This window comes from Pseudomonas sp. MDT1-85, from assembly GCF_054898065.1.
The window spans coordinates 1,085,377-2,003,401 of the sequence record NZ_CM142715.1; the positions used below are offsets into that span (position 1 = coordinate 1,085,377).

The following is a 918,025-nucleotide window of genomic DNA, read 5'->3' on the forward strand; positions in this document are numbered from 1 at the left end:
CTCCATGGATTGCTCGAGTGGGCCGGTGACGAAGGTTTTGCCGCTGCACCACAAGCTGTGGAAGACGCCATCGCCCGTCGTTGCAATCGCCGTGGCTGGGAAGGCTGGATCACGACGTTGAGTGACTGGCTACAGCACTTGCTCAAATCCCCGCTGCACATTGGCGGCGGGCAGGCACCCGTGGTGTTCGAGCAATTGACCCAATACCGGGTCGAGATGGAGTTCTGGTTCGCCAGTCACAAAGTCGATGTGCTCAAACTCGATGAGCTGGTGCGCCAATACACCCACAAGGGCATGGCCAGGGTGGCCGCCGAACCGGTGCTGCTCAATGGCATGTTCAAAGGCTTCATCGACCTGACGTTCGAGCACGACGGTCGTTATTACGTCGCCGACTACAAATCCAACTGGCTGGGCGTCGATGACGCGGCCTATACCGAGCAGGCCATGGAGCAGTCGATTCTCGATAACCGTTACGACCTGCAATATGTGTTGTACCTGCTCGCCCTGCATCGCCAGCTCAAGGCGCGGCTGGTCGATTACGATTACGACCGGCATGTCGGTGGGGCGTTGTACCTGTTCCTTCGTGGTACTCGCGCGGCCAGCCAAGGCGTGTATTTCGCCCGTCCGCCACGGGAGCTGATCGAGCATCTGGACCGGTTGTTCCAAGGCAAGCCAGAGCCCAAGGCCGAACCCGCCTGGGAACAGGGAGTACTGCTATGAGTCGCACTTTCGCCGATTTGCTGCCCACGCCGTTGGCGGCCGAAAGTCTGGCGGATCTGGCCCCCCTGAGTCGCGCAGATGATTTGTTGCTGCTGCTCACGCGCTGGGTCGAACGCGGTTGGCTGCGGGCGCTGGACAAGGCCTTCGTGGCCTTTCTCCACGAACTTGCCCCCGATGATGATCCACTGGTGCTGTTGGCTGCGGCATTGACCAGTCACCAATTGGGTCATGGCCATGTTTGCCTGGATCTGTTCGAAACGCTGAAAGAGCCGGACTTCGCTCTGTCGCTGCCGCCGGAAGGTGATCTGCAAAGTGGCGCGATGTTGCTGCCGTCGCAATTGCTTGAGGCGCTGGAGGGTGCTCATTGGTGCAAGGTCCTGGCGTCCAGCCGTCTGGTGGCTCTGGCCGTCGACGGGCGTGAGGTCGCGCAACACCGACCATTAGTGCTGTCGGGTAAACGCCTGTACCTGCGTCGCTACTGGGCTTACGAACGGCGCATCGACAACGCCCTGCGTCAGCGCCTGGCGGCACACGAAACAACACCGAATGATTTGCCCCAACGCCTGACCGGACTGTTCGGTCCAGCCAGGCCTGATGAAGTGATCGACTGGCAAAAACTCGCTTGCGCCCTCGCTACCCGTAGCGCATTCAGCATCGTCACCGGCGGCCCGGGAACCGGCAAAACCACCACGGTCGTGCGTTTGCTTGCATTGCTCCAGGCGCCCGCGGTGGAAGCCGGCAAACCGCTGCGCATCCGTCTTGCGGCACCCACTGGCAAAGCTGCTGCACGCTTGACCGAATCCATCAGCCAACAGGTTCAAACCCTTGAAGTTGCTGAAACGGTACGGGAGAAGATCCCGTCGGATGTGACCACCGTGCACCGTTTGCTCGGCAGTCGTCCCGGCACCCGGCATTTTCGGCACCACGCCGGCAATCGCTTGCCACTGGATGTATTGGTGGTGGACGAAGCCTCGATGATCGACCTGGAAATGATGGCCAATCTGCTCGACGCATTGCCGGCCCATGCCCGTCTGGTGCTACTCGGTGACAAGGATCAACTGGCGTCGGTAGAGGCCGGTGCCGTCTTGGGCGATCTGTGCCGCGATGCCGAAGCCGGTTGGTACAGCCCGCAGACCCGCCAGTGGCTGGAGGCGGTCAGCGGTGAAAACCTCAGGTCCAGTGATTTGCACGAAGACATCAACGGAACGCATCCCCTGGCTCAGCAAGTCGTGATGCTGCGTCACTCACGGCGCTTCGGCGAGGGCAGCGGCATTGGCCAGTTGGCCCGTTGGGTCAACCGGCAGCAACCCGAGGAAGCCCGCAAGTTATTGGCGGCTGGAAACCATGACGACGTATTTTCCCTGCCACTCAAGGGGGAGCAGGACCGGGCGCTGGAACGGTTGCTGCTCGAAGGCCATGGCGAGGGGCCACAAGGTTATCGGCATTACCTGAGTCTTTTGCGCAGTCAGCGGCCATCGCTGGGCAGCTCGCTCGACGATCCGTGCTGGACCGATTGGGCTCGTATGGTGCTGCAAGCCTTCGATGCGTTCCAGCTATTGTGCGCTGTACGCAAAGGGCCTTGGGGAGTGGAAGGCTTGAATCAGCGAGTGACAGACGCGCTGCTCAAGGCTCGGTTGATCGACAGCGACCACCAGTGGTACGAAGGTCGGCCCGTGCTGATGACCCGCAACGACTATGGCCTGGGTTTGATGAACGGCGATATTGGCATTGCCCTCAAGCTGCCGGAACGTGAGGGGCCCGAGGCGGGACGGCAAGTGCTGCGTGTGGCCTTCCCACGCAACGATGGGCAAGGCGGTGTGCGCTTCGTCCTGCCAAGTCGGCTCAACGATGTCGACACGGTGTACGCCATGACCGTACACAAATCCCAGGGCTCGGAATTTGCCCATACGGCGTTGATTCTGCCGGACGCCCTGAACCCTGTGCTCACCAAAGAACTGATCTATACCGGAATAACCCGGGCCAAACACTGGTTCACCCTGATTGAGCCTCGCGCCGGCGTATTCGAAGAGGCCGTGCGGCGCAAGGTCAAGCGCTTGAGCGGGTTGATGCTGGAGCTGGAAGAGGGGATCGAGCCGGGTCACTGAGCGGGCGGCGCCAAACGACGGAGTCTGTCCGAAGTGCCGTGGTACGTGGCCTCGCTGGTGTTTCGGTGCTGTGCTATCGTTGCGGCATCATTTCGTTGCGATCGAAGAGAATCCCTGCATGAAGGTGGCTGTCTGGGCGACAGAGCACGTTGTTGGCTGCAAGCAAGTGCTGCTTGCCGGCCTTCTCTGTTTGTCGACGGGCGTTGCCTTAGCTCAGCCGGAAACCGACGTGAGCAAGGCCGACCAGCGCGCCAAGTCGGTTACTCAAGTGGTGCTCGGGATTCTCAGTTATGCCAGGTGGCCTGTTGAGCCTCAACCGTTGCGTCTGTGCGTGGTCGGCCCTACCGAGTACACCGACGACCTGGTCAAGGGTACAACCCAGGCCACTGGTCGGCCTGTCACCGTGCGACGGCTTTTGGCCGACAGCCCTGCCATCGTCGGGGAATGCGACGCGGTGTACATCGGCAAGCTGACCAGCGACGAGCGCAGTCGATTATTCGCCTCGCTAACAGGACGCCCGGTGGTGAGCATCAGCGAAGACGGCGATCAGTGCACCGTCGGCAGTCTGTTCTGCCTGCGGGTCGGCGATGAACAGGTGTCCTTCGAGGTCAACCTCGACTCGGTCGCTCGCAGCGGTGTGCGCATTCATCCCAGTGTGCTGCAACTGTCGCGCCGCAAGCCGGCGGCACTATGAGTCTATTCAAATCTCGTCTACGTCCGACCCTGGGTTCGGTTATCGGCCGTGGACATTTGATCGTCGCCTTGGTGGGCGTGGCCATGGCCAGTGTTTCATTGACCCTGCTGGGTGTTCTGGCCTTGCGGGTTTATGCCGATCACAACCTGCACCTGATCGCCCGCTCGATCAACTACACCGTGGAAGCCGCGGTGGTGTTCGACGATAAGGCCGCCGCCACCGAAGCGCTGGCGTTGATCGCGTCCACCGAAGAAGTGGCCGATGCACAGGTCCTGGACGAGCAAGGCGAGTTGCTTGCACGTTGGCAACGACCGGAAACGGGATTGTTGTCCGATCTTGAAATGCAGGTCGCTCGGGCGATTCTGGAAAAACCCATCAGCATGCCGATCGTCCATCAAGGTCAGGAAATCGGCAGTATCTTGCTCACCGGTCACGGTGGCAGCCTGATGCGTTTTTTGCTCAGCGGTCTGATGGGGATCGTCTTGTGTACCGCCGTCAGTGCCTGGGTTGCGCTCTATCTGGCGCGTCGACAATTGCGGGGGATCATCGGCCCGTTGCGCAGCCTGGCTGCTGTGGCTCACGCCGCCCGCAGCGAGCGAGCCTTCGACCAGCGCGTGCCGCCCGCCGATATTGCCGAACTCGACAATCTGGGCAACGACTTCAATGCCTTGCTCGATGAACTCGAATCCTGGCAGACCCACCTGCAAAACGAAAACGAAACCCTGGCCCACCAAGCCAGTCATGACAGCCTGACCGGACTGCCGAATCGAGCGTTTTTCGAAGGCCGCCTGATGCGTGCCTTGCGCAATGCCAGCAAGTTGAATGAGCGAGTGGCCGTGCTGTTTCTCGACAGCGACCGGTTCAAGGAGATCAACGATAACTTCGGTCACGCCGCCGGCGATGCGGTGCTGATCGCCGTGGCAACCCGGGTTCGTGCACAGCTTCGTGAAGAGGATCTGGTGGCGCGTCTGGGCGGTGACGAGTTTGCCGTCCTGCTGACACCGCTGCACAAGACCGAAGACGCCGAACGGATTGCCGACCAAATCATTGCCAGCATGGAAGCGCCGATTCCCTTGCCGGGCACTACCCAAGTGCTGACTTCCCTCAGTATCGGCATCGCCGTGTACCCCGATCATGGAGTCACACCGGGTGCGCTACTCGATGCTGCCGACGCCGCGATGTACCAGGCCAAACGCCTTTCCCGAGGCGCACAGCAAACGGCAGGGGCGGAGCTCTCTGTCGCCCACGTTCAAACCAGGAGCTAATTTCTGTGTTCACCTTCAATCAACGTTCTCTACGCCTTTTCACGATCACCCTGTTCCTGGCCTTGCTGGTATTGACCGGTTGCCAGACTGCACCGCAACAAGGCCTGACCCCGGCGCAGATCGCCGTGCTCAAGCAACAAGGTTTCGAGATGACTGATGAGGGCTGGGCCTATGGCCTGTCGGACAAAGTGCTGTTCAGCAGTGATGTCGAGAGCCTCAACCCTGCCAGTACCGAGATTGTCGAGCGCATTGGCAAGGCATTGTTGAGTGTGGAAATTGAACGGGTGAGGGTCGACGGCCACACCGATGCTTCGGGCAAAGAGTCCTATAACGAACAACTTTCCCTGCGTCGCGCAAAAAGCGTCGGCAAGGTTTTGGCCTCTGTCGGCATAAAAGAAGAAAACATCCAACTGCGCGGCCTGGGCAGCAGCAAGCCCGTTGCGTCCAACGACACCCCGGTCGGCCGCACCGAGAACCGTCGGGTATCGATCGTGGTGAGCGCGGATTAATCGGCGAACAACATCTCCCGACTTTCCCCCATCAACAGACCCTGATTCTGCTCAGTGACCGCGCGGATGTAATCCCACAACAGGGTAATCCGCTTGAGCTTGCGCAGGTCCTCCCGGCAGTACATCCAGAACTTCAAGGAATGCAGGTTAACCCAATGATTACGGGGGCTAACCGCCATGAGCATCCTTGAAGTTCAACCTGCTGTATCAAACACCGTTACAAGTCTCACGCTTTCCTTGAGGCCGACCACAAGGCTCGCTAAGCCGTATCACTACCGACGCAACGGTATTTACTACATGCGTCTCAGGGCTACAGGCAGCACCACTGATCTCGCTTCGGTTTCCCTCAAGACCAGCAACAGGAGGGCTGCTATGGATACCTCAGAGCAGCTATCAGGCTTCGTCAGAGCCTTTCATCTGGAGAACCCAGAGGCTTCATGGAACGAACTGAAGGAGCATTTCCGTGTTGTCTCAGTGGAGCTGTCTGAGTCTGAGCGTGATTGCGACGTTACGCAGGTGTGGGGCGGTTTGCACGATGGCAGTTCGGGACCCGTGGACGGCTCTACCAGACCTCCGAAGTTCTTAGCGAACGCTCCTGTGTCTTTATCTGTAATGGCGGCCGCAGTAACCTTTGAGGACCTTTCAGCTCTCTACTTGGCGGACCGTGGGCAGGATCAGAAGGCCTCGACCCTGAAGGAAACCAAGATTTGCCACGGGACAATTTCTACGGCTCTCGGTGACCTGGACATGCGGACTCACTCACGGGCTGACCTCGTGGCCTTGCGTGATCGTCTTGCAGATGGTCGCATGCCCTCAACGGTCAATAAGCTGCTTGTTAAACTGTCAGCTGTGCTTGCATGGGCAGTTGAAAACGGTCACATATCCAAGTCATACGACAAGAAGCTGAAGCTCACAAAGGGCCTTGAGTCGATTCGTAAAGCGTTCACACAGGACCAGATAGGCAAACTGGTTGCTTATTCCAATACCCTGCCTGAGACCTCTTGGAAGCGCTGGCTGTTGAGCCTCGGGGCAATCACTGGTGGGCGTCTGAACGAAATCTCACAGTTGACGGTAAGCGATGTTCAGACCCTTGCGTTAGGCATCACCGCCATTCACATCAACGAAGCGGGCGAAGGGAAATCCATCAAAAACAAACGCAGTGAGCGACTGGTGCCGTTAACGGATGGCGCTTACGGGTTCGACCTCGCAGCGTTCTTGCGGTACGTCGAGGCGTGCAAACTTAGTGGGGCAGACTCATTAGCTCAGATTGGCTACAAGACAGCCGGGGAGTGGGCGAACCAACACGCGATCCCGGCAGCTCTTGGGGAATCCTTTGGTCCCGGCTTGGTATTTCATTCGTTGCGTCACTCGTTGGCTTCCCTGATGCAGGCCAAAGGTGTCCCTACGGCATATGCACAGGCTGTGATGGGGCATGCATCGGGTACGATTACTTTTGATGTTTACGGCTCAGGGGTGCCCGTGGAGACCATAGCGGAGATGCTTGTGGGATTGTTTGAAGGAGGTGGTCAATGACTGTGTTAGGGACTGTTTTGGCGAGTCCTTACTTGTACAGGCGTAACAAGGTTTACTACCTGCGGTTGCGGGTTCGCGGGGTCAAGTCGGAAAGCATTACCTTCTCACTTCGTACTATTGATAAAGCCGTGGCTACCGGAATCACCAAGGACATCTTGAAGCGCCTGGCCAAGTATCACCTCGAAAGACCTTCAGCTTCTTGGAGGCAGCTTAGGGCACGTCTACCTGACATCACACAGCGGTGTTTAGCTACTGCACACGGGGACGCCTCCATGGCTGCTTACAGGACTGTCCCTGTAAAGCTTCAGGAATCAGCACCAAGTGGGCTACCAAATTCGGGTAGCGCTGGACGAGTGTGGATCAATAAAGACTTCCACTTCACGCCACGCGGTATCGCGGAGCCGCATTGCTCGATTCATAAGCCCGACTACGGCAACCTTGAAAAGAGCTTCGGTAATCCCCGTGGTGAATACAAGGTCAACCTTACCTGTTCGTCCGCTGAAGCCCAGCCGACTATCGATACGATCATTTACGCCCACGAAGCAAACTATGCGGCACTGGTGAAACAGTTCGAGAAAGACGAGCCAGCTTTGCGCGCCAAGTTGCAGAAAGGCAAGAAGCTGCTGGAACCCTACGAGGGTGACATGCCGTTCTTCGAGAATGACGATGGCACGGTGACCTTCAAGATTAAAGGCTATGCGTCGTATATCGACAGCAAGACGCAAGAGTCCAAGCCGCTGGTTCTCAAGGTCGTAGACGCCAAGGGCAGACGTATCGAGAACGTTCCGGCCATCTCGGGTGGTTCCGAACTGAAGGTTCGTTTCTCCCTTTTCCCATACGGCTGGTCGAACGTGGCCGGTGCTTCCGTGAAGCTGCAAATTGACAGTGTAATGTTGATTAAGCTGGTCGAACCGGAGAGTGATGATTCTGGTGATGTCTGGCGTGACGAGGTCGTCGAGGGCGGGTATGAAGTAGTAGACCCCGCGAGTGATGCCTATATTAAGGCTTTGCCGTGGCTCGCTTCTATTGCAACACAGGCGCCGCGTTAGCCTCTCAGTCAACCCGTAAGGGAAGGGTTTCATTCAGCGCCCCTTGGTGGCACCTCCAAGACCTCAGCAAAAGCCCCCACTAAAAACAGAAGGACATCACGTCCGACTGAATTTTGATGAGGGGACCAAACCATGCATGACGGCTTCACTGCTCGAAGCAGTTTCCAGAGTTGGTCTGACCAGCGTCGTTCCGATCCCCTGCTTACTGAAGATGCCAAATGCGCTTTTCGTTGTAACCAAAGCGCGACCCGACAGGAGCCTCAGGGGAGACAGCCTGCTGGCCCTCGGCGTGGTCGTCCTGAACTCAATACGCCCAACCCTGTTGCGTCCGTGATGCCAATGTTGTCGTTTGATCGGCCTCAGTGGGTTGATGACATCGTTTACGGGTCAGTAGCAACAGCGGCAGGTGCGAGTAAAGGCAAGTTGAATGTAAAGCCGGGGAGTGTTCTTGCTGCTTTGCATCTTGCGACCGTCTCTGCTGGAGCAGTAAGGACAACCGACATGTCTACTCGAACAGCGCAGACCATAGCCAAGGCAGCGAGACACGCGGCGCATGGAATCAACCACTACTTGAATCGACACCCCGCAATCAGGGCTCGATTGATGCTCGAATAAACGCAGGGAGTAATAGAGGAGCCATGGAGGTTAGTCATTAGGTGTGTGAGCAGTATTCGTTGACATGTGTGAGTGGTGTTCGTATATTGTCGTCATTGGAGGCAACACACCAATTTGACCTTACCCGCTAAACGGAGCCAGTGATGCAACCCAGCATGAACCTTCGCTTTACAAGTCAAGAGCCTGTCTACATTACTTTCAAGGACCATAAAAAGAGAAGTGGCGGACGGTATATTGCCCGCTATCGAAAGGTGAACTTCGATAGATGTGATTGCGATACTCCTGACTTCTCGTTAAGGGAGGTATCAATGGAATGCCAAGAGGAGTTAGGCTTTAACGGTAATATTGAACGGCTATTCTCCTTGCTTTGGGATGACGGGGGGCAGAATGAAAAAATTTCGGATTACGTCATTTCTCTTGCAGACAATAAAGGTGAGTATGTTGCAGTGAAGATCGTTGATGTTAACGACTAATTTTTGTTGGTGTCTTTGTTTCCTTTGCATCTTCAAAATTGTTGATGAAGGGCCCTTTCAGATGAAAATTACTATGTGTGTGAGCGAGGATCGTATACCTTAAGTGGCTTACGTTACCTAAGGATAGCCTCTATGCCTGCTCCGCATTTTGTAATCGACAGCCTCGCTATTGCAAAGGCGACACCCAAAAGGCGTCATATAGACCTTAAAGTAAGTTTGACCGCCGCCCTCAACGAGTTCGTTGAATTGGGTCTCTTTGATCGTGTCGAGGGGCCTGAAGGATTGACGACTTGGAGTTTGGCTGCGGGTCCTGTGGTCGCTCAGGAAGCTTTCTATGAGGACATGTTCAAGAGGCAATTCGTGTTTACTCAGTTGACCCGCGACGCCGCTTTGGGTGTGGTGCTGAGGGCGAGACATGCAGGCGACCGAGCAGCGCTTGTTGAGGCGATTCGCAAGGCTCAATGAACAGAGCAGACTTAAAAACCCTCACTAACAGGGAAGAGGCTCCCGAGTCCTCAGGCTCAGCATCGCAGTGAATGCAGGATGTTCAAGAGCCTGCGGTTCTGATTCGACAATTAAAAGCACCCACTAAAAGCGAAGAGACCCAAGAGGCTCTGTTCGTGTGCTTACTAATCCGCTTCAACCCAGAAATCCTAAGTGAGCTGATCCAACGAACTGACCTTGCTCAGCCTGACGCCTGTGTTTGGTCTCACCTCCATCAAAGCCTTATTGGCCTATCTTCTGCCACGTTCAGACCCGTTGCCGGGGACTTTATGCTGGTCGTGGAGATCGGCCAAGAGGTTGCCAAGTAAGGAGTCCGACAACTATGGGTATCGATATTACGCATAAACACGCAGGCCACATGATTGTTATTCAGGGGAAGCCCTTCAAGGCCAATGAATCAGGTATGTGGAATTTGACCGAGATTTGGCAAAACTTAAAACTTTTGAAAGCTAAACAGCCAGGTAAGTTTGTAGGTCGTAAGGAGGCCCAGCGGTTTTTGGAAACCGGAAAAATCGGTTCCGAAAGAAAGGGTTCTCAGTATCAGACCTATGCATCTAAACAAGCTGTTATTCGCTACGCCGCTTGGGTATCTCCAGAGTTTGAAGACGTTGTATATGATGCCTTCGAAGCTGTTCTTGATATGCCCGAGGTTGCTTTGTTGGTTGCCGAGAAAATGGCCGAGTTGGGGCGCGCAAAGTCAGCCGAAATATTGCGTCGGATTGCTCAGAGCGACAAAGAGGCGAGGCAAGTTGCCCTTAAGTTACTCAATAAAGGAAGGAGATTACGGAGTCTGACGCCGAGAGAAGCTGAAGTTGTGAGGCTTTCCCGTAAGGCTGCCTATTTTGAAAAGCAGCAAAGAGGAGCCTTTTAAAAGCGGCTTCGCTTATTCAATAGCCATAACTTTCAGGCCCGACCGCCAGAGAGTTAACCATCATTCAAAGCTTCTTTCTGTCTGACTTTCCGAACCATGCCGGAGCCCTGAGTGTGGGCGCTTTGAACTGGTCGTGGAGGTCGGCGGGAAGTCAGACAAAAGGAAAAATACTCAAATGAACAACAACGATTACGCATCGGTGAAGGCCAAAGGCACGCCATACGACAGCCTTATTCGACAAGAAGCTGATCGCAACAACATTCCCTACGACTACATGCACAAGCTGATCTACAACGAGTCCAGCTTTGAGCCCACTGCCAAATCCCCTAAAGGCCCTTTGGGTCTCGGACAGTTCACTGAGCTGACCGGCAAGGCTTACGGCCTGATGTCTCCCGAAGATCGTATGGACCCCGCGAAGGCGATCCCAGCGGTTGCGCGCCACCTCAAAGACCTCAGCGGGGCCTACCAGGGCGACTTACTGAAGACCGCTTTGGCGTACAACCAAGGGCAGGGCCGTTTAGGTTCCCCTCAGTTGTCCGCTCTGGACTCGGGTGACTTCACCAAGATCAGTCCAGAAGGTCAGAACTACATGCGCAAGCTGCTGGATGTTTCCGGTGACTCGCCGTCTCGCCAGTGGTTCGATGCTCAGGAGGTGACCAATCCCGGCATAAACCCAAAGGCTCAAGCCGTCACCTTTGAGGATGCTACTCAGGGCGTGGCGGCAACCTCAAAGGTCCGTGTAGGTGAAAACCTGCCCCAACTGGGGAACATGAATCTCGATGGTGGTACGGCTCCGCAAACTCAGCAGGACTACATCACTCTCAAGGATCATATCGGGAAGCCCGAGAAGGGCACCTTTGAGGGCACTGGTGATGCAACTGCTGCCTCGCTGGCTACGTCCCCGGTCGCTTCGATTTTCCGATACGCCACACAGGAAGACCATGACCCGTTGGACTGGGTGAACCCCACGGATAACTCTCAGTGGACCGCTGAGGACTACGACATGATCCGCAAGGAAGGCATAGACCCTCAGTACTTCAGCTTCGTGCAGGACTACGCCAAGGGCAAACGGGCCAACCTCCCGAATGCAATCGCCATGGCAAAGGAAAACATGGAGTACGAGCGGCGCATCAATGGAGCCGGTACGGGCGCTCAGATTGTGAGTGGTTTTGCTGGTGCTGGCCTTGACCCACTGACTTACGTTCCTGTGCCTGGAACAACCGGCGTGCGCCTTATCTCTCGGCTTGCTCAGGGTGCGATGTACTCAGGCGCTGCCGCTGTGGCATCTGAGGGCCTTCGAGAAAACATGACGGGCATTGAGGGCCACTACGGGACCGCTTTGGTTGGTGGTGCATTGTTCGGTGCAGGCGCTACGGCTCTGTTCGATAAGGCTCTGAGGGTAGCGCCTCGGGAGGCCCGCGTAGATGTCCCAGACGCTGACCTTGAGTCGATCCTTGCGAGACACAGTGAGTCGGCCTTACCGAACGAACGCATTGACCTTCATCCTGATATGGAGCCAGACGCTAACGACTTCGCTGGTCCGAGCATCCGCTTGGAGGCCCGTGAGACTGCTCGTCAGTTGGGTCAGGAAGACCCTTCACGTTTCCCATGGATGGCCGGTGAGGAGCCTAAAGAAGCCTTTGGGGTCACCTACGTGGACCATCCTAACGAGCCGGGTGCTGTGCGCCTGCAAGATGGCTCAATCCTCTCAGCCACCAATCCTCTCAATCCAAAGCTTCTGGCTGAAGCCGCTGAGGTCATGCCTGATCGTGCTGCCAAAGGTGTCTCAATGGGTGGGTTCACAGAGATTGGCTACACGCTGAATCGCTCTGAGAGCCCTGACGTCTTGGCGATTGGGAGTCAGTTGTTCCGCTCGCCTACAGGGACCGTCACAGGCTCTAACGGAAAGTTCGGGGCTACCGCTTCGGACATCATTGAGCGCATCCAAGGTCAGGACCATGTGACCTACAACAAGATGTCCGAAGAAGTCCTGGAGGCGATCAAAGACCCAAGCTATGCGATGACCGACGGAGGCCGTCAGGCTCACATTGAGCGTGCATTCCGCCGTGTTGCTGAGGCTATCGAGGAGGTGTCAGGTAACAAGCTGACCCAACTCACAGCGGGCGAGCGGAAGCTTATGGACACCATCAAGAGTCACTACGACCTCAAGGGTGACTATCTGGCTGCACCGGCTCAGTTCGGCAACCGTAAGGCTCGCCCTGTGTTGCCTGAGACGCGCCACGCTGGTTCCTACATCCCTAACATCTATTCGACTGCTGCGAAGAACCTGCACCTTCAGAAGTTCGGTGGTCAGGACGGGCTTCAGGACGCCATTAAGGAATCTTGGTTGGCCAGCTATGCGGCTCGCCCTCACGTCAAATCTCGGGTGGACAACTACCTGAAGCAAGCCGTAGAGGAAGAGCTAAAGGCACGGATGCCTAAGACAGTCGGGAAGAAGCCAGCGGCCCCAGTGGACGCCGTGAAGCTTCGGGAAGAAATCTTGGATGAACTGGTCGAGGACTACGCCACGAGGAAGGCTTTCGGGGTCGCTAAGTCTGAGGACTTCGATGAGTCGAACCTGCTTTCATTGAGTGACCAAGGAAGCATCCCCGGCTCTATGGGGTTGGCCTCCAACAACTTCCTCGAAGGGCGTCACCTGTTCGACTCGGACATGACAGTCCCGCTGTCTGATGGCTCTCAGTTCGCCGTGAATGACCTTCGTGAGTTTGACCTGTCCCGTATCACTCCCAGCTATGACCGCCGTGTAAACGGTGACATTGGGATCATGGGCGCGACAGGCAGGACCACAGGGGAACTCCTTCACGACATCACTAAGGTGAAAACCCCTGTGGCATCTGAGCGTAAGGCCCTTGAGGAGTCCGTGAAGATTCTGACAGGCCGTGCCCGTCGTGATCCTGAAGGCGCCTTGGCGACTGCCGCTCGGGCTCTGACAGACATGAGTTTCTTTGCAAAGAACGCCTATATGGGTGTGCAGTCCATCACTGAGGTTGCCGCAATGGTGACTAAGGGGCATACACGGATGCTCTTGAAGGGCGTGCCGATCCTGAAGGACATGACCGCGTGGGGCTCCAAGATCAAGGCTAACGACCTCGCTGATATGCATCTGATGGTCTTCGGGCGTGAGCTGGATAATCACATCCGTCCAACCCGTCAGGACATCATTCAGCGCCTGCGTGACCATGCTGACACTAACCCGGCGCTCGCTCAGGTCGTGGGGACAATCAAGTACGGCACTCAGGAAGCAGCAGCGTGGTCACCGTTCACCAAGTTCCTCACAGAGTCGTCCAACTACATCGCAGACGCTGGCCGTCAAGGGGTTCTCTCGGACTTCGTGAACCATGTTGTGACGGGGCGTAGCTCGAAGCTTTTTGAGCATGAGCGCTTGAAGTCGATGTCAATCACTTCTGAGCAGTTCACGGGAATGAAGGACCTCATTGCGACCTACGTTAAGAAGCAGCCCGACGGGTCCTATAAGGTCTCTGACAGAGCAGCCTTCCAGCGTGATCCTCGGACGATGGACCTGTGGCGCATGGGCGATAAGATCGCTGATGAAACCATCCTGCGCCCTCACAAGTTCTCCTCGACAGACACTGAGGCCTACGGTGCTGGTGTGAAAATGGCGATGCAATTCAAAAACTTCACGATGCGCTCAGTCAACTCCAGGCTCATCCGTGGTTATCACGATGCGACCAAGAACGGGCGAGCGATTGACCAGACAATGCAGGCGGTCCTTTCGACGGGTCTGGCTATGACTGGCTACGTGGCAATGAAATACAGCCAAGCGTCGGGGATGCCGAAGGACCAGCGCGAGAAGCTCCTACAGCAATCGCTTGATCCCAACATGCTGGCCTATGCGGCTATCTCCCGTAGTTCCCACATAGGCGCACCGCTGGGCTTGGTGAACATCATCGCTGCACCTTTAGGATTCGATCAGGCCGCAATGGTCCGCTCCTCGATTCTCCCACGGGGCCCTAAAGAGCAGCGTCCGCAAGGTGCCATGAAGTACAGCGCAACGAAGGACGACCGGACTACCGCCGTGCTTGGTCGAGTTGCTGAGCAAGTTCCGGCTTACGGGGTTCTCTCCAGTGCTGGACAAGTTGGTTACAACGCCTTCGGGGCATCCGGTACGGACTCTCGCCGTGCAGACCAAGAGTACATGACAGGCGTTTTCAATGGCCTGCGTGGGCTCGTGCCTAACGATCCAGTCAGCCAGAAGTTGTTGCTGATGATGATGGAAGGGCAGGGCGTAGAGATTCGTTAAAACACAGTCCCACAATCTGCATCCAGCGAAGTGATTGGTGCATTTGGTTGGGCTTTCCGCAGCTCTTTCTTATAGAGCATCCACGTGATTCCTCGCAGGCCGTTGAAAACGCTTGTCATGGAAATCCCGCAATCAATCAACTCACGCCTTTGGCTGCCTTCTGGACCACGCTCAGACCCATCATAAGGTCGAGTAGCTGGGCCGTGGAGGTCGGCCAGAGGGCGAATATAATATGGAGAAAATAAAACATGACCAGTTTTAAAACTGCCTGTCTCACTGTCGGCGATGCCCGAATTTATAAAGTAAAAGCAACCCTCGCTGACCTGCATGTGGCGGCAGATGATTTATCCGCTGGTGACCTCTCAGATTTTCATTCGATGCAATCAGGCCGCGATCCTGCCGAGGTTTTTCCCAAGGCTCTCGATGAGACAACTCACGCAATCAAGTTCGGTTCCCGTGTGCTGGCTGTGGGCGGGCATGCGCGGGGAGGCATTTGGTTTGTTACGACGAACGTAGTTACGGAACTCTCGAAAGCCGAGCGGTATCGGTTCTACAGAGTCCTGAAGAGTCACTTGGAAGACATCAAACGCGGGAGTTGCAGCGGAGTAGCGCTAACCAACTTTGTCGCCGTCGGTAATCGTGCTCACGTCCGGCTCTTAGAGGTGCTTGGGGCAACATTCCAGGCTGACTACTCCATTAGCCCTGCTGGGTTCCCTTTCAAACAATTTTGGCTATAGGAGAGTTTTTTATGTGTGATCCAACAGGAGGTATTGCCACGGTTGCGATAGTTAGCGCCATGAGCGCAGCTATGGGCGCGAGAGAAAGCGCCAAGGCCAAGGGACAAATGACGGACAACGAACGGAAGCAACAAAACGAAATCGTCAAGCAGGCTAACTTTGCGGAGAACGATCAGAAGCTTGCGACCGTTGATAAACACGACGAAGCTCGTCGCCAACTCACCGAGGTGAACATCCAGACCATCCGCAATCAAGGCACCATCCGGGCAGCAATTGGCGAGTCTGGCCTTTCGGGTCACTCAATGGACCGTCTCCGTAATTCCGTGGACAACGACGCCTCAGCTCAGCGGCTGAACATTACCGATAACTATGAGCGTGACTACCAGGCCATCTTTGCGAATCGTGTAGGCAGCTCAGAGAACGCCAAGGCCGCAGTGCGTGGTCAAGGCGGTAAGAGGTACAACGTGAACAACATCGCGAACGCGCTGAACATCGTATCTTCGGGCGTTCAAGGATACGCAGCGGCGGACGGTAAATTCGGCAAGGGCGCCTCTGGAACTCCGAAGGGTGGTAACAGTGTGAGTGTGCAGAATGGAGGCACACGGTAATTCTCAAAGGGGACCTTAACGGGTTCCCTTATTTTTCAAAATGGCCACCTCTGAGAGGCCCGGTCCGTAAGGCCTCCAAATACCCCCACTATAAGCAGAGGGGACTTAAGGTTACTTACTACTTATAGCCCCATTAAAATACCTAAGAGGCTGTACTATGTGAAGGTGGTTTCATTATCAATATCACCTAACCCTACAGCTTAAGGAGGGCTAAGCGACGATTACTCAGTGGAAGGCTGTATTGCTTTACTCCGCACCTGGTTTCACATCGTGTCACCTACCGATTTCTTGGCTTATTCGTTGTCACTCTTGGAGTTGCTCAAGTTGGTCTTCTGGTCGAATGCCTTGGGGATGTCGTCTGTGTTCAATTTGGTGACTGTGCTGGGTGACCTTGCCATTATAATGGGATAAAAGAGTTTTCATCGTCGAGGCGGCCAAGGTGCAGTTCATATTTGTCACCTAAAGCTGTCGAGATTCTCTCCACCTGTTGAAATACCCGCTCTATCGGATATCCAGGGTCTTCGTCTCGAAGCACGCATACAATGTGTATTTTTGATAGGGCTTCATATCCGGGATATTGAGACTCCCATCGGGATATGTTGCGGTTTAAAATCATCCGCATCAGCGGGTAAAAACGCTGTGTCGATATAGATCTAACTTCTATTGCGATAGTGTCGCCGTCCTTTGAGGCTATAAAGTCAAATGCAGGTACCGAAATGGCATGTTGCGGTGAGCTGATTTCATAGCCGGACTTTAGATAGTACTCAGCTACAGCTTTCTCTATTAGATATTCCATGGCGGCAGGAGAGTCTGAGCGATAAGAGTAAATTATCAGCTCTCGATCCTCTTCATTTATATCTATCTCTCCCAGTTTTGCTGTTGCCTTTCCAATAACCTCCAAAAGATTGCCGGCAAGACCTTTTATTTGATCGAATTCAGATTTTTTCACGTTGCGGTTGTGTGCTACCTTGTTTCTTAGTTTGTAAAGTAACTCCCATTTCTTCTCAAGGCTGTGATCTTTTTCGTCAACCAGCGATGAGAAATATTTTTCCCAATTTGACCGGGGAACATACTTTAAAATTCTCTCTTTGTCGTCGGCGTTGAATTGTGTTTTGGACAAGATTCTATCGAGCTCCTCAATAGTGATGTCCCGCTTCTTCTCAAATAGTACTTGGCTTAAGTGGATGAAATCTAATTTGTGTAGGTCGTTTAGGTATGGCTCTTCATCTTCGTACTTTTCAATTTTTTTGAATAGCTCGGGATTGATTGCATCTTTAGACCAGTTCATTCCTACGGTGATGAGCATGAATTTGGCTATCAGGCGCCGCATCAAATTCTCAACTTCATTGATGATCGGATACGCCTTTTCTGCATATATTCGGCCAACGCCATCCCACAAAGTATTTACTGCTGTAGCTCCTGGAGATATTCGCTCGATGATGGTTTTGAGTCTCTCTGATAACTCTGAAAATTCATCAATGTGGGTTTGTTGTTCGCATTCAAGTAGAAGTAAGAAGTATCTCTCGTTCTTTGATTTAACTTTGTCTGTCTCTATGCGGAACTTTGCTGAGACCTGGTCTCTGCCTTTTGGCGTCTTTCTATAGCTTATCTTGTTTCCTGTGACTGATATTAATGAGTCTACTTTAAGGAAGTCGATGAATGCTTTTTTTGTGCTGCAAAATGCCTCATCCTCCGGCATTAGTATTAAAAGTTCTGTTTTCAATGGTCTTCCTTGGCTGGATAGTTAATGTGCGCTGTCGGTTCTACAACTTGGTGCTTGCGTCTCAGTTATCTGGCGGCGATACAGCCGACAGTGATAGCTGTAATATTTTAGTTTGTCAGGAAAAGCGAAGAAAACCGCATGATAGCAGACTGACATTGGTCTTAAGACTCCTTTGAGAATCTGACAGAAAAATCTCAATGACCACCTCAGTGTTTCTATGGTCCCAAAGCCCCCCGTACACCCCTCACGCCTGAGCCTTATCGTGCGCCCGCATGGGGTCCTTATCGCGCTCGCTCGGGCTTCTGGAAGCTGGTCCGTCTCGATGTCTGCGAGTGCCTCTTGGTGTTACAAATCGAGTACCAACCGCTGTTACAAATCCTTGGCAAATGCTTGCTGACTTCAGTACGATCCTGCTACCTGATTCCTTGAAGAACAGTCAGTCGGCGAACAACATCTCCCGACTTTCCCCCATCAACAGACCCTGATTCTGCTCAGTGACCGCGCGGATGTAATCCCACAACAGGGTAATCCGCTTGAGCTTGCGCAGGTCCTCCCGGCAGTACATCCAGAACTGTCGGGTAAGGGTGATCTCTTGCGGCAACACCGGCAGCAATCGCGGGTCTTGAGCCGCCAGGAAGCACGGCAGAATCGCCAGTGACCGTCCCTGCTGAGCGGCTACGAACTGCGCGATCACACTCGTGCTACGCAGATTGGCACTTGCACCGGGCAACACATTCGCCAGGTACAGCAGCTCCGAGCTGAACGCCAGATCGTCCACATAACTGATGAATTGATGCTTGCCCAAGTCTGCCGGGCGGCGGATCGGTGGGTGCTTGTCCAGATAATCCTGGGTCGCATACAGCTGCAATCGGTAGTCGCAGAGTTTGCAGCACACATACGGGCCGTGTTCCGGCCGCTCCAGCGCGATGACGATGTCTGCTTCACGCTTGGACAGGCTGATGAAGTGCGGCAACGGCAGGATGTCCACCGAGATTGCTGGGTAGGTATCGACGAAATGGCTCAGCTGCGGAGTGATGAAAAAGCTGCCGAAACCTTCGGTGCAGCCCATGCGCACATGCCCGGACAATGCCACGCCTGAGCCCGAAACCTGTTCGCAGGCCATGTGCAGCGTGCTTTCGATCGACTCGGCGTAACCCAGCAGCCGCTGGCCCTCGGCAGTCAGGACGAAACCGCTGGTCCGGGACTTCTCGAACAGCAATGTGCCCAATGAGGCTTCTAGCGAACTGATGCGTCGCGACACGGTGGTGTAGTCCACCGCCAGGCGCTTGGCTGCGGTGCTAGCCTTGCGAGTGCGGGCAACCTCGAGGAAAAACTTGAGGTCATCCCAGTTCAACGAGCCTAAAGACGTGATGTTTTTTTGCATGATGGACCGGCTTTTATGTGCGTTCTTATTAGAAGTTTGCACATCTATACTCCAAAAACAGTCCGACAACCAATTCGCGACACACGCCTCATCTCAAGGCGACTTTCTCGCCTTGGCTCCAAAGATCGCTCTCTAAATAAGAACAACGTCCGGAGACCAATATGAACGCATCGTTAGAAACCACCGTGCAAAAGGTCAAATTGTTGATCGATGGGGAGTGGGTCGAATCCCAGACCACCGAGTGGCACGACATCGTCAACCCGGCGACCCAACAAGTGTTGGCCAAAGTCCCCTTCGCGACAGCCGCCGAAGTCGATGCCGCCATCAGCGCCGCCCATCGTGCCTTCCAGACCTGGAAGCTGACGCCGATCGGCGCGCGGATGCGCATCATGCTCAAGCTTCAGGCGCTGATTCGCGAACACTCCAAGCGTATTGCCGTGGTGCTCAGCAATGAGCAGGGCAAAACCATCGCCGACGCTGAAGGCGATATCTTCCGCGGCCTGGAAGTGGTCGAACACGCTTGCTCCATTGGCAGCCTGCAAATGGGCGAGTTCGCCGAGAACGTCGCTGGCGGTGTCGATACCTACACCCTGCGTCAGCCAATCGGCGTCTGTGCCGGCATTACCCCATTCAACTTCCCGGCGATGATCCCGCTGTGGATGTTCCCGATGGCCATCACCTGCGGCAACACCTTCGTGCTCAAGCCGTCCGAACAGGACCCGATGTCGACCATGCTGCTGGTGGAACTGGCCATCGAGGCCGGCATTCCGCCGGGTGTGCTCAACGTCGTTCATGGTGGCAAGGATGTGGTGGACGCGCTTTGCACCCACAAGGACATCAAGGCTGTTTCGTTCGTCGGTTCGACCGCGGTCGGCACTCACGTCTACGACTTGGCCGGTAAACACGGCAAGCGCGTGCAATCGATGATGGGTGCGAAGAACCACGCCGTTGTGCTGCCCGATGCGAATCGCGAGCAAGCCCTCAATGCCCTGGTCGGCGCCGGTTTTGGCGCGGCCGGGCAACGTTGCATGGCCACCTCGGTGGTGGTGCTGGTAGGCGCGGCCAAACAATGGCTGCCGGACCTGAAAGCGCTGGCGCAGAAACTCAAGGTCAATGCCGGCAGCGAGCCGGGCACTGATGTTGGCCCGGTGATTTCCAAGCGAGCCAAGGCACGGATTCTCGATCTGATCGAAAGCGGCATCAAGGAAGGCGCCAAGCTGGAACTGGACGGTCGCGACATCAGCGTTCCGGGTTACGAGAAGGGTAACTTTGTCGGCCCGACCCTGTTCTCTGGCGTCACTCCCGAGATGCAGATCTACACTCAGGAAATCTTCGGCCCAGTGCTGGTGGTATTGGAAGTCGATACCCTCGATCAGGCCATCGCACTGGTCAATGCTAACCCGTTCGGCAACGGCACGGGGTTGTTCACCCAAAGCGGTGCCGCGGCGCGTAAATTCCAGACGGAAATCGACGTCGGCCAGGTCGGCATCAACATCCCGATTCCGGTGCCGGTGCCATTCTTCAGCTTCACCGGTTCCCGTGGTTCGAAGCTCGGTGACCTCGGTCCGTATGGCAAGCAAGTGGTGCAGTTCTACACTCAAACCAAGACCGTCACTGCACGCTGGTTCGACGATGACAGCGTCAACGACGGTGTGAACACCACCATCCACTTGCGATAAGGAGCCGGACATGAAAATCGCTTTTATCGGTCTCGGCAATATGGGCGCGCCGATGGCGCGCAACCTGATCAAGGCCGGCCATTCACTGCGCCTGGTCGACCTGAACAAAGCTGTGCTGGCAGAGCTCGAGCAACTGGGCGGCAGCATCAGCGCTTCGGCGCGTGAAGCGGCTCAGGATGCAGAGCTGGTGATCACCATGCTGCCAGCCGCTGTCCATGTGCGCAGCGTCTGGCTGGGCGAAGACGGCGTGCTGGCGGGGATTGCCAAGGGCGTGCCCGCAGTGGATTGCAGCACCATCGATCCGCAAACGGCGCGCGACGTTGCCGCAGCGGCCGCCAAACAAGGCGTTGCCATGGCCGATGCGCCGGTCTCCGGCGGCACTGGCGGTGCAGCGGCCGGGACGTTGACTTTCATGGTCGGCGCCACGCCTGAGCTGTTCGCGACCCTGCAACCGGTGCTGGCGCAGATGGGCCGTAACATCGTCCACTGTGGCGAAGTCGGCACCGGTCAAATCGCCAAGATCTGCAATAACCTGCTGCTGGCGATTTCCATGGTCGGCGTCAGCGAGGCCATGGCCTTGGGCGATGCATTGGGGATCGACACGACGGTGCTGGCGGGGATCATCAACAGTTCCACCGGGCGTTGCTGGAGTTCGGAGATGTACAACCCGTGGCCCGGCATCGTCGAAACGGCGCCGGCCTCGCGCGGGTACACCGGCGGTTTCGGTGCCGAACTGATGCTCAAGGATCTGGGGCTGGCCACTGAGGCGGCACGTCAGGCGCACCAACCGGTGGTGCTCGGCGCGGTGGCGCAGCAGTTGTATCAGGCGATGAGTCAGCGTGGGGAAGGTGGCAAGGACTTCTCGGCAATCATCAACAGCTATCGAAAACCGCAGTAAGAGGTTTTTCCGGGGATCTGCGTCGGGCAGATCCCCGGTTTTTTATTGGCTGAAAAAAGATCGTCCGAACGCGGCCCGAACCTTCGGCAGCTCCTACATGGGAATGTGTACACCCTGTAGGAGCTGCCGAAGGCTGCGATCTTTTGCTTTATCAGGCAAACACGAAATACTTACGCACGGTCTCAACCACTTCCCACGTGCCTTTCATCCCTGGCTCGATGACGAAAATGTCACCGGCGCGCAGGTGGATCGGCGCCATGCCTTCCGGGGTGATGATGCAGTAGCCTTCCTGGAAGTGGCAGTATTCCCACTTCACGTATTCCACATACCACTTGCCCGGCGTGCAGATCCAGGTGCCCATGATCTTGCTGCCATCTTCGCTGGTGTATGCGTTGAGGTTGACGGTGTGCGGGTCGCCTTCGAGTTTTTCCCATTTGCAGGCGTCGAGTACTGGCAGCGGATGGGTGTCGCGAAGGACGGTAATCGGTGCGGTCATGATGACTCCGGGCAGTGGGTTCAAGAACTGAAGTCGCACCCTATAGCGCCCATCCACCGTTCAGTTGTCTGTATTCGACATTGAGCTGTCCAGAAACGCGCAGACCCTCAAAGACTTTCCAACGGGCAATCGGCTCTGGCCTGTGTGAGGCTTGCTTCAAATTCGACCAATTGCTCGTGTTGATGCGTGAGTGCGGCAATCCTCTCGCTGATTTCGCACTTCTTGGCATCGATGGCTTGCTGCGCCAATGACCAGGGCATCGCCAGGCCTTGATGCCCGGAAAAGATCATCTGCAACTCCTTGAGCCTGAAACCCAGGTGTTGAGCGCACTTGATGAAGATCAGCAGGTCGACACTGTGCTGATCATAGACACGGTATTTTCCTTGTCGCCGAGCGGCAGGCGGCAAGCCGATCGACTCATAATGGCGAATACTCTTGATCGTCGTGCCCGAGCGCTGCGCGGCTTGGCCGCCTTCGCGCAGCACCGGGTCGAAGTCCATTTTGCCTAGAAACAACTGGCGCACCTCATGCCCGGCGCGCAACGCCGATTGTGTGTAGCGTTCGGCCAGCGCGCCGCAGAAACTGTTGCTCGACGGATGACCGAGAATCACCAATATTCGTTTGCTCATCGTAACGGTCCCTGAAGATGAAACCTCAAGGGTAAAGTCTGCCCCTCAGGGGAGAGTCAAGACGTCCAGCAAGGCCTGGGCATAACCGGGCAGCACGGCGAAGTCCCGGGTGCACAGCAACAGTTTGCGTCGAGCCCACGGCTCTTTCAGTGCGATGCTTATGAACGACTTTTCAGCCGGCCAGCGTTCGACCGCCGCCAAGGGCACGATCGCCAGCCCGGCACCCCGGGCGACCATACGCATCACGCCATCGAAGCCATCGGCACGGATGCGGATCTGCATCCTTAAGCCGCTGTGCAGGGCTTGTTCTTCCAGGTACACGGCCAAGGCGCTGTTGGCGTTCAGACCGACGTAATCATGATGCAAGGTGGTGCTGAAATTTAACGGTCCGGTGTCGGCCAAGGGGTGATCGCGCGGAAGGATCAGTACCAGCGGGTCGTCGCGGAAATAGCGGGTCTGAAGGCCGTCGGTATCCACGGCGTCGGACACGATGCCCAAGTCCGCCGCACCTTGGCGCAAGGCATGGGTGATGCGCGTGCTGGGCAGCTCTTGCAGGTCGATGTCGAGGTTCGGATGGTCACGCAGAAAGTCTGCCAGCAACTCCGGCAAGTACTCGGTGATCGCTGTGGTGTTGCACAACAACCGTACCTGGCCTTTGACCCCTTTGGCGTATTCGGCCAAGTCCTGCTGCATGCGCTCGGCCTGTTGCAAAAGAACTCGGGCGTGTTGCGCCAGGGCCTTGCCGGCCGGCGTCGGACTGACACCGCGGCGACCTCGCTCCAGAAATTCGACACCCAGGGAAGCCTCCATGGCGCGGATTCGTGCGCTCGCCGCTGCCAGGGACAGATGACTGCGAGCGGCGCCGGCGGTGATGTTGCCGGTCTCGAGGATGTGCAGGTAGAGACGCAGGTCGGTCAGGTCGAAATGCATCGTTACAGCCTCAGGAGGTTTGTTGTCTGGGCGGACGTCTTCGCGGGCAAGCCTCGCTCCTACAGGGGATCTGTGATTGCCAGACTGTAGGAGCGAGGCTTGCCCGCGAAGACGTCAGCAGCCGCAACGAAAATTCCAGCCTCTACCAAATCAAGAGGCACCCTCGGTATATGGCAGATTTTCAAGGCAACCATCCGCGCTCACCATAGCCCATGAATACACCCGCCGCGTTCTACCAACATCTGGGTTTTGCCCTGTTTTTATTGGTTATCGCCACCTTCCTGCTGGCCGGGATGATCAAAGGCGTGATCGGTCTCGGACTGCCGACCATTGCCATGGGCTTGCTCGGTCTGGCTATGGCACCGTCGCAGGCTGCGGCGTTGCTGATCATTCCCGCCACACTGACCAACGTTTGGCAATTGACATTCGGCGGTCATTTGCGCGGTTTGCTGAACCGATTGTGGCCGATGCTGCTGGCGATTTTCATCGGCACGGGTGCCGGTACTCTGTGGATCGGCATGGCCGGTGGGCATTGGGTCGTGCGGGGGCTGGGGGCGGCGTTGTTGATTTACGCCTTGAGCGGGTTGTTCTTGCCGACCTTGCACATCGGCAGTCGTACCGAGCGTTGGTTCGGTCCGCTGTGCGGTGTGCTGACGGGCATCATCACTTCGGCCACCGGCGTCTTCGTGATTCCGGCGGTGCCTTATCTGCAAGCGCTGGGCTTGAGCAAGGATGAACTGGTGCAGGCGCTGGGCCTGTCGTTCACCGTGTCGACCTTTGCGTTGGCCGCCGGCCTGTTATGGAGCGGCGCCCTCGACGGTGGCGAGTTGAGCGCGTCGCTGCTGGCGCTGATTCCAGCGGTGCTCGGCATGCTGCTGGGGCAATGGCTGCGCCAGCGGATCAGCGCCGTGTTGTTCAAGCGCGTGTTTTTCATTGGCCTCGGCATGCTTGGCGGCCACTTGCTGATCAGCGGCTAGCGGACGAAGTGCTGAGCATCTCGATCGGGCGGATATCGAAATCCCGTTCCAGATATTCCATGCGCTGCTCAAGAAATTGCTGCATGTGCGGCAGGTTCGAGTGCACGTCCAGATGGGCCTGGGATTGCCAGATCTCGTAGAAGATGAACAGCGTCGGGTCCTGTTTGTCTCCCAGCATGTGGTACTCGATGCAACCAGGTTCGGCGCGACTCGGTTCGACGTAGGCACGAAAAAACGCTTTGAAGGCCTCGGCTTTTTCCGGGCGGGTCTTGGCGTGCAGGATGAAGCCTTGCACTTCGCTCATCAGGTTGTCCTTGAAAGTCAGAATCGGCGCAATTTTACGGCAACAATCACCTGTCGATTCGTGCGTATTGGTCAAATGAATTTTGCTGATTGAGCGCTTATTCCGCGCGAGGCTGATCGCTACTCTGTGGCCATCGAATTTCAACCTTGCGAGACTTCTCATGAAAAAAGTCCTGTTGCTCAATGGCGGCAAAAAGTTTGCCCACTCCGATGGTCGCTACAACACGACGCTGCACGAAGCCGCGCTGAGCGTGCTGGATCGCGGCGGTGTGGACGTGAAAGCCACGTTCATCGACGAGGGGTACGACGTCGCGGAGGAGGTCGCCAAATTCCTCTGGGCCGATGTGATTATTTATCAAATGCCTGGCTGAGGCTTGCTCGCGAAGGCGATTTATCATTCAACATTAATGTCGACTGACACACCGCTTTCGCGAGCAAGCCCGCTCCCACAGGTTCCGCACTTTGGCTGGCTTTAGAGTAAGCCCCTCGCCACAGTAGAACGGCGCAGGACTATCGATAAGGGACACACGTGAAAGCCAGATCCGATGAATTGCAGATTTTCGTCTGCGTGATTGAATGCGGGTCGATTTTTGCGGCGGCCGAACAAGTCGGGCAAACGCCGTCGGCGGTCAGCCGCACGCTGTCGCGGCTGGAGGCCAAGCTCGACACCACGCTGATCAACCGCACCACGCGACGCATGGACCTGACCGAGGAGGGCAAGTACTTCTTCGAGCACGCCAAGCTGATTCTCGATCAGATGGACGAACTCGAAGAACGCCTGTCTTCACGCCAGCAAACCCCCTCCGGGCGTCTGCGAATCAACGCCGCCTCGCCGTTCATGCTGCACGCCATCGTGCCGTACATCGATGAGTTCCGCCGTCTCTACCCGGACATCCAGCTCGAACTCAACAGCAACGACCTGATCATCGACCTGCTCGAGCAAAGCACCGACATCGCCATCCGCATCGGCACGCTGGCCGACTCGACCTTGCATGCTCGCTCACTGGGTTGCAGCCCGCTGCACATCGTCGCCAGCCCGGCGTATCTGGAGCAACACGGCGTACCGGTCGCGGTTGCCGATCTGGCCGAACATACGCTGCTGGGTTTCACCCACAACGAAGGCCTCAACCAATGGCCGCTGCGCTACGTCCACGGTGATCGCTGGCCGATCCAGGCGTCGATCAGTGCGTCCAGCGGCGAGACAATCAGGCACTTGGCGCTGGCAGGTCAGGGCATCGCCTGCTTGTCGCACTTCATGACCATCGACGACATCCGCGCCGGTCGCTTGCAGGTGCTGCTGGCGGAGTTCAACAGCGGATATCGCCAACCGATCAACGCGGTGTACTACCGCAACTCGCAACTTGCCTTACGGATTCAGTGCTTCCTGGACTTCATTCAGGGGAAACTGGCGGCTTATGCGATTGCGGATTTCAATGGCTGATGCGTAGACCGCGTCATCGTTCATCGCGAGCAGGCTCGCTCCCACATTAGTTCTGCGTCGATCCCATTGTTGTGGATCGATACAAGTTCAATGTGGGAGCGAGCCTGCTCGCGATTGCGTTGCACCCGGCCCATCCACTGGCCGGCCCGCCCCCAGTTCCGTAACATCCGCCCTCTCTTTTCCCGCCTGTGTTTTTAGGTAAGCCATGAAACCCAAACGTCTGCGCGCCGATGTCCTGGCCGGACTCACGACCTCTTTCGCCCTGCTGCCCGAATGCATCGCCTTCGCGCTGGTGGCCCACCTCAATCCATTGATGGGGCTTTACGGCGCTTTCATCATCTGCACCCTGACTGCGCTGTTTGGTGGGCGGCCAGGGATGGTGTCCGGTGCCGCCGGATCGATGGCTGTGGTGATCGTCGCGCTGGTGGTGCAGCACGGCGTGCAGTACTTGCTGGCGACTGTGCTGCTGGGCGGGTTGATCATGCTGGCGTTCGGTCTGTTGAGGCTGGGCAAACTGGTGCGCATGGTGCCGCACCCGGTAATGCTCGGCTTCGTCAACGGCCTGGCGATCATCATTGCCCTGGCGCAGTTGGAGCACTTCAAAAGCGGTGAAACCTGGCTCAGTGGCGATCCGCTGTACATGATGATCGGGCTAGTGGCGCTGACCATGGCCATCGTCTACCTGATGCCGCGGCTGACGCGCGCCGTGCCGCCGGCATTGGTGGCGATTCTGGGCGTTGGGCTGGCGGTTTACCTGCTCGGCTTGCCGACTCGCACATTGGGCGACATGGCGCACATTGCCGGCGGTTTGCCGAGCTTCGCGCTGCCAGACATTCCCAGGAGCCTGGAAACCCTGCGCATCATCGCCCCTTACGCGATATTGATGGCGTTGGTTGGGCTGCTGGAAACCCTGCTGACCCTGAACCTCACCGACGAAATCACCGAGAGCCGTGGCTACCCGGATCGCGAGTGCGTGGCGCTCGGGGCCGCCAACATGGTCTCCGGTTTGTTCGGTGGCATGGGCGGCTGTGCCATGATCGGGCAAACCGTGATCAACCTCAGCTCCGGCGGTCGCGGTCGGCTGTCCGGTGCCGTGGCCGGGGTGATGATTCTGCTGTTCGTGCTGTTCCTTTCGCCGCTGATCGAGCGCATCCCACTGGCCGCACTGGTCGGGGTGATGTTCGTGGTGTCGCAGCAGACCTTTGCCTGGGCTTCGTTGCGGGTGCTGAACAAGGTGCCGCTGAATGATGTCTTGGTGATCCTTGCTGTTACGGTGATTACGGTGTTTACCGATCTGGCCACCGCCGTGTTGTGCGGGATCATCATTGCGGCGCTCAACTTTGCCTGGCAACAGGCTCGGGAGCTGTATGCCGACAGTCATCAGGAAAGCGACGGCAGCAAACTCTACCGCCTGCACGGCACACTGTTTTTCGCCTCTACCACGCCATTCCTCAACCAGTTCGACCCCGCCAGTGACCCGGCCCAGGTGACCCTTGATTGTCGCCACCTGAGCTTCGTCGACTACTCGGCCATCGCCGCGCTGAAAACATTACGCGAGCGCTACGCCAAGGCAGGCAAGCAGCTACGGGTGCTGCATTTGTCCGAACGCTGCAAGAAACTGCTCAAACGCGCCAGCGAGCATCATGACTGAAATTCTTGAGTGATCGTTCCCACACTCGCGTGGGGACGATCAGGGTAGGGGGATAAAAGTTTTACCATCGGATTTTCACATTGATAGATAGGCGATCCCATGTAGGAGCTGCCGAAGGCTGCGATCTTTTGATCTTCTCAGGGTGATGGCACTCTGAGATTAAAGAATCCCCGTGCCAAGCCGAAGCGCTGACATCCAGCCCAGCTACACTCTGGGCCTTCTCAGTCTGGGAGCAACTCCATGAGCTTCGGCAAAACCATCCCGATCCTGCGGATTTTCGATGAAACCAAGGCATTGGAGTTCTACGTCGACTTCCTGGGGTTCAAGATCGACTGGCAGCATCGCTTCGAAACAAACTTCCCGCTGTACCTGCAGATCTCGCGTGGCGAATGCGTGCTGCACCTGTCCGAGCACCACGGCGACAGCACACCGGGTTCGGCATTACGGATCGAGACCGATGAACTGGAGACTTTCCAGCAGCAATTGCTGGCCAAGGAGTATCAGTTCGCCCGCCCGCAAATTCAGGCCATGCCCTGGGGGAGCCAGGACATGAGCATCAGCGATCCGTTCGGTAATCGGTTGGTGTTTACCAATGCGATTAGTGTTTGAGTGAGCTGATCAAGCGAGGCCTATCGATTGTTGGATAAACCTCGCTGGATGATTTCACTCACATCCTGCCCAGGGATTTGTTGTACTCGTTAAGCCGATACAAGAGCTCTCTCCCTCGAAGTATCGTGGCTCGTGTCATGCCTATTTCGCGTTGCATTACTGTGCGGCTTAACGGATTTGAACTTTCAACACCCATTCGATTGGTAATCGAGTTCTTTACCCGGTTGATTCCACCTTTCAGTCCGCCCGGTTCTATCTCTTCCATACCCAACTGATCAAACGCGTCATTGATGGCGCGGGAATCGTTCTCCAGATAGCCATCAAGCTCAATCAGTGCGTTGTTCAGACACTGGATTTTTTGTGAAGGAATGCCGTTGATGGCTTTGGTTGCCTGAGTGGACGCTTCGAAATTGGGAATCCAGGCCCCTTTAACAGCGGCGACTTTTGTCAGGATAAAGCTGGTTATCATGAGCGACAGTTTTTTCTGTCCGGTGGGATTGCGAGGATCCAGATCTTTGATCGCTTTGCGCGACTTTGTCGTTACCTCAAATAAACCTGTCCGTCCCTCATGTTCAATTTCGTCGGGGGCCAACCGACTGGTTTGCGGGTACATCGCTACGGCCAAATGCTGTGCAGGTCCAACTTTCCCTGCGATCGCATCAACTGTTAACGACGTGCCAGTCATGGCCCCTACCACTGCAACAGGGCCGCCAGGTGAAGCCAGTATGCCGGCTCCGACGCTAAGCAAGTGACGCGCTGCGTTGTAGCCGTAAATTTGGAACAGTTGTCTGGTGATGTCCTTATTGCTCATGCTGTTGTAGATATGGTGGTTCAACAAACCGACTCTTTTGCGCACCTCGGACAGAATGCCTGGATAGGCGGCTATCTCTTCCTTGATGTCGAGTTCCTCCTTGTTGTGACCGTGTTTGTCGGTGTAACGCATTGGATTGTTTCCCACCATGCCATACAGGTTCAACCCGTCAACCACCCCCGCCGGGTCGGGATTGATCCAGCGCTGCAACCACGGTGCGTAATACCTTTGCCCATAGTAATAGAGGCCACTGGCATCACGCTCCTTGCCGGAATATCGAATGGCCCGGTAATCGGCTTCCACCTCCGAACGAGAGGCTGCCCAAGCCGTTCCGCCAAACGGGAAGTAACTCTCCTGACTGATCAGGTCAGCGTTGGCGTCAAGTTCCAGAGAACTTGAACCCAGATGATCGTCGAGGCTGTAGCGCAATTGATCCTCAGGTATTCCCGACGGTTGACCCGCGATCCAGTGCAGGCAACGGACGCTGCCACGACCGACTCGCACGGTAATGACTTCCAGGTGCTCCTTCGCTCGCGTATGAGTTTCAAGTCCTGGCAAGTAACGGACTTCCTGAGTGTGAGTAACCGATGCACTCTGGGTGATCGTCTTTTTTCGCAGGCGCTGACCGCTGCTGTCATAGCAATAACGCTCATGGTCATCGGGGGCGCCTTCACGCTTGACCAACACCACGCCGGTCAGTTGGTTGCGGGCATTCCATTGCAACGACTGTCCGGATTGCAAGGCGAGCGAATTACCGTTGGGATCACAGGTGATTGCAGTGTCTTGCGACTCGCTGCCCTGACGCCATGACATAAGCCGATTGCTGACGTTTGCCACATTGAAGGTTCGGGTGTAGTTGTTGCGATCACGCACATGGCGTAACTCGGTCAGGTTGCTGCCAGCGTCGTATGTGTAGTGCTGGGTGTAGTTGAACAGTTGTCGGGCGTTGTCGGGAATTCTGCCGAGAGACGGTATGTATGGCGCAGTACTTGTGCCGGCTGCTTCCCTCCCGCTTGCACTGGTCAATTGGTAGAGGCTGTCATAGGTGAAGGTGCTGACGGCCTCAATCTTTTGATTGCTGGCGAACTGTACCGCTTGGGCTTTGTCCTCGATTTTCGTCACATTGCCCACCGCGTCATGGCTGTAGTGCTGCGCTTGCAAGGTTTTGCCCGATACGGATGCGGTCAGCGAGGTCATGCGGCCGTTGGCTGGATCGAATGTCGCACGGCTGATGACGTTGTTGCCGCTGGTCTGCGATTCAATCTGGCCCGCGGCGTTGTAAACGAAATCTTTCACCAGGACATTTTCGATCTCGGCGCCTTTGAGTTTCAGGCCCGCGGTTTTGAGCTGACCAGCGACGTCGAAGGCAAAGCGCTGTTGGTGGCAACCGGCACTCTCCTCCCGGATCACCGTACCCGTTGCGTCGTAATGCCAGGCGGTTTTGTAGCCGTCGCCTGTTTCCCGTAACAGATCCCGACTGTATTCCTCTACCGGCCAGTCCACAGGTTCGGTGTTCAACAGAAAGTGGCGTGTCTGACGTGAAGGCTTGCCCGCGAGGGCGTATTCGTCGATGAACAGGGTGCCTGCTTCGTCGTCGTGGCGGATCAGCAGACCGCATCGATTGAGCGCGGCCGAGTCTGCCGAGTTGTCGCCGTAGCTGAAGCGCTCGACGATACGTGCCGGTTGTCCCGCAGACTCTTCCTTGATCGTGACTGGCCGTAATTGATTGTCGAAAGTCGTTTGCCAATGATTGCCTCGCTGATCCCAGATGCGCAGTATCTGCCCGGCCTCCCCTGGAAGATTCACGCGCCAACCGGCGTCAACACTGTCTGTCAGCAATGGCTTGCCCGACAGCGTGTAGCAGGTCAGCAGATTGGCCTTCGCAAGCTTGCCGAACAGCCGCGGATCCCTTTGTGCCACCAGGTGTCCCGAAAGGTCATGGCTTTGGCTGCTGATCCGAGCCTGGCAAATGTCACCGGCATTGCGTCGGCAATAGGCAATTTGTCGCACGGGCAGTCCACGACTGTCGATGGCGGTGATCGTCGGGGTCTTGTTGTGTACGCTCATGCTTCACCTCCTGTTGTGGTGGCCTGTTTGGACATGGCCTCTTCCAGGGTGTCGTTCTCGTCTTCGTACACGGTATACCAGGGGTGACGGGTGTATCGGCGCATAGGTGACACGCCGTTTTGTTTGGCTAGACGCGTGCAGACAAGCCGCCCCAACGGATCGTAAAACTGCTCGTCGTGGCAGCCGTTAGCGCGCAGGGACGCGTCATCAATGTAACGATGCTGATCGGCGAAGTAAGGACGGTAGATTCGGATCGCCAATCCCTTGTTGTTGTATTCCACCCGTTCGCTGATACGCCAACGTTTTGCTGCGGTCTGCTCCTGTGGTTTTCCGTCCTTGAGCGTCAGTTCTCCCTTGGTGTTGACGACGTAGGCCATACCTGACTCGACCTGTTGCTTGCTTTGCAGCGTTCGACCGAAACCATCGAAGCAGGTAATGGCGATGCGGATCTGTTTCTGGTCGTCATCGTGGTAACGGTCGGCGACCAGAGCCGCGACATGCACCGGCTCACGGGGTGATAGGTCGATTTCGGTCTTCAGTATCGTCTCGTCGACGGAGCGCATCTCGATGTCCATCAGGCGCCTTCGGGTCCGAGCGCAAATAAATCCGCCGGGCAATAAGTCCCCCTTGGCAACGCAACGCGTCAGCCAGCCGACATCCTTTAATGCAGCGTCCGAGACGCGTCCCATCCAGCTAAACGGTGCATGGAAGGTAGCGCTAGCGGCGTTTTTCAGAGCTTTTTGCCCGTCTTCAATTGCATCGGATGGGCTGGCGAGCTCCGGGCGTTCGTACTCGCTAATCGGCTTGAAACCCATAAACGTGCTGCCCTTGCTGCGATAAAAACTGCTAGCCAGTATCTGGCCAAAATTGTCGTAGAGGCCTTCTTGAATGTTCCCGTTCGGATCGGTGATTCGTCGGGGTGCAAGCGAGCGGTAATCGTAGATAGCGTTGATGACACAGCCATCGGGCAGTTTGAGCGCGGTGATAAAGCAATGATTGTTGTCGTAGCTGATCTCGGTCACACCATGGCTTTTGCTCGATTGCAGGGTCTGAGTTTTGTAAAAACCCTCCGGTTTGGCATAGGTCGCGAAGCCACTTTTGACTGACCAGAGTTTTCTGGGCGGTGTGGTCACGGGGAGAAAATCGGTCATGCGGTGATAGCCAGTTCGCTCGAGCAGTTTTCCCTTGGGGCGAGATGCTTGCGGCAATACATCGAAGGCTTTCAGGGCTGTTTCGTCGAACTCGGCGGTTTCCAGATGGTCGGCCAAGGCTTCGAAGTGAGCGACGCCGTCCGGCAGGGTTTCTGCGGTTGAAGTGTTCTTGTAGCGTTGCACGGACAGGCCGGTCAGAACGCTCTGGGTCGCCCAGGCAGTTTCCTTGACGAGTTCGATGAGCGTTTCGTAAGTCATGTCCTTTGTGGCCAGCCCACCGGCCTCGGGTGTCTTGGGGCGTTTCAACGCATTGACCCGCTGGCGATAAGGTAGACCCAGTCGCCATCCTTGAGGCGTTTGCAGATGGATGAACTCGGCGCGGGTTTCGTTCAGGTAATAGAACTGTTGCGCCGGATCATGAGCATCGCGCCACCATTGTTGCTGGTCGGCATCGCTGAACGGCGGGGTATCGCTGCCGGTTTTGCGTCGGGCGTAGTGGACGTTCACGCTGTGGGTCAGTGCGCCGTACAGGTCGTGCTGCAGATTGAGGGTGTGTTGGCATTGCGGATCATCGGCAATGCCTTCGTACTGATAACGGATGGTTTCCAGCAGCAGCGGCAACATTCGGGCATAGCGTCGATTGCCTTCAGGCGTTTGTAGCAAACGGATCTGATAGCGGTTTTCCTGAACTGAATAAAGCGTTCTGGTTTTCAGGCGCTTATCGATTCCGAGGATCTCGCTACGCAATAAATGACCACTCAGGGCGCGAGCCATCTCGAGGGTTGTTGCCGTGTCTGGGGATATGAAGCACGTGTCGTTCTTGAGCTCTGGCTGGTATTGGCAAAGCAATGCCTTGCACAGCGCCACGGTTTTTTTATCAGCGTTGTGATAACCGGTGCGGGGCAGGTCAACCGCTTGCCCGGTGTGGAACCAGCTCTTTGTCAGGCGTGGCGTGGTGAAGCCTTGCGAATCGGCGTTGCCGGGGTTGGTTTCACTGTCGGTTTGCAGCAATAGTCCGAAGCCGCGAAATTCCCGCTCGATGCCGTCGTAGTAGCCTTGGCGATAGGAGAAACTCTGGGTCAGTCGATTGCCGGTGATCTCGTCGACCTGGGTCTGTTTCGATACCAGATGCAGGGCCACTGGCACATAGCAGGTGCGGGGCTTGTCGGCTTTGATTTTCTCCGCTTTTTCATCCAGCCATTCCTGCGCTGAACTGCGGTAGCTGATACTGCCTGCGGCGCCCATATTGTTATTGGTACCGGTGAGTAGATACGGTTTTGCGTGGACGAAGTCGTAGCGCCAATGACGGGATGTCATGTGCGGCACACTCAGAATAAGACTCGAACAACCGAACCCTTGTAGATCGGCGATGCTTACCTGACAGAAACGGTCGTAGCGCACACCTTCCGGCCAGGGCAGGGGAACGCAAGGATCGAAACCATTGCCAAAGCGGTTCATGAATATCAGCGCCTGATCCGCTTCCAGATAGATCAGGTCGGCGGCGCCAGAGCCGTCCAGATCCGCCAGACGGATACGCGAGGCGTCGAATGTTTCGTATGCGAAGGAAGGATTGCCCAGCACAATGCCTTTACCGAAACGTCCACGACCCAGGTTTGGCCAGCACTTCACCTCGTTGTGACGAATGCGCACCAGATGCTGCTGACCACTGCCCAGGATATCGCTAAAGGCCACCAGTTCGGTGGGCGAAGACGTGAGTAAAGGAAGGGCGTCTTCGTCCTTTTTACGACCCACGTCACGGGCAGCTGAAAAACCTTGTTCTCGTTGATTGGCGTATAAGCGAACACTGCGCGGGCCTATCAGCATCAGATCGCTGAGCCCTTCGCCCATCAGGTCGGCCAGATGCCCTTGCGGATTGAAAAACTCCATCGGGAACACATTGAACGTGGCGAAATCCGACCACTCCCGGTCGGGGCCGAGGGAGAAAAAACCATTCAACCCTGGCTGAGCAATGATCCAGTCCAACCGCCCGTCGCCCGTGAGATCGCACATTGATTGGCGCAGCGGTTTTGCAGAGTCAGCAATGGGGATCCTGGGTAACGCTCGCCACTGATCGTAAGCCACTTCATTGCTTTTGGCTTTGGCTCGCATGGGTTCGCGGTAATGCCAGCCTGTATCACCTCGATAGAGCACGCCCGGCAGGCCTTCGCCGTACAAATCCACCAGTTGATAACCTTGGCCGTCGTTGAGTCCCGGCATGTTCTGAAAACGCTGCCAGGTGTGGGTATCAGGCAGGAGCTTGAACTCGCTGTAGCTGAACTCAATGGGGGGACGGTTATCGGCGCTCAGCGAGTCGCCGAACGCCTGGTCATGGGCCGCGCTCAGGTGGTGATAACCCAGGGGCGTCTGGCGATAATCGAGTAGCAAGCGTCGCACCAGAACGGGGTCGGCACCCAATTCAACGGGAAAACGGTGGAACATCAGGACTTGGCGGCACAGGCGTTCGGTACGTAATTCAAACCCGTAGGCGAAGCTGGAAAACGCGTCGCTACGGGCTGGCCACTGTTGGCCTTCATAGAGTGGTTTCTGTTCGTATGCCGTACTCCGTTCGCCATAGTCGAACACCAATTCGAAATGCCATTGCACAGACTTCAGCCGATCTGTGTTCCATAAGTAAAGGTGCGCATCGGCGTTGAAATTGCCGTAGCTCACGCGGCTCAAGTAGCGCTGGGCTGTTGCGTGCGACTTGTATTGGTAAAGGATGTGCTCACCGTGCGCATTCAGACTCTCCTCCAGCAACCATTCGCCTACACGGCTAGTGTCCTGGGGATCTGCTCGACGCGATGCGGGGTTCTTTCCGAACACGTGAAGGCTGCCATCGGCACCGTGCACCAGCCAGAAACCCGGTTTGTCACTCTCCGACAACCAATGTTCAATTCGGTCGAAGCTGCTTTCGATTCTCGGAAAGTGGCGCGTGACCGTATAGGTTGTACCCAGTTCCAGTTCGTTGTAACGATCGATGTGGGTTGAGGTGATGACGCCTTTTGAATCGCGCTCGGGCAGCCACACAACCCCACTGGGGCCGACAATCTCATCATCCTCGGCATAGGCCGGTACACCCTTGCTGGTATGTCGCGCAACGGTGGGTAATGACATCCCCCAGCCGATGCCAAACACACTGTTGCCGACCGAACTGCCGTAACTGAGTGACAAGGAGGGTGCAAAGCCGCGACCCGGTGAAATCGGCAGGGCAATCTCATAAGAGGCTGCGCCGTGGGCACCGATGGCGCCCCAGCCTTTGCCAATGCTCTGAATGGCACCGCCACCCTTGGGCAGTGATGGCGCGATAACAGGCAATGCGGTTTGTTCACTCATTGCGAACCTCCGCCTGCTCTGGCCGTGTAGCTCACGTGCACGATGATGTCGGTGAGTGATTCGAGCATGGACTTTTGAGCGGCATGATTGGGAAACGACAGCTTCCACTTCGAAATCGCGCCCGTGTATTCGAAAGGCAGGTAACGTTCGTCCTGGAAGCTCAGGGTGAACAGGCCGTTATCGTCGACGCCCGTCGAGAGCGCGATTTGCTGATTGGCCCGCAGGCTTTTAATGGGGGGGGTGTCGGTGCCCGGCATGACGACTTCGCTACCCGTCTGGGTCAGCGTGGCACGGATGTCTTCATAAGGGCTCAGGACGGCCGGCAGGGAAATGCTGATGCTCTTGATCCGGCGCAGACAGTGGCCGGGGTAATCGTTGTCGAACAGGGACTGCGTCAGTTCAAACTCGCATGAGCCGGTCTTTACAAGCTCCGACTTGATCCCGTCGGTTGTCGCCATGCCGTTTGCTCCGGGCGTATCTTCCCAGGCTTTATTGATTGATGTCGGGGGCGTGTCATTGATCTCCTCCTTCGCCTTAAGCTGACGCAACGACACGGTCTTGCGGATTTCCAGCTCGCGTTCGTTGCCCAGAAGATAAGCGTTCTTCATCTTGAGCAAACTCAACTTCATCCGCTCGCCAGGTCCGAGCCCACGATAGGTGCTGTTCCAGGTCTGATGCAGGAAGAACGGCTGTGTGGTGTTGTCGGCCATCTCGTAGCGCCAACTCAGTTCGGTGGCCTGGCACAGCGAGAAGGTTGAGTCATACACCTGGTAATAGAAGGTGGATAGCTGATAAGTGAACCACTGGTAAAGCTGCGAGTTGGTGAAGCGCTTGCTGAGAAAGTCGTAGGAAGCCCGGGCTTGCGTCAGGGAGGTTTGAGTCTGTCGTAACAGCAGTCGCGAGGCGGTCTCTCTTTCGACCTCCAGCGCCAGTTGTGCGTCAATCTGTTCGATCTCGAGTTTTGCCTGGTCGCGGGCGAGCGTCCAGTCCTGATGGCGGCGACGGTACTGCGCGACACGTTCGAGGGCTTCGCCAGCGCCATGGGCTGCGGCGGCCAGGCCTTGAGCCCCGGCCATCATGGCGAAGGGCACACCCTCCAGGCGATGACCACCGTCTGCCAAGCCAAAAATGTTGGGCACGACTTTCAGGCCTTGACCGAATGCCTGTGCCGCGTAAGCGCCTGCTTCAGCGATACGCCCCGTCAAGTGCGAAGCGGCAGCCGCCACTTCTTCCGGATTGATAACCTCATTGACCAGCTGACTGTAATAATCGCGCCGACCTTCGATAATAGCTTTACTGGCAAGCAATGCGTCTCGGGTTTTCTGGTCGACCTTCAGGGCCTGGGTTTGCAGATCGACCGCAATGTTGGCGATATCCCAAAGATGATGCTGTTGAAGCTCCTGATAACTGGCCTGCTCGCTGCGTTCGATGAACGACAGTAGTGTTGTGCCGAACTGAATCACTGCGTCTACCGCGCTCATGGCATAGGCGTGCAGAGTACTGAAACGATAAGGTGGGATCTCTGAGCCTTGGCGCTGGGCAATGCCGGGCTCAGCGGCACGTTGGGGGCTGGGGCCGAGCAGGTCGCCGGGTGCTGCGGGGGCAGCGAAGAGTGGAAGATGCAATGGGCGGCCGACAAGGTCGAGGTTGTTTCTGAGGTTATGCAGACGGCTTTCCAGTTTCTCCCAGCGCGCGATCAGTACCGGGTTGAACGGTAAACGCAAATGGGGGGTATCAATGGCATGGACCGAGGGAGGGGACGCATAAGGACGCACACATATTTGCGGTACTACTGCGGAGGAAGCGGATTGGTGTTTTTTGTCTTTGCCAAGTAGTTGTTCAAACGTTCGCAGTCCCTCGTTGGTATCGCCACTGAAATTTTCCAGCGGGACAGTCGTCCAGGGATCGGTTTGTTTGAGGTCCGGACGGGGGCCCATCAGGTCCAGGGCGCGGATGTACCATGATTTCGCTTCCGTCAGGCCCTCTGGGGTTAGCGTTCGGAACGCCGTGTCACCGCGGTTGAGCAGAATATCGACATGGAGCAGGTATAACGCTTTGCGAAAGTGGACCGGATGACTGAGGGCAATTTGATGCGGATCTTGTGGGCCCTGGATGGCGTAGGTGGTTTGACCGGGGGCTGGAATGGTGGAGCTGATCAATGGCACCGCATTCCAGTAGTCGGGGTTCATGTCAGTGACCTTTTTGCGGCCGGGATTGAACAGGTAATGTAGCCAGCGTTCGGCTTCGCTGTATTGGCGCTCAGCCTTGAAGCGGTGCGCTACCAGCCATGGAAGGTACAAGAACAACTCGACAAAGTAGCGACCATAGGCGCCGTAGAAATCCACTGGTTCTGTCGCGCCTCCTTCTTTTAAAGATGGCTCCGGCAAGTGCTGAGAATCCCAGCTCAGCAACGCGTCCATGCTCGATTCGGCGCGCTCGATCAAGTGTTTGGCGAACGTGATGTTCATTCGGATGGGCGCACGCTTCCCGTCCGAACTGTTTCTGTCGTCACTGAATTCAATTGTTGAAACTGCAAAGTCGATGAACTCTGCCGTGCCTGAGGCCGTGTCCTGACGTGAGCTGATTTTGGGTGGGGACAGTGTCTTTTCTGTGGTCGAGTACTTGAATTGAAGTTTCTTTTCCGTGCCGGAAAACCTGTTTCGCACTAATGCAAACTGTGACGTATCCGAGGCTTTTGATTTGTTCAAGTCATAGGGTGTGAGGTTAAGCTCTTGCGTGGTTTTCGAGTCTTTATCTATATGGGCTGACATCGAAACCAGGAGAGACAAACCGGACTTCTCTTGGTCGTGCTCGCCATCAACATAGAGTGCAATGAAAAGTGAATCCGTAGCCCCCGACTTTTCATGAATGGCAATGGTTCGTGTTTTTTCCCTGAGCCGGCTCGAGGTCAGGTCGTGAAGCAAATCGTGCGAACCGTAACCCTGCAGGCAAGTCTGCGGTGTGCTCCAGCTTTCGTCATATTTTTTGTAGCAGAGGTTCAAACGGAACAGCGGGTTGATTCTGTCGTTTTGGCTCTGCGCTGACTTGGTTACAGCCGCCTTGTCCTGGAAGATGCATTCGGCCCAAATCACGTACAGGCGATTGTTGAACACGACCGGGCGAATAGTGTGTTCGATGGCGCTTTCGGAGATCGGCAGGTTGGCGCGTTTCCAGTCCGACCAGGCCTGTGGTTCGGGGGCATCGTATTTAGCGCGGGAAACACCTGAGACCGAAGGGCGGCACGCCATGTCCAGCGAACGCCAGTAGTAGGTGTTGGTGATGGTGGATTTGGCGATGAAGTAATAAGTGCTGTTGGCAAAATCATCCCCGTCGATATAGCCATTGATCGTGGTCAGATTGGCCACTTCTTCAAGCCTTGCCAGATAGGCCTGTACCGCAGTTTGAACCGACTCGGTTGTCAGTTGGTTCTGGTTGATGTCGTTTTCCAGTTGCTGAAAACTGTCGGTTTTTGTCTTGCGAAGGGTCGGGTCAAGATAGGCTGCAGGGAAATAATGCAACCGCTGATTGGTTACCCAAGTCGGATAGTGATGCATGACGGTGCGCCAGGTTTCGACCTGACCGGACGGAATCTGCGCCGTGTGATATCCCGGTTCCATGTTGGTCAGAATGCTGTTGATGTATTGCTGCAGGCTGGCAGTGGCGCAAGCCACCGGGGTGGTGGGCACCTCCTGGGAGACCAGCACGTCGAGCAGCCAGTAGTGATACAGGTCATTGGCCGTCTTGAGGTGCTCTGCGATTTTCAGGGCTTTCAGTGTCTCGTCTTGAGGAACGATCGCTGACAGATAGAGCCCGAGCTGCGCATCACGCAAGCTTTCGTTCAATTGTTTTTCAATGGTTGCAGACATGTTCATTCCTTGAGCATGTAGTGGGATCAGTGACTGGTCGCCATGACCGCTTCACCGACTGTTTTCCAGGCCGTGGCCGGGCTCTGGTTGTTGAGCGCCGTGGCATTGAGCAGGGCGGCTGCGCTAAGCCCTGTGGCTTTGCAGGTTTTGTGGTAACGCATGACCCCATCGATGTCCTTCATTGTTCGGGCCTTCGCAAGATCCAGCCGCGCGGTCAGTACGGTGACCTCAGTCGTCGTCCAGTTCAGTAGCTGGGCCAGGCGGTCATTGATGGCGGGAGTTGTGGAAGCGGAGTCGTTGGCGAATTCCAGGTAGCTCAGAAGGCTTTCTTCTGTCTGCTTGTAGGTCACCCTGCAATGGTTGAAACGATCGAGCAGGTACAGGCTGCTGAGCGTCAGTGTCAGTGCTGTGTTCGGCTTATCCAGCAAGTGCGGGCGGTGCAGGAACACGCGCAAAGCCCTGTTGCTCAATTGCAACCGGACAGCGGCCTCGGCGTGGCGCAAAACCGGACGCAGTATCTTGTGAAGGTTGAGTGAATCTTCTGTTTGCAGAGCAGCGACGAGGATTTGGTGTACAGAGGTTTGCGCCCATACCAACACCCCCTTTGCACAATTCATGGGCAGCAGGGTGGTTTCCTGCAAAAACTTCTCGATCAGATGCTGCTGTCGATCATGGGCCAGTAGTAGAAGGCGTTTGAGTTTCTGCTTGCAGTCGGCTTGGAGCTCCAGGTTTCTACCGGAATTGGCATCCAGCGTTAACACATCGACTACGTTGTCCAGCTCTGCGGCCAGCTTCTGTGGAACATCGTCATTGATTGCTGATGCGAAATCTTTCACCAAACCTGTTGTATCGAGCAGGGTTCGAGCCAGCTTCGTGCGCCAGCTAATTTTTTCCGGCAATGACAATGCTGCCAACTCTTGTGGTGTTACTGCGCACTGGAGCGTTTCGGCGCGCAGTTTGGTGAGGTGCTGCTGCAAATCTCCCGAGGCATGATCGTTGCCGCTCGTCGGTTCAAGAAGTTGTTGCAGTTTGGGGATGTCGTAGACCGATTCCTTGATCCAGCGGGTAATCCAGTCCATTTGCATCAGCACATCGAGCAGGTTGAATGCATCAAGTCCCTGGGGTTGCTCTTCTGTCAGGGTGACAATCGGGTAGGTAGTCGTTATGTCGCTGTTATCGCGCCGTGTTGTGATCAGCAGTGCAAGCTGAGATTTTCGGCGCAGGAGTTCATCAAGGGTGCCACCCTTGAATTGGATGACAGCCTCTTCCAGAGACGTTTCTTCATTTGCGCTGACGGTCGGGATCTGGCTGATGCTGATAAAGGGGAGATCCCCGGCTTGAGTCGGGGTCATCAGGACGCGGAACTCATTGATTATGTCTTTGTTGGCGAATCGTGACGTGTTCATCCGCAGGGTTGACCCGCTAAGCAGGTCAGGATTTTGCGCATCACGTTGTGCTGTCAGTCGAAAGCGTACGGTCAGCTCGGCATTTTCAACGTCCTTGCTGGCTTTTATTCGAAGGCGGCGCATACCTGAGTCGCCACTCGCCAGGCAACTTAAAACGGATTCCCCGCCCAGCAAACTTGCCAGCGTGGAACTTTCGGCAACCGAAAGGCCGAACATTCGGGCAATGCGTGCCTGGCGGTAAATCGACGATAACGTGCGCAAGTCACATTTGAGCGAACCAAGGAATTTCTCCGTGTTTTTGACGACCAGCAAGAGCGAGTCCTCGGTCAAAGGCAGGCCAAGGCAGGCGCTCAAGTGCTGGAGAATGGTGTGCGAGACAGGGTCCGAGTTATCCGCCTTGAAGGTGCGACCATCGAGTTTCAATGGTGTATCGAACAGCCGGGCCTGGTTGAATAGCTGATCAAACAGGGCGGTGTGATCGCCGCAGGCATAGGGTGATATCTGGTGCAGCAGCGCCCCGAACTCCTCGGCCGTGAGGCAGTACCGGCGGTTCAGAAAGTGATAGACCCCGAGGGCACGCATGACATGGCGATCGAGTTGCATCGATGTATTGAGCGGCCGTTGCGATTCAAAAGCGCTGCAGATCAGCGTGTCCAGTTCGGTGAACGGGATATCGAGCCAGCGTTGAAGGCGGATCATTCGATGCAAGCGTTCGAGTCGTTCCGCGGTCGCGTTAATGATTTCCCCGGGCCTTTCGCCTCTGTCCAGAAACATGATGCTGGCGTTGTCTGCGACAGAACCGTTTACGTAACGGGCTCCATAGGGCTGGGAATAAGGCGCCGGCAATGAGTAGTGAGGCGATGTGCGTGGTGCATATTTGCCTTGCGCCAGCAGTGCCTCCATTTGTTCGGCTTTAAGTTCGGTTCGCTCCAGAAAGATGTTTATTTTCTTCAGGTCGGAAGTAGACGCGGTGCCGTAGGTGTCTTTCCAGTAGTTCTTTTCCTCGGCGGTGAGATTAGCGTTCGCCGTATCTGTCAGCAGTGCCTGCCGTTTGGGGCCAAGCCCGGACATCAGCATTTGAGCTTCAACAGAGGAGGCGCTCAGCACACTGCCATAGAGCGTATTGACGCTCTGGGTGACAGGAAGATTGTCGCTGACGAGGTAGTTCAGCTCTCCCAGCGCTGTTTTTTTTGCGCCAAGGCCCAACAGGCACTGATGGTGGAAAAACTCATACGGAAGGGCGAAGGGGTAGCGCGTTTGCGCCAGCACTTCATAGGTCGATTTGCCTTTGTCGTCGGTGGACTCCAGCCCTGCTTGAATACTTTTGTCCAGAATGTCGTTGACAATCTTGAGCAACGGTTGCGCAGTGAAAGTGCTTTGCTGATCAATCGAGATCTTTGCCAGATCGGGACGCCGTTTGCCCAACAGGATTCGGTTGTCTTTTTCAGGCGCCGATACCGAGGTGCTGGACTCCAGTTGCAGGGCAAACAGGTACAGCGCTCTGAGGTAGGCGACCGGTGAGTCGATGGCGGCGATCGAGTCGACCTTGCAGGCATCGTCCCAATTCTCCTTGAACAGATTGGTGTAAGTGGGGCCTTGATTCTCGATAGCGCGAATGCCTGGAGGGTGCCACTGGTGCTGTACGTTTCCGTCTGAAGTTTGCTGCTCCCGATACAGGTGGCTGATCTGGGCGGCGAGGCATTTGACGTTGTCGTAGAACGCTCCGGTGTCAATGCCGGACGCGTGATCTTTGAGCGCGTTGTCGTTTTGGATTGCGCAATTAAAGCGGTCCTTGAATTCGGCTTCGGTGAGCCGGGTGATATCGAACACCGAGGTGAGCTTAAGGGTGTCTTTATAAAACTTTTCAAGCTCTGCCGTTTTCTGTACGGGGCTGGAGGCCTCGATCAGTGTCTTGAGTAATTGATTGTCGTCCATGTCGATGAGTCCCCTTTGGTGGAGCTGACGACACTACGACGTGGCATGGGGGGAGCGCTGTCAGCCACTCCATGGAGCGGAGGCCAGAATTTTCGCCGCTTGGCTGGGGAAGGGGGGAGGGGAAGCTGTAGGATTTTGAAACGCTGCATGGCCGGACGTCCCCGAGATCCCCGCCAGTACCGGCACTGACGGGGAGGGGCACAGGCGTTACACCCGGAAGTGGCTCACCATCATCTGCAACTGATTCCCCAGCCGCGCCAGTTCAACACTGGAGGCAGCGGTTTCGTCGCTGGCGGCGGCGGTCTGTTCGGACACGTCGCGTACGTTGATGATGCTGCGGCTGATCTCTTCGGCCACGGCGCTTTGTTGCTCGGCGGCGGCCGCGATCTGCTGATTCATCGACTGGATGTTCGACACGGTGCGGGTGATGTTTTCCAGTGACACGCCGGCCTTGCGGGTCAGCGCCACACTGCTGTCGGTCAGGGCGCGGCTGTTGTTCATCACGGCCGACACTTGTTGGGTACCGTTCTGCAGACCCGCTACCAGGCCTTCGATTTCCTCGGTGGATTTCTGCGTGCGCTGGGCCAGGCCGCGAACTTCGTCCGCCACCACAGCAAAACCACGACCGGCTTCACCGGCACGGGCCGCTTCGATGGCGGCGTTGAGTGCCAGCAAGTTCGTCTGCTCGGCCACGGCTTTGATCACGTCCATGACGCTGCCGATCTTGTCGCTTTCCTGCTGCAGCACGTTCATGGCTTCGGTGGAGCGCGCTACTTCGCTGGCCAGGCGCTCGATCTGGGCGATGGCTTCGTTGACCACTTTATCGCCTTCGCGCGCTTCGCCATCAGCGGCGGCTGCGGCTTGGGACGCTTCTTCAGCGTTGCGCGCGACTTCCTGCACCGTGGCAGTCATCTCGTGCATGGCGGTGGCCACTTGATCGGTCTCGATCTTCTGGCTGTTGACCCCGGCGCTGGTCTGCTCGGTCACGGCCGACAGTTCTTCGGCGGCGCTGGCGATCTGGGTGACGCCATCGCGGATACCACTGATCAAATCGCGCAGGGTCACGCCCATGCGCGCGATGCCTTGCTGCAACACGCCGAGTTCGTCGCGGCGAGTCACTTTGACGTCCTGGGACAGATCGCCGCTGGCGATGCGCTCGACCACGGCCAGGGTATCGCGCAACGGGCCGGTGATCTGACGGGTGATGATCACGGCGGCAATGATGCCCACCAGCAATGCCAGCAAGGTGCTGATCAGTTGCAGCGTGCGGGCTTGGGCGCTTTCGACGTCACGACGTTCAAGTTGGATCTGATACAGGTGATCGCTCAGCGTCACGATGGTGGCGCCCTGTTCGGTCATTTCCTTGCGCGCCTGCACCGCATCGGTGTTGGCGGTTTTATACGCTTGCAAGGCGCTGCGGTAGTTACCCAGCGCGGTTTCCAGCTGACGCAGAGCATCTTGCTGGGTCTCGGCGAAGTGGACATTGAGCTGTTTCAGGCTGGCGATGGCCGTGTCCAGTTGCGCGACGGCTTTTTGCTCGGTCTCGACGTTGGTGCTGGCGGTGTAGCCACGCACTTCGTAGCGCGCCAGGATGAACGCTTCCTTGGCCGCAGTGATGGCCTGGAACTGTTCGAAGCGTTGATCGCTCAGGGGCATTTGCTGCACGCGGGTGCTGATCGATTCGATCAGCTTGCTGGCGGTTTCAGCATTGGCGCCCATGGCGTCGCGGGCGCTGTTACCGGTGCGGTAGGCGCTACGCATTTTGTTCAGGGAGATCTGGTAAGCGCTGATGGTCGCGCTCTGCTCTTTGAGGAGTTTGACGTTTTCCGGGCTCTTGAAACTCGACAGCAATGCTTGTTGCTGAGCGATGAAGCCGTCGAGGGTGGTCTGCACATTTTGTGCGGCAGTTTCATCGCCGTTGGTCAGCATGTATTGCAGGCGAACCACACGCAGTTTGGTCAGGCCGGCGTTGAGCTGAGTGATGTCGCTCATCCAGTTGCTGCGGTCAATCAACCCGCCCAGGCTCGTCCAGCCGGTCAGGGCGAGGACGCAAGTCAGTGCCAGAACCAGGCCGAATCCCAGGCCCAGTTTCAGGTTCACGCTGATATTACCGAACCAGCTATTCATCAATATTCCTCCAGGAACGTTGTGCTTCTTGATCGTCGGTTGGCTGGAAGATTGTTGTTTTAAGAGCCAGCAAGGGGGTTAGCAGGTTTATATCGGCAGCAATCGCGAGAGCTGAAAGGATTTTGTTGGATGGATTCTGTAACAAGATTTTTGGGCGGGTCTTAAGCTTTTTTTCACATGAGTTTCACCGGCTGCCGACGCGTGCGTCTTTATCCTCGCGGTAACGAATGACAGTGGTGCATGCCGGCGAGGCGGCTTGATGTGGAATTGAGACTGAGTCTGTTCGGGATAAAACGCTCGATCGATCTGAGCCCTTTGGCCCGTTATCGAAACGCCGCGGTGGTGCTGGCATCTGCCTTGTTGGTGATTCCGCTGACGGTTTGGCTGTTGCGGCCCGCTGCCGTGCCGGACCTGGCCCATGGCAATGTGGCGGGTGCCCGCGCGTTGGCGACTGGTTGGGCCAAGGGCGACATGATCGTGCTGGTGCGCCACGTCGAGCGCTGCGATCACTCCACCGCAGCCTGTCTGATTGGCAACGATGGCATTACGGATCGCTCGCGCAGCGTGGCGGTGAGTGTCGGTGCCCAGTTCGAACGTCTGGGCCTGGACAAGGCCGATATCTACAACAGTCCGATGATGCGTACGGCGCAAACCGCCGGTTACATGTTCAACAAGGTTGGCGTCGGTGAGGACTGGTTGATCCGCTGCAGGGGCAGCATGTTACGCGATGCCTTGGCGCACAAAGTGGCCGGGCGCAACCTGATTCTGGTGACCCATAGCGAATGCATGGCGCAACTCGAAAAAGACCTCAAGTTACCGACCGCGACCCTTGGTTACGGCGCTTCTCTGTTTATCTCCGCCAAAAAGTCTCAGCCACCGCGCATGCTTGGTTTCATCGAGGCGTCCGACTGGCGTTCGGTCACCACCGAATGAGCTTCACCATCATCCCTCTGGATCAGGACGTACGATGCTGACTTCTTCCCGTTCCCGCTTTTACTGGGCGAACTTCGGTATCCCGCTGGTTTGCGCGGTCGTGGTGTTCCTGCTGTTTGACCTGACCAAACTCGATATCGCCTTCAGCGATCTTTTTTATGATCCGGCCACGCGGGTATTTCCGTTGGAGCATGTCCATCTGTTCGAGAAGATCACCCATAAATGGGCGCGGATCATTCCGAACTGGACCGGTGAGATCGCGATGATCGGCGCTTTGCTGTCGTTTCTCTGGCCGCGGCTGAAAGCTGAAAAACATTCGAAGATCATCACGTTCCTGGAAAAAATCAAAGTCGCGCCGGTACTTCGGTTCGCCAGTAAACACCGTCGGGACTTCCTCTATGTGGTGTTCGCGTTTTCCATCAGCACTGGCGTTATCCACTACCTCAAAGGCCACACCAGTGTGTATTGCCCGGTCGAAACGACTCAGTACGCCGGGATAATCGAACACAAGGAGTGGTACCAGAATTTCGATCTGCTGAAGGTCGCTGGCGACGGTCGCTGCTGGCCGGGTGGACATGCGTCGGGCGGCTTCACCATGCTCGCGCTGTACTTCGTGGCGCGCCGCTATCGCTGGCGATATTCCAAAGCGCTGATGCACGGCTCGCTGCTGCTCGGTTTCGTCTACGGCACGACGCGGGTTCTACAGGGTTGGCACTACATGTCCCACACCTTCTGGGCCGGAATCTTTGTATGGATGGCATGTTTGCTGACGGCGTTGATGTTCTATGGGCGGGCGCGGCTGGAGCTGCCTGTACTGCAGAAGGTTGCGTCACCTGTTGTTGAGCCGTTTACAGGGTTACAAAGTAGTAAGCCTGACGCCCCACCTTCATGGTCTTGAGCGCCTTCTAGGGTGCGGCGGGTTCATGTGACCCGGCGCCGGTCATTTGAGATCATCGCTAAAAACGGCAGGCAAAAAAAAGCCCGCGGGAGGCGGGCAAACTGTAGTTTCTTGAATGAGCGAGGGGAATGTACAGGTTGGAGAGAGGTGGTGGGGTGAAGAAAAATTCATGTTGATGGAAGGCTTCTCCATTTTTCTTTTCTACGCCGAAACCTGTGCCTGTGACCGTCGCATGCATCGATCCATGACAAAACTTCCCTTCGATCAACGAGCGTGATCACTCAGTGAAAGACGGGCGGTTTGTCTACGGTCACCGACCCGTTCGGATCGAGATTATCCCGCGCTCGGTTGACCAAAAGTTCGGTCAACACCGCCAACTGATGAAGAGCCAGCGCCACATTGTGCTGCGAACCTTCGAGTCGATTGGCAAAGTCCAAAGTCATGACGTTGAGGGAGGCCAGGGTTTCGCTGGCATGAGCGAGCAGGGTGTTCGTATCGACGTCGGGACGGACGCTGAAGATGTTCCTGTTCGGGTTGCGCCGGCGGGCGCTGACAGCGCGTTCGGTGGCTTGGGGAAGTTGGGTAGGGTCGCAGGTTTCAGGCTCGGAAGTGGCCGGATTTTTAACTAATTTCAGGGTGATCTTTTTCATAAGGGCGTTCCATGAGGTTAGGGATCCTTACGCTGTTTCGGCTTGTCATAACCGTCCGCAGGGTTTGTAGCGAAGCGTGAAGACTATCTTCCGGAAACCTTGTTCGCCAGTTCATGGAAGTCGCCACAGGTTGCGGGAAATTTCCCAGGATGACGTGGCTCCAATCTGTCAGAGAAACTCTTTTCGTTACATTCAGCCTGCATAACCCGGAGCGACCATCACCCTTTGAGGCTTAATCATCACTGATGATGAATAAGGCTCCACACAAGAGAGCCTGTGGGCTGTCGCCGTGCCTTAACTCTGATTCATCCGGTAGGCTGTCGCGCTCCAGTACCGGTTGCCATTGCTTATATGGCGCGTCCAACCGGCAGCTTCCAATCGCTTGGCGATCATTCGATTCATGAATCCATGACCGAGCAGCAGAACTGGCCCTTCGTTGGCAAGAGATTGAAGTTGTTGAGCTGCCGCATTGGCCCGCACTCTAGCCTTGCGGGCAGACTCGACCGTCCCGGAGAAACCGCACAACCACAGGATTCGAAGAATAAATGCCCACGTAAAAGGTGAAAGCCGCGGCCGTGGCCATCGCCCATAGGGCAACTGCGCCTCGCAGAAGATCTCATCTACAAGGCTGGGTTGAAGGCCCAGCGCCCGAACGGATGTCAACGCCCGAGGTGCTGTACTCGACACGATCACTCTGGCGGTAGCGGCCACCTCCACACTAGCCTCAGGGGCGAGTTGGTTGATGATTTCGGAGAGGTCGTATTGTTCGATCCAGTGTTTCATATCGAGTGATGAAATCTTGTCGATCACAGCCAGATTCGGCTGGCCATGACGCATTAAGATGATTTCCCTTTCCATTGTAATCACATCCTTGTCTGCGGCCCCGTGAGTACAGAGGATGCACTCTTGCGGGTATTTAGAGGGGGATGATCATGCCAGAATAAATGCCCTGAAACATTGATCAGCATCCAGATTTAAAATCCAAAAAAAGGCACCTGCGATATGCTCGTCAGGTGCCTTTTTGTGTTGGGGTAGCGGCAACGATTTCCTATGTAGGGTTCGTTACGACGCCGAAACCTGCATCTGTAACCTTCGCCCAACCACATCCAGCAAATCGCAGCCATCGCGCAACGAAGTCACCAACACCCGCGCCAGCTCACTGTAAACGCCTTCGCTCACCGCGAAACTTTCCAGCAATTGAGTCGCGGTGCGGATGCGGTAGGCCGCAGTCTCATGCAACACGTCCAGCGGCGCTTCCGTGTCGATCAGCAGCGACGCGATGGTGCAGTCGATGCCGGTGACCGGCATGTATCGATCCATGACAAAACCTCCATTCGATCAACGAGCGTGATCACTCAGTGGCAGACGGGCGTGACCGCCGGCATGGGCGAATCGAGGTTATCCAGCGCTCGATTGATCAACATCTCGGCCAGCACGGCCAATTGCTGAATCGCCAATGCCACGTTGCGATGCGAGCCTTCGAGCTGGTCGGCCAGGTCGGTAGTCATGACATTCATGGAGGCCAGAGTTTCACTGGCGTGACCGAGCAGGGTGGGTGTATCGACGTCGGGGAGGATGGTGAAAATATGGCTCACGGGATCGGGCTGTTTCGGGTCGCGCAAGCGGGCGCTGACGGCGCGTTGGGTGGCTTTGGAGAGTTGGGTCAGGTCGAGGGTTTCGGGTTCTGAAGGGGTATCGGTTTCTGGAGGATTGGGGGTGATCTTCTTCATGGTGGAGCTCCTGTGTTATTTGGAGGAGCTGCCAACACCCTGCTGTCAAACAGTATTGGGTGGCAGCTGTACGCGGGTTGACAGACCGGAAACGCAGGAACCCGGTGCATCCGAAGATGCCCCACGCACAGCCGCCATGAAAAAGCTGCATGCGCGCAAGCATGCCGTTTTATCAGGAAGAGTGGAAGTTTCCGGTTTTCAGCCTGTCAAAGCCGATCGCTGATTTGCAGCGACACCTGAAGGCTATCCTTGATGAGCAGCGCCCGCTAGTTCATGGAAGTCGATGCGTTTTGCGGGAAATTTCCTAGGACGGTGAGTACGAGTCTGTCAGGCAACACCTAGGTTGATTGGCAGGCGTCGCATCACATGCAATAAGCCCGACCTTGCTGGTGTCCTGAACTTCGCCGGTACTGCGGTCGTTGTAGTACGCACAGCCAGAGATGATGGACTGGGTAAGCGCGACAATCAGTGCTTTCAGGCTCATTACGACATCCTCGCAGGTAGAAGGGCAACATGGATCCTATAGCGCTGAACCCAGAGCGGGGTGCCGCCCAGAATTTTTTCGGGAAGGAGATTCTGGATTCGTCGTGGTGTTCGACGGTGGTGACGCTGGGCCCCGGATACAGCAAAGCCCGCCTAGGCGGGCTTTGCTGGCTTCGATTGGGCCGGGGGATTTGAACCCCCATCCATGCTTGACGGAACGGGCCTTTCAGCGCTCAAGCTGCCATTTTGTTGTCATTTTGCGCTGTCCTCATCCCACAGGCGAGGAGTAAAGCCTTTTTTCATCAATATGAAGTTATTGAGGATCAGATACGCATCTGCTACTCCTGGTACTCGCCACCTGAACTGACCGCTATCAACTGTCGTTTGTGGGTCACCCAACGCCTTAGTCAGCATTTCTTCAAGAAATTTATCCCCTAATTCTTTTTGCCAGTCCAGAGTGAAACCGATTGAAGTTATAGTTTCTGTTTTTGAGTTATAACTGTACCGGATCTCGTTAAATACGGAGTTATTAACTTTAATTATTAGCCGTGGTTGTGATGCAATGTCATTGGAGACTGTGATGTCGTCTTTTTTATAGAGGGAATAAACCTTAGATATTCCCTCTCCTAAGCGCGCAATATCTAATGTGGCGGGGTAAGGATCGTTTTTTGTAAATAGGCTAGAATTCTCAATTTGAGCAAGTTTTTGTCTGGTTTTTTCTAGTTCTTCTTTGGTGATCTTCAACTGATTTACGGTGTCAGCTTGAGATTCAATTTTTTCAGTCAGCTTTTTTACGTTTTGTTCGGATTCAAAAACTTTTATTGGCGTAATATATTGATCGTGGAACACATGAACGGCTGTAGCTGTTGTGGTGATTGCCGCCACAAGGATGCCGCCGACCCATGCGAGGGTACTTTTATCAATTGTGTCTGCCATTGCTACAGTTTTCCTTGGCTGTTTTAAGCGTGCGGTTTTCGTCTGTTTCTTTATCAAAGGCGGCTTCAGCTTTTTCTCCCGCGTTTTTGTCCGCAGTTGGCATCCACCGTCCGTAAACGCGGGCTATCATCGTCCAGTCAGTATGCCCCATCTGCTTAGCAACCCACATCGGATGCTCACCGGCGGATAGCATCATCGACGCATAGGTATGCCTGGTCTGATAGGGGCGCCTGTACCGAACGCCCGCTTTCTTCATGGCCGGCACCCACATAGTTTTCCGGATCGGTCCGTCGCCGGCCCAGCGCTCGAGCGTTCTCGGATTCTGGAAGACCTCGGCGTCTGCTAGGAATGTGTGCGACTTCTGGGCTTTCAGCGCCTCCATCGCAGGACGGAGCAGTTTGACGCTACGTCGCCCTGCAGCAGTCTTCGTTATCTCCGCTGTTCCCTTGCTGGCTTGGGTCATAGCTCGGCTAACCATTACCTCTTCTCGCAGCCAGTCAACGTCGCCCCAATCAAGCGCGACCAGTTCGCTGGTGCGCAGGCCAGTCCACAAAGCGAACTGCATCATGTTGCGAGCCTGGCCGGTGAGCGCGCCGAGAACAGCCTGCTGCTCCTCTGGGCTGAATGGATCGACATCGTCTTCCTTCGGCGGCGCCTCTTTCCTCGAGTAGGTCCAACCTGACAGCGGATTCACCTCAATCAACTCTTCTTCGTGGAAAAAAGGGGCCAGACCACGATTAATTCAGTCCCGGCATAGTCATCCAATCGTGTCCTACTCCTGAACACTCTACGGCGGTTCCCATCACACCTCACTCACCTCCACCATGCGATTGAAGTGATGCTGCCAAAGCCTAATCCCCAACCTTCCCGTCCGATCCAGCGACGAACCCACCGTTAGATCGCTAATCAGCGTCGGCTGCATCCCGCATCAAACAGCGCAAACTCAGCCGCCAGGCAGCAGGTCTCCGTCTGACAGCTGCACACCACTTCAGGCTATTTTAAATAATCGATGGTTTCCGGGGAAGGCGCATAAACGTGCTTGATGAGGATACGGTCGGCCTGGATGAGGTTGTCGTCGTCCGGGGCAGGGTGCCGATCCATCGTTAAGCCATTGGGGCGAAACCTGGCTGCACGTCGATGATCAGGAGGGCTTGGCGCATGGCATCTCCGAGGGTGGTCGCGGCGACAGTTGCATCTTTGGCTGCGAGCGATTTGTGCCAGTCTGGTTGGCCCTCTTCGCAGGCAAGCCTCGCTCCTACAGGGGATGCGGGGTAGCCGACCATTTCCCAAACCCCAGATGCAACAAAGCCCGCACTTGGCGGGCTTTGTCGTTTTCGGATTGGTGGAGCCGGGGGGATTTGAACCCCCGTCCGCCAGTACTCCGCTGTCGGTACTACATGCGTAGCCGTGTCTATTAAGTTAACCCTCAGCGACCCGACGGGCAGGGTGCTTTGGGCGAGTTGTGTAAGTTTTAGCCGCTTCGTCCACAACGTACTGCACGGCGATTCTGTTCTATATGACAATCACTTTGGGTTTACAGACATCCCCTGATGATTGCTGGACCCGAAGGTACCAGGAGGGAAGGGCTAAGGCTGCTTACGCAGCGAGAGCGTATTCCCCGTAGGTTTCGTCATTGGCAACTATAGAAAGTTGCAACAGTGGATTTACGAGTTCTGTTACCAACTCGGCATGCACCTAAAGTTTCGCAACCGGCGTCGAATCCTAAACGGCCCCGAGCCTGTTGCTCTGTGAATCAAAGTGAGCAACAAGCACGCGCAGTGTACGCCAATACGGCTCAGAAGGCCAACCCGAAGGTCGTCCATCGCAGGTTATGGGTTGGCTTGGTTAGCGAGTGACAGTCCCTGTGTGGCCTCGGTGACGCATTTTTTGTCGTCCCCAGAGGCTTGTGAGGCTTCGGCGCTGGATAGCAGCCTTTTGATCTCCATTGCGGTGTTTGTGGAGGTCGCCGGCAGTGAAGTCACTTTGTTTTTGAGCTCTTGCAGCTTGCTTGTACACAGATTGTTGTCTGCAGCAAATATGGGAGAGGCCAACATAGCAGCAGAAATGAAAAGACCAGCGAGTGCGGTACGTTTCATGGATATCTCCTTGAACTGATGGTCTCGGTGCTGCCGTATGAGCGGGCGGCTCGGCCGAGGCCGGAAAATGAGCCACGATTGATGGGGCCTACTTAAAAGACTACGGCGCGGCGCAGTAATTCGGTTTTGGCAGAATGGCTATGAAAAACTGTTTGATAGAAGCAAAGGAGCACAATTGCTTCTTTTCACTGGTGGCCGCTTGCAAGGTCTCGCGCCTATGGACTTCGCGCCTCCCACGGATTTGCGCAGGGTGTCGAGTTTTTTCACCGCGACGCGGGCGGTGCACGCATGACCAAACTCCAGATGCAACAAAACCCGCATTTGGCGGGTTTTGGTTTGCTTCATATTGGGTGCCACCAGGGGCTACAAGCCCAACCCGAAGGTTGGCCTTGTGCTGGATTACTTCCCACCTTTGTTCGCGTTCTTGATTTGCTGGATAGTTTGTTCGGTCTCGGCGATGCAGTCATCAGTCCCTTCCTTGGTGCCTTTTGCCTGATCGGCTTTGGCTTTCGTGACGCTTTCCATTACCTGATCAGTCATCTCTGGAGGAGTCTGTGTCTTGGCATTTTCGATGGTTTTCAAGTTGACCGCACAGAGGTCTTCGGCGGCAAACGAGGTGGACGCCATCAGCGAGACAGTAACGAACAGACCTAACAGTACAGAACGTTTCATGAGTATCTCCTTGAACTGAGGGTCCAGGCATCGCTGGCCATCAGGACGGGCTGCCGAGTTTGGGTAAAGCCCGGTAACGTCCGGGCTTATTCTGTGGACTATGGCAGCGCATCAGGGTTCTATTTTTCTTGCATAACCCTCGCCTGCGTTACCCGATCCACCAAATAGACTAGCCCGTGGTAATCAATTCCACCGTGCTGCGTCAGACCGATCTCACAGGTGCGGCTGGTGGAAATCCCCTCACTGCATTGCTGTACCGCGTCCTTGAGCGTGCGTAACGAGTGGGCATTCAATTGCGGGGTGGTAAAGCCCTTGTCACCGGCAAAACCGCAGCAGTGAATGCCTTCCGGAATGACCACGTTTTTACTGCATTTGCGCGCAAGATCAATCAACGCCTGGCTCTCGCCTAAATGCTGAGTACTACACGTGACGTGTACCGCGATCGGTGCTTCCTGGGGGGTGAAATCGAGACGATCCATCAAGTGAGTGCGGATGAAACGCACCGGGTCATACAGGTCCAGCCGCACATCGCCCAAGTCCTGAACCAGCCGCAAGGTGCAGGGGCTGGTGTCGCAATAGATCGGGTCGAGCCCGCCGCGGCTGGCGTGCAGCAGTGCGCCGATCAGTTCCTGGCGCTTGTGTTCGGCCTGTTCGGCGTAGCCTTTGGAGGCGAATGGCTGGCCGCAGCAGAGGTTGTCCTGATTGTCCGGGAAGACCACCTGATAACCGGCCTTTTCCAACAGACCACGGGTTTTTTCGTACAGAGACATTTGTTCTTTATCACCCGCTGCCGGGCCCATGACCCGCGACACGCAGGCCGCCAGGTACACCACCCGAGGCCGCTCGTCCGACACCGTCGGGCTGAAGCGAATAGCCCTTTCCGGCTGCGGCATGGCGTTGGTCCATTGCGGAACCTGGCCCTTGGACAGCCGCGTCAGCGATGCCGAAAGCTTCGCCAGGCGTGGCGCTCCCAACTGCATCCGCGCACCGTTGGCCACATGCAGGGTGAAGCGCGCACCTTGCAACGCAGTGGCGAAATTTCTTTCAATCCAGTTGGCAGTTTTCGTATGCGTTGCCTTACGGCCTCGGAGCTTTTTCACCAGCTCGCCGGTATTGATTCCTACAGGGCAACGTTGTGCACACAGGCCTGTGGCGGCGCACGTATCGATGCCTTGGTATTCGTAGGCTTGTTCCAGTTCGGCGGTGTCTGTGCCGGCGCGTTTCTTCGCTTGAATGTCACGCCAGATCACGATGCGCTGGCGTGGGCTGAGCGTCAGGCCTTTCGACGGGCAGACCGGTTCACAGAAACCGCATTCGATGCACTTATCCACAAACTCATCGGCGGCCGGCAACGGCTTCAGGTGCTTGAGGTGGATCTGTGGATCCTCGCTGAGCACCACGTCCGGGTTGAGAATGCCGTTAGGGTCGAGCAGGCGTTTAAGCTGCCACATCAACTGGTAGGCATCGCTGCCCCACTCCAGTTCGACAAAGGGCGCCATGTTGCGACCGGTGCCGTGTTCGGCCTTCAGCGAGCCGCCGAATTCAACGGCCACCAATTGCGCGACATCGTCCATGAACGCCTGGTAGCGTGCGACTTCTTCGGCGCTGTTGAACCCTTGGGTGAAGACAAAGTGCAGATTGCCTTCCAGGGCGTGTCCGAAAAGGATCGCTTCGTCGTAGTGATGTTTGTCGAACAGCTCGATCAAACGGTTCACGCCAATGGCCAGTTGTTCCACCGGGAAGGTGACGTCTTCGATGATCACCGTGGTGCCGGTTTTGCGCACCGCGCCGACGGCGGGGAATGTGTCCTTGCGGATCGCCCAGAGCCGGGCGTTTTCCACCGGGTCTTCGGTGAAGTCGACTTGCTTCTCCACCGGGAAGCCCGTCAGCGATGTCATGATTTGCGTCAGTTGCTCCTGTAGCAAAGTGGACGATGCGGCGCGGGATTCGATCAGCAAGGCGCAGGCATTGTTCGACAGATGCTGTACGAAAGCAGGCATGCCGGGTTTGTCCTGCACCGAGCGCAGGCTGCGGCGATCCAGCAATTCCACGGCCGACACCGGTTGGCTTTTCAGCACGGTGACGGCGTTGCAGCAGGTTTCCACGTCCGCAAACACGATCAGCGCCGAGGCCTTGTTCGGGTGGTCGATCACTGTGTCGTAAGTCACCGCGCTGATGAAACCGAGGGTGCCTTCGGAGCCCACCAGCAAGTGGCTCAAGATATCCACAGGCTCGTCGAAATCCACCAGGGCATTGAGTGACAGGCCGGTGGTATTTTTCAGACGGTATTTGTGGCGAATTTTTGCTGCCAGTTCGGCATTGGCGCGGGTCTCGCGACCCAGGCTCGCCAGATGTTCGAGCAGCGACGCGTGGCTCTCACGAAACGCTGCAACACTCGCCGCATCTTCGGTATCAAGACGGCTGCCATCGGCCAACACCAGACGAATGCCCGCCAACGTGTGATAAGTGTTTTGCGCCGTGCCGCAGCACATGCCGCTGGCATTGTTGGCGACGATGCCGCCGATCTTGCAGGCATTGATCGAGGCCGGGTCCGGGCCGATCTTGCGTCCGAACGGTGCCAGCCACGCGTTGGCTTGCGCGCCGATAACGCCCGGTTGCAGACGAATTTGTGTGCCTTGACCGCGAATCTCGCGGCCGTTCCAGTTATCCCCCAGGACGATCAACACCGAGTCGCTGATGGCCTGGCCGGAAAGGCTGGTGCCGGCGGCGCGGAAGGTTACCGGGACTTTATCCCGTTGCGCCAATGTGAGCAGCGCCACCACTTCGTCTTCGGACTCGACGCGGATCACCAGTTTCGGAATCAGTCGGTAAAAACTGGCATCGGTACCGAAGGCCAGCGTCGAAAGCGGATCGTCGAAACGTCGCGCTTGAGGAATCAGTTGCTGCGCATCTCGCAGGAAAGCCGCCGGTAGACTCATTGGTCCTCCAGGATCAGAACCACCAGGTCTTTCGGGCCGTGGGCACCGTAAGCCAACACTTGTTCAATATCGGCAGTCTTCGACGGGCCGGACACCAGCAAGGCGTTGGTCGGCATGCCTTGGGCCCATTCGAATTCCTGCTGCACCTGATAGAAGTTGTCGCGGATTTCACTGCCCTTGAGCAGCGCGAAATGCACCGGCGGCACCAGACTCATCAGGCGCGGTTCTTCCCGCGTCGGCCAGAGAATCAGGCTACCTGTCGCGGCGATTGCGCCGAGGGTGGTGGTCAGGCTGGCCGGGGTGTCGTTGAACAACTCGGCTTTCCATTCCTCGACCGGACGGTCGTAGGCTTTGAGCGTGGGCAGGCCAGGATTTTTCGTCCAATGCTGAGTGATGCGTTGACCGTGAGGTGTCGTCGGCGCAATCAACAGACTCGGCAACTGGCGATCCTGCAGCAGTTGCGCCAGTAATTCGGGCCAGCCTTCGCCTGACGTCAGATGAATTTCGGTGTGCACCGCTTCCATCAGTTTGCGCAGTTGCGGGATGCGTTGCTCTGGCGTGTAGGTGTAGGGCTCGGTCACCAATTCGACATCGAAGTTGTCAGGCACCGGCGTGGTCCCCGTCAGACTGTTGCGCAATTTGGCGAGGATATTTTGCTTGGCGCTCATCAGCGGTCTCCCTGTTTGGCCAAATGCTCGCGGGCCATGTCATGCAGTGATCGGGAAGCGGGTTTCGGTGCGCTGTGGTTCTGGGTCCACGGGCCGACGTTGTTCGGCGTCAGCGCGCGCAGGCGGGTGGCGAGAAAGCCGAAAAAGCGATAGAGCGTTGGCGAGCTGTTGAGCTTCGCCCAGGCGTTCCAGATAAACCGTTCTTTGCGCGAGTACTTGCTGCCTTGGCCGCGCATGACTTGATGCGGGCTGTCCGGGGCTTTGACGTTCTCTTCCCGTAGGCGACGCAGCAATGCGGGGATCGGAATTTTTACCGGGCAGACTTCACCGCAGGCACCGCATAACGACGAGGCACTCGGGTGATCGGGGACTTTCGCCAGGCCGACCATGTGCGGGGTGATGATTTTTCCGATAGGCCCTGGGTAAACCTCCCCATAGGCATGGCCGCCGATTCGGGTATAGACCGGGCAATGATTCATACAGGCGCCGCAGCGAATGCAGTTCAGGGTCTGGCGCAATTCGCTGTCGGCAAACGCCTGGCTGCGACCGTTGTCGAGTAGTACCAGATGCACTTGCTGCGGGCCGTCGAGTTCATGTTCTTTGCGCGGCCCGGAGATCATGTTGACGTAGGTGGTGATCGGCTGGCCGAGAGCCGAGCGGGTCAGCAGCGACAACAGCGGTACGACGTCGCGCAGGTTTTCGACGACTTTCTCGATGCCCGTGACGGCTATGTGTACGGGTGGCACGGTGGTCGACATGCGCCCGTTGCCTTCATTTTCCACCAGCAACAGGGTGCCGGTTTCAGCCACGGCGAAGTTGACGCCCGAGATGCCGATGTCTGCTTCGAAGAATTTCTGTCGCAAGACTTTGCGACCGATCTGAATGAGTTGGTCAACGTCCTTGGTGTACTCCACGCCAAGTTTGTCGTGGAACAAGGACGCGACCTGACCGGCATTCTTGTGGATCGCCGGCATAATAATGTGTGAAGGCTTCTCGTGGTCGAGCTGGACGATGTACTCGCCCATGTCCGATTCCAGACATTCAATGCCCTGTTCAGCGAGGAAATGGTTCATCTCCATCTCTTCGCTGACCATCGATTTGCCCTTGATCACTTGCCGCCCCTCGTGAGCGCGGATGATCGACAAGACGATGCCATTGGCCTCGTCCACCGTTTCCGCCCAGTGCACTGTCACACCGTTGCGGGTCAGGTTCTGTTCAAGTTGCTCGAGTAAATCGGGCAACTTGGATAACGCACGGGCGCGGACAGCATTGCCCAGCACTCGCAAATGTTCTCGCTCAAAGGCATCGCTGAAGGACGCTGCCCGTTTGCTCATCAGTGAATCCATCGCGCTGCGAAAGTTGTTTCGCAGTTGCGTGTCAGCCAAAGCCTTGTGAGCCCTGGCGCGAAAATCTTCTTCTACGGCAACCGTAGGAATAATCGTGGAAGTGCTCATCGGGCACCTCCGGTACGCTGCCAAAGGAAGCTGGCCAGATGCTGACCGCGTAATGCTTCCTGTTGTTTCTCCAGCGAGCCATTGATGTTCATCAGGCAACCGCAGTCGGCACTGAGTACCTTGTGCGCGCCGGACTCCTTCAACGCCCGGGTCTTGTCAGCCACCATCGCGCCGGAAATATCTGGCATACGGACGCTGAAAGTCCCACCAAAGCCACAGCATTCACTTTCGTGGCTGTGGTCGACTCGCTCCACATTGCTTAGCTGCGCCAACAACTCACGGCCGTGCAGGTGGGTGTTCATTTCTCGACGTGCCGAGCACGACGTGTGCAACGCCACTTTTACCGGTTCGCCGCTGTCCTTGAGCTGCACCTTGCAGACAAACAGCAGGAATTCGGCCAACTCATAAGTCCGTGCCGCAAGGGCCTGGACCTGTTTCAGCGTTTGCGGCTCGTCCTTGAACAAGTCGGCATAGTGTTCGCGCACCATGCCCGCGCATGACCCCGACGGCACCACCACCGGATAATCCCCGGCAAACAGCGCCAGTTGCGAGCGCGCCACGGTCCGGGCCTGTTCGGTGTAACCAGAGGTGTAGGCCGGTTGCCCGCAGCAGCTTTGCCCTTGCGGGTATTCGACACGAATGCCTTCGCGTTCCAGCAAGTGGATCGCGTCCATCCCGGCTTCCGGGTAGAACAGATCCACCACGCAGGTCCCGAACAAATAGACCCGTGACGGTTTTTCGCTGGGGTATTGCCGAGGCTCGGGCAGTGGCGGGGCGACGCGGGTCGCATTCGGCACAGCGTTGTAAAAAAGCTCGCTCATCAGGCGTGTCTCCGGGTGGTCCCGGTTATCCGTCCGCTGAGGCTGCTGAATATAGTGAGGGAAGCTTTCAGCAGCCTTGCAGACCCGGTTGTTAATAGCTGACGCCGGGGGCGTAACCCGGCGTCGGTTGTTTCCATGTCGCGTGTAGTTCTTAGTGCACTAGCATGCCGGTGAGCCAGTAGGCCTGAGCCAAAGTGATCAGGCCGACGATCGTTGCAAAGAATAGGCTGTGCTTGAGGGTGAAGCGGAACAGATCTGATTCCTTGCCCACGAGACCGGTCGCGGCGCAGGCCACGGCGATCGATTGCGGCGAAATCATCTTGCCGGTCACACCGCCGCTGGTATTCGCCGCCACCAGCAACACATCGCTCACACCGATCTGGTGCGCAGTGGTCGCTTGCAGCGAACTGAACAGCGCGTTGGACGAGGTATCGGAACCGGTCAGGAAAACCCCCAGCCAACCGAGGAACGGCGAGAAGAACGGGAATGCCGCACCCGTACCTGCCAGTACCAGAGCCATGGTCGAGGACATGCCCGAGTAGTTGGTGACGAAGGCGAAGGCCAGCACCATGCCGATGGATAAGATCGGCCAGCGCAGTTCGTAAAAGGTCTCTTTTAAAGTGGTAAGACCAGTTCTCAGATTGATCTTCAGCACCAGCATCGAGATCAGCGCGGAGAAAAAAATCGCCGTGCCGGTCGCGGAAACCGGATCGAGTTTGAACACCGCCGGCATCGCCGTCGGGGCGGTCACGATCGGAGCGACCTTGATCACCATTTGATCCAGATGTGGAATCGCGAAGTTGAACACCCAGCCATACATCGAGCCACCGGCAGCGAACATGGCTTTGAACGGTTTCAGCGTCCAGATGGTGACCAATACGGTAAGAATCAGGAACGGTGACCAGGCTTTGAGAATTTCACCGAAGCTGTAAGGCGAAGCCACTGTGCTGCGCGGCTGACCGAAACCGCCGGCGCTGGCGCTCACCACGGAAGCCGAGACAGCACCGACGATGTGTTGGCCTGCGGCGCGTTTCGGTTGCCAGACTTTCAGGAACAGCGTCAGGGAAATCAGGCTGGCCAGGGCCGAGGTGATGTCCGGCAGTTCCGGGCCGATGAAGTTCGAGGTGAAGTACTGGGTGATGGCGAAACTCAAGCCGGCCACCAGTGCTGCGGGCCAGGTTTCCCGAACGCCGCGCAACCCGTCCATCATGAACACTAGCCAGAAAGGCACGAACAGCGACAGCAATGGCAGTTGGCGACCGGTCATGGCGCCGATCTTGAACGCGTCGATGCCGGTGACTTGCCCGGCGACGATGATCGGAATTCCCAATGCGCCAAAGGCTACTGGTGCGGTGTTGGCGATCAGGCACAGGCCGGCGGCGTACAGTGGGTTGAAACCCAGTCCTACCAGCAGCGCGGCGGTAATCGCTACGGGGGCGCCGAAGCCGGCGGCACCTTCCAGGAATGCACCGAAGCAGAAGCCGATCAGCAGCACTTGCAGGCGTTGGTCGTCAGTGATCGACAGCACCGAACTGCGGATGACTTCGAACTGGCCACTCTTGACCGTCAGTTTGTACAGGAACACCGCTGCCACGATGATCCACGCAATCGGCCACAAGCCGTAGGCGAAGCCATATCCGGCTGCCACGAAGGCCATATCGACCGGCATCTGGAACGCGAAGATTGCCACGGCAATCGACAGCGCGAGGGTGATGCTGCCGGCCACGTGGCCTTTGAGTCGGAACACGGCCAAGGCCAGGAAGAAAAATACGATGGGGATGACGGCCGCGAGTGCGGATACGCCGAGACTGCCGAGCGGGCTGTAGAACTGTTGCCAGGTTTGCATATGGGGTGGCCCCTAATTGTTGTTGGTCAGGCACTGGTCAGCGTTCTTGGGTAATTGGTAATACCAATTTACAATCGCTGTTGGCTAGGGTAAAAGCCTTGTATGCGCTGTGTCAATTTGCCGCCCTGAAACTTTTGTCGAATGAGCGGTGCAGAACGCATCTGATCTGTTCGATCAAACGTCGTCTGGTAGGTGCTGGCGCAGCGCCGATAGGCCAGAATAGAGAGCCCGGCGAGCCGCCGGGATCGTGGAGAATTGAGTGATGGGGTTTGATCAGATTCGGCAGCGCCGTTTGTCTGACGATATTGTCGAGCAACTCGAAGGGATGATTCTCGAGGGCACATTGAAGGCCGGCGAGCGTCTGCCGGCGGAGCGTGCGTTGGCCGAGCAGTTCGGCGTGTCACGTCCTTCGTTGCGCGAAGCGATTCAGAAACTGGCCGCCAAAGGATTGCTGGTCAGCCGTCAGGGCGGTGGTAACTATGTGGTGGAATCCCTGGGCTCGACGTTCAGCGATCCACTGCTGCATCTGCTGGAAAGCAACCCCGAGGCCCAGCGCGATTTACTGGAGTTTCGTCATACGCTGGAAGCATCCTGTGCTTACTACGCGGCATTGCGCGCCACGGACGTGGATCGCGAGCGGCTGACTGCGGCCTTCGATGAATTGCAGGACTGCTATTCGCGCCATGACGAAGTGAGTCGGGTGGAAGAAGGCGCAGCGGATGCAAAATTCCATTTGGCGATCGCTGAGGCCAGTCATAACGCAGTGTTGCTGCACACCATTCGTGGTTTGTTCGACCTGCTCAAGCGCAACGTTGTGACCAACATCGGTGGCATGTACAAACAGCGTTCCGAAACCCGCGACATGTTGATCGCGCAGCACAAAGAGTTGTATCTGGCGATTATTGAAGGCAGGGCAGAGCAGGCGCGAGAGGTTTCCAGTCGGCACATTTTGTATGTGCAGGAAGTACTGGAAGAGGTGCGTCAGGAAGTGCAGCGCGTGGCTCGGGCGGAGCGGCGCAAGGGAATATAATCAGGCGGGTGTTTGCGGTGAGACATTCGCGGGCAAGCCTCGCTCCTACAGGGGCGCGTGGTCCAGTGTAGGAGCGAGGCTTGCCCGCGAAAGCGATCTCAAGGTAAAGAGCTAGTCTTCCTTGCCCTTGTTTCGCACCGCACGCTGCAACTCGCGACCGGCATCGCGCTCGCGTTCGGTATCACGCTTGTCGTATTCCTTCTTGCCCTTGCCCAGAGCGATCTCGCACTTGACCATGTGCTTGCTCCAGTACCAGGACAGGCATACGCAGGCGTAACCTTTTTGCTGCACGGCAGCGGCCAGCTTTTCCAGCTCGCGCCGGTTGAGCAGCAATTTTCGGGTGCGGGTCGGATCAGCGATGACGTGGGTGCTGGCAGTCATCAGCGGCGTAATGTGGCTGCCGAGCAACCAGGCTTCGCCATCCTTGAGCAGTACGTAACTGTCGACCAGTTGTAGCTTGCTTGCCCGCAAACTTTTTACTTCCCAGCCGGCCAGGACCAGACCAGCCTCGAACTTATGCTCGATGAAGTAATCGTGTCGCGCCTTTTTGTTCTGCGCGATGGTCCCTGTTGGGTGTTTCTTCTGTTTAGCCATAGGGGCGGCATTATAGGGAGTTGCAAGCGAGTCGGCTACGGTATCGCTACGTGCTTGAGCAGGTTGATTGAATCCCGGACAATGCGGCCTCTTTTTTGAACGCTTGGGCGTGATAACGATGTCGACAGACAAGGTTTCTGTCCACGGCAGTTGGGCTAGCCGCTGGGTCTTCATACTCGCCGCGACCGGTTCGGCCGTGGGGCTGGGTAGTATCTGGAAATTCCCTTATATGGTCGGCGTCTACGGTGGCGGAGCCTTCGTGCTGATGTTCCTGGCCTGTATCGCGCTGATCGGTGTGCCCGTCATGCTGGCCGAAACCCTGATCGGCCGACGCGCGCGGCAGAGCCCGGCCAATGCCTTGAAGGTCCTGGCGCTGGAAGCGGGGCATTCGGCGAAGTGGTCCTGGGGCGCATTTGCCGGGATGATCACGGCGCTGCTGATTCTGTCTTTCTATAGTGTGGTCGGCGGCTGGTCGCTGGATTACATCATTGATATGGGCCGTGGTGACTTCCAGGGGGCGACGCCTGATCAGGTCGGCGCGTACTTTGGCAATGTGATCGCCGATCCGTGGCGCCTGACACTTTGGCACACGATTTTCATGCTCCTCTCCGCCGTGGTGATCGCCAAGGGCGTGGTCGCCGGGCTGGAGCGCAGCCTGCGGATCATGATGCCGCTGCTGTTCGTGATGGTGATTGTCCTGCTGGGCTACAGCATGACCACCGGCCACTTCATGGAAGGCGTGCATTTCATGTTCGACTTCCACCCGGAAAAAGTGCTCGAAGGCCTGCTGCCCGCCATGGGCCACGCGTTCTTCTCGCTGAGCGTGGGCGTCGGTTCGATCATGATCTACGGTGCCTACATGCCGAAAAACTCATCGATTTCCGGCACCGTCGTGGGCGTGGCACTGCTCGATACGTTCGTCTCCCTGGTGGCGGGTCTGGCATTGTTTCCGATTGTGTTCGCCGCGGGCCTGAACCCAAGCGAGGGTCCTGGCCTGATGTTCGTCAGTCTGCCATTTGCCTTTGGCAACGTAGCGTTCGGTCAGTTGATGGGCGTAGTGTTCTTCGTGCTGGTAGCGATTGCAGCCTGGAGTTCGGCGATTTCCCTGCTCGAGCCGATGGTGGCTTACCTGGTTGAGCGCACGAAAGTAAGCCGCGCTTGGGTCACCTTCTGGTTGGCCTTCATCTGCTGGTTCGTCGGTCTGGGCACCGTGTTTTCCTTCAATATCTGGAAGGAAGCCAGGTTTTTCGTGAACGAAGGCGGGATGTTCCACCTCTATCAATGGGGAGCCGCCGGTGGTCTGGACTTCTTCGGTGTGATCGATTTCTTCACCTCGCGGATCATGTTGCCACTCGGTGGTTTGTGTTTCGTGGTGTTTGCGGGCTGGGTGATGGGGCGTGAGGCGGTGCGCGACGAATTGTCGATCCGCCGTCCAGTGCTGTTCGCCCTGTCCCTGTTCTTGATGCGCTATGTGGCGCCCATCGGCATTCTTGTAGTGTTTGCCGCCCAGCTGTGGAAGTAACGCTGACATGACGACACACATTCAACGTTCGGCCCTGCTGCCGTATCCGGCACAAGCGCTTTATGACCTGGTCAACGACGTGGCCCGGTATCCGGAATTCCTGCCGTGGTGCTCGTCGGCGGAAGTTCTGGAAAGCACTCCTGAGCTTATGCGTGCCAGCGTCGGTGTGGCCAAGGGCGGCCTGAGTCAGCATTTCGTGACGCGTAACACCCTGGTGCCCGGGCGTTCGATCGAGATGAACCTAGAGGAAGGTCCGTTCAGTCAGTTGCACGGCGTCTGGGTGTTCAAGCCGTTGGGCGAGAAGGCCTGTAAGATCAGTCTGGACTTGTCGTTCGACTACTCGGGACCGCTGGTGAGAGCGACGTTGGGGCCTTTGTTCAATCAGGCGGCGAATACGCTGATGGACGCGTTTTGCCAGCGTGCGAAACAGAAGCATGGTTGAGGCAGTGATCAAGGTCGAAGTGGTGTATGCGGCTGTTGATCGTCAGGTGTTGCTGACCGTAACGGTGCCGATGGGTGCAACGGTGCGGGATGCATTGCTTGGCTCCGGCCTGAACAGCGAATTCCCTGAGTTGGATCTGGCCAGGTGTCCGGTGGGCATCTTTGGCAAAGTGATCGCCGAGCCGGCCAATCGTCCGGTTCAGGCAGGGGATCGCCTCGAGATTTACCGACAGTTGCTCGCCGATCCGAAAGAAGTTCGCCGGTTGCGCGCCGCCAAAGCGGCCGAGGCAAAAGCCCGGAATCAGTGATCCGGTGAAACGCCAGACGATAAAAAACCCGGACATGCCGGGTTTTTTATTGCGTCGCAAACTATTGCGGCGAGGTTTCCAGCGGTTCTGGCGTCGGGACTGGAATGGTTTCCACGTTGTCCACGTCCTTCTGGATCTGGTCCAGCAACGACCCTGGCTTGACCGGTTTTTCCGGCTTCGGCTTCTCGGCGTTTTCGGCAGGCGTGGTCACGGTAGTGTCACTGTCCTTGCCGAGAATCGCTTCGTCGCGGCTCACGCCCGGCATGAAATCGCCAGAGAGGCTGACAAGTTGATCATTTGGGTTGAAGATAACGCTAATGCGTTCCTGTTGGCGTTCACCGCCACCCGGTTGCAGGCTGTACAGATAATCCCAGCGATCGGCATGGAACGTGTCAGTCAGCAGAGGGTTACCCATGATAAACCGTACTTGCCGGCGGGTCATTCCCGGGCGTAACTGGTCTATCATGTCCTGCGTGACGACATTGCCCTGCTGGATGTCGATTTTGTAAACCCCGGGGAATGAACAACCGGCGAGTGCGAGCAGTCCCACAAAGGTGAAACTGGTTAGCAAGAGCTTGGTGTTTTGCATCGGTGGGCGACTTCCACTATCTTGGCTGGGACAACGTAAACGCCGATCATACCCGCATTAAGAGAAGCTGCGAAGCAGCATCGCGAGAAAGCTGACCATGGTTGAAAATAGCGAACTACGCAAAGCCGGCCTCAAAGTGACCCTTCCACGGGTCAAAATTCTGCAAATGCTCGATTCCGCCGAGCAACGCCACATGAGTGCCGAGGATGTTTACAAGGCGCTGATGGAGGCTGGTGAGGACGTCGGTCTGGCCACGGTTTACCGTGTTCTGACCCAGTTCGAGGCAGCAGGCCTTGTGGTGCGGCACAACTTCGACGGAGGCCATGCGGTCTTCGAGCTGGACGACGGCAAGCATCACGACCATATGGTCAACGTCGAAACCAGTGAGGTGATCGAATTCTTCGACGAAGAAATCGAGCGGCTGCAGAAAGCAATCGTCGACAAGTATGGCTTCGAGATGGTTGATCACAATCTTGTACTGTACGTGCGCAAGAAAAAGTAAGCATGTCGCGCGAACTTCAGGTTCGCGAAACGAACGAAGGCGACCCCAGGGTCGCCTTCGTGCTTTCTGCGTTCTTAAATTTTCGCGGTAACGACCATCTTTTTCGCGTGAGCCAGTGATTCCTTGGTGAGATCGATGCCCCCGAGCATTCTCGCCACTTCTTCGACACGATCGGTCTTGCTCAGTTTGGAGACGGCCGTATGCGTGGCGTCTTCACCGCGGACCTTGTGTACAAATAGATGTTGATGCCCTTGCGCCGCCACTTGCGGCAAGTGAGTCACGGTCAGAACCTGCCCGCGCTCCCCGAGGCGTCGCAGCAATTGGCCGACAATCTCGGCGGTCGGGCCGCCGATACCCACGTCGACTTCGTCGAACACCAGTGTCGGTACGCGCGAGGTTTGTGCAGTGATCACCTGAATAGCCAGGCTGATGCGCGAAAGCTCGCCACCCGATGCCACTTTCGCCAGGGCTTTCAATGGTTGCCCCGGGTTGGCGCTGACCAGCAGTTCTACTTGTTCGAGCCCATTGGGCAGTAGTTCGTCGCTGCTGTTGGGGCGTAGTTCGATGGTGAAACGGCCGCCAGGCATGCCCAGGCGCTGGATTTCCTGTTCCACGGCGCTGGCCAGGCTGCTCGAGGCTTGATGCCGCAGGTCGCTCAGCTCCCGAGCCTTCTCCTGATAATGGCGGGCGTAGGAGGCCAGCTCATCGCTCAGTCGTTCGATGGATTCGTCGTTGGCATTCAGGGTTTCGATTTCATCGAGTAGCTTCTGCTGCATCTCGGCGACCTCGGTCGGCTGGATGCGGTGTTTGCGCGCCAGGGTGTAGATGGCATCGAGGCGCTCTTCCAGGTATTGAAGGCGGGCCGGGTCGGCGTCGAAATTGTCGAGAAAGCGGTTCAGCTCGCCTACGGCTTCTTCGACCTGAATCTGCGCGCTGGTCAGCAGGCTGCTGGCTTCGCCCAAGGCTCCGATCGAATTGTTCACGCTCGATAGGCGGTTAAGGCTGGCGGTTAGCGCGTTCAGTACGTTGCCTGAATCACTTTCGCTGCATTGTTCGACCACTTGCCGGCAAATGCCCAGCAGGGTTTCGGCGTTGGTCAGGTTCTTGTGTTCCTGTTCCAGCTGCTCCAGCTCGTTTTCGCCGAGGCCGAGGTTTTCCAGTTCTTCGAGTTGATAGCTGAGCAACTGATGACGCGCGCGCTGTTCGTCGCCGGAGTTGGAGAGGCGTTCCAGTTCCTGGCGGGTCTGGCGCCAGCGTTGGGCGGCCAGCTGCACTTGGCGAGCCAGGTCCGTGGCGCCGGCGTATTCGTCGAGCAGGCGGCGGTGGGTATCGGTTTTGAGCAGGGACTGGTGTTCGTGCTGACTGTGGATATCTATCAGCAACTCGCCCAGGGCTTTCAGGTCGCCGAGGGGGCAGGGGGTGCCGTTGATATAGCCGCGCGAGCGCCCTTCAGCGGTGATCACTCGACGCAGAATGCACGGGCCGTCGTTCTCGAGGTCGCGCTCGGCCAGCCAGGCGCTGGCTTCCGGGATGTCGACCAGGTCGAAGGTGGCCAGGATATCGGCCTTGTCGGCGCCCGGGCGGACCACGCCGCTGTCGGCGCGATCGCCCAGGGTCAGGCCCAGGGCATCGAGCATGATCGACTTGCCGGCGCCGGTTTCCCCTGTGATCACGCTCATCCCGCGATCGAGTTCGAGATCGAGATGTTCAACGATGGCGTAGTTATGTACGGACAGGTGCACCAGCATAAAGGCCGCTCCCAGGCTTTAGGTCTGGTTATTTATACAGTGTTTTGTTTCTGGCTGACAATGCCCCCTCTTAGGTCGATTTGCTTGATTTAAGGAAATCCTTAGCGCAATGAGGAATGACAATGCAGCTGTTTTTTGTAGGGTTAATCATCAAATAGCCCTTGAAGCTGAATTTTGCGGCCCCATATACCGGGGCAGAAGCGCGAGTTGAGCTCGCGGACGATATTGGAAGGAGAAATCTATGGCTGACGAACAGACAGTGGATACGCAAAATCTAGACGCCAACCAGGGCCCCGAGGCTTCGGGTGAAGACCTGGCGGCTCGTGTACAAGTGCTCGAAGAGCAATTGGCTGGTGCGCAGGATCAGGCTTTGCGTGTAGCCGCCGATCTGCAGAACGTCCGCCGCCGTGCCGAGCAGGACGTTGAAAAGGCTCACAAATTTGCCTTGGAAAAGTTCGCTGGCGACCTGCTGCCGATTATTGACAGCCTGGAGCGCGGTCTGGAGCTATCCAACCCTGACGACGAAAACATTCGTCCGATGCGCGAAGGGATCGAGCTGACCCTGAAAATGTTCCAGGACACCCTGAAGCGCTATCACCTGGAAGCGATCGATCCTGAAGGCGAACCCTTCAATGCCTCGCATCATCAGGCAATGGCCATGCAGGAAAGCGCCGACGTCGAGCCAAACAGCGTGCTCAAGGTGTTTCAGAAGGGCTACCAGCTTCACGGTCGCCTGCTGCGCCCGGCCATGGTCGTGGTCAGCAAGGCACCTGCACCGGTTTCGCCTTCGATTGACGAGCAGGCTTGAAATTAGCCGCAAGGCCCCCATTTAGAAGTCAAGCGTTTAAGTGCTACCGCAGTCAGCCACCACTACTGCGGCATCCAAATCCAAAGTTTCGGGAGAGTGAACATGGGCAAAATTATCGGTATCGACCTGGGGACTACCAACTCCTGCGTCTCCGTGCTGGAAAACGGCAAAGCCAAAGTTATTGAAAACGCTGAAGGCGCGCGTACCACGCCGTCGATCATCGCTTATGCCAATGATGGCGAAATTCTGGTTGGCCAGTCGGCCAAGCGTCAGGCAGTGACCAATCCGCATAACACCCTGTACGCGGTGAAGCGTCTGATCGGTCGTCGTTTCGACGAAGAAGTCGTACAGAAAGACATCCAGATGGTCCCTTACAAGATCGTCAAGGCTGACAACAACGACGCCTGGGTTGAAGTGAACGGCCAGAAAATGGCGCCGCCACAAATTTCGGCTGAAATTCTGAAGAAAATGAAGAAGACCGCCGAAGACTACCTCGGCGAGCCAGTGACCGAAGCGGTAATCACCGTTCCGGCCTACTTCAACGACAGCCAGCGTCAAGCTACCAAAGACGCCGGCCGCATCGCGGGTCTGGACGTTAAACGTATCATCAACGAACCGACCGCAGCCGCACTGGCCTACGGTATGGACAAGGCGAAAGGCGATCACACCGTGATCGTTTACGACTTGGGCGGCGGTACTTTCGACGTTTCCGTGATCGAAATCGCTGAAGTCGATGGTGAGCACCAGTTCGAAGTGTTGGCCACCAACGGTGACACTTTCCTGGGCGGTGAAGACTTTGACATTCGTCTGATCGACTACCTCGTTGACGAGTTCAAGAAAGAAAGCGGCATGAACCTCAAGGGTGACCCGCTGGCCATGCAGCGCCTGAAAGAAGCTGCTGAGAAAGCCAAGATCGAACTGTCCTCGAGCCAGTCGACCGACGTGAACCTGCCGTACATCACTGCAGACGCTACCGGTCCCAAGCACTTGAACGTGAAAATCTCCCGCGCGAAGCTCGAAGCGCTGGTTGAAGACCTGGTTCAGCGCACCATCGAACCTTGCCGCATCGCCATGAAAGATGCCGGTATCGAGATTGGTGCGATCAACGACGTGATCCTGGTCGGCGGTCAGACCCGTATGCCACTGGTTCAGAAGCTGGTGACCGATTTCTTCGGTAAAGAAGCACGTAAAGACGTCAACCCTGACGAAGCTGTTGCCATGGGTGCTGCTATCCAGGGCGCGGTATTGGCCGGTGACGTGAAAGACGTTCTGCTGCTCGACGTCAGCCCGCTGACCCTGGGTATCGAAACCATGGGCGGCGTGATGACCGCGCTGATCGAGAAAAACACCACGATTCCTACCAAGAAATCGCAAGTGTTCTCGACTGCCGACGACAATCAGGGCGCAGTGACCATTCACGTGCTGCAAGGTGAGCGTAAGCAAGCCGCACAGAACAAGTCCCTGGGCAAGTTCGACCTGGCCGAGATTCCACCAGCACCACGTGGTGTGCCACAAATCGAAGTGACCTTCGACATCGATGCCAACGGCATCCTGCACGTCGGCGCGAAAGACAAGGCTACCGGCAAGACTCAGTCGATCGTGATCAAGGCCAACTCCGGTCTGTCCGAGGAAGAAATTCAGCAGATGGTTCGCGATGCTGAAGTTAACGCTGAAGAAGACCGCAAGTTCGAAGAGCTGGCCAGCGCCCGTAACCAAGGCGATGCCCTGGTTCACTCGACGCGCAAAATGGTCGCTGATGCTGGCGACAAAGTGAGCGCTGAAGAGAAGACCTCAATCGAAGCAGCTGTAGTTGCCCTGGAAACCGCCATCAAAGGCGACGACAAGGCCGCTATCGAAGCCAAGGTTGAAGAGCTGTCCAAGGTCTCCGCGCCAGTGGCTCAGAAAATGTACGCTGATCAGGCTCAACCAGCTGAAGGCGCGGCGCCGAAAGACGAATCGGCTGAAAAGGCTGACGATGTTGTTGATGCCGAGTTCGAAGAAGTCAAAGACCACAAGTAAGTTGTTGGTCGCCCGGTTGACTGCCTTCAGGCGGTGACTGGTAGGATGTCGCCGCGCGGGAGCTTGCTCCCGCGTTGGCGTGTCTGGAGTAAGCGAATTTTTACAGCATGCGACAACGCTCGGATGCTGGCGGTATGACCGGAAATGCTCCTGCTTTTCGAGTCGAAAGTACCGCATCGAATCAAAGACCAGGATCGTTGAATTGACGTGAGTTGGGTCCGGGCCTGTATTGGGGCTCAACGAGTTTGGCGAGGCTCAGGAGAGGTTTGCCGAACGTCCTTAAGAGTGCAAAGACTTATGGCAAAGCGTGACTATTACGAAGTATTGGGTGTTGAGCGTGGTTCAAGCGAAGCGGACCTGAAAAAGGCCTACCGTCGCCTGGCGATGAAGCACCACCCGGACCGTAATCCCGATGACAAAGCGTCGGAAGATATGTTCAAAGAGGCCAACGAGGCCTATGAAGTGCTGTCCGATTCCAGCAAGCGCGCGGCCTATGACCAATACGGTCATGCCGGTGTCGACCCGAGCATGGGTGGCGGCGGTGCCGGGTTTGGCGGTCAGAACTTCTCCGACATCTTTGGCGATGTCTTCAGTGACTTCTTCGGTGGCGGTCGCGGCGGTGCTCGTGGCGGCGCTCAGCGCGGCAGCGACCTGCGTTACACCCTGGAGTTGAACCTGGAAGAAGCGGTGCGCGGCACGACCGTGAATATCCGCGTTCCGACACTGGTCAACTGCAAGCCGTGCGATGGCTCGGGTGCCAAGAAAGGCTCCTCGCCGATCACTTGCCCAACGTGCGGCGGTATCGGTCAGGTCCGCATGCAGCAGGGCTTCTTCTCGGTGCAACAGACCTGCCCGCGTTGCCATGGCCAGGGCAAGATCATTTCCGATCCGTGCGATTCCTGCCACGGCGAAGGTCGTGTCGAAGAGTACAAGACCCTGTCGGTGAAAGTGCCGGCCGGTGTTGATACCGGTGACCGTATTCGCTTGTCCGGCGAAGGCGAGGCGGGTGCGCAGGGTGGTCCGACCGGCGACCTGTACGTGGTGATCAATGTGCGCGAGCACGCGATCTTCCAGCGTGACGGCAAGCACCTGTTCTGCGAAGTGCCAATCAGCTTCGTCGACGCAGCGCTGGGCGGCGAGCTGGAGATTCCGACCCTCGATGGTCGGGTCAAGCTGAAGATCCCTGAAGGGACTCAGACTGGTAAGCAGTTCCGTGTTCGCGGTAAAGGCGTCGCGCCGGTTCGCGGCGGCGGTGCTGGTGACCTGATGTGCCGCGTTGCGGTCGAAACCCCGGTCAACCTGGGTCGTCGTCAGCGCGAATTGCTGGAGGAGTTCCGCAGCTCCCTGGCGGACGACAATAGTCACTCGCCGAAAACCACCGGCTGGTTCGAAGGCGTGAAGCGCTTCTTCGGCGATTTGTAAGGAGACAGGCATGCGACGTATTGCTGTGATGGGCGCTGCCGGGCGCATGGGAAAAATCCTGGTCGAGGCGGTGCAGCAACGCGCGCCGTTGACTGGCCTCACGGCAGCCATTGTGCGCCCTGGCAGCACGTTAATTGGCGTGGATGCTGGTGAGCTGGCATCGCTGGGTCGAATCGGTGTGCCGCTGTCCGGCAAGCTGGGTGCGGTGGCTGATGAGTTCGATGTGTTGATCGATTTCACGCTCCCGGAAGTCATGCTGAACAACCTGGCGTTTTGCCGTAAGGCGGGTAAGGCCATGGTGATCGGCACGACTGGATTGGATGCCGCGCAGAAGCAGTTGCTGGTCGAGGCGAGCAAGGATATTGCGATTGTGTTCGCGGCCAATTTCAGTGTCGGTGTAAACCTGTCGCTGAAGCTGCTCGATATGGCGGCTCGTGTGCTGGGCGAAGAGGCTGATATCGAAATCATCGAGGCCCATCATCGACACAAGATCGATGCGCCTTCAGGCACGGCTCTGCGCATGGGCGAAGTGATCGCCAGCGCGCTGGATCGTGATCTGCAGAAGGTTGCGGTCTATGGTCGTGAAGGTCACACCGGTGCGCGCGAGCGTGAAACGATCGGCTTTGCCACTGTTCGTGGTGGTGATGTGGTCGGTGATCATACGGTGCTGTTCGCCTGTGAAGGCGAGCGACTGGAAATCACTCACAAGGCATCCAGTCGCATGACCTTCGCCAAGGGTGCGGTACGTGCAGCTTTGTGGCTGGACGGTCGTGAGCCAGGCCTTTACGACATGCAAGACGTGCTCGACCTGCGGTAAGATGTGCCCGAAATCGGGTTCAAACATAGCGTTTGGGCCCGGTTTTAAACTGCCAAGCGACGTCCTGTCGCATTCTCCGGCCTTTAGGGCTCATTGGCGGTAGACCAAAAATGCCTTTTTCTGTAAGCTACAGCTTTAGTGTGTCCACTAAAAGCGCGCAGAATAATTCGGTGAAGAAGCGGGGTGACGTGTCCATACGTCACTCCGCTTTTTTACAACCTGCGATCGCCCTTTCAGGCTTTATTTACGGGAGGTCTTCTTGACTAAGCCAGCCATACTCGCCCTTGCTGATGGCAGCATTTTTCGCGGCGAAGCCATTGGAGCCGACGGTCAAACCGTTGGTGAGGTGGTGTTCAACACCGCAATGACCGGCTATCAGGAAATCCTTACCGATCCTTCCTACGCCCAACAGATCGTTACCCTGACTTACCCGCACATCGGCAATACCGGCACCACGCCGGAAGACGCCGAGTCCGACCGCGTCTGGTCCGCTGGCCTGGTCATCCGTGACCTGCCACTGGTTGCGAGCAACTGGCGCAACACGATGTCACTGTCCGATTACCTGAAAGCCAACAATGTGGTGGCAATCGCCGGTATCGACACTCGCCGCCTGACACGCATCCTGCGTGAGAAAGGCGCACAGAACGGCTGCATCATGGCCGGTGACAACATTTGCGAAGAAGCCGCCATCGCCGCCGCTCAGGGTTTCCCTGGCCTCAAAGGCATGGACCTGGCAAAAGTCGTCAGCACCAAAGAGCAGTACGAGTGGCGCTCGACTGTCTGGGATCTGAAAACCGACAGCCACGCGACTCTGGATGCCTCCGAGCTGCCATACCACGTGGTGGCTTACGACTACGGCGTCAAGCTGAACATCCTGCGCATGCTGGTCGAACGTGGTTGCCGCGTGACCGTGGTGCCTGCACAGACGCCGGCCGCCGAAGCGCTGGCATTGAAGCCGGACGGCGTGTTCCTGTCCAACGGCCCGGGCGACCCTGAGCCATGCGACTACGCGATTCAGGCAATCAAGGACGTTCTGGAAACCGAGATTCCGGTGTTCGGCATCTGCCTCGGTCACCAGCTGTTGGCTCTGGCCTCCGGCGCCAAGACCCTGAAAATGGGTCACGGCCACCACGGTGCCAACCACCCGGTCCAGGATCTGGACAGCGGTGTGGTGATGATCACCAGCCAGAACCACGGTTTTGCGGTAGACGAAGCGACCCTGCCAGGCAACGTTCGGGCGATCCACAAATCGCTGTTCGACGGCACCCTGCAAGGCATCGAGCGTACCGACAAGAGCGCCTTCAGCTTCCAGGGTCACCCTGAAGCCAGCCCCGGCCCGAACGACGTAGCGCCACTGTTTGATCGCTTCATCAACGAGATGGCCAAGCGACGCTAATCGCTCGCCCTGATGTAGCGAAGCCTGAGGGCGGTCCCGAAACCGGTGGCCCCCTCAAGGCTTCAGAGATTGAACAAGACGGCTTGCCGACTGACCTGCGGATTTGAGTGACAACCCATGCCAAAACGTACAGACATTAAAAGCATCCTGATTCTCGGCGCTGGCCCGATCGTGATCGGCCAGGCCTGCGAATTCGACTACTCCGGCGCCCAGGCCTGTAAAGCCCTGCGCGAGGAGGGTTACCGCGTCATCCTGGTGAACTCCAACCCAGCGACCATCATGACCGATCCGGACATGGCTGACGCCACCTACATCGAGCCGATCAAGTGGCAGACCGTTGCCAAGATCATCGAGAAAGAGCGTCCGGACGCGCTGCTGCCAACCATGGGCGGCCAGACCGCTCTGAACTGCGCCCTGGATCTGGAGCGCGAAGGCGTTCTGGAGAAGTTCGGCGTAGAAATGATCGGTGCCAACGCTGACACCATCGACAAGGCCGAAGACCGTTCGCGCTTCGACAAGGCGATGAAATCCATTGGTCTGGACTGCCCGCGTTCGGGTATCGCCCACAGCATGGAAGAGGCCAACGCGGTCCTCGAAAAGCTCGGCTTCCCGTGCATCATTCGTCCGTCCTTCACCATGGGCGGCACCGGTGGCGGTATCGCTTACAACCGTGAAGAGTTCGAAGAAATCTGCGCTCGCGGTCTGGATTTGTCGCCGACCAAAGAGCTGCTGATCGACGAATCGCTGATCGGCTGGAAAGAGTACGAGATGGAGGTTGTCCGCGATAAGAAGGATAACTGCATCATCGTTTGCTCGATCGAAAACTTTGACCCGATGGGCGTGCACACCGGTGACTCGATCACCGTTGCTCCGGCACAAACCCTGACGGACAAGGAATATCAGATCATGCGTAACGCCTCGTTGGCGGTACTGCGTGAGATCGGCGTGGAAACCGGCGGCTCCAACGTCCAGTTCGGCATCTGCCCGGACACCGGCCGTATGGTCGTGATCGAGATGAACCCGCGTGTATCCCGCTCTTCGGCACTGGCCTCGAAAGCCACTGGTTTCCCGATTGCGCGTATCGCTGCCAAACTGGCGATCGGCTACACCCTGGACGAGCTGCAGAACGAAATCACCGGCGGCGCTACTCCTGCATCCTTCGAGCCGTCCATCGACTACGTCGTCACCAAGCTGCCACGCTTCGCCTTCGAGAAATTCCCGAAAGCCGACGCGCGCCTGACCACTCAAATGAAGTCGGTCGGTGAAGTCATGGCCATCGGCCGGACCTTCCAGGAATCCCTGCAGAAAGCCCTGCGCGGTCTGGAAGTGGGCGTTTGCGGCCTGGACGAGAAGCTCGACCTGAGCAACCCGGAAAGCATGAGCATCCTCAAGCGCGAACTGACCGTGCCCGGCGCCGAGCGTATCTGGTACGTCGCTGACGCGTTCCGCGCCGGCCTGTCGGTCGAAGATATTTTCGGCATGAACATGATCGACCCGTGGTTCCTGGTGCAGATCGAAGACCTGATCAAGGAAGAAGAGAAGGTCAAGACCCTGGGTCTGGCCAGCATCGACCACGACTTGATGTTCCGCCTCAAGCGCAAAGGTTTCTCCGACATGCGTCTGGCCAAGCTGCTGGGCGTGACCGAGAAGGCTCTGCGTCGTCACCGCCACAAGCTGGAAATCTTCCCGGTCTACAAGCGCGTTGACACCTGCGCGGCCGAGTTCGCCACCGACACCGCTTACCTCTACTCGACGTACGAGGAAGAGTGCGAAGCCGCGCCGTCGGGCCGCGACAAGATCATGATCCTCGGCGGCGGTCCAAACCGTATCGGCCAGGGCATCGAGTTCGACTATTGCTGCGTACACGCGGCACTGGCTCTGCGCGAAGACGGTTACGAGACCATCATGGTCAACTGCAACCCGGAAACCGTTTCCACCGACTACGACACCTCCGATCGTCTGTACTTCGAACCAGTGACCCTGGAAGACGTACTGGAAATCGTCCGCGTCGAGAAGCCGAAAGGCGTGATCGTCCAGTACGGCGGCCAAACCCCGCTGAAACTGGCGCGTGCCCTGGAAGAAGCCGGCGTGCCAATTATCGGCACCAGCCCTGACGCCATCGACCGTGCCGAAGACCGTGAGCGCTTCCAGCAAATGGTTGAGCGTCTGAACCTGCGTCAGCCGCCAAACGCCACCGTGCGCAGCGAAGACGAAGCGATTCGTGCCGCGGCCAAGATCGGTTACCCGCTGGTGGTTCGTCCGTCCTACGTACTGGGCGGCCGCGCGATGGAAATCGTCTACGAAGAAGAAGAACTCAAGCGCTACCTGCGTGATGCGGTGAAAGTGTCCAACGACAGCCCCGTGCTGCTCGATCACTTCCTCAATTGCGCGATCGAAATGGACGTGGATGCGGTCTGCGACGGCACCGACGTGGTGATCGGCGCGATCATGCAGCACATCGAGCAGGCCGGCGTTCACTCCGGTGACTCCGCGTGCTCCCTGCCGCCGTACTCGCTGCCTGCTCATATCCAGGACGAGATGCGCGAACAGGTCAAGAAAATGGCCCTGGAACTGGGTGTTGTCGGCCTGATGAACGTTCAGTTGGCGCTGCAAGGCGAAGACATCTACGTCATCGAAGTCAACCCGCGCGCTTCCCGTACCGTTCCGTTCGTGTCCAAGTGCATCGGTGTTTCCCTGGCAATGATCGCGGCTCGCGTCATGGCTGGCAAAACCCTGAAAGAAATCGGCTTCACCAAAGAAATCATCCCGAACTTCTACAGCGTGAAGGAGGCGGTGTTCCCATTCGCCAAATTCCCTGGCGTGGACCCGATCCTGGGCCCTGAGATGAAGTCCACCGGTGAAGTGATGGGCGTGGGCGACACCTTCGGCGAAGCCTTTGCCAAAGCCCAGATGGGTGCCAGCGAAGTGCTGCCGACTGGCGGTACCGCGTTCATCAGCGTGCGTGACGATGACAAGCCACTGGTTGCAGGCGTGGCCCGTGATCTGATCAACTTGGGCTTCGAAGTGGTTGCCACTGCCGGTACTGCCAAGCTGATCGAAGCCGCAGGCCTGAAAGTGCGTCGTGTGAACAAGGTGACCGAGGGTCGTCCGCACGTGGTCGACATGATCAAGAATGACGAAGTCACCCTGATCATCAACACCACCGAAGGTCGCCAGTCGATCGCCGATTCCTACTCCATTCGTCGCAATGCCCTGCAGCACAAGATCTACTGCACTACTACCATTGCTGCTGGCGAAGCTATCTGCGAAGCGCTGAAGTTCGGTCCCGAGAAGACCGTCCGCCGCTTGCAGGATTTACACGCAGGATTGAAGGCATGATCAAATACCCTATGACCGTCCAGGGCGCGAAAGCCCTGGAAGAAGAACACGCTCACCTGACCAAGGTCGTCCGTCCGAAGCTTAGCCAGGACATCGGTACGGCCCGCGAGTTGGGTGACTTGAAGGAAAACGCCGAATACCACGCTGCTCGCGAGCAGCAGGGTATGGTCGAGGCGCGGATTCGTGACATTGAAGGCCGGATTCAGAATCAGGTCATCATCGATGTCACGACCATTCCTCATACCGGCAAAGTGATTTTCGGCACTACTGTTGAAATCGCCAACGTCGAGACTGATGAGCGCGTCACTTACCACATCGTGGGTGAGGATGAGGCTGACTTCAAACTCGGCAAGATTTCGGTGGGTTCGCCATTGGCCCGCGCCTTGATTGCCAAGGAAGAGGGTGATGTGGTTGCCGTGAAAACGCCGGGTGGCGTTATCGAGTACGAGATTGTCGAAGTTCGCCACCTCTGAAAGAAGGCGCCCCCTACGCGCGGGCGCCATGCTTTGGCAGCTGACCCAAATGTTGTGGGTTGGCGGCCTGTGGCTGTTGCATATCGGTCTGCTGCCGGTGCTGGGGCGAATAGGCCTGGCACCGCTGCTGATCGACGAAATTGCAGGCATGCTGAATACGCTGATGGTGGGGTTTGCCACAGCGTGTGTGATTCTTCAGGCTTTGGTGCTGGTTCAGGCCAAGGGCCTTGGCAGTCTATGGCGCGATATTCGTGGGCAACTGCTGATGATGGCGCTGTATGGGGGCGCGATGTATTTCGCGGTCCACGTCGGCTGGCCGCAGGCGGCGCATTGGCAGCTGTTCAGCTATCTTGTTCTGGGGTTTTCCGGGCTGGTGCTGGTGATGCAGCCGGTGCCGGGATGGAGTGTGAGGGTGCGCGAAGCACACCCTTGACCCTTGTCATCACTTGAAGCGATGGACGTTCGACAGCTGCTTGTTGACGCTGAAGTTCTTGCGGTAAATCAGTGCCATCTTGCCGATGACCTGAACCAGATCGGCTTTGCCGGCCTTGCAGAGTTCTGCAATGGCTGCCAGGCGCGATTCGCGATCGAGGATGTTGAGCTTGATTTTGATCAGCTCGTGATCCGCCAACGCGCGTTCAAGTTCGGCTAACACACCTTCAGTCAAACCGTTGTCAGCCACAATCAAAACTGGTTTCAGATGGTGGCCAATGGATTTGTACTGTTTCTTCTGCTCTTGAGTGAGCGGCATAATCTGACCCCTGCGTCTGATCTTGTAAAAAGCGGCGGCCAGTTTACCCGAGCGAGTCCGGGACCGCCCAGTTAATCACGACCCGTTTTATTTTCGAGGTGGCCCGTGGCCCGTTCCAAGACAAGTCTTAAATGGCTGCAAGAGCATTTCAACGACCCATTCGTGAAAATGGCGCAAAAAGACGGGTATCGCTCCCGTGCCAGCTACAAGCTGCTGGAGATTCAGGAAAGGGATCGTTTGATCCGTCCGGGCATGAGCGTGATCGACTTGGGCGCCGCCCCGGGTGGCTGGTCCCAGGTGACCAGTCGTCTGATTGGTGGGCAAGGCACACTGATCGCTTCCGACATCCTGGAAATGGACAGCATCCCGGATGTGACCTTCATTCAGGGCGACTTCACCGAGGACGCCGTACTGGCGCAGATCCTCGAAGCGGTCGGAAAAAACGAGGTGGACCTTGTGATTTCCGATATGGCCCCCAATATGAGTGGATTGGCGTCTGTTGATATGCCGCGATCGATGTTCCTGTGCGAGTTGGCACTGGATCTTGCGACTCGGGTGTTGAAGCCAGGTGGTGATTTTTTGATCAAGGTCTTCCAGGGTGAAGGCTTCGACGAATACCACAAAAGTGTTCGCAAGCAGTTCGAGAAGGTCACGACGCGCAAGCCGAAATCGTCGCGTGATCGCTCCCGTGAGCAGTACCTGCTGGGCCGTGGTTTCCGTGGTCGCAGTGAGGAATAAAAGGTTTTTCGACCGGGGCGATAGGTTTTTCGTATTTCGTCCCGTGAGCATTAGCGAATATTGTGTAGAAAGTGTTTCACAAAGGGTTACAGACGGCGCCTGCCAGAGCCGTAGGTAATGTAGTAAGTTAGGCCGGTGAATATCATGCGAAGCACGCGCCATTAGCGGAGCTTGCTTCAGAGGGTAGTTAATTGAACGATATGGCAAAGAATCTGATCCTGTGGTTGATCATCGCGGCTGTCCTGGTGACGGTGATGAACAACTTCTCCAGCCCTAACGAGCCGCAGACCCTCAACTATTCCGACTTCATCCAGCAGGTCAAGGATGGCAAGGTCGAGCGCGTAGCGGTTGATGGCTACGTGATTACCGGCAAGCGCAACGATGGCGACAGCTTCAAGACCATTCGTCCGGCGATCCAGGACAATGGCCTGATCGGCGACCTCGTGGATAACCACGTGGTAGTCGAAGGCAAGCAGCCTGAGCAGCAAAGCATCTGGACTCAACTCCTGGTCGCAAGCTTCCCGATCCTCGTAATCATCGCTGTCTTCATGTTCTTCATGCGGCAGATGCAGGGCGGTGCCGGTGGCAAGGGCGGACCGATGAGCTTCGGCAAGAGCAAGGCGCGCCTGCTCTCCGAAGATCAGGTGAAAACCACATTGGCTGACGTTGCCGGTTGCGACGAAGCCAAGGAAGAAGTTGGCGAGCTGGTCGAGTTCCTGCGCGATCCGGGCAAATTCCAGCGTTTGGGCGGCCGCATTCCTCGTGGCGTGCTGATGGTCGGTCCTCCTGGTACGGGTAAAACCTTGATCGCCAAGGCGATTGCCGGCGAAGCCAAAGTGCCGTTCTTCACCATTTCCGGTTCTGATTTCGTCGAAATGTTCGTCGGTGTCGGTGCCAGTCGTGTTCGTGACATGTTCGAGCAGGCGAAGAAACACGCGCCATGCATCATTTTCATCGATGAAATCGACGCCGTCGGTCGCCATCGTGGTGCCGGTATGGGTGGCGGTCACGATGAGCGCGAACAGACACTCAACCAGTTGCTGGTGGAGATGGACGGTTTCGAAATGAATGACGGCATCATCGTCATCGCAGCGACCAACCGTCCCGACGTACTGGACCCTGCATTGCTGCGTCCGGGCCGTTTCGACCGTCAGGTCGTGGTCGGTCTGCCGGATATCCGTGGTCGCGAGCAGATTCTTAAAGTCCACATGCGCAAAGTGCCAATGGGTGACGACGTCGCTCCGGCCGTGATCGCGCGTGGTACTCCTGGTTTCTCCGGTGCCGACCTGGCCAACCTGGTGAACGAGGCGTCGTTGTTCGCAGCCCGTACCGGCAAGCGCATCGTCGAGATGAAAGAGTTCGAACTGGCCAAAGACAAGATCATGATGGGTGCCGAGCGCAAATCCATGGTCATGTCCGAGAAAGAGAAGCAGAACACTGCTTATCACGAAGCTGGCCACGCCATCGTCGGTCGCGTCGTACCTGAGCATGACCCGGTCTACAAGGTGTCGATCATCCCGCGCGGTCGTGCGCTCGGTGTGACCATGTTCCTGCCGGAAGAAGATCGCTACAGCCTGTCCAAGCGTGCGCTGATCAGTCAGATCTGCTCGCTGTACGGCGGTCGTATCGCTGAAGAGATGACCCTGGGCTTCGACGGTGTCACCACCGGTGCATCCAACGACATCATGCGTGCCAGCCAGATCGCACGGAACATGGTGACCAAGTGGGGCTTGTCGGAAAAGCTCGGCCCGTTGATGTACGCCGAAGAAGAGGGCGAAGTGTTCCTTGGTCGTGGCGGCGGTGGTCAACATGCCAGCTTCTCCGGCGAGACAGCCAAACTGATCGACTCCGAAGTACGCAGCATCATTGACCAGTGCTATGGCACGGCCAAGCAGATCCTCACGGACAACCGCGACAAGCTCGATGCCATGGCAGATGCCTTGATGAAGTACGAGACGATCGATGCCGATCAGATCGATGACATCATGGCGGGTCGTACGCCTCGCGAGCCTCGCGACTGGTCTGGCAGCAGCGATACTTCCGGTACGCCTCCGGCGGTGCAGGATGGGCGTCCGGAAACACCAATCGGTGGCCCGGCTGCTGACGTATAAGGTTTGAAATGACTTCTGTTCAGTCCTCGACCCGGTTGCCTTGCGGCAACCGGGTTCTTGATTTGGCCCAGACGCATGTCATGGGCATTCTCAACGTCACTCCCGACTCCTTTTCCGATGGTGGCCAATACAGTCAGCTCGATGCGGCCCTGCGCCACGCCGAGGCGATGGTGGCGGCTGGTGCGACGCTGATCGACGTTGGTGGCGAATCGACCCGGCCCGGTGCCAGGGCGGTTTCACCCCTTGAAGAGATGGAGCGTGTAGCGCCTGTCGTCGAGCGTATTCATCGTGAACTCGATGTGATTATCTCGGTCGATACCTCCACGCCGGCGGTCATGCGTGAAACCGCTAGGCTGGGGGCGGGTTTGATCAATGATGTGCGTTCGTTGCGCCGAGACGGAGCCCTGGATGCTGCGGCGGCCACTGGCTTGCCGGTATGTCTCATGCATATGCTCGGCGAGCCGGGCGACATGCAGGACAATCCGCAGTACCAGGATGTGACGAAAGAGGTCGGCGAGTTTCTCGCCGAACGCATGGTTCAGTGCGCGTCGGTGGGCATTCCCGCTGAGCGGATCATTCTCGATCCGGGCTTCGGCTTCGCGAAAACCTTGCAGCACAACCTGAGCCTGTTTAAGCATATGGAGGCCTTGCATGCCTTGGGGCGGCCCCTGTTGGTCGGGGTTTCGCGAAAGAGCATGATCGGGCAAGCCTTGAATCGGCCGGTGGGAGAGCGCCTGTATGGCGGTTTGGCGCTCGCGGCACTGGCTTCAATCAAGGGGGCGCGTATATTGCGCGTCCATGATGTGGCCGAAACCGTCGATGTGGTGCGGATGATCGCCGCCGTAGAATCAGCCGAATAAGAATGATGGAGTACTTATGAGCAAAAAATACTTTGGCACCGACGGCATTCGTGGTCGGGTCGGTGAATACCCGATTACTCCTGATTTCATGCTCAAGCTTGGCTGGGCGGCCGGCATGGCTTTTCGCAGCATGGGTGCCTGCAAGGTGCTCGTGGGCAAGGATACCCGGATATCCGGTTACATGTTCGAATCCGCGCTTGAGGCCGGGCTGACTTCGGCAGGTGCTGATGTGATGCTCCTGGGGCCGATGCCGACACCGGCCATCGCCTATCTGACACGTACCTTTCATGCCGAAGCCGGCATCGTGATCAGTGCTTCGCACAACCCTCATGACGACAACGGCATCAAGTTTTTCTCCGGAAAGGGCACCAAGCTTCCGGATGAAGTCGAACTGATGATCGAAGAGCTGCTCGACACCCCGATGACCGTGGTTGAGTCGAGCAAGATCGGCAAGGTATCGCGAATCAACGATGCCTCGGGCCGTTATATCGAATTCTGCAAAAGCAGCGTCCCGACCGGCACCAGTTTTGCCGGGCTGAAGATCGTGATCGACTGTGCCCACGGTGCGACCTATAAAGTGGCGCCGAGTGTGTTCCGTGAGCTGGGGGCTGATGTCGTTGTGCTTTCTGCTCATCCCAATGGCCTGAACATCAATGAGAATTGCGGTTCGACCCATATGGAGCCGCTGCAGGCTGCTGTATTGGCCGAGCACGCCGATTTGGGTATTGCCTTTGACGGTGATGGTGACCGGGTCCAGATGGTCGATCACACTGGCACTGTCGTCGACGGCGACGAGTTGTTGTTCATCATTGCTCGCGATCTGCAAGAGCGCGGCAAGTTGCAGGGCGGCGTGGTCGGTACGCTAATGAGTAACCTTGGGCTGGAATTGGCTCTGGCGGATCTGGCAATTCCTTTTGTGCGCGCCAACGTAGGCGACCGTTACGTTATCTCCGAGTTGCTGGAGCGCGATTGGCAGGTGGGTGGAGAAAACTCGGGGCACATCGTCTGCTTCAGTCACACCACCACCGGTGATGCAATCATTGCCGCGTTGCAGGTGTTGATGGCGCTGAAGAGGCGCGTAGAAGGCCTGGCTCAGTCCCGTCAGGCGCTGCGCAAGTGTCCTCAGGTGCTGATCAATGTCCGGTTTGGCGGTGGTGCGAATCCGATCGAACATCCGACCGTCAAGGAAGCCAGTGACCGTGTCACCCAGGCGATGGCCGGTCGTGGGCGCGTACTGTTACGCAAGTCCGGGACAGAGCCGCTGGTGCGGGTCATGGTCGAGGGCGAGGACGAAACGCAGGTTCGCGGTTACGCCGAAGAGCTGGCAAAACTGGTAACTGAAGTTTCTGTCTGATTTCGGCTTGCCAGCCATGATTGTGTTGGGTAACATCTGCGCCCACTTTGACCGACGAGGTACAGCATGCGTCGCCCTATGGTAGCTGGTAACTGGAAGATGCACGGTACCCGCGCCAGCGTCGCTGAGCTGATCAACGGCCTTAATCATCTGGCCTTGCCGAGCGGTGTTGATGTCGCGGTATTCCCGCCTTGCTTGCATATCAATCAAGTGATTGATGGCTTGAAAGGTGAGTCGATTTCGGTCGGTGCGCAGAATTCTGCAGTGGAATCCATGCAAGGTGCATTGACCGGTGAAATTGCGCCGAGTCAGTTGGTGGATGCAGGTTGTTCCCTGGTGCTTGTCGGGCACTCCGAGCGCCGCCAGATAATGGGCGAGCAGGATGGAATGCTGATTCGCAAGTTCGCAGCGGCGCAGGCATGTGGCTTGATTCCGGTGTTGTGCGTAGGGGAGACCCTCGAAGAGCGCGAAGCTGGAAAAACTCTTGAGGTTGTCGGGCGTCAGCTTGGCAGTATCATTGAGGAGCTGGGTGTAGGTGTCTTTGCAAAGGCAGTAATCGCTTACGAGCCGGTCTGGGCCATTGGCACCGGGCTGACTGCTTCGCCGCAACAGGCGCAGGATGTGCACGCAGCCATTCGCGCTCAGTTGGCGGCAGAGAATTCTGAGGTCGCGCAAGGTGTGCGGCTTCTATACGGCGGCAGCGTGAAGGCGGCCAATGCGGTCGAACTGTTCGGCATGCCGGATATCGATGGGGGGCTCATTGGTGGAGCTTCCCTGAATGCAGATGAGTTCGGTGCGATTTGTCGCGCCGCGGGAAACTGAAAAAATGCTGGAAACAGTCGTAGTCGTTTTTCATCTGCTGGGTGCATTGGGCGTAGTTGCTCTGGTTTTGCTGCAGCAGGGTAAAGGTGCGGATGCTGGCGCGTCTTTCGGAGCAGGTGCTTCAAATACTGTGTTCGGAAGCCAAGGTTCCTCTACCTTTCTTAGTAAGTTTACTGCTATACTTGCCGCCGGTTTCTTCATAACCAGCTTAGGGTTAGGTTACTTTGCTAAAGAGAAGGCTCAAGAGCTGACTCAAGTAGGTTTGCCAAATCCAGCAGTGTTGGAAGTTCCAAAGCAACAACCGGCTTCTGATGATGTCCCGGTGCTTCAAGAGCAAAAGTCGGCTACTCCAGCGACTGACGTGCCTCCAGCTCAAGAGCAGAAGTAAGAAGGGTTTCAAACGTAGTATTGCCGAGGTGGTGGAATTGGTAGACACGCAACCTTGAGGTGGTTGTGCCCATAGGGTGTAGGGGTTCGAGTCCCCTTCTCGGTACCAATTATCAGGAGAGCCCGCTGTTGCGGGCTTTCTTGTAGGTGGAAGGTTACATTGACCCTGTCAGGGATCGGTCGTATACTTCCGCCCCAGCTTTGTCGCGGGGTGGAGCAGTCTGGTAGCTCGTCGGGCTCATAACCCGAAGGTCGTCGGTTCAAATCCGGCCCCCGCAACCAGTTTAAGGAGCCCCTTTTAAGGGGCTTTTTGTTAGCTGGACACTTTCAACGCCGCTGTTCAACGGCGTTTCAAGGATGGGCGTTTCGCCCATTTTTTTATTTTGCACAGCATGCACATACATGCACGAGGGGGTTCAGGTGTCGAGCAAGCTAGAAGAGTTGCAGGCCTTGCTGGCCCCGGTGGTCGTGGCCCTAGGCTATGAATGCTGGGGTATTGAGTTTTCGGCTCAAGGTCGCCACTCAATGTTGCGCGTTTATATTGATAAAGAGGGCGGCGTGCTGGTGGACGATTGTGCCATCGTCAGCCGTCAGATCAGCGGTGTACTGGATGTTGAAGATCCGATCGCCGTTGAATACACCCTTGAAGTTTCCTCGCCTGGCATGGAACGCCCACTGTTCACTATTGAGCAGTTTGCAAAATTTGCCGGTGAACAAGTGAAGATCAAGCTGCGCTCGCCTTTTGAAGGTCGGCGCAACTTTCAGGGCCTTCTGCGCGGTGTAGAAGAGCAGGACGTCGTGGTGCAGGTTGAAGACCATGAATTCCTGTTGCCGATCGATATGATCGACAAGGCCAACATTATTCCCAGTTTTGACTGAGACGCGGATCCCGCGGATCCAATGGCTTGCGAAAGGCGAGGCGTACGATGAGCAAAGAAGTACTGCTGGTTGTTGAGTCGGTATCCAATGAAAAGGGCGTACCGGCAAACGTAATTTTTGAAGCGCTGGAGCTGGCTCTGGCCACTGCTACCAAAAAACGTTTCGAGGACGAAGTCGATCTGCGTGTGGAAATCAATCGCCACACCGGCGCTTACGAGACATTCCGTCGCTGGACGGTCGTCGAAGAAGCAGACCTGGACGATCCGGCCATCGAAACCTGGCCGAGCAAGGTTGCGGAAACGCATCCTGGCGCCCAGGTCGGTGACGTTGTCGAAGAAAAGATCGAGTCCATCGAGTTCGGCCGCATTGCTGCACAGACTGCCAAGCAAGTCATCGTGCAGAAAGTTCGCGAAGCCGAGCGCGCTCAAGTCGTTGATGCCTATCGCGAGCGCCTGGGGGAAATCATCTCCGGCACCGTGAAGAAAGTGACCCGCGACAACGTGATCGTCGACCTGGGCAACAACGCTGAAGCGTTGCTGGCTCGCGAAGACATCATTTCTCGCGAAACCTTCCGGGTTGGCGTGCGTCTGCGTGCGCTGCTCAAGGAAATCCGCACCGAGAACCGCGGTCCGCAGCTGATCCTGTCGCGTACCGCGCCGGAAATGCTGATCGAGTTGTTCCGCATTGAAGTGCCGGAAATCGCTGAAGGCCTGATCGAAGTAATGGCTGCGTCCCGCGACCCGGGTTCGCGCGCCAAGATCGCGGTCCGCTCCAAGGACAAACGCATTGACCCGCAAGGCGCTTGCATCGGTATGCGCGGTTCGCGCGTCCAGGCAGTGTCCGGCGAGTTGGGCGGTGAGCGCGTGGACATCGTCCTGTGGGACGATAACCCGGCTCAGTTCGTGATCAATGCAATGTCGCCGGCTGAAGTGGCGGCAATTATCGTTGACGAAGATGCCCATGCAATGGACATCGCCGTTGGCGCAGACAATCTGGCTCAGGCCATTGGTCGGGGTGGTCAGAACGTGCGTCTGGCTAGCCAGTTGACTGGCTGGACCCTGAACGTGATGACCGAATCGGACATCCAGGCTAAGCAGCAAGCAGAAACCGGCGACATCCTGCGCAACTTCATCGACGAGCTGGAAGTCGACGAAGACCTGGCACAGGTGCTGGTAGATGAAGGCTTCACCAGCCTGGAAGAGATTGCCTACGTACCGTTGGAAGAAATGCTCAACATCGACGGCTTTGACGAAGAAACCGTCAACGAGCTTCGCGCTCGCGCCAAGGATCGTTTGTTGACTAAAGCCATCGCTACTGAGGAAAAGCTGGCAGACGCCCATCCGGCCGAAGACCTGCTCTCGCTTGAGGGTATGGACAAGGATTTGGCGATGGAACTGGCGGTGCGCGGCGTAATTACCCGCGAAGACCTGGCCGAGCAGTCTATTGACGACCTGCTCGACATCGACGGCATTGACGATGATCGTGCCGGCAAGTTGATCATGGCCGCCCGAGCCCATTGGTTCGAGTAATTAGGCGCGGCCTGAGGAGAGAAGTGCATGACGCAAGTCACGGTGAAACAACTGGCCGATGAGGTCAAAACACCGGTAGAGCGCCTGTTGCAGCAGATGCGTGAGGCAGGTCTGCCGCACACCGCCGCCGATGAAGGTGTGAGCGATAGTGAGAAGCAGTCTTTGCTGACTCACTTGAAGAGCAGCCACAAGGCGAAAGTGGAAGAACCGCGCAAGATTACATTGCAGCGCAAAACCACCAGCACGCTGCGTGTTGCTGGTAGCAAGAGCATCAGCGTTGAAGTACGCAAGAAGAAAGTCTTCGTACAACGCAGCCCGGAAGAAATCGAAGCCGAGCGCAAACGCGAACTGGAAGAACGCCGCGCAGTAGAAAATACTGCACGTCAGAAGGCTGAAGAAGAAGCCAAGCGTCGCGCCGAAGAAGAAGCGCGTCGCCAGCCTGCTGCTGCGCAAACCGCTACTAACGACGCCGTTGCAGCGCCTGCTGCAGTTGCCGAACCAGTGCGTGAAAGCGCGCCGGTTGTGGCTGCTGCACCAGCGCCGTCTGCCGATGTTCGCAACAAGCAGAACGAACAGCGCCGTCCGGACAAACCACGTGCCGACGATAACAGTCGTCGTGGCAGTGGCGATGGCGAGCGCAAAAACGCTCCGCATCGTGCTTCGGTCAAGGAAAAAGCGCCTGCTCCACGTGTTGCGCCACGTACTACCGACGAAGAAAGCGATGGCTTCCGTCGTGGTGGTCGCGGCAAGGCCAAGCTGAAGAAACGCAACGCCCACGGTTTCCAGAGCCCAACCGGCCCTGTTGTGCGTGATGTGCAGATCGGCGAGACCATCACTGTTGGCGATCTCGCCAATCAGATGTCGGTCAAGGCTGCTGAAATCATCAAGTTCATGTTCAAACTGGGTACTCCAGCGACCATCAACCAGGTGCTTGATCAGGAAACTGCTCAACTGGTAGCCGAAGAACTGGGCCACAAAGTGACCCTGGTCAGCGACACCGCCCTGGAAGATTCCCTGGCCGAGTCCCTGAAGTTTGAAGGTGAGACGTTCTCCCGTGCGCCAGTCGTGACCGTAATGGGCCACGTTGACCACGGTAAGACCTCGCTGCTCGACTATATCCGTCGTGCCAAGGTAGCTGCTGGCGAAGCCGGCGGTATCACCCAGCACATCGGTGCGTACCACGTTGAAACTGATCGCGGCATGGTCACGTTCCTCGATACCCCGGGTCACGCTGCGTTTACCGCAATGCGTGCTCGCGGTGCCAAGGCAACTGACATCGTGATCCTGGTCGTTGCAGCGGACGACGGCGTGATGCCGCAGACCATTGAAGCTGTTCAGCACGCCAAGGCTGCCGGTGTTCCGCTGGTTGTTGCAGTGAACAAAATCGACAAGCCGGGCGCTGATCTCGATCGCATCCGTAGCGAACTGTCGGTTCACGGCGTGACTTCGGAAGAGTGGGGCGGCGACACCCCGTTCGTATCGGTTTCGGCGAAAGTCGGTACTGGCGTAGACGAGTTGCTCGAAGCTGTTCTGCTGCAAGCTGAAGTTCTGGAACTGAAAGCAACGCCTTCGGCTCCTGGCCGTGGCGTCGTGGTTGAATCGCGTCTCGACAAAGGTCGTGGCCCGGTTGCAACCGTTCTGGTTCAAGACGGTACCCTGCGCCAAGGCGACATGGTGCTGGTCGGTTCGAACTATGGCCGTGTACGTGCCATGCTCGACGAGAACGGCAAGCCAATCAAGGAAGCCGGTCCTTCCATCCCTGTCGAGATCCTCGGCCTGGACGGTACCCCGGACGCTGGCGACGAGATGAGCGTGCTGTCGGACGAGAAGAAAGCCCGTGAAGTGGCTCTGTTCCGTCAAGGCAAGTTCCGCGAAGTCAAACTGGCCCGTGCTCACGCTGGCAAGCTGGAAAACATCTTCGAAAACATGGGTCAGGCAGAGAAGAAGACGCTCAACATCGTCCTCAAATCCGACGTCCGTGGTTCGCTGGAAGCGTTGAACGGTGCCTTGAACGGCTTGGGTAACGACGAAGTGCAAGTGCGTGTTGTCGGTGGCGGTGTCGGTGGTATCACCGAATCCGACGCCAACCTGGCACTGGCCTCCAACGCTGTACTGTTCGGCTTCAACGTGCGTGCCGATGCTGGCGCTCGCAAGATCGTCGAGCAGGAAGGTCTGGATATGCGTTACTACAACGTGATCTACGACATCATCGAAGACGTCAAGAAAGCCCTCACCGGTATGTTGGGCAGCGATGTTCGCGAGAACATCCTGGGTACCGCTGAAGTACGTGATGTGTTCCGTTCGCCGAAATTTGGCGCGATCGCCGGTTGCATGGTTATCGAAGGTGTTGTTCACCGTAACCGTCCAATCCGTGTACTGCGTGAAGACATCGTTATCTTCGAAGGCGAGCTGGAATCCCTGCGCCGCTTCAAGGATGACGCTTCCGAAGTACGTGCCGGCATGGAATGCGGTATCGGCGTGAAGAGCTACAACGACGTCAAAGTCGGCGACAAGATCGAAGTCTTCGAGAAGGTTCAGGTTGCTCGCAGCCTCTAACTCGCGCACTTCAAGGGCCACGATGAGCCGCAGCATGCAGATGCGCGGCGCAGCGTCCGGACTCTAAACGCAACGCCCGGTCTGGCTTTTGTCAGGCCGGGCGTTTGCCGCTTTCAGACCCCTCGGGTTTCACCGTGGGGCAGTAACAGGTAACAAGACATGGCAAAAGAATACAGCCGTACCCAACGTATCGGCGATCAGATGCAGCGTGAGCTGGCACAGCTGATCCGTCGTGAAGTCAAAGACCCGCGCGTCGGCCTGGTCACCATTACCGCTGTTGAAGTCAGCCGTGACGTCGGTCACGCCAAGATCTTCATAACCGTGATGGGCCAGGACAGCCGCGACGACATCGCGCAAAGCATCAAGGTGCTCAACTCAGCCGCAGGTTTCCTGCGTATGCAGTTGGCTCGCGAAATGAAGTTGCGCAGCGTTCCGCAGTTGCACTTCCATTACGACGAAAGCGTCGTGCGTGGCGCGCATCTGTCGGCCCTGATCGAGCGTGCGGTGGCTGAAGACAATCAGCACCCGGTAGCGGCTGAACCCGAAGACGCCAAGGAGTAATCGGTGGCTCAGGTCAAACGTATCCGTCGTAACGTCAGCGGCATCATCCTGCTCGACAAGCCGCTGGGGTTCACCTCCAACGCGGCATTGCAGAAGGTTCGCTGGTTGCTCAATGCCGAGAAGGCCGGGCACACCGGCAGTCTCGATCCGCTGGCCACCGGCGTGCTGCCGTTGTGCTTCGGTGAGGCCACCAAGTTCTCGCAATACTTGCTCGATTCCGACAAGGCTTATGAAACCCTGGCGCAACTGGGCAAGACCACCACCACGGCCGATGCCGAAGGTGACGTTTTGCTGGAGCGCCCGGTGACCGTTGGTCGCGCCGATATCGAAGCGGTGCTGCCCAAATTTCGTGGGCAAATCAGTCAGATACCGCCGATGTACTCGGCGCTCAAGCGTGATGGGCAGCCGCTGTACAAGCTGGCCCGTGCAGGCGAAGTAGTGGAGCGCGAACCGCGTTCTGTTACTATTGCGCGCTTGGAATTACTGGCCTTTGAGGGTGATACTGCGCGGCTTGCGGTGGATTGCAGCAAAGGCACCTATATCCGCACCCTGGTGGAGGATATCGGTGAGCAACTCGGTTGTGGCGCTTACGTGGCTGAATTGCGACGTACCCAGGCCGGGCCTTTCACGCTGGCACAGACCGTCACTCTGGAAGAGCTTGAAGCAGTACATGCCGAAGGCGGCAACGAGGCGGTCGACCGCTTCCTGATGCCATCGGACAGCGGCCTGCTGGACTGGCCACTGTTGCATTTCTCGGAGCACAGTGCGTTCTACTGGCTTAACGGCCAACCGGTACGCGCCCCGGATGCACCGAAGTTCGGCATGGTACGGGTACAGGATCACAACGGTCGCTTCATCGGTATCGGTGAAGTGAGCGAAGACGGGCGCATCGCGCCGCGTCGACTGATTCGGTCAGAATGACCGGACGAGTGTGGCTGTTAACAGGCACGGTCACTACTCATTTATAGATACAGGGATTTGTCCCTGGCCTGTTGAAGCTGTTTCTTTGAAACAGTTTCCTGATAAAAGGATTGCCTCATGGCTCTCGACGTTCAAGAAAAAGCTCAAATCGTAGCTGACTACCAGCAAGCTGTTGGTGACACTGGTTCGCCAGAAGTGCAAGTTGCACTGCTGACCCACAACATCAACAAGCTGCAAGGTCACTTCAAGGCCAACGGTAAAGATCACCACTCCCGTCGTGGTCTGATCCGCATGGTAAACCAGCGCCGTAAGCTGCTGGACTACCTGAAAGGCAAGGATCTGGGTCGTTATCAGGCTCTGATCGGTCGCCTGGGTCTGCGTCGCTAATAAGCGATTGCGCTAGAGGTTGGTTGTCTGTCGTGCGTCAGTGGGTTTCCGCTGGCGCATGGCAGGCTCCCAGCCTCAAGTTTTATCTGGACATACGTTTTACCCTGGACAGGCGTTGGGCCGATCCCCGACATTGCCCAAGAATTTCGCAAGAAGACAAGTTCCCCAAGAGCCACAAAAGAAGGTAGGACACCGTGAACCCGGTAATCAAAAAATTCCAGTTCGGTCAGTCGACCGTTACCCTCGAGACTGGCCGTATCGCCCGTCAGGCCTCCGGCGCAGTATTGGTCACCGTTGACGACGACGTCAGCGTATTGGTGACCGTTGTCGGTGCCAAACAAGCCGATCCAGGCAAGGGCTTCTTCCCTCTGTCCGTTCACTACCAGGAAAAGACTTACGCTGCCGGTAAGATCCCTGGCGGTTTCTTCAAGCGTGAAGGCCGTCCTTCCGAGAAAGAAACCCTGACTTCCCGACTGATCGACCGTCCGATCCGTCCGCTGTTCCCGGAAGGCTTCATGAACGAAGTGCAGGTTGTCTGCACCGTCGTTTCCACCAGCAAAAAGACCGATCCGGACATCGCTGCGATGATCGGTACCTCGGCTGCCCTGGCCATCTCCGGCATTCCTTTCGATGGCCCGATCGGCGCTGCCCGCGTTGCATTCCATGAAAGCACTGGCTACCTGCTGAACCCGACTTACGAACAACTGAAAGCCTCGAGCCTGGACATGGTCGTTGCCGGTACTTCGGAAGCCGTTCTGATGGTTGAATCGGAAGCCAAAGAGCTGACCGAAGACCAGATGCTGGGCGCGGTACTGTTTGCTCACGACGAGTTCCAGGTGGTGATCAACGCCGTTAAAGAACTGGCCGCTGAAGCTGCCAAGCCAACCTGGACCTGGGCTCCTCAGCCAGAAGCCACCGCACTGCTGGGCGCTATCCGTGCCGAGTTCGGCGAAGCGATCTCCCAGGCTTACACCATCACCGTCAAAGCCGACCGTTATGCACGTCTGGGCGAGCTGAAAGACCAGGTTGTTGCCAACCTGTCCGGTGAAGAAGGTCAGCCGACTTCCGCTGAAGTCAAAGCGGCTTTCGGTGAAATCGAATACCGCACCGTTCGCGAAAACATCGTTAACGGCAAGCCACGTATCGATGGTCGCGACACCAAGACCGTACGTCCGCTGAACATCGAAGTCGGCGTTCTGCCGAAGACCCACGGTTCGGCACTGTTTACCCGTGGCGAAACCCAGGCCCTGGTAGTCGCGACTCTGGGTACTGCCCGTGACGCACAGCTGCTGGACACCCTGGAAGGCGAGAAAAAAGACCCGTTCATGCTGCACTACAACTTCCCTCCGTTCTCGGTAGGTGAGTGTGGTCGCATGGGTGGTGCTGGTCGTCGCGAAATCGGTCACGGCCGTCTGGCCCGTCGTTCGGTTCAGGCCATGCTGCCTGCTGCCGACGTGTTCCCGTACACCATTCGTGTTGTGTCGGAAATCACCGAGTCCAACGGTTCGAGCTCCATGGCTTCGGTCTGCGGCGCTTCTTTGGCTCTGATGGATGCCGGCGTTCCGATGAAGGCACCGGTTGCCGGTATCGCCATGGGTCTGGTTAAAGAAGGCGAGAAATTCGCTGTTCTGACCGACATCCTGGGCGACGAAGATCACCTCGGCGACATGGACTTCAAAGTAGCGGGTACCGCCAAAGGTGTTACCGCGCTGCAGATGGACATCAAGATCAAAGGCATCACCGAAGAAATCATGGAAATCGCTCTGGGCCAAGCCCTGGAAGCGCGCCTGAATATCCTCGGTCAGATGAACCAGATCATTGGCCAGTCGCGTACCGAGCTGTCGGAAAACGCTCCGACCATGATCGCGATGAAAATCGACACCGACAAAATCCGTGATGTTATCGGTAAAGGCGGCGCGACCATTCGTGCGATCTGTGAAGAAACCAAAGCTTCGATCGACATCGAAGACGACGGTTCGATCAAGATCTTCGGCGAAACCAAGGAAGCGGCTGAAGCAGCACGTCAGCGCGTTCTGGGCATCACCGCGGAAGCCGAAATCGGCAAGATCTACGTTGGTAAGGTTGAGCGCATCGTCGACTTCGGCGCATTCGTCAACATCCTGCCAGGCAAGGACGGTCTGGTTCACATCTCGATGCTGAGCGATGCTCGCGTCGAGAAAGTGACCGACATCCTGAAAGAAGGCCAGGAAGTGGAAGTACTGGTACTGGACGTCGACAACCGCGGCCGTATCAAGCTGTCCATCAAAGACGTAGCAGCAGCCAAGGCTTCGGGCGTTTAATCAACCCCTTCGCCTGACCGCTTCAACGTTATAAAAATGCCTCGCCGTGAAAACGGCGGGGCATTTTTTTGTGTGCAGGAAGATCAAAAGATCGTCCGAACGCGGCCCGAGCCTTCGGCAGTTCCTACACAAGCCCAATGTAGGAGCTGCCGCAGGCTGCGATCTTTTGATTTTGCGGTGCGCGAAGTTGCCGGACCCCGAAGCCAATGCTAGGTTTAGCCCACAGCCCGTGTAGCTCAGCCGGTAGAGCAGCGCACTCGTAACGCGAAGGTCGCAGGTTCGATTCCTGTCTCGGGCACCATTCTCTTCTTCATTTCACCTTTCTGCTCAGATCCTCGACGGTGCGCTTTAGTTGTTCCATCGCGCGATCCTGATCGCTGATCTCCCGTTTGAGGCTGGAGATTTCGCTGTTGTTCGAACTTGAGCTGGAGCCGCTGTTGCGCTTTAGCTCTTCCACTTGCTTGCCAAGGTTGTTCAGATCGCGCTCCTGCTCATTGACCGTGCGCTTGAGATCGTCAATCTCCTTGCTGCTGGAGTTTGAGCTGGAACCGCTGTTGCGTTTGAGTTCTTCGATCTGACGGGCCTGCTCGCTGAGGGTGCGCTTCTGGCTTTCCAGTTCCGTGGCATTGGTCTTCACGGTTTTTTGCAGGCTTTCCAGGTCATCGATGCTGACGCTGGTTCTGACGAGTGTGTCCTTGCCAAATGAATTGTGGAGCGCGGAGATTTTGTCGGAGTACAACGCAGGGTCAGAGGTGACTTCGACAGCCGCTTGAGCGGCACCGGTCAATGTCAGGCTGCCAAGCAGCAAGGTAGCGGTAGCAAGCTGGGCAGACAAAAGCTTCGAAAAACTGCGCATCACTGGAGTTCCTTGTGAAGTGCTGATATGGCACATCGCTATGACTTGTGATTTCGACTTATGTTCCCAAGGCCTCCTGCATGTGTCTTTTTATGTAAAGACCCGTGTAATTCATCGACAAAACGTCCTATATTCGTTGTCTGCATGAGCATCGCCCAGCAGTTTTCAGATGATCCCGAATGGTTCTGAAGGCCAGACAAACCGGGCTTCAAACGGTTTTTTGCGTCAGAGAGATCCTTGATGATCCAGATCCATCTTCCATTCCCCAGATCAGCGAGAACGCCATGACCGTTAAAGAATTGACCCAAGAAGCCAGACACGAAGAAGCCCTGAAAAAATACGTGCTGGACGCGCCCCAGTTGCTGGAAGAGATCAAGGACTTGCCCGCCGACGAACAGAAAGACCAGATCCAGTGGGCGTTCGAGGATGAAGCGGAAGCTCAGGGCTTGCAGCCGTGGGAGCTGACGCTCAAGTACACTACAAGTCCTGAAGAGTTCGAGGCCGCGCGCCTGGCGCTGCACAAGGAGGCGGCCGAGGTATTGGGCGTCGAGTGGGAAGAGTACTGCGAGATGAACAATCTGGTGGTCTAAAAAAAATGCCAGCCTTTATCAGGCTGGCATTTTTTATTATCAAAGGCGTGATCAGAGACTCAGTCGCATCGACAGGTCCACAGCCTTCACATCCTTGGTCATCGCACCAATCGAAATATAATCCACCCCGGTTTCGGCGATTGGCAGCAACGTGCTTTCGTTGATACCACCGCTGGCCTCCAGTTTTGCCTTGCCGGCGTTCAGGCGCACTGCTTCGCGCATGTCGTCCAGGCTCAGTTCATCGAGCATGATGATGTCGGCACCCGCCGCCAGTGCTTCCTTCAGCTCCGCCAGGCTTTCCACTTCGATCTCCACCGGTTTGCCCGGGGCGATCTTGTGCGCGGCCGCGATAGCCTCAGAAATGCCACCGCAGGCGGCGATATGGTTTTCCTTGATCAGGAAGGCGTCATACAGGCCGATGCGGTGGTTGTGGCAGCTGCCGCAGGTCACGGCGTATTTCTGGGCCAGACGCAGCCCCGGCAGGGTTTTGCGGGTGTCGAGCAACTTCACTTGGGTCTCGGCGACGAAGTCCGCCAGGTACTGCGCGCGAGTGGCCACGCCGGACAGCATTTGCAGAAAATTCAGTGCGCTGCGTTCGCCCGTCAGCAGCGAGCGAGCCGGGCCTTCGAGATGGAATAGCACCTGATTGGGTTTCACCCGTTCGCCGTCGCGCACCTGCCAGTGAACGGCAACCCGCGGGTCCAGCTGCCGAAACACGGTATCGACCCACGCGGTGCCGCTGATGACAGCGGCATCACGGGTGATGATGGTGGCTTTGGCCAGGCGTTCGGCGGGGATCAGTTGCGCGGTGATGTCGCCGCTGCCGATGTCCTCGTGCAACGCACGGCGCACGTTGGCTTCGATTTCGGCAGTCAAATCGGCGAGACGTAGATTCGGCATAACGGGCTCCACAAACAAAGTGCCCCGATTATAGGGCCATGGTGCGAGGCAACCCAAGGCATCAACGGCCATTCCATCGTTCGCCAACCTGCATTTGGTCGATTCACTCGAGTAATCGGTGTTAAGCAGGGGCTCTCTCATAACGTCTATTTGTTGGGAAAGCGCAGAGTCTGCTGGCATAAAGAAGGTCTTTTGCAGATAATCCGCCTTGCATTTGACGTCATAGCTTTGACGTAACTTTGGATTCCCGATTATTTGAAATGACAACGGGTGGTGACTGTCCCCCGTTGAGCGTCGGCTGTGTGGCTGCGTACTCGATCTTTCTTACCGAACCGAAGAATCACCGTTTCAGGAGGCTTGGATGCACAACGACGGGAATGTAGTGCCTTTGCACAAGGCCGCTACCGACCAGGCGACTCACTCGCCGCTCGCCCGCCTGCCCGTGATTCTGCTTCAGGTTCGCGACAAGGCCGCTCAACAACTCAAGCAAGGTTTGCAGGAATTGTTCGATAACGCCGACGACACTCTGTTCGAAATGGCCGACCGGGCCCGAAACAATGTCGAGCAAAACATCTTCTTCGAGGCCATGCGCGATTTGCGCCTCAAGCGCAAAAGCATCGAACGCGGATTTCTCGAGCAATTCTTCGAGGCTTTCGTCAGCCTCACGCAGTACGACATTTCTCACGCTGTCTCGCCCCGGCCATTGGTTTTCGATGCCTCGGCGGCGATGCCCAATGACGACATGGAGCGCAACGTGGCGGTGGAAGCCATGGTTGGCAAAGTGCTGAACCGTGACGGTTTCGCCCTCGACCAGCTCACCGCCCGACTCAGCACACTGTTGAGCAAGACGCTGGTCGAACAGCACAACCCCTTGGGGCCGACGCTGCTCTGCAAGTATTTCTTGCAGGCCGGGCGCAACCTGGGCATGGAAATCAAGGTCAAGCTGATCATCCTCAAGCTGTTCGAACGCTATGTGCTCAGCAATGCTGATCAGCTCTACGCCGAAGCCAATCAACTGCTGATCGCCACCGGCGTGCTGCCGGACCTCAAACCCGCCCCGGCGCGGCGTGCCACTGATCGGGCGGCTGCGAGTGTTAGAGCTGACCCCGCCGAGACAGGCGTACGGACTGGCAATCCGCAGATCGACGAAGGCGTACAGGAAGTCTTCGCCGCCTTGCAGGAATTACTGTTTCACGTGCGTGGCAGCGTTGCGCCGACCCTGGAAGTCAGTGCCCAGACCCAGCCTATTTCCACCCGCGACCTGCTGCGCCTGCTCTCGCACTTGCAGCAATACGTGCCGGCGCTGGCGGCTCAGGACGACTTCGATCTGCGTAACCAGCTCGAACAACTGCTGACCCGGGTCAGCGTCAAAAGCGGCAAGTCGCGCGTGGTGGGTGTGGCCGACGAAGATGTGATCAACCTGATCGCCATGCTCTTCGAATGCATCCTCGATGATCGCAACCTGCCGGACTCTCTCAAGGCGCTGATCGGCCGTTTGCAGATTCCGATGCTGAAAGTGGCGGTGCTCGACAAGAGCTTTTTCAGCCGCAGCAGCCATCCCGCCCGGCGTTTGCTCAACGAAATCGCCGCTGCGGCCATGGGCTGGGGCGAGTGCGATGACCATGAGCGCGACAGCTTGTACCTGCGCATCGAGCAAGTGGTGCAGCGCTTGTTGAACGACTTTGTCGATGACCCGGCGATCTTTTCCGAATTGCTGGCGGATTTTCTTGCCTTCACCAATGACGAACGCCGTCGTAGCGAATTACTCGAGCAGCGCACCCGTGACGCCGAAGAGGGCCGCGCCAGGACCGAACTGGCACGTCAGCGCGTCGAGCAGGCGCTGAATCAGGCGTTGGTGGGCAAGGTACTGCCGCACGGCGTGGTGGCGTTTGTCCAGGAGGCCTGGAGCAAAGTGCTGTTGCTGACCTGCCTCAAGCACGGTGATCAGTCCGCCGAATGGCATGCCGATGTGCAGACCATGGCCCAATTGATCTGGAGCGTGCAGCGCCATGACGAACCCGACGCGAGCCTGCGGTTGTTGTCGCTGGTGCCAGGGTTGCTCAAGTCGTTGCGCGATGGCTTGAACAGCTCGGCATTCGACCCTTTCGCCACCGGCGAGTTTTTCAGCGAGCTGGAAGCTTTGCACGTTCAGCTGTTCGAACGTCCAGGCCCGAAAAGCACACCTGTTAACGCACCGATGATGATCGAAGTGCAGCAGGAAATCGTGCTTCGCACCGCAGACGAAGGCCCGGTCGAAGCCGCATCGATGTGTTTGCCGGAGGACGATGTCGCTTTGCTTCAAGTCGATCAGCTGCGCTTGGGTTGCTGGGTCGAGTTTCAGGAAGACGAAGAAAACACTCTGCGCTGCAAGCTGGCGGCGATCATTGAAGCCACCGACAAGTACATCTTCGTCAACCGTACCGGGATGAAAGTGCTGGAGCACAGCCGTATCGGTCTGGCCCTGGAGTTCCGGCGTGGCGCGGCGCGAACGCTGGACGACACCTTGCTGTTCGACCGGGCGCTGGAGTCGGTGCTGGGCAACCTGCGGCGTCTCAATCACGGCAAGTGATCGCGCGCCGAGGGTCTATCGCGGCATACTGGGCACCAACACAGTCGTCGTTGAAGGAACCTGTATGCAGTTGGACCCCGCGAGCGGTTGGTGTCAGGGCGTGCGCATATGCCCCTCGCCCAACTTCAATGCGCGCCCCGAGGGCGAAATTTCCCTGCTGGTGATCCACAACATCAGTCTGCCGCCAGCGCAGTTTCTGACCGGCAAGGTGCAGGAATTTTTCCAGAATCGTCTGGATGTCACGGAACATCCCTACTTTGCAGGAATCGCCGACCTGCGGGTGTCTGCGCACTTTCTGATCGAACGTGACGGCGCCGTCACTCAGTTTGTCTCTTGTCTAGAGCGCGCCTGGCACGCTGGCGTCTCGTGTTTCGATGGACGGGAAACCTGTAACGATTTTTCCGTGGGCATCGAGCTCGAAGGCACGGATGATCTGCCGTTCACCGACGCCCAATATCAAGCGTTGACGGCCCTGACTTTACAGCTGCAAAGCGCCTTCACGGGTATCACCGCACAACGCATCTGCGGGCATAGCGACATCGCACCCGGGCGCAAGACTGATCCGGGACCGGCGTTTGACTGGGCACGCTATCGCGCGGCTCTGGCAAAAGCTGCTCTGGAAAAAAAGGAGTAACAATGAGTTTTCTGGTGTTGCTGTTGGCGGTGTGGATCGAGAAGTTCTCGGCCCTGCGCCATCGGGTTCAACGTGATGGCGGTTGGGTGCGCGAGCTGCACAAGCTTGAAGCCAACCCACGCATGACAAACCGTCCGTGGCTGATACTGGTAGTGCTGGTGTTGTTGCCGGTGGCGCTGCTGGGTTTGCTGTTGGTGGTGCTGGAGCCGGTAGCCTACGGTTTGCTGGCGTTACCGGTGCACTTGCTGGTGGTGATTTACAGTCTGGGCCGTGGTGATCTGCTGGCCGGCCTCGGGCCGTTCCGCGATGCCTGGCGCCGGGAAGACCTGCCAGCCGCCGCCCATGTGGCCAAACGTGACCTGAATATTTGCGCTGACAGCGGCGAGCAACTGCTGGAGCGAGTTGAAGGGCATCTGCTGTGGCAGGCCTATCAGAGCTTTTTCGCGGTGATCTTCTGGTACTTCCTGCTGGGCCCGGTTGCAGCGTTGAGCTATCGACTGCTGGCGCTGGCCGAGGAGCATGGGCAGAACCCGGCCGTGGTCGAGCGAGCGGCACAGCTGCGTCATGCGTTCGATTGGGTACCGGTGCGACTGCTGGCGGCGAGTTTTGCGTTGGTCGGCAACTTTGTCGCGGTCGGCCGGGTGATGCTGCACGAGCTGCTGAACTGGAACATCAGCGCCGCCCACCTGATCGAGAAGGTCGGGTTGGTGGCTGGTGAAATTCCGGCGCCGGTGGTCGGGCCGGATGGCATCAACAGCCTGGACCGGATCTGGGAACTGCTGCTGCGCGCGGCAGTGCTTTGGTATGCCGGGTTCGCGTTGTGGACTGTCCTTTCCTGAGTTCTGCTTTGAATCGAAAAGATCGCAGCTCTGTAGCAGCTGGCGAAGCCTGCGTTCGGCTGCGCAGCAGTCGTCAAATCAGAACTCGCGGTGCGTCAGGCAGACCGCGTCAGCCTGATTCACGACTGCTGCGCAGCCGAACGCAGCCTCGCAGCCTCGCAGGCTCGACAGCTGCTACAAGGCAGCGTGTCTGTCGTTAACCTTAAGTTACAAAACCCTCCGCAGATTTAGGCTATACAGAGATAGCGCCAATAGTGGCTATCTGCTGTCTCTGCGCGCCTGCCATAAAAATAAGAATTCCAAGGGAGACTTCACAGTGAAGAGCTTGCTCTATCCCGCCGTCGCGCTGATGAACCGCCTGAGCTTCGGCATGAAGTTCAGCCTGATCAGCGTGCTATTCCTCGTGCCGATGCTGGTGACCAACTTCTATCTGGTGCGCGATTCCTATCGCGAATTCCAGGGCACGCGGGTCGAGCTGCAAAGCCTCGACCTGCTGGGCGGCGGCCTGAGCCTGCGCCGGGATCTGGAAACCCTGAACAACCTGGTGCAGATCAATGTCACCCTTGGTCAGTCCGGCAAGGCAGGCAATGTCGAATCGAATATCAGTGCCTTGGAGCAAAGCGTTCTGACTCGTTTGCAAGGGTTGGCGGCGATGACCACTGACCCGGAACAAATCATCTTTTTCGATGGCAAGCGCGATGAAATGATCGCCGCGTTCAAGGCCCAGCAAGCGGAAACTTCCCTGCAAAGCAAAAGTGCGCTGATCGGCAAGTTGCTCGGCAACGCGCAGATTTTCAGTCAGATCATTGCCAGTCAGGCCGGTCTGAGCCGCGACAGCCAGAGTGACATGCGTCAGCTGAGCGAGCTCATTACCAATGTCACGCCGGCCGTGACCCAGACGCTCGGCGACGGCCGGGCGATGGGTTCTTACTCATTAGGGCAGGGCTTTCTCAACTCGGCCTCGAGCACCCGTTTCGATGAGTTGCTGGCGCAGATCGAAAAGCTTCAGGCTGAATACGGCCTGAAATTGCAGGATGCTCTGGGCTCCAGTAAAGCGGCGCACGAAACCCTGGCCGCTCAAGCCGAAAGCAGCAAGGCCTCTCTGAAAAAGGCCAGTGAACTGTTCGAAGAACAAGTGGTGATGGCTGACACCCTCGATGCACCGTGGCAGGCCTTTTACGATCAGGTCACGGGCCTGATCGACCAGACCTACCAACTCAACGAAGCCACCCTGAAGTTTCTCGGTACCCAGTTGCAGCAGCGGCTGGAGCAGCACCGCACTCACATGATCTTGCAGGCAGTGGCGCTGACACTGGTGTTTGTGTTGATTTTTTACCTCTATGGCGGTTTCTACGCCTCGACCCGCACCACCCTCAAGCGTCTTGGCGCGGTGATGGACAAGGTGGCGGCCGGGGACATGACCGTGACCTTCAGCGCCGACAGCCGCGATGAACTGGGCGAGTTGGGCGAGGTGTTCACCGGCACCGTGAAGAAGATCCATGACCTGATCGAGCGCGTGGGCCAGACCGTCAGTGAGGTCGAGCGCCAGGCCAGCCAGGTCGAAAACGTGTCCGCCCAGAGCAATCAGGCGGTGGCGGGGCAGCGCATGCAGATCGAGCAAGTCGCCACGGCGATGAATCAGATGTCAGCCACTTCCCTGGAAGTGGCGCGCAGTGCCGCGGCGGCCGTCAGCAGCGCTCACAGCGTCAACGACGAGACCATTAGCGGGCGCGGCCTGGTGGAGTCCCAGCAGGGCAGCATCGCTGCACTGGCCAGTGAGATCGATCAGTCGGTGCGGGTGATCAACCAACTGGCCAGTGATAGTCAATCCATTAGTCGCGTGCTGGAAGTGATCAAAAGTATCGCCGAACAGACCAACTTGCTGGCGCTTAACGCGGCCATCGAAGCCGCGCGCGCGGGCGAGCAGGGCCGTGGTTTTGCGGTGGTGGCAGACGAGGTCCGGACCCTGGCCAAACGCACCCAGCAATCGACCGAAGAAATCGAGCAGATGATTGCCAAGCTGCACAGCGGTGTCGGGGCGGCGGTCAAGGCGATGGGCACCAGCCATCAGATGGCCAATGGCACGGTAGGGCAGTCGGAAAAGGTTCAGCAGGCGCTGGAAAACATCCTCGGTGCAGTCGGCATGATTGTCGATCAGAACCAGCAGATCGCCGCTGCCGTAGAACAGCAGACAGCCGTGGCTCACGACATCGACCAGAACATCGTCGAGATCAACCGCGCCGGTGAGCGCACCGCCGATGGCGCACACCAGACCGAAAATGCCAGTCGAGCGTTGTCGGCGCAGGTGGTTGAACTCAAACAATTGATCAGCGCGTTCCGGGTTTAAAAAGCACCCCGGAACAAATGTGGGAGCGAGCCTGCTCGCGATAGCGGTGTGTCAGGCGACATCAATGTCGAATGTTAAACAGCCATCGCGAGCAGGCTCGCTCCCACAGGGGATGTGTGGGGTGACTAACTACCAGCTAAACACCTCACACGCATTGGCCGTGCTGGCGGCAGCCAATTGTTCGGGGCTGATCGCCATGAGGGCGGCCAGTGCCTCGCAGATTGCTGGCAGATGGGCCGGGCTGTTGCGCTGACCGGGAAACATGGCGGGTGCCATGTCCGGTGAGTCGGTTTCCAGTACCACCGATTCAACGGGCAAACCGGCGAGCACCCGGTGCATGCGCAGGGCCTGCGGCCAGGTCGCGGCGCCGCCGAGGCCGAGTTTGAAACCGAGCTTGATGTATTCGCGGGCCTCTTCCTGGCTACCGGCGAAGGCATGAATGATCCCCGCGCGTTTCAAGCGAAACCGTTTGAGCGTGGCAATCACCGCCGCATGGCTGCGTCGCACATGAATCAGCGCTGGCAGATTGAAGTCCGCCGCCAGTTGCAGTTGGGCGTCGAACAGCGCTTGCTGGCGTTCACGATCCAGGGTTTCGATGAAGTAATCCAGACCGATCTCGCCCACCGCGCATAGCTGTCGATGGCCCGCCAGACGCGTCAACCAGTCACCGAGTTCGGTCAAATCCTCAGGGCGATGGTCATCCAGATACACCGGGTGCAAACCGAACGCCGCATGCAGATCGGGATCGCTTTGCACCAAGTCCCAGACCCGCTGCCAATTGGCCTGATAAACCCCCAGCACCACCATCCGCCGCACGCCGAGGGCGCGGCTCTCGGCCAGCAGCGCCTGACGATCCACGTCGAAATCCGGAAAATCCAGATGAGTGTGGGTGTCGATCAGTTCCACGGCTCAGTCCTGATGAATTCGCTGCTTGAAGGTCCGCGCGATGGCCTGCACGCCGGGTTGGTAATCGGCCTGTTCAATGGCCGCCAGCGCCAGTTGCAGTGCCTTGTCGGCGATCAGCTGATGTTGCTGGGACATGGCGTTGACCGGCAGCGGCAGGAAGTCCAGCAACTGCGTATCACCGAAAGTGCCCAGGCGTAGCGGACGGGTTTTCAGCGGGAAGTCGTGCAAGGCATCGAACACGCCCTGAAGCAGCACGTAGGATGTAGTCACCAGCGCATCCGGAAAATGGCCCAGGCGCTGAAGCAACTCTTCCATCAATTGTTTGCCGCACTCACGGCTGAACGACTCGCCGTGTTCGATCAGCGCCTCGCCTTTGAAGCCGTTCAGCGCTTCCTTGAAACCTGCCGCCCGTTCCTGGCTGATACTCAATTCGGGGCGGGCACCGATCAGCGCGATCTGCTTGGGTAACGGGTCCAGCAGGCTGCGGGTAAGCTGCAGACTGGCTTCGCGGTCATCACTGATCACCGAGCAAAAGTGCTCAGGCTCCATCACCCGGTCGATGGCGATGATCGGAATGCCTTTGGCTTGCAACTGACGATAACTGTCATCGCCGGCCGGCAGGCAACTGGCGACGATCAGCGCATCGCAGCGGCGGGCGCGGAACAGTTGCAGCAATTGCCGTTCGCTGTCCGGCGCATCGTCGGAGCTGGCGATCAGCAGTTGATAGCCGCGTGCCCGGGCGCCTTGTTCCAGCAATTTGGCAATTCGCGCGTAACTGGGGTTTTCCAGATCCGGCAGAATGAACCCCAGAGTGCGGGTGTGCCGACTGCGCAGCCCGGCGGCCTGAGGGTTGGGTGTGAAGCCATGTTGTTCGACCACCGCGCGTACGCGCTCGACGGTGGCGCTGCTGATGCGTTGCTGTTCAGCCTTGCCATTGATGACATAACTGGCGGTGGTCACGGAGACGCCGGCCAACTGTGCAATATCACTGAGTTTCAACCCGGGTATTCCTTATTTGTTCGAGCTTGCCCGACATTTTTGCCAATCCTACCCGATTCGGCAGGCGACCATTGTCGCAGCACATCCGACAATTGGACTTCAAGGATGAGACATTATCGAGTAACGTGCCTAACATTCTAGATTAAACGTTTCAGCAGGCGTATTTTCTACGTTAAAGGTCGCCTTGGTCGGTTCTGCCGCGAAACCGCCAAAACTGCCCCTGAAAAGGCGCTCCCAAGGGCCTAAGCTGAATCAATCAAAACAATACCTGGCGTCACACGGCGCCAAAAAGGAGAAAGCATGCTCGAGCTCACCATAGAGCAGATATCCATGGGCCAGTCGGCTGTGGATAAAGCCACCGCCCTGCAATTGCTCGCTGACCGACTCGTGACCGATGGCCTGGTGGCCGACGGTTACCTTGCGGGCTTGCAGGCCCGGGAAGCCCAGGGCTCGACCTTTCTCGGCCAAGGTATTGCCATCCCCCACGGCACCCCGCAAACCCGTGATCAGGTGTTCGCCACTGGCGTGCGGCTGATGCAATTCCCTGACGGCGTGGATTGGGGCGATGGCCAGATCGTTTATCTGGCGATTGGTATCGCCGCCAAATCCGATGAACACCTGCGCCTGCTGCAACTGCTGACCCGCGCCCTCGGGGAAACCGATCTGGGCCAGGCCCTGCGCCGCGCCAGTTCCGCCGAAGCCTTGCTGAAACTGCTGCAAGGCGCGCCGCAAGAATTGGCGCTGGACGCACAAATGATCGGCCTCGGTGTGTCCGCCGATGACTTCGAAGAACTGGTCTGGCGCGGTGCCCGCTTGCTGCGTCAGGCCGATTGCGTGAGCAACGGTTTTGCCGGCGTTTTGCAGCAAGTCGACGCGCTGCCGCTGGGCGATGGTCTGTGGTGGCTGCACAGCGAACAAACGGTGAAGCGTCCGGGCCTGGCGTTCGTTACCCCCGACAAACCCATGCGCTACCTCGGTCAGCCGTTGAGCGGACTGTTCTGCCTGGCCAGCCTCGGTGAAGCCCATCAGGCATTGCTCGAACGCCTTTGCGCGTTGCTGATCGAAGGCCGTGGTCATGAGCTGGGCCGTGCCACCAGCAGCCGCGCGGTGCTGGAAGTCCTCGGCGGTGAAGTGCCGGCGGATTGGCCAAGCGCGCGCATTGCCCTGGCCAACGCCCACGGTTTGCATGCGCGCCCGGCGAAGATCCTTGCGCAACTGGCGAAAAGTTTTGAAGGCGAAATCCGCGTGCGCATCGTCGATGGCCACGACAGCGCGGTGTCGGTGAAGAGTTTGAGCAAACTGCTCAGCCTCGGCGCCCGTCGCGGTCAGGTGCTGGAATTCATCGCCGAACCAACCATCGCCGCCGATGCATTGCCGGCCTTGCTGGCGGCCATCGAAGAAGGCCTCGGTGAAGAAGTCGAGCCGCTGCCGGCAGTGAGCCAACATCGCGAAGTGATCGCCGATGTCGCCGAAGTGCTGCTTGCACCGGCCTCCGGCAGTCTGATTCAGGCGATTGCTGCTGCCCCGGGAATCGCCATCGGCCCGGCGCATATTCAAGTGCTGCAAATCATCAATTACCCGCTGCGTGGTGAGTCCGCCGCCATCGAGCGCGAGCGTCTCAAGCAAGCGTTGGCGGATGTGCGTCGCGACATCGAGGGGCTGATCGAGCGCAGCAAGGCCAAGGCGATTCGCGAGATTTTCATCACCCATCAGGAAATGCTCGACGACCCGGAACTGACCGACGAAGTCGACACCCGTCTCAAGCAAGGCGAAAGCGCCGAAGCGGCGTGGATGGGGGTAATTGAAGCGGCCGCCAAACAACAGGAGTCGCTGCAGGACGCCTTGCTCGCCGAGCGTGCCGCCGACTTGCGCGACATTGGCCGTCGGGTGCTGGCGCAATTGAGTGGCGTCGAAACACCAGGCGAGCCAGATCAGCCGTACATTCTGGTGATGGACGAAGTCGGCCCGTCCGACGTGGCGCGCCTCGATCCGACGCGCGTCGCCGGCATCCTCACCGCTCGCGGTGGTGCCACGGCCCACAGCGCCATCGTCGCGCGTGCCCTCGGTATTCCCGCGCTGGTGGGCGCCGGTGCCGCCGTGTTGCTGCTGAAACCGGGCACGCCGCTGTTGATCGATGGTCAACGCGGTCGCCTGCACGTGGACGCCGATTCCGCGACCTTGCAGCGCGCCACCGAAGAACGCGACACCCGCGAACTGCGCTTGAAAGCCGCCGCCGAACAACGCCATCAACCGGCGCTGACCACTGACGGCCACGCGGTGGAGGTGTTCGCCAATATCGGTGAAAGCGCCGGTGTCACCAGCGCGGTAGAGCAGGGCGCCGAAGGCATTGGTCTGCTGCGCACCGAACTGATTTTCATGGCCCACTCGCAAGCGCCGGACGAGGCGACTCAGGAAGTCGAATACCGTCGTGTGCTCGATGGCCTGGCCGGTCGACCGCTGGTGGTGCGCACCCTTGACGTCGGTGGTGACAAACCGCTGCCGTACTGGCCGATCGCGAAAGAAGAAAACCCGTTCCTCGGCGTGCGTGGCATTCGCTTGACCCTGCAACGTCCGCAGGTCATGGAAGCGCAATTGCGCGCCTTGCTGCGTGCGGCTGACAACCGTCCATTGCGGATCATGTTCCCGATGGTCGGCAGCGTCGATGAGTGGCGTCAGGCTCGGGACATGACCGAACGTCTGCGCCTGGAAATCCCGGTTGCGGACCTGCAACTGGGGATCATGATCGAAGTGCCGTCGGCCGCGTTGCTGGCGCCGGTGCTGGCCAAGGAAGTGGATTTCTTCAGCGTCGGCACCAACGACCTGACGCAATACACCCTGGCCATCGACCGTGGTCATCCGACCTTGTCGGCCCAGGCGGATGGCTTGCATCCGGCGGTGCTGCAATTGATCGACATCACCGTGCGTGCGGCTCATGCTCATGGCAAGTGGGTCGGCGTGTGCGGTGAACTGGCGGCCGATCCGCTGGCGGTGCCGGTGCTGGTGGGCCTGGGTGTGGATGAGTTGAGCGTGTCGGGCCGCAGCATTGCCGAGGTCAAGGCGCGCATTCGTGAACTCAGCCTGACCCAGACTCAAACCCTTGCCCAACAGGCCTTGGCCGTGGGCAGCGCGAACGAAGTTCGTGCATTAGTGGAGGCCCTGTAATGGCCAAGATCTTAACCCTGACCCTTAACCCGGCGCTGGACCTCACCGTCCAATTGCCGCTACTTGCACCCGGTCAGGTCAATCGCAGCGACGAAATGCACACCCACGCCGCCGGCAAAGGCGTGAACGTGGCGCAGGTGCTGGCCGACCTCGGGCATCAGCTGACCGTCAGCGGTTTTCTTGGGGAAGACAACCTTCAGGCGTTCGAAACCCTGTTCGCCAAACGCGGTTTTACCGATGCGTTTGTCCGCGTTCCCGGCGAGACCCGCAGCAACATCAAACTGGCGGAAAGCGATGGGCGCATCACCGACATCAACGGTCCGGGGCCGAGGGTCAGTGAAGCGGCGCAGCAGGCTTTGCTCGATCGTCTCGACCAGATTGCTCCCGGGCATGACGCGGTCGTCGTGGCCGGCAGTTTGCCCCGTGGCGTGAGCCCTCAGTGGTTGCGCGAATTGATCCAGCGCTTGAAAAAACGCGGTTTGAAAGTGGCGCTCGACACCAGCGGTGAAGCCTTGCGCGCAGGTCTGGCGGCCGGCCCATGGCTGATCAAACCCAACACCGAAGAACTGGCTGATGCGCTGGGATGCGAGGTGGTTTCCGTGGATTCCCAAGCCGAGGCAGCGAGCCGTTTGCATGCACATGGTGTCGAGCACGTGGTGATTTCCGACGGTGCCGACGGGGTGAACTGGTTCAGTGTTGGTTCGGCCATGCACGCCACGCCGCCCAAGGTCAACGTGATCAGCACCGTCGGTGCGGGGGATTCGTTGCTGGCGGGCATGCTGCACGGTTTGCTCAGTGCCGATACGCCCGAACAAACCTTGCGCACCGCCACCGCGATTGCCGCCATGGCCGTCACCCAGATCGGTTTCGGTATCGGTGACGCCACGCAACTGGCGCACTTCGAACAGGGCGTGCGCCTGCGCCCCCTGACAGAACAATAAGAGGGTTTGCAATGAAGTTAGCCATTGTTACGGCCTGCCCGAACGGCATGGTCACCAGTGTGCTGTGCGCTCGTCTGCTCGATGCAGCAGCCCAGCGTCAGGGCTGGAGCACCAGTGTCGAAGTCGTTGATGCGGCCCATCCGGAACGCCAACTGTCGGCCGCGACCCTCGAGGCCGCCGAGTGGGTGTTGCTGGTTACCAGCGCGCCGGTGGATATGTCACGGTTCGTCGGCAAACGCGTGTTCCAGAGCACCCCGGCCCAGGCCCTGCAAGATGTCGAAGCCGTGCTGCGTCGTGGGGTGGAGGAGGCCGAGGTTTACGTCGCGCCCGAAGCCGCCGCCGAGCCGGCTGCCGTGGTTAAAAACGCGCCACGCCTGGTGGCTGTCACCGCGTGCCCGACCGGCGTCGCCCACACCTTCATGGCCGCCGAAGCTTTGCAACAAGCGGCCAAGCGTCTGGGCTACGATCTGCAAGTGGAAACCCAGGGCTCGGTCGGCGCGCGTAATCCACTCAGCGCAGAGGCGATTGCCGATGCCGATGTGGTGCTGTTGGCGGCAGACATCGAAGTCGCCACCGAGCGTTTCGCCGGCAAAAAAATCTACCGCTGCGGCACCGGCATTGCGCTGAAACAGGCCGAAGCGACGCTGAACAAAGCCTTGGCCGAAGGCAAGCAGGAAAGCGCTTCGACCGGCGCCAAAGGCCCAGCCAAGCAAGAGAAGACCGGCATCTACAAACACCTCCTGACCGGTGTGTCGTACATGCTGCCGATGGTGGTTGCGGGCGGTCTGATGATCGCCTTGTCCTTCGTGTTCGGCATCACCGCGTTCAAGGAGGAAGGCACGCTCGCGGCCGCGCTGATGCAGATCGGCGGCGACACCGCGTTCAAGCTGATGGTGCCGCTGCTGGCGGGCTACATCGCCTACTCGATCGCTGACCGCCCAGGCCTGGCGCCGGGGATGATCGGTGGTTTGCTGGCGAGCACCCTGGGCGCCGGTTTCATCGGCGGGATCATTGCCGGTTTTATCGCCGGCTATGCGGCCCAGGCGATCAACCGTTATGCGCGCTTGCCGCAGAGCCTCGAGGCGCTGAAACCGATTCTGATCATTCCGTTGCTGGCGAGCCTGTTCACCGGTCTGGTGATGATCTACGTGGTCGGCAAACCGGTGGCCGGGATGCTCGCGGGGCTCACGCACTTCCTCGACAGCATGGGCACCACCAATGCCATCCTGCTCGGTGTGCTGCTGGGCGGCATGATGTGCGTCGACCTCGGCGGGCCGATCAACAAAGCGGCTTACGCGTTTTCGGTGGGGCTGCTGGCGTCGCAAAGTTATGCACCGATGGCCGCGACCATGGCGGCTGGTATGGTGCCGCCGATTGGCCTGGGCATCGCCACGTTCATCGCCCGGCGCAAGTTCGCCCAGACTGAGCGCGAGGCCGGTAAAGCGGCGCTGGTGTTGGGGTTGTGCTTTATCTCCGAGGGGGCGATTCCGTTTGCAGCGAAAGACCCGCTACGGGTGATTCCGGCGAGCATCGCCGGCGGTGCGCTGACCGGCGCGCTGTCGATGTACTTCGGCTGCAAACTCATGGCACCCCACGGTGGGTTGTTCGTGATGCTGATTCCGAATGCGATCAACCATGCGCTGTTGTATCTGCTGGCGATCGTGGCCGGGAGTCTGCTGACAGCGGTGACGTATTCGGTGCTCAAACGGCCTGAGACGGTGGAGTTGGCAGTAGAGCCAGTGAGCGCCTGACCCGAACCCCCTGTAGGAGCGAGGCTTGCCCGCGAAGGCGTTTTTTCATTCAACATTGATATTGAGTGTTATGGCCTCTTCGCGGGCAAGCCTCGCTCCTACAGGGGATCTGTGGTGTTGGCGGATTTTTGTGTCATGCCTGATTCATACAGCCATGCTTAAGTTTTCCTTTTTCAGGGAGAACACCATGAGCGAATTCGACCTCAGCCGTCGTCGTGTCATGCAGGCCGTTGGCGCTGGGCTGTTGATGCCCGGCCTGGCGCCGGCGGTAATTGCTTCGGTCAAGGATCGGCCGCAACTCACCGATGGCGTGCAGTCCGGCGACCTGTTGGGCGACCGGGCGATGATCTGGAGCCGTAGCGACCGTGCGGCGCGGATGGTGGTGGAGTGGGACACCCGCAGCCTGTTCAGCAACCCTCGTCGATTCGTCTCTCCATTGGCCGATGCCCGCACCGACTTCACCGCCCGGGTCGAGCTCACTGGCCTGCCCGCCGATCAGACGATTTTCTACCGCGTGACGTTCGAAGATGCCCAGAGCGGTGCCGCCAGTGAACCCTGGTTCGGTCATCTGCGCAGTGTGCCAACCGCCCGACGGAATATACGGTTCGTCTGGAGTGGCGACACGGTCGGCCAGGGCTTCGGCATCAACCCGGACATCGGCGGCATGCGCATCTACGAAGCCATGCGTCTGCGCCTGCCGGACTTTTTTATCCACAGCGGCGACACCATCTACGCCGATGGCCCGGTGCCGGCGCAACTGACCACCGAAAGCGGCCGTGTGTGGCGCAACCTCACCAGCGAAGCCAAGAGCAAAGTCGCCGAAACCCTCGACGACTATCGCGGCAATTACCGCTACAACCTGATGGACGAAAACATCCGTCGCTTCAACGCCGAGGTCCCGCAAATCTGGCAGTGGGACGACCACGAAGTGGTGAACAACTGGTCGCCGGGCAAGCAACTGGATGAGCGCTACAAGAGCAAAGATATCCACAGCTTGGTGGGCCGCGCACGTCAGGCCTGGCTGGAATACGCGCCGATGCGCTTGCAAAGTGCCGATGACGGCGGGCGGATTTATCGCAAGCTGAGTTATGGGCCGATGCTGGATGTGTTCGTGCTCGACATGCGCAGTTATCGCGAAGCCAATGACGACAACCTCGGTGCTGCCAAACCGTTTCTCGGTCGAGAACAATTGGACTGGCTCAAACGCGAATTGAAAGGCTCCCAGGCCCAATGGAAAGTCATTGCCGCCGACATGCCCATCGGTCTCGGCGTGCCCGATGGTGAAGTCAGCCCCGGTGTGGCGCGCTGGGAAGCGGTGGCCAATGGTGACCCTGGCCCGGCTCAAGGCCGTGAAGTGGAAATCGCTGAATTGCTCGGTTTTCTGCGGGCGCAGCAGGTGCGCAATTTCGTATTCCTCACGGCGGATGTGCATTACTGCGCGGCGCACCATTACCACCCGGACCGCGCCGCGTTCCAGGACTTCGACCCGTTCTGGGAATTTGTCGCGGGGCCGCTGAATGCGGGGAGCTTCGGGCCGAATGCGCTGGATAAAACCTTCGGCCCTGAAGTGGTGTTCGAGAAAGCTCCACCGGCGCAGAACACCTCGCCGTTTGCCGGGTTTCAGTTTTTTGGCGAGGTGAACATCGATGGGCAGACGGGGGAGATGAGTGTGGTGTTGCGGGATCTGGATGGGGTGGGGGTATTTGAGCGCAAGTTGCAGCCGGTGTGAGGGACCATACCAAACCATTGTGGGAGCGAGCCTGCTCGCGATGACGGCCTGACAGCCAACATATTAGTTGAATGTAATACCGTTATCGCGAGCAGGCTCGCTCCCACAGGGGATCAATGGTGTCAGTAGACGTCGCGGCGATACCGGCCTTGTTCGATCAGCCGGTCGACTTCTTCAATGCCGAGCAATTCGTTGAGCGCGTGATCCACCCCTGAAGCCATCCCCTGCAAACTGCCGCAGATGTAAATCACGGCGCCATCGGCCAGCCACTTTTTCAGCTCGTCAGCAGATTCGCGCAGGCGATCCTGCACATAGATTTTCTCGGCCTGATCCCGGGAGAACGCAAGGTCCAGTCGTTCCAGATCCCCGGCAGTCAACCATTCCTCAAGCTCTGCGCGGCACAGGTAGTCGTGCTCGCGATTACGCTCACCGAACAGTAGCCAGTGACGCTGCTGCCCGTCGGCAATCCGTGCCTTGAGCAAACTGCGTAAGCCGGCCAGCCCGGTGCCGTTGCCCAGCAGGATCATCGGGACTGGTTCGTTCGGTAGATGGAAACCACTGTTGCGTCGTACTCGCAGGCTGATGCTGCTACCCACGGGAGCGTGTTCGGTCAACCAGCCGGAACCGACGCCCAGGCTGCCGTCGGCGTGCAATTCCTGGCGCACGATCAATTCCAGCACGCCGTCGGCGGCAATTGAGGCGATGGAGTATTCGCGCATGGCCAACGGCACCAGGGCGTCCGCCAGTGCTTGCGCGTGCAGGCCGACCAGATGAGCGCGGTTCTCGGGCAGTTGACGGCTGGCGAGGGCTTGTTCCAGCGTTTGCGACAGGCCATCGAACTCAACCGTGGCCCGACCGTCAATCCCCAGGCCGTCGAGGAAATGCTCGATGGCCCACGGACAATTGCGCGGCAGCACTTCCACCAGATCACCGGCCAGCCAGCTGCTGGTGGTGGGGGCGCTGAGGCCGAGCAAATACACGGGCGAACCGCTGCTGTCCGGGTTCATCAATTCGCGGTGGGTCAGGGTCCAGTTGTCGTAGCTTGGCGCTTGCCAGGTATCCACCGGCGCCTGGCCCGTCAGCTGGCCGAGTTGCTGTTGCCAGTGGCGCAGGGCGTAGGGGTCACCGCTGTCGACTTCCACCGGGGCGAACAAGGTCTTTCCGCCGTGCTCGCCCAGCCAGGTGTGCAAGCGGCGGGCGAAGCCGCAGAAGTGTTGATACTGGCGGTCACCGAGGCCGAGCACGGCATAGTTAAGGCTGTCGAAGCTCAGCGCCCGACCCAGCACTTTGCGTTCGAATCCTCGGGCGCTGTCCGGCGCTTCACCGTCGCCGAAGGTGCTGACCACAAACAGCGCGTTGCTGGAATCCTGCAGGTCCTGTTCGCTGACATTCGCCAACGGTTGAACCTTCACCGGCAACCCGGCAGCCTGCAATTGCCCCGCGGTCTGCCAAGCCAGTTGTTCCGCGAACCCGCTCTGACTGGCGAAGCCAATCAGCCATGCCGGCGCATCACTGCCCGGTTGCGCGAGGCCTTTGCGGGCGTCCTTGATCTGACGTTTCTTGTGTCGACGGTCCAGGTACAGCAACCAGCCAGTGATGAAAAACAGTGGCATGGCCAGCGCGGCGATCGTCACCATTATCCGCCCGATAATCCCGAAATAACTGCCAACGTGCAGCGCGTAAATACTGGTCAGCAGCTGCGCCTTGAGGCTCTTGTCGCTGTAGCGGTCATGACGGCTGACGATGCCGGTCGCCGGATCGAGGGTGAGCTGGTTCCGTGCCTGGTCGTGGGGTGAGTTCTTCAGCAGGTAGAACACCGTTGCCGGTTGCCCGGCCACGGGCGGCATACGAACGTTGTAGGACGAAAGACCAGGGCCGGCGGCGCTGTAGATGCTGCTCCATATTGCCGCGTAATCGGCAGTGGGGGCCGGGCCGTTAGGCGCAGGACCGCGACCACTGCGCACTCGTTCGTTCTGCGGCGAATCGGAAAGCAGCCGGGTCAGGCCTTTGTTGTACCACTCGTACGACCAGGACAGCCCAGTCAGTGCCGCCAAAAGGTAGAACACCAGGCACCAGGTACCGGCCACCGAGTGCAGATCCCAGTTGAAGCTGCGACCCTTTTTATTCCAGTCGAGGGTCAGCCACGCGCGCCAGCTTTTCCACTGGCGCGGCCAGCGCAGGTACAGGCCGGACAGGCAGAAGAACAGCAGAATCAGCGTACAGGCGCCGGTGATCTGCCGGCCGATATCGCCCATGGCCAGGACCCGGTGCAGTTGCAGCATCAGGCCAAAGAAATCCTGGCCCGTGACGTCGCCCATGAACTCGCCGGTGTACGGATCGAAGTAACGCATAGGCCCGCGACGTTCACCGGGTGGTGCCGTGAAGATCACCCGCGCGGCGTTACCGCTGTCGGTCTCGACCCAGAGCATCGAGACTTTTTTGCCCGAAGCACCTTCGATTTTTTCCACCAGCTCGGCAGGCGGCAGTACGCCGGCAATCTGCTTCTCGACGTGCAGTACAGAGGGATTCAACGCCCGCAGGATTTCATCCTGGAACGATACCGCCGCCCCGGTGATGCCCATCAGGGCCAGGACCAGTCCGGCGCTGATGCCGAAAAACCAGTGCAACTGGAACAGGGATTTCTTCAACACGTCGCTCGCCTTGTTCGTTCAAAAGTCATCATCACGGCGCGTATTATGCCGTGAGTTGTCGAGAAGCATTCTTTTTTACACACAAAAGCCCCGTTCACTTCGATGAACGGGGCTTTGGCCTAATGCAAGTCAGTTAAGGGTAAATCGGACCTGTAGGAGCCAGGCTTGCCGGCGAAGGCGTCCTTAAGAGCGCCTTCGCCGGCAAGTCGGATCGCCGCACCGCTGGCACCTACGAAAAGCGGTTCATTCGTTTAACTGACTGGCATTGGGGCTTTGGCCTTCATGTTTCTGTTATCAGAAGTGGAAGTTGGCACTCAGCAGGGCGGTACGACCCGCCGCCACGTGGGCGTAGTGGTTCTGGAGTATCTGGTCGAAGTAACGCTTGTCGGTCAGGTTCTGTACGTTGAGTTGCAGGTCGACGTTCTTGGTCAGGCGGTAGCTGGCCATCGCGTCGTAACGCCAGTAAGACGGGATCTCCACCGAGTTGGCGACGTTGCCGAACTGGGAATCGACGTAGGTCGCACCGGCACCGACGGTCAACTTGTCCGGCACCAGATCGTAGGTCGACCAGAACGTGAAGTTGTTCTGTGGTGTGCTTGGCATGTGGTTGCCTTCATCGGCGGCGAGGGTGGTTTTGACCACTTCGCTGTCCATGTAGGTGTAGCCGCCGAAGACTCTCCAGTTACGGGTCAGCTTGCCGGCGTAGCTCAGTTCCAGACCATTGACCTGCTGTTCACCGTCCAGTACTTGCGTGGTGCCGCCGTCAGGATCGTTGATCCGCGCGTTGGTTTTCTCGGTACGGAACAGTGCGGCGGTCAGCGACAGGTCGTCACCGAAGAAGTCCCACTTGGTGCCGATTTCGTAGTTGCGGTTCTTTTCCGGGTCCAGACTGCTGTTGTTCGCTGCCAGTTCAAGGCTACCGTTGCCGCTGGTTTCGCCGGCCGGGTTGCTGGAGGTCGAGTAGGCCGCGTAGATGCTGCCGTTAGGCAACGGGTTGTAGACCACGCCGATCTGGTAGTTCACCAGGTCGCTGGTGTTCGCGCGGGAGAAGTCGTTCGCTGGCGCTGTGCTGCTGGCGTTGGCGTGGCCGCTGGATTCGACCTGGTAGTTGTCATAACGCAGGCCCAGGTTCAGGGACCATTGCTCGTTGAACTTCAGGGTGTCGAACGCGTAGGCCGCGGCGGTTTTGGTGTTGGTGTCAGTGAACGCGGCGCTGTCGGTGATCCTGCCCTTCCAGTTATCCCCAGGTGTCGGGTTATACAGGCTGGTGCAATCGCCGGAGTTGAACAGGGCGCGGTTGCATCGAGTGCCGCTGGCGGTGGAGGTCAGGATGTACGGACGGTTGTGGGTGTCCTGATAGGAAAACTCCAGGCCGGTCACCAGGCTGTGCTCGATGGAGCCGGTGTTGAACTTGGCGCTCAGGTCGGTCTGGTTGATCCAGCCGCTGGACGTCGAGTTACGGCTCTTCGCGCCACGGTACACGTTGCCATTGACCACGTTGCCCTTGCTGTCGTCCGGGTTGGTGACGATGTAGTCCAGGGTCGAACGGGACATGCGGAAGCTGTTCGACACGGTCAGGTCTTCATTCAGATCGTGCTCGATCTTGAGGGTGCCGCTGTCATTGGTGGTCTGGCGAAAGTCGCGACCGGTGAGGCCGTAGAAGTTGTCGCGGTCAACGTTGGCCGGCTTGTCGACGTTGTACTTGCTGCGGTTGGGGCTCAAGGTTAACGGGATGCCGTAGTCGGGCATGTCGTCGGTTTCGACGTGGTAGTAACCGACGGTCAAGCGGGTGTCGGTGCCCAGTCCAAACGCGAAGGACGGTGCGACGCCCCAGCGACTGACGTCCACGGTATCACGGCCGGCGATGTTGGCTTCGTGCTTCATCAGGTTCAAGCGCAAGGCCGAGGTGTCGGTCATCTGCTGGTTCAGATCAAGGGTGGTGCGCTTGGTCTGGTCCGAGCCCCAAGTGAAGCCGCCGTTGTAGGAATTGCCCAGCTTGGGGGTCTTGCTCACCAGGTTCAGGCTGCCACCGGTGGAACCGGCGCCGGTGAAGGCTGAGCCCGGGCCCTTGCTGACTTCGATCGATTCAACGTTGAAGATCTCGCGGCTCTGGGACGCCGGGTCGCGCATGCCATCGACAAACGTGTCGCTTTCGGCGTTGAAGCCGCGAATGATCGGACGATCGCCCGCCGGGTTGCCACCTTCACCGGCACCGAAGGTGATGCCCGGGGTGGTGCGTAGCGCGTCGACCAAGCTGGTGGCGCCGGTGTCGCGAATCACTTGTTGCGGGATCACGGTGACGCTTTTTGGCGTCTCGCGCAGGGGCGCGGTGTACTTCTTGGAGGCCGAAGTATCGGTCTTGTAGGAGGTGACATTCTGCTCGCCCACAACGCTGGTCGCGTCCAGGGAAATCGCATTGTTCGGTGCTTTTTCGTCGGTCTTCTCGGCCGCGAAAACCATATGGCCCGCAGAGCCGGCAGTGATCGCCACGCCAATTGCAGACGCGAGCAAACGCGGTGAACCGACCGTTAATTGTAGTTGTTCGCGTGACATGTGAATTCCCCTCCCCAAGGATTTGAGGCCGCGGAATATAGGGTAAATACGTATTTGTATCAATTGCGAAACGTTACTATTCGTGATTGATTTACATTCTTTACAATTTACCTTTACGGTTTTTACCGTTTCATTCGTCGCACCGGTTTTACACGGGCAATAAGAATCAATACCATTGGCGCCCCTTTGCCCTCAGGTGTCTTTCCATGTTGCTGCACATTCCCGGCGTGTTTGCGAAAGAAGAAGTGCAGCGCATTCGCGAGGCCCTGACGCAGGCGGATTGGGCCGATGGCAAAATCACCGCCGGTTACCAGTCGGCCAAGGCCAAGCACAATCTGCAACTGCCGGAAGGGCATCCCTTGGCCAAGGAAATCGGTGCTGCGATGCTCGAACGGTTGTGGAAAAATCCACAGTTCATGTCGGCGGCATTACCGCATAAGGTCTTCCCACCGTTACTGAACTGTTACACGGCTGGCGGCAGTTTCGACTTTCACATCGACAACGCCGTGCGTCAGCCCAAGGGCAGCATCGAGCGAGTGCGCACCGACCTGTCGGCGACGCTGTTCTTCAGTGAACCGGAGGACTACGACGGCGGCGAACTGGAAATCCAGGACACCTTCGGCACCCAGCGCGTGAAATTGCCGGCTGGCGACATGGTCCTGTATCCCGGGACCGGCCTGCATAAGGTCAACGCCGTCACTCGCGGTACCCGTTATGCCTCGTTTTTCTGGACGCAAAGCCTGGTGCGTGAAGACAGCCAGCGCGCCTTGCTTTTGGAGCTGGATGGGGCGATTCAACAGCTGACCCAGGACATGCCCGACCATCCCTCATTGATCCGCCTGACCGGCACCTATCACAACCTGTTGCGTCGCTGGGTCGAGGTGTAAGTGACGGACTTTCGGTTGCACCGCGAGGAAATCCTCGACGGCGACCGCCTCAAATCGATGCTCGAAGAAAGCCCGGCGCGCGCAGCCCAGGCAATTCTGATCGCCGCCCGTGAAGGCGTGCTCGATGCCCAGGCATTGCTGGGGCAGATCCTGCTGGACGGGCGAGGCATTGAGCAGGATCAGCCGCTAGCCGTGCGCTGGTTCGAGATCGCCACCCAAGGCGGACACTCGATGGCGCGCAACATGCTCGGCCGTTGCCATGAACATGGCTGGGGTTGCATCGCCGATGCTTCGATAGCCGCGGGGCACTATCGTGTTGCCGCTGAAATCGGACTGGATTGGGCGATGTACAACTACGCCAATCTGCTGGCCACTGGTCGTGGCGTGATCGAGGATCAGGTGCAAGCGCTGAGCCTTTATCGCCGCGCCGCTGAACTGGGCCATGCAAAGTCGATGAACCTGCTGGGGCGCTATCTGGAAGAGGGGCGGGTTTGCCTGACTGATCCGCAAGCAGCCCGTGACTGGTATCGACGCTCGGCGGTCGGCGGGGATTTTCGTGGGCAATTCAGTTATGCCGCTGTTCTGGCGGATGAAGGGAACGTCGACGAAGCCTTGGTCTGGCTGCGTAAGGCCCTAGACGGCGGGAATCTGAATTTTTTGCGCGTGGCGAGCAAGACACTGCTTAACGCAGATAATCCACAAATTCGTGAGTTGGCCAAAGACTACTCGCAACGCTGCGCATAGGAGCTGCCGAAGGCTGCGATCTTTTGATTTTTATTTTAAGAGCAAGATCAAAAGATCGCAGCCTTCGGCAGCTCCTACAGGGAAAATGCGTGTTTCCTGAGGCGTATTTCAGGCACAAAAAAGCCCATGACACGTCATGGGCTTTTTGATTTCTGCGCGTGATTTTTACACGTAGAACGACTTCAGTGGCGGGAAACCATTGAATTCAACTGCGCTATAGCTCGTGGTGTAAGCACCGGTCGACAACCAGTACAAACGATCACCGATGGCCAGGTTCAGCGGCAGACCGTACTTGTAGTTTTCGTACATGATGTCGGCGCTGTCGCAGGTTGGGCCGGCGATGACCACTTCTTCCATCTCGCCTTTCTTCTCGGTCCAGATCGGGAACTTGATGGCTTCGTCCATGGTTTCGATCAGGCCGGAGAATTTGCCCACGTCCGTGTACACCCATCGTTCAACGGCGGTACGGGATTTACGCGCCACCAGCACCACTTCGCTGACCAGAATGCCGGCGTTGGCGATCAGCGAACGGCCCGGTTCCAGGATGATTTCCGGCAGCTCGTCGCCGAAGTCTTCCTTGAGGAAACGGATGATTTCTTCAGCGTAGGTTTCCAGGCTGTTGGTGCGGGTGATGTAGTTGGCCGGGAAGCCGCCGCCCATGTTGATCAGCTTCAGGTGAATGCCGTCTTCTTCTTTCAGGCGTTCGAAGATCACTTTGACCTTGGCGATCGCCGCGTCCCAGACGCTGATATCGCGCTGTTGCGAGCCAACGTGGAACGAGATGCCGTACGGCACCAGGCCCAGGTCGCGAGCGAGGATCAGCAGGTCCATGGCCATGTCGGTCTGGCAGCCGAATTTGCGCGACAGAGGCCAGTCGGCGGTGGTCGAGCCTTCGGTGAGGATGCGCACGTAGACTTTCGAACCCGGTGCAGCCTTGGCGATGTTGCGCAGGTCGGCTTCGGAGTCGGTGGCATACAGACGCACGCCCTTCTCGTAGAAGTAGCGAATGTCCTTGGATTTCTTGATGGTGTTGCCGTAGCTGATGCGATCCGGGCCGACACCCTGGTTCATCACTTTGTCGAGCTCGTAGATCGAAGCGATGTCGAAGTTCGAGCCTTTCTCTTTGAGCAGGTCGATGATTTCAACGGCCGGGTTGGCCTTGACCGCGTAGTAGACCTTGGCGAATTCGAAACCGGCGCGCAGGTCGTCGTAGGCCTGGCTGATCATCGCGGTGTCGATCACCACGAACGGGGTTTCTTGTTTGTCGGCGAAGGCCTTCATTTTGTTGAAGGTATCGCGCGCGAAATAGTCTTCGACGTTGATCGACATGCTGGGAACTCCTACTGGCAAACTGAAATTAACAATGGGTGCAAATGAACGCCCTCCGTATCCCCACTTTGGTTCGCCTACTTCCCAAGGCATGTCGCCGAAAGCAAAAAGGCCACGGGAGGCGGTGCTTTCCCTTGGCCTTGCTGTCTCGTCGTCAGTACTTGAGCCGGATGGATCGTTTCCAGCATGGACGTTCGGCGCGAACTTTAGGGCGTGAGGGGCTTGAGATCAACAAAAAATGTCGCGTTTTTGCACGCTTCCGTCGTGCGGTCCCGGACAGCTACTGATGTAACCGACCTGCATGACAGTGTGATGTTCCCTTTGCAGGGATCTTTGAGGTGTTTCAGTGGAACTTGTGGTGCTCCATTCGCGAGCAAGCCCGCTCCCACATTGGATCTGCGACATTCCACAGTTTTGTGGCTGAACACGGACCAATGTGGGAGCGGGCTTGCTCCGGGCGGCGTTCCGACGAAGGCGCCAGATCAGGCGACAGCAGTCTCGGCCGGCGAAACAATACTGGTCTTGCCCCCACGGGACTTGCCGGAGCTCAAATACTCGGCAATCGATTCCTGTGTCACTTCCCCCAGGAACACCCGCTCCGCATCCATCACCGGCAACCACGAGCGGTTGAACTCGTACATGCGCGACAACAGAATGCGCAAATGCTCGTCGTAGGCCGCGGTGGCGTTGAACTCGCGCAGGTATTGCGTGCAGGTGCCGGTCTGGCGGTGCAGGTCGCGACGGCGCACGTAGCCCAAGGCTTTGTTCTCGGCACAGGTAACCACCACGTAGCGACGGTCCAGTTCGTCCATCAGTTCCAGCGCTTCGGCCACCGGAGTTCCCGGGCTCACTGACGGCGCGTTGTCCGCCGCGTCCTCGGCTTTCACCAGCAACAGACGCTTGAGGGTGCTGTCCTGGCCGACGAAGTTGCTGACAAAGTCATCCGCCGGGTGCGCCAGCAGCGTGTCCGGATGGTCGATTTGCAGCAGTTTGCCCGCGCGGAAAATCGCGATCTTGTCGCCGAGCTTGATCGCTTCGTCGATGTCGTGGCTGACCATGATCACGGTCTTGTTCAGCGCCCGTTGCATCTCGAAGAACTCGTTCTGAATCATCTCGCGGTTGATCGGGTCGACCGCGCCGAATGGTTCGTCCATCAACAACAGCGGCGCATCCGCCGCCAGCGCGCGAATCACGCCGATCCGTTGCTGCTGGCCACCGGACAACTCACGCGGATAGCGAGTCAGATACTGCTTGGGTTCGAGCTTGATCATGCTCATCAACTCGCGGGCGCGGTCGTGGCATTTCTGTTTGTCCCAGCCGAGCAGGCGCGGAACGATGGTGATGTTTTCCTCGATGGTCATGTTCGGGAACAGACCGATCTGCTGGATCACATAACCGATGTTGCGACGCAGGGTCACGGCATCGAGGTCGGTGGTGTCTTCGCCGTTGATCAGGATCTTGCCCGAGGTCGGTTTGATCAGGCGATTGATCATCTTCAGCGTGGTGCTTTTGCCGCAGCCCGATGGCCCCAGGAACACACAGATTTCGCCTTCATTGACGGTCAGGCTTACCGAGTCCACGGCTTTCACATCTTTGCCGTTGCTTTGGAAGGTCTTGCTGAGGTTTTGAAGTTCGATCATTTCAGGAGTCCTTTTGGGGTCAGCGTGCGTTGCAGCCATTGCAGAAGCAGGTCGGCGAAGATGGCCAGGAGACTGACCAGCACGGCGCCGACGATCAGCATCGACATGTCGCTGCGGCTGATGGAAGCGAGAATGAGTACACCGAGGCCACCGGCGCCGATGGTCGCGGCGATGGTCATCACGCCGATGTTCATCACCACGGCGGTGCGCACGCCGGCGAGGATCACCGGCACGGCAATCGGCAGTTCGACCATGCGCAGGCGCTGGCCGAAAGTCATGCCAATACCGCGCGCAGCCTCGCGAATACCCGGTTCGACGCCGGTCAGCGCCAAATAGGTGTTACGCATGATCGGCAGCAACGAGTACAGGAACACCGCGGTGATCGCCGGCATCGGGCCGAGGCCCTGACCGAACTTGGAGTAGAACGGCAGCAGCAGGCCGAACAGAGCAATCGATGGCACGGTCAGCAACACCGTAGCGCTGGCTTGCAACGGGCCGGCCAGTGTCGGGAAACGGGTCATCAGGATGCCCAGCGGCACGCCGACCAGAATCGCCAGGGTCACGGCGATGCCGACCAGGGTGATGTGCTGCCAAGTCAGGTGCAAAACCTGCGGCCAATCGAGATGGGAAAAAGCGTTCAAAAATTCCATGGCTTTTCCTCCTCAGTTGATGGGGTGCTGGCGCAGGAAATCTGCAGCAACGGATGAAGGACTTTCGTGATCGACATCGACCCGCGCGTTCAGTGCGCGCATGGTGGCGTCGTCGAACAGTTCGGCCAGCGGCTTGAGCTCTTCGGCGAGTTTCGGGTGGGCGTCGAGGTAAACCTGACGCACCACTGGCGCGGCGGTGTAGTCCGGGAAGTAGTGTTTGTCGTCTTCCAGCAACTTGAGCTTGAAGGCGTTCAAGCGACCGTCGGTGGTGTAGACCAGACCGGCAAACACCTGGCCATTGCGCAGGGCGGTGTAGACCAGCCCGGCATCCATCTGGCGGATGTTGTTGCGGGTCAGGTTCATGCCGTAGAGATCAACCATGCCATCGAGACCGTCGGAGCGGTTGGCGAACTCGGTGTCCAGGGCGACGAGGTGATGGGTCTTCGCCTCAGCCTGCAGCACCGTGTTCAGCTCGCTGATGGTGTTGATCTGCGGGTAAGCCTTCGCGGTGTTTTCTGGTAGGGCCAGGGCGTAGGTGTTGCTGAATTTCGACGGAGTCAGCCAGATCAGGCCTTTTTTCGCGTCGAGTTCTTTCACTCGGGCGTAAGACTGAGCGCTGTCGAGTTTGTCGGTGACGTGGTTGTAAGCCACCAGCGACACGCCGGTGTATTCCCACATCAAATCCAGCTGACCACTTTCGTGGGCGCTGCGAGCGAGGTTGCTGCCCAGACCGCCGGTCACCTGGGTTTCGTACCCCTTGGTGCGCAGGTATTGGGAAGTGATTTCCGCCAGCAGGGTTTGTTCGGTGAACACCCGGGCGCCGATGCGGATCACGGGTTTTTCAGCGGCTTGGGCAAATCCTGCGAACAGCAGAACGCAGCCTAGTAAAAAGCTAAATGTCTTCATGTTTATTCCTTTGCCGAGGCTTAAGACGGGCGCAAGCCGCGTTCGAGCCAGAGACGGCTGGCGAGTGTCAGCAGTCCGTCGAGCAGCAAGGCCAGCAGGGCGGTGCAGGCCGCGCCGAGCAGCAGTTGCGGCTGATTGTTCAGGGCGATGCCGGGGAAAATCAGGCTGCCCAGGCTGTTGGCGCCGATCAGGAACGCCAGCGGTGCGGTACCGACGTTGATCGCCAGGGCCACGCGCACACCACCGATGATGATCGGCACGGCGTTCGGCAGTTCGACCCGCCACAGCACCTGAGTCGGTGTCATGCCGATGCCGATGGCCGCTTCCTTGAGTGAACCCTGAACGTTTTTCAGGCCTTCATAGGTGTTGCGCACAATCGGCAACAGTGAGGCGAGGAACAAAGCGAAGATTGCCGGACCGCTGCCGATGCCGAGGATACCCAGGGCGATGGCCAGTACGGCGAGAGGCGGCACGGTGTTGCCGATGTTGAAGATCTGCATGAAGCGTTCGGCGCGTCCAACCATGGTCGGGCGGCTGAGGAAGATGCCGGCGGGTATGCCCACTACAAGGGCGGCCAGCATGGAAACGAGGACGAGAATCAGATGAGCTTGCAGGTAAAACAACAAATCGTCGCGGTACTGTTCGATCGTGTTGATGCCGATCCAGTGGATCAGCAGGGCCAGAAGGGCGACGACAACCGCACCTCCTATCAGCCCTTTGCCATAGCGAATAGCCACAGGCAGACTCCTTTTTCTTTGTCGGCGAACGCAGTCCCGTGGGGCATGCCATTCCTGGCTGCCGGGATTATCAACGTTCGCGAGAAGCAGCTCTTCATGCTGATGAAACCGCATGAGATCGAGCCATAAGCGCAGCCTCGTCAGGCCAACTTGCTGATTTTTCAGCCCCTGGTACGAGTGCCGTAACAGGGGAGTGGACGTCTGCACCTTTTAAAAGGTTCCATAATTAACAGCATTTAGCCACCCCTGTAGCAGCTGCCGAAGGCTGCGTCGGGTTGCGAAGCGACCCTTTGCGTTCCAAAACGAACGAAGGTCCTTCGGCCCTTAACGCAGCCTGCGGCAGCTGCTACACGGTGGTCCGTAGGTCACTTTTTAAGCTATACTCGCCGCCCTTTTTTGAATCACCTGCCAGGCGATTTCCCATGACCAAACAGGCCGCCGAAGTCGCGAAACGCCGCACTTTCGCCATTATTTCCCACCCCGATGCCGGTAAAACCACCATCACCGAGAAGCTCTTGCTGATGGGCAAGGCGATTGCGATTGCTGGCACGGTGAAATCTCGAAAATCCGACCGCCATGCCACCTCCGACTGGATGGAAATGGAAAAACAACGGGGTATTTCCATTACCACGTCGGTCATGCAGTTCCCGTATCGCGACCACATGATCAACCTGCTCGACACCCCGGGCCACGAAGACTTCTCCGAAGATACCTACCGCACTCTGACGGCAGTGGACTCGGCCTTGATGGTCCTCGACGGCGGTAAGGGTGTAGAGCCACGGACCATCGCGCTGATGGACGTCTGCCGTCTGCGTGACACGCCGATCGTCAGCTTCATCAACAAGCTCGACCGTGACATCCGCGACCCGATCGAACTGCTCGACGAAATCGAAGCGGTCCTGAAGATCAAGGCGGCGCCGATCACCTGGCCGATCGGTTGCTACCGTGACTTCAAGGGCGTTTATCACCTCGCCGACGACTACATCATCGTCTACACCGCTGGTCACGGCCACGAGCGCACCGACGTAAAAATCATCGAGAAGCTCGACTCCGATGAAGCCCGCGCGCACTTGGGCGACGAGTACGATCGCTTCGTTGATCAGCTGGAACTGGTGCAGGGCGCCTGCCACGAATTCAATCAACAGGAATTCCTCGACGGCCAACTGACGCCGGTGTTCTTCGGTACCGCACTGGGCAACTTCGGTGTCGATCACGTGCTCGACGCCGTGGTCAACTGGGCGCCGAAACCGCTGGCCCGTGTCGCCAACGAACGCACCGTGGAACCGGTTGAAGAGAAATTCGCCGGCTTCGTGTTCAAGATTCAAGCGAACATGGACCCGAAACACCGCGACCGAATCGCCTTCATGCGTATCTGCTCCGGCAAATACGAAAAAGGCATGAAAATGCGCCACGTGCGCACCGGCAAAGACGTGCGGATCGGCGATGCGCTGACCTTCTTCTCCTCTGAGCGTGAGCAGCTGGAAGAAGCGTTTGCCGGCGACATCATCGGTTTGCACAACCACGGCACCATCCAGATCGGCGACACCTTCACCGAAGGCGAAGTCCTGGGCTTCACCGGCATTCCGCACTTCGCCCCGGAACTGTTCCGTCGCGTGCGTCTGCGTGATCCGCTGAAATCCAAGCAACTGCGTCAGGGCTTGCAGCAATTGGCGGAAGAGGGCGCGACCCAGGTGTTCTTCCCCGAGCGCAGCAACGACATCATCCTCGGCGCCGTCGGTGTGCTGCAGTTCGATGTGGTCGCCAGCCGTTTGAAAGAGGAATACAAGGTCGAGTGCTCGTATGAGCCGATCACTGTTTATTCCGCGCGCTGGATTGATTGCGACGATAAGAAGAAGCTCGAGGAATTCCGGGTCAAGGCCGTGGAAAACCTTGCGGTCGATGGCGGTGGTCACCTGACCTACCTGGCCCCGACGCGGGTCAACCTGGCGCTGATGGAAGAGCGCTGGCCGGATGTGAAATTCCGTGCGACGCGTGAGCATCACTAATCGCTGAGCTGTAACACCCAAAGCCCCGATGCGTAAGCCTCGGGGCTTTTTTATTGACCACTATTCCACTGTGGGAGCGAGCCTGCTCGCGATAGCGGTCTGGCATTCAGACATGTGTCGACTGGCTGTCCGCGATCGCGAGCAGGCTCGCTCCCACAGGGCGCATCATCGTTAGTGGGGTTGGATATAACTCTTATTCCAAACCAATCTCTCTGCCAACGGGGTTTTCTGCTACCCGGTAGCGTCCTGTCTGGAGAACCCGGTCAATCGGAACTAAATTTCACTCAGTACCTTTCAGGCATCCACGTCACCCCACAAAGGATGGAATCGACTATGAGTATTTATCAACGCATTGTGTTGTTGCTTAAGGTTTTGGTGATGCTGTCCCTCGGCACGTCGGCGGTGGCGTGGGCAGAATGTGAGAACCATGAAAAACAGGCCTTGAACGGGCAAGGCGGGCACAGCGAACTGATGATCGCTGCGACCGAAGCAGACGATGACGACCCAGACGCCGATGAGGAAGAGGATGAGGAAGACAAGCAAACGTAAATGAGGGACAAAAGAAAACCCCTCCTGCCGGACTGATGTGCAATCGAAGCAGAAGGGGGTGGTCAACGCTTCAGATATTTTGTGCCGCTCAATACCTGTGGGAGCGAGCCTGCTCGCGATGGCGTCATACCCGTCGACATTAATGCCGACTGATACACCGCTATCGCGAGCAGGCTCGCTCCCACATTGTTACGCTGCGCCGTCGAGGAATTGCTCGGCGTAGTGACAAGCCACCTGGCGGGTGTCGAGCAGACGCAGGGGCGGCTCTTCGACGCTGCAGCGTTCGGTCGCGTATGGGCAGCGCTTGTGGAAAGCGCAGCCGGACGGCGGGTTCAGCGGGTTCGGCAATTCGCCGACGATCTTGATTTTCGGCTTGTCCGGATCCGGGTGGATGGTCGGAGTGGCCGACAACAGCGCCTGGGTGTATGGGTGCAGAGGGCGGGTGTAGATGTCCTCTTTCGGCCCCATTTCCACCGGGCGACCGAGGTACATCACCATCACGTGATCGGCAACGTGACGCACCACGGCCAGGTTGTGGGAGATGAACACGTAGGCGGTGTTGAACTCTTGCTGCAAATCCATGAACAGGTTGAGCACCTGCGCCTGAATCGACACGTCCAGCGCCGAGGTCGGTTCGTCCGCCACCAGCACTTTCGGTTGGAGCATCATCGCGCGGGCCAGGGCAATCCGCTGGCGCTGACCGCCGGAAAACATGTGCGGATAGCGCTGGTAGTGCTCGGGACGCAAGCCCACCTGTTTCATCATCGCCTGGACTTTGTCGCGACGTTCCGAGGCGCTGAGGTTGGTGTTGATCAGCAGTGGCTCGGCGAGTTGATCACCGACTTTCTGCCGTGGGTTCAGCGACGCGTACGGGCTCTGGAACACCATCTGCACGTCTTTGCGCAGTTGCTTGCGCTGAGCCTTGTCGGCACCAGCGACTTCCTGCCCGGCGATTTTCAAAGAGCCGGAGGACGGTTCTTCGATTAGCGTCAGGGCACGGGCCAGGGTGGATTTGCCGCAACCCGACTCGCCCACAACGGCGAGGGTCTTGCCGGCTTCCAGTTCGAACGACACACCGTTGAGGGCGCGCACGGTCGCATGACCCTTGAACAGGCCACGGGACACTTCGTAGTGACGGGTCAGGTCGCGGGCGGTAAGTACGACGGCCATTACGCCACCTCCTGATTCAACGGGTAGAAGCAGCGGGCGAGGCTGTTGCTTTTCGGGTCAAGGGCCGGACGCTGGGTGCGGCAGTTGTCCTGCACGTAGGGGCAGCGCGGCGACAACAGGCAGCCTTGCGGGCGGTCGTAACGACCGGGAACGATGCCCGGCAGCGTCGACAGGCGCGCGGCACCGAGACTGTGTTCCGGAATGGCCTTGAGCAGTGCTTCGCTGTACGGGTGCGCCGGAATGTCGAACAGTTGTGGCACCTGACCGACTTCCACCGCTTGGCCGGCGTACATCACGCACACGCGCTGGGCGGTTTCGGCCACGACCGCGAGGTCGTGGGTGATCAGCACCAGGCCCATGTCCTGCTCTTTTTGCAGGGCCAGCAGCAGGTCCATGATCTGCGCCTGAATCGTTACGTCGAGTGCGGTGGTCGGTTCGTCGGCGATCAGCAGTTTCGGTTCGCCGGCAATCGCCATAGCGATTGCAACACGCTGGCTCATACCGCCGGAGAGTTGATGCGGGTAGGCGTCCATGCGGCTGGCGGCGCCCGGGATTTCCACTTTTTCCAGCAGTTCGATGGCGCGCTTGCGGGCGTCCTTTCTGGACATTTTCAGGTGCAGGCGCAGCACTTCTTCGATCTGGAAACCGACGGTGTAGCTCGGGTTCAGCGCGGTCATTGGGTCCTGAAACACCATGGCCAGGTCTTTGCCGACGATTTGCCGACGCTGACGGTTGCTGAGCTTGAGCATGTTCTTGCCGTCGAAATTCAGGGCGTCGGCGGTGACGATCCCCGGATGCTCGATCAGGCCCATCAGCGCCATCATGGTCACGGACTTGCCGGAACCCGATTCGCCAACGATGGCCAGCACTTCGCCTTTCTCCACGGTAATGTCGAGACCGTCGACCACCGGAACGGCGTTGGCGTCGCCGAAGCGAACGTTGAGATTCTTGATTTCTAACAGTGACATTTGAATCTCCTCAGGCGGCGTTCTTGAGTTTCGGGTCCAGCGCATCGCGCAGGCCGTCGCCCATCAAGTTGATTGCCAGCACGCTGAGCAAAATGGTCAAACCAGGCAAGCTCACCACCCACCAGGCACGTTCGATGTAGTCACGAGCCGAAGCCAGCATGGTGCCCCATTCAGGCGTTGGCGGTTGTACGCCAAGGCCGAGGAAGCCCAGTGCCGCGGCATCGAGAATCGCCGAGGAGAAACTCAAGGTGGCCTGAACAATCAGCGGCGCCATGCAGTTGGGCAGCACGGTGACGAACATCAGGCGTGGCAGTCCGGCACCAGCCAGGCGCGCGGCGGTCACGTAGTCGCGGTTCAGCTCGCCCATCACCGCGGCGCGGGTCAGACGAACATAGGACGGCAGGGACACCACGGCGATGGCGATCACGGTGTTGATCAGGCCAGGGCCGAGGATGGCGACAATCGCCACAGCCAGCAGCAGGGACGGCAGAGCCAGCATGATGTCCATCAGACGCATGATGGTCGGGCCGAGCACGCGCGGGAAAAACCCGGCCAGCAACCCCAGCAGAATGCCCGGGATCAGCGACATCACCACCGACGACAGGCCGATCAGCAGCGACAGACGCGAGCCCTGGATCAGACGCGACAGCAGGTCGCGACCGAGTTCATCGGTACCCAGCAGAAACTGGATCTGCCCGCCTTCCAGCCAGGCCGGCGGGGTCAACAGGAAGTCGCGGTATTGCTCGCTTGGGTCATGCGGTGCGACCCATGGGGCGAAGATCGCGCAGAAAACCACCAGCAGCATGAACATCAGGCCGGCGACGGCCCCTTTGTTTTTCGAGAATGCTTGCCAGAATTCTTTGTACGGAGACGGGTACAGCAGGCTTTGATCGACTGCTACCGGTGTAGTGAGAGTGGTCATGGTCTTGATCTCAGCGCTGATGACGGATGCGTGGGTTGGCAAAGCCGTAGAGGATGTCCACCACGAAGTTGACCAGAATCACCAGGCAGGCGATTAACAGGATGCCGTTCTGCACCACGGGATAGTCCCGTGCACCAATGGCTTCGATCAGCCATTTGCCGATGCCGGGCCAGGAGAAAATGGTTTCGGTCAGAACCGCACCGGCCAGCAGTGTGCCGACTTGCAGGCCGACCACGGTCAGCACCGGAATCAGTGCGTTACGCAGACCGTGAACGAACACCACGCGCGATGGCGACAGGCCTTTGGCGCGGGCGGTACGGATGTAGTCTTCACGCAGCACTTCGAGCATCGACGAGCGGGTCATCCGCGCGATCACCGCCAGCGGGATGGTGCCGAGCACGATGGCCGGCAGGATCAGGTGATGCAGGGCATCGAAGAACGCCCCGACGTCATCGGCCAGCAGCGTATCGATCAGCATGAAACCGGTGCGCGGCTCGATGTCGTAGAGCAGGTCGATCCGCCCGGACACCGGGGTCCAGCCCAGGCTCACCGAGAAGAACATGATCAGGATCAGGCCCCACCAGAAGATCGGCATCGAGTATCCCGCCAGGGAGATGCCCATCACCCCATGGTCGAACAGGGATCCTCGCTTGAGTGCCGCAATCACCCCGGCCAGAAGGCCCAGGATGCCGGCGAACAACAGGGCGGCCATGGACAATTCCAGGGTCGCGGGGAATAGAGAGCTGAACTCGGTCCAGACGCTTTCACGGGTACGCAGGGATTCGCCAAGGTCGCCGTGGGCCAACTTGCCGATGTAGTCCAGGTATTGGGCATACAGCGGTTTGTTCAGACCAAGGCGTTCCATTGCCTGGGCATGCATTTCGGGGTCGACCCGACGTTCGCCCATCATCACTTCCACGGGGTCGCCAGGAATCATGCGAATCAACGCGAAGGTCAGCAAGGTGATGCCGAAGAACGTGGGGATCAATAACCCCAATCGGCGGGCAATAAAACTAAACATCGTGTGGTGTACCTCATCAGCCGGTTAGGCGTGCCCGGCAGCGCTGGGGTCAGCGATGCCGGGCGTTTCTTATCTACTTCACCTGGGTGGTGGCGAAGTTATTAGTGGTGAGGGGGCTAATGTGATAGCCCTCTACGTTGGTGCGCATCGCGGTGAACATACGGGTGTGCGCCATGCTGATCCACGGCTGGTCCTGATTGAAAATGGCCTGGGCCTGTTCGTAGAGCGCCGTGCGTTCGTCCGGGTTCACTTTAGCCCGTGCTTCGTCGATCAGCGTCTGGAACTTTTCATTGCACCAGCGAGCGTAGTTTTCGCCGTTCTTGGCCGCTTCGCAACTGAGCATAGGCGTCAGGAAATTATCCGGGTCGCCGTTATCGCCCGCCCAACCGGCGGACACCATGTCGTGCTCGCCGTTTTTAGCGCGCTTGAGCATTTCGCCCCATTCCATGACACGAATATCGACCGTGATCCCGACCTTGGCCAGGTCGGCCTGCATCATCTGTGCGCCGAGCATCGGGTTCGGGTTGGTGGGGCCGCCGCCGTTACGGGTGAACAGGGTAAACGTGGTGCCTTCCGGTACGCCGGCTTCCTTGAGCAGGGCGCGAGCCTTGTCCAGATCACGTGGCGGGTTGGTCAGTTTGTGGTTGTAGCCCAGCAGGGTGTCCGGGTACGGGTTGACCGCCACGGTCGCATTGCCTTTGCCGAACAGCGCATTGACGTACGCAGCCTTGTCGAAGGCAATGTCGATGGCTTTACGCACGCGCACGTCGCTCATGTACGGGCGGGCGGTGTTCATGGCGACATAGGACACGGTCATCGCGTTCAGCTCATCAACCTTCAGGTTGGTGTCTTTCTTGATGCTCGGGATGTCATCCGGTTTCGGGTACAGCGCGATCTGGCACTCGTTGGCCTTGAGCTTTTGCAGGCGCACGTTGTTGTCGGTGGCGATCGCCAGGATCAGCGACTCAGCCGGTGGTTTGCCACGGAAGTAGTCCGGGTTGGCCTTGAAGCGGACCTGAGCGTCCTTGGCGTAACGCTGGAAGACGAACGGGCCGGTGCCAATCGGCTTGTTGTTCAGGTCGCCGGCCTTGTTGGCCTTGAGCAACTGGTCGGCGTACTCGGCGGAGTAGATCGAGGAGAAGGCCATGGCGATGTCGGCCAGGAACGGCGCTTCACGGCGGGTCAGAGTGAATTTGACCGTGTTGTCGTCGACCTTTTCGACGCTTTTAAGCAGTTCTTTGAAGCCCATGCTTTCAAAGTACGGGAAGCCCACGCTCGACTTGTTGTGCCACGGGTGTTTCGGGTCCAGCTGACGCTGGAAGCTCCAGACCACGTCGTCGGCGTTCATGTCGCGGGTCGGCTTGAAGTAATCGGTGGTGTGAAACTTGACGCCTTTGCGCAGGTGGAACGTGTAGGTCAGACCGTCGTCGCTGATGTCCCACGACTCGGCCAGTGCCGGAATCACTTCAGTGGTGCCGGGCTTGAAGTCCGCCAGACGATTGAAGATGGTTTCGGCCACCGCATCGGCTGTGACTGCAGTCGTGTACTGGACCATGTCGAAGCCTTCCGGACTGGCTTCGGTACAGACCACCAAGGGTTTGGCCGAGACGCCGACGGCGACACTCAGCAACGCGGCAGCGATGGCCGCTCGTAGGGGAAGCATTTTCATCTAGAGCCCTCTGCAATCGGTTGAACAGAAAAGCCAGACGGCCGACTCGTCATGAGTCAGCCGCAGGCATGCGTTTTACAAAATGTTGAACGGGATGGTGGTCACGAGACGGAACTCGTTGATGTTGCCATCCAACTGGTTTTCGCTGGCGCGGTGCGCGGTGTAGGTGGCGCGGATGGCAGTTGCCTTGAGCGGGCCGCTTTGTACAGCATACGAAGCACCAATGCCGTATTCGTAGTGATGTTCGCCATCCATCGCCGTCACGCTGTCGTATGCGCCGCCTTTGTAGTGAGTACCATCGATACCCCAGCCGCGCGCCTGGTAGATGTTGAACTTCAAGCCTGGCACGCCGTATTCGGCCATGTTCAGGCCATAGGCGATCTGGAAGGACTTCTCGTTGGGGCCGTTGAAGTCCGACAGCAGTGAGTTGGCCAGGTAGATGCCGTTGGTTTCGTGCAGGTAGTCGAAGTACTCGTTACCGTTAATTTCCTGGTACGAGAAGGTCAGGCTATGAGCCTGATGAGTCAGGCCGAGCGACAGGGAGTAAGTGTCGTTGTCGATGTCGCCCAATACGGCTTTGCCTTCGTCTACGGTTTTGTAGTAGTTCAGGCCGGTGGTCAGGCTCAGTACCGAGCTGTCCCCCAAGACGTGGCTGGCGCCGAAGTAGTACTGGTTCCACATGTCTTCGGCCTGGGTGCCCCACAGGCTGGTGGTCAGGCTGGCGAACGGCTGGTAGGTAACACCGAGCGTATTGACGTGATCGATTTCGATGAGGGTATCGGTGTATTCGCTGCGGAATTTGCTCAGGCTTTGTTCGCTTCGTGGCGAAACACGATCAAAGGTCGCAGCGTCGAAGCTCAGGTTGGTAAGCTCTTCGCTGTGGATCGAGACGCCTTGGAAGCTCGAAGGCAGCGGACGGTTGCCGATGACATCTACTTGCGGGCTGCTGAAGTTCTGACGGCCAGCGGTCAGGGTGGTGTTGGAGATACGGGCCTTGATGTTGGCCAGACCCACCTTGCTCCACTGACCTTCAGCGTCACCGCCGTCCTTGGTCAGGGTGCGGTTGTTGCCAAGGCCGCCAACGCCAGGAATCGGTGTGCCGCCATTGGCAGACGCAAGATTCTTGCGATCACGTTCCAGGGCGATGGCATTGTAAGCCGCGACTTCAGTGCTGAAACCGACAGTACCTTCCGTGAAGCCCGAGTTGTACTTGAGAATGGTGCCCTGAACCCAGTTGATACGACGGTCCGTTGTTTGCAATGAGCCGTCTTTGTTGTAACGGAACTTGGCGCCGCGCTTCAGTTGTTCGTTGGCATACCAGTTACGCGTGCTCCCGCTGATCGATTGGCCTTCGACAAAGCCCGTGGCTTCACTCTGAGCACTTTTCTCTTTCACGGTAACCGGGGTGAAAGCCTGACTCTGGGATTCAGCGTACGCCGTGGCGGTCACGCTGCTGATGGCCAAGGCCAATAACGCGGTGCTGCTCAGTTTCATGGGTGAAGCTCCTTGCTTTCTTTTTTTTTAATGCCGGTCTTTTTCGGTGATCCGGCTATTTGGTTTGCAACTCATGCAGGCATCGCAAGCGTTTGCTATAGGCCAGATTGGCAAATTACGGCAATACGCTTGCGTGGGGACGGAATCCGCCCCCAGCGTTTTGGCTAATCGGTTATTGGTCGATACCGACGCCCGAGAACACGTTACGGCCGAAAGGACTCACCTTGAATCCTTCGACTTTGGCGCTCAACGGCTGGTTGACCGTCGAGTGGGCGACCGGCGTGATCGGCACCTGCTGCTTGAGGTACTGCTGCGCCTGTTTGTAGAGCACGGTGCGCTGGTCGCGGTCGGTGACGACCTTGGCCTGCTTGATCAGCTTGTCGTAAGCCGGATCACACCACATCGAGTAGTTGTTGCCGCCAATGGCATCGCAGCTGTAAAGCGTGCCGAGCCAGTTGTCCGGGTCACCATTGTCACCGGTCCAGCCAATCAGGCTGATGTCGTGCTCGCCGTTCTTGGTGCGCTTGATGTACTCGCCCCATTCGTAGCTGACGATCTTGACCTTGAGGCCGATCTTCGCCCAATCCGCCTGGAGCATTTCGGCCATCAACTTGGCATTGGGGTTGTACGGACGCTGAACCGGCATGGCCCAGAGGGTGATTTCGGTGCCTTCCTTCACACCGGCAGCCTTGAGCAACTCCTTGGCTTTGTCCGGGTTGTAGGCGGCGTCTTTAACCGTTTCGTCGTAGGACCATTGGGTCGGCGGCATGGCGTTGACCGCCAGTTGGCCGGCACCTTGATAGACGGCGTTGAGAATGCCTTGCTTGTTCACCGCCATGTCCAGCGCCTGGCGCACTTCGAGCTGATCGAACGGTTTGTGCCGCACGTTATAGGCGATGTAACCGAGGTTGAAACCGGGCTTCTCGATCAGTTGCAGTTTCGGATCGTTTTTCAGCGCGGTCACGTCGGCCGGGCGCGGGTGCAGGGTGATCTGGCATTCGTTGGCCTTGAGCTTCTGCACGCGCACCGAGGCGTCGGTGTTGATGGCGAAAATCAGGTTGTCGAGCTTGACCCGGCTCGGGTCCCAGTACTGCTTGTTGCCGCTGTAACGGATGTTGGAATCTTTCTGGTAGCTCTTGAACACGAACGGGCCAGTGCCGATCGGCTTCTGGTTGATCTCGCTCGGCTTGCCGGAGGCCAGTAACTGGTCGGCGTATTCGGCGGACAGGATCGCGGCGAAGCTCATGGCGATGTTCTGGATGAATGCGGCGTCGACGCTGTTGAGCGTCATCACCACGGTCAGCGGCCCGGTCTTCTCGACCTTCGCGATGTTCTTGTTCAGGCTCATCCCGTTGAAATACGGGAACTCGGTTGGATAAGCCTTTCGGAAAGGTTGCTGTGGATCGAGCATGCGATTGAAGGTAAACAGCACGTCATCGGCGTTGAAATCGCGAGTCGGCGTGAAGTATTTGGTGGTGTGAAATTTCACCCCTTCGCGCAGGTGAAAAGTGTACTTGAGGCCGTCCCCGGAAATATCCCAGCTTGTTGCCAAGCCCGGTACGACGTTGGTGGCGCCTTTTTCAAACTCTGCCAATCGGTTGTACAGCGGCTCGGCGGCGTCGTTATCGGTCGCCGTGGTGTATTGCGCGGTGTCGAAGCCCGCCGGGCTGCCTTCGGAGCAGAACACCAGGCTGTTATTGGCGGCCTGGCTAATGGAAGTGACGGCCAGCAGGCCGGTGCCCAGCAATGCGGATAAAACCAAGGTATGGCGCATGACGCTCCCTCTTGTTTAGTGTTTTATCAATGAGCCGGGTCCCGTCCAGGGACGCTGAGGCCTCATTGATCTCAAACCATCGCGTGCAGCGATTACCGAGAGCCCACGCATGAACTGGTCAGGTCCCGACGGTATGAGCCGTGGGTCTGGCAGTAAATGTGTAGAGTCTGAAAGACTCGTAGGAAAAGGCGACGCGTCCTAAACCTCTGCTGTGGTACGCAGCGGATTTGGCTGTCAGTTAATTCCTACTTTCTCGGCAGATAAAACAACGGCGACGTGAATAACGTCGCCGTTGCCAAACCTTATTTGCTGACGCTGACGCCGTAGAAGGAGTTCAAGCCAAACGGGCTGATCTTGAAGTCCTGCACGTTGTTGCGCATGGGTTGGAACACCGTCGAGTGAGCGATAGGTGTCATTGGAACGGCATCTTTGAGGACGTGTTGCGCCTGTTTGTACAGTTCGGTGCGCTTGGCCTGATCGGTAGTGCGCTTGGCTTCTTTAACGATGCCGTCGAACTTCTTGTCGCACCATTTGGAGAAGTTGTTGCCCTGCAACGAGTCGCAACCGAACAGCACGTTGAGCCAGTTATCCGGGTCACCATTGTCGCCGCTCCAGCCAATCAGCATCGCGCCGTTTTCGCCACCTTTGGAGCGCTTGATGTACTCGCCCCACTCGTAGGTCACGATCTTGGCTTTGATGCCGACCTTGGCCCAGTCGGACTGGAGCATTTCGGCCATCAGCTTGGCGTTCGGGTTATAGGGACGTTGCACCGGCATCGCCCACAGGTTGATCTCGGTGCCTTCCTTGATGCCGGCCTCCTTGAGCAGCTCTTTGGCTTTCTCAGGGTTGTACGGCGCATCCTTGATGGTGGTGTCATAAGACCATTGGGTCGGTGGCATGGCGTTGGCAGCCAGTTGGCCGGCGCCCTGGTAAACCGAATCGATGATCTGTTGCTTGTTGACGGCCATGTCCAGTGCCTGACGCACTTTCAACTGAGCCATTGGGTTTGGCTGATCGCTGCCCTTGATCTTGTCCATCACGTTGTAGGCGATGTAACCCAGGTTGAAACCGGCCTGGTCAGGCACCTTCAGGGTTTTGTCTTCCTTCAACGCCTTCAGGTCGGCCGGACGTGGGAACAAAGTGATCTGACACTCGTTCTTTTTCAGCTTCTGAATACGTACCGACGGGTCGGTGGTGATGGCGAAGATCAGGTTGTCGATCTTCACGTCGTCAGGCTTCCAGTAGTCCTTGTTCCCGGTATAGCGGATGTTGGAGTCTTTCTGGTAGCTCTTGAACACAAACGGGCCAGTACCGACCGGTTTCTGGTTGATGTCGGCGGCTTTGCCTTCCTTGAGCAGCTGGGCAGCGTACTCGGCAGACTGAACCGAAGCGAAACTCATGGCCATGTTCTGGATGAACGCGGCATCAACTTCTTTGAGGGTGAACTTGACAGTGTGGTCGTCGACTTTATCGATCTTGGTGATGTTGGTATCCATCCCCATGTCGGTGAAGTACGGGAATTCGGTCGGATACGCTTTGCGGAACGAATCGTCCTTGTTAACCATGCGATTAAAGGTGAACAGTACGTCGTCGGCGTTGAACTCACGAGTCGGCTTGAAGTACGGGGTGGTGTGGAACTTGACGCCTTCACGCAGGTGGAAGGTGTAAGTCAGGCCATCATCGGAAATGTCCCACTTGGTCGCCAGGCCAGGAACAACGGCGGTGCCGCCGCGCTCGAACTGGGTCAGGCGGTTGAACATGGTTTCTGCAGAGGCGTCGAAGTCGGTTCCGGTGGTGTACTGACCAGGATCGAAACCGGCCGGGCTCCCTTCGGAGCAAAACACCAGGTTAGTCGCAGCGACTGCGAAAGGTGCGCTGGCTAATAAGCTTGCGCCGACTAAAAACGGAATGACCGCGTGTTTAAGCATGGTGGCCTCATGATTTGTTGTCATTTTTGGTTTTTGAGGTACGACCTCGTGAGCCGTTCCTGCGGATACTTATGCAGGGGCCATACCCAATGCAAGATCCCGAATGGCCACAAGCCTTAAACAGTGGCACGAACGTACCTTAATGTCGCATTTGTATAAATACTGATGTATTTGACCGTTTGCGCAGGTTTTTTACGGTGCAGATCGCGCACCGGCAAGGGGCACCCGGGTGTCTGGCGCACCCGGTTGGCGCTTGGTGTTACTTATTTATACCCACTCCATAGAATGGGGTAAGGCCGAAAGGGCTGATCTTGAAGTCGGCCACTTCCTTGCGCAGTGGCTGGAACACGGTTGAATTCGCAATCGGTGTAATCGGCGCCTGTTGCTCAAGATTTGCTGTGCCTGTTGGTACAGTTTGACCCGCTGCTGTTTGTCGGTGGACACCGTGGCTCGCAACGAGTGGAGACGGGCGGGACACCGCTCCACTGTAGGAGCGAGGCTTGCCCGCGAAGACGACCTGACAGCCGACCAATCCCTCGCGGGTGTAAACAACCCACGTAGGAGCTGCCGAAGGCTGCGATCTTTTGACGTTGATTTTCAAGATCAACAGATCGTAGCCTCGTTTCACTCGACAGCTCCTACAGTCATCCGTGTCAGACGAGAATTTGGTGTCAGATGCGAGATTGATCGTTCCCACGCTCCCGCGTCGGAATGCCGCCAGGGACGCTCCGCGTTCCGCTTTTGAATGTTTAACGGGTGTGTCAGAACGCAGACCTTTCCCACGCAATTTTCAGGTTGTCGGTCGGACGTGGGCCCAATAACCTTTGGCTGTCGCTGACAACTCAGCGATCGGGTGTGAGAAGCCCGGCAACTTATGGTCATCCAGTGTCTGTACACGCATAATCGCCGCCAGTTTATTAGCTGCCTGCAAATGCGTTATGGCGGCTGTGTGCGGGCGGACTTCGGTCCGGCCGGGTGTCCATAACCGGTCTTCTCACCTCGCACATAGCTGCCACCTCTTCGCCGTGTGAGAAGCGGCAAGTGGAGGCTCCAACGCTGGAGAAATTTTTCAATGGACAAATTAATTCCCGACCCACCCTTCAACACCACCACACCCAACGCCGAAGCTTCGCGTACCGAAGAATTACTCAAAGACCGCGAAGCCATAAAACGCGCCCTCGACTACTACCTCGATCCCCCGGCGCAATACGTCGAAAAACCCCGTCGCCCCAGCACGATGTTCATGGTCGCCCCGGGTGCTGGCACCGAGAGCCTGCTGGCCCACGCCTGTGAATCGTTGGCTTCAGCGAGTGTCCTGGCCACCGATTTCGCCAACGACCTGATCGGCTCGCAGCGTCATACGGCGTTGGCGATTCAGCAGATCATCATGGTGGCGGAATTGGCGGTGAACCGAGCGTTGGATAACGTCGATCCGGCGTAGACCGCGTTATCGTTCATCGCGAGCAGGCTCGCTCCCACAGGGATTGAGGGTGTACATGGACTTTGTGTACGCCACAGATCAAATGTGGGAGCGAGCCTGCTCGCGATGGCGGCAGATTGTTCGCCAAAAAAGCTGACTGGCCTACGACGGGCAATAAAAAAACGGCGCTCACTTCGGTGATCGCCGTTTTTTTGTCCGTGTTATCGAATCACTGCATCAACACTTCAATCGCCCCATCCGCCGTCATGCTGACCTGGCTGGTACCCGCTTCAACCTCGGGCGTCACTGGCGCGGAATCCATGCCCGCGGCTTTCATCATCATCGGCCCACGCATGTACGGTTGTGGATAACCGTTGCTGTTGAGGTTCAGGTTGACGATTTTGTAGCTCTTGCCGCCCAGGGCGTCGGTGGCCAGTTGGGCGCGGGACTTGAAGGCGGTCACGGCTTCTTTGAGCAGGGCGTCTTCGCTGGCTTTGCGGGTTGGGGTGGCGATGGCGAAGTCCATACCGCCCATTTTCAGGTCGGTGAGCAGTTCGCCGGTGAGTTTGGAGAGGGCGGCGAAGTCCGAGCTTTCCAGGCGCAGTTCGGCGCGTTCACGCCAGCCGGTGATTTTCTGGCCTTTGGTGTCGTAGATCGGGTAGCTGTTGCGGCTGCCCTGGCGCAGGGTGATGTCTTTGACTTCTTTAGCCTGGGCCAGCGCTTTGTTCATGGTGGTGCTGACGTCGGCGGCGAGTTTGGCCGGGTCGGTGTTTTGCTCTTCGGTGTAGAGGGTCACGATCATCAGGTCGCGGGCCACTTCTTGGCTGACTTCGGCGCGCAGGGAGATCTGGTTGTAATGCAGTTCGTCGACGGCCAGGGCCGGGAGGCTGGCGACGGTGCCCACGCTTAAGGCAAGAAGGGCGGCGCTGCGGCGCAATGTGTGCATGAAAAGCTCCTTGGACGGTGCGCAGGGGTTAAGGTCCGAACCTGCGTGAAACCATCAGACTCTAGCTTCAATGATCCGGTTCGCCCAGTTACAACTTCTATACAGATGGAAGGCAGGTGACCGCGTCGCGGCCATTCGCGGGCAAGCCTCGCTCCTACAGAATGCGTCGTACATAAAACTCCTGCACGCCCAAAGACCGTAGGAGCGAGGCTTGCCCGCGAAGGCGTCCTTATAGACGCAGCAAACCTTTCTGCCATGTGGTCGTTTGCCGCACTTTCGCCTCTGAGGCCCGTGGCTTGGTTATACTCCGTGCGATCCGCCTGGAGCGCTCATCAGGAGAGCTCATGCTCGCCCCCGTTCAAATCACTTCCGCCACGCGCCAGAACCTCTGGCGGCTCACGTTCATCCGCACGTTGGTGCTGGCCGCTCAGGCCGGTTCCGTAGGCCTGGCCTATTGGTTCGACCTGCTGCCGTTGCCCTGGCTGCAATTGGCGATCACCCTCGGTTTTTCCATGGTGCTCTGCGCACTGACCGCGATTCGTCTGCGCACGTCGTGGCCGGTAACCGAGCTCGAATACGCCGTGCAACTGGCCTGCGACCTGTTTATCCACAGTGCCTTGCTGTACTTCTCCGGCGGTTCGACCAACCCGTTCGTCTCTTATTATCTGGTGCCGCTGACCATTGCTGCCGTGACCTTGCCGTGGCGCTATTCGGTGATTCTGTCGGGTATCGCCCTGGCGCTTTATACGTTGCTGCTGGCGCGGTTCTATCCGCTGGAAACGTTCCCGATCGCGCGCGAGAACCTGCAGATCTACGGCATGTGGCTGAGCTTCGCCCTGGCGGCAGCAGTGATCACGTTCTTCGCCGCCCGCATGGCCGAAGAGCTGCGTCGTCAGGAAGAATTGCGCGCCATTCGTCGCGAAGAAGGCCTGCGCGACCAGCAATTGCTGGCCGTCGCGACCCAGGCTGCCGGTGCCGCCCACGAACTGGGCACGCCGCTGGCGACCATGAGTGTGTTGCTCAAGGAAATGCGTCAGGACCATCCCGACCCGCTGTTGCAGGACGATTTGAGCGTGCTGCAGGATCAGGTCAAACTCTGCAAAGAGACCTTGCAGCAGTTGGTTCGGGCGGCGGAAGCCAATCGTCGCTTGGCGGTGGAGATGCAAGACGTCACCGACTGGCTCGACGAAGCCCTGAATCGTTGGCACCTGATGCGCCCGGAAGCCAGTTACCGCTTCCAGCGTCTGGGCCAGGGGACCGTGCCGCGCATGGCGCCGCCGCCGGACCTGACTCAGGCCCTGCTGAATTTGCTCAACAACGCCGCCGATGCCTGTCCCGAAGGCTTGCAAGTGACCCTGGACTGGAATGCCGAGGACTTGACCATCAGCATTCGCGACCATGGCGCCGGCGTGCCACTGGCCATTGCCGAGCAGATTGGCAAACCGTTTTTTACCACCAAGGGCAAAGGTTTCGGCCTGGGCCTGTTTTTGAGCAAGGCCAGCGTGACACGCGCCGGCGGCTCAGTGAAACTCTACAGTCATGAGGAAGGTGGCACGCTTACCGAGCTGCGCCTGCCCCGTGTCGCCCGAGGAGACGAACATGAGTGACGAGATCCAAGTCGAAGGCGAAGAACTGCCGCATTTGCTGCTGGTAGACGACGACGCAACCTTCACCCGCGTGATGGCCCGCGCCATGGCCCGCCGCGGTTTTCGCGTCAGCACAGCAGGTTCCGCCGAAGAAGGCCTGACCATCGCCCAGGCCGACATCCCGGATTACGCCGCCCTTGATCTGAAAATGGACGGCGATTCGGGCTTGGTGTTGCTGCCCAAACTGCTCGAACTTGACCCGGAAATGCGCGTGGTGATCCTCACCGGCTATTCGAGCATTGCCACCGCTGTCGAGGCGATCAAGCGCGGTGCCTGCAATTACCTGTGCAAACCGGCGGACGCCGATGATGTGCTGGCCGCGTTGCTCTCCGAGCACGCCGACCTCGACACGCTGGTGCCGGAAAACCCGATGTCCGTGGACCGTCTCCAGTGGGAGCACATCCAGCGCGTACTGACCGAGCACGAAGGCAACATCTCCGCTACCGCCCGTGCCTTGGGCATGCACCGCCGCACGCTGCAGCGCAAACTGCAGAAGCGTCCGGTCCGTCGCTGAACGGACGCTGAACGATTATCGCCAGCCCTCGCGATAACACGAACCGATCATTTATGATCGGCTCGTGTGTGTTCTTTTCTTTATCGAGCCTTATCCATGAATCAGAACGCTGAGTATTCCGCGGTCAACGATGCTGTGCGCGGGCAGTTTTTTCGCAAAGTCTGGGCGATGATCACGCCTTACTGGCGTAGTGAAGAGAAGGGCAAGGCCTGGACGTTGCTGATCGCGGTGATTGCGTTGTCACTGGTCAGCGTGGGCATCTCGGTGTGGTTCAACACCTGGTACAAGGATTTTTACAACGCTCTGCAGCAAAAGGACGATGCAGCGTTCTGGCGGCTGATTCTGTATTTCTGCGGGATTGCGGCGGTGGCGATTGTCGGTGCCGTGTACCGGCTCTATCTGACCCAGATGCTGACCATTCGCTGGCGGGCGTGGCTCACCGAGAAGCACTTCACCCGTTGGCTCGCCAACAAAAATTACTACCAGCTGGAGCAGGGCGGTTACACCGATAACCCGGACCAGCGGATTTCCGAAGACCTCAACAAGTTCACCACCAATACCTTGGGCCTGGGCCTGGGTTTGATCCGTAACGTCGTCAGTCTGGTGTCATTCTCGATCATTTTGTGGGGCGTGTCGGGCAGCATCGAAGTGTTCGGCTTCACGATCCCCGGCTACATGTTCTGGTGCGCGCTGGTTTATGCCGCCGTCGGCAGTTGGCTGACACATATGATCGGTCGTCGCTTGATTGGCCTCAACAACAACCAGCAACGTTTCGAAGCTGACCTGCGTTTCTCCATGGTGCGCGTCCGAGAAAATGCCGAAAGCATTGCGCTGTACAACGGCGAGCCCAACGAGAACCGTCGACTGAGCAGCCGCTTCGGGCTGGTCTGGCACAACTTCTGGGACATCATGAAAGTGTCCAAGCGCCTGACCTTCTTCACCTCCGGTTATGCGCAGATCGCAATCATCTTCCCGTTCATGGTCGCCGCGCCGCGTTACTTCTCCGGCAAGATCGAACTCGGTGAGCTGATGCAAATCAACTCGGCGTTCGGCAACGTGCAGGAGAACTTCAGCTGGTTCATCAGTGCCTACCAGGACCTCGCCGAGTGGCGCGCCACCTGTGATCGTCTGCTGAGTTTCCGTCAGGCCATGACCGACAACGAAGAACGCGCGCCGGCCATTGACGTGCAGAATCAGGGCTCGGCGCTGAAGGTGCATAACCTTGGCCTCGACCTCGCTGACGGTCGTCATTTGCTGACCAACGCCGACATGACCGTGGAGGAGGGCGAACGCGTCATGCTCAGCGGTCGTTCCGGCAGCGGCAAATCGACGTTGCTGCGGGCGATGGGGCACCTTTGGCCGGCCGGCCACGGCAGCATTCGCCTTCCGACGGGGCGTTACCTGTTCCTGCCGCAAAAACCGTATCTGCCGATTGGCACCCTGCGCGAGGCCTTGAGTTATCCACAGCCGGGCGACACTTACCTGCACGAGCGTTATGCCCACGTGCTGGAAACCTGCCGCTTGCCGCACCTTGTTTCACGTCTGGATGAAGCCAATCACTGGCAGCGCATGCTCTCGCCGGGTGAGCAGCAACGTTTGGCCTTTGCCCGTGCACTGCTTTATGCGCCGCAATGGCTGTACATGGACGAAGCGACTTCGGCGATGGACGAAGAGGATGAGGCGTCGCTGTATCAGGCATTGATCGATGAGTTGCCGGGCCTGAGCATCGTCAGCGTTGGCCATCGCAGCAGCCTGAAGCGTTTCCACCCACGGCATGTGCGGATCGAGAATGGTCATCTGGTGGATCAGGCCGTGACCGCATAAACACCGTAGATCCCTGTGGGAGCGAGCCTGCTCGCGATGAACGAATATGCGGTTTATCAGATGAACCGAGTCGAGGCCATCGCGAGCAGGCTCGCTCCCACAAGGGGCGGTGGTGATCGTACAACCGCGTTGAGCTATGATGCGGATTCAGCCGAATTCTTCGAGACAGACGTTCACCATGGAAAACCCAATCGACGCACCTCGCCTCCCTCGCAAGCGCCGCAGCCTCGCTCAGGAACTGGTGACGGTGTTGTCCGAGCAGATCCGCGACGGTCATCTCAAACGTGGCGACAAGTTGCCCACCGAGTCGGCGATCATGGATGCCCATGGCGTCAGCCGCACCGTGGTGCGCGAAGCGATTTCCCGTTTGCAGGCCGCCGGGCAAGTTGAAACCCGTCACGGCATCGGCACCTTCGTCCTCGATACCCCGAGCCCGAGCGGTTTCCGTATCGACCCGGCCACCGTGGTGACCTTGCGCGACGTATTGGCGATTCTGGAATTGCGCATCAGCCTGGAAGTGGAATCCGCCGGCCTTGCCGCGCTACGTCGCAGCCCTGAGCAGTTGGCGTTGATGCGAGCGGCGCTGGACGCGCTGAATGAAAGCGCCTCTCACGCCAGCGATGCGGTGGCTTCGGACTTCCAGTTCCACCTGCAAATTGCCCTGGCCACCGGCAACCGCTATTTCACCGACATCATGACCCACCTGGGCACCAGCATCATTCCGCGCACGCGCCTGAACTCCGCGCGCCTGGCCCATGATGATCAGCAGCATTACATGAGCCGCCTGAGCCGCGAGCACGAAGAGATTTATGACGCAATTGCACGCCAGGATTCCGATGCGGCGCGGGCGGCCATGCGTTTGCATTTGACGAATAGTCGTGAGCGGTTGCGCCAGGCCCATGAAGAGGCGCAGGCGCAACCCTGAAAAAAAACGCCTGACCGGTAAACGATCAGGCGCGAACAGGGGTCAGGCTTCGATATACAGTTTCAGAGGCTCCGAACACGGCTCCAGACTCGACTCATCCGCGAATTTGTAGCGCAATTCGATTTCTGTGTTCTGGTATTTCTCCAGCTCTGCTTTGGGGATTCGCAGTTCAATCCCTGTCAGTTTTACCATATCGTCGCTGGCATCATCCCAGGCGCCGGTAGGCGCTGCGAGGCCCTCCCAATCGGGTTCTTCCGTATCCGCCCCAAGGATTGGATAGACATCCCAATTTGGCGGAATATCGTTCGGATCCGGGACGCGGACTATCAAGAAATCACCCACGTTCGACAGTTTTACGATTGCTTTGTCGGACTCGTGAGGCGAGAACCGGGGAAGAACCGGGATAGAAAAAGTCATGATGATCGCTCTCCGTGCGAAGTCTGCCACGATCCATTCATGGCAGCGGTCACACTGTACGTGGCGCATTCATGACGTGCTGAGCGCGATTTTGACCAATCATTTCAGAGGCCGTGGCGCTCGCACCCTCACGATAGAGCCGGGCCTCGTCTCGCCACTACCTCAGTCACAGTCCTCAAAATCGAATGGTCGACCCTCACGGCCAGCTCAACGGCCCCAGGCCTGGTGTTGAACGCTATGTTCCCGCGTTCATCCACAACCGCCCGGGCAATCGGCAAGCCTTTGGACAGCAACTCCAGCGGCGCGCCTTTCAGAGACTGGCCCGAAGCCAGTTCCAGTTTCAATTTGATAGTCATCAGTGATCTCCTTATCAGGCATTGGCCGCTGAATTCAGCACGCCGGTTGGTTGGTAGTCCTTGAGCAGCAGATAAGTGCTCCAGCCCCACCAGTCGTCAACGGTGGCGGTGTCGTTGAGGTTGTTGACGTCTTTGCGCCGCAACACCTTATTGCCCTCGACTTTGAACAGTGGCGAGAAATTGCCTGCCGGGTTCAGTACCGCTTGCAGGTCGGGCAGCCTTTTCAAAGCAGCGAAGCTGCCGGCCGACGGGGCGGTGCCACCGAGGTACGCCGCGAACACTTCATCCGCAGACACTTGAACCGCTTGATTCACCTGGGCGCGATTGGCGCTGTCGATGGTGTCGAAGTAGCGCTTGTCGCCATAGGCGTGCCAACGATCGCCGTTGCCGTTGCGCACGTTGAGGCCGAACTTGCTGTCTTCATCGTGCATGAAGCGGGTAATCAGCGAACCGAGATCACCTGGCGTAACCACTGCCGCCAACTGTTTGCGCGGTACTCGCAAATGGCCGGCGGAATACAGGTCGGTCAGGGAGTGATCGGCAAAAGCGTTCATCGCATAGGCCAGCTCCAACTGCTTTTCATCGCCGCTGTTGTGAGCCAGTACTGCTTGTTGCAGCGCTGCCGTGTGCCCGGCGATATAGGCCAGCAACGCCCATTCGGCAAAGTGGTCGGCATTGTTGGCGGCCAGCTTCAGATAACGCCCCAAAGGGAACAGCGCCGAGACGAAACTGCCGCCGCCGGTGATCTTGTTCCACTCTTCCGACAACGTATCACCCAAGGCGTCATAAGCCTGGTGAGGCTGTTTACCGTCCCTGATCGCTTGATTGATGGCGGCGATTTCCTTCTGCATGACACCGAGGATCAACTTTGCCTCGGCGTTTGAGGTCGGCAGTACCGCCAGGGAGTTGAAGGCGTTGGTAAAGCGCTGGATTCGGTCTGCGGCTGTTGCGCCTTCGCAGATCGGTTGATCGGGAATTCCATAAAAATCACCCCCCAGCGCAATCACTTGTCCATAGGTCAATGCCAGGCCATTGGGCAGGTGAAACTCCACCTGAGAGGCCGGTATGGCAGGTGCATCCTTGACGAAGCGCAGCAAGGTGCTGTCACCGATCGCAGTATGTTCTGCACCCTCAAACCTCAACTGGGGCGCGCCTTTCAGTGCATTTTCCGGTGACGTCGGCAGCAGGCCCTGGCGCTGATGTTTGAGGTCGTGATGGCTGCCGGCGGTGAGTTTAAGCGTGTCGCCGTCGCCAGAAATAGCGATGCCCTGCTCGGTAAAAAGATCATCCAGATCGGCAATGATCTGTCGAGTATTTTCCTTCGATTGCGTGTGTAGACCTGACATTTCAGCTCCTTGATATGTCGTAGGTAGAATCAAATTAGCTGTATGTATATACAGTTGTATGGATCATAGATGAGAACTTTCCTACGTCAAGAAATTACTTTTTCCGACGCAAATTTTGCAGCTCGCGATGAAATGCAGTTGACGGTTGCATCTTTAGTTGTACGATGACCTACAACTTCGGCGAAGGCTGAACGGTATCTCACACAACTTGTTACCCAGGGGGTTCGAATAATGAATCCACAAGAACTGAAGTCCATCCTCTCTTCCGGCCTGCTGTCATTCCCGGTCACCGACTTCAATGCTCAGGGCGATTTCCATCGCGCGGGCTATATCAAACGTCTCGAATGGCTGGCCCCATACGGCGCCTCGGCATTGTTCGCCGCGGGCGGCACCGGTGAGTTTTTCTCTCTGGCGGCCAGCGAATATTCGGAAATCATCAAGACTGCCGTCGACACTTGCGAAACCAGCGTGCCGATCCTGGCCGGTGTCGGTGGCGCAACTCGTCAAGCCATCGAATACGCTCAAGAAGCCGAGCGTTTGGGCGCCAAAGGCCTGTTGCTGCTGCCGCACTACCTGACCGAAGCCAGCCAGGACGGTGTTGCCAACCACGTTGAAGCGGTATGCAAATCGGTAAAAATCGGCGTGGTGGTTTACAACCGCCACGTCTGCCGCCTGACCGCTCCTTTGCTGGAACGTCTGGCTGAGCGCTGCCCGAACCTGATCGGTTACAAGGATGGCCTGGGCGATATCGAGCTGATGGTGTCGATCCGTCGCCGCCTCGGTGATCGCTTCAGCTACCTGGGCGGTTTGCCGACCGCTGAAGTCTACGCAGCGGCTTACAAGGCGCTGGGCGTGCCGGTTTACTCCTCGGCGGTGTTCAACTTCATCCCGAAAACCGCGATGGATTTCTACCACGCCATTGCTCGCGAAGATCACGCCACCGTCGGCAAGATCATCGACGACTTCTTCCTGCCGTACCTGGACATCCGTAACCGCAAGGCCGGTTACGCCGTGAGCATCGTCAAGGCCGGGGCGAAAATCGCAGGCTATGACGCAGGCCCTGTGCGGGCACCGCTGACCGATCTGACGGGCGAAGAGTACGAAATGCTCGCCGCGCTGATCGACAAGCAAGGTGCGCAGTAACACCCGACAAAACCAGGGCCGCTGAGCAATCAGCGGCTTTTTGCGTGAGGACTTCTTTTAAAAGGGGCAGCCCGTGGCAGATACAAAGCGTTTTGATAATTACATCAACGGCGAATGGGTGGCGGGCAGTGAATACTGCGCCAACATCAACCCGTCCGAGCTGACCGATACCCTCGGCGATTACGCCAAGGCCGATCTGGCTCAGGTCCATGCCGCCATCGACGCCGCTCGCGTCGCGTTCCCGGCCTGGTCCACTTCGGGCATTCAGGCACGTCACGATTCACTGGATAAAGTCGGTACTGAAATCCTCGCGCGTCGCGAAGAGCTCGGCACTTTGCTGGCCCGGGAAGAGGGCAAGACTCTGCCCGAAGCCATCGGCGAAGTGACTCGCGCCGGCAACATCTTCAAGTTCTTCGCCGGTGAATGCCTGCGCCTGTCCGGCGACTATTTGCCGTCGGTGCGTCCGGGCGTCAACGTCGAAGTCACTCGCGAAGCCCTCGGTGTGGTCGGCCTGATCACCCCGTGGAATTTCCCGATTGCGATCCCTGCGTGGAAAGTCGCTCCGGCTCTGGCGTACGGCAACTGCGTCGTGCTGAAGCCTGCTGATCTGGTACCGGGTTGTGCTTGGGCGCTGGCGGAAATCATCTCCCGCGCCGGTTTCCCGGCCGGCGTGTTCAACCTGGTGATGGGCAGCGGTCGCGTGGTTGGCGATGCGCTGGTGCAGAGCCCGAAAGTCGATGGCATCAGCTTCACCGGTTCCGTGGGCGTGGGTCGTCAGATCGCTGTCAGCTGCGTCTCGCGCCAAGCCAAGGTTCAGCTGGAAATGGGCGGCAAGAACCCGCAGATCATTCTGGATGACGCGGACCTCAAACAAGCGGTCGAGCTGTCGGTACAGAGCGCGTTCTATTCCACTGGCCAGCGTTGCACCGCGTCGAGCCGCTTCATCGTCACCGCCGGGATTCACGACAAATTCGTCGAAGCCATGGCCGAGCGCATGAAGTCGATCAAGGTCGGTCACGCGCTGAAAGCCGGGACCGATATCGGTCCGGTCGTCTCGCAGGCTCAGCTTGAACAGGATATGAAGTACATCGACATCGGCCAGTCCGAAGGTGCGCGTCTGGTCAGCGGCGGTGGTTTGGTGACCTGCGATACCGAAGGCTACTTCCTCGCCCCGACGCTGTTTGCCGACAGCACAGCTGCGATGCGCATCAGCCGCGAAGAGATCTTCGGCCCGGTGGCCAACATCGTTCGCGTCGCCGATTACGAGGCAGCGCTGGCCATGGCCAACGACACCGAGTTCGGTCTGTCGGCGGGCATCGCGACCACGTCGCTGAAGTATGCCAACCACTTCAAGCGCCACTCCCAGGCCGGGATGGTGATGGTCAACCTGCCGACCGCCGGCGTGGATTACCACGTTCCGTTCGGTGGGCGTAAAGGTTCATCCTATGGATCACGTGAGCAAGGTCGCTATGCGCAAGAGTTTTATACGGTCGTGAAGACCAGCTACATCGGTTCGTAGCGCAACACCCACTGTGGGAGCGAGCCTGCTCGCGAAGGTCTTGAGGACGCGGCGGTAAACTTGATGCCCCGCGTCATCGTTGACCACCATCGCGAGCAGGCTCGCTCCCACAGAAAAACCAAAGATTCACCCGCGCATAAAAATAATCAGTGGGAGTACATCTACAATGCAATCGACCAAGCCGACTCACGTCCGCTATTTGATCCTGCTCATGCTGTTTCTGGTGACCACGATCAACTACGCCGACCGGGCCACTATCGCCATCGCAGGCTCCAGCCTGCAAAAAGACCTCGGCATCGACGCGGTCACCCTCGGTTACATCTTCTCTGCATTCGGTTGGGCCTACGTGGCCGGGCAAATTCCCGGTGGCTGGTTGCTGGACCGTTTCGGCTCGAAAAAAATCTACGCGCTCAGCATCTTCACCTGGTCGCTGTTCACCGTGCTGCAGGGCTATGTCGGTGAGTTCGGCGTGTCCACGGCGGTGGTTGCGCTGTTCATGCTGCGCTTTTTGGTGGGTCTGGCCGAAGCGCCATCCTTCCCCGGCAACGCACGCATCGTGGCGGCCTGGTTCCCGACCGCTGAACGCGGTACCGCCTCGGCTATCTTCAACTCGGCGCAATACTTCGCCACCGTGTTGTTCGCACCGCTGATGGGCTGGATCGTTTACTCCTTCGGCTGGCAGCATGTGTTCATCGTCATGGGCGTGATCGGCATTGTCTTCTCGGGCATCTGGCTGAAGGTGATCTACAGCCCGCGCCAACACCCGATGATCAACGACGCTGAGTTCAAGCACATCGCCGACAACGGCGGCATGGTCGACATGGACCAGGACAAAGGCAAAGGCAAAAAGGGTGACGGTCCGAAGTGGGACTACATCCGCCAGCTGCTGACCAACCGCATGATGCTTGGCGTGTATCTGGGCCAGTACTGCATCAACGGCATCACCTACTTCTTCCTGACCTGGTTCCCGGTGTACCTGGTCCAGGAGCGCGGCATGACCATCCTCAAGGCCGGTTTCATTGCCTCGTTGCCGGCGATCTGCGGGTTTATCGGTGGTGTGCTTGGCGGGGTGATTTCCGATTACCTGCTGCGCAAGGGCCACTCGCTGACCTTCGCCCGCAAGGCGCCGATCATCGCTGGCCTGTTGGTTTCCAGCAGCATTGTGGCCTGCAACTATGTGGATGTTGAATGGATGGTCGTCGGCTTCATGGCCCTGGCGTTCTTCGGCAAAGGCGTCGGTGCGTTGGGCTGGGCCGTGGTGTCCGATACTTCTCCGAAACAGATCGCCGGTCTCAGCGGTGGCCTGTTCAACACCTTCGGCAACATTGCGTCGATCACCACGCCGATCGTTATCGGTTACATCATCAGCTCCACCGGTTCGTTCAAGTGGGCGCTGGTGTTCGTCGGTTGCAACGCGCTGGTAGCCGTCTTCAGCTATCTGGTGATCGTTGGTCCGATCAAGCGTGTGGTGCTCAAAGAGCCGCCTGTCAGCGGTCCTGAAACCAACAGTAAATTATCTGAAGCGCATTCCTGAGGAGCGGCGTCATGCAGTTGATTGAACATTCCGACTCGCCGCGCTACATCCGCCTGCACGAGCGGGACAATGTGGTGATCGTGGTAAACGATCAGGGCGTGCCCGCCGGCACGGAATTCCCCGATGGCCTGGTCACAGTGGATTTTGTGCCGCAGAGCCATAAGGTCACGCTCGAGGACATTCCCGAGGGCGGTCAGGTGATTCGTTACGGCCAGACCATTGGGTATGCGTTGCAGCCGATCCCTCGCGGCAGCTGGGTCAAGGAAGATCAACTGCGCATGCCGACCGCGCCGCCGCTGGACAGCCTGCCGCTGTCCACCGAAGTGCCGGCCGCGCAGGCACCGCTGGAAGGCTTCACCTTCGAGGGTTATCGCAACGCCGACGGCACCGTCGGCACGCGTAACATTCTGGGCATCACCACCACCGTGCAGTGCGTCACCGGCGTGCTGGATCATGCGGTGAAACGCATCAAGGACGAGTTGCTGCCCAAGTACCCGAACGTCGATGACGTGGTGGCGCTGACCCACAGTTACGGCTGCGGCGTGGCGATTAGCGCCACCGACGCGTACATCCCGATTCGCACCGTGCGCAATTTGGCGCGCAATCCGAACCTGGGGGGCGAAGCGCTGGTGATCAGCCTGGGCTGCGAGAAATTGCAGGCCGGGCAGGTGATGCACGAGAACGACAGTTCGGTGGATTTGAGCGATCCGTGGTTGTACCGCTTGCAGGATTCCAGTCATGGTTTTACCGAGATGATCGAGCAGATCATGGCGCTCGCCGAGACTCGTTTGAAGAAGCTCGATCTGCGTCGTCGGGAAACCGTGCCAGCGTCTGAGCTGATCCTCGGTATGCAGTGCGGCGGCAGCGATGCGTTCTCTGGCATCACCGCCAACCCGGCGCTCGGTTATGCCTCGGACCTATTGTTGCGCGCCGGCGCGACGGTGATGTTTTCCGAAGTCACCGAAGTGCGTGACGCGATTTACCTGCTGACGTCTCGCGCCGAAACTGAGGAAGTGGCTCAGGAACTGGTGCGGGAGATGGACTGGTACGACCGTTACCTGGCCAAGGGCGAAGCGGATCGCAGTGCCAACACCACGCCGGGGAACAAGAAGGGCGGGTTGTCGAATATTGTCGAGAAGTCCCTGGGCTCGATCGTCAAATCCGGCAGCAGCGCGATCAATGGGGTGCTCGGTCCTGGCGAGCGATTCAAGCGCAAAGGACTGATTTTCTGCGCGACCCCGGCCAGTGATTTTGTCTGTGGGACATTGCAGCTGGCGGCGGGGATGAACCTGCATGTGTTCACCACCGGGCGGGGTACGCCTTATGGGTTGGCGATGGCGCCGGTGGTGAAGGTGTCGACCCGCACAGAACTGGCGCAGCGCTGGCCGGATTTGATCGACATCGATGCCGGGCGGATTGCCACCGGGCGAGCGTCGATTGAAGAACTTGGCTGGGAGTTGTTCCACTACTACCTGGATGTGGCCAGCGGCAAGCAACAGACGTGGGCGGAGCGGCATAAGCTGCATAACGACATTACCTTGTTCAACCCGGCGCCGATTACCTGATACCGCGTTATCGTTCTTCGCGGGCAAGCCTCGCTCCTACAGGATCGTATTATGCGCAGTCCTTGTAGGAGCGAGGCTTGCCCGCGAAGGCGTTCTACCAGACGCCAACGTCCCCAGTGGCTTATCATTAGCCCCCTAACGACGCCCACCCAAGGTTCTCCCGGCATGCTGGCTATCTTCCTCGAAACCCTGAACATCACCGCGCCGGTGTTTGCCATGCTGTTTCTGGGGGCGCTGCTCAAGCGCATCGACTGGATCAACGACAATTTCATTCATACCGCGTCGGCCCTGGTGTTCAATGTCACCATGCCGGCGTTGCTGTTTCTGGGCATCTTGCATGCCGACCTGCATGCCGCGCTGCAACCGGCGCTGCTGATCTACTTCTCGATCGCCACACTGCTGTGTTTTGCGATTGCCTGGGGCTGGGCGATCTGGAAATGCCCGCGAGACGACCGGGGCATCTACACCCAAGGCGCGTTTCGCGGCAACAATGGCGTTATCGGTCTGGCACTGGCGGCGAGCATGTACGGCGACCACGGGATTTCCCTCGGGGCCATTCTCGCGGCGTTGGTGATCCTGTTCTACAACACGCTTTCGACCATCGTGCTGGCGGTCTACAGCCCGGTGATCAAGTCTGACCCTTGGAGCATCTGCAAAAGCGTGATGGTCAACCCGCTGATCATCAGCGTGTTTGCGGCGGCGCCATTTGCCTATTTCGAAATCGGTTTGCCGGGGTGGCTGGAAAAGTCCGGTCAGTACCTGGCGCAAACCACTTTGCCGCTGGCACTGATCTGCATCGGTGGCACGTTGTCGCTGGCGGCGATGCGCAAAAGCGGCACGATGGCGTTGAGTTCAAGCCTGGTGAAGATGATCGGTCTGCCGGTGCTGGCGACGCTTGGTGCGTGGCTTTGGGGTTTTCGCGGGGCGGAGTTGGGGATTTTGTTTCTGTACTTCGGCAGCCCGACCGCCGCGGCCAGTTTCGTCATGGCCCGGCAGGCCAATGGCAATCATGAACTGGCGGCGGCGATCATTGTGATTACCACGCTGATGGCGGCGGTCACCACCAACGTCGGGATCTTTTTGTTGCAGTGGGGTGGGTGGATTTAACCGAAGGTTTTGCGGTGTGATTCAGGGCCTCATCGCGAGCAGGCTCGCTCCCACAGGGGGAATGCATTCCAAATGTGGGAGCGAGCCTGCTCGCGATAGCAATCTTTCTAACACTACAAACGCCAGCCTGTTACTCCGGCTTCTGGTAGCTATCAATCACTTCCTGCGCCGCCCGAAACGCATCGATCGCCGCCGGCACGCCGGCATACACCGCGCAATGCAACAGCGCCTCGCGAATTTCTTCCACGGTGCAGCCGTTGTTCAGGGCGCCGCGCACGTGACCTTTCAATTCTTGCGGGCACTTCAACGCGGTCAGCGCGGCGAGGGTGATCAGGCTGCGAGTTTTCAGCGGCAGACCTTCACGGTTCCAGACCCCGCCCCAGGCGTGTTCGTTGACGAAGTCCTGCAGCGGCTGGGTGAACTCGGTGGCATTGCTCAAGGCGCGGTCGACGAAGGCGTCGCCCATCACTTGGCGGCGGACTTCAACCCCAGACTTTTTATCAGTGCTCCTGTTATCAGTGCTCATGGCAATTCCCTCTTGTGGTGTTGGCGACGCCAGGCGCGCAGCGACGTGAACAGCAAAAATGCCCCCAGCGCCGGCAGGACGAAAAACAGCATCAGGTGTTCAAGCTTGCCGGCCAGTGGCATGCCGGTGGTGAACGACACCACGTGCAGCCCGTAGGCCAGATACAAACCCAAGAACAGCAGGCCTTCGGCGCGCGTCACCCGGTAGCCGGAATAGAACACCGGCAGGCACAGCACCGCGACACCGAGCATCACCGGCAGGTCGAAATCCAGGGCGTTTGGCGAGACCGACAGCGGCGACGGCGCGATCAATGCGGTAAGCCCGAGTACGCCCAAGAGGTTGAGCAGGTTGCTGCCGATCACGTTGCCCACCGCGATGTCCCGCTGGCCGCGCAACGCGGCGATCAACGAAGTGGCCAGCTCCGGCAGGGAGGTGCTGACGGCGACGATCGTCAGGCCGATGATCCGCTCCGACAACCCCAGGTCGGTCGCGACCGCCACCGCGGCGCCAAGCAGCAAATGCCCGGCGAACACCAGCATCGCCAGCCCGGCGACAATCATCAGCAAGCTGCTGAACCACGGTGCCTGCGGTGCGTCATGAGCGCTCGATGGCGGACGGGCCGAGTGCCGCGACTGGCGCAGCAGCAAGCCCAGGTACAGCACCAGCGCGCCCAGCAGAATAATGCCGTCTGTGCGGTTCAGTTCTTCGTTCCACGCCAGTACGAACACCAGCAGGCTGGCGCCGATCATCAGCGGAATATCCAGGCGCACTAATTGCCGCGAAACCCGCAGCGGAATAATCAGCGCCGAGAGCCCGAGGGTGACGAGGATGTTGAAGATGCTGCTGCCGATCACGCTGCCGACGGCGATGTCGGCGTTTTGCGCCAGGGTGGCTTGCAGGCTGACCGCCATCTGCGGTGCGCTGCTGCCGAGGGCCACGATGGTCAGGCCGATTATCAGCGGCCGCACATGCAGTCGTGCGGCCAGGCGCACGGCGGCACGCACCATCAGTTCGGCGCCAGCGATCAGTAAAAACAGACCGCTGAACAATTCAATCACGCTGATCAGGGGTAAATCGGCAAGTCCGAAAATAGTCAGCGCTCCGTCTATCAGTCGTCGAGGGCTTGCACGCGAACTTTCGCGGTGCCACTGCGCAGCATGCCCAACTGCTCGGCCGCTTCACGTGACACGTCGATCAGGCGCCCACGAGAGTATGGCCCGCGGTCGTTGACGCGCACCACGCAGGACCTGTCGTTATTCAGGTTGGTAATCTTCACCCGGGTGCCGAACGGCAACTGGCGATGGGCGGCAGTCAGGGAATTCTTGTTGAAACGCTCGCCACTGGCGGTGCGTTTGCCATGGTGTTTGGCGCCGTAATACGAAGCTACGCCGGACTTGTCGTAGCCGTGTGGATCGATGGCATCGGTGCTGGCACAACCGGCGAGCAAAGAGAGCAGGGCGCAGGTACTGAACAGACGTTTCATAAAAAAGTGTTCCCGAAACAAATGTGGGAGCGAGCCAGCTCGCGATGGCGGACTGTCAGTCACATCAATGATGGATGTGACGCCGTCATCGCGAGCAGGCTCGCTCCCACAGGGAATGGAGCCAGGCTTTAAAACTGGCTCCATTGCAATCAGCCTTCGAGCTTGCTTTTAAGCAGTTCGTTGACCTGTTGCGGGTTGGCCTTGCCTTTGGAGGCTTTCATGGCCTGGCCGACGAAGAAGCCGAACATCTTGCCGCGTTTGGCTTCGTCTGCCGCGCGGTATTGTTCGACCTGCTCGGCGTTGGCCGCGAGCATTTCGTCCAGCACTGCAGAGATCGCGCCCGTGTCGGTCACTTGCTTCAAGCCGCGCTTGTCGATGATCTCGTCCGCGCTGCCTTCGCCGTTGGCCATGGCTTCAAACACCACTTTGGCGATTTTGCCGGAGATGGTGTTGTCGGTGATGCGCAGCAGCATGCCGCCCAGTTGTTCGGCTGAGACCGGCGACTGATCGATGTCCAGGCCCTGTTTGTTCAACAGGCTGCCCAATTCAACCATCACCCAGTTGGCCGCCAGCTTGGCGTCGCCGCCGATGCTCACGACTTTCTCGAAGTAATTGGCTTGCTCGCGGCTGGTGGCCAGGACGCTGGCGTCGTAGACCGACAGACCGAACTGCGCCTGGAAGCGCTCGCGTTTCTGCGGTGGCAGTTCCGGCAGGGTGGCGCGCACGTCGTCGAGGAACGAGTCTTCGATGACCACCGGCAGCAGGTCCGGATCGGGGAAGTAACGGTAGTCGTTGGCTTCCTCTTTGCTGCGCATCGGACGGGTTTCGTCCTTGTTCGGATCGTACAGACGGGTCTGCTGGATCACCCTGCCGCCGTCTTCGATCAGTTCGATCTGACGCTGCACTTCGGTGTTGATCGCCTTCTCGATGAAACGGAACGAGTTGACGTTCTTGATCTCGCAGCGCGTGCCGAATTCAACCTGGCCTTTCGGACGGATTGACACGTTGCAGTCGCAACGCAGCGAGCCTTCAGCCATGTTGCCGTCGCAAATGCCCAGGTAACGGACCAGCGCGTGGACAGCCTTGACGTAAGCCACGGCTTCCTTGGCACTGCGCATGTCCGGCTCGGAAACGATTTCCAGCAGCGGCGTGCCGGCACGGTTCAGGTCGATGCCGGTGGCGCCGCTGAATTCTTCGTGCAGGCTTTTACCGGCGTCTTCTTCCAGGTGCGCGCGGGTGATGCCGACGCGCTTGACCGTGCCGTCTTCCAGCGCGATGTCCAGGTGGCCTTTGCCAACGATCGGCAATTCCATCTGGCTGATCTGGTAGCCCTTGGGCAGGTCCGGGTAGAAATAGTTTTTACGGGCGAACACGTTGTGCTGGCCGATCTCGGCATCAATCGCCAGACCGAACATCACCGCCATGCGCACTGCTTCCTGGTTCAGCACTGGCAATACGCCGGGCATGCCCAGGTCAACCAGGCTGGCCTGGGTGTTCGGCTCGGAACCGAAGGTGGTGGAGCTACCGGAAAAGATTTTCGACCGGGTGGTGAGCTGGGTATGAATCTCCAGCCCGATCACGACTTCCCATTGCATGTGTTTCTCCTCAGAAGCCGGTTGGGGTGCGGGTGTGCCAGTCAGTGTTCAACTGATACTGGTGCGCAACGTTGAGCAAACGGCCTTCCTGGAAATACGGGGCGAGCAACTGCACGCCGACCGGCAGGCCATCGACAAAACCTGCAGGCATGGACAAGCCCGGCAGACCGGCGAGGTTGGCGGTGATGGTGTAGACGTCTTCCAGGTACGCAGCGACCGGGTCGCTGTTCTTGGCGCCGAGCTTCCAGGCCGGGTTCGGCGTGGTTGGGCCGAGGATGATGTCGACCTCATTAAAGGCAGCCATGAAGTCGTTCTTGATCAGACGACGGATTTTCTGCGCCTTCAAATAGTAGGCGTCGTAGTAACCGGCCGACAGGGCGTAAGCACCGACCATGATCCGGCGCTGCACTTCCGGGCCGAAACCTTCGCCACGGGAACGCTTGTACAGGTCTTCCAGGTTATTCGGGTCTTCGCAGCGATAGCCGAAACGCACGCCGTCGAAACGCGACAGGTTGGAAGACGCTTCCGCCGGGGCGATCACGTAGTACGCAGGGATTGCGTGCTGCATGTTCGGCAGGCTGATTTCCTTGACCACGGCGCCGAGCTTTTTCAGCTCTTCAACACTGGCCATGACCAGGTCGGCGATGCGTGGGTCGAGACCGGCGCTGAAGTATTCTTTCGGCACGCCGATGCGCAGGCCTTGCAGCGAACCGTTGAGGCCGGCGCTGTAATCAGGCACGGGCTCGTCGATGCTGGTGGAGTCCTGCGGGTCGAAACCGGCCATGCCTTGCAGCAGGATCGCGCAGTCTTCGGCGGTGCGGGCCAATGGGCCGCCCTGATCGAGGCTGGACGCGTAGGCGATCATGCCCCAGCGCGAAACGCGACCGTACGTCGGTTTCAGACCGGTGAGGTTGGTCAGCGCGGCGGGCTGGCGAATCGAACCGCCGGTGTCGGTGCCCGTCGCCGCAGGCAACAGACGAGCGGCAACCGCGGCAGCCGAGCCGCCAGACGAACCGCCCGGAACGTGTTCCAGGTTCCACGGGTTTTTCACCGCGCCGTAGTAGCTCGACTCGTTGGCCGACCCCATGGCGAATTCGTCCATGTTGGTCTTGCCCAAGGTCACGGCCCCGGCAGCCGCCAGTTTGGCGACCACGGTGGCGTCGTACGGTGCTTTAAAGTTGTCGAGCATCTTCGAGCCGCAGCTGGTGCGGATGCCCTGGGTGCAGAACAGGTCTTTGTGTGCGATCGGCGCGCCGAGCAGGGCGCCGCTCTCACCGTTGGCGCGACGAGCGTCAGCGGCTTTCGCCTGCTGGAGCGCCAGGTCTTCGGTGAGGCTGATGAAACTGTTGAGCTGCGGGTCGAGCTGGGTGATACGCGCCAGCAGGACTTTGGTCAGCTCTTCGGAAGAAAACTTTTTATCGGCGAGTCCGCGGGCGATCTCGGCCAGAGTCAATTGATGCATTGCAGGCTCTTTCCCTTTAGTCGATGACTTTCGGAACCAGATACAGGCCGTTTTCGACCGCTGGTGCGATGGACTGATAGGCCTCGCGATGATTGGTTTCGGTCACGACGTCTGCACGCAGGCGCTGGCTCGCTTCCAATGGGTGGGCGAGGGGCTCGATACCGTCGGTATTGACCGCTTGCATTTCGTCGACCAGCCCGAGAATGCTGTTCAGGGCCGAAGTGATGTGTGGAAGATCGGCATCATTGAGGCCAAGGCAGGCCAAATGAGCGATTTTTTCCACGTCGGAGCGTTCAAGCGCCATGGGATTCTCCAGTGGAAAACAGAACGGACCGCGTCCGTGTGTTAGATTGTCGGAACACTACCGCATTTCTACGGTCTCAAGGCCGCGATTGTGGGCTTGGTGCACAGAAAAGCTGCCAATTTAACATATTGGCGCCTTGCCCAAAATCCCTGTCGTTGTTAGAGTTTGCCGCACTTTTTTACCCACGCGTTGCCTAGGGTCCCTTTCCCATGTTCAAGAAACTGCGTGGCATGTTTTCCAGCGATCTTTCCATTGACCTGGGCACTGCCAACACCCTTATTTACGTGCGCGAGCGCGGTATCGTCCTGAATGAGCCCTCCGTTGTGGCTATTCGGACACACGGTAACCAGAAAAGTGTCGTTGCTGTCGGCACCGAGGCCAAGCGCATGCTCGGTCGTACGCCGGGCAACATTGCTGCCATTCGTCCGATGAAGGACGGCGTAATCGCCGACTTCAGCGTCTGCGAAAAAATGCTGCAGTACTTTATTAACAAGGTTCACGAAAACAGCTTTCTGCAGCCTAGCCCTCGTGTGCTGATCTGCGTTCCATGCAAATCCACCCAGGTTGAGCGTCGTGCCATCCGTGAATCGGCCCTTGGTGCCGGTGCCCGCGAAGTGTTCCTGATCGAAGAGCCGATGGCTGCTGCAATCGGTGCCGGTCTGCCGGTTGAAGAAGCTCGCGGTTCGATGGTTGTCGATATCGGTGGCGGTACCACTGAAATCGCGCTGATCTCCCTCAACGGTGTGGTCTATGCCGAATCCGTACGGGTTGGCGGCGACCGCTTCGACGAAGCGATCATCACCTACGTGCGTCGCAACTACGGCAGCCTGATCGGCGAGTCCACCGCCGAGCGCATCAAACAGGAAATCGGTACAGCCTACCCGGGCGGCGAAGTTCGTGAAGTCGACGTTCGTGGCCGTAACCTGGCCGAAGGCGTTCCACGCGCATTCACCCTGAACTCCAATGAAGTGCTGGAAGCTCTGCAAGAGTCCCTGGCCACCATCGTTCAGGCTGTGAAAAGTGCGCTGGAGCAATCGCCTCCGGAGCTGGCGTCGGATATCGCCGAACGTGGTCTGGTACTTACCGGTGGTGGCGCCTTGCTGCGCGACCTCGACAAGTTGCTGGCCCAGGAAACCGGTCTGCCGGTGATCGTCGCCGAAGACCCGCTCACCTGCGTTGCTCGCGGCGGTGGCCGTGCATTGGAAATGATGGATAAACACACCATGGATCTGCTTTCCAGCGAATAAGTCGCCGGATCGCCTCTATGCTGTTGAGCGCGAAGGCAGCACTTTGCAGTGCTGCCTGTTGGCGTTTATCTTCTGTCAGTCTGCATCCAGGCCGGTTTGATGCCGTATGAATAAAGAGAACATTTGCCTGGGAGGAGCGGCTTATTAAACCGCTTTTCACCAAAGGCCCCTCACTGGGCGTGCGCTTGTTGGTGCTGGCCGTGCTATCGGTCGCGCTGATGGTGGTCGATGCCCGCTTCACACTGCTCAAGCCAGTGCGTAGCCAAATCTCGCTGGTGCTGATGCAGTCTTACTGGATCACCGACCTGCCGCAGCGGCTATGGCAAGGTGTGGCCAGCCAATTTGGCAGCCGGACCGAACTGGTCGCCGAAAACGAAAAACTCAAAACCGAAAACCTGCTTTTGCAGGGGCGCATGCAAAAGCTGGCTGCCCTTACCGAGCAGAACGTTCGGCTGCGCGAGTTGCTCAACTCTTCCGCGCTGGTCAACGAAAAGGTCGAAGTGGCCGAGTTGATCGGCATGGACCCCAACCCCTTTACCCATCGGATCATCATCAATAAAGGTGAGCGCGACGGTGTGGTCCTCGGTCAGCCGGTGCTCGATGCCCGCGGCTTGATGGGGCAGGTGGTCGAGTTGATGCCATACACCTCCCGCGTACTGTTGCTGACTGACACCACCCACAGCATTCCAGTGCAGGTGAACCGTAACGGTCTGCGAGCGATCGCCAGCGGCACCGGTAATCCGGAACGCCTTGAGCTGCGGCATGTGGCCGATACCGCCGACATTAAGGAAGGCGATCTGCTGGTCAGCTCCGGTCTCGGCCAGCGTTTCCCGGCGGGTTACCCGGTGGCGACGGTCAAGGAAGTGATTCACGATTCCGGTCAGCCATTTGCAATCGTTCGTGCGGTGCCGACCGCCGCGTTGAACCGCAGCCGTTATCTGCTGTTGGTGTTCAGTGACGGCCGCACGCCTGAGGAACGCGCCAACGAAGCCGCCCAGGCTCAGGAAGCGCTGGACCAGCATGGCGGTGGGCCGATCATTCCCGCGACCGTGCCCAAACCTGCCGTGTCGGTGATACCAGCTGCCGTGGCTGCTCCGGCTGTTCCGGCGGCGGCACCTGCTGCCGCGACCCCGGCAAAACCTGCCGCTGCCCATGCTGCCAGCAAGCCACCCGCTGCCGTGAAGCCTGCTGCCAAACCGCCTGTCTCCGCGCCGGCTACCACTGGGGGAAGAGAATAATGGGCGGTGCAACTTCCTCCCGAAACGGCTGGATGGTCTGGCTGACCTTTGCCATTGGCATGCTGCTCAGCGTTTCGCCATTGCCGCAGTTCATGGAAATCCTGCGTCCTCTGTGGCTGGCCTTGCTGTTGGCTTTCTGGGCGTTGGCCCTGCCGCAGAAAGTCGGCATGGTGACTGCCTGGTGCCTGGGGCTGGCCGAAGATGTGCTGTATGGCACGTTGCTGGGCCAGAACGCGTTGATCCTCACGCTCATTACGTTCCTGGTGCTGTCGCTGCAACAGCGCCTGCGCATGTTCCCGATGTGGCAACAGAGCCTGGTGATCCTGGTGATCTTCGGCCTCGCCCAACTGGTGCAATTGTGGCTGAGCGCCCTGACCGGCAATCGTCAGCCGACCCTGGCGCTGGTGTTGCCGGCACTGGTCAGCGCGTTGCTCTGGCCTTGGATCAGCTACGGTTTGCGCGGTTTGCGTCGGCGCTACAAAATCAATTGATTCGGTCACGCATGTGCTCGCACCGGTGCCCTGTCTCGACAAAAAGGAACAGTATTTGTGAGACAGGGCGCTAGCAGGGAGATGTCTTGATGAAACAGCTGTACCTCGCCTCAGGCTCGCCGCGTCGGCGTGAACTGCTCACGCAGATCGGCGTGTCGTTCTCCGTCATCAGCGCGGACATCGATGAAACCCCTTTACCTGAGGAATGCCCATTGGCCTATGTCGAGCGTCTGGCGCGCGGCAAGGCCGAGGCCGGGCACCGCACGGTCGTGTCCGACGCGGATTTCTGCGTGCTGGGTGCCGACACCGCCGTGGTGCTGGACGGGAAAATTCTCGGCAAGCCGGTGGACGAAGCCGACGCATGCGCCATGCTTATGCTGTTGTCCGGGCGCGAACATGAAGTGCTGACAGCGATTGCGGTGCGCGATGGCGAGCGCTGCGAGTGTTTGGTGGTGCGCAGTCTGGTGCGTTTTCGCACCATCGACCGTGACGAAGCGGCGGCCTACTGGGCCAGCGGCGAACCCCGGGACAAGGCTGGCGGCTACGGGATTCAAGGACTGGGCGCGGTGTTCGTCGCCGGGCTCAACGGCAGCTATTCGGCGGTGGTCGGATTGCCCCTGTGCGAAACCTGCGAGCTGCTCGGCCATTTCGGCATACCCTGTTGGCAAACCCTTAACGCGCGCTGAGCGTCGTACTGACAAGATGCGGCCATTATCGTGAACATGCCTGAACGAGACCCTGCCATGAGTGAAGAGATCCTGATCAACATCACGCCGATGGAATCGCGCGTGGCGGTGGTCGAAAACGGTGTCCTGCAAGAGGTCCACGTCGAGCGCACGCAAAAGCGCGGGATCGTCGGCAACATCTATAAAGGCAAAGTCGTGCGGGTATTGCCAGGCATGCAGGCCGCCTTCGTCGATATCGGTCTGGACCGCGCCGCGTTCATTCATGCCTCGGAGATTTCCCTTCGCGAAGGCCCGACGGTGGAAAGCATCAGCGCGCTGGTTCATGAAGGTCAAAGCCTGGTGGTGCAAGTCACTAAGGACCCGATCGGCTCCAAAGGCGCACGCCTGACCACGCAACTGTCGATTCCGTCGCGCTATCTGGTGTACATGCCGCGCACCGCCCACGTCGGCATTTCCTTGAAGATCGAGGACGAAGCCGAGCGCGAACGCCTCAAACAGGTGGTCACCGACTGCGTGGACAAAGAAGGCATCAAGGAAGCCGGCGGTTTTATTCTGCGCACCGCTGCCGAAGGGGCCGGGGCCGATGAAATCCTCATGGACATCCGCTACCTGCGCAGGCTCTGGGACCAGATCAACGAACAGATCAAGACCATCAGCGCGCCGAGTGTGATCTACGAAGACCTCGGCCTCGCACTGCGCACCTTGCGTGACCTGGTGAGCCCGAAGATCGAGAAGATCCGCATCGACTCCCGGGAAACCTTCCAGAAAACCACGCAATTCGTCGCCGAACTGATGCCGGAAATTGCCGACCGCCTGGAGCATTACCCCGGCGAACGACCGATCTTCGACTTGTACGGCGTCGAAGACGAAATCCAGAAAGCCCTGGAGCGCAAGGTTCCGCTCAAGTCCGGCGGTTATCTGGTGGTCGATCCGGCGGAAGCCATGAGCACCATCGACGTCAATACCGGTGCCTTTGTCGGTCATCGCAACCTCGAAGAAACCATCTTCAAGACCAACCTCGAAGCCGCCACCGCCATTGCCCGTCAGCTGCGTCTGCGCAACCTGGGCGGGATCATCATCATCGACTTCATCGACATGGAAGATGAAGAACATCAGCGTCAGGTGTTGCGCACCCTCGAGAAGCAACTGGAGCGCGATCACGCCAAGACCAACATCATTGGCATCACCGAGCTGGGCCTGGTGCAAATGACCCGCAAGCGCACCCGCGAAAGTCTTGAGCAAGTGCTGTGCGAGCCGTGCAGCAGTTGCCAGGGTCGCGGCAAACTCAAGACTCCGGAAACCGTGTGTTACGAGATTTTCCGCGAAATCCTGCGTGAAGCCCGGGCTTATCAGGCCGAAGGCTATCGGGTGCTGGCGAATCAGAAAGTGGTCGACCGTTTGCTCGATGAAGAATCGGGCAACGTCGCCGAGCTCGAAGGCTTTATCGGGCGCACCATTCGGTTCCAGGTGGAAACCATGTATTCCCAGGAACAATACGACGTGGTGTTGCTCTGAATCGTTGTGTTTCACCTCTACTAGAACGGCTGGCCTCAGCTTTTTGCAGTATTTTTGCCATGGGAGCCAACTGACATGGACCGTCTGACACGCATTCTGGCCGCACTGACCCGCTGGGGTCTGGGCCTGTGTGCGTTGGTTTTAGTGCTGATTGCGCTGTTCGTCAGCCTCGGCCGGGAACTGACGCCGCTGGTGGCCGAGTACCGTACCGACGTCGAAGACAAAGCCAGCGATACCTTGGGTATGCCCCTCCAGATCGGCAAGCTGGAAGGCAACTGGAGGGGCCTCGCCCCGGTTCTGCTGGCCCATGACGTGATGGTCGGCGAGGGTTCCAATGCCTTGCGCCTGGATCAGGTGCGGGCGGTGCCGGATCTCTGGGCCAGCCTGCTGGCGCGCGAAGTGCGCATCGCACATCTGGAACTCAACGGCCTGAAGATCAGCCTCAAGGAAGGCGAAGATGGTCATTGGGCGCTGGAAGGGTTGCCGGTGCAGCAGGACCAGCCGCTGAATCCGGAGCAACTGCTCAATCGCATGCAGATGGTCCAGCAGCTGTCGGTGCTTGACAGTCAGATCACTTTGCAGCCATTGGGAGAATCGCCCCTCACCCTGACGTACGTCGGCCTGAATCTGAAAACCGGTCCCTCCCGCCAGCGACTCGATGCCCGTTTGACCCTGCCCGACGGCCAGCCGGTGGCGATGAGCCTGCGCACCCGTTTGCGCGCAGCCCAATGGAAGGACGGCGAAGCGGACGCTTACCTGAGCCTGCCGCAGAGTGATTGGTCGAAATGGTTGCCCGAGCGCCTGACCCAGCAATGGAATTTTTCCGAGATCAAGGCCGGCGGCGAGCTTTGGGCGAACTGGAGCAAGGGCACTCTGCAAAGTGCCGCGATCCGTTTGAACGCGCCGCAACTCAAGGGCGCCTATGCCGAGCGCAAGTCGATCCAGATCAACAATCTGGCGCTGAACGGGTATTTCCAGCGCAGTTCCACAGGTGTCCTGGTGACTCTGGATTCTCTGGCCATGAGCCTGGGCGACAGCCGCTGGGAATCGAAACTGCAATTTCAACAAACTGCCGCGACAGACAAGGCGCCTGAGCTGTTGCATCTGCAAGCCGACCGTCTCGATCTCACACCGCTCACTCCGCTGCTGAACGCACTGGGCCCACTGCCCGAAGGGATCGCCACTGCAGTCGAGCGGCTCAAGGTCACCGGAGTTTTGCGCAACGTGCTGGTCGACTTCCGCCCAGCGGCTACCGATGACACTAAATTCAGCTTTGCCGCCAATCTGGAAAAGGTCGGCTTCGACGCTTATCGCGGTGCACCGGCGGTGCGAAACGTCAGTGGCGGCATCAGCGGCGACCTCGGGCAGGGCGAGTTGCGCATGGACAGCAAGGATTTCTCCCTGCATCTGGACCCGATTTTCGCCAAGCCATGGCAGTACATTCAGGCCAATGCCCGGTTGACCTGGAAACTCGACAAAGAAGGTTTCACCCTGATCGCGCCTTACCTGAAGGTGTTGGGCGAGGAGGGCAAGATTGCCGGTGACTTCCTGATCCGCCTGCATTTCGATCACACCCAGGAAGACTACATGGACCTGCGGGTCGGCCTGGTCGATGGCGACGGTCGCTACACCGCCAAGTACCTGCCGACGGTTCTCAGCCCGGGGCTGGACGAATGGCTGCGCACCGCGATTCTCAAAGGCGCGGTGGATGAAGGCTTCTTCCAGTATCAGGGTTCGCTGAACCACGGCGCCGCCGAAACGGCTCGCAGCATCAGCCTGTTTTTCAAGGTCCACGATGCCGAGCTGGCGTTTCAGCCGGGCTGGCCGCATGTCAGCAAGGTCAGCGGCGATGTGTTCATCGAAGACAGCGGCGTGCGGATTCTCGCGAGCAAGGGCCAATTGCTCGACACTCAAGTCAGCAACGTCTACGTCAATATTCCCCACGCGCCTGCCGGGCAGAGCCCTCATCTGTTCCTCGACGGCGCATTCGCTGGCGGGTTGGGCGATGGCCTGAAGATTCTGCAGGAAGCGCCAATCGGCACCGCCGACACGTTCGCTGGCTGGGAAGGCGAGGGCGATCTGCAAGGCAAGCTCAAACTCGATATCCCGCTGGTCAAAGGCGAGCAGCCGAAAATCCTCGTCGACTTCAAGACCGCCAAGGCCCGTTTGAAGCTCAGTGAGCCCACGCTGGAACTGACGCAACTCAAGGGCGATTTCCGTTTCGACAGCACCAAGGGTCTGAGCGGGCAAAAGATCACGGCGCGAGCCTTCGACAAACCGGTGACCGCACAAATATTCGCTCAAGGCAGCCCGGGCAAACTTAACACTCGGGTCGCGGCGGCGAGTGAGGTCGAGGTCAAAAAACTGACTGAATGGCTGAATGTCACTCAGCCATTGCCGGTGACGGGGACGATTCCTTATCAACTGCAACTGAACCTTGATGGCGCCGACAGTCAATTGATGGTCAGCTCCAATCTCAAAGGCGTGGCGGTGGATTTGCCGGCACCGTTCGGCATGGCGGCTGATGTCGGGCGCGATACCGTGTTCCGCATGACCCTGCAAGGAGCCGAGCGGCGTTACTGGGCAACCTATGGTGAACTGGCAAGCTTCACGTTTGCGGCACCGACCGGCAATTTCGCCGACGGTCGCGGCGAGTTGTTGCTCGGTGGCGGCAGTGCGGTGTTGCCTGGCGCCAAAGGTTTGCGCGTGCGTGGCGTACTGTCCGAGCTGGATGTCGCCCCTTGGCAGGATCTGGTGACCAAATATGCTGGCCAGGATCCGGGCGGCAGTGCCAAGCAGTTGCTCAGTGGCGCGGATTTGAAGATTGGCAAGCTCAGCGGTTTTGGCACCACCCTGGATCAGGCGTCGGTGAAGTTGGCACGCAAACCGGCCGCGTGGGCCCTGCAACTCGACAGTCAGCAGGCCAAGGGCAGCGTCGCAATTGCCGATGCGAAAGCCGCACCGATTGCGGTCAATCTGCAATACGTACGGTTGCCGGCACGAGACCCTACGGCGCTGGCTGACGAGAATTCGCCGGATCCGCTGGCCACGGTGGACCCGACGAAGATCCCGGCGCTGGATATCACCATCAATCAGCTGTTCCAGGGGCCGGATCTGGTGGGCGCGTGGCACCTGAAAGTTCGGCCGACCGCCAAGGGCATTGCCTTCAATGCCCTTGATCTGGGTCTCAAGGGCCTCCTCTTGCGGGGCAGCGGTGGCTGGGAAGGCATCCCGGGTAATTCCAGCAGTTGGTACAAGGGCCGAGTCAGTGGCAAGAACCTTGCCGACGTGCTCAAGGGCTGGGGTTTTGCGCCGAGCGTCACCAGTGAAGAATTTCATATGGATGTCGATGGTCGCTGGCCTGGGTCTCCGGCGTGGCTGGCCACCAAACGCTTCTCCGGCAGCCTTGATGCGTCACTGAATAAAGGTCAGTTTGTTGAAGTCGAGGGCGGTGCTCAGGCGCTACGCGTATTTGGTCTGCTCAACTTCAACTCCATCGGCCGCCGCTTGCGCCTGGACTTTTCCGACCTGTTCGGCAAAGGCTTGAGCTATGACCGGGTCAAAGGCCTGCTGGTCGCCAGTAACGGGGTCTACGTGACCCGTGAACCCATTCTGCTGACCGGGCCGTCGAGCAATGTGGAGCTCAACGGCACGCTGGACCTGGTGGCTGATCAGGTCGATGCCAAGTTGTTGGTTACTTTACCGGTGACCAACAATCTGCCGATTGCCGCGCTGATCGTCGGTGCACCGGCCGTCGGCGGGGCGCTGTTCCTGATCGATAAGCTGATCGGTGACCGCGTGGCGCGCTTTGCCAGCGTCAAATACACCGTCAAAGGCCCATGGAAAGAACCGAAAATCACCTTCGACAAGCCTTTTTGAATTCTTTTGAAAAAGCACTCTTTGGGCCTATGGAGTAGCATATCCAAAGGTTGGTTTGTAGCCGCCACGGTTCCCTGTAGCAGCTGCCGCAGGCTGCGTTCGGCTGCGCAGCAATCGTAAAATCAGATGCCGCAGTCCTTCAGGCAAACCGTGCATTGCGGATTTACGACTGCTGCGCAGCCGAACGCAGGCTTCGCCAGCTGCTATAAGGACGTGTCGTTTACCGACGGCAGGGTGAAATCACAAGAAAGGAATAGGCCATGTCTGTAGCGGTGATTCAAATGGTCAGCCAGAGCGACGTGCTGGCCAATCTGGCCCAGGCTCGTCGTCTGCTTGAGCAGGCGGCGACCGGTGGCGCGCGGCTTGCCGTGCTGCCGGAAAACTTCGCCGCCATGGGCCGTCGCGACATTGCCGACATAGGCCGCGCCGAAGCCTTGGGCGAAGGCCCGATCCTGCCGTGGTTGAAACAGACCGCCCGCGACCTCAAGTTATGGATAGTGGCCGGCACATTGCCGTTGCCTCTGGTGGATCAACCGACGGCCAAAGTGCATGCGTGCTCGTTGCTGGTGGATGACCAGGGCGAAACCGTTGCACGGTATGACAAGCTGCACCTGTTCGACGTAGACGTGGCGGATAATCGCGGGCGTTATCGCGAATCCGATGACTATGCTTATGGCAGTGGTGTGGTTATTGCCGACACTCCGGTCGGTCGAGTCGGCCTGACGGTGTGTTATGACCTGCGTTTTCCGGAGCTGTACAGCGAATTGCGTGCGGCGGGCGCGGAGTTGATTACCGCACCGTCGGCTTTCACCGCGGTGACCGGCGCGGCCCATTGGGACGTGCTGATTCGCGCGCGAGCCATCGAGACTCAGTGTTACATACTCGCGGCCGCCCAGGGTGGGACGCATCCGGGGCCACGAGATACCTTTGGTCATGCTGCGATTGTCGACCCATGGGGGCGTGTGCTGACGCAACAGGATCGAGGCGAGGCCGTGCTGCTGGCCCAGCGTGACAGCAGCGAACAGGCGTCCATCAGGGCGCGGATGCCGGTGTCCGATCACCGGCGCTTTTTCTCGCAGGGCGCCCAGCGACCTGCATCAGAACGACGAATTTAAGGCGTAAAGCATATGAGCGAGTTGTTGTCCTCCGTCAGTGAACACCTCCTGGCGCCCGGCGGCGTAACGATAGAGAGCCTGCAAGGTGTACTCGGCGATCTGGCCGGCCCCGGCATCGATGCCGCCGACCTGTATTTCCAGGGGCAGATTTCCGAATCCTGGGCACTGGAAGACGGGATCGTCAAGGAAGGCAGCTTTCACCTCGACCAGGGTGTTGGCGTGCGTGCGCAATCGGGTGAAAAGACCGGTTTCGCCTACAGCAACGCGATCACCCTCGAAGCGCTGGGCGCGGCAGCCCGTGCAGCCCGTTCGATCTCCCGGGCCGGGCAGAACGGCACTGTGCAGGCGTTTACCACGCAGGATGTCGCCCAATTGTACGGGCCGGATAACCCGCTGGAAGTGATGACCCGTGCCGAGAAAGTCGAGCTGCTCAAGCGCATCGATGTGGCGACTCGCGCCCTCGACTCGCGTATCCAGCAAGTCACCGTGAGCATGGCCGGGGTCTGGGAACGGATTTTGATTGCTTCCACCGACGGCGGCTTGGCGGCGGATGTGCGACCACTGGTGCGTTTCAACGTCAGCGTGATCGTTGAGCAGAATGGCCGTCGTGAGCGCGGCGGTCATGGCGGTGGCGGTCGTACCGATTACCGCTATTTCCTCGGCGATGACCGCGCCATGAGCTATGCCCGCGAAGCGTTGCGTCAGGCGCTGGTGAATCTGGAAGCGATCCCGGCCCCGGCCGGTACGTTACCGGTGGTCTTGGGTTCCGGTTGGTCCGGCGTGTTGCTGCACGAAGCCGTCGGCCACGGTCTGGAAGGCGATTTCAACCGCAAGGGCAGTTCGGCCTACAGCGGGCGCATGGGCGAGATGGTTGCCTCGAAGCTCTGCACCATCGTCGATGACGGCACCCTCGCCGGACGCCGTGGCTCGCTGAGCGTCGACGACGAAGGCACCCCGACCGAGTGCACCACGCTGATCGAAAACGGCGTGCTCAAAGGTTATATGCAGGACAAGCTCAACGCGCGCCTGATGGGCGTAGCCCGTACCGGCAACGGTCGTCGCGAATCCTATGCGCACCTGCCGATGCCGCGCATGACCAACACTTACATGCTCCGTGGCGAAAGCGACCCGGCGGAAATCATCGCCTCGGTGAAAAAAGGCATCTATTGCGCCAACCTCGGCGGCGGTCAGGTGGACATCACCAGCGGCAAGTTCGTGTTCTCCACCAGCGAGGCGTACCTGATCGAAGACGGCAAGATCACTGCCCCGGTCAAAGGCGCGACGTTGATCGGCAACGGGCCGGAAGCCATGAGCAAGGTGTCGATGGTCGGTAACGATCTGGCGCTGGACAGCGGTGTGGGAACGTGTGGCAAGGATGGGCAGTCGGTGCCGGTGGGTGTCGGCCAGCCAACGCTGAAAATTGATGCGATCACCGTGGGTGGCACGGGCGCCTGAGGATGAATGCATCCTCTGTAGGAGCTGCCGCAGGCTGCGATCTTTTGATTTTGCTTTTAAGAAACAAGATCAAAAGATCGCAGCCTGCGGCAGCTCCTACAGGGATATTGGCGGGACTTAACGCAGACCGCGTTGAGTCTCGTCCAGCTCACGGATGTACTTGAAGATTTTACGGCTCGAAGCCGGTGGCTTGTTAGTCGCCAGTTCGTGCTGGGCCTGACGGATCAGGGAGCGCAATTGCTGACGATCAGCTTCCGGGTAGTCGAGCACGAACTTCTCCAGGACTGCATCGTCGCCCGCGATCAAGCGATCGCGCCAGCGTTCCAGGCCATGGAAACGTTCGTTGTACTGCCGAGTGGAGGCATCGAGTTGATCGAGCAGAGTCAGAATGGCGTCAGTGTCCTGATCGCGCATCAGTTTGCCGATGAACATAAGGTGCCGTTTACGCGCGATATTCGCGGTGTGCTTGGGCGCATCGGCCAGGGCCCGGCGCATAGCGTCGGTCAACGGCAGTTTTGCCAGCAAGTCAGGCTTGAGCGTTGTAAGGCGCTCGCCAAGGTCAACCAGAGCATGAAGCTCGCGTTTGACCTGGGATTTGCTTTTTTCTCCCGTATCGAGGGAGTCGTCGTAAGAATCAACCATGGTGGCCGTCCGCAAAGAAACGCCGCCATGATAACCAGTCGGGGGCCGCTTGTCCGGCCCGGTCGCTCGAAGGCCCTAGCCGAAAGCAGAATTTGAGTGGAGAACAGCATGAGTGCAGTTGAAAGCGTCGGCCCACAAGCGTTGCCGGCACTGCAAGAACAAGTCGAGCAGATCATCGCAGAAGCCAAGCGTCAGGGCGCCAGTGCCTGTGAAGTGGCCGTGTCGCTGGAGCAGGGCTTGTCGACCACGGTGCGTCAGCGGGAAGTCGAAACCGTTGAGTTCAATCGCGATCAGGGCTTTGGCATCACCTTGTATGTGGGACAGCGTAAAGGCTCGGCCAGCACCTCGGCCAGCGGTTCGGACGCGATTCGCGAAACCGTCGCTGCCGCGCTAGCCATTGCCAAGCACACCTCGGAAGACGAAGCCTCGGGCCTGGCGGATGCCGCGCTGATGGCCAAGGATTTGCAGGATTTCGACCTGTTCCATCAATGGGACATTACCCCGGAGCAAGCCATCGAGCAGGCCCTGGCCTGTGAAGCGGCGGCGTTTGCCACCGACAGCCGGATCAAGAATGCTGACGGCACTACCCTCAGCACTCACCAGGGCTGCCGGGTTTACGGCAACAGCCACGGTTTTATCGGTGGTTACGCGTCGACTCGTCACAGCCTAAGCTGCGTGATGATCGCCGAAGCCGATGGCCAGATGCAGCGCGATTACTGGTATGACGTGAACCGTCAGGGCAATTTGCTGGCTTCTCCAGAGAGCATCGGCCAGCGTGCCGCGCAACGGGCGGCGAGCCGTCTGGGCGCGCGTCCGGTGCCGACCTGCGAAGTGCCGGTGCTGTTTTCCGCGGAACTGGCCGGTGGCTTGTTCGGCAGTTTCCTGTCGGCGATCTCCGGCGGCAGTCTGTACCGCAAATCGTCGTTCCTCGAAGGCACGCTGGGGCAGAAGCTGTTCCCGGAATGGTTGACCCTCGATGAACGTCCGCACCTGATGCGCGCCCTGGGCAGTTCGGCGTTCGACGGCGATGGCCTGGCGACCTACGCCAAGCCGTTCGTGGAGAAAGGCGAGTTGGTGTCCTACATACTCGGCACCTACTCCGGCCGCAAGCTAGGCATGCCGAGCACCGCCAACGCCGGCGGCGTGCACAACCTGTTCGTCACCCATGGCGATGAAGATCAGGCAGCCTTGCTGCGTCGCATGGGCCGCGGCCTGCTGGTCACCGAACTGATGGGGCAGGGCCTGAACATGGTCACTGGCGATTACTCCCGTGGTGCAGCGGGTTTCTGGGTCGAGAACGGCGAAATCCAGTTCGCGGTGCAAGAAGTGACCATCGCCGGCAACATGCGTGACATGTTCAAGCAGATCATTGCGGTCGGTAATGACCTGGAATTGCGCAGCAACATTCGCACCGGTTCGGTGTTGATCGAGCGGATGACGGTGGCGGGTAGCTAACTTCCGAGCGCTGCATAAAAAGGCGCGCCACCCAATCGGGTGGCGCGCTTTTTTTATGCACCTTGCACCATCCCTTGTGGGAGCGAGCCTGCTCGCGAAGGCGGTGTATCAGCCGACATCGATTTTGAATATCTGACCGCCATCGCGAGCAGGCTCGCTCCCACAAGGATCGGTTTGTGCTGGATGCCTTGTTTTGGTTCTCATTATCATCTAATAATAAATCTCATTACCGAATGAGCCCGGATCATGAGTTCTGCCTTGCACGAGCAGCCTTACCTCGAAAGCTGGCGCTGGATGAGCCGCCAGATCCGTTGCGCGATGGATCCTGACGAGCCGCGTCTGATCGAACATTACCTGGCCGAAGGCCGGTATCTGGCGTGTTGCACGGCCACCTCTCCCTGGACCATCGCCGAAACTTCCTTCCGTTTATTGCTCGACACCGCCACCGACGTCGCGCTGCCCTGGCACTGGCGCAGCCTGTGTCTCGACCAGGCTTGGCGACCGCTACGCGATCTCGAACGGCAATCATTCTGCGGCTGCCGCCTCAAGCGCTGGCAAAGCTACGCCTGGCAACTGGCGACCTGCGAGTTGCAACCTTCGATTCCTCTCATAGAACTGGTGCAAGGATCCCCCGATGAGTAACACACGTATCGAACGCGACAGTATGGGCGAGTTGCAAGTCCCGATAGACGCCCTTTACGGCGCGCAAACCCAGCGCGCGGTGGATAACTTCCCGATCAGCGGCAAACCGATGCCCGTGCAGTTCATCCGCGCGCTGATTCTGGCCAAGGCCGCCGCCGCCCGAGCCAACGTCGAGCTCAAACAGATCAGCGAGTCCCAGGGCAAGGCGATCGTCGATGCGGCTCAAGGCCTGCTCGAAGGCGACTTCATGCAGCACTTCCCGGTGGATATCTTCCAGACCGGTTCCGGCACCAGTTCCAACATGAACGCCAACGAAGTGATCGCCACCCTGGCCAGCCGCTTGTTGGGCGAGCCGGTGAATCCCAACGATCACGTCAATTGCGGCCAAAGCAGTAATGACATCATCCCGACCACCATCCATGTCAGCGCCGCACTGAGCTTGCATGAGCAGTTACTGCCGGCGCTGATGCATCTGGTGCAGGTGATTGAGCACAAGGCCGAGCAGGTTCATCCGTTCGTCAAAACCGGGCGTACCCATTTGATGGACGCCATGCCCGTGCGCATGAGTCAGGTGCTCAATGGTTGGGCGCAACAGCTCAAGGCCAATATCGGTCACTTGCAGGATTTGTTGCCAAGCCTGCAATCCCTGGCCCAGGGCGGCACGGCAGTGGGTACTGGAATCAATGCCCATCCGGAGTTTGCGGCGCGTTTCAGCCAGCAACTCAGCCAACTGACCCAAGTGCAGTTCACGCCGGGTAAAGACCTGTTTGCGCTGATCGGCTCGCAGGACACGGCGGTCAGCGTTTCGGGCCAACTCAAGGCCACAGCGGTTTCCTTGATGAAAATCGCCAATGACCTGCGCTGGATGAATTCCGGCCCGTTGGCCGGGCTCGGTGAAATCGAACTCGAAGCCTTGCAGCCCGGCTCGTCGATCATGCCCGGCAAGGTCAACCCGGTGATCCCGGAAGCTACCGCGATGGTCGCCGCTCAGGTGATTGGCAACGATACGGTGATCACCGTCGCCGGTCAGTCGGGCAATTTCGAGCTGAACGTCATGCTGCCGATCATCGCCCAGAACCTGCTGAGCAGTATCGAGCTGCTGGCCAACGCCAGCCGTCTGCTGGGCGACAGGGCTATCGCGACCTTCAAGGTTAACGAGGCCCGGCTCAAGGAAGCGCTGTCGCGCAATCCGATTCTGGTCACTGCACTCAACCCGATCATTGGTTACCAAAAAGCCGCTGAGATTGCCAAGAAGGCTTATCAGCAGGGCCGGCCGGTGATCGATGTCGCCCTGGAACACACCGACCTGACGCGCAGCCAACTGGAAGAATTGCTCAACCCAGAGAAGCTCACGGCAGGCGGCGTGTAATCACTGCAACCGCTTTGTAGGCTCACCATGGAGCACTGGAAACGCACGATCGAAAGAGCAAATCGCTGTTTCATGCTGGGCGAGCTGGTCGATGCCCGCGAGGCTTATTTGCAGGCATTGGCCCTGGCCCAGGTGTTGTTCGAGCGCTGGGCGGATGCCGACGAAGCGGTGGCGGCCTGCGTGATTTCCCACCACAACCTGGCGGACCTGCACTTGCGTCTGAACCAGCCGGAGGAGAGCGCCGAGTACCTGTGCGCGATCCATCAACGACTGCTGCAGAGCACTGGCCGAGGCTATCAATGAGCAACTGGGTGGTCTCGACAACTTCAAGGAGGCCTTCACCAAAGCTGCGCTGACTCGTTTCGGCAGCGGTTGGGCCTGGTTGAGTGTGACGCCGCAAAAGACCTTGATCGTTGAAAGCAGCGGCAACCAGGACAGCCCCTTGATGAACGGCAATACGCCGATTCTCGGCCTGGACGTTTGGGAACACGCTTACTATCTGCGCTATCAGAACCGCCGTCCGGAATACATCAATGCGTTCTACAACGTGATCAATTGGCCCGAAGTCGCCGCGCGTTATCAGGCTGCGCTGGTTTAGGGGGCGTTCTCAACTAGTTTCCCCTCCGCGCCGGGCCTGCTGTTGTGCAGGGCAAGGCGCGAGAAGCGTGGTTTGGTCATTCCAAATAAGCTTCGAGCAACGCAGCCCTGCACAACAGCAGGCCCGGCCCTTCGGGTTGTGCCTTAAAGCGGGCCAGGCTGCGTTGCAGGCCTTGGAAAGGGAACAACCATTCCCAGCGGCCTGGGCCTTGCCTGGCCCGCTTTAAGGCGACAACGCGGAGGGGGAACTAGTTGAGAGCGCCCCCTAAGTCTCTATAAAAACAATCCAGGGCTGACTATGGGCACTGAAACACTGGCGGTCGCAAGTGGACGAATGTTTCGTTACGCACTGGGATCGCTGTTACTGCTGACGGGCATGACGTTATTGGCTGCTCAAGGGCTGAGCTGGCTGGACCTCGAACCGAAACTGCAGCGCGCCCTGCAAGGCGGGGCGATTTGCGCCTTGGGCACCGCTTTGGGCGCGGTGCCAGTGCTGGTGATTCGGCAGATGCCTCAGGCAGTCAGCGATACGCTGCTGGGTTTCGGGGCCGGGGTGATGCTCGCAGCGACGGCGTTTTCGCTGATCGTGCCGGGCATTGCCGCGGCCGAAAACCTCGGGCTGACGCCTTGGGCGGCCAGCGGCCTGATCAGCTTCGGCATACTGCTGGGTGCATTCGGGCTGTTTCTGGTGGATCGCAGGGTGTCTGGCACTACGCCCGAAATGCTCGTGGGGACACTGGAGCGATCGGTGATCCCACCGCGGATCTGGTTGTTTGTGTTTGCCATCATCGCCCACAACATCCCCGAAGGCATGGCGGTCGGCGTCTCGGCCGGCGGTGGCATGCCCGACGCCGACAGCCTGGCCATGGGCATCGCCTTGCAGGATGTACCGGAAGGGCTGGTGATTGCGTTGGTGTTGGCTGGAGCAGGAATGTCGCGGATCAAGGCGTTCCTGGTCGGTGCTGCGTCAGGGTTTGTCGAGCCAGTCTTTGCACTGTTGTGCGCCTGGCTGGTGAGCCTGGCCGAACTGCTGTTGCCTTTGGGGCTCGCACTGGCGGCCGGTGCGATGCTGCTGGTGGTGACTCACGAAGTCATTCCCGAATCGCGCCGCCATGGTCACGAAAAACTGGCGAGTCTAGGTCTGCTGATGGGGTTTTGTTTGATGATGGTGATGGATACAGCGTTGGCCTGAAAAAAGATCAAAAGATCGCAGCCTCGTTTCACTCGACAGCTCCTACGCCGATCCTTGTAGGAGCTGTCGAGTGAAACGAGGCTGCGATCTTTTGACTTTTATCCGCCTTCGTCGAAGTAGTTGTTGATCAACGCCACCAGCGCATCCAGCGCTTCCTGTTCCTGATGCCCTTCAGTACTCAGATAGATTTTGGTGCCCTTGCCAGCCGCCAGCATCATCATCGCCATGATGCTTTTGCCGTCAACCGTGGTCTCTGGTGTGCGGCCCACTCTGATCGAGCAATCCGGATACTGCCCAGCCACCCCAACGAATTTTGCAGACGCGCGGGCATGCAGGCCCAGCTTGTTGATGATTTCGATTTCCAGAGCAGGCATCGCGATGTGAATCCTTTAGCTGAGGTCGCGGTGGCGGACCTGGACGTTCTTCAGGGTTTTTTGCAGGACCTGGCCCAGACGTTCGGTCAGGTAGACAGAGCGGTGATGCCCGCCGGTGCAGCCAATGGCAATGGTGACATAGGCGCGATTGCTGGCGGCAAAGCGGGGTAGCCACTTGAGCAAATATGAGGAAATGTCCTGGAACATCTCTTCGACGTCTGGCTGTGCCGCCAGGTATTCGGCCACCGGTTGATCGAGCCCGGACTGTGCCCGTAGCTCCGGCTTCCAGTAAGGGTTGGGCAGGCAGCGCACGTCGAACACCAGATCGGCGTCCACCGGCATGCCACGCTTGAACCCGAAAGATTCCACCAGGAACGCAGTACCAGGCTCCGGCTGATTCAGCAGGCGCAACTTGATGGTATCGCGTAGCTGATACAGGTTCAGATTGGTGGTGTTGACCTTGAGGTCGGCCAGATCGGCAATAGGCCCCAGCAGATTGGTTTCGTCCTGGATCGCCTCCGCCAATGAGCGATTGGCGCTGCTCAGCGGGTGACGACGGCGAGTTTCCGAAAAACGTTTGAGCAAGGTTTCTTCGTCGGCGTCCAGGTACAGCACATCGCACTGGATATGCCGGCTGCGGACTTCTTCCAGCAGTTCGGGAAACCGTGACAGGTGGCTGGGCAAGTTACGTGCATCGATGGACACGGCCACAAGCGGTTGTGCCAGTTCGGTGTGAATCAGCGCGCGTTCGGCCAGTTCCGGCAGCAAGCCGGCAGGCAGGTTGTCGATGCAGTAATAGCCGTTGTCCTCGAGCACATCGAGGGCGGTACTTTTACCTGAGCCGGAGCGGCCGCTGACGATGATCAGGCGCATGATTAGTGACCGTTCTGCTCGTCCAGGACAACCTGATACAAGGCTTCGTTGCTCGGGGCACGGCGCAGTTTTTCACGCACTTCCTTGCGATCGAGCATGCTGGCGATCTGGCGCAGTAGCTCCAGGTGCGCATCGGTGGCGGCTTCCGGGACCAGCAGAACGAACAGCAAGTCAACCGGGGCACCGTCGATGGCGTCGAAATCGATAGGGGCTTCCAGATGCAGCAGGGCACTGATTGGCGAGGTGCAGCCTTTGAGCCGGCAATGGGGGATGGCGATGCCGTTGCCGAAACCGGTAGAACCGAGTTTCTCACGGGCAATCAGGGCCTCGAAGACGTCCTGCATTTCCAGATCCGGTACTTCGCGGTGGATAAGGTTGGCAATCTGCTCGAGGGCTTTCTTTTTACTGCCACCCGGCGCGTTCACTTGGGAACGGCCGGGGGTCAGGATGGTTTCTAGTCGGATCATGGATTGGGGGTGTTAACGACCGGTCGCGCCCTGGAGGAGGCTCTGGGTCTTTTCCTTATGCTTTTTGAGTTGGCGATCCAGCTTGTCGGTCAGCAGGTCGATGGCGGCATACATGTCCGTATGCTCGGCATTGGCGACCACTTCTCCGCCGGGAATATGCAGCGTGGCTTCGATCTTCTGCAGCAGTTTTTCGACGTTCATCGTGACTTGCACATTGGTGATCTTGTCGAAATGCCTCTCCAATCGGTCGAGTTTTTCGCCGATGTAGGTGCGCAGGGGTTCGGTCACTTCCAGTTGGTGTCCACTGATGTTGACTTGCATACAGCTTCTCCTTCGTTGCCAGTGCATAAAGCGGTAGATCAGATGATCTACCACTGGAACGCTGTGGCGTGGCTCTACATCAACCGCTTGCGTTCGCTCGAAGGCGCGATCCCGAGGGATTCGCGGTACTTGGCGACGGTGCGGCGAGCCACCTGAATGCCTTGTGCCTCCAGTAAACCAGCGATCTTGCTGTCACTCAACGGCTTTTTCTGATTTTCCGCGGCAACCAGTTTTTTGATGATCGCGCGAATCGCTGTGGACGAGCATTCACCGCCTTCGGAGGTACTGACGTGGCTGGAAAAAAAGTATTTCAGTTCATAGATGCCCCGTGGGGTATGCATGAATTTTTGCGTGGTCACCCGTGAAATCGTCGATTCATGCATGCCCACCGCTTCGGCAATGTCATGCAGCACCAACGGCTTCATGGCTTCGTCACCGTATTCAAGAAAGCCGCGCTGATGCTCGACGATCTGGGTGGCGACTTTCATCAGGGTTTCATTGCGGCTTTGCAGGCTCTTGATGAACCAGCGAGCTTCCTGCAACTGATTACGCATGAAGGTATTGTCAGCGCTGGTATCGGCGCGGCGCACAAAACCGGCGTATTGGGCATTGACCCGCAGGCGTGGCACCGATTCCTGATTCAGCTCCACCAGCCAGCGCTCGTTGTCCTTGCGCACAATCACGTCGGGAACGACGTATTCGGCTTCGGTGGACTCGATCTGTGAGCCCGGGCGTGGGTTGAGGCTCTGGACCAATTCAATAACCTGGCGCAGCTCATCTTCCTTGAGCTTCATGCGGCGCATCAGCTGGCTGTAGTCGCGGCTGCCGAGCATGTCGATGTAATCGGTGACCAGGCGCTTGGCCTCGGCCAGCCAAGGGGTCTTGGCGGACAGTTGGCGCAATTGCAGCAGCAGGCATTCCCCGAGGTTGCGGGCGCCGATGCCAGCGGGTTCGAATTGCTGAATGCGGTGCAGGACGGCTTCGATTTCGTCCAGTTCGATGTCCAGTTCCGGGTCGAACGCTTCGAGGATTTCCTCGAGGGTTTCGTCCAGGTAGCCCTGATTGTTGATGCAATCGATCAGGGTTACGGCGATCAGACGATCGGTGTCGGACATCGGTGCCAGGTTCAGCTGCCAGAGCAAATGACTTTGCAGGCTTTCACCGACCGACGTACGGGTGGTGAAATCCCACTCGTCGTCATCGTTGCTCGGCAGGCTGCTGGCGCTGGTCTGGTAGACGTCCTCCCACGCAGTATCGACGGGCAATTCGTTGGGAATTCGCTCGTTCCAGTCGCCTTCCTCGAGGTTATCCACCGTCGGAGCGGTTTCCTGGTAGGAGGGTTCCTGGACATCGGCGTTGGGTTTCTGTTCGGCGCTATCGGCCAAGGGGTCGGCGTTATCGAAGTCGTCGCCTTCTTCCTGGCGTTCGAGCATCGGATTGGACTCCAGGGCCTCCTGGATTTCCTGTTGCAGGTCCAGGGTCGACAATTGGAGCAGGCGGATGGCCTGTTGCAGCTGCGGTGTCATCGTCAGCTGCTGGCCCATTCTCAAGACTAGCGATGGTTTCATGGCAGGGGCTTAACACCTTATTCGCCGGCGCACATGCGCCATCCACTACAGGGCGCCGAAGCGCCAAACATAAGCAAATTATATGCCTGAAACTGAAGTGTTTGCCTAGAGCGCTGTAACAATAAAAAGTTATTGATTTTTTATTGAAGCGAGCGCTCTCTCGGCGACCCGGGCACCTCGGGTGCTTACAGGCGGAACTCGTGGCCCAGATACACTTCCTTGACCAGTTCATTGGCCAGGATGGTGGCGGAGTCACCTTCAGCGATCAGTTGGCCATCGTTGACGATGTAGGCGGTTTCGCAGATATCCAGGGTCTCACGAACGTTATGGTCCGTGATCAGCACGCCAATGCCTTTGGCCTTGAGGTGATGGATGATCTGCTTGATGTCGCCCACCGAAATCGGGTCTACACCGGCGAAAGGTTCGTCGAGGAGGATGAATTTCGGATTGGTAGCCAGTGCCCGGGCGATTTCCACGCGGCGGCGTTCACCACCGGACAGGCTCATGCCGAGATTGTCGCGGATGTGGTGGATGTGAAATTCCTGCAGCAGGCTTTCCAGCTCCTGGCGACGACCGGCCTTGTCGAGCTCCTTGCGGGTCTCGAGGATGGCCATAATGTTGTCGGCCACAGACAGTTTGCGGAAGATCGACGCTTCTTGCGGAAGATAGCCGATACCCGCCTTCGCACGACCGTGCATTGGCTGGTGGCTGACGTCCAGGTCGTCGATCAGTACGCGGCCCTGATCGGCCTGTACCAGGCCGACAATCATGTAGAAGCAGGTGGTTTTGCCGGCGCCGTTAGGGCCAAGCAGGCCGACGATCTGACCGCTGTCGATGGACAGGCTGACGTCGCGCACGACCTGACGGCTCTTGTAGCTCTTGGCCAGATGCTGAGCTTTCAGAGTTGCCATTACTGGGCCTTTTGCTCGTCGGATTTCTTCTTCGGCTGGATCACCATGTCGATGCGAGGGCGTGCCTCGGTGACCTTGTTACCCGTGGCGCGACCGGCGCTCGCAAGCTTTTTGACCGTGTCGTAGACGATTTTCTCGCCTTGGGTGACGTTGTTGTCCTTATCGATGACTTTGGCGCGATCGATCAGCACGACGCGGTTTTGCGAGGCGTGGTACTGGATAGTTACGCCGTAGCCCTGAACCGGCTTGGTGTCGCCCGCCGTTTGCAGTTGCTCGAAGTAGGCTAGGTTGCCCACCGAAGTCACCACGTCGATGTCGCCCGCCGGGGTGCGGGTGATGGTCACGGTGTTGCCGGTAACCTTCATCGAGCCCTGGGTGATGATCACGTCGCCTTTATAGGTAGCAACGCCATTCTTGTCGTCCAGTTGGGCATCGTCGGCCTGAATGCGGATAGGCTGCTCTTGATCGTTCGGCAGAGCCCAGGCGCTCACGCTTCCCAGTGCTGCGCCCAGACTGAGCAAAATAGGGAGAGTTTTAACGAGCCTCATACTGTCCTCTTACGTTCGATAGCAGGTGTATCCTGCTTTCTTTCAAGTACGCTTTCATTCCGTTGCCTGTTGATACACCGCCAGCGCCGTCGATTCTAACGGGTTGATCGGTCTGCGCATATTGCTGCTGCGGGAACACTGTCATACGGGTGGTGGTAATCAGGGTTTTGCGGTTTTTTTCGTCGAAACGTGTGATACGTACCGAATCAATCAGCTCGACCTGAGTGCCGTCCGGGTTGACTTCGCCGCGCTCGCTCTGGACGTGCCAGGGGAATTCGGTGCCACGGAACATGTTCAGGTCAGGATTGGTCAGCAACGTCACCTCGCTCACTTTCACGTGTTCGACCTTGTCTGACGTCATCTCGTATTGCAGTTTGCCGTCGGGCAGGTACTGCACGCTGTGGGCGTTGATGGCGTAATAGTCGATCGCGCTTTCATCGACCTTCACCACCGGTTTGTCGAGGAAGCGTTCCGGGCTGATGTTCCAGTAGCCGACTGCCGCAAAAATCGCTGCGATGCAACCGAACACCAGGATGTTGCGAATTTTTTTGCTCAGCATGATGGGCTCACAGGTACGCGGCATTGGCCGCATCAAGGCGGCCCTGGGCGCGCAGGATCAATTCGCAGAATTCGCGAGCGGCACCCTCGCCACCGCGGGCCTGGGTGATGCCATGGGCGTGTTCGCGCACGAAACTGGCAGCGCTGGCCACCGCCATGCCAAGGCCGACGCGGCGAATCACCGGCAGGTCTGGCAGGTCGTCGCCGAGGTAGGCCACTTGTTCATAGGTTAGGTTGAGCTGGCCAAGAAGTTCGTCGAGCACCACCAGTTTGTCTTCGCGACCCTGATACAGATGTGGAATGCCGAGGTTCTTCGCGCGCCGCTCGACCACTGGCGTTTTGCGGCCGCTGATGATCGCGGTCTGCACGCCGGCGGCCATCAGCATTTTGATGCCCTGGCCATCGAGGGTGTTGAACGTCTTGAACTCGCTACCGTCTTCGAGGAAGTACAGGCGCCCGTCGGTCAGCACGCCGTCGACGTCGAATACCGCCAGTTTGATCTGTTTGCCGCGTTGCAGCAGGTCCGTGCTCATTACATTACTCCTGCGCGCAACAAGTCGTGCATGTTCAAGGCGCCGACCGGGCGGTCTTCGTTGTCGACCACTACCAGCGAGCTGATCTTGTGGTCTTCCATGATTTTCAGCGCCTCGGCGGCGAGCATCTCGGCGCGGGCGGTCTTGCCGTGGGCGGTCATCACTTCATCAATGGTCGTGCTGTGGATATCAATGGTGCGGTCCAGGGTGCGGCGCAGGTCGCCGTCGGTGAAGATCCCGGCGAGCTTTCCATCTGCGCTCAGGACAACGGTCATGCCCAACCCCTTGCGGGTCATTTCCATCAAGGCATCCTTGAGCAGCGTACCGCACATGACTTGCGGTAATTCGGTGCCGGTATGCATGACATTTTCCACTTTCAGCAACAAACGGCGGCCAAGGGCGCCACCCGGGTGGGAAAAAGCGAAATCTTCAGCGGTAAAGCCGCGAGCTTCAAGCAAGGCAACGGCGAGAGCGTCGCCCATGACCAGTGCTGCGGTGGTCGACGAAGTAGGTGCCAGATTCAGCGGACAGGCTTCGTGTTCGACGCTTACATTGAGGTTGACTTCCGCTGCCTTGGCGAGCGGGGACTCGGGGTTGCCGGTCAGGCTGATCATTTGAATGCCCTGGCGCTTGATCAGCGGCAGCAAGGTGACGATCTCGTTGGTCGACCCGGAGTTCGACAGGGCCAGGATGATGTCATCACGGGTGATCATGCCCATGTCGCCATGGCTGGCCTCGGCCGGGTGCACGAAGAAGGCCGTGGTGCCGGTGCTGGCCAGGGTGGCGGCGATCTTGTTGCCGATGTGCCCCGATTTGCCCATGCCGACCACGACCACGCGGCCTTTGCTGGCCAGAATCATCTCGCAAGCACGTACGAAATCCGCATCGATATGGGGCAGCAAGCCTTGTACGGCTTCCAGTTCGAGGCGGATGGTACGTTGTGCTGATTGAATCAGGTCGCTGGATTGGTTCATGTCAGAGATCGAATAGCCTGATGAAAAGGCGGCGATTATAGCGGTAATGATCAAAACCCTCACGCAAGTTCGTCGCGGTTTGTCATTCCTTGTTACCGAATCTCTCTAAATAGATGATTTCAGGCGGTCATGTTGCTGAACATGCCCGGCTTGGGCCTTGGGCGCTTGAGCTTTGCAGTGATATAGTTCGCCGCCAGTTCGGCCTGCCCGGGGAGGTATGTGCTTTCGCCAGAAAGCCAGGCGTCCGAGTGAGAGGCTGCATCGCAAGGAGTTTAGATGAGCGCCGATAACGCCTACGCGGTCGAGCTGAAGGGACTGACCTTCAAGCGCGGCACGCGCAGCATTTTCAATAACGTCGATATCCGCATACCGCGCGGCAAGGTCACCGGCATCATGGGGCCTTCCGGGTGTGGCAAGACCACGCTGTTGCGGCTGATAGGCGCACAATTGCGCCCCACCAGTGGTGAAGTCTGGGTCAATGGCCAGAACCTGCCAACGTTGTCGCGCAACGATCTGTTCGATGCGCGCAAGCACATGGGGGTGCTGTTTCAGAGCGGCGCGCTGTTTACCGACCTTGATGTGTTCGAGAACGTCGCCTTTCCGCTGCGTGTTCATACCGCGCTGCCGGAAGAAATGATCCGCGACATTGTCCTGCTCAAGTTGCAGGCAGTGGGCTTGCGTGGCGCCATCGACCTGATGCCCGACGAATTGTCCGGCGGTATGAAGCGTCGCGTCGCGCTGGCACGGGCAATTGCTCTCGATCCGCGAATCCTTATGTACGACGAGCCTTTCGTCGGCCAGGACCCGATCGCCATGGGCGTGCTGGTGCGCCTGATCCGCCTGCTCAACGATGCACTGAACATCACCAGCATTGTGGTTTCCCACGATCTGGCCGAGACCGCGAGCATCGCTGACCACCTTATTGTGGTGGGTGACGGGCAAGTGTTGGGCCAGGGCGCACCCAAGGATTTGATGAAGTCGGATGAGCCACGTATTCGTCAATTCCTGACTGGCGAACCCGACGGCCCGGTCGCGTACCACTTTCCAGCGCCGGATTACCGCGCAGATCTTCTGGGGAAGCGTTGATGCGCAAGATTTCATTGATAGAACGGGTGCGCCGTTTCGGTTATGGCGGCATCGATGTGATGGCGGTGTTCGGGCGTTCAGCGTTGTTCCTGTTTCATGCCTTGCTCGGTCGTGGCGGCATCGGCGGCGGTTTCGGCTTGCTGGTCAAGCAACTGCATTCGGTGGGCGTGATGTCCCTGGTGATCATCGTGGTCTCCGGGGTGTTCATCGGCATGGTGCTGGCCTTGCAGGGCTTCAACATTCTGTCCAGCTACGGTTCGGAACAGGCCGTCGGGCAGATGGTTGCGTTAACGCTGCTGCGTGAACTGGGGCCGGTGGTCACGGCCTTGCTGTTCGCCGGGCGCGCAGGTTCGGCGCTGACCGCCGAAATCGGCAACATGAAGTCCACCGAGCAATTGTCCAGCCTGGAAATGATCGGGGTCGACCCGCTCAAGTACATCATTGCCCCGCGCCTGTGGGCCGGCTTCATTTCCTTGCCGGTGCTGACGATGATTTTCAGCGTGGTGGGTATCTGGGGCGGTTCGTGGGTGGCCGTCGACTGGCTGGGTGTCTATGAAGGCTCCTACTGGTCGAACATGCAAAACAGCGTGACGTTTGTCGACGACGTGCTCAACGGCGTTATCAAAAGCATCGTTTTTGCCTTCGTCGTGACCTGGATCGCCGTATTCCAAGGCTATGACTGCGAGCCCACTTCCGAGGGGATCAGTCGTGCCACTACCAAGACCGTGGTGTATGCCTCTTTGGCTGTACTCGGCCTGGACTTTATTTTGACCGCCTTGATGTTTGGAGATTTCTGATGCAAAACCGCACCCTGGAAATCGGTGTCGGCCTTTTCTTGCTGGCTGGCATCCTGGCTTTGCTGCTGTTGGCCCTGCGGGTCAGTGGCCTGGCTCCGACGGCGAGCACCGATACATATAAACTTTATGCATATTTCGACAATATCGCTGGTTTGACGGTCAGAGCTAAAGTGACCATGGCCGGTGTCACCATCGGCAAGGTCACCGCAATCGATCTGGATCGCGACAGCTTCACCGGTCGGGTGACCATGCAACTGGAAAAACGCGTAGATAACCTGCCGACTGACTCCACTGCATCTATCCTGACCGCTGGCCTGTTGGGTGAGAAATACATCGGTATCAGCGTGGGCGGGGAAGAAACCCTGCTCAAGGAAGGGGGAACCATCCACGACACGCAGTCGTCGCTGGTGCTCGAGGACCTGATCGGTAAATTCCTGCTCAATACCGTTAGCAAAGACGCCAAATGAGGAGCTTTTGAATGATCTCTATCTTGCGACGTGGCCTGTTGGTGATACTCGCGGCTTTGCCGTTGATGGCTAACGCTGTGGCGTCGCCTTCGGCGCACGAACTGGTACAGGACACCACCAATCGGTTGTTGGCGGATCTTTCCGCCCACAAGGAAAAGTACAAGCAGGACCCGCAGGACTTTTACACGGCGCTGAATACCATCGTCGGACCTGTGGTGGATGCCGAAGGTATTTCCAAAAGCATCATGACGGTCAAGTATTCACGCAAGGCTACGCCCGAGCAGATGCAGAAGTTTGTCGAAAACTTCAAAAGGGGCCTGTTCCAGTTCTATGGCAATGCCCTGCTGGAGTACGACAACGAAAGCATCACCGTTGACCCTGCCAAGGATGAATCGGGAGACCGTACCAGCGTTGGCATGAGGGTCAAAAGCAGCAGCGGCGCGATCTATCCTGTGTCTTACACACTTGAAAAGATCAATGGCGAGTGGAAGCTGCGCAACGTGATCATCAACGGCATCAACATTGGCAAGCTGTTCCGCGATCAGTTCGCTGATGCGATGCAACGCAATGGCAACGATCTGGACAAAACCATCAACGGTTGGGCCGGGGAAGTCGCCAAAGCCAAGGAAGCCACCGAAAAATCCACCGAGACCCAAACCCAATGAGTGAGTCGGCCATTCGCATGAGCGAAGCCGGCGAGCTGCTGCTCAGCGGCGTGCTGGATTACCGGACAGGCCCGAACCTGCGCAAGCAGGGGCAGGCGCTGATCAAGTCCAGTAACGCGGCTGCGCTGGTGGTTGATTGCTCCGCGGTGGAAAAATCCAGCAGCGTCGGCTTGTCGCTGCTGCTGTGCTTCATGCGCGATGCTCAGGCGGCCGGCAAGGCCCTGAGCATTCGTGCGATACCCGAAGACATGCGTGAAATCGCTCAGGTCAGCGAATTGACCGAGCTGTTGGCGCATCCCTGAACCGCATCTATAAAGAAGCCCCCCGTCAGAGTCCTGCTTCCCGGGGTTCGCAGGCGCGGGGCTTTTTTGTATGATGTCCGACCCGCGCGCACAGGGCGCCGATTGAGGTTGAGCATGCAGGCCACCGAAGTGAAGAGCTTTCTTGAAGGAAAGCTGTCCGAGACTCTTTTACAAGTGCAGGTAGAAGTTGAGGGCGAAGGCTGCAACTTTCAGCTGAACGTGATTAGCGATGAACTGGCGGCGTTGAGCCCGGTGAAGCGTCAGCAGCAGATTTATGCCCATTTGAACCCATGGATCACCGATGGCAGCATCCATGCGGTCACTATGAAATTTTTCAGCAGCGCGGCCTGGGCCGAGCGCACCTGAGCCCAAGGGCGTCGAGATTCTTATGGATAAATTGATTATTACCGGTGGCGTTCGTCTTGATGGCGAAATCCGCATCTCCGGGGCAAAGAACTCTGCCCTGCCGATCCTGGCTGCAACCCTGTTGTGCGATGGCCCGGTTACCGTTGCCAACCTGCCGCACCTGCACGACATCACCACCATGATCGAGCTCTTCGGTCGCATGGGCATCGAGCCGGTGATCGACGAGAAGCTCAGCGTCGAAATCGACCCGCGCACCATCAAGACCCTGATCGCGCCGTACGAATTGGTGAAAACCATGCGTGCCTCGATCCTGGTGCTGGGCCCGATGGTTGCCCGTTTCGGTGAAGCCGAAGTCGCACTGCCTGGCGGTTGCGCCATCGGTTCGCGTCCGGTCGACCTGCACATCCGTGGCCTCGAAGCCATGGGCGCAGTCATCGACGTCGAAGGCGGCTACATCAAGGCCAAGGCCCCTGAGGGCGGCCTGCGCGGTGCGCACTTCTTCTTCGACACCGTCAGCGTGACCGGTACCGAGAACATCATGATGGCGGCCGCTCTGGCCAAGGGCCGCAGCGTGCTGGCGAACGCCGCTCGCGAGCCTGAGGTCATCGACCTGGCGAATTTCCTGAACGCCATGGGCGCCAAGATCACTGGCGCCGGCACCGATACCATCACCATCGATGGCGTCGAGCGTCTGCACCCGACCACTTACAAGGTGATGCCTGACCGTATCGAGACCGGCACCTACCTGGTGGCGGCAGCGGTGACCGGCGGTCGTGTGAAGGTCAAGGACACCGATCCGACCATCCTCGAAGCCGTTCTGGAAAAACTCCGCGAATCGGGTGCTGAAATCACCTGCGGCGAAGACTGGATCGAGCTGAACATGCACGGCAAGCGGCCAAAAGCCGTGAACGTGCGGACCGCTCCATACCCGGCGTTCCCGACCGACATGCAGGCGCAGTTCATCTCCCTCAACGCCATTGCCGAAGGCACTGGTGCGGTGATCGAGACGATCTTCGAAAACCGCTTCATGCACGTTTACGAACTGCACCGCATGGGCGCTCACATCCAGGTCGAAGGCAACACCGCCATCGTCACCGGCATCGAAAAGCTCAAGGGCGCGCCAGTAATGGCCACCGACCTGCGTGCTTCCGCCAGCCTGGTAATCTCGGCGCTGATCGCCGAAGGCGATACCCTGATCGACCGCATCTACCACATCGACCGTGGTTACGAGTGCATCGAAGAAAAACTGCAGATGCTGGGCGCCAAGATCCGCCGCGTTCCGGGCTAGTAGCTGCTTTGGGCACAGGGACGTGCCCGCTGAATTCGTTTCGAGTCGAGGGTAGTCTTTTCATTAGATAGACGCCCTCGATGTGTGTCCGGCGCCGATTGCGACCGGACATGAGTACCTTGATAAGGACTGACGTTTCCCATGTTGACTATCGCACTGTCCAAGGGCCGCATCCTTGACGACACCCTGCCGCTTCTGGCTGAAGCGGGCATCGTGCCGACCGAGAATCCGGACAAGAGCCGCAAGCTGATCATCCCCACGACCCAGGCCGACGTGCGCTTGCTGATCGTGCGCGCCACCGATGTGCCGACCTACGTCGAGCATGGTGCCGCGGACCTCGGCGTCGCCGGTAAAGATGTGCTGATGGAATATGGCGGCCAGGGTCTGTACGAGCCTCTGGATCTGCGAATTGCCCTCTGCAAGCTGATGACCGCCGGCCGTGTCGGCGATGTCGAGCCCAAGGGGCGTCTGCGGGTGGCGACCAAATTCGTCAACGTTGCCAAGCGTTACTACGCCGAGCAGGGCCGTCAGGTCGACATCATCAAGCTCTACGGCTCGATGGAGCTGGCGCCGCTGATCGGTCTGGCAGACAAGATCATCGACGTGGTCGACACCGGTAACACCCTGCGTGCCAATGGCCTGGAACCCCAGGATTTCATTGCCGACATCAGCTCCCGGCTGATCGTGAACAAAGCTTCAATGAAAATGCAACACGCCCGTATCCAGGCGTTGATCGACACCCTGCGCAAGGCAGTGGAGTCTCGACACCGCGGCTGATTCACCTGCGCGACGTTAAGTCGCGCCCGTCTATCCGCCTCATAGCCAGAATTCTCAGGTGCCCAAGCGGATCGATGGTAGCTTCGGGTACCTGAGTTTTCGCCATTCCTATGAGGCTCTCGCTATGACCGCACCGACTGCAATTCGCCGACTCAACGCTGCTGACCCGGATTTCGCACATCATCTGGATCATCTGCTGAGCTGGGAAAGTGTGTCTGACGACTCGGTCAATCAGCGGGTGCTGGACATCATCAAGGCTGTGCGCGAGCGTGGCGACGCGGCGCTGGTGGAGTTCACCCAGAAGTTCGACGGCCTGCAAGTCGCCTCCATGGCAGACCTGATCCTGCCGCGCGAACGACTGGAACTGGCATTGACCCGCATCACCGTGCCTCAGCGCGAAGCCCTGGAAAAAGCCGCGTCCCGCGTGCGCAGCTACCACGAAAAACAGAAACAGGATTCCTGGAGCTACACCGAAGCCGACGGCACGGTGCTGGGCCAGAAGGTCACGCCGCTGGATCGCGCCGGTCTGTACGTGCCGGGCGGCAAGGCGTCGTACCCGTCCTCGGTGCTGATGAACGCAATTCCAGCCAAGGTTGCAGGCGTGACTGAAGTGGTCATGGTCGTGCCAACCCCGCGCGGCGAAATCAACGAACTGGTGCTGGCGGCGGCCTGCATTGCCGGGGTTGACCGGGTGTTCACCATCGGCGGCGCCCAGGCAGTTGCGGCGCTGGCTTACGGCACCGAAAGCGTGCCGAAGGTCGACAAGGTAGTTGGCCCGGGCAATATCTATGTGGCCACCGCCAAGCGCCACGTGTTCGGTCAGGTCGGCATCGACATGATCGCCGGGCCGTCGGAGATCCTCGTGGTGTGTGACGGTCAGACCGATCCGGACTGGATTGCCATGGACCTGTTCTCCCAGGCCGAGCACGACGAAGATGCCCAAGCGATTTTAGTCAGCCCGGACGCCGAGTTTCTCGACAAGGTCGCTGCGAGCATTGCCAAGCTGCTGCCGACCATGGAACGTGCCGAAATCATCGAGACCTCGATCAATGGTCGCGGTGCGCTGATCAAGGTTCGTGACATGGAGCAAGCCATCGAAGTGGCCAATCGCATTGCGCCGGAGCACCTGGAGTTGTCGGTCGCCGATCCGCAGGCCTGGTTGCCGCAGATCCGTCACGCCGGCGCGATCTTCATGGGCCGCCACACTTCCGAAGCGCTGGGCGATTACTGTGCAGGCCCGAACCACGTGTTGCCGACGTCCGGCACTGCGCGCTTCTCTTCGCCGCTGGGTGTTTACGACTTCCAGAAACGCTCGTCGATCATCTTCTGCTCCGAGCAGGGTGCCTCCGAACTGGGCAAAACCGCTTCCGTGCTGGCCCGGGGCGAGTCGCTGACCGCTCACGCGCGGAGCGCCGAATACCGCATCGTTGACGAAGACTTTTTTCAAGGGCAGGGCAACTGAGCATGAGTAAATTCTGGAGTCCCTTCGTCAAGAACCTGGTGCCTTACGTGCCGGGCGAGCAGCCGAAGCTGGCGAAACTGGTGAAGCTCAACACCAACGAAAACCCGTACGGTCCATCGCCCAAAGCGTTGGCCGCGATGCAGACCGAACTGAACGATAACCTGCGTCTGTACCCGGACCCGAACAGCGACCTGCTCAAGCAGGCTGTTGCCAAGTACTACGGCGTGCAGACGAATCAGGTGTTCCTCGGCAACGGTTCGGATGAAGTGCTCGCGCACATCTTCCACGGTCTGCTGCAACACGAGCAACCGCTGCTGTTCCCGGACATCAGCTACAGCTTCTACCCGGTTTACTGCGGGTTGTACGGCATCGCATTCGACGCGGTGCCGCTGGATGAGCAATTCCAGATCAATCCGGCGGACTACGCCAAGCCGAACGGCGGGATCATTTTCCCTAACCCGAACGCGCCGACCGGTTGCCTGTTGGCGCTGGACGCGGTCGAGCAGATCCTCAAGGCCAGCCCGGATTCGGTGGTCGTGGTAGATGAGGCTTACATCGATTTCGGCGGTGAAACGGCGATCACGCTGGTGGACCGTTATCCCAACCTGTTGGTGACTCAGACCCTGTCCAAGTCCCGTTCACTGGCGGGCCTGCGGGTTGGCCTGGCGGTCGGGCATCCGGACCTCATCGAGGCGCTGGAGCGGATCAAGAACAGCTTCAACTCCTATCCGCTGGATCGTCTGGCGATTGTCGGGGCTGCGGCGGCGTTCGAGGATCGTGAGTATTTCGACAAGACTTGCCGTTTGGTGATCGAAAGCCGTGAATGGGTGATCGCGCAGTTGCAGGCCAAGGGTTTTGAAGTGCTGCCGTCGGCGGCGAACTTCATCTTCGCACGGCATCCGCAACATGATGCGGCGGGGCTGGCGGCGAAGCTGCGTGAGCAGGGCGTGATCGTTCGGCACTTCAAGCAAGAGCGGATTGCCCAGTTCCTTCGGATTTCCATCGGTGCGCCGGAGCAGAATCAGGCACTGATCGACGGCCTCGGCGATCTCTAATCCATCCTCGATCCTGTGGGAGCGAGCCTGCTCGCGATAGCGGTTCGGCATTCAACATCAATGCTGAATGTTATGGCCCCATCGCAAGCAGGCTCGCTCCCACAGGTTTTGTGTGGTGACTGGTTACTCGTGATGTGGTTCGCCAAGGAAGGTCAGTGACGTGAACAGCCCGCGTGTCGCCACATCCGGGTTGTCCTTCAGCGGAATCTCCATCTGCGCCGCAATCACATTCAACCCTTCATTACGCACCAATACTTGCGCCCGACCCTCTGCGTCGGTTTCGGTGCTCAAGGTATTCGGCGCGCTGCGATAGTCGCCCACCAGCTTCACGCCCGCCGCCGGCTTACCGTCCAATAGCACCCGAACCGGCAGCGATTTACCCGGCCCAACAGTCAGCGGATCAACCTCCGGCAGAATCAGCAATTTCATCTGATCGAGCTTCGGCAGTTTCGCTCCTTGCTGGTATATCGCCAGGCTGTACTTGAAGGTCTGGGTCGACTCAATGGCCCCCGGTACTTTGCTGCGTCCTTCATTGATCCATTTCTTGTCCGCCGTCTGCGACCACATGCCATTGTTCAGCGCCACGGCCATCACTGCTGGTGGTTTCAACGGCTGCAGGCGGGCGTGGTCGGCCAGCCGTTGCACGTTCACCGGGATCATTTCTCCGGCTACGTCATAGGCCCAGGCGCCACTGATCTTCTGCGCCTTGAAGGCGTTGTCTTCGGCGCCATGGCCGTAGATGACTTCGATGTTACCGCGACGTTGTTCGGTCCAGAGACCGTGGGCGGAGACTTGGCTGGTAACTAGCAGACCGAGTAGCGCCAAGGATTTGAGGTGTTGCATGGAGACGTCCTTTTACAGGTTGAGTGTCAGGCTGACGGTGAAATTGCGCGGCTCGCCGGGGTTGACCCAGTAGTTGCTGTAGGAGCGCTCGTAATATTTCTCGTCGAAAAGGTTGTTCAGGTTCAGGCCGACAGTGACGTTGTCGCTGGCCTTGTAATGGGCCAGCAGGTCGACGGTGTGGTAGGCCGGCAGTTCGAAATCGCTTCCGGCTTCACCCGAACGATTGCCGACATAGGTGAACGCGGCGCCGAGATCCGAACCGCGCAAATGGCCATCCTGAAATTCATAAACACCCAGCAAACTGCCGCTACGTTTGGCTACACCGAGAATTCGGCTGCCGGTGGGGATGACCTTGTCGCCCTGGGTGACTTCGGCGTCGATGTAAGCGAAAGCACCGATCACTCGCACGGCGTCGGTCACTTGCCCAGTGACTTGCAGGTCGACACCCTGGCTGCGGGCCTTGCCCATGGCGCGGCTGGAATCGGTGCTCGGATCGAGCGCCAGGACGTTTTCCTTTTCGATATGGAAGGCGGCGAGGGTGGTGCTCAAGCGTTCGTCGAACAGCTCGCTCTTGATCCCGACTTCATAACCGACGCCTTCTTCCGGGTCGAAGGATTTGCCAGCGGCGTCCAGGCCGTTGTTCGGTTTGAACGAGGTGGAGGCGTTGGCAAACAGCCCCACTTCAGGCGTCAGTTGGTAGAGCAGGCCGGCTCGCTGGGTCAGGGCATCGTGGCGCTGGCGGCTGGTCGCGTTGCGGCTGTGATCGTCGATGCTTTGTTCGAAGTGTTCGAAGCGCGCACCGATCATGCCGCGCAGTTTGTCGGTGAAGACGATCTGGTCCTGAAGGTTCAGCGCCTGGCTTTCGACGTGCTCGAAGAAGTCGGTCCCGGAGCGTGTGCCATTGGGTTTCGGCTGGCCGTATATCGGTCGATAGATATCGATGGCGTACGGGCCCCCGGCAATGGTCGTGACCCGTTCGTTCTTGCGGAAATTCTCGTATTCGCTGCCGATCAGCAGTTCGTGTTGCCAACTGCCGATGTCGAACAAACCGCGCAGTTCGAGTTGAGTGATGCTGTCGTGCCAGTTGGAATCGCGCTCGCGGTAGCGACGGTTGACGGTGTGGCCGTCGGCGTTCAATGGACGATTTTCGGAGGCGAAGCCCCAGAGTTTGCCTTCCTTGTAATGGCTGGCGAGGCGCAGTTTCCAGCGGTCGTTGAGCTGATGTTCGAGGGCGGCTTGCAGCAGATTGTTGTGGTTGTCGATGTTGCCGTCGTTGGGTTCGCCAAGGAAGGTCGAACGGGAGACGCCGCTCCATTTATTGTTCGGCGCGACGATGCCGCGATCGAATGTCGAGCTGTGGCGAACGAATTCGCTCTCCACCAACAGGCTGGTGTCCGGATTAAGTTGCCAACTGAACGAAGGCGCAACGAACACACGCTGGCTGTCGACGTGATCGCGGAAGCTGTGGTTGCCCTCGACCGCCAGGTTCACCCGGGACAGAACGTTGCCGTCATCATCCAGCGGTGTGTTGACGTCCACGGCGGTGCGATAGCGATCCCAACTGCCGGCGCTGGTTTGCAGTGTGGTGAAGGCTTCGGGCTGGGGTTTCTTGGTGACGATGTTCACCGTACCGCCCGGATCGCCACGACCATAGAGACTGGCGGCCGGGCCTTTGAGCACTTCGATGCGCTCGATGTTGGCCACGTCCGGCGTGCTCGGATAGCCGCGGTTGGCGCTGAAGCCATCCTTGTAGAACTCCGACGTGGTGAAGCCGCGCACGCTGTATTCGTAGAGCGTCAAGCCGCCGAAGTTGTTCTGCTTCGATACGCCACCGGCAAAATCCAGCGCGCGCTCGACGCTGGTGCTACCCAGGTCCTTGAGCACGCTGACAGGAATCACACTGATCGATTGCGGGATATCGCGCAGGGCGGTGTCGGTCTTGGTTGCGCTGACAGAGCGCGTGGCTCGGTAACCCTTGACCGGGCCGGTGGGGGATTCGTACTCGGAGGTGACGCTGATGGCGTCCAGCTCAACGGTTTGCGATTCTTCGGCGAAGACCGGATCCCCCAACAAACCGAGGGCCAGGCCTGCGAGGGAAGCCATTGTTCGAGACGACATGTCATGTTGTTCCAATAGTGATATTGAAACAATATAACATGCCTAATGAGAATGTCTGCTGTTACGGCATTGTGGAGCGGCCGAGGGCGTCAATATCGTCCGAACGCGGCCCGAACCTTCGGCAGCTACTCTTCTTTTTCCTTGACAGGCATCGGCGCGGGTGGCGGACGCAGACCGATTTCTGCCGTGAGCTTGAGCTCTTTACCGTTGCGCATCACCTGAATGGTGACCTTTTCTGTCGGCTTGATTCGCGCCACCTGGTTCATCGAACGGCGACCGTCGCCGGCCGGTTCGCCGTCGATGCTGAGGATTACGTCGCCCAGTTGCAGGCCGGCCTTCTGCGCCGGGCCGTCACGGAAAATCCCCGCGACCACAATCCCCGGACGTCCGGACAGACCAAACGATTCCGCCAGTTCCTGACTCAACGGTTGCACTTCGATGCCGAGCCAGCCGCGAATCACCTGGCCGTGTTCGATGATCGACTTCATCACTTCCATCGCCAGTTTGACCGGGATCGCGAAGCCGATGCCCTGAGAACCGCCGGACTTGGAGAAGATCGCCGTGTTGATGCCGGTCAGGTTGCCGTTGGCGTCCACCAGTGCGCCACCGGAGTTGCCGGGGTTGATCGCGGCGTCGGTCTGGATGAAGTCTTCGTAGTTGTTCAAGCCCAGCTGATTGCGCCCGGTGGCGCTGATGATGCCCATGGTCACGGTCTGGCCGACGCCGAACGGGTTGCCGATGGCCAGGGCCACGTCGCCGATGCGGATATTGTCGGAACGGCCGACGGTGATCGACGGAAGGCTTTTCAGGTCAATCTTCAATACCGCGAGGTCGGTTTCCGGGTCGCTGCCGATGACTCGGGCCAGGGTTTCACGGCCATCCTTGAGCGCCACCACGATCTGGTCGGCACCGCTGGTCACGTGGTTGTTGGTCAGCAGGTAACCTTCCGGGCTCATGATCACGCCCGAACCGAGGCTCGACTCCATGCGCTTCTGCTTGGGCGAGTTGTCGCCGAAGAAGCGGCGGAACTGCGGATCTTCGAACAGCGGATGGCTGGGCTTGTTGACCACTTTGGTGGTGTACAGGTTGACCACCGACGGCGCGGCCGTGGTCACCGCGTCGGCATAGGACACCGGGCCCTGCTGCAGACCGAGGGTTTGCGGGGCTTGCTGCAGATTGACGTCCAGGCTCGGTAGCCCGACCCACTCCGGGTAACGCTGCATAATCAATAGAGCGATAAGCACGCCGGCCAACAGCGGCCAGCCGGAAAAACGCAGCGCCTTGAGCATTAAGCAAGTCCTACAGAGGTTGCAGGCGGTGTGAGACCGCCCATAATGTCGCGCATTATACGAGGCCGAGCGTGCCTCTGAACGGGATATTTAGGAGTCTTTTATGGCCGTCGCCCTGAGCACCCTGGTCGAAGAAGCCGACCGCTACCTGGCCAGTTCGAAGATCGCCGATTACTGCCCCAACGGTTTGCAGGTCGAAGGCCGGCCGCAAGTGACGCGCATCGTCAGCGGTGTTACCGCCAGCCAGGCGTTGCTGGACGCGGCGGTGGAGGCCCAGGCTGATCTGGTGCTGGTGCATCACGGCTATTTCTGGAAAGGCGAAAATCCGTGCATCACCGGCATGAAGCAGCGTCGGTTGAAAACCCTGCTCAAGCACGACATCAGCCTGCTGTCCTATCACTTGCCGCTGGATCTGCACCCGGAAGTCGGTAACAACGTGCAGCTTGCCCGGCAACTGGATATCACCGTCGAAGGCCCGCTGGATCCGGACAATCTGAAAGTCGTTGGCCTGGTCGGCTCGTTGAACGAACCGATGACCCCTCGCGATTTTGCCCGTCGCGTGCAGGAGGTCATGGGGCGCGAGCCATTGCTGATCGAAGGCAGCGCGATGATTCGTCGGGTCGGCTGGTGCACCGGTGGCGGCCAGGGTTACATTGATCAGGCGGTGTTGGCGGGCGTCGATCTGTACCTCAGCGGCGAAGCCTCCGAGCAGACGTTCCACAGCGCCCGGGAAAACGACATCAGCTTCATCGCCGCCGGCCACCACGCCACCGAGCGTTATGGTGTGCAGGCTTTGGGCGATTACCTGGCGCGACGTTTTGCCCTCGAGCACATCTTCATCGATTGCCCGAACCCCATCTGATTTCAAAACTGAATGGGGTGGCCCTGTAGGAGCGAGGCTTGCCCGCGAAGAACGATAACGCGGTGTACTTGATGCACCGCGTTATCGTTCTTCGCGGGCAAGCCTCGCTCCTACAAGGGAAGAAGCCCAAACGAGGGGGTATATTCATATACCCTTTCGATCTAGCCAGCGTCCTGATTAGAAGAGGTCGCTGTGCTAGGATTCCTCGCTCGAACACGGCCCGCAGGCCGTCCATAAGATCGTTTTCGTGAGTAGCCATGGTCGACAAACTGACGCATCTGAAACAGCTGGAGGCCGAAAGCATCCACATCATCCGCGAGGTCGCCGCCGAGTTCGATAACCCGGTGATGCTGTACTCCGTCGGTAAAGACTCCGCCGTGATGCTGCACCTGGCACGCAAGGCATTCTTCCCGGGCAAACTGCCGTTCCCGGTGATGCACGTCGACACCCGGTGGAAGTTCAAGGAAATGTACGCGTTCCGCGACCGCATGGTCGAAGAACTCGGCCTGGACCTGATCGTGCACGTGAACCCCGATGGCGTCGCGCAGGGCATCAACCCGCTGACCCACGGCAGCGCCAAGCACACCGACATCATGAAAACCGAAGGCCTCAAGCAAGCCCTCGACAAGTACGGTTTCGATGCCGCTTTCGGTGGTGCCCGTCGCGACGAAGAGAAGTCCCGTGCCAAAGAGCGCGTGTATTCCTTCCGCGACACCAAGCACCGCTGGGACCCGAAAAACCAGCGTCCCGAGTTGTGGAATGTCTACAACGGCAAGGTCAACAAGGGCGAATCGATCCGCGTGTTCCCTTTGTCGAACTGGACCGAACTGGACATCTGGCAGTACATCTACCTCGAAGGCATCCCGATTGTGCCGCTGTATTTCGCCGCCGAGCGCGACGTCATCGAGATGAATGGCACCTGGATCATGATTGACGACGAACGTCTGCTCAATCACCTGAGCGATGAAGACAAGGCGCGCATCGTCAAGAAGAAGGTCCGTTTCCGTACACTCGGCGACTACCCGTTGACCGGTGCGGTCGAGTCCGAGGCCATCAGCCTGACCGACATCATTCAGGAAATGCTCCTGACGCGAACTTCCGAACGCCAGGGCCGAGTCATCGATCACGATGGCGCAGGCTCGATGGAAGAAAAGAAACGTCAGGGTTATTTCTAAGGGGTTGTCATGTCGCATCAATCTGAGTTGATCAGCGAGGACATCCTCGCCTATCTGGGCCAGCACGAACGCAAGGAAATGCTGCGCTTTCTTACCTGTGGCAACGTCGACGACGGCAAGAGCACCCTGATCGGGCGCCTGCTGCACGACTCCAAAATGATCTACGAAGATCACCTGGAAGCCATTACCCGCGACTCGAAAAAAGTCGGCACCACCGGCGATGACATCGACCTGGCATTGCTGGTCGACGGCCTGCAGGCCGAGCGGGAGCAGGGCATCACCATTGATGTCGCCTACCGCTATTTCTCCACCGCCAAGCGCAAATTCATCATCGCCGATACCCCCGGCCATGAGCAGTACACCCGCAACATGGCCACCGGTGCATCCACCTGTGACCTGGCGATCATCCTGGTCGACGCCCGTTACGGCGTGCAGACCCAGACCCGTCGCCACAGCTTTATCGCCTCGTTGCTGGGGATCAAGCACATCGTTGTCGCCATCAACAAGATGGACCTCAACGGCTTCGACGAAAGCGTGTTCGAGTCGATCAAGGCCGATTACCTGAAGTTCGCCGAAGGCATCGCGTTCAAGCCAACCACCATGGCGTTCGTACCGATGTCCGCGCTCAAGGGCGACAACGTCGTGAACAAGTCCGAGCGCTCGCCGTGGTACACCGGCCAGTCGCTGATGGAAATCCTCGAAACCGTCGAAATCGCCAATGACCGTAACTACACCGATTTGCGTTTCCCGGTGCAGTACGTCAACCGTCCGAACCTGAACTTCCGTGGTTTTGCCGGCACCCTGGCCAGCGGCATCGTGCACAAGGGCGACGAAGTCGTTGTGCTGCCGTCGGGCAAGAGCAGCCGCGTGAAATCCATTGTCACCTTCGAAGGGGAGCTGGAGCATGCAGGTCCTGGTCAAGCGGTGACACTGACCATGGAAGACGAAATCGACATCTCCCGCGGTGACTTGCTGGTGCATGCCGACAACCAGCCGCAAGTGACTGACGCCTTCGACGCCATGCTGGTGTGGATGGCCGAAGAGCCGATGCTGCCGGGCAAAAAATACGACATCAAGCGCGCCACGACTTACGTGCCGGGTTCGATCACCAGCATCGTCAATCGCGTGGATGTGAACACCTTGGCCGAAGGGCCGGCCAGCTCACTGCAGCTGAACGAGATCGGTCGGGTCAAGATCAGCCTCGACGCGGCCATCGCGCTGGACGGTTACGACAGCAACCGCACCACTGGTTCGTTCATCGTCATCGATCGACTGACCAACGGCACGGTCGCGGCTGGCATGATCATCGCCCAGCCGTTGAGCCATGGCACCAGCATCCATCATGGCAAACTGGCTCACGTGGCTACCGAAGAACGTGCCCAGCGCTTCGGTCAGCAACCGGCCACCGTGTTGTTCAGCGGCCTGTCGGGCGCTGGCAAAAGCACCCTGGCCTACGCCGTTGAACGCAAGCTGTTCGACCTGGGTCGTGCGGTGTTTGTACTCGATGGCCAAAACCTGCGTCACGACCTGAACAAAGGTCTGCCACAGGATCGTGCCGGGCGTACCGAGAACTGGCGTCGTGCGGCGCACGTTGCGCGTCAGTTCAACGAAGCCGGTCTGCTGACCTTGGCTGCATTCGTTGCGCCAAGTGCTGAAGGCCGTGAGCAGGCCAGGGAACTGATCGGCAAGGAGCGTCTGCTGACGGTCTACGTCCAGGCCTCTCCGACGGTCTGTGCCGAGCGTGATCCGCAGGGGCTGTACGCGGCGGGTGGCGACAACATCCCGGGCGAATCCTTCCCGTACGACGTGCCGCTGAATGCCGATCTGGTGATCGACACCCAGTCGCTGTCGGTGGAAGAAAGCGTCAAGCAAGTGCTGGATCTGCTGCGTAAGCGTGGCGCGATCTAAGCGTTAGCGGCAAATAAAAAACCCGCAGATGAGTGATCGTCTGCGGGTTTTTTTGTGTTCTTTTGATCGTCAAGATCGCAGCCTGCGGCAGCTCCTACACAGACCGTGTTCAACTGCGATTGATCGGGTTCGCACTTTCCCTGTAGGAGCTGCCGAAGGCTGCGATCTTTTGATCTTAGGTCCCCGGATACTCCCGGTGCATCTGCCCCAGCAGCGCATCCTTGTCATTCCACAGTTGATTGATCCAACCCTGAAACTCGAGCCTATACGCCCCATCCTGGTCGTAGTTCTTGCCGACGAACTGCGGTGGAATCTTCAGTTCCTGAAAGTGCACCACCACATCCTTAACATTGCCACACAGCAAATCCCAATAACCCGTCCGCCCGGCCGGATAGTGGATGGTCACGTTGACGATGGCTTCCAGCTGGTCGCCCATGGCATCCAGCACGAAGGCAATACCGCCCGCTTTCGGCTTGAGCAGGTAGCGGAACGGTGAGCTTTGCTGGACGTGTTTACCCTCGGTGAAGCGCGTACCTTCGACGAAGTTGAAAATCCCCACCGGGTTATTGCGGAACTTGTCGCAGGTCTTGCGGGTGGTTTCCAGGTCTTTGCCTTTCTTCTCTGGATACTTTTCCAGATAGGCCTTGGAGTAACGCTTCATGAACGGAAAACCGAGTGCCCACCACGCCAGACCAATCACCGGCACCCAGATCAGTTGCTGTTTGAGGAAGAACTTCAGCGGGCGGATGCGACGGTTGAGCACGTACTGCAACACCATGATGTCGACCCAGCTCTGGTGGTTGCTGGTGATCAGGTAAGAGTGCTGATAGTCCAGCCCTTCCAGCCCGCTGAGCTGCCAGCGCGTGTGCCCGAGCAGGTCCATCCAGGCCTTGTTATTGCTGATCCAGGTTTCGTGGATATGGCCCATCAGCCAATCGGTGAAACGTTGGGCGGCGGGGAAGGGCAGCAGCAGTTTGAAGATCGCCACCACGAACAGCGGCGTGCAGCAGACAATCGTGTTCAGCGCCAACAACAGCGAAGCGATCACGCCGCGCAGGGGGGCAGGTAGAAAATCCAGCATTTAAACATCCATAGGTCGATTGGCAGCCTGGATCGCGGTCAACGCGATGGTGTAGACAATGTCGTCGACCTGCGCGCCGCGCGGCAGGTCGTTCACCGGTTTGCGCAGGCCTTGCAGCATCGGCCCGAGGCTGACGCAGTCGGCGCTGCGCTGCACGGCTTTGTGGGTGGTGTTGCCGGTATTCAGGTCGGGGAACACGAACACCGTGGCACGACCGGCCACCTGACTGTTCGGCGCCAGTTGCTTGGCCACGGTTTCGTTGGCGGCGGCGTCGTACTGCAACGGGCCGTCGATCAACAGCGAGTTTTGCTGTTCGTGGGCGAGCAACGTGGCCTCGCGAACCTTCTCGACTTCTTCACCGCTGGCCGATTCACCGCTGGAGTAGCTGATCATCGCCACGCGCGGAATGATGCCGAACGCCGCTGCCGAATCGGCGCTTTGCAAGGCGATCTCGGCCAGTTCGCTGGCACTCGGGTGCGGGTTCATCACGCAGTCGCCGTAGACCAGCACTTCTTCCGGAAACAGCATGAAGAATACCGAAGACACCAGCGTGCAGCCCGGAGCCGTTTTAATAAGCTGCAGGGCCGGACGGATGGTGTTGGCCGTGGAGTGAATGACCCCGGACACCAACCCGTCGACTTCATCCAGCGCCAGCATCATGGTGCCGATCACCACGGTGTCTTCCAGTTGCTGCTCGGCCATCGGCGCGTTAAGGCTTTTAGTTTTGCGCAGCGCAACCATTGGCTCGACGTAGCGCTCGCGAATCAGGTCCGGGTCGAGGATTTCCAGCCCCGGCGGCAACTCGATGCCTTGGGCGCGGGCGACCGCTTCGACGTCCGCCGGTTTGGCCAGCAACACACAGCGGGCAATGCCGCGCGCCTGACAGATCGCCGCGGCCTGCACGGTCAACGGCTCGCTGCCTTCGGGCAACACGATGCGCTTGTTGGCGGCCTGGGCGCGCTGGATCAGTTGATAACGGAACACCGCTGGCGACAGGCGCATTTCCCGTGGCGTGCCGCAGCGTTGGTGCAGCCAGTTGGCGTCGAGGTGGCTGGCGACGAAATCGGTGATGATTTCCGCACGTTCGCGGTCGTCGATCGGGATTTCCTTGTTCAAACCGTTCAACTGGTTGGCGGTATCGTAAGAACCAGTGCTGACCGACAACACCGGCAAGCCGGCCTGCAAGGCGCCACGGCACAGATCCATGATGCGCGGGTCGGGCAGGGTGTCGCTGGTCAGCAACAGGCCGGCCAGGGGCACGCCGTTCATCGCCGCGAGGCTGACGGCGAGGATGATGTCATCGCGATCGCCGGGGGTCACCACCAGCACGCCGGGCTTGAGCAGCTCCACGGTGTTGCGCATGGTACGGGCGCAGATAATGATTTTGGTCATGCGCCGGGTTTCGTAGTCGCCGGCGTTGAGCACCTGGGCGCCCATCAGGTCGGCCACATCGCGGGTGCGCGGTGCGTTCAGTTCCGGTTGATACGGGATGCAGCCGAGCAGGCGGAAGTCGCCACTGCGCAGCAATGGCGAGTGCTCCTTCAGGCGCGAGGCGAAGGCCTCCATGCTTTCGTCGGTCTTGACCTTGTTGAGGATCACGCCCAGGACTTTCGGGTCTTTCGGCCCGCCGAACAATTGCGCCTGCAACTCCACCCGGCCGGACAACTCGGTCAGCACTTCGTTTTCCGGTGCCGAGACCAGAATCACCTCGGCGTCGAGGCTCTTGGCCAAATGCAGGTTGACCCGCGCCGCGTAACTGGCGCTGCGGGTCGGGACCATGCCTTCGACGATCAGCACGTCCTTGCCGACAGCGGCTTGCTGATAAAGGGTGATGATTTCTTCGAGCAGTTCGTCCAGCTGACCGTCGCCGAGCATCCGCTCGACATGGGCCAGGCCCAGCGGCTGAGGCGGTTTCAAACCGTGGGTGCGGGCCACCAGTTCGGTGGAGCGTTCAGGACCCGTGTCGCCCGGGTGCGGTTGGGCAATCGGTTTGAAAAAGCCGACTTTGAGACCGGCCCGCTCAAGCGTACGCACCAGCCCGAGGCTGATGGAGGTCAGACCCACACCGAAATCGGTGGGCGCGATAAAAAAAGTTTGCATGCGGATTCTCTAGAGGTGCATGTGGGCAGCCGTGGCCGCCAGGCGATCATCTATAGCTGACGATCTACCGAATTTCAGTGGTCAAGGTTATCGCTAACCGAGCCTTGTGCGCACCATCCGCAATCAAAGGGCTGGCCTATTTTTTCATTGCGCAGCGAAGGGTCCAGCACCCAGGCCCGGGATTGCCACGGTGGCTGGTGCCGCAGGTGTTGGGTATGGCCGCAGGAAAGCTCGGCTACCCAGTGGCCATCCTCGTCCTGATGAAACCCTGTGACGGTCGAGGCTTGCGTCCCGCCCCGTCTGTCCGGGTTGTGTTCGCTTTCGGGCGATTGCTTCGCTAAACTTGGTCTTTCTATATTCTTATGCAAAAGGTCTCGCCCCATGCTGATCGCCGCCAATAAGGCTGTCTCCATCGACTATACCCTGACCAACGACGCTGGTGAGGTCATCGACAGCTCCGCCGGCGGCGCGCCGCTGGTCTACCTGCAAGGCGCAGGTAACATTATTCCAGGCCTGGAAAAGGCCCTGGAAGGCAAAGCAGTCGGTGACGAACTGACTGTCGCTGTAGAACCTGAAGACGCCTACGGCGAATACGCTGCCGAACTGGTCAGCACTTTGAGCCGCAGCATGTTCGAAGGCGTTGACGAGCTGGAAGTGGGCATGCAGTTCCACGCTTCCGCGCCGGACGGTCAGATGCAGATCGTCACCATTCGCGATCTGGACGGCGACGATGTCACCGTTGATGGCAACCACCCGTTGGCCGGTCAGCGCCTGAACTTCCAGGTCAAGATCATTGATATCCGTGACGCCAGCCAGGAAGAAATCGCTCATGGTCACGTCCATGGCGAAGGTGGCCATCACCACTGATTTTCTGCGCTAAGCTCAGAGAGCTGGAAAGGCGCCCGAGGGCGCCTTTTTAGTCCGCGGCTGTCCCGGGTGGACACCGCCAAGTGGCTGTTTTGAGAAGAACACAGGAATTTGGAGTTCGTCATGAGTGCTTTTCACGACCTTAAACTGACAGCCCTGGATGGTCAGGAGCTACCTCTGGCGCCCTTCAAGGGGCGTGTCGTGCTGGTGGTCAACGTCGCCTCCAAGTGTGGTTTGACCCCACAGTACGCGGCGCTGGAAAACCTCTACCAGCAATACAAAGACAAGGGTTTCAGTGTGCTGGGCTTGCCGTGCAACCAGTTTGCGGGGCAGGAACCGGGCACCGAGCAGGAGATCCAGGCGTTCTGCAGCCTCAACTATGGCGTGACCTTTCCGTTGTCCAGCAAGCTGGAAGTCAACGGTCATGAGCGCCATCAGTTGTACCGTTTGCTGGCGGGCGAGGGCGCGGAATTCCCGGGCGACATTACCTGGAACTTCGAGAAATTCCTGCTGGGCAAGGATGGTCGCGTGCTGGCGCGGTTCTCGCCTCGAACGGCACCGGATGATCATTCTGTCATCCAGGCGATCGAAAAAGCGCTGAGCTAAGAAGAAAGATCAAAAGATCGCAGCCTCGTTTCACTCGACAGCTCCTACACAGCCACGCGGTTCATGTAGGAGCTGTCGAGTGAAACGAGGCTGCGATCTTTTTGTTTCTGCCTTTTAACCCCTAATCACCCAAATCAATAGTGCTGTGCATCGCTTGCCGCTCCGCATATTATCGCCGTCATAAAATATTTGTCCGTCGATACCGTTTCCGTGGAGCGTCCCATGCCTGTCAAAGCCCTGTTCAAGCCTTTTCACCTAGGCGCTCTCGAGTTGCCGACCCGCGTCGTCATGGCGCCGATGACCCGCTCGTTTTCGCCGGGCGGCGTGCCCAATTCCAAAGTGATCGAGTACTACCGTCGTCGCGCCGCCGCCGGGGTTGGGCTGATCATCACCGAAGGCACCACCGTCGGTCACAAGGCCTCCAACGGCTACCCGAACGTGCCGCACTTCTATGGTGAGGCGGCATTGGCCGGCTGGAAGACAGTCGTCGATGCGGTGCATGCCGAGGGCGGCAAGATTGTTCCGCAACTGTGGCATGTGGGCAGCGTGCGCCGCATCGGCACCGAGCCGGACGCTAGCGTGCCGGGTTACGGTCCTTCGGAAAAATTGAAGGATGGTCAGGTCGTGGTTCACGGCATGACCCAACAGGATATCCAGGACGTGATTGCCGCGTTCGCCCAAGCCGCCAAAGACGCTCAGAGCATCGGCATGGACGGCGTGGAAATCCATGGTGCCCATGGTTATCTGGTGGACCAGTTCTTCTGGGAAGGCAGCAACCAGCGCACTGACGAATACGGTGGCAGCCTGGCGAACCGTTCGCGCTTCGCCATCGAACTGATTCAAGCGGTGCGTGCAGCGGTCGGTGAGGGTTTCCCGATCATCTTCCGTTTCTCCCAGTGGAAGCAGCAGGACTACACCGCGCGTTTGGTGCAAACCCCGGAAGCCTTGGGCGAATTCCTCAAGCCATTGTCCGACGCCGGCGTGGACATTTTCCACTGCTCGACGCGGCGTTTCTGGGAACCTGAGTTCGACGGTTCCGAGCTGAACCTGGCCGGCTGGGCTCGCAAGCTCACCGGCAAGCCAACCATCACCGTCGGCAGCGTCGGCCTGGACGGCGAGTTCCTGCAGTTCATGGTCAACACCGACAAGATCGCCCAACCGGCCAGTCTGGAAAAACTGCTGGAGCGTTTGAACAACGATGAGTTCGATCTGGTGGCCGTGGGCCGTGCATTGCTGGTGGACCCGGACTGGGCGCAGAAAGTGCGGGACGGTCGTGAGGAAGACATCCTGCCGTTCAGCCGTGAGGCGTTGATGACGCTGGTTTAAGCGGCATCCGGGCGGGCATCTTCGCGGGCAAGCCTCGCTCCAGGTTAGTGTCGGTCACGCCATTTTGACCCGACACAAACCCTGTAGGAGCAAGGCTTGCCCGCGAAGCTTTTCAAGGCAAGGTCTGTGCATCAGGAACCACCTGCTCCCCAACACAAGCCCCGCGCAACTGTCCTTCAAACTGCTCGATAATCGCCGCCCACCCCTGACGACTCGCATGCTGGCGCGCATTTAGCCGCACGCAGCGCAAGGTTTCGCGCTCCTCCAGCAGCCAGCGTGCCGCATCGCAGAACGCCTCTTCATCCCCGGGCATGGCCAGTACGCCGTTGTAGCCATGGCGAATATGTTGGGCCGCCGCAGCCTGATCGTACGCCACCACCCCCAGCCCCGAGGCCAACGCCTCAAGCACCACATTGCCGAAGGTCTCGGTCAGGCTTGGAAACAGAAACACATCCCCCGACGCATAGTGACTGGCCAAGGCTTCACCGCGTTGTGAGCCACAGAAAATCGCTTCGGGCAATTCCTTTTCCAGCATCGATCGTTGCGGACCGTCACCGACCACAATCAATTTCATTTTCCGCTGTGGATAAGTCAGTTTCAGCGTGTCGAAACACCGCTTGAGCAAGCCAAGATTTTTCTCTGGCGCCAGGCGTCCTACGTGGATGAAGGCAATATCGTCCTCGGCCAGTCCCCATTGCTCACGCAGCGGCTTCAGCCGTTTGGCCGGATGAAACAACTGGCTGTCGACGCCTCGAGAGAGCAGCGCCAGGCGCTCGAAGCTGCGGCGCTCCAGTTCCAGTCGCTGGCTGGCGCTGGGCACCAGGGTCAAGGTCGAGCGATTGTGAAACCAGCGCAGGTAGTGGGTCAGCAAGCGCGTCAGCAGCCCGAGGCCGTACTGGCTGGAGTACTGCTGAAAATTGGTATGAAAGCCGCTGACCACCGAAATCCCCAAACGCCGTGCCGCGCGCAACGCGGACAACCCCAGCGGTCCTTCGGTGGCGATGTACAACACATCCGGGCGATGGCGTTTCCAGCGCCGCAGCAACTTGTGCATCGACGACTGACCCCATTGCAGGCCGGGATAACCCGGCAGCGGCCAGCCTCGACACAACAGCAACTCATCATTACTGCCCATGAGTGGGTCGCCACCCTGACGTGGTCGCACCAACTCGACCTGATGCCCGCGCGCGCGCAAACCATCGAACAAGCGGCCAAGGGTATTGGCCACGCCGTTGATTTCCGGAGGGAAGGTTTCGGTGATCAGGGTGATATGCAGAGTTGTCGTCATGACCTCAGTGTCGGCTGAGGCCATGTCGTCATTGTGACGGTGGGATGATGGATTTGTGACGCGATTAACGGCGTTCTGCCACCAGATTCTCCGCGCCACGCTCGCGCACCCAGAACAGCGTTGCACCGGCCACTGCCGCCGAGATTCACAATGACTTTGCAGTTTTTTTTGATGCGTGAGGTTAGCAGGAATACAAGAGGATTTAGGGGGGCATTTAGGTGACGTCAAAATGTATTGCGCTTGAATTGAATAAGTGATCCTATTGAGCTATCACTGTTTTTTTAAACAGTATCTATCGACCGTGAAGCTCAGTGAGGTGCTAATGCAAGAAATTGTGGAATTGATCAAAGATGCAACGATGCAGGCGTGGATTTGGGGGCCATTGATGGGCGTGGTCTTTGGAGCTTTGTTTGCCGGAGTTACAAATCCTCCTACTGTAAATCAGCCTGTCACGGTGCTTCAGACAACACAAAATTTCATAACCACCAATGTGGTCGTGAAACAGCAAAATGGCGGGAGCAATAGCGACAGCGGCGGAGCTGTGGTCATTCTGATAGCATTAGTGCTAGGAGTGATCTTCCTGGTTTGGCAATACGCCATCCATTTCGAGCTTATCCATCATTACCTTTGGGTGCTGTTGTCGTCTGTACTGTCTTTCAGCCTTGCAGCAGCCCTGATGTCGCTGGCTAAAGGACAATTCACATCCAGCAGTTGGAGCGTGTACATCGCCGCTCCCATGGCCATTCTTGCCGGTTGTGGTGTTCTGCTGAACCTAGCAAAAGCTTCCTTTGACCCGAAGTTCACTCAACTAGCTTCCCAGCTCAAATTCACCGACTTTTACATGAAGAGCCTGTCGGATTATGAGCGGTCCCTAGTGATCTGCCAGATGACAGGCATGACTCTGATTCTTTTTGTACTAGTTTGTACCGGTATTGCGCTGCTTCACTACTTGGCGCTGATGAACCAGCGTGGCTATGGTCCCCTGAGAGGTTTCTGGATCTTTCTGACCAGAATCACTATGTTTTTTTCGGGAAGGTCATGGTTTTTCCTTCTTGTAGGTTTCCTAGTGCTGAGCTATTTGCTGATTGAGCCGGGCTCGATCCCTACTTGGATGACTCAACAGTAGCTCCGTTAGCGAAGGTAGCTTCTTGCGCGGGGCGCAGGTATGAGGTGTCTACGATGGTTCATACCTTTCGTGAGATTGCTGTGGGGGGCGTGAGCTTCATCGAGGTTCTAGCGTGTTGTATGAAGCCCCGCAAGTACATGCGGTTGGTGTCATTTCATCGCCTGATCGCGTGCTGCATAGCTTCCCGTTCGGAGCATTTGGTAATGAATGAATTCCCTGTGACTGGTAAGATTCGTGGACACGCTGACCCCTTCTGACCGAAGCCTTCGTATGGCGAAGGTGAGGTCAAAGGGCACCAAGCCAGAAATGGTGGTGCGTCGGTTACTTTTTTCGATGGGATACCGCTATCGGCTTCACGACCGTGGCCTTCCAGGTAGCCCGGACATCATCTTCAAGGGCAAGAAGAAAGTCATTTTTGTCCACGGATGCTTTTGGCACCGACATGATGGCTGTCCACTCGCAAGATTACCTAAGTCTCGGTTGGACTTCTGGATTCCAAAATTGGAAGGCAACAGAGACCGCGATACACGCACGCTGCATCAGCTAAAGTCACTGGGATGGGAAGTTCTTGTGATTTGGGAATGCGAGCTTAAAGATTTGAATTCACTAGAGAAAATGCTGAATGGCTTTCTTGGTCGGGGGAACACGCAATGAAATCCGTTGAGCTATTCGCGGGTGCGGGCGGCCTTGCTATGGGGTGTGAAATAGCTGGATTTTCACATCTGGCTGTCGTCGAGTGGGATAAGTGGGCTTGCGATACCGTTCGCGAAAACCAGAAGCGTGGCTACCCCTTGGTGCAGCACTGGAAACTACACGAAGGTGATGTACGTGGTTTCGACTGGAGCAGTGTTCCAGAAGGCATTGAGCTGCTCGCTGGTGGTCCTCCGTGCCAACCGTTCTCCATTGGCGGTAAACATGGGGCGTACGATGACAGTCGTGACATGTTCCCCGCGACTGTTGAAATCATCCGCACATTGAAGCCAAAAGCGTTCATCGTAGAAAACGTAAAGGGGCTGACACGGGCTGCTTTCGCAAATTACTACCAGTACATTTTGCTCCAACTTGAGTTCCCAGAATTACCACGTCGAAAGGACGAGGGCTGGCATGATCATTTGATGCGTCTGCAAGCCGAGCGCACCTCGGGTAAGCGCAAAGGTAAAGGTCATACCTACAACGTGGTACCAACCCTTGTGAACGCTGCTGATTATGGCGTGCCACAGAAACGGGAGCGGGTCTTCATCGTTGGTTTTAGGGATGACCTCGGAGTTGAATGGTCCTTCCCGGAAGAAACTCACAGTTACGATGCCTTGCTGCACTCACAGTGGGTTACCGGTGAATACTGGACTCGGCATGGTCTCAAAATGCCAGAAATTCCTACCAAACTTTTGTCACGTGTCCGTAAGCTGAAGAGCGACCTGTTTCCCATGGATAAAGCGCCATGGCGAACGGTTCGTGATGCTATTGCTGATCTTCCTGATCCTGAAACCAAGGCAGCACTGAAAGTGCCTAACCATACGTTTCAGGGCGGTGCTCGCTCATACCCTGGTCACACGGGTAGCCCGTTGGATTTACCAGCCAAAACTCTGAAAGCTGGTGACCATGGCGTGCCGGGCGGCGAAAACATGCTAGTCAAGGCAAATGGCGATGTGCGTTATTTCACTGTTCGTGAAAGCGCTCGCATTCAAACCTTCCCAGACGGTTTCCGGTTCCATGGAAGTTGGTCCGAAACGATGCGACAGCTTGGTAATGCGGTACCGGTATTACTGGCGCAGCACGTGGCTTCGAGTGTTGCGGAAAAATTGGCAATTGCTGAAATCATCCGCATTCAGAAAACCGTCAAGAAGGTGGTAAACGTCGCATGACGGGCAAAGTCATTCCATTCAATCCGTTGGATAAGAAAAACCTAGGTGCCAGCGTTGCAGAAGCGTTGCTGTCCAAGGAGGTTCACCCACTCAGCGCGTTACCTGCGTTTGATGGGGCAGGTGTGTACGCGATTTACTACACCGGTGACTTTCCTGCATATGCGCGTTTAGCGTCATTGAATCAAAGTGGACAGTTCATGCTGCCGATTTATGTAGGCAAGGCTGTTCCTGCCGGTGCCCGAATGGGCGGCGATTTAGGTTCATCACCGGGAAAGGTTCTTCAAAAGCGGTTGAAGGAACATGCCGACAGCATTCGTGCGGCTGAGAACCTGAATATCGATGATTTCCATTGCCGCTTTTTGGTCGTGGACGACATTTGGATTCCGTTGGGTGAATCGCTAATTATCGCGAGATTTACACCCGTGTGGAATTCGCTAATTGATGGTTTTGGTAATCACAATCCTGGCAAGGGGCGTCATGCAGGAATGCGTCCGCGCTGGGACGTACTGCATCCAGGTCGATCGTGGGCAATGAGTCTTGCTGAGCGACCAGAGAAAGCGAAGGACATTGCTGACGACGCTGCGACTTATCTTCGTGAGCGAGCACCAAGTCTCTCGACCCAGTTCATCAAAGCGGAAGGTGAATAGCTTTCAAAAAATGGGGGCAAAGGTGCGCACATAATGGATGCCGACATTATGTGGCCTTTGCATAACTTCCCTTTGACCGGGACGATTGGCTCACCTTTGGGGGTGTCCAATCCAGTGGCGTGACTTGGCTTTATTATGGCTCTTTCCCTGACGTGAAGTGTTTGTCGCTCTTTGCTCCCATACTGCTGGTAACTGAAGCGTTTGAATGAGCGTAGGAGTATGTACTTCGCCAGTACCCATGAATACGTGAGCAGGCTTCCATTCATTTAGTAAGCTGTCCACGATGCGTGCCGCCTGGGTTCGCACACTGGGTCGGGGCTTCAGTTCGATGGGATCATCTATTCCATCGCTTGTGTAGTGTAGGTATTGACCGTTACACAAATGAAGGCTGCCCGTGAATAGCGTCACGTCGCCTAAGCTGAAATCGAAAGCGAGCGATGCCCTATTCGGGTTAATGTAGATTGAACAAATGGATTTAGTTTTCCAATCGGGATTCGTAAGTCGCGAGGCTACGGCGGACTTAATTGTGAGGCTAGAACCCCGTCCGCAACAAGAGCAATGTTCCACTGGCTGTGGCTCGTCGATTAGCGCTAGTTTAATATTTTTCCCTATTCGTGATACTTCGTTAATGACCTCATCTGTCAACTGATCAAGGGTTCCATCACGAAGATGGAAAGCCCTGACGAACTCAATTCTTTCGTCATTCCATTGCATTACCAGTTCTATCGAATGAATGAGTTCGAAGGTTCCGTATGCGGTGATGGTGGCAAGTATTTCAGGGTCTGGTTTTCTTGCTTCACATATAAATGCCTCCCAAGAAGCCTTATAGGAAAGTAGTTTGGCACTGTCCAGTTCAAGGTGCTTAGATGTCGGCGTATATTTGGATGGTCGGTGATGCAGATCATGATGTTCAACACAGAGAACCGCCATGTTCACGTCAACCGTGTTAGACGGATCACCGTCGATGTGATGCAGGTTTAGACCCATGCCATACCTTTTGCAGACACAGCAACGATTAGCGTTTGCTTCCAGCAGGCGGCGTTCTTGCGAAGGAGTGGGGCGTTTTCGAGACATTTTAGGAAGGCTATCGTTTGAGTTGAGCTGAACGCCTAGGCCCGTCGAGGGGTGTAGGCTCGTACGGCCAGTTACTTGTGCAACTAGCCCTGGAATTCATAGTGTTTCACCAAGGGGACCCAGAATGGGGTGTAGGCCGAAAATAGGGTGGTGATGAAATTACCCCCCCCGGCGGCATCCTACTAGATTGTATTCCAGTGGCGTTTCACGGTTGCAATGCCAATCCCTAACTCTGATGCGACTTGGGTCTGTATGTATCCCTGGCTCTTCAGCTTTTTAACGCTTTCGGTCGTTTTCACCGCAACCGGGCGACCTAGCTTCTTTCCTTCTGCTTTCGCACGTTTTAAACCTTGCTGGGTGCGTTCGATTAGCAGATCACGCTCAAACTCCGCGACTGCCCCAAGGACTTGCATTGTCATCTTCCCGGCCGCAGAGGTTAGATCAACGCCACCCAAGGCCAAACAGTGCACTCGGATATCATCGTTTGCCAATTTCTCAACCGTGAGACGTACGTCCATTGCATTTCGACCCAAGCGGTCTAGCTTGGTAACGATCAAAACGTCACCCGATTCCATTCGGTCACGTAGCTTTTGAAACCCCGGGCGTTCTGACGCAGCAATGCTGCCTGAAATAGTTTCTTCGACCACTCGGTTTGATTGGATATCAAAACCCGCAGATTTCACTTCTTGCCCCCGATCACCTGTCGGATGTCATCCGGCACCCTCCGCCGTAGGTAATAGACGGAATGGTTGTGCTATCAGTGCCATGTGTACCAGCCTTGTGGATCAGTGGGCTGGGAACGGGCAGTTCAAGCGTGACAGGCGAGCGAGGTTTTCCTGTCAGATCATGAGGCTCAGCGCTCTGCCACCAGATTCTCCGCGCCACGCTCACGTACCCAGAACAGCGTTGCACCGGCCACTGCCGCCGGCATCATCAGAATGTTGACCACCGGAATCAGCAACACCAGATACACGCTGCCGCCGAAGCCGAGGCTCTGCCAGCGCTTCTGCCGCAGCCAGGCGAGCATTTCGTTCCAGCCGAGTTTGTGGTTATCCGCCGGGTAGTCGATGTACTGGATCGCCATCATCCATACCCCGAACAACAGCCACAGCGGCGCGGCGATGATGTTGACCACCGGGATGAACGACAGGATGAACAGCCCGATGGCCCTGGGCAGGAAGTAGCCGAGTTTGCGCATTTCCCGGGACAGGGTGCGAGGGATCATGGCGATCAGTTCACCCCAGCTGAAGGCCGGGAAGTCGTCGGTGCCGCGCACCACCACTTCGACTTTCTCCGCGAGGAAGCCATTGAACGGCGCGGCAATGATGTTGGCGAGCATGGTGAAGGTGAAGAACACCATGAACACCACCAACACGACAAAAATCGGCCAGAGGACGTAGCTGAGGAAGCTCAGCCAATCGGGCAGGGACGGCATCAGCGCATCGACCCACATACTGAACTGATGGCCGGCCAGATAGATCAATCCGACGAACAGCACCAGGTTGATCGCCAGCGGCAACAACACGAACAAGCGCAGGCTTGGGCTCAGGACCAGCTTGAGGCCCTCGCGCAGGTATTGCGGGCCAGACAGAACGGGGGCGGGCATAACGTGCTCCGAGCAAAGGGTAAGCGCGCCGACCTTACCGGCTTTGCCTGACAGGCGAAAGCGCGCTAGCGGCATCGACATTAACTGTAACAAAGGCGTCTATATATTCACCTCGATGGGATAGAGACCGCCTATGAGCTGGATTGTTAAACCGTATTTCCTTAATCTTCGCCCCCTCGATACGCTGCACCCATTCTTTTTACAGGACTGTCGAGTTCAAGCCTTCCCCAAGTGCTTTCAACGGTCCTTTTTTATTCCCGCCGGCAATCCGGCGTTCCGCGCCCAGTGTTTCGGGCCGGTCAACAGGAGCAGGTCATGTCTGAAGTTCGTCATTCGCGAGTGATTATTCTCGGTTCCGGCCCTGCCGGTTACAGCGCCGCGGTCTATGCCGCCCGTGCCAACCTCAAGCCACTGCTGATCACTGGCATGCAGGCTGGCGGTCAACTGACCACCACCACCGAAGTCGACAACTGGCCGGGCGACGTCCACGGCCTGACCGGCCCGGCGCTGATGGAGCGGATGAAAGAGCACGCCGAGCGCTTTGAAACCGAGATCGTGTTCGATCACATCAATGCCGTGGACTTCGCCGCCAAGCCGTACACCCTGATTGGCGACAGCGCGACTTACACCTGCGACGCACTGATCATCGCCACCGGCGCCAGCGCCCGTTACCTGGGCCTGCCATCGGAAGAAACGTTCATGGGCAAAGGCGTTTCGGCCTGCGCGACCTGCGACGGTTTCTTCTATCGCAACAAGCCAGTGGCTGTGGTCGGTGGCGGTAATACTGCTGTGGAAGAAGCCCTGTACCTGGCCAACATCGCCAGCACCGTAACCCTGATCCACCGTCGCGAAACCTTCCGCGCCGAAAAGATCCTGATCGACAAGCTGAATGCACGGGTTGCCGAAGGCAAGATCGTCCTGAAGCTGAACTCGAACCTGGACGAAGTCTTGGGCGACAACATGGGCGTGACCGGTGCCCGTCTGAAGAATAACGACGGCAGCTTCGACGAGTTGAAAGTCGACGGCGTGTTCATCGCCATCGGCCACACCCCGAACACGTCGTTGTTCGAAGGCCAGTTGACGTTGAAAGACGGCTACCTGGTTGTGCAGGGCGGCCGTGACGGCAACGCCACTGCAACCAACCTCGAAGGCATCTTTGCCGCCGGTGACGTGGCTGACCACGTTTACCGTCAGGCCATCACCTCGGCCGGCGCCGGTTGCATGGCGGCACTGGATGCCGAGCGCTACCTCGACGATCTGCAGAACGCTTGATGCTGATTCTGTTGAAATAAAAAAACCGGCTTCGGCCGGTTTTTTTGTGCGTGCGAATTATTGCCGATCAAAATACCTGTGGGAGCGAGCCTGCTCGCGATAGCGGTGTATCAGTCGACATCAAGATTGAATGGTAAATCGCTATCGCGAGCAGGCTGCTCCCACATGGACTGTGTGGACTTTGGGATCAAGCCAATTTCTTCAGGCACGCCTCAAGGATATCCAGCCCTTCCTCCAGCACGGCGGCCTCAGTGGTCAATGGCGCCAGCAGACGAATGATGTGTCGCGACTTGCCGCTGGGCATCAGCAACAAGCCCGAGTCGCGCGCGAGAGCCAGCAGTTGTGTCAATTGCGCCGAGGCCGGTGTGCCGTCAGCATTGCTCAGCTCAATGCCGCGCATTGCACCAACGCCGCTCAAGCGGCCCAGATACGGTGACAGTTCGCGGGCTCGCCAGGATTCGTAGCGGCTGACAATCGCCTCTTCCTGTTGCGTGCCCCAGGCTTGCAGATGCGCGTCACTCATTTCGTCCAAAGTCGCCAACGCGGCGGCGCAGGCGATGGGGTTGCCCGAATAGGTTCCGCCCAATCCGCCCTTGGGCAAGTTATCGAGTAGCGACTTGCGCCCGACAACCGCCCCCAGCGGCACGCCGCCGGCAATGCTTTTGCCCAGCAGGATCAGGTCCGGCTCAATGCCCAGTCGCGAGAACGCAAACCGCTGGCCGGTACGACCGAAGCCGGACTGGATTTCATCGGCGATCAGCAGGATGCCTTTGTCATCACAGAAACGTCGCAGCGCCTGGGCAAACTCCACGTCCATTGCCAGGAAGCCCGCTTCGCCCTGCACCGGTTCGACGATAAAACAGGCCACGTCATCAACGTCGATCTCGACACTGAACAGCCGCTCCATCGCCTTCAGAGCCTCGGCGCAGGTCACGTCATTGTCTTTGCTGGGGAAGGGCAGGTGAAACACCGGCCCCGGTAGCACACCGACTTTCTGCTTGTAGGGCGCGACTTTGCCGTTGAGGTTGAGGGTGGCGAGTGTGCGACCGTGGAAGGCGCCGTCGAAGGCGATGACTGCCGTGCGACCGGTGGCGCCACGGACGATTTTCAGGGCGTTTTCCGCAGCTTCCGCACCGCTGTTGGTGAGCATGCCGCTGACCGGGTAATCCACCGGGATAAACGCCGTCAGGCGTTCCATGAGTTCGAGGTAAGGCACATGCGGTGCGGCGTTGAACGCGTAGTGGGTCAGCCGGGTGGCCTGTTCGCAAATGGCCTGAACGATCCGCGGATGGCAATGGCCGAGATTCAGTACACCGATGCCGCCGACGAAGTCGATGTAGCGTTTGCCATCGGTGTCCCAGACCTCGGCATTTTTGCCGTGGCTGAGCGTGACGGGATGAACGATGTTGATTGACCGACTGATGTTTTCGCTGCTCATGGATACCGGACTCAGAAGAAGGGTTTCTTCTTTTTATCTAAGCCGCGAGCAGCGGTGCCCGGCAAACGAAATAAAGTCGCCGGGTCAATCTTAAAAGTCGGGATGTGCGGTGGAAGGTCAAAAGATCGCAGCCTCGTTTCACTCGACAGCTCACAGAGACCGTATTTCCCTGTAGGAGCTGTCGAGTGAAACGAGGCTGCGATCTTTTGATGTTGAATCAGCGGCGAGTCAGCGGCTGCTGAGTGAACTTCACACCGGCCAAACCATGCGCAATCAGCGCGCGGATATTGCCGTGGTCGCTGCCTTCAGGCGTGGCCACCACCGAGCGGTAATGCTCGCCAAATGCCAACAGCGCTTCTTCGTCGCTCAGACCTTCCAGCAATGCCAGACCCAGGGTCTTGCACGAACCTTCGTTCTGCCCGGCGGCGTTTTCCACACCGCCGTTATTGAACGACCGGGGCTGATAGTCGTAACCGGCGGCGATGAAGGCCAAGGTATCGGCGAAAGCGTGTTCGCCGCTCTTTAGGCTGGCGCGCAGGGTGTTCAGATCACTCATTGGGTTTTCCTTTGGCGAACGCCGCTTGCTGGTCGGCGCTGGCTTCTTTCTGGTATCGGGCTTTCCACTCGGCGTACGGCATGCCGTAAACCACTTCGCGGGCTTCGTCGAGGCTGACGTCGATCTGGCGTTCATCGGCAGCGGCCTTGTACCACTTGGACAGGCAGTTGCGGCAGAAACCCGAGAGGTTCATCAGGTCGATGTTCTGCACGTCCTTGCGGCTGTCCAGGTGGGTAACCAGCCGGCGAAAGGCGGCGGCTTCAAGTTCCAGGCGTTGTTGATCGTTCATGGGGGTCTCTGCGAGACAGCTTTGAGCAGCAAGCTTCAAGCTGCAAGATGGGTTGCGGTGCCCTTTAGCTTACCGCTTGAAGCTTGAAGCTTGAAGCTTGAAGCTTGAAGCTTGAAGCTTGAAGCTTGAAGCTTGAAGCTTGAAGCTTGAAGCTTGAAGCTTAGCGGCTTGCCGCGAGCGTAATCGATACCGACTCGGCGAAGCGCAAGGCGTGGGGCTTGTCGACTTCGACTTCGGCGTACAGCACCGACTCGTTAGCCATGACCAGATCCAGCAACTCCTGGGTCAGGCGCTCGAGCAGGGCAAAGCGATTGCCCTCCACATGGGCGATGATCGCCTTGGTGATGGTGCGGTAATTCAACGCGTGATCGATATCGTTGTCGCGCACGGCATCCTGGGCGGCATACAGAATGGTCAGGTTGATCAGCACATCCTGCTTGTTGAGGATTTCGTCCTCGTTGATCCCGATGAACGTTCGCAAACACAGATCCTTGACCCGGATGCGTGCCATTCCTGGTTGAAGTTGTGGCATTGCTACTTGCTCCGTCCAATCAATTGCAGGAACTCCTGGCGGGTATTACTCGACTCGCGGAAGGCGCCGAGCATCACCGAGGTGTTCATGGTCGAATTCTGTTTCTCGACGCCGCGCATCATCATGCACATATGCTGGGCTTCGATGACCACCGCGACACCGGCGGCGTCGGTCACTTGCTGCACGGCGTCGGCGATTTGCCGGGTGAGGTTTTCCTGGATTTGCAGTCGGCGGGCGAACATATCCACAAGCCGCGCAATCTTCGACAGGCCCAGCACCTTGCCTGTCGGAATATAAGCCACATGGGCCTTGCCGATGAAGGGCAGCATGTGATGTTCACAGAGCGAGTACAGCTCAATGTTGTCGACAATGATCATTTCATCGTTGTCGGAGGCAAACAGCGCGCCGTTGACGATTTCTTCGACACTTTGTTCGTAACCATGACACAGGTATCGCATTGCCTTGGCGGCGCGAACCGGGGTGTCTTGCAGTCCTTCGCGGTCGGGGTTTTCACCGAGGCCGATCAGGATCTCGCGATAGCTCTCGGACAGGGAGTTGTGTGGCGGGAATAACGTCATGGGACATCCTCGCGGGAGCGGCTTATTTGACGTGCCGTCCGCCGTTGACGGTCAGGGTCGTGCCGGTGACATAAGGGTTGTCGAGCAAATAGCGCAGGCTCTGGTAGATCACTTCGCTGCCGGGTTCGATGCCCAGTGCCGATTTGGCCAGAACCTTGGCGCGGTACGCCGCGTCGTCGTCGGGATTGAACATTAGCAGGGCTGGGGCGATACCGTTGACCTTGATGCCAGGCGCGTACTTCGCGGCAAAGGACAGGGTCAGGCTGTCGAGCCCGGCTTTGCTGGCGCAGTAGCCGATGTGCTTGCTGCTGCCCCTGCGGGTCACATCATCGCTGATGTGCACGATGTCGGCGGGGCTCGAGCGTTTGAGCAAATCGGCACAGTGCAGGTTGATCAGGTAAGGCGTCAGCATGTGCACGTTGAACATGCGAGTGAAGGCTGCAGCTTCGCAGCCCGGGGTTTCTGCCTGCCATTCGGAAGCGTTATGGACAATCGCCCGCAGGCTGTCGGTGAGGTTTTTCAGCTCGCCGATGAACGCAAGGATACCGGCCTCGCTGGAAAAGTCCGCAAACACCGCGGTCGCCCCCAGATCGCGCAGGGTTTGCACACCTGGGCGCTCGTTGCGATAACTGAAAATGACTGGATGGCCGTCTTCGAGCAAACGCTGCGCACAGTGCAGGCCGACACGCTGGCCGGCACCGGTGATGAGGATTGGGGCTGCGGTAGAGGTCATGAACGGCTCGCGTCGCGGTAAGAGCAAAACTATACCAGCGACGAGAGTTGTTCACCTACGTCCTGCGAGTGGCGTCAAAGCGGTTATTGACTTTGGGTGGTGGGTGCTGCGGGCAACGGACGCGCAGCTGAGGTATGCAGCCACCCGGCCAGCAGACGCGTCGACAGCGGAATGAAGAAATACACCATCAATGGCGTCAGGCACAGGGTGCTGACAAACACGCGGGTCAACAAACCCGTTTCAGCCAGTAGCGGCCCCAATACAAAGTTGAACAGCACGGACACCGGGAAGAACGCCAACCAGATGGCCACAGCCTGTTTCCAGCGTGGCGGACGTTGACCAACCGCACCGAACCAGCCGTCGATGCCACTGACCCGATGTTCCAGGGGGTTGGCAAACAGATCACTGCCGCGTCCCAGCCAGGCAGTGCGCGACGCGGAATGCTCCCAGGCGTGCATTGTCGGCTCGTCGGCGAAGCGGAAGATGATCTGGAATTCGTCATCGTCGGGCGGCGGAGCGAGCACGCCAGAGCCCAGGTAACCGGGGAAGTCGGTGGCCAGTTGTTCGCCTTCGCGCAACCAGGCCATGAGGTCCTGATAACGCCCATCGGCAACGCGGCGCGCAACCATCAGCGTGACGGGTGAGGTAGACATTATGTATCTCCAAATTACAATGCATCCGCTCCGGATAGGAGCTTCGCTGAGCACAGCGCTGGGATAGGTGGGCTGCGTCTGGGAACAAGCAAGGATTATACCTGGGACTTCAGTGCCAAACCTTCAACGACGTGTTGAATACTACGGGTGCAACAGCGTTAGAATGGATCCAATTTTACACATGGACGTAATTCTTAATGCCTGTGCTGACCGATCTTGCACCTGGCTTGCCCTCCATTACCTCCCTGATTCGAGAAGAACTGTTTCCGATTCGGGAGGTATCGCGCCTGACAGGGGTCAACCCGGTCACGCTACGCGCGTGGGAGCGGCGTTATGGTTTGATACAACCCACTCGCACCGAAAGTGGGCACCGTTTGTACTCAATGGCAGATGTCGAACGCGTTCGCAGCATCGTTGGCTGGATCGAGCGCGGTGTCGCGGTCAGCAAGGTCAGCAAGATATTGGCCAAGACCGAACCGCTCAAAGTATTGGCGCAGATCATCCCCAGTGATCTCGTTCAGGTCGACTACGACCAATGGCAGCAGCAGGTCCAGACCGCGGTGAGTGCTTTTGACGAAGTTCAACTGGAGCACGCCTACGGTCAGATTTTTTCCAGTTACCCGCTGACCGTGGTGTTTCAGGACATTCTGATTCCGATCTGGAAGTTAATGCTACAACGCCATGAAGCGTTCGGTCAGACCAGCGAGTGGCTTTTTCTGGATGGTTTTCTACGTGCTCGAGTGTTGCAACGCTTGCTGCTGGTGCGAGTCATGCAACCTCGACGAGTGATTGTTTGCGCCTTGGCCGACCAATGTCGTGAACTCGAAGTACTGCTCACGGCGCTGTATCTGAGCAGTGTCGATTCGGCTATTCAGTTATTGGCGATCGGTCAGCCCTTCGACGAGTTGATTCTGATCTGTGAAAGTATCAAGCCCAAGGCATTGGTGCTGGTTTCCAGTCACGCACCGGCCTGCGAACTGCCTAGACGTTTGAAACGATTGGCCATGAGCCTGGATTGTCAGGTGTTGCTGGCCGGGGATGCATCGGACCTGGCACAGGAGAGCCTGGCCGGATCATCAATCGGTTGTCTGGGTAACGAGGGAGTGTTAATGCGCCAGCGTCTGAAGCAGTTCCTGGCGGGAAACCTGGATACCTGAGATTCAGATATGCAGTGAAGGATGAGTCAGACGATGCTGCTGAAGGATGTACTGACGCAGACGTTCGGTTTCGTCCTTGTCGCTCTGGCTCAACTCATAAGCGTAGAAACCCTGTTCGGTTTCACGCTCGAAGGTGCCGCGCAATGCAATCCGCTCATAACCTGACGGGCTGAACCACAACGCGAAATGCTTTGGCGCCTTGGTCTTATTGCGAACCTCCAGCAATACACCTTTGAACGATATTTCGTGCACCCACATCGTGCCGGGTTGGCCCTTGGCATTTTCCAGCGCCACTGGCTCTTCGAGCGCCAGGCGCCACGGCCGAATCATCGGCCCGTCTTCATAGATGCTGGGGACGCCGAGGCGCAGATGCATTGCGTGAAATTCATCTTCCACCAAGTGCAGCGGGAAGGTTATTTGCTGATTTTCGAAATTGGCCTGGATGGTGACTTGCTCATGAGCCGCCAGGCGTGTGAGCAAATCACGAATCTGCGAACCACCGTTGACGAGCAGACTCGACGTCGCATCCCGCACATTGAGTTGCGGGTTGTGTTGCATGTTCTGGATAAAATCCAGCTCATCCTGCGTCAGGAGTGCGTCGCGCTGCATGATTTGCTCGAAAGGAATAATTACAAAGTCATCGGTGATTGTAGTAAATGACCACTAATTCGCAGATTGGTTTGAGCCGTTCGTCGTTTTGAGTGCGGCAAGTTCAGCCTGCGCCTCGGCCAATTGTGCTTCCAGCTGCGCGACTCGCTGCTGCGCCTTGACCTGAACCGTGACGTCTTTCTGCACTCCGACGAAATAGGTCTGTCCGTCGTGCGGGTTTTTTACCGTGGAAAGCGACAATTCGTTCCAGAACGGCGTGCCGTCCTTGCGGTAATTCCTGAGGATTTCCCGGCAGGAGCCGCCACTGCCCAACGCTTGGCGAATCAATGCGAGGGCTGCCTGATCCCGGTCTCCTGCCTGCAAAAAACGGCAATCCTGATAGAGGATTTCTTCGCTGGTATAACCGGTCAGGCGTTCGAACGCCGGGTTTACGTAAATCAGGATGTTGTCCTGTTCGCCTTCCTTTTCGGCAATCACGATGCCGTCATTGGAGGCGTCGATCACCATTTGCAGCAATGAGGCGTTGATCATCGCAGAGTCCTTTGCGTATTGATTGATACGCTGCATTCTAAAAGATCAATGAGGGCGGTGCTGTTAATATCTCGTACTTTTATTTAGATTCAGGATCAGATTGATGAAAGTCGCCATCCTTTCCGGCTCGGTGTACGGCACGGCTGAAGAAGTCGCCCGTCACGCTGCAAGCATTTTGAACGCCGCCGGTTTTGAAACCTGGCACAACCCGCGCGCGTCACTCGCCGATGTTCAAGCGTTTGGGCCCGAAGCCTTTCTGGCGGTGACCTCGACCACCGGCATGGGCGAATTGCCGGATAACCTGCAACCGCTGTATTCGGCGATCCGCGATCAATTGCCCGCCGCCTGGCGCGGTTTGCCGGGCGCGGTGATCGGTTTGGGCGATTCCAGTTATGGCGATACGTTCTGCGGCGGCGGTGAGCAAATGCGTGAATTGTTCGGCGAACTGGGCGTTCGAGAAATTCTGCCGATGCTGCGCCTGGACGCCAGCGAAACCGTGACGCCGGAAACCGACGCCGAGCCTTGGCTGGCGGAACTGGTCAGCGTGTTGCGGGGCTGACCGGCCGCTCGCGCCTAATGCCAGTCAGTTGAGCAATTTCAGCCGCGACGCACTTATGTAGCAGCTGCCGAGCCCGCGAGGCTGCGTTCGGCTGCGCAGCAGTCGTAAAATCAGAATTGCGGTGTTCCAGGCCAGCTTTATCTGCCGCACTCACGACTGCTTCGCAGCCGAACGCAGCCTCGCAGGCTCGACAGCTGCTACGGCTTAACTGCTCCGGCCTTTATTGACAGCACTGCTTTGACATGGATCCAGACTCACCCGTGCCCTGACTCGCTCGGCCATCAAGCTGGCTGCCAATGCAACTACCCGAAGTCCGAGGGCTGACTAGACTGCTGTAACGCAGCAAAAACAATAAAACCCAGAAAAATAAAAAAGGGAATTCTTGCCGTGAGCGTAGCCCCCATCCAATCGCCAGACAGCATCAAAGACAAGGTCAGTGCCGCCGAATGGCAGGCCCGCGTCGATCTGGCCGCCTGTTATCGTTTGGTCGCCTTGCACGGCTGGGACGATCTGATTTTCACGCATATTTCCGCCAAGGTGCCGGGCACTGAAGACTTCCTGATCAACCCGTTCGGGCTGATGTTCCATGAAATCACCCCGTCGAGTCTGGTCAAGGTCGATCAGGCCGGCAACAAGTTGATGGACAGCCCTTACGAGATCAACCCGGCGGGTTACACCATCCACAGCGCCGTGCATGAAGTCCGTCATGACGTCGTGTGTGTACTGCACACCCACACCGCGGCGGGGGTGGCGGTATCGGCGCAGAAGCAGGGCATCTTGCCGATCAGTCAGCAGTCCTTGTTCGTCCTTTCCAGCCTGGCTTATCACGCCTACGAAGGCGTCGCGCTGAACCACGAAGAGAAGGCGCGACTGCAAGCCGACCTCGGAGAAAACAATTTCCTGATGCTGCACAACCACGGTCTGCTGACCTGTGGCGGCACCATCGCCGACACGTTCCTGATGATGTTTACCTTCCAGCGCGCCTGCGAGATTCAGGTGCTGGCGCAGAACGGTGGCGCGGAGCTGATCGCTATCGAACCGCAGATTCTGGCGGGTGCCAAGGCGATGATTGCCGGTGTCACCAAAAGTGCTCAAGGGATGGGCGGCGCGCTGGCCTGGCCGGCGCTGCTGCGCAAACTCGATCAACAAGACCCGGGTTATAAACTCTAAATGCGACTCGCCGAGATTCCTCTGTGTGTCTGGCGCAAACGCAGCCAGACGTTCGTATTTCGCGGTCAGCCCCTCCGCTATTGGACAGCGGGGCAGGGCGAGCCGCTGTTGCTGATCCATGGCTTCCCGACCGCCAGTTGGGACTGGCATTACCTGTGGCAGCCTTTGGTACAGCGCTATCGGGTGATTGCCTGCGACATGCTTGGCTTCGGCGATTCGGCCAAACCGATGAACCATGATTACAGCCTGCTGGAACAGGCCGATTTGCAGCAGGCCTTACTGGCGCATCTGAACGTCGAGCAACCCGTTCACGTGTTGGCACATGATTATGGCGACAGCGTGGCTCAGGAATTGTTGGCCCGGCACTATGAAGCGCGCGCAGATATCGCCAGTTGCGTGTTCCTCAATGGCGGGTTGTTTCCCGAAACCCATCGTCCGGTGTTGATGCAAAAACTCCTGCTCAGCCCCTTGGGCTGGATGATCGGGCGAGCCTTTTCCCGTGACGCTTTGGTGAAGAGTTTCAAGCAGATTTTCGGCCCACAGACCCGACCCACCGAAAGTGAGCTGGATGATTTCTGGAGCCTGATCGACAGTAATCACGGGCAACGGATCATGCACAAATTGATCAGCTATATTCCCCAGCGACGGGTCCAGCGTGAGCGTTGGGTCAGCGCCATGCAGCGTGGGGAGGTGCCGCTACGGGTCATCGATGGCGAGGTCGATCCGGTTTCCGGCGCGCACATGGTGGCGCGCTATCGGCAACTGATTCCCGACCCGGACACGGTCCTGCTGCCCGAGATTGGCCATTACCCGCAGATCGAAGCGCCGGTGCAGGTGCTCAAGCACTATCTGGAGTTTCGCGACCGGCTGGTTTTATCTCCGCGCAAGGTGGCGTGTTCCTGACTATCCCGCTGCCTTATTGCGCACCATTCAGCTTCCTCCGAGTTTATTGTGACCAGCCGCCTTGTGCCTGACACTGGGACTCATTGTCCCTTGGCCTGCTGGAATTCCCCATGAATGAGTCTGTGCGCTTCGAAGATAAAGTCGTGATCGTCACTGGTGCGGGCGGCGGTCTGGGCCGGGCGCACGCGCTCCTATTCGCGAAGCAGGGCGCCAAAGTGCTGGTCAATGATCTCGGCGGCTCGGCTCAAGGTGACGGCGCCAATGCTTCGGCAGCGGACCGTGTGGTGACGGAAATTCGCGAAGCGGGCGGCACCGCCGAGGCCAACCACGACTCCGTCACTGAGGGCGACAAAATCGTGCAACACGCCCTCGATACATTCGGCCGTGTCGACGTCGTGGTGAACAACGCCGGCATTCTGCGGGACAAGACCTTTCACAAAATGGACGACAGCGACTGGGATCTTGTTTACCGCGTCCACGTCGAAGGCGCCTACAAGGTCACCCGCGCCGCCTGGCCACACATGCGCGAGCAAAACTATGGCCGCGTGATCTTCACCGCGTCGACTTCGGGCATCTACGGCAACTTCGGTCAGTCCAACTACGGCATGGCCAAACTCGGCCTCTATGGCCTGACCCGCACACTGGCCATCGAAGGCCGCAAGAACAACATCCTGGTCAACGCCATCGCCCCGACCGGCGGCACCCGCATGACCGAAGGCCTGATCCCGCCACAAGTGTTCGAACAACTCAAACCGGAGCTGGTTAGCCCGCTAGTGGTGTACCTCGCCAGTGAACATTGCCAGGAAACATCCGGGCTGTTCGAGGTGGGTGGTGGCTGGATGGGCAAAGTGCGCTGGGAGCGCAGCCTGGGCGCAGGGTTTGATCCGCGGGTGGGGTTTTCGCCGGAAGATGTGGCGGCGCATTGGCAGCAGATTTGTGATTTTGAGGGGGCAGCGCATCCGAAGGACAATATTGAAGCGCTGAAGGAAATGATGGGGAATTTGCAGAAGTATTCGATTTAAGGTTTGAGGCCGCCCATCCACCGGGAGGTGGTTGGGTGGCCTTTCTGTTTACTGTTCGTATAATTTTTCTGTCACGAATTTAGGTGCTTTCCAGTTTGGGCCTTTAATGGCTACGGGGCCCTCGCCATCGGCAAGTACGCCTTCTTCGAAAAGCCTTGCATAAGTTTTCAGTAGTTCACCGTTGGCGATGACTTCAAATCTGTACCGGCCGATCATTCTGTCGAGTGAGGGATAGGCTAATCCGATTCCGAAAGCTGTCAGGACATCCGCAATGGGTTCGTTTTTTACAATTTGCTCAATGGTATTCATTCGTTCTTTCCTTTAAGCAGTTGTTCGTATATCCGAGCTATCTGCCTGTCTCCTGCATGAATTGCGTCTGGGGAGTAAAGCTCAGTGTCATCACTACTGAGTTTGTAATCTTCCAAGGTTGCTGTGTGAGTGTTGTTCCAGACAGAGGAGCCGCGTTCGGGTTTGAAATCGTCGCTGAGCCCCAACGCTCGAAACCTCTCAAGCTCCCTCATTTCATGAGTGTAGTAGCGCAGATCCGTGTCAGTGAGCAGCCAATATCCGTTCAGGATTTTCTCAAGGCGTTGCACCATCATGTCGTTGGCGTCCGATTGATCGAGCCGTGCGATGTGTAACTTCACCGCATCAATTCCGGTTTGGGTGATGACCGCCGTACGCCATTCCAGATCCAGTATCGGCCCCCCCGCCTGCTCCGGATTGAAAAGACGCCCACTGTATTTACCTTTGACGGAAGCCCCTTGATAGGGACTGCTGATAACGACATACAGCGGCGCAATTCCCGCATCATCCGGAAAAACTATGATGAACCTGTCCCAACCCTCCACCAGAATCGGATGAAGATCCAGCCGACCCTCGATTGGCACGATTGGAGCGCCGGAATACGCAGGATTCTGCGTCTGAGCAATCGGCAACTCAGTCGAGTTGTCACTCGGCGTGATGGCGGGTGTCCAGGTCAGGAAGTCGGTCGGTGAGTCGGGAAGGACTGTCTCATAGACGTCATTGAGCAAGTCGTAAGTGGCGCGCAACACCGGCACGGAGCGAATGTCGAAGTCGTTGGCCGTGATGGCGAACACCTCGGCCCCTGAGTCGATTGGCCGATGACCCAGCCCCACCGGTAGATCCAATGTCCCTTGTCGATCAGCGATCGCTCTCAGCGACTGCGCAGATTCTGAAGACAGTTCCGCGAGCGGTACGCTCATGACAAAGCGCTCGCCATTGCCCAGACGCGAAGGCGTCAACAATGCCGCAAAGCCCATCAGCACCGGGCCTGCCATCGCAGCCCCGGCCATGGTCACAAATTGCACCGCCGAACGCAGAGCGGTCAGTATTGCGGCGGCTCCTGCGGGAGCGAGGGTGATGGTGGTCGAAGCGAAGGCGAATACCGGGCCAGAGACAGCTGCCGCACCGAGAGCGGGGTAGACATGATGGACTTCGGCAATCGCCTGCCCTTTCTCCTGTTCCTGTCGTTCTGCCTCCGCCCACCGCAGTTCGGCCTGTCGCTGCTGCTCGGCCAGGGCTGCGAGACGTGCCTGTTCGGCGGCGACTTGTTGGGAGGCTGCTTCGGCGGCGAGCCGCGCCTGTTCGACAGCCAGCCGTTGGGCTTCAGCCAATGCCGCAAGCCGTGCCTGTTCGCGGTTGCGGATCTCCTCCTGTTCTTTTTGAAGGCGTGCTGCCTCTGCAATAGCTTCCTGGCGGCGCTCTTCTGCGGCGACCCGTTCGCGCTCGGCTGCCAGTCGAGCGGCTTCAGCAAGCGCCGCAAGTCGTGCCTGCTCATTGATTCGCGCCAATTCGGCAGCTGCCCGGCGCGCCTCCTGTTCTGCAGCGACTCGCGCTTGATCATTGGCTTGCACGGCAGCCAGCCAGTTGAGTACGTTGATTTGCTGCTGATTCAGCATCTGGATCGATTGCGACAACAGCCTTGCTTCGTACGCCGCCCGGTACGATGCGACCCAAGCCTTTAGCGCGATACCATTCGCGGGGACCGGCTTTTCCATGGTCAAGGCTCTTGGGTAGAACTCCTGCAAACGCCTGCCAATGGGGTCGACGCCATAAAAACTATTGGCGAGTGCCGTTTTGTGGTGAAAGTCGGCGGTCTTGCGCGCGAGAAGCCGGTTGCGCACGCCGAGTTCGCGAATAATTGCCTCTGCAGGAGGAAGCGGGTGGGTCGATCCCTCTAGTCTTGTGGCTGCCAATTCCTGTTCGATAGTTTGCGGTAGTTGACTGAGTCGGATTTGATACTCCTGCTCTGAAGTCTTGGTAGTGGCTCGCAATGTGTGAAGAATTGTCCCGACTGCCGGCTGGAAGCCGAAATGACCACTGTTAGGAATATGTGATGAAGTTGCGGGTATGGGGTTCATGCCCGGAGGAGCCAGTGCTGTGGTGTGCACAGCTTCGCTCAGTACAAATGGTGGAGGTTTTTGCATATTCATATCCTTTTGAATGTGCGTTGTATTCAAGAAAGTATTTTTAGTGAGCGGTTGTTTCGCGCCATTTAACGTTACAGCAGAAGCCGCAGGTGTGGGTCTGAGAGGGTTGTAAGGAATTACATATAAAAGAGGGAGAAGTTTCGGTGGATATAAATAAAGGCAGGATGTTCTTTCGCATAAAAAGACATTTCCTATGCTGTTGCGGGAAAGGTCCTTCAAGGAGGTTTTCAACAGCAAAGGGGGGGGGCGATCGCTGCCAGGCCATCGCCCATAAAAAAGGCCGCTGCAAACGCAGCGGCCAAAGCAAGACGTAGATCAAGGAGCAACAAATCAACGTCAGTGAACGCGGGGCGATGAGTCGAAAAATACGCTTCAAATCATCTGGATTCTGTCGCCAACGGGGTGGCTCGATCATCCCCGTCGCTTTTTGCTTTCAGGCCGTTTGCCGCAAAAGCCCGGCAAGAATAAGGGCTTGAGCGCAACGGAAAAATAGCGATTCCAGACATGCACTATTGCAGTCTCAGCAACAGTCGCAGGCCCCCATGTAGCAGCTGCCGAAGGCTGCGTTCGGCTGCGCAGCAGTCGTAAACCCTGAGTCCCACAGTGTACCTGACGGAACGCAGTGCCTGATTTTGCGACTGCTTCGCAGCCGAACGCAGCCTCGCGAGCTCGGCAGCTGCTACCAGCGAACGCAGCCTTCGGAAGCTGCTACACGACCCAACTTCATCCTGCCCCATGCGCTACGCTGATAACCCCCCATCCAGCCCATCCATACCCCGCGCAAACCCCCGTCCCAAGCGGCCATTCATCCTTTGGAGGTACAACGCGAATACCTCCTTGGTGCGCTTATCGCTCCCGGCGTGCAGCAGTAGGGTGGGACCTTCTGTCACTCACCGGGGAAGACGCATGACAAAAACAACAATGCGCGCCATCTTCAAACCGCACGCGCTGGCCGCTGCGGTGGCCTTGGGCTGCTGTGCCCAGGCGCAGGCTGTTTCATTCAACATCGGCGAAATCGAGGGGCAGTTCGATTCTTCGTTGTCCGTCGGTGCGAGCTGGGGCATGCGTGATGCCGACAAGTCGCTGGTGGGCACCGTCAACGGCGGTACCGGCCAGTCTTCGACCGGTGATGACGGGCGCCTGAACTTCAAGAAAGGCGAGACCTTCTCCAAGATCTTCAAAGGTATCCACGACCTCGAGTTGAAGTACGGCGACACGGGTGTGTTTGTCCGTGGCAAGTACTGGTACGACTTCGAGCTGAAGGATGAAGACCGCGAGTTCAAGCAGATCAGTGACAACGGTCGCAAAGAGGGCGCCAAGTCTTCGGGCGCGCAAATCCTCGATGCATTCATCTATCACAATTACTCCATTGCCGATCTGCCGGGCACCGTGCGCGCCGGCAAGCAGGTGGTCAGCTGGGGTGAAAGCACCTTTATCGGCAACTCGATCAACAGCATCAACCCGGTCGACGTTTCCGCGTTCCGGCGTCCTGGCGCCGAGATCAAGGAAGGCCTGATTCCGGTGAACATGCTGTTCGCCTCCCAAGGCCTGACCGATCAGCTCACGGTGGAAGGTTTCTACCAACTGGAGTGGGATCAGACCGTTCTCGACAACTGCGGCACCTTCTTTGGCGTCGACGTGGCGGCGGATGGTTGCAACACCGGTTACACCGTCGGCAGCCCGGCAATTGCTCCGCTGGCGCCGCTCGCGGCAGCCTTTGGCCAACCTATCCAAGTCAGTCGTGAAGGTGTGATCGTGCCCCGTGGCGGCGATCGCGATGCGCGGGATTCCGGGCAGTGGGGCACGGCGTTGCGCTGGCTCGGTGATGACACCGAATACGGCCTCTATTTCATGAACTATCACAGTCGCACACCGACCGTCGGCACCACCACCGCCGGGCTGTCGACACTGGCCAGTCTGCCGGGCATGGTCACTACCGCCAACCGTCTGGCCCCGGGTAGCGGTTCGGGCCTGGCCCAAAGTGTGATGCTCGGGCGCGGCCAGTACTACCTCGAATACCCGGAAGACATTCGTCTGTACGGTGCGAGCTTCTCCACCACCTTGCCCACCGGCACTGCCTGGACCGGCGAAATCAGCTATCGGCCCAACGCTCCGGTGCAGGTCAGCACCAACGACCTGACTCTGGCATTGCTTAACCCGATCGCCGGCGGCGCCGCATCGCCTGTCGCGACCCGACCAGGTGCCGACAACACCGGTTACCGCCGCAAGGAAGTGACCCAGGTCCAAAGCACCCTGACGCATTTCTTCGACCAAGTGCTGGGCGCCCAACGGCTGACCCTGGTGGGTGAAGCAGCGGTGGTACGGGTCGGTGGTCTGGAGTCGCGGAGCAAGCTGCGTTATGGCCGTGATTCGGTCTACGGCCAGTACGGTTTCGGTGGCGATACCGATGGCTTCGTCACCTCAACTTCCTGGGGCTACCGCGCCCGGGCGATTCTCGATTACGCCAACGTGATCGGCGGAATCAACCTCAAACCCAACCTGTCCTGGTCCCATGACGTCGCCGGCTACGGTCCCAACGGGCTGTTCAACGAAGGCGCCAAGGCGGTCAGCGTCGGTGTCGATGCCGATTACCGCAACACTTATACCGCGAGCCTCAGTTACACCGACTTCTTCGGCGGTGACTACAACGTCCTGGAAGACCGTGACTTCCTGGCGCTGAGCTTCGGTGTGAACTTCTGATCTGGCTGAGAAGGATAATGTTAATGCGCAAGATGATTCTGCAATGCGGCGCCCTGGCCCTGAGCCTGCTGGCCGCCCACGTGATGGCGGCGGTCTCGCCGGAAGAAGCCAACAAGCTCGGCACCAGCCTCACGCCACTGGGCGCCGAGAAGGCCGGCAACGCCGATGGCTCGATCCCGGCCTGGACCGGTGGCATCCAGAAAAACGCCGGCGCGGTCGACAGCAAAGGCTTCCTGGCTGATCCGTTCGCCAGTGAAAAACCGCTGTTCACTATCACCGCCGCAACCGTCGACAAGTACAAGGACAAGCTCTCGGATGGCCAGGTGGCGATGTTCAAGCGCTACCCGCAAACCTACAAGATCCCGGTCTATCCGACCCATCGTACCGTCGGTCTGCCGGCGGAAATCTACGAGTCGGCCAAGCGCAGTGCGCTGAACGTAAACAGCATCAACGACGGTAACGGCCTGGCCAATTTCACCGGCAACCGCTACTACGCGTTCCCGATTCCGAAGAACGGCGTTGAGGTGCTGTGGAACCACATCACCCGTTACCACGGCGGCAACCTGCGCCGCATCATCACTCAGGTAACCCCGCAAACCAACGGCAGCTACACGCCGATCCGCTTCGAGGAAGAGATCGCCGTACCGCAATTGATGAAGGATCTGGACCCGGAAAAAGACGCCAACGTGCTGACCTTCTTCAAACAGTCGGTGACCGCGCCGGCGCGGCTGGCGGGCAACGTACTGCTGGTGCATGAAACCCTCGACCAGGTGAAAGAGCCACGTCTGGCGTGGATCTACAACGCCGGTCAACGCCGAGTGCGACGCGCCCCGCAAGTGGCCTACGACGGGCCGGGCACCGCCGCCGATGGTCTGCGCACATCGGACAACTTCGACATGTTCTCCGGTGCGCCGGATCGCTACGACTGGAAACTGATCGGCAAAAAGGAAATGTACATCCCCTACAACAGCTACAAACTCGACTCGCCGAGCCTCAAGTACGATGACGTGGTGAAGGCCGGGCACATCAACCAGGACCTGACCCGCTACGAGTTGCACCGGGTCTGGGAAGTGGTCGGCACGGTCAAGTCGAGCGAGCGCCACATCTACGCCAAGCGCCACATGTACCTGGACGAAGACAGCTGGCAGGTGGCGCTGGCGGATCACTACGACGGTCGCGGACAACTGTGGCGAGTGGCCGAAGGTCACGCCCAGTATTACTACGATCACCAGACGCCGGCCTACACCCTGGAGGCGCTCTACGACATCATTGCCGGTCGATACATTGCCCTGGGAATGAAGAACGAAGAGAAGCACAGCTTCGAATTCGGCTTCAACGCCAAGTCTGCGGACTACACTCCGTCGGCCTTGCGCGCCGAGGGTGTGCGGTAAGGGTTCTGATACATCGGCATCACGAGAGGCGACCTGCGTGTCGCCTTTTTTATGGGCGCCGATCAGCGTCCTGAATACTTCTCAACAAGCGGGCTGGAGAGGGCTAGGGTGGCCGGACAATTATAAAAAGGCTCACCCGATGACTGCCATGACTCCGTGCCTGGATCGACCCGGATTTTTGTCCAGGCTTTCTTCCCATCATCAGTCACGTAGCCGACTGAGCGAGCCGCTGCTGGCATCGACCGCACGGGTCAGGCTGATTTGTGCGCCTGCTGGAAGCGGAAAAACCGCGCTGCTTACCGAGTGTCTTTCGCAGGCCCCGACGCATTGCGTGGTGCATTGGCTGTCCTTGGCGGGTGGCGCCTTGAGCGTCGATGAATTTTGCCAGCGACTGGCGCGAACGCTCGGCCTGGACGAAACCACCGAATCCTCGATTATCACTGCCTTGACGCGCTGGTCGATGCCGACCTGGCTGTTTCTTGACGATTACTGCCGACAACCCGATCCGGCACTGGATGCCTTGCTTGATCGAATGCTGGCGTTCAGCGGCCCGGCACTTGTCTGGTGGATCAGCTCGCGTCGACGTCCGCCATGCAATTGGCCACGACTGCTGCTCGATGATGCGTTGTACGAATGCGAGAGCGCAACATTGGCGCTGACCCAGCAGGAGATCGCTCGGGCGTTGCACCACTTGCCACCGGAGCACGCTGGCAGTGTGGCCACACGGATCTTCCAGCGCACTGCCGGATGGTGCGCCGGCGTGCGCATGGTCCTGCTGCAAAAGTGTGATTGGTCGCAGAACCAGCCATCGCAGCAGCGAGTGGACACCCTGCAGGACTACTTGCGGCACGAACTGTTCAGCGGTCTCACGCCCGAGCTGGCGGAGATCTGGCGGGTTCTCGCGCACCTGCCGCGCTTCAATGCGCAATTATGCGAGTACCTGTTCGGCGCCGGGGAGGGCGCACAGAGTTTGCACACGTTACAGATGCTCGGCTGCTTTATCGAACCTTGGCAGGAATCAGTCGACTGGTGGCAAGTCTTTGCGCCGCTGTCGCACGTGACGCAAATCGAACCCTGGCCCGCTGGCCGTTCATGGCATCGCCGGGCCTGTCAGTGGTTTGCTGCCAGACAGGACTGGCGTTGCGCGTTTGAACAAGCGGTGCTTGCCGAGGAATACGAAACGGCGGTGAGCTTGTTGCAGCATTTCTGCTTCGAGCAATTGTTCGAAGAGCAGACCGTGGTGTTGCTGTTGCGCTTGCATGAACGGCATGCCGAGGGACTGACCATCAGTACACCACATCTGGTCGGGTTGATGACGGCCGCGCTGCTCTTCGCCGGGCGCTTCGAGCAGGCCCGAGAATGCATCGCGCAGTTCTCGCGATTCATGCCTCAACCTTCCCTGGCGCTGCAACGGCAACTGATTGCACGTTGGCAAACGCTCAATGGCTGGTTACTTCATCTGGAAGGGCGCATGGCTTGCGCGCACGCACACTTCACCGAGGCGCTGGAAAAACTCGATGTCGACAACCGGATCGCTCGGGTGATGTGTTTGTCGGGGTTGACTCAACAAGCGCTGTTGAAAGGCGAACTCGACGTCGCACACGCCATCAACCGGCAAGCACTTTGTCTGGCGCGCGCGCAAGGCTCGCTGGTGTTTGAGGCACTGCTTGAGCTTGACCATGCCCAGTTGCTGGAACAGCGCGGCGCGGTGTGTCGGGCAGAGAGTCTCTTGGCCGGCGTCGACGATTTGCTCAGTCGACAGTCGATCCGGCTGACACCGATGCGTGGAAGGATCGCGCTGCGGCGGGGACGTCTTGCGTTGAGTCGGGGACTGGATGCATCGGCAGCGGAATTCTTCCAGTCCGGCCTGGATGATTGCAGGCGCAACCATGACAAACGTGCCCTGTATGGGTATTTGGGACAGGCGCAACTGGCGACGAATCAGACCGATTACGAAAAGGCGTTCGTATGGCTGCGCGATGCTGAGCGACTGATGCAGCAGCGACACATTCCAGACACGGTTTATCGCGGCGTCCTGCTGCAGGTCAGTAGTCTTGTCTGGTTGCAGCAGGGACGCGCCGACTTGGCCTGCGAAGCAATGATGCGTCTGTTGCGCCACTATCAGGGTGCAGATGCATTGCAGGCGCCACCAGCAACGCTGGAGCTGATCCCCCGAGTTGAATATCTGCTGATCCTCGCGCAAGTTGGCATGCACACGGCTCGCGATCCAATGGCGCGCTTGCGACGTCTGCTGGAAACCGCGCAAAGCTGCAGAATGGTCGCATTGGAAACCGCACTGCAGTTGGCGTTGGCCGAGGTTGCTCTGTCAGAGAGCAACCCTGAGTTGGTGCGAAGTTATTTGCAGCGCGGCCTTGAACTGGTCAATCAGCACGGTCTGCAGCAAGCATTGTTTGAGTCGAGATTACGCCAGCCGGCACTCTTGCAGATAAACGAAAACGGTTTTGGTACTCAGCTGTCTTCCCAGTTGCATGCCAACCGCTTGCTCAGTGAGCGCGAAGTGGAGGTATTGCGCCTGATTGCCAAAGGTTACTCCAACAAACAGATTGCCGATCAACTTTTCATATCCCTGCACACCGTTAAAACTCACGCGAGACGTATACATGGGAAATTAGGGGTGGTGCGACGAACTCAGGCGGTTGCGAAGGCAAAATTGCTCGGCTTTTATTTGTAGTTTTAATGATTTCTGGAAGTGCCTTTTAAAGTTTTGCTTTGGGTTTTTGGAGATGTTTTATAATATTTTCAAATGTTAAGTAATGGATTTTCGTTATTGCTCTGAGTGAATGTGCGATAACTTTTTATCTTGATAAATGACGCGTGTCATTTTGTTAGTGATGAAATAGGAGTTGCACATGGATAATGAAAATAGCGCTGTAGCCGTTATGCCAACCTGGTTGTCAGCAGTCGGTCAGCAAGAGCAACAACTTTATAAGGATCTCCAGCGTGATATGGTCGCCAAGGAAATTTCGCGTGATCAATTGCTTGGCGAAGCCGCCTCGCTGAAAGCTTACGGTCGGGCGCGTGCCAGAGATTGGGTTAACAGTGCGCTGGGCGTTTCGGTCGATCCAGATTTTATTAAAGTAACTTCCCGTTTTAAATTGGACGTCGGCCAGCGCTCCTTGGTTCAAGAGGACAAACGTACGCTTGGCGAACTGGCGCTGTTCGGATTACATGATCGCTACCAACGAGCTGAATTAATATTCGAGGGACAGGTTCCTTCGGGTATGAGTCAGTGGCTGGTAGAAAACTGGCTGGAAAGTGTCAATATTCGCTCGGACTATGCACAGACGCGTCAGACTATTCTCAATAGTTCGCCAGTGCGTATGGCCTTTATCGAGGCTTATGCTGCTCGCCTCGCATTCAGCCTGTGTTCTGCCAACTTGCAGAGGCATATCGGTCAGCCGGGCTTGGCCATGGTCGAGCGCTTCATGCAAGGAGACCCGAGTGTTTCGGCCTCTGCCTTTCAGATAAATCAGTACCGTTTCGGTTTTCGGGATCTGACTGTTTATCTGCAAAAATCCAATCCTTATGGCAGCTGTGTCTTGTACGCACCGGGATCTCCTGGTGGCCGTGACTGGCATCAGTTCCCCAATACTCGCGAACTTGAGTTCCAGGTGGCCGGCTGGTTTGTTTCTGCACAGGGACTTGCCTACCTCAGTGCGCAGACACGGCCTGCAGAGAGAGCCGCTTTGACCAAGTATGCGGCAACGTTGCGGCAACTCCCCAGCGCCTGGAAGGGGGCAACATTTCCCGAGTGGCCCGTGGCGGTCGGAGGTGTTTTTGCTGGATGGATTTCTCACCAGATTGCATGGGATCTGGCGCAAGACAATCTCGTCCATCCTGCAGCTTATCGAAGTGGGCCATACGAATGGCGCCAGCATTACGCCCGGCTGAATACCGAACTGCGAGCGTTATATACTGTAGGCACCCGCGAAGCCGGCATCATCAATTATGAAAGCTTTTGCTACGACCTCATAAAACGTCAGGTTGAAGACCTGTTAAAAACATTTGGTGAAACCGTACAGGTTAACCCGGACAAGATCTTCATCGATTTGAGTGCAAGTGAAACGCTTTCGCTGACACAACTGGTTATCAAGGAAATTTCATTTTACGTACAAGAGCGCTACGGCGAGATTACTGGCGCTTATCCACGGTTTCGCCCAAGTGCAGAACATCCGGCTCTACGCAATCTGGATATACGTCAGTTGGCAAGTTGGTCGCGGACTTTGCGTCCGGGAGAGAAATACATCGCCATGCTGCGTGGCGATTATCTGAACGAACAACACCGGGATTACCAACTAAGACGAGAAGTACACTTCAAGACTCGACAAACGGAAATGTATCGCGCGGTACTGTCCAGTTTTTATGCCGGCGAATTGGCCAGGGATATTGCCGGTCAGCTTTATGATTTGGTTCAAGGGTTTGCTAAAGAGCCTGCTTCGTCGTTTCCTCCTTATGGCGAAGCCGCCAGTAACGTTCAGTACAATGCAGTTTTCAAGTTTTATGTGAAAAGATGCCTGGTCGAAGGCGTCTACGTGTTCAGATTGGTCCAGAGCGGCAAAATCACTGAGATTCTCTACACGCCTGGATCGCCTGACGGAATCAACTTTCGCCCGATGAGTCAGTTCTTCGCGTCGATCAGGGAAAATGGCTTGGGTCAGTACTTCTACGGACGTGTCAAGTACGTCGATCAGCCAATCATGGGGACTTTCATCAATAATGTTGAATACACCAACATTTCTGAAAGTCTTCCAGAACTTGCGTTGAACAGTCGGGTGTTATCGCTGCGGTCGAGTTACAACGAGCGCATCGAAAGGATCATTTCCAATGTGGACGCACAAACCACCAGTCTGAGGGAAATCATCTCTAAACTGGTGTATGACGCGGCGGTATTGGCCGCCAGCGCCGTTAGCCTGGTCATCCCACCGGTCGGGTTGGCGCTGTCTGTGGTGCAGATCACCAAAAATGTGCTTGATGGGGCCGAAGCTTATCGATATGGCGACCGTGAAACCGCGTTCAACAACTTTAAAGATGCTTTGCTGGACCTGATTGATCTGGTGCCGGGCGGTAAAGAAGCCACTCAGGCTCAGAAAACGTTGATTCAGCTGATCGGTGACAGCAAGACCATTGTTGGTCTGATTGGGTCGGCCACCGGTCAAACCCTCGGCCATGATCGCCTTCTGGAATTACTGGAAGACATCCTGAAGGAGGAGCCGGCAGGGGACAGCGCAACAATTTTGCTGTAATCCGTACCCGTCGCTGACTAGGGTAAGACACGCTGGATATCGTATCCCATCCGCCAACTCACGGCCCGCGTCGCAGCCAACAAACGCTGCGCCGCCGGGCCGTTTTCGTCGGCGTGGAACAACGAGGTGGGGCCAACGATGGTCAGCACGGCGGCGATCTGCCCGACGGCGTTGAACACTGGCGCCGACAGGGCATCCACGCCTGGCATCAACAAGCCGTGTACATGATGCAGACCCCGTTCGCGGATCTGTTCAGACAATGTTGCGTAAGCTTTCTCGTCCCTCAGCGGATGATCCGCAACGGTGATTTCCTGCTCACGCAATTCATCGGTTTCCCGATGCGGCAGATAAGCGCTGAACACCAGCCCTGTGGATGAACTGAGCAGCGGCAGCACCGAGCCCAATTGCGTCACCACCGTCACCGCGCGCACCGCCGGTTCGATGTGCACCACGGTTGCGCCCTGATTGCCCCATACCGCGAGGAAACAGGTTTCGTTGAGTTCGTCGCGCAACTCGGCCAACGGCAGGGCGGCGACTTTCAACACGTCCATACTGTTGAGTGCGGCCAGGCCCACGCGCAGTGCTTCACGGCCGAGGCCGTAATGGTTGGTGGCGGCGTTCTGTTCGGCAAAACCCGAAGCGATCAACGCTTGCAGATAGCGATGCACCTTGCTCGCTGGCATCTGCACATGTTCGGCCAGTCGCGACAGCGAAGTCGAGGGCGACAACTCGGCCAAGGCCTTGAGGATGTCGGTGCCGACTTCGGCGGAGCGGACTTTCTGTTTGCCGTTGCTGTCGCTGGTTTTTTCCATGGTGCTGGCGGTTCCGAATCGAATGGACGTCTTTATAGCTTGACGCTGGATAGCGAGCAAATTACGTTATGCGTAATCGAATTACGATAATAACAACCCCGGCGTGCCGAAACCTCTGAACCAGAGCGATGGGCCATTGCCGACTCCCTGTTCAGGAGGCTCCATGAATCTCGATTCAACCGCGTCGACGCTGGCTTACCAGTCCGGTTTCGGCAACGAGTTCAGCTCTGAGGCGTTGCCCGGCGCGCTGCCCGTCGGCCAGAACTCCCCGCAAAAAGCCCCATATGGCCTCTACACCGAATTGTTTTCCGGCACCGCGTTCACCATGTCCCGCAGTGAAGCGCGGCGTACCTGGATGTATCGGATTCAGCCGTCGGCCAATCACCCGGCGTTCGTCAAACTGGAGCGGCAACTGGCAGGCGGGCCGTTGGGTGAAGTGACCCCCAATCGTCTGCGCTGGAATCCGCTGGAGATTCCAGACGAACCGACTGATTTCATCGACGGTCTGGTGAGCATGGCTGCCAACTCCGCTTCTGAGAAGCCGGCCGGGATCAGTATTTACAACTACGCTGCCAACCGTTCGATGGAGCGCGTGTTCTTCAATGCCGACGGCGAAATGCTGCTGGTGCCGCAACTTGGCCGTTTGCGTATCGTCACCGAACTGGGTGCGCTGGAAGTCGCGCCGCTGGAAATCGTTGTGCTGCCGCGCGGTCTGAAATTCCGTGTCGAATTGCTCGACCCGCAAGCGCGCGGTTACGTCGCCGAGAACCATGGCGCGCCGCTGCGCTTGCCGGATCTGGGGCCGATAGGCAGCAACGGTCTGGCTAATCCGCGCGATTTCCTGACCCCGGTCGCCGCCTACGAAAACCTGCAACAACCGACCACGCTGGTACAGAAATTCCTCGGCCAGTTGTGGGCCACCGAACTCAATCATTCGCCGCTGAACGTGGTGGCCTGGCACGGCAATAACGTGCCGTACAAATATGATCTGCGCCGTTTCAACACCCTCGGCACGGTCAGTTTCGATCACCCGGACCCGTCGATCTTTACCGTCCTGACCTCGCCAACCAGCGTGCACGGTCTGGCCAACCTCGACTTCGTGATCTTCCCGCCGCGCTGGATGGTGGCCGAGAACACCTTCCGGCCGCCGTGGTTCCATCGCAACCTGATGAACGAGTTCATGGGCCTGATCCACGGTGAATATGATGCCAAGGCCGAAGGCTTCGTGCCTGGCGGTGCGTCGTTGCACAGCTGCATGAGCGCTCACGGCCCCGACGGCGATACCTGCACCAAGGCGATCAACGCTGAGCTGGCACCGGCGAAAATCGATAACACCATGGCCTTCATGTTTGAGACCAGCCAAGTGTTGCGCCCGAGCCGATTTGCCCTGGATTGCCCGCAACTGCAAAACAATTACGACGCCTGCTGGGCCACGTTGCCCGCCACTTTCGACCCGACCCGGAGATAACCCATGACTCAGACTTCCATCACTCGTAGCTGGGTAGCCTCCGCCAACGGCCACGCGGATTTTCCGTTGCAAAACCTGCCGTTAGGCGTGTTCAGCGTGAAGGGCGCCGCGCCGCGCAGTGGCGTGGCGATCGGCGACCACATCTTTGATCTGGAAGCGGCCCTGGAGGCTGGCCTGTTCGATGGCATTGCGAAGAGAGCAGTCGAAGCCACCCGTGGCGGCCAGTTGAATGCGTTCTTCGAGTTGGGCCGCGAGGCTCGCGTCGCTTTGCGCGAACGTCTGCTGGAACTGTTTGCCGAAGGCAGCACCCTGCACGGCAAGATCGAAGCCCAAGGCGCAAAACTGCTGCCGCTGGCGGCGGATTGCGAAATGCACCTGCCGGCGAAGATCAACGACTACACCGACTTCTACGTCGGCATCGAGCATGCGCAGAATGTCGGCAAACTGTTCCGTCCGGATAACCCATTGCTGCCGAACTACAAGTACGTGCCGATCGGTTACCACGGCCGTGCCTCGACCATTCGCCCGTCCGGCACTGACGTTCGCCGTCCGAAAGGCCAGACCCTGCCGGCCGGCCAGACCGAGCCGACATTTGGCCCTTGCGCACGTCTGGACTATGAACTGGAACTGGGTATCTGGATTGGTCAAGGCAACGCGATGGGCGACTCCATTGCCATCGGTGACGCCGCCGATCACATCGCCGGTTTCTGCCTGCTCAACGACTGGTCGGCGCGGGACATCCAGGCCTGGGAATACCAGCCGCTGGGTCCGTTCCTGTCCAAGAGTTTCATCACCAGCATTTCGCCGTGGGTAGTGACGGCCGAAGCGCTGGAGCCGTTCCGTCGTGCCCAGCCTGCGCGCCCGGAAGGTGATCCGCAGCCGTTGCCGTACCTGTTCGACAAACGTGATCAGGCCGGCGGAGCCTTCGACATCGAACTCGAAGTGCTGCTGACGACCGAATCGATGCGCGAGCAAAATCTGCCAGCCCATCGCCTGACCCTCAGCAACACCCAACACATGTACTGGACCGTTGCACAACTGGTTGCGCACCACAGCGTCAACGGCTGCCAGTTGCAGGCCGGAGATCTGTTCGGTTCGGGCACGTTGTCCGGCCCTGAAAACGGTCAGTTCGGCAGCCTGCTGGAAATCACCGAGGGCGGTAAAAAGCCGATCGAACTGGCGTCGGGCGAGGTGCGTAAATTCCTTGAGGACGGCGACGAAATCATTCTGCGCGCGCGTTGCAGTCGCGAAGGTTTTGCTTCCATCGGTTTCGGCGAATGCCGCGGCAAAGTGCTGCCAGCGCGCTAAGAGGATCGGGTCATGGAACTCTATACCTACTACCGTTCGACCTCGTCTTACCGGGTGCGTATCGCGTTGGCGTTGAAGGGCCTGGATTACCAGGCGCTGCCAATCAACCTGATCGCGCCGCAAGGTGGCGAACATCGGCAGCCAACGTATCTGGGCATCAATCCCCAAGGCCGGGTGCCCGCCTTGCGCACCGACGAAGGCGAATTGCTGATCCAGTCACCGGCGATCATCGAGTACCTGGAAGAACGTTATCCACAGGTGCCGTTGCTGTCCAAAGACCTCGCTGCCCGCGCTCATGAGCGTGGCTTGGCGGCGGTGATCGGTTGCGATGTGCATCCGCTGCACAACGTCAGCGTGCTCAACAAGCTTCGGCAGTTGGGGCACGATGAGCCGCAGGTGGTGGAGTGGATCGGTCACTGGATCAGCCAAGGGCTGGGGACGGTGGAGCAATTGATCGGTGACACCGGTTATTGCTTTGGCGATCAACCGGGGCTGGCGGATGTCTATTTGATCCCGCAGTTGTATGCGGCCGAGCGCTTCGATATTTCCCTTGAGGCCTACCCGCGAATTCGTCGAGTGGCGGCATTGGCGGCGACACACCCAGCCTTCTTCCTGGCCCATCCGGCGAACCAGCCCGATACCCCGTAAAACCTTACACCGATCCCTGTAGGAGCGAGGCTTGCCCGCGAAGAACGACAACGCGGTGTTCCTGATGGACCGAGGCGGCTGGTTCGCGGGCAAGCCTCGCTCCTACAAAAGGGCGGTGATTAATGGACGATGGAATTCGGCGGTAGGTGCCCCAGCCGTTCAGTCAGGCGAATCCGCTGGATCGGGTCGTCGCTGAGCAGCAGGGCATGCTCCAGGTCAAAGCGCTCGGCATTCGGACAGTCCAGTCGTTGATAAAGGCTGGCCCGGGCCAGATAGTCGGAGGCGCTGGCATTGCCCAGTTCAAGCACGCGCTCGGCGTCGATCAGGGCGTCGATGTAGTCATCGTTCGTGAGGTACAACTGGCGCAGGTTGCGCGACAGCCGCTGCAGCATCTGCACCGGTTCAGCGGTCAGTAAATGCTCGGCGCCGAGCTTCATGTTCGGGCCGTACTGGCGTTGCAGCAGTTCGCGGCAATCATTGGGGTACAGCCGTCGCCCGCCGCACGGGTCGAGCAGGTGATCGGCGCCTTGCACCCGCAGCAGGAAATGCCCGGGAAAGTTGACCCCGACCATGGGAATCTCCAGCCGTCTGGCCAGTTCCAGCGCAATCAGGCCCAGCACCAGCGGTTGCCCCCGCCGACGTTCCAGCACTTTATTGAGTAACGCCACTTGCGGACGCAAGGGCGTGGAGTCGTCCTGCGCGAACCCCAGGTCATTCAGTCGCCGCAACAACGGTTGGGCCAATTCGCTCACCGGGAGCATCGGCAACCCATAGCTGACCCGCTGTTGCAGGTCCTTGAAGCCCGCCAGTACGGTCTCGGGATTCAGCTCTTTATCGTGTTCGACGGCCATCCACAGCGCCGCCTCGAACAGCGCGGGCGGTGATCGTTGCAGACAGTCGAAAAAACGTTGGCGCGGGGTCATCAAAATCTCCGGGGAATGCCTCGTTTTAGCCCCGTCACAGGCTTTCGTCCAGTGCTGCACACAGGCGGTAACAGGTTATGTCCGAAAGCGTTCAAAGCCGCGTCGCTTATTCCGGCGCGCTTCTGCAATTTTTGTGCGCAAGCCTATACTGGCGACTACAAGAAGTGATTCGGGAGCCCTACGATGTTCGCTCTCATGCAAAGCACTCGCCTTGAATCGCTGCACCTGAGCGTCGATCCGGTCACCGGGTTGAAGGCGGTGATTGCCATCCACAACAGCCGCCTGGGACCTGCCTTGGGTGGGTGTCGTTACCTTGCTTACCCCAGCGATGAAGCCGCGATCGAGGATGCTGTGCGCCTCGCCCAAGGCATGAGTTACAAGGCGGCCCTTGCCGGCCTGGCTCAAGGCGGTGGCGTTGCGGTGATTCTTCGTCCGGCCCATGTGGAAAACCGCGCCGCGCTATTTGAAGCCTTCGGGCACTGCATTAACGAACTCGACGGTCGCTACATCACCGCCATCGACGCCGGCACCTCGGTGGCAGACATGGATTGCATCGCCCAACAGACGCAATTCGTCACCAGCACCACCGCCGCGGGCGACCCTGCACCGCACGCCGCCATGGGCGTATTCGCCGGCATTCGCAGCACCGCCATGGCCCGCTTGGGCAGCGATAATCTCGAAGGCTTGCGAATCGCGATTCAGGGCTTGGGCAATGTCGGTTATGCCTTGGCTGAACAGCTACACGCAGCCGGCGCCGAACTGTTGGTCAGCGACATCGATCACGGCAAAGTGCAGTTGGCCATGGAGCAGTTGGGCGCTCATCCGATCGCCAACGATGCACTGCTCAGCACACCGTGCGACATACTCGCGCCCTGCGGCCTGGGCGGGGTGCTTAACAGCAACAGCGTGTCGCAACTGCGCTGCGCGGCGGTCGCAGGTTCGGCAAACAACCAACTGATCCATCTGGAAATCGCCGATCAGCTAGAGCGCCGGGGCATTTTGTATGCGCCCGATTACGTGATCAATGCCGGCGGGCTGATCTACGTGTCGCTCAAACACCGCGGGGAAGAGCTGACGACCATCACCGCGCACCTGTCGAAAATCAGTTCACGGCTGACCGAAGTCTTCGCCCATGCCCAAGCGGAAAAGCGTTCTCCGGCCCGGGTGGCGGATGAGTTGGCGGAGAAAGTGCTGTACCGGTGATGCTATACCGGTGAAAAGTTTGAAAGGAGTGAGAGTCTATCCGGCCATTGCTCCCCAAGCCCTGCGCCACAAACGTGGGGCCTGACAAATGCACGCCGACTCACGCGTGCCAGGAGCCCTGTGATGCCTCACAAGGTTGAGCTGCCTTACACCCGATTTCTATCACCTGATGGCCAGTTGCTCGGCAATCTTCCCTCCTGGGCCGACGACTTCAATCTGCTGACGCGCCTGTATCGGCAGATGGTCCTGACCCGCCTTTTCGATCAGAAAGCTGTCGCCCTGCAACGCACCGGGCGCATCGGCACTTATGCGCCGACCTTGGGCCAGGAAGCCATTGGTGTCGCGGTCGGCAGCCTGATGCACGCCGAAGACGTACTGATCCCGTATTACCGCGACACCGCCGTGCAATTGATGCGCGGCGTGCGCATGGAAGAAATCCTTTTGTATTGGGGCGGCGATGAGCGTGGCAGCGACTTTGCCGACCCGGCGGTCGCTGAGGATTTCCCGATCTGTGTGCCGATTGCCACCCAGGCCCTGCATGCCTGCGGCGTCGCCAGCGCCTTCAAAATCCGTGGCGAGCACCGGGTCGCTGTCACTACTTGCGGCGACGGCGGAACCAGCAAAGGTGATTTCCTCGAAGCCCTCAACGTTGCTGGCGCCTGGCAGTTGCCGGTGGTGTTTGTGATCAACAACAACCAATGGGCGATCTCGGTGCCGCGACGCATTCAGTGCGGCGCTCCCACCTTGGCGCAGAAAGCCATTGGCGCCGGCTTCCACGGCGAGCAAGTCGACGGCAATGACATGCTCGCCGTTTACGACCGCGTGCAAGCGGCCCTCGAACGGGCACGCCACGGCAAAGGCCCGGCGTTACTCGAATGCCTGAGCTATCGCCTCGGCGATCACACCACCGCCGACGATGCCACGCGCTACCGCTCGGCGGACGAGGTCAAGCAGGCCTGGCTCGAGGAACCGATCAAACGCCTGCAACGTTTCATGGCCGGGCAAGGCGTGTGGGACGAGGGGCGCGAACAGGCACTGATCAGCGAATGCCAAGGCTTGGTGCAGGGCGCTGTGGATAACTTCGAAGCGGCGGGCCTGCAGGCGCCGGAATCGGTGATCGATCATGTCTACGCCCAGTGGCCGCAAGCCCTGGCCGAACAGCGCGAAGAATTTCTCGAACGGGTGGCGCGCCGGACGGGAGGTTCGGGCCATGAGTAACGGTAAGGTGACGCTGCTGGAAGCGGTGAATCTGGCGTTGCATCGGGCCATGAGTGAAGACGAAAACGTCATCGTCCTCGGTGAAGACGTCGGGGTGAACGGTGGCGTGTTCCGCGCCACGCTGGGCCTGCGCGACAGCTTTGGTTTCAAGCGGGTGATCGATTCGCCGCTGGCCGAAACCATGCTCGGCGGGCTGGTGGTGGGCATGGCGGCCCAAGGCCTGAAACCGGTGGTGGAAATTCAGTTCATGGGCTTCATCTACGCCACCATGGAGCACCTTGTGTCTCACGCCAGCCGCATGCGCAACCGCACGCGCGGGCGGATCACCTGCCCGATGGTGATGCGCACGCCCATGGGCGCAGGGATTCGCGCGCCGGAGCATCACAGCGAAAGCACTGAAGCCCTGTTCGCGCATATTCCGGGGCTGCGGGTGGTGATCCCGTCCTCGCCGGCCCGGGCTTATGGCTTGTTGCTCGCGGCCATCGACGACCCGGATCCGGTGGTGTTTCTCGAACCAACCCGACTCTATCGAATGAATCCGCAACCGCTGCTGGACGACGGCAAACGCCTGCCGCTGGACAGCTGTTTCACCCTGCGTGAAGGCAGCGACATTACCTTGATCAGTTGGGGCGCCAGCGTGATGGAAACCCTGCAAGCCGCCACGCAACTGGCCGAGCAGGGCGTCTCGGCGGAAGTGATCGATGTCGCCAGTATCAAACCGCTGGACCTCGACACGATGGAAGCCTCGGTGCGCAAGACCGGTCGTTGCGTGATCGTGCATGAAGCGCCGCGCTCCTGCGGGGTCGGCGCGGAAATCGCCGCCAGCCTCTACGAACGGGTATTTCTGGAGTTGCAGGCACCGATCCAGCGAGTCACCGCGCCAGACATCCCGCCGCCGCTGTATCGACTGGAATCGCTGTACATGCCCGGCGTCGAAGACATTCTTCATGCTTGTGACATCGTGCTGCACCACGCCTGACAGAGGAGGTTGCGATGAAATATTTCAAACTGCCGGATCTGGGCGAAGGCTTGCAGGAAGCGGAAATCGTCCGCTGGCACGTCAAGGTCGGCGATACCGTCAAGGCCGACCAACTGCTGGTGTCGGTGGAAACCGCCAAGGCGCTGGTGGACATTCCCGCGCCTTACGACGGCGTGGTGGCGAAAACGTTTGGTGGCGAAGGCGACATCCTTCATGTGGGTGAGCCTTTGCTCGGTTACGAAGGCGAAGCGGATGCGGGCACTGTGGTCGGGCGGCTTGAGGGCGGCGGCACGAATCAGGAGGATGCATTTTTTATCGGCGCTGCGCCTTCGACTCGTGAGCACCTGGCGAACCGTGCTACGCCGGCGGTGCGTCAACTGGCTCGGCAACTCGGCGTTGAACTGAGCAGCTTGACGGGCTCCGGCCAGGACGGCCAGATCACCCGCAGTGACGTGGAAAACTCGGCCCAGACCGAACGCGAACGCTTCGGCGGCGAGAAGCTGCGCGGTGTGCGACGCAGCATGGCACTGAACATGGCCAGGTCCCATGCCGAAGTGGTGCCGGTGACGATTTTCGGTGATGCCGATCTGCATCGCTGGGGGCAGGCGCGAGAACCGCTGATTCGTCTGGCCAAGGCGATGGCGGCCGCCTGCGCCGTGGAGCCGGTGCTCAACAGCGCTTTCGATGGCAAAACCCTGGCGCTCAAACAACACGAACGGCTCGACCTGGGCATTGCCGTGGATACGCCGGACGGCTTGTTCGTGCCGGTGCTGCGCGATGTCGGTCAGCGCACGGCGGCGGATTTGAAGGAAGGCGTCATGCGTCTGCGGGCCGACGTGCAGGCGCGCTCGATCCCGCCCCAGGAAATGATGGGCGCGACCCTGACCCTGTCGAACTTCGGCACCTTGTTCGGCCGCTACGCCAACCCGGTGGTGGTGCCGCCGCAAGTGGCGATCCTCGCCGCCGGGGTGATCCGCGATGAACCGGTGGCGGTCGAAGGAGCGGTGGTGGTGCACCCGATTTTGCCGCTGTCCCTGACCTTCGATCATCGCGTGGTCACCGGCGGCGAGGCGGCGCGGTTCTTCAAAGCGTTGGTCGAGGCGCTGGAGCAACCCTAGATTCAGGTTTCCCGCAGGCATGAAAAAGGCCCTGAGCCATTTGACTCAGAGCCTATTCAATTCGGGCATTGCTTAGTTTGGTGTCTTGGCGGCTTTGGCTGGCTTGGTCGGCTCAGCGTCCGTCACTTCAACAGGTGCAGCAACAGGTGCAGCTGCTTCAACAGGTTCAATGGCTTCGGCGGGTGCATTCAGCAGTTCGGACAGTGCGTCCGGCTGGCTCTTGAATGCCTTGGCGAATACGTCACGGTTCTTCGCCATGTAAATCCCGGCTTCTTCCACTTGCTGTTCGGTCAGGGACGGAACGGCTTTTTGCAACACTTCAGCCAGCAATTCGGCCAGTTCGAGCATTTTGTCATGACGGTCAGCTTCGGCTTTATCCATGAACAAGCGCTCCAGATCTCGGCTGCTGCGGTATACCACTTCGACGGCCATTCACCACCTCACATGCCTTCACATTAGTTGTCTGTTTTGACCACTGTATTTATATACAGCTAAAAGGATAAGCGAATCCCTGCGCTTTGGGTAGTGGCTTTTTAATGTAGACCGAATTCAGGGTTTGTCAGGTGGACCGCGTTACTCCCATTCGCGGGCAAGCCTTGCTCAGGTTTTGTGTCGGACCATCCCTGTAGGAGCGAGGCTTGCCCGCGAAGGCGTCCGTCTAGACACCGCCAACGTGTCTCATGTCACGCAGCCATCATCTCACCCAACAGCATCTGGCCTTTTTTCTGCATGCAGAACAACCGTCACGTCAAACCCGCATCATCCGCTCGAACCGAGCTAAGGAACAATCAAAGTGAAAATCAACTGGGCCGAGAACCTGCGGCAAAACGTGCACCAACTGGCCGAGTCCCTGGGCAACCTGTTCGTCGAGACCTTCCACTACCTGGCGCTGTTCGCCATCGGTGCAGTAACCGCTTGGGCGGCGGTGATGGAATTTCTCGGAATGCTCGAACAGGGGCACATCAAGATCGATGACATCTTGCTGCTGTTTATCTACCTGGAACTGGGGGCGATGGTCGGGATTTACTTCAAGACCAACCACATGCCGGTGCGCTTCTTGATCTACGTGGCGATCACCGCGCTGACGCGGCTGCTGATCTCCAACGTCTCGCACCACAATCCGCCGGACCTGGGGATCATCTACCTGTGCGGCGGAATTCTGCTGCTGGCGTTTGCGATTCTGGTGGTGCGTTATGCCTCGTCGCAGTTTCCTTCGGTGAAGATCGAACACCCGCAGCGCAAGATCGGTGCGGGTTCCGGTGAGCATCCCGAAGTGGAGAAGGGCGAGATTTAAAGCCCCATTGAAGGTCGGGGTCGGGATTTGACCAAGGGCGGCGGCGGGTTGCGATTATCGCCGTCGGTCATGGCTTCGAGGATGGCCACGGCGCTGTGGCCCTGTTCGATGGCGATGCCGAATTGAATGCTTTGCACCAGGCGTTTGAGGCGCTTGGGATCATTGCGTTGTTGGGCGCTGATCATCCGTTTGGCCACCACCCGGCCACTTTTGGAGAGGGTCAGCATGATGCTGCCGTCCAGCCCCTGAATGCTCAGGTTGACTTGATAATCCGGTGCAAAGGCATCGGTAATGAGTTGAAAGGGGTTGTCCATGATGCGTCACCGCCTGATTGAACGTGCAGTTGTTGACCGGCCATGATCGGGATTAGTTCGCAACACCAGACCATCGGCCATTCCCTAGCCATATCGCCATCATCGCTTTTGTAGGAGCTGCCGCAGGCTGCGATCTTTTGATCAAAAGATCGCAGCCTGCGGCAGCTCCTACAGGGGCAAAGCAAGGGGCATGCCGGGAGAACGATGGGGTAATGAACACGGCAAAAAAATGGCGGGCACCCTGGCCCGCCTTCTTTTTGCCTGCCCGTTTCAGGGCATGAACGAGTAGATGATCGCAGACAGTGCAATCGAACCGATCAATACCACGAACACGTTCGAAGCCTGATTCGAGTACTGGCGCAAGGCCGGCACGCGGCGGATGGCGTACATCGGCATCAGGAACAACAGGCACGCGATGATTGGCCCGCCGAGGGTTTCGATCATGCCCAGGATGCTCGGATTGAAGGTTGCCACGGCCCAGCAGCTGAGGATCATGAACAGCGCAGTGAGGCGGTTCAGCCAACTGGCGGACATGACGCGGCCACGGCCACGCAGGCTTTTCACGATCAGGCCCTGAAAGCCTTCGCTGGCGCCGATGTAATGGCCGAGGAAGGATTTGGTGATTGCCACCAGCGCAATCAACGGCGCGGCGTAAGCGATGACCGGTGTCTGGAAGTGGTTGGCCAGGTACGACAGGATCGAAATGTTCTGCGCCTTCGCAGCGGCTAAATCAGCCGGGGACAACGCCAGCACGCAGCTGAAGCAGAAGAACATCACCGTGACGACCATCATGGCGTGAGCGATTGCGAGAATGCCGCTGCTTTTGCGTTCGGCTTGCTCGCCGTAACGCTGTTTCTGATCGACGGCGAAAGCGGAGATGATCGGCGAATGGTTGAACGAGAACACCATCACCGGAATCGCCAGCCACAAGGTCTTGAAGAACAGCGGCAGTGGCATGCCTTCACTGGCAGTGGCGAAGAATGCGCCGTTCCAGTTCGGGATCAGGCTGACACCGAGCAGCAGCAACGCCGCAACGAACGGATAAACCAGCACGCTCATGCATTTGACGATGACGTTCTGACCGCAACGGACGATGGCCATCAAGCCGAGAATCAGCCCCAGCGACAGAATCGCCCGAGGAGGCGGGGTCATGTGCAACTGGTGCTCCATGAGGCTGCTCAGGGTGTTGGTCAGCGCCACGCTGTACACCAGCAAAATCGGGAAGATCGCGAAGAAATACAGCAGCGTGATCAGCTTGCCGGCACCGACGCCGAAGTGTTCTTCCACCACTTCGGTAATGTCCCCGGAACGGCCGGACAACACGAAGCGCGTCAGGCCGCGGTGGGCGAAGAAGGTCATCGGAAACGCCAGAATCGCCAGGAGCAGCAATGGCCAAAAACCACCGACACCGGCGTTGATCGGCAGGAACAACGTGCCAGCACCAATCGCCGTGCCATAGAGGCCAAGCATCCAGGTGGTGTCGTGTTTGCTCCAGCCTTTGTGGGTTGTTTCGCTATTGCGGGTCAGATCTACAGCAGGATTATCGGCAGCAGGTGTACGTACATCGGTCATCGTTTTTGCCTCGTTATTATTCTTGCTCGGGCTCACGTAATACGGACGGTCAGGGAGTGCTCCTCAGCACTCCACCCAACTGACAGCCAGGCCGCCCCGTGAAGTTTCTTTGTATTTGTCGTGCATGTCGGCGCCGGTATCGCGCATGGTGCGGATTACCCGGTCCAGGGAAATGAAGTGTTTGCCGTCGCCGCGCAGGGCCATTTGCGTGGCGTTGATCGCCTTCACGGCAGCAATTGCGTTGCGCTCGATGCACGGCACCTGCACCAGACCTCCGACCGGGTCGCAGGTCAGGCCGAGGTTGTGTTCCAGGCCGATTTCGGCGGCGTTTTCCAGTTGCTCGGGAGTCGCTCCGAGGATGTCGGCCAGGCCGGCGGCGGCCATGGCACAGGCGGAACCGACTTCCCCCTGGCAGCCGACTTCGGCGCCAGAGATCGAGGCGTTTTTCTTGCAGAGAATGCCTACGGCCGCGGCGCCCAAAAAGAACGCCACGACGTCATCGTCCGACGCGTCCGGGTTGAATTTCATGTAGTAGTGCAACACGGCGGGAATGATCCCCGCCGCCCCGTTTGTAGGCGCGGTAACCATGCGTCCGCCAGCCGCGTTTTCTTCGTTCACGGCGAGGGCGAACAGGTTGACCCACTCCATGGCTGACAGGGTGGAGCTGATGACATTCGGTTTGCCGATTTCCAACAGACTGCGGTGTAATTTCGCGGCGCGGCGCGGAACATTCAGACCGCCGGGCAAGATGCCTTCGTGACGCAAGCCTTGCTCGACGCACTCGCGCATCACCGACCAGATATGCAGCAACCCCTGGCGGATCTCGGCGTCACTGCGCCAGGCCCGTTCGTTGGCCATCATCAGCTCGGAAACCCGCAAACCGTGCTGGCTGCAGAGCTTGAGCAATTCGGCGGCGCTGGAGAAATCGTAGGGCAGCACCACATCGCTGGCCGGCGCAATGCCCGACTCGGCTTCGGCTGCTTCGATAATGAAACCACCGCCCACCGAGTAGTACGTCTGCTCGAACAGCTCGCCGGTTTCGCCGAAGGCTGTCAGAGACATGGCGTTAGGGTGGTAGGGCAGGCTCTCGTCGAGCAGCAGGAGGTCGCGCTGCCAGTTGAAGGCAATGGTCGATTTGCCGGCCAGACTCAGTTCGCCGGTTTCACGCAAGGTTTGGATTCGGCTGTCGATTGAATTCGGTTCAATGCTGTCTGGCCATTCGCCCATCAAGCCCATGACGCAGGCACGGTCGGTCGCGTGGCCGACGCCGGTGGCGGAAAGTGAACCATAGAGGCGGATTTCGACGCGCCGTACGTCGGCCAGTAAATCGTGGTCAATCAATGCTTGGGCGAAGGTTGCGGCGGCGCGCATCGGGCCTACGGTGTGGGAGCTAGACGGACCGATGCCGACTTTGAAGAGATCGAAAACACTGATAGCCATGCTAAAGCCTATACAAGCAATGGAAGAGAAATCGCTGCCATTTTTGTAGGACAAGCGCAATGTCGGCGATACTGCCAACCTCGGTCTTACAAGACCAACGAAACTTCCTAAGACAGCCTTTAGCAGGACTAAACAATGAGTCGCCAATTGCACGCCCAGACCTACGTCTGGCTGCACGTGTTTTCGTGTGCCGCGCGGCACTTGTCCTTCACCCGTTGCGCCGAAGAACTGCACATCACGCCGGGTGCGGTCAGTCAGCAAATTCGCCAACTCGAAGAGCGGCTAGGTTTTCGCCTGTTTCATCGCCGCGCCCGCGGTGTGGAATTGAGCGCCGAAGGCCAGCGATTGGCTATGACTGTCAACGAAGCCTACGGCAGCATCGATGCGGAATTGCGACGACTGGATGCGGGAATGATCAGCGGGATTTTGCGGTTGCGCTCGATCCCCTCGTTCCTGAGCAAATGGCTGACCCCGCGCCTGCCGCGTTTGCAACAGCGCTTTCCGGATATTCAGCTGCGGCTGGTGGCAGAGGACAGCAGTGTTCCGTTGCACGAAGGCGACTTCGATCTGGCGATTGACCTGAACGACGGCAGTTATCCCGGATTGTTATCCACAGCCTTGTTGGATGAGCAGATCTTTCCGGTGTGTGCCCCGAGCCTGTTGCGTGGAAGGCCGCCACTGCACGGGCCGGCGGGCCTGGTGCATTTTCCGTTGCTGCACGACATCACCGCCTGGCGTGGCAGCTACGAATACGCAGAGTGGGAGTTCTACCTCAACGCCATCGGCTTCGAGGGCGCGGATGTGCGGCGCGGGCATACCTTTAATCGTAATCACCTGACCATCGAAGCGGCCATTGCCGGTATGGGCGTGGCAATTGCGCGGCGAACGCTGCTCAACGATGAACTGGAGCGCGGGACGTTGATCGTGCCGTTTGGCCTGGCGGTGCCCAATCACAAGCGTTACGTGCTGCTCTATGCGCCGGGCGCGCTGAGCCATCCGGGCGTACGCGCGGTGCATGACTGGCTGGTGGAAGAGGCGGGGATATTTCGTAGTCTGCACCCGCTGGCGGAGCGGCAGATGTGAGCAATTATGACTGGAGAGCGATGCGACCCAACTCCCGACATTAACAGCGCTTTTACCCGTTGTCCGGCTTTTTTTGCGAATGAATATTTATCTTTTTTTAGGGGTTGAAATGTTCTGCGCGCACACCGATTGTGTAACCAAGAGGTCACGGTGATGAAGCCCAAGGGCCAGCCGAAGGGCCTCTCGCGAGCTAGCTGAAATAAGGGATGAACTATGCAAATCCAAGTCAATAGCGATAACCATATTCAAAGCAGCATCCGACTGGAGGAGTGGGTACGTACTACCATTGAGAGCACGCTCGAACGTTATGAAGAGGACCTGACCCGCGTCGAGGTCCACCTGCGGGACGAGAACGGCGACAAGCCCGGTCCCCACGATATGCGCTGCCAACTGGAAGCGCGGCCAAAAGGCCACCAACCGATTTCTGTCACCCATAAAGCCGCTAACCTGGAACTGGCGATCGACGGTGCGGCCGAAAAACTCGAACATGCGCTTGAACATCTGTTCGGCAAACTGCGAGGTAAACCACGTGCCGCTGTGGTGCCGTTCGAAAGGCCTACCGCCGATGCGCTGCTGGAAGACGAGTTTCTCGAGAACGAACAGGCTGCACAAAACGGCTGAGGCCTGATTCACTTTTTACCTTCCCACTTTCTCTCCACCTAAAAAACGGGCCTGCTTATGCAGGCCCGTTCTTGTTTCTGGATTTAGAGATTTCTGTAGCAAGGGAGCTTGCTGTGGTGAGGGGGCAAGCCCCCTCGCCACAAGGGTGTGCGCTAGCCGCCATTGAATCAAAACGCGACCGACGTCTGCACATACACCGTCCGCGGTTCCCCCACGTACTTGCCTTTATTGTTGTCATCGAACGAGCGGGTGAAGTACTGGTGGTTGAAGATGTTCTTCACCCCCACGGCCACATTCAGGTCCGACAACTTCGGCCCAAAGTCATACGCCGCGCGGCTGCTGAATAACATGTATCCCGGAATCTTGCCGGTGCTGCCATCGGCGCTTTCGGCCGAGGTGTTGGCGTTGTCAGCGAACTGGTCACTCTGGTAGCTGCTGTCCAGGTTCAGTTTCCACGCCCCTTCGGTATAACCGACGCCGACCGTGCCTTTATGTTTCGAGGAGAACGGCACACGATTGCCCTTGTTCGCCCCGTCTTCGCGGATGGTCGCGTCCACATAGGCGTAAGTCGCGTACACATCGAAACCGGCCAGCGCCGGGCTCAAGTCGTCGAGGGCGTAGTTGATGCTGGTTTCGATGCCTTGGTGGCGTGTTTCGCCTCGAGCGATCACCGAGTCGTTGGTTTGATTGCTTTCATATTGGTTGTCGAAGTTGATCAGGAACGCACCAATCTCTGCCCGCAACGCGCCGTTGTCGTAACGGGTGCCCAGCTCCCAGGTGCGCGCCTTCTCCGGTTTGACTTCGCCGCTGGTCACCCGGTTAGGCATCTGGCTGTACTGCACGCTGCCGAATGAACCTTCGGTGTTGGCGTAGAGGTTCCAGCTATCGGACAGGTGATAGAGCACGTTCAACGCCGGCAGGGCAGTGTTGTAGTCGCCCTTGTATTTCACGTTGGTCAGGTTGTTGGTCTGCTGCGACTCGATCATTTCGTAGCGAATGCCTGGTTTGATCGTCCACTTGCCGATGTCGATCCGGTCGTCGACGAAGAAGGCGTTGGCCTCGGTGCCGCCCCGAGTATCGCGGTCGTTGCGACTGTTAGTGGTCGGGTATTCGTTGCTGGCGATCGGCGTGCGGTAGCGCAATTCGTGCCCGGCTTCGTTGATGTAGCGATAGCCGACGCCAACTTCATGGCTGGTCGGGCCGAGATCGAAGCCTTGGGCGAAGCGGGTTTCCAGACCGCGGACCCAATACTCGCGTGGCGACAGCGAGAGGAACGTGCCTTGGTCCAGATAACCGCTGCGCAGGGTCTTGGTGAAGAAGGTATTGGCGGTGAACTCGCGGCGATCTTCCTGATAGCGATAGCCGAAGTTGAACATCGTGCGGCGGCCCCAGAACTGGTCTTTCGGCCGCGTCGATTGATACGGATCGGCGTCGTAATCGGCAACGTTCAGCCCGCCGGGCATGTCCGCCTTTCCTTCGTAGTACTGGGCCATGGCGTTGAAGCTGTTGGCGTCATCGAGCTGGTATTTACCCTTGAGGATCAGGTCGTCGATTTCGGTGTCGCTGTGTTCTCGCCAGTCGCCACCACGGGTGCCCGAGTACAGAATCGCGCCGCCCAAGCCGTTATCGGCCATGCCGCCGGCCAGCAAGTTGCCGGTGGTTTTGAAGCCGTCATGGCTGGACGATGGACTGGTTTCGGTCTGGAAGCCGCCCTTGACCGTCGGTTCATCGGGAATGGCGCGAGTCACGAAGTTGACCACACCGCCGACGTTCTGCGGCCCGTAGCGCACTGCACCGCCGCCGCGCACCACGTCGACCGCGTCCATGTTGCCCATGCTGATCGGCGCGAACGAAAGCTGCGGCTGACCATAAGGCGCGAAGGGCACCGGAATACCATCCATCAATACCGTGGAGCGTGAAGCCAGCCGTGGGTTGAGCCCGCGAATGCCGAAGTTCAGTGCCATGTCATGGCTGCCGGTGCCGTTGTTGTCTGGCGCGTTGACCCCCGGGATGCGGTTGAGCACGTCCCTGGCCTGAGTCGCGCCCTGGCGTTCGAATTCTTCGCGACGGATCACATCGCGAGCGCCGGGATGTTCGAAGACGTTGGTTTGCGCTGCATCGCCGAGCCAGTCGCCGACCACTTTAGAGGTGTCCAGCTCCAGCGCCGCATCACCCGCCGGTTGCAGGCTGAAGGCATTGTTGCCCTCGGCGCGGGCTTGTAGGCCAGTGCCTTCGAGCAACGTGTTCAAGCCTTGCGACGGGGTGTAGTTGCCTTCCAGGCCGCGACTTTGCACACCGCTGGTGACGTGTGAGCCAAAGGAGATCAGCACGCCGGCTTCACGGCCAAACTGGTTGAGGGCGTTCTCCAGTGAGGACGGTGCGATGTGGTACGGCTTGGCATCAGCGGCATGCACCAATGGCAGAACGCCGAAGCTCAGGCTGGCGCCCAGCAAGAGTTGGCGCAAGGTGCGGGCCAGCGGTGTGACGCGAATGGGTTGCATGGAGGGCGATCCTGAGAAGGTTGAACCAAGGGGGCTTTCCTTCTCTGTCACGCCAGATCTGAAAAACGGCTCATATATTTTTTAAGATCAAAAGATCGCAGCCTTCGGCAGCTCCTACAGGTGAACGCCGATCCCTGTAGGAGCTGCCGAAGGCTGCGATCTTTTGATCCGGCTTTTAGACCTTCGCCTCAACCGTCACCCAATACCGCGTAAACCGCCTCACCTTCACCGGCAAACTGATTTCCAGCAGATCAAGAATCCGCTCGCTGTTGTCCAGTGGATAAGTCCCGGAGATCAGCAGATCGGCAATGTTCGTATCGCAATTGAGCTGCCCCCGCCGATAGCGACCGAGTTCATCAAGGAAATCCCCCAGACGCATGTGCGCAGCCACCAGCATGCCGTCGGCCCAGGCGCCGCTGTTGGCGTCCAGTGGCAGGGGAGCGCCGATACCGCGTGCGCCGAAGCTCAACTGCCGGGCGGTTTGCAGCATCCGTGGCGACCCGCCATCGGGCGTCAACTCGACGCTGCCTTCGAACACCGCCACGTGAGTGTGATCGGAAAACTGCCGCACATTCAGCCGCCCACCTTGCGTTTTCAACAGGCCTTGTGCGGTCTGTACTTGAAACGCCTGGGCGGCGGTCAGCAGCATTTCGCCTTCGAGCAAGCGGATCAGCCGCTGCTGACCTTCGACTCGCACATCGACAGAACTGGCGGTGTTGAGCTGCACTTGGCTGCCATCGCCGAGCGGCACTTTGCGACGCTGACCGATCGGGCTGCGGAAGTCGGCCAGCAACGGCGTCAGCGGATTGTGCTCGCGCATGCCCCAAGTGACCGCCGAACCCGCGCCGAGAATCAGCAACAGCTTCAACACCTGACGACGGCCGGCGGATTTCGGTGCGTTGAGGGCGGCGTGGGCCAGCGGTGAAGACACACCGCGCAAACGTTGATTGACCCGTTGAATGTGTTCCCAAGCCCGCCGATGTTCACCGTGAGCATCGAGCCATTGCTGCCAGGCGATTTGCTGACGCGGGTTCAACGGCCCTTGCTGGACTTCCATCCACCAGTGCACGGCCTGCTCGGCGACTTGAGAGGAAAAATCCGCAGGGCTGTTCATAGTGCGAAGTAGCAGCGCATCGCCGCTTTGTTCAGGTGCCGTTTGACCGTGGCAATGGAAATGCCGAGTTCGGTGGCGATCTGTGGATAAGTCAAACCATCGAGCTGAGCCAGCAAAAAGGCGCGTTTGACCAGACGTGGCAAACCGTCGAGCAACTGGTCGAGTTCCATCAGCGTTTGCAGGATGATCGCCCGATCTTCCTCCGACGGCGCGACGATTTCCGGCATCTGCGCCAGCGCATCGAGGTAGGCGCGCTCCAGATCCTGACGGCGATAATGATTGAACAGCACGCGCTTGGCGATGGTGGTGAGGAACGCCCGTGGCTCGATGATCTGGGGCGTTTCCCGTGCCGTCAGCACTCGCATGAACGTGTCCTGGGCCAGATCCGCGGCGCTGTCAGGGCAGCCGAGTTTGCGCCGCAGCCAACCGGTGAGCCAGTTGTGATGGGCGTGATAAAGGACTTCGACGGTAGTGGCTGACGACAACGGAACCGCTCCGGACGTATTTCGATACGTTAGAGAACAAGAATTGTTCGCATTGTAGGGGCAGGGCCTGGATCCGGCAATCGGCTCTTGGTCGGTTTCTCTGATCCGATGATCCGGAGACCGCGTCATCGTTCTTCGCGAGCAAGCCCGCTCCCACATTCAACCGCATTCCCCTGAGAGAACGCGGTCACCTGTGGGAGCGGGCTTGCTCGCGAAGGCGGCCGCACAGGCACCGAAAATCCACTGACTTGCAGCGCTACCGCAAAAACGCCTGCCGATATTCCCCGGGCGTGCCACCCAACGCCTGGCGAAACCGGTTGGTGAAATGGCTCGCACTGGCAAACCCACAGGCCAATGCAATATCCCCCAACGGCTGCGACGTTCCGCGCAACAATTCCCGCGCCCGGCTCAGTCGCCGCGCCAACACATACTGATGTGGTGGCAAACCGAAGCTCACACGAAACATCCGCGCAAAGTGATATTCGGACAGCGCACACAACCCCGCCAATTGCCCGAGGCTGATCGCTTCGGCCATTTGATGGTCGATGAACTCCAACAACTGGCGCCGTTGATGCGCCGCCAATCCACCCTTGAGGCGTAAGCCCTGGCGCACACCGACCTGGCTGAGCAGGGCGTGGCTGAGCATTTCGTGGGCCAGGCTGCTGGTGAGCAGGCGTTCGCCGGGTTCATCCCAGTTGAGGGCGATCAACTGCCGAAAGCGCCGGGCTTGCTGCGGGTCTTCGAGGAACGTGTGCTCGCGCAACTGCAATTCCCGCGGTTCACGATCCAGCAGCGTGACGCAGCCAAGGGCAAATTGTTCGGGGCTGAAATACAGGTGGGCCAGGCGAATATCGCCATTGATCACCCAGCCTGACTGATGGTCTGCCGGCAGAATGCACAGCTTGTCCGGGCCGCCCTTGTTACCTGGCTGGTCGCGGCGAAAGGTGCCGGTGCCGCCGGCGATGTAGCAGGACAAGGTGTGATGACTCGGTGCTTCGTAGTCCTGGGCGTCATGGTGGTTATTCCACAAAGCTGCAGCCATGCCGTCACCGAGCTCGGCGCTGTGCTCCAGGCGAGCATTGGGCGAGCGGTTAAGCGCTTGAAAGACTTGCAGGGTTTCCAGTGCGGCCATGATCGGTTCTCTCCAACGCTTTGCATCCTACTCCGTAGACGTTGACCTGCCAGCCCGCTGGCCGACAAAAGCGCAAGTTTATGCAAGTGCAAAAAGGTTTCGCGCCGGACACTGAAGGCCTATTCAGGAGTCTTCACCATGAACCTTTCGTTGTATTTATTGACCGTGCTGATCTGGGGCACCACCTGGATTGCCTTGAAATGGCAACTGGGCGTGGTAGCGATTCCGGTGTCGATCGTTTATCGCTTCGGCCTCGCTGCGCTGGTGCTGTTCGTGATGTTGCTGCTCAGCCGGCGCCTGCAAGTGATGAACCGTCGCGGGCATCTGATTTGTCTGGCGCAGGGCCTGTGCCTGTTCTGCATCAATTTCATGTGTTTTCTCACCGCTAGCCAATGGATCCCCAGCGGTCTGGTTGCCGTGATGTTTTCCACCGCCACCTTGTGGAACGCCTTCAATGCGCGGGTGTTTTTCGGTCAGAAAATCGCTCGCAATGTACTGATGGGCGGTGCACTGGGTTTGCTCGGACTTGGTCTGCTGTTCTGGCCGGAGATGGCCGGTCATACCGCCAGCCCGGAAACCTTGCTCGGGTTGGGTCTGGCATTGCTCGGCACCTTGTGTTTCTCGGCGGGCAATATGCTGTCGAGTCTGCAACAGAAGGCGGGCCTGAAACCCCTGACCACCAATGCCTGGGGCATGGCTTACGGCGCGGCGATGTTGACGGTGTGGTGTCTGGTCAAAGGCATCCCGTTCGACATGGAATGGAATGCCCGCTACATCGGGTCGTTGCTGTACCTGGTGATTCCCGGCTCGGTGATCGGCTTCACCGCCTACCTGACGCTGGTCGGGCGCATGGGGCCGGAGCGGGCGGCGTATTGCACCGTACTCTTTCCAGTGGTGGCGCTGAATGTGTCGGCGTTTGTCGAAGGCTATCAATGGACGGCACCGGCACTGGTGGGGCTGGTGTTGGTAATGCTGGGGAATGTGCTGGTATTCCGTAAACCCAAGGCGTCGATGGTGCAGGGAAACGGAAAATTGGCGTGAGGTTCCCTGTTGATCGTGCTGAACAGCTCAGCGCTCGATCCTGATGGCCACATAAATCAGTAACGGCAATATAAAATCGACAATGTGTCGGGCCCAGTCCTTGGCATTCCAGGTTTGTGACTCATCCATGTTGAACCATTCGACGCCGATGACTTGGAGGCCGACGTAATAGACAAATATGGCAACCAGTAGCCCGATAATCGCAAACTTTTTTGCTTCGTGAAAATCCTCGGAAGAAGCATCGATGTTTCGGTAAAGATGGAATGTTCCAAGTAGGCAGAAAGCGGTAGAAATAACTTCCAGGGTAATAATGATCCAGTAGATTCGGTGATGGAGCATGGGCGAGGTAATTGCCCGGTAACTCAGATTTGAATTTTCTCGAGTGGTGTCCATGCTTAGGATGTGGCCGACATACTCATAATTGGTCGCGTAGTCGGTAAAGTTGCTATACATCACCATCAGACCAAAGAAACTGATATAGGCCATCAATATGATTTTGCTGTATCTGATGAGTTGGTCGGTTGTCGACGGGTTCAAGGTTTTTGCTCTCCATAGCTAAGTCCCGTAAGGGGCGGGTAAGTAATGGAGAGTCTATCGTGCGTGTCTGCTTTACGACGTTGGACTGAATTGCAAAGTATGTAGTGAGCGGGCAGGCGTTTAAAAACGCCTGCCCATTTTCAGTTAGCCTTTCCACACTTGCGGGTTCACCAGATCCTGCGGCCGCTCACCCAACAAGGCGCTGCGCAAGTTGGCCAGTGCGCGGTTGGCCATGGCTTCGCGGGTTTCGTGAGTCGCGGAGCCGATGTGCGGCAATGTCACCGCGTTTTTCAGTTGGAACAATGGCGATTCGGCCAGCGGTTCTTTCTCGTAAACGTCCAGCCCAGCGCCGCGAATCCGGTTGTTTTGCAGCGCTTCGATCAGCGCCGGTTCGTCCACTACGGGGCCGCGGGCGATGTTCACCAGAATGGCGCTCGGTTTCATCAACGCCAGTTCACGGTGGCTGATCAGGTGTTTGGTTTTTTCGCTGAGCGGCACCACCAGGCAGACGAAATCGGCTTCGTCCAGCAGCTGGTCGAGGCTGCGGAACTGCGCACCGAGCTCCTGTTCCAGTTCGGTCTTGCGGCTGTTGCCGCTGTAGATAATCGGCATGTTGAAGCCCAGCCGCCCGCGACGGGCGATGGCCGCGCCGATGTTGCCCATGCCGACAATCCCTAAGGTTTTGCCATGCACATCGCTGCCAAATAACGGCGCGCCGACGGTGGCTTGCCATTGACCGGCCTTGGTCCAGGCGTCCAGCTCGGCAACACGGCGGGCGCTGCTCATGAGCAAGGCAAAGGCCAGGTCTGCTGTACTTTCGGTGAGGACGTCGGGGGTGTTGGTGAGCATGATCCCGCGTTCGTTGAAGTAGGCGAGGTCGTAGTTGTCGTAGCCGACCGAGACGCTGGAGACCACTTCAAGTTTTTCGGCATTTTCCAGTTGCGCGCGACCGAGTTTGCGACCGACGCCGATCAGGCCGTGGGCGTGGGGCAGGGCTTCATTGAATTGGGCGTTGATGTCGCCGTTTTTCGGGTTCGGCACGATCACGTCGAAGTCTTGTTGCAGACGTTCGATCATCGGTGGAGTGATACGGCTGAAGGCGAGGACGGTTTTTTTCATTGGAGGCGGCTCGTCGGGCTTGGAGAATGCCAAGCACGCTAACATTCTTCCCGGACATTTTGCGAGTCTCGGACCGCCGGGTGTACGCCATTCAAAACTGTAGGAGCTGAGCTTGCTCGCGAAAGCGGTGTGTCAGGTGACATAGATGTTGAATGTTAGAAAGTCTTCGCGGGCAAGCCTCGCTCCTACAAGGGATCAGCTGTGTGGCGGTACGTCGAGGTTATCCAGCACCCGATTCACCGCCAGTTCGCCCAGCATGATGACCTGCTGGATACCCAGCATGGTGTTGCGATGAGTGCCTTCGAGAAACCCGGCGAAGTCACTGGCCATGACGCTGGCCGAGGCGAGGGATTCGCAGGCGTAGACCAATAAGGTTTCGGTGGTGGCGTCGGGGGCAACCTGGAACAAGTGGCTGGGTATGTGAGGGGGATTTGGCGTCGGCTTGAACATAAGTGCATTACTCCATGCTGGGATTAATGGAGCTGCCACTTTTGTTTTCCAGACAAAGGGTGGCAGCCGTGCGCGGACTGGAAAAACCGGTCAATCCCACCAAAACCCGGCAGACCCGAAGGTCTCCCGCGCACAGCCGCCATAACATTGCGAGCAAAAAAGCGCCGCAGTATGCCATGTGCTGAGGTAAAGAATTGATCCAGGTTTTCCAGACCTGATCGCTGATTCGTCAGCGACCCCCAAAGCCTACCCATCTCCCGTCCCACACACCAACCGTCAAAACACGTGGGAAGCATCCCCGAACATTGGCGATTTGTAGGACCGTCTGTAGCTCAATTCGCCACCCGAACCCCACCCAAACTCCCACTCAATTCATACGCCGCCAATTCCGCCTGATGCGCCGCCAATATCTCTGGCAACGACCCGCGCAAGTACTCGACCCACGTCTTTATCTTCGCGTCCAGATATTGCCGCGACGGATAGATCGCATACAGATTCAGTTCCTGCGAACGGTAGTTCGGCATCACCCGCACCAGCGTGCCGTTACGCAGCCCTTCAATCGCCGCATACACCGGCAATACCCCAACCCCCATGCCGCTGGTGATTGCAGTCTTCATCGCATCAGCGGAGTTCACCAAAAACGGCGAGCTGTTGATGGTGACCATTTCCTGGCCTTCAGGGCCGTCGAAGGTCCATTTTTCCAGCGGGATGACCGGGCTCACCAGGCGCAGGCAGGCGTGGTTGAGCAGATCGCTGGGTTTGTGCGCGCAACCGTTGGCTTTTACATAGGCGGGCGATGCGCAAACAATGCTGTAGGTAATGCCCAAACGCTGGGAGACGAAGCCCGAGTCGGGCAGTTCGCTGGCGAGCACGATGGACACGTCGTAGCCCTCATCGAGCAGATCCGGCACGCGGTTGGCCATGGTCAGGTCGAAGGTCACGTCCGGGTGGGTTTTGCGGTAGCGGGCGATGGCGTCGATCACGAAGTGCTGACCGATGCCGGTCATGGTGTGCACCTTGAGTTGCCCGGCCGGGCGCGCGTGGGCGTCGCTGGCCTCGGCTTCGGCTTCTTCGACGTAGGCCAGGATCTGCTCGCAGCGCAAAAGATAACGCTTGCCGGCCTCGGTCAGGGCGATGCGGCGGGTGGTGCGGTTGAGCAGACGGGTTTGCAGGTGGGCTTCCAGGTTGGAGACCGCGCGCGAAACGTTGGCCGTGGTGGTGTCGAGTTGCACGGCGGCGGCGGTGAAGCTGCCGGCCTCGGCCACGTAACTGAAGGCGCGCATGTTTTGCAAAGTGTCCATGGGGTGGCTCTCTTGGCGAATGGGCAAATTGTGACACGAAGTTACTGATTCTTTACAGGCGACTAAAGACGCGACCAAGGGATTATCGCGTTAACGGTAATAAAGATTCACAGGAATCCCGGCTTATCGCCAACAAGGCCAACCCCTAGAATTGCGTCGGTCTCATGTAGGAGCGAGGCTTGCCCGCGAAGGCGTCCTCACAGGCACCATGGCTGTCGCTTGATAAGACGCCTTCGCGGGCAAGCCTCGCTCCTACAGGATCTCCCCCTATTTCAGGAAATCGCAGCAGTGCCGCGTCGCATCAACAGAGCGCTCAAGACGCTCGGTATTTTGGCTTTAACCCTGGCAATTAGTGGCTGCATCGGAACCGCAGGTATTGCTCCACAAGGCAAGGTACTGGAGGCCAATTCATTGGCCACCGACGACGCCATTCAGAGCGCCGCGCAGGATGCTCATTGGCCCACCGCTCAATGGTGGCAAGCCTACGGCGACCCGCAACTGAACCGCTGGATCGACCTCGCCCTGCAAGGCAGCCCGAGCATGGCCATGGCCGCGGCGCGAGTGCGTCAGGCGCGGTCCATGGCTGGCATTGCCGAGTCCGCCGAGTCGTTGCAGATCAATGGCCAATCCACCCTCAAGCGCCACAACTGGCCCATCGATCAGTTCTACGGCCCCGGCGAGTTGGCCAACAGCACCACCTGGGACAACAACGCCGCGCTGGGCTTCAGCTATGCCCTCGACCTTTGGGGGCGCGAAAGCAACGCCACCGAACGTGCCGTGGACATGGCCCACATGAGTGTCGCCGAAGCGCGGCAGGCCCAGCTCGAATTGCAGAACAACATCGTGCGCGCCTACATCGAGCTCTCATTGCATTACGCGCAACGGGACATCGTCGCGGCAACGTTGAAGCAGCAACAGCAAATTCTCGACCTGGCACAGAAACGTCTGGACGGCGGCATCGGCACGCATTTCGACGTCAGCCAGGCCGAAACACCGCTGCCGGAAACCCATCGTCAGCTCGATGCGCTGGACGAAGAAATTGCCCTCAGCCATAACCAACTCGCCGCTCTGGCCGGTAAGGGGCCGGGGGAGGGCGCGCAATTGCAACGGCCAACGTTGTCGTTGGGCGCGGCATTGAAACTGCCGTCGTCGCTGCCGGCGCAATTGCTCGGTCAACGCCCGGACGTGGTCGCCAGTCGCTGGCAAGTGGCGGCGCAGGCGCGGGGTATCGATGTTGCCCATGCCGGTTTCTATCCCAACGTCGATCTGGTCGGCAGCCTCGGCTACATGGCCACCGGCGGTGGGGCGCTGGAGTTTTTGACCGGCAAGAAGCTCAACTACAGCGTCGGTCCTGCGATCTCGTTGCCGATCCTCGATGGCGGTCGTTTGCGTTCGGAGTTGGGCGAAGCCTCGGCGGGTTATGACATCGCGGTGGCCAGGTACAACCAGACGCTGGTTAATGCGCTGAAGAACATCTCCGACCAGTTGATTCGCCGCGAGTCGATGGACAAGCAACAAGCCTTCGCCGCCGAGTCGGTGACCACGGCGCAGAAGACCTACGACATCGCGATGATCGCGTATCAGCGTGGGCTCGCCGATTACCTCAACGTGCTCAATGCGCAGACCTTGTTGTTCAAGCAGCAACAAGTGCAGCAGCAGGTTCAGGCCGCGCGCTTGAGTGCTCATGCGCAATTTGTGACTGCTTTGGGCGGAGGCCTCGGCGCTGGCAACGACGTCCCGAATGCCGAGAAAACCCAACCCCCGAAAACCCCGATTCTTTTGCGTTGAACACAAAACCTGTGGGAGCGAGCCTGCTCGCGATAGCGGTGTGTCAGTCGACATCAATGTTGAATGCGAAATCGCCATCGTCGGAACGCCGCCCGGAGCAGGCTCGCTCCCACAGGTTCTGCGTCTTAACCGAATCTCAATGAGCAAAATTCCATGACTCCCTTGCCCGCACCTTTGCGCTGGCTGTATTCCCTTGAATGGCGCCGGGGTTTCTACGACTGGGCGCGCAGCGACGGCGTGACCTGGGTCTACATTTTCAAGGTGCTGTTCGCCGCATTCCTGACCCTGTGGCTGGCCATGCGTCTGGAGTTGCCGCAACCACGTACCGCGATGATCACCGTATTCATCGTCATGCAACCGCAAAGCGGCCAAGTGTTTGCCAAGAGCTTCTATCGCTTCCTCGGCACGTTGGCCGGGTCGGCGGTGATGGTCGCGTTGATTGCCTTGTTTGCGCAGAACACCGAACTGTTCCTCGGCTCGCTGGCGATCTGGGTCGGCCTCTGCTCGGCCGGCGCGGCGCGTTATCGCAACTTCCGCGCCTATGGATTTGTACTCGCCGGTTATACGGCGGCGATGGTCGGGCTGCCTGCATTGGCTCACCCCGATGGCGCGTTCATGGCGGCGGTTTGGCGTGTATTGGAAATCTCCTTGGGGATTCTCTGCTCGACACTGGTCAGCGCCGCGATCCTGCCGCAAACCGCCAGTGCCGCGATGCGCAATGCCTTGTATCAGCGCTTCGGCGTATTTGCCTTGTTCGTCACCGATGGCTTGCGCGGTCGCAGCCGGCGCGAGGCGTTTGAAGCGAACAACGTGCGGTTTATCGCCGAGGCGGTGGGCCTGGAAGGGCTGCGCAGCGTCACGGTGTTCGAAGACCCGCACATGCGTCGGCGCAATGGGCGGCTCAGTCGTTTGAACAGCGAATTCATGGGCATTACCACGCGCTTCAATGCGCTGCATCAGTTGCTCGAACGCCTGCGCAGCGGCGGCACCGATCACGTTGTCGCGGCTATCAAACCGGGGTTACAGGATCTGGCCGAAGTGCTCGACGGTTTTAGCGGTCGCGCTTTGACCAGCCCCGACGCTGCACGCCTGGCCACCGCGTTGGCGACCTATAAGGAACACTTGCCGGCGCGCGTTCGTAGTTTGCGGGCGACCTTTCAGGAGAGTGATCCGAGCGACGCCGAGCAGCTGGATTTTCACACCGCCTACGAGCTGCTTTATCGCTTTGTCGACGACCTGCACAGTTATGCACAGACCCACGCGTCGCTGGCCGATCACAGCCACGAACGTGAACGTTGGGACGAGCCCTTCACCCCGCAAACCAACTGGCTGGCCTCGGCGGCATCGGGCATTCGCGCAGCGTTCATACTCGTGGTGCTCGGCAGTTATTGGGTGGCCACGGCGTGGCCGAGCGGGGCGACCATGACCCTGATCGCTGCTGCCACCGTGGGCCTTTCAGCGGCGACACCGAACCCCAAGCGCATGGCATTTCAGATGGCCTGCGGGACGTTGCTCGGGGCACTGATCGGCTTCGTCGAGATGTTTTTCATCTTCCCCTTGATCGATGGGTTTCCGTTGCTCTGCGTGATGCTCGCGCCGGTGATCGTGATCGGGGCGTTTCTGACTTCACGGCCGCAATACGCCGGGGTTGGCCTGGGGTTACTGATCTTCTTCAGCACCGGTTCGGTGCCGGACAACCTCACGGTTTACAACCCTTACGCCTTCATCAACGACTACATCGCCATGATCATGGGCATGCTGGTGTGCGCGGCGGCCGGGGCGATCATTCTGCCGCCCAACAGCCGCTGGTTATGGCGGCGGCTGGAGCAGGATTTGCGCGGGCAAGTGGTGTATGCCATCGGCGGCAAACTCAAAGGGTTGGCGTCGAGTTTCGAAAGTCGCACTCGCGATCTTTTGCATCAGGCCTATGGTCTGGCCGCGGGACAGCCACAGGTGCAACGGGACTTGCTGCGCTGGATGTTCGTGGTGCTGGAAGTCGGCCACGCGATCATCGAGTTGCGCAAGGAACAGGCGATTCTGCCGGTGCACCCGGCGTACGCCGAATCCCAGCCGTGGCGCCAGTCAATCCGGGTGATGGGGCGTTCGCTGGTGCGACTGTTTCTGCAACCCAGCCCGAGCAATCTGGAGCGTGCGCTGGTCGCGGTCGACCACGCGATCAGCCGCGTGCAGGCCACCGATGAGCCCTTCGCGCCGCATTTCGACACCTCTGCCTTGCGCCGGGTGAAAAGCTACCTGCACTTCATCCGCACCTCGCTGCTCGACCCGCAATCGCCGCTCGCGGACTGCATAAATGCCATCGCCACTGCCAAGCCCCAAGGACTTGAACATGCCTCGTGAAATCGCCTTCCACGGCGTGTACATGCCGACCATGACCCTGATGTTTTTCATTGCGGCGGCGCTGGCCTGGGCGCTGGACCGGTTCCTCTCCGGGTTTGATTTGTACCGTTTCTTCTGGCACCCGGCGCTGCTGCGCCTGAGTCTGTTTACCTGTCTGTTCGGCGCCCTGGCGCTGACTGTCTACCGTTGACTCTCTATCTCTGAAGAAGGCCCCGATGAAAAAGCTTTTCAGCCTGCTCGCGACCCTGCTGGTGTTGGCCCTTGCCCTGTGGATCGGCCGGACCCTGTGGGTGCATTACATGAACACACCCTGGACCCGCGACGGCCGGGTGCGCGCCGACATCATCAACGTCGCCGCCGACGTTACCGGTGAAGTGGTGGACGTGCCGGTGCGCGACAACCAGCTAGTGAAGAAGGGCGATTTGCTGATGCGCATCGACCCCGAGCATTACCGCATCGCGGTGAAACAGGCGCAGTCGCTGGTGGCTTCGCGCAAAGCCACGTGGGAGATGCGCAAGGTCAACGCCCATCGCCGCGCCGACCTCGACAACCTGGTGATCTCCAGGGAAAACCGCGACGACGCCACCAACATCGCCGACTCGGCCCTGGCCGATTACCAGCACGCCCAGGCGCAACTGGAAGCGGCCGAACTGAACCTCAAACGCACGGAAGTACGTGCGGCGGTGGACGGCTACGTCACCAACCTCAACGTCCATCGCGGCGACTACGCACGCATCGGCGAAGCGAAAATGGCCGTGGTCGATATGAACTCGTTCTGGGTGTATGGCTTCTTCGAAGAAACCAAACTGCCCCGCGTGCGCGTGGGTGATAAAGCCGATATGCAACTGATGAGCGGCGAAGTGCTCAAGGGCCATGTGGAAAGCATTTCTCGCGGCATCTATGACCGCGACAACCCGGAAAGCCGCGAGCTGATCGCCGACGTGAACCCGACCTTCAACTGGGTGCGCCTGGCGCAGCGGGTGCCGGTGCGGATTCACATTGATGAAGTGCCGGAGGGCGTGCTGTTGGCGGCGGGGATTACGTGTACGGTGGTTGTTAACTAGCCGTTAGACCGAGTCGCGTCCATCGCGAGCAGGCTCGCTCCCACAGGGGATTTGCGTCGTTCGCCGAATCAGCGTTCGAGCTCGGTCAATGTGGGAGCGAGCCTGCTCGCGATGGGCGCAACTCGGTCTCACCCCTTGCAAAACGTCTCATGCAAATGCCGCCAAACCACCTTGCCATCGGCCTGTTTCTCAAACACCACCGAGGATCGCCGATCAGAATGCAGCCCTGTCGCATCAGTCTGCTGCTCGCGGTAACTCACCACTGCGCCACCGTCGTACAGCGCGATACCTCGCAACTCGCTGAGCTCGATCCTGAACCCGAGCTTCTTCCCGCCCGCCAGCAGAAACAATTCATTCAACGCCTCGAAATCCAGCACCCGGCCCAATGGCGAGATCATGGAAAACTGCGGCGAAAAACGCGTCAGCAATTGCTGAAGCTCGGACTCGTCTCGCTCCTCGGCCAACCATTGCTCGATGGCTATGTGGGCCTGGATCACTTCGTCAAAGTATTCGGTGTAGTCGCTCATGTTGTTTCCTGAAAGTCTGCAAAGTCTGTTCTGACGTCATCGCGAGCAAGCTCGCTCCCACAGTGATCGTTGGTGTGAATGCTATCTATGCTACCCAGTAGAACCTTGTGGGAGCGGGCTTGCCCGCGATGGCGTCAACCCGGTCTCAAAGTTGCCCGCGCAACCCGAACCGCTTCATCAACCCCGACTCAAGCAACCCTTTTGGCAGCAACCCCGCCATCAACGGCAACGCCCGGCTACCATTACCCAAACGCACCAGACGCGGCGGTTTATTCTGCTGCACTGCCTTCAATAAACCGGCGGCAAATTCACTGGCCGGCGTCGGCTTGTCCTGAGACGCCTTGGCCCGTGCACGAATGCCTTCACGCAGCGGCCACCAGGGCGACTGCTCGGTGATCAGTTGCTCAGCTTCGTTGCCGGCATTCTTGGCGAAGCTGGACGCGATAGCCCCAGGCTGAACTTCCATGACCCGCACGCCGAATGGCGCCAATTCCATGCGCAACGCATCGCTCAAGGCATGCACCGCAGCTTTCGAGGCGCAGTAAGCACCGGCAAACGGCGTGACCAGAACCCCGGAAACGCTGCCGATGTTCACCACCAGGCCCCTGGCGCGACGCAGCACCGGGAACATCGCGCGAGTGACGCCAACGATCGCAAATACGTTGGTTTCGAATTGCCGTTGCATGGCCGGCACACCGCCGTCGAGCAGCGGCCCCATAGCGCCATAACCGGCGTTGTTGATTAGCACATCAAGACCGCCGCACTGCTGATTTATCCGCTCACTCAGTTGTTCGAGGACCGGGCCATCGTTCACGTCCAGCTGCACGGCGGTGAAACCGGCAGCGGTTAGAGCGGCTACGTCTTCAGCCTTGCGGGCGCTGGCCCAGACTTCGTAACCGGCACTTTTGAAAGCGTCGGCGAGGGCGCGGCCAATGCCGCTGGAACAACCGGTAATCAACGCAACGGGCATGGCGCGGTCCTTGTGCAAAAAAAAGGGAGGATCAGTCGGAGAAACTACCCTGCAAACGCTCGGCGCGAAACTCCAGGGTTTGCGGGCGATAGCCGGGGCGCAGGGGCGGCATTGGCAAGCAGTCTTCCCAATTGCCGCCGGCCTGCAATTCGCCGGGGCCGCGATAACGTGGCGCGGCGTATTGATTATCGGCCAGATTGACCGTGTCGCCCGGAGCATAAGCGGCGATACGCCAGCGCAGTTCGGTCAGCGGTACGTCATTGCCGTTGTTCATGCTCAGTTTCAAGGGGCGATCCGCCGGGCAGTGCTCCGGGGCATAGACGATGCGCAGCTCAAGGCGCGCCAGTTGCTTGACCTCGCGGGTGTCCAGCCAGAATACCCACACCGCTACCAGGCCCAATCCGACGGCGGCGGCCATGGAAACCGGCACGGCCTTGGACGGGTAGCGCAGCAGCAGGATCAGCCAGGTGATGACCAGCAGGACGCCGATGAACATGTGTGAACGCTCCTTGAACTCATAACCACCATCCTACCGAAGGGGCGCGGGAATGGACATTCGTGGAGCAAGATCGATGGCCGTTGGTCGGTACTGTCATTTCTGATAGTAGCCAGGCATGTCCACGAACGGTTAGATGCCGATTGGCAAACAGGACATAGGCAAGCAGGTCTTGACGATGGGAATGCACCACAAAACACCAAAATTGTCTGTCGTCGACCCGCGTGGCTTGTTGATCCGTTCGGTGGACTATTGGCGCGCCGTCGTAAACCTGCCCAGCGAAGCACGCATCAATCGCACCGCCCATGATGCTGCGGGCCACCCCATAAAACAGTGGGATCCGCGGCTTTGGGCATTGCAGGATGAAGATCCTCTGACACCCGCCAATTCAACGACCGTGCATTCGCTGTCCGGCAATGCGCTGTGTACCGTCAGCGTCGATGCTGGATTGCAACTGAACCTGCCCGGTCTGGGTGACGAGATTTTGCTGGCGTGGGACAGCCGAGGTACACGACGCGAAGTTGAATACGACGACCTGCTCCGTCCCGTGGCAGTGTTCGAGCAGGGCCTAACCGAGCCGCGAAGGTCAGTTGAACGCATGGCCTATGGCGGTCCCGACCATCGTGACCAGAATCAATGTGGCCAGTTGATCCGTCATGACGATCCCGCCGGGACTGTGCTGTTTGAGGCATTTTCGATCACCGGCCAATGCGTGAAGCAAGTTCGTCACTTCACGCTGGACCCTGTTACGCCTGACTGGCCGGAGTTGGAAGCCGATCGCCAGCGGCTGCTTGAGGTGGAGGAGGGGGCTGTTTCAACGTGGAATTTCGGTCCGTTGGGCGATGTTCTGGAACAGATTGATGCCAAGGAAAACCGCCAGTCCTTCAGCCTGACCCTTGACGGTTCCTTGCGTGAGGCGCGCTTGCAACTTCAGGGGCTGACTACCTGGCAGACGCTGGTCAGTGATATCCAGTACAACGCCCAAGGGCAAGTTGCGCACGAAACTGCCGGCAACGCTGTGCAAACCACTCTGGTTTACCGAGCTGAAGACGGATTATTGAGGGAGCGGCGGGCGCAGGATGCGAGTGCTCGATTGTTGCAGCATCTGATCTATGAATATGACCGAATGGGCAACGTCCTCAGCATCGAAGACAAGGCACTGGCCGTGCGTCACTTTGCCAATCAGCGTATCGAGCCGCTCAGCCGTTTTAGCTACGACAGCCTCTACCAGTTGATTGAAGCCTTTGGCTGGGAGGCGGGCAGTGCCAATCAGGGACCCGCATCGATGGGACGGGTCGATCCGGCGGCGGTCAGCAACTACCGGCAGATTTACAGCTATGACGAAAGCGGCAATCTGTTGATGCTGACCCACGTTGGCGCACAAGGCCCGGGGCGTGAACTGAAGGCCGCCCGCTACAGCAATCGCTGTCTGCCCTGGCGCAACGGGGTGCCACCCACCGAAGCAGAAATCGCTGCCGCGTTCGATGCCAGGGGCAATTTACTGGCGCTGGATCAGGGCCGGTTTCTGACGTGGGATCTGCGCAACCAACTGCAATCGGTCAGTCCGGTGGAGCGCGTCCGGGGGCTCAATGATCAGGAGTTCTATGTCTACGATGGCGGTGGCCAGCGAGTGCGTAAAATTCGCTCACTCAATACCAATGCCCGCACCGTGGTGGCTGAAGTGCGTTACTTGCCGGGGCTGGAACTTCGTACCGACAGTGGCGCCGGGGAAGTACTGCAAGTCATCACCGCTCAGGCGGGCCTCAACAGCGTCCGGGTATGGCACTGGGAGACGGATCCACCGTCCGGCGTGCCCAAAAATCTATACCGTTACAACCTCGTTGATCACCTGAACTCTTGCACCCTGGAACTCGCCGATGCCGCGCGAATCATCAGTCAGGAAACCTACTATCCCTTCGGCGAGACCGCGTGGTTTGCCGGAACGGACGTCGTTGAAGCAAGTTACAAAACCATTCGTTATTCGGGCAAGGAGCGGGACGCCACAGGGCTTTATTACTATGGGCTGCGTTATTACGTGCCGTGGTTGCAACGTTGGCTCAACCCAGATCCCAAGGGGTTCGTCGATGGGCCGAATCTGTATCAGATGGTCGGTAATTCGCCGTTGACTTATGTCGATAGCGACGGCGGTGGAAAGACTGAAACTTCGGAGTTGAATGAGAGCCTGGATAAGCAGCAAACCTTGGTCTCATCGGTTGGAGGAGCCGTTTCGGATCTCAAGAATTCAATACTCAATCACGCCTATCCGCTGCATCGGTTCAAAGCACTGGGCCGACGGATCGCTACCCAACTTGCCAGCAGTGCTGTCAGTGCGACCGGTACGGCGGCGGGAGCTGCGGCAGGCGGTGCCTTGGGTGGGTTGATAGGTCCAGGGGGCGCAGCGCTAGGGGTCAAGGTCGGGACGAAAGTCGGCTCCAAGGCGGCAGATGCTTTGATTTCCAAGGTGGTGGACACCTATCAACTGGACCGTCCGATCAACTTCAAGGGTAACGAAATGAACCCTAAGGCATTCATCGAGAGCGTTGAACCCAAAAAGAAACTCAGTCTTGCAACGGCCAAACTTGAACTGGCTGCAGTTGACCCGCGGACAAGTGAAGGGCGAAAGCAATTGAGGAAACAAATCACCACCGCAGTTGTTGATAAGGTGGTCGAAAAGGTCGGCAGTAAGCTGGGGTCGCAAGCGCCAGGTCTGATCAAGACAAGTCGGGAGTTTTACCACGCATCGCAAGGACTGAACGCGACATCGCTTAGCGGGGCTTACGATGAAATACCCGCCGTAATCGATATGCTGGAATTCAGGATGCAGGCAATCAAAATTGAATTCGCTAGTTCCGGTAGCGCTGATCCGGAAACCTTCGAGAAAGTCGCTGAAGTTTCGACGCAGACGCAAGCGGTGGTTCAGACCTTGAACCGACAGCAGGATTTCATTGAGCTTGTCGCGCCCAAGCCTTACGCCGGAAGACGACAATCACTTAATGAGACATCCAAGTCAGCTCACGGCTGACGTAAGAGAAAAAAGCCCCCGCCCAACCCACTGCGGATAGGGAGCGCAGCGGGCTGGACGGGGGCTTCTTGTTTTACTGAGCGTTACTGCGCGATGGTTTTCACCGACACGCCGCGTTCGATCGGGGTGGAGCGACCGTAGATATCTTCAAACCGCTCGATATCGTCTTCACCCAGGTAGCTGCCCGATTGCACTTCGATGATTTCCAGCGAGATCTTGCCCGGGTTGCGCAAGCGGTGGACCGAGGCGATCGGGATGTAGGTCGACTGGTTTTCAGTCAGCAGGAACACGTTTTCGTCGCAGGTCACTTCGGCAGTGCCGCTGACCACGATCCAGTGTTCGGCGCGGTGGTGGTGCATCTGCAGCGAAAGGCACGCGCCCGGTTTGACCGAGATGCGCTTGACCTGGAAACGGCCACCCATGTCGACCGAGTCGTAGGAGCCCCACGGACGATAGACTTCGCAGTGGTTCTGGGTTTCGCTGCGGCCCTGCTCGTTGAGGGTGTTGACCATCTGTTTCACGCCTTGGACCTTGTCCTTGTGGACGATCATCATGGCGTCCTTGGTTTCGACGACCACGATGTTTTCCAGGCCGATCACCGACACCAGTTTGCCGTTGCCGTGGATCATGCAGTTTTTGCTGTCCTGGATGACCACGTCGCCTTTGGTGACGTTACCGTTGGCGTCTTTTTCATTGACTTCCCACAGCGACGACCAGCAACCGACATCGCTCCAGCCAGCGGTCAGCGGCACTACGCAGGCGCGCTGGGTTTTTTCCATCACCGAATAGTCGATGGAATTGTCCGGGCAGCAGGCGAAGGTGGCAGGGTCGATATCGACGGTGTCGGCATCGTGTGCGCTACGTTCCAGCGTCAGTACGCAGGTGTCGTAAATGTCCGGATCGTGTTTTTTCAGTTCTTCGAGGAAACGGCTGGCGCGGAACAGGAACATGCCGCTGTTCCAGAAGTAACCACCGGACTGGACGAATTCGGTGGCGCGTTTCACGTCAGGTTTTTCGACGAAGTGCGAGACACGGCTGACGCCTTCCGGCAGCAGCGCATCGTTGGTGGATTTGATGTAGCCGTAACCGGTTTCCGGTTTGGTCGCCGGCACGCCGAACAGCACCATCTCGCCACGTTCGGCTGCCACAGTGGCCAAGGCCAGGGCGCGTTGCAGGGCTTTCTGGTCTTCCAGCACGTGGTCGGCTGGCAGCACCAGCATCAACTCGTCGCGACCTTCATTGACCAGCATCATCGCGGTCAGGGCCACTGCTGGCGAGGTGTTGCGGCCGAAGGGTTCCATCAGAATGCGCTGGGTGTCCAGGTTGCGGGCGCTCAGCTGCTCGTTGACGATGAAACGGTGTTCCTTGTTGCAGACCACGATCGGGGTGTCCATGCCTTCGAGCACCAGGCGTTCCAGGGTTTGCTGGAATAGCGTGTGTTCGCCGGTCAGGGCGAGGAATTGCTTGGGGAATTGCTTACGCGAAAGCGGCCAAAGACGTGAGCCGCTACCACCTGACAAGATCACCGGAATCATGTTGTTACTCCTTTAAAATCGATTGGTTAGAGCCACGAACGTTCTGTCGTTTCACTCTTGTTCTTGTTCCGTGTCCCGACTGACACCTCGGTTTATTGTGGGAGCGAGCCTGCTCGCGAAGGCGGCGTATCAGTCGACATCGATGCTGAATGTCAGACCGCAATCGCGAGCAGGCTCGCTCCCACAGGGGGGATGCGTCAGTCAGGAAAATTTGTTAGCGCGTCGAAACCGGGCGCTTGACCCACACTGGCGACAGGCTGCTGCCGCTGCCGGTGACGTACAGCACCGCCGCTTCGCCTCGTTCCAGGGCAACCGGCTTCACGTCACCGACTTTGGTGGCGCCGTCGTACAGAGCCAAGCTGACTTTCACCGGGTTGATTTCACGCTCGCCACGGCCCTTGGCCGCTACGGACGGGACCACTTCGGTCTTGCCGTCGGCGGTTTTCAGGGTCAGGGCCTTGTCGCTGAGGTTCTGTACGCGAACCAGGGATTTCTGCTTGTTCTTGAACGGCGGCTCTTCGATCAGTTGTGGCGCGCCGCTGGCGTTGTTGACCAGGGTGTAATAATGGTCGCCGGCCAATTTCACCGGCAGTGTCTGGCTGCCGACTTTGGCGCTGTAATCGCCGCCCGGCATGAAGCTGAAATCTGTGCTGGACAGCGGCGCGACTTCGCTCAGGTTGGTGGTGCCAACAGTGGCGCTGACTTCAGCGTTGCCGGCGTTGAAGACCCGCACGAAACTGGAGCCTTTTGGTGCGGTCGGGCCGTAGAGCGCGCCGTCACCGGCGAAGGCCTGCATCGACAGCACGCTCATGCCGGCGACGAGGGCAACTGCTTTGATGGAGCGAGCGGCGAGACGGCGAGGAGTAGTAGTGAAAGTCATGGTGTACCTCTCTTTCAGTTTTGCGCCCGGTCGGGCGTCTCGGATTTAGTGTATGCAGCTACGTTTTGTTGGCGCGCGCCGGCTTGTTTAAGCTCTGCGACCCACTGCGGGTCGGCGTCACCGATTTCGTTGTTCACAGGCAGATATCGTTCAGGGAACTCCCAGATCAGCACTTGTGGCGGACTGTTCTTGAAAGCATCGCTTTTCAGGTAGGTGAGCATCGGCAGAATCGGGCCATGGCCGTCTTCGGCGTAATTGACCACGTCGCTGCGCAGTGCTTCTTTCAGCGCACCGACGAAGTTCCAGTTCGGGTTGGCGCTGTAGCTGGTGCCAATCAGGGCCACCGGCACTTCAGTGTTGGCGAACAGAGCGTCGTCACCGGCAGGCTGATCTTGCGCAGCCACGGTGTTGCGCTTCTGCAATGGCTCTTGCGCTGGCATCAGGTTTTCGAACAGCGGGTCCAGCGGCAGGAACAACCGGAGGTCGCCCTTGTGCGTCACCTTTTCCGCAGGTTCGGTGACGAAGTTTTGCGGTTCGCCGCTGAGCGGAGCCTTGTCGGCAATGGTCTTGGCCAGGGTCTGGGCAGCGATTTGCGCGCCTTCAGGGGTCCAGTGGGTGTCGGTGCGCAGGAACACTTGCTGACCGTCCTGCTTGCCCTTTTGCAGCGGGCCGAGCAGGTCAGGGGCGAGGATCTTGTTGGCCGCCACACGAGCGTGGAAATCCTTGTACAGATTGGCGTGGATACTCGCCGGCTTCACTTCACCCAGATGTTCCGGGTACAGACGCGTCTTGGCCGGGACAATCGCCATCACCAGCTGCACGCCTTGCTTTTTCAGTTCCTGACGCACGCCTTCGACCAGCGCGTAGTTGCCCTGCAGGTTCAACTCTTCGTTGACGATCGGGTGGAACTCTTCATCGCTGTAGAGCCACTGATCGCGACCGAGCACTACGCCCGGACGACCTTCGTTGAACAGTTTGAAATCCAGCGCGGCCCAAAGGTTGGTGCCCAGGCGCTTGATCGGGAACTCGTCGTCGTAGTGTGTTTCAACGGCTTTGCTCCAGCGACCGTTGAGCACGGTCGCATCGGCGTTGGTGCTGAAACCGAAGAAGCTGCGTACCGACCACACACCCAGGACCAGCAAGGTCACCAGGAACAGGGCGATGTAGAAGATGCGTAATGAGCGGGTCATAGTCAGATCCCTCAGAACTGGAAGTAAAGGAACGGCGAGAAGCTTTGCGCCGAGAGTTTGAGAATCGAGGCGATGAACAGCAGCAGTACCAGAGCGCGCATCACGTAACGGGACCAGTCAGCGGTCCAGTAGGCCGGTTGCACAGTCGCTTCAACGCCGACGGTGTAACCCGGTTCGTGGATGCTGCCCGGGTTGTCGCCCGGTACGGCTTTGATCAAACCTGGCGTCGCCGCGGCCGGGCCATCGGTCTCGGTGTTCGCGGCAGGCTTGGTCTTGATCGGCGGCTGGTTGGTGTAGAAATCACGCAGGCCGAAGAACGCCAGGGTTGCGTAAGCCACCACCAGGGTCGCCACTTGCAGACCGGTGAGGTTGGCCTGGTTGAGTTCCGACAGCGACCATTCGCCGAAGCTGAACATCGCGCCGTACATGCGACCGGCGACGTGCAGGTTTTCTGCGCGGAAGATCACCCAGCCCATCACCACCAGCAGGAAGGTCAGGGCCCAGCGAACCGGGTTGAAGCTGCGCGGCGAAGTGTTCAGGCCGATGGCCTTTTCGATCGCCAGCCACATGCCGTGCCAGGCACCCCAGATGATGTAGGTGATGTTCGCGCCGTGCCACAGACCACCAAGCAGCATGGTCAGGAACAGGTTGCGATAGGTCATCAGCGTGCCTTTACGGTTACCGCCGAGGGTGATGTACAGATAGTCACGCAACCAGGTCGACAGGCTGATGTGCCAGCGACGCCAGAACTCGGTGATCGACTGGCTGATGTACGGCTGTTTGAAGTTTTCCATGAAGCGGAAACCCATCATCAAGCCCAGACCAATCGCCATGTCGCTATAGCCGGAGAAGTCGAAGTACAGCTGCGCGGTGTAGGCCAGGGCGCCGAGCCAGGCATCGCCCGTGGTCGGGTTCTGCAAGGCGAAGCAATGGTCGGCCACCACCGCCAGGGTGTCGGCGATGAAGACCTTCTTGATGAAGCCCTGCATGAACCGCGTGGCACCTTCGGAGAACTTGTCGAGGGTGTGGGTGCGGTTGTTGAACTGGTCCGCCAGGTCACGGAAGCGCAACACCGGACCTGCGATCAGGTGCGGGAAGATCGCCACGAATGCGGCAAAGTCGATCAGGTTGCGGGTCGCCGGGGTATCACCGCGGTAGACGTCGATGATGTAGCTGATGGACTCGAAGATGTAGAACGAGATCCCGATCGGCAACAGCACGTGGGTCAGGATGAACGGCGACAGACCGACCGAGGTCATCATCGCGTTGATGCTGTCCACGCCGAAGTTGGCGTACTTGAAGTAGCCGAGGATGCACAGGTCGACGCCCACGCCCAGGAGCAGCCAGCGCTGGGCCGGTTTGGTCCGAACGCCTGCCGCACCGACTTTCAGGCCGATCCAGTAGTTCCACAGCGTGACGGCTGCGAACAGCGCAAGGAAGTCCACACGCCACCAGGCGTAGAACACGTAGCTGGCAATCAGCAGCAGCAAGTTGCGATAGCGTATTCCGCTCAGGTAGTACATGCCGAGAAAGATCGGCAAGAACAGAAACAGGAACACGTTGGATGAAAATACCATCCCGATCTCTCCATGTTTAACCAACAGTCAAGGGCCGACGGCCCCCCCAAACCCCCCATGAAAATCCGGGGGGCGTAACAAACTACTCATGCCTGACACTGACCCTGTGGGAGCGAGCCTGCTCGCGATTGCGATCTGACATTCAACATCAATGTCGACTGACACTCAGTCATCGCGAGCAGGCTCGCTCCCACAAGGGTTTTGTGTTTGCCTAAGAGCCTTTGCCCTTCTCGCTGGCCGGGTCGTAGACCTTGGTCAAATCCCCGCCGAGGCGGAAGGTCTTGAACGGCTGCATTTTGTGTTTCTGCGCCAGCACCTCCGGCGTGCAGGTGTAGAGCGAGCAGAACGGTTCGAGCCAGGCGAATTTCGAATCGACCTTGAGGTCGGTCATGTCCTGCTCTTTACCGTTCTTCTCCTCGAATTCATCCGGGTCTTCCACGCCTGCAAGCACGCGATCACCCAGGCGTTTTAAGGCGCCGTTGTTTTCCTGGCGCAAATCCACACCGTTGACCTGAGCGAAACTGGCGATCATCGCCAGTGGCGGCAGGGCATAGTTGTGATAGGCGAGGGCGCGTTGCTGGCGCTTGAGTTCGTTGGGCAGGAAACCTTGGGCGTCGACCTGATTGACGCCGACCTTGTATTCCTTGACGGCCCAATCGAACAGGTCGCGGCGGTTGGTGGCGACCGACGTGGCCATCACCGACCAGGCGGCCCAGTACGAGTGGTTGTTGGTTTGCTCGAGCGGCAGGTTGTCCCAGTCGCTGACCACCTGATCGGCCATTTTGCTGAACCAGGCTTCGATCACTTGCGCCTCTTGCTGGTGGGTAGCCAGCGGATGCGAGTCAGAGAACTTCAAGCGGACATAGGACGAAGCCATGCTGCCCAACGCCCATTTGCGCATGGACTTGCCGGTGTGGTTGAAGTCCTTGGACATCAGTGCATCCGCCCGAGCCCAAGTAGCCAGCCAGTTGAGGGTGCATTCCAGTTGTGCAGGATTACCGTCACGCATGAACTTCATCACTTGCTTGCTGGTGCTGCGCTCGATCTTGGTGATGTCGGCGGTGGTGTCGCGGAAAGCTTTTTCCGATGCCTCGTTCAGGGTCGAACGGGCCTTGTCGGAGCCTTCGTATTTGCTGCGAAATTGCAGGGCGCCGGTGTAGGGCGTCGGCATCGCTTCGCAGCCTTCACGCTTGTCGCCGGTTTTGACTTTTTCAATTGGCGCGAAGTAACCCTGCGGCGGGCGAAGTGGCGCGGCGGCCTGGGTGGCGCCGGCGAACATCGCCAGCGTCAGCAGGGAGGGCGCGAGTAACTTTTTCAGCGTTCGGGTTTGCATGCAGTTCATAAGAGGTAGCCTCATTGCCCGGCTTGAGCGGTACGCTGCCCGGTGCCGGAGAACACGTTGCGTTTGCAGATTTTCGCTTCGACTTTCTGAGGCGTGGTACCTGGTTTTTCAGGTCCCTGGACTTCGACGGCCAGCAGGTTCTGCGAGGCCCAGTCTTCGTCCGTGCGCAACTCGAAGGCGAAACGCCCGTCGGTATCGGAGGTTTCCGGTTTCTCGATCTTGATGTCCTCGTGGCGCCCGTTCATGTACCAGAGGGTGGCTTGCAAGGTTTTCACCGAGGTGTCGGCGAAGCGGATATCGACCTGGTGACTGCTGTTGCGCAGGTCCAGGTTCTTGCTGTTGACCATCAATTCGTTTTTGCCCGGTTTCAGCGTGGCACTGGCGCTCATCTGTGCATCTTTGCCTTCGCAACCGTTGTCCAGCAGCGCCATCATCTGGCGGTAGATGGTTTCCTGATCGAGGCGATAAAGCGGCGAGAATTCCCAGATGAGGATTTTCGGTGGTTTGGTCTGGAACTCTTCGCTGCCCAGGTACTGCAGCATCGAACCTTCGAAGCCACCACCGGGGAACGCCACGTTGAGGATGTCGGCACCGATGGCCTCTTCGAGGAAACCGGCGAAGTTGTAGTTCTTGCCACTGTGGCTGGTGCCGACCAGGGTGATTTCCGGATTGCCGGAATCACTGAACAGATCGCCATCGCCCGCTTCGCCCTTTGGCTCGGTGGTGAACTGATCCATGTACTGGATCGCGTAGCTAGTGCCACAGAGTTGACCCGCCATGTTGTGTAACGTTCCGGTCTTGCCCATGCGACCCGACTTATGGGTCTCGAATTCACGCTTGGGAACGTCGGCGAAGGCCGGCAATTGCTTGACCTTCTCGGCGACAATTTTCGCTGTGCGTTGGGCGCCATACGGCGTCCAGTGTTGGTCGCCGCGGAAGTAGAAATCGTGAGCCGGCAGGGTTTCGGGCAGCGATTCGTTGGTCAGCGGCGACAGGTCCGGGACTACGTAACCCATTTGCGCGAAACGTCCGAGCATGGTTTTGTAGTTCTTCAGCGCCTTGTCAAAATCGTAGCTCGCCTTCTCTGCCGGGTTCAGCTTGTTGCGGTTCACCAGGCCACGGGTCGGCTGGTAAACGATGACCAGTTCCACACCTTTGCTCTTGAACGCATCGTGCAGTTGTTTCAGGCGTTTGTAGCCGGCGGGTGTGGTGTCGAACTCGGTGCGCAAGTCTTCTTGCGTACGGAACAGCCAATCGCCCTGCGCCTGCACCAGCGTGGTGAAGTTCTGCTGATAGCGGGTGGTGTAGTTCTTCGCGTCGTGGGCGGCGGGGCACAGGCTGCAGCAATCCTCGGCCTTGAAGCTGGGTGCTTTGGCGTCTTCGGCACGTACGCCAGTGCTGGCCGCGAGAATGCCCGCGGTCAGGGCCGACAGGCTGAGTAATTTGATCAAGTGTGAGTGCATAAAATTATCCTCAGTCCCGCATTTCGGTCTGGCGTTCGACAGGGTCGATCAGCACGGCTTTCTGCTGGCGCACCAGCAGGTCGAGAATTTCATCCTGGCGTTCGCCGAGAATCCCCGAGAAGCTGATGCCGCTGGATTTGGTCGGTGCGAGCATCGACACGCGATACAGCTCCACGCTCAACGGCGAGTCGATGGACAGCGGTCCGCTGCCATTGGCGGCCAGTTCACCGCCGACGACGATCAGCGACACCTGGGCGTCGAACGGGTCGAGCTTGATGTCCCGGTCGGTGTCGGTCAGGTCTTTGATGTGCCCGTAGACACCGGTCAGGCCGTTGGCCATCGAGATGTTTTCGTACAGGCGAATGTTCACGCTGTTACGAATACGGATGCCGTGGCGCTGGTTGCTGATCACCTTGTTGCCCCACAACAGGTTGTCGGCACTCTCGTAGAGGGTGATGCCGTCGGTGTGGTTCTTGTAGATCTCGTTGTAGGCGATCAGGTTGTTTACGCTGTTACGGTCGATCACCAGGCCCGACAACTTGTTGTCGTAGCTGCGGTTGTTGAAGATGAAGCTGTCGTTGACCTCACGGGAAATAATGATCCCGTGCTTCTTCTTCGTACCGAACACCGTGTTGTCGGCGATGATCAGGCCATGCGACCGGTCATGCGGGTCGATGCCGTAGACGATGTTGTCTTTGTAGGTGTTGCCCTTGACCACGAAGTCGCGGGTTTCGTAGCAGTAGAAGCCGTACCACATGTCCGAGAACTCGGAGCCGACGATCCAGCCAGTCGGTTCCGGCCGCTTGAGGACCTTGGCCATGTTCGGCGTGTATTGGGAAATACTCACGCCGTAGGACTTACTGTTGGCGTAACCGAAACTGGCAATCTTGCTGTTGGCGATGTAGGTCTCGGTGCCACCCCAGGAGAGCAGGAACGGACGGAACTCCTTGGCCGACTTGAAAGCCGCCGGCCCGTTTGCCTTCTCGCTCCAGCCAGTGATTTTGGTGTCACGCACGAACAGCTGGCCGTCGTTGACCAGGAACGAACCGGCCTCTTGGGACAGGCGCAATTCCTGGGTCTGCTTGTCGATTTCCAGAATGCCCTTGTTACCCACCACGATTGGCAACTTCGCCAGGAACACCCCCGGCGAGGTTTCGCTGAAGTACTGCTTGGGCAGCTTCTTCGCCAGGTCCTTGAGGTTCATGTAGCCGTCGTCGATGAAGATCGCCTGCGGGATGCCATGCTGACGCACCACCCACTCGGCCATCTTGTTGTCGCCGCCGATGAAGTCCTTCAGGGCGTTCTCCTGCATCATCCGGCGCACGCTGATTTTGCCGGGTTTGGTGCGCACGATTTTCTCGGCGATGGCTTCCGCGGTGTAGCCAGAGGTGTCCGGCAGTTTCGGCGCGGCCAGGTCCAGCGGCGCGGTTGGCGCGCTGCTGACGGTGTAGGTCTTGGCCTGTTGCAGTCCCTTGGCCATGGTCGTCGGTTTGCTCTGCTGTTCAGGCTGGTGCACAGACTTGGCCGGTTCGACGGTGGCGAAGGCCGCTGCGCTGGCCAGCAGCAGCGCGCCGGCCAGCAGGCTGATCGAGCCTTTCTTGGCACTGTTCATGTCGGGCACTCCCTTCGCGGTTTGCATCAGAAGCGCCAGACCACGTCGACAAACGCGCGGTGCATGTACGAGTCGACTTCTTTGCCATACGCATCGCCAGGCTTGAACACACCGCCACGGAACCGCACCAGTGCCGAAGGCTCATCAATCGACTGACTCAACGACGCCGGCAGCAGGCCTTGCTTGAAGTACTTGGTGACCACCAGGTCCATTTCCTGACCGAGGTCTTTGTTGCCATCTTCCAGCGGCAGGGAGGTGCTGGAGAGGATCGCGCCGGTCACGTCGTCGGTGTTGTTTTCGACGGCGTTGATGCCATTGCTGCCCACCGGCTTGTTGCCGTCGACGCGCCAGAACTTGTGGTAGATCAGACTGGCGTCGTATTCGTCGTTGAGCATCCACGAGCCGAACAGGGTAGCGGTCTGCATGTTGTTCATTTCGCCACGGAAGGCTTCGCCGAAACGGTGAACCCGCGAGCGTGTACCGGTGTAGTTCGAGCGGTTGCTTTCCAGGCCGGTCTGTTCGTACTCCGCGCTGGCACGGGCATACGCCGCACCGACTTGCCACTGCGGATCAAGGCGCAAACGCAGGCCGATATCGGTGGCCCAGCCATTGAGGTCTTCACCACGTTTGGCTTCGGTCGGGCGCGTGCCATCGGCGTTCAGCGGGTTGACCGTGTCGGTGTCGCCGCTCATGCCGGTGATGCTGCCCCAGTAGTTGACGGTGTTGGTGTTGCGCCAGTTGTAGGCGTCGCTGTCGGCGGTGAGGCCGAGCCAACTGATGTCACCGTTCTGTTTTTTATCCAGCGAATCGCCGGCCACACCCGGCTCCGGGTAGTCGAGCTTGCCGTCATCGTGGGTGTGATGACCGCGAATGCCGACCCAGTTACCTGGCGACCATTGAGTGGCAACGTCGCCGAAAACGTGCAGGCGATCCTTGTCCTTGGGCGCCAGCTCTTTCAAGTCGGTGCGGTATTCGCTGAAGCGTTCGGCGACACCGACGTTGGCGCGCAACAGCGTGGTGTCGAAGGTCCAGTTCAGGGCTTCGATGTTGGTGTCGCGCCATTGGCCGTCGTCGTTGCGCAGGCGTTGGCGACCGAGCTTGAGGATCTCGCCAGGGTAGGGCGTGAGGCCGCTGTAGCCGACCCAGAACTCACGCATCGCCAGGTAGTTCTTCTTGGTTTTGCGATCACCGTTGTCGGTGGTCTGGGTACCGTCGCTATCGGACTGTTGCAGGGTGTCCGTTTCGATGATGTCGGTGGACGTCACGGCCTGGCCCATGGCGTAGGCGCTCCACGCGCCGCTTTCGCCGTATACCCATGGACGCAGGTCGAGGCCGACACCGGAAACGTCGCCGCCGCTGGCAGTGCCCAAGTCACGGTCGTCTTCGGACTGGCCGGTAACTTTGACTTCGAGGCCGAAGTTCTTGTCTTCGGTCAGGGCTGCCAGGGTCGGGCACGACCACAGCAGGGCGAATGTCAGGCCAATACCGGCCTTCACGAATGGATTGAGCTTCATAGGGATTCCTCGCCGTCTTCTTGTTGCAGGGCGTGCAGTTCCAGCGTGTCCGGACTCACGGCACTACGAATGGCCTGCTCCTGTTTCAGCAGGCGTTGGGCCTCGGCCAGCCGGTCAGGCGGCAGTTGCGCTTCGATGGTTTGCGCAAGCTCATTGGCTTGTGGGGTGTTTTGAGCCTTCGCCAATTGGCTGAAGACATAAGCGTTGACCGGGTCGGGCCGGGTGCCCTTGCCTTGGGAGAACAGTTGGGCAATGGCGAAATCGGCGCTGTTCTGGCCGTTACGCGCAGCGGTCAGCAGGTGATCCAGGGCTTTCTGCGGATAGACCTTGCCCAGGTAACCACGACGGTAAATCTGGCCGAGGTAGTAATCGGCGGCAACTTCACGGCCGACGGCTTTCTTGAAGTGCTCTTCGGCGACCTTGGCGTCGGCCGGCAACATTTTTCCTTCGAAGTAAAGCTTGCCCAGCAACAGTTCGGCACGCGGCTGGTCGGCGGCGCGGCCGTTGTCCAGGTACTTCATCATGGTGTCGACGTCGCCCAGTTCAGGGAAGTCGTAGAGCAGTTGCGCCAGGCTGACCCAGGATGCCGGGTAGCCAGGTGCGATGCCTTCGAGCAGCGACTGAGCAGTTTTCTCGTCGGTCTTGCCCAGGCTCGCATCGGCCAGCACGCGGGCCACGCTGTCCACCCGTTGCGCAGAAACGACGCCACGGCTTTGAGCGGCTTGCATCTGCTTGATCAGTTCGGCCTGTTGTTCTGGCTGTCCACGTTTTTGATAGACCGTAGCCAGTTCGACGTAGCAGATGTCGGTGGTGTTCAACGCCGCTTTGCAGATCTTTTCCACGTCATCCAGGTGTTGGTCGTAAGTGCCCTGGGTGCGATAGAGCAGCACTTGCGCCAGACCCGCTTCCGGTTTGCCTTCGGTGCGCCATTGGCTGATCTGCTGCTGTGCGTTGACGTTCGGGAAACTGTGCGGGTATTGCAGGTACAGCATCGCCAGTGGGATCAGAGTATTGCCTTCGCCATTGGCCGAGGCTTTCTTCAACAGCGCTTCGGCTTCTTGGTGTTCGGCTTCGGTGGCACCGGGTTTGGCCACCAGCAGACGACCCAGGCGAGCCTGAGCCCGCGGCGAGACGCTGGCCGCGGCGCGGTAAGTCGCCTCGGCCTTTTTGACCTGCGCCGGGTCGCGGCTGTCGACCTGCAGATCGGCCAGGCCAACCTGGGCTTCGCTGTAACCCAGGTCTGCCAGTTGCTGGTAGTTCTGCGCCGCCAGCGCGGTGTCGCCGCGCTTGAGGGCTTCATTGGCCAGACGCTGGTCGGGCAGGCCGGCGCAGCCGCTAAGGCTCACCGCCAATGCCAGCGCACAGAACGCATACCCGGTGTGGGAGCGAGTCTGCTCGCGATCAGCCGGGGTCGCGCTCGACCAACTCGGTGTATCAGACAGACCGCGCTGACCCCATCGCGAGCAGGCTCGCTCCCACAGGGTGTGCGGTGTTCTGAGGAAATATGGAGTCGTCACGGGCATGTCCTCTGTTTAAAGACCGGCGGCCATGGCTTTGTTGATCAGCCAGTTCAGGTTCGGGCCACGGGTGCTGTTCACTTCAACCGGGCGACCGGCGAAGGCGCTGTCCAGCGGCTCGTCAGGTTTGATCTGCACGCGGATGTCGGATGACAGGTCGGCACTTTTCAGGCTGGTGCTGCTGACGATCTTGCCGGTACGGGTCTGGTCTTCACCGGCGATCTGGAAGCTGACGGTGGTGCCAGGACGCACGTCGCCGAACTGGCGATAGGAGAAGCGTGCTTCAACGTTGGCTTCGGTGTTGCGCGGCACCAGTTGGAAGATCACGTCGCCTTTGCTGGCGTACTGACCGTTAGCCACCAATTGCTGAGCCACGGTGCAATCGCACGGCGACGTCAGGGTGCCGGTCATTTGCTTGCCGAACAGTTCTTCAACCTTGGACGGTTGCAGTTGACCTTCGTCCAGATGGCCCTTGAGTACGTCGAGCATGCTGGTGCTGAAGGTCGCCAGCGGTGCGCCTTTGGCAGCAACGCCGTCAGCTTTGATCAGGCTCTGCACGGTGCCGTCGCGCGGCATGGTGATGTTCATGCCCTGCACGCTGACCAGACCGGCCTGGGCGTGGCTGACGAAGTACATGCCGTACACCGATTTGAAAATGAAACCGAACGCCACCAGGCCGACCACGAAGATACCGGCGCTGAAGGTCACCGCTTTCAGACGGCCGAGCGGAGTCATGCCGTGGCCGCCATCCTTGACCTTGCGCGCCTTGGTGAAGTTGTCGCGCTGCAGGGTCGCCAGCATTTCACCTACGCTGACGATGTCGCCGGCCAGGTGCGAGGTGATCAGGTGGCGCAGGGTGGAAATGTCACGGGGTTCCAGGTTCTGGAACTGGCAACCGATACGACCGGTCTGGCGATCCACGGAGCGTATTTGCAATTCCACGTCCATGGCCAGGCCGAGGTTATCGATCACGAATTGCAGGCGGGCCTTGTGCACATCGCCGACCTTCAGCGGCAGTTGACCGGCGTTGAACGCCAGGCCGCCAGCGGAAAGGTCGATGAGCCGGGCTTCAACCGGAGTCCGGTCAGGACCGAAGAAACGCAGCTTGGCCGGGATTTTCACGCGAGCGTGTTGGCGCTGGGCTTCGGATTCGTGCACTACGTTGGAGTTGACGGCGGTATTCATATGGGCGATTTCCTAGTTAATTCAGGCGAGTTCGGTCAGACCATCAGCAGCAGCACGGCGACAAAAATGCTGCCGGCGGAGAAGGTCATGGTCCGAGACGACCAGGTGTTGAACCAACGTTGAAAGCTGGCGAGATCACGGGTCAGAGAAGTGGGCTGGCGAGTCCAGGACTGTTGATCGAGGCGGAAGAACACGTAGATTTTCACCAGCGCGCCGACGATCTGGTTGTAATAGAGAATCGCCGGGTAGGCCGGGCCGATCCGGTGACCGGAACAGGACAGCAGCACTGTAAGGATCAGGCGGGTGATGCCGATCCACAGCAGGTAAACCAGGATGAACGCGCTGCCGTACTTGAAGGTGGCGAGGATTGCCACGGTCAGGCCCAGCAAGGACGTCCACATCGACACGCGCTGATCGAACAGCACCACCGAGGTGAACAGGCCGAGGCGTTTCATCCCCAGACCCAGGGCGCGGGAATTCTGCCGCAGGTTGTTGCCGTACCAGCGGAACATCAGCTTGCGACTGGCCTTGATGAAGCTCTTCTCGGGCGGGTGCTCCACGGTGTGGATCGCGGCATCCGGCACGTAGAACGTGTCGTAGCCCAGACGCATCAGGCTGAACCAGCTCGACTTGTCGTCACCGGTGAGGAACTTGAAGCGGCCCAGGCGCCAGTGTTGCAGCGAGTCGCTTTCCACATCGGCGATGAAGTCCGGGTTGGTGACCACGGTGGCGCGGAATACCGACATCCGGCCGGTCATGGTCAACACGCGCTTGGACAGGGCCATGGAGCACATGTTGATGTGGCGCTGGGCGAATCGCAGTTTGTGCCATTCGCTCATGATGTAGCCGCCGCGCACTTCACAGAACTCGTTAGTGGTCAGGCCGCCGACATTGCCGAACAGCTGGAACCACGGCACGGTCTTGAGCACAACGCCTTCGGCCAATACGGTGTCGCCATCGATCACCGCAACCACGGCGCGGTCGTCCGGCAGGTGGCGTGAGATGGCGCGGAAACCGTAGGCCAGGCCATCGCGTTTGCCGGTGCCGGGAATGCGCACGAAGTCGAGCTTGACCCGTGGCGGTGGGTTCATGCGTTTCCAGAGGCTCTTGACCAGCAGCTCATCGGACATTTCCACGATGGAGCAGACCACGGTGGTCGGCAGTTCGCAGTCGATGGCCTCGCGGATTACCGAGCTGTAGACCTGAGCGGTGGTCAGGGCGTCGATACGGAAGCTGGTGACCATCAGAAATACATGGGACGGGTCTGCCGCTTTGCCCAGCTTGCGCACTTTGCGCCGCAGGTGCGGGTAGACCACGTACAGAAACAGCATGCCGCGCAGAAAGTGCGTGGCACCCATCGAGTAGCGCCAGATACCGACGATACCGATCAGGAAGATGAAGTCCTTCGACTCGGAGTCGAACGTGGACGCAGGCAGCGCCATGGCGATGCCCATCAGTAAACTTAGGTAAAACAGCCAACCGGCGGCCTGAAGTAGGCCGTGCTTTAGCCTGTGCATAATCTGCATCCGTCTCGATCTCGGGCGAGCCTGTGGGGTGGCCCGATGGGGTTAAGGCAGGCATAAAAACCGTAGGAGCGAGGCTTGCCCGCGAAGGCGGCGTGCCTGACACACCGCGTTGCCTGGTTCGCCGGCAAGCCTGGCTCCTACAGGAGCGAAGGCGGCGGACCTGACACATCACGTCGTCTGGTTCGCCGGCAAGCCTGGCTCCTACGGGGAAGGTGTTACCAGCAGATGCCTTCAGTCCGGCCACTCACGCTGGTGGCTTTGGACATGAAGCCAACCAGGTCGACCACTTGTTTGCCGTGTGGAGCTTCCAGCGCCAGGGCGCGGAATTTCTCGTCACGGTTGCCGAGGATGATCACGTCGGAGTTTGCGATCACGTCGTCGAAGTCGGCGTTGAGCAAGGACGAGACGTGAGGGATCTTCGACTCGATGTAATCCTTGTTCGCACCGTGGACACGGGCGTACTCGACGTTGCTGTCGTAGATGCTCAGGTCGTAACCCTTGCCGATCAGCATTTCCGCCAGATCAACCAGTGGGCTTTCGCGCAGGTCGTCGGTGCCGGCCTTGAAGCTCAGACCCAGCAGGGCAACTTTGCGCTTGTCGTGACTGGAGACGATGTCGAACGCGTTCTGCACCTGGGACTCGTTACTGCGCATCAGCGAGTTGAGCAGCGGTGCTTCCACGTCCAGGGAACCGGCGCGGTAGGTCAGGGCGCGGACGTCTTTGGGCAGGCAAGAGCCGCCGAACGCAAAGCCTGGGCGCATGTAGTACTGGGACAGGTTCAGTGTCTTGTCCTGGCAGACCACTTCCATCACTTCGCGACCGTCGACACCGACGGCTTTGGCGATGTTGCCGATCTCGTTGGCGAAGGTCACCTTGGTGGCGTGCCACACGTTGCAGGTGTACTTGATCATCTCGGCAACGGCGATGTCCTTGCGGATGATCGGCGCGTCGAGCTCTTCGTACAGCGACTGCAGAACGTCACCCGAAGCCTTGTCGAACTCGCCGATAACGGTCATTGGCGGCAGATCGTAATCGGCGATCGCGGTGCTTTCACGCAGGAACTCAGGGTTGACCGCTACGCCGAAATCTATGCCTGCTTTTTTGCCGGAGCAGTCTTCGAGGATCGGGATCACCACGTTTGCCACGGTGCCCGGCAGGACGGTGCTGCGAACCACGATGGTGTGGCGGGTGGTCTTGTCACGCAGGACAAAACCGATCTCGCGGCACACGGCTTCGATGTAGTTCAGTTCCAGATCGCCGTTCTTCTTGCTCGGCGTGCCGACGCAGATCATCGACAGATCGGTGTCGCGAATCGCCTCGGCGAAGTTGGTCGTGCCGCGCAATTTGCCCGTCTCGATGCCCTTCTTCAGAAGTTCGCCCAAACCCGGTTCAACGATCGGCGAACGGCCTGCGTTGATCATATCGATTTTGTCTTTGGCAACATCGACGCCAACGACGTCATGGCCCCGTGCAGACAGGCAACCGGCACAGACTGCGCCGACGTAACCCAAACCAAATATGCTGATGCGCATCGCAATTACCTCTGTATTTATTCAAGCCATTACATGGCCGGAGTTAATGGTGTTCAGCGGTCATAGTGCACTCGCAAGTGCGACTTAAAGGCGCCACAATGCCGTGTGCAGGCATACTAAGTTCCGAGTGTCTAAATAAGTGCACTCAAGATGTGCGCAGCCAGGCCTTATTTTTATGACGTGCCCTGTTATGCAGCCGATCCTCTTTTCTGAAGACTTCCGTGCAAAGGTCTTGCGCGCTCAATGCCAAGCCCGAAAGCCCGTAATCAAGCGGTTGGGTGCTCAGGTGAGCACGTTTATAGGGGCGCAGCCGTGGCCTTGTAGGGGATAGTAATGGTGCGTTATCTCCTGTCCTTCATGTGTTGCCCAAATAAGCGATCAGTAAGCCCAAGTAGGTGTGACAACTTCGCTACATGAATCTCTTGTCTGTGTAAGTTATCTCGCACAATCACCGAGAGAATCGTTACCGGTGGTATGAGCGGCGCATTTGGACATAGTTCCTGTCCGCCCATCGCGAATGCTGAAATTTCTTGAAATATTGAAAAAGATGGCACTGCTTTCATATTGATAGCACTTGCCGTTTGGCCCTTTATATATGGGGCTATTGTTGCTCTGGATATTTTTTTGCCACTACGAATAAATTTTTTCAGTGCCACTACTGAAAAATTTGCTGGCTGTCGAGTGAAACAAAAGTTAGAAAATGAAGTGCTGGGTTTTTGGCGTCAATAAGGCGACGAAAAGGCGGGGGATTATTCGAGGATCAAAGGGTGGCGCACGACGAAGTTATCGATGTCGTGCGCTGATGTAGTGCAGGTCTCGTTACGCCGGTGCGTGATCGCGCAGGAACACCAGATTGTCCGGTTTAGACTGCTCGCTGCTATAGCGATAACCCTGAACGTCGAACTGCTCGAGGGCGACCGGGTCATTGATGCGTTCTTCAATGACAAAGCGACTCATCATCCCGCGGGCCTTTTTCGCGTAGAAGCTGATGATTTTGTACTGGCCGTTCTTCAGATCCTTGAACTCGGTATTGATGATGCGCGCGTTCAAGGCACTGCGTTTGACCGCCGAGAAGTACTCGTTGGAAGCCAGGTTCAGCAGCACGTCATCGCCTTGATCGGCCAAGGCTTCGTTCAGCCATTCGCTGATCCGCGTACCCCAGAAGGCGTACAAGTCCTTGCCACGGGCATTGGCCAGTTTGGTGCCCATCTCAAGCCGATAGGGCTGCATCAGGTCCAAGGGGCGCAGCAGGCCATACAGGCCGGAGAGCATGCGCAAGTGCTGCTGGGCGTAATCGAAGTCGGCTTCGCTGAAGGTTTGTGCATTCAGGCCGGTGTACACATCGCCCTTGAATGCCAGCAACGCCTGCTTGGCGTTGGCAGGGGTGAAGGCCGGGGTCCAACTGCCGAAACGCGCGGCATTAAGGCCGCCGATCTTGTCGGAGACGTGCATCAGCTCGCTGATCTGCGCCGGTGTCAGGTCACGCAGTTGCAGGATCAGCTCCTGGGAATGGTCAAGGTATTGCGGCTGAGTGAAGCGCTGGGTCGCCGGCGGTGTTTCGTAATCGAGGGTCTTGGCGGGGGAAATCACCATCAGCATGAAGTCGTCTCCTTTAATCGTGGCGGCGATTCTAGGGGGTTGTCGGTGTTGACTCCAGCTATCAAGTCCATAGGTGATCGGTGGCGATGTACAAAACCTGTAGGAGCGAGGCTTGCCCGCGAAGGCGGTGTATCAGTCGGCATCATCGATAACTGACACACCGCCTTCGCGGGCAAGCCTTGCTCCTACAGGAGATCGGTGCTGCTGCGGGAATGTGAGCGCGATCGGCTATAGTGCCGCGCGGGTTTTGTTACGGAGACATCCCATTGCGTATCATTTTTCTATTCTCGGCCTGGCTCTTGAGCTTTGGCGCCCTGGCGGCGCCGGGCGATGTGGCGACGCTTGATCGCAGCACCTGGCCTGAGCAGCTCAGCAGCCCGACGTTGTTTGACGTCGCGTCGCGGGCCGAAATCCTCATGTTTGCCCGCGTTCTGCTGGCCAGTGAATCGCTGGATGAAGCGAGCCTGGCTCAACGCCTGGGCCTGCGCACCGTCAATCTGGAGTCGGTCAACCAGCTGCGCCAGCGCATGTGGCAGCGTTTGCTGACCAATTACAACTTCGCCCAGCAGAGTTGCGATCAGGATGCCTCCTTCTGTTTCCTGGTCGAGGACATGCCCACCTTGCGTGAGCAAGCGGCGAAGTTTCAGGTGAGCGATGACAGCTATTACATCAAGTGGGCCGAGCCGAGCCGGTGGTTCCACGCCCAGTACCTGGACGAGCAGTTGCGCAAGGCCGCGCTGTTTCCGCAGACCAGCAGCGAAGTCGATCGTTTTGGCGACTATGAGCGCAATGGCGAGGCCATGAATGACCGGCTGTTCCTGCTGACCTTCGACAGCGCTGCCAATGCCACGCCAGATAACACCGCCTGGGTCACCGAGTACCTGCGCAAATCCAACATGAGCGCTACGTTCTTCGTCCTCGGCAAGGACATCCAGGCCCGTCTGGCCGAGCGTTCGGTGACCAGTCTGCAAGGGACTTATTCACAGCAATGCGTTGGCGTGCAAGGCTGGGAGTTCCGCTCCCACAGCCATTGGCAAGACTGGCAGGGCTCGGTGCGACGCAGTGTCGAGCTGGTCAAAGGCAAGCTGCCGGAGAATTACGTGCCGCTGTTTCGCCCGCCCGATGGTCAGCGTCGATCCGATGCTGAAGGCTTCTTCAAGTCTCAGGGCTTGCAGGTGGCATTGTGGGATATCGATGCCCAGGACGGCGCTGGCAAGCTCAAGGGCAGCCAGAGCGCACAACGGGTGTTGACCCTGATGCTGCTGTGGCGGCACGGGGTGATCAATTTCAATGTGAAGCAGGATGCGCTGAAAACGGCGATGCCTTGGCTCATTACGCAAACGGCGCCAAGCGGGATCGGTTGGGCAGACTGTCAGGACGCGTTTCGCTGAAAACTGCAAAAGGCCGTAAACATTGGGCGAAGGGCGATTTCTGGAGAGAAATTGGTGTAGGCGGACTTCCGACTTTAACGGCACATTACCTGCACGCCAAGTGCTATTGGTCACTCTGCAAAATAAACTTCAAAAAAACGTCAAAGTACTTTTTTCTGTCACAGGTTTTGGAGTATTACGAAGACAGACCGCCGAAACCTGCAACACAGGTGGCGTCTCCCAAGACCCCAGTTTGTGTGCAGTTCACTTGACTCCTCGCAGGTGAATTCGGTGGCCACTTCGAGGCGCAGCACTGTCATGGTATTGCGTCGACTGGCTCCCACAAAGGTGACCGAGTATGGATGATCACGGACGTAGCCCTTCTTCCAACCAGCCAATCCTTTATGTACTCGATACCAACGTATTGATTCACGATCCAAACGCCCTGCTTAACTTCGAAGAACACCACGTCGCCATCCCGATGACCGTGCTTGAAGAGCTGGACAAGCTCAAGAGCGGGCATCACAGCGTTGCCGCGGAATGCCGCCAGGCGATTCGCCTGATCGACAAGACTTTGGGCGATGCCAGCCCCGAAGACGTCGAACTCGGCGTACCGATCCAGCGCGGCAAGAGTGGGCCCAAGGGTTTGCTGTCAATTTTGATGAGCAAACGCACTGAGCCGAACATCATTCTGCCCGAGCACCTGAACGACAACATCATCATCAACCAGTTGATCGACCTGCACGCGCGCGAACCAAAGCTGCCCGTGGTGCTGGTCACCAAAGACATCAACATGCGCCTCAAGGCCCGGGCTTGCGGGATCGCGGCCGAGGACTACAGCACCGACCAACTGGTCGACGACGTTTCGTTGCTGCCCAACGGTTATCACAACATGACCGGCTCCTTCTGGGACCGTGTGAGGAATGTCGACACCCGTCAGGATCATGGCCGCACCTGGCACCAGGTGCAGCTGATCGACAACCTGCCCGCGGTACACGTCAACGAGTTCATCATCGACGAACAGGGTTTTGTCGGCTGGATCAAGGATATCGAGGAAGACAAACTGCTGATTCTCGACCTGCATCAGGAACCCCTGTTGCACCAGGAAGCCTGGGGCCTGAAACCGCGTGACATCTATCAAAGCCTGGCGCTGTACGCCTTACTCGATCCGGATATCCACCTGGTCAACCTGACCGGGGCTGCGGGTTCGGGTAAAACCATCCTCGCACTGGCGGCGGCCATTGAGCAGACCATGGTCAGCAAACGCTATCGCCGGATCATCGCGACCCGTAGCGTGCAGGGCCTGGACCAGGAGATCGGTTTCCTGCCCGGCACTGAAGCGGAAAAAATGGAGCCTTGGCTGGGCGCCATCACCGACAACCTCGAAGCTCTGCACATGGACGACGAAAACACCCATGGCAGCGTCGACTACATCCTCAGCAAAGTGCCGTTGCAGTTCAAATCCCTCAACTACATTCGAGGCCGCAGCTTCCAGCAGAGTCTGATCCTGATCGATGAATGCCAGAACCTCACGCCGCACCAGATGAAAACCATCATCACCCGGGCCGGCGCCGGTTCCAAAGTGGTGTGCCTGGGCAACCTGGCGCAGATCGATACCCCATACCTGTCCGCGACCAGCTCCGGGCTGACGTACTTGACCGAGCGCTTCAAGGACTTCCCCAACGGTGTGCATATCACCCTGCAAGGGGTGCCACGCTCGATTCTGGCCGAATACGCCGAATCGCATCTGTAGCCCTCACCAGAGCCGGGCGGCCCACAGGTCGTCCGGTTTTTTTATACCCGACGAAAATCCCCATTTTTCATGCCGGACGAAAATCTCTGTAGGAGCTGCCGAAGGCTGCGATCTTTTGATCTTCGCCATTTAGAAGCAAGATCAAAAGATCGCAGCCTTCGGCAGCTCCTACATGGGGTCGATGGTGATCCGATAATCAAACGTGCGAAAAATTGACCCACAGGTTTACAATCGATGCTCCTGATCAGGAGTAACCCTGTGCTGACTCATCTCGATTCCCAAGGTCGCGCCCATATGGTCGACGTCACCGAAAAAACCGTGACATTTCGCGAAGCGACAGCCCAAGCGCTGGTGCGCATGCTGCCCGAAACCCTGCAGATGATCGTCACTGGCGGCCATCCCAAGGGGGACGTGTTCGCCGTGGCGCGGATTGCCGGCATCCAGGCGGCGAAGAAAACCAGCGATCTGATTCCTCTGTGCCACCCGTTGATGCTCACCGGCGTCAAGGTCGAACTCAGTGCCGAAGGCAACGACACCGTGCGCATCGTGGCGTGCTGCAAGTTGTCCGGGCAGACCGGCGTCGAAATGGAAGCGCTGACCGCCGCCAGCGTCGCGGCGCTGACCATTTATGACATGTGCAAGGCCGTGGATCGTGGCATGACCATCGAGAGCGTGCGGCTGCTGGAGAAACTCGGCGGCAAGAGCGGCCATTTCCAGGCGGATCAGCCATGAACGTGACTGTGAAGTTTTTCGCCCGTTACCGTGAGGCGCTCGGCGTGGACTCGGTGAAGGTCGAAGGTGATTTCGCCACGGTCGACGATGTGCGCGCGCTGCTCGCTCAACGTGACGGCGCCGAGGTGCTGAGCGAACAGAACCTGATGTGCGCCCGCAACGAAGACCTCTGCCAGCTCGACGAACCGGTGAGCGATGGCGATGAAGTGGCGTTTTTTCCGACCGTGACCGGGGGCTGAACCATGGCGATTCGTGTGCAGCCCACGGCGTTCGACCCGGGCGCTGAAGTCAACGCCATGCACGCGGCCAATGTGGGCGTCGGTGCGGTGGTGAGTTTTGTCGGCTATGTGCGCGACTTCAATGACGGCCTCGACGTCGCCGGGATGTTTCTGGAGCACTACCCGGGCATGACCGAAAAAGCCCTGGACAAGATTGCCACGGAGGCCGAACAGCGCTGGCCGTTGTTGAAGCTGGAAGTGTTGCACCGTATCGGCGCCCTGGAGCCGGGTGAGCCGATCGTCTTCGTCGGTGCCGCCAGCGCCCATCGTCAAGCGGCGTTCGATGCCTGTGCCTTTGTCATGGACTACCTGAAAACCCGCGCGCCGTTCTGGAAGAAAGAAAACACCCGTGATGGACCGCGCTGGGTGGAAGGGCGTGACAGCGATCATGCGGCGGCAGATCGCTGGAAGCAGTAAGCAATCGATCCGTCCTTACGGGCTCGATGCTTGAAAAATACTTGAAAGTTAATCCGTTCTTAACCGGTTTATCGTTTATTCCCGACGTTGGCCAAGGCGGTCTTGTCAAAGCGGTTTAACGGCAAGACCGCGTCCGAAGGCCGGGATCAGGGGCCGTTCAAGGCTCTCAAGGACTGGGTCAGCGTGTAGACTTCCGGGCAACCGATATCAGATCGACAAGGTCGCATTACCGCCAGTTGGCATATCGAAGACAGCATCAGCCTGACGCCGCAGCTGCAAGCGTAGCCGCCGACGAGCTGATCCACGGACACAAAAGGGAAACGCGATGAGCGAGGAAACGATGTGGTTGGGGCGTGAACGGCGCTATCTGGTGTTGCTGGGCATTATTTGCCTGGCGCTGATCGGTGGTGCGCTGTACATGCAAGTGGCCTTGGGCGAGGCGCCGTGCCCGCTGTGCATCCTGCAACGCTACGCGTTGTTGCTGATTGCGCTGTTCGCCTTTATCGGCGCGGCGACACGCACCCGACGCAGCATCACGCTGTTCGAAGCGCTGGTGGTGATCTGCGCCATTGCGGGCGCCGGGGTGGCCGGGCATCACGTCTATACCCAGTTTTATCCGGCGGTCAGTTGCGGCATTGATGTGCTGCAACCGATCGTCGACGGCCTGCCGCTGGCGAAGATCTTCCCGCTGGGCTTTCAGGTCGACGGGTTTTGCTCTACGCCATACCCGCCGATCCTCGGCTTGTCCTTGGCGCAGTGGGCGCTGCTGGCGTTCGTGCTGATCGTGGTGCTGGTGCCGCTGCTCACTTCGCGTAACCGCAAAGCGCTGCGCTGAGGCTGTTCGCCGTACCGTTGCAGGAAACAAAAAACGCCCCGGTTCTCGTTGAGAGGCCGGGGCGTTTTGCATATTCGCAGGTCAGGTAAAAAGACCTTGATGCTCGACAAGGAAGGGTGTGACACGTGTGCGACATGTTGTCACAGCTTGAGTGTCGCAAGGCATTTCAAATCGCTGATTCAGGGTATCGCTTTACACCAAAAACCGGCTCTTACAGGCGCTGCCGGTTTCAGCGCTTGTCAGTCGAAACAGGCAGTTTTAACAGTGCCTGGCAAATTGCCAGAGCCCTTGTCACATGGGGGGTAGAGCAGGGTCGAAGGCGAGCGCAGAGCCTTGGAAGCTGTCTGAACTTCGTGTGATAGACCTACATTTTTTGGTGTTTTTGTTGAGAATGAATTTCGATACCATGGCGCACTTTTGCAAAAGCCGTTAATGATTGTTGCCGGATCGGATATAAATTATTTCGGGATGAGACATGGTTTATGAATCGCTACATATCTACAATCGCCCGCACTGAATTCCCGGCACTGCTCACCCTTATTCAGGCATGAGCAGAAACAGGGTGTCGAGAGGCCTGATGGCTTCGTGCGACTCCCAGATGTCGGTGCCTTCCGACTATCCGCACCAAATGGAATTGGTCTGTAACAAGGCCCTTGACCACGAATTCGAATAAGAACTCACCGCAGGCCCAGCAATTGTCGAACAGCGTCTGACGCGCGGCGGGCAGGCCCTTATTCAATCCAAGAAAAATGCCAACCCTTGGCAGGGTGAAGTGTTGGCGATCAAAACCCAACTGCATTGCGCAAGCTGCTTTAGAGGTCGTGAGATGAGTAAAAACAGGTACCCCAGACTACTAGGCTTATTGCCGCTGCTCGGCACGTTGTTGCTGGGAGGCTGCAACATGACCTTGCTCGATCCCAAGGGCCAGGTTGGCCTGGATGAGCGAAACCTGATCATCACCGCAACGCTGCTGATGCTGTTGGTCGTCGTGCCGGTCATCGTCATGACTTTCCTGTTCGCCTGGAAGTACCGCGCCTCCAACACCGATGCCGTCTACACGCCAAAATGGTCCCACTCCACCAAAATCGAAATCGCGGTGTGGACTATTCCGGTACTGATCATCATTGCTCTGGGTTACATCACCTACAAGTCGACCCACGCACTGGACCCTTACAAACCACTGGAATCCGACGTCAAGCCGATCACCATTGAAGTGGTCGCGCTGGACTGGAAGTGGCTGTTCATCTACCCGGAACAAGGCATCGCCACGGTCAACAAGATCGTGTTCCCGGCGCACACACCGATCAACTTCAAGATCACTTCCGACGCCGTGATGAACTCGTTCTTCATTCCGGCTCTGGGCGGCCAGATCTATGCGATGGCGGGCATGCAGACCAAACTGCACCTGATCGCCAATGAGAACGCTGAAATGGACGGTATCTCCGCCAACTACAGCGGCGCGGGTTTCACCGGTATGAAATTCAAAGCGATCGCCACTTCCCAGGAAGATTTCGACGCTTGGGTAAGCGAAGTCAAAAAGGCACCTAAACAGCTTGAACAAGCTGAATACGCAGCCCTTGCCAAGCAGAGCCAGAACAACCCAGTCGAGCTCTACTCCTCGGTGACGCCAAACCTGTTCCAGACCATCGTCGACAAGTACGAAGGCATGAAACCGGGTCCGAAGGTGAAGCACGAGAAGAAAGAGAAAGAAGTGGCCGCTACGCAAGGAATGGACATGAACTCGCATTCAGCTGCCGGGGCAGAGGAGTAAACGATGTTTGGTAAATTAAGTTGGGAAGCGGTCCCGTTCCACGAACCGATCGTGATGATAACCATCGCCATGATCGCGCTCGGTGGTCTGGCGCTGTTCGCTGCAATCACCTACTTCAAGAAGTGGACTTATTTGTGGACCGAGTGGCTGACCTCGGTCGACCACAAGAAAATCGGCGTGATGTACATCATCGTCGCCATGGTCATGTTGCTGCGTGGTTTTGCCGACGCCATCATGATGCGTACCCAGTTGGCCATGGCCACCGAGGGTTCGCCTGGCTACCTGCCACCTGAACACTATGACCAGATCTTCACCGCTCACGGTGTGATCATGATCATCTTCATGGCGATGCCATTCTTCACCGGCCTGATGAACCTTGCAGTGCCGCTGCAGATCGGCGCGCGTGACGTTGCCTACCCGTTCCTGAACTCCCTGAGCTTCTGGCTGCTGGTTTCCGGCGTAGTACTGATCAACCTGTCCCTGGGCGTTGGCGAATTCGCCAAGACCGGTTGGGTTGCCTATCCGCCGCTGTCGGGCCTGCAATACAGCCCGGGCGTGGGGATGGATTACTACATCTGGGCGCTACAGCTCTCCGGGCTAGGTACGACGCTGACGGGGGTCAACTTCCTGGCCACCGTGCTGAAAATGCGTACCCCGGGCATGAAGCTGATGGACATGCCGATCTTCACCTGGACCTGCACCTGGGCCAACGTCCTGATCGTGGCTTCGTTCCCGATCCTGACCGCTACCCTGGCACTGCTGACGCTTGACCGTTACATGGATTTCCACATTTTCACCAATGAACTTGGTGGCAATCCAATGATGTACGTCAACCTGTTCTGGGCTTGGGGTCACCCCGAGGTTTACATCCTGATTCTGCCGGCGTTCGGGATCTTCTCCGAAGTCATCTCGACCTTCACCGGCAAGCGTCTGTTCGGCCACCACTCGATGGTCTACGCATCGGGCGCGATCTCGATCCTGGGCTTCATGGTTTGGCTGCACCACTTCTTCACCATGGGTTCGGGTGCCGGCGTCAACGCGTTCTTCGGTCTGGCGACGATGCTGATTTCGATCCCGACGGGGGTGAAGCTATTCAACTGGCTGTTCACCATCTACCAGGGCCGTCTGCGTTTCACCAGCCAGGTGCTGTGGACCCTGGGCTTCATGGTGACCTTCGCCATCGGCGGCATGACCGGCGTACTGCTGGCCATCCCGGGTGCTGACTTCGTATTGCACAACAGCCTGTTCGTGATCGCGCACTTCCACAACGTGATCATCGGCGGTGCGGTATTCGGTTACATCGCAGGCTTTGCCTTCTACTTCCCGAAAGCGTTCGGCTTCAAGCTGCACGAAGGTTGGGGCAAGGCAGCGTTCTGGTTCTGGATCTCGGGCTTCTTCGTCGCGTTCATGCCGCTCTATGCACTGGGCTTCATGGGCATGACCCGTCGTCTGAACGCCACCACCAACCCTGAGTGGGTGCCTTACCTGTACGTCGCGATGTTCGGTGCGGTGATGATTGCTGTTGGTATCGCCTGCCAGCTGATCCAGCTGTACGTCAGCGTGCGTGATCGCAACAAGCCAGAGAACATGTGCGAACACGGCGACCCGTGGAATGCCCACACGCTGGAGTGGTCGACTTCGTCGCCACCACCGTTCTACAACTTCGCTGTACTGCCGAAAGCAGAAAGCATCGACCCGTTCACCGAAGCCAAGGAAAACGGCACCGCGTACCAGGCTCCGGCCCGTTACGAGCCGATCCACATGCCAAACAACACCGCGACCGGTGTGGTCATGGGTGCTCTGTTGACCGTGTTCGGTTTCGCGATGATCTGGCACATCTGGTGGTTGGCCATCGTCGGTCTGGTCGGCACCGTGGTCTACTTCGTGATCCACGCTGCACGTGATGATCAAGGCTATATGGTGCCGGTCGACGTGATCGAGCGCATCGAAGCCGAGCAGCACAAGCGTCTGGTAGCGGCCGGGAAAGTTCCAGCCACCGCCACCCGTGTTGAAACCTCGTTGGAACAGGCTTAAACCATGTCGAACTTAGTGACCAATGCTGGACACACCCATGTCGATGGACATGGGCATGATGACCATCACCACGACTCGGGCGAGATGACCGTATACGGTTTCTGGCTCTACCTGATGACCGACTGCATTCTGTTTGCGTCGATCTTCGCGGTGTACGCGGTACTGGTTAACAACGTAGCGGGTGGCCCGTCGGGCCACGACATCTTCGAGCTGCCATACGTACTGGGCGAAACCGCTCTGCTGCTGTTCAGCTCGATCACCTATGGCTTCGCCATGCTGGCGTTGTTCAAGGGCAAGAAAACCCAGGTACTGGGCTGGTTGGCCATGACCTTCCTGTTGGGCGCCGGCTTCATCGCCATGGAGATCAACGAGTTCCACATCCTGATCGCCGAAGGCTACGGCCCTAGCCGCAGCGGCTTCCTGTCCGGGTTCTTTACCCTGGTCGGTACCCACGGTCTGCACGTGACCAGCGGTCTGATCTGGATGGCGATCATGATGTATCAGGTGCAGAAAAACGGCCTGACTTCGACCAACAAGACCCGCCTGAGCTGCCTGAGCCTGTTCTGGCACTTCCTGGACGTTGTGTGGATCTGCGTATTCACGGTTGTTTATCTGATGGGGACTATGTAAATGGCTAACGCTCATTCCCACGATGGCCACGAAGCCAACCACGGCAGCGTAAAGTCCTACGCCATCGGCTTCATCCTGTCGGTGATCCTGACCGTCATTCCATTCGGTCTGGTGATGTACCCGTCGCTGCCGAAATCGATCACCCTGTGGATCGTGCTGGCATTCGCGGTTATCCAGGTGCTGGTGCACCTGGTGTACTTCCTCCACCTGGACCGTTCCGCCGCCCAGCGTAACAACGTGATCGCGTTTGTCTTCGCTGCACTGGTAATCGTCCTGTTGGTTGGCCTGTCGTTGTGGATCATGTTCAGCATCCACACCAACATGATGGCGAAGTGAGGTAAATCCGGATGTCCTTGAAGCACTTTATCCAAATCACCAAACCGGGGATCATTTTCGGTAACGTGCTTTCAGTGGCAGGCGGATTTTTCCTGGCCTCCAAAGGGCATGTCGATCTGGCCATTTTCCTGGCTGCGATGATCGGCACGTCCCTGGTGGTGGCTTCCGGTTGCGTATTCAACAACTGCATCGACCGCGACATCGACCTGAAGATGGAACGCACCAAGAACCGTGCGCTGGTCCAGGGCCTGATTTCGGTGAAATTGGCCTTGTTGTTCGCTACGGTGCTGGGCGTGGCCGGGGTGGCGTTGTTGTACAAGGTGGCCAACCCGTTGGCCGCGCTGTTCGCGGTAATCGGTTTTGTCATCTACGTCGGTTTCTACAGCCTGTACCTCAAGCGCAAGTCGGTTCACGGCACGCTGGTGGGCAGTCTGTCGGGGGCGATGCCGCCGGTGATTGGCTACGTCGCTGTGACTAACAGCTTCGACATAGCCGCACTGACGTTGCTGGTGATGTTCAGTTTGTGGCAGATGCCGCATTCCTACGCCATCGCAATCTTCCGCTTCAACGATTACCTGGCCGCATCGATTCCGGTGTTGCCGGTGAAGCGCGGGATTCAAGTGGCCAAGAAGCACATCCTGCTCTACATCCTGGCGTTCCTCGTAGCGACCTTGATGCTGACCTTCAGCGGCTACGCCGGCATGAGCTACCTTGCCGTCGCCGCGGCCATGGGCATGTACTGGTTGTACATGGCCTGGACAGGTTACAAGGCAGTGGATGACACGGTCTGGGCACGCAAGCTGTTCGTGTTCTCGATCTTCACCATTACTGCATTGAGCGTGATGATGTCGCTGGATTTTAAAGTGCCGAGTGAGCTGTTGCTGACTTACGCGCCTTAAGCTTCGAATGCTGTAAAGAAAAACCCCGCCCTTCGAGAGAATGGCGGGGTTTTTTATTGGGCTCTTTTTGACGGACCGTGTCGTCCCTATCGCGAGCAGGCTCGCTCCCACACTGGATCGGTGTTGCCACCACCTTTGTGTTCGACGCCCACCCCCATGTGGGAGCGAGCCTGCTCGCGATGGCTGCGCCGCGGAGCATCAGGAAAAAAGTTAATAGGCGAACAGGCAATAAAAATCCCCGCACTGATGGCGGGGCTTTTTTGTTTAGCGTTTAGCGTTACTGGGCGGCGATGCTGTAGCCGTCGAACGCGGTTTGCTGCTGAAGCGCGGTGATGATGTTCTTGCGGTTGACCGCTTGTTCGACCCCGGCATTGTCCAGGAACGTTTCGCTTTCCAGCTCGGCTTCATCGCCTTCGCCGACGAAAGTGAAGCCCAGGAATTCCAGCGCTTCACGGTCAACGTTCAGGCGCGAGCGCGGGGTGCGCAGGGGCAGGGCGACGCTGATGCCGTCCTTGCTGATGGTGAACACTTCGATTTCTTTCTTGGCGCGAGCCGCTTTGCTCTTGCTGCTGCTCGGGTTGCTGATGGCTTGGTGAGTCTGGTTCAGTACCTTCAGCGCCAGGCCATAGACGATTTCCTGAAACGCCGGATCGTCCTTGAAGCTGGACAGAATGCGACTGATCGAGAATTTGTTGCTCAGGTCTTCCAGGGCAGCGATATCGGCCGCTTCGGCGTCTTTCAGTTGCTTGAGTTCGCCCATCAAATCGTAGGCTTTGTCGTCGTCGAAGCTGTCATGAGCCTGGCGGATCGCAACGCGCAACTCGCGGATCTGGTCGCTTTCCCGGGTAGATTGAAAAGCGTCCAGAACCATCTCGCTGATGGTCTTGGCCTGAGGCACATGCTGTGAAAGATTGATGGAGTTTTCGTATTCCGCTTTGGACGACAAGGTGACTACGGATTCAGCGGTATTGGAATCGGACATTGAAATTTCACTACTTCTTTAACTTGGATTGAGGCGAGAAAGCACGAAGCCTTTTCAGGCCGCCTAATCTATTGGACCTGCGCTGCGTTGTCACGGATGAACAGGCGGCTGGTCAGCATTTTTGCCAGCGCTTTCGACTATTTCCCTATTGAATTTATATTCATCGAGCGAACCATCCATTGTTCCGCCGTTTGCTCATCCACCGGCAAGGAGAAGCGAAAGGTCGCGCCGCGTCCGGGCACATCGATCAGCTCAATCTCGCGACCGTGCAATTGCAGGATCCGGTGCACGATCCGTAGTCCCAGCCCGCCATCGCGCCGTGCGCCGCCAATGTTGAACGGACGCAGGAACAGACCCTCACGCAGTTCGGGGGCGATGCCGGGGCCGGTGTCGCTGACGGTCACTTCGATAAAAGCCCCCTGAGGGCGGAGGCTGAGTTCGATTTCTCCGCCTTGAGGCGTATGACGCAGCGCGTTATCGAACAGATTGGTCAGCACCCGTTCGATCAGCCCCAGATCGGCGCAGGCCACCGCGACGTTGGGGGCGAAGGTGGCCTTGAGTTCGATCTGGCGTGCTTCGGCGCTGAGTTCGAATTTCTGAAAGATGTCCTGCACCAGATCAGTCAGGGAGAAGCGCTCCAGCACTGGTTGCACGAAACCGTGTTCCAGCCGCACCAGTTCCAGTAATGATTGCGCCAAGCCGCCGACCTTGCGGCTTTGATCCAGGGCGATTCCCAGATAGCGGCGGCGGTCGGTGGGGGACAACGTGGCGTCCTTGAGTGACAGGGTTTCCAGGTAACCGTGCAGCGAGGCCAGCGGTGTGCGCAGGTCGTGGGAGATGTTCGCCACCAGTTCACGACGTTCCTGATCCTGACGGGTCAGCGAGTTCCATTGTTCACCGAGACGCGCTTGCATCTGCTGGAAGGCGGCGTCGAGTACGGCAATTTCATCGTGGCTGGCGGCTTTTTCTACCGGCTCAGGCTCGGGCAAGGCGGGCGGCGCAGACGGAACGCCATTGATATCGAACTGACTGACTTTCTCGGTCAAGCGGCGCAATGGCCGGGTAATCAGCGCAAATGCCGTGAGGCCGGCAATCAGGCACAGCAACGCCACCAGCCCAATGGACAATAACGCGGTATTGAGCGCTGCGCTGGTGGCGCCCCGTTCGGCGAAGCGGTCATGCTCTTCGCTGAGCAACACCACATAGAGATAACCGGCCGGTTGACCGTTGACCCGCAATGGCGCAGCGCTGAACACCTTGCTGCCATCGACGCTGCGCGGATCGTCGCCGAGAATCGGCAGGGCCTCGCCTTTGAGCAAACGCTGGATCGGCGCCAGATCGACCCGCTCCCGACGTATCCGACCCTCGGGCGCGGCGCTGCCGACAATTCGCCCCCCGGTGTCGAGCAGATAGACCTCGACACTGGGGTTGACCAGCATCAGTTGGCTGAACAATTCACGCACGGCATTGGGCATCGGGCCATTGCGGTCCATCAGCACCGTGTCTCGGACGATGTGTTGCGCCAGATCTCGCGACAACCCTTGCACCACTTCCAGTTCATGCATCTGGTTGGAGCGCACCTGCATCCATGCCGAGGTGCCGCAGCACACCAGCAACAGCACGGCGAACACCAGGGACAGGCGTTGGGTCAGGGTCAACCTCATGGCAGCTCTCCGCTCGTCGCGAATTTATAACCACGACCCCATACGGTGAGGATGCGCGCCGGTTGCGCGGGATCGGCTTCGATCTTGGCCCGCAGGCGATTGATGTGGGTGTTGACCGTGTGCTCGTAGCCTTCATGGCTGTAGCCCCACACCGCGTTGAGCAGGTCCATGCGCGAGAAGACCTTGCCGGGCTGGCGGACGAAAAAGTACAGCAGGTCGAACTCCCGCGGCGTGAGGTCAAGACGACGGCCATCGAGGGAGACTTCACGTGTGATCGGGTCGATGGACAGGCCATCGCTGATCAGGCTGCCAGCGTCCATCTTCAGGTTACGGGCCATGGCGTCGACCCGTCGCAGCAATGCCTTGACCCGTGCAACCAGCTCTAGAATGGAAAAGGGTTTGGCCAGGTAGTCGTCGGCGCCGAGTTCCAGCCCCAGAATTCGATGGACTTCGCTGGAGCGCGCACTGGTGATGATGATCGGTGTGTAGCGGGCCATGGCCCGGGCGCGGCGGCAGATTTCCAGGCCGTCGACACCGGGCAACATCAGGTCGAGAATAAGTGCATCCCAGCTTCCTTGCTGCAGCAGTCGCATGCCCTCATCACCGTCGGCGCAGTGCACCACCTCGAACTGCTCATCGCGAAGATGCAGGCAGATAAGGTCGGCGATATACAGGTCGTCCTCGACCACCAGGACGCGTTTGGTCTGTTCCATGGAGCTCAATCCTTTGTGACGCAATGAACACATTGTGCGGGTTTTCCTGAGGTTGAGTTATCACGAATTATTTAACTCCTCGTGAGGATTTGGCGATCAAACCAAGCCTAGGCTGTGTTCCATGCAAGGCATCTGGAATTTTGGAGAAGGCCCATGTTTTCACGGCGACAGTTTCTTGTAGCGAGCGGCGGGCTGGGGGCTGCAGCCCTTGTAATCGGTGTATTGCCAAAATTTTCCGCAAGCGTTGCATTGATAAATGAGGCCCGCGCGGCAGAGGTTTTCGAGGTGACCCACAGCGACAGCGAGTGGCGCGCCATGCTCAGCGCCGAGCAGTACGAGATCCTGCGCGAAGAGGGCACCGAGCGGGCCTACAGCAGCCCGCTGAACAACGAACATCGGAAGGGCGTTTTTGCTTGCGCCGGTTGTGATCTGCCGTTGTTTTCTTCCGACACCAAGTTCGACAGCCGCACTGGATGGCCGAGCTTTTGGGCTCCCTTGGATAACGCGGTAGCCACCCGTCAGGACCGATCCTTCGGCGTGCTGCGCGAAGAGGTTCACTGCCGTCGTTGCGGCGGTCACTTGGGCCATGTTTTCGAGGACGGGCCAAAGCCCACAGGCCTGCGCTACTGCATGAACGGCCTGGCGCTGACTTTCAAGCCACAGGCGTAATCCATGGGCACTTCCTTTCACTCACTTCACGCAGGTCGACGTTATGTGGCTTCTGGTCCTCGCTTATCTCGGTGGTGTGCTGACGATTGTCAGCCCGTGCATTCTGCCGGTATTGCCCTTTGTCTTCGCTCGTACTGGGCAGCCGTTTATGAAGAGTGGCTTGCCGCTGCTGGCGGGGATGGCGCTGACCTTCGCGCTCGTCGCCTCGTTGGCGGCGGTGGGCGGCGGTTGGGTGGTGCAAGTCAATCAGTACGGTCGCTGGCTCGCGTTGCTGTTCGTTGCCCTGTTCGGGCTGACGCTGTTGCTGCCCCGGTTGGCCGAGCGCCTGACGCGTCCACTGGTGGCGGCCGGCGGTCGGCTGTCGGAAGCCGCGGCTGCCGATACCCGGCCGCGTCCCGGCGCTTCGTTTCTGATCGGTGTTGCCACAGGCCTGCTCTGGGCGCCCTGCGCCGGGCCGATTTTGGGCCTGCTGTTGACTGGCGCGGCGTTGCAAGGGGCAAACATCGCCACCACCCTGTTGCTACTGGCTTACGCGGCCGGCGCCGCCACCTCTCTCGCCGCGGCACTGCTGCTGGGCGGTAAAGTTTTCGCCGCGATGAAGCGCTCGATAGGCGCAGGCGAGTGGCTGCGTCGAGGCTTGGGAGTCGCGATGCTGTCGGGTGTAGTGGCGATCGCCTTGGGGCTGGATACCGGAATTCTGGCGCGGGTCTCGACAGCATCCACTGGGGATATCGAGCAGGCGTTGGTAAACCGATTGACCGGCAAGTTGCCCAGCGACAGTGGGGCGATGATGTCGCAGATTCCACGGGTCGGCGATCAACCCGCCGGCAGCATGAAAATGACCGCCAAGATACCGGGCGAACTGCCGATTGAAGGCAACCTTCCGTCGCTGGACGGCGCTGTGCAATGGCTCAATTCACCCCCTCTCACTGCCCAGGCCTTGAAGGGCAAGGTTGTGCTGGTTGATTTCTGGACTTACTCCTGCATCAACTGCCTGCGCACCCTGCCGTATGTGAAGGCCTGGGCCGAGAAGTATCGCGATCAGGGCTTGGTGGTGATCGGCGTCCATACGCCTGAGTTTGCCTTCGAACGTGATGTAGGCAATGTCACCAAGGCCATGAAAGACCTGGGCATCACTTATCCGGTGGCAATCGATAACGACTACAAGGTCTGGCGTGCTTTCAACAACCAGTACTGGCCAGCCCACTATTTTGCCGATGCTCAGGGGCACATTCGTTATCACCACTTTGGTGAAGGCAAATACGCCGAATCGGAGCGAGTGATTCAGCAACTGCTGCGTGAGGCGGGCGCCGCGAAGGTCGCGGATGGGCTGATCAATGCTCGCGCCGAGGGCGTCCAGCTCGCCCCCAACATGAATGAAGTGCGATCGCCGGAAACCTATGTCGGCTACCGACGGGCGGAGCATTTCGTTTCTGAAACCGATATGGCGCCCGACAAGGTGACGGCCTATAGCCCACCGGCACAACTGGCCCTCAATAACTGGAGCCTGGATGGCCAATGGATTGTCGGTCCGGAGCGGGCCGTTTCAAACGCACCGACCAGTCGTATCGTCTACCGCTTCCACGCTCGCGATCTGCATTTGGTATTGGGCCCAGGTGCTGACGGCAAACCGGTGCGTTTCAAAGTGTTGATTGATGGCAAGCCCCCAGGTGATGCCCATGGTGTCGACGTGGCGCCCGATGGCAGCGGCAGCGTCACCGAGCAGCGGTTGTATCAACTGGTACGCCAGACCGCAGGCGTAAAAGACCGGACATTCAGCATTGAGTTTCTCGATCCCGGTGTGTCGGCGTACGCATTTACGTTCGGTTGATAGCCTCATTCACTCAGGAGACAAGCCATGAAAACCCTATATAACTGGCGTTGCGCCCTGCTCGGATTGGCCGCCGCCAGTGTTATCGGTCAATGCGCAGCGTTCTCGTTCGGAGGCACCGAAGAGGCGGTCATCATTCCCCCACCAACGCTCGACGAGAACACTCAAGCGCGCAGTGAAACGGCAATTTTTGCGGGCGGTTGCTTCTGGGGCGTCCAAGGGGTATTTCAACACGTCAAAGGGGTGAAGAACGCTGTCTCCGGTTACGCGGGCGGCGCCGCTGACACAGCTCAGTATGAGCGGGTCAGCAATGGCGATACTGGTCATGCGGAGGCCGTCGAAGTCACCTACGATCCGGCTCAAGTCAGTTACGGCAGCCTGTTGCAGATCTATTTCTCGGTGGCCCATAACCCCACCGAACTCAACCGCCAAGGGCCGGACCGCGGCACCCAGTATCGATCGGCGCTTTTCCTGAAAAGCGCTGAACAGCAACGCGTCGCCCAGGCCTACATCGCGCAACTCGACGCCGCCCATTCGTTCAACAAACCCATCGTCACCAAACTGGAGACCTACAACGGCTTCTACCCGGCAGAGGAGGAACATCAGGACTTCCTAATCGAGCACCCGACGTACCCCTACATCGTGATCAATGACCTGCCGAAAGTCGCGCAGTTGAAGCGGCTGCATCCGGATAGGTATCAGGAGAAGCCGGTGTTGGTGAAGGGGGGATTGTAAGCAGGCGGCTGACAGGCAAAAGTCGTCTCATCCCGAAATCACATTCTTGCCCGCAATCTTCGATCGATACAGCGCCTGATCGGCCCTGGCCAGCAAACCGGTTTGTTGCTCTTCTTCAAAACGTTGCACCACGCCAAAACTCATGGTGACTTGATAGTCCCCGACCGGCAGCAGGCTCGACAGGCCATGGCGGATTCTTTCCGCGAGCGCCCTGGCGTCGGCCAACAAGGTATTGGGCAGGATCATGATGAATTCGTCGCCGCCCCAACGGGCCAACAAATCACCTTCACGCACGCAGTGCTTCACGCTCTCGATTACCTGCACCAACGCCGCATCACCCAGGGCGTGGCCGTAGTGATCGTTAATGTTTTTGAAGTCATCGATGTCCATGGCAATCAGCGATAGCGGCTGGCGAAAGCGTTGGGCGCGGTCGCATTCCTGGGGCAGGGCCTTTTCCAGTCGATAGCGATTGGCGATGGAAGTCAGCACATCGGTTTCCGCCAGTTTGCGATTCTCTTCGAGTTGAATCTGCAACTGCTGATTGACCCGAGACAACTCACGGGTGCGTTCTTCGACGATGGCTTCGAGGGATTGATTGCGCCGTTCCAATTCTTCGAACAGGCGTTTCTTGTCTTCAATACTGCGGTGCGCGCCGACCATTCGTGCCACCGAGCCGTCGGCATTACGTGCCAGCACGTAGCCGCGATCTTCGATCCAGGTGTAAGTGCCATCGCGCATGCGGCAGCGATACTCGGCTTGATAGCCGGGAGCGCGCTGATTCAGGTAGTCATCAAACAGTGCCATGACGCGCGAAAAATCGTCGGGGTGGATCACGTTTTCCCAGGTCAGCACGTTGTTATCCAGGGAATGAGGCGTATAGCCGAGCATCTCGTACCACCCGGGGTTGCGATAAACGAACCCGGTGTTGGCATTCCAGTCCCAGATGCCATCGCTCACCAGTTCCAGAATGGTGTGCAGCATGTCTTCGTTAAAATCTGACAGATTGAACTTCAACGGCTCGATATTCGATGCCTCACCCATCATCGGTCTCCCTGCCGAACTGATATCAACGTGACTCGCCAGTCGAGGAGATTAGTTCATGGGGTATTGCCCCGGCTAGTGCTGGCCCCACCTCTGCAGTGCAAAGTCGACGAAGCTGCGCAATTTCGGTAAACGGTAGCGGTCTTGGGCGTACACCAGGTTCATCGGCCGACTCGGCAGTTGGTAGTCCTGCATCAAGGCCACCAGTTTTCCGTCCTGAAGGTCCTGCTCCACTAATGCATCGGGCACCATCACGATACCCATACCGGTGCGCGCCGCTTGATGCAACCCCGCCGAACTGTTGATCAGCATCGGCCCGCTGACATCCACCATGACTTCGCCTTCGGGTCCTTTCAGGCGCCATTGTTTGGCTACCGAGTGCCAGTCATCTCCGGCCGGGTAGGCGAAGGCCAGACAGTCATGGTATTGCAGGTCGGCGGGCTTTTCCGGAATGCCTCGGCGCGCCAGATAATCCTTCGATGCGCACAGGGTCATCGTGTAGTCGATGAGCGGGCGGGCGATCATGTTGGACAGCTCGGTAGTGCCCAAGCGAATCGCCACATCGAAACCGTTGTCGAGCAGATCCAGGCGCTGGTTGGTCAAAACAACGTCGAGTTTGACTTGCGGACAACTCAGGGCGAATTCGCTCAAGGCAGGAGCCAACCGTTCGGTGCCGAAGGTCAGTGGTGCAGTGATGCGCAAGGTGCCGCTCGGCTCGTCGAGGGTCTGTTCAGCCAGGCGTTCGGAATCGGCCACCAACCCCAATACCTCGAGACAACGTTGATAGTACGCCGTGCCGAATTCCGTCAGCCGTTGGCGTCGTGTCGTACGGTTGAGCAGGCGCACACCCAGACGTTGCTCCAGGGCCCGAAGATGATTGCCGACCATGGTCGTGGACATTTCGCACTGCAAAGCGGCGGCGGTCATGCTGCCGGCTTCCACCACTCTTACGTAAACGGTCATTGCCTGGAACAAATCCATTATCAAGCTCAGCTTTAAAATGATTGAAGTGTTGCAGGGTTTATCCAGCTCAGGTGGCTAACCATACTGCAAAAACACCGACTATTAATGGAGTTTGATGTCATGACCGCCGCCTGCCTGATGAGCACCTACCAACCCTTGGCCCTGAGTTTCAGCAAAGGCCTGGGCACGCGCTTGTGGGATCAGGCCGGTCGTGAGTATCTGGACGCGGTGGCGGGCGTGGCGGTGACCAACGTCGGCCATTCCCATCCGCGAATTGTGGCGGCCATCAGCGAGCAGGCCGGACTGCTGTTGCACACATCCAACCTGTACAGCATCGACTGGCAACAGCGGCTGGCGCAGAAACTGGTTCGGCTTTCCGGCATGGATCGGGCGTTCTTCAACAACTCTGGCGCCGAAGCCAACGAAACCGCGCTGAAACTCGCGCGGCTTTACGGCTGGCACAAAGGCATCGAGCAGCCGCTGATAGTGGTCATGGAAAACGCCTTTCACGGTCGTACTCTTGGCACCTTGTCCGCCAGTGACGGCCCAGCGGTGCGTCTGGGGTTTAACGAATTGCCGGGGGATTTCATTAAAGTGCCATTCGGCGACCTCGCGGCGCTGGAGGCGGTGCAACATGCCCACGGCTCGCGCATCGTAGCGATCCTGATGGAGCCGATTCAGGGCGAAAGCGGTGTGCAAATGGCGCCGCCCGGTTATCTCAAAGCGGTGCGCGAGCTGTGCAACCGGCGCGCCTGGCTACTGATGCTCGACGAGATCCAGACTGGCATCGGCCGCACCGGCCAGTGGTTTGCGTTCCAGCACGAAGGCATCATCCCGGACGTCATGACTCTGGCCAAAGGCCTGGGTAACGGCATCCCTATTGGTGCCTGTCTGGCCCGAGGCAAAGCCGCCGACCTGTTCACCCCCGGCAGCCACGGCAGTACATTCGGCGGCAATCCGCTGGCATGCCGGGTGGGATGCACTGTGCTTGAGATCATCGAAGAACAAGGCCTGCTGGAGAACGCCAAACTGCAGGGTGAACGCTTGCTCGCCAGATTGTGTATCGAACTGGCTGACAACCCGAACGTCCTGGCGATCCGTGGCCAAGGATTGATGATCGGCATCGAACTTGCTCAACCCATCCGCGACCTGACCCTGATTGCAGCCCGCGATCACGGCTTGCTGATTAACGTGACACGGGGCAAGACCATTCGTCTGCTGCCACCGCTGACGATTGATGAGCGGGAAGTGGAGATGATTGTCAGAGGGGTGTGTCGGGCGGTAAGCGCAGCCTGACTTCTATAGGATGTACGCATTCCCCTGTACAGAATCGGTATCTGCGTCAGGAACGATCAGTCGGTGTGTTGCATTGTGCTGACGAAAGCCGTGACCTCCGCCCTGTTCATCAGTTGAAGTTTCGAACCGTCAAACCCTTCAAACAAACGCTGATGCGCGGCAAATCCACTGGACCCTTCGCGAGTACGGTAACTACCCGCCCAGTCCTGTAGCGCTATCAGCAACTCGTCGCTATCGTCCCGCTTCGCCTCTCGCTGGCGAATATGACTGACGCAGTCTTCGTCCTCCAGGCATAGCCAGATCAGCGCCGTCGCCTGTTCCATAAGCTCACTGACCATCCAGCCATACACGCCCTCGATAACCCAGCACTCGTTACTCGCCGCCACCCGCGCCATTCCCAATGCTTCGGCGCGGGGACGAGGGATGCTGTGTTCATCGGATATCCAGTGAATCAGGTCAAGATCGATCCAGGGTACTTGCAATTGTTCCGCCAATCGTTTGGCCAGCCAACTCTTGCCCGAGCCGGAGTTGCCGATGATCAGAGTTCGGGTGAGGTTCGTGGTGTGCAGGTAATAATTGCTCATGGCAACTCGGGAAAAGTTATTCAACCGCTTCGGAAATATCAGGCGCAATCATCCGCGTCTTGGGCGATCCATCCGCATTGAATTGATAAATATCCTGCGGCTGACCCTTTTCATTGAAGAACACTTGGCCAATCCCTGCCGAGTTCCACAGCCGTTCACCCGCTTCGGCATGTTCGGGAGTGTGCGGAACAATGCGCATACGCCGACGCTTGGTCAGCCAGTTGAGTGGCGAGCGGGGCGAGTAAAGCCAGCGGTTGAGGCGGTCGAACCATTCGAGCAGGGCGGGCGGGAATTCGTTTTTGATGCCGCTGCTGGTGATCTGCCAGATTCTTGGGCCGGCCTTTCGGTGTCGGATCAATACTTCGTAGACGAAGGAATAATGCACATCGCCGGACAGCACCACGTAGTTACCGGGAGTGCGGGAGTGTCGGAAAATGTTCAGGATCACCTGGGCCGCGCCGCGATGGGCCATCCAGTTTTCGGCGTCCACCAACAGTGGATAACCGCACCAGCTAAATACCCGTTGCACGGTTTCGATCAGTTTGACGCCGAAGATCGGTGCCGGCGAAACGATGATCGCCGAGGGATGATCGAGTAATTCCTGCTGCAGCTCGCTGAGCGCTTCCCAATCCAGCAGTCCGGACGGTTGCTTGAGAGTCATCTCGCTGCGCCAGCGCCGAGTGCGGGTATCGAGCACCACCAGTGCCGGACGGGTGGGCAGCACGTAATGCCACTTCTGAAAGCTCAGCAGCTCATCGATCAAGCCATCCTGAACATCGCTGTCGAGGTAATGGTCGTGCCCAGTGGCACTCAATAGACGGGTTTTTTCCAGCAAGCTGCCAAATGCGTCCGGGTTGTTGCCCCAACCCTGACACAACATATAAGCGAGCAGCGCGTTGCCGATGATGCGCTTGGAGAACGGATGGCCGTAGGCCGTTTCCTCCCATTGCGCGGAAAGATTCCAGTCATCGGTAATATCGTGGTCGTCGAAAATCATCAGGCACGGCAGGTGCGCCATCGCTCGCCCAACACCACCCAATCCTTTCTTGAATTCATCGATGCGCGTCTGCTCCAGGGCATAACGCCTGCGTCGTTCGGGCGTCAGTGCCGGTGGTTGGGGCGCGATCAGTGTCCAGGACGTTGGCGACCATACTAATAGGTACATGGCCATGACCTCGGCGAAGGTCACCAGATGGTTGTCGGCGCTGCTACTGGTAAAAATCGGCTTACGCGCTCCACCGAAAAATCGTTCGCGCAGGGTTTCGTTGCTCTCAAGCGCCGGTAACAAATCCGCACGATGGTAGTAACTGGCCGGGTGCTCGTAGAGTTTGGCGCTGTCGCTGACCACTGCACCGTCGAGGTGTTCGTCGAACAGCTCCAGACGCTCGATCAAGGCATGAATTGCCCGCAACATCGGCCCCGCGACATCATCCGCATATACCTGATCGCCGCTCATCATCAATAGCGCGGGACGCTTGCAAGCGTCCGGCTCGGACTCCAGCAACCGATCGACGCACAGCAAGCCATCGGCCGCCGGATGGTGAGGTTTACGGCAGGAGCCATGCAACAACTGATCGATGCGCGAGCGCAGCACGAAATTCGGGCAACGCGCTTCGCCATATAGTAGATGAGGCGCCCATTCGAGGATGCCCGACTGAGCGCCATCGTCGGTGATTAGCAGGTCGTACTCGATCAATGTGTCGCAGGGCAGGGCGGCATCCAGTGGCACATCAATCAAATGAACGAAGGCATGAGTACCGACCGAGATAATCGTGCATTGCCCTGCGTCGAGACGGATGTCGATTCCTTGCAGGCGTAGCGTCAACGTCAGCGCACGTGTCCCCACCAGCCATAGCACCAGCCGCGTAGGGTCCAGGCGCCGCAATAGCGGGCCGACGAGGACCGGAGGCAATGGGGAGTGATTGGCAGGCAATGGCAGAGATACGGACATCCGGGTTCAAGACTCTTAGCGCATGGGTCGGCGATGATAACGCAGCGGGAAGGCAAGCCAAGGCAGCGTTATATTCTGGTGAGTTCTCCTATATAGAAGGGGAATGCGCTGTTTTCCTGCTTTGCGCCAATGATTGATAGAAAAGCATAATCAGGGGTTGACGGCAGATTCTGAAAGCCTATAATTCGCCCCACTTCCGGCGCAGACGAAACGGAAAACTCCTTGGTAAACAAAGAGTTACGCAGTTTTCGACAGCGGTTACGCTTCAGTTCATCGAAGCCAGAAGGAGTTGGTAGGGCAGTGTGCTTTCGCCTTATTGACGGTTCGATCTTCTCGGTCGAAAGCGGAGAAAAAAGAGGTGTTGACAGCAGCGAGTAACGCTGTAGAATTCGCCTCCCGCTAACGAGAGATCGGAAGCGCAAGTGGTTGAAGTTGTTGAGGAAAACCTTGAAAACTTCTGAAAATAACCGCTTGACAGCAACAGAGGCTGCTGTAGAATGCGCGCCTCGGTTGAGACGAAAGATCTTAACCAACCGCTCTTTAACAATTGAATCAAGCAATTCGTGTGGGTGCTTGTGGAGTCAGACTGATAGTCAACAAGATTATCAGCATCACAAGTTACTCCGCGAGAAATCAAAGATGTAACCAACGATTGCTGAGCCAAGTTTAGGGTTTCTTAAAAACCCAAAGATGTTTGAACTGAAGAGTTTGATCATGGCTCAGATTGAACGCTGGCGGCAGGCCTAACACATGCAAGTCGAGCGGCAGCACGGGTACTTGTACCTGGTGGCGAGCGGCGGACGGGTGAGTAATGCCTAGGAATCTGCCTGGTAGTGGGGGATAACGCTCGGAAACGGACGCTAATACCGCATACGTCCTACGGGAGAAAGCAGGGGACCTTCGGGCCTTGCGCTATCAGATGAGCCTAGGTCGGATTAGCTAGTTGGTGAGGTAATGGCTCACCAAGGCGACGATCCGTAACTGGTCTGAGAGGATGATCAGTCACACTGGAACTGAGACACGGTCCAGACTCCTACGGGAGGCAGCAGTGGGGAATATTGGACAATGGGCGAAAGCCTGATCCAGCCATGCCGCGTGTGTGAAGAAGGTCTTCGGATTGTAAAGCACTTTAAGTTGGGAGGAAGGGCAGTTACCTAATACGTAATTGTTTTGACGTTACCGACAGAATAAGCACCGGCTAACTCTGTGCCAGCAGCCGCGGTAATACAGAGGGTGCAAGCGTTAATCGGAATTACTGGGCGTAAAGCGCGCGTAGGTGGTTCGTTAAGTTGGATGTGAAATCCCCGGGCTCAACCTGGGAACTGCATTCAAAACTGACGAGCTAGAGTATGGTAGAGGGTGGTGGAATTTCCTGTGTAGCGGTGAAATGCGTAGATATAGGAAGGAACACCAGTGGCGAAGGCGACCACCTGGACTGATACTGACACTGAGGTGCGAAAGCGTGGGGAGCAAACAGGATTAGATACCCTGGTAGTCCACGCCGTAAACGATGTCAACTAGCCGTTGGGAGCCTTGAGCTCTTAGTGGCGCAGCTAACGCATTAAGTTGACCGCCTGGGGAGTACGGCCGCAAGGTTAAAACTCAAATGAATTGACGGGGGCCCGCACAAGCGGTGGAGCATGTGGTTTAATTCGAAGCAACGCGAAGAACCTTACCAGGCCTTGACATCCAATGAATCTGCTAGAGATAGCGGAGTGCCTTCGGGAGCATTGAGACAGGTGCTGCATGGCTGTCGTCAGCTCGTGTCGTGAGATGTTGGGTTAAGTCCCGTAACGAGCGCAACCCTTGTCCTTAGTTACCAGCACGTTAAGGTGGGCACTCTAAGGAGACTGCCGGTGACAAACCGGAGGAAGGTGGGGATGACGTCAAGTCATCATGGCCCTTACGGCCTGGGCTACACACGTGCTACAATGGTCGGTACAGAGGGTTGCCAAGCCGCGAGGTGGAGCTAATCCCAGAAAACCGATCGTAGTCCGGATCGCAGTCTGCAACTCGACTGCGTGAAGTCGGAATCGCTAGTAATCGCGAATCAGAATGTCGCGGTGAATACGTTCCCGGGCCTTGTACACACCGCCCGTCACACCATGGGAGTGGGTTGCACCAGAAGTAGCTAGTCTAACCTTCGGGAGGACGGTTACCACGGTGTGATTCATGACTGGGGTGAAGTCGTAACAAGGTAGCCGTAGGGGAACCTGCGGCTGGATCACCTCCTTAATCGACGACATCAGCTGCTCCATAAGTTCCCACACGAATTGCTTGATTCATTGAAGAAGACGATAAGAAGCAGCCCGAAATTGGGTCTGTAGCTCAGTTGGTTAGAGCGCACCCCTGATAAGGGTGAGGTCGGCAGTTCGAATCTGCCCAGACCCACCAATTTTGTGTGGGAAACGCCTGTAGAAATACGGGGCCATAGCTCAGCTGGGAGAGCGCCTGCCTTGCACGCAGGAGGTCAACGGTTCGATCCCGTTTGGCTCCACCACTACTGCTTCTGTTTGTTGAAAGCTTAGAAATGAGCATTCCATCGTGACGATGGTGAATGTTGATTTCTAGTCTTTGATTAGATCGTTCTTTAAAAATTTGGGTATGTGATAGAAAGATAGACTGAACACTACTTTCACTGGTAGTGGATCAGGCTAAGGTAAAATTTGTGAGTTTAATCGCGAATTTTCGGCGAATGTCGTCTTCACAGTATAACCAGATTGCTTGGGGTTATATGGTCAAGTGAAGAAGCGCATACGGTGGATGCCTTGGCAGTCAGAGGCGATGAAAGACGTGGTAGCCTGCGAAAAGCTTCGGGGAGTCGGCAAACAGACTTTGATCCGGAGATGTCTGAATGGGGGAACCCACCTAACATAAGTTAGGTATCTTAAGCTGAATACATAGGCTTAAGAAGCGAACCAGGGGAACTGAAACATCTAAGTACCCTGAGGAAAAGAAATCAACCGAGATTCCCTTAGTAGTGGCGAGCGAACGGGGACTAGCCCTTAAGTGGCTTTGAGATTAGCGGAACGCTCTGGAAAGTGCGGCCATAGTGGGTGATAGCCCTGTACGCGAAAATCTCTTGGTCATGAAATCGAGTAGGACGGAGCACGAGAAACTTTGTCTGAATATGGGGGGACCATCCTCCAAGGCTAAATACTACTGACTGACCGATAGTGAACTAGTACCGTGAGGGAAAGGCGAAAAGAACCCCGGAGAGGGGAGTGAAATAGATCCTGAAACCGTATGCGTACAAGCAGTGGGAGCCCACTTTGTTGGGTGACTGCGTACCTTTTGTATAATGGGTCAGCGACTTATTTTCAGTGGCGAGCTTAACCGAATAGGGGAGGCGTAGCGAAAGCGAGTCTTAATAGGGCGTCTAGTCGCTGGGAATAGACCCGAAACCGGGCGATCTATCCATGGGCAGGTTGAAGGTTGGGTAACACTAACTGGAGGACCGAACCGACTACCGTTGAAAAGTTAGCGGATGACCTGTGGATCGGAGTGAAAGGCTAATCAAGCTCGGAGATAGCTGGTTCTCCTCGAAAGCTATTTAGGTAGCGCCTCATGTATCACTGTAGGGGGTAGAGCACTGTTTCGGCTAGGGGGTCATCCCGACTTACCAAACCGATGCAAACTCCGAATACCTACAAGTGCCGAGCATGGGAGACACACGGCGGGTGCTAACGTCCGTCGTGAAAAGGGAAACAACCCAGACCGTCAGCTAAGGTCCCAAAGTTATGGTTAAGTGGGAAACGATGTGGGAAGGCTTAGACAGCTAGGAGGTTGGCTTAGAAGCAGCCACCCTTTAAAGAAAGCGTAATAGCTCACTAGTCGAGTCGGCCTGCGCGGAAGATGTAACGGGGCTCAAACCATACACCGAAGCTACGGGTATCACTTAGGTGATGCGGTAGAGGAGCGTTCTGTAAGCCTGTGAAGGTGAGTTGAGAAGCTTGCTGGAGGTATCAGAAGTGCGAATGCTGACATGAGTAACGACAATGGGTGTGAAAAACACCCACGCCGAAAGACCAAGGTTTCCTGCGCAACGTTAATCGACGCAGGGTTAGTCGGTCCCTAAGGCGAGGCTGAAAAGCGTAGTCGATGGAAAACAGGTTAATATTCCTGTACTTCTGGTTATTGCGATGGAGGGACGGAGAAGGCTAGGCCAGCTTGGCGTTGGTTGTCCAAGTTTAAGGTGGTAGGCTGAGATCTTAGGTAAATCCGGGATCTTAAGGCCGAGAGCTGATGACGAGTTACCCTTTGGGTGACGAAGTGGTTGATGCCATGCTTCCAAGAAAAGCTTCTAAGCTTCAGGTAACCAGGAACCGTACCCCAAACCGACACAGGTGGTTGGGTAGAGAATACCAAGGCGCTTGAGAGAACTCGGGTGAAGGAACTAGGCAAAATGGCACCGTAACTTCGGGAGAAGGTGCGCCGGTGAGGGTGAAGCATTTACTGCGTAAGCCCATGCCGGTCGAAGATACCAGGCCGCTGCGACTGTTTATTAAAAACACAGCACTCTGCAAACACGAAAGTGGACGTATAGGGTGTGACGCCTGCCCGGTGCCGGAAGGTTAATTGATGGGGTTAGCTAACGCGAAGCTCTTGATCGAAGCCCCGGTAAACGGCGGCCGTAACTATAACGGTCCTAAGGTAGCGAAATTCCTTGTCGGGTAAGTTCCGACCTGCACGAATGGCGTAACGATGGCGGCGCTGTCTCCACCCGAGACTCAGTGAAATTGAAATCGCTGTGAAGATGCAGTGTATCCGCGGCTAGACGGAAAGACCCCGTGAACCTTTACTATAGCTTTGCACTGGACTTTGAATTTGCTTGTGTAGGATAGGTGGGAGGCTTTGAAGCGTGGACGCCAGTTCGCGTGGAGCCAACCTTGAAATACCACCCTGGCAACTTTGAGGTTCTAACTCAGGTCCGTTATCCGGATCGAGGACAGTGTATGGTGGGTAGTTTGACTGGGGCGGTCTCCTCCTAAAGAGTAACGGAGGAGTACGAAGGTGCGCTCAGACCGGTCGGAAATCGGTCGTAGAGTATAAAGGCAAAAGCGCGCTTGACTGCGAGACAGACACGTCGAGCAGGTACGAAAGTAGGTCTTAGTGATCCGGTGGTTCTGTATGGAAGGGCCATCGCTCAACGGATAAAAGGTACTCCGGGGATAACAGGCTGATACCGCCCAAGAGTTCATATCGACGGCGGTGTTTGGCACCTCGATGTCGGCTCATCACATCCTGGGGCTGAAGCCGGTCCCAAGGGTATGGCTGTTCGCCATTTAAAGTGGTACGCGAGCTGGGTTTAGAACGTCGTGAGACAGTTCGGTCCCTATCTGCCGTGGACGTTTGAGATTTGAGAGGGGCTGCTCCTAGTACGAGAGGACCGGAGTGGACGAACCTCTGGTGTTCCGGTTGTCACGCCAGTGGCATTGCCGGGTAGCTATGTTCGGAATAGATAACCGCTGAAAGCATCTAAGCGGGAAACTAGCCTCAAGATGAGATCTCACTGGGACCTTGAGTCCCCTGAAGGGCCGTCGAAGACTACGACGTTGATAGGTTGGGTGTGTAAGCGCTGTGAGGCGTTGAGCTAACCAATACTAATTGCCCGTGAGGCTTGACCATATAACACCCAAGCAATTTGCAGGCTTCGAGCTGAAAAGCGAAAGAGCTCCAGATTGCGGTGTGTGAAGACGAAACGAACCGAAAGTTCGAGATACTCACAAAACACCGATCTATCACATACCCATTCGCTGGAGCGTGATCTCGCAAGAGAGAACGACCTGGCTACCGAATTTCTTGACGACCATAGAGCATTGGAACCACCTGATCCCATCCCGAACTCAGCAGTGAAACGATGCATCGCCGATGGTAGTGTGGGGTTTCCCCATGTGAGAGTAGGTCATCGTCAAGATCAAATTCCGAAACCCCTATCTGCGTATGCAGGTAGGGGTTTTGTTTTGTCCGCAGGAAAGTTCGTACGGTCAGGGAACCGAGATTGCCTTTAGCGGGCCGTTGCGGCTGGTGTATTTCGGTCGACCGCTGGGGCTCAAGCGGGTGATGACTAATTTGCTCGATAACGCCATCAAGTACGGTAGTGAGCCGACAGTTGAACTGATCCCGAGCGCTGGCCAGGTGCGGATCAAAATACTGGATCGTGGGCCGGGTATTCCGGATGCCTGCCTTGAGCAAGTGTTTGTGCCGTTCTTCCGGATGGAAGGCTCGCGAAACAAAAGCACGGGTGGCGTTGGTTTGGGGTTATCGGCGGCGCGAGCGATTGTGCTGGAACACGGAGGTGAGCTGACACTGCGAAATCGGTCGATAGGCGGGTTGGAAGCGTTGGTAGTGTTGCCGGTGCATCCAGCAGCGTGAAGTAATGGAGCGCCCTTGGCCTGTCTTCACAGACCAAGGGCATTCCAAGGGCTTGTGTAAACCTAAGCCTCCCAGCCCGCCCCACTGACCGCCGCCTGCGCCAGTGGGTGCAAGTCTGCGCCCTGATGCGTGGCCTGACAGGCCAGCAACTCCTTGCGCATGCCCGGCGTCCAGTACATCTGCAGATGATTGCGCACGCCGAGCACGGCCGTTTGCTGGTCCGGTTCGCTGGCGAAGTACTGGGCGATCTGGTTGGCCATTTTGATCAGGTTGTCAGTGCTCATCGGCGCACCTCGGCTTTTGTTCCGGCGGTACGTGCCAGGCGGCGTTCGTCGAGCAGACGTTGTTGCTCGTCGCTGAATGCCTGATAGCGTTTTTGCCACTCGGAAGGGTGGTAGACGCGGCTCACTTCCACTGCGGTGACCTTGTACTCCGGACAGTTAGTGGCCCAGTCGGAGTTGTCGGTGGTGATGACGTTGGCCCCCGATTCAGGGAAGTGGAAGGTGGTGTACACCACGCCCGGGGCAACCCGTTCGGTGATCCGCGCACGCAGTACGGTCTGTCCGGCGCGGCTGCCGATGCCGACCCAGTCGTCTTCGTTGATGCCACGGCTTTCGGCGTCGGTCGGGTGGATTTCCAGGCGGTCTTCTTGGTGCCAGGCGACGTTCTCGGTACGCCGGGTCTGGGCGCCGACGTTGTACTGGCTGAGGATGCGCCCGGTGGTCAGCAGAAGGGGATAGCGACTGTTGACCTTTTCCTCGGTGGGCACGTAGCCGGTGAGCATGAAGCGCCCCTTGCCGCGCACAAATTCCTCGATGTGCATGGTCGGCGTGCCGTCCGGTGCCGCGGCGTTGCACGGCCATTGCAGGCTGCCGTGGCGTTCCAGTTCGGCGTAGCTGACGTTGGTGAAGGTCGGCGTCAGGCTGGCGATTTCATCCATGATTTCTGACGGGTGCTGGTAACTCATCGGGTAACCCAAAGCATTGGCCAGGGCCACCGTGCCTTCCCAGTCGGCCTTGCCGCCCAGAGGCTCCATGACCTTGCGTACCCGAGAGATGCGTCGCTCGGCATTGGTAAAGGTGCCGTCCTTTTCCAGGAACGAGGCGCCCGGCAGGAACACGTGGGCGAACTTCGCGGTTTCGTTGAGGAAAATGTCCTGCACCACCACGCATTCCATGGCCGACAGCGCCGCGGTGACGTGCTGGGTATTGGGATCGCTCTGGGCGATGTCTTCGCCCTGGCAGTACAGGCCCTTGAAGCTACCGGCCAACGCAGACTCGAACATGTTGGGAATGCGCAGGCCCGGATCGGGTTGCAGGGAGACATTCCAGGCCTGTTCGAACTGCGCCCGTACCACTTCGTTGGAGATGTGGCGGTAGCCGGGCAGCTCGTGGGGGAAGGAGCCCATGTCGCAGGAACCCTGAACGTTGTTCTGCCCACGAAGCGGGTTCACGCCCACGCCTTCGCGGCCGATGTTGCCGGTGGCCATGGCCAGGTTGGCGATGCCCATGACCGCGGTACTGCCCTGGCTGTGCTCGGTGACGCCCAGTCCGTAGTAAATCGCCGCATTGCCGCCGGTGGCATACAGACGGGCGGCGGCACGGATGTCGGCAGCGGCGACGCCGCAGATGGGGCCAAGGATTTCTGGCGAGTTTTCCGCGCGGCTGACGAACTCGCTCCAGCGGGCGAAATCGTTGCCCTCGCAACGGGCGTCGATAAAGGCCTGGTCGAGCAAGCCTTCGGTGACGATGACGTGGGCCAGGGCGTTGAGCATGGCGACGTTGGTGCCCGGGCGCAGGGCCAGGTGCAGTTCGGCGCGGGCATGCACCGAATCCACCAGATCAATGCGACGTGGGTCGATGACGATCAGCCGTGCGCCTTCACGCAGGCGGCGTTTGAGTTGGGAGGCGAACACCGGGTGGGCGTCGCTGGGGTTGGCGCCCATCACCAGAATCACGTCGGCCTGCATCACCGAGTCGAAACTCTGGGTGCCGGCGGACTCGCCCAGGGTTTGTTTCAGGCCATAGCCGGTAGGCGAGTGGCAGACCCGCGCACAGGTGTCGACGTTGTTGTTGCCGAAGGCGGCGCGCACCAGTTTTTGCACCAGGTAGGTTTCTTCGTTGGTGCAGCGGCTGGAAGTGATGCCACCAATGGAGTCGCGACCGTATTTTTGCTGCAGCCGGCGGAATTCGCTGGCGGCGTAGGTCACCGCTTCATCCCAGCTGACTTCCTGCCAAGGGTCGCTGATATGTTTGCGTATCATCGGTGTGGTGATGCGATCCGGGTGAGTCGCGTAGCCCCAGGCAAAGCGGCCCTTGACGCAGGAGTGGCCGTGGTTGGCCTGGCCGTTTTTGTCCGGAACCATGCGCACCAGTTGGTCGCCTTTCATCTCGGCGCGGAACGAGCACCCCACGCCGCAATAGGCACACGTGGTGATCACGTTACGTTCGGGCTGACCCAGTTCGACCACGCTTTTTTCCATCAGGGTCGCGGTGGGGCAGGCTTGCACGCAGGCGCCGCAGGACACGCATTCCGAGTCGAGGAAGTTCTCGCCACCGGCGGCCGCCACCCGGGATTCGAAACCGCGCCCGGTAATGGTCAGGGCAAAGGTGCCCTGGGTTTCTTCGCAGGCGCGCACGCAGCGGTTGCAGACGATGCACTTGCTCGGGTCGTAATCGAAGTAGGGGTTGGAAGTGTCCTTCACGTCGGCCAGATGGTTGTCGCCTTCATAGCCGTAACGCACCTCCCGCAGGCCGACCTGGCCGGCCACGGTTTGCAACTCGCAGTTGCCGTTGGCCGAGCAGGTCAGGCAGTCCAGCGGGTGATCGGAGATGTACAACTCCATGACGTTGCGACGCAGGGTCGCGAGCTTCGGTGTCTGGGTATGCACGCTCATACCTTCAGTGACCGGCGTGGTGCAGGACGCCGGGTAGCCGCGCATGCCGTCGATCTCCACCAGACACATGCGGCAGGAGCCGAAGGCTTCCAGGCTGTCGGTGGCACACAGTTTGGGAATGGTGGTGCCCAGCAGCGCGGCGGCGCGCATCACCGAGGTCCCTTCGGGCACCCTGATGCTGCGGCCGTCGATGTTCACGGTGACTTGCACCTGGCTTTCGCGGGCGGGGGTTCCCAGGTCGATATCTGTGTTCGGGTCGAAGAGAGTGATCATTGGTCGGCCTCCGAGGACTGCAGACCGAAGTCGGCGGGGAAGTACTTGAGGGCGCTGACCACCGGATAGGAGGTCATGCCGCCCAACGCGCACAGCGAACCGTATTGCAGGGTGTCGCACAGGTCCTTGAGGATGATCACCTGCTCATCGCGAGCGTTCTGGTCAGGCGCAGCCAGCAGTCGGTCGATCACCTCCACGCCCCGGGTCGAGCCAATGCGGCATGGGGTGCATTTGCCACAGGATTCCTCGGCGCAGAACTGCATCGCGAAGCGCGCCATGTGGGCCATGTCCAGGCTGTCGTCAGCCACCACCACACCTCCGTGACCGAGCATCGCACCGATGGCGGCGAAGGCTTCGTAATCCAGCGGCGTGTCGAATTGCGACGGCGGAACCCAAGCGCCGAGCGGACCGCCGACTTGCGCAGCTTTCAGTGGCCGGCCACTGGCGGTACCACCGCCGTAGTCTTCCACCAGTTCCCGCAGGGTCAGGCCAAAGGCCCGTTCCACCAGGCCGCCGCGACGAATATTGCCCGCCAGCTGGAAAGGCATCGTGCCGAGGGAACGGCCCATGCCGTAATCGCGATAGAACTGCGCGCCCTTGGCCAGAATCAGCGGCACCGAGGCCAGAGTCAGCACGTTGTGCACCAGGGTCGGCAGGCCGAACAAACCCTGCAAGGCGGGGATCGGTGGCTTGGCGCGGACAATCCCGCGCTTGCCTTCGAGAGAGTCCAGCAGCGCGGTTTCCTCACCACAGATGTAAGCGCCGGCACCGACTCGCACTTCCATATCGAAGGCCAGACCGCTACCGCCGACATTGGCGCCGAGGTAACCGGCGGCCCGGGCGATGTCCAGCGCCGCACGCAGTGTCGCCACGGCAGCCGGGTATTCCGAGCGCACATAGATGTAGCCGTAGGTGGCACCGACGGTGATGCCGGCAATGGCCATGCCTTCGATCAGCAGGAAGGGGTCACCTTCCATCAACATGCGATCGGCGAAAGTGCCGGAGTCGCCTTCGTCGGCGTTGCACACAATGTATTTCTGCGCAGCCTGAGTGCCGCGCACCGTGCGCCATTTGATCCCGGCCGGAAAGGCCGCGCCGCCACGGCCACGCAGACCCGAATCGAACACCTCAGTCGCGGTTTGTTCGCCACCGAGGGTGACGGCTCTTTTCAAACCCTCGAAACCGCCATGATCCAGGTAATCGTCGAGGTACAGCGGCCGGGTGATGCCGGCGCGGGCAAACAGCAGGCGTTGTTGCGTCTTCAGATAGGGCAACTCTTCCACCAGGCCCAAGGCCAGCGGATGAGCAGACGGCGCACCTTGCAAGGCATCGAGTACCGACGGCACATCGGCAGCCGTCAGCGGGCCGAAGCCGATACGGCCTTGTGGGCTGTCCACTTCCAGCAGCGGTTCCAGCCAGTAGAGGCCACGCGAGCTGGTGCGTTGTACCTCCAGGGGCACAAAGCGTCCCCGGGCCTGGGTGATAAGGGCTACCACAACCTCTTCGGCACCCACGGCACGGGCCAGCGAATCACGGGGCAGATAGAAAGCCGGCATCATGCGTCCTCCCGGCAAGCGTCGAGCAAGGCATCCAGACGCTCAGCACTGAGCCGCGCATGCACCCGGCCATCCAGCTCCAGGGCTGGCGAGCAGGCACAAGCGCCGAGGCAATACACCGGACGCAAACTGATGCTGCCGTCGGCGCTACTGCCGTGATCGTCCAGTTGCAGACGTTCGCGCAACTGCGCCGCGAGCTGTTCGGCGCCACGGCTCTGGCAGGACTCGGCCCGGCACAGACGCAGAATATGCCGGGCGGGGGGCGCGGTGCGGAAGTCATGGTAGAAGCTGATCACCCCACGAACCTCGGCCTGACTCAGGTTGAGGGCATGGGCAATCTCGGGGATGGCGGTATCGGGGATGTAACCGATGCCCTCCTGAATCTCATGAAGGATGGGCAACAGTGCGCCGGGGGAGCGTTTGTGGCGCTCCAACAGGCTGTTGACCATAGGCAGGTGCAACATCTCATCAGGCATACAGCATTCCTCACGATCACGGACAAACCAGGCGGTTGTCAGTTGTCCGAAAGTGTCGGCTGCGGCAGTCACACCACGTCACGGTATCGTGGCAATTTCAGGCCGGTGGCCAGGGCACCCTGAGCGGGCATCTTGTTGTGCCCGACGCGGTCTTCGCCGCACCTCTGAAAGGGCATAAAAGGCAGATTGCCACGCTGCTTATGATTTAACTGCACCAAAGCGACGTGTTCGGTTCTGCCTACGACTATCCATTAAGTCTAGATGAGTGTGGTGCGGGGTGTTTACTCACTGGCTTAATGCCCTGAGGGCCTGTCGATGCCTGATATGTATCAAGCATTACAGGTAAGAAACAGCATCAGATCCGTGGGCAATTCTACGGAGCCGATAGTCATAGACGCAGTCATCGTCCTTCGCCCACCCCATGATCGGCTTGAGATCCTCGACAGAAACCGGGATTTCCCTTTCATAGGAAGCGAAATCCTCGCCTTCCGGAACGACCATAATCACAAGTTTCATGGCTCGAACTTCCTTGTAGGGTCTGCTGGTTCTAGTTTCGTAGTCGAATTCTCAGCATTCGCCCTGAGCTGAGCATCGCCAGCCCGAAATCCTCAGGGCCAATCCCAAATTCCAATCAACACGCAAAACCCCTGTGGGAGCGGGTTTGCCCGCGAAAGCGCCAGACCAACCACCACAAAACCCTGAGCTGAATCCCAACCTGTGTAGGAGCGAGCCCGCTCGCGAAATACGCAAGGCATTCACAACCCCGCTGAATGACCGCAACCTTCGCGAGCAAACTCGCTCCCACAAGCTTCAAGCGAGCCGTGTTACCCGCTACCCCTCAGCCATCCCCTCCGCCCGCTTATACGCCGACTCATTATCCCGATCCCGAGTAAGCACCTTCACCGCATCATCCACCACCGCCTTACTCATCGCCGTCAAATAATGCGCGGCCCAGGCGTGGCGGTCGGTGTCTCTGGCGTAATCAGCATCTTCGGTAAGCTTCTTGGCGAGGAACAGAAAATCAGAAGCCATGGCTAACGCATCACCGAGGGGAACGCCGCGAGTGACGTGGAAGAGTGGTTGATTTGCGCAGTATATGGCGGGGGTTAGTCCGATGGTTTTGAGTTCGGGTTGATCGGTCATTGGCCACCTCCGATAACGGATAGGCAGCGGGGAAGGGCGTTACGCGATTGGGAATTGTGTTGAGGGGAAAAGCCAAATTTTGTACGGATTGATGCTGCGCATTATCAGACTCCTTGATATGTGAAGCTGCCGCATTCGTTACCACACGAATGGGTGACAGCTGTGCGCAGGGTGGTAAACCGGGAATCAAGGAAACCGGCACGCCCGAAGGCGTCCCACGCACAGCTGCCATAACTCACGCTTGCTGGCATAAAAAAAGCGCCGGCAATCGTGATGGGGGCGCTGTAGCGCCTTGAATAACACGGGTTACCACACCCGGTCGCTGAATTTGCAGCGACGGTTGAAAGGGTATCGCGCAGACCCTCTTCCTGCAACCTTCGAAAGCCCTAGCCAAAGTACTTTTTTGTTGAGGTCCCCTGCTCGGGGGTGGGGCATAAAAAAATGCCTACAGCCATTTCAGAAGCGTCCTATATGCGCTTCTATTACCTTCCTTTATTGTCCCGAGTCTGGTGGTCAGGGGGATAAAAATAACCATGCAGAGCAGCAATTGAAGATTGATCGAGTTTTTAATTCTGAAATTGCATAAGCCCTCAAGCTTTTTCCAAGCTATAAGATAAATACTGAGAAGTCTTTGATCCGATAGGCTAATCGGATCAGTGGTGGCGTACCAAAAGTACAATAAAAAAGGATGTGGCTCATGGCAGCTGTCGAAGCAGGGCTTCGTGTAGTAGGAGGAACAAGCATTGGTAGCGGCTTTGATGACGTGCTTGCGATTGAAAAGACATTGACTCCACAAGTCGTAATTGCTTTGTGTGGCCCTTTGGGGACGCCGCTACATGAGGTTGCTCAAAGTTTCAAAGAGCTTTTGCTAAGTACGGATTACGGCTACGAGTATGTAGAGGTGATTAGGCTAAGTGACGAGATAAGAAATCATAAAGGTATCGGTCCCGAAAGCTCAACCAAAGAGCTTATTGAGGCTGGAAATGAGTTGCGCAGAGATCATGGGAATGAAGTATTAGCGAAACTGGCTGTCAGGAGAATAAGTGTCGCCCGAGCCGCTGAGCAGGCGAAAGCTACCGCTGCAAAAAAAGCCGAACATCCTGACCTGTTTAGGGATGATGCAGATGATATTTTGGTACCGAATGTGACACTGAAATGGTGTCATATTATTGATTCTGTGAAGCATGTCGACGAGTTACGTCTGCTGCGATCGATATACGGAGAGATGTTGTATGTGGTAGGTGTCTATTCGCCTATAGAAATGCGGATAGCTAGACTTGAGAGTGCATCAAGGAATGAGAAGATCCATGATTTGATTGATCGTGATTCAGGCGAAGAGATAGACCACGGTCAGCGTGTTGAGGATACATTCCCGCAATCCGATTTTTTTCTGCGCGTTGAGAAGATAACCGATTCTCATCGAATTAGTAGAGTAAGGCGTTTTTTGGATTTGATGCTGGGGACCGTAATTGCGACTCCAACTGTTAATGAGCGCGCAATGTATGCTGCTTTTTCGGCAGCTAGGAATTCAGCGTGTCTTTCCAGGCAAGTTGGTGCTGCAATTACTAGCAAGGAAGGGGAGTTGATATCGACAGGATGGAATGATGTTCCTAAAGCATTCGGTGGGCTGTATCAGACAGAGGGCGATGGACTCAGTTCTGATGAGGATCGTCGGTGTTGGAATATGGGGGGTGGTGTTTGCTCAAATGATCAGGAGAAGAAAGCGATATCCAACTATATCGTGGATAAGTTGATTGAATCGGAAATCATCTCTGCTGATAAAAAGGACGCGGCTTTATTAGTTATTAGAAGCAAAACTCAACTTAAGAGTTTGATTGAGTTTTCTAGAGCGGTACATGCTGAAATGCACGCTTTGCTTAATGCAGGGGCAACAGATGGCGCAAAAATTCGAAATGGGAAACTATTTGTCACCACTTATCCCTGCCATTCGTGTGCTAGGCATCTGGTGGCGGCGGGTATTAAAGAAGTGATTTTTCTTGAGCCGTACCGTAAGAGTCTTGCTACCAGATTGCATCAAGATGCTATAACTGAAAATGAGAGTGATACCTCGAAGGTACGGGTGCTCCCTTTCGATGGTGTGGCGCCATCGAGGTTTCTCAAATTCTTTTCCGCCCATCCCGCCGGTCGGAAAAAAGATGGACGCATGATCCTAAGAGATGCGGAACCAGTGGCACGTATCTCAATGGAGGCGGTCTCTACTCTTGAAGGATTGGTAGTGAAGGGACTAGAATCCTGCCGCCTTTAAAGGCCAGTAGCGAAGGAGCTTGTGTATGGATCGGTTAGAAGAAAAACGCGAAGCTGAGAAAACGGCGCAGCTATCCTTCTGTTTTGAGGCCGTAAGCTCCGCAAAAATTGGTAGCACTGTGGGTGGCTGCGAGGCTGACTTCACTCCGAGCAGGGCAATCGCAGATGCCGTTCCTGTACGAAGTGTAGTGTTGTCTTTCCCGCAAAACCGCTGCTCGTCCGGTTCTCAGGCACAGCTAATCCAACGAATTCTCCAGCGCTCTCGTTTTTTTTGAGGCGTTCAAAATCGAGAACGATCACGTTTTCCTCGCTTGTTCAGCGTGGAAAATGTGGCTCGCTTCTTCTTATCGTGCGGTCAGGCAATCAAATTTAGCGTGTGCAGTGGATCGGGATTTCCGGTTTCCACTTGGCCGAGCATTCACACAATTTCTTTCAGGTAATCCTTGAGCGCAATGAGTGGCACTTCAAGCTGCTCCACCGTCCGCGCATTACTGAAATCAGCGGATAACCGATGCAGTTCACGTCCTAGCGGCGTTTCAACACCGCCGATAGCCTCCATCGCCAACCCCACGCAATGCGCCACCCGAAACTGAATCCCCTCAACATCCCCCCGCCGCACCAGCAACCCAAACACCTCCCGCTCATAATCACTCATGATCGGATCATCCCGCAGAATCGGACTTTCACCTTCCGTCTCATAAGCCAGCTTGAAGGCGAAAAGGGCAACGGTTTCCAGTGGCAATTCCATTGTGCGAATCCTTGATTCGTTAGCGAGCGGTTTGGGGCTGCAGCACCGAAAAGACAAGATCAAAAGATCGCAGCCTTCGGCAGCTCCTACGGGGCGGCGGGGCGAGCTCACTTTCCTACAGACGAAAAAAAAGGCCTTGCAAAGCAAGACCTTTCTTAATTTTGGTGCCCGAGGGAGACTCGACTGCGCCATATAATCCGTGGTCTTCAGAGCTATTCTTGATCTAGGGATACACCTAGGGATACAAGCCTTCAGTTGCTGAGCCGCATTCTACAGCGGTTAACCTGCATATACTGCTTGATGTCGTATCGATATTACTGATTTCCGATCTGCGACCCAGTATGTCCATGTCGGTGGAGAGAACGATTTGATGGCCAGTGATAAAAGCAACGAGCTACCTAATGTGGATGAGCAAGCTGAGGATTGCTTGGAGCGGATTAATCCAACATCTGAGGCCAAGCTGCACTCTGCAACTCCGGAATTGTACTCGGCACCTGGCCCAAAAAGTGGGATGAAGTTGTCCAACGACTTCGTAGAAAAATATCTGGCCCAATCAACGGCCGTACAGAAGCTAGTGGAATCAACCGAGAAGCTTCTTCGCCCCCTCACCGCTTTTCAAAGTTTGATGGATGCGACTCAAAAAATGTTGCTCCCTTCTCTTGAGATGCAAGCACTTCTGAAGGCAACAGATCGCGCGCTCCAGCCCTCTCTTCATGCCTACGGAGCGTTCGCGGCAAGCGAGAGAATGCTCAAGCCTTCTCGGCAACTGCAAGAAATGGTCGCGCAGTCGGAAAAAGTTGCTCGCGCATTCGCACAATATGGCGCGGCACCTGTTGGTGTATTGGATAAGGCGTTGCAGCAGTCTCAGTCCTTCAAGGCAATGATCGCTGCGATGGACTTTCACAGTTCGTCGGCCTCGCTCAAGTCAGTGTTAGGAAGCTTCGGTCAGCTTGGAGCCTCTCCGCTTTTTGATCTGTTGTCGTCCACAGATCATTCAAAGATACAGACGCTGCTTGATGCATACGATGGAGAGGAAGCACCTACCGACTTCAATGCGGTACCTTCGAGTCCTCAAGAAGTTGAAGCAGAAGTCGTCCGAGCTCTCGAAGCAAACGGCAGCCCCCAGAAGCTGACAGCACCTGCCATGGCGCTCCTGCTCTTTCTCCTTACGTTGCTTTACCAGTCCTATGACACCATTGCGAAGTGGAACGATTTTCGAGAATCGGTGTGCGATATAGAGCAGAGGCTAGGAGTGTTTGAATCACTAGCTCAGGCAAGAAAGGCTGTTCGTAGCGAACTGTGTGACATGCCGAAGACGCTTACGGATAGCATCCGCCTTACGAAAAAAGCTGCGGTCAATCTTCGGCAAGGGCCGGGAATGAAAGAGGATGTGATCCTGTCTCTACCGAAATTTGCTCCGGTCGAAGTGACTGATTCCTCGAATCGCGATTGGCTACTCGTTGTCTATAAGCACGAAGGGATTGAGATTGAAGGCTGGGTCTCCAGAAAATATGTGCGTGCGATATCCAAGTGATTCTCGCTCGAAACAGCGGCGGGGCCCCTGGGAGTTTCCATCGCATACGGGGTCGGAAACCCGCGGGATCTGGTTAGCCGCAGGTGCCCCAGCTTACTGAAATTTCAGTGTTGAAATTGAAAGGATCTTGAAGAAAAAAGGGCATCGTTACCGTATCGGTAAAGGTGGCCTGGGGTTGGTCGTTTCGTAGGGCAAATGCACTGGTGAACCAGCAGTTCACCCGGTTCACCTGTTCACTAAGCTGGGAGTTCTCCCGCTAACAAGGTATGGCGGGTTTCCGACCCCGTGTATGTCTCTTTTGCTCAGGGGCCCCCCGGCTCCGGCTGGAATCTCTCCGCTGGTGGAACTGATTTCTTAGGGGGGTGGGGGCAGACACGTAAAAAACGTGTAACTGGTGTTACAGGTGTGTCGGGATTGGTCAAGTCCTTGATTTTATTGAAGATAGTGAGCGTTACACCGACTGATGTCTCGTAGGGTATGAGGTGTAGCAACTACGCAAGGTGTAACATTTCAATCCTTCTGATGCATCAAACAGGCTGACGCTGAGCGTCTAACAGAACGGTGCCTAGGCCCGTTAACGGCCAAAAGCGGACGTTCTGTGACAGACTATTAGTGGATCTACCCTTGCCAAAGATTGCTTTGACCTATCGCAATCTGTCTAGAATGTGCCACAACAATAAAATGCTCAGCATTCACTGTGGTGGTAACCGCATGCCCATCGGTCGCACGACCACCGCCAGAATGCATACAGAATATTCGGTTTTATATGGACCAGACTGCGTGACTAGACCTGCAATTCCAACGGAAATTCAAAGAGCGGTACTAATTGAGGCCGGTCATCAATGCGCGATTCCAGCCTGTCGACATCCGAGAGTGGAAATTCATCATATTATTCCTTGGGCTAAATGCAAAAAACATGAGTACCATAATCTCATTGCTCTTTGTCCAAACTGCCACACTTGTGTTCATGATGGTCAGATTGATCGGAAGTCTCTCGCAAAATACAAATCGGCATTGGTTTCAGCTATTCGCGATATAGGAACCTCTGCGTTCAGTCATCCAATTGTGGAGATTAAGCGCCGCATATACACAATCGACACTAGCCACTCGGATATTTATTTTGACTTTGAGTATCCGGATTTTTGCAATGCTGACGTAACTATTGCCTCAAAAAACATTGAGGCCTGGGGTAATGAGTTGCTGGACTCGCATACTTCTACAGCCGAAGGCAACAAAAAAGAAGCAGTTGATAATGGGGGCGGCTGTCGCGGAACTTACCTGATAGGAAGATACGAAGTCAGTCGGCGAGATGCGTGTGTGTTAAGCGTGCGATACACTATTCAAGGTTTTTTGGGAGGCGCGCACGGGTATAGGGAAACTAGAGCTCAAAACTTTCTCCTATCACCTTTCTCCCCTTTGACCATAGATTATCTGCTGATTAATGAGAAGTGCTTGAGCAAGTTGTCCAGCCTCATTAGGGATAAGTTTGCAAAGGAACTGCCTGAGTTTGACGGAGAATGGCTTGTGTCAGGAACGACTGTCGACTCCCTTATCTCAACACCGTTTATAATAGGCCGGTATGGAATAATTTTTATTTTTGCAGAGTACCAAGTTGCTGCTTATGCGTTAGGTAGTCCGGAGATACATTTGTCATTTTATGAATTAATTGGCATTGTTAAGTCAGAGATCCTAAAACTACTAGATGAAGATTAGTGTATACATACCGGTTATCTCGACACTGGGCGAATATACGCTTTTAGCCGGTTTCTGCCTGTGCCGGCAGACAGAAACCGACCAAAAGCAGCACTCGGGAGTAAGTCTTTCGACCCTTTGCAGCCATTGAACAACGGCAGAAATCGGCCAGAAACCGGTGTTCAATGGCGCCTATCAAAAGTGGAATAGTAATCCCTCGATTGCTCTCCGTTTACGCTCACAGAAGCGTCTACGAACCTCAAGGCGACGCAGTTTTCTCCTTCACGTCATAGTTTTTTTTCTTCGCAAAGACTCCGCCAACGACCGTTGGCTCTATAAATAAAATCTTTCTCTTGCTAGCTCCAGGACCATAGGGCTGCATTCGGAAATGCCCCTTCCTCCAATGTGTACATTTTTCTTTTACATTTCTCGAGTGATCGAATCCAGCGTCAGTTTCATAGATCACCTTATCCACAGGACTAATTACAACCCTGTTATAGGTTTTCCGAAGTTTATCTTCAAACTTACGGATTTTGCCTAGCCCTTTCAATGAGTTGATTTTTTTTGTAAGTTCCTTTCGTTCATTGAAAGCAGTGTCGCGGTATTGCTTGCAATTAATGAACAATAGAACCTTGGCCATGTGATTTAATGTTTCAGATAAATATCTCATGTCGCCTGTAAAGTCATCATCAAGGCCGTACTTTTCCTCGACTCGACTGAGCTCCTGCTTTATTGTTCGCATCCCATCCTGTATGTAAAATCCTTGCACTCGCAGTGCGTCATCTTCCACATGTGCTTTACCAAGTGGCGAGCCGGTAAACATCAAATCCAGAATCCTCAACGGCTTGTTCACATCCACCATCGGGCTGTCGTTATAACGCTTCATTTCTACTGAGCCTGGATTAATGTGGGTCTCACTTATATAAACGCCTTCTAGTATATGCTCATGCGTAGATTCGTTATATACTTTGAGCGAAGAGCTTCGACTCTCTGTGAACTCGATGTAACAAGTTTTAAACGGAGGGCGGAGGTAATCTACAGGTACATCATCGCCAATCTCTGTCTGTTCCAAAATCTCGTCAAGAAAATTTGATGTCGTCAAGATGTTGCCGTCCTGACGCCTGAATTTGTAAGAGTAGAGAGTTGTACTTAGGGCGATTCCCGCCATATGGTCAGTTAAATTGTCGGAGCGATACAAAGAAAATATATCAGGCCGGAGCCTCATCATTGTCTGTGTTAAGTAGTCTATCGAACAAGTTTCAATATCCAATCCGGCGAAGACTTCGTCGTACACTTGGTCCCTCGCCTGCGTGCGCATCTCAGTATATTTAGAGCAGGCGATCCTCACCGGATGTGGCAATTTGTATGTGATGTCCATGTTCTTCCAATCTTCCAATCTTCCAATTAAATAAATGAAACTCTACCGGACTCGGACAGCGTCAAACAACGAGATTATGACATTACGGAAGTTAACTAGCCTCATAGGATGACGATAAGGATTCTGGCGTCACGCACAGCATTAGTTCAGATTTTCAGCGGAATATTTTCATAGGGCTCTTTCTAGTTCAAGACTCTCATCACAAATCAAAACAAGCGACTCGCAATGGCTTCTTTTGGCTGAAAGCTGCCGCGCGTGATAGGTTTTTACGATTAGTAGCGGGCGCTTGTCTATTCACCGATAAAATTAATTGACATATAGTGAGGCTCAATTTCGTTTTCTGCGCACCACAAATCAAAACGCTCAATCTCCGATCCGACGAACCCAGTCTCATCTTCATTGGTTATCACGTACGTTTGTGGATGTATTGGCCTGATGTATCCATTATCAAGCATAAACTGTCGAGTAATTACTAAAGCCTCAGCCACTTGTTCGATAGTCACACCGTGGTTTCGGTTTAGATATTCACTCATGCCGTCATCCAACGGAAGATATCCTCCTCGCATCGCCATTATATTTATTGCGGATATTTCAGCTTTACCTATCTTCGAAGGCGACCAAAAATTATCATCGTCTCGCACCATGTGTTTTTCCTTAAACTCTTCAGTTCTATAAGCCCAACCTGCTGCGTCGCCGATTTCCTTTGCCTCTGCAATTAATAGAGGCTGAACGCTATCCATATGCAGTCCATCACCCCAAGGCATCTTGGCGTTAAAGTACTCGCCAATTTTTGACCAGATCATTTCTAAAATCAATTTCGCTGAGTTGTGTCTGGTTGAAAATACCGACACCCATTCATTTTTATTCTGTATAACTAAAAAAGGGTTGCCTCCACCTTTTACAAGACAAAAATTATTTGATGTAACAAGTGTAGGGATGCTTGGTATCCCCCAGCCAGTTCCGTTTTTCCAAGCGTCTTCAAGTATGTCTGAAAATGCAGTTCTGAGACCGTTCTCGGTCTTATACCCTTCATAACCATGAATTATCGAAATAGGCGACAATGACTCTTGAACAAGTGCATAGAATAATATGCCATCGGGTTTCGTTAAATGGTGCATGTCGAGATATTCTTCAGGTCCCACTTTGCCAGTCAATTGTGAGAAACGTCGCCGCGCATTGGTAATATCTGGCCTGTATCCTTCGTTGATCAATCGATCTTCGAAATTATCAGCAAATTTTCTTCTGATTTTTGCCAAATGCTGCATAGCGTCAACGTAATCGGCCTTCCGCAGAGTCTTCTTGACTTCAAAGATGCAAAGCACTCTATTTATGTCATATATGTGCTCTTGAGTAAGTCCATATTTTTCCCCCTCACCATGAACCAACATACAGTCGATTTGCTCAGCTAGCATTTCACCTCCAATTGAGATAAAACCTGACACAACTCGCAAATCTAAGTGCTTGGGAATGGCGAAGTCCTGATATATACCTTGTTTCGTAATCTCTTCATAGGCAGTACCGAGAGTCGGCATGTGAGGCATATAAACTCCATCGAGTTTTCTTTTCTCGACTTCAATAAATTCTTTAAGAAGCTCTGACGCTTTGAGTATCATATAACCTCCATTGACAATCATTTATTCTATAGGCCGTTAAAGTTTTTTTATCGCCGTTCAGAATTATCGCTTGTGGTGGATTCAGACACGTTATGACCCTCAGTGAGAGGCCACGCAGGGTATCAAAAAAAAACCTACTCCCGCATAGTGATAACCAGATCATAACTGCTCACAGTTTATTTGCGAATGTGATAGCTATTATTCTCTTTGCTTATAGTGGGCGCATCACTTCTCGCACCAGCTTTTCAAACTCTTCCACTGAGGAGGCCTTGGCATTCAGTGGCCGGATACGAATGAGCTTGGTGTTTGCTGCTCGGAAGATGGAGTCTTTTAGGTGATCGTTGGCCTGGGCCCGAGCCCCATCATGGAAGCTACTATCAAGCTCAATGAAGTATTTTGGCTCATATCCACTGCCCACATCAAACACCACGCTATCTATAATAGCCTGAAAAAAGTATTCCCTAGCCTTTTCGGTGAGCTGCCTTTTTATGGCCTGATAATCCAATACACAGCTTAATGCAACATTAGGATATGGGTGATAGGTAGGAAAAACCCGACGCACAGCCTCATAGAAGTGTTCTTCCTGCTTAGACTTAAATAGGCGAATAGTTTTGGCCTTACCGGCCACCACTTCTGTACAGTGAATTGTTAAGTTCTCACGCAGGCTGGCGGCAACCGTTTCTGGTCTTGTCTGCAAAAAAGACTGAATGATCTGCTTGGCTAAGGGGCGGTGTTGATGTGTCTGAGCGTAGTTGAGTAGTGCAGAGTGCTTAGTTTCTTGCATTAGCTTCAAACGCTCATCCACAAAGCGCTCCACAAAGGTCTGGCTAAAGCCGTGCTGACCTAGTTCGATAATCAAGTTGGTGTACTCAAACTGTTTTGCGCGCGCAGCAGGTGGTAAAGGCTCTGCGAAGGAAAAAAATTCAGCCTCAAAGAACGTAGTAACCTGGGATAAAAAAGGGTCTTGCGTCCTCGCCTTCTTGTTCTTGTAGAGAATTTTACCTATCGCTTCCCAATCTTTTTGGGCCAACAATTTGTAGAGTTGCTCTCTGTCGTCCATGTGCGCGCTCCAGATTCAATCCTAATGGTGCGCCTAAGATAGAGCCGTAGTGGGCCGGTGACAAACGCTACATCGAGTTCAGTCGTGGCAAGTCGCTTGCCGATAAATGGGTTTAGCGCTGAATTCCCTCGTTTAGACACCCGCTTCTGGTCGAAAGCGACCATCCAAGGTTGCTGTTAAACCACCCGTTGCGCAGGTCTTTCAATACTCGGGCTTGGAGCTGTCGGGTGATTTTGGGTAAAGGCCACCAGCAAAAAGGGCCCCAACTGGGCCCCTTTCAGGTGAAGCAGAGTTACTTCTTCAGCCATCCTTCGACGACGTTAGCTCCGTGTTTCGCTTTCCACTCCTTCAAAGCTTTGTGGTTCCCACCTTTGGTTTCGATCACTTCACCAGTATTCGGGTTTTTGTATACCTTGAGTTCGCGTGGTTTGCGTGTGCTGGTGGCCGGAGCAGCGGCTGGACGCCGTGCCGTGGTTTGCGGCTCTAGAGTGTTGATGATGTGCTTCAGACTGAAACCATATTGATCGAGCAGCTTGCGCAGCTTCGTTTCGAACTCGATTTCTTTCTTAAGGCCATCATCGCCTTTCAGTGCTTCCAGTGCCTGGAGTTGCTCGGCGAGGTGTTTTTCCAGCTGACGATATTCTGCGAGTTTGGACATGCTGTTTCCCTATTCATTGATCCATGCGTATTTATTTGGATAGTAGTGCGGGTTACAAGTTCAGCACTATTTCCGGCGATTCAGTAGACTGTCAATGTGCGTCATTTCCGATTTAATCGCGTTTATCGTCAGCATTTGTATCTGATTGGTTTTGCCCCGACCCGCATCAATGGTTTTCAACAGTGCATTGAGATGGGCCTTCCGAGCTTTAAGCGTGTCAGACAAGCTCGCGCTGTTCTGTATTGGTTTTTTCATCGTTTTCATCCTTGTGTTGTTCCAGATTGCTCATGACTTCAGGCCGGTGCGGTGTCGGTAAGCTGTTGAGCTGGAATAAGTCCCGCGCGCGGTATTGCCGCGAGCGAACTGATAACTCTTCCCACGTCCACTTCCCAAAGTTTTCACCTTGCTCTGGAACGGCAAGCTTCATGAGTCCAATCTGATCACGGCCAAGCAGGTTGTAATTCGCCCACAGCTTTCCGCCGGCCTCAAACAACGCTTTAGCGGCATCATTCCATTTCTCTTCGAGTACCGTCTGCGATAGCAACAGGGCGGTGCGCTCTATCTCTTTATGCTTTATCTGTGCTTCTGCGATGTATTTATCTACGGTGGCCAGCTCTTGTTCCAAGGCTGTCATGATCAGGTGTTGGCGACGATTGTGTTCGGTGGCCACCGTGAGGTTCTTCGCGGCCTTTTGCGCATCAGTGTTGGCTGTCTTCTCGCCTTCAGTGTCGCCCCACGCGACTGCCTGCGCGTACGCCGTGGCGGCGTCCGTTTCGGCCTGACGAGCTTTCGCCATGTCCTCTTCCGCCTGCTGCTGAATTTGCTCCAGGCGGGTGCTGAGGCTCTGACGTTTCTCCCTCAATTCCTGCTCATCAGCGGTCCAGTTATCCATCGCTTCGATGTAATCCGCCATCAGGGAATCGCAGTTGGCGAGGTTTTCACGGCGACTGATCTTCCTGTCCAGAAGGTCGGCATTGAGATCGCGCGATTGAAATTTGCTTTTCAACTCGTTGTACTTGTCTCGCAGTTCGCGTTTGCGATCCGGTTCGATGGTGTCGTCACTTTCCAGTACGGTCTCAAGTGGCAGCATGTCGGCGTGCAGCCGTTCTGCCTCGCTGCGCAGTTGGTCGCGACGGTCTTTCAGTTCTTGAATTTCGTTCATGGTCTGGTCTCTCTCAATTCGATTGTGGGTTGGTTGAGTGGCTGGCGAGGCCGGGAATAAGCCGGCGCTACCTCGATCAGCAGAGATGCCCTCAGGCAGCCCGAGCCTCGCTCTCATCCATTCCCGGAATCGTTTTCACGATGTAGCACCGTTGCGTACCCAGGCCCGGCAACCGCACCAAACTCGACGCCTTACCGTCATTCCCCGGCTCAAGAACACCACGCTGTAGCAGCTCTTTGTTCACCGCATTGATGTTCATGCCCCGGAAGATCTCCGAGCGCCATGCCTCGGGCAGCACGTAATAGGTGTTGGTGGTATGCAGGGAGTCTCCGAGCCCATGTTCCAGCGTCTTGCGAAAGCCGAGACGGTCGATGGTGCGCGGGCCGTGTTCGTCGATCTTCGCCGCCGCCGACTCCCAGCGGGTGAACCTACTTTCGCCGAAGCGCTCGATGATCTGCCTCAGTCGCGCCACGATTGCATCGCCCTCGAAGTTACCGGCGCCGCCACGCTCGTTCATCCATGCGTTGAGGCACACGCGAGCAGCGGTGGTGGCGGTTCCGTCAGGCCAGCCGGTGATCCCCATCGCGGTGGCCAGCTCGCCCGCTGCGGCGGCAAGGCCGAAGCGAGCGGCGGCACGGTGCGCCTGTCCACTAGCCGATGCCGGTAACGACTGGGCGATAAAACTTTCCAGCGTGCGGCGCAGGATGGCGGACCATCCGTGACGCTTACCGGGTTCACATAACGCCGTTAGGAAAGCCGTGAGTGGTGTCCCGTAATACTTCGCTACGCGTGCCTTAAGCGCGTCAGACAGTGCCGCCGCATCTTCAAAACCATTGAGCGCATCAAACATGCCGAGGCCCTTGCTGGCATCGGCAGGAACGGCAAGCATGCGCACTTCCATACCCGCTTTCAGTTCCTTGTTCGCTTCGGCCATGTGCTGGGCCAATGTTTTCTCCCCGGTGGAGAGAAACAGCAGGCGCCACTCTTGTACCTGTCGGCCAGCTTGGCCTCGATCGTTGGCGCGTGCTTTGCCGGTGCCGTTGCCGAGCATGTACACCGTCTCGCCGATAATGCGCGGGTCGCACATACCGATTTCATCCAAGACCAGAAGGCCGTCGGAATGCGCGGCGGCGATGGACTCCAGCGCGTTGTCGGTGGACCGCCACGAACGCACCAGACGCGGTCCGCCGTAGATCGAGGCGGCGACCTGCAAGTGGGTGGTCTTGCCGCCGGAGCTGTCGCCATACAGGTGAAAGCCGCCCGATTCATGGCCAAGCATGTGCAGCAAAGGCCCTGCGAAGGCCACGCCCACGACAAATGCCAAGCGGTGATTACCGATGCACAGCGCGCCGATCTGCTCCTGCCATTGCTCAAGCGTGCCCGCTTCGCTGATCGGCGGAAGTTGCGAGCCGGCTTCGTAAAAGTGCAGGTGCTCGTTGTGCGCGCCGACCTGCTGCTCGGGTAGAAGAAAGGCAGTGTCATGCCAACCCAAGCGCGTGACCAATCGTGCCCGTTGCGCGCTGTCGAAGCCGCCGAGATAACTCTGCAGGTCATTACGTGCATTGCGTCCCGAACGACTGCCTGCGAGCCGCAGACCCATGTCCACCAGCGGACCGAGCACGTCTTTGCCGAAGTCACCGGTCATGGTGCGGGCCGGAATGTTCCAGCGCTTCTTGGCACCGTCTGGGTCATCGAATTCAACCAACAATCCCCAGTTCTGACCTTTGTCGTCGCGAGTACGGGCGAGGATCTCCAAAGGTGAACAAACGGGGCGAGCCTCACCGTCGTCACCGGCATAAAACACACCTTCGGACGTGAGGCGAAAGCCACCGGGCATCAGATCGTTTTTTGATTTCGTCGGGCGCTTGGCTGCGGGTTTTGTCTTGGCTTCCGGCTTGTTTTTAGGTTGCTTTGTAGTTGGTTTTTCCTCGACCAAGCCATACAGCTCGCCGCTGCTTTCCAGCTCCGCGAAATGGGCGGCTGTCCAATTTTTGATGAGCGCATCGGCAGCGTCATCACCGTCATCCCATTGACCACCTTTGGCGAAAGCGGCGCGGCCATTCTTCAGCGTGGGCTTGCGTTTGAACGAGTCCAGCGCGACGAAGCAGACCGAGGCGGCGCCGATTTCGCGCAGCTTCTCGGCGACGGTTTTCATGCAGGCTTTGCCGCTGTCGTCGTTGTCAGGCCACAACAGCACATCGCGCCCTTTCAGCGGTGTCAGGTCGGCTTTGTGCCAAGAGTTGGAACCGTTCGGCCAGCAGGTGGCCACGTGGTTGAGCAGCAGTTTGGCGGCAGCGTCGGCAGCTTTCTCACCTTCGCACAAAACTACCGGTGCGTCACTGCGTTGAGCCAGTTCATCAAGTCGCAACAGCGGACGTGGATCGGGCAGACCCTGCCAGCGCCATTGCTTGATTTGGCCATCGGCTCGCTCGCACCACGTAAGTGGTGCAAAGACTTTCTTCGGCTTGCCGTCCTCATCGGACGTGAGATCGAAGCGGTAGAGCGCCATGAGCGGCTCGCCTTGCGCATCACGGTAGATCCACACCTTGGACGGTGCACCGTGCTGCCGATGTTTGGTCGGGAATTTGTTCATGGCCTCGGCCGGGATCGGCTGAATGGCATTCCATTCAGGTACTTTTGTCTTGGTAGACGATGGCTTCGACTGGGCGTCGCCGGGCGACACGTTGAGCAGGTCTGCCAGTTTTTTGCAGGCCTCGACGTCGGTGCCGCCGTCCAGATAGCGCACCAGATCAATCAGGTCGCCGCCCTTGTCGCCGGTGGCAAAGTCGGACCAAGTACTTTTGCTCAAACTGATCTTGAGCGAACCGGCGCGCTTATCACTGCGAGTCGGGTTAGGAGCGGTGTATTCCTTGCCGCCGTCGACGCGCTTGCCGTTGGGCAGCCAGTGCGACAAGACACGATCAATGTCTTTCAGCGCAGCGGCTTTCACGTCGGCAAAGCTAGGGCGTTTTGCTGTGTTGCTCGGGCGCTGGCTCATGCGTCAGCCCTCGGCAGGAATAGCGCGTCGTTGATGTCATCGATCAGCGCTTTGGCCATCTCGCCAAGATACAGAGCAGGCCAACTGAAACGCTCGGCGCTGTCGCTCATGGCGGCGTCGAAGTTGAGTTGGTTGGCGTGATGTTGCAGCAGGGAAGCCATCTCCAATGCATCTTCGACCGGAACACCGGCATTGACCCAGAACAGCTTCAGGTCGGTGGCGTTTACGCGGGAAAAAGTGGCGTGGCCAAGAGTGGTTGAAGTACTCATATCGAACCGCCTTTCTGCGCAGCAGGCATCGAGGTGGAGTCGCCGTGCAAGGTCAGCGTCTTAATCAAACCAAGGGTGCCGCGCACGTCCCAGAGGACGGCAGCGATGACGTGGTTAGCAAGGCGCGAGGAGTCGTTTTCGAAGTGTTCTTCAAGCAGCGTCAGCACCGAGTCGGCGCGAGCAATAGCGCAGGTGATGGCGTCGATGGGCACACCGGCTTCTGCGGCCGGACTCACACAGAGCAGGTCTTCGGGCAGGGCGAAACTCAGAGCGTTGTTCATTGGGCACCGCCTGAGGTTTCGAGTGCGCGGGCTTTGGCCATGTGTGCGTTGTAGCGTGAGAGGCGTGTAGCGAGGCTGGAGTTGGCGTGTAGAGCGGCGAGAGCCATTGCACGATGTGCAGCGGCGCGAATTTTGGACGGATTGAGGGCGTGCATCTGGCGAAGCTCCTATTGTTGAGGAGCTGCCACGTTCGTTACCAAGCGAATGGGTGGCAGCTGTGCGCAGGTTGGTAAACCGGGACAATAGGAACCCGGCAGACCCGAAGGTCTCCCACGCACAGCCGCCATAAAACGGATTTGCGGGCGCAAAAAAAGCGCCTGCAAAAGAGATATGGGCGCTGTTGCGCCTATTGTTCAACGGGTTACCAAGCCCGGTCGCTGAGTTTGCAGCGACGGCCAAAGAGTAACGTCCGTTTTTCGAAAGTGCAACTGCGCTGATTGCTTGCGGTTTTTTTAGGTGCGGCATAAATTGTTCGTGCATGTAGATTGACCTCAACGCCTCCGGATCGCCCCCGGAGGCGTTTTCGTTTCAGGCATGGGCGTCCCAGCGCAGGGATAGGAGCGGTAGGAAGCCGCCGCTGAGCATCGAGCGGGCGTCTTCGTAGGCTTGGGTTTGCTGGCCTTCGTCGACGATCACCGCACCGGTTTTTTCGCAGTGGAGGGAGAGGGCGCACCAGGTGCCGTCGGCCCAACTCAATACGCTGACCACGCGGCCTCGCTTTTCCTGTTGGCTTCGGTGGCGTTCAAGGCGCTGCATGAGGCGAGTAGAAAATCCGATCCGGCGCAGTACGGAGAACGGATGGATCAAGGCGTTATCAGAGATCTTTCGACTCATGCTGCCTCCTGCGCGAGAGCAAAAAGAGGCGCTGGTGTTTCGCCCTTGAGCCAAGCCAGAATTTTGCTGTCCTCGACACAGCGACGGCGGTGCTCAACGGCCATCTGCTCACGGCGTTGTGCGACACACTCTTCGACATATCCGTCCAGGTCGGAGGTCAAGCGCATGTCTTGGTGAGCGCGTTCGCTTGTCGTCTTTTCGACGGCAAGATCCTCATCCGTGATGCGTTGCCATACCGCCGGATCGTTCGCGAATCCCGCTGATTGATCGACGAGCCAGTAGGTAACCCAGTCCGTCATGCCGCGCGCCTTCAGAGAGGCGCGACGGCTTTCGCTCATAGCAAAATAACCGGAGCCGTGGACGCTCGAAAACTCTCTGCGCACCGCATTTTTGCGGATCAGTTCTGGCAGCTCCCAAGGGTTGGCTTTGAGTGGAAGCACGAGACCGTCAGGGGTGAAAAAGAACGCTTCCTGCTCTTCGCCGTTCCAGCTCACGCCCGCGATGGTGCGATGACGCCAGTTGATCGCGCCGGGCTGATAGAGGCGGAACCCGATGCTGTACGAGTCGAGAAATGGCCCGTTGAATGGGCAGTAGTTGCGCTTCATGCTGCCACCAGATCACGGGCGGCGATACGCGCTCGTGTCCACGCCTGTACCTCTCCCAATACCCATGCAACTGGAGCACTTCGGGCGTTGCTGGTACTCAGCTTCACTGGCAGCGGGAATCCGCTCTCAGGTTGGCGCATGAGCTTGTAGATGGTCGGGCGTGCGAGCCCTACGATTGAGACGACCTCCGGCATGCGAATGAGCGTCGTAGCGGGGTCGTGCGAGGCGATGGTTTTTAGTTGGGTAGTCATAGCGATCCAAACCTGTGTGAATAGAGACAACAGGTCATACGCTACGGAGGGGAGAGGGAACGGACTGTGTCTGTTCCCTTTTTTATTTCAAGGGTCTAAGGCCTAAGGCGGTCAAATGCTCTCGAATGGTTTTTTTTGTGCCATGTACTGTTTGATCGAAAAGAAGGTTGGTTAGCTCCGCATCGCTGAGGCTTCGCTTCTCAATCTTGCGTCCATCAATAATCGTTTCTGCGGCAGCCTTGATTTTTGACCGTCGATCCATGGCTTCCGTTTGGGTTTTTGAGCTGGGGTCTAGGTTGCCTTTACCTGCTTCTTGGCCACGCCTCGTTGCTTTCGCTGAGAAAGCTTCGTCGAGCATTCGGCGCATTAGACTTGATGTGTTGAAACCATTTTTGGATACATCCATGTGCTCCACTTGTTGATAAAAATTTGCCATCAACAGCGTCTGATTAGCCTCTCCCATAAAAACAGCGAATTGCTCTCGTGCGTGAATTTCAAGTCCGCTACGTCGGTATCGTTCTTTCTCGATGAGGGCGAGATACTGGCGCGGCGATTCATTTCTCAGTTGCTCTATCAGGTCGGCATCGATGTCGTAAGTCGCAAGCTCAAGCTCGAATAGCCAATTCGCGAGGACCTCCAATGCTTGGGTGCCGAGCACTAGAGCGAAGGCCGCGACCAGTTGCGAATCCGTCGCTTGATAATTGAAGCCTGGGAGGTGTCGAATGACAGTTGGCAATGAGCCGGCTTCCGTAGCACTAGCATGTTCATCGATGACGTCACGGAGTCGAAACAAGGTTCCTGTGACGCGCTCGGCACACAGCGCGTAGGCGCCATCTTCAAGCCAGAATGAAGTGGCGGCATTGATAAGATCGAATGCTTCTCGAAAATAGTCGTTGAACTGGGGGTACAGCGCTAACTCTAGAACTGCTGTTTCGATATCGTCCATGTCCCTAATTAGGCACGCGACGTCGACTCCTGCAATTTCCAGCTCTGCTAATTCAGTGTCCAGTTCAATATCCATTCTGGCTCCCCCGTCGCCCCGGAAACGGTGTGTTGTCGCAGCGGCGCACGTCGTATGGATAAGCCGCCAGCGGGACTGAAGGGGGTAGAACCCTGTTACACGACTCAGCGATGTTACACATAGAAGGGGCCGGTATTGTGCTGCGTGTAACTAGAGAATAGTCTAATGAAATCAGATGGTTGGCGTTTTTTGTTACACCTGTAACACGCGTTACACTGGTTTTGCAGTGGGTGCTAGGAAGGGAAGTCATATTGCCTTTCCAAACTGGCCTTGCACTACATTTCCAACTGCAAGTCCATCAAGATGATCGGCATACCACTGCATCATCGTCACGCGCTTCTCTAAGTATTGAGCTTTGTTGTAGACCCCCGAAATACCTTCTTCCTTGTGCGCTAGCTGCGCTTCAACATGCTCCTTCGGCCAGCCATGCTCTCGAAGCAACGTGCTCGCTGTGTGTCGAGTTCCATGCCCAACGAGGCGACCTTTGTAGCCGATGGTTGCGAAGACTTTGTTTATTGTGTTTTCGCTGATGGTCGGGTTCTTGGCTCCTACGCCGGGGAAAAGCCAGCGACTCCGTCCTGTTAAGCAGTGCAGTTCCTTCAGGGCGGTAACAGCTTGGTGGGGCAACGGGCACACAAAATCCCGACGCATCTTCATCTTAGCGGCAGGCGTAGTCCAGATGGCTTTCTCAAGGTCGAACTCTTTCCATTCAGCCAAGCGAACCATGCCCGGGCGCGATGCTGTCCATAAACAAAGCCATGCAGCTGTGCGGGCTGTCAGTCTGCTCGGAGTGTTTTTGAGCGCGTGAAGGAATTCAGCCAGCTCAGGTTCCAGCAAGTGTGGGTGTTGCTGAGTCTTAGGGGCCTGCGCTGCAATGTCACGAAGGCGGCTGCCCGGATCGTTTTCAGTAAGTCCTAAGCCGATAGCACGGCCGAAGATCTGGTTGACCCAGGTGCGACACTTTTCCGCCACGTTGTGTGCGTTTCGGGCTTCGAGGGATGCCTGAAGATTTGCGCAGTCGGTACGGGTGATTTCATCGAGGGGCTTATCTCCCAATGCTGGGAGTATGTCTTTGTCGAGGTAGGTGCGGATTTTGTTAAGGGTGGAGGTAGCGAGGCCCTTTTCTTCTTTGGCCTTCAGCCAAGCTTCAGCAGCCGCTCGAAAGGTTCGAGTCTTGGCAGCGTTAATGGCTGCTTTGGCAGATCTCTTCTGTTCGAGAGGATCGGCACCGCTACTGACGATTTTGCGTAGATCGGCCGCTTTGTCCCGTGCCAATGCACCGCTTACTTCCGGGTAGCCCCCGAGCCCCATCCAAGCCCAATTGCCCGCCGGACGTTTGTAGCGAAGCTGCCAAGACTTGCCACCATCAGGTTTGACCCTGAAGTAGAGGCCGTTTCCGTCCAGCTCTCGGTATTCCTTTGATTCCGGCTCCAATCCCGCGAGTGTCGTGTCAGCGAGAGGGCGGCGCTTGATGTCTGCGCGCTTCATCCTTGTATCCCAAAGTTCGGTATTTTTCTCAGGATACAAGCAGGGATACAGGGATACAACGGATAAAGGGATACAGGAGTAGATAGCCAGACACAAAAAAACCGGCTCAAGTGGCCGGTTTCTCTGAGTCTGAGAGTCTGGCAGAGACTTTCAGATACTGCTATATGGTGCCCCGAGGGAGACTCGAACTCCCACTTCTTGCGAAAACGGATTTTGAATCCGCCGCGTCTACCAATTCCGCCATCAGGGCTCAATGGCGGCGAAGTATAGAGATGAGATTACCGTCGGTCAATCAGGTACATAGAGAATTTTCACTATTTCGGCTAGACTTCCGGCCCCTGCTAGACGAACCCCATCATGCGCGTTGCTGACTTTACCTTTGAGCTCCCTGATTCGCTGATTGCTCGCCATCCTTTGGCTGAGCGTCGCGGTAGTCGCCTGTTGACCCTTGATGGGGTCAGCGGCGCCCTGGCACACCGTCAATTCACTGATTTGCTTGAGCATTTGCGCCCGGGCGATTTGATGGTGTTCAACAATACCCGGGTGATTCCGGCACGGCTGTTTGGCCAGAAGGCTTCCGGCGGCAAGCTGGAAATTCTGGTGGAGCGGGTGCTCGACAGTCATCGCGTGCTGGCGCATGTGCGTTCCAGCAAGTCGCCCAAGCCGGGTTCGAAGATTCTGATCGACGGCGGCGGCGAAGCCGAGATGTTGGCGCGTCACGATGCGTTGTTCGAGCTGGGGTTTGCCGAAGAGGTATTGCCGCTGCTCGATCGCGTCGGGCACATGCCGTTGCCTCCTTATATAGACCGCCCGGATGAAGGCTCGGACCGCGAGCGTTATCAGACGGTCTACGCCGAGCGTTTGGGCGCGGTAGCGGCGCCGACGGCGGGGCTGCATTTCGATCAGCCGCTGATGGAGGCGATTGCCGCCAAGGGCGTCGAGACTGCGTTCGTAACCTTGCACGTCGGCGCTGGCACCTTCCAGCCGGTGCGGGTCGAGAAGCTTGAAGATCACCACATGCACAGTGAGTGGCTGGAAGTCGGCCAGGACGTGGTCGATGCAGTCGAAGCCTGTCGCGCTCGCGGTGGTCGCGTGGTGGCCGTGGGGACCACCAGCGTGCGTTCTCTGGAAAGTGCCGCGCGCGATGGCGTGCTCAAGCCGTTCAGTGGCGATACCGACATCTTTATCTACCCGGGCCGGCCGTTTCATGTGGTCGATGCCCTGGTCACCAACTTCCATTTGCCTGAATCCACGTTGTTGATGCTGGTTTCGGCGTTCGCCGGTTATCCCGAGACCATGGCTGCCTATAAGGCCGCCGTCGACAACGAATACCGCTTTTTCAGCTACGGTGATGCGATGTTTATCACCCGTAATCCCGCACCACGTGGCCCTGAGGAAATAGAATGAGTCGCCAAAGTCGTATGTCGTTTGAGTTACTTGCTACTGACGGCAAGGCTCGTCGCGGTCGTTTGACCTTCCCGCGCGGTACCGTCGAGACCCCGGCCTTCATGCCGGTGGGCACGTACGGCACGGTCAAGGGCATGCTGCCGCGAGATATCACCGCCACTGGCGCGGAAATCATTCTGGGCAACACCTTCCACTTGTGGCTGCGTCCTGGCACTGAAGTGATCAAGAAGCACGGCGACCTGCACGATTTCATGCAGTGGAAAGGCCCGATTCTTACAGATTCCGGCGGTTTTCAGGTGTTCAGCCTGGGCGCGATGCGCAAGATCAAGGAGGAGGGCGTGACCTTCGCCTCTCCGGTCGACGGTGCCAAAGTGTTCATGGGCCCGGAAGAGTCGATGCAGGTCCAGCGCGATCTGGGCTCGGACATCGTGATGATTTTCGACGAATGCACCCCATATCCGGCCGACGAAGACGTCGCTCGGGTATCGATGGAGCTGTCGTTGCGCTGGGCCCAGCGTTCGAAAAACGCTCATGGCGATAACACGGCGGCGTTATTCGGCATTGTTCAGGGCGGTATGCACCAGGATTTGCGCATGCGCTCCCTGGAAGGCCTCGACAAGATCGGCTTCGACGGCCTGGCCATCGGCGGTCTGTCGGTGGGCGAGCCCAAGCACGAGATGATCAAGGTGCTGGATTACCTGCCGGGCCAGATGCCGGCTGACAAACCTCGTTACCTTATGGGCGTTGGCAAACCGGAAGATCTGGTTGAGGGTGTGCGCCGCGGTGTGGACATGTTCGATTGCGTGATGCCAACCCGTAATGCCCGCAATGGGCATCTGTTCATTGATACAGGCGTGCTGAAGATCCGTAACGCGTTCCATCGCCATGATGATTCGCCGCTGGATCCAACCTGCGATTGCTACACCTGCCAGAACTTCTCCCGTGCTTATCTGCACCATCTGGACAAGTGCGGCGAAATGCTGGGTAGCATGTTGAATACCATCCACAATTTGCGCCATTACCAGGTGCTTATGGCTGGTTTGCGCGAGGCTATTCAACAGGGTACATTGGCCGCCTTTGTCGATGCCTTCTACGCCAAACGCGGGTTACCTGTTCCGCCTTTGGACTGAGTTTTCTGACCCCAAGATTCAACATTTGCAACTGGAGTGCTAAATGAGCTTTTTTATCTCTAATGCCATGGCTGACGCCGCTGCACCTGCTGCTGGCCCAATGGGCGGCGGCTTTGAGTGGATTTTCCTGGTCGGTTTCCTGGTCATCTTCTACCTGATGATCTGGCGTCCACAGGCCAAGCGCGCCAAAGAGCAGAAAACCCTGCTGGGCAGCCTGCAAAAAGGTGACGAAGTTGTGACCACCGGTGGTATCGCCGGCAAGATCACCAAAGTGTCCGACGACTTCGTTGTCCTGGAAGTCTCCGACACCGTCGAAATGAAATTCCAGAAAGGCGCCATCGCCGCCACGCTGCCAAAAGGCACGCTCAAAGCGATCTAAGTTTCAACTTCTACTCAATCGACGGGGCGCGCAAGGCGCCCCGCGTCATAAGCGGGCGGCGTGATGCTGAACAAATACCCTCTGTGGAAATACATTCTGATCCTGGCAGTGCTGGCGATCGGTCTGATTTATTCCGCTCCCAATCTATACCCTGATGACCCGGCCATTCAGGTCAGCGGTGCGAGCACTGCACTGCAGGTCACTCAGGCTGATCTGGATCGTGTGAGCACCGCGCTCAAGGAATCCGGGATCAACGTCAAGGCTGCCAGCCTGTCAGAGAGCGGCAAGGGCGGTCTGATTCGTCTGGTCAAGGCAGAAGATCAACTGCCGGCCAAGGACGTTGTGCGCAAGGCATTGGGTGATGACTACGTCGTTGCACTGAACCTGGCACAGACCACCCCGCAATGGTTGCGCAGCCTTGGTGCGCACCCGATGAAGCTGGGTCTGGACTTGTCCGGTGGTGTGCACTTCCTGCTGGAAGTGGACATGGACAAAGCCCTCGACGCACGCCTGAAAGTCTACGAAGGCGACGTCAAGAGCCTGTTGCGTAAAGAGCGTCTGCGCTATCGCAGCCTGCCGCAACTGGGCGGTGCCATTCAGCTGGGTTTCACTGATGAAGCAGCCCGTGAAGAGGCGCGTGCGCTGATTCGCAAGAACTTCAACGATTTCGACATTGTTCCGGCCGACCTCAATGGCCAACCGGTACTGCGTCTGGCGATGACCCCGGCCAAGCTGGCGGAAATCCGCGAATACTCCATCAAGCAGAACTTGACCACGGTACGTAACCGCGTCAACGAGCTGGGTGTTGCCGAACCTATCGTTCAGCGCCAAGGCGCCAACCGCATCGTGGTTGAGCTGCCGGGCGTGCAAGACACTGCAGAAGCCAAGCGTATTCTCGGCAAGACGGCCAACCTTGAGTTCCGTCTGGCGGCTGAGCCTGGCGCTTCGAAAGCCACTTCCGAGTCGTTCGAGTTCCGTGAAGGCAATCGTCCTGCGGCACTGATCGAGCGTGGCCTGATCATCACAGGTGACCAGGTGACTGACGCCAAGGCTGGTTTCGGCGAGCAAGGCACGCCAGAAGTGAACATCCGTCTGGATGGTCACGGCGGCGAGCTGATGAGTCGTGCAACTCGCAACAACGTCGGTCGCAGCATGGCGGTGATCTTCATTGAGCAGCGTCCGGTTACCACTTACGTCAAGCAAGTGGTCAACGGCGTCGAGAAAGACGTACCGGTTCAGTCGTTTAAAGAAGAGAAGAAGATCATCAGCCTGGCGACCATCCAGTCGCCACTGGGTGCCCAGTTCCGCATCACTGGCCTGAACGGCCAGGGCGAATCGTCCGAACTGGCGCTGCTGCTGCGTGCCGGTGGTCTGGCAGCACCGATGTACTTCGCTGAAGAACGTACCATCGGCCCAAGTCTGGGTGCCGACAACATCGTCAAAGGTATCGATGCGTCGCTGTGGGGCATGCTGTTTGTCTCGCTGTTCATCATGGCCATCTATCGCTTCTTCGGCCTCATCGCCACTGTCGCGCTGACGGTGAACATGGTGATGTTGCTGGCCTTGATGTCGCTGCTGGGTGCAACGCTGACCCTGCCGGGTATCGCCGGTATCGTATTGACCATGGGTATGGCGGTCGACGCCAACGTACTGATCTTCTCGCGGATACGTGAAGAGATTGCGGCCGGCATGACTGTGCAGCGGGCAATCAACGAAGGCTTCGGCCGGGCATTTACCGCGATTCTCGACGCCAACCTGACAACCTTGTTGGTGGGCGGGATTCTCTTTGCCATGGGCACCGGCCCGGTCAAAGGCTTCGCAGTGACCATGTCCCTCGGGATCTTTACCTCGATGTTCACGGCCATCATGGTGACCCGCGCGATGGTCAACCTGATCTTCGGCGGTCGTGACTTCAAGAAGTTGTGGATTTAAGGGGCTGCCATGTTACGTACAATCAACTTCATGGGCGTTCGCAACGTTGCGTTCGGCGTCACATTGTTCCTTACGGTTCTGGCTCTGTTCAGTGTCGCCACCAAGGGCATGAACTGGGGGCTGGACTTCACCGGCGGTACGCTCATCGAGCTGACCTACGAGCGTCCGGCCGACGTCACCAAAGTGCGTGAGCAGTTGGTTACATCGGGTTATAACGAGGCGATCGTACAGAGCTTCGGTGCGACTACCGATTTGCTGGTGCGTATGCCAGGTGAAGACCCGCAGCTGGGTCACCAGGTGGCCGAGGCCTTGCAAAAGCTCGGTGGCGACAACCCTGCGGTGGTCAAGCGCGTCGAGTTCGTTGGCCCTCAGGTCGGTGAAGAGCTGCGCGATCAGGGCGGCCTCGGCATGCTGATGGCGCTGGGCGGCATTTTGATCTACCTGGCTTTCCGCTTTCAGTGGAAGTTTGCAGTCGGTGCGATCGTATCCTTGATCCACGACGTGATCGTGACCATCGGTATTCTGTCGTTCTTCCAGATCACCTTCGACCTGACGGTACTGGCAGCGGTGCTGGCGATCATCGGTTACTCGCTCAACGACACCATCGTGGTATTCGACCGGGTTCGTGAGAACTTCCGGGTACTGCGCAAGGCCAGCCTGATCGAGAACATCAACATCTCGACCACGCAAACCCTGTTGCGGACCATGGCGACGTCGATCTCCACCTTGCTGGCGATTGCGGCCCTGTTGTTCTTCGGTGGCGACAACCTGTTCGGCTTCTCCATTGCCCTGTTCATCGGTGTTCTGGCGGGTACTTACTCGTCGATCTACATCGCGAACGTGGTGCTGATCTGGCTGAACCTGAGCAGCGAGGACCTGATTCCTGCTGCGGTGGCCGAGACGGAAGTCGACGACCGTCCATAACGGTTATCGCTTTTCCAGCTGTAGCCCGAGAAGGCGCGAGTATTGAACTCGCGCCTTTTTTTATGCTCCAAGGCTGGGAGAAGCGCGGGTTTGTCCCGCCTGTGATGGTCAGGAGGTTCATGTGAACAAGTCGTTGCTGGTTGGTGCGGTATTGGGTGCTGTCGGTGTCACTGCCGGGGGTGCTGTTGCCACCTACAACCTGGTTAAAAGCGGCCCTGAGTATGCGCAAGTGTTGGCCGTTGAACCGGTCAAGACACAAATCAAGACTCCACGTGAAGTGTGCAAGGACGTTACGGTTACCCGGCAAGCGCCGGTAAAAGATCAACACCAGATCGCCGGTACGGTGGTCGGCGCGCTGGCGGGTGGCCTGTTGGGCAACCAGATCGGCGGCGGCACAGGCAAGAAAATCGCCACAGTGGCCGGCGCGGTCGGCGGCGGTTATGCGGGTAACAAGGTGCAGGAAGGCATGCAGGAGCGCGATACCTACACCACCACTCAAACTCGCTGTAACACCGTGAATGACATCAGCGACAAAGTTGTAGGCTACGACGTTCGTTATTCGCTGGAAGGCAAGGAAGGCAAAGTGCGGATGGATCGCGATCCGGGCAACCAGATTCCGGTCGACAAGGAAGGCAAGTTGATTCTGGGGCAAAACGAACCGGCTCAACAATAAGCTGAGCGCCTCACACAAAAAGAAGCATCTCGAGAGGGATGCTTTTTTTGTGCCTGAATTTTATGTTCACCGCCAACGTGCTATGAAAGACTCTTCATTTTTCGCGGCCTTACGCCTGCCTGTCTGAGACTCCATGCCTGCCATCGATCATCCCCTGATAGACCAGTTCCTTGACGCCCTGTGGCTGGAAAAAGGCCTTTCCGATAACACCCGCGATGCCTATCGCAGCGATTTGGCCTTATTCAACAGTTGGTTGCAGGAAAAGGGCCTGGAGTTGATCAACGCTGGTCGCGAGTTGATCCTCGATCACTTGGCCTGGCGCCTGGAGCAAAACTACAAACCCCGATCTACTGCGCGATTTCTCTCCGGTGTACGTGGCTTTTATCGCTATTTGCTGCGGGAAAAGTTGATCGCGGTCGATCCGACCTTGCGCGTCGATATGCCCCAGTTGGGTAGGCCGTTGCCTAAGTCCTTGTCGGAAGCCGATGTGGAAGCCCTGCTGGCCGCGCCAGACCTGAGCGAAGCCATCGGCCAGCGGGACCGTGCCATGCTGGAGGTGCTTTATGCCTGTGGCTTGCGTGTGACGGAGTTGATCAGCCTGACGCTGGAACAGGTCAACCTGCGCCAAGGCGTGCTGCGGGTGATGGGCAAGGGCAGTAAGGAGCGACTGGTGCCGATGGGCGAAGAGGCGATTGTCTGGGTCGAGCGCTACATGCGCGATGCTCGTGGCGAGTTGCTGGGCGGGCGTCCGAGCGATGTGCTGTTTCCCAGTCTGCGCGGCGAGCAGATGACCCGCCAGACCTTCTGGCATCGCATCAAGCACCAGGCCAAGATCGCGGGGATCGGCAAGTCGTTGTCGCCGCACACTCTGCGTCATGCCTTCGCCACACACTTGCTCAACCACGGTGCTGACTTGCGGGTGGTGCAAATGCTGCTCGGCCACAGCGATCTCTCGACTACCCAGATCTATACTCACGTCGCCCGCGCACGTTTGCAGGATCTGCACGCTAAACATCACCCGCGCGGCTGACACCATTCATAAAAGCCAGCAGGACCACAATGTCTCGCGTCACCCGCATTCGGCCACGGGGGGCTTATGTGGTAGGCTTTGCCGGTTTGCACGATGGGCGGTTATGACCCGGTGTTTCGGCACGGGTGTTCTGATCGTCCCATTTGTCCGCCTTCAGGAGTTCTCATGCGTCTGACCCAGATTTTCGCCGCCGCCGCCATTGCGTTGGTCAGCACCTTTGCCGTTGCCGATGACGCGGCCGACAAAGCCATTCGTAAAAGCCTGGAAAACCTCCAGCTCGACGTGCCGGTCGAAACCATCACAGCCAGCCCTTTGCCAGGTCTGTACGAAGTCAAACTCAAGGGCAGTCGTGTGCTCTATGCCAGCGCCGATGGCCAATACGTCGTTCAGGGCTACATGTTCCAGCTCAAGGACGGCAAACCGGTCAACCTGACGGAGAAGACCGAGCGCCTGGGCGTTTCAAAACTGATCAACAACATTCCAGTGGCTGAAACCGTGGTCTACCCGGCTATCGGCGAAACCAAGTCGCACATCACTGTCTTCACCGACACCACCTGCCCGTACTGCCACAAGATGCACGCCGAAGTGCCGGAGCTGAACAAGCTGGGTATCGAAGTGCGTTATGTTGCGTTCCCGCGCCAGGGCCTGGGTTCGCCGGGTGACGAACAACTGCAAGCCGTGTGGTGCTCCAAGGACAAGAAAGCGGCCATGGACAAAATGGTCGATGGCAAGGAAATCAAAGCCGCCAAGTGCGAGAACCCGGTGTCCAAACAGTTCGCCCTCGGTCAGTCGATTGGCGTGAACGGTACACCGGCCATCGTTTTGGCCGACGGTCAGGTCATTCCGGGCTACCAGCCTGCGCCACAAGTCGCCAAACTGGCACTGAGCGCGAAATAGTTTCGCATCGTCACGGTCAGCCTTGACGATCATGGTCTGGCGGCAACATTGTCGGGCCATTAATAGAGAGCCGCGAGCATGCGGTTGTTTTCACGGCCGGCCTTGAGTCGGCCGTTTTATGGGGAGTTCACAGTGAAACCGGTCAAAGTAGGCATCTGTGGGTTAGGGACCGTCGGTGGCGGTACCTTCAACGTACTTCAGCGCAACGCCGAGGAAATTGCTCGTCGTGCCGGGCGTGGAATCGAAGTGGCACAAATTGCCATGCGCACGCCAAAGCCTCAGTTCCAGACGACCGGTATTGCGATTACCAACGATGTGTTCGAAGTGGCCACGAACCCTGAGATCGACATTGTTATAGAGCTGGTGGGCGGCTACACCGTTGCCCGCGAGCTGGTACTCAAGGCCATCGAGAATGGCAAGCATGTGGTCACCGCGAACAAGGCGTTGATCGCCGTTCACGGTAATGAAATTTTCGCCAAGGCCCGGGAGAAGGGCGTGATTGTGGCGTTCGAAGCCGCCGTGGCCGGTGGCATTCCGGTGATCAAGGCGATCCGTGAAGGCCTGTCGGCCAACCGCATCAACTGGGTGGCCGGGATCATCAACGGCACCGGCAACTTCATCCTCACCGAAATGCGTGAGAAGGGCCGCACCTTCGAAGACGTACTCGCCGAGGCGCAAGCTCTGGGTTACGCCGAAGCCGATCCGACCTTCGACGTCGAAGGCATCGATGCGGCCCACAAGCTGACGATCCTGGCGTCCATCGCGTTCGGTATTCCGCTGCAATTCGACAAGGCTTACACCGAAGGCATCACCAAGCTGACCACCGCTGACGTGAACTACGCCGAAGCGCTGGGCTATCGCATCAAGCACCTGGGCGTGGCGCGCAGCACCGCGGCCGGCATCGAGTTGCGTGTGCACCCGACGCTGATCCCGGCCGATCGCTTGATCGCCAACGTCAACGGCGTGATGAACGCTGTGATGGTCAACGGTGACGCCGCCGGTTCGACGCTGTTCTACGGCGCCGGCGCCGGCATGGAACCGACCGCTTCGTCGGTGATCGCCGATCTGGTGGACGTGGTTCGCGCCATGACCTCCGACCCGGAAAACCGCGTACCGCACCTGGCTTTCCAGCCGGATTCGCTGTCGGCCCATCCGATCCTGCCGATCGAAGCCTGCGAAAGCGCTTACTACCTGCGCATTCAGGCCAAAGATCATCCGGGCGTACTGGCTCAGGTGGCGAGCATCCTGTCGGAGCGCGGCATCAACATCGAATCGATCATGCAGAAAGAAGTCGAAGAGCATGACGGTCTGGTGCCAATGATCCTGCTGACCCACCGTGTGCTGGAACAGCACATGAACGACGCGATCAACGCCCTGGAGGCCTTGGAAGGCGTGGTCGGCCCGGTCGTACGGATCCGCGTCGAGCACCTGAACTAAGCCGTTATCGTTCACCGGGCTCGCACGCGGGCCCGGCATTGCGAACACTGTCTATTGGAGCCAGTCATGCGTTATATCAGTACCCGCGGCCAGGCACCGGCCCTGAATTTCGAAGATGTCCTGCTGGCCGGTCTCGCCACCGACGGCGGTCTGTACGTCCCGGAAAACCTGCCACGTTTCACCCAGGAAGAGATCGCTTCCTGGGCCGGCCTGCCCTATCACGAGCTGGCCTTCCGGGTGATGCGCCCGTTCGTTGGCGGCAGCATCCCTGATGCCGATTTCAAAAAGATTCTTGAAGAAACCTATTTTTCATCAGAGCAGGGCGTGTTTTCCCACAGCGCCGTGGCACCGCTGCGTCAGCTGAATGGCAACGAATGGGTGCTGGAGCTGTTCCATGGCCCGACCTTGGCGTTCAAGGATTTCGCCCTGCAACTGCTCGGTCGTCTGCTGGACTACGTGCTGGAAAAGCGCGGCGAACGCGTGGTGATTGTTGGCGCTACCTCCGGCGACACCGGATCGGCGGCGATCGAAGGTTGCAAGCACTGCGAAAACGTCGACATCTTCATTCTGCACCCGCACAACCGTGTGTCCGAAGTGCAGCGTCGCCAGATGACCACCATCTTCGGCGAGAACATCCATAACATCGCCATCGAAGGCAACTTCGATGACTGCCAGGAAATGGTCAAGGCCAGCTTCGCCGACCAGAGCTTCCTCAAGGGCACGCGCCTGGTGGCGGTGAACTCGATCAACTGGGCGCGGATCATGGCCCAGATCGTTTACTACTTCCACGCAGCCCTGCAATTGGGCGGCCCGGCGCGTTCGGTATCGTTCTCGGTGCCGACCGGCAACTTCGGCGATATCTTCGCCGGTTACCTGGCGCGCAACATGGGCCTGCCGATCAACCAGTTGATCGTCGCCACCAACCGCAATGACATCCTGCACCGCTTCATGAGCGGCAATCAGTACGTCAAGGAAACCCTGCACGCCACGCTGTCGCCATCCATGGACATCATGGTCTCGTCGAACTTCGAACGCCTGCTGTTCGACCTGCACGGTCGCAATGGCGCGGCGATTGCCGGTTTGATGGACACCTTCAAGCAGGGCGGCGGTTTCAGCGTCGAACAGGAACGCTGGACCGAGGCACGCAAGCTGTTCGATTCGCTGGCCGTGGACGACGCCCAAACGTGCGAAACCATTGCCGAAGTCTTTGAGCAAACCGGCGAGCTGCTGGACCCGCACACTGCCATCGGCGTGAAGGCCGCGCGCGAATGCCGTCGTAGCCTGGACATCCCGATGGTGATCCTCGGCACGGCCCATCCGGTCAAATTCCCGGACGCAGTGGAAAAAGCCGGTGTAGGAAAAGCGCTCGAACTACCTGCACATCTTTCTGATTTGTTTGAGCGAGATGAGCGTTGCACCGTGTTGCCGAACGACCTGAAAGCCGTGCAGGCCTTTGTCAGTCTGCATGGCAACCGCGGCAAGCCGCTGTAACTGGTAAAAGCTGTCACATTTTGAAGCCCGTCTCCTGACGGGCTTTCTCATTTCTGCATGCCACACTTGTCGGGTTTCGTAAAAGAAGAGCCGCCCATGAAGGACGGGCGAGACGATTACCAAGGAAGTGGCAATGCTGTTTTTTAGAGGGTTTAAACCAGCCGTGTGCTGGATGTTTTTGCTGGGCGCCCTGGGCTTTGGGCCATGGGTAAAGGCCGCACAATTGGCGACACATGAATCCCGGGAGTCAGCCACCGTCGCACGCGTTGAGCTGGACGCGCAGGAGCGGCAATGGATTGCTGAACATCCGATGGTTGTCGTCGCATCGACGCAATACCCGCTGTATCTGTTCAAGGATGAGCACGGTCACTGGAGCGGTTTGAACAACGATGTGCTCAACCGCATCAGCGCCATGACAGGGTTGCGGTTTGTCCATGAAGAGTCGTTTTCCACTGACCAATTGCTGGCGCGGCTGGAAAGCGGCGCAGCGGACATGAGCACGACGCTGGCAGTAAATGACGAGCGCAAGGCATTTCTGGATTTCAGTCATGCGTTCGGCGGGGCAGGCTGGGTACTCGTGGGATTGGCCGGTACCCCAGCGTTACAGTCCCTGGAACAGCTTTCGAAAAGAGTCCTGGTATTGCCGGCCCGGCACGCCCTGGAAGGCGCGATTCGTCGTGACTACCCGGGGATCGAACTGCGCTCGGTCAAAACCTACGCAGAAGCCCGGGCGCTGGTAGAAAGCGGCGAGGCCTACGCCACCATTGAAAACGAAATCGGAGCGCAGCTCTATCCCTCGGGCCGGCTCAAGGTAGGACATGCGGTGGAGGGCAAATGGGAGGCGGACCATTTGGCCGTCCGCAAGGCGCAGCCACAGTTATTGAGCATCCTCAACAAGGCGCTCGAAGCGTTTCCACCCACCGAGTTACGCGCCATGCGGTTGAAATGGCTGAACGGAATTGCGCCGGTACACGCGCCCTCGGCCTGGCAGCGAATAACCCAGTGGGGTTGTTGGAGCCTGTTCATCGTTAGCCTGTTCGGCTTGCTGTCATTGCTTTGGAACCGCCGGCTCGCTGCTCTGATCAAGCAACGTCGGGACGCCGAGAAAGACCTCAATGACCAGCTCGCATTCCAGCACGCATTGATAGACGCCATGCCCGATCCGATGTTCGTGCGTGATCTGGAAGGGCGATTGATTATGTGCAACAAGAGTTATGAGGAGCGCTTGTCGACCCGTTTCGACCAGGTTCAGGGACGACAACTGATCGAACTCGATGTCTTGCCCAAACAGACCGCCGAGCAGCTGCACGCCGAATTCATGACTCAACTCGGTACTCGCAAGACCCGTTTCAGCGAACGTCAGTTGATGTTCAAGGATGGCGTCAGGGACATCTACCAGTGGACGGTGCCGTTTTACAGTGCAGACGGTCAATTGCGAGGACTGCTGGGCGGGTGGAGCGATATCGGCAAGCGTACACGGCAGTTGTGAGGGGTAATGCGATCTGCAGCAGCCGAGCCTGCGAGGCTGCGTTCGGCTAGCGGTCGTCAAACCAGAACCTGTGATCCGTCAGGCAGACCGCGTTAGCCGGATTCACGACTGCTGCGCAGCCGAACGCAGCCTCGCAGGCTCGGCAGCTGCTACAGCCGAACGCAGGCTTCGCCAGCTGCTACAAAGAGCGCGTCGTGACTGAAACTGTGTGAAACAGCTGTTTTTTTGCTGTCATCTTTACCGGGCATGCTCTATCTACCAGAGGCGCCGGTGCGCCTGCCGTTGGAATCCAGAACTTTCTTCTCGGGCCTGTGGTCATTTACTGTGGACACGCCCCAGGCACTTTGTTTTCGGACTATTGAGTGGTGATCGAGATGGAAAGTATCAGTCTATTGCTCGGTGAGGCTCTGAGCCCGTATCTGGTCAAGTTGACCCCATCGGGTGCCCATGGCGAATGCCTGGTGACGCTGAAGAGTGCGAGCGGCGCTATCGTGGTCGAACGGGCGTTCAATCAGGCTCAGTTAACCGATAAACGTCTGCTGACGGATGTCGTCGACGGGCTGCACCGCGACGTGCTGATCGCTGAAGGACGCCTGGAGCCCTGTGTGATTGCGGCATTGCGCAATGCTGCTCAGGACAAGATCCTGGCCAGCCGAAATTGAGTTGTTTTTTGTGGGAACCTTCCTGCGCCAAGGTCAGTCAGACCATGTAACAGCAGGATCAAGCATTGTGCTCCGGTGCTTGTAGCTTGTTGTCACTGGCCTTTAATTTAGGCCACGTTTAACCCCGAGTTGTCTCCCCACTTCTCGGGGTTTCTTTTTGCCTGCGATTTGTCATTGCTGATGGAAGCCGGGGCCTAAGCTTAGATGGCCCCGTCTTCACGCAACCGTGCGATCTGTGCCGGGTCGTAGCCAAGGTCGTGGAGGACCTGTGCATTGTGTTCACCCAGCTGCGGCCCGACCCATTCGGAGCTGCCGGGTGTTTCAGAGAGTTTTGGCACAATGCCAGGCATCTTGAAATCCTTGCCGTCGGGCAGCTTGGCTTGCAGGAACATTTCCCGGGCCAGGTATTGCGGATCGCTGAACATGTCTTCGGCGCTGAAGATCCGGCTGGCAGGAACGTCGGCCTCATTCAGTTGCGCGATCACCGCGTCCAGCGGCAGAGAATTGACCCAGCGATCGATCACCCCATAAATCTCGTCGCGACGACTGTCGCGTCCGTCGTTGCTGGCCAGCACAGGGTCGTTGGCCAAGTCTTCGCGCCCGATGATTAACATGAAACGCTTGAAGATCGCATCGCCATTGGCGCCGATCTGCACGTGTTTGCCGTCGGCGCTGGTGTGGATGGAGGAGGGCGTGATGCCCGGCATGATGTTGCCGGTGCGTTCACGGATGAAGCCGAACACGTCGAATTCCGGGACCATGCTTTCCATCATGGCGAAGATCGCTTCGTACAGCGCCACATCCACCACTTGACCCAAGCCGCCGTTGACCTCGCGATGACGCAAGGCCATCAGCGCGCCGATCACGCCCCAGAGCGCGGCAATCGAGTCGCCGATGGAAATCCCGGTGCGCACTGGCGGCCGGTCCTCGAACCCAGTGATGTAACGCAAGCCGCCCATGGACTCGCCGACCGCGCCGAAGCCTGGCTGATCTTTCATCGGTCCGGTCTGGCCAAAGCCCGAAAGCCGCACCATCACCAGTTTCGGGTTCAGTGCGTGCAAGACTTCCCAGCCCAAGCCGAGCTTTTCCAGCACGCCGGGGCGAAAATTCTCGATCAAAATGTCCGCTTCACTGAGCAGTTGTTTCAGGATCGCCAGGCCGTCCGGGTGTTTCAGGTTCAGGGTCAGAGACTTCTTGTTACGCGCCTGAACGAACCACCACAGCGAAGTGCCTTCGTACAGCTTGCGCCATTTGCGCAACGGATCACCGCCGTCCGGGGACTCGATCTTGATCACTTCGGCGCCGAATTCGCCGCAAATACGCGAGGCAAACGGCCCGGCAATCAACGTACCCAATTCGATGACTTTCAGGCCGGAGAGCGGTTTATTGGAGAACGGCATGCTGAATCCTGTAGGACAAAGGCTGAGCGAGTGCAGAGTTTTAACATAGGCCGACGTCCATCGCCCAAAGTTGATCGCCTTCAATTCGTTGATTGCCTGTTGCATCGGTTAGACTTGCCGCCTTTCCTCGTATCAAGAAGCCCGTTCATGGCCCAGCCGTCCACGACCTACAAGTTTGAACTGAACCTCACCGACCTCGACCGCAGCGTCTACGAGAGCGTGAAGCAGACCATCGCCCGTCACCCTTCGGAAACCGAAGAGCGCATGACCGTGCGGCTGCTGGCCTACGCCTTCTGGTACAACGAGCAGTTGTCCTTCGGTCGCGGTCTGTCAGACGTGGATGAGCCAGCGCTGTGGGAAAAGAGCCTGGATGATCGTGTCCTGCACTGGATCGAAGTCGGCCAGCCAGACGCCGATCGCCTGACCTGGTGCTCGCGCCGCACCGAGCGCACCAGCCTGCTGGCTTACGGCAGCCTGCGTGTCTGGGAAACCAAAGTGATCCCGGCGATCAAAAACCTGAAAAACGTTCACATCGCCGCCGTGCCCCAGGAAATCCTGGAAACCCTGGCCAAGGACATGCCGCGCGTTATCAAGTGGGATGTGATGATCAGCGAAGGAACGATTTTCGTCACCGACGACCGTGGTCAGCACGAAGTCCAGTTGCAATGGCTGAGCGGTGAACGCGGCTGATTATTCGCCATTGAACCGCGTTACCCGGTTTTATCCTACGTATTCAAGAGAAGCACCTGTCACCCCATGCGCATCGAACCTCGCCTGTTGCCCGACACCCTGCCATTCCTCGGGGATATTCCACCGCTGCTGACCCGCCTTTACGCAGCGCGGGGCGTGCAGTCCGAGGCTGAACTGGACAAGAGCCTGGCGCGGCTGATTCCGTATCAGCAGCTCAAAGGCATCGATGCGGCGGTGGATTTGCTGGTGACGGCCCTCGAGCAACGTCAGCGGATTCTGATCGTCGGCGACTTCGACGCCGATGGTGCGACGGCCAGTACTGTGGGCATGCTGGGGTTGCGCCTGTTGGGCGCGGCGCATGTCGACTATCTGGTGCCGAATCGCTTCGAGTACGGCTACGGCCTGACGCCAGAGATCGTCGAAGTGGCGCTGACCCGCGAGCCGCAACTGCTGATCACCGTGGACAACGGCATCTCCAGCGTCGAAGGCGTGGCGGCGGCGAAAAAGGCCGGGCTCAAGGTGCTGGTCACCGATCACCACTTGCCCGGCGATGAACTGCCGTTGGCCGATGCCATCGTCAATCCGAATCAGCCGGGTTGCGAGTTTCCGAGCAAAGCCCTGGCCGGTGTCGGGGTGATCTTCTATGTGCTGATGGCCCTGCGCGCGCGCCTGCGCAGCCTGGGTTGGTACGAAAGCAAGCCGCAGCCGAACATTGGTGAATTGCTGGATCTGGTGGCACTGGGCAGCGTCGCCGACGTGGTGCCGCTGGATGCCAACAACCGGATTCTGGTGCATCAGGGGCTGGAGCGGATTCGCGCCGGGCGCGCGCGGCCAGGAATCAAGGCGATCCTCGAAGTGGCCAAGCGTGATCATTCGCGTATTACCTCCACCGACTTGGGCTTCATCCTCGGCCCGCGTTTGAACGCGGCGGGGCGTCTGGATGACATGAGCCTGGGCATCGAATGCCTGCTTACCGAAGAAGCGGGCGCTGCCCGTGAAATGGCCGCTCAACTGGATGGCATGAACCAGGACCGTAAATCCATCGAGCAGGGCATGCAGCGTGAGGCGCTGGCCCAACTCAAGGATTTGCCGGTGGAATCGATGCCGTTCGGCTTGTGCCTGTTCGATCCCGAGTGGCATCAGGGCGTCATCGGTATCCTCGCGTCGCGTATGAAAGAGCGCTATTTCCGTCCGACCATTGCCTTTGCCGATGCCGGCGATGGCCTGCTCAAGGGCTCGGGGCGTTCGGTTCAGGGTTTTCATATTCGCGACGCCTTGAGCGTGGTCGCGGCGCAGCATCCGAACCTGATCAGCAAATACGGCGGCCACGCCATGGCGGCCGGCCTGACCTTGCCAGAAGCGAATTTTCCGTTGTTCGCCGAAGCCTTCGACGCTGAAGTGCGTAGGCAAATGCGCGAAGAAGACCTGACCGGGCGCCTGCTGTCGGACGGCACGTTGGCGGTCGAAGAGTTTCACCTGGAACTGGCCCGCGCCCTGCGCCACGCCGGGCCGTGGGGGCAACACTTCCCGGAGCCGCTGTTTCACGGGGTGTTTCAGTTGGTCGAGCAGCGCGTCGTGGGTGAACGGCACCTCAAAGTGGTGCTGAAGAGTGAATGTGGTTCGGTGAAGCTGGACGGCATAGCCTTCGGTATCGACCGTGACATCTGGCCGAATCCGACCATCAAGTGGGTTGAGTTGGCCTACAAGCTCGACCTTAACGAGTTTCGTGGGAACGAGACCGTTCAGTTGATGATTGCCCACATCGAACCGCGTTAAGCCCTTCGCGGGCAATTTCCCTCACACCGAATCTCTCGAACCCTCCCTGATCCGCCGATGTCGACTAGGCTCTAAGCACTGCTTGATTATCCTTGTGACGTCTTGTCGAATTTTTTGCCCGCGGGGGCGGGTGCTGCACCCTTTGTCCTGTCACTCGTCGACTATTCAAACAGAACCCTGGAGCCTGCCCACTGATACGAGAGGTGCCCCATGAGTCTGCTGCTTGAACCCTATACCCTTCGTCAATTGACCCTGCTTAACCGCATTGCGGTGTCACCGATGTGCCAGTACTCCAGCGTCGATGGGCTGGCCAATGACTGGCATCTGGTCCACCTCGGCAGCCGTGCTATTGGCGGCGCTGGTCTGGTATTCACCGAAGCCACGGCGGTCACCGCTGACGGGCGCATCACCGCCCAGGACCTCGGTCTCTGGAATGATCAACAGATCGAATCGTTGCAGCGTATTACGCGCTTTATCTCCGCCCAAGGCGCCGTTGCGGGCATTCAGTTGGCCCACGCTGGGCGCAAGGCCAGCACGCATCGGCCGTGGCTCGGCAAGCATGGCAGCATCAAGCCGGAAGACGGCGGCTGGATCCCGGTTGGCCCTTCGCCGATTGCTTTCGACCCCCAGCACACACCACCCAAACAGCTCGATGAGGGCGAGATCGCTGACGTTGTCCAGGCCTTCGTCGACTCGGCCCAACGGGCACTGACCGCCGGTTTCAAAGTGGTCGAAGTGCATGCCGCCCACGGTTACCTGCTGCACCAGTTTCTTTCGCCACTGAGCAATCAGCGACGCGATCAGTACGGCGGTTCGTTCGAGAATCGGATTCGGCTGGTGCTGCAAGTCACCGAAGCGGTGCGTGCGGTATGGCCTGAAGAATTACCGGTGTTTGTGCGAGTGTCGGCCACCGATTGGGTGGAAGATGGCTGGAACCCTGATGAAACCGTAGAGCTGGCGCGACGCCTCAAAGATCTGGGCGTGGACCTGATCGATGTCTCATCGGGCGGTACGGCGGTAAACGCCGAGATTCCTACAGGCCCCGGTTATCAGACCCGTTTCGCCGAGCGTGTACGCAAGGAGTCAGGCATTGCCACCGGCACCGTAGGAATGATCACCGAACCGGCGCAGGCGGAGCATATTCTGCGTACCTGTCAGGCCGACATCATCTTCCTCGCCCGGGAATTGTTGCGTGATCCGTACTGGCCGCTGCATGCCGATGATGACCTGGGCGGGCATAAGGCTACCTGGCCGGCGCAATATCACCGGGCTACCCATCGCGACCAGCCGATTCATGAATCGGATTTGCGTGATTGAATGCTGCTGTAAAACCAAAAAGCCCCGGTCGTGTTGACCGGGGCTTTTTGCGTTTTTGTGCTGAGATGTTTGTTGTCTGTCAGGCCGTCTTCGCGGGCAAGCCTCGCTCCTACAAGGGGGCGGCGCGCTCATCACCGATCCCGTAGGAGCGAGGCTTGCCCGCGAATGGGCCCGCCCAGACAACCTCATACCGTCAGGTGTACTTACGCTTCTCCGGTGCCGGCGGGAAATACTGGTACAACCAGGTTTCACTCAACGTGCGGTCATTGGTGCGAATGAACAACCGCAGTTCCACCGGCGCCACGCTGTCATTGGTCGGGTACCAGTCAAAAGTAATGCGGTAGCCCTTGATGTCATCCAGCACCAACACATTGAAGTCCTTCACTTCGCCGTTCGAGCAGGTCACCACCGGCTCGATCCCCGCGCCTTCGGGCAAGCGGTCCAGACCGCCGCCGGTGAAGTCCACGGCAAAGCGTCGCGCCCAGACCTCCGGGTAATGCTCGCCCGGCGCCCAGCCTTCAATGAAACCGCCCATGCCCGAACGGGTCGCGTGGACCCGTGCCAGCGGCGTGCTCACCGGTGGCAGGGAGCTCCAATAGAGCTTGTAGCCGTAATTGAGGGAGTCCCCGGCCGCGACCGGTTTTTTCGGCGTCCAGAACGCGACGATGTTATCCAGGGTTTCGCCGGTTGTAGGAATTTCCAGCAAATCGATAGAGCCTTCGCCCCATGCGGTTGTAGGTTCTACCCACAGACTCGGGCGCTTGCTGTACCAGTCGACGGTGTCCTGATAATTGGCGAACTCGTGATCGGTCTGCACCAGACCAAAGCCTTTCGGATCGGTGTCGGCGAAGGCATTGAATTGCAGGGTGCCCGGGTTATTCAGCGGGCGACAGATCCACTCGCCATTGCCGCGCCACATTGCCAGGCGATCGGAGTCGTGGATTTGCGGGTGAATCGTGTCGCACATGCGCCGCTCATGGGTGCCGCAGCTGAACATGCTGGTCATCGGCGCGATACCCAGTTGCTCGATGGCGGTGCGGGCATTGACGTGGGCATCAACTTCCATCACCACACGCTCGGCCTGGCAATCAATGTCAAAACGGTAGGCGCCGGTGGCGCTCGGCGAATCGAGCAAGGCATAAACCACGAAGCGGGTGCTGTCCTTGTCCGGTGTCTCGAACCAGAACTTGGTGAAGTCCGGGAATTCTTCGCGCTTCTTGGCGTACGTATCGATCGCCAGGCCGCGGGCCGACAAACCGTACTGGCCGGTGGCATCTACCGCGCGGAAATAGCTGGCGCCGAGGAACGACAACACGTCGTGCTTATCCAGCTCCGGGGCCTTGAACAGCTTGAACCCGGAGAAACCCAGATCGCCCTTGAGCTGTTTAGTGTCAACAGTGGTTTTTTCGTAGTTGAACAGCGACGGGCGGAAATGCACCTCGCGCGCCAGTCGAGTCTTGGGGTTGACGCTGTACATGCGCACCGGCTGCTTGAAACCCATGCCGACGTGGAAAAACTGCACGTCCAGTTGACCTTTCAGGTCCTTCCACAGCGAGTGATTACCGTCATAGCGGATCGCGTTGAAGTTCTGCGGCGTCATGGTCGCCAGCGTCGGCGGCAGCACCTGTTTGGTGTCCTGATACGGCTTGCCGGCGAGCTGTTTGGCCTGGTTCTTCAGCGCTTCGAAGTCGAACGCCACGGCGTCGCCATCAGCAGTGCTGCTGCCAGCCCAAGCGCGTGCGGCCAATAAGCCGGTGGCCGAGAGACCGGTGTAAGCCGCGATGGCCATGGAGGCTTTGAGCAAATTTCTGCGGTGCATAAGTACAACCTGTCGTGAACAATCCCGCGCCGTTCCTGGCACGTACTGGATCAGAAATAACGGTTCGGACATGCCTTGGCCAAACGCAACGGACCTTAAAGAGATGCCAAATAGCTTAAACCGTTCGGTTGCAGAGCAAAAATGATTGATGGCACGGCGACAGCGCGGCAATGAAACAAGACATTTCAGGTAACGTTTCTCACAGCACTTTCTGATTTACAGGGCATATCTGCTTTTTTTGACTAATTACTCTAAAAACCGCTTTTCAGCGCCGATTTAATTTCTATTCTATGGGCATGACCGGTTTCGGCCCTTCAGGCCGGTGGGTTCAGCAGGCACCAGGTGGCCGCTGAAAGTGATAGGGCGATGCGGTTTTGAAGTTTTCTCTGACATATAGAAGGACATCGTCCATGTCGAAAGTACAAGGCATCACTGAAATATTAGGAATATTCCCCTGGCTGGCCACCGGTCGGCGAAGGCGTCGGCTTAGTTCGGAGGAGTTGAAGCTGGTGGAGCGGTATCGCGAGTTGTCGGAGAGTGACCGGATTGCGATGCGGTATCTGGTGGATGCGATGCGCAGTGTTTCGCGGTTTTGACAGTGGGAGATTTAGCGATGTTGGAAACCAAAGGGACGGACTGTAAAAGTCCGTCCCTTTGTGCATCAGCTCAACGGCTACAAATCGTGAACGGCCGTTGCGCCTGCATTAAATCAGGCATATCCCGCCACTTGATCCAGGCCTGATGCTGCCAATGCAGCAGCGGCACAGAGATCCCAGCCCACTGCAACGAACTCAGGCTCGGGATGTTTTCCATCGATGCCGCGTCCGAATCACGCAACATTGGCATGACCTCGTTGCTCAGCCACTGGCGCAGGTTTCGGTTTTCCGGGACGAAATGATGAACGAGCAGGGCATACATCCCTGATTCGCTGACCATCAACGATTCGACCGTTTTGCCATTCTTCAGCAGCCAGACATATTGGCGTTGATCAGGATCGAGCTTCAGCGTGAGTCGTTGGTCTAGTGGGCGGCCCATCAAGCGACCAAGGTCTTGGACACAGAACCAGGCTTGGTTAGCTTGCATGAGGGAGTGGAGGAATCGGTTGTGACGGGTGAAGACGGTAGGGATGAAATGAGGATTTATTTCAGACGGATTTTGCGTGTGCTTAAGCATTTGTCGACTCCATGTTGAAAAGGAGCCGCCACTAATCCTTCGACAGATTTGGGTGGCGGACCGAGTGGCGTTCGAAGTCGGAACATTCTCGATCAACATGTAAGCCGAGAGGCCCGCGCCACACGGCCCACCATAAAGCGAAGCTGAAAGGCAAAAAATGCCCCAGTTCATATGGGGGCGCGGATGCGCCATGTTGATAGTGTTCCGGCTTCGACCCCGGGTCGCTGATGTTGCAGCGATGGGGGGAAGCCTATCCGCAAGGCGCTCGCGGCGCCAAGTCTACTCTGGCGACGCTTGTTGTAGGAATTGTTGTATTTGCTGGAAGGCTCCATCTGTAGGAACTTCCTGTTTTTGCACGAGGCGCAGGGAGACAGCGCCAAATGAATGGTTTTTCCTATATTTATTCTGCTTTCTGGAATTAAGTGCAGGATTTCTACATGTTGATCGAATTTTCGGTTTCCAATTATCGCTCCTTCCGTGAGTTGCAAACCTGTCCATGGTGGTTCTCTGTGAAGATAGCAAGTCAGGAAAACGGTATCTGGAGGAGGCCGCGTTTCATTTTCGCGCCAAGGCTCAGGTAGAAATCGCCTACTGCGGAGTCACGCACCCGAGCGGGGGGCTGGGCAACCTGAAGCAGATCGCAGCCGGTTGCACAGGCCCGAATTCGTTGGCCAAAACGCTGTCACTAAGGGTTTTCCCTATAGTTTTTGTCCTCCAGGCCTGCGGCATTTGCGCCTTGAACGTGGCACTTTAATGCTGCACCATCCGCCCCTGCTTTTTCAAAGGACGGAACTCAAGGCATGCTGGACGCGAACGCAACCCATATTTCCCTTACCCTCGAAGGCGTTTCCGTCGACCTGCAGGTGCTCAGCTTCGTCGGCCGCGAAGCCCTCAACCAGCCGTTCTGTTTCGACATCGAGCTGGTCAGCGCCCGTCCCGACCTGAAACTCGAAGAGTTGCTGCACAAGCCCGGTTGCCTGACCTTCGGCGCCACCGGCCAGGGCAAGATCCATGGCTTGGTCTACCGCATCGAGCAAGGCGATTCCGGCAAAAGCCTGACCCGCTACAGCATCAGCCTGGTGCCGCAACTGGCCTACCTGCGGCACAACCACGACCAGCAGATTTTCCAGCAGTTGAGCGTGCCGAAGATCATCGCCCAGGTGCTCGAGGCTCGAGGCATTTTGGCCGACGCCTACAGCTTCCAGCTCGGCGCGATTTACCCCGAGCGAGCGTACTGCGTGCAGTACGACGAATCCGACCTGCACTTCATCCAGCGTCTGTGCGAAGAGGAAGGCATTCACTTCCACTTCCAGCACTCGGCCAACGGCCACAAACTCGTCTTCGGCGATGACCAGACGGTGTTCCGCAAACTGGCGCCCGTGAGCTACCAGCAAGACTCCGGCATGGCCGCCGAGAAACCGGTGATCAAGCGCTTCAACCTGCGCCTGGAAACCCGCACCACCCGCGTCAGCCGTCGCGATTACGACTTCGAGAAACCACGGCTGCTGCCTGAAGGCGCGGCCAAAAGCGCATTCGCCCCGGACCTCGAAGACTACGACTACCCCGGCCGCTTCACCGACCGCGCGCGCGGCAAGCAACTGGCGACCCGCGCCCTGGAACGCCATCGCAGCGACTACCAGCTCGCCGAAGGCAAAGGCGACGAGCCGACTCTGGTCAGCGGTCACTTCCTGGCCCTGAGCGAGCACCCGCGCGCTGAATGGAACGACCTCTGGCTGCTGCTGGAAGTCATCCACGAAGGCAAACAGCCGCAAGTGCTCGGCGAAAACATCACCAGCGACGTCACCGCCAACAAAGACGATTTCCACCAGGGCTACCGCAACCGCTTCCTCGCCACGCCGTGGGACGCGCATTACCGCCCGGCCCTCGAACACCCGAAACCCAAGGCCCTGGGCAGCCAGACCGCCATCGTCACCGGCCCGCCGGGGGAAGAAATCCACTGCGACGAATACGGCCGGGTCAAGGTGCAGTTTTTCTGGGACCGCGAAGGTCAGTCCGATGACAAAACCAGCTGCTGGCTGCGAGTCGCCACCGGCTGGGCCGGCAACGCCTACGGCGGCATCGCCATCCCGCGAGTCGGCATGGAAGTGCTCGTCACCTTCCTCGAAGGCGACCCCGACCAACCGCTGATCACCGGTTGCCTGTACCACAAGGAACACGTCGTCCCCTACGACCTGCCGGCGAACAAAACCCGCAGCACCTTCAAAACCCTGAGCTCGCCCGGCGGCAAGGGCTACAACGAGTTTCGCATCGAAGACAAGAAAGGTGCGGAGCAGATCTACCTGCACGCCCAGCGCGATTGGGATGAAAACATCGAGCACGACCAGAAGATTCGTGTTGGCAATGAACGGCATGACACCGTTGAAGCGAATGTTTTTAGTGAGTTCAAGGTGGAAGAGCATCGCGTTACCCACCTGGATCGCAAGACCGAAGCGCGGGCGGATGATCACCTCACCGTTGGCGTGACTCAGCACCTGAAGGTGGGCACGGCGCAGTTTGTCGAGGCGGGGCAGGAGATTCATTACCACGCGGGGGAGAAGGTGGTGGTTGAGGGTGGCATGGAGCTGACGGCCAAGGCTGGCGGGAGCTTTGTGAAGATGGATGCGGGAGGTGTGACGATCAGTGGGGCGGAGGTGAAGATGAACTCCGGGGGTGGGCCGGGAGCGGGTTCAGGTATCCAGGCATTAGGTCCATCGATCCCGTTAGCGGCTGCAATCGCGAGCGCCGGTCAACTTTTAGAACGAAAAACAGTTCTCGAAAAAACAGACCATGACTTGGATTTCTTGATAACTGATCAAAACACGGGGTTACCGTTGAAGAATTTTCCATATGTCATCAAAACCTCTTCGGGTAAGAGCCTGGCAGGACGTACCAATGATGAAGGAAGAACTGGAAAAATAAAAAGTACAGAAGCGGAAATGGCTGTGATTGAGGTTTATGACGACATCCCCCCTATCAACCCAAGATGGGACGCTTGATATGCCTAAACCGAAGCCTTTGACCACAAGTCAAAAAGCGTTGACTCCGGTAACCGATAAAAAACCGGCTTCAGTCGTGGTAGATGACAGCAAGCGTTTGAAGGAAATCAGGAAGCTGGTTGAAGCCAACAACAAGTCCTCGATTGATACAAACATAATCATTTGCCAGATTTATATGGAGTCGCGCTTCGATGCTAATGCCGGGGCCGGTCACAATGCTCGAGGCCTGATGCAAATGCAGATGCAAGCGGTGCAACAGGTTTACAAATATCGAAAAAAGAAAGAGCTTGGGCGTATGCCGAGCGACGACCAAACCAAAGTAGCATTTGCCGAAGGCAAGACATTCTACGCTAGCGCCAGCATTTTTGACGAAGCCAAAAATATTCAACTTGGCACGGAGTACATGCAGTATTGGATAGATGTATCCAGCTCAATTGAAGAGGCCTACAAAAAGTACCGAGGCCTTTCCAACGGAGTTTATTATAAAAAAATAAGTGCCTGTGCCGCAAAACTCGCGGCCAGTCCCGACTCAATGCAGGTGCTCAGGGATAATATAAAGTGAAAAATGCGTGGCTGTATTTAATCACTGCCCTGTCAATAGGGACCGCCTATGCAGAGCCGCCCAAGTCAATTCTAGGCTGCTCTTTGTCTGATGGAACACAGGTGTCTTTACTGGCCGAATCAACTGCAGAGGGTCAGCGCTTATTTCTTGAGCTCGATCAGAAAACACAAACTGCATTTTCGGACATGCCTGATACCGACTTTGTCGGGCAGGTGGTCCTGGCAAAGTGCACCTCCTCCAGTTTGATATTTGCGCTCAACTACGGCTCGCCATATTTGAAAGGTGTTGTTTTACGCAAAAACCCTCTCAGTCATTCGATCGAACGAATCGATTTTGCAGAGAAGTCCCTGCCTCGCTGGCTTTATCTTGGGCAAGAGCAAATGCGGCTGGTGATTCCAAATATCGGAAACGAGGTCTCTGGAAAATTTCTGGTCTATGACTATTTCGCAGGAAAAGGGCAATCAGAGGAAGCAGGTAGTATTGATGTTCGGCCAGATACCCATGGGTTCAAGGTTCTACGCCTGAAATGAGCGTTTCATCCCATCGACTGCCGTCGGATATCTAGCTTCAAATCTGGCATGTGCGTCATCGAGGTCTTCCTTGATTATGCGGCGACGCCATCGCGGGCAAGCCACGCTCCCACAGGTTCAGTGCAGTTCCTGTAGGAGCGAAGCTTTTAATGCTTGAACATCACATGCCGTACAACGGTGTAATCCTCCAGCCCATATATCGACATGTCTTTCCCATAACCGGACAGTTTCTGACCGCCATGCGGCATTTCGCTGACCAGCATGAAGTGGGTGTTCACCCAGGTGCAGCCGTACTGCAAACGTGCAGACAGGCGATGGGCGCGGCCGACGTCCGCGGTCCAGACCGACGACGCCAGGCCGTAGTCTGAATCGTTGGCCCAGGCCAGTGCTTGCGCTTCATCGGTGAATTTGGTGACCGACACTACCGGCCCGAACACTTCGCGGCGCACGATCTCGTCGTCCTGTTGCACGTCGGCCAGCACTGTCGGCTCAAAGAAGAAGCCATTGCCTTCCACCGCTTTACCGCCAGTGATCAAACGAATGTGGGGTTGCGCCATCGCACGCTCGACCAATCCGGTCACGCGGTCGCGATGTTGCGCGCTGATCAACGGGCCAAGCTCAGTCGATGGATCATCCTGTGAACCGTATTTGATACTGCTCACCGCCGCGCCGAGCTTTTCGACGAACTGGTCGTAGATGCCTGCCTGTACGTAGATGCGGCAGGCGGCGGTGCAATCCTGGCCGGCGTTGTAAAAACCGAAGGTGCGAATGCCTTCCACGGCGGCGTCGATGTCGGCATCGTCGAAGATGATCACCGGTGCCTTGCCGCCCAGTTCCATGTGCAGGCGTTTGACGTTGGCGGCAGTGCTGGAAATGATGTTCGAGCCGGTGGCGATGGAGCCGGTCAGCGATACCATGCGCACTTTCGGATGATTGACCAGTGCGGTACCGACCGCAGAACCACGGCCGTACACCAGGTTAAGTACACCGGCCGGAAAAATGTCCGACGCCAGTTCTGCCAGGCGCAGGGCGGTCAGCGGGGTTTGTTCCGACGGCTTGAGCACCACGGTATTACCGGCGGCCAGGGCCGGGGCGATTTTCCAGGCGACCATCATCAGCGGGTAGTTCCACGGCGCGATGGAGGCGATCACGCCCACCGGGTCGCGGCGTATCATCGAGGTATGGCCGGGCAGGTATTCACCCCCCAGCGCACCGCTCATGCAACGACTGGCACCGGCGAAAAAACGGAACACGTCGGCAATCGCCGGGATCTCATCGTTCAGCGCAGCGCTGTAGGGTTTGCCGCAGTTGTCCGACTCCAGCTTCGCCAACTCTTCGCCATGGGCTTCGATGATGTCGGCGAGTTTGAGCAGCAGCAACGAGCGTTCTTTCGGTGTGGTTTGCGACCAGGATTGGAAGGCGTGGTCGGCGGCCCGCACGGCGGCATCGATCTGGGCTTCGCTGGCTTCGTTGATTTCTACCAACACACGGCCGAGGGCCGGGTTGAACACGGCTTGGGTGGGGCCGTCGCCATTGACGAGCTGGCCGTTGATCAAGAGTTTGGTTTGCATGGCTATGTCCTCATCGAAGCTGTTCCTATTTTCCTGCTGAAACCGGCACTTGTGGGAGCGAGCCTGCTCGCGATAGCAGTCTTACTGTCGACATCTGCGTTGAATGTCAGTCAGTCATCGCGAGCAGGCTCGCTCCCACATTAGGTTCCGTTTCCACAGGGGTTAATCGTTATCAGTTATTTCCCGCCACTGCCCGCAACGCTCTCCCCACCACGGGTCAGGTAATAGGCGCCGAGAATCGGCAACATGGTCACCATCATCACCAGCATCGCGACGACGTTGGTCACCGGCACGTCCCGTGGGCGGCTGAGCTGGTTGAGCAGCCACAGCGGCAAGGTGCGTTCATGGCCGGCGGTGAAGGTGGTGACAATGATTTCGTCGAACGACAGCGCAAACGCCAGCATGCCGCCGGCCAGCATCGCCGAGCCAAGGTTCGGCAGGACGATGTAGCGGAAGGTCTGCCAGCCGTCGGCGCCGAGGTCCATCGACGCTTCGATCAAACTGTATGACGTGCGGCGCAAGCGGGCGATGACGTTGTTGTAGACGATCACCACACAGAAGGTCGCGTGACCGACGATGATGGTGAACATCCCCGGCTCAATCCCCAAAGTCTTGAAGGTCGCCAGCAGCGCGATGCCGGTGATGATCCCCGGCAGGGCAATCGGCAGGATCAGCATCAGCGAGATACCTTGCTTGCCGAAGAAATCCCGTCGGTATAACGCCGCCGAGGCGAGGGTGCCGAGGACCAGCGCAATCAATGTGGCGACGGCGGCGATTTGCAACGACAGCTTGATCGCCTCCAGCACGTCTGGCCGGGAGAACGCCACGCCGATCCACTTCAGGGTGAAGCCCTTGGGCGGAAAGCTGAACGCCGCGTCTTCGGTGTTGAAGGCGTAGAGGAAGATGATCAGGATCGGGAAGTGCAGAAACATCAACCCGCCCCAGGCGGCGATGCGCAGGCCCAGGGATGCCCGATCTTGAGATGAAGCATCAGAGCGCATCGAAAGCCCCCAGACGTTTAACGATGGACAGGTAAATGGCGATCAGCACGATCGGCACCAGTGTGAAGGCCGCCGCCATCGGCATATTGCCGATCGCTCCTTGCTGGGCGTAGACCATGCTGCCGATGAAATAGCCCGGCGGGCCCACCAGTTGCGGCACGATGAAGTCGCCCAGGGTCAACGAAAAGGTGAAGATCGAACCGGCGGCGATCCCCGGAATCGACAGTGGCAGAATCACTTGCATGAAGGTCTGACGCGGCTTGGCGCCGAGGTCCGCTGAGGCTTGCAGCAACGACGGCGGCAAGCGTTCCAGTGAAGCCTGAATCGGCAGGATCATGAACGGCAGCCAGATGTAGACGAACACCATGAACCGCCCCAGATGCGAGGTCGACAAAGTGTTGCCGCCCACTCCCGGAATCCCGAGCACGAACTGCAACACCGGTTCCAGCCCCAAGTGCTGAACGAACCACTGGGCCACGCCGCCCTTGGCCAGCAGCAAGGTCCAGGCGTAGGCCTTGACGATGTAACTGGCCCACATCGGCATCATCACCGCGATGTAGAAAAACGCCTTGGTCTTGCCGCTGGTGTAGCGCGCCATGTAGTAGGCGATCGGGAACGCCACGATTGCACTGGCGATCGACACGACGATGGCCATGCTCAGGGTGCGCAGAATGATGTCGAAGTTCGACGGCTGGAACAGCGCAGCGAAATTCGCCAGGGTCAGGTCGGGAGTGACCGCCATGGTGAAGTCATCGAAGGTGTAGAAGCCTTGCCACAACAGCGTCAGCAGCGAGCCGAGGTAGATCGCCCCAAACCAGAGCAACGGCGGCACCAGCAGCAGCGACAAATAAAGATTCGGCCGCCGGTACAGCAGGTTCGAAAAGCGGCGCAACGGCGAGCCGCTGGCCGGGGTTTGAGGAACGGTCACGCTGTTCATCTCAGGCTCCGCCCACAACATTGTCGTGCAGCGGGATCATTGCTTCACGCGCCCAACGAGCGCTGATGCGTTGCCCGGTTTGATGTTGCGCGCTGACGTCCAGCCACTGGACGTTGGCCTGGCTGATGTTCAGCGTCTGACCGTTTTCCAGCTTCAGTTCATAGCGTGTCGCACTGCCTTGGTACTGAATGTCGTGCAGCAGACCGCTGACTTCTATTTCATGGCTGGCCAGCGGACCTTCGGCGAAACGCACGTGTTCGGGGCGGATCGAAAACGGCTGTGGATTGCCGCTCAACTGCCGCGCCAGATCGCCGCGAATTACATTGGAAGTGCCGACGAATTCGGCGACGAAAGTGGTCGCCGGTTTCATGTACAGGTTGCGCGGCGTGTCGACCTGTTCGATGCGGCCCTTGTTGAACACGGCCACGCGGTCGGACATCGACAGCGCTTCGGTCTGGTCGTGGGTAACGAAGATGAAAGTGATGCCGAGCTGGCGTTGCAGCTTCTTCAGCTCGCCTTGCATTTGCTCGCGTAGCTTCAAATCGAGGGCGCCCAAGGGTTCGTCGAGCAACAACACGCGAGGGCGATTGACCAGCGCGCGGGCCAGGGCCACACGCTGACGCTGGCCACCGGAGAGTTGCACCGGTTTGCGTTCGCCGTAGCCGCCGAGGGCGACCATGTCGAGCGCTTCTTCGGCGCGTTTTTGGCGTTCGGTTTTGCCGACACCTTTGACTTTCAAACCGTAGGCGACGTTGTCGAGTACGTTCATGTGCGGGAACAGGGCGTAATCCTGGAACACGGTGTTCACGTCACGCTGATACGGCGGCAACCCGGCGGCTTCAGCACCATGAATGCGGATGGAGCCAGTGCTCGGTTGTTCGAAACCAGCGATCAGGCGCAGGCAGGTGGTTTTGCCCGAGCCGGAGGGGCCCAGCAGGGAAAAGAACTCGCCGTCCTGGATATCGATAGAAACCCGGTCAACGGCCTTCACCTCGCCGAACTGACGGGAAACGTTGGTGAACTGGACTGCAAGCGTCATGGTGCTGTGCTCCAAGAATCTGAATCTTTAAAAGCATCGCGAGCAGGCTCGCTCCCACAAGGGAATGCGATCAAATGTGGGAGCGAGCCTGCTCGCGAAGAGGGCTTAACGACCGCCCATGATCGCGATGTAATCCTGGGTCCAGCGGCTATAAGGCACGAACTTTCCGCCCTCAGCCTGTGGGGTTTTCCAGAAGGCGATCTTGTCGAACTGGTCGAAGCCGTTGGTCTTGCAACCCTCGGCGCCCAACAGTTCGCTTTCCTTGCACGCGGCCGGAACCGCCGGCAGCGAGCCGAACCAGGCAGACACATCGCCCTGGACCTTCGGCTTGAGCGACCAGTCCATCCACTTGTAGGCGCAGTTCGGGTGCTTGGCCTCAGCGTGCAACATGGTGGTATCGGCCCACCCGGTGGCGCCTTCTTTCGGAATGGTTGACGCGACTGGCTGTTTCTCGTTCATCAGGCCGTTGACCTGATAGGGCCAGGAGCTGGACGCCACCACGCCTTCGTTCTTGAAGTCACTCATCTGCACGGTGGTGTCGTGCCAGTAGCGATGGATCAATTTTTGCTGGGCGCGCAGCAGATCGAGAACGGCCTTGTACTGTTTCTCGTCGAGCAGATAAGGATCCGTGATGCCTAGTTCCGGCTTAGCGGTTTTCAGGTACAGCGCCGCGTCCGCGATATAGATCGGGCCGTCATACGCTTGCACGCGGCCCTTGTTGGATTTGCCATCGGACAGCTTCTGCTCTTCGAACAGCACGCCCCAACTGGTCGGCGGCTGCTTGAACACGTTGGTGTTGTACATCAGCACGTTCGGGCCCCATTGATAGGGGGTGCCGTAGGTCTGCTTGTCGACCACATACCACGGTGCATCCTTCAGGCGCGGATCGAGACTCTTCCAGTTGGGAATCAGCGCGGTGTTGATCGGCTGCACACGTTTGCCGGCGATCAGGCGCAGGGAGGCGTCGCCGGACGCTGTCACCAAGTCGTAACCGCCCTTGGTCATCAGGGTGACCATTTCATCGGACGTGCCGGCGGTCTTGACGTTGACCTTGCAGCCGGTTTCCTTCTCGAAAGCGCTGACCCAGTCGTAGGCCTTGTCGGTTTCGCCCCGTTCGATATAGCCAGGCCAGGCGACGATATCCAGCTGACCTTCGCCGGCACCGACGGCTTTCAGCGGTTCGGCGGCCTGCAGGCTGGCACTGGCCAGCAGCGCGGTAGTGATTGCACTGAGCAGTGCGGTCTTGTGCACGAGCATGGGTGAACCCTCTTGTTTAAATTATGGTCGGGGCAGTGTTGAACGGGCCGATGCGCCGTGTGCGGCTTGTTATTTAGCTTAGTGTGCTTTGTGAGACGCAGACTGAGGCCGGGCTGTCTTATGGATTTATCCAGCCTAGTGCGCGTTTTTACGGTCGACAAATCTCAAAGGCTGCATTCGATGAAATAAATGGCATGGGGGCGTTCCCGCCCGTTTGCCTAAATGTGAGCAACATCTGGAAGCACACTCGCTCTCAATCGTCGGGCACTTTCGATCTAGGCTGGTGGCCTTAAAGATCCGGTTAACCCGAATTCGTGGAGGCAGCAAAATGAACACCCGTGGATTGCTCGATCAACTACTCAAATCCGGTCAGGATCTGTTGCAGAACAAGGCCGGCGGCACCCAGAACAAGGCGTCCAGTGGTGGACTGGGTGGACTACTCGGTGGCACCAGTGGTTCGGGTGGCCTCGGCAGTGTGCTATCTGGCGCCGGCGGCGGTGCTCTGGCGGCTGGCGCCATGGGCCTGTTGCTCGGCAACAAGAAGGTGCGCAAGGTCGGCGGCAAAGTGGCGATCTACGGCGGCCTCGCCGCACTGGGCGTGATTGCCTACAAAGCGTATGGCAACTGGCAGGCCCAGCAAGGCACTGCGCCTCGAACCGAACCGCAAACTCTCGACCGCTTGCCAGCGGCCCAGGTCGAGCAACACAGCCAGGCGATCCTCAAGGCACTGGTAGCCGCGGCCAAGGCTGACGGGCATGTCGATGAGCGTGAGCGCCAATTGATCGAAGGCGAGTTCAGCAAGCTCGACAACGATCAGGAGCTGCAACACTGGCTGCACGCCGAACTCAACAAACCGCTGGACCCGACCGACGTCGCCCGTGCCGCCAGCACGCCGGAAATGGCAGCTGAAATGTACATCGCCAGTGTGATGCTGGTGGATGAGGAGAACTTCATGGAGAAGTCCTACCTCGATGAGCTGGCGCGGCAGTTGAAGCTGGAACCGGGGTTGAAGGCAGAATTGGAGAAGCAGGTGCGGCAGGCTTCGGTGTAGGTCTTTAGATCGCTTTCGCGGGCAAGCCTCGCTCCTACAGGATCGTGTCGAACGACAAGCGTGCGTACGACCATTAACTGTAGGAGCGAGGCTTGCCCGCGAAAGCGGTGTGTCAGGCAACAGTTTTTTCACTGAATGGACGCTATCGCGAGCAGGCTCGCTCCCACAATAGATCTGCAGTGAACACACAGTCTGTGTGCGGCAGTAGTCAACGTGTGGGAGCGAGCCTGCTCGCGATGGCGTCTTCGGCCGCGACCACTTTCTCCAATGACCAATCCACGGTCCGTTTCTGCCGAATCCCGGCTTTTTGTCGACAAGATGAAAAGCGGAGTTCAGCGTCTGATAAATGAAACACCCCCTCGGCTATACTCCCCCGCAATTTGAACCGCACCGAGGACTGACTGTGAAGAACTGGACGTTGCGCCAACGCATTTTGGCGAGCTTTGCGGTGATTATCGCGATCATGCTGTTGATGGTCGTGGTGTCTTTTTCTCGGCTGATGAAAATCGACGCCAGCGCGGAAAGGGTCCGTACCGATGCGGTTCCCGGGGTGTATTTCAGTTCGATGATGCGCGGTGCCTGGGTCGACAGTTATAACCTCACCCAGCAGATTGTCGGTCTTTCGGGACGTCGCGAAATAACACCCGCCGACCACGCCATGTACAAGAGTTTCGAAGAGCGCTTGAGCGAGCAGATGGTCCACTACCGCAAGACTATTTTTTCACCGGAAGATCAGGCCGCATTCGACGAATTCGAAGCGCGCCATCAGCTCTTCAATCAAGAGCTGACCAACGTCCTTGAGCTCTATCAGCGCAAAGAGTATGAGCCAGCGCGCCTTGCCCTGGAGCAAAAGCTCACGCCGGCCTGGGTCAATGGGCGCAAGCAATTGAACACCCTTATCGAAATTAATCATGACCTGGCCGATAGAGCCTCGCTGGCCATTGGCGAAGCGGTGACAGCTGCCAAAATCAGCATGGGCGTCTCTTTGCTGGTAGCGATCATCGTCGCCGGCCTGTGTGGGCTGCTGCTGATGCGCGCGATCATGGCACCGATGAATCGCATTGTGGATATCCTCGAAATCATGCGCACCGGCGATCTCAGCAGTCGCCTGGATCTTGATCGCAAGGACGAGTTCGGCGCGGTGGAAATCGGCTTCAACGACATGATGACCGAGCTCACCTCGCTGGTGTCCCAGGCCCAGCGCTCCTCGGTGCAGGTCACCACGTCGGTCACGGAAATCGCCGCGACGTCCAAGCAGCAGCAAGCCACGGCCACCGAAACCGCAGCGACCACCACCGAAATCGGTGCGACATCGCGGGAAATTGCCGCCACCTCGCGGGATCTGGTGCGCACCATGACCGAAGTCTCCACCGCCGCCGATCAGGCCTCGGTGCTGGCCGGCTCCGGGCAGCAAGGGCTGGCACGCATGGAAGACACCATGCACTCGGTGATGGGCGCGGCGGATCTGGTCAATGCCAAACTGGCGATCCTCAACGAGAAGGCCGGCAACATCAATCAGGTGGTGGTGACCATCGTCAAAGTCGCCGACCAGACCAACCTGCTGTCCCTGAATGCCGCGATCGAAGCCGAGAAGGCCGGTGAATATGGTCGCGGGTTTGCCGTGGTCGCCACCGAAGTGCGGCGTCTGGCGGACCAGACCGCTGTGGCCACCTACGACATCGAGCAGATGGTGCGCGAGATCCAGTCGGCGGTGTCGGCCGGGGTCATGGGCATGGACAAGTTTTCCGAAGAAGTGCGTCGTGGCATGTCCGAGGTGCAGTCGGTGGGCGAGCAGCTGTCGCAGATCATCCATCAGGTTCAGGCGCTGGCACCACGGGTGTTGATGGTCAACGAAGGCATGCAGGCCCAGGCCACCGGTGCCGAGCAGATCAACCACGCATTGGTGCAGTTGGGCGATGCCAGCAGCCAGACCGTCGAATCCCTGCGTCAGGCCAGTTTCGCCATCGACGAACTGAGCCAGGTGGCCGTAGGGCTGCGTGGCGGCGTCTCGCGATTCAAAGTCTGATGAGCGAGCTCGCGGTCAAGAGCGGCGCGGTGATGCCGGCGAAGCAGTCGTTGTTTCTGGTGTTCCGCATCGGCACCGAGCGTTACGCCTTGCAGGCCATCGAGGTAGCCGAAGTGCTGCCGCAGCTGCCGTTGAAACCCATTCCCCGGGCGCCGGCCTGGGTGGCGGGGGTGTTTGCCTATCGCGGTGCGGTGGTGCCGGTGATCGACCTCAGCGCCCTGACGTTCGGTCAACCGGCCCAGGCCCGTACGAGTACGCGGCTGGTGCTGGTGCACTATCGGCCGGATGAGGCGACGCCTGCGCAATTGCTCGGGCTGATTCTGGAACAGGCCACCGACACGTTGCGCTGCAATCCGGCGGATTTTCAGCCTTATGGCCTGGACAATCGCCAAGCGCCGTACCTGGGCCCTGTGCGCGAAGATGCCCAGGGTTTACTGCAATGGGTGCGGGTTGCCGATTTGCTGGACAAACAAGTCCGCGCCTTGTTGTTTCCCTCGCCGCCGTTGGACCTGGCGCAGTTTGAGGAGCAAGGATGAGCAGCGATCAAAGGTTTTTCGATTTCCTCAAGGAACGTATAGGCCTCGATGTGGGTTCGGTCGGCCCGGCGATCATCGAACGCGCGGTGCGCCAGCGCTGCACGGCGGCTCGGGCGCTCACGGCCGATGAGTACTGGCACACCCTGCTGGGCTCGCGCGACGAACAACAGGCGCTGATCGAAGCGGTGATCGTCCCCGAGACCTGGTTTTTCCGTTACCCGGAATCCTTCGCCACGCTGGCGAAACTGGCGGCCAAGCGGCTGGCGGCGATCAATAACATGCGCGCCCTGCGGATTCTCAGTCTGCCGTGTTCCACCGGCGAAGAGCCATACTCCATCGCCATGGCATTGCTCGATGCCGGGCTGGCGCCGCACCAGTTCAAAGTCGACGGCATGGATGTCAGCCCGCTGTCGGTGGAAAAGGCCAGGCACGCGCTGTATGGCAAGAATTCGTTTCGTGGTCAGGACATCGACTTTCGCGAGCGGCATTTCGCGGTTGAAAACGACAATTATCGTCTCAGCGGGCGCGTGCTTGAGCAGGTGCGTTTGCAGGTCGGCAATCTGCTCGACCCGGCCTTGCTGGCCAGTGAGCCGCCTTATGACTTCGTGTTCTGTCGAAATTTGCTGATCTATTTCGATCAGCCAACCCAGCAGCAAGTGTTCGAAGTGCTCAAGCGCCTGACCCACGTCGACGGCGTGCTGTTTATCGGCCCGGCGGAGGGCAGTCTGCTGGGGCGTTTCGGCATGCGCTCGATTGGTATCCCGCAGTCGTTTGCCTTCAGTCGTCAAAGTGCGCCCGAACCGCTTGCGTCCTTCGTGCCGACGCCGCTGCCGGTGCAACAACCGGTGCGCAGTGTGGCACCGCCGCCAGTGCGCAGTCGGCCTTTCGCGACGGTGGTGCCGATGCCTCAGGTCGCCGCCAACCTTTCGGCCACCCCTTCGGACGCTATCCCGTCAGACGCCGCCACGCTGCTGGCGAACATCGCCGCGCTGGCCAATGAAGGTAAAAGCGCAGAGGCCCGCGCCGCGTGCGACAGTTTTTTACGCAGTCACGAGCCGGTGGCCCAGGTGTTCTATTGGCTGGGGCTGCTCAGCGATGTCGCCGGCAGCGCTCTCCAGGCCCAGGGTTTTTATCGCAAGGCGTTGTACCTCGAACCGCAACACCCCGACGCATTGATGCACTTGGCCGCCTTGCTCCAGTCCCAGGGCGACACGGCCGGAGCCAGACGATTGCAGGCCCGCGCCGCCCGCAGCGAGCGCGCCGCAGACAGTGAGCGTAAACGATGAACGCCGCCGACACCTTGAGCGTCACCCATGAAGATGCCCAGACCATCGGCGACTGCTGGAACCGCATCGGTATCCACGGCGACAAGTCTTGCCCGTTGCTGAGCGAGCATATTCATTGCCGCAACTGTGCGGTGTATTCGGCCTCCGCCACGCGCTTGCTCGACCGCTATGCGTTGCAGCAGGACGATCGCGAGCAAGTGTCCACGGTGGCCGAGAGCGAGGTGAAAACCCGCTCGCTGCTGATGTTTCGCCTCGGCGAAGAATGGTTGGGCCTGGCCACTCGCAGCCTGGTCGAAGTGGCGCCGTTGCAGGCGATTCACTCCTTGCCGCATCAGCGCTCCGGGGCGTTGCTCGGGGTGGCGAATGTACGCGGTGCCTTGGTGGCGTGCCTGTCGCTGGTGGAACTGCTGGGGCTCGACGGCGCCAGTGGCGTGGCGTCTGGCGCGCGGGTGATGCCGCGGATGCTGATCATCGCTGCCCACGGCGGCCCGGTGGTGGTGCCGGTGGACGAGGTGGACGGGATTCACGCCATCGACGAACGCATTCTCGATGCGGCATCTCGGTCCGGCACCCAGGCCAGCGCCAAATACACCCGTGGCGTCTTGCAATTCAAAGGTCGCAGCCTGCGTTGGCTGGATGAAGAACAGCTGCTGTCCGCCGTGACCCGGAGCCTCACATGACCCCCGAGCAAATGCGTGACGCCTCTTTGCTGGAACTCTTCAGCCTCGAAGCCGACGCCCAGACCCTGGTGCTGAGCGCCGGTCTGCTGGCGCTTGAGCGCGATCCGACCCAGGCCGATTACCTTGAGTCATGCATGCGCGCGGCCCATTCGCTCAAGGGCGCGGCGCGGATTGTCGGGGTCGATGCCGGGGTCAGCGTCGCCCATGTGATGGAAGATTACCTGGTCAGCGCCCAGGAAGGGCGCCTGTACCTGCGGCCCGAACACATTGATGCACTGTTGCAAGGCACCGATCTGCTGATGCGGATTGCGACGCCGGGCAACGCTCCGGCGCCTGCGGATATCGACGCTTACGTCGTCTTGATGGGACGGCTGCTTGATCACATGGCGGGCGTTGCCCCCATAGTGCCGCCGATGGCAGAACTTCAGCTGGAACCGCCGACGCCCAAGGTTGAGCCGTCCATGCCGGCCGCCACCGAAGCCTCCCCGGCAACGCCCGTCGAACCAGCGCCCACGGCTAAACGCACCACCGAAAGTGGCGAACGCGTATTGCGCGTCACGGCCGAGCGCTTGAACAGCCTGCTCGACTTGTCGAGTAAATCCCTGGTGGAAATCCAGCGGCTCAAGCCGCATCTGGCCACCATGCAGCGCCTCAAACGCATGCAGAGCAACGGCCTGCGGGCGCTGGAAAACCTCAACGTTCATCTCAAGGACCATGCCTTGAGTCTCGAAGCCCAGGAAGCCTTGGGCGATGCCCGTCGGTTACTGACGGAGGCCCAGCAATTGCTGGCGGAAAAGAACGCCGAACTGGATGAGTTCGCCTGGCATGCCAGCCAGCGCGCGCAGGTGTTGTATGACACAGCGCTGGCCTGTCGCATGCGGCCATTCGCCGACGTGCTGAGCGGGCAGGTGCGCATGGTCCGCGACCTCGGCCGCAACCTTGGCAAACAGGTGCGGCTGGAGATCGAGGGCGACAAGACCCAAGTCGATCGCGACGTTCTGGAAAAACTCGAAGCGCCGCTGACGCACTTGCTGCGCAATGCGGTGGATCACGGCATCGAAACCCCGGAACAGCGGCGGTTGGCTGGCAAACCGGAGGAGGGCGTGATCCGTTTGCGAGCGTCCCATCAGGCCGGTCTGCTGGTGTTGGAACTCAGCGATGACGGCAATGGTGTTGATCTGGAAAAACTTCGCCGCAACATCGTCGAGCGGCAGTTATCCCCAGCCGAGACCGCCGCCCAGTTGAGCGAAGAAGAACTGCTGACGTTCCTTTTTCTGCCGGGTTTCAGCCTGCGCGACGCGGTCACCGAAGTGTCCGGCCGCGGCGTCGGGCTAGATGCGGTCCAGCATATGGTCCGGCAGTTGCGCGGCGCCGTGGTGCTGGAGCAAACGGCGGGCGAGGGTAGTCGTTTCCATCTCGAAGTACCGCTGACGTTGTCGGTGGTGCGCAGTCTGGTGGTGGAAGTCGGTGACGAGGCGTATGCCTTCCCGCTGGCGCACATCGAGCGCATGTGCGACCTGGCGCCTGCGGACATCGTGCAGGTCGAAGGCCGGCAGCACTTCTGGTACGAAGGTCGGCATGTCGGACTGGTCGCCGCCAGTCAGCTGTTGCATCGTCCGGCGAGCCAGAACAACGCGCAGACCCTTAAAGTTGTGGTCATTCGCGAGCGCGAGGCGATCTACGGGGTGGCGGTCGAGCGGTTTATCGGCGAGCGGACGTTGGTGGTACTGCCGCTGGACGAGCGCCTGGGCAAGGTGCAGGACATTTCCGCCGGGGCCTTGCTCGACGACGGCTCGGTGGTGCTGATCGTCGACGTCGAAGACATGCTGCGTTCGGTGGACAAACTGCTCAACACCGGGCGTCTGGAGCGCATTGCCCGCCACGCCAATCAGGTTGTCGAAGCCGCGCGTAAACGGATTCTGGTGGTCGACGACTCGCTGACCGTTCGTGAGTTGCAGCGCAAACTGCTGCTTAATCGCGGTTACGACGTCGCCGTGGCGGTGGACGGTATGGATGGCTGGAACGCTCTGCGTTCGGAGGATTTCGATCTGCTGATCACCGACATCGACATGCCGCGCATGGATGGCATCGAACTGGTGTCTTTATTGCGCCGCGACAACCGTCTGCAATCGCTGCCGGTGATGGTGGTGTCCTACAAGGACCGCGAAGAAGACCGCCGCCGTGGACTGGACGCCGGAGCCGACTATTATCTAGCCAAAGCGAGTTTTCATGATGACGCTTTGCTGGATGCAGTGGTTGAGCTCATTGGAGGCGCGCGGGCATGAAAATCGCTATCGTCAATGACATGCCCATGGCCGTAGAGGCTTTGCGTCGCGCTTTGGCGTTCGAACCGGCGCACGAGGTGGTCTGGGTCGCCGGCAATGGGGCCGAGGCAGTGCAACGTTGCGCCGAATACACCCCGGATCTGATCCTGATGGATTTGATCATGCCTTTGATGGACGGCGTGGAAGCGACCCGGCGAATCATGGCCGAGACCCCATGCGCGATCGTCATTGTCACCGTCGACCGCGAGCAGAACGTGCACCGGGTGTTCGAAGCCATGGGCTACGGCGCGCTGGATGTGGTCGATACCCCGGCTATCGGGGGCGGTAATCCTCAGGAAGCCGCCGCACCGCTGCTGCGCAAGATCATGAACATTGGCTGGCTGATCGGCGACAAGAGCAATCGGGTGCGATCGGCACCGAGCTCGCACCGCCACTCGTCCTCGCGCCAGCGCCTGGTGGCCATCGGGTCATCCGCTGGCGGGCCGGCGGCACTGGAAGTGCTGCTCAAGGGCCTGCCACGAGATTTTTCGGCGGCCATCGTGTTGGTCCAGCATGTGGATCAGGTGTTCGCCGCGGGCATGGCTGAATGGCTCGCCAGCGCCAGTGGCCTGGACGTGCGCCTGGCCCAGGAAGGCGAACCGCCACGAAGCGGCACGGTCCTGCTGGCCGGGACCAACCATCATATTCGCTTGCTGAAAAACGGCACGCTGGCCTATACCGCCGAACCGGTCAACGAGATCTATCGGCCTTCGATCGATGTGTTTTTCGAGAGCGTGGCCAGTTACTGGAGCGGTGACGCCGTGGGCGTTCTGCTGACCGGTATGGGGCGCGACGGCGCGCAAGGACTTAAACTCATGCGCCAACAGGGCTACCTGACCATCGCTCAGGACCAACAAAGCAGTGCGGTGTACGGAATGCCGAAGGCGGCCGCGGCCATCAATGCGGCTGTGGAAGTTCGCCCACTGGACAAGATAGCGCCACGATTGCGGGAGATCTTCTCAAAATGACTATCATTAGCAGCAATCGTGGCCAAAGCAGTACTCAGGTGACCGCGCATGAATGATTTACAGCTCGACGATTTCAAGACTGGCGAACACGCCGCCATGGTGTTGTTGGTGGACGATCAGGCGATGATCGGCGAGGCGGTGCGGCGTGGTTTGTCGAACGAAGAAAACATCGACTTCCATTTCTGTGCTGACCCGCACCAGGCCATCGCCCAGGCGATCCGCATCAAGCCGACAGTGATCCTTCAGGATCTGGTCATGCCTGGCCTCGACGGCCTGAGCCTGGTGCGCGAATACCGTAATCACCCGGCGACCAAGGACATTCCGATCATTGTCCTGTCGACCAAGGAAGACCCGCTGATCAAGAGCGCGGCGTTTGCCGCTGGCGCCAATGATTACCTGGTCAAACTGCCGGACAACATCGAACTGGTGGCGCGCATCCGCTATCACTCGCGCTCCTACATGACCCTGCTGCAGCGTGACGCGGCGTATCGCGCGCTGCGGGTTAGCCAGCAGCAGTTACTCGACACCAACCTGGTGCTGCAGCGCTTGATGAACTCCGACGGCCTGACCGGGCTGTCGAACCGCCGGCATTTCGACGAATACCTGGAGCTGGAATGGCGGCGTTCGCTGCGGGACCAGACTCAACTGTCGTTGTTGATGATCGACGTCGATTACTTCAAGTCCTACAACGACAGCTTCGGCCATCTCGAAGGTGATGAAGCGCTGCGTAAAGTCGCCACGGCGATTCGCGACGCCAGCTCCAGACCTTCGGACTTGCCAGCCCGTTACGGCGGCGAAGAGTTCGTCCTGGTCCTGCCCAACACCTCCCCGGGCGGTGCGCGGCTGGTGGCTGAAAAATTGCGCCAGACCGTGGTCGGGTTGAAGATCCCGCACATTTTCCCGACCGAAGGTTCAAGCCTGACCATCAGCATCGGCCTGTCGACCCTGATCCCCCAGCCGGGCAGTGATTGCCGGCAATTGATCTCGGCGGCGGACAAGGGGCTGTATCTGGCGAAGAACAATGGGCGTAATCAGGTCGGAATTGAGTAAATCGTTGAAACACGATGCCCTGTAGGAGCTGCCGCAGGCTGCGATCTTTTGATGTTGCTTTAAAGGCGAAGATCAAAAGATCGCAGCCTTCGGCAGCTCCTACAGTTCGCAAACGCAACGTCTACATGGTGTTCAGCCAAAAACCATTCGGCCTAAAGCCGCCAGGCGGGCTGCCTTGACAGCTTCATTACGTTATACTCGTCGGCTTTCAAAAGTTCGCCAACGAGTGCTGCCCGCCATGGAAATCAACCCGATCCTTAACAGTATCAAGGACCTGTCCGAGCGCTCCGAAACTATTCGGGGGTATCTTTGACTACGATCAAAAGCATGAGCGTCTGACTGAAGTCAATCGCGAGCTTGAAGATCCGAGTGTCTGGAACAACCCGTCGTACGCTCAGGAGCTGGGCCGCGAGCGGTCGCTGCTGGCTCAGATCGTCGAAACCCTCGACGAAATGCACAGCGGTCTGGCCGATGCCAAAGACCTGCTGCTGATGTCCGCCGAGGAAGAAGACCAGGCCGCCGTCGATGACGTCGCTGCCGAAGTCGAGCGCCTGCGCGAGTCCCTGGAAAAACTTGAATTCCGTCGCATGTTCAGCGGTGAGATGGACGCCAACAACGCCTACCTGGACATCCAGGCCGGCTCCGGCGGTACCGAGGCTCAGGACTGGGCCAACATCCTGCTGCGCATGTACCTGCGCTGGGCGGATAAACGCGGTTTCGAGGCGACCATCATGGAGCTGTCGGCCGGTGAAGTCGCCGGTATCAAAGGCGCTACCGTGCACATCAAGGGCGAATACGCCTTTGGCTGGCTGCGTACCGAAATCGGCGTGCACCGTCTGGTGCGCAAGAGCCCGTTCGACTCCGGCAACCGTCGTCACACCTCGTTCTCGGCCGTGTTCGTGTCGCCGGAAATCGACGACAACATCGAAATCGACATCAACCCGTCGGACCTGCGCATCGACACCTACCGCTCCTCCGGTGCCGGTGGTCAGCACGTTAACACCACCGATTCGGCCGTACGGATTACTCACGTACCGACCAACACCGTGGTCAGCTGCCAGAACGAACGTTCCCAGCATGCGAACAAAGACACCGCGATGAAAATGTTGCGGGCGCGTTTGTATGAGCAGGAAGTGCAGAAGCGCAACGCCGCTTCCCAGGCCTTGGAAGACACCAAGTCGGATATCGGCTGGGGTCACCAGATCCGTTCGTACGTGCTCGATGCCTCGCGGATCAAGGATCTGCGTACCAACATCGAACGCAGCGACTGCGACAAGGTGCTCGACGGCGACATCGACGAATACCTGGTGGCCAGCCTCAAACAAGGGCTTTAACGCACGCCCTACGGGGGTCAGTACGACCTTGTAGGAGCGAGGCTTGCCCGCGAACCCTGCCGCCAGGCAGGGGCAACGAACCTGATGGAATATTTAAAGACATGAGCGACCTACAACTCGACCCGCAAGCCCTGCAACAGGAAGAAAACTCCCTGATCGCCCTGCGCAAGGAAAAGCTTGCTGCCGAGCGCGCCAAGGGCCAGGCCTTCCCCAACGACTTCCGCCGCGACGCTTACTGCGAAGACTTGCAGAAACAGTACGCGGACAAGACCAAGGAAGAGCTGGCAGAGGCTGCGATCCCGGTCAAGGTGGCGGGTCGCATCATGCTCAACCGTGGCTCGTTCATGGTGATTCAGGACATGACCGGGCGGATTCAGGTTTACGTCAACCGTAAAACCCTGTCCGAAGACACCCTGGGCGCGGTGAAAACCTGGGACATGGGCGACATCATTGCCGCCGAAGGCACCCTGGCGCGTTCCGGCAAAGGTGACCTGTACGTTGAAATGACCAGCGTGCGCCTGCTGACCAAATCCCTGCGCCCGCTGCCGGACAAGCACCACGGCCTGACCGACACCGAACAGCGCTACCGTCAGCGTTACGTTGACCTGATCGTCAACGAAGAGGTGCGCCAGACCTTCCGCGTTCGCTCGCAAGTGATTGCGCACATCCGCAGCTTCCTGATGAAGCGTGACTTCCTGGAAGTGGAGACGCCGATGCTGCAAACCATTCCAGGCGGCGCGGCGGCCAAGCCGTTCGAGACTCACCACAACGCGCTGGACATGGAAATGTTCCTGCGTATCGCGCCTGAGCTGTACCTCAAGCGTTTGGTAGTCGGCGGTTTCGAGAAAGTCTTCGAGATCAACCGCAACTTCCGTAACGAAGGCGTTTCGACGCGTCACAACCCTGAATTCACCATGTTGGAGTTCTACCAGGCTTACGCCGACTACGAAGACAACATGGACCTGACCGAAGAGCTGTTCCGCGAACTGGCTCAGTTGGTTCTGGGCAGCACCGACGTGCCTTACGGCGACAAGGTGTTCCACTTCGGCGAGCCATTCGTGCGTCTGTCGGTGTTCGACTCGATCCTCAAGTACAACCCTGAGCTGACCGCTGACGACCTGACTGACATCGACAAGGCCCGCACCATCGCCAAGAAGGCCGGCGCCAAGGTGCTCGGCTTTGAAGGTCTGGGCAAGCTGCAGGTGATGATTTTCGAAGAACTGGTCGAGCACAAGCTGGAGCAGCCGCACTTCATCACCCAGTACCCGTTCGAAGTGTCGCCGCTGGCCCGTCGTAACGACGAGAACCCGAACGTCACCGACCGTTTCGAACTGTTCATCGGCGGCCGCGAAATCGCCAACGCCTACTCCGAGTTGAACGACGCGGAAGACCAGGCTGAGCGTTTCATGGCGCAGGTGGCCGACAAGGACGCCGGCGACGACGAAGCCATGCACTACGACGCCGACTTCGTTCGCGCGCTGGAGTACGGCATGCCGCCAACCGCCGGTGAAGGGATCGGCATCGACCGTCTGGTGATGTTGCTGACCAATTCACCGTCCATCCGCGACGTGATCCTGTTCCCGCACATGCGGCCACAAGCGTAAGTGTTTCAATAAAAAGCCGCCTATAACAGGCGGCTTTTTATTGCCTGTCTGGTACAAACGTATCAATTGGTTACTTTTGACGTTTAGAGAGGAATACCTGTCGTGAATCGTGCAATGGCTCAAGAAGGTGCAGCGGGTATCGCCACTGCGGTCGCTGAAAGTGTTCAGTACCAGGGCCGCAAGGCCAGCCGACAGGGCAGCGAACAGCGTCGACAGGACATTCTCGACGCAGCGATGCGCATTGTTGTGCGCGATGGCGTGCGGGCCGTACGGCACCGTGCAGTGGCCGCTGAAGCGGGTGTGCCGCTGTCGGCCACCACCTACTATTTCAAGGACATCGATGACCTGCTCACCGATACCTTCGCTCAATACGTGGAACGCAGCGCGGCGTTCATGGCCCGGTTGTGGGCCAGCAACGAAGGCCTGTTGCGCGAGATGGTTGTCAGCGGCGATGGCACCCCCGAGTCCCGCTCACAGCTGGCGGACGATATCGCACGGCTGATGGCTGACTATGTTCATCGGCAATTGATCAATCGCCGCGAGCACTTGATGGCCGAGCAAGCCTTCCGCCAGGAAGCGTTGCTCAACCCGCGCCTGGCGTTGTTGGTGCGTTCCCATCAGCAAATTCTCCTGCAGGGCACCTGCCAACTTTTCGAAGTATTGGGTTCCCGTGAGCCACAACAGGATGCCAAAGTGTTGACGGCGATTATCGGACGGATGGAATATCAGGGCCTGCTCAACGACGCCGAGCCTGTTGCCGAAGAGGAAATGCTCGGCATCCTCAACCGCTACATGCATTTGGTGCTGGCGTCGGTGTAAATCCCGCGGGGAAACTCGACCCCTGTAGGAGCGATGCTTGCTCGCGAAGGCAGTGTGTCAGTCAACACATTTGTTGAATGTTAAACCGTCTTCGCGGGCAAGCCTCGCTCCCACAGGTTCGGTGACCATTCGGGGCCGTGTGTTCATAGGGAGTGTTGAATGAAAGCCTGGCGCGTCATCGTGATCGCCTTGTCGATCCTGTTGCTCAGTGGCTGTCTGGTGACCTTCAAGGAGCCGCTGCCCGCCAGCGAGCCCGCGCCCAAAGGGTTGCTCGGCAAATGGACCAGCACCAATGCCTGGGGCGAGCCGATGAACCTGGAACTGACACGCATCGGCGACAATCGCTATCAGGCGGTCAGCTACTTCAAGGCCAGGCCCCATGAGCGTGAAGCCTATCCCTTCACCGTGTCGCGCCATGGCAATCGCTGGTACCTGTCGGCGAAGGTGCCGGCGCAGTTCGGCGGGAACTTCACCATCACCGGTTTCGAGCTCAACGATAAGCACGAACTGGTGGTCTACAACCTCGACCTCGAGCAGATCAAACAGGCCATGAGCCAAGAAGCCCTCAGTGGCCAAGGCTTCCAGACCGACGACGGCGACGGGGTGTTGATCAATAACAGCCTGGATCAGGTGTTTGCCTACCTCGATGACCCGGCCAATTCCGATGTTTTCGTCGAAGCGGTGCGCTACCAGCGCCTGGCCAAAACCAAATAAACCCAGCACGTAACGGTTTTACTACAGGAGTTTCGGGTGGACGAATACCAGCAGACGATACGCATTTTGTCCGATCGCATAGTGCTGGCGCAGACGCCGATTCGCGTTCTGGATGCGGTCAAGTGGGACGACAGCATTCGCAAGAGGTTCCTCAAAGGCAAGGGCAAGGAAATGCCGGCCGTGGACCGCGACTACTACCTCAATCGACCACTGGCATTTGATTCCAGCAAAGTGAAGCTGGAATTCCAGAACATCGAGCGCGACATCACCCGCCAGCTCGGCCAGTTCAACCCGGTCGGCCAGATCATGCGCCGCATGTGCAAGGAATACCGGATGGTGGTGCGCATGCTCGAAGCGCGCGGCACCGAGGATTTCGGGCTGATTTCCCAGGAATTGTATGGCGCGGCGTCCGATGCGTTTCACGCCGGCGACCCGACCCTGGCCGATCTGGGCCTGATGCTTTCCGATTACCTGAACAACATCGATGGCCGTGGCGACCTCAAGGACGAACCGAAACTCCTCACCGCCAAGGAAGCCGTCAACCTGCTGCAGCATCGGTTGAACAAGGTGTTTGGCGAGGCCGAGGAAACCATTCGGGTATTCGAATCCGACGGGATCGTCGCCGATGCGGCGGCCGGTGCCGACTACATCAAGATCCGCGCCGACGCGATGTTCAACGACCGCGACGTGCGTGCGCTGGAAGTCCACGAAGGGCTGGTGCATGTGGGCACCACGCTCAACGGCCTGAATCAGCCGATCTGTACCTTCCTGTCCAAGGGCCCGCCGTCGTCCACCGTGACCCAGGAAGGCCTGGCGATCCTGATGGAAATCATTACCTTCGCCTCTTACCCGAGTCGCCTGCGCAAACTGACCAACCGCACCCGCGCCATTCACATGGTGGAGGAGGGCGCGGACTTCTTGCAGATTTACGAATTCTTCTGTGAGCAAGGCTTCGAAATGGCCGAAAGCTACGGCAACGCCAGTCGGGTTTTCCGTGGCTCGGTGCCGACCGGGCTGCCATTTACCAAAGACTTGTCCTACCTCAAGGGCTTTATCATGGTTTACAACTACATTCAGTTGGCCGTGCGTAAAGGCAAATTGGAGCAGATACCGCTATTGTTTTGCGGCAAGACCACGCTGGAAGACATGCGGACCTTGCGCCAATTGGTGGACGAAGGCCTGGTGGTGCCGCCCAAGTACCTGCCCGACCAATTCCGCGACATGAACGCGCTATCGGCCTGGATGTGCTTCTCCAACTTCCTCAACCACCTGAGCCTGGACCGGATCGAAGCGGATTATTCCAATATTTTGTGAGCAACGAATCCCCCTGTGGGAGCGAGCCTGCTCGCGATAGCGGCTTAACATTCACATCGATGTTGTCTGACACACCGCCATCGCGAGCAGGCTCGCTCCCACAGGGGGTGTGTATTCCAATCCCCCATTTTTCGCGAGGCTTCACCGGATGAGAATCCTCGGCATCTTTTGCCTGCTACTGGCCCTCGGCGGTTGCGACTCTCTGCTGTTCTATCCCGAGCCCGGCCAGCCGTTCACCCCGGCAAAAGCCAAGCTCGAATTCCGCGACGTTACCCTGATCACCGCTGACGGCCTCAAGCTGCATGGCTGGTGGCTGCCGGCGAAAAAAGGTGTCGAGGTCAAAGGCACGGTGCTGCATTTGCACGGCAATGGCGGCAACCTGGCGTGGCATCTGGGTGGGAGCTGGTGGTTGCCGGAGCAGGGCTATCAGGTGTTGCTGGTGGACTATCGCGGGTACGGTTGGTCTGAAGGTAAACCGGCGTTGCCGGCGATCTATCAGGACATCGACGCCGCGTTCAAATGGCTCGACCAGGCCCCGGAGGTCAAGGACAAGCCGCTGATCCTTCTCGGTCAGAGCCTTGGCGGTTCAATGGCCGTGCATTTCCTGGCCCAGCATCCCGAGCGCCAGGGGCAACTCAAGGCGTTTGTGCTCGATGGCGTGCCTGCCAGCTACCGCGATGTCGGGCGTTTCGCCCTGAGCACGTCATGGATGACCTGGCCGTTCCAGGTGCCGTTGTCCTGGTTGGTGCCGGACGGCGACAGCGCGATCCATTCCATGAAGCAGCTCAGCGGCGTACCGAAACTGATTTATCACAGTATCGATGATCAGTTGGTGCCCCTTTCCAACGGCATCCGACTGTATCAAGCTGCGCCGCCGCCGCGAGTGCTGCAACTGACCCGGGGCGGTCATGTACAAACGTTCGCCGACCCGGTCTGGCGAAAGGTCATGCTGCGCTACCTCGAAGACCCGCAGCATTTCGACGGCCTGCGCCGCCTGGGTGAAATCCCCAATTACCCGGCACCCCCGAATTCTGAAGATGAACCACCAGAGAGTCCGCAATGAGTGAAGAACGTAACGCTATCCCGCTGATCATCACCGGTATTTGCAGCATCCTCGGCACCGTGGGCGCCCTGTGGTGGTACGGCTATCTGCACTTCGCCAAACCCGAAGATGCGCTATTGCTCAGCGACTTCACCATGCTCAAGACCGTGCCGGGCGAAGACTATAAAGTCTCCCTGGAGCCAGCCCCGCAAGTGGCCCAGTGCATCGATGGCGTGCTGGTGCTGTTCGACACCGACCAGAAAGGCCTGACCGGCGTGCTGATCAACAGCAAGAAAAAAGCCGTGCGCTGCATGGGCGAGGAAGCCCCGCAAAAACTTGAGCAATAACCCAATCCTGCGTTCACCGAAGACCCAATGTGGGAGCGAGCCTGCTCGCGATAGCGGTTTAACAGTCAATGTTGATGTTGAATGATATGGCCCCATCGCGAGCAGGCTCGCTCCCACAGGGTTGAGTGATCGTCGGACAAAAAAAGCCCCGCCTGATGCTGTCAGACGGGGCTTTTGCGTTATCACTTAATTCGAGCTGATCGCCGAACGCGGTACGACAGGCTGGTTGTCGTTGGAAATGGTCACTTCCACCCGACGGTTCATTGCACGGCCCGAAACACTGGAGTTCTCCGCAACCGGATATTCTTTGCCATAACCCTGGGCCACGATGCGCGCAGGATCTACACCCATCTTGATCAGGGCCACTTGCACCGAAGTCGCGCGACGTTCGGACAGCGACTGGTTGTACGACGCCGAGCCAGTGCTGTCGGTGTAGCCTTCGACAATCACTTTGCGGTCCGGGTTTTCCTGAAGGAACTGCGTCAGTTTGTTGATATTCACCAAACCGTTGGACTTCAGGTCTGCCTTGTTGGTGGCGAACAGCACATCACCAAACGTCACCAGCGTGCCGCGATCGGTCTGTTTGGCGTTCAGGCTGTCCTGCAGCTGTTTGATCTGCTGGTCGCGGGCATCCAGACGAGCCTGAGCCCGTTGTGCCGCGGCATTTTTCAGGTTGTTTTCAGCGGTGCGCAGGGCGATGGTCTGCTTGGCCACTTCAACACGCTGATTGGTCATGTAAGCCAGTTGGTCGACCTTGGCCTGGTCTTCTCTATCCAGGTAAGCCTTGTCGGCCTTGTCCAGGTATTCGCTGGCGTCTTTGGTTTCCAGCGCCGCGACCTTGCTGGCTTGCGGGTTGGCTTGCAGGCCGGCGTAGTGGGTACGGGCTTGCTCCAGGTTCGCGTTGGGCGGTGTAGAGCAGGCAGCCAGTGCAACACTTGCGGCCAGGAGGGCGGGGATCATCAATTGTTTGCGCATAATGGTTCGTCCTTTCTATCGATAAGAGTTTCAGGTCTGAAAATCGGGACGCGGGCTTACTGCACGGTGCGCTGACTTTCCTGACGCAGTTCCTGAACACCTTTCTGGGAGTCCTTCACAGCTTGTTCGGCTTTCATCGCTTGGGCCTTGCGCTCGGCGACACGGGCGTCCCACTCGGCTTGCTCGGCCAGCATTCTGGCTTCGTCATACTTCTTGTCGTGCATGGCGATTTCGGCTTGTTTGAGCTTGTCTTGAGCGGCCTTCATTTCCACGGCGGCGAATTCGGTACCGCCGGCGCTGACAGCGCTGTTCACGGCCGATTGGGTCACGGCGTATTGCTCGCTCGGCGGGTTACCGGCGCAACCGGCCAGAACGAAGCTGCTGCCGATGGCCAGGGCCACCAGTTTGAGACCGCGCAGGTGGGTGAACGAGGATGGGGCAGTGCTGGTCTTCATGGTCTTCAACTCCATTGGATAACTCCTGAAAAACATCTGAATCCATCCTGGGCAAGGAGCCGCAACCTACAATTTCCAGAGTGCTTTTTGAAACGGCCGTCCCAGGCGTGGTTACTGGGTTGACCCAAGGTGTTTTTCAAAAGTTCAGAGAAGATGGCCTATCGCCCGAAAAAACTTTGACCGAGCGGACAAGGCTCTAAATCGGGAACTTTAGCGATGTGCAGCGGTATACCCGACCGTTTCATGACCCCGGGAATATGCCGTTTTGAAGGATGGATGCAATCAAACTGTGGGAGCGAGCCTGCTCGCGAAAGCGTCAGTAAATCCAGCATTGAGGGTGGCTGATCCAGCGCTTTCGCGAGCAGGTTCTAGTGTTTTTGCTTGTCAATCGGTCGACAAATCGTGCAAATGACGACGAGACAAGGCGAGAAAGCGCGGGGTCGGGCCGACGTCTTCGTACAGCGGATCACCTTCTTCGTCGGTGGCAACCACCGTTGACCCTTTGACATACGGAAAGCTCGCTTCGAGCTCTTCGAGGGCGGCGCCGATCAGCTCGCCGAGCAGTTCTTCGGGGTGCCGCTTGGGGTACATCTCGATAATCGCCGCCAGCCGTGCGGCGGCCTCCACGTCCAGACGAATCGTGTAGCCCGAGTCGGTCAGACGACCCTTGGCGTTTTCTTCCCAATGCTTGGCGAGCTCGCGGATTTTCATGATGACCTCATTGCGCACCTGCTCGTGGCAGGCCGGGTGAGTGTCCGGCGGTGGCCGGCGGCAAGCCGTTGTACGGCTTATTGTTGAGACTAGCTGCAACGCCCTGTGTTTGAAGTCCCTTCGTCGTCTGCTTGTAAGAAGCGCTTTACGACGGCACTCTCTATGAAAGGCATCTATGTCAGAGCCTCTACCATCAAAGCATAGCCGCCCCGGATTTTCGCTGGAGAACTGCTGATGACCGATATTGATGCACGCTTGCGCGAGGACGTTCACCTGTTGGGTGAGCTGTTGGGCAACACCATTCGTGAACAGTACGGGGACGACTTTCTCGACAAGATCGAGCAGATCCGCAAAGGCGCCAAGGCTGACCGTCGCGGTTCGATGGACGCCGAGCTTAGCGCCAGCCTTAACCAGTTGAGCGAAGACGAGTTGCTGCCGGTGGCGCGGGCGTTCAACCAATTCCTCAACCTGGCCAATATCGCTGAGCAATATCAGCTGATTCATCGTCGCGAAGAATCGCAGCCCGCGCCGTTCGAGGCCCGGGTGTTGCCGGAACTGCTCGCTCGCCTGCTGACTGCGGGCCATGATGCCGAGTCCCTGGCGCGGCAATTGGGGCGGCTGGAAATCGAGCTGGTATTGACCGCGCACCCCACCGAAGTGGCGCGTCGCACGCTGATTCAGAAATACGACGCGATCGCCGCGCAACTGGCCGCCCAGGACCACCGTGACCTGACCACCGCCGAGCGCGAGCAGATCAAGACGAAGTTGCAGCGCCTGATCGCCGAAGCCTGGCACACCGAAGAAATCCGCCGTACCCGACCGACACCGGTGGACGAAGCCAAGTGGGGCTTCGCGGTGATCGAGCATTCGCTGTGGCAGGCCATTCCCAACTATTTGCGCAAGGCCGATCAGGCCCTGCATGCCGCCACCGGCCTGCATTTGCCACTGGAAGCCGCACCGATTCGCTTTGCCTCATGGATGGGCGGCGACCGCGACGGCAACCCCAACGTCACCGCCGCGGTGACCCGCGAAGTGTTGCTGCTGGCGCGCTGGATGGCCGCCGACTTGTATCTGCGCGATGTTGATCACCTCGCCGCCGAGTTGTCGATGCAGCAGGCCAGTGACGAGTTGAAAGCCAAGGCCGGCGACAGCGCCGAGCCTTACCGCGCAGTGCTCAAGCAATTGCGTGAACGCCTGCGCGCAACCCGTAACTGGGCCCACGCCTCCTTGACGGCAACCACGCCAGCGTCGGCCGATGTGCTGCAAAACAATCGTGACCTGCTGGATCCGCTGGAGCTGTGCTACCACTCGCTGCATGAATGCGGCATGGGCGTCATCGCCGATGGCCCGTTGCTCGATTGCCTGCGCCGCGCGGTGACGTTCGGGCTGTTTCTGGTGCGCCTCGATGTGCGCCAGGACTCGTCTCGCCACACGGCGGCCATGACCGAAATCACCGATTACCTCGGTGTGGGCCGTTATGAGGATTGGAGCGAAGAAGAGCGCATCGCCTTCTTGATGCGCGAACTGAACAATCGCCGGCCATTGCTGCCGGCGTATTTCAAGCCGTCTGCCGACACCGCCGAAGTGCTGGCGACGTGTCGGGAAATCGCCGCGGCACCAGGGGCTTCCCTTGGCTCGTATGTCATTTCCATGGCCGGTGCCGCTTCCGACGTGCTGGCCGTGCAATTGCTGCTTAAAGAGTCCGGTGTTTTGCGGCCGATGCGCGTGGTGCCGCTGTTCGAAACCCTCGCCGACCTCGATAACGCCGGCCCGGTGATCGAAAAACTCTTGCTGCTGCCGGGCTATCGCTCGCGCCTGCAAGGGCCACAGGAAGTGATGATCGGTTATTCCGACTCGGCCAAGGACGCCGGCACGACGGCAGCGGCCTGGGCGCAGTATCGGGCGCAGGAGCGCTTGGTTGATATTTGCCGGGAACAGCAAGTGGAACTTCTGTTGTTCCACGGTCGCGGTGGCACCGTGGGCCGTGGTGGTGGCCCGGCGCACGCGGCGATTCTGTCGCAGCCGCCGGGGTCGGTGGCGGGGCGTTTCCGCACTACCGAGCAGGGGGAAATGATTCGTTTCAAATTCGGCCTGCCGGACATCGCCGAGCAAAACCTCAACCTGTACCTGGCGGCGGTGCTGGAGGCGACCTTGCTACCGCCACCACCGCCTGAGCCTGCCTGGCGTCATTTGATGGACGAATTGGCTGCCGATGGCGTCAAGGCTTACCGCGCCGTGGTGCGGGAAAATCCGCAGTTCGTCGAGTATTTCCGCCAGTCCACCCCGGAGCAGGAGTTGGGGCGTTTGCCGTTGGGCAGCCGCCCGGCCAAGCGCCGCGCGGGTGGGATTGAAAGCCTGCGCGCCATTCCATGGATCTTCGGCTGGACCCAGACGCGCCTGATGCTGCCGGCCTGGCTCGGCTGGGAAGCGGCATTGAGCAAGGCGCTGGAACGCGGCGAGGGTGAGCTGCTGGGGCAAATGCGCGAGCAGTGGCCGTTCTTCCGTACCCGCATCGATATGCTGGAAATGGTGCTGGCCAAGGCCGACGCCGATATCGCCCAGTCTTACGATGAGCGCTTGGTCGAACCGGATCTGCTCCCTTTGGGGGCGCATTTACGCGACCTATTGTCGCAGGCCTGTGCGGTGGTCCTTGGGTTGACCGGTCAGTCGCAGCTACTGGCACATAGCCCAGCCACCCTTGAATTCATCCGCCTGCGCAACACCTATCTCGACCCGCTTCATCTATTGCAGGCCGAACTGTTGGCACGTTCGCGGCAACAGGATGTGGCCCAGGGCAGCCCGGTAGAACAGGCGTTACTGGTGTCTGTGGCAGGGATTGCCGCCGGTTTGCGAAATACCGGCTAAGGTTTTCGTCGTGGGGGACAGGTACCCGGCGCGAGCGTCGAGTGCCTGCTGGCGAGCGGTCGAAAAGGTTTGTCACGCGACAGTTAATGATGGGGTTGCGACTTGGCTTACCTCTTTTCAAGGCATCCTCCCGGGCGGGTTTCTCCGACTTTCGGCGGCTTGTGTGGGCCGGGCCTGCTGTGTATCTTGATCAGCCTTTGGCCGTTTGGGCGGTCACGACCCTATTTTTGAGATTGGCCCCACGAGGCGAATCCTTTGTTATTTAAATAAAAAATTGAGGAGCACATCGATGCGCGTCATTCTGCTGGGAGCTCCCGGGGCCGGTAAAGGTACTCAGGCTAAGTTCATCACCGAGAAATTCGGCATTCCGCAAATCTCCACCGGCGACATGCTGCGTGCTGCTGTAAAAGCCGGTACCGAGCTGGGTGTTAAAGCCAAAGGCATCATGGATGCCGGTGGTCTGGTCTCTGACGATCTGATCATCGCCCTGGTCAAGGACCGTATCGCGCAGCCTGACTGTGCCAACGGTTTCCTGTTCGACGGTTTCCCGCGCACCATTCCGCAAGCTGAAGCTTTGGTTGAAGCTGGCGTGGAGCTGGACAACGTGGTCGAAATCGCCGTCGATGACGAAGAAATCGTTCAGCGTATCGCCGGTCGTCGCGTTCACGAGGCCAGCGGTCGCGTGTACCACACCGTCTACAACCCGCCGAAAATCGCCGGCAAAGACGACATCACCGGTGAAGAGCTGGTGCAGCGCAAGGATGACACCGAAGAAACCGTGCGTCATCGCCTGTCGGTCTACCACTCCCAGACCAAACCACTGGTGGAGTTCTACCAGGGTCTGGCCTCTGCGCAGGGCAAGCCGAAATACAGCCATATTCCGGGTGTTGGCTCGGTTGAAGTGATCACCGGCAAGGTGCTTGAAGCACTGAGCTGAAAAGTCTGATCCGCTTCATCTTCTACGGCCCGCTTGCGGGCCGTAGTTGTTTATACTGACGCACTTTTTCTGAACTCTCTTACGGAAACATCGATGAGCACCTTGCTGGCCCTGGACACCGCGACTGAAGCTTGCTCCGTTGCCTTGCTGCACGACGGCAAAGTCACGAGTCATTACGAGGTGATCCCGCGCCTGCATGCGCAGAAGCTACTGCCGATGATCCAGCAACTGCTGGCCGATGCCGGGACCACGCTGCAAGCGGTCGATGCCATTGCGTTCGGCCGTGGGCCGGGTGCGTTCACTGGCGTGCGGATCGCCATTGGCGTAGTGCAGGGGTTGGCGTTTGCATTGGATCGTCCGGTGTTGCCGGTCTCCAACCTCGCCGTACTCGCCCAGCGGGCCTATCGCGAACACGGCGTCAGCCAGGTCGCGGCGGCCATTGATGCGCGCATGGATGAGGTGTATTGGGGTTGCTACCGCGAAACGGCGGGGGAGATGCGGTTGGTGGGCAACGAAGCGGTATTGCCACCGGAAGCCGCTGCGTTGCCGGTCGATGCCAGCGGCGAGTGGTTCGGCGCGGGCACCGGCTGGGGATATGCCGAGCGCATTGCCGTCAGCCTGATCGGGCAAGACGCGGGCATGCTGCCCCACGCCGAAGACCTGCTGACTCTGGCGCGTTTTGCCTGGGAACGCGGCGAAGCGATCGTGGCCGATCAGGCGCAGCCGGTATATCTGCGCGATAAAGTCGCGACGCCCAAAGCGCGTTAATTCCCCAGACCGAGTTGTACCCATCGCGAGCAGGCTCGCTCCCACAGGATCTACGCTGACCCCTGTGGTGCGAGCCTGCTCGCGATGGCGAACTTCGCAACACAGCCAATCGTCAGTTTTCTACCGGCCGCTTTTAAACCTTTTCGCTTTTATGTGTTCTAGTTATCACTCGGCGGTTTGCGAAGTGGGCTATGCGCCACTAAACTGCCATCATCGATACCGAGCATGCACTTATGCGTATAGACGGCGTTTCCTCCCAGTCCTACCCCATCAAGCGCAAGCCCCGCAAAGGCCCTGTGGCGGATGACGACTACGTCGATATCGACGGCGAGCTGGAATTCCCCACCGAAGAGCAATTGGCCGCCCGCGCCGCCAAAGCCTCCGCGCAACGTCTGAGCAATCTTCCTGCTCGTCAACAAGACATGATTTATCACCGCGCGATGAGCAAAAGCGTGGCGATGGCACTGGCCAGTTACCTGAGCACCGCCACTTTTGTCGATTGGGATGCGGATGTACTGGGTCTCGACCTGTACATCTGATGCTGCCTTACTACCTCGGCTGCCCGTCCTGGAGTGAAAACGCCTGGCGCGATTACTTGTATCCACAAGACGCCAGGCCCGCCGAGTTTCTCAATCTTTATTCTCAAGTGTTCAACGCCGTGGAAGGCAACACGACCTTCTATGCGAGCCCCTCTGCCATCACCGTGCAGCGTTGGGCCGAGACCATGCCTGAACACTTTCGCTTCACCGCCAAGTTCCCCGGCGACATCAGCCATAGCGGCGACCTGCGTGAACAACTGACCGCCGCCGAAACCTTTGTGCAGTTGCTCAGCCCTCTGGGTGAACGGGTTTCTCCCCTCTGGTTGCAATTGTCCAAAAGCTTCACCCCTCAACGCTTGTCCGAGCTCGCCGGTTTTATCGATGCGGTGGACTGGCCCTTGGCGGTCGAAGTGCGACATGACGAATTTTTCGCGAAGGGCGATGCCGAGCGGATGCTCAATCGCCTGCTGCTGGACCGCGGTGTCGAGCGCATCTGCCTTGATCCGCGAGCGCTGTTCAGTTGCACCTCGACCGATCCTTCAGTGCTTCACGCCCAATCGAAAAAGCCTAGGGTGCCGCCTCGACCTGCTGCGTTTACTCAGTTTCCGCAGGTGCGTTTCATCGGCCATCCTGTGCTTGAAGCCAACGATCCATTCCTGGTGCCGTGGGTCGAGAAAATCGCTGTCTGGATCGAAGAGGGCCGCACGCCCTATATCTTCCTGCACACCGCCGATAACCTGCTGGCGGCAAAACTCGCACAACGTTTTCACGCACAACTGATGCTGCGTTTGCCTGGCTTGCCGCCGCTGCCTGAGCTATACAGAGAACCCGCCGCCGAGCAACTTGGCTTGCTCTGAAGCGGGTTCTTTCCCAGCTGTAGGAGCCAGCGGTGCGGCGATCCGACTTGCCGGCGAAGGCGTCCTTGAGTGCGCCTTCGCCGGCAAGTCGGATCGCCGCACCGCTGGCTCCTACGAAAAGCGGTTTATCTTTCCCCCTTTTCAGGAGCCTGCCAATGGATGCGCAAACCCTTCGAGCCCAGGCGTTCAAAGCACTGCACGAACGCGAGGGCGCTTTTGTCATTCCTAACCCTTGGGACGCCGGCTCGGCGAAAATGCTCGCCAGCCTTGGCTTCGAGGCGCTGGCGACCACCAGTGCCGGTTACGCCTTTTCCAGGGGCCGTCCCGATGGTGGGTTGACGCTCGACGAGACCCTGGCGAACGTTGAAGCGATTGTCGCGGCCACTGATCTGCCGGTAGCGGTGGATCTCGAAAACGGTTTTGCCGACGCCCCCGCCGACTGTGCTCAAAGTATTGTGCGGGCGGCAAAGGCCGGTGCGGTCGGCGGTTCGATTGAAGATGCCACGGGGCGCGAGGACGGTCCGATCTACTGCTTCGAGCATGCCGTTGCGCGTATCGAAGCTGCTGTCGCGGCGGCCCGCAGTTTGCCTTTTCCCTTCGTGCTGACGGCGCGTGCCGAGAACTTTCTGCACGGCAATCCTGACCTCGACGACACCATTCGCCGCTTGCAGGCATTCGCCGAGGCGGGGGCCGACGTGCTTTACGCACCGGGCCTGCGCAGCGCTGAAGAGGTCTTGGCGGTGGTCCGTGCCGTGGCACCGAAACCGGTCAATGTGTTGATGTCTGGTGGGCTCAAACTGACAGTCGAGCAGTTGAGTGAAATGGGCGTCAAACGCATCAGCGTCGGTTCGGCCCTGGCCCTGGCGGCGTATGGCGAGTTCTTCCGCGCCGCAGAAGAAATCCAGGAACACGGGACCTTCGGCTTCACCTCCCGGTCGATGCCGTTCCAGAAGGCCAATCAATTGTTCAAAGGCTGACGATGCGGTTTCGCTGGGGGTTGTTGCTGGTGCTGTTGATCATCGGCGCTGCCGGGTTGAGCGTCTGGCGCGGCTGGGTTTCCATTCCCCCGCAATGGAACCCATGGGCGCCGCTGGACGTGAAGGCCGAACCGAACCTGCTGACCCGCTACAAACTGATGCGTCTGCGCGATGATCCGCAGTTATGCGACCAGGCCTTGAGCAGCTCCGGGTTACGTGTAAGCCATCAGGCCAACAGCCCGGACGCCGCCTGCCCGTTGACCAACGCCTTGCGTGTGCGAGGTGGCGAGGTGGCGCTGAGCAGCAGTTTCCTCGCCAGTTGCCGTCTGGCGGTGGCGTTCGCTTTATTCGAACGCCACGCCCTGCAACCGGCGGCTCAGGCTGTCTACGGGCAGGCTGTGAAACGGGTCGACCATCTCGGCAGCTTCGCCTGTCGCAATGTCTACAACCGCGAAAACGGGAGGCGTAGCCAGCATGCCACGGCCGATGCACTGGATATCAGCGGATTCCGGTTGGCGGATGGCCGATTCATCAGCGTGCTCAAGGATTGGCCGAAGGATAACCGGGACGGGAGATTTCTCCATCAGGTCCGCGACGGCGCTTGCGACATGTTCAGTGTGGTGTTGAGCCCGGACTACAACGCCGCCCATCGCAATCACTTTCATGTGGATGTCGGGCCGTGGTGGCGGTGCCGCTGAAGGTTATGCGGCGATGCGCAGGTTCTGCAGAACGATCGGGCGCGCCCAGCCGTTATCGAAATCGAATTGTTTCTGTTGTTCCACCAGCTCTTCGGGCGAGAACGGCGGGAACGGTTTGTCCAGCAGCTCAAGTTCGAACTCGGCGATCGGCAAAAGCAGCGGACGCGGTTTCGGTGCGGTGCCTGGCTCTGGCAGCGGTTGACCGGCGGTGAGCACAATCGGGCGTACCCAGCCGCTGTCGAAGTCCTGTTGTTTCTGTTGCGCGACGATTTCTTCCGGCGCAAACGGCGGGAATGGCTTGTCGGCCAGCTCCATTTCAAACTCGGCAATCGGCAGGAACAGTGGCTCTGGTGGGCGGACGGGTGTTTCGATCACATCACATTCGCGCTGGGAAATGATGTGCGCCAGCAGCTCGCTGCCGACGGTCGGTTCGACCGGGCTGTCGAGATCGACCGGCGGAAAGTTGAGAGACTCCGGCACGACATCGCCCGACTGATCGGCCAGGGCCTGGGCAAAAAAATCCTGCCACAGGTGACTGACGCCGCTCAGTGCTTGGGAATTTCGCAGGCCAAAATCGCCGTGGGGCGAGATGTAACCTATCGATGTGCGTTGAATGTCTGACATTTCTCTCGGTCGACGCTCAGCTCTGGCAAAATGCTCGATAGTTTGGTTATCGGCCGTTTTTGCCGATCATTAATTTTTTGAGCGTGTTTTCCCATGATTGAGCAACCTGCGGCCTGCCGCATCCATGTCGAGGCCTTGGGCACGACCTTTCAGCCACAGGCCGAGCAATGGGCCGAGCGCCTGGGGTTGCCGTTGCAGGTGGATGACGGCGAGTTTGCCTTGCAGGTCGGCGAGCAGGGGTTGCAGCTGCAACAACTGGGGCCGGATGCGCCGGGACCGGTGCGGGTGGATTTTGTCGAGGGCGGCGCGGCCCATCGCAGGTTGTATGGCGGCGGCAGCGGTCAGATGATCGCCAAAGCGGTCGGCGTCGCCCAAGGCGTGCGCCCGCGCGTGCTGGACGCCACGGCGGGGCTGGGCAAGGACGCGTTCGTGCTGGCCAGCCTGGGCTGCGAGATGAGCCTGATCGAGCGCCAGCCGCTGATCGGCGCGTTGCTTGAAGATGGCCTGGCGCGCGGCGCGGAAGATTTCGACGTGGCGCCGATCGTGGCGCGGATGCGTTTGCTCAAGGGCAATTCGATCGAGGTGATGCGCAACTGGGAAGGCGAGCCGCCGCAGGTGATTTACCTCGACCCAATGTTTCCCCATCGCGAGAAAACCGCGTTGGTGAAGAAGGAAATGCGCCTGTTCCGGCCGCTGGTAGGCGATGACCCGGATGCGCCGGCCCTGCTCGAAGCGGCGTTGGCCCTGGCCAGTCATCGGGTGGTGGTCAAACGCCCACGCAAGGCGCCCTGCATCGACGGGCCGAAGCCGAGTCATGCGCTGGATGGCAAGTCCAGCCGATACGACATCTATCCGAAGAAAGCGCTCAAGCCCTGAGACCGTGTCGCCCCCATCGCGAGCAGGCTCGCTCCCACAGGAGATTTGTGGTGTACACAAAGATCACCCTAAACCCTCTGTGGGAGCGAGCCTGCTCGCGATAGCGTCGGCCCAAACACTACAAATCGATCAGGCTGTCTCAGGTCGATAAGCCCGCATAAACAACCCCACCACTTCCCGCACATGGGCTTCAGCCGCATCCCCGATCACCGGCTCGCCGCAGCCGTACAGCAAGCGGAAATTCCCCGCGCCCTTGAGCAGGCAAAAGAAATGCTCTGCCGCATTGCGCGGTTTATCGATGCTCAACGCGCCGCTCTGATCGACCTTGCTCAGCAACCGCTCCATGCCGTGCAGCATGCGTTCTGGCCCGGCCTCGAAGAAGATCAGCGAAAGTTTCGGGTCCTGGCTGCCCAGCGTCGCCATCAACCGGTGCAGGTTCACCGATTCGTCGCTGTTGATCAGCTGATGAAAGCCGCGCGCGATGTTCAGCAGCACGGTTTCCACAGCAATGCCGTCCGGCAATTCAAAAAACAGCGTTGGCAGTTGCTCCTCGCACTTGGCCATCACCGCGGCGGCGAACAGCGTCTCTTTGTCATTGAAATGGCTGTAGACCGTCAGCTTCGACACGCCGGCCTCGGCCGCCACGGTATCCATGCTGGTGTTGGCGTATCCCTTACTCAGAAACAGGATTTTCGCTGCGTCGAGGATTGCCTGGCGCTTGGCCAGATCCTTGGGACGGCCCGGACCGCTGGGTGTTGAAAGATTGTTAGACATTCTTCGCTTTAATACTGGACTGGTGAGTTTGCTATTAATAACATACTGGTCAGTATAATTATTCCAAGCACCATTAGCGAAAGGTCCTTCACCATGTTCCGCTATGCCTTGCCCCTCGCATTGCCGGTCAGTCTGGCTTTTTTATTGTCTGCGTGTGGCCATGAAGAGGCGCCTCAAGTCACCGTCCGCCCAGCCATGGTCGTACAGCCAGAGCCCTCGGCCCAGGCCATGGAAAGTTATCCCGGTGAAGTCCGTGCGCGCTATGAGCCAGATCTGGCCTTCCGCATCGGCGGCAAAGTCAGCCGACGACTGGTCGAGGAAGGCCAGCGGGTCAAGGCCGACCAGCCTCTGGCGGAGCTCGATCCTCAGGACGTGCGCCTGCAACTGGAAGCCTCCCGTGCCCAGGTCGCGGCCGCCGAAGCCAACCTGAGTCTGGTGCGCGCCGAGCGTGATCGCTACAAGACCTTGATGGAGCGGCAGATGGTCAGCCGTTCGCAATACGACAATGCGGAAAACCTCTATCGCTCCGGTGAAGCACGCCTCAAGCAAATCAAAGCCGAATTCAACGTCTCGACCAATCAGGCCAGTTACGCGGTGCTGCGCGCGCCCCAGGATGGTGTGGTGGCCAAACGTGCGGTTGAAGTTGGGCAAGTGGTCGCGGCCGGGCAAACCGTGTTTACTCTCGCCACTGATGGCGAGCGCGAAGTGTTGATCAGCCTCCCGGAGCAGAGCTTCGGTCGCTTCAAGGTCGGCCAACCGGTCTCGGTGGAACTCTGGACCCAACCCGATCAACGTTTCCCGGGACGCATCCGTGAACTGTCGCCTGCGGCCGATCCGAAATCCCGTACCTTCGCCGCCCGCATCGCATTTACCGCCGGCAAGGTTCCCGCCGAACTCGGCCAGAGCGCCCGGGTGTTCATCCAGACCGCCGAAGTAGTGTCGTTGTCGGTGCCGCTGTCGGCGGTCACCGCGGAAAACGGTGCCACTTATGTGTGGGTGGTCGGCGCCAACAACACTTTGAAAAAAGCCCCGGTGCGGGTCGGTGCATTCGGTGAGAAAACCGTGCCGGTGCTCGAAGGCCTGAACGCCAGCGACTGGGTGGTGGCGGCCGGTGTTCATGTGCTTCATGACGGGCAGCAAGTACGCCCGGTGGATCGCTCCAACCGCGTGGTCAATCTGGCGCACAAGGAGTAATCCCCGATGGGTTTCAATCTTTCCGAATGGGCGCTACGTAACCGCCAGATCGTGCTGTTCCTGATGCTCTTGCTGGCCGTCGTCGGCGCGTTGTCCTACACCAAACTCGGCCAAAGCGAAGACCCGCCGTTCACTTTCAAAGCCATGGTGATTCGCACCAACTGGCCGGGGGCCACGGCCGAGGAAGTGTCGCGCCAGGTTACCGAGCGTATTGAAAAGAAACTGATGGAAACCGGCGAGTACGACCGGATCGCTTCGTTCTCTCGCCCGGGCGAGTCTCAGGTGACGTTCATCGCTCGGGATTCGATGCATTCGGTGGAAATCCCGGAGCTCTGGTATCAAGTCCGCAAGAAGATCAGCGACATTCGCCACACCCTGCCACCGGGCATTCAGGGGCCCTTCTTCAACGATGAGTTTGGCACCACCTTCGGCAACATCTACGCCCTGACCGGCGAAGGTTTTGATTACGCGGTGCTCAAGGACTACGCCGACCGTGTCCAGATTCAGCTGCAACGGGTCAAGGATGTGGGCAAGGTCGATCTGCTCGGGCTGCAGGACGAGAAGATCTGGATCGAACTCTCCAACGTCAAACTGGCGACCCTCGGGTTGCCATTGGCGGCGGTGCAGCAGGCGCTTGAAGAGCAGAACGCAATGTCCACAGCAGGCTTCTTCGAAACCACCAGCGAGCGTTTGCAGCTACGGGTTTCGGGGAATTTTCAGACGGTCGACGAGATCAAGAACTTCCCGATCCGCGTTGGTGATCGCACGTTCCGCATCGTCGATGTCGCGAACGTTCGTCGTGGCTTCAACGATCCACCGGCGCCGCGCATGCGCTTCATGGCTGAAGACGCCATTGGTCTGGCCGTGGCCATGAAGGGCGGTGGTGACATTCTGATTCTGGGTAAAGCGCTGGAAGTCGAATTCGCCCGGATCCAGAAAAACCTCCCGGCCGGCATGCAGCTGCGCAAGGTATCCGATCAACCCGCCGCGGTGAAAACCGGTGTCGGCGAGTTCGTTCAGGTGCTGGTGGAGGCGCTGGCGATTGTGTTGCTGGTGAGCTTCTTCTCCCTCGGTGTGCGCACCGGCATGGTGGTGGCGCTGGCGATTCCGCTGGTGTTGGCGATGACCTTCGCCTGCATGTATTACCTGGGGATAGGCCTGCACAAGATTTCCCTAGGCGCGCTGGTGCTGGCACTGGGGTTGCTGGTGGACGACGCGATCATCGCCGTGGAAATGATGGCGATCAAAATGGAGCAGGGCTTCGACCGGGTCAAAGCCGCCAGCTATGCCTGGACCAGCACCGCGTTCCCGATGCTCACCGGTACATTAATCACCGCTGCCGGTTTCCTGCCGATTGCCACCGCGCAATCGGGCACCGGCGAATACACCCGCTCGATCTTCCAGGTGGTGACCATTGCGCTAGTGGCGTCGTGGGTTGCGGCCGTGGTCTTTGTGCCTTATCTGGGGGAAAAGCTCCTCCCGGACCTGGCGAAAATTCATGCTGCCAAACATGGCATCGGCGACGGTCAACCCGACCCTTATGGCACGCCGTTCTATCAGCGTGTCAGACGGCTGGTGGAATGGTGCGTGCGCCGGCGCAAAACGGTGATCATTCTGACGGTCGTGATGTTCGTCGCGTCAGTGGTGCTGTTCCGTTTCGTACCGCAGCAGTTTTTCCCGGCTTCGGGGCGGCTGGAGTTGATGGTCGATCTGAAACTGGCCGAAGGGGCGTCGTTGAGCAACACCAGCGATGCGGTCAAACGCCTCGAAGGCCTGCTCAAGGATCACGCCGGGATCGACAACTACGTGGCTTACGTCGGCACCGGTTCGCCGCGGTTCTATCTGCCGCTGGATCAGCAACTTCCGGCAGCGAGCTTCGCCCAGTTTGTCGTCCTGGCCAAAACCATCGAGGATCGCGAAACCCTGCGCACCTGGCTGATTGAAACCCTCAACGAACAGTTCCCGGCCTTGCGCTCGCGGGTCACGCGGCTGGAGAACGGCCCGCCAGTTGGCTATCCGGTGCAGTTCCGGGTGACCGGTGAGCACATCGAGGAAGTCCGCGCATTGGCCCGTAAAGTAGCGGCCAAGGTTCGCGAGAATCCACACGTGGTCAACGTGCATCTGGACTGGGAAGAGCCGAGCAAAGTCGTTTACCTGAATGTCGATCAGGACCGCGCGCGGGCGCTGGGTGTAAGCACGGCGAACCTCTCGAGCTTCCTGCGAAGCTCGCTGACCGGTGCCAGCGTCAGCCAGTACCGCGAAGACAACGAGTTGATCGAGATCCTGCTGCGCGGCACGGTGCATGAGCGTACCGAATTGGCGTTGCTGCCAAGTCTGGCCGTGCCGACCGACAACGGTCGCAGTGTGGCGCTGTCGCAGATTGCAACGCTGGAATACGGCTTTGAAGAAGGCATCATCTGGCACCGTAACCGCCTGCCCAACGTGACGGTTCGCGCCGACATCTATAGCAAGGAACAACCGGCGACGCTGGTGCAGCAGATCATGCCGACCCTCGATCCGATTCGCGCCGAACTGCCGGACGGTTATCTGCTGGACGTCGGCGGTACGGTGGAAGACTCGGCCCGTGGGCAGAACTCGGTGAAGGCCGGTGTGCCACTGTTCATCGTGGTGGTGCTGACGTTGCTGATGCTGCAACTGCGCAGTTTCTCACGCACGGTGATGGTGTTTCTGACGGCGCCGCTGGGGTTGATCGGGGTGACGCTGTTTCTGATGGTGTTCCGCCAGCCGTTCGGTTTTGTGGCGATGCTCGGGACCATCGCGTTGTCCGGGATGATCATGCGTAACTCGGTGATTCTGGTGGATCAGATCGAGCAGGATATCGCTGCCGGGCTTAAGCCTTGGCAGGCGATTATCGAGGCGACGGTGCGGCGGTTCCGACCGATTGTGCTGACAGCGTTGGCGGCGGTGTTGGCGATGATTCCATTGTCACGCAGTGTGTTTTTCGGGCCGATGGCGGTGGCGATCATGGGCGGGCTGATTGTGGCGACGGCGTTGACGTTGCTGTTTTTGCCGGCGTTGTATGCGGCTTGGTTCCGAATCAAAAAAGAGTCGGCGTGATCTTGGCGGCCTTCGGGCCGACCATGTTCTTGTTGGTGGGGGCATATCCGTTGCTGCGGTAACGGCGCCTGGCGGTTTCGCTTTTACAGCGAGTCACTTGGAAAAGCCCCAAGTAACCAAGGGCTCTTGCCCCTTTCGTTCGGTGCCTCGCCAAGGCTCGGCATGCCCTCGCTTCGGTCCTGCTCCGTGGGCCCGCCGCGATCGGCCATCCATGGCCGTGCGCGGCTAACCCGGCATCCATGCCGGGTTGCCCACTACGCAGAACCTCCGCTCGGCCTCTCGAGGGGGCGGTGCGTCAAGATCAAGAGCTGCAGGCGAGCTAACGCTCGGCCTGTTGAGTGGTGAAAAGCGACGTTGTACGCCGATCCATTGTGGGAGCGAGCCTGCTCGCGATGGGGCCTGACAGCCGACCAATTTCTTGCGGGTGTACCCGGTTCAACTGTAGGAGCGAGGCTTGCCCGCGAAGGCGGTCCAGGCTCCTACACATATTTCAGATCCGTCTGATATTGAGTCAACGTAGGTGCGCTGTTGTACTCAAGACTCGATTTCGTGAGTTTTTGAGCCACCAATAATGAAAAAACCGCCCACGCTGAAGGGCAGATCCGACCCGGTGTTCGATATGTTGGGGCAATCGCCCCACAAGGAACGCCTTTCGGACTATCTCGCACTGCTCAAGCCTCTGGACGATCAGGGGCGTTATCTTCCATTCGATGAGTTGCGCTACCGCTGGGCGCCGGGGCTGGATTCGAATCTGTGCTGGGCCTTGGTCAAGAAAGCCCGGACCGCGCAGTATTCCAGCCTTTTGCCATTGGGCGAGCCCATTCAGTGGGGCCAATTTGTGCTGACCCCATTGGCCCAGAAAGCTGTTTCGGCCGTTGATCGACAAGCGACGACGGCGGCGCTGGAATACATGACCGGACAGATCGGCGAGCGCGCGCATTTCAGCTATCTGCTCAACGATCTGATCGAAGATGAAGCCATCAGCAGCAGCCAGCTCGAAGGTGCGGCGACCACAACCCGAGTGGCCAAGGACATGCTCAAGCGCAAGCGTCTGCCGCGCACGCCGGATGAGCGGATGGTCATTGGCAACTACAACATGATGAACTTCGCCTGGGAAAAGCGTTATGAACCCTTGAGCGTCGAGCTGATCGCGGCGATGCATCGTGTTGGCGTCGAAGGTATCGATGACCCGCAATATTCACCGGGTGCCTTCAGGATCAACGATGACGTGGTAGTGCAGGATGGCGAAGGTAATACCGTGCATACGCCGCCGCCTGTAGCGGGGCTCGCGTCGCGATTGCAGGTGCTGTCGAAGTGGATCAACCAGTCTCACGACGATCCCGGTCAAGTGGATTACCTTCATCCATTGATCAAAGGTATCGCGCTGCATTTTGCCCTGGGCTATGAGCATCCTTTTCGCGACGGCAATGGTCGGGTCGCGCGGGCTCTGTTTTACTGGTTCATGTTCAAGAATGACTTCTCGGCCTTTCGCTACATCGCGATCAGCCTGTTGCTGCGCAACGCGCCGGTGAAATACGGGCGCTCGTATCTGAATACCGAGGCCGATGATCTGGACTTGACCTATTTCATCGATTTCCAGTGTTCAGTCATCTCCCGGGCTGTCAGCGCTTTTACCGAGGCTTATCGAAAAAGCCTGGCCTATACCGAAAGCTTTGATCGATGGCTGCTGGAGTCCGGTTTTTTCGACCGATTGACCGAGAAACAGCGAGCCGTATACCAAGTGGCCAAGAGTGGTATGGCCAAGGAGTTCACGGCGGTCAATGTGAAGGAGAATCTGAACTGCTCTTACAACACCGCGTCAGCCACTCTGAATGGTTTGGTCGACTTGATGGTGTTCGAGAAAAGGAGGATGGGGCGCGAATGGGTGTTCTTCCTGCGGGCCCCGTCGACGACCTGATGTTCGTGGGAGCGAGCAAACTCACTCCCCCAAAATCGGAGTTGAGGCTTAGAGCGTACCAAACACCTTCTTCGCCAAACTGGTCGCCGCAGCCGCAGGGTTCTGGCGAATGGTTTCTTCCTGCTTGCCGATCATCTCGAACAAACCGTTCAACGCCTGCTCGGTGACGTAGCTTTCGATATTGGCATTTTTCGCATCCAGCACGCCCAGAGTCGCCGCTTGCCCAGCGAACGAGTTGTATTGCTGCGCCAGGCCGACCTGGTCGGTGGCTTGTTTGACGATTGGCAGGAACTTGGTGCGGATCTGCTCGCGGCTGGTTTTGCTCAGGTACTGAGTGGCCGAGTCCTTGCCGCCGCCGAGGATCCCCTTGGCATCTTCCACGGTCATTTTCTTCACCGCATCCACCAGGATCGGCTGGGCTTGCGTCACGGCCGTTTCAGCCGCCTTGTTCATACTGGTTTCCAGCTGCTCGACCTGATCGCCCATGCCGAACTGTTTCATTTTCTTGGCGACTTTACCCAGCTTGCCCGGCAGTTCGATCTTCACGTCCGGGTTGTTGCTGAAGCCGCCGGGCGCGCCGAGTTGTTTAACGGCCAATTGCGCGCCTTGGGTCAGGGCGTCCTTGAGACCGCCGGTGGCGTCTTGTTGCGACAGGTCATTGAGCGACAGAGCCAGGGCATTGGCGCAGAACATCAAGCCTGCGCATAGGCCGGCGAAGCGAAGGGTAGGGCGGAACATGGCGGCTTCCTTGTTCGTAAAAAAGGTTCAGAAAAAAGGGCGCCAGAAAAAGCCTGGCGCCTGTAGGAATTTAGACGGTCTGCGCCGGAGCCGCGACTTGGTCCGCCGCATCTTCACTGCGATGCAATGCCACCTGACGGATCGACAAACGAATCTCCGCCGGCAACACACGTTTGGCGGCGCCTTCGGCCAGTTCGCCTAACAGTTCGTGATAGCTCAACTTGCCGGCTTCATCGCGGCGCAGCACGTCGAGGTCCAGCATCGTCTGGATGAAGTGACGGAACAGGCTCTTGTCGAAGAACTCCGGGGCGTTCAGGCCGTGGAGGATCGACAGGCGCTGGGCCATGACAGTGCACAGATCTTCGAGTTCTTCGGCGCTGATGCTGTTCTGGCCGCTGTTGAGCAGCAAGGAAACGGTCATGTAGAAGCGCTGCAAGGTCTGGGCGATGCTTTTCGACAGCAGCGTCAGCAGCACGAAATGCCGCGAACTCGGTGCCGGACGCAGGTACACGTCTTTCTCGAAACGCAGCAGCCCTTGTTCGACGAAGGCTTCGAGCCATTGATCGATCACGCCATCGAGTTCGTCCAGCGACCAGCGAATGAACAACTCCGATTGCAAGTACGGGTACAGCGCACGGGTGTAGCGCAGTATCTGCTCGCGGCTCATGCGCGAGGTGCTCTGGAAGAAACTCGCCAGCAACGACGGCAACGCGAAGATATGCAGCACGTTGTTGCGGTAGTAGGTCATCAGGACGGCGTTTTGTTCGTCCAGGTACAGAATCTTGCCCAGCGCATCGCTTTGCTCGGACAGCAGGTCCATGTCCTTCACATGCTCGATCAACGCTCGACCGTCGCCCTCCGGCAGGGTGGTGTGCGAGGAGTAGGGAACCTTGCGCAACAGCGCCAGATACAGATCGAGCACCCGCGCCATGGCGCGATCGTCCAGGGCCAGACGGCTGGTGGACAGTAACGCCAGGGCCACCAGATTCACCGGGTTGATCGCCGCCGCTTCATTCAAATGCTGTGCGACTTTCTCGCCCAGGCGGTTAGTGGTTTCGTTGAGCCAGGCCGGTTTGAACTGCGGACCGAGTTTCTGTTGGCGCCAGTCTGGCTGTTCGCTGTCGAGGAATTCCGCCAGTTTGATCGGCTCACCGAAGTTGACCGCAACCTGACCGAAGCGCTGTTTGAGCGCACCAATGACTTTGAAAATGTCGAAGATCGACTCTTTCTTCTTGCTCGCGCCACGCAATTCGCCGAGGTAGGTGCGGCCTTCCAGCACGCGCTCATAGCCGATGTACACCGGCACGAAGACGATGGGCATGCGCGACGAACGCAGGAAGCTGCGCAGGGTGATCGCGAGCATCCCGGTTTTCGGTTGCAGCATGCGCCCGGTGCGCGAGCGGCCGCCCTCGACGAAGTACTCGACCGGGAAACCTTTGGTGAACAGGGTGTGCAGGTATTCGTTGAACACCGAGGTGTACAGCGGATTGCCCTTGAAGGTGCGGCGCATGAAGAACGCGCCGCCACGCCGTAGCAGGCTGCCGATCACCGGCATGTTGAGGTTGATCCCGGCGGCGATGTGCGGCGGGGTCAGGCCGTTGCGGAACAGCAGATAGGAGAGCAGCAAATAGTCAATGTGGCTGCGATGGCAGGGCACGTAGATCACTTCGTGACCCTGGGCGACTTTCTGCACACCTTCGATGTGGTTGACCTTGATCCCGTCGTAGATCTTGTTCCAGAACCAGCTCAGCACCACTTCCAGAAAGCGGATAGCGGTGTAGGTGTAGTCCGACGCGATCTCGTTGCCGTAGCGCAAGGCCTGGGCCTTGGCTTTTTCCGGGGAGATGTTCTCGCGCTCGGCTTCGTCGAGGATCGCCTGTTTGACCAAGGGCTGATTGAGCAGGCCTTTGACCAGATTACGGCGGTGGGAAATGTCCGGGCCAATCACCGCAGCTTTCAGGTTGCGAAAGTGCACCCGCAGAATCCGCTGGGCCATGCGCACGGTGCGCTCGTGGCCTTTGTTGTGATCGATCAGTTCACGCAGATGAATCGGCGCCGAGAACTGCACCCGGGTCTTGCGCCCCAGCACGATGATGCTCAGCAGTCGGCGCAATCGCCCGGTGACCGCCCAGCTGTCGGCGAACAGCAGTTTCCACGGGCTCGACTCGCTGTCCGGCGATTGACCCCAGAACACGCTGACCGGAATGATCTGCGCGTCTTCGGCGGCGTTCTGGCTCAGGGCGCTGACCAGGCGGGTCAGGGTTGGTGGCGCGCCGCGTTTGTCCTGACGGCCGAGCCAGTCGGGCTCCGGCGTCAGGTAAAAGAACGCGGCGGGCTCCACCAACGCACCCACCGATACCGGCAATACCGGGCGCGGCAGGCCGGCCTTGCTGCATTCGGTATCGACCACGGCGAGGTCGGTCAGTGAAGGGTTTTGCAGGACGTAGAACACCGGCCGGCTGCGGTCGAGGTTGAGGGTGAACGACGACTGATTGATCGTCTCCGAGCGAACCCAGAGGTACAGCAGTCGGCGCAGGGTGCCAAACACAAGACGGCGAAACGGGGAACGGGTCATACGGCTTCTGCGTGAGTGGATAAAACCGAGCAAATGCTCGGGCGGCCGATAGTGTGCCGTATTCGCCGAAAATCGGCAAAAAAGCGGCTAAGTAAACTTGAGTTGAGAGTTTTGATGGCTGTCATATACTCGGCCGTTCAAAATAAAAAGAAGAGGTATCGAGATATGGCTACGCGCGAGACCGGCAATGTGAAGTGGTTCAATGACGCCAAGGGCTATGGCTTCATTCAGCGCGAGGACGGGGTGGACGTGTTCGTGCACTACCGCGCGATCCGCGGCGAAGGGCATCGCTCGTTGGCTGAAGGTCAGCAGGTTGAGTATGCGGTGGTGACCGGCGAGAAGGGCTTGCAGGCTGAGGATGTTGTAGGTCTGTAACCCTTGGAAATCAAAAGATCGCAGCCTTCGGCAACTCCTACAGGTGTACATATGACCCTGTGGAGCTGCCGAAGGCTGCGATCTTTTTGCTTTTACGCGGTTTTCCAGCTTATTAGCTTTGTGCCAAAAGAATGTTGAACAAAGCGCTGGATAGATAATCACCTGTCAGTTCTGACAGTAGACGACTTCTTGCCCCAGACCTACCCTCGCTCCACGTTCACCTGGATTGTTTTGTTTCCGGTGTGTTGCTCATGCGAGAGGGATACGGTCATGCGGAAGATCATCGCGTTTTTGCTGATGTTGAGTCTTGGTGGATGCACCACTCAGGATCCCTCCGATAACAACCTGACTGAGCCCACCACTGCAATTACCACCTTGGCAGTGCCGGAACAGGACGATATTCAAAGTGTCTCGGCCGCGCAGCCGGCGGTGTTCAAGGTGGTCGAGGCGCCGGCCGGCGAGTTGAATGCCGACACCCTCGGCGCCGAAGCCAACGTGCAGGTGAGCTACCCGGCCATGGCGCCACGGGACACGGTCGGGGTACGTCTGAGCGGCGTGGCATTGCGCGATGCACCGATCCAGACTGTTTCCGCGGCGGGCACGCTGAACTTCAAGATACCCAAGGTGTGGGTAACCGAGAACCGCAGTCGCACGTTAAACCTGACGTATACCTACAAGATTGGGGGTGTCGGAAACCTGATCACCTCTTCGCCATTGAGCATTCGTGTGGTGGGCGCCCAGGGCCAGAGCGTGTTCAAAGTGGTCGAGGCGCCGGCCGGCGAGTTGAATGCCGACACCCTCGGCGCCGAAGCCAACGTGCAGGTGAGTTACCCGGCCATGGCGCCACGGGACACGGTCGGGGTACGTCTGAGCGGCGTGGCATTGCGCGATGCACCGATCCAGACTGTTTCCGCGGCGGGCACGCTGAACTTCAAGATACCCAAGGTGTGGGTAACCGAGAACCGCAGTCGCACGTTAAACCTGACGTATACCTACAAGATTGGGGGTGTCGGAAACCTGATCACCTCTTCGCCGTTGAGCATTCGTGTGGTGGGCGCCCAGGGCCAGAGCGTGTTCAAAGTGGTCGAGGCGCCGGCCGGCGAGTTGAATGCCGACACCCTCCGCGCCGAAGCCAACGTGCAGGTGAGTTACCCGGCCATGGCGCCACGGGACACGGTCGGCTTACGTCTGAGCGGCGTGGCATTGCGCGATGCACCGATCCAGACTGTTTCCGCAGCGGGCACGCTGATCTTCAAGGTGCCCAAAGTGTGGGTGACCGAGAACAGCAATCGCAGCGTCACGCTGACCTACACCTACAAGATGGGTGGCGCTGGCAGTCTGATTACGTCGTCTCCATTGGCGATCCGGATCGTTGGTGCCGTAGCGGCTGGGGACGGCCAGCGGGTTGCAAATGAGCTCAATCAGCAATATGCCGATACTCGCCCAAACTGCGGCAGTACCTCATCGCCTGCGGTCTTGTGTTCCGGTGTGATTTTGCGGGCAACCATAAATGGCACCGGGTTTCGCGCCTGGAATCCCAGCCCGCTGTCCCAGACCAATGGCGGGGTTTCTTCTTTTTACCTTCGCAAGGACGCGGCGTTCAAAGCCTTCCCCTCAAACTATCCGAATGCCAGCGGGATCGTCTTTTTCCCTCCGCAGCAACGTCCTCAAGGTACGGTGGAAGTTCCGGTTCTATGCATCTTTCCTTTGGATGGAGGCACTGATATCAGGGCAGATCAAGGTTGTGGTGTATCCAGTAACTACCCATCTGTCAGTCGTTCCTGCGAACTGCAGGGAATTACAACAGCAGCAGGTTGGTTAACTCATTACAACCAGGGAACAGCGGGACAGAAGTACCAGCGCGCATGCGGTTTCAATGTCCGGGTCAATCAGGGAGCGCTTGCGGCAAATGCGTTTTATCAAGGCATTGTGGCAATGAAGCTTTTGGGTGCCGAATCGTTCAATACCTGGAATGAAATCCGCTTGGCTACTTGGCCGCAGAACATCCACACGACCATTCCAATCAAGGCGTTTTTTTACTCGAGCAATGGCTTGGCGAGTGCCAAGTTCAATCAGCAGGATTTTTACAAATACTCAGGCAAGACAGTGCCAATCATCAAGCTCACACTGCCCCGAACCGTCGCCGAGTCTGCCAGGTTCGAATTCAACAAGGCTGATCAGGTACTGGGCAATTGGTGATGAGGTTGGCGAAGAGGGCCGCCGATTCTGTCGGGGGAAGAAGCGGCGGTTGTTAAAAGGGCATCTGTATTCAGGTAGTTTTCCAGGTGATCTCTTCTTCACCATCAACACTGATGCGCATCCACCGATCCGCCGTCTCTTCACCTTCTTCCTCGACCCAACTGCCCGGCGCGCAACGCACTTCGACGTTCAGCGCGGCAAACGCTGCGCGGGCGCAGGCGATGTCGTCTTCCCACGGGGTCTGGTCGCTGTCCAGGAACAGGCTGTTCCATTTGCCCACGGCTTTCGGCAACCAGGTGACCGACACGTTGCCGGCCTTGCACTTGTAGGTCTGGCCTTTCTGGACCCAGTCGGTGCATGGGCCCAAAGCAGTGTCGAGCCAGGCGGCGATGGCCTTGTAGTCGACGTCGGCGTCTTTCAGGTAAATCTCTATATCGGGTTGGCGCATGGATGTCCTCACTGCGGGTCTGAAAAATCCATTCGCGGATTTAGCCGGCCTCAAGCTGTTTGCTCAAGACCAAAATTCAAGAGTTTATTGAAGAACAAAATAATCGTAGCGCATCGACACGGTGACCTCGAACGGTTCGACCTGTTCGATGACGGCTGCCCGGCGTTCGGCACTCGCGCGCCAGCCGTGGGGTGTCATGGCCAACAGGTTCGCGCGATCCTGACCGTTAACCATCGTCAGTTTGAATTCCAGGGTTTCGCTGTGTTGCAGCGCCATGCCTTCTGGCACCAGCGCCAAGTGCTTGTCGTCGGTGTACTCGCGCACTTCGTCATACAGACGTTCGCGCAATTCCATCAGATGGCCGCTGGTCGGCCCGACTTTCATCAAGCCGCCGCCGGGGCTGAGCAGACGTTTGGCTTCTTCCCAGTCCAGCGGGCTGAAAACGCTGGCGAGAAACTGGCAGCTGCCTGAGGCCAATGGCACCCGGGCCATGCTGGCGATCAACCAGGTCAGCGCAGGGTTGCGTTTGCAGGCGCGTTTGACCGCTTCCCGGGAAATGTCCAGCGCATAGCCATCGGCGTTGGGCAAGGCTTCGGCGATTTGCGCGGTGTAGTAACCCTCGCCACAACCGATGTCCAGCCAGCGCTGGGGCGCGTACTGCGCCGCCAGTTCCGCCAGACGCTTGGCCACCGGCGCGTAGTGGCCGGCGTTCAAAAAGTCGCGACGGGCTTCGACCATCGCCAGGTTATCCCCAGGGTCGCGGCTGTTTTTGTGCTGCACCGGCAACAAGTTCAGGTAACCCTGCCGCGCACGGTCGAAACGATGCCCGGCGGGGCAAGCCATGCCGTTGTCCACCGCGTTCAGCGGTTCGCTGCAGATCGGACACGCAAGCATCAGGCGAGCAACTTGATCAGGGTCTGGTAGTAGATTTCAGTCAGCACGTCGAGATCGGCCGCCAGCACGCGCTCGTTGACCTGGTGGATCGTCGCGTTGACCGGGCCGAGTTCGACAACCTGAGTACCCATGGTCGCGATGAAACGCCCGTCGGAAGTGCCGCCGCTGGTGGATGCGCGGGTGGAGCGACCGGTGATGTCCTTGATGCTCGACGCAACGGCATCCAGCAACGCACCCGGCTCGGTGAGGAACGGCAGGCCGGACAGCGCCCAGTCGATGTGCCAGTCCAGGCCATGTTTGTCGAGGATGTCGGCGACGCGTTTTTGCAGGCCTTCGACGGTGGACTCGGTGGAGAAGCGGAAGTTGAACACCGCCACCAGATCACCCGGAATCACGTTGGTCGCGCCGGTGCCGGAGTTGACGTTGGAAATCTGGAAACTGGTTGGCGGAAAGAAATCGTTGCCGTGATCCCAGTGCTCGGCGGCGAGTTCGGCCAGTGCCGGGGCAGCGAGGTGGATCGGGTTCTTCGCCAGGTGCGGATACGCCACGTGACCTTGCACACCGTGCACGGTCAATTTGGCGCCGAGGGAACCGCGACGGCCATTCTTGACCACGTCACCCACCAGGGTAGTGCTCGACGGTTCGCCGACGATGCACCAGTCCAGACGCTCTTTACGGGCGGCGAGGCGTTCAACCACAGCCTTGGTGCCGTGATGCGCCGGGCCTTCTTCGTCGCTGGTGATCAGGAAAGCGACCTTGCCCTTGTGGTCCGGGTAGTCGGTAACGAAGCGCTCAGCGGCTACGGTCATGGCCGCGAGGCTGCCTTTCATGTCTGCCGCGCCACGGCCGCAGAGCATGCCGTGCTCATCGATCAGCGCGTTGAACGGATCGATCTGCCAGGCGGTTACCGGACCGGTCGGGACCACGTCGGTGTGGCCGGCGAAACACAGCACCGGGCCGTCGTGTTTACCGTGGGTCGCCCAGAAGTTATCCACATCTTCGATGCGCATCGGTTCCAGTTTGAACCCGGCATCGCCCAGGCGCTGCATCATCTGCTTCTGGCAATCGGCGTCGACCGGCGTCACGGACGGACGGCGGATCAGGTCGATGGCGAGTTGAAGGGTCGGCGAAAGGTCGGCGTGGGCCGTCATGGAAAGCTCCGATGTGTGCAGCACGATAAACCTGTAGGAGCTGCCGAAGGCTGCGATCTTTTGATCCTGATTCTGAAAATCAAAAGATCGCAGCCTTCGGCAGCTCCTACCGAGTGTGTTGGCATTGAAAAGGGCGATCATTCTAAAGCAAAACGGCGACCCGAAGGCCGCCGTTTGACGTTATCTAATAACGGATTACGCCGTTGCAGGTTCTGGCTTAGCCACCGGTTTTGGCAGCGAAGACAGGAACGCCATGATCAGCGCCGCCAGGTACGGCAGCGACTGCACCAGCAACATAGTCACCCAGAAGCGCATGTCGTTGCTCGGCAGGCCCTGCACCAGGAAGATCCCCAGCGCCGCGCCCCACAACAGCAGCATGATGAACATTTCTTCGCGAGCTTCCGAAATCGCCACCCAGAAGCCGTGGTTATCGGCGTTTTTCGGGGTGCGGAAAAACGGAATGCTGCTGGTGAAGAAGCCGTACAGCACCGCTTTGGCGATGGTGTGCGACAACGCCAGCCCTGCCAATGCCGCGCAAAACGCGTCCTTCAGGTTGACCCCGACCGCACGACGGTAGAGGAAGATGATCTTGCCGACCTTGAACACGAACAGCGCCAACGGCGGGATCGCGAAAATCAGCAGCGGTGGATCGACCCGTTGCGGCACGATGATCATCGCTGCCGACCACAGTAGCGCGCCGATGGTGAAGAAGATGTTCATGCCGTCCGCCACCCACGGCAGCCAGCCCGCGAGGAAGTGGTAACGCTGGCCACGGGTCAGTTCGGTGTCCTTGCCGCGCAGCAGGCTGGCGGTGTGACGCTTGATGATCTGAATCGCCCCATAGGCCCAGCGGAAACGCTGTTTCTTGAAGTCGATAAAGGTATCGGGCATCAGGCCCTTGCCATAACTGTCGTGGTAGTACGCCGCCGACAGACCTTTCTCGAATACGCGCAGACCCAACTCGGCGTCTTCACAGATGCACCAGTCGGCCCAGCCCAGTTCCTCGAGCACCGAGCGCCGGGTCATGGTCATGGTGCCGTGCTGAATGATCGCGTCACGGTCGTTGCGGGTAACCATGCCGATGTGGAAGAAGCCTTTGTATTCCGCGTAGCAGAGCTTCTTGAAGGTGCTTTCGTTCTGGTCGCGATAATCCTGTGGCGACTGCACCACGGCGATTTTCGGGTCGGCGAAGTGAGGAACCATGTGCTTGAGCCAGTTCGGGTCGACACAGTAGTCCGAGTCGATCACCGCAATCACCTCGGCATCTTTGGCGGTGTGCGGAATCAAGTAATTCAGCGCACCACCCTTGAAACCGGCCAACGGTGCCACGTGGAAGAACTTGAAGCGCGGGCCGAGGGTTTCGCAATAATCGCGCACCGGTTCCCAGACCGCCGGGTCTTTGGTGTTGTTGTCGATGATCAGGACTTCGAAGTCCGGATAGTCGAGATTGGCCAAGGCGTTGAGGGTCTGTTTGACCATCTCCGGCGGCTCGTTGTAGCAAGGTACGTGAATCGACACCTTCGGTCGGTAGTGCGAATCGCCCACTACCGGCAGGAATTCGCGCCGGCGTTTGTGGGTCCAGACCGCTTCGGCCAGTTCATGGGCTTCAGTCAGCAGCACGATAAACACCCCGAGTGCGCCGAGGGCAAGCAAGAAGCCCACCGTCAGGCTGAACCAGGTGCTGTATTGCTGGCTGTAGTCATAACCGATCCATACCAGCACCGAACCGCACAGGAACGCGATAAAGGTCAGGAAGGTGCGGCCACGTTGACGCAGGGCCGAGCCGTCGATCATCAGCAGGGTCAGCGACAGCAATGCCAGCACTACCGAGCCGATAGCCAGCACGCGCCATTGCGGGATCGCGACGACCGGGCCTTCGAAGTTGAATTTCTGCTGACGCGCGGCGTTGAAAACGCCCCAATACGCGCCCACCGAACCTTCGTCACTGGCTTTCCACGGTTGGTCGAACGCTTCGATCACGAAGTAGTTGAAGCCTTGGCGGTTGAGCTTGTTGACCAGCGTGCGCAGGTAAATCGCCTGGTCCGCCGGCGACGCATCGGCGCCACCGCGCATACGGCCGTTGCTCGGCCAGCCGACTTCGGAGAGCAACAGCGGTTTTTTCGGGAACATCTTTTTCAGGTCACGGGCGCGGTCAAGAACGAATTGACCGGCCTTGTCCACCGGAACGAACTCCCAGTAGGGCAGAACGTGAGCCGCGATCAGGTCGACGTGCTTGGCCAGGCTCGGGTTTTCTTCCCAGACGTGCCACTGCTCAGAGGTGGTGACCGGAACCTTTACGGCCGCGCGGACGCGATCCAGGATCAGGCTCAGCTCTGCCGCGGTAATTTCCTTACGGAAGATCGCCTCGTTACCGACAATCACACGAACCACGCTGCGCGAGGTGTTGGCGATTTCGATAGCGCGGGTGATCTCGCGCTCGTTGCGCTCTTCGTCCGGGCTGATCCAGATCCCCAGGGTCACCCGCAGGCCGAATTCTTCCGCCAGTTTGGGAATGTTCTCCAGGGTGCCGTCGACCGAGTAGGTCCGGATGTTGTCCGTCAGCTTGCTCATGATCTCCAGATCACGACGCATTTCATCGTCGGTCGGGTACTGAGCTTTTTGCGGGTACTGGCCTTGTTGAAACGGCGAGTACGAAAAGCCGGAGATCTGTTCAGGCCAGTTGGGGGCGGTGACCGGGCGATTGACCAGCGCCCAGAAGCCGGTGAACAAGGCGGCGATTGCAAGAACCACGACCAGGTTGAGTCCAAATTTACGCGATGACATAGCTATTTCAGGTTCCAGGGGCTACTGAACGAAGTAACGGTCGGCGGCCGGCTGCCATGAGGCGGGGGCGCGCATCCTACACCGGGCGTTCACTGACCGTACAGCGGACAGGGAAATGCCGGACGTTGGGCAATCCAGGTCGACTTAAGTTCTTTGACCGGGGCGCTATAGTCCAATTCCAATAATTTGTAGTCATTTGAAGCCGTCAAGACTGCCGTCCATAGCCCAAAGGTGCTCTTGACCGCCGACGGCCCTATAATGCGCGCCGGTTTTTGGGGTAATGGTCATGAGTACAGAAGATCCGCGGTTTGCTGGCATCGCCCGCTTGTATGGCATCGAAGGCCTTGAGCGTTTGCGCGCGGCCCATGTGGCGATCGTCGGCGTCGGTGGCGTCGGTTCCTGGGCGGCGGAAGCTGTTGCCCGGTGTGGCGTGGGTGAGATTTCGCTGTTCGACCTGGACGATGTCTGCGTCAGCAACGTCAACCGTCAACTGCATGCGCTGGACAGCACCGTCGGCAAGCCCAAGGTCGAGGTGATGGCGGAGCGCCTGCGCGGGATCAACCCAGACTGCACGGTGCATGCGGTGGCGGACTTCGTCACCCGCGAAACCATGGCCGAATACATCACGCCGAACATCGACTGCGTGATTGACTGCATCGACAGCGTCAACGCCAAAGCGGCGCTGATCGCCTGGTGCAAACGTCGCAAGATTCAGATCATCACCACCGGCGGCGCGGGTGGGCAGATCGACCCGACACTGATCCAGGTCTGCGACCTGAACCGCACGTTCAACGATCCGCTGGCGTCGAAAGTGCGCTCCACGCTGCGCCGCGATTACGGCTTCTCCCGCACAGTGACCCGCCACTACAGCGTCCCTTGCGTGTTTTCTACCGAGCAACTGCGCTACCCGAAACCGGATGGCAGCATTTGCTTGCAGAAGAGTTTTGTCGGTGATGGCGTGAAGCTCGACTGCGCCGGGGGCTTTGGCGCGGTGATGATGGTGACTGCGACGTTCGGCATGGTCGCGGCGACCAAGGCTGTGGATAAGATTGTGGCCGGGGTTCGGCGCCCGGCGGATCGGGTCAAGCCTGAGGTTTGAAACACCATCCCTGTAGGAGCGAGGCTTGCCCGCGAAGGCGGTGTGTCAGATAAAACGCCTTCGCGGGCAAGCCTCGCTCCTACAGGGGAGTAGACAACTCCCGCATCCGCTGTAGCACGGCATTAAGGCCATTACTGCGCGACGACGACAACTGCCGCGACAGCCCCAACTGATTAAACCAATCCGGCAAATCCACCTGCTGCAGTTCAGCTGCCGACAACCCATTGACCCGCGCCAGCAGCAGCGCCACCAACCCGCGAATCAAGCGTGCATCGCTGCTGGCGCTGAACTGCCAATGACCGTCTTGCAGCGTACCGACCAGCCAGACCTGGCTTTCACAGCCATGCACGCGGTTGGCTTCGACTTTATCCACATCGCTCAACGCAGGCAGGCGGTCGCCCCATTGCATCAGCAACCGCGCCCGCTGTTCCCAACTCGCAGTCTTCTGAAAAGTATCCAGCGCGGTGACGGCATCGGCGGGCAAGGTCATCGCAATAACTCCAGGGCCTGATCCAGCGCTTCAAAAAAGCGCTCAAGGTCTTCGGAGTCGTTGTACAACGCCAACGACACCCGAATCGCCCCGGCCAGCTCAAAGCTTTTGAGCAACGGCATGGCGCAATGATGACCGGCGCGTACGGCGATTCCCTGTTCGGTCAGCAAATGCGCCAGATCAGAGTTATGCACACCCTCGACGACAAAACTGGCCAGTGCCAGTTGCGGCTTGCCCAGCAGACGAATGCCGTTACGCGCCTCAAGGCCTTTGAGCAAATAGTCATGCAGCGCCGCTTCGTGGGCGGACACCGCGTCCTGATCGAGCCCAGCCAGATAATCCAGAGTCGCCCCCAGGCCAATCACGCTGGAAATCGGCGGCGTACCCGCCTCGAACCCCAGTGGCGCAGAACGAAAGCGCGCGTCATGGTAGTTGGCATCCAGCACCATTTCGCCGCCGAACTGCCACGGACGTAGTTGCTCAAGCGCTTCGTGACGACCGAACAGCGCCCCCAGGCCATCCGGGCCGTAGAGCTTGTGGCTGGAAAACACATAGAAGTCGCAGGCGAGCGCCTGCACGTCATGCCGACCATGCACCACGCCTTGAGCGCCGTCGACCACGGTCAGTGCGTTGTGCGCCTTGGCCATCGCCAGTAACGCGGGCAACGGCTGCCAGGCGCCGAGCACGTTGGACAGCTGACTGACCGCCAGCAAACGGGTACGCGGGCCGATCAGGCGAGCGGCGGCTTCAAGGTCAATCAAACCGTCGGCATCCAGCGGCAGGATCACCAGTTTCAAGTCGCGACGGTGAGCCAGTTGCTGCCACGGCAACAGGTTGGCGTGGTGCTCCAGAGCGCTGATAACAATTTCATCGCCCGGATTGAATGCGTGTTCCAGGCCATAGGCCAGGAGGTTCAGCGCGGACGTCGCGCCGTGAGTAAAGATGATCTGCCCGCAATTGCCGGTATTGAGCCATTGCGCAACTTTGCTGCGGCTGTCCTCGAACGCCTGGGTGGCATGGGCGCCGGGCAAGTGTTGCGCCCGATGCACGTTGGCCGCGCCGTTGGCGTAGTAATGCGCCAAGGCATCCAGCAGGGCTTGAGGTTTTTGCGTGGTGGCGGCGTTGTCCAGATAAGTCTGGTCTTGCCGTTGCAGAGCGGCGATGGCCGGAAAATCGGCGCGCCAGAGAGAGGGAATCATCATGCTATCGGGCCCTGGTGAACATGGGCGGGTGGAACGCCAGACCGTGTAGGAGCGAGGCTTGTCCGCGAAGGCGTTGTGTCAGGTACAACGCCTTCGCGGGCAAGCCTCGCTCCTACAAGATCAGGTGATCGTTTGACGCTCTGCTTAGTTGTGAGCGTGCAGCGCTTCGTTCAGTTCGATGGCCGATTTGTGGGTTTTGCACTCCACGGCACCGGTCTCCGAATTGCGGCGGAACAGCAGGTCAGGTTGACCGGCCAGTTCACGGGCCTTAACGACTTTGACCAGTTTGTTGTGCTCATCCAGCAGCGCAACCTTGGTACCGGCCGTCACATACAGGCCCGACTCAACGGTATTGCGGTCGCCCAACGGGAAGCCGATACCGGCGTTGGCGCCGATCAGGCAGCCTTCGCCGACCTTGATCACAATGTTGCCGCCACCCGACAGGGTGCCCATGGTCGAGCAGCCGCCGCCCAGGTCCGAACCCTTGCCGACGAATACGCCAGCGGAAACGCGGCCTTCGATCATGCCCGGGCCTTCGGTGCCTGCGTTGAAGTTGATGAAACCTTCGTGCATGACGGTGGTGCCTTCGCCCACGTAAGCGCCCAGACGAATACGAGCAGCGTCAGCGATACGCACGCCGGCCGGTACCACGTAGTCGGTCATTTTCGGGAATTTGTCCACCGAGAATACTTCCAGCAGCTCGCCGCGCAGACGGGCTTCCAGTTGATGTTCGGCCAGTTCGGCCAGGTCGATCGCGCCCTGGCTGGTCCAGGCCACGTTCGGCAGCAACGGGAACACGCCGGCCAGGTTCAGGTTGTGCGGCTTGACCAGACGATGGGACAGCAGGTGCAGCTTGAGGTAAGCCTCAGGCGTGGAGCTCAGCTGAGCATCCTCGGCCAAAATAGTCGCGACCAGCGGCTTGTGGCTCTCGGCCAGACGGGTCAGCAGCGCAGCCTGGGCAGCGTCGACGCCTTTCAGCGCTTCAGCCAGTTGGGACGCCTGAGCGGTGCTGAAGGCGATGGCCTGATTGCCGTCGGTGTAGCCCAGAATCGGCGCAATGGCAGCGACCAGTTCGGCCGACGGGTTGAGCAGTGGCTGCGCGTAAAACACTTCCAGCCATGCGCCTTGACGGTTTTGAGTGCCGACACCAAAGGCCAGGCTGAACAGGGTAGTGGACATGTTGATACCTCTAACAAAATGGAACGGGCTGCCTTATTTGAGTGCGGCCGCGTAGATATCTGGCTTGAAGCCAATCAGGGTTCGGTCACCGAGATCGAGCACCGGGCGCTTGATCATCGAGGGTTGCGCGAGCATCAGTTCGATGGCTTTCGGCTGGTCGAGATCGGCTTTGCGTTCGTCGTCGAGCTTGCGAAAGGTCGTGCCTGCACGGTTCAACACCACTTGCCAGCCGTGCTCGTCGCACCATTGGTTCAGGTGTTCACGGTCTATTCCGACCGTTTTGTAATCATGGAAGTCATAGCTGACAGCGTGTTCATCGAGCCAGGTGCGCGCCTTTTTCATGGTGTCGCAGGCTTTGATGCCGAAAAGGTGCAACGTTTTGCTTGAAACGGTCAAGGATTTGCCCCCTTTGCAGGTGCTGAAAATAAAAAAGGTGACGGATTATGCCATGACCGGACGGTTTCGCGTCGGCTGTGGTCGGGTTTGTCTTTTTGACTTGGGTAGCCGCTGTTCCATGCGACATGGGTGCCGCAGTCGGCCTGCATTCTAAGCGGCTAATGTGGCACTTCAATGGTCGGCTCAAGCACAAGCGCGGAGTGATTTGCTGGAACGGCGCTTGCGCTTGAAAGCGCTGCGGGCGCAGCGCATTTATGTAGGAGCGAGGCTATTACTTGCGGTGCTGTACGAAGTTGCGAATTCGCTTGGCCGCTTCTACGCACTCCGCCAGCGGTGCGACCAGCGCCAACCGCACACGCCCGGCGCCCGGGTTGACGCCATCCACGTCGCGGGACAAGTAGGAGCCCGGCACGACGGTCACGTGCTCTTGCTCGAACAGGTCGCGGCAGAACGCCGCATCATCGCCATCCACACTAGGCCACAGGTAGAAACCACCGTCCGGACGCTGCACATCCATCACCGGGCTGAGAATCTCCAGCATCGCATCGTACTTCTCACGATACAGCGCACGGTTGGCGCGCACATGCACTTCATCATTCCATGCTGCAACGCTGGCCAGTTGGGTCTGAACCGGCATCGCGCAGCCATGGTAAGTGCGATACAGCAGAAACCCTTTGAGAATATCCGCATCACCGGCCACAAACCCAGAACGCAGGCCCGGCAGGTTGGAGCGCTTGGACAGGCTGTGGAACACCACGCAACGCTTGAAGTCCTTGCGGCCCAGTTCCACGCACGCGCTGAGCAGGCCCGGCGGTGGGGTTTGTTCGTCGAAGTACAGTTCGCTGTAGCACTCGTCGGCGGCGATCACGAAGTCGTATTCGTCGGCCAGAGCGATCAGCTTCTTCAGGGTTTCGACCGGAATCAGTGCACCGGTCGGGTTGCCCGGCGAGCACAGGAACAGGATTTGGCAGCGTTTCCAGATGTCTGGTGAAACGGCGTCGAAGTCCGGGTTGAAGCCGTTTTCATCCAGGCATGGCAGGTAATGCGGCTTGGCCCCGGCCAGGAACGCGGCGCCTTCGTAGATCTGATAGAACGGGTTCGGGCTGACTACCAAGGCATCGCCGCCACGGTTGACCACGGTCTGGGTGAAGGCGAACAGCGCTTCACGGGTGCCGTTGACCGGCAACACGTTGTGCGCCGGGTCGAGCCAGCCGTTCGGGACGCTGAAGCGACGTTCGCACCAGGCGGCAATGGCTTCACGCAGGGCCGGGATGCCGAGGGTGGTCGGGTACACGGCCATCTGATCCAGATTGCTTGCCAGTGCTTCGGCGACGAAGCTCGGCGAACGGTGTTTCGGCTCGCCGATGGACAGCGCGATGGCGCGTTTGTCCGGGTTTGGCGTGACGCTGCCGAGCAGGGCGCGGAGCTTTTCGAACGGGTAGGGCTGCAACTGGTTCAGAGCGTTGTTCATGGGGGCCTCTATAAATGTGGGAGCGGGCTTGCTCGCGAAAGCGGTGTGTTAGTCACCGTCAATGTTGTTTGACAGGACGCTTTCGCGAGCAAGCCCGCTCCCACAGGGGGGAATTTGTTAATTCAGATGCTGATGCGTGACAGTTTGATATCGGGTTCCTGGCTGACGCTCAGCTGTTCGACGATTGCATCCTGCAAACGGCTGCACAGCAATGGGTCGGACAGCGGCTGATTGTTCGCGTCGGTGATGAAGAACACGTCTTCCACGCGCTCGCCCAGGGTGGCGATCTTGGCGTTCTGCAGCGACAGGTCGAACTCGAGGAAAATCGTGCCGATCCGCGCCAGCAACCCAGGGCGGTCGGGGGCACTGAGCTCCAACACGGTCACCGGACGTTGAGCGTCGTTGTGAATCGTCACCTGTGGCGCAAACGCGAAATGCTTGAGCTGGCGCGGCACCCGACGCTGGATGATGGTCGGGTAATCGTCCGGATTGCGCAGGGCTTCGGTCAGGCCTTCGCGAATCTGCTTGACCCGCGTCGGGTTATCGCCGATCGAGTCGCCATCGGTGTCGAGCACGATATAGGTGTCGAGGGTGAACTGGCTGCTGGAGGTGATGACCCGAGCGTCGTGAATGTTCAGATTGAGCTGGTCCATCGCCGCCACGGTCACGGCGAAGAAATCGTGCTGGTCCGGTGCATAAATGAAGATTTGCGTACCGCCCTCGAACTCGCGCTGGGTGGTTTCCTTGATCAGCACCAGCGGGCCACCGTCGGCCGGCTGCTGCAGGATCGCGTCAGTGTGCCAGGCCACATCGCCGGCGGTGTGACGCAGGAAATAGTCATCGCCCAATTGCGCCCAGAGCTGCTCGACATCGTCCGGATCGTTGCCGCCGCGTACCAGAATGTCGAGCGCCGCGCTCTGGGTCTGGCGGATCTGCTCTTCGCGATCCACCGGGTTTTCCAGGCCACGACGCAAGGCGCGCTTGGTCTCGGTGTAGAGCTGACGCAACAGGCTCGCGCGCCAGGAGTTCCACAGCGTCGGGTTGGTTGCGTTGATGTCCGCCACGGTCAGCACGTACAGATAATCGAGGCGGGTTTCATCGCCGACGGTCTGCGCGAAATCGTGGATCACGTGCGGGTCGGACAGGTCCTTGCGCTGGGCCGTGGTCGACATCACCAGATGGTTCTGCACCAACCACACGATCAGGCGGCTGTCCCAGATCGGTAATTGGTGGCGCTGGCAAAAAGCTTCGGCATCCACGGCGCCGATTTCCGAGTGATCGCCATGCCGGCCCTTGCCAATGTCGTGATACAGACCGGCCAGGTAAATCAGTTCGGGTTTGGGCAGTTTGGCCATGAGCTTGCTGGCCAGCGGGAATTTTTCCGACACCTGGGTGTACTGCAACTTACGCAGGTGCTTGATCAGGTTCAGGGTATGCGCGTCGACCGTATAAATGTGAAACAGGTCATGCTGCATTTGCCCGACAATGAAACCGAACTCCGGCAGATAGCGCCCAAGGATGCCGTAACGGTTCATCCGCCGCAGATTGCGGTGGATGCCGATCTTGCACTTGAACAGCTCGATGAACAGGCTGGTATTACGAATATCGTTGCGGAAGTCGTCATCGATCAGATGACGGTTCTCGCGCAGCAGACGGATGGTGTCGGCGCGTACGCCTTTGATCTCCGGTTGCTGGGCCATCAGCACAAAGATCTCGAGCATGGCGAATGGCGTACGACGGAACACGTTGTCGTTACGCGCCTCGATGTAGCCATCGTGCAGCTGGAACCGCGAGTTGATCGGCTGTGGTGGTGCTTCGTCTTCGGGGGCCAGGATCACTTCTTCGAAGTGCTGAATGATCAAGTCGCTGAGCTGGGCAATGCTCATGACCACCCGGTAGTACTGCTGCATGAAGTTTTCGATGGCTTGCTTGGCGTCGTTGCCTTCGAATCCCAACAGCCCCGCAATCGAGCGCTGGTGATCGAACAGCAAACGGTCTTCGGAACGGCCGGCGAGCATGTGCAGGGCGTAACGTACCTTCCACAGAAATTCCTGGGAGGAGGCCAGCAGGGCGTTTTCGCTCTCCACCAGGAAACCTTCGCCCGCGAGGGCCCGCAGGTTCAGGGTGCCGTACTGACGACGGGCGACCCAGAGAATTGTCTGAATATCCCGCAGTCCGCCGGGCGAGCCTTTGACGTTGGGTTCCAGGTTGTACTCGGTGTCGTTGTACTTGTGATGACGGGCTTTCTGCTCGGCGCGCTTGGCCAGGAAGAACTCCTTGCTGGGCCACATGTGCTCGGTGCTGGTTACCTCCAGCATGCGCTGACGCAAGCGTTCAGGGCCGCAGATGGTGCGGCTTTCCATCAAGTTGGTAACTACCGTGAGGTCAGCGCGGGCTTCCTCGACACATTCATCTACCGACCGAACGCTCTGGCCGACTTCCAGGCCGATGTCCCACAGCAATGTCAGAAAACGTTCGATGGAATCCCGAAAAATTTCATGATCGGCGCTGTCCAGCAAAATCAGCAGATCGATGTCGGAATAGGGGTGTAACTCACCGCGACCGTAGCCGCCGACCGCCACGAGGGCAATATCGGCGTCTTCGCTCCAGTTAAACTGTTCCCAGGCCTGTTGCAGGATATTGTCGATAAACCAGGCGCGATCCTCGATCAGCCGGCGAATGTCCCGGCCACTGCGAAACCGCTCGTCGAGCACTTCGCGGGCCTGACGGATCGCCTTCTTGAAAGCAGCAATAGGGCTTGCCTTCAGGGCCAGTTCAGCCTGGAACTGGCCGCGGTCGAAGAGTTCGGGATCCACCTGCGGCATCGATTGGCTTTCCTTTCTATAAGGCTGGGAACGGAGCGGGCGGGATCAGGCCGAAACGCGCGCGATGGTATCGTCGCTGCGCAGGGTGAAGATCTCGTAACCGGTTTCGGTCACCAGCAGCGTGTGTTCCCACTGTGCCGACAGCTTGCGGTCCTTGGTGATCGCGGTCCAGCCGTCGCCCAACACCTTGGTGTCGGCCTTGCCCTGGTTGATCATCGGCTCGATGGTGAAGGTCATGCCGGCTTTCAGTTCCATGCCGGTGCCGGCGCGGCCGTAGTGCAGGATCTGCGGCTCTTCGTGGAACACCTTGCCGATGCCGTGACCGCAGAACTCGCGAACCACCGAGAAACCGTTCTTTTCGGCGTGCTTCTGGATCACTTCCCCGATATCGCCCAGGCGGCAGCCGGGTTTGACCAGTTCGATGGCCTTGTACATGCATTCCTGAGTCACCTGGGACAAGCGCTCGGCCCAGACCGGCACGCTGCCGACGTGAAACATGCGGCTGGTGTCGCCGTGGTAACCGTCCTTGATCACGGTGACGTCGATATTCACGGTGTCGCCATCTTTCAGCGGCTTCTCGTTCGGGATGCCGTGGCAGACCACGTGGTTGATCGAGGTGCAGATCGACTTCGGAAAACCCTTGTAGTTGAGCGGGGCAGGGATGGCTTTCTGCTCATTGACGATATAGTCGTGGCAGATGCGGTCCAGTTCTTCGGTGGTGACACCCGGCTTGACATAATCGGCAATCATTTCCAGCACATCGGCGGCCAATTTGCCGGCGATCCGCATTTTTGCGATGTCCTCTGGGGTTTTGAGGGTGACGGTCATACAGGCTCTCTCTGCGCTCAATGGCGCCTTCTAAAACGAAATGGGCATTGCGCGAATAATTGTCGCGGCCCTGAAAAACACGATTCTATCAGACGATCAGCGCAAATCTGAGCCTCTGTGCATCGCTTCTCTCTATAGGATGGCGCATTCTGGGGGGATTCCAAGGTAGGGGCTAAAAGCATTCCCCAGGTTTTCAGAATCCGGGTTCCGTTTTTTTCTGCCTTGTGATATAAAATGCGCCGCTTTCCGGGGATACCCTGGAAAGCTTAAATCCACACACGTGTCGACACGATGACCTGGGTGCCTTCAGCTGATGCTGCTGGTTGGTCATTGGGATACGTGGAGGCCAAACCCGACTTATTAAGGAACTATCATGTCCCAAGTCAACATGCGCGATATGCTGAAGGCCGGTGTGCACTTCGGTCACCAGACCCGTTACTGGAACCCGAAAATGGGTAAGTACATTTTCGGCGCGCGTAACAAGATTCACATTATCAACCTTGAAAAAACCCTGCCAATGTTCAACGAAGCTCTGACTTTCGTAGAGCGTCTGGCCCAGGGCAAAAACAAGATCCTGTTCGTCGGCACCAAGCGTTCCGCTGGCAAGATCGTTGCTGAAGAAGCAGCACGTTGCGGTTCGCCGTACGTCGATCACCGCTGGTTGGGCGGCATGCTGACCAACTTCAAAACCATCCGTGCTTCCATCAAGCGTCTGCGTGACCTTGAAGTACAAGCCGAAGACGGTACTTTCGCCAAGCTGACCAAGAAAGAAGCGCTGATGCGCACTCGCGATCTTGAGAAGCTCGATCGTTCCCTGGGTGGTATCAAGGACATGGGCGGTCTGCCAGACGCTCTGTTCGTTATCGACGTTGATCACGAGCGCATTGCGATCACCGAAGCCAACAAGCTGGGCATCCCGGTTATCGGCGTAGTCGATACCAACAGCAGCCCGGAAGGCGTTGACTACATCATCCCAGGCAACGATGACGCAATCCGCGCTATCCAGTTGTACATGGGTTCGATGGCTGACGCTGTAATCCGCGGTCGCAACCACGTTGCTGGCGGCACCGAGCAGTTCGTTGAAGAAGCTCCGGCAGCTGCAGCTGAGTAACTGACGCCCTGGCGTTGACTCAGTAAGCAAAAAGGGGGCTTGGCCCCCTTTTTGCCACCTCGAAAACCATTTGTGAGCAGCGCAGCTACAGCATCTGTAACGTGCAGCGGCTAACAAGGGTGGTTCGGGAAGAATTGAACGCCCGTTCGATCGGGTGGAATGGTTGAAAACCTATCCAAGAGGAATTTGAAAATGGCAGAGATTACTGCAGCGTTGGTCAAAGAACTGCGCGAGCGTACTGGCGAAGGCATGATGGATTGCAAAAAGGCCTTGACCAAGGCCGGCGGCGACATCGAAAAAGCCATTGATGACATGCGTGCTTCGGGCGCCATCAAGGCTGCCAAGAAAGCAGGCAACGTGGCTGCTGAAGGCGCGATCGCTCTTAAAGAAGACGGTAAATCCGCCGTTCTGCTGGAAGTGAACTCGCAGACCGACTTCCTGGCCCTGCAAGACGACTTCAAGGCATTTGTTGCTTCCAGCGTAGAAAAAGCGTTCGCTGACAAGTTGACTGATGTCGCTCCGCTGATCGAAGCTCAAGAAGCTGATCGCCTGGTTCTGGTCGGCAAGGTTGGCGAAAACGTCAACATCCGTCGCCTGGCTCGCGTTGAAGGTGATGTTGTTGGTGGTTACCTGCACGGCAACAAGATCGGTGTCGCGGTTGTTCTCAAGGGCGGCAACGTTGAGCTGGCCAAGGACATCGCTATGCACGTAGCGGCCACCAACCCTGAATTCCTGCTGCCATCGGAAGTTTCCGCTGAAGCGGTCGAGCGCGAGAAAGGCGTGTTCCTGACCCTCAACGCTGACAAGATCGCTGGCAAGCCAGAAAACATCGTTGAAAACATGGTCAAAGGCCGTATCAGCAAGTTCCTGGCTGAAGCGAGCCTGGTTGAGCAGGCGTTCGTCAAGAACCCTGAAATCAAGGTTGGCGAACTGGCCAAGAAAGCCGGTGCAGAAATCGTTTCTTTCACCTACTTCAAAGTAGGCGAAGGCATCGAGAAGCCGGTCGACAACTTCGCTGAAGAAGTTGCTGCCCAGCTGGCTGCCGCCAAGCAATAAGACGGTTTTTTAACTGTCGCCCTGAAGAGGCTGCCCGCTCACGCGCGCAGCCTCTTTTCAGATGGGGTTGCCAATTTTAATTGGTTTCCTTTTGGAACTGGCTTACAAAGCCATGTTCCGATGGCGCTGAAGCAGTGCCAAGCTAGAGTGAACGCCAGCTGTAAACAGCTCGCAAAGAATTTTTAAAATACGCCGCAGGAGAGATTCGCAATGGCTCAGCAGGGCAGTGGTTATCAGGCTCGCTATAAACGCATTCTACTCAAGCTTAGCGGCGAGGCCCTGATGGGCTCGGAAGAGTTCGGGATCGACCCCAAAGTTCTGGATCGCATGGCGCTGGAAGTTGGCCAACTGGTCGGCATCGGTGTTCAGGTCGGTCTGGTGATCGGTGGCGGCAACCTGTTCCGCGGCGCAGCGCTCAGCGCGGCGGGCATGGATCGGGTTACTGGCGACCACATGGGCATGCTGGCCACTGTGATGAACGCCCTGGCGATGCGTGATGCGCTGGAACGTGCCAATATCTCGGCCATCGTGATGTCGGCCATTTCCATGGTTGGCGTGACCGATCACTACGATCGCCGCAAAGCCATGCGCCACCTGAACGCCAAGGAAGTCGTGATTTTTGCGGCCGGTACTGGTAATCCGTTCTTCACCACGGATTCGGCAGCCTGCTTGCGTGCAATCGAAATCGACGCTGACGTCGTGCTCAAGGCAACCAAGGTCGATGGCGTTTACACGGCTGATCCATTCAAAGACCCGCATGCCGAGAAGTTCGATCATCTGACTTATGATGAAGTACTGGATCGCAAGCTGGGCGTGATGGATCTGACGGCCATTTGCCTGTGCCGCGACCACAAGATGCCGTTGCGCGTATTTAACATGAACAAGCCCGGCGCCCTGCTGAACATCGTACATGGCGGCGCTGAAGGGACCCTGATCGAGGAAGGCCAACAATGATCAACGAAATCAAGAAAGACGCTCAAGAGCGCATGAAAAAATCCGTCGAGTCGCTGGCGCACAACTTTGGCCGTATTCGTACCGGCCAGGCGCACCCAAGCATTCTGGAAGGCGTGATGGTTCCGTACTACGGCTCCGACACTCCGATCAAGCAGGTAGCGAACATCACCGTCAAAGACGCCCGTACCCTGCAAGTGGTTGCCTTCGAGCGCAACATGCTCGGTGCCGTCGACAAAGCCATCGGTAGTGCGGGTCTGAACCTCAACCCGACCAACCTCGGTGAGTTGCTGCTGATCTCCATGCCGGCCCTGACCGAAGAAACCCGCAAGGGCTTCACCAAGCAGGCTCGCGATGTCGCTGAAGATGCCCGTGTTGCGGTGCGCAACATCCGTCGTGACGCGAACAGCCAACTCAAGGATCTGGTCAAGGAAAAGGAAATCAGCGAAGACGAAGAGCGTCGCGCTACCGGCGAAATTGATGATCTGACCAAAAAGTACGTGGCTGAAATCGACGCGAATTTGGCGCAGAAAGAAAAAGACCTGATGGCCGTATAAGGGTCACGTTTTAATGGATAAGACAAAGCAGACTGCGCCGTCCGCGGTGCCGCGCCATGTCGCGATCATCATGGATGGTAATAATCGCTGGGCGAAAAAACGCTTTATGCCGGGTGTCGCCGGGCATAAAGCGGGTGTGGATGCGGTGCGTGCGGTGATCGAGGTGTGTGCCGAGGCCAAGGTCGAAGTACTGACCTTGTTCGCCTTCTCCAGCGAGAACTGGCAGCGCCCGGCCGATGAAGTCAGTGCCTTGATGGATTTGTTCTTCAAGGCGTTGCGTCGCGAGGCCAAGCGCCTCAACGATAACAACATCAGTTTGCGCATCATTGGTGATCGCTCGCGTTTTCACCCGGAGCTTCAGGCCGCCATGCGCGAAGCTGAGGCGATGACCGCCGGTGCCAACCGCTTTGTCCTGCAGATCGCCGCCAACTACGGCGGTCAGTGGGATATCGCGCAAGCCGCGCAGCGTCTGGCCCGCGAAGTTCAGGCCGGGCATCTGCGTCCCGAGGACATTACCCCTGAGTTGTTGCAAACCTGTCTGGCGACGGGTGATCTGCCGTTGCCGGACTTGTGCATCCGTACCGGTGGCGAGCATCGCATCAGCAATTTCCTGCTGTGGCAGCTGGCTTACGCCGAGCTGTATTTCTCCGACCTGTTCTGGCCGGACTTCAAACACGACGCCATGCGCAACGCGCTGGCCGATTTCGCTTCTCGCCAGCGTCGCTTCGGTAAAACGAGTGAGCAGGTCGAGGCTGGAGCCCGGGTTTAATGCTTAAACAACGAATCATCACGGCACTGATTCTGCTGCCGATTGCCCTGGGCGGGTTTTTCCTGCTCGAAGGGTCCGGTTTTGCGCTGTTCATCGGGCTGGTGGTGACGCTTGGGGCGTGGGAGTGGGCGCGGTTGGCAGGTTTCGCTGCTCAGTCGATTCGCCTTGCCTATGCAGCTGTGGTCGCGTTGATGCTGTTTTTCATGCACATCCTGCCGGGGCTCGCGCCGTGGGTGTTAGGCGCTGCAGTGCTCTGGTGGGGCGTGGCCACGTACCTGGTATTGACCTATCCACAGTCCAGTCAACATTGGGCCAGTGCTGCCTGCAAACTGGTGATCGGTTTGTTGATTCTGTTGCCGGCCTGGCAGGGGTTGGTCCTGATCAAGCAGGAGCCTTTGGGTAACTGGCTGATCATGGCGGTGATGGTGCTGGTCTGGGGGGCCGATATCGGTGCGTACTTCTCCGGTCGGGCCTTCGGCAAACGCAAGTTGGCGCCTCAAGTCAGCCCTGGCAAGAGCTGGGAAGGCGTGTACGGCGGCTTGCTGGTGAGTCTGGTGATTACCGCAATCGTCGGTTTTGTGCGGGACTGGAGTTTCGCTCAGCTGCTGATCGGGCTGTTCGGTGCCGCAGTCGTCGTGTTCATTTCAGTGGTGGGCGACCTCACAGAAAGCATGTTCAAGCGCCAGTCGGGGATCAAGGACAGCAGTAATCTGCTGCCCGGTCACGGCGGGGTGCTGGACCGCATCGACAGCCTGACGGCGGCGATTCCGGTATTCGCTGTGCTGCTGTGGATGGCAGCATGAGCCGCCCACAACAGATTACCGTGCTGGGGGCGACCGGTTCGATTGGGCTGAGTACCCTCGACGTCATTGCCCGTCATCCCGAGCGTTATCAGGTTTTCGCCTTGAGCGGTTTCACTCGGTTGAGTGAGTTGCTGGCGCTGTGTGTGCGTCATGTGCCGCGCTTCGCCGTCGTGCCGGAATCTGGCGCAGCCCGAATCTTGCAGGACGATTTGCGCGCGGCCGGTCTGTCGACCCGCGTTCTGGTGGGGGAGGAGGGCTTGTGTCAGGTCGCCTCCGATCCGGAAGTCGATGCGGTGATGGCGGCCATTGTCGGTGCGGCGGGCTTGCGTCCTACCCTGGCGGCGGTGGAGGCCGGCAAGAAGATTCTTCTGGCCAATAAAGAAGCGCTGGTGATGTCCGGTGCGCTGTTCATGCAGGCCGTGCGCAAAAGTGGTTCAGTGCTGCTGCCGATCGACAGCGAACACAACGCGATTTTCCAGTGCATGCCACAGGATTTCGCTCGAGGGCTTGGCGCGGTCGGTGTGCGTCGGATTTTACTGACAGCCTCTGGCGGCCCGTTCCGGCAGACGCCTATGGCCGAACTGGCGCATGTTTCCCCCGAGCAAGCGTGTGCACACCCCAATTGGTCCATGGGGCGCAAGATTTCGGTGGATTCGGCCAGCATGATGAACAAAGGGCTCGAGTTGATCGAGGCCTGCTGGCTGTTCGACGCCACGCCGTCCCAGGTCGAAGTGGTGATTCACCCGCAGAGCGTGATTCATTCGCTGGTCGACTACATCGATGGTTCGGTATTGGCGCAGTTGGGCAATCCGGATATGCGCACGCCGATCGCCAATGCCCTGGCCTGGCCGGAGCGAATCGACTCGGGGGTTGCGCCGCTGGACCTGTTTGCCATCGCTCGCCTGGATTTCCAGGCACCCGATGAAGAGCGTTTCCCGTGCCTGCGCCTTGCGCGTCAAGCCGCCGAGGCTGGCAACAGCGCGCCGGCCATGCTCAATGCCGCGAATGAGGTGGCAGTGGCGGCCTTTCTCGACGGACGGGTTCGCTACCTGGAAATCGCGAGTATTATCGAGGAAGTGTTGAGCCTCGAGCCTGTGGTTGCGGTAGATGATCTCGAGGTAGTGTTTACGGCTGATGCGAAAGCACGGGTACTGGCCGGGCAATGGTTGAGCCGTCACGGGCGATAAGTGCTGCAATACGTTGCCCCATGCAGCACTGATAGTTGCGGAGAAAATACATGAGCGCGCTCTATATGATTGTCGGCACCCTGGTAGCGCTGGGTGTGCTGGTTACCTTCCACGAATTCGGCCATTTCTGGGTCGCGCGTCGCTGTGGGGTCAAAGTGCTGCGTTTCTCCGTGGGCTTCGGCATGCCGCTGCTGCGCTGGCACGACAGCAAAGGCACTGAGTTCGTGATCGCCGCCATCCCGTTGGGTGGCTACGTGAAGATGCTCGACGAGCGCGAAGGCGAGGTCCCGGCCGATCAGGTCGATCAATCCTTCAATCGCAAATCTGTCCGTCAGCGTATCGCCATTGTCGCGGCCGGCCCGATCGCCAACTTTCTATTGGCAATGGTGTTTTTCTGGGCATTGGCAATGCTGGGCAGCGAGCAGGTGCGGCCGGTTATCGGTGCGGTCGAGTCCGGCAGTATTGCCTCCAAGGCAGGTTTGAGCCCGGGCCAGGAAATCATGGCTATCGATGGCGAGCCAACTTCTGGCTGGGCCGCGGTGAACCTGCAACTGATCCGTCGTCTGGGCGAGAGCGGTGCCATTCAATTGCTGGTCCGCGAGCAGGGCTCCACGGTGGACTCCCCGCGCGAGCTGGTACTGGACAAGTGGCTCAAGGGTGCTGAGGAGCCGGATCCGATTCGCTCGCTGGGTATTCGTCCCTGGCGTCCGGCGTTGCCTCCAGTCCTGGCCGAATTTGATCCGAAAGGGCCGGCGAAGGCTGCGGGCCTGAAGCCAGGTGACCGCTTGTTGGCCCTTGATGGCAAGGCGGTGGACGACTGGCAGCAGGTAGTGGACATCGTCCGTATGCATCCGGATACCAAAATCATGCTGCGCGTCGAGCGCGAGGGCGCTCAAATCGACGTCCCTGTGATGCTGGCCGCTCGCGGTGAGAGCAAGGCACCCAGTGGTTATCTGGGGGCCGGGGTGAAAGCGGTCGATTGGCCACCAGAGATGATTCGTGAAGTCAGTTACGGTCCGGTGGCTGCGATTGGCGAGGGTGCCCGACGCACTTGGACCATGAGCGTACTGACCCTCGATTCGCTCAAGAAAATGTTGTTCGGTGAGCTCTCGGTAAAAAACTTGAGTGGACCGATAACCATTGCTAAAGTGGCGGGCGCTTCTGCCCAGTCGGGCGTCGCTGATTTCCTGAATTTCCTTGCTTATCTGAGTATTAGCTTGGGGGTTCTGAATTTGTTGCCCATTCCTGTACTGGATGGGGGGCATTTGTTGTTTTATCTGATCGAGTGGGCGCGTGGTCGTCCCTTGTCGGATCGGGTGCAAGGTTGGGGGATACAGATCGGTATCAGTTTGGTGGTCGGGGTGATGTTACTTGCTCTGGTCAATGATCTGGGTCGACTGTAACGCTTCGCTGAATTGCGAATCTGCCGCATTTTGCGGCAGTTTTTATTGCCAGTTGGAATAAGAAAGGACTTCATGAAACGTCTGCTGCTAACTGCGGTTCTCACCGTATTGATGATCGCCGAAGTTCACGCCGAGTCCTTCACTATCTCTGATATTCGCGTCAATGGCCTCCAGCGGGTCTCCGCGGGTAGCGTCTTTGGTGCCTTGCCGTTGAACGTCGGCGAACAGGCGGATGATCGTCGCCTGGTGGAATCCACTCGTGCGTTGTTCAAAACCGGGTTCTTTCAAGATATCCAGCTGGGTCGCGATGGCAACGTCCTCGTTATCACTGTAGTCGAGCGTCCGTCGGTCGCCAGTATCGAGATCGAAGGCAACAAGGCGATCTCCACTGAAGACCTGATGAAGGGCCTCAAGCAATCCGGTCTGGCCGAAGGCGAGATCTTCCAGCGCGCCACCCTTGAAGGTGTGCGTAACGAGCTGCAGCGTCAATACGTCGCTCAGGGTCGTTACTCGGCCACCGTCGATACCGAAGTGGTGCCGCAGCCGCGCAACCGCGTGGGCCTGAAGGTCAACATCAACGAAGGCACCGTTGCCGCTATCCAGCACATCAATGTGGTGGGTAACACGGTTTTCCCTGATGAAGACCTGATCGACCTGTTCGAACTCAAAACCAGCAACTGGCTGTCCTTCTTCAAGAACGATGACAAGTACGCTCGTGAAAAACTCTCCGGTGACCTGGAGCGTCTGCGTTCCTACTACCTGGATCGCGGCTATATCAATATGGATATCGCTTCGACCCAGGTGTCCATCACCCCGGACAAGAAACACGTCTACATCACGGTCAACGTCAACGAAGGCGAGAAGTACACCGTTCGTGACGTCAAGCTCAGCGGTGACCTGAAAGTGCCTGAAGACCAGGTCAAGTCCCTGCTGCTGGTTCAGAAAGGCCAGGTGTTCTCGCGCAAGCTGATGACCACCACGTCCGAACTGATTACCCGTCGCCTGGGTAACGAAGGTTATACCTTCGCCAACGTCAACGGCGTGCCTCAGCCTCACGATGAAGACAACACGGTCGATATCACCTTCGCTGTGGATCCGGGCAAACGTGCTTACGTGAACCGCATCAACTTCCGTGGCAACACCAAGTCCGAAGACGAAGTGCTCCGCCGTGAAATGCGTCAGATGGAAGGCGGTTGGGCTTCGACCTACCTGATCGATCAATCCAAGACCCGTCTGGAACGTCTGGGCTTCTTCAAGGAAGTCAACGTTGAAACACCGGCTGTGCCGGGTGTCGACGACCAAGTAGACGTGAACTATAGCGTTGAAGAGCAGGCGTCCGGTTCGATTACCGCCAGCGTCGGTTTCGCCCAGAGTGCCGGTCTGATCCTCGGTGGTTCGATCACTCAGAACAACTTCCTGGGTACCGGTAACAAGGTCAGCATCGGTTTGACCCGTAGTGAATACCAAAGCCGCTATAACTTCGGTTATGTCGATCCCTACTGGACTGCTGACGGTGTGAGCCTAGGTTACAACGCTTTCTACCGTACCACCGACTATGATGAGCTCGATGCCGACCTCACCAGCTATGCGGTAGATAGCCTGGGTGCGGGCGTGAACGTTGGTTATCCGATCAGTGAGACTTCGCGTCTGACCTTCGGTTTTTCGGCACAACAGGACGATATCAAGACCGGCCAGTACACCGTTGACGAGATTTTCGACTTCGTTAACCGTGAAGGCGATAGCTATCTGAACTTCAAGGCTTCGGCCGGTTGGTCCGAGTCCACCCTGAACAAGGGCGTACTGGCGACCCGTGGTCATTCCCAGAGCCTGACGCTTGAAACAACGACGCCTGGCAGTGACCTGTCGTTCTTCAAGCTCGATTACCGTGGTCAGTTGTTCCAGCCGTTGACCGAAAACTACACCATGCGCCTGCACACCGAACTGGGCTATGGCGATGGTTACGGTTCGACCGATGGCTTGCCGTTCTATGAAAACTATTACGCCGGTGGTTTCAACTCGGTGCGTGGCTTCAAGGACAGCACTCTGGGTCCTCGCAGTACACCAAGTACCGGTAAAAACCCGGGTACGTCAGTCGACCCGGACCAGGATCCACTGCCGTTCGGTGGTAACGTGCTGATCCAGGGGGGTGTTGAGGTTCTGTTCCCTCTGCCGTTCGTCAAAGATCAGCGTTCCCTGCGAACCTCGGTATTCTGGGACGTGGGTAACGTTTTCGACTCGCAATGCAAGTCGAGCACGAACGCCGACGGTTCGAAGGCCAATACGCAGTGCAACGACATCAGCCTGAGCAACATGGCCAGTTCCGTCGGTATCGGCGTGACGTGGGTTACCGCACTGGGGCCTCTGAGCTTCGCGTTGGCCATGCCGATCAAGAAACCGGATGAAGCTGAGACTCAAGTGTTCCAATTCTCCCTCGGCCAGACGTTCTAAGCGTCTGACCCAAGATAACGACAATGGATTTTGTAGGAGTGCATCGTGCGTAAGTTGACTCAATTGGTTCTCCTGGCGACCGTACTGGTAGCAGGTCCGGCTTTTGCCGACATGAAAATCGCCGTTCTGAACTATCAGATGGCACTGCTGGAATCCGACGCGGCGAAAAAATACGCCGTGGATGCCGAAAAGAAGTTCGGCCCGCAACTGACCAAACTCAAAAGTCTGGAAAGCAGCGCCAAGGGTATCCAGGACCGTCTGATGGCCGGTGGCGACAAGATGCAGCAAGGCGAGCGTGAACGTCTGGAACTCGAGTTCAAGCAAAAGGCCCGTGATTTCCAGTTCCAGTCCAAGGAATTGAACGAAGCCAAGGCCGTTGCCGACCGTGAAATGCTGAAACAGCTCAAGCCGAAACTGGACAGCGCTGTGGAAGAAGTCATCAAGAAAGGTGCTTTTGACCTGGTCTTCGAGCGTGGCGCAGTGATTGATGTCAAGCCTCAGTACGACATCACTCGCCAGGTTATCGAGCGCATGAATCAGCTGAAGTAACCCATGACAGCGACTATAAAGCTCGGCCAGTTGGCCGAGTTCCTCGGCGCCACTTTACGTGGCGACCCGAAGAAAGAAATTACTGGGCTAGCCACTTTGCAAGAGGCTGGCCCAGCTCAGTTGAGCTTTCTGGCAAATCCTCAATACCGTAAATACCTGGCTGACAGTCGGGCCGCAGCGGTATTGCTGAAGGCCGCAGATGCTGAAGGGTTTGTCGGTGATGCGCTGGTGGTGCCTGATCCGTATCTGGCCTACGCGCGCGTTTCCCACCTGTTCGATCCCAAGCCCAAGGCGCCTGCCGGTATTCACCCGACAGCGGTGGTGGCGGCGGATGCAGTGGTCGACTCGACGGCGAGCATCGGTGCTTTTGCGGTGATCGAAAGTGCAGCGCGTATTGGCGCAGGTGTGACCGTTGGGGCTCAGTGCTTCATCGGTGCGCGCAGCGAAATCGGCGAGGGCGGTTGGTTGGCCCCGCGCGTCACGCTGTATCACGACGTGCGCATCGGCAAACGGGTAGTGATTCAATCCGGTGCCGTGCTCGGCGGTGAAGGCTTCGGTTTTGCCAACGAGAAAGGTGTCTGGCAGAAAATCGCCCAGATCGGCGGCGTCTCGATCGGCGATGACGTGGAAATAGGCGTAAATACGGCTATCGATCGCGGTGCGCTGGCCGATACCGTCATTGGTAATGGTGTGAAGCTCGACAACCAGATTCAGATCGCTCACAACGTCCAGGTCGGTGACCACACCGCCATGGCCGCCTGTGTGGGGATTTCCGGCAGCACCAAAATCGGCAAGCATTGCATGCTTGCCGGTGGCGTAGGGCTGGTGGGGCATATCGAGATTTGCGACAACGTTTTCCTGACCGGGATGACCATGGTGACCCACTCGATTACCGAGCCGGGTTCCTATTCTTCCGGTACGGCGATGCAACCGGCAGCCGAATGGCGCAAAAGCGCGGCACGTATCCGTCAGCTCGATGACATCGCGCGACGTCTGCGACAACTGGAAAAGCGTGTAGGGGACGTGACCCCTGGCGGTAATGCTTCATCAGATGGCTGATACCATTTCCATATCAAGTGTGCACAGCCGTTAGACTGCCTCCTTGATTTGCTAGAGGAGTGCGCGTCAGTAGCGCGCTCCCAATCTTTACATAGGCTTCCCCCCGAAATGATGGACATCAACGAGATTCGCGAATACCTGCCTCACCGTTACCCGTTCCTGCTGGTGGACCGGGTCGTGGATCTGGATGTGGAAGGCAAGCGCATTCGCGCCTACAAGAATGTCAGCATCAACGAACCGTTCTTCAATGGTCACTTCCCTGCGCATCCAATCATGCCGGGCGTACTGATCATTGAAGCGATGGCTCAGGCTGCCGGGATCCTTGGTTTCAAAATGCTCGACGTAAAGCCTGCCGACGGCACGCTTTACTATTTCGTAGGCTCCGACAAACTGCGCTTCCGTCAGCCTGTGCTGCCAGGTGATCAGTTGATCCTGGAAGCCAAGTTCCTGAGCTGCAAGCGTCAGATCTGGAAGTTCGAGTGCCAGGCTTCGGTCGATGGCAAGCCAGTCTGCTCCGCTGAAATCATCTGCGCGGAACGCAAACTATGAGTTTGATTGACCCTCGCGCAATCATCGATCCGACGGCCATTCTGGCCGACGACGTCGAAGTCGGCCCTTGGTCGATCATCGGCGCAGGTGTGGAAATCGGCGAGGGGACAGTGATCGGGCCGCATGTGATTCTCAAGGGCCCGACCCGAATCGGTAAGCACAACCGCATCTACCAGTTTTCTTCGGTAGGCGAGGACACGCCCGATCTGAAATACAAGGGCGAAGAAACCCGTCTGGTCATCGGTGACCATAACGTCATTCGCGAAGGCGTGACGATTCACCGTGGGACCATTCAGGATCGTTCGGAAACGACCCTGGGCGATCACAACCTGATCATGGCCTATGCCCACATCGGTCACGACAGCGTTATCGGCAACCACTGCATCCTGGTCAACAACACCGCGTTGGCGGGCCATGTGCACGTCGAGGACTGGGCGATCCTGTCCGGTTTTACCCTGGTTCACCAGTATTGCCACATTGGCGCTCACAGCTTTTCCGGCATGGGCACTGCCATTGGCAAGGACGTTCCAGCCTACGTCACGGTATTCGGCAACCCGGCCGAAGCCCGCAGCATGAATTTCGAAGGGCTGCGCCGTCGCGGTTTCAGCGAAGATGCGATCCACGCGCTGCGTCGTGCCTACAAGGTGGTTTATCGCCAGGGCCTGACCGTCGAGCAGGCGCTCGCCGAGCTGGCCGAACCCTCGCTTCAGTTCCCGGAAGTCGCGGTGTTCCGTGATTCCATCCAGTCTTCGACTCGCGGCATCACCCGTTAACCATGGCCAATTTGCGTATTGCGCTGGTGGCGGGGGAGGCTTCCGGTGACATTCTGGGTGCGGGCCTCATGCGCGCGCTCAAGGCTCGGCATACCGCAGTCGAGTTCATCGGTGTCGGCGGTCCGCTGATGCAGGCCGAAGGCCTGACGTCGTATTTCCCGATGGAACGCCTGTCTGTCATGGGCTTGGTGGAAGTGCTGGGCCGTTTGCGCGAGCTGTTGGCGCGTCGCAAGAAACTGGTCGCGGACCTGATCGCCGAGAAGCCGGACGTGTTCATCGGTATCGATGCTCCGGACTTCAACCTCAATATCGAACTCAAGCTGCGTCAGGCCGGGATCAAGACCGTGCATTACGTCAGCCCGTCGGTCTGGGCCTGGCGGCAGAAGCGGGTGCTGAAGATTCGCGAAGGTTGCGACCTGATGCTGACGCTCTTCCCGTTCGAAGCAAAATTTTATGAAGAGAAGGGTGTGCCGGTGCGGTTTGTCGGGCATTCCCTGGCCGATGCGATTCCGCTTGAGGCTGATCGCGCCGCAGCGCGGGCCGAGCTTGGCTTGCCGGACGGGCCGCTGGTCGCCCTGATGCCGGGCAGCCGTGGCGGTGAGGTTGGGCGCCTTGGTGCGCTGTTCCTCGACACCGCCCAGCGCTTGCGGGCCATGCGCCCGGGCGTACGGTTCGTCATGCCATGCGCGAGCCCGCAGCGCCGGGCCCAGCTTGAAGAGCTGCTGGCCGGTCGCGATCTGCCGCTGACCTTGCTCGACGGCAAATCCCATCTGGCCCTGGCTGCTTGCGACGCCGTGTTGATCGCTTCGGGCACCGCTACGCTGGAAGCACTGCTGTACAAGCGGCCGATGGTGGTCGCTTATCGCTTGGCACCGCTGACGTTCTGGATTCTCAAACGGATGGTGAAGAGTCCCTACGTCTCCTTGCCGAATTTGCTGGCCCAGCGCCTGCTGGTGCCGGAGTTGTTGCAGGACGATGCGACGGTCGAAGCCTTGGCCCAGACCCTGTCGCCACTGATCGAAGGTGGCCAGGAACAGACCCGAGGCTTTGACGAAATCCACCGAACCCTGCGCTTGGACGCCTCCAATCAGGCAGCGGATGCGGTACTGAACCTGATTGGCAGAGCATAATGAGCAAAGCAAGTAAGCAGCTGGGCCTGGATTTTATGCTGGTCGATGAACTTGAAGATCTGGTGGCGGGTGTCGATGAAGTCGGTCGCGGCCCACTGTGTGGTGCGGTGGTGACGGCGGCAGTGATCCTCGATCCGAGCCGCCCCATCCTGGGTCTCAACGACTCGAAGAAGCTCACCGAAGCTCGCCGTGAAGCGCTTTACGACGAAATCTGTGAAAAAGCCCTGAGCTGGTATGTCGCTCGGGCTGAAGTAGAAGAAATCGACGACCTGAACATTCTTCACGCCACCATGCTGGCCATGCAGCGTGCTGTCGAAGGGCTGCACATTCAGCCGAAACTGGCGATGATCGACGGCAACCGTTGCCCGAAACTCTCGATGCGTGCGGAAGCGGTGATCCAGGGCGATGGCAAGGTGCCCGCCATTGCCGCGGCGTCGATTCTGGCCAAGGTCAGCCGTGATCGCGAAATGGCCGCGTTCGAACTGATTTACCCAGGTTACGGAATCGGCAGCCACAAAGGCTACGCGACGCCCGTTCATCTGGAAGCGCTGGTGCGCCTCGGTCCTACACCGATCCACCGTCGTTCGTTCGCTCCAGTGCGGGAAGCTTACGATGCGCTGGAAAACCTGATCGGTAGTTAGTCGCAGGCTGATGTTTTACTCAAGGCCCGGTACAATCCGGGCCTTGTTGTCTTTACGTTTCTAGTTTCCAGACAGGATCACTATGCCGGCTTCATTCGTTCATCTACGCCTGCACACTGAATATTCCCTGGTCGACGGTCTGGTGCGGATCAAACCGCTGGTCAAGACCCTGGTCGGCATGAACATGCCTGCCGTGGCGGTCACTGACCAGAACAATATGTGTTCCCTGGTCAAATTCTATAAAGCTGCCATGGGTGCGGGGATCAAGCCGATCTGCGGCGCCGACCTGTGGCTGTCGAACAAGGACCCGGACAACCCTTTGAGCCGGATCAGTCTGCTGGCGATGAACGCCGTGGGCTATCGCAATCTCACCGAACTGATCTCCCGCGGCTTCATCGACGGCCAGCGTAATGGCTCGGTCATCATCGAGCGCGAGTGGGTGGCCCAAGCCAGCGAAGGCTTGATCATGCTGTCGGCGGCGAAAGAGGGCGAGATCGGTCTGGCCATGCTCAGCGGCAACCCGGACGAAGCCGAAACCCTGGCGCGCGAATGGATGGCGGTGTTCCCGGATCGCTTCTATCTGGAAGTCCAGCGCACCAGCCGCCCCAATGACGAAGAGCAACTGCACGGCGCGGTGGCCCTGGCGGCGAAGATCGGCGCGCCGCTGGTGGCGACCAATGACGTGCGCTTCATCAAGCAGGAAGACTTCGAAGCCCACGAAACCCGCGTTTGCATCGGTGAAGGCCGCGCCCTCGACGATCCGCGGCGTTCGAAGAATTACAGCGATCAGCAATACCTCAAAAGCGCCGAGGAAATGGCCGAGCTGTTCAGCGACTTGCCCGAGGCGCTGGAAAACACCGTCGAGATCGCCAAGCGCTGCAACATCGACGTGAAACTGGGCAAGCACTTCCTGCCCAACTTCCCGATTCCCGATGGCATGACCATCGACGAGTACTTCCGCAAGGTCTCCTTCGACGGTCTGGAAGAGCGCCTCAGCGTTCTGCTGCCCAAGGACACCACCGAAGACTACGAAGCCAAGCGCCAGGTCTACGTCGACCGGTTGAATTTCGAACTGGATATCATCATCCAGATGGGCTTCCCCGGTTACTTCCTGATCGTGATGGACTTTATCCAGTGGGCCAAGAGTAACGGCGTGCCAGTAGGACCGGGGCGTGGGTCGGGTGCCGGGTCGCTGGTGGCCTATGTGCAGAAGATCACCGACCTCGACCCGCTGGAATATGACCTGCTGTTCGAACGTTTCCTGAACCCGGAACGGGTATCCATGCCCGACTTCGACGTCGACTTCTGCATGGATGGCCGGGACCGGGTGATCGATTACGTGGCCGAGAAATACGGCCGTAACGCGGTTAGCCAGATCATCACCTTCGGTTCCATGGCGGCGAAAGCGGTGGTCCGTGACGTGGCGCGGGTGCAGGGCAAGTCCTACGGCTTGGCGGATCGTCTATCCAAGATGATTCCGTTCGAAGTCGGCATGACTCTGGAAAAGGCCTACGAGCAGGAAGAAATCCTGCGCGACTTCATCAAGGTCGATGAAGAAGCTGCGGAAATCTGGGAGATGGCGCGCAAGCTCGAAGGCGTTGTGCGTAACGTCGGCAAGCACGCGGGTGGTGTGGTAATCGCGCCGACCAAGCTGACCGACTTCTCGCCGATTTATTGCGACGAAGCGGGCGAGGGCCTGGTAACCCAGTTCGACAAGGATGACGTCGAGGCTGCCGGTCTGGTGAAGTTCGACTTCCTGGGACTTCGGACCCTGACGGTCATCGACTGGGCGCTGAAAACCATCAACCGCGATCGCGCCAAGGTCAACGAGCCGCCGCTGGATATCGCCTTTATCCCGCTGGACGACAAACCGACTTACACGCTGCTGCAAAAAGCTGAAACCACCGCGGTGTTCCAGCTCGAGTCGCGCGGCATGAAAGAGCTGATCAAAAAGCTCAAGCCCGACTGCCTGGAAGACTTGATTGCACTGGTGGCCCTGTTCCGTCCGGGTCCATTGCAATCGGGCATGGTGGACGACTTTATCAACCGTAAGCACGGTCGCGCCGAACTCGCATACCCGCACTCGGACTACCAGTACGAAGGCCTCAAGCCGGTTCTGGCACCGACTTACGGCATCATCCTGTATCAGGAACAGGTGATGCAGATTGCCCAGGTCATGGCCGGTTACACCCTCGGCGGCGCGGACATGCTGCGTCGAGCCATGGGTAAGAAAAAACCCGAAGAAATGGCCAAGCAGCGTGGCGGTTTCATTGAAGGTTGCGCCACCAACAATATCGATGCCGACCTGGCCGGTAACATCTTTGACCTGGTAGAAAAGTTCGCCGGTTACGGCTTCAACAAATCCCACTCCGCCGCGTATGGCCTGGTGTCCTACCAGACCGCGTGGCTGAAAACCCACTACCCGGCGCCGTTCATGGCCGCGGTACTGTCGGCGGATATGCACAACACCGACAAGGTCGTGACCTTGATCGAAGAAATTCGCACCATGAAGCTGCGTCTCGACGCGCCGGATGTGAATACTTCGGAGTTCAAGTTCACGGTGAATGACGAAGGCCGAATTATTTACGGCCTCGGTGCGATCAAAGGTGTGGGCGAAGGACCGGTGGAAGCCATCACCGAGGCGCGTCAGGAAGGTCCGTTCAAGGATCTGTTCGATTTCTGCGCCCGTGTCGATCTCAAACGTATCAACAAGCGCACCCTGGACGGTTTGATCCGCAGCGGCGCGCTGGATCGTCTGGGGCCTTACTTCCATGACGAGCAGAAAGCCTATCAGGCCAATATCGACCGCAACCGAGCGGTCTTGCTGAACGCCATGGAAGGGGCGATCAAGGCAGCCGAACAGACCGCGCGTACCAAAGACAGCGGTCACGTCGACCTGTTTGGCGGTCTGTTCGTCGAAGAAGACGCTGATGTCTACGCCAATCACCGCAAGGCCAAAGAGCTAACCCTCAAGGAACGCCTGAAAGGGGAGAAAGACACCCTGGGCCTGTACCTGACCGGTCACCCGATCGACGAGTACGAAGGCGAGATCCGTCGCTTCGCCCGTCAGCGCATCATCGACCTGAAGCCGGCTCGCGATACGCAGACGGTCGCGGGCATGATCATCGCCCTGCGAGTGATGAAGAACAAAAAGGGCGACAAGATGGGTTTCATCACCCTCGACGACCGCTCCGGCCGGATCGAAGCCTCGCTGTTCGCCGACGCCTTCCATTCCGCGCAGTCGCTGTTGCAGACCGACGCGATGGTGGTCGTCGAAGGCGAAGTCAGCAATGACGACTTCTCTGGGGGCCTGCGGTTGCGGGTCAAGCGGGTGATGAGCATGGAAGATGCGCGCACCAACCTGGCCGAAAGCCTGCGCCTGAAATTGCACACCAAGGATTTGAAGGGCGATCAGCTACGCTGGCTGGGTGAGCTGTTCAAGCGCCACCGCGGCGCATGCCCGATCACCATGGAGTACACCAGTCCCGATGCGAAGGCCTTGTTGCAGTTCGGCGAGACCTGGCGGATCGATCCGGCGGATGCCTTGATTCAAGCCCTGCGTGACCAGTTCGGGCGAGACAACGTCTTCCTCCAATACCGTTGACGGTCAGGTGTCATTCCTTGTCATTGGAACGCACCCGATCCCGATCAGAATTTTTAATCTCGACCTGAACGCGCCTCTCCCTTATGGTAGGGCGCGAATAGACAACCGGCCGGCCCAAGCTCTCTTGGACGTCGACCCAAGTGGACGCCTATGAACCCGAACTTTCTTGATTTCGAACAGCCGATCGCCGACCTGCAAGCCAAGATCGAAGAACTGCGCTTGGTCGGTAATGACAATTCGCTGAATATCGGCGATGAGATCTCCCGCCTGCAGGACAAGAGCAGCACGCTGACCGAAGACATCTTCGGCAAGTTGACCAGCTGGCAGATCGCACGTCTGGCGCGTCACCCGAAACGTCCGTATACCCTGGATTACATCGAACACATCTTCACCGAGTTCGACGAACTGCACGGCGACCGTCACTTCTCCGACGACGCTGCGATCGTTGGCGGCATTGCCCGTCTGGACGACCAGCCGGTGATGATCATCGGTCACCAGAAAGGCCGCGAAGTGCGCGAGAAGGTTCGCCGCAACTTCGGTATGCCGCGTCCGGAAGGCTACCGCAAGGCGTGCCGTCTGATGGAAATGGCCGAGCGTTTCAAAATGCCGATCCTGACCTTCATTGACACCCCGGGTGCTTACCCGGGCATCGACGCCGAAGAGCGCAACCAGAGCGAAGCGATTGCCTGGAACCTGCGCGTCATGGCTCGCCTGAAAACCCCAATCATCGCCACCGTGATCGGTGAGGGTGGTTCCGGTGGTGCATTGGCGATCGGCGTCTGCGATCAGTTGAACATGCTGCAGTACTCGACCTACGCGGTGATTTCGCCGGAAGGCTGCGCTTCGATTCTGTGGAAAACTTCCGAGAAGGCCCCGGATGCTGCTGAGGCCATGGGCATCACTGCCGAGCGTCTGAAGGGCCTGGGCATTGTCGATAAAGTGATCGGCGAGCCATTGGGCGGCGCTCATCGCAACCCGGCCGCTGCCGCTGCCTCGATCCGCGCAGAGCTGAGCTCGCAACTGGCGATGCTGAAGAAATTCGATAACGAGGCCCTGTTGGCCCGTCGTTACGAGCGTCTGATGAGCTACGGTCTCTGATCTGACGCTGCTTGGGCAAACGACGCAAAACCAATGTGGGAGCGAGCCTGCTCGCGATAGCGGTATAACAGCCAACAGATTTGTTGAATGTTAAGCAGCCTTCGCGAGCAGGCTCGCTCCCACATTGGGTCTATGTGAAGCGACTGATGCCTATGAATCCTCCGAAGATTAATCTGCCTGCCAAGCTTCTGCTGAACCTCACGCCTTGGCGCACCGCCACAACCTGGCGCATCGCGTTTTCCGGTGGTCTCGACTCCACCGTCCTGCTGCACCTTCTCGCACACCTTGCGAAAAACCAATCCCTGCCGGCGCTGACCGCCATCCATGTCCACCACGGCCTTCAGGCTGCGGCTGATGCGTGGCCGGAACATTGTCAGTCGGTCTGCGATGCGTTGGACGTGCCGCTAGAGGTTGTGCGTGTTCAGGTTGAACCCGGCGCCAGTCTTGAGCGCGCGGCGCGGGATGCGCGTTATGGCGCCTTCATCGCCGCAACTCAAACCGGTGAGGTGCTGCTCACTGGCCAACACCGTGACGATCAGGCAGAAACCCTGTTGTTTCGGCTGATGCGTGGGGCAGGGGTGAGAGGCTTATCGGGAATGCCGGGCGAGCGTCCTTTGGGCCAGGGGCATCTACTGCGACCCTTGCTCGATGTCACTCGCGCCGAGCTTGAGGCCTACGCGACTGAATATCAGTTGAGCTGGATCGAGGATCCTTCGAACCAGGACCAACAGTTCTCGCGTAATTACCTGCGTCATGAAGTATTCCCCGTGTTGATCCAGCGCTGGCCGCAAGCAGTGGCGACCATGGCTCGCAGCGCAGCGCACCTGCGTGAGGCGCAGGAATTGCTTGATGAACTGGCGCAAATCGATCTGGCCCACGCCACCACGGACAGCGATTTCGATTGGCTGGGTTTACCGTCGCTGGGGCTGGCGCCATTGGAAAAACTGTCTGATGCGCGGCAACGCAATGCGCTAAGTCATTGGCTCAAACCTCTGACGACTTTGCCCGACAGTGACCATTGGTCGGGTTGGGAGAATTTGCGCGATGCTACCGGAGATGCGCGTCCGGTCTGGCGGTTGGGGGCGGGTGAATTGCATCGCGCCGGTGGGCGTCTCTGGTGGTTGTCGGGTGGTTGGCTGCGCACTCCGCCATCGCCGGTATCTTGGGCTGATCCCTCGGTATCATTGGCATTGCCGGATAACGGCGTACTCACATTCACCGGTCAGATCCCCGCTGGCCCATTGCAGATCCGCTATCGTGAGGGAGGCGAGGTCATGAACCTGCCCGATCGCGGTCACCGTGACTTGAAGCGTTTGCTCAACGAAAATGGTGTGCCGGGCTTCGCCCGTGGCAGATTGCCGCTGGTCTACAGAGGCCAGCAATTGCTGGCGGTGGCGAACCTGCGGGGGCTAAATGGCGGTGAGCAAGGTAGCTGGTATTTGCATTGGCAGCCGCTGATCGAAGATCAAGGTTTGAGCTGAAAGGGGCTTTCCGGTAGACTACGCTCCCTTCTTGATACAACTTCTGTGGATTCGCCTGAATCGCAGGAGTTGCCGATTACCAAGCAGTCTTTGCTGGGCGATTCCAAAAAATGTGTAGCGAGCAACCTACCGGTGTGTCATCTACCGGTCTGTCCCAACGCGGCGGTTTTTTTGAAAGGTGCACTGTGATTAATGCAGGTGATCGGGGGCTTCGGCCTTCCTTCGCTTTCCCCGGCGGCTCGGACCGCTTTAACGCAGACTTCTAGGGTTTTTCATGACGCGCTACATATTCGTCACGGGCGGTGTTGTTTCTTCATTGGGGAAAGGCATTGCCTCGGCTTCATTGGCGGCCATCCTGGAGGCGCGGGGACTTAAGGTCACCATGCTGAAGCTGGACCCGTACATCAACGTTGACCCGGGCACCATGAGCCCGTTCCAGCACGGTGAAGTGTTCGTCACCCACGACGGCGCCGAGACCGACCTGGACCTGGGCCACTACGAGCGGTTCATCCGCACGACCATGACCCAGAACAACAACTTCACCACCGGCCGTGTCTACGAACACGTCCTGCGCAAAGAGCGCCGTGGTGATTACCTGGGCGCAACCATTCAGGTGATCCCGCACATCACCGACGAAATCAAGCGCCGGATCATCAAGGGCGCCGGCGATGCCGACGTGGCCATGGTCGAGATCGGTGGCACCGTGGGTGACATCGAATCGCAACCGTTCCTCGAAGCGATCCGTCAATTGCGTTTCGAAGTCGGCGCCAAGCGCGCGATGCTGATGCACCTGACGCTGGTGCCGTACATCGCCACTGCCGGCGAAACCAAAACCAAGCCAACCCAGCACTCGGTCAAGGAACTGCGTTCCATTGGCCTGCAGCCAGACGTGCTGGTGTGCCGTTCCGATCACCCGATCGACATCTCTTCGCGTCGCAAGATCGCCCAGTTCACCAACGTTGAAGAGCGTGCGGTGATCGCGCTGGAAGACGCCGACACCATCTACAAGATCCCGGGCATTCTGCACTCACAGGGCCTGGATGATTTCGTCGTCGAGCGTTTCGGCCTGCAATGCGACAGCGCCGATCTGTCCGAGTGGGAAGCGGTGGTGGATGCCAAGCTCAACCCTGAGCACGAAGTCACCATCGCCATGGTCGGCAAGTACATGGAACTGCTGGACGCCTACAAGTCGCTGATCGAAGCGATGAGTCACGCCGGCATCAGCAATCGCACCAAGGTCAACCTGCGCTACATCGATTCCGAAGACATCGAAAACCAGGGCACCGCGCTGCTGGAAGGCGTCGACGCGATCCTGGTACCGGGCGGCTTTGGCCTGCGTGGCGTTGAAGGCAAGATCACTGCCGTTCAATACGCTCGCGAAAACAAGGTTCCCTACTTGGGCATCTGCCTGGGCATGCAAGTGGCCGTTATCGAGTTCGCTCGTAACGTCATGGGCTGGAAAGACGCCAACTCCACCGAGTTCGATCGCACCAGCGGTCACCCGGTCGTGGGTCTGATCACCGAGTGGGAAGATGCTACCGGCGCAGTCGAAACCCGCACCGAAACCTCCGACCTCGGCGGCACCATGCGCCTCGGCGCTCAGGATTGCCTGCTTGAGCCGGGTTCCCTGGTGCACGATTGCTATGCCAAGGACGTGATCGTCGAGCGTCACCGTCATCGCTACGAAGTGAACAACAACCTGCTGCCGCAAATTATCGAGGCCGGTCTGAAGATCTCCGGTCGTTCCGGTGATGGCGCGTTGGTTGAAGTGGTCGAAGCGCCGGATCATCCATGGTTCGTCGCTTGCCAGTTCCACCCTGAGTTCACCTCGACGCCACGCGACGGTCACCCGTTGTTCAGCGGCTTCGTCAAAGCCGCTTTGGCCCAACACCAGAAGAAGGCGTAAACCAGATGGCACAGAAGATCATCCGCGTAGGCAACATCGAAATTGCCAACGACAAGCCAATGGTGCTGTTCGGTGGCATGAACGTGCTGGAAAGCCGCGACATGGCGATGCAAGTCTGTGAAGAGTACGTAAAGGTCACCGAAAAACTCGGTATCCCTTACGTGTTCAAAGCCAGTTTCGATAAGGCGAACCGTTCTTCTGTGACCTCTTACCGTGGCCCAGGCCTGGAAGAGGGCATGCGGATTTTCCAGGACATCAAGCAAGCCTTCGGCGTGCCGATCATTACCGATGTCCACGAGCCTGATCAGGCCGCGGTCGTCGCTGAAGTCTGCGACATCATCCAGTTGCCGGCCTTCCTGTCGCGCCAGACCGACCTCGTGGTTGCGATGGCCAAGACCGGTGCGGTGATCAACATCAAGAAAGCCCAGTTCCTCGCGCCTCAGGAAATGAAACACATCCTGAGCAAATGCGTAGAAGCCGGTAACGATCAGTTGATTCTCTGCGAGCGTGGTTCGAGCTTCGGCTACAACAACCTGGTGGTCGACATGCTCGGCTTCGGCATCATGAAGCAGTTCGAATACCCGGTGTTCTTCGACGTGACCCACGCGCTGCAAATGCCCGGCGGTCGCTCCGATTCCGCTGGCGGTCGTCGTGCCCAGGTCACCGACCTGGCCAAGGCCGGCATGAGCCAGTCGCTGGCCGGTCTGTTCCTTGAAGCGCACCCGGATCCGGATAACGCCAAATGCGACGGCCCTTGCGCCTTGCGTCTGGACAAACTGGAACCCTTCCTGGCCCAGCTCAAAGCACTGGACGAACTGGTGAAGAGTTTTCCGACGGTAGAAACCGCGTAAACCTCATTTCTCCGGTAAAGTACCGCACGATTTAATGCTCAGGCCCTCGGGCTTGAGCCTTATCGTCCGCAAGCCTGCCCGCTGTCTGTCGCTTGCCGACGATAAAAGATTTCCTTCAGCTGCGTCGTTTTCGTCAACTTTGGAGTGTTTACAACAATGGCAAAAATCGTCGACATCAAAGGTCGTGAAGTTCTCGACTCCCGTGGCAATCCCACTGTGGAAGCAGACGTGCTTCTCGATAACGGCATCATCGGCAGCGCTTGCGCGCCATCCGGTGCTTCCACTGGCTCGCGTGAAGCACTCGAGCTGCGTGATGGCGACAAGAGCCGTTACCTGGGCAAAGGCGTTCTGAAAGCCGTCGGCAACATCAACGGTCCGATCCGCGATCTGTTGCTGGGTGCAGACCCAAGCGACCAGAAAGCGCTGGATCACGCGATGATCAAGCTCGATGGCACCGAAAACAAAGCGACCCTGGGCGCCAACGCGATCCTCGCCGTTTCCCTGGCCGCGGCCAAGGCAGCAGCACAGGACCAGGACCTGCCGCTGTACGCTCACATCGCTAACCTGAACGGCACTCCGGGTGTTTACTCGATGCCGGTTCCGATGATGAACATCATCAACGGTGGCGAGCACGCCGATAACAACGTCGACATCCAGGAATTCATGGTTCAGCCAGTTGGCGCCAAGTCTTTCTCGGAAGGTCTGCGCATGGGCACCGAGATTTTCCATCACCTTAAAGCCGTTCTGAAGGCTCGCGGCCTGAGCACTGCGGTCGGTGACGAAGGTGGTTTCGCGCCGAACCTGGCTTCCAACGAAGACGCTTTGAAAGTCATCTCCGAAGCCGTGGCCAACGCCGGTTACAAGCTGGGCACCGACGTGACCCTGGCTCTGGACTGCGCAGCCAGCGAATTCTACGAAGACGGCAAGTACAACCTGTCCGGCGAAGGCCAGGTGTTCACCGCTGAAGGTTTCGCCGATTACCTGAAAGGTCTGACCGAGCGTTACCCGATCATCTCCATCGAAGACGGTCTGGACGAGTCCGACTGGGCTGGCTGGAAAATCCTCACCGACAAAATCGGCGAGAAGACTCAGCTGGTAGGCGACGACCTGTTCGTGACCAACACCAAGATCCTGAAAGAAGGCATCGATAAAAAGATCGCCAACTCGATCCTGATCAAGTTCAACCAGATCGGCACCCTGACCGAAACCCTGGAAGCGATCCAGATGGCCAAGGCCGCTGGTTACACCGCCGTGATCTCGCACCGCTCCGGCGAAACCGAAGATTCGACCATTGCCGACCTGGCTGTGGGCACTGCGGCTGGCCAGATCAAGACCGGCTCCCTGTGCCGTTCCGACCGCGTTTCCAAGTACAACCAACTGCTGCGTATCGAAGAGCAGTTGAATGGCAAAGCCAAGTACAACGGCCGTAGCGAATTCCGCGGCTAATAGAGTGCCGTGCCTCGCCAATACTGCTCCTTTTTGACGGTGTCTGTTGCCGTCATACTGCGTTGCCGCTCCTCGCCATAGCCAGCTATGACTCGTCGCGGCGCCTTGTCTGACGACAACAGTCACTCGTCAAAAAAGGAGCGTATTGGTGAGGCACGGCACTAACGTGGTAAAAAAGACACCGGATTGTGTCGGAAAAATCGCAGCAGCGATGGATTTGCCACTAATCTGATGCCTTAAGAGCACAAGCCTGGTTCTTCCAGGCTTCGTGCTATCAGAAGCTTCAAAGTTTTGGCATGGCTGTCTTTTTTCACTGGATACCTGATATTCGATGCGCAGTCCCAATTGGTTGTTCCTCGTCTTGCTCTTGCTGCTGGCCGGCCTGCAGTACCGCCTGTGGGTGGGTAATGGCAGTCTGGCGCAAGTGGCCGAGCTGAAGCAGCAGATTGCGGATCAACACGCCGAGAACGAGGCGTTGCTGGAGCGCAATCGGGTGATGGACGCCGAAGTCAGCGAATTGAAAAAGGGCATGGAGACCGTTGAAGAACGGGCTCGTCATGAGTTGGGCATGGTCAAGGACGGTGAAACCCTTTACCAGTTGGCCCAATGATTAATTCGTTACCGGCCTTCTGGGCCGTGATTCCTGCCGCGGGCGTCGGTGCCCGTATGGCCGCGGACCGTCCCAAGCAATACTTGCAACTGGGCGGGCGCACTATTCTCGAACACAGCCTCGGCTGTTTCCTCGATCATCCTGCCCTGAAGGGGTTGGTGGTCAGTCTTGCAATCGACGATCCTTACTGGCCGAACCTGGCGTGTGCTGCCGATCCGCGTATTCAGCGGGTTGAAGGTGGCGCCGAGCGCTCCGGGTCGGTGCTCAATGCCTTGCTGCATCTGCATGCCCAAGGCGCTGACGATGAAGATTGGGTGTTGGTGCACGATGCCGCACGACCGAATCTGGCACGGGATGATCTTGATAAATTGTTGAGTGAGCTAGCGGACGATCCGGTTGGCGGATTGCTGGCGGTTCCGGCCCGCGACACACTCAAGCGGGTCGACAAACATGGTCGTGTCGTCGAAACCGTGGATCGCAGTGTCATTTGGCAGGCCTATACGCCGCAAATGTTTCGCCTTGGTGCGTTGCATCGGGCGTTGGCGGACAGTCTGGTGGCGGACGTTGTCGTCACCGATGAAGCTTCGGCCATGGAGTGGTCAGGCCAATCGCCGCGACTGATTGAAGGGCGATCCGATAACATCAAAGTCACTCGCCCGGAAGACCTTGAATGGTTGCGCCAACGCTGGGCTAACCGCCACTAAAAGATCGCAGCCTTCGGCAGCTCCTACTACATTGATCGTGATTGATCGTGTGCACCGCGGATTAACGGGTGTACTCGATACCTGTAGGAGCTGCCGCAGGCTGCGATCTTTTGATCTTAAACTTGGTACTCCGGCCGTTCGGCCAACCCTTCCTTCAAGTAATCCACCAACTTGCGCACTTTCGGCGACAGATGCCGTTGCTGCGGATAAAGCGCCCAAACCGCTGTGTTTGGCGGCTGATGTGCTTCCAGCAGCGAAATCAATTCACCGTTTTTCAGGTATTCCAGCACGTAGTAGTCCGGTAACTGACACAACCCAACTCCTTGTAGCGCGGCATCCAGCACCGCCTGCCCACTGTTGCAGCGCCAGTTTCCCTGCACTCGCTGGGAAAATTCCCGCCCGTTCTGTTCCAGTTGCCAGATGTCCGAGCTGCCGATGAGGCAGTTATGGCGACTCAATTCCGACAAGCTGTGTGGGCGACCATACCGTTCCAGGTAGGACGGTGAGGCGCACAGGTACATGCGCCGTGGTGCCAGACGCGTGGCGACCAATCTCGAATCCTGCAGACGACCGAGGCGGATGGCCAGGTCCAGCCCTTCATGCACCAGATCGAGCGGGCGGTTGCTCAGTTCGATGTCGACGCGCAGTTGCGGATACTGCCCCATGAAGCGAGTCACCAGTGGCACGATGAATCGTTCGCCATAGGCCACGGCACAGGTCATGCGCAGCATGCCCTTGGGTTCGCTGGTCAGGTCGCCGACAGCGCGCAACGCTTCTTCGCGACCGTCCTGCAAACGCTGGCAATGCTGCAAAAAAGTTTGCCCAGCCTCGGTCAGCGTGACTCTGCGGGTACTGCGATAGAGCAAACGGGTTTGCAGGCGCTCTTCCAGCCGTACGATTTGGCGACTGATGTGAGAGGAAGACACCCCGAGACGCTCAGCCGCAGCGGTGAATTGGCTGCACTCGGCCACGGCGACGAACTCATCGATGCCTTCCCAGCGGTTTTCAGACATCAGGATTATCCCTGTATGGCAATAATGTTTTGCTTTTGTCCTGATTATTCATCGTAAGCCACTGTATTACACTCCTTGTCTTGTTTTTATTCACTGGAGAGTCAGCATGATCAAGTCGCGCGCCGCCGTTGCCTTCGAGGCCAAGAAACCCCTCGAGATCGTTGAAGTCGATGTCGCCATGCCCAAGGCTGGGGAAGTCCTGCTGCGCGTCGTCGCCTCCGGTGTTTGCCATACCGATGCCTACACCCTCTCGGGCGCTGACCCGGAAGGTATTTTCCCGTCGATCCTGGGTCACGAAGGTGGCGCGGTGGTCGAAGCGATCGGCGAGGGCGTGACGTCGGTCGCGGTCGGCGACCATGTGATCCCGCTGTACACCCCGGAATGCGGCAAGTGCAAATTCTGTCTGTCGGGCAAAACCAACCTCTGCCAGGCGATTCGTGCGACTCAGGGTAAAGGCCTGATGCCGGATGGCACTTCGCGTTTTTCCTACAAGGGCGAAACGATTTTCCACTACATGGGCACCTCGACTTTTTCCGAGTACACCGTGCTGCCGGAAATCTCCGTCGCCAAAATTCCTAAAGAAGCACCCTTGGAAAAAGTCTGCCTGCTGGGTTGTGGCGTCACCACGGGCATCGGCGCGGTAATCAACACCGCCAAAGTCAAACCAGGTGACACCGTCGCGATCTTCGGTCTGGGCGGTATCGGTCTGTCGGCTGTGATTGGCGCGGTCAAAGCCAAGGCAGGGCGGATCATCGCCATCGACATCAACCCGGCCAAGTTCGAAATCGCCAAGCAATTGGGCGCGACCGACTGTGTAAACCCGAAAGACTTCGATCGTCCGATTCAGGAAGTGATCGTCGACATGACCGATGGCGGCGTCGACTTTTCCTTCGAGTGCATCGGCAACGTCCAATTGATGCGTGCCGCACTTGAGTGCTGCCACAAAGGTTGGGGTGAGTCGGTGATCATCGGCGTGGCCGGTGCCGGTCAGGAAATCTCCACCCGTCCGTTCCAACTGGTGACCGGTCGCGTCTGGCGCGGTTCGGCGTTCGGTGGTGTGCGCGGGCGTACCGAGTTGCCGAGCTATGTCGAAATGGCCCAGACCGGCGAGATCCCACTGGATACCTTCATCACTCACACGATGGGCCTGGAAGATATCAACAAGGCGTTTGACCTGATGCATGAAGGCAAAAGCATCCGTACCGTCATTCATTTCTGAGGTCGGTCATGAGCCTGGAAAATATCTCCTGTCAGAAAAGCTTCGGCGGCTGGCACAAGCGCTACCGGCACCGCTCCGAGGTCCTCGGCTGCGACATGGTGTTTGCCGTGTACCTGCCGCCACAAGCGGAGCAGGGCGGTAAACTGCCGGTGTTGTACTGGTTGTCAGGCCTGACCTGCACCGACGAGAACTTCATGCAAAAGGCCGGCGCCATGCGCATGGCCGCCGAGCTTGGGCTGATCATCGTCGCACCGGACACCAGCCCGCGCGGCCCTGATGTGCCGGGTGATCCGGATGGCGCCTGGGACTTCGGTCTCGGTGCCGGGTTTTATCTGAATGCCACGCAGGAACCGTGGTCCCGGCACTATCGGATGCATGACTATGTCGTGCAGGAATTGCCGGCATTGGTCGAAGCGCATTTCCCGACATCGGACAAGCGTGGCATCAGTGGTCACTCCATGGGCGGCCACGGCGCGTTGGTCTGCGCGTTGCGCAATCCAGGGCGCTATCTGTCGGTGTCGGCGTTCTCGCCGATCAACAATCCGATTGATTGCCCTTGGGGCCAGAAAGCCTTTTCCCGTTACTTGGGAGAAGACCGTTCGAAGTGGCGCGAATGGGATGCCTGTGCATTGATCGCCGAGGCTGACGAGAAGCTGCCGCTGCTGGTCGATCAGGGTGATCGCGATGATTTCCTGGCCACCCAGCTCAAGCCTGAAGCCTTGCAACAGGCTGCCAAACTGGCGGGGCATCCGCTGACGTTGCGCTTGCAACCCGGCTACGACCACAGCTATTTCTTCATCGCGAGTTTCATCGACGACCACTTGCAGCATCACGGACGCGCTCTAGGGGGAGCTCTCAGTTAGTTTCCCCACCGCGCCGGGTCTGCTGTTGTGCAGGGCAAGGCGCGAGAAGCGTGGTTTGGTCGTTCCAAATAAGCTTCGAGCAACGCAGCCCTGCACAACAGCAGGCCCGGCCCTTCGGGTTGTGCCTTAAAACGGGCCAGGCTGCGTTGCAGGCCTTGGAAAGGGAACAACCATTTTCAGCGGCCTGGGCCTTGCCTGGCCCGCTTTAAGGCGACAACGCGGAGGGGAAACTAATTGAGAGCACCCCCTCGCCTAATGCAGGTAGAATCACGCCCTGACAAAAATCGGGGCGTTTTTTTATGCGTATTGGCCACGGCTACGATGTGCACCGTTTCGCTGAAGGCGACTTCATCACTCTGGGCGGCGTGCGGATTGCACACAGCTTCGGGCTGCTCGCCCATTCCGACGGCGACGTCCTGCTGCACGCATTGAGCGATGCCTTGCTCGGCGCAGCTGCGCTGGGTGATATCGGCAAGCACTTTCCGGATACCGACCCGCAATTCAAGGGCGCCGACAGCCGTGTGCTGTTGCGTCACGTCGTCGCACTTATCCATGCCAAAGGCTGGAAAGTCGGCAACGTCGATAACACCATCGTTGCCCAGGCCCCGAAAATGGCCGCGCATATCGAATCGATGCGCGCGCTGATTGCCGCGGATCTTCAAGTTGAGTTGGATCAAGTGAACGTGAAAGCTACCACCACCGAAAAGCTCGGCTTTGTCGGTCGCGAAGAAGGCATCGCCGTGCACTCCGTTGCCCTGTTGCTGCGCGCATGAACGAACTGCAATTGCTCGGCCCGCGGGCCTATGGTGAAGCGCTCGGCAGTGCTGTACTGAAAGCCATCGCAGAAGATTTTCAGGTCGATGAGGTGCTTGATATCCCCCTCAGTGGTGATGGCGAACACCTGTGGATCTGGGTGGAAAAGCGCGGTCTGAATACCGAAGAAGCGGCGCGACGCATTGCCAAGGCGGCGGGTGTGCCGTTGCGCACCGTCAGCTATGCCGGCCTCAAGGACCGTCAGGCGCTGACGCGTCAGTGGTTCAGCGTGCAACTGCCGGGCAAGGCTGATCCTGATCTGTCGGCGGCGGAAAACGACACGCTGAAAATCCTCAAGACCGGTCGGCATAAACGCAAACTGCAACGCGGTGCCCATTCGGCCAACGGCTTCACCTTGCGCCTTACTCAGTTCGCCGGTGACAAGGCGGCGATCGCAGAGCGTCTGCAATTGATCGCCAAGCAAGGTATTCCCAATTATTTCGGCGCCCAGCGATTCGGCTTTGATGGCGGCAACGTAGTCGACGCTCGTGCCTGGGCGGCGCGCAAGGCGTTGCCGGAGCAGCGCAACGTCCGTTCGCGTTTGCTCTCCACCGCCCGTAGTTTTCTGTTCAATCAAGTGTTGGCGGCGCGCGTCGCCGATGGCACCTGGCAGCGCGCTCAGGTGGGCGATCTGCTGGCGTTCACCGACAGCCGCAGTTTCTTCCCGGCAGGTGTTGCCGAATGCAGCGATCCGCGCCTGGCGATTCTCGACCTGCACCCGACCGGCCCGCAGTGGGGCGAAGGTGACTCGCCGACGTCAGGCGTTGTCCATGAACTGGAGCAGGCAATCGCTGCGCGCGAAGCGGATCTGCGCGATTGGTTGATTAACGCCGGAATGAGCCACGAACGTCGCATCCTGCGGCTGCCCATTGGCGGGTTGACGTGGCATTATCCCCAGCCTGACATTCTGCAACTGGAATTCGTCCTGCCGGCCGGATGCTTCGCCACCGTATTGGTGCGTGAACTCGTCGATCTGGTGCCGGTGGGGCAGACGGACAGCCCATGCGTATTCTGATTTCTAACGACGATGGGGTAACCGCACCCGGTCTCGCCGCGCTTTATGCTGCGCTGGCGGATTACACCGAATGCGTGGTTATCGCCCCGGACCAGGACAAAAGCGGCGCCAGCAGCTCGCTGACGCTCGATCGTCCGTTGCACCCGCAAACCCTGGCCAACGGCTTTATCAGCCTTAATGGCACACCCACCGACTGCGTGCACCTGGGCCTTAATGGCTTGCTGGAGCTTGAGCCGGACATGGTGGTTTCCGGCATCAACCTGGGGGCCAACCTGGGGGATGACGTGCTGTATTCCGGCACTGTTGCGGCGGCCCTCGAGGGACGTTTCCTTGGGCGTCCTTCGTTTGCCTTTTCATTCGTCTCACGGCAAGTAGAGAACCTTCCCACAGCCGCTTATTTTGCGCGCAAACTGGTAGAGGCTCACGCGGACCTTGAACTGCCACCGCGCACGGTACTGAACGTGAACATTCCCAACTTGCCGCTGGAGCACATCCGCGGTATTCAGCTGACTCGCCTCGGCCATCGCGCCCGTGCCGCGGCACCGATGAAAGTGGTCGACCCGCGCGGTAAATCCGGGTACTGGATCGCCGCCGCGGGGGACGCCGAAGATGGTGGCCCGGGCACCGATTTTCATGCGGTGATGCAAGGCTATGTTTCAATCACGCCACTGCAACTGGATCGCACCTTTAATGATGCTTTCAGAAGTCTCGATGGCTGGCTGGAGGGGCTGCGTTAATGGCTCGTGAACAAGATCATATTCTGCATCGCGGTATCGGGATGACCTCTCAACGGACCCGTGAGCGTCTGATTCAGCGCCTCTATGAAGAGGGAATTTCCAACGCCAAGGTGCTGGAAGTCATCCGCCGCACCCCGCGTCATCTGTTCGTCGATGAGGCGCTGGCTCATCGCGCCTATGAAGATACAGCGCTGCCGATCGGACATAACCAGACCATCTCCCAGCCTTATATGGTGGCGCGCATGAGCGAGCTGCTGCTGGAAGCGGGCCCGTTGGACAAGGTGATGGAAATCGGCACCGGCTCGGGCTACCAGACGGCGGTGCTGTCGCAATTGGTCGAGCGGGTATTTTCCGTGGAGCGCATCAAGGTTCTGCAAGACCGGGCCAAGGAGCGCCTGGTGGAACTGAACCTGCGCAACGTGGTATTTCGCTGGGGCGATGGCTGGGAGGGCTGGCCGGCGCTGGCGCCTTACAACGGCATCATCGTCACCGCCGTGGCCACCGACGTGCCTCAAGCACTGCTCGATCAACTGGCACCGGGTGGGCGATTGGTGATTCCGGTCGGTTCCGGTGAAGTTCAACAATTGATGTTGATCATCCGTGAAGAACAGGGCTTTTCCAGACGTGTTCTGGGGGCGGTGCGCTTTGTGCCATTGCTCAACGGGCCGTTGGCCTGAGCATTTGTTTCAGCGCGCTGAATTCTCTTCGATTGCCCGGGTCTTACAGCGGCATCGATTGGTTAAACGGAATTCATCGTCAGGCAGCAAACGTGTGCGTGAAGCGAATTCGCTTCATTAAAGGTAAAGCCTGTTCGGCTCGTATATTTGCGACATTTCGTGCCGGAGCACGGCAATTCATATTTTCAGCCACCACAAAGGGAGCGGCGGGTGAGTCTCACAGTCATTGCGCAGCGAATGGGTATAACGAGCTTTCAGCGTCTGGTGACTGGCCTTGTCTTGAGTACCTTGCTGGTTGGATGTTCCAGCACCAAATCAGGTAGTGCGAGTGTCGTCGATCGCAACAACGCGGTCGCCCAGCGTCCGGCCGTCACCACCGGCCAGTATGTTGTCCGCCCCAAGGACACCTTGTTCTCCATCGCTTTTCGCTACGGTTGGGACTACAAAGCCCTCGCCGCACGGAACAACATTCCTACGCCTTACACGATCCATCCGGGTCAGACGATTCGCTTCGACGGTCGCAGCGGTTCAACGCCGACGGCGGTAGTGAGTTCGTCCAGTTCTTCGCCTTCGTCGTCGAGTAAAACCACGGTAATTCGGCGCCAGGCAAATGGCGCTACGACCACTACAACAGTGCTTGCACCGTCCGTCGCCAACAAGCCGGCACCCGCGCCACTGCCTCCTGCCGGTCCGGCCCCGACAGGCTGGGGGTGGCCTTCTAATGGCATTCTGATTGGCAAATTCTCTTCAAACGGTAGTTTGAATAAAGGAATTGATATCGCCGGAGATTTGGGACAGCCTGTTTTAGCTGCGTCTGATGGGACGGTGGTATACGCCGGGAGTGGCTTAAGGGGCTACGGCGAATTAGTCATCATCAAACACAGCGATACCTACGTCAGTGCCTACGGACATAACCGCAGGCTGTTGGTTCGGGAGGGGCAGCAGGTCAAAGTCGGACAGACAATTGCCGAAATGGGGTCAACGGGTACAGACCGGGTGAAACTGCATTTTGAGATTCGCCGACAAGGTAAACCTGTAGATCCGCTGCAATTCCTGCCACGTCGTTGATTTGTTAGCCAGCCTGTTCCGTCACGTAGAGGGAACAGGCTCCAGCGTTGCCAGGGATCAAGGCGCCGCTTGAGCTTGAGGTCGAACTCACCAAAGGACTATAACAATGGCTCTCAGTAAAGAAGTGCCGGAGTTTGACATCGACGATGAGGTTCTCCTGATGGAGACCGGCATCGCCACGGATTCGATGTCGGATGATGAAGGGGATGCACCACCTTCCGTTCGTGCCAAATCCAAACACTCCGCTTCGCTTAAGCAACACAAGTACATCGACTACACACGGGCACTCGATGCCACGCAGTTGTACCTCAACGAAATCGGCTTTTCCCCATTGCTCTCCCCCGAGGAAGAAGTTCATTTTGCGCGCTTGTCGCAAAGTGGCGATCCGGCCGGGCGCAAGCGCATGATTGAAAGCAACCTGCGGCTGGTGGTGAAAATCGCCCGGCGTTATGTCAATCGTGGGCTGTCACTGCTGGACCTGATCGAAGAGGGCAACCTCGGCCTGATCCGGGCAGTAGAAAAGTTCGATCCTGAACGTGGCTTCCGCTTTTCGACCTACGCGACCTGGTGGATTCGTCAGACCATCGAGCGCGCGATCATGAATCAGACCCGGACCATCCGGTTACCGATCCATGTGGTCAAAGAGCTCAACGTGTACTTGCGGGCTGCACGGGAGCTGACTCAAAAGCTCGATCACGAACCCTCACCCGAAGAAATCGCCAACCTGCTGGAGAAACCGGTAGGCGAGGTCAAGCGCATGCTCGGCCTGAACGAGCGGGTTTCTTCGGTCGACGTCTCGCTGGGTCCGGATTCGGATAAAACCCTGCTGGACACCCTGACCGACGACCGCCCGACCGATCCATGCGAACTGTTGCAGGACGACGACCTGTCCCAGAGCATCGATCAATGGCTCTCGGAGCTGACCGACAAGCAACGCGAGGTGGTCATTCGCCGCTTTGGCTTGCGAGGTCACGAGAGCAGCACGCTTGAAGACGTAGGCCTGGAAATCGGCCTGACCCGGGAGCGGGTCAGGCAAATCCAGGTTGAAGGCCTCAAGCGTCTTCGGGAGATTCTCGAAAAAAACGGCCTGTCGAGTGAGTCGCTGTTCCAATAAGCGACTCGTTCAGCAGGTGCAAAAAGCCCCAACTGGTTTGGGGCTTTTTGTTATCTGAAATATGGGAAGGGAGTTGTCTGGGACATCACCTCAGGTTTGTAGTCTCGTGTTGTAAGTCTTTGCTTACTCTTTCGTAAGTGTTCGTTATTTTTACACCCTGGTAGTTGTCTATTTAACTTGCGGTGTCGGTTTATAGTATTGATTTATATGATTATTTTTTAGGTTAACGATGTGTGACAGACGATCTCAGCGACAGATGCCGATTGCCCTTAGTGGGGAATTCTCTAGTATCTGAACTGTGTCGACGGACAGACACGCCCTTCAAGGAAGAGGGGAACGGACATCGCAGGAAGCGGTTCATCAGGACGATGAAAAGGAACACAGGGAATAGGGAAGAAATGTGGGCGGGTCATACCGCCCCTTTTTTTGCCTGCAGAAAAGCAAAGATCAAAAGATCGCAGCCTTCGGCAGTTCCTACACAAACCGCGTACGCCCGTGATTTTCGAGAACGTATGCAACCTTTGTAGGAGCTGCCGCAGGCTGCGATTTTTTGATCTTTGGAAAAACAAAAAGGCCCACAAGGGGCCTTTTCGAGAGCGCGGGGGTACTCAGCGTTCGAGGTCTTTGAGCTTGCTGCCTACAGATTTGTTGATGACGCGATCAAACTCTTCCGCATCGGGCAACGATTCTTTCTTCTCGGTGATGTTGGGCCAGATTTCCGCCAGCTCAACGTTCAGCTGAATGAATTCCTGCATATCTTCCGGAACTTCATCTTCGGAGAAGATGGCCACGGCAGGGCATTCTGGTTCGCACAGTGCGCAGTCGATGCACTCATCCGGGTGAATCACCAGGAAGTTCGGGCCTTCGTAAAAGCAGTCCACCGGACAGACTTCTACGCAGTCGGTGTACTTGCACTTGATGCAGTTGTCGGTGACGACGAAGGTCATTTCTAATTTTCTCCTCAGGCGGCGGCAGCGGAGCCCCTTCACGTTGGGGTCGCCAGGTTTGGGAGCGATAGTCTGCAGGTCAGGCTATTGGCCTGCAGCATCCCAAACCGCGCGAGATTCTAACAGCTTGCAGGCAAGTGCGTTAGATCCGTGTCTTTAGTGTATAGAGCATTTCGAGCGCACGACGCGGTGACATGTCGTCCAGATCAAGTTTGGCCAGTTCATCCAGCACCGGGTGCGGCAGGCTGGCGAACATGTCGCTCTGCTGCGGCGTAACCGGTTTGCCCTTCGCTGGCTTCGGAACCTCATGAGGCAGCGCTGTGGATTCCAGTCGGCTCAGATGCTCGCGAGCACGCACGATCACTTCGCTCGGCACACCGGCCAACTGCGCAACCGCCAGGCCATAGCTCTGGCTGGCGGGCCCCGGCAGAACGTGGTGCAGGAACACGATGCGTTCGTTGTGTTCGGTGGCATTGAGGTGCACGTTGGCCACCAGCGGTTGGGCTTCCGGTAGCACTGTCAGTTCGAAATAGTGGGTAGCGAACAATGTGTAGGCCCGCAGGTGCGCCAGACGCTCAGCCGCAGCCCAGGCCAGGGACAGACCGTCGAAGGTGCTGGTGCCGCGACCGACTTCGTCCATCAGCACCAGACTGCGCTCGGTGGCGTTGTGCAGAATATTCGCGGTTTCGCTCATTTCAACCATGAAGGTCGAACGGCCGCCCGCCAAGTCATCGCTGGAGCCGATCCGGGTGAAGATCCGGTCTACCAAGGACAATTCGCAACTGGCTGCCGGCACGAAACTGCCGATATGCGCTAGCAACACGATCAACGCGGTCTGACGCATGTAGGTGGATTTACCGCCCATGTTCGGACCGGTGATCACCAGCATGCGCGTGTTGTCGTCGAGGCTCAGGTCGTTGGCCACAAACGGCGTGGTGAGTACTTGCTCGACCACGGGGTGACGACCCTGGGTGATGCGCATGCACGGCTCGCTGACGAAGCGTGGGCAGTTCAGGTCCAGATTCAGTGCGCGCTCGGCGAGGTTGCTCAGCACGTCCAGCTCGGCCAACGCGGCGGCCGTGTCTTGCAAGGGCGGCAACTGGGCGATCAGGTCTTCGAGCAGCGCTTCGTAGAGCATCTTCTCGCGGGCCAGGGCGCGGCTCTTGGCGGACAGCGCCTTGTCTTCGAACGCCTTCAGTTCCGGCGTGATGAAGCGCTCGGCACCTTTGAGGGTCTGCCGGCGAATATAGTCCGCGGGCGCCGATTCGGCCTGCTTGCTCGGCAACTCGATGAAGTAGCCGTGAATCCGGTTGTAGCCGACCTTCAGGTGCGACAGGCCGGTGCGGGCCTTCTCGCGCGCTTCGAGATCGATCAGGAACTGCCCGGCGTTTTCGCTGAGCGATTGCAGTTCGTCGAGTTCGCTGTCGTAACCGGTTTTCAACACACCGCCGTCACGGATGACGGCGGGCGGGTTGTCGATAATGGCTTTTTCCAGCAGCGCCGCCAGTTCCGGGTAGGTGCTGGTGATCGTCGCCAATTGAATGATGTGCGGGGCTTCGAGTTCTGCCATCGCCACTTGCAACTCTGGCAATGCACCGAGGGCATCGCGCAGGCGCGCCAAGTCACGAGGACGGGCATTGCGCAGGCCGATACGCGCCAGAATCCGCTCGATGTCACCGATTTCCTTGAGCTGCGGTTGCAGTTTTTCGAAGCGGTAACCGTCGAGCAGGCAAGTGATCGAACTCTGACGCGCCAGCAATACGGTCAAATCCCGCAGCGGACGGTTCAGCCAGCGAGTCAGCAGACGGCTGCCCATGGCGGTCTGGCAACGATCGACCACCGATTGCAAAGTGTTGTCGCGACCGCCGGCCAGGTTGGTGTCCAGTTCCAGGTTGCGACGGCTCGCGCCGTCCAGCACCACGGTGTCGTCCAGGCGTTCATGACGCAGGCTGCGCAAATGCGGCAGGGCGGTGCGCTGGGTTTCCTTGGCGTAGCTGAGCAGACAACCGGCGGCGCCGATCGCCAGGGTCAAGTTCTCGCAGCCGAAACCTTTCAGGTCCTGGGTGGAAAACTGCTGGCAAAGACTTTTCAGCGCCGAATCACGTTCGAAATCCCACGGCGCACGGCGACGAACCCCACGACGTTTCTCCGCCGGCAGGTCTTTCGGCCAGTCGTCCGGGATCATCAGCTCTACCGGATTGACCCGCTCCAGTTCCGCCAGCAGGTTTTCCCAGCCCTTGATCTCCAGCACGGTGAAGTTGCCGCTGGTAATGTCCAGCACCGCCAGACCGAACAGACGCTCATCACCCAGCACCGCCGCGATCAAGTTATCCCGACGTTCATCCAGCAGCGCTTCATCGCTGACGGTGCCGGGGGTAATGATCCGCACTACCTGTCGATCCACCGGGCCTTTGCTGGTGGCCGGGTCGCCAACCTGCTCACAAATCACCACCGACTCGCCGAGCTTCACCAGTTTCGCCAGGTAACCTTCCGCGGCATGGTAAGGAATCCCACACATCGGAATCGCCTGCCCCGCCGATTGCCCACGAGCCGTCAAGGTGATGTCCAGCAACTTGGCGGCCTTCTTCGCGTCTTCATAGAAGATCTCGTAGAAGTCGCCCATGCGGTAGAACATCAGCTGGTCAGGGTGCTGGTTCTTCAGGCGCCAGTACTGCTGCATCATTGGCGTGTGGGAGGACAGATCGGAGAGCGCTTTATTCATTGGATATAGGCAAATTCGTTGAAAGGTGTAGGGCAAAGGAGGGGCATCGGCCCGGCTTTTCCGCGATGGGCGCAAGGTTAACATGGGCGGTCTGCCCGACGCAGGCATGAAAGCTCCAAGGCACATTCCTGCTGACTATGCACTATCTATGCGAATCAGCATTTGTCTTCCGAAAAAAGATCAAGCACTATGCGCGTTATGCAAAAACGCAATGTTTCTACCTTCTTAAGAGCGCTGCTCGATCAGCACGGGATCTCCCCCACGGAGCTTCACCGTCGCACCGGCGTGCCTCAATCCACTCTCTCGCGGATCCTCAGCGGGAAGATTGTCGATCCTTCGGATAAACATATTTCGAAGATTGCCGAATACTTCGCCGTGAGCACCGATCAGTTGCGTGGCCGTGCAGATGTCGCGCACGCCGCCAGCGCTGGGCGCGATGAGTCGCATTCGGAACTCAAGGACATAAGCCTGTGGGACGACGACACGCCAGTCGATGACGACGAGGTGTCGGTCCCCTTTCTTCGCGAGGTTGAATTGGCTGCTGGATCAGGAAGATTCGTCATCGAAGAGAGCGAGCGCTCTAGCCTGCGCTTCGGCAAGCGTAGCTTGCGCCATAACGGCGTGCAGTTCGATCAGGCCAAATGCGTGACCGTGCGCGGCAACAGCATGTTGCCGGTGCTGCGCGATGGCGCCACGGTCGGGGTGAATGCCGGTAAATGCGGGATTGGCGACATCGTCGACGGTGACTTGTACGCCATCAACCACAACGGCCAGTTGCGGGTGAAACAGCTTTATCGCCTGCCGACAGGGATTCGCCTGCGCAGCTTCAATCGCGATGAGCATCCGGACGAGGACTACAGCTTCCAGGAAATCCAGGAAGAGCAGATTGTCATCCTCGGTCACGTCTTCTGGTGGGGCATGTACGCCCGTTAACCTCACCGCTATCAGATAAAACCCGCTGCCCGGCGGGTTTTTTTTCGCCTGCCCAAAACCGCCAACGCCTTTGTTTGCGGGGCTTTCATGCATCTGTGCATTTGCAATGCATAAATAAATGCATTTATGCATTGACTGTATATGCATCCATGCATATTCTTTGTCTCAAGCCGCTCAACAAAGCGACTCGAAACGAAGCTCTTTAGTTCCACCACAAAGGCAGCGATGAACCGGCCTCAACGGTTCAGAGGGTTGGCAACTGACCCGGGTGTGCAGCGTAAAGCACCAGAAGCAGTTATCCGGCGGGCAGGGACCGCGGTCGGAAAAACAATTTGAATGGATCCGTACCGCGCCAGTAGCGCCGAAAGATCAACGCGAAGGACCGCATTACTGAAAAGCCTGGGCGACCGGGCTTTTTGGAATGCCTGCCTAACGTCAGGTGCATCAACCCTCATTGGGGGCTCCCTGCGTAGCAATAGCTGCGCAACTCACTCATTCAACGCAATAGGTAAACCATGAACGTATTCAACAAAACCATTGGCTCGCTGACGCTGGCGCTGGCTCTTTTCGGCGCTGGGGGCAGCGCTACTGCTGCGAACCTCCTGGTTAATGGCAGCTTTGAACAACCCGGTTGCAGCGACAGCTGTGTACTGGACACTCCGGTGGAAGCCAACTTCATCACGGGCTGGACGACCTTTCTGTCGGGTGCCGAGTATTTCAAAGTGAGCGGCTCAATCCCTGGCACGGCAGCGGAAGGCGCAGTGATTGTCGATCTGGCCAACTATGTGTATGGCAATGGCGGCGGGATTCAACAGAACTTTGCCACCGTGGCAGGGGCCAAGTACCGATTGACCTTCAGTGCGGGTAATGCTCGGTACGCCGGTCGCTCCGGTGATGGTGTCGTGCAAGTGAAAGTGGCCGGTCAGGCCGTCACCTTCAACACGCCGACCGCCACGGGAGTCTTCATCGAGTGGAGCACCATCACTTACGACTTCACTGCTACCACGGCTCAAACGACCCTGGCCTTCTCCAACGAGCAGAACCCGAACGCCAACTTTGCCTTCATCGACAACGTAATCGTTGAGCCTATTTAAAACCCCTGACATCAACAGAACTGGCAGTCGTTTCTCTGCGCTTGAGCGGCGACTGCTGATCACCAGGGCTGCGTCCGAAACACACCACCCAATAACTCATCAATCACCCCCAGGAGGCGTGACATGACAAACGAGCAACAGGCGTTGCTGGACATGCCGATCTGGCTGGTCATCGTTCTCGCCTTGGTGGGCGGTGTGTCCGGCGAAATGTGGCGCGCCGACAAGGAGGGCGCCCGTGGCTGGTCGCTGCTGCGGCGTCTGGCGCTACGGTCCGGGGCCTGCATGATCTGCGGGGTCTCGGCCATCATGCTGCTGTACGCCGCCGGCGTGTCGATCTGGGCCGCCGGTGCCTTTGGCTGTCTGACGGCGATGGCCGGGGCGGATGTTGCCATCGGGCTTTATGAACGCTGGGCCGCCAAGCGGATTGGCGTTTGTGAAGTGCCACCGCGGGATTCTCGCCCCGATCAACAGTAAACCGGCGTCGCTGATCTTCGCGTTGCTATAGGAACAGGAGGCCATGAATGCCCGTCGTCATTGAAAAACCGTCGCAGCTGTTTTCCGTCATTGCCGAAACTTTACGCACCACCATTCCCGGCTTGAAGGTCGGGAGCCATCAAGACTTCGACGGCATCGGCGATCAGCCCTGGGTGCTGATCGCCATCGAGCGTGATGCGCCGGGCAACCGTGCCAACGATGGACGTATCGCTCATGTCCTGACGATTTCCTTGCAAGTCGTTTTGCCCGGCACAGGGCTGGCCGCGTGCGACCTCGCCAGCGAATTGAAAAACCTGGTCACCGATAGCCGCTGGAATTTGTCGGGCGACCAATGCGATCTGCCCATGAACATTGATGGCATCCCATCCACGTTCATCAGCGAAACACGGGAGTACACCGCCTGGACCGTTTCATTTACCCAAACCCTGTACCTCGGCCCAGCGCTGCTCGAGGACCCGCTGGGCATTCCGAAATTCGCCCGCACCTGGGAGGTGTCGAACATCGACGACCCGAATCAATACACCGCACTCGAGGGCTGACCCATGTTTGATGCGCTTTTACGTATGCAACTGGGCCCGATCATTGAGCGTCTGGCCGAGATGGAAGCCGAGCTTGAAGACTTGCATCGGCGTGCTGACAGTTTTTGTCGCGTCGGCGTATGCCAGGAAGTCGATGCGGCCAGCAACACCTGCAAAGTCAGTCATGGCGAGCTGCTCACCCCGGCGATCCGGTTTTTCAACCCGAGTGCCGGCGCACAGAGCGAGTCGCGGATCCCCTCCGTGGGCGAGCAGTGTCTGTTGCTGAATCATGGCGGCGGTGAGGGCGGCGGGCAGTCGGTCGCGTTGTTCGGTCTCAACGGTGGTCAGTTCCCGCCCGTCTCGACACAGGCATCGCTGACGCGTCGCCTCTATCAGGACGGCACGGAAAGCGGTTATGACCACGCCAGTCATGTTCTGCACTGGCAAAACGGCCCGGCGGCGTTCATCGGCTCTCGTGAATCCCTCGAGTTGAGCATCGGCCCGGCGAGGCTGGCGATGACGCCTGAGGCCATCGAACTGCAACTGGGCGCTGTCGGCATGCGACTCGACGCTTCCGGTGTGCATCTGAGCGGCCCGCTGGTGGATCACCAGGGTCGCGTCATCAGTACCGCATAAAGAGCTTCCCATGATCGGAATCGATAGAAACACCGGCGCAACGGTCGACGACTGGCTGCAGTTTGTGCAGCGCGCCACCCGGGCGCTGACCACACCTTTGGGCACGCGTCAGAAGCGGCCTTTGTATGGCTGCGCACTCACTGAGTTGCTGGGGCAGAACCTCGGCGACGACCTGCTGATTCTTGCCCAGAGCCGTGCGGCCCAAGGGTTTTACAACAAGCACAACGGCATCGACGATTTCGAGCCACAAGTCATTGTCGCCAGTCGCCGCGGTGCCGGGCTGCTGCTGCGTTTCGCCGGCACCTGGAGAAATCGCCAACAGACATTCGAGGTAATGGCATGAGCATGTTGATCCCCGGCCAAAACCAGTTGGCCGAACCGGCAATCGTCACGATCGAAGCGTTCGAGGATTTGCTCGCAGAGTTCAAAACCTTCGTCGTCGAATACGTCGGCGCCCGTTCCCCCGAGAGCGCGGCCAAGCTTGTGGTCAGCCTTGAAAACGAAAGCGAGTTGCTGACCCTGGCCCTTGAGGCCTTTTGTGTGCGCCTGCAAATCCACGAACGCAAGTACAACGCCCGCATCAAGCAGATGCTGGCGTGGTGGGCCACCGGGAGCAATCTCGATGCGCGCCTCGCGGACATGGGCCTTGAACGTCAGATGCTCGATCCGGGCGACCCGGCGGCGTTCCCGCCGATCAATCCGGTTTTCGAGAGCGATGACGATGCCCGGTTGCGTTATTACCTGGCGCCACATGCCCCGGCGGCTGGCTCTCGCATGCAGTATCGGCGCGAGATCTTCACCCTTGGCGAACGGCCTGCCGTGAAGGTGGAAGCCGCCGCGGGGGGTGTGGTGACGGTCACTTACACCTTCGACCCGGACGGCTACGCAGCGCAGGTCAAGGACGGTAACGGTCGTCGGACTGCGCCCGGCGAAGTCACGGTCACGGTGCTTTCCCGGGAGGGCGATGGCACACCATCAGATGCGCTGCTAGACGGTGTTCGCCAGCATTTCGCCCGGCCTGATGTGCGACCGGAAACGGATCTGGTCATCGTGCAGGGCGCGCACATCAAAACCTACAAAATCCGGGTCGTGGCCAAGATCAACGCAGGTCCCGATTCGGGGCTGACCAAGGTCGCCGCGCAACAGCAGTTGCAGGCGTATGCCGATTCTTGTCACCGACTGGAAGGGCGGGTGGACCCGAGCTGGATCGATTACACGCTGCACAGCGCCGGCGCGGTTCAGCTTGAGATTCTTGAGCCGGTCGAGCCGATTGTGACGACGGCCTTTGAAGCCCCGTATTGCACGGGCGTTGAGGTGGAGGTGGACACGTTATGAGTGAACAAACGCCTCGCCCCAGTCTGCTACCCGCCAACAGCTCACCCTTGGAAAAAGCCCTCGATCTCGGTTTCGGCACGTTGCTCGATCGCATCGCGCCGCCGTTCCCCGAGCTGATGAACCCGACAGCAACGCCCTTGGCGTTTCTGCCATATCTCGCGGCGGATCGTGGGGTCAGCGAATGGAGCTCCGAGGCGGCCGAGGCTGAAAAGCGTTTGACGGTTGAACTCGCCTGGCCCACCGCACGACAGGCCGGGACACGAAAGGCGCTGGAGAACGCCGCCAAAGGTTTGCAATTGATGCCTGAGGTGCGCGCCTGGTATGAGCAAACGTCGCCAGGCCAGCCTTACAGCTTTTCCGTCAGGGCCTTTACCGAACAGCCTTACAGCGAGGAGATCGACGCCCGTCTCGACCGTCGCCTGGCCGATGCCAAAAGCGAACGGGACACCTTGTCGGTCTCGGTAGGCTTGAGGGCATTCGGCACTCACGTCATCGGCGCCGCCACCGTGTGCGGCGAACTGACCACGGTCTATCCGATCGTTATCGAAGGGCTTGAAACCTCGGGCCAGGCCTTCATGGCCGCCGGGCTCTACACCGTCGAAACCTCCACTATTTATCCACAGGGGTCCTAAATGGCCGACTATTACACCCTGCTCACCAATGCGGGGATCGCCTACGAAACCGCCTGCAAGGCGGCGGGCGTACCGATCAAATTGTCGCAGATCTCCGTCGGTGACGGCGGCGGCACGGTTTACAACCCGGCCGCCACGGCTACCGCACTGAAACGCGAAGTGTGGCGCGGGCCACTCAATGCGCTGTTCCAGGATGAGAAAAACCCGAGCTGGTTGCTGGCCGAAGTGACTATCCCGCCTGAAGTGGGCGGTTGGTATGTGCGTGAGGCTGGGCTGTGGACTGATACCGGCATTCTGTACGCCATCGTCAAGTATCCGGAGTCGTTCAAACCGGTGTTGGCGACGTCGGGTTCGGGGAAAGAGTTCTACATTCGCTCGATTTTCGAGACCAGTAATGCGGCGTTGGTGACGTTGTTGATTGACGACACCGTCGTTAAGGCGACGCGTGCCTGGGTGACGAATTTTGTCGCCGATGAGCTGGCCAGGCGCGACAGAAAACAGTCTGTGCGAGCGGCTACAACTGCAAATATCGTTTTAAGTGCTGCACAAACGCTTGACGGTATTGCTGTAGTTGCAGGCGACCGGGTACTGGTCAAGAACCAGACGCTGGCGAAGGAAAATGGGCTTTACGTGGTGGCTAATGAGGCTTGGGTACGAGCGAAGGACGCTGATTCAAGCTTGAGGGTAACTTCAGGGCTGATGGTTTCTGTCGAGCAGGGGGCAACCCTCGCTGACACGATCTGGCAACTCGTCACGGATGGTGCAATCGTCCTCGACACGACGCCGCTGGTGTTTCAGAACATAACTCAAGGTTTCGCGCCGCTCAACTCCCCGGCGTTTTCGGGCAATCCAACGGCCCCAACGGTGAGTATTTTCAGCAATGACGATGTGCTGGCCACGACCAAGTTTGTTCAACGTGCGCTAGGCAACTATGCAGGCCAAACGAATTACGCGGTCAGCACCGAGTTGACTGTGGCAGATGTCGGCAAGCTTTCTATTTTTACCGCAGCATCCTTAACTGCGACGCTTCCGGCTTGGGAAAGCGTCCCCCCAGGTGGGCTAGTCACTATATCCAATACTGCGGGCTTGACGGTTAAGGCTAAGAGCGGGGAAACGTTAAATGCGCAACTCGGGGCTGCGGGGCCATTTGTATTGCCGGCAGGATCTAACGCAGTTTTTCGCCGATTGTTGCTGGGAGGCGGCTGGAGCTTTGAGGGAGGGGACGCTTCGCTGAAGTACTCGGCGTTGTTTACGGCCTCACTGGCGTCCAATGGCTATCAGAAATTGCCGAGCGGGCTGATTATTCAGATGGCATCAATCTCTACAGGGGCTAATGGACTTGGAACAATAACCCACCCTATTGCATTCCCTACTGCAAAATTGAAAGTCCTAGTCTCGGTGGCCGGCAGCGGGGGCGCTTATGCCGCTACGTGGGATGACGTCTCTGATGTTGCTGGCAATCAGCTTACAGCTACCAGAGTTAGAGCAACTTTATCCGGGGCTGTTACGACTGCATACGTGCAAGCAATTATTATTGGGTATTAATTAGGGGCGCTTATGTTCACTTCAAAATCCACTCGCAGTTTTTACGATGCGTCTATTCATGCTTCGATGCCGGATGACGTGGTTGGAATCTCTGCTGCTGCTCACGCTGGGCTAATGGGGGGGCAGGCGGAAGGCAAGGTCATTACCTGGGGCGATGATGGTTTTCCAGTGCTTGTTGATCCGCCACCGCTAAGTGATGAAGAGTTGGCTGCTGTCGAGCGGGTTTGGCGGGATCAGTGCCTATCTGAAACGGATGGTGTAGTGACGCGTCATCGCGATGAGCTTGAGGAAGGTATTGAGCCTACATTGACTGCAACGCGGTACACCGAGGTACAGGGGTACCGCCGGTCCCTTCGCAACTGGCCGGAAGCAAGAGAGTTTCCGCTGGTTGAGCACCGCCCAACCGCGCCGGAATGGCTCTCAAGCCTGTCTCAATAAGCGCCCCGCACTGACGGGGCGTTTTCTTGACCGTCAAATTCGCAACAACACCCAACAGCCCCTCATGCAAGGGGCTTTTTCGTATCTGGAGAAACCCAAATGGCACAACGCCAAACCTACACCGTGCTCCTCCCATTCCCCACGGGGGGTGGCCATTGGTCGAGCGTCGGCCAAGAACTCGACCTGCTTGATGTGGAGGCCAACGCATTGCGCACCGCCGGCCGCCTGGAGCTGACCGCTAAAACCGAGGCTGCCGAATCAGCCTCTACATCCACCAAGGCCTTGAAGGCCGCTGCCAAGAAGGCTGAATAACCATGGCTGAGGTTTTGAACTTCGAGCACAACGGCATTACCGTCAATGCCACTGAATCTCCCGAGGCCATGGGTGGCCTGGGTGACAACGTCATCGGTCTGGTCGGCACCGCGCCGAATGCCAACCTGTTGATTCCGAAAAACACCCCGTTCCGCATCAACAGTTTCACCACTCAGGCCCAACTGGACCCGACCGGTGCCGAGGCAGGTACGCTGTTTCAAGCGGTTTACCAGATCCTCAAAGTGGTCAAGGTTCCGGTCTACGTGGTTATCGTCGAAGAGGGGGCAACCCCGGCCGACACCGTGAACAACGTGATCGGCGGTATCGAGCCGTTGACCGGTCGAAAACTGGGTCTGGCCGCGTTGAGCGGTGTCGCGGAAGACCTGACTATCATCGGTGCTCCGGGCTTCACCGGCACCAAGGCTGTGGCCAGTGAGTTCGCCTCGTTCGGCAAACGCATCAAGGCTCGCGTGGTACTCGACGGCAAGGATGCCGCGGTCGCCGATCAAGTGACTTATAGCCAGGAACTGGGCGGCGCGGACCTCGGTTTCGACCGCTGCCTGGTCGTGCATAACATGCCGGCGTTTTACTCCAAAGCGGCGAAGAAAAATGTCTTCCTGGCGCCTTCGAGCCTAGCCATCGCGGCGCTCGCCAAGGTCAAGCAATGGGAGAGCCCGGGCAACCAGGTCACCTATGCCGAGGATGTATCGCGGACCGTTGAGTACAACATTCTCGACACCTCCACCGAAGGCGATCTGCTCAACCGCTACGGCATCAGCTACTACGCCCGGACCATCCTTGGCGGCTTCTCGCTGCTGGGTAACCGCTCCATCACCGGCAAGTTCATCAGCTACGTCGGCCTCGAAGATGCGATCAGCCGCAAGCTGGTGAAGGCCGGTCAGAAAGCCATGGCCAAGAACCTGACCAAGTCGTTCATGGATCAGGAGGTCAAGCGCATCAACGACTGGCTGCAAACCCTGGTCGCCGACGAAACCATCCCGGGCGGCAGCGTGTACCTGCACCCGGAATTGAACAGCGTCGAGAAGTACAAAAACGGCACCTGGTACGTGGTCATCGACTACGGCCGCTACGCGCCGAACGAACACATGATTTATCAACTCAACGCCCGCGATGAAATCATCGAGCAGTTCCTGGAGGACGTTCTCTAATGTTTACCAACCGCGTAAGACAGGCCATCGCGGCCACCCTGCAAGGCCTGCCGTTGTCGGCGACGGTGGAAGAATTCACGCCGCCGAAGATCGAATTCGAAATGGAAGAGATGCGTGGCGGCCGTTTCATTGGCGAGGAAATGGCCAAGGGCGGCAAAGTCCTCACCGCCAAGTTGACCCTGCAAGGTGTCGGCCCGGAAATCATGCTGGCGCTGGGCGTCAGTGTGGGTGACGACATTTTGCTGAATGTGCGAGAAGCCGGCCAGGATCAAGACGGCAACACTTGGTTCACTTACCACACGGTGGGCGGCAAGTTGAAATCCCTTGAGGAGGCCGTTCTCAAAATGAACGACAAACCCAAGACCACCCTTGAGTTGTCCTGCCGCACCTACAACCGCCTCGAAAACGGCATCCCGGTGATCGACATCGACGTGCGCACCCAGAAGTTCGTGCTCAACGGCGTCGACATTCTCGGCGACGCCCGCCGCGCCGTGTTGCTGCCTTAACACAAAGGCCAGCCAGGCGCACAACCTGTGGGAGCGAGCCTGCTCGCGATGAGGGAATCACATTCAAAATCATTCTTGACTGCCCCGACGCTATCGCGAGCAGGCTCGCTCCCACAGGGATTGTGGCGAACAGTTCCCTGCACAGCCCCCTTTCATGAATCACCAAGGAATTTCTTACATGTCCTGGATGCCACCCAAACATGAACTGTTAACGCCGATTACCGGTGATGACGGATCCGAGATCGAGCAGATCCAACTCAAACCGCTGTACTACGCCGCGCAGAAAGAAGCCCTGACCCGCGCCGGCGATGATGAGGACGATCAGTTTTTCGAACTGGCCAGGCTGGCCACCGGGTTGTCGGTCAAGGAGCTCGACCAGCTCAAACGCCCGGACTACGTGAGCATCGCGCAGTACGTGCATGAGATGTCGACTCGCCCTGCATCGTACTTTCTGGAACAGCAAGCGCAGGGCGAACAATCGGTAGACCCCGATCAGGTGCACCTACTGCAACCGCTCAACGCAGCGGGCCGCAGCATGACTTCGCTGACCCTGGAAATGCCGGTGCTGCGCGCCACCAAAGCGATGAAGAAACTGAAAACCGCCAAGGAACGAGCCGAGTTCATCACCGCCCATTGCACCGGGCTGATGCTTCCCGATCTGGACCTGCTGACCGTGCCCGACTGGACACAGCTTCAGGTACGCATCGACGATTTTTTAAACAAACCGGCGGACTTCTTTCGGAGCGCGACATCGAAGTAATCCTCGATGTGGTACCGCTCATTTACTCGGTAAGTGAAGCGGAAATTCTGGAGTGGGACGCCGGCAAGGCATTGCGCCGTTACGACATCGCGATCACTCGCCTTGGCATGAAACAGGAGTAGAACGGGATGGCAGACAGTAAGTATTCGCTGTCCGGTGCGGCGAGCATCGAATTGCCGCAACTGGGCAGCGCGTCTGAAACGTCGGGGCTGAACCTGGCACTGACCACGGCCAGCCTCGACATTCGTCTGCTGGTGTCGGAGCAGGTAAAGCTCCGTGAAACCTTGGCGTTGCTGAACATTGCCCTGTCGTCGCAGCAATCGCTGCTCAAGGCGAATGCTTCGGTGCCGGCGGCAAGCGGTGAGCCAAAGTCAAAGCTCAAGGCAGAGATTGACCAGCGTGCACCACCGGATTTGCTCAAGTCTGCGATGGCGACTGAGCTGGCAATGGTTGAGCTCAACCAGGTGCTGAAACTGGACAATGTTCAGTTGCAGAAACTGTCGGAGGCCAACCAGAAAATGGCCACGGACAAGCAGGTTGCTCCGAGCGGCGCAACCGCGGTTCAACTGACCCAGGTCGAGTTGGCGGCGGCGAAGGCGGGTATCGGGGATGGGCTCGACCCGGCTAAAAAACAGGACGAACTGCTGAACTTCACCCGCGATAGTGCGGTGACGGCGTCGGCATTCAATCTCGACGTCAAGGCCGCCAGTGAGATGCTGATGGGCTGGCGCACCTCGATGAAGCTGGATCGGGGACAAAGCCTGAGCCTGGCGGATGCGACCAACCATCTCGGCAACAGCGGCCTGAATGTCAAAGCGGCGGATATCGGCTCTGTAGTGCAGCAGAGTGGCGAAGCTGGCATTGCTTCAGGCTTGACGCCTGAACAGGTGGCGGCTCTCGCGGCGGCGTTTTTGAACAGTGGAGTGGACAAGGCCGGTGCCGGCGTGGCTTTGAAAAGTTTCACCACGGGGTTGGCCAAGGGAGACGCGGCTTCACCGGAGCACCGCAGGGCCTGGACAGAGCTGGACGCCAAATTCAATCCCACGATGGTCGCCGATGGCCTGCGCACGGACCCACTCGGAACGATTAGTCAGGTGCTTGAAGCACTGAAGAACAAACCTGCGCAAGAACAGCAGTCGCTGGCCAAGACGCTGTTTGGCGACAACGCGGGGATTCTTGAACTGCTGAAAAAGCCGGAAGATGCCCAGAAGGCTCTTTTGTTGGTATCCGAAAGAACCAAAGATGGCGCGTTGCCGAAGTTCACAGGCTCTGTAGCGCAATCCGCCGAAGCGCTGGGGGAAACCTCGCAAGGGCGCTGGAATGCGCTGGATGCCAGTAAGAACCGGATGTTTGCTGCGGGCGGCAATGCTTTGGCACCGTTGACCGACGGCTTGATGGTGTCCCTCGGCGCATTGGCCGATGGCTTGAGCGGGGTTGCTGAAGCACAACCGAAAGCTACCGCAGGATTGCTCGTACTCGCAGGGGCCATTGCGTTGGCGCGTGGTGCTGAAATCAAGGTCGCGATGGCCTCGGCCATCACCGCTGCCGCGACAAAACTTCTGGCTCTGGCAGGTGCGCGACCGATTCCCGAAGCGGGGGATCTGACAGTCGATGCCGAGGAACTCGGCCGTAAGGGCAAAAAACAATCCCGAGGCGCCAGGGCCAAAAAAGGCACTGCTCCTGGAAAAGCTGCGATCAAGCCCCTCCCCAAAAGCGCTCCCAAGCTGCCACGTATGTCGACCGGGAGTCGCTTGCTGGGTGCTGCCAGCATGGGCTCGGCAGTCACCAAACGGGTCGCGCCGCTGATGCTGCTCAGCGCTGGTTACGATGCCGTCAAAGGTCTGCAGGCGGGAGATACCACAGCGGTCGGCGGGGCGCTGGGCTCCGCCGGTGGTGGGCTCGCCGGCACTTATGCGGGCGCTGCTGCCGGCGCCATGATCGGCAGCGTGGTGCCCATTCTGGGCACCGCAGTCGGTGGCGTGATCGGTGGCTTGTTGGGGGGTATGGCGGGCAGTTGGGGAGGGGAATGGCTGGGTGAAAAACTCGCCAAACCCGCTGACAAGCTCGCTGCTCCAGAGCAGGTCAGCAAAGACCTGACCAACACCCAAACGGCCAGTCAGCAGAACGCGATGACCGCGAACATCTACATCAACGGCCAGGATCAGGCCAGCGCCAGTCAGTTGGCGAACCTGGTGGTGCAACAGATTACTGGCCAATTCGGGCTAATGACTATGCCCAACTCACTCGCCATGCGAAGTGACGCGGCCCTGACCGACGGAGGTACCTGATGCGTCAGCAAATGGCACTCGGCAGTTTCATTTTCGGCCTGTCCAGAAACTTCGCTTACCACAGTTTGGTGCGCACGTCGGACGGCGGCTGGAAGAGCATCGACATCCTCACCAGTAAACCCAAGTCCAGTCAGGTCGGCCAAGGCCTGCAAGGGCTGACGATAACAGGCAAGTCGATGTACGCGACCGCCATGGATCGGCTCGATGAGTTGCGTGCATTGCAGGCGCTGCGCATCCCTGTGCCGTTGGTTGACGGCATCGGCCGCAACTGGGGTCTGTGGCAGATCAACAAGGTGTCGGAAACCCAGAGTAAGGTCATCGATGACGGTACCGCGATGGTAGTCGGCTGGGTAATTGAATTGACGGAGTTCGCTAATGCGTAGGGTTCGAAGTATTGCCGGTGATTCGGTGAATCTGTTGCTGTACCGCGAGCTTGAGCGTTGTGACGATGTCGTCGAGGAAGCGCTTTGGCGTCTTAATCCAGGGCTGGCCGAACGGGGTTCGGTATTGCCAGCGGGGGTGTGGGTTGTCCTGCCGGAACTGGATTCAAAACCCGTTGCACCCACACCGGTTTCGGCCTGGGATTAAGGAGGCAGCATGTCACTGGGTTTCACGCCTGCGGTGGAAATTTACGGCGCGAACGCTGCGCTGCTCAACGAACGATTGCTCAGTTGGACGCACATCGATGCGGCGGGGATCGAGTCCGATCAACTGACGCTCATGATCAGTCTGGAAGGGCTTGAAGGGTTGCCCAGCCTGGGCGGAAAAATCGGTCTGCGAGTCGGTTATCTGGAGACGGGGCTGGTGGATAAAGGCGAGTTCGTCATTACCCGGCGCACACCGACCCTGTTCCCCCTGCGTCTGACGCTGGTGGCCACGGCAGCACCGTTCAGTGCGGCGGATCAGACCGGCTTCAAGCAGCGCCGATCGGTCAGCCATGGCCCGACGACCTTGGGTGCGCTGTTTCGCCAGTTGACGTCCAGGCACGGATTTTCCCCTCGTGTGGCCCCGGACCTGTCGCTGATAAAAATCGAGCACATCGACCAGTCCAACGAAACCGACATGGGTTTTCTGACGCGACTGGCCTACCTTCATGACGCCGTCGCCAAGCCGATCAACGAGCTGTACGTGCTGGCACGGCGCGGTCAGGCGAAATCGTTATCGGGCAAAGTCCTGCCGACCATAAAGCTGTCGGTGACGACGAACAATCGCCCAGGCGATCACGCCTTTATCTCCGCCATCCTGGATGAAACCGCCCGGGCGAAATACCAGGGCTGCAAGACCAGTTGGTGGGACGCGGCGGCGGGCAAAGTGCGCGTGGAGGAGAGCGGCATCGCGCCGTTCAAGACTCTTCGCCAGCGTTTTCAGAGCGCAGACGATGCCCGGGCCGCCGGTGAAGGAGAGGTACGCCGGATGATGCGTGAAGCACTCAAGGTGACGATCGCATGCCCTGGCAATCCGGGATTGTCCGCTGAAGGGATCGTGCTGCTGGACCCCTCCTGGCCGGATTTCATGCGCGGTCGTTGGTCGATCGACAAGGTCACCGCCACCGGCGACCGAGAAAAAAGCTACCGCTGCACAATTGACGCGACCTGCCTGGACGCGAAGGCCTGACACCACTGATTTTTGGGAGGTCATCCATTAACCACAGGAGTGAGTGATGCGCGTCACCGATCAACAGTTGCTCAACATTTTCCCCAACGCCCGCTCCCAAGCGGGCGTTTTCATTTCCGTCCTTAACACCGCAATGGCTCACCGCAACATCAACACCCCCAAACGCATCGCCGCTTTCCTTGCGCAAGTCGGCCATGAATCGGGGCAGTTGCAGTACGTGCGTGAGTTGGGGAGCGCTCAGTACTTGAGCAAGTACGACACTGGCGCACTGGCTGCGCGCTTGGGAAATACACCGGAGCCTGACGGCGACGGTCAGAAGTACCGTGGCCGAGGCCTGATTCAGATCACCGGTCGCGACAATTACCGTCAGTGCAGTCTCGGACTCTTCGGTGATGAACGTCTGTTGGCGCTGCCAGAACTACTGGAACAACCGCAATGGGCCGCCGAATCGGCCGCGTGGTTCTGGGAGCAAAATGGCTTCAATGAACTGGCCGACCGCGGCCAGTTCAACAGCATCACTCGCCGCATCAACGGCGGCCTGAACGGTTTGCAGGATCGCTTGCAACTCTGGGCGCGGGCGAGGGCGGTGTTATGCCAGCCTTCGGTTTGATGCCGATGTCTTACCGCGCCATTGGCGTTGTTGTGTTTCTGGCTGTGTTGGCCGGTGGCTCGGCGGCGCTGGCCTGGCGCTTTCAGGATTGGCGTTATGGCGGGCAACTGGCGGAACAGGCCAAGCTGCACGCCGAGGCACTGAATCAGCTGATCCTGGCAACCGCGACGCAGCATCAGGCCGAGCATCACGAGCGCCTGGCGCTGGAGCAGCGTCTTTCGACCAGTGAACAAACCCATTATCGAGCGCTTAGCGATGCCGAACGTGATCAAGATCGCCTGCGCGATCGTCTTGCCACTGCTGATGTGCGCTTGTCAGTCCTCCTCGATGCCAATGACGCTGCCTCAACCTGTGCAGTGCCAGCCGCCTCCGGCACCGGCGGGGTGGATCATGGCGCCTCGCGAGCCCGACTTGACCCGGCGCATGCTCAACGAATTATCGCCATCACCGACGCAGGCGATAGCGGACTGATTGCCCTGCAGGCGTGTCAGGCTTATGTCAGAGCCCTCGTTCGCTAACATTTTGATCGATCCTGAACCTTGCAAGCGTGATCGGCTCGTGTACGGTAGGCCTCATTCCGCTCCATCAGGAGAGAGCCGTGAAAGACATCACTCAGCTGGCCGCTGAACTTGGCAGACGCTTGCAGGTTCTCAATGCCCACGTCACCACCGCCGAATCCTGTACCGGTGGTGGGATTGCCGAGGCGATCACCCGCATTCCGGGGAGTTCGGTGTGGTTCGAGGCCGGTTATGTCACGTACTCCAACCGCCAGAAAACCCAGCAACTGGATGTCCCGCCCGAATTGTTTCCAACCGTCGGGGCGGTCAGTCGCGAGGTGGTCGAGGCCATGGTCCGCGGCGCGCAGGAAAAAAGCCGGGCGCGTTTTGCCGTGGCCGTTAGCGGTGTAGCCGGGCCGGATGGCGGTTCACCGAGCAAGCCCGTGGGCACGGTGTGGCTGGCCTGGGGCGTCGGTGAGCAGGTGTTCAGCGAGGTACAGTACTTTGCCGGTAACCGTGACGAGGTCCGCCGACAAACGGTGAAGGCCGCGCTAGAGGGGCTGCTGCGGCATGCCGCTGGAGAAATCTCAAATCAGGGGTAGGCGATCCTGAAACGCTGTGGAATAATACTGGCTACTTATACAGGTGTTGGCCGTCAGGCCTTATTGATTACGTGAGGACTTTAATGGACGACAACAAGAAGAAAGCCTTGGCTGCGGCCCTGGGTCAGATCGAACGTCAATTCGGCAAGGGTGCCGTAATGCGTATGGGCGATCAGGACCGTCAGGCGATCCCGGCTATTTCCACTGGCTCTCTGGGTCTGGACATCGCGCTCGGCATTGGCGGTCTGCCAAAAGGCCGTATCGTTGAGATCTACGGTCCTGAATCCTCCGGTAAAACCACCCTGACACTGTCGGTGATCGCCCAGGCTCAAAAAGCCGGCGCGACCTGCGCATTCGTCGACGCCGAACACGCCCTCGACCCTGAGTACGCCGGCAAACTGGGCGTCAACGTCGACGACCTGCTGGTTTCTCAGCCGGACACCGGCGAGCAAGCCCTGGAAATCACCGACATGCTGGTGCGTTCCAACGCGGTAGACGTGATCATCGTCGACTCCGTGGCTGCTCTGGTGCCGAAGGCTGAAATCGAAGGCGAAATGGGTGACATGCACGTGGGCCTGCAAGCCCGTCTGATGTCCCAGGCGCTACGTAAAATCACCGGTAACATCAAGAACGCCAACTGCCTGGTGATCTTCATCAACCAAATCCGTATGAAAATCGGCGTGATGTTCGGCAGCCCGGAAACCACCACCGGTGGTAACGCGCTGAAGTTCTACGCATCGGTTCGTCTGGACATCCGCCGTACTGGCGCGGTGAAAGAAGGTGATGAAGTCGTCGGCAGCGAAACCCGCGTAAAAGTCGTGAAAAACAAGGTGGCTTCGCCGTTCCGTCAGGCCGAGTTCCAGATTCTTTACGGCAAGGGCATCTACCTCAACGGTGAGATGATCGACCTGGGTGTTCTGCACGGTTTCGTCGAGAAATCCGGTGCATGGTATGCCTACGAAGGCACCAAGATCGGTCAGGGCAAGGCCAACTCGGCCAAGTTCCTGGCGGACAACCCAGAGATCGCCGCGAAACTTGAGAAGCAACTGCGCGACAAGCTGTTGACTCCAGCGCCGGACGTCAAAGCATCGCCAGTCAAAGAGACGGCTGATGACCTGGCTGACGCTGATATCTGATTGATCCGATGACCGCCGTACTCGATACACTCGTCGCGGTGCGGCGAACCGCAATGGACCTGCTCGCGCGACGCGAGCACGGTCGAGTCGAGCTGACGCGTAAACTGCGTCAGCGCGGCGCCCTCCCTGAAATGATCGACACAGCACTCGACCGCTTGACGGAAGAGGGCCTGTTGTCCGAGTCCCGTTATCTCGAGAGCTTTGTTTCTTACCGTGCCCGTTCCGGTTATGGCCCTTTGCGAATTCGTGAAGAGTTGGGCCAGCGCGGCCTGCAACGTACCGACATCGAACTCGCTTTGCGCGAGAGCGGTATCAACTGGCAGGAACAACTGGAAGACACCTGGCGGCGCAAATTTGCTGGGCACCTACCGATAGACGCCCGGGAACGTGCCAAACAGGGCAGGTTCCTGAGTTATCGGGGGTATTCCATGGAAATGATCAGCCGCTTGTTCAGCGGCCGAGGGATGGACGATTAAATAAAACGGTCCGCTATTTCGATAGCGGGCCGTTTTTTTTGTTTCACGTCACCTTGAACGGCTCACGCGTGCGTTGTTGCGTCTGGGGTTTGGACTGGGCCCAGTTTTCCGGCAGGTTGATGTAATCCACCAACTCCCGCAGACGACCATGATCACGGGCGTTGAAGGTGAAGGCCAGTCGCGCCAGATGGCTGAACTGCGGTTCGTCATGCTCCTCACCGCTATAGGCGTGCTGATGGAAATGATCGCTCAGGCACAGGTCGGCGAATGCCTCTTGCATGTGTTCGAGTGCCCCGTCGCTGAGTTTGTGGTTCATGCGAATCACGAACTGATGCTTGAGCCAGCGGCTGGAGTGGAAGTTGCTGTAGAACTGATTGATCTGCTCCACTGCCTCTTCGGCACTGTAGACCAGGCTCAACAGCTTCATGTCGGTCGGCAGAATGTAGCGATTTTCCTCCAGTTGATGGTGAATGAAGTCCAGCGCGCCTTGCCAGAACTTGCCGCCCGGCGCATCCAGCAGCACTACGGGCACCAGCGGGCTTTTGCCGGTCTGGATCAGTGTCAGCACTTCCAGCGCTTCATCCAGGGTACCGAAACCGCCTGGGCACAGCACCAGCGCATCGGCTTCCTTGACGAAGAACAGCTTGCGGGTAAAGAAAAAGTGGAAGGGCAGCAGGTTTCCGGTGCCATTGACCGTGGGATTGGCATGTTGCTCGAAGGGCAAGGTGATATTGAATCCCAGGCTGTGTTCCAGGCCGGCACCTTCATGGGCCGCCGCCATGATGCCGCCGCCGGCACCGGTGATGACCATCATGTCCGAGCGAGCCAGGGCGGCGCCAAGCTCTCGGGCCAAACCATACAATGGGTGTTCTATCGGCGTGCGAGCCGAGCCGAAAACGGTGACTTTGCGTCGCCCCTTGAACTGCTCCAGCACACGGAAGGCATGCTCGAGTTCGCGCAGGGCTTGCAGGGTGATCTTGGCATTCCAGCGGTTGTGATCTTCCTGGGCCATGCGCAGCACAGTCAGGATCATGTCGCGGTAAATCGGGATGTTGGGGCTGTTGGGTGAAACCAGGTTGAGTTGTTCTTCGACCTTGCTGGCGAGGTCGTGGCCGCTTTCTTGAAAATGACGGCTCAGGAGGTCATTCGGTTGGTAAGGCATTCAACTTCTCCTTCTGCACAGAACCCTTGGCCCGACAAAACAGTCGTCGGCGCCGCGACACCCCTTGTGTCGCTGTCTGCCCAAGCCCTTGCCTGGGCGCTCCACCTGACTCAATTGCAATCGAGCCATCCATACGGGCTCTGCTTATCCCTTGAATGAAAGAAACGTTCGCACAATAAGACACGCAATGGGCAGCCCCTTTTCTGCCCTTTAAAAAAACAACGTGAACACTATGAATTTAGACCCTCGCAACGATTTGCGCTGCCTGATCATTGCGCCGCAAAGTCTTTCCTGGCAATCGCTTGTTGACCATTTTCAAGGTGCTTTCACCGCTCGTCTGAACGCAAGCCATCTGTCCTGCGCTCTGATTTACTAAGTACAGGTGTAACACGACAACCATTGCGTCAATGGCAGGACGCAACGTTCAAGCAATTCAGGGATTTATCGCGTGATCAACGACGATCAATGCGTGCAGGGAGGCGGTAAACCATGCCCAGAGTCACTCTGGAGATCGATGCACAACTGTATCGATTGCTGAAATTATCAGCCGAGACCAATCATTTGAGTCTCGAAGAGGAGTGCTGCCGGCGTCTGGAGGGCGGGGAGCGACGTTCGCGCTACTTGCAGGCGCTGTTGGCAGAACTGCGCGCCGAAGATGAACAGCGGCGCGCCAATTCCCGTTGATTACTTTTTCTTGGCAGGTGTGGCTTTCGGGCAATCCGATTCCTGGAAGCTTGCGGAGCCGACCGGGCGGTTGGTTTTCACTTCGGTAAAGTCGTAACGCATGATCGCGCCCTTCGCCATCAGCTTGCGGAACCCCTCGTTTCTGCAGACGGAGGCGCCAAGCTGGAAGTACACGGCTTTCGGATCGGCGCGCATCTTGTCGGCGTGGCTGCTCTGAACGCTCAAATGATTGATCAGCTGATTGCCTTCGACGGTGTAACCCTGATCCTGAATGTCTTCGTTGATCGCCCGTGGAGTGCCGACACTGCTTTGTACGGCGACGTTTCGCAGCTCTCTGTTCAGATTCTGCTCACTCAAGGACGCAGCCTGAGCGTTGAAGGACGACGCCAGCAGAATGGCAGCGGTGGGAACGATAAGGCGCAGCATGAAACTCTCCTGGTTCAGTGACTGGTGGTTCGACCCGTCACGTGACTGTGCGTTCAGTGGCGGCGAATTATAGGGGAGCGCGCCTGGACGGTACAGGCTTGCGCCGGCCGCTCTGGTAAACTGCTGGCCTTTATTGCCTTGCCGAGTGCCGTTTGTGTCGAGTTTTCCTGTCTGCCGGTGTTGCCCACGATGAACCACGCCCCCAACGCCGTAGCCCGCTTGCGCGATCAGCGAGAGGAAGAGGGCATCAAGCCGATTCAGGCCCGTGGCTGGCGAGCAACCCGTTGCCGTGCCTGCCGTGTGATCGAAAGCCACTGCTTATGCGCCTGGCGCCCGCAGGTTGACACGCGTAGCGGCGTGTGTCTGATCATGACCAACAAAGAAGTGTTCAAGCCGAGCAATACCGGTTGGCTGATTGCCGATGTGGTGCGCGACAACCATGCATTCATCTGGTCGCGTACCGAAATCGACGAACAACTGCTGGCGCTGTTGGCCGACCCACAATGGCAGCCGTATCTGGTGTTTCCTGGCGAATACGTCGAGCCCGAGCGAGTGACCCACAGCGTCGAGGTCGATAGCGCCAAGCGGCCGCTGTTTATTCTGCTGGACGCCACCTGGACCGAAGCCCGGAAGATTTTCCGTAAAAGCCCCTATTTTGATGGGTTCCCGATTCTGAGCCTGCTTCCTGAGAAGCTTTCACGGTACCGGTTACGCAGGTCCACCCGCAGCGAGCACCTGTGCACGGCCGAAGTGGCGGCGCTGTGCCTCGATCTGGCCGGTGATACAGACGCTGCATCGGCACTGGACGCTTATTTTGATGTGTTCAGCCAGCATTACCTGGACGCTAAACATCAGCTGGATATGAATGTTGCAACACCGGCCCATGCCGAGCTGATGCCCTTCGTACAGCACGCGGCACCCGTCATCTGCTGAGTATCGCCCATACTGCAAAGAACCAGGCTCGCTGGCAGGGCCATGCAACTTGACCACCCCGGTTTCGCTGGGCATGCTTGGCGCCGATTAGGGCGCGGCCAAAGTTTGAAACGCTGCTTTTTTACGTAATTGGCGTTGAACGTGCCCTGTTGGTGCCGCTGCGTGGCTGCACCTCGAGTTGTTTTGGCGAGGCCTGAAATGCATCGGGCGTCCCATAAAAAAACAGGATCATTTTGAAAAATGGCCACATACGAAATCCTGATTGCCGATGACCACCCTCTTTTTCGTAGCGCCCTGCACCAAGCGTTGACCCTGGGCCTGGGCCCGGATGTCCGTCTGGTAGAAGTGGCGAGCATTGCCGAACTGCAAACCCGTCTGGACGAAAAGGCCGACTGGGATCTGGTATTGCTGGATCTGAACATGCCGGGGGCTTACGGTTTTTCCGGGTTGGTGCTGTTACGTGGGCAGTACCCGCAGATTCCGGTGGTGATGGTGTCGGCTCAGGAAGAAGCGGCGATCATGGTGAAATCCCGTGAATTCGGCGCCAGTGGTTTCATTCCCAAGTCCAGTGATTTGAGCGTCATTCAGAAAGCTGTACGCGCGGTGCTGGATGGCGATGTTTTCTGGCCGCCCCAGGCCTTCGAAGCGGTCAGCGTTTGCGCCGAAGCCAAGGCCGCCAGCGAAGGCCTTGCCAGCCTGACACCCCAGCAGTTCCGGGTGTTGACCATGGTCTGTGAAGGTTTGCTGAACAAGCAGATTGCCTACGAGTTGAGCGTTTCCGAAGCGACGATCAAGGCCCACGTCACGGCAATTTTTCGTAAGCTGAATGTGCGGACCCGGACTCAGGCAGCGTTGCTCTTGCAACAACTTGAGTCAATTTCGAGCAACTAAGGAACAACGTGTTCACGCTTTTTTGACTTTGCTTCAACTAGTTTCCCCACTCCTTTTTGGTCAGTTGCCTACTTTATGTCACCTTTCAAAGGCCAGACCGGCCTCAAACGCATCCTCAACGCCTCTGGTTACTCTCTGGACGGCCTGCGCGCGGCCTTCACCGGCGAAGCGGCCTTCCGGCAACTGGTGTTGCTCAACGCCATCCTGATTCCGCTGTCGTTCTTCCTGAACGTCAGCCGCGTCGAGCAGGCGCTGCTGATTGCGGTTTGCCTGTTGGCCTTGATCGTCGAGTTGCTCAATTCGGCGGTGGAAGCGGCCATCGACCGCATCTCCCTTGAGTTGCATCCACTGTCCAAGAACGCCAAGGACATGGGCAGCGCCGCTCAATTCGTGGCGTTGAGCATGATCGCGCTGGTGTGGGCGGTGATTCTGCTTTAAGCGATGGTGGGCAGGACGATCTCGTCGCTGCGCTGAACCCCTGCGGTGAACGCGCGGCACAGTTCGAGGAATTCGCGCATGGCTGACGTCTGATATTTCTGTTTGTGCCAGATGAAATAGAACTGTCGCGCCAGGTCCAGATCCGGTGTTTCCACGGGCACTAGGCTGCCGCGGCGGAACGCATCGCGCAGCGCCAGGCGCGAAATGCAACCAATCCCCAAACCTGATTCCACCGCGCGCTTGATCGCTTCGGTGTGTTCCAGCTCCAGGCGAATGTTCAGCGCGCTGCGATGGTGTCGCATGGCCTGGTCGAACGTCAGCCGTGTGCCCGAGCCTTGCTCGCGGAGAATCCACGCCTCATGACTCAGCTCCTCCATGGTCGCGATGCCACGTTTGGCCAGCGGATGCTGAGGCGCACAGAACACCACCAGCTCATCTTCGACCCAGCTCTGTACTTCGATGTCCGGATGGCTGCAGTCGCCTTCGATTAGACCCAGATCAATTTCATAGTGCGCGACCTGTTGCACGATGTTGGCGGTGTTCTGCACATGCAACTTCACCTGGCTTTCCGGATGGCGCTGCATGAAGCTGCCGATCAGCAGGGTGGCTAGGTAATTGCCGATGGTCAGGGTCGCACCGACCGCCAGGGAGCCGAAACCGGACTTGCCGTTGAGCAAATCTTCGATCTCCTTGGCCTGGTCGAGCAGGGCCACCGCTTGCGGCAACAGCTGTTTGCCGAGGGCGTTGAGGCTCAGCCGTTTGCCGGCGCGATCGAACAGCTGACAGCTGCACTGACGCTCTAGCTCGGTGATTGAGGTGCTCGCCGCCGATTGTGAGAGGTTGAGCGTCAATGCAGCACGGGATACGCTTTCCTGCTGGGCGACGGCGACGAATACTTGAAGTTGACGGAGAGTAAATCGCATATCGATATAACCGATAACCCTTATCTTAATAATCCATTTAACAGATATTGTCGCTGCCATTAGAATGCGATGCAATTGCGCACATCATCGGCGCAGGCAAATCTCCAGGAGTCCCACGTACATGAGCAACATGAACCACGAGCGTGTCCTCAGTGTTCACCACTGGAACGACACTCTGTTCAGCTTCAAGTGCACCCGCGATCCGGGCCTGCGCTTCGAGAACGGTCAGTTCGTGATGATCGGCCTGCAACAGCCCAACGGCCGCCCGCTTATGCGTGCTTACTCGATTGCCAGCCCGAACTGGGAAGAGCATCTCGAGTTCTTCAGCATCAAGGTGCCTGATGGCCCGCTGACTTCCCAGTTGCAGCATCTGAAGGAAGGCGACGAGATCATCATCAGCAAAAAGCCTACCGGCACCCTGGTGCTGGATGACTTGAAGCCTGGAAAACATTTGTACCTGCTCAGCACCGGTACTGGTCTGGCGCCGTTCATGAGCGTCATCCAGGACCCGGAAACCTACGAGCGTTTCGAAAAAGTGATCCTGTGCCACGGTGTGCGTTACGTCAATGAAGTCGCGTACCGCGAGTTCATCACCGAACACTTGCCGCAGAACGAGTTCTTCGGCGAGGCGCTGCGTGACAAGTTGATCTACTACCCGACCGTGACCCGCGAGCCATTCGAGAACGAAGGCCGTCTGACCGACCTGATGCGCAGCGGCAAGCTGTTCAGCGACATCGGTCTGCCACCGATCAACCCGCAGGACGACCGCGCCATGCTGTGCGGCAGCCCGAGCATGCTCGACGAGACCAGCGAAGTGTTGAACAGCTTCGGCCTGAAAGTTTCGCCGCGGATGCGCGAGCCGGGTGATTACCTGATCGAGCGTGCGTTCGTCGAGAAATAACAAACCCGCATCACTGAAAAGCCCCCATTGCCTGTGCAGGCAATGGGGGCTTTTTTGTGCCCGACACAAACCTTGTAGGAGCTGTCGAGTGAAACGAGGCTGCGATCTTTTGATCATGTTTTTTAAAGCAACATCAAAAGATCGCAGCCTCGTTTCACTCGACAGCTCCTACAGGTTGAACACAGAAATGACTTCGAGGACGCGGATTAGGTCAGGTGTGGGGTAATGCCAGCGCACATCCACATCCCAGAACTGCGCGCCGTATTCCCTTTCCGGTGCAGGAATCTGGTACGCCGGGCGTGGGTCTTGTGCCAGGCATTGCTCGATCAGCTCGACCAAAGGCTCATCAAGCCGCTGAGCGTGACCATGAGCCTGTTGCAGCGCTGAGTCTGTCCATTGCACGGGAATCAACTGTGGCGGGGCGCTGGCGATGCTGTTGGACGCCGTGTCGATGATATCGGCGTAGGGCACGTAGGGTTTGATGTCGAGAATCGGCGTACCGTCCAGCAAGTCGATGCCGGAGATCCATAGCCGATTGGCTTCGACTTTGTCCAGTTTGACCACCGATTGACCGATGCCATTGGGCCGGTGCGTCGCCCGAGTGGCGAACACGCCCATGGATTTGTTGCCGCCCAGGCGCGGAGGGCGGACTTTCAGGCGTGGCTTTTCTTCCAGGGCCTGATGGAACAGGAACAACAGCCAGACATGGCTGACCTGCTCGAGTCCCTGCACCGCATCACCCTGATCGAACGGCGCCACCAACTCCAGCACGCCGCGAGCGGCCGGGGCCAGTTGCGGTTGGCGCGGGATGGCGAACTTCTCCTTGAAGCAGGAGCGTACGAAGCCGATGGGGGAAACGCTGTAGGTCATGGTTTGGGGTCGAGGCGGGGTGTGGGCGTGCATGATAACCCGATCGACCGGAAGATCGGTGGCGCCTGTCAGTCCGCCATCGCGAGCAGGCTCGCTCCCACATTATTTGATTTGCGGCGGGCACAAATGTTGTGGTCACAGCAGGCCCCTGTGGGAGCGAGCCTGCTCGCGATGGCCGCACCGCCAATCTCAGAGACTAAAACCACCATCCAAAGGAATAATATTCCCAGTCATATACGCTCCAGCCGTACTCGCCAGACTGATCGCCAACGCCGCCATCTCTTCCTCCCGCCCCCAACGCTTCATCGGAATCAGCGCCGTATCTTCCGCCAACGCCTGTTCATCATTCCCGATGTGCTGAGTCATCTTGCTCGGAAAACGCCCCGGTGCAATCACATTGACGTTGATGTGCTGGCTCACCAGCTCCCGCGCCAGAATCCGCGACAGTTGATGCAGGGCAGCCTTGCTCGTGCCATAGGCATACGCCTGTTCGCTGAAAGACGAAATCCCGGCGACCGAACCAATGTTGATGATCCGCGCCGGGTTCGCTTCCGATCCGGCCTTGCGCAGCAGCGGCAGAAATTGCTGGATGACCGCCGGTCACAGAGCGGTGCGGCCTTGCAGGGAAAAGTAGGGATGCATGGCGAATCCTGAGCGCTGAGGGTCAATACACCCTAGTCGTCAGCCGCCAGAAGTGGAGCCACTATTTTTGCGAGGAATGAGGGTCTATACAGCCTTGAACTGCCCCGCCCTTGTAGGAGCACAGCTTGCTGGCGAAGGCGTTTTCGAGATCGCCTTCGCCAGCAAGCTGTGCTCCTACAGGTTCGTGGGCGATTTACTGCGGGCGAACACGCAGGGTCAGGCCCTTGAGGAAGTTGCGCAGCAACTGGTCGCCGCAGGTGCGGTAGTTGGTGTGGCCAAACTTGCGGAACAGCGCGCTCAGCTCAGGCTTGGACACCGGGAACTCGGCGGCCTTGAGGATCGCGTGCATGTCGTCCTCTTTCAGTTCGAAGGCCACACGCAGCTTCTTCAGGATGATGTTGTTGGTCACCGGCGTTTCGATCGGCTGCGGCGGACGGCTTTCGTCCTTGCCGCGCTTGAAGATCACCAGGCCGTCGAGGAAATGCGCCATGACCTCGTCCGGGCAGCGTACGAAGCCTTCCTCGTCTTCCTCTTTCTTGTCGAGGTACGTCAGCAGGTCTTCCATGGACACGTCCATGCCGCCGAGCTTGATGATCTCGATGACTTTCTTGTCGCTGATGTCGAGCATGTAGCGCACGCTGCGCAGTACGTCGTTATGAATCATGGTGTGCAATCCTGATATTCAGCAGTGGGCGCCGCATAAACCGCGGCGCCGAAATGTATGGCGGCGTGAAAAGTCTTAGAACTTCTCTTTGCCGGACAGGTAGCGCCATTGCCCCAACGGCACTTTGCCGATGGACACGCCGCCGATGCGGATGCGGCGGATGGCGACGACCTTCAGGCCTACAGCCTGGCAAAACAGGGCGATCACACCCGGTTGTGGGTTCTTCATCGCAAAACGCAGGCGGTTTTCGTTCTGCCAGCTGGCTTTGACCGGCGGCAGTTCCTTGCCCTTGTAGGTCAGGCCGTGGTTCAGGCGGTTGAGGCCGTGAGCCACCATGTCGCCTTCAACTTCGACCACATACTCTTGCTCGATCTTGGCGGAGTCGGCGGTGAGTTTGCGCAGGATCTTCCAGTCCTGGGTGAACACCAGCAGACCGCTGGCATTGGCCTGCAGATCGGTGCTGGCGGTCAGGCGCAGGAAGTGGCCCTTGAGCGGACGTTTGCCGTAGCGGTGTTCTTCGCTCAGGGTCTCGGCGCTGATGGTCGCCATGGCCGTGTCCGCGTCCATGCCCGCAGGGACGTTGAACAGAATGGTCACCGGCTCCGGCGCAGTGGCTTTTGCTTCGGGATCGAGCTCGACTTTTTGGTTGTCGACCTTGAACTGCGGCTCGTCGATGACTTCACCGTCCACGGTGACCCAGCCGCCCTCGATGAACAGCTCAGCCTCCCGACGGGAACAGCCGACGAGTTCGATGAGGCGTTTGGAGAGACGAATCGGGTCAGTCATGACAGGGCCGTAACAAAAAAGGGGTGGGCATTGTACCTGCCTGGCGCCGGTTAATCCCGGCTCCATTTGCCGCATGTGCTTTTAATGTGGGAGCGAGCCTGCTCGCGAAAGCGTCATCAGCTTCAACATCAATGTCGATTGATAGGCCGCTTTCGCGAGCAGGCTCGCTCCCACAAGGGTTTCATGTTGTGTCAGCCGTTGCGCGTCAGTTGTTGAGACTGACGCAAACGCATGTGCAGCAACGGATAGGGCTGCCCCATGCCATCGACTTCCGAGCGACCGATCACCTCAAAGCCCTGTTTGAAGTAAAAGCCCAAGGCTTGCGGGTTTTGCTCATTGACGTCCAGCTCATCGGCGTTCAGGTGTTCCAAGGCATAGCGCAGCAATTGCTTGCCCAGGCCTTTGCCGCGATGTGCCGGGTCGATGAAGAGCATTTCGATCTTGCCCGCCGCGACGCCGGCGAACCCGGTGATGCGCTGTCGCGAGTCTTTGGTGCAGATCAGCATTACCGCGTCGAGGTAGCGGGTCAGCACCAGGTTCTTCAGCAGGTCGATATAGCTGTCGGGCAGAAAGTCATGAGTGGCGCGCACCGAGGCTTCCCACACTTGGGTGAGTTCTTCGTAGTCGCTCTGTTTCGGTGTGTGAATGACCGAGTGTTGGCGCATGCCCGCTGGCCTCTCTTGCGTGGATGATGCGAGTGCTTTCTCTCACAAAACGATAGACGTAAAAAAGCCCCGCATCTCGTCAAGAGAGCGGGGCTTTTGTATTTTTTGCGTTTAGATCTGTTCAGCCCACAAGTCGTATTCGTCGGCGTCGGTCACTTTGCACCAGACTTTGTCGCCCGGCTTCAAGTTACTGCCGTTGTCGATGAATACGTTGCCGTCGATTTCCGGGGCATCGAAGAAGCAGCGGCCGACCGCGCCTTGCTCGTCGACTTCATCGACCAGCACTTCGATTTCACGGCCGATGCGCATTTGCAGGCGCGCCGAGCTGATGGCCTGTTGGTGCGCCATGAAGCGGTCCCAACGGTCTTGCTTGACGTCGTCTGGCACGATGGCCGCGTCCAGCAGATTGGCCGGTGCGCCTTCGACCGGCGAGTACTGGAAGCAGCCGACGCGGTCCAGCTGGGCTTCGGTCAGCCAGTTCAGCAGGTACTGGAAGTCTTCTTCGGTTTCGCCGGGGAAGCCGACGATGAAGGTCGAACGGATGATCAGATCCGGGCAGATCTCGCGCCAGTTCTTGATCCGCGCCAGGGTCTTGTCTTCGAAGGCCGGGCGTTTCATGGCTTTCAGGACTTTCGGGCTGGCGTGCTGGAACGGGATGTCCAGGTACGGCAGGATCTTGCCGGCGGCCATCAGCGGGATCAGCTCATCGACGTGCGGGTACGGGTAAACGTAGTGCAGACGTACCCAGACACCGAGGGTGCTGAGGGCTTCGCAGAGTTCGGTCATACGGGTTTTCACCGGCGCGCCGTTCCAGAAGCCGGTGCGGTATTTCACGTCGACGCCGTAGGCGCTGGTGTCCTGAGAAATCACCAACAGCTCTTTGACGCCGGACTTGACCAGGCGCTGGGCCTCATCAAGCACGTCACCGACCGGGCGGCTGACCAGTTTGCCGCGCATCGACGGGATGATGCAGAAGCTGCAGCTGTGGTTGCAGCCTTCGGAAATCTTCAGGTAGGCGTAGTGGCGCGGGGTCAGTTTGATCCCTTGCGGCGGCACCAGGTCGATCAGCGGGTTGTGATCCTGACGTGGCGGCACAACGGCGTGTACGGCGTTGACCACTTGCTCGTACTGCTGCGGACCGGTCACGGCCAATACGCTTGGGTGCACGTTGCGGATGTTGCCTTCTTCGACGCCCATGCAGCCGGTCACGATGACCTTGCCGTTTTCCTTGATGGCTTCGCCGATCACTTCCAGGGACTCAGCCTTGGCCGAGTCGATGAAGCCGCAGGTGTTGACCACCACGACGTCGGCGTCCTGATAAGTGGACACAACGTCATAGCCTTCCATGCGCAGCTGGGTAAGGATGCGCTCGGAGTCGACCAGTGCTTTCGGGCAACCCAGGGATACGAAGCCAACCTTTGGATTGGCCGGCGCAGGAGTGGTGGACATGTCTAACCTCGGTATTTGTGACGCCTCCAGCCGAGAACGGCAAGGCGACAGGCGGGCGCTTATGTTTTTCGGCGCCTCTGATCAAAAAGTGCGCAATTCTAGCGATGGGCGGCGCACTTGACCAGCTTTATGCAGGGAAATACGACGAGTGCTGCGCTATGCTTCGCGCCGTTACGCTTTACCGATTTTTTACAGTCAATAAAACGTCTGTAACCATAAGTAAAACAGCGCATGCTGCACGGCAAAGCATAGTGCTTCTTTCAAAGAAGTCCGGGTCTGGTAACAGGAGTGGTGGATGGGTCAGGCAAGTAGTCAGGCGGCGGGTGCCGAGCATTCGGCGGCAAAACCGATCGGCATGCTGGTCGCGGCGGTCGGGGTGGTTTATGGCGATATCGGCACGAGCCCGTTGTACACCCTCAAAGAAGTGTTTTCCGGTCACTATGGTGTACAGGTCGACCATGACGGCGTGTTCGGGATTCTGGCGCTGATTTTCTGGTCGCTGATCTGGGTCGTTTCAATCAAATACGTGCTGTTCGTGCTGCGTGCCGACAACCAGGGCGAGGGCGGGATCATGGCCTTGACCGCGCTGGCGCGGCGGGCGGCGGCGGGGCATGCCAGGTTGCGCATGTTGCTGGTGGTCTGCGGGTTGATCGGCGCGGCGCTGTTCTACGGCGACAGCATGATCACCCCGGCGATTTCCGTGCTGTCGGCGATTGAAGGCCTTGGGCTGGCATTCGAGGGCATCGACCATTGGGTGGTGCCGCTGTCGTTGATCGTGCTGGTGGCGTTGTTCCTGATTCAGCGCCACGGTACGGCGCGAATCGGCATTCTGTTCGGTCCGATCATGGTCACCTGGTTTGTGGTGCTGGGCGCGCTGGGTGTGTATGGCATCAGTCAGCATCCGGAAGTGTTGCAGGCGATGAACCCGGTGTGGGGCGTGCGCTTCTTCATGGTCCACCCGGGCATGGGGATCGCGATTCTTGGCGCTGTGGTGCTGGCATTGACCGGTGCCGAGGCGCTGTACGCCGACATGGGCCACTTCGGTCGCAAGCCGATCGCCCGGGCCTGGTTCATTCTGGTCTGCCGGCTCTGGTGCTGAACTACTTCGGGCAGGGCGCGTTACTGCTCGGTGATCCGCAAGCCGCCCGTAACCCGTTCTATCTTCTGGCGCCAAGCTGGGCGTTGATTCCATTGGTGGGATTGTCGACGATGGCCACGGTGATTGCCTCGCAAGCGGTCATCTCCGGTGCGTTCTCGCTGACTCGTCAGGCGATCCAGCTCGGCTACATTCCGCGCATGCACATCCAGCACACGTCCAGTGCCGAGCAAGGCCAGATCTATATTGGCGCGGTGAACTGGGCGCTGATGGTCGGCGTGATTCTGCTGGTATTGGGCTTCGAGTCCTCCGGCGCGTTGGCATCGGCCTACGGCGTGGCGGTGACTGGCACGATGCTGATGACCACCATTTTGGTGTCGGCGGTGATACTGCTGTTGTGGAAATGGCCACCGATCCTCGCGGTTCCGCTGTTGCTGGGTTTCCTGTTGGTGGACGGTCTGTACTTCGCCGCCAACGTGCCGAAAATCATTCAGGGCGGTGCATTCCCGGTGATTGCCGGTATCGTGCTATTCGTGTTGATGACCACCTGGAAACGCGGCAAGCAACTGCTGGTGGAGCGAATGGACGAGGGCGGGTTACCGCTGCCGATCTTCATCAGCAGTATACGTGTGCAACCGCCGCATCGAGTCCAGGGCACCGCCGTGTTTCTTACCGCTCGCCCGGATGCCGTGCCTCACGCGCTGCTGCACAACCTGCTGCATAACCAGGTGCTGCACGAGCAAGTGGTGTTGCTGACAGTGGTGTACGAAGACATCCCGCGCGTCCCGCCACAACGGCGTTTCGATGTCGATTCCTACGGTGAAGGGTTCTTCCGGGTGATCCTGCATTTCGGCTTCACCGACGAGCCGGACGTGCCTGAGGCCTTGAAACTGTGCCATCTGGATGACCTGAATTTCAGCCCGATGCGCACGACCTACTTCCTCAGCCGCGAGACGGTCATCGCCTCCAAACTCGAAGGCATGGCCCGCTGGCGCGAGACGTTGTTCGCCTTCATGTTGAAGAATGCCAACGGCAACCTGCGGTTCTTCAATCTGCCGCTGAACCGGGTGATTGAGTTGGGTACGCAAGTCGAGATGTAAGCCACATGAAAAAGCCCCCGTTGCCATGAAGGTCGCGGGGGCTTTTTATTGACCGGCATTTGATCCCGATCCCCAATCCAACGAAGAACCCTGTGGGAGCGGGCTTGCCCGCGATAGCGGTATGTCTGCCACATCAATGTTGGATCTGCTGCCGTCATCGCGGGCAAGCCCGCTCCCACAGGTATTTGAGTGTCTGCTGGTGCCTTTACTGGTTTTCAGGCAGATCTTCTTCAGATTCGGTCTTTGTCCGAACAGGTCGCGGTGTCAGCACCTTCACCACATCATCAATCACTGCCTTGGACATAGCCGTCAAATAATGCGCGGCCCAGGCGTGGCGGTCGGTGTCTTTTATGTAGGCTGCATCCTCGGTAAATGATTTGGCGAGGAACAGCAGGTCGGAGGCTTGTGACAATGCATCAACAATAGGGACGCCGGCGCGGACGTTGAACAACGCCTGATCCGAGCAGTAGATCAGCGGGGTGAGGCCGATGGTTTTTAGTTCTGATTGATTGTTCATGGTCAACTTCCTTGATTTAAGAAGCTGCCGCATCCGATACCAAGCGAATGGGTGGCAGCTGAGCGCAGGTTGGTAAACCGGGGAATCAAGGAAACCGGCACGCTCGAAAGCGTCCCACGCACAGCCGCCATAACACAGGATCACAGGCAAAAAAACGCCTGTCATCGTGTCGGGTGCGCTGTTGCGCCTTATTCCACCGGGTTACCAAGCCCGATCGCTGAATGGTCAGCGACGTCCGGAGAGTATCCCGTCGAAGAAAAGCCCAACAAGGCATCAAAGTGCCCAAGCGCACCCAATTGGCAAGATTAGGAGTTTGCCTACAAGGTCTGTGGGCGTCATCCGATATTGCGACACCTTAAGTAAACAAAACTAAACGTGGTGAGCGATTTTACAAGTCGCTGGATTTTTGCGTTGTTGCAGCAGACGAATTAAACCGCAATTGTCACTATCCCACCTGTCCGCTAATTGGCAGACGATCTGCAGGTTCCCCAGTGAAAACTGATAAATATCGAAAGGACTTGACGGTTCGATATTTCCAATGAGACAAGTGTCCACGTTTTATGGAATGTGGACACTTGGAGTTTTTAGCTTCATGAAGAGTCAAGACATTTTGCTTTTGTTCAAGATGGCCAGCCTGCACGCCCAGGAAGAAAATCTCTTTGGGAAGATGGAATCTGAGTCGAATTCGAACAGGGTTGAGGAAATGTTGAAGCCCCAGCAGATAAATCGAATGACGGCAGGGGGGCGAGTGGGGCAGCCGCTAGTCACCTACCCCGCCGATGGTGAAGAAACTGTATTCCACCGCCAGGAGTTCGACTCACCCTTGGGCGATGAGGATGGGTGGGAAGGGTGGTCGGAGCCTGTACTTTCTCCGCCGCTGGCGAGCTGGAGTGAGGGTTACTCGTTGCGTGCGTTGTCTGCGTCTCTTGGGCTAAGCAAAAGTGAGGTTTCAAACTCTATCGCCAGGTGTCGTGAGTCCGGAATTCTCACCAATGACTACGACACCGGGCTTGCGAAAGTTAATCGGCGAGAGCTGCTGAAAATCACCGAGCACGCTCTGAAATACTTTTTCCCCGTGAAGCCGGGCGCGATGGTTCGTGGTATTCCAACAGGCTTCGCAGCGCCAGCCCTGTCCAAAAGCATCAAGAGCGCTGGCGGGTTGATTCCGGTTTGGCCTGATGCACTCGGAACTGAGCGTGGTCAGGCGATAGAGCCGCTCTACAAGACGGTGCCGGAAGCGGTGAAGAGGGACAGAATCCTTTATCACTATCTTGCGCTTGCTGATGCGATCCGTCTTGGTGGCCCGCGAGAGTGTGGTGTGGCGGTTAACATTCTAAAAGCAGGGATGGGGCTGAAATAACATGTCATCAAACGCTGATCACAATTATGAGCTCATAGAATTTGTTGCAGACGGCTTGGGAGAGGCGTTTCTCGCTGAGGTTGCCTTTGTCGGCGGTTGCACCACGGCCATGCTGGTCACTGATACTGCTGTGCTGGACGACATTCGTTTCACCGATGATGTTGACTTGGTGATCGAGCTGGCAGGCATTAGCGCCTGGCAACACCTCACAGAATGGCTGGCGACCAAGAACTTCAAGATCACCGGTGAGGATGAAGTTAACTGTCGTTTCCGCTTCAACGACGTCGTCGTTGACGTGATGCCTTCTGATCCCGAAGTTCTCGGATATGCCAACCGTTGGTTCGTGGAGGGGCTGGCGAGGGCCGATAAATTTACGTTGCCCAGCGGTACCGTGATCCAGATATTTAAACCGACCTACTTTCTTGCGACGAAACTAGAGGCTTTTAGCGGTCGCGGTGAGGGCGACCCCTTCCACAAAGACGTCGAAGACATAATCATCTTGATTGATGGTCGTACAGAGCTTTTGGAAGAAGTTCGCCAAGCTGAGTCGGAGCTCAAAGAATTCATCACGACTGGAATTCGAGAACTCACGGTGCTCAGTGGTATCGACTACGTGATTGAAAGCTCGGGCTCGGTGCAGGCTAATCCGGGTAGGGGGCGAGTCATTCACAAGCGCATGAAGGACCTGGGCAACGCATGAGATACGACACCAGATCAGTGATAGGGCGGACCAGGAAAGCCAATCATGACTGTGCTGGAGTTCTCTGTGATGGCGACAGAGGGCTGTTCGTCATCACTGACGGTACGTCGAAGCCCGGCAGTGGTCAGTTGGCTGAATGCTTCGTAAAAGGTGTTTTAGCGGCCTACCCGAAACACATGGATCGGGAGGGCGATATCACTGAGCACGGAGCAGTTGAGCGGGTACTTGGTTCAGTGCTGGCCGAGCTTCACCCCATTTTGTTTGCGGACCAGACTGGGGCCACGTGTTACCTGGTCGGTTTCGCTGCTCATGGGAAGCTCACGCTTGCGTATGAGGGTGACTGTTCGTGCGGTGTAGTAACACCGGCAGGCACGATCGAGTGGATTACGCCGCCCCACTGCAAGGCCAATTGGAGGCGCGACCGTTCGCACCGTGAGCTGGCGCAAGATCCGGCTCGAAACTGGGTAACCCGATGCCTGAAGGTTAATCGTGCCCCGGACCCTGACTTTGTTTTTCACCCATTGGTCGTCGGTGAGCGACTGGTGTTCGTAACCGATGGCTTCTGGGCGGAGTTAACGGAGTCGCAGCAAAGCAGCTTGCTGGCGGCACCGGATAGCGACTTTGTCGCTGTTGAAGATGACGTAACGTGGATAGATGTTCAGCTTTAGTCTTGGAAGCACAGAACATCCACATGAAGTCCGGCTAGCTGGTAGCGCTTCATGTTTGTACATGTAAAAAAGCCCCCGCAACCATAAGGCTGCGGGGGCTTTTTTGTGCTGCGCTCAGATCACTCTTGAGCAGCCGTCTCCTTCGCTTGACGCTTCTCGATCACACCCACCAACCGCTTGGCCAGCGCCGGGTAGTTCTCATCAAAGTGATGGCCGCCAGGCAGTTTCATCGCTTCGCCCACGGCGGTCTTGTCGGTGCAGCCGCTCTCGTCGACTTCTTCCTCACCATAGATGCACACCACTTTTGCCGGCGGCAGCTTGGCCATTTCCGGGCCGGTGGCGGCTTCTTTGCCAGCGTTGCCGAGCCAGCCTTCAACTTCGATTTCGAAGCTGCCGGTGCGGGCGAAGGCCAGCAGGATGACTGCGTCGACTCGTTGCTGCTCCGCTTCCGGCAGGCGGTTGTAGATGGCGGGCAGTACGTCCGCGCCGAACGAGTAACCGGTCAGGATGAAGCGCTTGGTGCCCCATTTCTGCCGGTAGTGCTGCATCAACTCGGTCAGGTCCAGAGCGCTTTGTTCCGGGCTCTTGTGTTGCCAGTAGTAGCGCAGGGTGTCGATGCCGACCACCGGGTAGCCGATCTTCGCCATCTCGCCCGCTACGTCGCGGTCCAGGTCGCGCCAGCCGCCGTCGCCGGAAAGGAACAGGGTGACGGTGTCCTTGGCCTGACCAGCAGGCACTTCGACCACCGGAATCTGCAGGCCACCGGCGGCTTTATCGCCGCCAACGAGGATTTTGCGCAGTTCGTTGTTCAGCACTTGCGGCAGGTTGATGTCGTAGTCGCTGATGCTGGTTTCGGCATTGGCCTGGTCACGCACGAAGCCGGCGCTGGTGTCGTCCGGGTTGTCGTTCCAGGCCACCAGCCAATGGCCATGGGCGGCGTTTTTCGGTAGCAGGTGAGTGCAGCCATCGGGTTTTTCCAAGGCGAGGCCAACCGAAATGGCCTGGGCCTTTTCGTCCTTCTGCTCGGCCAGCCAGCGCCACGCCAGCACGGCGCCAGGGCCGATGCCGCTGACCAGAGTGGCCGGGCCTTTCAGTTCGCGCAGACCCGCTTGCAGGGCGCGGCTTTGCAGCAGGCAGTCTTTGGGCAGGATCACCTGGACGATCTGCGCCGAGGCGCTACGGCTCAGGGTGGTCAATTGCTTGTCATTAAGTTTCTGGTCGTCATTGACCGCCACCAGCACCTGAGCCTTCGGCGTGGTGCCAGGGATGACGCGGGTCATCGCGGCGCCATCGGCCGGCGTCAGCCGTTCGAGGGTCGGTTCTGGTGCCGGGCGTTTCAGGTACCAGTAACCGCCACCGACAATCAGGGCCAACACTACCAGTGTGGCCAGTACGTACCGCAGGGAGCGTTGAATCATCAGCGTTTCACCAATCCAGTCAAGCCGCCCGCAATCAGGGCAGCAGTGTCGGCCAGGGCCACCAGCGGATCGAGTCCGGCGGGCACGGCCATATAACGGGGTTCCCAGTCGGGCTGGAACTTGTCTTTGAAGCGGCGCAAACCTTGGAAGTTGTACAGCTGCTCACCACGGCGGAATACCATCGAGCCCAAGCGCTGGGTCAATGGTGCGCCGCGCCGGGGTTGTAACCCCGACAACGGCACCATGCCCAGGCTGAAGCGCGCGTATCCATGATTTTTATAATGTTGAATCAGGCCGACCATCATGAACTCCATGGTCAGCTTGGGGGCGTCGGGGTGCGCGCGCATCAGGTCGAGGCTGGCCAAGTCATGACCGTAGGTCTCGAGCAGGTTGGCAAACGCCACCGGGCGCCCTTCGAAACGAATCACCGCGACTCGGAAGTGCTTGAGGTAATCATCACTGAAACGCCCGAGCGAGAAGCCTTTCTCGCGCACGTTCTTGCCGGTCAGCCAGGCGTCCGAAATAGCCTTGAGCTTATCCATCGGCGCTTGCCCCGGCTCATGGATTTCCAGCGACAGGCCATCACGGGTGCCGCGGTTCCAGGTGTAGCGCAGGTCCTTCATCTCTTTGCCCTTGGCTTCGAGATCAAAGCGGTGAAGATCGACCCGGGCTTCTTCGCCGAGCTTGATCGCGGTCAGACCGATGTCCATGTAATACGGCAAATTCTCGGCGCGTACTTGATAGAACACGGGCCGGGCGTGGTGGATATCGCAGAGGTCGCGGAACTGCCAGATCATTTCCGCCCGTTGCTGGGTCGGGCCGATCGGGTCATACAACGCCACCAGGCTGCGACCACGGCGGGCGTACATCAGAAACGCCTCGTCGTTAGGGTGAAACAGCAGCGCCTTGTCACCAGTCAGGGCCAGGCCGCCATCCGGTTGGGACGAGGCCATGAGAATATTTACCGCGCGGTCCAGCTCATCGGGCGTTGGCAGATGAATCACCGGGCGCGCGGTGCGCAGCAGCCAGGTCAGGGACACCACCACCAGCAGGACCGCGGCGCCAAGCAACGAGCGCAGGCCACGCGGGGCATCGGCATCGAGGGTGAACTGCCACCAGAGTTGATGGCTGTAGGGAACGTCCTGATAGGCGAACAGCAGCAGCCAGATCGACGCGCCGAGTACGCAGAGGCTGGCCACCAGATACAGCGGCGAAAACGGCACTTCGGTCAGGCGACTGGGGCGATAGAAGGAGCGCCGGAAAACCCCCAGCAAACTCGCCGTCAGGGTCATCAGGCAAGCCTCTTCCCAGTCGAACCCTTTAAGCAGAGAGAGCAGGGCGCCGACCAACAACAGAATGGTGGTCAGCATCCACGCAGCCGACAGGCGGCGACGCAGCCCCTGAGCCAGCAGCAAGCAAAGGACGCCCACCAGGCTGGCGCCGAAGTGCGAGGCGTCGACCAAGCGATGCGGGATCAGAAAACCAATGTGTTCAAGGCGGGTATCGATCTCCGGCGTTACTCCGGAAAACAGCAGCACCACGCCCGACAGAAACACCAGTACCGCCAGAATCGGCGCGGCCATGCCAGATGCGGCACGCAAGGACTGGCGCGATTGAAACAGGCGCTGGCCTTCATTGATCAGCAGTAGTACGCAAGCCACCAGTAGTGGTAACACCACGTAGATCAGACGATAGAGCAGCAGGGCAGCAGCCAATGGCGCGGCACCGAGCTTGTCGGCGAAGGCGGCGAGCAAAATCGCCTCGAACACCCCGACACCGCCCGGTACATGGCTGAGCACGCCAGCGGCCAGGGCCAATAGATAGACCAGCAGGAACGCACCAAAGGGCGGCGCTTCCGGCAGCAACAGATAGAGCACGGTCGCGGCGGCGGCCACGTCCAGAGCGGTGATGACCAGTTGCAGGAACGTCAGGCGGCGACCCGGCAGGCGCAAGGTGCGGCGACCGGCCTTGACCAGCAGGTTGTCGGGGTAAGGCTGTTCCGGCAAGCGGCGGCGATAGATACCGATGGCCAGCACCGTGGAGAGCAGCAGCACGGCCACTGCAATCGCACCCAGCAACGTTTTGGAGAAACCCAAGGCTGCGGAGGCGGCGGGCAGGTTGCTGAGGGTGGCGAGGGCGGCCAGGGGCGGAAGGGCGCAGCCGAGCGAGAGGCTGGCAAACAAGGTCATGTGCGCGACTTCTGAAGCCCCCACACCATGACGTGCATATAAACGGTAGCGAACCGAGCCGCCTGACAGCAGCGAAAGGCCGATGGCATTGCCAATGGCAAATGCGGTGAAGCCGCCCAATGCCAATATTCGCGGCGCCAGCGTCACGCCGGCATAACGGCTGGCCGACCATTCGTAACCCAGCAGAATAATGAAGCCGATGACGGTCGCGCCGAGCGCACCCAGCAAGGCCGGTTTTGGCACTTGCAGAATCGAGTCGTGCAACGCGTACAGATCGAGTTCGCTTAGCAGGTGACGGCAGGCAATCAGCGCAATGGCGAACAACAGCAAAGTGACTGCCAGACCGATAGGCTGACGATATTTGCTGATTCGATTCAACAAGCGCAGACGCTCGGCTTTGATCGGTTGTGTCGCTGTGACGGTGTCTTGTGAATCAGACGAGTTGGCGCGCATCAATCACCTCTTGGATTGTGCGCGACAGGATGGAGGTATCCAGCCAAGTTACCAATCCCTGTAGAAAAAAATAATCACAAATATTAACGCCTCTCACCGGGTGTCGGCGGTGGCGCGTCATCAGTCGTAGAAGGTTTCATCTGCGGGTTCAGTCTGCGCTGAACTCACAGTCTGGCGATCCCGAATGGATCACTGCACAGTGACAGATCATTGTTGCGAAAGGACTTTTTCAACAGATACAAAAAAGGCCACTCTTTCGAGTAGCCTTTTTTGATGTTTGGTTGCGGGAGCCGGATTTGAACCGACGACCTTCGGGTTATGAGCCCGACGAGCTACCAGACTGCTCCATCCCGCGTCTGTGTGGCGGCATTCTACAGGCGAACGCCGGAGTGTCAACCGTTAATCCCAGTATGGCTCAAATAAGTGTAAAACGACGGCGAATGGTCGTAGGGGAGACCTAAGTTTCGGAATCACAACGATTTCTTGTTTCTGTGCGGTAAGGCATGGACCGCTGATTTTTTATAAAACAGGCACGCACAAAAAAGGCCACTCTTTCGAGTAGCCTTTTTTGATGTTTGGTTGCGGGAGCCGGATTTGAACCGACGACCTTCGGGTTATGAGCCCGACGAGCTACCAGACTGCTCCATCCCGCGTCTGTGTGTCGGCATTCTACAGAGGATCGCAGGGCTGTCAACCTTCAATCTTGGTAAAACCTGTTCCTGTTCAAGCGCTTAGGTAAAAAGTGAAGCGGCTTATCGGTCTGAAACGCAGGCAGGGCAAGGCTTGTGGCTCTATCGAGTGGGCTCTTTCGATTGAGAAAATAAATTCCTGCGGTGCTTTTCCTACAAGGGAAAAAGAACATTCAGACTACTGGTGCTATATACAGGTGTCAGTGAGATACTGCCGGTACGACTCACCCACACCTTATTTCTTCGCCATGAACACTGCTTTTATATGACGCAGCGAAAAATCATCCACGTCGATTGTGACTGTTTCTACGCCGCCATCGAGATGCGTGACGACCCGCGCTTGGCCGGTAAGCCATTGGCGGTGGGCGGCTCGGCGGATCGGCGTGGGGTGATTGCCACCTGTAACTATGAAGCGCGGGCTTATGGCGTACGCTCGGCCATGTCTTCCGGACATGCCTTGAAACTCTGTCCGGACCTGACCATCGTCAAGCCGCGGATGGATGCCTATAGAGAAGCGTCGAAGGAAATTCATACGATCTTTCGCGATTACACCGATTTGATCGAGCCGCTTTCCCTGGATGAGGCCTACCTCGACGTATCGGATAGCGCGCATTTCGGCGGCAGCGCCACGCGAATCGCCCAGGACATTCGGCGCCGTGTCTCTAATCAATTGCACATCACCGTGTCGGCTGGCGTGGCGCCGAACAAGTTTCTCGCCAAGATCGCCAGCGACTGGAAGAAGCCTAACGGTTTGTTCGTGATCACGCCGGATCAGGTGGAAGACTTCGTCAGCGGTTTGCCGGTGAGCAAACTGCACGGGGTTGGCAAAGTGACCGCCGACAAACTCGGCAGGCTCGGCATCGTCGATTGCTCGCATTTGCGCGAATGGGACAAATTGGCGCTGGTGCGCGAATTCGGCAGCTTTGGCGAGCGACTCTGGAGCCTGGCCCGTGGGATCGATGAGCGGTTGGTGCACAACGACAGTCGCCGGCAATCGATCAGCGTCGAAAACACTTACGACGTGGACCTGCCGGATCTGGTGAGTTGTCTGGATAAATTGCCCGAGCTGCTGGAGTCCCTGAATGGCCGCATGGCGCGGATCGACAGCAGCTATCGCCCGGGCAAGCCGTTCGTCAAAGTGAAATTTCATGACTTTACCCAGACTACTTTGGAGCAGGCCGGAGCAGGGCGGGATCTGGGGAGTTATCAGTTGCTGCTGACCCAGGCCTTTAACCGTGGTGGGAAACCGGTGCGGTTATTGGGGGTTGGGGTGAGGCTGGAAGATTTGCGGGGCGGGTTTGAGCAGATGGAGTTGTTTGAGCGGTAGTTTGGGGGGGAATTTAAGGGCCTCATCGCGAGCAGGCTCGCTCCCACATTAGACCGCGTTCGTCTGAACAACTCGGTCAACTGTGGGAGCGAGCCTGCTCGCGATGCTTTTTGGCCTTAATTCGGACCCGGATCCGCCACCAGTCGCCCGGCATCCTTGGTCAATGACTTGAGGAATTCGGTCTGCAACTCGGGATCGTTGCGGGTCAGTTCGATCAGGCTCTGTTCCAGCTCGCTGGCTTCTTCTTCCAGACCCAGTTCCGACAGACGTTTGACCCGGTGTACCCACTGGCTCACTTCGTCGTCTTCGAGGTCATCGTAAATCAGCCCGTGCGCTTCGAGCAGCTTGCCGCGCAAATTGCTGCTGATCGCCAAGGACGAGTCGGTGTGCACATCGTCCTTGTTGTCCTCGACACTGATCTGCAGCTTGCCCAGATGATTGAGGTCATGTTCGGCGAACGGGCTGTCCAGCAGGTTCAGGCGCAATACGCCGTTACGGTCGGTGCTCAGTTCAAAGGTGTTCTTGCCCGCCTTGACCTGCACCGGGCGCTCGCTCCATGGCAGGCTCGAGTATTCCGTGCGCTTGTCGCGCTGGACTTCGTCGATACCCGCCAGGTTCTGTTGCGCCCGACCGTGGGACTGGGCGTTCATGAACGGGTTGAGCCCGGCGAAACCATAGCTGAGCCAGTCCTTCGTCACGCTGTCCGGCAGATTGCCGAGGGCGAACACGTTGACCACGTTCGCACCGACACCGGCCACCACGGCCACCGCGCCCAGCGGGATCTCATAGACCTCCCTCCAGGGTTGGTAAGGCGTATAGCGATCGTAGTGGCGCGTGACTTCGAACTCGGTGACTTCGAAGGTCTTCTGCTCGTGGATCTTCACCCGACGTTGCGGCAGCTCAAGCACCTTGGGCTCGCCGACATCGATCTGCAGGCTGTGATCGAGCAATTTGCGCTCGACCCGTTCCTCGTGCTCGCTGCGTTGTGACATCTGATTGGCACAGCCGCTGACCAGCAGCGCGCCGCACAGGGCGGCGCTACCGAGGCCTAAGGTGTTTCGCTTGAACATGACGTCTCTATCTGGTGTCAGCGGCGGATACGGGCCTGGAGGAAAGACAACACGTCAGCGACCGGCAGCGCTTGCGCCTCGGCCTCTGTGCGGCTCTTGTATTCCAGATTGCCGTCGGCGAGGCCGCGGTCACTGACCACGATCCGGTGTGGAATGCCGATCAGCTCCATGTCCGCGAACTTGATGCCCGGGCTGGTTTTCTTGTCGCGGTCGTCCAGCAGCACTTCGAAGCCGGCGGCAGTCAGTTCTGCGTAGAGCTTATCGGTGGCTTCGCGAACCTGTTCGGTTTCGTAGCGCAGCGGTACCAGAGCAATCTGGAACGGGGCCAGAGCATCGCTCCAGATAATCCCGTTCTCGTCGTTGCCCTGCTCGATGGCGGCAGCCACCACGCGGGATACGCCAATGCCATAGCAGCCCATTTCCAGGGTGACTGGCTTGCCGTTCTCGCCCAGCACTTCGCACTTCATCGCTTTGCTGTACTTGTTGCCCAGCTGGAAGATGTGCCCGACTTCGATGCCGCGCTTGATTTCCAGGGTGCCTTTGCCGTCAGGGCTCGGGTCACCGGCCACGACATTGCGCAGGTCGGCAACGGTCGGAACCGGCAGATCACGCTCCCAGTTCACGCCGAAGTAGTGTTTGTCGTCGATGTTGGCACCAATACCGAAGTCGCTCATCAGCTCGACGGAACGGTCGATGATGATCGGCAGTGGCAGGTTCAACGGGCCAAGGGAGCCGGCGCCGGCGCCGATGGCGTCACGCAGCTCGGCGTCAGTGGCCATGACCAGCGGGCTGGCAACGCCTGGCTGGTTGGCAGCCTTGATTTCGTTGAGCTCGTGGTCGCCACGGATGATCAGGGCGATCAGCTTGCCTTCTTCTTCGGCGCGCACGATCAGGGTCTTGATGGTTTTTTCGATCGGCAGGTTAAAGCCTTCGACCAGTTGCGCAATGGTCTTGGCGTTCGGGGTGTCGACCAGACGCAGTTCTTCGGCCGGTGCGGCGCGCGAGGTTTCGCGTGGCACGGCTTCGGCCTTCTCGATGTTCGCTGCGTAGTCGGAACCGTTGCTGAAGACGATGTCGTCTTCGCCGGATTCGGCCAGTACGTGGAACTCGTGGGAGCCGGCACCACCGATCGAACCGTTGTCGGCTTCAACCGGACGGAACTTCAGGCCCAGACGGGTGAACACGTTGCAGTACGCCTGGTGCATGCGGTCGTAGGTGATCTGCAGCGAAGGCTGATCAGCGTGGAACGAATAGGCGTCCTTCATGATGAACTCGCGGCCGCGCATCAAACCGAAGCGTGGGCGGATTTCGTCACGGAATTTGGTCTGGATCTGATACAGGTTGATCGGCAGCTGTTTGTAGCTGCTCAACTCGTTACGCATCAGGTCGGTGATGACTTCTTCGTGCGTCGGGCCGGCACAGAAATCGCGACCATGGCGATCCTTGAAGCGCAGCAATTCAGGGCCGTACTCTTCCCAGCGACCCGATTCCTGCCACAGCTCAGCCGGTTGGGTGCTCGGCATCAACACTTCGAGAGAGCCGGCGGCGTTCATTTCTTCACGCACGATGGCTTCAACCTTGCGCATCACTCGCAAGCCCATGGGCAGCCAGGTGTACAGGCCCGAGGCGAGTTTGCGAATCATGCCGGCGCGCAGCATCAGCTGATGGCTGATGACGACCGCGTCGGAAGGCGTTTCTTTCTGTGTGGCGAGCAAAAATTGACTGGTGCGCATGGTTGGCCGTTGTCGGTTGCTGATGACGAGAAATGACGGAACATTGTACGGGCGAGATCTGCTGGCGTACAGGAGTGCGGCCGGCTGTGTGGCAGAGGGCGATAATCTGCTCGCCCTCTGCGATGTTTCCTGCGTAAAGAGCCTACGATTCTTCCGCGACCTGGGTCGGAACCGGTTCCGGCGTCGGTGTCGGACCGGCTCGGCGGTTTTCCTGGAACCAGTGCAAAGCGATCAACAGGAGAGTCGGAACGCCCAGCAGGGCAGTGATCAGGAAGAAGTTGTGATAACCGAATTTCTCCACCATGACCCCTGAGTAACCGCCGATCAGGCGAGGCAGCAGGAGCATGATCGAGCTGAGCAGGGCGTACTGGGTGGCGGAGAATTTGAGGTTGGTCAGGCTCGACAGGTAAGCGACAAATGCCGACGTCGCCAGGCCCGAGCTGAAATTATCCAGTGAGATGGTAGCGATCAACATCTGCAGATCGGCACCCATATCAGCAAGCATCAGGAACAGCAGGTTGGTGCCGGCCGATGCAACGCCGCCAATGAACAGGATAGGCAGGATGCCGAAGCGCACGATCAACAGGCCGCCCATGCCGGCGCCAACCAGCGTCATGATCAGCCCGAAAATCTTGCTGACGCTGGCAATCTGATCCTTGGTGAACCCTTGGTCGATGTAAAACACGTTGGCCATCACGCCCATGACCGTATCGGACATTCGATAAGTAGCGATCAGCCCGAGCAGTAGCAGGGCTTGCCAGCGGTAACGCAGAATAAAATCGTTGACCGGGGTCAGTACCGGGGCCAGGCCACGGCGGCCCATGGCCGACAAGCACAGGCCGGTAAGTGTGATGTAGAGAATCGCTCGCAGGAACGCGCGGTCTTCAAGCAGCAGGTCGAGCACGCTTGCGTCTTCGAACAGTACGCTGGCGAAGTCAGTGTTGTAGAGCTGGGTGAACAAGGCCGGTACGGACACCAGCAGCACGATCAGCACGAACACCGACGCCAGTTGGTGCACGAAGCTGTAGCGTCCGGCCTGCAATTGAGTACGTAGAGGCACCGGCGGTTCGCGCATGAACAGGGTGGTCAGCAGCGCCGGAACCATCAAGACGCCGAACAGCACGTAGGTGCCGGTCCATGCCGCATGCTTATAGTTGAAACCGGTGGAGCCAAAGCCTTCGGCGAAGAACAGTGCGCCGGCCGTTGCCAGCAGGGCCGCGACCCGATAACCGGCCATGTAGCTGGCCGCCAGCGCGGCTTGGCGTGTTTCGTCGGCGATTTCCAGGCGATAAGCGTCGACGGCGATGTCTTGCGTCGCTGAGGCAAAGGCGACGACCACGGCGATAGCGATCAGCCAGGACAGGTGCTTTTGCGGGTCGCAGAAGCCCATGCCGATCAGGCCAAGGATTACGAGTGCCTGGGCGAGAACCAGCCAGGAGCGTCGTCGACCGAGCTTGCCAAGAAATGGCAGGCGCCATTGGTCGAGCAGCGGGGACCAGACCCATTTAAAGGCGTAGGCCAGGCCGATCAGGCTTGCATAGCCGATGGTTTCGCGGGCAACACCGGCCTCGCGCAGCCAGACTGAAAGCGTCGAAAACACCAGCATGTAGGGCAGGCCGGCGGCGAAACCAAGCAGCAATAGCACGAGCGTCGAGGGGCTGGCATAGGCGGCGAGCGCGGCGCGCCAGGTTTTACGGGGCATGGGCTGGAGTCTGCCTCAAGAATTACGGAAACAAAGCGCGCACTCTAACCGCTGTGCTCTACCGGGCGCCACCCATGGCGCTGAATATCAACACGATTGTTCAGGATACTGATGCCTTCCATGCGCAATCGGGCCCGTTGTTCATCCCCTGAAGGGCTGCCCACGGGCAGGCTGATCCGACCGCCGGCACCCAGCACGCGGTGCCAGGGCAATTTGGTGTCGCCGGGCAATTGGCTCAGTGTTCGCCCGACCCAGCGGGCAGCACGACCCAGTCCGGCCAGCTCGGCGAGCTGGCCATAACTCACGACTTTGCCCTCGGGCACTTGCGCCAGGGTCAGGTAGAGTGCCGTGCGTCGGATTTGCGCCGCGCTTTCGGTTTGTGCGTTTGAGTCGGTCACGTCCCGGGTTTCCTGAAAGAATGCGCAATTGACCGTCTGTAGAGTAAATCCAGGATCGCCCATTGAGAAATGAACTCAATAGAAAAAGTCCGGTCAGTCCTTGTCAGGGCCTTATTCATAAGGATAATGCCGACTTTTTTTCGCAATGTTGAGCCTTCGATTCGCTTATGTTGTCCAGAACCCTGCTGTGCGTCGCTATTGTCAGTGCTTCCACTCCTTTGCTCGCCGATACCGTCTGGTTGAAGAACGGTGACAAGTTGAGCGGCAAAATCACCGTCTTCGATGGCGGCAAACTGCTGATTCAGACCGAGTACGCTGGCGCGATCCCGATCGACTGGAAACAGGTCAAAACCCTGGAAAGTGATCAGCAACTGCTGGTCAAACAGGATGCCTACACCGGTGAAAAGGCCAAATCGCTGCACGCGGCAGAGGATGGCAAGGTCACCTTGGCCAACGGCGATGGTCCCAAAACCGTGGAGCTGGCCAGTATCCAGCAGATGCTCAAACCCAAACCGGTGGTTGAGGATTTGGTGTGGAAAGGTAATGTCGACATGGCGCTGGATTATCAGCGGGCCGAAAAAGATACTGATGATTATGACGTTGGTTTCAAAACCACCGCGCGTCATGGTCGGTGGCGTCATACGGCGGAAGGTGAGTACAACCGCGAGTTCCAGGATGACGTGGTCACCACGGATAATTGGCGGGGGGAGTATGCCCTCGACCGTTTTCTTACCGAGAAATGGTTCTGGCAAGGTCGTTTGAACTACAAGCGCGATAAGGTCGAAGAGCTCGCCCGTCAGCGCACCATCGGTACCGGCCCCGGTTATCAATTCTGGGATAACGAACTGGGCGCCTTCTCCCTGGGCTCGCTCCTGAACAACACGGACTATGAGTATTCCAACGGCAACAAAGAAAACTTCTACTCCCTGGCGATGAAGTGGGACTACAACCGCTACCTGATCGGCAAGAAGGTCGAGTTCTTCACCAATGGCGAAGTCGGGAAGCCGCTGTCGGGCGTGGCGGATTACGCCCTCGATGCCGAGGTAGGCCTGCGCTACAAAGTCACCGATTGGGCGTCGCTGAACCTGAAGGCCGAGAAAGACGTCATCAGCGGTAGCGATGAGGCTGACCTGAGCAAGACCCGATACACCGCAGGGTTTGGCGTGACCTGGTAAACCGCGCAAAGATCAAAAGATCGCAGCCTTCGGCAGCTCCTACAGGGTGTACCTCAATCCTGTGTAGGAGCTGCCGAAGGCTGCGATCTTTTTTTTTGCCGCACAAAACACACAGGCACAAAAAAGCCCCGCTTTTAAGGGCGGGGCTTTTTACTAAAGCAGTTACAAGTTAGATAACTTGAACTTCTTCAGCTTGCATGCCTTTCTGACCGCGGGTAGCGATGAAAGAAACCTGTTGGCCTTCTTTCAGGCTTTTGAAGCCGTCGGATTGGATAGCTTTGAAGTGAACGAACAGGTCGTCACCGGATTGTGGAGTGATGAAGCCGAAGCCTTTTTCATCGTTGAACCACTTAACGGTACCGGTTTGGCGATTAGACATGGTGTAACTCCTTGAACAAAGATAACTGCGACGCAGGAAGAACCCTGGCCGAGACTGAGTGCAAAGAGCAGGAAAAATTCTTGTAGATGGTTGGATCGAAATTCAACATATCGTGTAGAGATTCTCAGTGACACAAGCAGCACAGTGGCGCCACCTTAACCCTTTTTCCGGAACGTGCCAATGGTTCTTGCGAAGGTTTCTCTGTTTTCATGACTGACGGTGCATCGAATGGCGGTGAAGGCCCGGGATTCACGGGCGATCGGCGAGAATTGTTTTCCGGACTTTGAACCCGGAGCGCCTGCCCGGTAAGATGCCGGACAGAATTTTTCCACCTCGCTATTCAGGACACCCGCCATGAGCATCAAATCGGACAAGTGGATTCGCCGCATGGCGCAGGAACACGGCATGATCGAGCCTTTCGTCGAGCGCCAGGTGCGCGGCAGCGACGATAGCCGTGTGATCTCCTACGGCGTGTCCAGCTACGGCTACGATGTGCGTTGCACCAATCACTTCAAGGTGTTTACCAACATCAATTCGGCGATCGTCGACCCGAAAAACTTCGATGCTGGCAGCTTCGTCGACATCCACAGCGACGTGTGCATCATTCCGCCGAACTCCTTCGCTCTGGCCAGCACCGTCGAATACTTCCGCATCCCGCGTAACGTATTGACCATTTGCCTGGGTAAAAGCACCTACGCGCGTTGCGGCATCATCGTCAACGTCACGCCGCTCGAGCCTGAGTGGGAAGGTCACGTGACCCTGGAGTTCTCCAACACCACCAATCTGCCGGCGAAAATCTACGCGAACGAAGGCGTGGCGCAGATGTTGTTCCTTGAGTCGGACGAAGAGTGCGAAGTCTCCTACAAGGACCGTGGCGGCAAGTACCAGGGCCAGCGTGGCGTGACCCTGCCGCGTACCTGAGTCAGCCGTCTGACAAACCGTTGGAATTCCTGAGCGGGCGTACACTCTATGGAATGTACTGCTCCGATTCGCGCAAGGCGGATCGGGCCATCGCTCAGGAGTGCTTCATGAAGATCGATCCGCGAATAAGTGCCGAACTGGCAAGGCTTGAGCCCAATCAGGTTGGCGTGCTGGCCTGGTCCTTGTTGGCACATCCGACAGTCAGCATGGCAGGGGGCATCCCCGGCCAGCCTGATCCCGACACCCCCAACGAACAGCCGACAGAGCCCGGCGAACCGACTCTTCCGGACGAACCACCACCCGCGCCAGTCGCCTGACCTGCTGTCGAAATGAATGGCCAGTCAGCTGATATCTGTAAAAGATTTCAGCTGACTGGCCATATTTCGTTCGTCTATGACAAAGATCGCCCGCGAAAGCGGTCTGTCAGTGACATCGATGCCGGATGTGCCGACGTCTTCGCGGGCAAGCCTCGCTCCTACAGGACGGTGGGTTACTTGAGGTTGCCGCTGAGGAACTGCTTCAACCGCTCACTCTTCGGATTACCCAGCACATCCTCCGGCGCACCTTCTTCTTCCACCAAACCCTGGTGCAGGAACAGCACCTGGCTCGATACCTTGCGGGCGAAGCTCATTTCGTGGGTGACCATGATCATGGTTCGGCCTTCTTCGGCCAGGCCCTGGATCACCTTGAGCACTTCGCCGACCAGTTCCGGGTCGAGCGCCGAGGTGGGCTCATCGAACAGCATGACTTCCGGTTCCATGGCCAGTGCGCGAGCAATGGCTACCCGTTGTTGCTGGCCGCCCGAAAGGAACGCCGGGTATTGATCCGCCACGCGTGCCGCCAGGCCAACCTTGTCGAGGTAACGCCGGGCACGGTCTTCGGCTTCTTGCTTGCTGCAACCCAGTACCCGGCGCGGGGCCATGGTGATGTTTTCCAGCACCGTCATGTGGCTCCACAGGTTGAAGTGCTGGAACACCATGGCCAGGCGGGTGCGGATCCGCTGCAGTTCATCGTCATCGGCGACGCGCATTCCATGACGGTCGTGGATCATCCGGATCGTCTGACCGTCCATGGTCATAGCGCCGTCGTTGGGTTGTTCGAGAAAGTTGATGCAGCGCAAAAAGGTGCTTTTGCCCGAGCCGCTGGCGCCGATCAGGCTGATGACGTCGCCGGTTTTGGCCTTGAGCGAAACGCCTTTGAGCACCTGATGATCGCCATAGCTTTTATGCAGGCCTTCAATGGTCAGTTTGTACATGGGGCATGCATCCTCAAGGCGAAAGTAGGTAGCCGCTGCGATAGGCTTCGGTGCCCGCGACGTGGGCGATCACCATGCCGGCAGTAGCCATGCGCCGTAGCGAACGGGCGTACATCAGCCCGGCGGCGGTGCAATGAACAGGGGTGATGCGATCATTGATCGGGTCGATCACTTCGGCGATCAGTTGCCCGGCCTCCAGGTATTCTCCGGGCAGGGCAGTGAACACCAGCAGCCCGCCCACGGGTGTCGCCACCGGTTCGACACCGGCCAGCGGTGTGGCCGGGTAGGACAGCTCGGGTAATGGCGCCGGCTCACCGGCAATCGCGCCGAAGTGAATCAGATAATCGATCAGCGCCTGGCAGTCGAGGCTTGCCAGCGGGTGATTGACGTCACCCTGGCCGCGCAATTCGACGGTGACTGAAAAACTCCCCAGCGGAATCTCGAACTGCTCGCCGAAGCGCTCTTTCAGCTGCCACCAGAGCAGGGTGAAGCATTCATCGAACGACTGACCACCCGAATCGGTAGCCAGCAGGCTGGCTTCGGAACCGATGTAGCGCGCCAGCGGCTCGACCTGCGGCCAGGCCTCGGGCGTGGTGTAAAGGTGCGCCACGGCTTCGAAATCGCAATGCAGGTCCAGCACCATGTCGGCATCGCAGGCCAGCCGTTGCAGAGTCAGGCGTTGGGATTGCAGTTGAGTGCCTGCGGTTTGCCGCGCCAACGCCTTGCGCAGGCTGTCGCGGATCAGTTCGAGGTTGCGTTGCGGATCGTCGCCAAGCAGGCCTTCGATCTCGTTGCCGACTTCTTCACTCAAATCGACGAACCAGCGATTGAAGTTCTGCCCGCTTTCCAGCTCGTAGCGGCCCAGTGGAACGTCCATCAACACCTGTTCCAGGCCGACCGGGTTGGCCACGGGCACCAGCACGATTTCGCTGCGCAGCCGACCGGATGCTTCCAGCTCCGCCAGACGTCGCTTGAGGTGCCAGGCCACCAACATGCCGGGCAATTCATCGGCATGCAGGGAGGCCTGGATGTAAATCTTGCCTTTGGCCGACGGTGGGCCGAAGTGGAAGCTGTGAATCTGTCGCACGGTCCCCGGCAGCGGGGCCAGCAGGTCATGAATCTGGTGGCGCATGTACGAGTTGTCCTAGTGAGTCGGCCCGAGGAAGGCCAGCCATCGGCGCTCGGCGAGACGGAACAGGCCGACCAGCGCAAAGGTAACGGTCAGGTAGATCAGCGCGGCGATGCCGAACGACTGGAATGTCAGGAAGGTCGCAGAGTTCGCATCGCGAGCGACTTTCAAGACATCCGGGATAGTCGCGGTGAACGCCACGGTGGTCGAGTGAAGCATCAGAATCACTTCGTTGCTGTAATAAGGCAACGAGCGACGCAGGGCTGACGGCATGATCACGTAGGCATAGAGCTTCCAGCCTGTCAGACCGTAGGCCTTGGCCGCTTCGACCTCACCGTGCGCCATGCTGCGAATCGCCCCGGCGAAGATCTCCGTGGTGTAGGCGCAGGTGTTCAGGGCGAAGGCCAGGATCGTGCAGTTCATCGCATCGCGAAAGAACGCATCGAGGACTGGCTGGGCACGCACGGCAGCCAGGCTGTAGATGCCGGTGTAGCAGATCAGCAGCTGGATATACAGCGGCGTGCCCCGGAACAGGTAGGTGTAAAACTGCACCGGCCAGCGGACGTAGATCTTGGGCGAAACCCTGGCGATGGACAGCGGGATCGACACCACAAAACCGATGAAGATCGACGCGCTGAGCAGCCACAGGGTCATGGCCAGGCCAGTGATGTTGTAGCCGTCGGTATAAAGGAAGGGTCTCCAGTATTCCTGCAAGAGTTCGATCATCGTACGGCCTCCCGGGAACCGGCGGCGTAGCGACGTTCGAGCCAGCGCAGGACAAAATTGGAAGCACTGGTGATCAGCAGGTAAATCAGGGCTGCCAGCACCAGGAAGTAGAATAGTTGATAGGTGCTTTTACCGGCGTCCTGCGCGGCCTTGACCAGATCGGCGAGGCCGATGATCGAGACCAGCGCGGTGGCCTTGAGCATCACCATCCAGTTGTTGCCGATGCCCGGCAGGGCGAAGCGCATCATTTGCGGGAATACTACGATACGAAAACGCTGACCGCGTTTGAGGCCATAGGCAGTGGCGGCTTCGACCTGCCCCCGCGGTACGGCGAGGATCGCTCCGCGGAACGTTTCGGTGAAGTACGCGCCATAAATGAAGCCCAGGGTGATGACCCCGGCGCTGAACGGGTTGATCTCGATGTATTCCCATTCCATGAAATCGGTAAACGAGGTCAGCCAGGTTTGCAGGCTGTAGAAGATCAGCAACATCAGTACCAGGTCCGGCACCCCGCGAATCAGCGTGGTGTAGAGCTGAGCCGGTACGCGCACCAGTTTGACTTTTGACAGCTTGGCACTGGCACCGAGCAGACCGAGCAATACGGCCAACAAAAGTGACAACACCGATAACTTGATGGTCATCCAGGTGCCTTCCATCAGCAACGGACCGAAGCCCTTGAGGCTGAAGGCAGAAAGCCCCAGGTTTTGTAATAGGTTTTCGAACATAAATCAGCAACCTGATCGGGTAAAAAAAGCGCCCATCGCGAGATGGGCGCCGGGCATTATTTGCCGCTGTACAGATTCAGATCGCCAAAGTGTTTCTTCTGAATGGTGGCGTAGGTGCCATCGTCGTGTAACGCTTTGATACCTTTATTCAATAGGTCTTTGAGGTCTTTGTTACCTTTAGAGATACCGATAGCTGTTTTCGACGGCAGCAATTCGCTGTCGACCGGCTTGCTCACTTCGTAGCCTTCGCCTTTTGGTGACTTCAAGAAGCCCAGTTCGGCTTGCAGCATGTCCTGGATTGCTGCGTCGAGGCGACCGGACATCAGGTCCGAATACACCTGATCCTGGTTCTGATAGGCCTGGGTTTTCACGCCCGCCTTGTCCAGCACGGCCTTGGCGTAGGCTTCCTGGATAGTACCTTGCTCGTAGCCGACGGTTTTACCCTTCAGCGAAGCAGGGTCTTCGGTCAGTCCGGAACCTTTCTTGAATACATAAGCGGTTGGGCCAGAGAACAGTTCGTCGGAGAAGTCGATGACTTTTTCGCGGGCTGGGGTGACGGTCATCGAGGAGATCACACCGTCGAATTTATTGGCTTTCAAGCCGGGAATCATGCCGTCGAAATCGCTTTCGACCCATTTGCACTTGACCTTCAGCTCGGCGCAGATCGCATTGCCCAGGTCGATGTCGAAGCCTACCAGGCTGCCGTCGGCTGCTTTGGACTCGAACGGCGCGTAAGAAGGGTCAACGCCAAAACGCAATTCTTTGTATTCCTTGGCCAGCGCGGAGCCGGCAGCCATGCACAACGCCAGTGCAGAAAGGGTCAGCAATGCTTTTTTCATTATTCAATCCCTAAGAACCAATATGAGCGCTTGTGGCGCAGAAGTACTGTTACTGGAAAGCGTAAGACTCATTCAAAGTAGCAATTTCCGAACCAGAGTCCCGAACAAGCGTTTAAAAGGTAATACAAGAAGTGGCAAAGTGGGATTTGTGCACGAAAATGGGCATCGCCAAATTCCTGCGCCAGGGTGGTGCTGTAGGAGCGAGGCTTGCCCGCGAAGCTTTTGGCGTACTTGAGGGCGCCTTCGCGGGCAAGCCTCGCTCCTACAGAGCAGGCTTTGCCAGCTTCTACAAAGATCAGCCGACAGAAATCAGGTCAGGCGAGCAAATCCTGTAATGTCGCCAAACTGTCAGCGTCCTCCACCGACTTGTCCTGCCGCCAACGCAACATCCTCGGAAACCGCACCGCAATCCCGCTCTTGTGCCGTTTCGACAGGGCAATGCCCTCGAACCCCAGTTCAAACACCAACGTCGGCTTCACACTACTCACCGGTCCGAACTTTTCCACCGTGGTCTTGCGCACGATGCTGTCGACCTGCCGCATTTCTTCGTCAGTCAATCCGGAGTAGGCCTTGGCGAAAGGCACCAGCGTTCGCTCGCGGGCAGAGGGTGGGCCGTCCCACACGGCGAAGGTGTAATCGGTGTATAGACTGGCCCGGCGGCCATGGCCCTGCTGGGCGTAGATCAGCACCGCATCGACGCTGAACGGGTCGACTTTCCATTTCCACCACACACCCATGTCCTTGGTCCGCCCGACGCCATACAGCGCATCGCGGGCCTTGAGCATCAGGCCTTCGACGCCCAGCCTGCGGGAGGCTTCTCGTTGGCGGGCGAGGTCGAACCAGTCTTCACCGGTCAGCACGGGCGAGCTCAGTAACACCGGGTTTGCGCAGGTATTGATGAGTTGCTCCAGCTGAGTTCGGCGCGTGGCTTGAGTCTGATTGCGCCAATCCTCACCCTGCCATTCCAGCAGGTCATAGGCCTGGATGACCACGGGTACCTCATCGAGGATTTTCTTGCTCAGCGCTCTACGGCCGATCCGCTGTTGCAACAGGGCGAAGGGTTGCACGGCGGGTGGCGATGGCGATTGCGCGTCGAAGGCGTCCTCGGTACCCGGTTGTGCGGCTTTCCAGGCGACGATTTCACCGTCGATCACCGTGCCATCGGGTAAGCCATGAACCAGGCTCTCCAGTTCGGGGAAGCGTTCGGTCACCAGTTCTTCACCTCGTGACCAGATCCACAAGCGCCCATCGCGCTTGACCACTTGAGCGCGGATGCCGTCCCACTTCCATTCCACTTGCCACTGGCTGGCCGGTCCGAGCAACACTTCGAACTGTTCAACCGGGTGTGATAACGCATGGGCGAGGAAAAACGGGTACGGCTGGCCACCCCGTTGGGCATGCTCATTGGGTGATTCGGGGGCGATCAGCTTCAGGTAACTGGCTGCGCTTGGGCGGTTAGACAGATCGGTGTAACCCACCAGCCGCTGGGCCACGCGTTTACTGTCGAGCCCGGCCATCGCCGCCAGCGCGCGGGTAACCAGCAATTTGGAGACCCCGACACGGAAACTGCCGGTGATCAATTTGATGCAGAGCATCAGGCTTTGCCGATCCAGTTGCGCCCACAAGGCGGGCAAGCATTCGGCGAGGGTCTGCGGGGGCGCATTACGCAGCGGCAGCAGTTTGTCTTCAATCCACACTGCCAGCCCATCGGTGGATGTGTGGTGCGTTTCGGGCAGCACCAGCGAGATGGTTTCCGCCAGATCCCCGACGGCCTGATAACTTTCCTCGAACAACCAGGGTGAGAGCCCGGAAAACGCTGTTGCCATTTCCCGCAGCATTCGTACCGGCACCAATTGCCGAGGTCGTCCACCGGACAGAAAGTACACGGCCCAGGCGGCATCTTCGGGCGCGGCCTGGGCGAAATAGCTCTGCATCGCCGCCAGTTTGGCGTTGCTTGAGGTGGTGGCATCGAGTTCGGCATACAAGTCGGCGAAGGCTTTCATGCCAGCACCTCGGCGCTCTCGGGTTCGAGGAGAGTGGTGTCTTCATCATCGCCGTATTCGGTGCTGAAACTCATGGCATCGAGGCCTAGTTCGCGTAGATGGCGCACCAGCACCCCGATCGAACCGTGGGTGACGATCACGCGTTCGGCTCCGGTCTGTTCGATGGCCCAAAGCAGGCCGGGCCAGTCGGCGTGATCGGACAGCACGAAACCGCGGTCCACGCCGCGCCGCCGCCGTGTCCCGCGCAAGCGCATCCAACCGCTGGCGAAGCCATCGCTGTAGTCACCGAAACGCCGTACCCAAGGGCTGGCACCCGCCGAAGGCGGCGCGATGACCAAGGCTTTGCGCATCATCGGGTCATGTTTTTTTACTTCGCCGGCATAGACCGTTGGCGGTAAATAAATGCCGCTCTCGCGATAAATCCGATTGATGGGTTCAACCGCGCCATGTACCAGAATGGGGCCGAGGCTGGCATCGATGCCGTGGAGAATCCGCTGAGTCTTGCCGAAGGAATAACAGAACAGCACGCTGGCCTTGTCGGCTGCAGCATTGGCTCGCCACCACTGATTGATCTCGGCAAAGATCTGCGTCTGGGGTTGCCAGCGGTAAATCGGCAGACCGAACGTCGATTCCGTGATGAACGTGTGGCAACGCACCGGTTCGAATGGCGCACAGGTGCCGTCGGGTTCGGTCTTGTAATCCCCCGAGGCGACCCAGACTTCCCCGCCATATTCCAGACGCACTTGGGCCGAGCCGAGCACGTGGCCCGCGGGGTGAAAACTCAGTTTTACGCCGCAGTGCAGCAATGGCTCGCCATAGGGCAAGGTTTGCAGGTTGATGTCCTGGCCCAGACGCGCGCGCAGAATGCCTGCACCCGGTGCCGCCGCCAGATAATGTTGATTGCCACGGCGAGCATGGTCGCTGTGGGCATGGGTGATGACCGAGCGTTCGACCGGCTGCCATGGGTCGATATAGAAATCACCAGGCGGGCAGTACAAACCTTCAGCACGAGCGATAACAAGGTCCATATTGTTATCCAAATGGAGTGGCCTGCTAGCTAGGAGGTTTGCGCGAGACGAGAAGTTCTATTTATTTTCATGGGTGGTAAAAATCAAAAGATCGCAGCCTGCGGCAGCTTTTGTAGGAGCTGCCGCAGGCTGCGATCTTTTGATCTTGTCTTTTGACTTACTTGCCTGGCGTCAGCGTCAACCGTGTCTTGCCATACACCTTGTCAAAGTTCTGCGGCTGCATCGGCAGGCTCATGTATTGCCCCTTGAGCCATGGATCGACGCTGTCGAGATAGTGCGGGCTGGCCGGGTTGCCGGACTGGCCGGTACCGTTCTGGCCCATCAGCGGTTCGGCCTGGCCGAAATCGACGATAAAGCGCATGGCCGGCGCCAGTGTGGTGTTGAAGTCCTGACCCCAGCTGAATGCGGCGGTGTTGAGCGTGGTGTGGTCGCCACCGGCTGCCAGTGGACCGCGCACAGTCTGGCCACTGGCGTTCTTCCACTCGTAGCGATGCAGTTTGCCCCACTGCCAGGCTTTGTGATCGCCACCCAACTGGCTGTCCCCCGCGCTGATTGCGGCCGCCAGGCTACGGGCGAGAATCGCCGGTTTGTCTTCTTTCTGCGAGGTGCGCAGGTCGTCCCAGAACGGACTGTCCTCACGGCTCAGCAGATGGTCGGCCTGAGCCGCGTAAGACAATTTGCCGTTGGCGATAAAGGCCTTCCACGCCGGGGTGCTTTCCGGGCCCAGCTCGTCGAGGAACATCTGTTTAGTGCTTTCCTGCAGGAACAGCTCGTAAATCGCCGCGTCGGCGGAAGTCGGGCTGAGTTTGCCGTCGAAAGCCATCAAGCGCGTGTAAGACTCGCGCGCCTTGCCGCGATCAGCCTCCGGCAGCGCTTCGATAGCCTGTTTGAGTGGCTGAGCCATGCCCGGCGCTCCAAACATCTTCTTCAGCTTGGCGGCGAAGGTGGTGGTCTGGTCGTATTGCATGGCGATCAGGCTACGTGTGTCGTGTTTGCCCACGCCCGCCAGTTCGGCCATGCGTTCGCCGCGCTCCGGCGCCGACCAGGAATTGGACAGCTGCATGCCGTAGCCATGGGGAATGACCCGTTGGTTGGCGGTGCCGAGCCAGCCTTGAGCCGGGTCCTGGTCATACGGATGGAGCATCGGGTCGGCGTAACCGTCCCAGTCGTAACGACCTTCCCAACCCGGCGACGGCAGCAAGCCTTCACCTTCGCGACGGTTCGGGTAGCGACCGGTGACTTGCCAGCCAATGTTGCTGGCATCGGCAAACACCAGATTCAGGGCGATGGCGCGTATTTCACGGCTGGCGTCCGAGGCTTTCTCGACGCTCTGCGCTCGGGACAGATCGAAAAAGGCGTCCAGGGTTTTGTCGTCGGTAAAGTTCGGCGTCTGCAAGGCCAGGCCGAAACCATTCGCCAACGCGGTGCCTTGGGCGCTGTTGAGCAACGGCCCGTGGCGGGTTTCGTACACCGCTTCGCGAATCGGCCGCTGGCCTTTGACGAAGTAGGTTTCGTTACGCACGATCACTGGCTGCCATTTGCCGCCCACTTCGTAGGATAGGCCATTGCCCTGACGTTTGATTTTTTCCAGGAACAGGTCCTGGTTGTCACCCATGACCGTGGTCATGCTCCACGCCACTTTGCCGTTGAAACCACCAAGCACCATGGGTAACCCGGCAATGGTCACGCCGGAGGCCTGGTATTTCGGCGCGCGAATCTGCACGTAACTGAACAACGACGGTACGCCCAGCGGCCCATGGCTGTCGCTGGCCAGCAGGCTTTTGCCGCTGCGGCTGCGTTGCGGGGCAATCGCCCAGTTGTTAGAAGACGTGGCGCCCAGCATGTTCAGGTCGGACAGTTGACCGATGGATTTGCTGATTTCGCTCAACCCCGGGATTTGCCCGTTGAGTTTGATGCCCTGAAGTTTTTCCGCTTCTGCGACTGGCAGTTTTTCATCGGGAGCGGAAGGCGTCAGCCACGCCAGTTTGTCGGCGCTGACCGTCTGCGCCAGCATAAGCGAGGAAATTTCTTCCGGCAGGTTCGCCGATTGACTGAAATTCAGCAGGCAGAAAATCAGCGCCGAATCTTCCGGTTTCCAGTATTCCGGTTTGTAGCCAGTGGCCGCGAGGTCGGCAGGCAGTTTGTCGCGGTAGCGGAACAGGTAGGCGTTGACCCCACGGGCATAGACTTCGAAGAATCGCTTGAGGCGCGGCGAAGAGGCCTTGTACAGCTCACCCGCGCTTTTCTTCAGATTGACCGCCCGCATGTAGCGGTCGGCGTCGAGCAGGTCCGAACCGGACATCTCCGCCAGACGGCCCTGGGCGAGCAAACGCAGAGTAACCATCTGGCTGATGCGATCGCTGGCATGCACGTAACCGAGGGTGAACAGCGCATCGTGGAAGCTGTTGCTCTCGATCAACGGCATGCCCATGGCATTGCGTCGAATCGAAACGTTCTGCGCCAGGCCTTTGAGCGGTTGCACGCCGGAGGCAGGCGGGAGGGTGTCTTGAGTGTTCCAGGTCTGACAACCGGACAGGCTTAAAACACCGGCCACTGCTGCGGCAACGCCGAACCGGGGAAGAAAATGTGTGAGGGCTGGCGAGGCCATGGCAAAGCTCCTGCGGGGGGTAGCGTCAGTAAAGGCGTTACGTTAGTGAGCAGGAGGTGGCCGCGCAAGCGGGGTATCAGGTTATTTCAGGATTTGTCTGTGGAAGGCAAAAGATCGCAGCCTCGTTTCACTCGACAGCTCCTATACGGTTTTGCATTCCCTGTAGGAGCTGTCGAGTGAAACGAGGCTGCGATCTTTTGATCTTCTATCAGGATTTAGGCGGATTGACCTTGGCCGCGAGGGCATACGCCTTCACCGTCGCCGGGCGGCTCTGGATGTGGTTGAACCAGCGCAGTACGTTGGGGAAGTCTTCCAGGTTCTGGTTCTGCCACTTGTGGGAAACGATCCACGGATAGATCGCCATGTCGGCAATGCTGTATTCGCTGCCGGCGACAAAGTCATTGTTGGCCAGTTGCTTGTCGAGCACCCCATAGAGGCGGGCGGTTTCGTCGATGTAGCGCTTGATCGCGTAAGGGATTTTCTCTGGTGCGAATTGGCTGAAGTGATGATTCTGCCCGGCCATCGGCCCCAGGCCACCCATCTGCCAGAACAGCCATTGCAATGCTTGCTGGCGCCCGCGCAGATCCTTGGGGAGGAACTTGCCGGTTTTCTCCGCAAGGTACAGCAGAATCGCCCCAGACTCGAACAATGCCAACGGCTCACCGCCATCGACCGGCTCATGATCGACGATGGCCGGGATTTTGTTGTTCGGCGAGATCTTCAGGAACTCGGGTTTGAATTGGTCGTTCTGGCTGATGTTAATCGGGTAAACGTTGTACGGCAGGCCGGCTTCTTCCAGGAATATCGAAATCTTGTGGCCGTTGGGGGTGGTCCAGTAATACAAGTCGATCATGAAGTACTCCAGATCAAGAGACATCGTCAGGTACGGACAGCGACCGTCGGCATCAGGTCGTCCTGTTTGCGTTTGATGGCTTGCCAGTAGGAAGAGGTGATGCTGAAGTGCGGGAAATTCAATGGCCCAGCAAGAGAAAAGTCAGCATGGAGCTCAAGACAAACGCGGCGCTGATCATCATTGATCAACAAAAAGGCATCCTGCATCCCAAACTGGGTCGTCGAAACAATCCTCAAGCCGAAGAGCGCATCCTGCAATTGCTGGGGCATTGGCGCCGAACCGGGCGGTTGGTGATTCACGTGCAGCACCTGTCCCGCTCAAAGGACTCCGTGTTCTGGCCGCAGCAATCGGGGGTGGAATTTCAGGAGCGTTTTCAACCATCGATGGGTGAGTGGCTGATTCAGAAGCAGGTGCCGGATGCCTTTTGTTCGACAGGGCTGGAAGCACGTTTGCGCGAGGCGGGGATCGTTCAGTTGATCATCGTTGGCGTGGCGACCCACAACTCGGTGGAATCCACGGCGCGAACGGCCGGGAATCTGGGGTTTGAAACCTGGGTTGCGCAGGATGCGTGCTTTACCTTCGACAAGGCGGATTTTTTCGGTAACGCCCATTCAGCCGAGGAAGTGCACGCTATGTCGCTGGGTAATTTGCATGGGGAATATGCGACGGTGGTCAGCACAGCAAAAATTCTGACGACTGACTAAAACCCTGTAGGAGCGAGCCTGCTCGCGATAGCGGTCTAACTGCCAAATTGATAGTGAATGTGCCGCCGTCATCGCGAGCAGGCTCGCTCCCACATTAGTTGATCGGCGGCGTTCACAATTTTGTGTGTTCACAAAAGATGCCTGTGGGAGCGAGCCTGCTCGCGATGACGATTTAACAGGCGGAAACGGTATCCGCCCGAAGCATCAAGCGCCGTGGCACTTCTTGAATTTCTTGCCATTGCCGCATGGGCAAGGGTCGTTGCGGCCGACGTCTTTCAGGGCGTTGCGCACCGGTTCCTGGTGGGCGTGGCCGCAGTTCGGGCCGTGGACATGGCCATGGTCGTGATCATGGTGGTCGTGATGGTCATGATCGTGGTTGCAGTCAGGGCCATGGACATGAGGTTGTTGGGTCATCGCGGTTACTCCGGAATTAAATCGGCGGCGATTATCACGCCATTGCGCTCCAGGTGCACGTAATGCGCGATGAATAAACCGGTTTCCATCTCCCCTTCCAGGCGATAGGGAATCGGTTGGTCGCCTTTTTTCAGCAGTTTCACCAGGTCCCGGACTTTCGGCCACAGGTTGGTGCGGATCGGCACTTTAAAATAGGCGCTGCGTTTGGGGTCGACCGTGAACCAGTGCTCGTGCTCACCTTCGCTCAGCAGTATGTCGCCCAGATGAATGCGATATTCCAGGCCTCGCACCGTCAGGTCGCGATCATTGGGATTGTCGACGCGAAAATGCAGCAGGAATTTCTGCTCCAGCAGATTGGCCCGGATCACCTCGACCTTGACCAAATGCACCTGCGGGTCCGGCAGGTCGTTGTCGAAGTCGAACCATGACGCGCAGCCGCCGAGCCCCAAAAACAGGAGCGAAGTCAGCAAATAGAGTGTGCGTCGTCGGGTGATCATGGTCGAGTTTCTCCCGTTGTAGCAGCTGTCGAGCCTGCGAGGCTGCGTTCGCTGTAGCAGCTGTCGAGCCCCAGCGAGGCTGCGTTCGGCTGCGTAGCAGTCGTGAATCCGGCTGACGCGGTTTGCCTGAGGCACTGCGAGTTCTGGTTTGACGACTGCTTCGCAGCCGAACGCAGCCTCGCAGGCTCGACAGCTGCTACAGCCGAACGCAACCTTCGGCAGCTGCTCCAGGGATCACCTCAAGCGCCGAAATAACTCGCGCAGCACTTCTTGAACTTCTGCCCGCTGGCGCACGGGCACGCATCGTTGCGTCCGGCCTTGAGTGGCACAGTGGGGTCGATGAAATACCAGTGGCCGGCGTTCTGTACGAATGACGAACGTTCGCGGTGACTGTGCTCGCCGCTGCTGTCGTGCCAGCGAGCGGTGAAGGTGACGAAAGCGTGCTCCGGCTGACCGCCGAAAACCTCGGCGCTTTCCACCTCCAGGCCCAGCCAGGTGCTTTGGGCGCTCCAGTCGCTGATCGACTGGCGATCCAGGCCGGCCTGTTGTGCGGGCAGGGTGGTCGCCACCAGATAGTCAATCAGCCCCAGTACATAGGCGCTGTAGCGCGAACGCATCAAGACTTCCGCGCTGGGGGCCGAATGGCCGGCATGGTAATGGCCACAGCAGGCATCAAGGAGTGTGCCGCTGCCGCAAGGGCAAATGGATGTACTCATTGCGTTACCACCAATATTTCCCGAAGTTTTCCGGATTGGCCCAGAAGCGTGAGTTGAGCCAGTCGGGCACCTGTTTATAGTCAAGCAGATCGTAGGTAAACAGCGTCAGCACTTGATCGTCACGCTGGAAGCGTTCGCTGGCTTGCAGCGCCAGGGAGAAAAAGTCCGTCTCCTGCCAACCGCATGCCGGCAAGTCGGCCAGCACCGCAATGCGACTGGCATTGAGGTTACGTATCCCGCCGAGCAGATTCAGGCCGTCGCGCTTGGGCAAGTGTTCGAGGCAATCAACTACCAGGGCCAGATCAAAACGTTGCGCCGCCAACTCAGCGGGCAGTGGCCCGGGCACAGCAAAGGCGACGATGCTGTCTGGGTGCGCGAGCTTGAATGCCTCAAGCGCGGGGAATTCGCTGGCGCCAATCAGCAACAGACGCGCCGGGGCATAACGATCAAGCAAAGCAGCCAACGCCTGCTGGGGCGTGCGCGAAGAAATACCTGCAATCATCGAAGATCCTCAATCAGAACGCCAAGACTAGCCTGCCCCAACGTTCGGGCCTAGTGCGGGTTTAGCCAAAAAGCGCCGATCTTCCGCGAACATGGGGCAAAACAGCAATGGCCTATTGCTGGCGGAGATTAAAAGTCGGGTCTTTACTCCCTAGAATCGGTTTTAAGCCGATCCCTCAGGAGAAGAACTAGATGAGCATAATTCGGACAGCATTACCCTTGGTTCTGCTAACCAGTGTGTTGACTGGTTGCGCAGGTTTGCAGAAAACCGACTGGCCGACCTGTGCGGCGGTCGGCGGTGTCATCGGTGCAGGGCTCGGCGCGACTGAGGCCTCGTCATGGGCGGGGTATGGCGCGCTGCTGGTCGGCGGCACGGCAGCGGCCTGGTGCTGGGTGCATGGCGACGGCGATGAAGACGGTGATGGCGTGCTGGACAGCCGCGACAAGTGCCCGGGTACGCCTAGAGGCGTGCAGGTCGATGCCAACGGCTGCCCTCCACCTGTGCCCGCACCGGTGGTCGAAGAGGTGGCGGTGGTCAAGGAAGAAGTCATCGTTATCCGTGATGTTCACTTCCAGTTCGACTCGGCCAAGCTCACTCCTGCCGATAAAGACGTACTCAACACCATTGCTACGCGCCTGAAACAGGAATCTTCCAGCGCCCAACTGACCGTCACCGGTCATACCGACAGTGTCGGCAGTGATGCCTACAACCAGAAACTGTCGGATAGACGCGCCCATTCAGTGGTGGAATACCTGATTTCCCAAGGCGTGCCACGCAGCAGTTTCGTGTCTGTGACTGGTGCTGGTGAAAGCCAACCGGTGGCCGATAACAAAACCGCTGACGGCCGTTCGATGAACCGGCGCACGGAAATCAAAATCAACCGCTAGGCCTCTCGCATTCTGCGGCTTGTACAGTCGCGGATGCGGGTCTTTACTCCTGTGTGACCGGTATGGGCCGGTGACACAGGAGCATTCACAATGAGCGTTCTCACAAGGACCGTCTTGCCGGTTCTGCTGCTTGGCAGCCTTCTGACCGGTTGTGCGACTCACAGCGATGGCACCGCCCCCCTCAATCAACGTACCTGGCCGATCTGCAGCGTCATTGGCGGACTGGTCGGCGGTGGTTTGGGCGCAATAGAAAGTAGTGCCTGGGCAGCGGGCGGAGCGGCGCTCGGGATCTTGACCGGTGGCCTGATCTGTTACGCCCAGGATGGTGATGAGGACGATGATGGCGTCTTCGATCGACGTGATCGCTGCCCCGATACGCCAGCCGATACCCCTGTCGAACATCACGGGTGCCCGCTGCCGCAATACCCGGCCAGTGTGAAACCTGTTGAACCACCGGTCTCCGAAGTCATCACCCTGAACGGCAACGTTTTGTTCGCTTACAACCAATCCGATCTGATGCCCGAAGCACGCAATGAGCTGGATTCGCTGATGGCCAAATTGCAGGGCACCGATGTGGTGAGCATTAAAGTCATCGGTCATACCGACAGCCAGGGTTCGGATGCCTATAACCAGAAACTGTCGGAACGTCGTGCCAGCAGCGTGGCGGCCTACCTGCTGAGTCAGGGGTTGGCGCCGGACAAACTCACCAGCGAAGGCAGGGGTGAAAGCCAGCCGGTCGCCGACAACGACACGGAAGAAGGGCGGTCGCAAAACCGTCGCGTGGAGTTGCACATCAATCGCTGAGCCCTGTGATAGAGCCGTCGGATGACAATTCGGGTTATCCGGCGGCCAAGCGTTCACCTTCCGGAAGAATTTTTTGTTGCCCTCTGGCTTATCCCGTGTGTAAGCCGTTACTGTGCGCGCAAAGAATAATTCTCAACGGGGGAGCGTATGAAGGTGTTTTGGGGGCTGGGGAAGTTGTTGACCCTGCTGTTCTGGTTGGTGGCGCTGGTCAATTTGCTCATACCGTTTATTCATCCGTTTCACCTGCTGATCAATTTTGCAGGCAGTGTGTTGGCAGGGCTCCATCTTCTGGAGCTGGTGTTCTGCAACCGCAGCCTCAAAGGTCGAGCCCATCCTTGGCGTGATCGCCTGAAGATTGTCTTTTTCGGCGTTTTCCACCTGCAAACCATTCCGGCCCCGGCCGCTTCGAAGGCCTCCCATGCGTAAACTCTGTCTGCTCGCTGCATTTATCAGCCCATTGGCCTGTGCGCAGGTGGTGAGCGTCGAAACCAACTCGCTGATGCGCTTGCCCAACACGGCCAGTACCTTGCAACTGGAACGGCTGGAAGTCGCCGATTACGGCACCTTGCTGATTCCCTCGAACGTGACCGAAGTGACGGTCGGTGAGCTTCACCTGGGACGTGACGCGCGGCTCGCCATTGTGCCGAGCGAGCAGGCTCTGGCGTTGAAGGTCAGCCGTGCCGAGTTGGCCGAAGGCAGCCAGATCACTGCACGGGGCGCGCCGGGGACTTACCTCAAGGCCGCTCGTTCCGGACGCAACCTGGATTTGCAGATCAAAGCGTTGAACGCGCCGCAATTGTCGGTAGACGCTCGGGGTGGCGCGGGTGCTCCAGGTTTTGTCGGCCTTGATGGGGCCAACGGTCAAGCACCGGGTTGTACCTGGGGCCAGGCCGGTCGCGGCGCCGATGGCAGTAATGGCAGTGACGGCCAGCCAGGTGCGCCTGGGGCGCTGGTTCGGCTGGAAGTGCCGCGTGATTACCCCGCTGAGCAGATCAAGGTCGAGATTGCGGGCGGGGAGGGTGGTACGGCAGGGCCCGGGGGAAAACCAGGGGCGGGCGGCAAGGCCAAGGGCTGCGTCGTCTATAAAGCCGACGGCGGCAAGAGCGGTCGTCCTGGCGCTGACGGTCAGCCAGGGCCTGCGGGAGTAGCGGGTTCGGTGACGATTCAGCGGTTGTAAGCCCTCCCTGAAATATTTGTCGTCTGATAGATAGCTTTTGCGGGCAAGCCTCGCTCCTACAGATTTTGCGTTGGTTCGCGAGCGACATGAATCCTGGAGCGAGGCTTGCCCGCGAAGCTTTTAGAACATCGGCCGAGCCGCCGCAATAGCCACCAGCACCAACCCCACCATCAGGTTAATCCCCACCAACCGACGAATCCTGCCCAGCACCGCCGCGCCCGTCGGCCAATCCTGAGCCGCCACCGCTGTGCGCAGTTCCGGCAGCAACAACGCCTGAATCCGGATAAACAGCGCAGTCATCACTACATACAATCCCATCATCACCTGCACATACCGCGGCGCCGCTTCAAATCCGGCGTACTGCAGATGAATCATGCCAACACCGCTAATCGGCAAAAGCACCACCGCGATCCAGACCCAGCGGAAAAAGCCTTGAAACACTTCCATCCACAGCTTCAACCGGGCAGGGCCTTCCAGCGCCTTCATCGCCGCGGGGCGCAGGACCATCCAGGCGAAAAACATGCCACCGACCCACACCAGGGCGGCCAGGACATGCAGGGTATAAACGATGCCAAAAGGTGTCATTGAGGTACTCCGTTCTGCGCGGGATTGATTAGCGGGGTATGATAGCGGCCGATCCGAACCACTGAAAATTTATCCAGCATTTATTGCGCCCGACAATCCATGATCAGTACCGAACTCAAAACCACGATCCAGGGCGCCTACTCGCGTTTTCTCGAAGCCAAGAGCCTCAAGCCGCGCTACGGTCAACGCCTGATGATCGCCGAAATTGCCAAGGTCCTCGGTGACATCGACACCGACGACGAAGGCCGGCGCAGTGGCGACCCCGCGATTGTCGCGGTGGAAGCCGGCACCGGTACCGGCAAAACCGTGGCCTACAGCCTGGCGGCAATCCCAGCCGCGAAGGCTGCCGGCAAGCGTCTGGTGATCGCCACGGCCACCGTCGCCCTGCAAGAGCAGATCGTCTACAAGGATTTGCCCGACCTGATGCGCAACAGCGGGCTGAATTTCAGCTTCACCCTGGCCAAGGGCCGCGGACGCTACATGTGCCTGTCCAAACTCGACATGTTGCTCCAGGAAGGTCACGCGCAAACTGCCACCGCGCAGCTGTTCGAGGAAGAAGGCTTCAAGATCGAGGTCGATGAAGCCAGCCAGAAGCTATTCACCAGCATGATCGAGAAGCTCGCCGGCAATAAGTGGGACGGCGACCGCGACAGTTGGTCGACGGCGCTGGAAGACGCCGACTGGGCACGCCTGACTACCGATCACAGCCAGTGCACCAACCGTCACTGCCCGAACTTCGGCCAGTGCGCCTTTTATAAGGCCCGCGAAGGCATGGGCAAGGTCGACGTGATTGTCACCAACCACGACATGGTCCTGGCCGACCTCGCCCTCGGCGGCGGCGCGGTTCTGCCGGACCCACGGGACACCATCTACGTGTTCGACGAAGGCCATCACCTGCCAGACAAGGCTATTGGTCACTTCGCTCACTACACGCGTCTGCGTTCCACCGCCGACTGGCTCGAAACCACCGCCAAGAACCTCACCAAACTGCTGGCCCAGCACCCGCTGCCGGGCGATCTGGGCAAGTTGATCGAGCAGGTGCCGGAGCTGGCCCGGGAGATCAAGACCCAACAGCAATTCATGTTCAGCGCCTGCGAGCAAGCCGCCGACTTCAAGCCCGGCGAAGACGTCGAAGGTCGCGAGCGGCCGCGTCACCGTTTTGTCGGCGGGGTGATTCCCGAGCACATGCGCGAAATGGGCATCGAGTTGAAGAAGGGCTTTGCCCGCCTGACCGACCTGTTCACCCGGCTCACCGAACTCCTCAAGGAAGGCATGGACGGCGAGGTCAACATCGGCATCGCCAGCAACCAGGCCGAAGAGTGGTATCCGCTGTTCGGTAGCCTGTTGTCCCGATCTTCGGGCAACTGGGAGTTGTGGACCGCTTTCACCGTCGAAGACCCGGAAGACAATCCGCCCTTGGCCCGATGGCTGACCTTGGCCGAAAGCGGTTCGCTGTTCGATATCGAGGTCAATGCCAGCCCGATCCTTGCGGCGGACATGCTCCGGCGCAACTTGTGGAACGTGGCATACGGGGCACTGGTGACCTCGGCGACCCTGACCGCTCTCGGCACCTTCGACCGCTTCCGCATGCGTGCCGGCCTGCCTAAAACAGCCGTCACCGCGGTGGTCCCGAGCCCGTTTCATCACGCCGACGCCGGCGTGCTGCGGGTGCCGGACCTCAAAGCCGACCCGCGTGACGCGCCGGCGCACACCGCGGCGATCATTCGCGATCTGCCACAACTGGTAGAAGGTTCACGTGGCACCCTGGTGCTGTTCTCGTCTCGTAAACAGATGCAGGACGTGTTCGACGGGCTGGATCGTGACTGGCGCAAGCAAGTGTTCATTCAAGGCAACCTGTCGAAGCAGGAAACCCTGAACAAGCACAAGGCGCGGGTTGATGGCGGGGACTCCAGCGTGCTGTTCGGCCTGGCGAGTTTCGCCGAAGGCGTGGATTTGCCCGGTGCGTACTGCGAGCACGTGGTGATCGCCAAGATTCCGTTCTCGGTGCCCGACGATCCGGTCGAAGCGGCGCTGGCGGAATGGATCGAGGCCCGCGGTGGCAATCCGTTCATGGAAATCTCCGTGCCGGACGCCTCGTTGAAGCTGGTCCAGGCCTGCGGTCGCTTGCTGCGGACCGAAGAAGACCGCGGCACCATCACCTTGCTTGACCGCCGTCTGGTCACGCAGCGCTACGGCAAAGCTATTCTCAATGCGTTGCCGCCATTCCGTCGTGAAATTTCCTGACACGCCGGTGGGCAAATAAGCCCACCGCATTGTCTACCTCACTGCCACCGCTTTTCCACTGGCCCATTGATGGTCGCTTGGGAGATCCACGTTCTTATGATTCGCCGTTCGCTGCGCCGTTCGTTACCTGCCGTTTTTGCCTTGATGTTCGCAGCGCCTTTGCTGGCGGCCCCTGCCGGCCAGCAGACGCTGTTCAACTTTGTGCGTCCCGCTGATGTAGTTCAGGTGGCGACCCAGGACGCCAGCCTGCCGCAATCGAACGCGGAGCAAACAGCCGAAGGCGAAGTGCTGCGCCGCGTGACTTTCAATCCGGTCGCCCAGCCGACGTTACGCCTGACGCCGCAGACCGGTGCCTGGGACTGGTCGCAGTCGGGTGTCATGAGCTTGCGGATCCAGAGCGCGATGAACTGGGCCGTGACCTTGTACGTGAAAATCCAGAGCAATGACGGCAAGACCCTGGTCAGCCGTGTCGATCTGCCGGCAGGCCCTGCGCAAACCCTGTTGGTACCACTGCAGCCGAGTACACCTTTGAGCCATGGCATGAAAGCCGGCCCGCCGATGCCGATCACTTTCCAAGGGCAGCGTGTATTGCTGGCCAGCAGTACCGGTGAGCTGGACCGCAGCCAAGTGGTGTCGGTGACCTTGTCGATGGATCAGCCGAAAGTCGCCCAAAGCATCCTGCTCGAACGCTTCGGCGTGCAGGACGGCGAGGCTGTCACCAAGGCCGCTTATGGCGGTCTGGTGGATGCCTATGGCCAATCGACCAGGGCCAAGTGGCCGGAGAAGGTCAGCAGTGACGAGCAATTGAAATCTGCAGCGGCCAAAGAGCAGCAACAACTGAAAACCTGGCTGGCCGAGCGCGAGAAGCAGTCCCTGGACAAGTTCGGCGGCTGGACCAAAGGCCCGGCGTTCAAGGCCAGCGGCTTTTTCCGCACCGAAAAGCGTGACGGCCGCTGGTACCTGGTGACCCCGGAAGGGCATCCGTTCTATTCCCTCGGCGTCAACAGCGTGAACCCAAGCGTCAACCAGACCTACGTCGCCGGTCGCGAGTGGATGTTCGAGTCCCTGCCCAAACCCGACGAGCCCCTTGCCAGCTATTATGGCGAAGGCGACAACCGTGGCGGCAATGGCGCTGATCAGGGCCGAGCCTACAACGCCGGGCGCTGGTACGATTTCTATGGCGCCAACCTGCAGCGTCTGTATGGCAAACCTTGCGCACCGGGCAGCGACACCAAGGCTGGTGTCGCCGAAGCGGCCAAGGCCGATGCGGTCGAGGCAACGGGTGATAAGGCCGCCGAGCAATCAGTCATTCCTGCGGCTACCGAATCCACCGCTGGTGTTGCCGAAGCAGCCAAGACCGGCGCGGTTGAAGCATCGGTCGAAAAAACGGCCGTCGAACCCTGCAAAGTGGTTTTCGACGAAAAACGCTGGTCCAGTCATACCCTTGATCGCCTGCAAGCCTGGGGTTTCAACACCCTCGGCAACTGGAGTGCACCGGTGTTTGGCAACGCTGATCGAGTGCCGTACACCTTGCCGCTGTCGATCGTCGGCGATTACGCCAGCATCAGCACCGGCACCGATTGGTGGGGCGGCATGCCCGACCCGTTCGATCCGCGTTTCGCCATGGCCACCGAGCGCGCCGTGGCCATCGCCGCCCGTGACCATCGCGACGATCCGTGGCTGATCGGTTACTTCGCCGATAACGAACTGGCTTGGGCCGGTCCCGGTGATGACCCGAAGGCCCGTTACGCGCTGGCCTACGGCACTTTGAAAATGACCACCGATGTGCCGGCCAAGCGTGCCTTCCTCAAACAGCTGCGTGATAAGTACCGCAATCAGGCGGGCCTTTCCAAAGCCTGGGGCATTGATCTGCCGGCTTGGGAATTGATGGAAGACCCGGGCTTCGTGCCGCCGCAGCCGAGCGCCGAATACCCGGAAATTGAAGCCGACTTCAAATACTTCCAAAAAGTGTTCGCCGACACCTACTTCAAAACCGTCTCCGACTCGCTCAATTGGCATGCGCCGAACCAGTTGTTACTGGGCGGTCGTTTCGCCGTCAGCACCCCTGAAGCCGTCGAGTCCTGCGCGCAATACTGCGACGTGTTGAGCTTCAATATGTACACCCTGCAACCCCAGGACGGTTATGACTTCGCCCGGCTGCGCAGCCTGGATAAGCCGGTACTGATCACCGAATTCAACTTCGGCTCGGCGGATCGCGGCCCGTTCTGGGGCGGCGTGACGCAACTGGCGAAGGAAGAAGATCGCGGCCCGGCCTACGCCAACTTCCTTAAACAGGCGATGAGCGAACCGTCGATTGTCGGGGTGCACTGGTTCCAGTACCTCGATCAACCGGTGACCGGTCGCCTGCTGGACGGTGAGAATGGGCACTTCGGGCTGGTAGGCATTACTGACCTGCCGTTCCAGGGTTTTGTCGACACTGTGCGCAAAAGCAATTTGCTGACCGTCGATCAACTCGGCAAAGAGGCCGAGAAGGCCAAAGCCGAGGCGGAAAAAGCCGAAGTAGAAAAAGCCACCGAGAACCATGAGGGCGAGGGCGGCAAGCAAGGCGCTGCCGACAAAGGTGCGGAGCAGGGCGCCGGCCATGCGGGTGGACATTCGGGCAATGGTCATTAACAGCTGAGATCGCGTTATCGTTCTTCGCGGGCAAGTCGGATCGCCGCACCGCTCGCTCCTACAGGATTTATGTCGCTCACGAACCAATCTGTAGGAGCGAGGCTTGCCCGCGAAGGCGTCGGTACAGGCACCATAAACATCCAATCATTTCCATGGCCGGGCGACCGCCCGGCCCGACCCTGTTCCCAAAACCCTCAAGGGCTGGAACAATGCGGGCCACTTTGTAGAGCGTTTATCCGGGAGAGTTGTGGGTGCAGATTCAGGGTCATTACGAGCTTAAGTTCGAAGCAGTGCGCGAAGCTTTTGCGGCGCTGTTCGACGATCCTCAGGAGCGTGGCGCGGCGTTGTGCATCCGGATTGGCGGGGAAACCGTTCTCGACCTTTGGGGCGGTACCAGCGATAAGGATGGCACCGAAGCCTGGCACAGCGACACCATTGCCAACCTGTTTTCCTGCACCAAGACCTTCACCGCCGTGACCGCTCTGCAACTGGTGGCCGAAGGCAAGCTGCAACTGGATGCACCGGTCGCTCGCTACTGGCCCGAGTTCGCTGCCGCCGGCAAAGAATCCGTGACCCTGCGCCACTTGCTCTGCCATCAGGCCGGCCTGCCGGCGCTGCGCGAGTTGCTGGCCCCTGAAGCACTTTACGACTGGCAGACCATGGTCGATGCCCTGGCCGCCGAAGCACCCTGGTGGACGCCGGGTGAAGGTCACGGTTATGCGGCGATCACCTATGGCTGGCTGGTCGGTGAATTACTGCGTCGCGCCGACGGTCGTGGGCCGGGTGAGTCCATCGTGGCACGGGTCGCGAAGCCTTTGGGGCTGGATTTTCACGTTGGCCTCGCCGACAAAGAGTTCCACCGCGTGGCGCACATTGCCCGCAGCAAGGGCAACCTTGGCGATGCCGCGGCCCAGCGCTTGCTGCAAGTGACCATGAGCACCCGGGCCTTCACCAACCCACCGTCTATAATGACCAGTACCAACAAACTGGAATGGCGTCGCATGCAGCAGCCGGCCGCCAATGGCCACGGCAATGCGCGCAGTCTGGCCGGGTTCTACGCCGGGTTGCTCGACGGCAGTCTGCTGGAAAGCGAAATGCTCGACGAGCTGACCCGCGAACACAGCGTTGGCGAAGACAAGACTTTATTGACCCGGACCCGCTTCGGTCTGGGTTGTATGCTCGATCAACCGGACGTACCCAACGCCACCTACGGCCTCGGCCCACGGGCGTTCGGTCATCCGGGCGCCGGCGGCTCCATCGGTTTTGCTGACCCGGAATACGATGTGGCCTTCGGCTTTGTGACAAATACCTTGGGGCCGTACGTCTTGATGGATCCACGAGCGCAAAAGCTTGTGCGAGTACTGGCCACTTGTCTGTAAATCACGCTTAAGGGGGCCAGGGCCGGAACCCGAAAGCCTTTGTGGTTTCAAAACGCTGTTTATCCGGGTTAACCCGGTCTGATTTTTCATTACTTCATTTTGTGGATATCCAATGTCATCCAATAAAACTCTCGCCCTGGCCCTGTGCTTCGCCATCACCGGTTGCGCACAAACCCCACAAAATGACGCAGACGGCGGCAGCTGGTGGCCGTTCGGTTCTTCCGACAAGGTTGCGACCAAAGTGCCGGCCCCGGCCCCGCTGAAACCTGCTGCAACAGCCCCCGTCGCCAAGGCTGACAGTGCATCCCCTTGGTACTGGCCGTTCGGTTCCGATGACGCTGCCGACAAAGCGGCCAAGCTGGACGTGAAACCGGAAGTTAAACCTGAAGCCAAGCCGGCCGTTGCAGCCAAGGCTGAAGCCGATGCTGGTGGCAATTGGTGGTGGCCGTTCGGCGGCAAAGAGCAGAGCACTGCCAAAGCCGTGCCGATGCCCGATCCGAAAGTCACCCAAGCCTGGCTCGACGACTACGAACCGCGCCTGCGTGAAGCGATCAAGGACAGCAACCTGAAACTTGAGCGTCGCGAAAACGTGCTGGTCGTCACGGCACCGGTAGAAGGCTCGTTCAACCCTGACCGTCCGTCCATGCTGCTGCCGGTAACACTCGGCCCGTTCACCCGTGTCGCGAAAATCCTCGAAGTCGATCCAAAGACTGCCGTGCTGGTACTCGGTCACAGTGATACGTCGGGCGCCGCACCGGCCAACGTGAAGCTGAGCCAGGAGCGCGCCCAAGCGGTGGCGGCGATCTTCCGTCTCAGCGGTCTGCAGCGTGATCGCCTGATGCTGCGCGGCATGGGTGGCGAGGCGCCGCGTGCCGCCAACGACAGTTCTGAAGGTCGTGCCTTGAACCGTCGCGTCGAGCTGTTGGTGACGCCGGCAAACACCATGGTCGCGTTGCTGAGCAAGTACAACATGCCGGCTCCTGCACCAGTGAAAACGATCGCTGCGCAAGATATCAAGCCAGTGGCCAAGCCTGTGACCCCGGCACCTGCTGCGAAGAAAGCGGCTGTGCCGGCGACGAAAAAGGCACCGGCCAAGAAAGCAGCCGCCAAGGCTCCAGCCAAAAAAGCCGTGGTGAAAAAGACTGCGCCGGCCAAAGCCGCTGTCGACACCAAGAAAGTCGCTGTCGCCGATGACACAAAGAAGTGATTCGTTAACCAAAAGGAATGCGCCATGACCCGGCCCTTGGCAGATATGCGTCGCGACTACACCCGAGATGGCCTGACCGAGGCGCAAGCCCCGGCCGAGCCGTTCGCGCTGTTCCATCAGTGGTTTGCCGATGCGGTGAAAACCGAGCAGGTGCCGGTGGAAGCGAATGCCATGACGCTGGCCACCGTCGATCAGGACGGTCGGCCGCATTGCCGTATTCTGCTGCTCAAGGGCCTGGACGAGCAGGGCTTCACCTTCTTCACCAACTACGAAAGCGACAAGGGTCAGCAACTGGCAGCCAATCCATTTGCCGCCATGACGTTCTTCTGGCCAGCCCTGGAGCGCCAGGTGCGCATCGAAGGGCGGGTGGTGAAGGTCATGCCTGAAGAGTCCGACGCCTACTATCAGGTTCGTCCTCTGGGCAGCCGTCTCGGCGCCTGGGCCTCGCCCCAGAGCCGGGTGATCGCCGATCGCGGAGAACTGGAAGCGCTGCTCAAGAATACTGAGCAACGTTTCAGCGATACCCAGCCTCACTGCCCTGAGCACTGGGGCGGTTATCGCTTGCTACCCGAGCGCATCGAATTCTGGCAGGGCCGTCCGAGCCGTCTGCACGATCGCCTCAACTACCGCTTGCAAGGCGCCGACTGGGTTCGTGAACGCCTGGCGCCGTAAACAGCCTAGTGAGTGAACCGCTTTTTGTAGGAGCCAGGCTTGCCGGCGAAGGCGCACTTAAGAACGCCTTCGCCGGCAAGCCTGGCTCCTACGTGTCCGACAACGCCAGATCGCGGTCCATCCAGCGTTTGATCCGCACGTACAGCCACCCATGGAAGTACAAGCCGGCGACGGTCGTGACGACAATGATGAAGTAATCCATGAAAATTCTTGGGTCAGCGGCGCAGATTTTGTACTTTTGGCGCTACTGTGTGGTGAGTTCGAAAAAGCGCCTGTATCGGGCCTGAATGAAACCAATTTTATCCGGGTGATGTCGTGACAGGCGTCAAGCTGCGGAGTTTAATGGATACCTGTCCTTTGGAGTTTGATGCTATGCGCAAGTCTGTTCTGCTGGTTGCTTCCTTTTCCACGATGGCGATGTTGCTCACTGGCTGCCAATCGAGCCTGACCGGTGACTCCTACTCCCGTGACGAAGCGCGTCGTGTGCAGACGATTCGCATGGGGACCATCGAAGCCCTGCGTCCGGTGAAAATCGAAGGCACCAAAACCCCGATCGGCAGCGCCGCCGGTGCAGTCGTGGGTGGTGTCGGCGGTAGCGCCATCGGCGGCGGTCGCGGCAGTATCGTCGCAGCGGTCATCGGCGCCGTCGCCGGCGGCCTGGTGGGTTCGGCTGCCGAAGAAGGCCTGACCCGTACTCAAGGTGTAGAAATCACCGTGCGTGAAGACGATGGCAGCATGCGTGCCTACGTGCAGGAAGTTCAGCCAAACGAAGTGTTCCGCGTGGGTGAGCGGGTGCGGATCTCCACTGTGGGTGGTACGAGCCGCGTTGCGCACTAAGCGGAAATTTGGGTAAAAGAAAACCCCGATCAGATGAGCTGGTCGGGGTTTTTTTTTGCTGCGGGTCTTGTTTCCTTCAGCGTTGCGCCTGCTGGTGAAACTCGCCGAACGAGACCAAGCGCTGGCGCGCCGGGTCCCACAGCTTGAGCTGCAGGCAGCGGTAGACATCCCGTGGATGCAGCGAAGTGGTGATTGGCGCCTGCAACGCCGGGATCGCCGCCATGGCCTCCGGCAGTCGGTAGAAGGGGATGCCCGAGTTGGCGTGATGCACATGGTGGTAGCCGATATTGGCGGTGAACCAGGCCATGATCGGACCGGTGCGCATATAACTGGAGGAAAAAACCGCGGTGGCAGCGTAGTCCCAGTCGGCGCGCTCGGGGTAACGCACCCCGGGGAAATTGTGTTGGCAGTAGAACATATAGGCTCCCAGCGCCGAGCCGGCCAGGCTGGGGATCAGTACCGAGTACAGCAGGATGTCCGGCGCCAGTAGCGCCAGGGCGACGGCGCTCGCCAGGTTCAGCGTCAGAGCCAGCAGCGACCAGAGCCGATGTCGCGGCTGGGTGATCAGCGAAACCATGCAGATGCTGAAAATAAAGATGCTGAATGATGCCAGCAGAATCATCAGCGGGTGCCTGGCGATGCGATAGCGCAAGCGCTTGAGGCGTCCGGCCTGGGCATATTCCTCAGTGGACAGCAGGGGAAAGGTCCCCAGGTCGGTGTGGGTGGAAAGCAGCGGGAGGCGGTTTTTCTCTGCCCCGACATACTGGCAGCTGTGGCCGTGGTGATAGTCATGGGACTGCTTCCACAGGGTCGGCGGGGCCATCAGCAGCAGGCCGAAGGTCTTGAAGAACAGTTCTGCAAAACGCGAGCCCTTGAGGATCGCGCCATGCATATAGTCGTGATACAGCACGAACATGCGCACCAGGGACAGTCCCAACAGCACGCTGCAGGCCAAGCGCAGCGGCCACCACAAGGGCGTGGCCGCCGCCGCGCCGAACAGCCCGATCACCAGCAGCGTCGAGTAGAAATGCCACCAGCTCAGGCGACGGTTTTCCACGGTGAATGGCAGGGTCTGGCGAATCAGTTCCTTGCCATAACGCGCCAGTTCCTCGCGGCTCAGGTTATCGGTGGGCCAAGGCACCGCATCCCTTAAAGGTTGCTCCGTGCCTTGGGTGCTTTGGCGATAAACGGTGACGGTCGGGGTGTCCAGTGCGCGCATCTTCGGTGCTCTCCTCAGCCTTGGTCTTAGCCGATAACTGCTTCGTGGGAACGGTGCTGCATGAGCAGCTCCGGGCGCCGGTCCTTCCAGGGTCGGGCCTGTTCCAGCTGGCCGGCGAGGCGAAACAGCAGGGCTTCCTCGCCAAAGGCGGCGCTGAGCATCAGGCCGATCGGCAGGCCCGCGGCGTTCCAGTGCAGCGGCAGGGAGATCGCCGGCTGCCCCGAGGCGTTGTGGATGGCGGTGAAAGGGCTGTAGTCGATCAGCGGGCCGTAGGTGTTTTCCAGGTCGCTGGAGTGGATATCCACCACCCCGTTGCGCAACGGCGGTCGGGCCAGGGTCGGGGTCAGCCAGCAATCGTAACTCTGGTGGAAGCGCGCCATTTCCCGGCCGACCTGCTGCAACACCAGCTCAGACATCTGGTACTCCACCGCACTTACGCCGAGGCCGCGCTGGTGTACCGCCCGAGTCAGGTTTTCCAGCTCGCCGGGCAGCGGGCCGCGCCCCAGTTGCAGGCTCATCAGCTCCACGGCGAAGGCGATACCGGAGAACCACAGAGTGCTGAAGGCCTCGGCGAAGCTTTGCAGGTCCAGCTGCGGCGCGGCCTCTTCCACATGATGACCGAGCGATTCGAGCAGGCGCGCGGTGCTTTCCACCGCCGCAATGCAGTCGGGGTGCAGTGGCCGTCCGGCCGGATCGGTGTTGGAGAAAGCGATGCGCAAGCGCCCCGGCTCTCGGCTGACCTGGTCGAGGAAGCGCCCCAGCATCGGAGGGGCGCGGTAGGGATCGCCCGGCACCACGCCGTGGGTGGCATCCAGCAGGGCGGCGCTGTCACGCACGCTGCGGGTCAGTACATGTTCGTCCAGCAGGCCGCTGAGCAGCTCGCCGAAATCCGGGGCCAGGGAGTTGCGCGCCCGGGTTGGCTTGAGGCCGACGAGGCCGCAGCAGGAGGCGGGGATGCGGATCGAGCCGCCACCGTCGTTGCCATGGGCCGCCGGGACCATGCCGGTGGCCACCGCCGCGGCCGCGCCACCGCTGGAGCCGCCGGTGGAGTATTCCAGGTTCCACGGGTTGCGCGCCGGGCCGTGGAAGGCGCCTTCGGTGGTGGGCAGAATGCCGAATTCCGGGGCGTTGCTCTTGCCGACGAATAGCAGCCCGGCCTGGCGAAAGCGGCTGACCAGTTCGCAGTCCTGGGGCATGATCCGCGCCTGCAGCATGCGCGAGGCCAGGGTCGAAGGCAGACCCTGGCAGTCGCCGAGGATGTCCTTGAGCAGAAAGGGCACGCCGTGCAACGGCCCTGTCGGCGCCGCCTTGTCCTGTTCGGCGGCCATCGCCCGGGCCATGTCGTAGGCCTTGTAGACCACGGCGTTGACCATCGGATTGAAGGCTTCGATGCGGCGTATGGCTTCCTCCAGCAGTTCGGAGGGGCGTACTTCCTTTCTTCTGACCAGATCGGCCAGGCCTACCGCGTCGAACGTGGCGTATTCCCTGAAAGACATTCTGTTCTCCCTGTATTGCGCACACTAGTGGGGGGGCGGAACGTTCCCGTTCCGCCGGCATTTTCATGCATGGCTGTTTACAAGCCCGCCTTGCGCAGGCCCGGTTAGCCGTTTCACATCCTTGGAAAAAGGAGGCGACGACCGCGAGCGTGGTGGCAAAAAACCGAGCATGCAGCGAACCCTGGGACGAATATGCGCCGGAGGCGAAAATTGCGGGTATACGCCGTTCGGAGTATTAACTTCGACTGCGTGCTCCCAGAGGATGATCAAGCGCAATGGATGCGCAAGGCCGTAGAAATTCGGGTCTTGCGGGAGATGGCAAATACAGCTGTGGGACATAAATAATAATGACTACGAACGACCACGATAGCGACGTTCCGTATGTGAATTTTTCGGAATGTCTGCAGCGTCACGCACTTAGGATCCCGGACCGATTGGCCTATCGTTTTTTGCAGAATGGGCGAGACGAAGAAGTCCTGATCACCTTCGCTGAACTGGACTGCGCCGCGCGAGCGGCTGCGGCCCGGCTCCAGCTGCATTGCCGGGCTGGAGACCGGGTGTTGATCCTGCTCAAGCCGGGCCTGGACTATGTGATCGTCTTCATGGGCTGTCTGTATGCCGGGATGGTGGCGGTGCCGGCCTATCCGCCGGGGGCAACCAAGACCCTGGATCGGCTGGACGGCATCATCGACGACTGCCAGCCGACGGCAGCGCTGGCCAGTGGCGAGGATGTCCCGATCATTCAGGCCCGGCTCGGCCAGGCCAACAGCCCGCGCGTGCTGGATATGGCGACCCTGGATTTGGCCATGGCCGGCCAGTGGCGCGCGGCCCGGGTGACGCGAGAGGATATCGCTTTTTTGCAATACACCTCTGGCTCCACCGGTGTTCCCAAGGGTGTGGCGGTGACCCACGGCAACCTGATTCACAACTCGCGCAGCATCAGCCGCGGCTTCCTGATCCACAAGGACAGCCATATGGTCAGCTGGTTACCGCCATATCACGACATGGGGTTGATCGGCGGCATCCTGCAATCGCTGTTCGTCGGCTTTGGCTCGACTCTGCTGGCACCGATTCACTTTCTGCAACGGCCATTGCGCTGGTTGCAGGCCATCAGCACCTACCGTGGCACCGTCAGCGGCGGGCCGAATTTCGCCTATGAACTGTGCCTGCGCAAGATCAAGGACGAGGAGCTGGCCGGCCTCGACCTGAGCAGTTGGGAGGTGGCGTTCAACGGCGCCGAGCATGTGCGGGCGCAGACCATTGCCGCCTTCCATGAGCGTTTCGCCCGCGCCGGTTTTGCCAGCACCTCGGCCTTTCCCTGCTACGGGCTGGCCGAAGGCACGCTGTTGGTCTGCGTCGGCGGGACGAAACGCGAACCGGTAATCCGCCAGTTCCATGCCGGGTTGCTGGAGGACAATGTGGCCCGTTTGCACGATGGGCAAGGCGGCGAGGGCGACGATCAATTGCGCCTGCGCACTCTGGTCAGCAGCGGTCGCGGTATTCCGGGGCAAGGCCCGTTTATCTGCGATCCGCATACCGAGCAGCCACTGGAGGACGGACGGGTCGGCGAGATCTGCATCGTCGGCGACAGCATCACCAGCGGTTACTGGCAGCGCCCGGAGAGCACCGCCGCGGCCTTTCGCCCGGCAGCGCCGACGCTCGGCTGGCCCCTGTACTTTCGCACCGGCGACCTGGGTTTTCTGCTCGACGGCGAGCTGTTCGTCACCGGACGGCTCAAGGACCTCATTATCGTCAACGGGGTCAATCACCACCCCGGGGATATCGAGAACACTGTGCTGTGTACCCACGACAGCTTTCGCCCGGACGGCAGCGCGGCCTTCAGCATCGAGGCGGGCGATGGCGAGCAGGTGGTCATCGTCCAGGAAATCGAACGGCGCGCCTTGCGCAGCCTGGATGTGACGCAGCTGTTCAGCGAGCTGAAAGCGCGCCTGTGGCAGCACCACCAATTGGCGCGGCCGGTGCTGCTGCTGGTGTTCGGCGGTTCGTTGCCGCGCACCTCCAGCGGCAAGATCAAGCGCCAGGAATGCCGCAGGCAGTTCGAACCCTGGCTGGCGGCATTCGACAGTACGGCACCGGCCGAAGCCCATCCCCTGGACAAGTCGGTGGTCGCCGTGGAGAGCAACGGCCGGGTGGTGCGTGACCTCACCCTCGACAGTCAGGTCATGGAAGTATGACTAGCCTATTGATCGGCCCGGTGCATGCGCCCAAACCCGCGGCACTGCTGTTTGCCCACCCGACCTTCTGCGAGCCGCGGCTGGAATTGGCCAACCGCCCGCGGACGGTGCTGTCGCTGCCGCCCACCGATAGCCAGCAGCGACTGCAACTGACCGGCGTGCTCAACTCCATCACCTCCGCGCGGACCATCGCCGCGCTCAAGCAACAGACCCAACTGGCCCTGCCGCAGATCCTGCCGTGCGAGAGCTTTGTGTTCGCCAGCGGCCGGATCCGCGCGCACCGGGTGTTCATTTCGCACCTGATCCATTCAGACAGCGGCTGCGACGACCTGATCAAGGCCGTGGTCGGTCACGACGGCATGATTCCACCGCTGGGCATCGACCCCATCGAGCATTGCGGGAGCCCCAAGTTCACTACCCTGGAAAGCCTGGGCAGCCCGGAGGACCAGGTATGGGCGAAGATATTTCGCGAACATGGCGTGCGTAATCTGGGCTGGACGCTGTTGCCCGGATTGCACCGCAACACCTTCACCGGCTACTTTTTTTACAACGTCTCGGCCACTGTGGCCCATGAAAGCAAAATGCGCATGATGGTTTTCGCCCCGTACCTGCACATCGCCCTGAACCGGGCGCTGGGGAGCAAGTTGCTGCGCCATACTCCGGGACCGAACCACGAGCTGTTATCCATCCTGTCCAGCCGCGAAGCGGAGATTTCGCGCTGGGTCGCCCGAGGCAAGACCAACTGGGAGATTGGCCAGATCCTCGGCATCAGCGACAAGACCGTGAAAACTCATCTGCAGAATATCTTCTTCAAGCTCCAGGCTTCGAGCCGGGCGCAGATCGCGGCGCTGTTCTGCTACGAGTGAGTGCCGCCTGCTTTTCTTTTATCCAGTAACCACAAGACAGTGCTGACGCCCTAAGGCGGCGTGTACCTCCCTTTCAGGAGCGAGCTTGCTCGCGAGCGACAGCGCAGCTGTCGCCAAAACGCTGCGCCGGCCACGGCGTCCCATTCACCGCTACTCCTTACGGAGTATTGAGATGAAGCCCCTTGACGCCGAGCATCGGCGGTGTAGCAAACGGCCTGCTGCGGCGGGTTATCCACACTCAAACGCGTTTGCATCAAGACGCCTGTCCAAGCGCTCATCACGCGATTTCACAGCGTGGTGCCGCGGGTCAACGGCCATGCAAAGGAAGCGAAACACGCTGGGAGGCGACTGTGCACATTGACGAAATAACCTTTGCCGTGACCGAAACCCTGGCCAGCCTGCTGGAGGTCGATTTCGGGTCCCTGGACATCGAGCGCTCGTTCCATGAGATGGGCGTCGACTCGGTGCTGATCGTCGGCCTGTCCGCCGAGTTCGAAGACCGTTTCGGCATCTCCCTGGACCCCGAACTGGCCTACCTGCACGACACCGTGAGCAAGGTCAGCCAGCACCTGTACGGCGTCATCAATCAGGGCGCGCTCGGCGCGCTGGGGAGGTAAGTCATGGCGGACTCGTTGCTCAATATCACCCGTCAGGAACTGCTGGAATTCGTCGGTCTTGACGAGACGGTGGTTCGCGCTCAAGGCACCCGTATCGAAACTGCCAGCGGCCAGACCCTGATCGACTTCGTCGGCCAGTTCGGCGCAGTGCCTTTCGGGTATGGCGCGACGCCGATCACCGAGGCGATCCATAACTTTCTGGCCAGCGGTCAACCGTCGCTGGTGCAGCCGCTGATCAATCCTGGCGTCGAGCAACTGGCACGGCGTCTGATCGATCTGGCGCCGGGCATGCACTCCAAGGTCACCTTCACCACCAGCGGCGCGGAAACCGTTGAAGCGGCGATCAAGCTGTGCCGCGCCGCGACCCAGCGCGAGCTGGTGATCGGTACCCTGACCGGCTTTCACGGCAAGACTCAAGGCGCGGTCGCGGTCACCGGCAAGGCCACATACCGCGAGCCGTTCCAGATTCGCACCGACGGTTTCAGCCATGTGCCCTATGGCGACCTGGAGGCTCTCGAAGCGCTGTTGCAGACGCGCCGCGCCGCGGCCTTTTTTGTCGAGGCGGTGCAGGGCGAGGCGGGCATGATCACCCCGCCGCCAGGCTACCTGCTGGCAGCGCAGAACCTCTGCCGCCAGTACGGCACGCTGTTCGTCCTTGATGAAATCCAGACCGGCCTGGGCCGCACCGGAGAACTGTTCGCCGCCACCGCCCATGGCCTGTCGCCGGACGTGGTACTACTCGCCAAGGCTCTGGGTGGCGGGATCGCGGCCATCGGCGCGTGCATCTACGGTGAACAGTGCTGGAGCCGTGATTTCGATCGGCACCACAGCTCGACCTTCGCCGTGAACGGCTTCAGCGCCGCCATTGGCCTGGCCGTGCTCGACCAGCTCACGGCCAATGACGGGGCGCTGCTCAAGCATGTGGCAGAGCAGGGCGCCTATCTGTACGCCGGGCTTGCGCGTTTGGTGGAGACTTATCCCGAGGTCTTCCACAGCCTCGACGGCCGCGGCCTGATGCTTGGCCTGAAGTTTCGCCGCTGGAGCGGCGAGCGCCTCTACACCCTGTCCCTGGCCAGCGCCTTTGGCGCCCTGGTGCCCATCGTCTGCGGCTACCTGAAAAGCCGTCACGGCGTGTACTGCCTGCCGACCCTTACCGAGGGCAACGTGCTGCGGATCCAGCCGCCGCTGTGCATCGAGCGCGCCGATATCGACGTGCTGCTCGAAGGCCTCAAGGCGATGGCCGAGCTGGTGGTGCACAACCAGCAGCACCGGCTGATCCTGGAAGCCCACGGTTATGCCGGACCACGGGGGGCCGTGAGCCCCTGGGTCGCGCCGGGCAAACCGCGCAGCAGCGGACGCTGCCTGGGGCGCTTCGCCTTCCTGTTGCACCCGACCACCGCCGACAGCGTCAACGGCGACAGCGTGGTGGACGGCCTCGGGCTGTCGGCGGCGGAAAAAACCTTTATGCAGGGCTGGCTCGACGACTTCTCCGAATGGGCCAAGCCCGACCTCGACGCCGGCGTGTCCTACCACGCCCGCAGGATCTACAACGATGCCGGCGACTATGTCGAAGGCTGGCTGGTCGGCAGCCTGCTGCAACCGCGGGACCTGATGCGCCTGAGCCTGGGCAAGCGGCGCAAGCTGCTGGGCAACTACCTGGACAGCGTTGCCGGGCTGGAAGTGGATTTCGTCGGGCTGGGGGCCTACACCTCGGTGATTTCCAACGCGGGTCTCGATGTGCTCAACGAGCGCTTCCACACCACCACCGGCAATAGCTTGACGGCCATGGTCGGCGTCGATGCGCTGCTGACCACCTGCGCCAACCGTGGCGTGCCGCTGGCCAAGCGCCTGACCGGAGTGATCGGTGCCTATGGTTCGGTAGGGCGTCTGGCCAGCCTGCGCCTGGGACGCTTTTGCGAGCATCTGGTGCTGCTCGGCAACGCGGCCAACCGTGGCGCCATGGATGAGTTGCGGCTGGTGGGCGGTGAGTTGTACCGCGATGCCTTGTTGCAGATACAGGGCGGCCACAGCACGGGCATCGCCAAGACCCTGGTGCTGCTCCTGCCGAGCCTTGCCAGTGTCGAGCAACTGCTGGACCGCGATCTTGGCGACGATCAGCAACTGCGCGAACTGTTCGACCGTGTCGATGCCTTGGCCCAGGACAAGCCCCAGGTGCAACCGCCGCTGGTGATCACCGCGGACCTGGCGAGCTGGTTGCCGCGCCTGGAAACCGTGCTTTCGGCCACCTCCAACGGTTCGGCCTTCATCGACCCGCTGGCCCTGCACCACAACGCGATCATCTGCGACTGTGCCCAGCCGCCGGATATCGGCCACGCCACGCTGGCGTTGCGCCCGGATGTCACGGTGATCGAAGGCGGGTTGATCCATCTGCCTGATCGCAGCCAACGCTTCGGCCAGCAGAACCTCACCGGTCTGCCCAGCGGCGTGACCTTCAGCTGCCTGGCGGAAACCATGGTCCTGACCATGGCTGGCCTGCAGCGCGACTACAGCATCGGTAAGCGTGCGCCATTGGCGGATGCCGAAGCGATCTTCGATCTGGCCCGTGCCTTCGGTTTCGCTCCGGCGGTGGAGCAACTGATCGAGAAAGCCGGTTAACACTAATCACGAGAAAGGAGTCCACATCATGTCGATGCACAACGCCCGCAACGCTACCGAGAAGTACCTGCCGGGCCTGCTCGCCACCCTGCAGGATCGCGGCCTGATGGCCCTGGAGCAGGCCGAGCCGGCTTACCTGTGCGCGCTGTTTCGCGACTACCGCGCCGCCGGCCTGATTATCCCCGAAACCTATGGCGGCCTCGGCGCTTCGCCGCAGGAAACCGTGGAGATCCTGCGGGCCATAGGTTCGCTGTGCCCGTCTCTGGCGGTGATGATGACCATGCACCACCACACCATCGCCACCATCGTGCAGCTGGGCGGGTTGATCCCGGCGGCGGAAGAACTGCTGTGGGGTATCACCCAGAACCAGCTGCTGATCGCCTCGGCCTTTGCCGAAGGCAAGCCCGGCTCCGAGATCTTCAACGCCAGCGTCAAGGCGCGGCCGGTGGAGGGAGGCTTTATCCTCGACGGCAGCAAGAAGCCCTGCACCATGAGCCACCATATGGACCTGATCGTGGTCGGCGTCGCCTGTGAACAGGGCAATGGCAGCGTCAGCCAGGGTTTTGCCGTGGTCTTCGCCGATGGCAGCGACGTCACCCGTGAACCCTTCTGGAAGGCCACGGTATTGCGTGCCGCCGACAGCAATGCGCTGGTGTTCAACGGCGTGTTCGTTCCCAGCGAGCGCATGCTCCTGGCCGATGGCACAGACAGTGAAGAGGTGGCCGCCACCGCCATGGAAACCTCGCTCAATGGTTTGAGCTGGTTTCAGCTGATGGTCGGCGGCAGCTACCTGGGCGTGGCCTCGGCGCTGGTCGACAAGCTGCTGCAAAAACCCTTCGCCGACCCGGCGCAACTGGCCCGGTTGTGCATTGAACTGGAGGGCGTCAATCAAGCGCTGTTGGGCACCGCCGGCGAGTTGCAGGCGCAACGGGAAGCACCGATGAACACCTACAACAAGGCACTGTGCACCCGGTTTCTGGTGCAGGCGGCGATAGAGCGCTCGACCAACCTCAGCGTCGAGCTGTTGGGTGGCATGGCCTTTATCGCCTCCGACGAAGTGGCCTATCTGCTGGCGGCGTCCCGGGCGATCTGCTTTCACCCGATCTCCCGTAGCGCCGCCACGCCGCTGTTGGCGCAGTTCCTGCGCGAGTCCTACAGCGCCTCACTCGCCTGATACCGCTGGGCACCACTTCCGGCCGCGGCAACATGCCTAATGGAGTAGAAGCATGAGTAGCGATTTTCTTTATCCGCCACGACCGGCCAATGTCGGTCGCGGGTTTCACTGCCTGGCCGTTCCGCTGTTCAGTCTGCTGCTGGTGTTCAACACCGCGGCCATCGCGTTGATTCTGGCTCTGTCGTGTACCTTGCAGGCCGGGCGCTGGCTGTTGGCGCGACTGCCGGGGATGACGGCGCTGGGTGGCTGGCTGGTGGCGAGCTATCACCGGCTGTTGCAGCCGCTGGCCAACAGGCTGCTAAAGGATCCCCGGGACGAGCCGATCCTGGCCGCCGCCATCAGCCTGGGCCTGACCGCCGGGCCGGTATTTATCGCGCAGCTGTGGCTCAAGGAAATTTCCTGGCCGCTGGTGCTGTCGTTCTATGCCTGCGTCTACGGGCCGAATATTCGCGGTTTTGTCCGCTCCTTCAGCGCCATGCATCAGGAAGGTCATGTGCCTGGCGGCATCTTCAAGCGTTCGAGCCTGCTCGATCGATGGGTCGGCAACTCCTTCCTGTATATGTTTTTCGCCATCCCCATGGGCCTGATTCCCCACGCGGCGGCGCACCTGCAACAACATCATCGGGAGAACGCCGGGCCGCTGGATGTCTATGCCACGGCGCGCTACGACCATGCCAGTGCCTGGGATTTCGCGGTGTATATGGTGCGTGAGGTGATGTACCAGCAGTTCATGGTTTCGCCTTGGCTCTACTTCAAGAGCAAGCACAAGCGCAGCCAGGCCCGGGCCATGGTGTTGGGCAATCTGGTGCATCTTGCGCTGCTCGTCGCGCTGGCGCTCTACAGCCTGCCGATCGCCGTGCTCTACATGCTGGTGCCCTGGTGCGCGAGCAACTTCATGATGGGGGTCATCCACTGGAGCCAGCACGCGTTCTACGGCGGCCAGGAAGACCCGAAGGACTGGATGTACAACACCGTCACTCTGCTGGAAAAGCCGGTCAATATCCTCAACGAGGGTTATCACGCCTGCCACCATCACTGGGCGGTCGGGCACTGGTCCGAAAGCCCCGAACTGTTCGAGCGCCTCAAGCCGGAACTGGCGGCCGCGGGGTCCATGGTGTTTCGCGACCTCAGCGTGTTCGACCTGTTCGTGCTGCTGATGCTGCGCCGCTTCGACACCCTGGCGAACAAGCTGGATTGGTGGGAGCCGTTGAGCCACGCGCAGAAGGTCCAACTGCTGCGGCGGCGAGTGCTGCCGGCACCCATCGCAGCCCATGAACATGCGCATCGGCAACGTTTCGCCGCGCCGCGCCAAGCCCACCAACCACAACCGGCGCGTAGCGTCCTGGGCCAGCCATGAACAGACCCCTGACCTTGAAAGTCGCCGCTATCGAACGGGAAACCGACGACGCGGTGACCATCCATCTCAAGCAGCCGATGCTGCGCAAAGTCCGCTACAGCGCCGGCCAGTACCTGACCCTGGAGGTTGATGTCGACGGCGCCAAGGGCTGCCGGGCCTATTCCATCAGCAGCACGCCGGGGCTGGACAAGACCCTGTCGATCACCGTCAAGCGGGTGGCCGGCGGCAAAGTTTCCAATCGTCTGGTGCAGGAGTTGAGCGCCGGCGATGCAGTGCAGACCCTCGGTACCCATGGCCGCTTCACCTTCGCCCCGCAACCGGGCAGGGGCCGGCACCTGGTGCTGCTGGCGGCGGGCAGCGGGATCACGCCGATATTTTCCATTCTCAAATCGGCCCTGCACTTCGAGCCGGACTCGCGGGTATCGCTGATCTATGGCAACCGCAATCAGGATTCGGTGATTTTCCGCGGCAAGCTCGATGATCTGCAGCGCACCTTCGGCGAGCGTTTGCAACTGATGCATGTGCTGTCGCGGCCGGACACTCCGCAAGCTTATGAAGGGCGCCTGACCCGTGAGCGGGTGATGGCGATCCTCGGTTCATTGCCTGGCAGCCAGAACCGCGAGTACTACAGCTGTGGTCCCAGCGGCATGATGGACGAGGTCACCGCCGCCCTGGAGGCTCTGGGCATCGCCCCGGAAACCGTGCATCAGGAGCGCTTCACCCCGGCCAAGGCGCCGGCGCTCGCCGGCAATACGCCAAAGCGTGTGGAGTTGCTGATGCAGGGCCAGGCGTTCAACTTCACCGTTGCCCCGGGCCAGACCCTGCTCGACGCCGCCCTGGCCAGCGGGGTGCAACCGCCGTTCTCCTGCCGCAGCGGCTTCTGCACCGCTTGCGTCTGCACCCGCCTGACCGGCGAGGTGCGTATGCGCGAGGACCATGGGCTATCAGCTGACGAACTCAACCGGGGCCAGGCGCTGTTGTGCGTGGGCTACCCCATGACGGACGACGTGTGCCTGCAAGTCGATTAGCGATACAGACAGAGGAAGGTCAATTCATGAGTCATTCAACCACTCACGCCGCTGATGATGAACTGCGGCTGGCCAAGCGCTCCGAACTGCGGGTCGACCGCGAATGCCAGGCTCAGCTACAGGCGCTGATGCAGCCGCAGCCGCTGAAATTCGCGCTCTGGTCGCTGCTGCATGTGCTGGTCTGGTGTGCGGCGGCGCTGTATATCCTGCTCGGCGACAACCCCTGGGGCCAGGCGTTGGCGGTGCTGGTGCTGGGCAATCAGTTGCATGCCTTTACCGTGCTGCAACACGACTGCGGGCATGCCAGCGGTTTTCGTTCGGCGGCGCTGAACCTGTGGGTCGGGCGCTTTATGGCCTGGTTTATCGTGTTCCCGTTTTCTTCCTTCACCGAGTGCCACAAATACCATCATCGCTATCTGGGTGATCCGGAGAAGGACCCCGACGACTGGAATTACACCGGCGGGGTGACGTGGATGTTCCTGCGCATCGCCGTGTTCGTGCCGCGGTTCATCTACTTTTCCCTGGTGCGCTATGGCAAGGCGGTGCGCAACCGGGTACTGCGCGAGTTGGCGTTCAACCTGCTGTCGATGGCAGCGATCGGTGTCTGGTGCTACAGCCAGGGTCTGCTATTGCAGTTCGTGCTGACGTTCATTGCGCCGCTGCTGGTGCTGGCGCTGGTGATCAACCCCATCTCCCGGGGCTACGAACACTTTCCCATGGCGATCCTGGAGGTCGACGATCCACAGCGTCTGGACTTGGCAAAAAATACGGTGACCGTTACCGACCGACTGATCGGCCTGTTGTGGGCCAATATCAACTACCACGTCGAGCATCACGTCTACCCCAGTGTGCCTTTCGTCAATCTGCCCCGGCTGGCGGTATTGCTGACCAACAAGCCTTACCTGCGTGACCGCTGGCTGCTGGCGCGGATGTTCGCGCGTCGTCCATTAACCACTTGCGCCGAACCTCGGCGGGCGACGTGAGCTACATTTACTGCGCCCGACGGCCCGCCACCTACCGAGGATTCACGGATGACCTGTATTTTCTGCCAGATCGCTGCCGGCGCCTTGCCCAGCGCCCTTGTCTATCACGACGAGTACTGCACGGCGTTTATGGATGTACACCCGCTGGGGCAAGGCCATGTGCTGCTGATCCCGCAGACCCATGTGGAAAAGCTCGAGCAGTTGCCCACGGCGATCCGACAGCACCTGTACCAGGTGTTCGACACCTTGCTGGCGGCCCAGCGCCGCGCCGGTTTCGGGGTGGAGGGCACACACCTGATCGTCAACGACGGCAAGGCCACCAACCAGCACATTGCCCATGCCCATTTGCATCTGGTGCCACGGCGGCGGGGCGACGCGCTGGGCTTCGGGATGCGTATGTTCATGCATTTCACCGGCGTGTTCGGCCGCCGTACCCCTCTGGAAACCCTGCGTCGCCAGGCATTGCTGATCGCCGCCGAACTCGACCCGCAAGCGCTGGGCAGGCTCGCCCACCGAACTGCCGGGCAGCACTCCGAGGCGGTCTAGCCGCCAGGGCCGGCGATTCACAGAAGTTTAAAATAAACAGCCGTGCATGCGCCGCGAACGGTCGCGCCCGGCGTTTTTGCCGTCAGGAGTCAGGAATATGAGTGCGCTACTTCAGGAGCAGTCCGATCCGGCGCGGGTCTATCGGGTATTGATCATCGGTGCCGGGTTCTCCGGCATCGGCATGGCGATCAACCTGCGCCAGCGCGGCGAACAGAACTTCGTGATCCTCGAACAGGAAGCTGGCGTGGGCGGCACCTGGTGGGTCAATCAGTACCCCGGTTGCGCCTGCGATATCCCCTCGCACCTCTATTCGTTTTCCTTCGAGCCCAACCCCGACTGGTCGCGGCGTTTTTCGCCGCAGCCGGAGATTCGCGACTACCTCAACCATTGCGCGCGCAAGTACCAGGTACTCGAGCACTGCTGCTTCAACAGCGCCGTCACCGGGCTGCGCTGGCTGGAAGAGCGCGCCCTGTGGCAGGTGACGGACGCCCATGGCGAGGTGCGTCATGCCCAGGTGGTGGTGGCCGGCACCGGCGCTCTGTCGACCCCGGATTATCCCCGACTGCCGGGCCTTGCGCGCTTCCAGGGTCGGGTTTTTCATTCCCAGCGCTGGGACCATGACTACGCCTTGGCCGGCAAGCGGGTCGGGGTGATCGGCACCGGTGCCTCGGCGATCCAGTTCGTGCCGCAGATCCAGCCACGGGTGGCCAGCCTCGCAGTATTCCAGCGTACGCCGCCGTGGATCATCCCCAAGCCCGACCGGGCGTTCTCCTCCCGCGCCCAGCGCTTACTGCGGCGTTTTCCCGCCGTGCAGCGGCTGTTGCGCGGGCTAATCTACACCGCCCACGAAACCCGGGTGTTCGGTTTCGTGTTCAGCCCGCGGCTGATGACCCTGCACAAATGGCTGGCGCTCAATCTGCTGCGGCGTCAGGTCAAGGACCCGGAGCTGCGTCGGCGTCTGACCCCGGACTACGCCATCGGCTGTAAGCGCATCCTGCTGTCCAACGACTACTTTGTGGCCCTGGCCCAGGCCAACACTCGGCTGGTCACCAGCGGCATTCGCGAGGTCACCGCCGAGGGCGTGATCACCGTCGATGGCCAGCATCATTTGCTGGATGCACTGATCTTCGGTACAGGCTTCAAGGCGCGCACGCCGTTCCCGGTGGGGATGATCTACGGTCGCGGTGGCACGGATATAGTCGATACCTGGCAGCAGGGCAGCGAAGCCTACAAGGGCACCACGGTCAGCGGCTTCCCCAACCTGTTTTTGCTGATGGGCCCCAATACCGGGCTGGGCCATAACTCCATCGTCTACATGATCGAATCGCAGATCGCCTACATCCTCGGCGCGCTGCGGGCCCTGCATCGTCCGGGGGTGACCAGCCTCGACGTCGAGCCCCAGGCCCAGGCGCAGTTCAACCAGCGCCTAAGCCATAAACTGCGTGGCGCGGTCTGGAGCGTCGGCCACTGCAAGAGCTGGTACATGGACCCCCAAAGCGGGCGCAACGTCGCCCTCTGGCCGGGGTTCAGCTGGCAGTTCCGCCAGCAGACCCGGCATTTCGATGTCGAGGCCTATCGCCTGACCTCGCAACCACAAGGAGTGAAACCATGAGTCATCCGGGCAAGAGCGTATTTTTGTTTGGCCTGTACATGTTGCTGCTGGGGGCCGCGCTGGTGCTGGTACCCAATCTTCTGCTGCCGTTGTTCGGATTTGTCCTGACCAATGAGGTGTGGATCCGGGTCATGGGTCAGCTGGCGCTGTACCTGGGGTTTTATTACGTCTGGGCCGGCTACACCGAGCAGCGCGAATTCATGGTCCTGACCGTGGCGATCCGCCTGTCGGTGCCAGTGTTTTTCATCGCCTTCGTCGCGGCCGGGTTGGTGCCGCCGGTGCTGTTGCTGCTGGCCCTGCCGGACCTGTGCAGCGCCCTGTGGACCTGGCGCGCGCTGAAAGCGCCGGGGGCTGCCCGGCAGCCGTTGGGTAACGCTTGACTCTGCGCTCACTGCGCTTTGCATCAGCGCCATTGAAGTAATTAAAAAGTGTTTTTTGGGGGCGGGTCAGAATACGGCGCGGGTGCCGATAAAATATTCCAAGCCTTTGGGGAAGTCGACGTTGAGTAAATCCGCAATTTGTAGAACTTGGCTTTCCGTCAGCTCAAGCTCCCCAGGTTCTATTTCTTCAAAGCTTTTTGACTCGGTCAATTGAGCCAATGCCTGGTTCAATTCAGGGTCTTTGATGGTCAGTTCGAACTGCAACGAATCATCCTGTTTTTCATCGGGGTAAAAACCGGTGATGGATAGGTAACGCATGGTTTTTTTCTCTTCAGTCATCTTGAGGTCCTTCTACCTGGCTTCGCATTTTTTGTTCGTTCGCCTGTTACGTGATTGAATTCGCCCAGATGTACTCCGAACTTATCGTACAGCTCTACAGCACCGCTTTTTGAATCCCACTCATATATCCGGCCTCTGCGGTCTAACCATCGAGCTCGCTTTTTACCTCCGCCCCGAACCGAAACTTTAGGCTTCACCCTGGATGCATCAGGAAAAGCCGGGAGTGTAAGGGGATCATCGTAGTACTTATGATCGCCTGGTAGGGTCAGTACGATGTAAACCGGCAACACCCCCGAATCCGCCGGAAACACAAGAATGAAATCCTTGTACTCAGGCGGATACACCGGATTCACGATGATGCTGTCAGCCGCCTTCGTCGGTGGATAAACCCAGATATGCGGCGCTTGCGGTGCGGCTTCCAAAGCGGGGATGCCGAGGATGTTTGAACCGTCCTCGGCCGGGGTCCAGATCAGCTCGATGCCGTCCCCAAGATCAGCTACTTGCTGACTGCCTTGCAAGGTGAACTGCACGACTTCGACCATCTCCCAGTCACGGTTTTTGCCGGTATAGAAACCGTATCCCTTGAGACTGCCGTCAGCTTGTTGCTCGACCCGCAGGCGAACGCGAGTGCGGGCCTGTTTGAGGGATCGCAGTTGATCTTCTGTGTAGAGCGAACTGTCGCCGAGGTTCGACGGGATGACCAGTGCAACCAGCCCCGTCAGCGTGGCGGCAGCGGTGCTGATAGCGACTGCGGGTAACGTCGCGAACGCAGAACCGGTCAGAGCAAAGCTGCCGAAACCAGTCGGAATCGCAGTGCCGCTGATTTTCTTCAACGGTACGACGCCACTTTCATCGGCCTCACGAGCGCCGAGCAGAACCAGTTCGCCGTAGTCTTTCAGGCTGTCAGTCGGAACAACGCCGGAGGGATTCGTGTAGTCGATGATTGCATCGGGCAGCTTGCAGGATTTGGCAAACACGCATCCCGCACGGACACCATCGTCCTTTTTCGCAGCGACCGGAAGGCTGTCTTCGAAGGCCTGCTGTCTGGCGAGCATGGCATCGTAGGCGTTTTGCCTGGCGTCCCGCTCGGCCAATTCAGTGGCCGTCATGTAGCGGTGAGTGACGTGATGCCCGTCGCCCGACGGCGGGTTTTGCACCCGAGGGATGTCCTTGTTGCCAGCCACTGATTGTCCTTTCGCTCGTCCATCGGCAACCCCGAAAAGAGGGGCTGCACGACGTTAACGAACGTGGCTAATCGTGGCTGTAGGACGAATCCTGAATGTCGCTAAGAGTGTTCTCTATCGCTCAGAAAAACAGGTGCAGTACTCTTGCGACTCGCCGCCGCCGTCACCGCATAACCGATCAATGCCGCCAGTATCGAGCCGGTCAGAATCCCCATTCGATCCATCCCGGCGTATTCGCTGGCGCCAGGCACGAAGGCCAGGGAGCCGACAAACAGACTCATGGTGAAGCCGATGCCGCAGAGAATGGCCACGCCCAGTATCTGGCCCCAGTTGGCGCCTTGGGGCAGGGCGGCGATGCCGATTTTCACCGCCAGCCAGGTCAGGCCGAACACGCCGACCATCTTGCCCAGCAGCAGGCCAACCGCGATGCCCATCGGTACGTCGTGGGTGAAGCTTTCGACCGTCACGCCGCTCAGGGACAGGCCGGCGTTGGCGAAGGCAAACAGCGGCAGGATGCCGTAGGCCACCCACGGATGCAGGGCGTGTTCCAGGGTCAGCAGTGGCGAAGGCTCGGCATTTTTCGTGCGCAGTGGAATGCAGAAGGCCAGGGTCACACCGGCCAGCGTGGCATGCACACCGCTCTTGAGCACACAGACCCAGAGGATCAGCCCGATGATCATGTACGGCCCGAGCTTGACCACGCCGAGTCGGTTCATTCCGATCAAGGCCGCGATGCAGGCTGCAGCCAATGCCAGGGACAAGGTCGACAGTGCGCCAGAATAGAAGATCGCGATGATGATAATCGCGCCCAGGTCGTCGATGATCGCCAGGGTCATGAGGAACAGTTTCAGCGACACTGGCACGCGTTTGCCCAGCAGGGCCAGTACGCCAAGGGCGAAGGCGATGTCGGTGGCGGTCGGGATCGCCCAGCCACTCAGGGCGGGCGGGTTGTCGCGATTCAAGAACCAGTAGATCAGCGCCGGCACCAACATGCCGCCAATCGCGGCCGCGCCGGGCAGGACGATTTGCGACGGTTTCGACAACTGGCCGTCGAGGACTTCGCGTTTCACTTCCAGGCCGATCAGCAGGAAGAATAGGGCCATCAGGCCGTCGTTGATCCACAGCAGCAGCGGCTTGGCGATTTTCAGCGCGCCAATCTGCGCCACCACAGGGGTGTCCAGCAACCCGCTGTAGAGCCACGACAGCGAGGAATTGTTGATGATCAGGGCGAGAGCGGCCGCGGCGATCAATAACAGACCGCTGGCAGCTTCCAACTGAAAGAAACGCGTGAACGTGCTACGCAGAGGCAAGGTCGCTCTCCATCGATGAATTCAAAAGGTGGCACACCCTAACCCGTAAGGTTAGTTGTTAAAACAAAAGTTATATTCTTTTTTGTTATATACCGTTACAACGTGCTCGGTCAGCAAAGGCCTGAGCCTAGCAGTTGCCGGACGTATTGGACCTCAGCTGTATCTGTGCATGATGTAGGTTCTTTCCTAAGCTTGTGGGCTGAGCCTTGCGACAAGGCCGACTATTTGCCTGATTCAACGAGAAAACCATCATGAACGACAACCGACAGTGGGCCCGCGAAGCCATCCGGATCATCGAAGCCGACTTCCAGCGCAGCGCCGATACCCACCTGATCCCCTTGCCTCTGCCGGGGTTGCCGGGCATCGAGTTGTATTTCAAGGATGAGTCGAGCCATCCCACCGGCAGCCTGAAACATCGGCTGGCGCGCTCGTTGTTCCTCTACGCGCTGTGTAACGGCTGGCTCAAACCCGGTGCGCCGGTGATCGAAGCCTCCAGCGGTTCGACGGCAATTTCCGAGGCGTACTTCGCCCGGTTGCTGGGTTTGCCGTTCATTGCGGTGATGCCCGCAAGCACGTCCAAGGAAAAGATCGCGCAGATCGCTTTCTACGGTGGCAAGAGCCACCTGGTGGATGATCCAACGCAGATCTACGCCGAGTCCGAACGCCTGGCTCACGAACACGATGGACACTTCATCGACCAGTTCACCTACGCCGAACGCGCCACCGACTGGCGGGCGAACAACAACATCGCCGAATCGATTTTCCAGCAGATGCGTTTCGAGCAGCACCCGGAACCGAGCTGGCTGATTTCCAGCCCCGGCACCGGCGGCACCACCGCGACGCTCGGCCGTTATGTGCGCTATCGCCAGCATTGCACTCGCGTGCTGTGTGCCGATGCCGAGCGTTCGGTGTTCTTCGATTATTACCAGACCGGCGATGCCAGCCTGCGTCTGGATTGCGGGTCACGGATTGAAGGCATCGGTCGGCCGCGGGTGGAAGCGTCGTTCCTGCCCAAGGTGATCGATGCGATGGTCAAAGTGCCGGACGCGTTGTCGCTGGCGGCCATGCATTACCTGGCGCAGCGTTTGGGGCGACGGGTTGGCGGGTCGAGCGGGACCAATCTGATCGGCGCCTTGATGGCAGCCCAACAGATGGTGGCGGCGGGAGAATCGGGGTCGATCGTGGCGATTCTGTGCGACGGCGGCGAGCGCTATGCCACCACCTATTACGATCAGGCCTGGCTCAAGGCCCAAGGGTATGAGTTGAGTGGTTTGATGGATGCCGTGGCGGCGAGTGTCGAGCGCGGCGAGCCGTTGCCGGCCAGCGTGTTGCGCGCAAACATCTGACCCCAAACACCGCCCCCTGTAGGAGCGAGGCTTGCCCGCGAAGAACGATAATGCGGTCCTTCAGAAAGACCGCGTCAATTTCTTCGCGGGCAAGCCTCGCTCCTACAGGGGCGTGTGATCGGTTCCTTAGTCCTCGAGACCAAGGATGTCACGGGCCACAGCTTCGGCAATCCGAATCCCGTCGACGCCCGCCGACAGAATCCCGCCCGCATAACCCGCGCCTTCACCGGCCGGGAACAGGCCCTTCACGTTCAGGCTCTGCATCGACTCGTTACGGGTAATCCGCAGTGGCGATGACGTGCGCGTCTCGATCCCGGTCAACACGGCGTCATGCAGCGAGTAGCCACGAATCTGCTTCTCGAACGCCGGCAAGGCTTCGCGAATGGCTTCGATGGCGAACGCCGGCAAAGCCAGGGCCAAATCGCCCAAGGCAACGCCCGGTTTGTAGGACGGCTCGACGCTGCCCAACTCGGTCGACGGTTTGCCGGCAATGAAGTCGCCAACCAATTGCGCCGGCGCTTCGTAATTGCTGCCGCCCAGCACAAAGGCGTGGGATTCCAGGCGTTCCTGCAATTCGATGCCCGCCAGTGGGCCACCTGGATAATCGACTTCCGGGGTTATCCCGACGACGATCCCAGAGTTGGCATTGCGCTCGTTACGCGAGTACTGGCTCATGCCGTTGGTGACCACGCGGTTCGGCTCGGAGGTCGCCGCCACTACGGTGCCGCCCGGGCACATGCAGAAGCTGTAGACCGAACGACCGTTGCTGGCGTGGTGCACCAGTTTGTAGTCGGCAGCGCCGAGTTTCGGGTGCCCGGCGTATTTGCCCAGGCGCGCGCGGTCGATCAGCGATTGCGGGTGCTCGATGCGGAAACCCACCGAGAACGGCTTGGCTTCCATGTACACGCCACGACCGTGCAGCATGCGGAAGGTGTCCCGGGCGCTGTGGCCGAGGGCCAGGATTACGTGTTTCGAATGGATCTGCTCGCCGCCATTGAGTTCGACGCCGACCAGTTGGCCGTCCTCGATCAACACATCGGTGACGCGCTGCTGGAAGCGCACTTCGCCGCCCATGGCGCGAATCTGCTCGCGCATGTTTTCCACTACACCGGTCAGACGGAACGTACCGATGTGCGGTTTGCTGACGTAGAGGATTTCTTCCGGCGCGCCGGCCTTGACGAACTCGTGCAAGACTTTGCGACCGATGAATTTCGGGTCTTTGATCTGGCTGTAGAGCTTGCCGTCGGAGAACGTACCCGCGCCGCCTTCACCGAATTGCACGTTGGATTCGGGGTTGAGCACGCTTTTACGCCACAAGCCCCAGGTGTCCTTGGTGCGCTGACGCACTTCGGTGCCACGTTCGAGGATGATCGGCTTGAAGCCCATCTGCGCCAGCAGCAGCCCGGCGAAGATTCCGCACGGGCCGAAACCCACGACGACAGGACGTTGCTCAAGATCAGCCGGCGCCTGGCCGACCACTTTGTAGCTGACGTCCGGCGCCACGTTGACGTTACGGTCATCGGCGAATGTGTGCAGCACCGACGCCTCATCGCGAACGTTCAGGTCGATGGTGTAGATGAAGCACAGTTCGGAGGATTTTTTGCGCGCATCGTAGCTGCGCTTGAACAAGGTGAAATCGAGCAGGTCATCACTGGCGATGCCCAGGCGCTGCACAATGGCAGGGCGCAGGTCTTCTTCGGGATGGTCGATCGGCAACTTGAGTTCGGTGATTCGTAACATGACGGGATCCGGTTCGCGGGGCGCACAACTGCGCCAAGGCGTTTGAAGCCCGCGATTATAAGCCTCAAAGGATGATTCCCGTGAGGCAAAAACGATCAGTCGTTACGCGATCCGCCAAAATACCCACAGCCGCGTTGCACCTGGCCATCGATGCGCAGCTCGGCGCTCATGTGCTGCACGCTGCCGGTGCTGCTGTCGACACAACGTTGCGGCGCGACCCAGAGCTCGATGCGCTGGTTATTGGCTTCGGTGCTGAGGTTGAAACGGCCATCGCCCAGTTGCTCTTCAACGTACGGCAGGGCCAAGGGCGGCTGACCGGCGCGGTCGATGACCATGCCTTTGCCGCTGACTTTGACGTTCCATTCAGGGCCATGGCCTGCGGCGCGCAGAATCAGCTGTTTGAAGTTGGGATCGTCGCACGCCGTGCCCGAGCGTTCGACGCGGTATAGCTGCTCCAGATCGAGCCGGCTATCGGCACCACTGGCAACGATCCGGCCACGCACGTCGGCGAACAACTTGCCTTGGTCGTCGGCCAGGGTCGCAGCCTCTTGCAGGACGCTGGTGCCGCCGGTGTCGTTGACCACATAACTGCGCTGCTCATTGCACGGCTGGAACAGCAACTTGCCGTCGGCCGCCGTCAACTGGCCCTGCATGCGGGTCTGGCCCACATGAGAAGCACTTTCGCGCGAGCCATCAAGCAACTGGCAGGCGGCGAACAACGGAAGCAGGGCAACAAGCACTAAGGAACGGGCAACACGCATCTTTGAGTCTCCTGACAAGTGTCGCCACGTTACTCAGCCTGACCGCTCATCACAACCCTGCAAAGCAAGATCAAAAGATCGCAGCCTGCGGCAGCTCCACAGAGTGTTTTTGGTTTAGCCGACGCGGTAGGTCTGTCCAGTCTGTAAGCCTTCCACACTTTTGGCGTAGGCCAACGCCACTTCGGCGGCAGGAACCGGTTTGAAACCACGGAAGTACGGGGCGTAGCTGCCCATAGCCTCGACCAGCACATTCGGGCTGACCGAGTTGATGCGCAAGCCGCGCGGCAGTTCGATCGCCGCTGCGCGGACGAAGCTGTCCAGGGCGCCGTTGACCAGGGAGGCCGAGCTGCCGGTACGGATCGGATCGTGGCTGAGGATGCCGGTGGTGAAGGTGAATGACGCACCATCATTGGCGAATTCCCGGCCGATCAGCAGCAGGTTGACCTGGCCCATCAGCTTGTCCCGCAAGCCGAGCTCGAAGTCTTGTTCGGTCATGGTCGCCAGCGGCACGAAGTTGACGCTGCCGGCGGCGCAGATCAGCGCATCAAAGTTGCCGGTCTGTTGGAACAATTTGCGGATAGAGGCGCTGTCACTGATGTCGACCTGAAACTCACCGCTTTTACGCCCGATACGGATGATTTCGTGGCGCTGGGACAGTTCATGGTCAACGGCTGAGCCGACGGTGCCAGAGGCGCCAATCAAAAGAATTTTCATCGTGCTGTACCTGAATGGGTTGGATTGAAATTCAAGTTTAGAGTGGTTTTTTCCATTGATAAGCGGGCTAATAGGCAACCTTTGGTTTTCAAATGGAAACAATCTCATGAGCGAAATGGACGACCTCGCGGCCTTCGCGGTGTTGATCGAGGCGGGCAGTTTCACCCTGGCGGCGCAGCAACTGGGTTGCAGCAAAGGGCAACTCTCCAAACGCATCAGCCTGCTGGAAACGCGGTTTTGCGTGGTGTTGCTGCAACGCACCACGCGCCGCTTGAACCTGACGGCGGCGGGCGCGGCGTTGTTGCCGCAAGCCCAGGCATTGGTGATTCAAGTCGAGCGAGCGCGTCAGGCTTTGGCGCGGCTGAAGGACGACATGGCCGGCCCGGTGCGGATGACGGTTCCGGTTTCATTGGGGGAAACGTTCTTTGAGGGCGCACTGCTGGAGTTTTCCCGGCAATACCCCGAGGTGCAGATCGAGCTGGAGCTAAACAATAACTACCGCGACCTGTCCCGGGACGGGTTTGATCTGGCGATCCGCTCGGAAGTGGCCAACGACGAACGCCTGGTCGCCCGACCGCTGCTGGCCTGGCACGAGATGACCTGCGCCAGCCCCCCGTACCTTGAACGATTCGGTGAACCACTGACGCCTCAGGCACTGGCCGAGCACCGTTGCCTGCTCAACAGTCATTACAGCGGTCGCGAAGAATGGCTCTATCACCAACAGCACGAGCTACTGCGGGTGCGAGTGTCGGGGCCGTTCGCCAGCAACCACTACAACCTGTTGAAGAAAGCTGCATTGGCCAGTGCGGGCATTGCGCGTTTGCCGTCGTACCTGCTGCAAGAGGAATTGGCTGACGGGCGTTTGCGCTGGCTCCTGCGCGATTATCAGACCCGCAGCATGCCGATGTACCTGGTGCACCCGTATCAGGGCGGTTTGCCGAAACGTACCCAAGTGCTGGCGGATTATTTGATGGGTTGGTTCAAGCGCAGTGGGGAGGCGTTGGATCGGCTTCAACGGTAACGTCTCACCACGCAACCCCCTGTGGGAGCGGGCTTGCTCGCGAAAGCGGTGTGTCAGCCAACATCTCTGTTGAATGTGATACCGCTTTCGCGAGCAAGCCCGTTCCCACATTGGTTCTACATCGTCTGGAGGTCTGAGGCAGGGATCAGCGGGCGTAACGCTTGGCAATCAGATGATCAATCGACAACTTGCCCGGCCCGGTCGCCATCAAGTACAGCAACACCGCAGCCCAGGTGCCGTGGGTTGGATAGGCATCGGGGTACACGAACAGCTGAATAGTCAGCGTCATACCCAGCAGTGCCAACGCCGAAAAACGTGTGGCGAAGCCGATCAGGATCAATACCGGAAAGAAATGCTCGGCGAAGGCCGCCAGGTGCGCCGCCAGTTCCGGGGAGAATAGCGGCAGGGGATATTCACTCTGGAACAACGGAATGGTTGAGTCCGCCAAACGCGGCACGCCGAGTTCAAAGGTGCCGTCGATCAAGTCGATGGCCAGGCCTTCCACCTTGGTTTGCCCGGACTTCCAGAACACCGCCGCAATGGAAAAACGCGCGATAAAAGCGATCAGGCTGTGGGGGATTTTTTCCAACAGCGCGATGGCGCGGGTGATGGGGTTCTGATGGGCGTTCATGGCGACACCTGGTTGTGGTGTAAATGGGTAATGACGTTGTGGCTGATCAGCAGCGCCAGGGTTTGGCTGAGGTCGAAGGCGGGCGCTGTCTCTAACGCTTGGGTCAGGGATTGGCCGTTTTGCAGGTTGTGAATGAAGATGCTGGCGCCGTGGTCGATGGCAAAGACCTCAACCTCCAGATCGTTGCGCAACACCAGCGCGTTTTGCCCGTGGTCGAGGTCGATCCCGGCCAGCGTCGCGTCCTGTTGATGCGCCGCCCAGATCGCAACCACGGCAAAGGCTGAAGTCAGCAGATTCAGGGAAGGATGAAACCCGACCGTCAACTCGCTCAGCGCTTGCGGGTCTGACAGCACGGCGGCAATCTGCTCATGGCGCAGGGGTTGCGCATCGGCGGCATGATAAGCCTGAACACGTAACCGCTCGAGCCGCGCCATGTCGGCCAGATAAGGCACGCTGACGGCCGGTTCAAAGCGGTCGATGAATTCGGCGAAGTCCTTGCCGTAGTCGTTGATGAGTGGGCCTTGAGGCGGGCAACTCTGCACATACAGCCCCGCCATCGCCCGAAAGAACTCATCGCCCACCAACTGCGAAACTACGGGGTAACTGTCGGCCAGGGCGTTGATCAGCGAACTCTGCACATTGTTGCGATACACCGCGAAACGGCTGGCGGGATCGGCGCCATTGGCACTGAGCAAACCATCGGGGCAGGGCCGTTGCGGATCGAGCAAGGCGGCGGCAAACGCGGCTTGAGTGCTCATGACCGGCCCCCCGCGCAATGCAGCAACTCATCGGCCTGACGGGCTTCGGCATGCAGCACGCTGAAGGCCGGTAACTGGTTGTCGCGCTCGATCAACGTGGCGATCGGGCCAACCCGTTCCAGCACCCGCCCATACAGTGACCACACCGCGTTATCGATGGGCGCACCGTGATCGTCGATCAGCAGACGGTCGCCGAGGCTATCCGTATCTTCGGCAAACCCGGCCAGATGAATCTCTCCCACTGCACGCAGCGGCAGTGCGTCGATATAAGCCAGCGGATTTCTTTGGTGATTGATGCAGGAGACGTAGACGTTGTTGACGTCCAGCAGCAGGCCGCAGCCAGTGCGGCGAATGACTTCGCTGATGAAGTCTGCCTCATCCAGGGTTGAGCGCTGGAACGCCAGATACGTCGCCGGGTTCTCCAGCAGCATCGGACGTTTGAGGGTGCTCTGCACCTGATCGATGTGCTCGCACACGCGGCTCAGCGTCGGCGCATCGTAGGCCAGGGGCAGCAGGTCATTGAGGAACACCGGGCCATGGCTGGACCAGGCCAGGTGTTCGGAAAAGGATTGGGGTTGATAGCGTTCGATCAGCGCGGCAAGCCTTTGCAGGTGCTGAAGATCCAGCGGACCTTCGGCACCAATGGACAGGCCAACGCCGTGTATCGACAGCGGATATTGCTCGCGGATCAACCCCAGAAAATGATGAAAAGGGCCGCCGGCCACCATGTAGTTTTCGGCGTGGACTTCGAAGAAACCGATGTCCGGTTGTGCACCGAGCACTTCACGAAAGTGCTCGGTCTTGAGCCCCAGCCCGGAGCGGGGCGGGAGCCCGGAAGATAAATAGTTCATGGTCGACACTCAGGCTGGGTGCTGATTACGACTTGGCTTTGTAGGCTTCCAGCTGGCCGAAACCAGTTGGCGAGGTTTCACTTTTGGTGGTGGCGCAGGTGCCCTTAGGGACGAATTTCCAGGCATTGGCCTGGTAATCGGTTTTTGCGGTACCGGCGCAAGTGGTGCCAGCGCCTGCGGCGCAATCGTTTTTGCCTTTCATGGCCACGCCGAAGCATTTTTCCATGTTGTCGTCAGCGGCATGGGCAGTGGAGACAGCGGCAATGCTCAGGGCAGAACCGAGGGCCAGAACCAGGGCGGTGGCGGACAGGGTGCGGGTGGTAGCAGTCATGATGTTTCTCCGAAATTGAGCTTGGGTTGGCAAACGTTTGTGCTTGCTTGTTGCTCTAGAGAAACGTTAGCGCGATGCGTTACAGCCCACCGTAAATTTTCTTCAGAAATCCACAAAACACCACAAATCCCCTGTGGGAACGAGCTTGCTCGCTCCCAGTCTCAGGACAGCATGGCTAAAATGACAACCGACCAATGCTCAAAGCACTGTTGGAAAAAACCCCCGAAAAAATCCGCAAAAAAACCTGAAAAAAGCCAATCGAGAAACTTTAAAATATAGGTAAATAAAGGCTTTGAAGGTAGTCTGGAATCCGATAAAAAATCCGCGATTCTGGAGCAAATGATGGGTGCTGAACTTGTTACAGGACTCCACTGGCTAGAGCGACTCATGCCATCGTTTCCGGCTGAAATTCTGAAGCTGGCGGAACGAGTGCCTTTCCAGGCTGGAAAGCTGAGCGCGAAGGTTGCGCCACAGATGATCCAGCGAGTAGGTGGCTTGTTGCGGGTAACCAGTAGCTTTTACAGCAACCTGATCGAAGGCCAGTTCACTGAGCCGGTCACCCTGGCGCCGTCAGCTCCCAAACGCAATCGCAAGGAATTGAATGAGCTCGCGATGATGCACATCGGAACTCAACAGGCCTTCGAAAGGGCGATAACGATCCACAATAACCTCCATTGGGATTCAGTGTTCAGCTCAACATTTGTTGCGCGCTTACATAAAAGACTCTTTGATGGTGCCGTTGACGAGCAACTGCGTTTGAGCGATGGAAGTCTGTTAGTTCCTGGTCAGCTTCGTGATGCCGCCGGTAAAGACGTGTTGGTGGGAAATCATGCTGCTCCTTCCTGTACCGCAGTGAGACCGATGCTTGCCCGGTTGCAGCAGGTTTATGGGCGCTTGCCCGATGCCCGCAGCCGTTTGATTGCAATCATGGCTTATCACCATCGATTGGCTTGAGTGCATCCCTTTGTAGACGGTAACGGTCGCACGGTGAGGTTGGTTACTCACTTGCAGTTGCATAAGCTTGGCCTTGTTTCGCCGCTATGGTCATTGTCTCGCGGTCTTGCCAGGCAGCAGGATATGTATTACGCCCGTTTGGCCAACGCCGATAAACCTCGCCGGGGCGATCTCGATGGGCGGGGTCAGCTGACTCAAGCCGGATTGTTCGAGTTTGTCGGATTCATGCTGGAAACCTGTCTGGATCAAATGAGTTATACCGAGCAGGCGCTTAATGTTTCGAACATGCGCGAAAGACTTCATACGATATTTGCATGGGACGAGCGCATCAAAAGAGCAGGCCTGAAGCAAGAGACTGCACGAGCACTGCACATCCTGCTGACGCAGGGCACGGTCACTCGCGCCGACTTCAAGATTTTTACCGGACTGCCTGACCGGGTTGCGACGGATCAGCTTAAAAGTCTCGTCCAACTCGGGCTGGTCGAGAGTCCAACGCCTAAAGCCCGCGACGTTTATCCAGGATTGCCAATCTGGTTTGCTCAACTGCTGTTCCCTGACTTGCACCAGCGGATGGTCACTGCTTAGTAGGCGTTAACTCGTTGGTCGCCGATTGTGCTGGGCCTGACAGCAAGTCTTCGCAAGCGAAGGCTTGTTCACGCTAGCATTGCACCAAGAAGGGATTCTACGCCCTCTGTTGGCAAGCGAACTCTCTTACGGCACCCTGTGAGGTACCTACTCCTCATCGCTGCCCTGACGCCACGGCCGCCTGCACTCATGGTTCTAAACGAGCCTGAAAGCAGCCTCCATCCGGATCTACTGCCAGCATTAGCGCGACTGATCGCCCAGACCGCGAACCGCTGCCAAGTGTGGCTGGTTTCACACTCTAGCCGCCTTGTTGCTGCGTTGGAGCAGACAGGCGCCTGCTCAAGCATCGTATAAGAAAAACAGCTCGGTCAGACCCGAGTCGTGGGGCGGGATGGGCTGCTCGCAGGCCCTGCATGGAAATGGCCTTCTTGACCCGTCTCATAGGGGGCTGACTCCATGCTTGCCTCTACAAAACCGGGCACCAACTCCCCATTAAATTCATGCCCCTGCCAAGCGCTGAACTCCCTCGGTGAGAGATAGTTCAAGGCTCTGTGCGGATGCTGCTCGTTGTAGTGTTCAAAGGCAATTGCCAGGTTACGCAGCGCCGTTTCTCGATCCTCAACCATTGCACCGGCGTTGTCGGCCGTTGATCGCCGAAGCACCCTTCTCCACCGTCCCAGTATTTTGATCGCTGGCCGCATTGCGGTGAAAAACAGCGATGCGCGTTGGTGCTCGGACGGCTTCGAGCTCCGCTGCGAGGACGGCGCCAAGCTGAGCGTGACCTTCGCCCTGGATTGCTGTGATCGCGAAGCCATCGGCTGGGTCGTCAGCCCGACCGGGTACAGTGGCGATGATATCCGCGACTTGATGCTGAAAACCCAGCACTGCGCTTAGCTTAGTGCCATAGTCGATTTCAGCCTGGGCCACTTCACGTCGGACCCGCTCAAACGAGAAGCTATAGACGTAGGTTTGGAGATTGGCGCGATAAGTGGCCAAGACCTCTCGCCCCTCCTGCACGATCACCAGGAGCAAATTCCGCTCGCTTTCGAACTTCTCAATGACGCTCGCGGCGGCCATCCGAATCATCAATTTGCATTCGCAGAGATGCGCCATGTTTTCATTTCTTCGATTGAGAATTTCTTCCAAAAGGATCACGTGGTTGAGCTCATAGTCGAGAACCCGTACATCAACCTGAGCAGGCAATAAAAAGGTTCTCGGGGGCTTCGCTCCATCAGGTGGGCAACGCAAAAAATAGCCATCAGGGCTGCTGCCGATTTTTTCTGAAGGAGGGGCACATCCCGACCTAGGGTATGCAGGAGATGTATTGGTGCTGAAAAGCCGAAAAGCCTCACGCCTGGTTCTGTCTTCCTACTTGCCGCGCTCCTCTCGCTGTTTTCACCTCAAGACAGAGCATCAGAGCTTAAAAAGGGGATCAAGGCCGCCCATGAGAATATTCAGGGCGCGATCCGCCAGCACCGCTTTGGCGTACGAACAGATGTGAAGTCGTATTACGCGTCCATTTCGCACCCGCGCCTCATGACGGTGCTGGCGGCAGAAATCACTGATCCGCACTGCTGAGCGGGGTGCAATGTTCTGGAATCATACCCGTGGCATCCCACTGGGCTGCTCCTTGAGTCCGCTGGGTGGCTTCTATTTGTACCGAATGGATCGCATTTCCCGACCCGACTGGTTTTATTTACGCTACATGGATGATGTGCTTGTCCTGACACCCACCCGACACAAGCTGCGTGAAGCGGTTCGAACAATCAATCGGTTGTTTGAGGAATTGGAACTGGAAAAACACCCCGACAAAACCTACGTAGGACGTATTGAGCGGGGCTTCACTTTCCTCGGAAAGCCTTACCCCGCGCAATAACCTCTACTGGGTTAATCTTCGGTCATCGAAAAAACGCCAGCTTTAGGAGCAAGCCTCAAACAGCATCCTGTTCCGGAGGAGTTTGAGGTGGCCTAACGTTTTTCGTATCAACGCCCTTTGGTGTGGCTGATTTTTTGTGTGGGGGCGGGGTTAGTAGGCGGTAGCCTAGTGGGTTAAATTTAACGTGGGGTTGATACCCTCCTTGTGTTCGGCCGATATGTATCCCGTGAGTGTATGGTTCGGACTCCCACTGGGCTGGTGTGCTTAATGAGATTACGGGTTGATAAGAGAAACCGCTGCTGGTGTATGATTGTCCCCAATAGTTGACGACGCGAAGGGTAAGGTCTTGGATGCCGTAACGGAGTGACTGCCGGAGATTGGTGGATTGTGTCGAACTGTCTGTGGGGAACACGTGTGCGCCTATGGTCCCTAGCCACGCAATGGACTCGGATAAGGTGTAGAGGGTTCGGGATTGCACGAGCTCATACACGTTTTCGCAGGTAACTTGATAACTAACTTCGTCTCCCTTTGTGTCACGCGCGGTAATGCGAGCGGCACCGTTTCCGGTCGAGACCACGCGGCCGGTTTGTGGGTCAACGGAGGCGACGCTCGGATTCGAGGAGAGATATGCGTAAGGCGGGCTCCCGCCCTGTGCTTCACGGGTTTGATGGGTGTTGAGGGTTAAGAAAAATGCCGTTTTTTTAAAGGGTGGGTTGTAGGGGGCGGCTGCAGGGTAAAAGTGGACGTCATCCAGGACCATCGGGGTGGTATCGATCTCCAGCCCGGGGGTTGCCTTAACGGTGTAGGACCGGACCGGGAAGGTGACGGCTTCGCCTACTACTTGACTACCCCCAAGCCCCGCCTTGAATACCGTTTTCAACTGACTGCCGTCTTTCAGGTTTTTCAGATCGGTGAGCAGAATCGATTGCGTCCAATAGCCTTGGCTGATCCAGGTCGCGTTGGTTTGTCCGTTAGGCGGCTGCCAGAACGTTCGGGTATAGACGCTCTCATCGGCGTTGGTGCCCTCCAGCTGCAACCAGACATACTGCTTGAGCGCAATAAGCGGCCAGCTGTTCACTCGCAGGGTCGCGTTGGCGGTTAGCTGGCTGACGTCCAGCTCGGGTCCTGCACCGTCGTTAGCCGCTTGCGTGATCAATGGCGTGCCCAGCGCCGGATCTTCCTGCGCAATTGGCAGCACCGCCAGGGTCAAGGGTTTCGACGTCTTTGGCGTGCCATTGCGGATCACGGTGTAGGTGACCGTCACCGGCTTGTTCAGGTTGAAGGCCACCACCGAGTTGGGCAGTGGGATGTCCCGAGGCCCTTGCGTGGTCACGGGGATCGGCGCGGTAGTGTGACTACCGCCTCCGGCCGTACCGGTCCAGGTCACGCTCAGTTGGGTGCCGATCATGTTGTCGTAGGCTGGCACCACCGCGGTCAGGGTGTCCTTGGCCGCGAACGGATTGAGGCTATTGCCGCTGGCTTCCTTGATGCTTGGCGGCTCCAGTTCAACGGCACTGCCGATCAGCAGCGGTTGTTTCACCGAGTCCGGCAGCTTTTGTCCACCGCGGGTCACGGTGTAAAACACCTGCACCGTCTGGTCCTTGTTCATGTCGACATAGGTCTTCGCGACCGGGAACGCCACTTCCTTGTTGCCCCAGTTGGCCGGGACCGGGAAGTAGTCGGTGAAGTCCAGCACACCGTCCCAGTGCACATCGATGCGGTCGGTGGTTTCCATTGGGCTGTAGTTGACCCGCACGGTGGTGCCGTCGGCTGGCACGGCTTCCGGATCCAGGGTGTCGCCTTGGGCGTAATCGATGCTGGGCTTGGGCAGCTGGACGCCGAGGCTTTTGACCTGCAGCGGCAATTGATTCGACGGCAGCGTCTCCCCGCCGCTTTTGGTCAGGGTGTAGCTGACGGTGACCGTGCCCCCTTGCAGAGGAGTAATGTAGATCAGAGGCACACGGCGTTCGATGCCGTTGTCCGCGCCGCTGCCGGTCACCGAGATGGGGATGGTGTGCGGAACGCTGTTGCCGCCGGCGGTTTTGCCGTCCCACAGCAGCAGGATCGTGTCGCCGGCCTCGATCAGGCCGTGTTTTTCAATGCGCACCAGGGCGCCTTCGGGCGGTAGCGTCGACGGATCCAGCACATCACCTACGACCCCGGCCACACTCGGGGCCGGCAGTTGCTCGACCTGACCGATGACGTTCACCGTGGTACGCCGCGACTGACGGGGTGAGCCGGTGAGCGGGGTAACCTGGTAGCGCACCACGGCGTAGCCCTGGGCGATGGCCCGGACCTTGTCGTTGGGGATGTCGAAATCCAGCGGCCAGCCGATGTCCCCGCTCTGTACCTGCTTGTCGAGCACCTCCTCCACCGGCAACCCTTCGGCGGTGTAACCGGTCCAGGTCAGGCGCACATGGTCGCCCAGGTCCATGCGCTCGGTATACACCGGGGTTTGCACCCGGGCAGCCTGGTCGCCCAGCCGGGCCAGGTCGATGATGCCGTTGACCGCATCGATCACCCGCGGGGCGGCCAGCAGGTTCTCACCGGCCTCGACGTCGGTGCTGGCGTGCAGTGACCAGCGCGACCAGTTGTTGACCTCGTCGCGGATGTCATAGCGCACGATGACCTGGCCGGGGGCGGCGATCAGCGTAGCTTTTTCCACCCGAAAGGTCACCGGCTGGCCGACTTCAGGCGCGGTCAGCGCCGGGCGGGTCAGGCGTTGGCCGCCCCAGTCGAGCTGGATGCGGTCGCCGACGGCCATGTTGTCGTAAACGCCAATGGTCACGGTAATGCCGCGCTCGGCGATGGCATCGTCGATCAGTGCCGGAATGCCGGTGGGGGCCCGCAGGTTTTCGTTGATGTATTCGGTGCCGGCATCGTCACCGGTGTTGCCGCCGGGCAGCAGGCGCTTGACCTTGACCGTGCCGTCGGGGGAGGTTTCGGTTTGACTGCCGATAGCGGCGGTGACGATGTAGTTGAAGGTGTGCAGACCGTCGGGGTGCTCGAGGATGTACGCCGGGGTGACACTCAGGGTGATGACGCCGGTGCTGAGGTGGTCGGGGTTGACCGTGTCGCTGGCAGCCCACAGGCCCTGCCAGTACAGGTCGACGAGGTCATTGAGCTGGACAGTGCCGGGCTGCAGGACGATCTGCACCTGCACCGGGCTGCTGGGGTCGTTGAGGTCTTGCCAGCGCAGGCCGCCGTTGGCGACGGCGCTGGGGATGCCGGGGGGGCTGAGGGCCAGCGGCGAGAATTCGGTTAACGTCAGCGCAGACGGTTCTTGAATAGTCATGTTGACAGCTCCTGCCAGTGAGAAGAACGGTCCCGGGCGGGCACCGCCCGGGTTCGTTAAAGGGTCACGCCTGTTTGCCTTAGAAGCTGACCGGGGCAGTCGGTGTCGCCCGGCTTCTTCACGTCGCAGTTCACCGGTTTCTTGTACGAGGTGGTGGAGCCGGCCGCGTTGCTGACAATGACGTGCGCTTCCACGCGGCCGTGGCTGCACACGGCAAAGTGATGCCTGGCCGGTACCCGGAACTCGTAGTAGCCGCGGGAGAGGTCCGCCTGCACCAGGGTGTATGGCGGTTGCGGGTTATAGGCGGCCCCCGGTACCAGGTTGCCGCCGGTGTTCAGCGCGTCGTAACCGACAAAGAACAGCTCGATGAGGTCCCCCACTGCGGCATGGATGTAATCCAGGGTAATCCGTATCGGGTTGTGCAGACCTTCCGGCCCCGAGATGAGTTCGTTCAGGCCAATAGCTGAATTTTCGTTGAGGACCGGGAAGGCAGGCGCCGCGATCTCGCCTTCCCCTGGCAACTCATCCGAGCCAATCACCTGCGCTACCGCGTCTTTCGAATGCCCAATCACCTGGCCGCCCCGCACCAACTCAACAAACGCTCGCACCTCACTGTCGGTGATGATCTGATCATTCGCCACTTCCATGATGCAGGGCTTCAACTGCCCAAACCCGTCGCTCTCGATAGTGCCTGTCAGCGGGAGCTCACTGCCGGGTGGGGTTATGGTCATGACACCTTTGACCGTGTCCCCTGCCTGAAAGGGCGGTGTTCGCGGCACAACCACCACCAATAAGGGGCGGCCCTTGAGCTTGTCGCGATCAATGATGCCCGGATCATCGCTGGTGTCGTCCGGATCTTCCCGCAAAATCGGCGCATCCAGCGTGAGGCGATCCAGATTGACGTCGGCCGTAATGGCGCTCGACTCGCGTCTTTTGTCGGTGGGATTGTTCACCTGGGAGATCACGGTGTAGCGGATGTCAAATCTGGCGTTGTTACCCGCGCGCTCGAACATGGCTTGGGTCAAGGTGATCACATACGGCTTGTTTTGCTCTGCGGGTTGCAGCGTGAAGGGGAAGCGCACGCCGTTGAGCGTCAGCAGAATCTTGTCGTAGGGCTGTCCGTAGGGATAATCCACCGTGAGGGGAACACCGCTGGCGGCTTCGTCCTTGCCAATCTGCGGCGGGCTGCCAAGTTCAGCCGGCAGGCTGAGCGTCAGGAAAGGGTGGTCACCGTTGCCGGGAATATCATTGCCGCCGGGCAGGTTGTGGTTGTAGAGCGCCCATGACGGCGTCGATGGCTTAGTGTTACCGCTGGCCCGCTCGACCACATAGTAGAAAATGTTCAGGCCTTCGAGGAACAACGACTGGGCAACATTGAATATGAGGGGCGCATTCGGGTCAGTCGACACCTTGCGCTCAATCAGCAAGGGTGGATCGACATGGGTCTTCATATAGAGCGTGATGGCTTCATATTGCTCCAGAAGTGGGTCGATTCGAGCCGGTGTCGTGCCCTCTCGACTGCCATCCTTCTGGACAACAACGGTAAAAGCGGAATGTGGCAGCCCCTCGACCGGCACGCCAGGCGGCGGGACAGGATCACTGATGACCGGAGAGATGCCACCTGCAAACTTCAAAGGCCAAAGCACCAGCACGCCTGGGTCGGATAGGTTGTGCGCCATGAGAAGCCGTCCTTGTGGAAAAGGCCCGGGAGAGTTGGCCGTCTGGGTGCTATTTCACACCCGTGACAAGCAGGTTGGCTACTGTCAGAAATTACAGGGTTGCCCTGTAATCCGACGAATGGCTGGCTGGCAAAGCGGTCGACTGCTGGCTCAGATTTCGCTAATTCCACGTCTTAAAGCAGTGATCTGACCGTTCCAGATCGCAGTAATTGCCAGGCATACGCGCGGAGTTGTACCGCAGACCCAGCCACCCCCAAACGATGGGAGTGCGTGTAATCGATGGAATCGTAGATAGGATCGTTCATCGGCATGGATACGACATCCTTCATTGCTTCGTCAACGAAAGTGCAGGATAACCCCCGGAAAACAAACCTCTCGTAATTGAGATTCTGGACTTTCGACCAATACTGATTCTGATGGTGTTGCACCTCAGCCAACGCGGTTTCCATTGAGGCGGCCAAGTACAACACCCCAAAAACTGCCATCGCTGAAACGCACACCCTGTAGGAGCGGTTACGTCAGACGTTTTGTGGGTCGATGTTATCCCGCGCCCGGTTCACTGCCAGTTCGCCCAGCATGATGACCTGCTGCAGCGCGAGCATCGTATTGCGCTGCGACCCTTCCAGCAGGGCCGCGAAGTCACTGGCCATGACACTCGCCGAGGCCATGGATTCACAGGCGTGGGCCAGCAGGCTTTCCGTATCCATGTCGGGGGCGACGATGAACATTCTGCTTGGTTTACGGGCAGCATCGGGTTCTTTGGGGAGGTTGAGGTAATGAGCCAGCGCGCGTTCAACCGCGTCGTGGAGCTTTTTCGAATCAATGGATTCGTTCGGGGAAACGTCTTCGGTTTCCGGGGGATTGGGTGTGATCTTGAACATTTACGGGGTCTCTCTATATGAGGCTACAACCCGCTCGCGACTAAACGAAAGGTGGCGGCTGTGCGCAGGTTAGTCGACCGATTGAGAACCCCAGATATCGGCGCGCCCGAGGGCGCCCTGCACACAGCCACCATTAAGTGCAGGGATGGGATACCTGACTTTTTGGTACTTATGCGATCCGGGGCAACAACGGGCGACTAAACCCGACCACTGATGGGCAGTGGCAGGGAAACGATAGAGGCCAGGCCCAAAGCGCACAAGCCGGCGGATTCTGGCGTAGTCGTAGGCAACGGCGCAAGGTTGTGTAGCTTGCAGGAAGTAACGCTGACACGGATTAAACACGCTCTCCCAAACACCCCAAAACCCTGTGGGAGCGAGCCTGCTCGCGATTGCGGTAAGTCAGTCAATATCTCGGTTGAATGTGAAATTGCCATCGCGAGCAGGCTCGCTCCCACAGGGGATTTTCATTGTTGTGAGGTTTGTGGCAGGCACAAAAAAACGGCCCGAAGGCCGTTTTTTGTTTACCGCCAAAGCTTAACCACCGAGGTACGCTTCGCGCACTTTCGGGTCGGTCAACAGCGCTTCCCCGGTGCCTGTCATCACCACCCGGCCATTTTCCAGCACGTAGGCACGGTCAGCGATTTTCAGTGCCTGGTTGGCGTTTTGCTCCACCAGAAACACCGTCACACCGTCCTTGCGCAGTTGTTCGATGATGTCGAAGATCTGCTGGATGATGATCGGTGCCAGGCCCAACGATGGCTCGTCGAGCAGCAACAGCTTGGGCTTGCTCATCAGCGCACGGCCGATGGCGAGCATTTGCTGTTCGCCGCCAGACATGGTGCCGCCGCGTTGGGCGAAGCGTTCTTTCAGGCGTGGGAAAAGTCCGAGGACCTTATCCATCTGTTCCTGATAATCGCCCTTGTCGGTGAAGAATCCGCCCATGGCGAGGTTCTCTTCCACGGTCAGACGGGCAAACACCCGACGACCTTCCGGAACCACGGCAATGCTTTTACGCATGATCTGCGACGAGTCCTGGCCGACGAGCTCTTCACCCATGTAGCGGATGCTGCCGCTGTGGGCTTGCGGCGAACCGCAGAGGGTCATCAGCAGGGTCGACTTGCCGGCACCGTTGGCGCCGATCAGGGTCACGATCTCGCCCTGGCGGACTTCGACGTTGACGCTGTGCAGCGCCTGGATCTTGCCGTAGAAGGTGGAAACGTTTTCGAACTGCAGCATTTACGCTTCCCCCAGGTAGGCTTTGATCACTTCAGGATTGTCGCGGATCTGTTCCGGCGTGCCATCGGCCAGGGGCGTGCCCTGGTTGATCACGACGATGTGGTCGGAAATGCTCATGACCAGTTTCATGTCGTGTTCGATCAACAGCACGGTGACGTTGTGCTCTTCACGCAGCATGCTGATCAGCGCTTTGAGGTCTTCGGTTTCCTTCGGGTTCAGGCCGGCGGCCGGTTCGTCGAGCATCAGGATCCGCGGACGGGTCATCATGCAGCGAGCGATTTCCAGACGACGTTGCTGACCATAGGCCAAGGTGCCCGCCGGACGGTTGGCAAACGCCTTGAGATTGACCTTGTCCAGCCAGTACTCGGCGAACTCCATGGCTTCGCGTTCGCTTTTGCGAAAGCCCGGCGTCTTGAACAGACCGGCCAGGAAGTTGGTGTTCAGGTGACGGTGCTGGGCGATCAAGAGGTTCTCGACCGCGGTCATGTCCTTGAACAGCCGTACGTTCTGGAAGGTCCGCACCACGCCTTTGAGGGCGATTTTGTGGCCGGGCAGGCCTTCGATCGGCTCGCCGTCCAGCAGGATGCTGCCGCCGCTCGGTTTGTAGAAACCGGTCAGGCAGTTGAACACGGTGGTCTTGCCGGCGCCGTTCGGGCCGATCAGGGCCACCACCTGTTTTTCTTTGACGCTCAGGGCTACGCCGTTGACCGCCAGCAAGCCGCCGAAGCGCATGCTCAAGTTGTCTACTTTAAGGATCTCACGGCTCATTTGCGCAGCTCCGGTCTTAATTTAAGTTCGGGGCGTTGCATCGGCAGCAGACCTTGAGGACGCCAGATCATCATCAGCACCATCAAGGCGCCGAACATCAACATGCGGTATTCACTGAACTCACGCATCATTTCCGGCAACAGGATCATCACCGTGGCGGCGAGTACGACGCCCAGTTGCGAGCCCATGCCGCCCAGCACCACGATGGCGAGGATGGTCGCCGATTCGATGAAGGTGAAGGACTCCGGTGTCACCAGGCCTTGGCGCGCGGCGAAGAAGCTACCGGCGAAACCGGCGAACGCAGCACCGAGGGTGAAGGCCGACAGCTTGATGACTGTAGGATTGAGACCCAGCGCACGGCAGGCGATTTCGTCTTCACGCAGCGCTTCCCAGGCACGGCCCAGGGGCATGCGCAGCAAGCGGTTGATGACGAACAACGCGAACAACGCCAGGAACAACGCCACCAGGTAAAGGAAGATCACCTTGTTGATCGAGTTGTATGCCAGGCCGAAGTACTCGTGGAATGTCTGCAGGCCTTCGGCGGCTTTGCGTTCGAAGGTCAGGCCGAAGAACGTTGGTTTCTCGATGTTACTGATGCCGTTCGGGCCGCCGGTGAGGTCGGTCAGGTTACGCAGGAACAGACGGATGATTTCACCGAAACCCAGGGTCACGATCGCAAGGTAATCACCGCGCAAACGCAGCACCGGGAAACCGAGCAGGAAGCCAAACGTGGCCGCCATCATCCCGGCAATCGGCAGGCAGATCCAGAAGCTCAGGCCGTAGTAGTGCGACAGCAGCGCGTAGCTGTAGGCGCCCACGGCGTAGAAGCCGACGTAACCGAGGTCGAGCAGGCCGGCCAGGCCGACCACGATGTTCAGGCCCAGGCCGAGCATCACGTAGATCAGCACCAGGGTGGCGATGTCCACCGCCCCGCGAGAGCCGAAGAACGGCCAGACCAGTGCTCCCACGACTAACGCGATGATGATCCAGCGCTGGGTGGTCGGCAGGGTCAGGAAGGTACTGGCCTTGGCCGGCATCACCGGCAGGTTGGGCGAGGACTTCCAGGCCGAGCTGATCTGCTGGTCGAACAGCACCCGCAAGAACATCAGCACCGAGCACACGGCGATGGTGATCAGCGTTGCAGTGCTGGTGCCATGGACTTCGAGGTTGATGCCGACAATGGTCAGTTTCAGACCGAGTACCGGGTAGGCAACAGCCCACACCAGCAAGGCGCTGAACAACGCCTGTTTAAGATTCCTAGTCATACTTTCTCAACCTCCGGACGGCCCAACAGGCCGGTTGGCCGGAACAACAACACCAGAACCAATAGACCGAACGCCACGACATCCTTGTACTGGTCGCCGAAGATATCGGCACCAAAGGCTTCCGCCACCCCAAGCACCAGCCCGCCGAGCATCGCGCCGGGGATGCTGCCGATACCGCCCAAGACAGCGGCGGTGAAGGCCTTGAGGCCAACGAGGAAACCGGCGTTCGGGTTGATCACGCCGTATTGCATGCTCAGCAGCACGGCCGCGATGGCCGCCAGTGCGGCACCGATGACGAAGGTCAGGGCGATGATGTTGTTGGTGTTGATACCCAAGAGGTTGGCCATCTTGATGTCTTCGGCACAGGCGCGGCAGGCGCGACCCAGGCGAGAACGGGAGATGAACAGCGTCAGGCCGAGCATGGCGACCAGGGTCACCACGAACACCACGATTTGCATGTAGGAAATCAGCACTTCATGTGCGCCACCTGGCCCGATGGCGAAGTTGCCAGGGATCAGGTTGGAGATGGATTTGTCCTTGGAGTCTTGCGCCAGCAGAACCGTGTTCTGCAGGAAGATCGACATGCCGATGGCGGAGATCAGCGGGATCAGACGGTTGCTGCCGCGCAGGGGGCGGTAGGCGATCCGTTCGATGCTGTAACCGTAGGCACTGGTAACGACGATGGTCGCGATGAAAGCCGCGGTCATCAAGAGCGGGACACTGTCGAGTCCCATCATGGCCAGCCCGGCGATAGCGATAAACGCCACGTAAGAGCCAATCATGTACACCTCGCCGTGGGCGAAGTTGATCATTCCAATGATGCCGTAAACCATCGTATAGCCGATGGCGATCAGGGCATACGTGCTGCCAACGGTCAGACCGTTAACCAGCTGTTGGAAGAAGTGATAGATGTCAGGCATTACAGCGCTCCTAAAAACCTGATACGCATTTCACTGGTGGAGTCATTTTCCCGCTCGAGCCCCGTGGATCTGCATCCACTTCGAATTCGAGGTTTGCCAGCGAACCGCTGATGACGGTTTTGAGATTTTCAGGTGGGGAGACTGGCGGATCACGCCAGCGCGGCCCAATACGTTCGTAAAACAAAGCCCACGGCACGCCGTGGGCTTTATTGGCAGTCAGTCAGGCCAAGGCCTTACTGAGGCGAAACTTCAGTTTTAGGTTTGCCGAAGTGCCACTGGTAAACCACGAATTTGAAGTCCTTCAGGTCGCCCTTTTCGTCGAAAGACAGGTCGCCGGTCGGGGTCTTGAACGTACCTTTGTGGATTTCTTCAGCCACTTTGGTGGTGTCTTCGCTCTTGGCGGCCTTGATGCCTTCGGCGATGACTTGCACAGCCGAGTAGGCCGGGAACACGAACGGACCGCTCGGGTCTTCTTTCTTGGCTTTGAACGCGTCAGCCAGGGCGATGTTGGCCGGATCCTGGTCGAAGGATTTCGGCAGGGTCACCAGCAGGCCTTCGGAAGCTTCCTTGGCGATCTGCGAAATGGAGTCGTTACCCACGCCTTCCGGACCCATGAACTTGGCTTTCAGGCCTTTTTCCTGGGATTGACGCAGGATCAGACCCAGCTCTGGGTGGTAGCCGCCGTAGTAGACGAAGTCGACGTTGGCTTGCTTGAGCTTGGAGACCATCGAAGAGAAGTCTTTGTCGCCAGCGTTGATGCCTTCGAACACGGCAACCTTGACGCCTTTGGCTTCGAGGGTTTTCTTCACGGCGCTGGCGATGCCTTCACCGTATTGCTGTTTGTCGTGCAGCACAGCAACGATTTTCGGTTTGACGTGGTCTGCGATGTAGTTACCGGCTGCAGGGCCCTGGGCGCTGTCCAGGCCGATGGTGCGGAAAATCATTTTGTAGCCGCGAGTGGTGATGTCCGGGCTGGTGGCAGCCGGAGTGATCATGATCACGCCTTCGTCTTCGTAGATGTCGGACGCCGGTTGAGTGGAGCTGGAACACAGGTGGCCGACCACGAACTTGACGCCGTCGTTGACGACTTTGTTCGCGACAGCAACCGCTTGTTTTGGATCGCAGGCATCATCGTATTCAACAGCGACGAGCTTCTTGCCGTCGACGCCGCCCTTGGCGTTGATTTGCTCGATGGCCATTTTGGCGCCACTGAACTGCATGTCGCCGTATTGGGCTACAGGGCCGGTTTTAGGGCCGGCGATGCCGATCTTGATGTCAGCGGCGAACGAATGGCTGGCAACCCCGGCCAGAACCATAGCGGCAAACAGTTTTGAAATCTGCTTAGTAGCCTTAGTCATAGTGCTCCACTCTTACTGTTGTAGTTTTTATAGTCCTGGCGCCGTAGCAGCAGAACCGGGTCAGATATCGTTGATATCCTCCGGAAAATGCCCCCGGCAACTGTACCGGTACAGTGTAGAGCGCCGATTGTTAGCCTGGGAAGGCGGCGCTGGGGGGCAAAACCTGAGGGTGTCGCTTTATTGAAAGAAAAAGACAGAATCACGGAGGGATGTTAGCTGGCTAATACTCTGTTCAGCAGCATTCCTTGGCTTTCCTGCGTTTTTCAATCGGTAACGCAATTGCCTCCGGGTTTTTCTGGCGCAATACCGACGTTATCATTCACGTCGATTTTCTTTGCGGACAGAAGCCCATGACTCAAGAACCTAGCACCCTCTATGCCAAGCTGCTTGGTGAGACTGCATCTATTACCTGGAAAGAGTTGGAGCCGTTCTTCGCCAAGGGTGCCCTATTGTGGGTCGATCCAGGCCTGGATTTGATCGCTGCGGCAGAAGCAGTGGCAACCGATGAAGGCGAGAAAGTCGCTGCCTGGCTGGCCGCCGACAGGCTCGCCAAGCTGTCTGAAACGCGGGCGCTGGATCTTTTCGAACGTGATCCGGAGCTTTGGGCCGTGGTGGTTTCGCCGTGGATTCTGATCCAGGAAAGGGCGACGAGCTGAGTGTTCGCACTTATTTGGTGCGCGGCTTTGTCGGTTAAAAGTGTGTAGCCGAGTAGCGTGATGGCATGTTGCCGTAGAGAAAGGCCACAGAAGGGTCTTGGCGAGGGTGACGTAAACGTAACGGGAACAGTTTATTGAGCAGCCGATGGGCTGCTTAATTGTTTCTGGATATTGGGATTTGTGGTGAGTTTTATGCCGCCATCGCGAGCAGGCTCGCTCCCACAATGTGATTGCATTCCTCCTGAAAGAACGCGGTCCCCTGTGGGAGCGAGCCTGCTCGCGATTGGGCGCGCCGCTAATTAAGCGGTCTTACCCGTATGGTTATTAAGCGAAATAACCTTGGTCTTGCCAATCCGGTGACGATAAATCTCGCGCAGATACTTGATCGACTTCTTCACGCAATCCCGAGACAAACGAATGTCATTGATCGAGACGAACTTGTCCTTGTCATTGATCAGCTCGCGGTACTTCTTCTCGTACATCGGTTTGATCGCGTACCAGTTGGTATCGAGGATTTTCGCCGGGTTTTCGAATTCGTTGAGCAGCTCATCGATGCGGTCTTCGTCGAAGTCTTCATTAATGATGAAGTCCAGGATCGAGTTGTCCAGCGTCTCGTCGAAGCGGTACGGGTTTTTCGCAAAGCAGCGTTTGATGAAGGCCACGATCAGCGTCAGGAAGTCGTCCGACAGGCATGGGCTCTTGGCGATGAGGGTGGTCAGCGACAAGTTGGCCGAGGCGCCGATCACCAGCGCATAACGTTTGAGCGTGGTGTTGGGGAACAGGCTGTTGAGGTGGGTCTTCAACCGGTTCAGGTCCATGTAGGACAGCTTGTAGTCTTTGGGCAGCGAAACAATCGACACCACCGACGAGCAATTCTTGAAGAAGTGCAGGTCGTGCAACGCGGCCGCGTCATAGCCCGAATTCTTGTACTGCTCAAGCGAGGCGCGATAGCGCTTGGACTCGATCGGCAACAGGCTGATGCCTTCGATCGCCTGGGTAACCTTGTTGAAGTGCGGCAGGTCGATGGAGCGGAAGAACAGGTCATCGATGTTCAGGCGCTGCGGCTCTTTCTCGAACACTTTGAACTTGTCGCTGCTCGGTGGCGGGGTTTCCGGCACCACGGACTCGGCGTAGGCAATTGCCACCGGGCCGGCCAGGCTCATGAACAGGTCGTTGGCGTCCAGACGAATGGTTTCGCCGATGTCGATGCCGGCGCGACGGAAATAGTTCTGGTCGTAGTCGGTGGTCACCGCCTGCGCTGTCAGAATGTTGAAGATCTGCTGTGAGATGTACTGGTTGGCGTGTTTTTCCATGGCATTGACATCAATGTTCTGGATGTTGCCGTCATCACTTTCTTCGGCATAACGCATGATGTCGTTGGAGATCAGCATCATCGCGTTCCATGGGCGAATACGGCCCATGACGCTGGCTTCGCTGCTGTCTTCATTGGCGAAGTTGTAGGAGAAGTCCCACTCTTCCGACAGGTATTTACACAGCAGGCGACCGGCGTTGATGTGCAGTGCCTCGGACATTTCGCTGCGGTGATCGGAAATGTTCGGCAGTACGCAAATGCCGCTGGTGAAGATCGGCTCGAAGACGAAGGAATGACCGCTCTTGCTGTCGTGCTCGTCCATCGGCTTGGTGTCGAACGTCTTGTTCATGTACGAGTGCTGCTGAGCCAGGCCGAACTCCGAGGCCATGCCCGAACCGGTGCCGCCGCCGGCACTGAAGATCGAGAAATACAGGCGCGACTGGTTGGCCTTGATTCCGCAACTGTCGATCAGGTACGAGTGAATCATCTTCCAGTCGGGGCTGGAAAACCGCTGGGTGTCCTTGTTCAGGATGATCTTGGCCAGATACTGGCCGAGGATCGGCGCGTTACCGGCGCCACCGGCATGGACTTCCGACAAGTCCATGATTTTCATTTTGCTGTAGTCGCGCAAAAAGCCGCTTTTTTCGCCCTTACGCGAGAAGCGGATGCGACCGGCGATGTCTTTGTCCAGATCGCCGAGCATTACCAGCGGCTCGACCAGAAACACCGGTTTGGTAGCCTTGTTCGGCCCCAGGCGCAGGTTGTTACGGATCCACTGCGCCGGGCTGTAGCCCTTTTCGGCGTAGCGTTTTTCCGGTGACAGACGGTCTTCGTTGTTGAATTCGTTGAGGTAGAACTTGCGGGCGTTGTACACCAACTCCGCCACGTCCAGCGCGATGTTCGAACCACAACGGCCCAGGCCGATCAGGCACACCGAAGGGAATTCCTGATCGCTGTGCTGTTCGTTGTCGCCTTCCAGATGAGGCGGGCGCGGGAACACCATATCGCGCAGGCCGTCGAGGTTATCGAGGATGCGGTCGGTATTGGTTTCGGTGAAGTACAGGTATTGCTGAGTCGCCAGCGGACGCGATGGGGTCAATGGCTTCGACGATGAGGGGCTGTTCGCCGCGGGGCTCAGGGTCAGGTCGGATACCGCGGTGGCCGGGTTATTTTTAGAAGTCATTGTGCGCCATATACCTGGACTGGTCGGCTCGACGACAAGTGTCATCGAGTCATCACGGAATGAGATCTCGCGTCTTTTTGCAGCGCGAATGTGGCCCAAGCGTCAGGGTCTTGGCCTGTGCATCGCTCGGGGGAATCCTTTCCTTATGCATGATGAATCGGCCAATATTCGATGATCTTTAATCAAAAGGAGGCTAAATGATGGCAGCGTTGCCTTCGCTGGGATGCAGTCAGTTACGCAATTTCAGCCGCGAGGTACTTTTTGTAGCAGCAGCCTCGCAGGCTCGGCAGCTGCTACGGGTTACGGCTTAACTGACTGGTGGCCTTGGCCGAGCGTTCCGGGGTCGACGCCCGCCTGATCGCCGAGGCGCTGGCCGGTGGTTTCGCCGATTCAAAACCGCTGCAGATTCTTGCGCCGCAAATGGCCGACAGCCGTTTCGAACCGGTGAAGTGGCACGTACGCACGCTGCTCAAGGATTTGGACAGCGCCGTGAAATTTTCCCGCGAACAGGGTTCGGCCACTCCGATCAGCGGATTGGCCGCACAACTGATGCGCCTCCATGGGGGCCAGGGGTTTCTGGAAAAGGATCCGTCGACGCTAGTGCAGTTGTACCGCGAGCCAGACTCAAAGGATTGACGGTGTGCATGTGCTTGCGCTGATTGATTTCCGCCAGCACCGGGCGCAACTCGGCCAGCGGCACAGGACGGCTGAGCAGGTAGCCTTGAACGAAATCGCAGCCATGGCGTTCGAGAAAATCGTATTGCTCGAAGGTTTCGACGCCTTCGGTGACGACCTGCAAATGCAGGGTATGGGCCATGACGATAATGGCCTGGACGATTTCCATGTCCTGGGTGGCCTTGGGGATGTCCTGAATGAACGAGCGGTCGATCTTCAACGTGTTTAATGGCAGGCGCCTGAGGTAGGCCAGGGATGAATAACCGGTGCCGAAGTCATCGATCGACAACGAGACCCCGAGGGCGCGAATCTGCCGCAGCAACACCAAGGTGTTGGTGATATTGCCCATCAGTGCATTCTCGGTCACTTCCAGTTCCAGCCGGTGTGGCGCCACCCCGAAGGCGTGCAGGGCGTGTTCGATTTCATCGGCCAGTTCTTCTCGCGCCAGGTTCAGGGGAGAGCAATTCACCGCGATTTTGAGTTCTTCGCAATCGTGGTGGGACAACTCGCTCAAGTCCTCGCAGGCCTTGCGCAGCACCCAATGGTCCAGCTCGGCGATCAGGCCGTTGGCTTCGGCAATGGCAATGAAACGATCCGGCGTGAGCAATCCATGAACCGGGTGTTGCCAGCGAATCAGCGCTTCAAGTTTGGTGACCTGGCCGGTTCTCAGGCCATAGATCGGTTGGTAATACAGCATCAACCCGGTGTTTTCGCGCAGGGCGTGGCGCAGTTCCTCTTCGAGTTGCAACTCCAGGGTGGCGCGGGTTTTCAGGTTTGAACTGAAAAAATGCAAGGCGTTACGACCGCAATCCTTGGACTGATACAACGCCAGGTCGGCATTTTTCAGCAGTTCTTCACTGGTCTTGCCGTCTTCGGGAAACAGGCTGATGCCGATGCTGGTGGTCATGACCATGCGCCGTCCGGACAACTCGATGGGTTCCTTCATTTTCAGCATGATGCGCTGGGCCATTTGCCGAGCTTCTTCACGGTCGTAAAGGGTGATGAGGATGCAGAATTCGTCGCCTCCGAAACGCGCCACCACGTCTTCATGACTGCGCACCGCGGCCTTGATGTGGCTGGCCAGAACTTTGAGCAATTCGTCACCGGCGTCATGGCCGAGGCTGTCATTGATCCGCTTGAAGTGGTCGATGTCGAGGAACATCACCGCCAGCATGCCGCCTTCGTTGGTTTTCTCGATGAGTTTCTCGGCGAAGATCTGGTTGAAGCCTCGTCGGTTGATCAGGTTGGTCAAGGGGTCGTAATGCGCCACCTGTTGCAGCGACATGCGTGCCTGATCCAGTTGACTGAGCAGGGCGTTTACCCGCTGCAGGTCATGCTCTTTGTGTTGCAGCTTCTTGTCCGCCCATGCAGCGCTGATGCCGCTGCCGATGATCAGCAGCGTCATGACTGCTACCGTCAGCCCCAGTTGCAGGTGATTGTTGTCGCTGGGCAATGGCTCAAGGCTGCCAGCGGGCAGCACCAGGCTGAACGCCGCCATGCCGGTGAAATGCATGCTGACGATGCCAGCCCCGAGCACCAGGCTGGCGGTGTATTTGAGCAATTGATGAAACATGCCTGCACCATCGCGCAGGTGACTGGAAATCAACAGGGCGGCCAGGCTGGCACCGATCGCGATCACAATGGAAAGCACGAACAGGACGGGTTGGTAGTAGGCCATCGCATTCGAGCGCAGGGCGGCCATGCCCACGTAATGCATGGTTGCGATGCCCAGGCCGATCCACACCGCGGCCCGCAAGTATTGCCAAAAATTTAGCTGAGGATGGCTGAGGGTGTGCATGGCCAGCCATGAGGCGGTCAGGGCGAACAACAGCGAGAGCAGGGTAGTGGGCAGGTGGTAATGGATTTCGATCGGCGCCTGGAAAGCCAGCATGCTGATGAAATGCATGGCCCAGATACCGCCCGCCAGGCACCCGGCACCGATCCAGCGCCAGAGTCGTTGGGAGGCGGATTTTTCCACATGGCCGACCCGCTCGGTCATGTCCAGCGTGGCGAAGCCGGCCACACAGGCCACCAGATAGGCCAGCAACACCAGAAAAGGGTTATGGGTGCAATCGAGTATGACCTGCCCGCCCTCCGGTAGCCCGGTCATGAAATGCAAACCAAGCCACTCCATAGCATGCCCCATCTCTGAATCATCCTGGCCTGCGCCAAGCACGCTGGCGAATGCTTGCAGTATAGAGGCCTTGCATGGAGTGCAAGGGGTGGTGGCATATTAATGCCAATGTTTTTGGCATGGTCTTTAGAACGATTGGAAATAAATTGTTTCATGGCCCGCATGGGTGGCCCATGAAGGGGTATCAGGATTACGAATAATTACAGACAGCGCTGGCGGGCCTGACTAGATTGACGGTTCCGGGCTCGAATGCGTTGGCAGTGAAGCCCCAATAACAATAAAGAGACGGACCCATGCAGAACTCGACCCAAGCGGCGAATGCCTGGCGCATTCTGTTCCTGCTGTTCCTGGCCAACCTGTTCAACTTCTTCGACCGTACCATCCCGGCGATCATCATCGAGCCGATCCGCATGGAATGGCACCTCAGTGACTTTCAACTGGGGATCATCGGCACCGCATTCACCATCGTTTACGCCATTGCCGGCCTGCCCTTGGGGCGATTGGCCGATACCGGTTCGCGCAGCAAGTTGATGGGCTGGGGGCTGGCGACATGGAGCGGGCTGACTGCGGTCAACGGGCTGGTAGGCAGTTTCTGGAGTTTCCTGATCGTGCGCATGGGCATCGGCATCGGTGAAGCCAGTTATGCACCGGCCGCCAACTCGCTGATCGGCGATTTGTTCCCGGCTCATCGTCGGGCGCGGGCGATGGGCATTTTCATGCTTGGCCTGCCGCTGGGGTTACTGCTGGCGTTTTTCACCATCGGCTGGATGGTCAAGGCGTTCGACAGTTGGCGCGCGCCGTTCTTCATCGCGGCAGTGCCGGGGCTGATCCTGGCGGTTTTCATGTTCTTCATTAAGGAGCCGAAACGCGGCGCGGCGGAAAGCGTGCAAGTGTCTCAGGAGCGCGTAGACCGGCCGATCCGTCGAGTACTGGCGGTGCCGACATTCCTCTGGCTGGTAATGGCGGGGTTGTGTTTCAACTTCGCGACCTATGCGTGCAACTCGTTTCTGGTGCCGATGCTGCAGCGTTATTTCCTGATGCCGTTGCAGGACGCAGCAGTGGCGACCGGGGTGATCGTCGGGGTGACCGGGCTGTTTGGCCTGACGCTCGGCGGCTGGGTCGCCGACAAGATTCACCAGCGCGTGGCCAATGGGCGGCTGCTGTTCGCGGCATTCAGCCTGATCATTTCGACCGTGTGCACGGCTTGGGCGCTGCACGCCGGACGCATTGAGATCGGGGTATTTGTCGCGGTGTTCAGCCTGGGTTGGTTGTTCGCCTACAACTTCTATACCTGCGTGTACACGGCGATCCAGGACGTGGTCGAACCGCGCCTGCGGGCCACGGCGATGGCGTTGTTCTTTGCCGGGTTGTATTTGCTGGGTGGGGGATTGGGGCCGGTGGTGGTAGGGGGGTTGTCGGATCACTTCGCGCACTCGGCCATGCTCTCGGCCGGCGCCGAGCAGATGACCGAAGCGTTCAAGGCTGTCGGTTTGCATGACGCGATGTATCTGATCCCGGTGGCGTTGTTCTTTACCATGGTGTTTCTGTTTTTGGCTTCGCGGTGTTTTGTGAGGGATGCGAAGCGGATGAAGGAGGGGTTGGTGGCAGTAGTTGAGCCAGGTATTTCTGCGGCGACTGCATGATCGCCATCGCGAGCAGGCTCGCTCCCACATTGATTAATGGTGTTCATTAATAGTGTGGCCACACCAGATCCCCTGTGGGAGCGAGCCTGCTCGCGATGAGGCCATCAGCAACACCACAACAATCAAGCAGATAAAAAAAGGCCCGCATCGCTGCGGGCCTTTTGTTTTTGTGGGGCAGGGCAGGGTTTAACCCGCCACCAACACCCGAATCGCTTCCAGTCGCAGCGCCGCTTTGTCGAGCATGGCCAGGCCTTGCTCACGTTGCTTGCGCAGGGCAACCAGTTCGCTGTCGCGCACGGTCGGGTTGACCGCTTGCAACGCGGTCAGGCGTGCCAGTTCTTCGTCTGTATCCGCCGCCAGGCGACGTTGCGCCTCGGCGACGCGCTCGGCGTGACGCGGGGTGATTTTATCTTCGCCGGCGTTGATCCGTGGCGTCAGCTGGTCGCGCTGGGCCTGGATGAACTTGTTGGCGCTGGCGCGGGGTACGCTTTCCAGTTGATCGTTCAGGGTTTCGAACGAGACCCGGGTCGACAGGTCGTTGCCGTTGGCGTCGAGCAGGCAGCGCAGGGCGGCCGGCGGCAGGTAACGGCCCAGTTGCAGCGAACGCGGGGCAACCACTTCGCTGACGTAGAGCAGTTCCAGCAACACGGTGCCCGGTTTCAGCGCCTTGTTCTTGATCAGCGCCACGGCGGTGTTGCCCATCGAACCGGACAGGACCAGGTCCATGCCGCCCTGAACCATCGGGTGTTCCCAGGTGATGAACTGCATGTCTTCGCGAGACAGCGCCTGGTTGCGGTCGTAGGTGATGGTCACGCCTTCGTCGTCGCCCAGCGGGAAACTGGCGTCGAGCATTTTTTCGCTTGGCTTGAGGATCAGTGCGTTTTCCGAATGGTCTTCGCTGTCGATGCCGAAGGCGTCGAACAGGGTTTCCATGTAGATCGGCAGGGCGAACTGATCGTCCTGTTCGAGGATGTCCTCAACCAGCGCATCACCTTCGCCAGCGCCGCCGGAATTGAGTTCCAGCAAACGGTCGCGACCGGAGTGCAGTTCGGCTTCCAGACGCTCACGCTCGGCGCGGGCTTCATCGATCAGCGCTTGCCACTCGCCGTCATCGGCGGTTTCCAGCAGCGGCAGCAGGCGCGGGCCGAATTGATGCTGCAAGGCGTTGCCGGTCGGGCAGGTATTGAGGAACGCGTTCAGCGCTTCGTGATACCACTGGTACAGCCGCTCTTGCGGGCTGGTTTCCAGGTACGGCACGTGCAGTTCGATGATGTGCTTCTGACCGATCCGGTCGAGACGACCAATGCGCTGCTCCAGCAGGTCCGGGTGCGACGGCAGATCGAACAGCACCAGATGGTGCGAGAACTGGAAGTTGCGACCTTCACTGCCGATTTCCGAGCAGATCAGCACTTGAGCGCCGAATTCTTCATCAGCGAAGTAGGCGGCGGCGCGGTCGCGCTCGAGGATGTTCATGCCTTCGTGGAAGACCGTGGCCGGAATGCCGGAACGTACGCGCAAGGCGTCTTCCAGGTCCATGGCGGTTTCGGCGTGGGCGCAGATCACCAACACTTTGGTGCGCTTGAGCATCTTCAGCGTGTCGATCAGCCACTCGACGCGCGGGTCGAATTTCCACCAGCGCTCTTCTTCATTGGCGTCCGGCTGGGCCTGGAAGCTGACTTCCGGGTACAGCTCGGCGTGATCGCCCAATGGCAGTTCGAGGTATTCGGCCGGGCACGGCAGCGGGTACGGGTGCAGTTTGCGCTCCGGGAAACCCTGCACGGCGGCGCGGGTGTTACGGAACAGCACGCGGCCGGTGCCATGACGGTCCAGCAGTTCGCGGACCAGACGGGCGCTGGCTTCGATATCGCCATCGTTGACGGCGCTCAGTAGCGCTTCGCCTTCGTTGCCGAGGAAACCGTGGATGGTCTTGTGCGCTTCAGGCGACAGGCGCCCTTTGTCCAGCAGCTCCTGAACGGCTTCGGCCACCGGGCGATAATTTTCGCTCTCGGCGCGGAAGGCGTGCAGGTCATGAAAACGGTTCGGATCGAGCAGGCGCAGACGCGCGAAGTGGCTGTCCTGACCCAGTTGCTCCGGGGTCGCGGTCAGCAGCAATACGCCGGGAATGACTTCGGCGAGTTGCTCCACCAGCGAGTACTGAGGGCTGACCTGATCTTCGTGCCACACCAGGTGGTGCGCTTCGTCGACCACCAGCAAATCCCAGCCGGCCGCGAACAGTGCGTCCTGGGCTTTTTCGTCGTCAACCAGCCATTCGAGCGCAACCAGTGCAAGCTGGGTGTCTTCGAACGGGTTGGCGGCATCGCTTTCGATGAAGCGTTCTTCGTCGAACAGCGCAACTTGCAAGTTGAAGCGGCGGCGCATCTCCACCAGCCATTGGTGCTGGAGGTTTTCCGGCACCAGGATCAACACGCGACTGGCGCGGCCCGAGAGCAGTTGGCGATGGATCACCAGACCGGCTTCGATGGTCTTGCCCAAGCCCACTTCGTCTGCCAGCAAAACGCGTGGCGCGATGCGGTCAGCGACTTCACGGGCAATGTGCAGCTGGTGCGCGATCGGTTGCGCCCTCACGCCGCCCAAGCCCCAAAGGGAGGACTGCAACTGGCGGCTGGTGTGTTCCAGGGTGTGATAACGCAGGGAGAACCAGGCCAGCGGATCGATCTGGCCGGCGAACAGACGGTCGCTGGCCAGACGGAATTGAATGAAGTTCGACAGTTGGGTTTCCGGCAGGGTGACCACTTCGTTCTGCGCGTTGAGGCCGTGGTAGACCAGCAGGCCATCGACATCGTCGACTTCTTGTACGGTCAGTTTCCAGCCTTCGAAGTGAGTGATGCTGTCACCCGGCGAAAACCGCACGCGGGTGAGGGGCGCATTCCGTAGCGCGTACTGGCGAGTGTCGCCAGTGGCCGGATAGAGCACGGTCAACAAGCGGCCGTCCTGTGCCAGAACGGTGCCCAAACCCAGCTCGGCTTCGCTGTCACTGATCCAGCGTTGCCCCGGTTGATACTGCTGCGCCATGCTGCCTGACTCCCACCTTGAAAAAGCGGGCTATCTTAACGGAATGAGCCTTCAGGACCAAAGGATTACATGCGTGCGCTGATGGCGGATGCGAACTTTTCGGGAGATGAAGATCAAAAGATCGCAGGCTGCGCCAGCTCCTGCGGTGCCCGGCGGGTCACAAGTTTGCGACCGATGGCTCAAGTCGCCATTCCCGCAGCCGACAGCCTGCTGACAGGAGACTAATAATATGCTGCCACCGATGCTCCCCTTGAGCGCCGTGCCGATCACTTCACAGCAGGACCCGATTCGCCAGCGCCCGGATATTCCGCCCGTGGTGCCGGTGCAGGAAAGCTCCAACGAGAGCACCATCGACCTGCAAAAACGCGACCCGGAAGAGGCGGGCCTGCTGCTGCGCGAGGAACAGCGTCGCAAACAAGAGCAGGAGCGCCGCCGTCGTGAGGCCGATGAAGATCCTGAAGAACACCTGGCGATTCCCGGTAATGAGCTCAATGCCGACAACACCGTACCGGTGGTGCCGTTGATGGAAGATCAGCCACGTCAGGGATTGTGGGTCGATATTGAAATCTGAAGTGTCGGATCACTGGTCAGCGCCCGCGCCAGACCGCATTATTGGCGTAATCCTGTCGCCTTTAACCGGCAGTTGAATTCATTTCCAAGCGATGCACTGAACGCCATGAGCCAAGATGACAAGCTGATCGACCTCAACTCTGAACGCGCCAAGCGGGTTCACGACCTAAATGAAAAGCGCCTGAACGAAGTACGCCAGGCGTTCGAGCAGGCGATGCCGTTGGGCAAAGCGAAGAAAAAGGCTAAGAACAAACCGAAAAAGCGTTGAAACACCCTGCATCGGTTGATGCAGGTCAGTTATTTCCCTTCCATCTACGCTCGTCTCGGGCGGCATTGATCCCGGTCAATTTTCTCTCCTGCCCGATTGGTTAACTTAGCCCCATCGCAACAGGGCAAGTGCAGGAGGCCAGTCATGTTTTTCGACAACGTGGTGATCGCCGGAGTGCTGACAGTCGGCCTCATGGTTCTGTTTTTTGCAGGGTTTGGATTTTTTATCTGGAAGGATTCGCATAAGCGGAAAAAACCGTAGGGTCTTTCTGGAGCAATGAGCACGCAAGGCATTTTGGGCGACTTCGGTCGCCCTTTTTTTTGGTGCGCCAGGCATGGCGCGTTGCGCGCAAGCGCAACCAGCTGGGCTGTGGTGGCCACGCTGGTGACTTGGAGGTGAAAGTCCTCTACACACCCGGCAAGGGGAAGTGTTAGCCAGAGGCAAGGGTGTCGCGGGTGACTGCGAATCTGAAGGAAGCCCGAGGCAAAATGCTGGCCTGACGAACAGGAAGCGGATAGAGGCGGCGCAGCGGGGTAAGAAGGCCAAAATCTTCAAAGCCCAGTACTTGCACGGAACGCTGTGACGTAGATCCGACAGGCATAAGCAGGAAGGTCGCGCGAATTACCCTGGGAGATCTGCACGTTTGCCACTGTGCTACCGCGCGTCGAGAGGCGACGGGATGAGCGTGCAGAAGTCAGCCGAGGCCGTAGTAAGTGGCAAATAACCCTGCCACCAAGGGCCGAACAGGTTATGCCGCCAGTAGGCGTCAGAGTCTCGTTGAATACCGAGATGCAGAAATTTCTCCCAGAGAAGACTGTTACTCCGAGTCCCGGACAGAATCCGAGGATGACGGCTGATAGCGCAAAGGTATCGACGGCGTCTGTGACGTGGACGAACGCGGAGCCGGACACGCTGATGGCGCGGGTGCTTGCACCCGCCAACCTCAGACGTGCGTATCATCGCGTAGTCAGCAACAAGGGCGCGCCGGGTGCCGATGGCATGACGGTCGACCAGTTGGCGGACTATGTGAAACAGTATTGGCCGACCCTCCAGAAGAGGTTGCTGGCCGGCGAGTACCACCCGCAAGGTGTACGCGCCGTCGACATCCCCAAACCCAAAGGCGGCACCCGGCAGCTGGGTATTCCCAGCGTTGTGGATCGCCTGATCCAACAGGCATTGCTGCAACAGCTCACGCCGATCTTCGACCCGCTATTCTCGGACTATAGCTACGGCTTCCGACCGGGCAGAAGCGCCCACCAAGCCATCGAGAAAGCCCGCGCCCATGTGGCGGCAGGGCATCGCTGGTGCGTGGAACTCGATCTTGAGAAGTTCTTTGATCGGGTTAATCACGACATCCTGATGGCTTATCTGGCGCGCCAAATCGAAGACAAGCGGGTGCTCAAGCTGATCCATCGTTACCTCGAAGCGGGAACGATGTCAGGCGGTATCGCCAGCCGACGGCAGGAAGGGACGCCGCAAGGCGGCCCGCTCTCGCCGTTGCTGTCGAACATCCTGCTCAACGAACTCGACCGCGAGCTGGAACGACGGGGTCATCGCTTTGTGCGTTATGCCGACGATGCGAACATCTATGTGCGCAGCCCTCGTGCTGGCGAACGAGTGATGAGGAGTGTTGAGCGCTTCCTGAATCAGCGCCTGAAACTGACGCTGAACCGGGACAAGAGCCGAGTTGCGAGGTCTTGGAAGTGTGATTACTTGGGTTACGGGATGAGCTGGCATCAGCAACCGAAGCTGAGAGTGGCGACGATGAGTCTAGGTCGCTTGCGCGACCGACTCAGAGAGCTGCTACGTAAAGCGCGGGGCCACAAGATGGCGAATATCATCGAGCGGATAAACCCCGTGCTGCGTGGTTGGGCGGGCTACTTCAAACTGAGCCAAAGCAAACGGCCACTTGAGGAACTGGACGGCTGGGTGCGTCACAAGCTTCGCTGCGTCGTCTGGCGTCAATGGAAGCGGCCCTCTACGAGGGCGCGCAACTTGATACGCTTGGGACTTAATGAGGCGCGGGCGTGTAAATCGGCAGTCAATGGCCGAGGCCCATGGTGGAACTCGGGAGCGCCTCATATGAATCAGGCGCTGCCGAAGAAGCTGTGGGACCGACTCGGGCTGATCTCGATACTGGATACGATAAACCGGCTTAGCCGTGTAACCTGAACCGCCGTATACGGAACCGTATGTACGGTGGTGTGAGAGGACGGCGGATGTAAATCCGCCTCCTACTCGATCCGATCGTTCCCACGCTCTGCGGCGCAGAGCGTGGGAATGATCTGCGGGCAATAAAAAAGGCGCGAACCTTACGGAACGCGCCTTTTTCAGTAGCGATGTATCAGCTACCCAGTGCCTTCGACGCCAGCCAGAACAGGCCGGCCGACAGGGTCACAGTGGCTGGCAGGGTCAGGACCCAGGCCAGCAGGATGGTTCTGACGGTGCCGCCTTGCAGGCCGCTTTTGTTGGCGACCATGGTGCCGGCCACGCCTGAAGACAGGACGTGGGTGGTGGAAACCGGCAGGCTGAAGATGTTCGCCGCGCCGATCATGCACGCGGTGGTGATTTGCGCCGACATGCCTTGGGCGTAGGTCATGCCTTGCTTGCCGATTTTCTCGCCGATGGTCAGTACTACGCGTTTCCAACCGACCATGGTACCCAGGCCGAGGGCCAGCGCGACCGCCAGAATCACCCAGAACGGGGCATATTCGGTGGTAGTGGTCAGGTCCTTGCGCAGCTTGACCAGGTCAGCCTTTTCACGGGCAGCGAGGCCAGGCAGTTTGCTGACTTTCTTCGCCGTGTCGTCCAGGCAGAGCAGGTAACGACGCACTTCGATGCGGCTTTCCGACGGCAGCGAGTGGTAGTCGGCTACACCCTTGAGGGTGCCGAGCAGGGCGGCGATGGTCGGTTCGGTCTGTTGCGGGTTGCAACGGAATTTCTCTGGCAGATCGCCTTTCACGCTTTTGCCCAGGGCCAGGTATTCGCCCAGCGTATCGGCATTGCGCTGGTAGAACTGGCTCAGGTGCAGGGTCGCATCGCGAGTCCGCTCGATCTGGTAGGTGGTGCTGTTCAGGTCGAGAACGAACTGCGCCGGCACAATACCTATCAGCACCAGCATGATCAGGCCGATACCTTTCTGGCCATCGTTCGAGCCGTGCACGAAGCTGACTGCCATCGCCGAAATCACCAGCACCAGACGGTTCCAGAACGGCGGGTGTTTCTTGTCGTCGATCTTGCGGCGCTGTTCCGGTGTCTTGTGCATCTTGGACAGCGGACGCCACCATTTAAGGCCGATCAGCACCAGGGCTGCGATCAGGAAGCCAGCCATCGGCGAGAACACCAGGGAGGCACCGATATCGATCGCCTTCTGCCAGTTCACGCCATCGGCCAACGGAATGTCGTTGATCAAGGCGTTGGCCAGGCCGACACCGAGGATCGAACCGATCAGCGTGTGGGAGCTGGAGGCGGGGATACCGAAGTACCAGGTGCCCAGGTTCCAGGTGATGGCGGCGGCGAGCAATGAGAACACCATGGCCAGTCCGTGACCGGTGTTCACATTGATCAGCAGTTCCACCGGCAGCAAATGGACGATGGCATACGCCACGCCCACACCGCCCAGCAGCACGCCGAGGAAGTTGAACACACCGGAAAAGAACACCGCCAGATGAGGCGGCATGGCTTTGGTGTAGATAACAGTGGCCACCGCGTTTGCGGTGTCATGAAAGCCGTTGATGAACTCGAAGGCAAGGACAAAGGCCAGGGCGAGCAAGAGGCTCACAAGCACCCAAGCATCCAGTCCGCTGAATAAATCGATCATGAAGGTTTTCTGACCCGGTCGTAAGGGGGCGCGATTATGCCAGAAAAGACTGCTAATCAATGCACTTGCTGCTCATCGGTAACATTCTTCAACGAATTAATTTGTGGCAATCCCCCAAGCCCCAGGTTTTTTCGGGGTTTTACAAGTCATTGAATTTACTTGCACAGGCCGTAGCCACAAGGGGTTCTCCCGGCGAAGCGAGAAGCTTGAACGTGTGTGTGAAATTTCTTGGAAGAGGGTCAGACAGGAGCCATTTGCCTCATCCAATGGATGAGGAGACCGCTGCCCGCTTGTAGCGGGCACGAAAAGCATCATCCATACAACCCGCTTTTAACAGGTGTAGATGCAGGCTCTTGAAAGAATTCAAACCGAGGCGGTCATGGCTCTTCGGCTTTGAGTTCCTTTTCCATCTTCTGCAATTCCTGGGAGAAGGCCTGATCCTGAACGGTGGCGCGTTTACGCCAGGGTTTGCGTTCGGGTTCGGGCTGAGCGGCGTAGGTGGTGACTTCCCCGCCGTAAACTTCCTTGTAACGTTGTTCCTGGCGCTCAAGTTCCGCGCGCAGTTCGTCTTTCGTCACAGTGCTACCTGATTGAGTTGAGATTAATTCTGGTGAAACGCGCTGCATCGATTTATTGACCACGCTCGTTGAAAGGACAATGCCGGACACGGCATTGTTCCCTCGGCGCAATCAATACGTCCTTGTTGCAGGCGGCCACGGCACCAGAGAAAAAGCTGACGTAGCATCAGTCTCCTGTTTCAGCGAGCGCGTTGGCGGAGCATATGAAATGAGCGTCAGGCGCTTGCTGCGGACAGCGGCAATGGATATTGCGCTGCCGGTAGGCGGAATCGGCACGTAAAAAACCGGTCGCCACTGAGATGTATTATAGCGGTCGATCCGAAGAACACTATCTCTTGAGAGTTAAAAGTAGTTCCTCGTGTGTGATTGTTTTGTTACTCGCAAACTTTTACCGGTAACTACCTGCCAGCGATGCCAATGACAGCGGTGACTTTCTGGCGCCATTAAGCCGAACGAATTAGTACATCCGTGCTTCTTTAAACCGTGACCGAAAATAACAATCGTATTGCATGAGGAGTGAAAGCAGTATGACTCACCATAAGCAACCACCGATTGCGATTATCGGCTGGCGGTTCGATAATCGCCCAATCTTGGTGGCCGGTGGCTTGTGTGTCAGACCGGGAGCCGCTTGTAATAGTCGCTGATCCGTGTGGGAAACAACTGATATGAACGATCAAATGCGCAATTCCTTCGCTTCAGTGGCACCGCCGATCGTTGCCTCGCCCGCCAAGCGAATCCAGGCCCTGACCGGTGACCCGGATTTCATGACCTCCCTGGCCCGTGGTCTGGCGGTGGTGCAAGCGTTTCAGGAGCGCAAGCGGCACCTGACGATTGCGCAGATCAGCCATCGCACGGAAATTCCCCGCGCCGCTGTGCGACGTTGCCTACATACCTTGATCAAACTCGGCTACGCCACCACCGACGGGCGCACCTATTCGCTGCTGCCCAAAGTACTGACCCTGGGCCATGCCTACTTGTCGTCGACGCCATTGGCGGTTTCTGCCCAGCCGTACCTGGACCGCATGAGTGAGCAACTGCATGAGGCCTGCAACATGGCCACGCTGGAGGGCGATGACATTTTGTACATTGCGCGCTCGGCGACCACCCAGCGGCTGATTTCCGTCGACCTCTCGGTGGGCGGGCGACTGCCGGCCTATTGCACGTCCATGGGCAGGATTCTTCTCGCCGCGCTGGACGACACGTCACTGCGCGAATACCTCGACCATGCAGAGCTGCAAGCCAAGACCAGTCGCACGCTGCATACCCCCGAGGCATTGCTCGAATGCCTGCAAGAGGTACGGCAACAAGGCTGGTGCATCGTGGATCAGGAACTGGAGCAGGGCCTGCGCTCGATTGCCGTTCCAGTGTACGACGCTTCCGGGCAAGTAGTAGCGGCGTTAAACGTCAGCACCCACGCCGGCCGGGTCAGTCGCAGCGAGCTGGAGCAACGTTTCCTGCCCGGTCTGCTAAGCGCCAGTCGTGACCTGAGCGCGCAACTCTTCGCCTAAGCTGTTCGATAAACGCACAGAGTCGCGTTTATCGAATTGACGCTCTTTCCCTTGGATCATTAATGTCGCGGCAGCGTCAGCCCACGGCTGACACCTGTTCGACTGCGTTCTTTGCGTGGAATAAAAATAATGAACCAGCCTCAGTCTGCTGTAGGAAACTGCCTTGACGTGCAGTCCTTCATCAACGCTCAACCCATTTCGCGCTACCAATGGCGGGTGGTGATTCTATGTTTCCTGATTGTTTTCCTCGATGGCCTCGACACCGCGGCCATGGGTTTTATCGCGCCTGCACTGTCCCAGGACTGGGGCATCGATCGCGCCAGTCTTGGCCCGGTGATGAGTGCGGCGCTGATAGGCATGGTCTTCGGCGCGTTGGGGTCTGGCCCGTTGGCGGACCGCTTCGGGCGAAAAGTCGTACTGGTGGGCGCGGTGTTGGTGTTCGGGGCTTTCAGCTTGGCGTCGGCCTATAGCACCAACGTCGATCAGCTGCTGGTGCTGCGTTTCCTCACCGGCCTGGGCCTGGGCGCCGGCATGCCGAACGCCACCACGCTATTGTCCGAATACACCCCGGAGCGCAAGAAATCCCTGCTGGTGACCAGCATGTTCTGCGGCTTCAACCTCGGCATGGCCGGTGGCGGATTCATCTCGGCCAAACTGATCCCGGCCTTCGGCTGGCACAGTCTGTTGATGATCGGCGGAATCCTGCCTCTGATCCTCGTCGTCGTCTTGCTGTTCTGGTTGCCGGAATCGGCGCGCTATCTGGTGGTGCGCAATCGCGGTACGGACAAAGTGCGCAAGGCCTTGGCGCCGATCGACCCGACGGTGGTGGCTCAGGCTTCGAGCTTCAGCGTGCCGGAACAGAAAACCGTGAAGGCCCGTAATGTATTTGCGGTGATTTTCTCCGGTACTTACAGCACCGGCACGTTGTTGCTGTGGCTGACGTACTTCATGGGCCTGGTGATCGTTTACCTGCTGACCAGTTGGCTGCCGACGCTGATGCGCGACAGCGGCGCGAGCATGGAGCAGGCGGCGTTCATCGGTGCGCTGTTCCAGTTCGGTGGGGTATTGAGCGCAGTGGGTGTGGGCTGGGCGATGGACCGGTTCAATCCGCACAAGGTCATCGGCATTTTCTACTTGTTCGCCGGGGTGTTTGCCTACGCGGTAGGGCAGAGCCTGGGCAACATCACATTGCTGGCGACCTTGGTATTGGTGGCCGGGATGTGCGTCAACGGCGCGCAATCGGCGATGCCGTCGCTGGCGGCGCGTTTTTACCCGACTCAAGGGCGGGCGACCGGTGTGTCGTGGATGCTCGGGATTGGCCGCTTCGGCGCGATCCTCGGTGCGTGGATGGGCGCAACGTTGCTGGGCCTGGGCTGGAATTTCGAGCAAGTGCTGACAGCGCTGGTGATTCCAGCTGCGTTGGCGACCACGGCGGTGGTGATCAAGGGCATGGTCAGCCATGCGGATGCGACCTGAGGGTAGGTTTCAGATTTTTTAGCGAGTCTGATGGCCTCTTCGCGGGCAAGCCTCGCTCCTACGGATATGTATGGTCGCAACATCACGTACATCCCGTAGGAGCGAGGCTTGCCCGCGAAGCTTTTCAGGATCGGTAGGGAGACAACAATCTGTTCGATAAACGAACACTCAGTCGATTATCGGATTGTTTGGCGTTTTTCAGGGGCTTACTCTTCAGTCATTCCGGCGCTGAACCTCGCGCCTTTTTCTACCACTGTCGGTTCATAACAAAACGGGAGCCTGCCCCATGGCTGAAATCCTTTCGCTGCATGACGCGATAAAGCAGTTCGTCAACGACGGCGATACCGTCGCGCTCGAAGGCTTTACTCACCTGATTCCTACGGCGGCCGGTCACGAAATCATCCGCCAGGGCAAGAAAGATCTGACCCTGGTGCGGATGACGCCCGACTTGATCTACGACCAGTTGATCGGTGCCGGTTGTGCTCGCAAGCTGATTTTCTCCTGGGGCGGTAACCCGGGCGTGGGCTCGCTGCACCGTCTGCGTGACGCGGTCGAAAGGCAGTGGCCGCATGCGCTGGAAATCGAAGAGCATAGCCACGCCGACTTGGCCAATGCCTACGTCGCGGGCGCTTCGGGCTTACCGTTTGCGGTGCTGCGTGCCTACGCTGGCTCCGACTTGCCGAAGGTCAACCCACTGATCAAGACCGTCACCTGCCCCTTCACCGGCGAAGTATTGGCAGCCGTGCCGTCGGTGCGCCCGGACATCACCGTGATTCACGCGCAGAAAGCCGACCGCAAAGGCAATGTGCTGCTCTGGGGTATTCTCGGCGTGCAGAAAGAAGCCGCGTTGGCCGCCAAGCGCTGCATCGTCACTGTTGAAGAAATCGTCGACGACCTCAATGCACCGATGAATGCTTGCGTGCTGCCGACCTGGGCCTTGAGCGCGGTCTGCCATGTACCGGGTGGCGCGCATCCGTCCTACGCCCACGGTTACACCGAACGAGACAACCGCTTCTATCAAGCCTGGGACCCGATTGCCCGCGACCGTGAAACCTTTACCGCGTGGATCAACGAGTACATCCACGGCTGCGCTGACTTCAGCGAGTTCCAGGCCAAGCTGGCCGCTGCTTCGGAGGCCAAGTAATGACTTACACCACCAATGAAATGATGACCGTCGCCGCCGCCCGCCGTCTGAAAAACGGTTCGGTATGCTTCGTCGGCATCGGTCTGCCGTCGAAAGCCGCCAACCTGGCACGTCTGACTTCTTCGCCAGACGTCGTCCTGATCTACGAATCGGGTCCGATTGGTGCCAAGCCCAGCGTACTGCCGCTGTCGATCGGTGACGGTGAACTGGCGGAAACCGCCGACACCGTCGTCCCGACTGGTGAGATTTTTCGCTACTGGCTGCAGGGCGGGCGCATCGACGTCGGTTTTCTCGGCGCCGCGCAAGTCGACCGCTTCGGTAACATCAACACCACGGTGGTGGGTGATTACCATCAGCCGAAAGTTCGCCTGCCAGGTGCCGGTGGCGCGCCGGAGATCGCCGGTTCCGCCAAGAGCGTGCTGATCATCCTCAAGCAGTCGGCGCGCTCCTTTGTCGACAAACTCGACTTCATCACCTCGGTCGGTCATGGCGAGGGCGGTGATTCGCGCAAGCGTCTCGGCCTGCCGGGTGCCGGTCCTGTGGGCATTATTACCGACCTGTGCATCATGGAACCCGACGCGGATACACATGAATTTGTGGTGACTGCGCTGCACCCAGGCGTGACCCGCGAGCAAGTGATTGCTGCCACCGGTTGGGCGATTCGTTTTGCCGATCAGGTGGAAAACACCGCCGAGCCAACCGACGTCGAGCTGACCGCACTGCGCGATCTGGAAGCCCGCACCGCTGCGGCTCACGGCCAAGCACCCGGAGAAGCCTGATGCGTGACGTTTATATCTGTGACGCGATTCGCACCCCCATCGGCCGTTTCGGCGGTGGCCTGTCGGCGGTTCGCGCCGATGATCTGGCCGCCGTGCCGATTAAAGCGCTGATGGCGCGCAACCCGTCGGTGGACTGGAACGCGGTAGACGAGGTGTTCCTCGGTTGCGCCAACCAGGCCGGCGAAGACAACCGCAACGTTGCGCGTATGGCGCTGTTGCTGGCCGGATTGCCGGAAACAATTCCCGGCGTGACCCTCAACCGTCTCTGCGCTTCGGGCATGGATGCCATCGGCACCGCGTTCCGCGCTATCGCCAGTGGCGAGATGGAGCTGGCGATTGCCGGTGGCGTCGAGTCGATGTCTCGCGCACCGTTCGTGATGGGCAAGGCCGATGCGGCGTTCTCGCGCAACATGAAACTGGAAGACACTACCATCGGCTGGCGTTTCATCAACCCGTTGATGAAAGCCCAATACGGCGTCGATGCGATGCCGCAGACCGCCGATAACGTCGCCGACTATTACCAGGTTTCCCGCGCCGATCAGGATGCGTTCGCCCTGCGCAGTCAGCAACGCACGGCAGCCGCGCAAGCCGCAGGATTTTTCGCTGAAGAAATCGTCGAAGTGCGGATCGCCCACAAAAAGGGTGAAAGCGTCGTCACGCAGGACGAGCATCCCCGCGCTGATACGACACTGGAAACCCTGGCCAAACTCAAACCGGTCAACGGACCGGACAAAACCGTTACCGCCGGCAACGCTTCCGGGGTGAACGACGGTGCGGCGGCGTTGATTCTGGCCTCCGGCGACGCGGTAAAGAAACATGGCCTGACTGCCCGCGCTCGCGTGTTGGGCATGTCGAGTGCCGGTGTCGCACCAAGGGTGATGGGCATCGGCCCGGTGCCGGCAGTGCGTAAATTGACTGAGCGCCTGGGCTTGGCGGTCAGCGATTTCGACGTGATTGAACTCAACGAAGCCTTCGCCAGCCAGGGCTTGGCCGTGCTGCGTGAACTGGGATTGGCGGATGACGCGGCCCAGGTCAACCCGAACGGTGGCGCCATCGCCTTGGGCCATCCGCTGGGCATGAGTGGTGCACGCTTGGTACTGACCGCGTTGCATCAACTGGAAAAGACCGGTGGCAAGAAAGGCCTGGCGACCATGTGCGTCGGTGTCGGCCAGGGCCTGGCCTTGGCGATCGAACGGGTCTGACACGCTGGCTGTGAATTAAAAGCGTCGACTAATAAGAACTGAGGAAAGCGCAATGACTGACAAACCTGGTTACCGTCGCCCGCAGGCGGGCACTCAGCCGGAATACCTGCACCCTCCTTATCAATCCACCAACCTGCGCTCGCCGTCCAAGCCGTTGGTGTATTTGCCTCATTCGCTGTCGGAAATCACCGGGCCGACCGTAGGTGCCGAGCGCATCAACGAGAAGGACAACGACCTGACCGCTCAGCACTCGGGCGAGCCACTGGGTGAACGGATCATCATTCATGGCCGTGTGCTGGATGAAAACGGCCTGCCAGTGCCAGGCATTTTGGTAGAGATCTGGCAGGCCAACGCCGCCGGTCGCTACAACCATGCGCGCGATCTGCACGACGCGCCGCTGGACCCGAACTTCACCGGCACCGGCCGCACCGTGACCGACGCCGATGGCTGGTACCAGTTCCAGACCATCAAACCCGGCGCTTATCCGTGGGGTAACCACCACAACGCCTGGCGCCCGGCGCACATCCATTTCTCACTGTTCGGGCCGAGTATTCTTACGCGCCTGGTGACCCAGATGTATTTCCCGGGCGACCCGTTGCTGGCCTACGACCCGATCTACAACTGCGTGCCCGATACCAGCGCCAAAGAGCGCCTGATCGCCAGTTTCGACCTGGAAAAAACCATCCCTTCCTACGCCCTCGGTTATCGCTGGGACATCGTCTTGCGTGGCCGCGAAGCCACGCCGATGGAGAAATAAGATGACGCTGAACGCGACCACATCCCACACCGTCGGGCCGTATTACCACATCGGCCTGACCTGGCTGAACCGCGAAGACCTGACCGTCGAACAAACCCTTGGCGAGCGCGTGGCGATCACTGGGCAAGTCGTCGATGGCAATGGCGACTTCGTCAACGACGCGATGCTGGAAGTCTGGCAGGCCAACGCCGTCGGCAAGTACGACCATCCCGAAGACGATCAGGACAAACCCCTGGACCCGAACTTCGAAGGGTTTGGCCGAGTGCCGGTGGATGCAGAAGGGCGCTTTCGCTTTACCACGATCAAACCGGGCACAGTGGAAGGCTTGAAAGGCACGACCCAGGCGCCGCATTTGGTGGTATTGGTATTTGCTCGTGGGTTGGTGAAGCACTTGTTGACGCGGATTTACTTCGATGGCGAGCCGGCCAACGTGGCGGATCCGCTGTTGGAATGCGTGCCTGCTGAACGTCGTAGTACCTTGCTGGCGAAGCAGGATGCTGCGGGTGTTTATCAGTGGAATGTGATTTTGCAGGGGACGGATGCCGAGACGGTGTTTTTCGATTATTGAGAGCAAGATCAAAAGATCGTCCGAACGCGGCCCGAGCCTGCGGCAGCTCCTACATTGATCTAATCGTCGAACGGGGTTCCTGTAGGAGCTGGCGCAGCCTGCGATCTTTTGGCGCCTGCACAACGACCTTTGATTTCTACGCGAGGGGCCTGACCGGCCCATGCCTGCAAGGACTGTTTATGAACCAGCGACCGGGCAATCAATTGTTCGATGCCTACTTCACGGCACGCGACATGCGTGAGGTGTTCTGCGATCAGGGCCGGGTTCAGGCCATGCTTGATTTCGAAGCGGCACTGGCCCGGGCCGAAGGACGGGTTGGGCTGATTCCGCAGACGGTTGTCGCGTCTATCGAAGCAGCCTGCCTCGCTGAGCATTACGACTTCGCCGCTCTGGGGGAGGCCATTGCCACGGCGGGGAATTCGGCGATTCCTCTAGTCAAGGCATTGGGCAAGCAGATCGCCAAGAGCGATGCCGAAGCCGAGCGTTACGTGCATCTGGGCGCGACCAGCCAGGATGTAATGGACACCGGCCTGGTGCTGCAACTGCGCCGCGCGCTGGAATTGATCGAAGCTGATCTGGAGCAACTGGGGGAAACCCTCGCGACCCAGGCCTGGCGTTACGTCGCCACGCCGTTGGCCGGGCGCACCTGGCTGCAACACGCGACGCCCGTCACCCTCGGCATGAAAATCGCCGGTTGGTTGGGGGCGGTGACGCGCAGCCGTCAGCGTCTACTGGAACTCAAACCGCGCCTGCTGGTGCTGCAATTCGGTGGCGCCTCCGGGACCCTCGCGGCCCTCGGCGAGCAGGCGATGCCGATTGCCGAAGCCTTGGCCGCAGAACTGCAACTGACCTTGCCGGATCAACCCTGGCACACCCAACGTGATCGTCTGGTGGAGTTCGGCGCAGTGCTTGGACTGATCGCCGGCAGCCTCGGCAAATTCGGTCGCGACATCAGCCTGTTGATGCAGACCGAGGCCGGCGAAGTGTTCGAGCCGTCGGCGCCAGGCAAGGGCGGCTCTTCGACCATGCCGCACAAGCGCAACCCGGTGGGCGCAGCGGTGCTGATCGGCGCGGCGACGCGGGTGCCGGGCTTGCTCTCGACCTTGTTCAGCGCGATGCCGCAGGAACACGAACGCAGCCTGGGCCTGTGGCATGCCGAATGGGAAACCCTGCCGGAGATTTGCTGTTTGGTGTCAGGCAGCCTGCAGCAAGCGCTGCTGGTGGCCGACGGACTGGAAGTGGACGCGATGCGCATGACGCGCAACCTCGACCTGACCCAGGGCCTGGTGCTGGCCGAGGCCGTGAGCATCGTGCTGGCGCAACGGGTCGGGCGCGACACCGCGCACCATCTGCTTGAGCAATGCTGCAAACGCGCAGTGGCCGAGCAACGTCATTTGCGCGCGGTGCTCGGCGACGAGCCGCAGGTGACTGCCGAACTGTCGGACGTTGAACTCGATCGTCTGCTGGACCCCGCCCATTACCTCGGTCAGGCCCATACCTGGGTCGAGCGAGCGGTGGCTGAACATTTTGCGTTGATAGCCTGAAGGAGACTGCCGTGGCATTCGTACAACTCGCCGAGGGCGAACTGCATTACCAACTCGATGGCCCTGACGAGGCACCGGTGCTGGTGCTGTCCAACTCACTGGGTACCGACCTGCACATGTGGGACGCACAGATTCCGGCGCTCACCGAGCAATTTCGGGTGTTGCGTTTTGATACCCGTGGTCACGGCCAGTCGTTGGTCACGCCGGGGCCGTACAGCATCGAGCAACTCGGCCGCGACGTGCTGGCGCTGCTGGATGCGCTGCACATCGAACGCGCGCATTTCTGTGGTCTGTCCATGGGCGGGTTGATCGGTCAGTGGCTGGGGATCAATGCCGGTCAGCGTTTGAATAAACTGATCGTATGCAACACCGCGGCGAAAATCGGCGATCCGTCGGTGTGGAATCCACGGATCGAAACCGTGCTGCGTGACGGCGCGGCGGCGATGGTTGCCCTGCGTGATGCGTCGATTGCGCGCTGGTTCACCGCGGATTTTTCCGAGGCTAATCCGGCAGTGGCGAAGCAGATTACCGACATGCTCGCGGCGACTTCGCCTGAAGGTTACGCGGCCAATTGCGCGGCGGTACGTGACGCCGATTTCCGCGATCAGTTGTCCTCGATTCAGGTGCCGCTGCTGGTAATCGTCGGCACCGAAGACGCGGTGACGCCGCCATCCGGCGGGCATTTCATTCAGGAACACGTGCAGGACGCCGAGTACGCCGAGTTCTACGCCGCGCACCTGTCCAACGTCCAGGCCGGCGCTGCGTTCAGCGACCGAGTACTGGCGTTTTTGTCAGCTCATTGAGGAGATTGTTGTGGACGAGAAACAACGTTATGACGAGGGCCTGAACGTCCGCCGCGCAGTACTGGGCGACGCCCATGTCGACCGCAGCCTGAACGCGCTGACCGAGTTCAACTCGGAGTTCCAGGAGATGATCACCCGCCACGCCTGGGGCGACATCTGGACCCGCCCGGGCCTGCCGCGTCACACCCGCAGCCTGATCACCATCGCGATGTTGATCGGCATGAACCGCAACGAAGAACTCAAACTGCACCTGCGCGCCGCCGCCAACAATGGCGTGACCCGCGGCGAGATCAAGGAAGTGATCATGCAGAGCGCGATCTACTGCGGCATCCCTGCGGCCAACGCGACCTTCCACCTGGCCGAGTCGGTGTGGGATGAGTTGGGGGTTGAGTCGCGCGAATAACTGTCCACCACTCCCACAGGTGATCTGCGTTTGCCACAAATCGCATTTGCGCAGAAATACCAATGTGGGAGCGAGCCTGCTCGCGATGGCGGTGGTCGATTTGATGCATCAGTCGGTATAGACACCTTGAGTGCGATCACACCGTCGCAACGATAAAGATCCGCTTGAACGGAAACAATGTAAGCCCGTCGCTCTCCGGCGAGTAATGCGCATGCACGCGCATCAGGTAGTGGTAAAGAAAGCGAGCTTTCTCATCATCATTCAACGCCATCAATACCGGTCGCAGGGCCGAAACCTTGACCCAGTCGTAGATCGGCGAACGTCCCTCGACTACCTGTAATTGCTCGGTCTCCCAGATCTCCAGCTTGTTAGTGAGAGGCGCCAGCAATCGGTAATAACCCTCCAGCGGCAACAACGGTCTTGCCGCCATGATCTGGCGCAGTTGCGCGGTGCCCAGGGGCGTGCCACCGGGGCCGGCGTCTTCGAGTGTGTCGAGCATCAATTGATACCACGGCGCGTCTCGCCAGTCGGGCATGTGCGCCGCCAGGCAACCGCCAGGGTTGAGCAGGCGAAGCAGGCGCGGCAGGAGTTGTTCGTGATCGCTGATGAAGTGCAACACGGCGGCGGCGAACAGCAGATCGGCCGGTTGCTCTGGCGTCCAGTTCAGCAGATCACATTGCTTCCACAGCGCCTTGATGGGCAGACACCGAGCTTCCTGCAACATTTGTTCGGAACTGTCGATGCCCTGCAAATGTGCTCGGGGCCAACGCTTTGCCAGCAATTGAGTAGCGATGCCGGTACCGCAACCCAAGTCGTAAATGCACTTGGGCTTTTTCAGTTCAACCCGGTTAAGTAATTCGTTAACGGGGCGTTGTCGAAGGCGGAAGAATTGCTGGTAGGCCTTGGCGTCCCAGTGAGTACTGGCAGGCCTGGCGCCTGGAAGTTTGACGCTCATGAGGTTGTCCTCTCTGGCTGTTCAAAGTTGTTTGCCGATGACGTTCAGGGTTTTGAGTGCAAAGCCGACACCTCGTCGTGTGTCGGGCTCGCGCAACAATTTGAGCAAGTGGTAAAACCCCGGTGGCTGCTCTGCGACGTCGGCTTTCGCTGAACGCAGCGCATTGCTGAGTGTCCAGGTCGCTGCCGTGGTGCTTTCGAAAAGCTGCGCGAGCTTTTCCACCATGGGCGCATCCAGCAGATCGACGATATCGCTGAGCAGCGAAAGCAGGTCGACCAGGTTGTCCAGCCGGCCACCGTCGATCAAAGGTTGGAGTTTTCCCAGCAGCGCGGTCATCTCCGCGCTGTGGGCGGGGACGACTGATTCATTGGATACATCCATGACGATTCACTCCTTTCCCGGTGCAGGGTCAAAGCATTCCGCGGGCCACGGCCCAGTACAGGCCGCGGTTGAAGCCATTTCTGAGCAAGCCGCCGAGTTTGGTGGGCGGTGTCGGCAGCACATCGTGCTGGTAGTCATACCAAAGCGGCATGCCGGCATTCAGGCCCATTTGCGCCACCGCCTGAACACGCCCGTCGTAAACGCTATTGGGGCCGCCCAAACGAATTTCGGCGGTGATGTTGTTGGCGATCACGGGGGCCTGGTTATGGCACGCACCTCCGGCCTTGCTGATGGGCAGATCGACGGTGTCACCGATCACATAAACGTTGTCCAGGCCGTAGACCTGCAAGGTTTCATGATTGGTCGGCAACCAGCCTTCCTGATTGGGCGCTTGTGAAGCACCCGACTCCAGCACGGCATTCACCGCACGGATAGGCGGCGTTGCCATCAGGATGTCGAAAGGTTGTTCGTCGCCTTCTTCGGAGTAGGCAATTTTGCGCTCCGGGTCGACGCGGCTCAGGGTGAATCCGCGCTGAAAACGGATGTTCTTCTGCTCGAAAATACTTGGGAGAATTTCTCCTGTAGGTCTTTGCAGGAACAGGCAGTTGCGCAGTAATTGAGCCGTTGTCGGATAGGTGTAGACGATTTCCACACGATCCCGAACACCCCGACGGCGCAAGAAGTCATCGAGCATCAGCGTGGTTTCCACGGGAGCGATGCCGCATTGGTGCGGTACGTTGGGCGTTTGCGGAAAGGATACGGTGATGAAAATGCGGCCCTTTTCGATGGTGCTCAGCCGTTGCGCCAACTGCCGGGCAGCTTGGTATTGATAGAAATGATCGCCGGCTTCCTTCAGGCCTTCGATACGTTCCGGCGCTGGTACACATCCAGTCGCGATGACTAAAAAGTCATAGCCGTACTGCTTGCCACTGCGGGTTTTCAGCTGTTGCAGTTTGAAGTCGAAACGCGTGACCTCATCGACAATGAACTGGATTTCCGGGCGTAACAATGAACGCTCCGCACGCTTGAGTTCTTCCTGAAAAAACAGGTTGAAGGCCACGTACATGAACGCAGGTTTGTAGAAGTGATCGGGGGAGTTGGACAGTAGTGCAATCGAGACTTCGCCGCGCAGGATTTCTGGATACAGCTTGTTGGCCAGTTGATTGGCCAACATGGTTCCACCTACACCGCCACCGACGATAACTATTCGCTTGCTCATACCTGACCTCCGTGGTCATGGCAGCTTCGCGTACAGCATCCGGAGATAACGGAAGAAAAAAGGGCTCCTACATCGAGATGGAGAATTAAACAGGCTCTTTGACTGTATCTGCCAACTTGCAAAACGCTAATTTGAGCCGACAGGTGGTTCCAGGCAACGACCGTTAATCAACGGTCACTGCCTGAGTGCAGTTACAACAAACTGATTGGATAGCTGACGATCAACCGATTCTCGTCGAACTCGTTGTTGCTGAAGTCGCGGCGGATGGTCGAGTTGCGCCATTTGACGTTGAGGTCCTTGAGCGTGCCGCTCTGCACGGTGTAGCCCAGTTCGCTTTCGCGACCCCATTCCTTGCCGTCGGTGGTGGTTGCGGTGTGTACGTTGTCGCCGCTGACGTAGCGGTTCATCAACGTCAGGCCCGGTACGCCAAGGGCGGCGAAATTGTAGTCGTGGCGCAGTTGCCAGGATTTTTCCTTCGCGTTGTCGTAGCTGGCGTTGTAACTATCGTTCGCCAGAGTGCCGCCGCTGGTGCCGTTGACCCGCATCCAGGCGCTGTCGCCGGTGATTTTTTGCAGGCCGACATAGAAGGTGTTGCCGCCGTATTTGGCCGAGAACAGGCCCGACCAGGTCTTGTTGGCCAGCTCGCCGGCCCGGGCGCTGCCGTCATCCTTGCCGTAGAAAAAACCGAGGTTGGCCCCCAGCGTCCAGTCGCCCAGTGGTTGGGTGTGGATCAGGTTGATAAATTGCTGGCTGTAGATGCCCTTGAGTTCAGCGTTCCACAGGCCGATCTGAGTTCGCTTGTCGTTGAAGGCATATTCGCCGCCCTGAAAGTTGAAGCGGTCTGAGGTGAACGCCGTTCTGCCGGTCATCGACATGTCGTTCATGCTGCTGTCGTCGCGCGGGCTGTTGGCGCGGAACTGGCCGCCGTAGAGGGTCAGACCGTCGATCTCCTTAGAGGTGATCTGGCCACCGCGAAAGGTTTGCGGCAGCGAGCGACCGTCGTCCGAACGCAGGATCGGCAGCACCGGCATCCACTCGCCGACTTTCACTTCGGTCTGGGACAGCTTGGCCTTGAACGCCACATTGGTGCGACCGAAGTTATCCGCCGGACGACCATCGTGATCCAGCGGCAACAACTGCGTACCGCCGGTGCCTTTGCCACCGTCGAGCTTGACCGAATACAACCCCAGCACATCCATGCCGAACCCGACGGTGCCCTGGGTGAGCCCGGATTTAGCGTCGAGGATGAAGCTTTGCGTCCACTCTTCAGCCTTGCCCTGGCTCTTGGTCGGGTTGGTGAAGTTACGGTTGATGTAGAAGTTGCGCAGGTTCAGGTTGACCTTGGCGCCTTCGACAAAACCGGCTTCCTCGGCCATGGCAGGCAGGGCCGCACCGGCCAGTGCGAGGGCGATCAGGCTGGGAAAGAAATACTGCGCGGTGGAAGGGGTCATGGGCTCGGGTCTCTCTAATTCCTGGAGATGAAACGGGGCGGTGCCGCAACGTCGGGTTGCAGACAAAAGATTCGAATTCAGAAAAGCGGGGCGAAGTCAGCCGGACAGGGCAGGGCGCGGGGACATGGTGTCGAACCTGTTGTTATTGGTTTTGTAGGACAGATGGTGAGGGGAATAGACTAGATGGTTCAATCGAGGAAAGCGGGTTTTGGGCGATTATCGAACAGCAAAAGATCAACAGATCGCAGCCTCGTTTCACTCGGCAGCTCCTACAGGGATCGGGGTTAACCCGGGCGATGGGTATGATCAAGGAGCTGCCGAAGGCTGCGATCTTTTGATCTGGCTTTTCCTGCAGCCAACAAAAAGCCCACCAATCGGTGGGCTTCGTGCTTACGGCGCTATCAGAACAACTTCATCTTCGGCGCTTCTTCTTTCAACGGCTCGTTCTTCGCCGTCTGTTCATTCCAGCCACCACCCAACGCCTTGTACAGATTGACCGCACTGGTCAACTGCGCCAGACGGTCGGTGATCAGCGCTTGTTGAGCACTGAACAGCTGACGCTGGGCATCGAGGAAGGTCAGGTTGCTGTCGACACCAATGCGGTAGCGACGCTCGGCCAGACGGTAGTAGTCCTGGTTGGCGCTGACGAAGTCACGCTGAGCCTGCAACTGCTCGGTGTAGGTCTGGCGTGCGGCCAGGCCATCGGCGACTTCCTGGAAGGCCGTTTGAATGGACTTCTCGTAGTTCGCCACGCCGATGTCTTTCTGGACCTTGGAGTAATCCAGGCTGGCGCGCAGGCTGCCGGCGTTGAAGATCGGCAGGTTGATCTGCGGCTGGAACAACCAGGTGCCCGAACCGCCCTTGAACAGACCGGACAGGTCCGGGCTCAGGGAACCGGCATTGGCGGTCAGGCTGATGCTCGGGAAGAACGCAGCCCGTGCCGCGCCGATGTTGGCGTTGGCAGCCTTGAGGTTGTACTCGGCCTGAAGGATGTCCGGACGGCGTTGCAGCAAGTCCGACGGCAGGCCGGCCGGCACTTCGCTCAGCACATCATCCGACAGTGGCTTGGCCGCTTGCAGATTGGCCGGGATACCGGTGCCGAGCAGCAGCACCAGGCTGTTTTCATCCTGAGCGACCTGACGGGTGTATTTGGCCTGTTGCGCACGGGCGTTCTCCACCGAGGTACGCGACTGGGCCAGGTCCAGCGCCGAGGCTACACCCACTTCGTTGCTGCGCGAGGTGAGTTTGAAGCTCTCCTCGTAGGCACCGAGGGTTTCCTGGGTCAGTTTCAGCAGCTCCTTGTCAGCCTGCCAGGTCAGATAGGCATTGGCCACACTGGCCACCAGGCTGATCTGCGTGCTGCGACGCGCTTCTTCAGTGGCGAAGTACTTCTGCAGGGCTTCTTCGCTCAGGCTGCGAACCCGACCGAACAGGTCGAGTTCATAGGCGCTGATGCCGACGGTGGCCGAGTAGGAACTGCTGATGGCCGTTTCACCGGTTTGCGAGGCTCGTGCCGGAACTCGCTGACGGCTGCCGCTGCCGTTGGCCGAAACGGCCGGGAACAGATCGGCACGCTGAATGCGGTATTGAGCCGCATAAGCGTCGATGTTCAGCGCCGCGATGCGCAGATCACGGTTGTTCTCCAGCGCGGTCTGAATCAGCTGTTGCAGCGCCGGGTCGTGGAAAAACTGCTTCCAGCCTTGTTCAGCAGCGGCCTGGTTAGGCGCCTGGGCCGGCGAATACGCCGGGCCTTGCGGGTATTGGCCCGCCACGGGTGCTTCAGGCTGCTGATAATCGGGTATCAGCGAGCAGCCGCTCAGCACGAAGGCGGCGACTGCGATGGAGAGTAGCGACTTGCTCATTAGCCAGCCTCTTTAGAAGGTTCAATAGCGTCATCATCTTGGTCGGCGACTTTGCGCTGGCCCATGGACGACACGGTGACGAAGAACAACGGAACCCAGAAGATCGCCAGTACGGTGGCGGTGATCATACCGCCAATCACCCCGGTACCGATCGCATGCTGGCTACCCGAACCTGCGCCCGTGGAAATGGCCAGTGGAACCACACCGAGCACGAACGCCAGCGAAGTCATGATGATCGGTCGCAGACGCATCCGGCAGGCTTCGATCGCGGCATCGCGCAGGCTCCGTCCTTGCTCATGCAGTTCCTTGGCGAACTCGACGATCAGAATGGCGTTTTTCGCCGCCAAACCGATCGTGGTCAACAGCCCCACCTGGAAGTACACGTCGTTGGACAGGCCGCGCAGGCTGGTCGCCATCAGTGCACCGATAATCCCCAGCGGCACCACCAGCATCACCGCAATCGGGATCGACCAGCTTTCATACAGCGCCGCCAGACACAGGAACACCATCAGCAGCGACAAGGCGTACAACGCTGGCGCTTGCGAGCCGGACAGACGTTCCTCGTACGACAGGCCAGTCCAGGAAATACCGACACCGGCCGGCAGTTTCTTGGCCAGGGCTTCGACTTCGGCCATCGCTTCACCGGTGGAGTAGCCTGGCGCCGGGGCACCGAGGATTTCCATCGCTTCTACGCCGTTGTAACGGGCCAGTTTCGGCGAACCGTAAATCCACTCACCCTTGGCGAACGACGAGAACGGAACCATGGTGCCGGCGCTGTTACGCACGTACCACTTCTTCAGGTCTTCGGGGCTCATGCGAGCGCCCGGCAGGCCTTGGATGTAAACTTTCTTCACGCGACCGCGGTCGATGAAGTCGTTCACATAGCTACTGCCCAGGGCAATCGACAGGGTGTTGTTGATGTCGGTGAGGGTCACGCCCAGGGCGCTGGCCTTCTCATCGTCGATTTCCAGCTGGTATTGCGGCTCGTCGTTCAGGCCGTTAGGACGGACTTGCGACAGGACCTTGCTTTGCGCCGCCATGCCGAGGAACTGGTTACGGGCCTCCATCAGCTTTTCGTGACCGATACCGGCGCGGTCCTGAAGGAACACGTCGAAACCGGTGGCGTTACCCAGTTCCAGTACCGCCGGTGGCGCGAAGGCAAACACCATGGCGTCGCGGAAGGTAAAGAAGTGCTGTTGGGCACGGGCCGCCAGTTTGAACACGCTGTTGTCGGCGTTACGTTCTTCCCATGGTTTGAGCATGATGAACGCCATACCCGAACTCTGACCACGACCGGCGAAGTTGAAGCCGGTCACGGTAAACACCGATGCCACCGCGTCGCCTTCGCCGCCTTCCTTGCTCGGACGCAGCAGAAATTCGCGCATTTCGTCCACGACCACTTGCGTACGCTGGGAGCTGGAACCGGCCGGTGTCTGCACCTGGGCAAACAGTACGCCCTGGTCTTCTTCCGGCAGGAACGCCGTTGGAATACGGGTGAACAGCCAGATCATGCCGACCACAATGATCAGGTACGCCAGCAGGTACGGAGCCTTGTGCGCGAGCATGTTGCCCACGCCGCGCTCGTAGCTTTTGACGCCACGGTCGAAACTGCGGTTGAACCAGCCGAAGAAGCCGCGTTTCGGCGTGCCGTGCTCACCTTTCGGAATCGCCTTGAGCATGGTCGCGCAGAGCGCCGGGGTGAAGATCAACGCTACCAGTACCGACAGGGCCATGGCCGAGACGATGGTGATCGAGAACTGCTTGTAGATCACACCGGTGGAGCCACTGAAGAACGCCATCGGCAACAGTACCGCCGACAGAACCAAGGCAATACCGACCAGGGCACCCTGGATCTGCCCCATGGATTTCTTGGTGGCCTCCTTGGGTGACAAGCCTTCTTCGCTCATGACCCGTTCGACGTTTTCCACCACGACGATGGCATCGTCCACCAGCAAGCCGATGGCCAACACCATACCGAACATGGTCAGGGTGTTGATGCTGAAGCCGAACGCCGCGAGGATCCCGAACGTACCCAGCAATACCACCGGCACGGTCATCGTGGTGATGACGGTGGCGCGGAAGTTTTGCAGGAACAGGAACATCACCAAAAACACCAGCACGATCGCTTCGACCAGGGTTTCAACCACACCCTTGATCGACTCGGTCACCACCGGGGTGGTGTCGTACGGGAACACCACTTCCATCCCTTCCGGGAAGAAGGGCTTGAGGGTGTCGATGGTATTGCGCAGGGCTTTTGCGGTGTCGAGGGCGTTGGCGCCGTTGGCCAGTTTCACCGCCAGACCGGAGGCCGGGGCGCCGTTGAACTGGGCGCTGATCGAGTAGTTTTCGCCGCCCAGACCGACTTCCGCAACGTCGCCGACGCGCACTTGCGAGCCGTCCTTGTTGACCTTCAGCAGGATCGCCTTGAACTGCTCGGCGGTCTGCAGACGGGTCTTGCCGATGATCGTCGCGTTCAGCTGCTGGCCGGGCAGGGCAGGCAAGCCGCCGAGTTGACCGGACGAGACCTGGACGTTCTGCGCCGCGATGGCGGTTTTCACGTCTACCGGGGTCAAGTTGAAGTTGTTCAACTTGGCCGGGTCAAGCCAGATCCGCATCGCGTACTGGGCACCGAAGACCTGGAAGTCACCGACACCGGCCGTGCGCGAGATCGGGTCCTGCATGTTCGACACGATGTAGTTGGACAGGTCGTCCTTGGTCATGCTGCCGTCGCGCGACACCACGCCGATGACCATCAGGAAGTTTTTCACCGACTTGGTCACGCGGATGCCCTGTTGCTGCACTTCTTGCGGCAGCAGCGGGGTGGCCAGGTTCAGCTTGTTCTGGACCTGAACCTGCGCGGTATCGGAGTTGGTGCCCTGCTCGAAGGTCGCGGTAATGGTCATGTTGCCGTCGGAGTTACTTTCCGACGAGACATAACGCAGGTTATCGATGCCGTTGAGTTGTTGCTCGATCACCTGCACCACGGTGTCCTGCACGGTTTGTGCAGATGCGCCCGGGTAGGTCACCGAGATCGCAATGGCCGGAGGCGCAATGCTCGGGTATTGGTTGATCGGCAGTTTGAGGATCGATAGAGCCCCGACCAGCATAATCACCAGGGCAATTACCCAGGCGAAAATCGGACGGTCGATAAAAAATTTCGACATGGTTTACTCCCCTTTGCCGCCGACAGCTGTATTAGCTGCCTGTGCGGGGGCCGGGCTCTTTATGCCAACGTTAGTGGCTTCAGTGGCTTTCACTTCAACGCCAGGTCTGACGAATTGCAGCCCTTCGGTGATCACGCGATCGCCTGCCTTCAGGCCGTCTTCAATAAGCCATTGGTTGCCGACGGTGCGGCTGGCCTTGAGCTGACGCAGTTCGACCTTGTTGTCCGCACCGACGACCAGCGCGGTTGGAGAGCCTTTGAGGTCGCGGGTGACGCCTTGTTGCGGGGCCAGAATCGCCGCGCTGTCCACACCGGCCTGCAACTGGGCGTGAACGAACATGCCCGGCAGCAGGGTGTGATCAGGGTTCGGGAACACGGCCCGCAGGGTCACGGAGCCGGTGGTCTGGTCAACCGAAACTTCGGAGAACTCAAGCTTGCCGTCCAGCTTGTACTGGCTGCCATCTTCGAGAGTCAGCTTGACCGCGGCGGCATTATCGCCAGCCTTTTGCAGACGACCGCTTTCCAGTTCGCGGCGCAGCTCAAGCAGCTCCACCGAAGACTGGGTAACGTCGACGTAGATCGGGTCCAGTTGCTGGATGACAGCCATGGCGTCGGTCTGGCCATTGCTGACCAGCGCGCCTTCAGTCACAGACGAACGGCCGATGCGACCGGAGATCGGTGCGTAAACCTTGGTGTAGCGCACGTTGATCTGGGCACTTTGCAGGGACGCTTCCGATTGCAGGCGGTTGGCCAGCGCGGTGTCGTATTCCTGACGGCTCACAGCCTGTTCGTCGACCAGTTGCTTGTAGCGGTCGGAGATCGACTTGGTCGAACGCAGGTTGGCTTCGGCGCTTTTCAGGGTCGCGTCATAGACCGATGGGTCGATCTGATAGAGCTGCTGACCGGCCTTGACGTCGCCGCCTTCCTTGAACAGTCGCTTGAGAATGATGCCATTGACCTGTGGGCGAACTTCGGCGATGCGGAACGCACTGGTGCGCCCCGGAAGTTCGGACGTCAGGGTGAAGGCTTGAGGTTGCAGGGTTACGACGCCGACCTGAGGGGTTGGTGCGGCAGGTGCCGCCTCTTCCTTTTTACATCCGCTGAGCAGCGATGCCAGGGCGACGGCAGTAACCAGAGCGGTAACAGCTGGCTTGAATTGCATGAAGATCCTCGGGTCAGGCGCGCACATTGCGCACAAGAGATGTGGAAGGTTAAAAAATTTTTGCCGGGTGGATAAGTAGCTTGCTAAGGAATATACTTACGTTCATGGTTGTTTGTAAAGACCTTGGCGGTGTATCCACACGGTTACAAAAGCCGTTCAAAGGTTCGAATTGTAGGCCGGAGTCGAAGCCCGAGAGCGTTCGCCCCACTTTTATTCAGCTGATATTCAGACATCGCTGAAGCACCCCTGATTGAGGTTTTACTGCCATGGTCCGTCGTACCAAAGAGGAAGCTCAAGAAACCCGAAGCCAGATACTCGAAGCGGCAGAAAAAGCCTTTTACGAGCGGGGCGTGGCACGCACGACGCTGGCGGATATCGCTACCCTGGCCGGCGTGACGCGCGGGGCCATCTACTGGCATTTCAGTAACAAGGCGGATCTGGTGCAGGCGATGCTCGATACTTTGCATGAGCCGCTGGATGAAATGGCCAAGGCCAGTGAAAGCGAAGATGAACTCGATCCGCTGGGCTGCATGCGCAAGCTGCTGATTCATCTGTTTCATCAAGTTGCCCTGGACCCGAAAACCCGACGCATTAACGAGATTCTGTTTCATAAGTGCGAATTCACCGATGAAATGTGCGATCTGCGCCAGCAGCGCCGAACGGCCAGTCTCGATTGCAATGTGCGAATCGCTCTGGCCCTGAGTAATGCGGTGAATCGCGGGCAGTTGCCGGAAGACCTCGACACTGCCCGCGCGGCCATCAGTCTGCATGCGTATATCGATGGCATTCTGTATCAGTGGCTATTGGCTCCCGACAGTTTTCAACTGCACACCGAAGCCGAGCGTTGCGTCGATACAGGGTTGGATATGCTGCGCTGGAGTCCCAGCCTGCGCAATTGAAACAAAATGCGTAATTGGATCCGTTTGTGTCAAGACTTGAAGCGCGGAAATGTCCCTGCTTCGCTCGCCTTTCTGTAATGGGGTGCTTTTATATACGTACGTTTGCTACGTTGATAGGTAGTGAGCTACGTATTTTGTAGGGATTTTGTGTCGAGTGTGTGAATGAATGTTAACAACCCGGGCTACAAGGGCGCCGAGCAGCCGATCAAGGGAATCGCGCTGATCTGCCTGGCGGTTTTATTGTTCGCCAGTCACGACACGTTGTCCAAGTACCTGTCCGGGTTCTATCCGATCGTGATGGTGGTGTGGGCACGCTACGTGGTGCACACCTTGTTGATGCTGGTGATTTTCGTGCCACGCAGTGGTTTTTCGGCGGTGGTTCGCACCAAGCGCCCCGGTTTGCAGTTTCTGCGTGCCCTGTGCCTGATCGGCACCAGCCTGTTTTTCACCACCGGCCTGCGTTACATCCCCTTGGCCGAAGCCACGGCCGTGAACTTCCTTGCACCTTTACTAGTGACTGCGCTGTCCGTACCGTTGCTGCACGAGCGGGTGACGCGTAACCAATGGCTGGCGGTGCTGGGTGGATTTGTCGGCGTGTTGATCGTCGTGCGGCCTGGCGGTGCGCTGTTCACCCCGGCGATTCTGCTGCCGCTGTGTTCGGCGCTGTGTTTTGGCTTCTATCAATTGCTCACCCGCATGCTCAGCGGTATCGACAGCCCGACCACCAGCAACTTTCTGACCGGCATTCTCAACAGCCTGATCATGACTGCGTTGTTGCCGTTTTTCTGGAGCACGCCAACATTGCTGCACGCCCTGTTCATGATCGGGCTGGGCACTTGCGGCATGCTCGGTCACATGCTGCTGACCCAGGCCTTCCGACATGCGGCCCCGGCGATGCTGGCACCCTTCAGTTATGGACAGATCCTGTTCGCGGGGATGTACGGGTATTTGATCTTCGACCATACCCCGGACAGCTTCGGCGTGATCGGGATTACGGTGATTTGCCTCAGCGGTCTTGCGGTCGCCTGGGGGACAGCGCAAGCGCTGACAAACTCCTGCGTTCGAATGGCGTACACCCTGTAGGAGCTGCCGAAGGCTGCGATCCTTTGATCTTCCATACGCAAAAGCCCCAGCTCTTTCGAGCCGGGGCTTTCCATTTCAATAGTTAAAGCTTACAGCGCCGGATAGTCGATATAACCCACCGGGCCTTTGGCATAGAACAGTTCCGGACGTGCTTCATTCAACGGCGCATCGGCCTTCAAACGCGCCGGCAGATCCGGGTTGGCGATAAACGGCACGCCGAAGGCGACCGCATCAGCCTTGCCACTGGCCAGCCACTCGTTGGCGCTGTCCTTGGTGAAGCGTTCGTTGGCGATGTATGGGCCGCCGAAGGCTTCTTTCAGTTGTGGGCCGAGGCTGTCGCCAGCTTCTTTCTCGCGCGAGCAAATGAAGGCGATACCACGCTTGCCCAGTTCGCGAGCAACGTAGGTGAAGGTCTCGGACAGATTTTCGTCGCCCATGTCATGGAGATCGGCACGTGGTGACAGGTGTACACCCACGCGGCCCGCCCCCCAGATTTCGATGGCGGCATCGGTCACTTCCAGCAACAGGCGCGCACGGTTTTCCAGGGAGCCACCATAGTTGTCGGTGCGCTGATTGGTGCTGCTTTGCAGGAACTGGTCGAGCAGGTAACCGTTGGCGCCGTGGATTTCCACACCGTCAAAACCGGCAGCCTTGGCGTTCTCTGCACCCACGCGGTAAGCGTCGATGATGTCGGCGATTTCAGCGGTTTCCAGGGCACGCGGGGTTGGGAAGTCGGCCAATGGACGAACCAGGCTGACATGACCCTTAGGCTGGATGGCACTCGGCGCGACCGGTGCTTCGCCGTTCAGGTACAAGGGGTGGGAAATCCGGCCCACGTGCCACAGTTGCAGGAATATTTTGCCGCCCGCGCCGTGAATCGCTTTGGTCACGTTGCTCCAGCCGCGCACCTGGTCGTTGGACCAGATACCGGGAGTGTCCGGGTAGCCTACGCCTATCGGCGTCACCGAAGTCGCTTCGCTGAGGATCAGGCCGGCGGAGGCGCGCTGCACGTAGTACTCGGCCATCAGCGCGTTCGGCACACGGCCTTCGTCGGCGCGGCAACGGGTCAGCGGCGCCATGATGATGCGGTTGGCCAACTCGAGGTCGCCCAGTTTGATCGGATCGAAAATAGTCGTCATGAAATAGCTCTCTTTTAGCGATCAGTGAGTAGCGGGGGCCAGCTCGGCATCGCCGCTCTGACGGAAAGTAATCAGGGTCACCAGCAGCGCGAGTACCGCCAGTGCGGCTGCTGCGAGTGGCACGCGGGTGAGGCCGAAGCCGTGGGCGATGACGCTGCCGCCGACCCAGGCACCGAGTGCGTTGCCGACGTTGAAAGCGCCGATGTTCAGGGTCGACACCAGGTTCGGAGCCGCTTTGCCGTAGGTCACAACGTTCACTTGCAGGGCGGGTACGGCGGCAAAACACGCGGTGGCCCAAAGGAAGAGGGTGATTTCGGTGGGGATCACGGCAACGCTGGTCCAGGTAAACACGGTGGACACGACCGCCATGGTGATGAACACACCGATCAGCGTCGCCGCCAGGCTTTTGTCCGCCAGCTTGCCGCCGATGATGTTGCCGACCGTCAGGCCCAGGCCGATGAGCATCAAGGTCCAGGTCACGCCGCGTGGCGAGACTCCGGTGACCTCGCCCAACAGCGGGGCGACATAAGTGAACAAGGTGAAGACCGAGGCGGCGAACAATGCGGTCATGCTCAACGACAGCCAGATGCCGGCGCCTTTGAGGGCGCGCAGTTCGGCGCGCATGTCGAGTTTCTCTTCATCGCGCTTGGCCGGCAGGAAGCGGATCAAGCCGATCAGCGCAATCACACCGATCACGGTCACTGCCCAGAAGGTCGAACGCCAACCGGCTTCTTGACCGAGCGCGGTGCCCAGCGGCACGCCGAGGACATTGGCCAGGGTCAGGCCGGTAAACATCAGGGCCACGGCCGATGCACGTTTGTTGGCCGGCACCAGACCTGCCGCCACCACCGAACCGATGCCGAAGAAGGCGCCGTGACACAGCGCGGTGACCACACGAGCAAACATCAAAACGTTGTAGTCACTGGCCAGGGCGCAGAGCAGATTGCCGATGATGAAGATGCCCATCAACGCTACCAATGCGGCCTTGCGCGGCAGTCTGGCGGTGGCCAGTGCCATGAACGGTGCACCGATGGCCACGCCCAGGGCGTAACCGGTCACCAGCCAGCCGGCGCCGGGGATCGACACACCCAGGTCGGCCGCCACTTCGGGCAACAGGCCCATGATGACGAACTCGGTGGTGCCGATGGCGAAGGCGCTCAAGGCCAGAATGAGTAGCGAGAGGGGCATTGTCAGTTCCTTGTCGGAGCGCGGAGCTCCTTGTCGATGGCGTCGAGGAACGCCTGAATCACGTCCTCGTTGCGTTTGAAGAAGTGCCATTGACCGGCTTTCTGGCTGCTGATCAGTCCCGCCCGTTGCAAGGTCGCCAAATGGGCGGACACGGTCGACTGCGACAGGCCGCAGCGTTGATCGATCTGTCCGGCGCAAATGCCGTACTCATGGTTGTGGAGCTGTTCCGGGAACTGGACCTTGGGGTCTTTCAGCCAGATGAGGATGTCTCGGCGTACTGGGTGTGCCAGCGCTTTTATTATTTCGTCGAGGTCGATGGTCATGGTTTGGGCTCGTGATGAGTAAAACGCTATATCGCGATGAGGCGAACTTTAAATCGGTACTTCGCGATATACCAATATGATTTTGGTCTGATGACCGCGTGAATCGGTATATCGGGTTATAACGATATTGATAGCGCAGTGTTAAGCTGCGCGCATGAACTATCTCGCACATCTGCACCTCGGTGGCCAGCGCCCCGGTCAAATGCTCGGCAGTCTGTATGGCGATTTCGTCAAAGGACGGCTGCAAGGGCAGTTCGATCCGGAGATCGAAGCGGCCATTCAGTTGCACCGCAGCATCGACGTGTTTACCGACCGCCATCCGCTGGTGGACATTGCCTTGTCGCGGTTTTCCATCACGCGCCGGCGTTACGCCGGGATCGTGCTCGATGTGTTTTTCGACCACTGCCTGGCGCGGGACTGGGTGCTGTACGCCGACCGTCCGCTGGCGCAGTTCACTTCGGACGTTTACCGGGTGCTGTCCGCCGAGCCGCAGTTGCCGGAACGCCTGGCGATGATTGCGCCGCACATGGTGGCCAACGATTGGCTGGGTTCATATCAGGAGTTCGAAGTACTTGATCAGGTGCTGCGGGGGATTTCGCGCAGGTTGACCCGGCCGGAGGAGTTGGCCGGGGCGATGCAGGAATTGCGGGTTTTGTATGAACCGTTGAGCGAGGATTTCCGGTTGTTCTATCCCGAGTTGCAGGACTTTGCCCCAAACTATCCAGCGACATAAAACACTGTGGGAGCGAGCCTGCTCGCGATAGCGGTGTGACATTCAGCATCATCATTGAATGTGAAATCGCTATCGCGAGCAGGCTCGCTCCCACAGTGGAGATGTGTGTTTAAGCCGCGATTGCGGGTCGCATTGGTGCTTGCTGCATTTCTGGAATCGCCCCAAACAACGCCCTCTGCACCGCCTGCTGCGCTTCGAACGCCAGCGCCGCGCGTTCCCGGTCTTGGCACTCGATCGGTTTGAGCAGATGAATTTCCACCTCACCCCGATCATTGGCGAACAAGCGCATCAGGTGCGACAGCAGATCATCATCGCCAATGAACGGTGCCAGGGAATCGAGCTCGCCATCACGCAGATAACGAATCGCTACCGGTTGCAACGCCACTTCGGAATCGATCGCCGCGGACAGCAAACGACCATGAAACGTACGCAAAGATCGGCCATCGGTAGTGGTGCCTTCGGGGAACATCAGCAGCGGATGTTCCTGCTCCAGATGGCGGGTCATTTGTTTACGGATCAACTGACTGTCGCCTGAACCACGGCGGATAAACAGGCTGCCCGCCTTGGCCGCCAACCAGCCCGCCACCGGCCAGGTGCGCACTTCGGCCTTGGACAGGAACGACAGCGGCGTGAGCATGCCCAGCAACGGAATGTCGGTCCAGGACACGTGATTGCTGACCCAGAGCATCGGCGCTTTCGGCAATTCACCCTGCACGGTCACGCGAAAGGGCAGGGCATTGCTCAGCCGCGCCATGAAAAACCTCGACCAGCGCTGGCGACGGACCATCGAATGGGCAATCCCCAGTCGCTCGAATAATCCGAACACACTGGCCATGCTCAAGCCCAGCGTCACCACCAAAAGCACTCGCGCAATTCGCGCGTACACCCGCAAGCGGCTCATTACACAGCCGCCTTGAAGTGCTTGGCGTAGCGCGGGCAGAGCTCGTCGCGCTTGAGCAGGATGAACACGTCGGCCACCTGGAAGTCTTCGTCCCAGCACGGCTCGCCACAGATTTTCGCACCCAGGCGCATGTAGGCCTTGAGCAGCGGCGGCATTTCGGCGATGACGTTGGACGGAATATCCAGCGTCGGCAATGGCTTCTTCGGCTCGGCCCGCAGGTGTTCGGTGCACAGGTAGCGTTCGCGCAGGCGCTGCATGATTGCGTGGGCCTGGATGCCGCCGTCCTGCATCGGAATGCTCGCGCAACCCATCAAATAACTGTAGCCGCCCTGGTTCAGCACTTCGGCCAGTTCACCCCAAAGCACGGCGATAGTGCCGCCGTTGCGGTAGGCCGGGTCGACGCAGGTGCGACCGATTTCCAGGATCGGGCCTTTCAAATGGACCAGACCATGCAGGCTGAATTCTTCTTCGCTGTAGAACTTGCCCAGACTGCTGGCTGCCGTGTGGTCGAGCAAACGAGTGGTCGCCACCAGGCGCCCGGTGTTCAAGTCACGCACGCCGATGTGGGCGCAGTGAACATCATAGTCATCCATGTCCAGACCCAACTCCGCGCCTTTCAGCTTGGCGTTGAATTCGCCGCTGAACACGTTGAAGCGCAAGGCCTGGGCTTCCTGCAACGCCTCGGCGCCCACCAGGCGTTCGGCTTGCAGGCGGCGTTCATTGCCGGTGTCGCTGATGCGGGCGATCTGAGTCATTGTGAGTCTCCGTACGGGCTGGCCACCCGTCTTGGGTTGCAGCCGATCGACTTTCTTTATGCAGCCGTGTTGTGCAAAGTCAGGCTATGTAGCCCCGGTGTCATCGCCATGAAGCTTTGGTGATGCTTATATGACAGCCCACAAGGAGTCTCTTATGCCCTGGCAAACCCTGTTGAAACGCCGCGATCGTCTGCCCGCCAACCCTGATCTGGGGGAAGGGTTCGCAACCTTGTTGCAACAGTTGGGCACGGTGTCGCCGTTCGAACTGGCGGTGGTCGGTGGACGGCTGATGGCAACACCGGGGCTGGCGTTTCTGGTGGGCTATCAGGCAGCGTTGCGCATGCTCTGGCCGAGCGCGCCGCTGAGCCTCGGCGCGTTATGTGCGACTGAACAGCGCAGTTTGCGGGTGGCGGACATGCAGACCCGGCTGCGCGATCTGCGCCTGAGCGGGCGCAAGGATTTCGTTACCGCCGGCGATGCCGCCGACTGGTTGCTGGTCGCCGCCCGCAGCGAAGAACCCGGCGAAGTGCCGCGCTTGAACCTTGCGGTGGTTTACCCCGGCGAACCGGGCGTGCGTCTGGAAAAACTCGCGCCGATGCCACTGATGCCGGACATAGGCCACGGCCGGCTGTTTCTCGATAACGCACTGTGCGAATTGCTCGCTGGGGATGGCTGGGATGCGTACGTCAAACCGTTCCGCACTCTGGAAGATATTTATGTGCTGAGCGCCATGACCGCGTGGCTGTTCGGCGTCGGTCAAGACACCGACTGGCCGCAAACCTTGCAACTGCGCTTGTTGGCGCTGCTGGCCGGGTGCGCGGAAGTCAGCCGCCAGGCGCCGAATAATCCGGCCGGGCATGTACTGTTGGGCGGGTTGTTTGCGCAGTTCGACGGGCTCAAGGCTGAAGTGAATCAAGCCCTGGCCGATGGCCCGCCACAATGGGCGGCGATGTGGCAGCGCGATCAGACTGTGATGGATTTGGCGGCAGGGGCGCGGGGGAAGCGGTTGGCCAAGGCGTTGGCGGTGTATTGACGGGCCTCATCGCGAGCAGGCTCGCTCCCACATTGGATTTGTGTCGTACCGCAGATTTGTGCTCAACACAGCCCCCGTGGGGGAGCGAGCCTGCTCGCGATAGCGATCTCACAGGCGACGCAAATTCCAAAACTGTCATCAACCTCGACTAGGCTCTGCAGGTTCATCCCTCCGAGCGCCCCCCATGTTCAAAGGCTTGTCCCTGATTTTCATGCTGTTGCTCAGCCTCGCAGCCCACGCCGAAAACTGGCCGGCCGAGCAATGGTCGCCCGGCCCGAAAGTCACTGGCCCGGCACTTCACGCCCTGGGGAATTACGCCTTCCCACCCCGCGACGATGCCACTCACCAAGGCATTCGCACCGATGCCTTGCTGGTGATCCGCGACGGCCAACTCGTCTACGAACGCTACGCCGGCCCGACCACTGCTCAAACGCCGCACCTGACCTGGTCGATCAGCAAAAGCCTGATGGCCGCGGTGCTCGGCGTGGCCTATGGCGAAGGCCTGTTCAAACTCCAGGATACGGTGCAGAAATTCTATCCACCGCTGGAAAAACACCCCGCCATGACCATGGCCGACCTGCTGCATTGGGCCTCGGGCCTGGACTGGCAGGAAGATTACGAATACGCCCCCTTGAAGTCTTCGGTGGTGGCCATGCTTTACACCCGTGGTCACCGCGACATGGCCGCGTTCACTGTCGACCACGACGAGTACGCCAAACCCGGTCAGGCATTCCGTTACTCCAGCGGCGACAGCAATTTACTGTCCGTCGCGCTGAAAACCATCGTCGGCCCGGCCCGTTATCCGGATTATCCATGGAGCGCGCTGTTCGAACCCTTGGGGATTCGCAGCGCGGTGTGGGAAGCAGATGCCAAGGGCACATTTGTCGCATCGTCTTACGCCTACCTCACTGCCCGGGACTTGGCACGGGTCGGTCTGTTGATGGCGCGCGACGGTCGTTGGCGTGAGCGGCAATTGCTGCCCAAGGATTGGGTCGACTTCAGCCGCGAGCCTTTCGCCCACTTTCAAGCCAATCAGGATGAAGCAGTGCCCGGCGGGCATTGGTGGCTCAATCGCGCGGTGGAGGGCGCAACCCAGCCTTGGCCCGATGCACCCGTCGATACCTTCGCCGCGCTGGGCCATTGGGGGCAGGCGATGTACGTGATTCCCAGCGAAAAGCTGGTGATCGTGCGCTACGGCGATGACCGCGATGGGAGTTATCGGCATAACGAACTGCTCAAACTCGCTCTCAAGGCCTTTGCCATGAAGGTGCAGCCATGAGCCTCCGCAGTTTTATTCGCCGTCGGCCGTTCAGTACGCTGTTGCTGGTGCTGCTGATCGCCTTGTTTGGCTGGATCTGGCAGGAACGTGTGGCGCTGTGGGCCTTCCCCGACATCATCAGCGCCTACACCGCCAAGGAATACTGCTCGTGCCGCTATGTGATGAATAATCCGGTCGAGTATTGCCAGAGTTATGTGAAGCAGTATTTGCCCACCAGCGGGTTCGTCGATGACGTCGCGAATAAGCGTGTGACGGTTGGGGGTATGGGGCGTAGCAACAGCGCTGCTTGGGTTGGTGAACAGCAGGGATGTCGGTTGATGCCTTGAAAAGATCGCAGCCTTCGGCAGCTCCTACATCGACCGCGTGCAACCATGACGTAACGGGTGTAGCCAACCCCTGTAGGAGCTGCCGAAGGCTGCGATCTTTTGATCTTTGCGGTTTGCAATGTACCCACGGCCAGTTAAGGTTCGCTCAGGTTTATCTACCCCCGAGTTTTTATGTTCAAGCGGTCCTTCTCTAAAACCCTCGCCTTCCTGCTGCTGGCCGGCATCACCGTGTCGGCCCAGGCCAATTGGTATCTGGACGGAGAATCCTCGCGGCTATCGTTCATCAGCACTAAAAACGCCAACATCTCCGAAGTGCAGCGCTTTCTGGTGCTGCACGGCAAGGTTGATCCCAAGGGCCTGGCGCAGGTGGAGGTTGAGCTGGAGTCGGTCAACAGTGGCATTCCGCTGCGTGACGAACGCATGCGCAAGGAACTGTTCGAGATCCAGACGTTTCCCGAAGCGCTGATCACCACGCAAATCGATCTGCGGCCGATCAACGACCTGGCGCCCGGTGCGCAACTGGAGTTGCGCTTGCCGCTGACCGTCAACCTGCATGGCAAACAACACCAATACAACGCCGAACTGCTGGCGACCCGTCTCGACGACCGACGCTTTCAAGTGGTGACCCTCGAACCTTTGGTGATCAGCGCTGAAGATTTTGACCTGGCCCCAGGCCTGGAAAGCTTGCGCAAGGTTGCCGGTTTGTCGGCCATCAGTCTGTCGGTGCCGGTGGGTGCGGTGCTGATTTTCACGGCGCGCTGAGATGCGCGGCGCAATTTTCCCGTGGCGCGATGGCAATCGCTTTGAACTGCTGATCGACGGCCCGCAGTTTTTTCCGCGAATGCTGGTGGCGATTGCCCGCGCCGAAGAACAAGTCGAACTGGAGCTGTACCTGGTGGAGGCAGGAGCCTGCGCCGAGGCCATGGTTCAGGCGCTGGTCCAGGCTGCCGAGCGCGGCGTGCGGGTGCGCTGCCTGTTCGATGACTATGGCAGCCTGGCCTTTACCCCGACCTTGCGTCAGCGCCTGATCGCCGCCGGTGTCGAGTTGCGTTTCTACAATCGCCTGAGCTGGCGCCGCTGGGTGGGCAACTTTTATCGCGATCACCGCAAGCTGCTGCTGGTGGATCAATGCCTGGCAGTGGTCGGCGGCACCGGTGTTACCGATGAGTTCTGGACACCGGACGAAGACACCAGCGAATGGCATGAAGTGATGGTGGAAATCGGCGGCCCGTTGGTGCTCGACTGGCAGTTGCTGTTCGACCGCCAATGGATCGCCAACCGTCATCGGCGCGCCTGGAAACCCACTGCGCACTTCGGTTTGCCGCGCCTGCCGCGAGTGCCGGTCATGGGCGAGGGCATGGGCCGGGTTGCTTATGCCGACGCCCGCCAACACCGCGATATTCTGCAATCGCTGACTCGCGCACTGAACAGCGGCCAGCGCCGAATCTGGCTGGCCACGCCGTATTTCCTGCCGACCTGGAAAGTCCGCCGCTCACTGCGTCGGGCGGCCACTCGGGGTATCGATGTGCGTTTGCTGCTGACCGGGCCGCGCACCGATCACCCGTCGGTGCGCTACGCCGGGCATCGCTACTACCCGCGTCTGCTTAGGTCCGGGGTGAAGATCTTCGAATACCAGCCGTGTTTCCTGCACCTGAAGATGGTGTTGATCGATGACTGGGTGAGCATCGGCTCGTGCAACTTCGATCACTGGAATCTGCGCTTCAATCTGGAAGCCAACCTCGAAGCCCTGGACCCCGGGCTGACCCGGGCGGTGGCGGCGAGTTTCGAGAGTGACTTTGCCCTGAGCCAGGAAGTCAGCCTCGAAGCATGGAAGCGCCGACCGTTGTGGCGGCGGGTCAAGCAAAGGGTGTGGGGATGGGTGGATCGGCTGGTGGTGAATCTGCTGGATCGGCGGGGCTGAATACTCTTTCAGCAACACCCCAGAACCACTGTGGGAGCGAGCCTGCTCGCGATGGCGGCATAACATTCAATTGAGATGCTGAATGTTATGGCCTCATCGCGAGCAGGCTCGCTCCCACATTTGTTTTGCGGTGTGTCAGAAATTACAGCAACTCAAAGCTCTGCTGCGTCACGTCCTGGGAGTCCAGGCCGATCTGCACGTTGAACTTGCCCGGCTCCGCGGCGTACTTGAGCTGGGCGTTGTAGAACTTCAGGTCATCCTCGGTGATGGTGAAGTGCACGACTTTCTGTTCGCCGGCCTTGACCAGTACTTTCTGGAAGTTCTTCAGTTCCTTGACCGGGCGGATCATCGAACCGGTCACGTCCTGGATATACAGTTGCACAACGGTTTCGCCGTCACGCTTGCCGGTGTTCTTCACCACGACGCTGGCGTCGAGCTTGCCGGTCTTGTTCAGTGTGGTCGACGACAGGGCCATGTCTGTCAGGCTGAACTGGGTGTAGCTCAGGCCGAAGCCGAACGGGAACAGCGGCCCGGTGGTATCTTCGAAATACTGCGAGGTGTAGTTGCCCGGTTTGCCCGGGGTGAACGGCCGGCCAATGCTCAGGTGGTTGTAGTAGGTCGGAATCTGACCCACCGAGCGCGGGACGCTGATCGGCAGTTTGCCCGACGGGTTGTAGTCGCCGAACAGCACGTCAGCAATGGCGTTGCCGCCTTCGGTGCCGCTGAACCAGGTTTCCAGAATCGCGTCAGCCTGCTCGTTCTCTTCGAGAATCGACAGCGGACGGCCGTTCATCAACACCAGCACCAGTGGTTTGCCGGTGGCTTTCAACGCCCGGATCAGCTCGCGCTGGGCTGCCGGGATGTTCAGGTCGGTGCGGCTCGACGATTCGTGGGACATGCCACGGGATTCGCCCACCGCTGCCACCACCACATCCGCTTGCCTGGCTGCCTTGACCGCTTCATCGATCAACACATTGGCCGAACGCGGATCATCCACCACTTCCGGCGCGTCGAAGTTGAGGAAGTTCAGGTAATCGAGGATTTTCTTGTCGCTGGTGATGTTCGCGCCACGGGCGTAGATCAGCGTCGACTGCGCGCCAAGCGCATTGGTCATGCCGTCGAACAAAGTCACCGATTGCTCGGGACGGCCAGCAGCGGCCCAACTGCCCATCATGTCGATCGGCGCCTTGGCCAGTGGACCGACCAGCGCGATTTTCGCGGTTTTTTTCAACGGCAGGGTTTCACCCTGGTTCTTCAGCAACACCAGGCTGCGGCGCGCGACATCACGGGCCTCGGCGCGGTGCAGGCGGCTTTCGGCGTAGGTGTCGGCCGGGTCATCCTCGGCCTTGCCGATGCGCAGGTACGGGTCCTTGAACAGGCCCATGTCGTACTTGGCGGCGAGCACTTCACGCACGGCGTTGTCGATGTCTTTCTGTTCGATCTCACCGGCCTTCAACAGCCCTGGCAATTCCTTGCCGTAGAGGGTGTCGTTCATGCTCATGTCGATGCCGGCCTTGATCGCCAGCTTCGCGGCTTCGCGACCGTCAGCGGCAACGCCGTGCTTGATCAGCTCGAAAATTGCGCCGTGATCGCTGACCGCCAAGCCCTTGAAGCCCCATTCCTTGCGCAGCAGGTCGTTCATCAGCCAGGTGTTGGCGGTGGCCGGCACGCCGTTGATCGAGTTCAGCGCAACCATCACCCCGCCGGCACCGGCGTCAATCGCCGCGCGGTACGGTGGCAGGTAGTCCTGGTACATCTTGACCGGGCTCATGTCGACGACGTTGTAGTCGCGACCGCCCTCGACCGCGCCGTACAAGGCAAAGTGCTTGACGCTGGCCATGATGCTGTCGGCCGCGTTCGCGCCGGAGCCCTGGAAGGCCCTGACCATTACGCCGGCAATCCGCGAGACCAGGTAAGTGTCTTCGCCGAAGCCTTCGGACGTGCGGCCCCAGCGCGGGTCGCGGGAGATATCGACCATCGGCGCGAAGGTGATGTCGAGGCTGTCAGCCGCCGCTTCCTGGGCGGCGATGCGCCCGGAGCGGCCGATGGCGTCCATGTCCCAACTTGAGGCCAGGGCCAGCGGAATCGGGAAAATGGTGCGGTGGCCGTGGATCACGTCATAGGCGAAGAACATCGGGATCTTCAACCGGCTGCGCATGGCCGCGTCCTGCATCGGACGGTTTTCGGCGCGGGTGATCGAGTTGAAGGTGCCGCCGATATTGCCGGCGGCGATCTCCTTGCGGATCATCTCCCGCGGCATTTCCGGACCGATGCTGATCAGGCGCAACTGGCCGATCTTTTCATCGAGGGTCATTTGCTTCATCAGGTGGCTGATGAAGGCGTCCTTGTTCTCTATAGGTGCGGGCGTCGTGGCGGCCAATACGGTATGACTGGCCAGACTGACGAACAGGCCCAGCAAACACAGCTTCTTCATGAATTGTTTTCTCAAAAGCCTAAACGGCAGTGAATACACGCCGGTCAGCCAAAATTTTGGGAGCGACTATTGTTGTTCAGGTAAATGCAGACACACTTGCGCAGTGTGTCAGTGCTGGGCATCTTTTAGCCCATTGGCTCGATGCAATCCAGTAGCGGCGCAGATTATGCCCCAAGAGCCGGGTTCAGAGTTCGCAGGTTGTTTCATCAACGGAATGTGCAAGGGAGCATCAACCAGATGAATGTACGACACCATTATCGGTCGAGCCTGCAGGTTGCAGCCTTGATGTTGCTGACAACACTGCTGGCCGGCTGCGGCATCAACAATATCCCGACGCTGGACGAACAAGCCAAGGGCGCCTGGGGCCAGGTGCAGAACCAGTACCAGCGTCGCGCCGACCTGATTCCCAATCTTGTGGAAACCGTCAAGGGTTATGCCCGACATGAGCAAGAAACCCTGACCGCGGTGATTGAAGCCCGCGCCAAGGCCACCTCGATTCAGGTGGATGCCAGCACGCTGGACAATCCGGAAAAACTCAAACAGTACGAGCAGGCGCAGAACCAGCTGACCGGCGCGTTGAGTCGGTTGATGGTGGTGTCTGAGCGCTATCCGGACCTCAAGGCCAACCAGAACTTCCTGGCGCTGCAATCGCAACTTGAAGGCACCGAGAACCGCATCGCCGTGGCGCGCCGCGACTTCATCCTGGCGGTGCAGAAGTACAATACCGAGATCCGCACCTTTCCCGGTCGCCTGTGGCACACCGTGATGTATAGCGATCTGCCCATCCGCGAAACCTTCGAGGCCACCAGTCCCGGTGCCGAGAAAGCGCCTGAAGTGAAGTTCCAGTAAGCACCGGAACGGGCTAGAAGCGTCACCAAGGATGAGGTTGCCAATGCGCGTGTTGAAAGTGGGCCTGGTGCTGGTGTTCTGGGTGTTTGCCCTGACGGCCCAGGCCGAGTTGAAGTTCCCGGAATTGACCGGGCGGGTGGTGGACAACGCCCAGATGATCGAGCCTGCGGTGCGCGAGCAGCTGACGCAACAGCTCAATGCCCACGAAAAAACCACCGGCGAGCAATTGGTGGTGGTCACGTTGCTGGACTTGCAGGGCACCGACATCGCGGATTTCGGTTATCAGCTGGGGCGCTACTGGGGCATTGGCCAGAAGGACAAGAACAACGGCGCGTTGCTGATTGTCGCGCGTGACGAGCGCAAGCTGCGGATCGAAGTCGGTTATGGCCTGGAAGGTCGCCTGACCGATGCGCAGAGTTCGGTGATCATCCATCAGGTGATCACGCCCGCGTTCAAGGCCGGCAACTTCAGCAAAGGCATCAGCGATGGCGTCGCGGCGATGCTGGTGGTGCTGGGCGGCAATCCGCTGGACGAGCCGTCGACGGTGTATGAATCGGGCGGTGATCAGGAGAGTGATTTCGTTGGGCGGCATCCGGGGTTGTTCGTGCTGCTGCTGATGCTGTTCATCCTGACGATCTTCGTCGGGCAGATGTTCGGTATTCTGCCAAGCGGAGGCGGCCGTGGCGGCTCGGGAGGCGGTTTCGGCGGCGGAGGTTTTGGCGGCGGTGGCGGCGGGGGCTTCAGCGGCGGCGGGGGCAGTTTCGGGGGCGGCGGTTCGTCGGGCGGCTGGTGATAACACTGCAGGTAAAAACAACAATAGCGAGCAGGCATTCATAACCATGGCATTACTGACTGAACACGAACAACGCAAAGTCGCCGAGGCGATTGCCCGGGTCGAGCGCGATACCGACGCCGAACTGGTCACGGTGCTTGCGGCCCGCGCCGACGACTACGCGTATATCCCGCTGCTCTGGGCCAGTCTGCTGGCGCTGGTGGTGCCGGGTATCGTGCATTACCTGACGGGCTGGCTGACCATGCATAGCCTGTTACTGGTGCAATGGCTCAGCTTCATCGTGTTGTGCCTGGTGTTCCGTATTCCGAAAGTCACCACGCGCCTGATCCCGCGCTCGGTGCGTCACTGGCGGGCGTCGAACCTGGCGCGCCGGCAGTTCCTGGAGCAAAACCTGCACCACACCGTGGGCAGCACCGGCATGCTGATTTTCGTCTCCGAGGCCGAGCGCTATGTGGAGATTCTGGTGGATGAAGGCATTTCCAAACGGCTGGACAACAAGAACTGGGACGCGATTGTGGCGGCGTTTACGCAACAGGTGAAACAGGGGCAGACGTTGCAGGGCTTTGTGACGTGCATCGAGGCGTGCGGCGAGTTGCTCAAAGTGCATGTGCCGGTGACCCATGTGAGGAATGAATTGCCGAATCGGTTGGTGGTGTTGGGCTAAAAAGATCGCAGCCTTCGGCAGCTCCTACAGGGAACCGCGATCGGCGTAGGAGCTGCCGAAGGCTGCGATCTTTTGATTCTGCACCGTTCGGTAAATAACTGCGTGTCCCGAACGGCCATCCCCCCTAAAATACCCGTCATTCCCCGATTCGCACCGCCCGAGGCCGTTTTTCCCATGTCTGTCACCGCCACTCCCGCCAGCCTCGCGCCGGATCACCACACCCAGTTCATCGACCTGCTGCAAACCAGCCTCGACCAGAACGCCTTCATCAAACTGGTGTTGGCCAAGTACGTCGGTGGCGAAGCGGATTTGCAGCGGCTGATCATCAAGCAACTGACGGTCAAGGATCAGCCATGCCTGTCCTTCGTCTATCGCTATAAAACCCGCGACATCACCAAGAACCTGCCGATTACCGAAGGTGTGGCGACCATCGCCACACTGTTGCCGGCGTCGTTCAAAAATGCGCATTTACTGTCGTTGACCGACGAAGCCCAGCTCGAATACAGCAAAAAGGGCAAATCTTCACTGTTCAAGAGCAAACCTCAGCAATTGCGCGAAGTACCGTCCGCCGAGCACAACCGCGAGAAGAACCGTTTCCTCGATCTGAGCCGACCGTTTCTCAAAGACCTCGGCGTGACTAACACGCAGCATGAGCTGATCCCGGCGATGTCGCGCAAGTGGAAACAGATCAACAAGTTCATCGAGGTCTTCAGCCATGCGCTGACCTCGTCGCCGCTGGCGCTGGACAAACCTGTGCGGGTGGCGGATTTCGGCTCGGGCAAGGGCTATCTGACGTTCGCGATCCACGACTACCTGCGCAACACCCTGAAGGCCGAGGGCGAGGTGACCGGCGTCGAGCTGCGCGAAGACATGGTCAACCTGTGCAACAGCGCGGCTGCGAAGCTGGAGCATCCGGGGCTGGTGTTCAAATGCGGTGACGTGCGCAGCGTCGCGCCGAGCGAGCTGGACGTGATGATCGCGCTGCATGCCTGCGACATCGCCACCGACTATGCGATTCACACCGGCATTCGTTCCGGCGCTTCGATCATCATGTGCTCGCCGTGCTGCCACAAGCAGATCCGCCTGCAGATCCAGAGCCCGGCGCTGCTCAAGCCGATGTTGCAATACGGCCTGCACCTGGGCCAGCAGGCGGAAATGGTCACCGACAGTTTGCGTGCACTGTTCCTGGAAGCCTGCGGTTACGAGACCAAGGTCTTTGAGTTCATCTCACTGGACCACACCAACAAGAACAAGATGATCCTGGCGGTCAAACGCGCCGAACCGGTTGATCCGGCCCAGCTGTTAGTGAAGATTCAGGAGCTGAAGGATTTCTACCACATCAGCGAACATTGCCTGGAAACATTGCTGCGGGCTGACGGCTATCTAAGCTGATCACAGCCCCTGTAGGAGCTGCCGCAGGCTGCGATCTTTTGATCTTTTGCATTTCCAGAACCGCCAAAAGATCGCAGGCTTCGCCAGCTCCTACATCGGCCGTGCACACCCGCAAATCAAATGATCAACCCCAGGTGATCAGCGTAGTAATCGGGTATTACCCGCCACACAGATTAAGGACTACCTTGAATACTCCTGCATGCCCATGCATTTTCCAGAGGAGTCTTCCCCATGGCGGCTAAAAAAATTCTGATGCTGGTCGGCGATTACGTCGAAGACTACGAAGTGATGGTGCCCTTCCAGGCGCTGCTGATGGTCGGTCATACGGTACACGCCGTCTGCCCGGACAAAACCGCCGGCCAGACCGTGCGCACAGCGATCCATGACTTCGAAGGCGACCAGACCTACAGCGAAAAACCCGGCCACCTGTTTGCCCTGAACTTCGATTTCGCCAAGGTAGACGCGGCAGACTACGACGCGCTGCTGGTGCCGGGCGGTCGTGCGCCGGAGTACCTGCGCCTGAACGAAAAAGTCCTGGACCTGGTGCGAGCCTTCGACAAGGCCGGCAAACCGATCGCGGCCGTCTGTCACGGTGCGCAACTGTTGGCCGCGGCAGGCATTCTTGAGGGTCGCGAGTGCAGCGCCTACCCGGCATGTGCCCCGGAAGTGCGCTTGGCTGGCGGCACGTTCATCGATATCCCGGTGACGGAAGGTCACGTTCAAGGCAATCTGGCCACTGCACCGGCCTGGCCGGCGCATCCGAGCTGGCTGGCCGGTTTCCTCGGATTGCTGGGCACTAAAATCACGCTGTAACGAGGGACCTGTCCATGTGCGAGCTCTACGTCAAGGCCGATCCGATTCTCTATGAGTCGCGCTCCCGCTCGCTGCGCATCTGCGGGGTGGTGACCACCCTGCGGCTGGAGAATCAGTTCTGGGACATCCTCAGCGAAATCGCCGAGGTCGACGGCATGACCACCAATCAGTTGATCGCCAAGCTGTATGAAGAGGTGATGGACTACCGCGGCGAAGTGGTGAATTTTGCCTCGTTCCTGCGGGTAAGCTGCATGCGATACCTGAGCCAGCGACGGGTGCAGACACCTGAGTTGTCGGTGGTGCGGGCTGCGGTGAAATAGCGCGGTTTGTATCAATTTTGAGGACGCCTTCGCGGGCAAGCCTCGCTCCTACAGGTTTTGGGCCGATCGCGAATTCGCGGTCAACGGATTGGGCCGGACGCAAAAAAATCGCGGTCAACCGAAATCCTGTAGGAGCGAGGCTTGCCCGCGAAGGGGCCGGTACAGGCGACAGAAATCCTGACTTGGTCTTTACTCTGAAGCGCGAAACCTCTCAATCGCCAAGGAGTAAAAGCATGTCTGGATGGTACGAAGTGAGCAAAAACGTCAACGGTCAATTCAAGTTTGTATTGAAAGCGGCCAATGCCGAAACCATTCTGACCAGCGAGCTGTACACCACGCGCGGTGCGGCCGATGGCGGTATCGCCTCGGTTCAGGCCAACAGCCCGCTGGACGAACGCTACGAGAAAAAAACCACGAAGGACGGTCATCCTTACTTCAACCTGAAGGCCGGTAACCACGAGATCATCGGCAGCAGCGAATCCTACTCATCGGATGTCGCAAGGGATAAAGGCATCGCCAGCGTCAAGGCCAACGGCCTGACCACGGTGATCAAGGACAAGACCTTGCCGGTGTTCTAAACACACCGGAATACCTATGTGGGAGCGAGCCTGCTCGCGATGAGGCCATAACAGTCAACATAAATATTGAATGTCAGACCGTTATCGCGAGCAGGCTCGCTCCCACATTGGAATGCATTCCCCCTGTGGGAGCGAGCCTGCTCGCGATGGCATTAGGGCCTGTCGCCGCTAAACTTCGACCGGTACGGTCAGCTTGGGACTACCGAGCGCATGCGTCTTCGAATCAAAAAACCGCAGCTCCACTCCCGTCCCCTCGAACACCTTCGCGTAATGCCGCTTCTGATGCTGGATAAACGCCTTGCTGCGCGGGTAAATCGAGATCGCCACCATCTTCGGTTTCGCCTGGCGCAACGCGTGGATGATGTGGCTGTCCTGTTCACCCAGCGCATGACCAAACAGGCACAGTCCCTCGCCATGGCTCAGTAACTGGTCGTAGCAGAACGACAGGTAATCCGAGCTGCGAATGGTTTTGAGCTTGTCCTGGGTCGGGCCTTCGGTGACGAACAGTGGCACGTCGTCGAGGGTCTTGATCGTATTGTTGATGGCGAAACTGCCCAGCAACGTACCTTCAGTCGACATCAGTTTACGCGCCGTGCCGTCCTGATTACGCACCAGATGCAGGCCGCCGTGCAGGTACAGCAGCCGGGTTTTGTCTGTGGCGGTGATGCTCAGATCAAAACGCGGCTCGGTGCCCTGGAACAGATCGGTAATAGCGTCAGGCCGGTGCTGGACCGCCCAGTAGTTGAGCAAGTCGTAATTGGTGGTGAACACCGTTCGATAGCTGCCCAGTTCCTGATTGATCGTCGCCAGCGTCGAGGGCACCACCAACCGCCAAGGGATATGCACCGCATGCACGGTGTTGATCAGCGCTTCCTTGATCGCGTAATAGCGATTGCGCGGCGCCGCAGAACTGACAGCCAACGCCTTGTTGACCCGGCTGGTGGTTTTCAGCGCCCCAAGCACTTGTTCGAAACTGCGCGTCTGCATCGCGTCGAACACGCTCAGTTCGGATTGGCTCAGAGGCTTTTCTTCAACCGTGCGGGCGTTTTCGAACAGCGAGTCATAGCCGAAGTCGTCCCATACCGCACGACTGGCGCCGTTACCCACCAGCAGGCCGCCGAAAGAGGCGGTGGTGCGCAAGGCGTTCCAGTCTTCAAGTTGGGCATCAACATCCTGGAAATCGGTCATTGCGTTCGTTGTCTCAAAGCAAAAGGTCTGATGGACGGCGACTTTATCACGACCCGGCCTTGAGCCAGATCAAGTTACCGCACGACTAATGGGTCGATCCTGTGCGCACCCGCCGGATCGGTGCTGTTGATTCGGCTTCAGCCAGGAGACTCGCGCATGAGCAGTACGTTCTTCATCCCCGCTGTGAACATCATGGGTACCGGTTGCCTCGACGAAGCCATGGACGCCATTCGCAAGTATGGTTTTCGCAAGGCGCTGATCGTCACCGACACCGGGCTGGCCAAGGCTGGCGTGGCGACGATGATTGCCGAGAAACTGGCGTTGCAGGACATCGACTCGGTGATCTTCGACGGCGCCAAGCCGAATCCGAGCATTGCCAACGTCGAACTTGGCCTGGGTCTGCTCAAGGAAAGTCGCTGTGATTTCGTGGTGTCTCTGGGCGGTGGTTCGCCTCACGACTGCGCCAAGGGCATCGCCTTGTGCGCCACAAACGGTGGGACGATTCGTGACTACGAAGGTGTCGATCAATCAACCAAACCGCAATTGCCGCTGATCGCGATCAACACCACCGCCGGCACTGCCAGCGAGATGACCCGTTTTTGCATCATCACCGACGAATCCCGTCACGTGAAAATGGCCATCGTCGATCGCAACGTCACGCCGCTGCTGTCAGTCAACGATCCGGCGCTGATGGTCGCCATGCCCAGGGGCCTGACTGCCGCCACTGGCATGGACGCACTGACCCACGCCATCGAAGCCTACGTCTCCACCGCGGCCAACCCGATTACCGATGCCTGTGCGCTCAAAGCCATCACCTTGATCAGCAATAACCTGCGCCTGGCCGTACGCGACGGCAGTGACATGATTGCGCGGGAAAACATGGCTTACGCGCAGTTCCTCGCCGGTATGGCGTTCAACAATGCGTCCTTGGGTTATGTCCATGCCATGGCTCATCAATTGGGCGGGTTCTACGACTTGCCCCATGGCGTGTGCAACGCGGTGCTGCTGCCTCATGTGCAAAGTTTCAACGCGCTGGTCTGCGCCGACCGCCTGACCGATGTTGCCCGCGCAATGGGCGCCGACATTCACGGGTTCAGCTCCGAGGAGGGCGCTCAGGCAGCGATCGCGGCCATTCGCACCTTGGCCAAGGACGTGGAAATCCCGGCTGGTTTACGTGAGCTCGGTGCCAGGCTCAACGACATCCCGGTGCTTGCCAGCAATGCCATGAAAGACGCCTGTGGACTGACCAATCCACGGGCGGCGGATCAGCGGCAGATCGAGGAAATTTTCCGCAACGCGTTTTAACCAGGGGCATGGTTCGGGCGCAAGCGTTGTTGCTGTGGGGGTTGCCGCAGCAACTGCGTACGCTCGACAAGTTCTGAAATTAGCGGTGCTGGACCGGATGCCATCGCGAGCAGGCTCGCTCCCACAAGGGGTTGGCGTCGGACACAAATCCTGTGCCCGACGCATTCAATGTGGGAGCGAGCCTGCTCGCGATGACTGACTTACAGCCAACAAAAAACCTGCGGCTATACGCTCAAGGACGTTTAAGTTGTACGCTCCGCTCGGAACCAGCCTCAAGGTTACTAAACCCATGCTAACCGGCCTCAACCACCTGACCCTCACCGTCACCGACCTGAACCGCAGCGTGGCGTTCTATCGCGATCTGCTGCAACTCCAGCTAGAAGCCACGTGGGACACCGGCGCTTATCTCTCATTACCTGGTCTGTGGTTGTGCCTTTCTCTCGATCCGCTACGCGAATCCGCGCCCGCTGCTGACTACACTCATTACGCCTTCAGTATCGGCGCTACGGACTTCCCGTTGTTCGCCGAACGCCTGCGATCGGCCAATGTGCGGGAATGGCGGGACAACCGCAGCGAAGGCGCGTCGTTCTATTTTCTCGACCCGGACGGGCACAAGCTTGAGGCGCATGTCGGGGATCTGGCGTCGCGGCTGGCGGCGTGTCGGCAACGGCCGTATGCGGGGATGAAGTTCTTCGACGATCGTTAAGTCGATGCTTGGGGTCCTGAGATAGACTTGCGTCCATTCACCCGGCGTTTCAACAGGTATTCCCATGACTCCATCGCTGCTAATGGCCGTTCTCGCCTCGGGCTTCATTTATGGCATCACGCCGGGACCGGGCGTGCTAGCGGTGTTTGGCATCGGCGCGGCGCGCGGGCGGCGGGCCGGAGCGGGGTTTCTGTGCGGGCATTTGCTGGGCGACGTGGTCTGGTGCAGCACGGCGCTGATCGCGATTGTCGGTGCGCGGGAAATCGGCAGCACTGCGTTCGATGTGCTGGGCGTGTTCAGTGGGCTCTACCTGTTCTGGCTGGGGCTGCGCGCGGTCCGGGCTCGCCGCGGCACCGATGCACCTCAGGGGCCGGCGCGGCAGCCGTTCTGGCACGGCATCATGTTCGGTCTGACCAACCCCAAGGCTTATCCGGTGGCAGTGGCGACTTTCACTGCGCTGTTGTCCAGCCGTGCAGAATTGCTGCATTGGTCGATGCTGCCATGGTTGATCGTCCTGAGCTTCGTTGGTGGTCTTATGGCCTACGCTATTCTCATAGGCATCGTCGGTGCGCGTCAGGTGCGCACGCTGTATCAGCGACATGAACTGGCGATCACCCGGTTGTGCGGGGTAATGTTCATCGGTTTTGCCATCAATGCCCTGGTGCATGCGCTGCCGGGGCTGGTGACGAACAAGGCTTGAGGCTGATCGCAGGGAAGCATCAGCTGCACAGTCATCGCTCGGGCGTATGACCGGTCAAGGAGGGTTGTTCAATGTTGCATTGTCCGGACACGCTCTCGGCATCATGGAAAGCAGAAACTCCGAACCACTGGCGAGCTACATCGACCTCTTGCTGGACGCCGTCTGTGCGGTGGACAAACAAGGTCGCTTCGTATTTGTCAGCGCGGCCTGCGAGCGCATTTTCGGTTATACCCCCGACGAGTTGATCGGCCAGCCGATGATTGACCTGGTGCACCCCGCCGACCGACAGCGCACTCTCGACGCCGCGCGGGAGATCATGGGCGGCGAGCCCAAGCTGAATTTCGAAAATCGTTACCTGCGCAAGGACGGTCGGGTGGCGCACATTCTCTGGTCGGCGCGCTGGTCGGAGGTCGATCAGCTGCGCATTGCCGTGGCGCGCGACATCACCGAGCGCAAACAGGCCGAGTCTCGGCAAGCAGCGTTGTATGCCATCTCCGAAGCGGCCCACGCGGCGGAAGATCTGCTGGCGCTGTTCAAACGCATCCATTCGATTATCGGCGAATGGCTCCCGGCATTGAATTTCTCCGTGGCGCTGTATGACGAGCACTGCGCGAAGCTGAATTTTCCCTATCACGTCGACGACCGTGAACCGCAACCCGAGGAGCCCGGGACGGTGACCGGGCGTCTTTGCAGTGAAGTGATTCGCAGCGGCTTGCCGATCCTGCTGACCCCGGATCAGGACAATCCGCCGGCAGGGTTTGCGGCACTGGTCGCGGGACAGGATTCGCCCTGCTGGCTGGGCGTGCCATTGAGTTCGAAGAACGGCACCATTGGCGCGTTGATCGTTAAAAGCGTACCGGGTGGCGAGCGTTATACCGAGCAAGACAAGGAACTGCTGCAGTATGTTTGCGCTCAGGTCGCGACCGCTATCGAGCGCAAGCAATTGCATGCCCGGCTCCAGCGCATGGCTCAATACGATCAACTGACTCAGTTACCCAATCGCGAGTTGCTGCGCGAACGCCTCAAAGCCTCACTGGCGCTGGCCCGAGCAGACTCCGGTCGAATGGCATTGCTCTACGTCGACCTCGACCGCTTCAAGCATGTCAACGACACCCACGGTCATACGGTTGGCGACATGCTGCTGCAAGCGGTCGCCAATCGGCTCAAGGGCTGCGTGCGGGAAACCGACACCGTGGCGCGCATCGGCGGTGATGAATTTGTCGTGTTGTTGCACAGCATCCACGCCGCGGAGGATGCCGAGAGTGTGGCGGGAAAGATCCGCCAGGTGCTGATTCAACCTATGCGCCTGGACGGGCATAACCTGAACATCCATCCGAGCATTGGCGTTGCGCGCTACCCCGAACATGGGACTGAAGAAAATCAGTTGTTCAGGCATGCCGATGAGGCGATGTACAGCGCCAAGCGCCAGCAGCATCTGCGTCTCGGGGCCTGAAAACCCGCCACCGTTCGTCGCAGCGTTGCCAGTTTTTCTAAACCTTTTTGGCGATGGAAATTCTTATTCTATGCGGGCGGCTGCTCGCAGCGATCATCACCAAGAGGATGAGAACCATGCCTACTTCAAAAAATCCAAGTCCGGGTAGTTCCCACGATCGAACGAAGGCGTCTGAATCGGGTCGCAAAGGTGGGAAAACCACCACGACGACCGTTGATAAAGACTCCGCGAAAGGCGGCATGGGCCGCAAAGGTGGTCAGAAATCCCGGTAATAGTGAAAGTGGTTTTATTAAAAGACGGGGGCGAAAGCCCCCGTTGGAATTTTCAAAGAAGGAGGGCGCGACCATGAGCCGGATGGCCACCCGTTTACGCAATATCAGTTTTGTCACGTTACTGGGTCTGTTTGCCAGCAGTGCCTTTGCCCAGTCAGCTGCCGAATTCATCAACGAAGCGTCGGCCAAAGGCATGGCCGACATCGAAGCCAGTCGCCTGGCGCACCAGAAAACCGAGTCCAAACAGGTCAAGGATTACACCATCGTGGTGATCAACGACCTGACCACCGCCAACCAGCATCTGGCGAAAATTGCCAAGGAACTTGATTTACCGGTTGCGCCACGCGAAGAGGTGATGGACAAGGCCAAGGCGTTAATCCCGGAGGTAAAGGACGATGCGTCCTTCGATCAGGCATACGCCGCCAATCAGGTGAAGACCACGCAAGAATCCATCGAGCAGCTTCAACAACAAGCGCAGACCACGGACGTGCCGCAAATCAAAGCGTTCGCCGAAGAAACCTTGCCCAAACTGCAAAATCACCTGCAAATGGCCAGAGAGCTACAAGCCAGTCGTTAGCACCCCTCGTTAGCACCAATGGCGCGGGTGACGTCGCCGGTCACCCGCGGGGCAGGGATCAACATTCATTCAATCCTGTTTCTTTGTTTCCGGTACGACTGTGCCGTCCAGGGCAATCGTTTCGCCCTCACCGAGGTGGCGATATTTCTTTCTCAATTCTTCCAGCTGTTTGATGTGTCGCGGTTCTGGGTGTTCTGGATCAGGAACACCATCAGGAAGGTGATGATGGTGGTCGAGGTGTTGATGATCAGTTGCCAGGTATCGTTGAAATGAAAAATCGGCCCGCTCAAACCCCAAAGTGCAATCAGAATGATCGCCATCAGAAAAGTCCGAGGATAGCCGGCCCACAGGGAGAGTTTCTGTGCGATTTTCGCGAATTTCATTGCCGTATTCCTCATAAGGATGCGCCTGATTTTCAGACAGCACGGGCATAACGAAAATTCTGCTGAATATTGCCTGCTGGGAGCGGAAAACCAATGCGTTGAAACCTCTGTCAGTGCCGATCGTTCGGGGTCGAGAAAGTCGCAACCATTTCCACTGACATGGGTCACTACTTCAAGCCCATGAAACTGGAGAACAGCATGAACTTCCCTCGCACGTTTTACCTTTGCTGCTGCCTGCTTGCGCTACAGGGTTGCTTCGATAATTCCGATAACGAGACTAAAGACAATACTGACGGCACCAAGTCTTCGGTGCAGATGCAGGAGAAGGGGGCGGATGATAAATAGCGGTGAGTCGTTGCTATACCGCTGAGCTAATCGAGAAGCCGGCCCTTGAGGCCGGTTTTTTATGGATGTTTATTCACGCCGATAGCGTCATCTCAGTCTTCCAGCTGAAGTACCCCAACGCTTCACAGCGCTGGTTGATCAGCATGAAGCTCAGTTCGCAGGCGACCACGCCTGGGGTCAGTTGCGAGCATTCCCAGTAATGATCATCGGCCTTGTGGCTGCCCGGTTGGGTCGGGTTGACGGGGTCGGGCGCGGGGACTGTCTGCTCACCATGGACGAGCAGTTTGGGCGGCGAAAGCACCCCGCCATCGTCCACCGTCATGTTGTGAAATACCACGCTGTGTTCGGCCAGCAAGCTGACGGTTCTGCCGCGGATATGGAAGACTTTCCCGTTGTTGGCTGTCAGTGTTATTTTGCTGTCATTTTTAGTATTTTTCGTTATTTCTATACCGCTGATGGCAAAGATGAAACCGTCTTCAATCACCGTCGGTTTTTGCGGTTCAAGACTGGGTTGCGGATAACGGGAAAGCAGCGATTCGGCATCGACGATCAGCAGCACATTATTGGCTGTCACGACGCTCGCCGAAGGGGAGGTAATCGGTTCTGAAGTCATCATGGATTCCTTTCATGATGTTGACGCATATCGATAGCCGCTTCGGTCACGCAAGAAATCCATTCCAGCCGAGGCGGCAACGAGCCCGGTAGGCCCCTCGTTGCCAAGGGGCCCGGCCCATCATCAGTTACGGATGGTAATGAACGGATCCCACGAGCAGCAGCCAACGATTTTGCAGTCGCGATCCACGATCAGGAAGTGGAAGTGATAGGTCACGCTGCCGCACGAAAGTGTTTCCGAAGACCAGTAATGGTTATCGACTTTCTGGCAGCTGGGCACCGATGGGTTGCTGGTGTTAGGGACGGCGACGCAGGCAGTAGCCTTGCGTGGTGTGGGCGTGGAGATCAACTCGTTGCCTACGTTACCGATGAATTTGTAGAAAATAACAGCAGTCTCGAAGCTCTGCGACAGGCTGGTTTCACGCCAGCGAATCAGATCGCCTACCTGGGCTTTCAGGTTGAGTTCGCCACCGGCCTGGCCACTCACCACGTTGTTCTGATTGGTCACCATGTACACATGATTGACGTCGATCAGCGTTGGCGCAGCAGGGTTTTTGCTGATGTTCGGGTAGTTTTTCAGAATGGTTTCGGTGTCGATCGAAACAAGTACATCCGTGACTCGAGACATAGTAACGCTCCTTTGAACATAGTGATTACCTGGCTACCTACCAGGTACGACAACGCTTGTTTGCCTTGCGGCCGTTGCGAACACACTACTGGGGAACCCACTCGATCACGGGGTACGAGCTGGCCTTGCTCCTTGCCTTGAAATGACGGGTTGGGTTCCTTCCAACAGGCCGCGATAGGACTATAGATGCCATTTTTATACTGTCAAAATCGCTTTGCCTGTCGGTCGACGAACGGTCCTTTTGGTTATGATTTCCAATGAATCGGCGATAAGAAAAGGTCCCTACTCCAAAAGTCGGGATAGGGCGAAGCATACCGGTCGATGTATCGTAGCGAACCGGTTGTCAGCCTCTGGCTACAACTGCACCGACAGGAGAGCGATATGAGTTGGTCCGCCAAACAATACGTAGCTTTTGAAGATGAGCGCACGCGCCCGGCGCGTGATTTGCTGGCCGCCATCCCCGCAGTGGACGTCCAATCGGCAATCGACATCGGCTGCGGCCCCGGCAATTCGACCGAGTTGCTGGTGCAGCGTTTTCCCAATGCCACGGTGCGAGGGGTGGACAGTTCACCCGATATGATCGAGGCCGCTCGCAAGCGTTTGCCTCACTTGCGTTTCGACACTGCTGACATTGATACCTGGAATGAGACCGGCCCGTTCGATGTGATTTTTGCCAACGCTGTATTGCAGTGGCTACCCGATCACGCCCGGTTGCTGCCGTCATTGGTGACCAGGCTTGCGCCCGGCGGTAGCCTGGCGATTCAGATGCCCGACAACCTCAATGAGCCGTCGCACAGGTTGATGCGCGAGGTCGCAGCGAACGGCCCTTGGGCTGACAAACTGGCGGGTGTCGCTGGGCTGCGAACGGAAATGGAGGATGCGGGTGGTTACTACTCGATGCTGCGTGCCCACTGCACCCGGGTCGATGTATGGCGCACCACTTACTACCATCCACTCACGGACGGCGCATCGGGCGTGGTCGAGTGGTTCAAGGGCAGCGGTTTGGGACCTTTTCTTGAGCCGCTGAATGAAGCGGAGCGGGTTCAGTATCTCAAGCAGTATCAGGCGGCGATCGAGCAGGCCTATCCGGCGCTGAGCGATGGTTCGGTGTTGTTGCCGTTTCCGCGGTTGTTCATGGTGGCGACGCGCTGATGTAAAGAGGGACAGGGCTTGGTCGTTTGTCCCTTTGGTTTACCAGCCTTCGAACCATTAGCCCTGCTGCAAAACCTTGAGCGCCGCCGAGGCCAGAAATCCGGAGCGACTTTTTTCTTCTGGATGATGCAGTACGTATTCGTCGATGCGGTTGAGCAGGTAGCCGGGCAGGGTGATGTTGAGTTTCTGGGCCTTGCCCAGGTATTTGGTGACATCGATGTCCACCACGGCCCACGTACACCCTGCGTACTGCGGATTGGCCGCATGCAAGGTCACTTTGTTGGCGGGCGGAATCGGTGATCCGTCTTCGGCCAGTATTTCGAAATGGCCTTCGATCGCTTCGCGCGCCATGGCCATGGCGTCATCCAGATCCTCCCCGGCGGAGAAACAACCCGGAATATCCGGTACTTCCACACCCCAGGCGTGTTCGTCATCGCCCATGGAAATTGCAATTGGGTAAAGCATGTTCGTCATCCTCCGAAGGCGCTGTCCATCGGCTCGTCAGAGCAGCGCCTGTTGCAAAATACTAATGGCCGTTTTTTTGAGCAGATCTTTTTTCGGATGAGGAACCGTTACCAGTCCCGGCTTGGTCGGATGCTTGAAATGGTGATGGCTCCCCTTGATTCGCACCAGATACCAGCCGTCTGCGACGATTTGGCTTATCAAAAACCGGCTATTCACATCACCTCCTTGTGGTGTGCTTGTGGTTACTATACCTACTGAAATTCAGTAATCAACACTATAACCACCAATACATCCTGAGTAGGGATGGAAGAGCGGCATGAAACGAGTCTAGGAGGGCATGTCGCGATGGTTTGGGGAGATTCCGTTTTCTGTATTGCAGGGTTTTGCCACGGCGTTGAAGGGCGAGGGTCGCTCAAATTTCAGGCATAAAAAACCGGCCACTTCGGACCGGTTCTTGCGTTCCCCCGAGAATCACGTAGTAGCTTCTAAATCAGCTGATCAATCAAAACCGCGTTGGAATAGATCAAGCTTCCATCGCTCGCTCGATGCCCGACCAAATGGAACTGACCGCGCCCGTGCTGCAAGTAGACGCGCATTTGGCAGTCGGACAAGGGGCCGTATCCCTCTGGCAGGATCAACTCCATTGAGTTCATGTCGACATCGACCATGGCTTCACGCTCATGGGTTTTCTGTAGGCGTTCTTCAGCTTGCTCCAGACGCAGATGGAGGGGGCCATCGACATCAAAGCTGATCTCACCCACCGGGGTGGACTTTGGGGCGCCGCTGGGTTTGCACCAGCCTTCGATCGTCAGGTTACTCATGACGAAATCTCCGTCGTGGACTGCTGGACTCTGTAGCTCTTGTCTCTTCTCAAGCCATCCGCTTCTGGCCAGTTCTGCCATCCCGTCATCAGAATTGAGTATAGCTGGCAACCGGACCTCGCTTGCTTGTACCCGCATCAGTTCGCTACGCCATTTAGCACGTAATGCTGATATCCATAGGTGTATGTAGCGAATAGCTTTAAATGATTAACTTAATGTTCGAATTGGAATATCTGGCCAGCAGGTTTTTCAGAAAAAGCGCTTGTTCCGTCCATGCACTATACTTCTTGCGGACTTTGCCGTCGGAATGGATGGTACTTGTCTGCCCTGCTTGGACGTCAGTGGCGATGCGTTTGCATAACCAGTGAACAACAGGAATAGGATGAAGAGAAAATGGCAATAGCAATTATCTTGATACTAATCGTTATTGCATCAGTGTTGTTCCATATACTAGCGCCTTGGCATGCGACTCCGGCAGCTTCCAACTGGGGATCAATAGACACCACCCTGTTCATCACCCTGATCATTAGCGGAATATTTTTCATCGCCATCACCGTATTTATGGCTGTCGCCGTGATGCGTTATCGTCACAAGGAGGGCACCAGGGCGCACTACCAGCCAGAAAGTAAAAAGTTGGAAACATGGTTAATTATCGTGACCTCGGTAGGTATTGCCGCGATGTTGGCGCCAGGTCTGGTGGTTTACAATGATTTCATCCAAGTGCCGAAAAATGCTTATGAACTTGAAGTGGTCGCCCAGCAGTGGCAGTGGGCCTTTCGTTTTGCCGGCCAGGACGGGAAGTTGGGTAAATCGGATATCAAGTTTGTTGATTTCACCAATCCCCTCGGCCTTGATCCCAAAGATCCTGTTGGGCAGGATGATGTGCTTATAAAAAACAATGAAGTTCGCCTTCCGCTCGATCAGCCAGTGAAAGTTTTACTGCGTTCTAAAGATGTGCTGCACAATTTCTATATTCCGCAAATTCGCAGCAAGATGGACATGGTGCCGGGGATGGTGTCGTACTTTTGGTTTACGCCGACCAAAACCGGGAAATATGAAATCCTTTGCGCTGAATATTGTGGCGTAGGTCATTACAACATGCGCGGCCAGATGATTGTGGAAGAGCAGGGCGCCTTCGATCAATGGCTGAATAGCCAACCAACTTTTGCGCAGACATTAACGACAGCTGCCAAACCCAGTCAGGACAGCGTGCTGGAAAAAGGTCGCTTGCTGGTCGAACAATATGGCTGCGGTGCCTGCCATAGCCAGGATGGCAGTACCCGTCTCGGCCCGGGATGGAAGGGGCTGTACGGCCGCACTGAACAGCTTGCCGATGGCACCAGTGCGCTGGTCGATGAGGCCTACTTGAAAGAGTCGATCCTCGATCCGAAGGCCCGACTGGTACAGGGCTACCCGCCAGTCATGGTGGCCTATACTCTCACTGAAGATGAACTGGGTGCTGTCGTCGCCCTGATCAAATCACTGGGTGTCGCGCAGCAAGAATCTTCTGCCAGCGAAAAACTGGACAGAGGTGACGACTTGGCGACGCAGGGGCAGCGACTGGCCGAGTCGCTCGGCTGTCTGGCCTGTCACAGTGTCGATGGCAGCAAGGGTGTGGGCCCCACCTGGCAAGGCCTGTATGGCGAGACAGAACCCCTTTCCGACGGAACGAGTATCAAGGTCGATGATGGCTATATAGAGGATTCGATTCTTAATCCCAATGCCAAAATCGTCAAAGGCTATGCAGCCGTCATGCCGGCCTTTGCTCCGAGTGATCAGGAGTTGAACGCACTGATCGCTTTTATCAAATCCAAAGCGAATGCCGACGCTGATGCGAGCAAGGCGGAGCCAGGGAAGTAGCCGTAAAGCAGCCAGGAATGCACCGAAACTTCGACATGAGGATGACGTGATGGCCTATGCGGAGCAAGCCGAAACAGAAGCACTGCACGAACCTAAAAGCTTCCTGACCAAATATATCTGGAGTCAGGACCACAAGGTCATAGCCATTCAATATTCCTTGACGGCTCTATTCGTGGGCGTTATCGCCGTGGTGTTGTCCGGCTTGATGCGCATACAGCTTGGCTTCCCCGGCACTTTGGAGTTCATGGACGCCAGTGCTTACTATCAAGCGATGACCATGCACGGCATGATCATGGTCATTTACTTGCTGACGGCCTTGTTTCTGGGTGGCTTCGGTAACTATCTGATCCCGCTGATGGTGGGCGCCCGCGACATGGTCTTCCCCTATGTCAACATGCTGAGTTACTGGTTCTACCTGCTAGCAGTAGTGGTCTTGCTCTCCAGTTTCTTTGTCCCCGGCGGCCCCACCGGTTCGGGCTGGACGCTCTATCCACCACAGTCCATTTCTCAGGGAACACCGGGGGTCGAGTGGGGCATCGTCCTGATGCTTGTCTCACTGGCTATTTTTATTGTTGCAGCCACCATGGGCGGGTTGAACTATGTAACCACGGTGTTACAGGCGCGCACGCACGGCATGACATTGTTTCGCATGCCGCTCTCCGTATGGGGCATCTTCATGGCCTCGATCATGGCGTTGCTGGCCTTCCCGGCGTTGTTCGTCAGTGCGGTCATGATGTTGTTTGACAAGCTGTTGGGCACCAGCTTCTTTATGCCGGCGATGATCTCGCTGGGGCAGCAGATCGATCACCAGGGTGGCAGCCCCATATTATTCCAGCACCTGTTCTGGTTCTTCGGCCACCCGGAGGTCTACATCGTGGCTCTCCCTGCGTTTGGTCTGGTTTCCGACTTGATCAGCACGCATGCGCGTAAAAATATCTTCGGCTACCGAATGATGGTGTGGGCCATTATTGCGATTGGCGTACTCAGCTTTGTGGTCTGGGCGCACCATATGTATGTCAGCGGAATGAACCCGTACTTTGGCTTTTTCTTCGCCGTCACCACCTTGATCATCGCGGTGCCGACCGCACTGAAAGTCTACAACTGGGTGCTGACCCTGTGGCGGGGCGACATCCATCTGACCGTGCCAATGCTGTTTGCCCTGGCCTTTATCGTCACCTTCCTGGTCGGCGGTTTGACCGGGTTGTTTCTGGGCAATGTGATCGTGGATATTCCGCTCTCGGACACCTATTTCGTCGTAGCCCATTTTCATATGGTCATGGGGGTCGCACCGGTATTGGTGGTGTTCGGCGGCATTTATCATTGGTTCCCGAAAGTAACCGGGCGCATGTTGAACGACACCCTGGGCAAGCTGCATTTCTGGATTACCTTTCTGGGCACCTACGCCATCTTCTTCCCCATGCACTACCTGGGTTTTCAGGGCATGCCACGCCGTTACTACGCCTATGAAAATTACGCGTTCATCCCGCAGTCGGCGCAAGAGTTGAATGCCTTCATTACGGTGATCGCATTGATCGTTGGCGTTTCCCAACTGCTATTCCTGTTCAACCTGGCCTGGAGTGCATTCAAGGGCAAACCCGCAGGCAGTAATCCGTGGGGTGCGGCCAGTCTGGAATGGCAAACGCCGAACACCCCGCCGATACACGGTAACTGGGGAGCGAAGTTGCCGGTCGTGCATCGTTGGGCCTATGACTACAGTGTGCCGGGGATAGAACAGGATTTCGTTCCGCAAACGGTCTCCGCCGAGGAGCTGGAGCAGATGCGGCAACTGAGTGCCGGAACCAAGATAGCGGACGTTAAAACATGAAAAGGCTGCTATTGAGAAACGCCGACGGCGCTGACCCCGGCGGCAGTTGGAGTCGCGATTCTGGGGGTACCACCGAGGGTGCCGATAGAAGCCAGATCGCAAGAGTGGGCCTGCGCTTGTTTCTGGTGGTGGTGAGCTCGTTATTCTTTCTCTTCCTGTTCGCCTTTATTGCCCGTTCACAAATGGCCGACTGGCTCCCTCTGACAGACCCCTTGGCGCCGTTAGCCAATCTCTGGCAGCTATGGCTGAATTCGGCTTTTCTGGTATTGAGTTGCATTGCACTGCAGTGGTCGCGGATGGCCGCCCGGCAGGCTCGCCTGGACGCAACGGTCATTGGTTTTGCATTGGGGGGCGTATTTTCCATTGCCTTTCTGGTGGGGCAACTCTGGGTCTGGCAGCAGTTTGTCGCCTGGGGCTACTTTGTCGCCAGCAATCCGGCCAACAGTTTTTTCTACTTGTTGACCGGCCTGCATGGGCTCCACCTGCTGGGCGGGTTGATAGCCTGGAGCATAATCGTCGCTAAATTCCTGCATCGCGTGCCGTTGGCGCAACTTAGCGTCAGCGTAGAGCTCTGTACCATCTATTGGCATTACTTACTGGGTCTTTGGTTCGTGCTATTCGCTTTGCTGGCGAGCACGCCGGAAACCTATGAAGCCATCGCCAGATTCTGCGGCCTGAGGTGAAAAGCCATGGCATCGCACCCATTTGCCCCAGGCGAATCCAGTTCATCCAATCCAACAGACTCACCGCCTGCTTCGGGATGGCAGGGCATCGCCAGCGACTGGGCCTCGGATAGAGAGGTCTTCAAGCAGGTCCCTTGGGGCAAGGCGATGATGTGGATATTCCTGCTCAGCGATACTTTTATATTCACCTGTTTTTTAGTCGGCTACATGTCGGTACGCATGACCATCACCACTGCCTGGCCGAACCCCAGTGAAGTGTTCGCATTGACGATTGCCGGTAAGGAGATCCCCCTTATTCTGATCGCCATCATGACCTTTGTGCTGATCAGTAGCAGCGGCACCATGGCCATGGCCGTTAATTTCGCCTATCGCCGTGATCGCGCGAAAACCGCTGCCCTGATGCTGGCGACCGCGGCCTTGGGGGTGGCCTTCGTCGGCATGCAGGCATTTGAATGGACCAAGCTCATCGCAGAAGGGGTGCGTCCCTGGGGGAACCCCATGGGGGCGGCGCAATTTGGTGCCAGCTTTTTCATGATTACCGGTTTCCACGGACTGCATGTGTCAATCGGCGCCCTCTACCTCAGCATTGTGGCGCTGAAAGTAATGCGGGGAGATTATGAGCGCTCCGGAAACTATCAGAACGTCGAGATAGCCGGGCTCTACTGGCACTTCGTGGATTTGGTGTGGGTGTTTATTTTTGCTTTCTTCTATTTATGGTAGAGGAGCACGGTGATGACACATGCTCAGGGTCAGCAACATCCAATCAGTCTGTACCTTAAAATCTGGGGGCTGTTATTCGTCCTCAGCACGTTGTCGTATCTTGTCGACTATTTCCAATTCCATGGCTACCTTCGGTGGTCCCTGATTATCACTTTCATGTTGTTGAAGGCAGGTTTGATTGTCTCCATCTTCATGCACATGGCCTGGGAACGGTTGACCATGGTCTACGCCATATTGTTGCCACCTTTGTGTTTGCTGGTGCTCGTCGGACTGATGGCCACCGAGGCAGACTATGTGTTCCTCAGTCGGGTCATTTCCTTCGGCCAATAAGCAGTTTCCGGATGGCCTTGAGTCTTCAGGGCTAACCCGATATCACTCGCTTGAACTGATGCCATTTGTGCTGCCAGGCCACTGTCCAGTGGGGAGCAGCCGTTCCCGTGCCGGCGACCGTCAGCGTTGGATGATGTTCGATTACCCGGTCCAATACCGGTTCCTGATCCGGTTCAACATCCACGAAGAAGATATGTTTTCCCTCTTCTACCATCTGCTTAAAATTGCGGAAGTGAGCGTTCGGCACCTGGATACCAAAAAAGCCGCCTTCCCAGATGCAGAAGCCAAATATAACAATGGCCAGGAAGATAAAAGGCACCCAGCCTGCGGCGGATTCGGTCCAGCCCATCCAATAGGCGCCGGCAAGGACTAGCGCCGCGAGTGGCAGACCGACCACAGCACCAATCTCGCCAGAGTGAACAACATCCTGTTTCATTAACGAGTTAACCTCGTGGAGATGATGTTCTTCAACATCAGCAACTTGTTCACTGAGCACATGAATTTGTTCGGTATTGATGCCGTTGGCTTCCAGTTCATTTTCAACGGCTTCGAGATCGTCGAGATTGTCACTGATGTAATAGTGCCTATTCATGCCACACCTCCCATCTCGTGTTGGCTGTAGACCTCCTCTGTCCTGCAGCCGCTAACTGAGATTTGCAGTCGGTATCTGTGTCCATGGGGAACGTTGCACGCTTCATGCAATTCGTAGGAAGTATAGCATTCGCTAGTATGCGGGGCGGGCGGCGTCAAGGTCTGGGGGGGGCAGCATTGGTGCTTGGCGCGCGCCGACGAATTCTGCATTGCAGCGCCACATCCAGACGTTCCCCTGTCAGCCATTCGTAGAGGAACCCTGTGCGCCGGGCGTACTGGCCGAATGGCTCCCGTCGACACCAGTCTTCGACAGGCTGCGGACCTATGGCCGCAAACAGGCGGGCGAAGAACTCGAGATGGATCTCTTCGTACTTGAGGCCGAATTCGAAATGTCCGGCGAAATCGTCTGCGGGCCGATAGCTTGCCGGATACCGGTTCTCCACATTTCCGTCACTTTCGCGACTGACACGTACAGTGCCGATCATCGAGTCGACTCGTAGAGGTTGTGCCAGTGCGATGTCGTAACGGTTCGCGAGGGTCTTGAAACCGACTTGCATTGACGAAATCCTTTACTGGGGCAAGAAAAACGCTAACAGAAGATCGATCATATGCGAAAACGTTAATTTCCACAGAGGTGAAAACATTAACGCTTGATGAAATTTGATAACAAATCCGGGGTTTTCGAAAAAAAAGCGCTAACAGACTTCAGGGTAGTCGCTAACGCCCCGAGAGCACTTACTCATCGATCAGCGGATAAATGGACGAAAATTGGGGATGTCTCAGAGCCGATTCCACCAAATCCCAGACACAAAAAACCGGCCATCAAGGCCGGTTTTTTCTGTTCTTGCATCCCCGTCAAAAACTGACGTGAGACAAAAATTCGATTGGAGCGGGTGAAGGGAATCGAACCCTCGTTATCAGCTTGGGAAGCTGGAGTAATGCCATTATACGACACCCGCTCAGAGCGGCTGACTTTGTACCAGATGTGGGCGCGAATTTGAAGTTTTTCTTTATGCGCGATGGCTTTAGCACGGGTAAAACGAAAGCATCGACCGCGTAGCGGTCTTTCGCGGGCAAGCCTCGCTCCTACAGGGCTGAGCTTGCTCGCGATGACTCTGTTTCAAATTGCCAATGCATGGTGGTCCTGGACGTAGTGGTAACGCGGTCGGCTTTCGTGTTGCGCCGGTTTCAGGAAGCCCAGCAGTGCGTTGCGGCTGTCTCGGCAGGCAGCTTTGTGCTCCATGTCGAGAAAGTGGCCGGTGGCCTGCAGGGTACTGAAGGTGCTGTGCTGCACGTGGCCGGCGAACAGCTTGGCATCGTCGGCGGCGGTGTACTCGTCCCATTCGCCGTTCATGAACAGCACCGGCACGTTGATTTTCTTCGCCGCGTTCAGGTAGCACTGGCGGTCGCTGTGGAGTACGTCGCTGATGTGAAAATGCATCTGCCCGTATTCATGTTCGGCCAACGAACTGACGTGACGGTAGTTGAAGCGCTTGAACAGCGAGGGCAGGTGTTTGCCGATGGTGCTGTTCACCAAGTCACCGACCCGGTTACCGTCCCGGCTGCCGAGATAATCGACACCACGCTCAAGGTAGTCGAGCATGTGCTCGTTGACCACCGGCGAGAACGAGCTGATCACAGCCTTTTCGATGCGCCGTGGCTGTTGGGCGAGGGCGACGAGCGTGGCGGCGCCACCAAAGGAAAACGACAGCACGTGCTCGGCGGCGAAGTGGTCGATCAGCTCAAGGAGGATCTGCCCTTCGATTTCCTTGGTGAGCATCTTCTCATGCAGGTTGTGGGCCTTGGACTTGCCCGCGTAGGGCTGGTCGTAGCACACCACATTGAACTCTGGGTAAAGGTTTTTCACGGTCTGTGCAAACGACGCAGTCGTGGACATCGAGCCGTTGACCAGAATAATGGTCTTCTCTGCGGCGTCTGCGCGATAAAACTCCGTGTAAACCCGATACTGACCCTGTATATCCAGCACAGCGATTTCTGGCCTCATGTCATAAGACTCCTGGCAAGCGGGTATGCGCGCAAATCAGATTGCACGAGCTTTGTGACAGGTAGGCATACGCCTGGAATTTTTGAAGGCCCATGTCGATCCATTGAAAGCCGGTCGACGGGTATTGTTATAAACGGGCAGTTTGCCGGGGGAAGGCGGAACCTGAGGGTTCTCTGCCGGCAAAAAGTTTCTTAGAGTAGTTTTGTGACTCGTCGGTCACGTTTGGCGCCGACGTCCTGATTCAAGCAGGGGTCACGTCATCGCGCAAGTATCTTTCGTAAATTCTTCGACGACTTCTGCTGAGTGGTCGCCTACTTAGATCAATCGGATCTCTTCGTTGCTCAACGACCGGTACTCGCCGGGCTTCAACCCATCGTCGAGCACCAGCGGCCCCATGCGTTCGCGGTGCAGCCGCAACACCTTGTTGTCGAAGTGGCCGAACATCCGTTTTACCTGATGATAGCGGCCCTCAATGATGCTCAGGCGCGCAGATTTTGGCCCGAGCACGACCAGTTCGGCCGGTTGCGTGGTGAGGTCTTCGAAGGCGAAATACAGCCCTTTGGCGAAGGTGATCGCGTATTCGGCAGTGATGTCCTGCTCCGTCTCGACGTAGTAGACCTTGGGCAGTTTGGTCTGCGGTTGGGTCAGGCGTCGCGACCAACTGCCATCGTTGGTGATCAGCATCAGGCCGGTGGTGTTGAAGTCCAGGCGACCGGCGATGTGCAGGTCATCCTTGTCCGGTTCATCGATCAGGTCGAGCACCGTCGGGTGTTGCGGGTCGCGGGTGGCACTGACGCAGCCGGGCGGTTTGTGCAGCATGAAGTAATGGGCCGGCTTGCCAATTTGCAGCACCTCGTCGTCGACTTCCACGCGGCTGAATTCAAGCACCTCGGCGTGAGGGTCGCTGACGACTTCTGCGTCGACCCTGACGCGTTTTTCCACCAGCAACAGGCGTACCTGCTTACGGTTGAAGCGGGGCAGGTTGCTGAGGAAGCGGTCAACGCGCATGGCTAGGGTTCGGTGGGAGGATTCGGTGGGAGAGCACCGCGCATCTTACGTGATCGGCTCAGCGGCTGCTTGCAACTGCACCTCGACCTGGGCGCAGGCCGGGCACAGGCAGGACTTGTCGCGCAGATCGGCGGGCAATGCCTGGAGCACCGCCGGATCGATGCTGACGCCGTAGCACCAGCAGGCACGATCGACGGTTCGCGGGTCAGCCAGGCTGCAGTCGTTGGAGGCGCCGCAGGCTGGGCAGAGGTCAGGTTTATTCATGAAGGGGCATTTCGGTTACGGCCGGTTTGTTTGGCCCGAGACCGCGCATGATCGGCCGGTAAACAGCCATGCGCAAGCCAGCTTGAGTGGGCCGCTGATCTGAAGGCCAGACGCTGTCTGGCACTCGGTGCCGGTTTGAAAGTCAAAACAGATGTCAGTCGACTGCTGTTGCAGGTCTTCCAGGAGGCCTCCATGTTCTGTCAAACAAAGCTGCGTCGAATACTGCTCAGTGTGTTTTTTGGTTTGGGCCTGTCCGGCTGTTACTACTACGCAGGCTCGGGCGATTTTTATCCGACACCTTATTACTACCCTGGTTATTACTACTCACCTTACTACTATGGCGGGCCGCGGTTTTACGGGGGTTATCGTTACTATTATTTCAGTGGTCCCCGTCATCACCATCGCGGCGGACACCATCGCGGGCACCGTTAACCGGCTCATGAATACAACGGCGCGTCTGGCTTATGGACGCGCTGTTTTCTTATGGGCTGGATGAAAAACCTTTCATCGGCTACTTGTTTCAACGTGTTGCGAGAGCGCACCAGATTCCGATTTCACTGTCTGATATTTCGACAGTCGCAGAACCATTGACTGTCGCCTGCCAGCGTCGCTGGTGTGGTTCACTCGCGGTCCAGGAGGCCGCCATGCTCTGTCGAAAACAGATCCGAATTCTGCTGATTGGTCTATTGGGATTGTCTCTTGGTGCGTGCGTGCCCTATTCCGATGGAGGAGCCAGCTACTACCGTTCCGAGGTCTACACGTCCCCTGCGCCGTATTACTCCGGTGGCGGAGCTTACTACTCCGATGGTCATTACTACTCGGCCCCGCGCAGGTATTACTCGCCACCTGCACGGTATTACCAACCAACGCCGCGTTATTACCACCAGCCGCGGCTTTATCAACCGGCACCGCGCTATTACCAGCCAGCGCCACGAGCTGACTACCGCGTCTATCAGAATCGCGGATGGGACCGTCATGACCGCAGAGGTTGGGACGGTCATAACCGTAGAGGTTGGGACGGTCATAACCGGGGCGGTTGGGACGGCCGGAATCGAGGCGACCGGGGCGATGACTATCGAGGCCACAGGGATCGCCGTGACGGAAGAGGCGATCACCGCGGTCGCGGCGATCACGATGGCCGAGACGGCCACCGTTAACCACTCAATAAAAAGCGGCGCATGAAGCGCCGCTTTTTTTTGGTGCGCCAGGCATGGCGCGTTGCGCGCAAGCGCAACCAGCTGGGCTGTGGTGGCCACGCTGGTGACTTGGAGGTGAAAGTCCTCTACACACCCGGCAAGGGGAAGTGTTAGCCAGAGGCAAGGGTGTCGCGGGTGACTGCGAATCTGAAGGAAGCCCGAGGCAAAATGCTGGCCTGACGAACAGGAAGCGGATAGAGGCGGCGCAGCGGGGTAAGAAGGCCAAAATCTTCAAAGCCCAGTACTTGCACGGAACGCTGTGACGTAGATCCGACAGGCATAAGCAGGAAGGTCGCGCGAATTACCCTGGGAGATCTGCACGTTTGCCACTGTGCTACCGCGCGTCGAGAGGCGACGGGATGAGCGTGCAGAAGTCAGCCGAGGCCGTAGTAAGTGGCAAATAACCCTGCCACCAAGGGCCGAACAGGTTATGCCGCCAGTAGGCGTCAGAGTCTCGTTGAATACCGAAATGCAGAAATTTCTCCCAGAGAAGACTGTTACTCCGAGTCCCGGACAGAATCCGAGGATGACGGCTGATAGCGCAAAGGTATCGACGGCGTCTGTGACGTGGACGAACGCGGAGCCGGACACGCTGATGGCGCGGGTGCTTGCACCCGCCAACCTCAGACGTGCGTATCATCGCGTAGTCAGCAACAAGGGCGCGCCGGGTGCCGATGGCATGACGGTCGACCAGTTGGCGGACTATGTGAAACAGTATTGGCCGACCCTCCAGAAGAGGTTGCTGGCCGGCGAGTACCACCCGCAAGGTGTACGCGCCGTCGACATCCCCAAACCCAAAGGCGGCACCCGGCAGCTGGGTATTCCCAGCGTTGTGGATCGCCTGATCCAACAGGCATTGCTGCAACAGCTCACGCCGATCTTCGACCCGCTATTCTCGGACTATAGCTACGGCTTCCGACCGGGCAGAAGCGCCCACCAAGCCATCGAGAAAGCCCGCGCCCATGTGGCGGCAGGGCATCGCTGGTGCGTGGAACTCGATCTTGAGAAGTTCTTTGATCGGGTTAATCACGACATCCTGATGGCTTATCTGGCGCGCCAAATCGAAGACAAGCGGGTGCTCAAGCTGATCCATCGTTACCTCGAAGCGGGAACGATGTCAGGCGGTATCGCCAGCCGACGGCAGGAAGGGACGCCGCAAGGCGGCCCGCTCTCGCCGTTGCTGTCGAACATCCTGCTCAACGAACTCGACCGCGAGCTGGAACGACGGGGGCATCGTTTTGTGCGTTATGCCGACGATGCGAACATCTATGTGCGCAGCCCTCGTGCTGGCGAACGAGTGATGAGGAGTGTTGAGCGCTTCCTGAATCAGCGCCTGAAACTGACGCTGAGCCGGGACAAGAGCCGAGTTGCGAGGTCTTGGAAGTGTGATTACTTGGGTTACGGGATGAGCTGGCATCAGCAACCGAAGCTGAGAGTGGCGACGATGAGTCTAGGTCGCTTGCGCGACCGACTCAGAGAGCTGCTACGTAAAGCGCGGGGCCACAAGATGGCGAATATCATCGAGCGGATAAACCCCGTGCTGCGTGGTTGGGCGGGCTACTTCAAACTGAGCCAAAGCAAACGGCCACTTGAGGAACTGGACGGCTGGGTGCGTCGCAAGCTTCGCTGTGTCGTCTGGCGTCAATGGAAGCGGCCCTCTACGAGGGCGCGCAACTTGATACGCTTGGGACTTAATGAGGCGCGGGCGTGTAAATCGGCAGTCAATGGCCGAGGCCCATGGTGGAACTCGGGAGCGCCTCATATGAATCAGGCGCTGCCGAAGAAGCTGTGGGACCGACTCGGGCTGATCTCGATACTGGATACGATAGATCGGCTTAGCCGTGTAACCTGAACCGCCGTATACGGAACCGTATGTACGGTGGTGTGAGAGGACGGCGGATGTAAATCCGCCTCCTACTCGATCCTGAATTTCAGTACTCCGACAGGTCAGCCAGAGGGTGCCGGCCTTCCCAGACCTTATGGAAATGCGCCTCCACCGTCGCTTCCGGCACAGTGTTAATGTCTGACCAGTGCCAACGAGGTTTCTGGTCCTTGTCGATCAATCGCGCTCGCACACCTTCGCTGAACTCCGGATGACGGCAGCAGTTGAGGCTCATGGTGTATTCCATCTGAAAGACTTGAGCCAACGATAGATGCCGGGCGCGAACGATCTGTTCCCACACCAGATGAGCGGTCAGGGGCGAGCCTTCAGTCATGGTTCTGGCGGCACGACCGAGCAGCGGGTCGCAATGATCGCGCAGAGTACTGATGGCCTTCCAGGCGCATTGAACGTCGCTGACATCCAACAGTTCGTCGATCTGCCCGCGTCGAGGCAGCCACTGCGCTTCGGGCATCTGCGCGATCGCTTCCTGCTGCAAGGCCTTGAGCAGGCTGTTGAGCTGCATGGCTGTCTGTTCCTGCCAGTTCAATTGCAGCAAACCTTCGAGCAGATCATGCTGTTGATCATCGCGCAGGAAGCGGTCGGCGAGGTCCAGATCGATCGCGTCACGACCGTTCATCTGGGCGCCCGTCAGGCCCAGAAACAATCCGAGCTTGCCGGGCAACCGCGACAGAAACCAACTGGCGCCGACATCCGGGTACAAGCCGATGCCTATCTCCGGCATCGCCAACCGGCTGCTCGGCGTGACAATCCGAATGCTCGCCCCTTGCAGCAGCCCCAGGCCGCCGCCCAGCACGTAACCATGCCCCCAGCAAATCAGCGGTTTCGGGTAGGTGCGCAGGTTGAAGTCCAGGCGATATTCTGCCGCAAAGAAGTGCGCAGCCAAGGGCGGCACTTCGCCGGGATGGGCGCGACAGGCCTCCACCAGGCTGCGTACTTCGCCGCCGGCGCAAAAAGCCTTGGCGCCATTGCCGCGCAGCAGCACGCAAACGATCTGTGGCTCCTTGGCCCAAGCGTCCAGTTGATCGCGCAGGGCGTTGATCATCGGCAAGGAGAGGGCATTGAGGGATTTTTCGGCATCCAGGCTGGCGATGCCGATGCGTGCGCCGTCGGTGCCGGTCAGTTCTTCGAAGTGCAGATTCATCGTGACCTCGATCGGGAAATTGAGCGTTCAGTATGATCGCTCTATAGGAAAGTGCCGGATCTGCGTCAGATCATTTGACAAGGGGGATAGGGTTTCCTAGGGTTCGCCCCATTGTTTTTGCCGGATGTAACCATGACTGCTGACGACCGTATCAAACTCGAACCGAGCTGGAAGGAGGCACTGCGTGCCGAATTCGACCAGCCCTACATGGCAGAGTTGCGCACATTCCTGCAACAGGAACGCGCGGCGGGCAAAGAGATCTATCCACCCGGACCGATGATTTTCAACGCGCTCAATTCCACGCCGCTGGACAAGGTCAAAGTGGTCATTCTCGGTCAAGACCCTTACCACGGCCCGGGCCAGGCCCATGGATTGTGCTTCTCGGTGCAACCGGGCGTGCCGGCACCGCCGTCGCTGGTGAACATCTATAAAGAGTTGAAACGCGACCTGAACATCGACATTCCCAACCATGGCTACCTGCAGAGTTGGGCAGAGCAGGGCGTGTTGATGCTCAATACCACCATGACCGTGGAGCGCGCGAATGCCAACGCCCATGCGGGTAAGGGCTGGCAATATTTTACCGATCGGATTATCGAAGTGGTCAGCGAACACCAGCCACATCTCGTGTTCCTGCTATGGGGCGCGCATGCCCAGAGCAAGCAGAAACTCATCGACGCCACCAAACACCTGGTGCTGACCTCGGTCCACCCGTCGCCGCTGTCCGCCTATCGCGGCTTCCTCGGATGCGGGCACTTCGGCCGGGCGAACAAGTTTCTGGAGCAGAATGGCGAGACGCCGATCGAGTGGCGATTGCCGTCGGTCTGAAGATTGCTTTCGCGGGCAAGCCTCGCTCCTACAGAATTTTGGTTGGTCGCGGGTTTGCGTCCGGCACAAATCCTGTAGGAGCGAGGCTTGCCCGCGAAGCAGGCGACTCGGTCTATCAGGGCGAATCCGGCTTCTGGTTCCAATACCGAAACAACGGCTCCGCCAGAAACAACACAAACAACAATCGCATCACCTGCATCGCCGTCACTAACGGCACCGACAATTGCAGGGTCTCTGCCGTCAAACTCATCTCGGCGATCCCGCCGGGCATCATGCCCAGTGTCAGCGAGCGCAGATCCAGATGGGTCATCGCACTCAAACCCAACGCCGCCAAAGTGGCGATCAACATGGTCAACACCGTGCCAAGCAGGGTTCGGCCCATGAACGACGGTGCCCGCCGGAAGAACTGCCGATTGAAGTGACACCCCAACCCGCTGCCAATCAGCCACTGGCCAATCTGGCTGCCGCCGTTGGGCAGACCGATGTGCAGGTCCCAAGCAATGCTCACTGTCGCAGTCACCAGCAACGGTCCGAACAGCCAGGGATTGGGTTGTCGCAGCCGCTCCCAGATCCAGGCGGCAAGGGCGCCCGCCGGGAACAGAAAGGCTAGCCACCACCAGTCGACGGTCGTTGGATGCAGGGCCGGCGCACCGTCACCCAATAGATACTTGAACGCCGCCGGCACACACAACACCACCACCAGCACTCGCAAACTCTGCCCCGCCGCGACACGGCTGAGCACCGCGCCGTTGCGGGCGCCGAGGTTGACCATCTCCCCGGAGCCGCCGGGCATGCTGGAAAAGAATGCGGTGGCGCGATCTTCCCCGGTGCGCCGCATCAACCAGACCCCGACCACCGCGGACAGACTGGTGACCAACGCACCGAAGAAGATCAGGCCGAAGTGGCTCAACACCTGCGCCATCACCACCGGAGTGAAGTGCAGGCCGATGCCGATGCCGACGATCCACTGGCCGCACTTGCGCCCGCCAGGGATTTCCGCCAATTGCCAGGGAGTCAGGCAGCGCACCAGGATGATCGCCAGCAACGAGCCAACCATCCACGGTAGCGGCCAGCCGATCTGGCTGGCGAGGTAACCGCCTAGCAGACCGACCAGCGGTGTTCCCCACCAGCTTTTGAAGGGGGTCCTATCAGACATCGGCAATAACGCGCCGGGCGACCGAACGTTTGCGCCAGATCCGCAGAATCGGCACCAACAGCATGATCACAATCAACCCCCAGACGGCGAGGGTGATTCCGCTCGACCAGAGGATTTCCAGCGCGCCGTTAGAGATCGATAAGGCACGACGCAGATTCTGTTCCATCAACCCACCGAGAATGAAGCCCAGCAGCACTGGCGACAACGGGAAGTCTAGCTTGCGCAGGATGTAGCCGAAGATACCGATACCGATCATCAGGAACAGGTCGAAGGTGGTCGCATGTACCGCGAAGACGCCGATGGCCGTGATGATCGCGATCATCGGCACCAGCGCCCAGTTCGGCACGGCGAGGATGCGGGTGAAGATACGGATCATCGGAATGTTCAGGATCACCAGCATGATGTTGGCGACAAACAACGACGCGATCAGGCCCCAGACGATGTCCGGTTGCTGTTGGAACAGCAGCGGGCCCGGCGTGATGTTGTACAGCGACAACGCTCCGATCATCACCGCTGTCGTGCCCGAACCTGGCACGCCGAGTGTCAGCATCGGCACTAACGCGCCGCAAGCCTCGGCACCGATGGCGGTTTCTGGCGCGGCCAGACCACGTTTGTCACCCTGACCGAATTTACCGCTGGGGCCGGCGATGCGTTTTTCGGTCATGTAGGCCACGGCGCTGGCCAGTGTCGCACCGGCACCCGGCAACACGCCCATGATGAAGCCGAGTACACCGCAACGCATGTTCACCCAGAACACCGACGCGGCTTCCCTGAAGTTGAACATCATGCGACCGGTGGCTTTGAACGCTTCCTGACCGCGGTGGGTTTTTTCCAGCAGCAGAAGGATTTCACTGATGGAGAACAGGCCCAGTACCAGCACCACGAATTGAATGCCGTCGGTGAGGTGAATGTTGTCCCCGGTGAATCGGTACACACCGCTGTTGGCATCAATGCCGACGGTCGACAGGAACAGGCCGATCAGCGCAGCAATAAAGGTCTTCAGCGGTCGATCGCCGGCCATGCCGCCGAGGCAGACAATCGCAAATACCATCAGAACGAAGTATTCCGCCGGGCCGAAGGCAATCGCCCATTTCGCCAGAATCGGTGCAAACACCACCATCCCGCAGGTCGCGATGAAGGCACCGATAAACGAACTCCAGGCCGACAGCGAAAGTGCAACCCCGGCCATGCCTTGACGTGCCATCGGGTAGCCGTCGAGGGTGGTCATCACCGTGGACGCTTCGCCCGGAATGTTCAGCAGAATCGAACTGATCCGGCCGCCGTACTCGCAACCCAGATAGACCGCCGCCAGCAGGATCAATGCCGATTCCGGTGGCAGGCCCAGGGCGAACGCGATGGGGATCAGCAGCGCTACGCCGTTGATCGGGCCCAGGCCCGGCAGCAGCCCGACGACGGTGCCGATCAGCGTGCCGCTGAGTGCGGTCACCAGGTTGTAAGGGGTTAATGCGACGCCGAAGCCGTGACTCAAATAACCAAGCGTATCCATATCAGTTCTCCAGAACGTCGAGCAGGCCCAGAGGCAGCGGGACGTCCATGACTTTGTCGAACAGCAGGTACAGACCGATACTCATCAGGCTGATGATCAACACGCTCGGCAACCAGCGTCCGCCGTACAGGCGTGCCATTGGAATGCCGATCAAGAGGCTGCTGAGAATGAAGCCCAAGGGTTCGAACAGGCCGGCGAAGATCAGCAGCAGCAGCACGCAAAGGCCAATCTTGTGCAGGGTTTCGCGATCCATCGGTGGATCGTCACTCGTGTGGATGATCGGCGACGGGCGAAACACCATGTAAACCAGCCCCAGCCCCATCAGGCCCAACATCAACAACGGGAAGGCGCGGGGGCCGATGGGTTCATAGGAAAACGGAGCCTGATACGGCCAGGCCATCAGGATCAGGCTGAGACAAGCCAGCAACAGCACCGAAGCGAAAATGCGTTGTATGAGCATGAGGAACTCCTGGGCCACGACCCCGAGAACCGGGGTCGTGGCCGCTAGACAGAGGCGATCACTGGATCAGGCCGAACTCTTTGGCCAGCACTTTGTAGTCCGCGACCTGCTTCTTCACGTAGGTGTCCAGCTCCGGACCGGTCATGGCGAACGGGAACAGTTCACGTTGATCGCGCAACTTGGCGAAGTCCTCGGAGGCCAGCAGTTTGTCGAAGGCGTTCTTCCACCAGGCGTAGTCTTCGTCGCTGACTTTTGGCCCGAGATAGAAGCCACGAACCACTGGCCAGACGATGTCGTAGCCTTGCTCTTTAGCGGTCGGAATCTCTTTCATTTCCGGCTCGTCCAGACGCTTCTCGGAGAACACCGCGAGCAGGCGCATGTCGCCACTCTGAATGTGTGGCATGGAGTCGGAGATGTCGGTGCTGCCGACCTGGATGTGGCCACCGAGCAGGGCAGTGGCGATTTCACCACCGCCTTCGAGGGCGACATAACGCAGGTCGCGCGGATTGATCCCGGCCGCCTTGGCGATCAGTGCGGTCTGCATCCAGTCCTGGCTGCCGACGGTGCCGCCGGAACCGATCACCACTTTGCTCGGATCTTTCTTCAGCGCCTGAACCAGATCGTCCAGGGTCTTGTAAGGCGAATCGCTTTTCACCGCGATGGCGCCATAACTGGTGCCGACGGCAGCGAGCCAACGAACATTGGTTTCATCGAAACGACCGAATTTACCTTGCGCCAGGTTCAGCAGCGAACCGCTGGACCACGCCACCAGCGTGCCGGCATCGGCCGGGCGCTGAGCAACCACCGCGTTGTACGCTACCGCGCCGACACCGCCAGGCATGTAGGTCACGCGCATCGGTTTGGTCAGCAGTTTTTCGTTTACCAACGCGCTTTGCGCCAGTTTACAGGTGAGGTCGAAACCGCCACCTGGTGACGCCGGAGCGATGCATTCCGGGCGTTTGGGTTCGGCCATCAATTGGCCGGCAAACAGCACACAGCTGGCGGCTAGAGCAACTTTACGCAGTGATAAGTTCATTTGAGTCTCCACGGGCATTCATTATTGTTATTGAACGTGATGTTTACCAAAGAGCAACGCTATAGCTCACCAGCAGACGCACTTCATCGGCATCGCGAGCGGAGTAGTTGGAACGGTAGGTGGCATTGCGCAGGCGTACGGCGACGTCTTTCAGGGCGCCGCTTTGTACGACGTATTTGATCTCGGTGTTGCGTTCCCACTCTTTGCCTTCGTCACCGTTCTTGAGCTTGATGTTGTCACCGCTCACATAACGGCTCATGAAGCTCAGGCCGGGAATGCCGAGTTTGGCGAAGTCATAGTCGTAACGTGCCTGCCAGGAGTGTTCTTCGGCGCCGGCAAAGTCATTGATCTGTACGAAGTTGACCAGGTACGGATCGCTGCCATCGACGTAGGGGAAGGCACTGTCGCCGGACATGTGCTGATAGCCGGCGCTGAGTTTATGCCCGTTCAAGGCATAGCTCACCAGGCCGTTGAGGGCTTTGTTGTCGATTGGGCCGCCACGGGCTGCGCCTTCATCATCACTGATGGCCAGGCGCACGTCAGTGCCGAAGGTGCCGGGGCCGAACTTTTCCGAGGCCACCATGCCGAGGAAATGCTGGTTATAGACTTCATCAAGCTGAGCGAAGTGGTAGCTGCCCGTGATCTTGTCGGTGAACTTATAGTCCATGCCGCCGAAGTCAAAGTGCTTACCGGCCACGGTGCCGGCGAAACGGCTGTTCTTGTTGTTGAGCGCGATGTCCTCGAAGTCGGTGCTGTCGCGGTCCTTGGCTTTCTCCAGACGCCCGCCGGTGAAGGTCAGGTTCTTGATCTCTTTGGAGGTCAACAGGCCGCCTTCAAAGGTCTGCGGCAGAATGCGCCCGTCGTTGGCTTTGAGGATCGGCAATTCCGGAATCAGGCTGCCGATTTTCAGTTCCGTGGCGGAGATTTTCACTTTGCCGGTCAGGCCGAGCTTGGAATATTCATCCGCCGCGCGACCATCGTCATGGGTCGGCAACAGGCCGGTACCAGTGCGGTCCGGACTTGAATCGAGTTTTACCCCCAGCATGCCCAGCGCATCGACACCGAACCCCACGGTGCCGTCGGTGTAACCCGATTGCAGATTGAGCATGAACCCCTGAGCCCATTCGTCCCGCTTGGATTGCTGGGCGCTGGTGCCGTCGCGAAAGTCGCGGTTGAAATACATGTTGCGGGTTTCGAAGGTTGCCGTACTGTCTTCGAAGAAGGCAGCCTGGCTCAACGGCGAAAAGCCGGCGAGAGCGGTGGCACTGGCAAGGGCGGTGTGGCTGAGACGGGAAAAACGAGCAGGCGGGCGAGCCTGAAGCTGCATGGACAGCATGGTGACGTACTCCGTTTATTGTTCTTATTGGCGAAAACGCTTCGAGGCGTTTCTCGTACTGCTATGGGCACTGGCAACGGCAGTCGAAACTGTCCGTGGCTGGACTTTAACCGGCCAACCTTTCGCTAACCTTTCAGCTGACTTTCACGGTTTTCGGGCTTCACAGCGACGGATGCGGCTGTAAACTCCGCGCCAAAGAATGGCGTCGACCATCCCTGAATGAGGTAAAGATCCATGCGTGTTCTGCTCGTTGAAGACCATCTGCAGCTCGCCGAAAGTGTCGCTCAGGCGCTCAAGAGCACCGGGCTGACCGTGGATGTGTTGCACGACGGTGTGGCGGCCGACCTGGCCTTGAGCAGCGAGGAATACGCCGTGGCGATCCTCGACGTCGGCCTGCCGCGCATGGATGGTTTCGAAGTGCTGGCGCGCCTGCGGGCCCGGGGCAAGAACCTGCCGGTGCTGATGCTGACCGCTCGCAGCGACGTCAAGGATCGGGTCCATGGCCTGAACCTTGGGGCTGACGATTACCTGGCCAAACCCTTCGAGCTGACCGAGCTCGAGGCCCGGGTCAAAGCCTTGCTACGTCGCAGTGTGCTCGGCGGTGAGCGCCAGCAGCGTTGTGGCGTGCTGGCCTATGACCTGGACACCCGGCGCTTCACCCTTGGTGAAGAATTGCTGACCCTGACCTCCCGCGAGCAGGCGGTGCTTGAAGCCCTGATCGCCCGTCCCGGTCGGGTGATGAGCAAGGAGCAACTGGCTGCCCAGGTGTTCGGTCTGGACGAAGAGGCCAGCCCCGACGCCATCGAGATCTATGTCCATCGCCTGCGCAAAAAGCTCGACGGCCAACCGGTCGTCATCGTGACCTTCCGTGGCCTTGGCTACCTGCTGGAAAGTCGCGATGCATAAGCTCAGCAGCCTGCGTTGGCGGCTGCTGTGGAACCTCGCGTTGCTGCTGGTGGTGTTGATGCTCGCCAGTGGATTGAGCGCGTACTGGAACGGCCGCGAAGCCGCTGACACCGCGTATGACCGGACCTTGCTGGCCTCGGCGCGAACCATCGCCGCGGGCCTGTCTCAGCGCGATGGCAGCCTCAGCGCCAACGTGCCTTATGTGGCCCTCGATACGTTCGCCTACGACAGCGCCGGGCGGATTTTTTACCTGGTCAACGACATCAATCAGAAGCTGATTTCGGGCTACGAAAACCTGCCACCGCCGCCGCCGGGAACCCCGCGCACCGATGATTATCCGGCACTGGCGCGTTTCTATAACGCGACTTATCAAGGGCAGAACGTGCGAGTGGTCAGCCTGCTCAAAGCGGTCAGCGAGCCAAACATGAACGGCATGGCGGAAATCCGCGTGGCGGAAACCGATGAAGCGCGGGTCCGCATGGCTCGCAGCCTGATGGCCGACACGTTGTTGCGTCTGGGCATGCTGGCGATCGGTGCGCTGCTGCTGGTGTGGTTTGCGGTCAGTGCGGCGCTGCGTCCGCTGGAGCGCTTGCGCACGGCGGTGGAAGAGCGTCAGCCCGATGACTTGCGGCCCTTGCCGCTGGTGGAAGTGCAGCACGAATTGGGGCCGCTGGTGCGTGCGCTCAATCACTTTACCGAACGTTTGCGCGGGCAGTTCGAGCGTCAGGCGCAGTTCATTGCTGACGCCGCCCACGAATTGCGTACCCCGTTGGCGGCGCTCAAGGCACGACTGGAACTGGGCTTGCGGTCGAACGAACCCGAAACCTGGCGCAGCACCCTGGAAACCGCCGCCCAAGGCACGGATCGCCTGACTCACTTGGCCAATCAATTGCTTTCGCTGGCACGGGTCGAGAATGGCGCCCGGGCAATCGCCGAGGGCGGTGCGCAGTTGCTTGACCTCAGTCAGTTGGCCCGGGAACTGGGCATGGCCATGGCACCGCTGGCCCATGCACGTGGCGTGGCACTGGCGCTGGAAGCCGACGAACCGGTGTGGCTGCGCGGCGAGCCGACACTGTTGAATGAACTGCTGAGCAACTTGGTGGACAACGCGCTGGCCCACACGCCACCGGGTGGCAATGTGATCCTGCGGGTTATGGCGCCGGCGGTGCTGGAAGTCGAGGACGATGGACCGGGGATTCCGCTTGAAGAGCGGGAACGGGTGTTCGAGCGTTTTTATCGGCGTAACGAACAGGTGGCTGGATCGGGGCTGGGCTTGGCGATTGTCGGCGAGATCTGCCGTGCCCATCTGGCGCAGATCAGCCTGCACGATGGTGAGCAGGCGGGGCTGAAGGTGCGGGTGAGTTTTATCGCGGGGTAGTTTTTGGTGTCTGGGCTGGCCCAATCGCGAGCAGGCTCGCTCCCACAGGAGATTCTTGGGTGTTACATAGATCAATGTGGGAGCGAGCCTGCTCGCGATTGGGGCTATGCAGTCTTGATCAGTAAAACATCGACCGGGACTCTTCCAGATCCTTGCACATCGCCTTGTTCTCCGGGTCGATCCCCAGCTTCTTGAAGGCAGGCACGCTGAAGGGGTCGATACGGGCCAGTGGATGATCGGTGTCCTTGTGGCAGTACAGGCTGGCCACTTGCACCAGATCGACATAGTCGACCCGCTCCGATTGCCGCTTGAAATCCAGATACAGCCCCGGCAATTGCACCAGCATTTCCGGAAACTCCCAGACCCTGAGCAATTTATCGCCGAGCAGCGGGTGAATCCGGTCGATCACATGGTTGAGGCTGACCGGGTCAGACAGCAATTCATAGTGATCTTCGGCGTAGGTCAGGATCGGCAATACACCAATCTGATGCACGAGCCCGCCGAGTGCCGCTTGATCAGGCTTGAGTTGCGTATAACTGCGGCACAGCGCGTAACTGACGCCGGCGATTTCCAGGCTTTTGCGCCAGACCTCGCGCATTTTCTGTTCCACCACTTCGGAACGGGCATTGAATATCTGTTCCATCACCAGGCCGATGGCCAGGTTGCTGCTGTAATTGACGCCCAGCCGGGTGATGGCCGTGTGCAAATCAGTCACTTCCTGGGTCGCGCGCAGCAACGGGCTATTAACCACTTTGATCAGGCGCGCCGACAGCGCGGTATCGCGGCCAATCACTTTGCTCAGTGTGCTGACACTGATTTCCGGGTCTTCAGCGGCCTTGCGAATCTGCAGGGCCACTTCCGGTAACGTTGGCAGAACCAGGTCATCGTTATCGATGGCCTCAACCAAATCCTGTTGGACCTTATCCGCCAGCTCGATCATTTCTTTTCTCTAGGGTATTGCGACAAGTGCTGCTGTTAACGCTGGATTTCGCGATCACGATCCAGTTGGTAAGGCAGGTCGAGCAGATGCAGGCCCGGACCTTCAAGTGCGCCAAGGTGCAGGTTGCCATCTTCTGCAGCTTCGGCTTGCAGCACCGCAAGGAGTTCAATGTTTTGCTTGGTGCGGGCGGCCAGCACCACTTCACCGATCGAACTGCCGTGGGTCGGGGAGAACAATTGGGTACCGGGCTCCGGTAATTCGCTGGCCTCCAGTTGCAGGCGGTACAGACGGCGCTTGAGTTTGCCAAGGTATTGCATGCGCGCGACGATTTCCTGGCCGGTATAGCAACCCTTTTTGAAGCTCACGCCACCGACGGCTTGCAGATTGAGCATCTGCGGGATGAACAGCTCGCGGGTGCTCGGCATGACCTGACCGATCCCGGCGCGTATCTGGCCCAGCAGCCATTGATTCAGATCGCCTTCAGCCAACAGGGCGGACAGCTTGCCTTTGAACGTATCGGCTTGATCGGCGTGAACCCAGAGTTCAGCGCGGTCAGGCGAGACGCGAAGGGCGATCAGGCCGTCATTGCGCGCGACGCTGTCGGTTTCTGCCGGTAGTTCCAGGCCCAGACTGGTCAGTGCCGCATCGCCATGCTCAAGGCCAAAGCGAACCCAATGGGCACTTTCATCGGTCAGTTTCGATTTGGAGAACACCGCGTACTTTTTCAGGTCAGCCAGTTGCGGCTCCAGCAGTTCGCTGGCCATCGCCATGAGCACACCGTCACCTTCCAGCAGAATGCGGAAACTCGACTGCATCCGGCCTTTCTGCGTGCAGCGCGCGCCAAGGCTGGCCTGGGTGTCGCTCAGGTAATTGAGGTTGCAAGTCAATTGGCCTTGCAGGAATTTGCTGGCATCCGCGCCGCGTACCGCGAGAACGCCTTCGTGAGACAGGGTGCAGAAAAAAGCAGAATCGGCCATGGGTCATCGCAGGGTAAAGAGTCCGAGGGACATCATAAGGGGGCGCCCTTGAAATGGGTAGTTCACAAAGGATCGTCGGTCCCGACCAAAGCCGACTGTTAGGCTCGCTTTGGGGCTGTATACTTGCCGCCTATTTTGAGGAGCGCTCCATGGTCGAACAAGTTGAACTGAATCGCCTCTACTGGCACAGCCGCCGCGGCATGCTTGAGCTTGACGTGTTGCTGGTGCCGTTTGTGAAAGAGGTTTACCCGCACCTCAACCAGGTGGATCGTGATTTGTACGTCCGTCTGCTGACGTGTGAGGATCAGGACATGTTCGGCTGGTTCATGGAGCGCAACGAATCGGAAGATCCGGAGCTTCAGCGCATGGTTCGCATGATCCTGGATCGTGTCCAGCCCAAGTAACGCGTTCGAATGCCGCTGGCATGCCTCGCGGCAGTTGCTGGCGGCCTATCTGCTGGCCCAGCTGTTCGCGCTGGGTTCGTTGTTTCTTCTTTCCATACCGGTCTGGGCCAGTTTGCTCGGCGCTTTTTGCTGTCTGGCTCATGGCGTTTGGGCATTGCCGCGACAGATTTTGCTGACACACCCACAGGCGTTTCGCGGCTTGCGTCGCGATGCCGATGGTTGGCAGATGTGGAGTCAGGCGGTGGGTTGGCAACCCGTGCAGCTGCGGCCGGACAGTCTGGCGTTGCCATTGATTGTGGTACTGCGTTTTCGTTTGCGCGATGAGCGACGGGTCAGGGCGATCTGTGTGCCGCGCGATTCGCAGGCGGCGGATGTGCACCGACGCCTGCGGGTTCGGCTCAAGTTCAGTCGGCGTAGGTGGGCGGCACCAGAATAGTGTCCAGGGCGACCGGCAGCATGTTCGGGTAGTCGAGGGTGTAATGCAGGCCGCGACTTTCCTTGCGCTCCATGGCTGATTGGATCATCAGCTCGGCCACCTGCGCCAGGTTACGCAGCTCGATCAAATCCCGGCTGACCTTGTAGTTGCTGTAGAACTCGTCGATTTCGTCCAGCAACAATTGCACCCGGTGCTGAGCCCGTTGCAGGCGCTTGTTGGTGCGCACGATGCCGACATAGTCCCACATGAATCGCCGCAGTTCGTCCCAGTTGTGCGCAATGATTACGTCTTCGTCGGAGTCGGTGACCTGGCTCGCATCCCAAACGGGCAGGGCGGTTGGTATCGATACTTCTGGCAACTGTTGAAGAATATCCGCCGCCGCCGACCGGGCGTAAACGAAGCATTCCAGCAGCGAGTTGCTGGCCATGCGGTTGGCGCCGTGCAGGCCGGTGAAACTGGTTTCACCAATCGCATACAGGCCCGGCACGTCGGTGCGGCCCCGCTGGTCGACCATTACGCCGCCGCAGGTGTAGTGCGCTGCCGGCACCACCGGGATCGGTTCCTTCGTGATGTCGATGGAGAATTCCAGGCAGCGTTCATAAACCGTCGGGAAGTGCGTCTTGATGAAATCTTCGGGCTTGTGGCTGATATCCAGATAGACGCAGTCGATACCCAAGCGCTTCATCTCATGGTCGATGGCGCGGGCGACGATGTCCCGTGGTGCCAGCTCGGCCCGTGGGTCGAAGCGCTGCATGAAGCGTTCGCCGTTGGGCAGTTTCAGGTGTCCGCCTTCGCCGCGCAGGGCTTCGGTGATCAGAAAACTCTTGGCTTGCGGGTGATAAAGGCAAGTGGGATGGAATTGGTTGAACTCCAGGTTCGCCACCCGGCAGCCCGAACGCCAGGCCATGGCGATACCGTCACCGCAGGCGCCGTCGGGGTTGCTGGTATAGAGGTAGACCTTTGCCGCGCCGCCCGAGGCGAGGATTACGAAGCGCGCGCCGTAAGTGTCGACTTCACCGGTGCCGCGGTTGAGCACGTAGGCGCCGAGGCAACGGTCGCCTTCAAGGCCCAGGCGCTTCTCGGTGATCAGATCGACCGCAACTCGCTGCTCCAGCAGTTCTATGTTGGGACGCTGCTTGGCCTGATCGAGCAGGGTTCTGAAGATCGCTGCGCCCGTCGCATCGGCAGCGTGGATGATGCGCCGATGGCTGTGGCCACCTTCGCGGGTCAGGTGGAATTCGAAACCACCGTCTTCGGTGCCGGACTGTTCATCGCGGGTAAAGGGCACGCCTTGGTCGATCAGCCATTGAATCGCCTCTCTGCTGTGTTCGACCGTAAAGCGCACGGCGTCTTCGTGGCACAGGCCACCACCGGCGTTGAGGGTGTCATCGACGTGGGATTCGACAGTGTCGGTGTCATCCAGAACGGCAGCGACACCGCCCTGGGCCCAGAAGGTTGAGCCATTGGCGAGGTCGCCTTTGCTCAATACGGCGATGCGCAAATGACCGGGCAAGGTCAGCGCAAGGCTCAAGCCGGCAGCACCGCTACCAATTACCAGAACATCGTGTTGAAACTGTTGGCTCATTTCAGGATTCCGCTCAAAGCGACCCGGGACGGGGTTGGCGCAAGACAGCTGGATCGGCGAGTCAAGACAGCCACACAGCCCACTAGTATATAGAGGGGGGGAGCGGCACAATAGCCGTGCCCACATGGCATTGTGAGACTACTGTGATGGAAAAGACTGAACGCTTCGTCGGAAGTTTTTTGGACTGCTTGGGCGACAAAACGACTGTATCGTGGATTTAACAGTCTTTTTCTCTTCACGGTTGCACAATGTCGGTTTCGGGCAGCTATAAATATGGAACTTTTGCCAAAGGCCCAAGATCAATAGACGGTTGCCTGAAACAAGGGACAGCGTCGGCTTCGGTGCGGGACTTGCGGTTGGGTCCTTAGCTGGCGAATCCGATGACAAGATTATTCGCGCAGCCGGGTTGTTCCGCACTGCGCTTTTCGTGCGTGCCAAATCAGAGCCCGCAGGAAACTTGCTTGGAGGGGGGGAGAACTTTTGCGAAAAGCCCGAGTCTATGTTTGCAAGTCTGGTCGTTCAGTGATGCAAGCCTCCTCCGAGCTTATCGAGGAGTGTTCATGCTAACCCAGGAAGAGGATCAGCAGCTGGTCGAACGCGTTCAACGCGGCGACAAGCGAGCTTTCGATCTGCTAGTGCTGAAATACCAGCACAAAATTCTCGGGTTGATCGTGCGTTTCGTGCACGACACCCATGAAGCCCAGGATGTCGCACAGGAAGCCTTTATCAAGGCATACCGTGCGCTAGGTAATTTTCGCGGAGACAGCGCGTTTTATACGTGGCTTTACCGCATCGCCATCAATACGGCGAAAAACTATCTGGTTTCACGCGGCCGTCGGCCGCCGGATAGCGATGTCAGTTCCGAGGATGCAGAGTTCTACGATGGCGATCATGGCCTCAAGGATCTCGAGTCGCCAGAACGTGCATTGCTGCGGGATGAGATCGAAGGCACCGTCCATCGAACCATTCAGCAACTGCCAGAAGATTTGCGTACGGCTTTAACTTTACGTGAATTCGATGGTCTGAGTTACGAGGACATTGCCAGCGTCATGCAGTGTCCGGTGGGTACCGTGCGCTCCCGGATTTTCCGCGCTCGGGAAGCCATCGATAAAGCCCTGCAGCCGTTGTTGCAGGAAAACTGAGACAGCGGCGACAGCCAAGAGAGGAACGCCATGAGTCGTGAAGCCCTGCAGGAATCGCTGTCCGCGGTGATGGATAACGAAGCGGACGAATTGGAATTGCGTCGGGTATTGAATGCCTTCGACGATGTTGAAACCCGCGAAACCTGGGCTCGTTACCAGATCGCTCGGGCAGTTATGCACAAGGATTTGTTGCTTCCTCGTCTGGATATCGCTGCGGCAGTCTCTGCTGCGCTGGCTGACGAAGCCATACCGGCAAAAGCCTCTCGCGGTCCATGGCGCAGCTTGGGTCGTCTGGCAGTTGCTGCTTCGGTAACCGTTGCCGTGCTGGCGGGTGTGCGTCTGTACAATCAGGACGAGATCGCCGGTGTCGAGTTGGCCCAGCAATCCAGTCAACCGGGTCTGACCGCTCCTCAGGTCAAGGGCCCAGCTGTATTGGCAGGCTACAATGAGAGTTCGGAAGCCACTGGCCCTATGGCCAACGGCGTATTGCAAGGTCAGCCAGGCTGGCACGATCAGCGTCTGCCAGGTTACTTGCGCCAACATGCTCAACAGGCGGCACTGAAAGGTACTGAGAGCGCTCTGCCTTACGCTCGTGCAGCAAGCCTGGAAAACCGTTAAGGAGGATCATGCGCGCCATACCTCTACTTACGCTTCTGCTCAGTGGCTGGTTTGTTGTTCCAGTCCACGCCGATGAAGCCCAGGACTGGCTGAAGCGTCTGGGACAGGCGGAGCAAACGCAGAGCTTCCACGGTACATTCGTCTACGAGCGTAACGGTAGTTTCTCTACCCATAACATCTGGCATCGCGTCCAGGATGGCAAGGTCCGCGAGCGTTTACTCCAGCTCGACGGCTCGGCCCAGGAAGTCGTGCGCATTGATGGGCATACTCAATGCGTGAGCGGCACCCTGATAGCAGGGCTGGGGGACACACCCAACTCCAGCGCTCGTGCACTCGATCCACAAAAGTTAAAGAATTGGTATGACCTTGCCGTCATTGGCAAGTCACGTGTGGCCGGGCGTTCGGCGGTGATCGTGTCGTTGACGCCTCGTGATCAGCATCGCTACGGTTTTGAGCTGCACCTGGACAAGGAAACCGGTTTGCCGTTGAAGTCATTGTTGCTCAATGACAAAGGGCAACTGCTCGAACGGTTCCAGTTCACCCGACTTGATACTGCCCAGATGCCTTCCGACAGCGATTTGCAGGCAGGTTCTGATTGCAAAACCATTACCCTCGACAGTGACAAGGCTTCCGCCGTCAAAACTGCGCAGGTCTGGCATTCGGACTGGCTACCGCCAGGTTTCGAGCTGACCAGCAGTACCTCGCACAAGGACCCGGAGACCAAAGCCCAGGTCAACAGTCTGATGTTCGACGACGGCCTCGCCCGATTCTCGGTGTTCCTTGAGCCGTTGAATGGCGCAACAGTCACTGACACGCGCACCCAGCTGGGGCCAACAGTTGCTGTCTCCCGGCGATTGACTACTCCGCAAGGCGAGATGATGGTGACTGTGGTCGGTGAAATACCGATTGGCACCGCCGAACGGATTGCGCTGTCCATGCGCAACGATGCCGCGGCTACCAGCAAGCAGTGAGCTGATCAGCCATGCTCACCAATCGGGGTCTTGGTGCGGGAGGTCGACAATGACTGTCCCGCCTTTGATGCCTCGAAATGTTTTGCCGAGCATTTTCATTTGCAAATATCCCGAAAATTTTTTATAGGTCAGAGCCCCTCGGCTCTGGCCTTGTTTGTTGTTCCCGGAACAAAAATACCGGCGTATCGTTTCCGGTGTTCCTTGCTCCATATCGCTTAACCATGCTCGTCGTAACGGGAGCCGTATGTCGATACCACGCTTGAAGTCTTATCTTTCCATTTTTGCCACCGTGCTGGTGCTCGGTCAGGCGGTCGCTGCGCAAGCGGTCGAGTTGCCTGACTTCACGCAGTTGGTCGAGCAAGCCTCGCCCGCGGTGGTGAACATCAGTACCACCCAGAAACTGCCGGACCGCCGGATATCCAACGAGCAAATGCCTGACCTTGAAGGCTTGCCGCCGATGCTGCGCGAATTCTTTGAGCGGGGCATGCCACAGCAGCCACGTTCCCCTCGCGGTGATCGTCAGCGTGAGGCTCAATCCCTGGGCTCGGGTTTCATCATATCGCCTGACGGCTACATCCTGACCAACAACCATGTGATTGCCGATGCTGACGAGATTCTTGTGCGCCTCGCCGATCGCAGTGAGTTGAAGGCCAAGCTGATCGGTACCGATCCGCGCTCTGATGTCGCTTTGCTGAAAATTGAAGGTAAGGACCTGCCGGTTCTGAAGCTTGGCAAGTCGCAGAACCTGAAAGCCGGTCAGTGGGTCGTGGCCATCGGTTCGCCGTTCGGCTTTGATCACACGGTGACCCAAGGTATCGTCAGCGCCATCGGTCGTAGCCTGCCGAACGAAAACTATGTACCGTTCATCCAGACCGACGTACCAATCAACCCGGGCAACTCCGGTGGCCCGCTGTTCAACCTGGCCGGTGAAGTGGTCGGCATCAACTCGCAGATCTACACCCGTTCCGGGGGCTTCATGGGCGTGTCGTTCGCGATCCCTATCGATGTGGCGATGGACGTTTCCAATCAGCTGAAAAGCGGCGGTAAAGTCAGTCGTGGCTGGCTGGGCGTAGTCATTCAGGAAGTGAACAAGGATCTGGCTGAGTCGTTCGGTCTCGAGAAGCCGGCCGGTGCGCTGGTGGCTCAGATCCAGGATGACGGTCCGGCGGCCAAGGGCGGCCTGCAAGTGGGTGACGTGATCCTTAGCATGAACGGTCAACCGATTGTCATGTCCGCCGATCTGCCGCACTTGGTGGGCGCGCTGAAGGCTGGCTCGAAAGCCGATCTTGAAGTGATCCGCGAAGGCAAACGCAAGAATGTCGAGCTGACTGTCGGCGCCATCCCCGAAGAAGGCAAAGAGCTGGAAGCCTTGCCTAAATCCAGCGTCGAGCGCAGCAGCAATCGCTTGGGTGTTTCCGTGGCCGAACTGACCGAAGAGCAGAAGAAAACCCTCGACCTCAAAGGTGGCGTGGTTATCAAGGAAGTTCAGGACGGTCCTGCTGCCCTGATCGGCTTGCAGCCCGGCGATGTGATCACTCACCTGAATAATCAGGCGATCGGCTCCTCCAAGGAGTTCACGGACATTGCCAAGGCGCTGCCGAAGAACCGCTCGGTGTCGATGCGGGTCCTGCGTCAAGGCCGCGCCAGTTTCATCACCTTCAAACTGGCTGAATAAACCGGTTGTCGGCTGAATAAAAAAACCGCCTCGAAAGAGGCGGTTTTTTTGTACCTGGATTTTGTTTCCGAGCTTTTTTCTGAAGAGGTCAGCCCATCATGTCCTTGACCATGCGTTCCTGCTCCATCAACTCGCGTTGCCGTGCGTCGATCCGCGATGACAGCGGGAAGTTGCTGCCAGCCTTGCGCTTGGCGAAGTCCAGTTGCTGGATCGCCTGGCGATAGTCGCCGACCAGCGCAAAGTATTCCGCGCGAGCCTGATGCAGGCCGATGATGTTGCCCGACAAGCCGCGAGTCTCGGCTACCATGTACCAGACATCCGGATCATCAGGTCGGCTCTTGAGCAGGTTCTCCAGCGCTTTTTCCGCTTCGGCCGCTCGATTCTGCTTGAGCAGCAGGTCGACACGCACCTGATTCACCGGGTAGTTGCCGGGGTACTGAGTGAGCATCCGGTCGACCCGAGATTGAGCATCGGGCAGACGATTATTGGTGATGTCCAGATCGACCTGCGCCAGGTTGTAGATGATCTCGTTCGGCGATTTGGCCAGCAGCAGCTTGAGGTTTTCGCGAGCCTCATTCAACTGGCCGCCCTTGATCTGGGCGATCGCCAAGCCGTAACGCGCGACGTCGTTTTTCGGGTTTTCATCGAGTTGGGCCCGGAAGCGCTTGGCGCCCAGGCCTGGGGTTTCTTCATAGATCAGCTGCACGCGCGCCCGAATCAGCTGGTAGCGCATGCTGTCTTCGATACCGCCCGGCTTGGCCTGTTCGGCGCGGTTGCGGGTGTCGGCGATCCGCGATTCGGTCACCGGGTGAGTCAGCAGGAATTCTGGTGGCTTGGCGTCGAAGCGGTACTGGCGCATCAGCCGTTCGAACATGGTCGGCATCGAGCGCGGATCGTAACCGGCCTTTTCCAGATTCATGATGCCGATACGGTCGGCTTCCTGTTCGTTCTGGCGCGAGAAACGTCGTTGTTCCTGAATTGCCGCCGCTTGAGTGCCGGCAATGGCCGCGATCCCGGCATCGCCTGCGCCGGCCGCAGCAATCACGATGCCGGCCAGCAGCGCGGCCATCATGGGTACTTGCATGCGTTGTGAAGCTTCGACACCGCGGGCGAAGTGACGCTGCGACAAGTGAGCCAGTTCGTGGGCCATTACCGAAGCATATTCGCCCTCGGTCTGGGCATTGAGAAACAAGCCACCGTTGACGCCGACGATCCCGCCCGGCGCGGCAAACGCGTTGAGCTGCGGACTGTTGATCAGGATGAACTCCAGCCGCCGGTCATTGACTTGGCTGGTCTCTACCAGCCGGTAGACGCTGGATTCGACATAATCCTTGAGCTGCGGATCGTTGAGCTGCGACACCTGACTGCGCAATAACGCCAGCCACGCACGGCCCAGTTGATGTTCCTGTTGCGGCGAGACGATGGCAGAACTGGCGTCACCGAGTGACGGCAAGTCGTCGGCGAAGCCCGGTGAGGCGAGCAGGCAAGCGAGCGTCAGCAGGGTAGGGCGCAGAAAAGTCATGCACAAAGCCTTAGTCGACAAAGACCTTACTGTAGCCGGACACTAGGCTTGGGACCAGATATTCTAAGCTGCTTAACCCCCTGCCCCGGAGTGATTCGATGACTGACGCTGTAACCCACGACGCCGAACTGGACGCCAGCGGTCTGAATTGTCCGTTGCCGTTGCTCAAGGCCAAACTGGAACTCAACCGACTGGCCAGCGGTGCGGTACTCAAGGTGATCGCTACCGATGCGGGCTCTCAGCGCGATTTTCGCACCTTTGCGCGATTGGCCGGTCATACGCTGCTTCGTGAAGAAGATGAAGCGGGCGTTTACCGCTATTGGTTGAAAAAAGCCTGAAATCTGCTGCGTTCGTTTCTAAGGATTATTGATGTTCAAAGTGTTACGCGACTGGATTCAGCGCTACTTCTCGGATGAAGAAGCTGTGGTGCTGGCGGTACTGCTATTTCTGGCATTTACCGCCGTGCTTACCCTGGGTGGAATGCTCGCGCCAGTACTGGCCGGTATGGTACTGGCGTATCTGATGCAGGGGTTGGTCGTGACCCTTGAGCGCCTGCGCGTGCCGGGTGGCGCGGCGGTGGGGCTGGTCTTCGCGTTATTCATGGGGCTGCTGCTGGTATTTATCGTTGTCGTGGTACCTCTGCTCTGGCACCAACTGATCACGCTGTTCAACGAATTGCCCGGCATGCTCGCCAAGTGGCAGTCGCTGCTATTGCTGCTGCCCGAGCGCTATCCGCACCTGGTGTCGGATGAGCAAGTGCTGCGGGCGATCGAAGTGGCACGGGGCGAGATCGGCAAGTTCGGCCAGTGGGCGCTGACATTCTCGCTGTCGAGTCTGCCGCTGCTGGTGAACATCATGATCTACCTGGTGCTGGTGCCAATCCTGGTGTTCTTCTTTCTCAAGGACCGGGAGATGATCGGCCAGTGGGTGCGCGGTTATCTGCCGCGCGAGCGGGCGCTGATCACCCGGGTTGCCCAGGAAATGAACCGGCAGATCGCCAATTACATTCGCGGCAAGGTCATCGAAATCTTCATTTGCGGTGGCGTGACTTACATCGCGTTCGTGGCGCTGGGGCTCAACTATTCGGCGCTGCTGGCGTTGCTGGTGGGTGTGTCGGTGGTGGTGCCTTACGTCGGGGCAGTGGTGGTGACCGTGCCAGTGCTGCTGATTGCGCTGTTCCAGTGGGGCTGGAGCGATCAGTTCATCTATTTGATGGCGGTCTACGGGATCATCCAGACCCTGGACGGCAACGTGCTGGTGCCACTGCTGTTCTCGGAAGCGGTCAACCTGCATCCGGTGGCGATCATTTGCGCGGTGCTGTTGTTTGGCGGGTTGTGGGGCTTTTGGGGTGTATTCTTTGCGATTCCCCTGGCGACGCTGTTCAAGGCTGTGCTGGATGCCTGGCCGCGCAAGGAACTGATGGTGGCGCCACTGCTTTAATTGTCGACTGATTGAGGCGGTGGGGCAGATGGCCTCATCCCGAGCAGGCTCGGTCCCACAAGGTTTGCGCAAATCCTGTGGGAGCGAGCCTGCTCGCGATGGCGTCCGAACGGGCACTAGATGAATCAGGCTTTATTGAGGGCCTGAGCAGCAGCCAAAACCGCATCCACATGCCCTGGCACTTTCACACCGCGCCATTCCTGACGCAGCACGCCGTTCTTGTCGATCAGGAACGTGCTGCGATCAACGCCCATATATTCCTTGCCATACAGCTTTTTCAGCTTGATCACGTCGAACAGCTGGCACAGCGCTTCTTCCTTGTCACTGATCAGCTCGAAGGTGAACGCCTGCTTGGTTTTAAAGTTTTCGTGGGATTTCAGGCTGTCGCGAGACACGCCGAAAACTTCGGTATTGGCAGCTTTAAAGGCGTCAAGCTGATCTCGAAAACCCTGACCCTGGGTGGTGCAGCCCGGTGTGCTGTCCTTCGGATAGAAGTAAATCACTACTTGCTTGCCTTTGAGGCCCGCGAGGCTGACGGATTGCCCGCTGGTGGCGGGGGCTTCGAAGTCGGCAACCGGTTGGTTGATGGCAACGGCCATGAATGTTTCCTTACATTGGGTTTTGTGGGCGCCACGGCTCGATCAGGGCATCCAGATTCAACGCATCGGCGAAATCCAGGAACTGATCGCGCAGCCAACTGATCTGCACACCGGCCGGCAACGTCACGGTAAACGTGGCATTGAGCATGGTGCCGCCAGTTTGCGGAGCCTGATAGGTGTCGCACGTCAGGTTTTCCAGCTCGACGTTGTGGTCCATGAAGAACTGGCACAGCTCATTGATGATGTCCGAGCGATAGGCCGAGCTGACATAGGCGACGTACGGCAGGGCCTGGGGACGATTCTCCAGGGCCGCGCTACGGACCACGTTGACGGTGAAGGCGTGCCGTTTGGCCAGCACAGGCAGGCTGCCTTCGAGGCGTGCCAAGGCGTCCCAGCTGCCGGAGATCTCGAGGATCAGCGCACTGCATTCGCCATGGCGCGTCAGACGAGAGGTGACCACGGCGCAGCGGTTTTCATGGCTGGCACGGCACAGGACGTTAGTCAGCTCCATGGGGTTGGCGCCGAGGGCACTGATGACAAGGAATTGTTCGCGAACTGTGGGGGTGGACATGCAGCATTCCTAAAGCGATGAGCGGTCGATACTTCTATGGGCTTTTTATACCGGGACGAGCCTGCGGATGCGAATTCAGAAAACCCGGCCGAAGGTTGCGACGTGCTCCTGAGTGGCGAGAGCGAGGGGTGGCAACGCTGGATCGGGGCTTGTGAGGCCGAAAATGGAGGCTGGAACGCGGCGTACGAGCTTATCAGTACCGATCAAAGTCTGAAGGGTAGCGAAAAGCAGCGCCAAGGGGAATGGCAGCAGCGCAGTACTTCGCTTGTACAAGCATCTTGGCGCCAGTACCATTACCGCTCTCTTTTTCCGGCAGGAGCGGTTGCATGATTGCGGGCAGTATGGTGGCACTGGTCACACCCATGGATGCACAGGGTCGTCTCGACTGGGACAGCCTGAGCAAACTGGTAGACTTCCACCTGCAAGAGGGCACCAACGCCATCGTGGCGGTCGGCACTACAGGTGAGTCGGCCACGCTTGACGTGAACGAGCACATCGAAGTGATTCGTCGCGTGGTTGCCCAGGTTGCAGGGCGTATTCCGGTGATCGCCGGTACGGGCGCCAATTCGACGCGCGAAGCGATCGAGCTGACGACCAACGCGAAGAACGCCGGCGCCGACGCGTGCCTGCTGGTAACCCCTTATTACAACAAGCCGACGCAAGAAGGCCTGTACCAGCACTTCAAGGCCATCGCCGAAGCCGTCGACATCCCGCAAATTCTCTATAACGTGCCGGGCCGTACCGCTTGCGACATGCAGGCCGAGACGGTGATTCGCCTGTCGACCGTGAAAAACATCATCGGCATCAAGGAAGCCACGGGCGACCTGCAGCGCGCCAAGGACATCCTGGCCGGCGTGAGCAGCGACTTCCTGGTTTATTCCGGTGACGACGCGACCGCGGTCGAGCTGATGCTGCTTGGCGGCAAGGGCAATATTTCGGTGACCGCCAACGTCGCACCGCGCGCCATGAGCGAGTTGTGTGCCGCAGCCATGGCCGGTGATGCCGTCAAAGCCCGGGCGATCCACGAAAAACTGATGCCGCTCAATAAAACCCTGTTTATCGAATCCAACCCTATCCCCGTGAAATGGGCACTGCATGAAATGGGCTTGATGCCGGACGGTATCCGTCTGCCGCTCACCTGGCTCAGTGCTGCCTGTCACGAACCGCTGCGGCAGGCCATGCGCCAGTCCGGCGTCCTGGTTTAATTGAGGAAGTACTACGCATGAAGCGATTGGCCGGACTTTCCGCACTTGCCTTGATTATCTCCAGCACCAGTGGCTGCGGATGGATCTGGGGCCCGGAAGGTTATTTCCGTGACCGTGGTAGCGACTACCTGGAAGCGCAACAGACTGCACCGATGCAACTGCCACCGGACGTCAGCACCGCCAAGCGTCTGGATCCGCTGTTGCCGATCCCGCGCAACGTGGCCGACGACACCGCCAAGGGCGAATACATCGTGCCTCGTCCGCAGCCGCTGTCGGCATCGGCTGACGCCAGTGCCTACTCTCTGCAGAAGAGCGGCGACTCGCGTTCGATCCTGGCTCAGACCCCACCGGCCGAAGTCTGGCCCGTGGCCGTGCAGTTCTTCCAGGACAACGGTTTCCGTCTGGACGAGCAACGCCCGCAAACCGGCGAATTCACTACCACCTGGCAGCATTCCGACGAACTGTCCGCCGCAATGGCCAAGCGCCTGAGCGCGGCCGGTGTCGGCGCCGACAGTGAAACCCGCGTACGGGTACGTATCGAGCCGGGCGTGCAGCGCAACACCAGTGAAGTCTACGTGGTCAGCGCCGAGCGTCCTGCCGGCAGCACCGCCAATGTCGATTTCACCAATCGTTCGGTCAACACTGGCCTGGACGCAGCACTGGTCGACGACATGCTCGCGAGCATGAGCCGTACCTCGGAGAAGGGGGGTTCGGTCTCCATGCTGGCCTCTCGTGATTTCGATACGCCAAGTCGTGTCAGCCTGACCGAAGATGGCAGCGGCAACCCGGTGCTCAACGTCGGTTCCGATCTGGATCGTGCCTGGTCGAGTGTCGGTCGTGCGCTGGAACAGGGCGAATGGCGTGTTGAAGACATCAACCGCAGCCTGGGCCTGTACTACATCAACCTCGCCGAAAAAGCCGAGAAAAAGGACGAGAAGCCAGGTTTCCTCAGCGGTCTGTTCGGCAGCAAGCCGGACAAGGAAGAAGTTGAAGCCCGCGCCGAGCGTTATCAGGTTCGCCTGAGCAAGGTTGGCGAGAACGTTCAAGTCACCGTCGAGAAAAACATCAACACCGTGGCGCCAGCAGACGTGGCGCGTAAAGTGTTGAGCGTGATTCAGGACAACCTGGGCTGATCACATGCGTTTTGCCGTTCTCGGCAGCGGTAGCCAAGGGAACGGCACGCTGATAGCCAGCGACGACACGTATGTACTGGTGGATTGTGGTTTCTCCCTGCGAGAAACCGAAAAACGCCTGCTGCGACTGGGTGTGAACCCTTCGCAGTTGAGCGCGATACTCGTGACCCACGAACATGCCGACCACGTGCATGGCGTGGGTTTGCTGTCTCGGCGTTACAATCTGCCTGTCTACCTCAGTCGCGGGACCCTGCGCGGGATGCGCAAACCGATTGAACCCGCAGGCTTTCTGGCTGGCGGCGAGCAACTGCAAATCGGCAACCTGAGCATCGGCGTCATTGCCGTGGCCCATGATGCGCAGGAGCCGACGCAGTATGTTTTCAGCGACGGTCAGCGGCGTTTCGGCCTGTTGACCGACCTGGGCTCGTATTGCAATACGGTGCTGGACGGCTACCGGGACCTCGATGCATTGATGATCGAGTCCAACCATTGCCGTGACATGCTGGCTCGCGGTCACTACCCGTACTTTCTCAAGCAGCGGGTGGGCGGAGAATTGGGACATTTGAACAACCATCAGGCGGCATTCCTGGTGGCCGAGTTGGGCTGGCAAGGCCTGCAACACCTGGTCCTGGCCCATCTGAGCAGCAAGAACAACCTGCCGCAGCTGGCCCGGCAATGTTTTGTCGACACCCTCGGGTGCGACCCGGACTGGCTGCAACTGGCCGATCAAGATTCAGGGCTCGACTGGCGACACATCGCCTAGCCCACCTACTTAGCAAGCGGAGCCCATCATGGAAAAACGTGAAGAACTCTACCGCGGCAAAGCCAAATCGGTTTACAAGACCGATGACGCTGACCGCTTGATCCTGCTGTTTCGCAACGACACCTCGGCGTTCGACGGCAAGCGCATCGAGCAGCTCGACCGCAAAGGCATGGTGAACAACAAGTTCAACGCCTTCATCATGCAGAAACTCGAAGCAGCTGGCGTGCCGACGCAATTCGACAAACTGCTGGGCGACAACGAATGCCTGGTGAAGAAACTCGACATGATTCCGGTCGAGTGCGTCGTGCGTAACTATGCCGCCGGCAGCCTGGTCAAGCGTCTGGGCGTTGAAGAAGGCATGAAGCTCAACCCTTACACCTTCGAACTGTTCCTGAAGGACGACGCCAAGGGCGACCCGTTCATCAACGAATCCCACGTCGTGGCATTCGGTTGGGGCACCGCCGAGCAACTGGTTCGCATGAAAGAACTGTCGCTCAAGGTCAACGAAGTCCTGAGCAAACTGTTCGACGACGCCGGCCTGCTACTAGTCGACTTCAAACTCGAATTCGGCGTTTTCTCCGACGGCACCATCGTCCTGGGCGACGAGTTCAGCCCGGACGGCTGCCGTCTGTGGGACAAGGCCACCGGCAAGAAAATGGACAAGGACCGCTTCCGTCAGGGCCTCGGTGATGTCATCGAAGCCTACGAAGAAGTCGCCAATCGTCTGGGTGTACCGCTGTAATCGACGCAAGCATCTGATAGCACGGAAAAATTTCGCTTAGGGGGTTCGCTTCCGGCAAAAGTGTTGTTATGATGCGCGCCGTTGGAGAGATGCCAGAGTGGCCGAATGGGACGGATTCGAAATCCGTTGTACCTTCACCGGTACCTAGGGTTCGAATCCCTATCTCTCCGCCATTACATAGAAAAAGCCCCGTAGCTGAATAAGCTACGGGGCTTTTTCGTTTGTGCAGCTTTTTCCATTGGGCCATTTGGCGTTCGTCCGACGTTTGCCCAAGTTTTTTGGTGTCGGATAAACCAGGCCAACAGCGTAAGAAAAAGATGCATGTTTACGGGAAAACTGACTCAACCGAGTCTCTTTAATTACCGCCTCCCGTATCTATTGCTCGTCCCGCGAATCAAAGGTTTTTCTTCGAAATATCCCCTCACACTGAAAGACATTGCCTCAAAAATTCCTCATCTACTCTGGTTTCGCAGGTCACTGATCTGTCGTAATCAGCAGTCGCAAGGAGCGATCAATGTATTTTGAGATTTACAGGCAAACCCGTGGTATCGCACAAACTGGCAAGGGCCAATGGCGCTGGCGTTTGCGGGCGGGGAATCATGAAACGATTGCCAGTGGAGAGGCTTACATCAACAAGTCTGATTGCGTACACGCTATCAGTTTGATCAAAGGGACTCATGATCAGACCCCGGTCAAGGAGATATAGACTCCAGGCAGTGAAGCTGCTCAATGGGAGCAGCTTCATTCTAACCGGGCGGGCTTACGGTTGTGAGTGGCCCAGTTTTCTTTTGATCAGGTCGTAGACGTCCTTGTGGGTGGAGTGGTGCAGGGAGTTGTCCTTGCAGGCCGAGGCCAGGAACGTTTTGACTTCCTCCTTGGCATGCGGATAAAGGCTGGCCACATAGTCGGCTTCATGAACCTGGGTGCAGTTGAAGTGTTTGTCGTCTTTCGCTTTGTCTCTAGCCATTGCGAGGCTCCTTTGAGTTCATATGGTTTTCGGTGGTCAGGGTCGTTTTGCCCCAAACGTTGCTGAGCTTAGAGGCGCAATCGCTTCCTGCCAGACGAACGACGAAATCAGGAAGGGGATGTAAGACGAAGCCGCTGTCTGCATTTGGATTAAACGCAAACTGCCTGAGTCGCATAGACGCCGATTACGACACCTCCCTAAACTGTCACCCAAGTCTTGGGGGCCGGGGTGCAACGGATGAACCGCAACGAACTACGCAAGGCCGACATCAACTTGATGGTGGTGTTCGAGACATTGATGCTCGAACGCAACGTCACACGGGTGGCGGAGAAGCTGTTCCTCATTGCTGCGACACATCCAGCCCAGTATTTTGCGCGCAGACGCATCGGACACACCGAGATGAATATTGCTCGAGGCCGCACGTGCTGGTGTCACACCGCCAATGTCAGTGGCTACGCCGATGAATGGCTGGCGGAAATCGGTCGCACTCGTCATGTGGTGCTCTCGGTGCCGCAATACAGCTCGTTGTCGGCCTTGCTCGCCGGCACCGATCTGATCGCCAGCCTGCCGGATTACACCGCCGAGGCAATGGCCGCGTCCGGCCGAACGTTGGCTGCGCTCGCGTCTGGAGGCGTTCATGAGAGAGCGTGCGATTCTTCCGCTGTCCCAGTGAGTAGGACGGCGCTGTGTTATATGTACGAACTTTCCGCCAATCTTCAGGAGCCCCGTTATGCCCCACCTGCACATGGAATACACCGCCAACTTGCCCGAACTGAATGCCGATGTGGCGTTGATGCGACTCAACAACGCGTTGGTCGCGTCCGGCCAGTTTGGTGCTGAGTTCGACATCAAGGCTCGTGCAGTGAAGGTCGAGACTTTCAGGGTGGGCACTGCACTGGGCGAGCGGGCGTTCGTGCATGTGAAGCTGGCGCTGTTGAGCGGTCGTTCGCCGGAGATCAAAAAGCAGTTGTCTGAAAGCCTGTTGGCTGTGGTGCAGGATGTGTGTGAGTGGCCGGAGGGAGTTGTGGTCCAGTTGTGTGTGGAAATCCTCGATATCGATCGAGAGTCCTACACCAAGACCGCCATCGGCCACTGAGTTTCAGGCCATTTCCTGCTCGGCGCAGGCTTTGATCACTTGCTCGCGTAGCCAGGTGTTGGCGCTGTCCTGATCGACGCTTTGACTCCACTGCATGTCCAGGGTGAAACCCGGCAAGCCGTTGGGCGTTTCGCAGTGATTGAAGATTGCCTCGTTGGCCAGCAATTGCTGGATGCGTCGGGGCAAGGTCAGGATGAAATCGGTGCCGGTGATCATCTTCAGCGCCGCACTGTAGCTGTTGGAACGCGCGACTATCTGTCGTTTGTGGGCCTGTTGAGCAAGCCAGCCGTCGACCATATTGGTGGTAGATGTCCAAGGAGTCGGGAACACATGCCGGCGTTGAGTGAACGCTTGCAGGCTCAAGCGCGGTTCCAGCGGCGTAGCGCGTTTGTCGAAGACGCAGACCAGGTCATCTTCCAGCAGCACCCTGGAGTTGAAATCGGTGTGGCTGCGATGAAAATTCGGGCCGAAACAGATCACCAGGTCGAGGCTGCCATCGCGCAGTTCTTCGGCCGGAATGTCGGTTTCGAACTTGTGCATGTTGACCATCACTGGCAGGTCGGCGAAATCGAAGCTCTTCAACAGGCGCGGCAGGATCAACTGCTCGAAGTACTCCGGCGCGCAGATATTGAAGGTGACCGGTTGCAAGGTCGGATCGAACGTCGGTGCTCCGGCGTGACACAGGTTGATGCTTTCGAGAATTTTCAGCACATGGGTATGCATGGTGCTGGCTTTGTAGGTGGGGCGCATACCCATACGGGTATTGATGAATAATTCGTCTTCGAAACTGGTGCGCAGTTTTTTCAGGCAGTAACTCACGGTGGACTGGCTGACGCAGAGCGCCTCCGACACGCCGGTGACGCTGCTTTGCTCATACACGGCGACAAACACCATGAGGTCCTGCATATCGAGCTTTCTAAGCAAGTTACTGTTCAGCATCCGTTCTGTCTCGCTGTGCTCCTTGCGCTGGCGGTGCGCAAACGTGTGCGAACGATCCTAACGGAACGATGGTGCCAAGAGAATGCCTTGTAGGATTTTTCATGGTCAGTTGTGGGACAGAAAATGTTACGAACACGACCTATGAATTCAATCTCTTGAAAGCTGGCCAGAGGCCTTTAACGCTGATGGCTGCGCGGGGATCGCGTCGCGGCTGGATATTAGCAGCGCCAACATGCCGATGCCCACCAGTAACGCGCCGATGATTTCCAGGGCTAGTGGCGACTGACGTAGCCAAAACCAGTGGAACAGCGTGATGAACAGAGTGCTCAGGTAGATGTAGGAAATGACCGAGGAGGGGGCGATGACGCCAATGGCTCGATGCAGTAGCCAGAAGGTCGCCAGCGTGGCGAACAGTGCCAGGTACATCAACCACCAAAGATCGCTCGCGGTCAGCAACGACGCCGCACGCCAGCCGCCGCTGAACCCACAGAACGCCAATAGAAACAGCGCGCCGAACAACATGTTCCAGAAGGTCATGGCCATCGGGCCGCGTCCCTTGAGGCTATTGGCTTTGAGTCGTTGACTCAGGGGCGAGTAGAGCGCCATCGCCAAACAACCGATCCCGTAAGCCGCCACCGCATACAGCGACGGCAGCTCGCCGGGGCCAGCACCTTTCAACATCAGCAGCACGGCACCGACTGCGGCAGTCAGCATAGGCAATACGCGTTGTTTCAGGCTGCGGTCGGGTATCAGGAAGGCTTCGAACAGCAGCGTCAGCAACGGCACCAGAGTGAACATCGTCCCGGTGTTGACCGCCGAGGTGTAGCGCAGCGCTTCAAATAATGAGCCGAAATACAGCGCCAGCAGCATACCGAGCACAGCATGACCGAACAGGCCGCGAGCGGTCATGGCGGTATCGCCCTTGAACAGCAGCAGGGGCAAAAATACCAGGGCGCAAAACAGCAGGCGCAAACCGGTCAGTAGAATCGGGTCGATGGCCTGGCTGACCTGGGCTGCCGCGGAAAACGAGAAAGCAATCAACAGTGCCCAGAGCAGCATGCCGACATGAGCAGCAGCAAAACCTGTGCATTTCATAATGGGGCTTCCGGGTCAGTGAATGTGTTTGGCGTAATGCCGCGGATCGAAGCGCAGAGCCATCAGGATCATCAACGCCATGACGCCAGTCAGGGACCACCAGGCCCATTCGAAACTGCCCAACTGATCGCGAATTATCCCGGCCATCAGCGGCGAGAGGCCGGCGATCAAGTAACCTATGCCCTGCACGAAGGCAGTCAACCCGCCCGCGCGTTGGGGATTGTCCAGATGATCCAGTGACACAGTCAGGCTCATCGGGAACAGCCCGCCGATGCCCAGTCCGAGGAGGCAGGGCCACAGCAGGCTCAGATGTTGCGGGCTCAGAATCAGCCCGCAGAAACCGGCCATGATCAGCGTCAGTAACACCACCAGCACCAGCCTCCGGTCTCGGCTGCGGTTGGCGATGGCGGGAACCAATAGCCCCGACAACACTTCCATGGCTGTCAAAAAGCCCAGCAACAAACCGGCCTGTTGTTCACTCCAGCCTTTTTCCACGTAGTACGGCGCCAGCCAGGCCAGCACACAGGTGTAGGACGCCGTACCGAGGCCGAAGAAGATCGCGAGTAACCAGGCGCGGGAATGGGTGAAAAAGGATTCGTTGCCTGATGATTTTGCATCCAGCGTCGGCATTCCCCAGCGTAGGGCGCACCAGAACAGCAACGCCACCAGCGCCAGCGCCGCCCAGATCGCCAACCCCACTCGCCAACTGTCGGTGCGGGTCATCACCAGCGGCGCAAACGACGCCGCGATTGCCGCGCCGCCCATGATCGACGTCACGTAGAGGCCCATGCACACGGAAACGTTGTCGCTGAAACGGGACTTGATCAGGGCGGGCATCAACGCCTGGATCAACGCAATGCCGATGCCGGCCAATACGGCACTCAGGATCAGTTCCGCCGCTGAATCGAGGAACAGCCGCGACACCGTGGCCAGGCCGATGATCAGCAGCGACAGCACCACGGTGCGCTGCTCGCCCAGGCGCTGACTGACACCGATACCGAAGAACATCGCCAGCCCCATGGCCATGACTGGCAGCATTGTCAGGAGCGATGCCAGGCTGAAACTCAGCGCGATATCACCGCGAATTGCTGATAGCAAAGGACCGACAGCGGCCATGGACGGACGCAGGTTCAGGGCGACAAGAATGATTCCGAACATCAGCCAGAAGGCAGGACGGGAGGTTGCGCGAACGTTTTCCATAATCGGACCTTCAGGAACAAGGAGTCGATTAGGCGCGCGAGCCCCGGAGGCGGCAAATCAGAAAGTCTGGAGTAGTATTTAAATATTAAATAGCTGTCCGTTCGCCTTGTCCCCCGTAGCAGCTGCCGAGCCTGCGAGGCTGCGTTCGGCGGCGCAGCCGTCGTGAAATCATATGGCGCGGTGTATCAGGTAAACCTCATTTGCAGAATTAGCGACGCGCCGCCGAACGCAGCCTCGCGGGCTCGGCAGCTGCTACATAGGCCGTCGCGAACAATCAATTGTTTAGCCAATCCGCACCCAAGGTTCTTCAAATCCCGATTTAACGACTTAACCGCCCGTGTGACGCTGCTGGTCATCTGTTTACTGCGGTCTACTCTATGGACGGTTGTCCGGTCGCACTTCCCTCCGAACTGGCCTTCTGGGCACTGTGGCACTGCCGCCACGCACGCCCGCCGGATTCCTGCATGTCCCGTTGATTGTTCTGAAGGCCCTGCGCTGTGCGCCGGGATCAAACCGGCGGCGCCTGTGCGTTTGCCTGACGCGGATAGACGAGATTTCCCATGAGCTGTGCCACGACATCCTTCGCCACGAAAGAAGAAGCCCTGTCCTTCCTGGAACACAATCCGGATATCGAGATGTTCGAGTTGTTCATCCTCGACAACAACGGTGTGCCACGGGGCAAGTTGCTGCATCGCGATGAACTGCTGGCGGTGTACGAGAGCGGGCGGCCGCTGCCGAGTACCATTCTGGGCCTGACCATCAATGGCGATGACGTAGAAAATTCCGGGCTGGTCTGGGACGTCGGTGATATCGATTGCCGGGCCTACCCGATCAGCGGCAGTTTGCAGCCTATGCCGTGGCGATTGATTCCCACGGCGGCGGTGCAGGTCAGCATGCATCCGAAAGAGGGCATGCCCGCGACCATCGCCGATCCACGGCACTTGCTGGCCAAGGTTATCGAAGGCTTGCAGGCCGACGGTTATTACCCGGTGATGGCGGCGGAGCTGGAGTTCTATTTGCTGGATCAGCAGCGCGACAGCAACGGTCGGCCGCAGCCGGCGCGGGATGTCGATGGCGGGCGGCCACGTGGGACTCAGGTCTATGGCTTACGTGAGCTGGAGCAGATCGAGCCGTTTCTGGCCGACCTCTACAGCGCCTGCAAGCTTCAGGGCATTCCGGCGCGCACGGCGATTTCCGAATACGCGCCGGGGCAGGTGGAAATCACCCTCGAACACCGCACCGATGCTTTGCAGGCGATGGATGAAGCGGTGCGCTACAAACGGCTGGTCAAGGGCGTGGCCCACAAGCATGGGATGGCCGCCTGTTTCATGGCCAAGCCTTTCGATGACCTGGCTGGCACCGGCATGCACATGCACGTCAGCCTGGCGGACAAGAACGGCAACAACCTGTTCGCCAGCGAAGCCCCGGACGGCACGCCGCTGCTCAAGCATGCGGTCGGAGGGATGCTCAGCACGTTGCTCGATTCATTGCTGCTGTTCTGTCCGAACGCCAACTCGTACCGTCGTTTCCAGACCAACAGCTACGCACCATTGGCGGCCACCTGGGGCGTGGACAACCGCACGGTGAGTTTGCGGGTGCCCGGCGGGCCAGCATTCTCCCGGCATATCGAACATCGCATCTGTGGTGCCGACGCCAACCCGTATCTGGCGGCTGCGGCGATTCTGGCCGGGATTCATCGTGGCATCCGCGAGCAGCTGGACCCTGGCGCACCGGTGGAGGGTAACGGGTACGCCCAGGCCACTGAATTGTTGCCCACCGACTGGTTGACCACGTTGCGTGCGCTGGAGGCATCGAACTGGGCGCGGGAGGCCTTCGGCGGTGAGTTTCTTGGCGTGTATCTGGCGGTGAAACGTGCCGAATACCGACAGTTCATGGGAGAAGTCGGTGAGCAGGACTGGCGCTGGTATCTGCATCAAGCCTGAAACTGTTTTCCAGTGTTGAAAGTTTTGGCCTAATGCCATTAGCCAACTATTCGTTGGCTTCTTTTTCACGAAAAATTGATGGTTGGCTGCTTAAAATTTGTGTTGTCGCGGTAAATGAAATTTTCACATTTATCGAGGCCACTTCTTTTAACGGAATAGCCGATCATCATGATGAAGTTCAAAGCCGTGCGCCCCGAGTGGGTGACGTTGATTGCCAGCGCCTTTTTATTGGCAGGGTTCAATTTAGTTCTCTGGCAGCACCTTTTTGATATCACTGCCTCAGACGGTCAAGGCATCGCCATGCGTGTCGCGTTCGGGGTGATGATCCTGGCGGCCTTCAACATTGTGCTGACCTTGCTGGCTTTCCGGCCCGTGATGAAACCCGTGTTGACGCTGATCTTTTTGATCAGTGCCGGCGTGGCTTATTTCATGAGCCAGTACGGTGTACTGATCGACGCGGGTATGTTGCGTAACTTCGCTGAAACCAATGCCACGGAAGTGCGCGACTTACTGTCGCTAAAGTTGTTTGTTTATATTGTGCTGCTCGGTGTTTTGCCGTCGTGGTTGTTGTGGACGATTCCCGTCAATTACCGCCGCTGGTACCGTGAGTTATTAAGTAAAGTGCTGGTGAGTGTCGCATCGCTTGCGGTGATCGGCGGTGTCGCGTTGGTCAACTATCAAGGCCTGTCGTCGTTGTTTCGCAATCACCATGAGTTACGCCTGATGGTGGTGCCAAGCAACTATATTGGTGCCTCTCTCGGTTATCTGCGCGAGCAGGTCGTTTCTGCCCGACAACCCTTTGTCAAACTCGGTGAAGATGCCAGGAAAAACCCGGTCTGGCAGACCCACGGCCGTAAATCCCTGACGGTACTGGTGGTGGGTGAAAGTGCCCGGGCCGAGAACTTCGGCATCCTGGGTTATGACCGCGACACCACCCCCAAACTGGATAAAGAGGCCGGCCTGATTGCCTTCACCGATGTGCATTCTTGCGGTACGGAAACGGCCGTGTCGGTGCCCTGTATGTTCTCCAACATGGGCCGCAAGGATTACAACGCCAGCAAGGCAAAGAACCAGGAAGGTCTGCTGGACGTGCTCAAGCACGCCGGCCTCGAGGTGATCTGGCGGGATAATCAGTCGGGCTGCAAAGGCACTTGCGATCGAGTCACTGTGGACGACGTGAGCAACCTGAAAGATCCGGCGCTGTGCGCCAACAGCGAGTGCCGCGATGAAATTCTCCTGCAAGGTTTGCAGCACTTCATCGACACGCTGGATAAAGACACCGTGCTGGTACTGCACCAGATGGGCAGTCACGGTCCGGAATATTTCAAGCGCTACCCGAAAGAGTACGAACGCTTCACGCCGGTGTGTGAAAGCAATGCGCTGAACAATTGCAGCCGCGAAAGTATCGTCAACGGCTACGACAACACGTTGGTGTACACCGACCATGTGCTGTCGACCCTGATCGACCTGTTGCGCAGTAATCAGGACAAAGTCGATACGGCCATGCTCTATCTGTCGGACCACGGCGAATCGCTGGGCGAATACAACCTGTTCCTTCATGGCACGCCTTACATGTTGGCGCCGGAACAACAGAAGCATGTCGCAATGCTGGCGTGGTTCTCCGACAGCTATCAAAAATCGTTCTCGGTGGACACCCATTGCCTGCAACTGAGTCGCGAAAAGCCCTTGAGCCAGGACAACCTGTTCCATTCCATGCTTGGCCTGCTGGAGGTCAACAGCAAGGTCTACGACCCAGGGCTGGACATGTTTGCCGGTTGCCGCGGCGCAGTGATTGACGGTGTGCTGGCCAAAGAATGAGCCCGTCGACCTTTTTTTCACGCGCCAGTGGTTAACCTGCCGTCAGTCGATATTCCAATAAGAGCCTTTGCACATGTCCGCGCTGCCCCCATCCGCCATCGAACTCGAGTTCGCCCGGCGCTACGATCAGGAACACGCCCGCGTCTGCCTTCAGTCGCGATCGCGTGGCCTGGCGGGGCGTTTGACGTTCTGGCGCGACGAGCAACTGGTGCGTAACGCGCTTCAGGTCGCTGGCGAACCGGGATTGATTCTTGATGTGGCCTGCGGTGTCGGGCGCTTCTGGTCGATACTGGCCGAGCATGCGAACCGAGTGATTCTTGCCGCCGACCCGTCTCAGGACATGCTCGATCACGCCCGCACCCACCATCCGCAACACCTGCTGGAGCGGGTCAAGACCTTTCAGAGTTCAGCCTTCACCATCGGTTTGTCGGCGAACGCGGTGGACTGCATTTTTTGCATGCAACTGTTTCAACACATTGCCAGTCCTGAGCATCGGTTGGCCATGCTGGGCGAGTTCCATCGGGTCAGTCGCGATACGGTGATCGTGGCGGTGCGGGCTGATGCGCATTTCAAGCTGCGCCGATCAGGTGTGGAAGGCGCACCCGTCCAGCCACAGGCGAGCAAGGCTGAGCTTGAGGCCGAGTTCAGGCAGGCGGGTTTCCGCTTGCTCAGCCATCAGGACTTCCTGCCGGGTTGCGCGCGGATGCGGGTCTACGTGCTGCGTAAAGGCAGCTAGTTTCCTCCTGTCAGACTATTCTTGCGGTCCAGCAGGTATTTTCGCTAACGCTCTTGTTCAGTGGATGCGCGGAAATCGCCGGGGGCGATATATACTGCGCGCCATTCTTCAAGGGAGAGCCGTGTGGCCATCGATATTCACTGGATTCGCGACAACGATAGCCTCGGTCAGTCTTGCGCCGAGTGGCAGCAGCTGCCATTCGTTGCCCTCGACACCGAATTCATGCGGGTCGACACCTTTTACCCGATCGCAGGCTTGCTGCAGATCGGCGATGGCGTACGCGCTTACCTGATTGACCCACTGACCATCGACAATTGGCAGCCATTGGCCGCGTTGCTGGAAAACCCGGCCGTGGTCAAGGTCGTCCACGCGTGCAGCGAAGACCTCGAAGTATTACTGCGTCTGACCGGCAGTTTGCCGGCGCCGCTGTTCGACACCCAACTGGCCGCCGCTTACCTGAACCTCGGTTTCTCGATGGGCTATTCGCGGCTGGTGCAGGAGGTGCTCGGCATTGACCTGCCCAAGGGCGAAACCCGTTCCGACTGGCTTCAACGTCCGCTGTCCGATACCCAGATCAGCTACGCCGCCGAAGATGCCTTGCATCTGGCGGAAGTTTTCGTACAGCTGCGTCCGAAGCTTTCGGACGACAAATACGCCTGGGTCCTTGAAGACGGTGCCGAGCTGGTGGCCAATCTGCGTCGCGAGGTCGACCCGTATGAGGTTTATCGCGACGCCAAACTGGCCTGGAAGCTGTCCCGCGCCCAACTCGCCGTATTGCGTGAACTCTGCGCCTGGCGTGAAACGCAAGCCCGTGCCCGTGATTTGCCGCGCAACCGCATCGTCCGTGAACATTCCCTGTGGCCATTGGCGCGCACGCAACCGGACAACCTCGGCGCGCTGGCGAAAATCGAAGACATGCACCCGCGTACCGTGCGTCAGGATGGCGAATTTCTGCTTGATCTGATCAAGCGCTCTGGCAGTGTGTCGCCTGATCAATGGCCGCCAGCGGTGCCGGAGCCGTTACCGGTGGAAGCCGCCGCGCTGGTCAAACAGCTGCGCGCCATCGGCCAGGCCGAAGCCGAGCGACTGAACATCGCGCCTGAGCTGATGCTGCGCAAGAAAACCCTGGAAGCGCTGCTCAAAAGCGGCTTCCCCAATGGTCCTTACCAATTGCCTGATTCGCTGCGTGGCTGGCGCCGCGAATTGATGGGCCAGGCGCTGCTCGACAGCCTGTCCACCGCCGGAGAACAGCCTTGAAACGTATTTGCTCCATCTACCAAAGCTCCAAGCGCAGCGGCATGTACCTTTATGTACTCAAAAGCGATGCGCTTGAACGTGTGCCGGAAGCGCTGATGCTGGCCTTCGGCAAGCCGAAACATTCCTTCAATCTGGTGCTGTCGCCTGAGCGCAAACTGGCCAGTGAAGACATCGTCGTCGTGCTGGAAAACCTTGAGAAGCAGGGCTATCACCTGCAAATGCCGCCAGCCGAAGACGAATACATCGAACACCTGCCGGAAGAATTGCTGCGACGCAACGATCCGATGTGATCGACAGACAGGCTCTGTTCAGAGCCTTTATGAAACACTGGAATGATTTTGGCGATGGCCAGGGCCGATGGAGTGATACTCCGTCGGCGGCCGTCTGCACTGCTTTTGAAAGGTTTGAACCATGCGCGTTCTGATTGCTGAACACGACCACCCTGTGTATGCCCAACTATTGCGTCAGGCAGCGCCTGATCTGGAAGTATTGACCAGCGGCGACTCCGCCGAACTGGCCCGTCAGGCCGCCGAATGCCCAGTCTGGCTCGGTCAGCCGGACCTGCTGGCGACGCTGTTGCGTCAGGGCCACCTGCCTGCATGGCTGCAGTCGACCTGGGCCGGCATTACGCCGTTGCTGGCCGACGGTCTGCCACGGCACTATCGCCTGACTCGCGCGGTAGGGATTTTCGGTCAGGTCATGGCCGAATACGTACTGACTTACATGCTCGGCCACGAGCGCGAAGTACTGGCGCGGCTGGTCAGCCAAGTCGAGCGCAAATGGGACAACCGCCAGGGTCAAAGCCTGGCCGGACGCAAGGTGTTGATCGTCGGCACCGGTGATATCGGTCAGACCGTGGCGCAGTTTCTGCTGCCATTTGGCGTCGAGTTGTATGGCATCGCCAGCACCGCCCGGGAGCAGGCGCCGTTTGTCGAAGTCGGCGCGCTGAGCGATTTGCCGCGACTGGTTGGCGAAGTGGATTACGTGATCAATCTGCTGCCTAACACCCCGAATACTCACGACCTGTACGACGCCGCACTGTTCAAGCAGTTCAAACCGACCGGGTTGTTCATCAACGTCGGGCGCGGCGTGGCGGTGGTCGATGCGGATCTGGTGGAAGCCTTGAAGGAAGGGCATCTGGCCGGAGCCATTATCGACGTCTGCCGTCAGGAGCCGCTGCCGCAACGCCATCCGTTCTGGACCGCGTGGGGCCTGCTGTTGACCGGCCACAGTTCGGCACCGACTTCGCCCCCAATGATGGTGAAGTTGTTTGTCGAAAACCTGCGGGCGTATCAGGCGGGCGAAGCGTTGCGTGGGGAAGTGGATTTCTCGCGCGGGTATTGAATCCGCCCCGATCAAAATGTGGGAGCGAGCCTGCTCGCGATGGCGGTGTATCAGTCTCTATAAGTATCGACTGACATGCCGCCATCGCGAGCAGGCTCGCTCCCACATGGGTTCTATGTTTTGCTTAGAGGGTGAAATCCCCCTCAGCTGCCAGTTCGCTCAGCGGACGACGCGGGCTTGGCTCTTCGCGCGCTTGCAGGTACTCGGCCAGCGTCGCCTTATCACCCAGCTTGCCGATCGCCACCGCCGCGTGAAGCGCATAGCCCTCAGGAATATTCAGCTCTTTGCGGGTCAGATCCTGATCGAAACCGGCCATGCCGTGGGTGTGCCAGCCGCTGATGCTCGCTTGCAACGCCAGGTGGCCCCAGGCCGAACCGGTGTCGAAGGTGTGCCACAGCGCCGGTGTTTCTTCGGTGGCGCCGGGTATCGCAAAGGTGGTTTTCGAGACCACGATCACCAGCGCCGAGGCATGCTGCGCCCAGCTGCGGTTGAACTCGTTCAGCAGGCCCAGATAACGCTCCCAGTTCGGCGTGTCGCGACGCGCATAGAGAAACCGCCAAGGCTGCGAGTTGTACGCCGATGGCGCCCAGCGCGCGGCTTCGAAGAAGCTCAGCAGGGTCTCTTCGGCAATGGTTTCGCCGGTGAACGCGCGGGGCGACCAGCGATCGGTGAACTGAGGGTGAATGGCGTAGTCGGCAACGCGTGGGTTAGCACTCATCAAGAGATTCCTTTACGTTTGAAAGTAAAAAACCGGCGGGCGCAGCTGAGCTGAGCGATAGGGTTTTGCGAGAGCCTGGGCCGTTCACCTGAATGCAACGCGGTTGAGCGTTAATGGCACTTGGCTAGGGCTTCTTGCGACTGGCAAAGCTACCGGGCGGCGCAAAAACTCACAAGTGCCATGTACCGGCAGTCGCCAATGCTTGGCCCGCTGGGGCCTTGGCACTAGACTGGCGGCCTTTTCACCACCTGATGTTGATGCTTGAGCCATGGCCGCCAAAGTCGAACCGTTCTGGATACGCAAAACCCTCGATCAACTCGATCAAGAGGAATGGGAATCGCTGTGCGACGGCTGTGGCCTGTGCTGCCTGCAAAAGCTCGAGGACGAAGACGACAACTCCGTCTACTACACGCGCATCGCCTGCAAATTGCTGGACCTCAAAACCTGTCAGTGCACCGACTACCCCAACCGCCGCGACTTTGTGCCCGATTGCATCCAGCTCACGCCGGGCAAGGCCGATGAATTCAAGTGGCTGCCGCCGACCTGCGGTTATCGACTGGTGAGCGAAGGCAAGGATTTACCGCTCTGGCATCATCTGGTGTGCGGTGATCGGGAGGCGGTGCATCACGAACGTATTTCCCAGTCCGGGCGCATGCTCGCCGAGGGCAGCGTGGCCGAAGACGATTGGGAAGACCATCTGATTTTTCGCGCGGGTTAATTCCGGAAGATCAAAAGATCGCAGCCTTCGGCAGCTCCTACAGGGTGTACACCCTCCCAATGTAGGAGCTGCCGAAGGCCGCGATCTTTTGATCTAAAAGGGTTAAACCCCAGCCTTAGGCGAATTCAACGAATCATTACCCGTCACGGTCGCTGTGCTGGTCGCCGCTTCGGCATTGGCTTTCATGCGGCTTAGTTCATCCCCGGCGCGCTCGATTCTCGCGCGTGCGTTTTCCATATCCTGACGGTTCTTTTCCAACAGTCTTTTCGCCGAGCAATGCCCAGTGATGCCCCGGGCCAGGGCCATGCCGCCAATGGCTATTTCAATCAATCCGAATACGCCGCCGCGTCGCAGACCTTTGCTTAGCATGACCACGCCACCCGCCAGGGAGCCGGCGCGCTCCCAACCATGAACGTTCTGTTCGGAAGGGCTCTGGAATGGGGTGGTTTCGATACGTTCTACAGGATTGAACTCGCGCATGATCTGTCTCCAGGCAGGGAAGGATTGCTTCAGCAATAGATATTCAGCTGACTGCCTGGGCGAGCGGCTTGTTCCATCGAATATGTAGCAATTCAGCGGAATTTCGGACCGGAGCGGGTGTTGTTGCCTTTGGCCATGCGGTCGTACAGCACAACGTTGACGGTGGCCGCCAGGTTCATGCAACCGGTGGTCGGGATATAGACCACGTCTTCGCACCAGTCGCGGATTTCTTTATCCAGCGAACCGTCTTCGGGACCGAAGATGTAGAGGGCGCGATCCGGGTGCGTGTATTCCGGTAGCGAACGGGCACCGTCGACCAGTTCGACCGCGACCGGCACACAGCCAAGAGGCAGGATTTTTTTCAGGTCGTCGATGCCGATCAGCGGAATGTCGCAGTGGACTTTCTTGGTGTCGGTGACGAAATCGGCGGCGCGTTCATAACGCTTGCCGGTGTAAAACACCGACGCCACGCCATAGCAGCCGGCGGCGCGCATCACCGAACCGACGTTCTCCGGTGATTTGGGGTTATACAAACCAATGCAGCTGTACCGTTTGTCTGCCACGAGCGGGGTGCCTTCGGGGAAAAAACGGCGATTATACGGGGATTGGGGGAGGGGTGTTCAGTTTGGAGATTGGTGGTGTCTGAGCAATTGCTATCGCGAGCAGGCTCGCTCCCACATTGGATCTTGGGTGTTCACAAATACTATGTGCACAGAAGATCCCCTGTGGGAGCGAGCCTGCTCGCGATGAGGCAGTTAGGGCACCGAAGATCTTCAGTCTTCTTTCTTCATCAACCCCGCCAACGCCGCAAACGGGTTGTGCGTCGCCTTGGCAATCTTCGGCGTACTCAACGAGCCTTCATCGAAATACTGCTGATCGGTATAACGCGAGTGTTCGTTGTCATGGCAATAAAGGCACAACAGCTCCCAGTTCGAGCCATCCTGAGGGTTGTTGTCGTGGTTGTGGTCGCGGTGGTGCACGGTCAGTTCGCTCAGGCGTTTGCCGGAGAACTCACGGGCGCACCGGCCGCACACGTGCGGGTACATCTTCAGGGCTTTGTCGCGGTAACCCATTTCCTTGTCGCGCTGGTTGTCGGCAAGGATGCGGTCCAGCTTCGATGTGTTGGACGGAGGTGTTGACGAACTCATGGGTTCACCTTGTAAAAGACTAATGACGGTTATGACGTGAGTTTAGCTCAGCCCTTGAGCTTTTCGGCAATCCAGATGGTGTGGCGGGTGCCCTTGTTGCCGTGGGCGAAGACTTGCACTTCCTCGGCCTTGAAACCGGCTTTTTTCAGCTTGTCGGAGAACTGCCGGTCGGCGCTGGCCGACCATACCGCCAGCACGCCTTTTGGCCGAAGGGCCTTGGCGCAGGCGCTCAGGCCTCCAGCGGAATAGAGCCAGCTGTTGGCCTTCTGGGTCAGACCTTCGGGGCCGTTGTCGACGTCGAGCATGATCGCATCGAAACCCTGGGGCTCGGCTTGCAGCACTTTGGCCACGTCTTCCATGCGGATCACGGTGCGTGGGTCGAGTAGCGGGTTGCCGGCTTTCTCGCCCAGCGGCCCGCGGTTCCACTCAACCACACCGGGCACCAATTCGGCGACCACCACTTCAGCCGTCTTGCCCAAGTGCTTGAGCGCCGAGGCGAGGGTGAAGCCCATACCCAGGCCACCGATCAACACGCGCGAATGCGGTCTGCCGGCGACCTTGCGGCAGGGGATTTCGGCCAGGGCATCTTCGGAGCCGTGCATGCGGGTGTTCATCAACTGCCCGCCGTCACCGCCCTGAATCTTGATGACGAAATCCTCGCCATATTCGAACAGGCACAGGGCACCGCCGTTTTCAGGAATAGGGGTGGTGTCGAGCAGAACGAAACGTTTCATGGGGCTCTCTTGAGGAGAAATTGACAGATGGAGGAAGGCAAACACGCGCAGTTGGGAGTAGCCTGCAAAAAGACCACAAGGCCAACGGAGCCATTGATGAAGCGCACCATTCTAACGGTCATTGCCCTGGCCGCGCTCTCGATAACTGCAGTGCAGGCCCAAGAGCTGCAAACCATCCCTACCAGCCCCGTGCCGATGCCCGGTTCACCCGGCACCGCCACTCCGACGCCGTATCCGCAGATCACCCCGACCAGCGTGCCCAAGGCCGGCACCGGCAGTGGCGGGCCATCGCTGTTGCCCCCGATCGAAATGCCCAATCCCCCCAAGGACCAGACTTTGCCGGGCCTTGAGCCGAGTACGACGAAAATCAAAACGCCGGGCGGCTAGACACTAGACCTGCTGCGAGAGCAATTGCCCATCGGCCATGCGCAAGCGTCTGGAGAGGGAGACGGCGAGGGCGCGGATGATTTTGGCGGCGATTTTTGGTGCGTCGTTTAGCATCTTTTCCAGGGAGTCCTTGCCCAGGTTGAGCAACTGGCAATTGCTCGCGGCCACGCAACTGGCCGAGCGTCGTTCGCCATCGAGCACGGCCATTTCGCCAAACGCCCGACCGCTACGCAAGGTGGCCATGGTCACCCGTTGCCCGTCGCTAGTGGTCTTCTGCACCGCGACCTGGCCAGTGTGGATGATGCACATGAAACTACCGGCATCGCCCTCATGGAAAATCTCTTCACCTTCGGCGATGGTGCTGATGCTGAAGTAACCCGAGGCCGCGACGAAGTCTGCCGGCAATAGTTGATCGAACAGGCCGCAGTCCATCAGCCAGTCGCGAATTTCGTTGTTCAGTAAGGTCGGTTCTGGCATGTAGTCACGGTCTTTTTCTTGTGTCTGTTGTGTTCCGGACACCGCCCCCTTGTAGGAGCGAGGCTTGCCCGCGAAGAGGCCGTAACATTCGACATCAATGTTGGCTGTGATAATGCCTTCGCGGGCAAGCCTCGCTCCTACAAGGGCGGGGTCTGGCGTACGGGTGTTAAGACCGGCACACCGGGCCAAGTTCCTCAGGCAATGCCCAAAACCTTGAAAACAAATGCGTATTCGAGGGCTACGTCACGTAATCCCTGATAACGCCCGCTCATCCCGCCATGCCCGGCACCCAGTTCAGTCTTGAGCAGCAGGGGATTGGTGTCGGTTTTGGTCGCGCGCAATTTCGCCACCCACTTGGCCGCTTCCCAGTACTGCACGCGACTGTCGTTGTAGCCGGCGATCACCAGCGTTGCCGGATAGGCTTGCGCGGTGACGTTTTCGTACGGGGCGTAGGCCTTGATCCGATCATAGACGTCCGGCTCTTGCGGGTTGCCCCACTCATCGTATTCCGTGACGGTCAGCGGCAGCTCCGGGTCGAGCATGGTGTTGAGCACGTCGACGAACGGCACTTCGGCAATCGCCGCTGCGAACAGCTCCGGCCGTTGATTGAGTACCGCGCCGATCAGCAAACCACCGGCGCTGCCTCCGCTGATCGCCAGCTTCGATGGGCTAGTGAAGCCCTTGGCGATCAGGTGTTCGGCGCAGGCGATGAAGTCGCTGAAGGTGTTGTGCTTGTGTTCCTGCTTGCCGGCGCGGTACCAGGCTTCGCCCAGCTCACCGCCACCGCGTACATGAGCGATGGCAAACGCCATGCCGCGATCCAGCAGGCTCAGGCGGGCGTGGGAGAACCACGGGTCGAGGCTTTCGCCATAGGCGCCGTAACCGTACAGATAAAGCGGCGTCGGCTTGCCGAGGAACTCGCGTTTGACCACAAGGCTGATCGGCACTTGCGTACCGTCCGGTGCCGTCGCCCAAAGCCGCTGGCTGACGTATGCATCGGCGTCGAACGGGCCGAGCACCGGAGTTTCCTTGAGGACTTTCTGCTCGCCGCTGCTCAGAATCAGTTGGCGGATCTGCGCCGGACGGTTCAAGGCTTCGTAGCGCAGACGGATCCGGTCGCTGACAAATTCCAGGCTGTTCTGCACATGCAGGCTGTAGGCCGCGTCCGGCAGTTGCACGCGATAGGGCACCAAGTCCCGTGGGCGGACTTCGATGATCGGCAGGCCACCTTCACGCAGGCTCAGGGTCATGGCCTCGGCGTTCAGGCTCATGCCTTCGAGCATCACGGTGTCGCTGTGGGGAATCAGGTTCTGCCAGTCGGCTTCGGTCGGCGCGACGCCAGTATCGGCGGCTTGGTAGAGGGCGAAGTTGATGCCGTCGCGGTTGGTGCGGATCAGCCACGTCCACTCGCCATCGAGTTTGCCGTGGTCGACATCGTACTCATGAGCTTCGACCCTCGGTGCCAGGCAGGTAAAGGCCTGATGCGGCAGCGAAGCATCGAGCACCCAGACTTCGCTGGTGGTCTTGCTGCCCAGCGACAACAGCAGTTGCCGTTCGGAGCTTGAGCGGTAGCAATGCAGGAAGAATCGGCCGTCCGGCTCATGGAACACTTCTTCGGCCGCGGTGCCGTCCAGCCGATAGCGGAACAGTTTGTGCGGGCGATGGGTGTCGTCGAGTTCGCCGAAGAACAGCGTCAGGCTGTCGTTGGCCCAGGTCATGCTGCCGTCGCAGTCCTGGAACTCCAGTTCGCTGACGCGGCCGCTGGATAATTCCTTCACGAACAGCGTGTAAATCTCTTCGCCGCTGGAGTCGATGCTGTAGGCCAGACGCTGGTGGTCCGGGCTGATGCTGAACGCGCCCAGGGAAAAGAAGCCACCCTTGGCCAGCACGTTCGGATCAAGCAGCAGCAGCTCCTGGCTTTCGTCGATCTGCAGGCTGCCATCGGCCGGACGCGGGCAGCGGTAGTGGCGGGCGTATTCATCGCCGGCAGTGGTGCGGGTGTAATACAGGTACGGGCCCCAAGGCGAAGGCAGCGACAGATCGGTTTCGAGAATCCGCGCCTTGATTTCTTCGAACAGGGTTTCGCGCAGGCCGGCCTGATCGGCGGTTTGTGCCTCTTGATAGCGGTTTTCAGCTTTCAGGTAATCGAGCACCGCGTCGGTGTCGCGCTCCTGCAGCCAGGCATACGGGTCGCAACCGTCAGCCTTGTTGGCAATGGGAGCGCTGGTGACATTGGCGGATAGGGGCATGAATGGCTCTCGAACAATGTACGGAATAGGGGCTTCGCAACCTGTGGGAGCGGGCTTGCTCGCGAAGGCGGTGTGTCAGGCAACATCAATGTCGAGTAATACTCCCTCTTCGCGAGCAAGCCCGCTTCCACATGGAATGCGCTTGACTCACTGGTATTGGGACAAGCCTGACGTGCGAAAAGTCGTTACTATAAGCGCCTCTTTGCCTGCCTTGCCATGGACACCATGACCGAGAACGACTATCTGATCGCTTGGGGCCTCTACGCCTTTGCCGCTTTAGGCTGCCTGTTGGTGTGGATGCGCATCACCCGCTGGATGTGGCGTTGGCTGCGTGAGCCACTGCGGCTGCTGGTGGCGGTGTTGCTGTTCAGCCCGACCATCATCGACCCGGTGAAAGAAAAGATCGCCCCGTCCATCGCCATTACTGCCCTCGACTTGCTGTTCAAGGTTGGCAATAACGCCTGGCGCGCTGTTTCCGATCTGTTCATGTACGGCATGATTGTCTTCGGCATTTACCTGGTGTTCGTGGCCATCCGTTTCCCCATCGAGCGCGCCTCCAACGCTCGCAAGGAACAGGCGGCTGCCGCCAAGGCAGCGGCGCGGGCCGACGAGCCTGACGACGATCAGCCTTTCGGCGGTGCCGGCGATGATCGTTACGGCCGGCCACCGGTGCCGAGCAATCCTCAGCGTTCGCGGGTCGAACCGCGTCTGTAACCGTGCCCCTGTACTGAATCGAGAGTCCGAGCATGTGTGAGTTATTGGGCATGAGCGCCAATGTCCCGACCGATATCGTGTTCAGCTTCACCGGGCTGATGCAGCGCGGCGGCCGCACCGGGCCGCACCGTGACGGTTGGGGCATCGCTTTTTATGAAGGCCGTGGCCTGCGGCTGTTCCAGGACCCGGCGGCGAGCAGCGAGTCGGAAGTGGCGAACCTGGTGCAGCGCTATCCGATCAAAAGCGAAGTGGTGATCGGGCACATTCGCCAGGCCAACGTCGGCAAAGTGTGCCTGTCCAACACCCACCCATTCGTGCGTGAATTGTGGGGGCGCAACTGGTGTTTCGCCCACAACGGCCAGTTGGCTGACTTCAAACCGCCCGCCAGTTTCTACCGCCCCGTCGGCGATACCGACAGCGAAGCGGCGTTTTGCGATTTGCTTAATCGGGTGCGCGCTGCATTCCCCGAGCCGGTAGACATTGAAGCGCTGTTGCCGGACCTGGTGGCCGCTTGCGCCGAGTACCGCAGCAAAGGTGTATTCAACTGCCTGCTCAGCGACGGCGACTGGCTGTTCTGCTACTGCTCGAGCAAGCTGGCGCAGATCACCCGCCGTGCACCGTTCGGCCCGGCGCGTTTGAAGGACGTCGATGTGATCGTCGACTTCCAGGCCGAAACCACACCCAACGATGTGGTCACGGTAATCGCCACCGAACCCTTGACCGAAAACGAAACCTGGACCCGCTACGAACCGGGCCAATGGAGCCTCTGGCGACGCGGTGAATGCGTCAGCCACGGCAAGACCGAATAAGGATTCTCCCCCATGTTGCTCAGTTATCTACGGTTGGTGTTGTTCGCGGCGGGCCTGTTGATTGGTGTCCAGGTGCCTGGGTTCATCAGTGATTATGCCAAGCGGGTCGAGGCGCATCTGATCGAGGCGCAGACCGGTTTGAGCGGTTTTCAGGGCACCGCCAATCAGTTTTTCAAGGGTGATATGCAGGCGCTCGTGGCCCATTACCGTGCCAGCGAAGACCCGATCTTTCGCAACGATGCCGACAGCCTGAGCACTTTGCTCACCCGTCAACTGGCCCTCGACAAGCAATTCCAGGCCATGCAGGGCCCGTGGTACATCCGCGTCCTGCAAGTGGCCCTGGCCGCCGATCCGGATATTCGCAAGGAAACCTGGAACGGCTACAGCTACCAGATTCTGCTGACGCCGGAAGCGATGATCTGGGGCATGAGCGGCGCATTGCTGCTGTCGTTCGGCATTGAATGTTTGTTCCGACTGATCGACTGGGTGGTGCTGGGCGGCAAGCGTTTGCGCCAGAGCCGACCGATTGAAGAGCGGGATTTGCGCGGGTTGTAAGCAAAAGATCAAAAGATCAAAAGATCAAAAGATCGCAGCCTTCGGCAGCTCCTACATTGACCGGGTACAACCATGAATCCACGGGTGTATGCCTTTCCCTGTAGGAGCTGCCGAAGGCTGCGATCTTTTGATTTTGATTTTAATCTTCAACGACTCAACACGATGTAATCCTCACCCACCTTGCACGCATAGCGCTCCACGACGTGCTGACACAGCGCTACGATTTCTTCGACCCATTCCACGCCAACCCGCCACGACACCACCACCTGCAAATTCGGTGGCCGCTGATCGATGGCCAACAACGTCAATTCCCCCCGCGCCAACTCCTCGGCGACCAACACTGGCGGTAACGCGCCAATGCCAAATCCGTCCCTCAGCAATCGGGTAATCGCCGACACCGAGTTCACGCAGTTGAGCCGCGGCGCCATGACCCCGTTGGCCTGCATCAGGCTCAAGATGTCCTGATGAGGATGGGAGTTTTTCGAATAGGTGATGATGCGCTCGCGCGCCAGATCGGCGATACCTGAGTACTCGCGGTTGTAGATGGAATTGCTGGCCACGATCCAGCCCATCGGATGACTGGCCAGCTCCAGGCTGCGCACGCTTTCCTGGCGCAACAGGTCGGTTTGCAGGATCAGATCGAGAAAGCCTTTTTGCAGCTGATCGCAGAGGTTGAGAGCGGTATCGGCCACCAGCTCGATTTCCACCAGCGGGTAGTGATCCATCATTTGCGCCACCAACGGGCTGAGCCAGGTATGGATCACGGTGTCCATGACGCCAATCCGGACCCGTCCGGCCTTGCTCGAACGGGTCTCGATCGACTGCTTGAGCGCCTGCATCGTGTCCATCATCTGCTCGGCATACTCGAGCACTTTCAAGCCTTCGGGCGTCAGGCTCACGCCGCGAGAATCGCGCAGGAACAGCTTCACCCCGAGCTCGCCTTCAAGCACCGCGATACGGCTGGAAATCGACGCCTGGGTGGTGAAGAGTTTGTCTGCCGTCAGGCGGAAACTCTTGAGTCGGGCGACCCAGACAAAGGTCTCGAGAAACTTCAGGTTCATGGGATCAACTTTTTCTTATGCCTTGGCCGGGGTTTTATTAGTTGGACGCAGCAGGGCCGAGCGTCCAAAAATCGGCGCATCCGGTTCCCACGATAGGCGTCGTCGGGGCTCAGAACAATACCAATAAAATTTGCACGGAGACTTGCCATGAGTGCGCCCGACACCCTCGACATCCCCAAAGCCACGGCTCGCCCAGGACCTTTCGACTGGTACCGCAACATCAATCAGCAGGAGCGTCGCACGTTCTGGAGCTGCAAGATCGGCTATGGCCTGGACGGCATGGACACCCAGATGCTCAGCTTCGTGGTGCCGACCCTGATCGCCATGTGGGGCATTACGACTGGTGAGGCCGGGTTGATTCATACCAGCACCCTGATCGCCTCGGCCATCGGTGGTTGGGTGGCGGGGATTCTTTCCGATCGCATCGGCCGGGTGCGCACCCTGCAACTGACTGTCCTGTGGTTTGCCTTCTTCACCTTCCTTTGCGGCTTCGCCCAGAACTACGAGCAACTGTTGATCAGCCGCACGTTGATGGGCTTCGGTTTCGGCGGTGAATGGACCGCCGGTGCGGTGTTGATGGGCGAAGTGATTCGCGCCAAGGACCGGGGTAAAGCCGTCGGCATGGTGCAGTCGGGTTGGGCGCTGGGTTGGGGACTGACGGCGATTCTGTATGCGCTGCTGTTTTCGGTGCTGCCGCCGGAAGACGCTTGGCGGGCATTGTTCATCCTTGGCATTGTGCCGGCGGTTTTCGTGATTTTCGTCCGCCGCCTGGTCAAGGACCCGGAAATCTATCGCGAAGCCAAAGCCAAGCAAGAGCCAAGCAACCCGGCCAAGTTCTACGAGATCTTCGCCCCCGGCATCCTTTTCACCACGATCCGCGCGTCGATCCTGACCACCGGCGCCCTCGGCGGTTACTACGCGATCACCTCCTGGCTGCCGACGTTTCTGAAAAATGAACGGGGCCTGAGTGTTCTCGGCACGGGCGGTTATCTGGCCATGGTGATCGTCGGATCCTACGTCGGGTATGTGATTAGCGCGTATTTGACTGACATCCTGGGTCGTAAAAAGAACTTCATTCTGTTCGCGGTCGGCTCGTTCACCATTGTTCTGCTGTACACCCAATTGCCGGTCAGCAACGGCGTGATGCTCTGGCTGGGGTTCCCCTTGGGCTTCTTCGCTTCGGGGATCTTCAGCGGCATGGGCGCGTTTTTGACTGAGCTGTTTCCCACCCGGATTCGCGGCTCGGGCCAGGGTTTTTGCTACAACATCGGTCGGGCGCTGGCGGCATTGTTTCCGCTGTTGATCGGTTTGCTCAGCCAGAAGGTGCCATTGAGCGTGGGAATCGGAGCCTTTGCGGCGGTGTCTTACGGGGTAGTGATCCTGGCGGCCCTGAGTCTGCCGGAAACCCGTGGCAGGCAACTCGACGCTCAATAACCAAATGTCCGGTAACTGATAATCTGTGGGGCATATGTCCCACAGCTAAAAAGACAAAAGCTTACAGGAGTGTTCACCGTGAACCGCCTGCTATTGAACTGCGACATCGGAGAGAGTTTCGGTAACTGGACCATGGGTCTGGATGCCGAGGTCATGCCCTTCATTGATTGCGCCAACATCGCGTGCGGCTTCCACGCCGGCGACCCGAGCATCATGCGCAAGACCGTCAGCCTGGCCCTGAGCCACGGCGTGCAGATTGGTGCTCATCCGGCCTATCAGGATCTGGTGGGGTTTGGTCGCCGATCCATGGCTTACACCGCCCAGGAACTGCAGGACCTTTTGCATTACCAGATCGGCGCCCTTGATGGCATCTGTCGGGCGCAGGGCGGGCGGGTGAGTTACGTTAAACCCCACGGCGCGATGTACAACGACATGATGGCCAACCCGGCGCAACTGCGTGCGGTGATTCAGGCCGTGGCGGCCTACGACCGGACGCTGCCATTGATGCTGATGGCGACCCGCGACAACAATGCCGCGCAGCAACTCGGCGATGAATATGGCGTGACGTTGTGGTTCGAAGCCTTCGCCGATCGCGCTTACGACAGCGCAGGCAGGCTGGTTTCGCGGCAACTGCCGGGCGCCGTGCATCACGACCCCGAGAAAATCATCGAACAGGCATTGATCATTGCCCGCGGTGACAACCTCACGGCCAGCGATGGCAGTGCCTTGCATTTACAGGCCAACACCTTGTGCGTACACGGCGACAATGCCAGTTCGGTGGCCGCCGTGCAGCGCATCCGCGAAGCCTTGAATCAGCAGAGCGCATCATGAAACCACGGGTGGAAGTGGTGGCGCTGGATTGCCTGATGGTGCGTCTGTTCGATGAAATCAGCGAGGCCAACATGCCGTGGATGCTCGCGGCCAGCGAGCGTCTGCGGGAGGCGTTCGGCAACCATTTGATCGATCTGGTGCCGTCCTACACGACGTTGATGGTGCATTACGATTTGATGGCATTGAATCCGGCCCAGGCGCGGGAATTGATCGCTGAAGCCTTGATTGATCTGTCGCCCAACGCTCGGGCCAAGGGTAAATGCCATGTGTTGCCGGTCTGGTATGACCTGAGCGTCGGGCCGGAACTGACCTTGCTGTCTCAGCGCAGCGGATTGACGGTGGAAGAGGTGATTCGCTGCCACAGCGAACACGAGTATCAGGTGTTCGCATTGGGCTTCGCACCGGGGTTCGCCTTCATGGGATTGGTGGAGGAAATATTGGCTGCACCGCGTCTGAATACTCCGCGCAAAAAAGTGGCTGCCGGCAGCGTCGGCATCGCCGAACGCCAGACCGCGGCTTATCCGGTGGTGTCCCCCGGCGGCTGGAACCTGATCGGCCGTACTCCGGACAAATTGTTCGACCGCGAGCGCGACGGCTACAGCCTGATGCAACCGGGCGACACCGTGCGCTTCGAGGCGGTCAGCCATGCCGAGTTCATCAATCTGGGCGGTGATGACACGCCGTTGGAGGCCCTGGCATGAGCCGACTGACGATTGAAGCAAGTACACCGCTGTGCCTGTTGCAGGACGCCGGGCGGTTTGGCGTGCGGCATCTGGGCGTGACCCAGGGCGGGGCGGCGGATTGGCGGTCGATGTCGTGGGCCAATTGGCTGCTGGGCAATGGGCTGGATGCATCGGTGATCGAAATCACCCTCGGCGGGTTTACGGTCGTTGCGCAGGAAGATTGCGTGCTGGCGTTGGCCGGGGCGGATCTGGGGGCGCAGGTGAATGGCGAGGCATTGGCACCGTGGCGCAGTTTCAGGCTGAACAAAGGTCAGCAATTGCAATTCACTCAGCCGCTGCTTGGCGCTCGGGCTTATTTGGCGGCCCCGGGCGGATTTGATGCGCCAAAGGTGTTGGGCAGCCGTTCGACGGTGGTGCGCGAGGAACTCGGCGGCCTCGATGGAATGGGCCGGGCGCTGGTCAAAGGTGCTTTGTTGAATTACTCCGGTGAGGCGCCGCTGCTGGTGCGGGAACTGCCTCGTGAGCATGTCCCGAATTTCAAACTGGATGCACCGCTGGACCTGGTGCTCGGTGCCCAGATTGGTGAGTTCAGCGGGCAGAGTCTGTTCGACGCATTCAACAGCGTCTGGACCCTCGACAGCCGCGCCGACCGCATGGGTATTCGACTGTTGGGAACGGCGTTGCAGTATCAAGGCAAGCCGATGATTTCCGAAGGCATCCCGCTGGGCGCGGTTCAGGTGCCGCCGGATGGGCAGCCGATTGTGTTGCTCAATGACCGGCAGACCATTGGCGGTTATCCACGGTTGGGGGCGTTGACGCCGTTGGCATTGGCGCGATTGGCGCAGTGTTTGCCGGGGGCGAAGGTACGGTTGAAGCCGGTGGTGCAGGACGTCGCTCATCGGGAACTGGTCGAGTATTTACGCAGGTTTTTGAGCTGCTAAAAGCATCGCGAGCAGGCTCGCTCCCACATTGGATTTTGGTCGTACACAAATAATGTGTTCGCTGGAGATCAACTGTGGGAGCGAGCCTGCTCGCGATGGCGGCCGAACAGACGACGAAGATTACTTGGACAAAAACCGCATCCCTTCCTCCAACCCCCGCAACGTCAGCGGATACATCTGGTCATCAATCAAATCCCGCACGATATTGGTCGACGAGGTATAGCCCCAGGTGTCTTTCGGGTAGGGGTTGATCCAGATGAGCTTCTTGTACTTTTCCTTGAAGCGCTGCATCCACACGTAACCGGCTTCTTCGTTCCAGTGCTCGACGCTGCCACCGGCCTGGGTGATTTCATAGGGCGCCATGGCGGCATCGCCGATGAAGATCACTTTGTAGTCGGCGCCGTACTTGTGCAGCAGGTCCTGGGTGGCGGTGCGCTCAGAGGTGCGGCGCATGTTGTTCTTCCACACCGATTCATAAATGAAGTTGTGGAAGTAGAAGTACTCCAGATGCTTGAACTCGGTCTTGCAGGCCGAGAACAGCTCTTCGCAGATTTTCACGTGGGCGTCCATCGAGCCGCCGATGTCGAACAGCAACAGCAACTTGACGGTGTTGCGGCGCTCCGGACGCATCTGGATATTCAGCAACCCTGCATCGCGGGCGGTATGGTCGATGGTGCCGTCGATGTCCAGTTCTTCCGCCGCGCCTTGACGAGCGAATTTACGCAGGCGCCGCAGGGCGACCTTGATGTTGCGCGTGCCCAGTTCGACCGAATCGTCGAGGTTCTTGTACTCGCGCTGATCCCAGACTTTGACCGCTTTGCCTTGACGCTTGCCGGCATCACCGACCCGAATGCCTTCCGGGTTGAAGCCACCGGAGCCGAACGGGCTGGTACCTCCGGTGCCGATCCACTTGTTGCCGCCGGCATGGCGTTCTTTCTGTTCTTCCAGGCGCTTCTTGAACTCTTCGATCAGCTTGTCCAGGCCACCGAGGGACTGGATCGCGGCCCGCTCTTCATCGGTCAGGGAACGCTCGAATTCCTTACGCAGCCAGTCTTCCGGAATCAACGCCTGGAGGTGATCGTCGAGCTTTTCCAGGCCATTGAAGTAGGCACCGAACGCCCGGTCGAACTTGTCGAAATGCTTTTCGTCCTTCACCAGAATCGCCCGCGACAAGTAATAGAACTCGTCCATGTCGGCGAAGGTCACGCGCTGTTTCAGCGCGTTGATCAGGTCCAGCAGTTCACGTACCGAGACCGGTACCTTGGCTGCACGCATTTCATTGAACAGGTTGAGCAGCATGGCGATCGCCTCTCTCTATCGGGGCTTAGCGAGAGCCGCGACGGCTCATGAACGCCAGGCGCTCAAGCAATTGCACGTCTTGTTCATTCTTCACCAACGCGCCTGCCAGTGGTGGAATGGCCTTGGTCGGATCGCGCTCGCGCAGTACCGCTTCGCCGATATTGTCGGCCATCAGCAACTTCAGCCAGTCCACCAGTTCAGAGGTCGATGGCTTCTTCTTCAGACCCGGCACCTTGCGCACGTCGAAGAACACGTCCAACGCTTCGCTGACCAGGTCTTTCTTGATGTTCGGGTAGTGCACGTCGACGATCCTCTGCATCGTGACGCGATCCGGGAAGGCGATGTAATGGAAGAAGCAGCGGCGCAGGAAGGCGTCCGGCAGTTCTTTCTCGTTGTTGGAAGTAATTATGATGATCGGGCGTTTCTTGGCCTTGATGGTCTCGTCGATCTCGTAAACGTAGAACTCCATCTTGTCGAGTTCTTGCAGCAAGTCGTTGGGGAACTCGATGTCGGCCTTGTCGATTTCGTCGATCAGCAGGATTACCCGCTCTTCGGACTCGAAAGCTTCCCAGAGCTTGCCCTTTTTCAGGTAGTTGCGAACGTCGTGGACCTTCTCCGTACCCAGCTGCGAGTCCCGCAGGCGGCTGACCGCGTCGTACTCGTACAGGCCTTGATGCGCCTTGGTGGTGGACTTGATATGCCAGGTAATCAACTTGGCGCCGAAGGACTCGGCCAGTTGCTCGGCGAGCATGGTTTTGCCGGTGCCTGGCTCGCCCTTGACCAGCAGTGGCCGTTCCAGGGTGATGGCGGCGTTGACCGCCAGCTTCAGGTCATCGGTGGCGACGTAGGCCTGGGTGCCTTCGAACTTCATCTGCTAATCCTCGAACGGTAACGCCGACCTGAACGAGGCAGGGCGGGGCGCAATAAATTGTCAGGCTCGACTATAACGCGCTGCCCGGTCGACTGTGAACGCAGACGGCTTATTCAGTCTCTGAATGGGGCGTCACATCTTGACTCAGTCTCGGCTGCTGGCCAGTATTGAGCTATCGCCATTTTGGCGATAGCTTGCTGGGCATGTTTCGAGATACGCAGGAAGATTGGAAACGATGTTACCCATGAAACGACCACGGCTGTCGGCTGTGCAGGTACTGCCGGATTTCAGGCTGGCGCTGACTTTTATCGATGGCCAGCAACTGAGCCTCGATTTAAGTCGCGACCTGCGTTCGTACCCGGGGTTGCAACCATTGTTGGAAGACCGTGCTTTTGAAGGCGCAGCCTTGGGTGACGATGGCTGGAGCGTGGAGTGGCCCGAACTGGATGTCCAGATTGGTGCAGACACGCTGTATCTGGACGCTCTTGCGCAAAATGCAGCCGATGAAAACACCCGTATTTTCATCGATTGGCGTGCTCGCACCGGATTGCCGTTGAATCAGGCGGCCGAGGCGCTGGGCGTCAGTGCCCGCAGTATCAGTCGCTATAGCAGTGGTCGTGAAGCTGTGCCGCGGTCGTTGGCGCTGGCTTGCCTGGGCTGGGACTTTTTGCAGCAGCAATCCAACCCGGCGCGTGCGGCGGAAGAAACGGGTCGTTACACCGTCACACGCAAATCTTAGTCCGTATCCGGCTTGGGCCGTTCGTATTGGGCATTGAACGCCTGGATGAAACCATTACGTAAAATCTGCAAAAACGCCTCGAATGCGCTGATATCTTTCTGATGCACGCTGCCTTTGAGCTGAACGCGCGTTGCGAACTGGTTTTTTGGCTGATTCTTCAACACATTCTCGGTGCCCCCGACGAGTGCTTCCCAGATGGAACGAAAAATCCCTTTGTTCTTGTTCTCCACATCCTGCTGCCAATTGAACACATCGACGTCGCGCAATAGCGGCTTGATGTAGCCAGTGAGTTGGCCCTTGTTGGCTTCGGCTTCGATGACCACGTCACCATGGCCGGCATTGAAATCGAACTTGCCGTAAGCCGAGGCGAAGTCGTTCATGCGTTTGAGTTCAAGGTTCTTGGCGCGCAGGCGGAACTCGAAGTCTTCGAAGTTGCTCAGCGGGTCGAAAGTCGCGAGGGCTTCCAGCGGTGCATGCCCCAGCAACAGCGCTTTGCCGTCGAAGCGAGCGTCGCGTTTACCTTTGGTGTCGACGACGTTGGTCAGATTGTAGATGCTGGCATTGACCTGGGTGGCATTCATGTTTACGGGCGGTTTTGAATTGAAGTTGCGAAAGGTGATCCGCCCGTCGTTGATCCGCACTTCGTTCAGGGTAATCGGCAGCAACTTTTCCAGTTGTGCCCGCCAGTCGGTGCCCCGACCGGTCTGGGAGTTTTTCTTGTTGGCACCACCGTCGACGAAGTTCACTTCGGGTTTGTCGAACTGCGCCTCGGCCACCACGGCATGGTCGTACCAGAGCGAGTGCCAGCTGACGGAGAGGTCAATCAAGGGGGCGTTGACGAAAGGCACCGGGACCTTGCCATTGACCTTGACGATTTTCAGTCCGTTGATTTTGTAGGCACCGCGCCACAGGGCCAGGTCTACATCGGTAATCTGCCCGCGGTAGTCACCCATGTCCGCCAGTTTCTCGTTGAGGTAATCGCGCACGATGTAGGGCAGCGCGATGTGCAGGGCAACCAGCAGCACAACAAGGCCGGCGAGGGTCCACAGGGGCCAACTGTATCGACGCTTCATGACGGCAAATCTCTGGCGGTATAAAGCGATTGACTGCGGGGCTAAGCGGACGTTCGACTGACTGGACGACCACGGGTAACAGGCATACCTTGGACAGCTAATTCAACGCTGTATAAGGACCCAGCCATGAGCCGTATTTATGCTGACAACGCCCATTCCATTGGCAATACGCCGCTGGTGCAGATCAACCGTATCGCCCCGCGCGGTGTCACCATCCTGGCCAAGATCGAAGGGCGCAACCCGGGTTATTCGGTCAAGTGCCGGATCGGCGCGAACATGATCTGGGAGGCCGAAAGCAACGGAAAACTCAAACCCGGCATGACCATCATCGAACCAACTTCGGGCAACACCGGCATCGGCCTGGCGTTTGTTGCCGCGGCCCGCGGTTATCGACTGGTATTGACCATGCCGGCGTCCATGAGCATTGAACGGCGCAAGGTGCTCAAAGCCCTCGGCGCCGAACTGGTGTTGACGGAGCCGGCCAAAGGCATGAAAGGCGCGATTGAGAAGGCCGCCGAAATCCTCGCCAGTGATCCATCGACCTACTACATGCCGGCGCAGTTCGAAAACCCGGCCACCCCGGCCATCCACGAAAAAACCACCGGGCCGGAAATCTGGAATGACACCGACGGCGCGGTCGACGTACTGGTGGCGGGCGTCGGGACAGGTGGAACCATTACCGGGGTTTCGCGCTATATCAAGAATACCCAGGGCAAACCGATTATCTCGGTGGCGGTGGAGCCGTTGGTATCTCCAGTGATCACCCAGGCGATGGCCGGGGAAGAGATCAAACCGAGCCCCCACAAAATCCAGGGCATCGGCGCTGGTTTTGTGCCGAAGAACCTGGATCTGTCGATGGTCGACCGGGTCGAGCTGGTCAGCGACGATGAATCCAAGGCGATGGCCTTGCGCCTGATGCAGGAAGAAGGGATTTTGAGCGGTATCTCGTGCGGCGCCGCCATGGCAGTGGCTGTGCGGCTGGCCGAAACCCCGGAAATGCAGGGCAAGACCATCGTGGTGATCCTGCCCGACTCTGGCGAGCGCTACCTGTCGAGCATGCTGTTCAGTGATCTGTTCACCGAGCAGGAAACTCAGCAATAAAGATATAAAGATCGCAGCCTTCGGCAGCTCCTAAAGGACGTGTACAGGAACACCGTCGACGTAGGAGCTGGCGCAGCCTGCGATCTTTTGATCTTTTGATCTTTTGATCCGGTATGAGAAGGGGGTTGATTCATGTCAGCCCCCGTTCAGGAATCTTGTGTTAATAAGTGTTTATTGCGTAATCCTCAACACTGAGTGTTGAGTTATTTGGGTATTTTTCGAGGCCGTTAGTGTGGATAATGGCCGACTGCCACGTCGGGTAAATGGCGTTGTGTAAAGTTACCTATCAAGGAGTTGTAGATGAACTTTTCCTTTGTCGCGAAGGCGTCGGTGTTGTTGCTGTTCCTCGGCAGCACACTCTATGTGCACTTGCGTGGCAAGGCGCGTTTGCCGGTTCTGCGTCAGTTCGTCAATCACTCGGCCCTGTTTGCACCCTATAACGCCCTGATGTACCTGTTCTCCAGCGTGCCATCCAAACCCTACCTGGACCGCGGCAAGTTCGCCGAACTGGATGTGCTCAAGGACAATTGGGAAGTTATTCGCGATGAAGCCATGCACTTGTTCGACGAGGGCTATATTCGCGCTGCCGAAAATAACAATGACGCCGGTTTCGGTTCATTCTTCAAGAAGGGCTGGAAGCGCTTCTACCTCAAGTGGTACGACAAACCGCTGCCATCGGCCGAAGCCTTGTGCCCGAAAACCGTGGCGTTGGTCAGCAGTATTCCCAACGTCAAAGGCGCCATGTTTGCGTTGCTGCCCGCTGGCAGTCACCTCAACCCGCATCGCGATCCGTTCGCCGGTTCTTTGCGTTATCACTTGGGGCTGTCGACGCCGAACTCCGATCATTGCCGCATCTTCGTCGATGGTCAGGTCTATGCATGGCGTGATGGGGAAGACGTGATGTTCGATGAAACCTATGTGCACTGGGTCAAGAACGAAACCGGGCAAACCCGGGTCATTCTGTTTTGCGACATCGAGCGACCGCTGAGCAATCGCCTCATGACCCGTATCAACCGTTGGATCAGTGGCTTGCTGGGGCGCGCCACTGCACCCCAGAACCTTGACGATGAACGCGTTGGCGGGATCAACCAGGCCTATGCCTGGAGCAAGAACTTCAGCGACAACTTCAGCGGGATGGTCAAACAATGGAAGCGTCGTAATCCAAAGGCTTACCGCGTACTGCGACCGGTGCTGGCGTTGCTGGTGTTGACGTTATTGGGGTATTGGTTGTTTGGTTGAGGCCGATACCTGCACAAAAAAAGCCGTCCCCAGTTAAGCCGTAATGCGATCTGTAGCAGCTGGCGAAGCCTGCGTTCGGCTGCGAAGCAGTCGTAAAATCAGCCAATGTGGTGTTTCGGGTAAACCAAGGTGATTGGATTGACGATTGCTTCGCAGCCGAACGCAGCCTCGCTGGGGCTCGACAGCTGCTTCAGCCCTTAGTCCAAGTCATTGCAATCCCTGTCATGCGCTGGTTATAGTCGGCCCTCTGTGGTTTCCTGAACACTCTTTCACCCAATCAAAAAAGATCAGCCCATGCCAGCTTCCCCCATCAATGCGGTAGTCGATTCAGCGGTCAGCGCTGGCGTCGTGCCGTGCGGGAATCAGCAGCCTGCGCAGATCAGTCATTACCCCCCACCTGTCAGTAGCACGCCGGTGTGCGCAGTCGTATCACCGCCAGGCGTTGGCTTTTCGGGCTGATCAGCTTTTTTCTGCTGCTCCCATGCCCGTCTGTAAAAGCGCCTGAAAACACTACTGAATTTCAGCTTCGGCTGAGTTGGCTTTTTGCCTGACTACAGGTGATATTTCATGTTTGTCCTTTCGAAAAAAACCGCGCTCGCGGCGGCGTCCACGAGCCTGTTCGTTTTGCTGTGGAGCAGCGGGGCGATTTTCTCCAAATGGGGCTTGGCCCACGCGTCGCCTTTTGCCTTTCTGCTGGTTCGCTTCGTCATTGCCTTGTGCGGGCTGGTGCTGTTGATGCCGTTGCTCAAGCTGAAACTGCCCAAGGGCGGCAAACCGATGTTGTATGCGATGGCCACGGGTGTGGTGTTGCTGGGGGCTTATCAGATTTTCTATCTGCTGGCCCTGGACCTGAACGTCACGCCGGGCGTGATGGCAACCATCATGGGCGTTCAACCGATTCTCACCGTAGTAATCATGGAACGGCATCGATCAATAAGCCGGATGTTCGGTCTGACGCTAGGCCTGGCCGGGTTGATCATGGTGGTTTACCAGGGCATCGGACTGGCCGGGATGTCGTTGGCCGGAATGCTCTTCGGTCTGTTGGCGCTGGCGAGCATGACCTTCGGCTCGATCATGCAGAAGCGCATTACCGACAATCCCCTCGGCACGCTCCCGGTGCAGTACCTTGCGGGGCTGTTGCTCTGCGGGATATTTGTGCCGTTCCAGCCGATTCACGTCGAACACAGCATTGGCTTCATTGTGCCGGTGTTGTGGATGGGATTGGTGGTATCAGTGCTGGCGACGCTGCTGCTGTATCGGCTGATCGCGCGGGGCAACCTGGTGAATGTCACCAGCCTGTTTTACCTGGTGCCGGCGGTGACGGCGGTCATGGACTACCTGATTTTTGGCAACCGCCTGGCAGCATTGAGCATGCTCGGCATGGGGCTGATCATCGTCGGCCTGGTGTTTGTGTTCCGTAAGAGCGCTTGAAACCGAAAGACCGCTCCAGGCACAGTTCCTGCACTGGATCTTCGTCGTAACACCGATCCAATGCAGGAGCTGGCGTAGCCTGCGATCTTTTCGGGGCCGCCGGAGAGCAAGATCAAAAGATCGCAGCCTTCGGCAGCTCACAGGGGGAAATGCATTTCCAGGGTAGGAGCGAGGCTTGCCCGCGAAGGCGTCATCAGCAACACCACATCACTACCGGGCAGCCACCTCAGCCGTCTTCAACACCGTCGGCTTCAACACCAGCCACAACGCCACCGCAATCAATACACCGCCATAAAGGTGCGCCATCGACAGCGGCTCATCCAGCAACAGCGCCCCCCACAACACGCCGAAGGGCGGAATCATGAAGGTCACGGTCATCGACTTTACCGGGCCGATCGAACTGAGCAAACGGAAGTAAATGATGTAGGCAAAGGCGGTGCAGACCAAACCTAACCCCAGCAACGACAACCAGACATTCCAGCCGCCCCAGCTCGCCGGTGGTTGGCTGATCACACTGTAGCCAAACAGCGGCAGCAACAACAATGTCGCGCCGAGCATGCTGCCCAGCGCCGAAAGGCGACTGTCGAGGCCGCCGGCATGGTCGAGCCAGCGTCGGGCGAGGAACCCGGCAAAGCCATAGCAGGTGGTGGCCATCAGACACGCCAGTGCGCCCATCAGCAGTTCCATGTTGAACGCCACCGGACCTGCACGGGTGAGGATGCCGACGCCGAACAGGCCGAGAAATACCCCGCCCAACTTGGCAGCCGTGAGTTTTTCATGGAAGAACAGGCCGCCAATCAACACCCCCATCAAAGGCGTGGTGGCGTTGAAAATCGCCGAGTAACCGGCCGGCAACACCTGGGCAGCCACGGAATAGAGAGTTGCTGGAACCCCTGAGTTAATCATCCCGAGCAGCATCACCGTCTTGAGTTTGCCTTTGAAGTCCCAGTTGATGCGCATCAGCCCAAGGATCACCAGCAGCCCGACGGCGGCAATCGATACGCGAAAAAAAGCAGTGGGGATTGTGCCAATCACTGGGGCAATAACGCGCATGAACAGAAAGCTCGCCCCCCAAATGGCGGCAAGCGACAACATACGCAGGATATCGACGGGGTTCACAGCACTTTCCTTCCTTGATTGGCGCGCAAGTGTCGCGCCAGTCAGGGCACAAGGCAATGGTTGCGTTGCGTAACACAGGGCCACTAAGCTCAGGCTCCAACGACAAGAACAGCCGCCGAGGTTTTACCTATGCCGCAGCAATGGCCAGCCGCCGACATCGCCCGAATGATCCTCGATGGCTTTGACGATTACCGTGAGCATTTCCGTCAGATCACCGACGGCGCCCGAGCCCGCTTCGAGCAAGCTCAGTGGCAGGAAACGCAAGTCGCGTCGGCGGCGCGAATCAACCTTTACGAAGAAAAGGTCGGCGAAACGGTAGGGCGCTTGCAGGCGTCGTTCGAGACCGATGTACTGATGGACGTCAGCAACTGGCCGCTGGTCAAAAGCGCTTATATAAGCCTGATCGACCTGCGCTTCGACGATGAACTGTCCGAGACTTGGTACAACTCGATTTTCTGCGGGCTGTTCAGCCACGACCTGATCAGCGACGGCTGCATGTTCATCCACACCACGCGACCGAGCCTGCGCCGTGCCCGGGCCGCGCAAACCCGCATCTACAAGCCGCAGGGGCAGTTGTCCGGCATGCTCACGAGCATCTTTGCCGACTACCGCTTCAGCGAAGATTACGCCGACCTGCCCGGTGACCTGCGTCGCCTCGAAGCGCAATTGCGCGAGAATCTGCCGGACTGGGTCTGCAAGGACCCGGAGCTGAGCGTCGAACTGTTTTCCTCGGTGCTTTACCGCAACAAGGGCGCCTATCTGGTGGGGCGCATTTACACCCAGGACGAACAGTGGCCGCTAGTGATTCCGCTGCTGCACCGCGAAGGCCGGGGCATCCAGATCGATGCGCTGATCACCGACGAGGCGGAGGTGTCGATCATCTTCTCCTTCACCCGTTCGTACTTCATGGTCGATGTGCCGGTGCCGGCGGAATTCATCGGTTTTCTCAAACGCATCCTGCCGGGTAAGCACATCGCCGAGCTGTACACCTCAATCGGTTTCTACAAGCATGGCAAGTCCGAGTTTTACCGGGCGCTGATCAATCACCTGGCCAACACCGACGACCAGTTCATCATGGCCCCCGGCGTGCGCGGCATGGTCATGAGCGTGTTTACCCTGCCGGGCTTCAACACCGTTTTCAAAATCATCAAGGACCGCTTCTCACCCTCGAAAAACGTCGACCGCGCCACGGTGATCGAAAAGTATCGCCTGGTGAAAAGCGTCGACCGGGTCGGGCGCATGGCCGACACCCAGGAGTTCTCCGACTTCCGTTTCCCGTTGAGCAAGTTCGAGCCGGCATGCCTGGAAGAATTGCTCGAAGTGGCCGCGTCCACGGTCTCGGTGGAGGACGATACGGTGCTGATTCGCCACTGCTGGACCGAACGCCGGATGACGCCGTTGAACCTCTACCTGGAACACGCCAACGAGGCGCAGGTTCGCGAGGCGCTGGAGGATTACGGTCTGGCAATCAAGCAACTCGCGGCGGCGAACATTTTTCCCGGCGACATGTTGTTGAAGAACTTCGGCGTCACCCGTCACGGTCGTGTGGTGTTTTATGACTACGATGAGATTTGTTTCCTGACCGAAGCCAACTTCCGCCACATCCCGCAACCGCGTACACCGGAAGACGAAATGGCCTCCGAACCGTGGTACTCGATCGGGCCGCTGGATGTGTTCCCCGAGGAGTTTCCACCGTTTCTGTTTGCCGATTCGGGGCAGAGAAAGTTGTTCGATCAGTTGCACGGAGAGTTGTACAACGCCGATTACTGGAAGAGCCTGCAGGAGGCGATTCGGGCGGGGAAGGTGATTGATGTGTTCCCGTATCGGCGCAAGGGCCTCGACAACGAGTAGTTCTCTGCGATTGCTGCGCAATCGATCGCGAGCAGGCTCGCTCCCACATTTGAACGTGGTGCCCCTCGTTTTTGTGGTCGCTAAAGATCCAATGTGGGAGCGAGCTTGCGCGCGATCGGCCGCGCAGCGGTCGTAAAATCTGCGACAATCCGCCCCCTGCGCCACTAGACGACTTTTGCGTACCTGATGACTGACGAATCGCCTTCCATCGACAAACTGCTGAAAAACCTCGATCACGCCATGCTCGCCGACCGCCACCGGCTACGGCGGCAGTTGCTTGAGCTGCGCAAGAAACCTGACGAGGCCAAACTGGCCCAGTGGGTGACGCGCACGCAGGCGTCCTGCGATCAGGTGTTGGCGCGGCGCGCCAGCCTGCCGGTGATTCGTTACGACGACAGCCTGCCAATCGCTGCCAAGCGCGACGAAATCAAAGAAGCGCTGCAAAAGCATCAGGTGCTGATCATTGCCGGCGAAACCGGGTCGGGTAAAACCACCCAGTTGCCGAAGATCTGCCTGGAAATCGGCCGCGGCCAGCACGGCCTGATCGGCCACACCCAACCCCGTCGAATCGCCGCGCGCAGCGTAGCGAGCCGGGTCGCTGAAGAATTGGCGACGCCGTTGGGCGCGCTGGTCGGCTATCAGGTGCGGTTCGAGGATCAGAGCGATTCCAACACCCTGATCAAGCTGATGACCGACGGCATCCTGCTGGCGGAAACCCAGAACGACCGCTACCTCGAACGCTACGACACGATCATCGTCGACGAAGCCCACGAACGCAGCCTCAACATCGACTTCCTGCTCGGTTACCTGAAAACCCTGCTGCCGCGTCGTCCGGACCTGAAAGTCATCATCACCTCGGCGACCATCGACCTGGAGCGCTTCTCCAAGCATTTCGATGATGCGCCGATCGTCGAAGTCTCCGGTCGCACCTTCCCGGTAGAAACCTGGTATCGCCCGCTGACCCTGGAGCAGGACGAGGAGGGCAACCGTGTCGAGGATGACTTGACCGTGGATCAGGCGATCCTCGCCACCCTCGACGAAATTGCCGCGTTCGAACGCAGCGAGTGCAAGAGTCCCGGCGACGTGCTGGTGTTCCTGCCCGGCGAGCGCGAGATTCGCGACGCCGCCGACATGCTGCGCAAGGCCCAGCTCAAACACACCGAGATTCTGCCGTTGTACGCGCGGCTGTCGCCGGCTGAGCAGCAGCGGATTTTCCAGTCGCACCCTGGGCGTCGCGTGGTACTGGCGACCAACGTCGCCGAAACCTCGCTGACGGTGCCGGGCATTCGTTACGTGATCGACAGCGGTACCGCGCGCATCAGCCGTTACAGCTACCGCGCCAAGGTTCAGCGCCTGCCCATCGAAGCGATTTCCCAGGCCAGCGCCAACCAGCGTAAAGGCCGTTGCGGGCGGGTCGAGCCGGGTATTTGTATTCGTCTATACGGCGAAGAAGATTTCATTGGCCGGCCGGAATTTACCGATCCGGAAATCCTGCGCACCAACCTCGCGGCGGTGATTTTGCAGATGCTGCATCTGCGCCTCGGCGAGATCACCGATTTCCCGTTTATCGAGCCGCCGGATGGCAAAGCCATCAGCGACGGTTTCAACCTGCTGCAAGAACTCTCGGCGGTGGACCGCAACAGTCAGCTGACGCCGCTGGGTCGCCAACTGGCGCGGCTGCCGGTGGACCCGCGCATGGGCCGCATGCTGCTGGAAGCGGCGAAACTTGGCAGCTTGCAGGAAGTGCTGATCGTCGCCAGCGCCATGTCGATTCAAGACCCGCGTGAACGTCCGCCAGAGCGTCAGCAAGCGGCGGATCAGGCCCACGCCCAGTGGAAAGACGTGGATTCTGACTTCGCCGGGCTGGTTAATCTGTGGCGTGGTTTTGAAGAGCAGCGCCAAGCCTTGACGGCCAGTCCGCTGCGTAACTGGTGCCGCAAGAATTTCCTCAATTACCTGCGCCTGCGCGAATGGCGCGACTCCCATCGTCAGTTGAGCCTGATCTGCCGCGACATGCAGTTGAGCCTCAACAAAGAGCCGGCGGATTACCCGAAACTGCACAAAGCCGTGCTCTCCGGATTGCTCAGCCAGATCGGCCAGAAAACCGAAGACGGCGATTACCTGGGGGCTCGTCAGCGGCGCTTCTGGATTCACCCGTCGTCGGGCCTGGGCAAGAAACGTCCGCAATGGCTGATGACCGCCGAACTGGTGGAAACCACCAAGCTTTACGCGCGGATGGTCGCCAAGATCGACGCTGACTGGATCGAGCCGCTGGCCGGGCACCTGATCAAGAAAAACCACTTCGAACCCCATTGGGAGAAGAAGCGCGGTCAGGTCGTGGCTTTCGAACAAATCACTCTTTTCGGGTTGATCGTAGTGGGTCGCCGAGCGGTGCATTACGGGCCGATCGACCCGGTGGTGTCTCGTGAATTTTTTATTCGCGAAGGTCTGGTGCGCGGCGAGATTCAATCCAAAGCCAAATGCCTGACGGCCAACCAGCAGTTGCTTGAGCAGCTCGATGAACTGGAAGCCAAGGCCCGTCGTCGAGACATTCTGGCTGACGAAGAAACCCTGTTCGCTTTCTACGATGCGCGGTTGCCGGCAGAGATTCACCAGACCGCGACCTTCGACAGTTGGTACCGGGTCAACAGTCAGAAAGACCCGCAACTGCTGATCATGCGCGAAGAAGACGTACTGGCCCGCGAAGCCAGTGAAGTCACCGCCGCGCATTACCCGGACACCCTGCACATCGGCGATCTGGAACTGGCGCTGAGTTATCACTTCGAGCCCAACCATCCTCGCGACGGCGTGACCTTGCGCGTGCCGGCGCCGCTGTTGCCGATGCTGCCACCGGAACGTCTGGAATGGCTGGTGCCGGGGGTGATCGAGGCCAAGTGTATTGCGCTGGTGCGCAACCTGCCCAAGGCCCTGCGCAAGAACTTCGTGCCGGTGCCGGACTTCGTCAAAGCCGCGTTGCAGCGCATCACATTTGCCGAGGGCTCGTTGCCTCAGGCGCTGGGCCGCGAGTTGCTGCGCATGACTGGCGCGCGGGTCAGCGATGAGGCGTGGGCCGAAGCCTCGCAGCAGGTCGAAAGCCATTTGCGGATGAACCTGGAAATCGTCGACGGTCAGGGCAAGTTCCTCGGCGAAGGCCGTGACCTGGCGGAGCTGACCGCACGCTTTGCCGAGGCCAGCCAGGCCGCGTTGGCGGTGCCGCAAACGGCGAAGAGCCAACAGCCGGTGGAGCCGAAAGTCTTTGCCGCCGTTGCCGAGAAAACCCAGCAGAAAATCGCCGGGCTCTCGATGACGGTGTATCCGGCGCTGGTGGAAGAGGGCGGCACCGTCAAGGAAGGTCGATTCTCGACCCCGGCCGAAGCCGAGTTCCAGCATCGCCGGGCCTTGCAGCGCTTGCTGATGCAGCAACTGGCGGAACCGGCGAAGTTCCTGCGCGGCAAGTTACCGGGGCTGACCGAGTTGGGATTGATGTACCGCGAACTGGGGCGTATCGACAGCCTGGTGGAAGACATTCTGCTGGCCAGTCTAGACAGCTGCATCCTCGACGGCGAAGACCCATTGCCGCGCGATGGCGCCGGGCTGGCATCGCTGGCCGAACGCAAACGCGGCGGCTGGACCGAGCACGCCGAACGGTTGGCCAAGCTGACGCTGGAGATTCTCAAGCTCTGGCACGGCCTGCAAAAACGCTTCAAGGGCAAGATTGACTTGGCGCAAGCCGTGGCCTTGAACGACATCAAGCAGCAGCTCAGTCATCTGGTGTATCTGGGGTTCGTGCGCGAAACACCGATGCCGTGGCTCAAGGAACTGCCGCGTTACCTCAAGGCCGTCGAGCAACGTTTCGAAAAACTAGGCGCGCAGGTGCAGAAAGACCGGGTCTGGAGCGGCGAATTGTCCGGGCTCTGGGCTCAATACCAGACCCGCGCCAACAAACACGCCCAGGAAGGCAAGCGCGATCCGCAGCTGGAACTCTATCGCTGGTGGCTGGAGGAATACCGGGTCTCGCTGTTCGCGCAGCAATTGGGGACCAAGGTGCCGATCTCCGACAAGCGCCTGAGCAAGCAATGGAGCCAGGTCGAGCCGTAAACCCGATCCCCTTGATCCCCTGCGGTCTACTGTAGGAGCTGCCGAAGGCTGCGATCTATTGATCTTTCTTTGTCGCGACACCAGAAGATCAAAAGATCGCAGCCTTCGGCAGCTCCTACACGTATAGCGTTATATCGATTGCATCCAGCAAAAGGCGCCAAAAGCCAGCGTTTATGGCAAACTTCGCGCCTATAAACGCCAGCCCCGCGGTTTTGAGCCTTCACGGGCCGGGCGGATCGGAATAAAGCGATGCCAGGTTTGCGTCCGGACCTGGAATAGAACCTTTGTGTGTTGGTACGTCGGTGCCAGCGCTTTCTGCCTGAATGGATTAGAGAAACGACCATGCATAACGTCGTCATCAGCGGCACCGGCCTGTACACCCCGGCCAACAGCATTTCCAATGAAGAGCTGGTGCAGTCTTTCAACGCTTACGTCGCGCTGTTCAACGCCGACAACGCCGAAGCCATCGCGCGCGGCGAAATCCAGGCATTGACCGAATCCAGCGCAGCGTTCATCGAAAAAGCGTCCGGCATCAAAAGCCGCTTTGTCATGGACAAGGACGGCATCCTCGATCCGCAGCGCATGGCACCACGCCTGCCAGAACGTTCCAACGACGAGTGGTCGGTGCTTTGCCAGATGGCCATCGGCGCAGCCGAACAAGCCTTGCAGCGTGCCGGCAAGACCGCCGCTGACATCGACGGTGTAATCGTCGCCTGCTCCAACCTGCAACGCGCCTATCCGGCCATCGCCATCGAAGTTCAGGAAGCGCTGGGCATTCAGGGTTTCGGTTTCGACATGAACGTGGCGTGCTCCTCGGCGACTTTCGGCATCCAGGCTGCGGCCAACAGCGTGCAACTGGGCCAGGCCCGGGCGATCCTGATGGTCAACCCTGAAGTCTGCACCGGTCACCTGAATTTCCGTGACCGCGACAGCCACTTCATCTTCGGCGACGCCGCCACCGCGGTAATCATCGAGCGTGCGGATCTCGCGACGTCCAAGTACCAGTTCGACGTGGTCAGCACCAAACTGCTGACCAAGTTCTCCAACAACATCCGCAACAACTTCGGCTTCCTCAACCGCGCTGCGGAAGAGGGCATCGGTGCCCCCGACAAACTGTTCGTCCAGGAAGGCCGCAAGGTGTTCCGCGATGTCTGCCCGATGGTCGCCGAGCTGATCGCCACGCACCTGGAAGAAAACCAGCTCAACGTCAGCGACGTGAAGCGCTTCTGGCTGCACCAGGCCAACCTCAGCATGAACCACCTGATCGTCAAGAAGCTGCTGGGCCGTGAAGCCACCGAAGCAGAAGCCCCGGTGATTCTCGACACCTATGCCAACACAAGCTCCGCCGGTTCGGTTATTTCGTTTCACAAGAATCAGGACGACCTGGTCAGCGGTTCGCTGGCCGTACTCAGCTCGTTTGGCGCCGGCTACTCGATCGGTAGCGTGATTCTGCGCAAGCGCTGATCAGCCCTGTTGTTCTTTCCTGCGATTTGTGAGGACTTTTCCTACATTCGAAATAGTCCGAACGCTGTAATTTTCGGAAATGCCAGCAGGACGATGCCTACAGCGAAGTCCTGTTGTATTTATTTTCGAGGTTGGAACAAGGGGTTTGTTAATGGCGGCTGATGACGCGCAACTGCTCGAGCGCTTGCTGGCAGGTGAGCAAAAGGCTTTCCAGGAACTGGTCAGAACCTATCAGCGTGCCATGCGTGCCGTGGCCTACGCTATCGTAGGCAACCGGCACGCCGATGAAGTGGTTCAAGATGCCTGGCTGTCGGTGGTGCGTAACTTGAGAGGGTTTGAGGGGCGATCAAGCCTCAAAACCTGGCTGCTGACCATCACCGCCAACTCGGCCAAGAGCCGCTACAAGCAAAACCGCCGGGAAGTGCTGCTCGATGACCTGCCGTCGCCTCACGGCATGCTCGATGACGATCGTTTTTCATCGAGTGATGGTCATTGGCTGGTGGCGCCGTACGCCTGGCATCAGGACACGCCAGAGGCTCTGTTGACCGAAAACGAACTGCGCGAATGCCTGGAAGATACATTACTCAATTTGTCGGACCTGCAAAGGGGTGTGCTGCTTTTACGCGATCGGCAGGGGTTGGAGCTAGAAGAGATCTGTAATCTTCTGGAGATATCGCTCTCCAATGTTCGTGTGCTGCTGCACCGGGCACGATTGAAGGTCTTTGCGACCGTGGAGCATTTTGAGGAAACCGGCGAATGTTGACCTGTAAGGAACAAGTGGCGCGCTCCAGCGATTATCTCGATGGGCAGTTGAGTTTTCGTGAGCGACTGATGGTGCGGCATCATTCGATGTTTTGCCCCAATTGCCGACGGTTCTTTCGGCAGATGCGGTTGGTGCAGGCCACGCTGAAAGTGATGCCTGAGCCGCCTGTAACTGATCTGGATGCGCTGGCTGAACGGCTTGCCAAGGAACATCTGAAGAACAAGCCGTAGTTTTCCCGCCCGTAATACACCCCTTCAGCCGCTCTAGCTGCGGTTTGCATCTCTTCTCCGCTGTGGCTACTTTTTCTGTTATTTCGATTCGAAGTAAAAAAGTTCCCCTGTCATAAAATCTTTATCTATCAGCAACCCGGCTGAAATACACCGCCTCCAAGATTCCCTCCCAACACAAGCGGGCCAGACCCGCGTGTTTCCAAGCTACAGACCACCAATTAGGGGAACTCTTCGATGATCCGTAAGCACTTCGCCGGTTTTGCCGCCAGCGCATTGGCCATGGCAGTAACCGCCCAGGCTTTCGCTGGCACCGTCACCACTGACGGCGCCGATATCGTAGTCAAAACCAAGGGCGGCCTCGAAGTCGCCACCACCGATAAAGAATTCAGCTTCAAACTCGGCGGTCGCTTGCAGGCTGACTACAGCCAGTTCGATGGCGTCTACACCAGAAACGGCGATACCGCTGACGCGGCCTACATCCGTCGGGGCTTCCTGGAGCTGTCTGGTGTGCTGTACACGGATTGGGCTTACACCATCAACTACGACTTCTCCCACAACAGCGGTGATTCCGATAACGGTTATTTCGACGAAGCGTCGTTGGCCTACAACGGCTTCAAACCGGTCTCGATCAAAGTCGGTCGTTTCGACCCGGACTTCGGCCTGGAAAAAGCCACCAGCTCCAAGTGGGTCACCGCGCCAGAACGCAACATGGCGTACGACATGGTCGATTGGGCCAACAGCCACCAGAATGGTCTGGGCCTGCAAGCCTCCAGTACCTTCGCTGATTCGTTCTACGCGTCCGCCGGCGTGTTCAGCAAAGACACCGACGATACCGATGGCAACAGCGTCAAACAGGTCAACGGCCGCTTTGTATTCGCCCCGATGCATGACGCCGGCAACGTGCTGCACTTCGGTGTGAACGTGGCGTCCCGTGACGTCTCCGACACGGCCTTCGATTCGCGTTATCGCACCCGCATGGGCATGCGTGGCGTCGAAACCCTCGGCGGCAACGATGCTGGCACCAACGGCAACCGTCCGGTACTTGGCGGCAGTTCCACTTCGCCTGCCGGCTCCTATGACCGTGACGACGCTGTCGGCCTGGAAGCCGCATTCGCCATGGGCCCAGCCTCGATCCAGGGTGAATACATCGCCCGCAAAACCAAGGCCGATGACAGCAGCCGTGAAGACATCAAAGGTGACGGTTTCTACGTTCAGGGTGCCTACACCCTCACCGGCGAATCCCGTGGCTATAAAGTCGGCAAGTTCGATGCGATCAAGCCAGCCAACAAGTCCATCGGTGCCTGGGAGCTGTTCTATCGTTACGACAGCCTGACTGTCGAAGACGACAACATCACCACCGCCAGCCTGACCCGCGATGTCGGCGATGCCGAAGCCCAAGTGCACACCCTGGGCGTCAACTGGTACGCCAACGAAGCGGTGAAAATCACTGGCGCCTACCTCAAGGCCAAGACAGACAACGTGACCAATGCCACGGCTGCCAGCGGTACTACCCCGGCACGTCGAACCGGTGATGACAGCGGTGACGGCTTCGTGGTCCGCGCTCAATACGTGTTCTAAATCGCAGTAAACGCTGTATGAGCTCTTTCTTCATCCGTTAAAGCTCCTCTCGTTTAACCCCGCTTCGGCGGGGTTTTTTTGTTTCGGATTAGGCAATCAGATAAGCGATACTCGTCCCATCTGTAGAAAATGATGGTTGGGATAATAATGCCGCTGCAACGTCTGGAACGTCTGTCCGAAATCGCGCCGCACACCTGGGACGCGCTGGTGCCGGAAACTCAGCCGTTTCTGCGCCATGCCTTTCTGAGCGCGCTGGAAGACAGCGGCAGCCTCGGCCCGCATTCCGGCTGGCAGCCCGAGCATTTGTTGCACATTGACGGCGATCGCCTGATCGCTGCGCTGCCCAGTTACCGCAAATGGCATTCCTATGGCGAGTACGTGTTCGACCATGCCTGGGCCGAAGCCTGTGAGCGTGCCGGCATCGACTACTACCCCAAGTTGCTGACGGCGGTGCCATTCAGCCCGGTCAGCGGGCCGCGATTGCTGGCGGCGACGATCGAGGACGGTTTCGAGCTCCTGCAGAGCCTGCCGGGTTATCTGGAGATCGAAGAACTCTCCAGCGCCCATATCAACTTCACCGATCCATTCACCGACGCGGCATTGGCCGAACAGCCTGGCTGGTTGCAGCGCATTGGCTGTCAGTACCACTGGCAGAACCGCGGTTATCGGGATTTTCAGGACTTCCTCGACGCCCTCAGTTCACGCAAGCGCAAGCAAATGCGCAAGGAACGTGAGCAAGTGGCGGGGCAGGGCATCGATTTCGAATGGCTGGTAGGACGGCAACTGGATCAGGCGCAGTGGGACTTTGTGTATGCCTGCTACGCCAATACCTACGCGGTGCGTCGGCAAGCGCCGTACCTGACGCGGGAATTTTTCAGTCTGCTGGCCGAGCGCATGCCAGAGTCGATCCGTGTGGTGTTGGCCAAGCAAGGCTCACGACCGGTGGCCATGGCCTTCAGCCTGGTCGGGGGCGACAGCTTTTATGGTCGTTACTGGGGCTGCCTGGCGGAGTTCGATCGCCTGCACTTCGAGACCTGTTTCTATCAGGGCATGGATTATGCGATTGCCAATGGTTTTCAGCGTTTTGACGCTGGCGCTCAGGGTGAGCACAAGTTGATTCGTGGCTTTGAACCGGTGATCACCCATTCCTGGCATTACCTGCGCCACCCGGGCTTGAAATCGGCGGTGAAAGACTTCCTTGAGCGTGAGCGGGTCGGGGTGTTGGGGTATGCAGAAGAAGCGAAGACCGCCTTGCCCTACCGACAAGGTTGATCTTCGCGGAGCGGACTTGCTCGCGAAAGGGCCATCACATTCAGCATCAATGTTGGATGACCTACCGTTTTCGCGAGCAAGCCCGCTTGTGTCTTGCGCAGGAATTAGACTGAGGTTGAGAGCGGCGAGTGGCAAGCTGAACGAGGTAATTCTGCGGGTTTCACAAATCCGAACGCACCATCGCTTTTGAGTAATGGAAGTATGCAGACTTCATCATCACAAAGTCTGCTGTGTTCTGCTGAGTATGTTTTGTACTGCGCTCACCGCCCTATCGAGTACAGCTTCCTCACTAAGGTCGGTCGTATCGATCCTCACCCAATTTGCCAAACCACATCGCTCATAGCTGGATCGAACTCGATTTTGATACGCGACGAAACTTTTAAGACGATCTTCATTGCCGCCATCATAAGCCCCGCTCTCGCTAAGGCGAAAAGACCCTTTTCTTTTCGCTGCAAGAACGGGGTCGACATCCAAAAAAATGACGGCATCAGGTTTTCTAATTGTTGAAAATATTGCTAATGCCTCTTCAGCCAAGTTGGTATCTTTAAGTAAAAAGCGTGCTAGGTATTTGTAGTACCAACCATCTGCGATGCAACTAACTCCAGAGTTCATTAACGGCCTGAGGGCGGCATAATCTGTGGCTTGAAACCAAGCGGTGATTAAGGTTATCCAATGCCTGTCGCCTAATTGGTCCAGAGGGGCATTGTCCGGGTAATCCCAAAGGATTTCACGTATGCGGGACATATGAAACTCCGCATACCCTGATGATACAGGCGGTCGATTTTTATCTATATAATTCAATTCGGAATAGGACTCAGAAACCTTGTCATATGTTGCCCTTGCAACTGTAGATTTTCCTGCGCCGTCAGTGCCTTCAAATGCGATAAATATAGGTTGCCTAGCTGGAGAACTCATAAAAATCCCCCCAAATAGGCTTCGGTATCTAACGAATTTCTACCGCTCCCCTCAATTAAGGGTTGAAACCCTTCTCTACGATATATTTCCGACATTTTTTTTCCAAGCTTCATTAGGAAGTCTACTGAGGGGCGCTGCCTGTTAGAATATTGCGAGCCAGCGTCAGGGTGAAATGCAGCAACAGCAGGTACAACTCCCATATCCCCAAAATACTCGATGCCTTCAATAATTGACTCTAGTGGCTCCATACCGGCGACAAATCCTGCATATACGTTGCCACGACCTAAAACATCCACTGCGGCTTCGAAAGCGGCAAAAAAACGTTCGCGGGTATAATCACGAGCTTTCCCTGGGCAAATTTCTGAAAATAAATCCGGGTTGAATACCTCTAGGCTCATTGACATATTGTTGCCAATTTTTTTGAATCGATCAAAAAGACGAAAGTCCTTAGGAGGCATAGAGATTAAGTGATACTCCAAACTGCTTTGCAGGTTTGTATTTTTTACCCGTTCTAGTAAATCCATATGTATTGAGTATCCTTTATCATAGTTTGGAATCGTACCACCGTTCAATAGCACTCTCTTATATCGACCGTCCTCCTCCTTGATGGCTGTAGCTACTGCTTCACCCGCCACATCGCCCTTTATTCGCATTTTATGATCAGACAGGGTTTCTCTTGCTGATCCCAAAGAGCAGAACTTGCATTCATTTCCATCATTAAAGTAATAACAGTGGCCTGGGGAAAAAATTCCGAGTGTCGAATTTCCATAGGCGGTTATATGCTGCTCAAATAGCTCGCCATTGCTCAAATATTTTCCATAAGATCTAGGTCTACTTGGAAATGTAATTCTCACCGTTCTATTTCCATGCTTGAGCACAGGAGTTTCTTGCTCTAAGGCTATGCGATAGTCTGAGTCTGGATTGTAATTTGCAGCTGCGATAATCTGCCCATCAAGAATGATTTCTTGCGGAGTACGAGTGCTCGAATTAAGAATGATGCTGTCACCTGTCCCATAGGCTCGTCTTTTTTCGATGTGATCTGTTCGAACTTGATAATATTCTAGAAAGTCCCTAGTAAAGCTTACCCCCTTGCACAGTAATTCAAGTTTCAGGCTTACAGTTTCGACTAACATACTTTATCTCCAGTTAAGTTGGTCCAGCACTACAAAATAAGTCGTATCAGTTTTTCTGAGGATAAGGCAATCAAAGTTCCGTTGTCTGAAAGAGAAGCTGGCGAAGGAGGTAGGGAGAGTCTAGGGTGTCCTGTCCTATCAAATAGCGCACCTCCTGCTTCTCTCAAAATCAACTCTGCTGCGGCAATATCGCAACTACGCTCATGTCCTGGTGTGTCGATATCAATAAAGGCATCAAGAACCCCGGCAGCAATAAGGCAAATTTCCAATGAGGAACATGAGTAGACGCGGACTTTACTTGCCATCCATATGAGCTTTTCAATTATGATTCGTTCTCTATCCTCTTTGGGTCGGTGGAAAGAAATGTGCATGTCTTCTATACGATTAACTTTACGAGTCTGAAGTCTTTTTACAATAATCGACGACTGAAGGTAGGCTCCCTCACCTAATGCGGCGGTATATACTAAATCTCTTGAAAAATCATAAATCCAACCAAATATATAGACTCCCTCATGGTAAAGTGCCACGCTAGATGTATAAGCAGGAAAGCCTAAAACAGCGTTGTGCGTTCCATCTAGAGGATCTATAAGTATGTAGAAATCTCCGGTGTCACCGTATTTGACTACTGAAGTGTTCTCTTCAGAATATATCGTAATTCGCATGCTGATATTAGAAAGGCAATCATATAATATCCTCTGGCAATCTAAGTCATGCTGGGTTTGCGAGTTGTTCCAGTATTTGTTTTCTGTATTGGAGTCTGGTAAACAAGCCAGGGTTCCCGCCCAATAACGCCGTAATTGTTTTCTAGCCTCGTAGAGGCATTTCTCTAACTCGGGAACATGTTCACGTCTAAATAATGGTCTCATATCGATTGTTCCATTATTAATTGTATGTGCCAATGGTCCCTGTCTAATCGGGGGGCGTAAGACTTGACTTCAAATAGTTTTCCAGCATAAACAGCGTAATCCGCGCTCATGAAGGCACTGAATGATTTTGGGAACAGCGCTACAGTTTTGACTTCGACGTCATAACCAAATTTTTTTCTAATCATGTTTGCCGCCTGCCTGAGACTACCTCCGGTATAGGCTTTATCTATAATTAACCACGGTCCGTTCGATGAGGTGGGGGTAGGGAAAACATCTTGAAAAGCGTCATCTCTACTCAGCAAACTAGAATCGTTTTGCCGGTGCACTTCAGAAAAGAAAATATTATGATCTCCAGTTGCCGCCAAATAGCCAAGGGCAAGCGGCAAACCCGCCGACAGTAAAAATAGTTTGTTTTTTGCTATTTTTTCAATTTGGGACCAAATTGGGTGGTCCTCGTAAACATATCTCGTGTTGAGAGCGAAACTGCTATCCCAATGTTCATGGGATATGTATTTGCTATAGAAGGCGCAGAATCTATTATGAAATTCCATGGTTTCATTACTTGTATTTATAAGTAATCTGTTCTTGGTAATACCTCGAATATCTTCTCTTGTACGGACTAGAGATACATCGCAATGAAGGTGTGCAAATGCCTCGCTAATAAGTGAGTTTTTCAGGTTGTCAAGGAGCGATTTGGATGGGCCAGAAATAGCTATTTCTGGTGATAGCCCATCTCCTTTAATTCTACGAATCTCTCTGGAATTAATTTTGCTTGTGCTTGAGTTCAAATAATTCCATACACGCACAATGTTCTCACCGGACATACCATTATAAATTTGCTCGAGATTGCTCAAATCACAAATCATTTCTTCAGGATGTCGGAGGTCGAAAGAGGCTCTTTGAAGATGGCAGCCATTAAGTATGGCGTTTCGATAGGTGTAATAGTCGCTTGTTTGTACGCCACTCAATGTTCGCCAACCATGATGCTCACTAATGATAGTTATAGAGTTGGTACGTTGATTTAACGAGTGTAGAGCGGGATTTGCGTGATTCATAGTTACGACCTCACGATAATGCGCAAGATGAAAAAGCTCGGTTTTTATGCGGTGTTCTAATTTAATGCTCTGTTAGTTGGTTGAGGTTTGTGTTTTTAAGATACTGCCTAGGCGCCAAAGTAGAAACGACATCAGAAAAAACGAACAAAATACTAGGGCTAAAAATATGGAGTTAACGCTAGAGTCATAAAGTGATAGCAGTCCGACAGAAAGAATTAATCCGAGGATGTTGAGTAGCGATATAGTAAATAGCGTGGGAATCCAGAAATCCCCCATGCTCCTTAACGTCATTCGAGTCACAACATAAACGTATTCAAATATTAAAAATGGGATTGATGTCAGGATATTGCCCTCAATCAATCGCCTCGTCAGTGCATCGGACGTATAGATTGCTGATATATCTGCCTTTAAGAAAAAACAAGCTAGCAAAAACGGAGTCAATATAAAAAATCCGAACTTCATCCCTTGAATGTAGGTTGTACTCAATGAGTAGAAATCCTTTAGGTTATAGTGTCGTGCGACTACTATTCCTGTAGCATTTCCCACTCCGATTGAGACCATGTATACGATGCTTAAAAAATGAAGCGATGCCTGATACGCTGATAAGCTTGTATCGTCTAAGCTTTTTGAGATAAAGGAGAGCATAAAAAATAGCAGGCTTTCACCGCCAAAACAAAGTGCCATTGGGAGACCGCCAATAAAGTAATTCACATATGCTATTGTCGGGATGTTTCGTGAATGCCGAAATTGGTGGATGTGTTGATGAACTTGTAAGTTAAACAAGGTCAATGCAAGGCCAGCAAAAAAACACCTTAAGCCAGAATATATAAGTGCGAAATAAATTACATTTGTGTTTGAATTCGTCGAGACCAAAAGTGTGCAAACTAAAACAAAGGTGGCGTTGAGTAGCCATGTATATATCAGCTCGTATCGAACTTTTTTAATGGCATTGAAAAAGTTGAAGATAACTATCTGTAAATATAAAGCTGGAATGGATAGTGAAAGGCTCAATAGTGCTTTAAGTCCTTCAAGATCACCGCTGTTCGTAAGCGATTTTGATACGCTAGAGCTCAGTACAAAAATTGCGGAAACAATAATTGCCCCAAAGAAAATTGCAAGCCTGAATGAAATGATTAAATCGAGTTCAATGTCGTCCGAATTTAAGTTAGTTGATCCAGCTACTTTCACCATTGACGTTGAAAAAAAGCCAATGCCTACTACTGTTAGAAAGGAAATCAATGCCCATGCGAGTGATGCATGACTAAGTGAGTCAACTATAAAGTGTCCAATAAAAGAAAAGTAAAGTAGCGATGCAATCATTTCCCCTAGTCTGGAAAATATCAGCGGAATGGCTATTCGGGTAACTTCCATGTTTGGTCGCCCGTGTTTGTTTAGGTATAGAATGGAGGCCTGAAAAGTTAAAGTTAGTCGTGCTTGCAAGTCGCTCGTCTCAATCCCACTCTTTGAGTAGGCTGATTAAAGATGGAGTTCCTTCCGCAGCGAAATATTTTTTCCTGAAGTAGTATTCACACATCGATATTTTGTGCTTGGTTTGTTTTCGCTTGTTGAATTCTTTGTCCAGTGCGGAAAGAGACTTTTGCGTTGATGGGTAAATTTTTGATTTTTTTAGTAGTTCTTCAATTGCCAGAAATACCAGGTCCATATATTTCAGCGTTTCCTGAATGTATGAACGGCACTCAGCCTCTGTGACCGCCCCCTGTCTGGCCAAGGCAAAAAATCTATTTTTAATTTCATCAAATCCATCAACTCTGAACATATTCGAATAAACCCACTTGTAGTGCTTGTTTGTTGTGCCTGTTAAGTAGGTAAAGCTCATTGTCGTCTTTAGCATCATATCTCTTGCTATCTCACAACCCATCCAAAGATTTCCCGACTGCCAACAGCCTTGAACATCTTGGAATGCATAAAATACGGGAAGTTTTTCACGGTGAGCTACATAAATATGCTTCTCCAAAGGTATCTCGGATTTCAATCGGTTGAATTTTTTCTCGTTCTCCAATGCGTGCCCAATTAATGATCTATGAATGACATTGTTTTCCGTGTTTGATAAAACTGGGTCGTAGAGAAAATGCTGATCATAAGTAATCTCCTCAAATGCTTTCTCAATCTTGGCAATAATGCCTTCTAATTCGGAAAATGTTATGTAGTCAGCATCAATGTGGATGCTGGTGTCGCCGTAAAAATCTGTTGTGTTATGAACTTCCTCATCTTGGGTGATGTAGTGATAATTTATATCTGTAACGAGTGCGTGTTCGCTATTTTTAATGTTGTTTGCTTTAGGCCGTTGATCGCACAGAATAATACAATCGATGTCAGAATGAATGGTTCCAATTCCCTCGATTAAAGAGCCTGAAACAACGAGAATGCTTGTGCTTTCTAAAAAAGCTTTTTCGCGTAGATAGTTTTTTGGAATTGAGATTCTTCCATCTAATATGGAGATCTCATTGTCGGAGATTTTTGACTGCGAGGTTTTTATGAGTGCGGTCATTACCTGTTACTCCCTGCGCGATGGCGAGAATATAACTCGAGACATTTTTTCAAGTTGTAAGAGGCCGCGCTCCAGAGAACAGGCGCCAAGTATTTTACTTGGAATAACTTCGCCGCTCAGAGGTAATAGCACTCATGTGCTGACCCTAGTGTCGATATGGGCAGATCGTCAATACTTATACAAAAAATCAGAAGTGTCTTACAGACGTTGATGTCCAAGTATTCAATATAGGAAAGAAGCTTTGTTTTTCTTTGAAAGATTACTCCTACAGGTCATCGTCCGAGAGGCTGTAGGAGTAAAGATGGGGGCGTTGTGTCAGTACAGACTATCCCGCACTCTCACCGGTGCTTCGCGGTCATACGCCTCGGCATCGAACTGCCCGTCGTTCAGGCGCTTGTGAAACGCCCCGGCGGTCGGCAGCGCAGAGCGTTCGAGGTGTTTCTGCGGGTTCCACACATCCGAACGCACAATGGCTTTCGAGCAGTGAAAATACGCCGCTTGCACCGTCACCAGCATCACCGTGCGTGCCGGTTTGCCGTTGACTGAAAAACTCTCCAGCAACTCGGGCTCGGCGCTGATCTGCGCTGTGCCGTTGACCCGCAACGTCTCGCCGATCCCCGGAATGATGAACAGCAACGATACCCGCGAGTCGAGCACGACATTGCGCAGCGTGTCGATGCGGTTGTTGCCCGGTCGATCCGGGATCGCCAACGTGCGTTCATCGATGATCCGCACGAAACCCGGCGTATCGCCACGCGGCGAGCCGTCCATGCCGTCGGGGCCGACCGAGCTGATAATCACCAGTGGCGAGGCGCGGACCATCGCCTGATAGTCCTCGTTCAGAAACGGGATCAGCTTGCGCACCGCGCGCTCATGGGGCAGGCCGTAGATCGCTTCCAGCGCTTCAATTGAATTCAACATCGTTCATCCCTCTACGAATCAGAAAACCAGACCCATCCGCCGTTCATAACCGATCCGGCCTTTGTACGCTTCGCCGCTGTCGACATAGCCAAATTTTGCATACAACGCGATGGCCGCCTCATTATCCGCATCCACCGACAACTCCAGCCCTTTGATTTCCGGCCAGGCCTGGCGCGCTACCTCGGGCAGGGCTTGCAGGCAGGCTTTGCCATAACCTTTGCCTTGGGCGCGGCGATCGACTTGCAGGGCGTGCAGGGTGGCGCGGTGTTCATCGGCCCACGTCGGTAGCACCGGCGGGCGCTTGAGCAGCAGGAAGGCCACCGGAGCATCCTCCACCAGCAGCGCAAAGCCTTTGACGCCAGGGCCAGGCTTGGACAGCAAAGTATGCAACGCACCATGTATGTCGCCGGAGAATTTGATTTGTTCGGCGTGGATTTCGATGGCCTCGACCTGTTGACGCTGCAGGGCGTTCAGGCTTTCGTAAGGCACGAGTCGGGCTGTCACTGGAGTGTCCTTTTTCCAACGGAAATGAGCCTCGAATTCTAGCGAATTTGCTCCCATGGATTATTTTTATTTCGGTTGTCGATTTGGCTTTTCGCCAGACGACTAAGGGTGTCTTCAACAAAAAAACCACGGAGAACCATCATGAATGCTGATACACAAATCCATAACCTGATCGATACCTATCGCCAGGCAGTCATGGCCAAGGACGTGGAAAAGGTCATGGCCCTGTACGCCGACGACATCGTCTCCTTCGATGCCGTCAAAGCCCTGCAATTCAAGGGCAAGGCGGCCTACCGTGCGCATTGGCAGGAATGCATGGAGATGTGCCCTGGCCCGCACATTTTCGAGTTCCACGAGATCAACGTTGTACCATCGCAGGAGATCGCTTTCGCTCATTGGCTGGCGCATTGCGGCGGCACCAATGAGAAGGGTGAAACCCAGGCCTGCTGGATGCGCGTCACCGCGTGCTACCGCCAGGAAGCGGGGCTATGGCAGATTGTCCACGAACACTGGTCGGCGCCGTTCGACATGACGAGCGGCACGGCGCTGTTCGACCTGAAGCCCTGAGATTATTTACTGGCAAGCAGCGCCAAAATGCCGATCTGCAGCCATAGTTGTTCCGTTCAATCAGGAGAGTGCGATGAAGTATTTATGCTTGGTCTACAGCGATGAGCACCTGCTGCATTCGCTGCCCGACAGCCCGGAAGACGCCGAATGCTGGGCCTATGCCGAGTCGATTCAGGGCAGCGGCCGGATGATCGCCGCCGAAGCGCTGGAGTCGGTGCAGACCGCGACCACCGTGCGCATGCGCAACGGCAAAATGTCGGTCACCGATGGTCCGTTCGCGGAAACCAAGGAGCAGTTGGCCGGCTTCTACCTGATCGATGCCAAGGACCTCAATGAAGCCATCCAGGTCGCCGGCAACATCCCGGCGGCCCGGGTCGGCAGCGTTGAAGTGCGCCCTGTGCGCCAGTTGAATCCCTGAGTGATGGCGGGCGCAGCGGTCAAGGCGCGAGTCGAGCAGGTTTACCGCGAAGACTCGCGGCGGATTCTGGCGACCTTGATCCGTCTGCTCGGCGATTTCGACCTCGCCGAAGAAGCGCTGCACGAGGCGTTCTTCGTCGCGGTCGAGCGCTGGCAGCGTGACGGTGTGCCGGACAATCCGCGCACCTGGCTGGTATCCACAGGGCGCTTCAATGCTATCGATGTGTTGCGCCGACGCGCGCGTTTTAACGCGTCCCGGCCGATGTTGATCGCTCAACTGGAAGAGCTGGAGCAGGCTGACTGGAGTGATGAAGATGTGGAAGACGATCGCTTGCGGCTGATCTTCACCTGTTGTCACCCGGCACTGGCGGCAGACGCTCAAGTGCCGTTGACCCTGCGCGAAGTCTGCGACCTGACCACTGAAGAAATCGCCCGGGCCTTTCTCTCGGCACCGGCCACCATCGCGCAGCGTATCGTGCGGGCCAAGGCCAAGATTCGTGACGCGAAAATCCCTTACCAAGTGCCCACCCTGACGGAACTGCCCGAGCGTCTCGACAGCGTGCTGCGGGTGATTTACCTGGTGTTCAATGAAGGCTACTCGGCGTCTATCGGCAACGAATTGACCCGCGAAGACCTGACGCGCGAAGCGATTCGGCTCGGTCGGTTGTTGATGGAATTGCTTCCTGAACCGGAAGTGATGGGGCTGCTGGCGCTGATGCTGTTGCACGAATCCCGGCGCCCGGCCAGGACTTCGCCCGACGGTGAGCTGATTGTGTTGGACGAGCAGGATCGCTCGTTGTGGGACGCTGAGCTGATTGTCGAAGGCTGCGCACTGGTGGAGCGGGCGCTGACGACGCGGCGTTTCGGGCCTTATTGCCTGCAAGCGGCGATTGCCGCGGTGCACGCCGAAGCGCCCATGGCAGCGGAAACGGACTGGCCGCAGATTGTCGGCCTGTATGACGTGCTGCTGCGGGCTGTGCCGTCACCGGTAATCGAACTCAACCGCGCGGCGGCGCTGGCCAAGCGCGATGGACCGACGGCCGGGTTGATGTTGATCGAAGGGATTCTGGCCCGGGGCGAGTTGCTGGATTACCACCTGGCGCACTCGGCGCGGGCAGAGTTTTACCGGCAGTTGGGGAGGGTGGAAGAGGCACGAGCGGCGTATGAGCGTGCGCTGGAATTGACACAGCAAGTGCCGGAACGGCGGTTTATCGAGGGGCGATTGCGGGAGTTGGGATGATGTGATCTTGCGGGCCCCTTCGCGGGCAAGCCTCGCTCCTACAGGATTGTGTCGATCACACTTTTACGATTCGACTCGAATCTGTAGGAGCGAGGCTTGCCCGCGAAGGGGCCCGCAAGATCACATCACTCCAACATCTTGCCAAGCAACCAACTCCCCGCCGGCCCCGGCGGATGCAGCCGCGACCACAGCGCATCGACGTACACCGCTTTCGGCCAGCCGCGCACCTTCAGCTCCACCAACGAACCGGCCCCGAACCGCCCCACCAGCCACCGAGGCAACGGCGCCCAGCCGAACCCGCCCTGGGCCATTTCCAGCAGCATCAGATAACTCGGCGCCGACCAGACACGCCCCTTCGCGCGGCTTTCATACGGATTGACGATCGTCGCCAGACGCAGCTCGCGGTGCTGTTGCAGCACGTCTTGATCGATGCCCTTAAGCTTCGCCAATGGGTGAGCACGGGACACGAAAAGGGCGATTTCCGTGCGCTCGTCCACCGTCGAACTGACCAGGTCTGACGGGTAGCTGTCTTGCATCTCGGCGAAGGCAACATGCGCTCGACCGCGTTGCACCAACGCCACCAGGTCATCGCATTCGGCGATCAGGCATTCAAGTTCCAGGTCTGGATAGCGCTGCTCGAAAGCACTGAGCGCCGCTTCGAAACGGTTGGACTGGTAAGTGTCGGAAATCGCCACCGTCAGCTTCGGCTCGACGCCTTGGGACAGTTGGCTGGCGGTCATTTCCAGACGGCTGGTAGCAGCCAGAATCTCCTCGGCCCGCTGCAACATGACGTGCCCGGCCGGCGTCAGGCTCGGCTTTCGACTGCTGCGATCGAACAGGGCAAGATTCAGGTCGATTTCCAGGCTGGCCACTGCGGCGCTGATGGTCGACTGACTACGGCCGAGCTTGCGCGCCGCAGCAGAAAACGAGCCTTGAGTCGCCGCCTGGACAAACGCCAGCAACACTTCGTGGGAAGCCATGAACTATCGCCTTGATCGATGATTATTGGTTATGAAGTATCGGCGTGATGGCAGATCATGGCAACCACAGTCACTCAGGGAGTCTGGCCATGAGCGCCAACAAGTCCATCACTGAACGAATTTTCCAGGCCATCGGTTTCGAACTGCTGGCGATATTGATCTGTACCCCGCTGCTGGCCTGGGTCATGGACAAACCCATGCTGGAGATGGGCGCAGTCACCATGGCTATTGCGGCCCTTGCCCTGGCGTGGAACGTGGTCTTCAACGGTCTGTTCGACCGGTTGCTCAAGCGCTTTGCCATTGTGCGTAACGCTTGGGTCCGCGTGGTGCATGCGCTGTTGTTCGAAGGCGGTCTGGTGGCGTTCGGCGTGCCGTTGATTGCCTGGTGGTTGAAGATCAGCCTGTGGCAAGCGTTTCTGCTGGATATCGGCGTGCTGTTGTTTTTCCTGCCGTACACCTACGTGTACCACTGGGGTTACGACGTGGTGCGTGAGCGGCTGTTGGTGCGCAGGGCTTGCGAAGCGTAAAAACCCGCCTTTGTAGGAGCGAGGCTTGCCTAGGCTTGCCCGCGAAGGCGTCTTCACATTCCACGATGATTTTGACTGTTATACCGCCTTCGCGGGCAAGCCTCGCTCCTACGGGGGCGGTGGTGATGATGGTAGTGATCAATAATCCTGCCGCTTGCGGAACGCCCAGCGCCCGGCGATCACGGTAAAGCTCGCCACCAGCGCCACCAGAATCCAGAACCCTTCCGGGTCTTCGGAAAGGGGCACCCCACCGACGTTCATGCCAAAAAAACCGGCGATGATGTTGATCGGCAGTGCCAGCACCGTGACCACGGTCAGGGTGAACAGCGTGCGGTTGCTCTGTTCGTTGAGGTTGGCGGCAATTTCTTCCTGCAACAGCTTGATCCGTTCGCCGAGGGCCGTGAGGTCGTTGATGATCAGCGCAAACTCCTCGGTGGACTTGCGCAACTCCTTGACGTCCTCTTTCTGCAACCATTGCGGCGGACGATTGAGCAGGCGCAGCAACGAGCCTGGCTCCAGCGCCAGCAACCGTTGCAGGCGCACCAGTACCCGGCGGTTGGCGCCCAGTTCGGCGCGGTTGTTGGACAGGCGCGAAGACAGCAACTCATCTTCGATCTGATCGACACTGAGGCTGGTTTTGCGCACGATCTGCGTCAGCACCTCGCCCTGATCGCGCAGCAAATGCACCAGCAGTTCCAGCGGCGAGCGAAAGCATTCACCGGCCTTCACCGAAGAACGCAGCTTGTCCACCGAGTGCAGCGGTTGCAGGCGTGCGCTGATGATCAGCCGACTGCGGGCGCAGACCCACAGTGTCGAGACATCCGAGGAGACCATGCTGCTGAGGTTGAACACCACGTCGTTGACCACCGCCAGCAACGCCGAATCGACATGCTCGATGCGCGTCGAGCGAGAACCTTCGTGCAACGCTTCGAAAAATTCATCGGGCAAGGCCAGATGGCTTTTCATCCAGCGCTCGCACGCGGCATGGGCCAGGTTCAGGTGCAGCCAGAGGAATTCGTCACTGTCGTCTGGTTGCTGCAGGCAGTGCAGCGCCTTGGCCGAATCAATCTCCCGACCGCGCTCGCCGGGGCGAAAACTGAAACCGTAAAGCAACCCAAACAGATCGGAATCGCGATGGCGCTGGTCAATGCTGTGGTTCATGAGGTCTCGCTGGAGGAGGCGCCTGTCGCGGGTTTCACAGGTTCACTTGAGCCCCATCATCGCAACGTAGTTTGAAAGTTTTGTGACAGTTGAGTAGCACCGGCAAACCGCCTCCTGCCGGTGGTCGGAAGGGCTCAAGAAAGGCTCTGGCCCGCCGATGTGGGTAATGTCGATCTTCCGATTCTGGTCGTGAGCCAGCGTCGCTGACAGGGATGTCCGGACATCTTGCACCCTACTTGGGCGTGCCTTATCCCTGTCATGAGATATCACTCGATGTTTTTGCAAAAATCCCTGAGAGCACAAATCCTCGCCCTGTTGAGCGGCAGCCTGTTAGCGATGTTGCTGATCGCTTTGTCCTCCTTTCACTTTTTGTCCAATGGGGTTCAGAACTACGCGAACCTGATCGAAGGCCCCTTGCACACGTCCCAGCTGATCGATGAAGCCAACCTGCAATTCAAGGTGCAGGTTCAGGAATGGAAGAACGTGCTGCTGCGCGGCAAGGAACCTGCGAACCTGGACAAATACTGGAAGCAGTTCGAGGACCGCCAGCGTGATGTGCAGGGCACCCTCGGTGAACTGGCCGGGCAGAAGGGCATCGAGCCACAACTCAAGACCCGCATCGAACGCCTGCGTGAAGAGCATCGTGTATTGGGAGCGGCCTATCAGAAGGGCCGTGATGCCTACGTGGCGGCTGGTGCTGACCCAACGGCCGGCGACAACGCGGTCAAAGGCGTGGACCGTGCTGCCAGTGAGCAGATGAGTGAACTGGTTAGCGACCTGCGCAAGCAGGGTACCGAGCAATCGAAGCTGATCAGCGCCAGCGCCGATCGCACCGTGTTGTTGGGGCTCGTGGTAATGCTGGTGTCGGGGCTGTTGATCGGCCTGTTGAGTCTGTGGCTGGTCAACCGCAACCTGGTGGAGCCGATCCGTAAACTGATCGACTACGTGGCGCAACTCAGTCAAGGGCGGTTCGCCGAGCGCGTGGCCAGCACCCGTCAGGACGAGTTGGGCAACCTGGCCAAGGCCGCCAATACCTTGCGCGATTTCCTCGCCGAAACCTTCAGCCGTTTGCAGCGCAGTGCGACGGATCTGGACAGCGCCAGCGGCGAGCTGAACTCGATTGCCGGCCTCATGGCCAGCGGCACCAACGAGCAGTTCAACCGCACAGATCAGGTGGCCACGGCGATGAACGAAATGTCTGCCACCGCACAAGAAGTCGCGCGTCACGCAGCCGACGCGGCACGTGCGGCCGATGACGCCGACCAATCCGCCCAGCAGGGCGAGAAAGTCATGCAGGGCACCATTCACACCATCACCCAAATGCGCGGTGAAATCGCCAACACCGCCGCGGTCATCCGTCGTCTGGAAACCGACAGCGGGCGCATCGGTAAAGTGCTGGAAGTGATTCGCGGCATCGCCGAGCAAACCAACCTGCTGGCGCTCAACGCGGCAATCGAAGCGGCCCGTGCCGGTGAAGCCGGGCGTGGTTTTGCGGTGGTCGCCGATGAAGTGCGCAGCCTGGCCCAACGCACGGCGGCGTCGATCATCGAGATCAACCAGATCATTCAAACCGTGCAAACCGGTGCGGTTCACGCGGCCCAGGCCATCGAAAGCGGCCAGTCGCGCAGCGAAGAAAGCGTCGAGCAAGTGACCCAGGCCGGCGCCATGCTCGAGCGGATCACCCATGCCGTGGAAGCCATTCGCGACATGAACCGCCAGATCGCCACCGCCGCCGAAGAGCAGACCTCGGTGGCCGAAGACATCTCGCGCAACCTCACCGAAATCACCAGCATCGCCAGCACCAACCTGGACAACGTGCAACGCACCGAAGCGGCCAGCCACAATCTGCATGGGTTGTCGGGGCAGTTGAATGAAGTGACGGCGCGGCTGAGCGCCTAGTGGAAATGGCTGTGTACGTCGGGTTCGGTGGTCAGTACTTCGGCATGGGATTGCGCTCAGCAGGCATGACCGTTGGTCGAATCGACGTTTCGGACCCCTTGATTCAGAGGGTACCTGTTAGTTCTGACAGTAGACGGGGGAGCATTCCGAACGGCTTGATGATCGGGTCTGCGCTCTGGCGCTATTTCCCGATAAGGAGTGTTCCATGTCCAGGCTTGAAGTGTTGGAAAAATTGGTGATCCCGAGCATGACGCCGGTCGAAGGTAAGGAGTATGAGGGTGAGGTGTATTTACCCGAGGATCCCGGCCTTAAGGCAATTATTGAGAGTAATCAACGATTGAAAAAAGATGATCGTCTTGTGGTTAGCTGGAAAACCGAAGACGCGACTGAAACTGTCCTGGATCACAAGGTCACTCTGATTGAGGAAGAAAACTCAGTGCAGTTTTTTGTGGGTAAAAACTTCATTGCGCCGGGGGTGGTGACTGCTGATTATGAAGTTACTAGAGGCGATATGATTTTTCGCTCCAAAAAACTGATCATCATGGTCAAGTGATTCGAGCCTGGCAAATCACATCGGCAAGCTGAAGGTAAACGTCGTGCCCTGTTGCTCGGTCGATATCACTTCCAGCTTCCCGCCATGTGATTGCGCAATCTGACTGGCAATGTACAACCCCAACCCGAGGCCGGCCTGCGGTGTTGCGCCGGTTGGTTTCGAGTAGGGCTGGAACAGGTGCGGCAGCGCATCCTCGGCGATCAATCCGGGGTTTTTCACGCTCAACACAAAGTGTCCTTCCGCGACCTGCGCACGGACCTTGATCGGGTCATTGGGATCACCGTGGACAACGGCGTTCGCCACCAGATTGGACAGCAACTGCGCGACCCGTTCGCGATCGCAATGAATGTTGCTCAAGTCGCCAATCGACGACTGAATGATGCGTTTGGGGTAAATGCTCTGGATCTCGGAAATCACGTGCCGCAACGCATCTCCCAGGTCTGGGCATGGTTCGATGTTTACAGGGATGCCTCGGCCCAGTGAACCTCGCGCGAAGTCCAGCACATCGTCCACCAGTTTGGTCGCACGTCGGGCGCTGGTGAGAATGTGTCGGGCGCGCTGCTCATTCGCGGGGTCAGAGACTTTGCGCAGGAGCATTTCCGCTCCGGCGCTGATGGCAAACAAGGGGTTGCGCAAATCATGGCCGAGCACAGCGATGAACTGTTCGCGCAGTTCGGCGGTTTTGCGTTCCTTGATCAATGCCGCTTCGGTCCGTTGCAGGTTTTCTTCGGCCTCGATCTGCAGCGCCAGCATCCGGGCGAACGACTCCATGGTGCTCTGGATCGTGCTGGACTTGAGCGATGCCGGATTGGGATCAAGGGCACAAAGGGTGCCGAAAAAACGCCCGTCGGTGCGCAATATCGGCACGGCAATGTAGCTTTCGAATTGATAGGTGCGGGGTGTGTGGTGATCGCGGTAGAGCGGATCCTCACTGGCCTTGTCGATCACCACCGAGTGGTGGCCCTGGCGGACTTCGTTGCACAGAGTGGACACCAGATCCAGTTCATCGCCCACTTGCAAGCCGAAATCCAGTCGATCGAGCACCGCGCAGGCAGTCCATGAGCCTTCGGTAATACGGGCCACCGCCGCGAACCGCAAACCAGTCAACTCACTGATCACCTGAAGAATCGCCGGCACCGCGCTGATCCGGCTGATTGTGGCGATGTCTGCTGCCGCTGTTTGCCCCATATCCTTGGTTCTCTGCTCCAACATGCCAAATGGTTTTGAGGGATTCTAGCGGGCTTGCGCAAATTGTCGCGCCTTCGTTCGTCGCTTCAGCGAATGGCCTGATGCCAAACGCTTTTTTTGCAGTTGAATCAAGTGTCTTGTTTGTTGCTCAAAACCTTGCCGGTAGCGGCGTCGAAGTCCACATCCCACTCGGTGCCGTCAGCCAGACGCAGTTCAACTTCATATTCGTAACCGTTGAAGTGGTTATCCAGGTCGGTGTCGGTAATCGTGGCACCCGGGTGCAACTTCAGTGCGGCCTGATTCAGTTCTTCCAGGGGTTTGATCTTGCCGCTCTTGACCAACTCAGGGATCTGATCGACGCGAACGTCGGCCTGGGCCAGGCCAGCGGTGAGGGTCAGGGCAGCAGCGGTGAACAGGGCAGTTAAAGTTTTCATGAAGTTCTTTCCTTGGATGAGCTGTTTAAGTGGGATCAGGTTAGCTCGCGCAACTTAATTCACCCTTAATTGCCCGTGGCGTCAGTTTTAAAGCTTCGCGGGCAAGCCTCGCTCAAGGTCTGCGCAAAAACCTGTGGGAGCGTGGCTTGCCCGCGATGCTGGCGCCACGGTCTCGATCAATACCCGTTGTTCTGCAGCAACTGCGCAACGCTCGCCGCCGCGGGACGCTTATAGAACTTCAGCAATTCGCTGGCGCGGTTGGTGAAGATGCCATCGACACCGGCATCCGCCACTTTCTGATAATCAACGGCATCGTCGATAGTGTAGACATGCACCAGCAGGCCCTGATCGTGGGTGTACTGGTTCATCCACGGTTGCACCAGGTCGGAATAGCTCTGATCGCCACCTTTGGTCAGTGCGGCGGAAGGGCCGGTACCGATAGCGCCCTGGGCCCTGGCGTATTCGACCCATTGCTGAAACTCTGCTTTATCTTTCGGTTCCTGCCTGGCGTACCAGGTCGCTTTATCCTTGTCACCGGATTCGGCGAACGTCACTTTGGATTTCGGCTCGATGCTGCCTTCGCCCACCCACAGCAGCAGGATTTTCGGCACTTGCGGCATTTCCTTCTCAAGCAGTTCGAGGCTGCTCTTCTCGAAAGTTTGCAGCACGACTTTGCCTTTGCCCTGACCGACCGCCAGATTACTCTTCGCCAGTTTCGAACCGGTCGGGCTCAGCCAGCCGCGGTCCTGCAATTTATCCTTGAGGTCGCGCTCGATGCCGGGAAACTGTTTTGGCTCTTTGGTTTCGATGTACAGACCCGGCTTGTGCAGCGGGCTGCCTTGGGCGATATCGATGATTTCGTCCAGGGTCAGGATCTTCAGGCCCGCGTAGCTCGGACGCGCGCGATCCGGGTAAGCGCGGTTGAACCAGCTGCCGGCATCCAGGGTTTTGAGTTCGGCGATAGTGAATTCGTTGGCCAGGCTGTCCTTGCGCTCAGGGAATTTGGTGGCGACATCGGTGGTGCGTTGCAGGTCGTTGTCGTGCAGCGCTAATAGCACGCCATCCTTGCTGCGTTGCAGGTCCAGTTCCAGGTAGTCGGCGCCCAGATCGCGCGCCAATGTGTAGGCCGCTGCGGTGGATTCCGGTGCATCGAAAGACGCACCACGGTGGGCGATCACCACCGGGTGCGGAATGCCCAGACGGGTCGCCAGTGCGGTGGGGCTTGGCTCGTTGGCGGCCTGTGCCTGGCCGAGGCCGAGCATCAGGCTCAGCAGCAGGGCGCTCTTGGTGAAGATGACAGGCATGGTCGAAGTCCTTTTGCGATGGGTTTTCAAAGACGTATCTTTTAACAACTGAGCGCCGCTTGCGCTATCGCCGGACTGACATAAATGTGTTTAAAGCAGATTTTTTCAGCGCTTTTGTGCGGTTCTTTGCAGTACTCTTGACCCCGGCAACTTCCCCGGCAAGAGGGAAACCCGTTCACTTGCCCTGCGTGTAAACCATCGATCACCGGTCCTTTGTGACCTTTTGTGAGGTTTATCATGCGCATCACTTCCCAGCTCATTTGCCAGGCCGCCGACCAACTCAAAGGCTTCGTCGGCCTCAATCGCAAGACCGGACAGTACATCGTTCGTTTCAGCGAGGACTCGTTCGGCATGGACGTGGCCGACGACGGCATCATCCCCACCAGTGAATTCGTCTGGGCACCGGGCCCCGAGCAGGCCATGACGCTCAAGCGCGAACTGATCCAACTGCTGCTGGACCAGAACATCGACGACCGGATCAACATCACCGAACCGCTGCGGGTGTACATGAGTCGGCAGGAGGTGCCGCAGATTACGGCGGTGAGGAGTTTGGTGCGGGGTTGAGGTTTTGTACTGGCTGTCAGGGCCTCTTCGCGAGCAAGCCCGCTCCCACAGTGGATCTTCTGCGTACACAAAATCTGTGAACGACCGAGATCAAATGTGGGAGCGGGCTTGCTCGCGAAGGCGATTTAAAAAACACTGCAGCAATCACTGCTCAAACAGATACGCCCGCTCAGCGATCATAATTGTTGCCTCGCACAAGCCTCGATCAACGCGCGGACCAACGGCGGCAGAATACCCGTGAGCGCAGCACGTTCCGGTTGGAACAACGTGGCGACGAAGAACGGATGATCTTTTAGCTCCACCGCCCGCAGATCCCCCGCCGAATCGTGGCCAACTGCGTGCAACTGTTGTTTCAGTAACTCTCGTTCAAACTCGGGATTCACACCATAACGGCAGCGATATCCTTCGCGAATCTCAGCGTTTTCGTACGCCTTGGCGATCAATGAGCCTTCAACCAAATGAATGCTGTCGAACGTCTCCACCAGCGAACAGGTCAGCGGCGTGAGTAATGCCCGCGTCGCCTCGGGCGAGGTCTCGCCGTGTTCGGCATCGCTCCAGCCCAGAACGTTGCGGGCGAATTCGAGCACCGCGTGCTGAAAACCGCCGCACGTGCCGAGGAAAGGTCGCTGCTGCTCGCGGGCAAAACGGATCGCCCGCAATGCGCCGTCCATGTCGCGATAAGGGCTGGCGGGCACGCACCAGAAGCCATCGAAGGCATCCAGTGGCGTATCGGTGTTGATGCGGTCGGTGGCCAACCATTGAAACTGTATGTCTTGGCCTGAGTGTTCGGTAGCCATGCCGAGGGCGACGGGAATGGCTTGATGGGCGGTGACCTGTGGGTCGTAATCGCCGATCAGGGCGATGCGGATGGCGCTGGTTTCCATGAGTGATCTCGACGCTTGTCTATGAAGTGTTGATGCGATAGCCCGGCGCCAGTTTCATCCTGAAACACATTGCGGTGTTTTATGCAGGGCTACCGATCAGCGATAAAACCGCGGACATTGTCATTTTTTGCAGCTCGATTCAGAGCTCATAACAGGCCAGGAACATGTCCAGCGCCGACTCCACAACGGTGTGCTGCATCTCGGGTGACAAGCCTGGCTGGCCCATGGAGATCTGCGGCCAGAACGCAAACGACTTGAGCAATCCCTGGACCTGTTGCGCAGCGAATTCGGGTGCGACCGGTTTCAATCGGCCATCGGCCTGAGCGGCGCGAATCCATACCGTCACTCCTTCTTCGCGCTCACCCATTCGGGCGACCATGTTTTGTGCCCGCTCGGGAGAATGGATGGTGGCGGCAATTGCCACTCGTGCCAGGTCGAGAAAATTGTCATCGGCCAGCATCTGCAATTTCGCCTGCAACATCAGGCGCAACTGATCGCGCAGGGGCAGGTCAGGGCGGTAAGCCGTTTCCTGTTCGGCCGTCACCCGTGCCCACAATTGATTGAGAATTTCGGCGAACAACTCTTCCTTGCTCGGGAAGTGGTTGTACACCGTGCGCTTCGACACGCCCGCGGTGGCGGCGATCTTGTCCATGCTGGTGATGTCGAAACCGTTGGCACGGAATTCGGCAATCGCCGCCTGGATGATGGCTTCGCGTTTACGGTCAGTGAGGCGCTGTGGAGCTGTCATAAATACGCTTAGGCAGGGAGAAGTGGAGAATTACACTTGGCAGTTTACTTGTGATCGGCTTTGATGCAACCTTGAAACTACACTGTGCAGTGTAATGTTTTGTTAATCCTGCCCAGTAAGAAATAGAATCTCCGGCTGATGCGTGCGTGCTTTGGCCATTTATCGTCCCAAGCGGAAAATCGCGAATCTGCGGTTTTTCTGGAGTCATTCAGTCATGGCCACTTCAACTTCTGCAGCGGATAACGCCTCAACGCCTGAAGCTTCACGACAGGCTCAAGGGCAGTATCGAAACCATGTACCGGTGACGCGCGAAGGCTTTCGCAAAACCTTGCGCATTATTTGGAACATGATCTTCCACAAACCGCGCGACACCCGGCCGTCTGCTCCGGTCCCGGTGCAAACCCTGACCCAGGCTGCATTGATCGCCGCGCCCAATCACAGTGTCTATCGCCTTGGTCATTCAACTGTACTGCTGAAACTGCGAGACAAATTCTGGCTCACTGACCCGGTATTCGCCGAGCGCGCCTCACCGGTGCAGTGGGCCGGCCCCAAGCGTTTCCACCAGCCGCCGATCAGCCTCGAAGACTTGCCGCCGATTGAAGCGGTGATCCTGTCCCATGATCATTACGACCACCTCGATTATCAGGCCGTCCTCAAACTGGCGGATAAAACTCAATACTTCCTCACCCCGCTGGGTGTGGGCGACACCCTGATCAAATGGGGTATCGATGCCAGCAAAGTGCGCCAACTGGATTGGTGGCAGAGCACCGAAGTCGATGGTCTTCAATTCGTCGCCACACCCTCGCAGCACTTTTCCGGTCGTGGGCTGTTCGACAGCAACAGTACCCTTTGGGCGTCGTGGGTGATGATCGACGGCGACACGCGGATCTTTTTCAGTGGCGACAGCGGGTACTTCGACGGCTTTAAACGCATCGGCGAACAGTACGGCCCGTTCGACCTCACGCTCATGGAAACCGGCGCCTACAACGTCGAGTGGCCCCACGTTCACATGCAGCCCGAGCAAACCCTGCAAGCGCATATAGACCTTAAAGGGCGCTGGTTGCTGCCAATCCACAACGGCACCTTTGACCTGTCAATGCACGCCTGGTACGAACCTTTCGACCGTATTTTGGCGTTGGCCTGGGAGCGGAATGTGTCGATCACCACGCCGCAGATGGGCGAGGCGTTCAATGTGATGTATCCGCAGCGTGGTCATACCTGGTGGCTGGGGCTGGAAGGTATAAACGATCAAGTGACGGTACAGAACGCTTGATGTTGTGCTGCCGGGCCGCTTGCCGTGGGAGCGGCCCTATGCCGGTGCTGTAATGCAATTTGTAGCAGCTGGCGAAGCCTGCGTTCGGCTGCGCAGCAGTCGTGAATCCGGCTACGCGGTCTGCCAGACGTACCGCAATCTCTGATTTTACGACTGCTGCGCAGCCGAACGCAGGCTTCGCCAGCTGCTACAAAGAGGATGTCGGTGTTATTAGGTGCGGCCCGGGCTCCTTGACCCATCTATCTGCGTTCATCCACTGGCAGATTCAGATTTTCCGAGATCTTTGCCACGGTCAAATCGCGAAATTTTCCACTCAGTATTTCGTCCAGTTCTTCCTGAGACAGTCCGAGTCTTTGCGCAGCCTCGGTCTTACTCAGCCGACCGGTTTTGAGAAGCAAGCCTATCTTCATGACGTATTCGGCTTTGGCCCGCTTCTCTCCAGCATCGGGATCACCCAATGCGTCATAAACGCTACTGTTGCTTCCATCGATTTCATTCATCTGCTGATACCTCACTCGACCATCGCATAATCCGCTCGCCCCACCGGATCCGGTGTAGACCCTCGCACATTCATCCCTCTGCCCGGTGCAAATCCCGGGAAGAACACCAGGCCTTGCGACTCAAACCGATACGCCAACGCCAACCGGGTGACGTCCAGCACATCGCGCTCTGCCTCGAAACGCAGAATGGCGTCAACGGAAACCCCGGACTCCTCGGATAACTCTTCAACACTCCAGCCCAGCATCGCTCGGGCCTGGGCACAGTGGGCGGGGGTGAACTGGAAGAGGGCGATACGTTCCAGGGTGATTTTCATCGCAAGAGTGGCCATGGTGTTCTCCGGGCTCGAGAGTGCTGATTAAAAATGTACTGTGTTTTTGTACAGTTGTTTTGAGCCCGGATCAAACTCATTTTTTTGATTGATTACACTTTTCAGTCAGGCAGGAGCTTGGGAGCGACTACGCTGTTTCTATGCAGGACCCTGAAAGCTCAGGGCTTTCAGCTCCTGCAGCAGTAATGATTGAACGTCAGCTTTCTGATTTTCAATACAAGGAAAGGTGGCGTTTATGACGCAGTTCGTCATAGCGTTATGCGGGGAAGGGAATCATGAAAAGACTACGTCTGTTATGTGCCCTGATCGGTTTTACAAGTCTGCCCGTCGTGGCTGATATGGCATCGTTAAGCAAGGAGGCCTTTGTCAGCAACCTGATAAATCAGATGACCCTGGAGGAAAAAATCGGCCAACTGCGGCTGATCGCTATTGATGAAAAGATGACGCCCGAAAAGATACGCGAAGAGATCGCCGCCGGGCGAATCGGTGGTACCTACGGCTCTGTAAGCCGTTACGTAAACCGACCCATGCAAGACGCTGCTCAACAAAGCCGCTTGAAAATACCGATGTTTTTTGGCTGGGACGTGATACACGGCCATCGAACCATTTTTCCCATTGGCCTGGCGTTGGCCTCCAGCTGGGATATCGGCGCTATCGAGTTGAGCGGTCGAATCGCGGCAAAAGAAGCCAGTGCGGACGGTATCGATATGACCTTCGCCCCGATGATAGATATCGCCCGTGACCCTCGTTGGGGACGCACCTCCGAAGGCTTTGGTGAAGACACCTATCTGGTTTCGCGCATTGCCAAAGCGATGGTTCAGGCCTACCAGGGCACAAGTCCGAGTGCACCCGACAGCATCATGGCCAGCGCCAAACATTTTGCGTTGTATGGGGCTGTCGAGGGTGGACGCGATTACAACAGCGTGGACATGGGCCTGGCCAGAATGCACCAGGATTACCTGCCACCTTATCGTTCGGCAATTGAGGGTGGCGCGGGGGCGATGATGGTGGCGCTTAACTCGATAAATGGTGTGCCAGCCGCGTCCAATGCATGGTTGATGCAAGACCTGCTGCGCAAGGCATGGGGCTTCAAGGGACTGGTCATCAGCGACCATAACGGGATAAACGATCTGGTTCAGCATGGTGTGGCGAAAAATCACCGTGAAGCGGCCAGGCTCGCGATCAAGGCCGGCGTGGATATGAGCATGAACGACTTTTCCTACGGTCCGGAGCTACCTGGGCTGCTTGAGTCGGGCGCTGTTTCCCAGAGCAATATCGATAATGCTGTGCGCGAAGTGCTGGGGGCCAAGTACGACATGGGGTTGTTCGAAGACCCTTACCGGCGCATCGGCGTTGCCAGTGAAGACCCCGCTGACAACAATGCCGAGCACCGTCTGCACAGAGCCCAGGCTCGTGAGGTGGCACGCAAGACATTGGTGCTGCTGAAGAATGAAAACGGACTCTTGCCGCTAAAAAAAGAAGGCGTGATCGCACTCATAGGCCCGTTGGCAAAAAGTACCGTCGACATCATGGGCAGTTGGTCCGCAAGCGGCGTAGCCGCGCAATCGGTGACAATCTACGACGGGCTGAAAAACGCGATGAACCAGGGCTCGCTGATCTATGCCCGAGGCGCCAATCTCGAGGAGGATCAGGAGGTGGTTAAATACCTGGAATACCAGGGAGTGTCCGAAATCGCGAACGACGCTCGTCCGGCAGCAGAAATGATTGATGAAGCGGTCAAGGCTGCACAGCAAGCCGATGTCGTGATTGCCGTGGTGGGTGAACCCCGCAGTATGTCTCATGAAGCGGCCAGTCGAACCAGCCTCGATCTGCCTGGACGCCAGAGTGAATTGATCACTGCCCTGAAAGCCACCGGCAAGCCGCTGGTACTGGTATTGATGAACGGCCGGCCACTGTCCATTGGCAAGGAGCATAAACAGGCCGATGCGATTCTGGAAACCTGGTACAGCGGCTCCGAGGGAGGCAACGCCGTTGCCGATGTGTTGTTCGGTGACTACAACCCGTCCGGTAAATTACCCATCACCTTTCCACGCTCCGTGGGGCAGATCCCCAATTACTACAGCCACTTGAACACCGGTCGCCCCTACATAGCGGGTGCGCTTCGCAACTACACGTCGCAATATTTCGATCAAACCCATGGGCCACTTTATCCCTTCGGCTATGGGCTGAGTTATACCGATTTCAGCCTGACCGACATGGCCCTGTCTTCGACCACACTGAGCAAGACCGACAATCTTGTCGCCAGCGTCATAGTGAAGAATATCGGCCAGCGTGACGGCGAAACGGTGGTTCAGCTATACATCCGCGATGTCGTTGGATCGGTCAGCCGTCCGGTCAAAGAACTGAAGAACTTCCAAAAAATCATGCTCAAGGCCGGAGAGGAGAAAGCGGTCCATTTCAGCATTAACGAGAACGACTTGAAGTTCTTCAACAGCCAATTGGAATACGCCGCCGAACCGGGCGAGTTCCGGGTGCAAATCGGGCTGGATTCCCAGGATGTGAAAGAAAAGAGTTTTGAGTTGCTGTCAGAACAAGGCAGTGGCTAAGGCCAGTCAGTCAGAAAATGAAGAGCCAAGCGCAGAACCGTAGGAGCGAGGCTTGCCCGCGAAGAATACACCGCGGTTTTTCAGGTATTACGCGTCATCGTTCTTCGCGGGCAAGCCTCGCTCCTACGGTTCTGCGCTTGCCGCGAGCTCGCTATTTCGCCCCCTCCAACCAAACGGACGGTGCCTGCCCCAGCACCCGACGAAACATCGTCGAGAACGCCGCCGGGCTGTCGTAACCAAAATCCAGCGCAATCCGCGTCACCGGCGTGCCCACCGCCAGCCGCGCCAAAGCCAGTACCACACAGGCCCGCTGCCGCCATTGGCTGAAACTCAAGCCAGTCTGTTGGCGAAACAGCCGATTAAAAGTACGCAGACTGATATGCAACTGATCAGCCCATTGCTGCGGCGATTGGTGAGCGTTCGGTTGCCGCAGAAACATCTGACACAACCCAAGCAGCCGCGAATCAACAGGCAGCGGAATGTGCAACGGCAAATGAGCACTACGAGCCAGTTCATGCAGCAGCAAATCGATCAGCGCACCGTCGCGCCCGGCCTCGTCGTACTCCAGCGCAACCTCCACCGCCTCCATCAACAAATGCCGCATCAACGGCGAAACACTGATCACCTGGCAGCGGTTGCCCAGATCAACCACCCCCGGTTCGATGTACAAGCTGCGAGTGCTCACCCCCAGCATCAACACCTCATGCGCCACCCCCGGCGGAATCCACACCGCCCGCTGCGGCGGCACCACCCAACTGCCGTCATGCGTACTCACCTGCATCACCCCGGTGGCGCCGTACAACAACTGCGCCCGCCGGTGGGTATGGCGCGGCAACAGACGACCGTCAGGATGATCCGTGCCGATGGCCACCACCGGTCGTGGTGTAGCGTCCAGCAGATCAATCGAAACATTGCGCATCGAGCGGCATCCAGCGGTTGGCGTAAACGCAAACATTATTGGCTGACTTTCTGAAGCAGGCCAAGCCCCATCGCTCTATCGTCGGCCACTCTCAACCCACGGACGATGCGCGATGTTCTTCTATCTGTTACTGGCACTCTTCGGCTGCATGACCGGCGTCACCGCCGTGCTGTTCGGCTTCGGCGGCGGATTCGTCGTCGTGCCCTTGCTGTACCGCATGCTCACGGCCAGCCACGGGGCCGACGATCCCATCAGCCAATCGGCGATGCACATCGCCGTGGCCACCTCGACCTGTGTGATGATCATCAATGCACTGATCGCCACCGCAAAGCATCACCGCGCCGGTAATCTCATTCGCCATTACGTCTGGCCGTTGAGCGGATTCATCGGCCTGGGCGCTATCGTCGGAGCTGTTGCAGCGATGTGGGCAAGTGGTGAGCTGATCCGTTTTGCCTTCATCGCCTACCTCGGCGTGACGATTCTGGACTGCTTGTTCCGACGCGGTTTTCTCACACAGTCCGCCGCCGTAATCCCACGGCGATTGGGCGGGCAGAAATGTCTGGCGGCGGTGTAGGCATCGGCACCATCGCCACGTTTCTCGGCGTGGGCGGCAGCGTCATGACCGTGCCGTTGTTGCGGTGTTGTGGGCTGAGCATGTCTCAGGCGACGTCCATGGCCAATCCGTTGAGCTTGCCTGTTGCGCTGGCCGGGACACTGACTTACATGGCCATGGCGGGTTTTACCGAGTTTGATCCGGGGCCTTGGTTTGTCGGTTATGTGGATGTACTGGCGTTTGCGGTACTGACTGCCGGATCGATAACAGGCATCCGGCTGGCCACACCGTGGATCGGGCGGATACCGGATCGGGTGCATGCGCGGGTATATATTGGTTTGCTGGTTTTGGTGATGCTGAGTATGTGCGCCAAGTGAGGTTGGAATCAGTCGGCTTATTCGCAAGAATAGGCCTTCGCACTGTTCAAGATATCGGATCTCAGTGAAAAGACCCGTGAGGGAATTGCTGATGTTGTTCGTCAGCCCCCCGAGCTTGAGTGGGTTGAAGAGATTGAGCGACCGGACTGAGCGATACAACCTTATTAATCAAAGGACCAAGGATGCTGATCTTCAACTGCACCGAAGCGGCCAGCAACTTCTTCAGTCGCGTGCACAAGGGTAAAAAAATCAGCCCAGTGGACAAACCGCCATCGCCCGCTATCGAGGACGATGAGCAAGGTGAGTTCACCGAACAGTGGTTGGTCCATGCCATCACCGTCCAACGCAAGCACGTGTTATTCGTCATCCATGTGCAAACCCGTTACTGCATGATCTTCGCCGACGCTAAAAAGGCTGACGTTGAGGGTTTTGTTCATCGGTTTTCTGAGCGATGGATCAATGGCCTGATCCATCATGCGGGGCAGCACGACATTCTTCGCTGGGTCGAAGATGAGCCGATGATGGAGCGCTTTGAGGAAAGCAATCGCGAGTACCGGCTATACAAACGCCGACATCGCGGTGCGCAAAAGCACATCGAAGATATCGCCTGGTTCTTCCAGGATTGCGCTGCAGAGTGGGGCACCTTACCGCCGGATGAGTATGCGGCCGGCCGCTTCGACGCGCAGATGAACGACTTCCTCAGAGGCAGTAAAGATCATAAAGACTCTTACTATCTGAGCGAGGAAATGATGGCGCACTGGTTACGCACATACTGCGGGCGGGATGAGCAAGTCCTTCAGGCTGCACGTGATCGACGTAAAGAGGTGAAGCAGGAAATCAGGGATCTGGAGAGTCGTCTTCAGCAAGGCTGATTACTTCTCCGCCAACCCCGGCACCTCACGAATAATGAAGTGATCCAGGTTCTCAATATTGGCACTGAACACCCCGAACGTCTGTTCAGGGTTTTTCTTGCTCGGCACCTGCTTCAACTCCGGCGTCACCCCATAAAAGAAACAATACAACTGCGCCTCGCTGTCGACAGCGTGCTTGATCTCTTCCAGAAACGCTTTGCGCTTACGGTAGTTGTCGATCAGCTTCTTGCTCAGGTAAACGTTCACCGAGTAAGGCTTCTTCTTCTTCTTCTTCTTCGCCTCGTCCGGTTGCTTGAACCAGACCTTCTGTTCGAAATCGATGCGAAAGCTCTGCGTGTAATCCTTGATCTCCTTGATCTTGCCCCAGTAAATCAGCCCCTTGTTGTCCTGCAGGTATTCGATCTTCTTGAAGAACGACCCATAAGGCGCCGTGTGCTCGCCAATCTTCAGCGGCATGCGCTTGAGCAGCTCCTTGTCCTCGAAGTTCGACACAAAACACTCAACCGGATGGGCGAAGACACTGGTCTTGTCCGGCGCCGACTCCCGGCTCGGATGCTCGACGTTACTGGCCGCTGAAGACACTCGCGGCTCATCGCGCACAACATCCGCCGTCACCGCCGGGTTGGACGGCTTACGCACATACTCACGCCGAGTCAGCAACAACTCCGACGGAAAATGCTCCTCCCGACTGTCATCCGATTCCGCACCGTCCGCCTCCATGCCCAACGCCGGCGTCTTCAGACTGACATAAGGACAACCCTCGACATGCCGCGTGCTGGGGATGTTCTTGAAGTGCGGCGTGCGCACGTAATTCACATTCTTGGCGTTGAACGTCCCCAACACGTTGGCCGCATCAAACGCCGAACGGCAAGCATCGTTGGGGCACTGGAAGTGCTCCTTGGCGGAATCGAACTCCATCGTCTCGTCGAAATTCAAATCGCGCACGTCATAGATCGACAGCTTATCGTCGAGGCTGAGGCAGTAGGCGAGGTCGAATTTCATGGTGGGCTCGGGTCCTTGAGTGGGGAAGGGTATTAATAGCGGGAGGCGAGGCGGGTTGCACTGCCTGTTTTCAACACATCGCAAAACCCGAGGCAATAAACAAACCTGTGGGAGCGAGAGCCTGTTCGCGATTCCCAACATCACCGCAGTCCATGCGCCTTGCGCTGACCAAGACCACCTACTGGCGAGGGAGCTTGCTCCCCCGAACGGTTTAGTGTTTAGCTCAGCTACTCATCTTCTAGCCGATCCACCCTTTTATAAAGCGAAGCGGTGAACTCATTCCTATCACTGGAATAGTGACAGCGACGATGACAGTTCGGGCACAGCGCGACAGCGTTGGTCACCTGATCCGGGCCGTCGTTGACCAAGTGCTTAACGTGGTGGACTTCGAGAAAGTGCAATCCATTTGGCAGCTTGAATGGTGCGTCCTGACCGCAACCTTCACAAACCCCGTTGGCATTCTTAAGTACCCAGGCCTTGATCAATGGATCACGTAAAAATGAAGAGGTCGTGCCGCTCACCCGTTGTGGCCTCTCGATACCGCGAGGGATGCCTACCATTTCGCGCTGTTTAAGCTTGAGAACCTTGGCGTTTAACTCTTGATCATCTGCAGTAGGTGCATAGTCGTCAGGGTCGAAAGCACCTTTTGCAATCATTGCTGCTCGTACGCGCTGGGCTACGCCAGCGCCAAGATGTTTAGCAGGCAGGTATCCAACAATGTACGGCAGGCACAAATCATGGAGTACGGTGGAAATATTACGCATCCGATACTCGATGGAGACTCTGCTGCGATTAATCAGCACCCCTCCGCGCAAAAGGCGATTTTCATGTGCCTTGTTGAGCTTTTGGTCGCTTTTCTCAATCACTAACATCTTCAAGTAGCCTTCGACTGCCGCCTCAAGTTCTTCGTCGCTCCAGTCATTCTTCTCTTTTTCAATGTCCATACAATCGCCGAGGGTTGAAAACCCTCGGACGATACTGAGTGGCCATTACACCTGTCTACGAAAATTCCTACAGAAAAGACCGACGTATCGCTCAAGCGATCCTACAAATACACCATCGCTCTAACCCACCGAATGCTTCGACGACTGAAATACTTCTAAAGCCTTCCGCCACCAAGGCTTAACCACCGGCACCCGACGCCGCGTGCGATTGAGCAACAGATAAGGCATGTCCCGCAGCCGAATCCAGCCTTCATCCTGCCAATGCAACAGACTCAATGACATCTCCGGCCAATCCAACAAACTCAACATCGGCCGATCCGAATTGTTCGACTGCTCCGCATCGCGTAATGCCGGCACTACTTGATGGGTTAGCCACTCCCGCAACAACCGATTTCCCGGTACGTAGTGATACACCAATAACGCATACACACCGGATTCACTCAGAATCAGCTGTTTTTCCGGTTGCCGGAAATACTCAATCCACAAAACGCGACGCTGATCCTTATCTAGCTTGTTGACCATACGTTCACTCAGATGAACACCCATCAGACGGCCGATATCGCGGGCGCAGAACCATGGCTGGTTTTCGAGCAGAAGGGCATGCAGAGCAAGGTTGTGGCGAGAGAAGACTGTTACAGAAAAAGGATCAGGCATGACCGACCTCCAAAACAAGGAAGGTGCGGAGAAGGGTATATCCAGGCATATCCATGACCTCTACGTTTAGTTTTTTGGAGGGCCTGACCCCAACGTAGAGTGGACTTAAGAAATCCCAACGAGCAGGGCAATTGCCACCGACGACATACGCGTCTGTGCAACTGGCCGAGCTTTCTACGTTGGGCGTTTCTTAGACACCTGCGATAGAGCTTAGAGGTGCTTGCGGAGCGCATCAATTCAGAAGCGGCTGTAAGTGCTGTAGGAGATTTAGCGCTGCGACGTAGGGATGGAAAGAGACTACTCATCGCCCAACAAAAAAAGCCCCGATCAGATCGCAATGCTGTTCACTTAAGCCGTAAACCGAAGACTTTTGATTTTCGGTCTTACGGTGAAGCTCAAGAAAAACGCCGCTTTCCCATTCCGGGATAAGCGGCGTTTTTCCTTAAGTGAACAGCATTGCGATCATATCGGGGCTTTTCTTTTTCGATTTGTCGACTCAGGCTGCAAATCGTCAAATCGTGGAGAGCCAGGCTATTAATCCCAGCTAAGCGCCCCACCAGTCTGATACTCAATAACCCGAGTCTCAAAGAAGTTCTTCTCTTTCTTCAAGTCCATGATCTCGCTCATCCAAGGGAACGGGTTAGTCGTCCCTGGATACTCTTCTTTCAAACCAATCTGGCTCAAGCGACGGTTAGCAATAAACTTCAGGTAATCCTCCATCATCGCCGCATTCATGCCCAACACCCCGCGAGGCATGGTATCCCGCGCGTATTCAATCTCCAGCTGAGTCCCCTGCAGAATCATCTGGCTCGCTTCTTCCTTCATTTCAGCATCCCACAAGTGCGGGTTTTCGATTTTGATCTGGTTGATCACGTCGATGCCGAAGTTCAGGTGCATGGATTCGTCGCGCAGGATGTACTGGAACTGCTCGGCGACGCCGGTCATTTTGTTGCGGCGGCCCATGGAGAGGATTTGGGTGAAGCCGCAGTAGAAGAAGATGCCTTCCAGAACGCAGTAGTAGGCGATCAGATTGCGCAGCAGCTCTTTGTCGGTTTCGACGGTGCCGGTTTCGAACTTCGGATCGGAGATCGAACGGGTGTATTTCAGGCCCCAGGTGGCTTTTTTCGCGACCGATGGGATCTCGTGGTACATGTTGAAGATCTCGCCTTCATCCATGGCCAACGATTCGATGCAGTACTGGTAGGCGTGGGTGTGGATCGCCTCTTCGAACGCCTGGCGCAGGATGTACTGGCGGCATTCCGGGTTGGTGATCAGGCGGTACACGGCCAGGACCAGGTTGTTGGCAACCAGGGAGTCGGCGGTGGAGAAGAAGCCGAGGTTGCGCATCACGATGCGGCGCTCGTCGTCGGTCAGGCCTTCCGGGTCTTTCCAGAGGGCGATGTCGGCGGTCATGTTGACTTCTTGCGGCATCCAGTGGTTTGCGCAACCGTCGAGATACTTCTGCCAGGCCCAGTCGTACTTGAACGGTACGAGTTGGTTGAGGTCGGCGCGGCAGTTGATCATGCGCTTTTCGTCGACAGCAACGCGGGCGGAGGCGCCTTCGAGTTCGGCGAGGCCTTCGGCAACGTCGAGGGTGTCCAGGGCAGCTTTGGCACGGGCGATTGCGGCAGAGTCGGTCGCGGTAACAGCGCGAGCTTCTTGAGCGGCGACACCACCAGCGGTGTCGAGTCGGTCCATGTTGGCTTCAGTCGCGTGGCCGGCGTTGGCGCCTTTTACCACGGTCTCGCCGCTGTCTTCTTTGTCGAATTCGTCCCAGCTCAGCATGACGTGTCGTCTCCTGCGTGAGGGCCAGATTGCCCGTGTGAAAAATTGATAGGTTTGGTTTTTCACACAGCCTTTTCTGGCCGCGTTGGATCTAAAGGAAATCGTTTTTTGCAGCAGTACAACGCAGGCAATAAACAGAATTTTGTACGGGTGTTCCGAAGCCACTGATGGGCGCAGAAAACGTGAACCGCTCTGCGTGGGCTTCAGACTGGCTTTTCACCCCTGTAAGGGAATATTGCAGGCCCGTTTAAGTGCGCATTATAAGGAAAATTTCGGCCCCGTGGTGCGGCGAAATGGCACTCGGAGCGGTCGGCGAGGGGCGTTTTCAGGTTGGAGCGAGGGTTTACAGGGCTTTGGTGGAGGAAGTTTTTTTTTCGTCTGTTTTGGCTGGTTTTTGACGGTGAGGGCTGGGTGTTTGCGTTGTTATGGTCTGCTGTTGTGTTGCAAGCCAGGTGGGGCGGGGCTTTCAGGGGAGGGGAAGCGTTTTTGTGGGTGGGATTGTGTGCAGTTTTTGGCTGAAAATGTTTTTGGAATAGTTTGCTCAAAAAACAACCAGAAACGGCATTTTTTACTACATGTAGTGGTTTTGGTCGATTTTTGACCACTCCAGACACAACTAAGCTCGACCGAAGTCGGGCTGTGAGGTCGTGTTCGACTTTCAGCTGAAGCGAGCTGCACCTACGTGGTCAGAACCGTCGGCAAGCTACCTTGGCAGCGCCAGTGTGATCGAAGCCGTCGGCAGCGACTTTGGCAGCGCCGGTGTGATCGAAGCCGTCAGCGGCGACTTTGGCAGTGCCGGTGTGATCAGAACCATCAGCAGCGACAGCCGCTTCAGTGAAAGTAGACGAGCCAGTGCGGTCGTAACCATCGGCGGCGAAGGTGTTGGCGGCCAGGACAGAAAGGGTCAGGGCGATGATCAGTTTGGTTTTCATGGTAGTGACTCCAGGTTTGTTGGCGTTTTGTGCCTTGGGTGTGGAATTGATACTACGCCAAGTATTTTGATTAAAAATCGCAAATAAATGCTTAAAGCAATCTAATTAATCGATTTGTTAGGTGAGCGGTTTAGTCTGTCTTTAGTGGGTGAGCTTTGGGAAAAAGATCAAAAGATCGCAGCCTGCGGCAGCTCTTACATGGACCGTGGACCGTCGGGCTTGCGGGCGGATCAGCCGTTGGAGCAGCCGTTGCCCATGACGCTGTAGCGCAGAATGTGCCGCTGACCTTTGGAGTCGTCGTATTCCATTTTGGCCGGAACCACTTCGCAGACGTTCGGGATTTCGCTCATCGATATAACTTTGGCGATGTCCAGATGAGTGGAGTAGGTGTATTCCTCAACGGCGGGTTGTTGCTGTGCGACATCAGTCGGGACCTCGTCTGCCATGGCGGTTGCGCACAGACTGCTGAGGGCCAGAACTAATAAAGCTTTCATTTGAGATTTACCTTTCTGAAGTCGAAGGGGGGGCACGCAATCTTTTTGGGATTGCGTGTGGAGCTTTAATAAAGAGTCTTGGATTAACTGCCTTCGTGGGGGCTACAACTGGGTTAATCACGTTGCCGTGTTGGCGAGGTTGATTTTAGGCTTGAGGGTGGCGTGCATATAGCCGTGCTTTTGATAAACACCTTTGGCAGTTTTCGTAACAATCGGCGTTTTTCAGGCAGACCGCGTTATCGTTCTTCGCGGGCAAGCCTCGCTCCTACAGGGGTGGCGTTGTATTCGGGACCCTGTTTTGTGCTTGTCACGATATTTTGTAGGGGCTTGTTACTACCATCGTCGAATGGTTCTATAGGCCCGGCCCGGCTACAACTGGGCCATACAAAAACAACTATTCCACCGAGGTAAGAAAGATGAGTGCGGCTTCTTTGTATCCCGTTCGTCCCGAGGTAGCAGCCAACACGCTGACTGACGAGGCCACCTATAAGGCCATGTACCAGCAGTCGGTCGTCAACCCGGACGGCTTCTGGCGTGAACAAGCCAAGCGCCTCGACTGGATCAAGCCTTTCACCACGGTGAAGCAGACATCCTTCGACGATCACCATGTCGACATCAAATGGTTCGCCGACGGCACGCTGAACGTTTCCTACAACTGCCTCGACCGTCATCTGGCGGAGCGCGGCGATCAAATCGCGATTATTTGGGAAGGGGATGACCCTGCCGAAAGCCGCAACATCACCTACCGCGAGCTGCACGAACAAGTCTGCAAGTTCGCCAACGCCTTGCGCGGCCAGGATGTGCATCGCGGCGACGTGGTGACGATCTATATGCCGATGATCCCCGAAGCCGTGGTCGCCATGCTGGCCTGCACCCGGATCGGTGCGATTCACTCGGTGGTGTTCGGCGGTTTCTCGCCGGAAGCCCTGGCCGGTCGCATCATCGATTGCCGCTCGAAAGTGGTGATCACCGCTGACGAAGGCATTCGTGCCGGCAAGAAAATCCCGCTGAAGTCCAACGTCGACGACGCGCTGACCAACCCGGAAACCAGCAGCATCCAGAAGGTCATCGTGTGCAAGCGCACCGGTGGCGACATCAAGTGGAACCAGCATCGCGACATCTGGTACGAAGACCTGATGAAAGTGGCGGGCAGTGTGTGCGCGCCGAAAGAGATGGGCGCCGAAGAAGCGCTGTTCATCCTTTATACCTCCGGTTCCACCGGCAAACCGAAGGGCGTGCAGCACACCACCGGCGGTTATCTGCTGTATGCGGCGATGACCCACGAGCGCGTGTTCGACTACCGTCCGGGCGAAATCTACTGGTGCACCGCCGACGTCGGCTGGGTCACCGGCCACACTTATATCGTCTACGGCCCGCTGGCCAATGGCGCGACCACGCTGCTGTTCGAAGGCGTGCCGAACTATCCGGACATCACCCGGGTGGCGAAGATCGTCGACAAGCACAAGGTCAACATCCTCTACACCGCGCCTACCGCGATCCGCGCGATGATGGCGTCGGGCACCGCCGCTGTAGAAGGCGCCGATGGCAGCAGCCTGCGTCTGTTGGGTTCGGTCGGCGAGCCGATCAACCCGGAAGCCTGGGATTGGTACTACAAGAATGTCGGCCAATCCCGTTGCCCGATCGTCGATACCTGGTGGCAGACCGAAACCGGCGGCAACATGATGAGCCCGTTGCCGGGCGCTCACGCGCTGAAACCTGGTTCGGCGTCACGTCCGTTCTTCGGCGTGGTGCCAGCGCTGGTGGATAACCTGGGTAACATCATCGAAGGCGTTGCCGAGGGCAACCTGGTGATTCTCGATTCGTGGCCAGGCCAGGCGCGCACGCTGTATGGCGACCATGATCGCTTCGTCGACACTTACTTCAAGACCTTCCGTGGCATGTACTTCACCGGAGACGGTGCGCGTCGTGACGAGGATGGTTATTACTGGATCACCGGTCGCGTGGATGACGTGCTTAACGTTTCCGGTCACCGCATGGGTACTGCCGAGATCGAAAGTGCGATGGTCGCTCACCCTAAAGTCGCCGAAGCGGCGGTGGTCGGTGTGCCGCACGACATCAAGGGGCAGGGCATTTATGTCTATGTCACGTTGATCGGTGGCGAAGAGCCGAGCGAGCAACTGCGCCTGGAACTGAAAAACTGGGTGCGTAAAGAGATCGGTCCGATTGCTTCGCCGGATGTGATTCAGTGGGCGCCGGGGCTGCCGAAAACCCGTTCAGGCAAGATCATGCGCCGGATTCTGCGCAAGATTGCTACGGCTGAATACGATGGGTTGGGGGATATTTCAACCCTGGCCGATCCGGGTGTGGTGCAGCATTTGATTGATACGCACAAGACCATGAACGTCGCTTAAGCGCCGATTCTTGAGTCATCGAAGCCCCGCCAGGTGTTGAGCCTGGTGGGGTTTTTTATTGGCTGATGGTTTTGCAGTGGCAGTTCGGGCCTCATCGCGAGCAGGCTCGCTCCCACATTTGGAATGCGTTTCCCTGTGGGAGCGAGCCTGCTCGCGAAGGCGGTCTGTCAGACGCCATATCAACAACGGCCAATAATTATCGGTGTCCGCCGTAGGCGCTTTCCCACTGTTACCCAGCACTCTTCAAGTAACCGAATGTGTAACCGCACGCCCGTCAACGAGGCATTGGGAAACGCAAAGCCCCGTTTCAGGGCCTCTCAACCCGGCATGAAAAATAAGACACAACGCTGCGCTTGCCGGATTAGAAGGGTTTGCCAATAATGGGCCCGCAATTTGCAATATAGATCGGTTCACTGTCTTTTGCTCTTGCATGAAATTGCAAGGCTGTCAACGCGCTCAAGCGGCATTCTCGGTGCATCTGTAATTTGTTGTCGCATTGAAGAAATATCGGCTTCGGGCCTGTCGTTAGAATGCCGATCACTCGCTCGTCGTTGCCGGTGTTGAAATCAATGTTGAATTCAGCGCACGCATTCCAGGACGCAGCACCGCTTTGCTGTTTAACCCATTCGCATATTGGGCTGTCGCTCACTCTGCCGTTTTTGCCCTTTACCGATGGAGTCCCAAGATGAAGAAACTTGTGCTGCTTGGCGCCCTGGCACTGTCCGTGCTGTCCCTGCCGACCTTCGCCGATGACAAGCCCGTAAAAATCGGTATCGAAGCAGCTTACCCTCCGTTCGCCTCCAAGGCGCCGGACGGCAGCATCGTCGGTTTCGACTACGACATCGGTAACGCCCTGTGCGAAGAGATGAAGGTCAAGTGCGTATGGGTCGAGCAAGAATTCGACGGCCTGATCCCGGCACTCAAAGTGCGCAAGATCGACGCGATTCTGTCGTCCATGTCGATTACCGAAGACCGCAAGAAGTCCGTGGACTTCACCAACAAGTACTACAACACCCCGGCTCGCCTGGTCATGAAGGCCGGCACTGCAGTCAGCGACAGCCTGGCTGAGTTGAAGGGCAAGAACATCGGCGTGCAACGTGGTTCGATCCACGAGCGTTTCGCCCGCGAAGTCCTGGCCCCACTGGGTGCCGAGATCAAGCCTTACGGTTCGCAGAACGAAATCTACCTCGACGTGGCCGCCGGTCGCCTCGACGGCACCGTGGCAGACGCGACCTTGCTGGATGACGGTTTCCTCAAAACCGACGCCGGCAAGGGCTTCGCCTTCGTGGGCCCGGCCTTCACCGACGTCAAATACTTCGGCGACGGCGTAGGTATCGCGGTTCGCAAGGGCGACGCGCTGAAAGACAAGATCAACACCGCGATCGCGGCCATTCGCGAGAACGGCAAGTACAAGCAAATCCAGGACAAGTACTTCGCCTTCGATATCTACGGCAAGTAAACGTCCCCGCAACACGTCCGAAATGGCGCAAGCAACAGGATCTCTGAGGTTTGCGCTATTTTTTCATCCCAACTTTCGAGGACCTGAATCATGTTGAAAGGCTACGGGGCTGTCATCCTCGATGGCGCATGGCTGACGCTTCAGCTCGCCTTGTCGTCCATGGTCTTGGCCATTGTTCTGGGTCTGATCGGCGTTGCGCTGCGTCTGTCCCCAATACGCTGGCTGGCCTGGCTGGGCGACCTGTACTCCACGGTGATCCGCGGTATTCCCGATCTGGTGCTGATCCTGCTGATTTTCTACGGCGGCCAGGACCTGCTCAACCGCGTCGCGCCGATGCTCGGCTATGACGATTACATCGACCTGAACCCGTTGGCCGCCGGTATTGGCACCCTGGGCTTCATCTTCGGTGCGTACCTGTCGGAAACCTTCCGTGGCGCCTTCATGGCAATCCCGAAGGGGCAGGCAGAAGCTGGCATGGCGTACGGCATGAGCAGTTTTCAGGTGTTCTTCCGGGTGTTGGTGCCGCAGATGATTCGTCTGGCGATTCCGGGTTTCACCAACAACTGGCTGGTATTGACCAAGGCGACCGCGCTGATTTCGGTGGTCGGTCTGCAAGACATGATGTTCAAGGCCAAGCAGGCGGCAGACGCTACCCGCGAGCCTTTCACCTTCTTCCTCGCAGTGGCGGCGATGTACCTGGTGATCACCAGCGTCTCGTTGCTGGCATTGCGTCACCTTGAGAAGCGCTACTCGGTAGGCGTAAGGGCGGCTGATCTATGATCTTCGACTACAACGTCATTTGGGAGGCCTTGCCGCTGTACTTCGGCGGCCTGGTGACCACCCTCAAATTGCTCGCGCTGTCGCTGTTTTTCGGTCTGCTGGCGGCATTGCCGCTGGGGCTGATGCGCGTCTCCAAACAGCCGGTCGTCAACATGAGTGCCTGGCTGTTCACCTACGTGATCCGCGGCACGCCGATGCTGGTGCAGCTGTTTTTGATCTACTACGGTCTGGCGCAATTCGAAGCGGTGCGTGAAAGCTTCCTCTGGCCATGGTTGTCCAGCGCCACGTTCTGTGCGTGCCTGGCCTTTGCCATCAACACCAGTGCCTACACCGCCGAAATCATCGCCGGCAGCCTGCGCGCCACGCCGAATGGCGAGATCGAAGCAGCCAAGGCCATGGGCATGTCGCGCTTCAAAATGTATAAGCGGATCCTGCTGCCGTCGGCCCTGCGCCGGGCACTGCCGCAGTACAGCAACGAAGTGATCATGATGCTGCAGACCACCAGTCTGGCGTCCATCGTGACCCTGATCGACATCACCGGCGCCGCGCGCACGGTCAATGCTCAGTTCTACTTGCCGTTCGAAGCCTACATCACCGCCGGCGTGTTCTACCTGTGCCTGACGTTCATTCTGGTGCGCCTGTTCAAAATGGCCGAGCACCGCTGGCTGGGCTATCTGGCCCCGCGGAAGCACTGATATGGAACGCATCGATCATGCATTGCCGTGGAGCCACCTGGGCAGCGAACGCCGGATTTCGGTGTTCCGCTTCGGTTCTGGCGAGCGCAAGGCCTACATCCAGGCCAGCCTGCACGCCGATGAGCTGCCGGGGATGCGCACGGCCTGGGAGCTGAAAAAGCGCCTGACCGAACTTGAAGCCCAAGGCTTGCTGAACGGTGTGATCGAACTGGTACCGGTGGCCAATCCACTGGGCCTCGGTCAACTGCTTCAGGGTAACCATCAGGGTCGTTTCGAGGCCGGCAGCGGCAAAAATTTCAACCGGGATTTCGTCGAACTGAGCGAGCCCGTGGCCGCTGAGCTCCAAGGGCACCTGGGTGACGATCCTCACGCCAATATCCGTTTGATCCGTGAAACCATGAGCGACGTGCTGGCTGCATTACCGCCGGCTGCCAGTCAGTTGCAAGGCATGCAGCGCATCTTGCTCAGCCATGCCTGCACCGCCGATGTGGTGCTGGATTTGCACTGCGATTGCGAAGCGGCGCTGCACATGTATGCCTTGCCGCAACATTGGCCGCATTGGCGTTCGCTGGCTGCGCACTTGAACGTCAAGGTCGGTCTGCTGGCGGAAGATTCCGGTGGCAGCTCCTTTGATGAAGCGTGTTCGCTGCCATGGCTGCGCCTGTCGCGTCTGTTCCCAGATGCAACGATTCCACTGGCCTGCTTGGCGACGACCATCGAGTTGGGCGGCCAATCCGAAACCGGTCGCCCAGAGGCAGAGGCTTACGCCGAAGGCATTCTGGCGTTCCTCGCCGAACAAGGCTTGATCAGCGGCGAATGGCCAAAACCTGCGCAAGATGCTTGCGAAGGCATGCCGTTCGAAGGCACCGAATTGCTGTTCGCGCCGCATCCGGGCGTGGTGAGTTTTCTGCGTAAACCCGGTGAGTGGGTTGAAGCGGGCGACGAGATTTTTGAAGTGATCGATCCGTTATCGGATCGGGTCAGCACGGTGTGTGCTGGTACGTCCGGGGTGCTGTTTGCCATTGAACGGCTGCGTTATGCCCAACCCGGTTTCTGGCTGGCCAAGGTGGCGGGGCGCGAAGCGCTGCGTCACGGGCGCTTGCTCAACGACTGACTGACTGTTTTTGTGAGAACCGACCGCATGTACAAACTTGAAGTCCAAGACCTGCATAAACGCTATGGCAGTCACGAAGTGCTCAAGGGCGTGTCCCTGAAAGCGGCGGCTGGCGATGTGATCAGCATCATCGGCTCCAGTGGCTCCGGCAAAAGTACTTTCCTGCGCTGCATCAACCTGCTCGAGCAGCCGCACGCGGGCAAGATTCTGCTCAACAACGAAGAGCTGAAACTGGTCGCCAACAAGGACGGCGCGCTGAAAGCCGCCGACCCGAAACAGCTGCAACGCATGCGTTCGCGCCTGTCGATGGTGTTCCAGCATTTCAACCTGTGGTCGCACATGACCGCGATGGAAAACATCATGGAAGCGCCGGTCCACGTGCTCGGCATGTCCAAGACCGAAGCCCGCGAAAAGGCCGAACACTACCTGAACAAGGTCGGTGTTGCTCATCGCAAAGACGCCTACCCTGGCCATATGTCCGGCGGCGAGCAGCAGCGTGTGGCGATTGCCCGTGCGCTGGCGATGGAGCCTGAGGTGATGTTGTTCGACGAACCGACCTCGGCGCTCGACCCGGAGCTGGTCGGCGACGTGCTGAAAGTCATGCAGGCCCTGGCCCAGGAAGGCCGGACCATGGTGGTGGTGACCCACGAAATGGGCTTCGCCCGGGAAGTGTCGAACCAGTTGGTGTTCCTGCACAAAGGTGTTGTTGAAGAAAGCGGCAACCCGCGTGAAGTGCTGGTGAATCCGCAGTCTGAACGTTTGCAACAATTCCTGTCCGGCAGCCTCAAGTAATCGCTCCCGTTACGCACCAAATTAGGTCATGCTTCACAACCTCAAGGCCGACCCAGATCCCCTGTAGGAGCTGCCGAAGGCTGCGATCTTTTGACCTTGTTTTTTGAAGATCAAAAGAACGCAGCCTCGTTTCACTGGACAACTCCTACAGGGGCGCGACATGCCAGCTTCCACATTTGATTTTTCTTGGTTTTGAGATTTGTGTTCATTTACGGGCTAGCCTTGGCCCATGCCTTCATTCTGTTCTTCGCTTCGGATTGCCCGCCATGACTGCCCATCGAATTGGTTTCCTGATTTGGCCCAGCACTAAAGCCCTGACGCTTGCGCTGGCTGAGGAGGCCTTGCGTGTTGCCCAGCGTGTGCACCCGGACGTTGTTTACGAACTGTCGTTTTTGCAGGCCGAACCACCGACCGAAGGCGCCTGGCAATTGCCTGGTGAGCCCTGGGCCGGCAAGCTCGAAAACTTCCAGAAACTGTTCCTGCTCGCCGACGAGCCACCGACCTCACTCGCGCCGGCGCTCAGCAGTGCGCTGAAACAACTGGTGCGAGCCGGTTGTGTAATCGGCGGTTTGTCGGCCGGTGTTTACCCGTTGGCGCAGTTGGGTTTGCTCGACGGCTACCGCGCTGCCGTGCACTGGCGCTGGCAGGACGATTTTACCGAACGCTTCCCGAAAGTCATCGCCACCAGCCACCTGTTCGATTGGGACCGCGATCGCCTGACCGCTTGCGGTGGTTTGTCGGTGCTCGACTTGCTGCTCGCCGTGCTGGCCCGTGATCACGGCGCCGAACTGGCCGGTGCCGTGTCCGAAGAACTGGTGGTAGAGCGCATCCGCGAAGGCGGCGAACGCCAGCGCATTCCGTTGCAAAATCGCCTCGGTTCCAGTCACCCAAAGCTCACGCAAGCCGTGTTGCTGATGGAAGCCAACATCGAAGAGCCGCTAACCACCGACGAAATCGCCCAGCATGTGTGCGTGTCCCGCCGGCAGCTGGAGCGGATCTTCAAGCAATACCTCAACCGGGTTCCAAGCCAGTACTACCTGGAACTGCGCCTGAACAAGGCCCGGCAGATGTTGATGCAAACCAGTAAGTCGATCATCCAGATCGGCCTGTCGTGTGGCTTCTCTTCGGGGCCGCATTTCTCCAGCGCCTATCGCAACTTCTTCGGCGCCACGCCGCGCGAAGATCGCAACCAGCGGCGCAGCAGCAGCCCGTTCGAATTGTCATCAGTGCCGCCTGAGCGCGGTTAGATGATAAGCCGTCGCTGACCAGCGACAACTGCACTCACTGTGGATCCTCTATTCCATCGGAAAAGTCCGAGTCCTCGAAATTGTCGAGCGCTTCATAAAGGCTCGCGCGATTTGTTCGTTCTTCAAGCAATCGCAGTTCGTTCGCCGCGTTGTAAGTCGCCAGATGTTGCTGGCTCTGCGGGCTCAATCGATTGCCACTGAAATTGTAAGTGGCCGTCATGTTGGCAGGACGAGAGAGCAATCGGATCGGCAGCTCGCTGATCGCATTGTCGGAAAGGTCTGCGTACATCAAGTAAGGAAGTTCCAGTAGCCCTGTCGGTAACTCGCTGAGTTCGGTATTGCGCAAATGCAGTGAGCGAAGCTGTTGCATGTTTGTTACGCCGGGTGTTTTTTTCAGCGGGTTGTTCTCAAGGTTGAGCGAACGGAGGTTTTGCATGGCGCCGAGGTCTCGCACCGCGTCTTCGCTCAATGTGATGCGGCAATTTCGCAGGACCAGGTTCTCCAACTTGCTCATGCGCAAAACCGTAGAGGGAAACTCATTGAGTGGGTAATCCCGAATATCCAGGGCGGTGAGGTTCGGGAAAAGCTCAAGCAGTCGGTCGACCCGTGGATGCGTATTTGCGCTGCTGGTCAGGGTCAGTTTGCGCACATGGTCGAAGCGTCCGGACAGCGGCGGCAGCTCGCCGATGAACGACATATCGCAGTTGAAATCGGTGCCGAAGCGGTCCAAGGGGGATTCGCGCAAGCGTTGTTCCAGAGTCACTCTGAAGCGCACCCGGTTGGCTTTTTCCTCTGACAGCGCTGCGCCATCCAGTGCGGTTTGCGTAACAGGATCGTGTGGAACTTCGTTCGCCCACACGTCCAGCTCACTGAGCAGGGTGGCGAGTTCGGTTTGTCGACGCAGCAATTCAAGGCGCCCCTCTGTCAGCGTGCCGGGCAGTTGATAAACGAAGTCGCTGGCGTCGGCGCCGTTCAATTGCGGGTATAGCGCTTGCGCCAACGCCATGTCTGCTGGATCGGCTCGGACGCCGAGATCCTGGCCATGGGATTGGTAAAAAGCTTTTATCCGTTCTCTGGACGCGGGTGATAAAGGATTGGTACCCAGATCAACGCCGTGGCCCAAATAGGGGGCCAAGTCGTCCGTCAACTCCACGATGAAGTTTTCGTTCAATAGAGCAATTTCCAGATGAGGTAGTTGCGCAAGTCCGACGGGAACGCTATCGATGCCTGTGCGAGTCAGGTCCAGAAAGGTCAACGCTGACAGCGATGTCACATCCGGCACCGCGCGTAACCTATTGTTGTACATGTCCAGCGACTTCAAACGGCTCAATGCGGACAACACAGATTGCCCCGTCTCATCGAGTACGACACCACAGTTACTCAGTATCAGCGATTCAAGTGCTGGCATGCTGGTCAGCGCCGAAGGTAGCCGGCCCAAAGCGAATCCACGCAGTTCCAGACCCTGCAAGCCGCGGAAGCATGTCAGGAAACCATCAGAAACATTCAGGGCCGTATTACCCTGCATGATCAAGTGAGTGACATGGTTGAAGTCGGCAGTCAGCGCTGGAAACTCACCGGTAAACATTGCGTCGACCGTAAGCGTGTTGAGCCGCAGTTCCCGTCTGTCCGTGCGCCTGCCGCGCCAGAATCTCTTCAGTACCTGGCTGAACTGATTTCTGGCGGCCTGTTCCGCCGCCCTTTCAGTCGCGCTCCAGATTTGCCCTGTGGAAGGGGCGCGCGCTGGTATGTCCACACTCCAGGCATTCAGGTCGCTGATCATTTGCGCGATTTCTGCTTCCCAGCGCATCAGTTGGGCGCTGCCGGCCTCCAGCGTTCCGGGCAGGTGATAGATCATGTGACTGGCATCGTCGCTGTCCATCCACGGAAACAGTGCCTGCGCTCTGGTGATATCACTTGCCGGCGGCTGTATGCCAAAGTCACGACCGTTTTCAACGTAGTACGTCTTGATGCGCTCCCGAACTGTAGGGGACAGTGGGTTGTCGGCAAGATTGACGCCATCGGCGAGATCCAGGTTCAGGTTGAAAAACGTTTCAGGCAGATCTGCAATGTTGTTGCCATTCAACAAGGCATTTCTCAGATTTGGATGATTGGCGATGCCGTTGGGCAGGGCGGAAATGCCGGTATTGGCTAGCCGAACATCGTGTATGGCCGGTAGGTTCTGGAGATCAGGTACGCTCTGCAACGTGTTATCACTCAGATCAAGAAGTTCAAGATCGCTCAATGCCTCAAGCGAGTTCTGGCCAGCGCTCGTAAGGGTCACACCGCAGTGGTTCAGGGTGAGCTCTTTGAGTTGGGGTAGATGGGTGATGAACTGCGGTATTTCGTTTAGCGCAAAATTATTCATCTCCAGAGTTTGCGCACTCGGAAACAGTTCAACGAACGAACGGATATCACTGATCGTGGCGTTGCCTTTGAGTCTTAGCGTCGAAACGTGGGAGAAGTCCGCCGTCAGCTGAGGCATGTCACCGATGAACCGCAACTCTGAAGTGAACTCATCATCGCGCATTCCGGACTCTGTCAACCTGCGACGCCAGAACCGTTCCAGATGCTGTTTGAACTCTGATCGGGCCGCGTACTGGTCGAACAGTTCAATGGCTGTAAACACTTGGCCGGTGACGGGGTGAATGCTGGGTACCCTGGGGGCCCACAAAGCGAGATCGTTTGACATTTGAGCCAGCTCCGCTTCCCAGCGATCAAGCTGAGCCCGGCTATCGGCCAGGGTTCCGGGCAAGTCGTAGATCATATCGCTGGCCTCTTGCTGATCCAGCGAAGGGAACAGTTCTTGCGCCAGGGCGATGTCGGCAGCATCGGCGCGCACGTCAAAGTCTTGCTGATTTGTGCGGTAGTAGGTTTTTATCTTGTTGCGTGTGGCGGGTGACAGTTTATTGTCGGAAAAGTCGAAGCCGTCGGTGCGTTCGGCAGGCATATAAAACACGATGTCGGGAATTTCCTTGATGCTGTTGTCACTGAGAATCACGGTTCGCAGTTTTGGATGGGTATTCAATCCGGTCGGAACGACGGTGAGGCCGCAATTGGACAGGTCGATGTAAGTCAGTTCAGGCAACAGGTTCAAGTCGGGGAAAGTCCCCAATGGATTGTTGCTCAATTCCAGCGTTCGCAGTCCGTTGAATGAAAGCAGTGTTGCCTCATTTTCAGATGTCAGCATCACTCCGCAGTTTTTCAGTTCCAGCTCAGTCAGCCAAGGCAGGTTGATCGCTCCAAGCGCAACCGGTTCCAGCTCGAAAGCGTGCAACTGCAGTGAGGTCAGATTCGGGAACAGCTGTACGAATGGCGCCATGACAGAGATGTTTGGGTTACCCGTCAGAGTCAATCTGGACACATGATCGAAATTTGCGCTAAGCACTGGCATGTCACCCATGAATTCAAGGGTGGCCTCCAGTTCGCTGTTGCGAGTGAATGCACTCCTGCTGCGCCAGAAGTAGTCAACGTTTTGCGCGAAGGCGGTTCGGGCGTTCAGTTCGCGTGCTTGCTCGTTGATCGTCAAAGGTTCGCCGGACACAGGGTCGAGCGTTGGCGCCTGGCTGACCCATTGGCCGAGTTCCACGTTCAATTGAGTGATCTCGGCTTCCCAGGCCGCGAGCTGGGCCCGACCGGCCCCCAGTGTGCCCGGCAAACGATACAGCAATGCACTGGCTTGCTCTGTGTCGAGGGATGGAAACAGCGCAGTCGTGCGCAGCAGATCGGCCGCTTCGGGATGGGCGCCGAAGTGTTTCCCGGTGTGATTGAAAAAAGTTTTTACCTGCTCTCGAGAGACGGATGACAGGGGATTGTTTGCGAAGGTGTAACCGTCACTGAGCGAGCTGGCCAGGTTGAAAAACTCTTCGGGCACATGCTTGATCTGGTTGCCATCGAACCTGCCAGTGATCAGGTTTGGATGGTCCAGTACATTGGCTGGCAGTGTGGCGATTCTGGTGTCGGCGAGGTTGACGTGACGTAACGAGGGCATGGCGTGCAGGTCGGGAGCCACACCCAGTGCATTGCCTTGCAGATCCAGCAGCGTGAGATCGGAAAGGGAGGCAAGCACGGGTTGGATGGCTGTATTAAAGCCGATCCCACAGTTGCGCAGGATCAAATGGCGAAGACCCGGCATCGAGGAGATGGCCTGTGGCAGGTTTGGCAGGCTGAGGTTGTGCGCGTCCAGGTACATTAGTCGCGTAAACCTGCGCAGAAAATTGTCGAGGCCAGCGGTACTGGCGTTGCCATTGATCGACAGTGTGGTGATATGACTGAAATCTGCGGACAGCACGGGCAGATCGCCGAGGAAGGGTTGCGCGAGTCTGACGGTGTGACCGGAAGCTACACCCAACTGAGTGCCGGGGTCGGCGTTTTCCCGTCGCCAGCCCCTCAATAACTCCTCCCTGAGCAGTCGGCGGTTCTGAATCTCTACGGTTTTCTCTAGCGCTGTGAGGGGGGCACGGGTGACGGGATGCGTGACGGGGAGAGTGTTGGCCTAGATTTGCAGGTCGTTCTGTAATTGAAGGTACTCGGTTTGCAGACGCAAAATCTCTGCACGCGAGCCGAGTGGATTGCTCCCGATACGTTGGGCCATGAAGTGCATTTCCTGGTCCGAAATAGTCGGGTAAAGCGCCCGGATATCCTGCACAAGAGTGTGCGGAGCAGGGGGGCGGTGGGGGTAACCGTCAGTGCCCAGTAACCGCAAGGTATCGACGACGGGTGGCTGAACCGGCGAATCGGAAAGGACCTCGCGAAGCTCGCTGCGCTCCAGTGTTCGCTCGCGGATCGCCGCTTTCAGCGCATCACCCTGACCAATCTGAATGTTCAGAATTCGGCGTTCCCCATCCGGCAGGGCATACAAGAGACTCGTGTAGAAGTCGGTTACCGAATGCAATTCCTGTCCGCGATCGTCGTAGGGCTGATAGCGGCCGTCGCTCTGACGAACCAGGACTTTGCGCGCTGGAGCATCTTCGCTTCCAATGCTGCTGAGTACCGGCCCTTCATAACGTCCATCGCGCATTTCGATCCGCACATCACCGCTCCCGGGCAGATGTCGGAGACTGTGCAACGCCAGAGTGTCGGAGTCGGGATTGCTCACGGAATCGATTTGCAGCCCTTCGTAGGCGCGGGTGACGCGCACTTCCTGCTGGGCCAGTTGCATCAGTTCCTGTTGGCGCGGCGGTAATTGCCCTTCGCTGATCTGCACCACCTCGCCACCGGTGGCGGTGTCGAGCAGCTCGCGGGTGACGCTGGCAGGCAGGTCTGGATTGTGTTGCGCAAGTTTTTGCGCCAACGGGTCGTCGATGCGCTGGAGTGCCTGGTATCGTGATTCGAAGAGCGTGCTTCTGTGGCGCCGTGCGAGGAGGGCCAGTTGCTTGCGCAGTGTTTGCGTGCGTGTGTCCAGAGCAGGCGTCGGTCCGCCGAACTGTTCGGCGAGCAGGGCTTTGGTTTGCGATTCATCCAGAGAGCAGAGCAAGGTCTTGAGCAGGTCACCGTCGATCAGACTGTCCTGGCGAATCTCGGTCAGCGGCAAGGTTTCATCGCTGGAGGACTGCCAGACGAGTTCGCCCTGTTGATCAACCAGACGCAGGCGTTTGCCACTTGACCAGCGACCCTGTTCCGTCAGCAGTTGCAGTTGCGTGACGGGATCGGCACGCAGGTACTCTTCGCTCACATCGCTATCGAGCTGGTCGATAAACTGGCGTAACTGCTGATCGATCTTGAAACGCTGGATGCTGTCGGCGAGCAGCGGCGGCAACGTTTGCTGTTCGACATGCATTTTGCGCACGGCATCTTCGCTGACGCCGCTGACCTCAAGTATCGTTTCGCGCTCGGCATCGGAAAACGATTCCACCGAGGGGCCGATCCGGCGTAGCGTCGCGGGCTTGTCCCACTCCAGCGGGCGTTCGAGTTCGGTGTGCCAGGCGCCATTGCTGTTGTGTCGCACCCGCGGTTGGTAGGCGTCGGGGCGGGTCGGGTGTTCGATGCGGTATTGGCCGGGGATGTTGCTTTCGGTGACTGCAAAGTGTGCGTCTTCGAGTGGCAGCAGTTGTTTGCCCTGGTGCTCATGCAGGCCCAGTTCATTGGGTGTGGAATTCGCGTCAGGTAGACTTTTCTGCTCATAGCGTGCCAGATCCGGTTCCCAATAGCGGGTTTGACCGCTGGCCAGTTCGACAGGCTTGAAGCGGTCGATGAACGCGACGATTTCTTTGGGTAAGACCTTGCGAAATTCACCGGCGCCAATTGCGCCACCCATTGCAAAGGTTCCCAACTGGACCAGTGATTCCACAGTGCCCATCAGGTGTTCGAAGGCTTCGGTGGTGCGGCCTTGCGCCCATTCGATGATCCCTTCGAAGGCTTCATCGAGCATTTGATAGGCCATGTACGCCATCATCGCTTCACCCAGCACCGGCACGAACGGAGCAACAATAAGCGCTGCGGTCTGCACAATCGTGGAAACGATGTTGACCACCGAATCCCAGAACGCCCAGCGCGCTTTCTGATCCACCGATGCGGTGGGCACGGCAATCACGCGTGCGTCGTTGAAGATCTTGTTCAGTTTTGCCTGATGCAGGTGCTGCCACAGATTGTCATGGAACGCGGTGAGGGCCGCTTGCAGATCCGGTCGTTCGACTTCAGCTTCACGCCAAGCGGGCAGAGAACTTCCGGGCTCATGGGGATGCCATTTCATTTGGCTCAGGCGGCTGTTCAGGGTGCTGAAGAAATACCCACGCTGCTCGTGGTTCACGAATCGGCTGAAAAACTGTTGGTAGTCTTTCGAGCGTAACTGGCGGGTCAGTTCGACAACCATCTCGAATGCCGAAGCGTATTCCTTGAATGGATGCTCAGGGTCATTCGGGACGTACGCCACTACTTGTGCGGTAGTGCGCGACACGTACAGATCGGCGGCAAATACGACGATACCGGTGAGTGGGGCGGCCAACATCGACATGTCATGACACAACACTGGCGCCCCTTTGATGTATATGCCTTTCATCCCCTCAAGCAGGGCGTCGATCAGGCGAAAGTTACTTTCCGAGATATCGCGGTTCATCCGCGCCCATTGCAGGGCAGCTTTCATGGCGGCTTTTTCGCTGGTGTCCATTTTTCGTCGCAGTACCGTGGCGACGAACGAATCGGAGTAACCCAGATTGTTTTCGAGATGGGCCTTGTACTTGGCGCCGATATCCAGTTTTCGACACAGTTGGGTGAACGCCGCGATACTCAGTTTCGACTTGATCGCCGGCAGTGTGTCGAACTGGCCGGTAGAAGAGGGGCGGGTGATGTAGGTCGATTCGGCTTCGAACGCGTTTTCGTACGTTTCCTTTTCTTCGAAGTTGTGCAGCGCGGCGTCCAGCAGTGAGATGGTCCAGGCGCGTGTACCGGTCTTGATCGGAAACCACGGCGTGGTCGCGGGAATGTACAAACGCATAAATGTGTTTCGCACATCCACATCCAGATCGAAGCTGTTCTTGAGCTGTTCCTTGAGCAAGGGTTCGGCAAAGTTACTCGCGTCTTGCAAGTGCTCCAGGCTTCGATCGACCGCACTTTGTGCGGCCATGTGTGCCGCACTGAGAGTTTTCATCTCCACGTGTTGTGCGGCCGGCGCGGCGTGGAGTCGCGCGGAAAGCTGCGGCTGAGTTTTCTGGAGTGCCTCACGCCGGGCGGATGAAGCGTTGCCCAGCCAGTCGGGAATTGCGTTTTTCAGGGGCAGATAGTGATCGTCGGGATGTCGCGGGTCGTTCGTGTCGGGCGGGGTTGCCGGTTGTCCTTCAGACAAATGCATGGCCATTCCTTGGCGTTGAATAGAACGCGCAGCAAATCAGCAAGTGGCCACCCTTGTGCGGTACATATTTATATCTTTGCCGCGAGGTTGAGTTGGTATCCTCTGCAACCTGCCGCTAATTGGCGGCGGCAGTTAAACTGCGCCTTTGCGACGCTATTTGTCGCATTGCCGTAAACCCGGGCCAAACCTGTGTTTGCGCTATAAGAAGTTGTCGCTTGGCGGCAAGGCCGGGCTGAAAACTGTCCTTACAATCCCCCCATCGCTCGCCAGTTTCAGGCGAGTGTTCCTCTTCAGGAGACTCCGATGTCCGTTGAGCACGCTGCGGTAGAACGCGCCGATTTCGACCAGGTAATGGTTCCCAACTACGCGCCAGCCGCTTTCATTCCTGTGCGTGGTGCCGGTTCCCGTGTTTGGGACCAGTCTGGCCGCGAGCTGATCGACTTCGCGGGCGGGATTGCCGTTAACGTATTGGGCCATGCGCACCCTGCGCTGGTTGCTGCATTGACCGAGCAGGCGAACAAGTTGTGGCACGTATCCAACGTGTTCACCAATGAGCCGGCCTTGCGCCTGGCCCATAAGCTGGTCGACGCCACTTTTGCCGAGCGCGTGTTCTTCTGCAACTCTGGCGCCGAAGCCAACGAGGCCGCCTTCAAGCTGGCCCGTCGCGTGGCCCATGACCGTTTCGGTACCGAGAAGTACGAAATCGTTGCCGCGCTCAACAGCTTCCACGGCCGTACCCTGTTCACCGTGAATGTCGGTGGCCAGTCGAAGTACTCCGACGGCTTCGGTCCGAAGATCACCGGCATCACTCACGTGCCTTACAATGATCTGGCCGCGCTGAAAGCCGCTGTTTCCGACAAGACGTGCGCGGTAGTTCTGGAGCCGATCCAGGGCGAAGGCGGCGTACTGCCGGCCGAGCTGTCTTACCTGCAAGGTGCTCGTGAACTGTGCGACGCGCATAACGCGCTGCTGGTTTTCGACGAAGTTCAGACCGGCATGGGCCGCAGCGGCAAGCTGTTCGCCTATCAGCATTACGGCGTGACCCCGGACATCCTGACCAGCGCCAAGAGCCTGGGCGGCGGTTTCCCGATCGCGGCGATGCTGACCACTGAAGACCTGGCCAAACACCTGGTAGTCGGCACCCACGGCACCACATATGGCGGCAACCCGCTGGCGTGCGCTGTCGCTGAAGCGGTGATCGATGTCATCAACACGCCCGAAGTGCTGAGCGGCGTCAATGCCAAGCACGACAAGTTCAAGACCCGTCTTGAGCAGATCGGCGAGAAGTACGGCCTCTTCACTGAAGTCCGCGGTCTGGGCCTGCTGCTTGGTTGCGTGCTGAGCGATGCCTGGAAAGGCAAGGCCAAGGACATCTTCAACGCCGCCGAGCGTGAAGGCCTGATGATTCTGCAAGCGGGCCCGGACGTGATTCGTTTTGCGCCAAGCCTGGTGGTTGAAGACGCCGATATCGATGCTGGTCTCGACCGTTTTGAACGCGCCGCGGCGAAGCTGACGCAAGCCTGATAGTGCCTTCGGCGCCTGAACTGTTCAGGCGTCGAACCCAATTTTATGCCGGACCCGCTCTTCTGTAGGAGCGAAGCTTGCTCGCGAAGGTGTGTCAGTCGACATCACTGTGGCTGACACACCTTCGCGAGCAAGCTTCGCTCCTACAAGGGTCAGGCTTATTTCCCCCAAAAGAGTTAAGAGAAAGGAGTGACACCATGCTGGTGATGCGCCCCGCGCAAATGGCTGATCTGGGCGAGGTACAGCGTCTGGCTGCGGACAGCCCGATTGGTGTCACTTCCTTGCCGGATGACGTTGAACGCCTGAGCGACAAGATCGCCGCAAGCGAAGCCTCGTTCGCCGCCGAAGTCAGCTTCAACGGTGAAGAGAGCTATTTCTTCGTCCTCGAAGACACCGCCACCGGCAAGCTGGTTGGCTGTTCGGCCATCGTTGCCTCGGCCGGTTATTCCGAGCCGTTCTACAGCTTTCGAAACGAAACTTTCGTGCACGCCTCCCGCGAGCTGAAGATTCACAACAAGATCCACGTGCTCTCGCAGTGCCACGACCTGACCGGCAACAGTCTGCTGACCAGTTTCTACGTGCAGCGTGAACTAGTGGGTTCGCCTTGGGCGGAGCTCAATTCCCGTGGTCGCCTGTTGTTCGTGGCCAGCCATCCGGAACGCTTTGCCGATTCCGTGGTGACCGAAATCGTCGGTTACAGCGACGAAAATGGCGATTCGCCGTTCTGGGATGCCATCGGTCGCAACTTCTTCGACCTCAACTACGCCGCCGCCGAGCGTCTGTGTGGTCTGAAAAGCCGCACGTTCCTGGCCGAGCTGATGCCGCATTACCCGATCTACGTGCCATTGCTGCCGGACTCCGCTCAAGAGGCGATGGGCCAGGTGCACCCACGTGCCCAGATCACTTTCGACATCCTGATGCGCGAAGGCTTCGAGACCGATCACTACATCGACATTTTCGACGGTGGTCCGACTCTACATGCCCGCGTCTCGGGGATCCGTTCGATCGCCCAGAGCCGAGTAGTCCCGGTGAAAATCGGCGAGCCGGTCAAAGGTGCCGGTCGTCAATACCTGGTGGCTAACGCCCAGTTGCAGGATTACCGCGCCGTTTTGCTTGAGCTCGATTACGCGCCGGGCAAACCAGTAACCCTGGATCTGGAAGCGGCCGAAGCCCTAGGCGTCGGTGAAGGTGCCAGCGTGCGCCTGGTGGCGGTTTAACGCCTGCTGCTATGCCTATAAAGAATGAATGCTTAGTAAAGCAGCGAGTTTCACGGGTGGCTCAAGCGGCCCGTTTGAGGAGATAGCATGATCGTTCGTCCCGTACGCAGCAGCGATTTACCCGCTCTGATCGACCTGGCCCGCAGCACCGGCACCGGCCTGACCACCTTGCCGGCCAACGAAGAGCGTCTGGCCCATCGGGTCGGCTGGGCCGAGAAGACCTTCCGCGGCGAAGCCGGGCGGGGCGATGCGGACTACCTGTTCGTACTTGAAGACGACAACGGCCGCGTGGTGGGCATTTCCGCCATCGCTGGGGCAGTCGGCCTGCGTGAGCCTTGGTACAACTTCCGGGTTGGCCTGACCGTCAGCGCCTCGCAAGAGCTGAATATCTACCGCGAAATTCCGACGCTGTTCCTGGCCAACGACCTGACCGGCAACTCTGAACTGTGCTCGCTGTTCCTGCATGCCGATTTCCGCAGTGGCCTCAACGGCCGCATGCTGGCCAAGGCGCGGATGTTGTTCATCGCCGAGTTCCCGCAACTGTTCGGCAACAAGATCATCGCCGAAATGCGCGGTGTGTCCGATGACGCCGGGCGTTCGCCGTTCTGGGAAAGTCTGGGTCGGCATTTCTTCAAGATGGAATTCAGCCAGGCCGATTACCTCACCGGCGTGGGCAACAAGGCGTTCATCGCCGAACTGATGCCGAAATTTCCGCTGTACACCTGCTTCCTGTCGCCAGACGCGCGCAACGTGATCGGCCAGGTTCACCCGGACACCGAGCCGGCGCTGTCGATGCTCAAGAGCGAAGGTTTCAGCTACCAAGGCTACGTCGACATCTTCGATGCCGGCCCTGCGGTGGAATGCGAAACCACCAAGATCCGCGCGGTGCGCGACAGCCAGGCGCTGGTACTGGCCATCGGCACGCCGGGTGACGACGCCACGCCATTCCTGATTCATAACCGCAAGCGTGAAGACTGCCGGATCACTGCCGCGCCAGCACGCTTCGCCGCCGGTACTTTGGTGGTCGATCCGCTGACCGCCAAACGTCTTCAACTCAACGCCGGCGATCAAGTGCGCGCCGTTCCGTTGTCCGCTGCTCGGGAGTCGAAATAATGAATTCGCTATACATCGCCGGTGAATGGCTGGCCGGTCAGGGTGAAACCTTTCAATCGGTAAACCCGGTAACCCAGCAAGTGCTGTGGGCTGGCGAAGGCGCCACGGCCGGTCAGGTCGAGTCGGCTGTACAAGCTGCGCGTCAGGCGTTCCCGGGCTGGGCTCGTCGTACCCTGGAAGAACGCATCAGCGTGCTGGAAGCCTTTGCCGCTGCGCTGAAGAATCACGCTGACGAGCTGGCTCGCACCATCGGTGAAGAAACCGGCAAACCCCTGTGGGAAGCGGCGACTGAAGTCACCAGCATGGTCAACAAGATTGCCATCTCGGTGCAAAGCTACCGCGAACGTACCGGCGAGAAGAGCGGCCCGCTGGGCGACGCCACTGCGGTGTTGCGCCACAAACCACACGGTGTGGTGGCAGTGTTCGGCCCTTACAACTTCCCCGGCCACTTGCCGAACGGTCACATCGTGCCGGCGCTGCTGGCCGGTAACAGTGTGCTGTTCAAACCGAGTGAGCTAACCCCCAAAGTTGCCGAACTGACGGTCAAGTGCTGGATCGAAGCCGGTCTGCCGGCCGGCGTGCTGAACCTGCTGCAAGGTGCTCGCGAAACCGGTATTGCCTTGGCGGCGAACTCGGGCATCGACGGTCTGTTCTTCACCGGTTCCAGCCGTACCGGCAATCACCTGCACCAGCAGTTTGCCGGTCGTCCGGACAAGATCCTCGCGCTGGAAATGGGCGGCAACAATCCATTGGTGGTGGATCAGGTCGCGGACCTCGATGCCGCCGTTTACACCATCATTCAGTCGGCATTCATTTCTGCCGGTCAGCGATGCACCTGTGCCCGCCGCTTGCTGGTGCCGCAAGGCGCGTGGGGCGATACGCTGCTGGCGCGTCTGGTAGCGGTCAGCTCGACGATTGAAGTCGGTGCGTTCGATCAGCAACCGGCGCCGTTCATGGGCTCGGTGATTTCCCTCGGCGCTGCGAAAGCCCTGATGGACGCGCAAGAACATCTGCTGGCCAACGGTGCGGTGGCGCTTTTGGAAATGACTCAACCCCAGGCTCAGGCAGCGTTGCTGACCCCTGGCATTCTGGACGTGACGGCGGTTGCCGATCGCCCGGACGAAGAGCTGTTCGGTCCGCTGCTGCAAGTGATCCGCTACGCTGATTTCGAAGCGGCGATCGCTGAAGCCAACGACACCGACTATGGCCTTGCGGCCGGTCTGCTGTCGGATTCCGAAGCACGTTATCAGCAGTTCTGGCTGGAAAGCCGCGCCGGTATCGTCAACTGGAACAAGCAGTTGACCGGTGCGGCGAGCAGCGCACCATTCGGTGGTGTCGGTGCCTCGGGTAACCATCGCGCCAGCGCCTACTACGCTGCAGATTACTGCGCGTACCCGGTGGCCTCGCTGGAAACTCCGAGCCTGACCTTGCCGACAGCACTGACCCCAGGCGTGCGGATGTCGTAAGACCGCTTTCGCGGGCAAGCCTCGCTCCTACAAGGTTGTGCACAATCCTGTAGGAGCGAGGCTTGCCCGCGAAGGCCGCAACACGGTCTTACTGAATTGATACTTGATGCCTATAACAACAGATTCTCGTGGAGCCTCGCTGATGAAATCCTATGAAGTCAATTTTGACGGTCTAGTGGGGCCGACCCATAACTACGGCGGCCTGTCCTACGGCAACGTCGCGTCCCAGAGCAACAGCCAGCAATCTTCGAACCCGAAGGAAGCCGCGCTGCAAGGTCTGGCGAAGATGAAAGCACTGATGGAAATGGGCTTTCAGCAAGGCGTTTTGGCGCCGCAAGAACGTCCGGACGTGGCCGCACTGCGCCGCCTGGGGTTCAGCGGTACCGATGCTCAGGTAATCGAGCGCGCCGCAAAAGAGGCCATGCCGCTGCTAGTTGCCAATTGCTCGGCGTCGAGCATGTGGGTGGCCAACGCCGCCACGGTCAGCCCGAGCGCCGACACTGCGGATGGCCGCGTGCATTTCACCGCCGCCAACCTGAACTGCAAATACCACCGCAGCATCGAACACCCGACCACCAGTCGCGTACTGGGGGCGATGTTCGCCGATCAGAAGCACTTCGCTCACCACGGCGCGTTGCCGGCCGTGGCACAGTTCGGTGACGAAGGCGCGGCCAACCACACCCGTTTCTGCCGTGACTACGGTGAAGCCGGCGTCGAGTTTTTCGTGTTCGGTCGCAGCGCGTTCGACACCCGTTACCCGAATCCGCAGAAATACCCGGCACGCCAGACGCTCGAAGCGTCCCAGGCCGTCGCTCGTCTGCACGGTCTGAGCGATGACGGCGTGGTCTTTGCCCAGCAGAACCCTTCGGTGATCGATCAGGGTGTGTTCCACAACGACGTGATCGCGGTGGGTAACGGCGAAGTGCTGTTCTATCACGAGGACGCCTTCCTGGACACCGAGCAGATGCTCGCTGAACTGCACGGCAAACTCGCCAAGTTCGGTGGGAAATTTCAGTCGATCTGCGTACCGCGTTCCGCGGTCACTGTAGAAGACGCCATTCGTTCCTACCTGTTCAATAGCCAGCTGCTGTCGCGTCCTGACGGCTCCATGCTGTTGATCGTGCCGGAAGAATGCCGTGGCAACGAGCGTGTCTGGCAATACCTGCAAGGCCTGACCAGCTCTGGCGGCCTGATCCGCGAAGTGAAAGTGTTCGATCTCAAGCAGAGCATGCAGAACGGCGGAGGCCCGGCTTGCCTGCGGTTACGCGTCGCACTCAATGAAACCGAACTGGCGGCCGTCAACCAAGGGGTTATCATGACGGCACCGTTGTACGGCACGTTGACCGAATGGGTCGACAAGCACTATCGCGACCGCATGACCGAAAACGATCTCGCGGACCCGCAATTGCTGCTTGAGTGCCGGACGGCACTGGATGAACTGACGCAAATCCTTAAACTGGGCGCGGTTTATCCATTCCAGATCAATTGAAAGTCTCAAACGAGAGCGTAAAACATGAGCGATACCCTGCAGCTGATCCTTGAAGACACCGACGGCACGCAACTGGAAACTTCCTGCACCCGCGTCGCGGTCATGTGGCAAGGCAAAGAGCTGTGGATCCAGCAGGACGGCCGTGGCCAGTTGCTGATCGGCGTAGACGTCGAAGAAGGTGACGCTGAATACGCAAACCTGCTGCTGCGCCCATTGGCGACTAATCTGGTAAGTCTGCAACTGGAGATGGAACCGGCCGACGTCGGTGATGATGAGGACCACGTGCACGGCCCGGATTGCAATCACGACCACTAAGGAAACCGCTCTATGCTCGCCCTCGGCAAACTGCTTGAACTGACCCTCGCCGGCCGCGAACCGGCGGAGAAGACTCAACTGACTGTCGAAGGCGTGCGGATGCGCTGGTTGAGCGAAGGTGCGCTGGAAGTCCGGCCACCTGAGGCTCGCGACAATGGCCTGGACCTGCTGCTCTCGGCGGGCATCCATGGCAACGAGACAGCGCCGATCGAGCTGCTCGATCGCCTGTTGCATGACATCGCCCGCGGTGACTTGAAGCCGTGCGCACGTATTCTGTTTCTGTTCGGCAACCCCGAGGCCATCCGCCGCGGCGAGCGTTTTATCGAGCAGGACGTCAATCGGCTGTTCAACGGCCGTCACGAACAAACCAGCGGTTCCGAGGCGTTACGCGCTTGTGAGCTGGAGCGGCTGGCGGCGACTTTCTTCAGCCTGCCGGACCGCAATCGCCTGCACTACGACCTGCACACGGCGATCCGTGGCTCGAAAATCGAGCAGTTCGCCTTGTACCCCTGGAAAGAAGGTCGTCAGCATTCACGCCTGGAACTGGCTCGCCTGCGCGCTGCCGGCATGGAAGCGGTGCTGCTGCAGAACAAACCCTCCATCGTCTTCAGCTCCTACACCTACGACAAGCTCGATGCCGAGTCCTTCACCCTGGAGCTGGGCAAGGCCCGGCCGTTCGGGCAGAACGACGGGGTCAACGTCGACCTTCTTGAAACCCGCCTGAAGCAGATCATCGAAGGCACCGAGCCGCCAATCACCGACGAAGGGCTGGATGGCTTGCAGTTGTTCAGCGTCGCGCGGGAAGTCATCAAGCACAGCGATAGCTTCCGCCTGAACCTGCCGGCGGATATCGAAAACTTTTCGGAGTTGAAAGTGGGGTATGTGCTGGCCGAGGATATCGCCAATACTCGCTGGGTCATCGAAGAGAAGGGCGCCCGGATCATCTTCCCGAACCCCAAGGTCAAGAACGGCCTGCGTGCCGGCATCCTGATCGTGCCGACTATCGACGAAAACCTCGCCTGACCCGGATCTCAGGCCAGACATAAAACCCATGTGGGAGCGAGCCTGCTCGCGATAGCGGTGTGTCCGTCAACACAGTCGTCGACTGACAATCCTCCATCGCGAGCAGGCTCGCTCCCACATTTGATTTGAGTGAAGCCAAAGACCTCACCCCAACCACAGACGTTGTGTTTTAGACGGCTACCGCGCGTGGCTCACTGCGACGCAACACGCGCATCTTGTGCAGCGTATCCGTACACGTCTTCGCCGCTTCCTGACCTTTATGCACGAAATGCTCGAAGAAGAACTTCTGATGTTCTTCGCCAGCATGGAAGTGGTGCGGGGTCAAAACCACCGAGAACACCGGCACTTCAGTTTCCAGCTGAACCTGCATCAGGCCGCTGATCACCGACTGGGCGACGAATTCGTGGCGATAGATGCCGCCGTCGACCACCAGGCCTGCTGCGACGATGCCGGCATAACGGCCGGACTTGGCCAGCAGTTTGGCGTGCAGCGGGATTTCAAAGGCGCCGCCGACCTCGAAGAAATCGATGTCCGACTCCTGATAACCCTGAGCAATCATTTCGGCGACGAAGCCTTTACGGCTCTGATCGACGATTTCCTTGTGCCAGCAGGCCTGGATGAACGCGACGCGCTCGCTCTGATGGTTTTTGCTTTTGCTATCGATTGCGGTGGGTTGCATGTTCTGACTCCTGTTTGTGTGAAAAACAGGGCGTTATGAATCGAATGGGATTTAAGGGTACGCAGGCACAAGTGCCTGCGTACGGCGCTTGGTACAGAGCCTAGGCGGCGCCAATCCCGTTCTCTCTTCATCCGGACTATGACCGTCGGCCCCGGGATCACACCGGGTCTGCTGACCTTGTCGTCATCACAGCCATTGCCGTGCCTGTCGTCAAGCGCTCGCGGGCTATGCGCATTGTGCGCAATTACCGCCGGTGGGGAGTTGCACCCCGCCCTGAGAACGTTTTGCCGCCAGATTGTTTGGCGGCGAAGCGTTTTTAACACATATTTATCACCTGTGCATTGCTGCTATCTGATAATTGTTATCGACTTTTTCGTTGGCATAACCAGCCTTTTCCTGGAACAAGGCTTGATTATTCGCCGACATGACCGCAGTAATTCCATTCCAAAAGGGGATTTCCCTGCTTACCGAGGCCAGATTCATGAGCGTTATCGATCTTCGCAGCGACACCGTCACCCAACCGACCGCAGGGATGCTCGACGCGATGGCCAATGCGGCCACCGGTGACGACGTTTATGGCGAAGATCCGACGGTCAATCGTCTGGAAGCCGAGCTTGCAAATCAGTTGGGTTTTGCCGAGGCCTTGTTTGTCCCGACGGGCACCATGAGCAACTTGCTGGGCCTGATGGCCCACTGCGATCGCGGTGACGAATACATTGTCGGACAACAGGCCCACACCTATAAGTACGAAGGTGGCGGCGCAGCAGTGCTCGGTTCGATCCAGCCGCAGCCGCTGGAAGTGCAGGCCGATGGTTCGCTGGACTTGGCGCAGGTCGCTGCCGCGATCAAACCGGATGACTTCCACTTCGCCCGCACCCGTTTGCTGGCGCTGGAAAACACCATGCAGGGCAAGGTTCTGCCGCTGGAGTACCTGGCCCAGGCTCGCCGTTTCACGCGTGAAAACGGTTTGGCGCTGCACCTGGATGGCGCACGGCTCTACAACGCGGCGGTCAAGTTGGGTGTCGACGCCCGGGAGATCACTCAGCATTTCGATTCGGTTTCGGTTTGCCTGTCCAAAGGCCTGGGCGCGCCAATCGGTTCGGTGCTGTGCGGCTCGGTCGAATTGATCGCCAAGGCGCGGCGTCTGCGCAAAATGGTCGGCGGCGGCATGCGCCAGGCCGGGATTCTCGCTGCAGCGGGGCTTTATGCACTGGACAACAACGTTCAGCGTCTGGCCGACGACCATGCCAACGCACAATTGCTGGCCGAAGGCCTGCGAGCGGCGGGTTATGAGGTCGAGCCGGTGCAGACCAATATGGTTTACGTGCAGATGGGCGACAAGGCCGAAGCGATCAAGGCCTACGCCGCGACACGCGGGATCAAGCTCAGCGCTGCCGGTCGTCTGCGAATGGTCACGCACATGGACGTCAGTCGTGCGCAAATCGAGCAAGTCGTCGCCACATTTGTCGACTTTTCTCATAACTGACCGTGTTAGCCGTCCAATTGACTGTTTGTAACGTACAAACACGCTGTACCTAGTCACTAACGCCGATATAATGCGGCCCTTTGCCGTCGCTTCGTCTGTTGACGTTTCGCACAGGCCTTTGGCCGCAGCCTCCGTGGAAGAACCTAATGAAAAGCGCAGAAATCCGTGAAGCCTTCCTTCGCTTCTTCGAAGAGCAAGGCCACACCCGTGTAGCCTCCAGCTCTTTGATTCCGGGCAACGACCCAACCCTGCTGTTCACTAACGCGGGGATGAACCAGTTCAAGGACTGCTTTCTGGGCCAGGAAAAGCGCGCGTACACCCGCGCTGTCAGCAGCCAGAAATGCGTGCGCGCCGGCGGCAAGCACAATGACCTGGAAAACGTCGGTTATACCGCCCGTCACCACACCTTCTTCGAAATGCTGGGTAACTTCAGCTTCGGTGATTATTTCAAGCGTGACGCCATCACCTACGCCTGGAACTTCCTGACCTCTGAGAAGTGGCTGAACCTGCCGAAAGAAAAGCTCTGGGTCACCGTCTACGCCAGCGATGACGAGGCGTACGACATCTGGACCAAAGACATCGGCGTGCCAGCCGAGCGCATGGTTCGCATCGGCGACAACAAGGGCGCGCGGTACGCTTCCGACAACTTCTGGACCATGGGCGATACCGGCCCGTGCGGTCCTTGCACCGAGATTTTCTATGATCACGGCGCCGACATCTGGGGTGGCCCACCAGGCTCGCCGGAAGAAGACGGCGACCGTTACATCGAAATCTGGAACAACGTGTTCATGCAGTTCAACCGCACCGCCGATGGCGTGTTGCACCCGCTGCCAGCGCCGTCGGTGGACACCGGCATGGGCCTGGAGCGGATCAGTGCCGTGCTGCAGCACGTTCACTCGAACTATGAAATCGACCTGTTCCAGAGCCTGCTGACCGCATCGGCCAAGGCCATCGGTTGCACCAACGACGCTCAGGCGTCGCTGAAAGTCGTGGCTGACCACATTCGTTCGTGCGGCTTCCTGGTTGCCGATGGCGTGCTGCCGTCCAACGAAGGTCGCGGTTATGTGCTGCGCCGAATCATTCGTCGCGCTTGCCGTCACGGCAACAAACTGGGTGCCAAGGGCAGCTTCTTCTATCAGATCGTTGCGGCCCTGGTCGCCGAGATGGGCGAAGCATTCCCTGAGCTGAAATCCCAACAGGCGCACATCGAGCGCGTCCTGAAAGCCGAGGAAGAGCAATTCGCCAAGACCCTGGAACAGGGCCTGAAGATCCTCGAGCAGGATCTGGCCGAACTCAAAGGTGACGTGGTGCCGGGCGATGTAGTGTTCAAGCTTTACGACACTTACGGCTTCCCGATGGACCTGACCGGCGACATCGCGCGTGAGCGCAGCCTGACCATCGACGAGGAAGGCTTCGAGCGCGAAATGGAAGCCCAGCGCGTCCGTGCTCGCTCCGCCAGCTCCTTCGGCATGGACTACAACAGCCTGGTCAAGGTTGATGTGGCCACCGAGTTCACCGGTTATCAGGCCACCAAGGGCGCGGCCAAAGTTGTGGCGCTCTATAAAGAAGGGCAATCGGTCGACGTATTAAGTGAAGGCGAAGAGGGCGTGGTCGTTCTCAATCAGACCCCGTTCTATGCTGAATCGGGCGGTCAGATTGGTGATTTCGGCTTCCTGCAGGCCGGTACTTCGCGCTTTGACGTGCGCGACACCACCAAAACCGGCGGCGCGTTCCTGCATCACGGTGTGTTGGCGTCGGGCAGCCTGATCGTGGGTGCTCCGGTGGAGACTCATGTCGATGCCGAAGTACGTCACGCGACTTCGCTGAACCACTCCGCCACGCACTTGCTGCACGCTGCATTACGCCAGGTACTGGGCGAACACGTTCAGCAGAAAGGCTCGTTGGTCGACAGTCAGCGTCTGCGCTTTGACTTCAGCCACTTCGAAGCGATCAAGCCTGAGCAATTGAAGGCGCTGGAAGACATCGTCAACGCCGAGATTCGCAAGAATTCCCTGGTTGAAACCGAAGAAACCGACATCGAAACCGCCAAGCAAAAAGGCGCCATGGCGCTGTTCGGCGAGAAGTATGGCGACAGTGTTCGCGTGCTGAGCATGGGCGGCGATTTCTCCGTCGAGCTGTGCGGCGGTATTCACGCCAACCGTACCGGCGACATCGGCCTGCTGAAAATCATCAGCGAAGGCGGTGTGGCCTCCGGTGTGCGTCGTATCGAAGCAGTGACCGGCGCAGCAGCGCTGGCCTACTTGAATGCGGCTGAAGAACAACTCAAGGAAGCGGCCAACCTGGTCAAGGGCAGCCGCGATAACCTGATCGACAAGCTGTCGGCTGTGCTGGAGCGCAACCGTCTGCTGGAGAAGCAACTCGAGCAGTTGCAGGCCAAAGCGGCCAGCGCGGCGGGCGACGATCTGTCGGCTTCTGCCCTGGACGTCAAAGGCGTGAAAGTGCTGGCCGTGCGTCTGGACGGTCAGGACGGCAAAGCGCTGCTGGCGCTGGTCGATCAATTGAAAAACAAACTCGGCCGCGCAGTGATCCTGCTCGGCAGTGTCCATGAGGAAAAGGTCGTCCTGGTTGCAGGCGTGACCAAAGACCTGACTGGCCAACTCAAAGCCGGTGATTTGATGAAACAGGCTGCTGCGGCAGTGGGCGGGAAGGGTGGTGGTCGTCCAGACATGGCGCAGGGCGGTGGTATTGACGCTGGCGCACTGGATGCCGCATTGGCCCTGACTGTTCCATTTGTAGAGCAGGGTTTATAAGGCAGTGTGCCTGGCCCGCGGTCTAGTGGCGGGCCAGAACGCTGTTTGAGTGATTATTGGGCGCCCTTCATGGGCAGAGGCGGCTTTGAAATGGCTTTGATCGTACAGAAATTTGGAGGCACCTCAGTCGGCACTGTCGAGAGAATCGAGCAGGTCGCCGACAAGGTTAAGAAATTCCGCGATGCGGGCGATGACCTGGTGGTTGTGCTGTCTGCAATGAGCGGCGAAACCAACCGTCTGATCGATCTGGCCAAGCAAATCAGTGGCGACGGCCAGCCGGTTCCTCGTGAGCTGGATGTGATCGTCTCCACCGGTGAGCAGGTGACGATTGCACTGTTGGCCATGGCGCTGATCAAGCGTGGCGTGCCAGCGGTGTCGTACACCGGCAATCAGGTACGGATTCTGACGGATAGCGCGCACAATAAAGCGCGTATCTTGCAGATTGATGACCAGAAGATCCGCGGCGACCTGAAGGCCGGTCGTGTGGTGGTGGTCGCCGGTTTCCAGGGCGTCGACGAGCACGGCAATATCACCACGCTCGGTCGTGGCGGTTCCGACACCACCGGCGTGGCGCTGGCGGCAGCCCTGAAGGCTGACGAATGCCAGATCTACACCGACGTCGACGGCGTCTACACCACCGACCCGCGTGTGGTGTCCGTGGCTCAGCGCCTGGACAAGATCACCTTTGAAGAGATGCTGGAGATGGCCAGCCTCGGTTCCAAGGTGTTGCAGATCCGTGCGGTGGAATTCGCCGGCAAGTACAACGTTCCGCTGCGCGTACTGCACAGCTTCAAGGAGGGTCCGGGCACCCTCATTACTATTGATGAAGAGGAAACCATGGAGCAGCCGATCATTTCCGGCATCGCTTTCAACCGCGATGAAGCCAAGCTGACCATCCGTGGCGTGCCAGACACCCCGGGCGTGGCGTTCAAGATTCTCGGCCCGATCAGTGCCGCGAACATCGAAGTCGACATGATCGTGCAGAACGTTGCGCACGATAACACCACCGACTTCACCTTCACCGTGCACCGCAACGACTACCAGGCGGCGCAAACCGTGCTGGAAAACACCGCTCGCGAGATCGGTGCCCGTGAAGTCGTTGGCGACACCAAGATTGCCAAGGTCTCGATCGTCGGCGTAGGCATGCGCTCCCACGCAGGTGTGGCCAGCCGTATGTTCGAATCCCTGGCGAAAGAGAGCATCAATATCCAGATGATCTCGACCTCGGAAATCAAGGTGTCCGTGGTGATCGAAGAGAAGTACCTGGAACTGGCTGTGCGCGCTCTGCACACGGCTTTCGAACTGGATGCGCCGGTCCGACAGGGCGAGTAATGCGTTTCCCCAAGGGCGCGGTCTGACCGCGCCCTTCGTTTTTTTGAATGGCGCGTACCAAAACTGTTCTTTTGCTCGCGCTAGTCAATACTCAGGCATGTAGGGCTGCGATCGTTCTGGTTGTAGGTCGAATGCCTTTTTTTTGCAGACTGTTGTCCCTGAAATGAAATGCGTGAGGAGAAAGGTATGCTGATTCTGACTCGTCGGTGCGCAGAAAGCCTGATTATTGGTGATGGCGAAATCACTGTGACCGTGCTCGGCGTTAAAGGAAATCAAGTGCGTATCGGTGTCAACGCCCCGAAAGAGGTTGCTGTGCATCGTGAGGAAATTTACCTGCGTATAAAGAAAGAGAAGGACGAAGAACCAAGCCATTAATTTTTATCGTTTTTTATGTTTGCAAACGGGGAAAAGGTTGGTTAAGATACGCCCCGTGTTGCGGAGAGCTGGCCGAGTGGCCGAAGGCGCTCCCCTGCTAAGGGAGTACACCTCAAAAGGGTGTCGGGGGTTCGAATCCCCCGTTCTCCGCCATTATTTGCGTAGTACGTTGTAATCTGGCTTCTTCGGTAAGTTGTTGAAATTACTAGAAAAAGTGCTTTACAAAAAGATTCAACGGCCTATAATGCGCGGCAACAAATGCACTCGTAGCTCAGCTGGATAGAGTACTCGGCTACGAACCGAGCGGTCACAGGTTCGAATCCTGTCGAGTGCACCATTTAAGAGTTGTTTTCAGTAATGTGAATAACTTGGCTTCAACCAGTTGTGATCTGGTATAAAAACACAAATGCACTCGTAGCTCAGCTGGATAGAGTACTCGGCTACGAACCGAGCGGTCACAGGTTCGAATCCTGTCGAGTGCACCAAACACCAAAAAGCCCGCGTTTAACGCGGGCTTTTTGCCGTCTGCGATTTGGCTTTTCCTTTGGTACAACCTTTCTCATCGAATTCGATATGAGCACTGCGCCCTCGCTTGTTGTCGTAGCGGTAGTTGGTGGCTGAATTGCGGGTGCTGATCTTGTCGGGTTTGCCGAGAGCGCTTTCGACGTCCTGTTGACTCATGCCGGCAACGACCCGCTGATTGATGATTGCTATGCGGCGTTCCTTCGCGCTGAGCAGGTCTCCACATTTGCCCTCGGACTGACCAACGATCGTCGGCTCTCTCCTTTGATTTTTCATACCTGATGTTTCGCGAAGCTCGGCTTCTGGCATCAGGGGCATCGCGCTGCCTGGCAGGAACGTGCGTACGTCCTGAAATGAGAGGCTTTCTCCAGTCGTACAGCTCAAGGTCGTGAAGGTGATGTGCCCATTGGCGGCTTCGCACCGGTGAACGGTCGTGGCGAGCGCCTGGGGCGGCAGGTACAGCAGGGCGGCAAGCAAATAGTAATGAGCATTCGATGGCATTCGACGTCCTCCATGACGGTCTCCATCAAGGGTAGTCATTACATTTTCAGGCCGCTGTGTGTTTTCTTTTCAGGATAAGTCGTCGCAGTTTCATGGATCAGGACAACGCTCAGGTTTGTCTCGCAAGCACTTGTTTCAGCCGCGATTTTTTAACGTTTAAAACCGTCAGGCGGTGTTATCATTGCGCCCGTCAGCCCCGCCGGGGCTTGTGGAATACCTCCATGGACTTACCCAGTAGTTACTTACCCCGTTTTTACAATCATGAATTGACTGATTGATCCTTCCGGCGTGCCCCGCTGCTGGGAGTGGAGTTCGCCTATGTCTGAAGTTGAAGTAAAGAAAACGCAGGAAAGCTTGCAGGACCGCCTCGCTCAAGTCGTTGAGCTGCTGCAGCGCCAGCGGGTGGTCGAAGACCTGACTCATCGCCAGGAAGGTCCGCATCACGACCGGGTCGAGAACCTGGTTCACCGGCAAAACCTCGTCGAGTTGCAACGCAAGCTCGATGATCTGCACTCCGCCGACGTTGCCTACATCCTTGAAGCCTTGCCCCTGGACGATCGCCTGACGGTCTGGCAATTGGTCAAGGCTGATCGCGACGGCGACATTCTGCTCGAAGTATCCGATTCTGTTCGTGAAACCCTGATCGCCGACATGGACGATCACGAGCTCCTGGCAGCGGCCAAGGACATGGATGCCGACGAACTCGCTGACCTGGCCTCCGAGCTGCCGCGAGACGTCGTCCACGAGCTGATGGAAACCCTCGATGGTCAACAGCGTGAGCGCGTCCGCTCCGCGTTGTCCTATGACGAGGAGCAGGTCGGTGCGCTGATGGACTTCGAGATGGTGACCATCCGTGAGGATGTCAGTCTCGAAGTGGTTTTGCGTTACCTACGCCGTCTCAAAGAGCTGCCGGGCCACACCGACAAACTGTTCGTGGTCGATTACGACGGCGTGCTCAAGGGGGTGTTGCCGATCAAGCGTCTGCTGGTCAACGACCCGGAAAAGCAAGTGTCGGAAGTTATGGCCAGCGACCCGGTGAGTTTTCATCCCGACGAAGACGCTTACGAGGCCGCTCAAGCATTCGAACGTTACGACTTGATCTCGGCCCCCGTGGTCGACAAGAACGGCAAACTGATCGGTCGTCTGACCATCGATGAAATGGTCGACCTGATTCGTGAAGAGAGCGAAAACGAAGTTCTCAACATGGCGGGTTTGCGTGAAGAAGAAGATATTTTCGCGTCAGTCTGGAAATCCCTGCGCAACCGTTGGGCCTGGCTGGCGGTGAACCTGATCACCGCGTTCATTGCATCCCGGGTGATCGGCTTGTTCGAAGGCTCTATCGAGAAACTGGTAGCGCTTGCGGCATTGATGCCGATCGTTGCCGGTATCGGTGGCAACTCGGGTAACCAGACGATCACCATGATCGTTCGGGCCATGGCGCTGGACCAGGTCAGTACCGGCAATACGTCGCGGCTGATGCGCAAGGAGTTGGCGGTCGGCTTGATCAATGGTTTGGTCTGGGGCGGCGTGATTGGTGTGGTGGCCTATCTGCTTTATGGCAGTTGGTCCTTGGGCGTGGTGATGACCGCCGCCATGACGCTTAACCTGTTGCTTGCGGCATTGATGGGGGTTTTGATTCCGATGACCCTGGTGCGGCTTGGGCGCGACCCGGCAATGGGTGCCAGTGTGATGATCACTGCCATGACTGACAGTGGCGGCTTTTTCATCTTCCTCGGGTTGGCGACGATTTTCTTGCTCTGACGTTCTGCTTCAAAAAACAACCCGCCTGATCGGCGGGTTTTTTTTAGCCAAATTTCAGGCAAAAAAAAGCCAGCAATTACGCTGGCTTGAGCTTTCGGGATGAATCAGGAAGCGTCTGCGGCCATTTCGGCGTCATGGGCGATCAACGAAACAAGAGCGTTTTGCTGACGGTGGGAGAGTTGGCGGAAGCGTTGCAGGAGTTCGCGTTCGTGCAATGACAGCTCGGGGCTGTCCAGGCGCATGCTCAATTCTTCACCCAACGCGCCTTCCTGAATAAGACTCTGCTCAAGGCGCGCGATGATTTCGGAGTTCATGCTGCGATGATGATTGCGAGCCACCTCGGCAATGCGTTCACGCATCCCGTCTGGCAGACGTACGACGAACTTGTCAGCCGTACGGCTGGAATAAATTGCCTGTTTCAATGGGCGCATATATTTAACCGGTTAGTTCAGGGGAGCGGTTCTCGGGATAGGCCGCAGGATGTCAGATAGGACAAGCACTGCGGCCAAATGTTCAACCTGAATTGATAGAGGCGCGCATAATGCCTCAAATTAGCCAGATCATTGGCGTCAATTCTGTGACAAATATTGATCTGGGTAAAGGCTTAATGCCAGCACCTATTATCAGAAATGCGGACTGGTTTGAAAATAATCCATGAGTCCGTATTGCTGAACCGCGTCCTCTTGCCCGACAGGTGATGCCCGAAGACGCCTGAAGGTGCATGCTATGCGGATTCGATCCTTGTTCCTTACCTTATACAGGATAGTGGCAAATGGCCGATTTACTAGTGTGGGTGCGTGGCGGGGGATGATTTCAGGATGGGTGGCAGGCTGATTTATTTAATGGGGCCTTCGGGATCCGGCAAGGACAGCCTCATCGAAGCTGCTCGCGGGCTGTTGCGCGCAGGCAATTGTGACGTCGTGCGCCGTGTTATCACACGCTCGGCGGAATCCGGGGGTGAAGATGCCATCGAGGTTTCCCACGCAGAGTTCGAACGACGCAGAGCCAAAGGGGACTTTGCTTTGTCGTGGCAAGCCAATGGGCTGGATTACGGTATTCCTGTGCGCATAGACCAATGGCTCGCGGACGGTCGCGATGTGTTGATCAACGGTTCGCGCGGGCATCTGGCAGAAGCGCAACAGCGCTATCCCACGCTATTGCCGGTGCTATTAACGGTCAAGGATGAAGCTCTGCGCGAGCGCCTGTTACGGCGGGGGCGTGAGAGCCCGGCAGAAATTGAAGCGAGGCTGCGCCGAAATGCGCTGTTTATGGCTGATGATTCAATCGGTGATATGCAGATCCGCCGACTCGATAACTCCGGCGACCTTGCTGACACCGTCGCCAATTTTCTGAAGTTGCTGAGCCTCAGCGCAAAACCGGATCGAACTTGATCTTGCGCCCGGCGATCAGCGCAAGTACGAAAAGTGCACCGAACACGCAGCAGGCAATAAGGGGCAGGGTGACACCCGTGTCCTCGACCAATGACAGATGAAGGATGCCACTCAGTAAAGCGAGGATGAAAAATCCTGCGGCTGATTTGGACATGCTGTGCTCCTGATGGGGTGATTCAAAATACCAAGCGTTCGAAAGACTGTGTGCGCAGCTGGATAGTCTCTTGGCTCACCTCTTGGCCGACAACACTGGGTTGATCATGCGTGACTGCCAATTGAGGCGTTTTTTGTAGTTGCAGGTAATGAGGTATGCGTTGAGCAATTGTCGTAGCATCGTTTTCGGGGAAGAAATGAAAACCCAGCAGAACCGCCAAAGCGACCGCGTTCGCGACTAACAAAGCGCTGTTCATGGGGCTGATCTCCTGTGTTCTGTGAGAACAGTCGAAGCAGCCCGCATGCCAAAAGTTTAACGGCTATTAAATCCTTTAAAAACAACGAATTAAGATATTTTTGCAAAATGGCTGCATTGCATTTTGCAATGATGGCATTTTGAAGTGATGCAATTTGCACGGTAAACAAAGCCACGCTACCGTGAGGCGTCTGCCTACACTTAAAAAGCCCTACGGACGACATGACAAAAGCGGGCCTGCCCGTTAACATGCACGCCGTCCATCGCTCCGCATTCCTTGTGGGCGACTTGTGTCTCAGTAGCTCAATTGGATAGAGCATCCCCCTCCTAAGGGGAAGGTTGGCAGTTCGAACCTGCCCTGGGACACCATATAATTCAACGCTTACAGCCTGATTCTTGTTTGCCGAGAGAAAGCTGTGACAGCAGGGTGACAGCAACGAGCTTCGTAATCTGGCGATTGGGAGCTGTCCTCTGGCGTTTTACTCCTCTCAGTCATCGAGCCTTTGAGCCATTCGCGCTCAGCGATAGGCGCGTCTTCGGTTTCCACTCTTACCATTCATTCTTTTTGCACGATGCTTTGCCGTCGCGTTGCCACGTATCTATCTGGGTACCCGTCCAATTGAACTCGCTGCTCCCCATGCCCCATTTGGGCTACTAAGCCCGCGACTTGATTGAGTCGCAGCGGGGAAGGGAGGAGCCCGACAGCAGAGTGGCATGAGGACTGGGCGCTGTAACACCTATCGAAAGCGTAACATGCTGCCTATAGGAGTAAACAAACACGTGTTACATCAATAAAATCTATATATATCAATGGGATGCGTGGTTCTGTAACGCGTGTAACACCCGTAACGTCACTTTGGTCCTGTGGTGAGGAGGCAGCTTCGTTGCTAGACGGAGACGGTGGCTAAGCGCTTTGCGAAGCGAAGACTTGGGGTGGGGTCAATCAAATGCCTGACACGGGTGTGCTCTTGACGGTGAGCCCTTGCGGAACTGGGGCTATTGGTAAGGTATGCAGCGCTGTACCTCCAGCTGAAGTGGCTCCCCGTTTGTACGCGTCATGTCAAATCGGTAGAAGATTTCCATCTCTGTGTCTGTAAGCAGGTCTCTGCCGGTGAAGCCTTTCAGGAACCGCTTCACCAATACATGAGGCCGGACACGCAGCCCTAAACCTTGCAGATGAATCAGCAACCCCACTGCATCGCTGGCAGTGACGCCCGCAGAGCCGAGTACCTCGTCATCAGGCCTACTGGGTTTCCAATAGATGGTCGGCTGGGAGACTGTAGGGTTCCATATAAAACGTGGCTTGCAGGCTGGAAACCGGACGTCCAGCCGGGAGCTCACTAGGGGCTACTTCAACCTATGTCGTGTGGCATGGGGCGCAGCAGAAGTAGCAGCCGTTAATCCTTACATCTGTCCATATCGTTCGAGCTTCAGCAACGGCGCCTGTGCAAGTGAGATGGCTTCCTAGGGAAATCTGGTTTTCCAACAGCGGCATAAAAATACAGCCAGCTGTCGTGTTGTGTACTTCGTGGTCGCCGTTTGGTTGCTGATTTTGATTGATGATAAACGACTGCATTCGTAAGGCCTCGCTTCCATATGGCAGGTTGGTTATGACCCAGAATCGGTTACGCCAACGAGCGTCACGATTCCAGTTAGGACAATAGCACCCAGCAGGAGTGGAGGTTAGCTTGGGCAAGCTAGAACGCAACTGGTTACCCGTGTGGCGCCGGGGCCCCTGGAGACTTCCTTACCGTACGGGGTCGGAAACCCGCGAGATCTTGTTAGCGGTAGTTTCCCCAGCTTACTGAAATTTCAACGTTGAAATTGAAAGGATCTTGAAGAAAAAAGGGCATCGTTACCGTGTTGGTAAAGATGCCCCTTTGTGTTGCTGATAACGCACGCATGGCGTTCGTCAACCGAGTCAACTCCGTCAACCTGTCAACCAACTTCAAAAATCCAGCCGCTAACACGAACGCGCGGGTTCTCTGCCCCGTGTCTATCCGAAATGCCCAGGGTCCCCAGCGACATTTGATTCATAGTGCAAACGCACTGGTGAACAGCAGTTCACCCGGTTCACCTGTTCACTAAGCTGGGCACTTTTCCGCTAACACGATGACGCGGGTTTCCGACCCCGTATGTGCTTCATTGTCTCAGGGGCCCCGGCACCTGCTGGGATCTCCTCGCTGATGGAACACATGCATATGGGGAGCGGGGGGAGGCACCTCTCAAATGTCGTGTTACTCATGTTACTGGTGTAACGAAATCTACTAACTGGCTGAATTTAAAGGATAAAAGTGTCGTAACACAGCGTTGGAGCCTAATGTATGTGCCGTGTTACCCGTGCGGATTGGTGTAACGCATCTAGGCAATCGGCAGTGCCTAAGAAAGCGCAGAGCCAAAGGTCTGCTGTCGGCCAAGAGCTGCCGGTCGCAACAGGCGATTTCCGTACTGAAGTAGTCAACCGTCTATCAATCTCGCGGAGCCTGGCCAGTCAAATTTCCAATGCTCGCGAGAAAAACTCTGGTATCCCGATTGGACCGCAGACAGACCACGCGGCAAGTGGATGGCGCAGTCGCCACGAGTTGCTGCATCTTTGCTCGCGCTGATTTTTTCGTCCGCCACATGAATCTAAAAAACTCCGGCAGATTCGCCAGCAGTTCGGGGCAGTTCTCCGGCAAGTCAGGCCGAGACCGACCGCGCTGGAGCAGCGTTCTGAGCATTACGCGCCAGAATCGAAGCGTCGCCGAACGATCAATCCATATCAAAAGATCTGCGCGGGCCACCCGATTGTCCCAAGTGGCTGAATGGCCACCTTCGAATATCCAGCGTTCACGGGCCTCGATCTCGCGACAAAGATGCGTCTTCTCGCCCCAGCTCCGTTCGACCCACCCTGGCTGCCAGTGGATAGTGTCGATATGAATGATCGGTAAGCCCGTAAGCTGGCCAAGCTTACGCGCCAAAGTGCTTTTACCAGACCCGGGTTGCCCAACAATCATCACCCGCAGCATCGAAGCTCCTTCTCGCTATGCAAGCTGATTTTTTGGGGTGGCGATTTTACGTCAATGCCAGTCTCCGTCAACAACAAGCGGTCAGCGTGATGCTTCCGGCCAAAAGACGTTCATCCAAGGACTTCTTCCGGCCCAGAGTGTGTAAAAACGCTGTCTTTCGCGAAACTTTACAAATCTATGATGTACTGTCGGTCGCTAGGACTAGATCGGTTCCAAAGGGATGAAAATGACATTGACTGTCGAAAGGTTGGTCAGGATAGCAATGGCCAATCCAATAAACACTGAAATCACCTCACGTTTACCTTCACTCGGTTTGAATCAATGCATGCTCACTGCGGGTTGCCTGTTCCAAGCCGTCTGGAATCATCAGTCACAACTGCCGCCAGCTTGGGGGGTGAAGGATTACGACGTTTTTTACTTCGACAACGATCTGTCTTGGGAGGCCGAGAATGAGGTCATCAACTCAGCTCAGCGTCTCTTCCAAGACCTCGAAGTTAACGTTGAGATCAAGAATCAGGCTCGCGTTCACATGTGGTACAGCCAGCGGTTTGACGGCGATTATCCTCAGCTTCAGTCGGCTAAAGACGGGATTGATCGCTACCTAATTTCCGGTACCTGCATTGGTTTGGATGTTGAAACTGGCGAAATCTATGCTCCCAACGGCCTGGCCGACATAGAGCAAGGGCTACTTCGTATCAATCCAAAGAATCCCAAGCCAGATCTGTTCGATCAAAAGGCGAAAAGTTATCAAGCTCGCTGGCCTTGGCTCAGGATCGTAGAAACCCAAAGTTGAATCGGACGCGCGGAGTATGCCGATGAGGCAATTTATTGGAGATGAGAGCCGATTGCTACCTGTCACGACGGGCTGCAATCGGCCAGAAGCGGACGTTCAGCTGCAGTCAGTAGACGAACTGAGCAGCCGGTCAAACGCGTCTATCAAATCTGCAGTTATTCAGTGTTCGAAGAGATAAAGCATCGTTTGATCCAAACCTATGCAAGTTATACCCTGCGAGCGAAACCCAGAGAGGGTGAATTAATAGCTAATTTGTCCAGAAGGAGAGCGGGATGGACGGTAGCAGAGTGCATTATGATGCGGTGCGGCGTGCGTTGGAAAACGGAAATGCGGCGATAATGGTTGGAGCTGGATTCAGTAGGAATGCTGAGAATGGTGACCAGCTGGCCACATGGTACCAGGTGGCCCAAGAGTTATGGCGAGAACTAAATCCTGATAAGGGTGAGCTGAAAGAATTCTCCACCAGTATGGTCGCCCAGTTGGGTGAACAATATGCGAGAGTGTTCTCTAAGCCAGCCCTTGAGGATTTGTTAAAACGTCTCATCCCAGATGATAGAGTTAGTCCGGGAGTCCTGCACAAAAAGCTCTTGGCACTCCAGTGGTGTGAAGTTTTTACAACTAATTATGATACCTTGCTTGAACGTGCGTCTGAAAATATTGTAGATCACGCCCATTATGTGGTTACCTGTAGGGAAGATATCCCTCAGTCGAAAATGTTGAACCGTAGACGAATTGTCAAGCTTCATGGTTCGTTTCCATCGCAACGTCCTTTTATATTTACCGAAGAGGACTATCGGCGCTATCCTCATCAATCCGCTCCATTTGTTAATTTAGTGCGACAATCAATATTAGAAAATATTTTTTGCTTGATAGGCTTCTCGGGTGACGATCCCAATTTTTTACATTGGATTGGATGGGTAAGAGATGTGCTCGATCATCACGCTCTACCTATTTATTTATTTTTAGGAAGTGCTCCAACTCTAGGGCAACAACGACTACTAGAAGCGCGCCGCGTTACACCTGTGGTGCTACCTATGGCGGAAGGAATAGAAGAATCTGATTATGCAGCCAGATATAGTGAGCTTTTCAGGATATTGAAAGAGCCACTTTATGCGGATCAAAAGTCCTGGGGGGGATTTGCCAATAACGTCGCGCTACCTACCAGCTCCTCGGTCACAAATAACGAAAAGCTAGACTATGTATTGATGAGTTATTTAGATCTGCGGCAAGCAAGAACTAGTTATCCTGCGTGGTTTGTTGCTCCAAGAGATGTTAGGCAAAAATTTTCATCAAGTGTCTCGCGAATCTCAAGGTATCTTTACTCTAAGGAACTCCAAAATTATATAGTCCAATCTATGCCGCATGTTGGTGTGGCCATAATGGCGGATTATGCGTGGCATAATGAAGTTCTACTGCAATGCTTTGATGATGGATTGGCTGATTTTTCTATCAGGCTTTTATCAGAAACTGAGGGTGTGAGCTTTCAATACGCAGTCGCAGAGCACCAGGGTCTAAATGAGTTTTCTATACAGTCGCAATCTTCCTTCAACGAAAAATGGAAAGAAGTCGCAGTTAGTTTAGTTCGCTGGGCTAGGCAGGAGTTGAGGCAGGATGAATATGAAAATCTGCGTGAAAAGCTTCTAAATAAATTCGCCAGTGATTTGCATTTGAAGGACGAGCTGATTTATGAAGATGTGCTGTTGGCTCTTTACAAGGGGGATCGCGATGTAGCTCAAAACATCCTTATGAACTGGGAGATTCGATCTCCCGACGGTTATATGTATGTTCGTAAAGGGATGTTGCTTGGTGAAGTTGGCGATGTTTCGATCGGGCTAACAATCAGCCTAGTTGGGCTAAAGAAAATAAGAAAAAATCAGCGGTCGAAAACGAGCTCAGTATATTATCTTTCCCAGGAAGCGTGGGCTTGTTTAACTATTAGCTATTTACAGCAAACTCTAGCGTGGTCAATTAACCTTCGGGAAGAAGAGGGCGAATTGGAGTTTGAGTTTAACCCTGATGAATTGAATCAGCGTTTGGCAGATTTAGCGGCGATTGATCATGATGTTGTCCAAGAGCTTCAGTTGCTAATGGCTGACCTCAATGCGGAGACCCCTCCCCCGTCGCAACCCGTTAGCCGTATTCCTCTATTCGAACTGGGAAGTTACTCCACGACGCGACATGTCGGGAACTCCAGTACATTCGATAAAAAAACTGATGCAGCTTTTGCGTGGCTTTCATTAAGTGATCGTGTTTCCCTTGTCCCCCGTGTAGGTAATACTACTTTCGACATAAGTGCTTTTAGCCAAGCTGCTTGGTGGGTGCAGTATGTTGATTCAATGGAACGCGTACTAAGTGTAATGATCCGTACCTTAAACAAAAAAATGCTTGAACCAAGATCACATAATCAACTGATGCATTCAGCAGGATGGCTGTCTCGTTACCAAGTTGCTCGGGTTAAAGAGAGTCTTGCGAACTCGATTTGTGATCGATCCTTGAGTTTGGTTGAACGCTTTTTTGAAAGTTCACATGACGATGATGAGCTTGCTAGGATTGCAGTGTTTCATCTTGAGCTGGTTGGGCGACTTGTTATTCGGCTGACTGACTCAGAATCAGTCTACTTGTTTGGTGAGCGTATCGTAACGCTACATCATGGCAAGGTAATAGGTCGATATAGTGAGATATGGAAAAGTTTGGCAGTATGCATGGCCAGATGTTTTGAGAATTTAACTCCTATTGATAGAGGGAGGTTGGCGAGGTTAATTGCAACGATTCCTTCTTTGACGCATGATGCATCAATTAGGAGTATTTATCAGAATAGCTGGGTCATGTTTCATAATATAAAAAAGCGCTCTGATGATCTAGCTGTTGATTGTGTTTCGGTCGAGATTAGAAAAGATATCGATGAGCTGATCTTGATTTTGAAAGATTCTGGCGTGAATGATGCTGGCCCCTACTCAAATTTGACTGGCATATGGCAGCGACTGTTTTGGATGAGAGAATGGGGCTTTATAAATGAGCTGCAGGCGCAGGAGATTTATGCGCTTTTAATCAACAAGAAAAGTTGGTCGATTATACCGGGACACCATTTTTGGGCGCCTTTGTTATGGATGACTGACTCGATAAAAGCTCAAAATATCGCCTTTAGAAAATGGTTGTTCGATCAAAAACTCAAGCCTTTTAGAGTTGTTTCAGATGATGAAAAAAATCATCCCGAAAAACGAGTCTCTTGGCGGCTAGGCGTGAATGATGATTTTTTTGTGAATGTGGCGGCTTCGCTGGAAAGATCGAAGTGGTCCAAAAAAGATTTTATAAAAAGTCTCCTTGTCGTAAAGGAGTGGTGGGATAATGAGTGGTTTTTGATTAAACAGAATATAGAAAGGGTCAATGAGCTTATAGAAATGACGGCTGTGCGCCTTATTGATTTAGATACAATCGTTGCCAGGTTTATTGATGATCATGGTTACGAAGAATTTTACAAGTCCGAGGTTTTTTCATGGGTGTCCAATGTGCGGGCAGAATCTTCTGTAGTCGGCGCTGAGTTTGTACGCACTAGAATCGCTGAGATTTTCAGTCAGGCAAAAAATGATGATTTAGTTGAAGTGGAGAAGGAGTTAATAGCGGGGCTGCTTTGCTCTGATGTTTCTCGCGCCAATAAGGTGCTATCGGCACTATGGTATTGGCTAAAACATCCTAAATCTTCAAAATTTTCCCCGCCCGCTGCACTGATAGCAACTATTGTTGCCATTATTTCAACTCGTCGAATGCCTGTTCTTTTTAGAGTTATGGACTTAATGGCGCAGTTGGTGGTGCGTCACCCAGATTGGCTTCATGGTAGCTCATACACGATGCTTGGAAATGGTTTAAATATGATGCTTGAGGAGGTCAGATATGACAATCGGCCAAATGGTACAGGAATACCTGATGAGGTGGTTCCTGAACTACGACTTGGATGTATAAGATTAGCTAAAGCTCTAGAGCACAACGATAATAACGAAATAAAAACTGTCGCTGGAATGTGGGTGGGTCAAGCAAGTTCTGATCCTCTCCCTGAGCTTAGGTATTTTAATGAGTAAGTAAGTTTATTTAATAGAGGCGATTGGTCTGCTAATTCTGTTTAATGACCATTTTTTGAATGGCTTCTTTTGGCCGGAAGCAGTTTCTAGATGAACGTCCGCTTCTGGCCCAGGCTCAGCCTGGGCCGAAAGCGGCCTTTGGCTTTTGCAATGAAAGCGGTTTCTTCTGCGTTTCATAGCCAATTCTGAGCTCACGCTCCGATCAGTTCAAGTGTGCACTGATCGCTGAATTTGCATGCAGCCATCATCACGACGATTACTAATAGGCGAGCTGTTCTGATAGGTTATTACGCCCACAAGGATTTTTGACAGGAGGTCATCATGGCTAAGCCAGCAGCGCGTAAGAGTGATCCATACAGTTGTCCGTTGCCGGGGCACGGTACCAATCCCATCGCGACAGGCTCTCCCGACGTGTTCTTCGACGGCCTTTCCGCAGCGCATCAGGGCGACACCTGCACCTGCGGCAGTGCGCTGTCATCAGGATTATCTTCGACTGTGTTCATCAACGGCAAGAATGCCGCAACCATCGACACGGGTGGCACCCACGGTGGCATCGTAGTTGGCGGGTCGGGGACGGTGATAATCGGCGATAGCCATACACCCTGCGACTTCGTTCCTCCCACGCCGTTGGCGGGTTACGCGCGCTGGATCGGCTTCAGATTTCCCGCTGACGAAAGCTATGAGGGCTTATCGTGCACCGCGCATTTCGAGGATGGCTCATCACTGCCTGGTGTATTCGATAAAGACAACGCAGTTAAGTTTTCAAATCCGTCCGGTAAGACATGCGTGATGCTCAAACTCGAAGACGAGGCGCCTACGGCTTCCTCGTCGCTTACCGAGAGCTTTTTGAACAGAATATTAGGATAAGGACCATCCTATGACAGAGCCGTATCTCGTAACCGGTAGCTATGTCGTTCAGCGTGAGCATGCCTTACAAGATTCTCCGCTCGACAGGGCGTTAGAGCTGATGGAGGGCACTGCGCTGAGATTCTCTCTAGACGCGATCTCTGACGAAAAAATCAGGGCGAGCTATCTGAAAAACATAAAGCGCATGTCACAGCAGACGCTGGACGATGTGAAAGCCGGGAAAATCACGGCGCGAGAGGGCGTGCAGTTCAGTAATGAAATGCGAAACAAGATCTTGATGGAGCACCGCAAGGTTACCTCTGCGCAGGGCTTGGCTGTCGTACAGCGAAAGAAGGCCGATGGCAGGACGCTTCAAGCACTTTTTGATCGTTACTCCAAGGATCTTTTCCAAAAAAGCTATGACAGCCTTTCCCCGGCGGAACAGAACAAGGTTCATTACACGATATTGGAGGCAGCAGGGCGAGACAATTCCAAGTTTACAAACGGCACTAAAAAAATGCAGCTGATGGGCAAGCTGGGCATTTTGGTTACCGCCGCTCTCGCTACTTATCAAATTCTGAATGCTGAAAACAAGATAAAGGAAACGGCGCGTCAAGGCCTCATAGTGGGCGGCGGTGCGGCGGGCGGTCTTCTGGCCGGACTTGGAGTCAGCGCTCTCTGTGGCCCAGGCGCTCCGATCTGTGCATTTGCCGTTGTTATCGTGGGGACTATTGCCGGGGGCGTCGCAGGCGGAACGGTAGCGGACTCTCTCGATGAGGAATTAGAGGAGTTTTCGCATTGGGACATTCTTTGAGTCAGCCTGAGTTGACAAAAATCAGAGTCGCACTCTCGGATCCGTTCAATGATTTTCCGATTGATTACGACTATATAGCGTGGCAGGTGAGAGGTGTTGATCCTCAAACCCTCTACGAGATCCTTTACTCCGAAGTTGCGCCTGTGTGCTACTCCAATATTGCGGCGGCCCTGCCAACGGTATGGACAGGCTTCGATCCTGACTCCCTCAATACCATGATTGAAGAAAGGCTCGCAGCCAGGAGAAACAATTGGTTTCGTAGGCAGTTCGATAAGCTGCTCGTCCGTTGGTTGGAATATAACTACAGGTATATCTGGAAAGAAATCGGCGATAGGTTATGAGCTTTCAGTGAGAAATTTGATTTTTTGACTTGAAGCTACCAACAAAAAGGGCCCGTCAGGGCCCTTTTTCAGATGAAGCGATTTACTTCTTCAGCCAACTCTCAACTACATCGGAGCCGTGCTTGGTTTTCCACTCTTTCAGCGTCTTGTGATTACCGCTTTTGGTCTCTACGACTTCGCCGGTGTGCGGATTTTTGTAAGTCTTCAGCTCGCGAGGCTTACGAGTGCCGGGCGTTGCAGCCGAAACTGGACCGCGCTTGGTGCTCTGTGGATCTAGCAAATTGATGATGTGCTTAAGGCTGAAGCCATACTGGTCCAGCAGTCCACGGAGCTTGGTCTCGAACTCGATTTCTTTCTTCAGAGCAGCATCGCCTTTCAGTGCTTCCAGAGTTTGGAGCTGCTCGGCCAAGTGTTTTTCCAGCTGACGGTATTCGGCAAGTTTGGACATTGGAGTTTCCTGAGATGTGTTTTGAGGATGTCTATCTGAATAGTATTACAGCATACAAGTTCAGCGTTATCGTCGGCCTTTTAACTTGCTCTCGACGTAGCTCATTTCATCCTTGATCAATTTGACTGTGAGTGACTGGACCCTCGTGGTTTTTCCGGTTTTGATGTCCACGATTTTCAGCAATGCGGTCAAATGGTTTTTGCGCGCCTTCAAGGTGTCGGTCCAGCTCGCGCTGCTCTGTATCTGAGTGATCATGTTCTTTATCCTGGCGGGGTTCTAAACAGCCCACGTGCGTAGGCTGTTTTAGGTGACTCAGCGCGTTACAACGAGAGAACGTCTTGCACGGTGTACTTGTAGGAACGCTCCGCCAAATCACTGCTACTCCAGTTGCCGAATCTTTCACCTTCCTCAGGAAGCACCAACTTCCTGAGACTAATTTGATCGCCATCAACTAGGTTAATGGCCGCCCAGAGCTTTCCTCCCATGTCCAGCAATGCTTGAGCTTTTTCGTTCCACTGTTCCTCTAACACCGTCCGCGCCAGATACAGTGCTTTTCTTTCGATGGCTTTATGTTCCTTTTGAGCCTCGGCGATATATTGATCGACGGTGGCCAGCTCGTGCTCCAGTGCGGTCATGATCAGGTGTTGTCGACGATTGTGCTCGGTCGCAGACGCGAGGTTTTTCGCAGCCTTTTGCGCTTCTGCGTTGGCGTTCTTTTCGCCCTCGGTGTCGCCCCATGCCACGGCTTGAGCATAAGCAGTTGCTGCATCGGTTTCGGCTTGCCGTGCTTTCGCCAAGTCTTCGGCTGCTTGCTGCCGGATCTGTTCTAAACGGGCACTGAGGCTATCCCGCTTTTCGTTGAGTTCTTGCTCGTCCGCTTTCCAATTCGCCATTGAGTCGGTGTAACCCGCCATTAAGGTTTCGTGATTGGCGAGATTCTCGCGTCGAGTAATCTTGTTGCTCATGATGCTGGCATGATGCATTCGAGAGTCGTAAGGGATTTTCAGGGTGTTGTACTGTTTCCGTATTTCATATGCTTGATCAGCATCCATGACTTCGTCGCCCTCCAATAGCGCTTCCAGCGGAGCTATCTCGGCATACAGGTGTTCAGCTTCACTCAGGTATTTATCCCGCTCGACTTTCAGTTTTTCGATCTCGTTCAGCAGCTGCTGTTTCTTTTCGCAATGGCCGATCGTTTCACTGCCGTCCGGCACAACCTCTGAAAGTCCTGCGACTCCAAGGCCTTCCAGTTCACTGGTTAGCGGTTCGCGTTGCTCTGTCGGTGCTTGAAATTCGTTCATCTGTCTTGTTCCTTTGAAATTTGATTTGGGTTGAATGAGCGGCTGGCGAGGCCGGGAATGAGCCGGCGCTACCTCGATCAGCAGAGATGCCCTCAGGCAGCCCGAGCCTCGCTCTCATCCGTTCCCGGAATCGTCTTCACGATGTAGCAGCGTTGCGGGCCAAGGCCGGGCAACCGGACCAGACTCGATGCCTTGCCGTCGCTGCCCGGTTCCAGCACATCGCGCTGCAGCAGTTCCTTGTTCACAGCGGTGAGATTCATGCCCCGGAAGATCTCGGAGCGCCACGCCTCTGTCAGCACGTAATAGGTGTTGGTGGTGTGCATGGTGTCGCCCATGCCGTGCTCCAGCGTCTTGCGAAAACCGAGACGGTCGATAGTGCGGGGGCCGTGTTCGTCGATTTTTGCCGCCGCCGATTCCCAGCGGGTGAAGCGGCTTTCGCCGAAGCGCTCGATGACCTGGCGCAGCCGCGCCAAGATCGCATCGCCCTCGAAGTTACCGGCGCCACCGCGTTCGTTTAACCAAGCGTTCAAGCACACGCGGGCCGCAGTGGTGGCGGTCCCGTCAGGCCACCCGGTGATGCCCATTGCGGTGGCCAGCTCACCCGCCGCTGCCGCGAGGCCGAAGCGAGCAGCAGCACGGTGTGCCTGTCCGCTGGCTGATGCCGGGAGCGACTTGGCGATAAACCCTTCCAGCGTGCGGCGCAGGATGGCCGACCAGCCGTGACGCTTGCCGGATTCGCAGAGCGCCGTCAGGAAGGCAGTGAGCGGTGTGCCGTAGTAATTCGCCACTCGGGCCTTGAGCGCGTCAGACAACGCCGCCGCATCCTCGAAACCGTTGAGCGCGTCGAACATGCCGAGGCCCTTGCTGGCATCCGCTGGCACCGCGAGCATGCGCACCTCCATGCCCGCTTTCAGTTCTTTGTTGGCTTCGGCCATGTGTTGGGCCAAGGTTTTCTCGCCGGTGGAGAGGAACAGCAGGCGCCACTCTTGCACCTGTCGGCCAGCTTGGCCCCGGTCATTGGCGCGTGCCTTGCCGGTCCCGTTGCCGAGCATGTACACCGTCTCGCCGATGATGCGCGGATCGCACATGCCGATTTCGTCGAGTACCAGGAGGCCGTCGGAATGAGCTGCGGCGATGGATTCCAGCGCGTTGTCGGTCGAGCGCCATGAGCGCACCAGACGCGGGCCGCCGTAGATCGAGGCGGCGACTTGCAGGTGTGTGGTCTTACCGCCCGAGCTATCGCCGTACAGGTGAAAACCGCCCGACTCATGGCCGAGCATGTGTAGTAGCGGGCCAGCAAAGGCCACGCCGACGACAAACGCCAGACGGTGATTACCGATACACAGGGCCCCGATCTGCTGTTGCCATTGCTCCAGAGTGCCCGCTTCACTGATCGGCGGAAGCTGCGCGCCGGCCTCGTAGAAGTGCAGGTGTTCGGTATGCGCTCCGACCTGCTGCTCGGGCAGTAGAAAGGCGCTGTCGTGCCAGCCCAAGCGGGTGACCAGCCGCGCCCGTTGCGCACTGTCGAAGCCGCCGAGATAACTCTGCAGGTCGTTGCGCGCATTGCGTCCCGAGCGGCTACCAGCGAGGCGCAGGCCCATGTCCACTAACGGGCCGAGAACGTCCTTGCCGAAGTCGCCGGTCATGGTGCGCGCCGGGATGTTCCAGCGCTTCTTGGTGCCGTCTGGATCGTCGAACTCGACCAGCAAGCCCCAGTTGTGGCCCTTGTCGTCACGGGTCCGGGCGAGGATTTCTAGAGGCGAACACACGGGGCGCGCCTCGCCGTCGTCGCCGGCATAAAACACCCCTTCGGGCGTCAGGCGAAAGCCACCGGGCATCAGGTCATTTTTCGATTTCGCCGGGCGCTTGGCCGCTGTTTTTGTCTTCGGTTCCGGCTTGGTTTCAGCTTGCTCAGTCACCGACTTTTCCACCGCCAAACCGAACAGTTCACCGCTGCTTTCCAGCTCGGCGAAATGGATCGCTGTCCAGCCTTTGGCGAGTGCATCGGCCGCATCGTCGCTGTCGTCCCATTGACCGCCTTTGGCGAAGGCGGCGCGTTCGCTCTTCAGCGTGGGCTTGCGTTTAAACACATCCATCGCGATGACCCGGACCGAGGCGGCGCCGATTTCGCGCAGCTTGTCGGCGACGGCTTCCATGCAGGCTTTGCCGCTGACGTCGTTGTCTGGCCACAAAAGCACGTCGCGACCTTTGAGCGGTGTCAGATCGGCTTTGTGCCAGGAGTTGGAACCGTTCGGCCAGCAGGTGGCCACGTAGTCGGGCAGCAGTTCGGCGGCGGCATCAGCGGCTTTTTCGCCTTCGCACAGGACAACCGGTGCGTTAATGCGTTGTGCCAGTTCATCAAGGCGCAACAGAGGGCGCGGATCTGGCAGGCCCTGCCAGCGCCACTGTGTTGTATGGCCATCGGCGCGCTGACACCACGTTAATGGTGCGAACACCTTCTTCGATTTGCCTTCTTCATCCGTGCCGAGGTCGAAGCGGTAGAGCGCCATGAGCGGCTGACCCTCCGTATCACGGTAGATCCACACCTTCGACGGTGCGCCATGTTGACGATGCTTGGCCGGGCACTTGTTCATGGCCTCGGCCAGGATTGGCTGAATGGCGATCCACTCCGGTGCTTTGGTCTTGCCGGGGGTTGTCTTCGACTGGACGGCGCCGGGCGAGACATTGAGCAGGTCCGCCAGTTTGGCGCAGGCCTCGACATCGGTGCCGCCATCCAGATAGCGCACCAGATCGATCAGATCGCCGCCCTTGTCGCTGGTGGCGAAGTCAGCCCAGGTGCCCTTGCTCAAGTTGATCTTGAGCGAACCAGCGCGCTTGTCGCTGCGGGTAGGATTCGGTGCGGTGTATTCCTTGCCGCCGTCCACGCGCTTGCCGTTCGGCAGCCAGTACGACAGGACACGTTCAATGTCTTTCAGCGAGATGGCTTTCACGTCGGCAAAGCTTGGGCGTTTTGCGGTGCTATTCGGGCGTTGGCTCATGTGTCGGACCTCGACAAAAACAGCGCATCGTTGATGTCATCGAGCAGGGCCTTGGCCATTTCACCAAGATACAAGGCGGGCCAACTGAAGCGCTCGCCTTGGTCGCTCATGGCCGCTTCAAAAGAGAGTTGATTGGCGTGCTGCTGGAATTGCGAAGCCATCTCCAGCGCATCTTCGACCGGAATACCGGCGTTAACTCGAAACAGCTTCTGATCAGTAGCGTTCACGCGCGTAAACGCAGCTCGGCCTAACGTGGTGGATGGCGTCATAGCGCACCGCCTTTCCGTTCCATAGGAATAGAGGAGGCGTCACCATGCAGCATGAGGGTTTTGATCAGGCCCAAGGTGCCTCGGACATCCCAAATAACCGCTGCCAGTACGTGATTGGCTAGGCGAGGTCTGTCACCTTCGCTTTCAAAGTGGTCTTCGAGCAGAGTCAGTACCGAGTCAGCGCGTTCGATGGCGCAGGTGATGGCGTCGATCGGCACACCGGCTTCGACGCCTTTGTCTACGCTGAGCAGATCTTCTGGAAGGGTGAAACTCAGGGCGTTGTTCATTGACGTTCCCCTGCGATTCCAGATTCTTCATTTTTGTTTTTCTGAGCGCTGTAGCCTGCCCATTCAGCGGAGTAGATATCTTGCTTAGTGCGGATGGTACGCGGTACTTCCACTCTAGAGACGCCACGACAGCGGAGCGCCTCAAGGTCAATCAAACGTGTCGTTTTCGACAAGCTGCGCCTATCAAGGATCACGCCCTTATGGTCTACCAAATGGATGGTGATATGCTTTGGCGGTTGCATTGCGGTCTGCTCAGATTTGCTGTGCGACAGTCGAGTCAGTGGTACGAACACTGGCTCGACACTTCTTTCTGCTAAAACCAGTCCTAGGGTCAGTCTTTTAGGGAGCATCCCAGCCAATATTGCTCCCTCGACCGCTACCGCGTTCACCGGGCGCCTTCCTTTGCTGCGCGTTCAATCCAAGCCTTGAGCTCAGTCATCAAAATCAGACGACGCCGTCCGAGTTTGAAAGCCTTTAGGTCGCCAGAAGCGATGAGCTCATAAACTCCTGATCTTGAATAGCCAACCACGCGGGCAGCGTCTTCCACGCTAACTGCAAGAGGTGCGATGTGTTCGGGGTTGTTCATTAGCTTGTCCTTGATCGGTGGGGCGGACTGTACGATACTGGTCCGGACGTAAACATCCTATTTGTAAGTAACATCATCTGCAAGCAAAAAGTTTGTAGACATCGCGAGGCGAGTAAATGGCAAATCGTTCGAAGAAGGTTGTTCTATCGGCTAGGGTCGACCCCTACCTTAAAGCTGCGCTTGAACTGCTGGCGGCATCTAGTAACGAGAAAATCGTGAAGATCCTAGAGTCATGCCTTGAGAATGGGATGAATGACAGAACCATCACGAACCCGTTTAACTCTCCGCAAAAGGATCTGGGAAAAATCAGTTTCATGGTCGCATTTACTGCAATCTGGTCGGAGAATGAAACTCTCTACAAGCTACGCGCAGGAACGCTCGGGCCGGATTTCGCCGGAGAGGAGTTATCGATGGTCGCTATGTTTATCAATGGCGATAAGTATTTCGATGGGGAATTCGATATTTTCGGGGATTTGAACGGTTCGACAGAGAAATTTGGATTCAAGCCGCGAATGCAGTCTCGGGTGAACCTTGCCTTGGTAGAGAAGGAGTGGCCAATTGTTGAGGAGTATGTGAAGTTTCTGGCAAACAACAAGCCGCTTCAGCCGGGTTATGCCGATTACAAAAGTATGCGGGCTCAATCTCTGGCTAAATGAGTTCAACCGCGGCGGCTTTTGTTTCCGGCGCCAAGTGGGCATATCGGAGTGTCATCTTGATATCGGCGTGCCCCAGCAGATCCCGTACCGTGTTGAGCGGTACGCCGGCCATTACTAGGCGTGACGCAAAGTCGTGACGCATATCGTGCCAGCGGAAGCCCTCGATCTTGGCGCGCGACATTAGATTGAGCCAGGCACTTTTAACATCCTCCAGGCGGCCACCGGCCTGACTCGGGAAAACGTATCGAGACTTCCCGACCTGCTTTTTCCAATTATCCAGTACGCCGAAAGTTTCTTTGTTCATCGGGATATGCCGCGTGTCGCTCGTTTTGGTGGTGGAACCGGCAACAGTGATCGTCTTAGTGGGGAAGTTCACCGCCGACCATTTCAGGTCGAACAGCTCACCTCGTCTCATGCCGGTATTCAGTGACACCAGCACCATGGGCTTCAGATGATCAGTGAAAGGCAGCTCCAGCAAATTTTGCATTTGATCTTTACCACGGTCTGCCCGCCACTTGTTCGCAGTCTCGCGCTCGGCCCGCGCTTTATCTTGGCGCGCGTCCAAAGCTTCGCGCAGGCGCTTGGTTTCATCTTGGTCCAGATATCGAACCTTGCCCATTGAGTCGACCTTGAGCTGTTTCAGCTTGGTCAGCGGATGCGCGGCGATGTACTCCCATTCAACGGCCCGGCTGAACACGCCGCTGATCGAGCCCATTTTTCTATTCACTGTCGATGGCTTGTTGCCGGCTTGCATCCATCGGGTGCGGATCTGCTCAAGATCGCGACCAGTGATAGAGTCGAGACGCTGAGACATGATCGCCTCGAAGTTGTTGTCGAGCGTGTGCAGGGTTTTCTCATGCCCTTTGTGGTGCGTTTTGAACCAGGGCATATAGGTGTCGTCGATGAACTGGCGCAAGGAGGGGAGGGCGACGCCTTTCCGCCCCTGAGCGATGGCCAACGGCTCGCCATGGGCGTGCGCATCGGCAAGATACTGGGCAGCCTCGGTGCGCGCTTGATCGAGCGTCACCACTCCGACGCGGCCGAGGGTGGCATTCTTGTTGCGGCCCCAGGTGACCATGTACGATTTATGCCCACTCGGCAGCACACGGATGAACAGGCCGGGCTGTACAATGTCATGAACGCGGTAAGCCTTCGGCTCAGTGGGCAGGCTGTTGATGAGTTTTTGGGTGATCTTCGTTTTCAAGCAGTACAGCTCCGTGACAGCACCGTGGCAGCAAAAAGAACTATACGGGGCCGTTTTCACGGACGCAACCGGACGAGAAGCCCCGTAGATACTGGCCTACCTCAAGCCGGGCGGCTTCTAAATTGACCCTCCTAAGGGGAAGGTTGGCAGTTCGAACCTGCCCTGGGACACCATCTATTTGAAAGCCCCACGCAGAGTGATCTGGTGGGGCTTTTTTGTGGCTGTCTGCAGCGGTGGATTCAACCCCAGCCCAACATCAAGCCGTCAGCGTATGGTCAGCCTCCCCAAACCAGGTACGCACCAGATCGGTACCGCTCGTGCCAGTGTTGGCAAGGACCGCCACATCGGCGAAGTTCGTACCATTGGCTGTGCCGTCGGTATCCACCTTCACGGTGATGTCGCTGCCCGATTGCGCCAGTTGGACGAAGTCGGACGCCTGGCTGACACCGCTAACGAAGTTGGCGCTGAGCAGTGCAGAGAGGTCGAGCGCGTCACCTTCGGCGAAGTTGTAGTCGAGGATGGTGTCTCCACCTTCGTTCGCATTGAGGTAGGCGAACATATCGGCTCCCGCGCCGCCGCTGAGCGTGTCCTCCCCACCACGACCCGCGAGGATGTCGTTGCCGTCGCCGCCACTGAGGACGTCCGCCGCCATGCTACCCACCAGTGTGCCGCTGGATTCGCCGTGGTAACTGACTTGGGTACCGGCCTCGCCGTCGGTGAGCTGGAAGTCCTCCACTGTGTAGTGCCCCAGCAGATTCACCTCAGCCCGGTGCGTGCCATCATCCACCGTCAGCAGGCCGCCGGCGCCAGAGGCATTGGCGCTGTAACTGAGTTGGGTGTTGGCGCCGAAGGCGAGATCGCCGAAGGTCAGCATGTCATCGCTTTCCAGGCCGAGGATGCCGACCAGCGAGCCCGCCGCTTCGGCTTGTGCGATCACCAACGAGCCCGCGCCTTCGCCGTGGAAGGCAACGGACCCGTGTGCGGCGCCGGCAAAGGTCAGCGTCGCGTCGCCGTCGATAGTGGCGCTGCCGTTGCCCATCACGTCGGCCAGCAGGCGCATGTCGCCACCGTTGGCCCACAAGTGGCCGGAGTTGTCGACCGCACTGGCTACCGTCATGCCGCCTTCACCCGTGGACTCCAGCACTCCGCTGTTGGTGATGGTGTGGGTGCCGGTGTCGAGCACCAGGCTGTTCAGCCCGCTGGCCAGGATCAGGCCTGCATTGACCAATACCATCTGCCCGGCGCCCAACTGGCCTGCGCCGGAAATACGGTTGTCGGCATTGGTCAGCACGGTGTCGGCGCTGCCGCCGAAAATCACGTTTTGCGCGCTGTCGGATAGCAGTACTTGGCCACCACCGGTCAAGGTCGCGCCACGGAACAGAATCTCTAGATTGGTCTCGCTGCCGGTGGAGCCGAGTTCGATGGTGCCGCTGTTATGAATGCTGCCACCGAACGGCATGATCGCGCCGTCGGCAATGGTGAGGGTACCGGCATTGGTCATGACCGGGTCCACATCGAACTGGAAGTTCGCTTCGCTCAAGTCAACCGCATCGACACCTTTCAGGGTGACCGACTGGCCAGAGCCGATGCTGACCAGCGCATTGCCGTTGGCGTCGTTAGTGATACTTAAATCAGCAAAGCTATTGATGCCTGAGAAGCCGATCAAGTCGATTTTGTCTGCCGCGGCATCGAAACTGTAGATCTGATTGTTACCGATCGGCTGGGCGAAGACGAAAGTGTCGGCACCGGACGAGCCAGTCAGGTTGTCGTCAGCGGACAAGGCGAAGATTGGCGCGCCGGGGGCGTAGACTTCGACGTTGTTGAACACATAGGCGCTGCCGTCGCTGCCGTCGCTGTTGCTCCAGTACATGTTGACATCAAGTACCAACGCGCCCGCGAAGTCGTCTGGGGTTGTCACAGTCAATGCGCCAGGATCGCTGGTCTGCACGGTCCAGGTGCCATTGCCGTTGTCGGTTCCCGCATTGAATATCCATCCCGAGGGAACACCGCTGATTGAGACCGTTATTGGGCCACTAACATCGGTCGACGGAGTGGTGAGGGCTAAATTGATAGGTTCGCCGGCAACGCCTGCCGGAAGGTTTGCACTACTCCCGGCAGCACCCGCATTACCCGCCAGGTCGGTGTAGCTGTTTGCGGTAACGTCGACTTTCACGCTACCAGATTGTGTTCTAGTCAGCGTCGCCGTGTAGGTATCGCCGTCTACCTGCGTGAAGTTGCTCAAGGTTGCGCGGGGCGTTGCCCCCGATGCACTCACCGTGACGTCCGCAAGGTTGAAACCGCTGACGGCCTCACTGAACTGGAAAGTGATTGTCGATACTGAACCGATCGAGTTCCCTAACGCCGTGCCCGTCACTGTCACCGTCGGCGCCACGGTATCAATTGGAGTCTCAACTACATTCTGCACGTTTACCGTAATCGTCTGCGTGTCGATTCCGCCATTGCCGTCGGCCACCTGAACGCCCACAACATAGGCATTATCACCGTCTGCACCACCGACATCCTGGGCATTCTCGTAATCCGGCGCCGATTTGAACGTCAGCACTCCGCTCGAGCTGATCGAGAACTTGCTGAAGTCTGTCCCGGCCGTATTCAGGATCGAGTAGCTCAGCGTTTGCGCTGGAAGATCAGCATCGGACGCCACCACTGTCGTGACCGCCGAGGTGTTCTCCGCCACGTTGATCGAAGCCGTCGCACCACCACCGTTGGAGGTGATCACCGGGCTGTTATCGTTGACGCCCGTCACGCTCACGGCGAGCGCTTGGTCATCAAACAGCGTGCCGTCCGACGCCCGCACAATCACGTCATAGATGTTGTTCGTTCCCGAGTCAGTTGGCGCCTCGAAGTTAGGTGCAGAGACAAAGCTCAGTGCGCCCGAGCCTGAAACGATCGAGAACTTCGCGGCATCTGCTCCGCCAACGATGCTGTAGCTCAGAGTTTGCGCTGGTAGATCGGCATCGGTCGCCGCCACGGTTGTGACTACTGTGGTGTTCTCCGCCATGCTGACCGAAGCCGTCGTACCACCGCCATTGGAGGTGATCGTCGGCGAGTCGTTGCTGCCGTTGATGGTGACCGTCACTGCGGTCGCGGTGCCGTCGGCACTGAGTACCGTGAAAGTATCGGTCAGGCTGTCGCCGACATTGAGTGCGTCGAAGGCCGAGTTGGCGGTATAGCTCCAGTTGCCCGCGGTATTGATGGCGAAGGTTCCGTTGGTGCCGGCGGTACCGGATTGGGCCTGGAAGGTTTCCGGGTTGTCGACGTCGCTGATGGTGAGCGTGCCGTTGGTGGTCAGCGGGGCATTGGTTTCGGTCAGGTTGGCAATGTCGGCGGACAACACCGCCGCATCGTTGGTGCCGAGGATATGCACGGTGACCGAGGTGAGGGTGCCGTCGGCGCTGCTTACCGCGAAAGTGTCGGTGTAGGTGGTGCCCGCGACGAAATCGTTGTGGGCGCTATTGGCGACATAGCTCCAGGTACCGTCAGTGCCTATGGAGAACTTGCCGTAACTGCCGGCGGTGTTGGACTGCGCGATGAAGGTCGCAGCACTGTCGACGTCGCTGATGGTCAGGTTGCCACTGGTGGTCAGCGGGGAGTTGGTCTCGGTCAGGTTGGCGATGTCGGCGGACAACACCGCGGCATCGTTGGTCCCGAGGATATGCACGGTGACCGAGGTGACGGTGCCGTCGGCGCTGCTCACCGCGAAGGTATCGGTGTAGGTGGTGCCGGCGACGAACTCGTTGTGGGCGCTATTGGCGACGTAAGTCCAGGCACCGCCAGCGCCGATGGAGAATTGGCCATAACTGCCGGCGGTGTTGGACTGCGCGACGAAGGTTGCGGCGCTGTCGACATCGCTGATGGTGAGCGTGCCGTTGGTGGTCAGCGGGGCATTGGTTTCGGTCAGGTTGGCGATGTCGGCGGACAACAGCGCGGCATCGTTGGTCCCGAGGATATGCACGGTGACCGAAGTGAGGGTGCCGTCGGCGCTGCTCACCGCGAAGGTATCGGTGTAGGTGGTGCCGGCGACGAACTCGTTGTGGGCGCTATTGGCGACGTAAGTCCAGGCACCGCCAGCGCCGATGGAGAATTGGCCATAACTGCCGGCGGTGTTGGACTGCGTGACGAAGGTCGCGGCGCTGTCGATGTCGCTGATGGTCAAGGTGCCGTTGGTGGTCAGCGGGGCATTGGTTTCGGTCAGCGTGACGCTGGCCGAGGACAGCTCGGCGGCGTCGTTAGTGCCAATGACGGTGACAGTCACCAACTGAGTGTCCACGCCGCCGAGGCCATCGCTGACCTGCACGCTGAACACTTCGTCATGACTCTCGCCCGCCTTCAGCGATTGCACTGCACTGGCGATTCCATCGGTGCCATTGGCCAGGGTGTAAGTCCACTTGCCTGTATTGTCCACCGCGATCGAACCGTAGATGCCGGCATTCGTACCGGCAATGCTCCAAGTCGCGGTGGCAGCATGATCAATGTCGACCGAGCTGAACTGACCGCTGACGCTGAGCGTGGTGTCTTCCTGCACCGCGCCGGCATCGTTGCCCGTCGCGAAGCTGAGCACCGGCGCATCGTTTGTGCCAGTGACGGTGACAGTCACCAACTGAGTGTCCACGCCGCCGAGGCCATCGCTGACCTGCACGCTGAACACTTCGTCATGACTCTCGCCCGCCTTCAGCGATTGCACCGCACTGGCGATTCCATCGGTGCCATTGGCCAGGGTGTAAGTCCACTTGCCTGTATTGTCCACCGCGATCGAACCGTAGATGCCGGCATTCGTCCCGGCGATGCTCCAAGTCGCGGTGGCAGCGTGATCGATGTCGGCCGAACTGAACTGACCGCTGACGCTGAACGTTGTGTCTTCCTGCACTGCACCGGCCTCGTTACCCGCCGCGAAGCTGAGCACTGGCGCATCGTTAGTGCCAGTGACGGTGACAGTCACCAACTGAGTGTCCACGCCGCCGAGGCCATCGCTGACCTGCACGCTGAACACTTCGTCATGACTCTCGCCCGCCTTCAGCGATTGCACCGCACTGGCGATTCCATCGGTGCCATTGGCCAGGGTGTAAGTCCACTTGCCTGTATTGTCCACCGCGATCGAACCGTAGATGCCGGCATTCGTCCCGGCAATGCTCCAAGTCGCGGTGGCAGCGTGATCGATGTCGGCCGAACTGAACTGACCGCTGACGCTGAACGTTGTGTCTTCCTGCACTGCGCCGGCATCGTTGCCCGTCGCGAAAGTGAGCACCGGCGCATCGTTGCTGCCGGTGATGGTGATGGTGACGGTCTGCGTCGCCGAGGCCGCATTAGCCGCGCCGCTGTCGTCGGTAGCGACCACAACGTACGAGAAGGTGATGGTTTCACCCGCACCGAGGAAGTCGAGGTTCTGATTGCTGCTGTAGTCCCAGCTGTTCTGGTCGACCGAGAAACCGGCCACCAGTGCCGAGGCCACGCTCGTATTGAGCGTGCCACCGCTCCAGGCTATGTCGCCGTTGGCGGTCTGCGACACAATCACCGTGTCGGTGCTGTCCAGATCGGCAAAGCTCAGGGCGCCGCTGTCGTTCAGGGTGGCCGTGCCATTGCCTTCGCTCATCGCTCCAGTGCTCTCGACAATCGTCAGCGTCGGTTGATCGTTGGTGCCAGAGAGGGTAATGGTCACGGTCTGCACTGCGCCGTCGCCAATCGCCACGTTATAGGTTTGGCTGACGCTCTGGCCTTCGCCAAGGAACTGCAACGCGGCGTTGTTCACCGCGAAATTCCAGCTCAGCGATCCGCTGCCCGTACCGGTGCTGTCGCTCAGTGGATTAATGCTAAAGCTGCCCAAATAACCGGAAGCGCCCGGGGTGACAGTGACGCTGTGGGTATCGATCAGGTCGACGTCGGTGAAGGTGATGCTGCCGCTGGCCGCGTAGTCTCCGCTGTCTTCCCCGGCATCGCCGGTCTGCATGCCGCTGGTGATTTGCACCTGGTCGTTGGTGCCGGTGATGGTGATGGTTACATTCTGCGTGGTCGACGAGCCGTGCCCGTCACTGATGGTGACCACATAGGTTTCAGTAGCAGTCTGCCCCTGAGCCAGGTATTGGGCTGCCGCATTATTCAGGGTGTAAGTCCAGTTAACCGTGCCGTCGGCTGCGTTGGCCGCTTCAGTCACGGGGGCAAGGGCGAAGTTGCCCAGCGTTGTGGCATTGCCTGCGGCAGCGACGAAAGAGGCGGTATGCGTGTCACTCAGATCCACATCGCTGAAGGCAATAGTGCCAGACGCGCTCAGCGAGTCGGTCGGGCTCGACGTGGTGGTCGCATCTTCGGTGACCGTGCCGGCCTGCACGCCGATGTTCATCGTCACACTGTCATTCACACCCGCGAACTGCACCTGCGCAGTGGCCCAACTGAGCGTGCCGTTGCCGAGACGAATCGCATAGGTAAAGCTGTCCGTCAGGGACCCTCCAGCAGCAAGCGCCTGAAGTTGTGCCTTGAAAGTCGTCGACAACGTAGCGGCGTCGTAGCCGACTTTGCCATCCGACGTAATCCAGATCTTTGCCCCATTGAAACTGGTGTCAGTACTCGTCGCCTCAATTCTGCCCGTGTCCTGGATCAGGAGATCGGCCGGTGCATAAACCTTTGTGGCAGTCGACAGACTGGTTGCGTTATCAAGTGACCAAAGTGTCTTTGCGTTGCCGCCGAGGTCATTGGACATGACGTTCAGGTACATGACCCCGAGCAGGTCTTCAGTGATGGTCGCGGTGCCCGTGCCAATAACACCGGTAGTGAAAATGTCGTCCTGCGCCTGCGGCGTGTTGGAAAGCGAAGTAACGGTGCCGCCGCTGGTCGTTGTGGTGGTAGCCATGTCTTTCTCCCGAAAATGCCATTTTTTTATTTTTAGAATCGTTAGGGACTGCTAACAGGACGAAGTCCCGTTCTTGCACTGCTCAGGTTGTTCAGGAGCGGTGCGAGTCGGCTGCCGGACATCGCCGGCCAGCTGACGGGACAAGCGCTGCCAGCAGAGGCGCGCGGGTATTGCGGGGATGGAGACGTTCGCCGCGCTTGAGCAGCGGATCGCAGGACACGTCGGGGGAACGTGGACGCCAGCCTGGGGCTGCGCTACGGATGGCACGCAATCGACTGAGAGTACCCATAGGGAAGGGACTCCTGGAGAAAGGCTGGGTGAGGCCGTGTTTTTGGATAGCACCGACTCAGGGATACGGCCTTTCCTGATATCAGTTTGATGTGTGTTTAGTTGGGGGGGCAGGCTTTGTAAAGGTGTTAACCGAGGGTAACAGTACGATGTGCCAATATTCCGACAAGTGGATGTTCTGGTGTCAATATTATGTCGATCTGTTTTTGGCGAAGAGGCCGCAGACACTCGACACTGGTGGGGCTCAAATGAGCTGAAACCCTTATGCGGCATGGGCTGGCTGAGTCATACCGATGCTTGGGCGCCCTCAAATTGAAGCGTCAGTTGTTAAAGAAGCCCCGTCAGGGCATTCATCTGGCGGTTTTTTTCGACCCAAACCACCCGACGACCTACATGGAAAGTCAGTCATTGCTGTGCCTTACTGCTCACTCCACAAGGAGCCCGGCAATGCGACACAGAGGCGCGCAGTTCTGGTTATGGACCGATAACCGGTTACCTCTCCACACCCATGAAGAAGTGCTCAGTGATGGCGTGCAGGTGGAAGTGCGGGCGCGGGTGAGCCATGAGGGGGTCACCCAGGTGTTCATAGGTATTTACGATGACCATGGGGTCATGCTGTGTGAGGAGTTTCACGACAGGGATCGTGATGAGTCTTACTGCGCCGCGTTGCAGTGGGGCGCTCAGCGCGCGAGGGATATTGTGGCGGACACAAAGGGGTTCGTCGCACCGCATCGGGTGCAGTTGACGCTAGGCCCGGTCATCACCGATGAGTCGGTGCTGGCGCTGCGGCGGATGGAAATGAGCGAACATGAGCGTTTCAAGCTCAGTTGCGAAGACGCATGGACGGAGTATCAGGCCGCCAAAGCGGCCATGTTGAACCTCATGCGTGCGCCTAAAGTCGATCCCAAGGTCTGGGCCTACCACAAGGAGCGTCTGAGACAGGCGATCGACCGGCGCGTCTGCGTGCAACGCACCTATTTACGCTGAGCCATTGCCGGCCCCTCAGGTCTGGGGCTGGCGCAGGGTCTCGATGGTTGCGATCAGGTCATCGTAGGAAACCGGTTTTCCAATGTGCTGGTTAAAGCCCGATTGACGGGCCTTTTTAATGTCGCTACTGGAGCCATAGCCGGTCAGGGCAATGGCTGGCACATCCTTGGCGAGCGGCAACTGACGCAGTGCATTCATCAGCTCATGGCCGTTCATGACCGGCATGCCCAAATCCGAAATGATCAGGTCGAAACGGGTACTCTTCGCCGCGTCCAGAGCGGCCACCGGACGATCGAAGGCAATGACTTCGGCGTCTTCCATTTCCAGCAGCATTTTCAAGGTTTCCAGCACCTCGGCAGAGTCATCGACCAACAGGATCGTCAAACCGCTCAGTCTTCCTGACGCCTCGTCGATCGAGGGCGCAGCTTGCGTGTCACCTTCGACGTTGGCCTGCGGCAAGTAAACGCTGAAGGTACAGCCCGCACCGATGCCCGGAGAACTCACCTCAACCGTCCCTCGTTGTGCTTCTGTCAATTGACGGACCAGTGACAAGCCGATGCCCAGCCCTTCACGTTGGTGGTTGGTGTGCTGTGTCTCAGCCTGCCCGAACAGGTCGAATACGTGTTCAAGATTCTCGGCCGCAATGCCGGTGCCATTGTCTTTGACGTCGAGCCGCGCCATGTTCCCGGCCTTGCTCGCGATCAATCGCACGTGGCCATTGGGTGGGGTGAATTTCAGTGCATTGTTCACCAGGTTCCAGATGATCTGTTCCAGGCGCGTCGGATCGGCATGGACCAGCAACGGCTCCGACGGTACTTGCAAGTCGACGGTGGTGCTGTGTCGATCGTTGAGAACGACGTCGTGGATATCGCGCAGCACACTGGCCAGATCCACGGCGATCGGTTTCAATTTGAGCTTGCCGGTACGCACACGGGCGACGTCAAGCAGGTCGTCGATGATCCGTGCCTGGCTGCTGACGGCATCGCAAATGGTGCTGACCGCTTTGGCGGCCGGTGCCACCGACTTGGTCACCGGCAAACGCCTGAGCAGTTCGGCATTGAGCTGGATCAGGTTCAGCGGGTGCTTGAGTTCGTGGGACATGACCGCGAAGAACTCATCCTTGAGGTAATTGGTGTTCAGCGTCTCGGCCAGTTGTTGGCTTTGCTCTTCATGCTGGCGTTTGTGACCGGTCAGGTCGCGGGCGATTTTCACGTATCCCTGAAGGTGGTCACCGTTGAGCAGGGTCACTTCGCCGCTGCAATAGAAGCGGCTGCCATCCTTGCGCAGGTGCCAGCGTTCATCTTCGGAACGGCCCTGGGTACGTACCCCTTGCAGTTCGGTTTCGGGCACGCCAGATGCGCGGTCCTCGGCGGAAAAAATGAAGTCGTAATAAGCGCCTTCGGCCTCGGCCTTGCTGTAGCCGAAGATCAGCTCGGCGCCTTTGTTCCAGCTGGTGATCACGCCCTGTTCATCGAGGGTGATGATCGCGTAGTCGCGGGTACTTTCGGCCACCAGGCGCATGCGTTCTTCGCCCAGGCGCAGTTCTTCTTCGGCCGCGCGGCGTTTGGTGATGTCGATGAAGGTCAGCACGGTGCCGTCGATATGGTCTTCGCTGGAGCGGTAGGGCAGCAGGCGGGCGATGTACCAGCGGTTGTCGGTGCTGCTGAGTTCGCGTTCGATCATGTTCAATGATTCGAATACCTGTGCGGCGTCACTCGCCAGGTCGTCGTAGTGCAGACGATGCGTGATATCGAGCAGGGAACGGCCGGTATCCATCGGCAACATGCTGAAAATGTCGGTGGCGCGCGGGGTGAACCACTTGATCCGCATGCTGCGGTCGACAAAGACCGTGGCGATGTCGGTGGAGGCGATCAGGTTGGTCAGGTAGCCATTGATTTTGTCGGTTTCTTCGACTTTGGTTTTTAGCTCGTCGTTGACTGTCAGCAACTCTTCGTTGATCGATTGCAGCTCTTCCTTGCTGGTTTCCAGCTCTTCGGTGGCCGAGCGCAGTTCTTCGTTGATCGCCTGCATTTCTTCGTTGGACGCTTTCAGTTCTTCACTGGAAATTTCCGATTGTTCAATGGTGTCTTGCAAGTGCAACTTGGTGCGCTGCAGTTCACGCTCAAGATTGGATAGTACCTGGCTCTCGGTTTGCAGCTGGGTCGTGGCCGTCTGCGAAGGATCGACTTCGACTTCCTCGAAAATCACCAGGACGAACTCGCCGTCCGACTCTTCGTCCTTGTAGGGCTGCACTTCCAGGCTGACCTTGTAACGTCGGTCTTCACGCTTGAGCGGCACCTCGCGGGATTTGACGGCCATGCCGCTCTGCTGGGCCTGAAACAGCGTGGTGCGGATTTCCAGGCGCAATTCCGGAAGGATCAGTGTCAGCAGGTTGCGTGACAATTCCCCGCCCACATGCCGCAGGAAACGCCCGGCACTTTCGCTCATGTGCAAGATGTCGGCGTTGGCATCGACGATCATGCTCGGCGGGCCGGAGCGTTCGAGGGCGCGCTGGTGGATGTCGGCGAACGACAGCTTGCGTTGCACGGCGTGTTGCGGTTCCTGCCGGGAAATGTTGGTGCGCACATAACCACCGCGCGGCACGGTTGGCATGCGTCGGCTATTGGCGGTGCCGGTTTTGGCGCGGAAGATCCGGTTGCGTTTGTCCACTGGCGTGAACAGCTCATGACACGCTTCGGCGCTTTCGGAAGAGCCGAGGAACAGGAAGCCGCCGGGGCGCAATGCAAAGTGGAACATCTGAAGAATTTCGCGCTGTACCTCGCGATCCAGATAGATCAACAAGTTACGGCAAACGATCAGGTCGATTTGCGAGAAGGGCGGGTCGGACAACAGGCTGTGTTTGGCGAACAGCACTTTTTCGCGGATTTCCTTGCGAATCCGAAAGTGTTCATCTTCCTTGATGAAGTAGTGCCGCAGTCGTGTTGGCGGCACATCGGTGACGATGGCTTGCGGGTATAGACCCGCCCGGCCGACACTGATGGCGCGCTCGTCGATGTCGGTGGCGAAAACCTGCAGCGAGGCCTGGCTGGCCTCCAGCTGTAGCTGATCGTTGACCAGCATCGCCAGGCTGTAGGCTTCTTCGCCGGTGGAACAGCCGGCCGACCACACCCGAATTTCTTCTTTCTCAGGTTGCGCCGAGACCGCGGCGCTGACCAGTTGCGGCACGATATCCCGCTCCAGCGCTTCAAAGGCTTCGCGATCACGGAAGAAGTTGGTCACACCGATCAGCATGTCCGCCAGCAGCGCTTTGGTTTCTTCGGGATTGTCTTGCAGGTAACGGTAATAAGCCCCCAGATCTGGCTGGGCGGTGACCTGCATGCGGCGCTCGATCCGCCGCAATACCGTCGCGCGTTTATAGTGCTTGAAGTCATGACCGGTGCCGGTGCGCAACTGGATCAGGATGTCGTGCAGCATTTGTTCGGCGAACGCTGCATCGCGCTCGGACACCGACGCGAAGGATTGAAGTTCCGGATCGTTGGCGGCGGGCAAGGTAATTTCCCGGGAGTTGTGCCACAGGTCCAGCAGTTTTTGCGGCATTTCCTCCACAGGTAACACCAGATCGACCATGCCGGTCTCGATGGCCGCTCGGGGCATGCCGTCGAACTCGGCGTCTTCCGGCACTTGGGCCAGGGTGATACCGCCCTGTTCCTTGATGCGCGACAAGCCGACCGCACCGTCGGAGCCGGTGCCCGAGAGCACCAGGCAGAAGGCGCGCTCGCGGTGCACTTGCGCCAGATCGCGGAAAAACAGATCGATCGAGGCGTGGCGTCCCAGTTGTGGGTCGTTTTCACCGACTTCAAGGTTGTTGTCATTCATCGTCAGCCGCTGCGCCGGTGAGATGACGTATACCCGGTTTTTCTCGATCGGCACGGTTTCGGTGACCTGCAGAACCGGCATCCGGGTCGATTCCTGGATGATCTTGTCAGCGATGCTTTGGTGGTCGGGCGACAGATGAAGAATGATCACGAACGCCATGCCGTTGTCATTAGGCATGTTCTGGAAGAACAATTTAATGGCCTGGAGTCCACCCGCCGACGCGCCGATGCCTACCACCGGAAAGTCCAGGGTGCTGGGACTCGAGGCCTGTGGCTCGGGAGCCGTGGCCGAGGGAGTTGGGGGGGTGGTCATTTCATTCTGCCTTTGCTGGCGATGTAAAACGCTTTGCATGCAAGCGGGTATAAAAGCGCGGGTCATAAAACAGAATAATCCCGTTTTTCAATAAAACCTTCAATTATTTAGCGTGCGTTTATGGCCTTATATAAGTTTTTGACAAGCAAATGCGCAATTGCACTTCCGCCGCTTCAAGGGAACGCGACTACTGGCCGATAACCCGAACAGTCGTTGTCATTTTTACTTCTGGCGGCCGGCAATTGTCATCGCGGGTTTATGCGAAATTGCTTGATAGCCTATGGTCTCTCGCTATCATCTGCGCGCCAAAAAGGGCCGCGAAGCTGAATGCGCCCGTGTGGTTTGCCTTTGGGTTGTTCTTCTTAAATTGCCTGGAAATCTTCGATGCTGTCGTATCACCAAAAGCGTTTTCTGATCGTCGATGATTTCTCGGATTTCCGCAGTTCCGTCAGGTCCATGCTGCGGGAGCTAGGCGTCAAGGACGTCGACACCGCCGATACCGGTGAACAGGCGTTGCGCATGTGCTCGCAGAAGTCCTACGACTTCATTCTCCAGGACTTCCACTTGGGCGACGGCAAGAAAAACGGTCAGCAGGTACTTGAAGACCTGATGATCGAGAAGCTGATCAGCCATGAAAGTGTGTTTGTCATGGTCACCGCCGAAACCAGCCAAGCGATGGTGCTCAGCGCACTGGAACACGAGCCTGATGCTTACCTGACCAAGCCGTTCAACCGTTCCGGCCTGGCTCAGCGTCTGGAACGCCTGGAGCAGCGCAAGACCTTGCTTAAACCGATCCTGCAAGCCCTTGACCGGGGCAAACCGGTGGAGGTACTCAATGCCTGCATCGCCCTGTGCAAACAGGACATTCGTTATTCGCCGCTGTGCCTGCGTTACCGCGCCGATGCGTTGCGCGACTTGAATCAGAACGAAGCGCTGGAGCGTCTGTACGACAGCATCATTGCTGATCGGCCATTGCCGTGGGCATTTGCCGGGTTGGGTCAGTTGCTGTTCAAGCGCGGTCAGGTCAGCCAGGCCAAGGGCGTTTACGAGAAAGCCTTGAAAGTCTTCCCGATGATGCCGGCCCTCTACGACGGCATGGCTGATGTGCTGGTCGCCGAAGGGGACACCAAGGGGGCGCAGAGAGTCTTGGAAGAGGCTATTCGCCTGTCGCCGCTGGCGGTGCGTCGGCAAGCGTTGCTGGGCAAACTGGCGATGGCCAACGAGGATTTCGACACGGCCTCCAAAGCCTATCGCCAGGCCGTGACTCAAGGGGCGCAGTCACGTTTCAAGGATGCGGAAAGCAACCTCGGCCTGGCCCATGCCTTGATCAGCAAAGGCAGCGAGAAGGGGCTGGACACCCGGACCCGCCTTGAAATCAACACCACGCTGAGTGCGGTCGCGAAGGAGAACCCTTCCGATCCTGGCTTGCAGATTCGTGCGCGCCTGATGAAAGCCACCAGCCTGCTGCTCAACGATGCCGAAACCGCCGAGAAGCTCACCGAGCAGGCGATGATGCGTCTCGATGGCATGGAGCAGTTCATGAGCGCCGAAGCGGCGCTGCTGGTGGCCAAACAACTGCAAATGCTCGGGCAGGCGAGTGCCGGCGCTTCGATGCTGAAAAACTGTGCGGAGATCTACGGCGACGATCCGAGCGTGATGAAAGGCATCGCCAAGCTGACTGACGACCCGACGATTCTCAACTCGGGCAACGCGGCCGCCGACCTCAACCGGCAGGGCGTGCGGGTGTACAAGACCGGCAATCTGGTGGAGGCCCGGGATGTATTCCGCAAAGCCCTGGCGCTGCAGCCGAAGAACATCAGTATTGCCCTGAACATGGCGCAGTCGCTGCTGCATGGCACCGACACCAGCGTGCCGTCGGCCGAGCTGGAAGAGTGTCGCGCCTGCCTGAAAACCGTCGGCCTGATGCCCGATACCGACGCGCGTTATCCGCGCTATCAGAAACTGAAAATCAAGGCGTTCGGCGAATGATCGACAGCGAACCGTCACTCGACTTTTCCACGGTGATTGCCTCCACCGTCCACGATATGAAGAACTCACTGGCCATGCTGATGCAGGCGCACAGCCAATGGCTGGCGCGCTTGCCCGATCCGCAGCAGCACACCCCGGAGCAGGGCGTGATCGACTTCGAGTTCGCTCACCTCAATGGCATGCTGGTGCAGTTGCTGGGGCTGTACAAACTCGGCGTCAACCAGATGCCGTTACAGCCGGCCTACCATGAGCTGGATGATTTTATTGAGGCGCAACTGGCGGCTCATCAAGAAGTATTCGCCAGCCGCGGCATCATCGCGACCTATGAAGTGGACCCGTTGAGTCCACTGGGTTTCTTCGACCGGGAGCTGATTGCCTCGGTGCTTGCCAACAGCATCAACAACGCCATTCGTTACGCCCGCCATGCCTTGTTGATCAGCGTCAGCGATGAGGCCGGGCAATTGGTGCTGACCATCAACGACGATGGCGAGGGTTATCCGCCCGAGATGATCGAGCGTCAGGCCGATTATGTGCAGGGCATCAACCACAGCAGTGGCAGCACCGGCCTGGGCCTGTACTTTGCCGGACGGATTGCCGCGTTGCATCAGCGCAATGGCGTGGGTGGACGGACTGAAATCAGCAATGGCGGCCAGTTGGGCGGCGGCGTGTTCAGCCTGTATCTCCCCTAGGACGCCGTTTCTGACTTGAAATACTCCTACATTGTTTGTGGTGACCTTCAATTCATTGGCATTCAACGAATCGATGGTTTTTGTTTGACGCTGCTTGATATTCCGAACAGCCGGAGCCTATTTTGTACGAGTCGCCGTTCGCGGCTCGTACAACAACAAGGATTGCGTCATGACAACCGATGGCCATCGTTCACTCGCGCAGCGATTGACGGGCATTGATGAGATTGAATGTGTCACGCCGGACCTGAATGGCGTACCACGCGGCAAGGTGATGACCGCCGAAGGATTTCTTGAAGGGCGGCGTTTGCAGATGGCGCGGGGAGTGCTGCTGCAATGCATCATGGGCGGTTATCCGCCAGCGCGTTTTTATGGCAGCGATGATGGTGACCTGGCGCTGGTGCCGGATCCCGCGCAGATCCACCGCTTGCCCTGGAGCTCGCAACCTCGTGCACTGGCCATTTGCGATGCGGACGAGCTGACTGGCGAGAGTTCGCAACTGTCGACCCGTGGCCAACTCAAGGCCGTGATCGCTCGATACGCCGCTCTTGGTCTGGCGCCGGTGGTGGCGACCGAGCTGGAGTTCTTCGTCTTCGCGCCCAACCCCGACCCGACGCAACCCTTCCAGCCACCACTGGGCCTGGACGGTCGTCGCGAGGACGGCCACTCGGCGTTCAGCGTCAGCTCCAATAACGGCTTGCGGCCGTTCTTCAATGAAGTCTACGAATGCATGGCGGCGCTGGGCTTGCCGCGCGATACCTTCATGCACGAGATGGGCGTCAGCCAGTTCGAGATCAACCTGCTGCACGGCGATCCGCTACTGTTGGCCGACCAGACCTTATTGTTCAAGCATCTGCTCAAAGAAGTGGCGCTCAAGCATGGCCTGATCGTGGTCTGCATGGCCAAGCCATTGGCGCATACGCCGGGCAGTTCAATGCATATTCACCAGAGCATCGTCGAGATCGGCACCGGGCGTAACGTGTTCAGCGACAAGGCCGGCGAGCCGACCGCGACCTTCCGTCATTTCATCGGTGGTCAGCAGGCCGGCCTGGCGGATTTCACTGTGCTGTTTGCGCCGAACGTGAACTCCTATCAGCGCCTGTGCCATCCTTTCGCATCGCCGAATAATGCCTGCTGGTCGCACGATAATCGCGCGGCCGGACTGCGCATTCCGGCCAGTTCACCGGTCGCTCGTCGGGTCGAAAACCGCTTGCCGGGAGCCGATGCCAATCCGTATCTGGCGATCGCCGCGAGCCTGGCCGCGGGGTTGTATGGCATCGAGAACAAACTGGAGCCGAGCGAGCCGATCCAGGGTGAGTTCGTTGTGCCGGATAATCTTTCGTTGCCGTGTACCTTGCATGCCGCTCTTGAACGTCTGAAACGTAGCCAATTGGCGAGGGAACTGTTCGGCAAGGAGTTCATCGAAGGCTACATCGCTTCGAAGACCATGGAGTTGACCAGCTTCTTTGATGAAATTACTCCCTGGGAACGGCGTGTTCTAGCAGCCCAGGCCTGACGACCCGTCGCCGTCGGGCTATCGTTTTTGTCGATAGCCCGATACTCACTGCAAGGAGCCGCTCGGAACGCCGATGCGCCAAATCTTGAAATCTTTTCGGGGGCTTTATTTCGCCTCGCTGATGATGTTGATCGGCTCGGGCCTGTTAAGTACTTACCTTGCCCTGCGCTTGGCGGCCGATAACGTCGACAGCCTGTGGGTCGGTGCATTGATGGCGGCCAACTATTTCGGCCTGGTGCTGGGCGGCAAGATCGGCCACCGGCTGATTGCCCGCGTCGGGCATATTCGAGCTTATTCAGCCTGCGCCGGGATTGTCGGCGCGGCAGTGCTGGGCCATGGTTTGGTGGACTGGCTGCCCGCGTGGCTGTTTTTGCGGGTGATCGTCGGCCTGGGCATGATGTGCCAGTACATGGTGATTGAAAGCTGGCTCAATGAGCAGGCAGAAGCCAAGCAGCGTGGCGTGGTGTTCAGCGGCTACATGATCGCCTCGTATCTGGGACTAGTGTTGGGTCAACTGATTCTGGTCATGCACCCCGGCCTGGGCCTGGAACTGCTGATGCTGGTCGCTCTGTGTTTCGCCCTGTGTCTGGTGCCGGTGGCCCTGACGCGGCGGATTCACCCGGCGCCTTTGCACCCGGCGCCGATGGAACCACGGTTCTTCATCAAGCGCGTGCCGCAGTCGTTGAGCACGGTGTTGGGGTCGGGTTTGATCGTCGGTTCGTTCTACGGTCTGGCGCCGCTGTATGCCTCGCAGCAAGGGCTGTCCACCGAACAGGTTGGTCTGTTCATGGGTAGCTGTATTTTTGCCGGCCTGGTGGTGCAGTGGCCGTTGGGTTGGCTGTCGGACCGCTATGATCGGGCGCTGTTGATTCGCTGTTTCGCGTTTAGCCTGGCGCTGGCTGCGTTGCCGCTGGCGATCATGCGACAGGTGCCGCTGGAGGTGCTGTTCATCGCCGGTTTTTTCTGTTCGTTGGTGCAGTTTTGTCTGTACCCGTTGGCGGTGGCGTTCTCCAACGACCACGTCGAGGGTGATCGTCGGGTGTCGCTGACGGCGATGCTGCTGGTGACCTACGGTGTGGGCGCGAGTATCGGACCGCTGGTGGCCGGGGTGTTGATGAAGCTGTTCGGCAGTCAGATGCTCTATGCCTTCTTCAGCTTTTTCGCCTTGGTGCTAGTGTGGCGAATCCGCCCGAAAGCGGTTACCAACCTGCATCAAGTGGACGATGCTCCGCTGCATCACGTGGCCATGCCAGACAGTATGTCGAGTTCGCCATTGGTCGCTTGCCTGGACCCGCGAGTCGATGAGCAGGTGGTGCAGGATCAGATGCAGAACCCGGTCAATCCGGAGACTGGTTTCAATCCGGACGCCGATCCCGAAACCGAAGCTGAAACAGATACGGAATCAGAAGACCCTGACGCGGGTCGCGAACAAAGCTTTACCGAAGCGAGGCCTTGATCAAGGCATAAAAAAACGGGCAGTCACCGCAAGGGACTGCCCGTTTTTTATGGGAGCTGTGTATCAGAAATCGTCTTTATCGAAGCGCCGCGCTTCGCGCTGAAGCTGATAGACGAACCGCTCGACTTGGCGCTGCACCAGGCCGCTCATGTTGTGAAAACGCACGCCGGCGAAGGTGGTGTTGATCTTCTCTTCGAAGTGCAGATAACGCAGTTCGACCGGTGCCGTCATGCTACCGAAGGGCAGGGCGGCGACGAAACGGTCATAGACCTGGCCCAGTTGCAGGCTGGCGGTGATGTCGCCCTCGAAACGCAACTTGCAGCCGGTGGCAGAGATGTCCAGCAGTTTGCCCCTGACGGGCGACTTGAGCTTGTCGCCACCCAGGTCGACATTGACCAGTTGCGCCAGTTTCAACGCAGCGCGAAAAGCATTGCGGCGCTGGTGGTAAACCACTTCGTCGGGCAGCGCGCCACGGTAGCAGCGGCCATCGCCGGATTCGTCGATGGTCAACGGGCCATTGCTTTCCCAGGCGATGCGCACACCGTCGTGAAAGCCTTCGACCTTGAACGGTTCGCCGGCCAGCAGAAAGCGCTCGCCATCGCGCGGGATCATTTCGTCCAGGGCGATCATGTTGCTGTCACGGTCGATGTCCACCAGATAACTCTGGAAGCGCTGGCTGCGCTCGTGGAACGTGATGATCAGCGGGTCATGGCTGTCTTGCAGCTGACGCAGATTGCCGGAGATTTCCAGGGGCGTGGTGAGCACCTTGGGTGGCTGCGGAGCATCTTCCGCGCTTAAGGCATTGAACACGGGGCATCAATCTCCAGACAAATATGACTACTGGCTAGCATTCTGCCAGCATGTTTCGCGTCGTGATAGAGCGTGCTCATTGAAAGGCTCAAGCCTGACTGAGCGGGCGTGGTTTTGCGAGTTTGGAGGTTGAACCGCGGGCATCGTAGAGCGCTGGTGGCTCGCCGCCGGTGAGAATTTTCAGCTGGTTGGCCGTGGCGGCCTGCTGCACCAGAATCGACTGGCCATTATTAACGTTGGCGGCCTGGCACTGGGTCAGGAGGTCGGTCAGCACGTCGCTCTGTGCCAGCAACTGGTCGCCAATGCTCGAATGGCTGGCAAGTTGCTCCAGACCCTGGCGATTGGTCGGCAGGTTGAGGCTGGCGAGGATTTCACTGCGCTTGCGGCCATGCTGTTCGAGCAAAATGATCAATGCCTGTTTCTGCGCCAGAATCTCTTCGAGCAGTGGCATGTCGCGACCGTGCAGCGCGAGGGACTCGGTTTGCAGCAGCTCCAGCAGGTGTTGCGCCGGGGCAAAGTCGTCGATGATCAGTTGCAGTAAATTAGTGTCGTGCATGGCTGGCCTTGGGTTTTAAGCGTCCAAAAGCCTGGCGCGGGCCGTGGCCTAGCGCTGGGCTTCGAAGTTGAGCAGTTTGCTGGCTACACGGTTGCTGTCGACTTTATAGCTGCCATCGGCAATCGCTGCTTTCAACTCGGCCACGCGGGCTTTGTCGACGGCAGGCTGATCGCGCAGCTTGTCAGTGACCTTCTGCAACTGTTGAGCCTCATTGCTGAGGTGTACCGATTCCCCGCTTTTGGTGGTACTGGCCTGTTCGGCCGGGGTATTCAGCGGCGCGGATTGGCCGACTTTTTCGGCGGTTTCCTTCGCAGCGCTGGTCCGTGTACTGCCCGTAAGTGACGAGGAGCTGTTTAAACGACTGAAATCGATGACCATGACAAAAAACCTCTGGGTATTTGGACGCTTGCCATGTTTTCGGCTCTCCCTGTGAAAACTTTAGGCCCATTTATCAATGAGCGTGCATGCGCCCGGGCATCTTGCGCATGCGGCACAGTTTAGGGAACAGCCTCGGGCAGCGCCATATCTTCACGAACAGAGATCCTTACAGGGTCGCTCACATAGAAACTTCCACCTGGCCGGGCGCGGTGACTTGCGCCTTGATGACCCGCTGGGAGTTCAGGTTTTTCACCCGAATCTGTTCGCTCATGCCGCCGTTGGACAGCGCTTCACCCGGCATACGTACACTGAGCGTACCACTGCGGGCGGTAATCACCACCTGATCGCCCTTGCGAATCACTTCCGCCTGTTCGAGATGCACCAGGGTTATGGTCTGATCGGCGACCATTGGTCGGGTAAGTTTTTGTCCGATCGCTTGATCGACGGAAGTCAGAAAACCCTGATTTATCAGGCTGATATCGCGTTCTCGCAGGGTCACGTCCTGAGGTTCGATAATCCCTGTGCGCTTGAGGGGACGGGTGGTGGTCACGATGTCGCGAAACAGCCGTACTTGAGCGGGTACGAAGACCGTCCAGGGGGAGGTGCCGTCGCAGCGAACCTTGACCGTGACCCGGCCCAGAGGCCTCGCCGGGCTCTCGAGGGTGGCTGTCAATTCCTTGTCGCACATAGGCATGCGCAGGCGCGGATCGAGCTGGTTGACCTCGATCTCATAGCGTCCTTGCGTTTGACTGGTAGCCAGATAGTCTTCCACGGTGAATTCAAGAAAGCCCTGAGTGACGCCGATAAGCATGTCAGGCAAGGTAACCGCGTCAGCAAGGGCAGGGCTGCCAGCGTTGAACAGGCAAGCGGCCGACATCGCGCAGAGTAATCTGCGACAGGTTGATGTCAGGTGTCGGAAAAATGTCGGTTCTGTGTTCATAAGAGTTAAAAAGCAAGCGCCGTGCCGTTTAGTGAAGAATGTGCGTCGCAACACACTTAGCGTTGGTGTAGGAGTCTGGGCATGGCTGGTGTAATGGATTCGGTGAACCAGCGCACGCAACTGGTGGGGCAGAATCGCCTTGAGCTGTTGTTGTTCCGTCTCGACGGCCAGCAGCTGTATGGGATCAACGTATTCAAGGTTCGTGAGGTGCTGCAATGCCCCAAGCTGACCCTGATGCCCAAGTCCAGTCCTGTCGTGTGCGGTGTGGCAAGTATTCGGGGGGCGACCATTCCGATTCTGGATCTGGCGATGGCGACCGGTTCCGGAGCGCTGAAGGATCAGAGCAATCCCTTCGTGATCATCACGGAGTACAACACCAAGACCCAGGGTTTCCTGGTTCGGTCGGTGGAGCGCATCGTCAATATGAACTGGGAGGAGATTCATCCGCCACCCAAGGGCACCGGGCGCGATCACTACCTGACCGCTGTGACTCGGGTCGACAATCAGTTAGTCGAAATCATCGACGTCGAGAAGGTGCTGGCGGAAGTGGCACCGACACCGGAAGCGATTTCAGCGGGTGTGGTGGATGTCGAGACTCAGCACAAGGCGTTGTCCTTGCGCGTGCTGACGGTCGATGACTCATCGGTGGCGCGCAAGCAGGTGACCCGTTGCCTGCAAACGGTCGGCGTCGAAGTGGTGGCGTTGAACGATGGTCGGCAAGCGCTGGATTACCTGCGCAAGCTGGTCGATGAGGGCAAGAAGCCGGAAGACGAGTTCCTGATGATGATCTCCGACATCGAGATGCCGGAGATGGACGGGTACACCCTGACGGCCGAGATCCGCAACGACCCGCGCATGCAAAAGCTGCATATCATCCTGCACACTTCGTTGTCGGGTGTATTCAATCAGGCGATGGTCAAGAAGGTCGGTGCCGATGACTTCCTGGCCAAGTTCCGTCCTGATGACCTGGCATCCCGGGTAGTCGACCGGATCAAAGCAGCAGATATCAGCTAGGGGCGCTTTGCCCCTGGCGGTCAACACGATTTAAGAGGCCGCATCATTGTCTACGGGTAATTTGGATTTCGAACAGTTTCGGGTCTTCCTGGAAAAAGCCTGTGGCATTTTGCTCGGTGAAAACAAGCAATACCTGGTCTCGAGCCGTCTCAACAAACTGATGGAACAGCAGGGCATCAAATCGCTGGGTGAGCTGGTTCAGCGCATCCAGACCCAGCCGCGCAGCGGTTTGCGCGAGATGGTGGTGGATGCCATGACCACCAACGAAACCCTGTGGTTTCGTGACACCTATCCGTTTGAAGTCTTGAAGAACAAGGTATTGCCTGAGGCGATCAAGGCAAGCCCTGGCCAGCGCCTGCGGATCTGGTCGGCAGCGTGTTCGTCGGGCCAGGAACCGTACTCGCTGTCGATGTCCATCGATGAGTTCGAGCGGGTCAACATGGGTCAGTTGAAGATGGGCGTGCAGATCGTTGCCACGGATCTGTCCGGCACCATGCTGACCAACTGCAAGACCGGCGAGTACGACAGCCTGGCCATCGGCCGCGGTCTGTCGCCCGAGCGCCTTCAACGTTACTTCGACCCGAAAGGGCCGGGACGCTGGGCCATCAAGGCTCCGATCAAGAGTCGGGTGGAGTTTCGCTCGTTCAACCTGCTGGACAGCTACGCGAGCCTGGGCAAGTTCGACATCGTGTTCTGCCGCAACGTGCTGATCTACTTCTCCGCCGAGGTGAAGAAAGACATCCTGTTGCGCATTCACAGCACGCTCAAGCCGGGCGGTTATCTGTTCCTTGGCGCGTCCGAAGCGCTGAACGGTTTGCCGGATCATTACCAGATGGTCCAGTGCAGCCCAGGGATCATTTACAAGGCGAAGTGATGCAAGTGCGGCAGGCATAAAAAATGGGAGTCCTCAAGGACTCCCTTTTTTTATGCCTGCCGCACTTGCATCACGTAGGAGCTGCCGAAGGCTGCGATCTTTTGACTTTGCTTTTGAAGATCAAGATCAAAAGATCGCAGCCTGCGGCAGCTCCTACAGGGGGTAGGTGTTTACCTCCAGAAGCGGCAGAAAAGCGGCAGGCGGCGGAAATCGGTTGCCGCTTTTCTGGCATTGCCGCCTTGCCACCGCGCGCAAAGCCCCGGTTTACGGGCTTTTTTGAATTGGCACGCCGCTTGCTATATCCATCGTACGAAAAATCAGGTCACCCGAAGGTTTCCCGACATGAGCATCAGCTTCGATAAAGCGCTCGGTATCCACGAACAAGCCTTGGGCTTCCGCGCTCAGCGTGCCGAAGTCCTGGCCAACAACATCACCAACGCCGACACCCCGAACTACAAGGCTCGGGATCTGGACTTCTCGAAAGTGCTCGCCGAGCAGAACGAGAAAACCAAAAACGGCAAGTTCGCCTTGAACATGACCAACAGCCGTCACATCGAAGCTGAAGGCCTGGGCAATGGCGGCGAGTCGCTGATGTATCGCACGCCGATGCAACCGTCGATCGACCAAAACACCGTGGACGCCCAGCTGGAACAGTCGAATTACGCCGAAAACGCGGTCAACTTCCAGGCCAGCTTCACCCTGCTCAACAGTAAATTCAAAGGGCTGGTGTCAGCCCTGCGTGGAGAGTAAGTCATGTCCCTTGCCAGTGTTTTCAACATCGCCGGTAGCGGCATGAGTGCCCAGACCACTCGCTTGAACACCGTCGCCAGTAACATCGCCAACGCCGAGACCGTCTCCTCGAGCATCGACCAGACCTACCGTGCCCGTCACCCGGTGTTCGCCACCATGTTCCAGGGCGGCCAGAGCGGCGGCAGCGATTCGCTGTTCCAGAACCAGGACGCAGCCGGTCAAGGCGTGCAAGTACTGGGCGTGGTCGAAGACCAGAGCAATCTTGACGCGCGCTACGAGCCGAACCATCCGGCTGCCGATGGCAAGGGCTACGTCTACTACCCGAACGTCAACGTCGTCGAAGAAATGGCCGACATGATTTCCGCGAGCCGTTCGTTCCAGACCAACGCCGAAATGATGAACACCGCCAAAACCATGATGCAGAAGGTCCTGACCCTCGGTCAGTGATAAGGGGCGACTTTCGATGAGTGTTACCGATACCACCAGTAGCCCGAGCATCAAGGACATCCTGGCCAACTCTTCGGTCAAGACCAACACCAGTGCCACCGGCCTGGCGTCGGCAACGAACAGCGCCAGCGGCAATAAGGCCCTGGGCAAGGACGCGTTCCTGCAGTTGCTGGTGACACAGCTGAAAAACCAGAACCCGCTGGAGCCGCAGGACAACGGCGAGTTCGTTGCCCAGTTGGCGCAGTTCAGCAGCCTGGAAGGGATCACTACGCTCAACACCACCGTGAGCAACATTGCCGCCAGCAACAGCTCGTCGCAGGCGTTGCAAGCCTCGTCGCTGGTGGGGCGCTCGGTCATCGCACCGGGAAGCAAAGCCGTGGTCGATACCTCGAAGTCGTTTAACGGTGAGGTCGTGCTCCCGGCGTCGGTGGCGGGAGTTACGGTGAAGATCACGGATGCGGAGGGCAAGCTTGTTCGCACCATTGATCTGGGGGCTCAGGCAGCCGGCAAATCCAGCTTCATCTGGGACGGCAAGGACTCTGTGGGTAAAGACCTGACGTCGGGCACTTACACCTTCGCGGCGTCGACGACCATCGATAGCCAGGCGGTATCGCTGATCACCAACCTGCCAGCAACCGTCAACAGCGTGACCATCAGTCAGACCGGCGGTGAGTTGATGCTGAACCTGGCAGGCCTGGGCAGCGTTGCCCTGTCCAAAGTACAAACAATTGGTATGTAGAGCCGACTAACACGGCACAAAGGAGTGGAATATGTCTTTCAATATCGGCCTTAGCGGTCTCTATGCATCCAACAAACAACTGGACGTGACCGGCAACAACATCGCCAACGTCGCGACCACCGGTTTCAAATCGTCCCGTGCAGAATTCGAAGACGTATACTCGGCAACCAAGCTGGGTTCCGGCAGCAAAACCATCGGTAACGGTGTGCGCCTGGCCAACGTTTCACAGCAGTTCACCCAGGGCGACATCAGCAACACCGGTAACGTGCTGGACATGGGCATCAACGGCTCCGGCTTCTTCGTGTTGAACAACAGCGGCTCGCTGTCCTACACCCGTGCCGGTACGTTCAAGGTCGATAAGGAAGGTTACGTCACCAACACCGACAACACCGCGCGTCTGCAGGGTTACGGTGTGGATGCCAATGGCAAGATCGTCAATGGCATTTTGACCGACCTGCGCATCGACACCTCGAACCTGGCGCCGAAAACCACCACCACTGTTTCGTCGACGATCAACCTGAACTCTACGGCATTGAATATCGATCAGGTTGCCAACCCGTTCGACCCGAGCAAGCAGGCATCCTTCACCAAGCAGTTCAGCACCCCGATTTTCGATACTCAGGGTAACTCGCACGTCATGGACCAGTACATGGTCAAGACTGGCGCAAACACCTGGAAAACCTACACCCTGATTGATGGTCGCAACCCGAATGGCAGCGACCCTAGTCCTACCGCGACTCCGGTGTCCCTGCCGGTCGCTTCGACCATGAACTTCGACAGCTCCGGCAAGCTGACTTCGGTCACCACACCGGTTGTTCCAGCGACCGTTCCGCCATCCGTGATAACCAGCCCTGACCTGAAGATCACCGGCTGGATTCCTGGCAAGGTGACCAATGGCGTGTGGGCCGCCAACGGCGCCGCCGCCGATCCGGGGGGCGTAACCCTCTCCATGACCAACACCACGCAATTCAACGCCGACACCGCGCGTTCGATTCCTGCGCAGAACGGCTACGCCACCGGCCAGATCACCAACCTGACCATTGATGGCAGCGGTGTGATGCTGGCCAACTTCAGCAACAACCAGACCAAACCAATCGGCCAGATCTCGCTCGCCAGCTTCACCAACGAACAAGGTCTGCAGCCAGTGGGCGGCACCAGTTGGAAAGAAACCTACGCGTCGGGTATTCCGGGCTACGATTCGCCGGAAACCGGTACCCTCGGTTCGATCCAGTCCAACTCCCTGGAGGAGTCCAACGTCAACCTGACCAACGAACTGGTTGACTTGATCAAGGCGCAGAGCAACTACCAGGCGAACGCCAAGACCATCTCGACTCAGAGCACCATCATGCAGACCATCATTCAGATGACCTGATGGTTCCTTGGCTCTACCGTAAACCGACGCTCCGTGCGTCGGTTTTTTTTTGGTGCGCAGTGAGCATTTAATTTTTAAATGCGCTGCCGTTCGTCGGCACCTGTGGTGCGGAACTTGCTGCCTTGGCGAGTAACAAGTGGCCTCCGTCAACTTTTCGTACGGTCCGCCTCACAGTGCAGCAATAGGCTGCTCTGAAATGGATGTCATAAAAAGGCACTAGGGATGGAATATCTGTGAAGCGTGATAAAGCTGTGAGTTCGCCGTTTCTGGCGTTGCAACTGACCCCGCCGTCCTGAGCGGCACGTGCGTTTTTCCCCCTCGTTATCGGATCTCTGTGGCCTGTCGATCAGGGCGGCGGCGCTGCGCCTTGGCGCTCCGACCATCACAGCGCTCAAGGGAACTGTTTCACCTGCTCAAACTGACAAGTAATCGCGCTCGCGCTATCAGAGAGGGATAACTCCGGAGTGCCTGGCGTTTCTGCGTAGTTTCCGACACACACACAAGGAAGATGTAATGGCAGTTATAAATGGCACCAACGCGGCAGATACCCTAGTGGGTACCGCAGGTGATGATCAGATACGGGCATATGCCGGCGATGATGTGTTGAATGGCGGCGCTGGCAATGATGTGTTGATGGGCGGTGAAGGCGCTGACCAGATTAATGGTGGGGCGGGGATCGACATCGCCAGTTACGAGGATGTGACTAACGTCATTTCGGTGACACTCAACCTCAAGACCGGCGTGCACACTGGTTCTGCCAAAGGCGATACGTTCACCGATATTGAAGTGTTCCGAGGCACGAACTGGGCTGACACTTTCATCAGCGGTGCTGCCGCCGACACCTTTGACGGCCTCCAGGGTAACGATGTTCTGGACTACTCGACGTCGGCCCAGGCCATCAGCATTACTTCGGCTGTTGGCGGCGCAGGCACCGGCTCCGGTGGCGATGCCCAAGGTGACTCGTTCACCAACGTCGAAACCATCGTCGGCTCGGCGTTCAACGACACATTCACCCTCACTGGCGGTGGTTTGTCCCTCAATGGTGGTGCAGGCAATGATGTCTACGTCATCAACGGGAATACCAACGCCAGCATCATCGAAGCCGTCGGTGGCGGTGATGACGAAGTTCGCACGACGCAAAACACATCGTATCTGGCGACAAACGTCGAGCGGCTGACCTTCACCGGTACGGGTAACTTCAAGGGCGTTGGCAATGCCGGCGACAACATCATTACCGGCGGCGCGGGTGACGATGTGTTGTCCGGTGGTGCAGGTGCCGATCAGTTGATTGGCGGTGCGGGTTTCGATATCGCCAGTTATGACGAAGTGGTGAATGGCATTGGCGTTACGCTGAACCTCAAGACCGGCGTAAACACCAGCATCGCCTTGGGTGACACCTATTCCGGGATTGAGCTCTACAAAGGCACAAACTACAGCGATACCTTCGTCAGCGGCGCGGCTGCCAATACGTTCGATGGCCTTCAGGGCAACGATACCTTGAGTTACTCGACGTCAGATCAAGCCATCAACATTTTGTCCGCCGTCGGGGGCGCCGGTACGGGCACTGGTGGCGACGCGCAGGGCGATTCCTTCACCAACGTGGAAACCATCGTCGGCTCGGCGTTCAACGACACATTCACCCTCACTGGCGGTGGTTTGTCCCTCAATGGTGGTGCAGGCAATGATGTCTACGTCATCAACGGGAATACCAACGCCAGCATCATCGAAGCCGTTGGTGGCGGTGATGACGAAGTTCGCACGACGCAAAACACTGCGTATCTGGCGGCAAACGTCGAGCGGCTGACCTTCACCGGTACGGGTAACTTCAAGGGCGTTGGCAATGCCGGCGACAACACCATTACCGGCGGCGCGGGTGACGATGTGTTGTCCGGTGGTGCAGGTGCCGATCAGTTGATTGGCGGTGCGGGTTTCGATATCGCCAGTTATGACGAAGTGGTGAATGGCATTGGCGTTACGCTGAACCTCAAGACCGGCGTAAACACCAGCATCGCCTTGGGTGACACCTATTCCGGGATTGAGCTCTACAAAGGCACAAACTACAGCGATACCTTCGTCAGCGGTGCGGCTGCCGACAGCTTCGATGGTCTTCAGGGGGGGGATACGCTGGATTACTCGACCTCTGCCCAGGCCATCAGCATTCTGTCCTCGACTGTTGGTGCAGGCACGGGCACCGGCGGCGACGCCCAGGGCGACTCGTTCAGCAACGTGGAAACCGTTGTCGGCACGTCGTTCAACGATACGTTCACGCTTAATGGCGGCGGACTGGCGCTCAATGGTGCCGCAGGCAATGATGTCTACATCATCAACGGCTATTTCAACGGCGCTATCATCGAGGCTGCCGGCGGTGGTATTGATGAATTGTTGACCAACCAGGCCGACATGACGCTGGCAGCCAATGTCGAGCGTCTGACATACACCGGCATGGGCAACTTCACCGGCCGTGGTAATGCCGGTGATAACGTCATTACCGGCGGTGTCGGTAATGATGTGTTCATCGGCGGCGCAGGTGCAGACCAATTCATCGGTGGCGCGGGCACCGACACCGTCAGTTATGAAGATGAAAAAACCGGTGTCGGTGTGACGCTTAATCTGAAGACCGGTGTGCACACTGGCTTGGCGCTGGGGGATACCTTCGATAGCATCGAGTCGATTCGCGGCTCGGCCTTCGGCGACACCTTCATTGCCAGCACTGGTGCCGACACCCTGGATGGCGCGGGTGGTATCGACAAGCTCGATTACTCCGGTTCTGCGCAGGGCGTCAATATTTCCGTCACCAATAGCGCCGGCACGGGTCTTGGCGGGGACGCGCAAGGCGACCAATTCAGCAATATGGAATGGATCATCGGCTCGGCTTCCGCCGACCGGTTTAGCGTGACTGCGGGAACGACCACCATCACCGGTGGGGATGGCAACGATGTCTACATCGTCGACGGCACGGGTGTTCTCAATGCCATTGAAGTGGCTGGCGGCGGCGATGACGAGGTGCGGACCAGTCAAGTCGGGGCAGTCCTGAAAGCTGACATCGAACGGCTGACCTACACCGGCAGCTCCAACTTCACCGGGTGGGGAAACGCCGGTGATAACATCATCACCGGTGGTACGGGTAATGATGTGCTCGTCGGCGGCGGGGGTGCCGATCAACTCATCGGCGGTGCCGGTATCGACACCGTCAGCTATGAGGACGATGCCACCCGTGCCGGGGTAACGGTCAATTTGAAGACTGGGGTGCACACTGGGATCGCGGCCGGAGATACATTCTCCGGTATAGAAGCTTTCCGTGGTTCAGCCTATGGCGATACGTTCGTTGCCAGTGTTGCGGTCGATACCCTTGATGGCGCCAGCGGCATCGACACGCTGGATTACTCCGGTTCTGCGCAGGCGGTTATCATGTCCGTCACCAATGGTGGCGGAGTTGGCGTGGGGGGCGATGCGCAGGGCGATGTGTTCAGCAACTTCGAGCACATTGTCGGTACGGCTCAGAACGACCAGTTTACCGTTGCCGCCGGCTCGATGACCTTCGCCGGCGGTGCGGGCAACGATATATACACTGTGAACGGTACAGGCATCCTGAACGTCATCGAAACCGCCGACGGCGGCGATGACGAAGTGCGCACCAGCCAGACCAGTGGCACGTTGAGTGCCGGTGTGGAGCGCCTGACCTATACCGGTGTCGGCATTGGTAACTTCACCGGTCGGGGCAATGCCAGCGACAACATCATTACCGGCGGCAGCGGTAATGACCTGCTCATGGGCGGTGGCGGTGCGGATCAATTGATCGGAGGTGCGGGCACCGACACCGTCAGTTATGAAGACGAATACACCGGCACAGGCGTGACGCTGAACCTCAAGACCGGTGTACACACCGGAATTGCGGCCGGCGACTCCTATTCCGGAATCGAAGCATTCCGTGGCTCGTCCTACGGCGATACCTTCGTTGCAAGTGCCCAGGCCGATGTCCTTGACGGTGCGGGTGGCATCGACAAGCTCGATTACTCCAGTTCTGCCCAGGCGATAGTCATGACGGTTGCCAACAACGGTGGCACGGGTGTCGGTGGCGATGCACAAGGCGACGTGTTCAGTAACTTCGAGAACATCAGCGGAACTGCCTTCGACGATCAGTTCACGGTCACTGCCGCAACCATGACCTTCAGCGGAGGCTTGGGCAACGACATCTATATCGCCAACGGAACCGGTGCAGTTCTGGTGAATGAACTGGCAGGTGAAGGGGACGACGAGGTACGCACCAATCAGGTCAGCTACACCTTGAACGCGGAAGTGGAGCGTCTGACTTATACCGGCACTGGTAACTTCACCGGCCGGGGCAACGCGGGTGACAACATCATCACTGGCGGTGCGGGCAATGACACTCTGTTCGGTGGCGCGGGTGCAGATCAACTGATAGGCGGTGCAGGTTTTGATATCGCCAGTTATGCCGACAGCGGCTCGGTGCTCATCAGTACCAAAGTCGGCGTTGCCGGAGGCGGATCGGCCGCAGGGGATATCTACAGCGGAATCGAGCAGATCAACGGATCCAACGCTGGCGATATCTTTGTTGGCGGTGCTGGCGCGGATCGCTTCGATGGCGGCTCAGGTGTCGATTTCCTGAGTTTTGCCTATGAAAGTTCAGGCGTCACCCTGGATTTGAGTGCTTCGCTATTGACTGGCGTGGCAGCTGGCGACGTATACACCTCTATCGAAGCCTTCCAGGGTTCGAGCTATGCGGACGTCTTCACCGGCAGTCTCGGTTCGAAAGAAAGTTTTGTCGGCGGCGGTGGTGCGGATGTCCTGTTCGGCGTGGGGCGCGGCGATGCCGCGTGGTACGTCAACAGTTCTGCCGGGGTGCAGATCAATCTGTTGACCGGTGCTGGCAGCGGCGGCGATGCCGAGGGTGATGTGCTGACGAACATCGATAACCTGGTCGGATCCGCGTTCAACGACACGTTGATCGGTAATGCAATGGCCAACATGATCGAGGGGGGCGATGGTAACGACATCATCGATGGTGGTGACGGCAATGACATCCTGTACGGCAACAGCTTCACCGATACCGGCGCGCTGACAGGCGTGGCATCCACCGCAACCCAGACAGACATCATTCATGGCGGCAATGGTGATGACTACATCATCGGTTCCGTGCGTGATGCCGGCTCCATGTTCTTCGGCGATGCTGGCGATGACCACATCACCATACTGTCCGGTATTGCAGATGGCGGCGACGGGAACGATGAAATCATCGCAATCGGTCAAGGTTATGACCTGCGTGGTGGGGCGGGTAACGACAAGCTGTACATGAGCGCCTCGGGCGATGGAAATGGTGGAGAAGGAAGCGATCAGTACTTCGTTGCCTCCAAAACCATGGTGGCGATTTTCGATGACGGTATTTCGGGTAATGACATTGTCACTCTGAGGAACATTCAGACGTTCAGTGACGTCGTACTCAAAACCAACGATCTGGGTGTCTACATCTTCAATAAAGCCGACTTCCAGAGCGGCAACCTGAACTCCGGCGTGTTCCTCAAGGACTGGAATGCCGGCGGTAATACCATCGAGAAGTTCTACACCAACAACGGTGAGTCTTTCACCATTCCAGTGGTCGGGCAGTCGATGACTGAGTCCTTGATGGGCTGATGGAGACTGCAACGGAAAAACGGCGAAACCTGCAATACAGGTTTCGCCGTTTTTTGCTTCGCTGTTTATTCAGTGCAAAAGAAAACCCCCGACAAACCAGAGGTCTGTCAGGGGTTTCTTGTTCAGGCGTATCGCAACGCCTGACTCAGCTCAGTTTATTGGCAAGCTTCGCAATCCGGCTCGTCGATGGCGCACGCCTTCGGCACTGGTGCCGGACCTGCTGGAGCAGCCAGAACCGAATCGTCACCGTGGTTGCCGCCGCTGGAAACAGCGTTCAGCTTACCGGTGTTGATGGTCGACTTCTCGGTGCTGGTCGCGGCCAGGGCGCGGAGGTAGTAGGTGGTTTTCAGGCCACGGTACCAGGCCATGCGGTAGGTCACGTCCAGCTTCTTGCCCGAAGCACCGGCGATGTACAGGTTCAGCGATTGAGCCTGGTCGATCCACTTCTGACGACGGCTGGCCGCGTCAACGATCCACTTGGTGTCCACTTCGAACGCAGTCGCGTAGAGCTCTTTGAGTTCTTGCGGGATGCGCTCGATCTGCTGCACCGAACCGTCGTAGTACTTCAGGTCGTTGATCATGACCGAGTCCCACAGACCGCGAGCCTTGAGGTCGCGAACCAGGTACGGGTTGATCACGGTGAATTCGCCCGACAGGTTCGATTTCACATAAAGGTTCTGATAAGTCGGTTCGATCGACTGCGACACGCCAGTGATGTTGGCGATGGTCGCGGTCGGTGCGATGGCCATGATGTTGGAGTTACGAATGCCTTTCTGCACACGGGCGCGAACCGGTGCCCAGTCCAGGGTTTCGTTCAGGTCAACGTCGATGTACTGCTGGCCACGCTGCTCGATCAGGATCTGTTGCGAATCCAGCGGCAGGATGCCTTTGGACCACAGCGAACCCTGGAACGTCTCGTAAGCGCCGCGCTCGTCGGCCAGGTCGCAGGACGCCTGGATCGCGTAGTAGCTGACGGCTTCCATCGACTTGTCGGCGAACTCGACGGCAGCGTCGGAACCGTAAGGGATGTGCTGCAGGTACAAGGCGTCCTGGAAGCCCATGATGCCCAGACCGACCGGACGGTGCTTGAAGTTGGAGTTCTTCGCTTGTGGCACCGAGTAGTAGTTGATGTCGATAACGTTATCGAGCATGCGAACGGCGGTGTTCACGGTGCGTTCCAGCTTGGCGGTGTCCAGCTTGCCGTTGGTGATGTGGTTCGGCAGGTTGATCGAACCCAGGTTGCAAACGGCGATCTCGTCCTTGTTGGTGTTCAAGGTGATCTCGGTGCACAGGTTCGAGCTGTGAACCACGCCCACGTGCTGCTGCGGGCTGCGCAGGTTGCACGGGTCTTTGAAGGTCAGCCATGGGTGGCCGGTTTCAAACAGCATGGACAGCATTTTGCGCCACAGGTCTTTGGCCTGAATGGTCTTGAACAGCTTGATCTTGCCCGGGTACTGGGACAGGGCTTCGTAGTACTCGTAACGCTCTTCGAAGGCCTTGCCGGTCAGGTCGTGCAGGTCTGGAACTTCGGATGGCGAGAACAGGGTCCACGGGCCGTCATCGAAGACGCGCTTCATGAACAGGTCAGGGATCCAGTTGGCGGTGTTCATGTCGTGGGTACGACGGCGGTCATCACCAGTGTTCTTGCGCAGCTCGATGAACTCCTCGATGTCCATGTGCCAGGTTTCCAGGTAGGCACACACAGCGCCTTTGCGCTTGCCACCCTGGTTAACGGCGACGGCGGTGTCGTTCACTACTTTCAGGAACGGTACAACGCCCTGTGATTTGCCGTTGGTGCCCTTGATGTACGAGCCCAGCGCACGAACCGGCGTCCAGTCGTTGCCCAGGCCGCCAGCGAATTTCGACAACATGGCGTTGTCGTGGATCGCGTGATAAATGCCCGACAGGTCATCCGGCACGGTGGTCAGGTAGCAACTCGACAGCTGTGGACGCAGGGTACCGGCGTTGAACAAGGTCGGGGTCGAGGACATGTAGTCGAAGGACGACAACAGGTTGTAGAACTCGATCGCACGGTCTTCTTTGTTCTTCTCTTCGATTGCCAGGCCCATGGCCACGCGCATGAAGAAAATCTGCGGCAGTTCGAAGCGGATACCGTCCTTGTGGATGAAGTAACGGTCGTACAGGGTTTGCAGGCCCAGGTACGTGAACTGCTGATCGCGCTCGTGGTTGATTGCCTTGCCGAGTTTTTCCAGGTCGAAAGTCGCCAGAACCGGGTTCAGCAATTCGAATTCGATACCTTTGGCGATGTATGCAGGCAGCGCCTTGGCGTACAGGTCGACCATTTCGTGGTGGGTCGCGCTCTCGGCGACGCCCAGGAAGTTCAGGCCTTCGGCACGCAGGGTGTCCATCAGCAGGCGGGCGGTCACGAACGAGTAGTTCGGCTCACGCTCGACCAGCGTACGGGCGGTCATCACCAGGGCGGTGTTGACGTCGGTCAGGGCCACGCCGTCGTACAGGTTCTTCAGGGTTTCGCGCTGGATCAGGTCGCCGTCGACTTCTTCCAGGCCTTCGCACGCTTCGGTGACGATGGTGTTCAGGCGACCCATGTCCAGAGGTGCAAGGCTGCCATCGGCGCGGGTGATGCGGATCGACGGATGAGCGTTGACTGCTTCTTCGGCCGGTGCGTGGGCGGCGCGTTCTTTCGAGCGACCGTCACGATAGATCACGTAGTCGCGGGCCACTTTCTGCTCGCCGGCACGCATCAGGGCCAGTTCGACCTGGTCCTGGATTTCTTCGATGTGGATGGTGCCGCCCGATGGCATGCGACGCTTGAAGGTCGCGGTGACTTGTTCAGTCAGGCGGGCAACGGTGTCGTGGATGCGCGACGAAGCGGCAGCGGTGCCGCCTTCAACTGCAAGAAACGCTTTGGTGATGGCGACGGTGATTTTGTCATCGGTGTAAGGAACGACAGTCCCGTTACGCTTGATCACGCGCAGTTGGCCAGGCGCGGTGGCGGACAGATCCGAATTCGAATCAGCGGCCTGCGGCAAGGTGCCCTGCGGGTTCTCGCGAGTTGTGTCGGTTTGCATGGGGGGTTGTCTCCACATTCTCTATGTTTGTTTGGGCACCATCACGGTGCCCACCGTTCTGTCCTGAAGCACTACAACCGACGGGCGTCGGGCATAACAACTTCGGGACAGTAGGAAAAAGGCTAATGAGGCCGCTTCCTTGCCGAAGTCTTGGCTGCGAGCTGGGCTCGAAGCCGGATTCCTTTCAGGGTGACAGTAATGACTGCAACACCCGTACCGTTGTGGCCGTTCAGGCCTGAAAAAACGGTGCCATCCGCGCATGCGGTTTGGGCTTGTAAAATCACGCTTGGTTCAACCATAAACAGGCAATAAAGCACTTGAGTTTCTGGTCTGAAATGTGGTTGGGCTTTTAAGTCAAAACCCTACATGTAGGGTTTTTTTGGCGCCGTGCTACAAGATAATGCGTTTTGGGGGGGGATTGCAACGTACTGCCTGTGGATAAACCTGTGCGTAAATTGTGGGTGAAAGGTGGAACGAGCGTGTAAGCCGCGACGCTGCTGGAGCGGACAATTTTTCATCGATTTTCAATGATCGAAAACGCCCGGCCGGATTTTTAAGGGCGCGAACCCTATCACAAAAAACCGTTGTGTCCGAACGCATTTACCCGCTTGTGTTCCAGACGTGCGCCGTTTATACAATCGGCCAATGCAGATGCATTCTTATCCTCCCCAATCATTACAAAAATACGGGCGGATCCTTCCCTTTAAAGTGATGTTGGCAAGCAGAGGTCACCGTGGAGCAAGAAGTCTGGCAGGTATTGATTGTCGAGGACGACCAGCGTCTGGCCGAACTGACCCGCGACTACCTGGAAGCCAATGGCTTGCGCGTGTCGATCGAGGGCAACGGCGCCCTCGCCGCGGCGCGCATCATCAAGGAGAAACCGGACCTGGTGATCCTCGACCTGATGCTCCCGGGCGAAGATGGTCTGAGCATTTGCCGCAAGGTTCGCGACAAGTATGACGGCCCGATCCTGATGCTCACCGCGCGCACCGATGACACCGATCAGATCCTCGGCCTCGACCTCGGCGCGGATGACTACGTCTGCAAACCCGTTCGCCCACGCCTGCTGCTGGCGCGCATCCAGGCTTTATTGCGGCGTAGCGAAGCGCCTGAAGCCGCCCCGGAAAAACAACGGCGTCTACAGTTCGGCCCGCTGGTGGTGGACAACGCCTTGCGCGAGGCCTGGTTGCATGACAAAGGCATCGAATTGACCAGCGCCGAGTTCGATTTGCTCTGGCTGCTGGTGGCCAACGCCGGGCGTATTCTGTCTCGCGAAGAAATTTTCACCGCGCTGCGCGGTATCGGTTATGACGGCCAGGACCGTTCCATTGATGTGCGCATTTCGCGCATCCGGCCGAAGATCGGCGATGACCCGGAGCATCCACGGCTGATCAAAACCATTCGCAGCAAAGGCTATCTGTTCGTTCCGGAAGCCTGCACCCTGTGAACTCTATCTTCCTGCGCATCTACGGCGGCATGTGCGCGGCGCTGATTCTGGTGGCCGTGCTTGGTGTGCTGGCCTTGCACCTGCTTAATCAGGTGCGCAGCGAGCAATACCGTGAGCGCCTGGCCCACGGCACGTTCTCGTTGATGGCCAATAACCTGCAACCGATGAACGAAACCGAACGCCACCGGGCCTTGCTGGTGTGGGAGCGCTTGCTCGGCATTCCATTGGCGCTGAAGACATTCCCCCAGACCGGTCTCGACCTGACCCAGCGCACCCGCGTGCTGCGCGGCCAGGCACTGGTGGAGCAGACCGGGCCGCACGCGGCGAAGGTTTATCGCTTGGTCAGCGACAAGGAGCAACTGGTGCTCACGGGGGAAGTTCAGCAGATCAGCGAGCAACTGGCGCGGGCGACCATTTATCTGCTGGCCGATGAACTGGTGCGCTACCCGGTGGCCGAGCAGCCCAAGCGTCTGGCGCAGTTAAAGGAAGAGAAGGGATTCGGTTTCGATCTGCGGCTGGTGACGATCGATCAGGCCGACATGGACGAAGACCAGAGTCGCCGCGTATCCGAAGGCGACACGGTGATGGCGCTGGGCAAGGGCGGCGATTCGATCCGGGTGTTTGCCGGCATGGTCGGTACGCCGTGGGTGCTGGAAATCGGCCCGCTGTATCAAATGAATCCGTACCCGCCCGAGTGGCTGGTGCTGATCGCGGCGCTTGGTCTGAGCCTGATCGGTTTGATTGTCTATCTGTTGGTGCGTCAGCTGGAGCGCCGTTTGCGCGGGCTGGAAGCCGCCGCCACGCGCATCGCCAAAGGCAGCCTGGAAACCCGCGTACCGGCACGCGGCGCGGACTCGGTGGGGCGCCTGGCGTCGGCGTTCAACGGCATGGCCGAGCACTTGCAGCAATTGTTGGCGATTCAGCGAGAACTGGTGCGTGCCGTGTCCCATGAACTGCGCACGCCGGTCGCGCGTTTGCGTTTTGGCCTGGAGATGATTGGCTCCGCCACCACGCCTGAGGCGCTGGAGAAATACCGCGAAGGGATGGACCACGACATCGAGGACCTCGATCGGCTGGTCGACGAGATGCTCACCTATGCGCGGCTGGAGCAAGGTTCGCCGGCGCTGAATTTCCAGCGAATCGATCTGGATGCTTTGGTCAATCAGGTGATTGAAGAATTGGCGCCACTGCGCGCCGAAGTCACGGTGCAGCGCGGCTTGTGCCTGTCGGCGGCCGATTGCGACGACGCCTGGGTCGAGGCCGAACCGCGTTACTTGCACCGGGCGTTGCAGAACCTGGTGAGCAACGCCATGCGTCACGCCCATTCCCGGGTGACCGTCAGTTATCAGGTGGGGCAGCAGCGCTGTCGGGTGGATGTCGAGGATGACGGGCCGGGCGTGCCGGAAACGGCGTGGGAGAAAATCTTCACCCCGTTCCTGCGCCTCGATGACAGCCGCACCCGCGCCTCGGGCGGGCATGGGTTGGGGTTATCGATTGTGCGACGAATCATCCATTGGCATGACGGGCGAGCGCTGATCAGCAAAAGCAAAAGCCTGGGCGGGGCCTGTTTCAGTTTGAGCTGGCCGAGGAATCAGGAGCGGCGTTGAGATCATTTGTTGCTTTTGAGGGCCTCATCGCGAGCAGGCTCGCTCCCACATTGGATCTCCTGTGAACACACATTTTGTGAACAACAGAGATCAACTGTGGGAGCGAGCCTGCTCGCGATGAGGCCCATGTGGCCGCCACAAATCCTCAGGCCTTGATACTGACCAGACTCAACAACTGCCCATCCATCACTGCAAACTGCGCCTCCAGTTCAGTGCCGCTACGCCATTCACTGGACAGGTCAGTCAGCAACCGCAACCGCACTTCACCACTCTCGTTCCACTCCAGCACTTCGGCGTGTTCGAAATAGAAGCGCTGCTGAACGATCGGGTAGAGCGCCTTGAACAGGCTTTCCTTCACCGAAAACGTCAGCGTCACCAGCATTGCCATTTGATCGTCAGCCCCGGCAGCCATGCGCTGCAACTCTGGCCCGGTGAGAATTTCCCCGGCCAGGCGTTCGGCGCGCTCCGCATCGAGCAGGTTTTCCAGGTCCATTCCCAAGCCACGCCAGTGCGCCTTGTTCGCGACAATGGCTGCGGCCCGGCCGGTGCTGTGGGTGATCGAGCCGGTGATATGCGCTGGCCATACCGGTGCGCGGTCTTCGCCGATGGCGGGGATGAAACTCAGCCCTTCCAGTTGTTGCAACGCCGCCCGAGCACAGACTCGCCCGGCGAGAAACTCGGCCTGGCGCTTGGCCACAGAACGCTGGATGCTCGCGGGCGGCTCGATGGCGCTGCGCTGGAAATCATCGCTGGCCAGTTGCCTGGTATCGAAGTGGGTACCCAACAGGACCGTATCAGGCAGCACAAACGGCAGCGGCCAATGGGCGTCGAGTGGGGTGCAGCAGGCGGGTAGGGCGGGGACGGGATTCATGACCGGCATTTTGCCGGGTTGCCTTGAGGCTGGGTAGTCCCAAGGTTCAGACCGGCGGCGCGGCCATCGCGAGCAGGCTCGCTCCCACATTGGATCTATGCCACACCGAAGATCCCCTGTGGGAGCGAGCCTGCTCGCGATGGCCGCGCCGCGGTCTACCTGATCAACCAAAGATCTTCTTGAAAAACGCCTGCATGTCCGCCCAAGACTTCTCATCCGCGACCTTGCTGTAACCAATGTCCGGCCCGCCGTGGTCGCCATGGCTCAGACGATCTGCCTCGGGATTGCTGAACCCATGCTTGGCGCCTTCGAGGGTGACGAACTTGTAGTCGGCCTTGGCCTTGTCCATTTCCGCTTTGAATGCCATCACGTTTTCCGCCGTGACCATGCTGTCCAGAGCGCCATGCTCCACCAGGATTTTCGCCTTCACGCTGCCAGGCGTCGCCGGCGTATTGGTCACCAGCGCACCGTGGAAGCTCACCACGCCTGCCAGTGGCACGCCTTGACGCGCCGCATCAAGCACCACCTTGCCGCCGAAGCAATAGCCGATGGCCGCCAGTTTGGCCGGATCTGTTTGCGGCTGTTTCTTCAGCAAGTCGAGCCCGGCCTGAAACCGCGCACTGGCCGCTGCGCTGTCCTTCAATGCAGCTTGCATGAAAGCCATGGCGTCCTTGGCGTGTTCGGTGTTCTTGCCATCGCCGAACATGTCGATCGCCAGCGCGCTGTAGCCCAGACCGGCCAGATCACGGGCGCGGCGCTTGGCGTAGTCGTTGAGGCCCCACCACTCATGCACCACCACCACGCCCGGGCGCGGGCCTTTGATGGCGTCGTCGTAGGCGTAATAGCCGATCAGCTTGTGCCGTCGGCACTTTGATAGGGGATTTCCTGGGTCTGGATGGCAGCCTGGCTGACCCCGCTCAGAGCCAGTAATACGAGGGCGAGGAACATACGCATGATCAAATCTCCTTATTAATAAACGTCCAGACAGCGTAGTCGATTTGATTCAGCTCAGGTTCAGAGTGCGTTCAGGGGCAGTACAGGGAGGGGGCAGTAACCTTGCCCCGTACCCAAAAAGCACATAGCGCATGAGGAAACTCCCCAATGACTACCTTTAAAAAACTGCTTCTGGCTTTCACCATGATGGGCGCCAGTGTGGCGGCCCACGCCGATACCACCAATTTCGCCGGCCTGACCTTTGGCCAGACCAGCGACAAGGTTAAAAAATCCAGCGCCCTGAACGACAACCTCAACCACCCGAACGCCGACGGAGTGATCGGCAAGGACAACACCTGGGGTGTGCGTCTGGGCCAGCAAGACAGCAAGGGCCGCTACTACGCCACTTATGACAACGTGTCGGGCTCGCACAATGGCATTAAACTGCGTCAGGAAAACCTGCTGGGCAGCTACGATCTGTTTTATCCGGTGGGTGGCAGCACCAAATTGTTCGGCGGTGCCACCGCCGGTTTGACCAAACTGACCCAGGAATCGCCAGGCTTCAGCCGCGACAGCGACATCGGTTACGCCATTGGCGGCCAGGTCGGTGTATTGCAGCAAGTTTCGCAAAACACCTCGGTCGAGCTGGGTTACCGTTACCTGCGCAGCAATGCCAGCACCGAGATGAGCGAGCGCGGCGGCAGCAAACAGGGTTCGCTGGACTTGACCAGCAGCGCCCAGACCTACCTGTCCGCCAACTACGCTTTCTAAAAGGCGTTTCGCGAGGGTATGCGCCGAGGTCAGTTAGTTAAGGTGCGCAAACTTGTGGGAGCGAGCCGGCTCCGGGCGGCGTTCCGACGATGACGGCGGTAAATTCAGCATCAATATTGGCTGACCCGCCGCTATCGTCGGAACGCCGCCCGGAGCCGGCTCGCTCCCACAGGTTTCGCGGCTTGACTGATGACTGGCGTTCGCCCTGTCAACCATTGAGGCGCGAAAAACTGTCCTTTGGAGATGTTGATTTGCCCAGGAGAGCGTTATGAAATTGCTGGTCGTCGAAGATGAAGCGCTGTTGCGCCATCACCTGCAAACCCGCCTGACGGATAGCGGCCACGTGGTCGAGTCCGTGGCCAATGCCGAGGAGGCGTTGTACCAGGCCGGGCAGTTCAACCATGACCTGGCGGTGATCGACCTCGGTCTGCCGGGCATGGGTGGGCTCGACCTGATTCGTCAGTTGCGTTCCCTGGGCAAAACCTTTCCGATCCTGATCCTCACCGCGCGGGGCAACTGGCAGGACAAGGTCGAAGGTCTCGCCGCCGGTGCCGACGACTACGTAGTCAAGCCGTTCCAGTTCGAAGAGCTGGACGCCCGCCTGAATGCCTTGCTGCGCCGTTCCAGCGGTTTCACCCAGTCGACCATCGTCGCTGGGCCTTTGTTGCTGGATCTCAACCGTAAACAGGCGTCCCTTGATGAACAACCGCTGGCACTCACCGCGTACGAGTACCGAATCCTCGAGTACCTGATGCGGCATCACCAGCAAGTGGTGGCCAAGGACCGCTTGATGGAGCAGCTCTACCCGGATGACGACGAACGCGATCCGAATGTGATCGAGGTATTGGTCGGCCGCTTGCGCCGCAAACTTGAAGGCCCGGCCGGCTTCAAACCGATCGATACCGTGCGTGGCCTCGGCTACCTGTTTAACGAGCGCTGCACTTGATTCGTTCCCTTCGTGTCCGATTGATGCTCGCCGCCACGGTCCTGGCGGTGTTGTTCATGCTGGCGTTGTTGCCGGCGATGCAGGGCGCGTTCAGCCTGGCGTTGCAGGAATCCATCGAGCAGCGCCTGGCGTCGGACGTCACCACGCTGATCTCCGCCGCGCGGGTGGATAACAACAGCCTGCAGATGCCGGCACAGTTGCCCGATGAGCGCTTCAACCTCACCGACAGCCGTTTGCTCGGTTACATCTATGACCGGGAAGCTCATCTGGTCTGGCGCTCGAAGGCCACCCAGGAAGAACACATCAATTACAAGCCGCGTTACGACGGGCGCGGTAACGAGTTCGCGAGAATCCGCGAAGCCAATGGTGAAGAGTTCTTCGTCTATGACGTCGAGGTCAAACTGCTGGGCGGCAAAAGTGCGGCGTTCAGCATCGTCGCGCTGCAACCGGTGCGCGAATACGAAATCACCCTTGAAGGCCTGCGGGAAAACCTTTACCTGGGCTTCGGCGCAGCCTTGCTGGTGTTGCTCGCCTTGCTGTGGATCGGCCTGACCTGGGGCTTGCAGGCGTTGCGCCGGCTCAGTCAGGAGCTGGACCAGATCGAAAGCGGCACCCGCGAAAGCCTCAGCGAACAACACCCGCGTGAATTGCTGCGCCTGACTGGCTCGCTCAACCGCTTGTTGCACAGCGAGCGTGAGCAGCGCAGCCGTTATCGCGATTCCCTCGACGACCTGGCTCACAGCCTGAAAACCCCGCTGACGGTGTTGCAAGGGGTCAGCGAAGACATGGCGCAAAAGCCGCAAGAGCGCGAGCAGGCCTGGGTACTGCAAACCCAGATCGAGCGCATGAGCCAGCAGATCGGCTATCAACTGCAACGTGCGAGCCTGCGCAAAAGCGGTCTGGTGCGACACCAGGTGCGCCTGCGCCCGGTGCTGCAAAGCCTCTGCGACACACTGGACAAGGTCTACCGCGACAAACGCGTGCGGGTCGCCTTCGACCTGCTGGAGCAGTGCTACGTGCCGATCGAGCAAGGCGCCTTGCTGGAAATGATGGGCAACCTGCTGGAAAACGCCTATCGCCTGTGCCTGAGCGAAGTGCGCATCAGCGTGCGCGAAACCCTCAGCGGGATTGAGTTGTGCGTTGAAGATGACGGGCCGGGCGTGCCACCGGAACAGCGCGCGCGGATTCTCGAGCGCGGCGAGCGGCTGGACCGTCAGCATCCGGGGCAGGGGATTGGGTTGGCGGTGGTCAAGGACATCATCGAAAGCTACAGCGCCAAGCTGACGCTGGGGGATTCTGCGATGGGCGGGGCGGCGTTCCGGATTCATTTCCCGGTGGTTTAGTGATTGGCAGGGCTGGCCTCATCGCGAGCAGGCTCGCTCCCACATTGGGTCTGTGGCGTTCACAAATACCGCATTCACAGCCAATCCCCTGTGGGAGCGAGCCTGCTCGCGATGAGGCCAGCCCAGCCAACACAAGACTCAGTGTCAGACCGCCAAACAGCACTGTTTAAACGACACTTCCAGATACTCTCCCAGGCTACACATCCTTGCGCCGTTGCCTACGACTACGCCAGAATCCGCCGGCTTGTGCGCTTTGGCCCTGATCTTTATCGTTTCCGCATCGCTGCCAATCAGCGATCGGGTTTAGCGACCCGACCAGGTATAAGCGCAACACTTCAGTCTTGCAGCAGGCGAACGTCTGCAGTTTCGATATGGCGGCTGTGCGCGGGAGACCCTCGGGTCTGCCGGGTCTTATACCTCTCGGTTCGCTAACCTGCGTACAGCCGCCACCCTTACTTGTTTAGCGACAGGTTCTGGTGGCTCCATCAGGTATAAGGAGCTTCACATGTTCAAGATCACGCCCAACCCACCGGAAACCGATCCGGCATCCCCCTACGAATCCCTCGATTCAAAAAAACTCAACGAAGCCGCCGACCGCGCCCTCGATTACTATCTCAAGCCGGTCATTCCCAAAGACACCCCGCGCAAACCCAGCACCATTTACCACGTCGGTGCCGAGGTCGATAACGAAACCCTGCTGGTCAATGCCTGTGCATCCCTGGCGTCAGCGAGCATGATGCTCAGTGAGTTCGCTGGATTGATGGACATGCCACATCGCAACATGATGTTGGGGATTCAGCAGGTGGTCATGCTTGGTGAACTGGCGGTCAACCGGGTGTTGGATAACTTCGATCCGCGAGGCTAGCCAGAAAAATCAAAAGATCGCAGCCTCGTTTCACTCGACAGCTCCTACAGGGAAATACAAAACCCATGTAGGAGCTGTCGAGTGAAACGAGGCTGCGATCTTTTGATCCTAAAGCTCCTGAGCGCGATAGGCCCCCGGCGTCAACCCCGTCCACTTCTTGAATGCCCGGTGAAACGCCGAAAGCTCGCAAAACCCCAGCTGCTCGCCATTATCTGTCGACGGTAAAACTGACCGTCCGTCCGGAAAGCACGTCAACCTGTCAGATCTGACAGTAGCCGATTCCCCCAGCCTGGTGTGTGATGAGCCTCCGTTCCCAGAGGACTGAGGATTTGCCACCTCACCAGGAGAACATGATGGATATCCAGTCCGCCGCGTTTAATGAATTGTTCGTGCTGTATCCCGTGATCATCCCAGGTTGGGTGTCCCCGGTGAAACCCGCCGACAGCGCTCACGGCGGCATTCCCAAAGCCCTTTACGATGGACAGGCCCAGGGCCTTGAATGCCTGGTCGATCCCTGGACCGAGCTGCAGCTGCGATCCTGGATTATGGCGGTCGATGATCGCGTGGACTTGTATTGCAATGGCGATCTCGTCCCAGGAGCAGGCCAGATCGTCAAGCCGGGGGAGGAACAACTGCGCCAGCGTCTGTACCTGCCGCACGGTTACCTGATGCATGGCGTCAACCGTCTGCATTATGTGGTCACCCGTGTCGGGGGGAACTCCGAAATCTCTCGGGATCTGCTGGTGCTGTACCACCTGCGGCCTGCGGACAACCTGAATCTGGTGATCCCGGCCGACGTGCTCAGGAATGGCGTCAGCGCCGAACGGGCGGCGCAAGGGGTGGCGTTCGGGTTCACCTATGCCAACCGGCGCAACCATGACCGCATCGAATTTTTGTTGGGCGACACCCAGGTCAGGTTCGACGTCCCCGACGGCACAGCGCCGATCACCCACACACTGTTCACCGACACGTTCCAGAAGGCGGGCAACAACCCGAGTACGGTGGCCGAATTTTATGTTGTCGACCAGTTGGGCAACCGGGCCAAATCCACGGAGAAGCGGCTGGACATTCACCTTGACCGCGTCGAACTCGAGGAGGCGATCCTTCGAGAGATCCTGACCGAGAACAATGACGATCCAGCCCTCGTCGATCTCGCCAAGTTGAGCGGCGGGCCATTGTGGGCTTTGATCCATCTGGTCGAGAAGATCTGGAGCGTGGGGGATGAGATCCATCTGACGTTCACTGCCCTGGTGAATGGCAGCCCAGTCGCCAGCCATGAAGCCACGTTGCCGATCACGCAGGTGCCGGGGCAATTTTCTTGGGACATCCCTAATAGCAAGATCATTGCCGATAGTATTGTGAAGGTCAGTTACGAACAGCGCAGGGGGGGCAAAGTCATTGGTGTTTCCAAAGTGGCCGAGGCGCAAGTGATTGGGGAGATCATTTCTCCCGTTCTTTTCGAAGACTTCGAGACTTATCAGGACGGAATGCAATTTCCTGTTGGGGAAACAGTTAATTTGCCGAGTATGTCTATCACGGTGCTTCCAGGTGCTGGCCGTGCTGCAGCAATTTACGATAGGGATGAAATTCCAGGGGTCGTCAAAGGGAAACAGTTTTATGCAGTCCACAACACGTCTGGTACCACCCGATTTGATTTCAAGGTTTTCTATTCGTCCATTAGGTTTGGAACTGTTCTCTCTGGTGCGGTTGGAACTAAATTTATCTATCGTACCTACGGTGCCCAAGGAGTGCTTCTTGAGAAGCAGGAATTCAATACTGATACTGCCAAGTGGTTTACTTTGATTTTTTCCATACCTGGCATAATCCGTCTCGAAGCTGAGCATGTAACCAGTCCAGGATTCGGCACCAATTTAGTAGTAGATAATTTCCAGTTTGTTATATAGAGCTCGCATCGCGACCCCTGCTGGGGATTCATGCTCGGTGAGTCGGCAGTCAATCGGGCGCGGGATAACCTCGATCCGCAAAAATCAAAAGATCGCAGCCTGCGGCAGCTCCAGATTCGGTGTTCGCCGCAATATCACGGTCGAGACGCAATCCCCTGTAGGAGCTGCCGCAGGCTGCGATCTTTTGATCCTAAAGCTCCTGAGCGCGATAGGCCCCCGGCGTCAACCCCGTCCATTTCTTGAACGCCCGGTGAAACGCCGAAGGCTCGGAAAACCCCAGTTGCTCGGCAATCTGTTGCAACGACAGATCCGCGCGTCCCAGATGATAAATCGCAATGTCCCGCCGCAGCTGATCCTTCAATTCCTGAAAACTCGTGCCTTCTTCGCGCAAATGCCGACGCAAGGTTTGCGGGCTGATGTGCAGGTGCGCGGCCACCGCTTCCAGGTCCGGCCAGCGCGCACTGTCGCGGCTGAGCAAGCGCCGCAACTGGCTGCTCAGGCTGTCGCCTTCGTCGGGGCGCGATAGCAGGTCGGCGGGGGAGCGTTCGAGAAAGTGCTTGAGGGTGCGTTCGTCCTGCAACAGCGGCATGTTCAGGTAGCGACTGTGAAATAACAGACTGCTTTGCGTCGCTGTGCTCTTTACGCTGGAAAAGCTCAGCGGGCAAGAAAACAGCAAGTCGTATTCGGCCCCGTGCTCAGGCTTCGGGTAGCTGAACGTGGCCTGCTCCAGACGAATGCGCTGGCCGATCAGCCAACTGCCGAACCGATGCCAGATCACCAACAGGCTTTCGCTGAGGAAATGGTCCGGGTCCCACAGCGGCGAATCGTCCAGGCTCAGGCGAACCAGGTCGCCTTCGCGGCTCAGCGTCAGACGCGGCGCGCCGGGGAACAGGCTGTAAAACAATAAACCGCGATTGAGCGCTTTCTCCAGCGTGCGGCAGTGGATCACCGCGTGGCACATCATCGCGAAGCTGCCGGGTTTGCTCGGGGCCTGCCCGAAGCCCAGGTATTCGTCGTCCAGGGCCAGCCACAACCCCTGGATCAATCGGGTGAACTGCTCGGGTGCGATTCGGGCGCGCGGCTCCTCGAGCAACTCGGGGCTGATCCCCAGTTGCCGCAACAGACTCGAATAGTCGTAGCCACGCCGACGCGCGCCACCGAGGGCGGCGCGGGCGAAGTGGCTGGCGATGGTGCGTTCGCGCATAGAGGGCAGGTCCGTCCACTGAGCACTGGATGGTAGCGGTGCCCGTTGACGATGGACAAGGCGGATATCCGCCAAATTGCAGGACGAGGTTTGGATGCTGGGCGGAAATCCGCCACATCGTTGTAACTGATGGGTGACGAAGAAAAACCTGTAACCCTTGATGTCACAAGGCTGGCAGGGTTTTTTTCGAAGGTGGCACGGGGCTTGCGATACAAGCCGCAGAGGTCTGCCGTCGCGCAGCTCGACAAAACAAATCCCTCCAGTGCAGGAGGGTTCGCAATTGAGGTGTCAGGGACAACAGACGGATGTTGTTACTGAGGCACTCTTGAGGAACTTTGCAATGACGACTCGTCAGCCACTGTATAAATCCCTGTACTTCCAGGTGATCGTTGCCATCGCTATCGGCATCCTGCTCGGTCACTTCTACCCGCAGACTGGTGTAGCCCTCAAGCCGCTGGGTGACGGGTTCATCAAACTGATCAAAATGGTCATCGCACCGATCATCTTCTGTACCGTCGTCAGTGGTATCGCCGGCATGCAGAACATGAAATCGGTCGGCAAGACCGGCGGCTATGCGCTGCTGTACTTCGAAATCGTCTCCACCATTGCCTTGCTGATCGGTCTGGTCGTGGTCAACGTCGTGCAACCGGGCGCCGGCATGCACATCGACGTGACGACCCTGGACACCAGCAAAATCGCTGGCTTCATCTCCGCCGGTAAAGACCAGAGCATCATTGCCTTTATCCTCAACGTAATCCCGAACACCATCGTCGGCGCCTTCGCCAACGGCGACATCCTGCAAGTGCTGATGTTCTCGGTGATCTTCGGTTTCGCCCTGCATCGCCTGGGTGCCTATGGCAAACCGGTGCTGGACTTCATCGATCGCTTCGCTCACGTGATGTTCAACATCATCAACATGATCATGAAGCTCGCTCCAGTCGGCGCGTTCGGTGCAATGGCCTTCACCATCGGTGCCTACGGTGTCGGTTCGCTGGTGCAACTCGGTCAGCTGATGATCTGCTTCTACATCACCTGCATCCTGTTCGTGCTTCTGGTACTGGGCGCCATCTGCCGCGCGCACGGTTTCAGCGTCATCAAACTGATTCGCTACATCCGTGAAGAACTGCTGATCGTGCTGGGTACTTCCTCTTCGGAATCCGCGCTGCCACGCATGCTGATCAAGATGGAACGTCTGGGTGCGCAGAAATCGGTTGTGGGTCTGGTGATTCCGACTGGCTACTCGTTCAACCTCGACGGTACATCGATCTACCTGACCATGGCGGCAGTGTTCATCGCTCAGGCGACTGACACCCCAATGGACCTCACTGCCCAGATCACCTTGCTGCTGGTGCTGCTGTTGTCCTCCAAGGGCGCCGCTGGTGTGACCGGTAGTGGTTTCATCGTGTTGGCTGCCACCCTGTCCGCCGTTGGCTCCCTGCCGGTTGCCGGTCTGGCGCTGATCCTCGGTATCGACCGTTTCATGTCCGAAGCCCGTGCGCTGACCAACCTTGTTGGTAACGCCGTGGCCACCATCGTGGTCGCCAAGTGGGTGAAAGAGCTGGACGAAGACACGCTGCAAACCGAGCTGGCTTCCGGCGGTCGCGGTATCTCCGACGAGCGTGAAGTAGACGACCTGGGTGTGGCTGAAGGCCCAACCCCGGCCAGCGTCAAGTAAGTACTCTGGCTGCATTAAAAAACCCGCTTCGGCGGGTTTTTTAATGGGTGCGATTTGAGCGCAACGGTCACCGCCACTGACGCATCAGGTGATTGCCGTAATGTCCTCGGCTGCCTAGGCTTGGGGGATCGCACTGGAGAACACTTATGCTCGGTCCGCTGGCATCACTCAAGGTTCTGGATTTCTCGACACTGCTGCCGGGGCCGTTCGCCTCGTTGCTGCTGGCAGACATGGGCGCCGAGGTGCTGCGCATCGAATCGCCGACCCGCATGGACCTGCTGCGAGTATTGCCGCCGCATGATCAAGGCGTGTCGGCCAGCCACGCGTACCTCAATCGCAACAAGCGTAGCCTGGCGCTGGACCTCAAGCAGCCCGAGGCGCTGGAGGTGATCAAGCAGTTGCTGCAGGACCACGACATCGTGCTGGAGCAGTTTCGTCCCGGCGTGATGGACCGGCTCGGTTTGGGGTATGAAGCCTTGAAGGCGATCAACCCGAAGCTGATTTATGTGTCGATCACCGGGTATGGCCAGACCGGCCCCTACAAGGACCGCGCCGGCCACGACATCAACTACCTGGCGTTGGCGGGGCTTTCGAGCTACACCGGCCGCGCCGACAGCGGCCCAGTGCCGTTGGGCATGCAGGTGGCGGATGTCGCGGGTGGCTCGCTGCACGGGGTGATCGGCCTGCTGGCGGCGGTGATCGCGCGGCAGCAGACAGGGCAGGGGGAATATCTGGATGTGAGCATGACTGACTGCGCTTTCAGCCTGAACGCCATGGCCGGTGCCGGGTACCTGGCCTGTGGCGTGGAGCCGGGCAGGGAAGAGCAGATGCTCAATGGGGGCAGCTTCTACGATTACTACCGCTCGCGCGATGGACGCTGGTTGTCGGTGGGCAGTCTGGAGCCGGCGTTCATGCAGCAACTCTGCACGGCGTTGGGCCGGCCGGAACTGGCAGCTCAGGGGCTGTCACCCGAACCGGCCCGGCAACAGGCGCTCAAGGAGGCGTTGAAAGTTGAATTCGAAAAATACGACTTTGCCCAGTTGTGTGAACTGTTTGCCGGGGTCGATGCGTGCGTCGAGCCGGTGTTGAGCCTGGGCGAAGCGGTGCGGCATCCGCAGTTGAACGCACGGGAATTAGTGGTTGAGGTGCCGAGGGGCGATGGTTCGACTCAGGCGCAGATGGCTTGCCCGTTGAAGTTCTCGAATGGGTTGCCTGAGCCGCGGCATATCGGGGCGGGGGTGGGGGAGCATACGGATCAGGTGTTGGGGGCGTTGGGGTTTAGTGTTGAGCGGATCGAGGAGTTGCGCCGTGCCAGGGTGGTTATGTAGTGACTGGTTAGACGCCATCGCGAGCAGGCTCGCTCCCACAGGGGGATCTGTTGTGAACATTATTTTGGAACGCCGCAGATCAATGTGGGAGCGAGCCATTATTTGGGAACGCCGCAGATCAATGTGGGAGCGAGCCTGCTCGCGATGGCGTCGGCACGCACACCACAAAATCCGCTATTCGACCCGCATCTCCCCACTAAACACCAATGTGCTCCTGCACCGCCGACACAAATACCGTCGCCCCTGCCTCACCAAACCATGACGCTGCGCTGAAAACGGGAAATCGCTGTCGGCGCACGGGCATTTATAGATGTAGCGGGTCACGCTGCGGCGTTTGACGTCGTAGGTGTGGCAGCGGTTGGGCGGCAGTTCGTAAACACCGCGCATGATCAGTTGCCACTCTTCACCATGGGGCTGGATGCGGTCGCCGAACAGTTGATGGGCGATCAGGTGCGCGACTTCATGCGCCACGGTCTGCTTGAGGAAGTCTTCGGTGTTTTCCCGGTACAGCTGCGGATTGAAGCGCAGCAGGTTCTCGTGCAAATGCGCGACACCGGCTTTTTGCCCGCGCAGCTTGAGGCTCACCACGGGGCGTTTGAAAGGTCGTTTGAAAAAGGATTCGGCTTGTTGGAAACAGTCTTCGACGCGGGTATTGAGTTGCTCGGGCATGCTTGATGGATCTCCAGAGACGTCGAGTATGCCGCAACCCTCGGGACTTGCGAATCGCTCAGGCGCCGAATGGTCGTTGCCCGCATTAGAAGGCCGCCTTGCGGCGGCCTGTGTTGGCAGATCTTGTTTTTGGTGGGTGTGTTGCTAATTGGTATAGACCGGCCCCACGCCGAGTCCCCAGACAATTACCGTGAACGCCATGATAGCCACCAGCACCACCAGTCCTACGGCGAGCACCGAGCTTGAAAACAGGAATCCCTCGTCCGAAGGAATATTCATGAACGTGGGCAGGCCCACATACAGCAGGTACACCGTGTAGCAGATGGCTGCGGTGCCGACGATCATTCCCAGCCACATGTGCGGGTACAGCGCCGCCAGACCGCCGATGAACAGTGGTGTCGCGGTGTACGTGGCGAACGCGACACAGCGTGCCAGGCTCGGGTTGGCGTCATAGGTGCGGGCCATCCAATGGATGAAAGCCCCCATCACCGCAACACCGCCGAGCATCGCCAGGTACGACATGATGGTCATCCACAGCGCGCTTTCCATGGTCAGCATCACCGGCGCTCGATTACCAATGACCCAGCCGACCTGCGTGGTGCCAATAAACGCCGACACGGCAGGGATCGCCGCCAGAATCAGGGTGTGCGTGAGGTACATGTGGCTGATGCTTTCCTCCTGGTCGCCACGGATTTCTTTCCATTCCTGGTCAGGGTGGGTGAAGAGCCCCACTACGTGATGGATCATGCCAGTCACTCCTCTTGTTGTTGCCATCGCCCCCCAGCGGAGCGCTTACGGGCCAAAGTGGCCAGGTAAGTACAGGTCTGAATACGTGTGCGACCTTATGCCGCAGTATAGAAAGGAGTTACCGGTAATAGTGCGAGGGGCTTAGAGCAAATCGCGCTGTAAAGCACCTTGTTAATCGCGCAAATGCATTGGAAGTTGATCTTCGCCGGTACTGAATTGGTTGAAGATCATGGATATGTACCGGGATCTCGTAGGAGCTGCCGAAGGCTGCGATCTTTTGATCTTGATCTTCAGTGGTGTTGAAATAGCCCAAATCAAAAGATCGCAGCCTTCGGCAGCTCCTACGGGGATTGCGATTCTCCGGCCTCTTCGCCCCGAAAGGGTTTTTGCGTAAAATGCCGGCCTTTCGTCACACCTCACGGATTTCGCGTCATGGGCACTCTTACGGTCAACCAGAACAAACTGCAAAAGCGCCTTCGCCGCCAGGCGGGTGAGGCTGTCGCCGATTTCAACATGATTGAAGATGGCGACAAGGTCATGGTCTGCCTGTCCGGTGGCAAGGACAGCTACACCATGCTCGACGTGCTGATGCATTTGCAGAAGGTCGCCCCGATCAAATTCGACATCGTGGCCGTGAACATGGACCAGAAGCAGCCAGGCTTTCCCGAGCACGTGCTGCCGGCTTACCTCAAAGAACTGGGCATCGAATACCACATCGTCGAAAAAGACACCTATTCCGTGGTCAAGGAGCTTATTCCTGAGGGAAAAACCACCTGCTCGCTGTGCTCGCGCCTGCGTCGCGGCACGCTCTACACTTTTGCCGATGAAATCGGCGCGACCAAAATGGCCCTCGGTCATCACCGCGACGACATCGTCGAGACATTCTTCCTGAACATGTTCTTCAACGGTTCGCTCAAGGCCATGCCGCCGAAGCTGCGCGCTGACGACGGTCGCAACGTCGTGATCCGCCCGCTGGCGTACTGCAACGAAAAAGACATTCAGGCTTACTCGGACTTCAAGCAATTCCCGATCATCCCGTGCAACCTCTGCGGCTCCCAGGAAAACCTGCAGCGCCAGGTGGTTAAAGAGATGTTGCAGGAGTGGGAGCACAAGACGCCGGGCCGTACCGAAAGCATTTTTCGCAGCTTGCAGAACGTGATCCCGTCGCAACTGGCGGACCGCAATCTGTTTGACTTCACCAACCTGCGCATCGATGAAACCGCCGCATCGCGGTTCGTCAACGTGGTCAATCTCTGACACAAATTGTGTGGGAGCGAGCCTGCTCGCGATAGCGTTCTGTCAGACACATCAGTGTTGACTGATACGGCGCCATCGCGAGCAGGCTCGCTCCCACAGTTGGTTTTTTGCTTCAATCCTCAGGAGAGGGCATGCGCGACTACAAGTGGCTGAACGAATACTGCTTGAACCGCTTCGGTTCGGCGGCTGAACTGGAAGCCCATCTGCCCGTTCCCAAGACCCCGGCGCAATTGCGCAAGATCAGTGACGACCGCTACCTCTCGACCATGGCGTTGCGGGTATTCCGCGCCGGGCTCAAGCACAGCCTGGTGGACGCCAAGTGGCCGGCGTTCGAAGAAGTGTTCTTCAAGTTCGACCCGGAAAAAGTCGTACTGATGAGCGCCGAGCATCTTGAGCGCCTGATGCAGGACGCGCGAATCATTCGCCACCTAGGCAAGCTCAAGAGCGTGCCACGCAATGCGCAGTTCATTCTGGACGTGGCCCATGAGAAGGGCAGTTTTGGCGCGTTGATCGCCGAATGGCCGGTGACCGATATCGTCGGTTTGTGGACCTACCTGAAAAAACACGGGCATCAGTTGGGCGGGTTATCGGCACCGCGATTCTTGCGCATGGTGGGGAAGGATACCTTCGTGCCGAGCTATGACGTAGTGGCGGCGCTGAGTGCGCAGAAGATCGTCGACAAGGTGCCGACCAGTTTGCGGGACCTGGCCTCGGTGCAGAATGCGTTCAACCAGTGGCATAAAGAGAGCGGTGGACGGCCGATGAGCCAGATTTCGATGATGCTGGCTTACACAGTGAATCATTGAGACCGAGTTGCCCGCTATCGCGAGCAGGCTCGCTCCCACAGGGGATTTGTGAACGACACTAATCCAATGTGGGAGCGAGCCTGCTCGCGATAGCGGTGTATCAGGCGACGGAGGTCTCGCCTTCACCCGCCAACTTGCGATTCAACTGAAACCGCCACCGCACATACAACATTGCCGAGCAGAACACCGCCAGGCTCGCGCCCATCTCCAGTAAACCGAACAACTGCCGGTTCGGGTCATAGGCGGCCAATGCGCCCTTCATGAAATACAGGTTCACCACAAAACACATCCACGAATGCCCGCGGGCGCTGCCGACGATCATCCCCGGCGCCATCAGCAATAGCGGCACCAGTTCGATCAGCAGAATCACCCACGGCCGCGCGCCATGCAGGTCGGCGAATACCAGATAGTAGACGCAGAGCAGTCCCACCAGGCCGAAAAAGCACAGCAGACTGATGACGCGCATCGCCCGTACTCGCGGTTCGAGCCATTCGATGGAAGGCAGAATCTTCGGCTTTTTGGCCATGTCAGCTCACCAACTTTTGCGCAGTCTTCGCCAACCGCAGGCCCAAGGCCCGGCACAGCGCAACTTCGTGTTCATTCAAACCGCTTTTGCCATCGGCACCGGCGTGATGGCTGGCGCCATAAGGCGTGCCACCGCCACGGGTTTCCAGCAGCGCCGACTCGCTGTAAGGCAGGCCGGTGATCAGCATGCCGTGGTGCAGCAACGGCAACATCATCGACAGCAGCGTGGTCTCCTGGCCGCCGTGCAGGCTCGCGGTGGAGGTGAAGACGCCGGCCGGTTTGCCCACCAGGGCGCCGGTCAGCCACAGATTGCTGGTGCCATCGAGAAAGTATTTTAACGGTGCGGCCATGTTGCCGAAGCGGGTCGGGCTGCCGAGGGCCAGGCCGGCGCAGTTCTTCAAGTCGTCGAGGCTGGCGTACAGCGCGCCTTCATCGGGAAGGTCCGGCGACACGGCTTCGCACTCGGTGGAGATCGCCGGCACCGTGCGCAACCGGGCTTCCAGGCCGGCCTGCTCGACACCACGGGCAATCTGCCGGGCCATTTCATTGGTCGAGCCGCTGCGGCTGTAATACAGCACCAAAATATACGGCGCACTCACGGCAGCAACTCCAGCACATTCTCCGGCGGGCGGCCGATGATGGCTTTGTCGCCAACTTCGAGAATCGGTCGCTCCATGAGTTTCGGGTGTGCGGCAATGGCAGCGATCAATTGCGCCTCGCTCAAACTGTTGTCGGCCAGGTTGAGGGTTTTGTACTCGTCCTCGCCGGTGCGCAGCAATTGCCGGGCGCTGATGCCGAGCTTGCTCAGCAGGCTCTGGATTTGCGCGGCGTCCAGCGGGGTTTCCAGGTAGCGGACCACGGTCGGGGCCACGCCACGACCTTGGAGCAGTTCGAGCGCACCGCGGGATTTCGAGCAGCGCGGGTTGTGATAAAGCGTCAGATCGGTCATGTGCGGGTCGCATCTTGCGTAAGGTGGCGGCTATTCTAACTGTGCGGCGCGTAATCCAGAACCTTGGGAGGCGATGGGTCGCAGGTGCATTTCATTTTTGACAAGGATCGAGACATGACAAGGCGACTGGCAGCGGCATTGGCGATCATGGGGGCGTTATTGTTGGGGGGCTGCGGCAACGACTATGGCGTCGACCAGAACGGTCACAAAGTCGCCGCCGAGCGTCTGGACAAACAATGGCTGGTACTCAATTACTGGGCCGAATGGTGCGGCCCGTGCCGTACCGAGATTCCCGAGTTGAACGTGCTGGCCGAGCAGCTCAAGGGCAAGAAGATCGGTGTGTTCGGGGTCAACTTCGACAATGTGCAGGGCGAAGAGCTGAAAAGCGCCAGCGAGAAACTGGGGATCGCCTTCACTGTGCTGGCCCAGGACCCGGCCGACCTTTTCGAATTGCCGCGCAGTGAAGCGCTGCCGGTGACTTACATCATTGATGACAAGGGCAGGGTGCGGGAACAGTTGATGGGCGAGCAGACGGCGGCGGGGGTGATGGCGAAGCTTGAAGCGTTGCAGGCTAAAAATTGAGTTGTTGTTGAGAAAAAGATCGCAGCCTTCGGCAGCTCCTACAGGTGTTCGGCAATCCATGTAGGAGCTGCCGAAGGCTGCGATCTTTTAGGGTGTTAACCCTCTTCAAGCCACCAACGCAACGGCTTGCCTTGCGCCGGCCAGAAGCGCATCTGGTCGATCGGTGAAACATCCCAGCGCTGCACGTTTTCCAGCGCCTGCAGGAAGCGTTTTTCCTGCTCCATCAACGCCGGCGCACACATTTTGCGGGTGCTGCCGACTTTGCCGAAGCTCAGCTTGTCGCCTTCCAGGGTATACGGCGCGAACCAGTGGTTGCAGCCGCCATTGCCATAAGCCCGACCGTCTTCATCGAGGGTGATGGTCAGATGGCTGTAGTCCATCAGCGGACGCTCGCCGATCCATTCCAGAATGTAGCTGCGGTTGTGTTGCAATTGCACCGGTTCGGCGGCGCAGCCCAACAGACTGGCGCCGGCCATGGCGGTCAGAGCAAGGCGTTTCATCACGCAGGCTCCTGGCACTTCTTGCACAGGTGCTTGTCGGCAACTGTGGCCCAGCCCAGCTCGGCAATGCGCGCGGTGGCCGCCGGTTTTTCCGCCTTGTTGCCCAGCTTGGCGTCGACCGCGAACTCAAAGTTCAGCTCTTTGGCGCAGCTGTCGCAGTTGACTTTCCAGGTGTGGATCGCCAGTTCGCCGAACACCGGACCACTAGCCACCGCGACCCATTGGCCCGGCGGGTTGATCAGATGGCGAACCGTTTCGACGGTCAGGCGCATGGACAAGTCCTTGCTGCCTTTAAGGGTCACTACCAGCACGTCGTTATTACGAATCGAGCCGCCGTTGCCGGTGACTTGATAACGCCCCGGCACGAGGGCGCGGCATTCGGTGAGGGTGTGTTGCGGGTTCATCAGGCTATAGCGGAAATCGTGTTCGACCATGGGTCCTCCAAATATGCGCGATATGCTAGCACGGGCATGAACGCAGCATGGCGCGGGCATGTGACCTTCGATCTGGTTCAGCTACCCTCGACCTGATTCTGTGGCGAACCGGCCGCCCAGGCCGCGATGTTCTGCAAGGTGGTCGCGGCAATCGCGCCTAGGGCTTCGCGGGTGAGGAAGGCCTGGTGCGCCGTGATGATTACATTCGGAAAGGTCAGTAGGCGCGCCAGCACATCGTCCTGTAGCGGCAAGTCGGAACGATCCTCGAAGAACAGCTGCGCCTCCTCTTCATAAACATCCAGTCCCAGATAACCCAATTGGCCGTCCTTCAACGCATCGATCAGCGCCGGCGTGTCGACCAGACCGCCACGCCCGGTGTTGATCAACATCGCACCGGGCTGCATGTGCGCCAGTGACTCGCTATTGATCAAGTGTTTGCTTTGTTCGTTGAGCGGGCAATGCAGGCTGATGATCTGCGACTCGGCCAGCAGTTGCGGCAAGCTCAGGTAGCGTGCGCCGAGTGCTTCGACTTGCGGGTTCGGGTAAGGATCACAGGCCAGCAACCGGCAGCCGAAGCCGTTCATGATTTTCGCGAAGGTCGCGCCGATCTGCCCGGTACCGACGACGCCGACGGTCTTGCCCACCAGGTCGAAACCGGTCAGCCCGTGCAAGCTGAAATCCCCCTCGCGCGTACGGTTGTAGGCACGGTACAGTCGGCGGTTAAGCGCCAGAATCAGCGCCACCGCGTGTTCGGCCACCGCGTGAGGCGAGTAGGCCGGAACCCGCATAATCGCCAGCCCCAGACGTTTGGCCACCGCCAGGTCGACATGGTTGTAACCGGCCGAGCGCAGGGCGATCAGGCGTGTGCCGCCGGCGGCCAGACGTTCAAGTACCGGAGCACTGAGGTCATCATTGATGAAGGCACAGACCACTTCGTGATGCTCCGCCAGCGCCACCGTGTCGAGGCTCAGGCGCGCCGGCTGGAAATGCAGCTCGATGCCGGCGGGCAGGTCTGCGCTCAAAAAACTGTCACGGTCGTAGGTCTGGCTGCTGAAAAGAATCGTGCGCATGCTGTCCTCCTGGAAATCTCAGGCTTTCGTAGCAGCTGGCGAAGCCTGCGTTCGGCGGCGCAGCCGTCGTGAGAAACCTGTATCCGCGGCTTATTTGAAAGACCGCAGTGCCTGATTTTACGACTGCTGCGCAGCCGAACGCAGCCTTCGGCAACTGCTACAGACCTTGAGCTTAGCCTTCAAGGCGTCCGGAGTTATTGCGCTGTATCAGGCATTGATGCGTGCTTGGGCCGCCAGGCGATTGATGGCTCGTTCGAGTTCTTCCAGTGCGCCGGGGGCTTTTGCGTCCTGTTGCTTGAGCAGGGTTTCACTGCGCTGGCAGGCGGCGCGCAGTTGCGGGACACCGCAATAACGGGTCGCCCCATGCAGGCGATGGACTCGCTCGATCAGCGCATTCTGGTCATTGGCTTCACGGGCGACGCGGATGGCCTCGCGGTCGGCTTCCAGGGAAGCCAGCAGCATGGCCAACATATCCGCCGCCAGATCGGCCTTGCCGGCTGCCAGGCGCAGGCCTTCGTCGTGATCGAGCACCTGCAAGTCGTTACCGTTGTTGCTCTCGCTGGAGCGCTCCGGCCCCAGATTGCGTAACGCCAGGCCGGTCCATTTCAACACCACCTGCGCCAGTTGCCGTTCGCTGATGGGTTTGGTCAGGTAGTCATCCATGCCGCTTTGCAGCAATGCGCGTTTTTCGTTGGCCATCGCGTGGGCGGTGAGGGCAACGATCGGCAGCGGCGTGCAATGCCGCTCGCTTTCCCACTGGCGAATGGCTTCGGTGCTTTGGCGGCCATCCATGCCGGGCATCTGCACGTCCATCAGCACCAGGTCAAAGGTCTCGTTCTGCACTGACTTGACCGCGGCGTAACCGCTTTCCACCGCGAGCACCTTGGCGCCCATGTCTTCGAGCAGGGTTTGCACCAGTAACAGATTGGCCGGGTTGTCGTCGACGCAAAGGACCTTCGGCGCGCGACTGGAAAGCGGCTCGCCGGGGTCGCTGCGCTGCTGGCGCGGGTTGACCATATCGGACAGGGCCCGACGCAGTTTGCGCGTGCAGGCCGGTTTGGACTGCAGCTGGCTGTGGGGGTTGGGCACCGAGAGGTGGAACAGCGTCAGTTCGGTGGTCGGGCACAGCACCAACACTCGGCAGCCCAGGTGTTCGAGGTCCCAGATATGCTGGTTGAGGCGCTCCGGCGGCATGTCATTGCTGGTGATGCCGAGCACCGCCAGGCCGATGGCCTGATCGGTTTGATGAGCGCCGGTCACGCCATTGGCCAGGCTTTCCAGAGTGTTGAACGGCGTGACTACCAGGCCGCAGTCTTCCAGTTGATGCTGCAAGGCCTGACGGGCCAGTTCATGGTTTTCCAGGACCGCCACCCGATGACCGAGCAAGGGTGGGCCGGGCAGGTCTTCGGCGTCGTCGCGAGCTTTGGGCAGGCTCAGACTGATCCAGAATTCCGAGCCTTCGCCCGGTGTGCTGTCGACGCCGATCTCGCCGCCCATTTGTTCGATCAGGCGTTTGGAAATCACCAGCCCCAGGCCGGTGCCGCCAGGTTGCCGGGACAGCGAGTTATCGGCCTGGCTGAAGGCCTGGAACAAGGCGCGCACGTCCTGATTCGACAGACCGATGCCGGTGTCCTGAATGCTGATGCGCAGTTGCACGCTGTCTTCATGCTCTTCTTCGAGCATGGCCCGGGCGACGATGGTGCCTTCGCGGGTGAACTTGATCGCGTTGCTCACAAGGTTGGTGAGGATCTGCTTGAGTCGCAGCGGATCGCCCACCAGCGACAAGGGCGTATCGCGATAAACCAGGCTCACCAGCTCAAGCTCTTTGGCGTGGGCGGCCGGGGCGAGGATGGTCAAGGTGTCTTGGAGCAGGTCGCGCAGGTTGAACGGAATATGGTCGAGCACCAATTTGCCGGCCTCGATTTTCGAGAAGTCGAGAATCTCATTGATGATCCCCAGCAAGCTGTCGGCGGATTTTTCGATGGTGCCCAGGTAATCGAGCTGGCGCGGGGTCAATTCGCTTTTTTGCAGCAAATGAGTGAAGCCGAGAATGCCGTTGAGCGGTGTGCGGATTTCATGGCTCATGTTGGCCAGGAACTCGGATTTGATCCGGCTCGCCTCCAGGGCTTCCTTGCGCGCCAGGTCCAGCTCGATGTTCTGGATCTCGATGGTTTCCAGGTTCTGACGCACATCTTCGGTGGCCTGGTCGACGCTGTTTTGCAATTCTTCCTGAGCGTTCTGCAGGGTTCCGGCCATGCGGTTGATGCCGGACGCCAGTTCATCCAGCTCCTGGCTGCCGAGGGGCGGCAGCCGGGTTTCCAGATGACCGTCCTTGAGCTGTGCCACGGCTTGTTTGATCTGGCTCAGCGGCCGGTTGATGGTCCGGCCCATGCGCAACGCCAACAGCGCCGCACCGACCAGGCCCCCGCCGATCAGCAGCAGGCTGGCGAACAGGCTGCGGTAACCGCGCAGCAACATGCCACTGTGTGACAGTTCGAGTTCGACCCACCCCAGCAGGCGGTCGGCTTCATCGGGGATCAGGTCGCCGGCCAGGTTGCGGTGCTTGCCGAACACCGGCAGCAGGTAGCGCGTGGCGTCATTGCCACTGCGGCGCAGCAGCTGCGAACCGGCGCCCAAAGGAGCCTGATTGAGCATGGTCGGGCCGGCATGGGCCAGCTGTGTACGGTCGGGGGCGAGGAAAGTCACCGCGCGCACGTCGGTTTGTTCCAGGAACTGGGTGGCGATGCGTTCCAGCAGGTCATTGTCTTTGCGACCCATCGCCGGGGCCACCAGCGGTGCCAGCTGTTCGGCAATCATTTCGCCGCGCTGCATGAGTTGGGATTGCAGGTCCGATTGCTGCATCCAGGTGAAATAGCCGCCAAGCACCAGCGCCATCAGGGTGGTCGGCAACAGGGTCAGCAACAGCACGCGGCCTTTAATTCCCAGTTTCTTGAGCACGCATCTCTCCCGCATCCAGCTGTTTATTGACCTGCACATGCGTCCGGCACGCGCCACCTGCGCAGTGTAGCGATTTGCATGCGGGCAATCTTCGTAAAATTGATGTCGTCATTCGTCGGCCGGTTCAGTGCTTTGGTCTCGGGGGGCAAACCTTGAGTTGCCCTTGGCGAGGCAATCTGCTGCCGGGGCTGGACCGAGCGCCTGCAAGGCTCGGTGGCCCTGTAACAGCAATTGCTGCGCGATCTGTCCCATGAGTTGCGTACGCCGCTAAGTCGGCTGCAGGTAGCCAGCGAAAGCGAACAAGACCTGCCTGGCCCCAGGCACTGGAAAACATTCTGCGCAGTGTCATTCGTCATTCCCCCAAGGGCGGTGTCGTGACGCTCGATGGGCGGCGGAATCGCGACTTATGCCTCTCGTGACTGGCGGACGAGGATCTTGAACGGATCTTCTCGCCGTTCATCCCACTTGATGGTTCGCGGCGGCGGGATGGTGGGTTTGGATTGAGTTTGGGCATTGCGAGGAAGGGGGTGCGGCGCCAAGGCGGGCGGCTCTGGGCTGAGAACACGGGGTCTGGGTTGCGGCTGAATATGCGGTTGATGGCTGGTGTCGCCAGTGATGGTGGTTTCGCGAGCAGGCTCGTTCCCTCCGTGGACTGGTGCCAGCCAAGAATACTCTGATCAACCCGAATCCGCTGTGGGAGCGCACTCGCGAAGAGGCCCTTTGCATCACCAGACTCGGCGTGACCAGATCTCCAAATAGGGTCAGCACTGGTGGAGGTAAAAGGGGCTGTAGAACGAAAATCTCATAGTTTGAACTTTTTCAATCTATCGCTGTGCTGAAAGCGGGGGGGGGTTAATAGCAGATAGGTATAAGTTTTGTGCATGCCATGCCGACACCAACGACAAAGGGGACAAAAAAACAGCTTTGACATTTTGTGGAATCTTAAAGCCGGTGGTTCTTTTTAACAAAAAAAGAAAAAGCGACGTCGAAATTAAAACTATCATCATCCAGCCAAAAATATTACAAGACTCTATCAAGGAAAACACTCCTAAGTGCGTGGCTAGCGAGTATTAATGACGACGGTGTATTGAACAGAAAATAATAACAACGCTATGTCTGTATTAAAATAATGAAATCTCAGTCAGTAGCGACCAAGATTTCGACAGAAGTTGATTAGGCGGCGTCGCTGCCGCCTCCAAACGCTCGTAGCAGGATATTCCCAAGGTACTTTGCTTTGATCTCGATTTATAGGGTTATCTGATTCAGAGCTTTTAAAGACAAATAATTACATATTTTGTGCACATTAGCGCTGTAATGACAGTGAATGGGATAAAGAGAAATGCTTTGATAACTTGTGGAAGTTCAAAGCCGTTGATTCTTTTTAAAAGAAATAGAATGAGCGCGATCAAAATCCAAATCAACGCGGTCCATCCCATTGTAAGAAGAAACTCTAGCAAGGGAACCACCTCTTAGTATGTAGCTAATTGAATATAAATGACGGCAGTATTTCGGGCAACGTTTGATAGCAAAGGATGACAGATACTTCATAAACGACCAATAAACCACACATGGCAAAAAAAGATGTGCGTATTTAGCGTGAGATAGTTGGGGAGCGTTTCCATGGCGGCAAGGCTTCGAGGTCTTTTTGAAATAGCTTACGGTAGGCGCTCAAGTGCGTGCCGTATCATCGCTTGTCAACCGATCACGAAAGTTTCTTGCATAGAGTTGTGAAATGCGTGTTGCTCAGTTAGGTGCCTCTCGCAATATGATGTTTGAAAGTTTAAGTAATCTATTGTGCGGTCCCGTAAATGTGTGGATTCCATTTTGAACTACGTGTGTGATCACTTCAGGCTTGCAACAGTGAAAAATACTAAAGATCCTTTTTTTTGGAAAATACACTCCATCTTCTTTTTCGGAGTAATCGATGGCGAGCATTGCGCTCCTCAGCATGTCTTTCTTTATGTCAGCATAGATTCTTAGCTCAGAAAATGCTTCATTGTGATAAATTTTTTTTACAGTTATAGCTAAAAAACCTATAGTTCCACTTACAACACCCCCAATCAAGAACGTGTCTGTTAGACCGATTTTTTCCATAAAAACAAAAACTAAAACTATCAACATAAAAGCCAATGCAGTTTTTTCAGCCAATAAAAGGAGCTTCAAAAAATTTGCTGATAATTGGTCTCTTATCTTGAACTTTTTCAAAGTATTCTTAATCATGAATTCAATTTCACTGCCAAATCCTCTTGTAATTTTAAGTCTATTGGACGTACTCACACTCAGCCAAGATACGTCCAGCAGAGTTCTGGTTTAGTTACTTAGCACCACCAGAGGGCGTTTGAGGAAAAAAAGAAGATCCCTGAAAGGCACTTGGATTCCAAGAATTGACTGCATTTTTCCCAGTATTATAAATTGTTTCTCCTGCCAGAGCCCCCACTCCACTCCCAATTGCCGCACCTGGCGTGCTCATCCCCACTCTACCCCCTATAGCGGCGCCCGCGGCAGCGCCTAAAGTAGCTCCTGCGTTTCCTGCAAAAGTGGTACCTGAGTCGGCGCCTGAAATTTGCGATATTTCGATATTGGATAACTTTCTCATGACAAATTTTCCTTCTTGGGAGTTAATAATAGGCAGATCTTTGTTTGTACAGCGTTTTAATTTTTTGCACCATTACATTACACAGTGCCGGTTTTTTATAAGTGGGCACAAAATATTCGCTCCTCGGCTAATGCTCACACCTTTCGTTTGAATGTATATCTATATATTTAGCTGCGGCACACGCTACAAACTAAGTTTGCTTTAACATTGATGTGTTCCTAGTGTTAGGTAGTTGTCGCCTCAAGTCATGAATCGCGCGCAAACAAATTAAGCTTCACGCGTAAAATTTTCATGGCGCGCCCTACTTCTCCAAGGCAATGGAGTAGCTTCCGATTCTTTTGACTGAATGATCTCTGTTTCGATGGCCCCAAAATACTTTGTTGATTCCACGTTCTCGGAAATGTTTTTTCAGGTGTTTAATCGCCTCAGCTGTGCCGCCTAAAGGAAAGCAAAAGTCAACAATCCATGTCTTACCCCCTTCATTCCATTCCGACGTGTGAAGTAAGAAGCTAGGGTCTTGTAGTAAACGCAGTTCGCTGTCTGGAGCTAAGTGAGCCCAAGTCACGTAACCAATAGGTGTGTCGGTGTTATCGAAAAAAAATAAAATCTGTTTGTGATCTATAGCGGGGGCTATCCAGAGCTGCAAGGTCATAATTTGAAACAGAGAGTAATGTCTGCACATGAATATGACCAGGCAAGCAAAACCAATAAGTTTTGCTCTGTCCGGTGAGGGGTCAGTTCTGTAGCTCGTATAAAGCTCAAAAATCTTTATCATTAATAAATTCCAATACCGACGAAGAAAGTAACCATAAAAGCAGTTCTGACCCTTTGGGTGAACTCAAATCAAAAGTTTGGTTCAACAAAAAATTTCCATAGTTGTCGAGTCAAAAATTTGAAATTGTCCAGAAGAGGATGCTTGCAAATAGAAAACTCTCCCGAAACAATTCCATAAAACAGTATCATGCAAAAATGAACATGATCACGTTGCCATAACGCAGTGGTGTTTTCTCAATAGTAGGTCTCGATATCTGTAAAAAGGTAAAATTGTTTTTTCATGTAAGCTACTCCAAACTTCCCGGTAAAAGCCTAGTGCCATTTTTAGGTCTGTATGATACTCACTGAGCTCAACAAGTGTATCGATCGACAGTGAGCGGTTAACAACAGTTTGCAACGTAAACATGCCGGATGCTGGATCAAACCAGATGGATAGTGCGCTGCTCAACCAGAACGGAACACATTGCCCCTGTTCATTGCCTAGGTTAAACTTGGCACTAAGCGTAGCCTCTTCTGAAAGTGTTTTATAGGCTGCTTTTTTATCTGCTTGTACGCTGATTTCGATATGTTCAATTTGTCCTTTAATATCGTGCAGCAGACTATTGCTACGATTGAGTCGAGTTGTATTTATTAACATACTACGATAGAAATTTTGCAGGTTAATATCATGTTTGTCGGCGATCTGGGAGGCTAGGGAAGGTCTGAAGTAGTCACCGATGTTTTGATATCCCTTCATTGGGCGCTCAAAAAAACGGTGACCTGACAAAAATCAGGCTTTGGCGCTTTTTAATTCATGTCTTTTCCTTGAATCGCACCTTTTCTCGGTGCATTTCGCATCACGGGCGCACCTCTCCTACATTCAACAACCGCTTTCGCACCATCCACAGATTCGACAACGCGAACAACGTCGTCTGCTGAGCGATGTTTTTCGCCAGACCACGAAAGCGCACTTTCGTATAACCGAACTGGCGCTTGATGACCCGAAATGGATGCTCAACCTTGGCCCTGAGCTGGGCCTTGGTGTATTCGATTTTGCGGCGCAGACGACCGATCAAACTCTCCTTGTCGTGCTTTTTATAGGTGCTGGGCCGCGCCGCAATCGACCAGATCATCTTACGGTTCTGGTGCTCTGGACGCTTGTCCACGCCCGTGTAACCCGCATCGCCAGACACGTACGTTTCCTCGCCGTGCAACAACTGATCGACCTGGGTCACATCCGCGACATTCGCCGCCGTGCCCACCAGGCTATGGACCAAGCCGGATTCGGCATCGACACCGATGTGCGCCTTCATTCCAAAATAGTATTGGTTTCCTTTCTTGGTTTGATGCATTTCCGGATCACGTTTGCCGTCCTTGTTCTTGGTCGAACTCGGCGCGTGAATGATCGTCGCATCGACCACGGTACCTTGGCGCAACAGCAAGCCTCGATCGCCCAGATAACCGTTGATGACCTGCAAAATCCCACCGGCCAGTTCGTGTTTCTCCAGCAGGCGGCGAAAGTTGAGGATCGTGGTTTCATCGGGAATCCGATCCAGATGCAGCCCCGAGAACTGGCGCAGGATCGTGGTCTCGTAAAGGGCTTCTTCCATCGCCGGATCGCTGTAGCCGAACCAGTTCTGCATCAGATGAACCCGCAACATGGCCAGCAACGGATAGGCCGGACGACCACCGTCGCCCTTCGGATAATGCGGCTCGATCAAGGCAATCAAACCCTTCCAGGGCACCACCTGATCCATCTCGATCAGGAAGCGCTCGCGGCGGGTCTGCTTACGTTTTCCGGCGTACTCGGCATCGGCGAAGGACATTTGTTTCATCGGGCTCAACCGTTCAGTTCGTGTGAGGCGAGTATTTCACCAAATCTGGAAGTCTTTTTCAGAGTTTCCCTAGGTCAAGCAGTTTATTATAACTTGATAGCAATTGGCTGATCGCTGTGGCGTCCGTCCTTAACCATGATAAATTTGCGACCGAAGCATTAGCCCTGCTTGACAGTAACTCATTGAATAACCGCGCAGTCCAGCGCTCATAACCACTCCAGCCTCCCTCCAGGGTAATTGCATTCACCGTAAAATCATCGAGCGCCAAAAACTTGCGCAGACTATTAGAAAAGTTTATAAACTCCGCGCTGTCCACTAGCATTCGCAGTATCCATAGAGGGAATCCCACCTGTGCTACCTGATACAGCTTCAACTGCTTGTCGTACGTATTGGTAAAGTGGGCGGTTGTTTTTTCTAATATATGCGTAGATTCTTCAACGGTGATTACAGAGTATTTACTCAAGTAGTAACACAGGCTCTGTAAGCTCTCGGCTGCAGGAAAATGTTCAGTGTTGAATATGTTAATGCCAACTCGATAACGTTCAATAAGATGGGTGAACAAGCGGGTGTCGCTCAAGTCCAGCCAAGCCCCATCGAGGGAGAGATTCGATGCACTGACATTGTAATGAATAATGTGCTTCGCCTTGGCCGCAGCGAACTGCTCTGCAAATCTCGCAGCAAGCTCAAGAAGTCCAAACTTCAAGCGTTCGCTCATACTGCTAGCTGTTGGCGCAACGCCTGCACCTGGCAGGAAATCAACCAATTTTGCTATTACACTTTTAACCCGCTGGGCATCTTTACATAGCCTGTTTAGCTGCTTTTCTTCGAAGTAAATAGCCCTAATAAAATGAGCCGGGCGAACGACAGGCTGGTGAACCAGCAGCCCGCGGGGAGTTAAAATTCCTTGCGTCTCATACTTACACCCAGTGTCCAAGACGGCAACGGTTCGAATGGCACCGAAGGGAAGTGCTACATTTATAATTTCGGACCAAATAGACTCATAAATAGCCGCAGCTAAGGATAGATTGCCATCGCCATGATCTGCATCGACATTTTTGCCAACCAATTGATTGGGGCCCAGCCCTTTGAGTTGCCATGAACCATCGAAACCGCAGCGTCCACCGCCGCCATTACTGAGTATGCCGTCGCCACCATAGCGCTCGGCCATAAATGTTTTAACGGTGGATTGGCCATGGGCCGAAATTGAGTCAGACCTAACAACATAGCTGTAAGCGTTGAGAATGGTTTCCGAGGATTTTCCGTCCGCCAGTGTTTCATTTAGGTAAGCAATACTGCATCCTTCAAGCTTTTCGGTTTCAAAATTTATAAAGCATTCCTGTAAATCAGACAACTGCATCCTTTTCGTCATAATTGATCACTTCTATTCTGAACCCGAAAATCCACCTGTCTACATGCGGAATCACTATCCGTATAAAGCGCCATCCAATACAGATACAACATCAGATATAGAAACAGCATGGTGGCGATTGCAGGTAATTACGTTAGCTCTAAAGACTGACCAATACGACCCTACAGATGTAGGGTGGCCACGGGCACAGCGCTGTGCGAAAGTGAAAAGGTCAAGTATCTGAGGATAACTACCAATAGGGCGTCTGAAATTGCAGTCGACACGATTTGTTAAATAGCGGTGTGATTATTCGCCCGGTATTACAAAGCAAATTTCAGGGGCAGGCGCGCCATTCCAACAATTGCTTTGATTTAAAAACCACTGTGGATGATTCGAATGAGCAATTGATGAGTTTTATCCCGCGTAACTTTGCTCGCCGTTCACGGCGCCAATGAATATTTCAGCTGGCTTTTTTCGATGCCGGTGGGAAGCATAGTGCTCAGGTAACAACCTGGTCACAGTCTAAGGAAGGAAAAATGTGTGAGATCAAAGACTCCGCTGTTTCGACTTGAAGCACTGGCCTCACGACAGGGTAACTGGCTCGGTGACATCATGTTGGTCAGGCCCGTTTCATTCACTGTATTGACGCTGATTGCAGTACTGTTTGCCGTTTTGGTGGTCACCTTTTTCATCTGTGGCAGCTATACCAAACGCAGTACGGTGCCGGGGCAGTTGGTTCCATCTTCGGGGCAGCTGAAAATTTACTCTCCACAATACGGTGTGGTGCTCGAACGTTTTGTCGATGAAGGGCAGTTAGTCGAACAGGGAGTTCAACTGTTTCGCCTTTCCAGTGAGCGTTTTGCGGGGAATTTGGGACCGATACAGGCAGAGGTGAGCGATCAGCTAGCGCAACGACATCGATCCTTGGGTGAGGAGTTGACGAAACGAAAGCAGCTTCAGGCTGAAGAGCGCCAAAGTCTGAAAAGCAAGCTCGAAAGTTTACGACAAGAGTTGGTGACATTGGCGAAGCAAGTGGCCAGCCAGGAGAAGCTTGTACAGCTGGCAACCAATGCCGCCGGTCGTTATCAGGGACTGATGGATAAAGGCTACATCTCCATGGATCAGCTTCAGCAGCGTCAGGCTGAACTCTTGGGCCAGCGCCAGACTCTTCAAGGCTTGGCTCGTGAAACTACGGCGTTGACACAGCAACTGGTCGAGCGTCGACACGAGTTTTCGGGGCTCTCGGCATTGCACGACAATCAGCTCGCCAGCATCCAGCGATCATTGTCCAGTGTCCAGCAGGAGCTTATCGAAAGCGAAGGCAAGCGCACGCTGATCATCACGGCCCCCCAAGAAGGCGTAGCAACCGCCATTCTTGTTGAGCCGGGCCAGACCGTTGATAGCTCACGATCATTAATGAGCATCGTGCCCGCCAATTCCCGCCTACAAGCAGAGTTGTACGCGCCGAGTAAAGCCATCGGCTTCGTTCGTACGGGCGATCCGGTAATGGTTCGTTACCAGGCTTATCCATACCAGAAATTCGGCCAGCATCGTGGCAACGTGCTGTCTATCTCCAAAGCCACCATGTCTGCCGCTGAGCTTGCGAACATGACCGGAAGTGTGCCGGGGCTTGGGCTGAGCGGCGAACAGATCTACCGCATTCGCGTTGATATTGAAGCGCAATCCGTCTTGGCTTACGGCAAACCAAGACCGTTACAAACCGGCATGCTAGTTGAGGCAGACATTCTGCATGACACTCGCCGCCTCTATGAATGGGTACTTGAACCGCTCTACAGCTTGACTGGCAAACTCTAGGGGCAAATGCATGAACTATCTCGACGCAATCAGCTTGCGCCTGGGCCGGCGGCTGCCCCTGATCCTACAAACCGAAGCGACAGAGTGCGGCTTGGCCTGTCTTGCGATGATTGCGGGCTACCATGGTCATCACGCAACACTGATGGAGCTGCGACGCCAGTTCAGCGTGTCGCTCAAGGGAATTACGCTCAAACAGCTGATACAGACAGCTGATCAGATGAAGCTCGGCACTAGGGCGGTGAGGCTTGAACTGGAGGACTTGAGCAAGCTCAAACTGCCGTGTGTATTGCACTGGAACCTAAACCATTTCGTCGTGCTCAAGGTCGTAGACGGTCAGCGTCTTACTTTGCATGACCCGGCTCATGGTATCCGGCAGTTGAGCCTGGCCGAGGCTAGCAAATCGTTCACCGGTGTTGCCCTTGAGGTGTGGCCCTGCAGCGACTTTGAAAAGCAGGAAGCCAAGGCCCAACTGAAATTGATGAGCATGCTGGGACGGGTAAGCGGTCTTTATCGCGCCTTGGCGCAGATTCTGTTACTGGCTCTGGTCCTGGAAGTATTCTCGCTGGTTAGTCCTTTTTTGCTGCAGTGGATCATCGACAACGTACTAGTCACTCAAGACCGTGACCTGCTGACGACGTTGATCATCGGCTTTGGTCTGTTACTGCTGATGCAACAACTCGTCAGCGCTATACGGGCGTGGGTGATGATGCACACGAACACCCTGTTGAGCGTGCAATGGCAGGCAAATGTATACAGTCATCTGCTGCGCCTGCCGATCCAATACTTTGAAAAGCGCCATCTGGGCGATATCGTCTCGCGCTTTGGCGCTATTGGCGCGATACAGGGGACACTGACAGCCGCCTTCTTTTCTACGATTCTGGATGGGCTGATAACCATCGCGACACTCGTCCTCATGATTATCTACAGCCCGTTGCTGGCAGCCATTGCGGTGACTGCCATGTCCTTCTACACAATGGTTCGCTGGGCTTGGTACCGACCCTTACGCCGGGCAAGCGAGGAGCAGATCATTCATGCTGCTCGACAGGAAAGCCACTTTCTGGAAACGGTGCGCGGCATGCGCACAATAAAACTGTTCCAACGCCAGAGTGAACGACGCTCTGCCTGGCTTGGATTGCTCGTGGAGCAGATCAATGCAGGGTTACGAACCCAAAAGTTGCAACTGATCTACACCCAGCTCAATGGCTTGATTTTCGGTCTGGAAAATCTACTGGCGCTCGGGCTGGGTGCGTCCATGGTGATGAACAACCAATTCAGCGTCGGCGTACTAATGGCTTTTATCGCCTACAAATCCCAGTTTATAGGTCGCGTGGCCTGTTTGGTCGACCATCTGTTCGAACTGCACATGCTGCGTTTGCAAGGCGAACGCCTCGCCGACATTGTCATGCACCCACCAGAAGACAACCGCGGCACGTTGAGTTCCCCGACCTGTATCTCGTGCCCGGTCGATATTGATATCAAAGGTTTGAAGTACCGCTATTCCGATCAAGAGCCGTTCGTGCTGGATGGCATCGACCTACACATTGGTCAGGGGGAGTCGGTGGCCATCACCGGAGCTTCGGGCAGCGGAAAGAGCACGCTGATCAGTCTGCTGCTGGGAATCTTCCAGCCCACCCAAGGCCAGATCCAAATTGCCGGTAGCGAACTGCACCACCTGGGTATGGAAGCCCTTCGCAGCAAGATCGGTACGGTGATGCAGGATGATTGCCTGTTTGCCGGCTCACTGGCAGACAACATCGCATTCTTCGAACCCATACCTGACTTGGAGTGGGCTATGGAATGCGCACGCAAAGCATCAATTCACACTGACATAGTGGCCATGCCGATGGGCTACAACACCCTGGTTGGTGACATGGGGACGGTGTTGTCCGGCGGGCAGAAGCAGCGTGTATTGCTGGCCAGAGCGCTCTACAAGAAACCCTGCATTCTGATTCTTGACGAGGCAACCAGTCATTTGGACGTGAAGTGCGAGCAACAGGTAAATGATGGAGTACGGACACTTGAGATTACTCGCATCATTGTCGCTCATCGCTCGGAGACGATCGCCTCAGCAGATCGAGTGGTGATACTGGAAGCTGGCCGGATTGTCTTGGACCAGCCCACCACGGTAACGATGTTTCATTCGACGGGTGATGTCGCACTGTGATGAATATAGCTTTGGCCGCCACCCTACTGGCTTGTCTTTGCGCCTGGTCACCGTTGACCGTGGCGGTGGATATGGATGTATTTAAGACCGATCGGGATGTCTCTCGCACTGCGATCAAGGACGTTGATAGCTTGACTTGGTCGTGTGAAGTGGGCTCTGTACCTGCGCTTTTGACGCTGGAAGAAATGATAGAGCGGGTACTTTGTCACGACCCACAGTTGCGACAGGCCTGGGCTAATGCCAAGGTCCAAGCGGCCTTAGTCGGCGTGAAGCAATCGGCGTATCTCCCAAGACTCAACGGCAACTCTGGTATCACCAGTGGTCGTAACGACACCGAGTATGAACTGCGTGGGGAATATTCCCGTCACGGCCATCAACGCCAGCTCGAAAATCGCCTGGGTCTTAGCTGGGTATTGTTTGATTTCGGTCGCCGCGAAGCGGCTCTGCGAAATGCACGACAACTGCTAATTGCGGCAAACGCTAATCAGGACGGGCAGTTGCAGCAGGCCTTCGTGCTGACGGCGCAACTGTACTACGACACCCTCGCTGCACAAGGTAGCCAGATTGCCGCAATCAAGGTCGCCGCATTGGCGGCCGAAAATCTCAACGCCGCAAGCGCCAAGTATGCAGCGGGAGCTGCGGCGCTCTCTGACCGACTGCAGGCACAAACTGCATACTCGCAGGCGAGCCTGAACGAAGTTCGCAGCACGGGTGCCTTGCGAAATGCCAAAGGCCTTATCGCACTGCGTATGGGATTGCCGCCGCAAACATCTTTAGAGTTGGCGGGGAGCCTAAGTCGGCGTCCGGCCACCCTGTTTATCAAAAGCGTTGACGATTTACTGGAACAAGCACGGCAGGATCATCCATCGCTTATTGCCGCCAAGGCCAAGCTGGATGCGGCGAAAGCTGCCATTGACGAAAGCCGAGCCGTCGGGCGTCCTACCCTATCGTTTATCGCAAACATCTCCGATGTGCGGACCAACCAATCAATGGACTACAACGGCGATAGTCGAATGCGTGACAACAGCGTTGGTCTGCAACTAAATATTCCGCTGTTTGAAGGTTTCGAACGCGCCTATCAAGTGCGGGGGGCTCAGGCACAGTTCGAGGCAAGTGAAGCGGAGCTTTCGGATGTTGAACAACGTATTTCTTTGGAGCTGTGGGCCAACTATCAAACGCTCAACATCGAAACGCATTCACTGGAAAGAACCGCCGAGTGGGTGGAGCAGTCAAATCAGGCCCTGCAAGTTGTGCAAGGGCGCTATAGCTCTGGGGCCGGGAACATGATCGAACTTCTGAACGCATTGAGCGCTTATGCCACAGCGGAACAACAACATATCAACACATTGAAAATCTGGCAGCTGGCGCGACTAAAACTGGCAGCAAGCCTAGGACGCTTGGGTTTCTGGACGCTATAGCCATGTGCCTCCGAGCAGGAAGTAACAGAATGTATTAACAATAAACATATATATCAATTTCAGGACACTACTGAGAGGCACTGATGGATCAAATTACGACAAACAAGGAGGCTACGGATTTCAGAAAGAAGCCCTTCCTGCAAAATATATTTTCCGTACTTTCGTTGTACTGGCGAAGCGAGGAGAGACTTTTTGCGTGGTGTGCGCTTACCGCGTTGGTGGTTCTCTCGCTGCTGGCCGTCGCTACCGCCCTGGCCATCAACGAGTGGTACAAACATTTCTACAATGCCATTCAAGATCTCGATGCCCATAAGTTTTATAACTTGGTGGCAGTGTTCCTCGCTATCATCTCGTTTTCGGTGCTGCGGTCAGTGCTGATCACCTACCTGGTGGATATATTTGCACTCAAGTGGCGACGCTGGTTGACCAACTACTACCTTTCTGCCTGGATCGTCAAGTCGACCCGGCCCGACCAAGTTGAGCAGTGTGTCGACAACCCGGATCAACGTATCGCCGAGGACATCAACAAGTTCACCTTTGAAACCATAGACCTCGCCTGTGGCCTTATTTATACCTTGGCTAGCGTCGTATCCTTCAGTGCAGTGCTGATCAGTATTTCGGGCGACGCGTTGTTCTGGGGAATTACCGTCCCGGCATATATGTTCTGGGCTGCCATCCTTTACGCCTTGCTGGGTACGTATATCAGCCAGAGAATCGGTTTCAAGCTGGTCTCCCTTAGTAATAACCAGCAGCGATCGGAGGCCGACCTCCGGTACCTTCTTATTCGCTTTCGTAACGGCTCAAAGATGCACTCAACCGACATTGGACGTCATTTCGAGAAAGAAAGCATCAGCGAAAAACTTGATGTCAGCCTAGCCAATATGCGCCTCACCATTCGAGTAAAAATGCGTCTGTCGTTATTCACTGAAAGTTACAGCCAACTCTCCCTAGTGTTTAGTAGCCTGTTGGCCGTTCCTCGATTTTTCTCCGGCAGCATCATGTTCGGTGATGTCATGCAGATCAATTCGGCATTTGGCAACCTGTGCGAAAATTTGAGTTGGTTTATCAATGCTTATCACCGTCTTGCTGACTGGAAGGCCACGACCGATAGACTGATTTCATTTGATGGTGCGCTGACACTTCTCGCTGAAGTCGATGACCCCACAACTAGATTTCAAACCGCATTTGCGGAGTAGTACAAGTATTTTCGCTGAAACTGCTCCGGTCACCGTTGATAACCCCGCATATTTTTGATATGAAGGGGGGGCAAAGGCTTCATCTATGTTTTAACGCGCAGATATTATGCTTTTCAAGCGAGCTATTTTTAATTGGATAGTGTTTCAATAAGATTGGCTCTGGCTTGATTTGGCTCTGCGCGTCCTTGGTGTGTCGGGTTGTAATAGTTTGGGTTGAATTCTATTTTAATGTTTGCTCATGGTTGTTGTCTGGCCTCAAGACACCTAAATGAGTTTGTCCAGAAATTTATTGATAGCGAAGAGCTTAAAGACCTTACTCGATGAAACCAACCTTCTGGTAAGAACAACATTTCTCCGGCTCTTAGTTCGAATTTCAAAAACTTGATATTTTGCGCATCGGGAAATACACCATAGTCAGGTTTCTCTGGGTCAAAATCACAACCGTCGAGTCCTCCGTTCGGTGAGGTTGACCATGCACCAAGCGCACCTCTATTGTGAGGGGCTGCAAGTATAAAACTCTTGGATCCCCATACTTGGACAAATAAGTTGTCTACGTCATCGCGATGCAGCGGCGTTAGAGTGTTTTTCGGTCCTATCCAAACTCGTGGAGCTACATATTGAGAGTGCTCAAAATACGGCGGATAATTTATTAAGTGCAGAAGCTTTTTTGGTAGTATATTGTTTCCCATGTATGGCGGTAGATCGCCAGGTTGGAGCGGGTCTTCAAGCTCATCTAGTGATCTTATGAAATCTACCATTGAAACGGTATTGAATTCTCGTTTGGTAGAAAACGTTAAATCTGCATAGTTTCCGTTGCGTGTAATGCCTCTAAGTTCTGAAAAGTATTCTAGAGATTTTTGTTTGCTGATATTCGATATTGGCCAATTTTGAATGGCGTCGCTAATAATTAGCGGTACGCCCTTGCGCATATACTTAGACCTGAAATTTTCAATCGAAAGCTCACTTTGTGTGAGTCGCTCTACCTCGTTAATTTGGGTGTCAAGCGAGATAAGTTCGCTAAATCGCTTTCGCGCAGGGTGGCGCTCATTGGTTGAGACAGTTTCTTGCTTGTAATGACTATCCGGTTGATCATAAATTAGTTGGGGTAAAAGTGTTGCTATACCTAAGTTTCCATCGACTTCAATAAGGCCTGATGCGTATAGTTGTTCTATGTTGGCGCTACCATCCAGAATGTTTAGGAGGTTCGCCTCTGAAATTGTGATGGTGACATCGGGTTGCGGGTGCATGCCCAAATAGATATGGGGCTTGGTGTTCGTGTCCACCCATATGTGACTATTTGGAAAAATGAACTGAAATATGCCGATTAGGCCGATGGCGTGAGAATTGGAAAACATTGCTGAAAGTGATAGATTTATGTTCATGTGAATGTGGCCTTCGTTGTTTTTAACGGTGCGGAAGCAAGCGTTCTTTAGTCGTATTTTTTTGTTTCTTGATGCCGTTTGGGGCTCTCTGGTGGTGTAGTGCTTTTCATTGTTGCTGCAAAAAGTTCTGATCTTGAGTTAACTCCTTTCTTTCGTAAGATTGATGATACGTAGTCGCGCACCGTGAAATCGCTAATGCCTAGTGAAATGGCTATTTGCTTGTTGCTCTTTCCATCCAGGAGCAAATGTAAAACCTCCAGTTCTCTGTTGGTCATGAGTGTTTAGCTCCATATATAATTAAGCTTTGTCCATAAAGTGTTCGCCTGCGAGCAAATTTCGTAATTGTTGAGAACTTTGTGCGTCTCGGAAAAATTCCAGATCTGTTTTGAGATAATTTGTAGTGGATTCAAAAGAATACAGAGGGGGCGGATCTTTAGGTAGTTCATCAAAGGCATCATGACTTGCAGGAAACGTCCTACCAGACCGTCATAAATTAGGTTAAGTAACAGCGATTTTAAGGTGAGATCGCCAAGTCTTACGGATGTTATCCATATCACCTGTAAGAAGAATCTTAGGTGGCAGTTCATTCCTCCATCGTGATCCTTATTCCCATTCGCCATAAGCCCCTTACTTTGCGTGATATGGCCTGCGCGCGTTTGCCGGTATGATAGGCGCCCCCGCAGTCTGGATTGCGAATACGCCATGACCTTGCAGTACCCAACCATCGCCGATTGCGTCGGCAACACTCCGCTGGTCCGTTTGCAGCGCCTGCCTGGCGCCACCAGCAACACCCTTTTGCTCAAGCTCGAAGGGAACAACCCGGCGGGTTCGGTCAAGGACCGTCCGGCGCTGTCGATGATCACCCGCGCCGAATTGCGCGGGCAGATCCACGCCGGCGATACGCTGATCGAAGCGACCTCGGGCAACACCGGGATCGCCTTGGCAATGGCTGCCGCGATCAAGGGTTACAAGATGATCCTGATCATGCCGGACAACTCCAGCGCCGAGCGTAAAGCTGCCATGACGGCTTATGGCGCCGAGCTGATTCTGGTCACCCAGGAAGAAGGCATGGAAGGTGCTCGCGACCTCGCCCAGCGAATGGAAGCCGAAGGCCGCGGCAAGGTGCTGGATCAGTTCGCCAACGGCGACAACCCCGAGGCGCACTACACCACCACTGGTCCGGAAATCTGGCGTCAGACCGAAGGCACCATCACTCATTTCGTCAGCTCGATGGGCACCACCGGCACCATCATGGGCGTTTCGCGCTACTTGAAAGAGCAGAACGACAACGTGCAGATCATCGGGCTGCAACCGATGGAAGGTTCGGCGATTCCGGGCATCCGTCGCTGGCCGCAGGAATACCTGCCGAAGATCTACCAGGCCGAGCGCGTGGACCGGATCGTCGACATGGCGCAAAGCGAAGCCGAAGACGTGACCCGTCGTCTGGCGCGCGAAGAAGGCATCTTCTGCGGCGTGTCCTCGGGCGGTGCCGTGGCGGCGATGCTGCGTCTGTCCAAAGAAGTTGAAAACGCGGTGATCGTCGCGATCATCTGCGACCGTGGCGACCGTTACTTGTCGACCGGCATTTTCGACGCGCCCAACTGATGGCCAAGCAAGAGAGAGGCCTGCGTTTCCAACCCACGGGCGGCAGCAAGGCCCCGCAAGTCCCGACCGGCAAAAAGCAGCGCTTGACCATTGAGCGCCTGGCCAATGACGGTCGCGGTATCGCGTTTTTCGAAGGTCGCACCTGGTTCGTCATCGGCGCATTGGCCGGTGAAGACATCGAGGCTCGGGTCTTGGGTGCCCACGGCAAAGTGGTCGAGGCGCGCACCGAGCGCGTATTCCTGGCCAGTGAATTGCGCCGCCCGGCACCGTGCGCTCATGCCGCTCGTTGCGGCGGTTGCAGCGTGCAGCATTTGCCCCACAACGAACAGCTCGCCCTGAAACAGCGCATGCTCGCCGAGCAATTGTCGCGGGTTGCCGGTGTCGAACCTGAAGAGTGGGCAGCGCCGTTGAGCGGTCCGGAATTCGGTTACCGCCGTCGCGCCCGAGTGGCGGTGCGTTGGGACATGAAAGCGAAAAAACTCGAAGTCGGCTTCCGCGCTGCCGGCAGTCAGGACATCGTCGCCATCAACGAATGCCCGGTGCTGGTACAGCCCTTGCAACCGATCATGACCCGCTTGCCGGAGATGCTGCGGCGCTTGAGCAAACCTCAGGCGCTGGGGCATGTGGAGTTGTTCAGTGGTTCGTCATTGGCGGTATTACTGCGGCACATGGCGCCGTTGTCCGACACCGACCTGACCATCCTCAAGGAATTCTGCGCGTTCCATGAAGCCCAGTTGTGGCTGCATGGCGACGGCGAGCCGCAACCGGTCGAGGCCGATCAGTCGCTTGGCTATCGCCTTGAGCAGTGGGACTTGAACCTGGCGTATCGGCCGGGAGATTTCATTCAGGTCAACGCCGGGGTCAACGAAGCGATGGTCGCCCAGGCATTGGCATGGTTGGCGCCGAAATCTGATGAACGGGTTCTGGATCTCTTTTGTGGGTTGGGCAACTTTGCCTTGCCGCTGGCCAAAACCGTTCGCGAAGTGGTGGCGGTGGAGGGCGTGCAGGCGATGGTGGAGCGTGCCGCCACGAACGCTGTCAGCAATAATCTGCATAACGTGAAGTTTTTTCAGGCCGATTTATCCCAGCCTTTGGCCGATGCCGAATGGGCAGATGAAGGCTTTTGTGCGGTACTCTTGGACCCACCTCGCGACGGTGCTTTCGAGGTGGTGCGCAAGCTGGCGACCCTGGGCGCCAAACGATTGGTGTATGTGTCATGCAACCCGGCAACTCTGGCGCGCGACACAGTCGAATTGATCAAGCAGGGCTACCGGTTAAAACGTGCCGGGATTCTCGATATGTTTCCTCAGACGGCACATGTCGAGGCCATGGCGTTATTTGAAGCGAGCTAGGACGGCTCGTCTGGTCCGACTGACCCGCTCGTGCAAAGCGCATTCGTCTTAGCCCCGCGAGTGCACACGGGCAGCGAAGGTCAGCGATTTGACGCATTGAATCTGCGTCGTAGGGAAGGTAAAGCAAGATGGTACAGGTGAGAGCACACCAGCCGATCAACACGGACGGCAGTATCAACCTCGAGGCTTGGCTCGATCATGCGGTCAGTGTCGATCTGGCACTGGATCGCGAAGCCTTGAAGGAAGCCTGCGAGTTCGCTCGCGAGGCCGAACAACAAGCCAATGCGGCGAAGAATCTGTGGTCCGAAGGGACCTCGAGTTTCCGCACGGGCCTTGAGATCGCCGAGATTCTCGCCGACCTCAAACTCGACCAGGATTCGTTGGTCGCGGCAGTCTTGTACCGTGGCGTGCGTGAAGGCCAGATCCAGTTGCCGGCGGTCAGCCAGCGTTTCGGTCCGGTGGTCGCCAAACTCATCGACGGCGTACTGCGCATGGCGGCGATCAGCGCCAGCCTGAGCCCCCGTCAGTCCCTGGTGCTGGGCACTCAAGGCCAGGTCGAAAACCTGCGCAAAATGCTCGTGGCCATGGTCGACGACGTGCGTGTCGCGCTGATCAAACTGGCCGAGCGCACCTGTGCAATCCGCGCGGTGAAAACCGCTGACGACGAGAAGCGCAATCGCGTCGCCCGTGAAGTCTTCGACATTTACGCGCCGCTCGCCCACCGCCTCGGCATTGGTCATATCAAGTGGGAGCTGGAGGACTTGTCCTTCCGCTATCTGGAGCCCGACCAGTACAAGCAGATTGCCAAGTTGCTCCATGAGCGACGGCTGGATCGCGAGCGCTTCATCGCCGACGTGATGACCCAACTCAAAGACGAGTTGCAGGCCACCGGCGTCGATGCCGACATCAGCGGCCGTGCCAAACACATCTATTCGATCTGGCGCAAAATGCAGCGCAAGGGTCTGGAGTTCAGCCAGATCTATGACGTGCGCGCGGTTCGCGTGCTGGTGCCGGAAATGCGCGACTGCTACACCGCGCTCGGCATCGTCCACACCCTGTGGCGGCACATTCCGAAAGAGTTCGACGACTACATCGCCAACCCGAAAGAGAACGGCTACCGCTCGCTGCACACCGCGGTAATCGGCCCTGAAGGCAAGGTGCTGGAAGTGCAGATCCGCACCCACGCCATGCACGAGGAAGCCGAGCTGGGGGTCTGCGCCCACTGGAAATACAAGGGCACCGACGTCAAGTCCGGCTCGAACCACTACGAAGAGAAAATCTCCTGGCTGCGTCAGGTACTCGAGTGGCACGAAGAGCTGGGTGATATTGGTGGCCTTGCCGAACAACTGCGGGTCGATATAGAGCCGGATCGGGTCTACATCTTTACTCCGGACGGTCACGCCATCGACTTGCCAAAGGGCGCGACACCGCTGGACTTTGCCTACCGCGTGCACACCGAAATCGGTCACAACTGCCGCGGCGCCAAGATCAACGGGCGCATCGTGCCGCTCAACTACAGCCTGCAAACCGGTGAACAGGTCGAGATCATCACCAGCAAGCACGGCACCCCGAGCCGCGACTGGCTGAACCCGAACCTGGGTTATATCACCACCTCGCGAGCGCGGGCGAAGATCGTTCACTGGTTCAAATTGCAGGCGCGCGATCAGAACGTCGCGGCCGGTAAAACCTTGCTCGAGCGCGAACTCAATCGCCTCGGCCTGCCGCAGGTAGACTTCGACAAGCTGGCCGAGAAGGCCAACATGAAGACCGCCGAGGACATGTTCGCCGCCTTGGGCGCAGGCGATTTACGCCTGGCGCAACTGGTGAACCTGGCGCAGCAACTGGTCGAGCCGGAACGCGGCAACGAACAATTGGAACTGATCCCGCGCAAAGCCACCGGCTACAAACCGGGCAAGCGCGGCGACATTCAGATCCAGGGCGTCGGCAACCTGATGACCCAGATGGCCGGCTGCTGCCAGCCGCTGCCGGGGGATGCGATCGTTGGTTACATCACTCAGGGCCGTGGCGTGAGCATTCACCGCCAGGATTGCGCCTCGGTGCTGCAACTGGCCGGCCGCGAGCCGGAGCGGATCATCCAGGTCAGCTGGGGCCCGGTGCCGGTGCTCACCTATCCGGTGGACATCATCATCCGCGCCTACGACCGTTCCGGCCTGCTGCGTGACGTGTCGCAGGTGCTGCTCAACGAGCGGATCAACGTGCTGGCGGTCAACACCCGTTCGAACAAAGAGGACAACACGGCGTTGATGTCCCTGACCATCGAGATTCCGGGGCTGGATGCGTTGGGACGGTTGCTGGGGCGGATTTCCCAGTTGCCGAACATCATCGAAACCCGCCGTAACCGCACGCCGTGAGAGACCTGTACGGAAATTGATGGTGACACCTGTAGGAGCGAGGCTTGCCCGCGAAGGCGGTGTGTCAGGTATGCCGCCTTCGCGGGCAAGCCTCGCTCCTACGAGTGCAATCTGTAGAGACTGATTGATGTATTCACTTGAAGACTTGCTGCACTTGATGAACCGTCTGCGCGACCCGCAATACGGCTGCCCGTGGGACATCAAGCAAACCTGGGCGACCATCGTCCCGCACACCCTGGAAGAAGCCTACGAAGTCGCCGACGCCATTGAGCGCGGGGACTTCGATCATTTGCAGGGTGAGTTGGGCGACTTGTTGTTCCAAGTGGTCTATTACAGCCAACTGGCTCGGGAAGAAGGGCGCTTCGAGTTCGATGGCGTGGTCGACAGCATCACGCGCAAGTTGATCCGCCGTCATCCTCACGTGTTCCCCTCCGGTGATCTGTATGCGCCGCTGGACATCCCGCGTCTGAATGAAGAGCAGGTCAAACAACGCTGGGAAGAGATCAAGGCTGAAGAGCGCGCCGAGAAGTCTTCGGCGCCGGAGCAGTTGTCCTTGCTCGACGACGTGCCTGCCGCGTTGCCGGCGCTGTCCCGTTCGGCAAAACTGCAGAAGCGCGCAGGGCAGGTCGGTTTCGACTGGCCAGACGCCTTGCCGGTGCTCGACAAGGTTCGCGAGGAGCTCGATGAAGTGCTCGAAGCCATGGCTGACAATGACTCGGCAGCGATTGCCGATGAAGTCGGTGACCTGCTGTTTTCCGTGGTCAATCTGGCGCGACACCTCAAGGTCGATCCGGAAACCGCACTGCGCGGCGCGAACTCAAAGTTTGAAAGACGCTTCCGATTTATCGAACAGGCATTGCGCGACACCCACCGTCCCATAGAAGATTGCACCCTCGAAGAGTTGGACGCCTTGTGGGGCGAAGCCAAACGTCAGGAAAAGAATTTGCCCAGCTGCGGTTGAGCAGTTGCCTAAGTGAGAAATAAGCACCATGAGCATTTCCCTTCGCGACCAGTTGCTCAAAGCAGGGCTGGTCAATCAAAAGCAGGCCAAACAGGTCGGCAAAGAGAAGCAGAAGCAGCAACGTCTGGCCCACAAAGGTCAGATTGAACTCGATGACTCCCAGCAGCGTGCGGCTCAGGAAGCCATGGCCGAGAAGGTCAAGCGCGACCAGGAACTGAACCGCCAGCAGCAGGAGAAGGCAGAAGCGAAGGCCCGTGCCGCCCAAGTCAAGCAATTGATCGAAGTCTCGCGCCTGCCCAAGCTGACCACCGAGGACTACTACAACTTCGTCGACGACAAGAAGGTCAAGCGCATTTCCGTCAACACGCTGATGCGCAACAAGCTCAGCAGCGGCTCGCTGGCGATCGTGCATCACGCCGGCGGTTACGAAGTGATCCCTCGTGAAGCGGCCCTGAAGATTCAGGAGCGTGATCCCCAGCGCATCGTGCAGCTGAATGTGCAGACAGAAGAAGTCAGCGTCGAAGACGATCCGTATGCGGCCTATCAGATCCCTGACGATCTGATGTGGTAAGGCGTTAGCGACTGCAACAACGACAAACCCCGCTCATGGCGGGGTTTGTCGTTTTCAATGCGGTGAATTATGCAGAGCGTGCTTCGCGTTGCTGTTCCAGGGTTTCCAGTTCGGCCTTGTATTTGTGGGCTTCGGTCTCGGAGTGGAACATCCCGACCAGCAGGTCTTGTTGATGTACATCCCAGATGCGGATACCGGCGGCGATGCCTTCATGGGACATATGTGAATCGTCGCGTTCAGTTACTTTTACAGTCATCTGCTAGCTCCAATCTCTGTTATCTGCAGCAAGGCGTGTGCAGGCCTTTGTTATATATTTTGTTAGCTGGCTAAGTAAACGACAGAGTTCGGCAACCCATTTTTGCAGAATCGGCAAAAGTCCTGCAGCCCGTGAAATACGCCGCATTCAGTCGCAGGCCATTGAGTTTCATGACAAATGTTTCATGTTTGCGAGGATGAAAACGTCGCTCTTGAAGCCACACTGCACGACCTGTAGCAGCTGGCGCAGCCTGCGTTCGGCTGCGCAGCAGTCGTAAAATCAGCTACTCCGGTATGTCAGGTAAACCGCATTTACCGGATATACGACTGCTTCGCAGCCGAACGCAGGCTTCGCCAGCTGCTACATATCGCATTACGGTGGCCGCATTTTTCAGAGGCAAAAAAAACGCCCCGAACCAGTCGGGGCGTTTTTGTGTGCAGCGAAACGGCGAGGTGTTATTTACCTGCCCAGCGCTTCAGTACCAACGTGGCGTTAGTGCCACCGAAGCCGAAGCTGTTGCTCATCACGGTGTTGATGGTGGCGTCTTCGCGAGTCTTGGTCAGGATTGGCATGTCTGCCACTTCCGGGTCCAGTTCGTCGATGTTGGCGGAACCCGCCATGAAGTTGCCTTCCATCATCAGCAGGCAGTAGATCGCTTCGTGAACGCCGGCGGCGCCCAGGGAGTGACCCGACAGGCTCTTGGTGGAGCTGATGGCCGGGGCCTTGTCGCCGAACACTTCACGCACACCTTTCATTTCCATGACGTCGCCGACCGGAGTCGAGGTGCCGTGGGTGTTCAGGTAGTCGATCGGGGTGTCGACGGTGGACATGGCCATCTGCATGCAACGGATGGCGCCTTCGCCGCTTGGGGCGACCATGTCGTAGCCGTCGGAGGTCGCGCCGTAGCCAACGATTTCCGCGTAGATCTTCGCGCCGCGGGCCAGAGCGTGTTCCAGCTCTTCGACCACGACCATGCCGCCACCGCCGGCAATGACGAAACCGTCACGCTTGGCGTCGTAGGCACGGGAAGCTTTTTCCGGGGTTTCGTTGTACTGGCTGGACAGTGCGCCCATGGCGTCGAACAGGAACGATTGGCTCCAGTGTTCTTCTTCACCGCCACCGGCGAACACGATGTCCTGCTTGCCCAACTGGATCTGCTCCACAGCGTTACCGATGCAGTGAGCACTGGTGGCGCACGCGGAGGAGATCGAGTAATTCACACCCTTGATCTTGAACGGCGTGGCCAGGCAAGCCGAAACGGTGCTGCCCATGGTCCGCGTGACGCGGTACGGGCCTACGCGTTTGACGCCTTTCTCGCGCAGGATGTCCAGCGCTTCCATCTGGTTTAAGGTCGACGCGCCACCGGAACCGGCGATCAGGCCGGTACGTACGTTGGAAACCTGCTCTTCGGTCAGACCGGAGTCTGCGATGGCATCTTTCATGGCCAGGTAGGCGTAAGCCGCTGCGTGGCCGACGAAGCGAAAAATCTTGCGATCAATCAGCTCTTCGAGGGGAAGGTCAATGGAGCCGGAAACCTGGCTACGCAGACCCATTTCGGCATATTCCGGGTTGAACCGGATGCCAGGGCGGCTTGCACGCAGGTTAGCGGAGACGGTCTCTTTGTCATTGCCCAGGCACGAAACGATGCCCAGACCAGTGATAACGACGCGGCGCATGCGGATAACCCTTAGAAGTTGTCAGTGGAGGTGAAAACGCCGACCCGAAGGCCTTCGGCGGTGTAGATTTCGCGGCCGTCGACGGTCACCGAACCATCGGCAATGGCCATGTTCAGCTTGCCTTTCAGGACGCGTTTGATATGGATGTTATAGGTGACTTTCTTGGCAGTCGGCAGTACCTGGCCAAAGAATTTCACTTCGCCCGAACCCAGGGCGCGACCGCGGCCCGGCAGACCTTGCCAGCCGAGGAAGAAACCGACCAGTTGCCACATGGCATCGAGGCCCAGGCAGCCCGGCATCACCGGATCACCTTCGAAGTGGCAGGCGAAGAACCACAGGTCCGGAGTGATATCCAGCTCGGCGACCAACTCACCTTTGCCGTACTTGCCACCTTCTTCGCTGATATGGGTGATGCGATCGACCATCAGCATGTTCGGGGCGGGCAGTTGCGCGTTACCTGGGCCGAACAGCTCACCGCGACTACAGCGCAGCAGGTCTTCCCGAGTAAAGGCGTTTTGTTTGGTCATGCGAGCTCCTCAATAGTCCATGCGGCAGGGTGGGGGCGAATCTTCCCGGCCGATCGAAGCGTTCATGCCTCGAGTCAGCAGCCTACTCATAGACTATTGCGTTGTGGTGAAAGTCACAGCACCAAGGACATGAATGTACACTTGTGCACTGAAATTATTATTCAAGCCCCTTTTCGGGACTGTTCGGGCGCCTAAGACTGCCGCACTTTCGTCGTTCACGCCAGTCGCAGATAGCCGAAAGGCCTGTACTACTGCACCCATCGCTGCAGAATTTGCTGCAGATCAGTGCGTTTGAAGGGCTTGGCCAGGTAATCGTTCATTCCCGCTGATAAACAGGCTTCACGGTCGCCCTGCAAGGCATTGGCCGTCAGGGCAATGATCGGCACGTCAGCGCAGCCGGGTAATCGGCGAATCTGTCGGGTAGCCTCGTAGCCGTCGATGACCGGCAATCGGCAGTCCATCAGAATCGCTTCAAAAATCCTGCTCTCGGCACTACGCACTGCTTGTGCACCATCGGTGACGACGCTGACAGTAAAGCCCAGACTGCGCAACATTGCTTCAACAACGGTGCGGTTGACCGGATTGTCCTCCACCAGCAGCACATTGCGACCTTCGCCGTGGTCATTACCGGTATGTCCTCGCGGGGTCAACGCCGGCAGTGGCTGCTTATATAGCGCCAAAGGGATTTCCAGGGTGAACGCCGAGCCAACGCCTTCTTCGCTCTGCGCGCGCAAGGTGCCGCCCATCCGCTCAGCCAGGGTGCGGGCAATTGGCAGCCCCAGTCCGGTGCCGCCGTAACGTCTTGAAATAGAACTGTCGGCCTGCTGGAACGCGTTGAACATCAACTCCAGGCTTTCGGCCGGGATGCCGATTCCGCTGTCGCGTACGGTGCAGGTGAACCACAGGAGTTCGTGATCCAGGGACTGCCACTGCGGTTCGATCGTGACGCGACCCCGTTCGGTGAATTTCAGCGCGTTGCCGACCAGATTGACCAGAATCTGCCGAATCCGCGTCGGATCCCCCTGAACCTGCAGGGCACGCATGTCCACGGGGATGCGCAGTTGCAGGTCGAGCCCGCGTTGCACCGCGCTGTGCTGGAACGACTGGGCGCAACTGCTGATCAGGTCCGGGAGGTTGAATGGAATGTGCTCCAGTTCCAGTTCCGAACGCTCGATGCGCGAGAAATCGAGAATGTCGTTGATCACTTTGAGCAGGTGTTCGGTGGATTCCGAGGCCAGCGCCGCGTACTCGATCTGCTCCTCGGTCATCTCGGTAGTTTCCAGCAGTTGCAACATGCCTAGCACGCCATTCATCGGCGTGCGCAGTTCGTGACTCATCATCGCGAGGAAATCGGATTTGGCGTTGTTGGCCTTTTCCGCTTCTTCGCGGGTCTGGATCAATTGCGCCATGGCCTGATGCTGTTCGCGACTGGCTTGTTCAAGGCCTTGGGCGAGGTTGTTGATGTGCTGCGACAGGGCGCCCAGTTCGGTGTCGTCGACAATCGGCAGGGGCGTTTTGTAGTCGCCCTCCTGGATCGCCTTGACCGCATTGCCGATGTCGTGGATCGGTTGCGACAGGCTGCTGGCCAGGCGCCGAGCGAGCAGAAACGTAAACAGCAGAGCGAACAAGGCCAGGATCGCGGCCTTGAAGAGGATTTCCTGCTGGCGCTGGTTGAAGGCGTCATTGGACAGACCGACGATCACCCGGCCCAGATAATCCTCGCCCGGCGCACTGGCGACGGTACGACTGTTCTGGAAAAAGTCATTATTGAGCGCGATGCGTTGCAGACGCACCGGTGCCTGGAACACTTCGACCTGATGCGAGCGGTTGTGCGCTTCCGACGGCTGCTCGACGTACACCAGAATCCGGTTGGTGCTGTCCTGCACTTCCAGAAAGCGCACATTGGGCGTGGCCAGGGTGGCCTTGAGCAAACTTTCGAGTACCTCGTTGTTGCCTGAAATTACCCCGTATTCGGTGGCCGGCGCCAGTTGGTTGGCGATCAACTGACCGGTGTGATTGAGTTCCTGGCGCAGGTCCTGGATTCGCACGAAGGTGAAAAAACTGATCAGCAGCAACGTCAGCAACAGGGCCGGGCCGAGGCTAATGATCTGGGTGCGGGTATTGATGTCCCAACCGCGGCGGAAGGTCATGGGCGGCGTTCTCCTTCGGCCAGCTGTGTTGCGACAGAGGCTTCATTCATCGGTTCAATACTTAATGAACGAGCCACTTGCGGGTTGCTCAAGACCTTGAAGTGTTGCGGATAAAGTGCGCGTGGCCAGGTGTTCGAGGGGCGGTCGAGCAGTTCGTCGAGAATCTTCAGCCAATCGTTCTGGTCGCTGTAAGTGCTGGCCAGGCTACCGGCCCTGACGAAGGCCGCGTTGGGACCGATCAGCGCCAATTGCCGCGCATAGCTGCTGAGCAGCAGGTTTTTCACGGTTTTCGGGTTATACAGATCAGGGTCGTCCAGGCCCAGCAGCACATCACTGTTTTTCAGCAGGGCCTGCAAGGGGCGGCTGTCATGGGTGTTATCCCAACGCTCGGTGACCACTTCAAGGCCCAGGGGCAGGGCGGCCTGACGCAGTTCTTTCAAAAGAAATTCGCTGTGTCTGTCGAAAAGCACGCCGACCCGCCGGGCCTCAGGCAGAAGCAGTCGGGTCAAGCGCAATTGTCGCTCCAGCGGCGGATCGCTCCAGAGCAGGCTGAGGTGCGGGGGCATTTCATTGCCCAACCGTTGGCGGGCTTGCATGCGACTGATGCGCAGCACCAGCGTCGCCGGGCCTTGGGCGTCTTGCAGGCGCCAGTCGAGGCTGGGCAAGTCGAGTAGAACCAGGCGGGTGCCGACGGGCAATTGGCCTGGCGCCGGCAGGCTGGCGACAGGCTGGAAGCGCACATTGTCGGTGGGGCGCAACTCGCTGAGGGCTTGAACGAAAGACTGCACGCCGGGATTGTCCTCGGCGCCGGTCAGCAGAATGTCGGCGGCCCGTGCCGGCAGATTGCACAGCAGCCCGGTAAACACCAGGCACAACCCCGCCAGCAGGCGGCCAAAGGTTGGCGTCTTCGGTGACGGGCGATGCTGCATCTTAGAACTCCAGCTCCGCGCTGAAGTAGAGCACCCGGCGATCGTCGTAATTGTTGTCGACGAAGGTGGTGGGCTGATTGTCGAGGCGTTGCTGGAGAACCCCGGCCAGTTCCAGATTGGCTTTGCCCAAACCGATGCGTTTGGCGATGCGCGTGTCGACCCGTTCGAAGCGGTAACCGTTGAGGGCGTCGGCACCATAGTAGAAGAGCGCACTGTTCCAGCCCTGGCCCCAGCTGCGTAGCCAACCGGCCGAGCCGCTGTTGCGCGCAGTCTGTTGTGCATCCAGCGGGTTGCTCGCCTCGGCATCGACGTAGGCATAAGTCAGGCGCAAACGATCGGCGCTGCTGACGCGCCAATCCAGCTGGGTTTCAGTCCCGGTGAAGCGCGAGCTGTTCGAGTTGCTGGCGATGTATTGGTTGTTGCGCAGCGGTTCGCTGATCATGCCGGTGATTTCGTCGTAGAACAGCTTCACGTCGACCGCCAGCCCCCACTCTGCGAAGTAGCCGTTGTAGCCCAATTCCCGGGAGCGCATGCGTTCCTGTTCGAGGTCGCCCGGGCCACGGGTCCTGACGAAATATCGGGCGCTGGACTGGCCGTAGGCACTGGGCTTCAGGTTGGTCACCTGATAACTCCAGTTGACGTTGTTCTCGAACATGTCCGGCGAGCGGATGGCTTGCGAATACACCGCGCGCAAGCCGTGGCGCGGGTTGATCAGGTAATTGACCGCCACCCGCGGGGTCAGCGAGTTGCCGGTCAATTGCGTGTCTTCGTACATCGCCCCGCCCTGCAGCAACCAGTGCTCGGTGGCGCGCCACTCGAGTTGGCCGAACGCCCGCCAGGTGGTGTCGTCGAGCGTGCCATTGAAGTAGGTCTCGGAATTGGCCCGGTCGTAACGATAGTTCATGCCGCTGACCAGCCGCAGACTGTCGGACAGACTGAGCGTATCTTGCAGTTCGAGGTCGTAGCGCGATTCACGGGCGCTCTGGTCAATGTCGCCGCAGAGGGTTTGCCGGGCGCCATTTCGCCATTGATCCAGCACCTGATTGCCCAATGCCTGTTCGGCCGGTGTACCTGCCGGTGCACCTAAGCTGGTAAAGCGCACCATGTTGCGCGCCAGGC

The 918,025-nt window shown here is 58.1% G+C and carries 800 protein-coding genes, 14 tRNA genes, 3 rRNA genes, 1 other RNA gene, 28 pseudogenes and 1 riboswitch (2 of these 847 running past the window's edge); of the genes and pseudogenes, 473 read left to right on the forward strand and 373 right to left on the reverse strand.

Annotation, left to right across the window (positions count from 1 at the left end; translation table 11 throughout):
- From recB to ACYZT2_RS04830, 5 genes are all read left to right on the forward strand, one after another.
- Positions 1-720, forward strand: partial view of an exodeoxyribonuclease V subunit beta gene (recB, locus tag ACYZT2_RS04810; protein ID WP_461970567.1) — the 3' portion only. 2,970 nt of this gene lie to the left of the window's left edge; 720 of the gene's 3,690 nt are visible here — the last part of the coding sequence; its start codon lies off the left edge, out of view; its stop codon occupies positions 718-720.
- Positions 717-2,825: an exodeoxyribonuclease V subunit alpha gene (gene recD / locus ACYZT2_RS04815; protein ID WP_461970569.1), complete on the forward strand. Its 2,109-nt coding sequence runs from the start codon at positions 717-719 to the stop codon at positions 2,823-2,825. The genes recB and recD overlap by 4 nt, the downstream gene beginning before the upstream one ends.
- Positions 2,826-2,943: 118 nt before the next feature.
- The gene (locus tag ACYZT2_RS04820; protein ID WP_461970571.1) at positions 2,944-3,519 is read left to right on the forward strand and encodes a YfiR family protein; all 576 of its coding nucleotides are present in this window, start codon (positions 2,944-2,946) and stop codon (positions 3,517-3,519) included.
- Positions 3,516-4,784 carry a diguanylate cyclase domain-containing protein gene (locus ACYZT2_RS04825; RefSeq protein ID WP_461970573.1) on the forward strand — a complete coding sequence of 423 codons (1,269 nt, stop codon included), beginning with the start codon at positions 3,516-3,518 and terminating at the stop codon, positions 4,782-4,784. The genes ACYZT2_RS04820 and ACYZT2_RS04825 overlap by 4 nt, the downstream gene beginning before the upstream one ends.
- A 5-nt stretch (positions 4,785-4,789) precedes the next feature.
- Positions 4,790-5,293, forward strand: a complete 504-nt coding sequence (locus ACYZT2_RS04830; protein ID WP_461970575.1) for an OmpA family protein — start codon at positions 4,790-4,792, stop codon at positions 5,291-5,293.
- On the opposite strand, the pseudogene ACYZT2_RS04835 reads toward ACYZT2_RS04830, so the two are convergent.
- Positions 5,290-5,427 (reverse strand): annotated as a pseudogene (locus ACYZT2_RS04835) (LysR family transcriptional regulator); the annotation flags it as partial. The gene ACYZT2_RS04830 and the pseudogene ACYZT2_RS04835 sit on opposite strands and share 4 nt — an antisense overlap.
- A gap of 43 nt (positions 5,428-5,470) precedes the next feature.
- Here ACYZT2_RS04835 and ACYZT2_RS04840 point away from each other — a divergent pair.
- The 8 genes from ACYZT2_RS04840 (at position 5,471) to ACYZT2_RS04875 (ending at position 15,965) form a co-directional block, all read left to right on the forward strand.
- Positions 5,471-6,826, forward strand: coding sequence for a tyrosine-type recombinase/integrase (locus tag ACYZT2_RS04840; RefSeq protein WP_461970577.1), 1,356 nt, complete (start codon positions 5,471-5,473; stop codon positions 6,824-6,826).
- Complete coding sequence (locus tag ACYZT2_RS04845; RefSeq protein ID WP_461970579.1) at positions 6,823-7,875, forward strand: hypothetical protein; 1,053 nt, start codon at positions 6,823-6,825, stop codon at positions 7,873-7,875. Before ACYZT2_RS04840 ends, ACYZT2_RS04845 begins: the two co-directional genes overlap by 4 nt.
- 758 nt (positions 7,876-8,633) lie before the next feature.
- Positions 8,634-8,963 (forward strand): hypothetical protein, encoded by a 330-nt coding sequence (locus ACYZT2_RS04850; protein ID WP_461970581.1) that lies wholly within the window; start codon positions 8,634-8,636, stop codon positions 8,961-8,963.
- 132 nt (positions 8,964-9,095) lie between these two features.
- Positions 9,096-9,428, forward strand: a complete 333-nt coding sequence (locus ACYZT2_RS04855) for a hypothetical protein (protein WP_461970583.1) — start codon at positions 9,096-9,098, stop codon at positions 9,426-9,428.
- 361 nt (positions 9,429-9,789) lie between these two features.
- On the forward strand, positions 9,790-10,338 hold the full coding sequence (locus ACYZT2_RS04860) for a KilA-N domain-containing protein (RefSeq protein WP_461970585.1): 549 nt from the start codon (positions 9,790-9,792) through the stop codon (positions 10,336-10,338).
- A 175-nt stretch (positions 10,339-10,513) separates the two neighbouring features.
- Positions 10,514-14,620, forward strand: coding sequence for a transglycosylase SLT domain-containing protein (locus ACYZT2_RS04865; protein ID WP_461970587.1), 4,107 nt, complete (start codon positions 10,514-10,516; stop codon positions 14,618-14,620).
- A gap of 248 nt (positions 14,621-14,868) precedes the next feature.
- The gene (locus ACYZT2_RS04870) at positions 14,869-15,357 is read left to right on the forward strand and encodes a phage protein Gp13 family protein (protein ID WP_461970589.1); all 489 of its coding nucleotides are present in this window, start codon (positions 14,869-14,871) and stop codon (positions 15,355-15,357) included.
- A gap of 11 nt (positions 15,358-15,368) precedes the next feature.
- The gene (locus ACYZT2_RS04875) at positions 15,369-15,965 is read left to right on the forward strand and encodes a virion core protein, T7 gp14 family (RefSeq protein ID WP_461970591.1); all 597 of its coding nucleotides are present in this window, start codon (positions 15,369-15,371) and stop codon (positions 15,963-15,965) included.
- A 397-nt stretch (positions 15,966-16,362) separates the two neighbouring features.
- Here the strand turns inward: ACYZT2_RS04875 and ACYZT2_RS04880 are convergent, their stop codons facing one another.
- Together ACYZT2_RS04880 and ACYZT2_RS04885 are read right to left on the reverse strand one after the other, a co-directional pair.
- The gene (locus tag ACYZT2_RS04880) at positions 16,363-17,688 is read right to left on the reverse strand and encodes a hypothetical protein (RefSeq protein ID WP_461970593.1); all 1,326 of its coding nucleotides are present in this window, start codon (positions 17,686-17,688) and stop codon (positions 16,363-16,365) included.
- Between the two features lie 436 nt (positions 17,689-18,124).
- Positions 18,125-19,072 (reverse strand): LysR family transcriptional regulator, encoded by a 948-nt coding sequence (locus tag ACYZT2_RS04885; protein WP_461970595.1) that lies wholly within the window; start codon positions 19,070-19,072, stop codon positions 18,125-18,127.
- A 161-nt stretch (positions 19,073-19,233) separates the two neighbouring features.
- On the opposite strand from ACYZT2_RS04885, the gene ACYZT2_RS04890 reads away from it, so the two are divergent.
- A complete protein-coding gene (locus tag ACYZT2_RS04890) occupies positions 19,234-20,751 on the forward strand; it encodes a CoA-acylating methylmalonate-semialdehyde dehydrogenase (protein WP_461970597.1) in 1,518 nt (505 codons plus the stop codon).
- Between the two features lie 10 nt (positions 20,752-20,761).
- Positions 20,762-21,649 carry a 3-hydroxyisobutyrate dehydrogenase gene (gene mmsB, locus ACYZT2_RS04895; RefSeq protein ID WP_030128141.1) on the forward strand — a complete coding sequence of 296 codons (888 nt, stop codon included), beginning with the start codon at positions 20,762-20,764 and terminating at the stop codon, positions 21,647-21,649.
- 151 nt (positions 21,650-21,800) lie between these two features.
- Here the strand turns inward: mmsB and ACYZT2_RS04900 are convergent, their stop codons facing one another.
- The 3 genes from ACYZT2_RS04900 to ACYZT2_RS04910 form a co-directional block, all read right to left on the reverse strand.
- Positions 21,801-22,145 carry a cupin domain-containing protein gene (locus ACYZT2_RS04900; RefSeq protein WP_007900627.1) on the reverse strand — a complete coding sequence of 115 codons (345 nt, stop codon included), beginning with the start codon at positions 22,143-22,145 and terminating at the stop codon, positions 21,801-21,803.
- A 107-nt stretch (positions 22,146-22,252) separates the two neighbouring features.
- Positions 22,253-22,774: a MerR family transcriptional regulator gene (locus tag ACYZT2_RS04905; RefSeq protein ID WP_461970600.1), complete on the reverse strand. Its 522-nt coding sequence runs from the start codon at positions 22,772-22,774 to the stop codon at positions 22,253-22,255.
- A gap of 45 nt (positions 22,775-22,819) precedes the next feature.
- Complete coding sequence (locus ACYZT2_RS04910; RefSeq protein ID WP_461970602.1) at positions 22,820-23,704, reverse strand: LysR family transcriptional regulator; 885 nt, start codon at positions 23,702-23,704, stop codon at positions 22,820-22,822.
- Positions 23,705-23,916: 212 nt separating this feature from the next.
- Here ACYZT2_RS04910 and ACYZT2_RS04915 point away from each other — a divergent pair, with 212 nt between their 5' ends.
- The gene (locus tag ACYZT2_RS04915) at positions 23,917-24,681 is read left to right on the forward strand and encodes a sulfite exporter TauE/SafE family protein (protein ID WP_461970604.1); all 765 of its coding nucleotides are present in this window, start codon (positions 23,917-23,919) and stop codon (positions 24,679-24,681) included.
- Here ACYZT2_RS04915 and ACYZT2_RS04920 read toward each other — a convergent pair.
- Positions 24,671-24,985, reverse strand: coding sequence for a putative quinol monooxygenase (locus ACYZT2_RS04920; RefSeq protein ID WP_461970606.1), 315 nt, complete (start codon positions 24,983-24,985; stop codon positions 24,671-24,673). The genes ACYZT2_RS04915 and ACYZT2_RS04920 overlap by 11 nt on opposite strands.
- A gap of 160 nt (positions 24,986-25,145) precedes the next feature.
- Here ACYZT2_RS04920 and ACYZT2_RS04925 point away from each other — a divergent pair.
- The 4 genes and pseudogenes from ACYZT2_RS04925 to ACYZT2_RS04940 form a co-directional block, all read left to right on the forward strand.
- Positions 25,146-25,352, forward strand: a pseudogene (locus tag ACYZT2_RS04925) (NADPH quinone reductase MdaB); the annotation flags it as partial.
- Between the two features lie 161 nt (positions 25,353-25,513).
- Positions 25,514-26,425: a LysR substrate-binding domain-containing protein gene (locus ACYZT2_RS04930; protein ID WP_461970608.1), complete on the forward strand. Its 912-nt coding sequence runs from the start codon at positions 25,514-25,516 to the stop codon at positions 26,423-26,425.
- Positions 26,426-26,630: 205 nt separating this feature from the next.
- A complete protein-coding gene (locus ACYZT2_RS04935) occupies positions 26,631-28,076 on the forward strand; it encodes a SulP family inorganic anion transporter (RefSeq protein WP_461970610.1) in 1,446 nt (481 codons plus the stop codon).
- Positions 28,077-28,316: 240 nt separating this feature from the next.
- Positions 28,317-28,685 carry a glyoxalase superfamily protein gene (locus tag ACYZT2_RS04940; RefSeq protein ID WP_461970612.1) on the forward strand — a complete coding sequence of 123 codons (369 nt, stop codon included), beginning with the start codon at positions 28,317-28,319 and terminating at the stop codon, positions 28,683-28,685.
- Positions 28,686-28,743: 58 nt separating this feature from the next.
- On the opposite strand, the gene ACYZT2_RS04945 is transcribed toward ACYZT2_RS04940, so the two are convergent.
- The 6 genes and pseudogenes from ACYZT2_RS04945 to ACYZT2_RS04970 form a co-directional block, all read right to left on the reverse strand.
- Entirely contained in the window at positions 28,744-31,563 is a 2,820-nt protein-coding gene (locus ACYZT2_RS04945) for an RHS repeat domain-containing protein (RefSeq protein ID WP_461970614.1), read from the reverse strand.
- Entirely contained in the window at positions 31,560-36,047 is a 4,488-nt protein-coding gene (locus ACYZT2_RS04950) for a SpvB/TcaC N-terminal domain-containing protein (RefSeq protein WP_461970616.1), read from the reverse strand. Before ACYZT2_RS04950 ends, ACYZT2_RS04945 begins: the two co-directional genes overlap by 4 nt.
- Positions 36,044-39,913: a Tc toxin subunit A-related protein gene (locus tag ACYZT2_RS04955; RefSeq protein ID WP_461970618.1), complete on the reverse strand. Its 3,870-nt coding sequence runs from the start codon at positions 39,911-39,913 to the stop codon at positions 36,044-36,046. Before ACYZT2_RS04955 ends, ACYZT2_RS04950 begins: the two co-directional genes overlap by 4 nt.
- A 26-nt stretch (positions 39,914-39,939) precedes the next feature.
- Entirely contained in the window at positions 39,940-43,254 is a 3,315-nt protein-coding gene (locus ACYZT2_RS04960) for a Tc toxin subunit A (RefSeq protein ID WP_461970620.1), read from the reverse strand.
- A 207-nt stretch (positions 43,255-43,461) separates the two neighbouring features.
- Positions 43,462-44,325 carry a methyl-accepting chemotaxis protein gene (locus tag ACYZT2_RS04965; RefSeq protein WP_461972991.1) on the reverse strand — a complete coding sequence of 288 codons (864 nt, stop codon included), beginning with the start codon at positions 44,323-44,325 and terminating at the stop codon, positions 43,462-43,464.
- 42 nt (positions 44,326-44,367) lie between these two features.
- Positions 44,368-45,381, reverse strand: a pseudogene (locus tag ACYZT2_RS04970) (methyl-accepting chemotaxis protein); the annotation flags it as partial.
- Between the two features lie 261 nt (positions 45,382-45,642).
- Between ACYZT2_RS04970 and pmrG the strand changes: the two are divergent.
- Together pmrG and ACYZT2_RS04980 are read left to right on the forward strand one after the other, a co-directional pair.
- On the forward strand, positions 45,643-46,314 hold the full coding sequence (gene pmrG / locus ACYZT2_RS04975; protein WP_461970622.1) for a lipopolysaccharide core heptose(II)-phosphate phosphatase PmrG: 672 nt from the start codon (positions 45,643-45,645) through the stop codon (positions 46,312-46,314).
- A gap of 34 nt (positions 46,315-46,348) precedes the next feature.
- A complete protein-coding gene (locus ACYZT2_RS04980; RefSeq protein WP_461970624.1) occupies positions 46,349-47,212 on the forward strand; it encodes a phosphatase PAP2 family protein in 864 nt (287 codons plus the stop codon).
- Positions 47,213-47,493: 281 nt separating this feature from the next.
- On the opposite strand, the gene ACYZT2_RS04985 is transcribed toward ACYZT2_RS04980, so the two are convergent.
- The 15 genes and pseudogenes from ACYZT2_RS04985 to ACYZT2_RS05055 all read right to left on the reverse strand — a co-directional run bounded on the left by ACYZT2_RS04985 (position 47,494) and on the right by ACYZT2_RS05055 (position 61,507).
- The gene (locus tag ACYZT2_RS04985) at positions 47,494-47,862 is read right to left on the reverse strand and encodes a DUF6124 family protein (protein ID WP_461970626.1); all 369 of its coding nucleotides are present in this window, start codon (positions 47,860-47,862) and stop codon (positions 47,494-47,496) included.
- 294 nt (positions 47,863-48,156) lie between these two features.
- Complete coding sequence (locus ACYZT2_RS04990) at positions 48,157-48,720, reverse strand: histidine phosphatase family protein (protein WP_461970628.1); 564 nt, start codon at positions 48,718-48,720, stop codon at positions 48,157-48,159.
- Between the two features lie 204 nt (positions 48,721-48,924).
- A complete protein-coding gene (locus ACYZT2_RS04995) occupies positions 48,925-49,182 on the reverse strand; it encodes a hypothetical protein (protein WP_461970630.1) in 258 nt (85 codons plus the stop codon).
- Between the two features lie 35 nt (positions 49,183-49,217).
- Positions 49,218-49,592: a DUF6124 family protein gene (locus tag ACYZT2_RS05000; protein ID WP_461970632.1), complete on the reverse strand. Its 375-nt coding sequence runs from the start codon at positions 49,590-49,592 to the stop codon at positions 49,218-49,220.
- Between the two features lie 735 nt (positions 49,593-50,327).
- Positions 50,328-51,011, reverse strand: coding sequence for a hypothetical protein (locus ACYZT2_RS05005; protein WP_461970634.1), 684 nt, complete (start codon positions 51,009-51,011; stop codon positions 50,328-50,330).
- Positions 50,995-51,723: pseudogene (locus tag ACYZT2_RS05010) on the reverse strand (site-specific integrase); the annotation flags it as partial. The gene ACYZT2_RS05005 and the pseudogene ACYZT2_RS05010, both read right to left, overlap by 17 nt.
- 90 nt (positions 51,724-51,813) lie before the next feature.
- A pseudogene (locus ACYZT2_RS05015) lies at positions 51,814-52,171 on the reverse strand (cysteine hydrolase family protein).
- Positions 52,172-52,351: 180 nt separating this feature from the next.
- Positions 52,352-52,745: a transfer-messenger RNA gene (gene ssrA / locus ACYZT2_RS05020) on the reverse strand.
- 95 nt (positions 52,746-52,840) lie between these two features.
- Positions 52,841-53,107, reverse strand: a complete 267-nt coding sequence (locus ACYZT2_RS05025) for a hypothetical protein (RefSeq protein ID WP_461970636.1) — start codon at positions 53,105-53,107, stop codon at positions 52,841-52,843.
- Between the two features lie 399 nt (positions 53,108-53,506).
- A complete protein-coding gene (locus ACYZT2_RS05030) occupies positions 53,507-53,779 on the reverse strand; it encodes a hypothetical protein (protein ID WP_347802344.1) in 273 nt (90 codons plus the stop codon).
- A 119-nt stretch (positions 53,780-53,898) separates the two neighbouring features.
- A complete protein-coding gene (locus ACYZT2_RS05035) occupies positions 53,899-56,718 on the reverse strand; it encodes an FAD-binding and (Fe-S)-binding domain-containing protein (RefSeq protein WP_461970638.1) in 2,820 nt (939 codons plus the stop codon).
- Positions 56,715-57,386, reverse strand: a complete 672-nt coding sequence (locus ACYZT2_RS05040) for a LutC/YkgG family protein (protein WP_461970640.1) — start codon at positions 57,384-57,386, stop codon at positions 56,715-56,717. The genes ACYZT2_RS05035 and ACYZT2_RS05040 overlap by 4 nt, the downstream gene beginning before the upstream one ends.
- A complete protein-coding gene (locus ACYZT2_RS05045) occupies positions 57,386-58,840 on the reverse strand; it encodes a LutB/LldF family L-lactate oxidation iron-sulfur protein (protein ID WP_461970642.1) in 1,455 nt (484 codons plus the stop codon). The genes ACYZT2_RS05040 and ACYZT2_RS05045 overlap by 1 nt, the downstream gene beginning before the upstream one ends.
- Positions 58,837-59,661 carry a (Fe-S)-binding protein gene (locus tag ACYZT2_RS05050; RefSeq protein ID WP_461970644.1) on the reverse strand — a complete coding sequence of 275 codons (825 nt, stop codon included), beginning with the start codon at positions 59,659-59,661 and terminating at the stop codon, positions 58,837-58,839. Before ACYZT2_RS05050 ends, ACYZT2_RS05045 begins: the two co-directional genes overlap by 4 nt.
- A 151-nt stretch (positions 59,662-59,812) precedes the next feature.
- Positions 59,813-61,507, reverse strand: a complete 1,695-nt coding sequence (locus ACYZT2_RS05055) for a lactate permease LctP family transporter (RefSeq protein WP_461970646.1) — start codon at positions 61,505-61,507, stop codon at positions 59,813-59,815.
- Between the two features lie 262 nt (positions 61,508-61,769).
- Between ACYZT2_RS05055 and ACYZT2_RS05060 the strand changes: the two genes are divergently transcribed.
- Entirely contained in the window at positions 61,770-62,537 is a 768-nt protein-coding gene (locus ACYZT2_RS05060; RefSeq protein ID WP_461972993.1) for an FCD domain-containing protein, read from the forward strand.
- A gap of 111 nt (positions 62,538-62,648) precedes the next feature.
- Here the strand turns inward: ACYZT2_RS05060 and smpB are convergent, their stop codons facing one another.
- Positions 62,649-63,131 carry an SsrA-binding protein SmpB gene (smpB, locus tag ACYZT2_RS05065; RefSeq protein WP_007900551.1) on the reverse strand — a complete coding sequence of 161 codons (483 nt, stop codon included), beginning with the start codon at positions 63,129-63,131 and terminating at the stop codon, positions 62,649-62,651.
- A 118-nt stretch (positions 63,132-63,249) separates the two neighbouring features.
- Between smpB and ACYZT2_RS05070 the strand changes: the two genes are divergently transcribed.
- Genes ACYZT2_RS05070 through ACYZT2_RS05080 form a run of 3 tightly spaced genes read left to right on the forward strand, consistent with a single transcriptional unit; the run spans position 63,250 to position 65,402 of the window.
- Entirely contained in the window at positions 63,250-64,653 is a 1,404-nt protein-coding gene (locus ACYZT2_RS05070) for a sodium-dependent transporter (RefSeq protein WP_461970648.1), read from the forward strand.
- A 7-nt stretch (positions 64,654-64,660) separates the two neighbouring features.
- Entirely contained in the window at positions 64,661-65,095 is a 435-nt protein-coding gene (locus tag ACYZT2_RS05075; protein WP_454833915.1) for a type II toxin-antitoxin system RatA family toxin, read from the forward strand.
- Positions 65,088-65,402, forward strand: a complete 315-nt coding sequence (locus tag ACYZT2_RS05080; protein ID WP_461970651.1) for an RnfH family protein — start codon at positions 65,088-65,090, stop codon at positions 65,400-65,402. The genes ACYZT2_RS05075 and ACYZT2_RS05080 overlap by 8 nt, the downstream gene beginning before the upstream one ends.
- A gap of 61 nt (positions 65,403-65,463) precedes the next feature.
- Here the strand turns inward: ACYZT2_RS05080 and ACYZT2_RS05085 are convergent, their stop codons facing one another.
- Positions 65,464-65,991 carry an outer membrane protein assembly factor BamE gene (locus ACYZT2_RS05085; RefSeq protein ID WP_310660936.1) on the reverse strand — a complete coding sequence of 176 codons (528 nt, stop codon included), beginning with the start codon at positions 65,989-65,991 and terminating at the stop codon, positions 65,464-65,466.
- A gap of 97 nt (positions 65,992-66,088) precedes the next feature.
- Here ACYZT2_RS05085 and fur point away from each other — a divergent pair, with 97 nt between their 5' ends.
- Entirely contained in the window at positions 66,089-66,493 is a 405-nt protein-coding gene (fur, locus tag ACYZT2_RS05090; protein ID WP_003197684.1) for a ferric iron uptake transcriptional regulator, read from the forward strand.
- A 74-nt stretch (positions 66,494-66,567) separates the two neighbouring features.
- On the opposite strand, the gene recN is transcribed toward fur, so the two are convergent.
- A complete protein-coding gene (recN, locus tag ACYZT2_RS05095; protein ID WP_461970653.1) occupies positions 66,568-68,241 on the reverse strand; it encodes a DNA repair protein RecN in 1,674 nt (557 codons plus the stop codon).
- A gap of 241 nt (positions 68,242-68,482) precedes the next feature.
- On the opposite strand from recN, the gene grpE reads away from it, so the two are divergent.
- The 8 genes from grpE (at position 68,483) to ACYZT2_RS05135 (ending at position 78,948) form a co-directional block, all read left to right on the forward strand.
- The gene (grpE, locus tag ACYZT2_RS05100) at positions 68,483-69,049 is read left to right on the forward strand and encodes a nucleotide exchange factor GrpE (RefSeq protein WP_007900531.1); all 567 of its coding nucleotides are present in this window, start codon (positions 68,483-68,485) and stop codon (positions 69,047-69,049) included.
- Positions 69,050-69,151: 102 nt separating this feature from the next.
- Positions 69,152-71,068, forward strand: a complete 1,917-nt coding sequence (dnaK, locus tag ACYZT2_RS05105) for a molecular chaperone DnaK (RefSeq protein WP_461970656.1) — start codon at positions 69,152-69,154, stop codon at positions 71,066-71,068.
- Between the two features lie 297 nt (positions 71,069-71,365).
- The gene (dnaJ, locus tag ACYZT2_RS05110) at positions 71,366-72,490 is read left to right on the forward strand and encodes a molecular chaperone DnaJ (RefSeq protein WP_030128088.1); all 1,125 of its coding nucleotides are present in this window, start codon (positions 71,366-71,368) and stop codon (positions 72,488-72,490) included.
- A gap of 10 nt (positions 72,491-72,500) precedes the next feature.
- Complete coding sequence (dapB, locus tag ACYZT2_RS05115) at positions 72,501-73,307, forward strand: 4-hydroxy-tetrahydrodipicolinate reductase (protein ID WP_461970658.1); 807 nt, start codon at positions 72,501-72,503, stop codon at positions 73,305-73,307.
- 259 nt (positions 73,308-73,566) lie between these two features.
- Positions 73,567-74,703, forward strand: a complete 1,137-nt coding sequence (carA, locus tag ACYZT2_RS05120; RefSeq protein WP_461970660.1) for a glutamine-hydrolyzing carbamoyl-phosphate synthase small subunit — start codon at positions 73,567-73,569, stop codon at positions 74,701-74,703.
- A 117-nt stretch (positions 74,704-74,820) separates the two neighbouring features.
- Positions 74,821-78,042: a carbamoyl-phosphate synthase large subunit gene (gene carB / locus ACYZT2_RS05125; RefSeq protein ID WP_461970662.1), complete on the forward strand. Its 3,222-nt coding sequence runs from the start codon at positions 74,821-74,823 to the stop codon at positions 78,040-78,042.
- On the forward strand, positions 78,039-78,515 hold the full coding sequence (greA, locus tag ACYZT2_RS05130) for a transcription elongation factor GreA (RefSeq protein ID WP_007942892.1): 477 nt from the start codon (positions 78,039-78,041) through the stop codon (positions 78,513-78,515). Before carB ends, greA begins: the two co-directional genes overlap by 4 nt.
- 28 nt (positions 78,516-78,543) lie before the next feature.
- Entirely contained in the window at positions 78,544-78,948 is a 405-nt protein-coding gene (locus ACYZT2_RS05135; RefSeq protein ID WP_461970664.1) for an MFS transporter, read from the forward strand.
- Between the two features lie 9 nt (positions 78,949-78,957).
- Here ACYZT2_RS05135 and ACYZT2_RS05140 read toward each other — a convergent pair whose 3' ends face one another.
- The gene (locus tag ACYZT2_RS05140; protein WP_007900503.1) at positions 78,958-79,266 is read right to left on the reverse strand and encodes a YhbY family RNA-binding protein; all 309 of its coding nucleotides are present in this window, start codon (positions 79,264-79,266) and stop codon (positions 78,958-78,960) included.
- A 105-nt stretch (positions 79,267-79,371) separates the two neighbouring features.
- On the opposite strand from ACYZT2_RS05140, the gene rlmE reads away from it, so the two are divergent.
- The 16 genes from rlmE (at position 79,372) to ACYZT2_RS05220 (ending at position 94,972) form a co-directional block, all read left to right on the forward strand.
- Positions 79,372-80,004, forward strand: a complete 633-nt coding sequence (rlmE, locus tag ACYZT2_RS05145; protein ID WP_003177853.1) for a 23S rRNA (uridine(2552)-2'-O)-methyltransferase RlmE — start codon at positions 79,372-79,374, stop codon at positions 80,002-80,004.
- 200 nt (positions 80,005-80,204) lie between these two features.
- Complete coding sequence (ftsH, locus tag ACYZT2_RS05150) at positions 80,205-82,115, forward strand: ATP-dependent zinc metalloprotease FtsH (RefSeq protein WP_461970667.1); 1,911 nt, start codon at positions 80,205-80,207, stop codon at positions 82,113-82,115.
- Between the two features lie 8 nt (positions 82,116-82,123).
- A complete protein-coding gene (folP, locus tag ACYZT2_RS05155) occupies positions 82,124-82,975 on the forward strand; it encodes a dihydropteroate synthase (RefSeq protein ID WP_461970669.1) in 852 nt (283 codons plus the stop codon).
- Between the two features lie 16 nt (positions 82,976-82,991).
- On the forward strand, positions 82,992-84,329 hold the full coding sequence (gene glmM / locus ACYZT2_RS05160) for a phosphoglucosamine mutase (protein ID WP_461970671.1): 1,338 nt from the start codon (positions 82,992-82,994) through the stop codon (positions 84,327-84,329).
- Between the two features lie 66 nt (positions 84,330-84,395).
- Positions 84,396-85,151: a triose-phosphate isomerase gene (gene tpiA / locus ACYZT2_RS05165; protein WP_461970673.1), complete on the forward strand. Its 756-nt coding sequence runs from the start codon at positions 84,396-84,398 to the stop codon at positions 85,149-85,151.
- 4 nt (positions 85,152-85,155) lie between these two features.
- Positions 85,156-85,539 (forward strand): preprotein translocase subunit SecG, encoded by a 384-nt coding sequence (gene secG / locus ACYZT2_RS05170; protein ID WP_060541200.1) that lies wholly within the window; start codon positions 85,156-85,158, stop codon positions 85,537-85,539.
- A gap of 22 nt (positions 85,540-85,561) precedes the next feature.
- Positions 85,562-85,647: transfer RNA gene (locus tag ACYZT2_RS05175), tRNA-Leu, on the forward strand.
- Positions 85,648-85,743: 96 nt separating this feature from the next.
- A tRNA-Met gene (locus ACYZT2_RS05180) sits at positions 85,744-85,820 on the forward strand.
- 138 nt (positions 85,821-85,958) lie between these two features.
- Positions 85,959-86,417, forward strand: a complete 459-nt coding sequence (gene rimP / locus ACYZT2_RS05185) for a ribosome maturation factor RimP (protein WP_010463487.1) — start codon at positions 85,959-85,961, stop codon at positions 86,415-86,417.
- A 47-nt stretch (positions 86,418-86,464) separates the two neighbouring features.
- Positions 86,465-87,946, forward strand: coding sequence for a transcription termination factor NusA (gene nusA, locus ACYZT2_RS05190; protein WP_008024459.1), 1,482 nt, complete (start codon positions 86,465-86,467; stop codon positions 87,944-87,946).
- 27 nt (positions 87,947-87,973) lie between these two features.
- Entirely contained in the window at positions 87,974-90,502 is a 2,529-nt protein-coding gene (infB, locus tag ACYZT2_RS05195; protein ID WP_461970675.1) for a translation initiation factor IF-2, read from the forward strand.
- Between the two features lie 159 nt (positions 90,503-90,661).
- Positions 90,662-91,063 (forward strand): 30S ribosome-binding factor RbfA, encoded by a 402-nt coding sequence (rbfA, locus tag ACYZT2_RS05200; protein ID WP_007900467.1) that lies wholly within the window; start codon positions 90,662-90,664, stop codon positions 91,061-91,063.
- Between the two features lie 3 nt (positions 91,064-91,066).
- A complete protein-coding gene (gene truB / locus ACYZT2_RS05205; protein ID WP_461970678.1) occupies positions 91,067-91,984 on the forward strand; it encodes a tRNA pseudouridine(55) synthase TruB in 918 nt (305 codons plus the stop codon).
- A 117-nt stretch (positions 91,985-92,101) separates the two neighbouring features.
- Positions 92,102-92,371 (forward strand): 30S ribosomal protein S15, encoded by a 270-nt coding sequence (gene rpsO, locus ACYZT2_RS05210; RefSeq protein ID WP_003176135.1) that lies wholly within the window; start codon positions 92,102-92,104, stop codon positions 92,369-92,371.
- Positions 92,372-92,565: 194 nt separating this feature from the next.
- Complete coding sequence (pnp, locus tag ACYZT2_RS05215; protein WP_052965657.1) at positions 92,566-94,671, forward strand: polyribonucleotide nucleotidyltransferase; 2,106 nt, start codon at positions 92,566-92,568, stop codon at positions 94,669-94,671.
- A gap of 225 nt (positions 94,672-94,896) precedes the next feature.
- Positions 94,897-94,972: transfer RNA gene (locus ACYZT2_RS05220), tRNA-Thr, on the forward strand.
- A 9-nt stretch (positions 94,973-94,981) separates the two neighbouring features.
- Here the strand turns inward: ACYZT2_RS05220 and ACYZT2_RS05225 are convergent.
- Positions 94,982-95,527, reverse strand: a complete 546-nt coding sequence (locus tag ACYZT2_RS05225) for a hypothetical protein (protein ID WP_461970680.1) — start codon at positions 95,525-95,527, stop codon at positions 94,982-94,984.
- A gap of 284 nt (positions 95,528-95,811) precedes the next feature.
- Here ACYZT2_RS05225 and ACYZT2_RS05230 point away from each other — a divergent pair, with 284 nt between their 5' ends.
- Entirely contained in the window at positions 95,812-96,117 is a 306-nt protein-coding gene (locus ACYZT2_RS05230; RefSeq protein ID WP_461970682.1) for a DUF6388 family protein, read from the forward strand.
- Between the two features lie 51 nt (positions 96,118-96,168).
- Here the strand turns inward: ACYZT2_RS05230 and nadC are convergent, their stop codons facing one another.
- On the reverse strand, positions 96,169-97,017 hold the full coding sequence (gene nadC, locus ACYZT2_RS05235; RefSeq protein ID WP_461970684.1) for a carboxylating nicotinate-nucleotide diphosphorylase: 849 nt from the start codon (positions 97,015-97,017) through the stop codon (positions 96,169-96,171).
- Positions 97,018-97,378: 361 nt separating this feature from the next.
- Between nadC and ACYZT2_RS05240 the strand changes: the two genes are divergently transcribed.
- From ACYZT2_RS05240 to ACYZT2_RS05255, 4 genes are all read left to right on the forward strand, one after another.
- On the forward strand, positions 97,379-99,586 hold the full coding sequence (locus ACYZT2_RS05240) for a DUF1631 domain-containing protein (protein ID WP_461970686.1): 2,208 nt from the start codon (positions 97,379-97,381) through the stop codon (positions 99,584-99,586).
- Positions 99,587-99,650: 64 nt separating this feature from the next.
- A complete protein-coding gene (gene ampD / locus ACYZT2_RS05245; RefSeq protein ID WP_461970688.1) occupies positions 99,651-100,220 on the forward strand; it encodes a 1,6-anhydro-N-acetylmuramyl-L-alanine amidase AmpD in 570 nt (189 codons plus the stop codon).
- 2 nt (positions 100,221-100,222) lie between these two features.
- A complete protein-coding gene (ampE, locus tag ACYZT2_RS05250; protein ID WP_461970690.1) occupies positions 100,223-101,059 on the forward strand; it encodes a regulatory signaling modulator protein AmpE in 837 nt (278 codons plus the stop codon).
- A gap of 1,642 nt (positions 101,060-102,701) precedes the next feature.
- Positions 102,702-103,406, forward strand: coding sequence for a methyl-accepting chemotaxis protein (locus ACYZT2_RS05255; RefSeq protein WP_401175982.1), 705 nt, complete (start codon positions 102,702-102,704; stop codon positions 103,404-103,406).
- A gap of 129 nt (positions 103,407-103,535) precedes the next feature.
- On the opposite strand, the gene ACYZT2_RS05260 is transcribed toward ACYZT2_RS05255, so the two are convergent.
- Complete coding sequence (locus ACYZT2_RS05260; protein ID WP_461970692.1) at positions 103,536-104,312, reverse strand: TatD family hydrolase; 777 nt, start codon at positions 104,310-104,312, stop codon at positions 103,536-103,538.
- 3 nt (positions 104,313-104,315) lie between these two features.
- Positions 104,316-105,311 carry a catabolite repressor/activator gene (gene cra / locus ACYZT2_RS05265; RefSeq protein ID WP_461970694.1) on the reverse strand — a complete coding sequence of 332 codons (996 nt, stop codon included), beginning with the start codon at positions 105,309-105,311 and terminating at the stop codon, positions 104,316-104,318.
- 300 nt (positions 105,312-105,611) lie between these two features.
- Here cra and ptsP point away from each other — a divergent pair, with 300 nt between their 5' ends.
- The 4 genes from ptsP to ACYZT2_RS05285 all read left to right on the forward strand — a co-directional run bounded on the left by ptsP (position 105,612) and on the right by ACYZT2_RS05285 (position 112,894).
- Entirely contained in the window at positions 105,612-108,473 is a 2,862-nt protein-coding gene (gene ptsP / locus ACYZT2_RS05270) for a phosphoenolpyruvate--protein phosphotransferase (protein ID WP_461970696.1), read from the forward strand.
- Positions 108,473-109,414 (forward strand): 1-phosphofructokinase, encoded by a 942-nt coding sequence (pfkB, locus tag ACYZT2_RS05275; protein ID WP_461970698.1) that lies wholly within the window; start codon positions 108,473-108,475, stop codon positions 109,412-109,414. The genes ptsP and pfkB overlap by 1 nt, the downstream gene beginning before the upstream one ends.
- Before the next feature lie 11 nt (positions 109,415-109,425).
- On the forward strand, positions 109,426-111,165 hold the full coding sequence (locus tag ACYZT2_RS05280; RefSeq protein WP_461970700.1) for a PTS fructose-like transporter subunit IIB: 1,740 nt from the start codon (positions 109,426-109,428) through the stop codon (positions 111,163-111,165).
- 187 nt (positions 111,166-111,352) lie between these two features.
- Entirely contained in the window at positions 111,353-112,894 is a 1,542-nt protein-coding gene (locus tag ACYZT2_RS05285; protein ID WP_461970702.1) for an alkaline phosphatase D family protein, read from the forward strand.
- 122 nt (positions 112,895-113,016) lie between these two features.
- Here the strand turns inward: ACYZT2_RS05285 and ACYZT2_RS05290 are convergent, their stop codons facing one another.
- Together ACYZT2_RS05290 and ACYZT2_RS05295 are read right to left on the reverse strand one after the other, a co-directional pair.
- Positions 113,017-115,545 (reverse strand): PepSY domain-containing protein, encoded by a 2,529-nt coding sequence (locus ACYZT2_RS05290; protein ID WP_461970704.1) that lies wholly within the window; start codon positions 115,543-115,545, stop codon positions 113,017-113,019.
- A 294-nt stretch (positions 115,546-115,839) separates the two neighbouring features.
- The gene (locus tag ACYZT2_RS05295) at positions 115,840-118,098 is read right to left on the reverse strand and encodes a TonB-dependent receptor (protein WP_461970706.1); all 2,259 of its coding nucleotides are present in this window, start codon (positions 118,096-118,098) and stop codon (positions 115,840-115,842) included.
- A 206-nt stretch (positions 118,099-118,304) separates the two neighbouring features.
- Here ACYZT2_RS05295 and ACYZT2_RS05300 point away from each other — a divergent pair, with 206 nt between their 5' ends.
- Both ACYZT2_RS05300 and ACYZT2_RS05305 read left to right on the forward strand, forming a co-directional pair.
- The gene (locus ACYZT2_RS05300) at positions 118,305-118,985 is read left to right on the forward strand and encodes a Fe2+-dependent dioxygenase (RefSeq protein WP_461970708.1); all 681 of its coding nucleotides are present in this window, start codon (positions 118,305-118,307) and stop codon (positions 118,983-118,985) included.
- Between the two features lie 57 nt (positions 118,986-119,042).
- Positions 119,043-119,729 carry a tetratricopeptide repeat protein gene (locus ACYZT2_RS05305; protein WP_461972996.1) on the forward strand — a complete coding sequence of 229 codons (687 nt, stop codon included), beginning with the start codon at positions 119,043-119,045 and terminating at the stop codon, positions 119,727-119,729.
- 165 nt (positions 119,730-119,894) lie between these two features.
- On the opposite strand, the gene ACYZT2_RS05310 is transcribed toward ACYZT2_RS05305, so the two are convergent.
- The 5 genes from ACYZT2_RS05310 to ACYZT2_RS05330 form a co-directional block, all read right to left on the reverse strand.
- Positions 119,895-121,058, reverse strand: a complete 1,164-nt coding sequence (locus ACYZT2_RS05310) for a type III PLP-dependent enzyme (protein ID WP_033058084.1) — start codon at positions 121,056-121,058, stop codon at positions 119,895-119,897.
- Positions 121,059-121,540: 482 nt separating this feature from the next.
- On the reverse strand, positions 121,541-122,698 hold the full coding sequence (locus ACYZT2_RS05315) for an osmoprotectant ABC transporter ATP-binding protein OsmV (protein WP_461970710.1): 1,158 nt from the start codon (positions 122,696-122,698) through the stop codon (positions 121,541-121,543).
- Positions 122,695-123,348, reverse strand: a complete 654-nt coding sequence (locus ACYZT2_RS05320) for an ABC transporter permease (protein ID WP_007900392.1) — start codon at positions 123,346-123,348, stop codon at positions 122,695-122,697. Before ACYZT2_RS05320 ends, ACYZT2_RS05315 begins: the two co-directional genes overlap by 4 nt.
- A gap of 12 nt (positions 123,349-123,360) precedes the next feature.
- On the reverse strand, positions 123,361-124,254 hold the full coding sequence (locus tag ACYZT2_RS05325; RefSeq protein WP_461970713.1) for a glycine betaine ABC transporter substrate-binding protein: 894 nt from the start codon (positions 124,252-124,254) through the stop codon (positions 123,361-123,363).
- 20 nt (positions 124,255-124,274) lie between these two features.
- The gene (locus tag ACYZT2_RS05330; RefSeq protein ID WP_461970715.1) at positions 124,275-124,991 is read right to left on the reverse strand and encodes an ABC transporter permease; all 717 of its coding nucleotides are present in this window, start codon (positions 124,989-124,991) and stop codon (positions 124,275-124,277) included.
- 422 nt (positions 124,992-125,413) lie between these two features.
- Between ACYZT2_RS05330 and ACYZT2_RS05335 the strand changes: the two genes are divergently transcribed.
- Both ACYZT2_RS05335 and ACYZT2_RS05340 read left to right on the forward strand, forming a co-directional pair.
- Complete coding sequence (locus ACYZT2_RS05335; RefSeq protein WP_007942808.1) at positions 125,414-126,997, forward strand: peptide chain release factor 3; 1,584 nt, start codon at positions 125,414-125,416, stop codon at positions 126,995-126,997.
- Positions 126,998-127,330: 333 nt separating this feature from the next.
- A complete protein-coding gene (locus ACYZT2_RS05340) occupies positions 127,331-127,546 on the forward strand; it encodes a hypothetical protein (protein ID WP_461970717.1) in 216 nt (71 codons plus the stop codon).
- Positions 127,547-127,735: 189 nt separating this feature from the next.
- Here ACYZT2_RS05340 and ACYZT2_RS05345 read toward each other — a convergent pair whose 3' ends face one another.
- The 9 genes and pseudogenes from ACYZT2_RS05345 to ACYZT2_RS05385 all read right to left on the reverse strand — a co-directional run.
- The gene (locus tag ACYZT2_RS05345) at positions 127,736-128,716 is read right to left on the reverse strand and encodes a peptide ABC transporter ATP-binding protein (protein WP_461970719.1); all 981 of its coding nucleotides are present in this window, start codon (positions 128,714-128,716) and stop codon (positions 127,736-127,738) included.
- Positions 128,716-129,684 carry an ABC transporter ATP-binding protein gene (locus ACYZT2_RS05350; protein ID WP_305423576.1) on the reverse strand — a complete coding sequence of 323 codons (969 nt, stop codon included), beginning with the start codon at positions 129,682-129,684 and terminating at the stop codon, positions 128,716-128,718. Before ACYZT2_RS05350 ends, ACYZT2_RS05345 begins: the two co-directional genes overlap by 1 nt.
- Before the next feature lie 10 nt (positions 129,685-129,694).
- Positions 129,695-130,606 (reverse strand): ABC transporter permease subunit, encoded by a 912-nt coding sequence (locus ACYZT2_RS05355; RefSeq protein WP_461970721.1) that lies wholly within the window; start codon positions 130,604-130,606, stop codon positions 129,695-129,697.
- Between the two features lie 10 nt (positions 130,607-130,616).
- The gene (locus ACYZT2_RS05360; protein WP_007900379.1) at positions 130,617-131,627 is read right to left on the reverse strand and encodes an ABC transporter permease subunit; all 1,011 of its coding nucleotides are present in this window, start codon (positions 131,625-131,627) and stop codon (positions 130,617-130,619) included.
- 73 nt (positions 131,628-131,700) lie between these two features.
- A complete protein-coding gene (locus tag ACYZT2_RS05365; RefSeq protein WP_461970724.1) occupies positions 131,701-133,296 on the reverse strand; it encodes an ABC transporter substrate-binding protein in 1,596 nt (531 codons plus the stop codon).
- Between the two features lie 75 nt (positions 133,297-133,371).
- The gene (locus tag ACYZT2_RS05370; protein WP_461970726.1) at positions 133,372-134,790 is read right to left on the reverse strand and encodes an OprD family porin; all 1,419 of its coding nucleotides are present in this window, start codon (positions 134,788-134,790) and stop codon (positions 133,372-133,374) included.
- A gap of 172 nt (positions 134,791-134,962) precedes the next feature.
- Complete coding sequence (locus tag ACYZT2_RS05375) at positions 134,963-136,564, reverse strand: ABC transporter substrate-binding protein (RefSeq protein WP_461970728.1); 1,602 nt, start codon at positions 136,562-136,564, stop codon at positions 134,963-134,965.
- 302 nt (positions 136,565-136,866) lie between these two features.
- Entirely contained in the window at positions 136,867-138,492 is a 1,626-nt protein-coding gene (locus ACYZT2_RS05380) for an ABC transporter substrate-binding protein (protein WP_461970730.1), read from the reverse strand.
- 259 nt (positions 138,493-138,751) lie between these two features.
- A pseudogene (locus ACYZT2_RS05385) lies at positions 138,752-138,945 on the reverse strand (ABC transporter substrate-binding protein); the annotation flags it as partial.
- Between the two features lie 619 nt (positions 138,946-139,564).
- Between ACYZT2_RS05385 and ACYZT2_RS05390 the strand changes: the two are divergent.
- Entirely contained in the window at positions 139,565-139,933 is a 369-nt protein-coding gene (locus ACYZT2_RS05390; protein ID WP_461970732.1) for a DUF6124 family protein, read from the forward strand.
- 208 nt (positions 139,934-140,141) lie between these two features.
- Here ACYZT2_RS05390 and ACYZT2_RS05395 read toward each other — a convergent pair whose 3' ends face one another.
- Positions 140,142-140,858 carry an SIMPL domain-containing protein gene (locus ACYZT2_RS05395; protein ID WP_052965606.1) on the reverse strand — a complete coding sequence of 239 codons (717 nt, stop codon included), beginning with the start codon at positions 140,856-140,858 and terminating at the stop codon, positions 140,142-140,144.
- A 344-nt stretch (positions 140,859-141,202) separates the two neighbouring features.
- On the opposite strand from ACYZT2_RS05395, the gene ACYZT2_RS05400 reads away from it, so the two are divergent.
- The 4 genes from ACYZT2_RS05400 to ACYZT2_RS05415 all read left to right on the forward strand — a co-directional run bounded on the left by ACYZT2_RS05400 (position 141,203) and on the right by ACYZT2_RS05415 (position 145,767).
- Complete coding sequence (locus ACYZT2_RS05400) at positions 141,203-142,465, forward strand: ATP-binding protein (protein WP_007901384.1); 1,263 nt, start codon at positions 141,203-141,205, stop codon at positions 142,463-142,465.
- Entirely contained in the window at positions 142,458-143,018 is a 561-nt protein-coding gene (locus tag ACYZT2_RS05405) for a response regulator transcription factor (protein WP_007901386.1), read from the forward strand. Before ACYZT2_RS05400 ends, ACYZT2_RS05405 begins: the two co-directional genes overlap by 8 nt.
- A gap of 96 nt (positions 143,019-143,114) precedes the next feature.
- Positions 143,115-144,842 (forward strand): ABC transporter ATP-binding protein/permease, encoded by a 1,728-nt coding sequence (locus ACYZT2_RS05410; RefSeq protein WP_461970735.1) that lies wholly within the window; start codon positions 143,115-143,117, stop codon positions 144,840-144,842.
- A gap of 178 nt (positions 144,843-145,020) precedes the next feature.
- Positions 145,021-145,767, forward strand: coding sequence for a FadR/GntR family transcriptional regulator (locus ACYZT2_RS05415; RefSeq protein WP_461970737.1), 747 nt, complete (start codon positions 145,021-145,023; stop codon positions 145,765-145,767).
- Positions 145,768-145,809: 42 nt separating this feature from the next.
- Here the strand turns inward: ACYZT2_RS05415 and ACYZT2_RS05420 are convergent, their stop codons facing one another.
- The 3 genes from ACYZT2_RS05420 to ACYZT2_RS05430 form a co-directional block, all read right to left on the reverse strand.
- Positions 145,810-146,184 carry a hypothetical protein gene (locus ACYZT2_RS05420; RefSeq protein ID WP_461970739.1) on the reverse strand — a complete coding sequence of 125 codons (375 nt, stop codon included), beginning with the start codon at positions 146,182-146,184 and terminating at the stop codon, positions 145,810-145,812.
- A gap of 128 nt (positions 146,185-146,312) precedes the next feature.
- On the reverse strand, positions 146,313-146,540 hold the full coding sequence (locus ACYZT2_RS05425; RefSeq protein WP_461970741.1) for a hypothetical protein: 228 nt from the start codon (positions 146,538-146,540) through the stop codon (positions 146,313-146,315).
- 14 nt (positions 146,541-146,554) lie between these two features.
- Positions 146,555-147,886, reverse strand: a complete 1,332-nt coding sequence (locus tag ACYZT2_RS05430; RefSeq protein ID WP_461970743.1) for a phospholipase — start codon at positions 147,884-147,886, stop codon at positions 146,555-146,557.
- Positions 147,887-148,117: 231 nt separating this feature from the next.
- On the opposite strand from ACYZT2_RS05430, the gene kdgD reads away from it, so the two are divergent.
- The 5 genes from kdgD (at position 148,118) to ACYZT2_RS05455 (ending at position 154,754) form a co-directional block, all read left to right on the forward strand.
- Positions 148,118-149,029, forward strand: coding sequence for a 5-dehydro-4-deoxyglucarate dehydratase (gene kdgD, locus ACYZT2_RS05435; RefSeq protein ID WP_461970745.1), 912 nt, complete (start codon positions 148,118-148,120; stop codon positions 149,027-149,029).
- 73 nt (positions 149,030-149,102) lie between these two features.
- A complete protein-coding gene (locus ACYZT2_RS05440; protein ID WP_461970747.1) occupies positions 149,103-150,548 on the forward strand; it encodes an aldehyde dehydrogenase family protein in 1,446 nt (481 codons plus the stop codon).
- A gap of 166 nt (positions 150,549-150,714) precedes the next feature.
- Positions 150,715-152,082 (forward strand): MFS transporter, encoded by a 1,368-nt coding sequence (locus tag ACYZT2_RS05445; RefSeq protein WP_461970749.1) that lies wholly within the window; start codon positions 150,715-150,717, stop codon positions 152,080-152,082.
- 11 nt (positions 152,083-152,093) lie between these two features.
- Positions 152,094-153,647 carry a galactarate dehydratase gene (gene garD, locus ACYZT2_RS05450; protein ID WP_461970751.1) on the forward strand — a complete coding sequence of 518 codons (1,554 nt, stop codon included), beginning with the start codon at positions 152,094-152,096 and terminating at the stop codon, positions 153,645-153,647.
- A 165-nt stretch (positions 153,648-153,812) separates the two neighbouring features.
- Positions 153,813-154,754 (forward strand): AEC family transporter, encoded by a 942-nt coding sequence (locus ACYZT2_RS05455; protein WP_461970753.1) that lies wholly within the window; start codon positions 153,813-153,815, stop codon positions 154,752-154,754.
- 130 nt (positions 154,755-154,884) lie between these two features.
- On the opposite strand, the gene ACYZT2_RS05460 is transcribed toward ACYZT2_RS05455, so the two are convergent.
- The 6 genes from ACYZT2_RS05460 to gatC form a co-directional block, all read right to left on the reverse strand.
- Positions 154,885-155,280, reverse strand: coding sequence for a carboxymuconolactone decarboxylase family protein (locus tag ACYZT2_RS05460; protein ID WP_461970755.1), 396 nt, complete (start codon positions 155,278-155,280; stop codon positions 154,885-154,887).
- Positions 155,277-156,338, reverse strand: a complete 1,062-nt coding sequence (locus ACYZT2_RS05465; protein ID WP_461970757.1) for a calcium/sodium antiporter — start codon at positions 156,336-156,338, stop codon at positions 155,277-155,279. The genes ACYZT2_RS05460 and ACYZT2_RS05465 overlap by 4 nt, the downstream gene beginning before the upstream one ends.
- Positions 156,339-156,388: 50 nt before the next feature.
- Positions 156,389-156,763, reverse strand: a complete 375-nt coding sequence (locus ACYZT2_RS05470) for a septal ring lytic transglycosylase RlpA family protein (protein WP_461970759.1) — start codon at positions 156,761-156,763, stop codon at positions 156,389-156,391.
- Between the two features lie 149 nt (positions 156,764-156,912).
- Positions 156,913-158,358 carry an Asp-tRNA(Asn)/Glu-tRNA(Gln) amidotransferase subunit GatB gene (gatB, locus tag ACYZT2_RS05475; protein WP_461970761.1) on the reverse strand — a complete coding sequence of 482 codons (1,446 nt, stop codon included), beginning with the start codon at positions 158,356-158,358 and terminating at the stop codon, positions 156,913-156,915.
- A gap of 10 nt (positions 158,359-158,368) precedes the next feature.
- Positions 158,369-159,820 carry an Asp-tRNA(Asn)/Glu-tRNA(Gln) amidotransferase subunit GatA gene (gatA, locus tag ACYZT2_RS05480; RefSeq protein WP_461970764.1) on the reverse strand — a complete coding sequence of 484 codons (1,452 nt, stop codon included), beginning with the start codon at positions 159,818-159,820 and terminating at the stop codon, positions 158,369-158,371.
- Positions 159,821-159,836: 16 nt separating this feature from the next.
- Entirely contained in the window at positions 159,837-160,124 is a 288-nt protein-coding gene (gatC, locus tag ACYZT2_RS05485; RefSeq protein WP_007901429.1) for an Asp-tRNA(Asn)/Glu-tRNA(Gln) amidotransferase subunit GatC, read from the reverse strand.
- A 209-nt stretch (positions 160,125-160,333) separates the two neighbouring features.
- Here gatC and mreB point away from each other — a divergent pair, with 209 nt between their 5' ends.
- The 8 genes from mreB (at position 160,334) to tldD (ending at position 171,750) form a co-directional block, all read left to right on the forward strand.
- The gene (mreB, locus tag ACYZT2_RS05490) at positions 160,334-161,371 is read left to right on the forward strand and encodes a rod shape-determining protein MreB (RefSeq protein WP_002555108.1); all 1,038 of its coding nucleotides are present in this window, start codon (positions 160,334-160,336) and stop codon (positions 161,369-161,371) included.
- A 143-nt stretch (positions 161,372-161,514) separates the two neighbouring features.
- A complete protein-coding gene (gene mreC, locus ACYZT2_RS05495) occupies positions 161,515-162,609 on the forward strand; it encodes a rod shape-determining protein MreC (RefSeq protein WP_461972998.1) in 1,095 nt (364 codons plus the stop codon).
- Entirely contained in the window at positions 162,609-163,100 is a 492-nt protein-coding gene (gene mreD / locus ACYZT2_RS05500) for a rod shape-determining protein MreD (protein WP_038978956.1), read from the forward strand. Before mreC ends, mreD begins: the two co-directional genes overlap by 1 nt.
- Before the next feature lie 89 nt (positions 163,101-163,189).
- Positions 163,190-163,786: a Maf family protein gene (locus ACYZT2_RS05505; RefSeq protein WP_461970767.1), complete on the forward strand. Its 597-nt coding sequence runs from the start codon at positions 163,190-163,192 to the stop codon at positions 163,784-163,786.
- 57 nt (positions 163,787-163,843) lie between these two features.
- Complete coding sequence (gene rng / locus ACYZT2_RS05510; RefSeq protein WP_461970769.1) at positions 163,844-165,301, forward strand: ribonuclease G; 1,458 nt, start codon at positions 163,844-163,846, stop codon at positions 165,299-165,301.
- 75 nt (positions 165,302-165,376) lie between these two features.
- Complete coding sequence (locus ACYZT2_RS05515) at positions 165,377-169,180, forward strand: YhdP family protein (RefSeq protein ID WP_461970771.1); 3,804 nt, start codon at positions 165,377-165,379, stop codon at positions 169,178-169,180.
- A gap of 260 nt (positions 169,181-169,440) precedes the next feature.
- Complete coding sequence (locus ACYZT2_RS05520; RefSeq protein ID WP_461970773.1) at positions 169,441-170,295, forward strand: carbon-nitrogen hydrolase family protein; 855 nt, start codon at positions 169,441-169,443, stop codon at positions 170,293-170,295.
- Between the two features lie 12 nt (positions 170,296-170,307).
- Complete coding sequence (tldD, locus tag ACYZT2_RS05525) at positions 170,308-171,750, forward strand: metalloprotease TldD (RefSeq protein WP_461970775.1); 1,443 nt, start codon at positions 170,308-170,310, stop codon at positions 171,748-171,750.
- 117 nt (positions 171,751-171,867) lie between these two features.
- On the opposite strand, the gene yjgA is transcribed toward tldD, so the two are convergent.
- A complete protein-coding gene (gene yjgA, locus ACYZT2_RS05530; protein ID WP_007901505.1) occupies positions 171,868-172,392 on the reverse strand; it encodes a ribosome biogenesis factor YjgA in 525 nt (174 codons plus the stop codon).
- 108 nt (positions 172,393-172,500) lie between these two features.
- On the opposite strand from yjgA, the gene pmbA reads away from it, so the two are divergent.
- From pmbA to ACYZT2_RS05560, 6 genes and pseudogenes are all read left to right on the forward strand, one after another.
- Positions 172,501-173,847 carry a metalloprotease PmbA gene (pmbA, locus tag ACYZT2_RS05535; RefSeq protein ID WP_461970777.1) on the forward strand — a complete coding sequence of 449 codons (1,347 nt, stop codon included), beginning with the start codon at positions 172,501-172,503 and terminating at the stop codon, positions 173,845-173,847.
- 246 nt (positions 173,848-174,093) lie between these two features.
- Positions 174,094-174,489, forward strand: coding sequence for a FagA protein (locus ACYZT2_RS05540; protein WP_461970779.1), 396 nt, complete (start codon positions 174,094-174,096; stop codon positions 174,487-174,489).
- Positions 174,482-175,858: a class II fumarate hydratase gene (locus ACYZT2_RS05545; protein WP_461970781.1), complete on the forward strand. Its 1,377-nt coding sequence runs from the start codon at positions 174,482-174,484 to the stop codon at positions 175,856-175,858. The genes ACYZT2_RS05540 and ACYZT2_RS05545 overlap by 8 nt, the downstream gene beginning before the upstream one ends.
- 27 nt (positions 175,859-175,885) lie before the next feature.
- Positions 175,886-176,137: pseudogene (locus ACYZT2_RS05550) on the forward strand (hypothetical protein); the annotation flags it as partial.
- Between the two features lie 4 nt (positions 176,138-176,141).
- A pseudogene (locus ACYZT2_RS05555) lies at positions 176,142-176,456 on the forward strand (superoxide dismutase); the annotation flags it as partial.
- Positions 176,457-176,753: 297 nt separating this feature from the next.
- Positions 176,754-177,647: a ZIP family metal transporter gene (locus ACYZT2_RS05560; RefSeq protein WP_461970783.1), complete on the forward strand. Its 894-nt coding sequence runs from the start codon at positions 176,754-176,756 to the stop codon at positions 177,645-177,647.
- A gap of 98 nt (positions 177,648-177,745) precedes the next feature.
- Here ACYZT2_RS05560 and ACYZT2_RS05565 read toward each other — a convergent pair whose 3' ends face one another.
- From ACYZT2_RS05565 to ACYZT2_RS05610, 10 genes are all read right to left on the reverse strand, one after another.
- Complete coding sequence (locus ACYZT2_RS05565; RefSeq protein WP_108226167.1) at positions 177,746-178,021, reverse strand: HPr family phosphocarrier protein; 276 nt, start codon at positions 178,019-178,021, stop codon at positions 177,746-177,748.
- Positions 178,022-178,036: 15 nt separating this feature from the next.
- The gene (gene rapZ / locus ACYZT2_RS05570) at positions 178,037-178,894 is read right to left on the reverse strand and encodes an RNase adapter RapZ (RefSeq protein WP_123498993.1); all 858 of its coding nucleotides are present in this window, start codon (positions 178,892-178,894) and stop codon (positions 178,037-178,039) included.
- A 2-nt stretch (positions 178,895-178,896) separates the two neighbouring features.
- A complete protein-coding gene (ptsN, locus tag ACYZT2_RS05575; RefSeq protein WP_253553237.1) occupies positions 178,897-179,361 on the reverse strand; it encodes a PTS IIA-like nitrogen regulatory protein PtsN in 465 nt (154 codons plus the stop codon).
- 12 nt (positions 179,362-179,373) lie between these two features.
- Positions 179,374-179,682: a ribosome hibernation-promoting factor, HPF/YfiA family gene (hpf, locus tag ACYZT2_RS05580; protein ID WP_003178005.1), complete on the reverse strand. Its 309-nt coding sequence runs from the start codon at positions 179,680-179,682 to the stop codon at positions 179,374-179,376.
- Between the two features lie 74 nt (positions 179,683-179,756).
- Complete coding sequence (locus ACYZT2_RS05585) at positions 179,757-181,250, reverse strand: RNA polymerase factor sigma-54 (protein ID WP_461970788.1); 1,494 nt, start codon at positions 181,248-181,250, stop codon at positions 179,757-179,759.
- Between the two features lie 185 nt (positions 181,251-181,435).
- Positions 181,436-182,161 (reverse strand): LPS export ABC transporter ATP-binding protein, encoded by a 726-nt coding sequence (gene lptB / locus ACYZT2_RS05590; RefSeq protein ID WP_030128011.1) that lies wholly within the window; start codon positions 182,159-182,161, stop codon positions 181,436-181,438.
- Positions 182,161-182,709: a lipopolysaccharide transport periplasmic protein LptA gene (gene lptA, locus ACYZT2_RS05595; protein ID WP_461970791.1), complete on the reverse strand. Its 549-nt coding sequence runs from the start codon at positions 182,707-182,709 to the stop codon at positions 182,161-182,163. Before lptA ends, lptB begins: the two co-directional genes overlap by 1 nt.
- Complete coding sequence (gene lptC / locus ACYZT2_RS05600) at positions 182,696-183,268, reverse strand: LPS export ABC transporter periplasmic protein LptC (RefSeq protein WP_461970793.1); 573 nt, start codon at positions 183,266-183,268, stop codon at positions 182,696-182,698. The genes lptA and lptC overlap by 14 nt, the downstream gene beginning before the upstream one ends.
- Before the next feature lie 7 nt (positions 183,269-183,275).
- On the reverse strand, positions 183,276-183,800 hold the full coding sequence (locus ACYZT2_RS05605) for a KdsC family phosphatase (RefSeq protein WP_461970795.1): 525 nt from the start codon (positions 183,798-183,800) through the stop codon (positions 183,276-183,278).
- Complete coding sequence (locus tag ACYZT2_RS05610) at positions 183,800-184,774, reverse strand: KpsF/GutQ family sugar-phosphate isomerase (protein WP_461970797.1); 975 nt, start codon at positions 184,772-184,774, stop codon at positions 183,800-183,802. The genes ACYZT2_RS05605 and ACYZT2_RS05610 overlap by 1 nt, the downstream gene beginning before the upstream one ends.
- A gap of 276 nt (positions 184,775-185,050) precedes the next feature.
- Here ACYZT2_RS05610 and ACYZT2_RS05615 point away from each other — a divergent pair, with 276 nt between their 5' ends.
- From ACYZT2_RS05615 to hisC, 10 genes are all read left to right on the forward strand, one after another.
- The gene (locus tag ACYZT2_RS05615) at positions 185,051-185,860 is read left to right on the forward strand and encodes an ATP-binding cassette domain-containing protein (RefSeq protein WP_461970799.1); all 810 of its coding nucleotides are present in this window, start codon (positions 185,051-185,053) and stop codon (positions 185,858-185,860) included.
- Complete coding sequence (gene mlaE, locus ACYZT2_RS05620) at positions 185,860-186,657, forward strand: lipid asymmetry maintenance ABC transporter permease subunit MlaE (RefSeq protein ID WP_253553228.1); 798 nt, start codon at positions 185,860-185,862, stop codon at positions 186,655-186,657. Before ACYZT2_RS05615 ends, mlaE begins: the two co-directional genes overlap by 1 nt.
- A complete protein-coding gene (gene mlaD, locus ACYZT2_RS05625; RefSeq protein WP_008070583.1) occupies positions 186,657-187,124 on the forward strand; it encodes an outer membrane lipid asymmetry maintenance protein MlaD in 468 nt (155 codons plus the stop codon). Before mlaE ends, mlaD begins: the two co-directional genes overlap by 1 nt.
- A gap of 11 nt (positions 187,125-187,135) precedes the next feature.
- Positions 187,136-187,789 carry an MlaC/ttg2D family ABC transporter substrate-binding protein gene (locus ACYZT2_RS05630; protein ID WP_461970802.1) on the forward strand — a complete coding sequence of 218 codons (654 nt, stop codon included), beginning with the start codon at positions 187,136-187,138 and terminating at the stop codon, positions 187,787-187,789.
- Positions 187,786-188,091, forward strand: a complete 306-nt coding sequence (locus ACYZT2_RS05635) for an STAS domain-containing protein (protein WP_461970804.1) — start codon at positions 187,786-187,788, stop codon at positions 188,089-188,091. Before ACYZT2_RS05630 ends, ACYZT2_RS05635 begins: the two co-directional genes overlap by 4 nt.
- Positions 188,092-188,205: 114 nt before the next feature.
- Entirely contained in the window at positions 188,206-188,457 is a 252-nt protein-coding gene (locus tag ACYZT2_RS05640) for a BolA family protein (protein ID WP_305423505.1), read from the forward strand.
- A gap of 22 nt (positions 188,458-188,479) precedes the next feature.
- Positions 188,480-189,745 (forward strand): UDP-N-acetylglucosamine 1-carboxyvinyltransferase, encoded by a 1,266-nt coding sequence (gene murA, locus ACYZT2_RS05645; protein WP_007901567.1) that lies wholly within the window; start codon positions 188,480-188,482, stop codon positions 189,743-189,745.
- 141 nt (positions 189,746-189,886) lie between these two features.
- Positions 189,887-190,522 (forward strand): ATP phosphoribosyltransferase, encoded by a 636-nt coding sequence (hisG, locus tag ACYZT2_RS05650; RefSeq protein ID WP_007901570.1) that lies wholly within the window; start codon positions 189,887-189,889, stop codon positions 190,520-190,522.
- 124 nt (positions 190,523-190,646) lie between these two features.
- Positions 190,647-191,984 carry a histidinol dehydrogenase gene (gene hisD / locus ACYZT2_RS05655; RefSeq protein ID WP_461970807.1) on the forward strand — a complete coding sequence of 446 codons (1,338 nt, stop codon included), beginning with the start codon at positions 190,647-190,649 and terminating at the stop codon, positions 191,982-191,984.
- Positions 191,985-191,986: 2 nt separating this feature from the next.
- Complete coding sequence (hisC, locus tag ACYZT2_RS05660) at positions 191,987-193,039, forward strand: histidinol-phosphate transaminase (RefSeq protein WP_461970809.1); 1,053 nt, start codon at positions 191,987-191,989, stop codon at positions 193,037-193,039.
- Positions 193,040-193,162: 123 nt separating this feature from the next.
- Here hisC and ACYZT2_RS05665 read toward each other — a convergent pair whose 3' ends face one another.
- The 3 genes from ACYZT2_RS05665 to algW form a co-directional block, all read right to left on the reverse strand.
- Entirely contained in the window at positions 193,163-193,882 is a 720-nt protein-coding gene (locus ACYZT2_RS05665) for a DUF4198 domain-containing protein (RefSeq protein ID WP_461970811.1), read from the reverse strand.
- A 12-nt stretch (positions 193,883-193,894) separates the two neighbouring features.
- Positions 193,895-196,000, reverse strand: a complete 2,106-nt coding sequence (locus ACYZT2_RS05670; RefSeq protein WP_461970813.1) for a TonB-dependent siderophore receptor — start codon at positions 195,998-196,000, stop codon at positions 193,895-193,897.
- Positions 196,001-196,125: 125 nt separating this feature from the next.
- Entirely contained in the window at positions 196,126-197,289 is a 1,164-nt protein-coding gene (algW, locus tag ACYZT2_RS05675; protein WP_461970815.1) for a Do family serine endopeptidase AlgW, read from the reverse strand.
- A gap of 103 nt (positions 197,290-197,392) precedes the next feature.
- Here algW and ACYZT2_RS05680 point away from each other — a divergent pair, with 103 nt between their 5' ends.
- From ACYZT2_RS05680 to cysN, 3 genes are all read left to right on the forward strand, one after another.
- Positions 197,393-198,151: a Nif3-like dinuclear metal center hexameric protein gene (locus tag ACYZT2_RS05680; RefSeq protein ID WP_461970817.1), complete on the forward strand. Its 759-nt coding sequence runs from the start codon at positions 197,393-197,395 to the stop codon at positions 198,149-198,151.
- A gap of 257 nt (positions 198,152-198,408) precedes the next feature.
- On the forward strand, positions 198,409-199,326 hold the full coding sequence (cysD, locus tag ACYZT2_RS05685; protein ID WP_283182974.1) for a sulfate adenylyltransferase subunit CysD: 918 nt from the start codon (positions 198,409-198,411) through the stop codon (positions 199,324-199,326).
- 9 nt (positions 199,327-199,335) lie between these two features.
- Complete coding sequence (cysN, locus tag ACYZT2_RS05690; protein WP_461970820.1) at positions 199,336-201,234, forward strand: sulfate adenylyltransferase subunit CysN; 1,899 nt, start codon at positions 199,336-199,338, stop codon at positions 201,232-201,234.
- Positions 201,235-201,409: 175 nt separating this feature from the next.
- Here cysN and ACYZT2_RS05695 read toward each other — a convergent pair whose 3' ends face one another.
- From ACYZT2_RS05695 to ACYZT2_RS05705, 3 genes are all read right to left on the reverse strand, one after another.
- Positions 201,410-202,315, reverse strand: a complete 906-nt coding sequence (locus tag ACYZT2_RS05695; RefSeq protein ID WP_461970822.1) for an acyltransferase — start codon at positions 202,313-202,315, stop codon at positions 201,410-201,412.
- Entirely contained in the window at positions 202,316-204,415 is a 2,100-nt protein-coding gene (gene pta, locus ACYZT2_RS05700) for a phosphate acetyltransferase (RefSeq protein ID WP_461970824.1), read from the reverse strand.
- Positions 204,416-204,489: 74 nt separating this feature from the next.
- Positions 204,490-204,828, reverse strand: a complete 339-nt coding sequence (locus tag ACYZT2_RS05705) for a DUF3565 domain-containing protein (protein WP_461970826.1) — start codon at positions 204,826-204,828, stop codon at positions 204,490-204,492.
- Between ACYZT2_RS05705 and ACYZT2_RS05710 the strand changes: the two genes are divergently transcribed.
- The 3 genes from ACYZT2_RS05710 (at position 204,797) to ACYZT2_RS05720 (ending at position 207,214) form a co-directional block, all read left to right on the forward strand.
- The gene (locus ACYZT2_RS05710; RefSeq protein WP_007901600.1) at positions 204,797-205,282 is read left to right on the forward strand and encodes an FKBP-type peptidyl-prolyl cis-trans isomerase; all 486 of its coding nucleotides are present in this window, start codon (positions 204,797-204,799) and stop codon (positions 205,280-205,282) included. The genes ACYZT2_RS05705 and ACYZT2_RS05710 overlap by 32 nt on opposite strands.
- A 123-nt stretch (positions 205,283-205,405) precedes the next feature.
- Positions 205,406-205,888 carry a glutathione peroxidase gene (locus ACYZT2_RS05715; RefSeq protein WP_007901603.1) on the forward strand — a complete coding sequence of 161 codons (483 nt, stop codon included), beginning with the start codon at positions 205,406-205,408 and terminating at the stop codon, positions 205,886-205,888.
- A 222-nt stretch (positions 205,889-206,110) separates the two neighbouring features.
- On the forward strand, positions 206,111-207,214 hold the full coding sequence (locus ACYZT2_RS05720; protein WP_461970828.1) for an NADH:flavin oxidoreductase: 1,104 nt from the start codon (positions 206,111-206,113) through the stop codon (positions 207,212-207,214).
- Positions 207,215-207,326: 112 nt separating this feature from the next.
- On the opposite strand, the gene ACYZT2_RS05725 is transcribed toward ACYZT2_RS05720, so the two are convergent.
- Positions 207,327-208,526 carry a glycosyltransferase family 4 protein gene (locus ACYZT2_RS05725; RefSeq protein ID WP_461970830.1) on the reverse strand — a complete coding sequence of 400 codons (1,200 nt, stop codon included), beginning with the start codon at positions 208,524-208,526 and terminating at the stop codon, positions 207,327-207,329.
- Positions 208,527-208,824: 298 nt separating this feature from the next.
- Between ACYZT2_RS05725 and ACYZT2_RS05730 the strand changes: the two genes are divergently transcribed.
- From ACYZT2_RS05730 to ACYZT2_RS05745, 4 genes are all read left to right on the forward strand, one after another.
- Positions 208,825-209,628 carry a hypothetical protein gene (locus ACYZT2_RS05730; RefSeq protein WP_461970832.1) on the forward strand — a complete coding sequence of 268 codons (804 nt, stop codon included), beginning with the start codon at positions 208,825-208,827 and terminating at the stop codon, positions 209,626-209,628.
- Between the two features lie 234 nt (positions 209,629-209,862).
- Entirely contained in the window at positions 209,863-210,282 is a 420-nt protein-coding gene (locus ACYZT2_RS05735; protein ID WP_320392214.1) for a very short patch repair endonuclease, read from the forward strand.
- A complete protein-coding gene (locus tag ACYZT2_RS05740; protein WP_461970835.1) occupies positions 210,279-211,490 on the forward strand; it encodes a DNA cytosine methyltransferase in 1,212 nt (403 codons plus the stop codon). The genes ACYZT2_RS05735 and ACYZT2_RS05740 overlap by 4 nt, the downstream gene beginning before the upstream one ends.
- Complete coding sequence (locus ACYZT2_RS05745; protein ID WP_461970837.1) at positions 211,487-212,137, forward strand: Eco29kI family restriction endonuclease; 651 nt, start codon at positions 211,487-211,489, stop codon at positions 212,135-212,137. Before ACYZT2_RS05740 ends, ACYZT2_RS05745 begins: the two co-directional genes overlap by 4 nt.
- A 90-nt stretch (positions 212,138-212,227) precedes the next feature.
- On the opposite strand, the gene ACYZT2_RS05750 is transcribed toward ACYZT2_RS05745, so the two are convergent.
- The 3 genes from ACYZT2_RS05750 to cysZ all read right to left on the reverse strand — a co-directional run bounded on the left by ACYZT2_RS05750 (position 212,228) and on the right by cysZ (position 214,817).
- Positions 212,228-213,124 carry a hypothetical protein gene (locus tag ACYZT2_RS05750; protein ID WP_461970839.1) on the reverse strand — a complete coding sequence of 299 codons (897 nt, stop codon included), beginning with the start codon at positions 213,122-213,124 and terminating at the stop codon, positions 212,228-212,230.
- A gap of 269 nt (positions 213,125-213,393) precedes the next feature.
- Positions 213,394-213,894 carry a recombinase family protein gene (locus ACYZT2_RS05755; RefSeq protein ID WP_461970841.1) on the reverse strand — a complete coding sequence of 167 codons (501 nt, stop codon included), beginning with the start codon at positions 213,892-213,894 and terminating at the stop codon, positions 213,394-213,396.
- A gap of 170 nt (positions 213,895-214,064) precedes the next feature.
- Positions 214,065-214,817: a sulfate transporter CysZ gene (cysZ, locus tag ACYZT2_RS05760; protein ID WP_461970843.1), complete on the reverse strand. Its 753-nt coding sequence runs from the start codon at positions 214,815-214,817 to the stop codon at positions 214,065-214,067.
- Between the two features lie 315 nt (positions 214,818-215,132).
- Between cysZ and trxB the strand changes: the two genes are divergently transcribed.
- Positions 215,133-216,089 carry a thioredoxin-disulfide reductase gene (trxB, locus tag ACYZT2_RS05765; protein ID WP_461970845.1) on the forward strand — a complete coding sequence of 319 codons (957 nt, stop codon included), beginning with the start codon at positions 215,133-215,135 and terminating at the stop codon, positions 216,087-216,089.
- Between the two features lie 187 nt (positions 216,090-216,276).
- Here the strand turns inward: trxB and ACYZT2_RS05770 are convergent, their stop codons facing one another.
- The 7 genes from ACYZT2_RS05770 to ACYZT2_RS05800 all read right to left on the reverse strand — a co-directional run bounded on the left by ACYZT2_RS05770 (position 216,277) and on the right by ACYZT2_RS05800 (position 220,868).
- On the reverse strand, positions 216,277-217,527 hold the full coding sequence (locus ACYZT2_RS05770) for a 2-aminoadipate transaminase (protein ID WP_461970847.1): 1,251 nt from the start codon (positions 217,525-217,527) through the stop codon (positions 216,277-216,279).
- Between the two features lie 217 nt (positions 217,528-217,744).
- Entirely contained in the window at positions 217,745-218,083 is a 339-nt protein-coding gene (locus ACYZT2_RS05775; protein ID WP_461970849.1) for a HopJ type III effector protein, read from the reverse strand.
- Positions 218,076-218,372, reverse strand: coding sequence for a DUF1244 domain-containing protein (locus tag ACYZT2_RS05780; RefSeq protein ID WP_461970851.1), 297 nt, complete (start codon positions 218,370-218,372; stop codon positions 218,076-218,078). The genes ACYZT2_RS05775 and ACYZT2_RS05780 overlap by 8 nt, the downstream gene beginning before the upstream one ends.
- 160 nt (positions 218,373-218,532) lie before the next feature.
- Complete coding sequence (folX, locus tag ACYZT2_RS05785) at positions 218,533-218,904, reverse strand: dihydroneopterin triphosphate 2'-epimerase (RefSeq protein WP_105340102.1); 372 nt, start codon at positions 218,902-218,904, stop codon at positions 218,533-218,535.
- 2 nt (positions 218,905-218,906) lie between these two features.
- On the reverse strand, positions 218,907-219,482 hold the full coding sequence (gene folE / locus ACYZT2_RS05790; RefSeq protein WP_461970853.1) for a GTP cyclohydrolase I FolE: 576 nt from the start codon (positions 219,480-219,482) through the stop codon (positions 218,907-218,909).
- A gap of 22 nt (positions 219,483-219,504) precedes the next feature.
- A complete protein-coding gene (gene folM, locus ACYZT2_RS05795; protein WP_461970855.1) occupies positions 219,505-220,215 on the reverse strand; it encodes a dihydromonapterin reductase in 711 nt (236 codons plus the stop codon).
- Positions 220,216-220,298: 83 nt separating this feature from the next.
- Positions 220,299-220,868, reverse strand: coding sequence for an antibiotic biosynthesis monooxygenase (locus ACYZT2_RS05800; RefSeq protein WP_461970857.1), 570 nt, complete (start codon positions 220,866-220,868; stop codon positions 220,299-220,301).
- 197 nt (positions 220,869-221,065) lie between these two features.
- Here ACYZT2_RS05800 and ACYZT2_RS05805 point away from each other — a divergent pair, with 197 nt between their 5' ends.
- Positions 221,066-222,025, forward strand: coding sequence for a MerR family transcriptional regulator (locus ACYZT2_RS05805; protein WP_461970859.1), 960 nt, complete (start codon positions 221,066-221,068; stop codon positions 222,023-222,025).
- A 3-nt stretch (positions 222,026-222,028) separates the two neighbouring features.
- On the opposite strand, the gene ACYZT2_RS05810 is transcribed toward ACYZT2_RS05805, so the two are convergent.
- Both ACYZT2_RS05810 and ACYZT2_RS05815 read right to left on the reverse strand, forming a co-directional pair.
- Complete coding sequence (locus tag ACYZT2_RS05810) at positions 222,029-222,634, reverse strand: hypothetical protein (RefSeq protein WP_461970861.1); 606 nt, start codon at positions 222,632-222,634, stop codon at positions 222,029-222,031.
- Positions 222,635-222,688: 54 nt separating this feature from the next.
- Positions 222,689-223,165 (reverse strand): PAS domain-containing protein, encoded by a 477-nt coding sequence (locus tag ACYZT2_RS05815; protein WP_461970863.1) that lies wholly within the window; start codon positions 223,163-223,165, stop codon positions 222,689-222,691.
- A gap of 103 nt (positions 223,166-223,268) precedes the next feature.
- Between ACYZT2_RS05815 and ACYZT2_RS05820 the strand changes: the two genes are divergently transcribed.
- The 4 genes from ACYZT2_RS05820 to ACYZT2_RS05835 all read left to right on the forward strand — a co-directional run bounded on the left by ACYZT2_RS05820 (position 223,269) and on the right by ACYZT2_RS05835 (position 226,819).
- Positions 223,269-223,724 carry a flavodoxin gene (locus ACYZT2_RS05820; protein ID WP_461970865.1) on the forward strand — a complete coding sequence of 152 codons (456 nt, stop codon included), beginning with the start codon at positions 223,269-223,271 and terminating at the stop codon, positions 223,722-223,724.
- A gap of 387 nt (positions 223,725-224,111) precedes the next feature.
- Positions 224,112-224,894, forward strand: coding sequence for a class II aldolase/adducin family protein (locus ACYZT2_RS05825; protein ID WP_461970867.1), 783 nt, complete (start codon positions 224,112-224,114; stop codon positions 224,892-224,894).
- Positions 224,895-225,797, forward strand: coding sequence for an alpha/beta fold hydrolase (locus tag ACYZT2_RS05830; RefSeq protein WP_461970869.1), 903 nt, complete (start codon positions 224,895-224,897; stop codon positions 225,795-225,797). It begins immediately after the preceding gene.
- 110 nt (positions 225,798-225,907) lie between these two features.
- On the forward strand, positions 225,908-226,819 hold the full coding sequence (locus ACYZT2_RS05835; protein ID WP_461970871.1) for an SDR family oxidoreductase: 912 nt from the start codon (positions 225,908-225,910) through the stop codon (positions 226,817-226,819).
- Positions 226,820-226,867: 48 nt separating this feature from the next.
- Here ACYZT2_RS05835 and ACYZT2_RS05840 read toward each other — a convergent pair whose 3' ends face one another.
- Complete coding sequence (locus ACYZT2_RS05840; RefSeq protein ID WP_461970873.1) at positions 226,868-227,128, reverse strand: immunity protein; 261 nt, start codon at positions 227,126-227,128, stop codon at positions 226,868-226,870.
- Positions 227,125-229,491 (reverse strand): S-type pyocin domain-containing protein, encoded by a 2,367-nt coding sequence (locus ACYZT2_RS05845; RefSeq protein WP_461970875.1) that lies wholly within the window; start codon positions 229,489-229,491, stop codon positions 227,125-227,127. The genes ACYZT2_RS05840 and ACYZT2_RS05845 overlap by 4 nt, the downstream gene beginning before the upstream one ends.
- A 687-nt stretch (positions 229,492-230,178) precedes the next feature.
- Between ACYZT2_RS05845 and ACYZT2_RS05850 the strand changes: the two genes are divergently transcribed.
- The 4 genes from ACYZT2_RS05850 to ACYZT2_RS05865 all read left to right on the forward strand — a co-directional run bounded on the left by ACYZT2_RS05850 (position 230,179) and on the right by ACYZT2_RS05865 (position 238,627).
- Positions 230,179-231,972 carry a DUF1302 domain-containing protein gene (locus tag ACYZT2_RS05850; RefSeq protein ID WP_461970877.1) on the forward strand — a complete coding sequence of 598 codons (1,794 nt, stop codon included), beginning with the start codon at positions 230,179-230,181 and terminating at the stop codon, positions 231,970-231,972.
- 23 nt (positions 231,973-231,995) lie between these two features.
- The gene (locus tag ACYZT2_RS05855) at positions 231,996-233,363 is read left to right on the forward strand and encodes a DUF1329 domain-containing protein (RefSeq protein WP_461970879.1); all 1,368 of its coding nucleotides are present in this window, start codon (positions 231,996-231,998) and stop codon (positions 233,361-233,363) included.
- 139 nt (positions 233,364-233,502) lie between these two features.
- Positions 233,503-236,055, forward strand: coding sequence for a LuxR C-terminal-related transcriptional regulator (locus tag ACYZT2_RS05860; RefSeq protein ID WP_461970881.1), 2,553 nt, complete (start codon positions 233,503-233,505; stop codon positions 236,053-236,055).
- 178 nt (positions 236,056-236,233) lie between these two features.
- Entirely contained in the window at positions 236,234-238,627 is a 2,394-nt protein-coding gene (locus tag ACYZT2_RS05865; RefSeq protein WP_461970883.1) for a dermonecrotic toxin domain-containing protein, read from the forward strand.
- 17 nt (positions 238,628-238,644) lie between these two features.
- On the opposite strand, the gene ACYZT2_RS05870 is transcribed toward ACYZT2_RS05865, so the two are convergent.
- Positions 238,645-239,439 carry an IclR family transcriptional regulator gene (locus tag ACYZT2_RS05870; protein ID WP_461970885.1) on the reverse strand — a complete coding sequence of 265 codons (795 nt, stop codon included), beginning with the start codon at positions 239,437-239,439 and terminating at the stop codon, positions 238,645-238,647.
- A gap of 163 nt (positions 239,440-239,602) precedes the next feature.
- Between ACYZT2_RS05870 and hmgA the strand changes: the two genes are divergently transcribed.
- From hmgA to maiA, 3 genes are read left to right on the forward strand one after another with little or no spacing between them, the layout of a single operon-like run.
- Complete coding sequence (gene hmgA, locus ACYZT2_RS05875) at positions 239,603-240,907, forward strand: homogentisate 1,2-dioxygenase (protein ID WP_461970887.1); 1,305 nt, start codon at positions 239,603-239,605, stop codon at positions 240,905-240,907.
- A 3-nt stretch (positions 240,908-240,910) separates the two neighbouring features.
- Positions 240,911-242,215, forward strand: a complete 1,305-nt coding sequence (gene fahA / locus ACYZT2_RS05880) for a fumarylacetoacetase (protein ID WP_461970889.1) — start codon at positions 240,911-240,913, stop codon at positions 242,213-242,215.
- A 12-nt stretch (positions 242,216-242,227) separates the two neighbouring features.
- Positions 242,228-242,863 (forward strand): maleylacetoacetate isomerase, encoded by a 636-nt coding sequence (gene maiA / locus ACYZT2_RS05885; RefSeq protein WP_461970891.1) that lies wholly within the window; start codon positions 242,228-242,230, stop codon positions 242,861-242,863.
- A gap of 119 nt (positions 242,864-242,982) precedes the next feature.
- Here the strand turns inward: maiA and ACYZT2_RS05890 are convergent, their stop codons facing one another.
- Positions 242,983-243,786 (reverse strand): SirB1 family protein, encoded by an 804-nt coding sequence (locus tag ACYZT2_RS05890; RefSeq protein ID WP_461970893.1) that lies wholly within the window; start codon positions 243,784-243,786, stop codon positions 242,983-242,985.
- A 183-nt stretch (positions 243,787-243,969) separates the two neighbouring features.
- Between ACYZT2_RS05890 and ACYZT2_RS05895 the strand changes: the two genes are divergently transcribed.
- From ACYZT2_RS05895 to ACYZT2_RS05910, 4 genes are all read left to right on the forward strand, one after another.
- Positions 243,970-244,989: a Glu/Leu/Phe/Val dehydrogenase family protein gene (locus tag ACYZT2_RS05895; protein ID WP_461970895.1), complete on the forward strand. Its 1,020-nt coding sequence runs from the start codon at positions 243,970-243,972 to the stop codon at positions 244,987-244,989.
- 123 nt (positions 244,990-245,112) lie between these two features.
- Complete coding sequence (gene pdhA, locus ACYZT2_RS05900) at positions 245,113-246,207, forward strand: pyruvate dehydrogenase (acetyl-transferring) E1 component subunit alpha (protein ID WP_461970897.1); 1,095 nt, start codon at positions 245,113-245,115, stop codon at positions 246,205-246,207.
- The gene (locus ACYZT2_RS05905; RefSeq protein WP_461970899.1) at positions 246,200-247,186 is read left to right on the forward strand and encodes an alpha-ketoacid dehydrogenase subunit beta; all 987 of its coding nucleotides are present in this window, start codon (positions 246,200-246,202) and stop codon (positions 247,184-247,186) included. Before pdhA ends, ACYZT2_RS05905 begins: the two co-directional genes overlap by 8 nt.
- A 14-nt stretch (positions 247,187-247,200) precedes the next feature.
- Positions 247,201-248,304 (forward strand): dihydrolipoamide acetyltransferase family protein, encoded by a 1,104-nt coding sequence (locus tag ACYZT2_RS05910; RefSeq protein WP_461970901.1) that lies wholly within the window; start codon positions 247,201-247,203, stop codon positions 248,302-248,304.
- 177 nt (positions 248,305-248,481) lie between these two features.
- Here the strand turns inward: ACYZT2_RS05910 and ACYZT2_RS05915 are convergent.
- Positions 248,482-248,736: pseudogene (locus ACYZT2_RS05915) on the reverse strand (YebG family protein); the annotation flags it as partial.
- Between the two features lie 361 nt (positions 248,737-249,097).
- Here ACYZT2_RS05915 and ACYZT2_RS05920 point away from each other — a divergent pair.
- Positions 249,098-249,598, forward strand: a complete 501-nt coding sequence (locus ACYZT2_RS05920; protein WP_007903272.1) for a phosphate-starvation-inducible protein PsiE — start codon at positions 249,098-249,100, stop codon at positions 249,596-249,598.
- Here ACYZT2_RS05920 and ACYZT2_RS05925 read toward each other — a convergent pair.
- From ACYZT2_RS05925 to ACYZT2_RS05935, 3 genes are all read right to left on the reverse strand, one after another.
- Positions 249,595-249,912, reverse strand: a complete 318-nt coding sequence (locus ACYZT2_RS05925) for a DUF3509 domain-containing protein (RefSeq protein WP_461970903.1) — start codon at positions 249,910-249,912, stop codon at positions 249,595-249,597. The two genes, ACYZT2_RS05920 and ACYZT2_RS05925, sit on opposite strands and share 4 nt — an antisense overlap.
- Before the next feature lie 270 nt (positions 249,913-250,182).
- The gene (locus ACYZT2_RS05930; RefSeq protein WP_461970905.1) at positions 250,183-251,484 is read right to left on the reverse strand and encodes a serine/threonine transporter; all 1,302 of its coding nucleotides are present in this window, start codon (positions 251,482-251,484) and stop codon (positions 250,183-250,185) included.
- Between the two features lie 63 nt (positions 251,485-251,547).
- Positions 251,548-252,924 carry an L-serine ammonia-lyase gene (locus ACYZT2_RS05935; protein ID WP_461970907.1) on the reverse strand — a complete coding sequence of 459 codons (1,377 nt, stop codon included), beginning with the start codon at positions 252,922-252,924 and terminating at the stop codon, positions 251,548-251,550.
- A gap of 135 nt (positions 252,925-253,059) precedes the next feature.
- Between ACYZT2_RS05935 and ACYZT2_RS05940 the strand changes: the two genes are divergently transcribed.
- Positions 253,060-254,007, forward strand: coding sequence for a LysR substrate-binding domain-containing protein (locus ACYZT2_RS05940; RefSeq protein ID WP_461970909.1), 948 nt, complete (start codon positions 253,060-253,062; stop codon positions 254,005-254,007).
- Positions 254,008-254,220: 213 nt separating this feature from the next.
- Positions 254,221-254,628: an HPF/RaiA family ribosome-associated protein gene (locus tag ACYZT2_RS05945; RefSeq protein WP_008070486.1), complete on the forward strand. Its 408-nt coding sequence runs from the start codon at positions 254,221-254,223 to the stop codon at positions 254,626-254,628.
- A gap of 167 nt (positions 254,629-254,795) precedes the next feature.
- Here ACYZT2_RS05945 and fecA read toward each other — a convergent pair whose 3' ends face one another.
- From fecA to ACYZT2_RS05965, 4 genes are all read right to left on the reverse strand, one after another.
- Entirely contained in the window at positions 254,796-257,129 is a 2,334-nt protein-coding gene (fecA, locus tag ACYZT2_RS05950) for a TonB-dependent Fe(3+) dicitrate receptor FecA (protein WP_461970911.1), read from the reverse strand.
- 175 nt (positions 257,130-257,304) lie between these two features.
- Complete coding sequence (locus tag ACYZT2_RS05955) at positions 257,305-258,243, reverse strand: FecR domain-containing protein (RefSeq protein ID WP_461970913.1); 939 nt, start codon at positions 258,241-258,243, stop codon at positions 257,305-257,307.
- Complete coding sequence (locus ACYZT2_RS05960; protein WP_461970915.1) at positions 258,240-258,728, reverse strand: sigma-70 family RNA polymerase sigma factor; 489 nt, start codon at positions 258,726-258,728, stop codon at positions 258,240-258,242. Before ACYZT2_RS05960 ends, ACYZT2_RS05955 begins: the two co-directional genes overlap by 4 nt.
- Before the next feature lie 256 nt (positions 258,729-258,984).
- Entirely contained in the window at positions 258,985-259,860 is an 876-nt protein-coding gene (locus ACYZT2_RS05965; protein ID WP_461970917.1) for a helix-turn-helix transcriptional regulator, read from the reverse strand.
- A gap of 138 nt (positions 259,861-259,998) precedes the next feature.
- Between ACYZT2_RS05965 and ACYZT2_RS05970 the strand changes: the two genes are divergently transcribed.
- Positions 259,999-260,901, forward strand: a complete 903-nt coding sequence (locus ACYZT2_RS05970) for a DMT family transporter (RefSeq protein ID WP_461970919.1) — start codon at positions 259,999-260,001, stop codon at positions 260,899-260,901.
- Between the two features lie 27 nt (positions 260,902-260,928).
- Here ACYZT2_RS05970 and ACYZT2_RS05975 read toward each other — a convergent pair whose 3' ends face one another.
- From ACYZT2_RS05975 to ACYZT2_RS05990, 4 genes are all read right to left on the reverse strand, one after another.
- Entirely contained in the window at positions 260,929-261,438 is a 510-nt protein-coding gene (locus tag ACYZT2_RS05975) for a DUF2165 family protein (RefSeq protein ID WP_461970921.1), read from the reverse strand.
- Positions 261,439-261,582: 144 nt separating this feature from the next.
- Complete coding sequence (locus tag ACYZT2_RS05980; protein WP_461970923.1) at positions 261,583-262,557, reverse strand: 2-hydroxyacid dehydrogenase; 975 nt, start codon at positions 262,555-262,557, stop codon at positions 261,583-261,585.
- Positions 262,558-262,752: 195 nt separating this feature from the next.
- Entirely contained in the window at positions 262,753-263,007 is a 255-nt protein-coding gene (locus ACYZT2_RS05985) for a DUF6124 family protein (RefSeq protein ID WP_461970925.1), read from the reverse strand.
- Positions 263,008-263,339: 332 nt separating this feature from the next.
- Entirely contained in the window at positions 263,340-264,308 is a 969-nt protein-coding gene (locus ACYZT2_RS05990; protein ID WP_038979032.1) for a LysR family transcriptional regulator, read from the reverse strand.
- 288 nt (positions 264,309-264,596) lie between these two features.
- Between ACYZT2_RS05990 and ACYZT2_RS05995 the strand changes: the two genes are divergently transcribed.
- The 4 genes from ACYZT2_RS05995 to ACYZT2_RS06010 all read left to right on the forward strand — a co-directional run bounded on the left by ACYZT2_RS05995 (position 264,597) and on the right by ACYZT2_RS06010 (position 269,518).
- Positions 264,597-266,096 (forward strand): efflux transporter outer membrane subunit, encoded by a 1,500-nt coding sequence (locus ACYZT2_RS05995; protein WP_461970928.1) that lies wholly within the window; start codon positions 264,597-264,599, stop codon positions 266,094-266,096.
- A gap of 153 nt (positions 266,097-266,249) precedes the next feature.
- The gene (locus ACYZT2_RS06000; protein WP_461970930.1) at positions 266,250-268,454 is read left to right on the forward strand and encodes an FUSC family protein; all 2,205 of its coding nucleotides are present in this window, start codon (positions 266,250-266,252) and stop codon (positions 268,452-268,454) included.
- Entirely contained in the window at positions 268,444-268,644 is a 201-nt protein-coding gene (locus ACYZT2_RS06005; RefSeq protein WP_007896379.1) for a DUF1656 domain-containing protein, read from the forward strand. The genes ACYZT2_RS06000 and ACYZT2_RS06005 overlap by 11 nt, the downstream gene beginning before the upstream one ends.
- A gap of 25 nt (positions 268,645-268,669) precedes the next feature.
- Positions 268,670-269,518 carry an efflux RND transporter periplasmic adaptor subunit gene (locus ACYZT2_RS06010; protein ID WP_123719952.1) on the forward strand — a complete coding sequence of 283 codons (849 nt, stop codon included), beginning with the start codon at positions 268,670-268,672 and terminating at the stop codon, positions 269,516-269,518.
- A gap of 128 nt (positions 269,519-269,646) precedes the next feature.
- Here the strand turns inward: ACYZT2_RS06010 and ACYZT2_RS06015 are convergent, their stop codons facing one another.
- From ACYZT2_RS06015 to ACYZT2_RS06025, 3 genes are all read right to left on the reverse strand, one after another.
- Positions 269,647-270,045 carry a DUF4440 domain-containing protein gene (locus tag ACYZT2_RS06015; RefSeq protein WP_461970932.1) on the reverse strand — a complete coding sequence of 133 codons (399 nt, stop codon included), beginning with the start codon at positions 270,043-270,045 and terminating at the stop codon, positions 269,647-269,649.
- Positions 270,046-270,190: 145 nt separating this feature from the next.
- Complete coding sequence (locus ACYZT2_RS06020) at positions 270,191-271,015, reverse strand: SDR family oxidoreductase (protein ID WP_461970934.1); 825 nt, start codon at positions 271,013-271,015, stop codon at positions 270,191-270,193.
- Between the two features lie 31 nt (positions 271,016-271,046).
- A complete protein-coding gene (locus tag ACYZT2_RS06025; RefSeq protein WP_461970936.1) occupies positions 271,047-271,511 on the reverse strand; it encodes a multidrug transporter in 465 nt (154 codons plus the stop codon).
- A 178-nt stretch (positions 271,512-271,689) separates the two neighbouring features.
- Here ACYZT2_RS06025 and ACYZT2_RS06030 point away from each other — a divergent pair, with 178 nt between their 5' ends.
- Positions 271,690-274,533, forward strand: coding sequence for an RHS repeat domain-containing protein (locus ACYZT2_RS06030; protein WP_461973000.1), 2,844 nt, complete (start codon positions 271,690-271,692; stop codon positions 274,531-274,533).
- A gap of 83 nt (positions 274,534-274,616) precedes the next feature.
- On the opposite strand, the gene ACYZT2_RS06035 is transcribed toward ACYZT2_RS06030, so the two are convergent.
- The 13 genes from ACYZT2_RS06035 to yaaA all read right to left on the reverse strand — a co-directional run bounded on the left by ACYZT2_RS06035 (position 274,617) and on the right by yaaA (position 293,005).
- Positions 274,617-276,068 (reverse strand): mannose-1-phosphate guanylyltransferase/mannose-6-phosphate isomerase, encoded by a 1,452-nt coding sequence (locus ACYZT2_RS06035; protein WP_461970938.1) that lies wholly within the window; start codon positions 276,066-276,068, stop codon positions 274,617-274,619.
- Positions 276,069-276,282: 214 nt separating this feature from the next.
- A complete protein-coding gene (locus ACYZT2_RS06040) occupies positions 276,283-276,948 on the reverse strand; it encodes an alginate O-acetyltransferase AlgF (protein WP_237884800.1) in 666 nt (221 codons plus the stop codon).
- 14 nt (positions 276,949-276,962) lie between these two features.
- Positions 276,963-278,138 carry an alginate O-acetyltransferase gene (locus tag ACYZT2_RS06045; protein ID WP_461970941.1) on the reverse strand — a complete coding sequence of 392 codons (1,176 nt, stop codon included), beginning with the start codon at positions 278,136-278,138 and terminating at the stop codon, positions 276,963-276,965.
- A gap of 11 nt (positions 278,139-278,149) precedes the next feature.
- Positions 278,150-279,715 (reverse strand): MBOAT family O-acyltransferase, encoded by a 1,566-nt coding sequence (locus ACYZT2_RS06050; RefSeq protein WP_461970942.1) that lies wholly within the window; start codon positions 279,713-279,715, stop codon positions 278,150-278,152.
- Between the two features lie 211 nt (positions 279,716-279,926).
- A complete protein-coding gene (locus ACYZT2_RS06055) occupies positions 279,927-281,057 on the reverse strand; it encodes a mannuronate-specific alginate lyase (RefSeq protein ID WP_461970944.1) in 1,131 nt (376 codons plus the stop codon).
- An 11-nt stretch (positions 281,058-281,068) separates the two neighbouring features.
- Positions 281,069-282,520, reverse strand: a complete 1,452-nt coding sequence (locus ACYZT2_RS06060; RefSeq protein WP_461970946.1) for an alginate O-acetyltransferase — start codon at positions 282,518-282,520, stop codon at positions 281,069-281,071.
- 10 nt (positions 282,521-282,530) lie between these two features.
- Complete coding sequence (gene algG / locus ACYZT2_RS06065) at positions 282,531-284,132, reverse strand: mannuronan 5-epimerase AlgG (RefSeq protein WP_461970948.1); 1,602 nt, start codon at positions 284,130-284,132, stop codon at positions 282,531-282,533.
- Between the two features lie 26 nt (positions 284,133-284,158).
- The gene (locus tag ACYZT2_RS06070) at positions 284,159-285,646 is read right to left on the reverse strand and encodes an alginate export family protein (protein ID WP_461970950.1); all 1,488 of its coding nucleotides are present in this window, start codon (positions 285,644-285,646) and stop codon (positions 284,159-284,161) included.
- Positions 285,643-287,169 carry an alginate biosynthesis TPR repeat lipoprotein AlgK gene (algK, locus tag ACYZT2_RS06075; RefSeq protein ID WP_461970953.1) on the reverse strand — a complete coding sequence of 509 codons (1,527 nt, stop codon included), beginning with the start codon at positions 287,167-287,169 and terminating at the stop codon, positions 285,643-285,645. Before algK ends, ACYZT2_RS06070 begins: the two co-directional genes overlap by 4 nt.
- 9 nt (positions 287,170-287,178) lie before the next feature.
- On the reverse strand, positions 287,179-288,348 hold the full coding sequence (locus tag ACYZT2_RS06080) for a PilZ domain-containing protein (RefSeq protein WP_461970954.1): 1,170 nt from the start codon (positions 288,346-288,348) through the stop codon (positions 287,179-287,181).
- A gap of 35 nt (positions 288,349-288,383) precedes the next feature.
- The gene (gene alg8, locus ACYZT2_RS06085) at positions 288,384-289,865 is read right to left on the reverse strand and encodes a mannuronan synthase (protein ID WP_437180856.1); all 1,482 of its coding nucleotides are present in this window, start codon (positions 289,863-289,865) and stop codon (positions 288,384-288,386) included.
- Positions 289,866-290,089: 224 nt separating this feature from the next.
- Positions 290,090-291,406 carry a nucleotide sugar dehydrogenase gene (locus ACYZT2_RS06090; RefSeq protein WP_461970957.1) on the reverse strand — a complete coding sequence of 439 codons (1,317 nt, stop codon included), beginning with the start codon at positions 291,404-291,406 and terminating at the stop codon, positions 290,090-290,092.
- A gap of 819 nt (positions 291,407-292,225) precedes the next feature.
- Complete coding sequence (yaaA, locus tag ACYZT2_RS06095) at positions 292,226-293,005, reverse strand: peroxide stress protein YaaA (protein ID WP_461970959.1); 780 nt, start codon at positions 293,003-293,005, stop codon at positions 292,226-292,228.
- Between the two features lie 266 nt (positions 293,006-293,271).
- Here yaaA and ACYZT2_RS06100 point away from each other — a divergent pair, with 266 nt between their 5' ends.
- The 11 genes from ACYZT2_RS06100 (at position 293,272) to cyoE (ending at position 304,060) form a co-directional block, all read left to right on the forward strand.
- Positions 293,272-294,396: a polysaccharide deacetylase family protein gene (locus ACYZT2_RS06100; RefSeq protein ID WP_461970961.1), complete on the forward strand. Its 1,125-nt coding sequence runs from the start codon at positions 293,272-293,274 to the stop codon at positions 294,394-294,396.
- A 337-nt stretch (positions 294,397-294,733) separates the two neighbouring features.
- On the forward strand, positions 294,734-296,128 hold the full coding sequence (locus tag ACYZT2_RS06105) for a PhoH family protein (protein WP_038979050.1): 1,395 nt from the start codon (positions 294,734-294,736) through the stop codon (positions 296,126-296,128).
- A gap of 258 nt (positions 296,129-296,386) precedes the next feature.
- Entirely contained in the window at positions 296,387-296,860 is a 474-nt protein-coding gene (gene moaC, locus ACYZT2_RS06110; protein WP_461970964.1) for a cyclic pyranopterin monophosphate synthase MoaC, read from the forward strand.
- Positions 296,857-297,099 carry a molybdopterin converting factor subunit 1 gene (moaD, locus tag ACYZT2_RS06115; RefSeq protein WP_008010586.1) on the forward strand — a complete coding sequence of 81 codons (243 nt, stop codon included), beginning with the start codon at positions 296,857-296,859 and terminating at the stop codon, positions 297,097-297,099. Before moaC ends, moaD begins: the two co-directional genes overlap by 4 nt.
- A 3-nt stretch (positions 297,100-297,102) precedes the next feature.
- Entirely contained in the window at positions 297,103-297,555 is a 453-nt protein-coding gene (gene moaE / locus ACYZT2_RS06120) for a molybdopterin synthase catalytic subunit MoaE (RefSeq protein WP_461970966.1), read from the forward strand.
- Positions 297,556-297,880: 325 nt separating this feature from the next.
- Positions 297,881-298,390, forward strand: a complete 510-nt coding sequence (locus tag ACYZT2_RS06125) for a disulfide bond formation protein B (protein ID WP_461970968.1) — start codon at positions 297,881-297,883, stop codon at positions 298,388-298,390.
- Between the two features lie 826 nt (positions 298,391-299,216).
- Positions 299,217-300,161 (forward strand): ubiquinol oxidase subunit II, encoded by a 945-nt coding sequence (gene cyoA, locus ACYZT2_RS06130; protein WP_461970970.1) that lies wholly within the window; start codon positions 299,217-299,219, stop codon positions 300,159-300,161.
- Positions 300,162-300,164: 3 nt separating this feature from the next.
- Positions 300,165-302,195, forward strand: a complete 2,031-nt coding sequence (cyoB, locus tag ACYZT2_RS06135; protein WP_461970972.1) for a cytochrome o ubiquinol oxidase subunit I — start codon at positions 300,165-300,167, stop codon at positions 302,193-302,195.
- 3 nt (positions 302,196-302,198) lie between these two features.
- Positions 302,199-302,825, forward strand: a complete 627-nt coding sequence (locus ACYZT2_RS06140) for a cytochrome o ubiquinol oxidase subunit III (RefSeq protein WP_461970974.1) — start codon at positions 302,199-302,201, stop codon at positions 302,823-302,825.
- Positions 302,826-303,161: a cytochrome o ubiquinol oxidase subunit IV gene (cyoD, locus tag ACYZT2_RS06145; protein WP_048396513.1), complete on the forward strand. Its 336-nt coding sequence runs from the start codon at positions 302,826-302,828 to the stop codon at positions 303,159-303,161.
- A gap of 11 nt (positions 303,162-303,172) precedes the next feature.
- Complete coding sequence (cyoE, locus tag ACYZT2_RS06150; RefSeq protein ID WP_461970977.1) at positions 303,173-304,060, forward strand: heme o synthase; 888 nt, start codon at positions 303,173-303,175, stop codon at positions 304,058-304,060.
- A 277-nt stretch (positions 304,061-304,337) separates the two neighbouring features.
- Here the strand turns inward: cyoE and ACYZT2_RS06155 are convergent, their stop codons facing one another.
- The 3 genes from ACYZT2_RS06155 to ACYZT2_RS06165 all read right to left on the reverse strand — a co-directional run bounded on the left by ACYZT2_RS06155 (position 304,338) and on the right by ACYZT2_RS06165 (position 307,419).
- On the reverse strand, positions 304,338-305,042 hold the full coding sequence (locus ACYZT2_RS06155) for a hypothetical protein (RefSeq protein WP_461970979.1): 705 nt from the start codon (positions 305,040-305,042) through the stop codon (positions 304,338-304,340).
- A 137-nt stretch (positions 305,043-305,179) separates the two neighbouring features.
- A complete protein-coding gene (locus ACYZT2_RS06160) occupies positions 305,180-306,706 on the reverse strand; it encodes a sensor histidine kinase (RefSeq protein WP_461970981.1) in 1,527 nt (508 codons plus the stop codon).
- On the reverse strand, positions 306,703-307,419 hold the full coding sequence (locus tag ACYZT2_RS06165; protein ID WP_461970983.1) for a response regulator transcription factor: 717 nt from the start codon (positions 307,417-307,419) through the stop codon (positions 306,703-306,705). The genes ACYZT2_RS06160 and ACYZT2_RS06165 overlap by 4 nt, the downstream gene beginning before the upstream one ends.
- Before the next feature lie 153 nt (positions 307,420-307,572).
- Between ACYZT2_RS06165 and msrB the strand changes: the two genes are divergently transcribed.
- From msrB to msrA, 3 genes are read left to right on the forward strand one after another with little or no spacing between them, the layout of a single operon-like run.
- On the forward strand, positions 307,573-308,088 hold the full coding sequence (msrB, locus tag ACYZT2_RS06170) for a peptide-methionine (R)-S-oxide reductase MsrB (protein ID WP_461970985.1): 516 nt from the start codon (positions 307,573-307,575) through the stop codon (positions 308,086-308,088).
- Positions 308,089-308,131: 43 nt separating this feature from the next.
- Positions 308,132-309,919, forward strand: coding sequence for a cytochrome c biogenesis protein DipZ (locus ACYZT2_RS06175; protein WP_461970987.1), 1,788 nt, complete (start codon positions 308,132-308,134; stop codon positions 309,917-309,919).
- 27 nt (positions 309,920-309,946) lie between these two features.
- Positions 309,947-310,654, forward strand: coding sequence for a peptide-methionine (S)-S-oxide reductase MsrA (msrA, locus tag ACYZT2_RS06180; RefSeq protein ID WP_461970989.1), 708 nt, complete (start codon positions 309,947-309,949; stop codon positions 310,652-310,654).
- A 27-nt stretch (positions 310,655-310,681) separates the two neighbouring features.
- Here the strand turns inward: msrA and ACYZT2_RS06185 are convergent, their stop codons facing one another.
- Complete coding sequence (locus ACYZT2_RS06185) at positions 310,682-311,695, reverse strand: sensor domain-containing diguanylate cyclase (RefSeq protein WP_461970991.1); 1,014 nt, start codon at positions 311,693-311,695, stop codon at positions 310,682-310,684.
- A 75-nt stretch (positions 311,696-311,770) separates the two neighbouring features.
- Positions 311,771-312,676, reverse strand: a complete 906-nt coding sequence (locus ACYZT2_RS06190; RefSeq protein ID WP_461970993.1) for a LysR family transcriptional regulator — start codon at positions 312,674-312,676, stop codon at positions 311,771-311,773.
- Between the two features lie 102 nt (positions 312,677-312,778).
- On the opposite strand from ACYZT2_RS06190, the gene ACYZT2_RS06195 reads away from it, so the two are divergent.
- Positions 312,779-313,954 carry an acetylornithine/succinylornithine family transaminase gene (locus ACYZT2_RS06195; protein ID WP_461970995.1) on the forward strand — a complete coding sequence of 392 codons (1,176 nt, stop codon included), beginning with the start codon at positions 312,779-312,781 and terminating at the stop codon, positions 313,952-313,954.
- Positions 313,955-314,010: 56 nt separating this feature from the next.
- Here ACYZT2_RS06195 and ACYZT2_RS06200 read toward each other — a convergent pair whose 3' ends face one another.
- The 3 genes from ACYZT2_RS06200 to ACYZT2_RS06210 all read right to left on the reverse strand — a co-directional run bounded on the left by ACYZT2_RS06200 (position 314,011) and on the right by ACYZT2_RS06210 (position 317,049).
- Complete coding sequence (locus ACYZT2_RS06200; RefSeq protein WP_461970997.1) at positions 314,011-314,538, reverse strand: P-loop NTPase family protein; 528 nt, start codon at positions 314,536-314,538, stop codon at positions 314,011-314,013.
- Between the two features lie 16 nt (positions 314,539-314,554).
- Entirely contained in the window at positions 314,555-316,489 is a 1,935-nt protein-coding gene (locus ACYZT2_RS06205; protein WP_461970999.1) for an alkaline phosphatase D family protein, read from the reverse strand.
- A 68-nt stretch (positions 316,490-316,557) separates the two neighbouring features.
- Positions 316,558-317,049, reverse strand: a complete 492-nt coding sequence (locus ACYZT2_RS06210) for a hypothetical protein (RefSeq protein ID WP_461971001.1) — start codon at positions 317,047-317,049, stop codon at positions 316,558-316,560.
- A 136-nt stretch (positions 317,050-317,185) separates the two neighbouring features.
- Between ACYZT2_RS06210 and ACYZT2_RS06215 the strand changes: the two genes are divergently transcribed.
- The 6 genes and pseudogenes from ACYZT2_RS06215 to ACYZT2_RS06240 all read left to right on the forward strand — a co-directional run.
- A 16S ribosomal RNA gene (locus ACYZT2_RS06215) occupies positions 317,186-318,724 on the forward strand.
- Between the two features lie 82 nt (positions 318,725-318,806).
- Positions 318,807-318,883: transfer RNA gene (locus tag ACYZT2_RS06220), tRNA-Ile, on the forward strand.
- Positions 318,884-318,913: 30 nt separating this feature from the next.
- Positions 318,914-318,989, forward strand: a tRNA-Ala gene (locus ACYZT2_RS06225).
- A gap of 236 nt (positions 318,990-319,225) precedes the next feature.
- Positions 319,226-322,117, forward strand: a 23S ribosomal RNA gene (locus ACYZT2_RS06230).
- A 173-nt stretch (positions 322,118-322,290) separates the two neighbouring features.
- Positions 322,291-322,406: ribosomal RNA gene (gene rrf / locus ACYZT2_RS06235) — 5S ribosomal RNA — on the forward strand.
- The 16S, 23S and 5S rRNA genes sit together here with 2 tRNA genes alongside, the layout of an rRNA operon.
- Before the next feature lie 71 nt (positions 322,407-322,477).
- Positions 322,478-322,864, forward strand: a pseudogene (locus tag ACYZT2_RS06240) (sensor histidine kinase); the annotation flags it as partial.
- A gap of 62 nt (positions 322,865-322,926) precedes the next feature.
- Here ACYZT2_RS06240 and ACYZT2_RS06245 read toward each other — a convergent pair.
- From ACYZT2_RS06245 to ACYZT2_RS06270, 6 genes are all read right to left on the reverse strand, one after another.
- Complete coding sequence (locus ACYZT2_RS06245) at positions 322,927-323,148, reverse strand: formate dehydrogenase subunit delta (RefSeq protein ID WP_461971003.1); 222 nt, start codon at positions 323,146-323,148, stop codon at positions 322,927-322,929.
- On the reverse strand, positions 323,145-326,033 hold the full coding sequence (gene fdhF / locus ACYZT2_RS06250) for a formate dehydrogenase subunit alpha (RefSeq protein WP_461971006.1): 2,889 nt from the start codon (positions 326,031-326,033) through the stop codon (positions 323,145-323,147). The genes ACYZT2_RS06245 and fdhF overlap by 4 nt, the downstream gene beginning before the upstream one ends.
- A complete protein-coding gene (locus ACYZT2_RS06255) occupies positions 326,030-327,589 on the reverse strand; it encodes a formate dehydrogenase beta subunit (protein WP_461973002.1) in 1,560 nt (519 codons plus the stop codon). The genes fdhF and ACYZT2_RS06255 overlap by 4 nt, the downstream gene beginning before the upstream one ends.
- Positions 327,589-328,065: a formate dehydrogenase subunit gamma gene (locus ACYZT2_RS06260; RefSeq protein WP_461971008.1), complete on the reverse strand. Its 477-nt coding sequence runs from the start codon at positions 328,063-328,065 to the stop codon at positions 327,589-327,591. Before ACYZT2_RS06260 ends, ACYZT2_RS06255 begins: the two co-directional genes overlap by 1 nt.
- Before the next feature lie 336 nt (positions 328,066-328,401).
- Positions 328,402-328,581: a hypothetical protein gene (locus ACYZT2_RS06265; protein WP_461971010.1), complete on the reverse strand. Its 180-nt coding sequence runs from the start codon at positions 328,579-328,581 to the stop codon at positions 328,402-328,404.
- Between the two features lie 315 nt (positions 328,582-328,896).
- Positions 328,897-329,208, reverse strand: a complete 312-nt coding sequence (locus ACYZT2_RS06270; RefSeq protein ID WP_461971012.1) for a DUF3077 domain-containing protein — start codon at positions 329,206-329,208, stop codon at positions 328,897-328,899.
- Between the two features lie 697 nt (positions 329,209-329,905).
- On the opposite strand from ACYZT2_RS06270, the gene ACYZT2_RS06275 reads away from it, so the two are divergent.
- On the forward strand, positions 329,906-331,474 hold the full coding sequence (locus ACYZT2_RS06275; RefSeq protein ID WP_461971014.1) for an anti-phage dCTP deaminase: 1,569 nt from the start codon (positions 329,906-329,908) through the stop codon (positions 331,472-331,474).
- 417 nt (positions 331,475-331,891) lie between these two features.
- Here ACYZT2_RS06275 and ACYZT2_RS06280 read toward each other — a convergent pair whose 3' ends face one another.
- Entirely contained in the window at positions 331,892-332,221 is a 330-nt protein-coding gene (locus tag ACYZT2_RS06280) for a hypothetical protein (RefSeq protein WP_461971016.1), read from the reverse strand.
- Between the two features lie 370 nt (positions 332,222-332,591).
- On the opposite strand from ACYZT2_RS06280, the gene ACYZT2_RS06285 reads away from it, so the two are divergent.
- Together ACYZT2_RS06285 and ACYZT2_RS06290 are read left to right on the forward strand one after the other, a co-directional pair.
- The gene (locus tag ACYZT2_RS06285; protein WP_461971018.1) at positions 332,592-333,755 is read left to right on the forward strand and encodes an SH3 domain-containing protein; all 1,164 of its coding nucleotides are present in this window, start codon (positions 332,592-332,594) and stop codon (positions 333,753-333,755) included.
- A 780-nt stretch (positions 333,756-334,535) separates the two neighbouring features.
- Positions 334,536-335,468 (forward strand): DUF3298 domain-containing protein, encoded by a 933-nt coding sequence (locus tag ACYZT2_RS06290; protein ID WP_461971020.1) that lies wholly within the window; start codon positions 334,536-334,538, stop codon positions 335,466-335,468.
- Positions 335,469-335,706: 238 nt separating this feature from the next.
- On the opposite strand, the gene ACYZT2_RS06295 is transcribed toward ACYZT2_RS06290, so the two are convergent.
- From ACYZT2_RS06295 to ACYZT2_RS06360, 14 genes are all read right to left on the reverse strand, one after another.
- Positions 335,707-336,825 (reverse strand): hypothetical protein, encoded by a 1,119-nt coding sequence (locus ACYZT2_RS06295; RefSeq protein ID WP_461971022.1) that lies wholly within the window; start codon positions 336,823-336,825, stop codon positions 335,707-335,709.
- Between the two features lie 290 nt (positions 336,826-337,115).
- Complete coding sequence (locus ACYZT2_RS06300; RefSeq protein WP_461971024.1) at positions 337,116-338,438, reverse strand: DUF6602 domain-containing protein; 1,323 nt, start codon at positions 338,436-338,438, stop codon at positions 337,116-337,118.
- 211 nt (positions 338,439-338,649) lie between these two features.
- Entirely contained in the window at positions 338,650-339,498 is an 849-nt protein-coding gene (locus tag ACYZT2_RS06305) for a DUF2726 domain-containing protein (protein ID WP_461971026.1), read from the reverse strand.
- Positions 339,499-339,790: 292 nt separating this feature from the next.
- Complete coding sequence (locus ACYZT2_RS06310) at positions 339,791-340,156, reverse strand: histone-like nucleoid-structuring protein, MvaT/MvaU family (protein ID WP_461971028.1); 366 nt, start codon at positions 340,154-340,156, stop codon at positions 339,791-339,793.
- Positions 340,157-340,373: 217 nt separating this feature from the next.
- On the reverse strand, positions 340,374-341,318 hold the full coding sequence (locus ACYZT2_RS06315) for a chromosome segregation protein SMC (RefSeq protein ID WP_461971030.1): 945 nt from the start codon (positions 341,316-341,318) through the stop codon (positions 340,374-340,376).
- 91 nt (positions 341,319-341,409) lie between these two features.
- Complete coding sequence (locus ACYZT2_RS06320; RefSeq protein ID WP_461971032.1) at positions 341,410-344,316, reverse strand: DUF927 domain-containing protein; 2,907 nt, start codon at positions 344,314-344,316, stop codon at positions 341,410-341,412.
- Complete coding sequence (locus ACYZT2_RS06325) at positions 344,313-344,585, reverse strand: DUF3077 domain-containing protein (protein WP_461971034.1); 273 nt, start codon at positions 344,583-344,585, stop codon at positions 344,313-344,315. The genes ACYZT2_RS06320 and ACYZT2_RS06325 overlap by 4 nt, the downstream gene beginning before the upstream one ends.
- On the reverse strand, positions 344,582-344,866 hold the full coding sequence (locus tag ACYZT2_RS06330; protein ID WP_461971036.1) for a hypothetical protein: 285 nt from the start codon (positions 344,864-344,866) through the stop codon (positions 344,582-344,584). Before ACYZT2_RS06330 ends, ACYZT2_RS06325 begins: the two co-directional genes overlap by 4 nt.
- 528 nt (positions 344,867-345,394) lie before the next feature.
- Positions 345,395-345,700 (reverse strand): hypothetical protein, encoded by a 306-nt coding sequence (locus ACYZT2_RS06335; protein ID WP_461971037.1) that lies wholly within the window; start codon positions 345,698-345,700, stop codon positions 345,395-345,397.
- Positions 345,697-346,305: a hypothetical protein gene (locus ACYZT2_RS06340; protein ID WP_461971039.1), complete on the reverse strand. Its 609-nt coding sequence runs from the start codon at positions 346,303-346,305 to the stop codon at positions 345,697-345,699. Before ACYZT2_RS06340 ends, ACYZT2_RS06335 begins: the two co-directional genes overlap by 4 nt.
- Positions 346,302-346,556, reverse strand: coding sequence for a helix-turn-helix transcriptional regulator (locus ACYZT2_RS06345; RefSeq protein ID WP_461971041.1), 255 nt, complete (start codon positions 346,554-346,556; stop codon positions 346,302-346,304). The genes ACYZT2_RS06340 and ACYZT2_RS06345 overlap by 4 nt, the downstream gene beginning before the upstream one ends.
- 82 nt (positions 346,557-346,638) lie before the next feature.
- Positions 346,639-347,577, reverse strand: a complete 939-nt coding sequence (locus ACYZT2_RS06350; protein ID WP_461971043.1) for a hypothetical protein — start codon at positions 347,575-347,577, stop codon at positions 346,639-346,641.
- 246 nt (positions 347,578-347,823) lie between these two features.
- Positions 347,824-349,065 carry a tyrosine-type recombinase/integrase gene (locus ACYZT2_RS06355; RefSeq protein ID WP_461971045.1) on the reverse strand — a complete coding sequence of 414 codons (1,242 nt, stop codon included), beginning with the start codon at positions 349,063-349,065 and terminating at the stop codon, positions 347,824-347,826.
- Positions 349,066-349,230: 165 nt separating this feature from the next.
- Positions 349,231-349,315, reverse strand: a tRNA-Leu gene (locus ACYZT2_RS06360).
- 107 nt (positions 349,316-349,422) lie between these two features.
- On the opposite strand from ACYZT2_RS06360, the gene queA reads away from it, so the two are divergent.
- From queA to ACYZT2_RS06420, 12 genes are all read left to right on the forward strand, one after another.
- The gene (gene queA, locus ACYZT2_RS06365; RefSeq protein ID WP_461971047.1) at positions 349,423-350,472 is read left to right on the forward strand and encodes a tRNA preQ1(34) S-adenosylmethionine ribosyltransferase-isomerase QueA; all 1,050 of its coding nucleotides are present in this window, start codon (positions 349,423-349,425) and stop codon (positions 350,470-350,472) included.
- A gap of 14 nt (positions 350,473-350,486) precedes the next feature.
- Positions 350,487-351,602, forward strand: coding sequence for a tRNA guanosine(34) transglycosylase Tgt (tgt, locus tag ACYZT2_RS06370; RefSeq protein ID WP_162130630.1), 1,116 nt, complete (start codon positions 350,487-350,489; stop codon positions 351,600-351,602).
- Positions 351,603-351,645: 43 nt separating this feature from the next.
- The gene (yajC, locus tag ACYZT2_RS06375; protein WP_007903559.1) at positions 351,646-351,981 is read left to right on the forward strand and encodes a preprotein translocase subunit YajC; all 336 of its coding nucleotides are present in this window, start codon (positions 351,646-351,648) and stop codon (positions 351,979-351,981) included.
- 63 nt (positions 351,982-352,044) lie between these two features.
- Positions 352,045-353,913: a protein translocase subunit SecD gene (gene secD / locus ACYZT2_RS06380; protein WP_461971049.1), complete on the forward strand. Its 1,869-nt coding sequence runs from the start codon at positions 352,045-352,047 to the stop codon at positions 353,911-353,913.
- A 9-nt stretch (positions 353,914-353,922) separates the two neighbouring features.
- Positions 353,923-354,837, forward strand: a complete 915-nt coding sequence (gene secF, locus ACYZT2_RS06385) for a protein translocase subunit SecF (protein ID WP_461971050.1) — start codon at positions 353,923-353,925, stop codon at positions 354,835-354,837.
- A 121-nt stretch (positions 354,838-354,958) separates the two neighbouring features.
- Entirely contained in the window at positions 354,959-355,510 is a 552-nt protein-coding gene (locus ACYZT2_RS06390; RefSeq protein ID WP_461971052.1) for a glycine zipper 2TM domain-containing protein, read from the forward strand.
- Positions 355,511-355,643: 133 nt separating this feature from the next.
- A complete protein-coding gene (gene xerD / locus ACYZT2_RS06395; protein WP_461971054.1) occupies positions 355,644-356,540 on the forward strand; it encodes a site-specific tyrosine recombinase XerD in 897 nt (298 codons plus the stop codon).
- A gap of 165 nt (positions 356,541-356,705) precedes the next feature.
- Positions 356,706-357,437 carry a bifunctional protein-disulfide isomerase/oxidoreductase DsbC gene (gene dsbC / locus ACYZT2_RS06400; RefSeq protein ID WP_461971056.1) on the forward strand — a complete coding sequence of 244 codons (732 nt, stop codon included), beginning with the start codon at positions 356,706-356,708 and terminating at the stop codon, positions 357,435-357,437.
- A 132-nt stretch (positions 357,438-357,569) separates the two neighbouring features.
- Positions 357,570-358,874, forward strand: a complete 1,305-nt coding sequence (locus tag ACYZT2_RS06405; protein ID WP_461973004.1) for a homoserine dehydrogenase — start codon at positions 357,570-357,572, stop codon at positions 358,872-358,874.
- Between the two features lie 66 nt (positions 358,875-358,940).
- A complete protein-coding gene (gene thrC, locus ACYZT2_RS06410; protein ID WP_461971058.1) occupies positions 358,941-360,365 on the forward strand; it encodes a threonine synthase in 1,425 nt (474 codons plus the stop codon).
- Between the two features lie 133 nt (positions 360,366-360,498).
- The gene (locus ACYZT2_RS06415) at positions 360,499-361,854 is read left to right on the forward strand and encodes a transporter substrate-binding domain-containing protein (protein WP_461971060.1); all 1,356 of its coding nucleotides are present in this window, start codon (positions 360,499-360,501) and stop codon (positions 361,852-361,854) included.
- 374 nt (positions 361,855-362,228) lie between these two features.
- Complete coding sequence (locus ACYZT2_RS06420; protein ID WP_401174747.1) at positions 362,229-362,516, forward strand: DUF3509 domain-containing protein; 288 nt, start codon at positions 362,229-362,231, stop codon at positions 362,514-362,516.
- A 200-nt stretch (positions 362,517-362,716) separates the two neighbouring features.
- Here ACYZT2_RS06420 and ACYZT2_RS06425 read toward each other — a convergent pair whose 3' ends face one another.
- Complete coding sequence (locus ACYZT2_RS06425) at positions 362,717-363,916, reverse strand: CaiB/BaiF CoA transferase family protein (RefSeq protein ID WP_461971062.1); 1,200 nt, start codon at positions 363,914-363,916, stop codon at positions 362,717-362,719.
- Positions 363,917-364,063: 147 nt separating this feature from the next.
- On the opposite strand from ACYZT2_RS06425, the gene ACYZT2_RS06430 reads away from it, so the two are divergent.
- The 3 genes from ACYZT2_RS06430 (at position 364,064) to ACYZT2_RS06440 (ending at position 367,699) form a co-directional block, all read left to right on the forward strand.
- Positions 364,064-364,606, forward strand: a complete 543-nt coding sequence (locus ACYZT2_RS06430; RefSeq protein WP_028623872.1) for a YaeQ family protein — start codon at positions 364,064-364,066, stop codon at positions 364,604-364,606.
- Positions 364,607-364,672: 66 nt separating this feature from the next.
- The gene (recJ, locus tag ACYZT2_RS06435; protein ID WP_461971065.1) at positions 364,673-366,382 is read left to right on the forward strand and encodes a single-stranded-DNA-specific exonuclease RecJ; all 1,710 of its coding nucleotides are present in this window, start codon (positions 364,673-364,675) and stop codon (positions 366,380-366,382) included.
- A 210-nt stretch (positions 366,383-366,592) separates the two neighbouring features.
- Positions 366,593-367,699: an NADH:flavin oxidoreductase/NADH oxidase gene (locus ACYZT2_RS06440; protein ID WP_461971067.1), complete on the forward strand. Its 1,107-nt coding sequence runs from the start codon at positions 366,593-366,595 to the stop codon at positions 367,697-367,699.
- 193 nt (positions 367,700-367,892) lie between these two features.
- Here ACYZT2_RS06440 and ACYZT2_RS06445 read toward each other — a convergent pair whose 3' ends face one another.
- The gene (locus tag ACYZT2_RS06445) at positions 367,893-369,518 is read right to left on the reverse strand and encodes a glucan biosynthesis protein D (protein WP_461971069.1); all 1,626 of its coding nucleotides are present in this window, start codon (positions 369,516-369,518) and stop codon (positions 367,893-367,895) included.
- A 410-nt stretch (positions 369,519-369,928) separates the two neighbouring features.
- On the opposite strand from ACYZT2_RS06445, the gene ACYZT2_RS06450 reads away from it, so the two are divergent.
- Positions 369,929-370,114, forward strand: coding sequence for a hypothetical protein (locus ACYZT2_RS06450; RefSeq protein WP_461971071.1), 186 nt, complete (start codon positions 369,929-369,931; stop codon positions 370,112-370,114).
- A gap of 70 nt (positions 370,115-370,184) precedes the next feature.
- Here ACYZT2_RS06450 and ACYZT2_RS06455 read toward each other — a convergent pair whose 3' ends face one another.
- Positions 370,185-370,691: a BRO-N domain-containing protein gene (locus ACYZT2_RS06455; RefSeq protein WP_461971073.1), complete on the reverse strand. Its 507-nt coding sequence runs from the start codon at positions 370,689-370,691 to the stop codon at positions 370,185-370,187.
- Between the two features lie 496 nt (positions 370,692-371,187).
- Between ACYZT2_RS06455 and ACYZT2_RS06460 the strand changes: the two are divergent.
- The 4 genes and pseudogenes from ACYZT2_RS06460 to ACYZT2_RS06475 form a co-directional block, all read left to right on the forward strand.
- Positions 371,188-371,307 (forward strand): annotated as a pseudogene (locus ACYZT2_RS06460) (RloB family protein); the annotation flags it as partial.
- 184 nt (positions 371,308-371,491) lie between these two features.
- A complete protein-coding gene (locus ACYZT2_RS06465; protein WP_461971075.1) occupies positions 371,492-373,687 on the forward strand; it encodes a type VI secretion system Vgr family protein in 2,196 nt (731 codons plus the stop codon).
- A 1-nt stretch (position 373,688) separates the two neighbouring features.
- Positions 373,689-374,249: a transglycosylase SLT domain-containing protein gene (locus tag ACYZT2_RS06470; protein WP_461971077.1), complete on the forward strand. Its 561-nt coding sequence runs from the start codon at positions 373,689-373,691 to the stop codon at positions 374,247-374,249.
- On the forward strand, positions 374,246-374,779 hold the full coding sequence (locus tag ACYZT2_RS06475) for a hypothetical protein (RefSeq protein ID WP_461971079.1): 534 nt from the start codon (positions 374,246-374,248) through the stop codon (positions 374,777-374,779). Before ACYZT2_RS06470 ends, ACYZT2_RS06475 begins: the two co-directional genes overlap by 4 nt.
- A 146-nt stretch (positions 374,780-374,925) precedes the next feature.
- On the opposite strand, the gene ACYZT2_RS06480 is transcribed toward ACYZT2_RS06475, so the two are convergent.
- The 5 genes from ACYZT2_RS06480 to ydcS all read right to left on the reverse strand — a co-directional run bounded on the left by ACYZT2_RS06480 (position 374,926) and on the right by ydcS (position 380,584).
- Positions 374,926-376,350, reverse strand: a complete 1,425-nt coding sequence (locus tag ACYZT2_RS06480) for a gamma-aminobutyraldehyde dehydrogenase (RefSeq protein ID WP_461971081.1) — start codon at positions 376,348-376,350, stop codon at positions 374,926-374,928.
- 176 nt (positions 376,351-376,526) lie between these two features.
- Entirely contained in the window at positions 376,527-377,351 is an 825-nt protein-coding gene (locus ACYZT2_RS06485; RefSeq protein ID WP_461971083.1) for an ABC transporter permease, read from the reverse strand.
- Positions 377,341-378,288, reverse strand: a complete 948-nt coding sequence (locus ACYZT2_RS06490; protein ID WP_461971085.1) for an ABC transporter permease — start codon at positions 378,286-378,288, stop codon at positions 377,341-377,343. Before ACYZT2_RS06490 ends, ACYZT2_RS06485 begins: the two co-directional genes overlap by 11 nt.
- Position 378,289: 1 nt before the next feature.
- The gene (locus tag ACYZT2_RS06495; protein WP_461971087.1) at positions 378,290-379,327 is read right to left on the reverse strand and encodes an ABC transporter ATP-binding protein; all 1,038 of its coding nucleotides are present in this window, start codon (positions 379,325-379,327) and stop codon (positions 378,290-378,292) included.
- A 105-nt stretch (positions 379,328-379,432) separates the two neighbouring features.
- Positions 379,433-380,584 carry a putative ABC transporter substrate-binding protein YdcS gene (ydcS, locus tag ACYZT2_RS06500; RefSeq protein ID WP_461971089.1) on the reverse strand — a complete coding sequence of 384 codons (1,152 nt, stop codon included), beginning with the start codon at positions 380,582-380,584 and terminating at the stop codon, positions 379,433-379,435.
- Between the two features lie 328 nt (positions 380,585-380,912).
- Here ydcS and ACYZT2_RS06505 point away from each other — a divergent pair, with 328 nt between their 5' ends.
- From ACYZT2_RS06505 to ACYZT2_RS06575, 15 genes are all read left to right on the forward strand, one after another.
- On the forward strand, positions 380,913-381,635 hold the full coding sequence (locus ACYZT2_RS06505; RefSeq protein WP_461971091.1) for a tellurite resistance TerB family protein: 723 nt from the start codon (positions 380,913-380,915) through the stop codon (positions 381,633-381,635).
- Between the two features lie 403 nt (positions 381,636-382,038).
- Positions 382,039-383,661 carry a methyl-accepting chemotaxis protein gene (locus ACYZT2_RS06510; protein WP_461971093.1) on the forward strand — a complete coding sequence of 541 codons (1,623 nt, stop codon included), beginning with the start codon at positions 382,039-382,041 and terminating at the stop codon, positions 383,659-383,661.
- Positions 383,661-384,197: a chemotaxis protein CheW gene (locus tag ACYZT2_RS06515; protein ID WP_461971095.1), complete on the forward strand. Its 537-nt coding sequence runs from the start codon at positions 383,661-383,663 to the stop codon at positions 384,195-384,197. The genes ACYZT2_RS06510 and ACYZT2_RS06515 overlap by 1 nt, the downstream gene beginning before the upstream one ends.
- The gene (locus ACYZT2_RS06520; RefSeq protein WP_461971097.1) at positions 384,194-385,483 is read left to right on the forward strand and encodes a CheR family methyltransferase; all 1,290 of its coding nucleotides are present in this window, start codon (positions 384,194-384,196) and stop codon (positions 385,481-385,483) included. Before ACYZT2_RS06515 ends, ACYZT2_RS06520 begins: the two co-directional genes overlap by 4 nt.
- A complete protein-coding gene (locus ACYZT2_RS06525) occupies positions 385,480-386,163 on the forward strand; it encodes a chemotaxis protein CheW (protein WP_461971099.1) in 684 nt (227 codons plus the stop codon). The genes ACYZT2_RS06520 and ACYZT2_RS06525 overlap by 4 nt, the downstream gene beginning before the upstream one ends.
- Positions 386,160-388,448, forward strand: coding sequence for a response regulator (locus ACYZT2_RS06530; protein WP_461971101.1), 2,289 nt, complete (start codon positions 386,160-386,162; stop codon positions 388,446-388,448). Before ACYZT2_RS06525 ends, ACYZT2_RS06530 begins: the two co-directional genes overlap by 4 nt.
- Positions 388,445-389,455, forward strand: a complete 1,011-nt coding sequence (gene cheB, locus ACYZT2_RS06535) for a chemotaxis-specific protein-glutamate methyltransferase CheB (RefSeq protein WP_461971103.1) — start codon at positions 388,445-388,447, stop codon at positions 389,453-389,455. The genes ACYZT2_RS06530 and cheB overlap by 4 nt, the downstream gene beginning before the upstream one ends.
- Before the next feature lie 48 nt (positions 389,456-389,503).
- A complete protein-coding gene (locus tag ACYZT2_RS06540) occupies positions 389,504-390,505 on the forward strand; it encodes a diguanylate cyclase domain-containing protein (RefSeq protein ID WP_461971105.1) in 1,002 nt (333 codons plus the stop codon).
- A 238-nt stretch (positions 390,506-390,743) separates the two neighbouring features.
- Positions 390,744-391,839, forward strand: a protein-coding gene (gene prfB, locus ACYZT2_RS06545; protein WP_461971107.1) for a peptide chain release factor 2 whose coding sequence is annotated in 2 segments (ribosomal slippage) — positions 390,744-390,815 and positions 390,817-391,839 — 1,095 coding nt in all. Because the reading frame shifts where the segments join, the coding sequence is not laid out codon by codon here.
- A gap of 101 nt (positions 391,840-391,940) precedes the next feature.
- The gene (gene lysS, locus ACYZT2_RS06550; protein ID WP_461971109.1) at positions 391,941-393,443 is read left to right on the forward strand and encodes a lysine--tRNA ligase; all 1,503 of its coding nucleotides are present in this window, start codon (positions 391,941-391,943) and stop codon (positions 393,441-393,443) included.
- Between the two features lie 102 nt (positions 393,444-393,545).
- Positions 393,546-394,262 carry a TetR/AcrR family transcriptional regulator gene (locus tag ACYZT2_RS06555; RefSeq protein WP_008070397.1) on the forward strand — a complete coding sequence of 239 codons (717 nt, stop codon included), beginning with the start codon at positions 393,546-393,548 and terminating at the stop codon, positions 394,260-394,262.
- 159 nt (positions 394,263-394,421) lie between these two features.
- On the forward strand, positions 394,422-394,976 hold the full coding sequence (locus ACYZT2_RS06560; protein WP_461971111.1) for a hypothetical protein: 555 nt from the start codon (positions 394,422-394,424) through the stop codon (positions 394,974-394,976).
- Between the two features lie 36 nt (positions 394,977-395,012).
- On the forward strand, positions 395,013-396,290 hold the full coding sequence (locus tag ACYZT2_RS06565; protein ID WP_461971113.1) for a flavohemoglobin expression-modulating QEGLA motif protein: 1,278 nt from the start codon (positions 395,013-395,015) through the stop codon (positions 396,288-396,290).
- A gap of 148 nt (positions 396,291-396,438) precedes the next feature.
- The gene (locus ACYZT2_RS06570) at positions 396,439-397,353 is read left to right on the forward strand and encodes an alpha/beta hydrolase (protein WP_461971115.1); all 915 of its coding nucleotides are present in this window, start codon (positions 396,439-396,441) and stop codon (positions 397,351-397,353) included.
- Positions 397,350-397,679, forward strand: coding sequence for a hypothetical protein (locus ACYZT2_RS06575; RefSeq protein WP_461971117.1), 330 nt, complete (start codon positions 397,350-397,352; stop codon positions 397,677-397,679). Before ACYZT2_RS06570 ends, ACYZT2_RS06575 begins: the two co-directional genes overlap by 4 nt.
- A 186-nt stretch (positions 397,680-397,865) precedes the next feature.
- Here the strand turns inward: ACYZT2_RS06575 and ACYZT2_RS06580 are convergent, their stop codons facing one another.
- The 3 genes from ACYZT2_RS06580 to ACYZT2_RS06590 all read right to left on the reverse strand — a co-directional run bounded on the left by ACYZT2_RS06580 (position 397,866) and on the right by ACYZT2_RS06590 (position 399,820).
- The gene (locus ACYZT2_RS06580; protein WP_461971119.1) at positions 397,866-398,654 is read right to left on the reverse strand and encodes an OmpA family protein; all 789 of its coding nucleotides are present in this window, start codon (positions 398,652-398,654) and stop codon (positions 397,866-397,868) included.
- A 56-nt stretch (positions 398,655-398,710) separates the two neighbouring features.
- Positions 398,711-399,124 (reverse strand): DUF4398 domain-containing protein, encoded by a 414-nt coding sequence (locus ACYZT2_RS06585; RefSeq protein WP_461971121.1) that lies wholly within the window; start codon positions 399,122-399,124, stop codon positions 398,711-398,713.
- Between the two features lie 369 nt (positions 399,125-399,493).
- The gene (locus ACYZT2_RS06590; protein WP_038979122.1) at positions 399,494-399,820 is read right to left on the reverse strand and encodes a hypothetical protein; all 327 of its coding nucleotides are present in this window, start codon (positions 399,818-399,820) and stop codon (positions 399,494-399,496) included.
- Positions 399,821-400,054: 234 nt separating this feature from the next.
- Between ACYZT2_RS06590 and ppc the strand changes: the two genes are divergently transcribed.
- The 7 genes from ppc to ACYZT2_RS06625 all read left to right on the forward strand — a co-directional run bounded on the left by ppc (position 400,055) and on the right by ACYZT2_RS06625 (position 407,461).
- Positions 400,055-402,685, forward strand: coding sequence for a phosphoenolpyruvate carboxylase (gene ppc / locus ACYZT2_RS06595; RefSeq protein ID WP_461971123.1), 2,631 nt, complete (start codon positions 400,055-400,057; stop codon positions 402,683-402,685).
- A 289-nt stretch (positions 402,686-402,974) separates the two neighbouring features.
- Entirely contained in the window at positions 402,975-403,622 is a 648-nt protein-coding gene (gene adk / locus ACYZT2_RS06600; RefSeq protein ID WP_007906266.1) for an adenylate kinase, read from the forward strand.
- A gap of 93 nt (positions 403,623-403,715) precedes the next feature.
- Positions 403,716-404,390: a tRNA (adenosine(37)-N6)-threonylcarbamoyltransferase complex dimerization subunit type 1 TsaB gene (gene tsaB, locus ACYZT2_RS06605; RefSeq protein WP_461971126.1), complete on the forward strand. Its 675-nt coding sequence runs from the start codon at positions 403,716-403,718 to the stop codon at positions 404,388-404,390.
- 233 nt (positions 404,391-404,623) lie between these two features.
- Positions 404,624-404,929 (forward strand): hypothetical protein, encoded by a 306-nt coding sequence (locus ACYZT2_RS06610; RefSeq protein WP_123719873.1) that lies wholly within the window; start codon positions 404,624-404,626, stop codon positions 404,927-404,929.
- The gene (locus tag ACYZT2_RS06615; protein ID WP_461973006.1) at positions 404,926-405,786 is read left to right on the forward strand and encodes a DUF72 domain-containing protein; all 861 of its coding nucleotides are present in this window, start codon (positions 404,926-404,928) and stop codon (positions 405,784-405,786) included. The genes ACYZT2_RS06610 and ACYZT2_RS06615 overlap by 4 nt, the downstream gene beginning before the upstream one ends.
- 155 nt (positions 405,787-405,941) lie before the next feature.
- Entirely contained in the window at positions 405,942-406,763 is an 822-nt protein-coding gene (locus tag ACYZT2_RS06620) for an isocitrate lyase/PEP mutase family protein (protein ID WP_461971128.1), read from the forward strand.
- A gap of 2 nt (positions 406,764-406,765) precedes the next feature.
- Positions 406,766-407,461: an extensin-like domain-containing protein gene (locus ACYZT2_RS06625; RefSeq protein WP_461971130.1), complete on the forward strand. Its 696-nt coding sequence runs from the start codon at positions 406,766-406,768 to the stop codon at positions 407,459-407,461.
- Positions 407,462-407,464: 3 nt separating this feature from the next.
- Here the strand turns inward: ACYZT2_RS06625 and ACYZT2_RS06630 are convergent, their stop codons facing one another.
- Positions 407,465-408,085: an energy transducer TonB gene (locus ACYZT2_RS06630; protein WP_461971132.1), complete on the reverse strand. Its 621-nt coding sequence runs from the start codon at positions 408,083-408,085 to the stop codon at positions 407,465-407,467.
- A gap of 93 nt (positions 408,086-408,178) precedes the next feature.
- Between ACYZT2_RS06630 and ACYZT2_RS06635 the strand changes: the two genes are divergently transcribed.
- A complete protein-coding gene (locus ACYZT2_RS06635) occupies positions 408,179-408,961 on the forward strand; it encodes a class I SAM-dependent methyltransferase (RefSeq protein ID WP_008012270.1) in 783 nt (260 codons plus the stop codon).
- A 129-nt stretch (positions 408,962-409,090) separates the two neighbouring features.
- Here the strand turns inward: ACYZT2_RS06635 and ACYZT2_RS06640 are convergent, their stop codons facing one another.
- Positions 409,091-409,735, reverse strand: a complete 645-nt coding sequence (locus ACYZT2_RS06640) for a TetR/AcrR family transcriptional regulator (protein ID WP_461971135.1) — start codon at positions 409,733-409,735, stop codon at positions 409,091-409,093.
- 93 nt (positions 409,736-409,828) lie between these two features.
- On the opposite strand from ACYZT2_RS06640, the gene ACYZT2_RS06645 reads away from it, so the two are divergent.
- The 3 genes from ACYZT2_RS06645 (at position 409,829) to ACYZT2_RS06655 (ending at position 415,925) form a co-directional block, all read left to right on the forward strand.
- Entirely contained in the window at positions 409,829-410,929 is a 1,101-nt protein-coding gene (locus ACYZT2_RS06645) for an efflux RND transporter periplasmic adaptor subunit (protein ID WP_461971137.1), read from the forward strand.
- Positions 410,930-410,935: 6 nt separating this feature from the next.
- Positions 410,936-414,007 carry an efflux RND transporter permease subunit gene (locus ACYZT2_RS06650; protein ID WP_461971139.1) on the forward strand — a complete coding sequence of 1,024 codons (3,072 nt, stop codon included), beginning with the start codon at positions 410,936-410,938 and terminating at the stop codon, positions 414,005-414,007.
- Between the two features lie 571 nt (positions 414,008-414,578).
- Complete coding sequence (locus ACYZT2_RS06655; RefSeq protein ID WP_461971141.1) at positions 414,579-415,925, forward strand: Fic family protein; 1,347 nt, start codon at positions 414,579-414,581, stop codon at positions 415,923-415,925.
- A gap of 48 nt (positions 415,926-415,973) precedes the next feature.
- Here the strand turns inward: ACYZT2_RS06655 and ACYZT2_RS06660 are convergent, their stop codons facing one another.
- Both ACYZT2_RS06660 and plsB read right to left on the reverse strand, forming a co-directional pair.
- Complete coding sequence (locus tag ACYZT2_RS06660) at positions 415,974-416,663, reverse strand: DUF4197 domain-containing protein (protein WP_461971143.1); 690 nt, start codon at positions 416,661-416,663, stop codon at positions 415,974-415,976.
- 70 nt (positions 416,664-416,733) lie between these two features.
- Complete coding sequence (plsB, locus tag ACYZT2_RS06665) at positions 416,734-419,238, reverse strand: glycerol-3-phosphate 1-O-acyltransferase PlsB (RefSeq protein WP_461971145.1); 2,505 nt, start codon at positions 419,236-419,238, stop codon at positions 416,734-416,736.
- Positions 419,239-419,403: 165 nt separating this feature from the next.
- Between plsB and ACYZT2_RS06670 the strand changes: the two genes are divergently transcribed.
- Both ACYZT2_RS06670 and ACYZT2_RS06675 read left to right on the forward strand, forming a co-directional pair.
- Positions 419,404-419,613, forward strand: coding sequence for a cold-shock protein (locus ACYZT2_RS06670; protein ID WP_010462862.1), 210 nt, complete (start codon positions 419,404-419,406; stop codon positions 419,611-419,613).
- Between the two features lie 270 nt (positions 419,614-419,883).
- Positions 419,884-421,812 (forward strand): hypothetical protein, encoded by a 1,929-nt coding sequence (locus tag ACYZT2_RS06675; RefSeq protein ID WP_461971147.1) that lies wholly within the window; start codon positions 419,884-419,886, stop codon positions 421,810-421,812.
- Between the two features lie 70 nt (positions 421,813-421,882).
- Here the strand turns inward: ACYZT2_RS06675 and ACYZT2_RS06680 are convergent, their stop codons facing one another.
- The 4 genes from ACYZT2_RS06680 to ACYZT2_RS06695 all read right to left on the reverse strand — a co-directional run bounded on the left by ACYZT2_RS06680 (position 421,883) and on the right by ACYZT2_RS06695 (position 427,089).
- Entirely contained in the window at positions 421,883-422,260 is a 378-nt protein-coding gene (locus ACYZT2_RS06680) for a hypothetical protein (RefSeq protein WP_461971149.1), read from the reverse strand.
- Between the two features lie 84 nt (positions 422,261-422,344).
- Complete coding sequence (locus ACYZT2_RS06685) at positions 422,345-423,154, reverse strand: putative RNA methyltransferase (RefSeq protein ID WP_461971151.1); 810 nt, start codon at positions 423,152-423,154, stop codon at positions 422,345-422,347.
- Positions 423,154-424,305, reverse strand: a complete 1,152-nt coding sequence (gene dapE / locus ACYZT2_RS06690; RefSeq protein WP_461971153.1) for a succinyl-diaminopimelate desuccinylase — start codon at positions 424,303-424,305, stop codon at positions 423,154-423,156. Before dapE ends, ACYZT2_RS06685 begins: the two co-directional genes overlap by 1 nt.
- Before the next feature lie 195 nt (positions 424,306-424,500).
- Entirely contained in the window at positions 424,501-427,089 is a 2,589-nt protein-coding gene (locus tag ACYZT2_RS06695; RefSeq protein ID WP_461971155.1) for a glycosyltransferase, read from the reverse strand.
- A 286-nt stretch (positions 427,090-427,375) separates the two neighbouring features.
- Between ACYZT2_RS06695 and tcdA the strand changes: the two genes are divergently transcribed.
- Complete coding sequence (gene tcdA / locus ACYZT2_RS06700; protein ID WP_161794720.1) at positions 427,376-428,188, forward strand: tRNA cyclic N6-threonylcarbamoyladenosine(37) synthase TcdA; 813 nt, start codon at positions 427,376-427,378, stop codon at positions 428,186-428,188.
- Between the two features lie 79 nt (positions 428,189-428,267).
- Here the strand turns inward: tcdA and ACYZT2_RS06705 are convergent, their stop codons facing one another.
- The 7 genes from ACYZT2_RS06705 to map form a co-directional block, all read right to left on the reverse strand.
- Positions 428,268-428,678 (reverse strand): SufE family protein, encoded by a 411-nt coding sequence (locus tag ACYZT2_RS06705; RefSeq protein ID WP_461971158.1) that lies wholly within the window; start codon positions 428,676-428,678, stop codon positions 428,268-428,270.
- Positions 428,675-429,880 carry an aminotransferase class V-fold PLP-dependent enzyme gene (locus ACYZT2_RS06710; RefSeq protein ID WP_461971160.1) on the reverse strand — a complete coding sequence of 402 codons (1,206 nt, stop codon included), beginning with the start codon at positions 429,878-429,880 and terminating at the stop codon, positions 428,675-428,677. The genes ACYZT2_RS06705 and ACYZT2_RS06710 overlap by 4 nt, the downstream gene beginning before the upstream one ends.
- Positions 429,881-430,024: 144 nt before the next feature.
- Positions 430,025-431,059, reverse strand: a complete 1,035-nt coding sequence (dapD, locus tag ACYZT2_RS06715; protein WP_461971162.1) for a 2,3,4,5-tetrahydropyridine-2,6-dicarboxylate N-succinyltransferase — start codon at positions 431,057-431,059, stop codon at positions 430,025-430,027.
- A 33-nt stretch (positions 431,060-431,092) separates the two neighbouring features.
- Positions 431,093-431,401, reverse strand: coding sequence for an arsenate reductase (locus tag ACYZT2_RS06720; protein ID WP_231670529.1), 309 nt, complete (start codon positions 431,399-431,401; stop codon positions 431,093-431,095).
- A 325-nt stretch (positions 431,402-431,726) separates the two neighbouring features.
- Positions 431,727-432,926 (reverse strand): succinyldiaminopimelate transaminase, encoded by a 1,200-nt coding sequence (gene dapC / locus ACYZT2_RS06725; RefSeq protein WP_461971164.1) that lies wholly within the window; start codon positions 432,924-432,926, stop codon positions 431,727-431,729.
- 122 nt (positions 432,927-433,048) lie between these two features.
- Positions 433,049-435,751, reverse strand: a complete 2,703-nt coding sequence (locus ACYZT2_RS06730; RefSeq protein WP_461971166.1) for a [protein-PII] uridylyltransferase — start codon at positions 435,749-435,751, stop codon at positions 433,049-433,051.
- A 45-nt stretch (positions 435,752-435,796) separates the two neighbouring features.
- Entirely contained in the window at positions 435,797-436,579 is a 783-nt protein-coding gene (map, locus tag ACYZT2_RS06735) for a type I methionyl aminopeptidase (protein ID WP_461971168.1), read from the reverse strand.
- A gap of 373 nt (positions 436,580-436,952) precedes the next feature.
- Here map and rpsB point away from each other — a divergent pair, with 373 nt between their 5' ends.
- The 23 genes from rpsB to ispD all read left to right on the forward strand — a co-directional run bounded on the left by rpsB (position 436,953) and on the right by ispD (position 463,265).
- Positions 436,953-437,690 carry a 30S ribosomal protein S2 gene (rpsB, locus tag ACYZT2_RS06740; RefSeq protein WP_007907989.1) on the forward strand — a complete coding sequence of 246 codons (738 nt, stop codon included), beginning with the start codon at positions 436,953-436,955 and terminating at the stop codon, positions 437,688-437,690.
- A gap of 192 nt (positions 437,691-437,882) precedes the next feature.
- Entirely contained in the window at positions 437,883-438,746 is an 864-nt protein-coding gene (tsf, locus tag ACYZT2_RS06745) for a translation elongation factor Ts (protein WP_063342635.1), read from the forward strand.
- Between the two features lie 210 nt (positions 438,747-438,956).
- Positions 438,957-439,700 (forward strand): UMP kinase, encoded by a 744-nt coding sequence (gene pyrH / locus ACYZT2_RS06750; RefSeq protein ID WP_003172271.1) that lies wholly within the window; start codon positions 438,957-438,959, stop codon positions 439,698-439,700.
- On the forward strand, positions 439,697-440,254 hold the full coding sequence (gene frr, locus ACYZT2_RS06755; protein ID WP_007907979.1) for a ribosome recycling factor: 558 nt from the start codon (positions 439,697-439,699) through the stop codon (positions 440,252-440,254). Before pyrH ends, frr begins: the two co-directional genes overlap by 4 nt.
- Positions 440,255-440,267: 13 nt before the next feature.
- Positions 440,268-441,023, forward strand: coding sequence for a polyprenyl diphosphate synthase (uppS, locus tag ACYZT2_RS06760; protein WP_461971170.1), 756 nt, complete (start codon positions 440,268-440,270; stop codon positions 441,021-441,023).
- On the forward strand, positions 441,023-441,826 hold the full coding sequence (locus ACYZT2_RS06765) for a phosphatidate cytidylyltransferase (RefSeq protein WP_461971172.1): 804 nt from the start codon (positions 441,023-441,025) through the stop codon (positions 441,824-441,826). Before uppS ends, ACYZT2_RS06765 begins: the two co-directional genes overlap by 1 nt.
- Positions 441,823-443,013 (forward strand): 1-deoxy-D-xylulose-5-phosphate reductoisomerase, encoded by a 1,191-nt coding sequence (gene ispC, locus ACYZT2_RS06770; protein WP_461971174.1) that lies wholly within the window; start codon positions 441,823-441,825, stop codon positions 443,011-443,013. The genes ACYZT2_RS06765 and ispC overlap by 4 nt, the downstream gene beginning before the upstream one ends.
- Positions 443,014-443,063: 50 nt before the next feature.
- Positions 443,064-444,416: an RIP metalloprotease RseP gene (rseP, locus tag ACYZT2_RS06775; protein ID WP_461971176.1), complete on the forward strand. Its 1,353-nt coding sequence runs from the start codon at positions 443,064-443,066 to the stop codon at positions 444,414-444,416.
- A gap of 72 nt (positions 444,417-444,488) precedes the next feature.
- A complete protein-coding gene (bamA, locus tag ACYZT2_RS06780) occupies positions 444,489-446,864 on the forward strand; it encodes an outer membrane protein assembly factor BamA (protein ID WP_461971178.1) in 2,376 nt (791 codons plus the stop codon).
- A gap of 45 nt (positions 446,865-446,909) precedes the next feature.
- Complete coding sequence (locus ACYZT2_RS06785; RefSeq protein ID WP_007907155.1) at positions 446,910-447,413, forward strand: OmpH/Skp family outer membrane protein; 504 nt, start codon at positions 446,910-446,912, stop codon at positions 447,411-447,413.
- Positions 447,414-447,416: 3 nt separating this feature from the next.
- Positions 447,417-448,472: a UDP-3-O-(3-hydroxymyristoyl)glucosamine N-acyltransferase gene (lpxD, locus tag ACYZT2_RS06790; protein WP_461971180.1), complete on the forward strand. Its 1,056-nt coding sequence runs from the start codon at positions 447,417-447,419 to the stop codon at positions 448,470-448,472.
- A 108-nt stretch (positions 448,473-448,580) separates the two neighbouring features.
- A complete protein-coding gene (gene fabZ, locus ACYZT2_RS06795; protein ID WP_007907157.1) occupies positions 448,581-449,021 on the forward strand; it encodes a 3-hydroxyacyl-ACP dehydratase FabZ in 441 nt (146 codons plus the stop codon).
- Positions 449,018-449,794, forward strand: coding sequence for an acyl-ACP--UDP-N-acetylglucosamine O-acyltransferase (gene lpxA, locus ACYZT2_RS06800; RefSeq protein ID WP_008010226.1), 777 nt, complete (start codon positions 449,018-449,020; stop codon positions 449,792-449,794). The genes fabZ and lpxA overlap by 4 nt, the downstream gene beginning before the upstream one ends.
- 2 nt (positions 449,795-449,796) lie before the next feature.
- Positions 449,797-450,924 (forward strand): lipid-A-disaccharide synthase, encoded by a 1,128-nt coding sequence (gene lpxB / locus ACYZT2_RS06805; protein ID WP_461971183.1) that lies wholly within the window; start codon positions 449,797-449,799, stop codon positions 450,922-450,924.
- Positions 450,924-451,565 (forward strand): ribonuclease HII, encoded by a 642-nt coding sequence (gene rnhB / locus ACYZT2_RS06810; RefSeq protein WP_461971185.1) that lies wholly within the window; start codon positions 450,924-450,926, stop codon positions 451,563-451,565. Before lpxB ends, rnhB begins: the two co-directional genes overlap by 1 nt.
- Positions 451,566-451,647: 82 nt before the next feature.
- A complete protein-coding gene (gene dnaE / locus ACYZT2_RS06815) occupies positions 451,648-455,169 on the forward strand; it encodes a DNA polymerase III subunit alpha (RefSeq protein ID WP_461971187.1) in 3,522 nt (1,173 codons plus the stop codon).
- Positions 455,170-455,319: 150 nt separating this feature from the next.
- Positions 455,320-456,267: an acetyl-CoA carboxylase carboxyltransferase subunit alpha gene (locus ACYZT2_RS06820; protein WP_461971189.1), complete on the forward strand. Its 948-nt coding sequence runs from the start codon at positions 455,320-455,322 to the stop codon at positions 456,265-456,267.
- Positions 456,268-456,419: 152 nt separating this feature from the next.
- Positions 456,420-457,748, forward strand: coding sequence for a tRNA lysidine(34) synthetase TilS (gene tilS, locus ACYZT2_RS06825; protein ID WP_461973009.1), 1,329 nt, complete (start codon positions 456,420-456,422; stop codon positions 457,746-457,748).
- Positions 457,749-458,022: 274 nt separating this feature from the next.
- A complete protein-coding gene (locus tag ACYZT2_RS06830; RefSeq protein WP_030127979.1) occupies positions 458,023-459,654 on the forward strand; it encodes a CTP synthase in 1,632 nt (543 codons plus the stop codon).
- A 5-nt stretch (positions 459,655-459,659) separates the two neighbouring features.
- Complete coding sequence (gene kdsA, locus ACYZT2_RS06835) at positions 459,660-460,505, forward strand: 3-deoxy-8-phosphooctulonate synthase (protein WP_461971192.1); 846 nt, start codon at positions 459,660-459,662, stop codon at positions 460,503-460,505.
- 156 nt (positions 460,506-460,661) lie between these two features.
- Positions 460,662-461,951 carry a phosphopyruvate hydratase gene (eno, locus tag ACYZT2_RS06840; RefSeq protein WP_030127977.1) on the forward strand — a complete coding sequence of 430 codons (1,290 nt, stop codon included), beginning with the start codon at positions 460,662-460,664 and terminating at the stop codon, positions 461,949-461,951.
- Between the two features lie 331 nt (positions 461,952-462,282).
- Complete coding sequence (gene ftsB, locus ACYZT2_RS06845; protein ID WP_007907178.1) at positions 462,283-462,561, forward strand: cell division protein FtsB; 279 nt, start codon at positions 462,283-462,285, stop codon at positions 462,559-462,561.
- Positions 462,558-463,265 (forward strand): 2-C-methyl-D-erythritol 4-phosphate cytidylyltransferase, encoded by a 708-nt coding sequence (gene ispD, locus ACYZT2_RS06850; protein ID WP_461971195.1) that lies wholly within the window; start codon positions 462,558-462,560, stop codon positions 463,263-463,265. The genes ftsB and ispD overlap by 4 nt, the downstream gene beginning before the upstream one ends.
- Positions 463,266-463,381: 116 nt before the next feature.
- Here the strand turns inward: ispD and ACYZT2_RS06855 are convergent, their stop codons facing one another.
- On the reverse strand, positions 463,382-464,278 hold the full coding sequence (locus ACYZT2_RS06855; RefSeq protein WP_461971197.1) for a LysR substrate-binding domain-containing protein: 897 nt from the start codon (positions 464,276-464,278) through the stop codon (positions 463,382-463,384).
- Positions 464,279-464,384: 106 nt separating this feature from the next.
- Here ACYZT2_RS06855 and ACYZT2_RS06860 point away from each other — a divergent pair, with 106 nt between their 5' ends.
- The 8 genes from ACYZT2_RS06860 (at position 464,385) to rpoS (ending at position 471,784) form a co-directional block, all read left to right on the forward strand.
- A complete protein-coding gene (locus tag ACYZT2_RS06860) occupies positions 464,385-465,497 on the forward strand; it encodes an S-(hydroxymethyl)glutathione dehydrogenase/class III alcohol dehydrogenase (protein WP_052966374.1) in 1,113 nt (370 codons plus the stop codon).
- An 8-nt stretch (positions 465,498-465,505) separates the two neighbouring features.
- Positions 465,506-466,360, forward strand: coding sequence for an S-formylglutathione hydrolase (gene fghA / locus ACYZT2_RS06865; protein WP_461971199.1), 855 nt, complete (start codon positions 465,506-465,508; stop codon positions 466,358-466,360).
- Between the two features lie 299 nt (positions 466,361-466,659).
- Complete coding sequence (gene ispF / locus ACYZT2_RS06870; protein ID WP_461971201.1) at positions 466,660-467,133, forward strand: 2-C-methyl-D-erythritol 2,4-cyclodiphosphate synthase; 474 nt, start codon at positions 466,660-466,662, stop codon at positions 467,131-467,133.
- Positions 467,130-468,188, forward strand: coding sequence for a tRNA pseudouridine(13) synthase TruD (gene truD / locus ACYZT2_RS06875; protein WP_461971203.1), 1,059 nt, complete (start codon positions 467,130-467,132; stop codon positions 468,186-468,188). The genes ispF and truD overlap by 4 nt, the downstream gene beginning before the upstream one ends.
- Positions 468,176-468,925 (forward strand): 5'/3'-nucleotidase SurE, encoded by a 750-nt coding sequence (gene surE, locus ACYZT2_RS06880; RefSeq protein WP_030127971.1) that lies wholly within the window; start codon positions 468,176-468,178, stop codon positions 468,923-468,925. Before truD ends, surE begins: the two co-directional genes overlap by 13 nt.
- 41 nt (positions 468,926-468,966) lie before the next feature.
- On the forward strand, positions 468,967-469,602 hold the full coding sequence (locus ACYZT2_RS06885) for a protein-L-isoaspartate(D-aspartate) O-methyltransferase (protein ID WP_177318845.1): 636 nt from the start codon (positions 468,967-468,969) through the stop codon (positions 469,600-469,602).
- A gap of 210 nt (positions 469,603-469,812) precedes the next feature.
- Positions 469,813-470,670: a peptidoglycan DD-metalloendopeptidase family protein gene (locus ACYZT2_RS06890; RefSeq protein ID WP_218398415.1), complete on the forward strand. Its 858-nt coding sequence runs from the start codon at positions 469,813-469,815 to the stop codon at positions 470,668-470,670.
- 106 nt (positions 470,671-470,776) lie between these two features.
- Positions 470,777-471,784 carry an RNA polymerase sigma factor RpoS gene (rpoS, locus tag ACYZT2_RS06895; protein ID WP_461971206.1) on the forward strand — a complete coding sequence of 336 codons (1,008 nt, stop codon included), beginning with the start codon at positions 470,777-470,779 and terminating at the stop codon, positions 471,782-471,784.
- 608 nt (positions 471,785-472,392) lie between these two features.
- Here the strand turns inward: rpoS and fdxA are convergent.
- Both fdxA and mutS read right to left on the reverse strand, forming a co-directional pair.
- Entirely contained in the window at positions 472,393-472,731 is a 339-nt protein-coding gene (gene fdxA / locus ACYZT2_RS06900; protein WP_461971208.1) for a ferredoxin FdxA, read from the reverse strand.
- Between the two features lie 142 nt (positions 472,732-472,873).
- Positions 472,874-475,453: a DNA mismatch repair protein MutS gene (gene mutS, locus ACYZT2_RS06905; protein WP_461971210.1), complete on the reverse strand. Its 2,580-nt coding sequence runs from the start codon at positions 475,451-475,453 to the stop codon at positions 472,874-472,876.
- 198 nt (positions 475,454-475,651) lie between these two features.
- Here mutS and ACYZT2_RS06910 point away from each other — a divergent pair, with 198 nt between their 5' ends.
- The 24 genes and pseudogenes from ACYZT2_RS06910 to recX all read left to right on the forward strand — a co-directional run bounded on the left by ACYZT2_RS06910 (position 475,652) and on the right by recX (position 493,049).
- The gene (locus tag ACYZT2_RS06910; protein WP_461973011.1) at positions 475,652-476,386 is read left to right on the forward strand and encodes an XRE family transcriptional regulator; all 735 of its coding nucleotides are present in this window, start codon (positions 475,652-475,654) and stop codon (positions 476,384-476,386) included.
- 515 nt (positions 476,387-476,901) lie between these two features.
- Complete coding sequence (locus ACYZT2_RS06915) at positions 476,902-477,480, forward strand: DUF642 domain-containing protein (protein ID WP_461971212.1); 579 nt, start codon at positions 476,902-476,904, stop codon at positions 477,478-477,480.
- A gap of 123 nt (positions 477,481-477,603) precedes the next feature.
- The gene (locus tag ACYZT2_RS06920; RefSeq protein WP_008010200.1) at positions 477,604-477,954 is read left to right on the forward strand and encodes a phage holin family protein; all 351 of its coding nucleotides are present in this window, start codon (positions 477,604-477,606) and stop codon (positions 477,952-477,954) included.
- Between the two features lie 47 nt (positions 477,955-478,001).
- On the forward strand, positions 478,002-478,514 hold the full coding sequence (locus tag ACYZT2_RS06925; protein WP_461971215.1) for a hypothetical protein: 513 nt from the start codon (positions 478,002-478,004) through the stop codon (positions 478,512-478,514).
- A gap of 3 nt (positions 478,515-478,517) precedes the next feature.
- Positions 478,518-479,129 (forward strand): phage baseplate assembly protein V, encoded by a 612-nt coding sequence (locus tag ACYZT2_RS06930; protein WP_461971217.1) that lies wholly within the window; start codon positions 478,518-478,520, stop codon positions 479,127-479,129.
- A gap of 10 nt (positions 479,130-479,139) precedes the next feature.
- Positions 479,140-479,472 carry a phage baseplate protein gene (locus ACYZT2_RS06935; RefSeq protein WP_461971219.1) on the forward strand — a complete coding sequence of 111 codons (333 nt, stop codon included), beginning with the start codon at positions 479,140-479,142 and terminating at the stop codon, positions 479,470-479,472.
- A complete protein-coding gene (locus ACYZT2_RS06940; RefSeq protein WP_461971221.1) occupies positions 479,469-480,464 on the forward strand; it encodes a baseplate J/gp47 family protein in 996 nt (331 codons plus the stop codon). Before ACYZT2_RS06935 ends, ACYZT2_RS06940 begins: the two co-directional genes overlap by 4 nt.
- Positions 480,461-481,096, forward strand: a complete 636-nt coding sequence (locus ACYZT2_RS06945; RefSeq protein ID WP_461971223.1) for a phage tail protein I — start codon at positions 480,461-480,463, stop codon at positions 481,094-481,096. The genes ACYZT2_RS06940 and ACYZT2_RS06945 overlap by 4 nt, the downstream gene beginning before the upstream one ends.
- A pseudogene (locus tag ACYZT2_RS06950) lies at positions 481,097-481,894 on the forward strand (phage tail protein); the annotation flags it as partial.
- Positions 481,895-482,404: 510 nt separating this feature from the next.
- Positions 482,405-482,641, forward strand: a complete 237-nt coding sequence (locus tag ACYZT2_RS06955) for a gp53-like domain-containing protein (RefSeq protein WP_461973013.1) — start codon at positions 482,405-482,407, stop codon at positions 482,639-482,641.
- A 12-nt stretch (positions 482,642-482,653) separates the two neighbouring features.
- On the forward strand, positions 482,654-483,079 hold the full coding sequence (locus ACYZT2_RS06960) for a phage tail protein (protein WP_461971224.1): 426 nt from the start codon (positions 482,654-482,656) through the stop codon (positions 483,077-483,079).
- A gap of 99 nt (positions 483,080-483,178) precedes the next feature.
- Entirely contained in the window at positions 483,179-483,391 is a 213-nt protein-coding gene (locus ACYZT2_RS06965) for a hypothetical protein (protein WP_461971225.1), read from the forward strand.
- Positions 483,392-483,393: 2 nt separating this feature from the next.
- Positions 483,394-484,560: a phage tail sheath protein gene (locus tag ACYZT2_RS06970; protein WP_461971226.1), complete on the forward strand. Its 1,167-nt coding sequence runs from the start codon at positions 483,394-483,396 to the stop codon at positions 484,558-484,560.
- The gene (locus ACYZT2_RS06975; protein ID WP_461971227.1) at positions 484,560-485,066 is read left to right on the forward strand and encodes a phage major tail tube protein; all 507 of its coding nucleotides are present in this window, start codon (positions 484,560-484,562) and stop codon (positions 485,064-485,066) included. Before ACYZT2_RS06970 ends, ACYZT2_RS06975 begins: the two co-directional genes overlap by 1 nt.
- Before the next feature lie 178 nt (positions 485,067-485,244).
- On the forward strand, positions 485,245-485,826 hold the full coding sequence (locus tag ACYZT2_RS06980; RefSeq protein ID WP_461971228.1) for a phage tail assembly protein: 582 nt from the start codon (positions 485,245-485,247) through the stop codon (positions 485,824-485,826).
- Positions 485,827-485,954: 128 nt separating this feature from the next.
- Positions 485,955-488,114, forward strand: coding sequence for a phage tail tape measure protein (locus tag ACYZT2_RS06985; protein WP_461971229.1), 2,160 nt, complete (start codon positions 485,955-485,957; stop codon positions 488,112-488,114).
- Positions 488,114-488,497: a phage tail protein gene (locus ACYZT2_RS06990; protein ID WP_461971230.1), complete on the forward strand. Its 384-nt coding sequence runs from the start codon at positions 488,114-488,116 to the stop codon at positions 488,495-488,497. Before ACYZT2_RS06985 ends, ACYZT2_RS06990 begins: the two co-directional genes overlap by 1 nt.
- Positions 488,490-488,702 carry a tail protein X gene (locus tag ACYZT2_RS06995; RefSeq protein WP_461971231.1) on the forward strand — a complete coding sequence of 71 codons (213 nt, stop codon included), beginning with the start codon at positions 488,490-488,492 and terminating at the stop codon, positions 488,700-488,702. Before ACYZT2_RS06990 ends, ACYZT2_RS06995 begins: the two co-directional genes overlap by 8 nt.
- 9 nt (positions 488,703-488,711) lie before the next feature.
- A complete protein-coding gene (locus ACYZT2_RS07000; protein WP_461971232.1) occupies positions 488,712-489,728 on the forward strand; it encodes a phage late control D family protein in 1,017 nt (338 codons plus the stop codon).
- A gap of 46 nt (positions 489,729-489,774) precedes the next feature.
- Positions 489,775-490,338 carry a glycoside hydrolase family 19 protein gene (locus tag ACYZT2_RS07005; protein WP_461971233.1) on the forward strand — a complete coding sequence of 188 codons (564 nt, stop codon included), beginning with the start codon at positions 489,775-489,777 and terminating at the stop codon, positions 490,336-490,338.
- Entirely contained in the window at positions 490,320-490,856 is a 537-nt protein-coding gene (locus ACYZT2_RS07010) for a lysis system i-spanin subunit Rz (protein WP_461971234.1), read from the forward strand. The genes ACYZT2_RS07005 and ACYZT2_RS07010 overlap by 19 nt, the downstream gene beginning before the upstream one ends.
- A gap of 80 nt (positions 490,857-490,936) precedes the next feature.
- Entirely contained in the window at positions 490,937-491,437 is a 501-nt protein-coding gene (locus ACYZT2_RS07015) for a CinA family protein (RefSeq protein WP_461971235.1), read from the forward strand.
- Between the two features lie 83 nt (positions 491,438-491,520).
- Positions 491,521-492,573 carry a recombinase RecA gene (recA, locus tag ACYZT2_RS07020; protein WP_007907270.1) on the forward strand — a complete coding sequence of 351 codons (1,053 nt, stop codon included), beginning with the start codon at positions 491,521-491,523 and terminating at the stop codon, positions 492,571-492,573.
- An 8-nt stretch (positions 492,574-492,581) separates the two neighbouring features.
- Positions 492,582-493,049: a recombination regulator RecX gene (recX, locus tag ACYZT2_RS07025; protein ID WP_461971236.1), complete on the forward strand. Its 468-nt coding sequence runs from the start codon at positions 492,582-492,584 to the stop codon at positions 493,047-493,049.
- 43 nt (positions 493,050-493,092) lie between these two features.
- Here the strand turns inward: recX and ACYZT2_RS07030 are convergent, their stop codons facing one another.
- The gene (locus ACYZT2_RS07030; protein ID WP_461971237.1) at positions 493,093-494,211 is read right to left on the reverse strand and encodes an LOG family protein; all 1,119 of its coding nucleotides are present in this window, start codon (positions 494,209-494,211) and stop codon (positions 493,093-493,095) included.
- Positions 494,212-494,700: 489 nt separating this feature from the next.
- Between ACYZT2_RS07030 and ACYZT2_RS07035 the strand changes: the two genes are divergently transcribed.
- Entirely contained in the window at positions 494,701-494,895 is a 195-nt protein-coding gene (locus tag ACYZT2_RS07035) for a hypothetical protein (protein WP_007907277.1), read from the forward strand.
- Here the strand turns inward: ACYZT2_RS07035 and ACYZT2_RS07040 are convergent, their stop codons facing one another.
- Positions 494,896-495,321, reverse strand: coding sequence for a PA3611 family quorum-sensing-regulated virulence factor (locus ACYZT2_RS07040; RefSeq protein WP_253552435.1), 426 nt, complete (start codon positions 495,319-495,321; stop codon positions 494,896-494,898).
- A 189-nt stretch (positions 495,322-495,510) separates the two neighbouring features.
- Between ACYZT2_RS07040 and ACYZT2_RS07045 the strand changes: the two genes are divergently transcribed.
- The 3 genes from ACYZT2_RS07045 (at position 495,511) to ACYZT2_RS07055 (ending at position 497,583) form a co-directional block, all read left to right on the forward strand.
- Complete coding sequence (locus tag ACYZT2_RS07045; protein WP_461971238.1) at positions 495,511-496,254, forward strand: tRNA-uridine aminocarboxypropyltransferase; 744 nt, start codon at positions 495,511-495,513, stop codon at positions 496,252-496,254.
- Between the two features lie 240 nt (positions 496,255-496,494).
- Positions 496,495-497,145, forward strand: coding sequence for a response regulator transcription factor ErdR (gene erdR, locus ACYZT2_RS07050; RefSeq protein WP_461971239.1), 651 nt, complete (start codon positions 496,495-496,497; stop codon positions 497,143-497,145).
- Positions 497,146-497,220: 75 nt separating this feature from the next.
- Positions 497,221-497,583 carry a diacylglycerol kinase gene (locus ACYZT2_RS07055; RefSeq protein WP_007907286.1) on the forward strand — a complete coding sequence of 121 codons (363 nt, stop codon included), beginning with the start codon at positions 497,221-497,223 and terminating at the stop codon, positions 497,581-497,583.
- Here the strand turns inward: ACYZT2_RS07055 and ACYZT2_RS07060 are convergent.
- On the reverse strand, positions 497,580-498,506 hold the full coding sequence (locus ACYZT2_RS07060; RefSeq protein ID WP_007907288.1) for a LysR family transcriptional regulator: 927 nt from the start codon (positions 498,504-498,506) through the stop codon (positions 497,580-497,582). The two genes, ACYZT2_RS07055 and ACYZT2_RS07060, sit on opposite strands and share 4 nt — an antisense overlap.
- 121 nt (positions 498,507-498,627) lie before the next feature.
- Here ACYZT2_RS07060 and fpr point away from each other — a divergent pair, with 121 nt between their 5' ends.
- On the forward strand, positions 498,628-499,407 hold the full coding sequence (gene fpr, locus ACYZT2_RS07065; RefSeq protein ID WP_003443014.1) for a ferredoxin-NADP reductase: 780 nt from the start codon (positions 498,628-498,630) through the stop codon (positions 499,405-499,407).
- A gap of 168 nt (positions 499,408-499,575) precedes the next feature.
- Here the strand turns inward: fpr and tsaA are convergent, their stop codons facing one another.
- The 6 genes and pseudogenes from tsaA to rimO all read right to left on the reverse strand — a co-directional run bounded on the left by tsaA (position 499,576) and on the right by rimO (position 504,483).
- Positions 499,576-500,277 (reverse strand): tRNA (N6-threonylcarbamoyladenosine(37)-N6)-methyltransferase TrmO, encoded by a 702-nt coding sequence (tsaA, locus tag ACYZT2_RS07070; RefSeq protein ID WP_461971240.1) that lies wholly within the window; start codon positions 500,275-500,277, stop codon positions 499,576-499,578.
- Between the two features lie 189 nt (positions 500,278-500,466).
- Positions 500,467-500,868, reverse strand: a pseudogene (locus ACYZT2_RS07075) (SDR family oxidoreductase); the annotation flags it as partial.
- Between the two features lie 244 nt (positions 500,869-501,112).
- Complete coding sequence (locus tag ACYZT2_RS07080) at positions 501,113-501,583, reverse strand: YehS family protein (RefSeq protein WP_253552455.1); 471 nt, start codon at positions 501,581-501,583, stop codon at positions 501,113-501,115.
- Positions 501,584-501,658: 75 nt separating this feature from the next.
- Positions 501,659-502,369 (reverse strand): rRNA pseudouridine synthase, encoded by a 711-nt coding sequence (locus ACYZT2_RS07085; protein WP_038979194.1) that lies wholly within the window; start codon positions 502,367-502,369, stop codon positions 501,659-501,661.
- A gap of 191 nt (positions 502,370-502,560) precedes the next feature.
- A complete protein-coding gene (locus tag ACYZT2_RS07090; RefSeq protein ID WP_123719809.1) occupies positions 502,561-503,034 on the reverse strand; it encodes an acetyltransferase in 474 nt (157 codons plus the stop codon).
- Positions 503,035-503,145: 111 nt separating this feature from the next.
- A complete protein-coding gene (gene rimO / locus ACYZT2_RS07095; RefSeq protein ID WP_460147747.1) occupies positions 503,146-504,483 on the reverse strand; it encodes a 30S ribosomal protein S12 methylthiotransferase RimO in 1,338 nt (445 codons plus the stop codon).
- Between the two features lie 295 nt (positions 504,484-504,778).
- Between rimO and ACYZT2_RS07100 the strand changes: the two are divergent.
- Positions 504,779-506,679: pseudogene (locus ACYZT2_RS07100) on the forward strand (potassium transporter Kup).
- Between the two features lie 205 nt (positions 506,680-506,884).
- Here the strand turns inward: ACYZT2_RS07100 and ACYZT2_RS07105 are convergent.
- On the reverse strand, positions 506,885-507,196 hold the full coding sequence (locus ACYZT2_RS07105; RefSeq protein ID WP_461971241.1) for a DUF3077 domain-containing protein: 312 nt from the start codon (positions 507,194-507,196) through the stop codon (positions 506,885-506,887).
- Positions 507,197-507,788: 592 nt separating this feature from the next.
- On the opposite strand from ACYZT2_RS07105, the gene ACYZT2_RS07110 reads away from it, so the two are divergent.
- From ACYZT2_RS07110 to ACYZT2_RS07120, 3 genes are read left to right on the forward strand one after another with little or no spacing between them, the layout of a single operon-like run.
- Positions 507,789-508,556 (forward strand): MarR family transcriptional regulator, encoded by a 768-nt coding sequence (locus ACYZT2_RS07110; protein WP_461971242.1) that lies wholly within the window; start codon positions 507,789-507,791, stop codon positions 508,554-508,556.
- 1 nt (position 508,557) lies between these two features.
- Positions 508,558-509,256, forward strand: coding sequence for a hypothetical protein (locus ACYZT2_RS07115; RefSeq protein ID WP_461971243.1), 699 nt, complete (start codon positions 508,558-508,560; stop codon positions 509,254-509,256).
- Complete coding sequence (locus ACYZT2_RS07120) at positions 509,253-509,924, forward strand: PP2C family protein-serine/threonine phosphatase (protein WP_461971244.1); 672 nt, start codon at positions 509,253-509,255, stop codon at positions 509,922-509,924. Before ACYZT2_RS07115 ends, ACYZT2_RS07120 begins: the two co-directional genes overlap by 4 nt.
- Positions 509,925-510,043: 119 nt before the next feature.
- Here ACYZT2_RS07120 and ACYZT2_RS07125 read toward each other — a convergent pair whose 3' ends face one another.
- From ACYZT2_RS07125 to ACYZT2_RS07140, 4 genes are all read right to left on the reverse strand, one after another.
- On the reverse strand, positions 510,044-511,342 hold the full coding sequence (locus tag ACYZT2_RS07125; protein WP_461971245.1) for a virulence factor family protein: 1,299 nt from the start codon (positions 511,340-511,342) through the stop codon (positions 510,044-510,046).
- Entirely contained in the window at positions 511,342-513,984 is a 2,643-nt protein-coding gene (gene mprF, locus ACYZT2_RS07130) for a bifunctional lysylphosphatidylglycerol flippase/synthetase MprF (protein ID WP_461971246.1), read from the reverse strand. Before mprF ends, ACYZT2_RS07125 begins: the two co-directional genes overlap by 1 nt.
- A gap of 278 nt (positions 513,985-514,262) precedes the next feature.
- A tRNA-Met gene (locus tag ACYZT2_RS07135) sits at positions 514,263-514,339 on the reverse strand.
- 221 nt (positions 514,340-514,560) lie between these two features.
- Positions 514,561-514,637 (reverse strand) — tRNA-Met (locus ACYZT2_RS07140).
- A gap of 301 nt (positions 514,638-514,938) precedes the next feature.
- Here ACYZT2_RS07140 and dinB point away from each other — a divergent pair.
- Positions 514,939-516,000 (forward strand): DNA polymerase IV, encoded by a 1,062-nt coding sequence (gene dinB, locus ACYZT2_RS07145; protein ID WP_050682967.1) that lies wholly within the window; start codon positions 514,939-514,941, stop codon positions 515,998-516,000.
- Between the two features lie 116 nt (positions 516,001-516,116).
- Here dinB and ACYZT2_RS07150 read toward each other — a convergent pair whose 3' ends face one another.
- The 4 genes from ACYZT2_RS07150 to ACYZT2_RS07165 all read right to left on the reverse strand — a co-directional run bounded on the left by ACYZT2_RS07150 (position 516,117) and on the right by ACYZT2_RS07165 (position 520,966).
- Positions 516,117-517,070, reverse strand: coding sequence for a hypothetical protein (locus tag ACYZT2_RS07150; RefSeq protein WP_007904636.1), 954 nt, complete (start codon positions 517,068-517,070; stop codon positions 516,117-516,119).
- Positions 517,071-517,087: 17 nt separating this feature from the next.
- Positions 517,088-518,803, reverse strand: coding sequence for a proline--tRNA ligase (locus ACYZT2_RS07155; RefSeq protein ID WP_461971247.1), 1,716 nt, complete (start codon positions 518,801-518,803; stop codon positions 517,088-517,090).
- Positions 518,804-518,945: 142 nt separating this feature from the next.
- Positions 518,946-520,505: an AmpG family muropeptide MFS transporter gene (locus ACYZT2_RS07160; protein WP_461971248.1), complete on the reverse strand. Its 1,560-nt coding sequence runs from the start codon at positions 520,503-520,505 to the stop codon at positions 518,946-518,948.
- Positions 520,506-520,549: 44 nt separating this feature from the next.
- Entirely contained in the window at positions 520,550-520,966 is a 417-nt protein-coding gene (locus tag ACYZT2_RS07165) for an MGMT family protein (protein ID WP_461971249.1), read from the reverse strand.
- 104 nt (positions 520,967-521,070) lie between these two features.
- Here ACYZT2_RS07165 and ACYZT2_RS07170 point away from each other — a divergent pair, with 104 nt between their 5' ends.
- A complete protein-coding gene (locus ACYZT2_RS07170; protein ID WP_461971250.1) occupies positions 521,071-522,078 on the forward strand; it encodes a DUF481 domain-containing protein in 1,008 nt (335 codons plus the stop codon).
- 169 nt (positions 522,079-522,247) lie between these two features.
- Here ACYZT2_RS07170 and ACYZT2_RS07175 read toward each other — a convergent pair whose 3' ends face one another.
- Positions 522,248-522,457, reverse strand: a complete 210-nt coding sequence (locus tag ACYZT2_RS07175) for a cold-shock protein (protein WP_002554837.1) — start codon at positions 522,455-522,457, stop codon at positions 522,248-522,250.
- A 354-nt stretch (positions 522,458-522,811) separates the two neighbouring features.
- Here ACYZT2_RS07175 and dcd point away from each other — a divergent pair, with 354 nt between their 5' ends.
- Positions 522,812-523,378 (forward strand): dCTP deaminase, encoded by a 567-nt coding sequence (gene dcd / locus ACYZT2_RS07180; RefSeq protein WP_007904652.1) that lies wholly within the window; start codon positions 522,812-522,814, stop codon positions 523,376-523,378.
- A gap of 107 nt (positions 523,379-523,485) precedes the next feature.
- Positions 523,486-523,695, forward strand: a complete 210-nt coding sequence (locus ACYZT2_RS07185; protein WP_461971251.1) for a hypothetical protein — start codon at positions 523,486-523,488, stop codon at positions 523,693-523,695.
- Between the two features lie 173 nt (positions 523,696-523,868).
- Here ACYZT2_RS07185 and ACYZT2_RS07190 read toward each other — a convergent pair whose 3' ends face one another.
- Genes ACYZT2_RS07190 through ACYZT2_RS07210 form a run of 5 tightly spaced genes read right to left on the reverse strand, consistent with a single transcriptional unit; the run spans position 523,869 to position 528,052 of the window.
- Entirely contained in the window at positions 523,869-524,633 is a 765-nt protein-coding gene (locus ACYZT2_RS07190) for an ABC transporter ATP-binding protein (RefSeq protein ID WP_461971252.1), read from the reverse strand.
- 13 nt (positions 524,634-524,646) lie between these two features.
- A complete protein-coding gene (locus tag ACYZT2_RS07195; protein WP_461971253.1) occupies positions 524,647-525,765 on the reverse strand; it encodes a succinylglutamate desuccinylase/aspartoacylase family protein in 1,119 nt (372 codons plus the stop codon).
- A gap of 12 nt (positions 525,766-525,777) precedes the next feature.
- A complete protein-coding gene (locus ACYZT2_RS07200) occupies positions 525,778-526,488 on the reverse strand; it encodes an ABC transporter permease (RefSeq protein WP_461971254.1) in 711 nt (236 codons plus the stop codon).
- Entirely contained in the window at positions 526,485-527,213 is a 729-nt protein-coding gene (locus ACYZT2_RS07205; RefSeq protein ID WP_461971255.1) for an ABC transporter permease, read from the reverse strand. Before ACYZT2_RS07205 ends, ACYZT2_RS07200 begins: the two co-directional genes overlap by 4 nt.
- A gap of 56 nt (positions 527,214-527,269) precedes the next feature.
- The gene (locus ACYZT2_RS07210; protein WP_461971256.1) at positions 527,270-528,052 is read right to left on the reverse strand and encodes a transporter substrate-binding domain-containing protein; all 783 of its coding nucleotides are present in this window, start codon (positions 528,050-528,052) and stop codon (positions 527,270-527,272) included.
- A 158-nt stretch (positions 528,053-528,210) separates the two neighbouring features.
- Between ACYZT2_RS07210 and ACYZT2_RS07215 the strand changes: the two genes are divergently transcribed.
- Positions 528,211-528,387 carry a hypothetical protein gene (locus ACYZT2_RS07215; RefSeq protein ID WP_461971257.1) on the forward strand — a complete coding sequence of 59 codons (177 nt, stop codon included), beginning with the start codon at positions 528,211-528,213 and terminating at the stop codon, positions 528,385-528,387.
- Here ACYZT2_RS07215 and ACYZT2_RS07220 read toward each other — a convergent pair.
- The 4 genes from ACYZT2_RS07220 to ACYZT2_RS07235 all read right to left on the reverse strand — a co-directional run bounded on the left by ACYZT2_RS07220 (position 528,367) and on the right by ACYZT2_RS07235 (position 534,544).
- Positions 528,367-530,055 (reverse strand): ATP-dependent DNA ligase, encoded by a 1,689-nt coding sequence (locus tag ACYZT2_RS07220; RefSeq protein WP_461971258.1) that lies wholly within the window; start codon positions 530,053-530,055, stop codon positions 528,367-528,369. The two genes, ACYZT2_RS07215 and ACYZT2_RS07220, sit on opposite strands and share 21 nt — an antisense overlap.
- Positions 530,052-531,083, reverse strand: a complete 1,032-nt coding sequence (locus ACYZT2_RS07225; RefSeq protein WP_461971259.1) for a ligase-associated DNA damage response exonuclease — start codon at positions 531,081-531,083, stop codon at positions 530,052-530,054. The genes ACYZT2_RS07220 and ACYZT2_RS07225 overlap by 4 nt, the downstream gene beginning before the upstream one ends.
- A gap of 157 nt (positions 531,084-531,240) precedes the next feature.
- Entirely contained in the window at positions 531,241-533,691 is a 2,451-nt protein-coding gene (locus tag ACYZT2_RS07230; protein ID WP_461971260.1) for a penicillin acylase family protein, read from the reverse strand.
- Between the two features lie 208 nt (positions 533,692-533,899).
- Entirely contained in the window at positions 533,900-534,544 is a 645-nt protein-coding gene (locus tag ACYZT2_RS07235) for a glutathione binding-like protein (protein ID WP_461971261.1), read from the reverse strand.
- 146 nt (positions 534,545-534,690) lie between these two features.
- Here ACYZT2_RS07235 and ACYZT2_RS07240 point away from each other — a divergent pair, with 146 nt between their 5' ends.
- On the forward strand, positions 534,691-535,248 hold the full coding sequence (locus ACYZT2_RS07240; RefSeq protein ID WP_461971262.1) for a cysteine hydrolase family protein: 558 nt from the start codon (positions 534,691-534,693) through the stop codon (positions 535,246-535,248).
- Between the two features lie 204 nt (positions 535,249-535,452).
- Here ACYZT2_RS07240 and ACYZT2_RS07245 read toward each other — a convergent pair whose 3' ends face one another.
- The 4 genes from ACYZT2_RS07245 to ACYZT2_RS07260 all read right to left on the reverse strand — a co-directional run bounded on the left by ACYZT2_RS07245 (position 535,453) and on the right by ACYZT2_RS07260 (position 537,377).
- Positions 535,453-535,662: an SEC-C metal-binding domain-containing protein gene (locus ACYZT2_RS07245; RefSeq protein ID WP_007906737.1), complete on the reverse strand. Its 210-nt coding sequence runs from the start codon at positions 535,660-535,662 to the stop codon at positions 535,453-535,455.
- A 5-nt stretch (positions 535,663-535,667) separates the two neighbouring features.
- Positions 535,668-536,159 (reverse strand): LEA/WHy family protein, encoded by a 492-nt coding sequence (locus tag ACYZT2_RS07250; RefSeq protein WP_461971263.1) that lies wholly within the window; start codon positions 536,157-536,159, stop codon positions 535,668-535,670.
- Between the two features lie 239 nt (positions 536,160-536,398).
- Positions 536,399-536,875, reverse strand: a complete 477-nt coding sequence (locus ACYZT2_RS07255) for a YchJ family protein (protein ID WP_461971264.1) — start codon at positions 536,873-536,875, stop codon at positions 536,399-536,401.
- 4 nt (positions 536,876-536,879) lie between these two features.
- Positions 536,880-537,377: a DUF6231 family protein gene (locus ACYZT2_RS07260; protein WP_461971265.1), complete on the reverse strand. Its 498-nt coding sequence runs from the start codon at positions 537,375-537,377 to the stop codon at positions 536,880-536,882.
- A gap of 191 nt (positions 537,378-537,568) precedes the next feature.
- Between ACYZT2_RS07260 and ACYZT2_RS07265 the strand changes: the two genes are divergently transcribed.
- From ACYZT2_RS07265 to ACYZT2_RS07280, 4 genes are all read left to right on the forward strand, one after another.
- The gene (locus tag ACYZT2_RS07265; RefSeq protein ID WP_461971266.1) at positions 537,569-538,264 is read left to right on the forward strand and encodes an OmpA family protein; all 696 of its coding nucleotides are present in this window, start codon (positions 537,569-537,571) and stop codon (positions 538,262-538,264) included.
- A gap of 90 nt (positions 538,265-538,354) precedes the next feature.
- Positions 538,355-539,068 (forward strand): OmpA family protein, encoded by a 714-nt coding sequence (locus ACYZT2_RS07270; protein ID WP_461971267.1) that lies wholly within the window; start codon positions 538,355-538,357, stop codon positions 539,066-539,068.
- A 147-nt stretch (positions 539,069-539,215) separates the two neighbouring features.
- Positions 539,216-539,494, forward strand: coding sequence for a DUF1145 domain-containing protein (locus tag ACYZT2_RS07275; protein WP_038979227.1), 279 nt, complete (start codon positions 539,216-539,218; stop codon positions 539,492-539,494).
- Positions 539,487-540,245: a collagen-like protein gene (locus ACYZT2_RS07280; RefSeq protein ID WP_461971268.1), complete on the forward strand. Its 759-nt coding sequence runs from the start codon at positions 539,487-539,489 to the stop codon at positions 540,243-540,245. Before ACYZT2_RS07275 ends, ACYZT2_RS07280 begins: the two co-directional genes overlap by 8 nt.
- Before the next feature lie 120 nt (positions 540,246-540,365).
- Here ACYZT2_RS07280 and ACYZT2_RS07285 read toward each other — a convergent pair whose 3' ends face one another.
- A complete protein-coding gene (locus ACYZT2_RS07285; RefSeq protein WP_461971269.1) occupies positions 540,366-540,830 on the reverse strand; it encodes a CopD family protein in 465 nt (154 codons plus the stop codon).
- A 99-nt stretch (positions 540,831-540,929) separates the two neighbouring features.
- Here ACYZT2_RS07285 and dinG point away from each other — a divergent pair, with 99 nt between their 5' ends.
- The 5 genes from dinG to pdxH all read left to right on the forward strand — a co-directional run bounded on the left by dinG (position 540,930) and on the right by pdxH (position 548,966).
- Positions 540,930-543,074 (forward strand): ATP-dependent DNA helicase DinG, encoded by a 2,145-nt coding sequence (gene dinG, locus ACYZT2_RS07290; protein ID WP_461971270.1) that lies wholly within the window; start codon positions 540,930-540,932, stop codon positions 543,072-543,074.
- 96 nt (positions 543,075-543,170) lie between these two features.
- Entirely contained in the window at positions 543,171-545,708 is a 2,538-nt protein-coding gene (locus tag ACYZT2_RS07295; RefSeq protein WP_461971271.1) for a beta-agarase, read from the forward strand.
- A gap of 251 nt (positions 545,709-545,959) precedes the next feature.
- Entirely contained in the window at positions 545,960-547,087 is a 1,128-nt protein-coding gene (locus ACYZT2_RS07300) for a serine hydrolase domain-containing protein (RefSeq protein WP_461971272.1), read from the forward strand.
- Between the two features lie 112 nt (positions 547,088-547,199).
- Positions 547,200-548,294, forward strand: a complete 1,095-nt coding sequence (locus ACYZT2_RS07305; RefSeq protein ID WP_461971273.1) for an OmpA family protein — start codon at positions 547,200-547,202, stop codon at positions 548,292-548,294.
- Positions 548,295-548,318: 24 nt separating this feature from the next.
- Positions 548,319-548,966, forward strand: coding sequence for a pyridoxamine 5'-phosphate oxidase (pdxH, locus tag ACYZT2_RS07310; protein ID WP_461971274.1), 648 nt, complete (start codon positions 548,319-548,321; stop codon positions 548,964-548,966).
- Positions 548,967-549,063: 97 nt separating this feature from the next.
- Here the strand turns inward: pdxH and ACYZT2_RS07315 are convergent.
- Positions 549,064-549,168, reverse strand: a pseudogene (locus tag ACYZT2_RS07315) (hypothetical protein); the annotation flags it as partial.
- A 170-nt stretch (positions 549,169-549,338) separates the two neighbouring features.
- Between ACYZT2_RS07315 and ACYZT2_RS07320 the strand changes: the two are divergent.
- Positions 549,339-549,803 carry an outer membrane lipoprotein gene (locus ACYZT2_RS07320; protein ID WP_052966959.1) on the forward strand — a complete coding sequence of 155 codons (465 nt, stop codon included), beginning with the start codon at positions 549,339-549,341 and terminating at the stop codon, positions 549,801-549,803.
- Positions 549,804-549,879: 76 nt separating this feature from the next.
- Here the strand turns inward: ACYZT2_RS07320 and ACYZT2_RS07325 are convergent, their stop codons facing one another.
- Both ACYZT2_RS07325 and ACYZT2_RS07330 read right to left on the reverse strand, forming a co-directional pair.
- Entirely contained in the window at positions 549,880-551,022 is a 1,143-nt protein-coding gene (locus ACYZT2_RS07325; RefSeq protein WP_461971275.1) for a fatty acid desaturase family protein, read from the reverse strand.
- A 26-nt stretch (positions 551,023-551,048) separates the two neighbouring features.
- The gene (locus ACYZT2_RS07330) at positions 551,049-552,518 is read right to left on the reverse strand and encodes an amidase (RefSeq protein ID WP_461971276.1); all 1,470 of its coding nucleotides are present in this window, start codon (positions 552,516-552,518) and stop codon (positions 551,049-551,051) included.
- Between the two features lie 434 nt (positions 552,519-552,952).
- On the opposite strand from ACYZT2_RS07330, the gene ACYZT2_RS07335 reads away from it, so the two are divergent.
- The 11 genes from ACYZT2_RS07335 (at position 552,953) to ACYZT2_RS07385 (ending at position 565,892) form a co-directional block, all read left to right on the forward strand.
- Positions 552,953-554,713 (forward strand): fatty acyl-AMP ligase, encoded by a 1,761-nt coding sequence (locus ACYZT2_RS07335; protein WP_461971277.1) that lies wholly within the window; start codon positions 552,953-552,955, stop codon positions 554,711-554,713.
- On the forward strand, positions 554,710-555,579 hold the full coding sequence (locus ACYZT2_RS07340) for a LuxR C-terminal-related transcriptional regulator (RefSeq protein WP_461971278.1): 870 nt from the start codon (positions 554,710-554,712) through the stop codon (positions 555,577-555,579). The genes ACYZT2_RS07335 and ACYZT2_RS07340 overlap by 4 nt, the downstream gene beginning before the upstream one ends.
- Positions 555,580-555,929: 350 nt before the next feature.
- Positions 555,930-556,196: an acyl carrier protein gene (locus ACYZT2_RS07345; RefSeq protein ID WP_253553349.1), complete on the forward strand. Its 267-nt coding sequence runs from the start codon at positions 555,930-555,932 to the stop codon at positions 556,194-556,196.
- 3 nt (positions 556,197-556,199) lie between these two features.
- A complete protein-coding gene (locus ACYZT2_RS07350) occupies positions 556,200-558,812 on the forward strand; it encodes an aminotransferase class III-fold pyridoxal phosphate-dependent enzyme (RefSeq protein WP_461971279.1) in 2,613 nt (870 codons plus the stop codon).
- Between the two features lie 28 nt (positions 558,813-558,840).
- A complete protein-coding gene (locus tag ACYZT2_RS07355) occupies positions 558,841-559,986 on the forward strand; it encodes an acyl-CoA dehydrogenase family protein (protein ID WP_461971280.1) in 1,146 nt (381 codons plus the stop codon).
- 52 nt (positions 559,987-560,038) lie between these two features.
- Positions 560,039-561,343 carry a fatty acid desaturase gene (locus tag ACYZT2_RS07360; RefSeq protein ID WP_461971281.1) on the forward strand — a complete coding sequence of 435 codons (1,305 nt, stop codon included), beginning with the start codon at positions 560,039-560,041 and terminating at the stop codon, positions 561,341-561,343.
- The gene (locus ACYZT2_RS07365; RefSeq protein WP_461971282.1) at positions 561,340-562,371 is read left to right on the forward strand and encodes a 2Fe-2S iron-sulfur cluster-binding protein; all 1,032 of its coding nucleotides are present in this window, start codon (positions 561,340-561,342) and stop codon (positions 562,369-562,371) included. Before ACYZT2_RS07360 ends, ACYZT2_RS07365 begins: the two co-directional genes overlap by 4 nt.
- A 26-nt stretch (positions 562,372-562,397) precedes the next feature.
- Positions 562,398-563,354 carry a fatty acid desaturase family protein gene (locus ACYZT2_RS07370; protein ID WP_461971283.1) on the forward strand — a complete coding sequence of 319 codons (957 nt, stop codon included), beginning with the start codon at positions 562,398-562,400 and terminating at the stop codon, positions 563,352-563,354.
- 48 nt (positions 563,355-563,402) lie between these two features.
- Positions 563,403-563,900, forward strand: a complete 498-nt coding sequence (locus tag ACYZT2_RS07375; RefSeq protein WP_461971284.1) for an HIT family protein — start codon at positions 563,403-563,405, stop codon at positions 563,898-563,900.
- Positions 563,901-563,997: 97 nt separating this feature from the next.
- The gene (locus ACYZT2_RS07380; RefSeq protein ID WP_461971285.1) at positions 563,998-565,512 is read left to right on the forward strand and encodes a flavin-containing monooxygenase; all 1,515 of its coding nucleotides are present in this window, start codon (positions 563,998-564,000) and stop codon (positions 565,510-565,512) included.
- Entirely contained in the window at positions 565,509-565,892 is a 384-nt protein-coding gene (locus ACYZT2_RS07385) for a hypothetical protein (protein WP_461971286.1), read from the forward strand. The genes ACYZT2_RS07380 and ACYZT2_RS07385 overlap by 4 nt, the downstream gene beginning before the upstream one ends.
- Before the next feature lie 66 nt (positions 565,893-565,958).
- Here ACYZT2_RS07385 and ACYZT2_RS07390 read toward each other — a convergent pair whose 3' ends face one another.
- From ACYZT2_RS07390 to nhaA, 3 genes are all read right to left on the reverse strand, one after another.
- Entirely contained in the window at positions 565,959-566,231 is a 273-nt protein-coding gene (locus ACYZT2_RS07390) for a pyocin S6 family toxin immunity protein (protein ID WP_461971287.1), read from the reverse strand.
- Positions 566,228-567,415, reverse strand: a complete 1,188-nt coding sequence (locus ACYZT2_RS07395) for an S-type pyocin domain-containing protein (RefSeq protein WP_461971288.1) — start codon at positions 567,413-567,415, stop codon at positions 566,228-566,230. Before ACYZT2_RS07395 ends, ACYZT2_RS07390 begins: the two co-directional genes overlap by 4 nt.
- Positions 567,416-567,516: 101 nt before the next feature.
- Entirely contained in the window at positions 567,517-568,725 is a 1,209-nt protein-coding gene (gene nhaA, locus ACYZT2_RS07400) for a Na+/H+ antiporter NhaA (protein ID WP_461971289.1), read from the reverse strand.
- A gap of 248 nt (positions 568,726-568,973) precedes the next feature.
- On the opposite strand from nhaA, the gene ACYZT2_RS07405 reads away from it, so the two are divergent.
- A complete protein-coding gene (locus tag ACYZT2_RS07405; RefSeq protein WP_461973015.1) occupies positions 568,974-570,071 on the forward strand; it encodes a PLP-dependent cysteine synthase family protein in 1,098 nt (365 codons plus the stop codon).
- A gap of 126 nt (positions 570,072-570,197) precedes the next feature.
- On the opposite strand, the gene ACYZT2_RS07410 is transcribed toward ACYZT2_RS07405, so the two are convergent.
- The 3 genes from ACYZT2_RS07410 to ACYZT2_RS07420 form a co-directional block, all read right to left on the reverse strand.
- Positions 570,198-571,811, reverse strand: coding sequence for an NAD(P)/FAD-dependent oxidoreductase (locus tag ACYZT2_RS07410; RefSeq protein ID WP_461971290.1), 1,614 nt, complete (start codon positions 571,809-571,811; stop codon positions 570,198-570,200).
- 95 nt (positions 571,812-571,906) lie between these two features.
- Complete coding sequence (locus ACYZT2_RS07415) at positions 571,907-572,572, reverse strand: COG3650 family protein (RefSeq protein WP_461971291.1); 666 nt, start codon at positions 572,570-572,572, stop codon at positions 571,907-571,909.
- 114 nt (positions 572,573-572,686) lie between these two features.
- Complete coding sequence (locus ACYZT2_RS07420; RefSeq protein ID WP_461971292.1) at positions 572,687-573,286, reverse strand: short chain dehydrogenase; 600 nt, start codon at positions 573,284-573,286, stop codon at positions 572,687-572,689.
- A gap of 106 nt (positions 573,287-573,392) precedes the next feature.
- Between ACYZT2_RS07420 and ACYZT2_RS07425 the strand changes: the two genes are divergently transcribed.
- On the forward strand, positions 573,393-574,307 hold the full coding sequence (locus ACYZT2_RS07425) for a LysR family transcriptional regulator (RefSeq protein ID WP_461971293.1): 915 nt from the start codon (positions 573,393-573,395) through the stop codon (positions 574,305-574,307).
- A gap of 145 nt (positions 574,308-574,452) precedes the next feature.
- Here the strand turns inward: ACYZT2_RS07425 and ACYZT2_RS07430 are convergent, their stop codons facing one another.
- Genes ACYZT2_RS07430 through ACYZT2_RS07445 form a run of 4 tightly spaced genes read right to left on the reverse strand, consistent with a single transcriptional unit; the run spans position 574,453 to position 576,878 of the window.
- Positions 574,453-574,938, reverse strand: coding sequence for a DoxX family protein (locus tag ACYZT2_RS07430; protein WP_461971294.1), 486 nt, complete (start codon positions 574,936-574,938; stop codon positions 574,453-574,455).
- The gene (locus ACYZT2_RS07435; protein ID WP_461971295.1) at positions 574,935-575,696 is read right to left on the reverse strand and encodes an HvfC/BufC N-terminal domain-containing protein; all 762 of its coding nucleotides are present in this window, start codon (positions 575,694-575,696) and stop codon (positions 574,935-574,937) included. Before ACYZT2_RS07435 ends, ACYZT2_RS07430 begins: the two co-directional genes overlap by 4 nt.
- Positions 575,693-576,547 carry an MNIO family bufferin maturase gene (bufB, locus tag ACYZT2_RS07440; RefSeq protein ID WP_461971296.1) on the reverse strand — a complete coding sequence of 285 codons (855 nt, stop codon included), beginning with the start codon at positions 576,545-576,547 and terminating at the stop codon, positions 575,693-575,695. Before bufB ends, ACYZT2_RS07435 begins: the two co-directional genes overlap by 4 nt.
- Positions 576,548-576,572: 25 nt before the next feature.
- Positions 576,573-576,878, reverse strand: a complete 306-nt coding sequence (locus ACYZT2_RS07445; protein ID WP_461971297.1) for a BufA1 family periplasmic bufferin-type metallophore — start codon at positions 576,876-576,878, stop codon at positions 576,573-576,575.
- A 342-nt stretch (positions 576,879-577,220) separates the two neighbouring features.
- Here ACYZT2_RS07445 and ACYZT2_RS07450 point away from each other — a divergent pair, with 342 nt between their 5' ends.
- From ACYZT2_RS07450 to ACYZT2_RS07460, 3 genes and pseudogenes are all read left to right on the forward strand, one after another.
- The gene (locus ACYZT2_RS07450) at positions 577,221-577,832 is read left to right on the forward strand and encodes a Fic family protein (RefSeq protein ID WP_461971298.1); all 612 of its coding nucleotides are present in this window, start codon (positions 577,221-577,223) and stop codon (positions 577,830-577,832) included.
- A gap of 123 nt (positions 577,833-577,955) precedes the next feature.
- A complete protein-coding gene (locus tag ACYZT2_RS07455; protein WP_461971299.1) occupies positions 577,956-578,417 on the forward strand; it encodes a hypothetical protein in 462 nt (153 codons plus the stop codon).
- Between the two features lie 82 nt (positions 578,418-578,499).
- Positions 578,500-578,849, forward strand: a pseudogene (locus ACYZT2_RS07460) (AAA family ATPase); the annotation flags it as partial.
- Positions 578,850-578,935: 86 nt separating this feature from the next.
- Here ACYZT2_RS07460 and ACYZT2_RS07465 read toward each other — a convergent pair.
- Positions 578,936-579,034: pseudogene (locus tag ACYZT2_RS07465) on the reverse strand (integrase core domain-containing protein); the annotation flags it as partial.
- 55 nt (positions 579,035-579,089) lie between these two features.
- On the opposite strand from ACYZT2_RS07465, the pseudogene ACYZT2_RS07470 reads away from it, so the two are divergent.
- Both ACYZT2_RS07470 and ACYZT2_RS07475 read left to right on the forward strand, forming a co-directional pair.
- Positions 579,090-579,290 (forward strand): annotated as a pseudogene (locus ACYZT2_RS07470) (IS3 family transposase); the annotation flags it as partial.
- 715 nt (positions 579,291-580,005) lie between these two features.
- Complete coding sequence (locus ACYZT2_RS07475) at positions 580,006-580,293, forward strand: reverse transcriptase domain-containing protein (RefSeq protein WP_461971300.1); 288 nt, start codon at positions 580,006-580,008, stop codon at positions 580,291-580,293.
- Positions 580,294-580,348: 55 nt separating this feature from the next.
- Here the strand turns inward: ACYZT2_RS07475 and ACYZT2_RS07480 are convergent, their stop codons facing one another.
- From ACYZT2_RS07480 to ACYZT2_RS07520, 9 genes and pseudogenes are all read right to left on the reverse strand, one after another.
- A complete protein-coding gene (locus tag ACYZT2_RS07480; RefSeq protein WP_461971301.1) occupies positions 580,349-583,588 on the reverse strand; it encodes a hypothetical protein in 3,240 nt (1,079 codons plus the stop codon).
- Positions 583,589-583,644: 56 nt separating this feature from the next.
- The gene (locus ACYZT2_RS07485) at positions 583,645-585,267 is read right to left on the reverse strand and encodes a hypothetical protein (RefSeq protein WP_461971302.1); all 1,623 of its coding nucleotides are present in this window, start codon (positions 585,265-585,267) and stop codon (positions 583,645-583,647) included.
- Between the two features lie 202 nt (positions 585,268-585,469).
- Positions 585,470-585,768: pseudogene (locus ACYZT2_RS07490) on the reverse strand (RES family NAD+ phosphorylase); the annotation flags it as partial.
- Between the two features lie 17 nt (positions 585,769-585,785).
- A complete protein-coding gene (locus tag ACYZT2_RS07495) occupies positions 585,786-586,148 on the reverse strand; it encodes a DUF6124 family protein (protein WP_461971303.1) in 363 nt (120 codons plus the stop codon).
- A 534-nt stretch (positions 586,149-586,682) separates the two neighbouring features.
- Entirely contained in the window at positions 586,683-587,384 is a 702-nt protein-coding gene (locus ACYZT2_RS07500; protein ID WP_030128348.1) for an ABC transporter ATP-binding protein, read from the reverse strand.
- Positions 587,385-588,152 carry a high-affinity branched-chain amino acid ABC transporter ATP-binding protein LivG gene (livG, locus tag ACYZT2_RS07505; RefSeq protein WP_048393925.1) on the reverse strand — a complete coding sequence of 256 codons (768 nt, stop codon included), beginning with the start codon at positions 588,150-588,152 and terminating at the stop codon, positions 587,385-587,387.
- Complete coding sequence (locus ACYZT2_RS07510; RefSeq protein WP_461971304.1) at positions 588,149-589,417, reverse strand: high-affinity branched-chain amino acid ABC transporter permease LivM; 1,269 nt, start codon at positions 589,415-589,417, stop codon at positions 588,149-588,151. The genes livG and ACYZT2_RS07510 overlap by 4 nt, the downstream gene beginning before the upstream one ends.
- A complete protein-coding gene (livH, locus tag ACYZT2_RS07515) occupies positions 589,414-590,337 on the reverse strand; it encodes a high-affinity branched-chain amino acid ABC transporter permease LivH (RefSeq protein ID WP_030128345.1) in 924 nt (307 codons plus the stop codon). The genes ACYZT2_RS07510 and livH overlap by 4 nt, the downstream gene beginning before the upstream one ends.
- A 233-nt stretch (positions 590,338-590,570) precedes the next feature.
- A complete protein-coding gene (locus tag ACYZT2_RS07520; protein WP_461971305.1) occupies positions 590,571-591,695 on the reverse strand; it encodes a branched-chain amino acid ABC transporter substrate-binding protein in 1,125 nt (374 codons plus the stop codon).
- 350 nt (positions 591,696-592,045) lie between these two features.
- On the opposite strand from ACYZT2_RS07520, the gene ACYZT2_RS07525 reads away from it, so the two are divergent.
- Positions 592,046-592,351, forward strand: coding sequence for a DUF2288 domain-containing protein (locus tag ACYZT2_RS07525; RefSeq protein ID WP_461973017.1), 306 nt, complete (start codon positions 592,046-592,048; stop codon positions 592,349-592,351).
- 299 nt (positions 592,352-592,650) lie between these two features.
- Here the strand turns inward: ACYZT2_RS07525 and ACYZT2_RS07530 are convergent, their stop codons facing one another.
- Positions 592,651-594,846 carry a hypothetical protein gene (locus tag ACYZT2_RS07530; RefSeq protein WP_461971306.1) on the reverse strand — a complete coding sequence of 732 codons (2,196 nt, stop codon included), beginning with the start codon at positions 594,844-594,846 and terminating at the stop codon, positions 592,651-592,653.
- Positions 594,847-595,161: 315 nt separating this feature from the next.
- Here ACYZT2_RS07530 and ACYZT2_RS07535 point away from each other — a divergent pair.
- Positions 595,162-595,482 (forward strand): annotated as a pseudogene (locus ACYZT2_RS07535) (NAD-binding protein); the annotation flags it as partial.
- Here ACYZT2_RS07535 and ACYZT2_RS07540 read toward each other — a convergent pair.
- Complete coding sequence (locus ACYZT2_RS07540; protein WP_461973019.1) at positions 595,373-597,655, reverse strand: putative bifunctional diguanylate cyclase/phosphodiesterase; 2,283 nt, start codon at positions 597,653-597,655, stop codon at positions 595,373-595,375. The pseudogene ACYZT2_RS07535 and the gene ACYZT2_RS07540 sit on opposite strands and share 110 nt — an antisense overlap.
- A gap of 293 nt (positions 597,656-597,948) precedes the next feature.
- Here ACYZT2_RS07540 and ACYZT2_RS07545 point away from each other — a divergent pair, with 293 nt between their 5' ends.
- A complete protein-coding gene (locus ACYZT2_RS07545; RefSeq protein WP_461971307.1) occupies positions 597,949-599,298 on the forward strand; it encodes a spinster family MFS transporter in 1,350 nt (449 codons plus the stop codon).
- 186 nt (positions 599,299-599,484) lie between these two features.
- Here ACYZT2_RS07545 and rapA read toward each other — a convergent pair whose 3' ends face one another.
- A complete protein-coding gene (gene rapA / locus ACYZT2_RS07550; RefSeq protein ID WP_461971308.1) occupies positions 599,485-602,331 on the reverse strand; it encodes an RNA polymerase-associated protein RapA in 2,847 nt (948 codons plus the stop codon).
- 229 nt (positions 602,332-602,560) lie between these two features.
- Here rapA and ACYZT2_RS07555 point away from each other — a divergent pair, with 229 nt between their 5' ends.
- The 4 genes from ACYZT2_RS07555 (at position 602,561) to ltrA (ACYZT2_RS07570) (ending at position 605,341) form a co-directional block, all read left to right on the forward strand.
- Positions 602,561-602,902, forward strand: coding sequence for an aspartate-semialdehyde dehydrogenase (locus tag ACYZT2_RS07555; RefSeq protein WP_461971309.1), 342 nt, complete (start codon positions 602,561-602,563; stop codon positions 602,900-602,902).
- A 105-nt stretch (positions 602,903-603,007) separates the two neighbouring features.
- Positions 603,008-603,169: a hypothetical protein gene (locus ACYZT2_RS07560; RefSeq protein WP_461971310.1), complete on the forward strand. Its 162-nt coding sequence runs from the start codon at positions 603,008-603,010 to the stop codon at positions 603,167-603,169.
- A gap of 144 nt (positions 603,170-603,313) precedes the next feature.
- A complete protein-coding gene (ccoM, locus tag ACYZT2_RS07565; protein ID WP_007906619.1) occupies positions 603,314-603,430 on the forward strand; it encodes a cytochrome c oxidase subunit CcoM in 117 nt (38 codons plus the stop codon).
- A gap of 489 nt (positions 603,431-603,919) precedes the next feature.
- Positions 603,920-605,341, forward strand: a complete 1,422-nt coding sequence (ltrA, locus tag ACYZT2_RS07570) for a group II intron reverse transcriptase/maturase (protein WP_461968590.1) — start codon at positions 603,920-603,922, stop codon at positions 605,339-605,341.
- 172 nt (positions 605,342-605,513) lie between these two features.
- On the opposite strand, the gene ACYZT2_RS07575 is transcribed toward ltrA (ACYZT2_RS07570), so the two are convergent.
- Positions 605,514-606,989, reverse strand: a complete 1,476-nt coding sequence (locus tag ACYZT2_RS07575) for an inorganic phosphate transporter (protein WP_461971311.1) — start codon at positions 606,987-606,989, stop codon at positions 605,514-605,516.
- Between the two features lie 377 nt (positions 606,990-607,366).
- Positions 607,367-607,567 carry a hypothetical protein gene (locus ACYZT2_RS07580; RefSeq protein WP_007903846.1) on the reverse strand — a complete coding sequence of 67 codons (201 nt, stop codon included), beginning with the start codon at positions 607,565-607,567 and terminating at the stop codon, positions 607,367-607,369.
- A 665-nt stretch (positions 607,568-608,232) separates the two neighbouring features.
- Here ACYZT2_RS07580 and pcaR point away from each other — a divergent pair.
- The 10 genes from pcaR (at position 608,233) to pcaC (ending at position 617,751) form a co-directional block, all read left to right on the forward strand.
- On the forward strand, positions 608,233-609,075 hold the full coding sequence (pcaR, locus tag ACYZT2_RS07585; protein WP_007903845.1) for a pca regulon transcriptional regulator PcaR: 843 nt from the start codon (positions 608,233-608,235) through the stop codon (positions 609,073-609,075).
- A gap of 129 nt (positions 609,076-609,204) precedes the next feature.
- Complete coding sequence (locus ACYZT2_RS07590; RefSeq protein WP_461971312.1) at positions 609,205-610,551, forward strand: aromatic acid/H+ symport family MFS transporter; 1,347 nt, start codon at positions 609,205-609,207, stop codon at positions 610,549-610,551.
- Positions 610,552-610,837: 286 nt separating this feature from the next.
- Entirely contained in the window at positions 610,838-611,695 is an 858-nt protein-coding gene (locus tag ACYZT2_RS07595; protein ID WP_048393939.1) for a CoA transferase subunit A, read from the forward strand.
- Complete coding sequence (locus ACYZT2_RS07600; protein ID WP_461971313.1) at positions 611,695-612,474, forward strand: CoA-transferase subunit beta; 780 nt, start codon at positions 611,695-611,697, stop codon at positions 612,472-612,474. The genes ACYZT2_RS07595 and ACYZT2_RS07600 overlap by 1 nt, the downstream gene beginning before the upstream one ends.
- Positions 612,471-613,676, forward strand: coding sequence for a 3-oxoadipyl-CoA thiolase (gene pcaF / locus ACYZT2_RS07605; RefSeq protein WP_461973021.1), 1,206 nt, complete (start codon positions 612,471-612,473; stop codon positions 613,674-613,676). The genes ACYZT2_RS07600 and pcaF overlap by 4 nt, the downstream gene beginning before the upstream one ends.
- A gap of 52 nt (positions 613,677-613,728) precedes the next feature.
- Positions 613,729-614,433: a protocatechuate 3,4-dioxygenase subunit beta gene (pcaH, locus tag ACYZT2_RS07610; RefSeq protein WP_461971314.1), complete on the forward strand. Its 705-nt coding sequence runs from the start codon at positions 613,729-613,731 to the stop codon at positions 614,431-614,433.
- 1 nt (position 614,434) lies between these two features.
- Positions 614,435-615,001 carry a protocatechuate 3,4-dioxygenase subunit alpha gene (gene pcaG / locus ACYZT2_RS07615; RefSeq protein WP_461971315.1) on the forward strand — a complete coding sequence of 189 codons (567 nt, stop codon included), beginning with the start codon at positions 614,435-614,437 and terminating at the stop codon, positions 614,999-615,001.
- 179 nt (positions 615,002-615,180) lie between these two features.
- A complete protein-coding gene (locus ACYZT2_RS07620) occupies positions 615,181-616,545 on the forward strand; it encodes a 3-carboxy-cis,cis-muconate cycloisomerase (protein WP_461971316.1) in 1,365 nt (454 codons plus the stop codon).
- 11 nt (positions 616,546-616,556) lie between these two features.
- The gene (pcaD, locus tag ACYZT2_RS07625) at positions 616,557-617,348 is read left to right on the forward strand and encodes a 3-oxoadipate enol-lactonase (RefSeq protein ID WP_461971317.1); all 792 of its coding nucleotides are present in this window, start codon (positions 616,557-616,559) and stop codon (positions 617,346-617,348) included.
- A gap of 10 nt (positions 617,349-617,358) precedes the next feature.
- Positions 617,359-617,751: a 4-carboxymuconolactone decarboxylase gene (gene pcaC, locus ACYZT2_RS07630; protein WP_008005892.1), complete on the forward strand. Its 393-nt coding sequence runs from the start codon at positions 617,359-617,361 to the stop codon at positions 617,749-617,751.
- Positions 617,752-617,887: 136 nt separating this feature from the next.
- Here pcaC and ACYZT2_RS07635 read toward each other — a convergent pair whose 3' ends face one another.
- The 7 genes from ACYZT2_RS07635 to emhA all read right to left on the reverse strand — a co-directional run bounded on the left by ACYZT2_RS07635 (position 617,888) and on the right by emhA (position 627,944).
- Positions 617,888-618,706, reverse strand: coding sequence for a methyltransferase domain-containing protein (locus ACYZT2_RS07635; RefSeq protein WP_461971318.1), 819 nt, complete (start codon positions 618,704-618,706; stop codon positions 617,888-617,890).
- Between the two features lie 21 nt (positions 618,707-618,727).
- Positions 618,728-619,087, reverse strand: coding sequence for a DUF1641 domain-containing protein (locus tag ACYZT2_RS07640; protein ID WP_461971319.1), 360 nt, complete (start codon positions 619,085-619,087; stop codon positions 618,728-618,730).
- A gap of 28 nt (positions 619,088-619,115) precedes the next feature.
- A complete protein-coding gene (locus ACYZT2_RS07645) occupies positions 619,116-620,306 on the reverse strand; it encodes an NAD(P)/FAD-dependent oxidoreductase (RefSeq protein ID WP_461971320.1) in 1,191 nt (396 codons plus the stop codon).
- Positions 620,307-620,497: 191 nt separating this feature from the next.
- Positions 620,498-621,757, reverse strand: coding sequence for an OprD family porin (locus ACYZT2_RS07650; protein WP_461971321.1), 1,260 nt, complete (start codon positions 621,755-621,757; stop codon positions 620,498-620,500).
- A gap of 401 nt (positions 621,758-622,158) precedes the next feature.
- Positions 622,159-623,619 (reverse strand): efflux RND transporter outer membrane subunit EmhC, encoded by a 1,461-nt coding sequence (gene emhC, locus ACYZT2_RS07655; protein ID WP_461971322.1) that lies wholly within the window; start codon positions 623,617-623,619, stop codon positions 622,159-622,161.
- On the reverse strand, positions 623,619-626,783 hold the full coding sequence (emhB, locus tag ACYZT2_RS07660) for an efflux RND transporter permease subunit EmhB (RefSeq protein WP_461971323.1): 3,165 nt from the start codon (positions 626,781-626,783) through the stop codon (positions 623,619-623,621). The genes emhC and emhB overlap by 1 nt, the downstream gene beginning before the upstream one ends.
- 3 nt (positions 626,784-626,786) lie before the next feature.
- Positions 626,787-627,944 (reverse strand): efflux RND transporter periplasmic adaptor subunit EmhA, encoded by a 1,158-nt coding sequence (gene emhA / locus ACYZT2_RS07665; protein ID WP_461971324.1) that lies wholly within the window; start codon positions 627,942-627,944, stop codon positions 626,787-626,789.
- A 266-nt stretch (positions 627,945-628,210) separates the two neighbouring features.
- Between emhA and emhR the strand changes: the two genes are divergently transcribed.
- Together emhR and ACYZT2_RS07675 are read left to right on the forward strand one after the other, a co-directional pair.
- The gene (gene emhR, locus ACYZT2_RS07670) at positions 628,211-628,843 is read left to right on the forward strand and encodes an efflux system transcriptional repressor EmhR (RefSeq protein ID WP_461971325.1); all 633 of its coding nucleotides are present in this window, start codon (positions 628,211-628,213) and stop codon (positions 628,841-628,843) included.
- A 162-nt stretch (positions 628,844-629,005) separates the two neighbouring features.
- Entirely contained in the window at positions 629,006-629,926 is a 921-nt protein-coding gene (locus tag ACYZT2_RS07675; RefSeq protein WP_461971326.1) for a DMT family transporter, read from the forward strand.
- 89 nt (positions 629,927-630,015) lie between these two features.
- Here the strand turns inward: ACYZT2_RS07675 and ACYZT2_RS07680 are convergent, their stop codons facing one another.
- The 3 genes from ACYZT2_RS07680 to ACYZT2_RS07690 are packed head-to-tail and all read right to left on the reverse strand — an operon-like array spanning position 630,016 to position 632,576.
- A complete protein-coding gene (locus ACYZT2_RS07680; protein WP_461971327.1) occupies positions 630,016-631,065 on the reverse strand; it encodes an alkene reductase in 1,050 nt (349 codons plus the stop codon).
- A gap of 21 nt (positions 631,066-631,086) precedes the next feature.
- A complete protein-coding gene (locus ACYZT2_RS07685) occupies positions 631,087-632,253 on the reverse strand; it encodes an MFS transporter (protein WP_461971328.1) in 1,167 nt (388 codons plus the stop codon).
- Between the two features lie 2 nt (positions 632,254-632,255).
- Positions 632,256-632,576, reverse strand: coding sequence for an ArsR/SmtB family transcription factor (locus ACYZT2_RS07690; RefSeq protein WP_007903797.1), 321 nt, complete (start codon positions 632,574-632,576; stop codon positions 632,256-632,258).
- Between the two features lie 154 nt (positions 632,577-632,730).
- Here ACYZT2_RS07690 and ACYZT2_RS07695 point away from each other — a divergent pair, with 154 nt between their 5' ends.
- Positions 632,731-633,309: an acyl carrier protein phosphodiesterase gene (locus ACYZT2_RS07695; protein WP_461971329.1), complete on the forward strand. Its 579-nt coding sequence runs from the start codon at positions 632,731-632,733 to the stop codon at positions 633,307-633,309.
- Positions 633,310-633,418: 109 nt separating this feature from the next.
- Here the strand turns inward: ACYZT2_RS07695 and ACYZT2_RS07700 are convergent, their stop codons facing one another.
- Both ACYZT2_RS07700 and olsB read right to left on the reverse strand, forming a co-directional pair.
- Positions 633,419-634,210, reverse strand: a complete 792-nt coding sequence (locus ACYZT2_RS07700; protein ID WP_461971330.1) for a lysophospholipid acyltransferase family protein — start codon at positions 634,208-634,210, stop codon at positions 633,419-633,421.
- Positions 634,210-634,965 (reverse strand): L-ornithine N(alpha)-acyltransferase, encoded by a 756-nt coding sequence (olsB, locus tag ACYZT2_RS07705; RefSeq protein ID WP_007903792.1) that lies wholly within the window; start codon positions 634,963-634,965, stop codon positions 634,210-634,212. Before olsB ends, ACYZT2_RS07700 begins: the two co-directional genes overlap by 1 nt.
- A gap of 154 nt (positions 634,966-635,119) precedes the next feature.
- Between olsB and ACYZT2_RS07710 the strand changes: the two genes are divergently transcribed.
- The 5 genes from ACYZT2_RS07710 (at position 635,120) to ACYZT2_RS07730 (ending at position 639,524) form a co-directional block, all read left to right on the forward strand.
- Complete coding sequence (locus ACYZT2_RS07710; protein WP_461971331.1) at positions 635,120-635,998, forward strand: acyl-CoA dehydrogenase; 879 nt, start codon at positions 635,120-635,122, stop codon at positions 635,996-635,998.
- A gap of 184 nt (positions 635,999-636,182) precedes the next feature.
- Positions 636,183-637,277 (forward strand): serine hydrolase domain-containing protein, encoded by a 1,095-nt coding sequence (locus tag ACYZT2_RS07715; RefSeq protein ID WP_461971332.1) that lies wholly within the window; start codon positions 636,183-636,185, stop codon positions 637,275-637,277.
- Positions 637,274-637,603 (forward strand): amidase, encoded by a 330-nt coding sequence (locus ACYZT2_RS07720; protein ID WP_461971333.1) that lies wholly within the window; start codon positions 637,274-637,276, stop codon positions 637,601-637,603. The genes ACYZT2_RS07715 and ACYZT2_RS07720 overlap by 4 nt, the downstream gene beginning before the upstream one ends.
- Positions 637,604-637,774: 171 nt before the next feature.
- Positions 637,775-638,365: a YceI family protein gene (locus tag ACYZT2_RS07725; protein WP_461971334.1), complete on the forward strand. Its 591-nt coding sequence runs from the start codon at positions 637,775-637,777 to the stop codon at positions 638,363-638,365.
- Position 638,366: 1 nt separating this feature from the next.
- The gene (locus ACYZT2_RS07730) at positions 638,367-639,524 is read left to right on the forward strand and encodes a phospholipase D-like domain-containing protein (RefSeq protein ID WP_461971335.1); all 1,158 of its coding nucleotides are present in this window, start codon (positions 638,367-638,369) and stop codon (positions 639,522-639,524) included.
- A gap of 142 nt (positions 639,525-639,666) precedes the next feature.
- On the opposite strand, the gene bglX (ACYZT2_RS07735) is transcribed toward ACYZT2_RS07730, so the two are convergent.
- On the reverse strand, positions 639,667-641,958 hold the full coding sequence (gene bglX / locus ACYZT2_RS07735; RefSeq protein ID WP_461971336.1) for a beta-glucosidase BglX: 2,292 nt from the start codon (positions 641,956-641,958) through the stop codon (positions 639,667-639,669).
- 237 nt (positions 641,959-642,195) lie between these two features.
- On the opposite strand from bglX (ACYZT2_RS07735), the gene ACYZT2_RS07740 reads away from it, so the two are divergent.
- The 7 genes from ACYZT2_RS07740 to ACYZT2_RS07770 all read left to right on the forward strand — a co-directional run bounded on the left by ACYZT2_RS07740 (position 642,196) and on the right by ACYZT2_RS07770 (position 647,367).
- Positions 642,196-642,807 carry a LemA family protein gene (locus ACYZT2_RS07740; RefSeq protein ID WP_008074530.1) on the forward strand — a complete coding sequence of 204 codons (612 nt, stop codon included), beginning with the start codon at positions 642,196-642,198 and terminating at the stop codon, positions 642,805-642,807.
- Positions 642,808-642,850: 43 nt separating this feature from the next.
- Complete coding sequence (locus tag ACYZT2_RS07745) at positions 642,851-643,600, forward strand: TPM domain-containing protein (RefSeq protein ID WP_461971337.1); 750 nt, start codon at positions 642,851-642,853, stop codon at positions 643,598-643,600.
- 46 nt (positions 643,601-643,646) lie between these two features.
- Positions 643,647-644,264, forward strand: coding sequence for a TPM domain-containing protein (locus tag ACYZT2_RS07750; protein WP_461971338.1), 618 nt, complete (start codon positions 643,647-643,649; stop codon positions 644,262-644,264).
- A 174-nt stretch (positions 644,265-644,438) separates the two neighbouring features.
- Positions 644,439-645,656 (forward strand): class I SAM-dependent methyltransferase, encoded by a 1,218-nt coding sequence (locus ACYZT2_RS07755; RefSeq protein ID WP_461971339.1) that lies wholly within the window; start codon positions 644,439-644,441, stop codon positions 645,654-645,656.
- A 231-nt stretch (positions 645,657-645,887) separates the two neighbouring features.
- A complete protein-coding gene (locus ACYZT2_RS07760; RefSeq protein WP_095051422.1) occupies positions 645,888-646,469 on the forward strand; it encodes a DJ-1/PfpI family protein in 582 nt (193 codons plus the stop codon).
- Between the two features lie 14 nt (positions 646,470-646,483).
- The gene (locus ACYZT2_RS07765; RefSeq protein ID WP_007903755.1) at positions 646,484-646,789 is read left to right on the forward strand and encodes a ribbon-helix-helix domain-containing protein; all 306 of its coding nucleotides are present in this window, start codon (positions 646,484-646,486) and stop codon (positions 646,787-646,789) included.
- Between the two features lie 233 nt (positions 646,790-647,022).
- Positions 647,023-647,367: a YegP family protein gene (locus ACYZT2_RS07770; protein WP_461971340.1), complete on the forward strand. Its 345-nt coding sequence runs from the start codon at positions 647,023-647,025 to the stop codon at positions 647,365-647,367.
- Between the two features lie 168 nt (positions 647,368-647,535).
- On the opposite strand, the gene ACYZT2_RS07775 is transcribed toward ACYZT2_RS07770, so the two are convergent.
- The gene (locus ACYZT2_RS07775; protein WP_461971341.1) at positions 647,536-648,555 is read right to left on the reverse strand and encodes a DUF4917 family protein; all 1,020 of its coding nucleotides are present in this window, start codon (positions 648,553-648,555) and stop codon (positions 647,536-647,538) included.
- 156 nt (positions 648,556-648,711) lie between these two features.
- On the opposite strand from ACYZT2_RS07775, the gene yiaY reads away from it, so the two are divergent.
- From yiaY to ACYZT2_RS07805, 6 genes are all read left to right on the forward strand, one after another.
- Entirely contained in the window at positions 648,712-649,860 is a 1,149-nt protein-coding gene (gene yiaY / locus ACYZT2_RS07780; RefSeq protein WP_461971342.1) for an L-threonine dehydrogenase, read from the forward strand.
- A gap of 289 nt (positions 649,861-650,149) precedes the next feature.
- Positions 650,150-650,566 carry a fosfomycin resistance glutathione transferase gene (fos, locus tag ACYZT2_RS07785; protein WP_461971343.1) on the forward strand — a complete coding sequence of 139 codons (417 nt, stop codon included), beginning with the start codon at positions 650,150-650,152 and terminating at the stop codon, positions 650,564-650,566.
- A 64-nt stretch (positions 650,567-650,630) separates the two neighbouring features.
- Complete coding sequence (locus ACYZT2_RS07790) at positions 650,631-651,266, forward strand: LysE family translocator (protein WP_461971344.1); 636 nt, start codon at positions 650,631-650,633, stop codon at positions 651,264-651,266.
- 103 nt (positions 651,267-651,369) lie between these two features.
- Complete coding sequence (locus tag ACYZT2_RS07795) at positions 651,370-652,719, forward strand: sensor domain-containing protein (RefSeq protein WP_461973023.1); 1,350 nt, start codon at positions 651,370-651,372, stop codon at positions 652,717-652,719.
- A gap of 116 nt (positions 652,720-652,835) precedes the next feature.
- Positions 652,836-652,991, forward strand: a complete 156-nt coding sequence (locus tag ACYZT2_RS07800; protein WP_253551477.1) for a stress protein — start codon at positions 652,836-652,838, stop codon at positions 652,989-652,991.
- Between the two features lie 73 nt (positions 652,992-653,064).
- A complete protein-coding gene (locus tag ACYZT2_RS07805) occupies positions 653,065-653,568 on the forward strand; it encodes a DUF4142 domain-containing protein (RefSeq protein WP_461971345.1) in 504 nt (167 codons plus the stop codon).
- Between the two features lie 69 nt (positions 653,569-653,637).
- Here the strand turns inward: ACYZT2_RS07805 and ACYZT2_RS07810 are convergent.
- From ACYZT2_RS07810 to ACYZT2_RS07820, 3 genes and pseudogenes are all read right to left on the reverse strand, one after another.
- A pseudogene (locus tag ACYZT2_RS07810) lies at positions 653,638-653,951 on the reverse strand (low affinity iron permease family protein).
- Positions 653,952-654,369: 418 nt separating this feature from the next.
- On the reverse strand, positions 654,370-654,909 hold the full coding sequence (locus tag ACYZT2_RS07815) for an AidA/PixA family protein (RefSeq protein ID WP_461973025.1): 540 nt from the start codon (positions 654,907-654,909) through the stop codon (positions 654,370-654,372).
- Positions 654,910-655,032: 123 nt separating this feature from the next.
- Positions 655,033-655,536, reverse strand: a complete 504-nt coding sequence (locus ACYZT2_RS07820; RefSeq protein WP_150654945.1) for an inclusion body family protein — start codon at positions 655,534-655,536, stop codon at positions 655,033-655,035.
- Between the two features lie 381 nt (positions 655,537-655,917).
- Between ACYZT2_RS07820 and tam the strand changes: the two genes are divergently transcribed.
- The gene (tam, locus tag ACYZT2_RS07825) at positions 655,918-656,688 is read left to right on the forward strand and encodes a trans-aconitate 2-methyltransferase (RefSeq protein WP_461971346.1); all 771 of its coding nucleotides are present in this window, start codon (positions 655,918-655,920) and stop codon (positions 656,686-656,688) included.
- Positions 656,689-656,745: 57 nt separating this feature from the next.
- Here tam and ACYZT2_RS07830 read toward each other — a convergent pair whose 3' ends face one another.
- The 3 genes from ACYZT2_RS07830 to ACYZT2_RS07840 all read right to left on the reverse strand — a co-directional run bounded on the left by ACYZT2_RS07830 (position 656,746) and on the right by ACYZT2_RS07840 (position 657,974).
- Positions 656,746-657,153, reverse strand: a complete 408-nt coding sequence (locus tag ACYZT2_RS07830) for a type II toxin-antitoxin system HicB family antitoxin (RefSeq protein WP_008074516.1) — start codon at positions 657,151-657,153, stop codon at positions 656,746-656,748.
- A 36-nt stretch (positions 657,154-657,189) separates the two neighbouring features.
- Positions 657,190-657,369, reverse strand: coding sequence for a type II toxin-antitoxin system HicA family toxin (locus tag ACYZT2_RS07835; RefSeq protein WP_048394018.1), 180 nt, complete (start codon positions 657,367-657,369; stop codon positions 657,190-657,192).
- 269 nt (positions 657,370-657,638) lie between these two features.
- On the reverse strand, positions 657,639-657,974 hold the full coding sequence (locus tag ACYZT2_RS07840; RefSeq protein WP_461971347.1) for a hypothetical protein: 336 nt from the start codon (positions 657,972-657,974) through the stop codon (positions 657,639-657,641).
- A 393-nt stretch (positions 657,975-658,367) separates the two neighbouring features.
- Between ACYZT2_RS07840 and ACYZT2_RS07845 the strand changes: the two genes are divergently transcribed.
- From ACYZT2_RS07845 to ACYZT2_RS07865, 5 genes are read left to right on the forward strand one after another with little or no spacing between them, the layout of a single operon-like run.
- Positions 658,368-659,834, forward strand: coding sequence for a cytochrome c oxidase subunit II (locus ACYZT2_RS07845; RefSeq protein ID WP_461971348.1), 1,467 nt, complete (start codon positions 658,368-658,370; stop codon positions 659,832-659,834).
- Positions 659,835-659,883: 49 nt separating this feature from the next.
- Positions 659,884-661,659: a cytochrome c oxidase subunit I gene (gene ctaD / locus ACYZT2_RS07850; protein ID WP_461971349.1), complete on the forward strand. Its 1,776-nt coding sequence runs from the start codon at positions 659,884-659,886 to the stop codon at positions 661,657-661,659.
- Positions 661,656-662,342 (forward strand): cytochrome c oxidase subunit 3, encoded by a 687-nt coding sequence (locus ACYZT2_RS07855; RefSeq protein WP_461971350.1) that lies wholly within the window; start codon positions 661,656-661,658, stop codon positions 662,340-662,342. Before ctaD ends, ACYZT2_RS07855 begins: the two co-directional genes overlap by 4 nt.
- A 6-nt stretch (positions 662,343-662,348) precedes the next feature.
- On the forward strand, positions 662,349-663,062 hold the full coding sequence (locus tag ACYZT2_RS07860; RefSeq protein ID WP_461971351.1) for a heme-copper oxidase subunit III family protein: 714 nt from the start codon (positions 662,349-662,351) through the stop codon (positions 663,060-663,062).
- Positions 663,063-663,074: 12 nt separating this feature from the next.
- Positions 663,075-663,392: a cytochrome C oxidase subunit IV family protein gene (locus ACYZT2_RS07865; protein ID WP_461971352.1), complete on the forward strand. Its 318-nt coding sequence runs from the start codon at positions 663,075-663,077 to the stop codon at positions 663,390-663,392.
- A 31-nt stretch (positions 663,393-663,423) separates the two neighbouring features.
- Here ACYZT2_RS07865 and ACYZT2_RS07870 read toward each other — a convergent pair whose 3' ends face one another.
- The 6 genes and pseudogenes from ACYZT2_RS07870 to ACYZT2_RS07895 all read right to left on the reverse strand — a co-directional run bounded on the left by ACYZT2_RS07870 (position 663,424) and on the right by ACYZT2_RS07895 (position 667,260).
- Complete coding sequence (locus ACYZT2_RS07870) at positions 663,424-663,984, reverse strand: magnesium transporter (protein WP_461971353.1); 561 nt, start codon at positions 663,982-663,984, stop codon at positions 663,424-663,426.
- Positions 663,985-664,201: 217 nt separating this feature from the next.
- Positions 664,202-664,540, reverse strand: a pseudogene (locus ACYZT2_RS07875) (Fic family protein); the annotation flags it as partial.
- Between the two features lie 328 nt (positions 664,541-664,868).
- Positions 664,869-664,942 (reverse strand) — tRNA-Gly (locus ACYZT2_RS07880).
- Between the two features lie 161 nt (positions 664,943-665,103).
- Complete coding sequence (locus tag ACYZT2_RS07885) at positions 665,104-665,988, reverse strand: alpha/beta fold hydrolase (RefSeq protein WP_461971354.1); 885 nt, start codon at positions 665,986-665,988, stop codon at positions 665,104-665,106.
- 315 nt (positions 665,989-666,303) lie between these two features.
- Positions 666,304-666,996, reverse strand: a complete 693-nt coding sequence (locus ACYZT2_RS07890; RefSeq protein ID WP_461971355.1) for a pseudouridine synthase — start codon at positions 666,994-666,996, stop codon at positions 666,304-666,306.
- Positions 666,997-667,041: 45 nt separating this feature from the next.
- The gene (locus ACYZT2_RS07895; RefSeq protein ID WP_461971356.1) at positions 667,042-667,260 is read right to left on the reverse strand and encodes a cysteine-rich CWC family protein; all 219 of its coding nucleotides are present in this window, start codon (positions 667,258-667,260) and stop codon (positions 667,042-667,044) included.
- 192 nt (positions 667,261-667,452) lie between these two features.
- Between ACYZT2_RS07895 and ACYZT2_RS07900 the strand changes: the two genes are divergently transcribed.
- From ACYZT2_RS07900 to ltrA (ACYZT2_RS07910), 3 genes are all read left to right on the forward strand, one after another.
- Positions 667,453-667,692, forward strand: a complete 240-nt coding sequence (locus tag ACYZT2_RS07900; protein ID WP_253551500.1) for a hypothetical protein — start codon at positions 667,453-667,455, stop codon at positions 667,690-667,692.
- A gap of 212 nt (positions 667,693-667,904) precedes the next feature.
- Complete coding sequence (locus ACYZT2_RS07905; protein WP_461971357.1) at positions 667,905-668,417, forward strand: hypothetical protein; 513 nt, start codon at positions 667,905-667,907, stop codon at positions 668,415-668,417.
- A 469-nt stretch (positions 668,418-668,886) separates the two neighbouring features.
- Positions 668,887-670,308 carry a group II intron reverse transcriptase/maturase gene (gene ltrA / locus ACYZT2_RS07910; RefSeq protein WP_461968955.1) on the forward strand — a complete coding sequence of 474 codons (1,422 nt, stop codon included), beginning with the start codon at positions 668,887-668,889 and terminating at the stop codon, positions 670,306-670,308.
- Between the two features lie 79 nt (positions 670,309-670,387).
- Here the strand turns inward: ltrA (ACYZT2_RS07910) and ACYZT2_RS07915 are convergent, their stop codons facing one another.
- Positions 670,388-671,500 (reverse strand): enoyl-CoA hydratase/isomerase family protein, encoded by a 1,113-nt coding sequence (locus tag ACYZT2_RS07915; protein ID WP_461971358.1) that lies wholly within the window; start codon positions 671,498-671,500, stop codon positions 670,388-670,390.
- Positions 671,501-671,632: 132 nt separating this feature from the next.
- On the opposite strand from ACYZT2_RS07915, the gene ung reads away from it, so the two are divergent.
- Positions 671,633-672,325, forward strand: a complete 693-nt coding sequence (gene ung, locus ACYZT2_RS07920; RefSeq protein WP_461971359.1) for a uracil-DNA glycosylase — start codon at positions 671,633-671,635, stop codon at positions 672,323-672,325.
- Between the two features lie 115 nt (positions 672,326-672,440).
- Here the strand turns inward: ung and ACYZT2_RS07925 are convergent, their stop codons facing one another.
- From ACYZT2_RS07925 to ACYZT2_RS07945, 5 genes are read right to left on the reverse strand one after another with little or no spacing between them, the layout of a single operon-like run.
- Positions 672,441-673,481: an AbrB family transcriptional regulator gene (locus tag ACYZT2_RS07925; protein ID WP_461971360.1), complete on the reverse strand. Its 1,041-nt coding sequence runs from the start codon at positions 673,479-673,481 to the stop codon at positions 672,441-672,443.
- The gene (locus ACYZT2_RS07930; protein ID WP_461971361.1) at positions 673,474-674,988 is read right to left on the reverse strand and encodes a tripartite tricarboxylate transporter permease; all 1,515 of its coding nucleotides are present in this window, start codon (positions 674,986-674,988) and stop codon (positions 673,474-673,476) included. The genes ACYZT2_RS07925 and ACYZT2_RS07930 overlap by 8 nt, the downstream gene beginning before the upstream one ends.
- A 1-nt stretch (position 674,989) precedes the next feature.
- Positions 674,990-675,448, reverse strand: a complete 459-nt coding sequence (locus ACYZT2_RS07935; RefSeq protein ID WP_461971362.1) for a tripartite tricarboxylate transporter TctB family protein — start codon at positions 675,446-675,448, stop codon at positions 674,990-674,992.
- Positions 675,449-675,506: 58 nt separating this feature from the next.
- A complete protein-coding gene (locus tag ACYZT2_RS07940) occupies positions 675,507-676,484 on the reverse strand; it encodes a Bug family tripartite tricarboxylate transporter substrate binding protein (RefSeq protein WP_038979324.1) in 978 nt (325 codons plus the stop codon).
- A 43-nt stretch (positions 676,485-676,527) separates the two neighbouring features.
- Entirely contained in the window at positions 676,528-677,820 is a 1,293-nt protein-coding gene (locus ACYZT2_RS07945; RefSeq protein WP_461971363.1) for an OprD family porin, read from the reverse strand.
- Positions 677,821-678,054: 234 nt separating this feature from the next.
- Between ACYZT2_RS07945 and ACYZT2_RS07950 the strand changes: the two genes are divergently transcribed.
- Positions 678,055-678,726, forward strand: a complete 672-nt coding sequence (locus ACYZT2_RS07950; RefSeq protein ID WP_461971364.1) for a response regulator — start codon at positions 678,055-678,057, stop codon at positions 678,724-678,726.
- Positions 678,719-680,104, forward strand: a complete 1,386-nt coding sequence (locus tag ACYZT2_RS07955; RefSeq protein ID WP_461971365.1) for a sensor histidine kinase — start codon at positions 678,719-678,721, stop codon at positions 680,102-680,104. Before ACYZT2_RS07950 ends, ACYZT2_RS07955 begins: the two co-directional genes overlap by 8 nt.
- Positions 680,105-680,222: 118 nt before the next feature.
- On the opposite strand, the gene ACYZT2_RS07960 is transcribed toward ACYZT2_RS07955, so the two are convergent.
- Complete coding sequence (locus ACYZT2_RS07960) at positions 680,223-681,044, reverse strand: HDOD domain-containing protein (RefSeq protein WP_461971366.1); 822 nt, start codon at positions 681,042-681,044, stop codon at positions 680,223-680,225.
- Between the two features lie 35 nt (positions 681,045-681,079).
- Positions 681,080-682,021 carry a CAF17-like 4Fe-4S cluster assembly/insertion protein YgfZ gene (gene ygfZ, locus ACYZT2_RS07965; protein WP_461971367.1) on the reverse strand — a complete coding sequence of 314 codons (942 nt, stop codon included), beginning with the start codon at positions 682,019-682,021 and terminating at the stop codon, positions 681,080-681,082.
- 149 nt (positions 682,022-682,170) lie between these two features.
- Between ygfZ and ACYZT2_RS07970 the strand changes: the two genes are divergently transcribed.
- Together ACYZT2_RS07970 and ACYZT2_RS07975 are read left to right on the forward strand one after the other, a co-directional pair.
- Positions 682,171-682,425 (forward strand): FAD assembly factor SdhE, encoded by a 255-nt coding sequence (locus tag ACYZT2_RS07970; protein ID WP_030132661.1) that lies wholly within the window; start codon positions 682,171-682,173, stop codon positions 682,423-682,425.
- The gene (locus tag ACYZT2_RS07975; RefSeq protein ID WP_461971368.1) at positions 682,409-682,861 is read left to right on the forward strand and encodes a protein YgfX; all 453 of its coding nucleotides are present in this window, start codon (positions 682,409-682,411) and stop codon (positions 682,859-682,861) included. The genes ACYZT2_RS07970 and ACYZT2_RS07975 overlap by 17 nt, the downstream gene beginning before the upstream one ends.
- Here the strand turns inward: ACYZT2_RS07975 and nadB are convergent.
- Complete coding sequence (gene nadB, locus ACYZT2_RS07980; protein ID WP_461971369.1) at positions 682,830-684,446, reverse strand: L-aspartate oxidase; 1,617 nt, start codon at positions 684,444-684,446, stop codon at positions 682,830-682,832. The genes ACYZT2_RS07975 and nadB overlap by 32 nt on opposite strands.
- Positions 684,447-685,006: 560 nt before the next feature.
- Between nadB and rpoE the strand changes: the two genes are divergently transcribed.
- The 4 genes from rpoE to ACYZT2_RS08000 all read left to right on the forward strand — a co-directional run bounded on the left by rpoE (position 685,007) and on the right by ACYZT2_RS08000 (position 688,852).
- Positions 685,007-685,588 (forward strand): RNA polymerase sigma factor RpoE, encoded by a 582-nt coding sequence (gene rpoE / locus ACYZT2_RS07985; RefSeq protein ID WP_003172477.1) that lies wholly within the window; start codon positions 685,007-685,009, stop codon positions 685,586-685,588.
- Positions 685,589-685,618: 30 nt separating this feature from the next.
- Positions 685,619-686,206 carry a sigma-E factor negative regulatory protein gene (locus ACYZT2_RS07990; protein WP_461971370.1) on the forward strand — a complete coding sequence of 196 codons (588 nt, stop codon included), beginning with the start codon at positions 685,619-685,621 and terminating at the stop codon, positions 686,204-686,206.
- 8 nt (positions 686,207-686,214) lie between these two features.
- The gene (locus tag ACYZT2_RS07995) at positions 686,215-687,177 is read left to right on the forward strand and encodes a MucB/RseB C-terminal domain-containing protein (RefSeq protein WP_461971371.1); all 963 of its coding nucleotides are present in this window, start codon (positions 686,215-686,217) and stop codon (positions 687,175-687,177) included.
- Positions 687,178-687,421: 244 nt separating this feature from the next.
- Positions 687,422-688,852: a DegQ family serine endoprotease gene (locus ACYZT2_RS08000; RefSeq protein ID WP_461971372.1), complete on the forward strand. Its 1,431-nt coding sequence runs from the start codon at positions 687,422-687,424 to the stop codon at positions 688,850-688,852.
- Positions 688,853-688,940: 88 nt separating this feature from the next.
- Here ACYZT2_RS08000 and ACYZT2_RS08005 read toward each other — a convergent pair whose 3' ends face one another.
- Positions 688,941-690,374, reverse strand: a complete 1,434-nt coding sequence (locus ACYZT2_RS08005) for a M48 family metalloprotease (protein WP_461971373.1) — start codon at positions 690,372-690,374, stop codon at positions 688,941-688,943.
- Positions 690,375-690,472: 98 nt separating this feature from the next.
- Here ACYZT2_RS08005 and ACYZT2_RS08010 point away from each other — a divergent pair, with 98 nt between their 5' ends.
- Together ACYZT2_RS08010 and ACYZT2_RS08015 are read left to right on the forward strand one after the other, a co-directional pair.
- Complete coding sequence (locus ACYZT2_RS08010; protein ID WP_007898654.1) at positions 690,473-690,712, forward strand: sulfurtransferase TusA family protein; 240 nt, start codon at positions 690,473-690,475, stop codon at positions 690,710-690,712.
- A 31-nt stretch (positions 690,713-690,743) separates the two neighbouring features.
- Complete coding sequence (locus tag ACYZT2_RS08015) at positions 690,744-691,814, forward strand: AI-2E family transporter (protein ID WP_461971374.1); 1,071 nt, start codon at positions 690,744-690,746, stop codon at positions 691,812-691,814.
- Positions 691,815-691,939: 125 nt separating this feature from the next.
- On the opposite strand, the gene ACYZT2_RS08020 is transcribed toward ACYZT2_RS08015, so the two are convergent.
- Together ACYZT2_RS08020 and ACYZT2_RS08025 are read right to left on the reverse strand one after the other, a co-directional pair.
- Positions 691,940-692,413: a peroxiredoxin gene (locus tag ACYZT2_RS08020; protein WP_461971375.1), complete on the reverse strand. Its 474-nt coding sequence runs from the start codon at positions 692,411-692,413 to the stop codon at positions 691,940-691,942.
- 10 nt (positions 692,414-692,423) lie between these two features.
- On the reverse strand, positions 692,424-692,984 hold the full coding sequence (locus ACYZT2_RS08025; RefSeq protein ID WP_253551533.1) for a glycine cleavage system transcriptional repressor: 561 nt from the start codon (positions 692,982-692,984) through the stop codon (positions 692,424-692,426).
- Positions 692,985-693,310: 326 nt separating this feature from the next.
- Here ACYZT2_RS08025 and dapA point away from each other — a divergent pair, with 326 nt between their 5' ends.
- The 6 genes from dapA (at position 693,311) to ACYZT2_RS08055 (ending at position 697,533) form a co-directional block, all read left to right on the forward strand.
- Positions 693,311-694,189 (forward strand): 4-hydroxy-tetrahydrodipicolinate synthase, encoded by an 879-nt coding sequence (gene dapA, locus ACYZT2_RS08030; RefSeq protein ID WP_007898664.1) that lies wholly within the window; start codon positions 693,311-693,313, stop codon positions 694,187-694,189.
- Between the two features lie 17 nt (positions 694,190-694,206).
- Entirely contained in the window at positions 694,207-695,322 is a 1,116-nt protein-coding gene (bamC, locus tag ACYZT2_RS08035; RefSeq protein WP_461971376.1) for an outer membrane protein assembly factor BamC, read from the forward strand.
- Between the two features lie 4 nt (positions 695,323-695,326).
- The gene (locus tag ACYZT2_RS08040) at positions 695,327-696,085 is read left to right on the forward strand and encodes an MBL fold metallo-hydrolase (protein WP_038979338.1); all 759 of its coding nucleotides are present in this window, start codon (positions 695,327-695,329) and stop codon (positions 696,083-696,085) included.
- Between the two features lie 28 nt (positions 696,086-696,113).
- Positions 696,114-696,827: a phosphoribosylaminoimidazolesuccinocarboxamide synthase gene (gene purC, locus ACYZT2_RS08045; protein ID WP_095630959.1), complete on the forward strand. Its 714-nt coding sequence runs from the start codon at positions 696,114-696,116 to the stop codon at positions 696,825-696,827.
- A gap of 83 nt (positions 696,828-696,910) precedes the next feature.
- Positions 696,911-697,000 (forward strand) — tRNA-Ser (locus ACYZT2_RS08050).
- 341 nt (positions 697,001-697,341) lie between these two features.
- Complete coding sequence (locus tag ACYZT2_RS08055) at positions 697,342-697,533, forward strand: YegP family protein (RefSeq protein WP_461971377.1); 192 nt, start codon at positions 697,342-697,344, stop codon at positions 697,531-697,533.
- Between the two features lie 54 nt (positions 697,534-697,587).
- Here ACYZT2_RS08055 and ACYZT2_RS08060 read toward each other — a convergent pair whose 3' ends face one another.
- The gene (locus tag ACYZT2_RS08060; RefSeq protein WP_461971378.1) at positions 697,588-697,794 is read right to left on the reverse strand and encodes a hypothetical protein; all 207 of its coding nucleotides are present in this window, start codon (positions 697,792-697,794) and stop codon (positions 697,588-697,590) included.
- A 343-nt stretch (positions 697,795-698,137) separates the two neighbouring features.
- Here ACYZT2_RS08060 and ACYZT2_RS08065 point away from each other — a divergent pair.
- Together ACYZT2_RS08065 and ACYZT2_RS08070 are read left to right on the forward strand one after the other, a co-directional pair.
- Positions 698,138-698,467: pseudogene (locus ACYZT2_RS08065) on the forward strand (LysR family transcriptional regulator); the annotation flags it as partial.
- A 57-nt stretch (positions 698,468-698,524) separates the two neighbouring features.
- Positions 698,525-698,890, forward strand: coding sequence for a 5-carboxymethyl-2-hydroxymuconate Delta-isomerase (locus ACYZT2_RS08070; protein ID WP_461971379.1), 366 nt, complete (start codon positions 698,525-698,527; stop codon positions 698,888-698,890).
- A gap of 3 nt (positions 698,891-698,893) precedes the next feature.
- On the opposite strand, the gene ACYZT2_RS08075 is transcribed toward ACYZT2_RS08070, so the two are convergent.
- The 3 genes from ACYZT2_RS08075 to ACYZT2_RS08085 all read right to left on the reverse strand — a co-directional run bounded on the left by ACYZT2_RS08075 (position 698,894) and on the right by ACYZT2_RS08085 (position 702,124).
- A complete protein-coding gene (locus tag ACYZT2_RS08075) occupies positions 698,894-699,829 on the reverse strand; it encodes a LysR family transcriptional regulator (RefSeq protein ID WP_461971380.1) in 936 nt (311 codons plus the stop codon).
- Between the two features lie 147 nt (positions 699,830-699,976).
- Complete coding sequence (locus ACYZT2_RS08080) at positions 699,977-700,924, reverse strand: DMT family transporter (RefSeq protein WP_461971381.1); 948 nt, start codon at positions 700,922-700,924, stop codon at positions 699,977-699,979.
- Positions 700,925-700,939: 15 nt separating this feature from the next.
- Positions 700,940-702,124, reverse strand: coding sequence for a cyanate transporter (locus tag ACYZT2_RS08085; protein ID WP_461971382.1), 1,185 nt, complete (start codon positions 702,122-702,124; stop codon positions 700,940-700,942).
- Between the two features lie 560 nt (positions 702,125-702,684).
- Here ACYZT2_RS08085 and ACYZT2_RS08090 point away from each other — a divergent pair.
- From ACYZT2_RS08090 to ACYZT2_RS08115, 6 genes are all read left to right on the forward strand, one after another.
- On the forward strand, positions 702,685-704,067 hold the full coding sequence (locus ACYZT2_RS08090; protein ID WP_461971383.1) for a glutamine synthetase family protein: 1,383 nt from the start codon (positions 702,685-702,687) through the stop codon (positions 704,065-704,067).
- A 168-nt stretch (positions 704,068-704,235) separates the two neighbouring features.
- A complete protein-coding gene (locus ACYZT2_RS08095; RefSeq protein ID WP_461971384.1) occupies positions 704,236-705,885 on the forward strand; it encodes a phosphoethanolamine transferase in 1,650 nt (549 codons plus the stop codon).
- 73 nt (positions 705,886-705,958) lie between these two features.
- Positions 705,959-706,621 carry a class I SAM-dependent methyltransferase gene (locus ACYZT2_RS08100; RefSeq protein ID WP_461971385.1) on the forward strand — a complete coding sequence of 221 codons (663 nt, stop codon included), beginning with the start codon at positions 705,959-705,961 and terminating at the stop codon, positions 706,619-706,621.
- Positions 706,622-706,744: 123 nt separating this feature from the next.
- On the forward strand, positions 706,745-707,878 hold the full coding sequence (rnd, locus tag ACYZT2_RS08105; RefSeq protein ID WP_461971386.1) for a ribonuclease D: 1,134 nt from the start codon (positions 706,745-706,747) through the stop codon (positions 707,876-707,878).
- Positions 707,875-708,168: a YcgL domain-containing protein gene (locus tag ACYZT2_RS08110; protein ID WP_038979352.1), complete on the forward strand. Its 294-nt coding sequence runs from the start codon at positions 707,875-707,877 to the stop codon at positions 708,166-708,168. Before rnd ends, ACYZT2_RS08110 begins: the two co-directional genes overlap by 4 nt.
- 121 nt (positions 708,169-708,289) lie before the next feature.
- A complete protein-coding gene (locus tag ACYZT2_RS08115) occupies positions 708,290-709,222 on the forward strand; it encodes a D-2-hydroxyacid dehydrogenase (RefSeq protein ID WP_461971387.1) in 933 nt (310 codons plus the stop codon).
- 124 nt (positions 709,223-709,346) lie between these two features.
- Here the strand turns inward: ACYZT2_RS08115 and ACYZT2_RS08120 are convergent, their stop codons facing one another.
- The gene (locus ACYZT2_RS08120; protein ID WP_461971388.1) at positions 709,347-709,940 is read right to left on the reverse strand and encodes a nitroreductase family protein; all 594 of its coding nucleotides are present in this window, start codon (positions 709,938-709,940) and stop codon (positions 709,347-709,349) included.
- Positions 709,941-710,208: 268 nt separating this feature from the next.
- Between ACYZT2_RS08120 and ACYZT2_RS08125 the strand changes: the two genes are divergently transcribed.
- Positions 710,209-710,658 (forward strand): YcgN family cysteine cluster protein, encoded by a 450-nt coding sequence (locus tag ACYZT2_RS08125; protein WP_038979355.1) that lies wholly within the window; start codon positions 710,209-710,211, stop codon positions 710,656-710,658.
- Positions 710,659-710,760: 102 nt separating this feature from the next.
- Here the strand turns inward: ACYZT2_RS08125 and ACYZT2_RS08130 are convergent, their stop codons facing one another.
- From ACYZT2_RS08130 to ACYZT2_RS08145, 4 genes are all read right to left on the reverse strand, one after another.
- Positions 710,761-711,138 (reverse strand): YgaP family membrane protein, encoded by a 378-nt coding sequence (locus ACYZT2_RS08130; protein WP_038979357.1) that lies wholly within the window; start codon positions 711,136-711,138, stop codon positions 710,761-710,763.
- A 92-nt stretch (positions 711,139-711,230) separates the two neighbouring features.
- Complete coding sequence (locus ACYZT2_RS08135) at positions 711,231-711,701, reverse strand: RNA methyltransferase (RefSeq protein ID WP_123721923.1); 471 nt, start codon at positions 711,699-711,701, stop codon at positions 711,231-711,233.
- Positions 711,702-711,911: 210 nt separating this feature from the next.
- The gene (locus tag ACYZT2_RS08140; RefSeq protein WP_123360399.1) at positions 711,912-712,286 is read right to left on the reverse strand and encodes a YajD family HNH nuclease; all 375 of its coding nucleotides are present in this window, start codon (positions 712,284-712,286) and stop codon (positions 711,912-711,914) included.
- Positions 712,287-712,333: 47 nt separating this feature from the next.
- Complete coding sequence (locus ACYZT2_RS08145) at positions 712,334-713,020, reverse strand: spermidine synthase (protein WP_095195505.1); 687 nt, start codon at positions 713,018-713,020, stop codon at positions 712,334-712,336.
- 96 nt (positions 713,021-713,116) lie between these two features.
- Here ACYZT2_RS08145 and ACYZT2_RS08150 point away from each other — a divergent pair, with 96 nt between their 5' ends.
- Positions 713,117-713,407 carry a hypothetical protein gene (locus ACYZT2_RS08150; RefSeq protein WP_461971389.1) on the forward strand — a complete coding sequence of 97 codons (291 nt, stop codon included), beginning with the start codon at positions 713,117-713,119 and terminating at the stop codon, positions 713,405-713,407.
- A 3-nt stretch (positions 713,408-713,410) separates the two neighbouring features.
- On the opposite strand, the gene ACYZT2_RS08155 is transcribed toward ACYZT2_RS08150, so the two are convergent.
- Positions 713,411-713,884, reverse strand: coding sequence for a cyclic nucleotide-binding domain-containing protein (locus tag ACYZT2_RS08155; protein ID WP_461971390.1), 474 nt, complete (start codon positions 713,882-713,884; stop codon positions 713,411-713,413).
- 194 nt (positions 713,885-714,078) lie between these two features.
- A complete protein-coding gene (locus ACYZT2_RS08160; RefSeq protein WP_461971391.1) occupies positions 714,079-716,133 on the reverse strand; it encodes a S9 family peptidase in 2,055 nt (684 codons plus the stop codon).
- Positions 716,134-716,349: 216 nt separating this feature from the next.
- On the opposite strand from ACYZT2_RS08160, the gene ACYZT2_RS08165 reads away from it, so the two are divergent.
- The 3 genes from ACYZT2_RS08165 to ACYZT2_RS08175 are packed head-to-tail and all read left to right on the forward strand — an operon-like array spanning position 716,350 to position 718,211.
- The gene (locus tag ACYZT2_RS08165; protein ID WP_461971392.1) at positions 716,350-716,847 is read left to right on the forward strand and encodes an MFS transporter; all 498 of its coding nucleotides are present in this window, start codon (positions 716,350-716,352) and stop codon (positions 716,845-716,847) included.
- 32 nt (positions 716,848-716,879) lie between these two features.
- The gene (locus ACYZT2_RS08170) at positions 716,880-717,656 is read left to right on the forward strand and encodes a class II glutamine amidotransferase (RefSeq protein WP_461971393.1); all 777 of its coding nucleotides are present in this window, start codon (positions 716,880-716,882) and stop codon (positions 717,654-717,656) included.
- A gap of 12 nt (positions 717,657-717,668) precedes the next feature.
- A complete protein-coding gene (locus ACYZT2_RS08175; protein ID WP_461971394.1) occupies positions 717,669-718,211 on the forward strand; it encodes a DUF2937 family protein in 543 nt (180 codons plus the stop codon).
- 146 nt (positions 718,212-718,357) lie between these two features.
- On the opposite strand, the gene ACYZT2_RS08180 is transcribed toward ACYZT2_RS08175, so the two are convergent.
- Entirely contained in the window at positions 718,358-719,272 is a 915-nt protein-coding gene (locus ACYZT2_RS08180; protein WP_461971395.1) for a LysR family transcriptional regulator, read from the reverse strand.
- Positions 719,273-719,419: 147 nt separating this feature from the next.
- Between ACYZT2_RS08180 and ACYZT2_RS08185 the strand changes: the two genes are divergently transcribed.
- The 4 genes from ACYZT2_RS08185 (at position 719,420) to ACYZT2_RS08200 (ending at position 723,161) form a co-directional block, all read left to right on the forward strand.
- Positions 719,420-720,706 carry an MFS transporter gene (locus ACYZT2_RS08185; RefSeq protein ID WP_461971396.1) on the forward strand — a complete coding sequence of 429 codons (1,287 nt, stop codon included), beginning with the start codon at positions 719,420-719,422 and terminating at the stop codon, positions 720,704-720,706.
- Between the two features lie 78 nt (positions 720,707-720,784).
- The gene (locus ACYZT2_RS08190; protein ID WP_461971397.1) at positions 720,785-721,537 is read left to right on the forward strand and encodes a 5-oxoprolinase subunit PxpA; all 753 of its coding nucleotides are present in this window, start codon (positions 720,785-720,787) and stop codon (positions 721,535-721,537) included.
- Entirely contained in the window at positions 721,534-722,238 is a 705-nt protein-coding gene (gene pxpB, locus ACYZT2_RS08195; RefSeq protein WP_461971398.1) for a 5-oxoprolinase subunit PxpB, read from the forward strand. Before ACYZT2_RS08190 ends, pxpB begins: the two co-directional genes overlap by 4 nt.
- On the forward strand, positions 722,235-723,161 hold the full coding sequence (locus ACYZT2_RS08200; RefSeq protein WP_461971399.1) for a 5-oxoprolinase subunit C family protein: 927 nt from the start codon (positions 722,235-722,237) through the stop codon (positions 723,159-723,161). Before pxpB ends, ACYZT2_RS08200 begins: the two co-directional genes overlap by 4 nt.
- Before the next feature lie 120 nt (positions 723,162-723,281).
- On the opposite strand, the gene ACYZT2_RS08205 is transcribed toward ACYZT2_RS08200, so the two are convergent.
- Both ACYZT2_RS08205 and ACYZT2_RS08210 read right to left on the reverse strand, forming a co-directional pair.
- Positions 723,282-724,460: a vWA domain-containing protein gene (locus ACYZT2_RS08205; RefSeq protein WP_030132618.1), complete on the reverse strand. Its 1,179-nt coding sequence runs from the start codon at positions 724,458-724,460 to the stop codon at positions 723,282-723,284.
- A 25-nt stretch (positions 724,461-724,485) separates the two neighbouring features.
- Positions 724,486-725,331, reverse strand: coding sequence for an AAA family ATPase (locus tag ACYZT2_RS08210; RefSeq protein ID WP_038979370.1), 846 nt, complete (start codon positions 725,329-725,331; stop codon positions 724,486-724,488).
- 235 nt (positions 725,332-725,566) lie between these two features.
- Between ACYZT2_RS08210 and ACYZT2_RS08215 the strand changes: the two genes are divergently transcribed.
- Positions 725,567-726,070, forward strand: a complete 504-nt coding sequence (locus ACYZT2_RS08215) for a DUF2442 domain-containing protein (protein ID WP_461971400.1) — start codon at positions 725,567-725,569, stop codon at positions 726,068-726,070.
- On the opposite strand, the gene ACYZT2_RS08220 is transcribed toward ACYZT2_RS08215, so the two are convergent.
- The gene (locus ACYZT2_RS08220; protein ID WP_461971401.1) at positions 726,067-727,143 is read right to left on the reverse strand and encodes a DUF748 domain-containing protein; all 1,077 of its coding nucleotides are present in this window, start codon (positions 727,141-727,143) and stop codon (positions 726,067-726,069) included. The two genes, ACYZT2_RS08215 and ACYZT2_RS08220, sit on opposite strands and share 4 nt — an antisense overlap.
- A 126-nt stretch (positions 727,144-727,269) precedes the next feature.
- Between ACYZT2_RS08220 and cysK the strand changes: the two genes are divergently transcribed.
- The 3 genes from cysK to ACYZT2_RS08235 all read left to right on the forward strand — a co-directional run bounded on the left by cysK (position 727,270) and on the right by ACYZT2_RS08235 (position 730,914).
- Positions 727,270-728,244 (forward strand): cysteine synthase A, encoded by a 975-nt coding sequence (gene cysK / locus ACYZT2_RS08225; protein ID WP_461971402.1) that lies wholly within the window; start codon positions 727,270-727,272, stop codon positions 728,242-728,244.
- A gap of 300 nt (positions 728,245-728,544) precedes the next feature.
- Complete coding sequence (locus ACYZT2_RS08230) at positions 728,545-729,483, forward strand: aspartyl/asparaginyl beta-hydroxylase domain-containing protein (protein WP_461971403.1); 939 nt, start codon at positions 728,545-728,547, stop codon at positions 729,481-729,483.
- 567 nt (positions 729,484-730,050) lie between these two features.
- Entirely contained in the window at positions 730,051-730,914 is an 864-nt protein-coding gene (locus ACYZT2_RS08235) for a DMT family transporter (protein WP_461971404.1), read from the forward strand.
- Between the two features lie 210 nt (positions 730,915-731,124).
- Here the strand turns inward: ACYZT2_RS08235 and ACYZT2_RS08240 are convergent, their stop codons facing one another.
- The gene (locus ACYZT2_RS08240) at positions 731,125-732,033 is read right to left on the reverse strand and encodes a DMT family transporter (protein WP_461971405.1); all 909 of its coding nucleotides are present in this window, start codon (positions 732,031-732,033) and stop codon (positions 731,125-731,127) included.
- Between the two features lie 129 nt (positions 732,034-732,162).
- Here ACYZT2_RS08240 and aceK point away from each other — a divergent pair, with 129 nt between their 5' ends.
- The 7 genes from aceK to ACYZT2_RS08275 all read left to right on the forward strand — a co-directional run bounded on the left by aceK (position 732,163) and on the right by ACYZT2_RS08275 (position 743,289).
- Positions 732,163-733,884, forward strand: a complete 1,722-nt coding sequence (gene aceK, locus ACYZT2_RS08245) for a bifunctional isocitrate dehydrogenase kinase/phosphatase (RefSeq protein ID WP_461971406.1) — start codon at positions 732,163-732,165, stop codon at positions 733,882-733,884.
- A 186-nt stretch (positions 733,885-734,070) separates the two neighbouring features.
- The gene (gene hrpA, locus ACYZT2_RS08250) at positions 734,071-737,982 is read left to right on the forward strand and encodes an ATP-dependent RNA helicase HrpA (RefSeq protein ID WP_461971407.1); all 3,912 of its coding nucleotides are present in this window, start codon (positions 734,071-734,073) and stop codon (positions 737,980-737,982) included.
- Between the two features lie 342 nt (positions 737,983-738,324).
- A complete protein-coding gene (locus ACYZT2_RS08255; RefSeq protein ID WP_461971408.1) occupies positions 738,325-739,446 on the forward strand; it encodes a beta-ketoacyl-ACP synthase III in 1,122 nt (373 codons plus the stop codon).
- Between the two features lie 151 nt (positions 739,447-739,597).
- On the forward strand, positions 739,598-740,209 hold the full coding sequence (locus ACYZT2_RS08260; RefSeq protein WP_461971409.1) for an RNA polymerase sigma factor: 612 nt from the start codon (positions 739,598-739,600) through the stop codon (positions 740,207-740,209).
- A complete protein-coding gene (locus tag ACYZT2_RS08265) occupies positions 740,203-740,439 on the forward strand; it encodes an anti-sigma factor family protein (RefSeq protein ID WP_461971410.1) in 237 nt (78 codons plus the stop codon). The genes ACYZT2_RS08260 and ACYZT2_RS08265 overlap by 7 nt, the downstream gene beginning before the upstream one ends.
- Positions 740,440-740,673: 234 nt before the next feature.
- Positions 740,674-742,017, forward strand: coding sequence for an OprO/OprP family phosphate-selective porin (locus ACYZT2_RS08270; RefSeq protein ID WP_461971411.1), 1,344 nt, complete (start codon positions 740,674-740,676; stop codon positions 742,015-742,017).
- 147 nt (positions 742,018-742,164) lie between these two features.
- The gene (locus ACYZT2_RS08275) at positions 742,165-743,289 is read left to right on the forward strand and encodes a GNAT family N-acetyltransferase (RefSeq protein WP_461971412.1); all 1,125 of its coding nucleotides are present in this window, start codon (positions 742,165-742,167) and stop codon (positions 743,287-743,289) included.
- Positions 743,290-743,505: 216 nt separating this feature from the next.
- Here ACYZT2_RS08275 and ACYZT2_RS08280 read toward each other — a convergent pair whose 3' ends face one another.
- The 5 genes from ACYZT2_RS08280 to ACYZT2_RS08300 all read right to left on the reverse strand — a co-directional run bounded on the left by ACYZT2_RS08280 (position 743,506) and on the right by ACYZT2_RS08300 (position 747,942).
- Positions 743,506-744,204 carry a dTMP kinase gene (locus tag ACYZT2_RS08280; RefSeq protein ID WP_461971413.1) on the reverse strand — a complete coding sequence of 233 codons (699 nt, stop codon included), beginning with the start codon at positions 744,202-744,204 and terminating at the stop codon, positions 743,506-743,508.
- Positions 744,201-745,337: a radical SAM protein gene (locus tag ACYZT2_RS08285; RefSeq protein ID WP_461971414.1), complete on the reverse strand. Its 1,137-nt coding sequence runs from the start codon at positions 745,335-745,337 to the stop codon at positions 744,201-744,203. Before ACYZT2_RS08285 ends, ACYZT2_RS08280 begins: the two co-directional genes overlap by 4 nt.
- 29 nt (positions 745,338-745,366) lie before the next feature.
- Complete coding sequence (locus tag ACYZT2_RS08290) at positions 745,367-746,203, reverse strand: inositol monophosphatase family protein (protein WP_461971415.1); 837 nt, start codon at positions 746,201-746,203, stop codon at positions 745,367-745,369.
- Positions 746,200-747,258, reverse strand: coding sequence for a hypothetical protein (locus ACYZT2_RS08295; protein ID WP_461971416.1), 1,059 nt, complete (start codon positions 747,256-747,258; stop codon positions 746,200-746,202). The genes ACYZT2_RS08290 and ACYZT2_RS08295 overlap by 4 nt, the downstream gene beginning before the upstream one ends.
- A 72-nt stretch (positions 747,259-747,330) precedes the next feature.
- Positions 747,331-747,942 carry an MATE family efflux transporter gene (locus tag ACYZT2_RS08300; RefSeq protein ID WP_461973027.1) on the reverse strand — a complete coding sequence of 204 codons (612 nt, stop codon included), beginning with the start codon at positions 747,940-747,942 and terminating at the stop codon, positions 747,331-747,333.
- Between the two features lie 259 nt (positions 747,943-748,201).
- Here ACYZT2_RS08300 and ACYZT2_RS08305 point away from each other — a divergent pair, with 259 nt between their 5' ends.
- The gene (locus ACYZT2_RS08305) at positions 748,202-748,519 is read left to right on the forward strand and encodes a hypothetical protein (protein ID WP_461973318.1); all 318 of its coding nucleotides are present in this window, start codon (positions 748,202-748,204) and stop codon (positions 748,517-748,519) included.
- Between the two features lie 189 nt (positions 748,520-748,708).
- On the opposite strand, the gene ACYZT2_RS08310 is transcribed toward ACYZT2_RS08305, so the two are convergent.
- The 3 genes from ACYZT2_RS08310 to ACYZT2_RS08320 form a co-directional block, all read right to left on the reverse strand.
- Positions 748,709-749,767, reverse strand: coding sequence for a hypothetical protein (locus ACYZT2_RS08310; RefSeq protein WP_461971417.1), 1,059 nt, complete (start codon positions 749,765-749,767; stop codon positions 748,709-748,711).
- A gap of 315 nt (positions 749,768-750,082) precedes the next feature.
- On the reverse strand, positions 750,083-750,688 hold the full coding sequence (locus ACYZT2_RS08315; protein WP_461971418.1) for a pyridoxamine 5'-phosphate oxidase family protein: 606 nt from the start codon (positions 750,686-750,688) through the stop codon (positions 750,083-750,085).
- An 18-nt stretch (positions 750,689-750,706) separates the two neighbouring features.
- Positions 750,707-751,192 carry a GNAT family N-acetyltransferase gene (locus tag ACYZT2_RS08320; protein WP_461971419.1) on the reverse strand — a complete coding sequence of 162 codons (486 nt, stop codon included), beginning with the start codon at positions 751,190-751,192 and terminating at the stop codon, positions 750,707-750,709.
- Between the two features lie 141 nt (positions 751,193-751,333).
- On the opposite strand from ACYZT2_RS08320, the gene ACYZT2_RS08325 reads away from it, so the two are divergent.
- The 3 genes from ACYZT2_RS08325 (at position 751,334) to ACYZT2_RS08335 (ending at position 753,416) form a co-directional block, all read left to right on the forward strand.
- The gene (locus tag ACYZT2_RS08325) at positions 751,334-751,759 is read left to right on the forward strand and encodes a YybH family protein (RefSeq protein WP_461971420.1); all 426 of its coding nucleotides are present in this window, start codon (positions 751,334-751,336) and stop codon (positions 751,757-751,759) included.
- A gap of 73 nt (positions 751,760-751,832) precedes the next feature.
- Positions 751,833-752,177: a YciI family protein gene (locus ACYZT2_RS08330; protein ID WP_461971421.1), complete on the forward strand. Its 345-nt coding sequence runs from the start codon at positions 751,833-751,835 to the stop codon at positions 752,175-752,177.
- Positions 752,178-752,180: 3 nt separating this feature from the next.
- Positions 752,181-753,416 carry an RNA polymerase sigma factor gene (locus ACYZT2_RS08335; RefSeq protein WP_461973029.1) on the forward strand — a complete coding sequence of 412 codons (1,236 nt, stop codon included), beginning with the start codon at positions 752,181-752,183 and terminating at the stop codon, positions 753,414-753,416.
- A 125-nt stretch (positions 753,417-753,541) separates the two neighbouring features.
- Here the strand turns inward: ACYZT2_RS08335 and ACYZT2_RS08340 are convergent, their stop codons facing one another.
- Positions 753,542-754,396, reverse strand: coding sequence for a LysR family transcriptional regulator (locus ACYZT2_RS08340; protein WP_461971422.1), 855 nt, complete (start codon positions 754,394-754,396; stop codon positions 753,542-753,544).
- Positions 754,397-754,485: 89 nt separating this feature from the next.
- On the opposite strand from ACYZT2_RS08340, the gene ACYZT2_RS08345 reads away from it, so the two are divergent.
- Positions 754,486-754,923 (forward strand): multidrug/biocide efflux PACE transporter, encoded by a 438-nt coding sequence (locus tag ACYZT2_RS08345; protein WP_461971423.1) that lies wholly within the window; start codon positions 754,486-754,488, stop codon positions 754,921-754,923.
- Positions 754,924-755,061: 138 nt separating this feature from the next.
- On the opposite strand, the gene ACYZT2_RS08350 is transcribed toward ACYZT2_RS08345, so the two are convergent.
- Positions 755,062-756,084: a transporter gene (locus ACYZT2_RS08350; protein ID WP_461971424.1), complete on the reverse strand. Its 1,023-nt coding sequence runs from the start codon at positions 756,082-756,084 to the stop codon at positions 755,062-755,064.
- A 273-nt stretch (positions 756,085-756,357) separates the two neighbouring features.
- On the opposite strand from ACYZT2_RS08350, the gene ACYZT2_RS08355 reads away from it, so the two are divergent.
- Complete coding sequence (locus ACYZT2_RS08355) at positions 756,358-757,983, forward strand: methyl-accepting chemotaxis protein (RefSeq protein WP_461971425.1); 1,626 nt, start codon at positions 756,358-756,360, stop codon at positions 757,981-757,983.
- A gap of 205 nt (positions 757,984-758,188) precedes the next feature.
- On the forward strand, positions 758,189-758,536 hold the full coding sequence (locus ACYZT2_RS08360) for a hypothetical protein (protein ID WP_461971426.1): 348 nt from the start codon (positions 758,189-758,191) through the stop codon (positions 758,534-758,536).
- Between the two features lie 15 nt (positions 758,537-758,551).
- On the opposite strand, the gene ACYZT2_RS08365 is transcribed toward ACYZT2_RS08360, so the two are convergent.
- The 3 genes from ACYZT2_RS08365 to ACYZT2_RS08375 form a co-directional block, all read right to left on the reverse strand.
- Positions 758,552-759,724, reverse strand: a complete 1,173-nt coding sequence (locus tag ACYZT2_RS08365; protein WP_461973031.1) for a GAF domain-containing sensor histidine kinase — start codon at positions 759,722-759,724, stop codon at positions 758,552-758,554.
- A 128-nt stretch (positions 759,725-759,852) separates the two neighbouring features.
- Entirely contained in the window at positions 759,853-760,158 is a 306-nt protein-coding gene (locus tag ACYZT2_RS08370) for a PepSY domain-containing protein (protein ID WP_461971427.1), read from the reverse strand.
- 176 nt (positions 760,159-760,334) lie between these two features.
- Positions 760,335-761,462, reverse strand: a complete 1,128-nt coding sequence (locus ACYZT2_RS08375; protein WP_461971428.1) for a glycerophosphodiester phosphodiesterase — start codon at positions 761,460-761,462, stop codon at positions 760,335-760,337.
- A gap of 237 nt (positions 761,463-761,699) precedes the next feature.
- On the opposite strand from ACYZT2_RS08375, the gene ACYZT2_RS08380 reads away from it, so the two are divergent.
- Positions 761,700-762,026: a DUF2025 family protein gene (locus ACYZT2_RS08380; protein WP_461971429.1), complete on the forward strand. Its 327-nt coding sequence runs from the start codon at positions 761,700-761,702 to the stop codon at positions 762,024-762,026.
- A gap of 176 nt (positions 762,027-762,202) precedes the next feature.
- On the opposite strand, the gene ACYZT2_RS08385 is transcribed toward ACYZT2_RS08380, so the two are convergent.
- Together ACYZT2_RS08385 and ACYZT2_RS08390 are read right to left on the reverse strand one after the other, a co-directional pair.
- Positions 762,203-762,910, reverse strand: coding sequence for a CTP synthase C-terminal region-related (seleno)protein (locus ACYZT2_RS08385; RefSeq protein WP_461971430.1), 708 nt, complete (start codon positions 762,908-762,910; stop codon positions 762,203-762,205).
- 139 nt (positions 762,911-763,049) lie between these two features.
- The gene (locus ACYZT2_RS08390) at positions 763,050-763,658 is read right to left on the reverse strand and encodes a TetR/AcrR family transcriptional regulator (RefSeq protein ID WP_461971431.1); all 609 of its coding nucleotides are present in this window, start codon (positions 763,656-763,658) and stop codon (positions 763,050-763,052) included.
- A 214-nt stretch (positions 763,659-763,872) separates the two neighbouring features.
- On the opposite strand from ACYZT2_RS08390, the gene ACYZT2_RS08395 reads away from it, so the two are divergent.
- Complete coding sequence (locus tag ACYZT2_RS08395; protein WP_461971432.1) at positions 763,873-764,931, forward strand: MBL fold metallo-hydrolase; 1,059 nt, start codon at positions 763,873-763,875, stop codon at positions 764,929-764,931.
- Positions 764,932-765,170: 239 nt separating this feature from the next.
- On the opposite strand, the gene ACYZT2_RS08400 is transcribed toward ACYZT2_RS08395, so the two are convergent.
- Both ACYZT2_RS08400 and ACYZT2_RS08405 read right to left on the reverse strand, forming a co-directional pair.
- On the reverse strand, positions 765,171-765,431 hold the full coding sequence (locus ACYZT2_RS08400; RefSeq protein ID WP_461971433.1) for an XRE family transcriptional regulator: 261 nt from the start codon (positions 765,429-765,431) through the stop codon (positions 765,171-765,173).
- 11 nt (positions 765,432-765,442) lie between these two features.
- Positions 765,443-765,760, reverse strand: coding sequence for a helix-turn-helix domain-containing protein (locus tag ACYZT2_RS08405; protein ID WP_461971434.1), 318 nt, complete (start codon positions 765,758-765,760; stop codon positions 765,443-765,445).
- A gap of 338 nt (positions 765,761-766,098) precedes the next feature.
- Between ACYZT2_RS08405 and bglX (ACYZT2_RS08410) the strand changes: the two genes are divergently transcribed.
- Positions 766,099-768,327, forward strand: a complete 2,229-nt coding sequence (bglX, locus tag ACYZT2_RS08410) for a beta-glucosidase BglX (protein WP_461973033.1) — start codon at positions 766,099-766,101, stop codon at positions 768,325-768,327.
- Positions 768,328-768,478: 151 nt separating this feature from the next.
- Here the strand turns inward: bglX (ACYZT2_RS08410) and ACYZT2_RS08415 are convergent, their stop codons facing one another.
- A complete protein-coding gene (locus tag ACYZT2_RS08415; RefSeq protein WP_461971435.1) occupies positions 768,479-769,246 on the reverse strand; it encodes an AraC family transcriptional regulator in 768 nt (255 codons plus the stop codon).
- A 112-nt stretch (positions 769,247-769,358) separates the two neighbouring features.
- On the opposite strand from ACYZT2_RS08415, the pseudogene ACYZT2_RS08420 reads away from it, so the two are divergent.
- Positions 769,359-770,176: pseudogene (locus ACYZT2_RS08420) on the forward strand (sulfite exporter TauE/SafE family protein).
- Positions 770,177-770,358: 182 nt separating this feature from the next.
- Complete coding sequence (locus ACYZT2_RS08425) at positions 770,359-771,048, forward strand: DUF6933 domain-containing protein (protein WP_461971436.1); 690 nt, start codon at positions 770,359-770,361, stop codon at positions 771,046-771,048.
- Here ACYZT2_RS08425 and ACYZT2_RS08430 read toward each other — a convergent pair whose 3' ends face one another.
- The 6 genes and pseudogenes from ACYZT2_RS08430 to ACYZT2_RS08455 form a co-directional block, all read right to left on the reverse strand.
- Positions 771,049-772,050: a hypothetical protein gene (locus ACYZT2_RS08430; RefSeq protein ID WP_461971437.1), complete on the reverse strand. Its 1,002-nt coding sequence runs from the start codon at positions 772,048-772,050 to the stop codon at positions 771,049-771,051.
- Positions 772,051-772,277: 227 nt separating this feature from the next.
- Positions 772,278-772,994, reverse strand: a complete 717-nt coding sequence (locus ACYZT2_RS08435; protein ID WP_461971438.1) for an HNH endonuclease — start codon at positions 772,992-772,994, stop codon at positions 772,278-772,280.
- Between the two features lie 120 nt (positions 772,995-773,114).
- The gene (locus tag ACYZT2_RS08440) at positions 773,115-773,648 is read right to left on the reverse strand and encodes a BRO-N domain-containing protein (RefSeq protein WP_461971439.1); all 534 of its coding nucleotides are present in this window, start codon (positions 773,646-773,648) and stop codon (positions 773,115-773,117) included.
- A gap of 534 nt (positions 773,649-774,182) precedes the next feature.
- On the reverse strand, positions 774,183-775,433 hold the full coding sequence (locus ACYZT2_RS08445) for a ribonucleotide-diphosphate reductase subunit beta (RefSeq protein WP_007905373.1): 1,251 nt from the start codon (positions 775,431-775,433) through the stop codon (positions 774,183-774,185).
- 658 nt (positions 775,434-776,091) lie between these two features.
- A pseudogene (locus ACYZT2_RS08450) lies at positions 776,092-776,365 on the reverse strand (hypothetical protein).
- 230 nt (positions 776,366-776,595) lie between these two features.
- Positions 776,596-776,859 carry a DUF2790 domain-containing protein gene (locus ACYZT2_RS08455; RefSeq protein WP_008145979.1) on the reverse strand — a complete coding sequence of 88 codons (264 nt, stop codon included), beginning with the start codon at positions 776,857-776,859 and terminating at the stop codon, positions 776,596-776,598.
- Between the two features lie 416 nt (positions 776,860-777,275).
- Here ACYZT2_RS08455 and acs point away from each other — a divergent pair, with 416 nt between their 5' ends.
- The 7 genes from acs to argR all read left to right on the forward strand — a co-directional run bounded on the left by acs (position 777,276) and on the right by argR (position 785,318).
- Positions 777,276-779,231 (forward strand): acetate--CoA ligase, encoded by a 1,956-nt coding sequence (gene acs, locus ACYZT2_RS08460; RefSeq protein WP_367374595.1) that lies wholly within the window; start codon positions 777,276-777,278, stop codon positions 779,229-779,231.
- Positions 779,232-779,916: 685 nt separating this feature from the next.
- The gene (locus tag ACYZT2_RS08465) at positions 779,917-780,690 is read left to right on the forward strand and encodes an ABC transporter substrate-binding protein (RefSeq protein WP_447788801.1); all 774 of its coding nucleotides are present in this window, start codon (positions 779,917-779,919) and stop codon (positions 780,688-780,690) included.
- Between the two features lie 90 nt (positions 780,691-780,780).
- Positions 780,781-781,470 carry an ABC transporter permease gene (locus tag ACYZT2_RS08470; RefSeq protein WP_007904805.1) on the forward strand — a complete coding sequence of 230 codons (690 nt, stop codon included), beginning with the start codon at positions 780,781-780,783 and terminating at the stop codon, positions 781,468-781,470.
- The gene (locus ACYZT2_RS08475; RefSeq protein WP_095051591.1) at positions 781,467-782,165 is read left to right on the forward strand and encodes an ABC transporter permease; all 699 of its coding nucleotides are present in this window, start codon (positions 781,467-781,469) and stop codon (positions 782,163-782,165) included. Before ACYZT2_RS08470 ends, ACYZT2_RS08475 begins: the two co-directional genes overlap by 4 nt.
- A 1-nt stretch (position 782,166) precedes the next feature.
- The gene (locus ACYZT2_RS08480) at positions 782,167-783,279 is read left to right on the forward strand and encodes a M14 family metallopeptidase (RefSeq protein WP_461971440.1); all 1,113 of its coding nucleotides are present in this window, start codon (positions 782,167-782,169) and stop codon (positions 783,277-783,279) included.
- Between the two features lie 27 nt (positions 783,280-783,306).
- Positions 783,307-784,071 carry an ABC transporter ATP-binding protein gene (locus tag ACYZT2_RS08485; RefSeq protein WP_007904680.1) on the forward strand — a complete coding sequence of 255 codons (765 nt, stop codon included), beginning with the start codon at positions 783,307-783,309 and terminating at the stop codon, positions 784,069-784,071.
- 266 nt (positions 784,072-784,337) lie between these two features.
- Positions 784,338-785,318, forward strand: coding sequence for a transcriptional regulator ArgR (argR, locus tag ACYZT2_RS08490; protein WP_461971441.1), 981 nt, complete (start codon positions 784,338-784,340; stop codon positions 785,316-785,318).
- Positions 785,319-785,352: 34 nt separating this feature from the next.
- On the opposite strand, the gene ACYZT2_RS08495 is transcribed toward argR, so the two are convergent.
- Together ACYZT2_RS08495 and ACYZT2_RS08500 are read right to left on the reverse strand one after the other, a co-directional pair.
- Positions 785,353-789,666 (reverse strand): leucine-rich repeat domain-containing protein, encoded by a 4,314-nt coding sequence (locus ACYZT2_RS08495; protein WP_461971442.1) that lies wholly within the window; start codon positions 789,664-789,666, stop codon positions 785,353-785,355.
- Positions 789,667-789,810: 144 nt separating this feature from the next.
- The gene (locus tag ACYZT2_RS08500; RefSeq protein ID WP_461971443.1) at positions 789,811-793,101 is read right to left on the reverse strand and encodes a dermonecrotic toxin domain-containing protein; all 3,291 of its coding nucleotides are present in this window, start codon (positions 793,099-793,101) and stop codon (positions 789,811-789,813) included.
- A gap of 303 nt (positions 793,102-793,404) precedes the next feature.
- On the opposite strand from ACYZT2_RS08500, the gene ACYZT2_RS08505 reads away from it, so the two are divergent.
- From ACYZT2_RS08505 to astE, 7 genes are all read left to right on the forward strand, one after another.
- Positions 793,405-794,625, forward strand: coding sequence for an aspartate aminotransferase family protein (locus ACYZT2_RS08505; RefSeq protein WP_447788805.1), 1,221 nt, complete (start codon positions 793,405-793,407; stop codon positions 794,623-794,625).
- Positions 794,626-794,822: 197 nt separating this feature from the next.
- The gene (gene aruF / locus ACYZT2_RS08510; protein ID WP_258699497.1) at positions 794,823-795,842 is read left to right on the forward strand and encodes an arginine/ornithine succinyltransferase subunit alpha; all 1,020 of its coding nucleotides are present in this window, start codon (positions 794,823-794,825) and stop codon (positions 795,840-795,842) included.
- An 87-nt stretch (positions 795,843-795,929) separates the two neighbouring features.
- On the forward strand, positions 795,930-796,955 hold the full coding sequence (gene astA, locus ACYZT2_RS08515; protein WP_253553719.1) for an arginine N-succinyltransferase: 1,026 nt from the start codon (positions 795,930-795,932) through the stop codon (positions 796,953-796,955).
- Complete coding sequence (gene astD, locus ACYZT2_RS08520; RefSeq protein ID WP_461973035.1) at positions 796,952-798,421, forward strand: succinylglutamate-semialdehyde dehydrogenase; 1,470 nt, start codon at positions 796,952-796,954, stop codon at positions 798,419-798,421. Before astA ends, astD begins: the two co-directional genes overlap by 4 nt.
- A 142-nt stretch (positions 798,422-798,563) precedes the next feature.
- Positions 798,564-799,910, forward strand: coding sequence for an N-succinylarginine dihydrolase (astB, locus tag ACYZT2_RS08525; RefSeq protein ID WP_461971444.1), 1,347 nt, complete (start codon positions 798,564-798,566; stop codon positions 799,908-799,910).
- A 24-nt stretch (positions 799,911-799,934) separates the two neighbouring features.
- Positions 799,935-800,225: a hypothetical protein gene (locus ACYZT2_RS08530; protein WP_007904718.1), complete on the forward strand. Its 291-nt coding sequence runs from the start codon at positions 799,935-799,937 to the stop codon at positions 800,223-800,225.
- 12 nt (positions 800,226-800,237) lie between these two features.
- Positions 800,238-801,248 (forward strand): succinylglutamate desuccinylase, encoded by a 1,011-nt coding sequence (astE, locus tag ACYZT2_RS08535; RefSeq protein WP_461971445.1) that lies wholly within the window; start codon positions 800,238-800,240, stop codon positions 801,246-801,248.
- A gap of 169 nt (positions 801,249-801,417) precedes the next feature.
- Here astE and ACYZT2_RS08540 read toward each other — a convergent pair whose 3' ends face one another.
- Complete coding sequence (locus ACYZT2_RS08540; protein ID WP_461971446.1) at positions 801,418-801,927, reverse strand: 6,7-dimethyl-8-ribityllumazine synthase; 510 nt, start codon at positions 801,925-801,927, stop codon at positions 801,418-801,420.
- A gap of 114 nt (positions 801,928-802,041) precedes the next feature.
- Positions 802,042-802,212, reverse strand: a riboswitch (FMN riboswitch).
- A gap of 45 nt (positions 802,213-802,257) precedes the next feature.
- Positions 802,258-802,410: a hypothetical protein gene (locus ACYZT2_RS08545; protein WP_461971447.1), complete on the reverse strand. Its 153-nt coding sequence runs from the start codon at positions 802,408-802,410 to the stop codon at positions 802,258-802,260.
- Between ACYZT2_RS08545 and ltaE the strand changes: the two genes are divergently transcribed.
- From ltaE to ACYZT2_RS08580, 7 genes are all read left to right on the forward strand, one after another.
- Positions 802,409-803,413 (forward strand): low-specificity L-threonine aldolase, encoded by a 1,005-nt coding sequence (gene ltaE / locus ACYZT2_RS08550; RefSeq protein ID WP_461971448.1) that lies wholly within the window; start codon positions 802,409-802,411, stop codon positions 803,411-803,413. The two genes, ACYZT2_RS08545 and ltaE, sit on opposite strands and share 2 nt — an antisense overlap.
- Before the next feature lie 146 nt (positions 803,414-803,559).
- Positions 803,560-806,184, forward strand: coding sequence for an alanine--tRNA ligase (alaS, locus tag ACYZT2_RS08555; protein ID WP_461971449.1), 2,625 nt, complete (start codon positions 803,560-803,562; stop codon positions 806,182-806,184).
- Between the two features lie 90 nt (positions 806,185-806,274).
- Positions 806,275-807,516, forward strand: a complete 1,242-nt coding sequence (locus tag ACYZT2_RS08560; RefSeq protein WP_310659601.1) for an aspartate kinase — start codon at positions 806,275-806,277, stop codon at positions 807,514-807,516.
- Between the two features lie 186 nt (positions 807,517-807,702).
- Positions 807,703-807,891 carry a carbon storage regulator CsrA gene (gene csrA / locus ACYZT2_RS08565; protein WP_002554426.1) on the forward strand — a complete coding sequence of 63 codons (189 nt, stop codon included), beginning with the start codon at positions 807,703-807,705 and terminating at the stop codon, positions 807,889-807,891.
- 62 nt (positions 807,892-807,953) lie between these two features.
- Positions 807,954-808,044 (forward strand) — tRNA-Ser (locus ACYZT2_RS08570).
- 107 nt (positions 808,045-808,151) lie between these two features.
- Positions 808,152-808,228: transfer RNA gene (locus ACYZT2_RS08575), tRNA-Arg, on the forward strand.
- 71 nt (positions 808,229-808,299) lie between these two features.
- Positions 808,300-808,376: transfer RNA gene (locus ACYZT2_RS08580), tRNA-Arg, on the forward strand.
- A gap of 19 nt (positions 808,377-808,395) precedes the next feature.
- Here the strand turns inward: ACYZT2_RS08580 and ACYZT2_RS08585 are convergent.
- The gene (locus ACYZT2_RS08585; protein WP_461971450.1) at positions 808,396-808,914 is read right to left on the reverse strand and encodes a cell envelope protein SmpA; all 519 of its coding nucleotides are present in this window, start codon (positions 808,912-808,914) and stop codon (positions 808,396-808,398) included.
- A 318-nt stretch (positions 808,915-809,232) separates the two neighbouring features.
- On the opposite strand from ACYZT2_RS08585, the gene mgtE reads away from it, so the two are divergent.
- Entirely contained in the window at positions 809,233-810,675 is a 1,443-nt protein-coding gene (gene mgtE / locus ACYZT2_RS08590; protein WP_461971451.1) for a magnesium transporter, read from the forward strand.
- Between the two features lie 104 nt (positions 810,676-810,779).
- Here mgtE and ACYZT2_RS08595 read toward each other — a convergent pair whose 3' ends face one another.
- Positions 810,780-811,106, reverse strand: a complete 327-nt coding sequence (locus tag ACYZT2_RS08595; protein ID WP_003178899.1) for an Arc family DNA-binding protein — start codon at positions 811,104-811,106, stop codon at positions 810,780-810,782.
- Between the two features lie 387 nt (positions 811,107-811,493).
- On the opposite strand from ACYZT2_RS08595, the gene phnN reads away from it, so the two are divergent.
- Positions 811,494-812,066 (forward strand): phosphonate metabolism protein/1,5-bisphosphokinase (PRPP-forming) PhnN, encoded by a 573-nt coding sequence (gene phnN, locus ACYZT2_RS08600; RefSeq protein WP_461971452.1) that lies wholly within the window; start codon positions 811,494-811,496, stop codon positions 812,064-812,066.
- Here phnN and ACYZT2_RS08605 read toward each other — a convergent pair.
- Together ACYZT2_RS08605 and ACYZT2_RS08610 are read right to left on the reverse strand one after the other, a co-directional pair.
- A complete protein-coding gene (locus ACYZT2_RS08605) occupies positions 812,041-812,220 on the reverse strand; it encodes a PA3371 family protein (RefSeq protein WP_461971453.1) in 180 nt (59 codons plus the stop codon). The genes phnN and ACYZT2_RS08605 overlap by 26 nt on opposite strands.
- A gap of 22 nt (positions 812,221-812,242) precedes the next feature.
- A complete protein-coding gene (locus tag ACYZT2_RS08610) occupies positions 812,243-812,476 on the reverse strand; it encodes a hypothetical protein (protein ID WP_461971454.1) in 234 nt (77 codons plus the stop codon).
- A 291-nt stretch (positions 812,477-812,767) separates the two neighbouring features.
- On the opposite strand from ACYZT2_RS08610, the gene ACYZT2_RS08615 reads away from it, so the two are divergent.
- Positions 812,768-812,844, forward strand: a tRNA-Arg gene (locus ACYZT2_RS08615).
- Positions 812,845-814,943: 2,099 nt separating this feature from the next.
- On the opposite strand, the gene ACYZT2_RS08620 is transcribed toward ACYZT2_RS08615, so the two are convergent.
- Positions 814,944-815,483 (reverse strand): P-loop NTPase family protein, encoded by a 540-nt coding sequence (locus tag ACYZT2_RS08620; RefSeq protein ID WP_461971455.1) that lies wholly within the window; start codon positions 815,481-815,483, stop codon positions 814,944-814,946.
- A gap of 262 nt (positions 815,484-815,745) precedes the next feature.
- On the opposite strand from ACYZT2_RS08620, the gene ACYZT2_RS08625 reads away from it, so the two are divergent.
- The 5 genes from ACYZT2_RS08625 to ACYZT2_RS08645 all read left to right on the forward strand — a co-directional run bounded on the left by ACYZT2_RS08625 (position 815,746) and on the right by ACYZT2_RS08645 (position 822,350).
- The gene (locus ACYZT2_RS08625; RefSeq protein WP_461971456.1) at positions 815,746-816,276 is read left to right on the forward strand and encodes a nucleotidyltransferase family protein; all 531 of its coding nucleotides are present in this window, start codon (positions 815,746-815,748) and stop codon (positions 816,274-816,276) included.
- Between the two features lie 272 nt (positions 816,277-816,548).
- Positions 816,549-820,349, forward strand: coding sequence for an SIR2 family NAD-dependent protein deacylase (locus tag ACYZT2_RS08630; protein WP_461971457.1), 3,801 nt, complete (start codon positions 816,549-816,551; stop codon positions 820,347-820,349).
- Between the two features lie 321 nt (positions 820,350-820,670).
- Positions 820,671-821,216 (forward strand): PAAR domain-containing protein, encoded by a 546-nt coding sequence (locus ACYZT2_RS08635; RefSeq protein ID WP_461971458.1) that lies wholly within the window; start codon positions 820,671-820,673, stop codon positions 821,214-821,216.
- A gap of 10 nt (positions 821,217-821,226) precedes the next feature.
- The gene (locus ACYZT2_RS08640; protein WP_461971459.1) at positions 821,227-822,009 is read left to right on the forward strand and encodes a hypothetical protein; all 783 of its coding nucleotides are present in this window, start codon (positions 821,227-821,229) and stop codon (positions 822,007-822,009) included.
- Positions 821,994-822,350 carry a DUF7079 family protein gene (locus ACYZT2_RS08645; protein ID WP_461971460.1) on the forward strand — a complete coding sequence of 119 codons (357 nt, stop codon included), beginning with the start codon at positions 821,994-821,996 and terminating at the stop codon, positions 822,348-822,350. The genes ACYZT2_RS08640 and ACYZT2_RS08645 overlap by 16 nt, the downstream gene beginning before the upstream one ends.
- 82 nt (positions 822,351-822,432) lie before the next feature.
- Here the strand turns inward: ACYZT2_RS08645 and ACYZT2_RS08650 are convergent, their stop codons facing one another.
- The 8 genes from ACYZT2_RS08650 to ACYZT2_RS08685 all read right to left on the reverse strand — a co-directional run bounded on the left by ACYZT2_RS08650 (position 822,433) and on the right by ACYZT2_RS08685 (position 828,240).
- Complete coding sequence (locus ACYZT2_RS08650) at positions 822,433-822,798, reverse strand: histone-like nucleoid-structuring protein, MvaT/MvaU family (protein ID WP_461971461.1); 366 nt, start codon at positions 822,796-822,798, stop codon at positions 822,433-822,435.
- 66 nt (positions 822,799-822,864) lie between these two features.
- A complete protein-coding gene (locus ACYZT2_RS08655) occupies positions 822,865-823,053 on the reverse strand; it encodes a hypothetical protein (RefSeq protein ID WP_461971462.1) in 189 nt (62 codons plus the stop codon).
- 65 nt (positions 823,054-823,118) lie between these two features.
- Positions 823,119-823,961 carry a chromosome segregation protein SMC gene (locus ACYZT2_RS08660; RefSeq protein ID WP_461973037.1) on the reverse strand — a complete coding sequence of 281 codons (843 nt, stop codon included), beginning with the start codon at positions 823,959-823,961 and terminating at the stop codon, positions 823,119-823,121.
- Positions 823,962-824,191: 230 nt separating this feature from the next.
- Entirely contained in the window at positions 824,192-827,098 is a 2,907-nt protein-coding gene (locus tag ACYZT2_RS08665; protein ID WP_461971463.1) for a DUF927 domain-containing protein, read from the reverse strand.
- Positions 827,095-827,367, reverse strand: a complete 273-nt coding sequence (locus tag ACYZT2_RS08670; RefSeq protein ID WP_461971465.1) for a DUF3077 domain-containing protein — start codon at positions 827,365-827,367, stop codon at positions 827,095-827,097. Before ACYZT2_RS08670 ends, ACYZT2_RS08665 begins: the two co-directional genes overlap by 4 nt.
- Positions 827,364-827,654 (reverse strand): hypothetical protein, encoded by a 291-nt coding sequence (locus tag ACYZT2_RS08675; RefSeq protein ID WP_461971466.1) that lies wholly within the window; start codon positions 827,652-827,654, stop codon positions 827,364-827,366. Before ACYZT2_RS08675 ends, ACYZT2_RS08670 begins: the two co-directional genes overlap by 4 nt.
- Positions 827,651-828,043 carry a hypothetical protein gene (locus tag ACYZT2_RS08680; protein ID WP_461971467.1) on the reverse strand — a complete coding sequence of 131 codons (393 nt, stop codon included), beginning with the start codon at positions 828,041-828,043 and terminating at the stop codon, positions 827,651-827,653. The genes ACYZT2_RS08675 and ACYZT2_RS08680 overlap by 4 nt, the downstream gene beginning before the upstream one ends.
- Positions 828,040-828,240, reverse strand: coding sequence for a helix-turn-helix domain-containing protein (locus tag ACYZT2_RS08685; protein WP_122683291.1), 201 nt, complete (start codon positions 828,238-828,240; stop codon positions 828,040-828,042). The genes ACYZT2_RS08680 and ACYZT2_RS08685 overlap by 4 nt, the downstream gene beginning before the upstream one ends.
- A gap of 116 nt (positions 828,241-828,356) precedes the next feature.
- On the opposite strand from ACYZT2_RS08685, the gene ACYZT2_RS08690 reads away from it, so the two are divergent.
- Complete coding sequence (locus ACYZT2_RS08690) at positions 828,357-828,896, forward strand: hypothetical protein (RefSeq protein ID WP_461971468.1); 540 nt, start codon at positions 828,357-828,359, stop codon at positions 828,894-828,896.
- Here the strand turns inward: ACYZT2_RS08690 and ACYZT2_RS08695 are convergent.
- Together ACYZT2_RS08695 and ACYZT2_RS08700 are read right to left on the reverse strand one after the other, a co-directional pair.
- The gene (locus ACYZT2_RS08695; protein ID WP_461971469.1) at positions 828,889-830,100 is read right to left on the reverse strand and encodes a phage integrase; all 1,212 of its coding nucleotides are present in this window, start codon (positions 830,098-830,100) and stop codon (positions 828,889-828,891) included. The genes ACYZT2_RS08690 and ACYZT2_RS08695 overlap by 8 nt on opposite strands.
- 256 nt (positions 830,101-830,356) lie before the next feature.
- Positions 830,357-836,959: a VCBS domain-containing protein gene (locus ACYZT2_RS08700; RefSeq protein WP_461971470.1), complete on the reverse strand. Its 6,603-nt coding sequence runs from the start codon at positions 836,957-836,959 to the stop codon at positions 830,357-830,359.
- 735 nt (positions 836,960-837,694) lie between these two features.
- Here ACYZT2_RS08700 and ACYZT2_RS08705 point away from each other — a divergent pair.
- On the forward strand, positions 837,695-838,234 hold the full coding sequence (locus ACYZT2_RS08705; protein WP_461971471.1) for a hypothetical protein: 540 nt from the start codon (positions 837,695-837,697) through the stop codon (positions 838,232-838,234).
- A 15-nt stretch (positions 838,235-838,249) separates the two neighbouring features.
- Here the strand turns inward: ACYZT2_RS08705 and ACYZT2_RS08710 are convergent, their stop codons facing one another.
- A complete protein-coding gene (locus ACYZT2_RS08710) occupies positions 838,250-842,383 on the reverse strand; it encodes a CheR family methyltransferase (protein ID WP_461971472.1) in 4,134 nt (1,377 codons plus the stop codon).
- A 384-nt stretch (positions 842,384-842,767) separates the two neighbouring features.
- Between ACYZT2_RS08710 and ACYZT2_RS08715 the strand changes: the two genes are divergently transcribed.
- The 4 genes from ACYZT2_RS08715 (at position 842,768) to ACYZT2_RS08730 (ending at position 848,030) form a co-directional block, all read left to right on the forward strand.
- Positions 842,768-844,372 (forward strand): response regulator, encoded by a 1,605-nt coding sequence (locus tag ACYZT2_RS08715; RefSeq protein WP_461971473.1) that lies wholly within the window; start codon positions 842,768-842,770, stop codon positions 844,370-844,372.
- A complete protein-coding gene (locus tag ACYZT2_RS08720; protein WP_461971474.1) occupies positions 844,369-845,061 on the forward strand; it encodes a sensor histidine kinase in 693 nt (230 codons plus the stop codon). The genes ACYZT2_RS08715 and ACYZT2_RS08720 overlap by 4 nt, the downstream gene beginning before the upstream one ends.
- Before the next feature lie 271 nt (positions 845,062-845,332).
- Positions 845,333-846,574, forward strand: a complete 1,242-nt coding sequence (locus tag ACYZT2_RS08725) for a glutamine synthetase family protein (RefSeq protein WP_461973039.1) — start codon at positions 845,333-845,335, stop codon at positions 846,572-846,574.
- Between the two features lie 73 nt (positions 846,575-846,647).
- The gene (locus ACYZT2_RS08730; protein ID WP_461971475.1) at positions 846,648-848,030 is read left to right on the forward strand and encodes an MFS transporter; all 1,383 of its coding nucleotides are present in this window, start codon (positions 846,648-846,650) and stop codon (positions 848,028-848,030) included.
- Between the two features lie 63 nt (positions 848,031-848,093).
- On the opposite strand, the gene ACYZT2_RS08735 is transcribed toward ACYZT2_RS08730, so the two are convergent.
- The 4 genes from ACYZT2_RS08735 to flgA form a co-directional block, all read right to left on the reverse strand.
- Positions 848,094-848,840 carry a flagellar brake protein gene (locus ACYZT2_RS08735; protein ID WP_461971476.1) on the reverse strand — a complete coding sequence of 249 codons (747 nt, stop codon included), beginning with the start codon at positions 848,838-848,840 and terminating at the stop codon, positions 848,094-848,096.
- Between the two features lie 88 nt (positions 848,841-848,928).
- On the reverse strand, positions 848,929-849,396 hold the full coding sequence (locus ACYZT2_RS08740; RefSeq protein WP_461971477.1) for a flagella synthesis protein FlgN: 468 nt from the start codon (positions 849,394-849,396) through the stop codon (positions 848,929-848,931).
- Positions 849,397-849,444: 48 nt separating this feature from the next.
- Entirely contained in the window at positions 849,445-849,774 is a 330-nt protein-coding gene (gene flgM / locus ACYZT2_RS08745; RefSeq protein ID WP_461971478.1) for a flagellar biosynthesis anti-sigma factor FlgM, read from the reverse strand.
- 178 nt (positions 849,775-849,952) lie between these two features.
- Entirely contained in the window at positions 849,953-850,714 is a 762-nt protein-coding gene (gene flgA, locus ACYZT2_RS08750) for a flagellar basal body P-ring formation chaperone FlgA (protein WP_461973041.1), read from the reverse strand.
- 81 nt (positions 850,715-850,795) lie between these two features.
- Here flgA and ACYZT2_RS08755 point away from each other — a divergent pair, with 81 nt between their 5' ends.
- From ACYZT2_RS08755 to ACYZT2_RS08785, 7 genes are all read left to right on the forward strand, one after another.
- Positions 850,796-851,728 (forward strand): chemotaxis protein CheV, encoded by a 933-nt coding sequence (locus ACYZT2_RS08755; protein ID WP_461971479.1) that lies wholly within the window; start codon positions 850,796-850,798, stop codon positions 851,726-851,728.
- Between the two features lie 46 nt (positions 851,729-851,774).
- Positions 851,775-852,602, forward strand: a complete 828-nt coding sequence (cheR, locus tag ACYZT2_RS08760) for a protein-glutamate O-methyltransferase CheR (protein WP_030131810.1) — start codon at positions 851,775-851,777, stop codon at positions 852,600-852,602.
- Positions 852,603-852,944: 342 nt separating this feature from the next.
- Entirely contained in the window at positions 852,945-853,352 is a 408-nt protein-coding gene (gene flgB / locus ACYZT2_RS08765) for a flagellar basal body rod protein FlgB (protein ID WP_253548568.1), read from the forward strand.
- 3 nt (positions 853,353-853,355) lie between these two features.
- The gene (flgC, locus tag ACYZT2_RS08770; protein ID WP_283188902.1) at positions 853,356-853,799 is read left to right on the forward strand and encodes a flagellar basal body rod protein FlgC; all 444 of its coding nucleotides are present in this window, start codon (positions 853,356-853,358) and stop codon (positions 853,797-853,799) included.
- A gap of 16 nt (positions 853,800-853,815) precedes the next feature.
- Complete coding sequence (gene flgD / locus ACYZT2_RS08775; RefSeq protein WP_461971480.1) at positions 853,816-854,538, forward strand: flagellar hook assembly protein FlgD; 723 nt, start codon at positions 853,816-853,818, stop codon at positions 854,536-854,538.
- Between the two features lie 31 nt (positions 854,539-854,569).
- Complete coding sequence (flgE, locus tag ACYZT2_RS08780; protein WP_461971481.1) at positions 854,570-855,910, forward strand: flagellar hook protein FlgE; 1,341 nt, start codon at positions 854,570-854,572, stop codon at positions 855,908-855,910.
- Between the two features lie 513 nt (positions 855,911-856,423).
- Positions 856,424-861,559: a beta strand repeat-containing protein gene (locus ACYZT2_RS08785; protein ID WP_461971482.1), complete on the forward strand. Its 5,136-nt coding sequence runs from the start codon at positions 856,424-856,426 to the stop codon at positions 861,557-861,559.
- 155 nt (positions 861,560-861,714) lie between these two features.
- Here the strand turns inward: ACYZT2_RS08785 and ACYZT2_RS08790 are convergent, their stop codons facing one another.
- Entirely contained in the window at positions 861,715-864,609 is a 2,895-nt protein-coding gene (locus tag ACYZT2_RS08790) for a ribonucleoside-diphosphate reductase subunit alpha (protein WP_461971483.1), read from the reverse strand.
- Between the two features lie 733 nt (positions 864,610-865,342).
- Here ACYZT2_RS08790 and ACYZT2_RS08795 point away from each other — a divergent pair.
- Both ACYZT2_RS08795 and ACYZT2_RS08800 read left to right on the forward strand, forming a co-directional pair.
- The gene (locus ACYZT2_RS08795) at positions 865,343-866,056 is read left to right on the forward strand and encodes a response regulator (RefSeq protein WP_052966602.1); all 714 of its coding nucleotides are present in this window, start codon (positions 865,343-865,345) and stop codon (positions 866,054-866,056) included.
- Positions 866,053-867,663, forward strand: coding sequence for an ATP-binding protein (locus ACYZT2_RS08800; RefSeq protein ID WP_461971484.1), 1,611 nt, complete (start codon positions 866,053-866,055; stop codon positions 867,661-867,663). The genes ACYZT2_RS08795 and ACYZT2_RS08800 overlap by 4 nt, the downstream gene beginning before the upstream one ends.
- Positions 867,664-867,808: 145 nt before the next feature.
- Here the strand turns inward: ACYZT2_RS08800 and ACYZT2_RS08805 are convergent, their stop codons facing one another.
- Together ACYZT2_RS08805 and ACYZT2_RS08810 are read right to left on the reverse strand one after the other, a co-directional pair.
- A complete protein-coding gene (locus ACYZT2_RS08805; RefSeq protein ID WP_461971485.1) occupies positions 867,809-868,534 on the reverse strand; it encodes a 4'-phosphopantetheinyl transferase family protein in 726 nt (241 codons plus the stop codon).
- A gap of 163 nt (positions 868,535-868,697) precedes the next feature.
- Positions 868,698-869,488, reverse strand: a pseudogene (locus ACYZT2_RS08810) (dienelactone hydrolase family protein).
- Between the two features lie 147 nt (positions 869,489-869,635).
- Between ACYZT2_RS08810 and ACYZT2_RS08815 the strand changes: the two are divergent.
- The 4 genes from ACYZT2_RS08815 (at position 869,636) to ACYZT2_RS08830 (ending at position 873,392) form a co-directional block, all read left to right on the forward strand.
- The gene (locus ACYZT2_RS08815) at positions 869,636-870,238 is read left to right on the forward strand and encodes a hypothetical protein (RefSeq protein WP_461971486.1); all 603 of its coding nucleotides are present in this window, start codon (positions 869,636-869,638) and stop codon (positions 870,236-870,238) included.
- 268 nt (positions 870,239-870,506) lie between these two features.
- Complete coding sequence (locus ACYZT2_RS08820; protein ID WP_461971488.1) at positions 870,507-871,184, forward strand: response regulator; 678 nt, start codon at positions 870,507-870,509, stop codon at positions 871,182-871,184.
- On the forward strand, positions 871,181-872,527 hold the full coding sequence (locus tag ACYZT2_RS08825; RefSeq protein WP_461971489.1) for an ATP-binding protein: 1,347 nt from the start codon (positions 871,181-871,183) through the stop codon (positions 872,525-872,527). The genes ACYZT2_RS08820 and ACYZT2_RS08825 overlap by 4 nt, the downstream gene beginning before the upstream one ends.
- Before the next feature lie 505 nt (positions 872,528-873,032).
- Positions 873,033-873,392 (forward strand): DUF6124 family protein, encoded by a 360-nt coding sequence (locus tag ACYZT2_RS08830; RefSeq protein WP_461971490.1) that lies wholly within the window; start codon positions 873,033-873,035, stop codon positions 873,390-873,392.
- Positions 873,393-873,500: 108 nt separating this feature from the next.
- Here the strand turns inward: ACYZT2_RS08830 and ACYZT2_RS08835 are convergent.
- Positions 873,501-873,605 (reverse strand): annotated as a pseudogene (locus ACYZT2_RS08835) (helix-turn-helix domain-containing protein); the annotation flags it as partial.
- Positions 873,606-873,742: 137 nt separating this feature from the next.
- Between ACYZT2_RS08835 and ACYZT2_RS08840 the strand changes: the two are divergent.
- The gene (locus tag ACYZT2_RS08840) at positions 873,743-875,296 is read left to right on the forward strand and encodes a hypothetical protein (protein WP_461971491.1); all 1,554 of its coding nucleotides are present in this window, start codon (positions 873,743-873,745) and stop codon (positions 875,294-875,296) included.
- Between the two features lie 190 nt (positions 875,297-875,486).
- On the opposite strand, the gene ACYZT2_RS08845 is transcribed toward ACYZT2_RS08840, so the two are convergent.
- Entirely contained in the window at positions 875,487-876,500 is a 1,014-nt protein-coding gene (locus ACYZT2_RS08845) for an AraC family transcriptional regulator (RefSeq protein WP_461971492.1), read from the reverse strand.
- Positions 876,501-876,840: 340 nt separating this feature from the next.
- Here ACYZT2_RS08845 and ACYZT2_RS08850 point away from each other — a divergent pair, with 340 nt between their 5' ends.
- Both ACYZT2_RS08850 and ACYZT2_RS08855 read left to right on the forward strand, forming a co-directional pair.
- Positions 876,841-878,175 carry a dicarboxylate/amino acid:cation symporter gene (locus ACYZT2_RS08850; protein ID WP_461971493.1) on the forward strand — a complete coding sequence of 445 codons (1,335 nt, stop codon included), beginning with the start codon at positions 876,841-876,843 and terminating at the stop codon, positions 878,173-878,175.
- Positions 878,176-878,321: 146 nt separating this feature from the next.
- Positions 878,322-879,503 carry a CaiB/BaiF CoA transferase family protein gene (locus ACYZT2_RS08855; protein WP_461971494.1) on the forward strand — a complete coding sequence of 394 codons (1,182 nt, stop codon included), beginning with the start codon at positions 878,322-878,324 and terminating at the stop codon, positions 879,501-879,503.
- A gap of 174 nt (positions 879,504-879,677) precedes the next feature.
- On the opposite strand, the gene ACYZT2_RS08860 is transcribed toward ACYZT2_RS08855, so the two are convergent.
- Together ACYZT2_RS08860 and ACYZT2_RS08865 are read right to left on the reverse strand one after the other, a co-directional pair.
- Positions 879,678-880,172 (reverse strand): SprT family zinc-dependent metalloprotease, encoded by a 495-nt coding sequence (locus tag ACYZT2_RS08860; protein ID WP_008011643.1) that lies wholly within the window; start codon positions 880,170-880,172, stop codon positions 879,678-879,680.
- 144 nt (positions 880,173-880,316) lie between these two features.
- Entirely contained in the window at positions 880,317-880,919 is a 603-nt protein-coding gene (locus tag ACYZT2_RS08865) for a Yip1 family protein (RefSeq protein WP_030131100.1), read from the reverse strand.
- A gap of 432 nt (positions 880,920-881,351) precedes the next feature.
- On the opposite strand from ACYZT2_RS08865, the gene ttcA reads away from it, so the two are divergent.
- Together ttcA and ACYZT2_RS08875 are read left to right on the forward strand one after the other, a co-directional pair.
- The gene (ttcA, locus tag ACYZT2_RS08870; protein ID WP_461971495.1) at positions 881,352-882,176 is read left to right on the forward strand and encodes a tRNA 2-thiocytidine(32) synthetase TtcA; all 825 of its coding nucleotides are present in this window, start codon (positions 881,352-881,354) and stop codon (positions 882,174-882,176) included.
- A 131-nt stretch (positions 882,177-882,307) separates the two neighbouring features.
- On the forward strand, positions 882,308-882,982 hold the full coding sequence (locus ACYZT2_RS08875; RefSeq protein WP_461971496.1) for a DNA-3-methyladenine glycosylase I: 675 nt from the start codon (positions 882,308-882,310) through the stop codon (positions 882,980-882,982).
- 100 nt (positions 882,983-883,082) lie between these two features.
- Here the strand turns inward: ACYZT2_RS08875 and ACYZT2_RS08880 are convergent, their stop codons facing one another.
- From ACYZT2_RS08880 to arsC, 3 genes are read right to left on the reverse strand one after another with little or no spacing between them, the layout of a single operon-like run.
- Positions 883,083-883,508 (reverse strand): DUF2069 domain-containing protein, encoded by a 426-nt coding sequence (locus ACYZT2_RS08880; protein ID WP_038979465.1) that lies wholly within the window; start codon positions 883,506-883,508, stop codon positions 883,083-883,085.
- Position 883,509: 1 nt separating this feature from the next.
- A complete protein-coding gene (wrbA, locus tag ACYZT2_RS08885; protein ID WP_461971497.1) occupies positions 883,510-884,106 on the reverse strand; it encodes an NAD(P)H:quinone oxidoreductase in 597 nt (198 codons plus the stop codon).
- Positions 884,103-884,456, reverse strand: a complete 354-nt coding sequence (gene arsC, locus ACYZT2_RS08890; protein ID WP_461971498.1) for an arsenate reductase (glutaredoxin) — start codon at positions 884,454-884,456, stop codon at positions 884,103-884,105. Before arsC ends, wrbA begins: the two co-directional genes overlap by 4 nt.
- Before the next feature lie 114 nt (positions 884,457-884,570).
- Between arsC and ACYZT2_RS08895 the strand changes: the two genes are divergently transcribed.
- A complete protein-coding gene (locus tag ACYZT2_RS08895; protein ID WP_461971499.1) occupies positions 884,571-885,038 on the forward strand; it encodes a TlpA family protein disulfide reductase in 468 nt (155 codons plus the stop codon).
- Between the two features lie 95 nt (positions 885,039-885,133).
- Here the strand turns inward: ACYZT2_RS08895 and ACYZT2_RS08900 are convergent, their stop codons facing one another.
- The 4 genes from ACYZT2_RS08900 to ACYZT2_RS08915 form a co-directional block, all read right to left on the reverse strand.
- Positions 885,134-885,538 carry an META domain-containing protein gene (locus ACYZT2_RS08900; RefSeq protein ID WP_461971500.1) on the reverse strand — a complete coding sequence of 135 codons (405 nt, stop codon included), beginning with the start codon at positions 885,536-885,538 and terminating at the stop codon, positions 885,134-885,136.
- Entirely contained in the window at positions 885,538-885,972 is a 435-nt protein-coding gene (locus ACYZT2_RS08905; protein ID WP_460147430.1) for a hypothetical protein, read from the reverse strand. The genes ACYZT2_RS08900 and ACYZT2_RS08905 overlap by 1 nt, the downstream gene beginning before the upstream one ends.
- A 77-nt stretch (positions 885,973-886,049) precedes the next feature.
- The gene (locus ACYZT2_RS08910; protein ID WP_461971501.1) at positions 886,050-887,042 is read right to left on the reverse strand and encodes a 2-hydroxyacid dehydrogenase; all 993 of its coding nucleotides are present in this window, start codon (positions 887,040-887,042) and stop codon (positions 886,050-886,052) included.
- 207 nt (positions 887,043-887,249) lie between these two features.
- On the reverse strand, positions 887,250-890,000 hold the full coding sequence (locus tag ACYZT2_RS08915) for a response regulator (protein WP_461971502.1): 2,751 nt from the start codon (positions 889,998-890,000) through the stop codon (positions 887,250-887,252).
- A 192-nt stretch (positions 890,001-890,192) separates the two neighbouring features.
- On the opposite strand from ACYZT2_RS08915, the pseudogene ACYZT2_RS08920 reads away from it, so the two are divergent.
- Positions 890,193-890,677, forward strand: a pseudogene (locus ACYZT2_RS08920) (ATP-binding protein); the annotation flags it as partial.
- Between the two features lie 1,066 nt (positions 890,678-891,743).
- Here ACYZT2_RS08920 and ACYZT2_RS08925 read toward each other — a convergent pair.
- From ACYZT2_RS08925 to ACYZT2_RS08950, 6 genes are all read right to left on the reverse strand, one after another.
- The gene (locus ACYZT2_RS08925; RefSeq protein WP_461971503.1) at positions 891,744-892,220 is read right to left on the reverse strand and encodes a hypothetical protein; all 477 of its coding nucleotides are present in this window, start codon (positions 892,218-892,220) and stop codon (positions 891,744-891,746) included.
- Positions 892,221-892,314: 94 nt separating this feature from the next.
- Positions 892,315-892,596: a glycine zipper domain-containing protein gene (locus ACYZT2_RS08930; protein ID WP_461971504.1), complete on the reverse strand. Its 282-nt coding sequence runs from the start codon at positions 892,594-892,596 to the stop codon at positions 892,315-892,317.
- Positions 892,597-892,897: 301 nt separating this feature from the next.
- Positions 892,898-893,371 carry a toxin-activating lysine-acyltransferase gene (locus tag ACYZT2_RS08935; RefSeq protein WP_461971505.1) on the reverse strand — a complete coding sequence of 158 codons (474 nt, stop codon included), beginning with the start codon at positions 893,369-893,371 and terminating at the stop codon, positions 892,898-892,900.
- A gap of 204 nt (positions 893,372-893,575) precedes the next feature.
- The gene (locus ACYZT2_RS08940; protein ID WP_461971506.1) at positions 893,576-894,106 is read right to left on the reverse strand and encodes a hypothetical protein; all 531 of its coding nucleotides are present in this window, start codon (positions 894,104-894,106) and stop codon (positions 893,576-893,578) included.
- 100 nt (positions 894,107-894,206) lie between these two features.
- Entirely contained in the window at positions 894,207-895,184 is a 978-nt protein-coding gene (locus tag ACYZT2_RS08945) for an IS5 family transposase (protein ID WP_461971507.1), read from the reverse strand.
- Positions 895,185-895,242: 58 nt separating this feature from the next.
- Positions 895,243-896,535, reverse strand: a complete 1,293-nt coding sequence (locus ACYZT2_RS08950) for a hypothetical protein (protein WP_461971508.1) — start codon at positions 896,533-896,535, stop codon at positions 895,243-895,245.
- A gap of 555 nt (positions 896,536-897,090) precedes the next feature.
- Between ACYZT2_RS08950 and ACYZT2_RS08955 the strand changes: the two genes are divergently transcribed.
- From ACYZT2_RS08955 to ACYZT2_RS08970, 4 genes are all read left to right on the forward strand, one after another.
- On the forward strand, positions 897,091-898,347 hold the full coding sequence (locus tag ACYZT2_RS08955; RefSeq protein WP_461973043.1) for an HlyD family secretion protein: 1,257 nt from the start codon (positions 897,091-897,093) through the stop codon (positions 898,345-898,347).
- Between the two features lie 10 nt (positions 898,348-898,357).
- A complete protein-coding gene (locus ACYZT2_RS08960) occupies positions 898,358-900,511 on the forward strand; it encodes a peptidase domain-containing ABC transporter (RefSeq protein ID WP_461971509.1) in 2,154 nt (717 codons plus the stop codon).
- Between the two features lie 5 nt (positions 900,512-900,516).
- Positions 900,517-901,929 carry a TolC family protein gene (locus ACYZT2_RS08965; protein ID WP_461973045.1) on the forward strand — a complete coding sequence of 471 codons (1,413 nt, stop codon included), beginning with the start codon at positions 900,517-900,519 and terminating at the stop codon, positions 901,927-901,929.
- Positions 901,930-902,012: 83 nt separating this feature from the next.
- On the forward strand, positions 902,013-903,125 hold the full coding sequence (locus tag ACYZT2_RS08970) for an SbmA/BacA-like family transporter (protein ID WP_461971510.1): 1,113 nt from the start codon (positions 902,013-902,015) through the stop codon (positions 903,123-903,125).
- Positions 903,126-903,361: 236 nt separating this feature from the next.
- On the opposite strand, the gene ACYZT2_RS08975 is transcribed toward ACYZT2_RS08970, so the two are convergent.
- Complete coding sequence (locus ACYZT2_RS08975) at positions 903,362-904,507, reverse strand: cupin-like domain-containing protein (RefSeq protein WP_461971511.1); 1,146 nt, start codon at positions 904,505-904,507, stop codon at positions 903,362-903,364.
- A 47-nt stretch (positions 904,508-904,554) separates the two neighbouring features.
- Positions 904,555-904,782 carry a response regulator transcription factor gene (locus ACYZT2_RS08980; RefSeq protein ID WP_461971512.1) on the reverse strand — a complete coding sequence of 76 codons (228 nt, stop codon included), beginning with the start codon at positions 904,780-904,782 and terminating at the stop codon, positions 904,555-904,557.
- 427 nt (positions 904,783-905,209) lie between these two features.
- Between ACYZT2_RS08980 and cysM the strand changes: the two genes are divergently transcribed.
- The 5 genes from cysM (at position 905,210) to ACYZT2_RS09005 (ending at position 911,368) form a co-directional block, all read left to right on the forward strand.
- Entirely contained in the window at positions 905,210-906,112 is a 903-nt protein-coding gene (cysM, locus tag ACYZT2_RS08985) for a cysteine synthase CysM (protein WP_095051678.1), read from the forward strand.
- Entirely contained in the window at positions 906,112-907,464 is a 1,353-nt protein-coding gene (gene rlmD / locus ACYZT2_RS08990) for a 23S rRNA (uracil(1939)-C(5))-methyltransferase RlmD (protein WP_461971513.1), read from the forward strand. Before cysM ends, rlmD begins: the two co-directional genes overlap by 1 nt.
- 128 nt (positions 907,465-907,592) lie before the next feature.
- Complete coding sequence (gene relA, locus ACYZT2_RS08995; protein ID WP_008074961.1) at positions 907,593-909,836, forward strand: GTP diphosphokinase; 2,244 nt, start codon at positions 907,593-907,595, stop codon at positions 909,834-909,836.
- A 127-nt stretch (positions 909,837-909,963) separates the two neighbouring features.
- On the forward strand, positions 909,964-910,797 hold the full coding sequence (gene mazG, locus ACYZT2_RS09000) for a nucleoside triphosphate pyrophosphohydrolase (RefSeq protein ID WP_461971514.1): 834 nt from the start codon (positions 909,964-909,966) through the stop codon (positions 910,795-910,797).
- A 28-nt stretch (positions 910,798-910,825) separates the two neighbouring features.
- Positions 910,826-911,368, forward strand: a complete 543-nt coding sequence (locus ACYZT2_RS09005; RefSeq protein ID WP_461971515.1) for a DUF2058 domain-containing protein — start codon at positions 910,826-910,828, stop codon at positions 911,366-911,368.
- A 67-nt stretch (positions 911,369-911,435) separates the two neighbouring features.
- Here the strand turns inward: ACYZT2_RS09005 and ACYZT2_RS09010 are convergent, their stop codons facing one another.
- From ACYZT2_RS09010 to ACYZT2_RS09035, 6 genes are all read right to left on the reverse strand, one after another.
- The gene (locus ACYZT2_RS09010) at positions 911,436-911,624 is read right to left on the reverse strand and encodes a hypothetical protein (RefSeq protein WP_008011665.1); all 189 of its coding nucleotides are present in this window, start codon (positions 911,622-911,624) and stop codon (positions 911,436-911,438) included.
- A gap of 455 nt (positions 911,625-912,079) precedes the next feature.
- The gene (fabB, locus tag ACYZT2_RS09015; RefSeq protein WP_461971516.1) at positions 912,080-913,300 is read right to left on the reverse strand and encodes a beta-ketoacyl-ACP synthase I; all 1,221 of its coding nucleotides are present in this window, start codon (positions 913,298-913,300) and stop codon (positions 912,080-912,082) included.
- Between the two features lie 11 nt (positions 913,301-913,311).
- Positions 913,312-913,827 carry a 3-hydroxyacyl-[acyl-carrier-protein] dehydratase FabA gene (gene fabA, locus ACYZT2_RS09020; protein ID WP_007899046.1) on the reverse strand — a complete coding sequence of 172 codons (516 nt, stop codon included), beginning with the start codon at positions 913,825-913,827 and terminating at the stop codon, positions 913,312-913,314.
- Between the two features lie 248 nt (positions 913,828-914,075).
- Positions 914,076-915,977, reverse strand: a complete 1,902-nt coding sequence (locus ACYZT2_RS09025) for an ATP-binding protein (RefSeq protein ID WP_461971517.1) — start codon at positions 915,975-915,977, stop codon at positions 914,076-914,078.
- On the reverse strand, positions 915,974-916,906 hold the full coding sequence (locus tag ACYZT2_RS09030; protein ID WP_461971518.1) for an ABC transporter substrate-binding protein: 933 nt from the start codon (positions 916,904-916,906) through the stop codon (positions 915,974-915,976). Before ACYZT2_RS09030 ends, ACYZT2_RS09025 begins: the two co-directional genes overlap by 4 nt.
- 1 nt (position 916,907) lies before the next feature.
- Positions 916,908-918,025 carry the 3' portion of a TonB-dependent receptor plug domain-containing protein gene (locus tag ACYZT2_RS09035; protein WP_461971519.1) on the reverse strand. Its footprint extends 1,006 nt past the window's final position, so only the last 1,118 of its 2,124 coding nucleotides appear in the window; its start codon lies off the right edge, out of view; the stop codon is at positions 916,908-916,910.

Excerpts from the sequence above, each read along its gene's own strand:
- recD (WP_461970569.1), top strand. The coding sequence starts at position 717 with ATGAGTCGCACTTTCGCCGATTTGCTGCCCACGCCGTTGGCGGCCGAA.
- ACYZT2_RS04820 (WP_461970571.1), top strand. The coding sequence starts at position 2,944 with ATGAAGGTGGCTGTCTGGGCGACAGAGCACGTTGTTGGCTGCAAGCAA.
- ACYZT2_RS04825 (WP_461970573.1), top strand. The coding sequence starts at position 3,516 with ATGAGTCTATTCAAATCTCGTCTACGTCCGACCCTGGGTTCGGTTATC.
- ACYZT2_RS04840 (WP_461970577.1), top strand. The coding sequence starts at position 5,471 with ATGAGCATCCTTGAAGTTCAACCTGCTGTATCAAACACCGTTACAAGT.
- ACYZT2_RS04845 (WP_461970579.1), top strand. The coding sequence starts at position 6,823 with ATGACTGTGTTAGGGACTGTTTTGGCGAGTCCTTACTTGTACAGGCGT.
- ACYZT2_RS04850 (WP_461970581.1), top strand. The coding sequence starts at position 8,634 with ATGCAACCCAGCATGAACCTTCGCTTTACAAGTCAAGAGCCTGTCTAC.
- ACYZT2_RS04855 (WP_461970583.1), top strand. The coding sequence starts at position 9,096 with ATGCCTGCTCCGCATTTTGTAATCGACAGCCTCGCTATTGCAAAGGCG.
- ACYZT2_RS04860 (WP_461970585.1), top strand. The coding sequence starts at position 9,790 with ATGGGTATCGATATTACGCATAAACACGCAGGCCACATGATTGTTATT.
- ACYZT2_RS04865 (WP_461970587.1), top strand. The coding sequence starts at position 10,514 with ATGAACAACAACGATTACGCATCGGTGAAGGCCAAAGGCACGCCATAC.
- ACYZT2_RS04870 (WP_461970589.1), top strand. The coding sequence starts at position 14,869 with ATGACCAGTTTTAAAACTGCCTGTCTCACTGTCGGCGATGCCCGAATT.
- ACYZT2_RS04875 (WP_461970591.1), top strand. The coding sequence starts at position 15,369 with ATGTGTGATCCAACAGGAGGTATTGCCACGGTTGCGATAGTTAGCGCC.
- ACYZT2_RS04885 (WP_461970595.1), bottom strand. The coding sequence starts at position 19,072 with ATGCAAAAAAACATCACGTCTTTAGGCTCGTTGAACTGGGATGACCTC.
- ACYZT2_RS04890 (WP_461970597.1), top strand. The coding sequence starts at position 19,234 with ATGAACGCATCGTTAGAAACCACCGTGCAAAAGGTCAAATTGTTGATC.
- mmsB (WP_030128141.1), top strand. The coding sequence starts at position 20,762 with ATGAAAATCGCTTTTATCGGTCTCGGCAATATGGGCGCGCCGATGGCG.
- ACYZT2_RS04900 (WP_007900627.1), bottom strand. The coding sequence starts at position 22,145 with ATGACCGCACCGATTACCGTCCTTCGCGACACCCATCCGCTGCCAGTA.
- ACYZT2_RS04905 (WP_461970600.1), bottom strand. The coding sequence starts at position 22,774 with ATGAGCAAACGAATATTGGTGATTCTCGGTCATCCGTCGAGCAACAGT.
- ACYZT2_RS04910 (WP_461970602.1), bottom strand. The coding sequence starts at position 23,704 with ATGCATTTCGACCTGACCGACCTGCGTCTCTACCTGCACATCCTCGAG.
- ACYZT2_RS04915 (WP_461970604.1), top strand. The coding sequence starts at position 23,917 with ATGAATACACCCGCCGCGTTCTACCAACATCTGGGTTTTGCCCTGTTT.
- ACYZT2_RS04920 (WP_461970606.1), bottom strand. The coding sequence starts at position 24,985 with ATGAGCGAAGTGCAAGGCTTCATCCTGCACGCCAAGACCCGCCCGGAA.
- ACYZT2_RS04935 (WP_461970610.1), top strand. The coding sequence starts at position 26,631 with ATGAAACCCAAACGTCTGCGCGCCGATGTCCTGGCCGGACTCACGACC.
- ACYZT2_RS04940 (WP_461970612.1), top strand. The coding sequence starts at position 28,317 with ATGAGCTTCGGCAAAACCATCCCGATCCTGCGGATTTTCGATGAAACC.
- ACYZT2_RS04945 (WP_461970614.1), bottom strand. The coding sequence starts at position 31,563 with ATGAGCGTACACAACAAGACCCCGACGATCACCGCCATCGACAGTCGT.
- ACYZT2_RS04950 (WP_461970616.1), bottom strand. The coding sequence starts at position 36,047 with ATGAGTGAACAAACCGCATTGCCTGTTATCGCGCCATCACTGCCCAAG.
- ACYZT2_RS04955 (WP_461970618.1), bottom strand. The coding sequence starts at position 39,913 with ATGTCTGCAACCATTGAAAAACAATTGAACGAAAGCTTGCGTGATGCG.
- ACYZT2_RS04960 (WP_461970620.1), bottom strand. The coding sequence starts at position 43,254 with ATGGACGACAATCAATTACTCAAGACACTGATCGAGGCCTCCAGCCCC.
- ACYZT2_RS04965 (WP_461972991.1), bottom strand. The coding sequence starts at position 44,325 with ATGGGCGTGACCCTGCGCGATTTGATCAGTGGTATCCGCGATGGCGTC.
- ACYZT2_RS04980 (WP_461970624.1), top strand. The coding sequence starts at position 46,349 with ATGCTGACTTCTTCCCGTTCCCGCTTTTACTGGGCGAACTTCGGTATC.
- ACYZT2_RS04985 (WP_461970626.1), bottom strand. The coding sequence starts at position 47,862 with ATGAAAAAGATCACCCTGAAATTAGTTAAAAATCCGGCCACTTCCGAG.
- ACYZT2_RS04990 (WP_461970628.1), bottom strand. The coding sequence starts at position 48,720 with ATGGAAAGGGAAATCATCTTAATGCGTCATGGCCAGCCGAATCTGGCT.
- ACYZT2_RS04995 (WP_461970630.1), bottom strand. The coding sequence starts at position 49,182 with ATGGATCGATACATGCCGGTCACCGGCATCGACTGCACCATCGCGTCG.
- ACYZT2_RS05000 (WP_461970632.1), bottom strand. The coding sequence starts at position 49,592 with ATGAAGAAGATCACCCCCAATCCTCCAGAAACCGATACCCCTTCAGAA.
- ACYZT2_RS05005 (WP_461970634.1), bottom strand. The coding sequence starts at position 51,011 with ATGGCAGACACAATTGATAAAAGTACCCTCGCATGGGTCGGCGGCATC.
- ACYZT2_RS05025 (WP_461970636.1), bottom strand. The coding sequence starts at position 53,107 with ATGAAACGTACCGCACTCGCTGGTCTTTTCATTTCTGCTGCTATGTTG.
- ACYZT2_RS05030 (WP_347802344.1), bottom strand. The coding sequence starts at position 53,779 with ATGAAACGTTCTGTACTGTTAGGTCTGTTCGTTACTGTCTCGCTGATG.
- ACYZT2_RS05035 (WP_461970638.1), bottom strand. The coding sequence starts at position 56,718 with ATGAGTCTACCGGCGGCTTTCCTGCGAGATGCGCAGCAACTGATTCCT.
- ACYZT2_RS05040 (WP_461970640.1), bottom strand. The coding sequence starts at position 57,386 with ATGAGCGCCAAGCAAAATATCCTCGCCAAATTGCGCAACAGTCTGACG.
- ACYZT2_RS05045 (WP_461970642.1), bottom strand. The coding sequence starts at position 58,840 with ATGAGCACTTCCACGATTATTCCTACGGTTGCCGTAGAAGAAGATTTT.
- ACYZT2_RS05050 (WP_461970644.1), bottom strand. The coding sequence starts at position 59,661 with ATGAGCGAGCTTTTTTACAACGCTGTGCCGAATGCGACCCGCGTCGCC.
- ACYZT2_RS05055 (WP_461970646.1), bottom strand. The coding sequence starts at position 61,507 with ATGCAAACCTGGCAACAGTTCTACAGCCCGCTCGGCAGTCTCGGCGTA.
- ACYZT2_RS05060 (WP_461972993.1), top strand. The coding sequence starts at position 61,770 with ATGGGGTTTGATCAGATTCGGCAGCGCCGTTTGTCTGACGATATTGTC.
- smpB (WP_007900551.1), bottom strand. The coding sequence starts at position 63,131 with ATGGCTAAACAGAAGAAACACCCAACAGGGACCATCGCGCAGAACAAA.
- ACYZT2_RS05070 (WP_461970648.1), top strand. The coding sequence starts at position 63,250 with ATGTCGACAGACAAGGTTTCTGTCCACGGCAGTTGGGCTAGCCGCTGG.
- ACYZT2_RS05075 (WP_454833915.1), top strand. The coding sequence starts at position 64,661 with ATGACGACACACATTCAACGTTCGGCCCTGCTGCCGTATCCGGCACAA.
- ACYZT2_RS05080 (WP_461970651.1), top strand. The coding sequence starts at position 65,088 with ATGGTTGAGGCAGTGATCAAGGTCGAAGTGGTGTATGCGGCTGTTGAT.
- ACYZT2_RS05085 (WP_310660936.1), bottom strand. The coding sequence starts at position 65,991 with ATGCAAAACACCAAGCTCTTGCTAACCAGTTTCACCTTTGTGGGACTG.
- fur (WP_003197684.1), top strand. The coding sequence starts at position 66,089 with ATGGTTGAAAATAGCGAACTACGCAAAGCCGGCCTCAAAGTGACCCTT.
- recN (WP_461970653.1), bottom strand. The coding sequence starts at position 68,241 with ATGCTGGTGCACCTGTCCGTACATAACTACGCCATCGTTGAACATCTC.
- grpE (WP_007900531.1), top strand. The coding sequence starts at position 68,483 with ATGGCTGACGAACAGACAGTGGATACGCAAAATCTAGACGCCAACCAG.
- dnaK (WP_461970656.1), top strand. The coding sequence starts at position 69,152 with ATGGGCAAAATTATCGGTATCGACCTGGGGACTACCAACTCCTGCGTC.
- dnaJ (WP_030128088.1), top strand. The coding sequence starts at position 71,366 with ATGGCAAAGCGTGACTATTACGAAGTATTGGGTGTTGAGCGTGGTTCA.
- dapB (WP_461970658.1), top strand. The coding sequence starts at position 72,501 with ATGCGACGTATTGCTGTGATGGGCGCTGCCGGGCGCATGGGAAAAATC.
- carB (WP_461970662.1), top strand. The coding sequence starts at position 74,821 with ATGCCAAAACGTACAGACATTAAAAGCATCCTGATTCTCGGCGCTGGC.
- greA (WP_007942892.1), top strand. The coding sequence starts at position 78,039 with ATGATCAAATACCCTATGACCGTCCAGGGCGCGAAAGCCCTGGAAGAA.
- ACYZT2_RS05135 (WP_461970664.1), top strand. The coding sequence starts at position 78,544 with ATGCTTTGGCAGCTGACCCAAATGTTGTGGGTTGGCGGCCTGTGGCTG.
- ACYZT2_RS05140 (WP_007900503.1), bottom strand. The coding sequence starts at position 79,266 with ATGCCGCTCACTCAAGAGCAGAAGAAACAGTACAAATCCATTGGCCAC.
- ftsH (WP_461970667.1), top strand. The coding sequence starts at position 80,205 with ATGGCAAAGAATCTGATCCTGTGGTTGATCATCGCGGCTGTCCTGGTG.
- folP (WP_461970669.1), top strand. The coding sequence starts at position 82,124 with ATGACTTCTGTTCAGTCCTCGACCCGGTTGCCTTGCGGCAACCGGGTT.
- glmM (WP_461970671.1), top strand. The coding sequence starts at position 82,992 with ATGAGCAAAAAATACTTTGGCACCGACGGCATTCGTGGTCGGGTCGGT.
- tpiA (WP_461970673.1), top strand. The coding sequence starts at position 84,396 with ATGCGTCGCCCTATGGTAGCTGGTAACTGGAAGATGCACGGTACCCGC.
- secG (WP_060541200.1), top strand. The coding sequence starts at position 85,156 with ATGCTGGAAACAGTCGTAGTCGTTTTTCATCTGCTGGGTGCATTGGGC.
- nusA (WP_008024459.1), top strand. The coding sequence starts at position 86,465 with ATGAGCAAAGAAGTACTGCTGGTTGTTGAGTCGGTATCCAATGAAAAG.
- infB (WP_461970675.1), top strand. The coding sequence starts at position 87,974 with ATGACGCAAGTCACGGTGAAACAACTGGCCGATGAGGTCAAAACACCG.
- rbfA (WP_007900467.1), top strand. The coding sequence starts at position 90,662 with ATGGCAAAAGAATACAGCCGTACCCAACGTATCGGCGATCAGATGCAG.
- rpsO (WP_003176135.1), top strand. The coding sequence starts at position 92,102 with ATGGCTCTCGACGTTCAAGAAAAAGCTCAAATCGTAGCTGACTACCAG.
- ACYZT2_RS05225 (WP_461970680.1), bottom strand. The coding sequence starts at position 95,527 with ATGCGCAGTTTTTCGAAGCTTTTGTCTGCCCAGCTTGCTACCGCTACC.
- ACYZT2_RS05230 (WP_461970682.1), top strand. The coding sequence starts at position 95,812 with ATGACCGTTAAAGAATTGACCCAAGAAGCCAGACACGAAGAAGCCCTG.
- nadC (WP_461970684.1), bottom strand. The coding sequence starts at position 97,017 with ATGCCGAATCTACGTCTCGCCGATTTGACTGCCGAAATCGAAGCCAAC.
- ACYZT2_RS05240 (WP_461970686.1), top strand. The coding sequence starts at position 97,379 with ATGCACAACGACGGGAATGTAGTGCCTTTGCACAAGGCCGCTACCGAC.
- ampD (WP_461970688.1), top strand. The coding sequence starts at position 99,651 with ATGCAGTTGGACCCCGCGAGCGGTTGGTGTCAGGGCGTGCGCATATGC.
- ampE (WP_461970690.1), top strand. The coding sequence starts at position 100,223 with ATGAGTTTTCTGGTGTTGCTGTTGGCGGTGTGGATCGAGAAGTTCTCG.
- ACYZT2_RS05255 (WP_401175982.1), top strand. The coding sequence starts at position 102,702 with ATGTCAGCCACTTCCCTGGAAGTGGCGCGCAGTGCCGCGGCGGCCGTC.
- ptsP (WP_461970696.1), top strand. The coding sequence starts at position 105,612 with ATGCTCGAGCTCACCATAGAGCAGATATCCATGGGCCAGTCGGCTGTG.
- pfkB (WP_461970698.1), top strand. The coding sequence starts at position 108,473 with ATGGCCAAGATCTTAACCCTGACCCTTAACCCGGCGCTGGACCTCACC.
- ACYZT2_RS05280 (WP_461970700.1), top strand. The coding sequence starts at position 109,426 with ATGAAGTTAGCCATTGTTACGGCCTGCCCGAACGGCATGGTCACCAGT.
- ACYZT2_RS05285 (WP_461970702.1), top strand. The coding sequence starts at position 111,353 with ATGAGCGAATTCGACCTCAGCCGTCGTCGTGTCATGCAGGCCGTTGGC.
- ACYZT2_RS05295 (WP_461970706.1), bottom strand. The coding sequence starts at position 118,098 with ATGTCACGCGAACAACTACAATTAACGGTCGGTTCACCGCGTTTGCTC.
- ACYZT2_RS05300 (WP_461970708.1), top strand. The coding sequence starts at position 118,305 with ATGTTGCTGCACATTCCCGGCGTGTTTGCGAAAGAAGAAGTGCAGCGC.
- ACYZT2_RS05305 (WP_461972996.1), top strand. The coding sequence starts at position 119,043 with ATGCTCGAAGAAAGCCCGGCGCGCGCAGCCCAGGCAATTCTGATCGCC.
- ACYZT2_RS05310 (WP_033058084.1), bottom strand. The coding sequence starts at position 121,058 with ATGTCGATCAACGTCGAAGACTATTTCGCGCGCGATACCTTCAACAAA.
- ACYZT2_RS05315 (WP_461970710.1), bottom strand. The coding sequence starts at position 122,698 with ATGATCGAACTTCAAAACCTCAGCAAGACCTTCCAAAGCAACGGCAAA.
- ACYZT2_RS05320 (WP_007900392.1), bottom strand. The coding sequence starts at position 123,348 with ATGGAATTTTTGAACGCTTTTTCCCATCTCGATTGGCCGCAGGTTTTG.
- ACYZT2_RS05325 (WP_461970713.1), bottom strand. The coding sequence starts at position 124,254 with ATGAAGACATTTAGCTTTTTACTAGGCTGCGTTCTGCTGTTCGCAGGA.
- ACYZT2_RS05335 (WP_007942808.1), top strand. The coding sequence starts at position 125,414 with ATGACCAAACAGGCCGCCGAAGTCGCGAAACGCCGCACTTTCGCCATT.
- ACYZT2_RS05340 (WP_461970717.1), top strand. The coding sequence starts at position 127,331 with ATGAGTATTTATCAACGCATTGTGTTGTTGCTTAAGGTTTTGGTGATG.
- ACYZT2_RS05345 (WP_461970719.1), bottom strand. The coding sequence starts at position 128,716 with ATGGCCGTCGTACTTACCGCCCGCGACCTGACCCGTCACTACGAAGTG.
- ACYZT2_RS05350 (WP_305423576.1), bottom strand. The coding sequence starts at position 129,684 with ATGTCACTGTTAGAAATCAAGAATCTCAACGTTCGCTTCGGCGACGCC.
- ACYZT2_RS05355 (WP_461970721.1), bottom strand. The coding sequence starts at position 130,606 with ATGACCACTCTCACTACACCGGTAGCAGTCGATCAAAGCCTGCTGTAC.
- ACYZT2_RS05360 (WP_007900379.1), bottom strand. The coding sequence starts at position 131,627 with ATGTTTAGTTTTATTGCCCGCCGATTGGGGTTATTGATCCCCACGTTC.
- ACYZT2_RS05365 (WP_461970724.1), bottom strand. The coding sequence starts at position 133,296 with ATGAAAATGCTTCCCCTACGAGCGGCCATCGCTGCCGCGTTGCTGAGT.
- ACYZT2_RS05370 (WP_461970726.1), bottom strand. The coding sequence starts at position 134,790 with ATGAAACTGAGCAGCACCGCGTTATTGGCCTTGGCCATCAGCAGCGTG.
- ACYZT2_RS05375 (WP_461970728.1), bottom strand. The coding sequence starts at position 136,564 with ATGCGCCATACCTTGGTTTTATCCGCATTGCTGGGCACCGGCCTGCTG.
- ACYZT2_RS05380 (WP_461970730.1), bottom strand. The coding sequence starts at position 138,492 with ATGCTTAAACACGCGGTCATTCCGTTTTTAGTCGGCGCAAGCTTATTA.
- ACYZT2_RS05390 (WP_461970732.1), top strand. The coding sequence starts at position 139,565 with ATGGACAAATTAATTCCCGACCCACCCTTCAACACCACCACACCCAAC.
- ACYZT2_RS05395 (WP_052965606.1), bottom strand. The coding sequence starts at position 140,858 with ATGCACACATTGCGCCGCAGCGCCGCCCTTCTTGCCTTAAGCGTGGGC.
- ACYZT2_RS05400 (WP_007901384.1), top strand. The coding sequence starts at position 141,203 with ATGCTCGCCCCCGTTCAAATCACTTCCGCCACGCGCCAGAACCTCTGG.
- ACYZT2_RS05405 (WP_007901386.1), top strand. The coding sequence starts at position 142,458 with ATGAGTGACGAGATCCAAGTCGAAGGCGAAGAACTGCCGCATTTGCTG.
- ACYZT2_RS05410 (WP_461970735.1), top strand. The coding sequence starts at position 143,115 with ATGAATCAGAACGCTGAGTATTCCGCGGTCAACGATGCTGTGCGCGGG.
- ACYZT2_RS05415 (WP_461970737.1), top strand. The coding sequence starts at position 145,021 with ATGGAAAACCCAATCGACGCACCTCGCCTCCCTCGCAAGCGCCGCAGC.
- ACYZT2_RS05420 (WP_461970739.1), bottom strand. The coding sequence starts at position 146,184 with ATGACTTTTTCTATCCCGGTTCTTCCCCGGTTCTCGCCTCACGAGTCC.
- ACYZT2_RS05425 (WP_461970741.1), bottom strand. The coding sequence starts at position 146,540 with ATGACTATCAAATTGAAACTGGAACTGGCTTCGGGCCAGTCTCTGAAA.
- ACYZT2_RS05430 (WP_461970743.1), bottom strand. The coding sequence starts at position 147,886 with ATGTCAGGTCTACACACGCAATCGAAGGAAAATACTCGACAGATCATT.
- kdgD (WP_461970745.1), top strand. The coding sequence starts at position 148,118 with ATGAATCCACAAGAACTGAAGTCCATCCTCTCTTCCGGCCTGCTGTCA.
- ACYZT2_RS05445 (WP_461970749.1), top strand. The coding sequence starts at position 150,715 with ATGCAATCGACCAAGCCGACTCACGTCCGCTATTTGATCCTGCTCATG.
- garD (WP_461970751.1), top strand. The coding sequence starts at position 152,094 with ATGCAGTTGATTGAACATTCCGACTCGCCGCGCTACATCCGCCTGCAC.
- ACYZT2_RS05455 (WP_461970753.1), top strand. The coding sequence starts at position 153,813 with ATGCTGGCTATCTTCCTCGAAACCCTGAACATCACCGCGCCGGTGTTT.
- ACYZT2_RS05460 (WP_461970755.1), bottom strand. The coding sequence starts at position 155,280 with ATGAGCACTGATAACAGGAGCACTGATAAAAAGTCTGGGGTTGAAGTC.
- ACYZT2_RS05470 (WP_461970759.1), bottom strand. The coding sequence starts at position 156,763 with ATGAAACGTCTGTTCAGTACCTGCGCCCTGCTCTCTTTGCTCGCCGGT.
- gatB (WP_461970761.1), bottom strand. The coding sequence starts at position 158,358 with ATGCAATGGGAAGTCGTGATCGGGCTGGAGATTCATACCCAGCTCACC.
- gatA (WP_461970764.1), bottom strand. The coding sequence starts at position 159,820 with ATGCATCAATTGACTCTGGCCGAGATCGCCCGCGGACTCGCCGATAAA.
- gatC (WP_007901429.1), bottom strand. The coding sequence starts at position 160,124 with ATGGCGCTTGAACGCTCCGACGTGGAAAAAATCGCTCATTTGGCCTGC.
- mreB (WP_002555108.1), top strand. The coding sequence starts at position 160,334 with ATGTTCAAGAAACTGCGTGGCATGTTTTCCAGCGATCTTTCCATTGAC.
- mreD (WP_038978956.1), top strand. The coding sequence starts at position 162,609 with ATGGGCGGTGCAACTTCCTCCCGAAACGGCTGGATGGTCTGGCTGACC.
- ACYZT2_RS05505 (WP_461970767.1), top strand. The coding sequence starts at position 163,190 with ATGAAACAGCTGTACCTCGCCTCAGGCTCGCCGCGTCGGCGTGAACTG.
- rng (WP_461970769.1), top strand. The coding sequence starts at position 163,844 with ATGAGTGAAGAGATCCTGATCAACATCACGCCGATGGAATCGCGCGTG.
- ACYZT2_RS05515 (WP_461970771.1), top strand. The coding sequence starts at position 165,377 with ATGGACCGTCTGACACGCATTCTGGCCGCACTGACCCGCTGGGGTCTG.
- ACYZT2_RS05520 (WP_461970773.1), top strand. The coding sequence starts at position 169,441 with ATGTCTGTAGCGGTGATTCAAATGGTCAGCCAGAGCGACGTGCTGGCC.
- tldD (WP_461970775.1), top strand. The coding sequence starts at position 170,308 with ATGAGCGAGTTGTTGTCCTCCGTCAGTGAACACCTCCTGGCGCCCGGC.
- yjgA (WP_007901505.1), bottom strand. The coding sequence starts at position 172,392 with ATGGTTGATTCTTACGACGACTCCCTCGATACGGGAGAAAAAAGCAAA.
- pmbA (WP_461970777.1), top strand. The coding sequence starts at position 172,501 with ATGAGTGCAGTTGAAAGCGTCGGCCCACAAGCGTTGCCGGCACTGCAA.
- ACYZT2_RS05540 (WP_461970779.1), top strand. The coding sequence starts at position 174,094 with ATGAGTTCTGCCTTGCACGAGCAGCCTTACCTCGAAAGCTGGCGCTGG.
- ACYZT2_RS05545 (WP_461970781.1), top strand. The coding sequence starts at position 174,482 with ATGAGTAACACACGTATCGAACGCGACAGTATGGGCGAGTTGCAAGTC.
- ACYZT2_RS05560 (WP_461970783.1), top strand. The coding sequence starts at position 176,754 with ATGGGCACTGAAACACTGGCGGTCGCAAGTGGACGAATGTTTCGTTAC.
- ACYZT2_RS05565 (WP_108226167.1), bottom strand. The coding sequence starts at position 178,021 with ATGCCTGCTCTGGAAATCGAAATCATCAACAAGCTGGGCCTGCATGCC.
- rapZ (WP_123498993.1), bottom strand. The coding sequence starts at position 178,894 with ATGCGCCTGATCATCGTCAGCGGCCGCTCCGGCTCAGGTAAAAGTACC.
- ptsN (WP_253553237.1), bottom strand. The coding sequence starts at position 179,361 with ATGATCCGACTAGAAACCATCCTGACCCCCGGCCGTTCCCAAGTGAAC.
- hpf (WP_003178005.1), bottom strand. The coding sequence starts at position 179,682 with ATGCAAGTCAACATCAGTGGACACCAACTGGAAGTGACCGAACCCCTG.
- ACYZT2_RS05585 (WP_461970788.1), bottom strand. The coding sequence starts at position 181,250 with ATGAAACCATCGCTAGTCTTGAGAATGGGCCAGCAGCTGACGATGACA.
- lptB (WP_030128011.1), bottom strand. The coding sequence starts at position 182,161 with ATGGCAACTCTGAAAGCTCAGCATCTGGCCAAGAGCTACAAGAGCCGT.
- lptA (WP_461970791.1), bottom strand. The coding sequence starts at position 182,709 with ATGAGGCTCGTTAAAACTCTCCCTATTTTGCTCAGTCTGGGCGCAGCA.
- lptC (WP_461970793.1), bottom strand. The coding sequence starts at position 183,268 with ATGCTGAGCAAAAAAATTCGCAACATCCTGGTGTTCGGTTGCATCGCA.
- ACYZT2_RS05605 (WP_461970795.1), bottom strand. The coding sequence starts at position 183,800 with ATGAGCACGGACCTGCTGCAACGCGGCAAACAGATCAAACTGGCGGTA.
- ACYZT2_RS05610 (WP_461970797.1), bottom strand. The coding sequence starts at position 184,774 with ATGAACCAATCCAGCGACCTGATTCAATCAGCACAACGTACCATCCGC.
- ACYZT2_RS05615 (WP_461970799.1), top strand. The coding sequence starts at position 185,051 with ATGAGCGCCGATAACGCCTACGCGGTCGAGCTGAAGGGACTGACCTTC.
- mlaE (WP_253553228.1), top strand. The coding sequence starts at position 185,860 with ATGCGCAAGATTTCATTGATAGAACGGGTGCGCCGTTTCGGTTATGGC.
- mlaD (WP_008070583.1), top strand. The coding sequence starts at position 186,657 with ATGCAAAACCGCACCCTGGAAATCGGTGTCGGCCTTTTCTTGCTGGCT.
- ACYZT2_RS05630 (WP_461970802.1), top strand. The coding sequence starts at position 187,136 with ATGATCTCTATCTTGCGACGTGGCCTGTTGGTGATACTCGCGGCTTTG.
- ACYZT2_RS05635 (WP_461970804.1), top strand. The coding sequence starts at position 187,786 with ATGAGTGAGTCGGCCATTCGCATGAGCGAAGCCGGCGAGCTGCTGCTC.
- ACYZT2_RS05640 (WP_305423505.1), top strand. The coding sequence starts at position 188,206 with ATGCAGGCCACCGAAGTGAAGAGCTTTCTTGAAGGAAAGCTGTCCGAG.
- murA (WP_007901567.1), top strand. The coding sequence starts at position 188,480 with ATGGATAAATTGATTATTACCGGTGGCGTTCGTCTTGATGGCGAAATC.
- hisG (WP_007901570.1), top strand. The coding sequence starts at position 189,887 with ATGTTGACTATCGCACTGTCCAAGGGCCGCATCCTTGACGACACCCTG.
- hisD (WP_461970807.1), top strand. The coding sequence starts at position 190,647 with ATGACCGCACCGACTGCAATTCGCCGACTCAACGCTGCTGACCCGGAT.
- hisC (WP_461970809.1), top strand. The coding sequence starts at position 191,987 with ATGAGTAAATTCTGGAGTCCCTTCGTCAAGAACCTGGTGCCTTACGTG.
- ACYZT2_RS05665 (WP_461970811.1), bottom strand. The coding sequence starts at position 193,882 with ATGCAACACCTCAAATCCTTGGCGCTACTCGGTCTGCTAGTTACCAGC.
- ACYZT2_RS05670 (WP_461970813.1), bottom strand. The coding sequence starts at position 196,000 with ATGTCGTCTCGAACAATGGCTTCCCTCGCAGGCCTGGCCCTCGGTTTG.
- algW (WP_461970815.1), bottom strand. The coding sequence starts at position 197,289 with ATGCTCAAGGCGCTGCGTTTTTCCGGCTGGCCGCTGTTGGCCGGCGTG.
- ACYZT2_RS05680 (WP_461970817.1), top strand. The coding sequence starts at position 197,393 with ATGGCCGTCGCCCTGAGCACCCTGGTCGAAGAAGCCGACCGCTACCTG.
- cysD (WP_283182974.1), top strand. The coding sequence starts at position 198,409 with ATGGTCGACAAACTGACGCATCTGAAACAGCTGGAGGCCGAAAGCATC.
- cysN (WP_461970820.1), top strand. The coding sequence starts at position 199,336 with ATGTCGCATCAATCTGAGTTGATCAGCGAGGACATCCTCGCCTATCTG.
- ACYZT2_RS05695 (WP_461970822.1), bottom strand. The coding sequence starts at position 202,315 with ATGCTGGATTTTCTACCTGCCCCCCTGCGCGGCGTGATCGCTTCGCTG.
- pta (WP_461970824.1), bottom strand. The coding sequence starts at position 204,415 with ATGCAAACTTTTTTTATCGCGCCCACCGATTTCGGTGTGGGTCTGACC.
- ACYZT2_RS05710 (WP_007901600.1), top strand. The coding sequence starts at position 204,797 with ATGCTGATCGCCGCCAATAAGGCTGTCTCCATCGACTATACCCTGACC.
- ACYZT2_RS05705 (WP_461970826.1), bottom strand. The coding sequence starts at position 204,828 with ATGGAGACAGCCTTATTGGCGGCGATCAGCATGGGGCGAGACCTTTTG.
- ACYZT2_RS05715 (WP_007901603.1), top strand. The coding sequence starts at position 205,406 with ATGAGTGCTTTTCACGACCTTAAACTGACAGCCCTGGATGGTCAGGAG.
- ACYZT2_RS05720 (WP_461970828.1), top strand. The coding sequence starts at position 206,111 with ATGCCTGTCAAAGCCCTGTTCAAGCCTTTTCACCTAGGCGCTCTCGAG.
- ACYZT2_RS05725 (WP_461970830.1), bottom strand. The coding sequence starts at position 208,526 with ATGGCCTCAGCCGACACTGAGGTCATGACGACAACTCTGCATATCACC.
- ACYZT2_RS05730 (WP_461970832.1), top strand. The coding sequence starts at position 208,825 with ATGCAAGAAATTGTGGAATTGATCAAAGATGCAACGATGCAGGCGTGG.
- ACYZT2_RS05740 (WP_461970835.1), top strand. The coding sequence starts at position 210,279 with ATGAAATCCGTTGAGCTATTCGCGGGTGCGGGCGGCCTTGCTATGGGG.
- ACYZT2_RS05745 (WP_461970837.1), top strand. The coding sequence starts at position 211,487 with ATGACGGGCAAAGTCATTCCATTCAATCCGTTGGATAAGAAAAACCTA.
- ACYZT2_RS05750 (WP_461970839.1), bottom strand. The coding sequence starts at position 213,124 with ATGGGTCTAAACCTGCATCACATCGACGGTGATCCGTCTAACACGGTT.
- cysZ (WP_461970843.1), bottom strand. The coding sequence starts at position 214,817 with ATGCCCGCCCCCGTTCTGTCTGGCCCGCAATACCTGCGCGAGGGCCTC.
- trxB (WP_461970845.1), top strand. The coding sequence starts at position 215,133 with ATGTCTGAAGTTCGTCATTCGCGAGTGATTATTCTCGGTTCCGGCCCT.
- ACYZT2_RS05770 (WP_461970847.1), bottom strand. The coding sequence starts at position 217,527 with ATGAGCAGCGAAAACATCAGTCGGTCAATCAACATCGTTCATCCCGTC.
- ACYZT2_RS05775 (WP_461970849.1), bottom strand. The coding sequence starts at position 218,083 with ATGAGTGATCTGAACACCCTGCGCGCCAGCCTAAAGAGCGGCGAACAC.
- ACYZT2_RS05780 (WP_461970851.1), bottom strand. The coding sequence starts at position 218,372 with ATGAACGATCAACAACGCCTGGAACTTGAAGCCGCCGCCTTTCGCCGG.
- folX (WP_105340102.1), bottom strand. The coding sequence starts at position 218,904 with ATGCCACAACTTCAACCAGGAATGGCACGCATCCGGGTCAAGGATCTG.
- folE (WP_461970853.1), bottom strand. The coding sequence starts at position 219,482 with ATGACGTTATTCCCGCCACACAACTCCCTGTCCGAGAGCTATCGCGAG.
- folM (WP_461970855.1), bottom strand. The coding sequence starts at position 220,215 with ATGACCTCTACCGCAGCCCCAATCCTCATCACCGGTGCCGGCCAGCGT.
- ACYZT2_RS05800 (WP_461970857.1), bottom strand. The coding sequence starts at position 220,868 with ATGTCTACCTCACCCGTCACGCTGATGGTTGCGCGCCGCGTTGCCGAT.
- ACYZT2_RS05805 (WP_461970859.1), top strand. The coding sequence starts at position 221,066 with ATGCCTGTGCTGACCGATCTTGCACCTGGCTTGCCCTCCATTACCTCC.
- ACYZT2_RS05810 (WP_461970861.1), bottom strand. The coding sequence starts at position 222,634 with ATGCAGCGCGACGCACTCCTGACGCAGGATGAGCTGGATTTTATCCAG.
- ACYZT2_RS05815 (WP_461970863.1), bottom strand. The coding sequence starts at position 223,165 with ATGATCAACGCCTCATTGCTGCAAATGGTGATCGACGCCTCCAATGAC.
- ACYZT2_RS05820 (WP_461970865.1), top strand. The coding sequence starts at position 223,269 with ATGAAAGTCGCCATCCTTTCCGGCTCGGTGTACGGCACGGCTGAAGAA.
- ACYZT2_RS05830 (WP_461970869.1), top strand. The coding sequence starts at position 224,895 with ATGCGACTCGCCGAGATTCCTCTGTGTGTCTGGCGCAAACGCAGCCAG.
- ACYZT2_RS05835 (WP_461970871.1), top strand. The coding sequence starts at position 225,908 with ATGAATGAGTCTGTGCGCTTCGAAGATAAAGTCGTGATCGTCACTGGT.
- ACYZT2_RS05840 (WP_461970873.1), bottom strand. The coding sequence starts at position 227,128 with ATGAATACCATTGAGCAAATTGTAAAAAACGAACCCATTGCGGATGTC.
- ACYZT2_RS05850 (WP_461970877.1), top strand. The coding sequence starts at position 230,179 with ATGACAAAAACAACAATGCGCGCCATCTTCAAACCGCACGCGCTGGCC.
- ACYZT2_RS05855 (WP_461970879.1), top strand. The coding sequence starts at position 231,996 with ATGCGCAAGATGATTCTGCAATGCGGCGCCCTGGCCCTGAGCCTGCTG.
- ACYZT2_RS05860 (WP_461970881.1), top strand. The coding sequence starts at position 233,503 with ATGACTGCCATGACTCCGTGCCTGGATCGACCCGGATTTTTGTCCAGG.
- ACYZT2_RS05865 (WP_461970883.1), top strand. The coding sequence starts at position 236,234 with ATGGATAATGAAAATAGCGCTGTAGCCGTTATGCCAACCTGGTTGTCA.
- ACYZT2_RS05870 (WP_461970885.1), bottom strand. The coding sequence starts at position 239,439 with ATGGAAAAAACCAGCGACAGCAACGGCAAACAGAAAGTCCGCTCCGCC.
- hmgA (WP_461970887.1), top strand. The coding sequence starts at position 239,603 with ATGAATCTCGATTCAACCGCGTCGACGCTGGCTTACCAGTCCGGTTTC.
- fahA (WP_461970889.1), top strand. The coding sequence starts at position 240,911 with ATGACTCAGACTTCCATCACTCGTAGCTGGGTAGCCTCCGCCAACGGC.
- maiA (WP_461970891.1), top strand. The coding sequence starts at position 242,228 with ATGGAACTCTATACCTACTACCGTTCGACCTCGTCTTACCGGGTGCGT.
- ACYZT2_RS05890 (WP_461970893.1), bottom strand. The coding sequence starts at position 243,786 with ATGACCCCGCGCCAACGTTTTTTCGACTGTCTGCAACGATCACCGCCC.
- ACYZT2_RS05895 (WP_461970895.1), top strand. The coding sequence starts at position 243,970 with ATGTTCGCTCTCATGCAAAGCACTCGCCTTGAATCGCTGCACCTGAGC.
- pdhA (WP_461970897.1), top strand. The coding sequence starts at position 245,113 with ATGCCTCACAAGGTTGAGCTGCCTTACACCCGATTTCTATCACCTGAT.
- ACYZT2_RS05905 (WP_461970899.1), top strand. The coding sequence starts at position 246,200 with ATGAGTAACGGTAAGGTGACGCTGCTGGAAGCGGTGAATCTGGCGTTG.
- ACYZT2_RS05910 (WP_461970901.1), top strand. The coding sequence starts at position 247,201 with ATGAAATATTTCAAACTGCCGGATCTGGGCGAAGGCTTGCAGGAAGCG.
- ACYZT2_RS05925 (WP_461970903.1), bottom strand. The coding sequence starts at position 249,912 with ATGGACAACCCCTTTCAACTCATTACCGATGCCTTTGCACCGGATTAT.
- ACYZT2_RS05930 (WP_461970905.1), bottom strand. The coding sequence starts at position 251,484 with ATGACCGATGTACGTACACCTGCTGCCGATAATCCTGCTGTAGATCTG.
- ACYZT2_RS05935 (WP_461970907.1), bottom strand. The coding sequence starts at position 252,924 with ATGGCTATCAGTGTTTTCGATCTCTTCAAAGTCGGCATCGGTCCGTCT.
- ACYZT2_RS05940 (WP_461970909.1), top strand. The coding sequence starts at position 253,060 with ATGAGTCGCCAATTGCACGCCCAGACCTACGTCTGGCTGCACGTGTTT.
- ACYZT2_RS05945 (WP_008070486.1), top strand. The coding sequence starts at position 254,221 with ATGCAAATCCAAGTCAATAGCGATAACCATATTCAAAGCAGCATCCGA.
- fecA (WP_461970911.1), bottom strand. The coding sequence starts at position 257,129 with ATGCAACCCATTCGCGTCACACCGCTGGCCCGCACCTTGCGCCAACTC.
- ACYZT2_RS05955 (WP_461970913.1), bottom strand. The coding sequence starts at position 258,243 with ATGAACAGCCCTGCGGATTTTTCCTCTCAAGTCGCCGAGCAGGCCGTG.
- ACYZT2_RS05965 (WP_461970917.1), bottom strand. The coding sequence starts at position 259,860 with ATGGCCGCACTGGAAACCCTGCAAGTCTTTCAAGCGCTTAACCGCTCG.
- ACYZT2_RS05970 (WP_461970919.1), top strand. The coding sequence starts at position 259,999 with ATGAACCTTTCGTTGTATTTATTGACCGTGCTGATCTGGGGCACCACC.
- ACYZT2_RS05980 (WP_461970923.1), bottom strand. The coding sequence starts at position 262,557 with ATGAAAAAAACCGTCCTCGCCTTCAGCCGTATCACTCCACCGATGATC.
- ACYZT2_RS05985 (WP_461970925.1), bottom strand. The coding sequence starts at position 263,007 with ATGTTCAAGCCGACGCCAAATCCCCCTCACATACCCAGCCACTTGTTC.
- ACYZT2_RS05990 (WP_038979032.1), bottom strand. The coding sequence starts at position 264,308 with ATGGACACTTTGCAAAACATGCGCGCCTTCAGTTACGTGGCCGAGGCC.
- ACYZT2_RS06000 (WP_461970930.1), top strand. The coding sequence starts at position 266,250 with ATGACTCCCTTGCCCGCACCTTTGCGCTGGCTGTATTCCCTTGAATGG.
- ACYZT2_RS06005 (WP_007896379.1), top strand. The coding sequence starts at position 268,444 with ATGCCTCGTGAAATCGCCTTCCACGGCGTGTACATGCCGACCATGACC.
- ACYZT2_RS06010 (WP_123719952.1), top strand. The coding sequence starts at position 268,670 with ATGAAAAAGCTTTTCAGCCTGCTCGCGACCCTGCTGGTGTTGGCCCTT.
- ACYZT2_RS06015 (WP_461970932.1), bottom strand. The coding sequence starts at position 270,045 with ATGAGCGACTACACCGAATACTTTGACGAAGTGATCCAGGCCCACATA.
- ACYZT2_RS06020 (WP_461970934.1), bottom strand. The coding sequence starts at position 271,015 with ATGCCCGTTGCGTTGATTACCGGTTGTTCCAGCGGCATTGGCCGCGCC.
- ACYZT2_RS06025 (WP_461970936.1), bottom strand. The coding sequence starts at position 271,511 with ATGTTCATCGGCGTCCTGCTGGTCATCACCTGGCTGATCCTGCTGCTG.
- ACYZT2_RS06030 (WP_461973000.1), top strand. The coding sequence starts at position 271,690 with ATGGGAATGCACCACAAAACACCAAAATTGTCTGTCGTCGACCCGCGT.
- ACYZT2_RS06035 (WP_461970938.1), bottom strand. The coding sequence starts at position 276,068 with ATGATTCCGGTGATCTTGTCAGGTGGTAGCGGCTCACGTCTTTGGCCG.
- ACYZT2_RS06040 (WP_237884800.1), bottom strand. The coding sequence starts at position 276,948 with ATGACTTTCACTACTACTCCTCGCCGTCTCGCCGCTCGCTCCATCAAA.
- ACYZT2_RS06045 (WP_461970941.1), bottom strand. The coding sequence starts at position 278,138 with ATGACCCGCTCATTACGCATCTTCTACATCGCCCTGTTCCTGGTGACC.
- ACYZT2_RS06050 (WP_461970942.1), bottom strand. The coding sequence starts at position 279,715 with ATGGTATTTTCATCCAACGTGTTCCTGTTTCTGTTCTTGCCGATCTTT.
- ACYZT2_RS06055 (WP_461970944.1), bottom strand. The coding sequence starts at position 281,057 with ATGAACTGCATGCAAACCCGAACGCTGAAAAAGTTACTCGCGCCCTCC.
- ACYZT2_RS06060 (WP_461970946.1), bottom strand. The coding sequence starts at position 282,520 with ATGCACTCACACTTGATCAAATTACTCAGCCTGTCGGCCCTGACCGCG.
- algG (WP_461970948.1), bottom strand. The coding sequence starts at position 284,132 with ATGAACAGTGCCAAGAAAGGCTCGATCAGCCTGCTGGCCGGCGCGCTG.
- ACYZT2_RS06070 (WP_461970950.1), bottom strand. The coding sequence starts at position 285,646 with ATGAAGCTCAATCCATTCGTGAAGGCCGGTATTGGCCTGACATTCGCC.
- algK (WP_461970953.1), bottom strand. The coding sequence starts at position 287,169 with ATGCCCGTGACGACTCCATATTTCCTCAGAACACCGCACACCCTGTGG.
- ACYZT2_RS06080 (WP_461970954.1), bottom strand. The coding sequence starts at position 288,348 with ATGAATACCGCCGTCAACTCCAACGTAGTGCACGAATCCGAAGCCCAG.
- alg8 (WP_437180856.1), bottom strand. The coding sequence starts at position 289,865 with ATGCACAGGCTAAAGCACGGCCTACTTCAGGCCGCCGGTTGGCTGTTT.
- ACYZT2_RS06090 (WP_461970957.1), bottom strand. The coding sequence starts at position 291,406 with ATGCGCATCAGCATATTTGGTTTGGGTTACGTCGGCGCAGTCTGTGCC.
- yaaA (WP_461970959.1), bottom strand. The coding sequence starts at position 293,005 with ATGCTGATGGTGATTTCCCCCGCCAAGACCCTCGATTACGAAACACCG.
- ACYZT2_RS06105 (WP_038979050.1), top strand. The coding sequence starts at position 294,734 with ATGGATGATCACGGACGTAGCCCTTCTTCCAACCAGCCAATCCTTTAT.
- moaD (WP_008010586.1), top strand. The coding sequence starts at position 296,857 with ATGAACGTGACTGTGAAGTTTTTCGCCCGTTACCGTGAGGCGCTCGGC.
- moaE (WP_461970966.1), top strand. The coding sequence starts at position 297,103 with ATGGCGATTCGTGTGCAGCCCACGGCGTTCGACCCGGGCGCTGAAGTC.
- ACYZT2_RS06125 (WP_461970968.1), top strand. The coding sequence starts at position 297,881 with ATGAGCGAGGAAACGATGTGGTTGGGGCGTGAACGGCGCTATCTGGTG.
- cyoA (WP_461970970.1), top strand. The coding sequence starts at position 299,217 with ATGAGTAAAAACAGGTACCCCAGACTACTAGGCTTATTGCCGCTGCTC.
- cyoB (WP_461970972.1), top strand. The coding sequence starts at position 300,165 with ATGTTTGGTAAATTAAGTTGGGAAGCGGTCCCGTTCCACGAACCGATC.
- ACYZT2_RS06140 (WP_461970974.1), top strand. The coding sequence starts at position 302,199 with ATGTCGAACTTAGTGACCAATGCTGGACACACCCATGTCGATGGACAT.
- cyoD (WP_048396513.1), top strand. The coding sequence starts at position 302,826 with ATGGCTAACGCTCATTCCCACGATGGCCACGAAGCCAACCACGGCAGC.
- cyoE (WP_461970977.1), top strand. The coding sequence starts at position 303,173 with ATGTCCTTGAAGCACTTTATCCAAATCACCAAACCGGGGATCATTTTC.
- ACYZT2_RS06155 (WP_461970979.1), bottom strand. The coding sequence starts at position 305,042 with ATGTCCGATTCCAATACCGCTGAATCCGTAGTCACCTTGTCGTCCAAA.
- ACYZT2_RS06160 (WP_461970981.1), bottom strand. The coding sequence starts at position 306,706 with ATGAGGTTGACCCTGACCCAACGCCTGTCCCTGGTGTTCGCCGTGCTG.
- ACYZT2_RS06165 (WP_461970983.1), bottom strand. The coding sequence starts at position 307,419 with ATGGAACAGACCAAACGCGTCCTGGTGGTCGAGGACGACCTGTATATC.
- msrB (WP_461970985.1), top strand. The coding sequence starts at position 307,573 with ATGTTTTCACGGCGACAGTTTCTTGTAGCGAGCGGCGGGCTGGGGGCT.
- ACYZT2_RS06175 (WP_461970987.1), top strand. The coding sequence starts at position 308,132 with ATGTGGCTTCTGGTCCTCGCTTATCTCGGTGGTGTGCTGACGATTGTC.
- msrA (WP_461970989.1), top strand. The coding sequence starts at position 309,947 with ATGAAAACCCTATATAACTGGCGTTGCGCCCTGCTCGGATTGGCCGCC.
- ACYZT2_RS06185 (WP_461970991.1), bottom strand. The coding sequence starts at position 311,695 with ATGGGTGAGGCATCGAATATCGAGCCGTTGAAGTTCAATCTGTCAGAT.
- ACYZT2_RS06190 (WP_461970993.1), bottom strand. The coding sequence starts at position 312,676 with ATGGATTTGTTCCAGGCAATGACCGTTTACGTAAGAGTGGTGGAAGCC.
- ACYZT2_RS06195 (WP_461970995.1), top strand. The coding sequence starts at position 312,779 with ATGACCGCCGCCTGCCTGATGAGCACCTACCAACCCTTGGCCCTGAGT.
- ACYZT2_RS06200 (WP_461970997.1), bottom strand. The coding sequence starts at position 314,538 with ATGAGCAATTATTACCTGCACACCACGAACCTCACCCGAACTCTGATC.
- ACYZT2_RS06205 (WP_461970999.1), bottom strand. The coding sequence starts at position 316,489 with ATGTCCGTATCTCTGCCATTGCCTGCCAATCACTCCCCATTGCCTCCG.
- ACYZT2_RS06245 (WP_461971003.1), bottom strand. The coding sequence starts at position 323,148 with ATGAGCACTGACAACCTGATCAAAATGGCCAACCAGATCGCCCAGTAC.
- fdhF (WP_461971006.1), bottom strand. The coding sequence starts at position 326,033 with ATGATCACTCTCTTCGACCCGAACACAGATATCGACCTGGGAACCCCC.
- ACYZT2_RS06255 (WP_461973002.1), bottom strand. The coding sequence starts at position 327,589 with ATGCCGGCTTTCTATCTGCCCCGTGATTCGCTGGCCCGTGCCGTGGGT.
- ACYZT2_RS06260 (WP_461971008.1), bottom strand. The coding sequence starts at position 328,065 with ATGCCTGATGAGATGTTGCACCTGCCTATGGTCAACAGCCTGTTGGAG.
- ACYZT2_RS06265 (WP_461971010.1), bottom strand. The coding sequence starts at position 328,581 with ATGAAACTTGTGATTATGGTCGTTCCGGAAGGCGAGGATTTCGCTTCC.
- ACYZT2_RS06270 (WP_461971012.1), bottom strand. The coding sequence starts at position 329,208 with ATGACCGATCAACCCGAACTCAAAACCATCGGACTAACCCCCGCCATA.
- ACYZT2_RS06275 (WP_461971014.1), top strand. The coding sequence starts at position 329,906 with ATGGCAGCTGTCGAAGCAGGGCTTCGTGTAGTAGGAGGAACAAGCATT.
- ACYZT2_RS06280 (WP_461971016.1), bottom strand. The coding sequence starts at position 332,221 with ATGGAATTGCCACTGGAAACCGTTGCCCTTTTCGCCTTCAAGCTGGCT.
- ACYZT2_RS06285 (WP_461971018.1), top strand. The coding sequence starts at position 332,592 with ATGGCCAGTGATAAAAGCAACGAGCTACCTAATGTGGATGAGCAAGCT.
- ACYZT2_RS06295 (WP_461971022.1), bottom strand. The coding sequence starts at position 336,825 with ATGGACATCACATACAAATTGCCACATCCGGTGAGGATCGCCTGCTCT.
- ACYZT2_RS06300 (WP_461971024.1), bottom strand. The coding sequence starts at position 338,438 with ATGATACTCAAAGCGTCAGAGCTTCTTAAAGAATTTATTGAAGTCGAG.
- ACYZT2_RS06305 (WP_461971026.1), bottom strand. The coding sequence starts at position 339,498 with ATGGACGACAGAGAGCAACTCTACAAATTGTTGGCCCAAAAAGATTGG.
- ACYZT2_RS06310 (WP_461971028.1), bottom strand. The coding sequence starts at position 340,156 with ATGTCCAAACTCGCAGAATATCGTCAGCTGGAAAAACACCTCGCCGAG.
- ACYZT2_RS06315 (WP_461971030.1), bottom strand. The coding sequence starts at position 341,318 with ATGAACGAAATTCAAGAACTGAAAGACCGTCGCGACCAACTGCGCAGC.
- ACYZT2_RS06320 (WP_461971032.1), bottom strand. The coding sequence starts at position 344,316 with ATGAGCCAGCGCCCGAGCAACACAGCAAAACGCCCTAGCTTTGCCGAC.
- ACYZT2_RS06325 (WP_461971034.1), bottom strand. The coding sequence starts at position 344,585 with ATGAGTACTTCAACCACTCTTGGCCACGCCACTTTTTCCCGCGTAAAC.
- ACYZT2_RS06330 (WP_461971036.1), bottom strand. The coding sequence starts at position 344,866 with ATGAACAACGCTCTGAGTTTCGCCCTGCCCGAAGACCTGCTCTGTGTG.
- ACYZT2_RS06335 (WP_461971037.1), bottom strand. The coding sequence starts at position 345,700 with ATGAGTCGAAAGATCTCTGATAACGCCTTGATCCATCCGTTCTCCGTA.
- ACYZT2_RS06340 (WP_461971039.1), bottom strand. The coding sequence starts at position 346,305 with ATGAAGCGCAACTACTGCCCATTCAACGGGCCATTTCTCGACTCGTAC.
- ACYZT2_RS06345 (WP_461971041.1), bottom strand. The coding sequence starts at position 346,556 with ATGACTACCCAACTAAAAACCATCGCCTCGCACGACCCCGCTACGACG.
- ACYZT2_RS06350 (WP_461971043.1), bottom strand. The coding sequence starts at position 347,577 with ATGGATATTGAACTGGACACTGAATTAGCAGAGCTGGAAATTGCAGGA.
- ACYZT2_RS06355 (WP_461971045.1), bottom strand. The coding sequence starts at position 349,065 with ATGAAGCGCGCAGACATCAAGCGCCGCCCTCTCGCTGACACGACACTC.
- queA (WP_461971047.1), top strand. The coding sequence starts at position 349,423 with ATGCGCGTTGCTGACTTTACCTTTGAGCTCCCTGATTCGCTGATTGCT.
- tgt (WP_162130630.1), top strand. The coding sequence starts at position 350,487 with ATGTCGTTTGAGTTACTTGCTACTGACGGCAAGGCTCGTCGCGGTCGT.
- yajC (WP_007903559.1), top strand. The coding sequence starts at position 351,646 with ATGAGCTTTTTTATCTCTAATGCCATGGCTGACGCCGCTGCACCTGCT.
- secD (WP_461971049.1), top strand. The coding sequence starts at position 352,045 with ATGCTGAACAAATACCCTCTGTGGAAATACATTCTGATCCTGGCAGTG.
- secF (WP_461971050.1), top strand. The coding sequence starts at position 353,923 with ATGTTACGTACAATCAACTTCATGGGCGTTCGCAACGTTGCGTTCGGC.
- xerD (WP_461971054.1), top strand. The coding sequence starts at position 355,644 with ATGCCTGCCATCGATCATCCCCTGATAGACCAGTTCCTTGACGCCCTG.
- dsbC (WP_461971056.1), top strand. The coding sequence starts at position 356,706 with ATGCGTCTGACCCAGATTTTCGCCGCCGCCGCCATTGCGTTGGTCAGC.
- thrC (WP_461971058.1), top strand. The coding sequence starts at position 358,941 with ATGCGTTATATCAGTACCCGCGGCCAGGCACCGGCCCTGAATTTCGAA.
- ACYZT2_RS06415 (WP_461971060.1), top strand. The coding sequence starts at position 360,499 with ATGCTGTTTTTTAGAGGGTTTAAACCAGCCGTGTGCTGGATGTTTTTG.
- ACYZT2_RS06420 (WP_401174747.1), top strand. The coding sequence starts at position 362,229 with ATGGAAAGTATCAGTCTATTGCTCGGTGAGGCTCTGAGCCCGTATCTG.
- ACYZT2_RS06425 (WP_461971062.1), bottom strand. The coding sequence starts at position 363,916 with ATGCCGTTCTCCAATAAACCGCTCTCCGGCCTGAAAGTCATCGAATTG.
- ACYZT2_RS06430 (WP_028623872.1), top strand. The coding sequence starts at position 364,064 with ATGGCCCAGCCGTCCACGACCTACAAGTTTGAACTGAACCTCACCGAC.
- recJ (WP_461971065.1), top strand. The coding sequence starts at position 364,673 with ATGCGCATCGAACCTCGCCTGTTGCCCGACACCCTGCCATTCCTCGGG.
- ACYZT2_RS06440 (WP_461971067.1), top strand. The coding sequence starts at position 366,593 with ATGAGTCTGCTGCTTGAACCCTATACCCTTCGTCAATTGACCCTGCTT.
- ACYZT2_RS06445 (WP_461971069.1), bottom strand. The coding sequence starts at position 369,518 with ATGCACCGCAGAAATTTGCTCAAAGCCTCCATGGCCATCGCGGCTTAC.
- ACYZT2_RS06450 (WP_461971071.1), top strand. The coding sequence starts at position 369,929 with ATGTCGAAAGTACAAGGCATCACTGAAATATTAGGAATATTCCCCTGG.
- ACYZT2_RS06455 (WP_461971073.1), bottom strand. The coding sequence starts at position 370,691 with ATGCTTAAGCACACGCAAAATCCGTCTGAAATAAATCCTCATTTCATC.
- ACYZT2_RS06465 (WP_461971075.1), top strand. The coding sequence starts at position 371,492 with ATGCTGGACGCGAACGCAACCCATATTTCCCTTACCCTCGAAGGCGTT.
- ACYZT2_RS06470 (WP_461971077.1), top strand. The coding sequence starts at position 373,689 with ATGCCTAAACCGAAGCCTTTGACCACAAGTCAAAAAGCGTTGACTCCG.
- ACYZT2_RS06480 (WP_461971081.1), bottom strand. The coding sequence starts at position 376,350 with ATGCAAACCAAACTCTTGATCAACGGCCAGCTCGTCAATGGCGACGGC.
- ACYZT2_RS06485 (WP_461971083.1), bottom strand. The coding sequence starts at position 377,351 with ATGCGCTCTGATGCTTCATCTCAAGATCGGGCATCCCTGGGCCTGCGC.
- ACYZT2_RS06490 (WP_461971085.1), bottom strand. The coding sequence starts at position 378,288 with ATGAACAGCGTGACCGTTCCTCAAACCCCGGCCAGCGGCTCGCCGTTG.
- ACYZT2_RS06495 (WP_461971087.1), bottom strand. The coding sequence starts at position 379,327 with ATGACGCTTGCAGTCCAGTTCACCAACGTTTCCCGTCAGTTCGGCGAG.
- ydcS (WP_461971089.1), bottom strand. The coding sequence starts at position 380,584 with ATGCTCGTGCACAAGACCGCACTGCTCAGTGCAATCACTACCGCGCTG.
- ACYZT2_RS06505 (WP_461971091.1), top strand. The coding sequence starts at position 380,913 with ATGAACACCCGTGGATTGCTCGATCAACTACTCAAATCCGGTCAGGAT.
- ACYZT2_RS06515 (WP_461971095.1), top strand. The coding sequence starts at position 383,661 with ATGAGCGAGCTCGCGGTCAAGAGCGGCGCGGTGATGCCGGCGAAGCAG.
- ACYZT2_RS06520 (WP_461971097.1), top strand. The coding sequence starts at position 384,194 with ATGAGCAGCGATCAAAGGTTTTTCGATTTCCTCAAGGAACGTATAGGC.
- ACYZT2_RS06525 (WP_461971099.1), top strand. The coding sequence starts at position 385,480 with ATGAACGCCGCCGACACCTTGAGCGTCACCCATGAAGATGCCCAGACC.
- ACYZT2_RS06530 (WP_461971101.1), top strand. The coding sequence starts at position 386,160 with ATGACCCCCGAGCAAATGCGTGACGCCTCTTTGCTGGAACTCTTCAGC.
- cheB (WP_461971103.1), top strand. The coding sequence starts at position 388,445 with ATGAAAATCGCTATCGTCAATGACATGCCCATGGCCGTAGAGGCTTTG.
- ACYZT2_RS06540 (WP_461971105.1), top strand. The coding sequence starts at position 389,504 with ATGAATGATTTACAGCTCGACGATTTCAAGACTGGCGAACACGCCGCC.
- lysS (WP_461971109.1), top strand. The coding sequence starts at position 391,941 with ATGAGCGACCTACAACTCGACCCGCAAGCCCTGCAACAGGAAGAAAAC.
- ACYZT2_RS06560 (WP_461971111.1), top strand. The coding sequence starts at position 394,422 with ATGAAAGCCTGGCGCGTCATCGTGATCGCCTTGTCGATCCTGTTGCTC.
- ACYZT2_RS06570 (WP_461971115.1), top strand. The coding sequence starts at position 396,439 with ATGAGAATCCTCGGCATCTTTTGCCTGCTACTGGCCCTCGGCGGTTGC.
- ACYZT2_RS06575 (WP_461971117.1), top strand. The coding sequence starts at position 397,350 with ATGAGTGAAGAACGTAACGCTATCCCGCTGATCATCACCGGTATTTGC.
- ACYZT2_RS06580 (WP_461971119.1), bottom strand. The coding sequence starts at position 398,654 with ATGCGCAAACAATTGATGATCCCCGCCCTCCTGGCCGCAAGTGTTGCA.
- ACYZT2_RS06585 (WP_461971121.1), bottom strand. The coding sequence starts at position 399,124 with ATGGAGTTGAAGACCATGAAGACCAGCACTGCCCCATCCTCGTTCACC.
- ACYZT2_RS06590 (WP_038979122.1), bottom strand. The coding sequence starts at position 399,820 with ATGAAAATCCGCGAGCTCGCCAAGCATTGGGAAGAAAACGCCAAGGGT.
- ppc (WP_461971123.1), top strand. The coding sequence starts at position 400,055 with ATGACCGATATTGATGCACGCTTGCGCGAGGACGTTCACCTGTTGGGT.
- adk (WP_007906266.1), top strand. The coding sequence starts at position 402,975 with ATGCGCGTCATTCTGCTGGGAGCTCCCGGGGCCGGTAAAGGTACTCAG.
- tsaB (WP_461971126.1), top strand. The coding sequence starts at position 403,716 with ATGAGCACCTTGCTGGCCCTGGACACCGCGACTGAAGCTTGCTCCGTT.
- ACYZT2_RS06610 (WP_123719873.1), top strand. The coding sequence starts at position 404,624 with ATGCGTATAGACGGCGTTTCCTCCCAGTCCTACCCCATCAAGCGCAAG.
- ACYZT2_RS06620 (WP_461971128.1), top strand. The coding sequence starts at position 405,942 with ATGGATGCGCAAACCCTTCGAGCCCAGGCGTTCAAAGCACTGCACGAA.
- ACYZT2_RS06625 (WP_461971130.1), top strand. The coding sequence starts at position 406,766 with ATGCGGTTTCGCTGGGGGTTGTTGCTGGTGCTGTTGATCATCGGCGCT.
- ACYZT2_RS06630 (WP_461971132.1), bottom strand. The coding sequence starts at position 408,085 with ATGTCAGACATTCAACGCACATCGATAGGTTACATCTCGCCCCACGGC.
- ACYZT2_RS06635 (WP_008012270.1), top strand. The coding sequence starts at position 408,179 with ATGATTGAGCAACCTGCGGCCTGCCGCATCCATGTCGAGGCCTTGGGC.
- ACYZT2_RS06640 (WP_461971135.1), bottom strand. The coding sequence starts at position 409,735 with ATGTCTAACAATCTTTCAACACCCAGCGGTCCGGGCCGTCCCAAGGAT.
- ACYZT2_RS06645 (WP_461971137.1), top strand. The coding sequence starts at position 409,829 with ATGTTCCGCTATGCCTTGCCCCTCGCATTGCCGGTCAGTCTGGCTTTT.
- ACYZT2_RS06650 (WP_461971139.1), top strand. The coding sequence starts at position 410,936 with ATGGGTTTCAATCTTTCCGAATGGGCGCTACGTAACCGCCAGATCGTG.
- ACYZT2_RS06655 (WP_461971141.1), top strand. The coding sequence starts at position 414,579 with ATGAAAAAACCGCCCACGCTGAAGGGCAGATCCGACCCGGTGTTCGAT.
- ACYZT2_RS06660 (WP_461971143.1), bottom strand. The coding sequence starts at position 416,663 with ATGTTCCGCCCTACCCTTCGCTTCGCCGGCCTATGCGCAGGCTTGATG.
- plsB (WP_461971145.1), bottom strand. The coding sequence starts at position 419,238 with ATGACCCGTTCCCCGTTTCGCCGTCTTGTGTTTGGCACCCTGCGCCGA.
- ACYZT2_RS06670 (WP_010462862.1), top strand. The coding sequence starts at position 419,404 with ATGGCTACGCGCGAGACCGGCAATGTGAAGTGGTTCAATGACGCCAAG.
- ACYZT2_RS06675 (WP_461971147.1), top strand. The coding sequence starts at position 419,884 with ATGCGGAAGATCATCGCGTTTTTGCTGATGTTGAGTCTTGGTGGATGC.
- ACYZT2_RS06680 (WP_461971149.1), bottom strand. The coding sequence starts at position 422,260 with ATGCGCCAACCCGATATAGAGATTTACCTGAAAGACGCCGACGTCGAC.
- ACYZT2_RS06685 (WP_461971151.1), bottom strand. The coding sequence starts at position 423,154 with ATGCTTGCGTGTCCGATCTGCAGCGAACCGCTGAACGCGGTGGACAAC.
- dapE (WP_461971153.1), bottom strand. The coding sequence starts at position 424,305 with ATGACGGCCCACGCCGACCTTTCGCCGACCCTTCAACTCGCCATCGAC.
- ACYZT2_RS06695 (WP_461971155.1), bottom strand. The coding sequence starts at position 427,089 with ATGTCATCGCGTAAATTTGGACTCAACCTGGTCGTGGTTCTTGCAATC.
- tcdA (WP_161794720.1), top strand. The coding sequence starts at position 427,376 with ATGAGTACAGAAGATCCGCGGTTTGCTGGCATCGCCCGCTTGTATGGC.
- ACYZT2_RS06705 (WP_461971158.1), bottom strand. The coding sequence starts at position 428,678 with ATGACCTTGCCCGCCGATGCCGTCACCGCGCTGGATACTTTTCAGAAG.
- ACYZT2_RS06710 (WP_461971160.1), bottom strand. The coding sequence starts at position 429,880 with ATGATGATTCCCTCTCTCTGGCGCGCCGATTTTCCGGCCATCGCCGCT.
- dapD (WP_461971162.1), bottom strand. The coding sequence starts at position 431,059 with ATGTCCACTACCCTGTTCAGCCTGGCCTTTGGTGTCGGCACTCAAAAC.
- ACYZT2_RS06720 (WP_231670529.1), bottom strand. The coding sequence starts at position 431,401 with ATGAAAAAGGCGCGCACCTGGCTCGATGAACACGCTGTCAGCTATGAC.
- dapC (WP_461971164.1), bottom strand. The coding sequence starts at position 432,926 with ATGAACAACGCTCTGAACCAGTTGCAGCCCTACCCGTTCGAAAAGCTC.
- ACYZT2_RS06730 (WP_461971166.1), bottom strand. The coding sequence starts at position 435,751 with ATGCCGCAGGTGGATCCCGAACTCTTCGACCGCGGCCAGTTCCAGGCT.
- map (WP_461971168.1), bottom strand. The coding sequence starts at position 436,579 with ATGACCGTCACCCTCAAAACCCCAGAGGACATCGCAAAAATGCGGATC.
- rpsB (WP_007907989.1), top strand. The coding sequence starts at position 436,953 with ATGTCCCAAGTCAACATGCGCGATATGCTGAAGGCCGGTGTGCACTTC.
- tsf (WP_063342635.1), top strand. The coding sequence starts at position 437,883 with ATGGCAGAGATTACTGCAGCGTTGGTCAAAGAACTGCGCGAGCGTACT.
- pyrH (WP_003172271.1), top strand. The coding sequence starts at position 438,957 with ATGGCTCAGCAGGGCAGTGGTTATCAGGCTCGCTATAAACGCATTCTA.
- frr (WP_007907979.1), top strand. The coding sequence starts at position 439,697 with ATGATCAACGAAATCAAGAAAGACGCTCAAGAGCGCATGAAAAAATCC.
- uppS (WP_461971170.1), top strand. The coding sequence starts at position 440,268 with ATGGATAAGACAAAGCAGACTGCGCCGTCCGCGGTGCCGCGCCATGTC.
- ACYZT2_RS06765 (WP_461971172.1), top strand. The coding sequence starts at position 441,023 with ATGCTTAAACAACGAATCATCACGGCACTGATTCTGCTGCCGATTGCC.
- ispC (WP_461971174.1), top strand. The coding sequence starts at position 441,823 with ATGAGCCGCCCACAACAGATTACCGTGCTGGGGGCGACCGGTTCGATT.
- rseP (WP_461971176.1), top strand. The coding sequence starts at position 443,064 with ATGAGCGCGCTCTATATGATTGTCGGCACCCTGGTAGCGCTGGGTGTG.
- bamA (WP_461971178.1), top strand. The coding sequence starts at position 444,489 with ATGAAACGTCTGCTGCTAACTGCGGTTCTCACCGTATTGATGATCGCC.
- lpxD (WP_461971180.1), top strand. The coding sequence starts at position 447,417 with ATGACAGCGACTATAAAGCTCGGCCAGTTGGCCGAGTTCCTCGGCGCC.
- fabZ (WP_007907157.1), top strand. The coding sequence starts at position 448,581 with ATGATGGACATCAACGAGATTCGCGAATACCTGCCTCACCGTTACCCG.
- lpxA (WP_008010226.1), top strand. The coding sequence starts at position 449,018 with ATGAGTTTGATTGACCCTCGCGCAATCATCGATCCGACGGCCATTCTG.
- lpxB (WP_461971183.1), top strand. The coding sequence starts at position 449,797 with ATGGCCAATTTGCGTATTGCGCTGGTGGCGGGGGAGGCTTCCGGTGAC.
- rnhB (WP_461971185.1), top strand. The coding sequence starts at position 450,924 with ATGAGCAAAGCAAGTAAGCAGCTGGGCCTGGATTTTATGCTGGTCGAT.
- dnaE (WP_461971187.1), top strand. The coding sequence starts at position 451,648 with ATGCCGGCTTCATTCGTTCATCTACGCCTGCACACTGAATATTCCCTG.
- ACYZT2_RS06820 (WP_461971189.1), top strand. The coding sequence starts at position 455,320 with ATGAACCCGAACTTTCTTGATTTCGAACAGCCGATCGCCGACCTGCAA.
- tilS (WP_461973009.1), top strand. The coding sequence starts at position 456,420 with ATGAATCCTCCGAAGATTAATCTGCCTGCCAAGCTTCTGCTGAACCTC.
- ACYZT2_RS06830 (WP_030127979.1), top strand. The coding sequence starts at position 458,023 with ATGACGCGCTACATATTCGTCACGGGCGGTGTTGTTTCTTCATTGGGG.
- kdsA (WP_461971192.1), top strand. The coding sequence starts at position 459,660 with ATGGCACAGAAGATCATCCGCGTAGGCAACATCGAAATTGCCAACGAC.
- eno (WP_030127977.1), top strand. The coding sequence starts at position 460,662 with ATGGCAAAAATCGTCGACATCAAAGGTCGTGAAGTTCTCGACTCCCGT.
- ftsB (WP_007907178.1), top strand. The coding sequence starts at position 462,283 with ATGCGCAGTCCCAATTGGTTGTTCCTCGTCTTGCTCTTGCTGCTGGCC.
- ispD (WP_461971195.1), top strand. The coding sequence starts at position 462,558 with ATGATTAATTCGTTACCGGCCTTCTGGGCCGTGATTCCTGCCGCGGGC.
- ACYZT2_RS06855 (WP_461971197.1), bottom strand. The coding sequence starts at position 464,278 with ATGTCTGAAAACCGCTGGGAAGGCATCGATGAGTTCGTCGCCGTGGCC.
- ACYZT2_RS06860 (WP_052966374.1), top strand. The coding sequence starts at position 464,385 with ATGATCAAGTCGCGCGCCGCCGTTGCCTTCGAGGCCAAGAAACCCCTC.
- fghA (WP_461971199.1), top strand. The coding sequence starts at position 465,506 with ATGAGCCTGGAAAATATCTCCTGTCAGAAAAGCTTCGGCGGCTGGCAC.
- ispF (WP_461971201.1), top strand. The coding sequence starts at position 466,660 with ATGCGTATTGGCCACGGCTACGATGTGCACCGTTTCGCTGAAGGCGAC.
- truD (WP_461971203.1), top strand. The coding sequence starts at position 467,130 with ATGAACGAACTGCAATTGCTCGGCCCGCGGGCCTATGGTGAAGCGCTC.
- surE (WP_030127971.1), top strand. The coding sequence starts at position 468,176 with ATGCGTATTCTGATTTCTAACGACGATGGGGTAACCGCACCCGGTCTC.
- ACYZT2_RS06885 (WP_177318845.1), top strand. The coding sequence starts at position 468,967 with ATGACCTCTCAACGGACCCGTGAGCGTCTGATTCAGCGCCTCTATGAA.
- rpoS (WP_461971206.1), top strand. The coding sequence starts at position 470,777 with ATGGCTCTCAGTAAAGAAGTGCCGGAGTTTGACATCGACGATGAGGTT.
- fdxA (WP_461971208.1), bottom strand. The coding sequence starts at position 472,731 with ATGACCTTCGTCGTCACCGACAACTGCATCAAGTGCAAGTACACCGAC.
- mutS (WP_461971210.1), bottom strand. The coding sequence starts at position 475,453 with ATGAATAAAGCGCTCTCCGATCTGTCCTCCCACACGCCAATGATGCAG.
- ACYZT2_RS06910 (WP_461973011.1), top strand. The coding sequence starts at position 475,652 with ATGCAAAAACGCAATGTTTCTACCTTCTTAAGAGCGCTGCTCGATCAG.
- ACYZT2_RS06915 (WP_461971212.1), top strand. The coding sequence starts at position 476,902 with ATGAACGTATTCAACAAAACCATTGGCTCGCTGACGCTGGCGCTGGCT.
- ACYZT2_RS06920 (WP_008010200.1), top strand. The coding sequence starts at position 477,604 with ATGACAAACGAGCAACAGGCGTTGCTGGACATGCCGATCTGGCTGGTC.
- ACYZT2_RS06925 (WP_461971215.1), top strand. The coding sequence starts at position 478,002 with ATGCCCGTCGTCATTGAAAAACCGTCGCAGCTGTTTTCCGTCATTGCC.
- ACYZT2_RS06930 (WP_461971217.1), top strand. The coding sequence starts at position 478,518 with ATGTTTGATGCGCTTTTACGTATGCAACTGGGCCCGATCATTGAGCGT.
- ACYZT2_RS06935 (WP_461971219.1), top strand. The coding sequence starts at position 479,140 with ATGATCGGAATCGATAGAAACACCGGCGCAACGGTCGACGACTGGCTG.
- ACYZT2_RS06940 (WP_461971221.1), top strand. The coding sequence starts at position 479,469 with ATGAGCATGTTGATCCCCGGCCAAAACCAGTTGGCCGAACCGGCAATC.
- ACYZT2_RS06945 (WP_461971223.1), top strand. The coding sequence starts at position 480,461 with ATGAGTGAACAAACGCCTCGCCCCAGTCTGCTACCCGCCAACAGCTCA.
- ACYZT2_RS06955 (WP_461973013.1), top strand. The coding sequence starts at position 482,405 with ATGGCATCAATCTCTACAGGGGCTAATGGACTTGGAACAATAACCCAC.
- ACYZT2_RS06960 (WP_461971224.1), top strand. The coding sequence starts at position 482,654 with ATGTTCACTTCAAAATCCACTCGCAGTTTTTACGATGCGTCTATTCAT.
- ACYZT2_RS06965 (WP_461971225.1), top strand. The coding sequence starts at position 483,179 with ATGGCACAACGCCAAACCTACACCGTGCTCCTCCCATTCCCCACGGGG.
- ACYZT2_RS06970 (WP_461971226.1), top strand. The coding sequence starts at position 483,394 with ATGGCTGAGGTTTTGAACTTCGAGCACAACGGCATTACCGTCAATGCC.
- ACYZT2_RS06975 (WP_461971227.1), top strand. The coding sequence starts at position 484,560 with ATGTTTACCAACCGCGTAAGACAGGCCATCGCGGCCACCCTGCAAGGC.
- ACYZT2_RS06980 (WP_461971228.1), top strand. The coding sequence starts at position 485,245 with ATGTCCTGGATGCCACCCAAACATGAACTGTTAACGCCGATTACCGGT.
- ACYZT2_RS06985 (WP_461971229.1), top strand. The coding sequence starts at position 485,955 with ATGGCAGACAGTAAGTATTCGCTGTCCGGTGCGGCGAGCATCGAATTG.
- ACYZT2_RS06990 (WP_461971230.1), top strand. The coding sequence starts at position 488,114 with ATGCGTCAGCAAATGGCACTCGGCAGTTTCATTTTCGGCCTGTCCAGA.
- ACYZT2_RS06995 (WP_461971231.1), top strand. The coding sequence starts at position 488,490 with ATGCGTAGGGTTCGAAGTATTGCCGGTGATTCGGTGAATCTGTTGCTG.
- ACYZT2_RS07000 (WP_461971232.1), top strand. The coding sequence starts at position 488,712 with ATGTCACTGGGTTTCACGCCTGCGGTGGAAATTTACGGCGCGAACGCT.
- ACYZT2_RS07005 (WP_461971233.1), top strand. The coding sequence starts at position 489,775 with ATGCGCGTCACCGATCAACAGTTGCTCAACATTTTCCCCAACGCCCGC.
- ACYZT2_RS07010 (WP_461971234.1), top strand. The coding sequence starts at position 490,320 with ATGCCAGCCTTCGGTTTGATGCCGATGTCTTACCGCGCCATTGGCGTT.
- recA (WP_007907270.1), top strand. The coding sequence starts at position 491,521 with ATGGACGACAACAAGAAGAAAGCCTTGGCTGCGGCCCTGGGTCAGATC.
- recX (WP_461971236.1), top strand. The coding sequence starts at position 492,582 with ATGACCGCCGTACTCGATACACTCGTCGCGGTGCGGCGAACCGCAATG.
- ACYZT2_RS07030 (WP_461971237.1), bottom strand. The coding sequence starts at position 494,211 with ATGCCTTACCAACCGAATGACCTCCTGAGCCGTCATTTTCAAGAAAGC.
- ACYZT2_RS07035 (WP_007907277.1), top strand. The coding sequence starts at position 494,701 with ATGCCCAGAGTCACTCTGGAGATCGATGCACAACTGTATCGATTGCTG.
- ACYZT2_RS07040 (WP_253552435.1), bottom strand. The coding sequence starts at position 495,321 with ATGCTGCGCCTTATCGTTCCCACCGCTGCCATTCTGCTGGCGTCGTCC.
- ACYZT2_RS07045 (WP_461971238.1), top strand. The coding sequence starts at position 495,511 with ATGAACCACGCCCCCAACGCCGTAGCCCGCTTGCGCGATCAGCGAGAG.
- erdR (WP_461971239.1), top strand. The coding sequence starts at position 496,495 with ATGGCCACATACGAAATCCTGATTGCCGATGACCACCCTCTTTTTCGT.
- ACYZT2_RS07055 (WP_007907286.1), top strand. The coding sequence starts at position 497,221 with ATGTCACCTTTCAAAGGCCAGACCGGCCTCAAACGCATCCTCAACGCC.
- ACYZT2_RS07060 (WP_007907288.1), bottom strand. The coding sequence starts at position 498,506 with ATGCGATTTACTCTCCGTCAACTTCAAGTATTCGTCGCCGTCGCCCAG.
- fpr (WP_003443014.1), top strand. The coding sequence starts at position 498,628 with ATGAGCAACATGAACCACGAGCGTGTCCTCAGTGTTCACCACTGGAAC.
- tsaA (WP_461971240.1), bottom strand. The coding sequence starts at position 500,277 with ATGACCTACAGCGTTTCCCCCATCGGCTTCGTACGCTCCTGCTTCAAG.
- ACYZT2_RS07080 (WP_253552455.1), bottom strand. The coding sequence starts at position 501,583 with ATGATTCATAACGACGTACTGCGCAGCGTGCGCTACATGCTCGACATC.
- ACYZT2_RS07085 (WP_038979194.1), bottom strand. The coding sequence starts at position 502,369 with ATGACTGACCCGATTCGTCTCTCCAAACGCCTCATCGAACTCGTCGGC.
- ACYZT2_RS07090 (WP_123719809.1), bottom strand. The coding sequence starts at position 503,034 with ATGCGCCAACACTCGGTCATTCACACACCGAAACAGAGCGACTACGAA.
- rimO (WP_460147747.1), bottom strand. The coding sequence starts at position 504,483 with ATGTCCACCACTCCTGCGCCGGCCAATCCAAAGGTTGGCTTCGTATCC.
- ACYZT2_RS07105 (WP_461971241.1), bottom strand. The coding sequence starts at position 507,196 with ATGAACAATCAATCAGAACTAAAAACCATCGGCCTCACCCCGCTGATC.
- ACYZT2_RS07110 (WP_461971242.1), top strand. The coding sequence starts at position 507,789 with ATGAAGAGTCAAGACATTTTGCTTTTGTTCAAGATGGCCAGCCTGCAC.
- ACYZT2_RS07115 (WP_461971243.1), top strand. The coding sequence starts at position 508,558 with ATGTCATCAAACGCTGATCACAATTATGAGCTCATAGAATTTGTTGCA.
- ACYZT2_RS07120 (WP_461971244.1), top strand. The coding sequence starts at position 509,253 with ATGAGATACGACACCAGATCAGTGATAGGGCGGACCAGGAAAGCCAAT.
- ACYZT2_RS07125 (WP_461971245.1), bottom strand. The coding sequence starts at position 511,342 with ATGATTCAACGCTCCCTGCGGTACGTACTGGCCACACTGGTAGTGTTG.
- mprF (WP_461971246.1), bottom strand. The coding sequence starts at position 513,984 with ATGCGCGCCAACTCGTCTGATTCACAAGACACCGTCACAGCGACACAA.
- dinB (WP_050682967.1), top strand. The coding sequence starts at position 514,939 with ATGACGCAGCGAAAAATCATCCACGTCGATTGTGACTGTTTCTACGCC.
- ACYZT2_RS07150 (WP_007904636.1), bottom strand. The coding sequence starts at position 517,070 with ATGTTCAAGCGAAACACCTTAGGCCTCGGTAGCGCCGCCCTGTGCGGC.
- ACYZT2_RS07155 (WP_461971247.1), bottom strand. The coding sequence starts at position 518,803 with ATGCGCACCAGTCAATTTTTGCTCGCCACACAGAAAGAAACGCCTTCC.
- ACYZT2_RS07160 (WP_461971248.1), bottom strand. The coding sequence starts at position 520,505 with ATGCCCCGTAAAACCTGGCGCGCCGCGCTCGCCGCCTATGCCAGCCCC.
- ACYZT2_RS07165 (WP_461971249.1), bottom strand. The coding sequence starts at position 520,966 with ATGGGCGATCCTGGATTTACTCTACAGACGGTCAATTGCGCATTCTTT.
- ACYZT2_RS07170 (WP_461971250.1), top strand. The coding sequence starts at position 521,071 with ATGTTGTCCAGAACCCTGCTGTGCGTCGCTATTGTCAGTGCTTCCACT.
- ACYZT2_RS07175 (WP_002554837.1), bottom strand. The coding sequence starts at position 522,457 with ATGTCTAATCGCCAAACCGGTACCGTTAAGTGGTTCAACGATGAAAAA.
- dcd (WP_007904652.1), top strand. The coding sequence starts at position 522,812 with ATGAGCATCAAATCGGACAAGTGGATTCGCCGCATGGCGCAGGAACAC.
- ACYZT2_RS07185 (WP_461971251.1), top strand. The coding sequence starts at position 523,486 with ATGAAGATCGATCCGCGAATAAGTGCCGAACTGGCAAGGCTTGAGCCC.
- ACYZT2_RS07190 (WP_461971252.1), bottom strand. The coding sequence starts at position 524,633 with ATGTACAAACTGACCATTGAAGGCCTGCATAAAAGCTATGGCGATCAT.
- ACYZT2_RS07195 (WP_461971253.1), bottom strand. The coding sequence starts at position 525,765 with ATGCGCCACCAGATTCATGACCTGCTGGCCCCGCTGCCGGGGACCGTG.
- ACYZT2_RS07200 (WP_461971254.1), bottom strand. The coding sequence starts at position 526,488 with ATGATCGAACTCTTGCAGGAATACTGGAGACCCTTCCTTTATACCGAC.
- ACYZT2_RS07205 (WP_461971255.1), bottom strand. The coding sequence starts at position 527,213 with ATGTTCGAAAACCTATTACAAAACCTGGGGCTTTCTGCCTTCAGCCTC.
- ACYZT2_RS07210 (WP_461971256.1), bottom strand. The coding sequence starts at position 528,052 with ATGAAAAAAGCATTGCTGACCCTTTCTGCACTGGCGTTGTGCATGGCT.
- ACYZT2_RS07215 (WP_461971257.1), top strand. The coding sequence starts at position 528,211 with ATGGGCATCGCCAAATTCCTGCGCCAGGGTGGTGCTGTAGGAGCGAGG.
- ACYZT2_RS07220 (WP_461971258.1), bottom strand. The coding sequence starts at position 530,055 with ATGAAAGCCTTCGCCGACTTGTATGCCGAACTCGATGCCACCACCTCA.
- ACYZT2_RS07225 (WP_461971259.1), bottom strand. The coding sequence starts at position 531,083 with ATGGACCTTGTTATCGCTCGTGCTGAAGGTTTGTACTGCCCGCCTGGT.
- ACYZT2_RS07230 (WP_461971260.1), bottom strand. The coding sequence starts at position 533,691 with ATGGCCTCGCCAGCCCTCACACATTTTCTTCCCCGGTTCGGCGTTGCC.
- ACYZT2_RS07235 (WP_461971261.1), bottom strand. The coding sequence starts at position 534,544 with ATGATCGACTTGTATTACTGGACCACCCCCAACGGCCACAAGATTTCG.
- ACYZT2_RS07240 (WP_461971262.1), top strand. The coding sequence starts at position 534,691 with ATGGAGCTCAAGACAAACGCGGCGCTGATCATCATTGATCAACAAAAA.
- ACYZT2_RS07245 (WP_007906737.1), bottom strand. The coding sequence starts at position 535,662 with ATGACCCAACAACCTCATGTCCATGGCCCTGACTGCAACCACGATCAT.
- ACYZT2_RS07250 (WP_461971263.1), bottom strand. The coding sequence starts at position 536,159 with ATGATCACCCGACGACGCACACTCTATTTGCTGACTTCGCTCCTGTTT.
- ACYZT2_RS07255 (WP_461971264.1), bottom strand. The coding sequence starts at position 536,875 with ATGAGTACATCCATTTGCCCTTGCGGCAGCGGCACACTCCTTGATGCC.
- ACYZT2_RS07260 (WP_461971265.1), bottom strand. The coding sequence starts at position 537,377 with ATGATTGCAGGTATTTCTTCGCGCACGCCCCAGCAGGCGTTGGCTGCT.
- ACYZT2_RS07265 (WP_461971266.1), top strand. The coding sequence starts at position 537,569 with ATGAGCATAATTCGGACAGCATTACCCTTGGTTCTGCTAACCAGTGTG.
- ACYZT2_RS07270 (WP_461971267.1), top strand. The coding sequence starts at position 538,355 with ATGAGCGTTCTCACAAGGACCGTCTTGCCGGTTCTGCTGCTTGGCAGC.
- ACYZT2_RS07275 (WP_038979227.1), top strand. The coding sequence starts at position 539,216 with ATGAAGGTGTTTTGGGGGCTGGGGAAGTTGTTGACCCTGCTGTTCTGG.
- ACYZT2_RS07280 (WP_461971268.1), top strand. The coding sequence starts at position 539,487 with ATGCGTAAACTCTGTCTGCTCGCTGCATTTATCAGCCCATTGGCCTGT.
- ACYZT2_RS07285 (WP_461971269.1), bottom strand. The coding sequence starts at position 540,830 with ATGACACCTTTTGGCATCGTTTATACCCTGCATGTCCTGGCCGCCCTG.
- dinG (WP_461971270.1), top strand. The coding sequence starts at position 540,930 with ATGATCAGTACCGAACTCAAAACCACGATCCAGGGCGCCTACTCGCGT.
- ACYZT2_RS07295 (WP_461971271.1), top strand. The coding sequence starts at position 543,171 with ATGATTCGCCGTTCGCTGCGCCGTTCGTTACCTGCCGTTTTTGCCTTG.
- ACYZT2_RS07305 (WP_461971273.1), top strand. The coding sequence starts at position 547,200 with ATGTCATCCAATAAAACTCTCGCCCTGGCCCTGTGCTTCGCCATCACC.
- pdxH (WP_461971274.1), top strand. The coding sequence starts at position 548,319 with ATGACCCGGCCCTTGGCAGATATGCGTCGCGACTACACCCGAGATGGC.
- ACYZT2_RS07320 (WP_052966959.1), top strand. The coding sequence starts at position 549,339 with ATGCGCAAGTCTGTTCTGCTGGTTGCTTCCTTTTCCACGATGGCGATG.
- ACYZT2_RS07325 (WP_461971275.1), bottom strand. The coding sequence starts at position 551,022 with ATGCGCGCACTGGACACCCCGACCGTCACCGTTTATCGCCAAAGCACC.
- ACYZT2_RS07330 (WP_461971276.1), bottom strand. The coding sequence starts at position 552,518 with ATGTCTTTCAGGGAATACGCCACGTTCGACGCGGTAGGCCTGGCCGAT.
- ACYZT2_RS07340 (WP_461971278.1), top strand. The coding sequence starts at position 554,710 with ATGACTAGCCTATTGATCGGCCCGGTGCATGCGCCCAAACCCGCGGCA.
- ACYZT2_RS07350 (WP_461971279.1), top strand. The coding sequence starts at position 556,200 with ATGGCGGACTCGTTGCTCAATATCACCCGTCAGGAACTGCTGGAATTC.
- ACYZT2_RS07355 (WP_461971280.1), top strand. The coding sequence starts at position 558,841 with ATGTCGATGCACAACGCCCGCAACGCTACCGAGAAGTACCTGCCGGGC.
- ACYZT2_RS07360 (WP_461971281.1), top strand. The coding sequence starts at position 560,039 with ATGAGTAGCGATTTTCTTTATCCGCCACGACCGGCCAATGTCGGTCGC.
- ACYZT2_RS07365 (WP_461971282.1), top strand. The coding sequence starts at position 561,340 with ATGAACAGACCCCTGACCTTGAAAGTCGCCGCTATCGAACGGGAAACC.
- ACYZT2_RS07370 (WP_461971283.1), top strand. The coding sequence starts at position 562,398 with ATGAGTCATTCAACCACTCACGCCGCTGATGATGAACTGCGGCTGGCC.
- ACYZT2_RS07375 (WP_461971284.1), top strand. The coding sequence starts at position 563,403 with ATGACCTGTATTTTCTGCCAGATCGCTGCCGGCGCCTTGCCCAGCGCC.
- ACYZT2_RS07380 (WP_461971285.1), top strand. The coding sequence starts at position 563,998 with ATGAGTGCGCTACTTCAGGAGCAGTCCGATCCGGCGCGGGTCTATCGG.
- ACYZT2_RS07385 (WP_461971286.1), top strand. The coding sequence starts at position 565,509 with ATGAGTCATCCGGGCAAGAGCGTATTTTTGTTTGGCCTGTACATGTTG.
- ACYZT2_RS07390 (WP_461971287.1), bottom strand. The coding sequence starts at position 566,231 with ATGACTGAAGAGAAAAAAACCATGCGTTACCTATCCATCACCGGTTTT.
- ACYZT2_RS07410 (WP_461971290.1), bottom strand. The coding sequence starts at position 571,811 with ATGTTACGAATCACCGAACTCAAGTTGCCGATCGACCATCCCGAAGAA.
- ACYZT2_RS07415 (WP_461971291.1), bottom strand. The coding sequence starts at position 572,572 with ATGCGTGTTGCCCGTTCCTTAGTGCTTGTTGCCCTGCTTCCGTTGTTC.
- ACYZT2_RS07420 (WP_461971292.1), bottom strand. The coding sequence starts at position 573,286 with ATGAAAATTCTTTTGATTGGCGCCTCTGGCACCGTCGGCTCAGCCGTT.
- ACYZT2_RS07425 (WP_461971293.1), top strand. The coding sequence starts at position 573,393 with ATGAGCGAAATGGACGACCTCGCGGCCTTCGCGGTGTTGATCGAGGCG.
- ACYZT2_RS07430 (WP_461971294.1), bottom strand. The coding sequence starts at position 574,938 with ATGAACGCCCATCAGAACCCCATCACCCGCGCCATCGCGCTGTTGGAA.
- ACYZT2_RS07435 (WP_461971295.1), bottom strand. The coding sequence starts at position 575,696 with ATGAGCACTCAAGCCGCGTTTGCCGCCGCCTTGCTCGATCCGCAACGG.
- bufB (WP_461971296.1), bottom strand. The coding sequence starts at position 576,547 with ATGAACTATTTATCTTCCGGGCTCCCGCCCCGCTCCGGGCTGGGGCTC.
- ACYZT2_RS07445 (WP_461971297.1), bottom strand. The coding sequence starts at position 576,878 with ATGACTGCTACCACCCGCACCCTGTCCGCCACCGCCCTGGTTCTGGCC.
- ACYZT2_RS07450 (WP_461971298.1), top strand. The coding sequence starts at position 577,221 with ATGGGTGCTGAACTTGTTACAGGACTCCACTGGCTAGAGCGACTCATG.
- ACYZT2_RS07455 (WP_461971299.1), top strand. The coding sequence starts at position 577,956 with ATGTATTACGCCCGTTTGGCCAACGCCGATAAACCTCGCCGGGGCGAT.
- ACYZT2_RS07475 (WP_461971300.1), top strand. The coding sequence starts at position 580,006 with ATGTTCTGGAATCATACCCGTGGCATCCCACTGGGCTGCTCCTTGAGT.
- ACYZT2_RS07480 (WP_461971301.1), bottom strand. The coding sequence starts at position 583,588 with ATGACTATTCAAGAACCGTCTGCGCTGACGTTAACCGAATTCTCGCCG.
- ACYZT2_RS07485 (WP_461971302.1), bottom strand. The coding sequence starts at position 585,267 with ATGGCGCACAACCTATCCGACCCAGGCGTGCTGGTGCTTTGGCCTTTG.
- ACYZT2_RS07495 (WP_461971303.1), bottom strand. The coding sequence starts at position 586,148 with ATGTTCAAGATCACACCCAATCCCCCGGAAACCGAAGACGTTTCCCCG.
- ACYZT2_RS07500 (WP_030128348.1), bottom strand. The coding sequence starts at position 587,384 with ATGCTGCAGTTCGAAAACGTTTCCACCTTCTACGGCAAGATCCAGGCG.
- livG (WP_048393925.1), bottom strand. The coding sequence starts at position 588,152 with ATGAGCCGTGAGATCCTTAAAGTAGACAACTTGAGCATGCGCTTCGGC.
- ACYZT2_RS07510 (WP_461971304.1), bottom strand. The coding sequence starts at position 589,417 with ATGACTAGGAATCTTAAACAGGCGTTGTTCAGCGCCTTGCTGGTGTGG.
- livH (WP_030128345.1), bottom strand. The coding sequence starts at position 590,337 with ATGCCTGACATCTATCACTTCTTCCAACAGCTGGTTAACGGTCTGACC.
- ACYZT2_RS07520 (WP_461971305.1), bottom strand. The coding sequence starts at position 591,695 with ATGACTAAGGCTACTAAGCAGATTTCAAAACTGTTTGCCGCTATGGTT.
- ACYZT2_RS07525 (WP_461973017.1), top strand. The coding sequence starts at position 592,046 with ATGACTCAAGAACCTAGCACCCTCTATGCCAAGCTGCTTGGTGAGACT.
- ACYZT2_RS07530 (WP_461971306.1), bottom strand. The coding sequence starts at position 594,846 with ATGACTTCTAAAAATAACCCGGCCACCGCGGTATCCGACCTGACCCTG.
- ACYZT2_RS07540 (WP_461973019.1), bottom strand. The coding sequence starts at position 597,655 with ATGGAGTGGCTTGGTTTGCATTTCATGACCGGGCTACCGGAGGGCGGG.
- ACYZT2_RS07545 (WP_461971307.1), top strand. The coding sequence starts at position 597,949 with ATGCAGAACTCGACCCAAGCGGCGAATGCCTGGCGCATTCTGTTCCTG.
- rapA (WP_461971308.1), bottom strand. The coding sequence starts at position 602,331 with ATGGCGCAGCAGTATCAACCGGGGCAACGCTGGATCAGTGACAGCGAA.
- ACYZT2_RS07555 (WP_461971309.1), top strand. The coding sequence starts at position 602,561 with ATGCTGCCACCGATGCTCCCCTTGAGCGCCGTGCCGATCACTTCACAG.
- ACYZT2_RS07560 (WP_461971310.1), top strand. The coding sequence starts at position 603,008 with ATGAGCCAAGATGACAAGCTGATCGACCTCAACTCTGAACGCGCCAAG.
- ccoM (WP_007906619.1), top strand. The coding sequence starts at position 603,314 with ATGTTTTTCGACAACGTGGTGATCGCCGGAGTGCTGACAGTCGGCCTC.
- ltrA (WP_461968590.1), top strand. The coding sequence starts at position 603,920 with ATGCCGCCAGTAGGCGTCAGAGTCTCGTTGAATACCGAGATGCAGAAA.
- ACYZT2_RS07575 (WP_461971311.1), bottom strand. The coding sequence starts at position 606,989 with ATGATCGATTTATTCAGCGGACTGGATGCTTGGGTGCTTGTGAGCCTC.
- pcaR (WP_007903845.1), top strand. The coding sequence starts at position 608,233 with ATGAACGATCAAATGCGCAATTCCTTCGCTTCAGTGGCACCGCCGATC.
- ACYZT2_RS07590 (WP_461971312.1), top strand. The coding sequence starts at position 609,205 with ATGAACCAGCCTCAGTCTGCTGTAGGAAACTGCCTTGACGTGCAGTCC.
- ACYZT2_RS07595 (WP_048393939.1), top strand. The coding sequence starts at position 610,838 with ATGGCTGAAATCCTTTCGCTGCATGACGCGATAAAGCAGTTCGTCAAC.
- ACYZT2_RS07600 (WP_461971313.1), top strand. The coding sequence starts at position 611,695 with ATGACTTACACCACCAATGAAATGATGACCGTCGCCGCCGCCCGCCGT.
- pcaH (WP_461971314.1), top strand. The coding sequence starts at position 613,729 with ATGACTGACAAACCTGGTTACCGTCGCCCGCAGGCGGGCACTCAGCCG.
- pcaG (WP_461971315.1), top strand. The coding sequence starts at position 614,435 with ATGACGCTGAACGCGACCACATCCCACACCGTCGGGCCGTATTACCAC.
- ACYZT2_RS07620 (WP_461971316.1), top strand. The coding sequence starts at position 615,181 with ATGAACCAGCGACCGGGCAATCAATTGTTCGATGCCTACTTCACGGCA.
- ACYZT2_RS07635 (WP_461971318.1), bottom strand. The coding sequence starts at position 618,706 with ATGAGCGTCAAACTTCCAGGCGCCAGGCCTGCCAGTACTCACTGGGAC.
- ACYZT2_RS07640 (WP_461971319.1), bottom strand. The coding sequence starts at position 619,087 with ATGGATGTATCCAATGAATCAGTCGTCCCCGCCCACAGCGCGGAGATG.
- ACYZT2_RS07645 (WP_461971320.1), bottom strand. The coding sequence starts at position 620,306 with ATGAGCAAGCGAATAGTTATCGTCGGTGGCGGTGTAGGTGGAACCATG.
- ACYZT2_RS07650 (WP_461971321.1), bottom strand. The coding sequence starts at position 621,757 with ATGACCCCTTCCACCGCGCAGTATTTCTTTCCCAGCCTGATCGCCCTC.
- emhC (WP_461971322.1), bottom strand. The coding sequence starts at position 623,619 with ATGAGCAAGTCGCTACTCTCCATCGCAGTCGCCGCCTTCGTGCTGAGC.
- emhB (WP_461971323.1), bottom strand. The coding sequence starts at position 626,783 with ATGTCGAAATTTTTTATCGACCGTCCGATTTTCGCCTGGGTAATTGCC.
- emhA (WP_461971324.1), bottom strand. The coding sequence starts at position 627,944 with ATGCAATTCAAGCCAGCTGTTACCGCTCTGGTTACTGCCGTCGCCCTG.
- emhR (WP_461971325.1), top strand. The coding sequence starts at position 628,211 with ATGGTCCGTCGTACCAAAGAGGAAGCTCAAGAAACCCGAAGCCAGATA.
- ACYZT2_RS07675 (WP_461971326.1), top strand. The coding sequence starts at position 629,006 with ATGAATGTTAACAACCCGGGCTACAAGGGCGCCGAGCAGCCGATCAAG.
- ACYZT2_RS07680 (WP_461971327.1), bottom strand. The coding sequence starts at position 631,065 with ATGACGACTATTTTCGATCCGATCAAACTGGGCGACCTCGAGTTGGCC.
- ACYZT2_RS07685 (WP_461971328.1), bottom strand. The coding sequence starts at position 632,253 with ATGCCCCTCTCGCTACTCATTCTGGCCTTGAGCGCCTTCGCCATCGGC.
- ACYZT2_RS07690 (WP_007903797.1), bottom strand. The coding sequence starts at position 632,576 with ATGACCATCGACCTCGACGAAATAATAAAAGCGCTGGCACACCCAGTA.
- ACYZT2_RS07695 (WP_461971329.1), top strand. The coding sequence starts at position 632,731 with ATGAACTATCTCGCACATCTGCACCTCGGTGGCCAGCGCCCCGGTCAA.
- ACYZT2_RS07700 (WP_461971330.1), bottom strand. The coding sequence starts at position 634,210 with ATGAGCCGCTTGCGGGTGTACGCGCGAATTGCGCGAGTGCTTTTGGTG.
- olsB (WP_007903792.1), bottom strand. The coding sequence starts at position 634,965 with ATGACTCAGATCGCCCGCATCAGCGACACCGGCAATGAACGCCGCCTG.
- ACYZT2_RS07710 (WP_461971331.1), top strand. The coding sequence starts at position 635,120 with ATGCCCTGGCAAACCCTGTTGAAACGCCGCGATCGTCTGCCCGCCAAC.
- ACYZT2_RS07715 (WP_461971332.1), top strand. The coding sequence starts at position 636,183 with ATGTTCAAAGGCTTGTCCCTGATTTTCATGCTGTTGCTCAGCCTCGCA.
- ACYZT2_RS07720 (WP_461971333.1), top strand. The coding sequence starts at position 637,274 with ATGAGCCTCCGCAGTTTTATTCGCCGTCGGCCGTTCAGTACGCTGTTG.
- ACYZT2_RS07725 (WP_461971334.1), top strand. The coding sequence starts at position 637,775 with ATGTTCAAGCGGTCCTTCTCTAAAACCCTCGCCTTCCTGCTGCTGGCC.
- ACYZT2_RS07730 (WP_461971335.1), top strand. The coding sequence starts at position 638,367 with ATGCGCGGCGCAATTTTCCCGTGGCGCGATGGCAATCGCTTTGAACTG.
- bglX (WP_461971336.1), bottom strand. The coding sequence starts at position 641,958 with ATGAAGAAGCTGTGTTTGCTGGGCCTGTTCGTCAGTCTGGCCAGTCAT.
- ACYZT2_RS07740 (WP_008074530.1), top strand. The coding sequence starts at position 642,196 with ATGAATGTACGACACCATTATCGGTCGAGCCTGCAGGTTGCAGCCTTG.
- ACYZT2_RS07745 (WP_461971337.1), top strand. The coding sequence starts at position 642,851 with ATGCGCGTGTTGAAAGTGGGCCTGGTGCTGGTGTTCTGGGTGTTTGCC.
- ACYZT2_RS07750 (WP_461971338.1), top strand. The coding sequence starts at position 643,647 with ATGGCATTACTGACTGAACACGAACAACGCAAAGTCGCCGAGGCGATT.
- ACYZT2_RS07755 (WP_461971339.1), top strand. The coding sequence starts at position 644,439 with ATGTCTGTCACCGCCACTCCCGCCAGCCTCGCGCCGGATCACCACACC.
- ACYZT2_RS07760 (WP_095051422.1), top strand. The coding sequence starts at position 645,888 with ATGGCGGCTAAAAAAATTCTGATGCTGGTCGGCGATTACGTCGAAGAC.
- ACYZT2_RS07765 (WP_007903755.1), top strand. The coding sequence starts at position 646,484 with ATGTGCGAGCTCTACGTCAAGGCCGATCCGATTCTCTATGAGTCGCGC.
- ACYZT2_RS07770 (WP_461971340.1), top strand. The coding sequence starts at position 647,023 with ATGTCTGGATGGTACGAAGTGAGCAAAAACGTCAACGGTCAATTCAAG.
- ACYZT2_RS07775 (WP_461971341.1), bottom strand. The coding sequence starts at position 648,555 with ATGACCGATTTCCAGGATGTTGATGCCCAACTTGAAGACTGGAACGCC.
- yiaY (WP_461971342.1), top strand. The coding sequence starts at position 648,712 with ATGAGCAGTACGTTCTTCATCCCCGCTGTGAACATCATGGGTACCGGT.
- fos (WP_461971343.1), top strand. The coding sequence starts at position 650,150 with ATGCTAACCGGCCTCAACCACCTGACCCTCACCGTCACCGACCTGAAC.
- ACYZT2_RS07790 (WP_461971344.1), top strand. The coding sequence starts at position 650,631 with ATGACTCCATCGCTGCTAATGGCCGTTCTCGCCTCGGGCTTCATTTAT.
- ACYZT2_RS07795 (WP_461973023.1), top strand. The coding sequence starts at position 651,370 with ATGGAAAGCAGAAACTCCGAACCACTGGCGAGCTACATCGACCTCTTG.
- ACYZT2_RS07800 (WP_253551477.1), top strand. The coding sequence starts at position 652,836 with ATGCCTACTTCAAAAAATCCAAGTCCGGGTAGTTCCCACGATCGAACG.
- ACYZT2_RS07805 (WP_461971345.1), top strand. The coding sequence starts at position 653,065 with ATGAGCCGGATGGCCACCCGTTTACGCAATATCAGTTTTGTCACGTTA.
- ACYZT2_RS07815 (WP_461973025.1), bottom strand. The coding sequence starts at position 654,909 with ATGACTTCAGAACCGATTACCTCCCCTTCGGCGAGCGTCGTGACAGCC.
- ACYZT2_RS07820 (WP_150654945.1), bottom strand. The coding sequence starts at position 655,536 with ATGTCTCGAGTCACGGATGTACTTGTTTCGATCGACACCGAAACCATT.
- tam (WP_461971346.1), top strand. The coding sequence starts at position 655,918 with ATGAGTTGGTCCGCCAAACAATACGTAGCTTTTGAAGATGAGCGCACG.
- ACYZT2_RS07830 (WP_008074516.1), bottom strand. The coding sequence starts at position 657,153 with ATGCTTTACCCAATTGCAATTTCCATGGGCGATGACGAACACGCCTGG.
- ACYZT2_RS07840 (WP_461971347.1), bottom strand. The coding sequence starts at position 657,974 with ATGAGTAACCTGACGATCGAAGGCTGGTGCAAACCCAGCGGCGCCCCA.
- ACYZT2_RS07845 (WP_461971348.1), top strand. The coding sequence starts at position 658,368 with ATGGCAATAGCAATTATCTTGATACTAATCGTTATTGCATCAGTGTTG.
- ctaD (WP_461971349.1), top strand. The coding sequence starts at position 659,884 with ATGGCCTATGCGGAGCAAGCCGAAACAGAAGCACTGCACGAACCTAAA.
- ACYZT2_RS07855 (WP_461971350.1), top strand. The coding sequence starts at position 661,656 with ATGAAAAGGCTGCTATTGAGAAACGCCGACGGCGCTGACCCCGGCGGC.
- ACYZT2_RS07860 (WP_461971351.1), top strand. The coding sequence starts at position 662,349 with ATGGCATCGCACCCATTTGCCCCAGGCGAATCCAGTTCATCCAATCCA.
- ACYZT2_RS07865 (WP_461971352.1), top strand. The coding sequence starts at position 663,075 with ATGACACATGCTCAGGGTCAGCAACATCCAATCAGTCTGTACCTTAAA.
- ACYZT2_RS07870 (WP_461971353.1), bottom strand. The coding sequence starts at position 663,984 with ATGAATAGGCACTATTACATCAGTGACAATCTCGACGATCTCGAAGCC.
- ACYZT2_RS07885 (WP_461971354.1), bottom strand. The coding sequence starts at position 665,988 with ATGAGGCCAGAAATCGCTGTGCTGGATATACAGGGTCAGTATCGGGTT.
- ACYZT2_RS07890 (WP_461971355.1), bottom strand. The coding sequence starts at position 666,996 with ATGCGCGTTGACCGCTTCCTCAGCAACCTGCCCCGCTTCAACCGTAAG.
- ACYZT2_RS07895 (WP_461971356.1), bottom strand. The coding sequence starts at position 667,260 with ATGAATAAACCTGACCTCTGCCCAGCCTGCGGCGCCTCCAACGACTGC.
- ACYZT2_RS07900 (WP_253551500.1), top strand. The coding sequence starts at position 667,453 with ATGTTCTGTCAAACAAAGCTGCGTCGAATACTGCTCAGTGTGTTTTTT.
- ACYZT2_RS07905 (WP_461971357.1), top strand. The coding sequence starts at position 667,905 with ATGCTCTGTCGAAAACAGATCCGAATTCTGCTGATTGGTCTATTGGGA.
- ltrA (WP_461968955.1), top strand. The coding sequence starts at position 668,887 with ATGCCGCCAGTAGGCGTCAGAGTCTCGTTGAATACCGAAATGCAGAAA.
- ACYZT2_RS07915 (WP_461971358.1), bottom strand. The coding sequence starts at position 671,500 with ATGAATCTGCACTTCGAAGAACTGACCGGCACCGACGGCGCACGCATC.
- ung (WP_461971359.1), top strand. The coding sequence starts at position 671,633 with ATGACTGCTGACGACCGTATCAAACTCGAACCGAGCTGGAAGGAGGCA.
- ACYZT2_RS07925 (WP_461971360.1), bottom strand. The coding sequence starts at position 673,481 with ATGTCTGATAGGACCCCCTTCAAAAGCTGGTGGGGAACACCGCTGGTC.
- ACYZT2_RS07930 (WP_461971361.1), bottom strand. The coding sequence starts at position 674,988 with ATGGATACGCTTGGTTATTTGAGTCACGGCTTCGGCGTCGCATTAACC.
- ACYZT2_RS07935 (WP_461971362.1), bottom strand. The coding sequence starts at position 675,448 with ATGCTCATACAACGCATTTTCGCTTCGGTGCTGTTGCTGGCTTGTCTC.
- ACYZT2_RS07940 (WP_038979324.1), bottom strand. The coding sequence starts at position 676,484 with ATGAACTTATCACTGCGTAAAGTTGCTCTAGCCGCCAGCTGTGTGCTG.
- ACYZT2_RS07945 (WP_461971363.1), bottom strand. The coding sequence starts at position 677,820 with ATGCTGTCCATGCAGCTTCAGGCTCGCCCGCCTGCTCGTTTTTCCCGT.
- ACYZT2_RS07950 (WP_461971364.1), top strand. The coding sequence starts at position 678,055 with ATGCGTGTTCTGCTCGTTGAAGACCATCTGCAGCTCGCCGAAAGTGTC.
- ACYZT2_RS07955 (WP_461971365.1), top strand. The coding sequence starts at position 678,719 with ATGCATAAGCTCAGCAGCCTGCGTTGGCGGCTGCTGTGGAACCTCGCG.
- ACYZT2_RS07960 (WP_461971366.1), bottom strand. The coding sequence starts at position 681,044 with ATGATCGAGCTGGCGGATAAGGTCCAACAGGATTTGGTTGAGGCCATC.
- ygfZ (WP_461971367.1), bottom strand. The coding sequence starts at position 682,021 with ATGGCCGATTCTGCTTTTTTCTGCACCCTGTCTCACGAAGGCGTTCTC.
- ACYZT2_RS07970 (WP_030132661.1), top strand. The coding sequence starts at position 682,171 with ATGGTCGAACAAGTTGAACTGAATCGCCTCTACTGGCACAGCCGCCGC.
- nadB (WP_461971369.1), bottom strand. The coding sequence starts at position 684,446 with ATGAGCCAACAGTTTCAACACGATGTTCTGGTAATTGGTAGCGGTGCT.
- rpoE (WP_003172477.1), top strand. The coding sequence starts at position 685,007 with ATGCTAACCCAGGAAGAGGATCAGCAGCTGGTCGAACGCGTTCAACGC.
- ACYZT2_RS07990 (WP_461971370.1), top strand. The coding sequence starts at position 685,619 with ATGAGTCGTGAAGCCCTGCAGGAATCGCTGTCCGCGGTGATGGATAAC.
- ACYZT2_RS07995 (WP_461971371.1), top strand. The coding sequence starts at position 686,215 with ATGCGCGCCATACCTCTACTTACGCTTCTGCTCAGTGGCTGGTTTGTT.
- ACYZT2_RS08000 (WP_461971372.1), top strand. The coding sequence starts at position 687,422 with ATGTCGATACCACGCTTGAAGTCTTATCTTTCCATTTTTGCCACCGTG.
- ACYZT2_RS08005 (WP_461971373.1), bottom strand. The coding sequence starts at position 690,374 with ATGACTTTTCTGCGCCCTACCCTGCTGACGCTCGCTTGCCTGCTCGCC.
- ACYZT2_RS08010 (WP_007898654.1), top strand. The coding sequence starts at position 690,473 with ATGACTGACGCTGTAACCCACGACGCCGAACTGGACGCCAGCGGTCTG.
- ACYZT2_RS08015 (WP_461971374.1), top strand. The coding sequence starts at position 690,744 with ATGTTCAAAGTGTTACGCGACTGGATTCAGCGCTACTTCTCGGATGAA.
- ACYZT2_RS08020 (WP_461971375.1), bottom strand. The coding sequence starts at position 692,413 with ATGGCCGTTGCCATCAACCAACCGGTTGCCGACTTCGAAGCCCCCGCC.
- ACYZT2_RS08025 (WP_253551533.1), bottom strand. The coding sequence starts at position 692,984 with ATGTCCACCCCCACAGTTCGCGAACAATTCCTTGTCATCAGTGCCCTC.
- dapA (WP_007898664.1), top strand. The coding sequence starts at position 693,311 with ATGATTGCGGGCAGTATGGTGGCACTGGTCACACCCATGGATGCACAG.
- bamC (WP_461971376.1), top strand. The coding sequence starts at position 694,207 with ATGAAGCGATTGGCCGGACTTTCCGCACTTGCCTTGATTATCTCCAGC.
- ACYZT2_RS08040 (WP_038979338.1), top strand. The coding sequence starts at position 695,327 with ATGCGTTTTGCCGTTCTCGGCAGCGGTAGCCAAGGGAACGGCACGCTG.
- purC (WP_095630959.1), top strand. The coding sequence starts at position 696,114 with ATGGAAAAACGTGAAGAACTCTACCGCGGCAAAGCCAAATCGGTTTAC.
- ACYZT2_RS08055 (WP_461971377.1), top strand. The coding sequence starts at position 697,342 with ATGTATTTTGAGATTTACAGGCAAACCCGTGGTATCGCACAAACTGGC.
- ACYZT2_RS08060 (WP_461971378.1), bottom strand. The coding sequence starts at position 697,794 with ATGGCTAGAGACAAAGCGAAAGACGACAAACACTTCAACTGCACCCAG.
- ACYZT2_RS08070 (WP_461971379.1), top strand. The coding sequence starts at position 698,525 with ATGCCCCACCTGCACATGGAATACACCGCCAACTTGCCCGAACTGAAT.
- ACYZT2_RS08075 (WP_461971380.1), bottom strand. The coding sequence starts at position 699,829 with ATGCTGAACAGTAACTTGCTTAGAAAGCTCGATATGCAGGACCTCATG.
- ACYZT2_RS08080 (WP_461971381.1), bottom strand. The coding sequence starts at position 700,924 with ATGAAATGCACAGGTTTTGCTGCTGCTCATGTCGGCATGCTGCTCTGG.
- ACYZT2_RS08085 (WP_461971382.1), bottom strand. The coding sequence starts at position 702,124 with ATGGAAAACGTTCGCGCAACCTCCCGTCCTGCCTTCTGGCTGATGTTC.
- ACYZT2_RS08090 (WP_461971383.1), top strand. The coding sequence starts at position 702,685 with ATGAGCTGTGCCACGACATCCTTCGCCACGAAAGAAGAAGCCCTGTCC.
- ACYZT2_RS08095 (WP_461971384.1), top strand. The coding sequence starts at position 704,236 with ATGATGAAGTTCAAAGCCGTGCGCCCCGAGTGGGTGACGTTGATTGCC.
- ACYZT2_RS08100 (WP_461971385.1), top strand. The coding sequence starts at position 705,959 with ATGTCCGCGCTGCCCCCATCCGCCATCGAACTCGAGTTCGCCCGGCGC.
- ACYZT2_RS08115 (WP_461971387.1), top strand. The coding sequence starts at position 708,290 with ATGCGCGTTCTGATTGCTGAACACGACCACCCTGTGTATGCCCAACTA.
- ACYZT2_RS08120 (WP_461971388.1), bottom strand. The coding sequence starts at position 709,940 with ATGAGTGCTAACCCACGCGTTGCCGACTACGCCATTCACCCTCAGTTC.
- ACYZT2_RS08125 (WP_038979355.1), top strand. The coding sequence starts at position 710,209 with ATGGCCGCCAAAGTCGAACCGTTCTGGATACGCAAAACCCTCGATCAA.
- ACYZT2_RS08130 (WP_038979357.1), bottom strand. The coding sequence starts at position 711,138 with ATGCGCGAGTTCAATCCTGTAGAACGTATCGAAACCACCCCATTCCAG.
- ACYZT2_RS08140 (WP_123360399.1), bottom strand. The coding sequence starts at position 712,286 with ATGAGTTCGTCAACACCTCCGTCCAACACATCGAAGCTGGACCGCATC.
- ACYZT2_RS08145 (WP_095195505.1), bottom strand. The coding sequence starts at position 713,020 with ATGAAACGTTTCGTTCTGCTCGACACCACCCCTATTCCTGAAAACGGC.
- ACYZT2_RS08150 (WP_461971389.1), top strand. The coding sequence starts at position 713,117 with ATGAAGCGCACCATTCTAACGGTCATTGCCCTGGCCGCGCTCTCGATA.
- ACYZT2_RS08155 (WP_461971390.1), bottom strand. The coding sequence starts at position 713,884 with ATGCCAGAACCGACCTTACTGAACAACGAAATTCGCGACTGGCTGATG.
- ACYZT2_RS08160 (WP_461971391.1), bottom strand. The coding sequence starts at position 716,133 with ATGCCCCTATCCGCCAATGTCACCAGCGCTCCCATTGCCAACAAGGCT.
- ACYZT2_RS08165 (WP_461971392.1), top strand. The coding sequence starts at position 716,350 with ATGGACACCATGACCGAGAACGACTATCTGATCGCTTGGGGCCTCTAC.
- ACYZT2_RS08170 (WP_461971393.1), top strand. The coding sequence starts at position 716,880 with ATGTGTGAGTTATTGGGCATGAGCGCCAATGTCCCGACCGATATCGTG.
- ACYZT2_RS08175 (WP_461971394.1), top strand. The coding sequence starts at position 717,669 with ATGTTGCTCAGTTATCTACGGTTGGTGTTGTTCGCGGCGGGCCTGTTG.
- ACYZT2_RS08180 (WP_461971395.1), bottom strand. The coding sequence starts at position 719,272 with ATGAACCTGAAGTTTCTCGAGACCTTTGTCTGGGTCGCCCGACTCAAG.
- ACYZT2_RS08185 (WP_461971396.1), top strand. The coding sequence starts at position 719,420 with ATGAGTGCGCCCGACACCCTCGACATCCCCAAAGCCACGGCTCGCCCA.
- pxpB (WP_461971398.1), top strand. The coding sequence starts at position 721,534 with ATGAAACCACGGGTGGAAGTGGTGGCGCTGGATTGCCTGATGGTGCGT.
- ACYZT2_RS08200 (WP_461971399.1), top strand. The coding sequence starts at position 722,235 with ATGAGCCGACTGACGATTGAAGCAAGTACACCGCTGTGCCTGTTGCAG.
- ACYZT2_RS08205 (WP_030132618.1), bottom strand. The coding sequence starts at position 724,460 with ATGCTGCTCAACCTGTTCAATGAAATGCGTGCAGCCAAGGTACCGGTC.
- ACYZT2_RS08210 (WP_038979370.1), bottom strand. The coding sequence starts at position 725,331 with ATGAAGTTCGAAGGCACCCAGGCCTACGTCGCCACCGATGACCTGAAG.
- ACYZT2_RS08215 (WP_461971400.1), top strand. The coding sequence starts at position 725,567 with ATGTTACCCATGAAACGACCACGGCTGTCGGCTGTGCAGGTACTGCCG.
- ACYZT2_RS08220 (WP_461971401.1), bottom strand. The coding sequence starts at position 727,143 with ATGAAGCGTCGATACAGTTGGCCCCTGTGGACCCTCGCCGGCCTTGTT.
- cysK (WP_461971402.1), top strand. The coding sequence starts at position 727,270 with ATGAGCCGTATTTATGCTGACAACGCCCATTCCATTGGCAATACGCCG.
- ACYZT2_RS08230 (WP_461971403.1), top strand. The coding sequence starts at position 728,545 with ATGAACTTTTCCTTTGTCGCGAAGGCGTCGGTGTTGTTGCTGTTCCTC.
- ACYZT2_RS08235 (WP_461971404.1), top strand. The coding sequence starts at position 730,051 with ATGTTTGTCCTTTCGAAAAAAACCGCGCTCGCGGCGGCGTCCACGAGC.
- aceK (WP_461971406.1), top strand. The coding sequence starts at position 732,163 with ATGCCGCAGCAATGGCCAGCCGCCGACATCGCCCGAATGATCCTCGAT.
- hrpA (WP_461971407.1), top strand. The coding sequence starts at position 734,071 with ATGACTGACGAATCGCCTTCCATCGACAAACTGCTGAAAAACCTCGAT.
- ACYZT2_RS08255 (WP_461971408.1), top strand. The coding sequence starts at position 738,325 with ATGCATAACGTCGTCATCAGCGGCACCGGCCTGTACACCCCGGCCAAC.
- ACYZT2_RS08260 (WP_461971409.1), top strand. The coding sequence starts at position 739,598 with ATGGCGGCTGATGACGCGCAACTGCTCGAGCGCTTGCTGGCAGGTGAG.
- ACYZT2_RS08265 (WP_461971410.1), top strand. The coding sequence starts at position 740,203 with ATGTTGACCTGTAAGGAACAAGTGGCGCGCTCCAGCGATTATCTCGAT.
- ACYZT2_RS08270 (WP_461971411.1), top strand. The coding sequence starts at position 740,674 with ATGATCCGTAAGCACTTCGCCGGTTTTGCCGCCAGCGCATTGGCCATG.
- ACYZT2_RS08275 (WP_461971412.1), top strand. The coding sequence starts at position 742,165 with ATGCCGCTGCAACGTCTGGAACGTCTGTCCGAAATCGCGCCGCACACC.
- ACYZT2_RS08280 (WP_461971413.1), bottom strand. The coding sequence starts at position 744,204 with ATGAGTTCTCCAGCTAGGCAACCTATATTTATCGCATTTGAAGGCACT.
- ACYZT2_RS08285 (WP_461971414.1), bottom strand. The coding sequence starts at position 745,337 with ATGTTAGTCGAAACTGTAAGCCTGAAACTTGAATTACTGTGCAAGGGG.
- ACYZT2_RS08290 (WP_461971415.1), bottom strand. The coding sequence starts at position 746,203 with ATGAGACCATTATTTAGACGTGAACATGTTCCCGAGTTAGAGAAATGC.
- ACYZT2_RS08295 (WP_461971416.1), bottom strand. The coding sequence starts at position 747,258 with ATGAATCACGCAAATCCCGCTCTACACTCGTTAAATCAACGTACCAAC.
- ACYZT2_RS08300 (WP_461973027.1), bottom strand. The coding sequence starts at position 747,942 with ATGGCACTTTGTTTTGGCGGTGAAAGCCTGCTATTTTTTATGCTCTCC.
- ACYZT2_RS08305 (WP_461973318.1), top strand. The coding sequence starts at position 748,202 with ATGGCATTGAAAAAGTTGAAGATAACTATCTGTAAATATAAAGCTGGA.
- ACYZT2_RS08310 (WP_461971417.1), bottom strand. The coding sequence starts at position 749,767 with ATGACCGCACTCATAAAAACCTCGCAGTCAAAAATCTCCGACAATGAG.
- ACYZT2_RS08315 (WP_461971418.1), bottom strand. The coding sequence starts at position 750,688 with ATGTTGAATTCAATTGAAGCGCTGGAAGCGATCTACGGCCTGCCCCAT.
- ACYZT2_RS08325 (WP_461971420.1), top strand. The coding sequence starts at position 751,334 with ATGAATGCTGATACACAAATCCATAACCTGATCGATACCTATCGCCAG.
- ACYZT2_RS08330 (WP_461971421.1), top strand. The coding sequence starts at position 751,833 with ATGAAGTATTTATGCTTGGTCTACAGCGATGAGCACCTGCTGCATTCG.
- ACYZT2_RS08335 (WP_461973029.1), top strand. The coding sequence starts at position 752,181 with ATGGCGGGCGCAGCGGTCAAGGCGCGAGTCGAGCAGGTTTACCGCGAA.
- ACYZT2_RS08340 (WP_461971422.1), bottom strand. The coding sequence starts at position 754,396 with ATGGCTTCCCACGAAGTGTTGCTGGCGTTTGTCCAGGCGGCGACTCAA.
- ACYZT2_RS08345 (WP_461971423.1), top strand. The coding sequence starts at position 754,486 with ATGAGCGCCAACAAGTCCATCACTGAACGAATTTTCCAGGCCATCGGT.
- ACYZT2_RS08350 (WP_461971424.1), bottom strand. The coding sequence starts at position 756,084 with ATGAACCACAGCATTGACCAGCGCCATCGCGATTCCGATCTGTTTGGG.
- ACYZT2_RS08355 (WP_461971425.1), top strand. The coding sequence starts at position 756,358 with ATGTTTTTGCAAAAATCCCTGAGAGCACAAATCCTCGCCCTGTTGAGC.
- ACYZT2_RS08360 (WP_461971426.1), top strand. The coding sequence starts at position 758,189 with ATGTCCAGGCTTGAAGTGTTGGAAAAATTGGTGATCCCGAGCATGACG.
- ACYZT2_RS08365 (WP_461973031.1), bottom strand. The coding sequence starts at position 759,724 with ATGGGGCAAACAGCGGCAGCAGACATCGCCACAATCAGCCGGATCAGC.
- ACYZT2_RS08370 (WP_461971427.1), bottom strand. The coding sequence starts at position 760,158 with ATGAAAACTTTAACTGCCCTGTTCACCGCTGCTGCCCTGACCCTCACC.
- ACYZT2_RS08375 (WP_461971428.1), bottom strand. The coding sequence starts at position 761,462 with ATGCCTGTCATCTTCACCAAGAGCGCCCTGCTGCTGAGCCTGATGCTC.
- ACYZT2_RS08380 (WP_461971429.1), top strand. The coding sequence starts at position 761,700 with ATGCGCATCACTTCCCAGCTCATTTGCCAGGCCGCCGACCAACTCAAA.
- ACYZT2_RS08385 (WP_461971430.1), bottom strand. The coding sequence starts at position 762,910 with ATGGAAACCAGCGCCATCCGCATCGCCCTGATCGGCGATTACGACCCA.
- ACYZT2_RS08390 (WP_461971431.1), bottom strand. The coding sequence starts at position 763,658 with ATGACAGCTCCACAGCGCCTCACTGACCGTAAACGCGAAGCCATCATC.
- ACYZT2_RS08395 (WP_461971432.1), top strand. The coding sequence starts at position 763,873 with ATGGCCACTTCAACTTCTGCAGCGGATAACGCCTCAACGCCTGAAGCT.
- ACYZT2_RS08400 (WP_461971433.1), bottom strand. The coding sequence starts at position 765,431 with ATGAATGAAATCGATGGAAGCAACAGTAGCGTTTATGACGCATTGGGT.
- ACYZT2_RS08405 (WP_461971434.1), bottom strand. The coding sequence starts at position 765,760 with ATGGCCACTCTTGCGATGAAAATCACCCTGGAACGTATCGCCCTCTTC.
- bglX (WP_461973033.1), top strand. The coding sequence starts at position 766,099 with ATGGCATCGTTAAGCAAGGAGGCCTTTGTCAGCAACCTGATAAATCAG.
- ACYZT2_RS08415 (WP_461971435.1), bottom strand. The coding sequence starts at position 769,246 with ATGCGCAATGTTTCGATTGATCTGCTGGACGCTACACCACGACCGGTG.
- ACYZT2_RS08425 (WP_461971436.1), top strand. The coding sequence starts at position 770,359 with ATGCTGATCTTCAACTGCACCGAAGCGGCCAGCAACTTCTTCAGTCGC.
- ACYZT2_RS08430 (WP_461971437.1), bottom strand. The coding sequence starts at position 772,050 with ATGAAATTCGACCTCGCCTACTGCCTCAGCCTCGACGATAAGCTGTCG.
- ACYZT2_RS08435 (WP_461971438.1), bottom strand. The coding sequence starts at position 772,994 with ATGGACATTGAAAAAGAGAAGAATGACTGGAGCGACGAAGAACTTGAG.
- ACYZT2_RS08440 (WP_461971439.1), bottom strand. The coding sequence starts at position 773,648 with ATGCCTGATCCTTTTTCTGTAACAGTCTTCTCTCGCCACAACCTTGCT.
- ACYZT2_RS08445 (WP_007905373.1), bottom strand. The coding sequence starts at position 775,433 with ATGCTGAGCTGGGACGAATTCGACAAAGAAGACAGCGGCGAGACCGTG.
- ACYZT2_RS08455 (WP_008145979.1), bottom strand. The coding sequence starts at position 776,859 with ATGAAAGCTTTATTAGTTCTGGCCCTCAGCAGTCTGTGCGCAACCGCC.
- acs (WP_367374595.1), top strand. The coding sequence starts at position 777,276 with ATGAGTGCGGCTTCTTTGTATCCCGTTCGTCCCGAGGTAGCAGCCAAC.
- ACYZT2_RS08465 (WP_447788801.1), top strand. The coding sequence starts at position 779,917 with ATGAAGAAACTTGTGCTGCTTGGCGCCCTGGCACTGTCCGTGCTGTCC.
- ACYZT2_RS08470 (WP_007904805.1), top strand. The coding sequence starts at position 780,781 with ATGTTGAAAGGCTACGGGGCTGTCATCCTCGATGGCGCATGGCTGACG.
- ACYZT2_RS08475 (WP_095051591.1), top strand. The coding sequence starts at position 781,467 with ATGATCTTCGACTACAACGTCATTTGGGAGGCCTTGCCGCTGTACTTC.
- ACYZT2_RS08480 (WP_461971440.1), top strand. The coding sequence starts at position 782,167 with ATGGAACGCATCGATCATGCATTGCCGTGGAGCCACCTGGGCAGCGAA.
- ACYZT2_RS08485 (WP_007904680.1), top strand. The coding sequence starts at position 783,307 with ATGTACAAACTTGAAGTCCAAGACCTGCATAAACGCTATGGCAGTCAC.
- argR (WP_461971441.1), top strand. The coding sequence starts at position 784,338 with ATGACTGCCCATCGAATTGGTTTCCTGATTTGGCCCAGCACTAAAGCC.
- ACYZT2_RS08500 (WP_461971443.1), bottom strand. The coding sequence starts at position 793,101 with ATGCATTTGTCTGAAGGACAACCGGCAACCCCGCCCGACACGAACGAC.
- ACYZT2_RS08505 (WP_447788805.1), top strand. The coding sequence starts at position 793,405 with ATGTCCGTTGAGCACGCTGCGGTAGAACGCGCCGATTTCGACCAGGTA.
- aruF (WP_258699497.1), top strand. The coding sequence starts at position 794,823 with ATGCTGGTGATGCGCCCCGCGCAAATGGCTGATCTGGGCGAGGTACAG.
- astA (WP_253553719.1), top strand. The coding sequence starts at position 795,930 with ATGATCGTTCGTCCCGTACGCAGCAGCGATTTACCCGCTCTGATCGAC.
- astB (WP_461971444.1), top strand. The coding sequence starts at position 798,564 with ATGAAATCCTATGAAGTCAATTTTGACGGTCTAGTGGGGCCGACCCAT.
- ACYZT2_RS08530 (WP_007904718.1), top strand. The coding sequence starts at position 799,935 with ATGAGCGATACCCTGCAGCTGATCCTTGAAGACACCGACGGCACGCAA.
- astE (WP_461971445.1), top strand. The coding sequence starts at position 800,238 with ATGCTCGCCCTCGGCAAACTGCTTGAACTGACCCTCGCCGGCCGCGAA.
- ACYZT2_RS08540 (WP_461971446.1), bottom strand. The coding sequence starts at position 801,927 with ATGCAACCCACCGCAATCGATAGCAAAAGCAAAAACCATCAGAGCGAG.
- ltaE (WP_461971448.1), top strand. The coding sequence starts at position 802,409 with ATGAGCGTTATCGATCTTCGCAGCGACACCGTCACCCAACCGACCGCA.
- ACYZT2_RS08545 (WP_461971447.1), bottom strand. The coding sequence starts at position 802,410 with ATGAATCTGGCCTCGGTAAGCAGGGAAATCCCCTTTTGGAATGGAATT.
- alaS (WP_461971449.1), top strand. The coding sequence starts at position 803,560 with ATGAAAAGCGCAGAAATCCGTGAAGCCTTCCTTCGCTTCTTCGAAGAG.
- ACYZT2_RS08560 (WP_310659601.1), top strand. The coding sequence starts at position 806,275 with ATGGCTTTGATCGTACAGAAATTTGGAGGCACCTCAGTCGGCACTGTC.
- csrA (WP_002554426.1), top strand. The coding sequence starts at position 807,703 with ATGCTGATTCTGACTCGTCGGTGCGCAGAAAGCCTGATTATTGGTGAT.
- ACYZT2_RS08585 (WP_461971450.1), bottom strand. The coding sequence starts at position 808,914 with ATGCCATCGAATGCTCATTACTATTTGCTTGCCGCCCTGCTGTACCTG.
- mgtE (WP_461971451.1), top strand. The coding sequence starts at position 809,233 with ATGTCTGAAGTTGAAGTAAAGAAAACGCAGGAAAGCTTGCAGGACCGC.
- ACYZT2_RS08595 (WP_003178899.1), bottom strand. The coding sequence starts at position 811,106 with ATGCGCCCATTGAAACAGGCAATTTATTCCAGCCGTACGGCTGACAAG.
- phnN (WP_461971452.1), top strand. The coding sequence starts at position 811,494 with ATGGGTGGCAGGCTGATTTATTTAATGGGGCCTTCGGGATCCGGCAAG.
- ACYZT2_RS08605 (WP_461971453.1), bottom strand. The coding sequence starts at position 812,220 with ATGTCCAAATCAGCCGCAGGATTTTTCATCCTCGCTTTACTGAGTGGC.
- ACYZT2_RS08610 (WP_461971454.1), bottom strand. The coding sequence starts at position 812,476 with ATGAACAGCGCTTTGTTAGTCGCGAACGCGGTCGCTTTGGCGGTTCTG.
- ACYZT2_RS08620 (WP_461971455.1), bottom strand. The coding sequence starts at position 815,483 with ATGCTGCGGGTGATGATTGTTGGGCAACCCGGGTCTGGTAAAAGCACT.
- ACYZT2_RS08625 (WP_461971456.1), top strand. The coding sequence starts at position 815,746 with ATGGCCAATCCAATAAACACTGAAATCACCTCACGTTTACCTTCACTC.
- ACYZT2_RS08630 (WP_461971457.1), top strand. The coding sequence starts at position 816,549 with ATGGACGGTAGCAGAGTGCATTATGATGCGGTGCGGCGTGCGTTGGAA.
- ACYZT2_RS08635 (WP_461971458.1), top strand. The coding sequence starts at position 820,671 with ATGGCTAAGCCAGCAGCGCGTAAGAGTGATCCATACAGTTGTCCGTTG.
- ACYZT2_RS08640 (WP_461971459.1), top strand. The coding sequence starts at position 821,227 with ATGACAGAGCCGTATCTCGTAACCGGTAGCTATGTCGTTCAGCGTGAG.
- ACYZT2_RS08650 (WP_461971461.1), bottom strand. The coding sequence starts at position 822,798 with ATGTCCAAACTTGCCGAATACCGTCAGCTGGAAAAACACTTGGCCGAG.
- ACYZT2_RS08655 (WP_461971462.1), bottom strand. The coding sequence starts at position 823,053 with ATGATCACTCAGATACAGAGCAGCGCGAGCTGGACCGACACCTTGAAG.
- ACYZT2_RS08665 (WP_461971463.1), bottom strand. The coding sequence starts at position 827,098 with ATGAGCCAACGCCCGAATAGCACCGCAAAACGCCCAAGCTTTGCCGAC.
- ACYZT2_RS08670 (WP_461971465.1), bottom strand. The coding sequence starts at position 827,367 with ATGACGCCATCCACCACGTTAGGCCGAGCTGCGTTTACGCGCGTGAAC.
- ACYZT2_RS08675 (WP_461971466.1), bottom strand. The coding sequence starts at position 827,654 with ATGAACAACGCCCTGAGTTTCACCCTTCCAGAAGATCTGCTCAGCGTA.
- ACYZT2_RS08685 (WP_122683291.1), bottom strand. The coding sequence starts at position 828,240 with ATGAACAACCCCGAACACATCGCACCTCTTGCAGTTAGCGTGGAAGAC.
- ACYZT2_RS08690 (WP_461971468.1), top strand. The coding sequence starts at position 828,357 with ATGGCAAATCGTTCGAAGAAGGTTGTTCTATCGGCTAGGGTCGACCCC.
- ACYZT2_RS08700 (WP_461971470.1), bottom strand. The coding sequence starts at position 836,959 with ATGGCTACCACCACAACGACCAGCGGCGGCACCGTTACTTCGCTTTCC.
- ACYZT2_RS08705 (WP_461971471.1), top strand. The coding sequence starts at position 837,695 with ATGCGACACAGAGGCGCGCAGTTCTGGTTATGGACCGATAACCGGTTA.
- ACYZT2_RS08710 (WP_461971472.1), bottom strand. The coding sequence starts at position 842,383 with ATGACCACCCCCCCAACTCCCTCGGCCACGGCTCCCGAGCCACAGGCC.
- ACYZT2_RS08715 (WP_461971473.1), top strand. The coding sequence starts at position 842,768 with ATGCTGTCGTATCACCAAAAGCGTTTTCTGATCGTCGATGATTTCTCG.
- ACYZT2_RS08720 (WP_461971474.1), top strand. The coding sequence starts at position 844,369 with ATGATCGACAGCGAACCGTCACTCGACTTTTCCACGGTGATTGCCTCC.
- ACYZT2_RS08725 (WP_461973039.1), top strand. The coding sequence starts at position 845,333 with ATGACCGCCGAAGGATTTCTTGAAGGGCGGCGTTTGCAGATGGCGCGG.
- ACYZT2_RS08730 (WP_461971475.1), top strand. The coding sequence starts at position 846,648 with ATGCGCCAAATCTTGAAATCTTTTCGGGGGCTTTATTTCGCCTCGCTG.
- ACYZT2_RS08740 (WP_461971477.1), bottom strand. The coding sequence starts at position 849,396 with ATGCACGACACTAATTTACTGCAACTGATCATCGACGACTTTGCCCCG.
- flgM (WP_461971478.1), bottom strand. The coding sequence starts at position 849,774 with ATGGTCATCGATTTCAGTCGTTTAAACAGCTCCTCGTCACTTACGGGC.
- flgA (WP_461973041.1), bottom strand. The coding sequence starts at position 850,714 with ATGAACACAGAACCGACATTTTTCCGACACCTGACATCAACCTGTCGC.
- ACYZT2_RS08755 (WP_461971479.1), top strand. The coding sequence starts at position 850,796 with ATGGCTGGTGTAATGGATTCGGTGAACCAGCGCACGCAACTGGTGGGG.
- flgB (WP_253548568.1), top strand. The coding sequence starts at position 852,945 with ATGAGCATCAGCTTCGATAAAGCGCTCGGTATCCACGAACAAGCCTTG.
- flgC (WP_283188902.1), top strand. The coding sequence starts at position 853,356 with ATGTCCCTTGCCAGTGTTTTCAACATCGCCGGTAGCGGCATGAGTGCC.
- flgD (WP_461971480.1), top strand. The coding sequence starts at position 853,816 with ATGAGTGTTACCGATACCACCAGTAGCCCGAGCATCAAGGACATCCTG.
- flgE (WP_461971481.1), top strand. The coding sequence starts at position 854,570 with ATGTCTTTCAATATCGGCCTTAGCGGTCTCTATGCATCCAACAAACAA.
- ACYZT2_RS08785 (WP_461971482.1), top strand. The coding sequence starts at position 856,424 with ATGGCAGTTATAAATGGCACCAACGCGGCAGATACCCTAGTGGGTACC.
- ACYZT2_RS08790 (WP_461971483.1), bottom strand. The coding sequence starts at position 864,609 with ATGCAAACCGACACAACTCGCGAGAACCCGCAGGGCACCTTGCCGCAG.
- ACYZT2_RS08805 (WP_461971485.1), bottom strand. The coding sequence starts at position 868,534 with ATGAATCCCGTCCCCGCCCTACCCGCCTGCTGCACCCCACTCGACGCC.
- ACYZT2_RS08815 (WP_461971486.1), top strand. The coding sequence starts at position 869,636 with ATGACTACCTTTAAAAAACTGCTTCTGGCTTTCACCATGATGGGCGCC.
- ACYZT2_RS08820 (WP_461971488.1), top strand. The coding sequence starts at position 870,507 with ATGAAATTGCTGGTCGTCGAAGATGAAGCGCTGTTGCGCCATCACCTG.
- ACYZT2_RS08830 (WP_461971490.1), top strand. The coding sequence starts at position 873,033 with ATGTTCAAGATCACGCCCAACCCACCGGAAACCGATCCGGCATCCCCC.
- ACYZT2_RS08840 (WP_461971491.1), top strand. The coding sequence starts at position 873,743 with ATGATGGATATCCAGTCCGCCGCGTTTAATGAATTGTTCGTGCTGTAT.
- ACYZT2_RS08845 (WP_461971492.1), bottom strand. The coding sequence starts at position 876,500 with ATGCGCGAACGCACCATCGCCAGCCACTTCGCCCGCGCCGCCCTCGGT.
- ACYZT2_RS08850 (WP_461971493.1), top strand. The coding sequence starts at position 876,841 with ATGACGACTCGTCAGCCACTGTATAAATCCCTGTACTTCCAGGTGATC.
- ACYZT2_RS08855 (WP_461971494.1), top strand. The coding sequence starts at position 878,322 with ATGCTCGGTCCGCTGGCATCACTCAAGGTTCTGGATTTCTCGACACTG.
- ACYZT2_RS08860 (WP_008011643.1), bottom strand. The coding sequence starts at position 880,172 with ATGCCCGAGCAACTCAATACCCGCGTCGAAGACTGTTTCCAACAAGCC.
- ACYZT2_RS08865 (WP_030131100.1), bottom strand. The coding sequence starts at position 880,919 with ATGATCCATCACGTAGTGGGGCTCTTCACCCACCCTGACCAGGAATGG.
- ttcA (WP_461971495.1), top strand. The coding sequence starts at position 881,352 with ATGGGCACTCTTACGGTCAACCAGAACAAACTGCAAAAGCGCCTTCGC.
- ACYZT2_RS08875 (WP_461971496.1), top strand. The coding sequence starts at position 882,308 with ATGCGCGACTACAAGTGGCTGAACGAATACTGCTTGAACCGCTTCGGT.
- ACYZT2_RS08880 (WP_038979465.1), bottom strand. The coding sequence starts at position 883,508 with ATGGCCAAAAAGCCGAAGATTCTGCCTTCCATCGAATGGCTCGAACCG.
- arsC (WP_461971498.1), bottom strand. The coding sequence starts at position 884,456 with ATGACCGATCTGACGCTTTATCACAACCCGCGCTGCTCGAAATCCCGC.
- ACYZT2_RS08895 (WP_461971499.1), top strand. The coding sequence starts at position 884,571 with ATGACAAGGCGACTGGCAGCGGCATTGGCGATCATGGGGGCGTTATTG.
- ACYZT2_RS08900 (WP_461971500.1), bottom strand. The coding sequence starts at position 885,538 with ATGAAACGCCTTGCTCTGACCGCCATGGCCGGCGCCAGTCTGTTGGGC.
- ACYZT2_RS08905 (WP_460147430.1), bottom strand. The coding sequence starts at position 885,972 with ATGGTCGAACACGATTTCCGCTATAGCCTGATGAACCCGCAACACACC.
- ACYZT2_RS08910 (WP_461971501.1), bottom strand. The coding sequence starts at position 887,042 with ATGCGCACGATTCTTTTCAGCAGCCAGACCTACGACCGTGACAGTTTT.
- ACYZT2_RS08925 (WP_461971503.1), bottom strand. The coding sequence starts at position 892,220 with ATGATTAAGAATACTTTGAAAAAGTTCAAGATAAGAGACCAATTATCA.
- ACYZT2_RS08930 (WP_461971504.1), bottom strand. The coding sequence starts at position 892,596 with ATGAGAAAGTTATCCAATATCGAAATATCGCAAATTTCAGGCGCCGAC.
- ACYZT2_RS08935 (WP_461971505.1), bottom strand. The coding sequence starts at position 893,371 with ATGATAAAGATTTTTGAGCTTTATACGAGCTACAGAACTGACCCCTCA.
- ACYZT2_RS08940 (WP_461971506.1), bottom strand. The coding sequence starts at position 894,106 with ATGAAGGGATATCAAAACATCGGTGACTACTTCAGACCTTCCCTAGCC.
- ACYZT2_RS08945 (WP_461971507.1), bottom strand. The coding sequence starts at position 895,184 with ATGAAACAAATGTCCTTCGCCGATGCCGAGTACGCCGGAAAACGTAAG.
- ACYZT2_RS08960 (WP_461971509.1), top strand. The coding sequence starts at position 898,358 with ATGAACTATCTCGACGCAATCAGCTTGCGCCTGGGCCGGCGGCTGCCC.
- ACYZT2_RS08970 (WP_461971510.1), top strand. The coding sequence starts at position 902,013 with ATGGATCAAATTACGACAAACAAGGAGGCTACGGATTTCAGAAAGAAG.
- ACYZT2_RS08975 (WP_461971511.1), bottom strand. The coding sequence starts at position 904,507 with ATGAACATAAATCTATCACTTTCAGCAATGTTTTCCAATTCTCACGCC.
- ACYZT2_RS08980 (WP_461971512.1), bottom strand. The coding sequence starts at position 904,782 with ATGACCAACAGAGAACTGGAGGTTTTACATTTGCTCCTGGATGGAAAG.
- cysM (WP_095051678.1), top strand. The coding sequence starts at position 905,210 with ATGACCTTGCAGTACCCAACCATCGCCGATTGCGTCGGCAACACTCCG.
- rlmD (WP_461971513.1), top strand. The coding sequence starts at position 906,112 with ATGGCCAAGCAAGAGAGAGGCCTGCGTTTCCAACCCACGGGCGGCAGC.
- relA (WP_008074961.1), top strand. The coding sequence starts at position 907,593 with ATGGTACAGGTGAGAGCACACCAGCCGATCAACACGGACGGCAGTATC.
- mazG (WP_461971514.1), top strand. The coding sequence starts at position 909,964 with ATGTATTCACTTGAAGACTTGCTGCACTTGATGAACCGTCTGCGCGAC.
- ACYZT2_RS09005 (WP_461971515.1), top strand. The coding sequence starts at position 910,826 with ATGAGCATTTCCCTTCGCGACCAGTTGCTCAAAGCAGGGCTGGTCAAT.
- ACYZT2_RS09010 (WP_008011665.1), bottom strand. The coding sequence starts at position 911,624 with ATGACTGTAAAAGTAACTGAACGCGACGATTCACATATGTCCCATGAA.
- fabB (WP_461971516.1), bottom strand. The coding sequence starts at position 913,300 with ATGCGCCGCGTCGTTATCACTGGTCTGGGCATCGTTTCGTGCCTGGGC.
- fabA (WP_007899046.1), bottom strand. The coding sequence starts at position 913,827 with ATGACCAAACAAAACGCCTTTACTCGGGAAGACCTGCTGCGCTGTAGT.
- ACYZT2_RS09025 (WP_461971517.1), bottom strand. The coding sequence starts at position 915,977 with ATGACCTTCCGCCGCGGTTGGGACATCAATACCCGCACCCAGATCATT.
- ACYZT2_RS09030 (WP_461971518.1), bottom strand. The coding sequence starts at position 916,906 with ATGCAGCATCGCCCGTCACCGAAGACGCCAACCTTTGGCCGCCTGCTG.